Source organism: Pseudomonas sp. DG56-2 (assembly GCF_004803755.1).
In the GTDB taxonomy this organism is placed as follows: domain Bacteria; phylum Pseudomonadota; class Gammaproteobacteria; order Pseudomonadales; family Pseudomonadaceae; genus Aquipseudomonas; species Aquipseudomonas auratipiscis.
Genome location: NZ_CP032311.1, coordinates 2082513 through 3005258, shown reverse-complemented (window position 1 = coordinate 3005258; position 922746 = coordinate 2082513). Strand labels below are relative to the sequence as shown.

Below are 922746 nucleotides of genomic sequence, written 5' to 3'. Positions count from 1 at the left end.
GTCCGCTGACATGCGTGACGCGCCGGTGATCGAGCTCAATATGCTCGCCGATGATCGCGACATGGAGGTGATGCTCAAGGGCGTGCATCAGGTCCAGGCCATTCTCGAACAGCCCGCGCTGGCGCGCTTTGGTGGCAAGGCCTTGCACTTTGCCGGGCTCAAGTTCGACGGCAGCGACGACAAACAGATCAAGCAGGTCATCCGCGAGCGCGCCGATGGCGTGTATCACCCGGTAGGGACCTGCCGAATGGGCAGCGATGTGGCCTCGGTGGTCGATCCGCAACTGCGCGTGCGTGGGGTGCAGGGCCTGCGCGTTGTCGATGCTTCGGTGATGCCGCGGGTGGTCGCCGGCAACACCAATGCCCCGTGCATGATGATCGGCGAGAAGGCTGCGGACCTGATCATTGCCGACTGTCGCGCGCCGGTGGTCGCAGGCGACACGTCCCAACCGGCACTCGCCTAGCCATGCAGCAGATGCCGCAAACCGTCCAGGCTTGCGGCGTCTGCGTGCCTGGGGGATGCCCCTAGTTCATTCGAACCAGGAGAAAACCATCGTCAGGTTCATCCCTTTGATCGACGCTGAGCGGTCGCACTCTCCTTAGTATCAAACCAACAAGAACAACAGCATCAGGAGCTTGACCATGTACCTGACCCAAGGCTTGCAGCGCATGCTGCAACAGGAGCCGAACCACCTTGCCACGATCTACCGTGGCCGCCGCCAGACCTATCGCGAGCTCGGCCAGCGGGTCAGCCGGCTGGGCGGCGCGTTGCGTTCGCTGGGGATGAACAGCGGTGATCGGGTGGGCATGCTTGCGCTCAACTCCGACCGCTACCTGGAGTACATGCTGGCCACCTGGTGGGGTGGCGGAGTGCTCAATCCGGTCAACATTCGCTGGAGCGTCCCGGAGATCGTGTTCTCCCTGGACGACTGTGATACCGGCATCCTGATTGTCGACGATCACTTCTTGCCAATGGTCGAGCAGATCCGCGCCACTGCCCGCCGTGCGCCAATCGTCATCCATGCTGGCGACGGCCTGGCACCGGAAGGCATGTATGCCTACGAGCAGTTGATCGCTGAAACCGCGCCGATTGCCGATGCCGGGCGCGGCGGCGACGATCTGGCCTCAATCATGTACACCGGCGGCACCACCGGCTTGCCCAAGGGTGTCATGCAATCGCACATGAACCTGTGGTCTTCGGCTATTGCCCGTGCCGCGCAGTTTCCAGCCTTGGATAATTGCCGCGGCCTGCACGCTGCACCGCTGTTTCATACCGCAGCAATGGCCCGTGCCGTGGGCATGTTCGTTGTCGGCGGCACCCATGTGCTGATTCCTGCTTTCGACGCTCTCGAAATACTGCAGACCATCGAGCGCGAGCAGGTCAACGAGATGCTCCTGGTGCCGACCATGCTGCAGTCCGTGGTCATGCATCCTGACTTCGCCAACTACGACCTGAGTTCGTTCAAACGCCTGGCGTATGGCGCATCGCCCATTTCGCCAACGCTGCTGGAAAAGGCCATGGCAGCGCTGCCGGGTATCGAGTTCATGCACGCCTACGGGTTGACCGAGGCCGCGCCGGTAGTGTCGGTAAGTCCGCACTCCAGTCATGGTCCTGAAGGCATCGCCAGTGGCCGCGTACGTAGCGTCGGCCGCGGTGGCTACGGTGGCATGGTGCGGGTCGTCGATGAAAATGGCGCTGAAGTGCCGCGCGGTACCGTGGGTGAAATCGTTGCCTGCGGCCCGAACATCATGCAGGGCTACTGGAACCGTCCGGAAGAAACCGCCAAGGCCCTGAAAAACGGCTGGCTGCACACCGGCGACGGCGCCTACATGGACGAGGACGGTTATTTGTTCATCGTCGACCGCCTCAAGGACATGATCGTCACCGGTGGCGAAAACGTGTTCTCCGCCGAAGTCGAAAACGTCATCGCCCGCCATCCCGAAGTCGCCATGTGCGCGGTGATCGGCATTCCGCACGAGCGTTGGGGCGAAGCGGTGCACGCGGTGGTGGTACGCACCCCCGGCAGCGAACTGACCGAAGCGCAATTGCGTGAACACTGCGCCAGTCACATCGCCGGGTTCAAGTGCCCGAAATCGGTGGACTTCACCGCCGCTTTGCCGCTGTCGGCCGCCGGCAAGATTCTCAAGCGCGACCTGCGCGAACCCTACTGGAAAGACCAGGCCCGAGCGGTCAACTGATCCCGGCCAACCTTTGACCCTGATGGAGTAAAACATGAGCAATAAAGTTGTGGTTGCCGGCGTCGGCATGATCCCGTTCACCAAGCCGGGCCAAAGCGACACGTATCCGGTCATGGGGGCCAATGCGGCAAAGAAGGCACTGGCCGATGCCGGTATCGACTACGCCCTGGTGCAACAAGCCTACGTCGGTTACGTGTTCGGTGATTCGACCTCGGGCCAGGCGGCCATCTATGGCGTTGGGCTGACGGGTATTCCGGTCATCAACGTCAACAACAACTGCGCCACCGGCTCTACAGCCCTGTTCCTGGCACGCCAGGCGATAGAAAGCGGCGCGGTCGAGTGTGCTATCGCCCTGGGCTTCGAGCAGATGGTGCCGGGCGCGCTGAAAGGAGCTTGGACCGATCGTCCAGGTCCGATGGAACGTTTCGCCAATGTCATGACTGAGATCCAGGGTTTTGAACCCGAGGCGCCGCGTGCCGCACAGTTCTTCGGTGGCGCCGGGCGTGCCTACATGCGTGAGTACGGCATCAGCGCGGAAATTTTCGGACGCATCTCGGTGAAAGCGCGTAACCACGCCGCCAATAACCCATTCGCGGTGTTTCGCAACCCGGTGAGCCTGGAAGAAATCATGGCCTCGCCGACGGTGTTCGAGCCGATGACGCGCCTACAGTGCTGTCCACCGACTTGTGGCGCTGCTGCCGCGATCCTCTGCTCTGAAGCCTTCGCCAGAAAACACGGCCTGGACACCCGCGTGGTGATTGCCGCACAGGCCATGAGCACCGATCGCAACAGCAGCTTCGATGAAGCCGACATGCGCAAGGTTGTGGGTTACGACATGACCCGCAGCGCCGCGCTGAGCGTATACGAGCAGGCGGGCGTGGCACCGACCGATATCAACGTGGTCGAGCTGCATGACTGCTTCACCGCCAACGAGCTGATCACCTACGAAGGCCTGGGCCTGACTCCGGAAGGCAGCGCCGAGAAGTTCATTCTCGAGGGTGACAACACCTACGGCGGGCGCGTGGTCACCAATCCGTCCGGTGGCCTGCTCTCCAAAGGCCACCCGCTGGGCGCCACCGGCCTTGCGCAATGCGCCGAGCTCACCTGGCAACTGCGCGGCGCCGCCGAAGCGCGTCAGGTAGAGGGTGCGCGTCTGGCCCTGCAACACAACCTGGGCCTCGGTGGCGCCTGCGTCGTCACCCTCTACCAGCGTCAGTGACCTGGGCCCTGAACCGGAGATGTCTGCATGATCGATAAAAGCCATATCGGTGCCGTGGTCTCGAGCCACAGCGTAAACGTTGAAGCCGGTCGCCTGCGCTTCTTCGCCAAGGCCACCGGACAGCGCGATGCGCGTTACACCGACCCGGCAGCGGCGCAAGACGCCGGCTACCCGAATCTGCCAGTGCCGCCGACCTTCCTGTTCTGCCTGGACATGGAGGCGCCGAACCCGCGCGCCACCATGGACCTGCTGAACATCGACATCGGCAAAGTGCTGCACGGCGAACAGAGCTTCAAGTACCACCAGATGGCATATACCGGCGATTGCTTGAACTTCGAGTCGAGGATCGTCGACATCTACGACAAAAAAGGCGGCGCCCTGGAGTTTGTCGTACGTGAAACCCGCGTAACCCGCCAGAGCGGTGAACTGGTCGCAGAACTGCGTAACAGCCTGGTGGTGCGCAATGGATAAGGAGCAACGAATGCAGCCAGTCAACTTTGTCGACGTGCAGGTCGGTAGCGAGTTGCCGTCGTTCACCAGCGAGCCGATCAGCCGTCTGGCCCTGGCCTTGTACTGCGGTGCGTCGGGCGACCACAACCCGATTCACGTCGACCTCGACTTTGCCCGCAAGGCCGGCATGCCCGATGTGTTTGCCCACGGCATGTTGTCGATGGCCTACCTCGGTCGGCTGTTGACCGCCTGGGTGCCGCAGCAATCGATTCAGCAGTTTTCGGTGCGTTTTGTCGCCATTACTCAGCTGGGTGATGCCGTGACCTGCTCGGGCACCGTGGTGGAGAAGGACGAGGCGACGGGCACCGTCCGCCTTGAAGTCACCACTCGCAATCAGGCAGGCGAAATCAAATTGTCCGGTGAAGCCATCGTGGCCCTGGGCGCTTGAACAACAAGGAGAAAAACATGAGCAACAAACTTCAAGACCAAGTGGCAATCGTATCGGGTTCTGGCCGTGGTATCGGTCGCGAGATCGCCCTGAAGCTGGCGGCGGACGGTGCCGCCATCGTCGTCAACGACCTTGACGCGGCACCTGCCGAAGAAGTGGTGGCAGAAATCATCGCCGCCGGTGGCAAGGCAGTGGCCTGCGTTGGCAGCGTGACCGACAAGGACTTTGGCGACCGCTTCGTCAAAACTGCACTGCAATCCTTCGGCCGCCTGGACATCATCGTCAACAATGCCGGTTACACCTGGGACAACGTCATCCAGAAAATGACCGATGAACAGTGGGACGCGATCATGGATGTGCACGTCAGCGCACCGTTTCGCATCCTGCGTGCTGCCAGTGACTATTTCCGTGAAAGCGCCAAGCAGGAAGCCGAAGCGGGCCAGGAAGTGTTCCGCAAAGTGGTCAACATTTCCTCGGTGTCGGGTGTGATGGGCAACGCTGGCCAGGCCAATTATTCCGCGGCCAAATCTGCCATTAACGGCCTGACCAAGGCCCTGGCCAAGGAATGGGGCCGCTACAAGGTTTGCGTCAACAGCGTCGCCTTCGGCCTGATCAAGACCCGCCTGACCGAAGCCACCGCGGGTGAAAACAACACCTCCACCCTGGATATCGATGGCAAGCAGATCAAGGTCGGGGTCAACCCGCAACTGATGAAGAACATCGAGTCGATGATTCCGATGGGCCGTGCCGGTACGCCGCAGGAAGCCGCGGGCTCGGTGTACCTGTTCTGCATTCCGGAATCCAACTATGTGTCTGGCCAGGTACTGGTCGTGGGCGGCGGGCGTCCATAAGTGACCTGCGAGCTGCCATGCATCGGCGTGGTAGCTCACTCCCTTCCTGTTGCTTGACCGTCTTGCCGAGGAGCTTTCATGAGTGCCCAAACCTCTCCCTGGATCACTGATGACCTGGTGATCTTCCAGGATTCGATCCGTCGATTTATAGCCAATGAGCTGACCCCGCACGAAGAGCGCTGGGCCAAGCAGCAGCACGTCGATCGTGAAATCTGGCTCAAGGCCGGTGAGTTCGGCATGCTGTTGCCGAGCATCCCGGAGGAATATGGTGGCGGCGGTGGCACCTTCGCCCATGACGCTATTGTCACCCTGGAACAAAGCCGTGCAATCAGCACCAGCCTTGGCACCAACGTACACAGCGGTATTGTCGCGCACTACCTGCTGCGCTATGCCAGCGAAGAGCAAAAGCTCAACTGGCTGCCGAAAATGGCCCGCGGCGAAATGGTTGCAGCCATCGCCATGTCCGAGCCGGGTGCAGGCTCCGACCTCAAGAGCATCAAATGCCGCGCCGTGCGTGATGGCGACAGCTATGTCATCAACGGCTCCAAGACGTTTATCACCAACGGCTACCACGCCGACCTGATTCTGGTGGTGACCAAGACCGACCCAGAAAAAGGCGCCAAGGGTGTTTCGATCATCGTCGTCGAAACCAAGGATCTAAAGGGCTTTCGCCGTGGCCGGATCCTGGAAAAAATTGGCCAGAAAGGCCAGGACACCACCGAGCTGTTCTTCGATGACGTCCGCGTGCCGTGCGCCAACCTGCTGGGAACGGAGGAGGGCAAGGGCTTTATCCAGCTCATGCAGCAACTGCCGCAGGAGCGCATGATCATCGCCCTGGGCGCGATCAGCACCATGGAGCGCGCCGTTGAAGAAACCTCTGAATACGTGCGCCAGCGCAAAGTTTTCGGTCAATCGCTGCTGGACCTGCAGAACACCCGTTTCAAGCTGGCCGAGTGCAAGACCATCGCCACCGTGGCGCGCAGCTTTGTCGACGACTGCATGGCCAAGGTGCTCAAGGGCGAGCTCGACCCTGAAACCGCTGCCATGGCCAAGTGGTGGTGCACCCAGCAGAACTGCAACGTGATCGATGAGTGCCTGCAACTGCACGGTGGCTACGGCTATATGACCGAGTACCCGATCGCTCGCCTGTACGTCAACGCACGCGTTGGCAAGATCTTTGGCGGTTCCAACGAAATCATGAAAGAGCTGGTCGCTCGCACCTTGTAGGTGCGCGCGTGGCGAGGGTACAGGTATGAGCACAACCATTGAAGTGGGCGTTGACCGCGGTTTGGCAACGCTGGTGTTGACCCGCCCCGAGCGCAAGAACGCGCTGACGGCGCAGATGTTCGCCGAGATGCTCGAAGCGCTTGCGAGTTTGCGCCGCGACAGCACGGTCAAGGCATTGCTGTTGACCGGTGCCGGAGGTGATTTCTGCTCTGGCGGCGACCTGGGCAGCATGCAAGGCGCGGTCGAGGCGGACGCGGTGCGCACGCGTATGGTCGAAAACAATCGTTTGCTCAGTGCCCTGGCCGACTTTGACCGCCCGGTTATTGCCGCCGTCGATGGCGTCGCCTTCGGCGCCGGTTTCAGCCTGGTACTGGCGGCAGATTTTGTCATCGCTTCGCAGCGGGCGCGGTTCTGCATGGCGTTTGCCCGCGTCGGGTTGGCGCCGGACCTTGGCGCTTCCTATTTTCTGCCGCGCATCGTCGGGCTGCAGAAAGCCAAGCAACTGATCTACTCGGCGGCCGAAATCAACGCCGAGCAGGCCTTGGCGCTGGGTATCGCCCTGGAAGTACAGCCTGCCGAGCTATTGCTCAGCCGCGCCGAAGAGCTGGCGCGGGGCATGGCGAATATGTCGAGCTGCGCCTTTGGCATGACCAAACGCCTGCTGGCCCGTTCGTTCGAAGCCGATCTGGCGACCCAGCTGGACGCTGAAGCCAGCAGCCAGGCGGTGGCCATGAGTTCCAGCTACTTGCAGCAAGCCACGGCGCGCTTTGCCAGCAAGCAGCCGCCGCTGTACCAGTGGCCGCTGGCACGGCCCTGCAGCAATTAAACAACTGTCATCACCACAGGAGGTGTGCCATGAGCAGCATTGAGAACACAAGTCCGCTTGCCATTCGTTCGATTCTGGACAAACAGCGCGCCAGCCTGCTGGAGCGCGACCCCTTGAGCGCTGCCCAGCGCATCGAGCTGATCGACCGCGCCATCGGCCTGCTGGTGGACTATCAGGACGACATCGTCGAGGCGGTGTGTGCCGACTTTGGCCAGCGCAGTAAAGACTTCAGCCGCGTTACCGAAGTGCTTTCCCCGCTGATGACCCTCAAACAGACCAAGGCCCAACTCAGTGAGTGGATGAAGCCCGAAGCTCGCCACACCGAGCGTGGCGAGGCGTGGGTGCAGTACCAGCCGCTGGGCGTGATCGGCATTCTCAGCCCATGGAACTTCCCGATCAACCTGGCCTTTGGGGGGCTGGCCGGCGCTTTGGCGGCGGGCAACCGGGTAATGATCAAACCCTCCGAGTTTACCCCGCATACCTCGGCACTGATGGCGCGGATGATTGCTTCGGTCTTCAGTGAAAGTGAAGTGGCAGTGATTACCGGCGGGCCAGAAGTGGGTCAGGCATTCTGCGCCCAGCCATTCGACCACCTGCTGTTTACCGGCGCGACCAGTATCGGCAAGCATGTGATGCGCGCCGCAGCGGAAAACCTGGTGCCGGTTACCTTGGAGCTGGGTGGTAAATCGCCGACGATCATCTCGCGTTCGGCAGACTTCGATGCCGCCGTGACGAAGATCATCACCGGCAAGCTGCATAACGCCGGGCAAATCTGCCTGGCGCCGGACTATGTGTTCGTGCCAGAGGAGTCGCTGCAGGACTTTATCGCTGCGGCAAAAAAAGTCGTGGCGACCTTTTTCCCGCGGTTGCTGGATAACCCTGACTACACCTCGCTGATCAATGCCCGGCATTTCCAGCGTTTGCAGGGCTACCTGAGCCAGGCGCAAGCGGCGGGCGTCGAGTTGATCGAGCTCAACCCGGCAGGCGAAGACTTCAGCCAACAAGACCACCACAAGCTGGTACCGACCTTGCTGAACAACCCCGGCGACGATTTGCGGGTGATGCAGGACGAGATCTTCGGCCCGCTGTTGCCGATCAAGCCCTACAAGACCATCGCCGAGGTGGTGGCCTATATCAACGCCCACCCCCGGCCACTGGGCCTTTACTACTTCGGCAGCGATGAAGCCGAAGAACAGCTGGTGCTCAGCCGTACCACCAGTGGCGGTGTGACGTTGAACGATGTGATCCGCCACGTCGGCGTCGAGAGCCTGCCGTTCGGCGGTGTCGGCCCCAGTGGCATGGGGGCCTACCACGGCCGCGATGGCTTTCGCACCTTCAGTCATGCCAAGGCGGTGTTGCGTGCCGCCGACAGCCCGGACCTGATGCGCCCACCCTATGTTGAACAGGTTCGCCAGATCGTGAGCTCGCTGATTACCCGCTGAGCACTAGTGGCTGACGCGCCAGCCTGCGAGCGCGCACCGAGACGAGAGACGCTTATGAAAACGCGCATTACCGAGTTGCTGGGAATTCGTTACCCGATCATTCAGGGTGGCATGATGTGGGTTGGCCGCGCCGAGATGGCCGCCGCCGTGTCCAATGCCGGTGGCCTGGGGATACTGACCGCACTGACCCAGCCTACGCCTGACGCGCTGTCGGCGGAGATCGCCCGCTGCCGACAAATGACCGACAAGCCGTTTGGGGTGAACCTGACCTTGCTGCCGTCGATCAACCCGCCGCCTTACGCGCTCTACCTGCAGGCAATTATCGACAGCGGCGTAAAGGTCTTGGAGACGGCTGGCAACAACCCGGGTGAAATCATCACCCGCGCCAAAGCGGCAGGGCTGACGGTGATCCACAAATGCGTGGCAGTTCGTCATGCCCTGACCGTGCAGCGCCTGGGTGTCGACGCGGTGTCGATCGATGGTTTCGAGTGTGCCGGGCACCCTGGTGAAGATGATATTCCGGGGTTGGTGCTGATCCCACTGGCGGCCCGTCAACTGAGCGTGCCGGTGATCGCCTCCGGGGGGATTGCCGATGGTGTCGGCATGGCCGCGGCACTGACCCTGGGCGCGGAAGGGGTGAACATGGGCACGCGTTTTTGCGCTACCCGTGAAGCGCCGATCCATGACCACATCAAGCAGGCCTTGGTGGCGGCCAGTGAGCGCGATACGCGTCTGATTTTCCGCACCTTGCACAATACCGCTCGGGTGTTGCGCAACCCGATTTCCGAGGAGGTGGTGAGCATCGAGAAGCGTGGCAACGCGCAGTTCGAGGACATCCGCCACCTGGTGGCCGGTGCCCGTGGGCGTGCGGCGCTGGAATCCGGGCAGCACGAGGACGGGATCATCACCGCCGGCCAATGCGTTGGCTTGATCGACGATGTACCGACCTGCGCCGAGCTGATCGAGCGCATGGTTCGCGAGTGTCGCGACAGTCTGCACCGTGCCCGGAACTTGATGGGTTGAGCCTGTAGGAGGAGCGAACATGCATACCCCAGCACTTCATCCCGGTCATGCCCCCGTGCCGGGCACTGATGTACCCGAAGGCTTCGAGCCCATGCAGGGCAGCGGTTTTGTCCCTTCGATCGGAGCCATTTATGTCAATCGCCAGCGCCGCAGCATGGGCGCCCGGATTGCCCAAAGTCATTTGAATCCATTGGGTTTTGCTCATGGCGGAATGCTCGCGACCTTGATCGATACCTCGTTTGGCATGGCGATCAAGTTGACGACGCAAACCGAAGTGCCGCCGGTGACGGTCTGCCTGAACATCGAGTACCTCAGCCCGGCATACCCCGGGTCATGGGTCGAGTCCACGGTCGAGATCCAGAAGATCGGTGCACGTCTTGCCAATGCCAGCTGTGTGCTCAAGGACGGCGAGCGCCTAATTGCCAAGGGCAACGCGATTTTCGTCGCGACCGCAGGCGCACCGACCAGCAAACCTGACAACCAATAAATGATTCATCTCATTGGAGCAACGCATGAGTGACGTCTTAGCCACGGCTGCGGCCACGCTTGGCCCGCAGGAGCAGTACCTCGAATTTCTTGCCCAGGGCCGTTTCATGCTGCAGCGCAGCCTGTCCAGCGGCCGCTATGTGTTCTATCCGCGGGTGCTGATTCCAGGCACCGGTGAAACCGACCTGGTATGGGAGCAAGCCAAGGGTACCGGCACGCTCTACGCCATCACCGTCAACCGTGCACGCAACGGCAGCCACAACGTGGCACTGATCGATCTCGACGAAGGCCCGCGGATGATGTCGCGCATCGAAGGCCGTGAAACGGCGCCGATCGGCAGCCGCGTCAAGGCACGGATCATCGAGGAGGAGGGCGTCGCTATGGTGGTCTTTGATGTGATTGAGGAGGTCGCGGCATGAACCAGGCTATTCGTGGCAAGACTGCCATTGTCGGCATCGGTACCGCCGGGGTCGGCGAGGCCAAGGGTTTCAGTGCCATGGAGTTGCTCGGCCAGGCGTCGCTGCAGGCCATCGCCGATGCTGGCCTGCAGTTGCAGGATATCGACGGTATTTTTGCCGCCACCAGCTCCCATGCCTTTCCGACGCTATCGGTGGCCGAATACCTGGGGATCAAACCGTCCTATGTGGATGGCACCAATATCGGTGGTTCCAGCTTCGAGATGCATCTGCTGCAAGCGACCCTGGCGCTGGAAGCCGGCCTGTGCAACGCCGCGTTGGTCTGCTACGGCTCCAACCAGCGTACTGCCGGTGGCCGCCTGGTTTCGATGAGCGAACCGCAATGGCACGAGGCGTTCTACAAACCGCGCCACCCGATCACTTCCTACAGCCTGGCGGCCAGCCGCCATATGCATCAGTACGGCACTACCCGGGAGATGCTCGGCGAAGTCGCGGTGTCGGCACGCCAGTGGGCCAACCTCAATCCGGAAGCCTTCGCCCGTGGTCCGTTGAGCCTGGATGATGTCATGGCCAGTCGCATGGTCAGCGATCCGTTGTCGTCCGCCGACTGCTGCCTGGTTACCGATGGCGGCGCCGCCTGTGTGCTGGTGCGTGCCGATCGCGCCCGTGACTTGCAGCGCAAGCCTGCCTACTTTCTCGGCGCTGCTGGCGCGCAGTGGCACCGTTCGGTCGTGGCAATGCCCGATCTCACCGTGACGGCAGCCTCCGAGAGCGGGCCGCGTGCGATGGAAATGGCTGGTGTGAGTCACGCCGATATCGATCTGGTGATGCTCTACGATGCTTTCACCATCAACACCATCCTGTTTCTCGAAGACCTTGGCTTTTGCCCGAAGGGTGAAGGCGGACGCTTCGTTCAGGGCGGGCATATCGCGCCCGGCGGCGGTCTGGCGGTAAACACCAACGGTGGCGGCCTTTCCTGCGTTCACCCCGGCATGTACGGCCTGTTCATGATCATCGAGGCGGTACGTCAGATCCGTGGCGAGGCAGGGGCGCGGCAACTGAAAAAAGCCGACATCGCTTTGCTGCATGGCAACGGTGGCACGTTGTCGAGCCAGGTAACCGCGTTCCTGGGTAGCGAAAACGCGCTCTGAGTGCGTACCCGGGAAAGGAAGTACGGGCGCAAATTGGTCCGAACGATCTAGAGCCTCGACAGGTGAGTCATTCAATACTCACCGCAGGTTCGCATAACAACAAGAAACCACGCGCAGACGGCCCTCGACGCCGAGGGTCTGACTGTGCGTCTCGACTGCTCGAGGAGTCTCGATGGACATCCACTTCACACCCGATGAACTTGCCTTCCGTGAGGAGGTAAGAAGCTTTCTGCGTGAAAAACTGCCGGCGAGCCTGGCAGCCAAGGTCAAGCTTGGCAAACGTCAGTCCAAGGCCGATATCTGCGACTGGATGAACACCCTCAACGCGCGTGGCTGGTACGCCAACGGTTGGCCGGTAGAGCTGGGCGGTACGGGCTGGAGTGTGATCCAGAAGCACATCTTCGATGAAGAGTGCGCCCAGTTCGGTGCGCCGCGCGTATTGCCGTTCGGTGTGGTCATGGTCGGGCCGGTGATCATCAAGTTCGGCACCCCGGAGCAGAAGGCTCACTATCTGCCGCGAATTCTCGATGGCACCGACTGGTGGGCGCAGGGCTATTCGGAACCCGGTTCAGGCTCCGACCTGGCATCGCTGAAAACCCGAGCCGTGCGTGACGGCGATCACTATGTGGTCAACGGCCAGAAAACCTGGACCACGCTGGCCCAACACGCCGACTGGATTTTCTGCCTGGTGCGCACCGACCCTGAGGCCAAGGCGCAGCGCGGCATTTCCTTTCTGCTGATCGACATGAAAACGCCAGGCATTACCGTGCGCCCGATTGTCACTCTCGATGGCGAGCACGAAGTCAACGAAGTGTTCTTCGACAACGTGCGGGTGCCGGTGGCGAACCTTGTAGGTGAAGAGAACCAGGGGTGGACCTGCGCCAAATACCTGCTCACCCACGAGCGCACCGGTCTTGCCGGGGTCGGCTTCTCCAAGGCGTTGATTGCCCAGCTCAAGGCGATTGCCCAAGAGCAACTGTGTGACGGCAAGCCACTGCTGGACAACCCGCTGCTGCGCGCGCAGATCGCCGAGGTGGAGATTCAGCTGAAGGCCACCGAAATGAGCAATCTGCGCATTCTTGCCGCCAGCCAGGAAGGGGGCGAAACCGGCGCGCAAAGCTCGCTGCTCAAGGTCAAGGGCACCGAAATCCGCCAGGCCATCACCCACCTGTTGCGCAAAGTCATCGGCCCCTATGCGCTGCCGTTTCTGGAAGAGGAGCTGGAGCAGAGCTATGCCGGTGAGTTGTTGCATACCGACTACAGCGCAACGTTGGCCAGCCAGTATTTCATCATGCGCAAGCTCTCGATCTACGGCGGCTCCAACGAGATTCAGAAGAACATCGTCTCGAAAATGATTCTCGAACTGTAAGGGGTTGCTCCGATCATGGATTTCAAATTGACTGAAGAGCAGCAAATGCTGCAGGACACCGTGGCCCGCCTGGTACGTGAGGGTTATGGCTTTGAACAGCGCGAAAGCTTTCGCCACAGCGAAGCGGGCTTCAGCCGCCCGTTCTGGGCGCAGCTGGGTGAGTTGGGGCTGACGGCCGTACCGTTTGCCGAAGCGTTCGGCGGTTTTGGCGGCGGCGGTGTCGATACCATGCTGGTGATGAACGAGCTCGGCCGTGGGTTGTGCCTGGAGCCTTATCTGCACTCGGTGATCTTTGCCGGTGGCCTGCTTGAGCAACTGGGCAGTAACGAGCAGAAAGACCAACTGCTGACCCAGGTTGCCAGTGCCCAACTGCAGTTGGCCGTAGCCTTCGAAGAAGCGCAGAGTCACTACCACCTCAACGATGTACAGACCCGTGCCCAAGCGGTGGACGGGGGCTGGACCTTGTCCGGGAAAAAGGCGGTGGTGATCGGCGGGCAGACGGCGGGGCTGATTGTGGTATCGGCGCGTTCGGCTGCAGGTGAGCGCGACGAAGACGGTATCAGCCTGTTCCTGGTCGATCCAACAGCGGCGGGCGTGACCCGCCGTGTGTACCCGACTATCGATGGTGTGACAGCCTGCGAGTTGCTGCTTGATGGCGTCTTCGTGGCCAACGACAAGGTGCTTGGCCAGCCCGGCAAGGCGTTCAGTGCACTGCGTTACCAACAGGGCCGCGCCATTGCCGCGCAGTGTGCACAAGCGGTGGGTAGCATGGAAGAAGCCTGCAGCCTGACCCTGGACTACCTCAAGACACGCAAGCAGTTCGGTCAGCCAATCGGCAGCTTCCAGGTCCTGCAACACCGCATGGTCGACATGCGCTCGGAACTGGACCAGGCCACCTCCATGGCGATGCTGGCCGCCTGCGCGGCCGATCAAGCCGATAGCGATGAACGCAGCCGTACCCTGGCTGCCGCCAAGTATGTGGTAACCCGTGCTGGCCGTTTCATCTGCGAACAGGCGATCCAACTGCACGGCGGTATCGGTCTGACTCAGGAATATGTGCTGTCGCACCATGCCAAGCACTTAGTGATGATCAGCCACCAGTTCGGTGACGACGATCATCATCTGCAGGCATACGCCCGGCTACTGCAGGTCGCCTGAGCCTGACGTCTTGTTTCCCGGGCCTGCGGGCCCGGCATTTTGGAGTTCTGCGATGAAAGTCCTCGTAGCCGTCAAACGCGTAGTCGATTTCAACGTCAAGGTCCGCGTCAAGGCGGATAACAGCGGCGTTGACCTGAGCAACGTAAAAATGGCCCTCAACCCCTTCTGCGAAATCGCCGTCGAGGAGGCTGTACGCCTGAAAGAGCAGGGTGTGGCCAGTGAGGTCGTGGTGGTCTGTGTAGGCCCTGGCGCCGCGCAGGAGCAACTGCGCACGGCATTGGCCCTGGGTGCTGATCGCGCCGTGCTGGTGGAATCGGCCGATGAACTGGGTTCCCTGGCCGTGGCCAAGCTGCTCAAGGCTGTGGCCGACAAAGAACAACCGCAACTGGTGATCCTTGGCAAGCAAGCCATCGACAGTGACAACAACCAGACCGGCCAGATGCTCGCTGCGCTGAGCGGTTATGCCCAAGGCACGTTTGCCTCCAAGGTCGAAGTCGCTGGCGACAAGGTCAACGTCACCCGCGAAATCGACGGTGGCTTGCAGACGATAGCGTTGAACCTGCCTGCAATCGTCACCACCGACCTGCGCCTGAACGAGCCGCGCTATGCGTCGCTGCCAAACATCATGAAGGCCAAGAAGAAGCCGCTGGAGACTGTCACCCCACAAGCGCTAGGTGTGAGCACGGCATCGACAGTCAGCACCTTGAACGTAGAAGCACCGGCTACCCGCAGTGCCGGGATCAAGGTCAAGTCGGTGGCGGAACTGGTTGAGAAACTGAAGAACGAGGCGAAGGTAATCTGATGACAATCCTGGTTATTGCAGAACACAGCCACGCTGAACTTGCCGCCGCCACCTTGAACACGGTCACGGCCGCACAGCAAATCGGTGCTGAGGTGCATGTGTTGGTGGCCGGTGCCGATATCGACGGCGCTGTTAGTGCCGCGCAGGCCATCGACGGTGTCAGTACTGTGCTGGTGGCCAACGATGCAGCGTATGCGCATCAGTTGGCGGAAAACCTGGCGCCGCTGATCGTTGAGTTGGCCGCGGGCTACAGCCATGTGCTGGCACCGGCCACCTCCAATGGCAAGAACCTTCTGCCACGGGTAGCGGCGCTGCTCGATGTCGATCAGATCTCCGAGATTACCGCGGTGGTCTCGGCTGACACCTTCAAGCGGCCGATCTACGCGGGCAACGCCATCGCCACGGTACAGTCGAGTGCGCCGATCAAGGTCATCACGGTGCGCGGTACCGCGTTTGCCAGTGCGGGATGCTCGGCTGCTGGGCAAGCCCGCGTGCAGCCGGTGGCCAGTGTGCCTTGTGAGCAGGTCTCCTGCTTTGTTGCCGAGGCCTTGGCCAGCTCTGATCGGCCGGAGCTGACCGCAGCGAAGATCGTCGTGTCGGGCGGTCGCGGCATGCAGAACGGTGACAACTTCAAGCACCTGTACAGCCTGGCCGACAAGCTTGGCGCAGGGGTGGGCGCTTCGCGTGCGGCGGTTGACGCCGGTTTTGTCGCCAACGACATGCAGGTCGGGCAGACCGGCAAAATCGTTGCGCCACAGTTGTACATTGCCGTCGGCATTTCGGGTGCGATTCAGCACCTGGCAGGGATGAAAGACTCCAAGGTAATCGTGGCGATCAACAAGGATGAAGACGCACCGATCTTCCAGGTTGCCGATTACGGCCTGGTGGCTGACCTGTTCGAGGCGGTGCCTGAGCTGCAAGCCTCTCTCTAATCGACCTTCCTGTCCCTGGCCGCTGGCGTGTGCAACGTCGGCGGCCTGCGCAACTGTCAGCCAAGGAGTGCTCCATGAATGACGCCGTCGTACTGCCGGCTGCGGCCGAGCAGGATGAGCAGCAAACCCGCGCGGTGTACCGCAAAGTAATTCTGCGCCTGCTGCCGTACCTGTTCCTGGCCTATGCCATCAACACCATCGATCGCTTGAACGTGTCCTTCGCCAAGCTGCGCATGGCCGAAGACATTGCCCTTACCGATGCTGCCTACGGCATTGGTGCAGGGATTTTCTACCTCGGCTACATCCTCTTCGAAGTGCCAAGCAACATGTATCTGCAGCGCATTGGCGCGCGAGCCACGCTGACTCGAATCATGGTGCTGTGGGGGGCGGTGACCGTGGCAACGGCCTTTGTCACCACGCCGGGACAGTTGATTGCCGCACGGTTTCTGCTCGGGGTTGCCGAGGCCGGGTTCTTCCCGGGCGTCATCCTTTACCTGACCTTCTGGTTCCCTGCAGCGTTGCGAGCGCGCATCACCGCAGTGTTTCTAATGGCAGCGATGATCGCCGGAATCGTCAGCGGGCCGCTGGCGGGCTATATCATGAGTCATTTCGGCGGCTTCATGGGCTTGCGAGACTGGCAGGTGCTGTTTGTATTCGAGGGGGTGCCGGCGATGTTGCTGGGGTTGTTTGGCTGGTTCTGGCTGGTCGACAAACCGGCCGACGCGCCGTGGCTGAGCACCCGCGAGAAGCACCTGTTGGCCAACGCCCTGGCCCAGGGACAGGTCGCCGGTAGTGCCCATGCCAGCCTTGCCCAGGTACTGCGCAACCCGCGGGTGTACATTGCCGGATTGGTGTTCTTTTGCCTGTACAGCGGCTCGAATACCGTTTCGTACTGGATGCCCACGCTGATCCGCGGCTTCGGCGTGGAGAATCTCAAGACCATTGGCATGCTCGCGAGCATTCCCTACCTGCTGGCCCTGGTGGGCATGTACCTACTGGCGCGCAGCTCCGACAAGCGCCTTGAGCGGCGCTGGCATGTGGCGGTGACGGTAATGGTCGGTGCCAGTTGTTTCTTTTTGCTGGGGCCGGCACAAGGCAATCTGGTTGCCTCGGTGGTGCTGATGAGTGTCGGCGCAGCAGCGTCACTGACTTCGCTGTCGTTGTTCTGGACCATTCCCCCAGCACTGCTTACGCCTGCAGCGGCTCCGGTCGGAATTGCGGTGATCAGTTGCATTGGTGGCCTGGCGGGCGTTGTCAGCCAGATTGCCGTTGGTGCGATCAAGTCAGCGACCGGGGATTTGTACCTGGCCTTCGATCTGATTGGTGGTGTACTGATTGTGGGTGTGCTGGTGTTGCTGCTGGCAATACCTGCGCGGCAACTGACCGAACGCGCCAAACTCTGAACCGCTAGGCGCGGGCTCTCCCCGCAATGGGGAAAAGGAATCGCGGGGCGCCAAGCCCCGCGAAAATTTCTTAAGGTGTGACGATATTGAACGTAGGGGTGAAGGTATCGAGCATGCCCAGCAGTTCGCCGAGCTTCTTGCTGTCACCCTGGATGTGGATATCGCCTTGCTTGATGGCCGTTGGGAAGTCCAGTTGGCGCAGGCTGATTTTATCCAGCGTGGCCTTATCCATTGTCACGGTGACCGCAGCCTGCGGGTTGTGATTGCCCGAGCGGTGCGTCAGCACGCCATTGCGCAAAGTCAATGCAAACGGCTGGTCGAGGTCGCTGAACACCCAGTTCAAGGTCATGTCGTGACCCTGGGCCTTCTGCGAATCCAGGCGCACGGCCAGGTAATCGAAGAACATCGACGGTGACATGGCCTGGATCATGTCCGGGGAGCTGCTGACGCCCTGGTACTGCGGCACACCGTGACGCAGCTCCATGGCCCCGGTCAGGTACATGTTACGCCACAGCGCGTTCTCGCTCTGATAACCCAATTGCTCCATGGCCCGGGCCTGAAGCTCGCGCGCCTCTTGGTTGTCGGGAGCGAAGAACACCAGGTTGTTGCCCAGTTGCACAGCCCAGCGATACTCGGCGTTGGCCAGTGCTTCCTTCATTTTCTCCATGGCCGGCGCCAGGCCTCCCAAAGCCTTGACGAAATGTTCGGCGGCTTGCTCGGGTGGCAGTGGGTTAAGGTTTGCCGGGTTGCCGTCGTAGTAGCCGAGGTAACGCTGGTACACCGCCCGCGAGTTGTGGCTCAGGGAGCCGTAGTAGCCCCGGGTGTACCACTTATTCTCCAGGTCGCCCGGCAGTTTCTGCATGTCCGCGGCAATTTCCGCGGGGGTCAGGCCCTGGTTGAGCAGGTGCAAGGTGCGGTCGTTGAGAAACGCATACATGTCACGCTGGTCAGCGAGCAGGGTGCGCACGCGTTCACCGGTCCAGGTCGGCCAGTTGTGCGAAACGAACATGACGTCGGTCTTGTCGCCGTAGCGCTCGAGGCTGGCATCGATGTACTGCGCCCAAGCCTTGGCATCGCGCACCAGGGCACCACGCGGGGTGAGGATGTTGTGCATCATTTGCGTGGTGTTTTCAGACATGCACAACGCGCGCAGTTGCGGCAGGTACATGTTCATCTCAGAAGGTGCTTCGGTGCCGGGGGTCAGCTGGAACTCGACATCGACGCCGTCGATACGGTGAGTTTCGTAAGGGTCCTTGATCGATACGGTCGGTGCGATCAGGGTGATCGTGCCACCCACGGGGGTCGATTTGCCCATGCCGGCATCGACCTGGCCCTTTTCACCGCGCGGCAGCAGGCTGCCGAACTGGTACAAGGCGCGGCGGCTCATGGCGGTACCGGCGAAGATATTCTCGCTGACCACATGTTCCATGAAACCACTCGGCGCGTAGATTTTCACCTTGCCCGACTGCACGTCGGCGTCGTCGACAATGCCTTTGACGCCGCCGAAGTGATCGGCATGCGTGTGGCTGTAGATTACCGCAACCACCGGCTTTTTCGGACGGTGCTGATAGTACAGGTCCAGTGCGGTGCGAGCCGTTTCGGAAACAGTCAGCGGGTCGATGATGATCAGGCCCTGATCGCCTTCGATCACGGTCATGTTCGATACGTCCATCCCGCGCAACTGGTAAATGCGCTCGGAAACCTGGAACAAGCCGGCATGGCTGTTCAACTGGCCCAGGCGCCACAGGCTCGGGTTGACACTGTCGGGCACCTGGTCTTTGTCGAGGAACTGATACGCAGTGGTGTCCCAAACCACCTTACCGTCGGCGCGTTTGATCTGACCGTTGAATGTTGCGATCAAACCGCGACTGACAGACTCGTAGTCAGCGCGATCGGTAAACGGCAACTGGCTCAGAACCGCCTTGTTGCTGCTGATCGTCTGGCTTGAGGCAGGTTGGTTGAGGGCAGGCTCGGCTGCGTACAGCATCGGGCTGTTGATGGCAGCGATTGTTGCAGCCAGCAGCAGGGGTTTGAAGACGTGTTTCATGAATCCACCTTGGTTATTGTTATGCGTAACGGGTGTGTTCACCCACCTTGACGTTGCAGGTCTTGGAAACTGCACACTAAAGGACGGGGTGGGCAATGGCAGTAGATCGAACGAACCATACGCCTCGTTTGCGCACTATCGGTGTGGCGGCTGCAGGGGTGGCTTTGGTTCGTTCGAACGATTGTCGCGGCAGGCGCAGGCACTAGGCTTGACGTCATTAAACAACCACAAAGGTGTAGCGCAATGTCAGGTCCGTTGGCGGGGTTGAAAGTCGTAGAGATGGCAGGGCTTGGGCCGGCGCCCTTTTGCGCGATGATGTTGGCAGATATGGGTGCCGAGGTGATTCGTATCGAAAAGCCGGTAAAGGCCGAGGCCACCGACAACAGCCGTGTGCAGGTGCTCAATCGCGGTCGTCGTTCGCTGGCCATCGACATGCGTGCAGAGGGTGCCACCGACACCGTCCTGGAATTGATCGCCAAGGCCGATATCCTCATCGAGGGCTTTCGCCCTGGCGTGATGGAGCGAATGGGCCTGGGACCGGATGTGTGCCTGGCGCGTAACCCGCGGCTGGTCTACGGACGCATGACCGGCTGGGGCCAGTTCGGGCCTCTGGCGCACGCGGCGGGCCACGATATCAACTACATTGCGATTGCCGGCGCCTTGCATGCCATTGGCCGTGCAGGCGAAAAGCCGGTGGTGCCGTTGAATTACGTGGGTGACTTTGGTGGCGGCGGCATGCTGTTGGGCTATGGCGTGCTCTGCGCGCTTACCGAGGCGCGCAGTTCGGGCAAAGGCCAGGTGGTCGATGCGGCCATGACCGATGGCACCGCGTTGCTCTCGGCGATGATGTACGGGTTCAAGGCCGCGGGGGCCTGGAACAATGAGCGGGGCGACAACCTGCTCGATGGCGGCGCACACTTCTACGACACGTATCGTTGTGCCGATGGCAAGTTCATCGCCATTGGAGCCATCGAACCGCAGTTCTATTCTTTGTTGCTCAAGCTGTGCAACATCACCGACCCGGCGTTCCATACCCAGCGGGACAAGTCAGCTTGGGCACCGCTCAAGGAGCGCATGAGCGAGTTGTTCATGACGCAGACGCGGCAGCAGTGGTGTGCATTGCTCGAAGGTACTGATGCCTGTTTTGCTCCGGTACTGGATTGGGACGAGGCAGCAGAGCATCCGCACAATATCGAGCGCGAAACCTTTATTCGCGTGGATGGGGTGTTGCAGCCGGCGCCTGCACCGCGCTTCAGTCGCAGCGTACCTACAACCCCGAGCGCCCCACGGCCGAGCGGGGCGGACAGTGAAGCTATCCTGGCCGACTGGGGCATCGAGATCGAGCGGATCGAGGCGTTGAAAGCGCAGCGCATTATCTAATCGTTTTGCGCTAGGCGGTGCGGCCTTGGCCTGGGCGTGCGTTATCCCAGGCTGTTCAATGACCGTCGAATCGCGCCGGGCGCTTTTCGATGAAGGCTTGCATGCCTTCCTTCTGGTCGCGCGAGGCGAACAGCAGGGCGTTGGCCTTGCGTTCAAGGGCCAATCCAGCCTCCAGCGGTGCATCCATGCCAGCGAGGATCACTTCTTTGATCTGTTCGGCAGCCAGTGCTGGCATGGCGGCGATGACTGCGGCCAGCTCCAGGGCTTTGGCTTGTACCTGGTCGTCGTCCACCAGGTCGCTGACCAGGCCCGCTACCCAGGCTTCTTCGGCGCTGATCGGTTGTCCGGTCAGGGCCATGCGCATGGCCTTGACCTTGCCCACCGCCCGTACCAGGCGCTGGGTACCACCGATGCCTGGCATGATGCCAATGCGAATTTCCGGCTGACAGAAGCGCGCGCTGCGCCCGGCGACGATCAGGTCAGCATGCATCGCCAGCTCGCAGCCACCGCCATAGGCATAGCCGCACACCGCCGCAATTACCGGTTTCGGGCAATGCTGAATCGGCGCCCAGAGCCGCTCGGTGTGACGTTTATAGATATCGATAGGCCCCACACCCGCCAAGCTGTTTATGTCGCCACCGGCAGCGAAGACCTTGTCACCACCGGTCAACAGGATGCAGCGAACCTGCGGGTCGTGCGCCAGCTCGGTGAAATACCTGGAAAGCAGAGCTTGCAATTCAAGACTCAGGGCGTTGGTGGCCTGGGGCCGGTTCAGGCGCAATAACGCCACGCCGGGCAGGGGATGTTCAAGCAGAACCGGTGGTGGGGTTGAGTCGTCCATGGGCATCCTCGTGGGCGCAAGTCTTTGGCCGCCAGTGTCATCAAGCATCCGTTGAACTGCATCGTCCATTCAGACGAAGCTCGGCGATTGGCCGGCAGCCGCTGCGCTGTTTGCCGGCCTTTTCGTTTAGGCTGTGAGCTGGTCCCTGCATTGATTCAAGGATGTTCATGAATAGCCCGCGTTCGGCAGGCCTCGATTTGCTCAAGTGGCTGGCGATGGTCACGATGGTCGCCGATCACCTGCGTTTTATCTGGCCGACCGCTGATTGGCTGTTCGTCATCGGCCGCCTGGCGTTTCCTCTATTTTGCCTGGCCATTGCGGTGAATGTGGCACGCTCGCGTCCAGGGCAGTTGTTCAGCGCTGCCAATGGCCGTTATCTGGGCTGGATGCTGGCCTTCTCTGTGCTCTCGGAGTGGCCTTATCGATCACTGGATGTGAGTACCGGAACGTTCAGTATCATGCCGACGTTGACCCTGGGGTTGCTGCTGGCATGGGGCGTTCAGCACCAGCGCTGGCTGGCCGCGGCGGTACTGCCGCTGTCTTTGCTGGTCAGTGATGTGCTGATGTACGGCTGGCCGGGGGTGGTATTGCCGTCGGCGTTCCTGTTGGCGCTGCACGGCGGGCGCGGAACCTGGATTTTTCCCGGGTTTATCGCAGCGGCGGCGAACCTGACCAACGCCTGGCTGCGCAGCCATCCGGCTGAGCCGATCACCCTCATGGCGTTGGCGGTTGCGGTGTTGTCGGCGCCGGTTGGCCTGGCTGTATTGCACCGTCATTACGGCAGGGCTATCTGGCGTGTAGGCCGCTGGGGCTACTGGTTTTACCCGCTGCACCTGCTGCTTATCAAGTTCTTGGCCCGCTAGACACGCCCTCCACGCCGTTTGCCCCACAGATCAACGGCTTAGTCTCAACGGACGATGAGCCCGGTGCTCGCTCTCATCACAATGAAGACCAACACAGGTCCATTCATTGAGGAGCAGGGCATGATGGATATCCGCGGGCTGAGCTACTTCGTCGCTCAAATCGAAAACCTCGGCCAGTGGCAACGTTACGCCGAAGACGTGCTGGGCATGATGGTAGTACCCGCGCCCGGTGGCGGGCTGTACGTGAAGATGGACCAGCGGCCGTTTCGCATGCTCATCGTCGAAGGCAGCCAAGCCGGCTACCTGGCCTCGGGTTGGGAGTTGCCCAGTGAAGGTGCCTTCAACGCGGCGCTGCAGGTGCTGGAGCACAAGGGTGTGCGCTGGCAGGTGGGCAGCGCTGCCGAGATCGAGCAGCGGGGCGTGCAAGCGCTGGTGAGTGTGCTCGATCCCTCCGGCAATCGCCATGAACTGAGCTGGGGACACCGTTCCGATTGCCAGGTGTTTTTCTCCCCGCAAGGCGTGCCGCGCTTTGTTACCGGGGATATGGGCCTGGGCCATACCGTGCTGCCGGCCCCGGACTTTGACGCCACCCTGGCGTTTGCCAAGGACGTGCTCGGTTTCGAACTCTCGGACATCTTCAACTTTCGTCCCGATCCACTGGCACCGCCCATCCGCATTCATTTCCTGCATTGCCGTAACAGCCGTCATCACTCTCTGGCGCTGGCTGAGTTTGCCGCGCCTTCAGGCTGCGTGCACGTGATGGTGGAAGTCGACTCGATGACCGAAGTGGGCCGCGCCCACGACCGCCGCCTGGCTCACAAGGTGCCGCTGTCGGCGACCCTCGGTCAGCACCTCAATGACCTGATGACCTCGTTTTACATGAAGACCCCGTCCGGCTTCGACCTGGAGTTCGGCTACGGCGGCCTGCAAGTGGACTGGGCTGAACACTCGGCCTTCGAATTTACCCGCGTAAGCCTGTGGGGGCATGACTTTTCAGTCGGCCAACAACAAGGAGATGAGCAATGAACAAGCAAATGACAGCGGCCGATGCGGTCGCGCAACTGCGCGATGGCATGACCATCGGTTTTGGCGGTTGGGGACCGCGGCGCAAGCCGATGGCAGTGGTCCGCGAGATTCTGCGGTCGCCAGTCAAGGACCTTACCGTTGTCGCCTATGGCGGCCCGGAAGTGGGCATGTTGTGCGCCGCGGGTAAGGTCAAGAAGCTGGTGTTCGGTTTTGCCACCCTCGATGCCATCCCGCTGGAACCCTACTACCGCAAGGCGCGCGAAGCCGGTGGCCTGGAACTGCTGGAGGTGGATGAAGGCATGTTCCAGTGGGGCCTGCGGGCGGCGGCCATGCGCCTGCCGTTTCTGCCCACCCGCTGTGGCCTGGCCACCGATGTGACGCGGCTCAATCCGGCGTTGAAAACCATTGCGTCGCCCTATGACGATGGTGAAGTGCTGCTGGCCATGCCGGCGTTGAATCTCGATGTGGCGTTTGTCCATGTCAACGTAGCCGACCGTCTGGGCAACACCCTGGTGACCGGCCCGGATCCGTACTTCGACCATCTGTTCGCCCGCGCAGCCCAGCAGTGCTTCGTGTCCTGCGAACAACTGCACGAGCGCCTGGAGCTGACGGCCGAGCAGGCCCGCTTCAACACCTTTGAGCGATACCTGGTCAGCGGCGTTATCCATGCACCGTTCGGCGCTCATCCTACGGCGTGCCAACCCGAATACGGCTGGGACCTCAGCCACCTCAAGCATTACGCCGCCAGTGCGGGTGAGGAGGGCGGCTGGCAAGCCTATGTCGAAGCGTACGTGGTGGCCGGCGAACTGGCTTACCAGGATAAAAACGGCGGTGCCGAACGCATGGGCTCCCTGGCCCTGCCAGTGTTCTGAGGAGGATGAAAATGTCGACTACCTGTGAGTTTACCCTCGCTGAACTGATGATCGTCGCCGCCAGCGAAGCCTGGCGCGGCAACGGCGAGCTGATCGCCTCGGGCCTGGGGGTTATCCCGCGTCTGGGAGCGAGCCTGGCAAAGCTCAGCCACAGCCCGCAATTGTTGATGACCGACAGCGAGGCCTATCTGGTGGAAGAGCCGATTCCATTGGGCCCGCGTGGCGATTACGTGCCTAAATATTGCGGTTCGTTGAACTTCGAGCGCGTCTTCGAGTGTGTCTGGGGTGGCCGTCGCCACGCCATGATCGGGCCAACCCAAATCGACCGCTGGGGCCAGAGCAACCTCTCTTGCGTGGGTGACTACCACAAGCCCAAGGCCGCCATGCTCGGTGTGCGTGGCTTGCCTGGCAACAGCATCAACCACATCAACTCGTTCTTCGTGCCCAACCATAACCCTCGCGTGTTTGTCAGCGGCGAAGTGGACATGGTCTCCGGCGTCGGCTTCAAGGCCGACCGTTGGCCACAAGGGGTGCGACGCGACCTGATGGACATTCGCTTGATCATCACCGACCTCTGCGTGATGGACTTCGATGGCCCGGAGCGTGCGGTCCAGGTGCGCAGCCTGCATCCCGGAGTGAGTTTCGAGCAGGTGCAGGAAAGCACCGGCTTCCCGCTGCTCAAGTCACCGTCGCTCAAGGAAACCGCGCACCCGACGCCCGAGCAGTTGGCAATTATCCGCCGACTTGATCCCCACGATTACCGCAGCGCGGCGATCAAGGGCAACCCAGCCGGCATTCGCCAGGCGTAAGGCAGGGGACATGAGCATGAACAGCCCAGACAATGAGTTCGTCCAGCGTGAAGACCACGCGGTGTACGAAACGCAGGAACCGGTGTTGTACAGCGCAGCAGAGGGTATCGCCACCCTGACCATGAACCGGGCTAGCTTCAACAACGCGCAGAACTCGCAGATGACCTATGCGCTGGATGCCGCGTTGCGCCAGGCCGTCGACGATGACGCGGTTAAAGTCATCGTCCTGCGCGGGGCAGGCAAGCACTTTTCTGCCGGCCATGACATTGGTACTCCGGGTCGAGACATCAATAAGCCATTCGAGCGTGCCCATTTGTGGTGGGACCACACCAACAAGCCGGGCGGAGAGCAACTGTATGCTCGGGAGCAGGAGGTGTACCTGGGCATGTGCCGGCGCTGGCGCGAGTTGCCCAAACCGACCATTGCCATGGTTCAGGGGGCATGCGTGGCCGGCGGCCTGATGCTGGCCTGGGTCTGTGACTTGATCGTGGCCAGCGATGATGCGTTTTTCCAGGACCCGGTGGTACGCATGGGTATTCCGGGGGTGGAGTATTTTGCCCACCCCTACGAGCTGAACCCGCGTATCGCCAAGGAGTTTCTCTTTACCGGCGACCGCATGAGTGCCGAGCGTGCCTACCAGATGGGCATGGTCAATCGGGTGCTGCCGCGCGATGAGCTGGAGCAGGCAACCTATGCGCTGGCGGCCATCATCGCGCGCCAGCCCCGTATGGGCCTGGCCCTGACCAAGCAGGCGATCAACCATGTTGAAGACCTGCAGGGCAAGCGCACAGCGATGGATGCTGCGTTTGCCTGGCACCACTTTGCCCATGCGCACAATGAGTTGCTGTCGGGCGACAAGCTCGGTGGTTTCGATGCCAAGGCCATGGCCAAGGCCAACAAAGTCGCTGCCAGTGGTGAACAGGCATGAGCCGCTGGATGAATACAGCGCTGACCGATGCTCTGGGTTGTCGTTATCCCATTGTGCAGACAGCTATGGGCTGGGTCGCCGACGCCAACCTGGTGATAGCCACGACGCGGGCGGGTGGTTTCGGCTTTCTGGCCGGGGCAACCATTGCCGCCGACGCGCTGGAAGGTGAGATCAACAAGGTGATTGCCGCCACCGGTGGCAGCAACTTCGGCCTGAACTTTCACATGTTCCAGGAAAACGCCGGGCAGTGCGTTGACCTCGCAATCCGCTACCGCCTGCGTGCGGTCAGTTATGGCCGTGGGCCGGACAAACAGACGATTGCCCGCTTCAAGGCCGCCGGGGTGTTGTGCATTCCTACGGTCGGGGCCCTCAAGCATGCGCTCAAGGCGGTGGAACTGGGCGCCGACATGATCACCATTCAGGGCGGTGAGGGCGGCGGGCATACCGGTGGTGTGCCCAGTTCGATTCTGTTGCCGCAGGTACTGGACGCCGTATCGGTGCCGGTGATTGCCGCCGGCGGCTATTCCACCGGCCGCGGCTTGGCTGGCGCGCTGGCGGCCGGCGCTGCGGGCATCGCCATGGGCACGCGTTTCTTGATGACCCGTGAATCGCCGACACCTTCGGCCACCCTGATGCATTACCTCAAGGTCAACGACCCGCAGTTGGTGCGGGTGAGCACCGCCGTCGACGGCATGCGCCACCGCATGATCGAAAACCCGTTCATCAATCGCCTGGAGCAGGCCAGCGCCTTCGGGCGCCTGCGCATTGCCCTGCGCAGCGCGTGGAAATGGAAACAACAGACCGGCATGAGCCTCGGCCACTTGTTCGCAGTGCTGCGCCAGGCTCTCAAGGAAGACCCCGGCACCCTGTCGCAAACGGTCATGGCCGCCAACCAGCCGGTATTACTGCAGCGCTCGATGATCGATGGCGTACCGGACGAGGGCATCTTGCCCAGTGGCCAGGTGGCTGCGGCGATTGCCGAGCTTAAAAGTTGCCAGCAAGTGATCGAGGAAATTGCCGAGCAGGCCGAGCGCTGCCTGGATGCCTTAACCGCTCGCCACCGCGAGTGTCAGCCTGCACCGGTGCAGGAAAGTTGAAGACCAACGCGTACTGAACACGCCCGCTGAGCATTGGAGAAGACCATCGTGAGTCAAGCATTTACTACACAGATCGACGCGGGCATTGCTGAACTGGTGCTCGCCAAACCGCCGGTCAATGCCCTGGATAGCCAGGAATGGATGGACCTGGCCCTGCAAGTGGAAGCCCTGGGCGCCAACCCCGAAGTGCGGGTGATCGTCATCCGCGCCGAAGGCCGTGGTTTTTGTGCCGGGGTCGATATCAAGGAACTGGACGCCCACCCAGAGCGGATCATTGCGGTCAACGCCGGCAACTACGCCGCGTTTAAATCCGTACACCGCTCGCCAGTGCCGGTGATCGTTGCCGTGCATGGCTTTGTCCTAGGCGGCGGCATTGGAATTACCGGCGCCGCCGACATTGTCGTGGCCTCCGAGTGCGCCACCTTCGCCTTGCCGGAAGTCGATCGCGGCGCCATGGGCGGCGGTGCACACCTGCAACGGCTGTTCCCGGTACAGAAGGTTCGCTACCTGTTCTTTACCGGCGACAAGATCGGCGCCGCCGAGGCTGCGCAGTACGGCTTTATCGAACGTGTGGTCGCCAAGGAGCAACTGCGCGAGACCGCGTTGGAGATCGCCGCCAAGATCGCCGCCAAGAGCCCGGCAATGATCCGCCTGGCCAAGGAAGCCCTCAACGGCATAGAAGACGGCAACCTGGAAGACAAATACCGCTGGGAACAGGGTTTCACCCTGCAGGCCTACACCAGCCCCGATTCTGCCGAAACCCGCCGCGCCTTCGTCGAAAAACGCGACGCCAAGTTCTGAGAGGCAGCCATGGAACTAGCATATACCCCGAAACAAAAGGCCTTCCGAGCGGAAGTGCGTGAATGGTTGGCGGCCAATCAACCGACCGAGCCGCTGGCTAACTACGACACCCGTGAAGGGTTCGAGCAGCATCGTGCCTGGGAAGCGAAGTTGTTCGAGCAGCGCCTGTCGATGGTCATGTGGCCCAAGGAATACGGCGGCCGTGGTTGCGATCTGATCGAGTGGCTGATTTTCGAAGAAGAGTACTACGGCGCCGATGCGCCGATGCGTGTCAACCAGAATGGCCAGTTGCTGCTCGGGCCGACCCTGATGGAGTTCGGCACCGAGGCGCAAAAGAAGCGCTTTTTGCCGCGCATGGCTTCCAGTGTCGACATGTGGGCCCAAGGTTGGTCGGAGCCGAACGCGGGCTCGGACATGGCTGCGATTACCAGCAAGGCCACCCGTGATGGCGACCACTATGTGCTCAACGGGCAGAAGACCTGGTCCAGCCGCGCGCTGTACGCCGATTGGCTGTTTGGCCTGTTTCGCAGCGACCCGGCGTCAACGCGGCACAACGGCTTGTCGTTCCTGATGGTGCCCCTCGATACGCCGGGGGTGACCATTCGCCCGATCCGCGCACTCAACGGCAAGAACACCTTCGCTGAAGTGTTCTTCGACGATGTGCGGGTGCCAGCGGAAAACTGCATCGGTGCCGAAGGCCAGGGTTGGCACGTCGCTATGGCCACCGCAGGTTTCGAGCGCGGCTTGCTGTTGCGTTCGCCGGCGCGCTTTCAGGCCACGGCCCGCAAGTTGGTACAACTGTACAAGGCGCACCAACAGAGCGCCGACCGCGACCCGAGCATTCGTGAGGCGGTAGTCGAGGCCTGGCTTGGCGCCGAAGGCTACGCATTGTCGTCCTATCACACCGTCGGGCGCCTCAGCCGTGGTGCACAGATCGGCGCCGAGTCGAGCATCAACAAGATCATCTGGTCGGAACTCGACCTGAAGATGCATGACACCGCCATGCGCATTCTCGGTGCCCACGGCGAGTTGCTGGGCAGCGCCCCGCAAGCGCTGGGTGGTGCCTGGCTCGACGGCTTCCTGTTCGCCCAGGCCGGGCCGATCTACGCCGGCACCAACGAAATCCAGCGCAACATCATTGCCGAGCGCATGCTCGGCCTGCCGAAATAGGAGCCGGCCATGGACTTTACTTTTAGCGATGACCAGCTCACGTTTCGTGAAGCCATCAGCCGCTTCCTGATGACCGAAGCGGCGCCGGAAATGCTTCGTGAAATCTGGGAAACCGATGTCGGCCGCTCGGCAGAGCTGCGCGCCAAGATCGCCGAGCAGGGTCTTACCGCGTTGTCGGTGCCCGAGCAGTTCGGCGGTCTGGGCATGGACGACATCGCCTGGTCGCTGATGACACAGGAGCTGGGCTACTACGCCATTCCCGATTCGCTGGCCGACACCGCCTACGTGGCTACCGGCCTGCTCAACGGCTTGCCGGACGACAGTCCGGTCAAGGCCAGCCTGCTGCCACGCATTGCCAATGGCAGTGTGCGCCTGGCAATCGGTCACCCGATCAATCCATTGGTGCCCGATGCACCATTGGCCGAGTGGCTGATTCTCGCCCACGGCGACGAAGTGCATGCCGTACCGCGCTCGCAAGTCGATGTGCAGGCCAATGCCAGCATCGACTCGTCGCGACGCCTGGGTCAGGTGAGTTGGCAGCCCAGCGGCGAGACCTTGCTGGTCGACGGCGAACAGGGCCGCGCGCTGTGGGCCGAAACCCTCAACCGCGGCGCTTTGTCCGTTGCCGGTCAACTGTTGGGCCTGGCCCAGCGGATTCTTGACCTGTCAGTGGATTACGTGGCCCAGCGCAAGCAGTTCGGCAAGCCGATCGGCAGCTTCCAGGCGGTCAAGCATCACCTGGCCGATATCGCCAGCAAGATCGAGTTCGCCAAACCGGTGCTGTATCGCGCCGCCCACGCCCTGGCCAAGGGTGAGCGCGGCGCCGACGTGTATGTCTCGCAAGCCAAGCTGGCCTGCTGCGATGCCAGCTGGTTGGCAGCTCGCCATGGCATTCAGGTGCACGGCGCCATGGGATACACCTGGGAAGTCGACCTGCAGATGTTCATGAAGCGTGCCTGGTCGCTGGACCCCTCCTGGGGCGATCGCGCCACCCATAAATCTCGAGTCGCCGCCTACGTGCTCAGCGACGAAGCCCGGCTTGGGCCGGGCGCCACCTTCGAGGATTGAGCCATGCCCCAAGCTTATATAGTCGACGCCTTGCGCAGCCCTACGGGCAAGCGCAAGGGCAGCCTGGCCCATGTCCATGCCATCGACCTTGGCGCCCATGTGTTGCGCGCTCTGGTCGAGCGCAATGCCATTCCTGCAGAAGATTATGACGACGTGATCTTCGGCTGCGTCGATACCATCGGTTCGCAAGCGGGTGATATTGCCCGCACCAGCTGGCTTGCCGCGGGTTTGCCGCTGAATGTCCCCGGCACCACCGTTGACCGTCAGTGCGGCTCGTCGCAGCAGGCGCTGCACTTTGCCGCCCAGGCGGTGATGAGTGGCATGCAGGATGTGGTGGCGGTGGGCGGCGTGCAGACCATGACCCAGATCCCGATTTCGTCGGCGATGATCGCGGGTCAAGCGTTAGGCTTCAGCGACCCGTTTTCCGGCAGCAAGGGCTGGCAGGCGCGCTTTGGCAATCAGCCGGTCAACCAGTTCTATGCCGCCCAACGGATCGCCGATCACTGGCAGCTCAGCCGCGCGGACATGGAAGTGTTCGCCCTGGAAAGCCATCGCCGCGCCCTGGCCGCGACAGAGGCGGGCTATTTCTCCCGGGAGATCGTTGCCTGCGAAGGCTTGGCCCACGACGAAACGCCGCGGGTCAGCAGCCTGGAGAAAATGGCCGGCCTGGAACCGGTGAGCGCCGAGTTTGCCTCGATCACCGCGGCCGTTTCCAGTCAGACCTGCGATGCCTCGGCGGCCTTGCTGGTGGTCTCGGAAGCGGCTCTCAAACGCTACAACTTGACCCCCAGGGCGCGTATTCATCACTTGTCGGTGCTTGGCGACGATCCGATCTGGCACCTGACCGCACCGATTGCGGCCACTCGCGCGGCGCTAAAAAAAGCCGGCATGCGCATGACCGATATCGACCTGGTGGAGATCAACGAAGCCTTTGCCTCGGTGGTCATGGCCTGGTCCAAGGAGCTCGATTACAACCCGGCCACTACCAATGTCAACGGCGGCGCGATTGCCCTCGGCCACCCGCTGGGTGCTACCGGTGCGCGCTTGATGACGACCTTGCTGCACGCGCTGGAGCGTACCGGTGGGCGCTATGGCCTGCAAACCATGTGCGAAGGCGGCGGCCAGGCCAACGTCAGCATTATCGAGCGGCTTTGACGCCGGCCATCCACAAACACAGGAACAATACCCTATGGGAATTTGTACAGATCGTACCGTGATCATCACCGGTGCCGGTGGCGGATTGGGCCGCGCCTATGCGCTGGCATTCGCTGCCGAGGGCGCCAATGTCGTGGTCAATGATATTCGCCGCGAAGCCGCCGAAGCGGTGGTCGATGAGATTTGCTCCAGCGGTGGCCGGGCAATTGCCAGCGACGGCGACATTACCACCTTGGCCAGTGCCCAGGGCATCGTCGATGCCGCACTCGAGGCCTTTGGCGAGGTCCACGTGCTGGTCAATAACGCTGGAGTGTTGCGTGATCGCATGTTCATCAGCCTCTCGGAAGAGGATTGGGACATGGTCATGCGCGTGCACCTCAAGGGCCATTACTGCCTGGCCAATGTCCTCGGTCGGCGCTGGCGTGACCAGGCCAAGGCGGGTACGCCTGTGGCTGCGCGCATCATCAATACCAGCTCCGGGGCCGGCTTGCAGGGCTCCATCGGCCAGTCCAACTACTCCGCGGCCAAAGGTGGCATTGCCTCCCTGACCTTGGTGCAGGCAGCGGAACTGGCGCGCTACGGCGTCACGGCCAACGCCCTGGCGCCGGCAGCGCGCACGGCGATGACCGAAAGCGCCATGCCCGACATGGTCAAAAAGCCCGATGACGACAGTTTCGACGCTTGGGCGGCGGAAAACGTCGCACCCCTGGTGGTGTGGCTGGGCAGCGAGGCCTCGGCGCATGTCAGCGGCCAGTTGTTCGAAAGCCAGGGCGGGCGTATCTCCCTGGGAGACGGTTGGCGCACTGGGGTCACCCGTGACAAGGGCGCCCGCTGGCAGGTTGCAGAAGTAGGCGCAGCCGTCGATGCGATCCTCAACGAAGCGCCCAAGGCGCAGAAGGTCTGGGGTAGCTAGCAGCGGCGTGAATGTCAGGCGTCGGCCGCGTCGGCGCCTGTTTCCCTGTGTCTTCCTTCGCCTATCACGTCCGTTTTGACGATGTGCCCGAAGTCTTCGGCCTTTATACCTATGGACAACCTGTATCCCGTCTGAGGTATTCATCGTGAAACAAGCCCCACCTTATGTACCCGGTCATCAACTGCTGGCTGGCAAGTCGGTACTGATCACTGCCGCCGCAGGCGCTGGCATCGGTTTTGCCGCGGCCAAGCGCTGTGCCGAAGAAGGTTGCCGTGCCCTGATGATCTCCGATGTTCATCCGCGTCGCCTGGAACAGGCAGTCGAGCAACTCAAGGCCGAAACTGGCTTGCAGGCAGTGTATGGACAGTTGTGCAACGTAACCCTCGAGGACGAAGTACAAGCCTTGGTCGAGAGCGCCGAGCAGACCCTTGGCGGCGTTGACGTGCTGATCAACAACGCGGGCCTGGGTGGTTCCAAGCGCGTCACCGAAATGACGGACGAGGAATGGCTGCGCGTCATTGATGTGACCTTGACCGGCACCTTCCGCATGACCCGCGCGATGCTGCCGCATATGGAGCGCCGCGGTGCCGGTGCGATCGTCAACAACGCCTCGGTGCTTGGCTGGCGTGCACAGAAAGAACAGGCGCATTACGCCGCCGCCAAGGCCGGTGTCATGGCCCTGACCCGATGCAGCGCGGTGGAAGCCGCCGAGAGCGGGGTGCGCATCAATGCCGTGTCGCCGTCGATTGCCTTGCACGATTTTCTCAAGAAAGCCTCCAGCGAAGAACTGCTGGCAAAGTTGGCCGACCGCGAAGCCTTCGGCCGTGCCGCCGAGGTTTGGGAAGTGGCCAACGTCATGATTTTCCTGGCCAGCGACTACGCCTCCTACATGGTCGGCGAAGTGCTCTCGGTCAGCTCACAACAGGCTTGAGGAGCAGCTCATGAGTATCCGATTCAGCAGCGCCGAACAAATGCTCAAGGCCGAGGGCCTGGACCTCGGCGTCACCGACTGGCTGCAACTGTCCCAGGAACGAATCAATCTGTTCGCCGAAGCGACCGGTGATCAGCAATGGATACATGTCGATCCTGAGCGCGCGGCCAATGGCCCGTTCGGGGCCTGCATCGCCCATGGTTACCTGACCCTGGCCCTGGCCAACCTGTTCATGCCGCAACTGATGGGCATCGACAACCTGGCAATGGGTGTGAACTACGGCACCGACCGGGTGCGTTTTCCGGCAGCCGTCAAGGTCGGCTCGCGGGTACGCGGTCGGGGCCAGGTCATCAGCGCCGAGATGATCGGCAACGCCGTACAACTGGTAGTGCGCATGAGCGTTGAAATCGAAGGCGCCGAGCGCCCCGGCTGCGTGGTCGACACCATCAGTCGCTACACCTTTAACCCGATCAGTGAGTGAGCCTGTGCATGGACAAGAATGACGTTGTAATTGTTGCTACCGCGCGTACTGCGCTGAGCAAATCCTTTCGCGGCTCGTTCAACGACACCGAAGCCCCAGTGCTCGGCGGTCACGTGGTACGGGCGGTGCTTGAACGCTCAGGTGTAGAACCTGGCGCGGTAGACGACGTGATCATGGGCGCAGCGGTTCAGCAGGGCACCCAGGGCTACAACATCGGCAGGCTGTGTGCCTACACCGGCGGTTTGCCTGAAAGCGTCGCGGGTATGGCCTTGGACCGCATGTGTGCATCAGGGCTGATCAGCATCGGCATGGCCGCGAAAAATATTCTGGTCGGTGAAATGGACATTGCCATCGCCGGTGGCGTCGAATCGCTGTCGCTCACCCAGAACAAGTACAAGAACACCTACCGCAACCAGTCAGAGGCGGTGCTCGCCTGTATGCCCAGCGCGTACATCCCGATGATCGAGACCGCGGAGATCGTCTCGCGGCGCTACGGCATCAGCCGGGCGGCGCAAGATGACTACGCGCTGCAAAGCCAGCAGCGCACGGCCGCCGCCCAGCGCGACGGTCTGTTCGATGAAGAAATCGTGCCGCTGCAGGTGCGCAAGCAACTGTTCGACAAGGAGGGTCAGCCAGCGGGTCATGAGCTGGTACTGGCCGATCGCGACGAGTGCAACCGGCCTTCGACTCAGCGCGAAGACTTGGCTGCACTCAAACCTGTGTGGAAGAACGGCACCTGGGTGGAGCAGGGCGAGTTCATTACCGCTGGCAACGCCTCGCAGTTCTCCGATGGTGCCTCGGCAAGCTTGCTGATGAGTCGCGCTCAGGCGGCTGAACGCGGTTTGCGTCCGCTAGGTACGTATCGCGGGATCGCCGTGGCGGGCTGCGCACCCGAAGAGATGGGCATTGGGCCCGTGGTGGCGGTGCCGAAACTGCTCAAGCGTTTCGGTTTGAGCGTAGCCGATATCGGCCTGTGGGAAATCAACGAAGCGTTCGCCTGCCAAGTGCTGCATTGCCGCGATGTTCTGGGCATTGCGCCTGATCGCCTGAACGTCAATGGCGGGGCGATTTCCATCGGCCACCCGTTCGGCATGTCGGGTGCGCGCATGGTCGGTCACAGCCTGCTTGAAGGACGTCGTCGCGGCGTGCGCTACGTGGTGGTGACCATGTGCATTGGGGGTGGTATGGGTGCAGCGGGGCTGTTCGAGCTGGACTGATCGAAGGCGCTGGACGGCACCGGGGTAGGCCATATGGACGATGCCCCGGTAGCCGATCAAGGGTATTGCTATCGTCAATGTTTATGGTCAATGTACGCCGGGCGGCCCTGACAGGCTGCACAGTGCATCCGCAAGTGTTCGAAACATAACAATAAAAACGGGCATGGCCTGGGCTGTGTCCCTCGAGGAGACTGGCGATGGAGAATTCCAGCTTGAGTGTTCAAGCCTTGGCAGACATGGGCTTGGAGCTGGCGGAGTACGACAGGCTCATTGGCGAGTTCTATGACGGCTCGCTGGATCAAAAGCTGATGGCCAAGACCTTGCGCCATGTCCGCAGTTTGTACCAGGCAAACTATGTCACCTTGATTCTGCGTGTACCCGAACAACCCGACCTGGGCCTGATGATTGTGGTCGGCGATATCGAAGGCGAGGGCGAGGTCAGTTACTGGGCCTACCCGCAAGCGGTCACCCCGTTCAACAATCCGCCGATGGACAAGGTGTTTACCGTAGACGACCTGATGACCGAGGCGCAGTGGACCAATTCGGTGTACTTCAAGACCTACGGTATTGTCCACGACACCTTCCACATCATGGGCGCCGATATTTCTACGCCCGATGGTGGCAAGCTGCGTTTTCGCATTACCCGCCCCAGATCCGCCCCTCGCTTCACTGACTCTGAACGCCAGCTGTGCGAGATGTTCCTGCCGCACTTGCGCCGTGCCATGCATGTGCACAACCTGCTCGACCGCAGCGAGTCGATCAGTGAGTTGTATTCCCAGGCCATCAGTCGCCTGTCGGTGGCTACCATCGTCCTCGATCAGAATGGCAGCGTGCTGCGCATGAATCCGATGGCCAGCGAGCTGTTGGAACTGGCGGATGGCCTGAAGCTGGTTGGTGGCCACCTTGAAGCCACGTATCCCAGCGATAACCGTGAATTGCAGCGCCTGGTGCGTAATGCCTTCGCCCGCGACCCCGACAGTCCGCAGGCTGGCGCGGCATCTGAAGCGATGTCGGTGTCCAGGCCGTCGGGAAACATCAACCTCGGTGTGGTCGTCGAGGCGATACCGACCCAGGACTGGGCCGAGGGCAAGAGCAAGCCGGTGGTAGTGGTGTACATCCGCGACGCCGTCGGTCGCTCCATGGCCAGCGAAACCCTGACCAAGCAACTGTTCAACTTGACCCGGGCCGAAACCGCATTGGCCATGGAGCTGGTCAATGGCCTTTCGCTCGAAGAAGCCGCTGAAGTATTGAATGTGCGCCGCAACACCGCCCGGGCACACTTGCGCTCGATTTTTTCCAAGACCGGCGTGCGTCGCCAGACCGAGTTGGTGCGCATCATCCTCAACAGCGTGGTTGCCCTGGGAAAGCCCAAGTTGACCGTGCTGGGCGCCGATAAGCTCAGTAAACCGGCACTGAAGCTGGCTCACCCGGTGCGCAGCAGCGCGTGACGGTGGCCGTTGTTCACTGCCGCCCCGGTCTTGCTTTCAAGGCCGGGGCGTTTTAGTCCGTGCGGACGATGTTGGCGAGCGTGTCCGCCACCAATACTAATCACCTCCGTTACATCATGAGGATCAAGGTTATGCCCATTACAGCGGTCAGCGGTTCTGCATCGGGTATCGGCGCAGCAGTCTGCCAGGCGCTACGCGCCGCAGGACATCGAGTCATTGGCATCGACCGGGCAGACACTGAGGTGATTGCCGACCTGTCCAGCGCAACTGGGCGCCAGGCGGCCATCAACGCGGTGCTCGAGCAAAGTGCAGGTGTGCTCGATGGTCTGGTGTGCTGCGCCGGGGTGGGCTCAAGCGCGCTGTCCGACACCATTATTTCGGTCAATTACTTTGGTGTGACCGAGTTGCTCGATGGCCTGGCCGATGCCTTGGCCAAGGGTGACAAACCTGCCGCCACGGTGATCGGCTCGATTGCTGCCACCCACACCAAGCCAGACCAGCAAGCGATGGTCGAGGCCATGCTGGCCGGCAACGAGGCGCTCGCATTGGAACACGCCAACAGCCTGGGGCTCTCGCATGTAGCCTATGCCAGCTCCAAGTATGCGGTGACCTGCAATGCCCGCGGCAAGGCGGTTGCCTGGGCCAGGCAGGGCATTCGCCTGAACGTGGTGGCGCCCGGCGCGGTCGAGACACCGTTGCATCAGGCATCGCTGGATGACCCACGTTTCGCCAAGGCCGTTCGCGAGTTCGTGGCTCCGCTGGGGCGCGCTGGCCACCCGCAGGAAATTGCCCAGGCGGTGGCGTTCCTGCAGTCCGAACAGGCCAGCTTTGTGCATGGCAGCGTGATGTTCGTCGATGGTGGCATGGATGCCATGGTGCGCCCGACACGGTTCTAAACGGCAAAGCAATCAGTGCGCGGTGCTCAACTAGTCCATGCGGGGGATGAGCGCTTGCGCCTGCTCGGTGAGAATTGACCTGGCAAGTAACCGGGGATTTTCACACGAGGAACAATAACAATGACCAAGCTCGCAGCAATCAACATCGACACTGCACTGGCCCCTCGCTTTGGTCGAGGCTGGCACTGTGTGGGGGAAGCGGCTGACTTTCGTGACGGCCAACTGCACACCTTGAACATCTTCGGCACGCGTTTGCTGGCCTTTGCCACCTCCAACGGCCAGATCAGCGTGATCGATGCGCATTGCCCGCACATGGGCGCCGACCTTTCCCGCGGGACCCTGGTCAACGACCGTGTGGTCTGCCCCTTTCATCATTGGCAGTACGATGCCAGTGGCAAATGTGTCGAGATCCCGTACTGCAAGCGCATCCCGCCAAAAGCCAAGACCCGCAGCTGGCTGACCTGTGAAGAGAACAAGCTGCTGTTCGTCTGGAACAACCCCGAGGGTAACGCCCCGGCACAGGCCGTGGTGATTCCACATCTGCCGGAGCAGGACAGCGACGACTGGCTGCAGGACTGGCACATGGACAAGCTGGTCATCGAGACCAACCCCCGCGAACTGGTCGACAACCTGGCGGACGCCCAGCATTTTGGGCCGGTGCATTTCACCCCGACCAAGTACTTCGCCAACGTCTTCGAAGGCCACATTGCCCAGCAGATTTTCCATGGTGACTCAGAACAGCTGGGCGGCGATTTGGTAGCAGAATCTGCCTACTACGGGCCAGCAACACATTTCACCCGCATGCGTGCGATGTTCGAGGGCATGGAGATTCACTCGATCCTGCTCAACTGCCACGTACCGATCAGTGGCAACAGTTTTGAACTGCGCTTTGGCTGCATGGTGAAGAAGATCGAGGGCTGGAGCGAGGAGCAGAACCGAGCCTTGGCTCAGGACTATGTAATGCGCACGCGCGACTCGTTCTACCAGGACGTGGACATCTGGGCGCACAAGATCCGCGTCAACAAGCCGGTGCTGGCCGAAGGTGACGGTCCGGTGTACCAACTGCGCGAATGGTACGAGCAGTTCTTCATGGACGAAGCCAACGTGCCGGCGGCAATCGCCGAACGCAAAGAAATCATTACTGTCGACCACCGCTGATAAGCACCCGAGCAGGAATGCATGATGACCACGAGTGGGCAAAAAACACTGGCGATAATGCTCGCCGCCAGCTTCGCTTCGACAATTGGTGGCTTGCCGTTCAATACCTTGCCTATCCTGCTCGGTTCGATGGTCGACAGCCTCGGCTTCAGCATCGAGCAGGTCGGCCTGCTGGGTTCGGTGTGTTTCGCCGGCTACCTGCTCGGCACGTTGGTAGCAGTGGTACTGATCGACCGCATGAATTGGCGTTTGCTGACTCTGGGCTGCGCCATTGGGGCAGCCCTGGCGTATTGGCTGTCGTCGCGGCTGCCGGCGATTGCCCAACTGCCGCTGTGGGCGTTGATTGGCTTCTTCGCCGCGCTGATGACGTGCCTGGGCATGCGCATCATGGGCGAAATGGCCAACAAGGAACGCGCCCTGGGTTTACGCCTGGGCATTGAGCTGGGGGTGGTGGCTGCGGTGCTGTTTGCCTTGCCGTCGCTGGTGATCGCTTATTTCCACTACGCCGGTGCGGCCTGGATGCTCGCCTCGATCATCCTGCTGTTGAGCTTGAGCGCCTTTGCGTTACCGCGTCGCCAGGATTTCATTGCCAACGGTCAAGCGCAGACGGCGGGCTCAGTGTTGTCACGTTTTCAATTTCCCCCGGCGGCCTATGCGGCGCTGGGGTTTTTCTTCCTGTTTGGTGCCGGGCAGATCGGCCTGTGGGCGTTTCTCGAGCGCCTGGGGCATGGCCTTGCGCTGCAGCCGACCGAGCTGGGTGTCGTCTTCGCTGTGCTCAAGCTGCTCGGCGGTGCAGCAGCGTTGATTCTGGCTGCAGTCGGTGATCGCCTGGGCGTGCGCATGCCGCATGTCATCGTGTTGCTGGTGCTCGGCACGGGCCTGTTGTTGCTGGGCAACGCCGACGGCTTCTTGATGTACGCCGCGGGTGCCTGGATCTGGGAGGTGGGCTTCACCTGGGGTTGCGTCTATCAGACCGCTGCCATTGCTCGCCTGGACCGTAGCGGCCGTTCGATCATGCTGATTCCGGGGGCCTTTGCCTTGAGTTCGATCGCTGGGCCTGCGCTGGCCGGGCAACTGTTGGGCGAGGGCTATGCCACGTTGCTGTGGATCGCCGGTGGCTGCGCAGTGATTCCGGTATTGGCATTCACTTGCTTGCTGGCACGACGCCTCGACACTGGCGGTGCCGGGCCTGCACCAATTGTTGTGCAGGCCTGACCGCCTCAGGCGTAGGCTGACTGCTCGGTCGCTACGCTCAGATAACGGTAGGTGCGCCAGAGCAGGATGACGGCGATGAAGATGGTGCAACTGATCAGCAGCAAGGCGTAGCGCAACGACTCTATACCGAACGTGGGTATCAGGGTGTCACTGAGCAGCCCGGTTGCCAGTGGACCAATGCCCACGCCGCACAACGTCGTGACGATAGTCTGCAGAGCTACGGCAGTGGCGCGGCGCTGGGCGGGTACCAACTGGGTCAACAGTGAAAACGACGGGCCTACCCACCAGACCGAGAAGAAACTGGCCAGCCCGCACCAGAGCATGGCGCTGGGTACCGGAATTGCACCCACATACATGAGAATGCTCTGCGGCCAGAGCAGGTAAGTGACCAGCGCGCAGGTACCCAGCACATGGCCGAAGACCGGAATACCGATTTGCCAATGCTGGTTTTTCACTGCCAGGTGATCGGTCAGCCAGCCGCTGAACAAAGCGCCGAGCCCGGCGCAGGTGCCGCCTACCACGCCCGCGAGGATGCCAGCATATTGCAGGGGCAGGTCATGCGAGCGCACGAGGAAACTGGCGTTCCACATGGCGTAGGCGTAGGCGCTGAAGGTGGTGACCCCGCAGGCCAGCACCAGGCAGCGATAGGCGGGCAGGGCCAGCAGTTCACGAGCGTTGTCGAGCAAGCGCTGCTTGGCTGGGGCGGCGTGACTGTGAGTGAGGTCGAAGCGTCCGCGTATCGGTTCGCGCATCACCAGGGCAAACGCGGCACTGATTGCCAGGGCCGGCAAGGCGACGGCAAAAAATGCGCTGCGCCACCCGTATTGATCAACGGCCCAGGCGCCGACACTGAGGGCGATAATCGTCGAAAACGTCGGCGCAGCGGTGTAGCAGCTGATGGCAAACGAACGCCGATGGGGTGGGTAGATGTCGGCGATGATCGACATCGACGCCGACGTAGTGGGTGACTCGAATACCGCCACCGCCATGCGCGCGACGACCAGCATGGCAAAGCTGGTCGACAAGCCGCAAGCCACTGTGGCCAAGGCCCACAGCAAGCTGGTGAGCGCCAGCAGGCGCGTGCGCGACAGGTGATCGGCCATGCGCCCGGCCTGCAGGCCGAGCACCACATAGACAGCCGCGAAGGCCAGGCCCGAGACCAGGCCCATTTCCGTATCGCTGGCGCCGAACTCCTGCTTGATCGGTTCGATCATCACCGCAATGATCTGCCGACCGACGAAGCTGTCGGCGTACAACATCGCCAATAGAAACAGCAGGCCATGGCTGCGCCAGCCTGTAGGTTGAGCGTGCGTATTACTCATGGATGACTCCTGATAAAGCGGGCAGACTGCAAGCGCCTTTGGCGTATGTGGCAGTATTCCCAGCGCCAGGGTGCTTCACATCGTCTCAACGGACTAACGTTTTCGCTTCACTCGTCCACATGGACGACGCGGTCGCCGTGGCGCGAGGCTAGTTTCCGCTACAGGGCGTTGTGCAATGACGGCCATGGTGGGTACAGCGCAGTGGCGTTGGCCCTTGTTCAGTTGAGGAGGCATCAATGAGTTGTGCAATTTCTTCTGTCGACGATCTGTCGGCGCTGTTGCTTGAACAAAAAGCCGCATTCAACGCCCAGGGGGCCGTCCCGGCAGCGCTGCGTCGCGCGCGTATCCAGCGCGTGATCGACATGCTCGTGGCCCATCATCAGGCGCTGGCCGAAGCGATGGACGCCGACTTTGGCGGTCGTCCCCAGGGCTTCTCGTTGATGAATGATGTGCTCGGCTCGTTGGGTTCGCTCAAGCACGCGCGCGATCACCTCGAAGGCTGGATGCAGGATGAGCCACGGCCAGTCTTCAGCCCCTACGATCAGCTTGGCGCCGAGGCCTGGGTGATGTATCAGCCCAAGGGCACGGTGGGCATCCTGGGCACCTGGAACGCACCGCTGTACACCTTGCTCAGCCCGCTGGGCTCGGCGCTGGCGGCGGGTAACCGGGCAATCCTCAAGCCATCGGAGGTGGTGCCACGCACCGCCGCACTAGTGGCGCAGTTGATTACCGAGTGGTTCGACCCGCTTGAGGTGGGCGTGGTCACCGGCGGGGTAGAGCTGGCCCAAGCCTTTACCGCTCAGCCTTTCGATCACCTGGTGTTCACCGGCAGCACTGCGGTGGCCAAGTCGGTAATGCGCAACGCAGCGCAAAACCTGGTGCCGGTAACTCTGGAACTGGGCGGTAAATCCCCTGTCATCGTCGCCCGCAGCGCCGACCTGGCCACCGCAGCGTTTCGCATTGCCCTGTCGAAAACCACCAACAGTGGCCAAGTGTGCATCAACCCTGATTTGGTCTACGTGCCGCGCGAGCAGTTGGAAAGCTTTATCGATGCGTTCGCCAGCGCCTACCGCACGTTCATTCCAGAGGTGAGCGACAACCCCGATGTGGTCGCGGTGGTCAATCCCCAGCACCTGGCCCGGGTTGAAACCCTGGTTACCCAGGCCGAGCAAGCCGGCGCGCGGGTGCTGAGCCTCCCCTACGCACAACCGGCCGATGCGCAGAATCGCCGCCGACCGCTACAACTGGTGATCGATCCGGCGCCGGACAGCCAGATCATGCACGAGGAAATCTTCGGCCCGGCCATGGTGCTGCTGCCCTTTGATGAGGTCGACCAGGTCATTGCCCAGATCAACGGCCGCCCGCGGCCCCTGGCGCTTTACTACTTTGGCAACGACGCCGAGGAGCAGCGCCATGTGCTGGAGCACACACTGTCGGGTGGGGTAACACTCAATGATGTGATGATGCATGCCGCTTTGCATGATGCGCCGTTTGGCGGTATCGGCGGCTCGGGAATGGGGCACTACCACGGGCGCGAAGGCTTCCTCGAGTTCAGCCACATGCGCACCGTGCTCAAGGCGCCGGAACACGATCCGCGTGGCGAGTGGGGCTTGCTGCCGCCCTACAGCGAGCATTTTCTGGCAGCGATGGTGGCGCAGATCACCGCGGACTGACCGCGGGTTCTGGCGCAGGTCGAGCGTGTCGAGAAGACTATTACAATTAAAACGGAATTCAGTTCATGGAAAATAAAGCAGTGCCAGCGGCTGATACGGCCGCAGCCCCTGGCGCCGATGCTGCCGATGGCTGGCCGCGACGTCAGGTGCTCAAGGCTGGCGCAGTAGCGTTGGGAGTAGGGCTTTTGGGGCGTTTTGCCGATGCGCGCGCAGCGGGCGGGTTAACGGCCAGTGAATATCTGAGCCTGGATGCCTGGGCCATGGTCAAGGGGCTGCAAGCCGGTGATTTCAGTGCTGAGGATCTGCTGGCTGCGGCATTTGCCCGTTGCGACCTGGTCAACCCGAAGATCAATGCTGTCAATATGCGCCATGATGACTACGCCCGTGCGTTGCTGGCAGCCAGGCAAAAAGCAGGGACCCTGGCCCAGGGAACGCTGGCCGGGGTGCCGATCCTGCTCAAGGACCTCAATACTTACCTGCAAGGCACCACTACCAGCAATGGCAGCCGTTTGTTCAAGGACGCGCCGCCTTCAAGCGTAACCAGCACTTTGATCCGCCGCTACGAAGCAGCCGGAGCGGTTCCTTTCGGCAAGGCCACCAGCCCGGAGTTCGGCCTGACCACGACCACCGAGTCGCTGGCCTGGGGGCAGACACGCAACCCCTGGAACCTGGCACTGAGCAGCGGTGGCTCGTCAGGAGGCTCTGCGGCGGCAGTGGCTGCCGGTATTGTACCGGTCGCCCATGCCACCGACGGTGGCGGCTCGATTCGCATCCCGGCGTCCTATTGTGGTCTGGTCGGGCTCAAGCCGACGCGCTACCGCACCCCGAGCGGGCCCGCGCGCCTGGAAGGCTCGTTTGGCGCCAGCGTAGCCAACGTGGTTTCGCACAGTGTGCGCGATACGGCGTTGTTCCTCGATGCCGGCCAGGGCCACGAGCCTGGAAGCCCGTACTGGACTCAACCACTGCTGCGGCCCTATGCCGAGGAACTGGGCCGCGATCCAGGCCGGCTGCGGGTCGGCCTTGTGCGCGAGTCGCTGACCGGGGCAGCGCTGGACCCGGCGATTGCCAAGGTCCTCGACGAAACCATCAAGCAGTTGCTCGGCCTGGGTCACGAGGTGGATGAACTGCGCCTGCCGATTCAGGCCCAGCAGTTGTTCGGCGCCCACGGTGTGGCAATCGGTAACTCGCTACTGGTTTCGGTCAATGATCGAGAAAAGGCCTTGGGCCGCACGTTGGGTCCGCAGGACCTGGAAATCATCACCTTCGGTGTGCTGGAGCGCGCCGCCAAGGCCACGGGTGAGGGTGTGGTTCGTGCCCGGCATGCGTTTGAAGACATCAGCATGGTCATGGAGCAGCAGTTCGAACGCTTCGATGTGATCCTCTCGCCGGTCACCGCCACGTTGACCCCGGCGCTGGGCGAGCTGTCGCTCAACCAGCCGTATGAGAGCTATGCACGCAAGGCCATGGGCAGTGCGGCGTTCACCGTGCTGGCCAACGTCAGTGGGCAGCCAGCGATTTCCTTGCCGCTGGGCATGAGTGACAACGGCCTGCCGGTGGGGATGATGTTCACTGCGCGCCTGGGTGCAGAAGATGTGCTCCTGCGCCTGGCTTCGCAATTGGAACACGACCGTCCCTGGGCCGCCCGCCGCGCGTCGATTTAAACCTGCAATGGCGCCAGGGAAGGCGCCGCTGCGGTGTTCTCTAGTCCGCTTTGACGATGAATAATCGCCTGCCGCGTTCGATCATCAAGCCAGCCTCGCGCAACCGCGCAACGAGATTGGGAGAACGAACGGATGGACAGCATGCGAGTAAAAACACCGGAAGAAGTCGAACTGCTTGAACATGCCCGGCGCCTGGTGCCAGCCCTTAAAAGCCGCACCGCGCGCGCTGATCGTGATTTCCGGGTGCCGGACGAAACGATCTGCGAGTTGCAAGAGACCGGTTTGTTGCGCGCCCTGCAGCCACGCGCGTTTGGCGGCTACGAGGTAGATCCACGGACCTTTTTCGAAATCCAGACGATCCTCGCCGAAGGCTGCATGTCCACGGCGTGGATCTATGGTGTGATGGGTGTGCATCCCTGGCAGTTGGCGCGCTACCCGATCGAAGCCCAGCGTGATGTCTGGGGCCCGGACAACGCCACGTTGATCTCCTCCACCTACATGCCGGTGGCCAAGGTCACCGTGGTCGAAGGCGGCTATCGCATCAGTGGGCGCTGGGGCTTTTCCAGCGGCAGCGAACACTGCCAATGGTGCTTCCTCGGCGGTGTGCTGCCAGCCGATGACGAATTTGCCGCCGAACATGGCACCTTCCTGATCCCGCGTAGCGACTACCGTATCGAACACAACTGGGACGTGCTGGGTTTGCGTGGCACCGGCAGCCACGACATCGTCGTCGAAGATGCCTTTGTGCCGGCGCACCGCGTGCAGCGCACCAACAACCCCATGCCCGAAGCGACCCCGGGGCGCCTGGTCAATACCAACCCAATCTATGCCATTCCCTTTGCCCAGGTGTTTACCCGTGCCGTTTCCACCTCGGCCATCGGTGCCTTGCAGGGCGCGATCAACGAATTTCGCGCCAACGCGGCGGCGCACGTCGGCAAGCACGGGATGAAAACCGCTGATGATCCGGTGGCACAGATCACCGTGGCAGAGGCGACCATCATCGTCGACAGCTTGAAGCTGGTGCTCGAGCGCAACTACGCGCACCTGATGGAACTGGCCACGGCGGGCGAATACCCGGATGTTGAAACACGCCTGTTGTACCGCTACCAGTCCTCGTATGTGACCAACGTCTGCGCCGAGAAAGTCAGCGAACTGCTGCGCTGCATGGCCGCTTCCGGGCTCTACAGCAGCAACCCGGTTGCGCGCCTGTTCCGTGACCTGCACCAGGCGCGTGGGCATATCGCCAACAACTTCATGGCGTTCGGTCGCAGCCTTGGCGCTGTGCAGTTGGGCCTGCCTAACCCTGATCCGTACGTCTGAGCCATGCCCGGGCCTGTCTGAAGGCCCGGGGTTGCTTACCTCGCGCGGCATGCCGGGGTACTTTCGATCACAGCCAAGGCACAACAACAATGACAGCTAAAGCTCAGTCAACTTCCCACTACGACGTGATTGTGGTCGGCTCCGGCGCAGGTGCAATGACCTCGGCGCTGTTTGCTGCCGAGCAGGGTCTATCAGTACTGGTTGTCGAGAAAAGCGACAAATTCGGCGGCACGTCGGCGATTTCCGGTGGTGGTATCTGGATTCCCAACAACCACTATTTTGCCGCCAAGGGCGGGCGTGACAGCTTCGAGCTGGCCCTGCAGTACCTCAAGGCGGCGACCGGTGAACATGGCGATGAACCACGCTTGCGCGCCTACCTTGAACACGCGCCGCAGATGATCCGGGCCCTGGAAGAGAACAGTCACGTACGTTATGCCGTGGCGCACAAGTACCCCGACTACTACCCGCAACTGCCAGGCGCTCTGGCGGGCGGACGCACTCTGGACCCGGAGCTGTTCGACACCGGCCTGCTCGGTGATGAACTCGCCAATCTGCGCACGCCGTCGCCATCGACCCTGTTGATGGGGCGTATCGCCTGGACCGCCCGCCATGCGCACAAAGCCATGTCGCGCTCGTTCGGCTGGCGCCTGCTGATTCTCGGCCTGATGTTGCGTTACAAACTGGATTTCAAATGGCGCCGCAAGGGCCGCCGTGACCGCCGTGCCGCCCTGGGCAGTGCCTTGGTCGCGTCGCTGCGTCGCTCGTTGATGGACCGCAAGGTGCCGCTGTGGTTGAACACCGATTTTCAGGCGCTGCTGACCGATAACGGCCGCGTCACCGGGGTGCAGGTCAGCCGTGACGGGCAGCCCCAGCAATTGCATGCCCGTCGCGCGGTGATCTTCGGCTCCGGGGGCTTTGAGCAGAACCAGGCCTTGCGCGAGCGCTTCTTGCCGCAGCCGACCGCGCGCGACTGGAGCGCCACGCCACCGGGCAACAACACCGGTGCCGCACTGCAGGCCGGGATGGCGCTGGGGGCAGCCACCGCCCTGATGGACTGGGCCTGGTGGGCACCGACCATTGCCGTGCCCGGCGAAGAGAAACCGCGCGGGGTGTTTGCCGAGCGGGCGTTCCCCGGCGCCATTGTGGTCAACAGCCTGGGACGGCGCTTCGTCAACGAGGCGGCGCCGTACCTGGAATTCGTCGATGCCATGTACCGCGATAACCACGGCAGCGGTGGCCAGTCGATTCCAGCCTGGGTGATCTTCGACGCGCGCTTTCGCTTCAACTACGCCATGGGCCCATTGATGCCGGCCCAGGTCATGCCGGACAGCCGCCTACGCAAGGAATGGCTCAATACGCTGTACTTCAAGGCTGACAGCCTGCCGGCGCTGGCCGCGCAGATCGGCGTCGACAGTACCGGACTTGAGCAGACCGTCAAGCGCATGAACGAATTCGCCCGTACCGGTATCGATACCGAGTTCGGCAGGGGCGGCAATGTGTTCGACCGTTACTACGGCGACAGCAACGTCAAACCCAACCCCTGCCTGGCGCCGCTTGGCAAGGGACCGTTCTATGCGATGCGCCTGGACGCCGGCGACATCGGCACCAAGGGCGGGCTGTTGACCAACGAACATGCCCAGGTGGTCAGCGAAACCGGCGAGGCCATCCCAGGCCTGTATGCCATCGGCAACTGCTCGGCATCGGTGATGGGCACCAGTTATCCCGGTGCGGGCGGGACCCTTGGTCCGGCCATGACCTTCGGGTACATCGCGGCCAATCACATTGCCGCCAATCGGTGAGGATCTTTCATGTCAGCCGCTGCCACTGCAAGCCTGGATTACCTGACCCTGCGCGTGACCCGCGTGATCGAAGAAACCGCCGACAGCCGCTCGCTGGAATTTGAAGTGCCCGATGCGCTGGCTGAGCGCTTTCGCTATCGACCCGGGCAGTTTCTGACCCTGCGCGTGCCGCACCAGGAGGCCTGGTTGCCGCGCTGTTACTCGCTGTCGAGTACGCCACTGCTCGACGAGCCGTTGCGGGTCACGATCAAACGGGTGCGTGATGGTCGTGCCTCGAACTGGTTGTGCGACGCCGTGCAGGCGGGGGACAACCTGCAAGTGTTGGTGCCGGCCGGAGTATTTGTGCCGCGCCAACTGGACACCGACCTGCTGCTGTTCGGGGGCGGTAGCGGTGTCACCCCGGTGCTGTCGATTCTGCGTTCGGCACTGCTGGCCGGAAACGGGCGAATTCTGCTGATCTACGCCAACCGTGATGAAGCGTCGGTGATCTTTCGCGATCAACTCAAGGCCCTGGCGGCGGCGCATCCGCAGCGCCTGCAAGTGATTCATTGGCTCGACTCGGTCCAGGGCATCCCGACGGTGAGTCAGTTGGCCGAACTGGCACGCCCCTTCGCCAGCGCCGAGGCGTTCATCTGTGGCCCGGGGCCGTTTATGGAGGCTGCTGTTGACGCCCTGCAAACCCTGGGCATGCCCGGTAAGCAGGTACACGTCGAGCGCTTCGTTTCCCTGCCCGAAGAGGGCGAGGTCAAGGCGCTGCCGGCCGTCGACACCAGCGGCCCTGGTAGCCAGCTTTCGGTGCGCCTGGACGGTGAAGAGTTCGAGGTGCCGTGCGCCGAAGGCGAAACGCTGCTCGAGGCGATGCGCCGAGCGGGCCTGCAACCCCCCAGCTCATGCCTGGTGGGCTCATGCGCCACCTGCATGTGCACGGTTGAAAGCGGCGAGGTGCAGATGCTGCGCAACGAAGCCCTCGACCAGCAGGAAATTGACCAGGGCTGGACGCTGGCTTGCCAGTCGCTGGCCCGTAGCGAGCACCTGCGCGTGCTCTTTCCCGAATAATACGATTGCCGAGTTTTTCACTATGACTGCATGTACCGCTTCACTGGGCACCTTGCATGCCTGGAACCCGCTGCCGTTGTCGATCCCTGCCTTGTTGTTCGCCAGTGCCCAACGCTATGCCGGTCGGGCCGCTATCGAGCAAGACGGCATTGTCACTGATTACCAGGCGTTGCCAGGGTTGGCGCTGGGGGTTTGCCGTAGCCTGATGGCACTGGGGATCGAGGCGGGCGACCGGGTGGCGATCTGGGCACCGAACTGCCGTGACTGGGTGATTGCTGCGTTGGGCGTGCATTGCGCCGGAGCGGTGCTGGTGCCGATCAACACGCGCATGAAAGGCGCCGAAGTGGCCGATATTCTCACGCGCAGCCAGGCCCGTGTACTGCTGATGCAGGGCGCGTTTCTGGGCCTTGACTATCAGGCGATGTTGGCGCCGTTGCGCCCGCCGAGCCTCGAACAGTTGGTGCTGTTCGGCCAAGGCCAGCCACAACAGGCAACGGACCTGGACTGGGCGACGTTCCTCGCCAAGGGCGCGGCAGTCAGTGAGGCACACGCCCGCCAGCGCGCAGAGGCGGTTAGCGCCGAGGACCTGTCCGATCTGCTGTTTACCTCCGGTACCACCGGCAAGCCCAAGGGGGTGATGAGCGCCCACGGCCAGAACGTGCGCGCCTTCAACGAATATGTGCGGGTGATTGGCCTGCAGCCAGGTGATCGCTACCTGATCATCAACCCGTTTTTCCATGCCTTTGGCTACAAGGCCGGCTGGCTGACCTGCCTGCTGGCGGGCGCCACCATTCTGCCTCATGCGGTGTTCGATGCCGAGGCGGTATTCCAGCGCATTGCCGCCGAACGCATCAGTGTCCTGCCGGGGCCACCGACCCTGTACCTATCGATGCTGGCGCACCCGCGCCTGGCTGAAACCGACCTGTCGAGCCTGCGTATTGCCGTGACCGGCTCATCGACCATTCCTCCCGTGCTGATCGAGCGCATGCGCCGCGAGCTGGGCCTGAAGGTCGTGACCACCGCCTACGGCCTGACCGAGTGTGGCGGCCTGGCGACCATTTGCAACCCGGATGATCCTGCCGATATCGTCGCTGCGACCAGTGGCCGGGCCATCGCCGGTACCGAGGTGTGCATCCGCACCCGCGACAACCAGCCTGTCGCCGAGGGCGAATCCGGAGAAATCTGCCTGCGTGGCTTTCATGTCATGCGCGGTTATTTCAATGACCCCGAGGCCACGGCGCAGGCTATCGATGCCGAGGGTTGGCTGCACACCGGCGACATCGGCAACCTGGATGCGCAGGGCAACCTGAAAATCACCGACCGGCTCAAGGACATGTTCATCGTCGGTGGCTTCAACTGCTACCCGGCAGAAATCGAGGCTGGCCTGATCGAACACCCAGCCATTGCCCAGGTCGCGGTGATCGGTGTCGCCGATGAGCGCATGGGCGAGGTGGGCTGTGCCTGCGTGGTCCTGCGCAGCGGCCAACAACTGGACGAGCCGGCACTGATCGCCTGGGCCCGGGAACGCATGGCCAACTACAAGGTGCCGCGCCACGTACGGTTCTTCCAGGCGCTGCCGGTGAATGCTTCGAACAAAGTGGTGAAAAGTGAATTGCGCCAGGCGGTTTTCATCGTCCATTCAGACGAAGTTGCCGAGCGCGTTTCTCCTTAGAGTGACCCTAATACAAGCATGAGGAACGTGCCATGAGTGGTCATTCGCAGCTGGATTACAACGGCAAGGTAGTACTGGTCACCGGCGGCACTAAAGGAATCGGCGCAGGAATTGCCCGCAGTTTTCTTGCAGCCGGCGCCACGGTGATCGTGTGTGGGCGCACCGCGCCAGAGCAATTGCCAGGTGTTGGCGCTGCGCAGGCGGCGTTTATCGCCGCCGATGTGCGCGACCCGGACGCCTTGCAAGGCCTGTTTGACAGTATCCAGCACGAGTATGGGCGCCTTGATGTGCTGATCAACAATGCCGGTGGTAGCCCTTCGGCCGACGCCGGCAGTGCCTCGCCACGGTTTCACGAGGGCATTATCCGCCTCAACCTGATTGCCCCGCTCAACGTTGCCCAGCACGCCAATCGGCTGATGCAGGCGCAGGCCGGCGGCGGTTGCATTGTCTTTATCGGCAGCATCAGCGCGCTGCGCGCCTCGCCCGGCACCGCAGCCTACGGCGCGGCCAAGGCCGGGGTGCTGGCCCTGGTGCAGTCGCTGGCGGTCGAATGGGCGCCGAAGGTGCGGGTGGTGGCCGTCAGCCCTGGCCTGGTGCGCACCGAGCTTGCCCATCTGCACTACGGCGACGAAACCGGTATCGCCGCAGTCAGCGCCGGTATTCCGGCCGGGCGCATGGCCACCCCTGAAGACATCGGCAATGCCTGTTTGTACATCGCTTCCTCGCAGGCGTCCTACGCCAGCGGTTGCAACCTGTTGCTCCATGGTGGCGGTGAACGCCCGGCTTATCTCAGCGCAGCGCAGGTTGCGCCGCACTGATCGACCCACGTTGGCGTTGCAACCGCGGGCGCCACTTTGAACACGCAGGAGACTCTCTTGGCTGATCCAGAATTGCTATCCAAAGTACGCGCCCTGGTTGGGCGCCAATACGGTCGCGTGAACGCCTGGGACGAAGTCAACGCGCCAATGATTCGCCAGTGGTGCGAAGTCATCGGCCTTGAAAACCCGCTCTACACCGATCCCTTGACGGCCGCCAACAGCTGCAACGACGGCATCATTGCGCCGCCGCCAATGCTGCAGATCTGGTGCATGGAAGGCTTTCACATCAATAACTACGCACCGGGCTCGACCACCGAGAACCCTTATGAAGTGCTCACGCTGATCGAAAGCTACGGCTATCCGTCGGTGGTGGCGGTGAACTCGGAGCTGACCTTCGAACGCAACCTGCGCCTGGGCGAGAAGCTGTACTACACCACACGCCTGGAATCGGTTGGCGATGAGAAAACCACGGGCCTGGGCACTGGCTTCTTCGTCACCCTGGTCATGAGCTACTTCTCGCAACTGGCGAGCGGCGACGAGAAGGTCGGCGAGCTGTTGTTCCGGGTGTTCAAGTTCAAGCCGGCCAACGTCGAGAAACGCGAGGCCACGCCGCAAGCCGAAGCCGGCGCAGCCCCGGTGGCCAAGCGTCCAGCCCCGGGTATCAGCGATGACACGCGTTTTTTCTGGGAAGGCTGCCAGCAGGGCAAGTTGTTGATCCAGCGCTGCACCGAGTGCGCCACGTTGCGTCATCCACCGGCGCCAGTGTGCATGGAATGTCATTCGTTCGACTGGGACACCCTGCAAGCCAGCGGCAAGGGCAAGTTGTACTCCTTTGTGGTGATGCATTACCCGCAGGTGGCGCCGTTCGACCATCCCAACCCGATCGGCTTGATCGAGCTTGACGAAGGTGTGCGCCTGCTTGCAGGCCTGGCCGGGGTCAAGCGTGAAGACATAAACATTGGTCAGCGGGTGCAGGTCGAGTTCCAGACCTTCGACGACGACCTGGCGTTGCCGTTGTTCCGGCCGTTGGCAGAGTAGGGGGCTGTTATGGACTTTGAACTCAATGAAGATCAGCGCGCCATTGCCGAAATGGCCGGCAGCCTGATGAGCGACTTTTGCACCGACGAGTACCTGCGCGACTGGGATCTTTCCGGGCAGGCCTATATGCAGCAATTGTGGGCCAGCTGTGTGGAGACCGGGCTGCACGCCCTGGCCATTCCCGAGGTGGCGGGTGGCAGCGGCCTGGGCATGATCGAGCTGATGCAGATCCTCGATGCCCAGGGCGGCGCTCTGGCGCAAGTACCGCTGTGGCGTCACCAATTGGCGGCAGCAACCTTGGCGCAGTTTGGTGGTGCGGCAGTGGCCCCGTGGGTTGAACGGGCCGTCGCGGCGACGGGGTTATTGACCCTTTCCCTTGATGGCCTGACCAACGTGCGCGGCATCGAACTGCACGCCAGCCCCGAGGCGGACGGCTGGCGCCTGGACGGACGTATCGCAGCGTTGGCCCTGGCCGAACAGTCGAACGCTGCGCTGGTATTGGCCCAGGTCGCAGGACAACCACGGCTGGTACTGGTCGATTTGCAGCAGGCCGGTATCCGTAGCGTGCCTGGGGTCATGACCCATGGCGAAGCGCTGGCAGACCTGCAGGTGGAGGGGGTCATGCTCAGCAGCGATCACGTGCTGCCTGGCGCGGCGCTGGACTGGCTGGCTCCGCGTGCCATTGCAGCCCTGGCGTCGTTGCAGTTGGGCGTCAGCGCCGAGCAGGTGCACCGCACGGTTGCTTACGTGAGTGAGCGCCAGCAGTTCAACCGCAGTATCGGCAGCTTCCAGGCCGTGCAGATGAGCATGGCCGACACCCACGTGCAGCTTGAAGTACTGCGCAGTGCCCTGTGGCAACTGTGCTATCGCCTCGACGCCGGACTGCCAGCGCCTTCCGAGGCCCTGGCCACTGCGTACCTGGCGTGCGAGGCCGGCCACCGCATTGGTCACACCGCACAGCATGTGCACGGTGGTATTGGCGTTGACCTTTCATACCCAATCCATCGGTTCCTGTATTGGAGCCGGGCACTGAGCAGTGCATTGGGAGGATCGTCGGCGATCCTGGAACGTCTCGGCGACTGGCTGAGCGATAACGACACCTTGGGATGGAAATATGACCTCGATGAACACCAAGCGCTTTGAAGACGTACGCTCTGGCGAACAACTGCCCGAGCTGACCATTGCGATCACTGTCGGCCTGATCGCTGGTGGTGCGATTGCCACCCGCGACTACTTCCCCGGCCACCATGACCTGGAGGCTGCACGGGAGCTGGGTTCGCCGCATATTTTCATGAACATCCTCACCACCAATGGTCTGGTACAGCGTTTCATCGAGCAATGGAGTGGCCCGCAGGTGCAGTTCCGTGCGCTGAAAATCAAGCTGGGCGCACCGAACTACCCCGGTGACAGCATGACGTTCAGTGGCGAAGTTACCCATCAGGATGCCGCTACGCGCAGCCTGGAAGTGGCCCTGAAGGGCAAAAATTCCATGGGCAACCACGTGACCGGCACGGTCACGCTGGTTCTGCCCTGACTCGCGGGAGACAGCAAAAATGACGAATTCGTCGATTTCCGGGCGCGCCGCCATTGTCGGCTTGGGCGCGACCGAGTTTTCCAAGAACTCCGGGCGCACCGAATTGCGCCTGGCCATGGAAGCGACCCTGGCAGCGCTCAAGGACGCCGGGATCGATCCCTCCGAGGTCGAGGGATTCAGTTCCTATTCGGTCGACAAAGTCCCCGAGTATGAAATTGCCCGACTGTTGGGCTGCAAGGACGTCAAGTTCTTCTCCCAGGTGCCGCACGGTGGCGGCGCCGCCTGCGGGCCGGTCATGCACGCGGCAATGGCGGTGGCCACCGGCGTTGCCAAGGTGGTGGTGGTTTATCGGGCCATGAACGAACGCTCCTGGTACCGCTTTGGCACCGGCAGCTATGGTTTTGCCTCGACGCCGACCTTTGAGAACGTCAACTACGGCTGGTACATGCCCCACGGCTTTCACACGCCTGCAGCCTGGGTCGGCATGTTCGCCCAGCGCTACATGCACACCTACGGTGCAACCTCCGAAGACTTCGGTCGGGTCGCGGTAGCGGTTCGCGACTTTGCCGCCACCAACCCCCAGGCCTTTTTCTACGGCAAGCCGATCACCCTTGAAGAGCACCAGGCGTCACGCTGGATCTGTGAGCCGCTGCACTTGCTCGACTGCTGCCAGGAATCCGATGGCGCGGTAGCGATGGTCATCACCTCGGCAGAACGTGCCAGGGACTTGCGGCAAAAGCCGGTGATCATCAAGGCCGGCGCTCAGGGCATTGCGGCCGGGCAGCAGGTAATGACCTCGTTCTACCGTGACGACATCACTGGCCTGCCGGAGATGGGTGTGGTCGCCAAAGAGCTGTACAGCCAGTCGCGCCTGGGCCCGGATGACTTGCAGACCGCAATCATCTACGACCACTTCACGCCCTTTGTACTGCCGCAACTCGAAGAATTCGGCTTTGCCAAACGCGGCGAAGCCAAGGACTTCATTCGTGCCGGGCATCATGCACGTGGCGGCAGGCTGCCGATCAACACCCATGGCGGCCAGTTGGGCGAAGCCTACATCCACGGGATGAACGGCATCGCCGAAGCGGTTCGTCAGGTCCGGGGTACGGCGGTCAACCAGGTGCAGAGTGCGGAAAACGTGTTGGTCACTGCCGGAACCGGCGTGCCTACCAGCGGCCTGATCCTCGGCGCAGTATAAGGAGCGTCCCATGTTCGTCGATCTTACCCCCGAACAGCGTGCGCTCAGACTCAAGGTCCGGGACTACTTCCAGAACCTGATGACCCCTGAGCTACGCGAGAAAATGCGTGGCACCGAAGGCGGCGAACTGTTTCGCCGTACCATCGCCCAGATCGGTCGCGATGGCTGGCTGGCGGTTGGCTGGCCCAAGGCCTATGGCGGTCAGGGCTATGCCGCCACCGAGCAGCTGATCTTCTTCGAAGAAGCCAACATTGCCGGCGCGCCGCTGCCGTTCGTGACAATCAGCACCGTGGGTCCGGCGTTGATGGCGCACGGCTCGACCCTGCAGAAAGAGAAGTTCTTGCCCGGCATTGCTGCCGGTGAGATCAACTTTGCCATCGGTTACTCCGAAGCCAGCGCCGGTAGCGACCTGGCAGTGCTGAAAACCACTGCCCGTGAAGATGCCGATGGTTTCCTGGTCAACGGCAGCAAGCTCTGGACGTCGGGCGCCGATTCGGCCGATTACATCTGGCTGGCGGCGCGTACCGACCCCGAACAGGCGCGGCACAAGGGTATTTCGATCCTGATTCTCGATACCCAGGCCGAAGGCTTTTCCAGCACCCTGATTCCGACCTCCGGAAACCCCACGGCCGCGACGTATTACGATAATGTGCGAGTGCCACGGGACATGCTGGTGGGCGAACTGCACGGTGGCTGGAAACTCATCACCGCGCAGCTCAACCATGAGCGCCTGGGCTTGGGTGCCTGGTCTGACAAAGTGGTGAGCCTGTTCAGCAGGGTGTATTTGTGGGCACGCTGCGCCGATGAACAGGGCCATCGCGCCACTGACCATGCCTGGGTGCGCCGCGACCTGGCCGAATGTTATGCCCGGCTTGAAGCCATGCGCCTGATCAACTTTCGCATCGCCGCCGACCTGGAACGTGACCGTGTCGACGTGGCCCTGGCCTCGACGACCAAGGTCTACGGCTCGGAATCGGCGATCGAGATCCTGCGCAAGCTGTCGGCCATTCTCGGCGCCAGCGGCTTGACCCGCGCCGGTTCCGCAGCCGCTTATCTGCTTGGCGAGCTGGAGTATGAAGTACGGGCGTCGGTAAACCTGACCTTTGGCGGCGGTACCAACGAAATCCAGCGCGAATTGATCGCCCAGTTTGGCCTGGGGATGCCGCGCACGCAGCGCTGAGTCACCTTGTACCCTTGAAGCGAATAACAATAACGTCCCTTTCAGGTGAACGAATGAGTGCAATTGAGCAATTCAGGCAAGCGACGCGTGACTGGCTGGAGGCCAATTGCCCGCCGTCACTGCGCACCGCCACTCCCGACGGCGAGATGGTCTGGGGTGGCCGCCATGTAGAGTTTCCCAGCGATGACGCTCGCCTGTGGTTCGAGCGCATGCGCGACAAAGGCTGGTTCTGCCCGCAATGGCCCAGCGAGTACGGCGGTGGCGGGCTGAGCGCCGAGCAAAACGCGGTACTGGAAAGTGAGCTGCGCCGACTCAAGTGTCGGCCGGCGCAGATCAACCTGGGTATCTGGATGTTGGGCCCGGTGCTGCTCGAATTTGGCAGCCAAGCGCAGAAACAAACACTGTTACCGCCAATGTGCCGGGGAGAGATACGCTGGTGCCAGGGCTTTTCCGAGCCCAACGCTGGTTCCGACCTTGCCAGCCTCAAGACCTCGGCGGTTGTCGATGGCGACGATTTCGTGGTCAACGGCACCAAGATCTGGACCTCTTACGGCGACAAGTCCGACTGGATGTACGCCTTGGTGCGCACCGACCCCAGCGCACCCAAGCACCTGGGCATCAGCCTGATCGTGCTGGACATGCAAAGCCCGGGCATCAGCGTCTCGCCGATTGACTTGATCAGCGGCAAGTCGGCCTTTTGCCAAGTGTTCTTCGATAACGTGCGCGTTCCGCAAAGCCAGTTGATCGGCCCCCTCAACGGTGGCTGGAACCTGGGCAAGAGCCTGCTGCAGCATGAGCGCAAGGCCATGTCCAAGTTTGGCGAATTCAGCCTGCCGTCGCACTTTCACCTGTTGCCGCTGATCGAGCGCTACCTGCCAGACAGCCAGTCGCCTTGCGACGTGGCCTTGCGCGCCCGCGCCCAGGCCTGCGCAATGAATGAACATGCCTACAACCTTACCGTTCAGCGCATGGGCGAGGAGGCCAGGGCCGGGCTCGATACCAGCGCGATCATGGCGATCATGAAACTGGTCCACACCGAGCAGGAGCGCGACAAGTTCGAGATTCTCCTCGATGCCCTGGGCTATCGCGCCCTTGGCCTTGAAGGCGAGCCGTTCAGCAGCGAGGAACTGGCAATTACCCGTGGCTGGCTCAACAGCTATGCCCTGACCATTTCCGGCGGTTCTTCGGAAGTGCAGTTGAATGTCATCGCCAAGCGGGTCTTGAACCTGCCGAGTGTGTAAGGGGAGTTTGATCATGAGTCTTGTGTATAGCGAAGAGCAGCGTCTGTTGGCGGACAGTGCCCGTGAGTTTCTGGCCGCGCGTAGCCCTGTAGCGGCGCAGCGGCGCCTGCGAGACGAAGCCTGCGCTGGCGGTTACGACACCTCGTTGTGGCAGGAAGCGGTGGGCCTGGGTTGGAGCGCTATTCCATTTCCCGAAGCGTTCGGCGGGCTGGATTTTGGTTGCATGGGCCTGGGGCCGATTTTCGAAGCCATGGGCACAAACCTGTCGGCGTCACCCTTGTTGTCCAGTGTGGTGCTCGGTGGTTCGCTGATGCACCTGGCAGGCTCGCAGGCGCAGCAGGATCAGTGGCTGACCGCTCTGATCAGTGGCGAACGGCGCTTGGCCCTGGCCGTAGATGAAAAGCCGCGGCACGCACCGCTGCACACCACATTGTCAGCGAAAGCCGAAGCCGGTGGTTATCGCCTGGACGGCGAAAAGTTCTTCGTCGTCGATGGCGTGGAGGCCAATGCCTACCTGGTGGCTGCGCGTACCAGCGGTAGCGCCGGGGACGAACAAGGCATCAGCTTGTTTCTGGTACCGGCGAATACGCCCGGTCTTGAAGTCAATGCGTTGTCGTTGATCGATTCACGTAACTGCGCGCGGTTGCGCTTGAATGCGGTGCAGGTGGGTAGCGAGGCTTTGCTGGGTACTGTGGGTGCGGCCTGGGCCGCCCTGGACGAGGCCCTGGACCGTGGCCGTGCCTGCCTGGCCGCAGAGTTGCTAGGCGCCGGCGAACAGCTGTTCGCCATGACCTTGGATTATCTCAAGACCCGCGTACAGTTCGACGTACCAATTGGCTCGTTCCAGACCCTGCAACACCGCGCCGCGCGCTTGCACGTGGAACTGCAACTGGCGCGTAGCGCTGTCATGGCCGCATTGGCGGCGCTCGACGACAGCACCCTGAGCGCCGCCGAACGGGGGCGCCGGGTCAGTCTAGGTAAATGGAAAGCGGGTGAGATGGCTGCTCAGATCAGCAATGAAGCGGTGCAGATGCATGGCGGTATCGGCGTAACCGATGAGCTGGATGTCGGTCTGTACCTCAAGCGAATTCGCGTGGCCCAGGCGTGCCTTGGCGACAGTGACTTCCACTGCGCGCGCTATGGCGCTTTCGCGTCTTTGGAGAAATGAACAATGAAGCTGGAACAGTGGCGCAATGCCTGGCAGCAGTTGATTGGCCCCGGATCGCCTTTTGAAGTGGTGACGCCCCCCGACAGTAGCCCGCGCTACTTTCGCCATGCCTGCGCGAACCTGCTCGAGGCCATTGATGCAGGCCGCGTGCATGGCGAGCGCGAGTTCCTGATCTGGGAGCAGCAACGGCTGACGTTTGCTGACTTTTTTGATCAGGTCGACCGTCTGGCCGGGCAACTGTCACAACGCTTTGGCGTGAAACAGGGTGACCGGGTTGCCATCGCCATGCGCAATCAGCCCGCGTGGCTGGTGGCGTTTGTCGCCGTGCAGCGCTGCGGTGCGGTGTGTGTGCCGCTCAACAGTTGGGGCCTGCGTGATGAGTTGTTTCATGGCCTGCAGGACAGCGGCGCGCAGGTGCTGGTCTGCGACCAGCAGCGCCTGCAGTTGTTGGCGGACGATTTGCTCGGTGAGCGCTTGCTCAGCATTGTGGTCGGCGCGCAAGCCGGGCTGATGCTGCCGTCCAACTGCCAGCGATTCGAAACCCTGGTCGAGGCCCCGGCATTGGCGCTGCCTGCCATTTCCATCGGCCCTGACGACCCGGCACTGATTCTCTACACCTCGGGTACCACCAGCCGTGCCAAGGGTGTGTTGTCCAGCCACCGGGCCATTTGCCAGGCCCTGACAGCGCTGGAGTTCCAGTCGGCGTTTTGCGCTGTCAGCTCCCCGGAGCGTATCCAGGCGGTGATCGACAGCGGGCTGGCGCCGACCAACCTGATGGCGGTGCCGCTGTTTCATGTCAGCGGTCTACACGCGCAGTTCTTGCTGGCCTTGCGCAGCGGCCGGCGTTTGCTGTTGATGTACAAGTGGGACGTGGACAAGGCCTTCGACCTGATTCGCGATGAGCGCTGCACCCAGTTCAACGGTGCACCGGTGATGATGCAGCAATTGCTGGGTTCGCCACGCTTTGACAGCGCCGACAGCGACAGCCTTTACGGTCTGGGGCTGGGCGGGGCGATGGCGTCCAGCCGCCTGCTGGCACAGATCAGCAAGCGCAAACCCAAGGCAATTGGTGGCAGTGGCTACGGTTTGACGGAAAGCAACGGCATCGGTGCGGCAGTGGGTGGCGATCAGTTCGTCTACAAACCCGATTCTGTGGGCTGGCCGCTGCCGATCGTTGATGTATGTATTGGGCCGGACCCCAAATCGCCATTGCCAGCAGGACACAGTGGTTTGATCTGGCTGCGTTCGCCCACGCTGATGCACGCCTATTGGCGCTTGCCCCAGGCCAGTGCCGAAACCTTGCAGGACGGTTGGCTGGACACCGGCGACATCGGCATGCTCGACGACGAGGGCTTTCTCTACATAACCGACCGGGCCAAGGACCTGATCAACCGGGCGGGAGAAAAGATTTCGGCCAGCGAAGTGGAGTCGTGTATCTGCGAAATGCCCGGCGTGATCGAGGCTGCCGCGTTTGCCCTGGAAGATGAGGAACTGGGGGAACGCATGGTGCTCATGTTGCGCAGCGAGCTTCATCCAACGCCCACGCAGGAGCAGGTTTGTGCCTTCATCGGCCAGCGTCTGGCGGCCTATAAGGTGCCGGCCGAAGTGCACACTCGTAACGAACCATTGCCGCGCAATGCCTCGGGCAAATTGATCAAGGCGCAGCTCAAAGATTTGTTGATCACAATCTGACTGATTAGTCTTTCCGGACGATGTTCTCCCCAGCAGATCAGGAACAATGGAGTACCCCAGTAGTCCTGGTCTGCGAAGGAGCCAATCGATGAAAACAACAACAAAAGGCGTGATGTTCGTAGCTGCAGTGGCCGTCAATGTCGGCCTGCAAGGCAGCGCATTTGCGCAAGTGTCGCCTGAAGAGGCTGCCAAACTCGGCAAGGAACTTACCTGCGTCGGTGCCGAGAAAGCCGGCAACGCCGAGGGCACTATCCCGCCGTTCACCGGCAAGTACTTGGGTGAAGTGCCGGGTTGGAATCATGTGAAGTTTTCTGGCGATCAGCCAGTTGACCCTTACGCTGACGAGAAGCCGATTCTGGTCATTACCGCGCAGAACATGAGCCAGTATGAAAAGCATCTGACTGACGGTCAGAAGGCATTGCTCAAGCGCTATCCGACCACTTACAAAATGAATATCTACCCCGGCCATCGTGATTTTCGTTACCCGGATTATGTCTGTGAACGGGCGATGAAAAACGCCTTGAGCGCCAAGCTGGTGGACGACGGCATGGGTGTCGAAGGAATCGGCCAGGTGCCGTTCCCGATTCCGAAGAACGGCATGGAACTGCTGTGGAACCATCAACTGCCTGCGCGTGCCTACACCGAAGAAAAAATCAGCGACCTGGCGTCGGTACTGCCTAACGGCAGCATTGGCTGGGGTAGGGCGCATGCGCGTAACCTGTCGCAAGCCAACTCCCCAACAGTCGAGCCCAAGACCGAGAACTCGATCCAGGCCATGAGCTGGAACACCACGCTCAAGCCGGTGCGTGACAACGGTGTGGTGAGTATTTCCCAGGAACCTTACAACTTCCTCACCAACCCACGCCAGGCTTGGAGCTATAGCCCATCGACCCGGCGCGTGCGGCAGTTGCCGGGCTACGGCTATGATCAGCCGATGATTGGTACCAACGGCACCATGACCGTGGATGAAGACCGGCTTTACAACGGCTCGCCGGAGCGCTTTGACTGGACCTTGATCGGCAAGCGTGAAGTCTACGTACCGGCCAACGCCTTCAAGCCCAACAGCGGTGACATCAAGTACGCCGACATCCTCACCCCCAACCACCCCAACCCTGACTACATGCGCTATGAACTGCGTCGGGTGTGGGTGCTGGAGGCGAAGTTGAAAGAGGGCTACCGCCATGTCTACGGCAAGCGAGTGTTGTTCATTGACGAAGACACCTGGAACGCAGTGGCTGCTGACAACTACGACAGCCGTGGGGCGTTGTGGAAGCATGCGATGATCAACTACTACTACCACCCGGACATGAGCGGCTGGCAGGCCGGTTCGCAGTTCTTCATGGACTTGAACTCGGGACAGTACACCGGCTATGCGATGACCAACGAATCGAAGAAGGGGCCGATTCTCAACGAATCGAAGTTCACCCCGGACATGTACACCGCCGATGCGGCGCGGGCAATGGGCCGTTGACTTTAGCTGCAACCTGAAACTAAAAAACCCCAGATGAGAATCTGGGGTTTTTTTTGTCCGCAGTTTTGCTTTCAGGCTTCGCGAGCGGCGCGATTGCCGGCGGCGATGGCGCCTTCGATGTAACCCAGGCTCTGGCAATCACCGATGCTGACAACCTTGAGCCCGGCACTGCTCAGCGCATCGGCCAGGGTGGTATCAGGTGTTGCGCCGCTGGCCAGTACCACTGAGTCGCACTGCACATCGCCAGCCTCACCTTCAGCGGTTTGGTAGCGCACGCGGTTGCCCTCGATGGCGGTGACGGTGACGCCAGTCAGCAGTTGTCCACCATGCACGCGAATGCCATGCAGCACCCGCCAGCGGCGCACGATTGCCAGTTCACGGCCCAGGTGGCCGGAGCTCTCCAGTACACACACCTGGCGTCCGCGAGCGATCAGGAACTCGGCCAGCTCCAATCCCACCAGCCCGCCGCCAACAATGGTCACACGCTTGCCCAACGGCATCCACACGCGCGACAACTTCTGGATGGCTTCGGTGCTGTCGGTAACGCCGATCAAGTTGCCGGCCTTCATCATGGTGCGCTGGGTCAGCGACAGCTTGCGTCTGGCGATTTCCTCGGCGCGGTCTCCGGTCATCAGGCGCCGCAGTTCATCGCCACTCCAGACGTGGTTCTGCTCGGCCCCGGGGATGTTCGGTGCAGCGCGTTGTGCACCGGTGGCAACGATTACCTGGTCGACGTTAAGATCACGCAACAAGGCTGCGTCTACGCTCGTCTGCAGGCGGACATCGATGGGCAGTTGTTCTACCTGATAGAGCAGGTTGTCGAGCAGACGACCGTTTTCGGGGTAGGCAAGAGCGGCAAAGAACAAGGTGCCGCCCAAACGATCACTGCGTTCAATCAGGGTCACCCGATGGCCACGCAGGGCGGCAACGCGCGCCGCTTCAAGACCCGCTGGGCCACCGCCAATCACTGCCACATGCTGCGCAGCCGCCACTGGGGTGATGACGCGTTCGCTCTCATGGCCGGTTTGAGGGTTGACCGCGCATTTGACCCGCTGGTTGATGAATATCTGGCTGACGCACACGTAGCAATAAATACACGGGCGGATCGCCTGCAAATGACCGGATGCCAGCTTGTTCGGCAATTGCGGGTCAGCCAGCAGTTTGCGTCCCATGGCGATGAAGTCGCAGTGGTTGGCGGCAATCGCGCTTTCGCCCGCTTGCGGTTCGATCCGTCCGACGGCAATCACTGGAATGCTTACGCATTGTTTGATCGCCCCAGTCCACTCGAGAAAGGCGCCCGGCTTTTGCACCAGAGGCGCCTCGGTGAAGGCCACGCCACTGGTGATAGCGGCGTAGGCGGAAACGCTGACCGCGTCGGCCCCGGCCGCTTCGGCCAGGCGCGCCACCGCTTTGGCATCCTCAAGGGTAATGCCGCCGGGGGTGAACAGCTCTTCGGCATCCAGGCGCAGCCACATGCCAAAACCTGAACCTACGCGCGCGCGAACCGCAGCCAATACCTCCAGCAACAAGCGCGCACGGTTTTCCAGTGAGCCGCCGTAGGCATCGTCACGCTTGTTGTAATACGACGAGAGAAATCCGGCGATGATGTAGTTGTGCGCGGCATGGATCTCGACACCATCGAAACCGGCGCGCTGCGCCCGCTCGGCGGCTGCGGCAAACCATTCGACCATCTGGGCGATGTCGTCCTGGTCCATGACGCGCATCTCGATTCCGCCTTTGCGCCCGCGCACCGCACTGACGAAAGAGCTGAGTTCTTCGGGAGTCAGGGCCTGCATCATGTCCGAACTGCTGGCGGGTGGAATCGACGGCACCCACAGCGGTCGGCCTGCGGCCATGTCGCGGATGGCATTCTTGCCAGCGTGCTGCAATTGCATGGCGATCTTCGCACCGTGCTTGTGCACGCGCTCGGCCAGGCGGCTCAGGCCGGGAATGAACTCATCGGATGAGACCCCCACCTGGTAGGGTTCGGCGGTACCGGAGGGAAAGGCGATGGCGCACACACCCATGATCAACATGCCGGCGCCACCTGCGGCGCGTGCTTCATAGTAGGCCTGGATACGTTCGCCACAATGGCCATCGGCCTCGGCAAAGTTGGAGCCCATGGGCGCCATGATGATGCGATTGCGCAGTTGGATCGGGCCAATGCGGCCAGGGGCAAGCAAGTGGGACAGTTTTGTCATTGTTATGTCAGCCCATAAAGGTGGCCGGTCGATGCGACAGCAGCAGGGCTGCCGCTGTCGCAGGGTACCTAGGCTTGGTTCAGGAACTCGAGGCAGGAACGGTTGAACAACTCGCTGTGTTCCACCTGCACCCAATGCCCACAACGATTTAGCATAATAAAGCGCGCGTCAGGGGCGTTATCGAGCACTTTCATTGCGCCGCCGACTGGGTTGAAGTTGTCGTTGGTGCCCCAGAAACCGAGGATCGGCACCTTCAGCTCATGCAGGCGCTCGGTCATGTTCGGCACCATCATGGTCGAGAACAGGCAGTGCGGCTGGTGCCGGGCAACCGCGACACGCTCGGCCAGCAGGCTATCGGGCAACTGTGAAGTGTCGAACAGTTGCAGGCTCATGATCTGGCGCATCTTGTCGATGTCCAACGGGCCGGCATTGAACAGTTCGACCATGCGCTGAATGCCGATCTTGGCGAAGTAGGTTTCGCGTTCCTCGACGCCGCCGGGTGCCATCAGGATCAGTTTGTCGAGAATCTCAGGCTGTGCCAGGCCCAGGCCGATGGCGATTGCACCGCCGAGGGAATTGCCCAGCAGGGTGCAGCGCTGTATTTCGAGAGCCTTGAGCAAACCGGAGACGGCGCCAACGAAGAAGTCCAGGTCGTAGTTGATGTTGTCCGGTTTGTCCGAGCGGCCGAAGCCTGGCAGGTCGATCACCAGGTTACGAAAGCCTGCAGCGACGAACGCGGGGAAGTTACCCTTGAAGTTGCTATAGCCACTGGCACCCGGGCCACTGCCGTGCAACCACACCACGACGGGGCCGCTGCCTTCATCGAGGTAGTGCAGGCGCAGGCCGTTGTCGAGGGTGACGAAATGGCCAATGGGCAACGGTAGGTCTTGTTCTGACATCTTTGAGTCTCCATTCATCAGGCGGTTACTGCAGTTTCAGGGTCGGCAACCGGCACTGCCGGCTGCCTCAGTTGCGCGCGATAGCGCGGCAAGGCCATGCCCAAGAATAATGTCGAGAGCATCAGCATCGAGATCGAGGCAGCCAGGGCGTAGCGCAAGGCTTCAGCGCCCAGCGAGGGGGCGAACATGTCACTGAGTACACCGATCAACAGCGGGCCAACGCCCACCCCCAGCAGGGTCATGGCCATGACAAAGATCGACGTCGCCTGAGCCAGGCGTGCAGCCGGAAATAAATGGGTTACGGCGCCAAGGCACGGCGTTGCCCACCAGGTGCCGAAAAAGGCGAAGCCTGCATAGAACACGAATGCAGTCGGCACCGGGGTGCTGCCCAGGTGAAACAGAGTGCCGGTCGGCCAGAGGAAGTACGCCAGCGCGAACGGGATGCTCACCAACGTCGCGAGCAGCGGCACGCCAATTTGCCAACCGGGGTCTCGGCGGGCCATGCGGTCGGAAACGATGCCGCAGGCGAGGGTGCCGAAGGTAGCACCGGTGCCACCCACCACACCGACCAGAAAGCCTGCATCCTGCAGGTTCAATCCGTGGGAACGGATGAGAAAACTCGGGCTCCAGGTACCAATCGCATAGCCGGCAATGGCGCTGGATGCGCCGGTCAGCACCAACCACAGGAATGAAGGAGTTTCCATCAACTTGGCCATGGTCTTGGCCCAGCCTTCCTGGACCACTGCAGCCGTGTACTGCGCTTCGCTCGCCACTTTCGGCGCACGCACCGTGAGCCACAGCAACAGACCGAGCAGGATGCCGGGTACACCGATGATCAGGAACGCCGAACGCCAGCCGTAGTGCTGGGCAATCCAGCCGCCGAAGCCCAGGCCGAAAATAGCGCCAAAGCTTGAACCGAGCATGAGTATCGACAACGCGGTGGAGCGGTTCTTGGCCGGGTACAGCTGCGAAATCATCGCCACCGATGGCGCCGTTCCTCCAGCTTCACCGACCGCCACCCCAATCCGCGCCATGACCAGCAACCAGAAGCTGGTCGCCAGTCCGCACGCCATGGTCATGACGCTCCAGGCGATACAGCAGGCAGCGATCACGGGCTTGGGCCCGATGCGGTCGGAGAGTCGTCCGAGAGGGAAGCCGAACAGGGTGTAGAACACCGCGAAGGTTACCCCGGAGAGCATTCCGATGCCGGTATCGGAAATGCCGAACTCGGCTTTCACCGGCTCGATAAGGATCGCCATCAACTGCCGGTCGATGTAATTGAAGATGTAGATCACGGCCAGTACGAACAGTGCGTAATGAGTACGCCAGGTAACAGGGATGGATGAGTTCACTGCGGGTGCTCCCGGTTTTGTTCTAGTGAGGAGGAGCGTGGACCGGATCGAGGTTGGGCACATCGTCCGTTCAGACCACTCGTTAGTGCGGCGCAAGGCAATCGCTGCTGCTTAGTCTTATCGGACGATGTTGCACTTCTCTGCAGGGTGAATGATGCGTTCCGTGCTCGATCACCTGGCCGCTCGGTGGCGGTGATCGCAATAGCAAAGGCGTGCGGGCGAACCACGTTGACCCCGAGCGCCCGGTCGCGTGTTTTATCGGAGAAAAGGATGAACAATTTCAACAACGCAAGCCTGCTGTCTGCTGACGATCGTGGGGTTGTGCCACGCGAGCAGACGCAGGCCATCCTCGATCGCCGTGCTGAAGCCAGTGCACGGATCAAGCCGGCAGATCGCTATACCTTGGCTGATCGCTTGGAAGAACAAGCACAGCGCCATGGCGAGCGGCCTTTCATCATCTACGGCGAGCAGCGCCTGAGCTTCGCCCAGATCAACGCCCAGGCCGATCGCCTGGCGCATGTCTTTCATGCCCGTGGCCTGCGCCCGGGTGATGTCTGTGCACTGGCAATGGAAAACCGCCCGGCGTTTTTCTGCTGTTGGTATGCACTGGCCAAGCTCGGGGTGGTGGTGGGCTTCGTCAATACCCAGCTCAGCGGCCGAACACTGACGCATTCGCTGGAAGCGATCGACGCCAAGGCGATCATTGTCGGCGAAGAGATTCTGGGCAATTTTCTCGTCACCGAAACCTTGCCGCCGTTGCCGCTCTGGCTGGTAGAAGATACCGAGCAGCCGTGGTCGGGTGAGGTGCCAGATCAGGTTGATACGCGCTTGAACGAAGCCCTGGCCGCGGCGCCGAGCACGCCGTTCCCGCGGGACCTGCGCGCAGACCTGAGCGCCGAAACGCCCAGCCTGCTGATCTTTACCTCCGGTACCACCGGCTTGCCGAAAGCGGCGCGCTACAGCCATATGCGCTGGATGTCGACCGGCGACATCATGGAAATCACTTTGCAGACGACGGTGCAGGACGTGTTCTATTGCTGCCTGCCGCTGTACCACGGTGCAGCCGCCACGTCGGTAACCTCTACCGCGCTGAAGACCGGTGCGGCGATTGTGGTGCGACGCAAGTTCAGTGTTCGCGAGTTCTGGAACGACATCCGCAAGCATCAGGTCACGGTGTTCCAGTACATCGGCGAGATCTGTCGCTACCTGCTCAACCAGCCTGAGGTTGCCGGCGAGCGCGAGCACAGTTTGCGTTGCATGCTCGGTGCCGGGCTGACGCGAGAAACCTGGCAGAACTGGGTCCAGCGCTTCGGGCCGATTCAGGTGTTTGAGGGCTGGGGTTCCACCGAGTCCAATACCAACGTGGTCAACGTCGACAATTATGTGGGCGCCTGCGGTCGTGTGCCGTTCTGGGAGAAGAGCAATCTGCGCCTGGTGCGCTATGACGTTGAAACCGACAGTCATCCCCGAGACGAGCATGGTTTTCATCAACTGTGTGAAGTGGGAGAGGTGGGCGAAGCGCTCGGTTTCATCATCAATCATCCCAACATCGGCGGTGGACGCTTCGAGGGTTACACCTCGGCCGAGGCCACTAACAGCAAAATTCGGCGCAACGTGTTCGTCGAGGGCGACGCTTACTGGAGCTCCGGGGACCTGCTGCGCTTCGATGAGGATGGTTACCTCTATTTCATCGACCGCATCGGCGACACCTTCCGCTGGAAGAGCGAGAACGTCTCGACCCTGGAGGTGGCTTCTGCGCTGGGCGACTTTACCGGGCTCGAGCTGATCAATATCTATGGCGTGCAGGTGCCTGGGCAAGAGGGTCGCGTCGGTATGGCAGCGGTGCTGATGCAGCCGGGTCAGACCTTCGATCCAAAAGCATTTTATGCGTTGACCGAGGCGCGGTTGCCGCGTTACGCCGCGCCGATGTTCGTGCGGGTTTCGGCCGCCGCCGATCTGACCAGTACATTCAAGCTGCGCAAGGTCGACCTGCAGCGCCAGGGTTACGCACCCACTGCATTTAGCGACCCACTGTTCATTCGCGACGAAAGCAGCCGCAGCTATGTTGCCTACAGCACAGAGGTGCTGGAGCGCGTTGGCCTGGCGGCCTTTGCCGGTGATGCCAGTGAGTAGCCTCGACGCGCAGGGACATGAATGGCGCGCCGGACTGCGCTTTCCCTGGCCGCAACCGCCTGCCAACGGCGCTGTGCAGGAAATCGCCGAGGGGCTTTTGTGGCTGCGTATGCCGCTGCCGTTCGGACTCGACCACATCAACCTGTATTTGCTGCGCCATGGCGAGGGCTGGGTGGCGGTCGATACCGGGTTGAACAATGCGCAAACCCGTGAAGTCTGGGAAGCGCTGTTCGATACCGCGCTTGCAGGGTTGCCGCTGGTGGCGGTGATCTGTACGCACTTTCACTCCGATCATGTCGGCGTGCTTGGCTGGTTGAGTGACCGCTTTCACTGTCCGGTGTTCATGAGTGCCAGTGAATACCAGGCCATGCACCAGTTGGGCAGGCAGGGCGATGGCAGCAGCGATTGGGCATTCGGCCAGCATTACCAGCGTGCAGGTTTCAGCCCCGAGCAAACCCAGGCGCTGTTCCCGATTCTCGGTTCCGCGCACTTTCGACCACAGGTGCCGACCAGTTTTCACCGCTTGAGCGAAGGCAGTGAGCTGGACATCGGTGGGCGTCGCTGGCAGATCCGTATCGGCCGCGGTCATTCCCCCGAGCATGCCTGCCTGTACTGCGCCGAAGACGGCCTGCTGATTTCCGGCGACCAGGTACTGCCGCGGATTACCTCAAGCGTCTGCGTCCAGGTCACCGAGCCTGATGCTGACCCGCTGCGTGACTGGCTCGACTCGATCCATGACCTGCGCACAGTGCCCGACAGCGTGCTGGTGCTGCCGGCGCATGAGCGACCGTTTTTCAACCTGCATGAGCGCCTTGATCAACTGCATGCCCATCACCAGACGCATCTGCAGCAGTTGCTGGACGCCTGCACGGCGCCGCGCACTGCCATGCAGTTGATGGCGGTGCTGTTTCCAGCGGTTAAGGGGCGCTTCGATGAACTGATGGCCATCGGCGAAACCCTGGCCCATGCCAATTACCTCATCGCTCAAGGGCGATTGGTACGAGAAGAACTAGCCGGTGTGTTTCGGTACTCGCGCCCGGATGAAGGTGTCATTGCTCGGTCTGCGCTAGGGCAGCTCTGAGCAGGCAGTGGGAAGTAGTGGTGTTCTTGCACATTTGCGCGGCCATCGGGTCGTTTATCGGGAGAGGCAGTGTGACTAATAAAAACAAAAAATATGGTGCTGGCCCAAGGGTATCGGGCTTCGAGTTATCTGGTCTGGTGGTGGCGATTGCGTTGGTGTCGACACCCGCATGGTCCGGTGAAACCATCGAGTTCGACGACGGAACGACGATCGACTGGACCGTAACAACCAGCTACGGCCTTGGTGTGCGTTTGTCCGATCCGGACAAGGACCTGCTGACCCTCAACGGTGATGACGGCGACCGCAACTTCGACAAAGGCAGCCTGGTGACCAATCGCATTGGTGCCCTGGCGGAAATGATCGTGCGCAAGGACAACTATGGTGCGGTATTGCGTGCCAGTACCTTCTACGATGACGTCTACCATCGCTCCAACGACAACGATTCGCCGGGCACCGTCAACAAGAACGGCGACCACAATGAATTCACCAGCGATACCAAGTACTACGCCGGTGGCCGCAGTAAGTTCCTCGACGCCTACGTGTTTGGTGGCTGGCGTTTCGAGAACGATTCGATGCTCGACGTCAAGGCCGGGCGTCACATCGAGTCGTGGGGTGAGAGCCTGTTCTACCCAGGTGTCAGTGGTGTGCAAAGCCCGTCCGATGCGGTCAAGGCAGCGCAGCCGGGGGTCGAGGTCAAGGAAGTGCTGTTGCCGGTCGGACAAGTTTCGGCATCGTATCGACTGAACCCGCAACTGACCTTCGGCGCCTATGTGCAATATGAATGGATGGGCACCGAACTGCCACCGGTGGGTAGCTACTTGTCTACCAGTGACGTGGTAGGGCCGGGGCGGGAATTCATTCTCGGCGCCAATGGCTCTCGGATCGACTATCGCGGCACCGATGAACCGCGTGACAGTGGCCAGTGGGGTGCGCAGGTTCGCTTTCGTCCGGTGCCAGCCCTGGAGTTGTCACTGTTTCATGTCAATTATCACGACAAGAACCCTGCCACTGCATTGGTGGGCTACCAGGCAGTCCCGGCAGGTCCGGGCGTGTTCTTCGGCGCCCCGGATGGCTACCGCATTACCTACTTTGAAGACATAAAACTGACGGGTATCAGCGCTTCGACGAAAATCGGTGAAACCCAGATCGGCGGCGAGTGGTCCTACCGCGATGGCGCACCGGTAATGGTCAACACTGGCCTGGGCCCGACTCCGGCCCGTGGCAAGGGCCAGCAGATGCAGCTCTCGGCTATCCGCATCCTGGGCGATCGTCCGTGGGCGAGCCAGACCTCGTTGACCGCCGAGATCGTTCACGTGCGTGTCGACAGTGTCGACGAGGCCTCGGCGGCGCCTAACCTGCAGGCCCTTGGTGACAGCCTGATTGCGCCGATGCGTCCACTGGTGCAGCCATCCGATGACTACACCTACAAGACCGCCACGGCCTGGCGCAGCAAGACTGCGAGCGCCTACACCCTTGGCGCATCCTTCAGTTACCCGGGCGTATTTGAAGGCTGGGACCTGGAAGTACCGGTCAACTTTTCCAACGTGTTCAGCGGCGCCACACCAATGGCTGGGACCATCTCGGGACTGCAGGGCGACCGGCGCTTGAGCGTTGGCACCACCTTCAAGTACCTGGGCAACCTGGAAGTCGCTCTGCGGGTCACCGGCTACCTGGGTGAAGCGGATCCGGTCAAGCGTTTGCTGGCGGACCGTGACTATGGCACGTTCTCGGTGAAGTACAGCTTCTGATCCCCGTGGCGGCGCCAGGCCTGTATCGATCCTGGCGCCCGCCGTGGCCTAGTCAAAATGGACGATCACTCGCTGCAGCAGTTGTGGCATGGTCATTACACAACAAAATCCGAAGCACACAGCTTTCGAGTGGGGGATACATGGGTCTTAAAGGTCATGCGGCGATTGTAGGCGCCGCGCAGTACAAGCCGGAAAAGTATGCCACTGCACCGCGCATGTTCCACCTCGAACAAGTGGCCGACCTGGCCGCGCAAGCGCTACGCGACGCAGGGCTGCGTGCCGAAGACCTCGATGGTCTGGTGATCAACGGCCCGCACTTTCATGAAGCTTCGGTGTTCGTACCGGCCATGGCCGCCGAGTACCTGGGCTTGACCGTCAATTTCGCCGAAGTGGTCGACCTGGGCGGTTGCACGGCGGTGGGCATGGTATGGCGCGCCGCTGCAGCCATCGAGCTGGGCTTATGCCAGGCCGTGCTCTGCGTAATGCCTGCACGGATGGCGCCTATGGGGCCAGACGAAGACCCCAGCGCAATGATTCGCGCCATGCGCTACGGTGGCCACAGCACCGCCTTCGGTGCTCCGGAGGCAGAGTTCGACTTGCCGTACGGGCACATGGGCCAGAATACCGGCTACGCCATGATCGCCCAGCGCTATGCCGCGCAGTACGGTTATGACCCGATTGCGATGGCCAAGATTGCCGTTGACCAGCGCACCAACGCCCTGGCCAATCCCCAGGCGATGTTCTACGGCCAACCGTTGACCATCGAGCAGGTGCTGGCGAGCAAGCGCGTTGCCGACCCGCTGCATGTACTGGAAATTGTCATGCCGGTGGCCGGTGGCGCGGCACTGATCATTGCCTCCAAGGAAGTCGCCGCGCGTGCCCGTAAGCGCCCAGCGTTCATTACCGGTTTTGGCGAACACCTGGCATTCAAATCGCCGTCTTACGCCAAGGACATGATCCACACCCCGGTGGGGCCAGCCTCGCGCCGCGCGTTCGAGATGGCCGGGCTGAAAACGACTGATGTCGATGCCGCCCAAATTTACGACTGCTACACCATTACCGCCTTGCTGACCCTCGAAGACGCCGGTTTCTGCGCCAAGGGTGAGGGCATGCAGTTTGTCCGTGAGCACGACCTGACTTGGCGCGGCGATTTCCCGATGAATACCCACGGTGGCCAGCTCAGCTTCGGCCAGGCCGGTGCGGCCGGGGGCATGTCCCAGGTGATTGAGGCGGTCACACAGATCAGTGGAGAAGCGGGCGAACGCCAGCTTGGGCGCTGCGATGCGGTTTACGTCTCCGGAACCGGTGGCGTGATGAGTGAACAAGCTGCATTGATTCTTCAGGGAGCATGACCTGCATGTCGAACAATAAGCCAATGCCGGTGCCAACCGAAATTTCCGCACCGTTCTGGGAAGGTCTCAAGGCCCAGCGCCTGTTGATCCAGCAGTGCAACGTCTGCGAACACTGGGTGTTTTACCCGCGTCGCCACTGCCCCAAATGCCTGGCCCATGACCTGGCCTGGCGTGAAGTCAGTGGCGGCGCCAGCCTCTACAGCTTCACCATCGCGCGCATTGCCACGCTCCCGGATTTCGCCGACGAAATGCCGCAGAAGTTGGCGGTGATCGAACTGGATGAAGGCGTGCGCATCAACACCACGCTGGTGGGGCTGGAAGAGGAACAGATCCGCATCGGTATGCGTCTGCAACCGGTGTTCGCCGAAGTGGATGCCAAGGGTTCGCGGTTGCTGCGTTTTACCGGTATGGAGCAAGACAGCGCCGCCCTGCAAAGCTGGAACGGTGCAGCCCAGGCCCCAGCGGCCGAGGCTGCCGCGCCAGCACCTTCACGCCAGGTGGCGATGGATGACGAGACGGCGTTGCAAAGCCTGGTCAGCGACACCTTCAGTGAGTGGAGCAACGAGGTTGAGGTCGACCAGGAACTGATCGATGCCTTTGCCAAGCTCTCGGGCGACAACTACTGGATTCACACCGATCCTGAGCGCGCGCGCAAGGACAGCCCGTTTGGCGGCACCATTGCCCACGGTGCGCTGGTGCAGGTGCTGCAATCGCGACTGCAACTGTCGCTGGGTTACGAAATCACCGGCTTCAGCACCATGGTCAACTACGGCTCCGACCGCTTGCGCTTCCCGGCGCCAGTACCTGCCGGTTCGCGCATCCATGCCCGGGCCCGGGTCAAGCAGGTGGCACGGGTCAAACGTGGCACCCAACTGACCCTGGAAGTGAACACCCATGTGGTGGGCAGTGATCGTCCTTCGGTGATCAATGACCTGGTGATCCTGTACATGTAAGCCGGCAAACAGCGGCTAGGTCGGCAGCCACGCTGCACGCGCTGCCGACCCGCAGCGCGATTCAGTCGCGGTCGGGAATTTCCAAGAAGTGAAGGAGCTGAGATGAGTATCTTGTTCGAGCCGCTGCGCCTGGGTGAACTGCAATTGGCCAACCGTATTGTCATGGCGCCGATGACCCGCAGCCGTGCCAGCGCCGATGCGCTGCCGGGTGCCGAGATGGTTGACTACTATCGCCAGCGCGCCAGTGCCGGACTGATCATTGCCGAAGGTACAGCGCCGTCGGCCAACGGCCTGGGTTATTGCCGCACCCCGGCCATCTACACAGCTGCACAGATTGCCGGCTGGCGGCAGGTGACCGACGCGGTGCATGAGCGCGGTGGCCGTATCGTCCTGCAATTGATGCATGTGGGGCGCGCCGCGAGTCGCTACAACAAGCCTGAAACGGCGGCGACCGTAGCGCCTTCGGCGTTGCGGGCACAGACCCGACTGTTCAGCGATATCGCCGGTATGGTGGACACCGACGAACCTCAGGCCCTGAGCCTGGAAGGTATTGAAGCGACCATCGGCGAGTACCGCCAGGCGGCGATCAACGCCCGTGAAGCAGGCTTTGACGGCGTCGAATTGCATTGCACCAGTGGTTACCTGCCCATGCAGTTCATGGCCTCGGGCAGTAACCTGCGTACCGATGCCTATGGCGGGAGTGCTGACAATCGAGTGCGCTTTGCCAAGGAGGTATTACAGGCCATGGCGGGCGCTATCGGCGCCGGTCGGGTTGGCTATCGCCAATGCCCAGGCAACAGCTACAACGACATTGAGGATGCCGATCCGCTGGCTACGGCTACAGCGTTGTGCGCAGCAGTAGCGCCGCTGGGTCTGGCTTACCTGCACATCATGCGCTCACCTGTGCCTGGCATCGACGCCTTCGCCCTGGCGCGCCAGCACAGCAACAGCGGCGTGATTCTCAATGATGGCTTTGACGGGCCAACGGCGCGGGCAGCGCTTGCAGCAGGCGAGGGCGATGCGGTGTCGTTCGGCCGGCATTTCATTGCCAATCCGGATCTGGTCGAGCGCCTGCAAGCGGGCTTGCCATTGGCTGGCTTCGACCGTCATACCCTCTACACCCCGGGGGCACGCGGCTATTCGGACTATCCCACCCATCAGGCGGCAAGCCTGGAAGTGGCACCATGAGCACTCAATCGCCAAACGCCTGAAGCTATTGCGAGCCTCTGCGCGACACCCACCCATTCGGGTTATGGTCGGCGCCCGTGAATCACCTGATAGTAACGCCATCGGCTCACCCTGAGCAGTCACACGACGGAGTTGCTATGCGCAAGGCACTGAAGGTGATGTGCAGTCTGTTGCTGGCGTCCACCGCCACGGCCACCCTGGCCACCGAGGTGGATACCGGCAATACACTCAGGTTGTACAACTGGACGGACTACATTGGCGAAACGACTCTGGCCGATTTTGAAAAGGCCACCGGCATCAAGGTGATCTACGACACCTTCGATGGTTATGAAACCGTACAGACCAAATTGCTCACTGGCCGCTCCGGCTATGACCTGGTGATGCTCAATGCCTCGCTCGTGCCGCCGTTGATCAAGGCGGGCGTATTCCAGGCACTGGACAAGCAGCAACTGCCCAGTTGGCACAACCTCGATGCGCAGGTGGTGCAGAATCTCCAGGATTACGACCCTGGCCTCAAATACTCGGCGCCCTACACCTGGGGCAGCTCTGGGGTGACCTACAACGTCGACAAAATCAAGGCGCGCATGCCGGATGCGCCCATTGGCTCGTTGGCGATGTTGTTTGATCCGAAGATCGTCTCACGCTTCGCCGATTGCGGTGTAACGCTGATGGATGCACCGACCGAGGTGATCCCGCTGGCGCTCAAATACCTGGGCAAGGATCCGCGCAGCGCGGCACCGGCCGATCTCAAGGCGGCCGAGAAACTGTTGCTGGACATCCGCCCCTACATCAAGAAGTTCGACTCGGTGAACTACCTCACCAGCCTGCCCAACGGCGACGTGTGTATGGCCCTGACCTGGTCGGGCGACTACGCCACGGCCCAGGCTCGTGCCGAAGAGGCGAAAAAGGATATTCAGCTGGCGTTCTTCATTCCCAAGGAAGGCTCACTGATCTGGTTCGACAACCTTTACCTGCCCAAGGATGCGCCGCACACCGCCAACGCCCACCGCTTCATCGAGTTCCTGCTGCAGCCGCAGAACATGGCGAAGGTGACCAACTACATCCACTACGCCAACAGTAACGCCGCGGCCACCGAGCAGGTACTGGCGGACATACGCGACAACCCGGCGATCTATCCCGATGCCACCACGCGCGAACGGCTTTTTGCGCAGAAAACCCAGGAACCCCGGGATATGCGCGCGATCACCCGCGTCTGGAGCACGGTCAAGACCGGCTTCTGAGCAAGCGTTCTCTCATTACCTTCGCCAAGGAACTGACCATGGCCACGCCAACTAATGCTGTTGCACCTGTTTTTGCCCAAGACCCTCTGGTGGAAGCCGACAAGGCCCATTACATGCACGGCTACCATGTATTCGACGAGCACCGTGAGCAGGGAGCGCTGAACATCGTCGCCGGAGAGGGTGCCTATATTCGCGACACCGATGGCAACCGCTTTCTGGATGCCGTCGGCGGCATGTGGTGTACCAACATCGGTCTGGGCCGCGAAGAAATGGCCCTGGCCATAGCCGATCAGGTGCGCAAGCTGGCGTACTCCAACCCGTTCTCCGACATGGCCAACCCGGTTGCCATCGAACTGTGCGAAAAGCTGGCGCAACTTGCGCCGGGTGATCTTGATCACGTCTTTCTTACCACCGGCGGTTCGACGGCGGTCGATACCGCTTACCGTCTGATCCAGTACTACCAGAACTGCCGGGGCAAAGCGGACAAAAAACACGTCATCGCCCGCTACAACGCCTATCACGGCTCTACCACCTTGACCATGTCGATCGGCAACAAGGCGGCCGACCGGGTGCCGGAGTTCGATTACGCCAACGAGCTGATCCATCATGTGTCCAATCCCAACCCGTACCGGGCACCGGATGATATGGACGAAGCCGAATTTCTTGACTTCCTGGTGGCCGAGTTCGAAGACAAGATCCTCTCGCTGGGCGCTGACAACGTCGCGGCATTCTTTGCCGAACCGATCATGGGTTCAGGCGGTGTGATCATCCCGCCCAAGGACTATTTCCTGCGGATGTGGCAGGTCTGCCAGACCTACGACATTCTTTTCGTCGCCGATGAAGTGGTGACGTCATTTGGCCGCCTGGGCACCTTCTTTGCCAGTGAAGAACTGTTCGGCGTGCAGCCGGATATCATTACCACTGCAAAGGGCCTGACTTCGGCGTATCTGCCACTGGGAGCGTGTATCTTCTCCGAGCGGATCTGGAAGGTGATTGCCGAACCGGGCAAGGGCCGTTGTTTCACCCACGGCTTTACCTACAGTGGTCACCCGGTGTGCTGTACGGCGGCACTGAAAAACATCGAGATCATCGAGCGCGAGAAGCTGCTCGATCACGTCAAGGAGGTGGGTGGTTACCTTGAACAGCGTTTGCAAAGCTTGCGTGAACTGCCACTGGTGGGCGATGTGCGCTGCATGAAGTTGATGGCATGCGTAGAGTTTGTCGCCGACAAGCGCAGCAAGGCATTGTTTGCCGATGCGGTGAACATCGGTGAGCGTATCCACCGCCGCGCCCAGGCCAAGGGTCTGTTGGTACGCCCGATCATGCACCTGAACGTGATGTCGCCGCCGCTGATCATCACTCATGCCCAGGTCGACGAAATCGTCGAGACCTTGCGCCAATGCATCGTCGAAACCGCCAACGAACTACGCCGCGAAGGCTTGTACAGCGGTACATGAGGGTGAGGCTTGGCGCCATTGCCCAGGTGCAGGCTCGTGGCCCAGCAGGTAGACTGCGGGGCATGAGCCATGCATCCCTGGAAACTCCCGTCTGCCTGTCCCTGGGCGCCTTGCAGCAATGGCATGCAGCGCTGCAGAACGCCTGCGCCCATATAGAAACGGCCGATGCCCTTGAGCACCTGGCGGCGGCCATCAGTCAATTGGTGGCGGTCGAATCGATGATGATCAGTCTAGAGTGCCAGGGCCAAGCGCCACAGTTGCTGTATCAGCAAGGGATTCCCGAGCAGCACCGCGATGCCATCCTCAATCGCTACTTTGCTGCCGGCTACTTGCTCGATCCGTTCTGCCTGGCCGTGGAGAGCGGCCTGGCCCAAGGTTTCTATCACCTGGAAGACATCGCACCGGACCACTTTTTCGACAGCGACTACTACAAGGCCTATTACTTGGGTACCGGCTGCAGCGAAGACAGCTACTTCATTGCCGATGTCGGCGCTGCGCGCAAGATTTCCCTGAGTTTGTTCCAGGGCTGCAGCGGCTCGCGCCTGGCCCCGGAGCAGGTCAATCTGCTGCGTGCGGTCGAACCGATGATTCGCGACCTGCTGGCCCGCTTTGCCCAGCACGGTCTGGCGCAGGCGCCTGCTGATACTGAACACAACAGCATTCAAGCCGCCTTCGACAGTTTTGGCTGCCAGGTGCTGACGGATCGTGAGCGCGAAGTTGCCCACATGATTCTGCGCGGTCACTCTGTGAAATCCACGGCCAGCGAACTCGGTATTTCCCCTGAGACCGTGCGCATGCACCGCAAGAACCTCTACCTCAAGCTTGAAATAAATTCGCAGTCCGAGCTGTTTGCGCTGTTTATCGATTGGCTTGGACACCGCTGAGCCGCGTGCCCTGCAGCATGGCCGCGGCTACAACCTGCAGATTAGCCGGTCGCGCTGGCGCGAGTAGTCCACGGCAATGGACGGCCACGCGGCTGGCGTGCGCTTGCGTCACCCTGCGGCCTTGACCGCCAGCACATTGCACAAGGTGTGATCGAGCACATGCTCGGTGGTGCTGCCGGTCAGGCGTTCGAGCAGTTTGCGTGGATGATTGCCCATCACCAGCACATCGGTACGGCTATGGGCGACGAACTCGGCAATGCTGCGGGTGATCGGCGCAGAAAGAAAATGCTGGCGCTCCACGGGTACGCCATGGCGTTCGGCAAGGCGTTCGAAGACCTTGTGAATGGATTTGCGTACGTTGCTGTCGAAACCTGGTACGGTCACGGTGCCGGCGCCAAAGTCGGACATGTGGGTATGGGCGCTGTCGCACACATGCAGCAGATGCAGTTCGGCATTGCATTGGCGTGCCAGGTCGCTGGCGGCCTGAATGACGGTTTCGTTGAGGTCGTTGTGCGGGTGTTCAGGGTGGGTCGGGTCGACAGCTGCCACCACCACACGGGGCAGTGGGCAATGCACGGCCGAAACCAGATGTACCGGGCAGTTGCACTCGCGTAGCAATTGCCAGTCCAGCGGTGTGAACAACAGGCGTTTGTACGCCGCTTCGTGCTGCACATCCTTGATCAGCAAATCCGCTTCGACTTCCTGCACCTGGGCCAGTGCTGCGCCCAGCACGTCGCGGGTCAGGAGGGCTTCGGTGCTGACACGAATGCCATTTTCATGCAGCAAGGTGGCTTCGTCGGCAAGCCACTGCAGGTTGTTCTCCAGGCGGGTCTGGTTGCGGTGTTCGTCGCCGCTGATCAGGCCAAGGGTGTCGAGCTCCTCGACGATGGCACAGATATGCAACGTGGCACCGGTCGCGTGTGCCAGGGCGGCAGCACGCTCCAGTGCTGGTGTGTGGCGCATCTCGGCGCCGACCATCAGGAACAGGCGTTGGTACTGGCTCATGATGCACCTCCGGTGGCGTTGTATTGCCAGACCCCGAGCTAGAGTTTAGCCCATTGCCCACAACGCTCACGTAAGCCTTGCCAACGCCACCTGACCGTTGGTCACTCAGCCGCGGCGGTTCAGCCAGACGGTCTGGGCGTTGCAGAACTCGCGAACACCGAAGTGCGAGAGCTCACGGCCAAAACCACTCTTCTTGATCCCGCCGAACGTAACCCGCGGATCGGAAGCACAGACGCCGTTGATGAACACGCCGCCGGTGTCCAGTTCTTCAGTCAGTTGGGCTGCCAGCTCCAAGTCCTGAGTGTAGAGAGTCGATGCCAGGCCAAATTCGCTGTCGTTTGCCAGCTCCAGAGCATGGCGGGCGTCACGGGCAGTGATGATCGAGGCTACTGGCCCGAACAGTTCCTGACGGAACGAGGTCATTTGGTCGGTTACATCGGCCAGTACGGTCGGGGCGTAGAAGTTGCCCGCACCGTCGACCTTATGGCCACCGAGCAGTAGGGTAGCGCCTTCGGCCAGGGTGGCCTGGACCTGCTCGTCGAGCTCGTCGCGCAGATCGAAGCGCGCCATCGGACCAAGGTACGTCTGCTCCGACAGCGGGTCACCCATGACCAGCTTGCGTGTGGCTTCGAGGAATTTTTCGGTGAAGGCTTCGACCACACCCTGTTCAACGATCAAGCGCTTGGCCGCGGCGCAAACCTGGCCAGTGTTGGCGTAGCGGCCGACCACGGCGGCTTTCACCGCTTCATCGAGGTTGGCGTCGTTAAGGACGATAAACGGATCGGAACCGCCCAGCTCCAACACACATTTCTTCAACGCTGCACCGGCCTGGGCACCGATGGCGATGCCAGCGCGCACGCTGCCCGTCAAGGTGACGGCAGCGATGCGCGGATCCTTGATGGCCTGGGAAACACCCTCTGGGGTGACGTTGATGACTTCAAACACACCGTCTGGCAGGCCGGACTGCTTGATGACGTCGAGCAGCAGGTAGGCGCTGCCCATCACATTCGGGGCGTGCTTGAGTACGTAGGTGTTGCCGGCGATGAGCGCCGGTACTGCGCCACGCAGCACCTGCCAGACCGGGAAGTTCCACGGCATTACCGCCAGAATCGGGCCCAGCGGCCGGTATTCGATGCGAGCCTGGCCGTTATCCACCAGCGTCGATTCGGCGTTGAGCATGGCCGGGCCTTGTGCTGCATACCACTCGCACAGTTGCGCGCATTTCTCCACTTCGCCGCGGGCCTGGGCCAGCGGCTTGCCCATTTCCAGGGTGATCATTTTCGCCATGGCCTCGGCGTTGTCGCGGATCGCAGTGGCCAGCGCCAGCACCCGCTGCGCACGTTCGGCCACCGGGGTACGGCGCCATTGGTTGAAGCCGCCCGCTGCACGGGTCAGTGCGGCATCCAAGTCTGCTTCAGAGGCGTAGGGATAGTGACCGATGGCTTCACCATTGGCGGGGTTGATCGACACGGCATGGGTATGGCTGGAGAACACGGTCATGGCACTGTCCTGCAAGAATTAGGGAACATTGCCAGCGTAGAGCGCTATGCATGTTTTGAAAACTGAATAATAATGAGCCTTTCGTTCACGATTGGAGAATGATGTGGATCTGGTTCAGCTGGAAATCTTCAAAGCCGTGGCCGAGCACGGCAGCATCAGCGTCGCGGCCCAGCATATTCACCGGGTACCGTCGAACTTGACCACGCGTATCAAGCAACTGGAGACCGATCTTGGCGTCGAGTTGTTTATCCGCGAAAAAAGCCGGCTGCGGCTGTCGCCGGCGGGCTGGACCTTTCTTGATTACACCTGGCGCATTCTCACTCTGGTTGAAGAAGCGCGCATGACCGTGGCAGGCGAGGAGCCTCGCGGGCCGTTTTCCCTAGGTTCGCTAGAAAGCACGGCGGCGGTGCGTATTCCGGCATTGCTGGCTGCCTACAACCAGCAATACAGCAAGGTTGAACTGGATCTTTCCACCGGGCCTTCAGGGGCGATGATCGACGGTGTGGTGTCCGGACGCCTGGTGGCGGCTTTCGTCGACGGCCCGGTGCTGCACCCGGCGCTGGATGGGGTTCCGGTGTTCGAGGAAGAAATGGTGCTGATCGCGCCGCTCAACCATGGACCGATCAAGCGTGCCCAGGACGTCAACGGCGAGAACATCTACGCGTTCCGCTCCAATTGCTCCTACCGCCATCATTTCGAGCGTTGGTTCAATACCGATGAGGCGATGCCAGGCAAGATTTTCGAGATCGAGTCGTACCACGGAATGCTTGCCTGCGTCAGCGCCGGTGCGGGCCTGGCACTGATGCCGCGGAGTATGTTGGAGAGTATGCCGGGCTGCGCCACGGTCAGTGTCTGGCCGTTGTCGGAGGAATTTCGTTACCTCAATACCTGGCTGGTATGGCGGCGCGGCACGGTGTCGCAGAGCTTGTCGAGCTTCGTCGCACTGCTTGAATCACGTCGGCGTAAAAACAGCGAAGACAACGGTGAAATTCGCGGTAAAAAAGCAATGATTGATTAGACTCTACCTACCACTTTCGCTTTATTGCGTTTCGGAGCAGCCATGCTTGATTACTTTGCATTAGGTGTGTTGATTTTTGCTGGGTTGGTGTTGTTCTACGGCATTATCGTCCTTCATGACATTCCCTACGAAATCGCTGTTCATCGCAATCATCCGCATCAGGATGCCATTCATGCGACCGGGTGGGTCAGTCTGTTCACTTTGCATGCGCTTTGGCCGTTCCTGTGGATCTGGGCCATGCTCTACCGTGAGGATCGCGGCTGGGGAATAGGTGCCGGCAACCAATCCCCGGCGGCCGACCTGCAGCGCCAATTGCTGGAGTTGCAACAGCGCGTGGCTCATTTGGAGGCGAACCAGGCAAAGACTGGGAATGCTCCGATTGAAACCGGCGGGGGTAACTAGCCTATGGACCTGTTACTTATTCTGACCTACGCCGCCATTTGCGTTGCCATCTTCAAACTGTTTCGCATTCCCCTGAACAAATGGACCGTGCCTACTGCAGTGCTCGGCGGCGTATTAATTGTCGGCGCGCTGATTTTTACCATGAACTACAACCACCCTTATTCGGAGGTGGCGCGGTCTTATTTTGTCTCGGTGCCGGTGGTGCCGGTGGTCTCCGGTAAAGTGATTGAGGTGCCTGTACAAGGCAACGAATTGCTGGACAAGGGTGATGTGTTGTTTCGCATCGACCCGGCGCCGTTCGAGTACCGGCTCAAGTCGCTCAAGGCCCAGCAGTTGGCCGCCAGGGGTGACCTGTCGCGGATGAGCGAGTTGATCAAGCGCAACTTTGGTACGCGCCGTGAACTGGAGGCTGCCATCGCTCGGGTTGATGACTTGCAGGCGCAGATCGGCAATGCTCAGTTCGAGTTGGATAACACGGTGGTGCGGGCACCGAGTAAGGGTTTCGTGACTCATGTGTCGTTGCGCCCGGGGATGATGGCGACCCGGCTGCCGTTGCGGCCGTCGATGGTGTTCATTCCTCAGGAGGGGCAGTATTTTGCCGCCTGGATGCGGCAAAACAGCTTGTTGCGTCTGGTCGCGGGTGATGAGGCGGAGGTCGCCTTCGATGGTATTCCTGGCAAGGTGTTCAAGGGCCAGGTGACGAATGTGATTACGGTGATTGCCGAGGGTCAGGTGCAGCCTTCGGGGACGTTGATCGGTTATACCGGGTCACCGCCTGCCGGGCGGGTGCCGGTGATTATCGAGATTACCGACCCGGCGTTTGCGCCGTACAAGGATCAGATGCCGGGCGGGGCTTATGGGCAGGCGGCGGTCTACAGCAAGCATTTCGAGCACATTGGTACGATGCGCAAGATTCTGTTGCGGATGGCGGCTTGGATGAACTACATCTTTCCGTTCCATTGATAGACCGGTAGTAGGCCCCCTTGGGTGGGGGCCTTGTGGTCTTCAGGCGAAAATGTGCTCGATCTTTGCCTCAGTTTCTCCCGAACATTGTCACCACGCAGGCTCCGCCTAGTCCCAGGTTATGTTGCAAACCGATGTTCAACCCTTCAACCTGACGGGCGCCGGCGCTGCCGCGCAGTTGATGGGTCAGTTCATAGCATTGTGCAAGCCCGGTGGCACCCAGCGGATGGCCTTTCGATAGGAGCCCGCCAGAGGGGTTGGTCACTACTCGGCCGCCATAGGTGTTGTCGCCATCAAGAATGAATTTCTCGGCACCACCGATTGGACACAAGCCGAGCGCTTCGTAGGTCAGCAGTTCGTTGTGGGCAAAACAGTCATGCAGTTCTACCGCACGAATGTCCTGCGGGCCGATACCTGCTTGCTCATAGACCTTCTGCGCAGCCGCCTGCGCCATCTGGAAGCCAACGTAGCTGATCATCGAGGGCGGCTCGAAAGACTCGACCGGGTCTGTGGTCAAGGCCTGGGCAAGGATGGCCACGTCGCTGCGCATGCCATGGCGGCGGGCGAATTTTTCACTGCAGACAATCGCCGCCGCCGCGCCGCAGGTCGGCGGGCATGCCATCAGTCGGGTCATGACGCCAGGCCACATCACCTGGTCGTTCATCACGTCTTCGACAGTCAGCTCCTTGCGGAACAAGGCCAGGGGATTGTTGACCGCGTGACGGCTGGCCTTGGCGCGGATAGCTGCGAAGGTTTCCAGTTTGGTGCCGTACCTGATCATGTGTTCACGACCAGCGCCGCCAAAAGTACGCAGCGTGCCGGGTAGATCGCCGGCATCGGCGGTCAGTTCGTTCAGAATTGGAAGGAACGGTTCACGAGGCACCGGACGATCATCCCAGTTCGATTTCAGTGCGCCCGGGCGCATCTGCTCGAAGCCCAGGGCAAGCGCGCAATCGACTTCACCGTTCATGACTGCGGCACGGGCCAGGTACAGTGCAGTCGAGCCGGTGGAGCAGTTGTTGTTGACGTTGATGATAGGGATGGCAGTGCGGCCAACCTGGTAGATCGCCGACTGGCCGCAGGTGGAGTCGCCATAAACGTAGCCGGCAAATGCCATCTGCACGAGGTCGTAACTGATACCGGCGTCTTTAAGCGCCTGGCGCAACGCTTCTGCGCCCATCTCGGTGTAACTTGCGCTGGCACCTGGTTTGGTGAAGGGAATCATGCCGACGCCGGCTATGATGACTTTCTCTTTCATGGGGCTGTTCTCACAAGGTTCGCAATAGCGAAGCGGATGGTTGAAAAACCCGCCTGCGCCAACAGGCGCAGATCGGGTGCTGCTCTGTCTACAGGCTGGGGTCGGTCAGACCTTTCCAAAAGCCGGCGCTGCCTGCCGCGATGGCCGATTCACCCAATACCTGGGCCCATTGAGTGTCGCTGCCGAACTCATCGCGCCAGGACCACAGTCGGCGCGTGGCGAAATGTAGGCTGTGCTCATGGGTGAAACCGATGGCGCCGAATACCTGATGAGCCACCGAGCAGGCCAGGCTTGCCGCTTCACCCGCGCAGACTTTGGCGACTGCGGTATCGAACACCAGCCTGTGAGGCTGATGGGCGAACGCATCGGTGGCACTGCCCAATGCAACGTGGCAGGCCATGCGTGCAGCGCCGGTGGCGCCAGCCAATTGCGCCAAGTACTGCTGCAGCACTTGTTGCTTGCCGATCGGTTTGCCGAACTGCACGCGTTCGTTGGCGTACGCCACCGTCTTGTCCAGAACCGCCTCCAGGGCGCCGACCAGGACACAAGCACGCAGCATCGCACCTAGCGTCCAGACCGGTTCGTCGATGCCATCCAGGCGCAATTCACCCAGTGCCTGGCTGGGGGCGTCGCTGAAGCTGAGCGTATCCATCGGTTCGCTGGCAAAGTTGCTGGCGGGAGCAACGACGACAGCCGCTTGTTTCAGATCGACCAGTGCCAAGCGCTTGCCGACTGCTACCACCGCCCAACGACATTCGCGTCCCCAGGGCACGTTGAAGGCGCGGCCGTGCAGTTCTCCCTTGGCCGTCAGGCGCAGGTCGTTCTGGCGGCCCACCTGGATCACTGTCAAAGGACCTTCCGGCACTTGCAGCCCGGCGTGCGCCAAGAGCGCGCTGGCAAGCAGGCTCTCTGCCAACGGCAGTGGCACTTGCCAGTAACCGAGCGCGCGCAGGATCGGGCTTACTTCCAGCCAGGAGGCGTCGCTGCCGCCCAATGCCTCGGGTGCCAACGCGTTGGGCAGGCCGAGTTCACTGACCAGTTGCCACAGCGCCTTGGCCGGTTCACCGGCGTCGAAGCGGGCCAGCAGGGCAGGGGTAACCTGTTCGGCGAACAGACTCTCGACACTGTGGGAAATCAGACGCTGTAGTTCCGACCTTGCCTCAAAGGCATTCATCAAAGCGTTCATCGCAGTCCAAGACCTCTGGCAATAATGCCGCGCAGGATTTCGCGTGTACCACCGCGTAAGGAGAAGGAGGGTGCTGTCTGAGTGACGTAGCGCATCACCTGATCAAGGTTGGAGCCACGCGTGCGACTGCCACCAAACAGCGTGTGGGCGATGTCCGGCAGGGACTGTTCCAGCAATGCGCCCTGATCCTTGACCAATGCAGCCGGGATCGCTGGGTTTTCGCCACGAGCGAGCATGCCGGCAACCCCCAGGGACATCTGGCGCAGCACCGCATACCGTGCCGCTACACGCCCGAGGGTTACGGCTTGGTGGGTGTCTTGCGGGTTGGCGCTGTCGAGCATTTCCAGGTACAGCTGCGTGCTGGAGAGGTATCGCTCCGGGCCGCTGCGCTCCAAGGCCAGTTCGGCGCCGACCTGCTTCCAGCCATCCCCGGGATTACCAATGACGAAATCGTCGGCAACGAAGACGTTGTCCAGGAACACTTCATTGAAATCATGCTCGCCGAGCATGTTGTGGATTGGTCGTACAGTGATACCGGACGACTGCATGTCGATCAGAAACTGCGACAGGCCGGCGTGACGATCCTGCTCGTCACGCGGCGCGGTTCGCAGCAACGTGACCATGTACTGCGCCCGTTGCGCGCCGGTGGTCCAGATTTTCTGGCCGCTGACGCGCCAGCCGCCCTCGACTTTCACGGCGCGCGTTCGGACCGCTGCGAGGTCGGAGCCCACGTCCGGTTCGCTCATGCCGATGCCGCAGTAAAGAGTGCCGCGGGCGATCTGCGGGCAAATCCTTGGCGCCAGTACGTCAGGGGAAAACTTCATCAGCAGCGGACCGCTCTGGCGTTCGGCAATCCAGTGGGCGTTGACCGGTGCACCGGCCGCCAGTAGCTCCTCCAGCACCACGTAGCGCTCCAGGGCACTACGCTGATGGCCGCCATAGCGCTTGGGCCAGGTCATGCCCAACCAGCCGCGCTCGCCAAGCGTGCGGCTGAACGCTTCGTCGGCGCCGTTCCAGTTCCTGGCCCGCTCGGCGGGAGACAAGTTTTTCAGGGCGTCGGCGAGAAATGCGCGCACTTCAGCGCGCAGGACGTGAGTATCAGGGTCGAGTCGACACGGTTGAATATCGAGAGCCTGCATGGACGTAGTCTCGTAGGATTGGGTTATTTACTTGCTTGTCAGCTAGCAAGTAAATAACCTAGCAGCATCCAACGACGCCCAGCAAGCGCGAATTATCCAAAGGAGCTTTCCAATGACCGATGTTTTCACACCAGGACGCGGCCTCAGTCTTGAGCTGAGCGGCCCTATCGCCACCTTGACCTTCAGCCGTCCGCCGCTGAATTTCTTTGACGATGAATTGATCCGAGACCTGGTCGCTGCCTTGGAGCATCTGGACCAGTTGCCCGCCTGCCGGGTGACGCTCCTGCAGGCTGATGGCAAGACCTTCTGTGCCGGAGCCGATTTTTCCGGGTCTGCGCAAAGTGACCCGCAGTTCCCACGCCGCTTATACAAATTTGCCGTACGCCTGTTCCGGGTACGCAAGCCGGTGATCACCGTGGTCGAGGGCGCTGCAATTGGCGGGGGCTTGGGTTTGGCGCTGTTTGGTGACTTCCGCGTCACCAGCAGCCGGGCGCGCTTCTCGGCGAACTTCAATCGCCTGGGTATTCATCAGGGCTTTGGCCTGTCCGTGACCCTGCCACGCCTGGTCGGGGTCCAGAAGGCTTCATTGCTGATCGCTACTGCTCGGCGTATTGACGGTGTCGAAGCGGTACGCATCGGGCTTGCAGATGTACTTGCCGAACCGGGCGAGGAGCGGCAAGCTGCGCGGGCGCTGGCTGAAGAGATTGCCCTCTGTGCCCCCCATGCAGTGATGTCCAGCCGGGAAACCCTGCGCATGGGCCTTGCCGATGCGGTGGACGCGATCATTGACCGCGAAGCGGGCGAGCAGGAGTGGCAGATCGTCATGGACGATTTTGTCGAGGGCAACCTCGCCATGGCCGAGCGCCGCGATCCCGTGTTTACAGGCAAGTAAGGATTTACCGATGAGCAACACCGATCAGACCCCATCGCGCCGCACCCAGATCGAGCGCCGTGCCGAAGCCGAGCAGCGCCTGCTGCAGGCGGCCAGGCGTATCGTCGCGCGCAAGGGCTGGGTCGGCATGACCCTCGCCGAAGTCGGAGAAGAAGCAGGCTACAGTCGGGGCCTGGCGACCCATCACTTTGGCAACAAGGCCGGGTTGCTGCGGGCGCTGGCCGGTTTCGTCAATGCCAGCTTCATGAATATGGTCGAGTCACAGGTGCCTGAGCGCCAGCCGGGGCTTGCCACGTTGCTCGGGTTCATCGGGGTTTACCTGGGGCGCGCCGATACCGACTGGGTCAACACCCGGGCATTGTTGGCATTGATGGCCGAGGCGGTGACCGAAGATTCGGAAACCGTCGAAGTGCTCAGTTCGTACAACCGGGCGGTGCAGGACTACCTGGCGCGACAGGTGCGTACCGGCATCAGCAACGGCGAAATACGTGCCGACGCGGATCCGCTGGCCACCGCCACCCTGGTGCTTGGGGCGATGCGCGGGATGATGATGCAGTTCTTGCTCGACCCCAAGGCGGTGGACCTGGCCAGCTTTCAGAAGCAACTGCTCGATTTCATTCATGCCTCGCTGGTACCGCGTTCCTAGCCTTGAGCGTGCCGGGGGGCTCACAGGTCCGTCGACACGCTTTGGCTTTACCCCTATAACGCTTAGAAATGCCACTCCATGTGCAGTGTCGGGGCATGGGTATTGACGCCCGGTTTATGCATCGCACCGTACTTGTGGTGCCACCACTCATAGCCAGGGCCGACCCAGAGCGTGTTCGCCGTTCCCCAAGCCAGTTTGCCGACATCAACCATCAATGCGCCACGTATCAGGCTTTCCTCGCCGGTGTCGTCGTTGAAATAGTCCTTGCCCTTGGCCGTCTTGTAACTGGCGAATCCGTGGAACTTCCACGCAGCCTCGCCAAGTTGGAAGGGGTAACCCCAGGCGAGATGAATGACGTAGTAGGGATCGAATTCGATGTTTTCTGTTTTGCACGCGGACAGGCCGCAGTGGTTCCATTCCATCGAATACAGCAGGCTCAGGTCCAGATAGCCGGGCACATCGAACTTGAGCGTGGGGCCCACCAGTAATTGGCGTTTTCGGGTGGAAAAGTCGTTGTTCTTGTAGTTCAGCTCTATCCCGCCGCTCAGGGCTATGTCTTTGATTGGGCCATAGCGCAGCGAACGGTCGAACACCTTGCTCAGGAACAATTGGTGGCGATAGACCAGATACGCCTCGACGGCGCCGGAATCGCTGTCTTTCTTCGGGTCATTGCTGTCGGACTTGAGCACGTCCAGGTTGAAGAAGTTAGCCCCCCAGTCATTGCCACTGCTATGGCCAAGCTGGTAGATCTCTTTCTGGATTTTTTTGTCCACGGGTGGCTCGCTGTAATGCTCACCGTAGCGAAAGCCGACAAAGGTGTCGCTCCACTGCGCCGCATTGGCGACAACAGCAGTGCTGCCCAGGATTAATGCGCTCAGGACCTTGCAAATGCATTGTTGTAATTGTTGTGCGTTCATCGAGGTGCATTTCCGATGGCTTGCCAGCTGCACACGTTCTGCGCCGCTGGCGTTGGGGAAGGGCGGTACAGCCCGGCCCAGGTTTTCTCCGGGCGAGCAGACCCGATCTGACAGGTGAACTGTCGGGCAGTACGCTTGCGATTTCAGCGCGTGATGATCAAGAGGTAGCGTTTTGCGTGGGCTCCAAGGGCGTTGCGTGGATGCCCTGTGGTGCTTCGGCATGCGGCATGAAGAACATGATCAGCATGCCAGCTGCAAAGAATCCGGCGCATACCAGCAGTCCCAGCGCCAGGCTATAGCTGGTTGCAATGCCGCTGAGCAGCAACGGTGCGAATGCGGCAAGGCCGCGACCGAAGTTGAAACAGAAACCGGCGCCGATGGTACGAACCCGTACCGGGTAAAGAGCACTGAAATACGAGGCGAACAGGCTGGCAAAGGCGTAGAAGAAGGCGTACACCGGGCCGAGCCAGAACAGAATCTGGTTATCGGTGGTTAAGGCGTAGATTGCCAGCATCACTGAACTGCCCAGCAGCGACAGCAGCGTGGCATTGCGCTTGCCGATACGGTCAGCGAACAAACCGAAGGCGTTGATGCCGATAAATGCGCCAATGTTCATGATGGTCATGAAGTGCGCCATCATCCCGATCTCCAAGCCGCGCTCGTGCACAAGATAGGTTGGTAGCCAGGTACTGGCACCCCAAAAGCCGATCACTGAACAACTTGCCGCTGCGGTGCCAAGCAGGGTCAGGCGCAGCAAGCCTGGGGCGAAGATTTCTTGCACCGAAGCATTGAGAGGGGCATCAGCACAGGAACTGGCGAGCGCTTTCTGTGCCTTCCATTCGGGGGACTCTGGAACGAAGAACCACAGATATAGCACAGGGATAAGCGTGGAGATGCCCGCCGTAAGGAACAGCGCGTGCCAATCCGGCAGCAACGTTTTGCCAGCCATCGCTGCGATTGCTGCGCCGATGGGAAACGAACTGAGCACAAAGCCAGTGGCGCGGGCGCGTTGGTGCGCCGGCCAAGTCTCGGCAATGTAGGCCGACACAATCCCCCACACGCCACCCAGGCCCAGGCCCGAGAAAAAGCGTAGCACCAGTAACAGGTACCAGTTGCTGGTGGACGCCACGGCCATGGTCAGTGCGCCAAAGCTTATCAGTGACAGCAGCAGGGCCTTGCGCCGGCCGAAGTTGTCCGAGTACCAGCCCGTGGTAATGCTACTGAAGCCGATGCCAAGCAATGTCGCCGAAGCGAGCATGCCCGCTTGAGCAATGGACAGGCCCAGATCCTGCTGGATTATCGGCAAGGCGATGGTCAGCAGGATGATTTCCATCGCGTCGAACAAATAGGCGAGGAAACCGCCGACAAGCACATGCCATTTCGAAATGTTCTGCATGGTGTGTGTCTCCGTCAGCGGTCGAACCGATGGGTGGATGGGTGGGTTGGGTGAGTGTGCCGCATGGTGTTCTCCTTGTTTTTGTTGTGAACGACATGGCGCGCTTGGCTTTGCGCAGAGCGCAGGCTTCTACAGCAGGGCACAACTCTCGTCGAAACTCAGTCGCGGACTGCGCGGGAACAGCTTCGAGGGATCGCCATAGCCGATGTTGCAGAGAAAATTGGTTGTTATCTGCTGGCCGGGGAAGCGGGTGCTTCCTGCAAAGAATTCGGCGTCGACCTGCTCGTGGTCGAAACCTGACATCGGTCCACAGTCGAGCCCCAGTGCTCGTGCGGCAAGAATGAAATAACCGCCCTGCAGGGCGCTGTTTCGCAGCGCGGTTGCATCGATTACCTGCGGTTGCGCGGCGTACCAGTCACGCATGCCCGGGCTGTGCGGAAACAGGCGTGGGAGTTGCTCGTGGAAGTTGACGTCATAGCCGATGATCGCGGTGACCGGGGCACCAAGGGTTTTTTCTACGTTACCCGCGGCCAGAGCCGGCAGCAGTCGCGCCTTGGATTGGGCACTACGCAAAAAGACAATACGCGCTGGGCAGCCGTTGGTACTGGTCGGCCCCCAGCGCACCAGGTCGTAGATGGCACGCAGGGTGTCGTCGTCCACGGCTTTGTCGAGCCAACCATTATGGCTACGGGCACTGCGAAACAGCAGGTCGAGGGCGTGGTCGGACAGTCTTTCATTCATGGCACGTAACTCCTGTGATGCTCAGCGGCTGCGGCGCTGGCGTTCGGCTAGCGATCGTGGTGCGACGGTTTCGTTTTCATTGCTGCCACCTAGGAAGTACTCCACCGACATGGGGGGGCCCCATTGATACAGGCTGGAATCGCAGGCCTGGGTGCAATTCATGGGCGAGGCATGGTTGAACAGATCACCGTCGGTGAAGTGCTCGATGAGGTTGCCCGACGGGTCGCGCCAGTAATCGAATATCTGGCTGCCGAGCACATGGCGGCCAACGCCCCAGAACGGGGTCCAGCCTTGATCGTCCATCCACTCATGGCCCAGGCATTGCGCATCGAAATCCTGAACCTCGAAGGAGGCGTGGTGCACAACATCACGGTTGGCCTGGAACAGCGCAATGGTGTGATGGTCGGTCCACTGGCTGCCCCGATTCAGGCGCAGGAATGCCGCAGAGGGGCAGCCCTGCTCATTGCCCTCGACGATCAGATCGGATGGCAACATGCCCAGCACGTTTCGGTACCAGGCAATCATGCTGGGCATGTCGGCGACGCCAATGGCCACATGGCCCAGTCGCATGACCTGTGCCGGACCCTTGCCGGGTCGCTGCACATCGCCGAAGCGGCGCTTTTCGACCGCCGAGTTGAGTACCAGCGCGGAGCGTTGTGTCAGGGCCTGGACTGGCTCGATACCCTGCACCAGTTCGATGCGACGCCCGCAGGGGTCATGCAGCGCCACGTAATGACCACCGCCGGGATGCTCCAGCGTCTGGATCGGTGAGGCCCCCGGCAAGCGTTCGGCGAAATGCAGGTCGGCGAACGACTCGACGGCGAAAGCGATGGCGCCCAAGGCGGGCGTGTCAGCGCGTTCGGCAATGTAGACATAGGGCAGCGTACCGGTACCGCGCAGGTAGAGCCGGTGTTTGCTGCGGTGCCAGACGGTCAGGCCGAAGTCGAGCAGAAAGCGTTCAAGCAGGTCGAGATCGGCATGCCGGTAGACCACATGATTGATGTCTTTGATGTGCAGCATGGCTGCGTCTCCTCAGCCCAGGGCCGACGATTTATTCGGGCGTTCGCTGGCAAGGAGGCTTTCTCCAGGCAGCCGCAAGCGCGAACCGCAAATCGGTCCGGGCGTGGGCAGCCGGGGTCACGGCGCGGCGAGGCCGACCGTGAAACTCCCGCCTGTCTAAGGCGAACGGGGTTGGACTAGTTTTTCAAGCGCGACCTCAGGCAGGCGGCGTCTCAGCGGCGATGGGGTTGACCAAGGTGCCGAGCCCTTCGATCTCCACGGTGCAGACATCACCTGGCTTCATGAACAACATCGGGCGGCGAGCCCAGCCAATGCCGGCGGGTGTACCGGTAACGATGACATCGCCCGGTTCGAGGGTGACGGCTTCGCTGAGTACGGCGATCAGATGCGCCACATCAAAGACCATGTCGGCAGTATTACCATGCTGTTCAATCTTGCCGTTCAGGCGAGTCGTCAGCGACAGGCCACGGGCACCGGGCGGCAACTCATCAGCGCTGACGAAGACCGGGCCAAACGCGCCGGTGGCGTCGAAGTTCTTGCCAATGGTCCATTGCGGCGACTTGAACTGGTAATCACGCACCGAGGCCTCGTTGAAGATCGAGTAGCCGGCAACGTGTTGCAAGGCCTGTTCTTGCGCGATATGGCGACCTCGGGTGCCAATGATCACTGCCAACTCGCCTTCGTAGTCCAGTTGCTCGGACACCTGTGGACGGACAATGGCCTCGCCGTGGCCAATCAGTGTTGTGGAAAAACGGGGGAAGAACGTCGGGTAGGTCGGCTGGTCGTACGGGCTTTCCTTGGTGTGGTCGGCATAGTTCAGGCCAACACAGACGATCTTGCCTGGGCGTTCGATGGGGGGCAGATGCCGAATGCGCCCGCTGTCGAGCAAGGGCGCTGTGCTCAACTTCTGGTGAGCATGCTGCAGCGCCTGCAGCCCACCACTGAGCAGGTCGAGCAGCGAGCCCGGGTAGCCTGGCAGGTTTTCAGTGAGGCCGCGCAGACCGCTTTCGGTCTCCACGGCCAGGCCCTTGAGAGCACCTTCGGCAAAAGTGACAAAACGCATGATCCATACCTCGCTGTTATTATTTTTCAAGGTTTAAGTAAACGGTACCGTACCGTACCGTTATGCGAAGATTCCCATTGCGATCCGCGTCTGTCAATGCCATTGCCAGGAAGTGTTTTGCATAAAAATGCAGGATAGATATGCATTTTTATCGACAAAGTGGAACGCCTACCGCAGGGCAGGTAGGCTTAGCGCGCAGCGATTGCGTATGGAACTGACAGAGGTGCTACTTGAGCGAGCGGGTGGAAAGTAAGCGGCAAGTCGAAAAGAGGGAGGGCATTCTCGCCACAGCGACGGAAATGTTCCTTGAAGAAGGTTATGCCGGGGTCAGTGTCGACGCCATCATCGCCCGCATCGGCGGCTCCAAGCGTACGGTGTATGCCTACTTCGGAGACAAGGACGGCTTGTTTGCGGCCATTATCGCCCGTCTGTGCGAGCAGATCGTCAACCCACTCACGCACATGGACCTCACCTGCAAGCCGTTGGCGCAGGCATTGCGCACCATTGCCGAAACCTTCCTGGAGGTGATTCTTTCGCCCCGAACGATCGCCATGCACCGGCTGATCGTCGCTGAAGCATTGCGTGCCCCGGAAGCTGCACGGGCGTTTTTCGAGGCGGCACCCGGCGCAGCCTACGGCTGTTTGCTTGATTATTTTGTCTGGGCCGAGAAAGACGGAATCGTCCGGGCGGGAGACGCCCAGACCCGGGCAGTGCTGTTTCTTGATGCCCTGACCGGTGATTTTCAGTTGCGCTGCTTGTTGGGGTTGATGGATATCCCTTCGCAGGTGGATCGACAGCGGCGGGTGGATGAGGCCATCACTATATTTCTGCGGGGTCTGCAACCATGAAACGCAGGTGACGGGTGATCATGCCTGCCATCGCTTTTTAGCTGGGCGATGCAGCACAATCCTGGTCATCCGCTGACCCTCCTGTGCTGAACACGATGCGGCCGCTGCTCAACGCCAGGTAGAGCGCCTCCAGCGCCCTGGCATCGTGGTGCATATGAATGGCGATATCGTCGAGGCGATGGCTGAGCTTTGGTGCCAGGCCAAGGCGGCGTATTTCCAGCAACAGTTCTGCCGCCGCTTCGTCATTGAACGAAGCGCTTCTGATTGTGCGCAAAAGTTCACCGTGGCTAGTCATGTGCGGTCTCCACAGCGAATGCCCCAGGAGGGGCATTCGCTTCGCTGATTTCAGAACAGTTTGAGGAAGTTGATGTAGAGCCGTGGCGCCTTGCCGTTATCGTTATCCAACTCTTCAGCAGAGACCGAACGGGTCAGCGGGAAGGCGATTTCCGGGGAAACGAAGGTGTCCTTGAACACTTGCAAATGAGCCCCCACGCCCGCGGAAGACAAGCTCTGAGTCGGGACCCAGTAGGGCTCTTCGTTCCACACTTTGCCAAAGTCCCAGAACGCGTAGTACTGGGTGGGTACGGCGTAGTCTTTGAAGGCGTGGATGCGGTTGTATTGCAGTTCGGTCTTGACTGCAAAGCCACGGTCACCGGTGATTTCCGAAGGGTCATAGCCGCGGCCGAACTCGCTGCCGCCCACACCGAATTGTTCCGGCGACAGCAGGGCTTGGCCAAAGGATGTCTGCGCAGTGGCGGCCATGTACAGGTTCAGCCCGTCCATGAGGCGGCTCAGGTCTTGCAGCCGTTGCGCGTCCAGCTGGAGTTTGGTGAAGTCGGTTTCACCCCCTTCGCGGGACGGGTTCTGCCGGCTTTCGCTGCTGGCGCCCATCACTGCCAGGCCTTTGCTCAGTTCGAGCTTGGCGAGGTTTTTGCCGCCGTAGCTATCGACGAAGTCATAGCTTGCACCCAGGCGTATCGCCCGAATGCGGTCGTCGCTGGAAGGTGGCAGATCAGCGTCGTCGAGGTACTCGGACTTGCCGTTGAAGTAGGTGAACGCCGCCGACGTCTTGAACGTACTGTCGCGCTGACGAATCCATGGCCGCGTGATACGCACGGCCAAGGTGTCACCGGAGCTGTTGGCATTGAGGAACGAATAGGTGTCGGCGTGGCCATCGTTATGTTGGGCCAGTACGCTGAGGACATCGCCTTGGCTGCCAACCGGCAACTCATACTGGCCCTCGAAGAAGGTCATCTTGTTGCCTTCCACCGACCGGCCGGCGCGGATGCCCAAATGGTCGCCGTTGCCAGTAAGGTCGTTGACACCAATGCCGCCATAGACCTGCCAGGGCCCGAAGTAGCGGCTGTCTCGGTTGTCGAAACCGATGAAACCTTCGTACTTGCGCAGCTGGTTTTCTACCGTCAGTTCAGTACCGGCCTGCAGCGGTGATGCCTGCAAGGCACCGCGGCTTTCGTTACCGGACACATCGTTCATCAGCAGCAAGTTGCGCTCGATGGTGGCGCTTTTCGGTGGGGTTTGCTGGCGAATGTTTTCGGCGTAGCGCTCCAGTGCCTTGTTGCTTGGGCCGCTGAAGCTGACCTGGTTGATTTTGCCTTCGAACACCTGAATCGTCAGCTTGCCGCCTTCCAGGCGTTGCTGTGGAACAAAGGCCTTGGCCAGCAAAAAACCGGCCTTGCGATAACGCTGGGTGATGGTGTCCACCACGGCGTTGATCTCGGCAAGGTTGACGCTGTTGCCCTCCAGGCGCGCAAGCACCGGCTTGAAGGTGCCGGCAGGGTAGCTGTCAGCACCGATCAGGGTGACGCTGTTGACCTTGAATCGTGACAGGTTCGCTGGCAGTGCAGTCATTTCTTCGGGCAACTGTTCCAGCTGCGGGGTGACGGTGGTTTCACGTAGCTCCAGCGTTTCAGGCATCTGCGTGGGCGAGTTGCGCATCCCGCTGCGGTCGGGAACTTCGATCCGGCCGGGGTTGAGTTGCCCCAGCGGCGCGGCGTTTACCTGCGCCGACAGCACCAGCAGGCTGGACAGCACTGCCACCGCGATACGGGTCATGCGTGAGGGATAGGATTTCATGATTATTTACCTCCCTTTTGCGGAGCCTGAAGGTCGTGAGGAATGACGCTGCGGCTCCAATCAGGGACGATGAACTGGCCGTCCTTGAAGTGGCTGTTGGCGTAACTGAGCACATCGCGGATATCCGGGATGGTGCTGTTGCTATCGCCGTAGGCACGGGGTTTACAGATCAATTGCACGGCGTAGGTGCGGGCCACTGCGGGGGTTACCGAGTAGTTGGCCGATACCGCCGAGGGTGATTCCAGGGCCGTGCAGCGGGTGTTGCCTGGCGATTGCGCGGTGACAGGAACAACTTGGCGTACCGCAGTGGGCAATGGGTCAATGGGCGCGAGCGGTCCGGTGATGGTCAAGGTGCCGTCATGGAAGGTCACGGTGTAGTTGCTGCCCGCCTGGTACTTCTGATCCTGGCCAATGCCGTAGGCCCCAGTACTTTCTCCTGGAGCGCGGACCAGTGAACCTTGGGCGAGATCAGCCTTGTCGCCGTTTTTCAAACCGCTGACTTGGTAGGTCAATTGCGGATCGGCAGCGCCGGCGACCTTGGACTTGTTGTCTGCGTGTACGTCCAGCGGTGCCGGGGTGACCTGCAGTTTGCCGTCCTTGAAAACCATGGCGTAGTTACCGCTGGTGAGCAGCACATTGCCTTGGGTGATGGCGTAACCGCCGGGCTTGACGTTCTCGCCGGCATCCCGAGTGAGCGCACCCTTGAGCACATCGGCAGCACTGTCACCCCGTTTCAGGCCGGCGACCGAATAGGTCAACTCAGGATCAAGATCGCCATAGACCTTGGCCTTGTGGTCGGCGGTCACACTTAGCACGGCTGGGGTGATTGCCAGTTGACCGTTGTTGAAGGTGAGGATGTAGTTGCCACCCTTGCCGGTGTTAAGGCCGAGATCGCCCTGGTGAACGGCGTACTGGCCGACGTTTTCGCCGCTGTTACGGGCGATGGCGCCGCTGTTGAGCACATCGCCGGCGCTGTCGCCATTGACCAGGCCACTGAGGCGGTAGGAAAGTGTTGGATCTACCTCGCCATACACCTTGGAGTGCGTGCCAGCGTCGATCTGCAACGAGGCTGGCGTGATGGTAAATACGCCAGCTTCGTAGTTGAGGATGTAGTTCTGGCTGATGTTGGCCAGCGTGCCCTGGCCGATGGCGTAGCCACCTGCCTTGACGTCTTCGCCAGCTGTGCGTTGCAGGGCGCCGCCGTTGAGCACCGAGGTTTGCTGATCGCCACGTTTGAGTCCGGACACCTGATAGCTGAGTGCCGGATCGATTTCACCGTAGACCTTGGTTTTGTCATCGGCACGCACGAGGAGGGTTGCCGGAGTAATGCTGAAGTTTCCAGCCTCATAGCTGAGTATGTAGTTCTGGCCTTTGCCCTGGTTGAGGGCTACCGAACCTTGTTCGATGCTGTAGCCGCCAGCGCTGACCTGTTCACCCGTCTGGCGAACCAGTGTGCCGTTGTTCAACACCTCGCCGGCACTGTCCTGGGCTTTCAGGCCACGGACCTGATAACCCAGCGCAGGGTCGAGGTCGCCGTAGACCTTGCCGTTGTTATCAGCGGCTACGGTCAAGGCGGCGGGGGTAATGGTCAGCTTGCCGTCGATAAACTGCAGAACGTAGTTACGGCCCTGGTCATTGTTCAGGCCGACGCTGCCCTGATTTATGGTGTAGCCGGCGGCACGCACGTTTTCGCCGGCTTCACGGCCAAGGGTGCCGGTGTTGAGTACCGATGCCACTGTGTCGCCGTTCTTCAGGCCCGAGACACTACGAGTCAGGGCAGGGTCGGCATCGCCATAGACTTTCGACGTGTCCTGCGCCTGAACGGTCAAGGTCGCCGGGGTGATCTGCAGCGTGCCGTCGACATACTTGAGGGTGTAGTTGCCGCCCAGGCCGTTGTTCAACGCGAGGCCGCCCTTGTTGATGGTGTACTGGCCGACATTTTCACCGGACTGACGATCAAGATTGCCCTGAAGCAGCTCAGCGCCGGTGTGACCCAGTTTTGTCTCGCCGACCTTGTAGTCCAGGCCAGGGTCATTGTCACCGTAGACTTTGTGCTTGTCGTTGGCGGTCACGGTCAGCTCTGCCGGGGTCACGGTCAGGGTGGCGGTGTTGTTTTGCAGTTCATAGCGCTGCTGGGCAAATGCATCGCCGCTCAAGCCACCCTCGATCGCGTACTGGCCGACATTGGAGTGCTCGGTTGCGGCTGTCGATGGCACGGCCTTGGTGACACCGGCCCGACCCAATTGAGCGTCAACATACTGGTCCAACCCACGTACTTGTTCCACGCTTGACCCGCTGTTGACGATGCCCTGGGTAAAGGCCGGGTTGTGCTCGCCGTATTCGCGGCTGGCGTGCGCGGGGGTAGCACTGATTTGTGCCTTGTTAGTGGAGATCGCAACGTTTGTGTCGGTTTTGTCCTGTGTTGAAAGAAACTGGACCTGGGCTGTTTCAAACAGGTTTTTCTGGGTGACAGGCTTGCCGTCCGTGGTGGTTATCCAGGGCTTGTCATCGGCCAGCCAGCCAATGCGGGCGAGCATCGCGTCGGTTTCACCGGGCAGCTTGAAAATCAATTGCTGGGAGGTATCTGTGGCGGGTTTGTACTGTATCTCGTGCTGGTTCGATGCACCGGGGATGTACTCGCCATCCACACCCCAGTAGCCAATGCCGGTCATGACACCAACGGCGAGCTGTCCACCCACCGGGCTAAGGGAAAAGCCCACGGGGACATTAACGGGAACGCCGTCGCGGCTGACAATGGGGGCATTGACGTCGCTGGGGTTGGGGGTGAACTTCCACAACGCACCTTGGCTATCGCGAAAACTGATGCCGTAGATCAGGTAGTCGGAGCTGTCCAGATAACGCAGTACGTCTGCTTGCGCAATCTCGTTGCCATTCTCGTCACGAAGATTCAACGCCTCGAACACCACATAGTCGAATGCCTGACCGTTTCCGGGGCTCAGTTCAACGGTACGGTCCACGTTGTTGTTGCCGATAATCACTTGTGTCCCGACTTTGGTCAGGGCATAGGCTTTGATGCCGCTGAGGGTTTCTCCGGTCAGCGGGGCGGTAATGGTTTTGCTGGTGTCGGGCCCGGTGCCGCTGGCATTGGTCTGGCTGAAGGTGAATATGCCGTTGCTGGCCTTGCCGGCCAATTCGCCAGCGAAGTTCAAACCGCTGTCCATCCGTACGCTGGCCCCTTCAAGGGCGACCTTGGCACCGATCAGCGCAGTGTTGTCCTGCTGGAAGATGGAGGCAGTGTCAGTGGTTTTCAGCCAGGCGATACCCGACCCCACATCGATGATTGCGCGGCGGCCGTAGGCGGCCTCGCCGCTGGCACCCGCCGGTGCCGCATCGAACAAGCGGATGTCACCGGTCGCACTGATGTAGAGGTTGCCGTCCTTGAGCAGGATCGGCGCCCTGATATTCACCGCGCCGTTGGCGTGGCTCTTGTCGGTGCCCTCGTACGTGGTGATCTGACCGGCGTTGCCAGAGGAGATCAGCGCCAGAGTCGATGGACTGATGCGACCGTTGTTGTCTACCGAGGCGAGGTTGGTGGCGATAATGGGAGCATCGACATTGAGGGTATCGGTTGCCTGAATCAACACATTGCCTTGCGCCAGCCCGCTGACAATAGAACTGGCTGCCACCGAACCAGCAGCGCCGGTTTCATCGATATTGACAGTGGCAGGGTCGAGTAACCAGGTGCCATTGGTTTTTTGTCCATGGGTATCGACCTTGGCATCGGACGTTACCGTGAGTTGCTTGCCCGAGGTTTCAACTACGCCACCCTTGACCTTGCCGGTGGCCGACGCGGAACCCGCGAAATGGGTGGCTTCATCGCTCCACGCGACGATCTGCCCCCCATCGGTCTTGCCGTCGGCCTTGAGCTGGGCGCCCTTGGCTACGGTTGTGGTGGTGGCGGGCGCCTCGTTCCCTTTGTTCTGCAAGCTACCACCCAGCAGCACCTTGCCACCGGTACCCTGGCTGCCTGAGGCATCGATCTTCGCCGTGCCGGCAACATTCACGCGGTCGCCAAGTACCTTGATGGTGCCGCCATTGACGCCCGTAGCACTCAGATTACCGCTGACATGGGTGCGCGCAGCGTTACTCAGGACGATGGTGCCGCCGTCGCTGCTTACCGAATCGGCGACGACGTTGCCGCCCAGATTGATCACCGAGTCCAGGTGCTTGGCTGCACGTTGGGCGCTCATGGCCACCACGCCGTTGGCAACGTCGATTTGCCCGCTGTTGTGCACGCCACCACTGACATCGGCAGTAACGCTGGCCTTGTCGCCAGGCTCACCACTGACGGCAATGTTCAGCAAACCATCGCCGTGAAAGTCGAGTGTGGCCTGCGGGCCGGTAGCCAGCTGCACCGTACCTTTGCGGGCCTGAATAACGCCGGCGTTGGTGACCTGGGCGCCAAGCAGGGCGACCATGCCATTGTCATGAACAGTGATGCGTCCCTGGTTGGTTACCGCGCCTGTGAGTTGAATATCCAGCTTGCCGGTTGCAGCAAACTGCTTGGCTTGCTCTTCCGTGAGAAAACCTGCACTGGCGACCAGCGCGCTGGAAGATAGGTGCGCTTTGGGCCCCATCCAGATGCCGTTGGGATTCACCAGAATCAGCTGGCCATTGGAGGTTACCGTGCCGTAGATTTTCGAGGGGTCGCCGCCTGTTACGCGGTTGAGGGTGACCGACTTGCCATCAGGCTGGTTGAACGTGATTTTGTGGTCGGGGCCGACGTTGAAACTCTGCCAGTTGATGGCAGTACGCGCCGTGGAAGTGTTCACTTCCATGCCTTTGCCTTGTTGCGTAATGGTTGCCTTGCCGCCGATTACCTGGCCGCCCTGGGGAATGTTCTCAGCCAAGGCGTAACTTACCGGCCAGGTCACCCCGGCAATTGCCAGAGCGACGGAAACGAACAGTGCAGTCAGTGTCGAGGAGGGAGGTTCTTGACCAGGTTTGAGGTGCCGTTTCATCGTGTTTCTCCTAGAGGTGTCAACTAGGAGAAATGATTGATCCTGGATCTTTACTGGGTAAGCGTTGCTTCATGCAACGCCTTGTAGTGCGTTTCCGATTCTAATGCGCCGCCGTAGCGAGCGGGATGGTCAAGCGCAGATGAGCTTCAAATGCCTGTTCGTCATCGCTGCTGATCTGCAGGTCTGCCTCGAACAACGTGCTCAGCTCGGATGCCACGCAAAGGTAGATAACCGGAGCGGTCATTGATTCAGCCGAAGTCATGGATGCCGTTAGGCACAGGTGCCACTCGATGTAGCCGGCGTCTTTCTCGTAGGCGTCGGCGCGAATCGAAACCAGGGCTGCCCCTCTGTGCTTGAGGTGAAGAAACAGGGCTTTGATCAGGCTGGCATACGCTGTTGGATCTATCCATCCCCATGGGTTCGATTTGGCACTTGTGAAATCATGCGCGGGCATGTCGTCGCTTGGCAGGTGCTGAAGGGTGTTCCGGGTGAGAGCGTTGAGGTTGTGCGAAAAAGGTGAGAGTTTGTTTTGCCCCGTCTCGAGGTGAACCATTTCGCGAAGCCATTGCACACTTTCGTGCATTCGCTCAAACAGGGCGTTGAGCCTGTCGTTGCCGTCGACCACCGCGCGCGCGCTACACAAGTAGCGGTCAAGCGAATCAGCGTGCTCGATGAGATAGGTGCTTCGGCGGTCCCTGACAAAAGTGAGGTAGGCCAGTTGCTCACGCAAAGCTTCGATCTGGGCCTGCTCTTCACCGATGTCGATCGAGGTACAGAGCATTCCAACCAGCCCGCCACCCTGGTCGATGACCGGGCATCCGCTGTGCTTCAATACCCTACGCTCGCCATGCAGGCGCACAGCAATGACCATCATGTAGGGAATCTGTTTTGCGACCGCGGTGTTGAACGTCTCACGGGCAAATTCGAGGTGCTCGATGTCTATCACGCCTATATCGCATTGCTTGGCGTCAAGGACCGCATTGCGAGTCAAACCGAGGTAATCGAGGAACGCCTGGTTGGCCGCCAGAATACGTGCGTCTGCGGCCCGCAGGCAGACAGGAAATGGGATCTGATCGAGCAAGGCATTGAATTGCAATGCTGACGCCTGATCCGAATCAACGCCCGCTTTGTCGCTGTCGGCCCTGCCTTCGAGAAATCCCCGTTGGGTGGCTACATGCAGCAATTCAACCAGCGAGTGAGTGCCGGTTTTCTCCAGCAATCTGGTCTTGTAGGTACTCACTGTTCGGTCGCTGATGGCCAGTTCACCGGCAATTTGCTTTACCCGGTAACCATCAGCCAGGTAATGCAATACCGTCACCTCTCGAGCCGTCAGTTGTTCTGTGGGCGTGGCTGGGGCCGGGTCATGTCGAAGGGCACTGGCATGGAAACAGGTTTTGCCAGCCAGCACTTTATTCACTGCATCGGCGAATGACTCCAGGGTGTCGCTCTTGGACACAAAACCCGAGGCGCCCGCAGCGATGCACAAATGCTCATAGACATCGGCGGGCAGGGCAGTCAACACCAGGATGATGGTCGAAGACTTGCGTGCGGCGATCCGTTTGATCACGTCCAGACCGCCAAGCCTGGGAATGTCCAGATCCAGCACCACCAGGTCGGGGACTGCTGTCCGTGCAAGCTTCAGGGCATCCAACCCATTGTCGGCAAATGCCACGACGCTATGGCCTGCCTGGTTGAGCAGGGTTTCGCTACCCAGGCGGCTCAAGGGATAGGGGTCAACGATCAGTACCTTCGCCATGCTGTGAACGTCCGTGGTCAAACAATCGATGCGTTGATCATAGACCCAAGCAATTGACTAACAAGAAGATTAAATAGATATCTGGGGCATGCAGGGCCTATTCGCGTTTAGCGATAAGGTCTGGGGTCGTTATAGAGATTGATTGTGTCGGATAGCGCGAGTTATCCCGCGTCGTTATGTTTGTTTGTTCTGTAGGTAACGACTACTTGCACAGTGAAAAATGTGATCTAGGCTTCCTGTAAGATGCCATGCGCCTGTATTGTACGGCGCAAATCCCCACTGTTACGCAGTGTATCTGTGTGTATGTCTGTGCGCTGTCGAAGTGCTGTGTATCGGATTAATTCGTCAATAGGTGGCGTTGATTATATGCGTCTAAGTGAAGTGAGTTATATGTCGCTGTATTGGAAATTACAAGGCGCCCGCTTTATAGATGGTGACTGGGTGGTGTTAGCCTTCAACTAGCATTCAGGCTTCCCTGGCTGGCTCGATCACGGCGCTCAGGAGGGCAGCCGTGGACGATGAAAAAGAATGGGTCAAGCGCCTGCGCGAGGGCAACCTCGAAGCCCTGGAGCATCTGATCAAAAGTCATCATGCGTTTCTCGTCGGCATTGTCATCCCCTTGGTCGGCCGCGAGTCAGCCAACGATGTCGCCCAAGAGACCTGGCTCAGAGCCGTCAACGCTGTCGGCTCCTTCGAGGGGCGCTCCAAATTCAGGACCTGGTTGGCAAGAATCGCCATTAACGAAGCCCATTCCATGCGGCGCAAACTAGGGCGGGAAATATCCCTGGAGTGGTTGGAGTCCGAGCATCACTCGCCTATTTCGTCGCAGTTTGACGAACACGGGGCATGGACCAATCCTCCTGATAAGCAGGTGCAAGAAAGTCCGGAAGAATTGCTAACCGAGGTTGAGTTGTACGAATGTATCTGGAAGTACATTCAGGAATTGCCGAGTGCGCAAAGAAGCGTAGTCATCATGCGTGATATTGCCGGGCTGGAGTATAAGGAAATTGCCCACGCACTGGCGTTGAGCGAGGGCAATGTACGCTTGCTCCTACATAGAGGTCGCCAACGTATACAGGTAATGTTGAGTGATTTTCAGGAGGAAGGGAAATGCTGAGTTGCTACGAAATATCCGAGCGAGGATCAGATATTATTGATGGCAACTTGGGCGTGCGCCTGCGTTGTCTTGTCTTTATCCATCTGCAGGGTTGTCCCCATTGCAGAGTATATATAAGCAGGCTTAGACAAGCGACGCGTATTGTTCAGGCGCTCCCCGTGTCAAACGGGCCAGCGAACACTCAGTCGACAAGCAATGAAATTGAAGATATGCAGGGCGATAGTATCTAGTGTCTTGCTCGACTTCAGTGCACGTCGCCTGCGTGCACTGAGGTCTCAAGGGTGTAAAACTTTAGTTCATTCAATGGGCGCTGCGGTATTCGTCTCGATCTCTGGTAATCGGGTCGATGAGTTTAGGGTTTGTGGTATTCATTTCATCGAGTGGATCGGCCACCGTATTTCCCGACGCGGTTGGGTTTTCTTTTATCAATTGTACATAGGTTTCGCCAGTGTCCTGCTTAGGTTGGCTTTTTGCCAAAGCTTGTCGTTGTAGATAGTTTTCAGTAAGACGATCACTACCTCCTTCGGCAAGCATTAATTGAGCAGGTTCACTGGAGACACTGGAAACTGGGTATTCAACTTGCGTTGCAGCTGTAACACTCCCACTCAAATACGCAGCTGCAGCTAATGCTGTCATCTGTACGAAGAGTTTCATGATGTTCTTCCTCAAGAAGAGTCGTGCTTGCTTGAGTGACGCATTTACATGGATGCATGAGCCTGCACTTTGTTACAGTTCATCGGACTGACGGTAGCCTGCGTAACTCTCCGACGGACGCACCTTGCCGAGTCGCAGACGTTACCTTAATGTGCGGGTCGCTTGGCCCAGTAAGCTTTTAGAAATCGATTGTTATTAAGCGAGGTACTGCTTGGTAAATCTTAATTTCAAAGCCTTTACCAAAATTGCTCGGCAATTGAATATCTTAGCGGCCGTTCTGCTCGGCATAGGCCTCCTTTCGGGCAGCGCGATCGCCGTGCCTCTTCCTCAAAGCCTGCACCTGACTCAGCAGGCTACCCAGCGTTTACACGATTGGCGGGTCTTGGTAGCTGACGCCGGCACGCTCAGCGAACAGCAAAAGCTGCTGCGTGTGAACGCGTTCTTCAACAACAATATTCGTTTCGGTGAAGATAGTGATGTTTGGAAAAAAACAGACTATTGGGCCTCCCCGCTGGAGACCCTGGAGAAGGGTGCAGGTGACTGCGAAGACTTTGCATTGGCAAAATACTATACCTTGCGTTTGTTAGGCGTTCCCGAAAGCAAAGTGCGTCTTTTGTACACGACTGTCAACGCCAGCGGGCAAGCACATATGGTGCTTTCTTATTGGCAAAAGCCTGAATCAGATCCGCTGTTGTTGGATAACCTCACCAACAACATTACCTCGGTTGGCCAACGCAATGATTTGAAAGTGGAATTCGCATTCAATAATGTTGGCCTGTATCAAGTTGATCAGGCCGGGTTGAAACGCGTCGGTAATATTGAGCAGTTACCCAACTGGTCCTCATTCGTTAACAAGACCAACGGCCAGGCCTCATTATTGATGGCCGGCGCTGAAAATACGGGTTTTCAAATGCCGCGGGTTTTCTAGGCCTGAGCCATCGTTGCTACCAAACGTATTGCAAGCGCAGCGTCCAGGTATTCACATCCGGTGACCCTGTGCGTTCTGAAACGGTATCACTGTAGGCAACCAAGCCGCCGAACTGGCGTGACAGCATGAAGCCCAGGCTGGCGCCAAGCAGGGCGTTTTCCTGCTTGTTGTCCTGGTCGACGCCATCGACCTTGGTTTCGCCCCCCACACTGTAGGTCGCATCCAGCGACACCCAGAGGGCCGGGTTCAAGGTGTAGCTGTAATGGCCCTCGACGGCGTAAAGCGGCCGTTGTTCAAGCTTGCTGTCGCCTTGATACTCATCGTTGTCGCCGTAAAGCGAAACATAGGTGTTGAGTTCCAGCCATGTCGGGCCCAACGGGGTACCGAAGGCTACTTCGGGCTTTACTACCCATCGGTTGGCGCCAATGTTGATGATTCGGTTCTTGTCGTAGTCGCCGGTCGGCGTGGTCAGCCACAAGGCTCCGCTCAGGAAGGTCTCGGGTTGCCAGGTGGCAAACTCCTCGGCAGTCAATGCCGGACCACCAAAGAAGTTGTGGGCGAAAACAATTTGCGTGTCACCCATGCCGCCGTTGCGCTTGGTGCCGGAAAAAAACCGCGCGTCATCGAACGACGCTTTTACATCAGCGTAAGGCTGCAGCAACTGTATCGCAGAGTTGCGTCCATCAATACCAAACGAGCGGGCGTAACGCACGATGTAAACGTCGGCGTTGAGCGACAGGCCATCGAGCGCCAGCGAGGTATCAATAGGTGTGTTGGTGTCGATCAGGTTGTAGTAGCCAAACACCATGTTCAAGCCGATCGGGGTATTCTGCCAGTCTCTGGCGTTGTCAGCCTGGGCAGAAACCGCGAACAAACCCAGCGAAATTGAAACCAGGGATCCCGATACGTAGGGGTATTTCATGGCGACTCCTTTGCGCTTACCGTCTAACAGTCATAGCTCAGGATTCGTTGAAGCTGTAGATTTTTGTCGGTGTTGAGTCATTTGACGCACAGGGTGAGGCGGCGTTGCCAGTTTATGCGAGTGCGTGCATGCACCATCCCAGCAGACTCCCACCGATGACCACCAGCCATGGCGGCAGTCTCCAATACATCAACGCGATCAACGCCAGTAATGCCAGGCCGACGTCTTGCGGCGAGTGAATCGAGCTTGTCCAGACAGGCTGATAGAGCGCTGCCAGGAGTAGGCCAACCACTGCGGCGTTGACTGCCGAAAGCGCCGCCTGCGCCTGGTTGTTGCGTCGCACGTCCTGCCAGAACGGCAGGGTACCCAGCACCAACAGAAATGACGGTACAAAGATCGCCAACAGGCAGATAAAACCACCCAGCCAGCCTGCCGGGGCAGTGTTCATGGATGCACCCAGGAATCCGGCGAAGGTAAATAATGGGCCCGGGACCGCCTGCGCAGCGCCATAGCCGGCCAAGAAGACGTCATTGCTTACCCAGCCAACGGGCACCACCTGTGCCTGCAGCAGCGGCAGCACGACATGGCCGCCACCAAACACCAGCGATCCGGCACGATAGAAGATATCTACCAGCGCCAGTGGGTGGCTCGCCACCAGGGTGGACAGCAGCGGCAGCCCGATCAACAGCGCAAAAAACAGGCTGAGCCAGCACAGGCCTGCCCGACGACTGATGGCAATGACTAGCGGTTCAGACTCTGGGTAGTGCTTTGGCTTGAGTAGAAAAACGCCCATCACTGCGGCAATGAGGATGACTGCTAGTTGTCCCCAAGCCCCAGGCAACAACAGGACCGCACAGGCCGCAGCAGCCATGATGCTGATGTGCACAAGGTCGCGGCAAAGGTTGCGCGCCATTCCCCACACGGCTTGGGCTACCACCGCTACCGCCACGACTTTCAATCCATGCACAACGCCGCTGGACATCATGTCGCTATGGTTGACGATGCTCAGGGCGAACAAAATCAGGATAATCGCCGAGGGCAGGGTGAAGCCTGCCCAGGCGGCCACCGCTCCCGCATAACCGGCGCGGGACAGCCCGAGCGCAATACCTAATTGGCTGCTGGCAGGGCCCGGTAGAAACTGGCAAAGCGTAAGTAATTCGGCATAGCAGCGCTCGCTCAGCCACTGGCGGCGAGTCACGAATTCGTGGCGGAAATAGCCCAGGTGAGCGACAGGGCCGCCGAAGGATGTCAGGCCCAGGCGCAGGAAAATCAAGAACACGGACAAAGGGCTACGGGCAGTTCCAGCGGTGTCGATCATGCGCATACCTGCCTTTGTTGTGTGCTGAACAGACAATACGTCACCCTCGGTGCCGGCACGCGAAGTATTGTTGATGCAAGTCAAACGCGTCTGGCCAGACAAATGCAGGATAGGACAATCCTACTCATCACTTAGTGTGAGGTGTGTTATGTCCGACTATCAACGTTTACTGCTTGTAGTCCCCCCGCTCATGCGCCGTAGTGATGCCTTTGACCGCGCCGCAGCCCTGGCCAAGGCCAAAGGCATGCCGTTGCATATCGTGGCATTCGATTATCTCGAAGGGCTGGCTACAGCTGGAATGATGAACGAAGAAGCGCTGGCACTGGTGCGCCAGGCCTACGTTGAAAAACACCGTGACTGGCTGGAAACCCAGGCAGCGCCCATGCGTAAAAATGGGCTGACGGTCACCACCGAGGTGGTCTGGGTGGAAAATGTCCTGGACGAGATACTGATCCACTTGAAAGAACAGCCATTTGCAATGGTGATCAAGGATATCGAGCACGAGTCGCGGTTGATGCGGGCGTTATTCTCGACACTGGACATTCGCTTGCTACGTGAATGCCGGGTGCCATTGCATTTTGTCGACAAGACCGAGCACGCGCTGCCACGCAAGGTAGTCGCCGCCGTCGACCTGTCACGCCCTGAAGATCAGTACCAGGGTTTCAATGATCGGATTGTCCAGGAAGCGTTGAAGTTGGCCATGCAGTGCCAGGCACAGGTTGAACTGCTTTACGCCTACGATCTGACCTCGATGCAGACCGAAGCAGAACACCTGGGTCGGATATCGTTCATGTTCGACTCAAACCTGGCCAACAGCTTGCATAAGGCTCAAAGCGAAGCTTTCCGGGCGTTGGCCGAACGCAACGGCATCGATCCGCAGGCATGCCACATGATCATGGGCGACCCATCGAAAGTGCTGACGACCTTCTGCAAAACCCATGGCAGCGACATTGTCGTCATGGGCCGGGTTCATCATCGTGGGCTGGCCAAGTACATCGGCAGCACTGTTGAGCGGGTGCTGTACAAAATGCCAAGTAGCGTATTGGTCATTACCCCAGAGCCTACCGTCGACTGATGCAACACGGCGTTGCCGGCCTGTTCGATTCATCGGTAAAAGATGCCTTGAACAGGCCAGCAACTGGGTAGCTCAAGGCTTTCAAGCCAATGACAGGGTATGGATGACCTGGCAGGAATCGTTAGGGTCGCGGGAAGTGGAGAAACCAAACTCGCGGGCCAGTTCGTGCATCGCCGTATTGGCCGCAGAGTCGATGGAAAACATGCGTTTGAAGCCGTTGGCTTGCGCCTTGTCGATCAGGTGCCCAAGCAATTTTGCGCCCAGGCCACGACCTTTCCACTGATCATCCACGGTGACCGCACATTCACACTCATCAGGCTGTGCGCACGCTGAGTAACGGCTGATACCGACTTCACGAAGTTCACCATCGACGTGCGCCAGGGCCACATAAGCAGCGTTCTCGAGCTGGTTGACGCTCATCAGCTTGTCGAGCATCGCTTCGCCCGGCTCACTGACCTGGCACAAGAAGCGAAAGTGCCGCGATTCAGGTGAAAGGCGCATGATGAACGCTTTCTCACGCTCGCGGTCTTCAGCCCGCAGTGGCCTGATGAGCACGTGCCCGCCATCGTTCAAGGGCTCGATCCAGTGCTCGCCGGTTTCAGCGGGGAAGGCGGGGGTAGAAGATGATTGCGCGTTGGATTGAACAGGTGCCATGAGGATTTGCTCCGCAGAGGTAAAGAGGCATGACGCATAACTCCTATCTACTCCAGTTGTAGCCAACGCCTTTGATGCATGTCAACGATACAGCGCCAATGTGCAGCGCTGCGCCGATTGGGCTGTAACCGTCAGTTCTAGCTGCCCGCCCTGCGAATGCGCCCGGGCGCTGTGCCGTAGAAGTCTTTGAACTTCTTGCCAAATGCCGCCTGTGATTGATAGCCGACCTGGCAGGCTATATCGGTCAGTCCAAGTTGAGTGTCGCTGAGCAGGCGAAAGGCCAGCTCCATTCTCACCCGCGTCAGCAATACCCAGGGGGATTCCCCAGCGACTTTCACAAAGCTGCGCATAAAGGTCGCCCGGGACATGCTGGCGTGCTCGGCCAGGCACTCGATCGTCCATTCGAATGCCGGATCGTCGAGCATGGCTTGCCAAGCTCGGCTCAGGCGTTTGTCGCTCATCAATGCCAAGGTGCCGGTGGCAGGGGGCTGGTGTTGCAGGTAGTTGCGCACCACCATCGCAAAGAGCGCCGATGACAGAGTATCGACCAGAAACCTGGCGCCGATCTGGTTGCCATCAGCTTCGGCGCGCAACAACCCCACCAGCGCGGACAATTGATCAGTTGTCTGCGGATAATCGCTGGAAACCTTCAGGCACTTGGGAAGGGCGCCAAGCAGTAGCGATTCGCGTTGATAGAGGAAGCGGCCACAAAGGATATCCAGCTCACCAGCCTCGCTGCCGATCCGGTGCAGGGGAATCAGTCCACCATGACTGACCTGGGGTTTCACCGCTGCGCCCTGATGGCCTTCGCTGTGCAACCTGTGAGCCTCTCCATCGACAAACACCAGAATGTCGCCTGCACGAAGGGTTATGGCGGTGCCATCGGGGCGTACAGCCTGGCACACACCCGCCAGGACGATGTGATAGCGAGCCACGCCCGCGGGCTCCTGATCGTGCTCCAGTGCCCAATCACCCTGGAAGCTGCAGCGTAGGTCCAGGTTGCCCCTGACTGCGGCAAGCTGGATGAGTTTATCGATCGAGTTCATGAGAGCACTTCGGAAAATCTATTGAGCGGGTTTGATAATGCAAGCGGATTCTACCTCCTGACTGCCCTGCAGGCCGTGCCCCACCTGGGACAAGCTGTCACAGACGGCTGAGACTTATAGACAAAAACTTGAGTGCAACGGGCAAGAGCGGCGGTCCGTCGATCGGCATCATGAACCCAGTTTTTCATAGATGACGATTCGAGAGGTTCCCATGTCTAGCTTCACACGTTCGCTGCAACTGCTCAGTCAACTCGACAAGTTTGGTCCGATGCTTATCCGTTTTGGTATCGCTGTTGTGTTTCTGTGGATCGGTGCACTCAAGTTTATCCCTTATGAGGCTGACAGCATCACGCCTTTCGTGGCTAACAGCCCGGTCATGTCGTTCTTCTACGAGCACCCGGAACAATACAAAGCGCACCTTACTCATGAGGGCGAACTGGTTGCCGAGAAGCGCGAATGGCAGACCGCCAATAACACCTACGGCTTCTCCTTCGGCCTGGGGGTAGTGGAAATCGCTATCGCGCTGCTGGTGTTGGCCAATCCGTTTTCCCGTCGTCTGGGCTTGCTGGGTGGTCTGCTTTCTTTTGCCACACCGTTGGTGACCTTCTCGTTCCTGGTCACCACCCCTGAGGCCTGGGTGCCCGCACTCGGCGATGCCCACCATGGCTTTCCGTATCTATCCGGTGCCGGTCGACTGGTGCTCAAAGACATCCTGATGTTCGCCGGGGCCGTGGTGATTATCGCCGACTCCGCACGCAGCCTCTTGCTCAAAAAAGCCTGATTCCCTCGTTTTGGAGACACACCATGAAAGCTCAAATCGCACTCCTGCTCGGTGCCGTTGTACTTGCCGCTTGCACCAGCACCCCGGCAGTCAGTAAGCCGGATATCGCCAGGGTCATTTCCGTTACAGACACCCAGGCAGCCTGCGGTGTAGTGCCGGTCACGATGGTCTACGACGATTCCCTGGGGGTTCGGCATACCCTGGACTACCGGGTGTTGGGCAGTGGCTGTCATGACAATTAAATCTCATCGATGCCCGGGTATTGGCGGCGCGTACTGAGAGAGTTGCCGGTTCATGGCTGCACTATTCTGATTTGCGACATTACCGGGGCGATGCCTGTCGAGGCCGCAAGCGCGGCCTCAGCTCGGAAAAACACACATATTGCGCACCGTTAGAGGCGTTAACAATGACTCAGAACATTGAAACAGCAGCTGCCTTTGGTACTCCTACACAAGCAGTGCACGAAGGTCGGTTGGCCTATCTACCGGTAGCACTGTTCGGCTCGGTGATGGGGCTTACCGGACTTTCCTCAGCCTGGCACCTGGCGAGCCAGATGTATGGACTACCGCTGTGGGTCTCTCAGTTGATCGGCTTGTTTGCGTTGCTGGCGTTCGTACTGGTGTCTGTTGGCTATGCAGTCAAAGCGATTACCGCGCCGCACGCGGTGAAGGCGGAGTACCTGCACCCCATTGCTGGCAACCTGTTCGGTACGGTGTTTATCAGCCTTCTGCTCCTGCCGATTCCCTTGGCGGCATACAGCCCGCTGCTTGCGCGGGTGTTTTGGGTAATCGGGGCCACGGGCATGATCATTTTTGCCTGGTTGATCGTCTCGCGCTGGCTCAGTCAGCGTCAGCAGGCGGCACACGCCACGCCTGCGTGGATCGTACCGGTGGTGGGTTTGCTCGATATCCCGCTGGCAATGCCAACCTTGCAGTGGGACGGTGTTGCAGATGTGGGCATGTTTGCCTTGGCGGTGGGTTTGTTCTTCGCCATACCGCTGTTTACCTTGATCTTCTCCCGCCTGCTGTTTGAAGAACCTATTGGTGCAGGTTTGCGGCCGTCGTTGTTGATTCTGCTGGCGCCATTTGCCGTCGGTTTTTCCGCCTATGTGAGCCTGACCGGTGAAGTGGACCGTTTCGCCAGCGCGCTGTATATGCTGACCCTGTTTTTCCTCGCCATTTTGCTTGGACGCTTGCGCTACCTGGCGAAGAGTTGTCCGTTTCGCTTGTCCTGGTGGTCGGTGGGCTTCCCGTTGGCGGCAGCCACAAGTTGCGCATTGCGTTACGCCGGCCACGCGCCGGGCGTATTCACCAACGGTGTGGCGATCCTGTTGCTGGCGGGCACAACGCTGGTGATTTTCGGTATGGCTGTGCGTACGTTGCTGGGCGTTGCGCAGGGTAAGTTGCAGGCGCTGGCAGGCTGAAAAATCCACGACCAGGGGCTGGGTCCAATTGCCCCTGGCGCTGCATGTACGCAATTCTTGTCAGCCGCATTCGCTAATCAATGTATTGCGCTTACGGGTCGCTGCACGCCTATCTGGAACCACGCGTCGATAATGATCATTAATGATGTGGGCAACGTGCGCATTTGTAAGTGGCGAGCACAACGTTTCTGGAGGCTAACGAAATGGAGGCGCTCTCTGTGCGTTATGAAATTTATTTAAAGCGCGAACAACTTCGAAAAGTCGTTCTGGTTGTCGATCAGGAGACGTGGACGCTGCAGGTGTTTGATGAGAGTAATCTAAGAATTCCCTGCGCGCTGGGTCAGGCTGAAGTAAGGGTTTTGCAGCAATTGTTGTCCAGCCCCGGGGAAGTATTCTCCAAAGAGGAACTTATCGCTGCGGGATGGGTAGGGCGGGTCGTCGCTGCCGGGAGCCTGACCCAGGCAATATTCAATATCAGAACATTCTTGGGTGTCGACGGCCATTGCATCATCGTTACAAGTCCCAAGACGGGTTACTTGTTCAGTCATGAGTTTGTTGTAGGTCAGGCGGCGACTGAGGTTGTTCTTATCAATAACGAGCTGGCCGTACCAGCCGAGCCTCAAGTGGCGCCGACCCTGGATGCAAAAATTGGCAAGCGCGCGTTAAGCACACGGATGACAAGTTATTTATCTCCTTTGGGCTGGACAGTGGCTGTCTTGCTAGTGGTTACAACCACCTTGGCAATAGCGCTGATGAAACCGCAAATAGATCTTGTCTGGAACGACCCACTCAACATTGAAAGCCGTGAACTTGGCCAGCTTGAGCTGAAATTCATCAACGCCGGCGCGCAGGTTGATAGCAGGCGCATCGACAGTCAGATGGTCGGGCTGTCACCCGGTCTGGTTGGAGAGGTGTGGGTGCGCGCCTATGAGCGTCGATACCGTGTCGTGTGCTTTTCAGAAGAGGGTGCCAGTTCCTATACAGCCTCCCGGCAAATGCCTTTGCAGGATGTAATAGCACAGTGCGTCAAAAGGGAGGCCCTATGAAGCGCAAGGCTGTGTTAGCGGTGAGCGTTGTTGTGATCCTTTGTTTGCTACTGCTTGCCAGTGTATTTCTGCGCGAGTGGCCAGTATCGAAAAACCTTCAATACCGAATGTTCACCGACGTCCTGCCAGTGCAAACATATCAGGGCGGCTATCATTCGGTAGAGAACCTGGAAACAATGGTGTTTGCCCATGGAGAGTTTAAATACACATCGACCTGGGCGGTCGACGGCAGGATGGAATACTTGCACATCTCCGGGAAGGTCTATCCCCTGTGGGGCGACTATGGATACATGAAAGTTTCTGCCCGCATGGCAACGGAGGGGCTTGTCGAGCTTCTCAGTCATCTTAATATTCCGCTGGCGCTCAATCGGCAACTCGAGTTCTCCGAGGGAAGTTACTCTTACGTACGATTGCTGAAAAACTCGTCATCCGGTATGTGTTTTTATCATTATGACAGTAATAACGTGTTTTGCTTCGGTGTGAAGTAGTAGAGTTTTTCTCGTTTGAACGCGACGCGTGAGGCAAGTGCGTTACCCCTCCACATGCGCTTCGCGCAGCGTTCGAACACGTTGCATGTTTATGTTCGTCTCTCCACTTGGTCGGACTCTTTTGCTCCGGTCGTGCGGGTGCTGAATTTATTGGCTCCTCCTTTAGGCTCGTCCATTGAGTGATGGCGAGCCTTTTTTTATTGTTTTTTGTTTGAGACTTTCTGACTAAACGATGAGACGAACGCGATAGAAAGCCGCTATCCCGTCCGGCAGGCTTGCAAAGTAGTTATTACCTAGAAAAAGCCAATCAATGGAAGATGCCGAGGAACCTGAATATGAGCCGTTCACCCTCTTTTTACCAGCGCTTGGCAATGATGCTCGCCACCACGCTGCTGGGGTTGTTGTTGCTATTTGCATTCGCCGGTGCCGCCACCGCTACCGCCACTCAGGAGAGCCATACCGTGAACTTGTCCAGCCCTTATTCCTTCGATGAAACCTTGAATCGCGTGCGCTCGATGCTCACCGACAACGGCTTGACCATTTTTGCGCAGATCGATCACCAGGGTGCAGCGCGCAAGGTGGACCTGCAGATGCCCCCGACAACGGTACTGATCTACGGCAACCCCAAGGCCGGGACGCCATTCATGTTGGCCGCACCCAATTTTGCCTTGGAACTGCCGTTGCGCGTGTTGATTCGCGCGGATGAAAACGGACGTACCTGGGTGGTCTATGAGCCCGCTGCGTCGCTGGACGGTCGTCATGGCCTGCCCGAGGGGATGGCCGAGCGCCTTGGCGCCGCGGAGAAACTTCTGGCAGCAGCAATCCAGGCACCGACACAACCTTGACCCATGCTGAGATACCCATGATGACAATCGATGAAAAGGAAAAGCAGGCATTGCTCGCAGCCAGCGCAACATTGGCCCGGCGCAAGTTCCTGGGTGTTGCCGGAACGGTTATGGCCGCCGCCGTTGTCGCACCTGCGCGTGCGGGGTCGTTGGCCGATGTGCCTGCACGGCAGGTCGGACCTTCGATCAGTGTTGCCAGTGATCGTTCGAAATACGTTCACCTCAAGCGCGTTACCGAGGCCACCCCGGGAAAACTGAACGTCGACCCTGGCCTGGCTATCAACTCGAAAACGCCGCTCGACAAGCTGGTGGGCTCTATCACACCTTCCGACATGCACTATGAGCGCAGCCATTCGGGCTCGCCCGACCTTGATCCGGACAAACACCAGTTGCTGATCCATGGCATGACCCAAAAAGAGCTGGTGTTTTCCATGGATGAGTTACGTGCCATGCCCTGCGTTTCGCGCCTGTACTTCATGGAGTGTTCAGGCAATGGCTGGGAAAACTGGAAGAACGCCGACCCGGAACTGACGGTGCAAGACACCCACGGCCTGGTCAGCATGCATGAATGGACCGGTGTTCGCCTGGCATATCTGATGGAACTGGTGGGCGCCGAGCGCAATTCGACCTGGATGCTGGCCGAAGGTGGCGACGCAGCTGGCGTGGCGCGTAGTATCCCGTTGACCGCCGAAATTCTCGATGAAACCTTGGTCGCCTATGCGCAGAACGGCGAGCCCTTGCGACCGGCTCATGGCTTTCCGATACGCCTGCTGGTGCCGGGCATGGAGGGCAACCTGAGCATCAAATGGCTGCGCCGCCTGAAGTTCGGCAATGAGCCGTTCATGACCCGCTGGGAAACCGCCCGCTACACGCAGCTACTGCCAAATGGCAAAGCGCGCCAGTTTCAGCTGTACCAGGAAGTCAATTCAGTGATTACCTCACCCTCGGGCACAATGCGTATTCGCCCAGGCTACAACCGCATCAGTGGACTGGCCTGGAGTGGTCGCGGAAAAATTGTCAACGTCGAGATCAGTACCGATGGCGGCGTCAACTGGGGCCAAGCCCAGATCAATGCGCCTGTACTGCACAAAGCCCAGGTTCGTTTTCATCAGGACTGGACCTGGGACGGCCGGCCCACGCGCATTGTCAGTCGCTCGACCGACGATAAAGGCCATGTTCAGCCCGACCGGGAAAGCCTGATCGCCACGATGGGCGAGAATGCACTTTTTCACTACAACGGTCAGCAGACCTGGGCTATCGACGCCGACGGGAGGGTCACCAATGTGCTCAGTTAAAACGCTGGCTGCGCTCGGCGCAGTGGTCTTGAGTCTATCGGTGCACGCAGATACCGGCAGTTTCGGGCGCGCAGCAACCAAAGCAGAAATCGCCCTGTGGAACATTGATGTGCTTCCCGACGGCAGAGGCTTACCTGAAGGGAGCGGGACAGTGGCCGAGGGTGAAAAGCTCTTTGCCACGCATTGCATGGCGTGCCACGGTCCAGGCGGCGAAGGTGGGTTCAAGGACCGGCTGGTCGGTGGCGTGGGTAGCTTGAACAGCGATCACCCGATCAAGACCGTCGGCAGCTATTGGCCCTACGCTACCACCGTGTATGACTACATTCACCGCGCGATGCCGTATCAGGCGCCTGGATCGTTGAGCGACAGTGACTACTACGCGCTGGTGGCCTACTTGCTCAATCGCAACGCAATTGTTCCCGACAACGCAAGGTTGGACAAGCACAGTCTGCCCGCGGTCAAGATGCCAAACCGAGACGGCTTCGTGCCCGAAGCGGAATTTCGCACCATTCCTGTCCGGCGCTAGCGTCCAACGAATTGCACTCCCTGTCTGAATTGAAAGCGCTGCGGCAAGTTGTCTGCTTGACTTTGCCAAGAGGGGTTCTATTGCTGTAAAGTTGACGCCGCGGTCAGCTTTCCACGGTTTTTATCACACCGAATTTGCTCACTGAGCGTCACAGATTTCATCCCCTCCAAGTTTCTCCAGCACCAGAAAAAAACATGGGCGGACACTTTTACTGCCCAGAGGATCAACCATGTCCAATCGTGATGTTTCCCGGCGTGCCTTTTTGCAAGGCGGGCTAATTGCCGGTGTCGGTGTGACCCTGGCGCCGCTAGGCAGCCAGGCGTTCGCCGCCCTGATGGAAGATGCAGTTACCACTTCACCTCAGAAATGGATGAGCCACGACGGCAAGGCGCGTTTTCGCAATGACGCGTTGTCCAAAGTCTGCGGCAACAAAGTCTTTGCCCGTGATATTCGAGCCAAAGACATGCCCGGCTGGCCGCAGCAACAGGGCCACGCCTTGCTGCTCAAGACCATCAAGGCCGATCGTATCTACGCCGGGCACGACCTTTCATGGTTGGGTGCAGACCTGCAGCCGGATCGAATCGTTACCGCCGCAGACCTGGAAAAAGACGGTATCGCATTTCCCGAGGCGCACTCGCCAGACCCCTTGCTACCTCCTGGCAAGGTGCCGATGTTCATCGGCCATCCAGTGGCGATTCTGATCTGGAACGATTTCGAGCGTTATCGCCAGGCCAAGCGCAAGTTGCAGTTCAATGACAAGGCGATTCGCTACGGTGCCCAGGCGCCGCTGTACCAGACCGATCCCTACGGCAGCTTTCGCTTCGTACGCGTGGGTGGCAATACCCCCTTTGATGACGACGAGTTCTCCAGCTTGAAGAATTCGATGCTGTTTCCGACCATCCTCAACCGTAAACCGGTGTGGTCCAAGGAACCCAAGCAGCACGGCGACCTCACCGAGCAGGGCCTGTTCTATGCCAAGCGCATGGACGAGCAGTTGAAGAACCCCGCGCAGGATTGGCTGGTGTTCGATGAGCGCTACAAGACGCCATCGATCGAACCGGCCGCGCTGGAACCTGACAATGGTAACGGTTGGTATGACCCACAGAGTGGCACCTTGCATTTCGTGGTTGCCACTCAATGTCCCTTCGAAGTGGCCCTCGAATGTGTGCACATGATCAAGCCCTCGCGCTTTGCGCTTGATACGCTGAACATGCACCCGGGCTATACCGTTGGCTACGGCTCCAAGGACAACAACATTTTTGTCTTCTACGCAGCGCTGGCAGCCTTGTACGGTGCCGGCGTGCCAGTGCGGCTGGCCAATGATCGCTACGAGCAGTTCCAGAGCGGCATCAAGCGTCATGCCTTCGACATTCATTACCAGTTGGCAGTCAACAAACAGGACAACACCTTCAAGATTTTCCGTGCCGACATGAGCGTCGACGGCGGCGGACGTGCCAACTACAGCTCCTCGGTGGCAGCAGTAGGGGCCACCGCTGCGCAGTCGATCTACTACATGCCACAGAACGACCTGGCCGTTACCGCCTATCACTCGCGGGGTGTCGAGGCCGGCTCGATGCGTGGCTACGGTACCCTGCAGACCATGGCGGCAACCGAAATGATGGTCGATGAGGTTGCCGACCGTCTGGGTGTGGACGCCATCGAATTGCGCCGCATCAACGCGCTTAAGTCGGGGATGAAAAACACCCAGGGCGCAGTACCCGCAGGGGCCTTGCGCCTGCATGAGATTCTCGACAAGGCTGCTGCCCACGAGTGGTGGAAGAACCGCGCCAGCCGCAAGCAGGCTATGGACGCCAAGGATCCGGACAACTGGTACGGTGTTGGCTTTGCCATCTGCCAGAAAGACTTCGGAACCGGTTCCGAAGCACCGATGGCGAGTATCGAATTCAGTGCTGATGGACGAATCAGCATGCGTCACATCGGTACCGAGCTGGGTACTGGCATGTCGACTTCGCAGGCACTGGTGGTGAGTGATTTTCTGGGCCGCTCGGCCGATGAGGTCAGGACCGCTGAAACTCAATGGCCGGAATTGCAGCTGGCTACCAGCGGCAACCCGTATCTGATCAGCCAGGCCGAACAGGACGCGGCGTTGCGCAACCCACGCTGGGTCGGCAGACTGGCCTCGCCGTCCTCGGCAACCAACTCGGCGTTCTATTTCAGCCATGCCACCCGCGAAGCCGCGCGTGTGCTGTTCAATCACGGCCTATGGCCGGCGGCGTTGGCGCTGTGGAGCAGGGGCCCGTTCGGCGGCCAGGCCAACCCCTTGGTCGTGCGCCGCGAGAATGCGGTGTGGGTCAACGGTGAGTTGACGGGCAATGGCCTTGCACCGATCCCTTTTGCCGAGCTTGCCAGAAAAGCGCATGAGATGGGCCTGGTCACCGGTGCCAGCGTACACGGGTTCAACCGCTGGAGCTGGGCTGAGGCGGACTTTGTCATCAATGGTGTGCGCGAGCGCCTGCCGCTCGATGCCCTGGCAGTCAAGTACGGCGATGGTGCACCGAGTGCGATCAAGGCGCAGATGAACAGTGCCAACTTTCATCTGCTGGACCGCGAAAAAGCGGTCTATCCAGCCACGCAATTGAACAACGCCATGGTCACCTACTACAGCCCGGTGGCGACCATCGTCGAGGTCAAGGTGAACAAGGGCAGCGGCGAAGTGCAAGTGCTCAACCACCACAGCTGGGTGGAGTGTGGCCGGGTGCTGGTGCCGGAGTTGGTCAAGGGACAGCTCGAAGGCGGTATCGCCATGGGTATCGGCCATGCGCTGATGGAAGAAATGCCGCTGTATGAGGGTGGTCCGGGCGAAGGCGATTGGAACTTCAACCGCTATCGCTTGCCGCATGCCAAGGATGTTGCAGTGTGGGCGCAGACCTCGGAAATTCTGCCGCCGCTGTCACCCACCGATCCTTCCAAGGGCATTGCCGAAGTGGTGATGATCCCGGTAGTTGGAGCCATCAGCAACGCTGTGGCCCATGCCATCGGCAAGCGTGTGCGCGATTTGCCTATCACTCCAGCGCGTATCAAGGAGGCCCTCAATGGCTAACCGTCCGCTGCAACTGACCTTGAATGGTCAAACTGTCGGTCCAGTCGAGGTCCCCAACGACCTGGCGATGATCGACTACCTGCATGAATACCAGAACCTTACCGGTTCGCGCCTGGGCTGCGGCCAGGGTATCTGTCACGCTTGCGTGGTAATCGTCGACAACCCCGACGGTACCAGCGAAGAGGTGCGTACCTGCATCACCGGTGCACATTTTTTCGATGGCAAAAAGGTTCGCACCATCGAAAGCCACGCCAAGTACGACGACGCTGGTAACCTTAGCGAGCTCAACCCGATCCAGCAGAAGTTTGTCGACCTGTTTGCCTTCCAGTGCAGCTATTGCGCGCCAGGCTTCGTCAATGCCGCCACGGTACTGGTGGAGAACGCCCAGCGTAAGCCGCTGAAAAAGAGCGAACTGCAAGACACCATCGAAGCCAGCCTCGGTCACCACATCTGCCGCTGTACCGGGTACGTGCGTTACTACAACGCCACCCGCGAGGTGCTCGACGACCTCGGTCTGGTCAAGGAGGGTTGAGCATGCAGCGTATTCGTTCCGGCTTCGCCCTGGCGCTCGGCATGGCGCTCTCTGTGGGCGTACAAGCGGCTGATCAAGCGCAGATCAAACGCGGGGAGTACCTGTCGCGTGCCGCCGACTGCATGGCCTGTCATACCGCCGAGGGCGGTGCGCCGTTCGCCGGTGGGCTGCCGATCCATTCGCCGTTTGGCACTATCTATGGCAGTAACATCACCCCGGATAAAGCGTTCGGCATCGGCAACTACAGCGCCGACGAATTCTTCGCCGCGCTGGCCCAGGGCAAACGCAAGGATGGCGCCAATCTGTATCCGGCGATGCCCTATACCTCCTACCACTTGATCAAGCGTGAGGATGCCGATGATATCCGGGCGTACTTGATGACCGTAGCGCCAGTCCATCGTCCGGCACCGGAGACCAAGTTGAGCTTCCCGTTCAACGTGCGCCTGGGACTGACGGGCTGGAACATGCTCTACGGTAAGAGCGTCGAATTGCAGAGTACCGATGGCAAGAGTGAGGCCTGGCAGCGCGGGCAGTACATGGTTGAGGTGCTGGGTCACTGCGGCGAGTGCCATACGCCGCGCAACAGCATTGGCGCCCTGCAGCAGGACCAGCGCCTGACCGGTGGGCTGCTCAACGGCTACCTGGCGCCGAGCTTGCTGGCCAAGGACCTGGCCGAACGTGGCTGGACCCAACCCGACCTCACCACCTTCCTCAAGCACGGCATGAGTGCCCAAGGCACGATGTTCAACGAGATGTTCCCGGTCGTCCACCACAGTACCCAGCACCTTGAGGACAGTGATCTGGCGGCGATGGCAACCTTTCTCCTGGGCGATCAACCGCCGCCAGCCAAAGTCGTCCAGAGCGTAAGCTTCGATCAGCTCGACGACAGCGCCAAACGCGGTCACCAGCAGTACCTCAATGTCTGCGCCGGCTGTCATGGTGTCGAGGGCGAGGGCAAGCCACACATCGCCGTGGCCATGCAGGGCAATACCGTCCTGCGTCAAGCCGACTCACGCAACCTGGCCAAGGTGATTTACGAGGGTATCGGCGAGCAGCAGTTTACCGGCTTCGAGCGCATGCAACCGATGCCGGGCTTTGCCGACAAGCTTTCGGACGAGCAAGTCGCTGACTTGATCAACTACCTGCGCCAGGCGTGGGGTGGGCTGCACGCCGACCTCAGCGTGCAGCAGCTTGCGCAACTGAAGGCGGAGTGATGTCGTGCAGCATCTTGATCTGCAAGTAATCCGCCAGGCGTTGCAGTGGTCTTGCAAGGGCAGGCGGATATGGCTGTGCAGCGTGCTCTGCACCTATGGCTCGGCGCCTCGTGCGCCGGGCTCACTGCTGGCCGTCAACGACGGCGGGCAGTGGGTGGGGTCGTTGTCCGGAGGTTGTGTCGAGGATGATTTTCTTGAGCGGGTCGCGCACGGGGACTTTACCGCGCCGGTAACTGTTGTGCGTTATGGCGACGGCAGCGATACGCGTACCAGCATTCGTCTTCCCTGTGGCGGCGTTCTCGATGTGCTGGTAGAAAACCTGCCGGCACATTGCGATGTACAGGCGCATTTGCGCGAGCTGGAGTCGGCGCTGCTAGGCCAGCGTCGGCTGCTGCGAGAAGTCAGTCTGCACGATGGCACGCGCCGGCTCAGTGATGATTCTCTGCAAGGTCCACGGGTGGAGCGTGAGCAAACCTGCGTGCGCTTGCGCGTGGGGGCTGCCCAGCGTCTGCTGCTGGCGGGTTATTCCAGTGTTGCGCATTTCTGCGCACAGTTCGCCAAAGGCATGGGCTTCGATGTGATCCTTTGCGAACCACGTGAAGAAGTGCTGGCTGGCGTGGTACTGGAAGGCATCGAGATCCGTCGAGAGCTGCCTTCGGTGTTCATCGCCAACGGCGGGTGCCATTCGGACACCGCTGTGGTGGCACTGACCCATGATCCGAAAATCGATGATCTGGCGATGCTCGAAGCGGTGCGTACCGAGGCTTTCTATATCGGGGTCATGGGCTCGCAGGTCACGTCGAACAAACGCCGTGAACGCCTGCAGCGCATTGGTGGCCTGGGCGAGTGTGAACTGGCGCGCATCCACGCTCCCATCGGTCTCAACCTGGGCAGCAAGACACCGGCGGAAATTGCCTTGGCAGTGCTCGCCGATATCTTGCGCGTGCGCAACGGTATCGAGCGAGGGTCACTGTGACCGTTGTCGCGCTGGTACTTGCCGCCGGGTGCAGTGCGCGCTTCGGTTCGGACAAGCGCCGAGCGCCCCTGGCGGATGGGCGCAGCCTGTTGACGCACAGTGTCGAGCGCGCTCAGCAGGCGTTCGACGAGGTGCGCGTGGTACTGCGCGCGGGCGAGTGTGCGCAAATGCTTGGCCTGCCGGATGAATGCCCGATCGTGCACAGTCCGGATGCAGCCCTTGGCATGGGCCACAGCCTGGCAGCTGGCGTCGCCTCGCTCGCAGGCAGCGACGCGCAGGCGGTTGCGATCGTGCTGGGGGATATGCCCTGGATCGCGCCGACGACCCTGCGTCAATTGGTCGAGGTTGCCACAGCCTCGACCATTCTCTTGCCCCGCCATGACGGCAGGCAAGGGCATCCGGTGGTGTTTGGCCGCGATTTCTGGCCGCACTTGATGGCATTGCGCGGTGACGAAGGAGCCCGCTCCGTAGTGCGGGCTCATCCGGACTGCTGCGTCATGTTGGAGGTGGCCGACGCTGGCGTGCTCGATGACGTAGATACACCGAGCAGCCTGCTTGAGCGCTGATCACTACTTCTGATTGCGGCATCCCGTGCCCGGTGAGCGGTATTCGAGAATGTTCAGGTTGCCGTTGGAATCCTCGTAGGTCATTTGTGCCGGCATTACATCGCAACTCGAGTCGGTAGGGGTAGAGCCCACGACCTTGGCGATGTCGAGCTTCATGCCATAGCGGTAATGAACGATCTCGGGCGGATTCTTCCCATTGGCGACAGCGTAAGCTTGCATGGCTTTTTCATTGGCCCGGATCATTTGACCATACACACGATCCGCACCCCCTTCTGCCATGGCGACAGAAGAAATAGCCATGAGGGAAAGTACGCTGAAAAGTCGCAGGCTGTTCATATCGATCACTCCTTTTCGGTGGTGATCCAGATATAACCTCTAGCACCTGTCACAGGCATGAGCGCCACATTACATTGTCGCAATGTGGGTAGCGGCCGCTTAAACCTGCTGGCTATGACGATAAGAAAAAACCGGTCTCTGGACAGTGCTCAACTCCAGCTAGTCTTGATAGATGGAGCAAGACACTCCATTGCCGGGAGGGCGTCTGCATGAGCACTGGCACACTTGCGACGGACTATCTGGTTATCGGCGCGGGGGCGACAGCTATGGCCTTCGTCGATACATTGCTCGATGAATCGGACGCCCAGGTATTGATGGTGGACCGTCATGCTCAGCCTGGAGGGCATTGGAATGATGCTTATCCATTTGTACGCCTGCATCAGCCTTCTGCTTTTTACGGCGTCAATTCCTGCGAGCTCGGCTCGGGTTTGAAGGATGACTCCGAATGGGGTGAGGGCTTGTACGAGCTGGCCTCGGGCGCCGAAATCGTCAGCTATTTCGACCGCTTGATGCATCAACGATTCTTGCCCTCAGGCCGTGTTCGCTACTGCCCGATGCACAACTACGAGGGCGATCGCAGCGAACACCATCGCATCACATCACTGCTGACCGGGCAAAGCCACTCCGTACTGGCGCGCAGAAAAGTGGTGGATGCGACCATCGCCCAGACCGCCGTGCCGTCCACACATCCACCACACTACCGTGTTGCACCTGGCATACGCTGCATCGCGCTGAACGAGTTGGTAACGATCGACAAGCCTTACTTGCGTTACGTGGTGGTGGGCGGCGGCAAGACAGGTATCGATGCGTGCCTGTGGTTACTGCAGAACCATGTAGCGCCCAGCAGTATTCAATGGATCGTACCTAACGCCCTGTGGTTGTTGGACCGTGCCAATGTCCAGCCAGGTCAGGAAAACCTTGTGCGTACAATCGGCAGCCTTGCCAAGCAGTTCGAGGCAATTGGCGCTGCAGATTCGATGTCCGACTTGTTTCTGCGCCTGGAGCGCGCGGGTGAACTGTTGCGTATCGATGAAACTGTAGAGCCTACCGCTTTTCGCGGCGCGACCGTTTCACAGGCAGAATTGACTGCGTTGCGGCGCATCAGCGATGTCGTGCGCCTGGGCCGGATCCAAGCCATTGAGCCAGGCTGCATCAGCCTGGAAAAAGGCAGCATCGCCGCGGATCCGGATGCTCTTTACATTGACTGCAGCGCCAGTGCCATCCCCTACATTGCTGAAGGTAGCATGACGGTTTTCGAGGATAATCGCATCAATGTGCTGACAATCAGCAGCTATCAGATTCTGTTCAGCGCTGCAGTAATAGCCTACGTTGAGTGTCACCTCAATGACCCGTCGCAGATGAACAAACTCTGCGCAGTAGTCGCCCCTCCACACCTTCCGGAGGATTGGCTGAAGATGTGGGCGGTTTATCTGGATAATCAGCGGCAATGGAAACACCACGCGGGGTTGTCCAGCTGGCTCGCACAGTGCCACTTGCACCTGTTGCCATCGGTGCTCAAGGCTATTCAGGAAGGGGACCCTGAAAAGATAGCCGTATTGAATCGATTCGCTCAGGCTAGAAAGAAAGCATTGGAGAACATGCCCATGCTGTTGCAGGCAGCCGTCGCATCGCATGATGATTTGTACAAGACACGTCAGGCCTGCTGATGGTTACACGATGAACGACACCGGCGGCCGATGGGTCAAACGCTTGATTGGCTACAAAGTCACCCAGAACCCCGCCTTGCATCGGTAATCACAGAATCAACAGCGCGGCAGCCAAACCGACTATCCTGTCTGACGCATACATTATCTACACTTCACTGTATGCACTTCCTATTTGACGTGGTCCGGGTAGAGATCATGAACAGGTTGATGATCGTGCTTGCAGCCAGTCTTGTTGCTGGTTGCCAGGCGCCGATGCCAATGGCCAACCCGGAAAAGGCCTGGGTCAGCCTCTCCACACCGTTCCCCAATGACCGCCTGCTGTTGGCTGAGCGCTTGGACAAACAACGCTTGAGCGATGGGCGTTTCTTTGAGGTTGCGCCCGGCAGTCATGAGTTGATCGTCCGGTTTGATTACGAAGTTTCCGGAGGCGGGGGCTCGGGGATGATGGACGGCCCGTCCGTGCGGGTGTGCTACCTGACCATCAACTATGGGCATTTCGAAGCAGGCCAGCGATATGTGCTCGAGGCCCGCTCCATGGCGCTCACCCCCGAAGCGCGGCTGTACAGTGCCAAGCGTGAGATCGTTGCACAAATGAGCGACTTCTATTGCCTGATGTAAGCAACCTCAGCGAGGGCATGGCGCTATCAACCGGATTGAACAACGCTTTCACTCGGCTCGACCTGCAGCGCTTCGCCTTCTTCGGAGGGCTCGGTAATTACGCTGAAGTCACTGACCTCGACCGCGCCAAGGCCATAGCCCAGCAGGTGGAAGGAAAAGGCCTTGCGTGCCTGCGGATTGCCGAACTGGAATTCCATGTTCAACGGCTGGTCTGCGGTTACCAGCATTTCTCCGGGTAGCCCCAGTTGCACGTCTTGTTCGAGCTCTTTGGCCTTGAGCAGGATATGGGCGTTGTATTGTGGGTCCACCGAGCGGATCGTCAGGCGCACACGTGTGAGGGAGCCTTTGGGCATCTCCAGATACTGGGCGCCGATCAGGTTGTCTGCCCAATCATCTTTGATCTGCGCCTGCAACGGGATAATTGCCGGGCTGCCAAACTGGTAGTGCTGGTTCAAAGGCGTTCTGAGCAGCGATTGATCCAGCGCCGTCGCCCTGGCACTGACTTCACGGGCGCGCCTGCCGCGATACTGGTCGATCAGGTTGGCGCGCTCGGCGATGAAGCCTTCGCTGGCGAAGTTCCGGCAGCGCTGCTGGAAGTCGCATTCGGTGAAGGTGCCGCGGCCATCGTGGTAGCGCAACATGCCGTTGGTGTACGACATGATCTCGCGAGGTGTTTGATAGTCACGGAACAGGGAGCGTCCACTGAGGATGGGAGGCACCGACAGGGCAAAATAATCCAGTACCGACGCCGTTAGGTCGACGTGGCCATAGACGCCGGATTTTATCCGCGGCAACTGCTCCTGCTCTGGCGCCAACGTCAAGTTGAAGCCCCACGAGGAGGCCAGGCGCACGCCGTCTATGCCGTGGGATTCATCCGAGGTAATCACTACCAGGGTGTCCTTGAAAACGCCTTTGGCTTGCAGCGCACTGAGGAACTGCCCAAGGGCATCGTCCAGGTAGGCAACCGCCGCTTGCTTGGGCGTGTCATAGCGCTGCAGATACTCTTCGGGCGCCGAGTAGGGTTGGTGAGTGCCAACGGTCAACAGGGTCAACATCCACGGCTTTTTCTGCTTCTTCAACTGGCCAACGTAGCCGAGCGCACCTTCGAAAAAGGCCTTGTCGTCCTTGCCCCAGGGAAATTCCAGGTAATTGCTGTTGGTGAACCAGTCCAGGCCGTTGGTGGCATCGAAGCCGATGTGCGGCATGATTTTGTCTTTGGCCATGAAACGCAGGCCGGCACCCTGGAGGAAGTGGGTGGAGAAACCGTTATTGCGCAACTGTGCAGGCAGGCATGCCTGATTTCGTTCGCTTTGCACCAATAGCTCGATGCCCTTGGGCGTGCCATTGTCCAGCTTGTCGTAATCACCGCAGAGCATCGCGTACAGGCCACGAATGGTCTGATGGCTATGCAGCACATAGTCGGGTGTATTCATGCCACGTTCTGCCCAGCGGCTTAAGTTGGGCATGAGGTTTTCTTGATAGCTGCTGTTCAAGGCGTCGCGATTGGTCTTGATGTAGGCGCCGGGGATGCCCTCCAGGGCGATGATCAGCACGTTGCGCGCGCGGCCGGGGGTGGCGAGCAGTTTCTGTCCGTCGAGATCCAGTTGGGTGAGCCCGGCCATTGGCGGGGTGATTTCGGAGTGGTCATCTTCCAGCCATTCCTCCGTCCTCATCTGCACCTCGCCAATGCCCGTCATCACCAATTGATGCGGCAAGTTGTACAGGCGCCATTGGTCCGCGTCGGAAGAGTAAAGGTGCTGGGCGCCCCAATGCGCTGACAGCAACACCAGCGGTGCAGCCCACACGCTGCGTGGCAAGGGCTTGGCGCGGCTGGCACGACTCATCCGATAAGTCAGCAACCAGAGCATCAAACCGCACAGCAAGCTTGCACCAAGCCACGGATGGGCAAAACCACCACCGGTGGAATTGCCGACGAATTGAGGGTCGATCAGGTAATGCAGATCTGAGGCGTTCGGCAGCCGGCCAACCGCGCTGACCAGTTCGGCCGTTGCCACGGTCAGCAAAGACCAGGCCAGCAACAGTGGGAGTGCCAGCCACAAAGGTCGACGATACACGAGCATGACGAGCAGGCTGGCGATGCCGACGTCAGAAAGGTAGCCCAATGGGTTCGACCAGCCAAAAGCGGCACGCTGGCACAGTGGCACGACCAATACCAGACCGACCAGAGCCGCGAGGTGTGCGTAAGGTTGCCGAAGCACGTGGCGGATGATGCTCACAAAAAAAGGCCTTCCATTCATTAAATATTCATATCCGTATGCTGGATGGTATCAGGCGTGGCGCAGTCTGGCTGGGAGATTGACCAGCGTACATAGGATCGAGCTGGGTTGAACCTCGGTTTTAGCCATCGATTTGAGCTAATACGCGACGCAATTTCTGCGAACTTCAGCGCTTGCCGGAATGTCCAGACCTTTACACGTCTCGGCAGCCTGCACTGCCGAGCAAGCTGTGTTCAGCGCCAAGAGGTGAAGTCGAGATGACGATGACGGTGGGTGATTTTCTGGTTGAACGACTCAGCCAGTGGGGGGTAACGCGGATTTTTGGTTATCCGGGCGATGGTATCAACGGGGTGTTTGGCGCGCTGAGCAGGGCCCGGGGCAAGATTGAATTCATTCAGGCCCGGCATGAAGAGATGGCCGCGTTCATGGCCTCGGCGCACGCCAAGTTTACCGGCGAGCTGGGCGTGTGTATCGCCACTTCTGGGCCGGGTGCTTCACACCTGATCACCGGGCTGTATGACGCGCGGCTGGACCATATGCCGGTCCTGGCGATTGTCGGCCAGCAGGCACGTACTGCACTGGGCAGCCATTATCAGCAGGAGCTGGACCTGGTCTCGATGTTCAAGGATGTTGCCGGGGCGTTCGTGCAACAGGCGTCGGCGCCGTCCCAGGTCCGCCATCTGCTCGATCGTGCAGTGCGTACAGCGGTGGGTGAGCGCCGTGTTACCGCGCTCATCCTGCCAAACGACCTGCAGGATATCGACTATGAGGCGCCGGCCAGAGCGCATGGTACGGCACATTCCGGGGTCGGCTATTGCAAGCCGAAAGTCTTGCCTTATGAAGCAGATCTACAGCGCGCGGCCGATGCCTTGAACGCTGGCGAGAAGGTCGCGATTCTGGTGGGTGCCGGGGCCTTGCAGGCGACTGACGAAGTTCTCGCTGTGGCACAGAAGCTCGGCGCGGGGGTGGCCAAGGCCCTGCTGGGCAAGGCAGTTCTTCCCGATGACTTGCCGTGGGTCACGGGGACCATTGGTTTGCTGGGTACCGAACCCAGCTACAAGCTCATGGCCGAATGCGACACCTTGCTGATGATCGGGTCCGGGTTTCCCTATGCCGAATTTTTGCCCAAGGAAGACCAGGCGCGTGGGGTGCAGATCGATTTACAGCCCGACATGCTCAGCTTGCGCTATCCGATGGAGGTCAATCTGCAGGGTGATGCCGGTGAGACACTTTCGGCATTGTTGCCATTGCTTACGCAGAAAACCTCGCGCAAGTGGCAGAAGAGGGTTGAAGGCTGGCGCAGCAGCTGGGAAAAGACCCTGGAGAAGCGTGCCATGGTCAAAGCCGAGCCGATCAACCCGCAACGCGTCGTTTTCGAGCTTTCGCCGCGCCTGCCCGAGCAGGCGATCATCACCAGTGATTCCGGTTCATGTGCCAATTGGTTCGCCCGTGACCTGAAAATTCGCCGTGGCATGCAGTGTTCGCTGTCCGGCGGCCTGGCCTCGATGGGCGCGGCGGTGCCCTACGCGATTGCGGCTAAATTCGCCTTCCCGCAGCGGCCGGTGATTGCCCTGGTCGGTGATGGGGCGATGCAGATGAACAATATGGCCGAGCTGATCACTGTCGCTAAATACTGGCGGCAGTGGCAAAGCCCCAAGTGGATCTGCGCGGTCTTCAACAACGAAGATCTCAATCAGGTCACCTGGGAGCAACGGGTAATGGAGGGTGATCCGAAGTTCGAAGCGTCGCAGAACATTCCGGATGTTCCCTATCACCTGTTCGCCATCTCCATCGGCCTCAAAGGCATCTTCGTCGACCGGGAAGAGGATGTGGCCGCCGCCTGGGAGCAGGCTCTGGCCTCCGAGGTTCCGGTATTGATCGAATTCAAGACCGACCCCAATGTGCCACCGTTGCCGCCGCACATAAGCCTCGATCAAGCGAAGAAATTCGCCACCACCTTGCTCAAGGGCGATCCGGACCAGTCCGGAATACTGCTGCAAACGGCCAAGCAGGTGCTGGGGGCGGTCCTGCCGCATAAAAAATGAGGGACTCTGGTACAGGCCTCACATTTTCGACATGCCCTCGATCACCCATTGCAGCGAAGCTGGCAGCATTGGCCCGTGGCCCAACCCTTCAAAGCGCTTGAACGTCACCTGCAGCCTTGGCACGTTCGCCAAGTCTGCACTCAGCTCGCGGGCGGGCCGCTCGGCATCGGCTTTTGTGGGGCCTCGCGGCTGCGAAGGCTCATCGGTGCCGCGCATCAATAGCAGTTGCGCATGATTGTCGCCCAAGCGCTCCTGCAAGCCCGCGGTTTCACCCAGGATCACGCCGTCATGCCACCACAGCGAAGGGCTGGCGGCTGCGTATCGGCTGAACTCGGTAGGGCGGGTGAACAGCGCGTGGAGCACGGCCAACCCTCCGTAGGAGTGGCCCCAGATGGTTTGTCGGCGCTTGTCGATAGGCGCGACGTTGGCAACCATCGGGCGCATGCGCGTGTCGAGCAGGTCGAAGAACTCCTCGACGCCACCGCTGGGCTGACCCGTCAGCGGGTCACGCTGCGAGCGCTGGCCAGGTAAACGTGGGGTGTAGTCGTAGGTGCGTGAACTGCGCTCTATACGCTGGTCAGTCTGGTAGCCAACGGCAACCAGCAGCGGGGCCTGGCCTTCGGCGAGCTTGTGCAGTTGCTCGTCGTTCAGCGCGCCGATGGCAGCGTTGCCATCGAGCATCCACAGCACCGGGTAACCGGCAGCAGGTGCCGGGCGGTCGGGCCGACCCACCCATAGCTGGTAATGGCGCTTGCCATCGACAGAGTCGAGGGTGAGGGTGGTGAAAAAATACGCCAGATCCCGCTGCTGCAGGAGGCTGGTGTCCATCTTCTGCTCCCGCAGCGGCTGGGCCAGGGCGACGCCGGGCGCTGCAAGAATCAAAGCCAGTGCCACGGTCAGGGTGGTCTTGTTCATCAGGCGGTCTCGATATTGCTTGCGGGCAAAGCGGCCGCTGGATCGAACCCAGCGGCCGGCGGCCATCAGAAGGACGCGGTCAGGCTAGTGTAGAAGGTACGGCCAGGTTCGTTATAGGTGGCGGCCCCCGCACCTTCGATGCCGGCCACGCCCTGGGCGTTACCGGCGCGGTACAGGCGTTTGTCGAGCAGGTTGTCCAAGCCGGTGGTCAGGCTGAGGTTCTTGCTGATGGCATACGTACCGCTGATGCCAACCAGCGCGTAGGGCGAGAGCTGATCGTTGGCGCTGCCGGTGACGCGATCACCATGATAGTCGTATTTTTTCGGTGTCTGCTTGCCGTACCAGGCCACGCTCAGTTGCAGCGAGAGGTCGTCGTTGGCCTGCCAGTCGAGCATCGAGTTCAGGGTGTAGTCCGGGGTTACCGAGAGGGTCTCGCCGGTAGATTTGTTCTTCGACTGCAGCATGTAGGTCAGGTTGTTGCTCCAAGTCAGATGCTCGCTCAGTGGAATGGTCAGGTTGCCTTCCAGACCCTCGACCAGGGCCTTGGGAATGTTTTCCCACTGATAGATCGCCGCGTTGGCGTAACTGCCACTGCCACCTGAGGCATTGCCGATCGGACTCTGGCCAGAGTCGATCTTGTTCTTGTAGTCGTTGCGAAAGTAAGTGAGCCCGGCCACCCAACCGTTGTTCTTGAACTCGATGCCCAGTTCTTTATTGACGCTGGTTTCGGCATCGAGGTTTTCATTGCCTTGCAAGTAACAACTGGTGCTCTGGCCATAGCAGCCCTGGCCACGACTGTAGAGCAAGTAGTCGGGGTTGAGTTGATACAGGTTCGGGGCTTTGTAGGCGCGTGCGATGCCGGCCTTGAGGGTGATGGTGTTGGTCAAGGCGTGCGACAGGTTGAGCGAAGGACTCCAGTTGTCGCCGACGATGCTGTGATGATCGAAGCGCAGGGCAGGGGTGAGCATGGTGCCGGGCATCAGCTCGATGTTGTCTTCGACGAACAACGAGACGATTTGCGCCTGCGAGGTGGTGTCGCGGCCCGCGCTGGTCAGGCCGCCAACCGCGCCGCCTTCGCTGGTGGACTGGGTGTTGGCACTCGGATCATCGAGTTTCTGCTGGCTCCACTCGGCCCCGAGGGTCAGTGTCTGGTCGCGCCAGGCGTTGAGCGGCAGGTTCAGTTCGCCGTGGGCGGTAATGTCACGCAGGGTCGAGGTGTAGAAGTCGGTGCTGCTGAAGATGCCCTCGGTGCCACCGGCCAGGCCTTCGTTGATCCGCGAGTTGCGGGTTTTTTCATACTGCAGATACGCCATGGAGCTGCCGAAATCCCAGTCGCCGTTATGGGTGAGGGCGTAGCTCTCGCGGTACATGCGATTGGTTTCCTTACCCAGCATGCTTTTGACGTTGGCATTGGAGTTGGTGTTCTGGGTGTCGCCGGTATAGATGTTGCCCTGGCGGCTGAACCCTGCCTCAAATGCCAAGCTCTGCTCCGGGCTGAGGCGCCAGGTGAGTTGGCCATTGAGGTCTTTGTTACGCACGCCTTCGCGGCCGGCGGGCAGGGTTCCGGCCTGTTTGCCGGTACGCAGCGACTCGTGACCCTGGTTGATGTCCCAGTCATCTGCATCGGTCTTGGCCACGTTGCCATACACCCGATAGCTGAGGTTATCGGTCAGGGGGCCATTGAGGCCGAAACTCACGCGCTTGCTCGCGCCTTCATCGCCGTGCTGGGGAAAATTCTGGTACACGGTGGCGTTGCCGTGGGTCTGGGTCGAGGCCTGTTTGGTGATGATGTTGACCACACCCCCCATCGCCCCGGAACCGTAGCGCGCGGCAGCAGGGCCACGAATCACTTCAATGCGTTCAACCTGGTCGGCGGGTACCCAGTTGGTGTCACCGCGCGAGTCGCGCTCGCCACGCCATCCATAGCGCACCGAACTGCGGCTGCTGACCGGCTTGCCATCGACCAGGATCAAGGTGTTTTCCGGGCCCATGCCGCGGATGTCGATCTGGCGGTTGTTGCCGCGCTGGCCACTGGTCGAGTTGCCGGTCAGATTGACCCCGGGCATGGTGCGGATGATCTGTGACAGGTCATTGGCCGGCGGGCGCTTCTTGATGTCTTCAGCCGTGATGATCGAGACGCCGGGGGCCTGCTTGTTCTCTTCCAGTGCGGTCGCCACCACGGTCTGGCTTTCCAGTTCTATGGGCTCTGGCTCGGTGATGGCAGCTTGGACGGCATTGGCTAACAGACAACTGGTCAACAGCAGGAACGGGGCGAGGGACAGCGGACGGGACGACATCATCGATCTCCGGAACATCGAGCGGAAGTAAGAGATCGCAGATGATAAGCACTCTTAAATGAGAGTAAAGCGCATTAACTTTCTAAACACTTGGCGCTTGCCGGCAACAGGATATGCAGGCACAGACCCGGTTGGGCGTTACTGGCCCATAGGCGACCGCCTTGCAGTTCGATGGCGCGTCGAGCAATCGCCAAGCCCAGGCCAAAGCCAGCGCCGCTGCCGGGCAAACGCTGGTAGGGACTGAAAATATGCTCCAGTTGTGCCTCCGGCACGCCAGGCCCATGGTCGCGCAGGCGCAGATGCCAGTGATCGCCCTCGCGCCAGCCCTCAAGGCTGATTTCGCCTTGAGGGGGCGAGTGACGGATGGCATTGCGCAGAAGGTTTTCCATGGCTTGGGCCAAACTGTCCAAATGCGCTAGCACCTCGCAGTCGGTCCCGAGGGTGCTAGGTAGCCGCGCGTGCGACCAGCCGCTTTCGAAACAGGCGTCCTCGCACAGGGCTTCCCATACCGAGAGTACAAGCACCGGTTCGGTCGGTAATTGTGGGTGCTCAGTGTCCATCCAGGCGAGGTCGAGGGTGTCGACCAAGAGCTTCTGCATGTCGTCTACTTCGCGCCCCAGGCGCTCGCGCAGTTGCTCGGGCGCCAGGTTGCTGTCGTGAGCGATGCGTAGGCGCGCCAGTGGTGTGCGCAATTCGTGGGACAAGGTACGCAACAGCAGGCGCTGTTGTTCCAGGCTCTGGCGCAGGCGTGCGGCCATGTGCTCGAAGGCCTGGGCCAGTTCGCCCAACTCGTCGCGCCGCTCTTGCAGCGGCAGGCCGGGGCTTTGCAGGTCATCGGCGCGCAAGGCGTCGGCGCGGTCGCGCAGGCGATTCAACGGCACTACCAATTGTCGATACAGCGCCAGGCCCAGGAGCAAGGCGAGCAGGGTGGGCGCCACGCCATGGGTAATGATGTGCGTCCATGGGGTCAGGCCGGTAGGCAGCATGTGTTCGGGTAACTGAATGACCAGGCGACCGTTTTCAGGGTGTTCGGGAAACTCGATGCTGACATAGGGTAACTCATCCTGCAGGCGACGACTCATAGGCCAATCGAGCTTGCGCATGAAGGTAAGACGACCAGCTTCATTGGCGCTCAAGGGCGTAGTGCCGAGGCTCTCCAGGCGCGGTCCCACCAACGCCACCCAGGTGTCTTCAGCGCGCTGCAGTTGTTGGCGGTAAGCTTCGGCCCCGCTCGCGCCATCTTTTTCCCAGGCGGCTTCGGCTTGCTGCGCGTAGCGCGCCAGGTACTGCTGGTCATCGGGACTGAGGAAGTAGGTGCTGCGTTCTACCGACAAACCCCAGGTCCAGATCAGCCAGGTGAGCAGCAGGCAAAAGCCGACTTGTAGCAGGGCCAATTTCCACAGCAGAGGATGACGACGCATCAGCGCGCTTCCGTTTCTACCAAGATGTAGCCCTGGTTGCGCACTGCCTGGATCTGCAAGTGTTGTGCTCCAATTTGCGCGAGCTTGCGCCGCAGGTTGCACACATGCACGTCGAGGCCACGATCCAGGCGAGTGAAGGCGCGGTGGAGCACTGTCTGATAAAGGAAGGCTTTGCTCAGGGCTTCGCCAGGGTGGGCACGCAAGGTCGCCAGCAAGCGATATTCGGAGCCGGTCAGGCCGGCGCTGCGACCTTGGTGAACAACATCCTGGGCGTACTGATCGAGGGTCAACTCATCGTCGCTTGGGGCCTCGGCGTGGCGGCGGTCGAGGGCCACACGGCGTAACAATGCATCGACGCGGGCATCGAGCTCGGCAAGGCTGAAGGGTTTGGGCAGATAATCGTCGGCACCGCGAGTGAAGCCACTGATCCGGTCCTGCTCGGCACCCAACGCCGACATCAACATGACAGGTACAACCTGATGGCGACGCAGTTCGTCCAACAGGCTGAGGCCATCGACACCGGGCATCATGATGTCCAACAACAGCAAATCAAAACCACCTTGGCGCAGCGCGTCCAGGGCCAGGGTGCCGTTCTCGCACGCGGTGACGGTAAAGCCTCGACCCTGGAAGTGTTGCTCCAGGTCGTGGCGCAGGCGCGGATCGTCTTCAGCGAGAAGCAGGTTGGGGGACACGGAACAGTCCTTGATGAGAATTGATTACAAATACGAATGGTCTCACTGCCGGTGGGGTGATGGCAATGTCGACGACTAAGTCCTTTTCAACACTCGTCAAAGCAGAATTGCTTTAAATGTAAAGTATTCGCATTTATACTACGGGCCGCGCCTACCTCCCTGGCATCCGTATTTATTCGCGTAGGTCATCGTGCAAGCCGAACCGCCTAAACTCACCCTCCTGGCCACCTTGGTTCGGCATTACGACGAGTTGGTGGAGCATGTTCGCCGCCGTTTTGGCGAACGGGTCTTTGCCCGCGAGGTTGTCCACGATGTGTGTGTGCAGTTGCTCGAAGGGGATGAAAAACAAGGTGTGCGCACGCCCTTGGCATTACTGCGCAAAATCGCCCATGACACGGCCAGTACTCGCTATCGCAGTGATCGTCGGCGCGAAGCCTGGGTGGTGGCGGTTCCAGAGCTGCCGGAAGTGGCCAGCACTGCACCGAGCCAGCAGCGCCATGTTGAAAGCGCCAGGGCGTTGGAGTTGTTGACTGCGGCAATTGCCGCGCTACCGCCGCGTTGCCAGATGGTCTTCGTCATGCACAAAGTGTACGAACTGCCGCAGGCTGAAGTTGCCAAGCGCATGGGCATTTCCCTGAAAACCGTAGAAAAGCACCTGCGCCAGGGCATGAGCGCTTGCCGCGAACATCTGGGTGCCGAGGTATTGTCATGAGCCGTACTCCGCGCAATGCCAAGGATTTCAGCCAGGAAGACGAGGCTATCGCCCGTTATCGGGATGCCCTCAAGGCGCGTTTTCCGCTGCCTGCACCCACTCCGCCGAAGAACAAGCGCGCCACTGCAAAAGTGGCGGGCCTGGTGTTGTTGGCAATCGTTACCGGGTTGGTTTGGCTCGATCCTGCGTACCAGAGCCAACATGTCGTCAGCCTGGTCGGCCAGCGTCAACCCCTGCAGTTGGCCGATGGCAGTACAGTCTTGCTCGACAGCGACAGTCAAATGACGGTCAGTTGGCACCTGCGCAGTCGTCAGGTGGTGTTGGAGAAAGGCCAGGCGCTGTTTGAGGTTTCGCCGAGGGTGTACCGCCCGTTTCTGATCGATGCGGGGTCGGCAATGGTGCGTGTGGTGGGTACCCGGTTCAACGTCAATCGAAACGAACAGGATGTGCAGGTCACTGTGCTCGAAGGCAAGGTAGCCGTTCGCGGCACCGCCAACGATGCCGTGGCGCGGCTCGAGCCGGGCCAGCAATTGCGCGTTCGCAACGGTATTGCCGGACAGGTGCTGCAGGTCAACGTCGATGATGTCAGCGCCTGGAAAGACAGCCGCCTGGTGTTTGAAAGCACACCGCTGGCCGACGTCATTGCCACGCTCCAGCGCTATCACCCTCAGCCCATCGTGCTCATGAACCAGCACCTGGCGCGATTACCGGTTTCCGGTGTGTTTGATAGCGATCATGTCGAGCGCTTGCTGGCACTGTTGCCGGGCATCTTGCCGGTGACTGTTTCCAACGCAGCCGATGGAGCGGTGCTGATCAAATCCCGCGACACAAAAAAATAATCGTCGACCGGGGTAGGGTTGCGTGGCGCTGCTGGCGGCTATCTCCATGCAAACTTAATCCGTGGAGAATAACAACGTGAGTCAGCCCCTCCTGCGTGCGCCTGTGCGCCTGTCTTTGCTGGCCAGCAGCTTGCTGCTCAGCCAATGGTCGTTGGCGCAGTCGGCACCGGTCGATTTTGATATTCCAGCCGCATCGCTGGAGAAATCCCTGAATGCCGTGGCCCGGCAGTCGTCGGCACAGATTCTGTTCGCCAGCGACATCACCGCTGGCAAGCAAGCGCCTGCACTGCAAGGCCGCTACACCTTGCAGGAGGCGCTTGATCGTCTGCTGGGCAAGAGCGGGTTGACCGCGCAGGAGCGTGACGAACACACCTATCTGGTGTTGCCGGGCACGCCTGCACAGGCACCCCAGTCTTCCACTGCCGAAGCCGCCGCGGTGGAGCTGGCGAGCCTCGAAATCAGCTCGTCGCGGCTCAACAGCGACCTGGTGCCTCAAGCCCGACAAGTCAATGTCATCGAGCGCGAGCAGCTTGAGCAACTTCGCCAAGGCTCCGATGGCCTGGCGACCTTGCTGGCCAAAAGTATTCCCGGCATGTCCGACTCCAGCCGGACCATCACCGATTACGGTCAAACTCTGCGCGGACGGACGATGCTGGTGCTGGTCGACGGCGTACCGCTCAATACCAACCGCGACTCCTCACGCAACCTGGCAAACATCGACCCGGCCCTGATCGAGCGCATCGAAGTGATCCGTGGCAGCAGCGCTATCTACGGTGCGGGGGCCACCGGCGGGATTATTTCCATCACTACCCGCCCAGCCGGAGGAGAGCCGCGTGCACAGACGACGCTCAGTGCTGTATCGCCCCTGAGCCAGCTGGACAGTGACGGCCTTGGCGGTCAGTTGCAGCATCACCTGTCAGGCTCCCAGGGCCAGGTCGATTATGCCCTGGACTTCGGCGCCCGGCACATTGGCGCGTCCTATGACGCCAAGGGGCACCGCATTGCACCGGAGCCGAGCCAGGGTGATCTGTTCGATTCCAACACCTACAACATCGGTGGCAAATTGGGTTTGCGCATCGATGATGTGCAGCGCATTCAGCTGTCGGCCAGCCACTACAACGCTGACCAGAACACCGACTATACCTCCGATCCATCCGTGGCCCGCTTGCCTGCGGGCACGGTCCCGGCGCGGCCGTTGTCCGGCTTGTCGCTGGACGAGCAGAACCAGATCAAGAACACTTTGTTGAACCTTGAATACGGCCACACCGATATTCTCGGCGGCTCGCTCAATGCCCAGCTGTACTACCGCGACTACTTCACCCGCTTCACACCTTTCGACGCCCGGGCCGTGGCCACCCGTGGGCGCAATGTCGATCAGGTGATGCAAAACAGCGAGGTGTTCGGCAGCCGCGTGACCTTGCGCACACCGCTGGGTGAGCAGGGCGATACCGAGTTGTTGTGGGGCGCTGACTTCAACCAGGAACGCAGCGACATGCCCATCGACATCTTCGATCCACAGGCGTACGACGCCAGCGGTGGCCGAGTGTTCGACAAGATTGGCAAGCTGACCTACATGCCCGACCTGACCACCCGCAGTCTCGGTGGTTTTGCCCAACTGCAGCACAAGTTCAACGATCAATGGTCGATGGAAGGTGGTGTACGTTACGAATACGCCACTGCCGAGTACGATGATTTCATTCCACTGTCGGAGTCCACAGCAGCCCAACCGGCCACGGTTCAGGGCGGGGAGGTTCATTACGACTCGGTGTTGTCCAACTTCAGCGTGACCTACTCACCGGTGGCCGGGCAGGAAGTCTATGCAGCGTTCAGCCAAGGCTTCCAATTGCCCGACATTGGGGTGCAGTTGCGTAACGCTCGGCGCGGGTTCGACATCGACGCCTCGAACCTGGAGCCTGTCAAAACCAACAATTACGAACTGGGCTGGCGTGGCGCCGTCGGCGAACAGACGCTGGCGTCGCTGGCGGTGTTCTACACCACCTCCAAGCTTGGAGACGTACAAAGCTTCAACAACGGCCTGATCCTCACCCGTACCAAAGAGCGCATCTACGGCGTGGAAGGTAGCGCCGACTGGCTGACCATTGATGAGCGCTGGGGTGCAGGCGGCACCTTCACCTGGATGAAGGGCAGGGAGCAGCCGGACGGTGGTGACTGGCAGGACATGACCGGCTACCGCATCCCGCCGCTCAAGCTGACTGCCTACCTGCAGTTCAAACCGAACGAAGACTGGAGCAACCGGGTACAGGCCACCTACTTCGACAGTGAAGACTACCGTTTGAACGGCGTCGCCAGCTTCGGCCGCCGCCAGGTCGACAGCTACACCACCGTGGACGTGATCAGCCAGTACCAACTGAGCGCAGACGATCAGGTCAGCGTCGGTTTGCAGAACCTGTTCAATCGAGATTACTACCCGCTCTACAGCCAACTGATGCGCAGCAGCAATAACACCAGTCACTTGCCTGCACCGGGGACGGTGTTGACGGCGAGCTATACGCATCAGTGGTAGTTTCCCGCGCTGGAAAGTGTGCGTGATGGGTGCAAACAGCATTGGAGTACAAATGTACTCCAGTGCTTTAGTTCGCTACTCCGTACCGCTACTAACGGTGCTGTACAGGTCGCCCCCATGTCAGCGCAGTACCACCGGCTCATTCCTCTAGCGCAAGCGCTTGCCACGAGATTTACGATCCAGCGTATATAAAAGCCCCGCGATCAGTAGCGCACCGCCTACCAGGCAGGCCTTCGGCACCGAGCTTTTGCGCACGGACAGCGGGCGAGGTGACTCATAGGTAGTTTGGTTACCCGCCTCCAGTGTGTCGAGCCGAGCTTCCTGGTGCACTTGCTCAAGCTTCAGTTGAGTGCCGTCTGCCAGGGTCAAGTTGAGGTCCTCGATCGTGCCGGCGATACGGTCGGGATACACCGGCTGCCCTTGAGGATCGATGTCGTCGTAAAGAAACCCTTGGCCTTCCATCCAACCTATGGCGGTCAGCAGTTCTGGGCCGAGGTAGTACTTTGCGTCGAGAAAAAAACCGGGGAACTGAGGTGCGCGCTCGCGGCTCTCGATGGTGTAGCGCTGGCCGGGCTTCATACCGGTGGCTGGATCGATCACGGCCGTATCTCCATGCTGTTGTTTTGCGATAGAGGGGGCGATTGAGGCCAGGGTTCAACCCAGTTGGACGGAAGGATGAACAATCTCGGCGAGCGCACACGTAATCCGATCAAACTTTCCCGGCCCAGCGGGTTCTTCTGAAAACACACCGTTGCGACAGGAGCACACCATGACCCCCAACGATCCCAAGCACGACGACAAGGTGCCTCGGCCACTTTCTTCAGAAGAAGCTCAGCAAGGTGGGCAGGTTCGCCGACCGGTGCTTGAGCATCCCGATCCGGACACCGAGGCGGTGGACAAAGTGATCACACCGACATCGATCAAGGAGAAGGAAGAAGAAACCCGCGAGATAGAGCGCAATCTCGCCGAAGTCGAGGATAAAGCCCGACGCTGAATACGAGCGGAACTGCCGGGGCCGGCCATCGGTTCTTGCGACTGTGCCGTGTTTCTTGGCAGTCAATTTTCAGGAACCCTGGCTTACGGTGAATAAATGGATGCTCTTCCCGGCAATGGCCTGTCAACACGCAACCAAGTCGTTCGACACCTGATATTGGCGTTTTGCGGCTTGTTGATGGTGATCCTGACACTTGGGCTGGTGTCGTTTTATCGCATCGCCGATTCGCTCGATCAGCGCGAGGTAGCGCAAAGTCGATTTCATGCTGAATCGGCGATGGCCCAGTTACAGAAGAGCGAGCGTAGCTATTTGCTCACTCATGCCATCTGGCAGTCAGCCTATGATCATCTTGGCCGCGAGGCGGATGCGCGCTGGGCCTACGAGGCTGACAATGTCGGACCGACGCTCTACACCACCGACGGCTATGCGGGTGTTTTCGTTCTGGATGATCAGCGCACCGGCTATGCCATGGTGGATGGCCAGTTAAGCAGTCAGGGCTTCGAACACTACAGCGATGATGCAGGCAAGATCCTCAGCCAGGCTCGACAAGTTGCGGCAAACCAGCAAGCAACCGCCGGCTACATGCAGTTTCGCGACCAACCGGCGATGTTCACCGCCGCAGTCATCCAGCCTCCATCACTACCTCACCATCTACCTGCGCCCAGTGCGGTGCTGGTGTTTGTGCGGGTGCTCGAAGCGAGTGTGCTCGAGCCCCTGGGGCGCAGTGCCGGTCTGGACGGCCTGGGCGTTGGCGCCGCTGGCAGCGCAAGCCAGGCAAAAGGCGCACTGCCGCTGGAAGGCAGCGGCGATGAACTTTCATGGACCATTGCCCAACCGGGACGCGAGCTGATTGCCACTGTGGTTCCAGCGCTGGCGCTGGCCGTGGTGCTGATAGGCTTTCTGGTCGCGGTACTGGCCCGCTATGGCATACGCGCGAGCGCCGGCATGGACCGAAGCCACCGGCAACTGGCCGTGTCCAAAGACGCACTGGAAACCAGCGAAGAGCGTTTTCGCGCCGTGGCCGAGGCGTCCTCCGACTGGATTTGGGAGACCGATGCGCAGTTGCATCTGACCTACCTCTCGGCGCGCTTCGCCGAGCTTACCGGGCACCCAATTGATGCCTGGTTGCAGCGACCCATTACGCAGTTGCTCGACTGCGACACCGCCCATATCGAAAACTGGCTGCACGGCTTGGCCGCGAGCCAGGCGTCGGGCAGCCTGCGCTGCCAGTACCATGATCAACTCGGCCAGCAGCGTATCTGCCGAATTGCGGCACGGGCGATTGTTGATCACGCCCGGTGTACCGGTTTTCGCGGCACTTGCAGCGATATCACCGATGAAGTGGCGGCCCATGCGCAGATCCAACACCTTTCGTTGCATGACGCGCTTACCGGTTTGCCAAACCGCAACAAACTTTTTCGTTTTCTCGAACTGGGCGAGCAGGGAGCCTTGCCGCACGCCTTGGCGGTGATCATGCTCGACCTGGACAACTTCAAGCCAATCAACGACAGCCTTGGCCATTCGGCCGGTGACGCCGTACTGGTTGAGGTGGCAAGACGCCTCGGCCAGGTTACTCGAGACAGCGATCTGGTAGCGCGCTTGGGAGGCGACGAGTTCATCATCGTCTTGACCCGACCAGGCCAGCACGAAGAGATGGATCGGTTTTGCGCCCGCGTGGTGGAAACCCTGCAAAACCCAATTTTAGCGGAGGGCCAGTCGGTTCAGGTCGGCGTCAGCCTGGGCGTGGTGCTCTCGGCTGAGTATCCGGGTACGCCGAGTGACTTGATTCGCTACGCCGACCTGGCCTTGTACAGCGCCAAGCGTGCAGGCAAGCACACCTGGCGCTACTTCTCCACGCAGATGAACGCCGCCCTGGTGGAAAAGCGCACGCTTGAGCACGAGTTGCTGGAGGGCATTGGCCGCGATGAGCTTGTGCTGCACTATCAGCCGCGCTTCAAGGTCGATGGCGTAACCGTTGCCTCGGTGGAAGCGCTGGTGCGCTGGCGACACCCGCGCCTGGGCCTGTTGCCCCCTGATCGCTTCATCGCCTTGGCCGAGGAGTCGGAACTGATTGTCCTGCTGGGCAACTGGGTCATACGCGAAGCCTGCACCAAGGCCAAGGCCTGGCCGCTGGAGATCATGGTCTCGGTGAACATGTCGCCAGCCCAGTTCAGTCGCAGCGACGTGGTTCATGATGTCGCCGAAGCCTTGCGGCACACCGGCCTTCCGGCCCACCGCCTGGAGTTGGAAATTACTGAGAATGTCATGCTCAATGATGTCGAAGGTGCCTTGCAGACCATGAACTCGCTGAAAGAGCTGGGTGTCAGGCTGAATATGGATGATTTTGGTACCGGCTATTCTTCCCTGGGTTACCTGCGGACTTACCCCTTCGACAGCATCAAGATCGACAAGCGCTTCGTTCAGTCATTGGGCAAGAGCGCTAGTGATCGCAGCGTGGTCCAGGCGATCATTAACCTTGGCAACGCCATGGGCATGACGGTGACTGCCGAAGGCGTGGAGACGGCCGAACAACTGGCCTTGCTCAACGATGATCAATGCCATGAAGTTCAGGGCTTTCTACTCAGTCGCCCGGTGGACAACGATGTACTTGTGCAGATAATGCGTCGCCAACGGGCGAACACCGCGACCGAGTCCTCTGGTTAGGCGCTTGTTATTTTGAAACGCGTAAGCCAGAGACAAGGATAGAATGCCGGTCACTATCTACGAGGAAACACGATGTTGTTACCTGATTTGAGCCGTGGTCAAACCGACTATCAATCGTTATCTGTCCAATGAGTCGCACGCTGTTTATTTCGCTGGATGGGCCCAAGGGAACCGGCAAAACCACGCTGCTGGAAGCCGTAACCCAAGCACTGCGGGCCGACAATAAGAAAGTGATCAGACTGTGCGAGAAAAAAAGCGATCCCTTTCGCGGTGAAACAATGGCACGGGTCAACAAACTTGTGAGAAATCCCAGTCAGGACCTGGAGCTGGAAGTCTGTGAGCGCTTTGCCGATAGTCGTCGCTGGATTTCCCAGCAAGTACTGCCCAAACAGCCGCAGGACAGCATCATCCTGATCGACCGCTGGTACCCGTCCGATGCCGCGTTTCGCCGATTACTGCCGTTTGCACAGATTCTGCAACTGAACCTTGCGCGAAATGTGCGAGTGCCTGACCTGCACGTGGGGGTTGTTACGGCTCCTGAAGTGTCGTGGGCGAGGGCGGCAGCGCGATCACGGGGCCTGGGCAGTACGGTGATTCATAGCCTGGAAGAACAGGTCGCTTGTACCGAGGCGTTTGAATGCGCCGTTCGCGATCACGGCTGGGCGCTATGCCGTAATGAAGGGACAATCGAAGACGCAACGATGCAGGTGGTTTCTGAGATCTACAGGCTGTTTTGAAGCGCCTGGTGGGTAGTCAGGCGTCCGTCGCCTACCTTTTATCCTCCTCCAGGATGGTCGCTGCCAGCTCCAGGGTGCCTCTGCCTCCGCGGCGCAGGCAGGCAATCAGCGACAACCAGGGAATGTCGGTAAGGCGCACCTCTGAGTTTGGGATCGCACGGACTTCACCCGCCGTTCCGCCGGCAGGGCCTCCATCAGGCAAGTAGATCAGCAGCCAATCACCGCGACTTTCCAGCACCAGACCAAAACGATATCCCTCGCCCTCGCTGATCATTCCGACTTTGGCACCTTCGATGTCGTCCAGGCCGGCGAAGCGTGCGGTAGCGTCTTTGAGCAGTTGGTAACCCGGTAGGTTGCCAAGCAGCCGGGTTTCAAGTGTGTCGAGTGTCCGCGTTGCTATTGCTGTTTTGGCCAGCAACCCGGCGAGAAAGCAAAACAGCGCCAGGAGTATCACCGTGGCCAGGGTCACTGAGGTAACCCCGGCAACGCTGAAGCCACTGAACAGTGGAACCACTTTCTGTACGGGACCGCTGAGCAGGTGAATGGCCTTTTCGATAAGGACGAATATCAATACCAACGGCAGAATAAGCAGCAGCCCGCCGGCAATCGTGGTCTTGATGAAACTGAACATGAGGCCTCCTGCACGCTAGTGTAACGAGGGTCAGCGTTAGAATCGCCAAGTAGCCCCGGCACCGAGAATGTGCAGGGCGGCATTGCGATAAGTGCCAGACAATGTGGTACCTGAACGCGCCTTGGTTTGCTCCACGTCCATGTCACCAAGCCAGACCAGTGTGTACGCGGCGTGTAAGTCCAGGCCCTGGTCAATCTGGTAGTTGACCCCAGTCGCCAACCGCCAGGCTTCGCCCATAGGGTTGTCGACCGTGCGGTCTTTGTCGTCCACCGCAGAACTGTCGTAACCAAGGCCCAAACTCAAGCGCAGGCGCGGATTGATCTGGTACTGCGTACCGACAGAGGCATGCCAGGTGTCTTTGTACTCGCGATCGACAGTGCGACTGGCGCCCAGGGCATCGGCATCCACTTCGACGCCGATGTTGCCGAATTCGCTCCAGTCCTGCCAGCCGAGACTGCCCAATAGCTTCCATTGAGCATTGAGGTCGTGGGCGATACTGAACAGCGCGGTTTGCGGCACCGCCATATCCAGCTCCAGCGAGTCGGTACCCAAGCGGCCAAGTGCGCCATTGAGGATAAGGTTGTCGACCTTGTCCACATCAGGCTTGTCCTTGAATTCCAGGTCGATCTTGCTGGTATAGGCGAAGCCAATCTGGGTGCGCTCGCTCAGTTTGTACAACAGCCCCACGTTGACCCCGGTGCCGACGTCGGTGTCCTTGTACTCAAGCTGGCCATCGGGGCGATCCAGCAGCCCCAGCAGGTTGTTGTTGATGGCCATCTCGTTACGGTAGTAGGCGACCATGATCCGCGGGCCAATACCGATGGACAGGTCATCGGTAAACTTGTAAGCCAGCGTCGGTTGCAATGACACGCCAATAATCGCCGCCTCCTGGTTGAAGTAGCGGCCGGCCCAGTCATCATCGTAATCCAATGCCAGGCCAAAATTGCCGTACATGCCAAAGCCGATTGCCGAGCGTTCATCGATCTGGTGGCTTATGAACAGGCTGGCGCCGGGCAGGTACTGGAGCGCGTTGCCGCCTTCGTTACCGTCGAACTGGTTGCGACTGTCGCGAGAGAAACGCATGTCACCGAGGATCACCTGCGCGTTGGCGCTGATCTGGGTGCCCTGCAACTCGGTGAGGCCCGCAGGGTTGCTCATCAACACGCTGGGGTCGGTTGCCAGCGCAGCAGAACCGGCATTGGCGAGGCCATTGCTCTCCTGGCCTGCCTCGTAGATAAGAATGCCTCCAGCCCCTGCTTCGCTGCTCAGCAGACATAAGCTCAACGCCAGGCCTGTAAGGCGCACACCATGGTCGAGATCACACGTGGCTGACTTCATTAAGCCTCCTCATGGTCAATCCATTGAATTCGACCTGCCGCTGACGTCGGCAGGTCGTTGGGCCATGTCTTAGTGTTTGCTCTTGAGTTGCTCGAACGATTTGACGATGTCGATCGCCCAGCCATCGAGCACCGCCCTGGCATCCTTGGCAGTCATCACTTGGTCGGAGTTGTCCAGATCGGCCCCAGCGCCCTTGCGTACCACTTGGGCAACGACCTTGTTGTTGCTGGCATCGAGGAACTGGGCTTCAGTCGACAGGCTGGTGTCTTGGTCTCGAATACCGGTTGCAGCACTGACGCCTGCAGCCACCAGTGCGATCGGGATCACTTCGTATGGGCGCAGCCCTTTGGTCTTGGCAGATACCGCCGTGATCGCGGGGCGCACGATCAATACACCCGGCCCTGGGCCTTTGGCCAGCGGCAGGACTTTGGAGAATTGTGTTTGTAGGGCCTGATTGTAGTATTGGGTGATGCCTTGGAGGGTCGAGTCAGGAATTTTTTCAGTGGCTTGAGGTTTGGGATAAAGCTGGCTTGGCTCGACATAAACGCTGCTGAACTTGTTCACGTTCAAACCTGGTTCGATCCAGCGCATAACCGCTGCACCAGACGGTGACTTTTCTTCCTTCAAGGCACTGTAGTCCTTGAGAAAACCGGAATACTGGTCGGGTTCAACATATTTACTGGCGCAACCTGAGAGCGCCAAAGAACACACACACAACGCTGCAGCAAGTGATTTGGCCTGCATGGTAACGCTCCGAATTAACTGACTGGTTGAAGCCTGAAACGGCAACTTTGAGCGACCAGGGGAGAGGGCGGCTGCCTTCCAGTTGCCGCCATCTCCCAAGGTTGACGCGTTATGGCGTGACGATGTTGAACCAGAAGTCGAAGTTGTCCATGTAGCTCATCAACTCCTCCAGCTTGCCTTCGTTACCTTCAACCTTGATATCCCCCGAACCCTTTGCGTCTTTGAGCGTGGTTTGCTTGAGCATCAGATTGTTAAGCGTGTCGCGGGTCAGGGTGATGGTGGCGTCTGCGTCCTTCGATTGCATGCCCTCGGTATGGTTGAGTACACCGTTGACCATCTCCAGCGTGTACTTCTGCTTCAGATCGGTGAAGTCGAGATTGAGCGTGATGTGCTTGCCTTCGACTTCGGGCCCTTTCAGGCGCATCGCCAGGTAATCGAAGAACAGGTCCAGGTCCATCGCCTTCACCGTGTCCGGGCTTGCAGTGTCCGGAGTTGGCAATTTCTGCACGCCGTTGCGAAGTTCCTGGGCGCCGGTCAGGTAGAAGTTGCGCCATGGACCACTCTCAGCCTGATAGCCCAGTTGTTCCAAGGCATCGGCCTGCAGGTTTTTCGCCGCTTGATTGCCTGGCTCGGCAAACACCACGTTGTTTACCACCGAGGCCACCCAACGGAAGTCACCCTTGTCGTAGTACTCCTTGGCCTTCTTCAGTACGGTATCGGCACCACCCATCATGTCGACGAAACGCTTGGCTTCTTCTTCAGGCGGCAATTCCCACAATGTGGCCGGGTTACCGATGAACCAGCCCAGGTGCAGGACATAGGTTGCTTTGACGTTGTGATTCAGCGAACCGTAGTAGCCACGGTTGGAAAAGCGGTTGGCAATCGACTTGGGCAGTTTTACCTGCTCGGCGATTTCGGTCATGGTGTAACCCTTGTTGGCCAGACGCAGGGTTTCGTCGTTGATGTAGCGGTACATGTCACGTTGCGAGGACAACTGATCCTTTACTTCCTTGTTGCCCCAGACCGGCCAGTGGTGCATGGCGTACATCACCTGGACATCATCGCCCCACATCTTCAACGCTTCGTTGAGGTATTTGGACCATGGCAGTGGTTCGCGGATTTTCGCGCCACGTAGCGAGTAGGTATTGTGCAAGGTATGGGTAGAGTCTTCGGCCGTGTTCAGGGCCTTTTTCTCCTTGATGTAATACAGCATCTCCGCCGGCGCCTCGCTGCCCGGCGCGTAGAGGAATTCATAGGTCAAGCCATCGATAACGCGGGTCTCGCCGGTTTTTTCGATGATGTCGGTCGGCGGTATGAGGGTCACGGTACCGGCAGAGGTGGTGGTACCCAGGCCTGCACCCAACTGACCCGTTTCATTCGGCGGCAGCAGGTTCCCGTACATGTAGCTGGCCCGACGGCTCATGGCAGTACCGGCCATGACGTTCTCGGCTACCGCATGTTCGAGGAAGCCCTTGGGTGCATAAACTTTGACCTTGCCAGCCTTGACGTCGTCTTCGTTGATTACCCCGCGCACACCGCCATAGTGGTCAACATGGCTGTGGGTATAGATCACCGCGACTACCGGTTTCTTTGGACGGTGCTTGAAGTACAGGTCAAGTGCCGCCTTGGCGGTTTCGCTGGAAATCAACGGGTCGAAGATGGTGATGCCTTCCTTGCCTTCGACGATGGTCATGTTCGACAGATCGTAGTTACGCACCTGATAGATACCATCGGTAACTTCGAACAGGCCCGAGATGTTGATCAGTTGTGATTGGCGCCACAGGCTTGGGTTGGTGGTATCCGGCGCTACTTCGCCTTCTTTGATGAAGGCGTATTTGGCCGGGTCCCAGATTACATTACCGGCCTTGCCCTTGATGACCTCTGAAGGTAATGGGGCAATAAAGCCTTTGTGGGCCAACTCGAAGGATGTCTTGTCATTGAACGGGAGTTCTTTGAGTAAGGCGTTATTCGCAGCTTTCGTGGCCTCAGTCGCGGCTTTTGGTTGCTCTGCGGCCATTGCTTGGGTCGCTAGCGCGATGGCGACGACCAGTGAACATGTCATACCCGCTACTCTGCGAGCTTTCGAACTACTGGAAAAAAAATGCCCAGACGTTATCTCCAAACTCATCGCTATGCTCCTGCTGGTCGGGAAAGGCACTATCAAAGCTGTACGCGCGCTTAGATAAACGTAGAAGGTTTCTGTCGCGCAGCAACTTTTAAATGAACAACTTGCTACTTTATCTGTCAGATCGTGCCTACAAAGTCGGCGGTTTAGGCGAAAATGTCGGCGTCTCTCAACCCCTGAATCGTTTAATGTGATGGATGAGATTTCCTACTATTGGTGAAAATTGGCTACTTAAACTTGGGCGCTGTAGTGTGATGGTGACGCTATTGTTTTCGTATCGAGAGGATAATTAACCGTTCGGTAACCCAAGTGTGATGGAAGCACTGAAATGATTAGATGATTGGTGGCATTTTGATGTTGATTGAATATGGGTTTTAACACGATGTTAAAACCCACTCTCTCGCAGCAACACTGCCGCCACATGGATAAATCCTTGGCCTAGCAAACTGCGACGTTCACCAGCGATCTGCAGCCGACCGCGGGTTTCGCGCAAGGTGGTTGGCGCACCATCGAGTTTGATCAACACATGGAACAGTGGCGGCGTCGGCAATAGTTCCTTGCCCCGGCTGGCGACCGTCAGCGGTCCGCCGAAACGCGAGGCGAGCATTTCGTGGTGCAGTTGACTGACGCGTGTACTGCCGATAGCGAGCACGCTGCCAGTGATGGGGGTTGGTTGTCCTTCGGGGTAAAAGCGCACCGCGCCGCCCGCTACAAGACGCTGCACTTCATCCTGGTCGACGTAGGCGTCAACCTGCCAATGCCGTGGGTCGACCAGGATGCCGATGGGTTCGCGACTGCTGACCCATTGCCCGGTTTGCCAGTTAGGGTCCAGGTCGAGCCATTGACCTTCGAACGGGGCTTGCAACGTCAGCCGGGCAATTTCCGACCGTGCTGCGCGCGCTTCTTCGAACTGGACGTCCAGGCGCTGGCGGGTGGCGATGGCCTGGTCGGCACCAGAAGGGTCGGCAATCAGGCCGCCGAGGCGAGCCTGATAACTTTTGACACTGGCCTCGGTGGTCGAAAGACGCGAGGCAATATCAGGTTCTTCGAGGGTGACCAGAGCGGTACCGGCGGCGACGTGGCCAGCGCGATGCAAGGCCTGCAAACGTGCAGGGTAAGGGGCGAACACCCGCAGTTGATGTTCGGCCCGGGCCACACCCAAGGCCTGAACCTGCGAGCGCCAGGGTACCGCCAGCAGCAATACGATCAGCGCGCCGATTGCCCACCAGGCACGCCGGTGGCCGGTGTTTACCCCTTCACGATGCTTCCACCAGTATTTGAGCTCGCGCCATACCGGCATGACGATGAACCACGCCAACTCCACGGCGAACAGAAAAATACCCAGCAGCTTGAAGAACAGCAGGTAAACCGCCACGGCGATGCCCAGGAAAAGTACCAAGCGGTACACCCAGGTCACTATGGCAAAGGTCACCAGCGCTCGTCGTTTAGCGGGGTGAAAGTGTTCCGGCCATTCCTCATTCAAGCCCAGCAGTACACGGCGCAGGGTGACTCGGGCCAAGGCCGAGGAGCGCTCGTGCAAATTGGGGAAGTCGAGCAAGTCAGAAAGAATGAAATAGCCATCAAAGCGCATGAACGGGCTTGCGTTGAGTGCCAGCGACAGCACCCAACTGGTGGTTGCCAGGTACAGCAGGGCATTGCGCAATGGGCCAGGATCGGACAACGCCCAGCCCAACGTGGCAAGCCCGGCCAAGGCCAGCTCGGTTAGGATGCCCGCGGAGGCAATGGCCAGGCGCTGCCTGGAACTGCGCAGCTTCCAGCTTTCGCCCGTGTCGGTGTAGAGCATTGGCCACATGACCACAAAGGCGATGCCCATATGACCCACGCGCAGGCCCAGGCGGGTGGCGACCAACGCGTGCCCCAGCTCATGCAGGGTCTTGGCCAGCGCCAGAGCAATGGCAAAACTGACCAGGCCTGAAGCTGAAAACGACTCCACCACCGCCGAGGTAAAGGTATCCCACTGTTGCAGCACCAACAGTACGCCGGTCAAGCCCAGCAACACGATCAGCACCGCGGTCAGCGGTTTGAACAGCCAGTCGAGTTTCTCTGCCAGCCACTGCAGGTGATGCTGTGGGCGCAGCAGCGGTATGCGGAAAAACAGGTAGTGATGCAGCCACCAGCTCCAGCTCAGCCAGGCATTGTCCTTGCTGCGCGCCACCAGGCGGGCGAGGGCCTCGCGGCCGGGGCGGACCAGTTGGTGGTGCTCCAGAAACTGGCGAAACTCCACGATTTGCTCCACGTCCGGACGCAGCGGGGTTTCTGCGTGAATGGCCTGGCAAATGTCGTTCGGTGTGCGGTCCCAGCGCAACAGGCACTCAAACTCCAGCCAGCCGATGCGGTAGAAGCGGTTGACCACTGTGTCCTGAATCACCCAGGCCGGTTCGCCGCTGCTGTCCGGGGCGGTTTCCAGCAGGCGCAGGTCTTCGCGCAGTGGCTGCGACGGCAGTTGCGCCGGGTCGACGCCAATCACATGCCGCTCCAGGCCCGCAGCGCGGCGAAAGGCCGACGCAGCAGGTAATAACCCAGCACCACGCGTTCCCCGTACAAGCGGGCGGTGCCGTGCAGGCCAAGTCGCGCGTGTTCAGGTTTGCCGTCGATGCTGGCGAGCAAGCGGTACGCCACCACGCCTTCTTCATTGGCGCGTGCCTGGTAGCTGGTCTCGAGAACTTTGCCGTTGAGTGGGGTCAGCGGGTAGGCGGTGAGGAACAAGGTCACTTCGGCGCCGGGCTCCAAGGCGATGGCATCGGCCACCGGTAACTGGATAAGCATCGCCGGTTGCTTGGGCTCGGCAATCAACAGGATTCGCTCGCCAGTGGACACCGGCTTGCCCAGCCAATCGTTGGGATCGCTGTAGACCGCCACGCCTGCCCGGGGTGCGCGAACCTGGGTGCGCCGCAGTTGCGCCTTGACTGCCGCCAGCTCCGCCCGGCGCTGCTGCACTCGGCCATTCAACAGGGTCAGCTCGCTTTTGCTTTGCGGGTTGTCAAACGCCCGCTGGCTGGCCGCCGCCAACTCGGCATCGGCTACGGCGACTTCCTTGCTCAGAACATCGGCACGGCTGTTGAGGGTGGTTTCATCCAGGCTGAACAACAGCGTGTCTTTCTCTACGCTCTGATTGGGACGCACCTGCATGCCCTGAATCACACCATCGATGGGTGAGCTGATGATCATCGCTTGGCGCGAGACGATTTCAGCAGGAGCCAAGGCAGTTTGCCGAACCGGGACCAGTAACAAAGCCACCGCTACTGCCAGGCCCAGCAACAATTGGCGTTTGCTCGGCCGCCAGCGCGATAGCCGGCGTTTTTTGCCAAAGCCCGCCCAGCAATGCGCCCACGTAAGCCACAGGCCGTCGAACAGAGGTTCAAGCGCAGGCGTGGGTGGATTGTCCAAGAGAAACAGCACCAGGCCTAAACGCTCACCCTCGCGGTCCAGCAACGGGATACACCACAGCCCTGCAGGCCACCACTCGGCCCAACCTTCTTCGATGTCAGGCGTTGGGGTAACGGCATCACGCGCAAGCCACAGCGGCTTGTTGTCTTGCACTTGGCTGGCAACCCAGCGTACGGCACGTTGCAGCCACACCAGGTAAGGCGAGTCTTCAGTCGGTCGGGCCAGGCCCGATACGCACAACAGTTCGAGGATCTGCCCTTGCTGCTGGAAGACCAGGGCCTGGTGGTACTGCAGCAGGGGATAGGGATCGTTGGCGATGGAGAATCCCAGCGCATTCAACGAGTCGGCAGCCAGGGCTTTGTCACGCAGGGCTGCGATCGCCAACAGCAGCTGCGGGTGCGGTAGCGGCTCAGTCATTGGCGCCAGGGAAGCGTGCGGTGCCGCTCATGCCAGCGATAAGGTCCGGGTGTGCGGCGTCCAGGCGTGCCTCCAACTCCACGGTTTGGGCAACGGCGTCTACCCGTGCGTTGATGGCGCTGACATGCGCTGGGTAGGCTTTGCCAGTTTCCAGAATGCTCACCTCAAGCGCCTGGTTTGCCTTGAGCTGAGGCAACAGGCTGGACGGCACATTCAAGCGCACCTTGAGTGCGCCATCGCTGACCAGGTCAAACAGCGGTGTGCCTGCGGCTACGGTTTGGAAAGGTTTGGCATGCACTTTGGCCACGCGCCCGGCAAAAGGCGCCTGTACCACGCAGTAGCCGCTCTGGGCCTGCGCCATGGCGCGTGCACCATCGGCCTTCTGCACTTCAGTGTTGGCCATATTCACTTCTAGGTCGCCCACAGCGTCGAGCTTGCGCAGGTTGCGTTTGGCTTCGAGGTTTTGCCGGGCCATGGTCAGTTCGGCGGCAGCGACTCGCGAGCGCGCCTGGGCTTCGGCGCAGTCAAAGCGCGCCAACACCGCATCCTTGGCAACATGTTGGCCGAGCGCTGCCTTGAACTCGCCAAGGGTGCCGGCCATCTGGCTGGAGAGGGTGGTTTCAAGCCCGGCAACCAGCAACACGCGAATCGTACTCGGCTCGTTGCTGCTGGGCAGTGGTGCCGTTTCATCGGCTACTGCAGGGCTGAGAATCAAGGACAGGAGTACTGCGAGCAGACTGCGCTCAAGGCTGTATGGCATTCGGCGTTCCTTGCATGGCCAGAAGGTTGCTGCGTTCCTGATTTTCCACGGTGCGCTGGATTTCCTGCGCCAGGGTTTTGATGCTGTGTTGTTCGATCTGTTGGGGTAGCGTGTCCAGGCCGACCGAGTTGTACAACCGTCCCCACGCCGCCTGGGCGCTGGAATAAGCCGCCTCACGCTGGTAGCGCGAGAGCAGGTAGCGACCTTCGGCACGTATCACTTCCAGCTCCGAGCCATAGGCAGTGGTGCGTGCAGCTTCAGCGTAGCTCAGTAAACTCTGATCGACGCGCAGACTTTGATCGGCAAATTCAACTTCCTGGCGTGCCAGTTGGTAGCGCAAGGTGCCCACCCGTACTTGAGTGAGGATCGCCATCGATAACGCCACCCGGCGCATGTCATCGGTTTTGCTCTGCGACTCGGCGGCGCGATTGAGCGAAGGTAACTGCAACAGGCGCAACAGGTTCATCGAGACTTGCAGGCCGGTCTCGTTCCAGTCGTTGTTATAGAGGTATTTGTTGGAGTCGTACTTGTAACCGAAGTCCAGGCTCACGTTCGGCCACAGTTGAGTCTTGGCGATCTTCAGGTCGTTCTCGTTGACCCGCTTGCGGTACCACTCTTCCATGATCTCGGGACGGTGGTTCAACGACAGCAATTCGAGCTTGTTGATGTCCTGGGACACCTCCGGCAGGGTTGGCTCGACCTGATCAGCCAGGATCAACCGAGAACCGGGTGGCAGCGACATCAGTGCCGACAACTCGGCGCGGGCAAACTCCAGATCCTGGCGGCGCACAGTCAACAGATAGATGGAATCGAGCAGCGCGCGCTGGTACGACAATACCTCCTGGCGCGGCAGCAGGCCCTTGGTCTCGGCTTGACGTGCTGAAAGCAGCGCCTGATGGGTGCGTACCAGCAAGCGGTCCACCTGCGGCATCAACCGCTGCGCGCTGAGGGCCCGCCAGTAAGCATTGCGTACGTCTTGCAGAACATTCTGTGCCACCTTGCGGCGGCGCTCTTCGGCCATGAGGATCTGGTCGGTTTTCTGCTGGGTGCGGTAATAGGCCACGCCGAAGTCCAACAGGCTCCAACTCAAACCGAGCCCGTAGATTTGCCGGTAGCGCTCTTCAGACGTCGATGCACGCAAGCTCTGTTCGCGGTCTTCGATACCGATGGAGGTACCACCGGAATCATTGTTACGCCCCGCGTACCCGGCCGAAGCTACCAGGCGCGGCAGCATTTCGTGGCTGGACACGTCGCGCAGGTCGCTGGCCAGTGCGCCTTCCATCAGTTTCAGGCGGTAATCAAGGTTGTACTTGAGGGCGCGTGCAGCGGCCTCGTAGAAGGTGATGGGTGTGGTTACCGGCTCCTGGTTTGCATACATCTGCGCCTGGTCCTGAATGATCCGTTGCCGGGTTTCATCCTCGGTGTATTCCACAGGCTTGGTCGCAGAACAGGCGGCGAGCAAAAAGGTGGAAGCAATGGCCGTACTGAACAATGTCTGAGGCAGTTTTGGCATGGTCTGTCCTTGGTCCTTGCTTATTCGCGGGTACCGTTGTCCATTGCCCGCAGGCGCTCGGCCGCTTCACGCAGTTGGGCGCGAAAACCGGAGGCAATTCGGGCTTCGGAAGGCGGTGGCAACTGGGCATCGCCCTTGTTCATGTGCGCAGCGTCGGTGGCAAAAACCGAAGGGTCAGGCAGCAGGCCATCGGCGCTGAGGTTGATGCGTGACTGGCGGCCGAGAATCCAGGCCATGTCCAGGCTGCTTTCGCGACTGCTGTTGTGCACGGCCTTGGCAACGAACTGACCTTGTTCCAGGCCCAGGCGCTGGTTCAGGGTTTCGCTACGAATTTCAGGGATCAGGCCATAGCTCAAGTTGCTGCCGTCGGCCTGCCAGCTGGAAAGCTCGAGCGCGCGGCTTTGCGCTTCAACCACGGGACCGACGAACACTGCCGGCTGTACATCGGGCAGCGGCAAGTTGTGCAGCGGGTCCACTGCATCGCGGCCGAAGAACGGGCCGGCGGGGGCCGGGATGAACGGGGCGGTGATGTCTAGCGAAATGGTCAACTGGGCAAGGTCCGTGGCGCCGGCTCGATCGACAAGGGTGTAGGTGAAGACATCCTGGAGCACTTGACCCAGCCCGGCGGCGGCCAGTACTTGCGGATTGCTCATGTCGATGGTGTAGGTGTAGCTGCCATCGGCGTTTATCACCAGTGTGCCGTAGCGACCGGCCAGCGGTTGGCCGAGCACCCCATGGGTGCCGGTGCCGGTTTCAGCACCGGTACGAATGGCGCTGACGCTCAATTGGTCGCCGCCGTCGACATCGCTGTCATTGGGCAGGACTTTACCGGAGCTTTGCGGCGCTGTGGTCTGGTCGCTGGCGACGTTGCTGTCGTCGCGGGCAAGCGGACTGTCGTTGGCGCCTTGAATGAGGATATTGAGCCGCGCCTGCGACTCGGCCCCGGCAGTGTCGTGCATGCGGTAAGTAAACACTTCACGCAGGGTTTCACCTGCCGTGCGCAGGGCCTGCACGATTGGATTGTTGTTGTCCAAAACGTACTGGTAGCTGCCGTCGGCATTGAGCAGCAGGTGGCCGTAGCGCCCGGCGATGGTCTGGCCGGCGAGGGCGGTGTTACCGGTTTCACTGGTCACCGATAGCACTTGGCGGGTTTCACCCAAGGCGCTGCTGTCGACGTCGGTGTCGTTGTCCAGCACATTACCGCGTGGGTCTACACCGGGTTTGCCATTGCTCACACCTCCCGCCTCGACAGCGATGCTGTTGTCGTCGACGGCAATTGGCGTGTCGTTGCGACCGTCTATGGTGATGGTCAGCTGTGCAGTGTCATCGGCCTGGTGAGGGTCGACCACTGTATAGGTGAATACATCTACCAGTACCTGGCCACTGGTGCGCAGCGCTTGCACCGCTGCCAGGCTGTTGTCGACGGTGTAGGTCCAACTGCCGTCTGCGTTCATCACCAGGTCGCCATACAGCCCACGGAGGGTGGTGCCTACCGTGCCATCGGTGCCTGTACCGGTTTCACTGCCGGTTCGGATTGCCGAGACTGTCAATACATCGTTTTCAAGGTCGATGTCGTTGCTGAGCACATTGCCGCTGGGGTTGAAGCCAGGCGTCGCATTGTTCAATCCGCCTGCCTCGACAGCAGTGGCAGCATCATCAATGCCATCGGGCACATCATTGCGTCCGATGACGATGATCGACAGTTGCGCGAGGTCGGTGAGACCGCCTCGGTCGGTCACTTGGTAGGTGAATTTATCGACCACTGTCTGCAGCAAATCCAACGCCAGAACGGCCGGGTTGGAGCTGTCGACGTGGTAGGTGTAGCTGCCGTCGGCATTGATTACCAGTGTGCCATATTGGCCGATCAACACATTGCCAACCGTGCCGGCCACCCCCGTGCCACTTTCCGGACCGGTACGAATGCCGGTCACTGTAAGTACATCGCCTTGGTCAACATCGCTGTCGTTAGGCAGCACATTGCCGCTGGGGTTGATGGTCAGGCCATCGCCATTATCGGCCACGGCAAGATTGACGTTGTCTCGGGCCACCGGGGCATCCCACGCGCCTTGAATGGTCAGGCTGAACTGGGCGATGTCCTCGGCCCCGGCGGTGTCGCGCATGCGATAGGTGAACACCTCCTGAAGGGTATCGCCCGGTTTCAGGGCCTGGACGGCAGCCAGTGCGTTGTTGACTTGATAGCGATAATCGCCGTTGGCAAACACCGTCAAGGTGCCGTAGATCCCGGTGATGGTCTGAGGACCGGTGACCGCTGTGAAGGTGCCACCAGCCGCTTCGCTGCCCGCGCGAATGCCATTGACGGTCTTGCTGTCAGCCGCATCGACGTCAGTGTCATTGCTTAACAGGTTTCCAGTGGGGTTGAGGCCTGCGGTGCCGTTATTGGTGCCACCGGCTTCGACAGCAATGGCGGTATCGTTGACCGCGACCGGATTGTCGTTCTGGCCGCGGATCGTGATGGTCAGATTGGCGGCGCTGAGCGCGCCCGAAAGGTCACGGATGGTGTAGGTGAAAAATTCACTGACAGTGTCGCCGGCAGTGCGCAGCGCTTGCACCTGTGGATTATTGTTGTCGACCAGATAGGTGTAGCTGCCATCGGCGTTCAAGGTCAGACTGCCGTACTGGCCGGCAAAACTACTACCGACGCTGCCGGCGTTGGGCCCTTGACGAATCGCAGTGACTGTCAGTTTTTCGCCAAATTGGTCGACATCAGTGTCATTGCTGAGCACGTTGCCACTGGGGTTACTGCCAGGGGTGGCGTTGTTCAAGCCGCCAGCCTCGACCGCCAATGCACTGTCGGGGTTGGCGACAGGTGCGTCGTTGCTGCCCTGGATGGTGATGTTCAACACTGCTATATCGGTAGCGCCTGCAGTATCGATAACGTGGTAGTTGAAGGCATCAGTCAGTGTGTTGCCGGGTCGCAGGGCTTGCACGGCCGCCATGCTGTTGTCCAGGCGATAGCTGTAGCTGCCATCGGCATTGAGGGTCAGCCAGCCGTAGGTACCGCGCAATTCGCTCCCCAGCGTGCCGGCATTGCCAGCGCCCTCGGTGGCGCCGGTGCGTACCGAGGCCACGCTGCTGGTTTCGCCGTAGTCGGTCGGGTCGCCGACACCGCCATCGACGTCGTTATCATTGGTCAATACGTTACCGGTGGGGTCGACGCCGCCACTGCTGTTGTTGACCCCGCCGGCTTCTACGGCGGTTGCCGAGTCATTGCCAGCAACCGGGTTATCGTTCTGGCCTCGGATAACGATGACGATCTGGGCGTCGTCGAATTCGCCGTCGGAATCGGTGACCCGATAAGTGAAGACTTCCACCAGCAAATCGTCGATCCCGCGCAGCGCCTGGACTTCAGAATTGTTGTTGTCGATCACATAGGTGTAGGTGCCGTCGGGCTGAATGGTCAGGGTACCGAATCTGCCGTTCAGCGGGTCGCCAACCACCCCGACAGTGCCGTCGGTTGCATTTTGCAGCCCTGTGCGTATACCCGTCACGCTGATTGGATCGCCATCAGGGTCGGCAAAGGTAACTTGCCGAATTGGCGCGGGCGGAACGCCGGGGTCAAGGCCTGGTGTGCCGTTACCGGCGCCGCCCGCTTCAGTGGCCAGCACTACGGTGTCCTGTGCATGAGGTGGATTGTTGGCACCGGTGACCACAATCACCAGTTGCGCGGTGTCGGTCAGTCCAGCCGAGTCGACAACCTGATAGGTAAAAACCACTTCCATCGACACCCCACGGGGTAGGGCGATAATCGCGGCGTTGTTGCTGTTGACGTCGAAGGTGAAGGAACCATCGGGATTGATGGTCAGCATGCCAAAGTTGTCGCCCGCAACGACGGCAATAGGCACCCCCGTGCTGTCTCGGGCGTAAACCGCCGCGATGGAAACCGGTCCGCTGGTGACTGGCGTCAGCGCGCCATTGCTCGGTTCGATGCCATTGACGGCCTCGATGCCACTGCGAATGCCATTGACCTGCAACACGGTATTGGGCCGGTCCGCCGCGTCGACGTCGGCGTCTATGCCAGTGCCACCTGGGCCGGTGTTGCCCGGGCGGCTGGGGAACTGAATGACGTTGCCGCTGGGGTTACTTTCATTGGTAGAGTCAGAACCTGCCTGCGCCTGGGCTGCATCGTCGCTGGCGAGTGGATTGTCAAAGTTGCCCTTGACCGTGATGCGCAGTTCAGCCAAGTCATTGAGGCCCAAGGCATCTGTTACTTGATAGCTGAACACTTCGGTCAGGCTGTCATTGGGCCCGAGGCGTTGTACGGCGGTATTGCTGTTGTCGATGACATAGCTATAGGTACCATCGGAAGCGATGGTCAAGGTCCCGTAGGTTCCCGCGAGGCTGACACTGCCGTTGGCCGGCACAGTGGTCAGTGGCGCAGGGGAGATTTCCGGTGTGGCGCGAATACCGGAAACACGGATGGTTTCGCCATAGTCGATCGGGTCTGTCGGCTTTTCGCCGCCGTCCACATCATTATCGTTGTCCAGCACATTGCCGCTGGCATCGGTGCCAGGAATAGGGAAGTTGCTGGGCGGGGTATCGTTAGGCTTGCCGACATCGGTGTTACCAACCCCCCCTTTTTCAATGGCAGTGGCCGAATCGGCGTTTCCAACCGGTGCATCATTGGTGCCTTGAATCACCACGGTCAAGCTCGAAGTGGACTGCAGCGGCGGGCCACCCAGGCCGATATCGGCAATGGTATAGCTGAACACTTCGGTCAGTTGGTCGCCGGCCAGGCGCAGTGCTTGAACCTGGGCATTGTTGTTGTCGATGATGTACTCATAAGCGCCATTGGCCGACAGCACCAACTTGCCGTAACGCCCGGCAATCTCTATCACATCAATGCCAGTAAGCGCCCGGGTAACACCCAGTGGGGATGTCACCGAAATCACATTGAGCACATCACCGTTGGTGGCGATATCGACATCGGTGTCGTTATCCAGCAGGTTGCCACGTGGGTCGATACCGTCCAGCTGGTTGTTGGTGCCGCCGGCCTCTACGGCGGTGGCAGTGTCTGGATTGGCAATGGGCGCATCGTTGACTGGATCGAGGTTGATCACCAGCAAGTCGGTGTCGGTGCGCGCGTCGGTCGGTTGCCCGGGAATGCCGTTGCCATCGAAATCGCCATAGTTGCCTAAATCGGTGGTTTGAACCTGAAGGGAGTCGACGCCATTGAAGTTCAGGTTGCCCAAATAGCTCAGGCTGGCCAACGCCGCGTTGATGTCGGCAATCCGTCCCAACAGCACCAAAGCCGTGGTGCCCGTGCCGCTTACGGTCACCCCGGTGGCAGCACCGGTGAGCGACAGGGTGCCGTGAGTCACCGTCAGCGTCACCTGAATGGCCCGGCCGTTGACGTTCGGGTTGCGCTCGGCATCGACGTCGCTGACGCTGATACCGGGGATTGCCAGTGGGGCGTCCTCATTTCCAGACTGAGAGCCGGGCAGGGTGTTGACCGGTGCGTCGTTGACCTCGACATAGCCGGAGTTGGCTTGCTGGGCACTCCCTTCACCCAAGGTCACGCGGACCTGGCCGAGGGTGCTGCCGTCGGTATCGATGCGGATGCGCAGCTCGCCAAACTGGCTGATGCTGTTGACGGTGGTCGGTGCGTCTACACGGTACAAACCAGAGGGCAGAACACCGAAGATAAAGCGGCCATTGCTGTCGGTGGTGGTGCTGAAGGTCTTGTCGTCGCCATTGCCGAAGACTCCGTCAACGCCTGCCCAGATCAGCTTGATGGTCTGGTTGGCAATTGCCAGCTCGTAGGCTGGGGTGCCGGGAACAGGGTCTGCGTCCGGGGCTACGTCATTGGGTGAAGAGGCGGCGGTGCCGGTGTCGTTCCAGAGGGTGCCGCTGATGATGCCCAGCCCGGCACCTTCGCGCAGGACATAGTTGTTCAAGGTTGTAGCGTCCGCACCGGGACCGTCTGTTCCGTTACGCTCGCCCGATGCGCTGCCGTCGGCGCCAACCGTGGTACCGCCCCAACTGGTGAACGTTTCGGGCAGGCTGCTCCAGCTCAGGTTGGCGTCGGTATTGGCGATAGTCGTGCCATTGGGAACGTCGACTGAATACACCACGCTGACCCGCGTACCTATGTCGATTCGAGCGATATCAACGCTCAGCCCACCTGTGGAGCTGAAGGTCACGCCCGCGGGCAGGTTGCCCGGACCATAGAGGGTGCCGCCGATGGTAACGCTGATCAGGTTGTAGTTGCTGCCGGTCGGGAAACCGTCGCTCAGGTGCACGTCATAGGCTGGCAAGCCGCCGCTGGCGGTGAAATTGACGGTGACCGTGGCGTTGCCCGTGGTGCCGGCAGGGTTGGGTGTAAAGTCGGTGACCTGCTTGTTGAACTCGCTGAAACTGGACTCGACGATGCGCTCGCGCAGCACATCACTGGTTGCCCGCAGGTTGCCGTTGACACGGTCTTGAACAATGGCGTCGAGGGCCACGCCGGTCTGGTTCTCGACAATGTTGCTGACCCGGGCATTGAACTCGACGACGATGCCCTCAAGGTCATCATCGTTGCCATCGTCACCCGCGCCATGCGCGCCGTTGGTGATGTTACCCAAATTTAGGGTAACGATCTGATTGCCGTTGGCATCGGTGCCAAGTTGGACATAAATCGGGTTGAGCACGCCGGTCGGCGCTGCGCCGGAGAGATCCGGGGTGATGTATTGGGCCTCTGGACTGTCCTCGTTGCCAAGAATCTGCAACGTGCCGCTGGTGATCAGGTCATTCAGGCTGGTGACCAGGCCACCATCGGAGACGAAGCCGATACGCAGGGTGCTCAAATCGCCCAGGGTCAGGCCACGACCCAGGGTAATCACCAACTGGTAGTTGGGGTTGTTACCTTCAGGCACCAATACGGTCGCCCGGTAGCGAATCACTTCTCCGACTGCGACCTTTTCTTCCAGAGCGTTGGTCGGGTTGGGGGCTGCGGTGTCGGTAAGTCCGCCGACGCGCGAGAACTTTATGCCTTGCGCCACCGGAATGATGAGCACGCTGTCACGGCGGTAATCATTGAGTACGCCGCTGTTGAGTGTACCGTCGTTGCCGGTTCGTTCACCGGCAACCGTACCGTCAAGGCTGGTCCAGCGTACTTGCGCCAGGTTGTCGAACTGCGCCACCGACGCGCCGGTGGCATTGACCACCCCGGAAACGCGCAAGACCACGGTGCCGCCTTTGGCGATATCGACATTGCCGGTGTTGATCAGCGTGCGACCTGTAGGGTCGAGGGTAAAACTGCCAGTGATATCGGTGCTCACGCCATTGACCGTGTAAATCGCACTGATCAAGGTCAAACCGTCCAGTTCAGTGGGCAGTTCGCTGCTGAAGTTAATATCGAAGGCGTTATTGTCGCTCGACGCAGTACCGTTGCTGAGGGTGATGTGGTATTCGACCTTGTCACCTTGGTCGAAACCCAGCCCTGGCGGGGTGACCAGTTGCTGGTTGAGTTGCAGGGTTGGTTCCTGAATGGTGATGGTGGGCTTGGCGCCGGTCACTGCCACGTCGCGGCTGACTGCGGTAGTGCCATTTGGCGTATCACCGTCGGGATCGCGGTAGTTGAGGGTGGCGTCGTTTTGCCTGACTGCGCTGGTCTGGTTGGCTATGACGTTACTGGCAACCAGGCGCAGACGAATGACGAAACTGTTGTTGCCGGTGTTGTTGTCACCGGTGGCGCTGGACACTGTAAAGACGAAGCGCGCATCGGCACCGTCAGCGCCCAGGGTGCCGGAGGGTGCACTCAAGCTGCCGATCGTGACTGTACCGGCAAAATTTTGCGCCAATAAGCCACCAGCGCTGGTGATCACCAGATAGCCTCGCCCCTCGAAACTGGTGTCCAGACGCATGCCGGGCGGTATCAGATCATCGATACGCAGGTTTTGGGTAGTCCCTTCAGGCAAGGTCACGACGATGTCGTAAAGCATGCTTTCACCGACCACCAGGTTTGAGCCGGTGGTGTGGGTGGCGCTGGAGTCGCTATTGTCGAGACTGCCGCCAGCATAGTTCTTACTGATGGTCGGGGCAGCGACCTGCTGGCCGGCAATGTCGCTCAATGGTGTAGAGCCAACGAAGTTCTGTCCACCTTCGACACTGGCGTAACCGAGCAGTTGGGCGCTGGTTTGCAGCGTAGAGCTGGCGGCGATGGTGGCGCTGACATTGACCTCGTAAGTGATGACCACCACGTTGGCACCGCTGCTGTCGGCAGCACTGCCGGGGCGCCCGGCCAGTAGCCCGCCGACCCCAGCACCGTCGATGAAGGTAATAGTGTTGGTGGCGTTGATTACGGTGTAGTGCGTGCCAGCGATGAGCCGTGTGCCGTCGCCACGATAGATTTGCAAGTTGGCGGCAGACAGGCTGCCACCGACAAAGGACAGCCCCGGCGGCAGCGTGATGCTGGTGCGCACATCGAATGCACTGCCACCACCGGAGTTCTCGATGGCGGTGGCCAGGCGCAGGCGATCGCTGGCGTCGATGCCGCTGACATTGCCATTGACCGCGCTGATATCGGTGATACTGCCGGCGAACGGCGTGCCAGCGGTGCCCGGTAACGTCCAGCTACCGGTTGTACCCGATACCGTGCCATGGCTGCTGGAGACTACGCCATGGCTGATGTTGAGCACAGGTTCAGCGACCGAGGCGATCAAGGTAACGTCATCGGTGGTTACCAGAGCGCTTTTATCCAGCGTCCGGGTCTGACTGGATTCGCCCAGCACGTTGAAGGCGCGTTGGTCGGCGAACGGCTGGTCACTGACGGTCAGGGTGAAGTCGATCGAAATACGGCTGCCTTCGACCCCGCTGTTCACATAGTCGGCGAAGGTGAACACCAGCGAGTTGCCTGGCCCGAGGGTAATGGACGTTGGAGTATTTGGATTGGTGTTGTCTGTCGCCAGGCGCCAGATGGTGTTGAGGTCCAGGCCGCTGAGGTCGAATAGCGGCAGAGGCAGGTATGCCGTGAGCTTGAAGTTTTCGTAGTCGCCGGTGATCAAATCGTAGCTGATGCGGAAAGTGACACGGTCACCAGGGCGCAACTCGGTGCCAGGTGCCGGCGCGCCACCACCGTTGCGATCGGCCAGATTGATTTCAACCTGGCTGGTGGGGATGGTGGTGGTGGTAGTGGAGCTGTCGCTCTGGTTGTCGCCGCTGAGGTTTAGAGGGTCGAGCAGTACCGTGGCGGTAACGGTGGCGTTGTTGCCGAGCGGATCGCCTTCGTTGATTTCAGGATGAGGGTTGCCGCTCGGCGGTGTATAGCTCTGTCCGATTCGCGCCTGGTAGCTGATCACCGCCAGGGTCGCGCCTTGCAGTACATCGTCGAAGGCCAGGTCGCCATTGAGCCAGTTACGTACGGCAAAGGCATTGCTGATAGAGCCGGCAACGTCGAACTGCATGGACGTCGTACCGTCCGCATTCACCACAGCGCTGCTGATCAGGGTGATGGTCTGAGTGATGCCGTTGACCGTGAGGGTCAAGGTGGCCGTGCCCGGCACAAGGGTTTGGCCATCACCGAGGCTGTCGGCAACCACGAAGCTGCCATTACCGAGGAAGGTTTTGCCAAAGGCAAAATAGTCGGAGAGGGCGATGTTGAGGCGGTAGCTGAGGGTGTCACCCGGGCTTACCCCGGCGGTGCCACCGTCAATCGCGACCGTGACCTCCTTTTGCAAGGTAATCGACTTGGCAATAAAGCTGACATCCTGCCCAGTGCCACTGAACTCGATTTGCCCACCCGCAGCGTCGCGCGGATCCAACGGCACCCAGTCGCCGGTAGCAGTAGGGCCATCGAAAACGATGGCAACATCATTGCCGGTGACCGGGTTGAGGACGGGAACGCCATCGGCATCTTCATCGGGCACAAAAAACTGCACGCTCGTGCTCGTCGGGCCACTGATCGTCGGGTACCGCACGCTGAATTCGCGAAGGTACACGTCGTTGCCAAGGTTACTGTCGTTATTGCGCGCGAGCGTTACCCGAATCAAGGCCGGGTCGGTAATCACACGACCATCGTAGAGGGTTATGGATACAACTGTGCCTCCGGCAGCCGGGGTGATGCCTTTGACAATGACATTGTCTGGCACCGGCTGGGTGATCACCACGTTGGTCAAGGTCTGCGAGTCGGCTGGGGTAATGGTGCCAGACAGCGTGCGAACGAAGTTCGGGCCGGTGGCAGTTTCACCTTCCGGTGTGCTGACCGTCTGATCAACCGTAATGACGGTTGGGTGCACGACGTAGCTGTCGGCGTTGGCCGAAGGCTCAAGAATACTCGGGTCAGTGGCCGGGTTATTAAGTGAATCGTTGCCATACTGAAAGCCACTGCGTGCACGAATGGTCAGGTCAGGGGTGGAGCCTGAGAAGGAGAAGTCGGTGTCTGCCAGGTTGCTTAAGGTCGCGGTCACTTGAATGGCAATCGGCGGCTGGCCCTGGCTGACGCTGGAGAACGGCAGTTCGAGGACTACCATCTGATCACCCGCGCGCATTCCAAAGTCGGCTGCGTTTATGATCAGGGGCTTGCCATCGGTGCCGACGGCCAAGGGATGGCTGGCCTGGCCATTGGCATCGAAGGTCAATACGTGGGCGGTCAGCGTCTGGCCCAGGTAGCTGGCGGAACTGAAGGTGATACCGTCATCAATTTCTGCGCCGGCGCCATCCTTGCCGGTGGCGGGGAAGAATAAATCGATAAAGGGTGCATAACCGGCATCGGTAGTGCTGTTGCTGAAGGTCACCGTGAAGGTGAAGTTCTCACCCAACAAGACGTCGGCACCACCGGACAATCCAGTGCTTGGACCTGCAGCCAGCAACCGCTCGTAGCTGCTCATGGCCGCGCTGGAGAGCGCGATAGACTTATCGATCAAGCCATTGCTGATTTCCAGGCTCCAATCGCCACCCGCTTTAGCGCTACCGGTGTTGTCGTCAGAGGCGCCCACGTCTGCGCCGGTCCAGCGCGCCAGTTCATCCACCAGGGTACGCCCATCCTTGCCTTCGCCCACCTTGCAGCCGTAGAGCTGGATGTCGGCGCCTTCGTTCAGGGACTGGCTCCATTGACTCAACGGTTGCGCGTATTGCCCAACATTCTCGGCAGTCAGGGTGGTGCTGCCCAGGGTGAACTCGCCGGCGGCACCATGGGATAGAATTTGAATCGAGTCGACTTGGCCCAGCTTGGCCAGGGCGCTGGAAATCGCGGCCAGTCCATCCTGATTAGCCTCCACCACCAGCACGTCAACGTTGTCCGGCAGATTGGCGGCGAGTTGCTCGCGGCCTTCGATACGGCTGTCGAGCACTAACAGGTGACGCGCCGCAGACGGTTGCTGGCCGGGCTCGCTGCGAGCGTCGGACGGCGTGGCGTGCGCCGTGTCGCTCTTGCCTGTATCGCCGGCATCCTGCTGGTGCTGATCCGCGGTCGCTGCCGCCGCTGCCCCGTCAAACAGTATTCGCGGCTCAAGCGCCAGGGCTTGGCGTTGCGGTTTGAATGCGGCTGGAATTGCAGTACGGAGTCGGGTCGTCATGTCCACCTCAATACGAAAGCTCCTTGCGAAGGCGGGCCGTCGGCAACGGGAGCAGCGCTGATGCTGGCGACAGCCGGTTATTCCTTCGGGCCGTCGAATAATTCTCAACAAAATCAGACTAGACGCATTTTAAACATTCTGTGATTTGCCTGACGGATGCGCTCCAGGCGCCTTTCAGCCGGTCTGGACGGCCAGCAAGCCCATGCGTGCAGAGTATTGATCGCGCCGGAGGTAGGAGGGCAGAACGCGGTCTATTCTGACCTTGCCGCTTACCACGGGGGTGCGTGGGAGGTGGCGATGTTCAACCGGAGCGAAGGCCATGGAAAAGTGGGTAAAACGCGGGTGCCTTGGGGCGGCTGTACTGCTGTGGATGACGTTTTACCAGCCCGCTTACGCTGATCAGGAAACTGCAGTCGTTACCGCGCCGGCTGCCGAACTGAAAGTGTTCAATCGCAGCATCCTGACCTTTCGCGCCACCTTGCTCGGCGAAACCCCGAAGGTTCGCATGCAACGTGCCGAAGCCGTGATCAACGAGATGATTGGCGGTACCGAAGATCTCGACATCAGGATCGATGCCATCCAGGACAGCTATCTGGTGCTGCTCGGTGAGCGTCGAGCGTTCATTGTCACACCCAAGGATACTGACGCCGATATCAGTGTTGCCGAGGCTGCCACTGAGGCTGCCAAGCGCCTCGAGACGGTTGTGACTGAATCACAGCAGGCGCGCAGCGTACGATTTTTGCTGGTCGCAGGCGGCTTCAGTGTGGTTGCTACCTTGCTGTACCTTGCCTTGTTGCGCCTTGCTGCGTATATACAGCGCAAGCTGTTGTCGTGGCTGCCGAAGAAAATTCGTCGCCATCATGATGTACTGAAGGTTGGCCAAACGCCCCTGTTCGATACCAGCAATCTGTTTCCCGTGTTCAGGCGCTTGTTGGCGTTGCTGTACTGGATTGTGGTGCTGCTGCTCACGTATGAATGGTTGACCTTCGTGTTGCGGCGTTTTCCCTACACCCGACCTTGGGGTGAGAGCCTTGATAACTACCTGCTGAACCTGGCGGGATATCTGCTGGATGCCATCGTCAGCGCGATTCCGGGGCTGGTGATTGCGCTGATGATCTTTTTCATCGCACGTGGGGCCAGCGCCTTCAGCAAACGCATTCTTGAGCGGCTGGCGCGTCCCGGCACGATTTCCTGGCTCAACGAAGAAACCCTGCACCCGACGATGCGCCTGACGGCCCTGGCGATCTGGCTGTTTGCCCTGGCGATGGCGTACCCCTACCTGCCCGGTGCCGGTACTGATGCGTTCAAAGGTCTGTCGGTGTTGATCGGCTTAATGATCTCGCTGGGGGCTTCGAGCGTGGTTGGCCAGGCGGCAGCCGGTCTGATCTTGACTTATACCCGCACCTTGCGCCCCGGCGAGTTCGTCAAAATTGGCGAGCATGAGGGCACGGTGACCGAGTTGGGCATGTTCACCACCAGTATTCGCACCGGGTTGGGGGAGGTGTTGACCCTGCCTAACTCGATGATTACCGGCACGGTGACGAAAAACTACTCGCGAGTGGTGCAGGGCGCTGGTTATGTGGTGGACACGGTTGTCACCATTGGCTACGACACACCCTGGCGCCAGGTCGAGGCCATGCTGCTGGAGGCGGCAAGCCGCACAGCCGGTATTCTGCAGACGCCGCGGCCGCAGGTATTTCAAACCGCGCTTTCGGACTTCTATCCCGAGTACCGCCTGGTCGCCCAGGCAGTGCCGAGCGAGCCGCGACCACGTGCCGAGTTGCTGTCGTTACTGCATGCCAATGTGCAGGATGTGTTCAACGAGTACGGCGTGCAGATCATGTCGCCGCACTACCTGGGCGATCCGGAACATGAAAAACGCGTGCCCAAGGAGGGCTGGTATGCCGCGCCCGCGCAGGCGCCACATGACCAGGGAGACGCGCAATGACCGAATTCGTGCTGCATGCCTTGCGTTCCAACCCCGAGATCGCGGTATTCCTGGCCATTGGCTTGGGTGTACTGGTCGGCCGTATCCAAATTGGCAGCTTTCATCTGGGTTCGGTGGCCGGTGCGCTGCTGATGGGGCTGGTGATCGGCCAGGTCGGCCTGGAGGTGCCCCACGAACTCAAATCAGTGTTCTTTGTGCTGTTCATTTATGCCGTTGGCTTCAAAAGTGGCCCGGAGTTTTTCGGTTGCCTGAACCGTGGCAGTCTTAAACTGGTGCTTTTTTCGGTGGTGCTTTGCAGCACCGCTCTGGGCGCGATTTTGCTGATGAACAAAATCTACAACTTCGATGCCGGCTTTACCGCCGGCTTGGGTGCAGGCGCCCTGACTGACACGGCGATCATGGGTACGGCCAGTAGTGCCATTGCGCAACTGGGGTTGGATGAGGCGGCGAAGAACCAGTTGTACAGCCATATGGCAATTGCCTATGCCATTACCTATGTGTTCGGCACAGTGGGGTTGGTGGTGTTTGTCGGCAGCATCGCCCCGAAATTGTTGGGCGTGGACCTGCGCGCCTCGGCGCGGGAGCTGGAGCTGGAGCTGGGCATCGCCAGCCAGGAAGAGATCATCAGCATCCCCTATACGCGCATCGTGGTGCGCGCCCACTCTTTGACTGAACCCAGTACACTAGGCTTATCCATCCATGAATTGGAACGCCAGCATCCGAGCATGAGCATCGAACGGGTAGTGCGCGCAGGGGTGGTGCATGAGCGCGACTCGGCGATGCAATTGCAGTTGGGCGATATCGTCGGTATCTATGCCCTGCGCGAAGACGTCGGGTATTTGAGTGGATGGCTGGGCGCCGAGCTGGACCACCCCGAAGCGTTGTCGTTTCCTACCCGTACTGCCGAGATAGTGCTGACCAACAGGTCATTGGCTGGCAAGACCGTGCATGAGATCAAATCCCGGCTAACGGGCTCTGAGCGTATGGGCTGCTTCATCAATTCGATCACCCGGCAAAACCTGGACTTGCCGCTGCTGCCCAATACCGTGCTGCACAAAGGTGATGTGATCTCGCTCACCGGGCGTACGGCCAGTGTTGTCGCCCTGGCCGAACAGTTGGGACGAATTCGCGAGCGCAGCTATAAAACCGATATTGCCGTCCACGGCTTGGGCATGGTGGTGGGCGCGCTGCTGGGTATGCTATCGACGCATATCGGCATGATCCCCATTGAACTGGGCGTGGGTGGCGGGGTGCTGTTGGTTGCACTGCTGATCGGCTGGTACAACTCGCGTCATCCGGAATTCGGCAGCTTACCGCCGGCTGCCCAGTGGGCGTTTTCCGAGTTTGGTCTCACCGCATTCGGCGCAGTCGTCGGCTTGCTGGCAGGCCCACCGGCAATCGCCGCCATGCAGAACGAGGGCCTGGCGCTGCTGATTTCAGGAATCGTGGTGACGTTGTTGCCGCCGCTTGTTTCGCTGTATTTCGGACGCTATGTGCTGCGATTGCACCCCATGGTGCTGTTTGGTGCATTGGCCGGGGCGCAGACTGAAGCGGCGTCGATGAACAAAATCATCGAACAATCCGGGAGCAACACGCCAGTGATTGGCTTTACCGTGTGCTACGCGATTTCCAACGTGTTGTTGGCCGTGTGTGGCCCGATCATTGTGTATATAGCCAGTTAATCTCCGTCTCAGTCGTCTTCGCTAGATGTGCATTTATTCATGCAGCGCCAATAAAATTAGGCGTTAATAGACGTAAATTTGCTCTGCGCCTAAAAATCTAGGCGTTACTCTGTCTTTTCAGAAACCTTTTAATAGCGCTCATATAAAGCCTATAATTCTAGGCGTAGCTCGGCCGAAAGGCCTTCTTTGCATAGGAATATAGGCATTATGCGAACAGAATCGATGACTGATGAAGCGATCGCCGGTGAAATTGGCCAACGCATCGAAGCCATTCGCTTGAAACGAAATCTGGGCCAGGACATCGTTGCGCACGAAGCCGGCATCTCGCGTGAGACGTACCGCAAAATCACTGCAGGAAAAGGCACGTTAGTGAACGTTATTGCAGTGCTCCGCGTACTGGGTGAGTTGGGGCGCTTGGCGACGTTGATCGAGGAGGTCAGGTCAAGCCCACTGCAGTTAGCCAAAATGCACGGTAAGCGACGACTGCGGGCCGCGCGAGCGACGTCTGCCGAGTCTTCATTAAAGCCGACTGCAACTACCCCAATCGGCAAGCCGACGCTCATTGGTGGCACCCATACGAAAAAGGACAGTAGCTGGTGATTGCTCGAATCTACCTGTGGGATGTGTACGTGGGTGCACTCAACTGGAACGCTGACACCCAGATTGCGGAATTCGAATATACCCCTGAGTTTGTCAGGACTGGATTGCAGATTTCACCGATCCACATGCCTTTACGCGAGGACTACACCTATGTGTTCCAGGGGCTGGACCGGGAAACCTTCAAGGGCTTGCCTTCAATCCTTGCCGACTCGCTGCCGGATGACTTCGGTAACGCGCTGATCGACGCCTGGCTGGCTCAACAAGGGCGCGACAAGGTCACTTTCTCTCCGGTGGAACGCCTCCTGTACCAAGGGACACGCGGTATGGGTGCATTGGAGTATCGGCCGGCACTGGCTGCAGAGCAGAACAAGGGTGAGAGCATCCAGATCGATGCACTCGTGCGCCTGGCCAGCGAAGTATTGTCGGAACGCGGATCGCTGGCCGAAAGGCTGACTGCGCACGACCCCTCTGTCGATGACGTTGCCCTGCAGCACCTCATTCAGGTTGGCACCAGTGCCGGTGGCGCGCGGGCAAAAGCCGTCATTGCCCTGAACGCGGCGGGTGAGATCCGCTCGGGCCAGGTACCGGCGCCAGCGGGATTCGAGTACTGGCTGTTGAAATTCGATGTCGCCAAGGATTCGAAAGTCCTGGCTGACTCGCAAGGCTATGGGCGGATCGAATACGCCTATCACCTCATGGCCAAGGCCGCGGGTATCACCATGACCGAATGCCGGTTGTTGGAGGAGGGTGGTCGGGCGCACTTCATGACCAAGCGATTCGACCGTACCGCCGATGGCGAGAAAATCCACGTTGCCACGCTGTGCGCGATGGACCATGCAGATTTCCGCAAGCCCGGCCAATATTCTTACGCCGAAGCATTCGCCGTACTGCGCGCGCTTGGCGTTTCCCGCGATGGGGCCGAGGAATTCTATCGCCGTATGGTCTTCAATGTGGTGGCCCGCAACCAGGACGACCACACCAAGAATACCGCCTTCATGATGGACACCGACGGAAGCTGGTACCTGACTCCAGCCTACGACGTTTCCTATTCGTACCTGCCCGGTAGCTTCTGGGTCGACACTCACCAAATGAGCATCAATGGCAAGCGTGATGACTTCACCCTTGAAGATTTGCTCAGCGTGGCAAACCAAGTGCGCGGCATGGACGCCAAGCAGATCATCCGTGATGTCGTCGAAGCTGTCCGGCAATGGCCGCATTTCGCTCAAGTGGCCGGCGTTAACGCTACAGCCAGCAAGCGCATTGGTGACGTACACCGGTTGTATCTGAGCGAAGGGATTTGATCGCCTGCAAGTGAATGAAGTGCCGGAGCCCGCATTGCCGACTCCGGCATATCTGCCCCTGCGTCAGCCCTGCAGAGGCACCTGCTCGGCGGTCACGTCCTTGCGCAGCACATGCATGACTGCCAACGCTGCGATCACCAGGCCTGGCGACGCTGCCAGCAATACACCAGCGGTGCCCGCCCCAGTCGCCAGAATCTGCCCGGCCGCCAGCGGCCCGCTGACTGAACCCAGTCGACCGATCGCTACTGCCGCGCCGACTCCAGTGGCGCGCACGGCGACCGGATACAGCGGCGGCGCAAGCGCATACAACACCAGCTGTGCGGCCATCACGAACAACCCGGCGGCGAAACCCGCCATCGCCATCGCTGTCAAGCCTATCGACAGGCCCAGCCCGGCCAAGGCCGCGAGCAACCCGGCATAGATGCATAGCACCACTTTGAATGGGTTGCAGCGGTCCAGCAGAACGCCACCGAGCAACGAACCCAGCGCGCCGCCAATGTTGAATAGCATCTGTACCATGCCGGCATCCGGCTTGCTGAAACCTTGGCCGATCAACAGCGAAGGCAACCAGTTGAGCAGCATGTACATGACGGTGAGGGTGAAGAAGTAACTCAGCCACAATGCCAGGGTCGATCCCGCACGCCTTTCACCGAACAGTGCCGTGCTGGTGGAGACACGCAGGGCGGTTCGGCCGCCGCGTTCAAACGCCATGGACTCAGGCAGCAGTAGCAACATCAGCGGCACCGCAAACAATGGCGCCAGACCGCCAATGATGAACGTGATCTGCCAGTGGTCATGGGAAAACATAGCCACGACTGCCGCCAGCGCACCACCAAGCGGCACACCGGCATACATGATGCTGATCGCGGTGCTGCGCCGTTGTTCGCTGACCGCTTCGGCGCACAGGGCAATCAAGTTAGGCAGGGCAGCGCCCAGGCCCAGGCCGGTCATCAACCGTGCCAGCAGTAACTGCGGGTAGCTGTCGACATAGGCCGTCCACAACGAAAACACCCCGAACAGGATCACCGCCGCCACCAGCACCTTCTTGCGACCGACGCGATCGGCCAGCCACCCACCAAAGAAAGCCCCGGGTAACAGGCCTATGATGCTGGCACTGAATACCCACCCCAACATACGCGGGTCCAGGTCGAAATTCTGGCGTAAGCCGGCGGCTGCGGTACCGGCTGACTGCAGGTCGAACCCTTCGATCAGGGCGACGATAAAGCAAAGGGCAATGGTAAGCGTCGATCGACGCGTTGAAGTGTTCATTGGCACGAGCCTCGTTTTTTGTTGTTCTGATCCGCCAGCTGTTCCGGCGTGCGAATAAGATTAACAAATATAACTAGTTTGGCAGTGGTTTTTTACCTGGCCTGAAAGAAGGGTAAAACGTCAGATTGATCAGCGAGTTAGACATCTACAAATGAATTTCATGATAAATAGTTAATAAAGATAACGTTCGATTATCGGACACTTTTGGTTGACTAGGAGAAGGTGGCTTTCCATTCTGCGCATCGCGGGGCGTCCAAGGCGCTGCGCAATTGCCGAAAACAACAACAAGAAATGGATACCGCCATGCATGATCGCGTTCGTGACACCCGCATTGCGTCAACGCTGCACTTGGCAACAAGGCCAACGCTTTTAGGGTTGGCCATCGCGCTGAGCAGCAACCAGGCCCTGGCCCAGGGTGTGCTGGAAGACAGCCATGCCACGCTAACCCTGCGCAATTACTACCTGGACCGCGACTATAAGGACGATGGCGCCAAGCAAGCGGCCCGCGAATGGGCACAGGGATTCATCCTCAATCTAGAATCGGGATACAGCGAAGGGCCAGTAGGATTTGGTTTCGATGCCCGCGGCCTGATGGGGATCAAGCTGGATTCGGCACCATCACGCAGTGGCACCGAACTGCTGCCAGTTTCAAAGTCCGATGGCGAAGCTGCAGATGACTATTCGCGCCTGGCGCTCACGGCGAAGATGCGTTGGCGCAAAACCATCGTCAAAAGTGGTGATGTGTCGATTTTTCTGCCCTTTGCTTTCGCCAGCCCCTCGCGACTGCTGCCGCAGACGTTCCGCGGCACCACACTGTCTTCATCGGATTTCGCTGGTCTGGTGCTGAATACCGGCTACATTGACCGGGTCAACAAGCGTGACTCGACCAGCTACGAGCGCATGAGCATCGCTTCGCCCAACCGACGCTTCAACGGTGCGGCGACCTCATCGCACCTGGCTTATGCAGGGGGTGATTATCAAATCACTTCGGCACTGGGTGTACGCCTCTACCATGCCGAAGTGGATGATCTCTACCAGCAGGACACCCTGGCGGCGTTGTATGAGCAGCGCATGGGCCCTGGCTCCCTGACGGCGGACCTGCGTAGTTTTTTCAGTCGTGAAGAGGGGCGGGGGCTGGCCGGAGAAGTCGATAATCGCAACCTGTCGGCCTTGTTCAGTTATCGTCTTGGCGGCCATCGCCTGGGCATCGGCTATATGCATGCCAGTGGCGATACTGCCACACCCTATATCGGCGGCACTGAACTGATGGGCATGAGTGAGCTGACCATGAGTTCGGACTTTCTCAACGCCCGTGAACGAACCTGGCAGGCTATCTACGACTATGACTTCACCGCCGTCGGCCTGGTCGGTCTGAAAGGGCGTCTGCGCTATGTACGCGGCGACCATATCGAGCTGGCCGCCTTTAATGCTGATGGGCGCAAGGAGCGCGAAATGCAGCTGGAACTGGGCTACGTGATCCAGAGTGGACCGTTGAAAAACCTCGGGCTATTGGCGCGCAAATCCATCTACCGCAATGACTTTCCGACAGGGACGGCGTTCAGGGATGAAAACCAGACCCGTTTCCAGCTGATCTACAGCCTGCCTATCTGGTAAGCGCCTCAGTCCTGATACACCTTTTTCAGTAACCTGAGTAACTCGGCCCGTTCGTTATCGTCCAGGGCCGCAGTTGCCTCCAGATCGCTGTCGGCGGCAATTTGCTTGAGTTCCTTGAGTAAGCTCTCGCCGTTTTTGCTGAGGAAAATGCCATAGGAGCGTTTGTCTGGCTTGCAGCGGATGCGCACTGCCAGTGCGCGCTCCTCCAACTTGTTCAGCAACGGCACCACCTGAGGCGGTTCGATCGCCAGGGCGCGGGCGAGATCCGCCTGCATAAGCCCTGGCGTCTGATCAATGATCGCAAGGGCCGAGAACTGCGCCGGGCGCAGGTCATGGGCCGAGAGCTTGCCGATCAAATTCTGGAAGCACTTGAGCTGGGCACGGCGCAAGGCATAACCGATCAGGTTCTCCAGTGATGCGTCCAGCGCCGCTGCCGGAACGTCAGCCTCGGGCGCGGCGGCAGTGCTTTGGGCGGATCTTGCCATTAGGCGGGCTTCCTTGAGTCGATAAGAATATTACCTAGTTTGCCTCGATAGGCAGGCCATGGCTAGCGCCTTGATACATCAAGGCTTCGCGAGCGAGCCAAGAAATAGTTAATTTTAATAATAGTTAATTGACATAACTATATTGCGAGGTTAGCTTTTGCACATCGTCCATCGAACAACAAGAGCAGAGACCATGAGCAAATACGAAGGCCGTTGGAGCACCGTCAAGGTTGAACTAGAGTCGGGCATCGCCTGGGTCATTCTCAATCGTCCGCAAAAGCGCAACGCCATGAGCCCGACCCTTAACCGCGAGATGGTCGAGGTACTGGAAGTGCTGGAGCAGGACGCCGAAGCCGGTGTCCTGGTCATTACCGGTGCCGGTGAATCCTGGACCGCGGGGATGGACCTCAAGGAGTATTTCCGTGAGGTCGATGCCGGCCCGGAAATCCTTCAGGAAAAAATTCGCCGTGAAGCGTCGCAATGGCAATGGAAGTTGCTGCGCATGTATGCCAAGCCAACCATCGCCATGGTCAACGGCTGGTGCTTCGGTGGCGGTTTCAGTCCGCTGGTGGCGTGCGACCTGGCCATCTGCGCCGACGAGGCAACCTTTGGCTTGTCGGAAATCAACTGGGGCATTCCACCGGGCAACCTGGTCAGCAAGGCGATGGCCGATACGGTCGGGCATCGTCAGTCGCTTTACTACATCATGACCGGCAAAACCTTTGACGGGCAGAAGGCTGCGCAGATGGGCCTGGTAAATGAAAGCGTGCCGCTGGCGCAATTGCGCGAAACCACGGTAGCCCTGGCGCAGAACCTGCTGGAGAAGAACCCGGTAGTACTGCGCGCAGCCAAGCACGGCTTCAAGCGCTGCCGCGAACTGACCTGGGAGCAGAACGAAGACTACCTGTACGCCAAGCTCGATCAGTCGCGCCTGCTCGATAGCGAAGGCGGTCGCGAGCAAGGCATGAAGCAGTTCCTCGACGACAAGAGCATCAAGCCGGGCCTGCAAGCCTACAAGCGCTGATCGCAGCGGCTGCGTAGATAGCTCACGGCGCAGCCTGCTTGTTTCAGCCCATGGCGAAGATTCCTGACAACGAAAATAAAGAGGAATGACGATGTTACAGGTGCCGTTGCTGATTGGCGGGCGGTCGCGCCCTGCCAGCGATGGAAATACGTTCGAACGGCGAAACCCGCTCAGTGGTGAGGTGGTTTCGCAGGTTGCCGCTGCCACTCTCGACGATGCCGACGCTGCGGTGGCAGCGGCCAAGGCGGCATTTCCAAGCTGGTCGGCACTGAGCCCCAACGAGCGACGTACGCGTTTGCTTAGGGCGGCCGAGTTGCTCCAGGCGCGCAGCAGTGAATTTATCGATGCCGCCGGCGAAACAGGGGCCATGCCCAACTGGTACGCCTTCAATGTGCGCCTGGCCGCCGGCATGCTGCGCGAAGCGGCAGCGATGACCACACAGATCTGCGGGGAGGTGATCCCCTCCGATGTGCCTGGCAGTTTCGCCATGGCCGTGCGCGCACCGTGCGGTGTGGTGCTTGGCATTGCGCCGTGGAACGCCCCGGTCATTCTGGCCACCCGCGCAATCGCTATGCCGCTGGCTTGCGGCAATACCGTGGTACTCAAGGCCTCGGAACTGAGCTCGGCCGTTCACCAACTGATCGGTCAGGTGCTGCAGGATGCGGGGCTGGGTGACGGCGTAGTGAATGTCATCAGCAACGCCCCGCACGATGCCCCCGCTATTGTCGAGCGTCTGATTGCCAACCCAGCGGTGCGACGGGTCAACTTCACCGGTTCCACCCACGTCGGACGAATTGTCGGTGAACTGGCGGCGCGCCATTTAAAGCCTGCGTTGCTGGAGTTGGGCGGCAAGGCCCCGCTGCTGGTACTTGAAGATGCCGACTTGGACGCTGCTGTCGAAGCGGCGGCCTTTGGGGCCTACTTCAATCAGGGACAGATCTGCATGTCTACCGAGCGTTTGGTGGTCGACAGCCGGATTGCCGATCAATTTGTCGAGAAACTTGCTGGCAAGGTGTCGCGCCTGCGCGCGGGCGATCCGTCTGACCCTGCTTCGGTACTGGGTTCACTGATCGATACCGGTGCCGGCGGGCGTATCAAAGCGCTGATCGATGATGCGCTGGGCAAGGGCGCGCGCTTGGTGTGTGGTGGGCAACTGGATGGCAGCATCCTGCAACCGACTTTGCTCGATGGCGTCGATGCGAGCATGCGTCTGTATCGGGAAGAATCTTTTGGTCCGGTGGCGGTGGTGCTGCGCGCCGAGGGCGACGAGGCGCTGCTGGCAATGGCCAACGACTCCGAGTTCGGTCTGTCGGCAGCGATTTTCAGCCGTGATACCGCGCGGGCGCTGGTGTTGGCCCAGCGGCTGGAGACGGGGATTTGCCACATCAACGGGCCGACCGTCCACGATGAGGCGCACATGCCATTTGGCGGGGTGAAGGCCAGCGGTTACGGCAGCTTCGGCGGCCGGGCGGCCATCGAGCACTTCACTCAACTGCGTTGGATCACTTTGCAGCATGGCCCCCGCCATTACCCCATTTGATCGGCAGGCCTTGCGGCCGTTGAATGTAAAAACAATAACAAGGAGCACCCTGCGTGAAAACCGCAATCAGCCCCCGCCCGAGCGACAGCCTAAGAGCGCCGCGCTACCGCAAGGTTTGCATCGGCCATCCCGAAGTCGAGGTCAGTGAAGTAGACGGCATCCTACGCATGCGCGCCAAGGAGTCACTCGCACCTTTGCCGGACCGGCTGCTGGAGCGCTTGCAGCACTGGGCCCGGGAAAAACCGCACCACACCTTTATTGCCGCGCGTGACGAGCGCGGCGCCTGGCGAGAAGTCAGCTACACGCAGATGCTTGAGCGTGTCCGTGCCATCGCCGCGAACCTGCTTGGCTTCGGCCTTTCGGCGCAGCGCCCGCTGGCGATACTGTCGGGCAACGATATAGAACACCTGCAGGTAGCCTTGGGGGCGATGTACGCAGGCATTCCATATTGCCCGGTATCGCCCGCCTACGCGTTGCTGTCACAGGATTTCGCCAAGCTGCGTCATGTATGTGAAGTGCTGCAGCCGGGACTGGTCTTCGTCAATGATGCTGCGCCCTTCGCCCGGGCCATCGAGGCGGTGTTGAGCGTCGATGTGCCGTTGATCACTGTTCGCGGGACTGTGTCCGGGCGCACGCGGATCGCCTTCAATGACTTGCTCAGCGATCCCGACCTTGCTGCCGCCGATGCCGCGTTTGCCGAGACCGGCCCGGACACCATCGCCAAGTTCCTGTTCACCTCTGGCTCCACCAAGCTGCCCAAGGCGGTGGTGACAACCCAGCGCATGCTCTGTGCCAATCAGCAGATGTTGCTGCAGACTTTTCCCGTGTTCGGGCAAGAGCCGCCAGTACTGGTGGACTGGCTGCCGTGGAATCATACCTTTGGCGGTAGCCATAACCTAGGTATCGTCCTGTACAACGGCGGCAGCTTCTACCTGGACAATGGCAAGCCGACAGCTCAGGGGTTCGCCGAAACACTGCGTAACCTCAAGGAGGTTTCACCCACTGCCTACCTGACCGTGCCCAAGGGCTGGGAAGAGCTGGTCAAGGCGCTGGAACAGGACGCGGAGTTGCGCGAGCGATTTTTTGCGCGCATCTCGCTGTTCTTCTTCGCCGCTGCTGGCCTTTCGCAAAACATCTGGGATCGCCTGGACAGCGTCGCCGAACAGCACTGTGGCGAGCGTATCCGCATGATGGCGGGCCTGGGCATGACCGAGGCTGCACCTTCATGCACCTTCACCACCGGGCCGTTGTCGATGGCCGGCTACATCGGCCTGCCGGCGCCTGGGTGCGAAGTAAAGCTGGTGCCGGTGGGTGACAAGCTCGAAGGGCGCTTTCGCGGGCCGCATATCATGCCCGGCTACTGGCGCGCCGAGCAGCAGACCGCCGAGGTGTTCGATGCTGAAGGCTACTACTGCTCGGGTGATGCGCTGAAGCTTGCCGATCCTGGCAACAGCCAATTTGGACTGATGTTCGACGGCCGCATAGCCGAAGACTTCAAGCTGTCGTCGGGGGTGTTTGTCAGTGTCGGCCCTCTGCGTAACCGCGCCGTGCTCGAAGGCTCGCCCTATGTGCAGGACATCGTGGTGGCCGCACCGGACCGTGCCTGCCTGGGCATTCTGGTGTTTGCCCGCCTACCCGAATGTCGCCAACTGGCCGGGCTCGACCCGCATGCTACCGATGCCCAAGTGTTGGCGAGCGCTGCGGTGCGTGATTGGTTTGCCGGCTGGCTGCAGCGCTTGAACATTGACGCCCAAGGCAACGCCAGTCGAATCGAATGGCTGGTGTTGTTGGAGGAATCGCCTTCGATTGACCAGGGCGAAATCACCGACAAGGGCTCGATCAACCAGCGTGCGGTCTTGCAGCGGCGGGCGGCGAGGGTGGAGGCGTTGTATCGCGGCGAAGACCCGGCCATGTTGCATGCGGTGCACACATCATGAAGCTTGCCGGGCTGTGCAGCGTATTTGAGGATGCCGCCATCATCGAGATGGTGCGCACGCCGTGGTCTGACCTGGGCGCGGCGCTCGCCGGTGTTTCGCCCATCGATCTTGGGATCAAGGTCGCGCGTGAGGTGATTGCACGTTCGGGAGTGGACTCGCAGACAGTGGATAGCGTGCTGGCGGGCAGCATGGCTCAGGCCAGCTTTGATGCCTATATGCTGCCGCGCCACATCGGATTGTACAGCGGGGTGCCCAAGGCGGTGCCAGCACTGGCAGTGCAACGCATATGCGGCACCGGACTCGAGCTGTTGCGCCAGGCCGGTGAGCAGTTGACGCTCGGGGTGGAGCTGGCCTTGTGCGTTGGCAGCGAGTCGATGTCACGAAATCCAATTGCTGCGTATGACCATCGGGGTGGTTTCAAGCTCGGTGCGCCGGTATCGTTCAAGGATTTTCTCTGGGAAGCCCTTTACGATCCTGCGGCAGGCCTGGACATGATCGCAACGGCAGAGAATCTTGCCCGCCAGTACGGCCTGGCGCGCGAAGACGTCGATGCCTATGCCTTGCGCAGTCATCAACGTGCGCTGATGGCCCAGACGCAGGGCTGGTTTGATGAAGAAATTGTCGCAGTACATAACGAAACCTTCGCCCCCGAGCACTACCATGCGCGCGCCATCAAGTTGCCACGCGGGGTGGAGCAGGTGGGTAAAGACACTCACCCTCGCGCCAGCGATGCCAGCGCACTGTCACGACTTGCAGCGGTGCACGCGGGCGGCGTGCAAACCGCTGGCAACAGTTGCGCAGTCGTCGATGGTGCAGCTGCAGCGCTGGTGTGCCGGTACTCGGGATGCAGCCGACCGCCTTTGGCGCGCATGTTGATGGCCACGGCCGTCGGCGTGGCGCCCCACACCATGGGCATCGGTCCCGTTCCGGCCATTGAACTGCTACTGCAGCGCAGTGGCCTGCATCTGGATGAGATCGATCGCTTCGAGATCAACGAAGCCCAGGCTGCCCAAGTGCTGGCCGTCTCCCATGCATTGGAACTCGATCCCGAACGCTTGAACCCGCACGGCGGCGCCATCGCCCTGGGCCATCCGTTGGCAGCAACGGGTCTGCGCCTGGTGCACACCCTGGCCCGGCAACTGCGTGCAGGCAACCTGCGTTATGGGATTGCCGCTGCCTGTATCGGTGGCGGCCAGGGCATGGCGTTGCTGATCGAGAACCCGCATTACGCGGATTGACAACCCTTGTCGTAGAGGATAGGCATGCATCACTACAAGGCCCCATTGGACGATATTCAGTTTGTCCTCGAACACTGGTTGCAGGCGCCTGCTACCTGGCAGCAGATGCCGACATTCCAGGATTTGGACACAGATCTGGCCCGTCAGGTACTGGAAGAGGCGGGGCGGTTTTGCACGCAAGTACTGGCACCAATCAACACCTCAGGTGACCGCCAGGGGTGCCATTATGCCGACGGCGGGGTTCGCACGCCCGACGGCTTCGCTGCCGCCTACCGGGCTTATGTCGATGGCGGCTGGCCCGCGCTGGCCTGTGACCCGGCCTGGGGCGGGCAGGGCTTGCCTCAAGTGCTCGATGCCGCGCTGCAAGAGATGCTCTACGCCTGCAACCATGCCTGGGCCATGTACACCGGCATTGCCCATGGCGCCTACCTGTGCCTCAAGCACCATGCACCGCAATGGTTGCAAGCGCTATACCTGCCAGGCATCGTCAGCGGAGAAGTGCTGCCGTGCATGTGCCTGACCGAGCCCCAGGCCGGCAGCGATGTCGGCTTGTTGCGCTGCGCTGCGCTTCCCCGTACCGACGGCAGCTACAGCATCACCGGCAGCAAGCTGTTCATCTCCGGCGGTGAGCACGACCTGACTCACGACATTCTCCACCTGGTACTGGTGCGGCTACCCGAGGCACCCGTTGGCAGTCGGGGTATTTCTCTGATGCTGGTGCCCAAGTGGCTGGAGCAGGGTGAACGCAATGGTGTGTACTGCGACGGTATCGAACACAAGATGGGCATCAAAGGCAGCGCTACCTGCGCCTTGCGCTTCGAGCAGGCGCAAGGCTGGTTGATCGGTGAGGCTCATCGCGGTTTGGCGGCGATGTTTGTGATGATGAACTCGGCGCGGCTGCACGTTGGCCTGCAGGGGCTGGGGCACGCAGAGGCCGCCTGGCAAAGCGCTCGTGACTATGCTTTGGAGCGCCGACAAATGCGCGCGCCGAAGCGCCCGGATAGCATCCTTGCCAGCGCCGCCGACCCGATTCATCTGCATCCGGCCATGCGCAGGGTACTGCTGGAATTACGCGTGCGCAGCCAGGGCATGCGCGCGATTGGCTACTGGGTCGCACACTGGCTGGACCTGGCCGATGCCGCCGCGCAGCCCGAGCAAAGGCAGCGGGCCAAGCAACTGGCGCAACTGCTGACACCGATTATCAAGGCAAGCTTTACCGAGCAGGGCTTTACCCTGGCCAGCAAGGCGCTGCAGGTGTTCGGTGGCTATGGCTACACAGAGGAGTTCGCCATCGAACAGACCCTGCGCGACAGCCGCATTGCCATGATCTACGAGGGCAGCAACGAAATTCAGGCCAATGACCTACTGCTGCGCAAAATACTGGGCGATGGCGGCAAAGCGTTTGGCTTGCTGCTCGATGAACTGCGAGAGGAGGCAGTTGCAGGTTTGGTTGACGAGGGTGCTAAGCGCTATGCCGGTAGGTTGCTTCAGGTATGTACTGCACTTCAGGCAACGTTGACGGACGTGCAAAGGGTTGCAGCATACGACACTGAGTACCCGTATCGCGCTGCGGCCGATTTTCTCCAACTGTGCGCCACTGCGTTGCTGGCATTTGCCTGGGCACGGGCGGCACGTTGTGCGATGGCGCTGGAGCCTGGCAACCCGCAGCGTAAGGAAAAGCTGGAGAGTGCCGACTTTGTCTTCGATTACCTGCTGCCGGCATTTGATAGTCAACTGGCAGCCGTACAGGCAGCACAGGCATCCCTGGCATTCATCGGCTCACAGACATAGAAGTAAGCAAGGGCCAATCCGCTCGTGGAATATCGGGTGAGATTATCGCCTATGGATCCATTGAGCCCGTAAGTTCGCAGGTGAACATGGGCGATTATCGAACGGTATTATTTAGTTTAATTATGCAAACTAAAGCATTGAAATATATGAATAAATATTAAAAATCTTTGCGCATATAGACAAGAAAACCCAGCGAAAGACTCAGCGTCAGCAACTAGGCCCCGTTGTTTATGGATCCATTATTTGATTGATTAGCCCCTGGCAGCGTCGGGAGCCCTCCCGAACGTAGGCGATAACAATTACAAAAAAGGTTCGGTCATGAATGGCTTACCAAGGGTGCGCACCTGCCAGGGGTCGCGCCGCTCGCTTTGTGTGTGCTCACGTCTCTTCACGCTGGTGGCCGCCGGCCGGCAGGTGACGCTATGAACATTGACCTCAAGCATCGGGTCGACCACGGTCCAATGGGCAGTTTCCAATGCCTGGCCATCGGCATATGCATTCTCTTGAACATGATCGATGGCTTCGATGTGTTGGTGATGGCCTTCACTGCGGCATCGGTTTCTGCCGAGTGGGGCTTGAGCGGGGCGCAGATCGGGCTGCTGCTCAGCGCCGGGTTGTTCGGCATGGCGGCAGGCTCGCTGTTCATCGCGCCCTGGGCCGATCGCATTGGCCGGCGCCCGCTGATTCTATTGTGCCTGGCGCTTTCAGGTGCCGGCATGCTGCTCTCGGCGTTAAGCCAGACGCCCCTGCAATTGGCACTGTTGCGCGGGCTCACGGGGCTAGGTATCGGCGGCATTCTGGCCAGCAGTAACGTGATCGCCAGCGAATACGCCAGTAAGCGCTGGCGTGGCCTGGCAGTCAGCCTGCAGTCTACCGGTTACGCCCTTGGCGCAACCCTGGGTGGTCTGCTGGCGGTATGGCTGCTAGGGCATTGGGGGTGGCGCTCGGTGTTCCTGTTTGGCGGCATTGTCACCTTGCTGGTGATTCCCCTGGTACTGCTGTGGCTACCCGAATCCCTGGATTTCTTGCTGGCGCGCCGCCCAGCCAATGCCCTGGCGCGGGTCAATCGCCTGGCCGTGCGCCTGGGCCAGCCTGCACTGACGCATTTGCCGGCAGCCCAGGCAAGCGTGGCGGGTGCTGCTACCGGGTTCCGCCAGTTGCTGACCCCGGCTCTGCGCCGCACCACCTTACTGATCTGGTTGTTGTTCTTCCTGGTGATGTTCGGCTTCTACTTCGTGATGAGCTGGACACCCAAGCTGCTTGTCGCCGCAGGTTTGTCGGCCGAGCAAGGCATTACCGGCGGGGTGTTGCTCAGTGTCGGCGGGATCGTTGGCGCGGCGCTGATCGGCGGGCTTTCTTCGCGCTGGCCGCTGGTGCGGGTGCTGGCGTTGTTCATGCTGATTACCGCCGGGCTGCTGGTGCTGTTTGTCGGCAGTGGTTCATCAGTGAGCACGCTGCTAGGGCTCGGCCTGTTGATCGGGTTGTTCTCCAACGGTTGCGTGGCCGGGCTGTATGCGCTGTCGCCGGTGGTCTACGACACCTCGGTGCGCGCCACCGGGGTGGGCTGGGGCATCGGCATCGGGCGGATCGGCGCGATCCTGTCGCCGATCGTGGCCGGGGTACTGCTTGATGGCGGCTGGCAACCACTGCACCTATATGGGGTGTTCGCCAGTGTCTTTGTGCTGGCCGCCGGTTGCCTGTTGTTGCTCAAGCCAGCACGCACCCCGGCGCAGCCAGTGATGGCCGGCGCCTAGGCCTGACCGTCGATGATCGCCTCGGCGACGGTGGCGCAGAACCATTGCAGGGCTGCGGCACTGTCGCTGTTGGGATGCCAGTGCAGTGACACCGTGAACGCGGGCACCTGGAACGGCAGCTCGAGCATCTTCATGCCGCCTTCCTGGATGAACAAGCGGGCGATCTGCGCCGGCAGTACCGCAAGCAGGTCGGTGCCGGGGAGGATTTTCGGCAGTACCGAGAAGTGCGGCACCTGCAGGCTGATCCGGCGCTGCACGTTCATGGCCGTCAACACGTCCTCGACGCTGCCGTGGCCGGTGGTACGGGTAACGGTGATATGACGCTCGGCAGTGAATTGCTCAAGGCTCAGCGCTTGGTTGATGCGTGGATGGTCGAGGCTCAGTAGGCACACATAACGCTCGTGCATCAGCACCTGGCTACGGGTCCCGGCCACGGCTGGGCGGCAGATGGCCGCGTCGATCTTGCCGCTGGCCAGCCAGTCGCCGACCTGGTCCACCTGCAGGGGCAGTACTTCCACTTCAGCGTGAGGCGCTTCGCGGTTGAGACGCGCCAGGATCAGCGGCAAGAAGCCCATTTCGCCAAGGTCGGAAAGGGCGATGCGAAACCGGCGTTCGGTGCTGCTGGGGTCGAACTGGCGCGTGCTCTGCACGGCGCTTTCGATGCGGGTCAGCGAGTCGCGCAACGTGGTGTACAGCTGTTCGGCGACAAAGGTCGGCTGGATGCCGTCGCGGGTACGGCTGAACAGCGGGTCGTCAAACAGTTCGCGCAAGCGTGCCAGGCCATAGCTGACCGAGGGTTGGGTGACGAACAGGCGCTCGGCGGCGAGGGTCACGCTACGGGCCTCGAAGAGGACGACGAAGGTGCGGATCAGGTTCAGGTCGAAGTTGCTCATGGGGTCTCGATGCACGCGCTGAAATATAGATAGGTTTTATTTTTGATAGAGATAGTATCAATTTGATCAATCTACTGGTGGCTGCAAAAGTAACCCACATTCTAAAAACGAGCTGCAAGGGTCTTTATGAAAACGGTTCACCGCGCCTCCTACGACATTCTTCGCCAGCATGGCCTGACCACCATTTTTGGTAATCCCGGTTCCAACGAGCTGCCGTTTCTGCAGGGCTTTCCTGAAGATTTTCGCTACATCCTCGGCCTCCACGAAGGCGCGGTGGTGAGCATGGCCGATGGCTACGCGCTGGCAACCGGTCAGCCAACCTTCGTCAACCTGCATGCCGCCGCCGGAACCGGCAATGGCATGGGTGCGTTGACTAACGCCTGGTACTCTCACAGCCCGCTGGTGATCACCGCTGGGCAACAGGTGCGGTCGATGATCGGCGTCGAGGCGATGTTGGCCAACGTCGACGCCGCGCAGTTGCCCAAGCCGCTGGTCAAGTGGAGCCACGAGCCGGCCTCGGCGCAGGATGTGCCGCGCACCTTGAGCCAAGCGATTCACATGGCCAGCTTGCCGCCTCGCGGCCCGGTGTACGTGTCGATTCCCTACGACGACTGGGCCTGTGCAGCGCCTGCCGGTGTCGAGCACCTGGCCCGACGCCAGGTGACCAGCGCCGGCCTGCCTTCGCCGGCGCAGCTTGAGCAACTGTGCGAACGTTTGGCCGCGGCGCGCAATCCGGTGCTGGTACTAGGGCCTGATGTCGACGGCAGCGGTGCCAACCACCACGCAGTACAGCTTGCCGAAAAATTGCGCATGCCGGCCTGGGTAGCACCGTCGGCCTCGCGCTGCCCGTTCCCGACCCGCCACGCGTGTTTCCGGGGCGTACTGCCAGCGGCAATTGCCGGTATCAGCCGCTGTCTGGCGGACCACGACCTGATCCTGGTCGTCGGTGCACCGGTGTTCCGTTACCACCAGTACGCACCGGGCGACTACTTGCCTGCCGATTGCGAGCTGCTGCACATCACGTGCGATGCCGGGGAGGCTGCCCGCGCGCCGATGGGTGATGCGCTGGTCGGCGACATTGCCCTGACCCTGGCGGCGCTGGTCGACAGCGTGCCACAGGTGGATCGACCCATGCCCACAGCTTTGCCCCGTGCACAGCCGGTGGTCGAGGACGGTGGTTTGCTGCGTCCGGAAACAGTGTTTGACCTGATCAATGCCTTAGCGCCAAAGGACGCTATCTACGTGAAGGAGTCCACTTCTACTGTCGGTGCATTCTGGCAGCGTGTGGAGATGCGTGAGCCGGGCAGTTATTTCTTTCCGGCCGCCGGCGGACTTGGCTTTGGCCTGCCTGCAGCGGTGGGCGTGCAACTGGCGCAAACAGATCGACGCGTGATCGGCATCATCGGCGATGGATCGGCGAACTACGGCATCACGGCACTCTGGACTGCAGCCCAGTACAACATCCCGGTGGTGTTCATCATTCTGAAAAACGGCACCTACGGTGCGCTGCGCTGGTTCGCCGATGTGCTCAATGTCAGCGATGCACCGGGACTGGATGTACCGGGCCTGGATTTTTGCGCCATTGCCCAGGGTTACGGGGTGCACGCGGTACAGGCAGCCAGCGCCGAGGCCTTTGCCAGTGCTTTCAGCGAAGCGCTGGCGGGCAACCGTCCGGTGTTGATCGAGGTACCCACGCAAACCATCGAACCCTGACAAGGCTTGTGTAACCGCGGCTTTGCGGGCGCGCCTATGTCCACAATAAAAACAAGAGGTGGCTATGAAAACGACTTCTGTCAGTGAAGTGATCGACGCTGCACCCTTCAATCGCACCCATCTGCTGATTCTGATGTGGGGCTGTTTCATCATGCTATTCGATGGCTACGACATGGTGATCTACGGCTCGGTGGTACCACGCCTGATGCAGGAGTGGCAGCTCTCCGCCATAGAGGCCGGCACCCTGGGTAGCTGTGCGCTGTTCGGCATGCTCTTTGGTGGTACCTTGTTGGCGCCACTGGCTGACCGCTTTGGCCGTCGCAAACTGATTATCGTCACCACGTTGCTGGCCAGCCTTGCGGCGTTCATGACCGGCCATGCGCAGACACCGATCGAGCTGGGGGCCTGTCGCCTGATCACCGGCCTGGCACTAGGGGCGCTGGTGCCCAGCGCGGTGAACCTGATCAGTGAGTTCGCTCCGCAAGGTCGGCGCAGTACCATGATTACCGTGATGTCGAGCTTCTATTCGGTGGGCGCCGTGCTCTCGGCCCTGCTGGCGATTGCGGTGATCCCGCAGTGGGGCTGGCAGACGGTGTTTTACGTGGCGGTGCTGCCGGTACTCGCGGTGCCGTTCATGCTGCGTTACTTGCCGGAATCAGCCGCGTTTCTCGAACTCAAGGGACGCCGCGCCGAGCTTGATCAGTTGCTGGTCAAGGTTGACCCAGGCTTTCGTCCTGGCACCGAGTTGCGCCTGCCAGACAATGACAAGCACGTACGGGGCGCACGCCTGCCGCAGTTGTTCAGCAAAGGCCAGGCCCTGGCGACGCTGCTGCTGTGGGTAGCATTCGCCATGTGCATGCTGATGAGCTATGGGCTTAACACCTGGTTGCCCAAGCTGATGGCACACGGGGGCTACCCACTGGGTTCGAGCCTGGCATTCCTGGTGACCCTGAACATCGGCGCCACCGTCGGCGCATTGTTTGGCGGCTGGCTTGCCGACAAGCTGGGCGTGCAACGCACCCTGGCGTTGTTCTTTGTGCTCGCGGCACTGTCGTTGGCGGCACTGGGCTTCAAGCCCGGCCCGCTAGTACTTAACCTGCTGCTGTTGATTGCCGGTGCCACGACCATTGGCACCCTGGCGGTTATCCATGCCTACGCCTCGATTGCCTACCCTGCGCATATCCGCTCCACCGGAGTCGGTTGGGCTGCCGGTATCGGCCGGCTGGGCGCCATCGCAGGCCCCATGCTCGGCGGCAGCCTGTTGTCGCTGGACCTGCCGTTCCAACAGAACTTTCTCGCGTTTGCCCTGCCGGGCGTAATCGGCGCGCTGGCCATTGTCTTTATCCAGGTGCGTGCGCCGCGGCAGGCTTGCGAGCCTGAAACGGCCAGCAAGCCGACTGCATGACCCTTATCTTGTCCAAGGAGCCTCCCATGACCGAAACGTGCCCTCATTACAGCGACCTGCACCTGCAACCGATCGCGGGCCAGTGGCGCACTGGCGCTGCGGGTAAAAGCCTGCGAGTCACCAATCCGTATAATGATGCGCTGCTACTGGAGATCCCGCAGGCCAACCGCGATGACCTCGATGCTGCCTACCGCGAAGCCGGGCGGGTGCAGCCGCACTGGGCCGCGCTGGGCCCGGCGGCGCGCGCCGCGGTGCTGCATGAAGTGGTGGCGGTGTTTGACCGGCGCCGAGACGAAATCATCGACTGGATCATCCGCGAGTCGGGCAGCACTCGCCTCAAGGCCCAGCTGGAATGGGGGGCGGCGCGGGCCATTGCGCTGGAGTCGGCGTCGTTCCCGGCGCGGGTGCACGGGCGTATTGTCGAGTCCAATGTCCCAGGCAAAGAGAGCCGGGTGTACCGCAGCGCGCTTGGCGTGGTAGGGGTGATCAGCCCGTGGAACTTCCCGCTGCACCTGACCCAGCGCTCGATTGCACCGGCTTTGGCACTCGGTAACGCTGTGGTGGTCAAGCCCGCCAGTGACACCCCGGTGTGCGGCGGCTTGCTGCTGGCGCGGATCTTTGAAGAAGCGGGATTGCCTGCGGGCGTGCTCAGCGTGGTGGTAGGAGCTGGCAGCAAGATTGGCGATGCCTTCGTCGAGCATGAGCTGCCCTCATTGATCACCTTCACCGGCTCCACCCCGGTGGGGCGCGGCATCGGCCGAATCGCCAGCGGCGGTGAGCACCTCAAGCACGTTGCGCTGGAGTTGGGCGGCAACAGCCCATTCGTGGTGCTCGATGACGCTGACCTTGAACAGGCAGTGAACGCTGCGGTGTTCGGCAAGTTTCTGCACCAGGGGCAGATCTGCATGGCGGTCAACCGCATTATCGTCGACAACAGCCTGTACGACGCCTTTGCCGAACGTTTCGTCGAGCGGGTCAAAGGCCTTGCGGTCGGCGACCCCAACGCGCAAGACACGGTGATCGGCCCGGTGATCAATTCCCGCCAACTGCAGGGTTTGCAGGAAAAGATCGCCTTGGCGCGTCACGAAGGTGCCGAACCGCTGTACGAAGGCGGGGTGGACGGCAATCTGCTGGCGCCGCACGTGTACGGCGAAGTCACGATCGACATGGACCTGGCCCGTAATGAAATCTTCGGACCTCTAGTAGGGCTTATCCGCGCACGCGATCAAGCGCATGCCCTGGAGTTGGCCAACGCCAGCGAGTTCGGGCTCTCCAGCGCGGTGTTCAGTGCCAATCTGGAACGCGCGGTGTGCTTTGCCCGGCAAGTACGGGCGGGCATGACGCATATCAACGACATCCCGGTGAATGATGAGGCCAACGCGCCCTTTGGCGGTGAGAAAAACTCGGGGCTTGGACGCTTCAACGGCGATTGGGCGATTGACGAGTTCACCCGTGATCACTGGATCAGCGTCCAGCATTCGCCGCGCCAGTATCCCTTCTGATGCCTTGAGTCACTGAGTACTGCCCGGCGTTTGCCGGGATTTAACGCAGCCACTGATGGACGGGCCCTGAACGGCCTGTCGGGGAGCGGCTGTGCCCATGAAAAGCGGAGAACAATAATAATGATCCACACTCCCTGCACTTTGTCGCGCGCGGTTGCCACCGCCTCCTTGATCCTGGGCGCGAGCCTGCCGGCCTGGGCCGAGGACGGCGGCTTTTTCGAGGATGCCAAGACCGACCTGCTGCTGCGTAACTATTACTTCAACCGCGATTTTCGTGATCCGGGGGCGGCTAAAAGCAAGGTCGACGAGTGGGCCCAGGGTTTTATCCTCAAGTTCGCCTCAGGCTACACCCCGGGGGTTGTCGGCTTTGGCCTCGATGGCATCGCCATGTTTGGCATGAAGCTAGACAGCAGCCGAGACACCAGCGGCTCGGAACTACTGCCAGTGCATGACGATGGTCGAGCGGCAGATGACTACGGTCGCGCTGGCGTGGCAGCGAAAATGCGTATCTCGGCCACCGAACTCAAGGTCGGTGAATTGTTGCCGGACATCCCGCTGTTGCGCTACGACGATGGCCGCTTGCTGCCACAGACCTTTCGCGGCGCGATGCTCGATTCGCGGGAGATCGAAGGCCTTAGTCTGCAGGCTGGCCAGTACCGCGAAGTAAGCTTGCGCAACTCATCGGACATGCAGGACCTGTCGGCCTGGGCCGCGCCTGGGGTGACCTCCGACGGCTTCAACTACGCCGGTGCCGAGTATCGCTTCAACGAGCAGCGTACGCTGGTCGGCGTGTGGCATTCGCAGCTCGAAGACATTTATCAGCAGAGCTACTTCAACCTGCTGCACAAGCAGCCGGTGGGCGACTGGGTACTGGGTGCCAACCTGGGCTACTTTATCGACAAGGACGATGGCCAGGCACGTATCGGCGACATCCAGAGCCGTACTGGTTATGCCTTGCTGTCGGCCGCTACCGGCGGCCACACGCTGTATTTGGGGTTGCAGAAAGTCAGCGGCGACAGTCAGTGGATGTCGGTGTACGGCAGCAGTGGACGGACCCTGGGCAACGACATGTTCAACGGCAATTTCAGCAATGCCGACGAGCGCTCCTGGCAGGTGCGCTACGACTACAACTTCGCCGCCATGGGCATTCCCGGATTACTGGCCATGGTGCGTTATGGACATGGCGAAAACGCGACCACGGCGGCGGGCAGCAACGGCAAGGAATGGGAGCGCGACACCGAGGTGGGCTACACCATCCAGAGTGGGACCTTTCAGCGCCTGAGCATCCGCGTGAACAACGCCACCAACCGGCGCAGCTTCAATAGCGATTTTGACCAGACCCGCTTGATCGTCAGTTACCCGTTGTCGTTCTAGGCAAGGGCTGAAACACCCAGTGCACCGAGCAGCGGTCTTGACGGTAACGAGGCCGCTGCCACGCTGCTCACCTTAAGGTAGTATGACGGTCCATGTGTTGTGGAAGTCGCCTGGATGAGTAAGCCCGGTCAATTGGTACTGATTGCGTTGCGCAAAATGATTGCTTCGGGCGAGTTGGCGGCCGGTGCACGTTTGATGGAAATCCCTACCGCCGAATTGTTCGGGGTTTCACGCATGCCGGTGCGCATGGCGTTTCGCACCCTGGAGCAGGAAGGGCTGTTGGTGCGCTTCGGCGGGCGGGGGTTTCAGGTACGCTCGGTCAGTGCCGACGATATTGCCGGGGCCGTCGAGGTGCGCGGTGTGCTCGAAGGCCTGGCTGCACGCCAGACCGCTGAGCGCGGTTTGTCGCAGGCGGCACGAGAAACCCTGCAGCGCTGCCTGCACGAAGGCGATCAATTGTTTGCAAAGGGCTTTGTCACCGAGGAAGACCTCGAGGCCTATCATGACCTCAACATGCGCTTTCACCAGGTCATCGTCGAAGGCAGCCACAACCCGGCAATTGCCGATGCGCTGGCCCGCAACGACCACCTGCCGTTCGCCTCGGTCACCGCGCTAGCCGTCGACCGCCATGACCTGGCGCGCGAGTACCGGCGCTTCAACTACGCGCACATGCAACATCACTCGGTGTTCGACGCATTGGTCAACGGCCAGGGCGCGCGTGCCGAGGCAATCATGCGCGAGCATGCCAATGCCACCTTGCGCTATGCCGAAACCTTCGGCGCGGCAACGACCGACGAGCGCATGAAGGTGATCCTGCCCTCGTCGTGACGTCGTTCAGATATCGAGCACCAGCAAAGGTGTTTTAGCGCGCGAGCAGCAAGGCGTGAACTGATCGTTCAGCGCCTGTTCTTCTTCAGTCAGGAATAGGTCGCGATGCTCCGGTACGCCATCGAGCACCCGGGTCAGGCAGGTGCCACAAATACCTTGCTCGCAAGACATGGCGATCGCGATGCCGTGTCGCTCCAACACCTGCACCACCGTCTGGTCGGCGGGAACCTCGAAGACCTGGCCGGTGCTGCCTACCTGCACTGAAAAGCTGCCGTCGTTGTCGGTGTCCACCGGCGCGGCGGCAAAATATTCGCGGTGCAGACAACTGTCCTGCCAACCCTGCGCCTTGGCGCTGTCGAGCACATGCTGCATGAAACCACCGGGTCCGCATACGTACAGATGGAGGTCGTCCTGGGGGTTGGCCAGGACCTTACTGGTGTCCATGGCGGTTTCGGGTTGTTCGTCGAGGTGCAGGAACAGGCGGTCGGCAAACGCTGCGGTACGGATCCGTTCGACAAAGGCTGCGCGCTCGCTGGAGCGGGCGCAGTAGTGCAATTCAAAGTCCGCGCCGATGTGAGCCAGACGCTCAGCCATGCACAGAATCGGGGTGATGCCGATGCCGCCGGCAAACAGCAGGCTGCGCCGGGCGCCGTGGGCCAGCGCAAACAGGTTGCGTGGTTCGCTGATACGCAGTTGTGTACCACAGTGGATGTGTTCATGCAGGCTGCGCGATCCGCCTCGTGAGGCGGGGTCCTTGAGTACGCCAATCAGGTAGCGATGGCGTTCCTCGGGATGGTTGCACAGGGAATACTGACGGATCAGGCCGTCGGGCAAATGCACATCAATGTGCGCGCCGGCGCTGAACGGCGGCAACGGGCTGCCATCGACAGCCGCCAGTTCATAGCTGCAGATGTCTTGCGCTTCGTTGTTACGGGATACCACCACGACATCGATCATGTTCGCTCCTTGGGAGTAAGTGGCTCAGGCCGGTGTGGCGCTGCTGGCAATCAATTGCGCCTCGGGTGCGCGCTCCTGGGCGATCAACTGATCGAGGATCTTGCGCGACTGCACGCCGCCGGCATCGATATTGAGCTTGAGCAGGTTACGCTGCGGGTTGTCGAGCAGGTTGCGTTGCTGACGCTCGAGCATCTCCAGGTCTTCGCTGAAAATCTTGCCTTGGCCCTCGCGGATGCTCGCGGTCAGAGCGGTGTCCTGTGCGGCGAAATTGCGCGCCATGCCCCAGAAGTACCAGATAGAGGTATCGGTTTCGGGGGTAATGAAGTCGACGACGATACTCGATGCCTTGTGCTGCACATCGGCGTGGTAGCCACCTTTGCCCGCATGGGCGACGCCCACTTCGATCAGCACATGGCTGGGTGGGGTGAAGCGGCAGATCTGCCAGCGATCCACTGGCACATCGTCGGCCAGGCCATTGCCGCGCAGGGCCATACGCCAGAACGGCGGGGCCATGATGTTCTCCATGTGTCGGGCTGTAACCACCTCGTTACCGTTGACCGTCGTCACCGGAGGGGCTTCGTCGATTTCCTTCTGGCCGATGCTGGAGGCGTGAACATAGGTTTCGTGGGTCAAATCCATCAGGTTGTCGATCATCAGTCGATAATCGCAGCCGATGTGGAACAGCCCGCCACCGTAGGCCCACTCATCACTCACGGCCCACTCTAAATGCGGGATCAGGCCCTCATCTGCCAGCGCCTGATCACCGGGCCAGACCCAGACAAAGCCATAGCGTTCGACCACGGCAAAGGTCTTGTTGCACGGAAAGCCACGCACCCTTTGCCCGGGCATCTCGACTGTTTTGCCGTCGCAACCCATCACCAGGCCGTGGTAGCCGCACACCAGATTGCCGTTCTCGACATAACCCAGCGACAACGGCGCACCGCGATGCGGACAAAAATCTTCTACCGCAGCGACGCGGCTCGCCTGGCCTCGATAGAGAACGATGCGCTCACCGCAAATTTGCCGACCTAATGGCTTTTCAGCAATTTCGTCAGCGGTGCAGGCGACATACCAAGTGTTCTTGGGGTACATGGAGGCTCTCCGGTCAGCATTGTTGTTATTTAATGGATCCATTAAATGTGCTTTGTGGAGAGGGCGTCAACAGATTGCAGTGAGTTATCCCGCCTTTCTGGGCGATAATCGAACGGCGGAGAGGTCTTAATGGATCCATAGCCGGGGAGGGCTATGGATTTACGCATTATGCTGAAGGCAGGGCCGGCAAGGAGGGTGTTAGCGGAAGCGGTGGCGCCCGGCGTTGATCAACGGTTCGTTTTGGCCTGGCGTGAACGCTGGTATCGACTGATACCAATCTGAACGCCTGCCGCTACCAGGCAGAGCAAGCCAATCTTCAATGTCGAGTTCATTTCGTAATGCTCGCAAACCTTTCCTACGAGTATCACGCTGGTAAAGATGGCGATCGGTAAAATCAGCTTGTTCATTTCATTCCCCTAGCGAAGGGGCCGAGTGTACGGAGCTGTATCTAATGGCGCCAGGTTCAACTGATGTGTGAGCGCTCGGCAAAGTCCCCTGTTGCGTTGAACGGCAGCTCGGCAGGTGCTGCTCCTTTCGTTCGATAGGCGCTGACCACAGCGCAGCACTGCCATCTTTTTTATATTCATCTTTGGGTTCGAACCCGAGCCGCATGTATTCGCAACGATCCGATGAAATTTTCTTTGAGCCAGTGGTTCTATAGCAGTCATCCACGTAAGGCCTTGAACACTTCCAGGAGCATGCGAGTGCCACGAATCATTACGCCGACAACCCCTGAGGAAGAGATCAGTGAGCACAATGCGCGGATGTTCGGCTCGCCGAAGGAGCGCCTGGATTTCTACCGCAAGGAAATTCAGTACGAGACCAGTATTCTGGCCAACCGCACAGATGCGTACCTGGCTGCTCAGTCTTTTCTGGTCATTGCGTTTGTGTCGTCGATGGGCAACCTGAACCAGGGGTGGGGTGAGATGTTCACCCTGGTCGTACCGGCGTTTCTCGCATTGCTGGGTGTACTGAGTTCGCTGAATGCCTGGCCGGGCATTCGCGACGCCTACCGCATCATTGATCACTGGCAGTTGAAGCAGAGCCACCTTTTGCGCAGCGAGCCAATGATGGGGTTGGTGTATGACGAGTCACCCTTGTTCTGTGAGGCGGAAACCTCCCGTGCGGGCCATCGCAAATCACTGCTTTTTTCACTGCGTACGCCGTGGATCTTTCTTGGCTTCTGGGTGCTTTTGGGCAGTTACTCGGTCTATATCCAGCTGGCATAAGTGCCATTGTGCGAGGGGGCGCAGCTTGACGCTCACCCCCTGTTGGCGATCACGTGTGTCTTGCAAGGCCGCGAGTCAGTCCATCAAGTTGTTTAGGCTTGGCGCCTGACGCAACCCCCATACCCGCTGGATCAGTACGTTAGCCTGATCGGCATTCAGCGCACCGGCGTAGGCCAGCAAGCGGCGGAACTTGTCTTCCAGCGCCTCGCGGCTCAGTGTATTGTCGGGGTCACCTTTGGGTGAGTCGATCGCCGCACGCAGCACACGTCCGTCGGTAGTCTGTACCTCAACCCGGCCCAGCCAGCGCTGCGGGTATGCACTGTCGACTTCGGCGTCCAGCTCCATACTGACTTTGTCGCGTAACGCAGCGACTGCTGAGTCGGTCAGCGCCAGTTCATCAAACTCGGTCAGTCCCGCTTTGCCATGCACGGCGAGCAGGCCCAGCACGGTGCCCATGGAAAATTTGGCCTGGTGCACGGTTTGCGGCACGCTGACTCGGCCCAGAACATCGATAGCACCTTGGTGCACGCGCGTCACCACCCGGGCAATGTGCTGGTGGGTGAGGCCTTCGCGCTGCATCAACAGCAGCAGTGCGTCTGCAGCCGGGTGGGTATGGCGGCAAGAGGCATGGAACTTGAAAGAGGTTTCCAGCAGCGCCCAACGGCTGCCGAGTCGGTCAGACAAACAGGCTGGGCGCGCATCGCTGGACATCCCGGCCGCCATGCCTTGCTCACCTTCAAGGATATCGCGAGCACCGGTCAGGCCGTCTGCGGTGAGGTAGGCCGCCAGCAGCCCGTCGGCAGCTGCCTTGGCCGTGTGCAACTGCTTGGAATCGGCTGCGTCGCGCAGGAATGCCCAGAGCCCGGCGGCCTGGGTGCCCGCGCTGCCCAGCAGGTTGATAAAGGCCTCTTGGTCGAACTCCATCAGTTTGCCGACGGCCACCGCAGCGGCGAGGGTACCGACCGTTGCCGTGGTATGGAAGATGCGATAGTGCGAGCGCCCCAGAAACTCACCGATTCTGATGCCTGCCTCATAGCCGGCGACAGCTGCAAGAAGTAACGCCTGGCCGCTCTTGCCCAAGTCCTGGGCCGCAGCAAGCACGGCGGGGAATACCACGGTAGCCGGGTGGAGAACGGAGCTGTTGTGCAGGTCATCCTGCTCGACCAGATGCGAGGAGGCAGCATTGACCAGAGCGGCAAAGTAGGCGGAGCTGCGTTGGCCGCTTACTAGAATAGTTGCAGGCCCGGAGGTCGGCCCCATTTTCGCCGCGTAGCGCTCAAACAACGGAATCGGGTGCGCGCCCTGGCTGGCCAACGCCGAGCCTAACCAATCCAGGAACAAGTCCTCGGTGCGCGCCAGCACCGCGTCGGGAAGGTCGGCATAAGAAAGGCGCGCCAAAAACGCGGCCAGTTCACAGGTATGGTTGACATCCGAGTCGTCACAAACAGCGTTCAGTACAGGGTTGCTGGAAGTCATTGTCAGTCCTCGCTTATTGTTATTCGGTGACGCGCTTCTTGCTCGATGACCTGCAGTCAGGCCTGACATCGAGAAGGCGCGAGATCATGTGGTAGTAGTGTGTTTCCAGGCGGGCGGGCGTCCAGGGTTCAGGGCTGTGCTGCAACCCCGTGGCACTGCCAATCAAGGCCAGAATCGCGCTTGTCGCAAACGCAGCGTCGATATCGGCGAAAAGCCCCTCCAGGCGACCGCGCTGCAACAGGCCCTGCAGATGCGCCGGCAAACTGTGGGTCCGCTGTTCCAGCCAACGCTGCGAGTGCAGGTCGAGATGGCGATATTCATGTGCGAGCACTTTCATTTCATCGGGATGCGCAGCCTGCCATTTCAGCAAAAAGCCGATAAAGCTGCGCAATTCGCCGAGTGTGCCGGCGCGCCGCGAATGCTTGCGCCACGCGGCATCGCGCGTTTCGAGCATGTCTGTCAGCACATGCAGCAAGACCTCTTGCTTGCCTGCAACATGGTGGTAAAGGCTACCCGGCAACAGGCCGGCCCGAGTAGCCAATTGGCGCATGGACATTGCGCCGTAACCGACCTCGGCCAGTAAATGCCGGGCCGCTTCAAGAATGAAGTCTGCGCACTGTGGCGTGCTCGCAAGCTGGGCAACTCTAGGCATTACGCTCTCCCCAACGCACGATTCACGAAGGCTTCTCGGCCCGTAGCAGGATCGACCGCGCGCGACCGATCACGGGGGCATCGATCATCTGGCCGTCAAGCACGAAAACCCCACCCCCGGTTGCCGTCGCGTCGATTACCCGTCTTGCCCACTCCAGCTCTTCACGGCTGGGGTGCAGCGCTGCATGTATGACCGCAACCTGGCTCGGATGAATGCACAAGGCGCCGCCAAAACCCATGTCGTGAGCAAAGCCGACGCTGTCGCGCAGGCCGTTGCTGTCGCTGATATCCGGGTGCACGCCATCCAGCGCTGGCGACAGATCGGCGACTCGGGTCTGCAGCAATACTGCATAGCGGGCCTGAGTCAGTATTTGTTCGGCTGCGGGGCTGCTTTGACGCAGGTTAAGGTCAAGCCCCAGATCCAGGCTGCCGAAGCACAGGCGTTCGACGCCCGGCGCCTGGGCAATGCGCGCAAGCTCCGCCAGGCCTCGGGCGCTTTCGATGATTGGCCATACCGGTTTGCCGGTAGCATGTACCGCCTGTACCTGATCGTGACTTTCCGCTTTTGGCAACACAATGCCGATGACACCGGCGAAACGTCTACACAGAGCCAGATCCGCTGCATGCGCCCAATGCTCGGGGGCGTTGATGCGCACCAGCACCGTCACATCCGGCTGAGCACAGAGAAACTGCTCGAGGTTGTCACGGGCTTGCTCCTTGAGGCTTTCTTCAACGGCATCCTCCAGGTCGACAATCACCCGGTCGGCACCGCTCGCCAGTGCTTTGAGGATGCGCTCGGGGCGGGTAGCCGGTACAAACAGGGCGCTACGAACAACTGAATTACTCATGCGCTGGCTCCTTCAGTGAACTCGACGTCACCCAACTGGGCGCTGCCTTCTTCGTTACCCGCCCAGACCTGAGCCTTGCCGGGCGAGGTCACTGTGCCGCCAACCTCGAAGGCTTTTGGCGAGATCAGTGGTCGCACACCGCGAAAACTGAAGCGCTTGAGTGTCACCCCTGGGTGGGCTCGCAGGAAAGCACGCAAGGCCAGGGTTGCGATCAACGGCCCGTGCACCACCAAGCCTGAATAGCCCTCGGTGGTGGTCACATACGGCCAGTCGTAGTGAATGCGATGACCATTGAAGGTCACCGCCGAGTAGCGGAACAACAGTGTTGGGCTGGGCTCGACCGGTTCTCGCCACTGGCCCTGGGGCAGGGGATCGGTACCGCCCTGCTTGGGCGGAGTCGGTTCGCGGTAGACGATGTCTTGCTCATCGATCAGGGCGCATTCGCCTTCGTGGTAGTACTCGTGACGCACCGTGACAAACAACAACGAGCCGGTACGCCCCTGCTTTTCTTCAACCTTGCGCAGGGTGGAAAGACGTTCGATGTGTGCATCGACTCGCAGCGGCCGATTGAAGGTCAGGCGGCTGCCAGCCCACATGCGATTGCGATTGTTCGCCGGCGGCAGGAAACCTCCCCGTGCGGGGTGGCCGTCCTGACCGAGGCCGTCTTCAGTTACCGGATCGACAAAAAAAGCCCAATGCCAGAGGGGTGGCAGGGGTTCGCCGGGCAGAGGCGCGACTTCGCCCAGGGTCGCGGCAATGCGCTTGACCATGTTGTAACTTATCTGGTCGCGGCATTCTTCGACGCGGCCCACCCAGCTGGAATAATCAGGAGAGGTCATGGTGTCGTGTCCTTTTCAAATGACGCCGTCGGCACGTAATAGCGCGATGTGTTCAGCAGACATGCCCAGGCCCGAAAGAATTTCACCGGTGTGCTCACCCAGGGCGGGCACCGCTGCCATACGTGGGATATAGGCGTTGCTGTTGGCCGGAGGTAGCAGGCTAGGCACGCTGCCAGCGGCCGTCGAAACGGTACGCCAGCGATTGCGCGCCTTGAGCTGTGGGTGGTCCCACACACCCTGCATGTCGTTGACCCGGGCGTTGGCAATCTGCGCCAGATCAAGGCGCTCGATCACTTGATCGAAGGTAAGGGTTGCAAAGGTAGCGACGATCAGTTGACGCAGCGCCGCTCTGTTCTCGACACGCTTGAAGTTGGCGTTGAAGCGCTCATCGGCGCTCAGTTCAGGTTGCTGCAGAACTTTGTCGCAGAACGCCTGCCATTCGCGCTCATTCTGTAAGCCGAGCATCACCGTGCTGCCATCGCCGATCGCAAACGGCCCGTACGGGTAGATGGTTGCGTGAGCAGCGCCAGCGCGGGGTGGCGGCGGGGCGCCTTCATAGGCGTAGTACAGGGGGTAGTTCATCCACTCCACCAGGCTTTCGAGCATCGACACATCAAGGTGGCTGCCTTCACCGGTGCGCTCACGCAGCAACAGTGCGCTGAGGATACCGGTGTAGGCATACATACCTGCGGCGATATCGGCAATTGAGCAACCGGCCTTGGCCATTTGTTCATCGCCCGGGCCACCGGTAACCGAAAGAAAGCCGCCTTCGCTCTGGATCAACAAGTCATAGGCTTTCTTTTTCTCATAGGGGCCACCGACGCCGTAGCCGGAGATATCGCAAACGATCAGCCGCGGAAAACGTGGGTGCAAAGCTTCGTACGACAGGCCCATGCGTGCGGCGGCGCCAGGCGCAAGGTTCTGCACCAGCACGTCGGCGCTGCTTAGCAGGTCGTCGAGTATCGCGCTGGCGGCGTCGTGCTTGAGGTCCAGGGACAAACTTTGCTTTGAGCGGTTGGTCCAGACGAAATGCGAGGCCAGACCGTTGACGCGCTGGTCGTAACCGCGGGCAAAGTCGCCGACGCCGGGACGTTCAACCTTGATCACACGTGCGCCAAGGTCGGCAAGTTGGCGAGTACAGAAGGGGGCAGCGATTGCATGTTCGAGGCTTACGATGGTAATCCCGTCCAGTGGACGTACACCTGAAGGCTGGCTCATGTTGTTCTCTCTGTTGTCATCAAGGCAGGCATACGGGCATCAGAACGAACGTGGCAGCTCCAGCAGATGCTCGGCGACGTAGGACAGAATCAGGTTGGTGGAGATAGGGGCGACCTGATACAGACGCGTTTCGCGGAACTTGCGCTCCACGTCGTACTCCGTGGCAAAGCCAAAGCCACCGTGAGTCTGCAGGCAGGCATTAGCGGCTTCCCATGACGCCTTGGCCGCCAGATACTTGGCCATATTGGCGCTGGCGCCTGCGTTCTTGCCGCTGTCGTACGCTTCGCAAGCCTGCCAGCGCATCAAGTCAGCGGCTTCGATTTCGATGTGGGCTTCGGCAATCGGGAACTGCACGCCCTGGTTCTGGCCGATAGGTCGGCCGAACACCACGCGATCGCGGGCATACTGCGAGGACTTTTCAATGAACCAACGGCCATCGCCGATGCACTCGGCGGCAATCAGGGTGCGTTCGGCATTGAGGCCGTCGAGGATGTAGCGAAAGCCTTTGCCTTCTTCACCGATCAAGCTGTCGGCAGGAATTTCCAGGTTGTCGAAGAACAGCTCGTTGGTTTCATGATTGACCATGTTGGCAATCGGCTGCACGGTCAGGCCGTTGCCGATGGCTTCGCGCAAGTCGACGAGGAATATCGACATGCCCTCGGATTTTTTCTTTACCTCAGCCAGCGGGGTAGTGCGGGCCAGAAGAATCATCAGGTCGGAGTGCTGAACGCGGGAGATCCAGACCTTCTGGCCATTGATCACATAGCGGTCGCCCTTACGCACCGCGGTGGTCTTGATCTTGGTGGTGTCGGTGCCGGTGGTGGGCTCGGTGACCCCCATCGATTGCAGGCGCAACTCGCCGCTGGCAAGTTTCGGCAGATAGTAGCTTTTCTGCGCTTCGCTACCGTTACGCAGCAAGGTGAACATGTTGTACATCTGCCCGTGGATGGTGCCCGAATTGCCACCGCAGCGGTTGACCTCTTCAAGAATCACCGAGGCCTCGGCAAGGCCCAGGCCAGAGCCACCATATTGCTCCGGGATCATTGCCGACAGCCAGCCTGCAGCGGTCATGGCACTGACAAAGGCTTCGGGAAAGCCTTTCTCTTCGTCGATTTTGCGCCAGTAAGTGGCATCGAACTGCTCGCACAAGGCGCGCACGCCTTCACGGATGACATTGAGTGCTTCGTTATCGCGTGTTGTCATTATTGTTGTCCTTGAAGAACCCACAGAATGGAGCGGGTGTGTCTGCCCATTCTGGATGGCTGCAAGGAGCGCGACGATTACCATTTTTTTCTTTGAGATATGCCCATTCGGCATAGCTTCTCCGCCCAGCTTTAAGGAAAGCCTGGATAACGTTCGAGCATTGGCGATAGGCTGTGCGCGCCGCCCCAAGCAATCCGACGGGAAAAAGAATGGACGTTGTTCAACTCAAGACCCTGATTCATGTCGCCGAGCTCGGCAGTCTCAGCAAGGCCTCCGACCGCTTGCACATTGCCCAGCCTGCGCTCAGTCGACAGATTCGTCAGCTGGAGAAAGAGCTGGGCATCTACCTGTTCGAGCGCCATGGGCGTGGAATGGACATCACCGACGCCGGCCGCGAGGTATTGGCGCACGCCACGCGGATCATGGAAGAGATGGAGTCGATCCGAAGTTCTGTTGGCGGTGGTCGCGCAGCGTTTCGTGGCTCGGTGATCATCGGTACCACACCGACCATTGCAGAAATCGTCACGGTGCCGCTGGTGCGCAAGATCCGTGAGGCACACCCGGAACTATCGATTCGGTTTTCCTCGGCGTTCAGTGGCTACCTGCTTGACTGGCTGCAGCGAGGCGAGCTGGAACTGGCGATCTCCTATGACCCGCCACCGCTGCACACCTTGCGCATTGTGCCGGTGATGATGGAGCGCTTGCTCTTGGTCGGGCCGCCGAGTGCGGGTTTGCAACTGGATACCCCTGTAGCCTTCAGCAGCCTGGGCGAGCAGGAACTGGTGTTGCCCAGTGCCCGTCACGGCCTGAGGCTGATCCTCAACAATTGCGCGCAAGAGGTTGGCATCAGCTTGAGGACACAGGTCGAGGCTGATTCTTTCGGGGCCATGATCGATCTGGTACGCAGCGGTTTCGGTCTGACTGTTTTGCCGCTGGCCTCAATCTGGGCGCAACTGCAAAACGGCAGCCTGTGCGCCGCGCCGCTGGTCGATCCGGTGCCGACGCGCAAGCTGGTGCTAGTGTTTCCGGCAGATCGACGGGTGAGTCCAGCGGCCAAGTACGTAGGCGAAGCCTTTATTGCCACCGCCTCCGATCTGGTTGAACGCAAGATCTGGGCGGGGCACATGCTATGAGCGGTGTTTTTTTGCGAGTTTGTGAATAGCATTCTTCATCAGGAATTTTTTCCTCTGTGCGCCCGCTGCTAGCGGTTACGTCGTTCGGGTCGATTCGCGTGGGATCAGGGTCGCCAGCGGCGCGTCGATGCGCTGGCGCGTGCCGGTATCATTGATTTGCTCGAAGAGCAGTTCGATAGCCAGGGATGCAACGTCTTCCAGGTGCATGTTCAGCGCGGTCAGCGGTGGGTTGCATTCGCGTGCACGCAAGCCGTCGTAGCGCGTCACCACTTTCAGGTCCTGGGGAATTTTCAGCCCTTTGTCCCGCAACGCGCGCACGGCGCCGGTGGCAAAGGCGTCGACCGGCACACACAGGCCGTCGATACCTGGGTGCGCGTGTAACAACTCCATACACGCAGCCGCTCCGGCAGCTTCGCCACCCCCTTCGTCGGCCCGAACAATTGCGGGCTGCTGATTGTTGGCCGCGCAATAGGCCCGGTAAGCCTGTTCCATGTCCAGGTAGGAATGCCGCGACTGCACGCCAATCACCAGTCCGATACGCTGCGCGCCTTGTTGCTGCAGGTGCTCGAGTAGCAGGTTGCCGATTGCCTCGCCATGCATGTCGATGTACGGCAAGGCCTGGGCCTCGGGTTGGCGACCGATAGACACCAGCTTCACGCCGCGTTTGCGCAGGCGCGCAACATTGGGATCGTTGGCGACTGGCTCGATGATCACCGCGCCGTCGATATCCAACGTATCCAGCAGCTCCCTGGCCTCATCCATGGGCGGCACCAGCACCAGGGCCACGCCCCGGCGTAGCGCGGCTTCGGTTGCGGTGGCGGCAATTTCCATCAGAAAGCCCAGACGCGACGAACCACCTGCCACGGCAAACGGCATGGAGGAGAGTAGGGCAATAGCGTTGGCGCGCCCCGTGCGCAGGCGCTGGGCGCGCAGGTTGGGGCTGTAGCCCAGGCGCTCAGCAACTTCCTTCACCAGTGCCCGAGTGACCGGATCGACTTGCCCACGATCATTGAGCGCGTGGGACACGGTGGTGCGCGAGACCCCGGCGGCGTTGGCAACATCGGCAATAGTCAGGCGGCGAGAAGTGCTGTTAGGCATAGACGGTTGGCTCTTTAAACAATGGCGGCAGTTATACGCTGACTGAAGGCTATCAGCTACTCAGACACACTTGCGGCAATGGATGCGTTGACAGTCGATTGGAACAGGAATACATTCCACCCAAATCGATTTGGGTAAGTCGTCAAATCGATTTGGTAGGGAAGATGGCAGCATTTTCCCAACCGAGGCTCGTCCAGATCCAAATAACAATAATTCAATGGGCTGTCGCCGACGGTCCAGGTCGAGGTGGGATATGCCGGATATCGAAAAGAAGCTTGTTTGCCCTGTTGATGAGCGCCTGCCGTGGCGCCAGTTACTGATGTTTGGAGCCCAGCATGTGCTGGTGATGGCGGCATCGCCGATTGCGTCGGTGTTCCTGATGGCCACGGCGCTGGGCTTTTCCAGTGAGCTGACGTTGCAACTGCTCAGCGCCACCTTTCTGGTCTGCGGGTTGGGTACGCTGTTGCAGTCACTGGGGTTGCGCGGCTGTGGCGCGCGCTTGCCATTCATCATGCTGCCCGGTGGCGCACCGATCATGCTGTTCATTCTGATCGCCCAGCAAAACGGGGTAGCTACGGCATCGGGCGCGGTGATCCTCACCGGGGTTTTCTATTTTCTGGTGCTGCCAGTGTTCCGTCGCCTGCTGCGGTTTTTTCCTTCGGTGGTGGTGGGCACCATGTTGCTGCTGGTCGCCGTTAACCTGGTCAAGCTGTCGGGCCAGTTGATTGTCGGTGCGCCTGGCAGCGTACACTTTGCTGCACCCCAGCAACTGCTTTTGGCCTTTGCCACCATCGCCATTACCGTCCTCTGTGCGCGGCTGATGCGCGGCACGCTGGGCCAGCTGTCGATTCTGCTGGGCTTGCTCGGTGGCAGTTTGCTTGCGGTCGCCATCGGCGCATTCGACAGCACCGGCCTGAGTGTCTATCCGTTGCTGAGCCTGCCGACCTTCATGCCCTTTGGCGTGCCGCACTTCGATGTCTTCGCCTCGATTCCACTGATGCTGTTTTGTCTGGTGTCGATGGTTGAGGCCACCGGCCAGACCGTGGCCATCAGCGAAGCAGTCGACAAACCCCTCGACGTGCATAAAGACGTGGTACGGACCATTCGCGGCGACGCTGTGACCTCGATACTCGGCGGTTTCATGGGTACGTCACTGATCATCACCAGCGGCGAAAACATCGGCGTGATCCGCGCCACCCATGTGCGCTCACGCTATGTGACGGCTGTTTCCGGCGTATTGCTGCTGGTCTTCGCGTTGCTCGCACCGCTGGCACGGTTGATCGAAGGCGTACCTGAAGCCGTGGTCGGCGGTACCAGCCTGATTGTGTTTGCGATCGTCGGCACCATGGGCATCGACATGCTGCGCAAAGTAGACCTGCGCAACCACGGCAACATGTATGTGGTGTCCATCGCCATGGCCGTCGGGTTGCTGCCGATTCTCGTGCCTGGCGTTTACAGCCAGTTTCCCAGCGGCGTCGCCGGGTTGCTCGGCAATGGCGTGGCCATGGGCGCGCTGACCGCGGCCGTCATGAACTTTCTTTTCCATTGTCTTGGCCAGCATCACAGCGCCGTTGATGGCAAGACCAAGCTGATCAATTCCTGACCGCACACTAAGGCTTTTTCTATGAACTGCACTGTTAGCAATCACCTGGCGGTTTCGCCGGAACACCTTACTGCGCCCGCTCAACTGCTGGCCCCCGACTGGCTACTGTTGCCGGAAGGACCACGTCGTGATCATGCAGTACGCATTGTCGATGGCCACTTTGTCGATGTCGGACCGCTGGCGTTACTGCAAGGGCGCTATCCCGACCATGGCGTGCTGCGGCTCGAACATCAGCTGTTGATGCCAGGCTTCATCGATACCCATCACCACCTGAGCCAGAGTTTTGGCAAAGGTCTGGTATTCGGCGAGCCGTCTGAGATTTTCCGTCGTGTATGGATTCCCCTCGAAGGTTCGTTGGACACCAACCTGCTTTACCTGACCAGTAAACTGGCCGCCTTCGAATCGCTGCGTGGCGGCTTCACCACCGTGTGCGATGCCGGCACCCGCTCCAAGGAAGGCGTGGAGGCCATTGCCCAGGCGGTTCACGAGGTGGGCATACGCTGCGTGCTGGCCAAGACCTGCAACGACCTGGAAGGCGAGCGCGTCCTCGACGCTCGCCAGGTGTTGTCGAGGGCTGAGCAGCACCTGGCAGCGTGGGACAACGACCCGTTGATCATCCCGTCGCTGGCGATCCCGATTCCCGAGATTGCTACCGACCGCACCCTGGGCGCTGCATACCGCTTGTGCCATGAGGCGGGCAGGGTGTTCCAGAGCCATGTCAACGAACACCTGGTCGCGGTCGAGCGTTCCCTTGAACGATATGGGGTAAGACCACTTGAGCAACTGCACCGGGCGGGCGCGCTGGGGCCCGGATCGCTGCTGGCCCACGCAACCCTGCTGACCTCGAACGAACTCTGTCTGCTGCGTGATAGCGGCGCGGCCGTAAGTTACAACCCGGTAGCGAGCGCCTGGAAAGGCAATGCCGTTGCCCAGGCGCACTTGATGCACTGCCTGGGAATTGCGCTTGGACTGGGCACCGACGGCACACGCGGCGACGGCTTTCGCCTGCTCGATTATGCCGAAGCCGCGCAACGCTTTGCCCATGGTTTGCCGGTAGGTGATTCGGTATGCGGCGGTGGCCAGCTATGGCTGGACATGGGCACCCAGAACGCCGCTGACGTGGTGGGGCTGAGCAAGGTGACCGGGCGCGTCGCGGTGGGAAAAGCCGCAGATTTTCTCCTGGTGGACCTGGCGGTACCCGAGTTGCTGCCATCGTGGAACCTGCCCTGGGACTTGGTCAGGCTCGCCAACCGCGATCAGATCCAGGCTGTGGTGGTGCAGGGTAAGGTCCGCCTTTGGCAAGGCTGGCCCACCGACTGGGATGCACGTGACCTGATGCGCCGGGTCGATGCCTTGGCGCGTAGCGTCGTCGACCAGGCTCCCATCCATAAAGTGCACCCTTTGCCGATTGTGGCATGACGATCTGGAACCCGATAACGATGAATCTACCATTCGACCCGCTGTATATCATTGCCGTAGCCGTGGCCTGCGGTGCGCTTATCCAGGGTACGACGGGCATGGGCTTCGCACTGATCGTGGCGCCGGTAATGGGATTGCTGGCGCCGGAGTCCTTGCCCGTCAGCTTGTTGATCTTGATGCTGCCGCTCAACGCCGCGGTTGCCTGGCGCGAGCGTAGCGCTATCGATTTCAGAGGCAGCTCGTGGATCACCCTGGGGCGTTTCGCCGGCACTTTTGGCGGTGTCTGGATTCTGTTGATACTGCCGATTTCACAGCTCAACCTGCTTATCGGGCTGTCGACAATCGCCGCCTGCCTGGCCACCTGGATGGCGCCGTCTTTCATCCCCGGGCGCCGGGCGTTGATCTCGACCGGGGTGATCACCGGCATCACTGAAACAGCTACCGGGGTAGGCGGCCCGCCGCTCGCTCTGGTGTACCAGCACTCGCCAGTCGCCACGCTGCGAGGTTCTGTGGCCCTGTGTTTTTTAGTGGGCGAGGTGATCTCACTGGTGGTATTGGCCATGGGCGGGCATTTGAACACCGAGCAGGTCTCACCCGTGTTGGCCTTGTGTGTGCCTCTGGCGCTGGGTGTGGTTGCCAGCCACTGGGCTCGCCATCTGATCAACGAGACGAGGCTGCGCCGCTTCGTGCTCATTTTCGCCTTCGTCTCCGGGGCGCTTCTGCTGGTGCAATAAGCAACACCCCATCGCATTCCACAACAAGTACAAAAAAGGAATTCGCCATGTTTGCTTTGAACAACCCGATTACCCGGGCGGCACTGCTGTGCACGTCTGCCTGGTCCGCTGTGGTTGATGCTGGCTTGATTGATGACAGCAAGGCCACGGTATTGCTGCGCAACTATTACTTCGACCGCGACTACAGTGACAGTGGTGCGGTGCAAAGCCAGCGCCGGGAATGGGCCCAGGGCTTTATCGTCAAAGGCACCTCCGGCTACACCCCGGGCCCTGTGGGCCTGGGCCTGGACGTGCTGGGTCTTGTGGGCATGAAGCTGGACAGCAGTCCAGACCGCACCGCAACCGAACTGCTGCCCTACGACCATGACGATGGCCGCGCGCCGGGTAGTTATGGAAGGTTGGGCCTGACCGCCAAGCTGCGCCTGTCGCATACCGAACTGCGTCTGGGGGAGCTATTACCCGAGGTACCCATCCTGCGTTTCAACGACGGCCGTTTGCTGCCGCAGACCTTTCAAGGCGTTATGTTGAGCTCCAAAGAGTTTGCTCACCTGACCCTGCATGCTGGCCACATCCACAGCTTCAGCCCGCGCAGTGCCGCAGACAGCGAAGACCTGTACCCGTCGGTCAGCGGCCGCAGCGTTGCCAGCGCGACCTCTGACCGATTCACCTACGCAGGGGGTGAATACAGCCTTGGCAAGGATTCGGCGCTGGGACTGTGGACGGCGGAGCTTGAGAACGTCTACCGTCAGAACTATTACAGCCTCGCTCACTACCAGCCGCTTGGCGCCTGGACAGTGGGCGGCGTGCTGGGCGCATTCGATACTCGCGACACAGGTCGCTCGCTGGCCGGAAAGCTGGACAACCAGGCCGCCTCACTATTGTTGTCTGCCGCCCATGGTGGGCACCGTTTTTACCTTGGACTGCAGCGCATGTACGGTGAGGACGGCTGGATCACCATTGACCGCTCGCTGGGCAGCACCCTGGCTAACGACATGTTCGCCAACACCTTTGTTTACGCCAACGAACGCTCCTGGCAACTGCGTTATGACTATAACTTTGCCGCGTTGGGCATACCGGGCTTGACGCTATTGATGCGCTACACCCACGGCGACCATATCAACAGCGCCGAGACAACCAATGGCCGCGAGTGGGAGCGTGATGTGGGGCTGACGTACACCTTTCAGTTCCGTCAACTCAAGGGGCTTAGCCTGCGTTGGATCAACGCCGAAGTGGGGCGAGATTTTGGCCTGAATGACTTTACCGAGAATCGATTGATTCTGAGTTTGCCGGTTGAGCTTTTTTAGCGGTTTGGTCGCAGACGCACTTGCCGACCTGAAACTGCTGCTAAGTAAGGTCCAGGCGTTCATCGCCAGTATTGAACCGGCCCGGATCGATGGCCAGGAAGGCCGTGAAATCATCACCCGTCCAGGCACGCCGAAAGAAAAACGCTTTACCGGCCAGAGCTACCTGCTGACCTATGGCCTGCCGCAATTCTTCTTCCACGCCACCACCTACGCGATTCTGCGCCATAACGGCGTGGAAATCGGCAAGCGCGATTTCATGGGCGCATTCTGACCCAGGGCTCGCCCGGGATTGAGCGAGGCTGACGTTTTATACGTCTGCTGCGAGACCCGTGGTGTGCGTCGCCTTCGACATACGGATGGTTGGCGCACACGGGTCTTGCTGCTTGAAATTCAATCGTGCTCCAGTTGCACGTATTCCAGCATTTTCTGGCTTCCATCAAGAATGTCGCTGCAGATCGCTTGGCGAGCGCCGGCGCCATCGCGTTTTTTCAGTGCATCGAGTACGTCCCAGTGATGATCAATTGCCATGCGTTCATTGAAGCTCCCATAGGCGCGAGCAATGAGCGGCCCCGTACGCATCCATAAGCCGTCCAGCAAGCTGGTCAGTACCGGCATGTCAGCGATTTCCGTCAAGCTGAAGTGAAACTGGTGATTGAAGGTCAATGCTGCCTTCATGTCATTGTCTTTGATCGCTACGAGATTGTTTTGAATGCAGGTTTCCAACTGCACCAATTGCTGCGGGGTCGCTAACGATGCGGCGGTCTCGGCTGCCAATCCTTCGAGCGAAAGCCGGATGCTTCGGATCTCCAGGTACTGCTTGGACGTCAGTACCGGGACGCGAATGTCCCTCGGTGTCTTGAGAACCAGCGCCTGCTCCTTCGCCAGTTGAAGAATGGCGTCCCGTACAGGTGTGACACTCGTCCCCAATTGCTCAGCAAGGTCACGTATGCGAAGCCGGTCATTGGGCTGGAAGCGGCCGGTAATCAAGGCTTCCCGAAGCAAGCCATAGATGCCGCTGCCAAGGTATGAGTGTTTCAGGTGCTCAATGGGGTAATTCATCGCGTACTCGTATGCGGCACATGCCCGACTGGATAGGGGAGGCTACCGGCAGCGATTATCGAGTAACTCAAACATGTTGCCCACCGTTTACGTGGATTTCTGCACCATTGATGTACGAAGCGCCGTTGGTGCAGAGAAAATGCACCAGCGCGGCGACTTCCTCGGGCTTGCCCATGCGTTTCATAGGGATCGATCGCTCAACGATCAGTTCGGTGCCGGCGGACAAGATAGAGGTATCGATTTCCCCGGGCGCGATCGCGTTGACACGAACACCGTGCGGTCCGAAATCATGTGCCATCTCCCGGGTGAGGGCCGATAGCGCGGCTTTCGAGCAGGCGTAAGCGACACCTGCAAACGGATGAACGCGCGAACCCGCAATCGAGGTTACGTTGATAACCGAGCCTCTGGCTGTCTTGAGCTCCTCGAAAAGCCCGCGGGCCAGCAGTGCTGTCGAGAAGATGTTCACATTGAAAACGTTCAGCCAGGTCGCATAGTCCGATTCCAAAACCCCTAGTCGTTCGCCCTCTGTTCCTTTGGGTGACATGCCGGCATTGTTAACCAACGCATCCAGTCGGCCACCGAGCTTCTCCCTGATTTCTGCGAGTCTGTTCTGGACCTCCTCGACGTTGCCCAGATCAAGGTGAATATGGTTGGCCAGGCCTTCAGCCCACGGGCAGCCTTCGCCCAGATCTTGCCGCGAGGCGGTAAACACTCGCCAACCCGCGGCACTGAAATATTTCACGGTTGCGTGGCCAATGCCCCGGCTGGCACCGGTGAGAAGCAAAGTACGTTGGTCGGTCATGAGGAGATCCCTTTCGTTGGTGGGGATGAGTGTAGATCAAAATATGATGCATCATATTTATTATGTGTTTTAATGGATTCTGTCCCCAACAGGGGAGCCGTACATTCATTCGATTGCTGCCACTACAAGAAAACTGCCATCCCTTTAAAGCTGCCCACGACCCGTAGCTGACCTGGAGAGACGCATGAATAAGAAAATCGCAGCTGTACTTTTGCTTGGCGTAATTGCAGGACCACTGAATGCCGCTGAAAAGCTGACCGTGGTTTCTTTTGGCGGGAATAATCGCCAGGCTCAGGAAAAAGCGTTCTACAAGCCCTTCGCGGCCAAGAGCGCCACGACCATCACGGCGGATGACTACAATGGCGAAATGGCCAAGATCAAGGTGATGGCCGACACCGGCAAAACCAGTTGGGATGTTGTCGAGGTTGAATCTCCCGAGCTGATCCGCGGTTGCAGTGAAGGCTTGTTCGAGCCATTGGACTGGAGCCGGATAGGCAACAAGGAGGATTTCCTTCCTGCCGCAGTCAGCGACTGTGGTGTCGGCATATTCATTTGGTCGACGGTACTTACCTATGATCCCAAAAAGCTCGCCAGCAGCCCGCAAGGTTGGGCAGACTTTTGGGACATGAAGAAGTATCCCGGAAAACGCGGTCTTCGCCGCGGAGCGAAATTCACCTTGGAGTTCGCGCTGCTCGCTGACGGGGTAAGCAACCAGGATGTCTATGAACTTCTCGGCACTGAAGCGGGTGTACAACGCGCTTTCAAAAAACTCGACGAAATCAAACCCCACATCCAATGGTGGGACTCCGGCGCGCAACCCCTGCAATGGCTGGTCGCCGGTGACGTGGTCATGACCTCCGCCTACAACGGTCGTGTTACCTCTGCTCAAGAAGAAGGCCAGTCATTTGCAATGCAATGGAATGGCAGCCTTTACGACCTCGACCACTGGGCGATCGTGAAAGGTTCAAATAAAAAGGAATTGGCAGAGCGCTTCATCGCATTTGCCAGTGAGCCTGTTCAACAGAAGAATTTCGTCGAAGCGATTCCCTATGGGCCCAGCAATACAAACGCGATGAGCCTGGTAGATAAGCAAGTGGGCGAAAAGCTTCCGACTGCACCCGAAAACCTGAAAAACGCCCGGGCTACTGACGCCGAGTTCTGGATCGATCATGGTGAAGATCTGGAGGAGCGATTCAACGCGTGGGTCAATAAGTGATAGATGGCGCCCCGCAAGCTCGGGGCGCCATTAGCAAGCCGGATGAGGACGCGAGTCATGCTACTTGAAAATTTGGCTGTCGATGACAGCCTGCTAGAAGCTGCCCCAGCGCAGGTCACAGACGCACAGGCGTGCGCAGTGCTCGAGCAGCACTTTGGCTTATGCGGCAAGCTGGAAAAACTGGGAGGAGAGCGCGACCTCAATTTTCGCCTGCTCCTCGAGGACGGATCCTCTCGTTTGTTCAAGCTTTCTCATCCGCTTGAGAACCCCGACGTGGTCGACTTTCACAACCAGGCAATGCGAAGAATCGCGCTTCGAGATCCGAAACTTCCGGTTCAACGCGTGTATCCGTCGCTTCGAGGCCAGTATGCGACCTTGGTTGAGGTTGATGGGCAGCACATGCTGGCCCGACTCATGTCTTTTGAAGAGGGACTGCCACTTCACCGCGTGAATCGCACCACGACGGCGTTTCGCCGAGTGATTGGGCAGTCCATTGCCCGGCTAGACGTAGCGCTCGAAGGTTTCACTCATCCAGCCGCCGGGCATGCTCTGCTCTGGGACATGCAGCATGCCGCGCACCTTCGACCGCTGCTGGCTCACATCGAGCCGGGTCAGGGGCGAAGTTTGGTCGAGCAGAGTCTTGATCGGTACGCGTTCGTCGTATTGCCGCAGGTCCCCGGACTGCGCAAGCAAGTCATTCACAATGACATGAACCCGCACAATATCATCGTTGATCCCGAGCAGCCTGATGTCCTGCGCAGCATCCTTGATTTCGGCGATATGGTGTACGCGCCCTTGGTCAATGAAGTAGCGGTTGCCGCGTCATACCACCTTGGACCGGTCGGCGATGTTCTCGAGCCGGCGCTGGATGTCATTGGCGCTTACCACCAACACAATCCGCTTGCTCAAGAAGAAATGGCACTACTGCCGGAACTGTTGGCCACGCGCTTGGCATTGGCCCTGTGCATCAATTCATGGCGCGCCGAACTGCATCCGGAAAATCGTGAATACATCCTTCGAAACGCCCAACGTGCGTGGGCAAATTTGAATGCAATGGCGTCGCTGTCTCGATCTGAAATCGAAGATCGAATCTGTTCAGCGTGTCTACGTGAGGTCCAAGCATGAGCATGGTCAACGGTTTTACTAAAGAGGACGCAACCCGGCTTTGCGACACTGAACGACGCCTGATCGAACGCCGCGAGCGTCTGCTCGGCCCAGCGTACCGTCTTTTCTACGAGCGACCGCTGCATACCGTTCGAGGGGAGGGCGTTTGGCTCTACGACAAGCAGGGCCGTCGTTATCTGGATGCCTATAACAACGTCGCGTCCATTGGTCACTGCCATCCACGGGTGGTCGAGGCTATGTACAAGCAGTCGCTGCAGTTGAATACACATACCCGCTACTTGCAGGAGGGTATTCTCGATTATGCCGAGCAGTTGCTGGGCACATTCTCTGGCGATCTGGACCGCGTCATGTTCACCTGTACCGGCAGTGAAGCGAATGACCTCGCACTTCGGATCGCCAAGCAGTTCACGGGCGGTACCGGCGTCATCATTACCCGATTTGCCTACCACGGTGTCACTGGAGATATCGCCGAGCTTTCGCCGTCGCTGGGTAGTGCCATGGTGCTACCGGCGCATGTCCGGACCGTTCGCGCGCCGGACGCTTACCGTTTGGGCGCTGAAAACGTGGCGGCGACTTTCGCCGCGGATGTACGTGCGGCGATCGATGACTTGAAAGCGCACGGTATCCGTCCCGCAGCCATTTTGCTGGATGGCATCTTCGCCAGCGACGGCGTATTGCCAGGGCCGGCGGGCTTCCTTGCAGAAGGTGTGGCGTTGGCCCAAGCAGAAGGAATGATGTATATCGCCGACGAGGTGCAGCCAGGCTTTGCGCGTACCGGTCTGAACATGTGGGGTTATTCGAGGCACAACGTGCGTCCGGACATTGTCACGCTCGGGAAGCCCATGGGTAATGGTCAACCCATTGCCGGTATCGTTGGACGCGCTGAGGTAATCGACCACTTCGGAAAAAACATGCGTTATTTCAATACCTTTGGAGGCAACCCGGTCTCGTGTGCGGCAGGCCAGGCTGTCCTGGACGTCATTCGCGACGAACAGCTCCAGCAGCGATCACATGACATTGGTATCTACCTGCTGGACGGCCTGACCAAGCTTACGCAGCGCCATGAAGTGATCGGTGACGTCAGGGGGGCTGGCATGTTTCTCGGTGTTGAACTGGTCACCGACCGTGCGACGAAGAAACCCGCAGCTGAACAGGCCCGCAAGGTCGTCAACTCGATGCGTGAACAAGGGGTATTGATAAGTGCCGCTGGCCCGCTCGAAAACGTACTCAAGATACGACCGCTATTGGCGTTTACGCAGGAGCACGCGCAAATTCTTATCGATGCCGTCGATGTCGCCGTGCAAGGGCTCGATTGACTGCTGACACAGTCCGAGTCTCAATCCTTTCCACCTGATATTCGGCATTACTGGCGTTATGGCTTAAGATAGCCGGTTGCCGAAAGAACCGTCATGGCCACAGCCATGAAGGGCTTTCATCCTTTACAAATAAGTGTGGTGAAGATGAACAAGCCTTTCATTTCGCTGTGCCCTGAAATTACTCGGGCACACGCGCTGACGTTGAAAGATTGGTTGGAAGATGAACGCGTCACCTGTTACCTGAGCGATTCGCGTGATGTTTCCCGCTCCATTGAGCACGTCATCGATCGGACTCAACTACCGATCCTGACCCATTTATTCAACCGGGGTGGCCGCTTCTTCATGGCCTATGATAGGCATGATGCCCCGGTGGGCTTTGTCCGTCTCATCAAGACCGGCGCGAACTGCGAGATCGTCCTGGTCATTGGCGACAGCGACAAATGGGGCCGAAACCTTGGTGCCCGCACGATCCGCGAAGGCATGAAACTGGCCTTCCTCGACATGCGCTCCGAGAAGCTCATCGCCAAGATCCACCCGGACAACGCGCGCTCGCTGAAAGCCTTCGTGCGCAGCGGCTTTCTGCTTGAAAGCGAAACGCCGACATTGAAGTCATTTGCCATGACCGCAGGACGCTACCTGCAGTTCTTGCGCGAAGGTGCCGTTGGCGACGCCACGGGGATCTACATCACTGAAATCGACAAGGCCAGGCTCGAGAGTCTGATTGTGCTGGAGCAAGGCCCGACCGTTGTTGAACTCGAACATGAGCTTGAGCGCGCCATTGTCGTCAAACCGCAGCAAGTGGCGCGCAATGTGGTCACGATGAATTCCAGGGCCTTGCTGCAACTGGATGACGAAGAGATGGAAGTGGCCTTGGTCTACCCAGAAGACGCAGACAGCAGCGCCGGCAAGCATTCGGTGTGTTCCGACATCGGCGCCGCCATCCTGGGCTATCAGGAAGGAGACGCCATCGAGTGGCGGATTTCTGATCGAACCCGCCGGATTGAAATCAGGAAAGTGCTGTACCAGCCGGAGGCTGCGGGCGACTTCCATTTGTAATGCGCCCTTGACTCAGTGAATGACGCGCCATGAACATGAAGGACATGGCGCGTTGAGTGAACGCTTTAGGGTCTGTGTGAAAAGTCTTGAGACGAAGGTCAGGCAAGGCGAAAACAGCCGAGGAAGCGGAGTTTACGGGTTGTAAATGAGCATTCCGAGGCTGTTTTCAACGCAGCATCACCGAGTATCAAGGCTTTTCACACAGAGCCTAGCGAATAGGGGTCGATTGCGACGATGATTGGTATTCGGGGATTATTCTTCGGCTATCACTGAGATCTTCCCGTTACGCTCGATAATGGCAAATTTGATCTGCTCTATTTTTTCGATTCCTTGGCTGTCACGCGCCGATTCAAGGATGTCATCTTCCGTCAGGCGTGCTCTTCGCATACGGTGGTGCAAAAAACGTCCATGCTCGACGACCAAGGTCGCATGGCCGTCTAGCAGCCGCGCCAAACGCTTGGAGTTAAGTTTTGCGAGCGACAGGCCGACATCCAGGACAATCAGTGTCGAGATCACCAGCATCGCGTTGATAAACGAGAAGTCGTCGCCCAGTAACGCCTGCTGAGTCGCCTCGCCGATGATCAGCAACAGCACGAAATCGAAGGTGGTAAGGTCGGCAAGTGAGCGCCTGCCAGCCACGCGAAACAGCAGCATCAATGCCAGGTACATTCCTGCTGCACGGAGGATCGAATCCATTGCGTGCTCCTAAGGGAACAGAAAGGTGGAGAAGCGGACAACGCTGGATGGGCCTGCCATGACCACGCCTTCAAGCGTGCCCACGTATTCGCTGCGTAACGTCAGGTAGAGCGTGGCACTACCATCCTCGCTGGAACCCAGCTGGAGCAAGATGGCCTTGCCCTGAGAGCGCGACACTTGCGGCGCTGGTTGAATGGTCTCAATGCTGGCTTCACGCAGTAAGGAGCCACCGAGTTGCAGCATGATTGGTTCTTGGGCCCTACCACGTACCGTGATACGCAAGCTGTCAGTGGTTCCGCTGCGACTGAGCCGTTGATATTCCACCAGCAGCCGGCCATCCTCGCTCATGACCTGAGCATCGCTGAGGGGGCCGTTGCCAAACAGACCGGCCAAACCCAGCAGTAAAATGATCACGAGCACATACCAACCTGCTCGTTCGAAGCGCCAGACGCGTCGCTGCATATTCATGTCTTCCTGAACGGGATGGTGCATGGAGACGTGCTCATCGTCCGTCATTGCCATTCCCCTCAGGTGTGCGCTCGCGGAGCCAGCGCTCGTGATAGTGAGTCAGCTGGGTCAGCCCATAGAGAGCACCTGCCTGCATAACCTCCGAGCGTTCCCCGAAAAAACGCTGAGTATGCGTAAACACTGCGATGGGCTCGCCGGCAAACGCCCAGGCAAAACACAGGGTGCCGGGCAAAACTCCAGATTCAGGGGCAGGCCCGGCCACCCCGGTAGTTGCAACAGCGACGTTGGCATCGCTGTCCATCAACGCCCCTACAGACATTTCCCCGGCTACCGCCTCGCTGGTCAGTCCATAACGCTCGATTGTCTCAGGATTTACCCCTAGCAGACGCTTCTTGGCAGAAGGGGAATAGACGACATAGCCGCTTTCCAATACCTCTCCTGTACCCGGGCAGGCGGCCAGCAATGCAACCATGCACCCCGCTGTACAGGACTCCGCAGTGGTGAGCACCAGGTGGTGGTCTTTGAGATAGTCGAGCACTGCCATTACGGGATCGCATGCCATTTCGTTATGGACTCGAGGGAGCTTTTGCGGTGGACGTAATTTGTTGGCAAATGGTTCAACCCATTCAGCTTGGTCGCCGATATGAACGTCGCTGATATGAACTTTGTTGCTCGTCTGGACATCTGTGTAAGTACAAGCGGATGGGTTCCCTCCGTTGTCAGCGGAACACTGAAGAGGGGTAGGGCAGACAATGAAAAAGCACAATGAAGGTCAGGCGAAAACAGGAGCACCACCCCCAACGAATGGCGAACAAGAGCGTGACAATGATGCTCATCGACCGGATGGTTCGTCTGGAACTGCGCATGATTCGACTGCGCAGAAAACGGCTAGAAAAGACGGGCAGCGCAAATCCTGAAGCCACTCACCGCACCCTTTTGCTAGTTCTTGCCGCTCAGCGCTGAGCTCATCTGCGGTAGAACTATTCGGGGTAAAGCAGGCCCGCTAGTGACTCAATTTTGCCACCCGGTAGAGACCATTCGGGAGCCTCCTTGCGCACGAACAGAATCCTTCCTTCTTGCAAGCAGATAATGGTCGCATGCAACTCTTTCGATGGGTTCATGACGGTTTCTCCTACATGAGCAGATGGCCTGTGCAAGAGACTAAAAGTTCAATGCTTCGAGGACTAAAAGTCGCTGGGGACTCAAAGGGATTCCTCGGCACTGCATGTGTCGGTTGGAGTTTTGCGCGGGTCGGGCCGCAAACCGTTTGAGCGGACTGTTCGAGGTCTCTTTATCGATCCAAACTGGTCAGATGTTGCCAAGAAAGCGATAGATTCGTTCATCCATCGAATGGGCCACATTGAAGCGAATCCATGGCAGTACGCGGGTATCCGGCATGAACAATTGCCCAGGGGCGAGGAGGATTTTTTCTTCCTTGGCCTTCATGGCCAGTGCCGTGGAGTCAACGACCTGTGGGTGTCGCGCCCACAAGAACAGGCCTGCCCGTGGTTCGACAAATAGCTCCATGCCCACACTGCGCAGGCGTCGAGCGACGCTGTCATGGGCCTCGGCCAGATAGCTTTGCAGCTGTTTGACGTGTTTGCGATGGCGCCCTTGCAGCAACACTTCAAGGGCCAGCTCTTCTGTTATTTCCGAGCTTGTGAGGCCACTGACCAATTTTAACGGCAGTAACTCTTCGATCAGTTCCTGATGGGCAGCGATGAAGCCCACTCGCAATGCCGGGGCTATGGCTTTGGAAAAGCTGGCAATGTAAATCACCCTCGACAGCTGATCCATCCCGGCCAGCGCCTGCTGGCCGCTTGGGTCAAGATCAGCATAGATATCGTTCTCGACGATCAGGAAATCATACTTCTCTGCCAGTTGTAGCAGGCGATGGGCGACCGCAAGCGACAAGCTGGTGCCGGTCGGGCATTGCAGGCGGGTGTTGGTGAAGAACACCTTTGGCCGATGCTGAACGATCAATCGCTCAAGCTGTAGCAGATCGATGCCATCACGAGTGCGCGGCACGCCCAGGAGCTTGGCACCTTGTAGATGCAGGTTTAGAAAAAGATTGTGATAGCCCGGCTCGTCGACCAGCACGCTGTCGCCGCAGTGCACTAGATAGCGCACTACCAGGTCCAGGGCTTGGCTGGCGCCGCTGGTCAGCATGATTTGTTCGGGGTGGGCGGCAATCTGGCTATCCGCCAGTTTCTCGGCCAGCTTGCTGCGCAGCTTTGCGCTGCCTTTGGCAATGCCGTATCCGGAGAAACTGCTGGGCGCGCTGCGAGCCAGGATCCGCAGGCTGCGTTGCAGGCCATCGTCGTCCGTCCACTGTTCAGGAAGCAGCCCAACACCAGGACGGACTTCCATACCCATTGGTTGGAAGACTCGCTGCAATAGCAGATGTGCGTCGAAATCAAACGCGTAGTCAGGGGCGGCTGTCTCGCATGGCGCCTCGCCGATAACGCTATCCGCCGGCTCCCGTACGTAGAAACCCGCATTGGGTACGGCTTTCAATAAACCCAGCGCAACCAGTCGATCGTAGGCCTCGACCACGGTGAAGTGGCTGACATTGTGCGATTGCGAGAGCCTGCGGATCGAGGGCAACTTGCTGCCAGGGCGAAGCTGTTGTTGTTTGATCGCCAAGCTTATGCCCGCAACGATCTGGCTAACCAGCGGCGCCTGGGAACTGGGGTTCAGGAACATCATAAAACTTTCGCTCAAGCAGGGCATGGGCAGGCACGTGTACCGGTAAAAAGACCATAACAGTGATGCCAGCCAACGGCATTTCCTGTGTATGGCCGCCAGTAGGGTGCTGCGGCAAGATCGGGCCATAGCCGATCGATTTATCAGCAGAACATATCACGAACCTGGATCCGCCATGCACGATACCCTCCTGAAAATAGACCGTAGCAAGATCTCCCCTGAAGAGTGGAAAACCCGCTGTGACCTGGCGGCACTGTATCGGTTGCTCGCGCACTTTCGCATGACCGACCTGATCGACACGCACATTTCCGCCAGGGTGCCAGGCGAGGAAGGACACTTCCTGATCAATTGCTATGGGGTACTGTTCCACGAAATGCGTGCTTCGGATTTGATCAAAATTGACCATGAGGGCAATGTAGTAGACCCGTGGCGCGGTCCCGATAGTGTCAACCGCGCCGGTTTCAATATCCACTCGGCGATTCATGCGGCGCGTCCGGATATCGATTGCGTGGTGCACACCCATACCTCAGCGGGTATCGCCGTATCTGCACAAGAGCAAGGGCTATTGCCGATCAGTCAGCATGCCCTGAAGTTCTACCGGCGCCTGGGTTACCACACCTATGAAGGTATCTCGTTAAACCCCGACGAGCGCGCCCGCTTGGTTGCCGACTTGGGCCCGCACATGGCGATGATCCTGCGCAATCATGGGTTGCTTGCAACTGGCGGCAGCATCGCCGAAGCCTTCAATCAGATTTACTTCCTTGAGCGCGCTTGCCAGGCTCAGGTGCAGGCACTCGCTGGCGGACAAGCGTTGCGCTTCCCGACAGAGGCGGTCTGTGAATTGACTGCCCAACAGTCCGATGACGAGATCGACCAACAACTGCATCAACTTGCTTGGAACTCAGCACTGCGCCTGATCGCCAATGATCCCGTAGATTACCGCAGCTGACAGGCGACAACCGATCACCGCGAAGCTATTACCTTGCCGTGCATATCTGCCAAAACTAACAATCCTAAGGGCTAGAAATGAAAAACAAAGCTATTGGAACCTTGTTGCTCGCCGCCATGGCGTCGAGTTCCATGGCCGACGAGATAACAGTGATCTCGTTCGGCGGCGTAAGTAAAGATGTGCAATCGGAGGCTTTCTATAAACCGTTTGAGAAGGCCACCGGCAACAAGGTGATCGCTGGTGAGTACAACGGCGAGATGGGCCGGATCAAAGTCATGGTCGATACCAACAGCGTCAATTGGGACATCGTGCAGGTCGAAGCGCCGGAACTGATACGCGGCTGCGAAGAAGGGATGTTTGAGCAACTGGACATGGCGAAACTGGGTAAAGAGGAAGACTTCGTGCCCGGCACACTATCGGACTGTGGCGCTGGCTTGTTGATCTGGTCGATGGCGATGGCTTACAACAGCGAGAAGTTGAGCGCTGCACCGACCGGTTGGAATGATTTCTGGGATACCCAGAAGTTTCCCGGTAAACGCAGTCTGCGCAAGGGCGCCAAATACACCCTGGAAATTGCCTTGATGGCCGATGGCGTGGACTATTCCGATATCTATACGGTGTTGGGCACCAAAGAAGGGGTCGATCGCGCATTCAATAAACTCGATCAGATCAAATCCAGCATTCAATGGTGGGAGGCTGGCGCGCAGCCAATGCAATTCCTCGCCAGTGGCGATGTGGTGATGAGCACTGCGTTCAATGGTCGTGTGTTCTCTGCCCAAGAATCAGGAGCGCCGGTGCAGATCGTCTGGAAGGGGAGCATCTATGCCATTGACTCCTGGGCGATTCCAAAGGGCAGCAAGAACAAGGCGGTCGCCGAACAGTTCATCGAGTTTTCCCTACGCCCGGAAAACCAGAAAATCCATACCGTAAAGCTTGGCTATGGCTCGACCAACCTGCACACCGCATCACTTCTCGATCCAGCCATGGCAGCACGTCTGAACTCGGCCCCCGCTAACCTGGCGCAGGCAATCCCCATGAACAATGAGTTCTGGGTTGATCATGGAGAAGAGCTTGAGCAGCGGTTCAATGCCTGGGTGGCTAAAGCTAACTGATGCGAAGGTGGGCGAGGGTTCGAAACGCATCACAATGCCTTGGTCGTCAACTGGAGGCGCTGGATTCTCGCTCCACCAGTGCCAAGCAGCGCTGAACAATCGGGCTGACATCACCGGTGCGGCGACTGAGGATAATCGGGCTGACAGCACTGGGGTCGAGCAGGGCGGCGTATTCGACCCCGGTGCGGTGCTGCTGAACCGAGGAGGGTACCAAGGTAACCCCCAGGCCTGCCGCTACCAGCCCGATCGCCGTCTGCAACTCATTGGCCCACTGACTGACCTTGATGCTCATGCCATGTTGCGCAAACAAGGCCAGTACGTGGTCGGCGTAGCTAGGCCGCGGGTTGGCCGGGTAAAGGACGAAGGGCTCTTTAGCCAGTTGTTCCAGCGCTAGAGCCTTGCCTGCCAACGCATGGCCACTTGGAAGCACCGCCACTAGGGGATCTTCACGCAGTACCTGCTGATAGATCGCTGGGTCGTCAATGCGAATACGGCCAAAAGCGATGTCGATCCGACCGCTTTTCAGCGCCTCTACCTGTTGCACGGTGGTCATCTCGCTCAGCCCCAATTCCAGGCCCTCGTCGCTGCGCAGCGCACGAATCAGCTCAGGCAAATCGGCATATAACGTGGACGGCGCAAAGCCTATCCCCAGCCATTGGCGCTTGCGTTCGCCAATGCGCCGGGTGTTATCGCTGATGGTTTGCAGTTGCCCAAGCAGGGTGCAGGTGTGCTCGTACAAATAGCGCCCGGCTTCGGTCAGACGTAGCGGCCGTTCGCGCTCTACCAACAACGTCCCCACTTGTTCCTCCAGTTGACTGATCTGTCGACTCAGAGGCGGCTGAGCCATGTGAAGAAGTTCGGCGGCGCGGGTGAAATTAAGGGTTTCGGCCAAAACCGTGAAGTAGCGAAGGTGGCGAAGCTCCATCAGACCTCCTGGGTATGGTGGCAGATTTTTTTGATATTGGACGCCGGTCAGGTTCTCGTGCAATGCTTGAATAATCAAGTGAAATATATTGTATTAAGCTAGCCAGCTGCGCCTCAATTGACGGGACACTCGAACAATGACAAACGCCATAATCGAAAGCCTTGACGCTTTGATCGTCGACCTGCCGACCATCCGCCCGCACAAGCTGGCGATGCATACCATGCAGCAGCAAACCCTGGTAATCCTGCGTTTGCGCTGCAGTGATGGGGTCGAAGGCATTGGTGAATCCACCACCATTGGCGGACTGGCGTACGGCTACGAAAGCCCGGAAAGCATCAAGACCAACATCGATGCACACCTAGCTCCGGCATTGGTCGGCATGCCGGCAGACAACATCAATGCGGCCATGCTCAAACTGGACAAACTCGCCAAGGGCAATACCTTCGCCAAGTCGGGTATCGAAAGCGCGTTGCTCGACGCTCAAGGCAAGCGGCTTGGGTTGCCGGTCAGCGAACTGCTCGGCGGCCGTGTGCGTGACAGTCTCGAAGTGGCTTGGACGTTGGCCTCTGGCGACACCGCCCGCGACATTGCCGAAGCCGAGCAGATGCTCGACCTGCGTCGTCATCGCATCTTCAAGCTGAAGATTGGCGCCAACCCGGTCGACATCGATCTGGCTCATGTCATTGCGATCAAAAAGGCCTTGGGCGAGCGCGCCAGCGTGCGGGTCGACGTCAACCAGTACTGGAACATATCTCAGGCAGTACGTGCTTGCCGGGTGCTCGGCGATAACGGCATCGATTTGATCGAACAACCGATCTCACGCAACAACAGAGCAGGGCAGGTGCACCTTAGTCGCGTCAGCCCGGCACCGATCATGGCCGATGAATCCATCGAATGCGTTGAGGACGCGCTGAGCCTCGCCATCGACGGCGCGGCCAGCATCTTCGCCTTGAAAATCGCCAAAAACGGCGGGCCACGTGCCGTGTTGCGCACCGCGCATATCGCCGAAGCCGCAGGCATCGCCCTGTACGGCGGCACCATGCTCGAAGGCAGCGTTGCCACGCTGGCCTCGGCCCATGCCTTTATCACGTTGAACCAACTGACCTGGGGCACCGAGCTCTTTGGCCCGTTGTTGCTCACCGAAGAAATCGTCACTGAAGCGCCGCTGTATCGCGATTTCCACCTGCATGTACCGCGCACCCCGGGCTTGGGCCTGACTTTGGATGAAGAGCGCGTGGCGCGCTTCGTTCGCCGCTGATAGAGGGAACCACCGATGCTTTTTCACGTAAAGATGACGGTAAAACTGCCCACCGATATGGCCCCGGACACCGCTGCCAAACTCAAGGCCGATGAAAAGGAATTGGCCCTGCGCCTGCAACAAGAAGGCACCTGGCGCCACCTGTGGCGTATTGCCGGGCACTACGCCAACTACAGCGTATTTGATCTACCCAGTGTTGAAGCATTGCATGACACGTTAACGCAGTTGCCATTGTTCCCGTACATGAACATCGAGATTGACGGCCTGTGCCGTCATCCGTCTTCCATTCACGCTGACGATCGCTGAACCGTTGCTAAAACAATAAATAACAGGTGATAACAATGACAGTGAAAATCTCACACACCGCTGATGTTCAAAACTTCTTCAAAGAAGTATCCGGTATTGATAACGACCAGGGCAGCAAACGCTTCAAGCAAATCATCCTGCGTGTACTGCAAGACAGCGCCAAACTGATCGAAGACCTTGAAATCACCGACGACGAGTTCTGGAAAGCGGTGGACTACCTCAACCGCATGGGCAGTAACCAGGAAGCCGGATTGCTGGTCGCAGGCCTGGGAATAGAGCACTTTCTGGACTTGCTGCAAGATGCCAAGGATGCCCAGGCCGGGCTCAGTGGCGGCACCCCGCGCACTATCGAAGGCCCGCTGTACGTAGCTGGGGCCCCGTTGACCGAGGGCGAGGCGCGCATGGATGACGGTACCGACCCTGGCACCGCGATGTACCTGCACGGTCGTGTGGTAGACGCCGAAGGGCAGCCGGTTCCGGGCGCTACGGTAGACGTGTGGCATGCCAGCACCAAGGGTACTTATTCGTACTTCGACCCAAGTCAGTCCGAATACAACCTGCGCCGGCGCATCCTCACCGATGCCCAAGGTAGCTACCGCGTACGCAGCATCGTACCGTGCGGCTACGGCTGCCCACCGACAGGCACCACGCAAGAAGTGCTCAACCACCTGGGCCGTCATGGCCAGCGCCCGGCGCATATTCACTTCTTCATCTCGGCGCCTGGTTATCGTCACCTGACCACGCAAATCAACTTTGAGGGTGACCAATACCTCTGGGACGACTTTGCCTACGCCACACGTGACGGGCTGATTGGCCAACTGAACTTCATCGACGACGCACAAGCGGCTAAAAACCGCGGCCTGGAAGCAACGTACTTTGCCGATCTGCAATTCAGCTTCCAGCTTCAGGCCGCAGTGGATAAAACCGCAGGTGAACGCAGCCAGCGTCCACGCGCCTTGCAAAAAGCCTGATCAAGCGCACATATGACCTTGTGGGAGCGGGCTTTGGTTCGTTATCTGGCGCGCAGCGGCAGCAATGCCAGCGCCAGGTTGGCCGTGGAACGTGGTTTTGCGAGCGCTGTGCACTCGATCGCCAGCAAGCTAGCTCCTACGTCATTGATTAGCCTGTGGGGCGAGTTCGCTCCGGCCATCCAGGGCGCGCACGCTTAGTCCTAGTTCCTCCAGCAATGGCAGGCTGCAGGCATTACGCCCGGTCAGCGACTGGCGGGGGCCTGAGCAGAGCGCCAGGGCGGCTTCGGCCATCGCTTCGATCGGCTCGAATATCGCCTGATCATCGATGCTGCCAGTGTCGAGCGCACCTTCACTGGCCACCGCTTCGACCGGTGCGAGGCTATTGATGGCAATCGACTGGCTGGCCAGTTCCATGGCCCAGCCTGCTGTCAAACGTTCCAACGCCGCCTTGGTGGCGCCGTACAGGCTTGGCGAGGCGGTGTTATGGAAACGGTAGGCGCGGTCATCGCTGTAGTAAGGGCCACAACCAGGTCGCTGTGAAGTTGCACTGGACAGATTGAGGATCCAGCCGCCACCGCGTTCAACCATCACTGGTACAGCCAGTTGGCTCAGGTGCAGCGGTGCAATGAAGTTGATTCCCAGCGACAGCTGCACATGCCTGGCCCGCTGCTCCTGGGTTGGGGCGAAGCGTGCAAAGGCTGCGTTATTGACCAGAATGTCGACACCACCCCAGTGCTCGAGCGTTTGCGCCATGATGCGTTCGCGGTCTTCTTCCTTGGATAGATCGCCGGTGATGCTCAAGCATTTTCCACCCCGGCTGCAGATGTAATCGGCGGTTTCCTGCAATGAGCCGGGTAGCCTGCCGCCTGGCTCGCCGGTACGGGCAGTAATCACAACCCGAGCGCCTTCGGCGGCAAAGCGCTTGGCGATCGCGGCACCGATGCCTCGGCTGGCACCGGTGATGATGGCGATCTTGTTCGCTAGAATCTGCGGCATGCTGCTCTCCTGATGGTGGCGACATCAACAGCAGTCAGTGCAGCGTAAAGGGCGCACTGGCGAATCGTTCATTTGGCCTATGTCTGCAAATTCGCCGGCCGCAACTGGATACGCAAATGACGCTCAAAACTACCCAATCATTTACGCCTTAAACAGCTGAATCAGCACTTGCTGATGATCCGCCTGCGCAGTCAACCGCTGGCTGATCAGCGCCGACTGCTCCGCCTGCCCAGACAGCGATTCGGTCACATTGCGGATGGCCTGAACGTTACGATTGATCTCTTCGGCAACGCTGCTTTGCTCTTCAGCGGCACTGGCGATCTGCAGGTTCATATCGGTGATTTCGTTCACCGCCTGGCCGATCTGCTCCAGGGTGCGTACCGCTTGCTGCACTTGCGCGACGTTCTGCTGGGCCAGTTCATGGTTGGCGTGCATCGATTCGGTGACATCGCGGGTGCCGTCCTGCAGGTCATGGATCACCTGGCGGATTTCTTCCACCGAGTGTTGGGTGCGTTGCGCCAACCCACGTACCTCATCAGCTACCACAGCAAAGCCGCGGCCTGCCTCGCCAGCGCGGGCCGCCTCGATGGCCGCATTGAGGGCCAGCAGGTTGGTTTGCCCGGCGATGGACAGGATTACTTCCAGTACCGAGCCGATTCGCTGGCTGCTGTCTCCGAGTGACTGCAACTGCGCCATGCCGCTAGTCATCGCGTGGGCTTGGGTTTGGATCGCGCCGGATGTCAGGGAGACCACTGCCAAGCCCTCCTGGGTCGCTTCATCGGCGCGGCGGGCGGCGTCGGCGGCATAGGCTGCACTTTGTGCCGACGATTGCGCTGCCACGGTCATTTCGTGCAGTGCGGTGGCCACCAGATCGATCTCGCGGAACTGCTGCTGCATGCCGATGCTGGTTTGTTCAGCGATCAGCGCCGATTGATTGGCAGTGGTGCGCGCCCCTCCCAGCGTTTGTTGCACCTGGACAATCACCGGTTGCAGTTTGTCGAGGAAGCGATTGAAGGCGCGGGCCAAGCGACCGAGTTCGTCACTCTTGGCATAGGACAGGCGTTTGGTCAGGTCACCTTCACCCTCGGCGATGTCATCGAGCATTTCGCTGACGCGCAGCAGTGGGCGGGTGATGCTTTTGGCGGCAAACCACATCATCACAATGCCCAGCAACGCTGCCGTCAAACCGAGCGACAGTTCAATTCCGGACGACTTCCAGCGTTGGCCGTCCATCCAGCTTTTCATCGACTCGGCAGGGGCGACCAGGATGCTGCGCGGTACATTGACCAACACCCCCCAAGGCTCGGCTCCAGCGATGGGTTGGATCGGTGCCAGCAGTTGCATTTGATCGGCACTGTCCAACGCCTGAATACGGTTTTGATTCTGCAATGCGAGGATCTGCGCGGCTTGTGTCGGCATAACCTGCTGCAGGGCGCTGCCCAATTGGGCAGGCGACTCGGTGTGCGCGGCAAGCACGCCGGAGGGGCTGATGATGGAGATACCGGCTCGTCCGTCATAGAGTCTTTGCGCTTGCGCCTGGGCATCCTTCTGCAGGACTTGCAGGTTGATGTCCAGGCCGATGACGGCAATGACCTTGCCCTCGACGATCAGCGGCAGGGCAATGCTTGTGACCAACCGCTTGGTGCCGGTGGATTCATCAAAGTACGGTTCGAGAAGGCAGGATTTGGCGCTCTCGACAGGGCAGGTAAAGAAAGTGTTGAAAGCCGCGCCGCTGGGGCCTTTCGAGGTGTCTGCCAGCAGCTTTTCGTCGCCCGGTACCGCTTGTAATACGCCGGGGTTGGGTTGCAACCAGTAGACGGCAAAGCGTCCGGCATCGTTGCTGCCAAGGTCGGTGTTGCCTTTGAACGCGGCGTCGATGCCGTCCAGTGCGTTGGGTTGGAAGATCAAAAACAGTCCGAGGACCTCCGGGTGATCTTCAGCGGCCTTGCGCAGCTCGGTGCTCAGCGATTGACGCGTGGCGACGGCTTGCTCACCTGATTGTGCGCGCTCACGTAGAAACAGCACCTGGCGTCCGAGCCCAGCAGCCAATTGATAGGCACTGTTGAATCCGTTCTGTACTTGCAGGGCTTGTATCTGGGCTTTGTCTTGCAGGGTACGTTGAGCGGCTTGCGCCAGTATCTGGCTGGCAAAGTCCTTGGCGTTTTCGGTGCTGGTGCGGGTTTGCTGCAAGGACAAGCTGACCAGCAGGCCGACCACGGTAATCAGGCACAAACTGGCGAGCCAAATGATTTTGCTCTGGATGCTCAAGCTGTTTTTCATCGCGGTGCCTTAACAAAGAGGAGAAAACGCGGCGGGCAGGTACACCACTGAGTTCATTTCTTGCAGTTGCGGTGCCGAGTTTTCGGGTGGCCAAACGCCGTTTTTGACCGCGCGTGTACGCACGTCGAGGCGCTGCTCCAGGCTTGAGTAAGGCCAGATATGCAGGTAGCGCGGTACGCGGCCACTGGTGGCATAGAAGGCGGCGTACACCTGGGAGTAGTCATCGCCGGTGCGTGGACCAACGGCTTTTTCCCAACCTTGCAAGGTGGGTTCAAGGCCAGAAGGCACCAGGTTGTACTCGCGCAGTTCGTAGAAAGGGCCGTGCTCTCCCGCTGGCAGCGGCTGCAGAAATGGGAACCTGCAATAGTCGTCAATGTGCTGGTGCAACAGGTACTCGCCGATGCCCAGGCCATCGGCTGCGAGCAACAGGCGCGTGCGTTCGGCGTCCTTGATTTCGCTTGAGGCAAAGCTGCGCATAACTGCAATGGTGTTCTGCGGGCCAATTTCAGACACCCAGCAGCCCACCAATTCAACGCCTTCAAGGGCTTGGCCGAGGGCGGCTTGCAGCTTGGGCAAGGCGTGCGACGGGGTGCGAACGCGCAGGGTCAAACGGATCAACTCATACAGTTGATGGCTCATGGATACGCCTCAAGGTCGTTGGCTGCTGTTTTTGTATGCTGTGCGACGCGAACGCCACACAGTGACCTGCGAGCAACGTCGCTGGATGCGCAGAAGCTACGGGTGCGGGGGGGGAGGGCTCAATGACAGAGGGCGACGATGTCGTTGCGCTTTGTGCAACAGTTCCCTTACATAGCGCCTTGCCGGCGATGTGCTGCGCAGCAGTGCTCAGCGTACCGGCGAAGTACGCAGGGCTTTGGCAAGTGCCAGTGCCAACGCCTGAGTGACCTCGGGCAAGCGTCGTGAGCGGCGGGTAACGATCTGTATCTCGGTGTGCTCCATAAGCGGACAGTCGATGGGGATAGCTCTGAGTGCACCGGATTTCAGTTCCTCCCGCACTGGCCTTTCGGGTAGCAAGGTCGCACCGGCGCCAGTGCGCACAAAGTCGAGAATCACCGACAGCGAGTTGGTGATAATGGCCGGCTCGATCTTCAAGTCAATGTTGGCACAGGCCAGATCGAGCAGTTCCCGTACGCGAAACTTGGGGCCCGGCAGAATCAGCGACGTTTTGCTCAAGTCTTCAAGGCTCACGCGTGTACGTCCGGCCAGCGGGTGATTGCGATCGACGATCAGGCACAACGGTTGCGCCAGTGAGAACAGCTTTGAAAACTGAGCGGCCGGGCACGGCGAGAAGATCACCGCCAGGTGCGCTTGGTCTTGCGCAACCATCCGCTGCACTTCATAGGAAGGCGCACTGATGATCTCGGTGCGCAGCGTTCTGTGCTCGCGCAAAAAGTGATTGAGGCTGCTGATCGCGTGAGCGTCCAGTAAGCCTTCACCCACGGCTATGACCGCTAAGTTCTGCTGCTGGCCACGTAAATCGTCCATCTTGCTGAACAAGTCCTGCTGGTGCGCCAGGCGGGTCTGGTAGTACTCGACCACGACCTTGCCTGCGTCGGTCAGCTCAACGCGGTGCGCACCTTGCTTGACCAACTCGATGTTCAGCTCCTGCTCAAGCTTGGCGATATGGCGGCTGATGGATGAGGCCGCTACGCCGAATTCATCCGCTGCGGCGCGCATCGAGCCTCTCTGGTGGCTGATGTAGAGGTACTTTAAACGGCTGTCCTGAAAGGTCAGTTCCGATAGGGCATTTGCAGGCATGGCTAACGTCTCGCAGCAGGTGCTCGGCTGTGGGGACACGGTAGCACCGCTGGTCAGCGGGCCGTAAAAATTACAAAAATATTTTTCCAATATTCTTCAGGTAACTCATGTGGCTGCAGCTCGAGCATGAACATAAAAAACGTTATTAATCATATATTTATATTGATTTTATATGAATCGATTGGCCGTTTTATGCGTGGGTTACCGCCGCCGGTAAGCATGAATATTCCATTGACTATTCACGTAATTGGAGGCAAATTCGCTCCACGGCACCAAAACAAGAAAGGTACTCGATCATGCCGACCCATCCTGCTTGTCCTAGCCAGCCTTGCTGCGCTACCCCAAGAGCATTCTCGCTCTACTGCCCATTGCTCATCGTCCTTACAACCGTTACTGAAGACGGAGTTTCTCTATGAATCCGCTTAGCGTTTCGCACGCTGCACCTGCGTCTGCGCTTGCCAGTGGTGCTGCCTTTGAAGCCTTGCTTGACGGTGTTCGGGAGCGTGCCCGGCTGAGTGAGTTTGATCGCCAGCGGCACATCTCGCGTGACGTCATCGATGCTTTCAAGGTCCATGGCGTATACCGCGCTCTGGTGCCAAAACGCTTTGGCGGCAACCAATGCTCGCCAGCGCAGTTCTGCGAAATGATTGAACGCATTTCCCACGCCGACGGCTCGGCAGGCTGGGTGGCAAGCTTCGGCATGAGCCCGGTGTACCTGGCGGCGCTGCCCCTGGAAACCATTGCTCAGGTGTACGCCAACGGCCCGGACGTGGTATTTGCCGGCGGCATCTTCCCACCGCAACCGGCTGAAGTGGTGCCTGGCGGCTTCCAGGTCAAGGGTCGCTGGAAGTACTCCAGCGGCTCCATGGGTGCTGATATTGTTGGCGTCGGTATCGCGCCGAAAAATGGTGACAAGTTCGACCTGCCTCGTATTGCCGTCATGCCGCAATCGCAAGTGCGCATTGACCAGACCTGGGACACCGTGGGCTTGTTGGGCACCGGCAGTCACGATCTGGTGATCGATGACGTAGTGGTGCCTGAGCAATGGACCTTCGTGCGCGGCGGCCCGTCCAATCTTGATGAGCCGTTCTTCCGTTACCCGTCGTTGTCGTTTGCCACTCAAGTGCTGTCGGTGGTGGGCTTGGGTGTTGCCCGCGCCGCACTGGACGAGTTGGCCGGCATGGCCAGTGGTCGCATCTCGGTGACCGGCGCCCCGGCATTGGCCGATCGCCCCTTGGCCCAGGTAGACATCGCCAAGGCAGAAGCGGCATTGCGTTCGGCACGGGCGTTCTTCTACGAGTCGATTGATCAGGCCTGGAGCCATGTGCTCGCCGGCGACCCGGTGCCAGCGGCCGCCACCAACTTGCTGCGATTATCTTCGACCCACGCCACCCGCGTTGCTGCCGATGTTGCCCGTACCGCGCAAATGCTCTCGGGGATGACCGGGGTGTACAACGAAAGCCCGCTGGCCCGCTGCGTCAATGATGCGCAAGTAGTTACCCAGCATGCGTTCATGGGCGACGTTACTTATCAGAACGCCGGCGCAATCTTCTTCGGCAAACAACCGCTTCCTGGCTATATCTAATTAACGAGAACTTATCATGAGTGACTACAAAGCATTGCGTGTGTTGTTTTGCATGGGTATCAACCAAAACTTCTTTGATGCCCCGCGCGAAGAACAACTGCAAGTGTGGGCCGCCTTCAGCGAAATGTGGAACGGCATTCATGACCTGCCAGGCGTGAACGTGCTGGGCAACATGGATGACGACAAAGGCATGGTTGGCCCCTCCGATGGCTTTCCTTGGACCACCTACCTGCTGGCCGATGTACCGAACATCGAGACGGTTCATGCCGCCTGCAATCTGTTCCGCGTAACCGCGGTGGGCGAGGGCACATACAAGTTGTGGCGCTATGCAAAAGTTGAAGCCCGCGTCGGGCGCGAGTTGATTATTCAACGCGCTTGATTGACGGCAACTTCGCCGCGCACTGAGTAACACTGCATTTAAAAAATTAACGCCACAGTTGCGATTCTTATTGCAGCCGCAGGCGCCGTGTTGCCGGAATTTGATCCGGCAAGGAGATACCGTGAGCAATTTGATCCCCGCTGTAAACCTGGCGGTCGACCCTGCCGATCTGGTGCAGGCTGACCGTGTCCACACTTCGCTGTACACCGACCCGGCACTGTTTGATGCCGAACTGGACAAAATCTTCTACAGCACCTGGGTGTGGGTCGCTCACGAAAGTGAAGTGCCGGAAGCCGGCAACTACAAAACCACCTACGTCGGCAAACAGCCGGTGATCGTGGTGCGTGACCGCAAGAAGAACATCAACGTGCTGCTCAACCGGTGCCGCCACCGTGGTGCCACCGTATGCGAACACAAGAAGGGTAAAACCGCTAGCTTCGTCTGCCCGTACCACGGCTGGGGCTACGCCCTGGACGGTTCGCTGCGCGGCATTCCGCACCCGGAAAGCTACGGCGACTGCATCGACAAGGCCGAACTGCCGCTGGTGAGCCTGCGCGTCGAAACCTACAACGGGATGATTTTCGCCACCTTCAAAGATGACATCGAGCCGCTCAGTGACTTCCTCGGTGCAGCGAAAAAGTGGATCGACCTGTTCATGAAGCAGGGTGCCGGTTACGGCATCAAAGTACCGGGTGAACACCGTTTCCGCTTCCCGGGCAACTGGAAGATCCAGCTGGAAAACACCACCGATGCATACCACTTCCCGTTGGTGCACAAGAGCTTCCTGTCCTCGGTCGATGAACAAACCCTGGAGCTGTTCGACTTCGTCAAAGGCCCGGGCTACGTCGAAGATTTGGGCAACGGTCACAGCGTCATGGTCATGATCCCTGACCTGGTCGACCTAGAGGCCGACTTGGACAAACCCATTCCTGAGCGCTTTGAGTCGCTGGCCGCCGAGCTGCGTGACGAAGGCATCGAAGAACAACAAGTGCGGCGCATCGTGCGTGCGGTCGGCGGTTCGGGCTTCAACCTCAACCTGTTCCCCAACGTCGCCTGCTCGATGGCGTTTTTCCGCGTGCTGCAACCGATTTCGGTCAACGAAACCGAAATTCACCACTCGGTAATCACCATGGACGGCGGCCCGGCCGTCGCTAACCGCTATCGCCTGCGCCTACATGAGCACTTCCAGGGCCCGATGGGCTTTGGCACACCGGACGACTCCGAAGCGTGGGAGCGCGTACAGAAGGGTGCCAACGCCGGTGAAGACCTGTGGATCATGCTCAACCGCGGGTTGCCGGGCGAGAAGCCTAGCGAAGACGGCCTGGTGTCCGACGTGAGTGCCGAAACCGGCATGCGTGCGGCCTACCAGCAGTGGAAAAAGATGATGTCGGCTTGAGTGTGGAGAACCTTATGAACCTGCAACTATTGCAAGAAGTGACCGCTTTCATCTGGCAGGAAGGCGACATGCTCGACCACGGCGAGTACGACACCTGGCTGAACCTGTGGACGGAAAAAGGGACGTACATCATCCCGATCAACCCGAAAGAAACTGACTACGAGAACACCCTGAACTACGCCTATGACGATCACCACATGCGCAAGCTGCGTGTGCAACGCTTGATTGGCGGCGAGTCGATCTCCACCAGCCCGCAACCGCGCACTGTGCGCAGCTTGTCGCGCTTTCGCGTGTTGGTCGACGACGGCATGAATCTAACCGTGCGCTGTGCACAGAACGTGCGCGAGTTTCGTAAGGAAAGCCTCAAGCACTACACCGCCGACCTGACGTACGAGCTGGTACGGGCCGAGGGTGGCTTCAAGATCCAGCGCAAGTTGATCAGCCTGATCAACAGTGACGATTACCTCGCCGGTATCGGCTACATCCTCTAAAGGAGACACCCCATGAGCCACGTTGCATTGGTGACCGGCGCAGGGCAGGGCCTGGGTCAAACGTTCTGCGCAAGGTTGCTGCAAGCGGGTTATCAGGTGGTGGTCACTGACCGCAGCCTTGAGGCCGCGCACGCCAGCGCCAAACTGCTCGACCCGAGCGGTGAACGCACGCTGGCGGTGCGGTTGGATGTCGGCATCAAGGCTGATTTTGAGCATGCGTTGAGTCAGGTGCTGGAGCGCTTTGGCGCTCTGCACGCTGTGATCAACAACGCCGCCGTGACCAAGACCACGCCGCTGATGCAGATCAGCCCCGAGGAGTTCGATGCCGTGGTGGGCTTGAACCTGCGCAGCATCTTCCTTGCCTGCCAGGTGCTCGGTGCGTACCTGGCCGAGGTTGGCTACGGGCGAATTATCAACATGGCCTCGCTCGCCGGGCAGAACGGCGGCACCGCCACCGGGGCGCACTATGCGGCAAGCAAGGGGGCAATCGTGACCCTGACCAAAATCTTTGCCAAAGAGTTCGCCAGCCGTGGCGTCACCGTCAACGCCATTGCCCCGGGACCGATTGAGTCCCCGGCAGTGCGCGCGGCGGTACCCGCCGAGAAGCTTGACGGCTTGTTGGCCAATATTCCGGTGCGGCGCCTTGGCGATGCGGATTTTCTCGGTGACTTGATCGTTCAGTTGGCGCGCCCTGAAGCCTACTTTACAACCGGGGCGACCTGGGATGTGAACGGCGGCCTGTTCATGCGCTGAGCCAATACCGGGCCACCTCGGTGGCCCTTTCGAATACATGGAGCATTAGCCATGAATGAAGCACTTTTGGATGTAGTGGTGAGCAAGCGCGAGCTGCAAGGGGACGGCGTGGTGGTCCTCGACCTGACCCGTGCCGACGGCGCGCTGTTGCCTGCCTTCGAAGCCGGCGCCCATGTCGACATCCATGTCGCCCCTGGCCTGGTTCGCCAGTACTCGCTTTGCAGCAACCCGCAAGACGTCAGCAGCTACCGTTTGGGCGTTTTGAAAGATCCCGCCTCACGCGGCGGTTCGCAGGGTGTACATGAGACCCTGCTGGAAGGACGCGAAGTGCAGATCAGCACGCCGCGCAACTTGTTCCCACTGGTCGAAGATGCCCAGCGCACCCTTCTACTCGGTGGCGGTATCGGCATCACGCCGATGATCGCCATGGCCTACGCCCTGCATCAGCGTGGTGAGCATTTCGAGCTGCACTACTGTGGCCGTGCCCGTAGCAGCAGTGCGTTCTTGCATGAGCTGCAAAACGCGCCGTTCGCCGAGCGTGTGTTTACTCACTTCGACGATGAAGGCGCTGAGCAAAAGCTCGACCTGGTAAGTGTGCTAGGCCAGGGCGCAGCCGGGGTGCACATGTACACCTGCGGACCATCGGGTTTCATGGACTGGGTGATGAGCGGTGCCCGCCAACAGGGCTACACCGAAGACCACATCCACAAGGAATACTTCCAGGTCGAAGTAGACACCAGCGGCGCCCGCTTCGAAGTGGTTGCCGCCCGCAGCGGTAAAACCGTTGAAGTGGCAGAGGGACAATCGATTCTTGATGCATTGGCCCAGGTCGGCATCAAGATCGAGATCTCGTGCGAGCAAGGCGTGTGCGGTACCTGTCTGTGCGACGTGCTGGAAGGTGAACCGGATCACCGTGACGTGTACCTGACCGACGAAGAAAAGGCCGGCAATGACCAGATTCTGGTGTGTTGCTCACGTGCCAAGTCAAAAAAACTCGTGTTGGACATTTGAGGAGAACACTCATGGTTGATCTAACCAGCTTTCGCAATGCAATGGCACTGCTCGGTGGCGCTGTCTCGGTAATTACCACCGACGGTCATGCCGGACGTTTTGGCTTCACCGCATCCGCCGTGTGCAGCGTCACCGACTCGCCGCCCACCTTGCTGGTGTGTATGAACCGCGCCTCACAGTCAAATGCGCAGTTCCAGGCCAACGCCGTGGTCTGTGTGAACGTGCTGTCGGGGGCGCATCAAGCGCAGTCCGGGGCGTTCGCCAATAAAGCAATGTCCATGGATGAGCGCTTTGCCACGACCAGCTGGACAACCCTTGAAAGCGGTGCACCGGTGATGCTCGACGCACTGGTGAACTTTGACTGCCGGATTGCCCAAGTGCATGAAGTAGGCTCGCACAGCATCTTCTATTGCGAGGTTGAAGCGATTCGCCACGGCGGTTCAGACGAGGGACTGGTGTACTTCAACCGCGCCTACCACCGCCTCGGTGAAGCCTCAAAGGCCTGCTGACAGAGACTAGGTTACCTCTTTGCCCAGCTGCTCCCTGGGCATTTTTCTTCTTCACTGCAGTCTGTAGGCGCCCCGATGGATGAAGAACCTTGGGCTCAGAAGCTTTCCAGGTTGTGGAACACGGTCTCAAGGGTCTTGTTCAGGCGTTCGACCTGGCTTTCGCTCAGGCCGGCAAAGCTGCGTTTGAACAGCTCGCTGGTAGCGCCTTGCATGCGCTCGATCATCGCCAGGCCTTGCGGGGTAATGCACACCTGGGTGACGCGGCCGTCTTCAGGGCTTTGCGCGGTATTGACCAGGCCGTCGTCCTTCATGCGGTAGACGATCTTGGTGATGGTCGACAGCTTGGCAATGGCGTGGGTCGATATCTCGGAAATGCTCGATTGGCCGTTCTGATTGAGGATCCACAACACGCGCCATCTGGCGACGTCGAGGTCGACCTTCTTGAGCAGACGTTCCATGTTTTGGGTGTACTGACCATGTACGCGCGCTAGCCAATAAAACGGGAAATCCTCTTTGCGAAAACCTTCGCTGGAGGGGTCGTAGCGGCTGTGGCGCTTTTTCGTCGGGCTCATAAATGACTGGCTTCGATGAGTGAGGGCTAATAATAGACTTTTCCCGTAATAAGCACACCCTGTTGTTGCCTGCGACCTAAGCGCGCATGCCGCTGCGCTGAGGGCTTGCGTGATTTTCAAGCAAAATAAACTGAATTTTATACGTGAATATTCAGTTGACTATTCACGTATAAATAAGCAATTTTAGCCGCTACTGACGCGCGTGCGTCCTCCCGCAGACGAGGTCTTTGCAATGACAATCGTGGTTGAGTCTTTGAACATGGGTGGCGCTGGCCCCAGCGTGATGGTGAAGGACACCATCGACATTGCAGGCTCGCCCACCCGCGCGTCGAGCCGCGCGCTGGAACAGGCCACACCCGCTGTGAAGCATGCCGATGTGGTGCAGCGTCTGCTGGACGCCGGTTGCCGCATTACCGGCAAAACCAACCTGCACGAGTTGGCCTTTGGTACTACAGGGATCAACCATTACACTGGCACCGCGATCAATCCGCGTTTCCCAGCGCTGATCCCTGGTGGCTCGTCCAGTGGTTCGGCGGCGGCAGTGGCAGCGGGGCTGGCGGATTTCAGCTTGGGCACCGATACCGGAGGTTCGGTGCGCGTTCCGGCCTGTTGCTGCGGTGTGTTCGGCTTCAAGCCAAGCTTTGGCCGGGTCAGTCGCCAGGGCGTCATACCGGCTGCGACAACACTCGATTGTGTTGGTCCTTTCGCCGCCTCGTTGCCGATGCTGATCACGGCGATGGCAATCATTGACCCCAGCTTCAGCCCTGCCACTACACCTGCCAGCCTGAACATCGGCGTGTTGCAAGTACCGGCGAGCAAAGCGGTGAGCGCAGTGGTTCAGGCCGCCTTGAGCGCCAGTGGCCAACATACTGAGATGGTTGAATGCGCAGACTTTGAAGCGGCCTACAGCGCCGGCATGGTCATTATCAACCGTGAAACCCACGTCGCCTGCGGCCATCTGCTTGCCGCTGGCAAAGTCGGTGCAGACATCGCCGGTCGTCTGCAAGCTGCCGGTACCATGACCGATGCAGCCATTGCCGATGCCGAGCAGGTGCGCGACCGCTTTACCGCGCAAGTCGATGCGGCACTACAACAATTCGATGTACTGGTGTTGCCAACCATGCCGGACTTCCCGCTGCGAGTTGAAGATGCCGCCGACACTCGCGCGGTGTTGGGCATGACCTCGCTGGTGCGCCCGTTCAATTTGTCCGGCCACCCAGCCGTTACCTTGCCACTGGCCAGCCCCGAAGGTTTGCCGGTCGGTCTGCAACTGATCGGGGCAAAAGGGGATGACGAGGCCTTGTTGGCGGCCGCTACGCTGTTGCTGCAGCGCATCTGCGCCGGGGCACAGCGATGAGCGATGTCCTGGCATTGGAACAACGTCTGCACGTTTTCGAGTCGCAACAGGCCGTGCGTGCCTGCATGAATCGTTACATGGCGCTGTGTGACGCCCTGGACGCCAACACACCGCTCGACGAACTGGCGGGGCTGTTTACCCGCGCGGCGATCTGGGAAGGCAAGGGCGTCAAGTATGCAAAAAGCTTTGGCGGCTACCGTGGGCGCCAGGCAATCCGCGACATGTTCGCCACCTACATGAAACCGCCGGCGCACTTCGCTCTGAATGTGCATTTTCTTACCAGTGAACTGATTGACGTTGACGGTGACCAGGCCAATGGCAGCTGGGTGATGTTGCAAACCAGCACTTTCACAAGCCAAACCTCGCACCTCAATGCGGCCCGGCTGAGCGTGCGCTTCGCACGCGAAGACGGCCAATGGCGCATGGCGCATTTTCAAACCGAAAACTTGTTCGGCCGTCCTGTAAGTGCGTGGAACAGCGAGGCGCCTTTGCCGGTGCCAGCGGCTAATACCCAACAATAACAAGGTGAATTCTGATGAGCGAAGTAGCGCTTCTTGATAGCGTGGTGACGTTTTTAGCCAAGCCCCTGGGCAGCTTCATCGACGGTGTGACCACCGTGGACAAGCAGGCCGCTGTCACCGAAGTTATCAACCCGACCACCGAGCAGCCGATTGCTCGGGTTTCTGATGCGACCCCAGCGCAAGTCGATGCGGCCGTTGCGGCAGCATCGCGGGCGTTCAAGGGCAGTTGGGCGCAGACCTCGCCGTATCAACGTGGCGTGTTGCTGAACAAGCTGGCGGATACGATTGAGCTGCATGGAGAAGAACTGGCGCAGCTTGAAGCCTTGAACTCGGGCAAGTCAATCAACGTCGCCCGAGGCTTGGAAGTGGCGCAATCGGCGGTGTTTCTGCGTTACTTCGCTGGCTGGACCACCAAAATCACCGGTGAAAGCATCACCCCGTCATTGCCTTCGATGAACGGTGAGCAGTACACCGCGTTCACCCGTCGCGAGCCGTTGGGCGTAGTGGCCGGTATCGTGCCGTGGAATTTCCCGCTGATGATCGCCGTGTGGAAACTCGGCTCGGCGTTGGCTACCGGTTGCACCATTGTCCTAAAGCCCAGCGAATTCTCACCACTGAGCCTTTTGCGCCTTGTCGAATTGACCAAAGATGTCGGCATCCCCGATGGCGCCGTCAACGTGGTAACCGGTGCTGGCCGGATTGGCCAACAGCTGACCGAGCATGGCGACGTGCGCAAGGTGTCATTCACCGGCTCCGTGCCGACCGGCATCGCCGTGGGCGCTGCAGCGATGAAGGCCAAGCTGACCCGCGTTACCCTGGAGCTGGGCGGCAAAAACCCGGCGGCGCTGTTGGCCGACGTCAACCTTGATGAAGTCGTGCCGGGGCTGTTGATGACCGCCTTTACCCACCAGGGCCAGATTTGTGCCTCGCCCGAGCGCATCTACGTGCATCGCTCGCGCATTGACGAGCTGTCGGCAAAACTGGGCGCGGCCCTGGCGTCGTTGAAAATCGGCTCGCCACTGGATGAAAGCGTGCAGTTCGGCCCGCTGGCCAACAAAGCCCACTACGACAAAATCGTCAGCTACTTCGAGCGCCTGGGCGACGGCCAGGAAATTATCACCGGCGGGCGAACCGTGGGCGGCACGGGCTACTTTGTCGAGCCGACCTTGTTGCGCGCCTGTAACCCGAAAGACCTGTTCCTCACCGAAGAAACCTTCGGCCCCATCGTCTGCCTGTTGCCGTTCGACAGCGACGAAGAGCTAATCGAGTTGCTCAACGACACGCCCTATGGTCTGGGCGCCAGTATCTGGACCAACGATTTGTCCAAGGCCCTGCGCATGATCCCGCGCATCGAGTCGGGCATGGTGTGGGTCAATATGCATACCTTCCTCGACCCGGCGGTACCGTTCGGCGGCAGTAAATCGTCGGGTGTGGGGCGTGAATTTGGCAGCGCATTCATCGATGCGTTTACCGAATTGAAGTCGGTGATGATCCGGTACTGATTGAGATTGAAAGACAAGCGGGTAGGGCGCCAGATCACAGTGGTTCTCAACACCGACACAGTGCGCACCGCTTGGTCGATTACCTTCCGTCGATTGTTGTTCGAACCCCTGTTGTAAGGCTAAATGCGGCCAATTTGGGATAGCCGCCACGCGGCGCGCAGCCTAGCATCGACCTTAACCTGAAGGCCCAAAACAATTATTCGCCGCCCGCTCTGTGTGCAAGAGCGACGCGGCTTTCAACCCCCGCAAAGACTGCCTCATAAAATAAGGTATAAAAACATGAGCGAATCCCTGCGCGATAGTTCCTCGAAGGAACTGCGGCGTGGCAGCCTAGGTGTTGCCATGATCATCTTCTTTGTGTTGTCAGCGGCAAGCCCGCTCAGCGTATTGGCCGGCGGTTTCCCCATCGGCATCATGCTTGGCAATGGCGCGGGTACGCCTGCTTTACTGATCCTTACTCTGCTTGTGTTGTTGTGCTTCGCGGCGGGCTACACCCGTATGGCCAGCCACATCACCCACGCTGGAGGCTTCTACGCGTTGATCTCCCGTGGCTTGGGTGGCATGGCGGGCGGCGCGGCAGGGGTGTTGGCCATGGTTGCCTACAACATTCTGCAAGCGGGCATGTACGGCTTGTTCGGCGCCATCGTCGCCGGGAGCCTGGCAGAAGTGTTCGGCATCCAGGTGCCATGGTGGTTGTGTTCGGCCACAGCGCTGGGCCTGATTGCCTGCCTTGGCTACCGCAACATTGACCTGTCGGCTCGCGTGCTGTCGATCACCGTGATCGCCGAATACATTGCAATGATCATTCTCGATGTGGCGATTCTGAGCAGCGGCGGCGCCCATGGCGTTAACCTCGACTCCTTCACCCCGACCCATGTCACCAGCGGCAACCCGTCCATTGGCCTGTTGTTCTGCTTCGCAGCCTTCATCGGTTTTGAGGCGACAACGCTGTATAGTGAAGAAGCCAAGAATGCCAAGCGCACTATCCCGCTTGCTACCTACCTATCGGTCCTGTTGATTGGCGGTTTCTACACCCTGTCGCTGTGGGCCATGGTGGTGGGCGCAGGCGCTAATGACATCGTGTCAGCGCTGCAGTCCCTGCAAGATCCGACCACGTTCCTGTACTCGCTGTCTGATCACTATGTAGGCCCTGCCTTGACGGGCACCATCCGCATCCTCTTCGTGGCCAGTATGTTTGCCGGGCTGTTGGCCTTCCACAACGCCGCTGCACGCTATTTCTTCGCCATTGGCCGCGATGGTTTGCTGCCGGAGAAACTCGGTACTACCCACAGAAAACACCAAAGCCCGCACCTGGGGTCCGGCCTGCAGTCGCTGATCGCGGCCAGCATCCTGGCGGTGTTTGCCCTGGCAGGTGCAGACCCGGTGCTGCAACTGTTCTCCTGGTTCTCCAACGTCGCCACCCTGTGCCTGATCCTGTTGATGGTGCTGACCTCGCTTGCGGTCATCGGCTTCTTCAAGGCCAACCCGCAGCTGGCCGACAGCAGGCTCAAGTGCTTCATTTTGCCAGCGCTCTCGGGTGTGGCGCTGCTGGCGGTGCTGATCACCGCGATCATCCACTTCGATGTGCTGACCGGGGCGAGCACCACCATGTCGCTGGCACTGTGCACCGTGGTGCCGATTGCCGCACTGGCGGGCATCCTCTTGGCTGCACGCTTGCGCAGCACGGCGCCCTTGAGGTTCAGCGGCCTGGGCAACAACGCCGCCTGACCTGGCCACACGCATCGGCCCATCACCGTGGCCGATGCGCTCAAAAAGCCCTCGCGCAACGCAGATTGCGCAGGGCGCCTCGCTTGACTGCCAACCAACAAAAGCAAAAATCTGTAGTTAAGGAATTCGACCATGTCTTCGCGCTTCGCTTTGTGCGGCATCGCCGCAAGTATTGCTGTGTCCGCTGTTTGTCAAAATGCTCAGGCCATCCCGCTGATCGACACCCCGGACACCCACGTCAGCTTCGAAGGTCTGGCAGCCTACGGCCTGTTCAATAGCCGTAAAAACTATGATGGAACCGAGGGCGGTTCGCACTGGCAAGAAGGCTTCATCAAATACGGCGTCAAGGCAGATACCGCACTGGGCACTGCGGGCACCGCCTATGGCGCCTTTGGTCTGGTGTCTTCCGGCACCTGGGGCGATGGCGACGCCGGAGGTTTCACCGATGGCAGCGAGCGCACCACCAAGATCGAAGATGCATCGCTCGGCTGGCGTTCGGGAGATGTGTTCTCGGCGCTGGGCAAAGATGGCGTCGATCTGTCTTTCGGGCGCCAGATCTTCAAGGCCGGCCAAGGCTTCTTGATCAACGATGATGGCCCGAACCTGGGCAAGGGCCTAGCAGACGGCCAATTAAACCGGGGTGGTGCGTACTACTTGGGTGCGCGTCACTCCTTTGATTGCACCGCAGTGGTTCGTTTGGGCGGCAGCGAAGGCCTGCACGGCAGCGCCGCCTGGCTCAAATCGGACAACCGTGCACAAGCCGAAACCGAGCTTGCAGTCGGTACCCTGGAATACACCCAGGACATCGGCACGCTTGGCCTGACCTACATCCACGGCCTGGACGTGGTCGATCAGTGGGCCAGTGAGTTCCAGCAGCGCCGCGACGGCATGGATGTCTACAGCATCCGTGGCGATGGCAACGCCGGGATTGAAAACGCCAACTTCGCCTTCGAATACGCAGTTGAAGACGCCAAGGGCGACAAAGAAACCGGCTGGTACGCCGAAGCAGGCTACCGCTTTGCCGATGTGTTCTGGACCCCAAGCCTGACTGCGCGCTACACCCGTTACTCGCAGAACTGGGACCCACTGTTCACCGGCTACAGCACCGGCTACGGCACCTGGTTCCAGGGTGAAGTGGCGGCCAACTATGCCGGCCCGTTCAACAGCAATACCGAAATCAAGCACCTGGCTCTCAAGGTCAACCCGATCGAAACCCTGACCCTGGGTGTGCTGTATTTCAACTTCAACACCATTGGTGGTCGCGACCAGCTGAACCAGGATGCTGACGAACTCGATCTGTACGCCGAATGGGTGGTTTCGCCAAACCTGATCATCACCCCTCTGGTGGGTCTGTATCAGCCAGATCGTGCGCTGGGCACCGGCGGCAACCAGTCCAATGGCAACGGTACCAACGTCTACAGCCAACTGACCGTCGCGGTGCCGTTCTAAATATAGATGGGCGGCAGCGCTGGGTCATCTGTGTTGGCCTGCAGCTTGCTTACATTCTGTTACAGGTCAATAACAGGTGTTACCGATGGCGATGTTTGCCCAAATGAAAAGCTTTGACGATGTCCATTTGCACGCTGGTGCGATCGTGGGTTGGCAACAAACCTACGATCAATTGAGCACGGGACCGGTGCAAACGGTGCTCAAGCACGTGACCGGAGAGCGCTTTCAGATATTTCAGGAGTCGTTGAATAAGCGTGTAGTCCAGCGCGGCTTGGCGCCGCCGGGCCGACTGTGCCTGGCGATGGCCATGTGTTCCGGGGAGCCGGCCGTGTTTCAGGGCAAAAGCCTGGGAACCGAAAGTGTCACGCTTCTTCACAGTGGTCAGGAGTTTTTCGTGCAGGCGGCCGATGGGATGGACCTGTTGGCGATCACCGTGGAAGCCTCTCGTCTGGAAAACCTGGCTGCCAGAGAATTTTCAGACAGTGAAATGCGCCGTCTGGCGCGGGTTTCGCGTTTGGAATTGCGCAAGCAAGTGCTGCAAACCGTGCGTAAGCGACTTGAGGATGTGGTCACCGCTGCACTGCAAAACGATGCGCTGCCGGAAAACTTGCTGGAAGATCTAACCCTGGAGTGCATGCTCGATTTGCTCGACCACCGGGTTGAATGCGAAGAAGGGCGTGCGGGCAATCATGTGGTTAGCGCCTATCTGGTCAAGCAAAGTCAGGAAATGGCCTTGGCCTATAACGATGAGCCTATTTCAGTGTTGGAGTTGTGCGAACGACTGAACGTCAGTCGGCGCACGCTACAACGCAGTTTTCAAAGTGTGACCGGCTTGCGTCCGGTTGAGTACTTGCGCTCGGTAAGGCTCAACGCGGCGCGTCGGCGACTGCGCATGACCTGCGCCAATGAGGTGACCGTAGCAAGGATTGCCAGTGATTTCGGCTTCACCCATTTGGGGCATTTTTCCGGGTATTACAAAATGCTGTTTGGCGAGCACCCATCTGACACACCCCGTCATTGATTTTCGCCACTGATGTTAAACGCTGCGGGGAATTCTAGTGGCTGCAATCGAACCCAGTGGGAGCTGATCTTGCCGGCGACGAATGACGGGACTGCATGATCCGTTGGTTATACGCCCCTTGCGTGATGCGCTGTTGATAGACATGGGGCGTAGTACTGACCAGCTTTTTGAAATCACGCAAAAAATGCGATTGATCGGTAAATCCAAGCTCCATCGCCAGTTCCGAAAATGAAAGGTCTTCTTCACTGTTGATGGCGTTCAGCGCCGCTTGGCAGCGAATGATTCGGCAGAACGCTTTGGGCGTCATCCCGGTGTCCTGGCTGAATTGGCGATGAATGGTGCGGGTGGTGTAGCCGCTCAATTCTTCCAGTTGCTGAATACGGATATCACCCTTGTGTTGCAACACCGTGCGAATGACCGAGGCGGTCAATACGGATGTCTTGCACAACGCATCGGGTACCAAAAACCGGTTGAAGGCGTCGATTTGTTCGCTGAGCAACTCAGTGTTTATCACTTCGTCGAAAAAGCCCTGCGCCCGCGGGGTCACGTCCAGCAGGTTCAACTCCTGTTCTGTCAGTTCTTGCGCCAGCGCATTGATAAACCCAGGGATGACCCCTGGGGTAAAACGCACGCCGAAATAATGATGGTTTTCCAGCAGTTCCACCTGCCTGGCTTCCAACGGCGTGCCACACACGCGGGCAGTGGGGCGGGTACTGTCGCAATCGACGACTATATCCACGCAGCCATCGGGCACGGCAAACATTAGATTGCTCGACTGCGCAATATCCAATGAATAGAAATGAGAAATAGCCGGATGAACGGACGCTATTGCCGAATAGTGAGAGGAATTCAATACGAACCACGGCTGCTCAAAGGTATTTAAAGCAACTGTTTGGCTATGCGCTTTTTTCATACAGTGGACCTACCACAAACGATCTTATTGTTATGCAATGGCCGTACCATAAAAATATGACAGGCCGTTCGCTCATGTCCGAAATATACAATACCCAGATAATGGGCTCCGTATACTTAACCCTTATGTTGAAGGAGCAACCAGGTTGGAAAACCTGAGGGGAGGGCGTGTCCGTGCGCTTTCTCGGAATTGTATCATTTCAGTCTGAGAAAAATTATGTCTAATAATACAAATATTGATTTTATCTACCTTTCTGAGCAAGACATGATCCGCGCCGGTGTAACCGATATGGCCGGCTGTGTCGATACAATGGAAGAGATGTTTGGTTTGCTATACGAAGGCGACTATCGTATGGCCGGACCTAATAATGACTCGCACGGCGCAATGGTCACTTTCCCTGAAAGCTCGCCATTTCCGAAGATGCCAAAACCGACCGCTGATCGTCGTTTGATGGCCATGCCTGCCTATTTAGGCGGTAATTTTTGCACCGCAGGCGTCAAGTGGTACGGCTCAAACATCGCTAACCGCGAAAAAGGCCTGCCCCGCTCGATTCTGATGTTCACTCTTAATGATCCGGACACCGGTGCGCCGCTTGCGCATATGTCGGCAAACTTGCTTTCGGCCTACCGTACCGGGGCAATTCCGGGGGTTGGCGCTCGCCATTTGGCCCGTAAAGACTCCAAGGTAGTCGGCCTGTTGGGCCCAGGCGTCATGGGTAAAACCACCCTGGCAGCCTTTATTGCCGTGTGCCCACTGATTGATACCATCAAGATTAAAGGACGTGGAGAAAAAAGCCTTAACGACTTTATTTCGTGGGTTGAAGAAACGTACCCACAAATCGTTAACATCCATGTTGTGCAAACCCTGGAAGAAGTAGTGCGGGACTCTGATCTGGTCACTTACTGCAGTTCTGGTGCAACGGGCGACCCGTTGGCTTATCCAGAAGTCAAACGCGAATGGGTCAAGCCAGGTGCCTTCATGGCCATGCCTGCAAGTTGCCGTCTGGATGAAGGAATGGAACTACCGGATATCCGCAAAGTGCTCGATAACACCGGTCTTTATCACGCCTGGTTCGAAGAATTGCCAAAACCTGCGCATAACTGTGTGCCTGTTATTGGCGTGCGCTTCATGGATATGTTGGCGGAAGGAAAGTTAACCGCTGACGAACTTGAAGACATCGGTAAGATTATTGTCGGCGAAGCGCCAGGCCGTAAAAATGATAAAGAAATCATCATTATGTCGGTAGGCGGTATGCCGGTTGAAGACGTTGCCTGGGGCACAGTTGTGTACCGCAATGCCATCGCAAAAGGTATTGGCGTCAAGTTGAATTTGTGGGAAACCCCAGTACTTAGCTAATACAGTTTTAGTGAATTGAAGAGGTATGACGCATGACCGAAATCATCAAGGTTAAAACCGGCTCCAAGTACGAAGAAATGGGCAGTTATTCGCGCCTGGTCGCAGTCGATAACTGGATCTACGTGTCTAACACCGCAGGTCGACACCCCGAAACCAAGCTGATCTCCGAAGACGTGGTTGAACAGACTCGTCAGGTGTTCAACAACATCGAAGCGGCGCTCAAGGCTGTGGATTCCAGCCTCGCCGACGTGATCTGCTCGCGTGTGTTTATTCAAGATCCTGCAGACGTGGCGACGGTCATGACCCTGATAGGCGAAAAGTTCAAGGGAATCAACCCGGCCAGCACCGTGACGTGCCCACCGTTGGGTTCCACGGTTTACAAAGTCGAGTTGGAAGTTACTGCCTACCGCAATGCATCACGTGCCAATGTAGTGGAAATCAATCTAGCGAAATAGCAGATGGATACGAGTGCTCTCCCGCATACCTTGTCTTAAACAGCGTTAGTCGAGTCTTTGTCATGGCACCTACTATTGCCTCAGTGCACACTTCAAGCGAGTTTCCTTCGTCCACGTCAGTTGTGATTATCGGCGGTGGCATCATTGGTTTGACCGCTGCATTAGCACTGGCTGAGCGCAACATTCCAGTGGTTGTCCTGGAAAAAGGCCGTCTGGCGGGAGAGCAATCTTCGCGCAACTTAGGCTGGGTGCGTAAAACCAGCCGCCACGCCGAAGATATTCCTTTGGCGCAGGCCTCGGATCGTTTGTGGGCGCAAATGCCGGAGCGGGTCGGTGCCGATGTTGGTTACCGCCAGGCGGGCATCATGTTCGTTGGCCGCAACGAAACTCAAATGGCCATGCATGAAGGCTGGTTGAAGTCGGTTAGTGCGCTGGAGCTTGACTCGCACTTGCTCAGCAAGCGCGAAATCGAAACCCTGGTACCAGGCGGCAAAGGCAACTGGGCGGGCGGCATTTACACGCCTTCCGACGGCCGTGCCGAGCCAACATTGGCCTCCAGTGCAATTGCCAAAGCGGCAATGGCTAAAGGGGCCCTGATTTTTGAACAGTGTGCCGTGCGCACGCTGGTGACTGCCGCTGGCAAGGTCAGCGGTGTGGTAACCGAGAAAGGCGAGATCAGCTGTGACCAAGTATTGCTCGCAGGCGGTGCCTGGTCGCGCCGCTTTTTAGGTAACCACGGGGTTGAGCTACCGACCTTGCCGTTGGTGTGCTCGGTGCTGCGCACCAAGCCGATGGAGGGGCCAACCGATATCGCCGTCGGTGCGCCAGACTTCTCGTTCCGCAAGCACAAAGACGGTGGCTTCATCATTACCCAGCGCGGCAAGCTCGATGCTTTCCTGACCCTGGATCACTTGTTGCTGGGCACACGTTACTTGCCGGCGTTTCGTGCCCAGCGCGATTATCTGGAGATCTCGTTCGGAAAGCCGTTCTTCAAGGACCTTGCCCTGGCACGGCGCTGGAAGGCGGCGAACGTTTCACCGTTCGAGCGCGTCAGGGTGCAGGACCCTAAAGCCAATCTGTCGCTGAACAATGATGCGATGAACAACCTCAAAGCCGCTTGGCCGATCTTTGAACACGCGCAGATCGAGCAAGCCTGGGCGGGCACTATCGACGTTACCCCGGACTCGATCCCCGTGATCGGGCCGGTCGCCAAGATCCCAGGGCTGACATTAGCCACCGGTTTTTCGGGCCACGGCTTCGGCACCTCGCCAGCAGCGGGGCAACTGGCGGCGGATATCGTCTCAGGCAATCAGCCAATCATCGATCCGGCGCCGTATCGGTTTGAACGCTTCGTATGATCGGCCCAGGCCGAGCAAAAACGTCTGATTCAATAACGCGCCATGAACACGGAGTACATGGTGCGTTGAGAGAGCGGATACCAGACACGGATTTGTCGAATCAGCGCCTTATGAGCTTCATGAACATTTCTAACATAGCACCTCGTTTAACATAATATACATTATGCGTAGCAACCCATAGCAGCACGCGGGCAGTGACAGGACAGATTTCAATCCTGGCGCCACCCATTTTCCGCTTCCTACCTCATCACTGCTTTGAGTCCAACGCTTCACTCACAGCGTTCACAAACAGCGCCTGCTCGTCGTACAGCGAACTCGGTGTTTCTGCATGCTTCCACGTCGACCATTGCACCATGACCAATTTCTCCGCTGGATTGATCGCGATGGTCTGGCCATAAATCCCCAATGCCCAAAACGTTTGTTCGCTGGTGGCGGTTTTCTTTGGCTCGGCATTGGCGTCAGGTGTCGGTGCGGAGTACCACCATTGGTATCCGTACTGACCCTTGGGCGCTGATGGTGTTACCGAACCCTTGGCAGTCGTCCAGTGCGTCGAACGTGCAATCCAGTCTGCAGGCAAAATCTTCTCACCTGACGGTAACTGGCCGCCGCTGAGCACGAACTGGCCAAAGCGGCCCCAGTCACGCAGTGCTGCGTTGAAACCGTGGCCACCCATGTCGACTTTGTCCTTGACCAACGCATGCCAGACGCCATCTTGCTGCATGCCATAACGGCTCCATACGCGGCTTTCAAGGTATTTGGCGATAGTCATGCCTGTAGCGTTTTCCAGTACACGGCCCACCAGCCAGGCGCCGCCGGTGTTGTAGGACCAGATTTCGCCCGGCTGTACCCCTGGTTTGCGTTTCACTGATTTGACCAAGTTGAATACGCAATCGTATGGCGCAGGCTTGGCTTCACACTGAGTCATATGGGAGAAATCGGAGTCAGGTGACGCGTAGTTTTCATCCCAGACCACGCCTGAGGTGTGCTGTAGCAGTTGGTGCAACGTCACATCTTGCCAAGCTGTTCCTTTAAGTTCAGGGATATAAAGGGTGATTTTGTCGTTTACCGACTTGATTTTGCCTTCCTTTATCGCCACACCCACCAACACGCTGACCACCGATTTAGCAACTGAACGCGAGGTCCACAGGGTGTTTTCGGTATTGCCCTTACCGTAATACTCGTAGGCGACCTTTCCATCCTTGAGAATCAATAGCCCGGTGACGTTCTGGTTAGTGATGTAGTTATTGATGTTGTAGGTAGTGCCATCCATTGCGTAGCTAATGGCTGGTAATGGGGTGTTGGACGCTGATAAAGGCGAAGGTTTGGCGCCTTGATTGCTGAATACATCGCCTTCGTACAAGCGGTAAGTGTTGCGAAAACCCACTACCCGTGTGGGTTGATCCCAGGTCAGCATGTTGTGCGGGTCGGGTAGCGTTTTGTCGAAAGGTTGTGGGCAAACTTTCAGTCCCGGAACGCCGCAATGTGCGGTTTGTCCGTCAGCCAGGCTGAGACCACTGTGTGTTAATCCCAATGCAGCGATGCTCAGTGCCAATACCGATACAGCGTGGGTGGATTGCCTTTTTATTGTTCTTGGTAACATCAGTACTTCCTCGACTATCAATGTTATTCCGCCATTCACGTTCGAGCTTATCAACTTGCCGGAACGGGAAAAGAACAATAAAGTCCGGCTAGATATTAAAAAAACTAACAATAGTGATCGTCATGCCCAGCGACCGGCTTCCCCCACTCAATGCGATTCGTGCCTTCGAGGCAGCCGCCCGGCTGGGCAGTTATGTCTCCGCGTCTCGAGCCCTGCACGTCACTCAGCCAGCCATTGGCCGGCATGTGAAAAACCTTGAGGACTGGCTGGGAGTGCAACTGCTCGAGCGCACGCCACGCGGCGTCACTCTCACTGCAGCCGGGCTTGAGTTCCATCAGGCTGCGTCCCAAGCGTTGAAACTTCTCGCCGATGCTGGCTCGCGAGTCGCACGCCGGCAGCAAGAGCGCTGGCTACGTATTCTGTGTGTGCCAGCGTTTGCTTCGCGATGGCTGACTCCGCATATCGATGCATTGCGCCGCTTACGTCCCGGCCTGAAGCTTGCCATCGAGCCCAATGCATCATTCACTTCGGTAGACGCTCGCCAGGCAGACTTGGGCATCGGCTATGGCTTGCCGGGAGAGCACGTCGGAGTGTTTCTGACCATGATCAAGCCGCAGGTTTTCCCGGTCTGTTCGCCGGCGTACCTGGCAACGTTGTCGTGCAAATCACCGCAAGTACAGGACTTGCCGAGCTGTAACCTGATTCACGTCGACGACGGTTCTTGGTGGAACAGCTGGTTTGCGGCGCAGCAGTTTCCGCTAAAGGTCAGTTCAAATGCCTCACACATGAGCAACGATATTGCATTGAATTTAGCCTCGCGCGGTCATGGAATTGCCTTAGCAACCGAAGTATTGGTCAAGGATGAGTTGGCAGACGGCGCCTTGGTGCGTATTACCGAGGCAGCAGTCGTACTCGAAACCTATCAAGTGCTCACTCCACCACAGCCGCTTTCGGAAGATGCTGAATGGTTTATTGAGTGGTTGAATGAGGCCTTGCGTGAGGAATTTCCCCAAGCTGCCATTGAATATAACTGAGGCTGAAAGTACGCTACTGCCCTGCTCGGTACTAGGCTTAGAACATAACTCAACTAAATGACTATTTAGTTGAGTTATGTTTAATTCGCAAGCAATTGCAAGCCTCGGCTGTTCAACGGGTGGTTGCTTTACATGCGCACCAATCCGAAGAAGGTCTCGCACGTTTACACAATTCCACCCTCTCCCAGCCCCACCTGCGCCGCCACCGACCCCTTGCGCGCACGGTACGCCATCGCCATTTCCATCGATCGATTGAAGCGGCCATCACACTCTCCGCCCTCCAGCGCCATGCACACCTTCGCTTCATCCACCAGTTGCGCCAGCCGCCCCGCGTAATGCTCTCGCGCCTGGAAGTTGTCGATGGCGTATCCGGTCAACTGGCACAGCACCCCTTGCGCGCCACGGCCCAATGCCGCGACCACTGCGTTGCCGGTCCGTATTCCGCCTGCGGCGATGACCGGAGCGTTATTCAACAGGGCCAGTTCATAAGCGAGGTTGGGACTGCTTCGATCTGCTTGGGCAATAAGCGCATCGGCACCCGCCTCCATCGCATGTATGGCTTGTCTGGATTGCTTGACCTGCTGCAGTACCTGCACGCCTGCGCGTTTGAACTGCTCGATCACACTGCTCTGCACAGTTGGCGCGAGTATCACGATGGGTACCTGCAACGTTAGGCACGCCTGGATCTGTTCGTTATGTAGCGATCGTGCGGTACACGTGCAGTCGAGGATCGCCGCAAATGGACGTTGGCTGAGGGCTTGGTAGGCAAGAACCTGCTGCTGTAGCTGAGCGCTCGTTACCCTCGCCGTCTGTATGCAGCCCAAACCACCGGCATTGCCGATGGCAGCTGCAAACTCGGCTTGGTCGACCTGCGGCCCTGCCAGGCAAATGAGCGGGTAGCGGCAACCGAGGGATTTTGCCAGCGGGGTTTGCAGCGACGGGTAAGACATGACCAACTCCTTTTCGCAGTCAATGCGATGCAGAGGGCATGGTAGGCCGATGCCGGAAATAGATTAAATGCAAATTATTGAACTCTCTTATCAATATGAGTGAAGTCACACTGATATCAAAAAAAGTGCAGGCAATGCGCATTAATTTGAATTGGTGAAGGTGCTGCAGCTGGTCGCAAAATGGCCGGAGATTCAGTCGCTTACCGCACTACATGCGTTCCTGTGTCGTGATTTGGACTCGCCTCCCCGTGGTTGAAATCCCCGCTGCGAAGTTGCCCCGCCCTCTTCTTTCCTTGCTAATTGCCGAGTGCATTTATGCCCAAGCTTTCCCTGTCGCTCAACAGACACGACCTATCCATTTTCGTTGCCGCCCTTGTGCTGCTGATCGCTGCGTTATCGTGGATCGTATTGGACTCCGACGTTGTAAGTACCGAGGATGCCTATGTGCAGGGTAACGTGGTACAGGTAACCAGTCAGGTTGGCGGTACGGTGATCGGGATCGAAGCCGATACCACCGACCATGTCGAATCTGGCCGGGTGTTGGTACGCCTTAATCCCGTGGATGCCCAGATCCGCTACAAGCGTGCTGAAGCTGCATTGGCGCGTGCCACCCGCCAGGCCCGAACTCAGTACCTGCAGGTGCAGCAACTCGATGCGGAGCTTGATCAGCGCCGCAATGACCTGGCCAAGGCCCGCGCTGACCTCGCCCGGCGTCAACAGCTGGTAGCCATTGGCGCCGTTTCAAAGGAAGAGATCCGTCATGCCGAGGTCATCGCCCAGAACGCTCGGTCTGCCCTGGTTGTTTCTCAGCAGGTACTGGCCCAGCGCCGTGCTCTGGTCGATGGCACCCACTTGGAAAGCCACCCCGAAGTGCTCGCGGCAGCTGCCGACTTGCGCGACGCCTATATCGCCCTGTTGCGCACGACCATAGCCGCGCCGGTCGCGGGCACAGTAACCCAGCGCGGGGTGCAGGCAGGCCAGCACATCAGCCCGGGTTTGGCCTTGATGTCGGTGGTTCCACTGGATTCATTGTGGGTCAACGCCAACTTCAAGGAGTCGCAGCTTGAACACCTGCGCATTGGCCAGCCGGTAATACTGACGTCAGAAGTCTACGGCACCAATGTTGAATATCACGGCAGCGTTGCCGGCCTCGATGCTGGTACCGGCAGTGCTTTCTCGCTGCTGCCTGCACAGAATGCGACAGGGAATTGGATCAAGGTCACCCAGCGCGTACCGGTGCGTATTACCCTGCAAGGCGCCGAACTGCTGCGGCAGCCGCTACGCATTGGCATGACCATGCACGCCAAGGTCGATACCCGCGATCACCGGGGTACGCAAGTGAGCAGCGCAATTGCCTTGGACGACTCTTATCAGACCCATGTCTTTGACCAAGAAATGCGTGAGGCCGATCGCCGCGTCGCGCAGGTCATTCATGCCAACACCACCACTCAGGCCGCTTTGGCGGGCCGGTAATGTTATGAGCCTTCGGTACGCCTTGTTAGCGATCATCTTTTTGCTCAACCTTGTCGAGTTTCTGCAGATCGGTATGGTGTCATTCGCTGCTGCGCCGATTCGTGGCGAAATCGATGCCAGTCCCGAGGAGTACAGCTTCATTGCTGCCCTGTATGCGTGCGTTGCCGTGGTCATGATTGCCAAGAAGCACTGGTTCATCGAACGCATGGGGCTGCGCCATTATGTTCACGCTTCGATTGTGGTGCACATCGCGGGCTGCCTGATGTGTGCGGCAAGTCATGACCTTGGGATGTTCACCGCGGGGCGGGTGATCATGGCCCTGGGCGGCGCAGCATTCATGACTACTGCTAGAGTGCTGGTACACCAGTTGCCCGCTGGATCGGTGCGCTTTGGTGGGGTCAAGGCGTTCTTCGCAGGGCTCGCCGTAGGCACCGGATTGGCGCCGTTGCTGGCGTCTCTGGCAGTCACCGAGGACCATTGGCAAACAATGTTCTGGCTGCTAATTGCGGTTACCGTTACGGTGGCAATATTGGCTTGCCGGTGTTTGCCAGCAGATGCCCATGCCGACGACGCGCGCAGCCCATCTAATCTTGGGCGCATCTTGTTGTTGGCGGTGGCGTCGTTCTTTCTGCTGTATCTACTCCAGCGTTCGTATTACAACTTTTATGACGACCGCGCGATATTCGGGATCTTTTGCGCTTTAGCGGGTTTTGCCCTTTACAGCTATTTTCATGCCGAGCACCGCAATGAAAAGCCACTGCTTATGGTGCGGGAGCTGTGGCAGAAGCCTCGGTTTGTGTTCGGTGTGGCTGTATTCAGCTTCGCCTATGTCGTGCAAGGTGCGAACAACTTCATACTGCCGGCCTTCCTGCAAACCGGCATGGGCTATGCCTGGGAAACTATCGGCAAGCAGCAGTCGTTGGGCCTGGCGATGACGGTAGTAACGTGGGCAGTGATGCTACGCATCATCAATACCCATCCCGGGTCGAAGAAATTCCACATTGCCGGCTTCATCGCTCTGGGCAGCTTCGCGTGGCTATTGGCGCATGTCGCGCCCGACACCGATCTCGTCGGACACATTCTGCCGGCACTGGCGCTTAACGGCTGTTTCATTATGTTGGTGATTCCCACTACAGCAATCCAGGCCTTCGCCGACGTGGCCCACGACGACAAGTTGTTTGCCCATGCGCAGCAGGTCAAGAACATGCTGCGCGAAATCTTCACGGCCCTGGGCACCTGCCTGGCCACGTTGTTTTCCCAATGGCGAAGCACTGAGCAATATAACCTGCTCAACCTGCGCCTGACCCATGCCGATGCGGCCTTTGGCAGCTATGTCGATACCCTGGCCCGGCATTTTGGCCAAAACCACGAGAGTGCACAGGCCGGGAAAATGGCTCTGATTTATGTCGGCCAACAAGTTAACCAGCAAATCAGTTATCTGGTGGGGATCGAATACTTCACTGCCATTGCGGCGCTTGCGGTGGTCTGTACGGTGTTGATTGCCTGGCAAAACATATTCCGTTGAAGGCCCTTGTACAGTCACCGTAAGCGGTGCTTCGAGTTCCCCTGCTCAGGCGCAATTGTGGAGATCGGCTTTACTTGTCTGCGACGTCGCTGTCCTATCGTTGACGCAGGTCACGACGTCGAGCGCCAATCGCGCGAGGATGGCTGCAAGCACGAATCGCAGCGAACTCCAGCCAACGCGTCAGCGAAGGCGACTTCGTGGATTCAGGAACGCAGTACTGCATAAGGAGACCGAAATGTCCCAGTTGAGCCATATACTGGTTGCCACCGACCTGTCCGCCTCGGCCCGTCACGCGGCAGAGCGCGCGGCATTATTGAGCAAGGAGTTGGCGGCTTCGCTGGATTTGCTCTATGTTGCCAATCCTGCCCCGTTCGAGCGTCTCAAGCAGATTGTTGCGCCTGATGACGACCTGCTGGCCAAGGCCCTTTCCAGTGCCAAAGAAAAAGCCCACGAGCAGGCTGACAGCCTGTTCCAGCGCTACGACGTCAGCGCGGGCAGCCATGTTGTGCCAGGTTCGGTCATCACCGAAATTACCCGTGTGGTGCAGGACAAACGCATCAACCTGCTGGTCTGTGGCGCCAAGGGCCAGAGCGTGGTTCGTCACTTGTTGCTGGGCTCGACTGTCCAGCGCATGCTCAACCGCATGCTTTGCCCGCTACTGGTAGTCAAACAGGCGCCACGTCGGGAGTACCGTACCTTGTTGGTTCCGGTTGATTTCTCGCCGTCGTCCCTACGTGCGATCAAGCTGGCCAAGGCCATTGCGCCACAGGCCGAAATCATTCTGTTGCACGTGTTCGAAGCACCCTTCGAGGGCAGTATGCGTTTCGCCCATGTAGACCATGACACCCTCACCCACTACCGCAACGTGATCAAGAAGGACGCGATACAGCAGCTTGCTGCTTTGAGCGAAGCGGCTGGGGTGCCCGATGCGCGGCAGGTGGTGGTGCATGGTGACGCTGCCTGGCGAATCGTCGAGCAGGAACAGGAGTTGGACTGCGACCTGATCGTGATAGGCAAGCAAGGTGAAAGTGCACTGGAAGAGCTGTTGGTAGGCAGCATCACCAAGCACGTACTCAGTGAATCCCAAGGCGACGTGCTGGTATCGCTGTAACGCTCAAAAGCGTCAGGCGATCGCCCCACCCTCCTCTGCCCCGGAGGCCAGGGCGATCGCTGGCATCAAAGGGCTTGGCGACTTTCCTCAAGTAATTGCTCGGCCACTGCCATTAACGGCGACGGGGTGTGGGCAGCAACATCAAAGCAACGCAGTTGCCGCTCGGCGCTGGTCCCTGCGCGCAACAGCCGTCGGGCTTGGTCGAACAACCCCTCCTCGCCCAACGCTTGAGCGCTCGAATCGAAGGTATCGCTGGCCTGATCCAGCCACTGCTCGAGTGTCAGCGCATCGCTGGCAGGTGCGAGCACATAGCGTCCATGGCGTCCCCAGCGGCGAGCCTGGGCACGATTTTCTTTGAGTAACCAACCTATCGGCGCGGTGTAGCCACTACCCGGTTGCGCCTGACAACAGGCGTGGTGGACCATTACCCGAAACAGCCCTGCCAGCAGTAGCGCGTCAGCCAACCGTGGACAAGCATCGGTCATGCGCAGTTCCAGGGTGGGAAAGCTCAAAGAAGGTCTGATCGCCCACCACACATTGGCCTTGGCGGCGATGGCGCCCGCTTGCCGGAGTGTGTCGAGGTACTGAGCGAATGCCGTTTCATTGGCCAGATGTTCTGGGATGCCCATGCGTGGCCATTCATCGCAGAGCGCCTGGCGATAGCTCATGTAGCCGCTGTTCACGCCGTCCCAGAACGGTGAAGACGTGCTCAGGGCCAGCAACAGCGGCGTCCAGGGCAGTACTTCGTTCATTACCGCGATACGGTCGACCCCTGCGGGGATTTCGGCGTGAACATGCAGACCAGACAACACGCTGCGCCGTGCAACCAGGGCAAACTCGGCAAACAGTTCACGAAAGTGGCTTTGCGGTGTTTGCTGTTGTTCACGCCAGTCGGCAAGCGGATGGGCGCCGGCGCAGATGAACCCCAGGCCATGCTCGGCCAATGCTTGATCGAGCCGCGCGCGCGCCTTGCTCATGTATTCGGCGGCTTGATCGGTTTGGGTGAACACCGGCGAAGCCAGCTCGACTTGGCCCTGGAACATTTCGTAGGCAAAACCGCCCTCCAAAGCTTCCCGGCAAGCTGCAAGCACAGGTTCATCCGGTGCTGCCAGCATGCGTCGGGTCTTGAGGTCGGTGATGAAGTATTCCTCCTCGATTCCAAAGCGTTGAACAACACCCTTGGCGCTCATCAGCGCAACCGCGACACGGTCAGGGCTACTACCGCAATCCGCTCGACCTGCTCGTAGCCGGGCTTTTCCAACTCTTCTCCGAAGACATCGGGGTCGAGTTCGCGGTAAGTCCAGGCGAAATTGGCGTCGGTCAGCAGGCGCTGTGTAGCAGCCAGGAACGGGTCGCTGCCTGCCACCATCGCCACGCCGGTGTACAACAGCAACGTGCCATGAACTTGCAGTCGCGGTAGTGACTCCTCGAGGATGCGTAACGACAAGTGTTCACCCAGGGCACCGCCGCCATGCCGGTAAGCCCGTTGTTGCACGTCGTTCATGTAAGGCGGGTTAGCCAGAATCAGATCGAAGCATCCTTCGACACTGTTGAGCACATCGCTGTGGTAGATGCTGACGTTAGTGGCCCCGGCCAGTTCGGCATTGACTGCGCACAGGCGCAGGGCCCGCGGATTGATATCCAACGCCAGTACCTCAGCGTCCTGGCGCGCCCGCGCCAGCACCAGGGCGCCCGCGCCGGCACCGCAGCCAATGTCCACCGCCCGGTGAACGGGTGTGAAATGCTGTAGCAGGTGTGCTTCGATCAAACTGGCGAAGCGATAGCTGTCAGGCCCGAAAAATACCGCGTCGGCCTCAGTCGTGGGAAACGCCGAATGCGCCAGCAACAAGGGTCCAAGGCTGGACCAACGGACGGTGCTGCGATACAGCCCGGCGCACCTCTGAACAATACCGGCCTCCTCCAGCATGGCCAGGTCGTTTGCCTTGAACAGGTTGGCTTCAAATGGCCTCGACCAGCCAAAAACACCGCGCAGGTCTTCGTTGCGAGGGTTGTTGGGGCGATTGTTGACGCGTTGGTGGGTCAAGGGTGTTGGGGTGATGAAGCGGTAGCCATCAGCCTGCAAGCGTCGACCCAGTCCAAGCAAAGCACGGTCGGCCAAAGGCTGATGTGGGTATAGCGGGCGTTCTGGACATTTGACGAAATCAACCATGGCGGCATCCTTGGCGGGTCAGCGCAAACGGGTACGTAGCTCGATAAAGCGGCGCGTAGCGAACAAGCCGGCAGGACGGCTGTGACGCTGTGGGCCGAGCCAAGGCATCAACAGCGCAATCTGTGCATCAGCGGGCTGGCCTTTGAGCGATGCACTGAGCGCTTCGGTTTCCGCATCCTCGGGTAACTCTTGAGCGGCCACGTTGGAAATACGTCGTCGCGCACAACGACGACGACCATCCTGCCAGTCGCCAGCAATCCAATCGTGTATCAGCTGCTTTTCGAAGCCGCTGAACACGCCAAACATCACCGCTCCAGCCCCGTCGATCAACTGCCAGAAACGGCTGTTTGCCGGGTCCTGATGACGCTGGATCCAGCCCTTGCCTTGGAGGGCGCGTAGGAAGTCGGGCATTTGCCCAGATTCACTGAGCCATTGGTTGACGGTCTTGCCCTCGAAACTGGCGTAGTCGGAGTGCATGTGCTGGCCAAACGGACGCTTGCGTTCGAGCATCGCCAACAACTCCTGCTCCAGATCGAAAGCTTGGATGACCGCAGTGGTGCTTGTGCCCAGATCATTGAGCGCGTAACCCCGTGCGACACGCTTCCAGTACAACTGCGGGTCCATGCCCACCGGCATCAATTCGCGTACGGCCACTACTGCCCGGCGGGCATGCCCGGTGCTGGCGTTGTCGATGGTGACGTGAAGGCTGAAATAATAAGGGTCGATGCCCAGTTCAATGAGTTCGTAGGCGCAGACCAGCAAATGCAATGGCAATTGCTCGTAACCAAGGTTATAGCCCAGCACTTCGGGCATGAAGTCACTGGCGCAACAGCCTAGCGCCAACTGGATCGCGCCTTGGTGAAAGTGTTCGTCGGCAAGCCCCTGGTCGCTCTCGCAATCATGTTCGGCCAACAGGCGTCGGTAGATGGCGACATGGTTCTGGGCACCCTGTCCATCACCGAGCTCTTCAAGGTACGTGGTTATCAAGCCGTTATAGCGATAGTCGCGCCAGTGCTCCAGCACACCGTACAACCAGGCACCATCGACCAGTTTGGTTGGCGCCACGCTGCGCAATGTGTGCAGCGCGTGCGCCTTGTTGTGAAAATATCTGCGCACGGCCCCTTGCTTGCGCTGCTCCAGATAGTCGGCGTATTCGGCCGCCACCGCCACACAGTTTTGCTCGACCCAATGGGCCAGTTGTTGCGCATCTGGCGGTAGCCCGGTGGCCACGTCTTCGACTGCGGCCAGTTGTTGCTGCAAAAACGTGGCCGCCGCTTGCGCGGCCTCCTCTTTCTCGCTGGACAGCAGGTGCTGATACAGCTCACGCAGTGAACCATGACGGTGTAATTCGGCAAGATCGCCGCTCATGGGTTTCAGCAAGGTCATGGAGTTCTCCGCAGGCAAAAGGCGCATCACCACGCCCCATAGCCATGTGGAAAGCTATAAGCAGGCCAAGGTGCCGGGCAGCGGACGAACGGTAGTCTGCAGCGTATTGCGATCTATTTGAGTTTGCGCGTGTCCAGTTCTATCCAGGTCGGTGCATGGTCGCTGGCATGTGCCTCATTACGCACCCAGGCATCTACGCCGGCGTTTTTCAGGCAAGGTTTGAGCGTTGGATTGAGCAGCAAGTGATCAATGCGCAAGCCTGCGTTCTTCTGCCAATGCTGGCGGAAGTAGTCCCAGAAAGTGTAGATCCTGTCGTTGGGGTAAAGATGGCGCAGCGCATCGGTCCAGCCCTGCTGCAACAGGCGCTGGTAGCATTCGCGGCTCTGCGGTTGCAGCAAGGCATCCTTGAGCCATGAACGGGTGTTGTAGATGTCGAAGTCGGTCGGCACTACGTTGTAATCGCCGGCCAGTACCACAGGATGATCGCTGCCTTGCAAGGTAGCAGCATGCTCGATCAATCGTTCGAACCAGGCCAGTTTGTAATCGAATTTCGGGCCCGGTTGCGGATTGCCGTTGGGTAGATACAAGCAGCCGACCAGTACCCCGTGCGCTGCTGCCGCCAGATAGCGGCTTTGCGGATCGCCTTCGGTGCCGGGTAAGCCGCGCCGTACTTCCAGCGGCTCGGCATCGCGAACGAGGATGGCCACGCCATTCCAGGAAGCCTGGCCCATGAACAGGCTGGCATAACCGATTGCCTCGAGGTCGGCCTTGGGGAAGTACCGGTCTACTGCCTTGAGTTCCTGCAAACAAGCGATATCAGGGCGTTCACGTTCGAGCCAGGCCAGCAGGTTCGGCAGCCGGGCGCGAATGCCATTGACGTTGAAGGTAGCGATCTTCAAGGTTTTCATCGGATGGCGGTCCTGCAGCAGTTGCAAAGCCCGGAGCCTGGAAAAAAATCTAAACCTTTTGCTTGGCGCCAGGCTCAACAGTGGGCGGAGTCGGTGTCGCGCCAACAAGGCACCTTCTTGAAAAATCACCCTCACGTCCGGCCATCGGATGGTGGGCCACTGATTGCGGAGAAACCATGAGCACACCACTTAACGGCAAACGCGTCCTGATCATCACCGCCAACACGGGCATCGAACGTGATGAACTACTCAGTCCCCTGCAAGCCCTGCGCGAGCAAGGCGCGGGCATTACCCATGGGTCGATCAAAGGCGGCACCGTGCAGACCTTCTTGCATGACACCGACAAGGACCGTACGGTCGAATCCAACGCCAGGCTTGCAGACCTCAACGGCGACGACTTCGATGTCCTGATCATCCCAGGCGGTACGGTCAACGCCGACACCCTGCGTCAAGATGCCGATGCAGCGCGGCTAATCCAGGCATTCAGCCTCTGCGGTAAAACTATAGCCGCAATTTGCCATGGTCCCTGGGCGCTGATCGATGCCAAGGTGATCGCCGGCAAGACATTGACCTCTTACCCCAGCGTTCGTACCGACCTGGTCAACGCCAAGGCCGAATGGGTGGACGCCGAAGTCAAGGAGTGCACCGCCAAAGGCTGGCGCTTGATCACATCGCGCAATCCAGACGATCTGCCGGCGTTCAACAAGGCAATTGCCCAGGCTTTACAGGCGGCGTGATCTCAGCGGCCACGCCAGCGCTCGATAGCGCTGAACAAGGCCATGCCCAGCAACATGGCGGCAACGAAGAGAATACTTTGCCAGTAGCCGGTCAATAACAGCACCAGGCCAGGGCCAGGGCAGATACCGGCTAAGCCCCAGCCCGCACCAAATACCAGGCTGCCGAGAATCAGCCTGGAGTCCACATCGCGGGCTGCGGGCATACGCATGGGGGAACCCAGCAGTGAGCGCGACTGTTTGCGACTCCATTGCAGCGGTACGAACGCAACCGCGATTGCAGCGACCATGACCAGCGCCAGTGATGGGTCCCAAAGCCCGGCCAGATCGAGAAAACCAAGGACTTTGGCCGGATTGGCCATGCCGGCCAGCAAAAGGCCAAGACCGAATACCAGACCTGCCAGCAAAGCGACTATTGCCCTCATGCTCAGCCCCCCATCAGGTGACGGGCAATGAAGACCACGCCGATGCCGCTGGCCATGAACGACAGGGTGGCCACCAGCGAACGCGGCGATAGCCGGGCCAGGCCACACACGCCATGGCCGCTGGTGCATCCCGAGCCATAGCGGGCGCCCAGGCCTACCAGCAAACCTGCAACAATCAAGGTCAATGGTCCGGCCTCGAACTCGGCAAGCGGTCGCCCGGCAAACACCCACCAGAGCAAGGGCGCTACTAAAATCCCGAGAACGAACAACCCCTTCTCGCGTCTGCCCTCATCATGCTTTTGCAACAGGCTACCCAGCAGGCCACTGATGCCTGCGACACGGCCGTTCAGCAGGGCGAACATACTCACGCCCAGACCAATCAGGGCGCCGCCGAGCAACGCCGACCACGGTGTGAAATGGGCCCAATCGATTGTCATGTGCGCTCCTGGCAAGGTCTGCTGTAGGGTTCGGCGCAGACTTTACCAGATTGCGCCAGCGCCTACCTTCCGGTAGGTGCTGGCTTGCCTCGCGACCCAAACCTACGCCTGGCAGGCATGCAGCTCGCGAATCAGCTTCTTGTTGATCTTGCCGACACTGGTTTTCGGAATTTCATCGACAAATCGCACCTGCCGTGGCACGGCCCATTTGTTCAGGCTGCCGCTGTCGACGAACTGTTGCAGGTGCTGTGCCAGCGATTGTTGATCCAGATGCATACCTGCCACACAAACCACCAGTGCCAGGGGCTGTTCCCCCCATTGCGCATCGGCAATGCCAACAACTGCCACTGAGTCGACGCCAGGGTGTTGGCTGATCAGGCTTTCCAGCGCTACCGAGCTTATCCACTCACCGCCGGTTTTGATCACGTCCTTGATCCGGTCGCGAATCTGCACCACGCCGCGTGCATTGATGCAGGCCATGTCACCGGTGTGCATCCAGCCATCAGCCCACAATGCTGCGCCTTGCTCAGGTTCTTTCAGGTAGCCCTGGGTCAGCCAGGGCGCGCGTACCACGATCTCGCCGAGGCTTTCACCGTCGTGTGCGACCTGATTGCCTTGCTCATCGACGATACGCAAGTCCACCAGTGGAATGGGCACGCCAGCGTTGATGCGCAGGGGTATCTGCTGGTCCATGGGCAGCGCCAGGTCTTGCGGGGTAAGGTTGGTCAGGCTCAGCAGCGGGCAAGTTTCGGACATGCCGTAGCCACAGTGCACACGAATGCCGCGGTTGCTCGCCCGTGTTGCCAGGCCTTGGGTCAAGGCGCTGCCGCCGAGTAGCATTTTCCAGCCGGTAAGGTCGGTATTACGGCCCTCCTCGCTGTCGAGCATCATCTGCAGCAGGGTCGGGACGCAGTGCGAAAAGGTCACCTGCTCTTCGCGGAACAGGCGCACAAGCTGGTTGGGTTCGTAGCGCCCAGGGTACACCTGCTTGATACCCAGGGCGGTAGCCACATAAGGCACGCCCCAGGCGTGTACATGGAACATCGGCGTGATGGGCATGTACACATCGCCGGAACGCAGCAACGGCTCGGCACCACAGGCCGCCAACGTCCCCAGTTCATTAAGGGTGTGCAGCACCAATTGGCGGTGGGTGAAGTAGACGCCCTTGGGGTTGCCCGTGGTGCCGGTGGTGTAGAACAGGGTTGCCAGCGAATTCTCGTCAAAGTCCGGGAATTCGTACGCCGTAGCCGCCGCAGCCAGCAGCGCTTCGTACTCGCCCAGTACCGGAAGTGCGCTGGTGCAGGGTTGTGCATCGCCCAAGCGAATGAAACCTTCGACTGTCTCCAGTTCGTCCTGCAGTTGCTCCATCAATGGCAGGAAGTCATCGTGAACCAGCACCAGCTTATCTTCGGCGTGGTTCATGGTGTAGCGGATCTGTTCAGCCGACAGGCGCACGTTCACCGTGTGCAGTACTGCGCCCAGCATTGGCACGGCGAAGAAGCATTCGAGCGCACGATGACTGTCCCAATCGAGCAAGGCCACAGTATCACCCGCTTTCACCCCTGCCGCGACCAGCATGTTGGCCAGCCGCTGGATGCGCTCCTGCAAGGTGATGTAGTTGTAACGCAGCTTATCGGCGTAGACGATTTCCTGGCCAGGCTGGTAGCGCACACCGGAAAGCAGCAGGCGCTTGATCAGCAGCGGATAGCTATAGGCCCCGGGCGCCGGGGCAATCACGCGAGTTTCGATCATTGCGGGATCCTTCACAGTTGTTCGGCGTCGAGCAGGTACAGGCTGGCGCTGCCGGCCTTGACGGTGGCGCTGAGCGACTGGATGCGCGGCAGCAGGCGTGCGAAGTAGAAGCGCGCCGTTCCCAATTTACTGGTGTAGAACGTACCCTGCTCATCGCGTGCCTGAGCCACATCGGCCATTTGCGCCCACATGTAGGCATACAGCGTGTAGCCGAACACATGCAGATACTCCACTGCCGCCGCGCCGATTTCGCGGGGGTTGCCCTGGGCACGGTCGAGCAGCCACGCGGTCAATTCATCCAGATTGTCGATGGCCGCCAGCAGCGGCTCACTGAACTCGCTCCGCGATGGGTCCAGACGCTGGGCGAATGCTTTCATTTGCGCAGACAACTGGCTGTAGGCCTTGCCACCATCGGCAACCAGCTTGCGCCCCACCAGGTCCATGGCCTGGATACCGTTGGTGCCTTCGTAGATCTGGGTAATCCGGCAATCGCGGATCAATTGCTCCTGGCCCCATTCGCGAATGTAGCCATGGCCGCCGAACACTTGCTGACCATGTACCGTGGTTTCCAGCCCCATGTCGGTAAGGAAGGCTTTGGCCACCGGGGTCAGCAGCGCCACCTGGGCCTGCGCGCGATTGCGTTCTTGCTCGTCTTCGCTGTACTTGGCCAGGTCCAGTTGCAGGGCCACATAGGTGGAAAACGCCCGCCCGCCTTCGTTCAAGGCTTTCATGGTCAACAGCATGCGGCGTACGTCAGGGTGGACGATGATCGGGTCGGCAGCTTGTTCGCTGGCCACAGGCCCGGTCGGGGCGCGGCTCTGTAACCGCTCGCGGGCATATTCGATGGCGTTCTGATAAGAGCGCTCACCCAGGGCCAGGCCCTGAATGCCTACGCCCAGACGTTCGTAGTTCATCATGGTGAACATGGCATTCAAGCCTTTGTTCAGGTCGCCCACCAGATAGCCAGTGGCACCGTCGAAGTTCATTACGCAGGTGGCCGATGCCTTGATGCCCATCTTGTGCTCGATCGAGCCACACCCCAGGGCGTTGGCATCCCCCAGCGAACCGTCGTCGTTGACCATCACCTTGGGCACCAGGAACAGCGAAATGCCCCTGGCCCCTGCAGGTGCATCCGGCAACTTCGCCAGTACCAGGTGAATGATGTTCTCGCTGAGGTCCTGCTCCCCCCCCGTAATGAAGATCTTGGTGCCGCTGATCCGGTAGCTGCCGTCGGCCTGAGGTTCGGCGCGGGTACGAATCAAACCAAGGTCGGTACCGGCATGCGGTTCGGTCAGGCACATCGAACCGGTCCAGCGCCCTTCGTACATGGCGGGTAGATACTGGGCCTTGAGTGCGTCGCTGGCGTGATTGAGCAGCGACAGGCAGGCGCCAGCGGTGAGCATCGGGTACAAGCCGAACGACAGGTTGGCAGCGTTGAGCATTTCCTCGACCTGGGCGCCTATAACCTTGGGCATGCCCATGCCGCCGTATTGCGTCGCACCTGCAACGCCGACCCAGCCATCTTCGGCGTAGGCGCGATAAGCCTCGGCGAAACCGTCCGGGGTGATGACTCGACCGTCTTCCCAGCGGCAACCCTGTTCATCGCCACTGCGATTGAGCGGCGCGATGACCTGGGCAATGACCTTGCCCGCCTGTTCAAGGATGGCCTTGGCGGTATCGACATCAATATGCTCGGCCAGCGCTGGTATCCGTGACCATACGGCCGGGAGGTCGAACACCTCGTTGAACAGAAAATCCATGTCGCGCAGCGGTGGAAGGTAATCAGACATGATGCGAGCACTCGACTTCTTTGGTTGTTTGTTGCAGCCCGTCGGCAGCGACGGTGCTGGAAGCGGGTGCCTGGGCCTTGTTGCCAGGCAGAAGGAAATACGACAGCGCCGGAATCAGGATCAGCGCGCCGAGCATGTTCCAGAGGAACATGAAGGTCAGCAGGATGCCCATGTCGGCCTGGAACTTGATCGGTGACCAAGCCCAGGCGACCACGCCGGCAGCCAAAGTGATGCCGACCAGGCCGACCACTCGACCGGTGAAGGCCACGGCATTTTGATACGCCTCGGACAACGGCAGGCCCTTGCGCTGGTAGTGCAGTTGCACGCTGAGCAGGTACAGCGCGTAGTCCACGCCAATGCCCACGCCCAGGGCAATTACCGGCAAGGTCGCGACTTTCACGCCAATCCCCATCATCACCATCAGCGCCTCACACAGCACCGAGGTGAGAATCAGCGGCAGCACGGCGACCAACGTGGCCCGCCAACTGCGGAAAGTGATCAGGCAGAACAGCGTGACCGCCAGGTACACCAGCAGCAGCATGGTGCGGTTGGCATCGCGCACGACAATGTTGGTTGCCGCTTCGATCCCGGCACTGCCGGCAGCCAGGAGGAATTGGCGATCGTCACTGCTGTTGGCCTGGGCAAAGCGCTCGGCAACGGCCACCACTTCATCCAGAGTGTCGGCTTTGTGATCCGTCAGGTAGGCAATCACCGGCATCAGCGAGCAGTCGTTGTTGAACAGTTCGGGGGCATTGACCGAGGCCTGTTGGGCGGCGTAGTTGAGCACGTCCTGGTTGCGCTGAATGCTGTTGAGCTTGGGGTTGCCTTCATAGGTGCCGGCCGTTATCTGGCGTACCGCGTTGGTCAACGACAAGGTGGTCTGTACCCCGGCGTGCTGTTGCAGCTCCCAGGCCAGACGATCGGCGAGTACCAGCGTCTGGTACCGCAGGCAGCCTTCCGGGGCGGTCTTGATCATCACTGCGAACGTATCGCTGGAAAGCGCGTAATGATCGGTGATGTAGGCGTTGTCACGGTTGTAGCGTGAGTCGGCGTGCAGCTCGGGCGCACCGCTGTCGAGGTCGCCGATTTTCAGCTGCAGGCTCAGGGCAAAGCCCCCTGCTCCCAATACGCCGGCGACCAACAAGGCGGCCGTCGCCCATTTGCGGGTGGTAAAGCGATCTAGCAGGTCCCAGAGCTTGCCGAAGCCACGATGCTCTGCAGCCCGCGAATCGATACGCAGGGCGCGCTCGGCGGCCTTGCGCCCCACGCCGATGTACGACAGTGCCACCGGCATCAGCAGCAGCGAGGTAAAGATCAATACCGCCACACCGATACTGGCAGTGATCGCCAGGTCTTGAATGACCGGAATGTCAATCAGCATCAGCACGGCAAAGCCCACCGCATCGGCCAGCAGTGCGGTAACACCGGCAACAAACAGGCGGCGGAAGGTATAGCGTGCGGCAACCTGGCGGTGGGTACCGCGGCCAATGTCCTGCATGATGCCGTTCATTTTCTGCGCGGCATGCGACACGCCAATGGCGAAAATCAGGAACGGCACCAGAATCGAGTAAGGGTCGATGGCATACCCCAGCCAGGCAACAATGCCCAGTTGCCAGACCACCGCGGTCAATGAACACAGCACTACCAGCAAGGTACTGCGCACACACCGGGTATAGAGGTAGATGATCACCAGGGTGGTCACCACCGCCAGGGCAAAGAACAACATCACCTGGATCAAACCGTCGATGAGGTCGCCCATAAGCTTGGCGAAGCCGATCACATGGATCTTGTAGGTGCCTTGCGCCTCGTACTGGCTGCGCAATTGCTCAAGTTTCTGCGAGAACGCATGGTAGTCGACGCCACGGCCGGTGGCCGAGTCCTGGTCGAGCAGCGGCACGATCAACATGCTCGACTTGAAGTCGCGGGCAACCAGGCTGCCGACGATGTTTGCGCGTTCGATGTTCTGTCGCAGCTGTTCGATGTCGGCTTGCGAGCCCTGGTAGCCGTCGGGCATCACCGGGCCGCCCTGGAAGCCTTCTTCAGTCACTTCGGTCCAGCGCACCGCCGGGCTCCACAGTGACTTCATCCAGGCGCGGTCCACGCCCTGGCTGAGGAACAGTTCATCGTTGATATGGCGCAGGGTCTGCAGATACGCCGGGTCAAAGATGTCGCCCTGGGTGTTTTCCACCACCACGCGCAGCGAGTTGCCCAGACCGCGCAGTGACTGGCGATTTTCCAGGTAGTTCTGAATGTACGGATGACTCTGGGGAATCATCTTTTCGAAACTTGGGCGCAATTCCAGGCGCGTCACGGCCATGTACCCCAGCACCAGGGTAGCCAGCAGCATGCACACCATAAACGGCAGACGATGATTGAACACCAGACGTTCGAGCATATTGCCGGAGCGGGCATCGAAGTCGCCAAGGTTACGGACCACCGGCAAGGTGTCTTGTTGGATATTGGCCATCAGGTTGTTCTCTTATTATGGCTGCAGCGGTTGGTCGAAGGACTGCGTACGCACACCACGGTCCCCTACCAGCACCAGGTCGGTACCGGCGTCGAATGTCGCCGCACTGACCGGCGTGCGCGAGGTTTGCTTGACCGCGACAAAACTGGCGCCGTCGTCCTTGCTCATTAGCAGGTCTCCGGCCTGGCTCAACAGCCATAGCTGGCCACGGTTGTCCTGACTTGCGGCAGTAATACTGGTGGTCAAGGCGGTGCTGACTTGTTGCCATTGCTGGCCACCATCGACACTGCGGTACACATGCCCGCGCAGCCCATACACCAGCAGCACACCCGGTTTACCGATTGCGCCGAAAAAGGTGCCGCTATAGGGCGTGTTTACCCGAGTGAACTGCTGACCGTCGGCACTGAGCTTGAGCAACAGGCCTTGTTCACCGGTGATGTACAAGGTGTTGTCGACCCGTGCCAGGCTGGTCAGGTGCAGGGCCTGGGGGTTGTCGCTGCGCTCAAGCCACGGTGTCCAATGCTGGCCGCCATCGGCGGTGTACAGCAGCAAGTTGAAGACACCTACGGCATAGCCGTGGCTGGCATCGGTGAACAGCACATCCAGAAACGGCTTGTCGGCGCCTTCGGCTTGCAGGCGCTCGCCCTCTGCCACCAGCGCGGCCCAGCGCTGATCATCCGGAGCTGCCTGTGCCTGACTGCGGTACCAGGTCAGCACTTGTTCGCCAAGCATGCGGCCGTCGAGCTGCTTCTCCCAGCTTTTGCCGCCATCACGGCTGTGCAGGATCACGCCGTCATTGCCCACCGCCCAGCCAAGCTCCGGCGTTGGAAAACTCACCGCATTGAGATCGGCACTGACCGGCACCTGTGCCTGTTGCCAGTGGATGCCGCGGTCATCGGAGTAGAGGATGTGCCCACGTGGGCCCACGGCGATTTGCCGGGCGCCCGCCGAAGTGACGTCGCGCAAGGCGCTTTTCATCGCCAATGCGCTAGGCATGGCCGGCAAGTCCAGCACATCGACATAGGGTGCTGCCTGCGCAGTGCCTTGCAGGGCGAGCAGCGCCAGGGTCAGCGTCGTCCATCGCTTGAAACAATACATACCCGATCCTCCGGATAGCTCAACCAGGGACCGGGCGCCGATCTATGGCGCCCGGTCATTCATGCCGGCTTAACGAATACCAGCACCGGCCAGGGACTCGGGCGACCACTGGGTACGGGTCAGCGGCTCGATGTAGCGAATGCCGCCATAGGCACCCACCACACCGTTGAGGTTGTAGGTGCCGCCAATCAGGTCATAGATCATGAACGGCGTTGCATCCGGGGTCTGTTTGTCGTAACTCTGGCTGAGGAAGGCAAACGAGCCACGGTATAGCTGACCACGGGCGTCATACTGGTCGGAGGCCAGAGCGATCCAGCTGTCCTCGTCCAGGTAGAAACGGCGTTTGTGATAGATGTGGCGAGCGCCATCCTTGAGCTTGCCCTCGACCACCCACACGCGGTGTTTTTCCCAGCGCACGAACTGCGGTGCGAGGTGGTTAGGCGTGGTCAGGCTCTTGATGTCGGTGTTGTAGGTCAGTTGGTAGGTGTTGTACGGCACATACATTTCCTGCTTGCCGACCAGGGTCCAGTCGTAGCGGTCCAGGGCGCCGTTGAAGACGAATACATCGTCATAGGTGCCAGAACCCGAGGTGCCTGGGTTCGGCGTGTCATAGGCAAGGTTCGGCGCCAGCTTGACCCGTCGTTGACCTGGCAGGTACACCCAGGCGCTGCGTGGCTGCACCAGCGGGTTGGCGGCGTCACGCAGCATCATCGCTTCACCGGCACGGCGAGCAGGTGCGGTGTACATCAGCTTCATCTGGTAGTAGGTGTCTTTGGAGCCGATTGGCTTGTTCATGTCCTCGTAGATCGGGTAGCTGATGTTCGCCTGGCCTGTGGTCGACAGGGTTGGCACACCAGCGGAGTCCACGTTCCACGAGTCATACTTGGCCGCCATGCTCACGCCCTGATAGCGCAGGAGGAAGTTCCACATGGCCTCGGCGCCGCTCTGCGGGATCGGGAATGGAATGCCAGGCAGCACGTTCTCGACTGCGGTGCCACCCTCCTTGCTTTGTGCGCCCACGGCGTTCTTGACGGTGTTGTCCAGCACCGGCTGCGGCAGCGCCACGGTACGGTGGGTCGGATACACATCGACACGGAAGGTCGGGAAGCGCTTGAGCAGTTCCTGGGTGGTCGCGGTCAACTGGCCTTTGAATTGATCGGCGTTCTTGCCGTCGATGACCAGCAGCGGCTTTTCACCGGCGAACGGGTCCGGACGCATGCTGTCGCCGCTCTTGTAGCTGGCCGGTGGCGTGACCAGGCCGCCTTTGTAAGCAGGGATCGAACCGTCGGCGTTGGCGGCGGTTTGTGCGCCGATGTGGGTCAGGCTGGTGCCCAGTTGCGCAGCTTGTTCGGTGGAGACAGCTGCCTGTGCCGAGTTGATGGCGGCCAGTGACAGGCACGTGGCTAAAAGCGTATGCACGTAGTTCATGATGATGTTTTCCTGCGTGATGTCTGGAGCAAGAGGTAACTTAAAAGGTGGTTTTGACGGTGAGGTAAAGCGCACCACGGTCCTCGGTGGTTGCACCGCCGCCAGAGAAAGAGGCGTAACCACCGCCGTAGCAGGTGTAATCCTGCTCACCGTCCAGGGCATTGGGTGTCGTGCCATCGGTCTGGCCGTTTTTGCACGACTGGGACTTGCCGAAGCTGTCGACGTACTTGAGGTCGACGAAATACTGGTTGTAGATCGCAGCACCCACGCCGACTGCGTAGTTGCCGGTGTCCTCGGCGCCGCCACCTTGTACCGGCGATACGCCGTCGATACCGACGTTGATCGACAACGGCATGCTCATGTCGACACCCGGCATGACCTGGTACCAGGTCGGGGTGAAGTTGACAGCAATGCCCCAGTTGTCGCGGGTGGGTTTGTCGATACCGCGGTAGCTGCTCTTGCCCTTGTACAAGGCTTCGTTGTGGCCATCGAGCTTGAGCAGATTGCTGTAGAACAGTTCGCCCAACAGGCTGGCGCTGTCGAAAAATGGTGTGTCACCGATGCTCATCAGACCGTTGAGGGTCCAGTGCAGCGTCTGGCCGGTAGCGCTCAAGCCATCGCCGTCGCTGGGCACGTCATAGACCACACCGCTGCTTGGCGAACGTGGTGGCAACAAACCGAAACCGCCCCCCAGGCCACCCTGTCCGGGTGCGCTGACGATTGCCGGAATGCTGGCCAGCGGCATGTTGTGGCGGATGTTCAGGTCGCTACCGACACTGATGCCGCCTACGTCCTTGGACAAGCTCAGGCCATAGACGTCGATGTTGTCGGCGTAGGCGAACTGGTAGGTCGGGGTTTGCAGCGAGTTGTAGAGGTTGCCGACGGCGCCCTGCAGGCTTGCCGGTGGCGTACCGAATGGGCCACGGGATACGGTCAGGCCACGGGCGTCCAACCAGGCCTGTGGCAGAATTTCCGAGGTCTTGCGGTAGTAGAAGCCCAGGGTGCCGCCCAACCACTCCGGAGACCACTTGGCCATGACACCCCAATCACCGCGCTTGTCCGGGGTCAGGTCGTGACCACGTCGAATGCTGGTCAACGCTCCTTGGACAGGAATCAGGCCTGGAGTGCCGGTGTGGCCGAGCAGGAAGCTCTGGGCGCCCTCACCCACCAGGTCCGAGCCGCCGTAATAGGTGCCGGCTTCCGGCAGCCTGGCAGCATCCCAATCGAGGAAATACTGGGCGCCGATAGTCAGTTCCGGGTTTACCAGGAAGGAGCCCGAGAGCTGGTTACGTGGCACGAACAGTTCTTTGGCTTCGGTTCCGGGCGACGCGGCCAGTTTCGCCAGGTCCAGGCCCGACTGGCCGTAGCTCAGCGAGTGCACCGGGTTGAGCAGGGTTTCACCCCAGAACAGGTTGTGCTGGCCCAGTTTGCCGCTCAGCTCCGAGCTTTCGCCGATTTCGGTGCGCATGAACACGAAAGCATCCAGCACTTCACCCGACGGGCCACTGTAGTAGCGCTGGGCGTAGTTGCTCAGATGCGGGCTGCCCAAGGGCGTGCCGGTGCCGGGCAGGCCATTGAGGCTTGGGTTGATGCCGGAGGTGTCGCCATTGCCGTTGACAAACGGGTTGGAGTTGGAGCCGGTGTTGTCGTAAGCCTTGTCATACCAACTGGCGGCGCTGACCCGAAAGCCCATGTTGCCCTGGTAGATCACGTCGAGCTCGGTGAGCAGGTCAACACGGTTGGTGATGTTGGTGCCGGCCTTGCGGAAGTTGTAGTCGCCGTCGTTGTTGTTGGGGGTTGCCAACATACGTTTATCGGCACTTTCTGTGCGTACGCCGTAGTTGTACTTGACGGTGTTATCCAGACGCACGGCCCAGTCTTCGCTGCCGGTGTCGAGTTCAAAGGCCTGGGCGCCAGGCAAAGCGAGCAGACTGATGGCGCAGGCCAGCAGGCAGCGCTGTGGGTACACAGCACAGTGAGTGCGATGGTTCGGCATTACGATGACTCCGGTTATTGTTATTGTTTTTTACCGCTCGTCGTTTGCGAGCGTTGGTCAAGCGTCCCTGCGGTACAGCGGGCTCAGCGGTCCAGCGTCTGAATGAAAGTTTCGGCCTGCGGCCAGTGGCCGAATCCTGCCGCGGGGTTGAGATGACCGACGGCGCCCAGTTCGACCAGTTCGCTGCCCCAACCGCGGGCCATTGCGCTTACTGCCTCAAGGCTGGCCAGGTGGTCGTTGCTGCTGGCAGCAACGATGCTTGGGAACGGCAACTCGGTGATCGGCAGCGGCGCCCAGCCATTGGCACGCAGGCTGTCCGGGCTTGGGTAAGCCGCAGGCCACTGCGCCTCAAGGTCGGGTGGTGCAGCCAACAGCGCGCCCTTGATCGGTCGCTGATAGCGTGCGGCCCAGTGCGCCACCATGAGCACACCGGCGCTGTGGGCTACCAGCACAACGTCGCCATCGATCTGTTCGAGTTCGCGCTGGATCGCCTCGACCCGCGCCTGGCAGTCAAGGCCATTTACCTGCAACGGTGGCACCGAGCGAACGTTGGCCAGGCGGTTTTGCAGCAACGTCTGCCAATGTTCGGCAACATGATCACGCAAGCCGGGAACGATCAGGACAGTAGCGGCGGTATGCAGTTTTTCCACGTCGACACCTATGCTCATGACAGTCCGCTCGCAGATATCCCCGAACGGTTCGAGTGTCACAGTAATCACCCCTCCTCCCGGGCGCTTTACATTGAGCGTCAGTGACTTTTCATTTGATGACAGGGTTTTGCCCAGGCGACCGAAGCGCCGGCCTGCCGGGGTTTCAAGGCTTTAGCCTTGGTGGTAAACGACTTCTCAATTGGCGACACACAGGCTATAAAAGGTAATCCGCCGCAGAAGCGGGTCGTCTGATGACAATGCGTGGAAAACAATAAAATGACAGCCCTTGTTCGTGCCGCAAGCCTTACCAACTACCTTGAAGTGTCCCGTCACTTGGGGCTCAACCCCCATGCGCTGTTGGCCCAGGTTGGCCTGAGTGCCGCCTTGCTCGATGACCCCAACCAGCGCTTGGCAGTCACCAGCGTGATCACCTTGCTGGAAGAGTCTGCCCGGGTCAGCGGCTGTGAAACCTTTGGTCTGCGTATGGCCGAACTTCGGCAACTGTCGGACTTTGGCGAGATCAGCCTGTTGCTCAGTCACCAACGCACCCTGCGCGATGCCTTGCAGGTGATTGTGCAGTATCGACATCTGCTCAATGACGCTTTGGCCATCCACATCGAAGAAGCGGGAAAAACCGTGATCATCCGTGAGGAAGTGGTCAGTGATTTGCCCCATCGCGGTCGTCAGGCCACGGAGCTTGCCATTGGTGTAATGCTGCGCCTATGTGCGGCGCTGCTCGGCGCGCACTGGCGCCCGATCAGCGCCAACTTCACCCACGCAGCGCCCGCCGACCTGGCCATTCACCGCAGGATTTTTGGTTGCAAGCTGCTGTTTGGCAGCGAGTTCAACGGCATCGTTTGCCCGGCGGCCGACCTGGACACTGCCAATCCGTTGGCCAACGAAGCGATGGCCCGCCTGGCCCAGCGTTACCTGGATACGTTGGCTGGCGGCAAGCTGTCGTTGGAGCTGGAGATGCGCAAGACCATCTACTTGCTGCTGCCAATGGGACGGGCAACCATCGAGCAGGTTGCCCAGACCCAGGGTATGAATGTGCGCACCCTGCAAAGGCGCCTTGAGGAATGTGGCGTGACCTTCAGCGACTTGATCAACGGCGTGCGCCGCGACCTGGTGATCCGGTACCTGGAAAACCCCAATTATTCATTGGGGCGGATCGCCGACATGCTTGGCTATTCGATGCCCAGCTCATTTACCCGCTGGTTCATTGCCCAGTTCGGCATGCCACCGGCTTCTTGGCGTTCACAACATGGCGTGCAGCAGCGCTGAGCCCGTTACAGGCCCCAGTGCATCAGTGCGAGTACCAGAAGCACGAGGAATACCGTTTCACCCACCATCAATGCGATGGGCTTGATACCCACAGAGGCAAGCTCCTTGAGCTGGGTCTTCATGCCCAGGGCGCTGATTGCGATCACCAGGCACCAGCGTGACAGTTCGTTGACCCCGCCCTGTACTGCGGTAGAAATCCAGCCGGTGCTGTTAACGCAGGCCAGCAAGACAAAACCTACGGCAAACCATGGCAACAGCGGCGGCCGCTTGCCGGTGTCGGCGTCACCTGCGCGGCGGGTGATCATTGCCGCCACGACAATGACCGGCAGCAGCATCGCAACCCGCATCAGCTTGACCACAGTGGCAATGTCGCCGGTTTCGGTGGACATGCTATAGCCCGCGCCGACCACCTGCGCCACGTCATGGATGGTGGCACCGAGAAACACTCCAGCCTGAGACGGCGACAACTGCAGCCAGCCTGCAATCATCGGGTAGACAATCATCGCCAGGGTCGACAGCGCCGACACACCGATCACGGTGAACAGCGTCGCGTGTTCTTTCTGTTTGTGCGCAGGCAAGGCAGCAGCCAGAGCCAGTGCGGCCGACGCACCACAAATCGCCGTAGCGCCACCGGTAAGCATGCCGAACAAGCGATTGAAGCCCATTGCCTTGGCCACCAGCATCGACACACCGATAGTCACCCCCACAATGATCACCACCAATGCCACCGGCTTCCAGCCAAGGCTGGCAATCTGCTCGAGCGTAATGCGCATGCCCAGCAACGCCACCCCGACGCGCAACACGGTGCGCGCGGTAAATTCAATCCCTGCCTTGCAACGTCCATCGGCAGAGAGAAAATTCAACGCCATACCCAGCAACAGGGCAAACAGCATGACGGGCGCGCCATAGTGTTCACTGAGAAAGCTGGCGGCGGCAGCGGCGATCAGGCTCACAACAAAACCCGGTGCAAGCTCGCGCACGCGATGGTTAACGGCGGCAATTGCGACAGCGGTCATTGGCCGGCCTCCTCGGTGTCGACAACGATGAACAGCTGTTCGCCTTCGCACTCCACCGGGTAGCTGGCGACTTTGAGTTGCGTGGAGTTGAGCAGGTAGCCGCTGGCCAGATCGAAGCGCAGGCCATGGGCGCAACACTGAATGACCCGTCCGTCCAGGCGTCCACCACAGAGCGAAGCGCCTTGGTGTGGGCAACTGTCATCGATGGCATAAAAATGGTCAGCGACGTTGAACAGCGCCAGGCTTTTGTCTTCGAACGTCAGCAACGCTCGGCCACCCCGCGCGGGTACCTTGGCCGATGGCACAGGATATCGGTAGCTCATGCCAGCGCCACCTGATCCACTGCCAGTGCTTCAAGCATGACGTCAAACAAGACTTCGGCAGGTTGCGCACCACTCACTTCCAACAGCTGGTTGAAACGAAAAAATGGAACACCAGCACTGGCACGGTGGTTGCTACTCATGAACGGACTGGCGTCCCCGCGCAAGCAGTCAGCAACCTGACCCGGTTCCAGGTCACAGCTGCGTGCAATCTTGAGCAAAGTAATCGGATCACCCAGGTCCTTGCCATGCTGGAAATAGGCTGCGAACAGCTGCGCCAGAAGTTGCTCGGCACGTTGCGGTTGCCCCAGCGCTACGGCGCGCTGCAACAAGCGGTGTGCATCACCCGTGTTGGGCATGCGGCAAATACGGGAAAAATCAATATTGACGCCGACGGCCTCGGCCGCCGCACGCACCTGCGCCTGACGCTGACGCACAGCCTCATCGCTTCCCAGGCGCTTGCGGTAAAACGCCTCGAACGGTTGACCGGTCCTGGCCATGTCAGGCAGCAATTGCACGCCTCGCCAGTGCAAGGTGACATCAACGTCTGGCTGTTCCAGGCGCAATTGTTCAAGCGCAACCTGCAGGTTACGTTGACCAATCAGGCACCAGGGACAAATAAAGTCGATAAATACTTCAATGGACAACGCTTGCTTCACGGTTTTACCTCCTGAATCTGCGCCGCGTCAGGCGCTGTCTGTTGCAGCCCCTCCAGACGGGCCATGTCGCTGTGATAGTGACGCTTGGCAATAAAGAACACCGCAGCAGCACCGATGCTGATCAGAGGCACGAGCTGGAAGGCAGCGTGCAAGCCGATCACGTCGGAAACCCGCCCGGTAATCAGAGGCCCGGTGGCCAGCCCCAGCAGGTTGTTGGCCAGGGTCAAGGTGGCAAAGGCTGTACCGTGAACCGAGTAATGCGTAAGGTTGGCAACCATGGCACTGGATGGCCCGTTGGTGCCTGCCGCAATCATCATGCCCAGGCAGATCAGCACCAGTTGCGCGGTGCCCGAAGGCAAGGCAAACGCCAGCGACAACAACAAGCAACTGCCCAGGCAGTAGCCGATTGCCAGGCTGATCTTGCGATCCGGACGCTGCCGGCCCAGGCGGTCACACAGCATGGCGCAGAGGATCATGCCGATACCGCTGCAGAGGACGATGATGGCCGCCACTACACCGGCTTTATCCGTGCCCATTTCGTAATAGCGGTTCAGATAGCTGGGCATCCACACGATAACCGTACCACCGACGAACAGTTGCAGGCCGCTGGCAACGTAGGCTGCAATCACCGAACGACTACCGTAGAGAGTGTGCAATGGCCGAGCGATCTTGCATGGCGTGGCATTGGCGCGTTTCGGGGCAATTTTTGCTTCTTTGACAATCAACGGATACAGCAACGCCAGCAACAGGCCAAATAGCGCCATGCCGGCGAACGCCCACCGCCAGCCGAAATGCTGGGCCATCACCCCACCCAGTGCCATGCCCAGCACCGAGCCGAACATGCCGCCGGCCATGAAGGCGCCGGCCAGAGTTGCGCGCATATCACGGGGAAATACCGCGACGACAACAGCGATACCGACGCTGCCATAGGCGGCTTCACCGACACCGACCAGAAAACGAGCGATGAACATTTGCTGGTAGTTTTCTGCCAGGGCGCACCCCAGGGTCGCCAGGCTCCATAGCACGGCCATCAACACCAGGCTTTTCACCCGCCCGAAGCGGTCGGCCATCAATGACAACGGGAAAGTCAGCAGCCCGACCATCAGGGCGACGATGCCACTGAGCAATCCGAGCTGGCTATCGCTCAGGGCCCATTCGCCCTTGAGCAGCGGAAATACGGCGTTGAGCACTTGGCGCGACATGTAGTCGGAAATCAGCAGGCCAAAGGTCAAGGCAAAGACAATCCAGGCATAGCGCCGTGGAATGCCACGTGAAGTGTCGGCACCATCATCTGTGGTGCTGGCGATATAGGCGGCCATGCTGGCTCCTCTGTTGTCTGGGCTAAGTCTTGTTGTTATGGAAGCCTGACTAACAGCGCTGTGGACTGTGGCGGGTCGGCGCCGGGGTGGCGGGCCGACCCTCTCCGGTCAGCCGCGCTGTGGCACACCCTTGTGACCCGGCAGGCGGTTTGGCGCCATTCCGTTAGCTTTGAGTGTTTCTTCGATGCTGCTGTACTGCTGGCCGATGCGATAAATGGCACGGGCTTCTTTACCGGTCGCGATTTCGCGGCCCAGCTCATGGGCAACGCGCACGGTTTGCTGGATCTGCTGCACTGATGTGAAGCGCTTGCCCTGGTGATCGATGATGGTGTCTTCGTTGCCGCAACGCGGGTGCAGCCCCATAGCCAAGGCCATGGTGTTGAATGGCAGCACGTTTTTGAGCAGCGATTCGGCAGTCAAGGTGCAACCATCGGGCGCGCGGTGAATGAAGTTGAAGAAGTTGAACGGATTAGGGCCGTCGAAACCGCCGCCGATGCCGATCCAGGTCAGGTTCATCGGGCCCATGTAATCACCACGACGCACGATGCGCTCGAGGGTTTCCAGGGCATGCATGCCGGTCAACTGGAAGTGCGGCTGAATATTGCTTGCCTGCAGGCGGCGCAGGTGTTCACGAACCCAGGCAGGTCCGGCGGGCACAGTCATTTCGCTGTACGCGGCCTGAATCGCAGGGTGCGCCAGGGAGGTGCCTTCCAGGTATTCCGGATACAGCAGCTCCATGATGTTCATTTGCGTGGTGTTGATCGCCACGGTGACCTGGTCGGGCTTGGGCGTCAGGTCGGCGAGCATGTGGCGGGTATCGTCGGACAACCATTTGGCCGCTTCGCCATCGCTTTCCGGTGCGAAGGAAATCGAGCCGCCCACCTGGATGATCATATCCGGCACGGCTTCACGTACACCGGCAATCAGTTCGTTGAATTTCGACAGGCGCTTGGAGCCTTTGCCATCGAGTTCGCGCACATGCAGATGGAGCACGGTGGCACCGGCTTCATAGCAGTCGACGGCCTTTTGGACTTGTTCGTCCATGGTCAGCGGAATGTCTTCGGGAAAGTCCTCTGGCATCCATTCCGGGCCATAGGGGGCGACGGTGATAACCACCTTTTCCATGTTTTCCGGGTGCAACGAATCGTCGAAGAATTGCATGCTGTAGTCCTCGGTCTTGTTATTGTCTTGTGCCCGCTGTGCAGCGGATCGGTAGTGCTTAGAAAGTGCGGTCGCCCTTGATCCCGGCGCGTTCCATCTTGCGGTGGCAAGCGGGGTAGTCCATGACCGCGTAGTGCTGGGTGCTGCGGTTGTCCCAGATCGCCACGCTGTTGGGCTTCCAGCGCCAGCGAACCTGATACTCGGGCAGATACGCCTGGCTGATCAGGTAACGCAGCAGATCGGAGGCACCAGGGTTGGCGTCCTGACCAAAGCGCACCCGCTGCGGGGTGTGGTAGTTACTGAAGTGCGTGGTGAACGCGTTGACGAACAACACCTGCTCGCCGGTTTCCGGGTGGGTCCGCACCACCGGGTGTTCGGCGTCAGGGAATTGCGCCTTGAGCGCCAGGCGCTTTTCCAGTGGCATTGCCGCGCCGAAACTCGATTCAATACTGTGGCGTGCGCGCAGGCCTTCGATCTTCTGCTTCACGTCCTCGGGCAGATTCTGGTAAGCCAGAACCATGTTTGCCCACATGGTGTCGCCGCCTACGGGTGGGCACTCAACACAGCGCAATACACAGCCCATGGGCGGCGCTTCGCGCCAAGTGGCATCGGTGTGCCAGGCGTTCTCGTAGCGGTCGGCAGGCTGGTCCGGACGCTTGTAGATCTGCACCAGGCCCGGGTGCTCCGGGTCGCTGCCGGCCACCGGATGGTCTTCCAGGTCGCCGAAGCGCCGGGCGAAGGCCACATGCTCGGCACGGCTGATGTTCTGATCACGCAGGAATAGCACCCGGTGCTTGAGCAACTGCGCACGCAGTTGCTCGAAGAGGTCGTCATCGTGCACCGCATCAGCCAGGTTGACCCCGGATACTTCTGCGCCGATGGCGCAGGTCAGTTGTTCGATGTGCATGCTGCTGCCCTCTTCAGATGACGAAGATCGACGAACCGGTGGTCTTGCGCGCTTCCAGGTCACGGTGGGCCTGGACGGCATCCTGCAATGCATAGTGCTGGTTGATCTCGATCTTGATCCGGCCGCTGCTGACATGATCGAACAGCTCACCGGCAAGGTCGGCTTTTTCCGCCGGGTCGGCGATGTAGTCGGCCAATGCCGGACGGGTCAGGTGCAACGAGCCCTTCATCGCCAGAATCTGCGGGTTGAACGGTGGAATCGGGCCAGACGCCGTCCCCACGCACACCATCAGGCCGCGACGCTTGAGCGAGTCCAGGGAAGCTTCGAAGGTGGTTTTGCCGACGCTATCGAACACCACATTGGCGCCAACCCCGTCGGTCAGCTCACGCACGCGCTTGGCGACGTCTTCATGGCTGTAGTTGATGGTGTGGGTGCAACCGTGGGCCTTGGCCACTTCGGCTTTGGCATCAGTAGACACCGTACCGATCACGTTGATGCCGAGCAGGCGTGCCCACTGCGAAACGATCAAGCCGACGCCACCGGCGGCAGCGTGCAGCAAAATCGTGTCACCTGGCTTGAAGTCATACATGCGGCGCATCAAGTAGGCCGACGTCAGGCCCCGCATGGTCATGGCCGCTGCGGTTTCGAAGGCGATGGTTTCTGGCAGTTTAATCAGTGCCGCGGCGCCGATCAGGCGTTCGGTGCAATAGGCGCCGAGGGTATTGAGAAAACCGGTGTAAGTCACACGGTCGCCCACCGCTACGTTGCTGACACCCTCACCGACTGCTTGTACCACGCCGGCTGCCTCCACACCCATGCCGTTAGGCATCGGGATCGGGTAAGTGCCATTGCGAAAATAGGTGTCTGCGTAGTTGAGGCCAACAGCGACCTGACGCAGGCGGACTTCGCCCGGACCAGGTTCGCCAACCTCGGCATCCTCGTAGCGCAATACTTCGGGACCGCCGGGCTCATAGAAGCGTACGACTTTGGACATTCTTGTCACTCCAATCATCGATCTGGACGCAGTGCGTCAATTCTTGTTGATTGGACTCTATGCGCAACGTCTGCAGGGTGCTTCTCATCCGGCGACAAGGGTTTTTCATTTCATGACACGGCCTGCACCGCTGGCCGCTTACGGGGCTTTCTCGTAGGATGGCCAGGAGTGTGCCTGTCACCCTGCCCCCTGTCACCTTGCCTGTGAGCGTCGAATGAAGTCCCCTGCCGGTTTACTGCTGTCGGGTATTGAACTGGATCGGGAAAGCACCACCCCGCTTTACCGCCAGCTCTACCTGCAGATACGCAAACAGATTCTCACCGGACGCCTGCAGGGGGGCATTCGCTTACCGTCGACGCGTACCCTGAGCCAGGAACTGGGTCTTTCGCGCATTACCCTGCTCAATGCCTTCGATCAACTGATCGCAGAGGGTTTCCTGGTTTCGCGCACCGGTGCCGGAACCTATGTCGGCAATGAATGGGATCGCTCGGGGCAGGCCGACACGCCACAACCACCGTCGGCGCCGCAGCTGTCCGACCTCAGCCAGTCAATGCTGTCGTTACGCAGCCACCATTTTCGCGGCGTTTCGTATGCCCACTACAGCTCAGATACACCCACTTCGTTCCTGCCCAGTCACGGTGCATTCGAAGCCTTCCCGCAGCATATTTGGAAGCGCCTGATCAACCGTCATTTGCAAAAACCGAGCAAGGCCTTGCTCGGCTACGGTGAGCTGCTGGGCCTTGAGGGGTTGCGCCAAGCCATTGCCGAGTATGTGTTCGATGCCCGCGGTATCGACTGCAGCGCGCAACAGGTGGTCATCGTCTCCGGCGCGCAGCAAGCCTTCAATCTGTTGGCGATGCTCTTGCTCAACCCCAATGACCCGGTGTGGATGGAGGACCCGGGGCATATCGCTGCGCGCATCGCCTTCCAGGCCCAAGGGTGCCAGGTGGTGCCGGTACGTATCGATGAGCAGGGAATCGATGTGCAACAGGGCATCGCTGATGGCCCCGATGCGCGCCTTGTGTTCACCACGCCCTCGCGCCAACATCCGTTGGGGGTGAACCTCAGCCACAATCGGCGGGTAGAGCTGATCGATTGGGCCGCGCGCAACCAGCGCTGGGTCATCGAAGACGATTGTGACAGCGAGCTGCGCTACAGCGGTCGGCAGTTACCGGCGCTGTTCGCCATGGACCACAGCGATCGGGTGATCTACGTCGGCACGTTCAGTAAAGTGCTGTTTCCGTCGTTGCGCCTGGGTTACGTGATTCTCCCCCAGGCGCTGGTCGAGCCGTTCTGCACCATTCGCGCGGTGATGGATCGCAGCCCACCCACCTTGCTGCAGGCCGTGACGGCCGACTTCATGAGCGAAGGCCACTTCATCGGTCATATCCGGCGCATGCGTGCCCTCTATCACGCGCGTCAGCAATGCCTGATTGCCGAGCTTGAGCGCAGGCTCGGACAGTTCTTCAAGATCGCGCCGGTGGACGCCGGCATGCATTTGATTGCCTGGTTGCCGGAGCATCTGGATGACCAGGAAATCGCCCGTCAACTGGCCCAGCAAGGGGTGCATACCTACGCCCTGAGCGACTACTGCGTGCAGCGCTACCTTCCCCCTGCCCTTTTGATCGGTTTTGCCGGTACCGCGCAAGACCAGGCACAAGCCAAGGTCGATGCGCTGGTAAACGCGCTCAAAGCCGTGGGCCAGCCGCTGTGATCCACGGCCAGTGGTCTTAACAATTACTTTTTAATGGATCTATCGAGTGTTCCCCACCGGCGCGATAAAGAACGCGCCGGTAGAACCGGTGCCCGCACCAGGAACGACTCGAATGAATGCTATCCAAGAACGCTTCACCCGGTTGCTCGATAACAAGACTAATGGCGCTGCAGCGCCGGTGCTGTTAACCCGTAACCTTTGCCTGCGGCTGATCGAGCGAATCGATCAGGTTCGTCTGTTCGCCCATGCCTACCCCTTGCTTACCAACCTCACCCACGGGCGCCTGACGCCCTTTGACCTGCTCGATTTTGCCTACCGCCATGAACTCAAGGGCTTGAGCCTGCACATGCTCGATGGCGAGCACAACAGCCTCTCGCAGATGAACACCGAGCAACTGCGCGCTTTCGCCGACAAGGCTCGCCAGCTCGACCTTGAGGTCCATGTGGAAATCAGCAGCACTTTGAAAGCGGAGGTCGATGCGGTGATCGCCGTCGCCAACGCTATCGGCACCCGCAACATTCGCGTGTACTCACGCTACGAGGGCGCGCTGTCGCAGGTCATGGACACCATCGCCGGGGACCTGCACTACCTTGGCCAACAGGCTGATGCCCACGACCTGTATTTCGACTTCGAACAACATGAAGAACTCAAGAGCGATGAGATCGCCCGCTTGCTCAAGCAGGCCAACCACCCGCGCCTGCATGCATTGTTCGACTTCGGCAACATGATCAATGCGTGCGAACAACCGCTGCAGGCCCTGGCAAACCTGGCCCCGTACATTCGCCAAGTGCACCTCAAAGGCGTGCGCGTGGTCCCTGAAGTGAACGGCTTTGGCCACTACGGGGTGCTCCAGGGCAGCGCCGAAGACGACCTGCCCAGCCCGCGCATGGTGTTCGAACTGTTGATGCTCGGTGCACAGCACCCCCAGGTGATCGCCTTCATTCTCGAGCAGGAAAACCACTACATCGCTCCGGCGTTCCGCCACGCCAACGAACCTACCGACCCCTTCATTGCCTACCGCGAAATGAGCGATACGCCCCTGCCCGCCGGCTTCACCCTCGAGCAGATGCTGGCTGGTGAACAGCGCTGGGCCAACAACCAGGTCAGTTACGTCAAGGGCCTGCTCGCTGAACTGCGCACCCTGGCCGAACTGAGCCTGGACACGCGTGCCTGACACCGCGCCCCCACTACGCCTGGAGAATAACAATGACTGCGCAAGACAAGGCCAAATGGTTCAAATTCCTCATCCTGATCCTCGGTGGCGGCACCATTTACAAGCTCGCCAACCTTAAGGACGCGTTCTACGTTCCGATGCAAACCTTCATGGGTTTGTCCCATACAGAAATTGGCTTGCTGCTCAGTGCCAACGCTGTCATCGCCACTGGCCTGTTTGTGGTAGGTGGCCTACTGGCCGACCGTTTCGACACCCGTAAACTGATCCCGGTAGGCCTGCTCGGTACCGGCGCGCTGGGCCTGTACCTGGCGACGTTCCCGCCGTTCAGCAGTTTGATGATTGTGTTTTGCCTGCTGGCGGTGTGCGCCGACTGCATCTATTGGCCGGCGTTGCTTAAGGCCATTCGTGGCCTGGGCAATGACAAGGAACAGGGGCGACTGTTCGGTCTTCTTGAAGGCGGGCGCGGCGTGGTAGATACCCTCGTAGCGTTTTCGGCGCTGGGTGTGTTCATTGCCATGGGCGCGGCTGAAGCGGGCCTGAAAGCGGCCATTGTCTTCTATTCGCTGATCGACATCGGTGCTGGCGCGCTCACCTGGTTCTTGCTCAAAGGCACGCAGAGCACAACCCCGGTCGTTGCAAAGAAAAACCCGCTGTCCAATCTGCTTGAAGCCATCAAGGTGCCGGCGATCTGGTTGGTCAGTTGCAACGTGTTCATGGTCTACATCGTTTATTGCGGCCTGACCTACTTCATTCCCTACCTCAAGGAAGTCTACGGGTTGCCGGTAGCGCTAGTCGGTGCCTACGGCATCATCAACCAGTACATGCTGAAGATTCTTGGCGGGCCAGCGGGTGGTTTTCTTGCCGACAAACAGTTCAGAAGCCCTAGCCGCTATCTGAAATGGGCCTTCCTGGCGCTGCTGCCAATGATGGCGATCATTCTCATAGTGCCCAAGAGCCCCGGCTACATCTACGCAGGCATGGCCGCGACGCTGTCCTTTGCCTTTATCGTTTTTTCGATGCGTGGCGTGTTCTGGGCCCCCATGGGCGAGGTGGGGATCCCTTCGCACATTACCGGATCGGCCTTCGGTATTGGCTGCCTGATCGGCTACGCCCCCGGCATGTTTGCCTACGTGGGTTACGGCGCCATTCTTGATCATTTTCCCGGGCAGCAGGGTTACAACTACGTGTTCATGACCATGATGGGCCTGGCGGCAGTGGGCTTCGTGGTTGCCGGTTTGATGCACCGATTGGTGCGCAGCAATGCACAACGTGTCGGCGTGCAGGCACAAGCTGTGGTGTAAGCGATCGCGGGGCATGCCGCTTCTACCGTTGCAGGCGCGGCTTGCCCCGCGGTAAATCACATCTCCACCTGCGTCCCCAACTCAATCACGCGGTTGAGTGGCAGGTTGAAGTACTTCAGATTGCTGTTGGCATTTTTCAACAAGAACGCGAACAGCCCCTCACGCCAACGCGCCATGCCCATGCGTTTGGTCGGTATCACCGTTTCGCGGCTGAGGAAATAGGTGGTCCCCATCGGGCTGAAATCCAGCTCAGGCACATGGCACAGTTGTAGTGCGGCCGGTACATCGGGCTCCTCGATAAAACCGAAGTTGAGGTTGACCCGGTAGAATCCATCACCAAAGTCCTGCACCTCGAAACGCTCCGAGACCGGCACGCGCGGACGATCCTGCGACACCACCGTCAACAGCACCACCCGTTCATGCAGCACCTGGTTATGCAGCAAGTTGTGCAACAAGGCATGCGGCACCGCATCGGCACGGGCAGTGAGGAACACAGCAGTACCCTGCACCCGGTACGGCGGCTGCGAGCGGATGCTGCTGATAAACAGCGGCAGCGGCAAGGCAGACTCGTCCAGGCGCTCGACGATGATCTTGCGTCCACGTTTCCAGGTGGTCATGAGGATGAACAAGGCAATACCGGCGATGACCGGGAACGCACCACCCTGGAAGATTTTCGGTGCGTTGGCGGCGAAGTACAGGCTGTCGACCACAAGGAAACTCAACAGCAGCGGCACCGCCAGCCAGCGCGGCGCTTTCCACAACAACAGCACCACCGAGGCCGAGAGCAACGTGGTGATCAGCATGGTTCCGGTCACTGCGACTCCATAAGCCGCGGCCAGAGCACCGGAAGACTCGAAACCGATGACCAACAGCACCACACCGACCATCAACGCCCAGTTAACCGTGCCGATGTAGATCTGCCCTTGCTCCTGGCTTGAAGTGTGCTGGATGAACATGCGCGGCACGTAGCCGAGCTGGATGGCCTGGCGGGTCAGCGAGAATGCCCCGGAGATAACCGCCTGGGAGGCAATGATGGTCGCCAGAGTGGCGAGACCGACCATGGGTAGCAAGGCCCAGCTCGGCGCCAGTAGATAAAACGGGTTACGCACCGCGTCTGGATTGCCAAGAATGAGTGCGCCCTGACCGAAGTAGTTGAGCACCAGCCCGGGCAACACCAGCAGTATCCAGGCACGGGCAATAGGCTTGCGGCCAAAGTGGCCCATGTCGGCGTAAAGCGCCTCGGCCCCGGTCAAGGCCAGAACCACGGCCCCAAGTATGGCCACGCCGATACCCGGATGCACCACGAAAAAATGCACCGCCCAGGCGGGATTGAGGGCCAACAGCACTTCCGGGCGCTGGACAATGCCATAGATACCCAATGCGCCCAGCACACTGAACCACAGCACCATAATCGGCCCGAACAATATGCCCAAGCGCGCGGTCCCGTGCTTCTGGATCAGAAACAGGCCGACCAGTACCACTAGAGCAATGGGCACCACCCAATGCTCGATACCCTCGAAGGCCAGTTGCAAACCTTCGACTGCCGAGAGCACCGAAATCGCGGGGGTGATCATGCTGTCGCCGTAAAATAACGCAGCACCGAACAAACCGAGCAGCACCAACACCCGACTCAAACGCGGGTAAGGTGCCGCCGCACGCCGGGCCAGCGCGGTCAGCGCCATGATGCCGCCCTCACCCTGGTTGTCGGCGCGCAACACGAACAACACATACTTGATGGTCACCACCCAGATCAGCGACCAGAACACCAGTGACAGAACGCCCAGCACACCGTCATGGTTGGCCTGCACACCGTAATGACCGGCGAACACCTCTTTGAGGGTGTACAACGGGCTAGTGCCGATATCGCCATAGACCACACCGACAGCGGCGACCAGTAGACTAAGTGACGAGGTTTTTACGGAGGAATGGGCTGTTGCGGAAGATACGGCTTGGCTCACGGCAGGACGTCTCGAACGAAGTACCCGGCCAGTATCGCTACACCGGCGCAGGCGCTTCGTAAAAAGTCCGTAAAATTTTCTTACAAACTGACTGCTGGCCTCCGCGACCGCAGTGGCGGATTAGCTGAGCAAGGCGCTGAGGTCGAGCCCGTGCGCAGCCAGTGGCGGGCACCAGTAGTAGCCGCCAGTGAGTGGACGACTGAAGCGGTACAAGGCATCGACCACGCCATCTTCCAAGCCGCTCATACGCCGCAATTGAACTTCAAAAGCGTCGAAGGAATAACCAAAGGCAAGAAACGCCAGGCCCGCTCCACGCTCATCTGCCCATGGCATCGAACGACGTACGATAAACGCCTCGGGATCAAAGCTTTCCTGGGCTGTACGTTTGACGTGTGCCGATTCCGGCGCTTCTTCCAATTCTTCGTTGTCGGCCTTGCGGCGGCCAATAATGTCGTCCTGCTCGGTTTGTGGCAGCGCCTTGAAGCAATCCAAGTCATGGCGCCACAGCTGAAAGGCAGCAAAGCTCGATCCGCTCATACCGGGAATATCCGTCGCCAGGATGGCCGCATCGACCGCAGCGTCTTCTACCGGGTTTTCGGTACCGTCCTCATAACCGGTCAAGTCAAAGCCGGTCTTGTGGCGGAAGGCATCTGTAGCCTCGACCAGCGTGAAGGCCGCTGCCAGCAGCTTTTCCAGTGCCTGGCTGAGCAACCACAGTTCACCGCGATCTTCGCCACGCACCCACAGCCACAGGTCATGCTGGGTGCACGGGTTGTCTACTGCTGCGGCCAATTGCGGAAATGGACGCAGGCCATCGATGGAGCGGCCCAGCGCTTGCACCAGCGGCGCACCAAAACCCGCCACCACACGGCTGCCATCCACATGTTGCTGCAGCGCATCGAGGGCGCCCCCCAATGCGGCCGGTGTGTGCAGTGTGAAAAACAGATGACGGGCTTGAGCGGGAACGGGGGCGGCAAGAATGCCTGGCTGAAACTGCATCGCAGATATGATCCTTGAGTAAAGCGCGAATGCTACTGCTTGGGCGCGGGGTCCACAAGCGCGGCGGCTTGACGCAGGACAGGGTAAACAACACAGGCCAGATTCCTTGCCTACACTGCCGTTCATCCCCTTTTTTCGAGTCTTCGATATGACTGCATCGCCATTGCTCAGTGCATTTCTACCGCTTGCCCTGGGCTTCATCATGCTGGGTTTGGGCCTGACCTTGACCCTGGCCGACTTCGCTCGGGTGGTTAAATTCCCTAAACCCGTGGTGATCGGCCTGGCCTGCCAGATCTTGCTGTTGCCTTTTATCTGTTTTTTGATTGCCAAAGGTTTTGGCTTGGCCCCGGCCCTGGCAGTGGGCCTGATGCTGTTGGCCGCCTCACCCGGCGGCACCACCGCCAACCTGTTCAGCCATCTGGCCCATGGTGATGTCGCCTTGAATGTGACCCTGACCGCGGTCAACTCACTGATTGCGATTCTGACTATGCCACTGTTGGTCAACCTGGCACTGGCGCACTTCATGACGGCAGACCAGGCCATCCCCCTGCAATTTGCCAAGGTGCTGCAGGTGTTTGCCATCGTGCTGGTGCCGGTAGCCCTGGGTATGCTGATTCGTCGCCTGGCACCCGGGTTTGCGGCACGCATGGAACGCCCCATGAAGATCATTGCCGCCTTGTTCCTGCTGTTCACCGTGATTCTGGCGCTGGTCAAGGACTGGCAAACAGTCCTCGACTACGCCCCCGTAGTGGGTGGCGCAGCCTTGCTGTTCAACGTCTTGAGCCTGGGCATCGGTTACTGGCTGCCGCGTGTGCTGAAAATCCCCAAGCGCCAGGCGATAGCCATCGGCATGGAGATCGGCATTCACAACGGGACCTTGGCCATCGCCCTGGCGCTGGCTCCTTCCCTGCTCAACAACTCAACCATGGCTATCCCGGCGGCGATCTACAGCTTGATCATGTTCTTCACGGCAGCAGTGTTTGGCTGGTGGGTCAGCCGCAGTCCGGAACCGACGGTAGTGGCGGATATGTCCCGGGACTGAAACCCGCTACTTTCCAGCGTCGGTTCGCCGTACCGCGAAACTACGCGGTCGTCCGCCACTGGCGGATCTGGTCGATTGTCGCGGTCACGCCCCCGCACACCACCACCAACACCCGGCTATAGCGCTTGAGTGTTTCGCTCGGCGCATAGGCCAGTGCCAGTGCCGCGCCACAGGCGGGCTCGACCAGAATGCGCTGGTCTGAAAGGAAACGTTCGCACGCATCAAGCGCATCCTGGTCACTGACCACATGGCTATACACCACGCGCTCCTGGCTCCATTCGAATGCGCGCTTACACACCTGCTTGGCCGCAAGCGAAGTGGCGACGGTCTGCACACTGTCCAACGCTACCCAGGCTTTCTGCGCCATTGCCGCGGCCAGCGATGCGGCCCCTGCGGTTTCCACCGCAAATACCGGCACTTGATTCCAACCATTGCGGGCCAGGCCTTCGCACACCCCGGAGAGTAGACCTCCACCGCCGACCGCAACCACTACGGCATCGGGCTTGAAGCCGCTGATGGCGACTTCATCGATCATGCTCGCATGACCTTGCCACAGCAGCGGATCATCGAAAGGATGGATGTAGGCATCGTCGTCACCCAGCAGCGACAACGCCAACGCGTTGGCCTCATGCCAGGCCTTGCCATGGACGATGACCTCAGCCTGCTCCTGGCGAATCAGCTGTTTGGCCCGCTCGGTGGTGGTTTCCGGGACAACCACGGTAACAGCAAGGCCCAGGCTGCGGCCGGCGTAAGCTACGGCGATACCGGCGTTGCCGCCCGATGAGGAAACGAAACGGCGCTTGCCTTGACTGGCATAGGTCTCGCAGGCCAGGCCAATGCCGCGCAACTTGAACGAGCCGCTGGGCTGCAAGGCATCCAATTTCAGCCAGATGTCCAGCCCGCTGGCCAGGCTCAGTGGCCGCGATGCCAGCAGCGGGGTTTCGATATGCAGGCTCATGCACTTACTCCATGTAGGGAACAGTTCCAGCCTACGCTGAAGGCGCAGGGTAGTCTTGTACAGCGTTGCGGCGCTTGCGCAACTGACGCTTGAGTCTGTGCATGGGCGGTGCATAGAGGAAGCCGAACGAGACGCTGTTGTCCCGTCCCTTGAGCGCATGGTGTAGCAAGTGCGCCTTGTACAGGCGCTTGAGGTAACGGTTGCGCGGCAATGGCTTGAATGGCCAGTGCCGATGCACGATGCCGTCATGAACGATCACATAGATCACCCCGAACGCCGCCACCCCAGCCCCTACCCACTGCAACGGTGCATGCCCGGCCCGGCCCACGGCCACCAGGGCGAAGGCGATCAGCGCCAATCCCAGCAAGTAGATGTCGTTGGTTTCCAGCGCACCAAGATGGGGCTCGTGGTGCGAACGATGCAGGAACCAACCCCAGCCATGCATGATGTAGCGATGCGCCAGGTAACCGATAGCTTCCATGGCCGTCAGGGTGCAGAGAAAAACAGCGAGGTTGAGGATCATGGGTATATCTATCGGCGGGTTGGCACAAACGGCGAGCAGCCTACCATTTTGCCCAACCCGACAGCAGGCTTTTCGTGATGCTATTGGCGAACGGTCACGGTGGCCGTGGTACCGGCCCGCAGGTTGCCCTTGCCGACATAGCCGGGGTCGATCTCGATTCGCACCGGAATCCGCTGTGCCAATTTGACCCAGGTGTAGCTCGGGTTGACGTTGGCCAGCAAGCGGCTACCGGGGGCATTCTCTCGATCTGTGATGGCATAGGCAATGCTCTGCACCTTGCCGTCGAACTGTTCGCCACTCATCAGGGCAATCTGCACCGCACTGCCAATCTGGATACGCGGCAGCTTGGTTTCCTCGAAATAACCGCTGACGTAGAACGAACCGCTGTCCACCAGTGCCAGCAAGGGGCTCCCGGCACTGGCGTAGTCACCCTGGCGGGTCAACAGGTTGGTGACGTAGCCACTGACTGGCGCATAGATTCGGGTGCGCTGCAAGTCCAGCTCGGCCTGGGTCAATGCCGCCGTAGCCAGCTGCACGTTGGCGCTGGCCAGACTCAAGTTGGCCTGGCCGCGCATCAGTTCAGCCTGGGCGACGGCAACGTCGGTACTGGCCTTCTCCCACTCTTCGCCAGAGATGGCCGCGGTCTGTTTCAAGGTGCGTCGACGCAGTTCCTCGCTCTGGCGCTGCTTGAGCAAGGCCTGGTTGGCGATGATCGCTGCCTGGGCCAAGCCCTCGCTGGCCCGATTCACCTCGATGGCGCGGCGAGCATGTTCCACAGCCAAGGCATAACGCTCTGGATCGATCTCCAGTAGCAACTGGCCTTGTTCCACATGCTGGTTATCTGCCACCCGCAGCGCGACGATGCGCCCGGAAACATCGGCCGAGAGCGTCACAACATCGGCCCGCACCCGTGCATCGCGGGTCCAGGGTGCGCGGGTATAGTGCTCCCAGGCGAACCAGCCCAATACCAGCGCCAGCACCACGATTGCCAGGGTCGACGCCTGGGCCACACGTTTTTTCACTGGTTCAGCTCCCCATGAACAGAATGATCAAGGCACAAATACAGCTGTACAACGCACCCTCGAATAACGCCGGATGCCACACACGCTGCATTACGCCAAGACGCTGCAATAGCCACAGCAAAGCGAACAACAACGGCATGGCCAGAATCAGAGCCTGAGCGATCGGTGGCAGATAGACGCCACCCACTTCGAAGTCAATGGGCAAGAGCAGGCTCTCCTTCGGCAGCCGGATCCAGATAGGTGCTGTAGTGGAGCAGGAATCCGCCGATCACCAGAAGGGCGACCCGTATGCGAAACAGTGAGCGCAACTGCTCGGCGGCTGCGTGAAACTGCTCGTTGTGCAGGGTATCCAATTCTTCTCCGAGCGCCTGCAGGTTATCGAGCAGTTCCGACAACTGCCCCTGGGTTCTTCCGGCAACGTAGCGACCGGTATTGCGCAACACCTGCGCCAGACGCTCACGGGTGTCGTCCGCTAGCAGCAGGTTGGCCTGGCCTTGCTCCTGTAGCTGACGCAGGGCAACCCCCAGGGCCATGCAAGCCAGGTTGACCTCGAACAATGCCTTGGAACGGGCGTCTTGCGTTGCCGGCAACAGTCCAAGAATAAGCGTCAGGCGGTCGACCATGCGGCTTTCAAAGGCAAATTGGCGCTCGTCGGAGTTAGGTCCCTTGAGCAGGCCGTAAACCTGCTCGCGGGTTTCGCGAAACAGCCGTTCGATACGCAAAGTAGGATTGAACGGGAACAACCAGGCATAGACCAGCAACGACAGCACGCCACCACAGATATAGGCACCGGCAAACTCGAACCACTGAATGGCGGTGTTCTGCCAGACCCCGATATTCTGCGGGCCGAACAGGAGAAAACTCGACAAGCCCAGGCCCATGCCGATTCCCGCCGTCATCGGCGTCGACAGCCCCACCGCGACTACGTACAGCAATGGCAGCAGCAACAGCGCAAGCATCTCGAAATCGACCACCTGCGGTATCAGCCAGAACTGGTACAACGCCGACACCAGCAGTGCCAGGCCCAGGCCGCGCATGTAGTTTTGCGCAGCCATCAACGGCCGTGGGAACGTCGCCATCAACGAGCAGAGAATACCGACCAGAATCATTCCGGCGCGCGCCCCGTCCCATGCCGTTTCGATCCAGATCAATCCGGCGACGACCAGCGCGCAAAAGGCGCGGCTGGCGTTCATTGCCGCCAGGCGAAAGTCCAGGTGCAAAGGATTGGTCCGCGGCTGGCGGTACAGGCAATCGCCCGTGCGCCCTTCCTGGATCGCGTCACTTAGCTCAAGCATTTCGCCCAACTGCTCGAGCAGACGCGCCTGCTCCCAGCGCAGCGCCCAGGCCAGGGAACGCAACGTCGCCGGCAGGTCATGCTGCAACTGCTCGGCTTGCAGGGCGGCATGGTCAAAACGCCGTTGCAGCGCGCTGAAGTGCTGACGGAGGCTGGCCGGCATGGCCCTGCCCTGATGTGCCAACTGATCGAGGAAGGCCAGTTCGTCATTGAGCAACTGGTTGATGAACTCGGGATAGGCGCCCTGCCAGCGTTCGGCGATCATCAGTTTCTGGTTGCGCAACACCGTCAAGCGCGAACTGAGCAGTACCAGTTGGTTGCCGAGTAACTGCACCAAGCCATTGGCACCACGCAGGTGCGGCGCATCGAAATAGAGGTGCCGACGCAGCCCTTCCAGGGCGCTGATTTCACCGAGGATCTGCATTTGTCGTCGGCTGAACGCTTCAGCGCCTTCTTCGCCACGAATGGCTGCTGCGGCATGTGCGGCCATCAACTTGATCAAATTGTCGACCTTGGCGAAATAGCCGGTGGTGACCGCTTGGGGGCGGGCACTGAGCAGGCTGACCACACACACGCAAGCCACCGCAAGCAAGGTTTCGGTGACCCTGGTAATTGCCAGCATCAAGGTGTTGTCCTGCTCGGGGATAGCCAACATGGCTACCACCACGGCAGTGAAACCGCTGAGTACAAAGGCATGGGAGCTTGTATAGCGCAGCAATGTACCGCCAGCCGTACACAGTGCCAGCCACAGCGCCAGGGTCACTATGAATGGCAGCGGCGCCTGGGGGAACAGCGCCATGATCAACACCGCGACGACCGCTCCTACGGTGGTGCCCACCACCTGGGCAAAACTGCGTTGCAAGGTCATGCCACCCAGCGGCTGGCTGACGATGAACACCGCCATGATCGACCATTTGGGTTGGTCGAGGTCGAAAATGAAGGCCAGGTATAGCGTCAGCAGGCAGGCTACGATGGTTCGCAACGCAAAGCGGAAGGTCTCCGCGCTTGGGTGCAGCACCATCTTGAAATAGTTGATCAGTGGCTGCATACCGCGCCCTCGCCTCGCCGTGCTGGATACCTTAGCCACTGCCGCGGGCCGGGAAAAGACACAATGGCACGTTGCAGAGTTGCAAATCTGGAACAGCGACACGCCGGGCGCTCTAAAACAATTGTCATGAAAACAGCCTTGACCCCACCCCTTTTGAACGTTAGTTTCTCGCCCGCATTTTTGCATGCCTATACAGGAGTCCTGCATTGGACAGTTGCCCTGGTCGATTGCGACAGGTTCATACGGCGCGCTAGTTCAGCAGACTCTTTCTGCCACTGCCCTGCCGTACATGGTGGTCAGTGGTGCCTCGCTTCCTATGTGGATGCGACGCTTCATTCTCCCTCCCTGCTTACTCGCCCGCTAAAGCGTGGCAGTGGTTAGTGACCCTTCGCAATCCATTCGTTCACACCTGCGTCGTAAGAATTCGATGCTTTGCGGCGTTGTGCCCTGGATTCGAGGTTTGTTATGGATTGGAAAGTATTTCTTCTGCGCGTATCCGTCGCGCTCGTACTGGGCGCCTTGATCGGCGCTGAACGGCAACTGCGCCAGCGCCTCACCGGCCTGCGCACCAACGCCCTGGTCAGTACCGGTGCCTGTCTATTCGTATTGATGACCCAGGCCGTGCCGGGCATGGCCGCAACCGATGCCTCGCGCATTGCTGCCTACGTGGTGTCGGGTATCGGCTTTCTGGGGGGTGGGGTGATCATGCGTGATGGCCTGAACGTGCACGGCCTCAATACCGCTGCAACCCTGTGGTGTACCGCGGCGATTGGCGTGCTCTGCAGCATGGGTCTGTTATTGGAGGCAGCACTCGGCAGTTGCGTAGTGCTTTGTGCCAACATCTTGCTGCGTGACATCTCCCAACGTCTCAATCATCAGCAAGTGCTGCCGGCCAATGAAGCCGAGCAGCGTTATGAAGTGCGCATTACCTGCCGCGCCGAAGACGAGATCCAGGTGCGCAGCCTGATGCTGCACAGCTTCGGCAGCGACGGTCTGCGGTTGCAGTCCTTGCACAGTGAAGACCTGGCCAATCCGGCCAAGTTGGAGGTACGCGCGCAGCTGCTGGGCAGCCCTGATGCGCCGACCCAGCTGGAACGTCTGGTCAGCCGGGTCAGCCTGGAAAAAGGTGTCAGCTCTGTGCGCTGGCAGGTGCAAGAGCTGACGGCCGATTAGCGACGTTCATCCGACAGCGGCGTGGGCTGATCAGGGTCCGGCAGATTGGTTTCACCATCCGGGGCATCGGGCAGACGCTCGATGTCTTGTGGATGCTCCTCGCGCTGGCGATCACCCTCGACGTTAGGGTCTGTCACCGGGTCGTGTTCCCGTTGTGGATTGTTCAGCGGATCCTTCCAGAGTGGATCATCTTCAGGGCGTTGCTGGCTCATGGCAGATACCTCTTGAATACGGCCCGGAGAAAAACCGAGCCGTATGCTTTCGAGGATGCCCGCACCACCGCGTGCCTTCGAGGCGATCAACGGTTGCCCAGCGAAAATATCCTCAATGCCCAGTAAAATCCGCTGCAGAGGCCCGGGCCCAACGCGCTACCCTGTAGCAAAATAATCAGCCAGAGGTGCACTGTGGCGTCCTATACCTTGCGTCAGTTGAAGTATTTCGTCACTACCGTGGAGTGCGGCAGCGTTGCTGAAGCATCGCGCAAGCTTTACATCGCGCAACCGTCGATTTCAACGGCAGTCAAAGGCCTGGAAGACAGCTTTGGTGTGCAGTTGTTCATCCGCCATCATGCCCAGGGTGTTTCGCTTACACCCGGTGGCGCGCGCTTCTACCGCAAGGCCCAGGAACTGCTGCGCATGGCCCGGGAGTTCGAGCAAAACGCCCTGGCCGACAACGATGTGGTCTGCGGCCAAATCGACATTGGCTGTTTCGAGACAGTCGCCCCGCTCTACCTGCCGCGCTTGATCAAAGGCTTTCGCGAACGCTTCCCCGGCGTCGAGATCCGTTTGCAGGACGGCGAGCAACAGGAATTGGTACAAGGTCTGACCGGGGGGCGCTTCGACCTGGCGATCTTCTATGACCATGACCTGGACAGCACCATCGAAACCGAGGCATTGATGGCGCCGCAACGCCCCTACGCGCTGCTGCCGGTCGGCCACCGCTTCGCCGAACAGACGCAGGTGTCACTACGCGACTTGGCACTGGAACCCATGATTCTTTTGGATGTCCAGCCCAGCCGAACCTATTTCGTCAGCATCTTCGAAGAGTTGGGCCTGAGTCCGAACATCGTCTTCAGCTCACCCTCGATTGAAATGGTCCGGGGCATGGTCGGCCAGGGCTTCGGCTTTGCAGTGTTGGTAACCCGCCCGCACACGACCAGCACTTACGACGGGCAAGCGCTGGTCTGTGTGGAACTGGTTGAGGAGGTCACCGGCTCCGGACTGGTAGCCGGCTGGTTGAAACGTGCGCAGCTGACCAAGCCTGCGCAGTTGTTTGTCGATTACTGCAAGGAACAGTTCGCTGCCTGGCTGAGCTGAAATCAGCGCGCCGCCCAGGCATTGAAACGCTGTTCCAGTTCCTCGCCATGGTCGACCCAAAACGCTGCATCTACCGCCTGCGCCTGGGCCAGGTTGGCCTGGGCCGTAGGTAGCTGTTGCTGGACAGCCTCCGGCAACAGTTTCAGTGCATCGCGATGTACCGGCCCATACGGTATCTCTTGCGAGAACACCTTCTGTGCCTGCGGCTGACTGGCGAAGGCAATGAAGTCTTCGGCCAACGCCTTGTTCGGTGTGCCCTTTACCACTGCCCAATATTCTGGATCGTAAAGGCTTTGCGGCCAGACGATGCCGAGTTTCATGCCTTCCTTCTGCGCAGAGGCGATACGCCCGTTGTAGGCCGCACTCATGATGACGTCGCCGGCGATCAACCACTGCGCAGGTTGCGCGCCCGCCTCCCACCACTGAATGTTGCCTTTGATCTGGTCGAGTTTGGCAAAAGCGCGGCTTACCCCTTCAGGCGTTGCCAGCACTTCATATAGCTGCTCGCGCTTGACCCCATCAGCAAGCAAGGCGATTTCCAGCGTGTATTTGGCGCCCTTGCGCAAACCGCGCTTGCCGGGAAATTCACTGATATTCCAGAAATCCGCCCAGGATGTCGGTGCCTTTGCCAGTTTGTCATGATCGTAGGCCATCACCATCGACCACACGTAGGTGGCCACTCCACACTCGCTCAGGGTACCCGGTACGAACTGCGCGGCATCGCCAAAGCGTGCCGGGTCCAAGCGCTCGAACAGTCCTTCGTCGCAGCCGCGTAGCAACTCCGGACTCTCCACCTCGACCACGTCCCAACTGATATGGCCAACATCGACCATGGCTTTGATTTTCGACAGCTCACCGTTGTATTCACCCGCTACGACGCGTCCTGCACCGCTGGCGTTGAAGGGTTGGAAATAGGCTTTGTCCTGGGCCTGTTTGGTAGCACCACCAAAAGAAATCACCGTCAGGTTCTGTGGCGCGGCTTGGACAGCACCGCACAGCAGGACCAAGGCAAAGGGAACACTGCAACGCAAGGATCTGGACATGGATCTGTTCCTCTTATTAGATGCCGGCTCGCCCGTACGAGCCGGTGTACGGGGCTTTACAGCAAACCGTATTCGCGTGCGGTGCGGTCTACGGCTATTCGGGTTTTATCGACCAGCTCATCGATCTCGGCTTTGCCAGCGACCAGCGCCGGGGCCATGATCATGCGCCCCAGGGTCGAGCGAATGATCAGGCCCTCTTCGAAGCCGATGGTGCGGCAGCGCCAGGCCATGTCGTTCTCGTTGGCAAAGCGCTTGCGGCTGGCTTTGTCTTCGGCGAACTGCAGCGCCGCCACCAGGCCGGCGCCCTGAACTTCGCCAATCATCGGGTGATTACCGAACACTTCGCGCAGGCAGCTCTGCAGGTACGGACCAGTTTCCTGCTTGACCCGGGTAACAATGCCCTCGTCGCGCAGGGCCTTGAGGTTGGCGATCGCTACCGCCGCAGCCACCGGGTGCCCGGAATAGGTCAGGCCGTGGGCGAATACCCCGCCCTGCTCTACCAGTACCTGGGCCATGCGCTTGGACAGGATCAGGCCACCCATTGGGATGTAGCCGCTGGTCAAGCCTTTGGCGATCGACAGGGTGTCGGGCTCGAATCCGAAGTATTCATGGGCGAACCACTCACCGGTGCGGCCAAAACCACCGATCACTTCGTCGGCGCACAGCAGCACGTCGTACTGACGGCAGATGCGTTGGATTTCCGGCCAGTAGCTTTCTGGCGGAAAGATCATCCCGCCTGCACCCTGGAAGGGTTCCGCGACAAAGGCGGCCACGTTTTCGGCACCCAGTTCAAGAATCTTCTCTTCCAGCTGGCGCGCTGCACGCAGGCCGAATTCGGCTGGGGTCAGGTTGCCTTCATGGGCGAACCAATACGGCTCGTCGATGTGCGCGACATCCGGGATTACCCCGCCCATGTCGTGCATGAATTTCATCCCACCCAGTGCCGTGGCGCCCAGGGTCGAGCCGTGGTAGCCGTTCCAGCGGCCAATCATGATTTTCTTCTGCGGCTTGTCGAGAATCTGCCAGTAGCGGCGTACGGTACGGATCAATACCTCGTTGGCCTCAGAGCCGGAGTTGGTGTAGATCGCATGGCTGTAGTGGTCCGGCAACAGGCTGAACAACAGCTCCGACAGTTCGACCACCGCCGGGTGTGTGGTGTGGAAGAACATGTTGTAGTACGGCAGTTGTTCAAGCTGCTGGCTGGCCGCGGCAGCCAGGTCCTTGCGGCCATAGCCGAGGTTGGTGCACCACAGGCCCGACATGCCGTCCAGGTAACGCTTGCCGTCGTTGTCCCAAAGCGCCAGGCCTTCGCCGCGAACGATTACGCGCGGACCTTCTTCGTTCAGGGCTTTCTGGTCGAGAAACGCATGAATGTGGTGCGCCGCATCCAGGGCCTGGTAGTCGCTGGTGCTACGGTCGGTTTTGACTTGAGTGGTCATTGCGTGTCTCCTTATTGATTGTTGTCGTTGCCAGCCACAAGCGCGCTTTGCAGCGGTTCTGGCTTGAACAGGGGTTTGCCCATCACACACTTGATCCACAGCACCGCGATGATCGAAACGATCAGCAGCACCAGGCCGGCGTACGCGAAGATCGAGAAGGTCATTTCCGGGCTAGGCGAAACGTTCCAGATCGCAAAGAGCATGCCGGCGATACCGAACAACTGTGGCAATGGGTAGAACGGTGTACGGAACGGCCGGTGCACCTGCGGATAGCGGCGACGCAAGGCGATGACGTTGATGTGGGTAACGATGTAGGCCAACAACCACGCCAGGGCAGCGGCCAGCAGCAACTGGTTGATCGCGTCTGGATGGTCGTGCATCAGCAACAGTGGCAAACCGGTGATAGCTGCGACGAACAGCACCGCGACCCAAGGCGCACCGGTACGTTTGCCCTGGCGCTTGAGAATGCCGAAGGCCTGGCCGTTGCACGCCATGCCGAACAGCATCCGCGGAATGGCTGCCAGTGAGCTGTTCAACGTGCTGCAGGTAGCAGTGATGGCTGCGGTGACCAGGAATACCTTGCCGGTTTCACCGAACACAGTGGTGGCGAACAGGTAGTGAGGCAGGCCGTTGCTGGCAAGCTCTTGCTGCGGCACGGTGAGCAAAGCGCCCAATGCATACAGGGCAATGATCACGAAGATAACGGTCAGGCCGAGCATCATCGATCCGGGAATATTGCGCTCCGGGCGACGTGTTTCCTCCACCAGCGGGCAGACGAACTCGGCGCCGACAAACCCCCACACGGCCATCGCTGTCAAGGCGATCACACCCAGGCCCATCGGGTTCCAACCGGCACTCTCGAACAGGCTCGGGTTGGGCGAAACGATGTCGCTGTTCATCGCGCTCAGGCCCATGACCAGCAACACCACGACCATCACCACCGCCAACACTGTTTGCAGCCGGGCGAAGATATCGATGTTGAACAGGTTGAGCACGGTGAACAGCGCCAGCACGCCAAGGGCTACGGTCAGCGGTGGCATCGAGTGCGGATAGACCTTGTCGATGATGAACTCCATCAGCAGCAGCTCTGCCGACAGCGCGAACATTGCCACCACCACGTACCCCGAAAACGTCGCGAGGATTGCCGGAAACTGGCCGATGGCGACTTCTGTGTAGCTACTCAGGCTGCCTGCGCGGGGAATCATCAAGGCCAGCTCCGAGAACGAGCAGGCGTAGCTCAAGGCCAACAGCCAGGCCAGCGCCAGGGGGATGATGAAGCCCGCCCCGGCGATGCCGACGCCCTGCAGCATCAGCACCATCACCCCTTGCGAAACGACCAGGCCGATGGCGACGGCCAACAAGGCGCTCAGGCCCAGTTTCTTTCTACTCGCAGGCGGCGCCAGGGCGCTTGCGGACACGCTTGCATCGGTATTCATCGATTGCTCCGTTTTTAGTTTTATTTGGAGATATTTCGCAGGGCAAGGCGGCTCGCACAGGTCCTCAGCCGCGCAGTTGGATCCAGGTGGTTTTCAATTGGGTGTACTTGTCGAATGAATGCAGTGACAGGTCGCGGCCAAAGCCCGACTGCTTGCCGCCACCGAAGGGCACGGTCACATCCAGGGCATCGACGGTATTGACCGAGACTGTGCCGGCATTCAAACGCCGCGCTACGCGAAGTGCGCGGTTAAGGTCATCGCTCCACACCGAGGCTGCCAGGGCATAGATGTGGTCGTTGGCCAGGGCGACGGCCTGGTCTTCGTCGTCAAACACGCTAACCGCCAGTACCGGGCCAAACACCTCTTCGCGGGCCAGGGTCATGTCGGCCGTCACGCCGGTGAAGATCGTTGGCGCGATGAAGTTGTCCGAGCCGTCAACGCTCAACTGGTGGCCGCCGCAGACCAGTTGCGCGCCCTCTCCTTGAGCCTGCTCGATGTACTGCATGATGCGTTGCGCCTGCTTGACATCGACAATCGCCCCCGCGCTGCTGGCCGGGTTCAATGGGTTGCCGGGTTGCCACTTGCCAGCTTTGTCGATCAAGCGCTGGATGAACTCATCGGCAATCGAGCGTTGCACCAGCAAGCGCGAGTTGGCCGAACACACTTCACCCTGGTTGAAAAATATCCCGAATGCCGCCTTCTCAGCCGCCAGATCCAGGTCCTGGCAATCGGCAAACACCAGGTTTGCACTTTTGCCACCGCACTCCAGCCAGACCTGCTTGAGGTTCGACTGCGCGGCATACTGCATGAAGTACTTGCCGACTTCGGTCGATCCGGTAAACACCAGCGCATCGACATCCATGTGCAAGCCAAGGGCGCGACCGGCCTCCTCGCCCAAACCGGGTATGACGTTGAGTACACCCGCCGGTATACCCGCCTCAAGCGCCAGTTCGGCCAGGCGCAAGGCCGAGAACGGCGATTGTTCTGCCGGCTTGAGCACCACACTGTTGCCAGCAGCCAAGGCTGGGGCTAGCTTCCAGGCGGCCATGTCCAGCGGGAAGTTCCACGGCACCACCGCACCGATCACGCCCAGCGGTACGCGAGTGATGGTCGCCAGGGCATTGCTCGCAGTCGGTGCGACCTGGTCGTACAGCTTGTCGAGGCTTTCGCCGTACCAGGCGAATACATGGGCGGCACCGGGTACGTCGATGTTCCAGGCATCCATTACCGGCTTGCCCATGCTCAATGAGTCGAGCAAGGCCAGTTCGTCACGGTGTTCGAGCATCAGTTGCGACAGCTTGAGCAATATCGCCTTGCGCTCTCCGGGAGCCATTCTTGCCCAGGGTCCCTGCTCGAACGCTCGACGAGCACATGAAACCGCCAGGTCCACTTCCGCCTGTCCACAGGCAACCACGTGCGCCAGCACCGCGTTCGTAGCCGGGTTGATGACCTCGAAGCGCTCGCCGCTTTGCGCCTGACAAGGCTGGCCGTCGATCAACGCTGTGTCGATCAAACGTTGTTGTCCCGCCAGCGTTGTCCATTGATTGAAATCGTTCACCGCAAACTCCTTATCGTTATCGGGTGTTGCAGAGGTAGGCTGCCAATCGGTCCATCAGCCGGTCGCAGGCTGCCATTTGCTCGACACTGACAAATTCGTCGGGCTTGTGTCCTTGCTCCATGCTGCCGGGACCGCACACCACGGCAGGAATTCCGGCCTGATCGAACAAGCCGCCCTCCGTACCAAAGGCCACGGTGCTGAAGGCATCGCTGCCGCACAGGTGGGCAATGAGCTGGGCTGCGGCACTTTTCGGCGCGGTCGCCAGGCCCGGATAGGCCGAGATGGCTTCAAAACGGATGGAGGTGTCGACATTGACAGCCTGCATGGCAGGCAATAGCGTCTGCTCGGCATAGGTTTGCAGCTCATCCAGCACCCCTTGCGGCTCGAAGGCGGGCAAGGCGCGTACTTCGAAGTCGAAGCGGCAATCAGCCGGAACGATGTTCAAGGCTGTACCGCCCTGGATCACTCCGACCTGGACCGTGGAGTACGCCGGGTCGAAACGGTCATCGTGGTGTTCTGGCGCAGCCAGGCGCTGACCGATTTCGCCCAGGCGCCCGATCAGCCGCGCAGCCTGCTCGATGGCATTGACGCCGTACGGCGCGTATGCCGAATGGCACGGTGCGCCATGCACGTGGCAACGCATTGCCAGCTTGCCCTTGTGCCCCAGTACCGGCTTCAACTCGGTGGGTTCGCCGATCAGGCACAGCGCCGGTTGCGGGATTCGCTGTGGCAACACCTCCAGCAGGCTACGCACGCCCAGGCAACCCACTTCTTCGTCATAGGAGAACGCCAGGTGCACCGGTCGGCGCAGAGGGCTGGCCAGAAACACCGGTACGGCAGCCAGCACCGAGGCGAGATAGCCTTTCATGTCTGCCGCACCACGGCCGTAGAGGTTGCCGTGTTGTTCAGTCATGGCGAACGGCTCGACCGTCCAGGCCTGCCCCTCCACCGGCACCACATCGGTGTGTCCTGACAGCACCACACCACCCTCCACGGCCGGGCCGATGCTGGCCAGTAGGTTGGCTTTACTGCGTTCGGCGTTGTAGATCAGCTCGCAGCTGACTCCCAGGCCTTGCAGGTAGTCACGCACGAACTCGATCAACGCAAGGTTCGAGTCGCGGCTGACCGTGGCAAAACCGATGAGCTTGGCCAGCAAGGCGCGGCTGCGCAGCTCACTCATCGCCCGGTACTCCGTAACTCGGTGCCAGGGTTGGATTGAGGGCGCGGGTCAGGTAGTCCTGCAATTGCGGTTGATAGGCAGCCCAGAGTGTATGCAGTTCGCCAATGGGATTTTCCTCAGCCCAGTCCACGCGCAGATCGACGATGGGCCACACCAGCTCGTCCACCACCGACATGGCCGCCGAATGCACCGCACCGGCTTCACCACCGGCGTCTTGACCAGCTTGCAACGCGGCGAGCAAGCGCGCCGCCAAACAGCCTTCACTGCTTTCGAACACCGCGACCATACGCTCGATCACGCCACGATTGGCCAGCAAGTTGCCGGCTGCAACACATTGCTCACCGGCCAAGGCATTGTGGGTGCCCAGGGTGTGGTTGCCGCTGAATACCGCAGTGCGCCCCTGGGCATCGATAACCGCAACCTGACGATACTGGCTATAGCCGTTGCGAGTCAGCGCATGATCGAGCGCCTGCTGAGGCGTCAAGCCTTCGCCCAGAGCGTCCAATACTTGGGGCCCAAGGGCAGGCAGGGTGATGTTCTGGCTCGAGACCGCGCCTACCCCCGAGCGCATCCAGGGACAACGCGCGCCCACGGCAATGCTCGATGAACTGATCGCGATGCCGAGCTGGCCTGTTTCAGCACAGCGGCCGACGATGGAAAAGGTCATGGTGCACGCTCCTTATTCGGGAATGACTGCAATCACATCGATTTCCATCAACCACTGCGGCTGGCCGAGGGCACTGACCACCAGACCGGTGGAGATCGGAAAGACACCCTTGAGCCACTTGCCAACCTCCTGGTACACCGGCTCGCGGTAGCGTGGATCGATCAGGTAAGTGGTGGTCTTGACGATGTGGCTGAGGTCGCTGCCCGCTTCTTCGAGCAGTTGCTTGACGTTGCGCATGGCTTGCTCGGCCTGCGCCCGAGGATCACCCAGGCCTACCAGTTGCCCGTTGAAATCGGTGCCAACCTGGCCGCGCACGTACACAGTGTTGCCGGCACGCACTGCCTGGCACAGGTCGTTGTCCAGGGTCTGGTTCGGGTAAGTGTCTTTGGTGTTGAACATGCGAATGCGGGTATGAGTAGGCATCAACGGACTTCCATAAGGCGGGCGGATTGAAGGGTGGACTCAGGGCTTGCGGCCTGGCGTTGCGAGGCATCCCGATAGTCGAAATAGGCGCGCTGCTTGATGATGTGCTCGCCGATGTGCCGGGCGTCGTGCCACACACCCCAGATAAAGGCCGAGCCACGACGGGCCAGCCACGGCAAGCCGACGAAGTAGATGCCCGGTTCGCTGGAAACGCCGCGCTGGTGCTGCGGCTTGCCATCCGCCTTGAAGGCATCGACCTTCAGCCAGTCGTAGTCGACCGAATAACCCGTGGCCCAGATAACGGTGGTCACCCCAGTCTTGGCCAGGTCTAGCTCCAGAATCGGCTGAGTCAGGCAGGCTGGATCAGGCAGCATGATTCGCGCTTCCGGCTCCTGCGGCAGATCCAGGCCATTGGCGTCGATGTAGGCGTCGGCGGCATCAAGCAAGGCCAGGTAGTTTTCGTCACCGCGGGCAATATTCTCGGCCAGGTTCGCCTCGAAGCTCACCACACCGTTGTCGAAGGCCTTGGTCAGGCCGACCAGGATCATGCCTTGCTGGGCCAGGCGACGAAAATCCACGGTATGGCCGCCGCGCGCACCGCTCACAGCAATGGTGACGTGCTCTTTGCCCGGCTGTACACCTTCGGCATCCCACAAGCCGAGCACCCCCAGCCACCAGCAGAAGTCGCGGTTGCGGTAAGCGCGTGGTGGACGATCATGGGCACCCACCGAAAGGTAGACCTGCTTGCCGGCACGCTGCAGTTCATCGGCGATCTGCACCCCAGAAGAACCGGCACCTACCACCAATACGGCGCCGTCGGCCAATTGCTGCGGGTTGCGGTATTCGGCGGAATGGATCTGCGCGACCTTGCTGTCGACTGGCGCGATAGCGGGAATCACCGGACGCTGAAATGGCCCGGTGGCGACCACTACATTGTTGGCCTCGATCACACCGTCGGAGGTTTCAATAGTAAAGCCCGGACGCCCGACGTTACGTTCGACCTTGGTCACTTCCACGCCGGTACGCACCGGCGCATCGAATTTGCGCGCATAGGCTTCGAAGTAATCAGCGACCTGATCCTTGGGGGCGAAGGCATCAGGATCCAGCCCCTCGAACTCAAGGCCAGGGAAGCGATCGTGCCAGGCAGGACCGTTGGCAACCAAAGAGTCCCAGCGTCCAGTACGCCAGGCTTCGGCAATGCGATTACGTTCAAGGACCAGGTGCGACACGCCGAGGCGGCTCAAATGTTCGCTCATGGCAATACCGGCTTGGCCGGCGCCAACCACAAGCGTGTCTACTGCTGTCTTATTATTTGTCATCTCTGCGCCCTACTGAGGTTTCCCACGCGGATGGCCGTGGGTGGGTGTAGGGCGCATTCTGTGCAATGGCTTGAAAAGGCGAAATTATGATTTTTGTAGTTGCTAGAGAGCAAAAAGCTTTGCGGGTCTTGATTGCCGCTGGGTGGCGGTGCGAAGCCTTGACGCGTAGTGCTCCATGACCTTGAATAGCTGCGGTTTTCTATTGGACGCTGTCTCTATGCCTCTCGCCATCCGTATGGCCCGTGACCAAGATGCGCACTTGCTGGCGGCGGTCGAACGCTCTGCTGCTCAGGCTTTTACCGCCTACGAAGGTTTGCAGTGGCTCGCCAGTGGCGACGTGCTCAATGCCTCGCAGCATCAGACTTTTATTGGCAATGGCCATGCCTGGGTAGTGGTTGATGAGCAAGATCAGCCCTGGGGTTTTCTCTGCGGCCAGGACTGCGGTGAAGATTGGCATATTGTCGAGTTGTCAGTGGCGCAGGCGGTCCAGGGGGAAGGCTTGGGTCGGCGCTTGATTGCAGAGGTCCGGCGCTGGGCACAGCAGCAAGGCTACAGCGGACTTACCTTGACCACCTTCAGCAAGGTGCCGTGGAATGCGCCTTTCTACACGCGCCTGGGATTCGTCCAGCTTGACGAGCACAGCCTTGGCGGCTTTCTGCAACAACAGTTGGCTGCCGAGCAGCGCCATGGCCTCAACGACCGCTGCGCTATGCGCTTGAATCTTCAGCGCTGACTGGCTGGGCAAGCTTTTCGGCCTGACGCAACTGCGCCTCCAGCTTGCCGATCAATTGCAATTGCTGACGCAGTTCAGTGACCCGCTCCGCCAGGCTCAGGGCCAGGTTCTGATTCTGTTTTTCAAGTTCATCCCGCGAGCCATTGAGCTGTGCCAGATTTATCTCCAGCCCCTGGAACTGCGCCTGGCGCCGTTCAGCCTGGGTCTTGAGCGTACGCTGACCCTCTTTGAGGGTACGGATCTGTACCAGCAGGCCTTCGTTGTCGCGGTTCAAACGTGTCAACTCGTCCTGCTTGACGATCAGCGTCTGCTGCAACTGGCGCAACTCGACTTGAAGCTGCTGCACCTGCCCTTCATGCCGGCGCTGCTCCTGCTCGCGTTGTTCGCGGCTGGCACTGCGGTAGTGCTCGAGCGCATCGCGAGCGTGCTGGTGCTTGTCTTCAAGGGAGGCGATCTGTTCGTCCTTGTCGGCCAGACGCAGCTGCAACTCTCCCACTGATTGATTCAGCGTGGCATTTCGGGTCTGTTCGGTTTGCAAGGTACTGCGCGTAGTGGCCAGCTCGGCAGACTCTGCCGCCAGGGCGGCTGCTTGGATCTGATGCTGCTGTTGCAGCGCTACCCGCGCCTGCTGGCTGATCTGCACCTGGGCCAAGAGTTTTTCTCGCTCACTCTCGAACGCAGCCTGCGCCTGCACGATGCGCGCTTCCCCTTCCTCGCGCAGCTGCTCGGCCAATTGCTCGACCAGCTTTGCCAGTGCGTCACTCAGGTCAGGTGTACTGGCCGGTGCCGCTGGGTATTGGCTGTCCAGCTCCTTCAAATAGCGGTGAATCGTGGTTTTCGAGCCGGTATTGCCGAGTTCGATGCGTACCGCATCGATACTGGGGTGTACACCACGGGCCAGCAATGTCTGGCGGGCCTTTTGCACTACCGCCTTGTTTATACCGCCACGGGCCATGGGTACTCCTACTATTTCGTATTGTGGTATGTACTACGTATTTACATGGTATCTGACCCGATAAAATACCGCTTAAAAATCTTGAATATAAGATGAAATAATCACGGCTTATCGCATTTGAATGAGTATTTTCAGCCAGAAAAGGCCTTTTGGCGTGTGTACTGGAGCTGGTCTAGCATTCACGTACGCAAGCCGCCCCCTTGGCGGGCAAGCTATAAACAGCAGATACCCCAACGCGTGCCGATGAAGGATCAAAGCCTTGAACAGCCCCCACAGTCGCGGGTTCCCCCTGCAGGTGCTCATCGGCCTGGCAATCATGTTGAGTACCCTGGTATTGGGGAGTGTGCTCGCCTACCAGGGTTATCGGGGTATAGAGCAGGCGTCGCTGGTGGCCTCGGCCAATGCCACCCACCAGCTTGGCCTGACCATCAATGAGCGCGCCCAGCGCTTGATCGATCCGGTGATCAGTTCGATTCACTTGCTGGCGTACGACCCGATCTCACAAGCCAGCACGCTGCCAGAGCGCCTTGAGCGTTTGCCTTTGCTGGTAGCAAGTCTGGAAACCAACAAGATGCTCAGCGCGGTGTATGTGGGCTATCCAAACGGTGAGTTCCTGTTGGTGCGGGAACTGCGCAACGAGCAAGTCCAGCAAGACCTGCAAGCGCCCCCAGGTGCCTCCTATCTGGTGCAGAGCATCAGCCTGGACGACGCGGGCCAGCTCGTCGGCGAGTGGCGATTCTATGATCGGCAACTGGCCCTGCTCGATACTACAGTTAAACCTGACTACCACTTCGATCCACGCACACGCTCCTGGTTTATCGCAGGCATGGGTACGTCAAGCTCGGTGCTGACCAAGCCCTATGTGTTCTTTACCACCCGCGAAATAGGCCTGACCGTGGCCCAGCGCAGTATCGACGGTTCAACCGTGCTGGGCATGGATGCATCGGTGAATGACCTCGGTGGTGAGGTCGAGGATTTGCGCATGACCCCCGGCACCGAAATGGCCGTGGTAGACAGTTCGGGCAGCGTGATCATTTATCAAGACCCGCAACGCGTGGTCGTCAAGGACGGTAACCAACTGCGCTTGTCACGCCTTCACGAATTGGGGGAGGAAAGCCTTAACTGGTTGTTCGCCAGCGACTACAAAGGTGTCGATGCGCGCCCTTTCCAGGTCGCAGGCAAGCGTTGGTACGGTTTTCAAGTCCCGCTGTCTTCCTTTACCCAACACGATCTGCGCTTGCTGATCGCGATCCCAGCGTCCGAGCTGCTCGGCGAAGCGCGCCATCTGCTGATCAAGCAAGCCGCATGGGCGACTGCGTTGATCGCCCTGTTACTACTGGTTGGCTGGGCGCTGGCGCGACGCATCGGTAAGCCTTTGCGCGCATTGACCCGGCAAGTACGTGCACTGGACAGTTTTGATTTCAGCCAGGCCGTAGGGGTGAAGTCGAAGATCAGCGAAGTAAGTGAACTTAGCCATGTGCTGGGCAACATGTCGCGCACCATTAACAACTTCCAGGCGATCAACCTCACCCTCAGCCGCGAAACCGACCTGGATAACATGCTCAACGGTGTACTCAGGCAATTGGTGCAAGCCACCGCTGTCGAGGGAGGGGCGATCTATCTGCTTGACGATGACTCCGACAATTTACGCCTAGCAGCGCATTGCCGAGGCGATCAGTATCCGCCTGAACTGAGCTTGCGTGTGCATGGCCAGGAAGACCTGAGCGCCGCCGTGGCGCTGGCGCTGCGCAGCCAGGCTGAGTACCTGACTGTGGTACTGAACGATCGCGGCGAGCGTTTGCTGGGCATTCTGGTACTGCAACTCGCCGCTGCGCAGCAACAACCCGGTGGCGTGCCCCAGGCCTTTCGCCGATTCGTCGAGGAATCCTCAGGCGCCGCTGCGGTGGCCATTGAAACGCGCCAGTTGATCGAAAACCAGCAACGCCTGCTCGACGCCATCATCAAGCTTCTGGCCGACGCCACCGATGCCAAGAGCCCCTACACCGGCGGTCACTGCGAACGTGTGCCGCAACTGGCAGAAATGCTCATGAACGAGGTTATCGCGGCTCGCAGCGGCCCTTATGCGCAGTTTCACATGAATGAACTGGAGCGCTACGAGTTCAAGATCGCGGCCTGGCTCCATGACTGCGGCAAGGTCACCAGCCCCGAGTACGTGGTCGATAAAGCCACCAAGCTGGAAACCTTGTACAACCGTATCCACGAGATTCGCACACGCTTTGAAGTACTCTGGCGCGACGCCGAGCTGGATTATTGGCAAGCCCTGGCCGCTGGCGGTGATAAACAAAGCCTGCAACTCTCGCTCGACAACCGCAGGGCCGAGCTGCAGCAGGAGTTTGCCTTCGTTGCCAACGCCAACATCGGTGGCGAGTTCATGAGCGATGAAGACATTCAACGCCTCGAGCAAATCGGCAGTCGCCAATGGCTGCGGCATTTCGATAACCGCCTGGGTGTCTCTCGTGATGAAGCCGAACGGCTGAAATCAGCGCCGCTTTCTAGCTTGCCAGCACCGGAACAGCTGCTGGACGACCGTCCCGAGCACATCGTGCCCTGGGGTGAGCGCAAGCCACCGGTGGACAAACACGATCCGCGCAACATCTGGGGGTTCGACATGCGCCTGCCGGCGCAAGCCTACAACTATGGCGAGCTGTACAACCTGAGCATTCGTCGTGGCACCCTGACCGAGGAAGAGCGTTTCAAAATCAACGAGCACATCGTGCAGACGATCATCATGCTCAACACGCTGCCCTTACCCCGTCATCTCAAGCGCGTGCCAACCATTGCCGGCAATCACCATGAAAAGATGGATGGCAGCGGCTACCCACGTCGGTTGAACCGGGACGACATGAGCATTGCTGAACGGGTGATGGCGATTGCCGACATTTTCGAGGCCCTGAGCGCCGCCGATCGCCCTTACAAACCCGCCAAGACATTGTCCGAGTCAATAAAGATTCTAGGCTTCATGGCCCGCGACCAGCATATCGACGCACAGCTGTTCCGCTTGTTCCTCACCAGTGGCGTGTACCGCACGTATGGCGAAAAATTCCTCCACCGCGACCAACTCGACGAGGTGGATATCCAGCCTTATCTGGCCGCCACAGACGATGTTTAGCGAACGCGACAGCGATCAGCAGCAGTGGGGGTTGCCCAGGCTCAGCGCAAACTTGGCAACTTCTGAAAGCTGGCGACCTGTACCACGCATCCCGGGAACTGAATGCAGGCCGCGACAATAGCCGGTTTGGGTGGTACTGGAGCCAGACCGGCGTAGGCCAGGACAGCCAACGTCAATACCGGTATTGCATAGGCTCGAAGGCTTTTTATTTTCATTGTCTGCTCTCCTCAACCAGTGAACTGCGATTAACCGGCCCGTTTTCCGGGCCGGTTGTCGTTACTCGTTCAACGCTCGTCGACGGTTACAATCTCGCGACGCTCGGCCATGCTTGCCGGCACCAGGTCTTCATCGGTGAAAAACTGCTCGTACCACTCGCGCAACTGGTAAACCGGACCGTCGTTTTCAGCCAGTACCGGTTTGTCGATACGAATCTTGTGCTTCCAGATATCCACGTCCTGATAGAACGAAGCGCGGTTGCCCATGACATAGGCCTGCGCCACTTCGCGGTTCTGCTCCTCGCTCCAGCCTGGCACACGCTTGACCATGCAACCAAAGCGCAGTTGGAAACTGTCGGGCGATACCGGTACGTGGCTGTTGAGTAGAATGGCGTGTACCCGCGCCTCTCCGAACATCGAACTCAGGTGAGTAAAGTGCGTAGCCGGGCCGTAGTAGGCTGACGGCGCAATCAAGTCGCCCCCGAGGCGCTCGGAGTCGCCATGGAAAATCTGCCGGCCGATATGGCCTTCGAAGACGTTGGCGAAGTATTTGGTTGGGGTGCCATGGACAGGGCCGAAGTGCTGAGCATCGACCAGGTTGTCGACCAGTTCGCGCGGGTTGGTTTCGATGAGCATGGTGTCGATGTTCCACTCATGAATCCACTCGCTGTCGTCCATTTCCTCCAGGTGCGGTATCACCACGCCCTCTTTCGGCGGCCGGCCTTCCGGGTTGTTCCAGATGAACAGCAGGTTGTTTTCTTCGCAGGTCAACCAGCTGCGCGTCTTGGCCTTGGGGGGAATCCGCTTGCAGTAGGGAATGTCCACGCATTTGCCGCTGCTGTCGTACTTCCAGTGGTGGAACGGGCAAACCACGGTGTCGTTTTCAATGGTGCCCTGGGACAGATCGGCGCCCATGTGCGGGCAATGGGCATCGAGAATGCTGATTGCGCCCTGGCTGTTGGCGAACGCCACCAGACGGGTGCCGAAGATGTTCAGCGTGTGCAGTTTGCCGTCACGGTAGTCGGCGGCATCGCCCAGGCAGTGCCAGCCACGCGCATAACGATGGGTGCGCTGGCTGTTTTCGATGCTGAGTTCAGCGAGTTTCGTCATGTTCTTATTCTTCCTCTGGTGGAAACTCCGGGTCGAGCATGGCCCAGGCGTTCAGCCGGTTCGCCCCCTACCCGACATCATTGAGCAGCCTTCGCAGGCTGCTCATCGTTCAAACGGACTAGATCGATGAGCGGGCGTTACTGCCCTGCCCTGCGCGCCGCTTCCGGGCCGAAATCACGCGGGCTGAAGCCGCCTTTATTGAGCACGTAACCATTACGCTGTTCATTGATCAGGTTGAACGCCAGGTAGCTGCCAGCGTTGAGGTCGTGATAAAGGCCAACCCCGGCCTGCGGCACTTGAGATTCATAGGCATAGAAATAGTTGACCATCGAGGTGCGCCACAGCTCGCCACGGTTGTCGTAGTTATCGGCCAGCATCGGGAACCAGGTGTCTTCATCGATGTACAGCTTGCGCTTGCCGTACAGATGGCGATAACCCGGTTTCAGCGTGCCCTCGAGCTCCCAGACACGATGGCGCTCGTAGCGCATGGCATCAGGATTGATGTGCCCTGGTGTCAGCAGGTCGGCGTACTTGAGGTTGGCTGCGTGCAAACGGTAGGTGTTGTAGGGGATGAACATTTCGCGTTTGCCGACGATCTTCCAGTCATAGCGCTGCCCGGAGCCGTTGAAAAGCCGCACTTCATCCACCGTGATCGAGCCGCCGGAGCCCGGGAAGGCCATGTCGAAACCGTAGCCTGGCGACTGACGCACCCGGCGGGTACCAGGATCGTAGCGCCAGCTTTGACGCGGCTCGGTCTTGTCGTTCCAGAACTCGGTGCCGGTATTGATTTCACCTTTGTCACGCTGTGGCAGCAGGGTTTCGTTGAGGTAGAACGATGAGTTGCCCACGGTTTCGCCGATTTTGCCCGGCTGCAGCGCGGGCGCGAGGTTGCGAGAGTGCACCCGGCCCCAGTTGATATTGCCGTCCTTGAGCACATAGGCGTTGTCGGACACGTATTCCTCGGTCCAGGCGCGCAAGGTAAAGGTCGAGGCATTTTTCAGCAGCTCCAAGCCACTGCGCGGCACCGGAAACGGTGTGCCACCGGTCTTGCCCACGACCCCTTCGCCATCGTCCACCAGGCGCGCCACGTTGGCGTTTTCGCGCGTTGCCGCGCAAACCGAGTCGGCGAAGCGAAAGTCGCGGTGGGTGGGATAGACCGGGATCTTGTAGCTGGTCGGATACAACTTGAACAAGGCTTTCTGCCCGTCAGACAGGTAGTCGTTGTACTGACCAAGGTTTTCTGCCGTTATCACGAACAGCGGCTTCTCATCAGCATAGGGGTCGACCGGATGGTTGCCGGTGCCCTTGAACTGGACATGCGGCGGCACCCCCAGCCACTGCCCACTGAAGGGCGGAATACTGCCGTCGGCGTTGCCGCTCTTGTCTGCGCCCACACAGGTCAGCTCACTGCCCAGCCGCACGGCATCCTCGGGAGCGGCGTACACAGGGCTCGCAGCGGCGCACCCCAGCAGCAGGAGTAGCAGCCAGGCGCGGCGCTCGGCCAGTGCCTTGGGGGCGAAGGAATTACGCTCGGTCATTGTTGTTCTCCTTGGTTTCCGATGGCGGTGGCCCAGTATCGACAGCGCGACAAAGCCCGAGCATCGTCTGCTCGGACTAGCGCATTTTTTACCCCGTTACCCGCGTCATCGTCGGCGGCCCAAGGGCAACCACGCTGTTGAGCAGAATGCGCACCAGCTCGGTCTGGCGCCGCACCCCGGTCTTGGAAAAGATCGCACGCAAATGCGCCCGGGCCGTGTTGCGGCGAATGTTCAGGGCCTCCGAGGCTTCCTCAAGCGACAAGCCGTTGGCCAACTCCAACGCCAGCGCACTTTCAGCCGGGGTCAGGTTGTACAACTGCGCAGTAGCAAGATTGCTGACCAGCGACTTGCCCACTGCATCGCGTACATACACCACTACGGTTGGCTGGCCTTTACCCTCGACCCGGTCCTGGAACGGGATCAGTTCCACCACTACCCCCAGATTGACCTGCCCGGAGGGTCGTGAAACCGACAACGCAGCCGCATGGCCTGGGTCATTGCTGCCCTGGCGCGCACGCTGGAACGCATCGCGCACCAGCCGCGACAACTCACGGTTATCGCTGGGGTAAGTGGCCTCCAGCCGTCCACCCACCAGCTTCAGGCCGTCATTGCTGTCGAGGATTTCGCGGGCCACCGGGTTCAATTGCAGCACGTTGGCACTTTCATCGAGCACGATGGTGGCGACCGACAACCGGCTGATGGCCTGGAAATACAGGCTGCCCAACGACTCACTGCGATCGAGCAATGCGTGCAGGTGCAGGGCACGACGCAAATGCGGCACGAGCATGGCGCACAGCGCGCGCTCAGTTGCGTTGAACATCGGCTGGTCACGACGGCGGTTGATGCGAATACGCAACTTGCCGCCATCCGGCATGCTGATATCAGCACCGAGCATCTGATGGCAACCGTATGGCTGGCAGTACAACAGGTAGAACGATGAACCCAGCCACTCGCTTTCGCTCATCAGGTCTTCAATGGTGAACACCTGATCCAGCGGCAGGCTGTTGAACGGCGTGGATTTACTGTAATAGGCATAGTGCTGGATCTCGCCAGCACCGTTGACATCGCCCACGGCAAGCATCGGCGACAAGTAGGGCTCCTCCACTGCTCGCAGGATCAAAGTAACGATGTTGGCCTGGAAAACCCCTTGCAGCTGACGCAATGATTCGGCCACGCGACGGGTGTCCAATGCGCCGTCGTAGAGGTTGCCGATAAGCTGTCCATAGTCTTCGACCTCCAGCCCCATCTGCGCCAGAACCTGTGAATGCTGCATAAAAACCCCCGGTGATATTCTCAGTGGCATCGATGGGGTTTGCCACCCACATCACGGGCCGGGCCAGGCCCACCCCTGGCTTCAGGCCGTCGCTAGCTTTGCCTGCGCTATAAGTGGCCGACCCTGGTTGAACCACGCCGCCAGAGCCGGCAGCAAGAAAATCGCACCGAGCACGTTAACCAGGAACATGAACGCCAGCAGGATGCCCATGTCGGCCTGCAATTTGAGCGGAGCAAAAGCCCAGGTCCCAACCCCGATGGCCATGGTCAGTGCAGTAAACACAGCAGCCGTGCCGCGTTGGCACATGGCGCGGTAAAACGCTTCGCGCAGATCTACACCCGCGGCCATCTCGTGCTGGATGCGTTCGTACAGGTAAATGCCGTAGTCGACACCCACCCCGACCCCCAGCGCCATCACCGGCAGCGTGGCAACCTTCAGGCCAATACCGAGCATCGCCATCAATGCGTTGCACAGAATCGCCACCACGCCCAACGGCACCAGTATGCACAGCACCGCGCGCAGTGAGCGGAACGTCAGCAGGCAAAACAAGGCCACCGAACAGAACAACGCTGCGAGCATGATCACTTCGGCATGCTTCACAGCCTCGTTCGAGGCGGCCATGACGCCGACGTTGCCGCCCGCCAGTTTGAATTCCACTTCAGAGGCGTGAATGGAGTCGATGATGCGCTTGGCCTCGTTAACCACATGAAAGACTGTCGCGCCTTCGTGATCGTTGAGAAACACCAGGATCTGCATGCGCTTGCAGCCTTCGGTCACCAGGCCTGAGTCTGCCGAGTACGCCAGCGAGCCCTGTTGCAACCCCCGGGAAGAACCCGGAATGGCCGCCCAGCGCGGGTTGCCTTCGTTGTTCCCGGCAATCATCTCCTTGCCCATGCCCGCCACGCTTTGCACCGATTGCACGCCCGCCACTGCGCGCATCTGAAAGTCGAATGACTCGACCGCACGCATAACCTTGGGGCTCAGGCAGGCTTCGTCTCCCGCCCGGGTTTGCAGGAACACCGCGAGCACGTCCAGGCCGATGGAATAGCTGTCGGTGATGCGCTGGTTGTCCTGGTTGTAGCGCGAGTCGGCACGCAACTCTGGCGCACCGACGCCGATATCACCGACCTGCAACTGCCGCGCCTTGAGCACGCCGGCGCCCAGCAGCGCCAGGCTGATGGCAAACACTGCCAGTGCCGGGCCCGGCTCAGCCAGGGCGGATAGGCGCCACCACAATCGATGCCGTGTGGCTCGCGCTTCCGGCAGCGCAGCCCGCCTGGGAAGCGCCAAACCGGCCAGAATCAGCGGCAGCAACATTTTATTGGTGATGATCATCAGCATCACCCCAATACAGGCCGTTACGCCCAGCTCATGAACGATGGGGATGTCGATGAGCATGATCACGGCGAAACCCAGGGCATTCATCAGCAACGCCAAGGCCCCGGGAATGAAGATCGCACAGAAGGCTGAGTGCGCAGCCTGACGTGCATCCGCGCCAGCCAGCACTTCCTGGCGCCAGGCGTTGCTCATCTGCACCGCGTGCGACACGCCAATGGAGAAAATCAAAAACGGCACCAGCACCGACATCGGATCGATACCCAGCCCCAGCAGCGGCAACAACCCCAGTAGCCAGACTACCGGCAACAAGGCCACCAGCAACGCCACCAGCGTCAACACCAGCGAGCGGGTGTACAGCCACAGCAGCAAGGCGGTGATCGCGAACGCCACGGCAAAGAACATCAGCACCGTGTTCAACCCCTCGACTACATCGCCGACCAGCTTGGCAAAACCCACGACGTTGATTTCGATATCGTCATTGCTGTACCGGCTGCGAATGTCTTCCAGACGCTGGGCAATGTCGACATACGACACCGGCTTGCCGGTCTTCGGGTCGGTGTCCTGCAGGTCGGCACGTACCAGAGCCGAGCGTTGATCATTGGCCAGCAGTCGACCGATCTGCCCGGCGCGGGCCGCATTGCTGCGGACCTTGGCCAGATCTTCTGCAGTACCGGCATATTGTGGCGGCACCACCAGATCACCGACATAGCCCTCCTCGGTGATCTCCACGTAGCGCACGTTGGGGGTGAACAGCGACGTCACGCTCGGGCGGCTGACCCCGGAGATGAAAAAAACATCGTCAGTGACCTTCTGCAGCACCTCGAGAAACTGCGGGTTGTAAATGTCGCCCTCACCTTTCCAGTGCACGTTCACCAACAACCGATTGGCCCCGGTGAACACGCGGCTGAAATCGAGGAAATTGAGCATGTACTCATGCCGCACCGGAATCTGCTTATTGAAACCAGGGTCCAGGCGCACCTGGGTAGCGTTGTAACCAAGGCCCAGGCTCAGCAACAGAAACAACGCCAGCCAGCGGCGGCGGTTATCGAGCAAAAGGTCGGCGCAGCCGCGTACGCAGCGTTGCAGCCAAGTAAGGTTCGAGGTCATGAGAAACTCACTGTGCATGGGCGGCCAAGCCGCTGTCCGGTCCCTGGGAAACACCGCGCTCACCGGCCACGAGCAAATGCCTGGCATTGAGGGCCACCGCTGAGGTCAGCGTGCCCAGGCCACTGCGCCGGCTACGTTCAACAAGCTGCCCGTGTCCATCGAGATGAATCAGCTGACTGCCCGCGCCCACCAATACAACGCCTGCTTCGCCCGGCAACCGCGCATGCCCATAAATGGGCTGACTGCTGTCGAGGGCAACACGCTGCCAGCTGTCGCCGAAGTCCACGCTGCGAAACACCTGTCCGCGCATGCCGTAGGCCAGCCAGTGCGAGGCCGAGAGGCTGACCACACCGAACAACGAGCCGTTATAGAACGGCGCAAGCTGTTGCCAGTTGCGGCCCGCGTCATCCGAGCGCAGCACCAGGCCTTGCTCGCCAACCAGCATGCGCCGGCCCTGGCGATCACCATCCATGCCGTTGAAATGCGCACCATCACCGGGCAACTCCCGTGCGTGCCAATGCTCGCCGGCGTCGCTGGACTCCAGGTACTTGCCGTAGCTGCCGTAAGCCGCCACCTGCTGACCATCCCCGCTCCACACACCGAGCAAGGGCTCGCCGAGGTCGGCGTCATAATGGGCTTCCTGCCAGGTGACGCCACGGTCTTGCGAGCGCGCAATCAAGCCGTCGTGGCCGACGGCTATCAACGTCTGCGGGTTCAAGGCAATCAGGCCGGTGAGTGTCGCCTCACGCTCAAGGGAGACTCGCGTCGAATGCCAGGAGCGTCCACTGTCGAGGCTGGTCAGCAAGGTGCCGCGCTCACCTGCGGCCAATAGCTGCTGGCCATTGACCAGCAAGGTGTTGACCTGCACGCGGTCCACCTGCAACTGCGTGGCCAGTAGCGGTGCCGGGTTGCGCGGAGCGAAGGCGAAAGCCACTGCTGCCAACACCACGCCGCTGACGGCGTATCCAATCAGCTGGCGCATTGCGCAGTCCTCCGGGAGCGTCGTGGAAGTAGGCACATGGAGCGTCGATCCTGTTGTTATTGTTACCAGGATCATCAGCTCGCCCCGCCGGCCCTACATCGTCCAAACGGCTTAGCCGGCCAGGGCCTGGCGGCGGTGATTGAAGGATGTTGTGCGCGCTATTACTGTTGTCCGACCGAGAAGTCATGCCCCCAGATGCTCACGCGGGTGAACTCGAACGCCGCATGCTCCGCCCAGTCAACCTGCAGGCCCCCACAGCCATACTCCAGGTCAAAGCCCGACGGCGTTTTCATATAGAAGCTGGTCATGTGGTCGTTCAGGTGCTGGCCGAGCGTCGCCGACAGCGGTACGGCGTGGGCCAGCAAGCGGTCGTGGGCACGCCCGACCTCGGTCATCGAGTCGACTTCGACCATCACATGCACGCAGCCAGACGGCACCGGGTACTCGGCCAATGCCAGACTGTGGTGACGGGCGTTGCGACAATGCAGAAAGTGGATTCGGATCGGCGGCGCCGAAGGGTCTGGGCGGAAGTTGAAAATATCCGACAGTTCAAAGCCCAGTACCTGCTTGGCAAAGGCCAGGGTTGCGTCAAAATTCGGCGCCGGAAGCACGGTATGGCCCAGGCCCATGTTGCCAGTAACAAAACGCGGCACGCCTTGAGGTGAGACAAAGGGCTGACAGTCGGAGCGGTGTCCCCAACTCAATTCATGGTAATTGCCCGAAGGGTCGCTAAGGCTGACCAGCGCCTGGACACCCCGTTGCTCGATCTGCTCGGCGCTACCGGGTTGCCACTCGATACCCTGCGCATCGAGATGCGCCAAGGCAGCCATATAAGCCGATTCCGAGGCCAGCTCCCAACCTGAAGCCACGTAGCGTGCTTCGCTGCCCTCGACCACCAGCATACGAAACGGACGCTCGTCCATTTTCACGTACAGGCCACCTGCTGGCGCCTCGCTGACCTGCATGCCGAGGACGTCCTCGGCATAGCGTTGCCACTGACTGAGGTTGTTGCTCATGGCGACGAAATAGCTCAAACCGCGAATCTCGATCATGCCGCTGCTCCTTAAAGGGCAAATTCGGTAGTGGCGGTCATTCTGCGAAGCGCGGCAGTGGCCGCTCATCGTCCGTTGAGACTACTTGCCGTGTCGTTGCCCAGACTAGTCCGTTTCAATGATTCGCCACTAAAAGCGCCGCTCCTAGACTCAAGCTTCTATCCGCCGCACCGAGTCGACACCCATGGAGTTCGCATTCAACCAAGAACAACTGATGATTCAGGACAGCGCTGCGCGCTTTCTCGCCCAGGTCAGCGACTCCCATGCGGTGCGCGCCGCCATGTCCCGGCCTGAAGGTTATGACCCCGCGTTATGGCAGCGCATTGGCGAAGAGCTCTACTGGCCTGCGTTGATCATTCCCGAGCGCTTCGGTGGTTTAGGGCTGGGCTTTGCCGAGCTGGCGATCCTGCTGGAACAGAGCGGTCGTCACCTGCTGTGCGCACCCTTGCTGGCGACTACCTGCCTGGCGACGCCCGCGCTGCTGCTGGCCAGCAACCCGGCGTTGCAAGATCGCTGGCTCGGCGCGATTGCCGCGGGCGCCAGTGCCACCCTGGCGTTCGCCAGTACGCCTGGTCTCGGTGCCGACAGCGTGCAGGTGCAGGCCGTTGCCGATGTGCAGGGGTACCGTTTGAACGGCAGCTACCTGCAGGTCATCGACGGCAACCAGGCTCAGCTACTGATCGTTGCGGCGCGCACCCCCGGCAGCGCGGGCGAAGCTGGCATCAGCTTATTTGCCCTGCCCGCCGACAGCACTGGCGTTCAACGTCACGCGCTTCCAACCCTCGACCAGACCCGCCGCCTGGCGCGCATCGAGCTGCACGACGTCAGCGTCAGTCCTGCGCATCTGCTCAGCGATGCTGGCCAAGGCTGGCCGCTGTTGCGTGACGTACTGCAGATCGGCGCAATCGGTCTGGCCGCCGAGCAGAGCGGTGGCGCACAGCGGGTGCTGGAACTGACCCTGGAATACATCGGCGAACGGCGCCAGTTCGGTCGGACCATCGCCAGTTTTCAGGCCATCAAGCACCGCTGCGCCAATCTCATGCTGCAGCTTGAATGCGCCCGATCTGCGGCGTGGTATGCCGCCTGCGTCGCCCAGGAACGTCTTGACCGCAATGGCGATAGCAGCGTTGCCAGTGAACTTCTGGAAGCCGCGGCCACCGCACAGATACACGCCAGTGAAGCCTTCTTCAACTGTGCGGCCGAGTCGATCCAGCTACACGGCGGTGTCGGCTTTACCTGGGAATACGACCCGCACCTGTATTTCAAACGCGCCCGCGCCAGCGAGCAGTTGCTGGGCAGCCCTGCCTTGCACCGTGAACGCCTGGCGGCGCAGTTATTGGGAGAATTGCAATGAAGATCGCATTCAGCGCCGCTGATGAAGCGTTCCGCACAGAGGTCGCCCAGTGGCTGGCCGAACACCTGCAAGGCGAATTTGCCGCCCTGCGCTTTCGCGGCGGACCGGGGGATGAGCACAGTTTTCCCGAACAACGCAAAACCTGGGAGCGTGCGTTGGCAGCCGGTGGCTGGATCGGCGTGGGTTGGACCGAGGCCGACGGTGGTCGCGGGTTAAGCCTGAGCCGTCAGGTAATCTTCCACGAAGAGTACGCCCGTGCTGGCGGACCAGGACGCATGGGCCACATAGGTGAAGGTCTGGTTGGCCCAACCCTGGCGGCATTTGGCAGCGCAGCGCAAAAACAGCGTTTTCTGCCAGGCATCCTCAGTGGTACGCAGTTCTGGTGCCAGGGCTATTCGGAACCGGGTGCGGGCTCGGACCTGGCCAACGTTCAAACCCGTGCACGGCTGGATGACAGTGGCGAGCATTGGCTGATCAGCGGGCAAAAAGTCTGGACCTCACTCGCTCACGAAGCCGATTGGTGCTTCGTATTGGCCCGTACCCAAGCGGGTAGCCAGGGTCATCACGGGTTGTCGTTCTTGCTGGTACCGATGGATCAGGCGCAGATTCGCGTCCAGCCAATCCAGCAACTGACCGGTACCAGTGAGTTCAACGAAGTGTTCTTCGACCAGGCGCGCACCGCCAGCGACAACATGATTGGCCTGCCGGGCGAAGGCTGGAAGATAGCCATGGCCCTGCTGGGTTTCGAGCGTGGCGCTTCGACGCTGGGCCAGCAAATGCAGTTTCACAACGAACTGGAAGAAATCATCGCCGTGGCCAAACGCAATGGCGCAGCGCAAGACCCGCTGATGCGCCAGCGTATCGCCCAGGCCTGGGCCGGATTGAAAGTACTGCGCTACAACTCGTTGCGCATGCTTTCCGGAGCCCAGGACGGCAGCCTGCGGCGCGAAGCGATGATCTACAAACTGGCTTGGTCCAACTGGCATGCAGCGCTGGGCAAACTGGCAATGGATGTACTGGGCGAAGAAGCCGAAGTGCTTGAAGGGGCACCGTATCAACTGAGCCGATTGCAGGCCCTGTTTCTGTTCAGCCGGGCCGACACCGTGTATGGCGGCAGCAACGAAATCCAGCGCAACATCATCGCCGAACGCGCCCTGAACATGCCCCGCGAACCCCGAGCCTGAACCCCGCGCAGCCCTCTCCCCCCGGAGAGGGACATCTCAACCCACTTCAGATGTGCGCCTGATCTGCTTTTGATCTGCTTTTGACCTTGATCTACCCGCCCCGTTAACCAGAAGGGCCGAGTGAAGGTGTTGCGAAAGGGCGAGCGCGTAGCGCCTTCGGCCCCAGCCGAAGTTGCGAATCGTAGTGTTGCTTGCAACGCGTAGATCGCAATGCCCTGTAGCGACACCGTAGCGAGGGGACCCGAAGCGCAGCGTAGGGCCCCTGGTGGGGCAAGCCCTTTGCTTACTTTGGGGCGACTGCCAAAGTAAGGCGCCGTAAGGGCGCAAAGGTGACTCAGCGCCGCCAACGCAAATGGATCAGCCCCCAATTGAAGAGCCACATCGCGAAACAAACCCGCCTCCCCAAATTAAATTCGCCCTGCTAAAAAGCCAGAGCGAAAAAAATCAAAACCGCAGGCGACCCCAACTACCTCACCCGAATCTTCGGCTCCGAAGCGTCACGCCGCATCGTCAGCAGAAACGCCTCCAACGGAGCAGGTTCGGCAACTTGCGGCAAAGCATCCTTGTCCGGCCGCTGAGCCCAGAACGCATCCCAGGACGGAAACAACTCATGAAAACTACCGGCATAGGGCTCCCGCCCTGGCCAACGCATTTTCATCCCCCCAATCGGCGGCTTGTTGAGATCGGTAGCGTACCAGTAGCACGGCAAGCGACGACGAAAACACCAACGCCCGTCTACCCGCTCGTAATCATCCCAGTACAACATCTGCATGATCACCCACTCAGCCCCGGTCTCATGCTCATTCTTGGAATAGACCACACCCGTGGCATGGTCGGCATCGCTGAACTCGATAATGTGCTGGCCCAAATGATGCGAAGTGCCGTGAAACTGGCGGCGCATGGTTTCGTCCAGCCAGGCCTTGAAGTGCCCACGGCCCTGCTTGTCGCGACCAACCTTGACGTCCGGGACAAAACAGTTAGCCATGGCGTCCATGTCGCGCATGTCCAGGGCCAGGGCATACTTGCCGGCCAGTTGGCGGATCGCATCCAGCGACTCCAGGCGGTCAATGCGCTCGTGCAGCGAGGTCGTGTCCATAGTCATCAATCCAGCACCGTGTACAGGTCCGAACTGCGCCCGCCATCCACCGCAAGGCTGGCACCGGTAACGTAGGACGCCTCATCACTGGCCAGGAACAGGATCGCATTGGCCAGCTCCAGCGGCAGCCCGACGCGCTTCATCGGAATGACTTTCTCGGTATTGCGGCGCGTTTTTTCATCCGTCAGCATGCCGGCGGTGGCCGGGGTATCGACAACCCCGGGGATAACCACGTTGCAACGAATGTTGTGCGCTGCACCTTCGCTGGCCACTGCGCGACTGAAGTTGATCACCGCCGCCTTGGCGGCCGAGTAGCCTGCCATCCAGGCGGTGCCGAACAGACCGCAGATCGAGGCGATATTGACGATAGCGCCGCCACCCTGGTCCTTCATCAGGCGCATGGCCGTGCGGGTACCCCAGAAGGTGCCATCAACCGTGGTGCTGAAATTGGCATGCCAGTCGGCGGTCGACAGCGTATCAACGCCGCCCCAGGTGTAGGCCATGGCGTTGTTAACGAGGATATCCAGGCGCCCGTGGCGCCGGGCTGCAGCTTCCAGGGCGCCGACATAGGCGTGTTCGTCACTGACATCAGCCACGGCGATATCGCCCTGCCCGCCCGCAGCCTGGATCTGTTCCAGCACGTCTTGCAATGGTTGCTCACGACGCCCACACAGCACAACCGTGGCGCCTTCTTCGGCAAAGCGCAACGCTGTGGCCTGACCGATACCGGAACCGGCACCGGTGATGAACGCGATTTTGCCTGCTAGTCGTTTGTTCATTGATATCCCCTCAGATAAAGGCCATGCCACCGTTGACCGCAATGTTCTGGCCGGTAATGAAGCTGGCATCGTCACCCGCCAGGAATACCGCAACCCCGGCGATCTCGTCGGTTTCGCACAAACGCCCCAATGGCACGTTTTCCAGCATCGCCTGCATGTGTTCTTCAGCGACACCGGCCATCATCGGTGTGTTGGTTGGACCCGGCACCAGGCTGTTGACGCGGATACCACTGGGCGCCAGTTCGCGCGCGATCGAACGGGTCAGGCCCATGACGCCGGCCTTGGAAGCGCAGTAGTGGCTGGGTCCCTCACCGGTAAGTGCGGCGGTGCTGGAAAGGTTGATGATCACCCCTTTGCGCGCGCCCTTGACCATCAGCTTCGCGCCCTCGCGGCAGCACAGGAATGTCCCGCCGAGGTTCACCCCGATCACGCGAGCCCAGCTCTCGTCCGGGGTGTCGAGGAAGCTGTCGAAGGCGCCGACACCGGCATTATTGACAAGGATATCGAGACCGCCGAACCGGGCCTCGACCTGGCCCATGGCATCGGCTACCGAAGCTGCGTCAGCCACGTTGCACGCCAGGGCCAAAACGCGGTCATCGAGGTCGCTCAAATCCGCCAGGCTGTCGAGCAGCGCCGCCTGATTCAGGTCTACCGCAACCACCTTGGCGCCTTCGGCGACAAAACGGCGGACCATGGCCTGGCCCATTCCTTGTCCCGCGCCTGTGACAAAGGCGACTTTGTTCAGCAACTTCATAACGTTCTCCTGCAGTACCGTGCATAGAGGCCCGCTGAACATCCAGCAGGCCGGTCACCTGCATGATTGAGTGCCGACTCGCTGCAAACATCGTCCGATAGGACTAGCGCCCGCACACAACCAACACCCAACACCGCACCTACTGCTCAAGCCGGCTGGCGGTTGAGCTCGGCATCGCCAGGTTGGCCCAACACACAGGACGTACCCCCCGGCGTGTACATCATTGCCACGCAGCGGTTGCAGGCGGTACAGATCGAGTTTTTGCTGGCGCCGGTAGCAAGCTTCTCGACATAGTCCGGCTCGGCCAGCAGCACCCGCCCCATGGCCACCAGATCGAAACCTTCGGCCATGATCTGTTCGATACTGGCAAGACTCTTGGCGCCGCCCAGGTAGGCCAAGGGCATCCTCACCGCCGCGCGCACCTTGCGTGCATGTTCAAGCAGGTACAGTTCGCGAAACTCCACCGTGGGGTCGCGCAGGCGCTGAATCTTCATGGCCAGGGCGATCAGCGGGTTCTTCTGCTGCACTCGATTCTCCTTGGGGAACGAAGAACCAAACATGGTGGTGATCGACTCGGCGTTCATTCCGGCACTGAGTACCAACAGGTGGGCGCCCTCGCGCTCCAGCATCCGCGCTATCTGTGCCCCGTCCTCGGCGCTGTTGCCGGCCCGTACGCCTTCGGTAACGCTGTATTTGCAGATAACCGCAAGGTCACGTCCGACCGCGTCGAGTACCGCCCGTAGCACTCGACAGGGAAAGCGCAGGCGGTTTTCCAGGCAGCCGCCGTAATGGTCCCGGCGCTTGTTGTACATCGGCGAGATGAACTGGCTGAGCAAGTAGCCATGGCCCATATGGATTTCCACGGCGTCAAAACCGGCTTCCCGGGCCAGGCGCGCACCGTTGGCAAAGTCTTCTATCACCTCGCGCATGTCGGTCTCGGTCATGGCCTGCTTGAAGAACATGCCGCTCATCATGCCGATCTTGTTGAAGCCACCGCTGGCTGACAGCGGGTAACGGCTGCTGCGCTCGCGCAGGAAGGTGAAGCAGCCACCGTGGGTGATCTGCGCACTGACCAGGCCACCCTGCTGGTGCACGGCATCGGTCAGCGCCTTGAAGTGAGGAAGGCTTTCACGCGTCAACGTCAGCTGATTGGGCAAGGTGCGCCCATCCTTGCTGACCGCACAATAGGCCACAGTCGTCATTGCCACCGCGCCGCGAGCAAGCCCAGCATGTAGCTTGACCAGCAGCTTGGAAGGCAGACCCTGGGTACTCATGCCTTCGTTGGTCGCCGCCTTGATGAAGCGGTTTTTCAACGTCAGCGGCCCGATATCGATCGGGCTGAAGGGTGAAGTGTGCATGGCGGGCCGTTTCCTCAGAAAGTGTATTTAGCGTTGAACGACAGGTAGTCGCGGTCAGCCAGCATTCGGCCTTGGGCGATGTCGGGTGAGCTGAGGTAGGCGACGTAGGTCAGGCCAACCTGGAAGTTGCCCAGGTACTTGAAGTCGCCACCGACGGTGAGGCGCTTTTCATCTCGACCCAGGCCCTGATAGGCACTGCCATCGATGTTTTGCGTCCACACCAGGCGCGTGGTCAGGTCCAGGCCATCGGCAATGCCCAGGTAATCCATATAAGTACCTATACCGAGCAGGGTCTGGCCGCGGGTTTGGGTTTTCGACTCGAAGTTGTCGAAACTGCCATCGACACCCGCTCCGCCACCGCTGATGTGCAGGGTGTCGACGCCATCGATACGCTGGTGCACCACCTCGGCCATGACCGTGGTCTGCTGCGCAAGAAGGCTGGGGCCAAGGATGTAGCTGCCATTGAGGTTGCCCTGCCACAACTGGCCACGGGCCGGCGCGCCGTTATCCAGGTACACCGCAGCGCCATCGCGGTAGCTCAGGTCGCCGGCAAACTGCACCGAGTCACCGACCTTGGAGCTGAAGCTCACGCCGGTCAGTTCGACGTCGTCGAAGTAGCCGATGCGATAGGCCGGGCCGCTGCCGGCACGGGCATACTTGCCGACACCGCTGAGCGAGGAATATTGCGTCTGGCCGCTGAAGTCGAAGAACAGCGCCCCGACGCGCTCGTGATAACGGTAGTGAAACAGCCCGACCTCGGTGTTCTCGGTTAACCGATACCGCACACCCAGGCCCCATTGGCCGCTGTCGCGCGGTTCGACATCGCCAGCGTAATTGACTGCCGTGAAGCTGGTGTCTGGCAAGTTGTTGATCACCCCGGCGCCAAGCCGGTAGAACTCGGCGCCTGGCCCGAACGTATCGCTGCCAAAATAATCGCCAACCGGGTTGAGTTGGGTTTTTTCCCATTCGTACTGGTAGAAGCCCACCAGCGCGAGGTCTTCGTTGAGCGACCAGGACGCCGAGATTTGCCCGACGGGCAGGTACGCGTCCTTGGCCTCGGTGCCGGGTACGTTGAACTTGGTCGCATCAACCGGTGCCTGGCCCTGGCTGATGTTGGCCCAGAACAGGCTCTCGCCCCAGGCCACCAGATGACGCCCGGCCTTGATCGACAGGTACTGGTTCTGGGCCACATCGAAGTTGCCGTACACATAAGCATCGAGCAGGCGAGCCTTGCTGCCGCTAAGGCGCCGGGTGTCTTCGACAAAGCCGTCATGTCGACCGATCTTGTTCACGGTGTCGGGCGAGTCGTTGTCGTTGCGGTTGTGATAAACGTCATCGTAGAAATGACTACCGCGCAGCACCGCACCGAGGTTGTCGTGCTTGAGCAGCAGCTCACCGAACAGGCTGACGCGGTTGGTGATCAGCGCACCACGGTCGAAGTTGCGTGTACCGTCATCATTGTTGAGGTCGTTGAGATATTCGTGGGCGGGCTTGGCGGTACGCATTGACGCCGTGTAGTTGACCGTCAGCGATGTGTCCAGGGTGGTGTTTTCACCCAGCTCCAGGCGTGGCCCGGCATTGGCCTGGCAACAGGCTACGGTCAATGTCAGCAGCAGCCCACCATGCGTTGCGTTGTACCTAGACATGCAACAATCCTTTTTTGTTGTTTTAGGGTGACCTGCGCAGAGTGAAACGCCGTATCGGGGTGAGCATCATCCATTTGGCCTAGGCCAACTGACCCTTCGACCCGCCTGGCGTTAGTCCGTTGAGACGATGCCGCCTGCCCGAGGCGCGGGGAATACTCCCGTCATCGTCCAAGGGGAGAACAGTCCATGAGTATCCTGCAACGCTTTCAACTGCCCGGCAGTGTTGCCATTGTCACCGGCAGTGGTCGCGGTATCGGTCGCGCCATTGCCCTGGCGTATGCCGAAGCCGGCGCCGATGTGATCTGCAGTGCGCGAAGCGCCGAGGACATCGAGCGGGTTGCCGACGAGGTGCGCAGCCTTGGACGCCGCGCCCTGGCCATTGCTTGCGACGTCAACGACAGCGAGCAACGCCTGGCCTTGGTGCGTCAGAGCCAGGAACAGTTCGGGCGCATCACCCACCTGGTGAACAATGCCGGCGGCGGTGGCCCCAACGATGCCCTGCAGATGAGCCCGGAGCAGTTCGAGCAGATCCTGCGCTTCAACGTCACCAGTACCTATGCCTTGTGCCAACTGTGTGTGCCGCTGATGCGTGAAGCCGGGGGCGGCAACATCATCAACGTAAGCTCGGTGGCGGCGCGCTATGCCCAACGCCAGTTCAGCGCCTATGGCACTGCCAAAGCAGCTTTGAGCCACCTGACCCGCCTGCTGGCCCAGGATTTCGCCCCCCAGGTGCGCGTCAACGCCGTTGCCCCGGGGCCAACCATGACTGAAGCCTTGAACAAGGTCATGCCGGCAGCCATGCGTGAGGCGATGGAAACCAACACGCCGCTCAAATGCCTGGGTAGCCCGGAAGATATCGCTGCCGCTGCCCTCTACCTGGCCAGCCCGGCTTCAGCCTGGGTCACCGGCAAGATCATCGATGTCGATGGCGGCGCCGACAGTAGCGTCTGGCCTGCCTGAGAGCCCTTTTTGTGCCGGTACCCTGGCCCCTTGGGACCGGCTTTTTTATTCCTTCCACAGAGCGAAGCCGCCATGGATGCCTCCCTGATCACCGCCCTGGGCGATGAACTGTTCAATGCCTTGCGTGGGCGCACCACCCTCGCGCCGCTTACTCAGCGCCACCCGGCCATCAGCCTGGACCAGGCCTATCGCATTTCGCTGCGTTTTCTGCAGCGGCGTGAAGCCCTGGGTGAACGGGTTATCGGCAAAAAAATCGGCGTTACCAGCCGCGCCGTGCAACAGATGCTCGATGTGCACCAACCCGACTTCGGCTTTCTTACCGATGCCATGCAAGTGGACGATGGCAGCGAAATCAGTTTTGCCCGCTATCAGCTGATCCAGCCAAGAGCCGAAGGTGAGATAGCGTTCATTCTCGGCGAAGACCTCAAAGGCCCCGGCATTCGCGCCGCGGACGTGTTGGCCGCAAGCCAGTCGGTGGCGCCGTGCTTCGAGATTGTTGATTCACGCATCGACAACTGGCAGATCCGCATCCAGGACACCGTGGCCGATAACGCCTCGTGCGGCGTGTTCGCACTGGGTGAACAGCGCATCGACCCGCGTGGCCTGGACTTGGCGCGGGTCGAGATGCACATGCTCAAGAACGGTCAACCTGCCGGTAGCGGCCTCGGTTCGGCAGTCCAGGGGCACCCATGCGAGGCCGTGGCGTGGCTCGCCAATACCCTTGGCGAGCTGGGCATTCCATTTCGCAAAGGCGAAATCATTCTCTCCGGCGCTTTGGCACCCCTGGTGCCGTTGATCCCCGGTGATCGCATCAACCTGTCGATGAGCGGCCTGGGTAACGCCAGCCTGCGCTTTGTCGCCTGACAGGCAACCCTCCTTTCCTCATTCCAGGAGCGATAAACCATGAGCAAAAAGATCAAATGTGCGCTGATCGGGCCGGGCAATATCGGCACCGACCTGCTCTACAAACTGATGCGCAGCGACGTGCTGGAACCGGTGTGGATGGTGGGTATCGAAGCCGGATCGGAAGGCCTGCAGCGCGCTCGTGAGCTGGGCCTGAAAACCACCGCCGATGGCGTCGACGGGCTTTTGCCCCATGTGCTGGAAGACCAGGTGCAGATTGCCTTCGATGCCACCTCCGCCTACGTCCATGCCGAAAACTCGCGCAAGCTCAATGCGCTCGGCGTGTTGATGATCGACCTGACCCCGTGCGCCATCGGCCCCTACTGCGTACCGCCGGTCAACCTCAAGGCCAACCTTGCCCGTGGCGAGATGAACGTCAACATGGTCACCTGTGGTGGCCAGGCGACGATTCCGCTGGTCGCGGCGGTGTCGAGTGTGCAGCCGGTGGACTATGCCGAAATCATCGCCACCGCTGCCTCTAAATCGGTGGGCCCTGGCACGCGCAAGAACATCGATGAGTTCACCCGCACCACCGCGCGTGCCGTCGAGCAGGTTGGCGGGGCGAAACAGGGCAAGGCAATCATCATCGTCAACCCGGCCGAGCCGCCACTGATCATGCGCGACACCGTGCATTGCCTGACCGCCGACACCCCGGACGAGGCAGCCATTCGCGCCGCTATCGCGGCAATGATCGAACAGGTTCAGTGCTATGTGCCTGGCTACAAGCTGGTCAACGGCCCGGTGTTCGATGGCAACCGGGTATCGATCTTCATGGAAGTCGAGGGCTTGGGCGACTACCTGCCCAAGTATGCCGGCAACCTCGACATCATGACCGCCGCAGCGGCACGCACGGCCGAGATGTTTGCAGAAGAAATCATCAAGGGTGAACTGGTGCTGCGCGCCAGCACCGAACCCGCCACTGCATAAGGAAAACGTTCATGGAACTTAGCGGCAAGCAAATCACCGTTCATGACATGTGCCTGCGTGACGGCATGCACCCCAAACGTCACCGCATCAGTTTGCAGCAGATGAAAGACATCGCCTGCGGTCTGGACCAGGCCGGAGTGCCCCTGATTGAAGTGACCCATGGCGACGGCCTGGGTGGCAGCTCGGTGAACTACGGGTTTCCGGCGCACAGCGATGAAGAGTACCTCTCAGCGGTGATTCCGTTGATGAAGAACGCCAAGGTGTCGGCGCTGCTTCTGCCCGGTATCGGCACCGTCGATCACTTGAAAATGGCCTACGAACTGGGCGTCAACACCATCCGTGTGGCCACCCACTGTACCGAGGCGGATGTCAGCGAGCAGCACATTTCCCATGCCCGCAAGCTGGGCATGGATACCGTCGGCTTTCTCATGATGGCGCACATGAACAGCCCCGAAGGCCTGGTCAAGCAAGGGTTGCTGATGGAAAGCTACGGCGCCAACTGCATCTACCTCACCGACTCCGCCGGCTACCTGCTGCCCGATGATGTCAGCTCACGGGTAGCCGCCATGCGCGCAGCGCTCAAACCGCAGACCGAGATCGGTTTTCATGGTCACCATAACCTGTCCATGGGCGTCGCCAACTCCATCGCAGCGATTGCAGCAGGCGCTCGGCGAATCGACGCTGCCTGTGCCGGGCTGGGTGCCGGTGCGGGCAATACACCGATGGAAGTGCTGGTGGCGGTGTGTGACCGCATGGGCATCGAGACCGGCGTCAGCGTGTTTGGCATTCAGGACGTGGCCGAAGATCTGGTGGTGCCGATCATGGACTTCCCGATTCGCAGCGACCGCGATGCATTGACCATGGGCTACGCCGGGGTTTATGGATCGTTCCTGCTGTTTGCCAAGCGTGCCGAGCAGAAATACGGCGTGCCGGCGCGGGAGATTCTGGTGGAGATGGGACGCCGCGGAATGGTTGGTGGACAAGAGGACATGATCGAGGATACCGCGATGACATTGGCGCGGCTGCGGGCTTAACCTGCTGCCCCTTCGACAAAAACGCCGGCTGATGACAGCCGGCGTTTTTACATCAACTGTAATGTGCGCTGGCCGATCAGCGCCAATCCGCAACAATCCCCTGCTCCAACGCCAGCGACTGCGCGGCGATGGTGCGGCGTTGATAGTTGGGTGCCTCGGGTGCAGTGGCCAGCCACAGCATGACTTGGGCCGGTACTTCTGGCGGGGCAATGCCCGCGCGCAAGGCAATCACGCCCTGGTCACCGATAGTCGCCTTGAGCGCCTCGGTACTCACCACACCGGGGTTGAGGGTATAGGCGCGAATACCGCGATCGCCCAACTCCGTCGCCAGTACGCCTGCCAACCGCGACACCGCAGCCTTGCCAGCGCCATAGGCATAGCCCCAACCACCTTTGTCTGCCGCCACCGGAGGGTCGCTCTCGCCGGCGCCGGAGGTCACGTTGATAACCACTCCGCCACCTTGCTGCAACATTTGCTCCGCCACCGCCCGGGTCAGCAGGAAGGGCGTGAGCAGGTAGCCGTGGAAAACGCGCTCAAGCGTCTCGGCTTGCAACGTCAGAAAGCCGCTGTTGAGGTCGCGGCCCTGATAGATTGCGTTGTTGACCAGCACATCGATGCGGCCAAATTCGGCGATCACGCGCGCACAAGCATCCAGTGCAGAAGCACTGTCAAGCAGGTCCATCGGCACCACCAGCACTTTGCGACCCAGGGCCCGGATTTCGGCGGCGGTGCTGTTCAAACTGCCGGTCAGCGGCGCGCCCGATGCATCACGCAAGGCATGCTCGTGCTGCTCGCCTTCATCGACAGTACGAGCGCTGATCGCCACATCGAAACCGGCGCGGGCAAATGCCAGCGCCGCCTCACGGCCGATGCCACGGCTGGCGCCGGTGATGAATGCCACTTTGTTCATGGGGCTTCCTTCTAGAAACGTTGCGAATCGTAGGTGCCACCTAGGCCTGTCGGCGCGTTGCCAAGGTCAAGGGGGGTACTTGAAGCGTGGCTTTAGCCGCGACCTTGAGGGTCGCCTGCGGCTTACCCAGGGCCACCACACTGTTGAGCAGAATGCGCACCAGCTCGGTTTGGCGGCGTACGCCCGTCTTGGAGAAGATCGAACGCAGGTGCGCCCGTGCCGTGTTGCGCCGGATATTCAACGACTCGGCAGCCTCTTCCAGCGACAAACCGTTGGCCAGTTCCATCGCCAGGGCCGTCTCGGCCTTGGTCAGGTTGAACAGTTGCTTGGTCACCACATCGCTGGCCAGGGATTTGCTCGCCGCATCGCGGATGTACACCAGAGCAGCCGGCTTGCCCTTCTCGTCAGCCCAATCCAGTGAGGGTATCGGCTCGACCACCAGCCCCAGATTGACTTGCCCGGATGGGCGGCTCACCGACATCGCATCGGCACTTTTTGCAGTGCCCTCGGCAAAGGCGGCACGAATCAGACGCTGCAGCTCGCGATTATCGCTTGGGTACGTCGCCTCCAGGCGCCCGCCTACCAGTTTCAGGCCATCGCCACTGGCAAGAATGCTCTGCGCCACCGGGTTGACCCGCAGCACACTGCCGCATTCATCCAGCACCAGTGTAGCCACCGACAGACGACTGATAGCCTGGGCGTACAGTTCGCTGAGCGACTCGCTGCGATCGAGCAGGTTGTGAATGTTCAGGGCTCGGCGCAGGTGCGGCACGAACATGCTGCACAGGGCACGCTCCTTGACGCAGAAGTTGGGCGAGGACTTGGGCCGGGTGATACGAAAGCGCAACTTGCCGCCATCTGGCGTGGAAATGTCAGCGCCCATCACGTGATAGACATTCTGCTGGCTGCAATACATCTTGAAGTAGGCGTTTTGCTCCCACTGCGCCGAGGACATGATGTCATCGACGGTGAACACCTGGTCCGGCGCCTGGTTGGTAAAGGGTGTATGGGTTTGCGGGTAGGCCATGTAGATGACTTCGCCCTCGCCTTCGATATCTCCGGCGATGATCATCACACCCATGTCGGGCTGATCGGGAACCCGCAGAATCAAGGTGACGTAGTTGGCCTTGAATGCTGTACGCAGGTTTTCCAGGGTACGGGCCATCGGCTTGGGATCGAGTGCGCCATCGTAGATGTCGCCAACCAGACGGTCGTAGCCAGCAAGGTCCAGGCCCAATTGGGCCAGTGCATCGTGAGTCAACACAGAATTTTCCACTGTCGTCTCCTTGCTCGGGTAAGGCCCACTGGCCTCCCCTTGTTATTTTTATTGTTTTGGCAGCGGGGCAAGCCCGCGGTAACGCGTGTACAAATTGCACGTTGGCGCTTGCCGCGACAATATGCCGCGCAAGTTTATTTTCAGGTCACTGTGAATCACGTGCAGCCGGGCTCGATTTCAACGGGTATTCCCCTTGTGGCGCAGGTGCTGCGGGCTTGCTGGCCACCAGTCGGCGGCCACGGTTGAACCAGGCGGCCAGCGCCGGCAAAAGAAAAATTGCCCCAAGTACGTTGACCAGGAACATGAACGACAGCAGCACGCCCATGTCGGCCTGGAATTTCAACGGTGCGAAGGCCCAGGTGATGACCCCGATGGACATGGTCAGGGCCGTGAACACAGCCGCCGTACCACGCTGGCACATCGCTTGGTAAAAGGCTTCACGCAGACTCGCACCGGCAGCCATTTCATGCTGGATACGTTCGTACAAGTAGATGCCGTAGTCGACCCCAACCCCAACCCCCAACGCCATCACCGGCAAAGTGGCCACTTTCAGACCGATGCCCAGCAGCGCCATCAGCGCATTGCAGAGGATGGCGACAATTGCCAGCGGCACGAGGATGCACAACACCGCGCGAATGGAGCGGAACGTCAGCCAGCAGAATAGCGCGACCGAGCCAAACAATGCCGCGAGCATGAAAATCTCGGCATGTTTGACCGCCTCGTTGGAGGCTGCCATAACCCCGACGTTGCCGCCGGCCAGGTAGAACGTCAACTCAGGCGTGCCGACCTGGTCGATAATACGCCGCGCCTCGGCAAGCACATGGCTGACCGTGGCACCCTCGTGATCGGCGAGAAACACCAGAATCTGCATCTGCTGACAGCCGTCCGTGACCAATCCGTCGTCCGGCATGTAGGCGCGGGCGCCCTGGCTCAAGCCTCGGGCCGAACCCGGAATGGCTGCCCAGCGCGGGTTGCCTTCGTTGTTGCCGGCAATGATCACCTTGCCCATGCCTGCCACGCTCTGTACCGACTGCACGCCTTTGACCGCGCGCATGCGAAAGTCGAAGGCTTCAACCGCGCGCATCACCTCAGGCGACAGACAGCCTTCCTCAATACCCTTGACCTCGACGAACACCGAGAGCACATCCAGGCCGATGGAGTAGCTGCCGACGATCTTCTCGTTATCGAGGTTGTAGCGTGAATCGGCGCGCAGTTCCGGCGCACCGGCGCCGATATCACCCACCGCCAGGTCGCGTGCCTTGTAGGCCCCCGCTGCCAGCAGCAACAGGCTCAAGGCAAACACGCTCAACGCAGGCTTGGGCTCGGCCAGCGCCGACAACTTCCACCACAATCGATGGCGGCTGCCACTGTCGGCCTTGGCACGGCGCAACACCGACGGCTCCAGACGCAGGTCGGCGATGATCACCGGCAACATCAATTTGTTGGTGATGATCATCAGCATCACGCCGATACAGGCGGTGACCCCCAGCTCGTGCACGATGGGAATATCAATGAGCATGATCACGGCAAACCCCAGGGCATTCATCAACAGCGCCAGGGAGCCGGGAATGAAGATTTTGCAGAATGCACCGTGGGCGGCCTGCACTGAACTGCGGCCGGCCAGCACCTCCTGCTTCCACGCGTTGGTCATTTGCACCGCATGGGATACACCAATGGAGAAAATCAGGAACGGCACCAGAATCGACATTGGGTCGATGCCCAGGCCCAGCAACGGCAGCAGGCCCAGTAACCAGACCACCGGCAGCAGTGCCACCACCAGCGCTACCACGGTCAGGCGCCAGGAGCGGGAGTACAGCCACAGCAAGGCGCCGGTGATCAGAAAGGCAATGACAAAGAAGCCGATGACCGTGTTCAGCCCTTCCACGACATCACCGACCAGCTTGGCAAAGCCGACGATGTTGATTTCAATCTGCTCGTTGCCGTACTTGGCGCGAATGTCCTCCAGGTGCTGCGCAACCTGGGCGTAATCCACCGGTTTACCGGTCTGAGGATCCAGGTCCTGCAGGTCGGCACGGACCATCGCCGACTTCAGGTCATTGGCCACCAGCCGTCCGATCTGCCCGGAGGCTGCGGCGTTGCTGCGCACCTGGGCCAGGTCCTGGGGGGAGCCGTCGAAGCGTGGCGGTACCACCACATCACCAAAGAACCCCTCTTCGGTGATTTCGATGTAGCGCACGTTAGCGGTAAACAGCGACGTCACGCTGGCGCGGTTGACCCCAGAAATGAAGAACACCTCGTCGCTGACCTTGCGCAAGGTATCGAGAAACTGCGCATTGTAAATGTCGCCTTCACCCTTCCAACGCACACTGACCAGAAAGCGGTTGGCGCCGGTAAAATACTGGCTGAAGCGCAGAAAGTTGACCATGAACTCATGGCGCACTGGAATCTGCTTGCTGAAGCCTGGATCCAGATGGGTGTGCGTGGCGCTGTAACCCAGGCCCAGGGTCAATAACACGAACAGCAGCAGAAGGCCCTTGCGCCATGCCATCAGGTAGTCGGCAATACGTTCGACTCCGCGCGCTACCCAGCTTTTAGCTTGATTCATTGCCGCCTCTCACTTGCCAAGGGCGGCAACGCTGCCACCGGAATCCTGGAATACGCCACGCTCGCCGCCGACCAACAAGCGCGAGCCGAGCATTACCGCAGAGGTCAAGGTGCCAAGCCCGGCCAGGCGACCGACACCGACCAACTGGCCGCGCTCATCAAGGCGCACCAACGAACCCCCGGCGCCGACGATCAGCAAGCCACCCTGTTCGGGCAGGCGCACATGGCCATACAGCGGCAAGGTGTTGCCCACTTTGAGCTGCGTCCAACTGCTGCCAAAGTCTTGACTGACAAACACGTGGCCGCGCATGCCGTAGCTGACCCAGCGATCGGCACTCAACCGCACCACGCCAAACAGCGAGCCGTTGTAGAACGCCGGCAGCGCCTGCCAATGCTGGCCGGCATCGTTGCTGCGCAATACCAGGCCCTGCTCGCCAACCAGCATGCGCCGCCCGTCTGCGCCGCCATCCATGCTGTTCAAATGCGCGTTGTCGACTTCCAGTTCCAAGGTGCGCCAACTCAGGCCGGCGTCGTCGGACTGGTAGAACTTGCCAAAGCTGCCATAGGCCAACACCCGCTCAGCACCTGCAGCCCAGGCGCCCAGCAGCGGCTCGCCAAGGTTTTGGTCATGGCGTACTTCCTGCCAATGGCTACCGCCGTCGGTAGAGCGCAGAATCCAGCCGTCATGCCCCACCGCCAACAGCCGTTGCTGGCCCAGGTCGACCAACCCGGTGAGGGCGACATTGCGTTGTGGCGTAAGCTCAGCGGCGTGCCAACTGATGCCCTGGTCATCGCTGAACAAAATGCTGCCACGCTCGCCTACCGCCAGCACCCGATCGTTCAGCTTGAGCAGCGCGTTGATTTGCATGCGATCAGTGCGCAAGGGATCGTCCCCGGGTTCCGGCGCCGACCTTGGGGCGAAAGCGAAGACGATGGTTGCCGCCACCACCAGGCAAACCAGATATCCGATCAACGAGCGCATAGTGGTCGCTCCGTTGTGGCATGACTCAGGTACACAAGGACATTCATGCGGCCAATCCTCTTGTTCTGCTGCGCTTCACGCGGGTTGCGCGAAACGTAAAGGGGGCATTGCCTGCACTGAATAATCACGCCTGGATAGCCTGGCAGCATCGTCCATATGGCTTACAAAAAGTCGCTTTTGTCCTGTGGCGATTGTTTGCCAACTCTGATCATGAGCGTGCCGCAACGCGTAACGCAGTTGCGGCAGTAGATAAGGGTAAGAGTGCTGGGGGCGAGCGGACGCTGCCCCGCGAAAGTGCCTGAAAACGCGTCAGGCCAAGGGGTACAGCGCCTCATCGAATTGCGACAGGCGCGGGAACGTCAGCGGCAGGTCATCCGACAAATGCTCCAGGCGCTGCTGGTAGCTGTGCAAGAACGCCGTGCGGGCGTCTTCACTGATGTACGGCACGTGCCAGGCCACGAACGGCTCGAGTACCTCAAAGCCGACATACGCCAGGGTGCCGCGCAACAGCGGGCGCAACAGGTCTTCCAGCGGACCGTGAATCGCACCTTCGCCAAACATGTGCTCGCGCCCGCCAAGGGTGACGGTCACCAGGGCTTTTTTGCCCACCAGGCCACCCTGGTCATAGAAGCGCTTGCCGCCATAGCAAACCCCGGACACCAGTACCCGATCGAACCAGCCCTTGAGGATCGCCGGCGTCGAGAACCAGAAGATCGGAAAGTTGAACACGACAAGATCGGCCCAGAGCAACTTGTCCAGTTCTTGCTGGATATCAGCGGCAATCGATCCACTTTTAACCCCAAGGCGCTGTTCCAGGGCATAGACCAGGTACTCGGGGTTTTCTCGAGCGCTGAAGTCTTCGGCACTGGCCACCGGGTTCCAGTTCATCGCATACAGATCACTGACCTGAACCTGATGCCCCTGGGCCTCGAGCGTCTGCACCGCCTGATCGCGCAAGGCAGCAGTGAACGATTGCGGTTCTGGATGGGCATGGACGATCAATACTTTCATGAAAACATTCCTTTAAGCAGGTTGCACGGTAGAAGGTGCTGCACGTGAAGCCAACAGTCGGTCCAACCAGTCCGGATCCATTTCTGGCTCGGAAGAGAACAGCAGGCCGGTGTAGTCCTGATGAGGTGGAGTAAAGATGTGTTCGCGGCTGCCATGATCGACCACCCGTCCGCGCTGCATGACCAGCACTTCATCGGCGATGGCACGCACCGTGGCAACATCGTGGGTTATGAACAGATACGCAACGCCCAACTGCTGCTGGATACGGTTGAGCAACTTCAACACGCCCTCGGCGACCAACTGATCCAGGGCCGAGGTCACTTCATCGCAAATGATCAGCTCAGGCTCGGCAGCCAGCGCCCGGGCAATGCAAATTCGCTGCTTTTGTCCGCCAGACAGCTCTCGCGGCTGCCGCTCCATGTACAGCGCCGGGTCAAGTTCGATCATCTCCAGCAACTCGGCGACCCGCTTGCGCATGGCCTGGCCCTTGAGTCCCAGGTAGAACGTCAGTGGCCGGCCGATGATGTCGACGATGCGCTGGCGCGGATTGAGCGCGGTGTCGGGAATCTGATAGATCATCTGCACGCGGCGCAATTGCTCCTTGCTCCGTTGACGAAAGTCAGCCGGCAATGCCTGGCCTGCGTACAACACCTGTCCAGCGCTGGGCGGCAACAGGCCAGTGATCAAGCGGGCCGTTGAGCTTTTGCCGCTGCCCGACTCGCCGATCACCGCCAGCGTCTGGCCCCGGTGCAGTTTCAATGACACATCATGCAGCACCGGCTGTTGGCCGTAACTGGCACAGGCCTGGCGAACCTCAAGCAAGGGCTCGCCCTGCGCGGGGCTTGGTTTTGGCTCGGTGTGGAAGCTGCGTACCGCCCACAACGACTTGGTGTATTCCTGCGTGGGTGCGTCGAGCATGCTGCGGGTGTCGGCTTCTTCGACCAGTTTGCCGTGGCGCAGCACCATGATGCGGTCGGCCATCTGCGCGACAACGGCCAGATCATGACTGATGTACAGCGCAGCACTGCCGTAGGTCTTGACCGCATCTCGAATCGCCGCCAGCACTTCAATCTGGGTGGTGACGTCGAGTGCCGTGGTGGGCTCATCAAATACAATCAGATCGGGGTGGCAGGCCATGGCCATGGCGGTCATCACCCGCTGTAACTGACCGCCAGACACCTGATGCGGGTAGCGCTGGCCGATCTGCTCGGGGTTAGGCAGCCCCAACACCCGGTACAGCTGCACCGCTTCGGCCTCGGCCTGGGTGCGGCTTATTCCGCCATTTTTCACTGCGCTCTCGACATGCTGGTCAATCAGGCGATGGGCCGGGTTGAATGAGGCAGCAGCGCTTTGCGCGACGTAGGCGATGCGCAGACCGCGCAGCCCACGCAAGGTTTCGGCACGGGCGCCGACTAACTCCATACCATCGAAACGTACCGAGCCGCCCGTGATCCGGCAGCCGTCACGCACATACCCCATCGCGGCCAGGCCCAGGGTCGACTTGCCCGCCCCCGACTCGCCGATCAGGCCCAATACCTCACCCCGTTGCAGGGTCAGGTCGATGCCCTTGATCAACGGATGCCAGGCATCTTCGTAGTGACCCTCGATACGCAGATCGCGGATTTCCAGCAACGGCGCTTGGTTCGTAATGCCAGTCATTTTCAGCACTCCTTGAGGCCGCTGGATGCGTGCAGGACCCAATCCACGACAAAGTTGACGCTGACTGTGATCAACGCCACCGCCAGCGCTGGCAACAGCGGGCTAATGTCCCCAAAGGTGATCAACACCGCGTTGTCACGCACCATGCTGCCCCAGTCGGCCGTTGGCGGCTGAATGCCCAGGCCCAGGAACGACAGCGCACTGATGAACAAAAACACAAAGCAAAAACGCAGGCCGAACTCGGCAATCAGCGGCGCTGCAGCATTGGGCAGCACCTCGCGGCTCACCAGCCACCACAGCCCTTCACCCCGCAGGCGTGCGGCCTCGACAAAGTCCTGTACCACCACGTTCATGGCCACCGCCCGCGAAAGGCGAAACACGCGGGTGGCATCGAGCAGCGCAATCACCAGAACCAGCGAGGTGGCCGTGGTGCCCACCACACTGAGAATCAGCAAGGCAAAAATCAGTTGCGGGATGGCCATCAGAATATCCACCACCCGCGACAGGCCCTGATCGATCCAGCCGCCTTTGATCGCGGCCACCAGGCCGCAAAAGCCACCGAGAGCAAAAGCCAGCACCGTGGTCAGAAAGGCGATGCCCAAGGTATTGCGTGCGCCGTAGACCAGGCGGCTGAACATATCTCGCCCGAGGTTATCGGTGCCCAGCAGGAATTCACCGCCCCAAGGCGCAAAGCCCTCGCCCACCACTTGGGTTTCGCCATAGGGCGCCAGTACCGGGGCAAACACGGCCACCAGCACATACACGACAATCACCAGCAGGCCGAACTTGGCGCTCAAGGGCGCACGCGACAGTTGTTTGATCATGCTCATGCGTTACCCCTTCGGATGCATCAGGCGTGGATTGCTGGCAATCGACAGCACATCGGCCGTGGTATTGAGCAAGATGTAGGTGGCGGCAAAGATCAGGCTGCAGGCCTGCACCACCGGAATATCGCGCTTGGCCACCGAATCGACCAGCAACTGGCCCAGGCCTGGGTAAACGAACACCACTTCGACCACCACCACGCCAACCACCAGGTAAGCAAGGTTCAGGGCGACGACGTTGATGATCGGTGCCAGGGCGTTGGGCAAGGCGTGGTAGAAGATGATGCGTGCCGGGCTGATGCCCTTGAGCCGGGCCATCTCGATGTACGGGCTGGCCAACAGGTTGATGAGTGCCGCACGGGTCATGCGCATCATCTGCGCGACCACCACCAGGCTCAGGGTCAGCACCGGCAGTAGCGAGCGTTCCAGGACCTCGGCGAAGCTCGCCCCTGGACTCAAATTGGAGATGCTCGGCAACCAGTTGAGCTTGACTGCAAAGACCAGGATCAGGATGTAGGCAACGAAGAATTCCGGAAACGACACCGCACTCAAGGCACTGGTATTGAGCAGCCGATCAAACCAGCTGTTGCGATACAACGCGGCAAGCATCCCCAGCAGCAACGCCAGCGGCACCGAAATCAAAGCGGCAAGCGCGGCGAGGCTGAAGGTATTGGCCAGGCGCGCACCGATCAGATCGGCAATCGGCCGCTGGTTGGCAAGCGACACGCCCAGATCGCCCTGCAGCAATTGCCAGGCCCAATGGCCGAAGCGGGTCAACGCCGGTACATCCATGCCCAGTTGTGCGCGCAGCGCTGCCACGGTTTCTGGCGTCGCGGCCTGGCCAAGCATGGCCTGGGCGACATCGCCGGGCAGCATCCCCACAGCGAGAAAGATGATTACCGATACCGCAAACAGCGACAACAACCCCAGGGCCAGGCGCTGCACAAGCAGTTTATAAAGACTATTCACCGAACAGCTCCTCCAACAGGCACAACGAAAGGTGATGGCTCGGGCCCGAACTCAGGCCTGCCACCAACGCTCGATCAAGCGCAGGCCATCGAGCTCGCCATAGGGCGCAGTAAGCCCGCCATGGGCCACACGCTTGGAGCGTGCCGCCACTGAGCTTGCGAACAGCGGCACGATGGCGCCGCCGTCATCGCGGCACAGTGCCTGCATTTCGTTGTACATTTCCTGGCGCAGTGGCGCGTTCATCTCGCCACGGGCGGCATTGAGCAGTTGGTTGAAACGCGGGTTGTCCCAGTGTGTCTCGTTCCACGCCGCGCCTTTGGCGTAGCCGATGCTGAACATGCGGTCGGCGGTCAGGCTGCTGTAGAAGAATGAGGTAGTGAACGGTTGCTTCATCCAGACGTTGGTGAAAAAACCGTCAGCCGGTTCGCGCACGACATCGATGTCGATACCGGCCTGGCGTGCCTGTTCCTTGAACAACACTGAAGCGTCTACTGCGCCGGTATAAGCGGCATCGGAGGCCTGCAGGCGTACCTTGAGCGAGTCGAGCCCCGCCTGACGCAGGTAGAAACGCGCCTTGTCCGGGTCATAGCTGCGCTGTTCCAGGGCAGTATTGATAAAACGACTGCCGGGCTGGATCGGGTGATCGTTGCCGATCTGGCCATAACCATAGAGCACCGAGGCCAGCAAGGTTTCACGGTTGATCGCATGCTTGAGCGCAAGGCGAACGTTGTTGTCCTGAAACTGCGCACTGTCGGTGAGCATCGGAAAGGTGTAGTGCTGGGCGCCTTTGGTTTCCTCGATGGCCAGGTTCGGGTTGCGCTTGAGCAGGGCCACGGTCTTCAGGTCGACCTTGTTGATCACGTCGACCTGGCCGGTAACCAGCGCGTTGACCCGCGCAGCGCCGTCGGCAATGGCCAGCAGTTCGGCACTGGCGAAATGCGCCCTGCCTGCTTTCCAGTAATCCGGGCTGCGCTCCAGGTCCATGCGCACACCGGGCTCGAAGCCCTTGAGACGATAGCCGCCGGTTCCAACGCCAGACTGCCAGTCAACCACACCGTCCTTGGCCGGCATGATCGCCAAGTGATAGTCGGCAACCACATAGGCAAAGTCGACGTTGCCCGAATGCAATTCGAACACCACAGTATCGGTACCTTCGGCACGCACCTGGGCGACGTCACCCAGCACGGTCTTGGCCGCCGAGGTAGATGTGTCGCCCAAGTGATGCTGGATAGAAGCCACCACGTCATCGGCATCGAGGGTTTTGCCGTTGTGAAAGGTAACGCCCTTGCGCAGGGTGAACGTCCAGATCCGCGCGTCGGGACTCAACGCCCAGCGCTCGGCCAGCTCAGGAATGACGCTACCGTCCACGTCGATTTCACTGAGGGTGTTGTACACCGCAGAAAAACCGACAAAGGTGAAGGTATCGCTCCAGGTGCCGGGATCGCGCGAATCGGTGGTGCTGCCACCGGCCAAGCCCATGCGCAGTACACCACCGGCCTTGGGTGTGGCCTCCTCGGCCCAGCCTTGCATCGGCAACCCCAGGGAAAACGCCCCGGCCACGGCCGCCGCAGCGGCGCTGTATTTCAGAAAATCGCGACGCGGCAAGCCGCTGTCGTGCATCGCTTGAGTAATTTTGTTGTTGTTATCGCTCATGGCATTGCCCCTGTTGAACCGCAGAGAAAAGGATTTTGCCGACCTCGCACGCATCGATGCTGCAAATATTTGTATTTGTCATCGTGACAATTACATTAGACTCATCAGCACACGGTTGCCAAGCACCTTTTTGCAGGGGCCTAATGCGGCCAGCTACACCCCGTTGCTACTGAGTTTGAGTGAACACTTTCACAGGATTGAGCAAGCCATGAGCCAGTCGACCCGCTTGATAACCGCCTCGTACATTCTGTCGTTCGTGGCCGCCAACGCCCCGCAGAAACTGCGTACCGAGACCATTGCCAAATGGGTCAAGACTCACCCTACCCGCGTGCGCAGCCTGGTCTCGCTGATGGTCAAGGCCAACATCCTCAGATCCTGGCGCGGCGCGCACGGCGGCTTGACCCTGGCGCGTCCGGCGAGCGAAATCACCCTGCGCGAGGTGTATGACGCCGTGCAGGAAAGCTCGTTGATCGCCGAGAAAATCGACAACCCATTCTCCGGCATGGAAGACCACTGCAAGGTGTTCGAGGTGTTCACCCGCCTGTTTGCCATGCTCGAAGCCAACATGCGGCTGGACCTCGGTGCAATCAGCGCCGACCAGCTGTTCGTTGCCTTCGACCCGCCATTGGAAAAAACCGAGCAGGCTTGAAGTTGCCTCTGGGGCGCGTTTACGTCGGTTTTCGGTGCTGGTTTTCAGCCAGTTCATGGAGAAATTGAAACTTCTGATCTGGCTTTAGGAGCGGTCCTACATCATTTTATTGCAGTCCTTATTAGGGTGCTGCGGGTATGGCGCTTCCCAGGGTGGGCGTCGATGACCTGCACGCCCCGCTTAAGGACTAGCCTATGTTCGCCTCGGCCAACACCGCGCAGTTTGAACTGCTCATTCCCTCTGTTCGCAACGACTTCAAGGTGCGGGCATTCGAGGGCACCGAAGCCATCAGCAGCTTGTACGCGATTCGCATCGAACTGGTCAGCGAGCATGCCAATTTCGATCTCGAGCGCCTGCTCGGGCAGCCGGCCTTTTTGCGCTTTGACCTCAACGGCGAAGGGCTGCATGGACTGATCGAAGAGGTCCAGGTCGGCGAAGTCGGCAAGCGCCTGACCCATTACCAACTGACCCTGGTGCCCGCCCTGCACTATCTGCAGTTCAGCCACAACCAGCGGATTTTCCAGGCGCTGAGCGTGCCTGAGATTGTTGCCGAAGTGCTCAAGGGCCATGGCATTCTTGCCGACGCGTTCAGCATGCATGTCAGCACCTGCCCCAAGCGCGAATATTGCACGCAGTATTTCGAAAGCGACTTTGGTTTCATCCAGCGGCTATGCAGCGAAGAAGGCATTGCCTGGCACTACCAGCACAGCATCGATGGCCACAAGCTGGTGTTCAGCGCTGATCAGACCTATTTCCCGCGCCTGGGAACCACGCCCTATCTGCAAGGCAGCGGCATGGTCGCCGAGCATCCGGTGGTTCACCAGTTTTCCCAGCGTTTGAGCACCCGAACCGGCAGCGTCAGCCGCCGCGATTACGACCTGCAACGGCCAAGCCGCTTGCTGGAAAGCCGCTGGCGCAGCGGGTCGAGCCCCACCCTTGAAGACTATCGCTACCCGCAGCAGCGTGACACCGAAGCACGCGGCCAACAACTTGCCCGTCAAGCCCTGGAACAGCATCGCCACGACGCCCAACTGAGCGAAGGCGAAAGTGATCAGCCAGCACTGCGCAGTGGTCACTTCTTCACCTTGAGCGAACACCCGCGCGCGCGCTGCAACGCGTTGTGGCTGCTGCTCAGCGTGACCCATCAGGGCAAACAGCCGCAGGTGCTGGAAGAGTCGGCTAGCCACGACAGCCAAGCCCAGGACGGATTCAACCAGGGCTACCGCAACCGCTTCAGGGCGATTCCCTGGGACGTGTTCTATCGACCTGCGCTTGTCGAGCGCCCATCGGTTCTGGTTAGCCAGACTGCTCGGGTTACAGGACCGCCTGGAGAAGAAATCCATTGCGATGAATACGGCCGGGTCCACGTCGAGTTCCATTGGGACCGCACCGAGCTGAACAGCGACCAGAGCAGTTGCTGGTTGCGCGTATCCTCCGCGTGGGCCGGCGCGGGCTTTGGTGCGGTGGTCCTTCCACGCATCGGCATGGAAGTGGTGGTCACCTACCTGGAGGGCAACCCCGATCACCCACTGATTACCGGCTGTGTGGCCAACAAGGCGAAGGCCGTGCCCTACCCCTTACCTGCCAACAAAACCAGGACCGTGCTGCGCAGCCAAAGCTCACCGCACAGTGGTGGCTACAACGAATTATCGATCGAAGACCGTAGTGGCACAGAGCTGATCTACCTGCGCGCCCAGCGCGACCTGGAACAAAAGATCGAGAACGACAGTCGCCTGGAGGTCGGCAACCAGCGCCTGGAAACCATCAAGGGCAACAGTATTGCGGTGCTGGAGGCGGAAGACCAGCAGACTGTCATGGCTGATCGCAAAGTCGAGCTCAAGGCCAACGACAACCTGCAGGTGGCAAACAGCAGCCACACCCGCATCGGTCAAACGCTCGCAATTGAAGCAGGACAACAAGCTCATCTCAAGGCTGGCGCCCAACTGATCCTTGAGGCTGGGGTCAGCATCAGCTTGAAAGCTGCAGGCCAGCATATCGTTATAACGCCCGGAGGAATTTTCAGCACCACTGCAATCGAGCTCGGTGGGGCTCCAGTCGTCGCACTTTCGCCATCACAGGCCGCCCAGGACGCAGTCGCCAGCCTTGCCTGCCCCATGTCCATCATTACCAGTGCCAAGCAAAACGCAGCGGACTACTGCCCGCTTTGCGAAGCCTGTCGCGATGGCCTGTGCAGCATCGGAGATCGCGTATGACCACGCCTGAAAAATGGCTCGATACCCAAGCATCCCTCGAACGGAACCTGTACCTGGTGCTGGACTCCGTGGGTCACCTTGATGAGCGCAACGCACTGATCAATTCGCTCGGGCCCAACCGGTACCGCAACTTTTACGTAGCCACAGCGGCGCAATCGCTGGTCAACGTCGCGCCCTACCTCTTTCACCTGGAGTCGGCAGAACATCCCGCGTTGCAAGCACTCCTCGCTACACCCCAGCTGCACTGGGGCTGGCTGGCCAGCGCTGGTGATATCCCGATTGACGTACTGACCCGCCATTGGCGCAATCGTCTGGTAACCGGAGAGCGTCCAAACCAGGCGATCTACCGCATGCACGATAACCGTGTGTTGGGTCGCGCCTTGGCACACCTGCAACCGGAACAGCTCCCCGAATACCTCGGCCCCATGGCGAGCGTATGCTATTGGCAGACCGATGGCTGGAAAGTTACCGATAACCTCGATCCCGCTGAGCACCCACTTCCCGTGACCCCTGCGTGGTTGGCGACACCCACGCCCGAAACCACCTACGCGCAAATATTGTTCGACAACTGCCGCCGCTTCCTGATGCGCGAACATACCGACACCCTGGTCAAGGTGGCCAAGCAACGCGATCTCGACTCATGGCTGCGCGAAGTACTGGCCTTGGCGCACACCTGGGGCTTGCACGCCCCTGAACATATCCATTTCTTGTTAATCCAGAGCTTACAAGCACAAAACTTCACCCTACCAACGGCCTGGAAGCCTCAGCCCAACGAAGCGCCACAAGCTCACTTTGAACGTATGCGAACGGAAGTCCTGTATTGGCAAGGGAAATTACCGCTGTGAGGCCACTTACTAAAGCCTTGGGCTTGGGAGCCTGCATAACCTTGGCCCTGATTTGGGCGCTATCAGAACCAGCGAAAAGCTTTACTTTTACCGCAGACCTACCCCCCGACTTTACCTACAGGTTAACCGCTGCGTACGTGCCTGCCACCGGAGAAACCTGCAGCGTGCCGGGCGGGAGAAATACAAAGGTGGTTTTCAATCGTCTAGGCAAAGAATACAACCCCATCTCCGAGGTTCAACTGTTCAGAACCGTGAGCGGATGCGCGCTCATGTTGAATCATGCGGAGGTAAAGATTATTGGCATACATAGCAGAAACGCAAAACGTGCCTACTCCAGCTTTGACCGCGCCCAATTTTCGGTCACGGCGAAACTACCAAAACACCTTGAACACAAATTCAATAATTCTTCACTAAATGAGTTTTACGGGCAGTGCCAATGGTTTTTTCGCACCATCGGTCCTGAGCGTTACATTACAAAAATCCTGTTCTGCCGAAAAACAGATGCGCATGGAAACATAGCAAACGGCCGACCATTTTCGGCGTACAACCTGGAACAACTTAGAGGGAATACGATAAAACTGAACATACAGATGGCCGATGTGGAGTTACCCTACATGAAAGATACCTGGATTAAAGTTCCCGGTGGTTGGAAGCGCTGCATGGGTAAAAGCTTTGCAGATCAACACGCATTTTGTAATGGCAACCATGAAAACTTCAGCACGTTTCGCATGGTAGATGGTCGCGTATGCACTATCTATCCAGGTTGTACTGAAAGCAAGAAAGTAACGCCATGATGGCCACCTCTCCACCTGTAGCTTGCAAAGAAAAATCTGGTAGTTACAGGAAGGCTGCTTTTATATTTATGGCCTTGGGCATATCCCTAATTTTAACTTACTGGCCACTAACACCCTCGAAAAGCTTTACTTTTACCGCAGACCTACCACCCGACTTTACCTACAGCTTAATCGCTACGTACGTACCTGCCACCGGAGAAACCTGTAGTGTGCCGGGCGGAAGAAATACAAAAGTAGCTTTCAATCGTCTGGGTAAAGAATACAAACCGATCTCTGAGGTGCTGCTATTCAGAACGGTGAGCGGTTGTTCGTTGATGTTGTATGATTTAGAAATCGACATAATCGGAATTAGCAGCGTGAGTCAAAAGCGCGCATACACCTCTTCTGATTACGCCAAGCTGGCGGTAGGTGATGATCTGCCAAAACGTGTAATAGGCACCTTCAATGATACTGGCTTGAGTGAGTTTTATGGGCAGTGCCAATGGCTATTTCGCACCGTTAGCCGCAAGCGAAACATAGTAAGAATTCTTTCCTGTCGGAAAACGAATAAACTGGGAAAAATTGACAACGGCAAGCCTTTCGCAGGTTATACATTGGATCAACTTCCGGGCAAAACTGTAAATCTGATAATTAAACTAGCTGATGCAGAACGCCCCTATATGAAAGATACGTGGATCAAGGTTCCCGGTGGCTGGAAGCGCTGTATGGGTGAAAGCTTCGAAGACCAAGATGCCTTCTGTCGCGGCAACTTCAATAACTTTAGCACATTCAGAATGATAGATGGACGCATCTGCACAATCTACCCCGGCTGCACCGAGAGCAAGGAGATAACTCCATGACGGCCACCTCTCCACCTATAGCTTGCAAAGAAAGATCTGGTAGTCGCAGGAAGGCTATTTTTATATTTATGGTCGTTGGCATATTCCTAATTTCAGTCTCAACCTACTGGCTACTAACACCCTCGAAAAGTTTTACTTTTACTGCAGACCTACCACCCGACTTCACCTACAGGTTAACCGCTGCGTACGTACCTGCCACCGGAGAAACCTGCAGTGTGCCGGGCGGGAGAAATACAAAAGTCGTTTTCAATCGTCTAGGTAAAGAATACAAACCTATCTCTGAGGTTCAACTGTTCAGAACCGTGAGCGGATGCGCACTCATGTTGAATCATGCGGAGGTAAAGATTTTTGGCATACATAGCAGAAACGCAAAACGTGCCTACTCCAGCTTTGACCGCGCCCAGTTTTCGGTACATCCCGAACTACCGACTCGCTTTATACGCACATTCAATGACATTGGATTAAGTGAGTTTTATGGGGAGTGCCAGTGGTTATTCCGCACCATCGGCGCCAATAGATACATCACCAAAATCCTTACCTGCCGAAAAACAGATGAATTGGGAGAGATTGCCATCGGCAAGCCTTTCTCGGCTTATACATTGGATCAACTTCCGGGAAAGGCTGTAAGGCTGAAAATTAAATTAACTGATGCAGAACGCCCCTATATGAAAGATACGTGGGTCAAGGTTCCCGGTGGCTGGAAGCGCTGCATGGGTGAAAGCTTCGAAGACCAAGATGCCTTCTGTCGCGGCAACCTCAATAACTTTAGCACATTCAGAATGATAGATGGACGCATCTGCACAATCTATCCCGACTGCACTGAAAGCAAGGATGTAACCCCATGAAACTTATTTCAACCTTGGAAGCTGAAAGAAAATCTTTTTCAGGCCTGGTTCACGCTTGCCCTACTCGCGACCACACGACCAGCTTTCAGTTAGTTGACGAATTCGGTGACGAACTGAGTTATGCATTCTTATCATACAAGTTAGTCGATTATGAAGGAGCCACTTACACTGGAAGATTAAACAAAAAAGGCGCCAGCAAGGTACACAAACATTACGCCGGCCCTGTATGGCTCATGTTGACCCAACCGTATACAGGAAATGAAAAGCTCTACGAGCGGTTACAAAACAGAGACCATTACCCTCTTCCCATCACAGAACTACAAGTACGCGCAGAACAAACTCGCTTTTTCAACACAACCGGCGTAAGAACAAGCTCAAACCCCGCCCAAGAGAGCGCAAGTGTGTTCTACCAGGTTGAAGTCAGTGAACTGGTGGAGCACATCGCGCACCTGCCACCCCTCGTCAGCCGAACCTTCCCACCTGACAAGTATGTACATGCGCTGTTCCGTCAGCCCGCTGAAACGGCTGTGGGCAGCCATGAACAGGTCAATCACGTATCCGAACACATCCTCAATGGAGATACCCCTGCAACTCAGCGGGGGGTGGCTCCGTCACCGCCTACCGCGAGAGGAATTGCCCTGCTACCCAACCGACACTACGTGCTCGAGGTTCGGCCTTTGCGGGCACTGCGGCCAATTTTGTCGACAGCCGACGAGTTCTGTGCGCTAAACATGTATCAACTGGCGCTGATGGCGACCCTGAGCTACACCGACTTCAGTCAGAACCCCGCCACCCACCCGGTTGAGACCGAAACCGTGAGTTTTCCGACGCAACCTAGCAGCGGAAACTGGTTCGGCCATGCCTTGGCGCAGTTTGACGAGCTGTGGCAAGTAGATGCTGCCCAGCACGAAGGTAAGGCGTTTTACCCCCTGTATGAAGAAGTACCCTATTCCAAGCGCCTGGAAGTGGTGCCGTTCGATCCGCAACTGTACCCAGATGTTAACAACCCCAACCTCGGACGTGCACAAGAGAATCCGGCGAAACTCCACTGGTTCGATGACCGAAATATAAACGAAGATACTGACACGCAAGCATTTATTACCCATCACGACGAGTTGATTTTAATCTCCGTACGCGGAACGAGCGAAGTACTACCAGACGGCTTACGTGATGCTGACGCACGCCAAGTACTTTTCGATGAAGGGGTGGGCAACGTACATAACGGCTTCTATGAGGCAGCTCGGGTCGTCGCTAAGTTTGTGTTTGAATACCTGAAAAGATTCCATAGCGGACAAAAACTAGTCATTACCGGGCATAGTCTAGGCGGTGCAATAGCACTGATACTGGCGGAAATACTACGACGTGACGACCGTTTTGAGCTCAATATTCTGCTCTACACCTACGGTGCCCCACGAGCAGGCGACGCTACATTTGTTGAAGGTGCAAGCGCATTGGTCCATCACCGCATCGTTAATCACAACGATCCGGTGCCAAGCTTGCCGGCCCCATGGATGTATTTTTCAATGGCAAGAATTGCGAAGGGTTTTGAGGTCCTTCCACTCAGTACGGCAATCGGAACGCTGTTCTTGATCACGGGCAACACCAACTTGACCGGGGAATCTTACACACACCACGGCAAGCTGCGTCACTTCATGGCGGTGGATTTGGGACTGGTGGGGCAGTCATCCATTCTCTGGGAACCGGGATGTCGCACTATCACTGATCGTGGCTGTGCACGCGTGCTACAGGAAATTGATGGGTTACCTGTACGAGGGTCTTTCTGGCAGCAGTTGCTCGACAACGCCAACCACTCAATGACCGGTAGCTATATCCCCAATTGCTGGGCAACCCTTCGACGCTGGCAAAAGGCACGTGAAGACAACCTCAAGCGCATTACAGACACCGAGTTTGACCGCGTCAGCGGCGCTTTAAACAGCGTGATCAGACAGTTGAACACCTTGAAGGCAGAATCTGGCCCGCGCCTGCGAGGCGATGTTCAAGTAAAGAATACACAGATAAGTAAACTGGATCGGGAGATCCGTAAGCTGTACATGACCCAAACCCGACTGCGCACGTTACTCGAAAAGACCATAACGCAGGCCGATGTTTATGGCCAGTTTGCCTCCCAGCCTGAGCTACTCGCGCAGGTTCTTCTGCGCTGGCGTGAACACCTTGAAAACCTCGCACCGGCCCCCTTGGCAATGATTCCCCAGTCTGCTGCCGACGATGATGCGGCAATTGCCTCTATCGTTGGCGGATACGTACCGGGTCAGCCCTACAGTTTTGATATTGAGTCGCTGTAGTGAACCTCAAAGCACGCCCCCAGCATGGTGCAATGAGCTACCGCTCTCTCAAGCCCCAACCTCACCTGCTTCGGGCCATGCAGCCTCGCCTTCTTGCGAGTCGTGACCGACACGGCCCAAGCATCCAGATGCCCTGAACTCAGCTGTTCTTTATCGTGCAAATACCATTGGCCCTGTGTTTGCCCGTATAGGACATCCACGGCGTACCGTCCGGGTTGATGCCCAGGCTGATGGTTACGCCAGCACCTTTGATTTCAAAGTTCTCGTCATTGATTTTTTTCAGCTTTCCTTCCTTGCCATTTATGTAGACAGGTCCACCTTGATCGGCATGGATGTCCAGATTGCCTGGGCAGGTGGCGTTCAATTGCGGGATGCCCGCGTTGGCAATGCCGGATGCTGCAAGCAGAACCAGTGGTAGTAGTGCCGTTTTCATACTGCTCTCCTGACTCGTCTTATCGACGAGCATTTTCGGTGGGTTTAAACGTTGATTAGTTGCCGAGTAGCCGCCCTGTGTTCGCTGTAGGCGATGAACTCAGCGACCGGCATGGGTTTGCCAAATAGCCAGCCCTGGCCAAATTCAATGCCTCGGGTGCGCAAAAAGGCCACTTGCTGCTGTGTCTCTATGCCCTCGGCTACCATGACCAGCCCCATTTCCTGAGCCAGGGCGATAGTCAGTTCCAGCACTGGGCACGCTTTGTCGTCGTCAATTCGCGCCACGAAGGTGCGGTCGATTTTCAGCAGGTCGATGGGCAGATGCTGCACGTACTGCAAGCTGGAATAACCGGTGCCGAAGTCATCCAGGGCTATCGGGTGGCCGCGCTGGCGGCTGACTGTCAGGTGCTCACACGCAGGTTCAAAGTCCAACAGGCTGCTCTCGGTAACTTCCAGCCAGACCTGCTGCGCATTGATGCCTGCGCGGGCAATCGCGTTACTCAGCACGTCAAGGTATCGACCGCTGCAGATATCCCTGGCCGCAAGGTTTATCGAGACATGCTTGCAAGGGTCCGAACGCAGGTACTCGCCTAAGTCGTCACACACAGCGAGGAGGACGTTCTCGGTGATGTCCTCGATCAAGTCACTCTCTTCTGCCAGCGTCAGGAAGCGTTCGGGCGTCGCCCAGGTGCCATCGCTTTGTTTCAATCGCACCAACGCTTCAGCCCCCACGCAACGACCGCTATGCAGGTCAATGATGGGTTGATAAAACGCATGAATATTGCCTTGTTCAATAGCGCCTCGCAGTTCGGCCATCGGTGACAGACGAGCGTTGGTATAGCGTGCTATTTCCCGCAATCCGTAGAGTGCCACTGCCACTCCGATCGGCAGCGCGATAAGTTGCTTGCGCCATAGATTGGCAAGTAGCGCCTCCCTGGACAGGGCCACCACTGCCTGCCAATTGCCGTGCGTCACCCACTTGTAGATATAGTCGCCGACCAACATCGGCCGACGGCCCTCATGAACCAGTGTCAGCAACTGGGTGAAACCGTCGGCGTGGCGCTGCTCCATCCAACGACCGGAACCGGCACCCAACGCCAGGCGAAAACCCGGTTTCAACGAGGTGTCCTGGAGCGGTTCGGGGTCTACCAGTAGCCGAAACGCGGCGTACTGCAGGGTAAGCTTGCCATTAACGGCATTAACGTCTGTATGCCCGTTCAACGATACGTAGACCCCTTCGGATGTCTGGAAATCTTCCGCGAAGGTTGGCCCCTCCGGCGCCCATGCTCCGCTGGAGCTACAGGCGTAGACATCTTCTTCGGTATAGCCGACCGATTTTACGAACAAGGTGTTCAATGCAATCAGGCGCATCTGTTCAATGCCCGACGGCGAACAGGCCGGCAACCCTGAGTCCGCCAGTTGCCTGAGTGCCTCGCCTGCCTGGGCCAGGGTGCTATCCGCCCTGCGTACCGCCAGTTCGGCCAGATCGTCCAACTGCGCCTCCGTGTCATGCAGCACCAGCAACCAGCCGAGGTACGCGCTGCTGGTTAAGCACACCACTACACACAAAGCACCGGCCAAGACTCCGAATACACGTATCCGTGAGCGTTTCATGAAACCTCCAACAGCATTGATTCTTTGTTTTATCGCTGGGTAGCTGCTTGCAGCCTGCTGTCACCAGAGGATTCGATAGCCGACGGTAACTTGCAGAGGTTGTTCGATTTCACTTCCGTGCACGTAGTGGGTCTCGACCATCAGCTTTTGCCGGGCGCTGAGTTGCAAAGCGGTGCCTGCGCCATAGTCGGTGCGCGTGCCTGGCAGTGAATTGTCCAGGGTATGCCCATCCACCGATACGTGGCTGTCACCGGCCAGCTCTTCAATTTGCGAAACGCTGAGGTATCCCTGTACCTGGGTACCTGAAGCCAGCATGAAGTTGCGGCCTGCGCGCGCCCCTACCCGGGCCAGGACCGAGTCCTGGTCCTGTGCTTTCACTTGCAGCGAGTCGCTGCTGGTGTAGCGAGGCCCTTGCAGATGGGCAGCGGACAGTTGCGCCTGGGGCTCTATGAACCAACCATCTGCCAGCGCAATCTGGCGGCCAAGTTCAACACTGGCCCCGTAAGCGTTTGCGTCATAATGGCCACTCACTTGATCCCCGAGGTTTTGCGACACCTTCACATCGCCTTTGAAGTGATCGTATTTCACCACGGTGTCCAGATAGACGCCGTTGTCTTGCAGGTACGTGGCGTATAGCCCCACTGAACGGCTGTCGATATCACCGCTGCTGTGCTCGGCAAAGTCCTGGTCGGCGTGGCCGATGCCCAACATGCCGCCGAGGTAGAGCGTTGCATCATTGAATTCAATGGCGCGGTCAGCGCCCACTTCGATACCGCTAAGCCGTTGGTCGAACGCACGGCTGTCACCGCTGTCGACGTTCAGCCTTGCGTCCATGGCCCGGGTCCAGAGCCCTCCTTGGTCCTTGCCCAAACGCAACTCACCCAAGCGTCGGCTCAAGGTGCCCATCTCGTTCTGCCACAGGTTGGCGGCGGCAGTCTGCATGCCCAGGGCGGCATTGGCGCCCTTGGACAGACGCTGGGCTTGCGGCAATCGGGCCGGCAAAGCTCGGGAAACGCGCGGCTGAGGGGGTTGCGCTGGCGTCAGCGTGGTCATCGCCACATTACTGACAACAGGTTTAGGTATGGCTTGCGGCTTCGTCGCAGGATCAAGCGGGGTCATCGCAACATTGCTGGTAATGGGCTGCGGTATCGCCTGCGGCTTCATCGCAGGGTTAAGCGGGGTCATCGCAACGTTGCTGGTAATAGGCTGCGGTATCGCCTGCGGCTTCATCGCAGGGTTAAGCGGGGTCATCGCAACGTTGCTGGTAATAGGCTGCGGTATCGCTTGCGGCTTCATCGCAGGGTTAAGCGGGGTCATCGCAACGTTGCTGGTAATAGGCTGCGGTATCGCTTGCGGCTTCATCGCAGGGTTAAGCGGGGTCATCGCAACGTTGCTGGTAATAGGCTGCGGTATCGCTTGCGGCTTCATCGCAGGGTTAAGCGGGGTCATTGCAACATTGCTGGCAAGTGGTGTTGGAATCGCGGGCTTTTGAAGCGGCGGCACCAGCGTCTGCATTGGCGCTACTTGGCCTGTTTGTGCCAGATACCAATCATTACCCTGGCGTGTCAGGGCATAGCGAAAGGCGCCGGCGTCGACGTGTCCGCCGTACAGTGTGAATTGCCCTGCCCCCCCTCCACTTCCTACCAATTTAAGCGGTTGGCCCGTTGCGGCATGGCCACTGTCAGCGACAAGAAGTTCGTGCTGACCGCTCACCTGTCCTGTAACCGAGAGAAGGTCACCCTGCGAAGAAGCAAGGTCGGATTTCATTTGAAAGCGCCCAGTGCCACTCAAGTCGCCATTCAAGGTCAGTACCTGGAAGCCGTGCCCACCGAACATGACCTTCGAATCGCTCAGGTTAAGGTTGCTTGCAGACGAATTGCCGCTGAAAACCCAACTGCTGTTGTGCAGATCAAGGTCCAGGCGGCCGCTGGCAGGGGACAATAATCTGGTATCGCCTGTTACTTGACTGGCAACGGTGGTGATTGCGAGCTGGCCATCGCCGTTGGTCTGGGCAAAGTCTGCGACGCTTACCTGACTCGATTCCAGGTCAACTTTCAGCGAGCTGCCTGCTGCCGCCAAAAAGGCAGTCGCCGTCGGCGCCACCCATTGACTGTCAGTGATGCTGGCAACTCCATGACTGCCTGGCTGCGCCTCGATCAACGCACTTAGGCCGCTAAGCCGGGTGCGCAACAGTGTCAGCGTCCCCGTACTGCCAAGCGGCGAGAACGCGCTAAATACCACAGTGCTTGCGTCGACGTTGGAAACAGCGCTGTCGCTCGCGCTGATGTGCGCTTCGCCATGAATAGCCAGTGCCGCAGCCTGGGCCCCCGTTGTCAGTACCTGACTACGCACAAGGTTGATGTTGCTCAACCTGCTGGCTGTGGCGCCAAAAGCACCTGTGCCTTCGGTCAGCAGCGCGCTGTCGACAATATCGATGTTAGAACCCAGGTCAGCACGTACCGCCGAGGCTGAGGCGCCCAGGGTGTGCACGCTGCTGGCGCGGCTGAGGATGACGTTACTGCCTTGACGTGCAGAAACGCCATCACTGGCGGCGGCGTCGGTGATGATCTGGGTATTGATCAGGGAGAGTTGCCCAGCAGAAGCCGAAACCTGTACCCCTGCACTTTCGGCCTGGTGGGTGTGAATTTGACTATCACGTACCACATTGGCCAACAGATTTCCTTGCTCTCGAATGCCAGCACTGCTCATGTCAAAGGTTACGATCTGGCTGCGTTCAACCTGCAGCAGCGCATTGGCGCCGACGTCGATACCCGGACTGAGGATACCGGTGGTCTGCAAGCTGACGTCGTGAAGGCGCAGTTCTGCGTTGGTCACTGAGGCAGCCGGGCTTTTCGCACCGGTCGTGTACAAGGCACCGGGGCCACTCAGGTCGGCCAGCGATTGGGAATTGACCTGCAGCGCCGTACCCGAGGTCACCGCGTCCACCCCCTGGGCGAGTAGCCTGGCGCCCGACAGCACATCGGCGCCGCCACCCACGGAATTGCGCAAAACCACGTCGCGCAAGGAGAAATCCACGTGCTGCAGGGTTACCGCGGAAGTCGGGCTGGAAACGTCCACCTGTTTCTGAACGAGGCTGGCGACCAGCGGGCTGGAATTAATGAAAAGCAGCGGGAAGTTGTAGTCGGCAGCGAGCGCAGGTCCAGTAAACAATGCAGCGATTAACGTGGCGATGGGCAAAGGATGGAATGGCGGACAGCGATCTTTGTTGCTGATCGAAGCGCCAACGTGGGTGTTCATGGCTTTCATCCTGGAGAAGTAGTTGCTATTGGCAGCATTCTTCTCAAAGGCCGTCATGACGAGGATAAGAAAGTCAGTCACACTCTGTAGGAAAATGACTACACGCTCGACTCAACCGTGCCCTACAGTAGGTCAAAGCACCGAGGAATTTCAGCATGTCACGCGTTCTCATCGCCGATGAGCATCCGATAACCCGGCATGCGGTTCGACTGCTGCTAGAGGAAGAACGCCATAGCATCATTGGCGAGGCAGTGGATGGCCTGGAAGCACTGGGCATGGTCACCAGCCTCAGGCCCGACCTGCTGATCATTGATGTCGATCTTTCCCGGGTTACCGGCCTGGACGTCATCAGGCGCCTGCGGGCAAGGGGCGTCACCCAGCCGATTCTTGGCTTCAGCACCCAGGACTCAGAGCACCTGGTTAGCCGCTTCCTGCAGGCAGGCGCCTCTGGCTTCGTCAGCAAGCACCAGGAAAGCGAGGTACTCAAAGAGGCCGTCGCCGTGCTGCTACGCGGACAAACCTACTTCCCAAGCACGATGTTGGGTAGCGTTAACAAAGGCACTTTGAAGGAAAACGATGCCGAGCGAATCGCCGCGCTTTCCAACCGTGAACTGAGCGTGCTTGGCTTGCTCGCCAGTGGTCATAGTAACCAGGAGATTGCCAGCGAGCTGACCATCAGTGAGAAATCGGTAAGCACATACCGCGCGCGAATGCGGGTAAAGCTCAATCTGCACAGCATGATCGAGTTGATCGATTTTGCCCGACGCAACCGTCTTGTATCGTCGACCAAATTGCTCGCGGCGCCAACCAACGAAACCGACGCGCAAAGCTCCATGTGGCGTTCAATGGTCGAAAGCCTGCCTGGGGCCTTCTATGTGCGCGACACCCAAGCCCGGTTGTTGTACGCCAACCCCGCGCATCTGCAGATGTATAACGCCAACCTGGAAAGCGTTTTGGGCACCCGCACCACCGAAGTGGACTGGTACACGCCCAAAGACGCAACCAACATGTTGGTGTTCCTGCAACGGGAAATTGCGGAACAACGTTCATTCGACAAGGATATCGAGCTGAACATCCACGGCAATCGTCGCGTCCTCCATCACTGGGGAACGCCCTACCGTGACCAGGAAGGCAATCTGCTTGGCATGATCTGTTGCAGCACGGATATTACCCAGCGCTATGAACAACTCGATAGCCTGCGCGTGCGTGCCGAAAAAGCCGAGTTGGCCCAGCAACAACTGACCGAACTGCTGGCCAGCATCAGCCAGCAACTGGGTGACGGGCTGACTTCCCTGGCAGATACCCTGGTGGCTGAAGATGCTGCACAGGTGGCCGCGCGACGCCAGGTGCAGCAATTGCAACAGCACTTGAACTGCTTGCACGATGCGTTGACCCAGCCAAGCGATGATGATGCGCAGATAGGCCCGATAGATATCGCCGAGGTGCTGCCCGTGGTAACCGGCCAACTGCGCACCTCTGCCGATACAAAGCGCCTGAAGCAGTACATTGAAGTCAACGAGCCATCGCGCTTGCGTGTCACGGTACACAGGAAACGCTTGTTCGATCTGCTGCTTCATCTCGGCCGCTATGTCATTGATTTGACCTGCGATGGCGAAGTCCGTTGGAAAGTCGTGGCCACGGTCAAAGACATGAACCTGGGTGCCAGGCTCAGCATTGAAGGGATCCCCCTGAACAATGTGCAATCCCGGCGCTCCTATTCGCTGTCGGAGCTGACCCACGAATCCGACGCTGCAGGGGCCAAGCGTAACAGCCTGGACTTGAACATCGCCCGCCACTTGGCCCTGCAACTGGGCGCTGAACTTCACATTACCCGCGGTGCCGAGTACAGCGTGACAACCACCTTGCACCTGTTATTGCCACTGGCGCCTCGCACATGACACCTAGCGCATACCTCCTTAAAGCTGGACCGCCTTGATCTCGACAAACTCGGCCAAGCCTTCCTCGCCCCATTCGCGGCCATTGCCTGACTGTTTGTAACCACCAAACGGTGCCTGGTAGTTGAACGCAGCACCGTTGAGGAAACACTGCCCGGCGCGCAGTTGCCGGGCCAGTGCCATGGCGTGTTGGCGATCTGCCGCCCACACGGCGCTGGACAAGCCAAACGGCGAATCGTTGGCCAAGGCAATCGCCTGGGCTTCGTCCTGGTAGGGAATCAGGCACAGCACCGGGCCGAAGATTTCTTCCTGGGCGATACGCATGCGATTGTCGACGTCTGCGAACAGCGTCGGCTGCACGTAAAAGCCGCGTTCAAGGTCGGTCGGCGCCTGGCCACCACAGAGCAAGCGTGCGCCCTCCTCCTGGCCAACACGTACATAGTCCAGCACGGTGCGCCGTTGACTCGCCGAACACATCGGGCCCAGAAAACTCGCCGGGTCCAGCGGGTCGCCCATGGTCAGGCTACGGGTTTCGGCCAGGGCGATCTCCACTGCTTCGGCATAGCGACTGGTGGGCAGCAGCATACGCGTCAACGCGGTGCAGGTTTGTCCCGAGTTGATCATCACGTCCTGCACGCCGTAGCGCACAGCGGCTTGCAGATCAGCGTCAGCGCTAATCAGCAGCGGCGACTTGCCACCCAGTTCCAGGCATACACGCTTTACCGTCGGCGCAGCGGCCTGGGCTACGCGTACACCGGCACCGGTCGAGCCGGTGAATGACACCATGTCGACCTGTGGATGCCGGGCCAGCGCTTCGCCAACCTTGGCGCCGGGCCCGCTGACCAGGTTGAACACCCCTGGCGGCAAGCCGATCGCTTCAATCATTTCTGCCAGGAGGAAGGCATGCAGCGGGGTTTCCTGGCTTGGCTTGACCACCACCGTACAGCCTGCGGCCAGCGCCGGGGCCAATTTGCCGATCAATTGGTGCAGCGGGTAGTTCCAGGGGTTGATGAACGCACAGACACCGACGGCCTCGCGATATACCAGGGAATTGCCGACCTCGCGTACCTCGTCCATCAAGCCGGCCAGTTCGATGTACTGTTCAAGGCCGGCAATCGGCCCGTCTACCTGTACGCTACGGCACCATTGAACCGGCATTCCCAGCTCGGTGGTAATGACGCTGGCCATTTCCTCGGCGCGCATTTTCAGTTGTGCAACCAAGGCCTGAATGAAAGTAGCGCGCACACTCGACGGCGAACGTGACCAGTCGGCAAAGGCCTGCCGCGCTGCAGCCACGGCGCGATTGACGTCGTGCTCATCACCCAATGGCACGCGGCCGGCGATGGTTTCGCTGGCCGGATCGATCACCTCGGCCAGGCCTCGCCCCGATGGCACCTGCCAGCTGCCATCGATAAACAAGCGGGAATATTCACGCATTATCCTTGCTCTCCATCAATTGCGCGGCGCAGCAGGCGATACGCTGGCAAGCGTCCAGCAGCGTTGCGTCCGCGAGCACCAGGCCCAGGCGGATATGGCCGGCAGCGCTCGGCCCAAAGGCTTCCCCCGCAAGCACCGAGACACCATGGCGATCCAGCAGGCGGTTGGAAAACGCCTGGGCGCTGAGGCCTGTTTCGCGAATGTCGACCATCACGAACATGCCACCGTCAGGCTTGAGCGCCTTCAGGCCCGGGCAACCGGCAAGGGTCTGGCACACCAGGTCGCGTCGCTGGCGGTAGGCTTCACGCATCGCCTCAAGCTGTGGCAGTGGTTGCTCCAGGGCCACCACGGCAGCGTCCTGGATGAATTCCGGGGAGCCGTAGAGCATGCACAAGGCGAGGTTTTCCAGGTGCGTGGCCAGGGCCTGCGAACCGACCACCCATCCCACCCGCCACCCGGTCATGGCATGGGACTTGGACAAGCTGTTCAAGGTTGCCGTACGCTCAGCCATGCCAGGCAGGCTACTCGGACTGATGTGCTCGCCTTCATACAGCAGCTCGCTGTAGACCTCATCGGAGATCAGCCACAGGTCATGGCCAATGCACAGCTCGGCCAGGGCCTGCCAGGTCGAGCGTGGCAGGCTCGCACCTGACGGATTGTGCGGGCTGTTCAGCGCCAGCGCACGGGTGCGTGGAGTGATGCGCGCGGCAACATCCTCGGGGCACACCCGAAAGCCGTTTTCCGGTCGCACCGGCACCGGTATCACCGTCGCGCCGCAAGCGCCGAATACCGCCTCATAGGTGACATACATCGGTTCGGCTACAATCACCTCGTCACCGGGATTGAGCACACACTGGGCGACACAGAACAAGGCGCACTGCGCACCGGCCAGCACGGTCACCTGGTCGGCGTGCACCGTTTGGCCGCTGCGCTGTTGATGGCGATTGGCGATGGCCTGGCGCAGGGCAAGTTTGCCGCGTACGTCGGCATAATGGGTGTGGCCGCTGCGCAAACTGTCGATGGCAGCCTGCACGATCGGCGTCGGGGTGTCGAAATCCGGGTCGCCCACCGACAGCAAGAGAATGTCCTGACCCTGGGCCTGCAGGTCCAAGGCGCGGTAGTGAATGTCCCAGGCGGCGGCACCGTCACCAGCAATACGTTGAGTCAGATCGGAAAAGCGCATGGCAATCTTCCTGAGTAGGGTTGGACGTCAGCGAGCGCAGGCGTGTTTGAGTTCAATCAGGGTCACTGCATTGCGGGCGAACCCTGCGCGCAGTTCCTGCTGCAGTTCGTCGAGGCTGCGTGGCTGGGCCACGGTGCAACCGAACGCACGGCCCAGTCCGACAAAGTCCGGGTTGCGCGGCAGTACGCCAATGGGCTCGATATCGAGGCTGAGCATGTCGTCGCGGATCTGCCCCAGGGCGTCGTTGTTCCACAGCAGCACCACCAGCGGGCGATCCAGCTCTTCGACGGCCGTGGCCAATTCCTGGGCGGTGTAGAGGAAACCGCCATCACCCACCAGCACCAGGCCAGGGCGATCATTGCTGGCAAACATGGCGCCGATGCCTGCGGGCAGGCCGTAACCCAAGGTGCCGTAGCCGGTTGGATGCAACCAACTACGCGGCGCGCGGCTGCTGAACGCGTAATTGCCGGTGTACGCCAGTTGCGTCATGTCGGTACTGATAAAGGCATTGTCGGGTAGCTCGGCAGCTATCCGATCAAGAATCGCCTGATGAATCGCCTGCAGCGGGCCATGCTCGGCCTTCACCGCCTGGCGCAGCGCCGCGACCGAAGCAATGGCGGCCTCGGGATTGCGATCGAGGCCTGGCAGGTGCTCCAGCAAGGCGGCAACGGTTTGTTGCGCATCCCCCTGCAGGGCCAGGGCACAAGGATAGAAATCGTTGAACTTGCGTGCATCGATGTCGACCCGTAGCAACTGGCCATTGAGCGGCAGGCGCTCGCGCCAGAAATCGGTGTCGGCCATCTCGGTGCCCACCGCCAGCACCACATCGGCTTCGCCGATCAGCGTCCAACCCGGCTCTACACATAGGCTTGCACCGGCATTGAGCGGTGCGTCCGGGGCCAGCAGGCCTTTGCCGGCGACGCTGGTGAACAGCGGGGCTGCCAGCCTGGAGCTTAACTGCTGCAGCACTTCGGCGGCCTGCAGCGCGCCGCCGCCGGCAATGATCATCGGCCGTTTGGCCGCGGCAAGCGTGGCTGCGGCCTGCTCCAGCACACTGCCAGCAGGCAGGCCACGGCCAGGGCGGCGGACCACCTCAGCGCTCCAGTCACGCTTGACCGGTGCCGACAACACATCCAATGGCACCGAAATGTGCACCGGGCGCGGCCGTTCACTGTCAAACACTGCATAGGCTCGGGCAATCAGCTCAGGCAAGTCCTCGGCACTCAGCGCTACGGCGGAAAACGCCGTAATCGGCGCAGTCATCGCACGCTGATCCTGGGTTTCGTGCAGGCAGCCCCAGCCCTTGCCCAGACTTGCGCTGTGGTTGACGCTGGATATCACCAGCATCGCGATGGAATCGGCATACGCTTGGCCGATGGCGGTGGCAGCGTTGGTGACACCGGGGCCGGTAATGACAAAACACACCCCCGGCTTGCCGCTGACCCGGGCATAGCCGTCGGCCATGAACCCTGCCCCCTGCTCATGGCGGGTAAGCACATGGCGGATACCGCTTCCGGGCAGGCCGCGATACAGCTCAAGCGTGTGCACGCCGGGAATGCCGAACACGGTGTCGACGCCATAGTTGGCCAACAAGCGGACCAGGGCCTGGCCACCGGTCAATGGGCTATTGTGCATGTTGTTCTCCTTACGCCTGGCCGAGGCGAATCAACGCATCGACCGCGGTAGTGCCCTGAGCACCGACCATTAATGGGTTCACATCCAGCTCCAGCAATTGGCCGGCGTTCTCGCAGGCGTAATCCGCCACGGCGCGGATCGCCGCAACCAGCGCATCCAGATCTGCGCTTTGGCGACCGCGAAAGCCCTGCAGCAGGCTGGCGCTGCGAAGCCCGAGCACGGCAGCGCGAATGGCGCCGTCGGTGGTTGGCAGCAACAAGGTTCTACTGTCTTTGAGCAGCTCCACCAGAATGCCGCCGGCGCCGATCACCAAGGCCAGACCGAAGTCGTCTTCGCGCTTGATGCCGACGATCAACTCGGCCAAGGGTGCGCGTGCCATCGGCTCAAGCAGGACCTGATCGAATGGCACGGTGGGGGCATAGGCGGCAATGCTTTCGCGCATCTTCTGCAGCGCGGCAGCCAAGGCTTGATCATCCGTCAGGTTGAGTGCTACGGCGCCCGCTTCGGTCTTGTGCGGCAATTGCGCGCTAACGGCCTTGAGCACCAATGGGTAGCCAACCGTTGCGCCAGCCTTGAGCGCTTGATCCACGCCACTCAACACGCCGGCGGGAATGGGCAGGCCGAACGCGTGTAGGGCCTGTTTGGAATCCCATTCATTGAGCAGTTGGCCGTCTGCGCTCAACGCTTGCGGGCACAACGGCACCAGCGCTGACTCGCCCAGCTCGAGCAAGGCCTGGCGGCGGCATCGATAGGCGGCAATTCGTCCCCAGGCTGCCAAACCGTCTTCGACGCCTTGCAGCGCGGCAATACCGTAGCCATGCAAACGCTCGCGGGCACTGGCCGGCAGCAACTCAGGGAAGGCCGAGGTGACGAAGCCGATTTTTCCGTGGCGCTTGAGCGCGGCGCTGTAGAGTTCCAGCAACAGGTCGCACTCCTTGCGCTCGCCGGTAAATTCCACAGGATAATCGAGCACCAGCATGGCCGCGTCGGCCTCGCTGCAAAGGGCGCTATCGAGCATGCGCTCAAGCGCGGCGCCATCGCCCCAGATCGCGGTGGTGAAGTCCAGCGGGTTGACCAGGTTGGCATAGGCCGGCAGTACCCCGGCCAACTCGTCGACCTGGCTGTTGGCGAGCTTGGGCAAGGTCAGCTCGTTGCGTTCGGCATAGTCGGCGATCAAGCCGGCGTCACCACCGGAGCAGGCCAGGGCGATCAGGCTGCGACCTTCAGGCAGCGTCCCACAGGCAGCGGCCTTCAGCGTTTCGGCGAAGCTCACCGGGCCACTGACACGAATAACCCCCAATCGCTGGAACAAGCTGTCATACAGAGCGTCAGAGCCAGACAGCGAGCTGGTATGACTCAGGGCCAGCTCGGCGCCGATTCGTGACACACCGGTTTTCAAGGCGATGATCGGAATACCTTTTTCCAGCGCCTTGTGGGCTGCACGAGCGAAACCAGGAACGTTTTTCAGCCCCTCCAGATGCAGACCAATAGCAGTAACCCGAGGCTCATCGAGTAAAACGTCCATCAGTTCGGCAATGCCCAGTTGCGCCTGATTGCCCACCGATGCCATATAGGCCACCGGCAAGGAACGGTCACTCATGGACAGGTTGTAAGCGAAGTTGCCACTCTGGGTCAGGATCGCTACGCCTTTCTCTACCGTCTTGCCGCCGTGCGCGACCGGCCACAGCGCACTGCTGTGCAGGTAATCAAGCAGGCCATAACAGTTGGGGCCGAGCAGCGCCATGGTTCCCGCGGCCTTGAGCAGTTGCTGTTGCAACGCCTGGCCTTCGGCCCCCGCCTCGGCGAAACCCGAGGCGTAACAGATAGCCCCGCCGGCATCGATAGCCGCCAGTTCGGCCACGCAACTGAGCGTCAGTTCGCGATTGGTGGCGATGAATACGGCGTCCGGGCCGCACGGCAGCTCGGACACGCTGCGAACACAGGGGACGCCCTCAAGGTGTTCGTGTTGCGGATTGACCAGCCACATCTGGCCCTGATAACCGCCTTCAGCACAGCGCTTGAGCGCCCGAGCCATGCTGCGGCCACCCACGAATGCCAGGTGACGCGGTGCGAGCAAACGCTTGAGGTTGTCACGAATCGACTGCGACATAGGAGTTCTCCGGCCCGATCAACGCAACAGGGGGCGCAACAGTTCACGGGAAATGATGTGCCGCTGGATCTCCGAAGTTCCCTCCCATATCCGCTCGATCCGCGCGTTGCGCCAGATCCGCTCTACCGGTCCTTCGTCCATCAGACCCATGCCGCCGAAGATTTGCACGGCTTCGTCAGCGACCTTGCCCAGTACCTCACTGGCAAACAGCTTGGCCATGCCGGCCTCACCATCGGTCATGCTGCCCTGATCCATCTTCCAGGCCGTGTGCAAGGTCAGCAGCTCAGCGGCGCGGATTTGCGTGGCCATGTCGGCAAGCTTGAACGACACCCCCTGATAAGTACCGATTGGCTGGCCGAACTGCTTGCGATCCGCGGCCCATTGCAACGACACATCCAGGGCCCGCTGAGCTTGGCCGACGCAGTTGGCGGCGACCATCACCCGCCCCGCGGTCAGCCAGGCATTGGCCACTTCCCAGCCTTTGCCTACTTCGCCCAGCACCTTGTTGGCGGGTACGCGACAATCGTCAAAGAACATCTCGTAGGTGTGATATCCGCGGTTGCTTACGCACTTGGGACCGCGGCGAATGGTCATGCCGGGGGTGCCACGGTCGACCAGGAAGGCGGTGACCGCGTTGCGTTTGCGGCCATTGTGTTCGTAGGTGTCGGTCACGGCGAAGACAATGGCGAAATCGGCATGCCCGGCATGGCTGATGAAATGCTTGCTACCGTTGAGGACGAAATCGTCGCCCTCACGCACCGCACGGGTCTTGATGGCGTTGGCGTCGGAGCCTGCGCCCGGCTCGGTCAAGGCAAAGCAGTCGACCTTCTCACCTTGAATGCAAGGCAACAGGTAGTCGTTGATCTGCTCGTCCTTGCAGGCCATGAGGATTTTCGACGGGCGCGCGACAAACACATGCACCGCCCACGACACTTTGGACAATTCGCGTTCGATCAGGGCCTGGGAGACGTAATCCAGACCGCCGCCACCCACTTCCTCGGGCATGTTGAAGGCATAGAAGCCGGCAGCAATCGCTTTGCCACGAATTTGCGCGGCCAACTCCGGCGAGACCTCGTCGGCGCGATCGACTGCTTCCTCGTGCGGCAACAACTCTTTGGCAACAAAACTGCGTACGGCTTCCACCAACATTTCTTGTTCTTGGGTCAGTTGGAAATTCATGGAATGTTCCTGAAGAAGGTGTTGTAAGTGATTATTTGCCAACGAATTTTGCTGCGCGCCTCTCGACACTTGCACGTAACGCTTCGGCGCCATCCTCGCTGCGTCCACACAGCAGGCCTGCGCCAAGTTCGGCCTGCAGCTGTTCTGCGAGGGTGCGCTGGGCGCCCTCACGGATCAGGCGCTTGGTCTGGGCAAAAGCGAATGTCGGACCGACCGCCAGGCGCCCGGCCAGTTCGGCGCTGACGGCCAGCAACTGGGCATCTGCGCAGACCTCACCGACCAAGCCGGCCGCCAACGCCCGCTCAGCGCCCCAAAGCTCGTCTAGAAACAACAGGCGCTTGGCCTGTTCGGTGCCGATCAACCTGGGCAAATGCCAGCTGGCGCCCGCGTCAGGGCTATAGGCCATGCTGGTATAGCCGGCCTTGAAACGGGCCGATGCTGCTGCCACGCGCATGTCGCAGCACAGGGTCAGGTCCATCCCGGCACCCACGGCGGTACCGTTGATTGCGGCGATGGTGGGTTTGTCGAGGCTGTGCAGGCGTTGCATCAAGGCATGGGCGGTTTCGGTCCAGCCATAGCTTTCCAGCGCACCGCGGGCTTCGGCCTCGGCCCATTCGGCCAGGTCCGCGCCGGCACAGAAGCTGCGGCCACTGCCGGTCAGCACGACCACGCGCACGGCAGGGTCGGCATTGTGCTCATCAAGCAAGGCATGCAGCTTTTTCAGGCTGGGGATATCCAGGGCGTTGCGTTGCTCGGGGCGATTCAGGGTGATCCAGGCAACGCCGGCTTCGACTTTGCTCAGCAGCGACGAAGGTATAGTCATGGGAGGCCTCGAATTATTGTGGTTGGCGTGAGGGGGAAGGACTTGAGGCCATACTAAACGAGTGTTCAGCAAGGAGACAATCGGGCACTGTGCGTGATGTAACAGATCACATAAGTTATCTATCTAGTTGATTATTAATATTTAAATCAAAGTTAAAGACAGGCTCCAAGCGGGCCTGTTACAACTTTGCACAACTGCGGACAGACAAAAAACACGGCAGTTGCCTGCCGCGTTTTGTGTGGGGGGTGAGGGTCAAGCACGTCGCGAGGCAAGACCGCGCAGGCAGATTGGCAGGTTCAGGACACCCGTTGTTCCAGCTCGGGCACGGCTTCGAACAGATCTGCTACCAGGCCATAATCGGCGACCTGGAAAATCGGTGCCTCCTCATCCTTGTTGATCGCAACGATGACTTTGGAGTCCTTCATCCCCGCCAGATGCTGGATCGCACCGGAAATGCCAACAGCGATGTACAGTTGCGGTGCGACGATCTTGCCAGTCTGGCCGACCTGCATATCATTGGCGACGAAACCGGCGTCAACCGCTGCACGCGAAGCGCCGACGCCCGCACCCAACTTGTTGGCCAAGCTGTACAAATGCTTGAAGTTGTCACCGTTTTGCAGGCCACGTCCGCCGGACACAATAATCTTCGCCGCTGTTAGTTCAGGACGATCCGACTTGGCCAGCGCCTCGCTGACGAACGCCGAAGTACCCGTGTCAAAAACCGACGCCAAGGTTTCGACAACAGCCGAACCACCTTCGCCAGCAACCGCGTCGAAACCAGTGGTGCGAACGGTGATCACCTTGACGGCAGCATTCGATTGCACAGTGGCGATTGCATTTCCCGCGTAGATCGGGCGTTTGAAGGTATCGGCCGACTCCACCGCGATAATCTCGGAGATCTGGTCGACGTCCAGGGTTGCCGCCACCCGGGGCAGGATGTTCTTGCCATTGACGGTGGCCGCAGCCAGGACATGGCTGTAGATCACGCTTTGGTCGATCACCAGCCCCGTAACGAGCGCTGCGACGTTCTCTGGCAACTGGTGGGCATAGGCGGCGTGATTGGCGACCAGGACCTTGCTGATGCCCGTGACGATTCGCGCTGCCGCAACAACAGCGTCGGTCTCGGCACCGGCTACCAGGAGGTGAACGTCGCCGCCCAACTGTTGCGCTGCCGCGACTGTGTTCAGGGTTGCAGCACCGAGCTGCTGGTTGTTGTGCTCTGCGATAACCAGAATTGTCATTTAGATCACCTTCGCCTCGTTCTTGAGTTTTTCGACCAGCTCAGCCACCGACTTGACCTTGATGCCAGCGCTACGAGCAGCCGGCGCTTCGACCTTCAAAAGTTTGTTGGTGGAGGCAGTAGACACGCCGAGTGCCTCTGGGGTGAGGGTTTCCAACGGTTTTTTCTTGGCCTTCATGATGTTCGGCAACGACGCATAGCGTGGCTCGTTCAAGCGCAGGTCAGTGGTAACGATTGCCGGCAGACTCAAGGCAACGGTCTGCAACCCACCGTCGATTTCGCGGGTGACGTTGAGCTTGTCATTCAACACTTCAACCTTGGATGCGAAGGTGCCTTGGGCATAACCGCTCAATGCGGCCAGCATCTGCCCAGTCTGGTTGTTGTCGCTGTCGATGGCTTGTTTGCCAAGGATGACCAACTGCGGCTGCTCTCTATCGACCACCGCTTTGAGCAACTTGGCCACGGCCAGGGAACTGAGTTCTTCGCTGGAGTCGATCAGAACAGCGCGATCGGCACCCAGTGCCAGGGCCGTGCGCAATTGCTCCTGCGCCGAGGTCGGGCCCACAGTCACCACCACAACTTCTGTAGCAATACCCTGCTCCTTGAGCCGCACCGCTTCTTCCACAGCAATTTCGCAGAAAGGGTTGAGCGCCATTTTCACGTTGGCGAGGTCGACGCCTGAGCCATCCGCCTTGACGCGGACCTTGACGTTGTAGTCGACCACGCGCTTTACCGCAGCCATTACTTTCATAAAGCACTCCTGTTGAGCGATTTTTATAGGTCCAGCCGATGGACTTGGTCATGGTGGTCGTAAGGTTGATAGCGCGATTGCCGGTCGCGGTTGACCTTGATCATCGCAGTCTGTGGATCACGGGGCAGAAACAACCTTGCGCCGCTGGCAATCAGGTGATCCAGCAGACTTTCCCTTTCATCGATCAGGCCTTCTGGATTGCGGTCGAATGCGGTAGTCAGATCGAGCGCAAGCCAGTGCGCGGCGGGCACCAGGTCACCGCCAAAGATCACCGGGCCGCCTGGCATATCTATTTCCGGCAGTAGCTGTCCCGGGGTGTAGCCATCGCTGACGTGGAAGCGCCAGCCTACACCCAACAGTTCATTGGCCTGATCGTCCAGCAGGACTAGACGGCCACTACTTTGCAACTGGCTGACGATCTGCCCGACAAACAGCACACGATCACGGGGGTGTGGGTGACTGGCCCGCTTCCAGTGCTGGCGGCTGACCAAGTAGCGGGCAGACGGAAATAGCAAGCGCGGGGTGTCGCCGTCGCTAACGGCCCGACGTACCTCCGGCGCGAGCATCGCGTGAAGATGTGTAAGCACCACAGCGTGAATTTGCTCTTCTGTCACGCCCAACCTCGCCAAGCTATCGAGTAGGCCTGGGGCTGGACGTTGGCAGCGGCAGGTGGGCGGCAGCGGCGCCAGCAAAGCATCAGAACCAGCCATGACCAGGATGTTCCGACCGTCCTGCTGGACTAATAATGCCCGCGATGCGGTCTCGACCTGATTCTCAACGTCAGCGCTCAGCCACTCACTCCAGATGCTGCGCGGTGTCGTGCCAAACAACGCCCCACCATCGAGCCTGCGGGGCCTGCCGGCCACTGAAAACAGCTTTCGATACACCTCGGTAACCTCTCTGCATGCACGCATTGCCAAATGTCCTGGCAAGCGCTGGGTCAGACCAGCTTATGCAATGAAGGTCGACCGCACCCCTCCCGTGAAGGGTGGTATCGATTTTTGCGCGAGGATAAAACAAGCCGCGATGGAACCGTTCAGCAGTCCCATCGTCGCTAAGGCCGGCGCCCACAGAAGGCAGTGTTCCGAGGAGATTAGAAGCGTTCGGTAACGCGCTTGAACTGATAGTTCGGCTCCCGATAGTCGCCTTTCTTCTGGCGTTTAGGCAGCTTGACCTTCTCGCGCGGCACTTCCTTGTAGGGGATGCGACTGAGCAGGTCGGAAATGATGTTCAGCCGCGCACGGCGCTTGTCGTTCGAATCAGCCACAAACCAAGGCGCGTGGCCGGTGTCGGTAGCCTTGAACATGTCGTCGCGTGCCCGGGAATAGTCATACCAGCGGCTGTACGACTTGAGGTCCATCGGTGACAGTTTCCAGATTTTACGCCCGTCTTCTATGCGCGCCTCAAGGCGACGGGTCTGTTCCTCTTCGCTGACTTCCAGCCAGTACTTGAGCAGAATGACCCCGGAATCGATGATCGCCCGCTCCACGGCAGGCACGGCGTCAAGGAACCCTTCAACCTGTTCCTGACTGCAGAACCCCATCACCCGCTCGACACCTGCGCGGTTGTACCAACTGCGGTCGAAAATCACCACTTCACCCGCAGCAGGCAGGTGCGGCAGATAACGCTGCAGGTACATCTGGCTCTTTTCTCGGTCGTTAGGCGCCGGCAATGCCACGACTCGGAACACCCGCGGGCTGACCCGTTCGGTAAGTGCTTTGATCGTGCCGCCTTTACCTGCCCCGTCACGGCCTTCGAAAATGACGCAGACCTTGATGCCCTTCTCTTTCACCCACTCCTGCATCTTGACCAGCTCGACATGCAATTGGCGCAACTGTTCGAGGTAGTCCTTGTTTTTCAACTTCCCGCGCGCCTCGGGATTGCCCTTGGGGGCGTGCTTTTTCTCTTTTGCCATGTCAAGACCTCACACAAGTAAGTAACTGACTACTGATAGACCAAACCTGCCAAGGACGCCATCAGCTCGCGGATCGCACCGTGACCAACCTAGCGTAGCGCCAGTGGTGAGAGAGACGGGTCATTTATGCTCAAAATTATCAAGCAACCGCGAGGAGTCTAATGCGCTTGCGCCACGGGCCTCTGTCTCAAATCAATAGCCGTGCAGGGAACCAGCCAATGCCGCAGGCGACTCGAGTTCGATGAGAAATGTGGTTTCGCCGTTTTCACGCACATCACGAAAGCTGCCCTCCATCGACTGGCTCAGGTGTCGACACAACTGCAAGGCCAGCCCCTGGCGATGCACCAGCGGCTGGCACAGCGAAACGGCCAGGTTCAGCGTGACCACACCGCTGAGTTGCATGCGAGTGGCCAGGCTGATAGTGAGCGGTGTTTGTGGCGCCGCTTCATTCAGGTACTGCAACAATGTGCCGAGCAGTTCGCCAAAGCGATCGCCATCGATCCACAGCTGCCGTGCGCTCACGCTTTTGCAGTCCAGTGATGGCGCCACAGCGAGAGTGGCCAACTGCTCCTGCAGCCACTCGACGATATCCAGCTGAGTCGGCACCAGCGGCGGATGCAGTTGTTCCAGGCGAAGCAGTTGCTCCAGTTGATGGAGACGGCGATTGAGTTTATGCAGAGCAGCCAGACCTGCTGCCGGCAGACTCGCTTTGCCAAGGCCCGTTTGCAAACGCTGCAGCGGTTCATTCAGGTCCTCATAGACCACACGGGCAAAACGGGTGACCTCGCGGTAGCGCGACTCGGCCTGTTCATGGGCATCACGCAGTTGACCCAGCAGAACATGCCGGTCGGTCAAGTCCTCGAAACTGCCAACCATGCCTTGAACCACGCCAGTGCCATCGACCCAGGGCTCGGCCCAATACTGTAAATAGTGCGGTTCGCCCAGGAATTCGAAGACATTCTGCGCGCTGAACGACTCGCCCTTTTCGATGCAAGCTTCATAACGCGACTGGTACCAACGCCCTTGCTCCGGTGTAAACCAGAACGCATCGCCCAACCGCTGTCCCAGCACTCGTTCCAACGAAGTGTGGTGCAAGGCCAGAAATGGTTGGTTGCACATCAGCAAGCGACCTTCTCGGTCACGCACGAACATTGGCTTTGCCGATGCTTCGAGCATGGCCCGTAACAAGGCTTGCTGGCTTGCGTCAGGGTCGTGGTTGACCGGCTCGTCGGCAACATTCAGCGCCGGCATGTTGGGTGTACCGATACCGTTGCGTTGCGCTATGTTGGCCAGGGCCAGGCGCGAGTCGACCTGAAGTTTCTCCTGCAAGCGGGTTTTGTAAGTACTGACCGTCTTGTAGCTGATCGCCAATTGCTCGGCGATCGCCTGGTTCGAGCAGCCTTCGCCGATCAGCTCCAGCACGGTCAATTCCCGTGCTGACAGGGCGTCCAGCTCGTTGCCTCCCACCACAACCGCTGCGCCCCGAGCGTCTCGAGGAAAATAACGCCGCCCGTGGGACACGGCGCCCAAGGCGCGTTCAAGCTCGAGCAGCTCATCGTGCTTGCTGACAAAACCATCGGCTCCGGCCTGCCCACACAAACGGGCAAACTGACTGGTGCTTTGTGTGGTGTACACCAACACCTGCAAACTCGGATCACGCAACTTCAAGCGGCGAGTCAGATCCAGACCGCCGAGCCCGGTAATCGCCAGTTCCAACACCACCAACTGCGGTGATTCGCTACGCGCCTGCAGCAGCGCATCCTGACCGTTGTCCGTCTGGGCGACGACCTGATGCCCCAGCCGCTCAAGCACTTGGCCCAACGCCAGGCGCAGCAGCGGTAAAGGCTCGACAATCATCACCCGACTCATCAGACGACTCCTTCCCGGCCACCCAAGGCCAGAAGAACAAGCCTAGTCCAGCACTACCTTCAGCGAAAATCCTACGTGCAACTAAGGCGACTCCTACAGAGCAGCTTCCTGCCTAGGCAGAGACTTGCATCCATGAATTTTGGGAGATCGTCATGAAACACGTCAGCGAAATTGCACTGCCACTGGACCACCTGGCGCACAACCGCCTGGCCATGGCGATCAGCCTCATCCTGGGGAGCATGTGTTACCTGTCGATAAAAGACGTTGAGGCCGAAGATGCCGTGGTCAGCATCGAACGTCTGGACGACCACCCGCCTTCGGTTGCTGCACTGCAACTCGGACCCGTGCTTGGGCTGCTGGGCGTACCAGTCCCGATAACGGTAACCGTGGCCAACGGTGTGGGCATCGTCAGCGGCGCCGTCGACAGTTCCAGTGTCTACCTGCGCGCAGCCAATGCTACCGGCGTGAAGGCTGGCGCCGCGATACAGATCAGCTTCGAGCAAGGCAGCGTCATCAACAGTGCGGTAACCGGCGCCACTGCCAATGGCCAGAAAGCCCTGGTGGCCGTGGATGGCGGCAAGATCAGCGGCACTGGTGTACGTATCGAAATGCTCCCGCAAACCGCCTTGGGCGTGCCGTTTACCGCCAGCAACATGACCGGCGTCACGGTGCAGAACGGCGGCGTGATCAGCCTCGACAACAGTCAGGTGAGCATGGGCAGCACCACCGGCAGCAATAACGTGGCACTGCTGGCCAACGGTGTGAGCAGCGCCATTGACTTCAGCGGCGGCTCGATCAGCACGATAGCCAAAGGCTCCACCGCAGTCCTGGCCCAGGATGGCAGCAGCATCACGCTGAGCAAAGGCACCACGATAACAAGCAGCGGTGCCGTGCTCGGTACCAACATCAGTCATGGCCTGAAGGCCGAATCCGGCAGCCGTATCAGCGCCAGCGATATCACCGTCAACACCAGCGCTACGGCAGCCAGTGGTGCCCGGGCCGAGGGCAACAGCGAAATTGTACTCAGCGACAGCACCTTCAACGCCACCAACGCCGCAACCACCACGACTACAACGGCTGTATTGCACGCTCTGGGCGGCTCACGGATCAACGGGAGCGGTCTTGAGATCAGTTCCAGCGGTGCCAACGTCGCCGGCGCCCGTGCCGAGGCCAGCAGCATTTCGCTCAAAGACAGCCACATCATTGTCACCGGTGGCGGCAACACCGGTAACCCCAGCGCAGCAGCCAGGGCGATGGCCGGTGGCGATCTGACTATCGATGACAGCGTACTGCACACGCAGGGCACCTTTGGTCATGGGGTGTCAGTCGAAGGCTCCGGCAGCCAGGCACAGATCTCCAACAGCGACCTATCGGTGTTCGGTGCGCGTTCCATCGGCCTGAACATTGTTGCTGGCGCCCAGGCACAGGTAGACAACAGCAAAATTACCGTGGATGCGCTCAATGCCAACGGTCCCTGGGCTCCCGGTGTCCTGGTCGAGGGCGCGGGATCGCGCCTGGTGCTCAGCGGCAGCCAGATACGCACCACGCCGAAATCCAGTTTTGGCATTAGCGCAGGCGACGGCGCGGACATCCAGATCAGCAACGCCAGCGTCAGCACCCAGGGCAACTATGCCACCGGGATCAGCGCAGGCAACGCCACGGTCAACGCTGATAACGTCAACGTTTATACCTCCGGCGACGACAATGCCATCGGTGTGGTCGCTAACCAGAACGCCAAGGTGACGCTGAACGGCGGCACGGTGACCACCCGCGGCAATGGCTCGCCAGTGCAATCGAACCTGACCTTTCCCCATGCCCTGGTTTCGCGCAATGAAGGGGCCATGCTGATTGCCAACGGCACTCACTTGCTCACCCAAGGCTCGCAAGCCTATGGGGCCGCCGTGGATGACGGCGGCAGTATGCAGCTCAATGGCGTGTCGGTAAAAACCGAAGGCGACCGCTCCATTGGCCTGTACGCGGGTGTCGGCGGGATCAAACCCGGCAACGTTGTACTCGAAGCCAACAGCGTCACCGTCCAGACCCTGGGTGCCAATGCCAGCGGTGCTCGAGTGAGCCGCAACTTCAAGGACAGCCAGACCGCAACCCTGGACCTGAGGGATTCCAGCATCCGTACCTTGGGTGACAATTCGGCAGCCCTGCACGCTGAGCGCGGTGGCCAGTTACATGCCGCGAACACAGTCGCCAGCACCAGCGGTTCGGGCGCTCACGGTGTTCTGGTGAACAGCTCACCCAGCGCAGCGATCCTGTCGCAGGCCAGCATCATTACCCAGGGTGCGGATGCGCACGGGATGCTGGTCAAAGAGGGTGGCCAGTTGAGCGCCGAGCAAACCACCGTCAGCGCCGCCGGTAGCGATGCATCGGCGCTGTACCTGCAAGGCAGCGACGTTGCCGTGAGCAAGGCCGATGTGCGCAGCAGCGTACTGCACAACCAGCAAGGCGCAACCCTGGCGATTGACGGCGTTGCCGAGGCTGATCTGGAGGATGTAATCGCTGGCGGCAGCGGCCATTGGCTGCATGTCGACGCCGGTGCAACAGCGCCGGGCCTTGCCACCATCAACCTGAGCAGTTCCCAGGTCAACGGTGCCGCTACCACCGCCCAGGACAGCACCTCGACCCTGAGCATGAGCGATACCAGCTTGTGGAAGCTCACCGGCAACTCGAACCTCAGCAGCCTTGGCAACGACAACAGCCTGATCGACTTCAGCGCCCCGGTCGGCAGCGGTTACAAAACCCTCACTGTTAACCGCTACCAAGGCAATAACGGCACCATTGCCCTCAATACTTATCTCTACGACGACCAGTCGCCGTCGGACAAACTGGTGATCGATGGCGGCCAGGCCAGCGGCAGCAGCAATCTGCAGATCAAGAACACCGGCGGCCCCGGTGCTTTGACCCGCGGCAATGGTATTCAGGTCGTCGATGCAATCAATGGCGGCACCACTCAGGCGCAAGCGTTCAGATTGCTCAGTCGGGTCAAGGCAGGCCCCTATGAATACACCTTGCATCGCGCCAGCCTCGATGACAGCAACGCTCAGGCATGGTATCTGCGCTCGACCCAGGACGCGGTGCCTGTCGATCCAAAACCGCAACCTGACCCCGACGATGATGACGATGACGATCCGAAACCTGTGGACCCCATCGACAAGCCCGTGGATAAGCCCCCCGTGGTAGTTCCTCCAGTGATAGTGCCTCCCGTCGTGGTGCCGCCCGTGGTAGTCCCCCCTACCCCACAACCCGCACGCCAGGTGCCCAACTACCGCCCGGAAACCTCGTTGTACAGCGCCATTCCCGGCATGACCCTGCGCTACAGCCGCATGCTGGTCGATACCCTGCATGAGCGTATGGGCGAAGAGGTGCGCAACGCCGTCGATCCGTTGCCAAACGAGGCGCAAAGCGACTACGGCCCATCGCTGGGCTGGGGCCGATTGATCTATGGCCAGGGCGATCAGAGCCTGGGCAATGGCAGTAGCGTCGACTACAGCCAGCAAGCTTTTCAGGTGGGTATCGACCTGTACCACAGTGAAGACACCGACGGCAGCTCCAATCAGGCCGGCCTGTCGCTGTCTGCTGGCAAGATCGCCGGAGATGTCGAACACACCGACGGCAGTGCCGCAGGCGATGCCAAGGTGCGCGCCACTGGCCTCGGTGGTTACTGGACCCACTACGGTGCTGCAGGTTGGTACCTGGATGGCGTGTTGCAATTCAACCACTTCGATATCCAGGCCCACCCTGATGACCTGCCGCGGTTGAAAACCAAGGGCAAGGGCATTACCGCCTCGCTGGAGGCCGGTTACCCGTTCAAGCTGAACAAGGACGAATCGCTGAAGATCGAGCCACAAGCCCAGGTGATTGTCAGCAAGATCAAAATCAACGACAGCCACGACGCCGCCGCCGATGTGCGCTTTGAAGACGTCGATTCCCTGACCGGGCGCCTCGGGGTGCGCATCGACAAGGACCTGTTCCGTGAAGACGGCAAGGGTAAATTGCACCGTACCAATCTGTGGATACGCCCCAGCGTCTGGCACGAGTTCAAGAGCCAGCCGAAAACCGAGTTCTCATCAAACGATGGTTTTATCCCCTTCACTACCGACATGGGCGGAACCTGGACCGAGCTGAACCTGGGCGTGGACTATCAGGTCAGCGAAACAACCACCATCCATGTATCTGGCGGTTACGAGAAAGGTTTGGACAGCGACAGCCATGGCTATGAAGGCATCCTTGGCATCAAGGTCAAGTTCTGACTCATGTCCTGTTTATCCTCATGCCAGGGCCCGACTTGTTCGGGCCCTGTGCATTTCTCACGCCTGATGTATTTTCTTGAAAGCCAACGCTGATACAAATAACTAGTATTTACATTATTAAGGCGCCGCCTGTTATCCAAACTTCCTGGCTCGGTGCTTAAAGCCTTTTGTCTATTTAAAGGGCTGCGGTTAGCCGCGTCAGGTGAGTAGGTCTACTCTAAATCCAGGTCTGCCTGGAGAGCGTTCCATGCCATCGGCTGAAGAACAAAAACCTGTGCGTCGCAAAGAGGCGTTGCTGTTCATCTTCCTCGTCGCCTGCCTGTTCCCCTTGCTATCGGTGGCTATCGTCGGTGGCTACGGCTTCATCATCTGGTTTTTACAAATGCTCTACGGACCACCCGGGCCGCCTAATTGATTGGCATTTTTTAGTGTCTGTTGGAGCCAGTGCATGGACGAAACGCTACATATTGCCAGCCTTGTGGTACTTGCCCGTCCGCAATTGCTGGAAGTGGTAAAAGTTAACTTGCGCCTGCTTGACGGCCTGGAATTGCATCAGGAAAGTGCCGCCGGAAAATTGGTGGTGGTACTTGAAACAGCGAATGAACATCAGATTCTGCAACGCATTGACCAGATCAACAATTTGCCCGGCGTGCTGAATGCGGCGTTGATCTATCACGAACTCCTCGACCCTGCAGGAGAAGCCGAATGAGCATGACCCGCCGTGAGTTCGCCAAGGCCCAGGCCGCAGCCATTGCTGCAGCAGCGGCTGGCCTGCCCATCTACAGCACCGCCAGCAACCTGATCACCGAAGCCGATATGGTCACCCTGGAGTGGAACAAGGCGCCCTGCCGCTTCTGCGGCACCGGCTGCAGCGTAATGGTCGCCACCCGTGACAACCGCGTGGTCGCTACCCACGGTGATGTCAAAGCCGAGGTCAACCGTGGGTTGAACTGCGTCAAAGGCTACTTCCTGTCGAAGATCATGTATGGCAATGATCGCCTGACCCAACCGCTGCTGCGCATGAAGGACGGGCAGTACGACAAACAGGGCGAATTTCAGCCGATCAGTTGGGAAAAAGCCTTCGACATCATGGCGGCAAAGTTCAAGGAAGCCCTGAAAAACAAAGGCCCAAGCTCGGTCGGCATGTTCGGCTCGGGGCAATGGACGGTGTGGGAAGGCTACGCGGCCAACAAGCTGATGAAAGCGGGCTTTCGCAGCAACAACATCGACCCCAATGCACGTCACTGCATGGCCTCGGCCGTCATGGGCTTCATGCGCACCTTCGGCATGGATGAGCCGATGGGCTGTTACGACGATATCGAGGCCACTGATGCGTTTGTACTGTGGGGCTCGAACATGGCCGAGATGCACCCGATTCTGTGGAGTCGGGTAACCGACCGGCGCTTGAGCCAGCCGCAGGTAAAAGTCGCGGTGCTGTCTACCTTCGAGCACCGCAGTTTCGAACTGGCCGACATTCCCATGGTGTTCAAGCCGCAGACCGACCTGCTGATTCTCAACTACATCGCCAACCACATCATTGAAAGCGGCGCGGTCAACAAGGACTTCGTCAGCAAGCATACGCGCTTCGCCAAGGGCGCCGATGACATCGGCTACGGCCTGCGCCCCGACAACCCTCTGGAGACCAAAGCCAAGAACGCCGACAAGGCCAATACCTGGAGTGATATCGACTTCGAACAGTTCGCCGCCTTCGTTCGCCCCTATACCCTTGAGCGCACTGCCCAGGAGTCCGGCGTACCCGCTGAACGGCTCAAGGCCCTGGCCGAGTTGTACGCCGACCCCAAACGCAAAGTAGTGTCGTTCTGGACCATGGGTTTCAACCAGCATACCCGTGGGGTTTGGGCCAACAACCTGATCTATAACATCCACCTGCTCACCGGCAAGATCAGCGAGCCGGGCAACAGTCCCTTCTCGCTGACCGGCCAACCCTCTGCCTGCGGCACTGCGCGCGAAGTCGGCACGTTCTCCCACCGTTTGCCTGCCGACCTTGTTGTCACCAACCCCAAGCACCGGGCAAGCGCGGAGAAAATCTGGAAGCTGCCTGCCGGCACCATTGAGGAAAAAATTGGCTTTCATGCCGTGCAGCAGAGCCGCATGCTCAAGGATGGGGTGCTCAACGTGTACTGGACCCAGTGCAGCAACAATATGCACGCCGGCCCGAACATCATGCAGGAGGTACTGCCCGGTTGGCGCAAGCCGGAGAACTTCGTCATCGTCTCCGATGTATACCCCACGGTATCGGCCCAGGCCGCCGACCTCATTCTGCCCAGCGCCATGTGGGTGGAAAAGGAAGGTGCTTTTGGCAATGCCGAGCGCCGTACCCAGTTCTGGCACCAATTGGTCAGCGCACCCGGTGAGGCCAAATCCGACTTGTGGCAACTGGTCGAGTTCTCCAAACGCTTCACCACCGATGAAGTCTGGCCTGCCGAGCTGCTGGCCAAGGCACCGGCGTACAAAGGCAAGACCCTGTATGAGGTGCTGTACAAGAACGGGCAGGTAGACCAGTTCCCCGTCGAGCAACTTGAAGCCGGGTACAAGAACGATGAAGCCAAGGCCTTCGGCTTTTACCTGCAAAAGGGTCTGTTTGAAGAATACGCACAGTTTGGCCGTGGCCATGGTCATGACCTGGCACCGTTCGACCTTTATCACCGCGAGCGCGGCCTGCGCTGGCCGGTGGTGGATGGCAAGGAAACGCGCTGGCGCTACCGCGAGGGCACCGACCCTTACGTCGAAGCGGGCAGCGGCGTGCAGTTCTACGGCTACCCGGACAAAAAAGCGATCATATTTGCCCTGCCCTACGAGCCACCCGCCGAAGTCCCGGACGCCGAATACCCGTTCTGGCTCAGTACCGGCCGTGTGCTCGAGCATTGGCATACCGGCAGCATGACCCAACGGGTAGAAGAGTTGTACAGGGCCGTTCCAGCGGCTTTGGTGTACATGCACCCGGATGACGCCAAGGCCTTGAATGCACGACGCGGCAGTGAAGTGAAGCTGATCAGTCGGCGCGGCGAAATCCGCGCGCGGATCGAAACCCGCGGGCGCAACAAGCCGCCACAAGGGCTGGTGTTCGTGCCGTTCTTCGATGCCAACAAGCTGATCAACAAGGTCACGCTCGATGCCACCGATCCGATCTCCAAGCAGACCGACTACAAGAAATGCGCCATACGAATCGAGTTGATCAGCGTGGCCTGAGGAGCATCGTCATGACCTTTCGAATCTTGCCGTTGTGCCTGCTTGCCGTGATTGGCGTGGCCATCGCTGGCGATATCGACTACCCGCTCGATGCACCCGGGCCGGACGGCCGTCGCCCAGGCGGCACGCTGACCCAAAGCATGCCGGCAGCAGCGATTGCCAATGATGAAAACAAGGACCTCAAGCGCGAGCGCAACTACCCGGACCAACCGCCGACCATTCCGCACACCATTCGCGGCTATCAGATCGATAAGAACAGCAACAAGTGTCTGTCGTGCCACAGCCGCGCCAACAGTGCCAAGAGTCAGGCGACGATGATCAGCATCACCCATTACATGGACCGCGATGGCCAGCCGCTGGCAGCCGTGTCGCCTCGGCGCTACTTCTGTAACCAGTGCCATGTACCGCAGAAAGAGATACAGCCGCTGGTAGGCAATAGCTTCGAAAACATAGATAAAATTCTGCAAGACGACGCCAACGCCGCTAAAAAACCTTAAGGAGGCGCCATGAAAGCACTCTTCGCCCTGCTTAAGGAGTACTGGGGTATCCTTTGTCGACCCAGCGTGTATTTCAGCCTGGGTTTCCTGACCTTGGGTGGCTTTATTGCCGGGATCATTTTCTGGGGAGGTTTCAACACTGCGCTGGAATTGACCAACACCGAAAAATTCTGCGTGTCATGTCATGAAATGCGCGACAACGTGTTTGTCGAGCTCAAGGACACCATTCACTACAGCAACCGCTCCGGCGTTCGCGCCAGTTGCCCGGACTGCCATGTGCCCCATGAGTGGACACATAAAATCGCGCGCAAGATGCAGGCGTCCAAGGAAGTGTGGGGGAAAATCTTCGGCACCATCGATACCCGTGACAAATTCGTTGCCATGCGCCGTGAGCTGGCCGAGCACGAATGGGCCAGGCTCAAGGCCAACGACTCGCGCGAATGCCGCAACTGCCACAACTTCGAGTTCATGGACTTCACGCGCCAGAGCAAGCGTGCCGCCGCCATGCACTCTACCTCTCTGGCCAAGGGCGAAGCCACGTGTATCGACTGCCACAAAGGCATCGCCCACAAATTGCCCGATATGCACGGGGTAAAAGGCTGGTAACGCAACGCGCCAGTATCAATCAGGGTGTGACTTGGTAGCCTTTACCCTGCAGGCAGCTAGTGTATGCCGAGGCATGGGTTGACTCACTGCTGTTGCGCTGGGCCCGGCGCTCCTGGCGTTGCCGCGAGCCACCGACCACCATGCCGGCTGCGGCGGTTTCTTTGGCGCGGTTTTGCCGGTAGTCCTGCTTAACGTCATCGTCGACGCGGTCGTAGACCTCGTCATGCTGGTTGCCCCGCACCTGAGCCCCCACCGCTCCGGCAGCAGCCCCCACTGCTGCGCCTTTCACCCGCCCCCCGGTAACAGGGGCCGAGGTCGAGGCACTATTGGCGCTGTTCTGGCATTCACTGGTGTCCATCTGGATCTGCTGTGAGCTTTGGCCGTTGAGGGGAACAACGGTTTCGGCCGATGCCTGGAGGCTGACAAGGGAGGCGACCAAGCAAAGGCCGAGCGGCGATATTCTGTACATGATGAGCTCCGATTCCTGGGTGAACGGCGGCTCATACAAGAATAGTTCAGCGCTCGCCGCCAGGTTCATCCTGAAGCAGGATTGCCCGGGCAATTTCCTCGTCACTGGCGCGTAAATCGGGGTTTTCCTGACGAACGCGCTGCATCATCGACTCCAGGTACACGCCCCGAATGGTGCCGCCACTGGCAATGAACGAGGAAGCATCGTCACGCGCCGGGATGATGCGTTTGTCATCCTTGAAGGTCGAATACAACGATGCAGAAACGCCCGCCGAGGTGGCTACATCACCGGCGTCGACACCGGCCAGGGCACTGCCCAGCGGCAAGCAAAGAATGAGCGAAGAAGCGATCAGTAAACGGCGCATGATGGTGCCTCCGGTTATGGGTTCCTACAACAAGTAGGATGCTCGCTACGACCTTGGAGTTCCCTGTCACTGCACTGGCAGAAAGTTCATCAACAGCAAGCTTTGCGCGTAGTTGAGGCCAATTCTCCGATACCGTTCATCCAACATTTGCGCTAAAAGGTCCAGGCGCGCGACGACCTTGCCAAACTCCACGGCGAAACTCAGGTTGCTGCCCTCCTCGGATATCTCATTGGAAAACAGCAATAACACGCCGTTGGCGTCCTGGCGCTGGCTGAGCATCCAGGTGGCTTTCTCGATGTTGCGCGCGGCGTTGTTCACAAACAGCGGGTCGATGGTGTCAGTGATGAAGAATTCGGTGCGGCCACCGTGCGCGGTCACCAGCATGCTGCCGATGGCATAAATGAATGCACCGACGCGGTCGCCCTTGAACTCAGGACCCAAGGCATAGCTCAGGGCGGCAAGGTCGCGGCGCTCACCCAATTGCGGCAGCGCCTGACGCTGCTCGATGGCCTGGCGAATCTGGCGCTCGGCCGTGGAGGCATCGACATAGCCGGACAGACGCCACTGGCTGGGGTTACGCCGATAGAGCTTGTTCATCAACAGATAGAGACTTTGCAGGTTGTCACGCATGCTCAGGGTGGCCATGCGGTCTACGCTCGTCTGAAACAACTCCCGGGGCGAGCCTTGACTGAACTGGGCGGCAATATCGCGCCCCTGCTGCTGACTGCAACCACTGGCACAACCTGCCAGCAGCGCAAACAGTAGCGCTTGACGCCATAATGGCGTGGATCGATCGGGGTAACTCTCAACCATCGGCACCGGGCCCGGACTCTCTGGCAGCGTCGGGAATCAGCACCGCCTTGGGATGAATAGAGCCCGCAGATTCTGAAAAGTGCCGCTCATGGCGCTTGCCAGCGCCCACCCGCACTCTCGCAGTCCTTGCGCAGCTGCTTTAACTGGGTCGAGTCGTAGTAGTAGGTCACCACCTGCGCCCCCTGCGGTATCGCTGGGCTATCGTGCCCCGGCGCCTTGCTGGTGGCATGGGGATTGGCCAGGCTTTCCTGGGTTAGGGTCGCGGTGCAGGTGGCAACGGAATGATTCGCGCATTGCTCTACCCGACGCTTGTCACTGGTGAGCATCTCCTTGCTTTCGTTGCTGCACGACCAATCAATGGCATCATCGGCAACCTTGGTGAACCGGTAACAGGTATGCGATTCAATGCTGGGGATCGCCTCGCTTTGCGAGCGGGTGCGTACCTCGCAGGCTGAACCAAAACTTGCACCACTGACCAACATCAGGGCACTCAAAAAGATAGCTTGGCTATTCATCACGGTGTACCTGCAAGCAGGGTGCGCTGAAACGGGCCGCCCAGCGGACGACCCACTCTCAGAGCACGTTATGGCTTGGCTGCATCACCGCCATGCGCGGCTGCCAGGGCCTTGGCTTTTTGCAGGTGGGCCTGCAAGGTTGGCAAGGCCTCGGTTGCGAAGGCCTTCAGTTCTGCATCCTTACCGTCCTTGGCGTATTCCTGGAACAATTCGACGGCCGATTCGTGCGCCTTGACCTGGTTATTGGCGTACGCCTGATCGAACGACTTGGCACCGCGCAGCTCAAGGATCATGGCCTTGGCCTTGTCGATCAGGTCAGCCTCGGTAGAAACCTCGATATCCTTGCTGGTGGCCAGCTTCCTGAGTTTCTCGTTGGCGGCGCTGTGGTCCTTGACCATCATGTCCGCGAACGCTTTGACGTCACTGGTGGTGCCCTTTTCCTGGGCCAGTTTGCCAGCTTCGACTTCGGCAACGCCTTTGGCCGAGGCATCCTCGACAAAGTCGTCGGCATCCTGGGCTGCATGCACGGCGCCAGCCAGGGTGAGGGCCAATGCAAAGGCCCCGGTACGCAAGCAAGTATTCATCATGAAACGTTCCTCATTGAAGGGATTCCTGAAACACTTCGGTTACCGCTATCAGTTCTGAGCCACGTCGATCCGCATAGGTTCAGCTTTTTTCACACCGACCTGCCCAATACGTTGAACCCCATTCACCCCACCGGCTCGAATAGACAAATACCTGTACCCGGCCACGTGGGGTGGCGTGATGAGTTTTTTACTCTGGATGGCGGTACTGGGTGCGGTACTGCTGGTGCTGGCACTGACCTCCTCCTATTTGCGCTGGATGCCGGTCACCACGTCTGCGGTGTGCCTGATCCTGGGTGTCGCCATCGGCCCTGCGGGGTTGGGTGTGTTGCAACTGAACGTCGTCCAGGCAGCGCCATGGTTGGAACACCTGACGCAAATTGCCCTGTTGTTTTCGCTGTTTGTCTGCGGTCTCAAACTGCGTCTGGCCTTCAGCCGCCGCATGTGGCGGGTGGTTCTGGGGCTGGCGGGGCCGCTGATGCTGATCAGCATCGCCGGCCTGTGCCTGGTGTTGCACCTGTGGTTGCAGTGGTCATGGGGACTGTCGCTGTTGGTTGCGGCAATACTGGCGCCCACCGATCCGGTGTTGGCCTCCCTGGTACAGGTCAACGATGCCCAGGACCAGGATGCGGTGCGCTTCGGGCTTTCAGGTGAAGCTGGGCTGAACGATGGCGTGGCCTTCCCGTTTGTATTGCTCGGTTTGCTGTTGATCCGCAACCCCACACTCTCCGGCCACGGGTTACTGTTGTGGAGCCTGCAGGAGCTGGTCTGGGCAGTGCTGGCTGGGCTGGCCCTGGGCTACGTCATGGGCCACGGTGTCGGGCGTTTGATCCTCGCCTTGCGCAGTGGCAATACAGACTCGCTGATGTCACCTAATGATTACCTGGCATTGGCGCTGATCGCCCTGGCGTATGTCGGGGCCGAGCTCATCAGCGCCTATGGTTTTCTCGCCGTATTTTCCGCCGGGCTTGGCCTGCGCCGTGCCGAAATGACCTCGGCAGCGCAAACATCGGTACCGGCCGAGCACCTGGTACAGCCAGGGCTCGATATTCAGCAGGCCCAGGCCGGACGGCTGGTGCATGGCGACACCTCGCAACTGCAAGACCAACAGGTGGCGGCCGGGGTGATGATGGGCGATATGCTGGCGTTTGGCGGTCTGGTCGAGCGGGCGATGGAGGTTTTCGTGGTGACCCTGCTCGGGGTCGTGCTGGCCGCCCATTGGGACTGGCACGCACTGGGGGTGGGTCTTATGCTGTTTGTACTCCTGCGCCCGGCCGGTGCGCTGGCAATCCCCTGGGGCACTTTGCTCGATCGCCAGCAACGGCTGCTGGTGGGCTGGTTCGGCATTCGTGGAATCGGCAGCCTTTACTACCTGTTCTACAGTCTAAACAAGGGCATCGGGCCTGAGCTCTCTAGCGCCTGCATCGACCTCACGCTTTCGGTGGTGGCCCTGAGCATCGTCGTGCACGGGTTTAGCACCCAACCCTTACTCGCTCGCTATGAAGGCGCACGCTAAATCGCCCACAGCTTTCAGGTATCGGGGTCGGCCAGTTTTTCCTCTACTGCCCTTTCCAAGGCGTTGACCTGAGCGCCATCAGCCAATGCCTGCAATGCCAGCCAGTCATCCCAGTCGATGGCCCCGTCATCGCGCAACGCCTCGGCTGTGCGAATCAAGGCCTTGTGATACAAATCAGGGGATTCACGCCGATAGCTTTCATCGTCGTACTGGGCATACCAGGCTTCAAGTTCCGGAATCGAACGTTCTATGGACATGGTCGAACGCCTCGCGGTTCGCTTCAGTGGAACAGATAGGCGTTGGCGGCCTTGACCAGATCCCGCCATTCACGGCTGTCGATCATCTGCGCGTCGAGCAAAGTATCGGCAGCCTTGAGCGCCTTGTCATAGCGCTCCTCGGGTTCCAGCTGCTGATAGGCCAACTGCAGATCCTGCCGCCATTGGGCCAAGGCTGACTGCTTGCTCTGCTTCATCATGCGCAGCTCCCCTGCAATACCTGTTCTCAGTAGAAAAGCTGCAGGGCGCAAACGTTCCAATTATTCAGCGGCCAAGGCCGAATCAACGGATTGCCTTGGTGGCGTCGGGTGACTCAACTCAACAAAGCGCGACTGACCAGGGTTACGCCGCTTACCAGAATGATGATGTTGATCAACCTGACGAAGGCCTCACGAGACATCCTCAGATTGATATGACCGCCCACCCAGAGCCCGACCACCATGGCAGGGAACAAGTAGATTGCCATCACCAGCAACGAAGCATCTGCATAGGCTCCGGCAATTACCAGCAAACTCAGGCGCAGTACCGTGCTGATACCGATCAGCGTGCTTTGCGTGGCGCTGACCTGTTCCTTGGCGACAATTCGCCCGTTCAAGTAAATCGCATAGAGGAATCCACCACTGCCGAACAATGAGCCAAACAATCCACCAAAAATCCCCAGCGGCATGGCCCAGCCAGCCGACAAGTCGAGCATGCGCAACGGCCTGATCAACATGTACAGCGCATAAGCGCTGACGAAACAGCCCATCATCAGCAATAACGCGTCGGCATTGGTCTTGAGCAACACCGTAATGCCCAGTACGCTGCCGATAGCCATGAACGGCAGCAGTCGAAGCAGTTCAACACCCACTACGTGTCGGTGGCCGCGCAGCAACTTTGCAGACGACGCAAGCAGATCGAGCACCACCAATAACGGGATGACCTGGGATAAAGGCATGTAGCGCAACAGCACTGGCCCGGCCACCAGCGCAGTACCAAACCCGGCGATGCCGAAAATGACATAGGCCGCGCTAATAGTCAGTAGCATCACCAAAAGGCTTGCGCCGGCAACCGGTGGTTGGAGTAGAACCTCAAGCATTTCATCGCCTCCGTGGCATGTGCGGCACATCGTAGCCGAGGCCGGTGAAATCCGACTAATATGAAAAATACACTTAAGCGATCACATTTCGGCATGACACAAATGATTTCAATGAAACAACTGCGTTACTTTGTCGAAATTGCTGAAAGCGGGAGTTTCAGTGGCGCGGCGCAAAGACTGTTCGTTGCGCAATCGGCCTTGAGCCGACAGATCAAAGAGCTGGAAAGCCATCTGGGTACAACGCTGTTCGAGCGCACGGCGCGTCAACCAAACCTGACCCAGGCCGGTTTGGCTTTTCTACCCAGAGCCAAAGCTATTCTGATTGATGTGGACAGCGCGGGACGTTTGGCCAGCTCGGTTGGCCAGGGTCAAAGCGGCACCCTGCGCTTGTGTCATGCCAGTACGGTGCCACTGGTTGGCAAGTTGCAAGAGGTGCTCAGCCATTACCTGAGCCTGGCTCCGGCGGTGAGCGTAGAGGTTTGTGTAGAGTCGTCGGCAATCCAACTGCAGGATCTACTGCACCATCGTATGGATATCGGCTTGCTGCGTCTGCCGGTACTGCACCAGCCCGATGACCTGACCTTGCTTCCGTTGTTCAGGGAGCAAGTGGTGGTTGCCGTGGGCCCCACTCATCACCTGGCGAGCGAATCCAGGATTGCGCTTGCGCAGCTTCGTGACGAGTCTTTCGTGTCAGTGCCCCACCCGCAACGTGGTGGGCTCAGCTATCTGTCGTTCGAGCTTTGCGCCAAAGCCGGATTTTCACCCAAGCCTGCGCAGGTCTATTCGGTTAAGCGCACACAGTCATTGCTGGTTCAGGCAGGTTTTGGCATTGCACTACTCCCCGCCTCAACCGCTCGCGCCTCTTCCCTGCATGCAATTGAAATCACCGACGAGGGTTGTGAAAGCGAAGTGGTGCTTGCATACCGGGAGCACGCATCGCCACTGGTGGCTGCCTTCGTCGCGCACTTTAAAGAGGCCTTTTCGAGCCATTGACGCCCTTCTATTGCTCAGTTTCGCGCCGACGCTGCTCACGCCCAAGCCACCCACCGGTAAGCGCCCAGATCAACGCTATTGCTGCGCCGATAAGCATCGCCAACCCGGGATGCTCGCCGAGCAGGTCCAGCCCTCGCTTGACCCAGCCGCTCAGTGCATCACCACCCCGATAGACCACGGTATCGGTGAAGTTCTTGGCCTTGTACTTGTGCTCCGGCGCCACCACGGTATAGAGCATCTCCCGCCCGGGCCTGACCAGCGCATACTCCCCTACACGCCGCACCACCATCACCACCACAAACACCGCAAACAACGGCGCCATCGCCAACCAGAGAAAACCGACGACCATTACCAGCGGTACTGCGACCAGCAAAATACCCACCCCCAGCTTGCGCGCCAGGTGCCCGGTAACAAACACCTGGGTAAGGATAGACAAGAACTGCACGGCGCTGTCGATCAGGCCAAATACCTGTGTCTGTTCGGTTCGGCTGGTGAAATGCTCAGCCACCAGGCGTGCCTGTTCGAAGTAAAGGAAGGTGCTGACGCTCGCCAGCAACACCACAAACAACGCGATCGCCAACAAATACGGCGAACGCAACACCTCGCTGGCACCGGCGAAGGGATTGCCGCCAAGCGGCCGGGAGCGCGGCAATTCGGCGTCAGCGGGCAGCGGATGGCGATCTCGGTACTGGTGTAGATAGGCTGCGGCGACTATGCACCCCAGCAGGCAGGCAGTGGCCAGCACTACCAGCCCACTGTGGCCGATGACCCCGACCAGCAGTGTACCCAGTAACGGCCCGACCAACCCGCCAACGCTGGCGCCGCCGGCCAGCAGGCCGAACAAGCGCTTGGCCTGCTCACTGGACAAGACATCGGCCAGCACACTCCAGGCCAGGGAAATACTCACCAGGTTGAACATCGACAACCAGATGTAGAACGCCCGCGCACTCCACAGGTTGTCTGGCTGCTGGGCGAACAGCGCCGCAAATACCAGCAGGTTGCTGGCCAGAAAGCTGTAGGTCCAGGGCAGGATGCGCCGTCGCTGTACTTTCGTGGCCAGCCAGCCGAATAGCGGCAATGCGATCAGGGTCAGTACAAAGGTGCCGGTGAACAACCACTGCAGATTCTCCACGCCACCGGCCACCCCCATGGTTTCGCGCACCGGGCGCAGCATGAAATAACCGACAAACAACAGGAAAAACAGGCTCAACCCGGCAACTACGAGGGGGCCTTCGCCTTTGCGCACATTGAACAGGCCCGTTTTCGATACGACCATGGCGTTCAGCCGAACTGTTCGATCAGTTGCTTGCGCTGTGCGTCACTCAGTAAAGGGCCACTACCGGCCTTGAGCTGATCGAGTTGGCGGTCTGGACGACCGGTGGCCGGAATCACTGCCGTCACCGCCGGATGGCTGATGGCAAACTTGAGAAACAGCTGCGCCCAACTGCCGATGCCCGCCTCCTGCGCCCAGGCCGGCAACGCCTGGCCCTTGACCTTGGCAAACAGTCGGCCGTCATCGAAGGCGCGATTGATCAATACTGCTACGCCTTTGTCCTGTGCCAGTGGCAGCACGGTACGGGCAGCCGCCGGGGAATTGACCGAATAGTGAATCTGAATGAAATCCAACTGCTCGTTGCGCAGGATGCCTTCAAGTGCATCCAGGCCACTGTCTACATAATGGGTTACACCCACATAGCGGGTGAGGCCCTGCGCCTTCAGCTCGCGGGCATATGGCAGCTGGCGCTGCCAGTCGCGCAGGTTATGGATTTGCAGCAGATCGACCTTGTCGGTGCGCAGGTTTCGCAAGGTGGCGGCCCACTGCGCCTCGGCCGCAGCGCGACTGTCTGCGGCTATCTTGGTGGCCAGAAAGGTTTGGCCGCGCCAGCCACCTTCCTCAAGCAACTGGCCCAGCACTGCATCGGCGCCACCGTAGTTGGGCGAGGTATCGATAACCTGGCCACCGCCGTCGAAAAACACCTTCAGAACCTGCTTGAGCTGCTGGTACTGCGCCGAATCCGCCTCGACTTCGAAACTGCCGGAGGTACCCGCTCCAATCACCGCCAGCGCCTCGCCACTGGCGGGGACCTTGCGCGTAAGCATCAGATGGCTGCTGGCAAAACCTGGGCCCGACAGCCCCAGGCAACTAAGGCCCACGGCAAGCGTGGCGCTGGCGGCTAGAAAATCACGACGGCTGGGCATGGCGGGCTTCCTGGCTAATGGCTGGGCCAAAGGAAAAGCTTAGCCTTGTGAAATTTACCCCGCCCCCTCAATCGTTACCGTATGTGTTGTTTTCGATTGGAGTACATTTGTACTCTTGCGCATTGACAGGCATGGCGCCCACACCAGCGTTTTCCTCAATGCCCACTCTCAAAGTGGCTGATTGCGCAAAAAACCGCGACCTTGCGCATACGCCGACTATATTGAGCTTGTCCCCGCCCGTAGCCTGAGCGCGCACTATGCTCGATACCGATCACCTGATCATCTGCGAACATTGCGATTGCGTTTATCACAAGGTCCCCCTCGGCAAGCACCAGAAGGCCTTGTGCCTGCGTTGCGGCGCGGTCCTGCAGCGCTATAACGGCCTGACCCTGCAACAGCGTCTGGCCTTGAGCGTCACCGCCGGGGTGCTGTGGGTGCTGGCCAACTTCTACCCGGTGATGAGTATCAGCCTGCAGGGTTTTTCCAACAGTGCGACGCTGTGGGATTCGGTGCGCGCCCTGGCCACCGGCCCCATTACCTTTATTGCCCTGGTGGCGGCCATCTCGATCATCATCGCGCCCATGTTCCAGTTGCTGCTGCTGATCTGGGTGCTGTGCTTTGCCATGGCCGGGCAACGCTCGCCGGCCTTTCACCTGTGCATGCGCTGGCTGGAAACCCTGCGCCCATGGAGCATGCTCGAGGTCTGTCTGTTGGGTGCCTTGGTCGCGGTCTTCAAGCTGGCCGGGTTGCTCGATGTGCTACCCGGTATCGGCCTGATTGCGCTGGCGGCGCTGAGCCTGTTGATGATCCGCATTGCTGGGCGTGATATCCGCGAACTGTGGGATACCCTGCCATGAGCCGCCCGCCGCTCGCCTGCGAGCTGAAGCTGGTGCTGTGCCACGCCTGCGGCAAGGCCTGCGATACGGATCGCTCTATGCACCACTGCGAGCGCTGCGGCGCGCCGGTACATGCGCGCAAGCCTAATTCGCTGACCCGCACCTGGGCGTACCTGATCGCGGCGCTGGTGTTCTATGTACCCGCCAACCTACTACCGGTGATGAACACCAAAATGCTCGGCAGTGGTGAGGACAGCACCATCATGAGCGGGGTTATCGAATTCTGGTCCCATGGTGCCTGGGATATCGCCCTGATCATTTTTATCGCCAGTATCGCCGTGCCAGCGACCAAGTTCGTCGCCCTCGGCTTGCTGCTGATAACCGTGCAACGCGGCAGCAATTGGGCGCAGAAAGAGCGCTCCAAGCTTTATCGCTTCGTCGAGTTGATCGGTTACTGGTCAATGCTCGACGTTATCGTCGTGGCGCTGGTTGCAGCGCTGGTGAAATTCCAGGCGTTGGGCGACATAGAACCGCGCCCGGGCATTCTGTTTTTCGGCCTCGTGGTGGTGTTCACCATGCTCGCCGCCATGAGTTTCGATCCCCGAATGATCTGGGAAAGCCGCCAACCTGAGGAGCACACGGATGAAGTCAGCAGTCACTGAGGAGCCGCCAGTGCCGGGCTCATCGACGGTTAAGACCCGACGCTTCAGTGTGTCGCTGGTATGGATCGTGCCGATCATTGCCGTGTTGATCGGCATTTCACTGGTTGTACACAACTGGCTGCAACAAGGGCCGACTATCCAGATTACCTTCAAGACCGGCGAAGGGCTGACCGCCAACAAGACCGAGGTCAAGTACCGCAATGTGGTCATCGGTCATGTCACCACGGTGGAGCTGAGTCAGGATCAGAAAAGCGTTACCGCCACCGTCAGCCTGGTCAAGCAGGCTGACAACTTCACCCGCGAAGACTCCAAGTTCTGGGTGGTGCGCCCACGCATTGGTGCCGGCGGCGTTTCCGGGATCGACACGCTGTTTTCCGGCGATTTCATTGGTGCCGACTTCGGCCAGTCCAGCACCCGCGCCAAGGCATTCAAGGGCCTGGAGATGCCACCGCCGATTACCTACGGCGAGCCTGGCAAGCGTTTTACCCTGCATACCGACGACCTGGGCTCGCTGGGGGTGGGCTCACCGGTGTACTACCGCAAGATTCCCGTAGGCCAGGTGGTGGCCTATGAACTGTCCAAGGACGGCAAAGGCGTCGACATAGAAGTTTTCGTCCACTCCCCCAACGATACATTCATTACTGACAACACCCGCTTCTGGAACGCCAGTGGCATCGATGTAGAAGCTGGCGCCAACGGTTTTGCGGTACGTACGGAGTCGCTGTCGTCGCTGCTGGTGGGCGGGATCGCCTTCCGTGCCCCGCAGTACAACCCCGAAGACCAGGTAGCCGCCGAAGACAAGGTGTTCGAGCTGTTCGAGGATGAAAAGACCGCGCTCGCCCCACCCAACGGTAAACCGCAATACTTGGCCCTGCGTTTCGACCAGGCCCTGCGCGGCTTGAGAGTGGGTGCGCCGGTGGAGTTCCTCGGTGTAGAGATCGGCCGAGTAGTCTCGGTGAACCTGGACTTTGATGTCGAGCAGCGCTCCTTTCCGGTCAACGTCGGTATCGTGATTTATCCGCAACGCCTGGGAAGAGCGCACACCAAACTGCTCAAGGCGCTGCATCATGACCCTGATGATGAAAAAGCCGCCGCGCAGGTGCTGGGCACCTTTGTCGAGAACGGCCTGCGCGCCCAGGCGCGTAGCGGCAACCTGCTCACCGGGCAGTTGTATATCGCCCTGGATTTCGACCCCAAGGCTGCGAAAGTGGCGTTCGACCCGACGGCGCGGCCAATCACCATCCCTACGGTGCCGGGCAGTCTTGAGCAGCTTCAGGAGCAGTTCCAGGCCATGGTCGAACGCATCAACCGCCTGCCCATCGAGCGTATCGCCAACAACCTCGATGCCAACCTGGTGGAACTGCGCAAGGGCCTTGCACAGTTCAACTCGCGCACCTTGCCAGGGGTCCAGGGCACCTTGCAGGAGGTCAGCAAAACCCTGCAGTCGGCCAACTCGACCTTGGCCGACGACTCGCCGCAGCGCGAACAACTGACCCAGACCCTCGATGAACTGGGCCGTATGTCGCGCTCGATGCGCGAGCTGGCTGATTACCTGGGGCGCAACCCCGAGTCCTTGCTGCGCGGCAGACCCAAGGATGCCCCGGCTGACCACCTGAAACCCTCATCCAGCAACTGACGCAGGAGCACCGATCATGGCGAACGCCACAAAATTCGCAGTGCTGGGTCTGATTGTGCTGCTGTCTGCCTGTCGCAGCGACCCCATTCACTACCACACCCTGACCCCGCAACAACCAGCATCGGCCAGCAACGCCGACATCCAGTTAGAGCGCATCAGCGTGCCGCCGCAGGTCGACCGACCACAAGTGGTGGTGCGCCAAAGCAACAGCAGCCTGGCAATCCTTGAGACCGAATGGTGGGGCGCAAGCCTTGCCGACGAGTTGCAAAACGCCCTGACCAACCAGTTCACCGGCAGCAGTCAGCCACGCCTGGGCTTGCGCGTGGATGTGCAGCGTTTTGATTCGGTACCGGGCCAGTACGCGCTATTCGACGCGCGCTGGCGGCTGCGCACGGCAGGTGGAACGGAAGCCAGCGCGCTCAACTGTCGCAGCGTCATCCAGACCCCGGCCGGCGCCAGCATCGAAGAGCTGGTAGTTGCCCATCAACAGAACATCAAACGCTTCACCGAACTGGTAAGCCAGGCTGCCAGCACCGGCGCCAACCGCTGCCCGTCCGTACGCTAACATTGCCTACCCAAGGAAGCTGCCATGACTGAGCAACGCCCGATACAGTTTGGAAACGGCAGAGAACTGCTGGACGTTCTGATCAGAGCAGGATTGATCGCGGTACTGGTGATGTTCTGCTTCGAGATCTTCAAGCCATTCCTGAGCCTGATGCTCTGGGCGGTAATCCTCGCGATCACCCTCTACCCCTTGAACCAGCGGCTGGCCAGCATCCTCGGCAACCGCCCCGGCTGGTCGGCGATTATTCTGGTGATCATCGGCCTGGCGTGCCTGATCGGCCCGTTGAGCCTACTCGGCACCTCAGTGGCCGAATCGGTCAGGCTGGGCATTCAGGGCTTCGAAGACCAAGTCATCGAAATTCCGCCACCGCCCTTGAATGTCCGCGACTGGCCACTGATCGGTGCGCCGCTATACCGCATCTGGGAGCATGCCAGCGGCGACCTGAGCTGGGCGTTGTCGCAGGTGGCCCCGCACCTCAAAGGCGTGAGCAAGACGGTGCTGACTCAACTGGCGGGTGTCGGCTCGGGCATCCTGGTGTTCGTACTGGCCCTGATCGTTGGCGGCATAATAATGGCCAAGGGCGAAACCGGTCACCGCACCGGTGTTGCCATCGCCACGCGTATCTCCGGCCCGCAGCGTGGCCCGCAACTGGCAGCCCTGTGCACCGCCACCATCCGCGCCGTCGCCCAAGGTGTGGTCGGCATTGCCTTTATCCAGATGCTGCTGGTGGGCATCGGCCTGGTCGTGATGGGCGTACCGGCAGCCGGCGTACTGGCCTTGCTGGTACTGCTGCTGGGCATTACCCAATTGCCAACCCTGCTGATCACCCTGCCGGTGGTCATCTACGTATTCGCCCACGACGGCGTCGGTGTCAGCACCGTCCTTTTCGCCATCTGGACCATCCTCGCCGGCCTCTCCGACAACGTCCTCAAACCCCTGCTGTTGGGCCGAGGCGTAGCGGTTCCCATGCCAGTGGTCCTCATCGGCGCCTTAGGCGGTATGCTCACCAACGGCATCATCGGCCTATTCATAGGTCCGGTATTACTGGCAGTGGGGTATGAACTGTTCATGAGCTGGGTTGCCCAACCGCTGAGCGAGCCTGCCGCCATCGAGGAAAAACCTTGATCTGCGCTTGATCGCTACCCGTCTCTTCAAGCACAAGGCCCCACAGGAGCCCCACAGCGCAGCGAAGGGTCCTGGAGGGCCAAACCCTTCGCTTATGGGGCGACTGCCAAAGCAAGGCGTCGCCAAGCCACAACAGAGACCAGGCACGGCCCTAAATACTCATCAGCAACTGCCCGCTGTCGACCCGCAACTCAACCCCATTGATCGCCCGCGACTCATCACTGGCCAAGAACAACACACTGGCAGCGACATCCTCTGGTAGACACATGCGCTGCATCGGATCGCTGTCGATAGTCATCCGCTCAGGGGCCAAACCTGCCGGCCAACTACCGCGCGTCATAGCGGTGAGTACACTGTCCGGGTGCAAGGTATTGCAACGAATACGGTACTTGCGCTGGCGACAATGCACCGCCACCGAACGCGACAAAGCCGCCACTGCGCCTTTGGAAGCGCTATAGGCCAGGTAATCACCGCGCCCACCCAACGCTGCAATAGATGACATATTGATGATCGAGCCACCCGTTGCCTTCATCAGCGCAATGCCCTCACGGCAGCCGAGAAACACGCTGTCGCTGTTCACCTGCAGTACCCGATGCCAGTCATCCAGCAACGTATCTTCAATCGAGCCGCTGCGCAGGATGCCCGCGTTATTGAACAGAATATCCAGGCGCCCATGCCGATCACGCAAATAGGCCATCACCTGCTGCCAGTCGCTTTCACTGCTGGCATCGTGACGAACAAAGGCGGCGGCCGGGCCTATCTCGGCGGCAAGGGCCTGGCCTGCTTGTTCATCAATGTCGCTGATCACCACCTGCGCGCCTTCTGCCGCCAGCAACCGTGCGCAAGCGCGGCCAATACCGTTTGCGCCGCCTGTGACCAAGGCAACTTTGCCCTGTACTCGTCCACTCATATACCGGTCCTCGTTGGAATTGCTTGCGCCGTATCGCGGGGCAGGCCCGCCTCTGAAACCCTCACTGAAGCGGCGGCGCAACCGGCCCGGCGCCCGGAAAACACGCAGTCCGCCAAGGACAGGCCACTGATGTACAGGTGCGACGGAATGCCCAGCGCCGTGCGTCCGGCGGCGTACAGACCGGCAATCGGCTGACCGTTGCTGTCCAGCGCCGCGCCGGTGTCTTCGTCCACTTTCAAGCCGCCGAGGGTCAACGCCCCGAGGGGGAAAATCGGATTGCCAACGGAAATATCACAGGCATAGAACGGCCCCTGATCGAGCACCTCGCGACAGCCGGTGGACTTGCCGAACTCGTCCTCACACTCGCCTCGGGCGGCGCTGTTGTTGCGCGCCAGCGCCTGGTTCAAGGCATCGACCTGCATACCGGCAGCCTTGGCCAGTTGCGCCGGGGTCTTGCCCTTGCGCGGCTTGAACAACATCAAGGCCAGTGCCGGTAAAGCCTGGAACCACCAATAGCCACCGAACAGCGCCTGCCTGATCGCCTTGGTCCGCAGTCGCGCATCGAGCACCAACCAGGCGCGCCCACCCTGCTCTTCCATCAGCGGCTGGCCAAGCGTGGCCCCATAGACTTCCTCGTTGCAGAAGCGCTTACCATCGCGATTGACCACGATGCCTTCGGGCCAACAATGCGGTGGGTTGATAAAGCGCCATGCCGAAACACGCTCAAGCCCGGCACTGGCGGCACCAGCGCTTTGCCCCAGGCGCAGGCCGCTGCCATCGCAACCGGTGGCGCCGACCTTGAAGTTGCGGCGATAGGCGGGTGCATGCTCGCGCATCAACTCTCGGTTGAAGATAAAGCCCCCAGTACTGAGCACCACGCCCTGCCGTGCGCGCACCCGGTATGCCTGGGCGTGCTCTCGCTCCAGGCGAGTGGCGCGCTGGCGTAACTTGTCACAGTAGCCGGGTGCGAGGTTTTGCCAGCGTTCGGCGCGTGCCATCAGCCGCGTATGGGCCTTGGCCGCCTCGCTACCCGGCAGCAAGCGCCACAACTCGGCACCGATCACCCGGCCTTCGCCGTCCTGCACCAGGCGCCGCGCCGCCGATTGCAACAGCGGACGGACACCCGCTTTCAGGCAGGCTGACTGCAGATGGCTGTACAGCACAGCGCCGCACTGCCCTTTGCCCACTGTACGATGACCGCGGGCTGCCGGGGCCAGCGTACCGGTATGCGACGGCACCAACTCATTGCCGGAGTAATAGAGAAAATAGCCATCTGCAGGATAGGAGGTCTTCCCGCCGGGCGGCATCTGGTGACCGAACGGCGCACCGTGGCTTTGCAGCCATTCCAGGTTGGCCACACTCTGTTCGCAGAATCGGCGCAGCGTGCTGTCGCTGACCACCCCGCAGGTTTCGTGCTTGAGGTAATCGAACATCGCTTGTGGACTGTCGCTGATGCCGGCGGCCTGCTGCTGGCGGGTGCCTCCCCCGGCGTAGACAACGCCACCGCTTTTAGCGCTGGCGCCACCACCGGTGAAACGGTCGGCGATCAACACGTCGGCGCCATTGGCCCGCGCCTCAAGGGCCGCGCAGGCTCCCGAAGCGCCCCAGCCAATCACCAGCACATCGCACAGATCGTCCCACTTCAACAGCTTGCTGTCGCTCACTCGCAAGGGTGCCAGGATGGTGCTGCAGGTTGAATCCTTGTTTATTGGCTGCATGGTGGCTCCTAACGTTGGCTGGCGAGGTGGTTGGCGGCGATAAAGGCGAAGGTCAGCGCCGGCCCCAGGGTGCCGCCGGCACCGGGATAGCTGGTGCCCATCACCGAGGCCGAGCAGTTGCCAATGGCATACAAGCCGTCAATCGGCTGGCCGTCTTCGCGTACCACCTGGGCGTCGGCGTTGGTCAACAGGCCACCCTTGGTGCCAATGTCACCAGCATCCATGCGCATGGCGTAGAAAGGCCCTTTGCGCAGCGGCGCCAAGCACGGGTTGGGTTTGATATTGCTGTCGCCGTAATAGCGGTCGAAGACATTGCCGCCGCGGCCAAAGTCCGGGTCTGTACCGTTGCGCGCATAGTCGTTGACCTTGGCCACGGTATTCTCCAGGCCATCAGCGTCTACACCGATCGACCGAGCAAGCTCGGCCAAGGTCTCGGCCTTGAAGTACAGGGTGTTGCGCCACTCCTTGGGCAAGCGGCTGTCGGGCATCACCTGTGCCGGCATCAGCGGGCCCATGGCATAGTGCTGGCGAAAGTGGCCGTCAAAAATCACCCAGGCTGGCACGCTGTGGCCACCGGTTACCTGGTTGTCGCGGTACATAGCGTCGACGAACTCAAGGTACGGCGCGGCCTCGTTGACGAAACGCTGGCCGTGGCCATTGACCACAATGGCACCGGGGAATGCCCGTTCGGCAAAGATGCCACGTGGTTTGTCCTCACCCGGTACGGCAATGGTTGGCGCCCACCATGCCCAGTCCATCAGCGCTGTTGCCGCGCCCTGGGCGATCCCGGCCTGCAGCGCTGCGCCGGTATTGTTGCCCGGCGGGGTTGCACTCCAGGCCATGCGCGTAGGCTGCGGCAGGTACTGTTCGCGCAATGCCTGGTTCTGTTCGAAGCCACCGGAGCCGAGGATGACCCCGAGACGTGCCCGAAGCGTAAGCGGCTGCCCGTCTCGCATCACGTTGACGCCAGCAATGCGCTCGCAATCGCTAAGCAAACCGGTGAAATCGGTGTTCAACCACAGCGGCACATTGCGGTCCATCAACGAGCGCCGCAGCGCAGCGACCAGCGAACTGCCCAGCGCCGCGCGACGGTCGTACTTGCTTTTGCGCCGCCATTTGAAGTCCAGTTTGTAGCGCAGCATCAAACCGAGAATCAGCAACTGCCAACCAAAACCACGGGCCATGGCCTTGTGGGCGTCGCGTGCGGTCCAGGCAATGCGCCCCATGAGCAAGGTGGTGGGTGAAGGCTTGCGCAGATTGTTCAGTTCATCGCCCAGTTCACTGGTGTCGAACGGTTCAGGGTCCAAGGTGCGGCCACCTGGCAAGGCACCCGGAAGGTGCGGGTAGTAATCCGGGTACTTGTCGGCCACCGCGTAGCGCACACGGCTGGTACGGGTGAGGGTTTCAATCATCTTCGGCGCGTTGTCGAGATAGGCGCGCAAGCGCTCCTCGCCCACCTGTTCACCGGCGGCCGCCTGCAAATAGGTCAAGGCCTGTTCGGCACTGTCGGCCCCACCCTTGCGGGCGAAGTAATGATTGTTGGGAATCCAGATCCCGCCGCCAGAAATCGCCGAAGTGCCGCCGTACTTGTCGCTCTTTTCCACGATCAGCACGCTGAACCCCTGGTCGGCGAGAAACACCGCCGAGGCCATCGACCCAGCGCCTGAGCCGACCACAATCACGTCATAGACAGTTGGAGCCTGAACTTGAGCAGTCATTGTTGTTATGCCATTGGCTGAAATTCAGTGTGGATCATCGACCCGGCGCAGACCGTGCTCATCGTCAAAGCGGACTAGATGCAACGCCGCGCAGGGCTGGCCTCAACGGTAAAAAGCGTTAGTCCATTAAGACGATGTGTAGACAAGACCCGCGCCCAATACTGGCACCACGAAATCCCACCCCATGAGGACATGTCATGGCTACGCCAAACATCGGTTTCGACCCTCAAGCCTTCCGCAATGCGCTGGGCACGTTCACCACCGGGGTCACTATCATCACCACCCAGGCCGAAGACGGCTCGCCAGTGGGAATCACCGCCAACAGTTTCAACTCGGTATCGCTCAATCCGCCGCTAGTGCTCTGGAGTTTGTCGAAAAAAGCCCGCAGTTTGCCGGTATTCAGCACCGGCAAACACTGGAACGTGCACGTGCTGTCTACCGAACAAGAGTCGCTGTCTGGCCGTTTTGCCACTCAGGGCGAGGACAAGTTCGCCGAAATCCAGTTCGACAGCGGCATCAGCGAAGCCCCCTTGCTACAGGACTGCACCGCGCGCTTTCAGTGCCGCACCGCGTTCCAGTACGAAGGCGGCGATCACGTGATTTTTGTCGGCGAGGTGCTGGCATTCGATCACAGTGAGCGTGCGCCGCTGGCGTTCCAAAGCGGCCAGTACGCCCTGGCCATGCGCAAACCGCGCAGCGAACTGCGCCTGGCTACCACCCCACCGCCGCCCGAGTGCAGCTACACCGAAGACCTGCTTGGCTATTTGCTGGGACGCGCGCACTATCAGTTGCTCAACGCTTTGCGCCTGTTGTTGAACAACCAACAATTGGATGAACAGGCGTTTTTCATTCTCTCGGTGCTGTGCATCCGCGACAACCTCAGTCTGGAAGAGATCAACACCTTCGTGAACTACACCGGTCACGAAGTGACACTGCCAAGCATGCGCTTCCTTGAGCGACAGAATCTGGTAGCCATTGAAGGGGGTCCAGGCCAACAGCGCTTTGTGCTTACCGCCAACGGCCGCGAAGCATCGCTGCAACAATTGGCCCTGGCCAAGCTGGTCGAGGAGGATTTGTCAGTTAAATTGGGCCCGGCTGACGCTCAGGCGTTGAAGGTGTTGCTCAAGCGTCTGATCGTGGTCAGCGACCCAGGTCTGCCCGACTTGTGGGCGCCGCGCTGACGCGCACTCACCGCTTGGCCCGCAACTGTTTTACAATGCATGGCGCTCGAGGCCTCTCATTTTCAGCCTCGAGCACCGAGGCGGGTAATGAACACCATCGAGCGCTATCTTCAGGCGGCCACCCGCGACAACACCCGACGCAGTTACCAAGCGGCGGTCCAGCACTTCGAAGTAAGCTGGGGTGGCTTTCTTCCCGCCACCGCCGACAGTATTGCCCGCTACCTGGCCGACCACGCTGACACCCATGCAATCAGTACCCTCAAACAGCGCCTGGCGGCGCTTGGGCAGTGGCATGTCAGCCAGGGTTTTCCCGATCCGACCAAGGCACCGGTGGTACGCCAGGTGCTAAAGGGTATTCGAACCCTGCACCCGGCCGAACCCCGGCAAGCGGCGCCATTGCAAATCCAGCACTTGCAGCAAGCCATTGCGTTCCTGGAGCAAGAAGCCCGCCAGGCCCGCGAGCGTCACCACCTGCCCGAGCTGTTGCGGGCTCGACGCGATGTGGCGTTATTGCTGATCGGCTTCTGGCGTGGTTTTCGCGGCGATGAACTGGCTCGTCTGCACGTCGAACATATTCAAGCTCAGGCCGGCAAAGGCATGCACATTTACTTGCCACGAAGCAAAGCTGACCGCCAGGCACTCGGCACTCGCCATCAGGCGCCAGCACTGAAAGTGCTGTGTCCAGTGCAGGCCTACCTGCAATGGATCGAAGTGGCAGGCATCGCGCACGGCCCGGTGTTCCGCAAACTCGATCGCTGGGGCAACCTGAATGAGGCTGCGCTCAACAGCAACAGCCTGATCGCCTTGTTGCGGCGCATCCTGGAACGCAGCGGGATCTCGGCTTCTTCATATACCAGCCACTCGTTGCGCCGCGGCTTTGCCACCTGGGCTACCAGCAACGGCTGGGAGATCAAGGCATTGATGAGCTACGTCGGCTGGAAAGACGCCAAGTCGGCGTTGCGCTACATCGATGCCTCGGCCTCTTTCGGCGAACTGGCTGTGCTCGACAAGCCACTCGAGCAGCCTGCAATCATCGGTTAGGCGCTGATTGATGGGCACACGACCACAAGCGCGCAACATCGCCAGCACGATCCCGCAATAACTCTGCGGCATTACCACACGCCTGTTCGAGGCTCATCGGCCCGCTGGTCACAGCGAACGCAGCGTCAATGCCGTGGCCGTACAATTGCTGGTAACCTTCTCCCAGGGTTCCGGCGATGACCAGCACCGGTACACCGTGGCGCTTGGCAACCCGAGCGACACCGAAGGGTGTTTTGCCCCGCAATGTTTGCGCATCGAAGCGCCCTTCCCCGGTAATCACCAGATCAGCGCCTTGCACGGCCGATTCCAGGCCGGCCAACTCTGCGACCACGTCGATACCCGGCCGGAAGGTCGCCTGCAGGAACGCCTTTGCCGCAAAGCCCATGCCGCCAGCGGCACCGCAGCCTGGAAAGTCACGCACGTCTTCGTTGAGCCACGCTGCGCAGTGATCGGCAAAGTGCCCCAAGGCTTTGTCCAGCATCAGCACCTGATCAGGACTGGCGCCTTTCTGGGGGCCGAAGATAGCCGACGCGCCATTGCTGCCGCACAGCGGGTTATCAACGTCGGCGGCAACTTCCAACTGCACCCGGGCCAAGCGCGGGTCCAGCGCGCTGGCATCAAGGCGCGCCAGTTGGCTCAACGCCAGGCCACCCTCGGCCAGCGCCTGATCCTGCGCGTCGAACAGGCGCACGCCCAAGGCCCTGAGCATGCCGCTGCCACCGTCGTTGGTGGCGCTGCCGCCGATCGCCAGAATGATCCGCTGCGCACCGGCATCGAGGGCAGCGCTGATCAACTGGCCGGTGCCAAAGGTGCTGCTGCGGCACGCGTCACGCTGTCCAAGGCCGAGTAACTGCAGGCCGCTGGCCTGGGCCATTTCGATAATCGCCGTGTGGCTGTCGGCCAACCAGCCCCAGCCGGCTTGCACTGTCTCGCCCAGCGGGCCTTGTACGTGCTGACGACGCAGTTCACCACTACAGGCCGCAATAATTGCCTCCATGGTGCCTTCACCACCATCGGCCATCGGCCGCTTGAGCAACTGCGCGTCAGGCCAGACCTGGGCCAGACCCAAGGCGATGGCATCTGCCACACCTTCAGCGCTGAGACTGTCCTTGAACGAGTCGGGGGCGATGACGATTTTCATGGGGGTTCTCCTGCTCCAGTTCGTTGCATGCTGACAGCTAGCGCGTGCGCGGGCTTCTGGCGGATGCACAAAATCTGCATGTGTGCATTGGGCAGTTTGCCAATCAGGCGTTTACCGGCAGCAGTTGCAAGCCCAAGTACAAACTCAGCATGCCGTCCAGGCGCAGCGGATCGACCTCGCTCAGTTCGGCAATACGCTCCAGGCGATAACGCAAACTGTTGCGGTGAATTCCCAGGGCGTCGGCACAGGCCTGGCTTTGCCCGTCATGGGCGCACCAGGCGCGCAGTGTCGCCAGTAGCTGACCACTGTTGTCCTTGGCGCGGATGCGTTGCAGGGGTTCGAGCAGCTCATCCAGGGCATCATCGTTGCGGTGGCGCCACAGCAATGCCGGCAGCCGGTAACGCTGCAGCGTGAGCGTTTGCTCGCCCGGCACCACTTCGCAACCATAGGCCAGCAGGTCTCGCACGCGTCGATAGCCGCGGCGCAATTGTTCGATGCTTTGGGCGGGCAGACCTGTTGCCAGGCGCTGCACCTGCCAGCCATGACGCTGCAACCGTTCCAGCAGCCGCGACTCGTCCATGGCAACATTGGCCGGGCGGCACCATAGCAATGAGTGACGCGCCGGGCTCACACACCAACTGTCGGGGTAACGGCTCATCAACCAGCTGGCCAACTCTTCGGCTGCAGGCCCGTTGTCCAGTTCGAACAGGCATGGAACGCGCGCCAGTTGCGGCTTGAGCCCCAACTGGCGGGCCTCGTCGAGCAGACGCGGCGAATCGCCCGAACCGCCCAGTAACAACGCGAGCAGATCGTCACAGCGTTGTCGTCGCCATTGCTGCTCCACCTGCAGGTGGCGCTGAGCCAGGAGCATTTCCGCGGTCATGCACACCAGTTGCGCGTAGGTTCGCAGGTGCTGCGGGTCACCGGTAAGCCCCAGCACCCCCATCAAGCGTCCGTCGAGCAACAAGGGGACATTGATTCCCGGCTGCACCCCTTTCAGGCATTTGGCGGCCTCGACATCAAGTTCGACGATGCGACCATTGGCCAACACCAGCTGCGCGCCCTCGTGGCGGGTGTTGATGCGCTCCGGCTCGCCGCTGCCGAGGATCAGGCCCTGACTGTCCATGACGTTGACGTTACACGGCAGAATGGCCATCGCCCGATCGACGATATCCTGCGCCAGATCATGGTCCAGTTCGAACATGAGAGGATCCTTGTTATCGCAACAGTTGGTCCGGGGCACAGCAGGTCAGTCGATTTGCTGTGCAAAAGCACAAAGACAGCCACGGCCCGCTCACTGAGACTCGTCGCAGCAGCCACATTGACGCTGACTGCGGCGATAAACATAAAAACAGAGAGAGAATCATGTCATACAGCTCTGCCCCTGACCAAGGCCAAGACGTCGCCCGCAATGCCCTTTACCGGCGCATTACCTGGCGACTGATTCCCTTCATCTTCATCTGCTATCTGTTCAACTACCTGGACCGGGTGAACGTCGGTTTTGCCAAGTTGCAGATGCTTGATGCGCTGAAGTTCAGCGAAACCATCTACGGCCTCGGCGCCGGGATCTTCTTCATCGGCTATGTGGCATGCGGCCTGCCCAGCAACCTGGCGCTCAACCGCTTTGGTCCACGACGCTGGATTGCGTTGATGATGATTGTCTGGGGCACGTTATCGACCTGCCTGCTGTTTGTAACTACACCGATGGAATTCTATGCCCTGCGCCTGTTTACCGGTGCGGCTGAAGCAGGCTTCTTCCCCGGCATCGTGTTGTATCTCTCGCGCTGGTTCCCGGCCACGCGCCGTGGTCGGATCATGGCTCTGTTCATGTCGGCGATCCCGGTTTCCGGCTTGCTGGGCGGTCCGTTTTCCGGCTGGATCCTCAACCACTTCGCCGCCGGCCAACATGGCATGGCCGGCTGGCAATGGATGTTCCTGATCCAGGGGCTGCCCACCGTACTGCTTGGTTTCCTTGCGATCTTCCTGCTCAGCGACGGTTACGCCACCGCCAAGTGGCTGAACCCGGCCGAGCGTCAGCTCATCAAAAGCGACCTTGACGCCGATGCGGCAAGCAAACCAGTGACCACCAGCGACAGCCTGTTGTCGGTGTTCAGCAACCCGATCATCTGGACTTTCGGCTTTGTCTACTTCTGCATCCAGAGCGGCGTGTATGCGATCAACTTCTGGCTGCCATCGATCATCAAGAGCCTGGGTTTCAGCGACGCCTTGCTAATTGGCTGGCTGAGCGCGATTCCTTACTTGCTGGCGGGGGTCTTCATGCTGCTGGTGGGCCGTTCGGCAGACCTGCGCAACGAGCGACGCTGGCACTTGGTCGTGCCCATGTTGATGGGCGCGCTGGGGCTGCTGATTGCGGTGAACTTCGCGCATAACCCGGTGATTGCCATTATCGGCCTGAGCATTGCCACCATGGGCGCCCTCACCGGCCTGCCCATGTTCTGGCCGATGCCGACCGCCTTGCTCAGTGCCGGCACTGCGGTGGCAGGGCTGGCAATCATCAACTCGGTCGGGCAGATGGCAGGCTTCCTCAGCCCGTACCTGGTTGGTTTCATCAAGGACCAAACCGGTTCAACCGATGCAGCGCTGTATTCGCTGGCCGCCTTGATCGTGGTGGGCAGCCTGGTGGCATTGCGCGTATCACGCGTGCGCACGCTCGGCACAGTGGGCGAACAGGCTAACTGAAGGTGACTAAAGAGGCCGGTCGTAGTGGACCGGCCTGCTTGTTCAGCACTTGCCCTTACTCGAACATCACCTTGCCACGGTCGTTACGCCAATGCTCGAACGGGTGGTTCGCTATCAGAAATGGAATTAATCATCGGCTAATCCGTTCTGATGATAGATAGCCCATTGCGAGTATCCTGCGATGTTTCCAATCACTCCCGACCGTCGCTACCTCGTCATCCAGGGACAGTTGTGGCGATGCAGCAACCCCGGCTTGTCCCAGGAGCAGCGCCAACGACTCGTCGACAGCCTGATGAGCGCCCGCCGCCAGATCAGACAAGCCAAGGCAACCCATGACGCTCCATTGCTCACCAACGCGCGCAAACAAGTGCAGGCCGCCAAGGTTGCCCTGGGAGAGCGAGGCCCCGTGTGGTGGACTGACGGCGCCCCCGACTACAACCGTTACAAGATCGAGAACACACCCTATGTGGACTGGTTCAACGGGCTGACAGAAGACCAGAAACAAGGATGACAGTTACCCAAGACAACGGCGACGGCGGAGCCCGTTTGATCGAACACCGCCGTCATACCGGCGTTATACCGAAGGCGCCAACACCACCTGCCGTTTGCGGTTAATGACGAAATACGCCGCGTAGCACACGGCGATGAAGCCAAAACCCCAGTACAGCGACGGCCGCTGTGTCTCATCCAGTGCCAGGAACACGAACAGCGAACTGCACAACGTGATGCACAGCAATGGTACCAGCGGGTACAGCGGCGCTCGGTACTTGAGGTCGCTCAGTTTGCCACCCTCAGCCAGAAAGGCACGGCGGAACCGGTATTGCGCCAGGGCAATGACAATCCAGGTCACGGTACCCGACATTCCGCTTACCGCCATCAACACCATGAACAGCGTGTCGGCCGCGATGAAGCTGGTCATCAGCGACACCAGGGCAAAGCACAGGGTAATGCTCAACGCCCGCAACGGCACACCTCGCTTACTCAGCGGCGACAAGCTCTTGGGCGCCATGCCCGTCTTGGACATCGCCCAGAGAATACGCGTCGAGGCATACAACCCGGAGTTGCCCACCGAGAGAATCGCCGTGAGGATCACGAAGTTCATCAAGTCAGCCGCGTAAGGGATGCCGACCATGTCGAACACCTGCACGAACGGGCTTTCCATCAGACCGGCCTGCTGCCACGGAACGATGGCCGAGAGCACCACAATGGCCAACACATAGAAGATCAACACGCGAAACACCACGTTGCGTACCGCACGTGGAATGCTTTTTTCCGGTTGGTCGGTTTCACCGGCCGCCACGCCCATGATCTCGCACCCCTGGAAGGCATAGACCACGGTCATCATCACGGCGAATACTGCCGATAAGCCGTTGGGGAACAGTGAATCACCAATCAGATTGTTCATCATCGGTGCCGGCTCACCACTGGTCAGCGGGATAGCACCGAAAATCACCAGTACACCGACGATGATGAAGCCCAGGATCGCCGCGACCTTGATGCCCGAGAACCAGTACTCCGCCTCACCAAAGGCGCGCGTAGCCAGGGCGTTGAGGCCGAACAGCACCACCACGAACAATGCCGACCAGTACCAGATCGGGACCTCGGGGAACCAGCGCACCATCAACATGCCAGCGGCGGTGAACTCCAGGCCGACCGTGGTCGCCCAGCTCATCCAGTAGACCCAGCCGATCATGAAGCCGGTGGCCGGACCGATGTATTTGGTGGCGTGGGCCTGGAATGAGCCAGATACCGGCATCTGCACCGATAATTCGCCGAGGCAGACCATCACCAGATACATGAGGAAACCTGCCACCAGGTAGGCCAGGATCGCCCCCACAGGCCCGCCCTGGTTAATGGTCACCCCCGAGCCCATGAACAGGCCGGTGCCAATCACACCGCCCAGCGACAGCATGAAAATGTGTCGGCTCTTAAGAGCCCGCGTCAGGTGTATGCCTTTACGATCGGTTGATTCGCTCATGTCGGCACCTCAGCAGTGGCGCAAAAGCGAAAGGGAAATACGGTGGCGCGGGGACGGATCAGCTATACGGCAGTTCATTATTATTATCTCCAATAAGCTTCGAAGACCGCGTGCAGCGGTTAGCGTCGATTATTGGAAAGCAATGTAAGGTGCGGTTGTACGTAAAGATCGAAGATGTAAAAAGTCGTAAGTTTTTTGTACATCAGCGTCGAAGCAACTGCTCCAACAACTGCAGGGCTCGCTGAATCTGCGCGAGTAGCGGTTCATGCAAACGCTCGAGCGCTATTATGTCACGTGCCATTGCCGCCTCTTCCAGGGCGCGCAACATCCGCGCCAGGCCACAGAACCCCAGCGAGTCGCTACTGCCCGCCAGGCGATGGGCCAAGTGCGCAACCTCGGTGCAGTCCTGCGCTGCCAGCGCCTCGGCCAGCACGCCTTGGTGCTGGGTTATCAAGCCCTGCAACACCGCCAGCAACCCTTGCAGTTTTTGTTCCCCGAGCAGTTCTCGGTGGGTCTGTAACAGCGACTGGTCGAGGTCCTGGTCCTCGACATCCGCTTCAGGCAGAGGCCCCTCGGCGGCCAGTGCCTGGCGCAGATTTTCCAGTTTCAGTGGTTTGCTCAGCACCCCTTGCATACCCGCCTCAAGGAACCCCTGCACCAACGCCGGTTGTACACTGGCAGTCAGCGCCAGTATACGTGAATGACGGTTCAGCCCCGGCGTTGCACGTAGCCGGCGACACAGTTCGACACCGCTGATACCGGGTAAATGCACATCGAGCAGGATCAGATCGAATCGCTGCTGACGGCACAATGCCATGCCCTGCTCCGCATCCGCTGCCAGCCAGACCTGATGGCCATCGCGCTTGAGCAATCCCTGAACCACATCTCGGTTCAACGCCACATCTTCGACGACCAGCACATCCAGGGCAGCAACTACAGGCGCCACTGGCAGTGCCAGCGCCTGTTGCTGTCCGGGGGCAAGGCTAAGTTCGAACCAAAAGCAACTGCCCTGCCCCTCTACGCTGTGCAAGCCGATCTTACCGCCCAGTTGCTCCACCAGGTGCTTGCTGATCGCCAGACCCAGGCCGGTACCGCCGTAGCGCCGCGCCACGGCTTCGCTGGCTTGGGTAAAGCGGTCGAAGATCTTCGCCTGCATGGCCTCGGCAATCCCGATACCGTTGTCGGTGACACTCACCCGCAGCTGTTGCTCGCCGTCTTGCTCGCCGAGCACCTGCACCTCAAGGTTGACCTGGCCTTGCTCGGTGAACTTGATCGCATTGACCAGCAGGTTACTCAATACCTGACGCAGGAATTGCTCGGCGCCATGTTGGCGTGCCGCCAGCCTCGTATCGATGTCACATCCAAGCGTACTGGTGTTGGCAAGCGCCCTGGGTTCGAGCAAGGTCATGACCTCGTCGCACAGCTGACGCAGAGAGAAATCGACAGATTCAGGATGGCTTTCGCCTTCCTCCAGACGCGCGAAGTACAGCACTTCGTTGAGAATGGTGAGCAACCCTTCGCCGGCCTTGTACAAAGCATCCAGACGTTTGCTGTCCTGCCCCTCCAGCTCGGCACCACGCAACAGCTCGGCCATGCCCAGAATGCCATTGAGAGGGGTGCGCAGTTCGTGGCTCATGGTCGCCAGAAAGCGCGACTTGGCGAGGTTCGCGGCTTCTGCCTCGTTTTTGGCGCGCATGAGACTGGCAGTACGCCGCTCGACCATTTTCTGCAGTTCATCGCGCTTGTCCTGCAACGCCAGACGATCGACTTCGCGCCGTTCGATATCACTGAGAATGGCCCGACGCATGTCGTCCAGAGCATGCGCTACGGTGTCGATTTCATCGAAACGCGCCGAGCGCCGCTTGTCCAGGCGCAACGGCTCCTGCCAGTCACCGGCCCCGACGCGGCGGGCAAACTCGGCCATGACCTGCAGGTGACGGGTGACCAACCGATAGAACAGCCCCGACAAGGCCACCGCCAGGCCGCACAGAAACACACTCATCCATAACAGGCTGGTGAGTCCGGTGGCGAACAAGCGTCGATGCACAGCGCCCAGGTCGATGCTGACTTCAAGCTCACCCAGGTGACGCACAGGCCCCGAGGGCGGCTGGAAGTCGAGCGGGAATCGCTCAATACGCAGCGGTCCCGGCGGGTTGGCCTCGCCTTGGAGCAGGTTGAAATCGCTGCTTATCAGACGCACCCGGGCCACGTCGGAGAAGTCCACCAGGCCACGCAATTGCACACTGATCTGCTCCTGATTGAGGTCCCACAAGCTACGTTCCAGGCTGGCCAGGTAGCCGACGCGGATCAACGCCATGCGGGCATCGATGTCACGCATCTCACGGCGGTACTCAAAATACAATTGAACCGTACTGGCCACGACGGTAAAGCATAAACTGAACAAGAGGATAAACAGCAGGAGCCGACGCAACAGGCCATCAGGCTGCAGGCGGATCATCGCGCATCTGCCGGCAAGTTGGTCATGTCACGGTAGGTTACTTCGCTCTGATGCAGCCAGCGTTCGATCTCGCCCGCGTCGGTCATGCGCTGCAATTGCTCATCGATCTGTGCCATATGCTGACTCAAGGGTGAGTGACGCGAAACTGCAACGCGCAGGTAATCCACGCTCAGGGCGGCTGGCAGCGCCTGAATATTTTCGGCACCCGGCAGGTGTTCGATGAACAACTGCCCGGTGCGACGTTCCTGAATGACAAAGTCGATCCGCCCGCGAATCAATTTGCCGAAATTCTGTTGGCTCGACGACACCCATTCGATGTTCTGCTGCCTGGCAACGAACTGGTCGAACTGTGCGCCGTAGCTTTCACCGAACAACAAGCCCCCGCGGTAGCCCGCCAGGTCCTGCAGCCGTTCGAATTTCACCGGCCGCTGACGGTTGACGAACACCGCGACTTCTTCGCGCAGCACCGGCACCCTGGAAAAGCGCATGTTCTGATCACGCTGGTCACTGTTGTAGGCCAGCACCACGTCCACGCGGCCCTCGGCGGCGTCGAGTAGACAGCGCTTCCAATTGCCCAGCACGACCATCTCGACCTCGTAGCCCAGGCGCCCGAACAACTCGCGCACCACCGTTGGCGCCAGCCCACGCACATGCTTGCCGTCACTCCAGGAAATCGGTGGATACACTGGGTAGTCGCAATAGCGAATACGTTCGCCAGCCTGCAGCAACGGTGCCAGCAACAGGACTACCAGGCCCCACCAGCGCAGCATGCTGGTCAGGCCGCGACGCTGGCGGTGAACAGGTAGCCGGCGCCGTGAATGGTAATGATCAGGTGTGGCTCAGCCGGATCATCATGCAGCTTGCGCCGCAGGCGACCGACCAGCACGTCGATGGAGCGGTCGTTGGGCACCCATTCACGGTTGCGGATCTGGTCCATCAATTGGTCGCGGCTCAGGGTGTGGCCGCTGTTGCGCAGGAACACGCTGAGCAATTGGAATTCGCCATGGGTCAGCAGCGTTTCGCCACCCTGGGGGTCGATCAACCGGCGGCGGTCGGTGTCCAGTGCCCAATCGGCGAACTGTTTCAGCGCATGGCTGCTGGCAGCCAGCGGTTTCGAAGCCTGGGCATGGCGAACGCGGCGCACCAGGTTCTTGGCCCGTGATACCAGTTCACGGGGGTTCAGCGGCTTGATCACATAGTCATCGGCACCACATTCCAGGCCGACAATGCGGTCGATGTCGTCGTTGCGTCCGGTGATGAGGATGATGCCGACTTCCGAACGCACCCGCAGCTCGCGGGTCAAGGTCAGGCCATCTTTACCCGGCAGGCGGATATCGAGCATAACCAGGTCAACACTGTGGCTGGCGAGAAAACTGTCGGCTTGCTCGGCGGTGTCGGCGCAGTGAACGTCGTAGCCTTCCTGAGACAGGTAGGCGTGCAGCAAGTCGCGAATAAGCGGATCGTCGTCGACGATCAGTACCCGAGGCGTCATTGCGTGTTGTCTCTTTTATAGTCGTTGTTATTTAACTCGCGACAGCAGCGTACCCATTACTGAACAATCGATCAACAGCCCTCGGTCAGGGTAAAACGCTTACGCCCCCCCGCTTGCAGACCGTCGACCCATGCCTCGCAAATCTGCACACCTTGTTCGGGCGTGAAGGTGCCGGGATTGAGCCCGGACTCCAGCCATAGACCGTCGAGCAAGGCGCTCAGGCTGATAGCAGCCAGATCGGCATTGAAAGCCTGCCAGTTTTCCTGTCTGGCAAGGTCTGCCAGCAAGCGACCGAGCTCGTTGCGGTACTCACCGTAGGAGTGATCGTGCACCTGATTGATGGCCTCGGCGGTCTTCACCGCGCCCCAGAATGCCAACCATGCATCGAGCAGTTGCGGGTCGAGCAATTCGGCACAGAACGATGCGCGAAAGAACGCCGACAGGCGCTCGCGTGCGTTGGGTGCGGCTTGGGCCATTGCTTCACGGATCAGCCCCATGACCCGGGCGGTAACGGCCATATAGGCTTCCGCTACCAACTCATCCTTACCCGAATAGTGGTGGCTGATCAGCCCCACCGACACGCCCGCCTCGGCCGAGATCTTGCGAATGGAGGCGCCCTGAAAACCATGGCGTTTCAAACATACCAAGGTGGCTTCGACCAGGTTGGCCTTGCGCAACTCCGGCACCATACGGCTGTAACGGGCTTCCTGGGACATCGGCAGGTCTCGTGGGGAATGGGGGTGATCGTGAGGCAGGCCCGCTCCGGCGCAAGCCCCTCGACACTGTTGAACAACTGTACAACAACTCTCACTCAGTCGCGATAGCCCGGTGCCACTCTATCGAGCAGCCTGAGCAACGCCGCCCACGCCAGTTGCATGCCATCCGGATCGCTCAACTCCCCTTGCTTCAGCACCCGGGCTGGCTCGTTGAACTGGCGCTCGGTATGGGCGCAGACCGCGTCCGACGGCAACACGATCTCTCCCGCAGCTTGCGCCGCGAGCTGGATCTCGCAGGCTTTTTCCAGATAGTACATACGCAGGAACGCCTGGCTGACGCTCTCCCCCACGGTCAGTAGGCCGTGGTTGCGCAGCATCAGTACCGATTTGTCGCCAAGGTCGTGTACCAGACGCTGCTGCTCGTCCATGTCCAAGGCTACGCCCTCATAGTCGTGATACGCGACCCTGCCGTAGAACTCCATGGAAATCTGGTTGACCGGCAACAGCCCGCATTGGAGCGCCGCTACCGCGCAACCGGCCTTGGTGTGCGTATGCAACACGCACTGGGCATCTTCCCGGGCACCATGAATGGCGCTGTGGATGACGAAGCCTGCCGGATTTACCGGATAAGCCGAGGGCTCTACGGCATTGCCTTGCAGGTCGATCTTGACCAGGTTGGAGGCACTGATTTCATCGAACATCAAGCCATAGGGGTTGATCAGGAAGTGATGCTCGGGGCCGGGAATACGCACCGAGATATGGGTGAAGATCAAATCGGTCATGCGAAAGTGCGCGATCAGCCGGTAACAGGCCGCCAGTTCTTCGCGCAAGCGCAATTCAGTTTCAGTCGGATTCATTGTTGTTGTTCTCAGGCAAAGGGCTGGCCAGACAATAGGGCTGGACACCGGCTGGTGTCCAGCCATCGGCATTTACTTGCTGGCCCAGGCGTTGAAGCGTTCTTCCAGTTCGTCACCGTGGTCGACCCAGAACTCGACGTTCATCGCCAAGGCCCCCTCAAGGTTTTGCTTGGAGGTAGGTACCCAATTGGCCAGGGTCGAATCCAGCTTCGCGGCTGCTACCGTATTGGTCGGCCCATAGGGAATTTCATTCACATAACGCACCTGGGTATCAGGCTGGTTGGCGAAGGCAATCAAGCGCTTGGCTTGATCGACATGCTTGGACCCCTTGATGATCGCCCAGTAGTCCATGCCATACAGGCTACCTGGCCAGACCAGCGCCATAGGGCTGCCCTGCTGCGCCGCGACCGCAACCCGACCGCTGTAGGTCGAGGTCATTACCACGTCACCGGCGCTGAGCCACTGCGCCGGCTGCGCACCGGCTTCCCACCACTGGATATAGGGCTTGAGCTCAGTGAGTTTGGCAAAGGCCCGATCGACACCTTGCTTGGTCGCCAGCACTTTGTAGACATCCTCGACCTTGACCCCGTCGGCCATCAGGGCAAATTCCAGGTTGTACACCGCACGCTTGCGCAGACCGCGCTTGCCGGGGGTTTTCTGGACATCCCAGAAGTCGGCCCATGAGGTGGGCGCCTGAGCCAGCTTATTGCGGTCGTAGGCAATCGCCACGCTCCACACCAGCACCGCCGAGCCACACTCCTGCGCGGCATCGGGAATCAGTTGTTCGGCATGCCCCATCTTTGCCCAGTCGAGATGTTCGTACATGCCTTCCTCGCAGCCGCGCATCAGGTCCGGACCCTCGATCTGCACCAGGTCCCAGTCGACGTTGCCAGTATCGACCATCACTTTGATCCGGGCCATTTCACCGTTGTACTCACTCTGAATCAGTTTACTGCCGTCCTGGGCACTGAATGGCTGGAAGATCGCCGCATCCTGAGCTTTCTGGCCGGCACCGCCGTAAGCGACCACGACCATGTCCGGCGCCGCCTGGACGTTGCCAAGACCAAGGGCAAGCAGCCAGGGTGAGAGTTTGAGCAGATTCGATGTCATCGGTGATTCCTCATGCTGGTACCGCGTGGGAGGCGGTCCTTTTTCTTGTTGTTGGTGAGGTACGCCCCAGGACTCGGGGTGAATCGAAAACTAGTCAATGGCTAGTAAAAAAACAAGTTGATTTTTTACTTACGGTACACTTTTATAGAAAAATAAAAACTACAAACCGCTGGAGCCTGTACCCCATGTCGACCTTCAAGCACCTGTTCGAACCGCTGCACATCCGTGGCAAACGCCTGAAGAACCGCATCATGTCCAGCGGGCACGACACCTCGATCCCCACCGACAACCTGGTCAATGAACGTCTGATTGCCTACCACAAGGCCCGCGCTGAAGGCGGTGTCGGCCTTATCGTGCTGCAAGTGGCCGGGGTGCACGACAGTGCGCGCTACACCTCCCACGTGCTGATGGCCACCGACGACGCCTGCATCGAGGGTTACCGGCGCCTGGCCGACACCTGCCATGCCCATGGCACCGTGGTGCTATCGCAGATTTTTCACCCCGGGCGGGAAATCATGGAATCCAGCGATGGCCTGCTGGCGGTGGCGTACTCAGCCTCGGCGGTGCCCAATGAACGCTTCCGGGTCATGCCGCGCGCCCTGGACCAGGCGATGATCGACGAAATCGTCCAAGGCTACGCCGATGCCGCCCGCCGCCTGCACCAGGCCGGGCTCGATGGCGTAGAAGTGGTCGCCAGCCACGGCTATCTGCCCGCGCAGTTCATCAACCCGCGGGTCAACCGGCGCACCGATGGCTACAACGGCGGGCTTGAGCAGCGCTTGCGCTTTGTCCGTGAAGTGATTGCTGCAGTGCGCGCCGCGACCGCGCCTGACTTTATCATCGGCCTGCGTATCAGCGCCGACGAGCGCGATGCCGAAGGCCTTAGTGAAGACGAATCCTTGTCCGCGGTGCAGGCGCTGCAAGCAGCGTTGGACTATGTGCATATCGTCGCGGGCACCTCGGCCTCGCTCGGCGGCGCCGTGCATATCGTCCCGCCGATGGCCATCGAAGCTGCGTACCTGGCCCGTGAAGCCGGCACCTTCAAGGCCAGCCTGGCAATTCCGCTGTTCGTCACCGGGCGTATCAACCAGCCCCAGGAGGCTGAACTGATTCTTGCCCGTGGCCAGGCCGATGTCTGCGGCATGACCCGTGCACTCATCTGCGATCCGCAGATGCCGAACAAGACCGACAGTGGTCATGCCGAGGATGTTCGCGCCTGCATTGCCTGCAACCAGGCGTGTATCGGCCACTTTCACCGCGGCCTGCCGATCTCCTGCATTCAGCACCCGGAAACCGGGCGGGAACAGCAATTCGGCGAGCTGCAAGCAGCGCCGGTGCGCAAACGCGTAATGGTTGCCGGGGGCGGCCCGGCGGGTATGAAGGCCGCCGCGGTGGCCGCCGCGCGCGGGCATGCAGTCACCCTGTACGAAGCCCGTGCGCAATTGGGCGGCCAGGTGCAATTGGCGCAATTGCTGCCGCGACGCGCCGAATTCGGCGGCGCCAGCACCAATCTGCAACGGGAGATGCAACTGGCCGGCGTCGAAGTGGTACGCAACGCTCGCGTGGATCGTGCCCTGGTCGAACGTGAAAAACCGGATGTGGTAATCGTAGCTACCGGTGCCGAACCCTACTGGCCAGCCTTCGAACGCGGTGGGGAGCTGCAGGTGGTCGACGCCTGGCAGGTGCTGCGTGAAGAAGTCAGCCTTGGCCGCTCGGTGTTGGTGGTGGACTGGCGCTGCGATTGGATCGGCCCTGGCATTGCCGAACGCCTGGTACGTGCCGGGCATCGGGTACAGTTGGCCGTCAACGGCACGCACTGCGGCGAAAGCCTGCCGCTGTACGTGCGCGACCAGATGGCCGGAGAGCTACATAAACTTGGCATCGACATTACCCCTTACGCCCGTCTTTACGGTTGCGATGACAACACCGTGTACCTGCAACACACCGCCAGCGGCGAGCCGATGATCGTCGAGAACATCGATACCCTGGTGCTGTGCCAGGGCCATCAGCCGGTCGATACCTTGGTCGATGAGCTTGCAGGCCTGGTAGAAGTGAAGCGCATCGGTGACTGCCTGGCCCCGCGCACCGCCGAAGAGGCCATCTACGAAGGATTGAAGGTCGCCTGGACGCTCTGAGCCTGTTTATACTCCGGGGCTTTGCAGCGTGCGGTTCGGAGCACCCCATGAGCAACAGCAGCAAGATGCCGCACGCCAGCGCCGTCCCCCAGCAGGATGGCACTGGTGCCCCGCAGTTTCTCGGCACCCGCATTCGCGGCCTGCGTAAACGCCGGGGCATGACCCTGGCGGAGTTGGCCCGGCAGAGCGAGCTGACCGCTGGCTACATCAGCCAGCTAGAACGCAATTTGTCCTACCCTTCGATTCCGGCGCTGTTCAACATCGCCCGCAGCCTGGGCGTGACCATTCAGTGGTTTTTTGCCAGCGAGACCAGCACCGACCCGCAGGACAACGGCTATGTCGTGCGCAAGAACAGCCGCCTGAGTGTGCATTATGAAGATGGCATCGTTGATCAGTTGCTGACCCCGCCGCCCAACCGCGAGCTGGAGATGCTCCACTCACGCTTCCCGCCTGGCACCTACAGCCAACAAAGCTACAGCCACGATGGCGAAGAAGCCGGCTATCTGTTGTCCGGCAGCTTCGAGCTTTGGGTGGGCGAACGTTACTTCCAGCTCAACGAAGGCGACAGTTTCAGCTACTCCAGCCAGGAGCCGCACCGTTACGGCAACCCAGGTGAAGTCGATGCCGTAGTGATCTGGGTGATCACACCACCCACTTTCTGAATCCAACGACAAGAACAACAAAGGCTTGCCATGATCAACCTGATAATTCACGACCTGAACAACGGCTTGCTGACCCTGACCTTCAATCGGCCAGACAAGCTCAATGCCATGAACAGTGCCATGTATACCCAACTGGCCGACCTGCTATTGGCGGCCGATGGGGACGCACGGGTAGACGTCATCATCATCACCGGCGGTGCCCAGTGCTTCAGCGCCGGCAATGACCTCAAGGACTTTCTCGACAATCCACCCTGCGACATGGACAGCCCGGTGTTTCGCCTGATGCGCATTGTCATGGCGCTGGAAAAGCCGTTGATTGCTGCGGTTTCGGGCGCTGCCATTGGTATCGGCACTACCCTGCTACTGCATTGCGACCAGGTGCTGGTCAGCCGTACAGCCAAATTGCGCATGCCATTCGTTCCCCTGGGGTTATGCCCGGAATTCGGTTCCAGCCTGTTGCTGCCACGGCTGCTTGGCCATGCACGTGCTGCGCGGTTGTTGTTGTGTAACGAGTTACTCAATGGTGAACAGGCGCTGCAATGGGGGTTGGCCAACGAACTGCATGACGATGGCGAGCAGTGCCTGAACGCTGCTGTGCAATTGGCCCAACGCCTGCAAAGCCTGCCGCAAGAGGCATTGCGGATCAGCAAGCGCCTGCTCAAAGACACACACCGCCAAGAGCTGGACGCTTGCGTGCGCCGCGAAGGCCTGCTGTTCATCGAGCGTTTGCACACCCCGCAAGCCCAGGCTGCACTGCGCGCGCTGGTCAAGGACTGAACCTGCCGGATTAACTGTGAAAGCGGGCTTGCCCCGCGCTCAGAATATTTTCACCGGTACATTGATCACCAACCGTACCTCGTCATAACTGCCATCAACCTGCCCCCCCTCGGCACGGTGGTTATAGACGATGGTGCGAAACACCGAGCGTTCAAGCCACCCTGATTGCGCTACATACGCCAGCATCAAACCATTCTCGGCATGGCTGGCGTTATCCAACCCGCGCACGTTATAGCCGGTATTACGGCCCTTGCGATCGCCGCGGTAGTGACTGCCATCAATGCTCCAGCCCTTGGCATGCCAGAGGCTCATGCTCAGCCCCGGTACCCCGAGTGGTGCGAAGTCCAGGTCATAGCGCACCTGCCAGGACTTTTCGTTCGGTCCGTTGTAATCCGAGTACAGCGAATTGGCCATGTAGTTGCCCGTCGACTCCCAGACGTAGTCGAAGTACTCGTCACCGAAGATCTGTTGCCAAGCCAGGGTCAAGCTATGCGCCTGGTGGGCCACGCCAAGGGCCAGGCTGTAAGCGTCGTTGTCGATATAGCCCAGGTGCTGCGCCCCCTGATCCTCGGTGTGGTAGTAATTGAACGCGGTTTTCAGCGCCAGGGTTGCGCGATCACCGACCTGCAGGCCGACTCCGAGGTAGGTCTGCTGCCACATATCTTCGAAGCGCGAAGCGTACAAACTCATCTGCGCACCTTGGGCCAGTTTCAGTTGGCCGCCGAGATAACTGATGCGCTCGCCCGAGTACTGGCGGTTACCGAAGGTGGTCGTCAGGCGCTCACTGCCCGTACCGGTGCGCGGTATTGCGCGCTGGAAGCTGCCCGCCTGCAGTGACACACCTTCCACCTCCTGACTGTACAGCGCCACGCCTTGAAAGCTCGAAGGCAGGGCGCGGTTGTCCTTGTAACGCAGGATCGGGTTTTCGGTCATCACCCGGCCCACCTTGAGCTCTGTATCACGCAGGCGCACCTTCACATCGGCCACAGCCAATCGACTCCAGGTGGATAGCGCATCACCGGCGCTATCAACCAGCACCCGATCAGCGCCGTTGGCGACCTTGCCGTGCCCACGCTCAAGATTCGCCGCGCCAAACACGCTGGCGTCCAATCCAAAGCCGACGACACCCGCGGTATAGCCCGAGCGCCAGCCCAGCATGGCGCTCTGCACCCAGGTTTCACGTACCCGGGTGGGCTGCAACCGGCCGGGTTTCTGAATCCCCAGGTAAGTCGAGCGCTGGGTGTGCTGATAGGCGTAATAGTGGCGCAGATCAAGATCCAGTTGACTGTCGGCAAGCAAACCACCGGCCTCCACGCCATGTGCCAGGCTACTTTGCCATGCCCAACCGCTGGCCAGTCCCAGCAGCAATAAACGAACATCCATTTCAAACAAACCTGTAGAGAGGGCATCGCTTCCTGCGTTGCGGCTTACGACATTGGCGGTGCTGGCCAATTGATGATCGGCCCCCGCCAGTTTTCATAGGTCTTGGCTATTTGCAGCAACCAATGATCAGCAAAGCGTGGTCCAACCAGTTGCAGGCCGATAGGCATACCCAGGGCGGTGAATCCGCAATTGATCGACAGCGCCGGTTGCTCGCCCATGTTCCATGGCAGGGTAAAGGCGATGTGCTCGAACGGCTGCGCCGGATCATTGGTTGGCGATGCCCAATAAGCCGGGAAAGCGCTGACCTGATTGGTGGGCGACAACAGCAGGTCGAACTCGGCAAACAATGCAGCGGCGCGACGGCGAATTTCAAAGGTCTGGTTAAAACCTTCGACAGCCTGCTGCGCATTCAGGGTCTGCGCGCTTTCGGCCCATTCGCGAATGTACGGCAACATCCGCTCCATTCGTTGCGGCACCAGTGACTGCAACTGGCTCCATTGCCGCGCCCGCCAGAAATTGTCGACCCCTTGCAGCAACGCCCGGTTCATCACCGGTGCCACCTCTCGCACCTGCGCGCCATGGCGTTCAAAAAACCGCGCGGCCTCACGAACTGCGCCTAGCACTTGATCACAGGGTTCAAGACCGACACCGGGATCAAGCATCAGGCCGACTTTCAAGCCTTGCACCGATTGCGTCGCCAACGACCAGTCGCAGGCCTGGAACGGCAGGCTGGTGGCGTCTCGTGCATCGGGGCGGCTCAGATAGCGCATCATCAATGCGCAGTCGTCCAGGGTACGGGTCATCGGACCGGCGCAGCGGCCAGTATAGTAAGGGTCGATAGGAACGCGCCCCAAGGTGGGTTTGAAACCCACCAACCCGCACCAGGCGGCGGGCAGTCGTATTGAACCACCGATGTCGGTACCGATGTGCATCGGGCCGTAACCGGCGGCTGCAGCGGCCGCAGCGCCAGCACTTGAACCTCCGGGATTGCAGCTCAGGTCCCACGGGTTGCGCGTCAACCCATGCAGACTCGACAGCCCGGACGACAACATGCCGAAGTCAGGCACGGTGGTCTTGCCGAGAATGATCGCGCCCGCCTCGCGCATGCGTGCCGCCGGAGGTGCGTCAACACGTTCGGGTACCGGTTCGATGGCCGCGCAACCAAGGTTATTGCAATCGCCCTTCGTGTTGATCAGTTCCTTGATGGTAACCGGCAAACCATCGAGCATACCCAGAGGACGCCCTTGGCTCCAGCGCCGAGTGGAGGCTGCTGCCTGCTCATGAACCTGCTGCGCATCGAAGGTGTACAACGCATGCAGGTAAGGCTCCCAGCGCTGGATATGGGCAATCAAATGCTCATGGTATTCCAGGGGGGACAACGCTTTGTTGGCGAACAGGGCAAGCAGTCTTACAGCAGACACATCGTGCAGGTCGCTGACAGCATTCTCACGAAGGGTGTTCATGGCGTCTCCAGATCCTTTGGGCAACCAGCGGGTCAACCCCGGGCAGCAAGTGCGGCGCGTCGTTGTGCCCGATGACCAAAGCCGTAGAAAAAAGCGGTGCAGATGCCAACACCACCCATGGCCAGGCTGTAGCCAACACTGGCCCAGGCACTGATAGGCATGAGCGCGATCAGCATCAACGGCGTAGTGCTTGCCCAGAGCGCGTAGGCAATGTTGTAGGTCAGCGATATGCCCGATACCCGCACCCGCGGGGGGAACAAACCAACCATCAGCGATGGCACCACACCGACCACGCCGCAGCTCAAGCCGGCCAAGGCATAAGCCAGCGCGATCAGCTGGCTGTCGTTGATCAGGGCGCTGTACAACACAATCACGCCAAAGGGCAGCGACACGCTGTAAAGCATCAGGGCGCGCCAGGCGCCAATGCGATCGGCAAGCAGCCCCGCCAGTACGCAGCCAATGTTGAGAAACACAATGCCCAGGCTACTGAGCGCGAAGGTTTGACTGGCGCTGATAGCGAAGCTCTTCTGCATTACCGTTGGCGTTACCACCACCAGCACGACCACAGCCGAGGTCAGCACACAGGTGAGCAACATGGCCGGCACGATCGCGTCGCGATGCTCACGCCATACCCTGCCCAGTGGCAATTGGTCATCTACACCCCGACGCTGCTGCAGGGCAACGAAAACCGGTGTTTCACTCAACCAGCGTCGCAGCCAGACACCGATAACGCCGAACACGCCACCCACCAGGAAAGGAATCCGCCAGGCAAATTCGAGAATTTCTGCGGTGCTGTAGGCGCGGGCCAACCAGGTGGCCATCAAGGCCCCTAACAGGTAGCCAAAGGTCAACCCGGCCTGCAGCACCCCAAGGGCATAGCCCCGATGCGCCGGTGGCGCATGTTCGGCGACAAATACCCAGGCGCTGGGCACCTCGCCGCCCACGGCAGCCCCCTGCAGAATCCGGAGCAAAAGCAGCAGCAACGGCGCCAGGTAACCAATCTGGGCGTAAGTTGGCATTATTCCGATCAGCAGGCATGGCAACGCCATCATCAGGATGCTCAAGGTGAACACCCGCTTGCGTCCCAGGCGGTCGGCGAAATGCGCCATGAGGATACCGCCCAAGGGGCGCGCCAAATATCCAGTAACGAAGATTCCGAAGCTCTGCAACAACCGCAGCCACTCTGGCATCTGCGGTGGAAAGAACAGCTCACTCAATGTCAGTGCAAAGAACACGAAGATGATGAAATCGTAGATTTCCAAGGCGCCACCCAACGCAGCCAGACCCAGCGTTTTGTAGTCGGAGCGGGAAAATCGGCGCAAGTCATCAGCGGCAGTCATGGCGGTTCTCGGTACAAGCCTTGGAAGCAGGTAATGCTCTGCGCAATCACTTCGGGGGGCAATACAGAGCGTCCGCTGGGTTGCTTTTTAGGGAAAATCTGTACATTGAGTTTTTGTTGCTTTCACCAATAATCGGGTGCTCCACCTGCCGACTATTGAGCGCAACATGGAAGAAGTTCAGCGTAAATTCGACGATTTTTCGCACCCTGACGTAGAGGCGATCGCGGTGATTCGAGGTCGTATGCTGCAGGCGCTGCAGCAGTATCTGCTCGATCGCGACTTTAAACAGTTGCTGCCGATTCTGATGTCTCCGATCACAGATCCGCTGAACCATGCGGTCTTTCCAGCCGAAATCCAGTATCAGGATCGTCGCCTGAAACTGACGGCCAGCATGATATTTCACAAACAGCTGGCATTGACCGCCAAGGGCCATGAGCGAATTTTTATCGTCGCGCCTAACATTCGCCTGGAGAAGCCGGAGATAAAGGACTCGGTCAACCATCTGTTGGAGTTTTCGCAGTTCGACTTCGAAATACGCAATGGCAACATGCAGCAGGCGATGGCCCTGATCGAAGGGCTGGTCAAGCACACACTGGCCGAGATTCGCGAGCACTGTGGGGAACAATTGACACAGTTAGGGCGCCAACTGCCGCACTTTGAAACGGCCTTTGCGGTGTACAGCTCCGATGAGTTGCGCGCCGAACACGGTGATGACTTCGAGAAAATTATGTCGGCCAAGGCCAACACGCCTTTCTTCGTCACTAACTACAAGCGCGAATTCTACGACCGGGAAACCCCGGGCAAACGTGGTCATTACAACAACTACGACCTGATCTATCCGGACAGCTACGGCGAAGCCTTGTCGGGTGCCGAGCGCGAATTCGAGTACGAGCAGATCCTCCATCGCATGGAAGAACTGTCGATGGATCTCGCACCCTTCGCCAATTACCTGGAGTTCGCAAAGCGCGGGCTGCTACACCCAAGTGCCGGTGGTGGCCTGGGTATCGAGCGTTTGCTGAAGTTCATCTGTGGCAAACGCCATATACGCGATGTCGCCCTGTTCGATCGCACGGTCGCCAGCAACTTCCTGTTCTAATTCTCTCTTCCCTCTCTCTTACCTCATCGGCCTTGCATGGCAGATGATGGGTATCGCCTGGAGAAAGCCCATGCCCGACCTGAAAATTCACTGGTGCTCCCCCCTCGACAGCGGCCAGCAGAAGGCCAGCGACAAATACAACACCGGCGCACTGGACTTCGCTGGCATCGTTGATTTTGCCCAGGAAGCTGACGAACTGGGGATCGACTCATTGTTGATGGGTATCAGCTACCACATGCCCGACCCACTACCGATGATCGGCGCGCTCGTGCGCGAGACCAGCCGCGTCAATTTCATCCTTGCCTACCGTCCCGGTCTGCTGCCGCCGACGCTGTTCACCCAGATCGTCAACACCGTATCGTGGATGTCGGACAAGCGCATCGCGCTGAACCTGGTGGCCGGAATTTCCCCTGATGAGCAAGCCTTCTACGGCGATTTTGTCGCCCACGACGGTCGCTACGAGCGCACCCGCGAATTTCTCGACATTCTTCATCGGTTCTGGAAAGGCGAAAGTCCACTCAGCCACCAAGGTACCCACTACCGCATCGAGCAGGCGCAACTGGGGTTGCCCTTCAAAGACAATGAACGCCCGCGCATCTACATCAGTGGTGCTTCAGACATCGCTCAGCACATTGCCGTCTCGCACAGTGATTGTTGGCTGCGCTATGGCGACACCCCGGAAGGCATCGCCGCCGCCAGCGGCAACGTGCTTGAGGCGGGTTGCGCGGTGGGTATTCGTATGCACATCCTCGCCCGGGAAACCCGCGAAGAGGCGCTGGCCGCCGTCGAACAGATGATGCAGAACCCCGACGACCAACACCGCGAATGGGTTCGCCAGTTTGTCGCCCGCTGCGACTCAGAGGCAGTCAAAACCTCTTTCCGCCTTGCCGAAGGCGCTGAACATGACTGGCTTTCACCGATGCTCTGGTCAGGCGCCGTGGCCTACCGTGGGGGGCCGGCACTGTGTGTGGTAGGCAGCTACGAGGAGGTTGCCCAATACCTGATCGAGTACAAGAAAGTCGGGGTCAGCGAGTTCATTTTCTCCGGCTGGCCGACCCGCGACGAAATGCGAGGTTTTTGCCGTCATGTATTGCCGCGCCTGCGAGCCCTGGAGGCGCAACTGGAACAACAGCATGCATGACCGCAGTTGGCTTCGGTGTATTGACCGTTGAACGTGCCCGGCACGTTGTTGCAATCGACGATCCGCCGCGTTCGCGCGGCACTGGATATTTCCCCTTGCGCCATGGAGGCATATGCATGAACGGAGAACACACCTGTCTACTGGCTACCGTCGAATCCGACGCCCATATGTGGAACCTGGTCTACCTGCAGTTATGGCTGAGCGAGCACGGCGTGTCGGTGAAGAACCTGGGGAGCTGCACGCCGGTGGAAGACATTCTGCAGGTACTGGCTCAAGGGCGCACGCAGTTGCTGGTGATCAGTAGCGTCAACGGCCATGGCCATTACCAGGGTTTGGCGCTGATCGAAGAGATCCGTCGGCGCTACCCCAACCTGCCCTGCGTTATCGGCGGCAAACTCACGACTTCACAGGACCAGACACGAGCGGTTCGCCAGCAACTGCTCACGGCCGGCTTCGACCAGGTGTTCATCGAGGCCGATGCGATTGCAGCCTTCGAATGCTACCTGGACACCTTCAAAAAGCGCGCGAGGCCGCCCTTCGTGCTCGGGACAGACACTGCGCTAAGTTGGACCTGAGGCCAGCCACACTCCCTTTCAAAGGATTACCTTCATGCATATCGTCATCGTCAACCGCTGGCCTCGCTTCGTCGACAGTGAACGCTGGGACAACGAGCTGACCCAATACGAACATTTCTTCGATCATCACCTGCACCGCATCAGCTACGTGGTCGACGGCCCTGGCGCCGAAGGGGTGCTCACGCCTCGAGAGGACATTGCGCACCTGGTGCAAGTCCAGGACGTCAATCAGTACGAACAACTGCTGGCAGCGGTGAGCGAGATTGTGGCCAAGGTCGGCCCAGTGGATCTGCTGATTGCCCTTTCCGAGTTCACTCTGGAGATCGCTGCCCGGGTTCGTCAGACCTTGAATATTCCTGGCCACGGCCCTGCGCAGGTTGCGGTCTACCGCGACAAGGCGCGCATGAAGGAAATCCTTCAAGACCATGGCCTGGCGGTGCCGACGTTCACCCGCTGCCAGTCACTGGAACAAACCCTGGCGTTCGCGGCAGAAATTGGCTACCCGGTGATCGTCAAACCCGTGGACGGCGCCGCAAGCATTGGTGTCGGCAAGGCAACCGACGAGCCATCGCTCATAGCGCTGCTCAGTGGTGTCGAGCTGCAACGCTATGAAGTCGAAGCCTTCATCCAGGGCCAGGTCTATCACATCGACGGCTTCACCGACGAACAGGGTTGTGTGCCGTTCCAGGTGGTGTCGCGCTACATCAACAGTTGCCTGGACTTTGCCAGCAACCAGCCACTGGGCTCGGTGATCGTCCAGGACTCGCCTTTGCGCACACGGATCGAATCGTTCAGCCAACGCTGCCTTCAGGCCCTGGACCTGCACAGCAGCGCCTTTCATCTGGAGATCTTCGTCAATGACGATGGCGAACTGGTGTTCCTTGAAGTCGGCGGCCGGGTGGGCGGCAGTGAGGTGCCGCACCTGATCAACGAGATTTTCGGTGTGAACCTTTATGAACACTGGCTCAAACGCCTGATCGGCCTGCCACCCCAGGTGGTCGCGAATGCACAGGACCCCAGCGGCGGCTGGTTGATCATTCCAAAACCTGCGCAGTTGCCATGCCGGGTGATCAACGCGCAAGGACCTGAAGTGCCCAGCCTGTGGCGCTCACTGCTACCCGCGCCTGGCGAGGTACTGGAGGCCGGCGGTGGCTACGACGCACTGCACAGCGGGCGTTTTATCTTCACCGGCGCCAACGAAACGGATATCGAGCGCGACATCCAGCACGTCATCACACACTTTCAATTCCAGGCTGAACCGTTATGAACATCGCTCTGAGCCCGAGCACACTCGATGTGCCAATGCTGGAAACACTCAACGGCTACCTGAGTCCGGTCGATCGGGCCGCAGTAGTCACCCTCGGCGAGCGCCTGATCGCCGCTGCCGGCAGCGTTGCTGCCCTGCCCGCCTACAAGCTGATGGTTGCCTACGGCGGCGGCAAAGACAGCTCTTATACAGTGTCTCTGATTCGCGCGGTGCAACTGCACCTGAATGTATTGCACGGCCAGACCTTCCACCTGCGCATCGCCAACATGCGTCACGCCGGGGTACCCGACGCGGTCATGGCCAACATCGACCGGGTCTACCAGGCCTTGGGCCTGTATAACGACGCCAGAGTGGAAATGCTGGTTGTCGACCATCAGCAGATCCGTCCGTTTGCGCGTCACCTGCCATTTCCCGATGCGGTACGCGACATCAACCGCTTCGATGTGTTGATGAACGGCCACCGCACGGCGGGGGATGGACGCCCGACCTTTTGCAACAGCTGCAACCTGGCGGTGGCTGACTTCTATGGCCGTGCCGCCTGGTGGCAAGGTGGGGTCAACGCCGTGGTCACCGGCGACTCGCGCAAAGAACAGAAACATTACTTCACCTGGATCATGCGCCTGGCCGAGCGTTTGGGGTTGGACGTGGCTGCCTGTCGGCGCGAAGGCTTTCGCGGGTTGCTACAGGCGCTCGACGGCGTCGCCCAGCACTATTTCGACGAACTGTTCGGCGAGGGCTTCGACCAGCAGCGTGCCGAACGTCGCGTCGCCAGTGGTAGCGCCAGCGCCGATCCGGCGTTCATCAGCATCTATGATCTGGTCAGCTATCGGGTTGATGATCATTGGGAACTTATCACCGAGTTTCTCGACTTCCGCTTTGAGGAACTGGCCTTCAGCTTCACCGAATCGGACTGTGCCAACCCCATGCTCATGGCGCACCTGCGTGGGCTCAAGGCGCAGTATGTCCACGGCCGAGAGTACCACCAGGGCATCGACGAATACCTGGATCTGGCCCAGGCGTTGATGCGCAAGAAGGAAATGCCCGAACGCCTGCTGCAACTGGCGCTCGCCCCCTATGCCACACCTCAGGGCAAGGACGCGCGCCGGGCATTGGCTAACCGATTCGCCAGTGACGCCTTTGGCCTGAATGAAAGCCAGCTGGTGTGTATGCAGTTCGCGCCCTTCGTCGACCGTGGTCGTACCCTCTCGCAGTTCCTCACCTTGTGCCACCCGCACCGTCTGGGTGACCTGCAGGCGCTGCATGAAGTACTCGCTGCAAGCCGCCAACAAAATGACTTGGCTGTGTGGCTGAGCGAAGTCAGTGGCCTGCCTTTGAGCGCTCTGCACAGTCTCTATAACCATGGACTGATCGATTTTGACAGCGACTGTAGCCTGATCGCTCGGGTGCGCGCCGGTGACCCGCACAAGGGACGAATCGCCCGTATCGATCCGGTTACCGGTGTAGAAGTGGTCGAATTGGTTTCGGGGCGCTGATTCATGCACCAGCCAACTGGCGGTTACTTCCAGACCTTCATCGAACAGGCCAGCGCTGAAGGCCAACTTGTCGTACAGCCGCGCATGGGCTTCGCTGAGATTGAGCAGATGCGTGCCGGCCTCAGCGCGGTAGCCGAGCTCTCATGCCCGACCCTGGGCACGATCACCCTGGACAGCTACACCCGCGTCGGTGATTACCACAGCGCTGCGCAGTGTTTGAACAGCGGCAGCGCCTTGAATGGTTTTCCGATTGTCAGCCATTCGTTGCCTGCCGTGCAGGCGCTTCTGCGCGGGCTGTATGGCCCACGCTTCCCGATCCAGGTTCGCCACGGTACGGCGCAACCACAAACTATCTTCAAGCGCATGGCAGCACTGGGGCTTGACGCAACCGAAGGCGGGCCGGTGTCCTATTGCATGCCCTACAGCCGCCTGCCGCTGGTTCAAGCGGTGGCGGCCTGGGCCGAGAGCTGCCAACTGCTGGCCGATGCCAGCGCGCATGGACATATCGAGAGCTTCGGTGGCTGTTTGCTCGGGCAACTGTGCCCGCCTTCCCTGCTCATCGCCATGAGCTTGCTTGAGGCCTTGTTCTTCCGCCAACACGGCATTCGCAGCGTGTCACTCAGTTACGCTCAGGGCACGAGCATGGCGCAAGACCTGGGCGCCCTGCAGGCACTGCGTGAACTGGCGGATGACTACCTGGACGGCATTCACTGGCACGTGGTGGTGTATTCGTACATGGGCGTGTTCCCGACTTCCGACCATGGTGCCCGACGCCTGATCTGTGACAGCGCGCGCCTGGCCAGCATGGCTGGCTGCGAACGCTTGATCGTCAAGACCGTCGCCGAATCCAGGCAAATCCCGTCGGTGCAGGACAACCTCGACGCCTTGAGCATGGCGTCCGGCGTGGCTGCAGAACCACCTCTGGCGCACGACCCGGCCAGTGCAGGTTATTACCAGGAAGTCTTGTTTGAAGCCCGGCAACTGGTGGAGCAAGTACGCAACTTGCACAACGACCTCGGTGTTGCCCTGGTCCTGGCTTTCACCAGGGGCCTGCTGGACATTCCCTACTGCCTGCACCCCGACAACCTCGGACGCGCCACCACGCGCATCGATGCCGCCGGCGCACTGCGCTGGGCCAATGTCGGCAATTTGCCGCTGCCGCGCAGCAGCGGCTTGTCCGTGACCGGGCCAGGCATCCGTTCCGACGAATTGTTTGCAATGCTGCACTACACGGTAAATCGTTATGACCAACCCTTGCATTGACCCCGACCTGGCGCCTTTGGTGTTGGTCGACGCGTACTCGACCGGTGCCATGTTGGCGCGCATCCTGGCCGCGCAGCGCCCGCTGTTGCACGTCACCTCGCGCAGCGATATGCCCGACGCCTTCGCGGCAAGCTGCCCGCAGGAATGCTTCCAGGTCCACTACAGTATCCAGGCGCTCGGTATTGAAGCGCTGGTCGAGCAATTGGCTGCCCAGCAACCGGCGGCAGTGCTCACCGGCAGTGAGTTTGGCGTCGAACTGGCAGACTATCTGGCGGCAAGACTGGGGTTGCCCGGCAACGACCCCGAACACTCTGCAGCCCGTCGAGACAAATCACTGATGGCCGAACAGGTTGCCCGTGTCGGCCTGCCGGTAGCAGAGCAGCTACGCACCGATAGCCCCGCACAAGCCGCCGCGTGGTTCCTGGCGCGAGCAAGCAAGCCGGTGGTGGTCAAGCCACTGGACAGCGCGGGCTCCGACAACGTGTTCATCTGCCACGACATGACGCAGTTGCAACACGCAGTCGCCTGCATTCTTGGCACCACCAACCTGATGATGTGCGCCAACCAGGCGTTGTTGCTGCAGGAGTACCTGGAAGGTGACGAGTACATCATCAACACTGTCAGCCATGAGGGTAGGCACTGGATTACAGATGCCTGGAAAAGCACCAAGACCCTGAGTGCCGACGGGCGCAAGATCTACGACCGCGAACACTTGCTGCCCGCTGATGCCGAACAACTGGATGGGTTGATCGATTACGTCGAAGGCGTGCTCGACGCCCTGGCCATTGCTCATGGACCCGCCCATACCGAGGTCATCCTCACCGCCAATGGGCCGCGCCTGCTGGAAACCGGCGCACGTGTTTCCGGCCTGGCCAACCCCGACGCCCTGCAAGCGGCCACCGGTAATGATCAAGTCAGCCTGACATGCCGCAAGTACTTGACACCCCATGCACTTGCGGCCGTACCCCGCCGATATCGCCTGCTCAACCATTGCTGCACGTTGAACCTGATCACTCGGCGCTCCGCGCCGTTCGACCTGGCCTGCGTACAGGAGCAACTGAGCACCCTGGCCAGTTTCCACAGCGCACGTTTTCGTTTCGCCGATGGCCGTCAGACAACCCCGACCATCGACCTTAACAGTTCGCCGGGCGCGGTGTTCCTGCTGCACCCGAGCGCCGACTGCATTAACCAGGACCATCACGCCTGGCGTACATGGGAGCAAGACTGGCTGTAACGCCCGGATGTCCCCGTCCTGAGGGGCTCAACCACATCACAGGAAACCACTGATGAGCACACTTACCCGTAGCAAACGCATGACGGTTCCACAGCTGGTCGCAATGAAAGGCCAGGAAAAAATCGTGTCGTTGACGGCATACACCAGCTCGATTGCCAGGCTGATCGACCCTATCGTCGATTTCATCCTGGTCGGTGACTCCACGGCGATGGTCGCCTATGGCCGCACCTCGACGCTGAGCATGCAGTTGGAGGAGACCATCGCCCATACCCGGGCGGTAGTCGACTGCACCAAGCTTGCCTGTGTGATAGCTGATATGCCGTTCGGCAGTTATCAGGAATCCAGCGAGCAAGCCTTTCGCAACTGTGCCCAAGTGCTTTCGCGTACTGGATGTGACGCAGTCAAGCTAGAAGCCAACAAGGCCCTGGCTGGCACCATCGAATTCCTCGTCCAGCGCGGCATTCCAGTAATGGCCCACGTCGGTTTGATGCCACAGTTCGTCAATACCATGGGTGGTTTCAAAGCCCAGGGAATGACGCCCGAAGCCGCGGCGATCATCGCCGAGGATGCCCGCGCCAACGTCGAGGCTGGTGCTTTCAGCCTGCTGCTGGAGGGGGTCGCCGAAGGCATCGCGCGCCAGATCACCCTGGACAGCAAGGTGCCCACTATCGGTATCGGAGCGTCACCGGCTTGTGATGGTCAGGTACTGGTAACCGAAGACCTGTTGGGCCTGAGTGCGGATCCTGTACCGCGATTCGTCAAACGCTACGCCGATGTCGGCGCCATCATTCGTGATGCGTGTAATCAGTATGCCGAAGAAGTACGCGACAGCCGCTTCCCGGAAATTCGTCATTGCTATGGTGTCTGACACACCTGATCGGTCGCTTGGGCCAGGCGCTGCAGTGCCTGGGGAATATCCTTGGACCAGTCCAAGGTGTAGCTCAACCGCAGATGATGCCGCCAGGCGCCCTGCAGGCTGAAGATTTCCCCAGGCGCAATGACCACGCGCTGCGCCAGCAAGCTATCGAACACGTGCCGCATGTCCACCGGGCGTGCGGCCTCGAGCCAGAAGGTCGCACCCCCATGCGGTTCGACAATGCGAAATTGCTCTTGGACATGCTCGTGCAACAGCGCCTTCATGCAGCGCATACGCTCATGCAGCAGCGCCCGCAAAGCGATCAGATGTTGGTCGATACGTCGCGAACTGTACAACTTGGCAATGGCCTTCTGGCGAATCGGTGACAAGCGAAATGCGCGATCCAGAAACAAGCGATGCAATTGCGGAACGTACCTTCGGCAGAGCAAGTAACCGAATGGCGCCTCGGAGCCGACGATCTTGTCGATCGTGGAAAATACCAAGAGCCTCTGCGGGTCGGCGAAGTCGCGAAAGCGGCTTGCGCCGGGGGTGAAACAAAACTCGCCATAGCTGTCATTTTCAAACAGCCAGATGTCTCGCTCCGCCAGCCAACGGCAGATCTGTTGCTTGTCCTGCGCTGGCATCAAACCGCCATGTGGGATACTCATGGTCGAAGAAAAGACGGCAAGGCGCACTGGCTCCTTGCGCAGGGTTTGCTCAAGGGCTGCCAGATCGAAACGGCCATCTTCCCCCAGCGCTACTTCGATCACGCGAATTCTGGCCGCCTGCAATTGACGTAACACTGCCCACGAACAGGGCGACTCGACCAGCGCCACGCTTCCTTCGAGCTGCAATGCACAGAGGGCGGTGTCCAACACACTACGCAGGTCCGAACCGATATAGACGTGTTCAGCCTGCCAGTAACTCTGGGTCGAACAGGTGTACCGATCGGCCAGGACACTGCGCAGCTCCGGCTCTCCGAACGGTTGATAGAGCGGTGCATGGGAGCGCGGGTACTGGCGCGCCAACTCCCGCTCTATCATCAGCAGCGGCTTTTCCAGCGATAACAGCATGGCCGGAGCGTCACTGCTCAAGGCAAGCATTCCCGGCTGACGGGCATTGGTGAAGACATTGTCCAGCAGGTTAGGCGACTCTTCCCCAACGAGGGTGCCGGGCATGGTCCGAGTGAAGTAGCCGTACTTGGGCCGGGCGTAGATCCTCCCCTCGTCTTCGAGCAGGGAATAGGCGTATTTAGTGGAAGAAACAGAAACATTCAGTCGCAATGCAAGCTGCCGCAACGAGGGTAATCGCTGCTCGATTTGCGGATCGCTGGCCTCTATCAGCTCGACGAGGTAGCGATACACCGCTTGATAGGTAAAGGTTGACGGTCTCTTGGTGTCCATACTCACTTACTTTCAGGTCAATGGCGAATCTCTTCCATGAGCGGTGATGTCATCCTGAGACCAAGTTACCGACTCAAGCGCGTCACCGCCAGCTGATTGCAACAAGCCGTATAAGCTGCAGGCTAGACACTTCGGCGCACTTTTCTGGGGCAGTGTTCACTGATGCGTGTTTTCGGGTTGAAGCGAGGGATTCAAGTACTGAATTGTCCTAGCTAAGTGGCTAATCGATATCTAACTGCTAGCGTTGACAGCAAACCAACTGTCGAGGTTTCACAGCGATGAAGCAAACCCTGTGTTCCACTTTTTTATGTGCTGCCCTGATTGCTCTGGCCGGTTGTAGCAGCTCCAGGGTCGACCCCAGCCAATATTCCGGATTTCTCAAGGACTACAGTCGCTTGCAAGAGGCCGAAAGCCTCTCCGGTGCGCCGGTCATGCGCTGGATAGACCCCAACCTGAAAACTGCACACTTCAGCCAGGTGTACATAGAACCGAGCCAGTTCTATCCCAAACCACAGCCTACGGCGGTAATCTCGACGCAAACACTGCAAGACATCACCCGCTACTACGACACGGCACTCAAGCGTGAATTGGGGGCGGTGGTACCACTGGCGAGCAAAGCGGGCCCGAATGTCCTGGTGGTACGTCCGGCGATCACCGCCGTGGCCACTCATACCGAAGGGCTCAAGCCTTATGAGGTGATCCCGATTGCCCTGGTAGCGGCGGCAGTCAATACCGCAGCTGGGGGCCGCGACCAAGATGTGGAAATCGCCACCGAAGCGGCGTTTCTCGACGGTGGTAGCAACACCGTGGTCGCCCAAGTGGTACGCAAAGGCGCTGGCAGGGAGCTGGAAAACGACACTACCAAACTGACCATGGAAGACGTCAAGCCGGTACTCGATAGCTGGGCCACCGACATGCGCCACAGCTTCGTCAAGTTCAAGAATGAAGCGCGTTAGTCACTCAATTGACTGTCAATGACAATGCTGCCACTGAGCAACTTGTGCACCGGACAGGCATTGGCAATACCCAGCAAACGCTCACGCTGCGCCGCATCGAGATCACCGTGTAATTCAATGACACGTTTGATTTCGGAGCGCATGGGCGAGGTTTTCTCTTCTTTGGTAATATCCAGTTGCACATGCACATGCTGCAGCGGCCACTCCTTGCGCTTGGCATACATCGACAGTGTAATCGCAGTGCATGCGCCCAGCGCCGAGAGGAGCAACTGATGAGGGTTGGGGCCAGTATCGTGGCCACCAAGCGCCTGATTTTCATCCGCCAACCACTGATGGACACCAGCGGACAGGTTGACGGTGTAGGGAATCTCACCCAGCTCGGCGTGGACGGTCGAATCGCTCATCTGCAGCAGTTTCCTTTGCGATGCCCAAGCCAAAACGGCCTGGCGCGAGAGTGTTAACACTAGCGCCGCAGCGTACGCATGGGAAGGCCCGCGTCAGTCAACACATGACCTGGAACAGGCCCTGACCAATCGCGGCGCTGACTGACTTCAGCACTCGACAAAAGCCACAGCCAAGCCACCACGCGAGGTTTCCTTGTAGTTGGCATGCATATCCGCCCCTGTGTCACGCATGGTTCGAATAACCCGGTCGAGGGAAATAAAGTGCTCACCATCACCGCGCAACGCCATCTGCACTGCGTTGATCGCCTTGACCGCAGCAATCGCATTACGCTCGATACACGGTACCTGAACCAGCCCGCCCACCGGGTCACAGGTCAGCCCCAAATTATGCTCCAGGGCGATTTCAGCCGCGTTTTCCAGCTGCATCGGCGTGGCCCCCAGCACCTCGGCAAGCCCTGCCGCCGCCATGGAACACGCAGACCCCACCTCCCCCTGACAACCCACTTCAGCGCCGGATATCGATGCATTTTTCTTGCACAGAATCCCCACGGCAGCAGCACTGAGCAGGAAGTCGACCACGTCGCTGTCAGCCGCATCGGGGTTGAACTTCATGTAATAGTGCAGCACCGCCGGAATGATCCCGGCCGCACCATTGGTAGGTGCAGTCACCATCCGCCCGCCAGCAGCATTTTCTTCGTTGACCGCCAGGGCAAACAGGTTGACCCACTCCAGCGCGCCCAATGTCGAACCGATGACATTCGGCTGGTCCAACTCCTGCAAGCTACGGTGAAGCTTGGCGGCGCGACGCTTGACCTTGAGCCCGCCCGGTAGAATGCCCTCGTTGCGCAGGCCATTGTCGACGCACTCGCGCATGACTCGCCAGAGTTGAAGCAGGCCGCTGCGAACTTCAGCCTCCGCACGCCAAGCCCGTTCGTTAGCCATCATCAATTCACTGACGCGCAGGTTGTGCTGTTTGCACAACGCGAGCAGTTGTGCGGCGCTGCTGAAGTCATAGGGCAGTTGCACCGGCTGATCTACGTTGCCATCAACGCGAGCCAACTGCTCCGCTTCGACAATAAATCCACCGCCCACCGAGTAATAGGTTTGCTGCAGCAACAACGTACTAGCGTTGCTGGCCTCAAGAGTCATGGCGTTGGGGTGGTACGGCAGGCTCTCATCGAGCAGCAACAAGTCGCGATCACACGCGAAGGCAACCGGGTGACGGCCATCGAGTTGCAGTACCTGAGTGTCGAGCAACTGCTTGATCAGCGGCTCAATGCGCTGCGGTTCGATCTGGTCGGGCCACTCACCCATCAAGCCAAGCAAAGTAGCGCGGTCGGTGGCATGGCCCACCCCGGTTGCCGAAAGCGAGCCATACAGACGCACCTCTACACGACTGACTTGCTCCAATAACCCCTGCTCGCGCAACGTTTGTGCAAAGGTCGCAGCCGCCCGCATCGGGCCCACGGTATGAGAGCTCGATGGCCCGATGCCCACTTTGAAAAGATCGAAAACACTGATAGCCATACTAATGCCTGCACACTCAAGCGACGAATGCCATGTTGAGGTGGTGTGAAAAAATTGAAGGGTGTCGCGAAGTTGCGCGATACTGCCCGGCCTCGATGGCATTGACCAACGAAAATTCCTAAGCAAGCCTTTAGCAGAACTAAACGATGAGACGACAAATGAATGGCCAGGTGTATGTCTGGCTGCACGTGTTTTCCTGTGCGGCCCGCCACCTGTCATTCACCCGCTGTGCCGAAGAGCTGCACATCACCCCAGGGGCGGTCAGCCAGCAGATTCGTCAACTGGAAGAGCGCCTGGGCTTTCGTTTGTTTCTGCGTCGTGCCCGCGGTGTTGAGCTAAGTGCCGAAGGCCAGCGCCTGGCACTGACGGTCCGCGAAGCCTATGGCAGCATCGACGCCGAACTGGTGCGCCTGGACGCTGGCGAAATCCGTGGCACTTTGCGCCTGCGTTCGATCCCATCGTTTCTGGCCAAGTGGCTGACCCCACGCCTGCCGCGCCTGCAACAACGCTATCCGGATATTCAATTGCGCCTGGTTGCCGAGGACAGTAGCCAGGCCTTGCATGAAGGCGACTTTGACCTGGCCATCGACCTCAATGACGGCAGCTACCCCGGTATGCATTCAACGCCGCTGCTCGATGAACAGATCTTCCCGGTGTGCTCGCCGGCACTGCTGCGGGGACGCCCGCCCCTGCATGGCCCGAACGATCTGGTGCATTACCCATTGCTTCACGACATCACCGCCTGGCGTGGCAGTTCGGAGTACGCCGAGTGGGAATTTTACCTGGAGGGCATTGGCGCAAGTGGCCTGGACGTGCGCCGTGGACATACATTCAACCGTAATCACCTGACCATTGAAGCCGCCATTGCCGGAATCGGCGTGGCCATCGCCCGGCGTACGCTGCTCAATGACGAACTGGAGCGCGGCACATTGATCGTACCGTTCGGCCTGCCGGTGGCCAATCACAAGCGCTACGTACTGCTGTATCCGCCCGGTGGCCTGGCCCATCCAAGCGCCCGGGCGGTACATGACTGGCTGGTTGAGGAGTCCGCAAACTTCCGTGCCCTGCATGCTCAGGTGCTGTAGCCAGTCGTGAGCTCTACCCTGCTCACTCAAGCCCTGAGTGTGCTTGCCCAAACAAAGAGTGGATGCTTAAGTTGACTAAGTCGAGGCGCTGTCGATCGAGGGCGCGTGCTCGTCTCGCGTCTCGACTGCCGCACTTACTCTAAGAATCCAGGGGCTGAACACGATGTGGAAGAGACCATACTTATTAAATATCACTCTCCTTCTTGCTGTTTCGCTTTTACTTGTACCAAAAATCATCCTGATAGAATTTTTCTCTTATCGCTGGATAGATACCGGGGCGGCCAGTGTTTTTTTATTCCTATTGCAAGATGTGCTGCTGGCAGCAGTCATTTACCTTGCCGCCGTCGCCTTGATAAAAAGAAACAAATACTATTTCTTTGCAGTCAGTTTCTTCACAGGTGTCGTACTCCTGGGCCTGTTAGTGGACATGCGCGTGCGCCAGCTTTGGCTTAAACCTCTGGACCTGCAGCTCATACAATACAGTCTGGAAAACTCGAGCAACCTACTCTCGGGCGCTGAAATATTCTTCAAACAATCTTCAGGCTTTGGCTATACCTTCCGATTCATCCTGTTCGTTGTTTTTCTTGCCTACCTCGGCACCTGGAGTCTCGTCGGCCTTGCGACGTATAAGCTGCCGCGGAATTCGAGCGTCGCCCCCGCGAAGAAAGGTAACTACGCGACTGCTTTTGCAGCGCTTCTGGTCAGCCTGTTCTTGTGGTCAATCTATGCCGGTGACGTGCGCTACGATCTGAACAAGAATATTCTCGTCAACCCGTTGGTTGCGACACTCAGAAGCAGCATATCCCTGACCGCCAACCCGCATAAAGCCCTGCCCGGGTTCGAACAGCCCGCGTACCCGTTATCCGCAATCAATACGGTGCAAAAACTGCATACCCAGCCCCTGCCAGAATTCAAGAACCTGGTATATATCGTTCTGGAGTCAGTTCGCTGGAACAGTATTTTTGGTCCGGGCGTGAAAACTGCTGAGCAATACCCGACCTTTGAAAAGCTCGCTCAGGAAGGAATGCTGTTCAAGTCGTACGTATCAGTGCCTCACTCCTCCAAGGGCTACTACTCGATTTTCACCGGGCTTCACGCATACCCGGACATTGAGATCAAAGAGGCGATGCACCTCTATCAACCGAGCATCATCCACGAGCTGAAAAAGCGAAAAAACATGGAGTCCGTTGCGTTCAGCTCACTGTTTCTTCAATTTGAGAACATGGATGGTTTTCTGTCATCGATCGGTGTACCGAACGCTCATGCGGTCGCTGATATGATTCCGAACACAACCAATGCACAAAACAACAACAGCTTCGGCGAAAGTGACGAGCACTTGTTCTCTCCCAGTGCTTCGCACCTGGCGGGCATCAACAAACAAGGCAAAGGTTTTGTCGCACTCTATTTCCCGATGGCAGCGCACTACCCGTACAACTGCAGCAACGATCCAACACCTCAGGCAGCGATTGGCCAATACGAAGCCTGCATAGCGAAAACAGACACCCTGCTGGGTGACATGCTGGAGACCTTCGATCAGGCTGGCATTCTCGACTCGACCCTGTTCGTACTGGTCGGTGACCACGGCGAGTCGTTTGGCGAACACGGGGTATTCATCCACAACTCTTCGATGCATGAAGAAGAAGTTACCGTACCGTTGATCTTCTGGGCCAAAGGCAATGTCCTGCCTAAGAACACCTCGAGCACCAGTCACCAGGTGGATATCGCCCCGACCATTGCCGACTTTTTTGGCCTGACCGATGCTGCTATCAATGTCCAGGGCGTCAGCTTGCTGAGGGCGCAAGAGAAGCGCGCGTACTTCATGTCCACGTTCTTCGACCAGCTGTCATCCGCGCTGGTCGAACATCCGTACAAATACATCTACGAGTACAGCTCAGACACCATCACCAAATACAACATCGAAGTCGATCCGCACGAAAAGGTCCCACACCCGGTGGTAGGCGACGAGTTCACCGCAATCAAAAACCGCTTGCTATCGTACAACCTGTACCAGAAATCCATGTTTGAAAAGGCGCCTGAGCAACCTGAATGACATGGCGCTGCACTGTGACGATAAGGTCCACCCCATTGTGGATCTTATCCAGGCCCTGCGCCTGGACGCGCAGAGGGCCGGTAGGAATCATCGACGCACTAGTAAGCCTGCTTGCCGGTAAAGGCGTTCAGGGTCCGTACCAGAATCACGAAATCCAGCCACAACGACCAGTTATTGATGTACTCGATATCCGAGTCGACCCGCTGGATCATCTGCTCGATTTCCTTGGTTTCGCCTCTGAACCCACGTACCTGGGCGAGCCCGGTCATGCCCGGCTTGATGTTGTGCCGGGCAAAGTAGTCAACGATGTCCTGGGAGTACTGGGTGTCGTGCTGCAGCGCGTGGGGGCGCGGCCCTACTAATGACATTTCACCCATCAATACGTTGAACAGCTGGGGCAACTCGTCAAGGCTTGTGCGGCGAATAAACGCCCCAACCCTGGTCAGTCGAGAATCATTCTTCTGCGCCTGTTTGACCTCTCCATTTTCCTGATGAACAAACATGCTTCTGAACTTCCAGATACGGAAGGATTCCCCTGTCCAGCCCATGCGTTCCTGACGAAAGAACACCGGCCCCGGGCTATCGAGTTTGATACACGCGGCAATGGCCAACAGTACAGGCGATGCCATCAGAAGGATGAGTGCCGCCAGTACTTTGTCTTCGAGGTTCTTCAAAAACAGGCTGGTGCCCGTCAGCGGTGTCTCGGACAACGTCAGCACCGGTATTCCGGAAATTTCACGCACGCTATGATTGATCAAGCGCAGTGAAAAGATATCGGGCACCCAATTGACTGCGATGCATTTGTCGAGCAGTTTCAGATAGACGTCATTGATAACTTCCGAGCCACTTAACGGCGTTACCAGGTACACCGTTCTAATTGCATGCTGGACGACAATGTCATCAAGATCATCGATATGTCCCAATACCGATAATCGCTGCTTTCCCTCCGCGCTCATCTTTGCATTGTCGTCGCCCTCCCCCACCAGCACACAGCCAACAACGCGCTCACCGAACCAGGGATTATTACTTATTTTCAAGTACAGAAAGTTCGCCAAATCACCAGCGCCAATAATTAGCGCATTTTCCAACCGGTAGGAGTGTTCGAGAAATTTCTTTTGCACCTCACGTACAACAAAGTGTAAAAACAATTGTACGAAATAACCAATGACAAATAACTCACCCACCAGCATGCGTGAATACTTCTCACTTTGCTTGGTGAGGAAGGCCATGACCACAAGAAAGCAAAAGGTTGCCGACCACGCCTTGAACAGCCTGAACGCTTTGATGGAAAGCCCGACATTGCTGCGGTAAATGGCGTAATGGTCATAGATGACGGCCAATGCGCCAATCAATAACAGCAGCATGATGACGTAATCGGAGGTTATATATCCGATCTGGTCGTAGATCAGGTACCAGGCCACTCCGGTCACAGCCACGCCGTCGAGGCCTGCTTGAATGGCGTTACTGACACTGCTTCTTCGCTGGAGCAATGAGCGGCTACTTCTGGGCTCGAAAACCATTATCAAACCTCATTGACGTGAGATGCCTAACGCTTTTCAACAACCAAAGAAATACTAAAAACCAAGTACGGTTTTATAAGGAAAATTAATAAGTATGAAGCTGCTCTTTCGCCGCCAAATATTTCTCGGCCATAAGGGAGCGCTTGATATCACTGTAGCAGCACATTGCTGATCTGGTGGCTTGATTCTGCCTTGCCACGGGTTTTCAACCATTGCCACCATCGTCGATAACCAGCCGCTCTAGAAAAGCCTGGGCGTTCGTCGATCATCCTTCATCGCCGCTTTGGTGCAAAAAAGCATACGCAGCAGGAACAGAGGGTTGCCGACCACATAGCGCATGAACAAGCGCTTGGGCTCGCGTAACAAGCGGAATATCCACTCGCCACCCACTTTACGTAGCCAAAGCGGGGCCCGGGTGACCTTGCCGCCAAGAAAATCCAGAATCGCGCCTCCACACACGATCAGGCAAGGCACACCTACCGCCGTCAACCGCGCCGCAACGACTTCCTGCCGGGGCATGCCCATGCCCAACACAATCAATTCCGGCTGCAGGTGCCGCGCCAGATAGATGTAGGTGTCCACCTCGGCAAAGCCATGATGAACCGATACAACCTCCACGCCGAATTGACTTTCGCTGCGCTGCACTGCCTGGTTCAAAAATGGTTCTTCCGTGCCCCAGAACGCGACACGTCGGCCTTTGAACGCGGTGAGTAATTCTGGAATGAAGTCGGTGCCGTTCATGTTCAGGCCAGGGTCCAGGCCTAGGCGCCTGAACAGAATCGCCATACCGATACCATCGCGTAATAACACATCCGCGGCCGAAAGAACGTTGGTGTAATCGGCATGATCTGCTACCAGGTTCATGGCATGGGCATTGACGAAGCCAAGCACTGTCGGCACCTCGGGATCGGCCAAGGCCTGAAGCAAACCTTGCTTGTCCCCAGGGTCACTGACCACTCGAAGTTTACCGATAATCCTCTTCCAGCTTGTCTGCGCGGTCTCGGTCATTAGCTGTCATCTCGCTTTGAGCGCACCCATTCAACTTGGCGCTTGATCAGAAAGCCCAGGTACAACGGTATTTTCCTTGCCGCATAGAACGGCGCATACAACAGCACTGAAAAGGCGATGACTTCGCGAGAAAACTGGCTCCAGGCCAATAGAACCGCAGCACCCAACATGACCATCGCGCCCGACGCGATCAGCGCCGGAGCCAGTACATCGAAAAGCGCGAATGCCACCCACGAGACGCTGAAGATCGCCACCAACGTCAGCACCAACAACGCCAGTGGCGGCACCATCAGGTCGATGGTCATGGCCAGCAGGTTCCAATTGCGTCGGGCAATGGACTGCAGGACCAATCTTGGCGCATCGCCCAGGAGCATACCCAGATGGCCATGTTCCCATCGGGTACGTTGGGAGGTCAGGCCTTCATCACTGCTTGGAAAGTAACTGGTTACCTGCGCGGCAGGACAGAACACCGGCGGCTTGCCATTTTGGCAAAAATCCACGCCCATTTTTATGTCCTCTACCAGGTGACCGTTGGCCAAGTCGATCAATGCCAGATCCTCCCAGGCAATCGCCATTCCCGCGCCCATCAGTTGGCAGGGCAAGCCGACACGCGCAGAGCCTCGCGGCCGTACCAGGTTCTTTACCCGCCAGGCGAACTCGGCAACCTGCACCTTAAGACCGGCGCCTGCCGGAGCACGGGTCAGATACAACGCCTGAGCGGGCCGGCCGGTGCCGGCGCAGCTGCGGGCCAGAAGATCGATGGCCCCTTCGCCGACCTGACAATCGGCATCGACAATGATCACCACCTGCGGCGGCGTATCGGCCAGATGGCGCACGCCAAAATCCAAGGCATACCCCTTGCCCCGACGCAGTGCGTCCTGACGCTCCACCACCTGCGCTCCCGCCGAACGGGCCAGCGCGGCGGTGTCATCCGTGCAATTGTCGGCAACCACCAGCAACTGATCGCCTTCCTGCAACTGACCGTGAATACTTTCAAGTGCCTTGAGTATGATTGGCGACTCGTTGTGCGCAGGCATCAGCACCGCTACACGCGGCCGTGAACTGCTCAATTGCACCGCAGGCCGCCCAGGCAGACAGGCGAGCAGAACCTGCGCGAACAGCACCAGCACCGGTAACAAGGCAAGAACCGCCAATGCCCCCAGGAACCAGCCGACTAACCCAGTCAATAACGTAATCATGCATAAGCCTTGAAGTAACTGAGCAACTTTGCCGCTTCGGTATCGATATCATGCCGCTGCAGCACGCGCTGATAAGCCGCGTCACCCATTCGTTGCAAAACCTCGACAGGTTGCGCAATGCAGTCCGCCATCGCAGCAGCCAATTCGTCTACAGCGCCCGCAGGAAACAGCCAGCCATTCTCGCCCTGGCGAACCAGTTCGGGAATCCCGGCGACAAAGGTCGTGAGCACTGGCCGGCGTAACGCCATGGCCTCCATGATCACCACCGGCAAGCCCTCGGCGAAGCTGGGCAACACCAAGGCACGGGCGGCAAGGATTTCTTCGCGGACCTGAGCGCTACTGATCCAGCCCGTTATGCGCACCTGCGCCTGCAAACCATGTTCAGCGATCAGCGCTTCGATCTGTTCGCGCATTTCCCCATCGCCAGCCAGAACGATCTCGAATGTCAACGACTGCGCGGCCAGTACCCGCGCAGCCTCAAGTAGAAAAAGCTGGCCCTTCTGCTCGCACAAGCGGCCTACGCACACCAGACGCGGTACCGAAGGCGCTGCCACCGCAGCAATCTGGTGAAACGCGGGCTCAAGACCGCAGTGCACCACCTTCACTTTCTCCCAGTGCCCGTGCGCTACCCAGCGAAACAGCTGGCTGCGCCCAAATGAGCTGACGGCGGCTACAAATGCTGCGCGTCGAACCTTTTCGCCCAGATGGAGGAACTGCGGTTTGTCGAATTCCTCCGGCCCATGCACGGTAAAACTGTAGGCAGGCCCGCCTAGTGCGTTTGCCAACATGACCACCTCGGTGGAGTTGGTGCCGAAATGCGCATGCACGTGTTCCGCGCCATCAGCCTGCAACCATTGCAGCAGGCGACACGCCTCGGCCAGGTAGACCAGATGATAAGGCCAGGCGCGATCGGCTCGCAGGCCCATGCGCAGGGCCAGCCACAAGGTCGAAAAAAATCGTTGCGGTCGACTGCGCAGCACCTGCATTACCGGCTTTAGCAGCCCTTTGACCCCTTCTTGGAGGACGTAACGGGTTCTATCTCGCTCATTGATATCTTCTGCATCCTGCAGGTCAGCGTCCCAACCACGCAAGGCAATGCGTTGAACCTCGACCCCCAGGCGTTCCAACGCCAGGATTTCGCGTCGAATGAAGCTGTGACTGACCTTGGGATACTGATTGATGAAATATGCAATGCGCATTAGGTACCCGAATAAATGCTCGCGTTAGGGACAGAACTCACTTGTACTCAATCAATGCCGCCTTGCCGCTACCGTATCGGTTCAACAGAAACTTGAGCTGGCCGAGCATCTCGGGAAACTTTCCAAGCACCAGGAACACCGCCTGCAGCCAGTTTTCCCGTGCAGATCGACTACCACGGCGTGCCAACCGCACCGCCTGCAGTGGGTAGATCAACCCTAGAAGGAGCCCCCAGCCGCCGAGCAGGACACTCGCCAAGACAATGCCCAGCGGTACACCAAGGCCCCAGATCCAGGCGCGACGTGATTCGCGCTGCCAATGCAATTCTGGCGCCGCCCCATGCAGGAAAGTGCCCTCGGCAAAGGCATAGCCGGTGCGCATGCTACGTCGCCACCACTGGCTGAAACGGGTCATGGCGGCATCGTGCAACGTCATCTCATCGGCCAGCCGCCAGATTTTCCAGCCGTTTGCGCGCAGGCGTACGCACAACTCCGGCTCTTCGCCGGCGATCAGGTCCGGACGATACCCACCTATCGCGGCGAAGGCATCGGCACGCATCAGCGCGTCACCACCGCAGGCCTTGGCCTGGCCGGTGGGCGTGTCCCATTCTAGATCGCACAGCAAGTTATACACCGAGCGTTGCGGAAAGCGCTCGCGACGACGTCCACACACCACCGCTACCTCGGGGTGAGCATCGAGAAAGGCCTGGGCCTTGGCCAGCCAGCCAGCATCGACTTCGCAATCGCCATCGACAAATTGCACATGGCGCATCGCTGGCAACAGCCGTTGCAAACAGGCAAATCCTTCGTTGCGAGCGCGTGCGGCAGTGAAAGGAACGCTCAGGTCCAGCGCCAGCACCTGCACCCCACGCGCCAACGCCATTTGCACTGAGCCATCAGTCGAACCGGAGTCAACATAAACAATTTTGTCCGCCCCTCCCCGCAACGACGCCAGACAACGTTCAAGCCGCTGGCCTTCGTTGCGACCGATAACCACAACACCGATACCTGTCACCATGCGCCCCACCTAAGGACTTCAACAAAACAACCGATTTAGCCTGCCGCACATCGGTTGAATCATGTGTACTCCATGTTTTCTGCGAACTTTCTACTTTTTATAGTGGCCGGCACTCCGACAGCCAGGGAGTTATCCGGCACATCGATCAACACTACCGCGTTCGAGCCGATCACCACATTGTTGCCAATACGTATATTGCCGAGCACCTTGGCACCCGCACCGATATCCACGTTGTTTCCGAATACCGGCGCCGTCGGCTCGTTTACATTTTTCAAACCGACCACCACACCGTTTCGAATCCGGCAGTCATCGCCAAATTGGGCATAGCCGCTGATGATGATTCCGCCAAAATGGTCGATGACAAAATTGCGCCCAATGACCGCTTCGCACGGCAACTCTACCCCGGTAATGATCTGCACCAGTTTGAACAGCACCTTGTAGACAAAGGAGCAGAGCTTTCTAAGCAATGCCGGCCGCAGGCTGTAGCGCCAGCGTCCAAACCGGTACACCAACAGCACCCAGAACCCCTGAGCCCCCCAGTCACCTCCATGGGCTCGCAAGTCCGCACGTACATTTTCAAACATGACTTCACCTACCGTGTGGGTTGACTCGCGAAGCGGGTATCGAACAGCAGCGACCAGGTGGCGCGAGTATGCCGCCAGCACGACTTGATGGCCGCCCAACCACGTCCTTTCAACAACGCCTTGAGCGCCAGGAGCAGATCGCCCAGGATTACCAGGAACATGTGCAAGGCCAGCCCGAGCACGCCGTGATGCTTGCGAAAATACAGAAGCTCGCTTTCGATCTGATAGGTCGATAACTGGCGACTGGCAGTCTCGAGTTCAGCAACCGATTTTGAGCTTTCACCGCCAATGTGCACGACCGTGGTATGCGGGTAGAACACCACCTTCCAACCCGCTTCCTTGACTCGCTTGCAGTGGTCGACTTCCTCGAAGTACAGAAAGTAGCGAGGATCGAACAAGCCCACCTGCTCAAGCACTTCTCGACGAACCAGGTAAAAACAGCCAGGCAGCCAGTCGCATTCACGGACCGCATCATGCTCCCAGCTCATCTCATCGACCATCTTCAGCCCCGGGAAAAAGCGACCGAGGCCGGTCCGCGAGACGAAGATGTTCAACGGCGTTGGAAAGTAGCGACAGCTGGGCTGCAGGTCGCCTTCGCGCCCCTCCAGGCGCACGCCAAGAACGCCGCACTCTGGGTGGGCGTCCATGTACTCGACGGTTTTGCGCAGTGTGTCGGATGCAACGAAAGCATCGGTGTTGAGCAGCAAGGCATATTTGCCCTGCAGATGCTCGAGCAGTTGGTTGTTGGCACGCCCGAAACCGACATTTTTCTCATTGCTGAGCACCAATGCCTCTGGGCATACCCTGGCCAGGCACTCAAGCGAGTTGTCGACCGAGGCGTTGTCCACTACCAGATAACTCGCCAGTTGTTCGCTATCAGCCTGGCGCAGCGCGTCAAACATGGGCTGCAGCAACCCCGCGGTATTGAAGTTGACCACCAGCACATCGACGGGCTTTTTATCCATTACTACCTTCCCCGAAAAAGTACTGCCTGCGCTGAGCCGCCAGTGTCGGTTCAAGCGCTGGGTCGTAGGCACCTTGGCGTTGCTTCACCAGATCGATCCACGGATAGGCAGCGCAGCGTTCTTCGACCCGCCTGATCAGTTCCTCGGTCGAGCAGATGACCTTTGCCGGGTTGCCGCCAACGACCGTGCCCGGTGGCACATCCTTGGTAACCACGGCGCCTGCTGCAACGATTGAATCAGGCCCGATGGTCACCCGTGGCATGACAATCGCACCGTGCCCGATAAAGCAGTTGTCATGAATATCAATATAGCCGACCGAATCGAGTTGCTTGCCGTAGCAGACCTCAATCAGTGCAACGACACCGTCGTGGCCGATCAGGGTGCAGTCCGAGAGGCCGACGTTACTGCCAATTCGCACAAGCGTCGGGTCGGTCACGTTGCAGCCACAATTGATATGTACGTTGGTGCCGACTGAGTGAAATTTCCCCCATCGCGTCAGGAACTCTCCCCATTCTCGCCCATTCGGTTTGCAGAACTTTTTGTACGTTGAGCCTCCTCGCCCGGTTGAAATGACATAATGCGTCAAAGCCTTCCTTACCCATCTGAACATTCTGCGACCCTCGCAAATGAAGCGATTTTGGACCGTCCCTGAGACGAATTCGGTCTCGTTCTTGTTGGTACTGACCGAACTGCGCTCACCTACTTGCTACTGCTTTGTTGCCTTCAGCCCTAGCTGATTTGCCCTCGTTCAAGAAACCCCACTGCCCGCCAACCTCATTTTGTCATTCAGGTGATCCGCCAGCCTGAGCGCAAATTGCAGCAGCGGCATGGTCGGGTTGGAAGCGCCACCGGTTGCAAAAATGCTGCTTCCTGCGACGTACAGATTGTCGGTGCCAAAGACCTTGCAGTTTTCATCGACCACACCAAATTCCGGCGTCGCTGCCATTCGCGTGGTGCCCATATGGTGGGCATGCGGTGACAATTTCAGAGCCTCGGCGGTGTCGTATACATAGCTGTTGAGCTTGACGAAACCGAGCCCTACCTCGGCAAACTTCTTGGCCATTTCACCGCCAATACACTTGATGGTGCGTCGGTCATCGTCGCTCAGCACCCAATTGACATTGACCTTGGCCACGCCCAATCGGTCTCTTTCGTCGAGCAGCGAGATACGGCTCTGGGCATTGGGAAACTGTTCGATCATCGTGGTGATCACGCCGTCCCCAGGGCAACTGAACTTGGCAATGAATTCAATTTTGCTGGCAACCCCCATTTCACAGGCGAGCGTTTCGAGAAAGCTTTTCACTTCGGCGGTTCGACCGTAGGTTCTGACTTCCGACAGAACCGTCGTGGAGACATTGCCCTTGCCAGAATGATATTCAGCAATGAAAGCATCGGTGGTGTAGTACTCACGAGGCTCGGTGCCTTGTCCCTCTTTCAGGATGAAGGTGCCCATGTCGATGTTCAGGTGTTCCATGAAGCACCGGCCCACCAGCCCGCCTTTCTTCACCACACTCGCAGCCGACAGTGACTCGCTGTTGAGCAACTGTCGGGCGTTTTCGATGGCGCCCATTGCCAGGACAAAGTTGCTCGCCGCCAGGCGTTCACGATTGAGTTCGTAATCAGACACCAGCACCGCTGCCAGGCGCCCCGAGTCCTGGTCGAACTCCAGGTCTACGCAGTTGCAGTTGATGAAGACATCCAGCCCTTCGGTTTCATTGAGCGCCTGCGCATATTTTTGCGCAAAGCGCGTCGGTGGGCTGAGCAGGAAGCGATCAGCGTCGAACTCGCCGCCTTTCAAGCCCATATTTTCGGCCCGAAACTGTGCCCCTGGGGGAAGGTCGACGATGCTCATGGCCGCGGGCAGGTAGCGGTCGATCTGCGCAAAGGGGATCGGCCAGCCCGGCAACCCACCCGCCGGTGGGACAACAAAATCGGAAGGTTCGAAAGGACGGCATCGCCCTGCCCAGTGGTTGGAGGTGCCACCTAAATAGCGCAATCGCGTTCCGTCGGGGTACAGCTCAAGCCCGGTCGAAGTGCACTGGTAGAAGTCCTGCGAGCGCGTTGAAAACTCGTGTCCGCCACCCTCGATAAGCACCACGCTCCAACCGGCGCCCGCCAGTTGCAACGCCAGGGTGATACCGGCAGGGCCAGCGCCAACGATGCAAAAATCATAGGCCTCGCGCAGGGTCTTTTGCGTCTCATAGTCCTTGATCATGCTTGCTCGTCCCTGAAGAGTTGCGAAGGCAACACCCAGCCATTGACCAGCACGAACCCGCCTTTTTCAACAGGTTTGCGCGCCGCCTGGGTTGGCACGCCGAACACCGCTGCACCAACCCCCAGCAGCACACAATTGCCCAGAAAGCCCCGGCGACCCCACAACGGCGTACAAAACTGAAGCTTCCCCATGATTCAAAGACCTATGCCATTGAAGTTTTCAGCATTTTTTTATTCGAGCTCAATACAACTGCCGACGGCTGACACCGGCTCATCATTGGAAAGTCGGTGCCGCGGCATCTATCTTTGTCGATTGGTATGCGCAGATGATTGCCGACGCGGCGGTCATTTCCAGCCCGTTCCAGATCTGGACCCACGCCGTGCAATAAATAAAGCTCAGGGGTGCAGACAAATCAATCGACGGCATGACATCAATCTCTGACTGAATCGCTAGAAGTCACTATAGTTTCATTTAGCCATGATGCTAGCCGTCGTCCACCAAGGGATAGGTGCCATAGCCAATGCCTGAACATTTTCGCGCGCTGATCGTCATTCTGTTTCTGGCAGTCGTTGTCTTTACCCTCGCGCGCCGGCCAGCGTCAGACCTGATTCCTGTTGCCGACTTCAAGCGGCGCCGTAATTTATGGTTCGCCCTGACCCTGTTGGCGTTTTTTTCCCATAGTTTTTGGGTGTATGCCGGCGTGGCGGCGATTGTCCTGACACTGGCCAGACGTCGCGAACGCAATCCCATGGCATTGTTCTTCCTGCTGCTGTTTTTAATGCCCCAGGCGGCGGTTAGAGTTCCCGCATTTGGCGCGGTCAACTACCTGTTCGACTTGAACCACGCGCGCCTGCTGTCACTGTGCCTACTGCTGCCGGTCGCCCTGGCCTTGAGCAAACAGAGCGATACCCTTTCCTTCGGTCGCACCTGGCCGGATCGATTCCTGGCCGCCAGCCTCGTGCTGATCACTGCACTGAACCTGCGCGAAACCACGTTTACCGACGCCTTGCGCCAGGCGTTTTACCTGTACATCGATATGTTCCTGCCCTATTACGTCGCCAGCCGCGCGCTCAAAGACCTGAGCGACTTCAAGGACGCCATGCTGGCCTTCGTGCTCGCAGCTTTCTTGCTGGCACTGATCGGCGTCGCTGAAACGGCCCGTCATTGGCTGCTGTACAACGCGTTGCTCGATGCCCTGGGCACGCAATGGGAAATGTCCAGCTACTTGAGCCGAGGTGGTTCGTTGCGCGCCAGCGCCACCACGGGACAAGCAATCGTGCTGGGTTACGTCATCAGCGTCGGGATCGGCTTGTTCCTCTTCGTGCAGCGCTATGTCGCGAGTAAGCTGCAGCGGTGCCTCGGCGCCCTGCTCCTGGCTGCCGGGTTGTTTGCGCCACTATCACGCGGCCCTTGGATCGGCGCGGCAATTATCATCGGCGTATTCATCGCCACCGGCCGGGGCGCAGTCAGGCGCCTGACGCTGCTAGCGCTGGCAGGTGTACTGGCCCTGCCACTGCTGAGCGTGATGCCGGGAGGGGAAAAGATCGTCGACATGCTGCCCTTCATTGGCAACCTGGAGAAAGAGAACATCACCTACAGGGAGCGCTTGATCGACAACTCGTGGATCGTCATCCAGCGCAATCCGCTGTTCGGCACCTACGACTTTCGCAACACGCCTGAAATGCAGGAAATGATCCAGGGCGACGGCATCATCGACGTCGTCAACACCTACCTGGGACTAGCGCTGCGGACCGGCCTGGTTGGCCTGGGACTTTTCGTGGCGTTTTTCGCCGCGGTGCTGTTGAGTCTACGCAAGGCCATGCGCCTGTTTCCCGACCGCGACAGTGAGCAACGACGGCTCGGGCGAGCGCTGTTTGCGACGCTGACAGGGATCCTGGTGATCATTTTTACCGTCAGCAGTATCACCTTGATACCCGTGGTCTACTGGACCGTCGCAGGCCTGGGCGTGGCATACGTGCAGATGGTGCGCAGGCTCCAACATACCCAGACCGCAGGCATTGCCGGTGCCAGTGTTCGCCTTCAACCCAGGTAATGTCGATGACCTCATTTTCCTTGCGCCCCGTCATTCGGGCTGCGGTACTCATTGGCCTGGCAATACTGCCGCTGGCCAGCCACGCTGCGGCCTGGACCGTCACCGTAGACGAACAGAATGGCTTGCCAACCCTCACCCGGGGCGGCGGCCCGGCAATGAAGTCCAAATTCAATTTCTGGGGGCCAGACTGGTCGTGGACCGGGCTTAGCGGCTCGTTCAAGGTAGACGGGCCCTATCGCTACAGCCTCACCGCCAACAACAAAGCCCTGGACTTCGACCTGACGGCCGCAATCCAGAAACCATCCGCGCAGACCTTGACCTGGACCTTCGATCTGCAAGCACACAGCAAGCAGAGGAACGTCGAGGGCGGCGGCATGATGTTTCTCTTTGACCCGACCCTGATCGCCGGGGAAATGGGCGACCCGGTGCTGCTTGGAGATAATCGCGGCTGGTCCTGGGGCAAGGACGGACAAGGCCCCTATATCGAGATGCGTTTCGAACCAGCGCTGGCCAAGGTGTACTTCGAGCGCGGCGATACTTCCGAAGTACGGGCGTTTTTCTACAAGGACACGATCGCCCCCGGCAGCCTGCAGGTAAAAGCAGTGCTGAAGGTGTCTGGTGATGTTTCGCTGGGGCAAACCGCCAGTGAGCGTTTCGGCCTCGCCGACCCCAGCACCTGGCCCAAGGACCAGGTCGACTGGCAAACCTCACCGGTCGATCTGTCGTTTCTCAACGCCGCGGAAAAGCCAGCAGGCAAGCGCGGCTTCGTCAAGGCTTCTGGCGAACAGTTGCTGTTTGCCGACAACACCCCGGCGCGCTTCTGGGGTACCAATATGTCGGCGTACGCGATATTCAAGACGCCAGACGATGAGATCAAGCGACAAGCCAAGCGCCTGTCGAAGCTGGGTTTCAATCTGGTGCGGATTCACCATCATGATTCGCCGTGGGTATTCCCGAATATTTTTGGCGATGGCACCGTGGTGCGCGACACCCAGCAGCTAAGCGCCGAATCCTTGCGCAAGATCGACTGGTGGATCAAGTGCCTGAAGGACGAAGGTATCTATGTATGGCTGGACATGCATGTGCAGCGCATCCTTACCGCCAACGACAATATCTATGCCTTCGACGAGCTGCCCGAAGATCGAGGCAGAGCCGACCTCAAGGGCTACGCCTATGTCAACGTCACCATTGCCCAGGCAATGAAGCGCTTTACCGAAAGTTACATGAACCATGTGAACCCCTATACCGGGCTAGCCTATAAAGACGACCCGGCAATTGCTGCGGTACTGATCACCAATGAAAACGACATCACCCACCACTACGGCAATGCCTTGCTACCGGACAAAAATGTACCCAAGCACAGCCGCCTGTACATGGATGAAGCCAAGGCATTTGCCCTGCGCCACAACTTGCCAGCCGATCGAACCTGGCGCGCCTGGGAGCATGGTCCGTCGAAGCTGTTTCTCAATGACCTGGAGCGCCGATTCAACGTCGATATGATCAACCACCTGCGCGCGCTAGGGGTACAAGTACCCATCGCCACCACCAGCACCTGGGGAGGCAATGGCCTGAGTTCCTTGCCGGCCCTTACCGCCGGCGATGTAATCGATGTGCACAGCTACGGCGACATCGGCCAGTTGGAGAAAAGCCCGCTGACCAGCGACAACATGGTGAACTGGCTCGCAGCAGGGCAAGTGGCGGGCATGCCCTTGACCGTCACCGAGTGGAACGCCGAGCCCTTTCCCACCCCTGACCGTCATTCGTTGCCACTCTATGTTGCAGGCACCGCCAGTCATCAGGGCTGGGATGCAATGATGCAATATGCCTACAGCCAAGAAGGGCTGTTGCGCGAGTGGGTGTCGGCCGGCAACTGGCACGCTTATAACGACCCGGCGATGCTCGCCACTCTGCCTGCCGCGGCCCTGCTCTATCGTCGCGCCGATGTCCGCGAGGCAACGACTACGTATGTCTTCGCCCCGACCCCAGCCACCCTGTTCAATCAGTCGATCACACCGAGCAACGCGGTTGCCCTGCGCACCGCCATGGAGAAAGGCAAACTACAGATCGCGATGCCGCAAACCCCGGCGTTGCCATGGCTTAAGCCCAGCATAATTGCCGACGGCGCCAAGGTACTGAGCGATCCTGAGCAGTCGCTGCTCGACGCCAACGCCACTGAGGCGACTACCGACACCGGTGAGCTCAAGCGCGATTGGCAGCAGGGCATCTACACCATCGACACGCCCCTGACCCAAGCCGCGACCGGTTGGCTCGGTGGCACCCACGTCGACCTTGCCGATATTCAGGTCAGGGTAAAAACGCTGTACGCCAGTGTCGTGGTGCAAAGCCTTGATGCCAGGCCGTTCAACCAGTCACGGCAGCTGATGATATCCCTGGGAACACGTGCGGTGCCCAAGGACAACGAGCGCACACCGTTCTACGTCGAACCCCTGGAGGGCACGTTATCGATCAAGGCTCCTGCCGGCCTGAAGCTGTTCAGCTATCAGGCCCAGGCGCCCCTGAAAGAACTGCCAGCGACCTACGAGAACGGGCGCTACAGCATCAAATTCGACGGTAAGGAAATGTCTAACTGGCTGTTCTTGAAATAGCCCATTTGGCCTTCTACAGTCTGAGGAGACTTTCACCACGGGCGCCTCTTCAAGCAGGTTGGCGAGCGGACATGCCTCGCGTTTGTTTCCGGCGGTGAATACGCAGATACCACTCTCTGCGTCTGTGCAACAACAGATTCCAGGAGGCTTGGATGAAGTTTTTAGTTGTCGGCGGCGCAGGGTATATCGGTTCGCACATGGTCAAGCACCTGCTGTTGGCAGGCCATGAAGTCGTGGTAGCTGACGTCGCCCACGCGGGCCCCGGAATCAAATGGGTGGAACTGGACATCGCCGATGTGCGAGCCCTGGATGCACTGTTTGCCGAGTATCAATTTGAGGCGGTCTTCCACTTCGCCTCGTTCATCCAGGTGGGTGAATCGGTTACCGACCCTGGCAAGTATTACCAGAACAACGTAGCGGCAACGCTGACACTGCTCCAGGCCATGGTCCGAGCCGGCATCAGCAAGCTGGTGTTTTCCTCGACTGCCGCCGTCTATGGCGACCCACAATACGTGCCAATCGACGAGGCGCACCCCAAGGCATCCATCAACCCCTATGGTCGCAGCAAATGGATGGTGGAGCAGATACTCGAAGACTTCGACCATGCCTATGGATTGAAGTCGGTCTGCCTACGCTACTTCAACGCCGCGGGTGCAGACCCCGAAGCGCAAATTGGCGAATGCCATGAACCAGAAACCCACCTGATCCCTCTCATCCTCCAGGCAGCTGCCGGGCGGCGATCGGCGATAACCGTCTTTGGTCGGGATTACAGCACGCCAGACGGCACGTGCATTCGTGACTATGTTCACGTTGCCGACTTGGTATCAGCACATTCGCTGGCGGTGGATTACCTGTTGGCCGGCGGTGCCAGCACGGCGTTCAACCTTGGCAATGGCCTGGGCTTCTCGGTGCAGGAAGTCATCGACACTGCACGTGCCGTAACCGGCCGCACGATCACAGTCAGCGATGCACCACGTCGGGCGGGCGACCCGCCGCGGTTGGTGGCCGACGCCAGCAAAGCCAAGGAGATCCTCGGCTGGCAGCCGCAATACGCGGCGCTTGAGCAAATCGTCAGCCACGCCTGGACCTGGGAACAGAAGTACCCTTGGCACTGACAGTGTCAGTGCCAAGGCGGCTCAGGCCTCAGTAATAGGAACGAACCTGAGTGTCAGCCTTGTTCAGGACCGCACCAATCAGATTGGCCGTCGCCAGATGGTACATGCAGTCCTCGATCTCTTTCTTGTTGTTGTCACCGTTGGCAACCACTAGCAGCACACAGTCGAACTTGGGCAAAATGGTGATCGCATCATCGGAGCTCAACAGCGGGGGCAGATCGAAAATGCAAATACGTGACTCGTAGCGGTCACGCAGTTCGCTGATCAGATTGCTCACCTTGGGCGATGACAACATCTCGGTGGAATGCGCAATGGGCTCACGCGTCGGCAGCACCACAAAGCGTGGCAATGTCGGATTGACCATCACCTCTTCCAACCACGCTTCATGAGCAAGCAGCTCATTGAGCGACTTTTCCATCGGCAGCCCCAGGCTCGCCCCCACCCGGGGACGGCGTAGGTCGAAGTCCACCAGCAAGGCGGTCTTGGTGGTGTGGTGGGCAATGCTCATCGCCAGGTTGATTGCCAATACCGTCTTACCCGCCTCCGGCGTTGGCGAGGTAATGGCAAGGGTGCGCCAGCCATTCTCCTCCATGGCCTGCAGTACTTGCGTTCGCAGCAAGTCAAACGATGAACTCATGTTCGAGTTCTTGTTGAACGCCACAATACGATTGCGCTCAAGGTGATCTGCGCGCAGCGGCACCACCTTGGTTTGCACATAATCGAACTGACCGAGGGCTTCAGGCTGTTCGGCCACTGGCGCTGCCTGCGGCGCCTCGCCAGAGCCGGGGGCGACCTGAAGAATATTTTTTCCAAAAGCTGGCGTAATCCTATCCATCGCTGCTTTTCCCTATTCAAACCGAGCCATAGCTTTAAATAGCAGTGCATCCAGAGGCATATAGAACACATGCACGATCAATAACATGATAGCCATCAACGCAGCCGCGGCGATGACCAACCACTTCAGCAACTGCTTGCGCCGCGCCGTGTCCGCCTGAGTAGGAATGTAGGGAATCGCGACCAACACGCGCCTGCCCACCACACTCTCCAATGCCCCCATACCGCGAACACGCTGGTTCAACAACTCCAGGAGCATGACCAATGCAGCGCCACCCGCCGGTGCCAACACAAGGCCCAAGGCGGCAATTTTCTTTCGGTTCGGTTTGATGGGTTTCTCCGGCATCAGCGGAGGCTCGAGAAGCACGAAGCGTTCGGCCTTGTTCTCCTGCTCGAGACTTTCAGTAATTTTCGCGCCCATTTCCTTGGCACGAATTTCTTCGTACTTCTTGCGCGCGTTGTCATGGTCGCGCATGAGGGTGACCAGGCCGCGCTCGACTTGTGGCGTCTCAAGAATCTCCGCCTCGTAGCCTTCCATTTTCTTCACCAACTGGCGTTTTTGCTCGGCCAGCGAAGCAATACGCTCCTGGGCAGCACCGATGCGGGTACGCACCCGAGCGACATCCAGGCTTACCGAGGCATTGGCGGCACCCCGGCCACCGGATGCCTGTAGCGCTTCGATCTTACGTTTCACAGCGATCACATCCGGATGCGCATCCTTATATTTGCTCTGCAGCCTGGCGTACTCGGCCTTGAGACTAGGCAAATCCTGTGGCTGCTCCACTGCACCTCGGGCGCTCTCGGCCTTGGTGGTCAGCCCGGCATTGGCGGCTGACAATTCCAGCTCCAGGTAACGCAATTCTTCCTGGGCCGTCTTGTAATCGCGATCCACTTCCCTGAACTCCAGTTCGGCGCGCGACAACATGCTCATGCGCAATGCCTGGTGCTCAGGCAAGGCATTGGCATGCGCCTGTTTGAAGTCGGCCAACTGGTTTTCCAGGCTGGCGAGCTCGGCACCGAGCTTGTTCGCTTCCTGCGTCAGGAACACGGTTGTTTCATTGGCACGTTCGGTACGCTGCTTCATGTTCTCGTCAAGAAACAGCGTGACCAATTCGCTGGCCACTTCCTTGGCAACTTCCGGACGCTTGTGCTCAAACGAAACGTTGAAGGCGACAGTCGCCTCGCCCCGCCCTTTTATGTAGGTACTCAAACTGGCGACGACAATCGAGTTGCGCATCAGGTCGATCTTGTCGTTGTCGCTGAACTGGCGGCCCTTGTCGGCATACAGATCGTACTTGTTGATGATCCGCAGCAGGTTGTCGCGGGTCATCACCCGTTGGCGAATGACTTCGATGCGCTCGTCAGCAAAACTGTTGTTGTTCGCAGAGACCAGTTCCGGCGAAATCTGCTGCGACTCCACCAGGATGGTGCCCGTCGATTGATAGATGGGAGGAACCGTGAGGGCGACCGCCACCGTCACTGCCAGAATGACCACAATGCTCACCCCCAGCAGCAAGGCCCGGTCTTTGATAATGGCTATGTAATCGTTAAGAGACATCTCGTATTCAGATTTCATAGTGGCCACGCTGCCGAAGTTCAGAGGTCGGGAAATCTATAGGTCAGAGTCAATCCAATGATCGTACCTGTAGCATCTGGCAAGTCGTCTTGCTGGCGTTCCTTGTACATCAACGATAGGCGCAGATCGCAAAATGGTGAAAGCTCGCGACTGGCCCAGGCGCCATAGGTCTGCAGGGTATTGGGGGTCTGTCCCTTGCTGTCTTGCCAGGCAGCATCGAGGCCCACGCGGCTGAGGTCATCAATGGCGTAGCTCCACACCCCGCGCACCGAATCCTGTTCGGTGAACCCCCCTTCTGCACTGGCGAACGTAGTCCGTTCAGCGTTAAGGCTCGCATCAGATCGCTCCCCCGTGTAGCGAAGTAAAAGCCCCCCTTCCCCTCGGCGACCGCCATCGGATCCAGAGACCTTGTTGACACCCACGTGCACCGTGCTTTCAAGGCGTTCGGTTAGCTGGTACTTCACCCCGACGCTTGGGGTATAACTGTTCGAGGCCGACGCACTGGTGTCGTCTTCGGGCTCGTAGCGCCTGGCACCGAAGTCAGTGAACAGTTGGGTACGTTCACTCCAGGCGTAAGTCCAGGTCACGACGTTGGCAATCTCGTCGTAACCGGTCAGCGAATTGATATCGTAACGCGCGTTGCTGTAGCGGGTTTCATTGGACAGCGTGTTGCGCTCGGTAATGGCCCTGTTCCAGTTCGCCGCCAGCGAATACAGCTTCTGCGTACCATCGGTGGTGACCACCCCGGTGTCCTGGACAGCGCCCGACAATGTCGAGCTCTCACTGTATTGCGCAACCAGGCCATACCCACCACGTTCGGTTTCTCGCTGCCAGCCCAGGCTGACATTGGGGTCTTCACGGTTGTCGACTATCGATGTGTCGGAGGAACGTAATACGTTCACGCCAAGATCCATGCGCAACTGATCCTGGTCGAAGGTACCGACGAGACTGTAAGTGGGTGCGATGTAGGTACGCGTCACACCCTTCTCCTCAGACGTCAAGAGTAATGGGTTGCTGTCGTACTCGACAGTTGTCGGCAGTACTGCAGAGGACTGCCATATTGCGGCTTGGACCATGCCCGGAACCGGCAAGACAAGAATTGCCGTAGCAACGCCGGTTGTTCGCAGTAGAGGCACTAGAGGTCTTTTCAGGCCTGGCAAGTTAAGGCACGACCAGCGTATCGCCGGCCTGGAGTTGGATATTGGTAGACATGTCACGGCCGGAAATCAAATCCTTGTAGTGCACGGGCAATACCTGTTGCGAATCGCCCTTGAGACGGATCACCTTAATGGCGCTTTCATCTGCGAACTTGTCCAGCCCCCCAGACATACTCAGGGCCTGTAGCACTGCCGTCGGGCCTGCCATCTGCACCGGGCCAGGTTTGATCACCTTGCCTTGGACATAGAGAAGGTTGCCGGTCGTGCTTTTGACAACCACGCTGACATTCGGATCGGGGAGGAATTGTTCGAGCTTGTTCGCGACTTTTTTCTCGACTTCAGCCGTGTCCAATCCTGCGACCTGGATTTGACCGACCAAGGGGAACGTAATGCTGCCATCGGGTAGAACACTGACTTCCCTGCGCAGGTTATCTTCCTGCCAGACGGAAACCTCCACCACATCACCTGGGTTGAGCAAGTAAGTGGCGCTTCTTTCGACAGCCATGCCAGGGCCAGACCACACCACCAGCACGCAGAGTACGGAAGACATCAAACGCACCATGAGGATCCCTCCGGCCGTATGGCCATGCAATGAGCACTGAATGAGAACAACATAGAATCTCTCGCTCTCTTCGCAGCGACACAACTGCCGCGAAAGCGTCGACCTACTCCGAGGTCCGGTACTGCGACGCTGCACAACCGCGCTTCACAGGCTGCCCGAAGGCGGTTGACCAATGGAATATAGCAATGGTCCGGGAATACACAAGGTGCTATTCGAGGTCCCCGCTATATTGAATACCGCGTATCAGTTCCAGACGTTCGACTTGCTTTATCGCAACAACTGCAGCATCTGCCAGCCACCACGTTTTAAATTTTTTGTCGATTGGCGACGGCAATAAAACCAATCACTGCGAAACAAAAAATCCACCCCGCCGTCGCCACCGGCACCACACTTGTATCATTCATATAAGAATCTGCCGCCCCTGCCGCACCGCTCATGAGCACCAACAAAAAAATGGACTTTATCAACAATGTCGAACGCATAACCCCTCCAGCAAAAAAACCGGCAGAGAAAAGATATACAGCGTGCGGGCAGGAAGACTCTCTGTTTGTAAATTGAGCTTATGAGCACAATGACATCACGTCAACGATCCGACACCATAATAAATCTCAATGGGAGCCGGCCGGCCGCGTCAAATTGCCGTCAGCAAATTAAAACTGACCCGATCAATTACAGACAAACGCTCAAACTCGCGGGTTTGCCTTAGCCGCCTGGATAGAACGAAGTGCCCGCAAACGGCGACGGCTAACTGTCGAAGCTCGATCGCGGCGTAAATTACTTCACTTCTTCGGCCCTAACGTCGACGAATGGTCGCCTCACCGGCCCTTCCAAGCGACTGCAGTGTTTCATCGGTGAGAAGTTAAATACGAATCTTTTAGCTTAAGAATCGATTTATTGTGTGTTTAGCCCGGAAACAGATCCTGTGTTCGCTCTACTTGATCTATTGCTCGGCGAGCTCGAGCTCGTCGCGCAACAAACCCAAGTCTCCATCACCACCGCGAAGAATGAACACGCCGGGACCTAGGTAACCAGCGGAAACCTGGCATCAATTCCCAGACGCAGACGCTGAATTTGTTTAAGCGGGTTACTGATTCAGTTGGCCGGCACTGTTTCCATCAAGGGCGGCGCATGCAGAGTGGCGTAGCGACTTCGCAAAGTCTCAAGGAACGCGTCGGCAGAACTTTTCGCACCATAGAGATAAATCTTGTGTAGCCCGCCGAAAACCATCTCGTGATAACGGCTGGCAACTTCGTCAGCACTTGCTCCCTCTGGCAGTCCAAGGTGGAGGGTCAACTTGTTTCCTTCGACAGCAAACAGCGGAGTATCCCAGAGAAACTGGGCGGTCCCGGTTTTGGGCAAGCGAATAAACATGTACGCGTGGTTACCTAGAGCATCGATATCCCCGCCACGTCTTCTCTTCCATTTCAACAGCCCATCATCTGGGCGCGCCAGACAGAGCCCGATGTCGTAATAATCAAATCCTTGCTCAATGGCCCACTCAAGTGCCATGTAAGTGGTAATCGAATTAACGTCCCTGAGTTTTTTCGCATCGGAAAAAATCGCTTCGCGATAGCCGAACCGCAGGGTACTCCAGTAACGCTTCGTGTCTCGGGTAATCTCGCAGCCAAGGTGACACGCCACCACCTCGTCGTCGAGCATGATCAGGTCCAGCCGGCCAACTGTCTTGGCAATGCGAAAAACTTCCTCGGTAGGAAACTGCGCAGCATGAATACCCTGTCTTGCCGTGGCGTAGGGTCTAAGCATTTCTTGGTCAGCCATGGCGATCTCGGCATCCGTCACAGCCTGCTTGATCCGATACAGAGGACGATTCTTGCGGATACTTCGGCGCAACTCACTGTCGTAACGCGCGGTGATTTCTTCAAGTGAACGCCCCAGCGGCACCACCGCGCTGAGGTAGTGGGGAACATTGAGCGCCCCTGCAGTCGGCATCTCGCTGACCACTACCACATGGTTCGACACGCCGGCCCCTGGGGCTACATCCCGCAGCGCAGAAGCGCCTGGATTCTTGCCCCCGATCAACAGCTTGGCCATCTCTCGGCGCTGCTTCCTGCCGATGTAGAGGATTTCGTACGGGCTTTGCTGCTGCAGCCTGAACCGGGCCACCTCCCAACGCCACAGACAGGCACGCCCAAGAATGTCTTTGAACCGGCTCAACGACGATCGCAACGCGTAGCGCATTGAAGGAGATACGAATTTTCGAGCGACTGCCACCATTCTCTCTTTCATATCCTTTCCGACTTCCTGTGCGTTGTTGTCCAATGGCAGATCGAAAAATACTGCTGCAAACGTATAACTATTCTTAAACGTAATTGAATCAATAACTAACGAAACAGTTATCTCACATTCAGAAACAATTAAAGATCCAAGGTCAGCATTTCGCAAGGCCACATCGGCGCCTGCCAGAGATATTTCGCAGCGCAGGTTTGGCACCGCGCCAGCATCCCTTTGAGCTGCGAAAACGCTGGGCACGGCTGTGGCACTGGCGCTGATCGCTGGCAAATTTACAACCCCTGCATTTCATCCGCGGTAACGCCTAGTTCTTTAACTTCAAAAAATTATAACCCCGAGGATTCTGCTGACATATTATCGGCAACGGCAAACATTCAGATTTAAACCAAGGAGGCCATTAAGAAGCAGACTAACTCTCTCCTGCGCCACCCTACTCCGCTTATTAGTGCGTGTCACAGACAGGCCGTTATGCCGCGCGCTGATAAATACACTAACGAACGACTTTTACAGCCGCTCAGTCCTCTACTGCACGTTAAAGGAATCACTATCAATGAATGATAATGACAGCGCCTTCAACCCGGCGCACCCTCCTTTGATGACCGATCCTGATATTCTGCCGCCGGACAACTCCGGTGCTTTTGTTGTCGGCAGTTATTCGATAACCAAGGATCATTTCGACCTGGTTACAGACCCGCTCTACCCTTGGCAAACGATGAATCATAATTCTCCGTCCGATTGGGAAAAGTGGAAACAAACCAAAGCCGACAAACAAGCCAACGTCGACCATTACCTGGTGTCGAGGACCCGCTACTGGCACCGCGTCAGCCGCAAGACCTACGCTAATAACGTCACGGAGCAGGTCACCAACACCGTCGGTGCCACCTATTCGCACTCGGTCGGCCACACCAGCTCGATCACCCAGCGAATCAGCATGGACCTTGGCCTGGATCTGTCTGGCGGCGACCTGTTCGCAGGAGGGGACGTGCCACCGATACCGCCGGTGATGGCCACGCAAGGCCCCTTGGCCACTGTGCCACTGGGTGCTTCGACCTTCAATCTGAGTGCCGAACTGTCCCGCACTCTGGAGTATCGCCAGGAGGACACCAGTTCCTACGAGTTCCGCCACGACGTGATGACTACAACTGACTTCCTGGCGGATTACCAATATTTGAACTGGCAGATTTGCGAAGCAATTGAACTATATCGCGTGCCTGTAAGCGGTGACATCAAAAAGCAACTAGTGAGTTCAGTCCCAGCCAATACCGCTACCACTTACAACGACCGCGTACTGATGAAGCCTGCCCCGCCCCCCTCACTCTAACTGCCACGCAAGGAGCATTAGCCATGACCCAGCAAACCACACTCAATCCCGGCGGCTCTGTTGTTTACTCCACTCGTCCGGTTGGCTTGCGCACACAACTATCAGCCAAATGCAGTGATGTGGGCGATTCGAAAATAAGTTGGCACATCGAGCTGTGTTGCCAGAGCAACCATGATGTATCCCTTGAAGCGGGCCAGCCCACGACCATTGACGTTTCTGAGGGCGCCGGGGCACTTATGACTGTGTCCAATACCGGTTTCAACCCCGTGACCGTCTGGACAGATTATTAAGCCCAGCCCACGCGTTTATGCATCACGTTGATACTTCACTCACACTCAAGGAAGTCGACATGAACGCAACAGTCAGTAGCCAGGAGCACCTGGCTCACGCCATTCTCATGCCGTTCGGCAGCCAGGCCACCACACTCGATGCCGGTAACCTCAGCGCCAGGCTCGACAATATCGGCAAAGGCGTAGCAAGCATCATGGCCTTGCGTCAGCCGCTGCAAGCGGGCCAGACCAGCGTCGATGCGCAGGCCAGCGCCAACGTTGCGGCGAAGGCCAAGAACCTCGTTTCCAGCTTACGATCGATCATGCACGATTTACTGCCGACGCTGGGCACGCCTCTTGACGATTTCCTGGCTCAAGCCAGTAAACCGGGTGCTTTGCGCGATCAGTTGAAGCAGTCTCTACACAGCAGCGGCTTTAGCGCCGAGGAAGTGGAATGGGCTTTCGGCGAGCTGGACAGCATTGAGTTTCGCTTGGTCGATCTGTTGGTCAACAACAATCCACGCAACCTCGACTTGCTCCTGGACGGTATCAGTACGGGCCAGAACGGTCTGCACAATGCCGGCTTCCTGGCCTTCTCGGGCGATGCCGAAATTGACCAGGCGCTAACCTCGTTGATTACCCGATGCCGCGAAAAAGGTGTCACGGCTTCCTACGTACACGTCTTGGTACTGGCGTTTGGAGCCGCTGCAGCAGTCAATCATTACCAGACGGCCGAGAACCTCATGTTCCCCCATGTCGCCTGGACCCCGCACGCGCTGACGCAACTGCACGCGTTGCATTTGACCCAAGCCGGTCAGACCTTTGTAATCAATCACACCAACAACTGGGTGACCGGTGCCGCAAACGGTTGGGCGCTCAACACCAACCACAATACCCACGACATCACCACGGGCCTGACAGTCACTGCACGCGTGGTAGCGATCGCAGGGCCCAACAGGACCGTCAACATCATGTCCATTCAATAACCCATTAGTCGGCAAGCCCCTCCCACCCGCCGCAGATTCCCCTGCATGCCCTGGGAGCGGGTTTGCCCCGCGTTCGACGCATAACAATATTTACCACCATTCTCTCCATCCCCTGCGGCCTGCTGTGTCCCTCACAAACAGGAGCAGCAATCATGGCCTCGGTACCGCAGGAAAACCCTCACTACCTTCTTATTCAGAATCAACTGCCCAGCTGGAGTCGGGCCTCCACTGCCGATCAATGGCACGCCCTGCAGCAATCACTTCTGCCAGCACAAGGCCTGCCAGACAACCCGGCAGACTGGTTCGCCAATGCGCCCCCAGATCTGCGCGAAGCTGTACAGGCCAGCCAGGCCCGGCTGGCACGATCGCAACAAGCCATGGCCGGCGAGCTCAAAGGGTTGAAGAATATCAGCGAGTTCACAACACCCCTGCTGGCGCAACAACTGCTGACCCAGTTTCAACTGCAGGTGCCTGTGGATACCACCGAGTTGGTCCACATCCGCCACCTCTTCACCTGGGAGGCCTACGTCAGCCAACACGAACGCCGAAGCTTGCTTGAAGCGGCCTTGCACAATTTCGAGGACGGGGTCGCATTCAGCCGCGAAAGTGCCTTGGCCCTGGCAGGTAATACCCACATCGAGAACATCCTGGTCATTGGCAAGACCACGTTGGGCGATAGCGAAACACTGGTCGATATCGAACTAGCCTCCGAAAGCTACCGCATCGAATCACTCGCTGTGACGCCAGCAGCATTCGCCGACACCTGCCGCTCCCTGGATCTTGGCCGTCTGTACCAGGAACACCTGACAAGCCTGTACGCGCCTGATCGCGTCGTCACCCAGGCCATCAGGGTCTATCGGGACCGCCTGCGCCTGGCTGCTGACCTGGCTTTTTTACGTCACCGCATGAACGGTACAGCACTGGATAGCGTGCGGGCATTCCTCGATCAGAATGCAACGCTGGCCTGCAGCCAACTGCGGATGTTTGGCATCACCGTTCACGAAGTACTGATTTACGACCTGGATAACCTAGGCCTGCTGCTGTACCTGCCCGGTCATAACGACACCTTGCAGCAATTCCAGACCATGGCAGCGTTACATGACCATTTGCGTGACGCTTTGCTGCAATCGGACTTTCGGCAACGTTTTCTCGATTATGTCGAACGCGATCAACAATCGCTTTTCCTCAGTCGCTTGCGACAGAACCTCGACGCAACCGGTCGTTCGAGGAACGACCAGACCTGGCCATTGCGGGAAGATGCTGATCTGCATGTCGAGCGCATTGCTGTCGACGCAGAACTGTTCGGCTTTCTCTACCAGGCACATGTCACCCGTCTCAAATCCGAGGCGCGTCAGATCGCGGTGCCTACCGCCGATGCCGACGAACAGGCACGCCAGCGACGCCTTGCGCAATGGGAAGCGCTCGGCATGAATACCTTGATGCTGGCAGGCTTTGTAGTGCCCGGAGTCGGTAGCCTGATGACGGCAGTCATGGTCTATCAACTTCTCGACGAAGTGTATGAGGGCTACCAGTCGTGGTGTGTGGGTGATCGCGACCTGGCCGTGCGTCATCTACAGGCAGTGAGCTTGAACCTGGCCTTGATCGGCGGGTTGCATGTAGCCGGAAAATGGGTGCCGAAACTGTTCAACAGCCCGCTTATGGAGAGCCTCGATGCGGTCACCCTGGCAGACGGAACTCCGCGCTTGTGGCAGCCGGACTTGACCACCTACCGCAGCACCGAGCAGTTGCCGGAAACTCTCCAGCCGAACGCTATGGGCCAATATGCCTATCGAGGCAGGCACTACATCCGCATGGATGGCCAACTCTACGAACACGTGCTGGATCCCGATCAGCAATGCTGGCGAATCGCTCATCCCAGCGACGCAAAAGCGTACCAACCACGCCTGGAGCATAACGGCGAGGGCGCGTGGCTCGCTGAACACGAACAACCCCGGCATTGGTCACTGGCAACCCTGGTGCGGCGCCTGGATGCGCGATTGCAGGCACTCAGTGACGAGCGCCTGGAGCAAGCAGCACGCATCGCGGGTGTCGACGCAGGCCAACTGCGCAAAGTGCACCTGGCAGGTGAGCGCCCACCCGTGCTCCTGACGGACACCCTCGCGCGCCTGTCCATCGACGATCAGTTGGCGCAGCAACAACATGTCGACCCTGAACGCACTCCACAAGCGCTGTTCGAGCAGCTGTACCACGGCTCAACAGCCAGTCCGACGCAAGCGCGACTGATCGAACAGTACCCACGCATCAGTCCGCCGCTAGCTAGACGGCTGCTTGCACCTTTGCAGCCCAGCGAAGCGCAGGCTCTGCAAAGCGGAGCAACACTTCCGGCATGTTTGCAACGGGCCGCCGAACAGACCTCCGCCGACCTGCCCATGACGCGTGCACTCGAGGGCTTGTACAGTGCACGCCTGAGTAGCGCTGACAGCGAGCGACTCGCTCTCCTCGCTTTGCAGCGCTTGCCTGGCTGGACAAGCGACCTACGCCTGGAGCTGCGTGCTGGCAGTGCCGACGGCATGCTGCTGGCCACGGCCGGCGCTGAAGACGCGCCGCTGCGCCGCGTGCTAATCAAAAGCGCCGATGGCTATGAAGCCTTCGTCCACGACACGCCTCGCCCCGGAACACCTACCGACCTTTGCACTGCAATCGTTCGATCCCTGCCCGCATCACTTCGCCAAGCCATGGCACTCGAACACGTCACCGGCGATGCGCTGCGGGCTCGCCTGCTCGATACCGTCAATCAGCAGCGTACACGTTGGACCCGCAGATTATGGAAAGCAACCGAGGGCTGGCCCAGGAATATCGCCTTGCGTGGTGGCACGCCACTGGACCCGACAGAGCTCTACGTACCATCGCCACGGCTGCGCAGTACCCTTGCGGCGCGCTACCGGCGGCTATTTCCGGTGGCCAGCGAGCATGAAGTCGAACAGACACTGGCTCGCTGGCAAAGCCAAAGGCGCTTTGCCTCGGTAGAACTACAGAGATTGGAAGACCGCCTGGCCGAACTTCACAACGACCTACGTCGATGGGCCAACGACCTACCTAATCGACAACGGGCAATCAGGCCGATCATCAACGCGTGGCGGCGTCTCTCCAACCGCGCGGTGTTCAATGGCGAGTCAATGCCGGTGCTCGAACTGGGTTGCCTTGACCTGGAAAACCTGGACATCGCCGAACTCGCCCTGCCGGATACATTCACCCATGTACAAGTCATCGACCTGGGCGGCAATCGCATGCTCAGCGAGCTGCCAGCCGAGTTCCTCGAGCGCTTCCCCAGACTGCGCTCGCTGTCCTTGCGCGGCTGTCGTTTTTCAACCATTCCACGCATCGCCAATCCATTGATGCTCAACTGGCTGGACCTCGAAGCCAATCGCATCACCTGGGACGTGCAGGCCCAGGCCGCCCTGGACAGATTGCAAGCAATGGACATGCTCGACCTTTCGGAGAATCCGCTGCTCGACGCACCCAGCTTCCACGAAATGAGGAATCTACGTGCCGTTCACCTCGCCAACTGCAGCCTTACCCAACTGCCGGAAGGCCTGCAGGCGATGGAGCAACCGATGATTATCGATCTGGAGGACAATCAGTTCGAGTCGCTCCCCGAGGGTTTCAATCTGCCCCCTGCCCATGCGGCAGCCATGCGCCTGGAAAGCGATGCGTTAAGTGACACGTTGGAGGACCAGATAAGAACGTATTACCAGCAACATGGCATCGACCTGTTGCTGACCGACGGTGACTACGACGATCTGCTGGACAACATCAGCGCCGATGAACGCGCGCTATGGGCGCGCGTGCCCCTGGACTTTCGACGCGACCTGCGCCTGATATTGCAGGAGGATGCTCACATGGCCGATCCGCAGGGCACTCACCTGGGGATATGGGCACGCCTGGAGCGCATGGATCAGGACCCTCAATACAGCCGCCTGGCCATTGAGCTTGGCGCTGAACACCTGCTGCAACTGCCTCTGTAGCCAACACCACCTGCCAGCACTCAGCTACAAGGCTGGTGTTGCCAGGTGGGGTGATCTGCAAGCCATGTCTGCAGTGCCGCTGCCGGCATTGGCCGGGCCATCAGGAAACCCTGGCCCTGGTCACAGCCGGCATTGCGCAGAAACTGGTATTGGGCTTGAGTTTCGATGCCCTCTGCGGTGATGCGAAAACCCAGGGCATGGCCCAGGTCGATGATCGCTCGGGTGATCGCCACCGCATCATCATCCATGGGCAAGTCCTTGATGAAAGCGCGGTCGATTTTAAGATGATCGATCGGCAGGGACTTGAGGTACGCCAGGGACGAATAGCCGGTGCCAAAGTCATCAACCGCTGTCGCCACGCCCATGGCCTGGAGTTCGGCCAGAACATCGCAAGCCTGCTGCTGGCTTTCCATCAACAGGCTTTCAGTGATTTCCACCTCCAGAAGCGTCGGCGGCAAGTCGTAGCGTTTGAGAATGCGCGATAGGCTGGCCACATAGTCGCTGCGTTCGATCTGCAGCGCAGCAACGTTGATCGCCAGCGGCCCTGGCAGGCAATCGGCCGCACGCCAGGCGGCGATCTGCGCGCAGGCAAGCTCCAGCACCTTCTCACCCAGCGGAATGATCAGACCCGTGCGCTCGGCCAACGGAATGAATTGCGCAGGCGACACCAGGCCATGCTCTGGATCGCGCCAGCGCAACAGCGCTTCGGCACCTTTGATACGGCCGCTGAACAGGTCGATCTTGGGTTGATACCAAAGCTCGAACTCATTGTTCTTCATGGCTCTGCGCAGGTTGCGCTCCAGGCACAGGCGTTCCTGCAGGCGTTCGGTCATACCCTGGTGATACAGTCGCCAGGCATTACGACCGGCCTCCTTGGCTGCGTACATGGCGGTGTCAGCATGGCGCAGCAGACGGTTGCTGCTCTGTCCATGCTCCGGACACCAGGCCAGGCCGATACTCCCGGTGACCAGCGCAGCGTTACCGTTCAGATCAAAAGGCTGCTGCAGGGTTTGCAACAATGCTTGCACCCGTTCGACGCACGCTTGCTCGGTGTCTAGCAGGAAAAATGCGAACTCATCTCCTCCCAGACGACAAAGACAGCCCTGACCATCGACGATCTGGGCGAAGCGTGCAGTTGCCTGTTGCAACAACAGGTCCCCCATCGGGTGCCCAAGGCTGTCATTGACCTGCTTGAAGCCATCTATATCCAGCACCAGCACGGCCAGACGTTCACCCTGATCGATCGTCTCGTGCAGGCGCTTGTTGAACAGCACCCGGTTGGGCAAACCGGTAATAGCGTCATAGTGGGCCAGGCGTTCCAGTTGTGCCTGGGATTGCTTGAGCTCTTGATTGCGCAGGTTGATCAGATAGTTGCTGCGGTTGAGCTGGGCGACGAACACGCTGAACAGTCCCGTACAGGTCAACGCGAACAGAAATAAAGGTGAAGAAAACAGGCTCATCGACGGCCAGCCACCCAAAGGGCTCGCCGCCAATTGCCAGAGGCCACCTGGCACATCGACATTGACCGTCACCGCGTGCTGGTCGAACAGCGACGGGTCGCCCCAGATCATGCCGCCCGCTGAACCCTGACCATCGGCTCCACGCAGGGCCAGCTCAAAACCTGGATCAAGGTCCAGCCCTGCAGCACTGAGCAAGCGATCGATGTCGGCCACGATCGAAACGTTGCCCCAGTAGATCTTTACACCCTTATGCCCCTTGATAAACACCGGGCGCCGGTAGATCAGCCCTCGTCCTCCCTGATACAGCTGCACCGGGCCGGCCAGCACTGGACTGTAGTGATCACGGGCACGTTGCAGCATCGGGTACTGATCCGGCAAACGCCGATAGTCGACGCCAATAATGCTCATGTTGCCCTTGAGCGGATAGACATCGGCAACTACATCGTTGGGGGCAACGGAGATATGACGAATGTGCGGTACCGAGGCAATCGCCTGGCGAGCCATGTCGCGAAAGTGCTCGGGGCTGATCGCTCCATCGGCACTGATCAGTTGCGCAATGCCCTCGGTCTCACCAAAAGCCGAGCGCAGCTGGGCTTCCAGGGCGGCGCGAACTCCGGAGAGACGCGCACCGGCATTGGCCACCAGTTCACTTTCCTGGCGCTGCACATCCAAATGACCTAACGCTATAGACAGACTGATACCAATCAGCGCAAAGCCGATAGGCAGCAAGCGGTTGAGGGTTTTCCCCAGGCTGGCTGGCAGGACCACGGTGTCATCAAGGGCTAGGATTCTTGTGCTCATAGGTCCGTTATTCATATCGGATTAATACTTTATCGGCGCTTTGCGCTCAATATTGAGCAAGGCTGGCTTTTTTTCATGCGCTGGCGTTATGCTCGAACTGAAACGTTTCACCCATCCCAGAAAAAGAGGTGCTGCGCCCATGGACCGTCTGCTCGATTCGCTGTTTCCCGCCGCCAATGAGATCCCCGAAGCTTATCGCCTGGGTGAGCCGCTGGTACAACGCGAGTACCTGGTCGATGGTCAGTTGCAACGCTGGGACGGTCCCTTGGCGACGGTACGAAGCCCAGTGTGGCTCAAGCAAGACGATCAAGAGCAGCAAGTGATCCTCGGCAGCGCGCCGCTGCTGGACGCCGACACCGCCCTCACCGCCCTGGACGCCGCTGTTCGCGCTTACGATAAGGGCCGCGGAACTTGGCCTACCTTGCGTGTGGCCGAGCGAATCCAGCACGTCGAGACCTTCCTGGGCAAGATGCGCGCGCAACGCGAGGCGGTGGTCAAACTGCTGATGTGGGAAATCGGCAAGAACCTCAAGGACTCGGAGAAAGAGTTCGACCGTACCTGCGACTACATCGTCGATACCATCAACGCACTCAAGGAACTGGATCGCCGCTCCAGCCGCTTTGAGCTGGAACAGGACACCCTTGGTCAGATCCGTCGTGCGCCACTGGGCGTGGCACTGTGCATGGGTCCCTATAACTATCCACTGAATGAAACCTTTACCACGCTGATTCCGGCTCTGATCATGGGCAACACCGTGGTGTTCAAGCCGGCAAAGTTTGGCGTGCTGTTGATTCGCCCGCTGCTCGAAGCCTTCCGCGACAGTTTCCCGGCTGGGGTGATCAACGTCATCTACGGCCGCGGCCGTGAAACCGTCAGCGCCCTGATGGCCAGCGGCAAGATCGATATATTTGCCTTCATTGGTACCAACAAGGCCGCCAGTGACCTGAAAAAGCTTCACCCTCGCCCGCACCGTCTGCGGGCAGCCCTGGGTCTGGACGCCAAGAACCCAGGCATTGTGCTGCCTGAAGTTGACCTGGACAACGCGGTGAACGAAGCCGTTACCGGCGCGCTGTCGTTCAATGGCCAACGTTGCACGGCGCTGAAAATTCTGTTCGTACACGAGAACGTAGTGGAGAGCTTCCTCGAGAAGTTCCAGTACAAGCTGGCCGCACTCAGGCCAGGCATGCCGTGGGAGCCAGGCGTGAGCCTGACGCCACTGCCGGAAGCGGGCAAAATCGACTACCTCAATGGCTTGGTGGCCGATGCGGTGGAAAAAGGTGCGAACGTCATCAATCAGGGGGGCGGTGCCAGCCGCGGTTCATTCTTTTATCCCGCCTTGCTGTACCCGGTCAGTGCGCAGATGCGGGTGTACCAGGAGGAGCAGTTCGGCCCTGTAGTGCCGGTTGTGCCTTACCGGGATATGCAGACCGTGATCGACTACGTGCTCGATTCGGACTTTGGTCAGCAACTGAGCATTTTTGGTACCAACCCGCATGAAGTCGGGCGCCTGGTAGACACTTTCGCCAACCAGGTCGGACGCATCAACCTCAATGCCCAATGTCAGCGCGGTCCCGATACCTACCCGTTCAACGGACGCAAGAATTCTGCCGAAGGGACGCTTTCGGTACATGATGCCCTGCGGGTGTTTTCGATCCGGACCCTGGTTGCGACCAAGTTCCAGGAGAGTAACAAGCAGTTGATCAGCGACATTATCCGCAACCGTGATTCGAGCTTTCTGACCACCGATTACATTTTCTGATAGCCGTCCGTCCAGCGCAGCAGGTTTCGATTTGCCGAATGCACGAAACTGTACAAATATACAGTTTCGCGCATCCATCCTGTGGCGCGCTAAGGAGGATCTACACAATGGCCGTCAAACCAATCCCCGAAGGACAACACAGCATCACCCCTTACCTGGGCATCAAGGATGCCGGCAAGGCCATCGAGTTCTACAAGGCTGCATTCGGTGCGGTCGAAATGTTTCGCCTGGAAGGCCCGGATGGCCGCATCGGTCATGCGGAACTCAAGATCGGCGATTCATCGCTGATGCTGGCCGACCCTTGCGACATGGAAGGTGGCTTGACCAGCAGTCAATCGCTCAATGGCGCAGCGATTGGCCTGCACCTGTACGTCGAGGATGTCGATGCCCGTTTTGCTCAAGCCATCAACGTCGGTGCCACACAAGTCAGAGCCGTGGAAAACCAGTTTTACGGTGACCGCAGCGGCACCTTGAAAGACCCGTTTGGCAATCTCTGGTTCGTATCCTCCCACGTCGAGGATGTCTCGGTGGAGGAGATCCGTGCCCGCGCCGCCAAGCTGTTCGGGGCATAGTCAGTCGTTGCAAGTGAGCAACATCAAGCTGCAAGCAAAAGCGCGCCGCGCTTTTACTTGCAGCTTATAGCTTGTAACTTGTCGCCGCTGACCAAGGAATGTTATGCGAATCATCGAAAAAAGCGCTGCGCTGGTGCGCACTCTTACCCCTGGCGAAGATGAACTGCTGAGCGATTTCGCTGAGGGCAACCTGAGCGGTCCGCGCCTGCTTCAGGCCAACCAATTGCTGCTCAAGATTCGCGCTGCAGGCCACTGGCTGGCATGTGACTGCCAGGCGCGTTCAATGCCGATTCTCAACGTCAACCTCAACGGCAATACCGGCACATTGTTTCTCAAGAACAACCCCGGCACTGCCGAACATGCCCTCGACTGTGCATTCATCAAGGATGAGCGTGACGCTAGCCGCGAGCAGGACCCTGACGTGTTTCCGGCGACCTGGTTGCCGCCTGATACAGCGCTGCGCCTGATCGGCGATTTTCGCCGTGCGACCTCCGGCGGTACGGGCGAAAGTAGCGAGAGCAACGACAAACGCGAGCAGCATCGATTGCTGTCATTGCTACTGACGCTGATCGAGGCTGGTGGCTTGAATGTCTACGCCACCCACCTGAAAAAGGACCTCACCGGACAATTCGCCGAATTGCGCAGCGTTGCCAGCCGCTACCCGCTGATCGAGCGCGTACCGGCCAGTAACTACCTGGAAACGCGCCTGGACATGAAACACATGATGATGCTCAAGGCGCGCCTGCGAGACTCCAAGGTCTTCGGCAACCATCGTCGCTATGGGCTGATCCTCGACTGCGTCAGCCAGATAAAAGCGCGCAAGGTCTACAACGAACGCAGCGAAGACGGCTTCGATTTTCAAGGGCATCACTTGTTATGGGGTGGGAGCAAGACGCCCGGGCCGCTACTGGCCCTGGCTATTTACTCCCCTGCCAGCGCGGGCAGCCACTTCTACGAATTGATTCACATCGCCAGCGTGCCTGTGCTTTCGCGCGCACACCTGTTCCCGGTGTATCGCGATGAAGAGCGTGAACCGTTGAAGATGATCATCTCGCTGATCGATTGGATGGCCAGCAAGAACGTGCGAGTGATCATGCGCCGTCCGGTGATTGGTGGCCAAGGGATGGACGCATTGGTCCTGAGCTCCGACCAGGACCGCGTACTATCGATATCGCTGACCGACCGCCCTTCAGGCCCGGAGCCTGAAGGAGAAACCTTCAAACGCTACGCCGACTTCAAAAGCCTCGACACCTTCCGCAAATACGTAGCCGGTTTCTTCATGCGCGGCCGCGAGTAAAAGAACCAAGCCAGCCTGCTTTTGATCTGCATTAAACGTGTGGATCGCAATGCTCTGTAGTGACACTGGAGGGTCCGAGCGGGTGGGACCGCTCAGTAATCGTACCGATCGACCGCTCGGCGCCGCTCGTTGTCGTCACGCATGTCGTAGTTGGCGGTGGTCTGGATGTTGGTGTGATGCGCGAGCTTCTGCGCAATCGACAGGTCATGTTCTTCGATGACCCGAGTGATGAAGGAGCGTCGAAAATCGTGCGGCATGATCTTCACCCCGACCTGGGTGCCACGCTGGCGGGCAATGTAGTAGATCGCATGCTTGGTGATACGCTCGCGGGTGATGTGACTGCCCCGGCGGATGCGATTGAACAGGAAGTCATCGTCAGCCTGGCCTTCAGGTAGATGATCACGACGAAAGGCCAGCCAGGCATTGAGTTTCTCGAACGCCCAGGTTGGTGCATATTTGATCAGCTGTTTGTTGCCCTTGCCCAGCACCTGCAGGCTGCGTTCGTTGAAATCTACCTGATTCAAATCCAGGTTCACTGACTCGGACTTGCGCATGCCGGTGCCATAAAGCAAAGCGATTACCGCCGCATCGCGCAGCCCTTGCGGTCGTGGGTCTGCCGCACAGGCATCCATCAATTCTCGAATCAGGCTGCGCTTGAGGTTGCGCCCGCTGGGCAGACGCACGCCTTGCGCCGGCTTGACAGTACGAATGCGCAACAGCTGGTCCTGACTGATCAGTCCCAGGCGCCAGGCTTCGTTCATCACCCCACGCACCGCATTGACATACAACGATGAGGTATTGGGGGCGTAGCCATCGGCACGCAAAGCTGCTACCAGTGCCATGACATGCCCCGGTTCGAGCTGGTACCAAGGCACATCGCTGATGTCGCAATCCTCAAAGCCCAGACGATCAGCGGCATCCTGAAGAATGTACTTCATGGTCAATTGACTGGAAGGCGCCAGGCGAGCGAGGTATTGCAGCAACGGATTTTGCAGTGAATCGGACAAACCAGAAATCCTGTAGAGCTAAGTTGCGGTCAGAATGATCGCACCCTGTCATTGTGCGGCGTGCCAGCGCAGTGGCAGATGACCCAGATCATCACCAGGCCATTGATTGGTAAGCGAATTATGCTCACCAAAGTCGCTGATAGTACCTCATCACTGCAGCCGGAATCGATTGAGGGCAATATCATGGCCATGTTGTCCAGACAGAATGGCAGCGCTAATCACCTGACCGGCAGCGGCTTTTACCGCTACAGTAGCCCAAGTCCCTTCAAGCCCGAGGTAGCATGGCTTTCCATCGACTCACCCGCAGCCACCCCCGCCTGAGTATTGCAGCCCTTGTCGGCGTCCTGTGCGGCTGGCTGGTGCCGGCCAACGGCTGGGTCGAGCACGTGTTGATCGGCTGGAATGCCGGCGTCTGGCTCTACCTGGTGCTGATCCTGTGCCTGACCCTGGGAGCCAGTACCGAGAAAGTACGCAAAGTCGCGGGCATCGAGGACGAAAACGCGGGCCTGGTGCTGTTCACCGTAAGCATCGCTGCCATCGCAAGCCTGGCAGCGGTGATCCTGCAACTGGCCGTCGGAGCCAAACTTGCCGATGGCCCTACCGCCCTGCAACTGGCTTTCACTGGCTTTACCGTCGCAGGGTCATGGCTGCTGGTCGGTGCCATCTTCAGCCTGCACTACGCCCACTTGTTCTACACCGCCCACGAACACACGCCCCTGCTGCGCTTTACCGACGGTGAGCGTAGCCCCGACTATTGGGACTTCCACTATTTCTCCTTCACCTTAAGTGTGGCAGTACAAACCTCGGATGTCGGCGTGGCCGGTCGCGAAATGCGTCGGGTGGTGCTGGCTCATTCACTGGTGGCGTTTGTCTTCAACACCGCCATTCTGGGTTTCACCATCAACATGGCAGCGGCGCTGATCAACTGAAGGTTGCGCTTCGAGCAGCTGGGCCGCGCACTGCGCGATACGATGGCAGGCCAGCGCCAGGCGCTCACTGTCCAGTACCAGGCCAATACGCACGTGCCCTGCCGCACTCGGCCCGAAGGCATCCCCGGCAAGCACGGCAACGCCATGTTCTTGCAGCAGATGTTCGGCAAATACCTGCGCGCACACGCCAGTTGCACGAATATCGATCATCACGAACATGCCGCCGTCAGGCTTGTGCACCTGAATACCAGGACAATTGGCAAGACATGCACAAACCCGATCACGACGCTCGCGGTAGGTATCGCGCATTTGAGCGATTTGCGGCCACTCTTGCTCCAGGGCCACTTGCGCGGCGTCGAGGATAAAGTCCGGCAGGCCGTAGAGCATGCACAATGCAAGGTTGCTCAAATGTTCACAGAGCATCCGCGGGCCGATGGCCCAGCCCACCCGCCAGCCGGTCATGGCGTGGGATTTGGACAGGCTGTTGATGGTTACGCAGCGCTCTGCCATGCCTGGCAGGCTGGCCGGGCTGAAGTGCTCGCCTTCATACAACAGTTCGCTGTAGACCTCATCGCTGATCAACCATAGATCGTGCTCTCGACACAGGCGCGACAGATGCGCCCAGGTGCTTGGCGGCAAACTGGCGCCTGAAGGGTTATGCGGACTGTTCAATAACAAGGCACGGGTGCGCGGTGTCACCCGCACGGCTATATCGGCCGGATCGACACGAAATCCTTGTTCAGGCCGCACCGGCACCGGCACGATCTTGGCAGCGCAAGCCCCGAACACCGCCTCGTAGGTAACGTACATGGGTTCGGCGACGATCACCTCGTCACCCGCATCAAACAGGCACTGCGCAACCCCGTACAGCGCACATTGAGCACCGGCGAGCACGACAACGTCCAGCGGATCGACCGATTGGCCACTGTGGCGCATCTGCCAGCGGGCAATGGCTTGGCGCAACCCAAGGCTGCCGCGCACATCGGAGTAATGAGTATTGCCTGCGCGCAAACTGTCTACGGCGGCCTGAACGATCGGCAGTGGGGTGTCGAAATCCGGATCGCCGATCGACAGCAGGAAAATTTCTCGTCCCTGCGCCTGCAGCTCGACCGCGCGATAGTGAATATTCCAGGCTGCAGCACCGTCACCAGCAATGCGATGGGTGAGCGTTGAATAACGCATGACAGTCTCCTTGACTCAACCTAGGGGTGCCATTGGTCTGAAAACCCCAGGCAAGCATCCCAGCCGACTGTCGGTAAAAATAGCAGAACAGTAATGCCCGCAATGGTGAAAGATTCAAGGCAAACGTTTGCCGCGAAGGCCGCTGTTCATAAGGATTTTGAGGGTGGCTCAGACGTGCTTCATAAAAGCCACAAAACGGTCATGGCGATGGGCAGACACTGGCGTCAGCAGTGCTATGTTTAGGTTCTTGCCAGGTCGCCAGGACCTGAAACGCACGTCGATCCGCTCACCCTGTTGTTCACCCCTACACGGAGGCCGGAATGAACAAACTGACGTTTCCAAACGCCTGTCAGGTGATGCGCTGGTATTTTCATCCACTGGGCTTCGAAGCCAGTATGGATGCACCGCGCAGCATGGTCGCCCGCCTGTTTGACCGGGCTACGGGCGAAACCTTGCTGGCCATTGCCGGTATTCCCTGCGCCACACTGATGGCGGCCGCCGATGTCGAGCGCATCATCGAGGCGGTCGAAGCCGAGATGGACGCCTTCGAACCTTCTTGCAACCTGCGGGCTACTGGCTGATCTCAGTGGCTAGCCAATGCATGGCCAGCACGTTCGATGTCGGCAATGAAACGCTCGGGAGGAAGCGGCTGGCCAAGCAGGTAACCCTGTAACGAATCGCAGCCAAGGCGGGTAAGGAAGTTCTGTTGGCGATCGGTTTCTACGCCTTCGGCGACAATCCTCAACCCCAGGGCTTGTCCCAACGCCACGATTGCCGAGACGATCGCGGCGTCATCGCTATCTTGTTCCAGATCACGGACAAAGCCGCGATCAATCTTCAACTCATTGGCGGGCAAGCGCTTGAGGTACATCAAGCTCGAGTAGCCGGTACCAAAGTCATCGATGGATAAATCCACACCCATGTCCGCAAGCTTCTGCAACACCGCCATGCTTGCATCGGCATCGTGCATGGCAGTGGTTTCGGTGATTTCCAGGGTCAGGCTGTTGGCTGGCAATTGGTGACGTGCGAGCACGTTGGCGACACTGTCGACCAAGCCGGTATGACAGAACTGGATCGCCGAGAGGTTCACGGCGATGCGCCAGTCTACGTAGCCCTGGTCAATCCACTCGCGCATCTGGCGACAGGCTTCATCAAGCACCCATTCACCGATCGGAATGATCAGGCCAGTCTTCTCTGCCAGCGCGATAAAGCGATCAGGCAGCATCAGGCCCTGCTCCGGGTGTTCCCAGCGCAGCAGCGCCTCGGCTCCAATCGGTTGGCAAGCCTGGGCATCGAACTTGGGCTGATAGAACAGGCGGAACTGCTTGTGCTCCAGGGCCAAGCGCAAATCCTGGAGCAGTTGCAGTTGCAGACGTGCATTGCTGTTCATCGATACGTCAAAGAAGCTGTAGCCATTTTTGCCCGCGCTTTTGGCGTGATACATCGCCGCATCGGCGTTGCGCAGCAACTCATGCTGATCGACGCCGTTGCCGGGGTAGAGAACGATGCCGATACTCGCGGAAATCTGCAGATTCTGCTCGGCAACACGGAAGCTACGGGAGATCAGGTTGACCTGCTTGGAGGCAACACCCATGGCGTCGTCAGGCTCCTGCAGATCCACGAGCAAGACGAATTCGTCGCCGCCGATGCGTGCCAAGGTATCCTGGCTGTGCAAATGGCCGCGTAGGCGCAAGGCAACTTCCTTGAGTAGCAAGTCACCTGTGTGGTGGCCAAAGGCGTCGTTGACCGGCTTGAAACCATCCAGGTCAATGAACATCAGGGCAAAGCACCCTCCTTGCTCGCTGACCTTGCTGATTGCCAGCTCGATGCGGTCGGCCAGCAAGGTGCGATTGGGCAAGCCGGTCAGGGTATCGTGCAGAGCGAGCTGGGTCAGCTCCTGGTTGGCCCGAGTCAAGGAGCGCGCCAGTTCCGCGGTTCGCGCCTCAAGGCGAGCATCGAGCACAGAGGTCAGCAAAGCCACAGCCAGCACTGCCAGGGTGGTGATCAGCACCAGGTAATCCAGACCATTGCCACTGAGGCCGGCGCCCAATGCGCCACAGAAACTGCCATCGGCAAAGTTTGCCGCAGCCATGCCGGTGTAATGCATGCCGACGATGGCCAACCCCATGACCACTGCAGCAGCGCCACGGAACTGGCGGACGTACAAGGTTTGATGACGCAGCCGAAAGGCAATCCACAACGCCGCCGCCGAAGCCCCTACCGCGATCAACAAGGACAGCGCGAACAGTGCCGGGTCGTAGTCGATGCCAGGCTGCATCAGCAGCGCGGCCATGCCGGTGTAATGCATGCTGCTGATACCGGCGCCCATTATCAGGGCTCCCAGGCCGAGCTGCGACCACGGTAAGGTCGGTTGGCTGACCAGCCACAGGGCAAAGCCCGAAGACAGTCCGGCGATCAACAGCGAGAGCAAGGTCAGGGTCAGATCGTAGCCCAGTGCAACCGGCAGGCTGAAGGCGAGCATGCCGATAAAATGCATGGACCAGATACCGAAGCCCATCGCAAACGCACCGCCCCCGATCCACAAGTACACCGCTCGCCCCTTGGCAGTGGCAATGCGTCCGGTCAAATCGAGTGCTGTATAGGAGGCAAGAATGGCAACGCAAAGCGAAATCAACACCAGCGAAGAAGAGTAACTACCGATCAGCATTTGGCCTTTCACAACCCTTGGGAACAGGCACTGAATGGCCCGGAAAAATCCGATGATTGTACTCAACCTTTAGCGAAACGCACGGAGTTTTCGCTGGCATTTTGCAATGACCTGAGTCGTGTCGATTTCGCAGCCTTTCGTTATATTTACATGTTAAAAATCAATAGGTTATGTTGCTTAATTAAACTCATTTGAGACGCGGTCGGGCAAAATGCAACGAAAGGCGTTCACTTAACTACATACTTGAACAAATTCATATAATTCAATGATTTTATTGAAAATAATGTCATGATCACTCAGCAAGCGCGGCCTGAGCATCCCAGCCACCCCCGAGCGCCGCGATGAGCTGTACACTGGCTACCAGCCGGCCCTGCAACAGCGTCAGCACACTACGTTCGTTGCTCAGCGCCGTGGTCTGCACATTGACCACGTCCAGGTAGGCAATCAGCCCGGCCTTGTATTGATTGCTCGTCAGTCGCAGCGACTCGCGCGCGGCATCGAGGGCCTCGCCGCGCACGATCGCTTCGTCTTCATAGACATCGAGCTGTACCAGGTAATTTTCCACTTCCTTGAAGCCATCGAGCACAGACTGACGATACTGGGCCACGGTCTGGTCGTAGACCGCTTCGGTACGGTCGACCTCGGCAGAACGCTGACCGCCATCGAACAGTGTCATCGCCAACTGTGGGCCCACCGACCAGAAACGGTTAGGCAGGCTAATCCAGTCGCTAAAGCTACTGCTGCTGTAGCCACCGCTCATGCTCAGGGTCAGATCGGGGAAATACGCAGCCCTGGCGACGCCGATACTGGCATTGGCGGACATCACCTTGCGCTCCGCCGACGCGATGTCCGGACGACGCTCAAGCAATTGCGAGGGCAATGCCACCGGCACCTGCGGTAGCGCCGGAATATCCTTGCTGTCTGCCAGGGCAAAGTCTGCGGGCGCCTTGCCCAACAATACGGCGATGGCATTTTCCAGCTGGGCACGCTGCCAGACCAGATCGATCAGGTCGGCCTGAGTACTTTTGAGCTGGGTTTGTGCCTGGGCCACTGCATCCTTGCCCGACACACCGGCGCGGTATTGATTCTCGGTCATGGTCAGCGAGCGCTGATAGGCCTGGACGGTAGCCTCAAGCAGGCGCTTCTGTTCATCCATCACCCGCAGTTGCAGGTAGTTCTGCACCAGCTCCGACTGTAGGCTCAGACGAATCGCGGCCATGTCTGCCAGACTTGCCTGGGCACTGGCTTGGTTAGCGGCCAGGCCGTCACGCAATTTGCCCCACAAGTCCGCTTCCCAACTGACGCCCAAAGTGGTGCTGTAGGTGTCGCGGATGCCACTGCTGTTATTGCTCAAGCTGGAACTGGAGCTGCCCGTACCCTGACTTGAGCGGGTCTTGCCGGCCTTCAGATCGAGGCTTGGAAACAACGCGCCGCGCGAGCTGCGCACCAGTGCCTGAGCCTGGCGGTACTGGGCTTCGTACTGGGCTACAGTCTGGTTGGCGGCATTGAGCTGCTCGACCAGGCCGTTGAGCTGGGCGTCGCCATACAGCTCCCACCAGGCGCCGCGCGCGAGCGCATCAGAAGGATTGGCCTGGGTCCAGCCCTTTGCATGCTTGAACGCCATCGGTGCAGCGGCTTCGGGGCGGTGATAGTCCGGGCTCAGGGTGCAGGCGCTAAGCATCGCCAGGCACAAGCCAGAGGCCAGCAGACGCGAGCCACGGGCACCGAGAAGCAACTGCAGGGGACGGTTGGAGAGAAGCGGACGTCGAGTCATAGCGGAGTTTCCAAAGCAGCATCGGTGCGCACGCCACGCCAGTGGTTGAATCGATGGCGCAAGCGGTCCAGATAGAGGTAAACCACCGGGGTGGTGTAAAGCGTAAGCACCTGGCTGAAGACCAGGCCGCCAATAATGGTCAGTCCCAACGGCTGGCGCATTTCCGAACCTTCGGCATGACTGAGCAACAGCGGCAAGGCGCCGAGGATCGCGGCCACGGTGGTCATCAGGATGGGCCGCAGGCGCAGCAGGCAAGCGCGGCGAATGGACTGCTCCGGGCTCAAGTGTTCATGGCGCTCCAGTTGCAAGGCCAGGTCGATCATCATGATGGCGTTCTTCTTCACCACGCCAATCAACAGGAACAGGCCCAGCAGCGAGATCAGACTGAACTCGCTGCCCACCACATACAGGGTAAGCAAGGCCCCTACCCCGGCCGACGGCAAGGTGGACAAAATCGTCAGCGGGTGGATGTAGCTTTCATAGAGAATTCCCAGCACCAGATACACCGCCAGCAACGCACCGAGAATCATGAAAGGCTGCCCTTTCTGACTTTCGGCAAAGGCATCACCGGTACCCCCAACCTTGGCAATCACATCTTCGGGCAAACCAACCTTGGCCACAGCTCTCTCGACAGCAGCCATAGCCTGATCCTGGCTGTAGCCTTCGGCGATGTCGAAGTTGATGCTGTCGGCGGCAAACTGGCCTTCGTGGCTGACACGATCGTCGGCCAAGCTGTTCTCGTAATGGGCGAAGGTTGCCAGTGGCACCCGGGCGCCGTCAGCCGTGATCACCTGTACTTGCTCCAGGCTGCGGGGATCCTGGGCGTACTTGGGGTTGATCTCCATCACCACCTGGTACTGGTTAAGGCTGTCATAGATAGTCGAGATCTGCCGCTGGCTGTAGGCGTTGTTGAGCACCGAGGTAACCATGTTCATGTCGATGCCCAGACGTTTGGCCTGTTCACGGTCGACGATCAGGGTTATCTGTTGAGTGCCTCCGCCTTCTCGTGCGTCGATGGCGGTCAGCTCTGGCAAAGCCTTGAAGGCCGCCACTACTTTCGGATACCACTCACGCAAGGCTGACAGCTCGCTGCTCTGCAGGGTATAGAGAAACTGCGAGGAACTCTGATCGCGGCCACCGCCGAACTGCAGGTCCTGGTCGGCCATGAGGAACAAGCGCCCGCCCGGCACTTTCGGCATTTCCTTGCGCATCCGCTCGATGATTTTCTGCGCCGACACCTTGCGTTCGCTGATCGGCTTGAGGCGCACCAGGACCATGGCATTGTTGGTGCCGCTGTTGCCGCCAATAAAGCCGGCAACGCTCTCCACAGCAGGATCCTTGAGCAATGCCTGGCGGTAGATTTCCATTTTCGGCTGCATAACCTGGAACGACAGACCATCATCGCCGCGAACAAAGCCCATCAATTGGCCAGTATCCTGTTGCGGCAGGAAGGTCTTCGGTACCACCACGTACAAGGCGATATTCACCGCAATGGTGACCAGCAGGCTGAACAGCGTCAGGCGGCGGTGACGCAGCACCCAGTCAAGGCTGCGCCCGTAACTTGCCATCATACGTTGATGAATCTGCTCGCTCCAGCGCTGCAGGCGCGTCTGCCCCTCGTGCGCCTGGGGCTTGAGCCAACGAGCACAGAGCATCGGCGTCAGGGTCAGGGAAACCACCAGCGAAACAATGATCGCCACCGCCAGGGTGATGGAAAACTCCCGGAACAACGAGCCGACAATGCCGCCCATGAACAGGATCGACACAAACACCACCACCAACGACAGGTTCATCGACAGCAGGGTGAAACCGACTTCCTTGGACCCCAGATAGGCGGCGCGCATGGGCGGGACGCCGTCGTCGATATGCCGCGAGATGTTTTCCAGCACCACAATGGCATCGTCCACCACAAGGCCGGTGGCAAGAATCAAGGCCATCAGCGACATATTGTTCAGCGAAAATCCGAACAGATACATCGCCGCAAACGTGCCGACCAGCGACACCGGCACGGCCAAGGTCGGAATCAACGAGGCGCGCAGGTTACCCAGGAACAGAAACACCACCAGAATCACCAACACCACCGCAATGATCAGGGTGTGCTCGGCTTCACTCAGGGTTGCCTTGATGACCGGTGAACGGTCCATTGCCACATCCAGCTTCACACTGGCAGGCATCAGCGACTCCAGTACCGGCAGTTGCTCCTTGATCTTGTTCACGGTTTCGATGATGTTGGCGCCAGTCTGGCGGTTGATCACCAGTAGCACGGCATCCTGATCATTGAAGAAACCACTGTTGTAGCGGTTCTCCACTGCATCGGTAACCTTGGCTACATGTCCAAGGCGCAGCACCGCACCGTCCTGGTAACGAATCACCAGCGGCTCGTAGTCCTTGGCTTTCTCCAACTGGTCGTTGGCTTGCACCTGCCAACTGCGCTGGCCATCTTCGATAAAGCCCTTGGGCCGACGCTGGTTGGCGTTGGCGATCGTCTCGCGCACCTCATCCAGGGCAACGCCGTACTGATTGAGCAAGTGTGGCTCAAGCTCCACCCGTACTGCTGGCAACGAACTACCACCAATCTGCACCTCCCCTACCCCCGGAACCTGGGACAGGCTCTGGGACAGGATGGTCGAGGCCAGGTCATAGAGCTGGCCCTTCTGCAGCACGTTGGAGGTCAGCGCGAGCACCATAATTGGCGCCTGGGAAGGGTTGTACTTCTTGTAGGTCGGCATGCTGCGCATACCGCTGGGCAACAGATTGCGTGACGCGTTGATGGCCGCCTGCACTTCCCGGGCAGCCGCATCGATATCGCGCCCCTGGTCAAAACCCAGAATCACCCGGGTCGCACCCTGACTGGAATTGCTGGTCAGCGTGGTAACCCCGGAGATAGCACCCATGGAGCGCTCCAACGGCGTAGCCACCGTGGCAGCCATGACCTCGGGGCTGGCACCAGGCAGATTGGCCTGCACCACAATCACTGGAAACTCGATCTGCGGCAGTGGCGCCACCGGCAAGAGGCCGAAACTGACACCACCGAGCAACATGATCGCCAGGCTCAGCAACATGGTCGCCACCGGGCGGCGAATAAAGGGGGCCGACAGGTTCATGGGCGGCTGCTCCAAACGTGGAGCATCACCTGGCAAACTCTGTTCTCAGCCACCGCTATCGGCGTCTGCCACGTGCTGGCGCCCCCGGTCATACCGATTCTCCGGCCAGGCGCGGCTGGCGAAAGCGCCGTGCCAGTCGGTCGAAGTACAAATAGATGACAGGCGTGGTAAACAACGTCAGCACCTGGCTGACCAGCAGCCCTCCGACCATCACCAGGCCCAGGGGCTGACGCAGTTCTGCTCCGGAACCGCTGGCAAGCATCAATGGAATAGCGCCGAACAAGGCGGCCAGCGTGGTCATCAGAATCGGCCTGAAGCGCAGCAACGCCGCCTGATAAATCGCCGCTTGCGGGGGCATGCCCTGATTGCGCTCAGCCTCCAGGGCGAAGTCGATCATCATGATCGCGTTTTTCTTGACGATGCCAATCAGCAAGATGATGCCAATGATGGCGATCATGCCCAGGTCGTTACCGGACAGAATCAGCGCCAACAACGCACCCACCGCTGCCGAAGGCAGGGTCGAAAGAATGGTCACCGGGTGAATGTAGCTCTCGTAGAGCACGCCGAGCACGATGTACATGGTCACCACAGCAGCCAGAATCAGTAGCAAGGTGCTCGACAACGACGCCTGGAATGCCTCCGCTGCGCCTTGGAAGCGGGTTTGCACGCCCACGGGCATACCGATGTCCTGTTGCACCTGCTCGATCGCCTTGACCGCATCCCCCAGCGCCACGCCTTGGGCGAGGTTGAACGACATCATCACCGCCGGGAACTGACCGATATGGGCGATCGCCAGTTGCGCCTGACGCTGTTCGATACGGGCCAGGCTCGACAGGCGTACCTGGCCACCGTCGGTGGCCTTGACGTGGATCTGTTCAAGTACCTGCGGGCCCAGGCTGGAAGCGGCTTCAGCCTGCAGCACTACGCGGTACTGGCTGGCCTGAGTGTAAATGGTCGAGATCTGGCGCTGGCCAAAAGCGTCGTACAAGGCATTGGTGATGTCGGCGACATTGATGCCCAGGCGACTGGCAGCATCACGGTCGATCACCAGAAACACCTGCAGGCCCTTGTCCTGCAGGTCACTGGCAACATCTGTAAGCTCGGGGCGTTGTTGCAGCGCATCGACCAGCTTGCCGCTCCACAGCGCGAGCAAATCGGCATCCGGCGACGACAGGCTGAACTGATACTGGGTACGACTGACCCGGTCTTCGATACTCAAATCTTGCACCGGCTGCATGAACAGACGGATACCAGCCAGTTTATCGACCTCGGGTTGAAGCCGAGCAATGACCTGGGCGGCCGTAAGGTCACGCTCGCCGTGAGGCTTGAGGTTGATCAGCAAGCGGCCACTGTTGAGCGTGGCGTTGTCACCATCGACACCGATATAGGACGACAGGCTCTGGACTGCTGGATCCTTGAGGATCAACGCGCTGAGCTGCTGCTGGCGCTCGCTCATGGCGGCGAAGGACACCGACTGCGGCGCTTCGGAAATCCCTTGGATAACCCCGGTGTCCTGCAGCGGGAAGAAGCCCTTGGGCACCACCAAGTACAACAGCACAGTCAGGCCCAGGGTCGCCACGGCCACCAGCAAGGTCAGCGGCTGGTGCTTGAGCACCCACTGCAGGCCTCGTCCGTACCAGGCGATCATCCAGTCGATCGAGGCGCCACTGGCGCGATAGAAGCGCCCCTGCTCGTCCTCCGTTGGTTCACGCTTGAGCAACCGCGCGCACATCATCGGCGTCAAGGTCAGGGACACCACAAGGGAAATCAGGATCGCCACCGCCAGGGTAATGGCGAACTCGCGGAACAGACGACCGACTACATCAGCCATGAACAGCAAGGGGATCAGTACCGCAATCAATGAGAAGGTCAGCGAGATCAGCGTGAAACCAATCTGCCGGGCGCCCTTGAGCGCCGCCTGCATAGGTGTTTCACCCTCCTCGATGTGCCGGGAAATGTTCTCCAGCATGACAATCGCATCGTCCACCACGAAGCCGGTTGCGATGGTCAGCGCCATCAAGGTCAGGTTGTTGATCGAGAAGCCCGCCAGGTGCATGACCGCAAAGGTGCCGATCAACGACAGTGGCACCGCCACCGAAGGGATGATCGTGGCGCTGAAGCGGCGCAGGAACACGAAGGTCACCATCACCACCAGGGCGATGGCCAGCAGCAGTTCGTGCTGCACATCCTTGACCGAGGCGCGGATGGTCTGGGTACGATCGGTGAGCACGCTGACATCGAGGCCGGCTGGCAGGTTGTCGGTAATCGATGGCAGCAAGGTCTTGATACGGTCGACCACCTCGATAACGTTGGCACCGGGCTGGCGCTGAATGTTCAGCAACACCGCCTGGTTCTGGTTGGCCCAAGCGGCGAGGCGCTCGTTCTCGGCACCGTCGACGATTTCGGCAACGTCTTTCAAGCGTAACGGAGCGCCATTGTTGTAGGCCAGGATCAGGTTGGCGTATTCCTCGGGCGAGCGCAGTTGATCATTGGCATCGAGCATCGATACACGGGTTGGGCCATCGAAGTTGCCTTTGGGCTGGTTGACGTTGGAAGCACCGATCAACGTGCGCACGTCTGCAAGGTTGAGCCCGGCCGCGGCCAGGGCATCGGGATTGACCTTGATTCGCACCGCCTGACGCTGGCCACCCGCGATGCTGACCATGCCAACTCCGCCTATCTGGGCAATTTTCTGCGCTACGCGGGTATCGACCAGGTCGTTGAGCTTGGGCAACGGCATGGTTTTCGAGGAGATGGCCAGGGTCAGCACCGGGGTATCCGCTGGGTTGACCTTGTTGTACACCGGCGGCGCCGGCAGATCGCTCGGCAGTAGATTGCTGGCGGCGTTGATCGCTGCCTGCACCTGCTGTTCGGCAACGTCCATGTTCATGTCGAGGCTAAAGCGCAGGGTCAGTACCGAGGCCCCGCCAGAGCTGGTCGAGGCCATCTGGGTCAGCCCCGGCATTTGCCCGAACTGACGCTCCAAAGGCGCCGTAACCGCGCTGGTCATCACTTGCGGGCTGGCACCCGGGTACAGGGTCATGACCCTGATGGTCGGATAATCGACCTGGGGTAGCGCTGCTACCGGCAGCATGGTGTAGGCGATCAGGCCGGCCAGGACGATGGCCAGCATGCTCAGGGTGGTGGCCACCGGGCGCAGGATGAACAGCCGCGAGATGTTCATGCGCCAGCCTTGTTCTTGCGATCCGTAGCAGCCGAGGCATCTTTGCTGTCCTGGCCCTGCAGATGCTGACCGGGCGTAACCGGTACCTCGGAGCTGTCGTTGACAACCTCCACCTCGCTACCGTCACGCAGACGATCGGTGCCTTCGAGCACGACCCGCTCGCCCTTGGCCAGGCCTTCGGTGATAACCGTGTGATCGCCGTCACTGGCGCCCAGAGTCAGCTTTCGGATCCGGACCTTTTTGTCGCCCTCCATGACATACACGAAAGACCCGTCAATACCGAACTGAATGGCCGCCGAGGGGGCCAGCACTACATTCTGCAAGGTGTCGGCGAGCAGGCGCACATTGACGAACTGGTTAGGGAACAGCGCTTCATCCTGGTTTTCGAAGAAGGCTTTGAATTTCAGGGTGCCCGTGGTTGTGTCAATCTGGTTGTCGAGGCTGCGCAATACGCCCACCGCCTGCTGCTTGAGGTCACCCCTGTCCCAGGCTTCGACCGGCAGCTTGGCACCACTGCGATAGCGCGCAAGCACGGTGTTCAATTCCGACTCGGGCAAGGTGAAGGCGACGGTTATTGGATGGGTCTGGGTAATCACTACCAATGCCGTGGTGTCGTTAGCGGCAACCAGGTTGCCGACATCGAGTTGGCGCAGGCCAAGGCGCCCGCTGATCGGTGCGCGAATACGGGTGAATTCAAGGTTCAGCTTGGCATCGCCGACAGCGGCCATATTGGTCTTGATGGTACCTTGGTACTGACCGACCAACGCCACCTGCGTGTCGAGGGTCTGCTTGGCAATACTGTCCTCGGCGTACAAACCTTTGTAGCGCTCCAGGTCGATCTGGGCGTTTTTCAGTTGCGCCTGATTCTGGGCCAGGGTGCCCTCGGCCTGCTGCAGGGCGATCTGGTAACTGCGCGGGTCAATTTCTGCGAGCAGGTCGCCAGCCCTGACCTGCTGCCCTTCCTGGAAGTTGATCTTGACCAACTCACCGCCTACCCGGCTGCGCACGTTGACCGTATTGGTCGCGGTCACCGTCCCCAGAGCCTTGAGGTAGACCGGGAAATTGCCCACGGTGGCAGGCTCGACGCGCACCGGAACCGGCCCACCGAAGGCACCGAAACCAGGTCGCCCGCCCTTGCCGCCGGGGGCGCCGGCCGCCTTGTCCGCCGCTGGAGACGGCCACAGCCACCAGCAAAGACTGGCAACCAGCAGCAGGATCAGCAGGCCAACGAGCCAGCGACGGGAGGAACGGGAACGAGAAAGCATCGGTTGATCGACCATTGGACTGGAAAGAATTCTTTTGAGGAGGCTGAACGATAAGCACTGCAGCAGGATAAGCAAAGCGCCTTTACCGGCAATTTACCTAGCGCTTACGTTGCTAAGACGATGAACTATAAATAAAAACGGCCTGGTCGAGGACCAGGCCGTAACAATTATTCACACCTGCAGGAGCGGGTGAACTCGTTCCTGCCGCTGCAATCAGATCACTTCAACACTGCCAACGCTGCATCATAGTTCGGCTCGTCAGCGATTTCGCCCACCAGTTCGGCATGCAGCACTTTGTCGTTCTCGTCCAGTACTACGACGGCACGAGCAGTCAGGCCGGCCAGTGGGCCATCGGCGATAGCAACACCATAGTTTTCGATGAATTCACGGCCACGCAGGGTCGACAGGTTCTGGACATTTTCCAGGCCTTCAGCGCCGCAGAAGCGTGCCTGAGCGAACGGCAGGTCAGCCGAGATGCACAGCACCACGGTATTGTTCAGCTCACCGGCTTTCTTGTTGAAGGTGCGAACCGAAGTGGCGCAGGTAGGGGTGTCAACGCTTGGGAAGATGTTCAGCACTTTGCGCTTGCCGGCCAGGCTGGCCAGGGTCACGTCAGCCAGACCTGCACCAACCAGGGAAAATGCTGGCGCCTGGGAACCAACCTTCGGCAGGTCGCCCTTGACTTGAACCGGGTTGCCTTTGAGAGTCACTTGAGCCATGAGCTGAGTCCTTATGCGGGATGGGTAAGGGACCAGAGTTAATCATGAAAGTGGCTCGCCACCTATGGTCGAGCAATAAATTGTTTTATTTCCACGCACATATTGTGGACAAAATATTTACCTGGGCGCTGACAATCCAGCGCCCAGGCACCCGTGGCTCAACCCATCAACGAGTAGACCAGGGCCGAGATGGCCACCAGACCTACAACTGTCACAAATACGTTGGAGATGTGACCACTGTACTTGCGCATGGCCGGCACCTTACGGATAGCGTACATCGGCATCAGGAACAGAATCGCCGCAATGACCGGGCCACCGAAGCTCTCGATCATGCCCAGGATGCTCGGGTTGAGCGTGGCAACGATCCAGCAGATCACCAGCATGAAAGCAGCAGTAACACGATCCAGCGCCTTGGCACCCGGGCGCTTGCCGGTTTTCGCTACCAGCCCCTTGAGCCCTTCACTGGCGCCGATGTAATGCCCCAGGAACGACTTGGCAATGGCGATAAAAGCAATGATCGGCGCGGCAAAGGCGATGGTCGGATTGCTGAAATGGTTGGCCAGGTAGGAAAGAATCGACAGGTTCTGTTGCTTGGCTTCAGCCAACTGCGCAGGGGTCAGGGTCAGCACGCAACTGAACACGAAGAACATCACCATTGCCACCATCAGCAGGTGTGCGCGGCACAGGATCTGCCCGCTGCGCTCATCGGCATGGACGCCATAGCGACGCTTCTGATCAACCGCAAAGGCTGAAATGATCGGCGAGTGGTTGAAAGAGAACACCATCACCGGAATGGCCAGCCACAAGGTATGCAGGAACGCTGAGCCTGACGGCAGCTCGCTGGCGGTGCTCAAGATGCCACCATTCCAGTGCGGAATCAGAAATACCGCGAGAAACGCCAGGGCGACAATGAAGGGATAGACCAGCAGGCTCATGACCTTGACGGTGGCCTGTTCACCGCAGCGCACAATGGCCAGCAAGCCGAGGATCAGCACAAATGACAGAACGATGCGTGGCGGTGGCTCGATATGCAGCTGGTGCTCCAGAAAGCTGCCGACCGTGTTGGTCAGGGCCACGCTGTAGATCAGCAGAATCGGGAAGATTGCCAGGAAGTACAGCAAGGTGATCAAAGCACCTGCACTCAGGCCGAAGTGCTCTTCGACAACATCGGTGATGTCGGTGCCATCGCGTCCGGACAACACGAAGCGGGTCAGGCCACGGTGAGCGTAATAGGTCATCGGGAACGCCAGCAACGCCAGGATCAACAGAGGCCAGAAGCCCCCTACCCCGGCGTTGATCGGCAGGAACAAGGTTCCGGCGCCGATGGCTGTGCCAAACAGGCCCAGCATCCAGGTGGTGTCCTGACGGGACCAACTGCTGAGGGCAACTGGGGTCGATTCGAAGCGTTGATCAACGCTTTGGGCCTGCTCGTTCATCCGGGTGCAACTCCACTCGCAAACTGCAACAGGGCTGAGAGTGGCGAAGCTGAGGCATCACCGCCCCTCAACCATACAAAGAGGGGCGCGATTGTGCGCGCATTGGTTGCACTTGCAAAGCCCCGACCGAGGAGCGGTTGCACCTTTTACAACATCGCGGAGCAAGCCCTTACGCACAGGTATCACCCCTGCGCAAACTGACGTGCCCCGCGATCAGTGGATGTTACTGAACCGCCGCAATAGCCTCAGCGACTTGCTGCAGGTTGTCTGGACGCAGACCCGACATGCAGACCCGGCCGCTGTCGATCAAGTACACGCCAAACTCGTCGCGCAAGCGGCGCACCTGTTCGACGCTCAGGCCGGTGTAGCTGAACATACCGCGCTGGCTGAGGAAAAACTGGAAGTCCTGACCCGGCAACAATACTGCCAAGGCATCGACCAGCCCTTGGCGCATGTCCAGGATCCGCAGGCGCATGTGTTCCACTTCAGCAGCCCACGTCGCATTGAGCGAAGGGTCCGCAAGCACGGCGGCCACCAGTTGCGCACCGAAGTTCGGAGGGCTGGAGTAGTTGCGGCGCACAGTGGCCTTGAGTTGGCCCAATACGCTTTGCGCAGTGTCGGCATCGTCGCAGACCACCGACAAGCCTCCTACCCGCTCGCCGTACAGCGAAAAAATCTTCGAGAACGAGTTGCTCACCAGGCAAGGTACGCCAGCACGGGCGAACTCGCGGATGGCATAGGCGTCTTCGACCAGACCTTCGCCGAAGCCCTGGTAAGCGATATCAAGGAATGGAATCAGGTTGCGCGTCTTGACCACTTCAATGACCTGTTGCCATTGCGCCTGGCTCAAATCGACGCCAGTTGGGTTGTGGCAGCAGGGGTGCAGCAGCACGATGCTGTTGGTGGCCAGGCCCTGCAGCGCTGTGAGCATGCCGGCGAAATCGAGACCGCGGGTGTCAGCGTCGAAGTACGGGTAGGTATTGACCTTGAAACCTGCGCCTTCAAAGATAGCCCGGTGGTTGTCCCAGGTTGGATTGCTGACCCACACCTGCGAGTCCGGGAAATAGCGCTTGAGGAAGTCGGCACCGACTTTCAACGCACCGGAGCCGCCGACGGTTTGCACGGTAGCAACGCGCGCCCCCTGCACGGCAGGGTGATCCGCGCCAAACAACAACGCCTGGATGGCCTGGCGATAGCTGCTCAGGCCTTCCATCGGCAAATACAGAGAAGCTTCATGCGGCTGGTCGGCCATGCGCTTTTCCGCTTCGCCAACAGCAGCCAGTTGCGGCACCACGCCTGCGGCATCGTAGTAAAGACCGATACTGAGGTTGACCTTGTTGGCGCGCGGGTCGGCCTTGAAGGTCTCCATCAGGGACAGAATCGGATCGCCGGCATAGGCATCGACATGTTTGAACACAGCGTGCAGCTCCTTGGGTCTGGGCAAATACAACAAGTATCTGCCGAGGATACCTGTAGCCGCGCCGAAGCAACATGTCCCTTGATGCAACTTATCTGTGCAGCCATGCATGCCTTGGCGCGGCATCTTTAGCCCTGTGCCAGCGCCTGCAGTTGTTCCAGCTCCTGCGCGGTGAGGCTGACACCCTCGCGCGCCGAAGCTTCACGCTCACGAAAACGCCGCTCGCCAGGCATCCGGCTAACCCCGACAGCCTGCATCTGCTCCACCAACTGGCGGCTGCGCACGGCAAACTGATTACCTTCGGCCTTGCTCGGGTCGATCACGATAATCAACTGCCCGGTCCACGGTGTTTTTGCCCCCGGGTGCTGCGACCAGTCGAACTCCCAGGAAAAGTTCCCACCGGTCAGTGCTGCGGCCAGCAGCTCGACCATCATCGACAGGGCCGAACCCTTGTGCTCGCCGAAGGGTAACAAGGCCCCCCCTTCGAGGATTTTCTGCGGGTCGCGGGTCGGTTGTCCTTCGCTGTCCACGCCGATGCCATACGGTAGTTGCTCACCTTTACGCGCGGCGATCTGTACATCGCCATGGGCCATGGCGCTGGTGGCCATGTCGAAGACAATCGGGTCACTGCCAGCGCAGGGTGCGGCAAAGGCAATCGGGTTGGTACCAAACAACGGCCGACGCGCACCGTGAGGCACCACGCAGGTCATGCTGTTGACCACGCTGAGGGCAACCAGACCTTCATCGGCGAAGGGTTCGACATCCGGCCACAGTGCAGCGAAATGGTGCGAGTTATGGATTGCCAATACGGCGATGCCGGCGCTACGCGCCTTTTCCAACAGCAACTCACGCGCCGCTGCCAGCGCCGGCTGGGCGAAGCCCCCCTTGGCATCGACACGGACAAAGGCGCTGGCGACGTCTGTCACTTCAGGCACGGCCTGACCATCGACCCAGCCGCTGGCCAAGGTTGAAACATAGCCGGGAATGCGGAACACACCATGGCTGTGAGCACCGTCGCGCTGGGCGCTGGCGCAATTGAAGGCCAGTGCGCGAGCGACCGCCTCACTGGTGCCATGACGAACAAATACGCGCTGCAACAAGGCCTGCAGATCGGCAAATTGAATCTGCGCGACAGCAGTGTCGGGACGTGCGGGCATCTGAAGCTCCCTTATTGGATTTGGAATGGGCGACCGCGATGAGCAATGACGAAACTTTCCTCTTGTGACAGCAAACTGTCAAATGTTGACTTGATGACAGAAAACATTCATTTTCTGTTTCCACGTGCCACCGTCCTTGAGAATCATCCATGAGCCAACCGATCAAGCAACGCCTGGAACACAGCCTGCACAGTGCAGCGGCTTCAGGTCGCAAGATCGCCAGCTACATGCTCGCCAACCTCAACGACCTGCCGTTCGAAACCTCCGCAAGCCTGGCGACGAAAATCGGCGTCAGTGAATCCAGTGTCGGGCGCTTTTGCCGGGCCCTGGGCTACGAGCACCTCAAGGCGCTCAAGCACGATCTCAAGGACGACCTGGGCGATGGTCCCTGGCTGGTCGGTGATCGGTTGCAAGAATTTCGCCAACAGCACGGCAAGGATGATGCCGGCCTTGCCCGCAGTCTCGAACAAGAAGTCGGGGCCCTGGTACGGGTCTACGAATACAGCCGTACCCCCGCCTGGGAAACGGTCAGCCAACGCCTGGCACAGCGCCGCAAGGTTTTTATCGCAGGGTTTCAGACCGAGCGCGGTATCGCCCAATGCATGGCCCACTTACTGCAATACCTGCGTGACGGCGTGCAGGTCGTCGATGGCAGCGCTGGGCATTTCGGTGAGGTGTTGCTGAGCGACCCGGCCGATTGCGCCCTGGTGGTGTTCGAGGCGCGCCGCTATTCACGCCATGCTCTGAACCTGTGTCGCAAAGCGCACAAGGCAGGCATCCCGGTAACCCTGGTTACCGACACCTTTTGTGACTGGGCCGATGCCAACGCCGATGAGGTGTTTCGCATTCCCACCGAGTTCAATCTGTTCTGGGAGTCCACTGCGACGATGTTGTCGTGGGTACACCTGATGGTCAACGAGGTCTGCAAGAAGCTCGGACCGGATGTTGAAAAACGCTTGGAAGCAACTGCCGCTCTACACAATGAATTCGTTGGCTACACGTCAGCGAGCAAACAATAGCAAGAGTGCAAACAACAGATCGAGGTGTTACATGAAACCCGTTATCCGCTTTGCAGGCGCGTGCGCCCTGCTGCTCGCTGGCGCAACCATGGCTCAGGCCGAAACCCTGAAAATTGCTACCGAAGGCGCCTACCCGCCGTTCAACTATGTGGATTCAAACAATCAACTGCACGGTTTTGACGTCGACATCACCAAGGCGTTGTGCGAGCAGATGAAGGTTGACTGCACCATCGTCGCCCAGGATTGGGAAGGCATTATTCCGGCACTGATGGCCAAGAAATATGATGCAGTAGTGGCGTCGATGATCAACACCGAAGAGCGGCGCAAGAAAATCGCCTTCACCAACCACTACTACAAGACGCCGTTGTCGGTCGCTGTGCCCAAGGACAGCGAGATTACCGATGCCCAAACCAGCTTCAAAGGCTACACCGTCGGCGCGCAATCCTCCTCGACCCAGGCCATTTACGCCGAAGATGTCTATGGCAAGGCCGGTGCCGACGTCAAGCTCTACCCAACCCTCGATGAAGCCAACGCAGACCTGGCCGCCGGGCGCCTGGATGGCGTGATCGCCGATAAATTCCCGCTGACCGAGTGGCTCGGCAAGGCCGGCAAGGACTGCTGCAAGATTCTTGGCGACGTCAATGGCACCAAGGCCGACGCCTCAATTGCCGTGCGCAAGGAAGACCAGGCCTTGCGCGAGCGCCTGAACAAGGCCCTCGATGAAATCGTCGCCAACGGCACCTACCAGAAGATCGCCAGTCGTTACTTCGACTTCGATATCTATCAGTAATTGATCGCACGGCTGTCCGCGCCCCCAGCAATCCATTGATGTTGTGGGGGCGGACTTGCCCCGCGATACACCTGCCAAGCACCCACACTCTATTCCCGAGAGGGTTCGCCCATGCTCGAACAACTTTCGCTGTTATCTTTCGCCAGCGGCGGCTGGGGCCAAGCCCTGCTCGCCGGCGCCCTGGTGACCATTTCCCTGGCGTTGGCCTGCCTGCCCATCGGGCTGCCGCTGGGCCTGGGTGTAGCGCTGATGGCACGATCGCCCAAGCGCTTCCCACGTGCCGTGGCTACCGTCTTCTCCACCGTGTTTCGCGGTTTGCCGGAGCTGCTCACGCTGCTGATCATTTACTACGGCTGCCAGATCGCCGCGCAGAAAATTCTCGCCGCCATGGGCTACGAAGGCGAGGTGCTGATCAACACCTTCCTCGCCGCCATGATCGCCTTCAGCCTGGTATTTGCCGCGTTCTCCAGTGAGATCTGGCTCGGCGCCTTCAAGACGGTTGCCAAAGGACAGTACGAAGCGTCCCAGGCGCTGGGCCTGAGCAAGGCCACCACCTTTCGCAAGGTGATTTTCCCGCAACTGGTGCGCATCGCCATGCCGGGCCTATCGAACAACTGGCTATCGCTGCTCAAGGACACTTCACTGGTATCGACCATTTCCCTGGTCGACCTGATGCGCCAGACCAACCTGGCCGTGAGTGTGACCAAGGAGCCGATGTTCTTCTACGGCGTGGCCTGTCTTGGCTACCTGCTGTTCTCGGCCTTGTCGGGACGGGTGTTTGTGTTCATCGAGCAATACTTCAGTCGCCACCTGCGGAGTGCCCGGACATGAGTTTCGAACAACTGCTGGCCACGGTGCTCGACCCGGACCTGCTGGAGCGCTACGGCCCACGCTTTGTCGACGGGCTACTGGTCACCGGCAAGCTGGTGGCGATTTCCTTCACCCTCGGCGCCGTGCTCGGCATGCTGCTGGCGTTGGCACGGCTTTCCAACAGCTTGCTGTTGCAGCGCTTGAGTGCCGGCTACATCTACTTCTTCCGTGGCTCGCCGCTGCTGGCGCAACTGTTCTTGCTGTACTACGGCCTGGGGTCGCTAAAAGGCTTCTGGCAAGACGTGGGGATGTGGTGGTTCTTCCGCGAAGCCTGGTATTGCACCTTGCTGGCCTTCGTCCTGAACACCGCCGCCTACCAGGCGGAAATCTTCCGCGGCGCCCTGCTGGCCGTCGCGCCGGGACAATATGAAGCAGCCAAGGCGCTGAGCCTGAAGCGCTCGACCACCTTCTTCAAGGTCATCCTGCCGCAATCGATGATTGTCGCCATCGGCCCGCTGGGCAACGAGTTGATTCTGATGATCAAGGCCAGCGCCATCGCATCGCTGGTGACCATCTACGACCTGATGGGTGTGACCAAACTGGCCTTCTCGCGCAGTTTCGACTTCCAGATCTACCTGTGGGCCGCCGTGCTCTACCTGCTGATCGTCGAAATCGTGCGGCGCAGCCTGAAACATATAGAAGCCCGACTGGGCCGCCATCTGCACTGATAGCCTGCTGTGAGGACCGCTCCAATGCATTGTCAAACCATCGTTCTGGGCGCCGGTATCGTCGGCGTCAGCACGGCCCTTCACTTGCAGGCTCGCGGGCGCAAGGTGATTCTTATTGATCGCGAGGAGCCCGGCAGCGGTACCAGCCATGGCAACGCTGGCCTGATCGAGCGCTCCAGCGTCATCCCCTATGCCTTCCCGCGGGAGCTGTCGAGCCTGCTGCGCTATGGCCTGAACCGCCAGTCGGATGTGCGCTACAGCCTGACCCATATCCCTAAAGTAGCGCCCTGGCTGTTCAAGTATTGGCAGAACTCTTCGGTTGCCGGCCTGAGCGTTGCCACCCGCGCCATGCTGCCACTGGTGCAACGCTGCGTCGAAGAACACGACGCCCTGATCGACGCCGCCGGCCTTGGCGATCTGGTCAAGGCCAACGGCTGGATCGAGGTGTTTCGCAACAACGCCGCCTTCAACAAGGCCAAGGACGATGCCCAGGCGCTTGCACCCTACGGTTTGAGTTACGAAGTTCTTGACCGTCAGCAACTGCATGCCCGAGAAGCGGATCTGAGCGAAAACGTGGTCGGTGGCATCCACTGGCTCGACCCCAAGACCGTTACCAATCCCGGCGGCCTGACCCGAGGTTACGCCGCCTTGTTCGTGCAGCGCGGCGGCCAATTCATTCATGGCGATGCGCGCACCCTGCGCCAGATCGACAGTGAGTGGCAGGTAGATAGCCGCCAGGGGCCGATCACTGCATCCGAGGTGGTCATCGCCCTTGGTCCGCAATCGGCGGAGCTGTTCAAGCCGCTGGGTTATCGCATACCCCTGGAAATCAAACGCGGCTACCACATGCATTATCAGGGCCGCGACGGCGCCGAACTCAAGCACTCGATCTGCGATGGCCAGGGTGGTTACGTTCTGGCCCCGATGGCCCAAGGCATTCGCCTGACCACCGGCATCGAATTCGCTGACAGCAGCGATGCGGCCAACGAGATCCAGCTCAAGCGCTGTGAAGTCCTCGCGCGCAAGATCTTCCCCCTCGGCCAGCGCCTTGATGCCCAGCCTTGGCTGGGGCGGCGTCCGTGCCTACCGGACATGCGCCCGGTGATTGGCCCGGCAGCCCGGCACAAAGGCCTGTGGTTCAACTTCGGTCACGCTCATCACGGCCTGACTCTTGGCCCGGTAAGCGGTCGCTTGCTGGCCGAAATGATCACCGGCGAAGCCACCTTTACCGACCCTGCGCCGTACAGCGCGACACGCTTCAATTGATCGCGGGAGAATAACAATATGACCGCTTCACTAAGCCTTGCAGCCACCGCCCCTCAAACCGACTCACGCAATGTGGTGGTGAGCATAGAGGGTTTGAACAAACACTACGGCGCCTACCATGTGTTGCGCGATATCAACCTGAGCGTGCGCGAGGGCGAGCGCATTGTTCTGTGCGGGCCTTCGGGCTCGGGCAAGTCGACCTTGATCCGCTGCATCAACCGCCTGGAAATCGCCGAGAAAGGTCACATTCGTGTCAACGATACCGACCTTGCCCTGACCACTCGCCAGGCCGCCGATGTTCGCAGTGAAATTGGCATGGTGTTCCAGCACTTCAACCTGTTCCCGCACATGAGCGTGCTGGACAACTGCACCCTGGCCCCGATGAGCGTGCGTGGCTTGTCACGCGAGGAAGCGCAAGAGCGTGCACGCTTTTATTTGAACAAGGTGGGTATCGAGAGCCAGGCCAACAAATACCCCAGTCAGCTCTCGGGTGGCCAACAGCAACGCGTGGCCATTGCCAGGGCACTGTGCATGAAGCCGAAAATCATGCTGTTCGACGAACCCACCTCGGCACTCGACCCGGAAATGGTCGCTGAAGTGCTGGACGTGCTGGTGAAATTGGCAGACACCGGCATGACCATGCTGTGTGTCACCCACGAGATGGGCTTTGCCCGCCAGGTCGCCGAACGGGTGCTGTTTCTCGATGGCGGGCAGATAATCGAAGACGCCAGCCCGGAAGCATTCTTCAACAATCCGCAGTCCGCGCGAGCCAAGGGCTTTCTTGCCCAGATCCTGCACTGAGACAAACGCGGGGCCGTGCCCCGCGTCACCCAGCGACTTGCAACAAACTGTTAAATATAATTAACCGCGATAATCGCTCGCGGCGCCGGCCGGCAAGGCTTGCGTACTCATAATTGCACCAAGGCAATGATAGCCTTCGGCCGCGCAATCTGAAGTCGTTTGACATATTAAACGGCTCTGGCAAGCTGTATCACAGGTTTCGACCGGAAATATTGGCCCTCTGCGCCCTTCCGGCAGTGCTCGAAACCTCAGGTAGCGCAAAGGTTTCAGCAGCGCGCCTGCACAATAATGACAGGCTGCGCCTGTCCAAAGGTGACATATGCCCAACAGCAACATTGGCAATAAGAAACAAACCCTTCGTAAACCCGTCGTGCTGATGACCATGGGCGCCCAGGAGCGCAAAGGTCACGATTATCAAGTCATGACTCATAAGTACATCGTGCCACTGGTTGAACACTCAGGTTGCATACCTGTTCTGGTTCCGACCTGCTGCGGCACCGAAGACCTTGAATCCTACCTGGACATGGCCGATGGCGTTTACCTGACCGGTGCTGGCAGCAACATCGACCCAGCGCTCTACGGCCAGGAAAACGAAACCCCAGGCAAAGCCCAGGACCGTGACCGCGACCTGTTCGACATGCCGCTGGTCAAGGCTGCAATTGCCCGTGGCTTGCCGATTTTCGGTATCTGCCGTGGCATGCAGGAAATCAACGTAGCGCTGGGTGGTGACATCTACCAGAAGGTCTACGCAGAAGCCGGCTTCAACGATCACCGGGAAAACTCGGACGATCCTGTCGACGTGCAGTACAGCGCTGTTCACAGCGTGCGTCTGGAGCAAGGCAGCTGGTTGCAAAAACTCCTGCAAAGCGACGAGATCCGCGTCAACTCGCTGCACGGCCAGGGTCTGAAAAACCTCGGCAAAGGTATCGAGCCTCTGGCTCGCGCCGAAGATGGCCTGGTAGAAGCTATCCACGCACCTAGCTTGTCTCCGTTCCTGTTTGCCGTGCAATGGCACCCGGAATGGCAAGCGGCCAAGAACCCGGACTCGATCAAGATGTTCCAGGCCTTTGGCGACGCCTGCCGCAAGCAAGTGGTAAAGGCTCAAGGCAGCGGCAAACTTAGCTCAGCTGCCTGATTGAGCAATCGCGGGGCAAGCCCGCTCCTACAGGGATGAACCTGTGGGGGCAGGCTTGCCCCGCGATGCATTTCCCCTCCCCCATTGATCCCGATCATAGCCATACGCGGCGCAAACGCGCACCCTGAACGAAGACTGCACGACCCACGCCCGTAAACCTGTTCAGGAGAATTGGCCATGTCCCGCATGAAAGCGGCAATCTTCGTCGAAAAGAATCGCATTGTTCTGGATGAGAAACCCATCCCCGAAGTGGGCCCTTCCGATGCGCTGCTGCGTATCACCACTACTACGCTGTGCGGAACTGATGTGCACATCCTGCGTGGCGAGTACCCCGTGGCCAAAGGCCTGACCATCGGTCATGAGCCGGTGGGCATCATCGAAAAACTCGGCAGTCAGGTCCAGGGCTTCAGCGAAGGCCAGCGCGTCATCGCCGGTGCTATCACACCCAGCGGCCACAGTTACGCCTGTCTATGCGGCTGCGCCTCCCAGGACGGTCCTGGCACACCCCATGGCTTTCGCCCCGCAGGCGGCTGGAAGTTCGGCAATACCATCGACGGCTGCCAGGCCGAATATGTACTGGTGCCCGATGCCATGGCCAACCTCTCGCCCATCCCTGACGGCCTGAGCGATGAACAGGTGCTGATGTGCCCGGACATCATGTCCACCGGTTTCTCCGGCGCCGAACGCGGTGGCGTGCGAATCGGCGACACAGTCGCCGTGTTTGCCCTTGGCCCAATTGGCCTATGCGCGGTAGCGGGTGCACGCTTGATGGGCGCTACCACTATTATCGGCGTCGACACCGTCGCCGCTCGCCTGACCGTTGCGCGACAATTGGGCGCCACCCATGTGGTGGATTTCAAGCAAGGCAATGTCGTAGAACAAATCATGGCCCTGACCAATGGCCGCGGCGTGGATGTCGCCATCGAAGCACTGGGCACCCAGTCCACGTTCGAGTCGGCGCTGCGTATTCTGCGCCCGGGTGGCACCTTGTCTAGCCTGGGTGTGTACTCATCCGACCTGACAATCCCGTTGGCGGCATTTGGCGCCGGGTTAGGCGACTACAGCATTGTCAGCACCCTTTGCCCCGGCGGCAAGGAGCGCATGCGCAGGCTGATGGAAGTGGTCGGCAGCGGCGCTGTTGATCTCAAGCCCCTGGTCACCCACCGCTACAAGCTCGACGATATTGAAGCCGCCTACGAGTTGTTTGCGCATCAACGCGATGGCGTGATGAAAGTCGCCATCACGCCTTGAAGTTTGCCCTGAGCGAGCCTTAGATCTGTGGCCCCTGCAACCGCGGGGCCCAGTCTTCGACCTCGGCCCGCTCCAGACGCCGATCCAGGGTACGCCGCCAGGAAGGCGCCAGCGGTAACGCCAGGCACTGGCGAATCACATCGGCGTCCACCTGCTTGTCAAACAGCACCGACGACAACCGCGCCACCGACCAATGTGGATGGGGCCGTTCGATCACCTGCAGTGTATCGCCCGCAGCCAGCACACCCTCCTCCAGCACTCGGTAGTACCATCCAGTACGACCGCTCTGCTGGACCCGCAGGGACATGTCCTTTACCCCAAAGCGATCATTGAGCTTCCAGCACGGCATACGCCCCTGTGAGACTTCCAGTACCGCACTACCCACTCGCACGCGATCCCCAAGACAGACTGTCTGCTCGGTCCAACCATAGGTGCTGAGGTTTTCACCAAAGGCCCCTGCAGCCTGCAGCAATGGGTGCTCACCGAGCTCAGCGGCCCATGTCGCGTAGTGCTCGCGCGGGTAATGATGAATGGCTTTGTCCTTGCCGCCATGAACGCGCAAGTCGCCCTGCTCGTCACCCGCAAGCCCCAACTCGGTCACTGCCAGCTCGCCGCTACGGGCCTGCTTGGCGATCGCACTGCAAGAGCCTGGCCGGGTGAAGGCCACAGCCTTGCCGGTCAGGACGGTATCAAGCTTCATCGGCATTACTCCGTAAGTTCCGCGAGTTGGTGCTCGCGGCAAATCAGTTCACGCTCGGCCGACGCCAGTGGCTCCTGGGTCAGCTCGCAAAAACCACCGGAGGTCGTCTTGCGATGAAAGCGGCAGGTCTTGCACAAGCCAAAGCCCGGTACGTTTTCGTGTTGTTGGATATTGCGCAGTAAATCAGCAAGCAAAGCTTGCAAGTCATCAGCCCGCGCGCCCATGCGCTCAGTCGCCGCCAGTAGAAAATCCGGGGGCATCACCGCTGCCAGCAAGCCTCGCGCTGGCGCGGTGAGGCTCAGATGTACGCTGCGCTTGTCTGCAGCATCCTGGGTTTTGACGATCAGGCCTTTGCCTTCCAACGCCTTGAGCGACTGCGAAACCGTGCCCTTGGTCAGGCCCAGGTATTCGGTCACCGCCAGCGGTGTATTGGAGTAACGGTTGCAGCGCGCCAGATAAAGCAGTGCACTCAGTTGAATCGGCTGGATGTCGGCCAGCAGCGGGTGCTGGCGGAACCAGACACGCGTGAGGCTCGATAACCTTTCCAGCAGGTCGAATAGCACGGTGGGCAGTCCCAATTGATGGCATCGATAAATAGTATCGAATAAATACTATATTGACAAAGGTGCATTTCAGCTTAGGCTATTTGGTATCGATTCGAAACCAGACCCCACCCAGGAGCCACCCCATGAAACCTACCCTCGCCTTCGCTTTAAGCCTGCTTGCCACCCAAGTCTGGGCCCATGACAACTCTGGCATCAAAAGCGCCAAGGGCAACGCAGACGCCGCTTTCGACCTGGTTCAGACCCGGGTTTTCAAACAAGGTGAAAACCTGGTGTTCGAACAACTGGTCGACGGCAAGGCTGGCAGTCGCCTGCCCAGCGCCAAAGGCGCCTTCGCGGGTGCCGAGGTGTATAGCTACGTATGGCCTACCAGCCTGGACAGCAGCAGTGTCGGCTTTGAAGCCAAGGCCGGGATCCTGGCCCTGGCGCTGACCTCGCATCCAGATTTTGATGACACGCCGCAACTCGATGAAAACCGCGACGGCAAGACCGATAACGACGGCGGCCTGTGGCACTCCCACTGGGTAGTGTTGAGCAAGGATGAAAGCTGCGGACCCGGTGGGCTGAAGGTGCGCGATATCCCCAAAGGCGCCAAGCCCAAGCTGCCCGCCACTTGGCCAGGGGCGCCGATCTACATCGATTCTCCCGGTTACGATCTCAGCATCGACAAGAACGCGGCGCAGATCAGTGTGCCCCTGGCCGCCGTAGGCTTCCCAGAAAGCTTCAACTACGACGGAGTAACCGCGGCACTGAAGGTCAATGCCGATCTGCACAACCCGTTGCTGTGCGTCAGCAGCGTGTGGGATATCAGCTCAGGTGACCTGTCGCTGCCGGGCACCTGGAAGCTCAAGCAGAATTGAGCAACAGCCCCAGACGAGCCGCCCGACGACAGACAGCGGCTCGCCTCTGGGCAAAAGCCTGCACTCATCGCTATGCTGGAGGTCATGAATGCCACTTTGCCAACCCGCACCCCCTGCCCGCCTGGCGCCTGTGATTGCGGCCGTGAAACGCTGCAGGACCTGCGCATCCTGCTGCTGACGCGCCAGGAGGAAAAGCGCCTGATCGAACGCCTGGAAAACCTGCAGAGCCTCGCCGACCTCGAACACATGCAACGCAAGCTCTACGACAACCTGGGCATTCGCTTGCAGATCAGTCCCAGCGACAACGAAGTGCGCACCATGCGCGGCTTCAACATCCAGATTGCTGAACTACCCGGGCTGTGCCGCAAGACTCGCCAGAGCATCCCCGCTGCCATTCGCCGCGCCCTGGAGCGTCAACCGGAGATTGCCTACCGGCTGCTGGACGCCCAGGACTTGTTGCGTGACGCCTGAAACCTACCAGTTGTAAGTAAGATCGGTGGTCAGCGTGCGGCCTTCACCGTAATAGCAATCGACATCACTGGTACAACGGCTGACATAGACTTTGTCTTCGAGGTTTTGCAGGTTGACCTGCAACTTGACCCCTTTCAGACGCAGCGGCGACTGCTGGAAGTCATAGGAGAGCATGCCGTCGTAGACGGTGTACGACGGGATGCTGAAGTGATCATAAGCAAAATCACTTCCGTCACTGCCACGCACATACCGCGCGCCCAGGCCCATGCCCAGACCAGCCAACAGCGTATCGCCGGTAAAGTGGTAGTCCAGCCACAGCGACGCTGTCATCGGTGGCGTCCCTGATGGGTGCCGGCCTTCACGACCATCGTTGTCCTTGGTGTAGACCACATCGTTACGCGAAACCGAGGCAATCACGTCGAGGTTGTCACCCAGACTTGCCTTGCCCTCAAGTTCCACGCCGCGCGAGCGCAATGCGCCGACCTGGACGCTGCGGGTCCAATCGCTAGGATCGGTGGTGAGGATGTTCTGCTGCTTGATCTCATACACCGACAGCTGCACAAAACTCTCCTGCCCAGGCGGCTGGTATTTGACCCCCGCTTCAACCTGCTTGCCGGTGGACGGCTCGAACGGCTTGTGGTGGATGTCCGCCCCCGTCACCGGCAGGAACGACTCGGTGTAGCTGATGTAAGGCGTAACACCGCTTTCGAAGCTGTAGCCGATGCCTGCACGACCGGTGAACTTTTCATCCTTGAGGGTGGCGAAGTTCTGGGCGATAGGTTCCCGGGTTTCGGTTTCGGCCCAGTCGTAACGACCGCCCAGGGTCAGGAACCAGTTGTTCCATTTGAGTTGGTCCTGCACATACAGGCCCGTCTGGGTCACTGTGTTATCCCAGTTGAACGGTTGGCCGAAGTTCAGCGCCTGACCGTAGACCGGCGAGTACAGGTCGATGATCGGTGGATTTCGGTCGTACAGGCCAAGGAACTTGGAATTGGAGTGGTAGTAGTCCACCCCCACCAGCAGCGTGTGCGCCACCTCGAACGTATTGAACTTGGCCTGGGCAATGTTATCGACGCCAAACACTTTATTGCGCTGTTTCCAATCGACTCCGAAGCGGGTCATGTAGCGCTGGTCGTCAACACCCGTCTGCGGGTTGGTGACAAACGTGTAGCCGTGCAACGGCGCGCGAAAGCGATCGTCGACATAGGCATAGCGGGCATTCTGCTTAAAGGTCCAGACATCGTTCAGTTCGTGACTTAACTCATAACCGAACGTGTACTGCTCGCGGTCATAGGCGTTGATATCGGGCTCACCGATAAACCGGCTGCGTTTGATCCGGCCATTGGGGCTGGAAAATACCGTTCCGATGGAGGGCAAGCCTTGAGCTTCCGGGACACCGTTGTCTTTCTGGTAATGGCCATAAATCGTCAGACGGGTTTTCTCGTTAGGCACCCAAGTCATGCTCGGTGCAAGCATGAAGCGCTGCTGTTCGACGTAATCGATCTCGCCGTTTTTATCCAGGCCATTGCCCGTCAGGCGGTACAGGAACTCACCTTGATCATCCATGGGCCCGGCGAAATCTAAGGCCGCATAGCGCCGATCCTGGCTGCCGCCACCCAGTACCAGTTCACGCTGCGGCGTAGCGGTCGGGCGTTTGGAAACCATGTTGATCAGGCCTCCCGGCTGGTTCTGCCCGTAGAGCACCGAGGCGGGGCCCTTCATGACTTCAATCCGCTCCAGCAGATACGGGTCAATCTGCAGTGCGCCGCCGGTGCTGCCGCCGCCGTAAGGCAAGTGCAGGCCGTCCAGGTACAACGGTGTAGGACTGAAACCGCGAGAAGTGGGTTCGTCAAAGATGCCGACCCGGTCGGAGAAGCCACCTCCGGTGATGCCGGGGGTGTAGCGCAGGGCTTGAGTGACCGTTTGCGACCCCAGGGCCTTGATTTCGTCCTGGGTAATAATGTTGATGGTCTGCGGCACTTCAAGCACCGAGGTATCGGTCTTGGTCGCCGTGCCGGTGCGCTTGGCCACATAACCCACCACCGGACCCCAGGCGTCCTCGGTCCCTTGCCCGGTGATCTGCGTGGCGCCCAGTTCCAGCGCATCGCTCTGCACCGTCGGTACCAGGTTCCAGGTTCCGCCTGCCGTGATGTTCAGGTCCAGACCGCTGCCGCGCAGTGCTTGCATGGCCGCTTGCTCGGGTGTGAGCTGGCCACTGACCCGGGCTGCCTGCTTGCCCTGCACCAACGCGGGGCTGACCGACAACACACGTCCGGACTGGCGGGCGATGCGACTGAGGCTTTCACCCAGATCACCGGCCGGGATGTCGAACGTCTGGGTGGCGCTGACGCTGCTACCGTTCTGCGCCAACGCGTACAACGGCGCACTGCTGCCCAAGGCAATGGCAAGGGCCAGCAGGCTGGGGCGGATCATGGAATCTGACATTGTGTGTAGGGGCTCGTTTGAAGTTGTTGTCCATAACCAGGACACACCAGTGACCGGATCCCCTCACGGCCGAAGATTTTTTTTGCCCCTCAGCTCACATCGATGCGCGTCAGCCAGCCGCCGAAGCTGTCAACGCTGATCGGCAGGGTTTCGCTGAGCGAAAGCAAAGTGCGGTCACTGTCATCCAGGGGGAAACTGCCATACACGCGGATTTGCGCTGCTGCCGGGCTAATGCGGAGCAACCCTGCTCGATACGGTCGCAAGGCCTCGATCAGATCACCCAGAGGTTCGTCGCGCACATCCACGCGACCATCAGTCCAACCCGCCCGGGTCCGTAGCGAAGGCGCCAGGGCAACGCTGCGCAGACCATCGAACGCATAAGCCTGTCCTTCCTCGACACGCTGTGCAGCGGCATTGCCGGTGGTCAGCAAGACCGCATGTTCCTGCACCGCAACCAGGCTTTGTTGATCGTCCTGGCGCACGGTAAAGCGCGTACCTTGCGCCTGAACCTGGCCTTGGCGCGTGGCGACAATGAACGGACGATCTGCCTCGACAGCAACCTCCACCTGTAACTCACCCTCGCGCAGCAGCACCAGGCGTTGACTGGCATTGAACTGTAGGTCAACTGCCGTACGCGCATTAAGGCGCAAGCGCGAGCCATCGCTGAGGGTCAGACTGCGACGCTCACCGGTTGCGGTGTGCACGTCGGCGAACAAATCGCCCAATGGCGTTCGCCGGTGCGCCAGACCGGCACAGCCCAACCCCAGCAACACCATGGCCAGACCACCACCGAGCACCTTGCGTCGCGATAGTGGAGGTTGCACGCGTAGGCTGCGGCTGGCAATTGCCAGTTGCCCAGGTGAGCGTTGTTCAGCTTGATGCAGACCGGCCAAAGGTTCTTGCAACAGCGCATTGACCCGCTGCCAGGCAGCTTGGTGCGTCGGGCAGTGCTTTAACCAAGACTCGAAAGCCTGATGCGTCTTGTCTTGCGCTGGGGCATTTTCGAGTGTCAGTAGCCAGTCCACAGCCTCATGGATAGCGCGATCTACCGAAGCGTGGCTCATTCGGCCTCCACGCTCAGGCAATGCAGGAACGCTCGCCGCAAATCCCGCTCCACCGTTGCCAGCGAAACGCCCAACTGCTCTGCGATCATGGGCTGGCTCAGGCCTTCGAGACGATGCAAGATAAAGGCGTGGCGCGCTCGCTCGGGCAGGCCGTCGAGCAACCGGTCGATCTGTGCCAGCGCTTCACGCACCAGCAACACATCCTCGGCCGAAGGCATGCAGCACTCCGGTAGCCGCCCAAGCTCTTCCAGGTAGGCCTGCTCCAGGGCCCGACGGCGAAACAGGTTGCTCAACAGGCGCCGGGCAACTGTAGCCAAAAAGGCACGAGGTTCTTCCAGGGCTGGCAGGGCACTACTGCCCATGGCCCGGACAAAGGTATCCTGCGCCAGATCCGCAGCATCATCAGGGCAGTTCAACCGGCGATACAGCCAGGCGCGCAGCCAGCGATGATGGTCGCTGTAGAGATCGGCCACGATTGCCTTGGTGTCGACAGAACGGGTCACTGACGGGAATCACACGCTAATGGTAATTACTATCATTATCGTGATAGCACCGTGAATATACAATCCCTTCGTAGGAACACATGACCAATGCTTGCCCTGACCGCGCGTGAGGTTTACCAGCAACTGCGTGACGCCGCCCTCGGGATCCGCCCGATGACGCGTCTGAAACCTGCCCTTTCGAACAATCTGACATGGGTAGAGATAGAAGGCTGGCAACTGGCGCTGGACGTTGAAGGCAAGCGCCTGCACCACTGCGAGCACTGCCAGCATCCTGATGGTCGCCATGGCTCACTGGACACCTGGCAGCGCTACGGCACCGACCCGGTCAGCCTGTTGAGCACCTGGGAGCTGGCCCAGATCGAGCGCCTGCTCGACCTGTGACCGAATTACGGGTATTAGAAGGTTTTGTTGGCGCTTGCAACAACGGTGGCCGAGCACAGGTCGTCAAATCCGTACCAACCGATGCATTCGCTTTTCGACAAGTCGGTATCGATGTAGCTCAAACCCCAGGTGACTCCACCAAACTCACGGGTGAATTTCACTTCCCATTCATAGTAAGTGTTTCGGTCATCGCCGCTGGCAGACCAGAACGCGGGGTCTTTCACATCGTTACGACCGGCGCGCAGCTCCAGGCCAACCTCACCGGGCAAGGCAAAGCTATAGCCAAGATAGGTGTAAAGCGTGTCCTGGTCTTCGCCGAAGAAATTCGGTGTGTCATCGGAGTAATAGGCGCCGAGTTTCACTCCATACACATCGAGAATCGCGTACACCTCGCTCAAATTGAATTGCGCTTCTTTGGGATAGTCGTACTTGATGTAGCCAAGGTCGAGGCTAATCGAATCGGTGGCTTGCCAGTACCAACCGGCGTAGTACTCCAGCTCCTGGCGCGTCTTGAATTCGCTGCCGAAGTCAACGTTCGAGGTCCAGGCCCCAAGGTACAGGCCACTGCTGTGGATCAGCGTCGCCCCGCCCTGCAGTGCAGGGTCGCCGAGGGTTTGCGAAACCCCACGGCTGCGATAATCGCTGGCAGCGGTGAGCTCTACCTCCAAGAGGAAATCGTCACTCAAAGTCAGCGCTTGGCTGGTCAGTGGCGCCAGCAGCAAGCCGGCGAGAGAGAAAACGGTACGTGCGTTCATACAGAAACCCTTGTTTTTATTGTGTGCGGGCAGATTCCTGCAGGCGAAGCCAAGCCCCTCGCAAGGCAAGGAGCCAAGGCATCGTCAGCGGGGGACCTCAGGAGGCGGGGGCGTAGACCTGCTTGCCGGCGAAGAAGGTCTTCAGTACTTGAGTCTCGAACAGTTCATCGTCGCTGACCTTGAAAACATCACGGTCCAGCACGATCAGGTCAGCCTGCTTGCCGGGTGCCAATGAACCGATCTGCTGCTCAAGGCGCAGGGTCTTGGCGGCATTGAGGGTGTAGGCCTGGAACATGAGTTGGCGATCGACGCTTTCCTGGGCGTTGAGTACCCCTAGCGGCCCTTTTCGGGTGGCAGCCTGGGCGATAGCGTTCCATGGGTTGGGGCTGGACACCGGCCAATCGCTGGCACCGGAAATTGTCGCTCCAGCCTGTTGCAGGGATTTGGCCGGGTACTGATGGCTATAGGCTGAAGGGGTAATGTAAGGTTTCACCAACTCCACGGTGTAGCTCTCGCCAGTTGCCCAGAGCAGTTGCATCGAGGCGATCACGCCCAGTTGCTTGAAGCGCGGGAAGTCCTTCGGGTCGACCACTTGCAGGTGGCTGATGCTGTGGGTCTTGGGCGTGGTGCTGACCTTGCGCGCATACTCGACGCCATTGAGCGACTTGCGCACTGCTCGGTCGCCTACAGCGTGCATATGTACGATCCAGTCGCGTTTTTCTGCGGCGGCGACCAGCTCGCCGAAACGGTCGGGCTCGATCAACAACTGGCCGTTCTTGTTGCTGTTCTTGTAAGGTTCAAGCATCGCCGCGGTCTGCCCTGGATACTCCAGCACCCCATCCACGAACACCTTGATTCCCGGGAAGCTCAGGTTGGGCACGCCTTCGAACTTCTTCGCCACCTTGGCCAATACCTCAAGGTCGGCAGGTCGGCTTTTCGGGTTGGCAATCATCAGGGCCGCGACATGGGCACTGAGTTCGCCCTTCTCTGCCAGCGTGCGGTACAGCGGCAATACACCGTAGCTCTGTTCGGTCGCCTTGAAGTCAAACAACGAGTCGTCGCTGCCAGCGTTGGCCGCAGCATCCATCCAGGCAGTAACGCCATACTGGTTGTTGATCCGCACCGCTTCACGGGCAGCCTTGAGCATGAAGGCTTCGTCGGCGGCAGGAATCTGACTGCGTACCTGGTCCCAGCGCGATTCGGAGAAGTATCCGTTAGGGGTAAAGTCCGCGTCGTGCCCCACATAGCTGCGGTCCTGCTCGGACATTCCCTTGACCAGTGCCGCATCGATCTTCAGGCGCTTGAGCATGGCATTGTTAGCCCAGCCGGTGTGGCCGTCGATGCCGTTGAGCACCAGGGGTTGATCGGCCCAGCGCCCCTGATTGAACACTTGGCCCAGTTCGCGGCTTTTTTCCCAGTAGGCTGAACTGGTGCCGGCAACACTGATGACATCCCCCGCTCGCCCGCGGCCTGCCTTGACCTCGGCAAGTATCCATTGCTCAAGCTCGGGCAACGGCTTGACTTCATCTTCAAGGTTCGCGCCCAGGCTCGCAGAACCTCCTGCAATCGGATGACTGTGGGTGTCGATCATGCCCGGCATCAGTACCTTGCCGGCCAAATCGATGCGCTGGGTATTGGCGTCGGCCAACGCGTTGATCTGGGCATCGCTGCCCACTTGCAGGATCTTGCCGTCCTTGACTGCCACCGCTTGCATCAGTGCTTGTCCGGGCTCTGCGGTGTACACCTTGCCGTTGACCAATACAAGGTCAGCGGCGGCCATTGCCTGAAGTGATGAAAAGGCCAGGGTTGCGGCCATCAGGTTGGGAATCAGTCGTTGCATTGGAACGCTCTCTTGTTTTAACGGCTATGCGTACACCCTATAGCGCGAGACAAAAGAGCGGACCTCTGCAAATGAGGAGGGTCAGGCGATTTTTTCCGCAAGCGGTGTGGCCAAACGCAAGGCAGACCCCAGTTCCACCTTGCTCTTGACTCCCAACTGCACATAGCAATTGCGCAAGTAGGTGCGCACGGTCGCCGGGCTCAGCGAGAGGATACGGGCAATTTCCTTGTAGGAGTGGCCAGCGGCGAAAAGCATGGCTGCGGTACGTTCACGGGGGGCCAGCACCACGCCAGGGGCCGGGGCTTCAAGTGACAAAATGACATGATCGGCATTTGGGCTCAGGGTCAGTGTGCACCGCCCCAGACGCATCACACAGGGCACTTTGTGCAACTGCGCAATGACTTGTGCCGGCAGCACCGATCCGTCCCAGCCAGGCACCTCGCGCTGAACCGCTGCACACACGCGTGCACCGATATACAGCAGGCTGCCGTCCAGGCGCGCCACGCCGAAATCACTGGCACCGTTACCGGTGTCGATACGAATCATGTCCTGGACCTGAAAACGCCACTGTTGCAGCAAGTGCGCGCAGAACGCGGCAAACAAGCCGTCTTCGGTAGCGTTGAATGCCTGCTCTTCTACGCCTCGATACAAGCAGACAAAGAAATTCAGTCCGCTCTCAGGCAGCTCGAAGGTGATGTTCATCAAATGGTAGAGGTCGTAACGGCGGGCAAAGTCGTTGACCGCCTCGACAGGATCGGTGAACTCACTGTCGCGTACCACCCGACCGAGACTGGACAAGGTGTCGATGGCAAAGCTGTCCAAGCCGGCCACGTCATGCCACTCACTGGCAAACGAGGCCGGCAGATCGATACGCCCATGCATCCAGCTCTGGATCGGGGCACTGCTGTCCGCGGACATCTCTCCCCACCATGCCGAGGCAAACGGTACCAATTGGCGAAAGGCCTGCAGGCCGTCGGCAATGAAATGCGAACCGCCCTCCTCGCGGGCAAGACTGGCCAATTGCAGAACACACCGGTTGAACGCTTCCAGGGTTGCCATCGACAACGGGAAAGCACTTGCTTGGACCGCCACCATCATTTCCTCTCTAATTATTATCGCCATCGCCGAGCAGGCACTCTCCTGTCTGCCCGGCGATGCTCCTCAGAACACCGCACCCACGGGATAGACGAAGGCATTTACGTCATAAAACGGCGTACGCTGATAAAACCATTGCAACCGTGCACTGGGGCTGGCGGCGAAGGCCTTGTCGCTCTTGAGTTTCTTGTCGAACTCGGCCTTGAGCGCCGGGTCCTGTGCCAGCATCTTGCGCGCCATGGGCTCCATCACGTACTCCTCGGGCTCTTCGGCCACGACCAGCGTCGAGTTGAAGAAGCCCCAGGCCCAGAACGAGTCGGGGCTTTGCGGGTACAGCAAGTTGACCGCCAGCACGCCCAGTGGCTGGTCGAGATCGATCACCACCGATCCCGGCGCGAATGTCTGCAAACGCTCGAAGGGCTTGGCCACGCCGCTGACCGGCAGACGCCCCTCATAACCCGGAATCTGGTTGACCTGGGCGCGATCGGGCTCGAAGCCTCCGGCTATCTTGACCTCGTCCATGCGATACAGGGTGACCGGTATTGCCGTGGGTTTGTCCAGCGTAGTCATCTGAATGCCATGGGCCTTGAGGCGAACGATCACCTCGCGCCACTGCACCGGTACCACGTACTGGCGTGGCCGCTTGGTCACCAGGTCCGGCTCGGTGTTGCCGGTTACCGGCACCGTCAGTTGCTTGGGCTTGTTGCTCCAGACGATGGTCTTGGCGCCCGTGATCGGTGACTGCTCGTAGCGATAGTCGCCGACCGTGAACGGGGTAGTTTCGGCCTTGCCCGGTTTCCAGGTGAGAATGACGTCCTGCTGTGCCTCGAGTCGCTCGCGGTCCTGGCGGATGGCTTCCTTGAGCGACGCCGATTGCTCGCCAATGACCTCAAGCATGCGCTTGAGCATCACATAGTTACCCAGTACTTGAGTCTGATAGGGGTGCAGGGCGTGCTGTTCGATCAGGATCGAAGGGACGTTGCGAATATCTCCGTACTGATTGGAGAACCGCGCATAGTCGCTTCGGTACGGGTAATAGCCCTGGGTCGGGTCCTGATTGTCATTGAGGCTGATGCACTCATGTACCACATGCCCGTCTGCTTCCAGGGCCTTGTACACCGGCGCACGCATGACGTTGTCCATCCACGCGCTGCTTGCCGGCGACCAGCCATTGCCGTTGTGACAGTAAGAGCTGTCATAGGGGTACATGGCGCCGTCGGTGGAATGCGTGTCGGCGAAAAAGCTCAAGTCGTAGGTATTGAATACCCAGGCGACGTTGCGAATTTCGGCACTGTCGAGCTTGGTGAAGTCGCGATTGAGGTTGTAGTTCAAGCCATTGACCCGCCAGCCGGTTTCTTGCGGGCCGTTCTGGTTGATCCGACCGTAGGCGCTGCGACGCAAGTCACCGTCGATATTGACGGTGGGAATGAAGAGAATATTGACCTTTTCCAGCACGCTTGCCAGCGGCTTGTCACCGGTAGTCATGTCCCGCAAGAGCATGAACATGGCGTCCTTGCCGTTGGCCTCGCCGGGGTGAATCTCGGCTTCGACGAAAACTGTCGGCTTGCCGGACTCGTTCAGCCCGGCTGGCGATTTGTCGACCTCCAATGAAGCGATCGCCATGACCATCGGATGGCCTTCTGCGCTTTTTTCCGGCAAATCGTGCAGCACGATACTGCCCCCGGAGGCCGCCACCAGTTTGTTCAGGTAAGCGCGTGTCTCGGTGTAATCGCTGGTCTGATTGAAACCACTGGCTTCGGCCGTGGTCACCAGCGGGTTGTCTGCGCTGGCGATGTAGCGTGTACTGGCCAGGGTCTGCTCGAACATCGGTGGCAAAATGCGTTGCTTGGCTGCGTCGGGATAGACGCTATCGTCTATGTAGGCAGGCGCGCCAGGCAGAGCCGCCAGCGCAGGCAGGCAAGTGCTCAACAGCATTGCGACACTGAACGGCTGCAAAAGCGAGTGTTTCATGATGATTCCCTATCATGAGTGGCAGATGCCACCTTAAACCACAATGTGGTGCCAGACGAGGGCCTTGCAACGATGCTCGACAATCTGCTCAACCCCCTCCCCCCTGCCACCGAGCAGGAACACTTCGATGAACTGCTGGCCCGCCCGGGCTTGCGCATTGAACGCATCGTCTCCAATGGCCAGGCAAGTCCCGCGGGCTTCTGGTACGACCAGCCGCAGAGTGAATGGGTGTTGCTCCTGGCCGGTTCAGCGGGCTTGCGGCTGGAGCACGAATCTAGTGCCCGGGCACTGAAACCAGGCGACTTTGTCGAGATTCCTGCTCATAGCCGACACCGTGTGGAGTGGACCGACAGCACGCGTGCCACCGTGTGGCTGGCGGTGCATTTTGGCGATATTTGAGCGCAGTTATCGAGCTTGCCCCACGTGGTGACTCACCCGTATGGCTGCTCTTCCCCAGGGCTACGCTGAAAGTGACGTTTGTATTCGCGACTGAACTGCGAGGTGCTCTGATAGCCGACCCGATGCGCCACCTGCGCCACCCCCTGGCCTTCGCCGATCAGCATTTGTTGAGCCTTGAGCAACCGCAGGCGCTTGAGGTACTGCATTGGCGAAAGCAGCGTGCTGCGTTTGAAGTGTTCGTGAAAGGTCGAGGCGCTCATGTTGGCGCAGCTTGCCAACGCCTCGACACTCAAGGGTTCGGCATAGTGGTCGCGCAAATGGCTGAGTGCCGATGCAATACGCGAAAAATGCCCTTGTTGCTCAACCAGCGCGCGCAAGACGCCAGCTTGCGGTCCGCGCAACGCCACATACAACACCTCGCGCACACGGGCGGCACCCATCACCTGACTGTCCATTGGGTCCTGCAGGCAACGTAACAGGCGTTCGACACTGTCGCGCATGGCATCGTCAAGTGCAGCCGAGGCCATCGATTCAGGTGTTTGCGCCTTGATGGGATCGTTGGCTGGCAACCCCATATTCTGTACCAACTCCCCCACTACCACGCGGTCGATGGCCACCGACACCCCCAGCAATGGCTCGTCCGCGGTGGCAAAAGTCTCGCACATGAAAGGCACCGACAACGCCTGAACCAAGTAATGCCCGGCACCGTACTCCAGGGTTCGTGCACCAAGACGCGCCAGTTTGCTGCCCTGGGCGAGAATCATCAGGCTCGGCTCATAGATCTGCGGGCTGCTCGCCACATAGTTATACGCCGACAGTACCTGCACCTGAGCCAGATGCGTATCGACAAACCCGGGCCGCACCGCCAGGGCGCGTATCAGGGAACACAGCGTGGCATTGGCATCAACGTGACGTGTCAGTTGCATGGGGGACCAGGACGGAGGAATAGACACTGCCATCATCGCAGCTTGGCAGCCTGGTGTGTGCTGATCAGGTGCAGATCCGGAGTTTTAGGCATGACAGGCGGAGGAATGACAATGGGCAGCCTGCCGGCCACTGCGGACAATGGCGGCCATTACTGTTCATCGATTTACAGAGGTCAGCCATGTACACAGCCATCGGATACGCCGCCCAGTCTGCCACCGCGCCACTTGCGCCCATGACCTTCGAGCGACGCGCCCTGCGCCCTGACGATGTGGCCATCGAGATTCTCTACTGCGGCGTTTGCCACTCGGACATCCATCAGGCCCGTAACGAATGGGGCATTGCCGTCTACCCATTGATGCCTGGACACGAGATCGTCGGCCGTGTGACTGCAGTGGGTGCCAATGTCAGCCGTTACAACGTGGGCGATCATGTCGGTGTCGGTTGCATGGTCGATTCCTGCCAGCACTGCGAAGCATGCCGTAGCGACTTGGAGCAGTACTGTCAGGAAGGCCCGACCATGACCTACGCCACTGCAGACAGAATCGACGGCAGCAACACCATGGGCGGTTACTCCAACAGCATTGTCGTCAGCGAACGGTTCGTTCTGCGCATTCCGGCCAGCCTCGACCTACCAGGCGCGGCGCCGATCCTGTGCGCGGGAATCACCACCTACTCGCCGCTCAAGCACTATGGGGTCAAGGCCGGTGACCGTGTCGGCATTCTTGGCATGGGTGGCCTGGGCCACATGGGCATCAAATTCGCCAAAGCCATGGGCGCAGAAGTGACCCTATTCACGCGCTCCCCGAGCAAGGCCGAAGAAGCCCGCAAACAGGGCGCCGACCATGTCATCGTGTCCACCGACCCTGCGCAAATGCAGGCTGCCAGCGAACATTTCGACTTCCTTCTCGACACCATCCCGGTTCAGCATGACCTGAACCCTTACCTGCAGACCCTCAAGTTCGACGGTGTACACATTCTCGTCGGCCTGATCGAACCCGTGGACCCTGCCCTGCATGCTGCCAACCTGGTGTTGAAACGGCGGGTATTGGGTGGCTCGTTGATCGGCGGCATCGCAGAAACCCAGGAAGTGCTGGAATACTGTGCCGAGCACGGTATTCGCTGCGATATCGAAATGCTGGATATCCGTCATATCAACGAGGCTTACAGCCGAATGATTGCCGGCGATGTGAAATACCGTTTTGTAATTGACATGGCAACGCTCAAAGGCTGAGCCCACAGGTAGAACCTTTCCGCGCCTGGGTAGCCCTGGGCGCGATGCGCCTATCCGTTCAAGGGAGGCAATGATGACAGCGCCGCCCTGGAAAATGGATCTACGTGCACACCGCCGCGCCCAGGACCTGAAGCATCGGACCGTGTTATCCAGGTCCGCGGTTCAAGCCATCGAGTGGGGCGCTCGCGCAGCGCCAAGCATCCCTCGCTCAACGATAAAGTCGATAACCTGCTGCAAGCCCTGCCCGGTCTTGAGATTGGTGAACGCCCACGGCCGCTCGGGCCGCATCCGTTGCGTATCCTTCTCCATCACCTCCAGCGAAGCACCTACATAAGGCGCCAGGTCGATTTTGTTGATCACCAGAAAATCCGACTTGGTAATCCCCGGTCCGCCCTTGCGCGGGATCTTTTCACCTTCAGCAACGTCAATCACATAGACCGTCAGATCGGCCAGCTCCGGACTGAAGGTTGCACTGAGATTGTCGCCACCACTCTCGACAAAAATCACTTCAAGATTACCGAATCTACGTGCCAGTTCCTCCACCGCGGCCAAATTCATCGAAGCATCTTCGCGAATGGCGGTGTGCGGGCAACCACCGGTTTCCACCCCGACAATACGCTCCGGTGCCAGTGCGCCAGCTTCGGTGAGAATTCGCTGGTCTTCCTTGGTATAGATATCGTTGGTCACCACAGCAATCTCATAGTGATCGCGCATGGCCTTGCACAAGGCCTCAAGCAGCGCGGTCTTGCCTGAACCGACCGGACCGCCGACACCGACGCGCAGGGGTTGCTGATAACTTTGCATGGGTTGTCCTCAAGAACGAAATAATCGGGTGTATTGGGTTTCATGTCGGGCCGAAGCAATCGCCAGCAATGGCAATCCGCCACCCAACTGATCATCGGGCACCTGCAGGGCATGCTCGAGCACGCCAGGCAGTTCTTCACACAGGTCACGCAGCAGACTTTGTGCTGCCTGTTGGCCAAAGGGCACCAGCTTGACGCCCGCCATCACTGCACCTTCGAGCCAGGCAAAGCCATGACCCAAGGCCAGATCGGGCAAAGGAATGTCCCAGTGCGCGCCCAGCCAGGCCATCCCACCCAACTGGCTCAACGCCACGCTCGGTCGCCATTGCTCCGCCTGGCACAGCTCCCAGCCGTCGAGCAGGCGGGCAAAGGCCATCCCCCGCTGGCGCTCTTCCAGGCGTAACTCGGCCGTTTCACGATTGGCCAGCAAGAACTGACTCCAGTGCAGGAATGCCCCGGCGTCGTCGTCGCAACAGGCGTGATACAGGCGCGAAAGTAGCGGCCAGTCGAGATAGCCCAGGGTGTCGTGCAACTGCTGGCGTTGCCAACTGCGAAAACCGTCGGCGCCTTGCACCCAGCCGGCCTCCACCGCCCACTCCAGCCCTTGGGAATAGGTAAATCCGCCTACTGGCAGGCTTGGACTGGCCAACTGCAGCAGTCGCAGCAGCTTCAGCTCGGTACTCATCAGCCAGCCAGCACCACTGCAGCGCCCGCCAGCAAGCCTCCACCGAAGGCTTTCTGCAAGGCGCTGTGGCGGCGCAGCAGGCACCCGCCGGCAAAGCCTGCGAGCAACAGCACGCCGCTGACCGCGACAAAGCCTGCACTGAACAACCAGAATGCCCCTGGGCTGGCTTCAACGCCGTGGGCCCAACCATGGAACAAGGCGAACACCGGCATTGCCAAGGCCAGAACCATTTGCCGGCCAGGCAGCAACATGGCGGCAGCAGCCACCAGCAACGAACCGATGATCATCGTTTCCATGCCAATAACACCGCCGAACAACTGCCCCAACAAGGCACCACCAAACATGGCACAGAGCGTCAGCAGCGGCAGTGCCAGGTTACGGCCGGTCAATGCCGCGAGCACGCCGGTACCGAGCAGCATGAGTAAGTGATCAAGGCCGGTCAGCGGGTGCAGCAGGCCATCCTGCAGGGGGTTGGCGTCATGACCTGGGTGAGCGAAGGCCGGTACGGCCACCAGCAGCAACGCGAGTGCAACAGTCTTGTTCATGGGTATTCCTTATCGACTTCAGTGGTGAGCAACGCGAACAAAGGGGTGATCGTTATGGGAGTGGCTGTGCGGTGCGCTCTGATAGGCCCCGGCTTCAGGTTCGAACGGCGCCTGCTCCAGCGTCACCTGCAAGCCCAGGCCGCGAACCATCTCGTCGAGGACGTGGTCGTGTTGATAGCGCAGCAGGCCACCATCAATCTGCAGCGGTACATGTCGGTTGCCCAGGTGATAGCTGGCACGTGCCAGCAACAAAGGATCGGCGCAACGCACCGTGGATACCGGCTCTGCTGCCGCGACCACACGTATCGCCTCGATGCCCTGCTCATCGCTCAACAATTGGCCACCGCGCAGCAGTTGGCCGCGTTCAAGCATCAGTCCAGCCTCGCGCCCATCGTCGAGGGTGACCCGTACCCGGCTCTTGATGCGGGTGTCCAGGGTGAGGGTTACCGTGGCGCTTACCTGGTCGGCTTCTTTGAGCCGTCGTGTCAGCAGAATCATGCGTGCTCCTTCAAAACAGAAAATAACGTTGCGCCATCGGCAATACTGTGGCCGGCTCACACACCAGCAATTCACCGTTGGCGCGCACCTCGTAGGTTTGTGAGTCCACTTCAATCAGCGGCAGCAGGCCGTTGTGCACCATGTCGCCCTTGCGCACAGTCCGGCAGCCATTGACGACGCCAATCAGGCTGCGTAAACCCAGTTGCTGATGGACACCACGCTCATGCGCCGAGCGCGATAGGAAGGTCATTCGGGTAGCGTTGCGTGCAGCGCCCAGGGCACCGAACATTGGCCGGTAGTGCACCGGTTGCGGCGTGGGAATCGAGCCGTTTATATCGCCCATCGGCGCCATGGCAATCATCCCGCCCTTGATCACCAACGCAGGTTTCACCCCGAAGAAGGCCGGTGCCCAGAGCACCAGGTCAGCCAGCTTGCCCGCCTCCACTGAGCCCACCTCATGGGCGATGCCATGGGTGAGTGCCGGATTGATCGTGTACTTGGCGATGTAGCGCTTCACCCGAGCGTTGTCGCTGTGGCTGCTGTCTGGAGCAAGGGGTCCGCGACGACGCTTCATCTGGTCGGCGACCTGCCAGGTACGCAACACCACTTCCCCTACCCGGCCCATGGCCTGGGAGTCGGATGAGGTCATCGAAAACGCGCCGATGTCATGCAGAATGTCTTCGGCGGCAATGGTTTCGCGACGAATGCGCGACTCGGCGAACGCCACGTCCTCGGCAATGCTCGGGTCCAGGTGATGGCAGACCATCAGCATGTCCAGGTGCTCGTCCACGGTATTGATCGTGTAGGGCAAGGTTGGATTAGTCGAGGACGGCAGCACATTGGCAAACGCCGCCGCGCGGATGATATCCGGCGCATGACCACCACCGGCCCCTTCGGTGTGAAAGGTGTGGATGGTGCGATCACCGATTGCCGCCAGGGTGTCTTCGACACAGCCGGATTCATTGAGGGTGTCGGTGTGAATGGCCACCTGCACATCCAGTTCTTCAGCCACGTTCAAACAACAGTCGATGGCGGCCGGAGTCGAGCCCCAATCCTCATGCAGTTTCAAACCCACCGCCCCGGCGTGAATCTGCTCGCGCAACGCCTCAGGCTGCGAGGCATTGCCCTTGCCGAGCAGGCCGATATTGATCGGCAGCTCATCGGCTGCCTGAAGCATGCGCGCCAGGTACCAGGGCCCGGAGGTGCAGGTGGTGGCATTGGTGCCCGTGGCCGGCCCGGTGCCGCCGCCAATAAACGTGGTGATGCCCGAGGTGAGCGCCTCTTCCACCTGCTGCGGGCAGATGAAGTGGATGTGTGAGTCGATGCCGCCTGCGGTGACGATCTTGCCTTCGGCGGCAATCACTTCGGTGCCTGCACCGATCGGCAAGGTAACCCCGGGCTGCACATCCGGGTTGCCGGCCTTGCCGACGCCGAAGATGCGTCCGTTCTTCACACCAATGTCAGCTTTGACGATGCCCCAGTGGTCAATAATCAAGGCGTTGGTCAGCACCAGGTCCATGGCCTCGTTGGCGAGCATCTGGCCCTGGCCCATGCCGTCACGGATGACCTTGCCACCGCCAAACTTGACCTCTTCACCGTAGGTGGTGAAGTCCTTCTCCACCTCGACCCACAATTCGGTGTCGGCCAGGCGTACCCGGTCACCGACGGTCGGGCCAAACATGTCGGCGTAGGCACGACGCGAGATTCGGCTCATGCCAGTGCCTCCAGTTTGCCCATTACCCGCCCTTGAAAACCGTAGACCTCGCGTTTTCCAGCGTAGGGCACCAGTGTCACCGTGCGCGCCTGCCCCGGCTCAAAGCGCACGGCGGTGCCTGCGGCGATGTCCAGGCGAAAACCACGGGTGGGCTCGCGCTCGAAGACCAGGGCGTTGTTAACCTCATAAAAGTGGTAATGCGAGCCGACCTGCACCGGCCGGTCCCCATGGTTGGCCACCGTCACACTAACGGTCTGGCAGCCAAGGTTGAGTTCAATGTCGCCCTGGGCGACCTGTACTTCTCCGGGAATCATCCTGCGCTCCTAGACAATCGGGTCATGCACGGTCACAAGCTTGGTGCCGTCGGAGAACGTCGCCTCGACCTGCACGTCGGTAATCATTTCGCTCACGCCCTCCATTACCTGCTCACGGTTGAGCACATCACGCCCCAGGTTCATCAACTCGGCGACCGTGCGTCCATCACGAGCGCCTTCCATCACCGTGGCGCTAATCAACGCTACCGCTTCCGGGTAGTTGAGTTTCAGACCACGGGCCAGCCGGCGCTCGGCAAGCAGCGCCGCGGTGAACAGCAGCAATTTGTCTTTCTCTCGCGGGGTCAGCTCCATGGCATTCTCTCAAGTGGCCCAGATACGTGGCGGGCATGGCTGCAGGCCGACCACGGCGGGCCGCAAGGCATGCCACAGGCGTTGCAGGGTGAGTTGTAGGGATTGGTTGTCGTGATCGAGCAGGCGCACTACCAGCAGTTGGCCGAGCAACGTTGCGCCAGCAGGTACGTTCAGGTCATTGATGAGGGTGCGGCACTGTTCAAGCAGGTTCTCGTCGGCCGGAAAGGCGCAAAAGGTTGCCTGCAAGGGGTAGCCGCCAAGCTTGTGCAATTGACCACCTTCAATACGCAGGCGCTCGTGCAGGCCGGGGTCGTCGGGTACATCGATCTGTAGGCGGTTGTCCAGTGCACCGTGGCTGAACGTCTCGTGCATCACCGGTCGGCCCAGGCACAGGGTTTCCCACGCCAAAAGACGTGCCCCTGGAGAGAGACTAAAGCGATTTTCCAGGCGCACACGGGCACCGGAAAAACAGATATTGCCCTGCGGCAACCACTCCAGCACGCTGTCGGGTGCCAAATGAAAATGCTGGTTGAGGGTCGAGGTATTGCCGTTGCTGCGGTAAAACTTGGTTGCCCCGGGCATGGTCATCAGCGCATGGCTGCCCGCCTCCAGGTGCACATCGAGCACCAGTTTGTCGCCGCCCACCACGCCGCCGGGAGGGTGCAACACGTAGACGTGGCACGGCGCGCCCTCGGGGTAGAACGGTCGTTGCACCAAAAGAGGACCAAAATGACGTCGCGCACCAATACAGGTCTTTTCCCCGCGTCGAACGAAGCGCAGCGACAACTCGGCACTCCAGCCGGTAGCGCACGCTGCGAGGTCGAGGGGTTGGGCAAGCGTCATGAGTCTGATCCCTGTATATGCCAATTCCGACGCTTTCAAGGACAGGTCTTACTCCAACCGGCGCAGTTGCCAGGTTGCAGGCTTGACCAATCGATCAGCAATCGATGCAGGGGACAAAGCACATAACGGGCCAGAAGTTGTCGCGCGGCCCTCCCTGGCCGCGCGCAATCACGTTAAACCAGCTGACGCAGGCAATCCCTCTTGATTGGTGCAACAGGAAACAGCAGCGAACGTCAGGCGGCGGAGGCGCCGATAAAGTTCTTGCCCCGGGCGCCCTGCAAGGCATGGGCGATCATGGCCTGGGCCTCGTCGGCATCGACGCCGTAGTCGGCGAAGTCGGTCATGACCCCAAGGTTATGGAGGAACGCGCGCAGGCGGGTACTGGCCTGGTCCAGATTCGGCCCGAAGATGCGCTGCAAGGTGCAGTCGCGGGCACTGTCACGGCCCCAGGCCAAACCCAGTACCAGCGGCAATGAGAACGAACAGGCGATGCCGTGGGGCACGCCATGACGCAAGGTCATCTCGTAGGAAATCGAGTGTGCCAGCGCCGTCTTGGTATTGGAAAACGCCATGCCGGCCTTGAGTGCTGCCAGCGCCATGCGGGCGCGCAGGTCACGGTTGCCCAGGTCACGTTGCAGTTGCGGCAGGCAGTCGAGGATGTCTTCGATTGCCGATACCGCGAAGGTATCGGAGAGTGGGTTGGCATTGACGTTCCAGATCGCTTCCAACGCGTGAGACAGCGCATCGAGCCCGGTAGACACCGTGACACCGGCGGGCACGGTGAGCATTAGTTCCGGGTCGACAATCGCCGCCTTCGGCCAGGTGCAGTCCAGGTGCAACGAATACTTCTTCTGCGCAGCACTATCCCAGATCGTCGCCCAGGGCGTTACCTCGCTGCCGGTGCCGGCAGTGGTAGGAGCGGCAATCAGCGCTTTGCTGCGTGCCGGAGTGAAGGGTTTGCCCAGGGCCAGAAGACCGAGCAACTCATCGAACTGCCCGGATTCGGTGCCGACGATCAACGCCTTGGCGGTGTCGATGGCACTGCCACCCCCCAGCGCGATCACCGTCTGGCAATGTTCTGCTTCTACCCAGAAGCGTTCGTAGGTACTGCGCAGTTGAGCCACATCCGGATTGGGTTGCACGTCTTCGACGATGTACACCAGACGCTCGCCCAGCAGCGCCTGGACGCGGTCAATCAAACCCAGTCCGCGCGCCTCCGGAAACGTCACCAGGGCGACGTTGTGGTTTTCACTCAAGGTGCAGATCTGGTCGAGGCTGCCGCTGCCGAAGCAGGTCGCCACCGGGTTATGGAAAAAGGCAGGCATAGCGGTTTCCTTTATTGTTGTTCTGGCTGGGGACATAGTCGTGGCCTAACAACATTCGCTCAAATCGATTGGTTTAAGGCTTGCATTGGTTGAACCGATAACGGCGCAGGGCTAGTGACGGTTATCGCCCTGGATACGGCGGCGCAGGCGACTGGAAAGCAGATCAGCAGCCACGACCATCAGGGTGATGACAATGATGCAGGTGGCGGTTTCCTGGTATTTGAACAATTTCAGGCTGCTGACCAACTCGAACCCCAGCCCCCCTGCCCCGACCATGCCCAGCACCGTTGCCGAACGCAGATTGACTTCGAAGCGGTACAGCACCACCGCAATCCAGGCGGTGATCACTTGCGGGATGACGCCGAAGACGATCACCTGCAGCGGTCTGGCACCGGTGGCCTGCAGCGCTTCAATTGGCCCCTGGTCGATCTCTTCGATGCTGTCGGCGAAGAACTTGCCGAGCATGCCGACCCCGTGGAGCGCCAACGCCAATACACCGGGAAACGGCCCAAGGCCTACTGCCGAAACGAACACCAGGGCCAGGATCAACTCGTTGATGCTGCGAATCACATTGAGCAGTTGCCGGGTACCGGCATACAGCCAACGATTGCCTTGCAGATTGCGCGCGGCGAGAAATGCCAGGGGTATGGCGAAGACAATCCCCAACAGTGTTCCCCACAAGGCGATTTGCAACGTCTCTACCGCGGGCTGCCACAGGCGCGGCAGAATGCTCAGGTCCGGTGGCATGGAGCGCGCCAGAAAGTCGCCGATCTGCGGCAAGCCGCTGCTCAATTCCGACCAGCTCAATTGTGTACCTTGGGCACTCCAGTGCAGCACCAGCACCGCCAGCAGCACCCAGGCGCCGGTGACCAACCAGCCGCGTGCGGTATCGGGGGTGCTGACCAGCCAACGGTATGTCGACGGCAGATTGTTCATCGTGCAAGCCCTCCTTGCAGTTGCAACCGCGCCATTGCCGGTACAACCTGCTCATCGTCGAGACGTTCGAGTTGCGGGTAGATTCGCTGCAGGCTGGCCTCATCGAGGCGTTCATGATGGCTGTCGAACACCAATCGGCCATGCGCCAAGCCGACAATGCGATCAGCAAATTCCTCGGCCAGGTCCACTTGATGGAGATTGCACACCACGGTAATGCCCAACTCTCGCGTCGCATCGCGCAAGTACTGCATCACCCTGCGAGCCGTCTTGGGGTCGAGGCTGGCAACCGGCTCATCGGCGAGAATCACCTTTGGCCGTTGTGCCAGCGCTCGGGCAATCCCCACGCGCTGACGCTGACCACCCGAAAGCGAATCGGTACGTGCCTCGGCCTTGTGCTGCAGGTCGACGTGTTGCAGGCAGTTCAGCGCCAGAGCCACGTCGCTGCGACTGAACAACTGCAACACCGAAGCCAGGGTCGACAGTGACCCCAGGCGCCCGGTCAATACGTTCTTGAGCACCGACAAGCGCGGCACCACATTGTGATGCTGAAAGATCATTGCCACCTGCCGGCGCAGCTCGCGCGGACGTTCGCCGCCCATGGCGTCGATTGCGCCAATCTGCAACTCACCACTGTCTGCCTGCACCAAGCGATTCATGCACCGCAGCAAGGTCGACTTGCCAGCACCGGACTGACCCAGCACCACGACGAACTCGCCCGCCCCGATGTCCAGGTCGATGCCCTTGAGCACCGGGTTGTCGCCGTAGTCTTTGCGTAGTGCGCGGATGCGGATCATTTCATGCTCCGCAAGTCGAGATCGAGCACTTTGGCGGTATCGCGCACCACGTCATAAGCGGCGTCGGTGGTGGGTTGAAAGCCATTGAGCAGCCCCTGATCGCCCCAAGGCACATCTTTGATATTGGCCATGGCGGCCGCCAGCTTTTGCTTCAATGCCGGGTCCAGGTTCTGGCGCCAGACCATGGGTGATTCGGGAATATCGGCCGACGACCAGACAATCTGCAGGTCGTCCGCCTTGACCTGTCCCTGGGCCACAGCAGAAGCGTAGATACGGTCGGCTACCGCTGCGGCGTCCACCTTGCGATTGGCGACGGCAAGAATACTGGCATCGTGGGAGCCGGAGAAAATCACCCGTGAAAACAACTTTTCCGGCTGGTAGCCGGCGGCTTCCAGGCCTGCCTTGGGGAACAAATGGCCAGAGGCCGAACTTGGGTCGACAAAGGCGAAGGTATGTCCCTTGAGGTCGCTCAGTTGCTCGATACCACTGTCTTTGCGCGCCACGATCTGACTGCGATAGGCGCTCTTGCCGGCCTTTTTGGTGACGGCCACGGCGAAAGCGTCGACACCCGCCACTTGATGGGCAAGCACATAGGAGAACGGCCCCAGGTAAGCGACATCAAGTTTGCCGGCGCGCAATGCTTCGATCACACCGTTGTAGTCAGTAGCCACGAACGGCTTGACCGGCATGCCCAACTGACGCTCCAGATCTGCCAGCACCTGCTTGCTGCTCTCGATCATGGCCTGGGAGTCTTCGGAGGGAATCAGGCCGATGCTCAGTGACGACTGTGCAGAAACCTGGGTACAGGCCAACAAGGGCAAAAGACCAAAGCCGGTCAAACGCAACAGTTTGGCAAACGGGTTCATGGAGGACTTCCTGCAGGTGTTGTTTAGGTCGCTCCACACTAGGGCTGTCACGTGACAGTCACAGCTTCAAATCACTATGCGTTTTCCTGCAAAACCATTGATGGAAGCTATGGATGTCTACCACCAAATTGCGCACCTTCCTTGCTGTCGCCCGCCAGGGCAGTTTCAGCGCCGGCGCTCGCGCCCTGGGTCTGAGCCAGCCGACCGTGACCACGCAGATCCAGGCCCTGGAGCGCGACTACAACGTCGAACTGTTTCATCGCCGCGGACGGCGCATCGAATTGACAGTGGTCGGCCGCCAATTGCTGCCGATTGCCCAGCAACTGGGTGTGCTGGAGCTTGAAGCGTTCAACCTGCTGCGCGATTCCGGCAAGCTCAATCGCGGGCAATTGAAGATTGGCGCGGTGGGGCCCTTCCATGTCATTGAAATGGTCGATGCCTATCGTCAGCAGTACCCACAGATCGACCTGTCGATCAAGGTCGGCAACTCAGCCTCGGTGTTGGCGGACCTTGAAAACTACGTTACCGATGTTGGCGTACTCGCCGGCCTGCACGACGATCCAGCCTTCAGCGCACAGTTGTATGCACGTCATCCCGTACTACTGTTCGCGCACGCCGACCATCCCTTGGCACGCTTCGATGAAATCCCACTGCAGGCCCTGCAAGGCCAGCCCCTGCTGCACCGCGAGAGCGGCTCCACCACCCGTCTGGCGTTGGAGAAAGCCTTGCACGCAGACGATGTCACGCCGCGGGTGGTCATGGAGATAGGCAGCCGCGAGGCATTGCGCGAAGCGGTGATACGCGGGATCGGTGTTGGCGTGGTGTCGGAGGCTGAGTTCATTGCCGACCCACGGCTCAAGGCGATCCGTTTTCGTGGCAATCCAGTGAATACCGAAACCTATCTGTACTGCCTCGCCGAACGCTGTAACAGCCAGATCATTTCGTCGTTCCTGCACCTGGTGGCTCGAGCGCAGAGTGCGTGAAAACGGCCCCGATTGCTGCATGTCATGCAGCATTGAAATGCTTTTTCATATAATTGCTGATGATCCAATCAATAAATATCCTCGTACGCAGCACTTACTACCGCGAGGAACTGAGTCATGGTCATGCACGTTTATCTTGAACAACCGGGCGCCCCACAGGTGATGCAGCTGCGTTCATCGCCAGCGCAAGCACCAGGCGCCGGAGAGGTCTGGCTGGAACAGGCAGCTATCGGCGTCAACCCTCTGGACCTGCTCCAGCGCAAAGGCGACGCCCCGCTTGTCCTGCCCTCGGGTCTGGGCCTGGAAGGCGCAGGAACGGTAACCGCACTGGGTCCCGGCGTGAGCACGCTACAAGTCGGTGACCGCGTGGGCTATGCCACCGGTCCAGTCGGCGCCTACGCCAGCGCTCGGTTGTTTCCAGCCGAGCGCCTGGTCAAGCTGGCGGACAACATAAGTTTCGAAGAGGCCGCAGCCGTATTATTCAAAGGGATTACCGCCCAATACCTGCTCAAAAGCACTTACCCGGTAGGCCCCGGCACACGGGTGTTGGTCTATGGTGCGGCTGGAGCACTGGGCCAATTGCTGGTGCCATGGGCCAAGCATCTCGGGGCCTTTGTCATAGGCGTGGTGTCCAAGGCTCAAAGCCTCGACAGGGCCAAGGCTGCTGGATGTGACGAAGTGCTAGTATTCGACGCCCCGACACTGGCCGCGCAGGTACTGGACCTGACCCACGGACATAAGGTCGACGTTGTCTACGACTCGGTTGGCCGGGCATCGCTTCAAGCTTCGCTCGACAGCCTGCGCCCACGCGGTGTACTGGTGTCGTTCGGCGCGACTTCTGGTGCCCCAGAGCCGCTGGCCATGAGTACGCTGAACAGCAAGGGCTCGCTGTACGTAACCCGCCCTTCCCTGGCTGCGCACACCGCTACGGCGCAGGAATATCAAGACCGTGCGCAAGACGTGCTGGCAGCGGTGGCCGCAGGTATCATCAAGCCGCGGATCTGGAAGCGCTACCCGCTGGCCGACGTGGCCGCGGCTCACGACGACCTGCAGCAGGGGCGCAGCCAAGGCGCGATCATCCTTACTACCTGAGCGTAAACCGAGCGAGGCACAGCACCGACATGGACCCGTTCGACAGCCGCCACGCCGACGAGCTAAGTACGCTTCTGGCGCTCTTTGCCCAAGGCTCCTTCGCGGCCGCTGGCCGACTACTGCAGCGCCACCCTTCGGTGTTGTCCAAACGCCTGGGTGCGATGGAACAGCGCCTGGGAATACGCCTGGTGGAGCGCACCACCCGCCAGTTGCGCTTTACCGACGAAGGTTTGCGACTGGTGGAGCGCTTGCAACACGCAGCCAGCCTGATCAGTGATGCTGAACGAGAAGCCGCCAAGGGTGCAACCGAAGTCAGAGGACGCTTGCGCCTGGCACTGCCGTCATCCATGGGCAGAATCTGGCTCAGTCCAATGCTGGCCGAGTTTGCCCTGGCCTTTCCTCAGGTCACCGTCGAAACCCTCTACTCGGAGCGTTTTGTCGATCTGATCGGCGAAGGTTTTGATGCAGCGATTCGCATTGGCGAGCTGACTGACAGCCGACTGGTGGCCCGCAAGCTCTGCGATCACCAGCGCATCCTCTGCGCCTCACCCGCCTACCTGGAGCGCTACGGGCAGCCGCAGTCACCCGCTGATCTGGTGAGCCACAACTGTCTGGGATTCACCGAACTACGCTCCTACCCACAGTGGCACCTTTATCGCCGGGGTGAATTGCAAAGCGTAAAAGTGCAGGGCTCGATGCACAGCAACGACAACGAAGCGCTGCTTGGCGTGGCGCGAGCAGGGGTCGGGATTTTCGCCGGTGGCGACTGGCTGATGAAGAAGGATCTGGATAGGGGCACGCTGCAGCGGGTACTGCCGCAGTGGCAACTGGACAATGACGCTGGCGTCTATCTGGTTCGCCCTGGTGCACGCTTCAACACTGCCGTAACCACTGCATTCAAGCAATGGATCGAGAGCAAATTTGCCAATGGTGCACCCTGGCGCGCCTGCCGTTAGCCCGCTCCTACCGGGGAGTGCATCTTCGCGGTAGGAGCAGAGACAGACAGCCTTAGTAGTAGGCGTTCTCTTTCTGGCTGTGGTCGGTGACGTCACGTACGCCCTTGAGCTCTGGAATACGCTCAAGCAAGGTACGCTCTATGCCTTCCTTCAAGGTCACATCAGCCTGGCCACAACCCTGGCAGCCGCCGCCAAACTGCAGCACGGCAATGCCGTCTTCAACCACTTCGATCAGACTCACCTGACCGCCGTGACTGGCCAGCCCCGGATTGATCTCGGTTTGCAGGTAGTAGTTGATGCGCTCGTTGATCGGGCTGTCTTCGTTGACCATCGGCACCTTGGCGTTTGGCGCCTTGATGGTCAGTTGGCCACCCATGCGATCAGTGGCGTAGTCGACTACTGCATCTTCAAGAAACGGTACGCTGACCGCATCGAGGTAAGCCGTAAAACTGGCCAGACCCACGGCGGTATCTTCTGGCTTTTCTTCGCCTGGCTTGCAGTAGGCAATGCAAGTTTCCGCGTAAGTGGTGCCTGGCTGGGTGATAAAAATGCGAATGCCAATACCTGGGGTGTTCTGCTTTGAGAGCAGATCGGCCAGGTAATCATGCGCGGCGTCGGTAATAGTTATGGCGCTCATGGAAGTTCCTCACAGACTTGCCGGCAGTTTACGCCAACCTGGCCGCCGAACAAAGTCCTAGTAATTATGTCGGGAAAGCATTGCGGGTACCTGCGCCCCCGCCGGCGGCGCAAACCAGTCGCGCATACGCCGGTAAAGACGCTTTTCCAGCAACTGATAGCTGGCCCAGGACAACAGCGCAATCAACGGCACGCACACGCTGAATACCGCATAGGGATTCAAGTGCAACCGTTGGCTGGCAAACCAACCGGCGTAAAGCACCAGTACATGCACCAGGTACACCGAATACGAGCAATCGCCCAGGGCTTTGAGCACGCGGTTGTCCTTGAAATAAGGTTCCAGCGATACACACGCCAGCACTATCAACGCACTCGGCAAGCCCCAATGCAGCAAGCGCTGCGAGGCGTCGAGAAAGTGAATAGCCACGCCCGCCGCCAACAGGATTGCCAGTGGCAGCCACACCCCCTGGGCAATCCAGCCCCGGCGATAAAGCACGCCAACGCCGATGCCCAGCACAAACTCATAGACAATGTTGTTACGGTAGAAGTGATTGAGCAAACCGACACGGGTCAGCACTTCGCTGACCAGCAACAGCGCAGCTGCCACCAGCAACAACCGGTGCTGCTGACGCACCAGAAACACCAATGAGAACAGCAGGTAGAAAAACATCTCGTAGTTCAGCGTCCAGCCGACGTTCAAGGTCGGGTACTGCCCATACCCCCCGGGATTTTCCGCGGGGATGAACAGCAGGGACAAGAGGAAATGCTCAAGGTCGAAAGCCTGGTGCGGCATCCACTGTCGGGCAGTCAGCAACAGCAGGCCCATCAATGCCGTGTAAAACCAATAGGCCGGTACAATGCGCAATGCTCTATTGAGCAAAAAGCGCTTGGGTTCAATGACCTTGTCGCAGGTCGAGAGGTAGATCACCAGCCCGCTGATAACAAAGAAAACATCCACCCCCACCGCGCCGCGCTCAACCAGAAAGCGGCCGATCGGCCCACTGGCGTGGAAGTCGAAAAAGATTTGCATGAAGTGATGGCAAACCACCACCCAGGCAGCAAGTGCCCTTAAAGCCTGAAGCGAAAACAACATCCGGATACCTGCGCCTGAATCCTACTCAAGCCCCGCTTGCAGGCGGGGCCATGTCAAGGACTCGGACCGCAGGTGGCCGGGAAAGGTCAGATGACCTTCCCGGCGGTCGCTTTCAGAGGTTTTCGTAGCGGTTCATATCCAGAACCCCCTCTTCCACCGGTTCAGTCTCTTGGATATAGCGGCTGAGGTCGTGAAAGTACTGCCAGAACTGCGGGTGGCTACGACGCACACCCCAGCGCATGACCACGCGCTCGAATTTGCCAGTGTCGTCACGGGCTGCTTCCAGGTCCTCGACAAACTCCGGCACGTCGGCTGCTGGCACGTTGAACATAAAATTCGGATAGCTGCTAAGCACTCCGGGGTACAGCGTCAAGGTATCCAGCCCCGGTTGGTAGCGGTAAGCCTCACCCAACATGAACGCAACGTTGCTGTGAGCACGGTTGCGCAGCAGGCTGTAGACCAGACGCTGGCCATTCTTGTCTTCGATGCGCAACAGGGTCGCCTCGGGCAATTGACCGATAACCTTGAGCCCGGCTGCCGGACGCGACACCAGGCGACTCAAGGTCTGCTCGACGCCACGAAACTCTTCGTTCATCTGTGGTCGCGAGCAGTACGCACCCTGGCAACGGTTGATTGGATCAGGCGCGGCGTTGAGGCTGCCGGTGCGCTGGATCAGCTTTAAGCCGAAATCACGTTTGGGGTCAGATGCGTCGAGTTTCAGTGCAGTCGGGGTGTCGGTATCGATGTCCTCATAGTCCAGCCACATCTTGACCTTGCCACTGTTCTGGTACCAATCGCCAAGGATCGCGCTACGCGCATCGGCTGGCATCAGGCGCAGGAAGTTGACCTCGGCACCGTTGCGGATCAAGTCGAAGTACAAGCGCGTCTGCGCTTGATGCGAGACATTGCCATAAACGTCGAAATTGACCGCCAGCTGATAGTAGGTGCGCTCAAGCAATGGATAGTCGAACAGCCAGATAGTCTTCGGCACATCGCCAATCAAGCCCTTGGTTACCGAAGCGCTGTCGAAGTGGCGGAAAATCGTCAACAAGGCATTGTCATTACCGGCCCACAACGTTGACCAGCTCGGCGCTGGCATCTCCGCGTAGGTATCGCGGCGCAACTTCTCGTACTCGTTGCGCTTGTCGCGATAGGCGTGCCACAGACTGATGATGCTGCCTACGTCGTCGATCTGGCCCGGCATGGCCAACAAAGGTGTCGCCTGGCCCCGGTACTCGGCATCAGTCACGTAGCGATCATGCACCGGTTCCTGGAACAGCGCCCAGAACTGGTCGCGAATAACGTCGGTGGCAATCTGGCCACGGCAAACCGGGCCGCGAATGAAGGTACGGACGAAATACTCGGCGTTATCCAGCATGAACTGGTAGCGCGCCACGGCCGGGATTGCTTCGAAGGTTTCAAACGGGTTGGCGCGGTGACGCGGGCCGTAGCCTGGCAACGCATTGGCATGCCAGTCGCCGCTATAGAACAGCTGTTTGACGCGTTTGAGCTTTTGCGGGCCCATCGGGTAAGTGATGTGAGTCTTGTGCACAATCACACCCTGTACCGGCATCAGCCGATAATAAAAATCGGTGCCCGGCGGATCATTGGGACGACGCGTTGCAATCAAGTCGATCGGCTGGCCACTGGGCGTTCGCGAACGCACCCACTGGAAGAAATGCCCTGGCTCCCCACCCACGAAATAGATGTGGGCGAGGAACAAATGTTCGTATAACCACCGCCCCACCAGTGCCTCGGTAGACCCCGGACGGTTGAGCAGCGCTTCCCAATCGGCGATCTGCGCAGCTTCCGTGCTACTGGCTTGAATCGGGTTGCTCTCCACTGGTGCACCGGCTGCCAGCCAACGCTGCAGGGTCTGGTACTCGGCTTCGGTGAGGCCTGTGACGGCCAACGGCATACCTTCTTTTGGATGGGCGCCAGCATAAGCGTCGAATTCACCGGGCTGCGGGCACATATTGTTGCGGTTAAGGCCTAACACAATGTCTTCGGGCAGCTTGGCATTGGGCGTCAACGGGGTCTTGTGGCCCAATTCGAGCATTCGCGCCATCAGCGCAGCCTGGCTGCCCTGATTATCCAGCACCGAATAGAAACCCTTGCGTTGCCAGGCCTCGGTGCTGTGGGCGTCGTAGAACAGCCGGGTTGGCGCGACGGCTGTACTGCGGTCGCCTTGATAGACCGGCACTTTTGAAGCGCCGCGCGAAGCGCCTTCAGCACTGCCCAGATTCAACTGGCAGGCAGCGTCGTTGCAGGCGTGGCAGGCCACGCACTTCTGGGTGAAGATCGGTTGAACATCCCGGGTATACGAAATAGCCGAGCTCGATTGGGGGGCTTGCCCAAACGCTGCGCCGCTGATGAGCAGAGCGAATGCGCCGGCAAGTAAACGATGCACCATGTGCCAAGAGTCCTGGGTATTGAAAGCTTCACGATTCTACCGGTGCTGGCGGCGCGCCAACATGAATGAAATTCATGTAAATCCTCGACACGTCTAAAAACCGCGCAGCTTTGTTATTATTCCGCAACTTTTGTCTTTGCCCGACCAGGTAGTCCTAATGTCTGACCGCAGCGCTCGTCTCCAAGCACTTCAGCAAGCACTCAAAGAGCGCATTCTGATTCTCGATGGCGGTATGGGTACTATGATCCAAAGCTACCGCCTGGAGGAACACGACTATCGTGGCACGCGCTTCGCTGATTGGCCAAGCGATGTCAAAGGCAACAACGACCTGCTGTTGCTCTCGCGCCCCGATGTGATCGCAGCGATCGAGAAGGCCTACCTGGACGCAGGTGCCGATATTCTCGAGACCAACACCTTCAACGCCACGCAGGTTTCCCAAGCTGACTACGGCATGGAATCGCTGGTCTACGAATTGAACGTCGAGGGTGCTCGCATCGCACGGCAGGTTGCCGATGCGAAAACACTGGAAACGCCGGAAAAGCCGCGCTTCGTTGCCGGTGTGCTCGGCCCGACCAGCCGCACCTGCTCGATTTCCCCAGACGTCAACGACCCAGGTTATCGCAACGTTACTTTCGACCTGTTGGTAGAAAACTACACCGAAGCGACCCGTGGCCTGATCGAAGGCGGCGCCGATCTGATCCTGATCGAGACGATCTTCGACACCCTTAACGCCAAGGCGGCAATCTTCGCCGTGCAGCAGGTGTTCGAAGAAGACGGCCTGGAATTGCCGATCATGATTTCCGGAACCATTACCGACGCGTCTGGGCGTACGCTGTCGGGGCAGACCACCGAAGCCTTCTGGAACTCGGTGCGCCATGCCAACCCGATCTCGGTAGGCCTGAACTGCGCACTGGGTGCCAAGGACCTGCGTCCATACCTGGAAGAGCTGTCGACCAAAGCTGGCACCCATGTGTCTGCGCACCCTAACGCCGGCCTGCCCAACGCTTTTGGTGAGTACGACGAAACCCCGGCTGAAATGGCCGCAGTGGTCGAAGAATTCGCTGCTAGCGGTTTCCTCAACATCATTGGCGGTTGCTGCGGCACGACACCAGGCCATATCCAGGCGATTGCCGAGGCGGTGGCCAAGTACCCACCTCGCGTCATTCCAGACATTCCCAAGGCTTGTCGCCTGTCGGGACTGGAGCCGTTCACCATTGATCGCAGCTCGCTGTTCGTCAACGTCGGCGAGCGGACCAACATCACCGGTTCTGCCAAGTTCGCCCGCCTGATTCGTGAAGAGAACTACACCGAAGCCCTGGAAGTCGCCCTGCAGCAGGTCGAAGCAGGTGCCCAGGTGATTGACATCAACATGGACGAAGGGATGCTTGATTCCCAGGCGGCCATGGTCAAGTTCCTCAACCTGATCGCCGGCGAACCCGACATTTCCCGTGTACCGATCATGATCGACTCCTCCAAGTGGGAGGTGATCGAGGCGGGTCTCAAGTGCATCCAGGGCAAGGGGATCGTCAACTCGATCTCGATGAAAGAAGGCGTCGAAGCCTTCAAGCATCACGCCAAGCTTTGCAAACGCTACGGCGCAGCCGTGGTAGTGATGGCCTTCGACGAGGTTGGTCAGGCCGATACCGCCGAACGCAAGCGTGAAATCTGTAAACGCAGCTACGACATCCTGGTCAATGAAGTGGGCTTTCCCCCAGAAGACATTATCTTCGACCCGAACATTTTTGCCGTGGCCACCGGCATCGAAGAGCACAACAACTATGCCGTCGACTTCATTGAAGCCTGCGCCTACATTCGCGATCACCTGCCCTACGCCCTGACCAGCGGCGGGGTATCCAACGTATCGTTCTCGTTCCGCGGCAACAACCCGGTGCGCGAGGCGATCCACTCGGTGTTCCTCTACCATGCGATCCAGAACGGCCTGACCATGGGTATCGTCAACGCCGGCCAGTTGGAGATCTACGACGAGATCCCGGCGGTGCTGCGCGAGAAAGTCGAAGACGTGGTGCTCAACCGCACCCCGGAAGGCACCGACGCCCTGCTGGCCATCGCCGACGACTACAAAGGTGGCGGCGCCGTCAAGGAAATCGAAAACGAAGAGTGGCGTTCGCTACCCGTTGACAAGCGCCTGGAACACGCCCTGGTCAAAGGCATCACTGCCTTTATCGTCGAAGACACCGAGCTGTGCCGTCAGCAATGCGCGCGACCTATCGAGGTCATCGAAGGCCCTCTGATGAGCGGCATGAACGTGGTGGGGGACTTGTTCGGCGCAGGCAAGATGTTCCTGCCGCAGGTCGTTAAATCTGCGCGCGTGATGAAACAGGCGGTAGCCCACCTGATCCCGTTCATTGAATTGGAAAAAGGCGACAAGCCTGAAGCCAAGGGCAAGATCCTCATGGCCACGGTCAAGGGTGACGTGCACGACATCGGCAAGAACATCGTCGGCGTGGTGCTCGGCTGCAACGGCTACGACATCGTAGATCTGGGTGTAATGGTTCCGGCCGAAAAAATCCTGCAGACTGCCCGTGAGCAGAAGTGCGACATCATCGGTCTGTCCGGCTTGATCACCCCGTCGCTGGACGAAATGGTTCATGTCGCCCGGGAAATGCAGCGCCAGGACTTCCACCTGCCGCTGATGATCGGTGGTGCGACCACCTCCAAGGCGCACACGGCGGTGAAGATCGAACCCAAATACAGCAACGATGCGGTGGTCTACGTGACCGACGCCTCGCGTGCCGTGGGGGTTGCCACGCAACTGCTGTCCAAGGAACTCAAGCCCGGCTTCGTCGAAAAGACCCGCCTGGACTACATCGAAGTACGCGAGCGTACTGCCAATCGCAGTGCCCGCACCGAACGCTTGAGCTACGAGAAATCGATCGCCGCCAAGCCGGCATACGACTGGGCAGGCTACAGACCCGCGAAGCCAAGCTTCACCGGTGTCAAAGTGCTGGAGAATATCGATCTCAACGTGCTCGCCGAGTACATCGACTGGACGCCGTTCTTCATTTCCTGGGACCTGGCAGGCAAGTACCCACGTATTCTTACCGACGAAGTGGTCGGTGAAGCGGCCACCGCGCTGTTCAAGGATGCCAAGGAGATGCTCACCAAGCTGATCGACGAGAAGCTGATCAGCGCCCGTGCGGTGTTCGGCTTCTGGCCGGCCAACCAGGTCGATCACGACGACATCGAAGTGTATGGCGAAGACGGCCAACCATTGGCCAAACTCCACCATTTGCGCCAGCAGACCATCAAGCCGGATAACAAGCCGAACTTCTCCTTGGCCGACTTCGTCGCGCCGAAAGAATCCGGCATTACCGACTACGTCGGCGGCTTCATCACCACCGCAGGTATCGGTGCCGAGGAAGTGGCCAAGGCATATCAGGACAAAGGCGACGACTACAATTCGATCATGGTCAAGGCCCTTGCCGACCGCCTGGCCGAAGCCTGTGCCGAGTGGCTACACGAGCAAGTGCGCAAAGACTATTGGGGTTACGCTAAAGACGAGCACCTGGACAACGAAGCGCTGATCAAGGAACAGTACTCCGGTATCCGCCCTGCCCCCGGCTACCCAGCCTGCCCGGATCACACCGAAAAGGAAACCCTGTTCAAGCTGCTCGACGGCACCGCCATTGGCGAGACAGGCCCTAGCGGCGTGTTCCTTACCGAACACTTCGCCATGTTCCCGGCAGCTGCGGTGAGCGGCTGGTACTTCGCCCACCCACAGGCGCAATACTTCGCAGTGGGCAAAGTCGACAAGGACCAGATCGAGAGCTACACCGCCCGCAAAGCCCAGGACCTGAGCGTAACCGAGCGCTGGCTGGCACCTAACCTGGGATATGAAAACTAAAAGCTGCAAGCTGCAAGCTGCAAAAGGCCCGGTGCCTTCTTGCAGCTTGCAATTGAAAGCGCGCAACTGTCACCTACAATGAGGGGGATGCCTATTCCAAGGAGCCTCTCATGGACGATCCAGTGCAAGGCAAACCACCCACCCTCTGGCAGATGCTGCAGAGCATTCTGGCAGCGGCGTTCGGCGTGCAGAGCGGCAAGAATCGCGCCCGCGATTTTACCTACGGCAAGGCCAGCCATTTTATTGCGCTGGGCACCGTCTTCACCTTGATCTTCATTCTGGTATTGGTGGGGTTGGTACAACTGGCCATGCACTTGACCGCGCGCTGACCCGCTGACAATGCAATCCGCCCACAGATGTCCATTCTGCGGGCGGTCAGTGCTTACGCTTGGCGTGTTGTCACTGGTGGCTGACCCAATACACGGCGGTCACAACAACCAGGATGATCAGACAGAGAATTGCCCAGGCATCCACACTACTGTCTGCCTTACCCGCTTTGGTCGAGTTTCCCATTGCATCGCCTCTTGTAGTGGTTATGGGAATGCATGTCACCCGTAGCAGTTAAGTTCAGTAATGACCTTTGCTCAAGCAGGGACTTTTCAATAGTTGACCGGCGCGTTGAGGAACGGATACCTATAGTCTTGGGGGCGGCCCTGGGCACTGAAGCGATTGAAGTCCAGCCCGTAGTCGGCCTGGCCCTGCAATTTCAGCCAACGCCTGGCCTGCATGGGGTCGATCATCTGCAACACTGGCACTTGGTGAAACCTTTTGCCGTCTCGATCGATTGGCAGATTCAGCGCATCATCGTGCAGTAATACCATTGCCCAACCGCCCATGGAAAAGTGCCCGCCCATCAACACGCTGAGGGTGCCGTCAATGCGCGCCTGCAACGCTTCCACGGAGCTATTGACGGCACTGAACAAGACGTCCTTGCCTGGCGTGCGACCTGTTTCGACAAATGCCTGCATGACACCAAAGGCCATTTCGTCATTCGCCGACCAGACCAGATCAATATTCGGATAGCGCTTGAGCAGTTGCTGCGCCTGCTCGTAAGCGCGCTGCTGGCCCCAACCACTGCGCACCACATGACGCAAGCGAATCTCCGGGTGTTCGGCCAAGGCCCGGCGCATACCCTGCTCGCGCAGATACGCGGCCGGGGTCGTCTTCAGGCCGGAAAACGCCAGCAACTCCACAGGCTGATTACCAGCCTTGTGCGTGTGCAGGGCTATCAGTTCCTTGAGCATCTGGTACCCGGCCTGCTCATCATTGCTCACCAGTGTGCCCAGCAGTGGCGGGTACTTGTCCGGGTTCTGCTCAATCAATCGCGCCTGGTCGGCGGTCAGACCATTGTTGACCAGGAACAGCTTGACCCCACTGTCGCGCGAAAGGCGGATGATTTCTGGGGCCACATACTGTTCATTGACTAACACCAGATAGTCTGGACGCGGATTGCCCTCAAGCACCTGGCGTGCCTGAACAAGGGCCAATTCCGATTGCCGCTCGCTGTATTCGATGCGCAACTGCATGCCCAGGTCTTTTGCCGCAGCCTGCATGAAGTTCGAATAGCTGAGCCAAAAGGTTTCATTGGAATAGCCCGGATTGAGAAAAACCACCGATGCAGCCTGTGCCCCGGCTGCCAGCGGCAGACTCAGGCAAAGGCTTTGGCACAAGGCCTTGAGCATGTGGAGCTCTCCTGCTATTCAAAACCGTCAATTATAAACACCGTGACGGGTCAAACGGCCAAATGGCAGTCAATCTCACTTAGTCCAAATGGTTCTTTTCATATGCTAAAACATCACTTTTGCGTATAACCGCAAACTGCTATCGTTCCTCCCGCTCCGCTTTGGGAGTGCGCGGCCGTGCGCGCGATTAGCTGCAAGCAGCTTGAGAACAGGACCCCTATGTACGTATATGACGAGTACGATCAGCGGATCATCGAGGACCGCGTCAAGCAGTTCCGTGATCAGACCCGCCGCTACCTGGCCGGAGAGCTGAGCGAAGAAGAGTTCCGCCCATTGCGCCTGCAAAATGGCCTCTATATTCAACGTTTTGCCCCGATGTTGCGAGTCGCCGTGCCTTATGGCCAGCTGACGTCGCGACAAACGCGGATGCTGGCGAAAATCGCGCGCGACTACGACAAGGGCTATGCCCACATCAGCACCCGGCAGAACGTGCAGTACAACTGGCCAGCCCTGGAAGACATCCCGGAGATCCTGGCTGAACTGGCTACCGTGCAGATGCACGCGATCCAGACCAGCGGCAACTGCCTGCGCAACGTCACCACCGACCAGTTCGCAGGTGTCGCCGCCGACGAAGTGATCGATCCACGCCCATGGTGTGAAATCGTCCGTCAATGGACCACGTTCCACCCCGAGTTCGCCTACCTGCCGCGCAAGTTCAAAATCGCGATCAACGGCTCGAGCAGCGACCGCGCCGCCATCGAAGTGCACGACATCGGCCTGGAGCCGGTGTACAACGCTGCCGGTGAGCTGGGCTTCCGCGTATTGGTGGGTGGCGGCCTGGGCCGTACTCCGGTAGTTGGCGCCTTCATCAATGAGTTCCTGCCGTGGCAGGACCTGCTCAGCTACCTGGATGCGATCCTGCGGGTCTACAACCGCTACGGCCGTCGCGACAACAAGTACAAGGCGCGGATCAAGATCCTGGTCAAAGCACTGACCCCTGAAGTCTTTGCCGAGAAAGTCGATGCCGAAATGGTTCACCTGCGCGGCGGCAGCACCACGCTGACCGAAGCCGAAGTGCACCGTGTGGCCAAGCACTTCGTCGACCCGGACTACAAGCTGCTCGACAACCTCGACTTCAGCGAACTCGAACTGCAGAACCCAGGCTTTGCGCGCTGGCGCACTCGCAACGTGCTGGCGCACAAGAAGCCGGGCTACGTTGCCGTGACCTTGTCGCTAAAGCCCACCGGTGTAGCGCCTGGCGACCTGACCGACAAGCAGCTCGATGCGGTTGCCGATCTGGCCGATCGCTACAGCTTCGGCCAGTTGCGCACCTCCCACGAGCAGAACATCATTCTTGCCGATGTCGAGCAGAGCCAACTGCACGCCCTGTGGCTGGAACTGCGTGAAGGCGGCTTCGCCACACCGAACATTGGTTTGCTCACCGACATCATCTGCTGCCCCGGTGGTGACTTCTGCTCGCTGGCCAACGCCAAATCGATTCCGATTGCCGAGTCCATCCAGCGCCGCTTCGACGATCTGGACTATCTGTTCGATATCGGCGAACTGGACCTGAACATCTCTGGCTGCATGAACGCCTGTGGTCACCACCACGTCGGCCACATCGGCATTCTTGGGGTAGACAAGAAAGGCGAAGAGTTCTATCAGGTTTCCCTCGGTGGCAGCGCCAGTCGCGACGCTAGCCTGGGCAAGATTCTCGGCCCTTCTTTCGCCCAGGACGCCATGCCGGATGTGATCGAGAAGCTGATCGACGTCTATGTTGAAAAACGTACCGAAGACGAGCGCTTCATCGACACCTACCAACGTATTGGCATCGACCCTTTCAAGGAGCGCGTCTATGCAGCGAATAATTAAGAACAACGAGATCGTCGACGAAACCTGGCACCTGCTGCCCAAGGACGCTAATTTCGACGAGTTGACCAACTGCGACGACTACATTGTTCCGCTGCAGTTGTGGCGCGACCACGGTCATGCCCTCAAAGCCCGCGATGGCGGTCTGGGTGTGTGGCTGGACGCGGACGAAGAAGCAGAGGAAATCGGCGAGTTCGTCGGCAACTTCCAGGTCATCGCGCTGAATTTCCCGGCGTTCACTGACGGGCGCAACTACTCCAATGCGCGCCTGCTGCGTGATCGCTACAAGTTCACTGGCGAGCTGCGCGCCATCGGCGATGTGCTGCGCGACCAATTGTTCTACATGAAGCGCTGCGGCTTCGACGCCTTCGCCCTGCGTGCCGACAAGGACCCGGTAGAAGCACTGGAAAGCCTCAAGGACTTCTCCGTGACCTACCAGGCGTCCACTGACGAGCCGCAACCGTTGTTCCGTCGCCGTTAAGTCTCGATGCTGATCAGGGGCAGTGGATTCATTGGCAAACGAATCCACTGCCCTTTTTCTTGCATCATCGGTTTGTTACGAGGCAGACAAGGCCTGGGTCAAACGCTTCATAAGGGCCACCTCGGCACGGTTACGCGCGCTTGCCAAAGTATCGACCGCCGCCAGGTATCCATCACGGATACGCAGTCGACGCAACGCACCAGCCTCATCCAGCGGTTCTCCCTCGAGCACGGTACGCAGCACCGCCAGAACCTCACTATCGAGCAAATCGGGCACCTCCTCGGACGATTCGTCGCAGTAACTCAAGTATTCCAGGCCTTCAGCCCAGACCGTCGACACCTGATCAAATTGATCGCCATAGCGCTGTTTGAGGTAACGCTGCCAACTGCTTTCATCCACCATCCATGCCTGGCGATTGGCAAGCGTATCGCGCGCCCTGACCGCGCCAGCCACCCTGGTGATCGTCTGTGACGAAACGTTGGCGGTGGCCTCGAACAGCATGCCGTTCGAAGGTTCCGGATAATCCAGCGCCTCTGCCAGCCCCTGGCGCAGCAGCAATCGTATTTCGATGTCATCGACACCTTGACGAACGAGTACGCTATCGCTGATATCATCCAGCGGATCCAGCGCCGGGAGTGCGCCCTGGGCAACCAGCGCCTGGCGTCGCAACGTCCGCGCCAGCGATAGAGCATCTGCCATTCGCTCTACTTCATGGCGGCGAAACAGCTGAGCGTAGAGTTTGATCAACGCCCCTGCCCGCTCGCCGGTATTGGCCTCGAGACTGCGCTGAAATACCAGCACCGCAATTTCCAAGGCGCTGAAGGCGTCGGCACCAGCATCGCCGCAAGTAACAGGGAACGTCCCGGCAATATCGACCAGATCCTCCCTGAGCTGAGTGTGCTCAGAGGCCAGTTGCAGCATAGACCAGACCCGGGCACGTAGGTCGGCGGCGTTGCGCTCGAACTCACTGGACAAGGCAAGTCGGGAAAGCACATCGTTCAGCGCCCTGTGGCGCTGCTGCTGAAACAGCTCGTGCCACAGGTTGCGCTGGCTCTGGCTTGCCCCTTCAACCCAGGAGAAATCTGGCTGCATACGCACTTCCACCTCAGAGTGAAACGCCGCAGCAACGGTGTTCAAATGCGCAATACTCTGTGCATCGAGCGGATTGAAATACATATCCAGCTCATGCAGGCCATCAGCGTTGCGCGCCAGGCCCGCGCCAAAATGCGTGCCCGCCAGATCGGGCACTTGCGTCAGCTGGTTGTGACTCAAGTCCACCGTTCGCAACGCATAGGCATCCTGGTTCATCAGCGCGAGCAGTCCCTCCGGCCACTGCGTCAACTGGCAATTCCTAAGGCCCAGATGCTGCAATTGCGACAAGCCCGCAAGTTCCACCACGCTGCCCAGCGGATTACCGTTCAAATTCAGGCGCTGCAGGTGGGTAAAACCTGCGAAAGCGTGGGCGCCGACTTCGTCGAGCACCAGCTCAGTGTTGCTCAAGTCCAGAAAGCGCAGGGGTAAAGCATTCAGTACTTCTAACGCTGTACTGCTCAAGGCCATCGCGTTGCCACTCAGGTTCAGTCGCCCCAGAACAGGCAATGATGCCAGGGCTTGCGCTGCTGAGGCGGGGATGCTCTCTAGATGATTGTTCTGCAGTTCCAGCGACTGCAGCCTCACCAAAGGCCTGAGCACCTCGAACATGTCGTCGCTACTTTCCAACCAGGCCTCTGTCAGGGTCAATTGACGTAAATCGGTCAATGCCGCGACATCCGCAGGAATGACGCCCAGTGGGTTGCCCGTCAACGACAACATCTGGAGCTTGGGGAAACAGCGCAAAAAGCCGACTGGTAGTTGCTGCAGATGCATAGGCTGCACGATCAACCTTCGAATATGTTCGTAGCGCGCCGATAGCGCAGGTAGAGCGCCGGCATCCGGTTCATCGAGTATCAGCTCTGCGCGACGACGCCTGCCTTTTCGATGCCAGGCGTTTATCAGCCGCTCTCTTAGTCGCACTCGCGCACTGCGTTGAAAGTCGCTAGTGCTCGCTTGAACCCACTGCGCAAGCGTTTGGTTTAACGCTGTACGCTCGGCGTCCAATTTGAACAGCGCATCGCCCATGGTCTGATTCTCGACCAACAGCCGCGCTTTCATCGCCTCAAGCTCGCCAGCGGTCAACTCTGGATACAGCGCCTGGAGCTTGGCGTTGACTGCCAGACTACCTACGGTTCCGCCAAGGGGATAACCGACGCGGCCATCGGCAAGGCGCATAGGTGCACGAAACCAAGGTTTTATCGATTGCTGACCAAGCAATTTTGCCGCCACCGCCTGGTCGCCGATTGCCTGCGCATACAAAGCTCGACACAGTCTGTGGCTATCATTTACTTCCAGGCCCATGGCTTGGCGCTCACTGTCGGGTAAGGCCTTGAGTAATGAAGCGCCAATCTCTTCGCCTTTGGCCAGCTCCAACCCCTGGGCATCAAACACGCTAAAAAGCCCCTCTTGACGCACCAACGACTTGAGTTCGCCCCCGGCGCTGCCTACGCTGGCCAGCAAGCGACCAGACAAGCCGTTCTCACGCATTTCCACACGTACCGTATCGGACCAGCCTGGCAACGTGCCCAATAAGCCCAATGCCAGCCGGTCGCTGTCTAAGCTGGCCAGCGTTGGGCGATGCAACCCTTGTATCGCTCGACCCAGGACAATCTGGCGTTGATAGATACGCGCCTCTTCAGCCAGGCGCATCGGGACGCGACCTTCATTTGCCTGCAACTGCTTAAGCTCGGCAGCGTCGGCGGCGTCTGCTATTTCCAGTGCAGCGGCATCGGTCAGCGTTGGGAAGTCGCGCATAAGGCGTAACTGTTCAGGGGAATGCGACTGCCCGCCATCCTCGTACATCACCTTGAAAATTTCGCCTCGGCGCGCTGACGCTCGCTCGGCAACCCGGGCACGCAGCACGTCCAAGCGCTTGTCGGCTTCGACACTTGTACCGAACAGGTCAATCGCTTCGCTATCCGTCAGGTCTGCGAGTACCTTCTCGGCCAGTTTATTGGCAAAAATTTCTTGCACGGATAATCGAATGACGCGTCCACTGGGCCAGCGGTGTGCCCCGTAGCGTATAGGCTCGCGATTCAAGTTGGTTTCGTCATAGACCTCAAAGACTAGCTGTGGCCAGCGCGTCAGGTCCTGGGCCAGGGTCGGCTCGAATCCCAGCCCCTGCGCATTGGGTGCCCCTTCCCGCAGACATGTGATCAGCCTGCTTACCCGGCGATCGACCTGATAGCGACGCAAGGCTTCCTTGAGCAGCGGCGGAATCTTCATGTGATCCTGATGCATACGTCGTAGCACATCATCATCAACGCCGCTGATTTTTACAGCCTGTTCAAGCTCTTCCTCAGTCAGGCCATGCGCAGCGACGCCGATACGTTTGAGCAACTGCTCGTGGGACCATTGCAAGGGTTGCTCGCCAATCGCCTGCCAGGTGCCCTCGCCGTTGTGCGTGAGCGCGGGCTGATAGGCCTGATCATCTTCAGGGTGGCGTATCGACCATTCGCCCTCTGCGTCCTTGGCCACTTCAAACACGCGCTCATCGATGCGAATATATTGCTTGCCGGAAAGATGATAGACACCCTCGGCATCGGCAGCTCTGCCAGTCAACACGACATCGCGCGCGTAGGGTTCAAGGTCAGGCTTCCATAATCGCTCCTCTCCCCCCGGCAGCGTTACGCGCAGCAGTCCATCCACACGCTCACTGGCGTTTATCGGCCTGCCCGAGCTGCCAGCAACACCTCCTGCGATCGCCAATGTGAGGTTCAATGCAGCCGACTCGAAATGGCCTACGGCTTCATCGATATCACCTGCCTCCCAAGCATGAGCGCCATCGACGACCTCGTTGAGCAGCTGATAGCCGGCGACAACAGCCATTACCCCACCCAGAGCCGGGACAATGAACGCAGCAGCGTTGAGCGCATTGAAGCCAATACTTTCCCAGTACGCTACACGTTTGTTCCTGGCCTCCTCGTCGACCTGTGCACTGGGCACGGCCAACGCAAGGGCGCTGGCCTTGAGGCGCGCCAATTGCTGGTCATGGACATAATCAAACAGCTCACCTTCGATCACCTCATCACGGAGGTGAAGGTTGGCACCTGGATCGAGTTCTGCGCTGTTGTCGAGCAGCTTTTCATCGAGCAATTTGAAGAAATGGGCTTGCTCATGCTGAGGTACATAACTGCGAAACAACTGTCGATAGGTTGGCGACAGCAGGTTTACCCGCAGGTCTTGCTTGAGCGCCTTCACCGAAGGATATTCCTTGAGCGGGTACAACGGTGCTCCAGGGAAATACGCGACAATAGGCTCTTGCTCATTGCTGGTAATGCGATTGGCACTGAACGTCAGCACACCACCCAGGGGCGATTGGTACATCGTCAGCGTTTGACAGCTGACAGGTTTGCCATGGAAAAGCGCTGCCTGATTTCCTTCGAGCAATTGGTTGAACATCTGTCGCGCCGAGGACGTAATCTCGCCCTTCATGAACGCCGTCTGGGCGAGAAGACGCAAATTGTCCTTGTAGGCATTCATCGACAGGGTTCGCACTTCATCCGCAGTCTCTGGGGCCTCGAACACTTCGCTCAGATGTGCTTGGTACTTGCCCCCCAGATCCAGCTCATGGCACCACTTGGCAAAAGACTCTGGTCTGGTTTTCAGTTTGCGGGTGTAACGGTACTGAAATTGCGGCCTGGCAGCTGTGGAGTCGGACTTTAGCTCCAGTTCGAAGGCCCCTTGGGGTGCCAATGCACTGCCTTTTTCAAACGCGGTATCGGCGGCAAAGTTCTGCAAGGCAGCTTGCATGAGGGTTTGTCGGCGCGGTTGGAGTCGAAGCATGGATCCGAGCAGGACAGCCTCGTAGTGGATCTCCACCAACTGCGTGGTGTTTACATCAAACACCTCGTCCAACTCCGCGGTCAGCTTGTCCATCAGCAAAGGCTCAGCGAAAGCGCTCAACGGCTGAAGGTTCTTCAGTGCACGGGCCAGGGCCTGGCTGGAGGTTCGGCTGCGTTTTTGCGCGTTGTTCAGCGCTTCACGGTCCGCCTCACTGGCTTGTGTGAACCAGTCTGCCTGACCATCCGAGGTAAATTGAGCTGGGAGCAGTCCTTCGCGCCAGCGCTTTAAGTCGGCAGGCGTGGCGTGCTTGAGCCAGTCAGGTAGATGCTCTTTCAAAAAGCGGCCATTGAGGCCTGGAATGGAAAGATTTGGAGAGGTGGCCATGCTTGCTTTTCCTGTGGAGGGTGAAGCCACAGGAAAAGCCAAACTACTCATGCATTGGCGTTACATATTGCTCAGCGCCATTGCCCAAGCTTGCTCCACAGCCCCAGCAGGGTGTTCTCGATCGAACCACTCGCTGCCAGGCCGACCCGCTCCTGCAGGCTTTTGCGCTCGGCATAATGCAGATGGTAGAGACTCGAATCACGCGCACGTTCACCCAGGTATTCATCACTGGTTTTGAGCTCGTCGACAAGTTGCTTGTTGAGCGCAGCCACACCCAGCCAGACTTCGCCAGTGGCCACATCATCAATGTGCAACTGCGGGCGATAGCGCGATACGAAGTCCTTGAACAGTTGGTGGGTGACGTCCAGATCTTCCTGGAACTTCTCCCGGCCCTTTTCGGTGTTTTCACCAAACACCGTCACCGTGCGTTTGTATTCACCTGCCGTAAACACCTCGAAATCGACATCGTGTTTTTTCAACAGGCGATTGACGTTGGGTAGCTGTGCAACCACACCAATCGAGCCGAGGATGGCAAACGGGGCACTGATGATCTTGTCACCAATACACGCCATCATGTAGCCGCCACTGGCAGCGACCTTGTCGATACAAATCGTCAACGGCACGCCTGCCTGGCGAATACGCGCCAGTTGCGAAGAGGCCAGACCGTAGCTGTGAACCATGCCGCCACCGCTTTCCAGGCGTACCACCACCTCGTCGCGCGGGGTGGCAAGACTGAGCACGGCGGTGATTTCATGACGCAGGCTCTCAGTGGCCGATGCCTTGATATCACCATCAAAATCCAGCACGAACACCCGCGGTTTATCTTCCGGTGTTTTCTTCTGCTGTTTTTGCGCCTTGGCTTGCTGCTTGCGCAGCGCCTTGAGCTGGGCTTTATCCAACAAGCTGCTTTCCAGGCGATCACGCAAGTCCTTGTAGAACTCGTTGAGCTTGTTGACCTGCAATTGCCCGCCAGCTTTGCGCCGGCCTTTGCCGCGCAGCCCGGCAATCGCCGAGAGGACAATTAAAATCGCGATCACCAAGGTCGCGGTTTTGGCGAGAAAGCTTGCGTACTCTGCAAGAAACTCCACAGTAACTCCTTAACATGCCAGCGCCCGAACGGCGCGAACCGATAGTCAAGCATACCGGCGCCGCCTTGCCCCTACCAGCGTAGGAAACGTCCAGCAACGCAGTTCAAACGCTCTTTTCAAACGCTTGTATGTTTTTTCGTTGACAGTCTGCCGGAGGCAACCTAACCTCGGGCTCATTCTTACCGCAGGCGTACGACGTGGGCAGTATTTACCTTATTCGACATGGCCAGGCCTCCTTCGGTGCAGACGACTATGACGTCCTCTCTCCCGTGGGCATGCGCCAGAGCGAAGCACTTGGTCAGCATTTGGCCCAGTTGGGTATACGCCTTGATCGCTGCCTGGCCGGCAACTTGCGTCGTCAACAGGACACCGCTCGCCTGGCCCTGCAGAGCATGCATGATAGCGGCGTTCAGGTACCACAGTTGGAAACTGACGACGCCTTCAATGAGTTCGACGCCGACGCGGTCATTCGCAGCCTGCTGCCGGGCCTGTTGCCGGACGAACCTGAAGCACGCCACATTCTGCGCAACGGTGCGCAGAATCGTAGAGAGTTCCAGCGCTTGTTTGCACTGCTGATCCAGCGCTGGCACGGTGGCGAACACGCCTGCGAAGGCTGTGAGTCCTGGCACGTTTTCGTCGAGCGTGTCGAAGCCGGCCTGCACCGGGTACTGGATCAGGCCAGCCATGGCGACAACATTGCAATTTTTACCTCTGGCGGCACCATCACTGCCCTGCTCCACCGGGTTATCCGTATTACTGCCAGCCAGGCTTTCGAGCTGAACTGGCAGATCATCAACACCTCGCTCAGCCAATTGAAGTTTCGTGGCAGCGAGGTGGCCCTGGCTTCCTTCAATAGCCAAGCCCACGTGCAGCTGTTGAAGGTGCCGGAGCTCATTACCTACCGTTGAGCCCCGGCCCGTGGCAATCTTTACGGGTTGCCGTAATCACTTAATAAGGAACGCACCATGAGCGATGTAGCAAAAGCCGTCGAAGCGATGAAAGCCAAGTTCAACCCAGCCGCTGCTGCCGGTCTTGACCTGGTGTTCGGTTTCAATATCACCGACGAAGACAAGCACTACGCCCTGATCGTCAAGGATGGCACCTGCGAAATCCAGGAAGGCGAGAATGCCGACGCCAACTGCACCCTGGTGCTGGATAGCGAAACCCTCAAAGACATCGTCAGCGGTGAAACCGACGGCATGCAAGCGTTCATGGGCGGCAAGCTGCGCGTCGAAGGCGACATGATGCTGTCGATGAAGCTGAGCGAGCTGTTCCCGGCCTGAGCCCTGCGCTGATGCCAAGCGAACCGAAGCCTTGAATGGCTTCGGTTTTTTTTCGCCTGATGGTTTCACCGCTGCCATCAGGGGCGTTGATCGACCAGCAACACGCTGACCTATAACGCCGCGCCAGGCTTGTTCGGGCCCGGCGCGAGAATTAGATTAGCCAATAGTCACCGGCTTCAATCATAAGGGAAAAGTATGACGCTCACCGACCAGTCCACCCAGGTCCGCCCCGGCGAAGAACTCGATGGTGCAATCATCGACCCTTATCTGAAGGCGCACATTGCGGGTTTGACCGGCACGCCGCAGGTCAGCCAGTTCCCCGGCGGCGCCTCGAACCTGACCTACCTGGTGCGATACCCCGAGCGCGAGTTCGTCCTGCGTCGTCCGCCGTTCGGTCACAAGGCCAAATCGGCCCACGACATGGGCCGTGAATTTCGCATCCTCAATCAGCTCAACAGCGGTTTTCCCTACTGCCCCAAAGCCTACGTGCATTGCACCGACGAAGCGTTGATTGGCGGCGAGTTCTACGTCATGGACCGGGTCAAGGGCATCATTCTGCGCTCAGACCTGCCGCCGGAGTTGGGGCTTGATGCCGAGCACACTGCAATGCTGTGCAAGAGTTTCATTGATCGTCTGGTCGAACTGCATCAGGTGGACTACAACGCTTGCGGACTGGGCGATCTGGGCAAGCCCGAAGGCTACGTGCAACGTCAGATCGAAGGCTGGAGCAGCCGTTACGAAAAGGCCCTGACCCCGGATGCGCCCCGCTGGGAGAAAGTCATCGCCTGGCTGCGCGAGAAGATGCCGGCTGATCATCCCAAGCCGGCCATCGTGCATAACGACTACCGCTTCGATAACGTCATTCTCGACGCTGAAAACCCCATGCGCATCATTGGTGTGCTCGACTGGGAAATGACCACCCTCGGTGACCCTCTGATGGATCTGGGCAACACCCTGGCCTACTGGATCGAAGCCGATGATCCGGCACCTGTGCAACTGATGCGACGCCAGCCAAGCAACGCGCCAGGCATGCTCACTCGCCAGCAGTTTGTCGACTACTATGCCCAGCGCGCCGGCATCAGCATCGACAATTACGACTTCTACTACACCTACGGACTGTTCCGCCTCGCCGGCATCGTCCAGCAGATCTACTTCCGCTTCTACCATGGCCAGACCCAGGACAAGCGCTTTGCCCAGTTCATCCACATGAACACGCTACTGGAGCACATGAGCCTGCAGGTCATTGCCAAGTCCAGCCTTTGACGACTACAACAAGGAAAAAACCATGTCCAAGACTCAACTGTTCGACCTCGACGGCAAGATTGCGTTTGTGTCCGGCGCCAGCCGTGGCATCGGCGAAGCGATTGCCCATCTGCTGGCCCAGCAAGGCGCCCATGTGATTGTTTCCAGCCGCAAGCTCGACGGCTGCCAGCAAGTCGCCGATGCCATCGTGGCAGCTGGGGGCAAAGCCACTGCTGTGGCTTGCCATATTGGTGAAATGGAACAGATCAACGCGGTGTTCAGCGGCATTCGCGAGCAGTTCGGTCGCCTGGATATCCTGGTCAACAACGCCGCGACCAACCCGCAATTCTGCAACGTACTGGACACCGACCTTGGCGCCTTCCAGAAAACCGTCGATGTAAACATTCGCGGGTATTTCTTCATGTCGGTCGAGGCTGGCAAGTTGATGCGTGAAAACGGCGGCGGCAGCATTATCAACGTAGCGTCGATCAATGGTGTGTCGCCTGGCGTATTCCAGGGGATCTATTCGGTGACCAAGGCGGCGGTGATCAACATGACCAAAGTGTTCGCCAAAGAGTGCGCGCCCTTTGGTATTCGCTGCAACGCCTTGTTGCCGGGCCTGACCGATACCAAGTTCGCTTCGGCACTGGTCAAGAACGATGCCATTCTCAACACCGCCCTGCAGCAGATACCGCTCAAGCGCGTCGCTGACCCGAAAGAAATGGCCGGCGCCGTGTTGTACCTGGCCAGCGATGCTTCAAGCTACACCACAGGCGTAGCGCTGAACGTGGACGGTGGCTTCCTGTCCTGACCGCCAGGCGGTTTCACCGAGCAGTTGCTGCGTGTCTATCGCCAGCAACTGCCCGACCGCTTCACTGCGCAGGCAACAGCGCTGGTTTATCGGCATCCTTGAGCAGGAACACCACAAATTTGGCCGGCTTTTCCTGGCTCGCATTGCGGCCAACCGTATGCACATCCTGTGGCCCTTCATAAAAGCTCTGGCCAGGCATGAGTGTCACTTCCTTCCCGCCCTTCACCCCCATCACCACCGAGCCTTCGAGCACATAGACAAAGCCGTGGGCGTCATGGCGATGTACCGGGTCAGCGCCTCCAGGAGGATACTGCACCTCCAGAATCAATACCTCCTTGCCAGGGTACTCAGGCAACGTCTGGGTCATGACTGGCGTAACACTGGGCGGCGGTGCGCTTGCACCCGGGGACTGGGCGTGAACAGCTGTGGTGCACGCCAGGGTTACAAAGAAAAATAGCGAGCCGGTGCGCATGCTGGTCTCCTCAACGCGTGGTTCAGCCTTCAACAGGCACACTCTGCAGCCATGACTGGAAGCGGATGACACCGATTCGTGCGCCGTCCTCTGGGGTCAACGAGCGATCATCGATCGGCGCCCCGAAGTAGGTGGCCTGGGGGTCGACGATCACTTCACGCGCATCGCGGTTGTGTTCCAGGTAGCTGCGCACAAACTCCACCAACGGTTTGCGCTCGGGGCCGGCGACTTCCACCGTGCGGTTGCCAGGGGCCTGCTCGACCAGGTCAGCCAGCGCCTGCGCGACATCGGCCGAAGCGACCGGCTGCAACGCGGCAGTGGTCAGGCACACACGGTTGCCGTCGATGCCTGAATAGGCAATGGCGCCCATGAATTCGTAAAACTGGGTGGCGCGCAATATGGTGTAGGGCACGCCTGATTGCTTGATCAGATGCTCCTGCGCCATCTTGGCGCGAAAGTAGCCGCTTTCGAGCATGCGCTCGGTACCCACCACCGAAAGCGCAATGTGATGACTCACACCACAGGCTTTCTCGACAGCAAACACATTGCGTCCACTGGTTTGAAAGAATGCCAGCGCTGCGGCGTCTTCAAAGGATGGCGAGTTCGCTACATCGACGACCACCGCCGCACCGTCCAGTGCCTGCTCCAAGCCTTCGCCGGTCAGAGCATTGACCCCGGTGCTTGGCGAGGCGGCGAGCACCTTATAGCCCTTGTTTCGCAAGATCGCACACAGTTGTGCACCGATCAGGCCCGTACCACCGATCACGACGACTTTCATGACTGAGTCTCCCGAATAGGGGGGGGCGATGAGCGGGTCAGACGCCTACGGAAGACGGCAACATCGGGCGGATTTCGGCCTGCTCGGCGGTTACATTGCAACCGTTGAGTCTATGCCATCATCGAAACACAAGGCGCCGCTGTAGATCAGCGGTAGCTCAGGCGAGCAGGCCCCGCGCCAGGGCCTGCGACCGATCAGAAGCGTTCGTCGAGTATTGCCGGCAACGTCAGCTCCCTGACGAAACTTGCGCACGACAGGCTTAAGGCCATGCGCACTACTTGAACAACATCATGGACCGGGATCAGTTGCCCCTCACCGTGTTGTGCCGCTACCTCACGAGCGGTACCCAGGGTATCGTCGGTGTTCAAGTAGCCCAGGTTCAGGCAGGTAACGCCCAGGTGCTGCTGACGATAGCCTTCGCGCAGGGCATCGGCGATGCCGCGCAAGGCGAATTTTGACGCGCCAAAAGCTACCTCAGGACGCCCGCTCTGGGTAAGCCCCGATGTCGAACCGGTGAGGATGATGCGCGGTCGCGCACTTTTCAGTAGCGTCGGCAGCAGGCGCTTGATGACTAGAAGGGTGGCGCTGATGTTACAGCTGACGATGGCTTCGATCTGATCATCGTCATCCTCGATAAAGTTGTACTCGGGTGTGAACGCGCGCGACTCCCAGATGCCCAGGTTGTAGATCAGAGTATCGAGTCCCTGCTCCTCCACCGCCCACTCAAGTTGCCTGGCGGCGTCGCGCGGTTTCGCCAGATCGGCCTCAAACCATTGCACCTCGACGCCGGCTTGCGCAATCAGCCCCTCGGGCCTGCTGCGTGACACGCCAATGAGCGTGTCGCCGGCCTCGCCCAATCCCTCGATCAAGGCCCTGCCCAAGCCCTTGCTGGCCCCTATTACCATGGTTCTCATTGCCGGTCTCCTGACATGGCTAATGGTCTGAGAGGCGCATGGCAACAGATAGTTTCAGGGTTGGCAAATGGCCAGCCATGTCCAAATGTGTATGCACCAGCCGTAGCCGCTAAACCAAGTAGCGCCGGAACCACGCCAGTGTCCGATCCCACGCCAGATTGGCGGCTGCCTCGTCGTAACGCGGGGTCGTGTCGTTGTGAAAACCGTGATTGGCGCCGGGATAAAAATACGCTTCGTAGGTCTTTCCGGCCGCCTTCAAGGCTTGTTCGTAAGCCGGCCATCCCTCATTGATGCGGGCATCGAGCTCTCCATAGTGCAGGAGCAATGGCGCCTTGATTTTCGGCACATCCTTGGCATCGGCCTGACGGCCGTAGAACGGTACGGCCGCACCCAGTTCCGGATACGCCACGGCCGCAGCGTTCGCCACGCCCCCGCCATAGCAAAAGCCGGTGATGCCGACCTTACCGGTGGTGCTGTCGTTACCCATCAGCCAGTCGATAGCCGCAAAGAAGTCGTTCATGAGCTTTTCCGGGTCGACCTTGGCTTGCAGCTCGCGCCCCTTGTCGTCATTCCCCGGGTAGCCACCCACAGAGCTCAGGCCGTCGGGTGCCAGGGCGATGAAGCCGGCCTTGGCCAAGCGTCTGGCGACGTCCTCGATATAGGGGTTCAAGCCGCGATTTTCATGCACCACGACAACGCCGGGCACCTTGCCCTTGGCGTTGGCGGGGCGTACCAGATATCCACGCACCTGGCCATGGCCTTTGGGCGACGGGTAGCTGACGTACTCGGCGACGATTTCCGGGTCGGTGAAAGAAACCTGGTCGGCCAGCGCGTAGTTCGGACTCAGGGATGCCAGCAGCGCACTGGCTGTCATCCCGGCCAGGGTAAACGCCGCCGCACGGTCGAGAAACTCACGGCGGTTGATCTGGCCATGGGCGTAGTAATCGTAAAGTTCCAGCAGTTCAGGGGCAAAGTCTTTGGCACTAAGACGTTCCATGGGCGCGTACTCCGTGAGACGGCATCAAAGGTCTGACCCATTAAAGCAGAGCGACGGCGCGGCGGCGCCAAGAGGAGTCGCCCAAGGTTACGCCAGCGCGTGCAAGTCGATTGAACTCCCATCCCCGCGGCCTTTCCCAATGCTATGTGAACGCACAAAAGTCGCAGGACATCACCATGGCCAAGCCGCTGCAGGAGTACGCGCGCAAGCGCAATTTCGACGCCACCCCGGAACCCGCAGGCAAGCACGTTGCGGGTAAAACGCCTGCGCATGCCTTGCAGTACTGCATTCAAAAACACGACGCCAGCCATCTGCACTACGACTTTCGCCTGGAATTGGACGGCACCCTGAAAAGCTGGGCCATTCCCAAGGGCCCGTCGCTGGACCCCAAGGTCCGGCGCCTGGCGGTACACGTCGAAGACCATCCGCTGGACTATGCCGACTTCGAGGGCAACATCCCCGAAGGCCACTACGGTGCCGGTGATGTCATCGTCTGGGATCGCGGGGTGTGGATCCCTGAAGAAGATCCGCACAAGGCCTATGCCAAAGGCAAGCTGCGCTTTCGCCTGCAAGGTGAAAAGCTCTCCGGCATCTGGAATCTGTTTCGTACTCATCTGGCCGGCAAGAAAGAGCAGTGGCTGTTGGTCAAGTCCGATGACGCCCAGGCCCGCCCGCAAGCCGACTATGACATTCTCGCCGCTGAACCGGACAGTGTGCTCAGTGAGCGCACCCTGATCGATCACAAGGCCAAGTCAGTCACCAAGACCAAGACCCCAAAAAAAGCACAGGCCAAGCCTGCCAATCGAGCACTCACAGCCGCAAAGGCAAGCCCCCTGCCCGCCGAGCTCAAGCCTCAACTGGCGACGCTGGTTGAGTCCCCCCCGGAAGGTGACTGGTGCTACGAGGTGAAATTCGACGGCTACCGTATCCTCGCCCGTCTCGACGGCGACGAGGTGCGTCTGTTTACCCGTAACGGCCACGACTGGACCCGCAAACTGCCCAGGCAAGCCAAGGCGCTGGCCAAACTCGGCCTGCAATCAGCCTGGCTCGATGGCGAAATGGTGGTGAACAACGCCGAAGGTATTGCCGACTTTCAGGCCTTGCAGAATGCCTTCGACGAGGCTCAGGACGAGCAGATCATCTACTACCTGTTCGATGCGCCTTTTCTCAATGGCATGGACTTGCGTCAATGCCCATTGGAGCAACGCCGTGAGGTCCTGGCCGCAGCGCTGGAAGATGCCGACGAACAGCGCCTGCGCTTTAGCGCCGACTTCACCCAAGCGGTGCAATCGCTCCTCGACAGCGCTTGCAAAATGGAGATCGAAGGCTTGATCGGCAAACGTCTTGGCAGTACCTACGTGAGCCGCCGCAGCAGCGATTGGATCAAACTCAAGTGCAAGCAGCGCCAGGAGTTCGTGGTTGTGGGTTATACCGATCCGAAAGGCTCACGCCAGGCCTTTGGCGCCCTGCTGCTGGCTCTACACGATGCAGACAGCGGCGAGCTGCGCTACGCCGGTAAAGTCGGCACCGGGTTCAACAGCCAGACCCTCGAACACATTCACCAGCGCCTGGTACCGCTGCACACCAGCAAGGCGCAATTCGTCAGAGCGCCCACCGGCGCCGAGGCCAAGGGCGTGCACTGGCTCAAGCCACAGTTGCTGGCCGAAGTGGCCTTCGCGCAAATGACCCGCGACGGCGTGGTTCGCCATTCGGTATTCCATGGCCTGCGCGATGACAAACCAGCGCGCGACATTGCCCTGGAGCAACCTGTGAAAAATCAGTCGAAACACCCGTCGAAACACCCCGCCTTGCCCAGCAACCTGCACCTCACCCACCCTGAGCGCATCATTGATGCCAGCACGGGGATTACCAAGCGCCAAGTGGCGGAGTACTACGCGCAGGTAGCGCCCTGGATACTGCCGCATCTGCAGCGCAGGCCAGTAGCACTGGTGCGTGCCCCGGATGGTTTGTCCGGCGAACTGTTCTTTCAGAAAAATGCAGCGCAACTGAACATTCCCGACCTGGAAAGCCACGACAAGGCCGAAGCCGGCCAAGCACTGATGATCATCGACAAGGCACAGACTCTGCTCGGTGCGGTACAGATGAACACCCTTGAGTTGCACACCTGGAACGCCACGGCAAAGAACTTCGACAAGCCTGACCGTTTCGTGCTCGATCTGGACCCAGATCCGGCCCTGCCGTGGAAAGCCATGCTTGAGGCCACCCAGCTGACACTGGCGCTGCTTGATGAATTGGGCCTGCAATCGTTCCTCAAAACCAGTGGCGGCAAGGGTATGCACATTGTCGTACCGTTGACGCGTCGCGCAGACTGGGATGAGGTGAAAAGCTTCAGCCAGGCCATTGTCCAGCACTTGGCCGGACTGTTCCCGGAACGGCTGTCGGCGGTGTCCGGGCCAAAGAATCGCGTCGGACGGATCTTCATTGACTACCTGCGCAACAGCAAAGGCGCTACCACCGTGTGCGCCTACTCGATCCGCGCACGCGAAGGTTTGCCGGTGTCCGTACCCATTGCCCGAGCTGAACTGACCGAACTCAAAGGCGCTAACCAGTGGAATCTGCTTAACCTCGGCGAGCGTCTGGCAGAAGGCACAGATCCGTGGGCCGACTATGGCCAGGTCCGTCAGTCGATCAGCAAAAACCTGCGTCGCCGTCTGGGACTTGACTGATGACCGACCTGGATGTGATCGACTGGCTGCAATGGCCGGCAATGCTGGCGACAGTCCTCGCCGCCTGGTGGATTGGTTCGCAGCAGCCGCGACGGCGTCGAGTCGGTTTCGTCTGTTTTATTGCCAGTAACCTTTTATGGGCGATCTGGGGCTGGCACACCCAGGCCTGGGCCCTGATCGTGCTGCAGTTCTGTCTCTGCGCAATGAATCTGCGCGGCCTGAAAAAGAACAGCGCAGATAACCACCACGCTGCACGGGAGTCGACCAGATGAACACACCCGTCCCTGCCGCTTTTCTGCAGCAGTTCGCCCAGCGGCCGCTGGCCTTGAGCATCGACCGCCAACTGCAGCACTGTCTGCAGCAATGCCGCGAAAATGCCCTGGACCAACTGCCTCTGCCCGGCCATGGCCGCACCCTGCAACGCTGGCAAGTCCTGGCTCAGGTTGCCGGCGCCGACTTGAGCCTGGCCAAGTTGTTCGAAGGCCACACCGACGCGCTGGCAATCATCCATGAGTGCGGCGCCAGTCACCTGGACACTTCTGGCACTTGGGGCGTCTGGGCGGCCGAGCCGCCGACGGCGCGCGTGCAGATAAGTGCGCGCAACGGCAACGAAGTACGCTTGCATGGCCGCAAAGCGTGGTGTTCCGGGGCACTGCAGATTGACCATGCCCTGCTCACGGCATGGGATGAGCAGCAGCGACCCTACCTGGTGGCGGTAGCGTTGAATCAACCCTCATTGAGGATCTTCAACGAGGGCTGGCAGGCGGTAGGCATGGCTAACACGGCCAGTGTCGATGTTGAATTCACCGATACCCCGGCGCAACAGGTCGGCAGCAGCGGCCAGTACCTTTCACGCCCGGGCTTCTGGCACGGCGGTGGCGGTATTGCAGCCTGTTGGTACGGTGCCGCCCAGGCCCTTGGCGGATTCTTGCTGGAGCACTGCAACAGCCGCAACGACCCTCACGCCCAGGCCCACCTGGGCGCGATCGACGCCGCACTCATGGGCGCACGGGCGGCGCTGCGCGAAACTGCTCACTGGATCGACAGCCACCCTGGCAGCAATGCCGAACGTGAGGTGCGGCGTCTGCGTGCCCAGGTCGAGTCAGCCGCGACCGTGGTATTGAATCACGTCGGTCGCGCACTCGGCGCCACACCGTTCTGCCGCGACAGTCACTTTGCCCGCTTGAGCGCCGATCTACCGGTGTTCCTACGTCAAAGTCATGCTGAACGCGACCTGGCCGAGTTAGGCCGTCAACTCGGCAACGCTGCCGACGGAGGATGGCACCTATGACCTTGCGTCCCCCCGAAAACCCGATCCAGGCACCCGGCACCCCGCTGTCACACTGGCAAGCATCGCCGACCCTTCAGGCGGTCCCGGCAATTCATCTCGACCAACTGGTTCCTGAAGGCTCGCGCCTGGTGGTAGTAGCGCCGCACCCGGACGATGAAGTACTGGGTTGTGGTGGCCTGCTGGCGAGCCTGCAAGGTCGGGAACATGACTTGATAGTGGTATCGGTCAGCGATGGCGAAGCCAGTCACCCGTACTCCCGGCACTGGACCAGCGAGCGCTTGCGCCAGCAACGCCCTCGAGAGAGCGCCGAAGCGTTGCGGCGCCTCGGACTGGTCATGGAAAACCTGACCTGGCTACGCCTGGGACTGGCAGACAGCGCCATAGCCAATCATGAACGGGGCCTGACTGAACGACTGGTTCACCTGTTACGCCCCGGCGACCGGGTGCTGACCACTTGGCGCCTTGATGGCCACTGCGATCACGAAGCAGTGGGACGGGCCTGTGCCAGGGCCTGCGAGCGCGTCGGGGCGCAACTGATTGAAGTGCCGATCTGGGCTTGGCACTGGGCACGACCAGACGACCCACGCCTACCCTGGCAGCGTGCACAAAAGCTGTTTCTCGACTCGGCTGTGCTGGCGCTCAAGCGCCAGGCCATCACCGCCCACACCAGCCAACTGCAAGCCGATGGAGAACGTCCCCCCGTATTGGATCGCGAAGCGTTGGCGCGTCTTCTGCAACCTTTTGAACTGGTGTTTACATGAGTGTACCCGCGAGCTATTTCGAACAACTATTTGCTGGCAACGATGATCCATGGGCATTTCGCACCCGCTGGTACGAGAAGCGCAAACGCGAGGTGCTGCTCACAAGCCTGCCGCGCCAGCATTACGCAAGAATATTCGAACCGGCATGCGCCAATGGTGAACTCAGTGCTGGACTGGCCGAGCGCACGGCAAACCTGGTGTGCCAAGACCTTGATAACACCGCCGTCCATCTGGCGAGGGAGCGCTTGCGCCCGTGGCACCATGCACACGTGGAAAAAGGCTGCCTGCCACAGGACTGGCCGAGCGGCGAATTCGATCTGATCGTGCTCAGCGAGATCGGTTACTACCTCGATCCGCGTCAGTGGCTGGAAGTATTGCAACGAGCGCGGGCGAGCTTGAGCAGCGACGGAGCCCTGTTGCTCTGCCACTGGCTACACCCGATCGAGGGCTGTCCTCAAACCGGTCAGCAGGCGCATGAACTGTTGGCAGCACACCTGACCCTGCACCGTCAGCTGCGCCACGAAGAGGCAGACTTTCTCCTCGAATACTGGTGCGTGACCCCCCAGATCATCGACCTCGACGAGCCTTGCCCATGATAGCCGTGATCGTTCCTGCCCATAACGAAGAACAACTGCTCGGCGCCTGCCTGCAAGCGCTGACCGACGCCGCTCGGGCAGTGTCGGCGCTGGGAGAGCCTGTGCAGATACTGGTAGTGCTGGACGATTGCAGCGACGCCAGTGAAATCATCGCACTCAACCATGGTGTGGAAAGCCTCAAGGTAACTGCGCGCAATGTCGGTCACGCTCGCCGCGCAGGGGCGGCATTGATGCTGGAAAGAGGTGCCCGTTGGCTGGCCTTTACCGATGCCGATAGCTGTGTGCCCGCGCATTGGTTGCTGTGTCAGTTGGCATTTGCCGCCGATGCTGTATGTGGCACCGTGCATGTCGAGACCTGGCAGCCACACCAGGACTCGCGGCTGCGCGAGCGCTATCTGGCTCATTATCAGGCGCGCGAGGATCATCGTCATATCCACGGTGCCAACCTCGGTATCTGCGCCCGGGCCTACCAGCAAGTGGGCGGCTTTCAAGCCCTGGCACTCGATGAGGATGTGCAACTGGTCAGCGACCTGCAGCAATGCGGCGCGCACATTGTCTGGACCGCCCGCAACAGCGTGTCCACCAGTAGCCGGCGCGATTGCAAAGTACGCGGTGGCTTTGGCGACTTTCTCAACAGCCTGGGCGATGCGTCGGCGGTGTAGCCAGCCAGGCTTTGATGAAACAGTGTTCACCGACGCCACTGACGTCCTGCGCTGGTGGCATCTGTATCAGACAGCGGTGGCCAACTGATCAGGCTTTTTTCCGAGGCTTGCTGGGTGGGGAGGTCTTTTTACTGGTCGGGGCTTTTTTTGCCGCAGCCTTGCGCCCGCCCAAGCTGCGTTTGAGCAGTTCGGTAAGGTCGATGATGTCTGCGCTTTTCTGCTCGCCTTCACCTTCCACTGGGGCCACCGTGGCGATCTTGCCCTGACGGGCTTTTTCTTCGACCAGGGCCATGATGGTTTCCTTGAAGTCGTTGCGGTATTCATCCGGGCTCCAGGTACCGCTCATATCCTCGACCAAGCGTTTAGCCATCTGCAACTCGCGTTTGTCGATGCTCGAATCGCGCACGCTGGCGTCCAACTCCAGGCTGTCCAGGCTACGCACTTCCTGTGGCCAACGCAGCGTGATCATTACCAACGCATCTTCAAGCGGGCGCAAAAGCGCCAGGTGCTGCTGAGTGTGCAGAACGACCTTGGCCAAGGCCACTTTACTGGTGCTCTGCAAGGTTTCGCGCAACAAGGCATACACCTTGCCACCGCGCCGATCCGGGCTCAGGTAGTAAGGTGTATCGAACTGCTGCAAGGGAATCTCGGCACTGTCGACAAACGAGAAGATATCAATGGTCTGAGTCGCCTCCGGGCGAGCCTTGCGGATCTCTTCTTCACTGATCACCACATAGCGCCCTTTTTCGTACTCCACGCCTTTGACGATATGCTCGCGGGAAATTTCCTTGCCGGTCACCTTATTTACGCGTTTATAGCCAACCGGGTCCATGCTGCGCTCGTCGAGCCAGTCGAAATCGACCCGGTCGCTACTGATTGCCGTGCTCAATGACACCGGGATATGCACCAAACCAAAACTGATGGCACCTTTCCAGATAGCTCTGGCCATGATGTTCTCCCTCGGGCGATTGAAAAGCACTTGTCTGTCTGACTACAACGCTGCGTGAAGGTTTTCGGTGCCGACGATCAGGGCAATGGATTGCCCCCGGTAACCCCGAATATCTCACCGGTAATGTAGCTCGACTCCTGGCAGGCCAACAGCACATAGAGCGGTGCGCATTCCGCGGGCTGGCCTGGACGCTTCATCGGTGTATGTCCGCCGAACTGCGGGATCTTCTCGTCGGGCTGACCACCACTGGGCTGCAGCACCGTCCAGATCGGCCCTGGGGCTACGGCGTTGACACGAATTCCCCGCTCGATAACCTGCTTGGCCAACGCTTTGGTAAAGGCAACGATGGCCGCTTTGGTGGTGGCGTAGTCGAGCAAGGTAGCCGAAGGATCGTAGGACTGGATCGAAGCGGTATTAATAATGGTCGCCCCCGCCGGCATCAGCGGCACTGCCGCCTGGCACAACCAGAACAGCGCATAAACGTTGGTCTTCATGGTTGCATCAAATTGCTCGCTACTGATGCGGCCTACTTCCTTGCGAGCGACCTGTTTGCCAGCGACGTTTACCAGAATATCCAGTCCGCCAAGCTGTTCATGGGCCTTATCGACCAGATCCCGGCAAAACGCCTCGTCTTTCAAATCACCTGGCAGGGCAATCGCGCGGCGGCCCTCGGCCTCGATGAGCGTAATCACTTCGCGAGCGTCCGGTTGTTCGACCGGGAGGTAATTGAGGACGATATCAGCACCCTCGCGGGCAAAAGCGATTGCTACCGCGCGGCCGATACCGGAGTCGGCGCCAGTGATCAAAGCCTTGCGCCCCTTGAGTCGCCCGAAGCCCTGATAGCTTTGCTCACCGTGGTCGGGCTTGGGCTTCATCTGCTGGTCCAGGCCCGGCGCTGCTTGCGACTGCGCCGGAAACGGTGGTTGCGGGTACTGGGTGAGCGGATTCTGCATCTGGTACTGGTTGCGGGACTTGTCGCTGGCCATTGTTTAACTCCCAAATTGCATCCAGCGCCAGCGTGGCGCTGCTTATCTTTGGAAGTAACTCCAGCGCCAAGGTTTGCTAAATCTTCGGCGATGTCCGACCAGTGGTCCTGCGTGCAAAAAAGCTGAACTCTGTTGGCGATTTCTCCTCGAAAAACTAATCACCCAACATTGTTTTAGTTACACGGAGAGCTTCGGCATGAGAAACGTAAGCCGGGCGTGCCCGACCTGCCTGCAGATCGATTTCGTCCAGGATACGCTGTTCGGCCCCATCGCCCACAGCGCCGAGTGCGAAGTGCAACTGGCGCCACTGAACCTCAATGGTCAACCCGGCTTGCAAATGCAGGTGCGCGCCCCAGTCCCGGCCAAGCTCGAACGCTCGCACAGCGTCGCGTTCGTCTGGGAGGGGCGCACATACCGCGGGATCGTCCACTACCATCGACAGTGTGATGATGGCGGCTTGCAACTGCAGCTTGAGTTGCAGTAGCGTTTACGCGGGCCAAGCCCCCTGGAGCGAGATTTCAGTCGGCTTTTGATCGGCTGTTAATCTTGATCTACCCGCCCCGTCAATCGAATGGGAGCAGATATCAAGCGATAGCAGTGTCAACCAGTTCCTGAGCCTCGGCTACCAAGCGCTGCAGATGCGCTTCGTCAATGAAGCTTTCTGCATAGATCTTGTAGATGTCTTCAGTACCCGATGGGCGCGCCGCAAACCAGCCATTGGCGGTCATGACCTTCAAGCCACCGATAGCCTGGCTGTTGCCTGGTGCATGGCTGAGAATCTGCTCGATCGGCTCACCGGCAAGCGCTGTCGACTTCACCTGCTCCGGTGCCAGTTTGCTCAACAGCGCCTTCTGCTGCGGATTGGCCTTGGCTTCAACACGGGTAGCAAAAGGCTCACCCAATTCAGCGGTCAGCTCGGCATAGGCCTGACTCGGATCGCGCCCGGTACGTGCGGTGATTTCCGCCGCCAGCAGTGCCGGGATCAAGCCGTCCTTGTCGGTGGTCCAGACACTCCCGTCTTTGCGCAGGAACGAGGCACCCGCACTTTCTTCACCGCCAAAGCCCAGGCTGCCGTCGAACAAGCCGTCGGCAAAGAACTTGAACCCTACAGGCACTTCGTACAAGTGACGGCCCAGGCGTGCAGTCACACGATCGATAAGGCCGCTGCTCACGACAGTCTTGCCGACCGCTGCGTCCTGGCGCCACTGCGGGCGATGCTGATACAGGTAATCGATGGCCACCGCCAGGTAATTGTTCGGCGCCAACAGGCCGTTCGGCGTCACGATACCGTGGCGGTCATGGTCCGGGTCACAGGCAAACGCCACGTCAAAACGCTCACGCAGGCCGATCAGGCCTTGCATGGCGTGAGGCGAGGAAGGGTCCATGCGAATCTGGCCATCCCAATCCACGCACATGAAGCGGAAGGTTGGATCGACCTCAGTGTTGACCACTTCCAGATTCAACTTGTAGTGCTCGGCAATCGCCGACCAGTAGCGCACACCAGCACCGCCCAGAGGATCGACACCCAGCCGCAGGTTGGCGCTGCGGATAACGTCGAAATCGATCACGTTTTCCAGGTCGGCGACGTAGCTGCTGACATAGTCGTGGCGATGCGTGGTGCTCGCCCGCAGCGCTTGATCGTGCTCGATGCACTTGATGTCTTTCAGGCCCGCGACGAGCAACTCGTTGGCCTTGGATTCAATCCATTTGGTCACGTCGCTGTCGGCCGGGCCACCGTTGGGTGGGTTGTATTTGAAACCACCGCTTTGTGGCGGGTTGTGCGAAGGCGTGATGACGATACCATCGGCCAAGCCGCTGCTGCGCCCACGGTTGTAGCAGATGATGGCGTGGGACACTGCCGGGGTCGGGGTGTACTCGTCATCCTTGGACAACATGACTTCAACGCCATTGGCTGCCAGCACCTGCAAGGCACTGGCCGTTGCCGGGGTCGACAGCGCGTGCGTGTCCGCGCCTACAAACAATGGACCATCGATACCCTTGGCTTGACGATACAGGCAAATAGCCTGGCTGATGGCCAATACATGGTGTTCGTTGAAGCTCAGGTCCAACGAACTGCCCCGGTGCCCGGAGGTGCCGAATGCAACGCGCTGAGCGGCGATGCTGGGATCGGGTTGGCCGGTGTAGTAGGCGGTCAACAGGCGCGGGATATCTACCAGCACGGACGCTGGAGCCGGTTTGCCTGCCAAAGGACTGAGCTTCATGCAAAACCTCAAGAAAGATGTTCGGGGGTCAAAAATGCAGAGTTTACTGGCACTTTGACAAGCACGCGATGGCAATGCTCCCCGGCCCCCTGATTATTTCTGTTGCGGCGCCCACCAAGTGGGAAACATGCCTTGCACCCGAGGCTCGGCGAAGCGGTCATCGATGAGCATGACCATGCCCTTGTCGTCGGTGCCACGAATCACCCGACCTGCCGCCTGAATGACTTTCTGTACGCCGGGATACAGATACGTGTAGTCAAAGCCTGCATCGAACAATCGCGCCATACGCTGTTTGATTTGCTCATTGACTGGATTCACCTGGGGCAATCCAAGGGTCGCGACAAACGCCCCGATCAACCGCGTACCAGGCAAGTCGACTCCCTCAGCGAAGGCGCCGCCGAGCACGGCAAAGCCGACACCACGCCCTTGGGCCTCGAAACGTTGCAGGAATTCTTGGCGCTGGCCTTCATCCATACCCGGTGCCTGACGCCACTGGACAATCTGCGGATGCTCGGCAGCGAGCCGCCCGGCCACCTGTTGCAGGTATTCGAAACTGCTGAAAAACGCCAGGTAATTGCCGGGTTCCAGCGCATATTGCGCCGCAATCAGCTCGACGATAGGTGCAATCGAGGCAGCACGATGCTGATAACGGGTAGAGACATTACTGACCACCTGCACGCGCAGTTGCTCGGCGGCAAAGGGCGACGTCACGTCCAGCCAGGCGGTGTCTGCGGGCATGCCGAGCAAGTCGGTGTAGTAATGCCTGGGGCTCAAGGTTGCGGAAAACAGAGTTGCGCTACGGGTGCTGGCCATGCGCGGGCCTATCTGTGCAGCGGGGACCACATTGCGCAGGCACAAGGTCGAAAGGCTGCGCCTGCCCGGCCCTTCGCGCTTACTGATATCAAAAATGAAATGGCCGTCGAACAACTCGCTGATGCGGATGAACTGCAAGGCATCGAAGAGAAACTGCAACAGCGCCGGATCGATGCCCGTAGGTTGCTGATTCAGTTGCTCCTGGATCAGACCCACACAGTGCTGCAACGCCTTGAGGAACGCTTCCGGCAGTTCCTCGACAACCCGATACGGCATCAGTTGAGTCTTGTGCAGGGCATTCCATTGACGATTGAGGCGGTCCAGGGCGCTGCCCATGCCGGCGGGTTTGCTTTTACGCAGTGCCTGCAATTGCCACTGGTCAAAGCTGGCGCTGTACATCTGCCGCGCACGCTCCACCAGGTTGTGCGCTTCATCCACCAGCAATGCCACACGCCACTGATTCACCTGAGCGAGGCCATGCAGCAAGGCGCTCTGGTCGAAGTAGTAGTTATAGTCAGCCACCACCACGTCAACCCATCGTGCCATTTCCTGCCCCAGATAATAGGGGCAGACCTGATGCGCCAAGGCAATTTCGCGAAGTGCAGCCTTATCGAGAATGGCCAGCGCCTGGGCGGCCTGTCGAGCAGCCGGCAAGCGATCGTAGAAACCCTTGGCCAGCGGGCAGGCTTCGCCGTGGCAGGCAGTGCCTGGGTACTCGCAGGCCTTGTCGCGAGCGACCAGTTCCAGGCTACGCAGGGCAATGCCGGGCGCGCTGTGATGGACCTGATGCAAGGCTTCCAGGGCGAGGGCGCGACCGGGAGTCTTGGCGGTCAGGAAGAAAACCTTGTCTAACTGCTGCGGGACCACGGCCTTGAGTAACGGAAACAAGGTGCCAAGGGTCTTGCCGATGCCCGTGGTCGCCTGTGCCATCAAACAGCGTCCAGTACTGACTGCCTTATAGACGGTTTCGGCGAGCTCACGCTGACCACGACGGAACTGGCCATGGGGAAACCTCAGGTTGTGCAAGCCAGTATCGCGCAGCGCCACACGCTGCAGTTGTTGCTCGGCCCATTGCACGAACAGCCCGCACTGGGCATTGAAGAACTGTTCAAGTTCAGGGGCCGTACAATGCTGCTCGATCAGTGTCTGACTGTCGCTATCGACATTCAGGTACACCAGGGCCAGGTTGATTGCGGCAAGCTGACGTTGCTGACAGAGCAACCAGGCATAGATTTTTGCCTGGGCCCAATGCAACTGACGATGGTTCTCCGGCTGGCGCGCCAGGTCACCGCGGTAGGTTTTTATTTCCTCCAGACGGTTGAGCTGTGGGTCATAGCCATCTGCCCTGCCGCGTACCTGCAACGCACCGAATTGCCCTTCAAGACTGACCTCAGCCTCATAGTGCGGGCCGCGTCGAGCCACTACCCGTTGATGGCCGCTGATTCCCTCCTGCGCGGTCGGCGAAGGGGTGAAGCGCAGGTCAAGGTCGCCAACCTTGGCGCTGAACTCACACAGCGCCCGCACCGCCACGCGATAACTCATGTTGCCTGCGCTATCCAGCGCACATGGCATACCTCGATAGGCAAACCGTGTTCAGTACAGAAATCGATCCAGCGCAGTTGGTTGTCCTGAAGGCGATCACCCGGCCCTTTGACCTCGATCATGCGGTAGCGCTGCTGCTCGGGCCAAAACTGGATCAGATCGGGCATGCCGGCACGATTGGCCTGAATATCCTCCAGCAAGCGCTCGAAACAGCGCTTGAGATGCACTGCCGGCAGGCAAGCCAGCGCTTGATCGAGCAAAGCCTGATCGAGTCCCTGCCAAAAGACAAAAGGCGACTGCAGGCCCTGTTTGGCAATAAAGTTCCGGCCGATGGTGTGCTGGTAGCGGTCGTCGTCCAGTTGTTCCAGGCAATCGTCGAACAAAGCAATGCGACGCGCCTGGAATTCCGGATCGTGCAAGTCTTGCGGCGCACTCTGGAATGGGTGAAAGAAGGCGCCGGGCAGCGGCGCGAAGATGGCGTCCCAGCACAGCAGGCCGAACAGGCTGTTGAACAGCGTGTTCTCGACGTAATGTACCTGGCCGCCCTCCTGTTCCAGGTGCACCTGCACTGCCCGCTCGACCCCCAGCAATGCCTGCTCGATCGGCAATTGCAGCTCGATCACAGCGGTTGAGGGCTTTGCTCGTCGCGGCTGAGGGGGACCACTAAGCTTGCGCTGCAAGCGCGGCAGAATTCGCGCCAGCGCTTGAGCCTCTATTGGCCCGGCCGGATGCGCGGCAACTTGCGTGGCCAAGGCATGCGCCGCTGACCATTGCTCGCTGCGCTCGAGTACTCGGATGCGGCGAATCCGCGCCTGTGGGTGTTGGCTGCGCGGGTAGATCTGCAAAGCCAGGTTCCAGTCGCCCAGGCGCTCGCTGTGTTGACCCAACTGGTACAGCAGCCGCGAACGTCGCCGTAACAACCATGGATTGTCGCTTTGCAACGCTTCCAGTTGAGTCAGCACCTCTTGCGCCGTAGCTCCCTGCTCCAGCCTCTCGGCGCAGCGGTGCAAGGCCAGGGCCAGATCAACGTCCCCACGGTGTTTCAATGCCCTTGATTGCTCACTGAAAGCCACTTGTTCATAGCGCAACAGCCCCAGGTCCGCGAGGACGAATTCCGACCAATCCTGATAGAGATTGCCGAAGAACAGCAGGCGAAAACGATCGCACAGCGCTTGCAACTGCAGCGTGAGGATGGGCTCGGCAAAGTCGGGCATCCAGTCGTGCAAAGGTCGCGGTGTCAGTTCCAGCGCCTGCAATTGGGTAAAAAGCTCAGCCTTGGCCGCCCGAGGACGAATCAGGTGGGCGCTAAACCCGCTGGCGATTTCATCCTTGCGCAACACTTGAAACAGCTGTTCGAGACTCAAGGGGCTGTCATCGGTAACCCAGCCGTGTTCCAGCAAAGGTTGCAATGCCGCCAAGGGTGCTCCGATTTCTGCGTAGATGAGCTTGCTTGGACGAAACAGTTCACCCTTGCGCATCACCATACGCACCAGCAACGCCTGGGAAGCACGCGGTTGCTCGGCGAATCGTTCGATAAAGGTTTGCTCGTTTTCGTCCAGCAGATCGGCATAGCGCTGCCCGATCCAGTTCAGCACTTGCTGGAAGTTGTACAGGTAGTAAAACGGGTCGTCGACAGAATGGGCAATCACGGCAAGGCTACTGGCAGGCTCAATGACGCTGGTTATACATACAGATCACCACTTTTGGCAACCTGCTGGAGCACCACTGATCGGCAAGGGGTGTCGATCGGCAGTTGCGCAGAGAGCCACAAATCTATTCCCCTCGGTTAAAAAGCAAATCAGGAATCCGCATCGTTCTACAAAAAGAACGCAGAAGACCAAGTTGCCGGCTACTCAACCCAATCAAAGCCGCTACAGTTGCAGTTTGCGCAATTCAAGGCTGCGTAGACGACATATTGCGCCAAGAGCTGTATCAATTTCGGAACAGCAACGATATACGACGACACTTTTGCACATCGATGCTTACTGCGCCGCCAAGCCGCTTTGACAAACACATAATTAGAGAGACTTATGCATGCGTGCCCCTCACCTGCCCGCCCTTGGCCTGCTTTGGCCGCTGCTGTGCCTGGAAGCCCAGGCCGATAGTGTCAGCCTGCCGCCCCTGCCTTTGGGCAACACTAGTTTTCTGGATGGCATCACACAACCGGGAATGCTTTTTGAGCTACCCGTCCAGTACAACCGCAGTAACCAGGCCGTGGATGCCAGCGGCCATTCGGTGCCAGGGCGCCAGCGGATACGAAGCACCACCGTACTGCCGCACTTCGCCTACATCAGCAAGCAGCGCATCGCCGGAGCCTATTACGGCGCCGAAGTACTGTTACCGCTGGTACACCTGGATCTGGATATCGACGGCGGTCCGCAAGGTACCCGCACCCGTCAAGGCGATCTGATAGTCAGCCCACTGCTATTGCAATGGGATCCGGTGATGTTGTTCGGGCGGCCCTTCTGGCAACGCTTGAATTTCGTCTTCACCTTGCCAACCGGTGACTATGACAAGCGCGCGCAGATCAACACTGGAAGCAATGTCTGGACCTTCAATCCTCACTACGCCTTTACCTGGATGGCAAGCGAACGCCTGGAGTTCAGCGGGCGGCTGCACTATGCCTGGAACAGTCGCAATGACAGTCCGGCACAGCAACTGCAAGCCGGCGACATACAACCCGGCGAAGCGCTGCACAGCAACTTTGCCGCTTCATACGCACTGGACGATCATTGGCGCGTGGGCGTGGCCGGCTATCACCTCAAGCAGATAAGTACCGACAAAATAGACGGCCATCGCCAGAAGGACTCCAAGGAGCAGGTATTCGGCTTCGGACCGGGTGTGCGTTACAGCACAGGTGGCCACAGCGTGTTCATCAACTACTACAGCGAATCCGGGGCTCGCAATCGAAGCGAGGGCGATCAACTGAGCGTTCGCTACCTTTTGGCCTTTTGAGCCCGCTGCAGCTCCTCGCGCAATACCTTCAGCCCAATCTGCAGGTCATGTGACTGTCTGGATGGACAGCCCAGGCGCAGGTGCTGGCGGTAGTCACCCTGCAAGCTGAACAATTCACCTGGGACGATGACCAGGCCCTGCTCGAGCAGGCGCTGAAACAACACCCGCATGTCCACCAGCGTCCGGGTATGCGCCCAGATCGTCGTGCCGCCGGCAGGCATCTTGAACTGCATGTGCGCGCCCAGGTAAACCTGCATTTGCTGATAAAGATGGGTAACCCGCTCGAACAGACGCAGGCGTACCTTCTCCAGATGGATATCGATGCGCCCCTTGCCATACAGCCGTGCCACAGCTTGCTGGCGCAAGGGCGGCAAATGAAAGCCCCTGGCCAGGAACTGGCGCTGGAGCTGCTGCGGGCAATGGCGCGACAACAGATAGGCGAATGGCGCTTCGGCTCCCACCGTGCGCTCCAGCGAGGAAAACACCAGCAGGCGCTGCGGATCGACCATCTCTCGCAGACAAACCTGAGGATGTGCGGCGAAGCAGTACTCGGCATCCAGGTCGTTTTCCAGTAACCACACCCCGTGTAGATCCAGCAGTTCACTGATGGCCTGGTACTGCACGTGGGGCAACAGGCTGCCATGCGGGCTGTTCAAGCGTGAAGCCAACATGACAATGCGCACCGGCTCTCGCTGGAGCAGGTAGGCGAAGTGCTCAAGGTTCAGGCCGCCATCACTGTTCAGCGGCATTTCGATTACTCGTAGCCCGCACGCTTGCAGAATCCGCAGCAAACGCCAGGAACAGGGTGATGTCACCAGTATCGTACTGCCCTGCAATTCCAATGCGGCCAGCAAGGTTTCGAATAGCGAGTACAGGTCCGACGATAGATAGACATCGTCAGCACTCCAATACAGCTGCACCGACTGGGTGTAGTGCGCCGCCAGTGCGGTTCGCAGTTCCAGGTCGCCATTGCTGTGAACGAGCCCGGTGAACCTTGGATGTTGACGAAGCAACTGGCGCTCGATACCCAGCAGATTGGTCTCGAGCGATGACAGCGACTGCGCACCATTGAACACCAGCATTTGCGAACGACTGGCGTGCGCCTGCAAGTCGTGCAACAGATCCTCGCCACTTTGTGCCTGGACGATGATCTCTCTGCCTCGGGCAAAGTAACCGGACTTGGGCACCGACTGCACACGCCCTTCGTGTTCGAGCATCGAGTAGGCATGCTGGATGGTCGAGATGGAAACATCCAATCGGCGCGCCAAATCTCGCAACGACGGCAACTTGTTACAGGTACCTGGCGCCAACTGGGAAATCAGTTCAGTCAAGTAGCGGTGTACCGCCTGATAGGCAAACCTGTTGTGTTTTGTCTTGTCCTTCATCAGCAAATGCCGGCCTGCTCGCCATCGCTCAACACGCTATTGGCAGCGCGGTACTTCAGATGTCGCAGGTTGGCACCGCGCACGCGCAAGCGGGACAACAAGCACTGCGAGCCGCCAGCCAACGCATCACGGCTATACAGCTTCTGCAGCATAGGCAGTGGCAAACCACTGGTGTCCACCAACCACTGCACCACCGGCTCCGGTGCCGACTGCCCCTGCAATGCCTTGTGCAAGTAAGGCATGGCCACCAGCATGCCGGGATGGCAGCGGCACAGGAATGTTTCAAGCTGCGCACCCCGCCCCACGAACGGACTGAACAACTGGCAAACCAATTGCGCTTCGCTCAGGCCATAAGCCTGCGAGGCAAAATCATTAGCCTCGCCACGTCGTTGCTCCAGCTCGCCAGTCTGCCAATAGTCGAAAATGCACGTTTCAACCGTGGCAAAGTCATCGTTGCGCTGCATTCGCTGTCGGGTTTGCTGCAGATACAGGTCAATGCCATCACCGTAATGAGTGTTGTCGATGAACTCGGCTTTTAACCCCTGCAGATGCGCTAACAACAATGGGTTGGCGATTCCGCTGTGACCACTGGGGTCGGCCTGCTGGTCGAAGTTGTAGCCCAGAAAGCGACTCAGTCGCTTGGCAAGGAGCGTTTCATGGTCAGCCACCAGATCGTCGATTGTGATAAAGCGCAATGCCGGCTGCTCGCCAAATTCGGGTTCGGCACCTGCTGGTACGAAAGCTGACTCGTGCCCTTGCAGCAAGTCCAAGTAGCGCCTGTGCAGCTCACCCATTCCTTCGAGCAGCGCTGCGGCGCAGCTATGAATAGGCCGTGCACCAAGCAATTCGGCGTTACGCAGCGAGCGTCTACTCCAGGCCAGGTAACGCTTGCGATCGGCCAGTGAGTCCGCATTGATCACCGCGTCGACGCGACCCTGCCAGGTAATAGCCTGGCGAGCCAGCTCAGCCAGGTGCAAATAACCGTGGCTGGCAAAGTTGGCCAACAGCGGCGAACCGCCGCCAAGGTGACCACACAACAGCCACTCCTGACGCTCTGCCAGTTGTTGCGCGTCAGATGGAGCGCGACGATTATCGTAGGACAGCAGTTCGTCGGCATCGAGCACCAGCAACTCGATGCGCGGGTCATCGTGCATGAACAATCTCGAGAACGTGCTATCGATGTTCGCTTGTGTTGTGGTGCTCATCCCGGCTTGCCACGCCGTGGCAATACGCAAGTGAAAGGTGTGAGGTGCGCGAGCAGCAATGCTCAACTGCGCAGCTCGCACACAGGCCAGGGCCTGGGCGCAGCGCAAACTGGCATCAAATACGAACATCAAGCGCAATCCCTTGATCCGTTCAAGGCCACCGGCCGCCACAATCAATCGCTGAACCAATAATTGCAGCGATGCCTTTTGCGCTTGCGACAAATGCTCAAGCACACGCTGCAATACTTGCTGATATATATACTGCATGGCTTGATCGTGAATACTGCCCATTACGCCCACCTGAATATCGATTCCGGCCATTTAAAGTGCGCTTCCGCAAACATTTACAATCAGCAGAAACAAAAAGCCATCCAACTTCCTAGGAAACTTCCCACAAGTTCCTACAAGAATTTACAGCAATCTAAACACGCGCCAATCAACCCAGACTGCAGCGCCCGCCGCAGCCTGTAAAACCACCTCTATCATGGGATTCTCGTTCATATCGACTCACTCCCTGAGCGTAATAAGTACAGCTCATTATCGGGGGTTGGCCAACGAATAAAAGATACAGAATAAGCAAAAAAAGCCGTTCAGCGCAGAACAGCTATTTTATTACAATAAGGTGACAAACCATGGAACATGCGTCCAGCAACACCCCAACTGAGCGACTTAACTAATTCGTGGGTGTATTTGTGGACAACGGCGAAACCCAACATTGAATGCCGATAAAAAAACCCGAGCAACGCTCGGGCTTTTCACTGATAAACACCTCGAGCAAGGTGTCAGGCGTCAGCTATCTCCAGCACCAGGCGTCCCCCACATGGGCATTCGTCCATGTAGCGATGGGCCTCGACAACCCGCTCGAAGGGGTAAACCTTGATGATCTGCGGCGTCAGCAGCTTGTCAGCGGTGAACTGGTTGATGTCACGCAGCGCCCGCTGCAGCGCCACCTGGTCCTGTGTAATGCCAAGTTCCGGCTTGCCCGTGAAATTGCCGATGCAATGCACAAAGAACTGAATGTTCTTCTGAAACGCGGCGCAGGCCGGGAAAGGCGTCTGGTTGCCACCCTGCAAGCCGTAAAGCACCAGGCTGCCGCGCGGCGCCAGGACATCACCCAGCAACGACATCTGCGGGCCACCAAGGCCATCGAGAACCATGTCGACACCGCGGTTGTCGGTGTACTTATTGATCTGCATGAGCAGGTCTTGCTCTTCGGTGACGATCACTTTGTCGGCACCCAGCTTGATCAGATTGTCGCGCTGATCGGCATCCTTGGTGGCGGCAAATACCTTGAGCCCCAGCGCCTTGCCCAGTTGCACAAAGGCAGGACCGGCACAATGGCTGGCATCGGTGACCAACGCGGTTTGCCCGGCCTTGGCCCGGGCCAGATCGACATAGGCAAAATAGGCCATCAGCAACGGCGTGTAATGGACACTGGCCTCGATCGGCGAAAGTATCTCTGGGTAGCGGGTCAATGCCGTACGTGGCAGCACAATGACCTCGCCGTACACCGGATGCTCGTTGGCACTGCAGGCCGGAAAGCTGGCGACCTTGTCGCCCACTGCCAGGTCATCGACGCCTTCGCCCACGGCCACGACCACACCCGCCATTTCATGCCCGATACCGGCGGGCAAGCGTGCCTGGGACGGCGCCAGGTTCTGCCGCCAGAGCACGTCGTACCAACTGATACCGATCGCTTCAACGCGGATCTGCACCTCACCGGCAGCCGGCTGCGCCGCGACCTGCTCTTCGATCTTGAGCACCTCGGCCGGGCCGAACTTGTGGAAACGGATCATGCGGGACATCGCAAACCTCGCCTAGTGAACCTCTAATACCCTGAACTCTATCCGGGCTTTCACGGTTAGACCATCTGTGGCCATTAATAGTCGACATGCTTGTCATTGATTAAGGATATGCCGCTCTGGGCAAATTATGCGGTGCAGGGTAACAGCCTTTACCCTTAAGATTCACCCCTGCCCCAACCGTCCAGTGAAGCCGAGCCGATGAACCGTAACGACTTGCGTCGCGTCGACCTGAACCTGCTGATCGTCTTCGAGACGCTGATGCATGAACGCAGCGTAACCCGCGCAGCCGAAAAACTGTTTCTCGGCCAGCCGGCGATCAGTGCAGCATTGTCACGCTTGCGCAGCCTGTTCGACGACCCATTGTTCGTGCGCACCGGTCGCAGCATGGAACCATCGGCGCGCGCGGTAGAAATCTTCGCCCTGCTCTCGCCCGCCCTGGACTCGATCTCTACAGCCGTCAGCCGCGCGGCCGACTTCGACCCAGCCACCAGCACCACTGTGTTTCGCATCGGTCTGTCGGACGACGCCGAGTTCGCCCTGCTGCCGCAGTTGCTCAAACGCATACGTGCCGAAGCCCCGGGCATCGTTCTGGTGGTACGCAGGGTCAATTACCTGCTGATGCCGGCCTTGCTTGCCAGCGGTGAAATTTCGGTGGGCGTCAGCTGGACCAACGACTTGCCTGCCAACGCCAAGCGCAAAGTACTGCGCCGCAGCAAACCAAAAGTACTGCGCGCCGACAGCATGCCTGGCAGCCTGAGCCTGGACGACTTCTGTGCCCGTCCCCACGCCTTGGTGTCGTTCGCGGGCGACCTGGGTGGCTTCATGGACGAAATCCTGGAAAAACTCGGCCGCAAGCGCCATGTCGTGCTGGCCGTGCCCCAATTCAATGGCCTGGGCAGCCTGCTGTCAGGCACCGACATCCTCGCCACCGTACCCGACTACACCGCCGAAGCGCTGACTGCAGCGGGTGGGCTAAGAGCGGAGGATCCGCCACTTGAGGTGCAGAGCTTTGAGCTGCACATGGCGTGGCGTGGGTCTCAGGATAATGATCCAGGTGAGCGCTGGTTGCGGTCGAGGATTCAGATGTTTTTTGGCGATCCGGATAGTCTCTAGTTTTCGCCGGGCTGGCTGTTCATCTGATCATTTCTGCCTTTCCACAAACCATGGAGCTCCATTCACTTCCAGTGGATTGCTGCTTATGCTTGATAGAAGAACCCAGATTGAGCGGGTAAGGATTATTCCTTACCATTCATTCAGCATATCCGGGAGAACACTCATGCCTGCCATCCACGAAATCGCCACGTTGACCTCGAAGGGGCAGGTCACACTGCCCAAATCCGTTCGCCAGCTACTGGGCATTGACACAGGTGGCAAGATTGCATTCGACGTACGCGGCGGTGAAATCGTGGTCAGCCGCGTAGAAACCACCCACGAAGACCCTGCCATCGGTGCGTTCCTGGGTTTGCTGGAGGCTGATATCCGAGGCGGCCGCAACCTCACCACTCTACCGGTAGACTTGGCGCAAACCATGCTCGCCAACGCAAACCACTGCGTAAACCTGGACGAAGATATCGAAGGTGAGGTCGCAATCTGATGCTGCGACATGGCTGGACACTGTTGTTCCATGAAGGTGTGACTTTACAGCTACGCAAATTGCAAGAAGCCGCCGCCCGAGCCGAGCAGAACGATCCGCAAGGTTTTGAGAGCAACGCCAACGTCAAACTGTTTCGGGCATTGAGCCATCTGATCATGGAGGCTGTGCCTGCCGACCCAGGCCGTGATGAGTTCCGCCAAGACAACACGCTGGGCACCGCTTACAGACATTGGCGCCGCGCAAAAATCGGCAGGCGCTTTCGGCTGTTTTTTCGCTACGACTCAAGATCCAAGGTCATCGTCTATGCATGGGTCAACGACGAAAACACCCTACGGTCCACAGGCAGCAAATCCGATCCCTACGCCGTATTCGAGAAGATGCTGGGCCGCGGCAACCCTCCTGATGACTGGGATGCGCTGACTGCTGCGACGCGTAGCGACTGGGGCGAGCCCAAAGCATGAGTTGCGCAAATGAGCGAGGGTTTGCACGGTCTGCGCCAGCCCCCCGGTGCGTCCACAGGGCTGTTGGCAATGTCCAGGGTGCCCTGCTCGACCGACAACGCCGAGACCGGCGACTCACAGTACGCGTTGTAGACAACGTTGTTACATGTCCATAGGAGTCATTGTCACCAAAGCGCGCTGGATCGCACGCACATCAACCAGGCAAGACAATGTCAGCCAGTTGCGCATATAGCGGTGCGACCGCCTCGCAGGACCCTACCAGTCATATGGCCACTGCGTGGACGCGACCTTTTCACAGTGCCGCAGCGAGGCGGAAATGAGGAGATAGACTTGTGCTCCATGGCCTGAACCCGCCTTACGCTGCTAGTGCCGCTGGCGGTAGCGTTCGGCCAAGGACTGCACGAGGGTGACGTAAGATTGTGTTTCGGCATAAGGCGGTACCCCGTTGTGTTCGACCACGGAGGCCTCGCCTGCGTTGTAACCCGCCAGTGCAAGCATCTGGTTGCCGTTGAAGCGCTTGAGCAACCAGGCCAGATAGCGCACGCCGCCGTGAATATTCTGTCGTGCATCGAACGGATCATCCACGGCGAAACGCGTAGCGGTAGCGGGCATCAATTGCATCAATCCCTGAGCGCCAGCGACTGAAATGGCGTTGGGGCGAAACGCTGACTCGGCGTGTATCACTGCGCGGACCAGCGCCGTGTCGACCCCATACTGACCCGCAGCAGCTTCGATTTCCCGCCGATAGGATTGGGTGTCCAGGCGCAGTGAAGCCACCTTGAAGTCCTTCGGCGCCATGCACAGATAGCAGTCCTTGATGTAATAAAGCTCAAGAACATCGACCCGTGCGGAGATCCCGACAGGGCGCCGGCTCACATATTGTCGAACGCCCCTGTGGATGAAGGTGAACACCCTGACCCGCACCGCGCCGGTGTCGTCGGCCCGCACCTGGCGTGGCAAGACCGAGACCTTAGCGCTGGCGCGTGCCCCATCATTGACGTGGGTACAGTCAGCGCTGGCAATGGCTTGGCGGGTGTAGTGAATGGCGCCTTCCGTGGTTTGGCACTTGAACATGGCGCTGGCGCAGAGTGGAGCAACCAGCAATGTCAGCTGGATGCAGCCCACAACGCTCTTGCGAACCCATCGCCATGCCCTGCAACTCATCACATCGCTCCACGCCGCAGGTGGTGCTCAGCCCTGGGCACCACGCCCGGGGGCTGTCTTGGGATGGCCCATGCCGGCTGGCCCACCTTATGTTCTGCTAGTTATACCCCTTGTAACCGGCCTTGTAACTTGGCTGCGGGACGTGCTGCGGCCACGGCGGATCAAACGCTGCGGGTCACGCCGCCATCGACCTTGATGTTCTGCCCAGTGATGTAGGCCGCGCCGTCACTGGCGAGAAACGCGATGGTGGCCGCGATTTCCTCGCTGGTGCCATAGCGCTTGAGCGGCACGCTGTCGCGACGTTGCTCAGTGCCCGGCAGGCTATCGATCCATCCAGGGAGCACATTGTTGATACGTACGTTATCCGCAGCGAAGCTATCCGCGAAAATTTTGCTGAACGCAGCCAAGCCTGCGCGTAATACAGCGGATGTCGGAAACAGCTCACTGGGTTCGAGCGCCCAGGCGGTGGAAATGTTGATGATCACTCCGCCCTGCTGACGTTGCATGTAGGGGGTCACCAAACGCGTTGGACGAATGACATTGAGCAGATAAGTGTCCATGCCCTTGTGCCAGTCTACGTCGCTGATCTCCAGAATCGGTGCGCGCGGGCCATGGCCGGCGCTGTTGACCAGCACGTCTATACGGCCCCACTTCTCCACCACAGCATCGACCAGACGTTGCAAGTCTTCAACCGACTGGTTGCTGCCGGTTACACCGATGCCGCCAAGTTCGGCAGCCAATGCCTCGCCCTTGCCCGAAGAAGACAGGATGCCTACCTTGAAACCATCGGCAGCCAAGCGTCGTGCTGCTGCCGCACCCATACCGCTGCCACCGGCGGTGATAATCGCAACTTTTTCTACTGACACACTGCCTCCAGATGCTGCCAAGCTGATTGCTTGAGTGCCTTAACCTTAGCAGCAGCTTTCACCAGGAGGGAGCCAGCGAAACTTTACGCTTCCAGTAGATTAACTATCACCAACCTGAGCTTTGAGCCAATCTTTCACGATACTCAATGACTCGGGCTGCTTCATCTTCCGTGGCCAGACCAGATAAAACGACTTCTCGACCGTGAGTTGCTGAGCAAAAACCTGCACCAGCCTGCCGGCGACGATATCGTCGTGGACGAAGGCCATACTCGCCAACGCGATGCCCTGACCGCTGATAGCCGCCTCGATGGCTAACGAGGTCTGGTTGAATCGCAGGTTTTTGGCCGTCGGTTGCGCATGCTGCGGGAACAGTTCTGCAAGGAACTGCGGCCAGAAGTTATGGGCATCATGAAGCATGATGAAGTCTTGAAGCTGCTCAAAGCTGACGGTGGCTACGATTCCGTCAAACAACGTTGGGCTGGCTACCGCAACGATGCGCTGCTCCATCAGCAGTTCGCTGTTCAGACCGGCCCCGAATTCTGACTTACCATAGCGGACAGCGATATCCACGCCATCGGTACTGAAGTGGGAAAGCCGATCGGTTGCCAGCACACGCAAGTCGATATCCGGATAACTCAGTGCAAAGCTACCAAGCCTGGGAATGAGCCACTTAGAGGCAAAGGTCGGTGTAACGCTGACCGTCAGGTGAGCAGACTGAGGCCTGAGCAGGCGTGTAGCCTCATCGATCATGGCCAACGCACTGCGAATGCTGCCGCTGTAGCCCAGACCTGCATCGGTCAACGCAAGGCCTCGAGGCATACGGTCGAACAAACGAAGATCCAGACTCGCCTCCAGCCCGCGTACCTGCTGAGCAACCGCTGCCTGGGTCACGCCCAGCTCCTCGGCCGCTAAACGGAAGTTCAAATGGCGAGCCACCACTTCAAAAACACGCAGCGCGTTAAGCGATGGCAATTGGGGAAAACCGTCTGACATGGCAATGGAATTTCTATCGAATTATGAAATTTTTAATGACTCTCTCACGCCTCAAGACTCACTCCGTGGCGTCAAAGGACTCATGATATTGCACAGTGCCTGTTGGCAAGTCACCGCCAAAAGACAGCGCTTGGAAATACTCTTGGGGAACTCCAGGCAGCTCCAAGCCAGCGTGAGGCTTGAAGCCAAAGCGACCGTAGTAGTCAGGATCGCCCAATACGACGCAACCATCTGCCCCTTTGCTTTGTAGCTTGGCAAGAGCGGCTTTTATCAGGGATGAACCAATACCCTGGCCTTGGCAGTCCGGCAACACGGATATTGGCCCGAGCCCATACCAACCCGCAGCACCGGAAGACACGGTGACTGGAGAGATTGCGACGTGCCCAACGATGTCATCATTCTTCATTGCAACCAGCGAAACTGCTAGTCGTCCGGCTTGGCGTAGTGCATCGACAATGAAATGCTCGGTGTGGCTGGAATGTTGCTCCTGCTCAAACGCCGCAGCAGTTAGTTTGGATATGCGTTTGGTGTCTTCAGGTAGCTCATTGCGGATGTTCAAATTCATATTGGGTTTTTCTCTGGCGTAATGGTGCTGAGAATCGACGGCTATCTACACGCTGTAGCCGACGATTCCCGTACCGTTGTGTTTTCGGAAGTTGGCGATGGTCTTGAAATCCGGCATCAAACACCCAGTCAACCACATCAGCTCAACGCTGCGTCGATCTTCTCGCTCCAAGAAACGAAGAGGACAGCAGCGAGGTGTCCGGTCCACGGACCAAAACACCCGAAACACTGGTGTCGGATCAACAGGTGTTGGAAAGGGTGTCCGAAGTTCTTGCCGATTTGCCTGAGCGCACGCGTTATGCATTCGAAATGTGCCGCATTCACGGCATGAAACAGAATGAAATCGCCAGGATCCTCGGCGTTTCTCCAGCACTGGCCCACGCCATGATCAGCGAGGCCCTACTCCACTGTCGGCAAAAAGCGCTTTGATGTTTTGCTTACCGCAAGCCATGCGCATTCCCGTCGTTTCGGGCCCTGCTAGAAGCGCCATTGCGCAGCCTTGACGAGCTGGCAGAACGGCCCGTCAAGCGTTGCATTGTGATGCGCGATGATGTTCTCAGCGTTCATCACTGGCGTGTCCGAACAGGTATGACCATCGGCGACAAGGACTGCATCGAAGCCCAGATCACGGGCAGCCCTGCAGGTACTGTCGATGCAGTATTGAGTCTTCATGCCAGTGATTACCACACCGGTAGCCCCGCAATTGCGCAAATTCTCCGCCAGGTCGGTTTTTTCGAAGGCGTTGAGCCGCCGTTTTTCGAATACCACCTCGCCACCCAGAAGCTTCAACTCCTGCGCAACCCTGGTCAACGGGCTGCCTGGTTCGATGGGCGATCCAACGGGCCCGACGTGGCGCGCGATAAATATCGAAGCGCCAGCGCTGCGTGCCTTGTCCATCAGGGCATTCACTGTTTCCAGCAACGCGTCGCAGCGCCATGGTTTTTCCGGGCCGTGAACAAGCCCGACTTGAACATCGAGTATCAACAGGGCGTACATGGGGGCATCTCCTTGCGTTTGAGCCAGCGACACAAGGGCACAAAAAAGCCCTGTTCATCGCTGGCGGTTCTAGCCGTTCGCAAAACTCTCGCCATACAAACAGTGTCAGCAATGGCGGGTTTCGTGCAATTTGAAGCGAGAGGGTATGTCCATTGCGGTCAACTCCGTGCGCGGCGCTTTTCAAAGCGCACATCCCGGGCGTCGACAGCCCCGGTCACAGTCCATCCGAATCGCCGATAAAAGCCATTCGCACGTATCGCTTCATCGCCATCGGTGATCAGGTGAATCACTTCATGTCGCTGGAACAGCACTGCTTCGGCCTGCTGTAGCAATAGCTGGCCGATGCCCTTGCCTTCATGCTGCGGGCGCACAAACAGCGCGAACAACTCTCCTTCGTCGTGATCAACCATGACGAAACCCGCAGCCTGCTGCTGCCATTCGGCAATCCAGGCGCAGGGTGCTTTGTGCATAGCCTCGCTGAGTGCATCTGCAGTAATGCCCATCTCGTGCAATTGGACACGGGATAAATGGTTCTGCATCACGCTGGTACGAATGTCAAACAGCAACTCGATATCGCTGGGTGAAGCCAGGCGCAGGGTTGTGGTCATTATGAAACGTCCTTGTTGATGCGGGTGTGCCTGGCAGCATAACAATCCGCGTCAGCAAAAAAATGATGCTTACCCACATTCCACAGACAACCCGCGTGACTCTCAGTCTTCGATGTATTTGCTGCGTTTTCACACAGCCTGGGTCGTATGAACGAAGGCTGGAGGCCGCCCAATATTCAATCTGGCTGCCTGCAGCCATCTTAAATTGTGGAAGCGGCTCAGCACCCGATCACAAGCTCTTTGCGAATGATCTCTGCGCCGGCACTCAAGGCGTTCAGCTTGCCGCTGGCGACTCGACGAGGCAGAGGCGCCATACCGCAGTTGGTGCATGGGTAGAGCTTGTCGGCGTCCACGAACTGAAGTGCTTTTCGCAGGGTATTGGCGACTTCTTCGGGCGTTTCGATGGCATGGTTGGCCACGTCAATGGCACCGACCATCACCTTCTTACCTCGAATGAGTTCGATCAGATCCATGGGAACATGGGAGTTGTGACACTCCAGCGAGACGATGTCGATGTTGGATTTTTGCAGCTTGGGAAAGGCTTCTTCATACTGCCGCCACTCCGAGCCCAGCGACTTCTTCCAGTCGGTATTGGCTTTGATGCCATAGCCGTAACAGATATGCACAGCAGTTTCGCATTTAAGCCCTTCAATCGCTCTTTCCAGCGTGGCAACACCCCAGTCATTGACCTCATCGAAAAACACGTTAAATGCAGGCTCATCGAACTGAATGATGTCGACACCGGCAGCCTCCAGCTCTTTGGCTTCCTGGTTGAGAATCTTGGCAAACTCCCAGGCCAGTTTTTCACGGCTCTTGTAATGCGCATCGTAAAGGGTATCGATCATCGTCATTGGCCCTGGCAAGGCCCACTTGATAGGTTGCCCGGTTTGCTGACGCAAAAATTTGGCGTCTTCAACGAAGACCGACTTTTTCCGAGCGACGGCACCCACGACAGTCGGCACGCTCGCATCGTAACGATCACGAATCCTTACCGTCTCACGTTTTTCGAAATCAACGCCGTCCAGGTGCTCGATAAAGGTCGTTACGAAATGCTGACGAGTCTGCTCGCCATCGCTGACGATATCGATTCCGGCCAGCTGTTGTTCATGCAGCGACAGGCGCAGCGCATCTTGCTTGCCCTCAACCAGCTCATCACCTTGTAATTTCCAAGGTGACCAAAGGGTCTCAGGTTGAGCAAGCCAGGACGGCTTGGGCAAGCTGCCAGCGGTAGAAGTGGGCAACAGTTTCTTCATGAAGGATGACCTTAGCTTTCAATTAATCAATGAGCGCAGCTAACAGACCACTGCTCAAGTGCGGCTTGATAGGGCTTAATAAATTGTTCTTCCGCAAACTTTCCTTGCTCTGTAGCCAGCCGACTACGCTCCTCTCGGTCATACACGATTAGCGTCAACGAGTAGTCCTGGTTCTTTAAGCTCGGCTGATAGACTTTTCCAGCCGCCGAGTTAGCGTTATAGATCTCCGGCCGGTAGATTTTCTGGAAGGTATCCATCGTGCTGATGGTGCCAATCAGCTCTAGGTTGGTGTAGTCACCCAGCAGATCGCCTGAAAAATAAAAGGCCAGCGGCGCAGCGCTGTTCGGCGGCATGAAATAGCGAACCTTCAAACCCATCTTCTTGAAATACTCATCCGTCAGCGAGTACGCGTCCTGCTGGTACTCAAAGCCCAACACAGGATGCTGATTCTCGGTTCGATGGTAAGTTCTGGCGCTCGAAACGCTCAGGCAGATAACAGGCGGTTTGTTAAAGTGCGCCTTGTAGGCACTTGAGTTGACAAAGCACTTGAATAGCTTCCCGTGCAACTCGCCAAAGTCGTCTGGCGTGCTGAACCCGGCCTGGTTCTTGTTGTGCTCCATCAACCGCACACTGAAATCATAGTCTCGTACGTAGGAAGAGAAATTATTACCAACGATGCCGTTGATACGCTCCCCGGTTTTTCGATCAACAACCGTTGTCTTCAACACTTCGATCAGAGGGATAGCATGGCCTCGGCTTTGCGCATCGATTTTCATTTCAGCGGAAATGATGTCCAGCTCGACCGTGTAACGATCACCTTTGGGGTTGTCCCAGTGCGCCAGAGCATTGAAGCGGTTGTCTATCATCTTCAGCGTATTGCGCAGATTATTTTCACGGCTCGCCCCTCTGGCCAAATTGGCAAAGTTAGTCGTGATTCGGGTATTGTCCGAGGGAGCGTAGTTCTCATCAAAGCAGATGCTCTTGATAGAGAAGGTGAATTCCTTGTTCATCGTGTGCGCCACCCTATTCTTCGTGCCAGATCTGAATGAGCAGGTTGCATTTCAGATGTGGCCAACGTTCTGTTTTCTCCCGTGGCAGCCTTTAGGTTACCTATCGTGAAGAGCAGCCCGTATTTTATGGGGTGTACCTGCATGAACAAAAACGAATTGATTTCAACGGAACATTAGACGCGTTCATGATCGAAGGAAGGATCAGCGCCAAGGGCTATCGCCAGAAAGGCTTCCACTATGCAGCTCACAGCCTCAGGGTTGATTCAGCTAATGCCACAGCAATGATTGCCGCAGCAGCAGCGCAAAAAACATTTATTACTTGAGCTTTTTATCGGGCAGTGGCGCCGTATTAATCTCGTCAAACATAGCGGTTGCTACTGAAGCCGCATAAACAATGTATTTCACATCGCTCGCTTCACTCTTGACTTCATAAATCTCACACAGAAGGCTTCTTTTGTCCTTGGGTAACGCTACGGGCGACCAAGACGAAGGGCTCTTGAAATTATATTCAGGGCCTTTATACGTTAAAGATCTTATACCCACAACCATACGCTTATATTGTTGCCTGTCAGATCTTTTGGAGTTTTCGTAGCTACCTCTAAATGATTCTAGAGAGCCAGAGACAACATCTACGCACGCCTTGTCTAATGCAGTCTCATAATCAGCAGCCGCATAGGTTCCAACGGCCCCATGATTAGCATAAAACTTTGCACGCGACGACACGTTCTCTTCTGGGTATTTTCGGTCGTACTTATCACCCTCGAAGTAATATTCGATGTACCCGCGGGAAAGATCTACCCGCTCATATTTATTTCGCTTTTCTACCACTTCACTGAAAGCATACCAGCGCTGCTCAATTAGCGTATGCTCGACTTCCAATGCGTTCGCGGAAACCTTCAAGGAAAGCGCAGAACCAAACAAGACAACTGCAATCAAAATACTTTTCATGAATCAATCCAACGCATATTTTTAAATTTAACTTTATTACAATCAGTGCACAATAACGTTATAACTTAATCTCATATTACAACTGCAGACCCGCCAACCCCTCCAATTCCACATATTCAATGCGGTGCCGTCCATTGTTTTTAGCGGCATAAAGCTGCTGGTCTACGGCTTTGATGAAGTCTGTAGGCTTTTCCCGCTCTCCTGGCACGACCGAGCCCGCGCCTATGCTGACAGTGACGCGGTGGCCATGTGGCGATAGCGCATGCACGATGGACTGCTTCTGAATCAACCGCTGGCAGCGGTCAGCCACTTTACGCGCCACCTCGGCATCGGCTTCGGGCAGCAGCACGATAAACTCTTCGCCGCCAAAGCGAGCCACCAAATCGCGAGGGCCGTCCAATGCCAAACTCAGCGTCTGGGCAATCGCTATCAAACATTTGTCGCCTTGAATATGTCCGTACAAATCGTTGTACTGCTTGAAAAAATCGACGTCCAACAACAGCAGAGACAGTGGCTGGCGCTCGCGGCGCGCCCGCCCCCACTCCAATTCGAAACAGCTATCGAAGCGGCGGCGGTTGGCAATGTTCGTCAACCCGTCCTTGAACGAAAGTACCTCTAGCTCTTTCTGCAAGTTCAGCAATTGGTCCTCGGTCTTCTTGCGTTCGCTGATGTCGAACATGAAACCGATCAGTGCTTCGACCTCACCCTTGTCATTGCGCACCACGTGCACCACGTCGCGAATCCACACATAGCCATTGTCCTTGGTCAGCGCTCGGTAGTCCGCCTCATGGTCAACGCCAGCCTGGGATTGTGTCACGCAGAAATTCACCACATATTCGCGATCTTCTGGATGCATGCGCATAGCCCAGTCTTCGACGCTCACCCAACTTTCAGGACTCCAGCCCAGCAACGCCTCGATTTGAGGGCCGATATAGGCGAATTTCATCGAGGCCCAATCTATCTTCCAAGGAATCGCCTTGGTCGACTCCAGTAAGGTTTTGTACACCTCACTGTCATTCACAAACTCGCTCATATCGGACATACACAATAGCCCTCAGGTCCATATCAGTAAGTGGGCGCTCAAACATGAATGGCTTCTACCCTGTTGCGCCCCGATGACTTGCCTTTGTAAAGCGCGTGATCGGCCCGTGCGATGGTATTGCTCAACGCCTCGTCTGCACGGTATTGGGTGATGCCGATGGACAGAGTCACGGAGATTTTCTTGCCGTGGCTGTCAATCTCCAGCGCCTGGATTGCCAGGCGCAGGCGCTCAGCGCTTTGCGCCGCCTGCCCAAAATCGGTGTCCGGCAGCACCCCAAGAAATTCTTCACCGCCCCAGCGACCAATAAAGTCCTGTTCGCGCATTGCGTTTTGCAAGTGTTGGCTTACCGCGATGAGCACCCGATCACCAACATCATGTCCGTGCTCATCATTGATCTGCTTGAAGTGATCTATATCCATCAACATCAAGGTGAGGTCTGTGGGATGCCTATGGTGGCGTGCCAGTACCTTCTCGGTCAGGGCAATGATCTGCCGGCGATTGAGCAGGCCGGTCAACGAGTCTGTCGTTGCCATTCGCGACAGTTCTGTGTGCGCACGGGTTACCGTGATCACATAAAACAGCGCAAGATAGCTGAACATGAAGAACACCACGGTCAGGTTGAAAATATTCACACCCAACAAGGCGTTTGAGGGGATGGGTTGCAGAGGCTGCACATACCACATAAGCACATGCAGCCCTGCGTAGTAGATCCACAAACATCCAGCGAGGATCCATGCGATGCGGGCGCGCGTGCTGACGAACAGTGCGGGAATGAACATCAGCAAATAATAATGAAAGCCACTGTCCCAACCAATCAGCACCGTTCCCAGCCCTGCATGCACCAGCACTTCCGTTTGAATCAACACAAAGCCAAGCCGGTTGCGCCGCTGGATGAGCGCACGATAGGCGCTCACATACATGGCCACGCTGATCACGTTTATCCAGGCCAGAATGGGGGAGTCAAGTGTAAGAAAAATAAAGAAAAACGCGACATCAACGCTCCCCGCCAATAAGCAGCAGCGCATTGAAAGTTGCCAAAACCCGGGACGAGCGTCGACTTTATAAGGGCTTTTTGAATGCATTGCTTGCATGTCATTTGCTTCCTTGCGGCCCGCTTATGAGTTCCACTCTTCAGGTGTTTACTAATCGCTGGCAGTCGAGGCGTAAGAAAAGACTGACACCAAGCTTGCGCTCTACACGGTACGAGACGCCGCCCCCATTGTCTACTGGCTAAAGGCCGTTATGAGCCCGTTCGAGCCATTCATTTCGTGTGATTTCCCATATTTCCACCTGCATGGGCCCAGAGACAAAATGACCCTCTCGCCCCCCTACCATGCGCATTCCCTCGTGCTCCGATACTTTTCGTGAGGCGATGTTGGCGACGGCCTTGGGCACCTGCATAAGCGGACGCGACAGTGTTTCGAACCAGTAAGCGTTAATGATCTTGCACGCCTCCCGCATGTAGCCATTGCCCCACCACTGTGGTGCAAGCCAGAAGCCTCTGTTGTTCCCAGACTGCTCATACAGACTGATACTTCCAATACAACGCCCGGGTTGGCTTCTGGTACGGATCATCCAATGCCACTCACGGCCCGCAGCCATCGCTGGCAGGGCAACATCACGCACATACACGAGCGCTCCGTTATCCGGATACGGCCAAGGCACACGACTATCGAGATAACGAACAACCTCCCATTGCGCAAACAGCTCCTGTATTTCAGCTGCATCGTCTAGTTGCAAGGGCGTGAGAATCAGGCGATCGGTGAGCAACGTTGGAAGGCAATCCATAGCATTCATTCCTGTGCACGTGGCGTAAAGGTTTTGTGGCCTGCCGCTTCGGCTGCAAATGCCACTGAGGCCTGGAACTGCCTCCTTGAAATCATTGAATGTCCATCACCATTTCATGCCACGACATACCCCCGTGATCGGAAGTCGAAGGCTGCACATACTGGTATCCCATACGCGTGTAAAGCGCCACGTGACGCTCCTTGCACATCAAATGGATGGATCGTTTGCCCTTGGCCCGCATACTTTGAATAAAGGTGCGCATCATTAATGACGCGTAGCCTTTACCTTGGTAAGCCGGGTCTATCACAACCGACATGATGACCACGTTGGGTGCCTCGCTATCGTGCCCAATCAATTCCTTGAAAGCTTCGTCGGACATCACGACCTTGTGAGCGCAACCACAGTTGATGAAACCAATGACTTGGCCGCCAAGCTCCATGACCTGGAAGCCTTGGGGGTATTGCTCGATTCGAATTGCGATTTTTTCCCTCGTCGCCGCCTCATCGCCTTCGTAAGCCGCGGTCTCGATCTGGAAGCAGCGATCGGTATCTTGTGCCGTCGCATTTCGGAAGATGGGAGTTGTCATGGTGATCTCGATTGAAATACGAACAACATAATAGAAATATCTCGCTTCAGTCCCGTTTTCTTTCTGGGAACAGAGATACTGTTTGGACAGGGGCCCAGTTTTTGCGTGCCCCATGCCTGTTCTACACTGCACAATGTTGCGCGGTTGTCCGTATACCGATCCGGTTATTAACCCTTGCGAGGGAAAATGCCATGAGTGAAACAAAGTCTCCTGTCAGCCTGAATGAAGACGTTTGTGTTCATATTTTTACCGCCTCCGCTGCGATGGTGGGCGTCTGCATTACGGTTATCGGTATTTTTCAAGTGGTCAGCACATTGAGAAGTGAGGACTCCCTGGGCGATGACTTTCTTGCGATCAATGCCATTTTGTACTTGATCACAACACTGTTGTCGTACTGGGCCCTACGCACCCGAAAGTTGAACCGAAATCACGTGTTGGAAAAATTGATCGACGGCCTGTTTCTCACCGCACTGACCTGCACCACAGGAATTGCGGGCTTTATCACGTGGGCAATCACGATGAAGTAAACCTAGGTTGCACCATCATCCGCCACGGAGGGCGTGGCGGCCTTAAACCACCCCTCCCTTGGTTTGCCGCACGCCCCCCGCGCAGTGCCTTCCTGAGCGATCCAGTCAAAGCACCTTCTTGTTTCTCACGCTCCATGCGTCCAAAAAGCCGTCCGCCGGGAATACCACGGGGTGCGCGCCCATTCGGACTTTCACCGGAACGCCTTGCGCGAAGGCGTCGTAGATGAATTTCTGGGCTGCATCGGAGAATGGCAGAAAGATCGAAACTTTAGTGCCTGGCTTGTCCTCACGGCACTCATACAGCACCTTGATCGGTTGGTCACTAACCTCGATAAAGCTCTCGTTGGTTTGCAACTTTCCGCAATCGGCAAACTGCGTGAAGATCATTTGCGCCCCCTGGTCAGTGGCATTGACAACCGCGTTGTAGACCACCGTCTCGCCCTTGAAACCCTCCGAATTGCTAAGCGCAATGGCGCTATAAGGCTTGTCCTTGCTGAACTCGTTAAACAACGCATAGCGGTATCTATCGGTCCCCATGGTTTTCGCCAGTTTTCGACCTTCATCGGTATGCATGTCGATAACAAACTGGCCAGCGTCAGCATTAGAAGAAAACGCTGCAAGCAGCAGAAAAAAAGGCAAACAGAACGTATTTCTCGCACGCGAGCTCATGATGCAGTTCCTTACTTGGACGATGGTGACCATGATAGCAAATTGACACCAATTGTTTGACGCAATCACTCAGCAGAGCGATTGCGCCCAGGTCCAGTAAGCCTTGCGCCCGTAGGCTCAGATGCCGAGCTGCAGAACGTGCTATTGACCGATGCTGGCAAGTGTGTGATCAGCCAGCGGGCAGCTCTGGTCGTTGAGGTAGCGCGATTTTTTCAGCCAGTCTTTTTGCGGATAGTAGGCGAACACGTAGCTACCGCGTTGCAGTGTATCGATCAGCTTGCCGGCAATGGCTGGCCGAACGGCAGGACATCCTTGGCTGCGACCCAGACGACCGAGACCAGGAACGACCTTGGGATCGGCATACGCGGCAGCATGCATGACAATCGCCCGCGACATGCTGTTGTCGTTGAACCCCGGCTCCAGCCCTTGCAGACGCAACGAACGGCCGTGTTTCCCGCTATAGGTTTTACCGGTCTCATACAGGCCGATGGAGGATTGGTAGCTGTTCGGGACGTTGGAAAACGTGGTCGGCACATCTGCGCCGCTGTTCTTGCCATGGGCCACCCACTCCTCGAACAACAGTTTCCTGGCGCGCAAGTCAAACACCCACAAGCGCTTGTCACGTGAGGCCTTGGAGTAATCGATCACCGTCAGCAACTTGTCCGCATCGCTGTGACTGGCGCACGAATAAGCGGTGAGTGCCAGGGCCAGGGTGGAAAGACTGGCGTTCGGCGCCAATTGCTGCAGCTCGGCGGCGCTAGGCAGGGCCTGCGCGAAGGCGGTATGCCAAGCGCTGAGGAGTAACAGGCCAACACTGGCCACTGAGAGCCGGATGGCTCCCCGCAATGGTTCGAACATCGACATTGATTATCCTTTTTAAAAACCTGTCTGCTGGCTCAGCTTATTTGCCAGCAAAGCCCGCTCAAAGCCCGCTACCATGCTTGATTTTTGCGGGATTTCCGATCATTTCTTGACCAACGGTTTAAGTTCTTCGCTGTCTTCGGTGCTGATCACTGTGAATTTTCCTTCGCTGCGGGTATCCCGAGTGGACGCCCAATCGGTGATCACCAACATGGTGCCGACGTCCATCGCCGCATGTAGATGACGGCGAAATTCCGGGTTCATGTTCAATTGCCCCAATTGTTCATAGGGTGTATTCCCGTACTCCGGGTTGCTTAAAGCAACCACCGACCAGCGTAAGGGTAACGCGGCGTCGAGCGCCAGGGCGGTGGGCTTTTGCAGCAGGGAGTACACCGCCATTCCACTGCGAGGTCGACTGTTTTCAGGTGACAGTGCTGGCGCCGAGCCAATCAACTGACCGCCGCGAAACACATAGGCGCGCAAGTCGGCGCGACTGATCAGGATCGACAGAGGCCCCGCCGTCGGGTCTGGATCGTTCCAGAACTGTTGGTTGTTCAACACCAGCGGACCTTGGGCTTTACCTTCGCTGACCGTAGGCGCCAGCACACCGGGATGATAGACCTCCACCGGTGCACTATGGGTGTCGGAAACGATGACGGTGGTCGAACTGAAACCGGTGACTTCATACAGCTTCTTGGCAAATTCCAACGGCAAGCGCACGCAGCCGTGCGACGCGGGATAACCCGGTAAATGGCCTGCGTGCAGGGCGATGCCGTCCCATGTCAGGCGCTCCATGTACGGCATCGGTGCGCTGTTGTAGAGACTGGATTTATGCTCGACCTTTTTCTGCAGAATGCTGAAGACCCCAGTGGGGGTTTCTCGCCCTGCCTTGCCGCTGCTCACGGTACTGACGCCGATGGCGATGCCATTGCGATAAACGTAGGCACGTTGCTCGGTGAGGCTGACTACCACAGTTACCGGCCCCACCGGCGAGACCTGCGGGTACCAGAGAAACTGACCGGGTTTGAGACTTTCGAGTTGGTTCCTGAGCTCGGCCGGGCTCGGCACCTGCAGCGGAGCGGCCTCAATCAACGCGGCGGCAAGCAAAAGACCCATTCCGAGCGGTATGTGCAACATCGAATCCATCCTCATAGCACGATGATGCGAGCTTAAGCGGAATATTCGCCATCGGGCAAATACCCTAATGGTAGCGGTGCAAACCAGACAGGTAATGATGAACCTTGCAATATCCCTGCAAACCCTATCGCTATATATTTTTATATACACCGTTGTCACCCCATCCGAACAGCGCTAGGATTCCTCGCGGTTGGCATTGCGCCATCCTGTTTTCCCCTATCGCGAACGATGGCTGATCACCTCCTGGGGAGGTCGTGGTCAGGGAAAATCCATCTATCGCTATATAACAAAATATATAACGAGCCAGGCAGCGCCTCTGTCATGGCCGACGCAGGAGCAGTAATGAAGCCGTTAACACCACGCGCCCTGATGGTTGCCGTCGCAGCCATCAGTGCCCAGACCGCCGTCGCGGAACAGAAAAATACCTTCACCCTCGGCGAAATCCAGATCTCTGCACCGCAGGACGAAACATTGTCCACCGGCGCTAGCGTCATCGACCTGAAAGACATTCGCCTGCACGATCGTGAGACCGTCGCCAGCGCGCTGACCCTGGCCCCTGGCGTCAACCTTGGCTATATCGGCGGTCGCGCCGAGCAGGTGGTTTTTGTGCGTGGTTTCGATCGCTTGCAGGTGCCGGTGTATATCGACGGCATCCCTACCTACGTGCCATACGACGGCAACATCGACCTGGGACGTTTCACTACCTACGATCTGTCGCGCATCCAGGTGGACAAGGGTTTCGCCTCGCTGCTGTATGGTCCCAACACGTTAGGCGGTGCAATCAACCTGGTGACCCGTCGGCCCACTGAAGTGTTCGAAGGCGAAGTGGGCGGCGGCTTGGAGCTCACCGATCATGGCAACGTCAACGCCTACCGGAGCTACGCCAACGTCGGCTCCAATCAGGGCGCCTGGTGGATGCAGGGCGGCGTGTCGTATGTCGATTACGATTACACCCTGCTGCCTGATGACTTCAAGCCCACCAACAACCAGCAGGGAACGGGTCGTCGCGAGAACAGTGACCACCGTGACACCAAGTTCAGTTTCAAGCTTGGTTTCACTCCTAATGAAACCGATGAATACGTGCTCGGCTACGTTGATCAACAAGGGAGTAAAGGCCAACCGCCGTATGCCGGCGACCTCCCGGCTACCGGCCAGCGCGCACGTTGGTGGGAGTGGCCACGCTCAGACAACACCAGTGTCTTCATCGCCACTAAAACCGCGTTTGGCGAGCACGCGCTAAAAACCCGCGTTTACCACGACACCTTCAAGAACTCGCTGGAGAGTTACGCCTACCGCAACGGGGTCGTCGGTGCTTTACAAAAAGGCTTCCCGAGCAAATACGATGACGAGAGCACCGGCTTCTCGATAGAAGGCGACCTGGCCTTGAGCGAGGCCAACCGCCTCGGCATTGCCTATCACTTCAAAGACGACGTGCACCGCTCCCGTGATGGTTCAAGCCCGCAGACCCACTTCCGTGATCAGACCCAATCGATAGCCCTGGAAGACACGCTGCGCTTGAACGAGATATTCAGCGTGGTGGGTGGCGTCTCCTACAACTATCGCAAGAGCCTCGATGCGCAGAACTACGGCACTAACGCCAACTCACCAACGCAGGCCGTACTCTACGACGAACCTACCGGGAGCAACGACGCAGTCAACGCGCAGCTCGGTTTGTTTGCCAATACCAACCCGCTATTGGGCACCAACGACAACGGCCAATTGCGCCTGACCGTGTCGCGCAAAAGCCGCTTCGCCACTATCAAGGATCGCTACTCGACGCGCTTTGGCACCGTCATTCCCAGTCCTGATCTCAAGTCCGAACGAGCGACTCATTATGAGTTCGGTTACAGCGGCCAGGTGGCAGCGCAATGGCAGCTCGACGCGGCGCTGTTCGTGGCAAATATCGAAGACTCCATCCAAAAGGTCACGGTGCCCGCGCAAACTAACTGTGCCGAGCCCTGCGGCCAGTTCCAGAACATCGCCAAGGCGCGTAATCAGGGCGTCGAACTGGGCATCAACGGCGACCTGGGCCAGTGGGAGTTGGCAGCCAACTACACATGGCTTGACCGGGAAAACCTCAGCGACCACGACCTGCATCCCACCGACACACCTCGCCATAGCCTGTTTGGCTCGGCGTCCTTGAATCTCGACGCCTGGAAGCACACCGCCAGCGTGGAGGCCGCCTCGCGTCGCTACAACACCTCCGATGCCACACAAATGGCAGCAGGCTACGCCGTGTACAACCTCAAGACCGGTTACCGATTCAGCAATGACGTGTTGATCGAGGGGGGTGTTCGCAACCTGTTCGATCGGTTGTATGAATACAGCGAGGGTTATCCAGAAATTGGCCGTCAATATTTCGTGCAATTCAATGTGCCGCTGTAATCGCTGGCTGGCGGGCCTGCTGCTGACGTTCAGCTCACTGCTGAACGCAGCGCCGCAAACTGTAGTGGTGATGACCAGCTACCCCGAAGAAATGATGACGCGGGTTGAGGAGGGTTTTGCCCAGGCTCACCCGGAGTATCGCCTGCACATCCTCTGGCGCCAGGGCTTCGATGCCCTGCCGTACCTGATGCAGCCCCGACAGGGCGGTGTCGATGTGTATTGGGCACCGTCACCGGGCAACTTCACCCGACTGGCAAAAGCAGGCAGTTGGCAACCGCTGGGTATCAGCCTGGAGGGCTTGCCGGCACAGATCGGTGGCCTGTCACTGCGGGACGAACAAGCGCTGTACCAGGCGACCGAGCTGGCTGGTTACGGCTTTGCCATCAATGCCACGACGCTGAACGAACTGGGGGTCGCTACGCCCAGGGATTGGCCCGACCTGCTCGACCCCCGGTTGCACGGGCGCGTCGCGCTACCCGACCCGAGCCGTGTCGGCTTCGCGCCGGTGCTACTGGATATCGTCTTGCGTGCCTACGGCTGGGAACGTGGCTGGGCCATCTGGAGCGAACTGAGCGCCAATGCACGCCTGGTTACGCGTGGGGGTACCTTGGTCAGCGATGAAGTCACCAGTGGGCGTGCCGCAGTAGGGTTGTCGATTGATTTCTTTGTCGCCTCGGCCAAGGCCAATGGCGAACCGGTAGACTTCGTGTATCCGGCCCATGGCGGCCTCAACCCGGCGTTCATTGCCATAACCGCCCATAGCAAGGCGCCTGATGGCGCCAGAGCGTTCGCACAGTACGTGCTGTCTGAAACGGGACAGGCGCTGCTGGCTGATGCAGACATCCGCAAGCTGCCGGTGCGACCCAGCGTCTACGCGCAGTTGCCGGAGCATTATCACGACCCGTTCGTTGCAGCGGGCCGAGGCGCTTATGACTACGGCAACGGTAGCTCGCGCGAGCGCCTCGCGCTGATCAGTTCCCTGTTTACCCAGTGGCTAAGCCTGCCCCACGACGCCTTGAACACGCTGTGGGCTCGACTGCATGCTGCCGAAGCAGCAGGACATGACGTCAGCGCGATACGCCAGCTACTGATCACGCCGCCACTGGCTGCTGAGCAAGTGGAGGAAAAAGCGTTACTGGCCCTATACGCGGCCCGTCAGGACAGCGGCATGACGCACGAACCGGCAAGCGACCTGGACGAGCTCGGCCGCAGGGAAATCACCTGGCAGTTCCAGGCCGCACGTCAACGGGCAGAAGCTGCCCGATTGCTGGATGGTTTGGGTCTGTGAACGCCCTCCGCGCTGTTGGATTGTTGATCGGCTTGCTGGTGAGCGGGCTTGCCAGCGCCGATGTCACTCACACCGCGGCCAACCGTGAAGCATATGCCCAACCGTTTGCCAAGCTGGACGATGACCAACTGGAACGCTTCTTCCGCGGGCGCAGCCTGTTCCGGCAGGCCTGGGTGGTGGCACCGTCCAGAGACGCAGCAGTGGATGGCCTCGGGCCGTTGTACAACCGGATTTCCTGCATCGCCTGTCACCCCAAAAATGGCCGCGGCCAGGCGCCCCTGCAGGGTGAGGCAATGCGCAGCATGCTGCTGCGTTTGTCCGTACCGGGGCACGACGCTCATGGAGGGCCAAAGCCTCACCTTGTCTATGGCGATCAGCTCAATGAACTGGCTGTGCCCGGTGTGCCGGGTGAAGGCCGGGCCCATGTCCACTGGCAAGAGCATGCACTAGCCCTCGGTGATGGCGAAACCGTCATGCTGCGCACGCCGCGTGTGCAGTTACGGGAGCTGGCCTATGGGCCGCTGGACGGGGTCATGACCTCGGCACGGGTCGGCTCGCCGGTATTCGGCCTCGGTCTGCTGGAGGCCATTGACGAGGCCACCCTCCACGCCATGGCCGCCGAAGCCAAACCGGACGGCGTGTCAGGGCGTGTCAACCAAGTGTGGAGCGTCGAGCGACAACGTGCCGAGGCAGGCCGTTTTGGCCTCAAGGCCAACCAACCCGACCTGCGCCAACAAATCGCCCACGCCATGCTGGGTGACCTTGGCATAACCTCCACGTTAGCCCCCGTGCAAAACTGCACTCCCGCGCAGCAGGACTGCGCTCGGGCGCCACACGGCGGCGAGCCGGAACTGAACGCCATGCAACTGGGCGATCTGCATTTTTACCTCGCCCACCTGGCCGTACCGGCCCGTCGACAACAGGCCGACCCCACGGTCATCGAGGGCGAAAAGCTCTTCGCTGCACTTGGCTGCAGCGCCTGTCACCGCCCCGCACTGATCACCGGCAAGCATCCACTTTACCCGGCGCTGACCGAGCAACGCATTGCGCCGTATACCGACCTGTTGCTGCACGACATGGGCGCAGGCCTGGCCGACGGGCGTGAAGACTACCTCGCCAATGGCCGACAATGGCGCACACCTGCGCTGTGGGGACTTGGCCTGGGAGAGCGCATCAACCCCGGCAGTGGATACTTGCACGACGGTCGCGCACGCACCTTGGAAGAAGCCATTGTCTGGCATGGTGGTGAGGCAGAAATTGCTCGACAACGGTATGTTGCATTGGCTGCGAAGGAACGACGGGCGATTCGGGCGTTTCTTGAATCGCTGTAGGGCGACGCGAGGGTGGTCAAGCTGCTCCTTTTGTGCGAGTGGGCAATTCAAGTGGGCGGCGCTTGCAGTCTTCAACGTCACATCGAAAAGCGAGACATTGAATGTCCGAAGCATTGCAACTTAGAGAGGTCCATGTTGGCTGTTACATTCGTCATGACACATCATCAGACTGCAATCTTTTTTTCAGCAATTGTGGCAATACCTCACTTGCTCGCCCCTCTAGCCAAAACTCCCGCGCGCTACGGACACACTTGGTGTCAGGATTGATATGCACCACGGTAGCGCCCGCCCGCCAGGCAATATCTGGTATTTGTGCTGCAGGTTTGACAACGCCCGATGTACCCACGGATAGGAGTACGTCACAGTCTTTCGCAGCGGCAAAAGACTGCGCCAATGCCTGCGTAGGGAGACTTTCTCCAAACCACACTACGCCAGGGCGTAGCTTGCCACCGCAATGACTGCAACGCGGCGGCTCCACGTGCCGCCCCTCTATGGGCTCATCAGGCGGTGGCAGAGGATCGATAGCGAACCTGGCGCAGGCAAAACAACGTGGTTTGCTTAAACTTCCATGCAGATGGATAACCTCAGTACTGCCAGCGCGCTCATGCAGGTCATCTACATTCTGTGTGACCAGTGTCAGCTTCGGAACGATGGCGGATAGTTCCGCAATCGCCCGATGTGCCAGATTTGGGTGCGCTTTGTACACCTGCATTCGCCGCCACTCATACCAGCCCCATACGAATGTGGGATCTCGTCTAAAGGCTTCACGGGTAGCTAGGGCGGCGGGGTCGAAGCGTGCCCACAATCCTGCCTGCGCGTCACGGAACGTCGGAATTCCACTTTCCGCAGAAACTCCAGCGCCAGTAAAGACAAGGACATGTTTGGCGCTTTGTAGTACATCAAGCACGCCCTGATCAATTTCCACGGCAGGCCTCCTCAGTGTTTTCTTTTTACCAATGCAGCATAGATAGCGGACTGTCCACTCGCCGGGTCTATATAGTTTGCCGTGGACATGTCGCAGAGATGCACGGGCTCTAACGCAAGCTCCAGTTTGGGCGCATCTGCATACCATTCTTCGTCGTTATGCAGCGCATGTTCGAAGGCCTGAAGCATTCCCGGGCAATCCTTGAACTGAGGATTCACAGCGTAACCGCCGGCTTGATCTTGGTAGAATCGATGAAACACTAGAAAGACCACCCCCCAGCGAATGACGTGGTCATTTGATTCGGTATTGGGTATTACCTTTTGCAGGTCTCGGCGGATTTCCCATATTTTCTGGTAGGCATTTTTATTATTGTGGACGACTTTGAACTCCATAGCATGGGGGGGCTGATCGCCTGTCTGATCCTCGATCCACACATCTACTTTCTTGCGCTCGGCAGCGATCAGCCAGCGGGGCACATTGTGTCGCTCATCCAGAGGTTCGCCCAAGCCAAACCGGGCGCGATTAACGTCCAGGAGCGCTGCAGCTTCCAGACTCAACCAATGTTCAGGGGCCGCCGTGACGGCAATGGACATCAGCATGCGTCGGCGCTCCTCCTGCTGGAGATGAGTAATCAGGAAATCAAAAAATGAAGGTACAAAGGACATAAGTGCAGTCTGCGTTAGTAGGTTTGAGCAGTGGTTCGCCAACAGCATGTTGCATGCACGTGCGACGAAATGGGTCGCGGACGAGCGCAATCCAGTCAGTCCAGGCGCTGGCTAATGATAAAGTCGTTGCGGCGTCGAACGCCCTATTGGCTAGAAGTAGGTGATCGAATATCCGACAACCTAGTGATACATTCGCAACTTAATCCATTCTCGGTTTTTCAGGGTTTTAGATGACGCTTACGTTCAAAACCGTGTATCACCGCATAATTGTTAGACAATTCCCTTATGGACCAACAACCACATTGTCATCCATGGATGCGCCGGTTGATGCAGTGGCTGACCATTTTGCCAATGTTCTCTTCTTAATTGGCGCGCCTCGAGAGCACAGCTCGCTAGATACCAATAGAGTGGTGACATTCTACGTTGATTCAGAACCGATGAAGCGCAACCTGAGCGAAAACGAAGTTCAGGTGCTCTATGACGCAGGCGGCCCATTGAAAGAGGCCTTTGTGCAATGGGCGATGTCACTGGTTGAGTTCATGCGCCTGATGCTGTTCAGGTTAGGGATGGTCAGTGTCGATTTTGCAGACCTTTTGACCGTTATTCATTTCTCAAGCTCCAAGCGTTTTCGATTTGAGAAAATCCCCTACGATGACCACGCCACTGTTCCATACGACAAACACACGGGGGCGGGCTACCGGACGCTTTACAGTTGCGTTGCAGGACCAGTAGATCTCTCACTGGCTCACTACTCGGACCTGCAAAGCACACTTGAGCTTCATAATCCTGGCTGCATCATGATTAAAACTGCGATGACCATTGCAGAGTACGACCCGCCGATGATGATGTTGCTTGGCGAGCCTATCAATACCTGATGGTTGTCCGGATCGTTGAAGCCAGGTGCGATCTGTCGCGCGCTAAACACCACTCACCTAGAAAGAACGCTAATAGCAATACTTCTTATTTACTTGGATTTGACAAAAGCTTAAGCTCCGTAGGCGGCCATCCCGGTCGTGTCACAGAGCAGCCGACCGTGCCATTTGCCCTTCCCTCCCCGACAATTCCCCGGAGCCCGTCGCTGAATTGGCAAGGTATCGACCTGCGCTGGGCGTACAACGACCTGCTGCTGAGCCTGAGTCGCCAGACCCGTTGCGTGCACCGCGCTTACGACGTGCTGCATGACGCCCTGTTGCGCTTTGCACTGGCCCAGCATTCCCAGCCTGTGACTCAACCCAATGCGTACCTCAGGCAAGTCGCGCAATCGGTGTTGATCGACCACTACAGGCGCAATGACCGCCTACAGCCGCTGCCTGATTACGAGGAAGCCCGCGATGAGCACGTTGCGCCTTCGGCAGAACACCTGCTCGACATCCAGCAACGGCTGACCGCTCTGCATCGTATCCTCGACTGCTTGCCACCGCGCTGTCGCGAGGTTTTCTGGCTGGCGCGCATCGAGGGCTATGCTCAGAAGGAAATCGCGCTAAAGCTGGAAATTTCCCTGAACATGGTCGAGCGCCATATGGCCCGCGCCTTGGTCACCTTACGCGACGCCCGCGACTTGCTGCGCGCATGAATTCGATTCGCGAACAGGCAGCGTTGTGGTTTGCGCGCATGTACAACGCCGATGCCGCGCATCCTGAACACGCCGATTTTGACAACTGGCTCGCGGCCGACCCGCGCCATGTGGCTGAATACCGTGCCCTTGCCGAACTCTGGGGCGACTTCGCCTCTACCAAACGTACCGAGGCGCTGGCCAAAGCCATGGAGCGCAGCAATGCTCAACGTCAGCGCCGCCGCTTGCTGCAAGGTGGCATGCTGGCCGTGTTGTTGGGAGTGGGCTGCACGCTGGGCTGGCACGCCCATCGATACGGCCCGCTGGAGCTTGATTTGCACACGGGCATTGGCGAACAACAGACGCAGCATCTGCGAGACGGAACCGAAATCATCCTCGATGCCGACACTCACCTGCACCTGCGCTACGAGCCTGGCCAGCGCCAGGCAGAACTGGTGCATGGTGAGGCAATCTTCCATGTCGCCCGCCAGCCGCAACGGCCCTTCGTCATTGACAGCGGTTTGGCACGGGTGCGGGTACTGGGCACCCGTTTCGTGGTCAATCGTCTGCCCGACCGGCTGCGGGTCAGTGTCGAAGAGGGTCGAGTGCAGGTGGAGAGCCTTGCCAGCAGCGGCGAAAGCCTGGTGCTGGGCGACGGTGAAGTTGCCGAAGTGGGCGCCGATGGCCACCTGCAGCGTTTGCCCCGCGCCGCCAACGATGCCTTCACGTTCCAATCCGGCAGCCTGGTGTTCGACCAGGCCGATTTGACCGAGGTTGCCGCCAGCCTGTCGCGCTACCGGCAGTCGCCCGTGCGCGCTGCGCCTGGCACCAGCCCGCGCGTCAGCGCTGTGGTGCAACTCGCCAATGTCGAAGGCTTCCTGCAATCGCTGCCGCAGGTCGTACCGGTGCGCTTGCGCGACGACGCGGGCACTACCGTTCTTCTGCCCCGCTAGGCCCTAAAGTCAGTCGAGTGAAATACCACTTGTCGGCTTTGCAAATAATTTTCATTTCGACATCAGGGTAAATCGCCCTTCGCGCGTTAGTGCTACAGCAACCAAACACAAGAAGGAAACTCTGCATGTTGATGCAACCGACCCTGCGCGCCCTCTCGGCCGCAGTGGCCATGACGCTGGCCACCCAGGTGCTGGCCGCGCCGATCGATCTCGACCTGCCAGCACAGCCGCTGGCTACCTCGCTTCGTCAGCTGGGCGAAGCCGCAGGGTTGACCATCGCCGTCGACAGTGCGCTGGTGCAGGGTCGTCAGGCTCCGGCGGTCAGCGGCCAACTGGAGGCGCATGACGCCCTGTCGCGACTGCTGGCCGGCAGCGGCCTGAGTTACCAACAAAGCGGAAACACATTGATCGTCAGCCAGCCGAGCGCAGATGCCCTTGAGCTTAGCGCCACCAGCATCAACAGTGTTGGTCTCGGTGCCACCACCGAGGGCACCGGCTCCTACACCAGCGGTTCCACCGCTACCGCAACCAAGCTTCCCTTGTCGATCCGCGAGACGCCTCAGGCAGTCAGTGTCATGACCCGCCAGCGCATGGAAGACCAGAACCTCACCCAGCTCCTGGACGTGGTCAAGCAGGCCCCGGGGCTTAACGTCAACCAGGGTGGCAACGCCGGCTCGGATTCCAGCAACATTTACTCGCGCGGCTTCCAGGTAGAGAACTATCAGATCGATGGTTTGCAACGCCTGGACAGCAACTACAAGTCCGTGGCTCAGAGCAACGACATGATCCTCTACGACCGCGTCGAGATCATCCGCGGGGCCACCGGTTTGACCAATGGCGTGGGTACCCCCGGGGCCACCGTGAACTTGATCCGCAAACGCCCGACCGCAGACTTCAAAAGCAGCGTCTCGGTCGCGACCGGCTCGTGGAATTACCAGCGCAATGAAGTCGACGTGGGCGGTCCGCTGAATGACAGCGGCACCCTGCGCGCCCGCGTGGTCGGTGCCTACCAGGACAACGAGTCTTACATCGACCGATTCAACGAGCGCAAGAAGGTGTTCTACGGCGTGGTCGAAGCCGACCTCACACCCGACACCTTGCTGACCTTCGGTATGGACTCGCAGTCCCACGAGGCCGATGACCATGCCCGCAGCGGTCGTCCGTTATTCAACAGCGACGGCTCGCGGGCCAAATGGTCCCGTTCGGATTCGGCGGCCGCCAGTTGGGCCTACTCCGACCGCAACTTCACGACCGCTTTCGCCACCCTCGAGCAAAACCTCACCGAGCGCTGGAAAGCCAAACTGACGCTGAACCGCGATCGCTACGAATATGATGAAGTGCTCGGCTATGCCGCTGGCGGCAACCCCAATCCAGCCACCGGGGCCGGGGTCAATCTGTGGGCCGGGCGTTGGGAAGCCAAACCGGTGCAGACCAGTGTCGACCTGAACATCGCCGGTAGCTTCGACCTCTGGGGCCTGGAGCACGACGCCGTCGTAGGCTATACCCGCCAGCACACTGAGTACCGTACCAACGGCTATCCGCTGTGGTGGTTCGATGGTTGGAGCAACGCCATCCCTAACATCTACACCTGGAACGGTGATACCCCTGGCAAGCCGCCACTGCCAGCCACCAGCCGCATCGACTATCAGGAAGACCAGACTGCCACCTACGGCAGCACGCGCCTGCGCCTTACCAATGATCTCTCGCTGGTTCTCGGTGCACGCGTCAACGACTGGAAAAACACGGTCAAAACCGACTACTACGACACTACGCCAGACACTGACGAACGCCGCAAGGAAACCGGCGTGGTCACGCCGTTTGCCGGGGTGGTCTATGACCTGGATGAACATTGGTCGGTGTATGCCAGCTATACCAGCATTTTCAAACCGCAGAGCAACAAGGACATCAACGGTCAGTACATCGATCCGCTCGAAGGCGACGGTTATGAGGTGGGCAGCAAAGCCGCATTCTTCGACGACCGCCTGAACCTTGGCCTGGCGTTGTATGAAATCAAGCAGGACAACCTCGCCGTCCTCATCGAGCCTAACGTCCCGGTTCCCGGCGGTGGCTTCGCCTACCGCGCCGAATCCGGCACCAAGACCCGTGGCTTCGAACTGGAAATGAGCGGCGAGCTGGCTCCGGACTGGCAAGCCAGCGCCAGCTTCAGCCGCAACATCGTGCAGGACGCCGCGGGCAGCAAGCTCAACACCAACGTTCCGCAAAACACCTTCAAACTGTTCACCACCTACACCATGCGCGGTATCGGCAACGGCCTGGCCGTGGGCGGAGGCGCGAACTGGCAGAGCGAGATCTACAGCAACAATCAGGGCCCGAACCGCGTGCGCTTCACCCAGGGTGACTACGCAGTGGTCGACCTGATGGCGCGTTACCCGATCACCCGTCAGTTGAGTGCGACCGCCAACGTCAACAACCTGTTCGACAAGGAGTATTACACCAACACCGCCGGTAGCAGTTACTACGGTACCCCACGTAATGCCACGGTCGGTCTGAAATACGACTTCTAGTGCGTCATGGTGGTGTCCAGCTGGTTGAGTGGGCACCACCAACCCTCAATGTACCGGTAAGGCCATCGGTCGCATCGGCGCTGCATCGGCGCCGCGCAGCTTCAACGAGGCGCCCACGAAGGCAAATTGGTAAACGCGATCCTTGGACAAGCCTTCCAGATTCACCAGTTCGATAATCGGTGCGCCCTGCATCGCCAACAGATAGGTGTGCAGCGGCAGGTAATTGCCCTCGACCTCCGAAGGGAAGGTCTCGAAACTCAGATTATCGGCACCGACCACCATTGCACCGCTGTCTTCTACCAGAAATTTCGCTGCATCCAGACTCAGGCCCGGCGGGTTGGCCATGTAGGCCTGGGCATGTTCATAGTCGCGCATGCGTCCGGTACGGATCAGCACCACGTCGCCCTTCTCCAGCGCCACACGTTGCTTGGCCAACGCTTGTTGCAAATCGCTGCGGGTGATGCGGTAGTTATCCGCCAGTTGCTCCAGGCCCTTGGCCATGGCGACATCAATCATCACTCCCCGAGCAATGATCGGCGGCAGCTTTTCCGCGCCAGTGACGTTCCAGCCGCGATCACCCAAGTGCTCATCGGCGCGAAACCCGTTCCAGATCTTGCCGTTGAGGCCAAAGTGGTTGAGTGCATCGATATGGGTACCCATGTGTGCATACATCGACACCGCCGAACCACTGTAGCTGACATGCTGGTTCATCGGTTCGCCGACCTGCATCGGATCGGCGACCACATTGCCATGGGGGGTGTGGGTCATCCACATCTGATACGGCGGATCACCTGCGGCTTGCCAACTGGGCATGCCGACGAAGTATTCCACCGCCAGGTCGTAGGCCTGGGCGCCATTGACCCGCGCCAGAATCGCTGCCTGCGACTGCGGCGTCATGAGGTTCAGGCGACCGATCTCGTCTTTCTCCCCCCAGGGACTGATGCCCACCTCGGGCTTGGCCAGCGCACCAGCGCTGCACAGTGAGCTGAACATCGACAAGACGGCCAGACCGGTAAGGGTTTTGATCCACGAACGCTGCAACATGAGAGAACTCCTCAAAGGGGAGCGCTCATGTTATTAGTAGAAAATTCAAAGATAATCAGGCGTAAGGTTAATTGATATTCAACCAGGAGGAAAAAATATGGATGTGTTGCTGGCCATGCGCACTTTTCGCCGCGTGGTCGAGCGCGGCAGCTTCAGCCAGGCGGCAGTCGACCTGGGACAATCCACGGCGGCGGTAAGCAAGCAGGTGCGCCAGTTGGAAAAGCACCTGGGCAGCCTGTTGCTGCTGCGCACTACCCGGCGCATGAGCCTGTCCGAATCCGGCCAAGCCTATTTCAGCGAGTGCTGCCACCTGCTCGAGGAACTGGACGCCCTCGAACGGGCGACCCAAAGCGGTTCCAGCGAGCCCAGCGGCCGTCTGCGGGTCAACGCACCGCTTTCGTTTGGACTCAAGGTGCTGTCACCGATTCTGGTAGCGTTTATGCAGCGCTACCCGGATCTCAAGGTAGAGCTGACCCTCGACGACCGTCTGCTGGACGTTGTCAGTGAAGGCTTTGATGTATCGTTGCGAATTCGCAGCCATTTGCCCGACTCTTCGCTGGTCGCCCGGCGCCTGGGTGAAGTGGCGCAGGTGATCTGCGCTGCACCGGCCTACCTGAAGGCAAACGGTACGCCACACAGCGTCGAGGCGTTGCGCGAGCACAGTTGCCTGGCCTATCGCCTGGCCGAGCATCCCGGCAGTTGGCAGTTACAAGGCCCGCAAGGCAACAGCCGCCTGGAGCTACCCGTACGCCTTGCGGTAGACAACAGTCTGATGTTGAGCGAGATGCTCCTGGCCGGCCTGGGCATCGGCGCCCTACCCTCTTTTATCGCCCAGCCCTTGCTCGACAGCGGCCAGTTAATGCAATTGCTTCCCGAACAATCGATGCCGCGACGCTCGATCTATGCGCTGTATGCCAGCCATCGGCATGTGTCGCAGAAAGTCAGGGTGTTCGTGGATTTTCTCGCCTGTGCGCTGCAAGCGCTGCCGCCAGACACGCCAGCATCCGACGCCTCTGCCGGCGCGGTGAAAAACATCGTTGACACCTCCATGCCCGGCAGCCAGATAAGGGCATATTGACATCACCCCAGGCGAATAGAGAGCATGGACAGGCTTCGAGCCCCCTTCATCAAGGAATTTTCGCATGACCTGCATCACCCAAGTCGACAGCACGCTCTGGGCATTGATCGGCCGCCTGCAAGGCGCTGAGATACAGACGCCGTACACGCCGAGCAACAAATACTTCCAAGTAGAATCCGTCAATGCAAACGCCGTTGTGATACGCACAGGCGAAGGCGGTAGCGCTGTCGCCTTGAGACGAGAAGCCTTCCAGCAAACCCTGGACTATCTCGTGAAACATGAACACGTCGGTGAAAGCAACGCGATCAAAATCGAATCCAATCATAACGACGAGTTGGCCGGGCCTCTGTGCAAAGCTGCACGCGAGCTGCCCAATGGCGACCTCGGCACCGTTGTCATCACGTATATCCTTCCGATCCTGGAACAGTGCGAAGCGGTCGCCATCGGTCGTTTGTCGAGACCCACCACGACCTGGCTGATCACTCAACGCGAGCCACTGCGCAGCTCAGGACAATAACCAAGATCGTTTGATCACAACATAATTGTCCCCAAAAAGGGCAGCGCGGATCATCTGCGGACTGCCCTGCGTCAACGCCAAGCTCATTCGCCAGGCCTTGCCCCTGTTAGCGACCTACATCATGCACGCACCTTGCGCCGCGGCACCCGGCTGCGCTGCTCTTCTTCCCAGCCCTCCACCAGACCAACTGGCACATCAACCGCTGCCAGGGTCTCGCGTCCGCGTACCAGGTCGCTGGCGCGCTCGGCGAGCATGATAGTCGGGGCATTGAGGTTGCCGTTGGGCTCGCTCGGGAACACCGACGAGTCGATCACCCTCAGCCCCTGCAAGCCATGTACACGCAGCGCCGAGTCGACTACCGCCATGTCGTCCTCGCCCATGCGGCACGAACCACAAGGGTGCATGGTGCTCTCCATGTTGGCGCGCACGAAGGCGTCAATTTCTTCGTCGGTCTGCACCTGAGGACCCGGCGCCAGTTCTTCGCCGCGGAAGCGGTCCATCGCCGGCTGGGCAATGATTTCCCGGGTCAGGCGTACGCAGCGACGAAAACCCTCGCGATCCGCTTCGCTCTCCAGGTAGTTGAAGCGAATTTGCGGATGCTGGTACGGATCGGCCGACAGCGCCCGCACGTGGCCTCGGCTCTTGGGCTTGTTCGGCCCGGTCAGCACCATGAAACCATGCCCCTTGAACGGCTTGTCGCCGTCGTAGCGCATCGCCGCCGGCAGGAAGTGAAACTGGATGTCCGGCCAACGCAGGCCTTTGGACGAACGGATAAAACCACCGGCCTCGAAGTGGTTGCTGGCGCCCAGGCCGTCCTTGAACAGCAGCCAACGCAAGCCGATCATCGCCTTGCCCAGCAGGCTCATCTTGCCATTGAGCGTCACCGGTTCCTTGCAGGCGTACTGAATGTAGATCTCCGAATGGTCCTGAAGGTTTTCACCCACTCCGGGCAAGTGATGGAGCACCTCGATCCCGGCTTTTTTCAGGACGTCCCGTGGGCCGATACCCGAACGTTGCAACAGATGCGGCGAGCCGATCGGACCGGACGACATCAGCACCTCGCGATTGCAATACACCTTGTGGGTCTGGCCGCCCTCGTCGTACTCCACACCCACCGCACGCGAGCCTTCAAGTAGAATGCGCCGGGTCATCGCGTGGGTGATCACCGTAAGGTTCGGCCGGGTCATGGCCGGGCGCAGGTACGCATTGGCGGTGGACCAACGCACGCCGTCCTTGACGGTCATGTGCATGGCCCCGAAGCCTTCCTGCATGTAACCATTGCAATCATCGGTCTTGATGTAGCCAGCCTCGCCACCGGCTTCCACCCAGGCGCCATACAGCGGGTTCTGCATGTTGTTGCCATTGTTGGTGGACAACGGTCCGGCGCCGCCGCGGTAATCATCGCCACCGAATTTATAGTGCTCGGCGCGCTTGAAGTACGGCAGGCAATTGCGATAGCTCCAGTTTTTCGCGCCCAGACTTTCCCATTCATCGAAGTCGCAGGCATGACCGCGGATGTAGACCAGGCCGTTGATCGAGGACGAACCGCCCAACACCTTGCCCCGTGGGCAATGCAAGCGTCGGCCATCCAGGTGCGGCTCGGCGACTGTCTCGTAGCGCCAGTTGTACTTCTTGGTGTTCATCGGCAACGAGAACGCACTGGGCATCTGGATCAGCACACTACGGTCGCTACCGCCGAACTCCAGGACCAGCACCGAGGTGGCCGGGTCTTCGCTCAAGCGGTTGGCCAGAACGCAGCCAGCAGAGCCTGCACCGATGATGATGTAGTCATATTTCTTGTTCATGGTTCTAGTCCTGTACTCGAAGGCCTGCGGCCTTGATGTTGCGTTCATTGCCTTTGGGGTAGCCGCCCCAGCCCAGGCGCACGGCCAGCAGTCGGGTCAGGCTGTAGTGCACAAGCCCGGCCAGCAGGCAGGACGGCAGCGAGGCCGTGGCCAAGGTGAAGAAATCGGTATGCGCCAGGGTTTGCGGGTTGAATATCACCACGTAAATGGCAAAGCCCGCCGCCAGCGCGACCAGTGCGATGGGATTGAAGCCCTTGCAGTAGCGCAGCGGCGACGCGCTTTGTTCAGCGTAGAGATGACGCAGGTTCAAACGCTGCTTGCGTAGGAAGAAGTAATCGGCAATGCCAATACCAGCCAGGGCACTGTTGAGCGCGGAGGTCCACACCAGGAAAATGAAAAAGCCGTCGTAGATGCCTGGAAGAAACACCACGATCACCACCGGAATGATGCAGAACAGCCCGATCAGCACGCCCCAGCCCATACTGCGCAGCCGCTCCCCGGCCAACTGACGCAAGCCGATCACCGCGGTGTAGAGGATGTTGACCATACCGGTCAGGTTGGCAAGTGCCAGAAAGCTCAGCGCTATCACCCCGAAGCCCAGGCCACCGGCCAGGCGCATCCAGGTCGTAGGATCGCTGCTGCCCAAGGTGGTGGCGGCGAACAGGCTGACCGACTCCCCCAGCGCAGCGGCGCCGAAGATCCCGACCAGATTCGGCCAGAACGCCGTGCGTTGATTGCTGCACAGACGTGACAGGTTGCCAATGTAGGGCCACCAGGAAAAGCCCGCGGCAATGTTGATTTCCACCGCGATCATGAAGTTGACATGGGGATTTTCGAACGGTGGTTGCAGCGCCGGCATGGCCAGCAGTTCGGCGAAACTGTAACGACGGGAAATGAAGTACATCAGCGCCAGCATGATCAGGATCAGGCTCGGCGCGATCACCGCGCTCAAGCGGCGGATCATGTCCGGTCCACGCATGGCCACCAACGCCGCGAGTACAATCGCCAGCAAGGCACCTGCCGTCACAATCCAGCCGTCACCATCAGGCTGGCCTTGCTGCACCAGGGTTTCCAGGTTGTCCAGTGCCCGCCCGCACATCAGCCCCAGCACCGCCAGCCAGCCCATGGTCAGCACCACCACCGACAGGAAGTAGACCAGGCGACTGCCATTGAGGCCGAACATGCTGCGCAGGAAGGTGAACTGCTCGACGCCATACTTGCCACACGGCAAGCAGGTCGAGGATGCCGCCAGAACCACCCCGACAATATTGCCGATAATGATCGCGGCAATCCCTTGCAAAGGCCCGACAAACAGCGCCGTAGCGCCGCCTATCAGGAATACCCAAGTGGCTACCGCCAGCGCCGAATTGGCGTAGGCAAAGCCCCAGAAACCCCAGACTCGTTCATTGGGCAGCAAAGGCGTATCGCCACGTTCGGCACTGAGGCGAAATTCCTGCTCTCGAGCGGACTTCATGGCCGGCCTCCCAGGACATACGCGCCGATGACCATCACCAACATCAGCGCAACCAGTGCGACAACATCAAGGACACTCAATGCCCCCGGCCGCTCACGCCTACCCTCCAGCTCTTCATAGGCGCACAGGCGCCTTTCCAGATCTTGCGCTCGCTCGACATCCACTTGGCTGTTCATCGGCATCACCTCGACAGGTTCTTGTTCTTGAAATTCGATGCATTCGATAAACCTGCGTCGCTCGCCAACTTTCAGCGACGCAGGCCGGCCCCGTTACCTCAGGGCAAGGTGATCCAGACCGCCTTGGTCTCCAGCAAGAACTCCAGTTGCTCTGCGCCCATGTCCTTGCCATAGCCAGACTGTTTGTAGCCACCGAATGGCATGGATGGGTCCAGGGTGCTGTGGGCATTGACGTACACGGTGCCGGCACGCAGGCGTGGAATCAGGCCATGAACCTTGCCCAGGTCGTTGGAGTAGATCGCCGCCGCCAGGCCGAACACCGAATCGTTGGCCAGGGCCAGGGCCTGCTCCTGGGTATCGAACGGCAGGGTGACCAGTACCGGGCCGAAGATTTCTTCGCGCACGATGCGCATGTCGTTGTTGCAGTGGGCGAAGATCGTAGGCTGCACGTAGAAGCCTGGACCTTCGACCGGCTCGCCGCCGTAGTACACCTGCGCGCCTTCGCCTTTGCCCACGGCAATGTACTCGAGCACGCGCTGCTGTTGCTGACGTGACACCATGGGGCTGATGAAACAGTCCGGATCCAGGCCCGGGGCAATTTTGAGGGTGGCGGTGTAACGGGCCAGCGCTTCGAGGAACGCCGGGTAGATACTGCGTTCGATGTAGGCACGGGTGCCGGCATCGCACACCTGCCCGGAGTTGAAGAACACGCCATTGGCGACCGCCTCGGCTGCTGCGTCGATATCGGCATCGGCGAACACAATCACCGGCGACTTGCCACCCAGCTCAAGGGTCAGGCGTTTCATCTGGTCCATTGCGGCTTTGCCCACCGAGCACCCGACCGGGGTGGAACCGGTGAAGCTCAGCTTGTCGATGCCAGGATGACTGGACATCGCCGCGCCCACCACGCTGCCGCGCCCGGTAACAATGTTCAGCACACCGTCAGGTATGCCCGAAGCCTGGACCAGCTCGGCAAAGCGCAGGGCCGACAGCGAGGTCAGCTCCGCAGGCTTGACTACCACGGTACAGCCTGTGGCCAGTGCTGCACCCAGCTTCCAGGCCATGGTCTGCAGCGGGAAGTTCCACGGCACGATGACCCCGACCACCCCCACCGCTTCCTTGCGGGTGTAGGCCAGGTAATTGCCTGGCAGCGACGGCTCGACGGTACGGCCGTGGATCTTGCTCGCCCATCCGGCGAAATACCGCAGGGTATCGACTGTGCCCTGAATATCCACTGCGCGGGCTTGGACGACCGATTTGCCCATGTCGATGGACTCGATTTGCGCCAACTCCTGGGCATTGGTTTCGATCAGATCAGCCAGGCGATGGATCAGGCGCTCGCGTTCGAGGGGCTTGAGCTGGCTCCAGGCGCCGCCATCGAATTGTTCGCGGGCGGCGCGTACGGCACGGTCCAGATCCTCCCGGGTCGCCATCGGGATACGTGTGAGCACGCCTTCGGTCGACGGCTCGATCACCTCGGCGCTGGCACCATCGCTGGCCTCGAGCCAGGCACCGCCAATGAACATGCGCTGTGGTTTGGAAAGAAATGCCTGGGTGGCCTCGCAAACGCCGAAGGCCTGCAGGTAGGCTTTTACCTTGTTGTCCACTGGAGAGTCCCCGAATCAGCGCGCGTTGGCGCGTGCATGGAAGATGAAGCCGATGCTGTTCATCAGCAACTGCGCGGCGAGGATCGAGGTGACGCCCGCAGGGTCGTAGGCCGGGGCCACTTCGACCAGGTCCATGCCGACGATCCGGCCCTTGCTGCGTCGGGCCAGCGCCTGAATGATTTCCAGCACTTCGTAGTACTGGAAGCCGCCGTGACTCGGGGTACCGGTGCCTGGTGCGATTGAAGGATCGAAGCCGTCGATGTCGATGGTGATGTAGTAGTCGCGACCTTCAGGGATCATCGCCATGACACCCTCGCAGCCCAGGCGGCGTACATCGCGTACCGAGAGAATCTGCGAGCCGGCTTCACGTGCTGCGTCGTAGTCGTCGCGGTTGGAGGAAGACACGTTGCGGATGCCCATTTGGGTCATGCCGACAATGTGCTCAAGCTCCGAGGCGCGACGCAGTGGGCTGCCGTGACCGTAGCGCACGCCGTGGCGCTCGTCGACGAAGTCCAGGTGGGCGTCGAAGTGCACGATATGAATCGGTCCGCGGCCTTCAAACGCCTTGATGACCGGCGCATGAATCGAATGGTCACCGCCAAGTACCACGGGCATTGCACCGGCATCGAGGATCTGGCGCACGGCCCACTCGATGTTGGCGTTGCTGGTGGCCATGTCGGTATGCACGATATCAGCATCACCCACATCGACCATGCGCAGATGCTCTTCAGTCAGGTAGGTGGCGTCATCTTCGAAATCGTATGCCCCCGAATGGCCGAAAGAGAACAGCGTCGATGCTTCGCGGATGCCTCGGGGCCCAAAACGTGCCCCAGAACGCCATTGGGTGCCCATATCGTTGGGTGCGCCCAGGATCGCAACGTCTGCATCGATGGCTGCCCAGTCGGTGCAGATGGGTGATTTGGCGAAGGTGCAATGCCCCACAAAGGGCAGGTTGAGACGGCCGGATTCATAACCGTGCTTTGCCATGTTCGAGTTTCTCCACGTTATTGTTCTGGTCAGGAGACGGGGCGACTGCTCGACCACCGTTGCAGCCACTATGGCGTCAGCCCAGGCATGGAAAAATGCGCAAGTGCAGATGCATACATCGGTAAACACGAAGTGTGCGCACCTGTACCGACCGATATCCAACCCAGCCCATGCGCCCACCGATATTTCTCAACGCCAGGCATTGCGGACGGCATACGCGCAGGGTTAGCTTTAGAAAAAAAACATGGCCCGGGCGTTCATATCAGCCACTACGATGTGACGACCGGAAGGGAGGCCACGGTGATCCAGCTCCACGATATCGATCTGAAGCTTCTTCGGGTATTCACCACCATCGTCAAATGCGGCGGCTTTTCTGCGGCGCAGGCCGCACTGAACGCCGGCCAGTCGACTATCAGCGAGCAAATGACACACCTGGAGACCCGCCTGGGGGTCAAGCTTTGTCAGCGCGGACGCAGCGGCTTTCGCCTTACCGAGCAAGGCGCGGCCATTCATGAAGCCACCTTGCGTCTGCTAAGCGCCGTAGAAAGTTTTTGCATGGATGCCGACGTGCTCAAACAGCACATCAGCGGCAAGCTCAACCTGGGCATTATCGACTCCACCCTGACCGACCCCAGCTCACCGCTACCGCGCACCACCCAGCGCTTTGTCTCGCGAGGTCACGATGCACACCTGCACATTTACATCGGTGCCCCCGCAGAGCTGGAAGAGCGCGTGCTGGACGGTCGATTGCACTTGGCCGTAGGCCATTTCCCCCTGCATGTACCGGGGCTGTCGTACCTGTCCCTGTACGACGAAGCCCTGGGTCTGTACTGTGGCCGTCGCCATCCGCTGTATGCCAGCAAAGCTGCCAATGGTCGCCTGCTCGAAGAAGTGCGCGCCTGCCATATCGTCGTGCGCGGCTATATGCAACAGTACGACCTGGAACAACTGGGTATTACCAAGGCTGCCGCAACCGTAGAAAACATCGAGGCTGCGGCGATCCTCATCATCTCTGGGGCCTATGTCGGCTTTTTACCTGTGCATTTCGCCGAACCCTGGGTCAAGAGCGGCGAAATGCGCCGACTGGGCGCGAGCACGCTGGATCTCACCTCGCCGTTCGATGTCATCACCCGACGCGGTGTATCGCCACCGCCAATCCTGCAGGCTTTTCTCGAAGACCTGAACGCCTGCATGCACCCGCCCGGACTCGCCTGAAGAGCTTCCCGCCGCTCAAAGCGTCATCAGCTTTTCCTTGGTGATCGGCAAGTTGCGAATGCGTTTTCCAGTGGCGTGGTAAACCGCGTTTGCCACCGCCGCAGCCAGGCCGGTCACGCCGATTTCACCAATACCACGCGCCCCGAACTCACTGAGGTTGTAGTCCGGATAATCCAGCAAGGTGACATCGATATCGGGTAAGTCGGCATGCACCGGCACCACGTACTCCGCGTAATTATTGTTCACCGGCAAGCCGCTGCGCGGATCATTTTCACCGGCCTCGAACAGCGCCATGCCCAGGCCCATGATGATCGCGCCTTCGACCTGATTGCGCGCCGCCAACGGGTTGACCACTTTGCCAACATCAATGGCGCTGACCACGCGCGCTACACGCAGGCGCGAAATACCCGGATCCCAGCGTACCTCGACAAAGTGCACACCGAACGAGCGATAGGAGAAGTCGCCATCCTTTGCGCCGCTCTTGAAACTGCCTTCGGCGCGGCCCAAACGCTGATGGACCAGCACATCGGCAAAGTCGACCCGCTGGCTACCGTTGACCAGTTGGCCGTTCTCTACCTTCAGGTCATCGGCCTTGGCGCCGGCGAGCAACCCACCGTCCATGACCGCGTACTGCCGCAAGGTTGCCAATGCCGCCCGGGTTGCACCGGCGATGGCCGGCAAGATGCTGGCTGTGGCCCAGGATCCGCCCGCCAACGCGCCCGGCGGAAACGTCGAGCTGCCCAGCTCAACGCCGATACGCTCGAACGGCAGGCCCGTAAGCTGTGCCACCGTCTGCGCGACCACCGTATAGGTGCCGGTGCCGATGTCCTGCTGCCCGCACTGGGCAAGCACAGTGCCATCCGCACGAATGATCACACGGGCATCGGTGGGTACCTGAAAAGCCTCCCAATTGCAGGCACCCATGCCATAACCAATCAACTCATCGCCGTCGCGCATGGAGCCAACATCGGCGTTGCGTTTATGCCAGCCAAATCGCTCGGCGGCGGTATCGATTGCCTCGGGAAGATGGTTGCTCGACCAGGGCAAATCCAGGCTTTCATCGCGGCTGGCCAGGTTGAGCTTGCGAAACGCCAGCGGATCTGCCCCCCGCGACAGCGCCAACTCGTCGATTGCCGACTCCAGGGCAAACAGGCCCGGCGCAGCGCCAGGGGCACGCATAGATGTCGGTGTGCCTCGATTGAGTGGACTGCTTTTGTGACTGACCAATACGTTTGCACAGGCATACAAACTGCGGGTGACACTGCCGCAGGTTTCGACATAGGCATCGGTAGGCGATGTGCTGTTCACCGATTCATGCCGAATCGACACGAGCCTGCCGTCTTTATCGGTGGCAAGGCGAATGCGCTGCGAGGTTTCCGGGCGATGTCCGCTGGTGGTAAACATCTGCGCCCTGGGCAGCACCAATTGCACCGGCCGCTGCACCACCTTGGCGGCGCCGCAGGCGGCAATGGCGTGCGGCCAGGGCCACAATTTGCTGCCAAAACCCGAACCGATGAAGGGCGCATGCACTTCGACCCGATCTGGCGGCAGGTCGAAGACATTGGCCAGTACGTTGCGGTGATTGACCACCCCCTGGGTGCCCTCATAGACATACAGCTTGCCGTCGCGCCAATAGGCCGTGGTGGCATGCATCTCCATCGGGTTGTGGACTTCCACCGGCGTGGTGTAAGTCTCATCCAGCTGCGTGGCTGCCGTGTGCCAGGCTGCATCCGGATCGCCTCGGCTGTGTCCGCCCCCGCCTTCCCGCGCGCCGTGCTGGCGCAGTGCGTCGCTGAGGTTGCTGATCGCCGGCTTTTGCACGTACTCGACCTTGACTTCAAACGAGGCAGCACGGGCTTGCTCGAAGGTTTGCGCAACGACCAGCGCCACGAATTGCCCCGGATAAGAGACCACATCGTCTTCAAAGGGTAAGCGGCGTTCATCGACCTTGGCAGCACTGAGAATATCCTTGAAGCTCATGGCCACATTCGGGGTGCGGTGCAACTTCGGAAAGTTACCGTGGTGTAGCACAGCAACCACCCCCGGCATGGCCCGTGCATGGGTGTCATCGATGGCGACGATGCGGCCATTGGCGACAGTGCTGAACACACCATAGGCATAAGTCATGTCTGCGAGCGGATGATCGGCCGCGTAGCGCGCGGCGCCCGTCACCTTCAAACCGCCGTCGATACGCTTGTGGGGGGTGCCAATTATGGACTGACTCATCAGCGTGTGCTCCTGGCGGCAAGATCGCGCAGATTGCGCGTCACCACCTGCTGGCCCAACGGAATCTTGAACGCGTTGTGTTGGTAGGCCTGGGCGCCTTGCATGGCCAGCTCTCCTACCTGAGTGAAGAGTTCGAGGCCGGCTTGCTTGCCGGCCAGGGCACGCTCGGCTTCAGGGGCACGCCAGGGCTTGGTGCCCACACCGCCAAGGGCAATTCGCGCCTGGGTAATGCGCTGACCGTCCATCACCACAATGACTGCACTCGAAGCCAGGGCAAATTGGTAGGAATCCCGGTCGCGCAGTTTCAGGTAGGCAGAGCGGCTATTCGCCAGGGGCGCATCCAGGGTCACATAGGTGATTAGTTCATGGGGCTGGAGTGCGTGCTCTTCCCAGGGTGTCTGCCCCGGCAGCTTGTGGAAGTCGGCAAAGGCTATCTCGCGTATCCCGTTCGGGCCCTGCACCGTTACCTGCGCACCAATGGCGGCGATGGCCACGCACATGTCCGAAGGATGGCACGCGATACAGTGCTCGCTGGTACCCAGCACGGCATGGACGCTGCGATTATGGCCATCGATGGCCGCACAGCCCGAGCCTGGCTGGCGCTTGTTGCAGGGTGAAACACCATCGCGAAAGTAGTTGCAGCGCACCCGTTGCATGAGATTGCCGGCGGTGGTGGCCTTGTTGCGCAATTGCGTAGAAGCACCCGCCAGAATCGCCTCGGACAGCACCGCATACTGCTCGCGGATCAACGCATGATTGGCCAGCTCGGTGTTGCTGACCAGCGCGCCAATGCGCAGGCGCCCGTCGCCAAGGCGTTCGATTTGTTTGAGCGCGAGGTGATTGATGTCCACCAGACGGTCGGTTTGCATGACATCCAGCTTCACCAGGTCCAACAACGTGGTCCCCCCGGCCAAGTACAATGGCTGGCCTGGCGCGAGGTGACTGCTGATGGCCTGAGCAGGCGATTGCGCGCGGGTGTAGTCGAAAGTACGCATCAGGCTACCCCTCCCATCTTGCCGCGTGCCGATTGAATGGCCGCGAGGATGTTCTTGTAGGCACCGCAACGGCAGATATTGCCGCTCATGGCTTCCTTGACGCTGGCATCGTCAGCGCCAATGCCGGGGTCATTGAGCAGCGCCACGGCACTCATGATCTGACCGCTGGTGCAGTATCCGCACTGGTACGCGTCGTGGTCCCAGAAGGCCTGCTGAACCGGATGCAACGCATCACCCTTGGCCAGGCCCTCAATGGTGGTGATGCTATCCCCGTCGTGCTGCAGGGCAATTGAAAGACAGGAATTTATCGCCACGCCGTTGACCAACAAGGTACAGGCGCCGCACTGGCCATGGTCACAGCCCTTCTTGGTACCGGTGAGCTGCAGGCGGTCACGCACGACATCCAGCAGTATCGCGTTGGCCGGAACATTGAGCGTGTACAACTGGCCGTTGACGTTGAGCTCAAGGCGTTGCTCACCCGCTTTGGGCGCACCTGCCTCCTCGATCACTTCTGGCGCCGACTGGGCAGCACCCATGCCTTCCGGTATCCAGGTCGCCACGGTAGCGGCGGCGATTCCCGAAACGCCGAACTTGAGGAAATTACGCCGTGAAGGCTCGACGTCGGGTCGCCCGGTGTCTGTTGGAGGTTCGTGTTCGTCTGCACCCTTACTCTGCGTCATCAGGTTTCACCTTTATTATCCGAACAGGCACCAGGCACCCCAGCATTCGCTCTTGTGGGATAAGCGCTGCGTTAGTGGGCGTAGTGCACTTGTCTGTTTCACTGCGATGGCCACTGACTGTGCGATTCGCACCGGGGCACTTGAGTTCAATCCATCTGGCGGATTGGCAATGATCGAGTCGGATTGGCGATGACGTGGAAGGGGGTGTCTGGCCGCTGGTCCTTCAGCGGCTGGGCGCAACGTCAAAACACCGGTGTGTATTTGACGCTGAACATCACGTTGCGGGGGTCGCCATAGTAGTTGTTGTAGTCAATGGTGCTGTACGCCGGCAGGTAGTACTTCTTGTCGAACAGGTTGTTCAGGTTTGCCGCCACGCTGACTTCATCATTGATCCTGTAGGCAATGCGCGCATCCCACACTGCGTAACCTGGCAGGTCGAATTTATGGTCATACGACGTGGTACCGGTAACGGCGGTTGTACCGAGGCCGACCGACGTGCGGTTCCAGTCGCCCGGCAAGGTGTACTCACCCCACAGTTTCAGTTGGTGCTTGGGCGTCCAGGTGCTGAACACCTTGCCTTTGTAGTCGGCGTCCTCAAGGTACTTGGTGGTGTTGTAGACATACCCTGCCATCATTTGCAGGCCATTGAGCACTTCACCGCTGATCTGCGCCTCCAGCCCCTGGCTGCGTACCTTGCCCGAGGCTTTCGAGCAATACCAACCGTCACAGTCCATATCGCCGTTGCGATCGAGCATGGCGCGGTTTTCCTGATCGTAGCGAAACAGCGCGATCGAAGTATTCACCGCGCCGTCGTACAACTCGCCCTTCAAGCCCAACTCGTAGTTGCTGCCTGTGACCGGTTCGACCACCGAACCTGAGGCAGTACGTGCAGTCTGCGGCTGGAATACATCGGTGTAACTGGTGTAGACCGACCACTGATCATTGAGGTCGTACACAAGGCCTGCGTAAGGCGAAACCTTGCCGCTGGTGGAGGTAGTCGACTCGCTATAACCGGTATGGTCGAAACCTTCACCGGAATAGGTGTAGTCAAACCAGCTGGTGCGGCCCCCAAGGATCAGTTTCAGTGGCTCGGTCAGGTTGACCGACCAGCGCGTGTACAAGCCCTTTTGCTCGACCTCGTACGCCGTGAGCTGACCGAGACCCCGACGCGCCAACTCGTAGATGTCGGGCATCGGACGGTGATGATCGACATTGGAAGAATCCGCCAATGGAGTGGGCGCACGCGCCCAGCGGTCGTCGGTTTCGATATGGGAGTAGTTGGCGCCGAGCAAGAAGGTCTGTTCAAAGCCAAAGCCGGTGAACTGGCCGTCCAGGTACAGGTCAAGGCCTTTGCTATGGGTGGTGAAGTCGGTGCTCCAGTCGATGTAGTTGTTCTTGGTCGAGCCATTGGTTGGCAAGGCATCCCACAGCGCCTGGTAGGTCGCGCCATTGTGTTCGCTCATGTATACGCCGGCAGCCTTGACCCGCCAGTTGTCATCAAGGCGATAGCTGGCGTCGAGAAACACACTGTTCTGATCGTTGTTGGCCCGGTTCCAGTCGGCGCCCACATAGGATGAACGCGGCCAATCGGGGTTACCGCCGTCGGCGAAGCGCGGTATGCCGAGCATGGCCGGTCGCGAGTGCCCTTTTTGATTGGTCATGCCGATGCCCACGGTCAGGTCCGGGCTGAAGTCGTAGTCGATAGCGCCGTACACCGTCTGGTTCCAGCCGCGAACATAGTCGACGAACGAACCGCTGTCGCTCTGGTTGACTACGGTGCGGCCGCGCAGGGTGCCGCTCTCATTCAGCGGTCCGCCAGCATCCAATTGCAGGCCATAGCGGTCCCAGGAACCGGCCTTGCCGGTGAGGCTGACAGTTGCCTTCTGCTGACCGCGCTTGCGCACCAGGTTCATTGCCCCACCTGGGCTGTCACCGCCCTGGAGCAACGCTGCCGGGCCGCGGAGAATTTCGGCGCGGTCGTAGATGCTCAAGTCTTCGGTCAGGTAGCTACCCAAGGAGTAGGTGTTGCGTGGAATCGGCACGCCGTCGTACTGGATGGTGTCGATGCTGAAGCCACGGGAATAGATGAACAATCCCGAGCCAGGCGACTTGGCTGGGGTAAGACCTGGGGTGCGGGCGATCAGATCGGCGATGGTCTCGGTGTTCTGATCGTCCATTTGCTTACGGGTCATTACCGTCACAGACTGCGGTATGTCCTTGAGCTTCTGCACGCCTTTGCCCAGGGTCACGGCACCCGAGGTATAGGAGTGACTGCCCTCGGTGGTGGCCAGCGGCTGGCGACCGATGATGCTTGAGGTTTCCAACTCCAACGCACCATTGCTGGGTTCGGCAGGCAGCGCAATCAGGTATTGGCCGTCGGCGGTGACACTCAGGATCAGACTGCTGTTAGCGATCAGGTAACCCAGTGCCTGCGCTACGCTCAGGCGTTGATTGAGTGCCGGTGCCTGGACCGCATGGGTGGCATCGGTGTTGAACAGAATGCGCGCCCCCGTCTGCCTGGCCAGCGCGCTAATCGACTGGTCCAGTGCCTGCGCCGGTAGGTCGAAACGGTATTGCGCCTGTTCGGCATGCAGCGGTGCGGCGACAACAAGGCTGACGCTCGCCACCAGCAGCGGACGGTACAAAGGATTGAAAGTTAACGTCATGGGATCCCTATTGAAACCAGTAAGAGGTGCGTTTCATAGGGAATGGCGTTTGTCGTGCAGCGATATTGATGTGGTGCTGAAATTATTTTTCAGCGCTGCACCTCCAGCGTCACTGAACCGTCGGCTTCGCGATGCACGATGACCGGTGCGAGTTGCGCCAGGCTGTCGATCAACTGCTCGACGTTGCCTGCCGGGTATTGGCCGCTGAGCCGATGTTGCTGAGCACCCGCGCCTGTCAACCGAATCGGTGCTACACGATGGCGCTGCACCTGCGCCACAACCGCATCCAACGGCGTGGCGTCGAAATGAAACAGGTCTTGCCGCCAGGCTTGCAGTTGCGCCGGATTGCTTGTTTCGACAGCCCCCAACGCCTGGCGGCTAGCCCGCAACTGTTGCTGAGCGACCAGGTGCTGACGTGCCTGCCCATTGCTGACTTGCACCGCACCTTCCAGCACCGCTACTCGCACCCCGCGCGTATCACTGAGCACATCGAATACGGTACCAATATCGCGGACGATGACACCGTGGCTACGCACAATGAACGGCGCCTTCTGGTGCGCGACGCTAAACAGTCCTTCACCCTCGAGCAGCTCGAACTGACGACTGCGCAAGCGGTATTCGATCCGCAAAACGCTGCCAGCATCCAGTTCGACCACGCTACCATCTTCCAGCTGCAGCACTTCTCGGGCACTGCTGGCAACTTTCACTTCCCGGTAACCCAGGCTTGGGTCTGCCAACCAGGTCCATCCGACCAGCGCCATTATCAACGCTGTGCCTGCAGCCTTGCGCCGACGGTTAGCCTGGCGCGCGCTCTGTGCCTTGGCTTCGGCCAACAGCGCCTCGCGGCTGGGCACAAGGGCACGCAGCGCTTCGGCATAGGGTTCCAGGGGATCGGACGGGTTCTGCGCGCGTCGTTGATGCATAGGGGTCATAGCTGCGGTCGCCAGCGTTGCTCAAGAGTGCGCATGGCCTTCATGAAGTGCTGGGCAACCATATTCAATGAGATTTCCAGCTCACGGGCGATGTCTAACTGTGCCATACCGTGGATACGATGCAACAGAAACACCTGGCGTTGACGTGCAGGCATCGACTCAACCACGGCCAGCAATGCCCGTAGCCGTTGTTCAAATTCCAGAGCCATGGCGCCGTCGACGTTATCGCAATGCTGCTCGGCCAGGCCTATCTGGCTCTGCACATAAAGCGTGCGGGTGCTTTCGGCGCGCCGCCGGTCGATGGCTCGGTTGACCGTGGCCCGGCGCAAAAACGCGATGGGCAGTTTTATCCCAGTGAGGGGCGGCTTCTCCAGAATCTGCAAGCAGACATCGTGAACAACGTCACGGGCGAAGTGCTGATTGGCAAAACGACGGCGAATATGTTCGACCAGATCGTCATAGTGCAGGGCCAAGGCCCGCAGCAGATCGTTTTCGGTCGAAGCCATGACAGCGCCCATTTGATAGTGAGTCTCATTTATATCACGGTGTTTTCCCTGTCAGCAATCCACTCCACTCTTTCCAGGCCCGAATGCAGGCCTCCCCTGTTGGTTGTTAAGCAACTACACTGGAGCAAGCCCGCAGGCGCCCCAGACGTAATTTGAGCGATACATCGATGTGCAGAAGCGCTTCAGTAACCCTGCTTTCCCTCCTCGCCTTGAGCCTGGCGCTGGCGTCTGGTTGCTCCAGTAAAACAGCCCAGCCACGCTACCTGGCCTCGAACGCAGGCTCGGCCTGTCACGCCAAAGCCCTGCCGACGGTGGGTGAAGGCGGCCTGGCCTGGGGGTCGACGCTGCAGATAGCGCGGCAAAAATCCTTGCACAACTGCATGCGCTACGCCGGGCGCTCCGGCGGTACGCCTAACACCTGCAAAGTCGTGCTGGCCGACTGCAAATAGCGCAATACCCCAGGCGCGAGGCACGCGCCAGAGCCTTTGTTGAGGTGTCGCAATGCCTCGGGCTTACCCGTACCTATCATTCCCAGTGATAGTTATCTTCGTCCCGTTCGATTCGTTGTTAATAGTTACAAATCGCAGAATCCGCCCATTCTTAATAAATTGGCGGACACACCATGGAACAGTCACTCAAACCTTTGCGTTACCCCTTGGCTCTACTTGCAGTATTGGTGATGAGTGCCTGCGGCCGTACCCCGGAAGCCGTTCAGGCACCGGCTGCGGCCAAGGTCAGCGTGGCCAAGGTATTGGAACAACCCATTAATGAGTGGGACGAGTTCACCGGACGCCTGGAAGCGCCCGAAACAGTAGAAGTGCGCCCGCGCGTCTCCGGCCAGATTGATCAGGTAGCGTTTACCGAAGGGGCCCAGGTCAAGAAAGGCGACTTGCTGTTCCAGATCGACCCACGGCCGTTCCAGGCCGAAGTCCGTCGCCTTGAAGCGCAGTTGCAGCAAGCCCGTGCCACCGCCGCTCGCAGTGACAACGAAGCGCGCCGTGGTGAGCGCCTGCGCAGCAGCAATGCAATTTCGGCAGAGCTGGCTGAATCACGCACCAGCGCCGCCGCCGAAGCCCGTGCTGGGGTTGCAGCCATCCAGGCGCAACTGGACCTGGCCCGCCTGAACCTGAGTTTTACCCGCGTGACCGCGCCAATCAGCGGCCAGGTCAGTCGCGCGCAGTTCACCGCGGGCAACATCGTCAGCGCCGATGTGACACCACTGACTAGCGTGGTTTCCACCGACAAGGTCTATGCCTACTTCGATGCCGACGAGCGCGTGTACCTCAAGTACACCCAGTTGGCCCGAGACGGTCAGCGCGGCCAGAGCACGCCGGTGTACCTGGGCCTTTCCAACGAGCAAGGCAACCCGCACCTGGGGCAGATGAACTTCGTCGACAACCAGGTTAACCCCAAGACTGGCACCATTCGCGGTCGTGCCGTGTTCGACAACGCCGATGGGCAATTCACCCCAGGCTTGTATGCACGTCTGAAACTGGTCGGCAGCGCGACCTACTCGGCGGTGTTGATCAATGACGAAGCCGTAGGCACCGACCTTGGCAAAAAATTCGTACTGGTCATGGACAAGGACAACAAGGCCGCCTATCGCGCCGTTGAATTGGGGCCCAAGCTCGAAGGCCTGCGCATCGTGCGCAGTGGCTTGAGCAAGGAAGACCGCATTGTGGTCAAGGGCCTGCAACGCGTGCGTCCTGGCTCAGAGGTCAATCCTCAGGACACACCGATGGCCAGCGAGGCGACCATGGCCGCCCTCGCCCAGCAACGCCAGGCTCTTCAAGCTAGCATCCCAGGCAAGTCTGCCGCCTCTGCAACTGTGAAAATCGTCAGTGCCTCGGCACCGCGCGGTTAAGGAATCGGTCCGATGAATTTTTCCAAGTTTTTCATTACCCGTCCGATTTTCGCCGCGGTGCTGTCGCTATTGATCCTGATTGCCGGCAGCATCTCGCTGTTCCAACTGCCGATCAGCGAATACCCCGAAGTGGTTCCACCGACCGTGGTGGTGCGCGCCAATTTCCCCGGTGCCAACCCGAAAGTAATCGGTGACACCGTTGCTGCGCCCTTGGAGCAGGCGATCACCGGGGTAGAGAACATGTTGTATATGTCCTCGCAGTCCACCGCCGATGGCAAGCTGACCCTGACCATTACGTTCGCCCTGGGCACCGATCTGGACAATGCCCAGGTTCAGGTCCAGAACCGTGTTACCCGCACCCAGCCCAAGCTGCCCGAGGAAGTGACCCGCATCGGCATTACCGTCGACAAGGCATCGCCCGACCTGACCATGGTTGTGCACCTGACCTCGCCGGACAACCGCTACGACATGCTTTACCTGTCCAACTACGCCATCCTTAATATCAAGGACGAACTGGCGCGCCTGGGCGGTGTCGGTGACGTGCAACTGTTCGGTATGGGCGACTACTCCCTGCGGGTGTGGCTGGACCCGAACAAGACCGCCTCACGCAACCTGACTGCCAGCGACGTGGTTGCTGCGATTCGCGAGCAGAACCGTCAGGTGGCCGCTGGCCAACTCGGCGCGCCGCCTGCGCCTGGCAGCACCAGCTTCCAGCTCTCGGTCAACACTCAGGGCCGCTTGGTCAACGAAGAAGAGTTCGAGAACATCATCATCCGCTCGGGTGCCGATGGTGAAATCACCCGTCTCAAGGACATCGCGCGCGTCGAGCTGGGCTCAAGCCAGTATGCACTGCGTTCATTGCTCAACAACCAACCGGCGGTAGCCATCCCGATCTTCCAGCGCCCGGGCTCCAACGCTATCGATATCTCCGATGAAGTGCGGTCGAAAATGGCCGAACTGAAGAAAGACTTCCCTGAGGGCATGGACTACAGCATCGTCTACGACCCTACTGTGTTCGTACGCGGCTCTATCGAAGCGGTGGTGCATACACTGTTCGAAGCCCTGGTGCTGGTCGTGCTGGTGGTGATTCTGTTCCTGCAAACCTGGCGCGCCTCGATCATTCCGCTGGTGGCAGTCCCGGTATCGTTGATCGGTACCTTTGCAGTCATGCATCTGTTCGGCTTCTCGCTCAACGCCCTGTCGCTGTTCGGTCTGGTGCTGGCAATCGGCATCGTGGTCGATGACGCCATCGTTGTGGTGGAAAACGTCGAGCGTAATATCGGCCTGGGCCTCAAACCCCTGGAGGCCACGCAAAAGGCCATGGGAGAAGTGACCGGGCCAATTATCGCCACGGCACTGGTACTGTGCGCGGTGTTCGTTCCTGCTGCGTTTATCTCGGGCCTTACCGGTCAGTTCTACAAGCAATTTGCACTGACCATTGCTATTTCTACCGTCATCTCGGCGTTCAACTCCCTGACCCTGTCGCCTGCATTGGCGGCGGTATTGCTCAAAGAACATCACGCGCCCAAGGACCGCTTTTCGCGGATGCTCGAGCGTTTGCTGGGCGGTTGGCTGTTCAACCCGTTCAACCGTTTCTTCGACCGTGCCAGCCACAGCTATGTCGGTGCAGTCGGCCGGGTTATCCGCAGCAGCGGCATTGCCCTGTTCGTCTACGGCGGCCTGATTGTCATGACTTGGCTGGGCTTCTCCTCTACGCCGACCGGCTTTGTACCGGCGCAGGACAAACAGTACCTGGTGGCCTTCGCGCAACTACCGGACGCGGCCAGCCTCGATCGTACCGAAGCTGTGATCAAGAAGATGAGCGAGATCGCCCTCAAGCAACCTGGCGTTGCCGACTCGGTGGCGTTCCCGGGCCTGTCGATCAACGGTTTTACCAACAGCCCGAACAGCGGCATCGTCTTCACTCCGCTCAAGCCATTTGATGAACGCAAGGATCCTAGCCAGTCGGCCGCCGCCATTGCTGCTTCGCTGAACGCGCAATTTGCCGATATCGAAGATGCCTATATCGCGATTTTCCCACCGCCACCGGTACAGGGGTTGGGCACCATTGGCGGTTTCCGCCTGCAAGTTGAAGACCGTGGCAACCTTGGATACGAAGCACTGTACAAGGAAGTACAGAATGTTATCGCCAAGAGCCACAACGTGCCGGAGTTGGCGGGACTGTTCACCAGCTACCAGGTCAACGTGCCCCAGGTCGACGCTGCCATCGACCGTGAAAAGGCCAAGACCCACGGTGTAGCCATCAGCGATATTTTCGATACGCTGCAGATCTACCTGGGTTCGCTGTATGCCAACGACTTCAACCGCTTTGGCCGCACCTATCAGGTCAACGTTCAGGCTGAGCAACAGTTCCGTCTGGAAGCCGAGCAGATCGGCCAATTGAAGGTACGTAACAACCAGGGTGAAATGATCCCGCTGGCGACCTTTATCAAGGTCAGCGATACCTCCGGGCCAGACCGCGTCATGCACTACAACGGCTTCATTACCGCCGAAATCAACGGTGGTGCAGCCCCTGGCTACAGCTCCGGTCAAGCGGAAAAGGCCATCGAAAAGCTGCTCAAGGAAGAATTGCCCAATGGCATGACCTACGAATGGACCGAGCTGACCTACCAGCAGATACTTTCTGGTAACACCGCGCTGTTCGTCTTCCCGCTCTGCGTATTGCTGGCCTTCCTGGTACTGGCGGCCCAATACGAAAGCTGGAGCCTGCCACTGGCGGTGATTCTGATTGTGCCAATGACCCTGCTGTCGGCGATTACCGGAGTGATTCTTTCCGGTGGCGACAACAACATCTTTACCCAGATCGGCTTGATTGTACTGGTGGGGCTTGCATGCAAGAACGCCATCCTGATTGTCGAGTTTGCCAAGGACAAACAGGCTGAAGGTCTCGATCCGTTGGCCGCTGTACTGGAAGCCTGCCGCCTGCGTCTGCGGCCGATTCTGATGACCTCGATCGCCTTCATCATGGGTGTAGTACCGCTGGTGTTCTCCTCCGGTGCCGGTGCGGAGATGCGCCATGCCATGGGTGTAGCGGTGTTCTCCGGAATGATCGGGGTGACCTTCTTCGGGCTGCTACTGACGCCAGTGTTCTTTGTTCTGATCCGCCGTTACGTTGAACGCAGCCAGGCTCGCAAAGCCGCCCATGCGCTGAAGCTGGAGAGCCATGCATGAACACCTTGAAACTATGGATGCCCAGCTTGCTGGTGCTGGCCCTGGCCGCCTGTGCGGTCGGCCCTGACTACAAGGCACCAGCCACTGCAACAGCGCAACTGAGCGCCGCCAATGAAGCCAATGCCAAAAGCGCATTCGACCCCAGCCGTTTTGAAAGCGTCTGGTGGAAGCAATTCGACGATCCGGTGCTCAACCAGTTGGTCAGTCAGTCGCTGCAAGGCAACCGTGAATTGCGTATAGCATTCGCTCGCCTCAAGGCCGCACGGGCAATTCGTGACGATGTCAGCAACGACGCCCTGCCAACGGTGACCAGTCGCGCCAGCAGCGACCTGGGCAAAGGGCAGATTCCAGGGCAGAGCGAGGACCGAGTCAACAGCGAACGCTACGACCTCGGCCTGGACATGGCCTGGGAACTGGATCTGTTTGGCCGTATCCAGCGCCAACTCGAAGCCAGTGAGGCGCAGCAGGACGCCGCGAAAGCCGATCTGCAACAGCTGCAAGTGAGCCTGATTGCCGAGCTGGTCGATGCCTACGGCCAACTGCGTGGTGCGCAGTTGCGCGAGAAAATCGCCCTGGCCAACCTCAAGACCCAGCAAGACTCGCGTGGCATTACTGAAACACTGCGCGATGCCGGGGTTGGCAACGACCTGGATGTGGTCCGTGCCGATGCGCGCCTGGCAGAGGTCGAGGCCAGCGTTCCGCAGTTGCAAGCGGAGCAAGTACGCGCACGCAACCGCATTGCCACCTTGCTCGGGCAACGCCCCGATGCACTGGCTATCGACTTGTCGCCAGCCCAACTGCCAGCGATTGCCAAGGCCTTGCCGGTCGGCGACCCAGGTGAACTGCTCAAGCGTCGTCCGGATATCCGCAGTGCCGAACGGCAGTTGGCTGCAGCGACGGCGAACATTGGTGTGGCCACCGCCGACCTGTTCCCACGGGTCAGCCTCAGCGGTTTTCTCGGCTTTACTGCAGCACGCGGCTCGCAATTGGGGTCTTCGGCAGCACAAGCCTGGGCCCTGGGCCCGAGTATCACTTGGGCGGCGTTCGACCTGGGCAGCGTGCGCGCACGTCTGCGCGGCGCGAATGCCGAGGCTGAAGGTGCACTGGCCAATTATGAGCAGCAGGTCCTGCTGGCACTGGAAGAGTCGGAAAACGCCTTCAGTGACTACAGCAAGCGCCAACAACGCCTGCTCGCCCTGCTGCGCCAGAGCGAAGCCAGCCGCAAGGCTGCTGACCTCGCCTCGATTCGTTACCGCGAAGGCACCGTGGACTATCTGGTCCTGCTCGATGCCGAACGTGAACGCCTGAGCGCTGAAGACGCCCAGGCCCAGGGTGAAGTCGACCTGTACCGGGGCATCGTTGCCATCTACAAAGCCCTGGGTGGCGGCTGGCAGACCGAGAACGTCGCTGCGATCAACTGATTCAACCTCTCCTTTGGTTGGTTTCTGACCGGCCTTTTGCCCCGCTTGCTGCCGCTCGCGGGGCTTTTTTATGGTTCTTCACGCAATCCCGGAGGGTTGTAATCTCCGGGATTGCGTGAAGAACCTTTTTTATGGGCGCCATGAACAGTACATGAAGCTGGGATTGCGACCGATCGCAAGCAAGGCCGCCGCCTACGGAGTTATGCAAGGCCTGCTGACGGTGGTCTGCGATTTGACGTCAGCCGCTCACTCACCCAAGCTGACGCCTTTGCCAGTCGCGTGTTGCGGATTCACCCATGTCGAAGCAGCGTCAATACACCTTTATCAGCCTGACCCTGATTATCATCCTCGGTCTTGGCGGGTACCTTTGGCGCGATAACAGCCCGGCGCCAGCGCCGGCTCTAAAGCATTCCTATGCCAAATCCCTGGCCATGGCCCACAACGGCCAGCCGGGTGCAGCGCGGGTGCTATACCAACAGTTGGCACGCACCGATCTTTCCGCCATTCGCCGCGCAGGCTTGTACCAGGAACTGCCCAATTATCCTTCGCCGTTGGCACTGAAACTGGCCACTCGCGACCTGCAGCACGACGATCCGCTGGTACGCCGCGCCGCTATTGCGAGTATCGGCGAAATGTTGCCCGACGCTCAGCGCAGCCTGGTATTAGGCCCTTTGCTCGACGATGAAGAGCAACGAGTGCGCTTTGCCGTCGTCGATGCGCTGTTGGGCCTTGGTCCGGATGACATAGGTCTGTACTTCGGCCCCTTGCAGCACGCGCTCGAGCAGTACCAACAAGTGCTTGCGCAACAGACTGACGACCCGGCCGCTCAGTTGCACTTGGCCAGGCTCTATCTACACGAGAACAGCTTCAAGGAAGCCGCAGCAGCCTTGGAGCAAACGCTGAAACTTGACCCGGAAAACCTTGAGGCCTTGGCCGTGCAGGTGCAGTTGCTGGAACGCCAGGGTCGAACCGATGCCTCGCGCCAGGTCCTGGCAACGGCGCTGCAACAGCGACCCGACTCGGCCTTCCTGCAACATGAATTGGGCAAATGGCTACTGCGCCACGGTCAGGACGAATATGCTTTGCTGGCCTTTGCCCGAGCCCTGGAGCTTGATCCGGACAATAACGCCTACCGCTATACACTGGCCACCAGCCTGCACCAGCTGGAGCAAGTGGAACCGGCGCAGAAACAGCTCGAAGCGTTGCTGTCTCGGGACCCTGCCAATCGCAAAGCCAGGGTGCTGCTGATCGAGTACTGGAAAGAGACCGGGCAAATGCAGAATGTACAGGTGCTGCTGGCCCAGCTTGAACAGCTCAACCCCGACGACCCTCTGGTGCAACAAGGTTTGTAGCCGACACCTGACCATTGGGCATTACAGTTGAACCCCCTCCTGCGCACCGTGGTCCAGTGATAGTGCACTGGCAGTGACCGCCCCCGGCGCAAACTGCGTGCTTCTATCAATGGAGACTCCACGTGGTCGATTCGTCGCACGCTCGACAAGGCAATGGTACAGAGCACCTGGAACGCACGGCAGATCACCTGGCCAAGGCACCTGCAGTGGATCATGTGCGGATTTTAACCGTCAACGCGCACAAGGGTTTCAGCCCGCTCAATCGTCATTATGTACTGCCCGAACTGCGCGAAGCAGTGCGCAGCGAAGATGCTGACCTGGTGTTTCTCCAAGAGGTTCTCGGTAGCCATCGCCATCACGGCCGACGCCACCCGAATTGGTCAGAGGTGCCGCAATACGAGTTTCTCGCCGACTCACTCTGGCCGGTGTTCGCGTATGGCCGCAATGCGGTGTACCCCGATGGCGAGCACGGCAACGCTCTGCTCTCTAAGTACCCCATTGTTCGCCATGAAAATCTCGATATCAGCATCAAAGGCAGCGAACAGCGGGGCTTGCTGCATTCGATCCTGGCCTTGCCAGAGGCTATAGAGCTGCACGCCATCTGTGTGCACCTGGGTCTGGATGAACGCCAACGTCGCCAACAGATACAACTGCTGTGCCGGCTGCTCGAAAGCCTGCCAAGCAACGCCCCGGTCATCGTTGCGGGCGATTTCAACGACTGGCGTTGCCGCGCGGATGCGCAACTGGCCGGATGTGGGCTGCACGAGGTGTTCACCGAGGCCCACGGCAAACCGGCGCGCAGCTTTCCCGCACGCTGGCCATTGCTGTGCCTTGATCGTATCTACTTGCGCAACGCCCGGGCCCATCGACCTAAAGTCATGTCGCGCAAGCCCTGGACACATTTGTCCGATCACTTGCCCCTGGCTGTGGAGGTGCGTTGGTGAACGGCCAATGGCGCAAAGACAATCAGGTTCAACTATTGATCAATGGTGAGGCGTATTTCCCCAGCGTCTTTGCCGCCATCGAGCAGGCGCGCGAGGAGATCCTGCTGGAAACCTTCATCATTTTCGAAGACAAGGTGGGTCGGCAGTTGCAACAACTGTTGATCGACGCTGCTCAACGCGGGGTGCGGGTAAAAATGCTGGTCGACGGCTACGGCACCGCAGACCTGAGTTACGACTACCTCAAAGCGTTGAGCGATGCCGGCGTGCATTTGCAGGCTTTCGATCCCCGACCCAAGCGCCTGGGGATGCGTACCAATCTCTTTCGCCGATTACACCGCAAGATCCTGGTGATCGATGGCGAAGTCGGCTTTGTCGGCGGCATCAATTACAGCGCCGATCACCTCGACGACTTTGGCCCCATGGCCAAACAGGACTATGCCGTACAGGTGCGCGGGCCGATCGTTTCCGATCTGCGTAATTCGACTCTCACCCTCCTCGACGAATCCGCCAGGCTGCACCCACGCAGCCGCCGTTGGTGGCAACGTGCACTGCCGCTAGCGGCCGACAGCGATCAGGCCAGCATGATCCTGTGCATTCGAGACAACCAGGATCACCCCAATGACATTGAACGGCACTACCTCAAGGCGCTGGAGTGCGCCAAAGAGCGAATCATTATTGCCAACGCCTATTTTTTCCCCGGCTATCGGTTACTGCGCACCCTGCGCAACGCCGCGCGCCGTGGCGTAAAAGTGACCTTGATACTGCAGGGTATGCCGGACATGCCGCTGGTACGCCTGTGTTCGCGCTTGCTCTACAACTATCTGTTACGTGACGGTGTGCAGATCTTCGAATATTGCGAGCGCCCCCTGCACGGCAAGGTGGCCTTGGTTGACCGCCACTGGTCGACCGTGGGCTCAAGCAATCTGGATCCCTTGAGCCTGTCATTGAATCTGGAAGCCAATCTGGTGATCCACGACACCGCACTCAACGAGCGCTTGCACGAGCACCTGCAAGAGCTGAGCGACCAGCGCTGCAAGTCTGTGAACCTGCAACGCGTGCTGCGCGGCTACTGGTGGCGTGCGCCGCTGATATTTCTCAGCTTTCACTTCATTCGTCATTTCCCAGCCATTGTCGGCTGGCTTCCTGCCCATGTTCCGCGCCTGCAGCCGCTGCTGCGTGACCATCCGTCCACAGGCAAGACCATATGACCACATCCTCCAACCATTGGCGTCGAGCCCGGCAATTACTCACACTGGCTTTCTTCATCCTCGTGCCTGTACTGCTGTACACCTTGTTGAAGAACCTGGATTGGCAGGAGGTACGCCATGCACTTGCGTCATACCGCTGGCAGACTTTGGCCCTGGCCGGGCTGATCAGTGCCTGCAGCTTTGCCCTATTCAGCTGTTACGATCTGGTCGGGCGGCGCTATACCGGCCATGACCTCCCCGCACGCCAGGTCCTGCCATTGGCGTTTGTCTGCTATGCCTTCAACCTCAACCTGAGTGCATGGGTCGGTGCTATTGCCCTCCGGTATCGGCTTTACACGCGCCTGGGACTGTCCGTGGCGACCATCACCCGAATCCTCAGTCTGGGCTTGCTGACCAATTGGCTAGGTTACTTTTTTTTGGCAGGAACATTGTTCCTCTGTGGCTTCCCAGGGTTACCGGCGGGGTTCGAGATCGGCAGCACTGGCCTGCGCCTGATCGGTCTGCTGTTGCTGCTGGCGGCGCTGGCATACCTGGCGGCCTGTCGCTTTTCGCGCCGCCGGACCTTTCGTATTCGTGACCACCGAATCACCTTGCCAAGCTTGCCCATGGCAGCGCTGCAGTTGGTAATGGGCGCCAGCAACTGGGCGCTGATGGCGCTGGTCGTGTTCAGCCTGCTACCCGACAAGGTCGGTTACCCGACGATTCTGGCGGTGTTGATGATCAGCAGTATCGCAGGCGTCATCACCCATATTCCGGCAGGCCTGGGGGTACTGGAGACGGTATTCCTGACCCTGCTGCAGGCAACCTACGGCAAAGGTACGTTGCTCGCGGCCTTGATCGGCTACCGGGTGGTGTACTTTCTGCTGCCGTTGCTGGTTGCCGGCCTGGTCTATTTACTGCTTGAGCGCCTGGCCAGTCAACGAACCAGCGAGTCCAGATCAGGCAGCGCCGGCTAACGAACGCCAGCGCCGTTGTCGGGACGGATCAGCGGCCGATGTCTTCGTTCCAAAGGTCGGGCCGGGCGGCAATGAAGTCTTTCATCATGCTGATACAGGCCTGGTTGTGTTGTACTTGCAAGGTTACGCCACGAGAGGCCAGCAACGCCTCTTCGCCAAGGAATGTCTGGTTTTCACCGACAATCACGCGCTTGATCCCGTACAACAGGATCGCACCACTGCACATCGCGCAGGGCGACAAAGTGGTGTAGAGCGTCGATTGCGCATACACCTTTGCCGGTTGTCGGCCGGCGTTTTCCAGCGCGTCCATCTCGCCATGCAAAATAGCGCTACCCGATTGCACCCGCCGATTGTGCCCCCGTCCAATAACCTTGCCCTCGTGCACCAGCACTGAACCGATGGGAATACCTCCTTCATCCAGGCCCTTTCTGGCCTCATCAATGGCAGCCTGCATGAATTCATCCGGGTGGACCGATGGGGTGCTCATGAGTTTATTGACTCCAATGTCAAAATCAGTGGTTGTCGCAAGGCTAGCACACGTGCGCAATGGCATCCCGGCCAACCCCAACTATGCTGTAGGGGTTTTCCTTGGCGATCCGGACGGACCGGGTCGAACCTGTGAAGGGAGCCTGAAGATGAGCAAGAAAATCCTGGTGGTCCTGACTAACACAGCCAAATACCCGACACTCAAGCGGGCCACCGGGCTTTGGCTGGGTGAGGCGGTTCACTTTGTAGAAAAGGTCGAAAAAGCCGGTTTCAAGGTCGATTACATCAGTCCTACCGGCGGCTATGTACCGATCGACCCGCACAGTTTGGCAATGGCTGCGGACATCGATTGGCAGTGGTACAACGACAAAGCCTTCATGAACCGCCTGGGCACTACCTTGAGCCCCGGCCAGGTCAAAGCCCAGGACTATGCCGCGATCTACTACGCTGGCGGCCACGGTGTGATCTGGGACTTCCCGGACAATACCGGACTGCAGGAACTGGCACGCCACATTTTTGAAGCAGGCGGCGTGGTTTCCTCGGTCTGCCATGGTGCCGTAGGCCTGCTCAATATAAAACTGAGCGACAACACACTTCTGGTCAAGGATCGTGAAGTGACCGGCTTTTCCAATGTGGAGGAACAACTGGCGGAGCTGGACAAAGTGGTGCCCTACCTCACCGAGAACGAATTGGGCGCCCGCGGTGGTCTCTACCGCAAGAGCGAGGATCCCTGGAAAGCATTTGCCATCGCCGACCAGAAAGAAGGCCGTTTGATCACCGGGCAAAACCCCGCTTCCGGCAGCGCGGTAGCAGATTTGGTCGTGAAGGCGCTGGCAGGACACAAGCGCGCTTGACTCAAGTCTCAAGCTGAATAGGACTACAGATGCCAACAATGCAACCCTACAGGCGCGTCTGGGGCATTTCTCTATGCTAGGCTTCGGTTCAGCATAGAGGCAACCCACCATGGTTCCATACTCAAACGCAGGGCGTAGCCTGATCGAGTTTCTGGTCACCCTTCTGATCGGATTGGCGCCAGTCGCTTGCGGCCTGCTAGTACTAGCCTTGCAAGTCGACCGTAAGCAGGAAGAAACCATTGCCGTCACGGCAAACGAAGCGATTTACGCCATCGATAGAGTGATCGAAACCCTGCATGAATCCAGTACTCAAGCATTGAAGTTCACCGGTAACCCGTGCGACGACATTTTGCCCGAGCTACGCAAAGAAGTGATCAAACAACCCAATGTCCGTTCGATGGCTCTGGAAAAGGACCATCGGGTTTTTTGCAGTACCCTGTATGGCTCCACCGACTACATGATTGACGAGGGCAGCGATGTCAACGAGCGTCTTCGTGTGGCCGCTGGCAACCGGGCAACCCCAAATTCGGCCATCCTGCGCTACCGCAAGCAGACCAGCCCTTATGCAGTGGTTGCGGTGGCCGACTTGCGAGTCCTGCAGGCGGAGTTGCTCGGATTCCAGAACGCAGTGGTCCTGAGTCTGCAGTTCGGTACCCAGTACATTTGGGCGACAGGCCACGGGGACGCCAGCCGCGTACCCAACCAAGCGCAGAACAGCTTGAAGCTCACCTCAGAACAATTTGGCTATACCGTGCACGCCGGTTACCCCGAAGGTCAGACCTGGCGGGCGATGCGCCAGGCAATGAATTCAACTTTCCCTTCACTGTTGCTGGTAGGCATCATGACCTCTGCGGCTGGGTACTGGGGCCTATACAGAAGAGCAAAAGGTCGTCAGACACAAAAGCATGCCCGTTAACGCAAAAAGGCCATTGAACACCTGCTCAATGGCCTTTTTTACTTGCAGCGGATTACTCGGCGTTCAGCACGCCACGACGCACCTGGTCGCGCTCGATGGACTCGAACAATGCCTTGAAGTTGCCTTCACCGAAGCCGTCATCGCCCTTGCGCTGGATGAACTCGAAAAACACCGGGCCCATCAAGGTTTCGGAGAAAATCTGCAACAGCAGACGTTTGTCGTCAGGTTGTGAAGAACCATCGAGCAGAATTCCCCGCGCCTGCAATTGGTCCACCGGCTCGCCGTGACCTGGCAAACGCCCTTCGAGCATTTCGTAGTAGGTTTGCGGCGGAGCAGTCATGAAGCGCATGCCCAGCTTTTTCAGCGCATCCCAGCTCTGCAGCAGATCGTCGGTCAGGAAGGCCACATGCTGAATGCCCTCGCCATTGAACTGCATCAGGAACTCCTCGATCTGACCGGCCCCCTTGGACGATTCCTCGTTCAAGGGAATGCGGATCATGCCATCTGGCGCGGTCATGGCCTTGGAGGTCAGACCGGTGTACTCGCCCTTGATGTCGAAGTAACGAATTTCACGGAAATTGAACAGCTTCTCGTAGAACGCCGCCCAATAGGCCATGCGGCCGCGATAAACGTTGTGGGTCAGGTGGTCGATGATCTTCAGGCCAGCGCCTACCGGATGGCGGTCGACACCTTCGATGAAGTTGAAGTCGATGTCATAAATCGAGCTGCCTTCTTCAAATCGGTCGATCAGGTACAGCGGCGCGCCACCGATACCCTTGATTGCAGGCAAACGAAGCTCCATCGGACCGGTTTCGATTTCCACCGGCTGAGCCCCCAGCTCCAGGGCGCGGGCGTAGGCTTCGTGGGCATTGCGGACACGGAACGCCATACCGCAAACGGAAGGACCGTGCTCGGCAGCGAAGTAGGACGCGATGCTTTTCGGTTCGTTGTTCAGGATAAGATTGATGTCGCCCTGACGGTACAGGTGTACATCCTTGGAGCGGTGGCTTGCCACCTTGGTGAAACCCATGATCTGGAAAATCGGCTCCAGCACACCCGGTGCCGGCGATGCGAACTCAATGAACTCGAAGCCCATCAGGCCCATCGGGTTTTCAAAAATGTCGGCCATGCTCATTACCTCATCATCAAAGCGCTAAAAACGGTGATTGCTTGCTATCGATGTGGAGCGATGATGGCGGCGCGCAGGAGACACCCCTCACACTGCGTGCGAGGTAGTCACCATAAATCAGCTTGAACCCATGACACTTCATATGGACCCATTCTCGGCGGGCTGATTCCTCGATGATGAGAAATCTTATTATTGTATGCGTAAGGAGATTCTACAGTGCGTAATCAAATTTGTCGCACTTTAACTTAAACATCCAGGCACACGAAGCGCCGACGGACGGCTATCCTCTGCACAGCTCCATCTTTTAAGGTTAGTCGCCATGCCCTTTTCGGTAAAACATCACCCCCTACGCTTCTGGCGCCATGTGCTGCCATGGCTGGTGGGGTTGATGCCTGTCCTCTGCGGCCTATTAATCATGCAGTGGCAATCCGAGCGGGAACTGCACAACCATAGCCAAGCCACGGCGCAACGAGTCGGCAATCAGATAGAGCGCATTCTCGATAATCTAGCCAAGGCCGCTAACGACCTGCTGCCATTGGCGGGGCAACCTTGCGTCAATGAGAAGCTCGCCCTGCGCGACCAGGTAACCCGGCGCGCCTTTGTTCGCTCCACCAACCTTGAATACCGCGGTGAACTGTACTGCAGTTCACTGTTCGGCCCTCACAGTGAACGGGTCGACCCCAGCGACTACGTAGCCGGCAAACTCTGGCTGATGGACGGAAACTCGGTAACCCCTGGACACCCCCTACTGGTGTACCGCATGACTGAAGGCGAGCGGGCAGCTGTTGTTACCGTCGATGGTGATCATCTGATCGGGGCGCTTTATCTGCTTGGCAATGACAACTACCTCATTCTGCAAGTCGGCCAACACTGGCTGGACCGCGCTGGAAAGGTTCAGTCCGGCGTCGTTCCACAGCCAGAGGTCGCAGCCACCGAGTTTGTCTCAACGCGCTACCCCTTCTCTATTCATAGCGGATTCAGCGAGGGCAAGGTTGCTCGACAGATGCGCAGCGAGTACCTGGCCATGTTCCTGCTGCTGGTAATACTCGGCGCCATAGCCGGTGCAACCTGTTACTGGCAACTGCGCCGGGCCAGTTCGCCTCGTGCCGAATTGCAACGCGCCATTGAAGCCAATGAGTTCGTGCCTTTCTTTCAGCCGGTGGTGCGCAGCGGCGACTACCGCTGGGCCGGTGTCGAGGTACTGATGCGCTGGCAGCACCCTCATGAAGGCCTGGTGCGTCCGGACCTGTTCATTCCCTATGCAGAACACAGCGGGCAGATCGTGCCCATGACTCGTCAACTGTTCCAGCGCACGGCCCAACTGCTGGCGCCGCATGCTGAACTCATGGAGGACGGCTTTCACATTGGTATCAACATCACCGCCGACCATTGCCAGGACATGGCGCTGCTGGACGATTGCCGTCAGTTCCTTGCGGCGTTTCCCAACGATCGGGTGCGCCTGACCCTGGAACTGACAGAACGCAAGCTGGTTGCCCCAAGCGACGTCACCCATGCCTTGTTCGCCGGGCTTCACGACCTGGGAGTAATGATCGCGGTGGATGACTTTGGCACCGGTCAATCCAGCCTGGCCTATTTGCGTCAGTTCCAGGTTGACTACCTGAAGATCGACCAGAGCTTTGTGGCCATGATCGGCGGCGATGCGCTGTCGCTGCATATCCTCGACAGTATCATTGAGCTCTCGAGCAAACTGGGCCTGGGGATTGTTGCTGAGGGCGTTGAGACCGAAGCGCAACGTGACTACCTGGCCCGGCACAACGTCGACTTCCAGCAAGGCTACCTGTTTGCCCGACCCATGTCGGCCGAGGCGTTCATCCAGGCCTTGCAGGCACAAGACCTGGGGTCAGTCACGGACAACCGGACGCTGACGCTGGATAGTTAAGCGCCTTTCTTTTTCCTACTTCAGAGGCCCTCGTGTTCAAAGGCATCGTTTCATCAGTCATGGCGTCTTGTTTGTTCGCCGTGATGTATTTCTACACATCCCTGCTGACGCCGCTTGACGGTGAAGAAGTCTTTGGCTGGCGCACATTGCTGACCCTTCCCTGCCTGACCCTGTTCCTGCTGTTGAGCAAAGACTGGCAACTGGTGACCGGGCTGCTCAAGCGCATGCGGGAAAAACCGCTGCTGTTACTGGGGCAAATAGGTACGTCAGCGTTGGTGGGGGTGCAGCTGTGGCTGTTTCTCTGGGCACCGCTGCACGGGCGTAGCCTGGAAGTGTCGCTGGGGTATTTCCTCTTGCCGCTGACCATGGTCCTGACCGGTCGAGTGGTCTACGGCGAGCGCCTGTCGCGCCTGCAAAAACTGGCCGTGGCATGCGCTGCAACCGGGGTGGGTCACGAACTGTACCAGCATGGTAGTTTCGCTTGGGAAACCCTGTTGGTCGCCATCGGCTACCCGTTGTATTTCGTCTTGCGGCGCAAATGCCGTACCGACCATCTGGGTGGCCTCTGGGCGGACATGTTTCTACTACTGCCAGCGGCACTGTACTTCGTCGTCCAAGGCCCGCTGAGTGCCCGGGACCTGATCGAGCACCCTGGATTGTATTGGCTGATTCCGCTCTTGGGAGTGATCAGTGCGATGGCGCTGATCTGCTACGTACTGGCAAGCCGAATGCTGGCGTTCAGCTTGTTCGGCTTGCTCAGTTATGTCGAGCCGGTGTTGCTGGTCGCTGTGGCGTTGCTACTGGGCGAGACCATCGGTCCCGACCAGTGGCTGACTTACCTGCCGATCTGGCTGGCGGTGCTGGTGCTGATCCTTGAAGGCATCAAGCACTTGCTGCGCCAGCAGCGTCGTTCGGCGTGAGGCGCACCTCGCGAACCCGGCGTTCCTCAACCGCAACAACGGTCATCTGCCAGCCGTTCCACTCCAGGCGGTCGCCTACCACAGGCAAACGGTCCAACAGACTCATCACCAAGCCCGCAAGGGTCTGGTAGTCCTCGGTGGGTTTGGCAACGAAACCGGTGCGCGCCTGGATCTGACTGAGGTTCAAGGCGCCACTGACGACAAAGCCCTGCCCGTCCTCGACAATTCCAGGTCCCTCCACCTCGCTGGCATCGGGCAACTCACCGGCGATCGACTCAAGGATATCGGTCATGGTCAGGATGCCGGTGAAGTCACCGAATTCATTGACCACGAACGCAATATGGGTCGACTTGCTGCGCATCTGCTCCAAGGCGTTGAGAATGCTGAAGCTTTCCAGCAGGTTCAACGGAGCACGCACCAGGCTCTCCAGATCGGGCTCGTTACCGGCCAGCAGTTCCTTGAGCAGTTCCTTCTTGTGCACAAAGCCCAGCGGTTCATCTATGCGGCCGTCGCGAATCAGCGGCAGGCGCGAGTAGGACGAATGCATCAGCGCTTTGCGAATCTCCTCGGCCGATTGCGCCAGATCAACCGTATCGACCTCGGCCCGCACGGTCATCACGGTCTTGATCGGACGCTCGGCAAGGTTCAGTACACCGCTGATCATGACCCGCTCGCGACGATCGAACAGCACGTGCTCTTCACCGTCGCCGACCAGATCGGCGATATCCTCACCCACTTCGTCCGCCTCGACGCGCCGCCCGCCCAACAAGCGCAGCACAGCATGGGCTGTGCGCTCACGCAGCGGCTGGTGTCGCTGCAGGCTGCGCTTGCGACCAGCACGAGCCAACTGGTTGAACACCTCCACCGCAATCGAGAAACCGATCGCCGCGTACAAGTAGCCCTTAGGAATGTGGAAGCCCAGGCCTTCAGCGGTAAGGCTGAAGCCGATCATCATCAGAAAGCCCAAACACAGCATGATCACGGTCGGGTGACTGTTGACAAAGCGCGTCAACGGCTTGCTGGCGACGATCATGATACCAATGGAGAAGATCACCGCGATCATCATGATCGACAAGTGTTCAACCATGCCCACGGCAGTGATCACAGCGTCCAGCGAGAACACCGCGTCCAGCACCACAATCTGCGCCACGATCGGCCAGAAAGCAGAGTGACGTGTACTGCCATTGCTCTGCGCCACATGACCTTCGAGACGCTCATGCAACTCCATGGTGGCCTTGAACAACAGGAACACACCACCGAAGAGCATGATCAGGTCACGGCCCGAGAAGCTCTTGTCGAACACCTCGAACAGCGGCGCGGTCAGGGTTACCATCCAGGAAATACTGGCCAGCAGGCCCAGGCGCATGATCAACGCCAGCGACAGGCCAATGACCCGCGCACGGTCGCGCTGATGCGGTGGCAGCTTGTCGGCAAGGATGGCAATGAACACCAGGTTGTCGATACCCAGTACCAGTTCCAGCACAATCAGCGTGGCAAGGCCCAGCCAGGCCGTGGGGTCGGCTAGCCATTCCATGGGTAGGTACTCATCGAGGTGAACAGGGAAGAAACGTCACAAGGACGGAAGGATGGCCGAGATGGCCAGGTACTGGGGGGCTCCGAAAACGAAGTCATAACAACCTGATATCAATTGGGGAGGAGATCCTACAATTCCAGCAGGGTTTTCTCACAGTGCAAAACTATTTCAAATTCTGTAAAACTTTCCCGCGCGCATCATCGATGCCTCCACGAGGGTAGTTTTCTTCAATATCCGCGACGACCAAGCCTGCACACTGCGTCGACCTTATTTGCGGAAGACACACTAATGAGCCTGATGCTATCCATGGCCGCTTTTGCGCTGGCCTCCTCCATCTCCCCTGGCCCGGTCAACATTGTCGCCCTAGGCAGTGGCGCCCGCCATGGTTTACGCGCCAGTCTGCGACATGTCACCGGGGCCACCCTGGGGTTCAGCCTGCTGCTGTTGCTGATTGGCCTGGGCCTGCATCAGTTGCTGCGCCACTGGCCAGCGTTGACCCAGGTGCTGCATGCAGGCGGCGTAGTGTTTTTGCTGTACATGGCCTGGAAACTGGCCAGCGACCGTGGCGAGTTGGCCGACAGTGACGCAGCTGCGGCACCTTCGATGCTCGCCGGCGCCACCTTGCAATGGCTCAATCCCAAGGCCTGGCTGGCCTGTGTAGCGGGTGTCGGGGCGTTTGTCGGCGAAGGCGAAACCGGCCTGCTCTGGCAGTTCACCGGGATCTACTTTGCAATTTGCTACGCATCCATTGCCAGTTGGGCCTGGGCTGGAAGTGTAATCAGCCAGTACCTGGGCAATCCAGGCAGGGTACGCGTGTTCAACCGCGTGCTGGCAGCGCTGTTGCTGGCCAGTGCCGTGTATCTACTGGTGGGCTGATCGGTAGTGACCGGGCGTTGCCGCCAGGTGGCGCTTGAAGGCCCGTTGCAGGTGTGCCTGATCGGCAAAGCCGGCTTCCAGGGCTACTTCAGCAATGACGGCGCCGCAGCGTAACCGTGCCCGGGCATACTGGACCCGCTGATCGAGCAGGTAACCGTGTGGCGTCAAGCCAAAGTGTTGCTTGAACGCCCGAATCAAGTACGAGCTGGACAGGCCGACGGCATCACCGATGTCCTGCAGTCGAAGCGGCTCAGTGCAATGTTCGCGAACGAAGGCTGCAGCCGCCAGCAAGCGCTTGTTGACCTGATGATCAGCACGATGCCCGCAAGGCAACCGCTCGATCAACTCACTGAAGAAAATACGCAAGGCCGCAAGCTTGCTGGTGCTGCTTACTTGTTCGTCTTCCAACAGCGCGTGAAGTTCGCAGAGGTTCTGGAACAGCCGTGGCGAGTCACTGCTAGACACTTCCAACGGCTGGAAGCCCAATGCCTGCAACCATGGCAGGTCCACGTACAGCATGAGGTAGGACCATGGCTCACCATCAATCGGGTTGCACGCGTGTACTGCTCCGGGGTTCATCAGTACAACGGTGCCTTCAGCTACCTGCTGACGGCCGTCACCGTTCACATAGGTGCTGCGGCCACGGGTGATCGCGCCGATGGAAAAGCTCTGGTGGGAATGCGGCGCATAGCAGACTTTGCGCCCATCATCGACGCTGCGCGCTTCGATGAATGGCAGCGCCGGGTCACGCCAGAATCGCGAATGACTGCCCATCGGTATCAACCTTCAGCGTCATGCACAACCACCAGCAACTGTGCCTGTACCTCGCCTAGCGAGCGCAGCCGATGCGGTGTCTGGGCATTGAAATAAAGCGCGTCACCACGTTCGAGGATGACCCGCTCGCTCATGAAATCCACTTCAACCTGGCCTTCGTGAACAAACAGGAATTCTTCCCCAAGGTGCTCCTTGAAGGTGGAATCGCTGAAATCAGACGGCGGGCTGATGATGAAAGGCAGCAAACTGCGGCTACCAATATGGTTGGCCAGCACTGCGTAACCTGGCCCCTGGGCACTTCCTGACAGCGCTTGACGCTCGCCGCTACGAACCAGGCTGAAACGCGCCTGCCCAGGCGAATCTTCGGCAAACAATTCTTCGACATTGACACTCAGCGCCCGCGCCAACTTCAAGGCTGCGGCAATGGAGGGCGTATTCAGGCCACGCTCAACCTTGGACAAATAGCTCTTGGTCATGCCGGACTTTTCGGCCAACACCTCCAAGGTAATTCCCAATTTTTTTCTCAACAATTTCAATCGGATAGACATGCGCTGCAATTTTCCCAATGCCACGGGCAAGCTTTTACTTGCTAATGACACATTGTGTCATTTATCCTTTTTTGTGTCATGCACTTAACCGCCCCTTCACCTTCCAAGTAGCCGGGGCGGGCCAGCCTGACATTTTCTCTACACCATCGAGGATATCCCTATGGCCAAGACTTTGGCACTGCCCAAGGACCAGCTGATAAAGCAGGCCCTTACACAGATGCAAGGCTCGCTTGCCGATAATACGTGGACTGCACGGGAAAAGCTGGCCCTGACGTGTCGAATTCTCTTCGACAACGGTCATGACTCGGGCCTGGCCGGGCAAATCAGCACCCGCGGACCACAGCCTGGCACGTTCTACACCCAGCAACTGGGACTCGGCTTCGACGAGATCACCGCCAGCAACTTGCTGCTGGTCAATGAAGACCTGGAAGTACTCGAAGGCCACGGGATGCCTAACCCGGCCAACCGCTTTCACAGCTGGGTGTACCGCGCGCGCCCCGATGTGAACTGCATCATTCACACCCACCCCACTCATGTGGCTGCCTTATCGATGCTCGAGGTGCCGCTGCAGGTTTCGCACATGGATCTGTGCCCGCTCTACGAAGACTGCGCTTTTCTTCAGGCCTGGCCCGGGGTGCCGGTGGGTAACGAGGAAGGTGAAATCATCAGCGCCGCACTGGGTGACAAGCGCGCCATTGTGCTTTCGCACCACGGTCAATTATCGACCGGGGCAAGTATCGAGGAAGCTTGTGTCATCGCCCAGTTGATCGAGCGTGCGGCCAAGCTGCAATTGCTGGCGATGGCCGCTGGTGAAGTCAAACCCATCGAGCCAGCCCTGGGCCGTGAAGCCCATGACTGGATCTCACGCCCGAAACGCCACAGCGCAGCCTTTAACTATTATGCGCGGCAGTGCCTGCGGGCACATGCCGACTGCCTGAGCTGATTGCTTGTCCTTTTGCCTTTCTTGCGGAGCACTGTTCATGACTACTCAATTCCACGGCATTATCGGCTACACCATTACGCCTTTCACCAGCGACGGTCAGCACCTTGACCTCGCGGCCCTGGGGCTGTCCATCGATCGCTTGATCGCAGGTGGCGTGCATGCCATCGCGCCCCTGGGCAGCACCGGTGAAGGCGCCTACCTGAGCGATCAGGAATGGGACCAGGCCACCGAATTCAGCCTTGCGCACATTGCCGGCAGAGTGCCGACCATTGTCAGCGTCTCCGACCTCACCACCGCTGGCGCCATCCGCCGTGCGCGCTTCGCCCAGGCTCATGGCGCCGATGCGGTCATGGTCTTGCCAACGGCCTACTGGAAACTCAGCGAGGCGGAGATCTTCGCGCACTATCAGGCCATCGGTGCCAGCATCAACATTCCAATCATGCTCTACAACAACCCTGCCACCAGCGGTACCGACATGTCGGTTGAGCTGATCTTGCGCATCGTGCGGGAGGTCGAGAATGTAACCATGGTCAAGGAGAGTACCGGCGACATTCAGCGTATGCACAAGCTGCAATTGCTCGGTGAAGGTAAAGTGCCGTTCTACAACGGTTGCAACCCTATGGCCCTGGAAGCATTCATTGCCGGTGCCAGCGGCTGGTGTACAGCGGCGGCCAACCTGATTCCCGAACTCAACCAGTCGCTGTACAAAGCGGTGGTGGCCAACGACCTGGAAACCGCCAAAACGGTGTTCTACCGTCAATTGCCGCTGCTGGACTTCATCCTCAAGGCCGGCCTGCCTGCCACCGTCAAAGCCGGGTTGGCCATCGACGGTTTGCCAGTAGGCGAACCTCGTCGTCCGGTGTTCGCCCTTAACCAGGCCGGTAAGGATCACCTGCGCCAGCTTATGGCCAACCTGCTAACCCCTGACCGCCATGCGTAAGCGATAGCTCCCGGGACTTTCACCGGTCCACTTCTTGAACGCACGATGAAACGCACTGGGCTCCTGGAACCCGGTGCGTACGGCTATTTCGGCAATGCTCATATCGGTTTCACGCAAGCACTCAAAGGCCATTGCCCGACGTACTTCATCCTTTATCTGCTGGAACGAACGCCCCTCGCGTTCCAACTGCCGGCGGAAGCTGCTGGCACTCAGCCCCTGGCGTTTGGCCATGGCCACCAGGGTGGGCCACTGCCCCTGATCGCGCTCGCGCAAGTAACGGTAGACCTGAGCCACCTGACCATTCTGGTTGCGATAGCGAATTACCAGCCATTGTGGCGCACTGCGTAAAAACGTCTTGAGCCCGGCCAGGTCCTGAATGACCGGCAAACGCAGGTAGTCAGCGGCAAACTCGATTTCACTTACCCCTGCCCCCAATTGCAGATTGGGGCCCCAAAGCAACAGATCGTCGTCCTGGGACGGCCTTTTATCCGTCAGCGCAGTGCGGTCGATGACCAGGCGTTGTCCGCCCAACCAGCACATCAAGCTGATTACCAGGGCGAAGAAGGTTTCCTCGGCATACACCCGAGTCGATGGGTCTTCGATGCGTGACTGTAGGCTTATTACCGCCCGCCCGCCCTTGATCGACAGGCTCGCGCTCACATCGCGCAAAAACAGACCGAAGTACACCAGGCACTGACGCAGGGCCTTTTCCAGGTTGGGCTCCTGGATCAGGCCGCGACAGATCAGGGCGAAACTGCCCATCGGCATGCCATGGCTATCGAGGCTGAAGAACTCATCGTCCAGGGCCTGGATCAGAATCAGCCAGAGCCGGGTGAAAGCCGTGGCCGAAACGCGCGCACCGGCGACCTCGAGCACGCCCGGATCGATGCCGGCCTCGCGCAGCAAAGCTGACGCGCGCTGCGGTTGGTCGCGCAGGGCGTGCAACATGCTATGGACGAAGTAAACCGCGACTGTATCGTTTTCCCGCATGGCGGATTCCGCAAGGTATGGCAAAAAATACCAGTTTCAGTGAACAGTTATGGCATAGGCCCGGTGAAAGGCTTTGCCTAGACTCAATGGCAACCTGAACCTGGCGTGATGTGCATTCTGTCAGAGCCTGCCACCGTCCCGCCATGTATTCGCATACTGGAGTCGATCATGAACACCCCGGAAATCTACGTAGTCAGCGCCGTTCGTTCAGCCATTGGCAGTTTTGGCGGTTCCCTCAAGGACCTTCCCCTGGCTGACCTGGCCAGCAGCGTAACTCGCGCGGCCATCGAGCGCGCCGGTGTGGCACCTGAGCAAATCGGCCACGTGGTAATGGGTACGGTGATTCCAACCGAGGCACGCGATGCCTATCTGGCCCGCGTTGCGGCGATGAATGCCGGCATTCCCAAGGAAACCCCGGCCTTCAACGTCAACCGCCTGTGTGGTTCGGGTCTGCAGGCCATTGTATCGGCTGCCCAAAGCCTGCTGCTCGGTGACGCCGAGGCGGTGGTGGCTGCCGGTGCCGAATCCATGAGCCGTGGCCCTTACCTGCTGCCACAAGCTCGCTGGGGTGCGCGCATGGGTGATCTGAAGGGCGTGGACTACATGCTCGGTGTTCTCCACGATCCTTTCGCCGGTTTCCATATGGGCATCACTGCCGAAAACGTTGCCGAGCGTAACGGCATCACCCGCCAGATGCAGGACGACCTGGCATTGGTCAGCCAGCAACGCGCCGCCCGCGCCATTGCCGAAGGCCGTTTCGACAGCCAGATCGTGCCTATCGACATTCCTGGCCGTAAAGGCACCGTGCGTTTTGAAATCGACGAGCACGTGCGCGGCGAAGTCACCGCTGAACAGCTGGCCGGCATGAAGGCAGCCTTCAAGAAGGACGGCACGGTCACCGCCGGCAACGCCAGCGGCCTGAACGACGGCGCCGGCGCCCTGGTCCTGGCCACTGGCGACTTCGTCAAACGCCACGGCCTCAAGCCCCTCGCCCGCCTGGTCAGCTATGCCCACGCTGGCGTAGAACCTGAGCTGATGGGCCTTGGCCCGGTCCCAGCCACGCGCAAGGCCCTGGAAAAAGCCGGCCTGCAAATCGCCGACCTGGACGTGATCGAATCCAACGAAGCCTTTGCTGCCCAAGCCTGCGCCGTGGCGGCAGAGCTGGGCTTTGATCCCGAGAAGGTCAACCCCAACGGTTCCGGCATTTCCCTGGGCCACCCAGTAGGTGCTACCGGCGCAATCATCGCGACCAAGGCCATCCACGAACTGCAACGCATCGAAGGCCGCTATGCACTGGCAACCATGTGCATCGGAGGCGGCCAAGGCATCGCCGTGGTCTTCGAGCGCGTCTGAACAAGGAGCTCTGAACGTGAGTATTGAACATATTGCGGTGATCGGCGCTGGCACCATGGGCAATGGCATTGCCCAAGTCTGTGCAGTGGCCGGTTACCAGGTTACCTTGATCGATGTTTCCGACGCCGCGCTGGAGCGCGGCCTGGCCACCTTGCGTAAAAACCTGGAGCGTCAGGTCAGCAAGCAGGTTCTGGCCGCCGACCTCGCCGAGGCGGCTGTCGCGCGGATCCGCACCAGCACCGACTACACCCAGTTGCAGCAGGCACAAATGGTGATCGAGGCGGCCACCGAGAACCTCGAACTGAAAGTGCGCATTCTCCAGCAGATTGCCACTAGCGTCAGCAGTGAGTGCGTGATTGCAACCAACACGTCGTCGCTGTCGATCACTCAGTTGGGCGCGGCGGTCAGCCATCCCGAGCGCTTTATCGGTGTGCATTTCTTCAACCCGGTGCCGATGATGGCCTTGGTCGAGATTATTCGCGGCCTGCAAACCAACGATGCCACCCACGCCACGGCCATGGCCCTGACCGAGCGGGTCGGCAAGACGCCTATCAGCGCCGGCAACCGTCCAGGCTTCGTGGTCAACCGTATCCTGGTGCCGATGATCAATGAGGCGATCTTCGTGCTGCAGGAAGGCCTGGCCAGTGCCGAAGACATCGACATCGGCATGCGCCTTGGCTGCAACCAGCCAATTGGCCCACTGGCCCTGGCGGATCTGATCGGCCTGGACACCCTGCTGGCCATTCTCGAGGCCTTTCACGAAGGCTATAGCGACAGCAAATACCGCCCTGCACCCCTGCTCAAGGAAATGGTTGCCGCCGGCTACCTGGGGCGCAAGAGCGGTCGTGGTTTCTTCACCTACTGAGGAGCAAGTCGATGGACGCCGCTTTGCGTTGTACGAATTTCGAAGAGCGGCGTGACCGGGCTCTGGCGCTGTTCGCCGAGAAGGGTTTTGGCCAGGTGAGCATGCGCGAACTGGCCAGCCACCTGGGCTTGACGGCGGGGTCGCTGTACCACCACTTCCCCAGCAAGCAGGACCTGCTCTACGATCTGATCGAAGAGCTGTATGAGGAATTGCTTGCGACCCTCAAAAAGGGGCGTCGTGCTCATCAGCAGACGCTCTCTGAAGTAATCGCTGCACACTGGGCGCTACACGCCGAGCGCCCCTTGCAGTTTCGCCTCGCTGAACGCGACCAATGCTGCCTGAGCCCGGATCAGCAGGCGCGCATCGGTCAACTGCGCCAACAGTATGAAACGGCTCTGCTGCGCATGATCGTGCCCAAGGCTACCTTGGGTGGCCAGGCGCTGGTGGCAACGGCCCATGTCATTGCCAATCTGCTCAACAGCGTACCCAGTTGGTTGCAGGCTTCACAGCTGCCCCAGGCCCAAGGGCTGGCGCTGATGGAAAGCATGGTGTTGGGTGGGATCGAGCGTACGCTGCGCGGTGAAAGCCTCACGTCGATGGTTTGAGTGTCTACTCATTGGGATAGATGCTGCGCTGGCCATTTTCATGGGGGCGGTTGAGGTAAACGCATCAATGGCCTCACGCGCTGCACCTTGCGTGCCCCAATGGCTGGACAGATGTATGTAGCGTTTGCGCAACAGCGCTTCTTCACATTCATTCAACGGAGAAGTCGCCTGCTGCCCCTGCGCGTGCTGCATCAGCTTGTCGGCGATTACCTGCAATGCGGGTGGCAATGCCATGCGCTGCTCGTCCAGTGCTTCGAACGGCACATTCTGATCAACACTCAGCCTGTGCATGATTCGCAGGTAAATCAGTGCCAGATCACCAGCCACTCGGCGCTTGCCTTGCACAAACGCAATCACACGTTTCTCGGCAGGTGTATCACGTTTGGCAGGTTGCAATGCGTCCACCTGAGTACAGACCTCCAACTGTAGATTCAGCGACTGCCAGGTGTGCTGATCACGTTCCAGACAAAGCTGGGCCTTCTTGCAGGCCTGACTTTTTCCATTTTCCAGGCTGGCAGGCTCGGTGCTGCTGATAGGCCGCGTCAGTACCACGGTCTCCAAAGCTTCAGGTAAATAACCGCCGCCAACATCGGAGTGCGCGCCTGGCACCACGATATCGTTGTCTGTCTGGGTCAACGGAAAGTTTTTGCGCTGTTCGTCCCGTGCCACCAGTTGCACGATCTTTCGGGCAGCAGTCGGCCTGAGCTTCATTTCGACGCCAGAGTATTGAGCATTGGCTGGGCTGAGATTACCTTCCAGTACCGAGATGATCGCTGCGACAGAGTCGTACAAACCGATGAAATTGATTGCCAGGAATTGTGTCGACTGCCAGTCGAAATTCTCTGGCAGCAACGCCTCTGACCTCGGCCAGAGCTGCGCCAACGCACTGCCGGCGCCTTTACCCAAGTCATTGGCAAAATGCCGAGCCGCTGCTGCTCCACGGCTGAAACCGAAGATGTCGAATTCGATGCGTTGAGCGCTTGCCCCGGGGTTACTGGCCGACCAGCGCCTTACTTGCTCAATGACCGCGGCCGGCGCCTGTTGCGCTCGGGCAATCACACCAGAGCCGTAGCGCCCGGTCATCATGCTCAGGCTCGAGTCCTTCTCACCCGCCTGTGTGCCGATTCCCTCGACGTACACCTTCAGGCTCGCGGTTGTCTGACTGTCTTTCACCTGCTCAGCGGCCTGGTCCCGATACAGTTCATACAACTTGGCGATATTGGTTTTAGCAGTGCCATAGCTGTCGGTCGGTACACTCCCGCGACCATCGTAGCCATATTTTGCGCAGTGCTCGCGTAACGCAAGCGGCGCGCTTGCCAAATTGCTATCAGGCCCCATGCAGGCTGCTACCAGCTCGCTGTTGTGCAGATTATTACCCGTGCCGTCAAAAAATACGCCTACGCGTAGACACAGAACAGTGCTTTCCTTTGCCGCACTAATAGGCATGTGAATACTCCCTGTGATGAATACCGGGAAGTCATCACACGCCTTCACAGGCAGCGGGAATATCAGCTAGGCGCAGCAGATCTCGTCGGAACCGTCTGCGCGCGCCTGAGGTAAAGCGTTGACGTCAAACGCTGCGCCGCGTTCAGGCCAGCGGCAGGCGCAGCGTAAAAGTCGCCCCCTGCCCCTCGGCGCTTCGTACCTCGAGGCGGCCGCCATGAGCCAGCACAATCTGCTCGGAAATGTACAAACCCAAACCCAAGCCCGCACTGCCCTGATTTGAGTCAACACGCTCGAACTGCTGGAAAATCCGCTGCTGGTTTTCCTCACTGATCCCGATGCCCTGGTCGCTCACCTCGATGCACGCCCACTGTTGCTGCTCGAAGGCGCGCACAGTGACAGGATGCTTGGCGCCGTAGCGCAGGGCGTTGGTCAACAGATTGGCAATCACCTGCTCAATGCGAAACTCATCCCAGACTCCGACTAGCGGCGCATCGATTTTCAGTTCTATGGTTGATTGCGCTGCTGCGGCCTGAGCGGCAAAGTTCTCGATCAAGCCACCGACCAGGCGCGTAAGGTCAAATTGGCTGGGCCGGATGGACAGTTTGCCAGTGCGAATCCGGGACACATCGAGCATATCTTCGATCAAGCGGATCAAGCTGTTGATCTGACGCTCATCGCGATCGACCATCGCGCGCATCTTGTCCAGGGCAAAAGCGTCGGCATTGTCGCGCGCCAAATGCAGCTTGCGCAGTTGGGTTTCCAGAATCAGACCGTTCAGTGGGGTGCGCAACTCGTGGGACACAATCGACATGAAGTCGTCGCGCATGCGCACGGCGTGTTCCAGCTCCGTGCGTGCCGCTTGCAGTTGCGTCAGCAATTGCTCCTGCTCTGCACGGCTGCGCTCGATAGCCTCCAACTGCTGGCCCAGCGCCTTGCGCTGGCGGAACAGATCGACGAACACTGCCACCTTGCTTTTCACCGCCTGGTTATCCAGTGGCTTGTGCAGAAAGTCCACTGCTCCGCTTTCGTAGCCCTTGAAGGCATAGTTCATTTCACGCCCAGCAGCGCTGACAAAAACGATGGGGATGTTCTTGGTTTTCTCTGTACCGCGCATCAACTCGGCCAGCTCGAATCCATTCATCCCCGGCATCTGCACATCGAGAATGGCCAGGGCGAACTCGTGCTCAAGCAACAATGAAAGCGCCTGGTCAGCAGACTGGGCCTGGTAGACATCCCGGTCGTCGCCCTTGACCAGCGCATCCAGTGCCAGCAGGTTTTCTGGCAGGTCATCGACAATCAGCAGTTTGGCTTGGATGTGGCTTAGCATTTGGGGGGTTCCAACTTGGCGAGCAATTGCCCGATGCCGCTCAACGGCAGTGTGTAGTCAGGTCGGTGCAAAGCCAATGCCGCTTCGGGCATTGTCGCAACATGAGCTTCGCTCGGATCCTGGACAAAGGTGTAGCCGCCCAACTGCTTGATGTATGCAAGACCACGGGCGCCGTCTTCATTGGCCCCCGTCAGCAACACGCCCACCAACGTCGGCCCATAGGCATCAGCAGCCGACTCAAACAAAATATCGATTGAAGGCCGGGAAAAGTGCACCCGTTCTTCCTGACTCAAGGAAAAGCTGAGGTCCTGCTCCAACGACAGGTGATAACCGGGACCGGCAAAGTAAATCGTGCCCGCGGCTATTGTCTGTTTATCCTGGGCCTCGCACACCTCGCGCCCGAGCCTGCGCTTGAACACCTGCGCCAACTGGCTGTGACGGTCATCCGGCAGGTGCAGCACGCACACAATCGGGATGGAAAAATCCTTCGGCAAGGCATGGAACAGACTCAACAAGGCACTGACACCTCCGGCCGAGGCACCGACGACAATCGCCTGTATGTCTTTCATGACTTGCGGTAGATCCGTTCTGGTTTAACAAAGGCCTGGAACTGATCAGCGTAGGAGGAAAAGTCCAAGGTTTCCTTACTGCCCAATACCAGGAAGCCGCGATGACAAAGCGACTCATGAAATAGCCCGAATGCTCGGTCCTGCAGCGTCTTATTGAAATAAATCAGTACGTTACGGCAGGAAACCAACTGGGTTTCGGAAAAAACGCTGTCGGTAGCAAGGCTATGGTCGGCAAAGGTCACGTTGTCACGCAGGCTGCTGTCGACAATGGCGTTGCCATAGGCGCAGGTGTAGTAATCGCTGAAGTCCCGACGGCCTCCGGCCTTGCGATAGTTCTGGGCATACTCGCGCATGTTCTGCACCGAATAGATACCCTGCTTGGCTTTCTCCAGGGAGCTGGGGTTGATATCGGTGGCGTAGATGATGGTGCGGTCGAGCAGGCCTTCCTCACGCAGCAGAATGGCCATTGAGTAGACTTCCTCGCCCGTGCTGCAGCCCGCGATCCAGATTTTCAGCGAAGGCCAGGTACGCAGTAGCGGTACCACCTCCTGGCGCAGGGCCAGAAAGTGTTCCGGGTCGCGAAACATCTCGCTGACTGGAATGGTGAGAAACTGCAGCAGCTGCATGAACATGCCAGGGTCATGCAGTACCCGCTCCTGCAGCGCGGATACCGTCTTGCAGTCAAACTGGCGCAACGCATGCTGGATCCGGCGCTTGATCGAAGCGCCGGAGTAATCGCGAAAGTCATAGCTGTACTTGAGGTAGATCGCCTCGATCAACAGCCGTATTTCTATGTCGGTATTACGTTCGATGCTCAAATTCGCTCCAGTTGTGGCAGCCATACACGAATCAACGAGAACAGGCGATCCAGATCGATCGGCTTGGCCAAATAATCATTGGCACCGGCTTCCAGGCATCGATGCTGATCATCTTTCATGGCCTTGGCAGTCACGGCGATAATCGGCAGCTTGCGCCAGCGCGGCTGCTGACGGATCAAACGGGTCGCTTCGTAGCCATCCATCTCTGGCATCATCACATCCATCAGTACCAGATCGATATCGCTGTTTAGCTCCAGTTGCTCGATAGCTTCGCGTCCGTTGCGGGCGATTTCGACGATCGCCCCCTTATGCTCAAGCGCACTGGTCAAAGCAAAAATGTTGCGCACATCATCGTCCACCAACAGCAATTTGCGCCCTTCGAAGACCTTGTCGCGGCTGCGCGCGGTCTTCAACATGCGTTGCCGTTCATGGGACAGTGTCGATTCGACTTTGTGCAGGAACAGTGTCACTTCATCGAGCAGGCGTTCTGGAGAACGTGCGCCCTTGATGATGATCGAGCGTGAGTACTTGAGCAGATCAGCCTCTTCGTCACGCGTCAGGTTGCGCCCGGTATAGACGATCACAGGCGGGAACGAACGGATATCCTCGTCCGACATGCGCTTGAGCAGTTCATTGCCGAGCATGTCGGGCAACTTCAGATCGATGATCATGCAGTCATAGATATTCTCGCGCAGTAAGTCCAGCGCTTCCTGCGCCATGCCGACAGCGGTTATTTCAATGTCATCGTCACCGATCAAGCGGGCGATGCTCTCGCGCTGCAGATCATCGTCTTCTACCAGCAGAATGTGCTTGAGCTTTTGCGTCAGTTTGTCTTCCAGGCGCGCGAACACCGCCTTGAGCTCTTCGCGGCTGGCCGGTTTGACCGCGTAGCCGACAGCGCCCATGTGCATGGCGGCTTCCACGCGGTCTTCGACGGAAATGATGTGCACCGGAATATGACGGGTACTGGCCTGCTCCTTGAGTCGTTGCAACACGGTCAAGCCAGAGTGATCCGGCAGGCGCATGTCGAGCAGAATGGCGTCCGGAATGAACCCTGCGGCCAGCTCATAGCCCTCGTCGGCGGCCTGTGCAACCAGACAGCTGTACCCAAGCTCATGAGCCAAATCGAAAAGAATACGGGCGAAATTCGGCTCGTCCTCGACGACCAGAATGCAACGATTGCTGAACGGTGCCAACTCACGATCATCGGCAAAGGCTAATGTGCTGCGGGGAACCACAACAGCATCAAGTGCTGCTTGCGGCGCGGGTACAGGCTGGGCAGCCACTGCAACGGGCGGGTTGATTATCGCTGCTGGCGCCTGGATAACCCCAGGTTCATAACGCAGCGGCAGGATCAGACTGAATACACTGCCCTTGCCCAGATCGCTGGCCACCGTAATCTGGCCGCCGAGCAACTCAGCGAGGTCGCGCGAAATAGACAAGCCAAGCCCTGTGCCGCCATATCGTCGATTGGTTGTGCCATCGGCCTGGTGGAACGCTTCGAAAATACTTTGCTGCTGATCGGCGGCGATACCGATGCCGCTGTCACGTACCGAGAACACTACCCCCATATCGGCCTGCCAGCCGACATTAAGGCTGACTTGCCCGGCGTCGGTGAATTTCACGGCATTGGACAGCAGATTCTTGAGGATCTGCTCCAGACGCTGGCGATCGGTGTACAACGTAGCGGGTACTTCAGGCTCAACGACCACGCTGAAACTCAACTGTTTGTCCTTGGCCAGCGGCTCGAACATCGCTTGCAGGCCTTCGGTCAGGCGCGTTACATGGGTGGTTTCCGGACGCACTTCAAGCTTGCCCGCCTCGACCTTGGCAATGTCGAGAATATCGTTGATCAAATTGAGTAGATCGTTGCCAGCCGAGTAGATCGACTCGGCGAACTTGACTTGATCTTCACTGAGGTTTTCCTGGGGATTCTCTGCCAACAACTTGGCCAGAATCAGCGAGCTGTTGAGCGGTGTGCGCAGCTCGTGGGACATGTTGGCAAGGAATTCCGACTTGTACTTGCTGGAGCGCTGCAACGCTTCGGCGCGGGTCTGCAATTCGGCCTGGGCCTGATTCAGCTCGCCGTTCTTGCGGTTCAGGGCATCGCGCTGTTCAGCCAGCGCATCAGTACGCTCGGCCAATTGTTCGTTGGTCTGCTCCAGTTCCGCCTGCTGCGTCTCAAGGTGCGCCTGGGATTCCTTGAGCACCCGCGACTGTTCCTCAAGCTCTTCGTTGGCGGTTTTCAGCTCTTCCTGCTGCACCTGCAGCTCTTCGTTGAGCTGCTGGGTTTCCGCCAACACCTCCTGTAGACGCTGGCGGTAGCGAGCGCTCTCGATGGAGGTGCCAAGATTGTCGGCAACCAGTTCGAACAGCTCGATATCGCGGTCAGTCAGCGTGCGCAAGAAGCCAAGTTCAACAACACCGTTGACCTGGCCATCGTTGCTGGCGGGCACCAGCACGACGCTACGTGGTAAACCTTCACCCAGGCCGGAGCTGACCTTGAAGTAGTCGTCGGGTACTTCATCAAGGCGCAACAGCTGCCCCTGGTTTACTGCTTGCGCCAACAAGCCTTCATGAGAACCGACCACCTGTTCCCGGGCCTGTTGTTCACCCGACAAACCGTAACCGGCAACGCGTCGTAGGCCGCCATGCTCGTCCCGCACATACAGCGCAGCCACGACACAACCGACGTAATTGGCAAAAAAACGCAGGATATTGTTACCCAGCATCGGCAACGTCAATTGACCCAATACCTGCTCGGCCAGCTTCGTCTGGCCGGTACGCATCCATGCTTGCTGCTCCAGACGCTGGGTGGCGCGTTGTTGGGCTTGCAGGTTGCTGGTGTAGCTCGACGACAGCGCCATCAAGTCCCGCCGCCCCAAGAACGCCAGCAAGGCACTTAGCAGAATAATGAACACCAGGTACACCGAAATGGCCACCACGGTAACGGTGCTGACTTGATCACTACGCGCCGCCCGTAGTTGCTGCTCCATGTCGATGAACGAATCAAATTCCTGGCGCATCTCGTCGGTGATGCGTTTGCCACGGCCACTGCGAATCGGCTGACTGTAGTCCCCGGCATTGCGTCGCAGGTCGATCATCTCGCTGCCGAAGGCGTTCCACTCCTGTTGCAGGCCGATGAGTCGGCCCAGACGGTCTACTTGCTGCGGGTTGTCCTTGACCAGTTGCTGCAAGTCCTTGAGCGCCGACAACACTTGCGGCTTGGCCAGCTCGTAGGGGGCAAGAAACTGTTCATCCCCGGTGATCAGGAACCCGCGCATACCGGTTTCCATATCAATAGAAAGCTTTACCGTCTCGTTGGTGTTGTTGATCACCCGGTCGGAATGCTGCAGCCACTGGATGGCCGATAGCAGATAGCTGATCACTACCACAAACACTACAGCGCTGAGCAAACCGACCCCCAACGGTAGACCGATGTTACGGCTCAGCAGCTTACGAAAGCTTTGCTGATCTATCGAGGCTGGCGGAATCATCTGAAAGGGCCCGAGCAAGTGAATCAAACGAAAGAGTACGGCGGATTATCCGAGTAAATAGTCTACTTTCCACCCCAAGTCTAAACAGCTTTGTCATTTTCGACAGGGCATTTAGCCAGCATTTGAGAGTGCTCTGTAGCAATCGTTCCCTGTTTTTTTCGCAAATCGCTATTCTGCACAACAAATCGGGAACTTATCCCCGAACCCGGCATACAGAATAGAAACAAACACTTATACAGGACCTTGATCATGCCCCCATCTGCCCCACCCCTGCTGGTTGTAGAGGATGATCCAACCGTGCGCGCGTTGATCGCCGATGTGCTGGAGGCTCTGGATTACACCGTCATCGTCGCCCAGGATGGTGAAGCGGCCCTGAAAATTCTTCAGGACCCAAACCAGGCACTGGCCCTGATAATGACTGACATCGGCCTGCCAGGCATGAGCGGCAATGAACTGGCGAGCAAGGCGCGAGAAGCCAGGCCCCTGCTGCCCATTCTTTTCGCCAGCGGCCTAGGGGATTCCAGCGAGATACCGAATGGCATGTACATGATCAGCAAACCCTTCGGCATCGATACGTTGCGTGACAAGGTAAAACATATCCTGGCGGCCGTGGAAACCGACGATTCGTTGTAGAATGGGTGCTTTTTCCAAGGCTACCCTCGCTCATGCTCAAGCCCACGCTCAACGTCCTGGTCATCGGCTACGTCTGGCCCGAACCGCGCTCTTCGGCTGCCGGCGGGCACATGATGCAAATCCTCGAAAGTTTTGTGCAGCGTGGCTGGCAGGTGACGTTCAGCAGCCCGGCAGCAATCGGCGAGCACAAGGCGAACCTTGTCGAGCTGGGTATCGCCGAGCAGGCCATCACGCTCAATGACAGCAGTTTCGACCACTTCGTCAGTGAACTGGCCCCGGATGTCGTGCTGTTCGATCGTTTCATGATGGAAGAGCAATTCGGCTGGCGTGTGGAAAAGCACTGCCCCAATGCCTTGCGCGTGCTGGAAACCTCAGATCTGCAAAGTCTGCGCGATGCCCGCCAGCAACTGTTGCGCCGCCGTCTGATCGAAGGGCTGGACCCCAACGACTTTCGCGAACTGTTCGCCACCTCCGGCCCCGACCTGTATCGACAGATGGCTGGCGCTGACCTGACACTGCGGGAACTGGCGGCCATCTACCGTAGCGACTTGAGCCTGATGATCTCCGATGTCGAAATCGACCTGCTCATCAATGGCTTTGGTGTTCCCGAGCATCTCTTGCACTGGTGTCCGCTTATGGTCGATGTGCCCAGCGAACCCTTCAAACCTTATGCCGAGCGTGCCGACTTCCTCACCATTGGCAACTTCCGCCACGCCCCTAACTGGGATGCCGTACTGTGGATGAAGAATACCCTGTGGCCGATCATCCGCCGCCACCTGCCCAAGGCGCAATTGCGCATCTACGGCGCCTACACGCCGCCCAAAGCCACAGCGCTGCACAAACCTGGCGAAGGTTTTCACATCATGAACTGGGCCGAAGACGCCCTGGAAGTAATGGGCAATGCGCGTATCTGCCTGGCGCCGCTGCGCTTTGGTGCCGGCATCAAAGGTAAACTGACTGACGCCATGCTCTGCGGCACGCCCAGCGTGACCACCCCCATCGGCGCCGAAGCCATGCACGGCGCCCTGCCCTGGCCAGGTGCCGTGGCCGGCACCGGCGAAGGCCTGGCCGAAGCCGCCGTGCAACTTTACAACGACGAAGCCCGCTGGCAACAGGCACAGCAACAGGGGCTGCAACTGCTCAAGGCTCGTTATGATCGCCGCCAGCACAGCACCGCCCTGGTCGAACGTATCGAATACGCCCTGGACGATCTGGACCAGCACCGCTTGTTCAACTTCACCGGCGCCATGCTGCGTCACCACCAGCACAAAAGTACCCAGTACATGGCGCAATGGATCGAGGCGAAGAACCGTCTTGCTACAGCGGTCGACGCAGCAGATAAGTGTCCATGATCCAACCCTTGCGCGCGCGCGCCTGCTCGCGCTGCGCAAGAATCTGCTCGCGAACCTCGCGCAACGGCCCAGAGATCAACATCTGGTCGTCCGTTCCGAGGTAAGCGCCCCAATAGATAAGCACGTGCGGATCATCCAATGCGGCGAATGCGCATTGACCATCGAGCATCACCACCAGGTTGTCGATCTGCGCCTGTTCGGCAAGACGCCGGCCAGGCAGTACGGTCAGCGGCTCGCCAATACGATTTAGGGCAATTCGATGGGCTGCGGCCAGGGCCTGCACACTACTGATACCGGGGATGACATGCAGTTCGATGTCGACGCCGCGCTCCTGTACCAGGTCAAGAATGCGCAGCGTACTGTCATACAGCGTCGGTTCGCCCCAAAGCAGGAATGCCCCGCACTCACTCTCGGCCAGCTCGTTGTCGATCAACTGCGCATAAAGCGCGGCGCGCTTGTGGTGCCAGTCCTGCACGGCACCGACGTAGTCGCTGGCGCTGCCATCGCGCTGGGGATCCTCGACTTGCACCAGACGATAATCCGCATGCTCCACGTAGCGTTCAAGGATCTCCTTGCGCATTTGCAGCAACTCGTCTTTCACCTGGCCCTTGTCGAGCACGAAAAACACCTGCGCCCGGTTCAGTGCGTCGATAGCTTCCAGGGTTATCTGGCGCGGATTGCCCGGCCCGATTCCAATCAACAGCAGCGTTTTCATTACAATGCCTTCCACGGCTCGGCCAATCGCCATTGTCGACTGACCGAGAGGCAGTGGCAATGCGCCGCTTACCAGATGGAGAAGTTGTAGCTGACGATGACCCGCGTTTCATCCATATCCCGGGCCCACTTCTCATAGTTACTGCGATAGGTGGAGTTGCGCAGGCGAACGCTGACATCCTTGAAGGTGCCGCTTTGCACTTGATACTTGAGTTCGCTGTCGCGCTCCCACTCCTTGCCCTCGGCCTGGCTGCCCGGCACCTTGATATGATCACCGTTGATGTAACGGGTCAGGAAGCTCAAGCCCGGCACACCGATGGCCTTGAAGTCATAGTCATAACGCAACTGCCAGGAGCGTTCCTGGGCAGCGGCAAAGTCGTTGACCTGGGCATAGTTGACCAGGTAAGGGTTGCTGCCATCAAGATAAGGCATGGCATTTTCGCCATACATGCGCTGCCAGCCGGCGCTGATCTTGTGCCCACCCAGGCTGTAGCCAAGCATGCCGCTGAAGGCGCGATGTTCGATCTCTCCTGCGCGGGCATTGCCAATGTCATCACTTTTGATCAGGCGCATATCGGCCGACACCGTACCGACGCTCAATGGCTGACTGGCGAGCACACCCAGAAAATGCTGGCGGTAGATGTTTTCCAGTTTGGAAACCTGATACTGCGCGCTTAACCGTTCGTTGAAAGTGTACTCGACGCCGGCCATATCGAAATGATCAGCGCTGGTGTTACAGGCATAACGCTTGTTCTTGCAGTGGACACGAATGTCCTGGCGGTCGGTTGAGTCCCGTGCGGTGTACTTGTCCAGGCGCGCGACACTGAACTTGAGATTGTTGATTTCCTCGGAGGTGAGCATCGCGCCCTGGAACATGGTTGGCAGCAAGCGGCCATCGTTGTACTTGAGCAGCGGCATATCGGGCAGCATCGAGCCGTATTTGAGCACCGTCCTGGAATAGCGCATTTTGCCGGCGACACCGAGTTTTGCGTATTGGTCCACCGACCCGCGCGGGTCATTGCCGCTGGACGGCATCAAGCCACTGTTGCTGTCAGCCGGACTGGAGTCGAGTTTGATCCCCAGCATCCCCAGGGCATCGACACCGAAGCCCACAGGTCCCTGGGTATAACCGGACTGCACATTAAGAATGAATCCCTGCGCCCACTCTTCGCGTTTCGAGGCGCCCTGGCTGGAACTGACATGTCCATCGCGAAAGTCTCGATTGAAATAGACATTGCGCGCTTCGATTTTGGCACTGCTGTCTTCAAGAAAGCCGGCTGCCTGAGTGGAAGCGGCAGTCAACATTGCGAGCAGGCCAGCAAGGCCGCGTCCGGGTGCTAGGGGAAAGGGGGCAAACATGGAATGCAAAATCCGAAAGAATGGATGACAAATCAACTGCAGGCCTTGTGGGCAGCAGTACTAGATCCGCTGCCTTACAGGTCGAGGCCAATCACGAATAATCTCAAACCGCTCTAGCACGCGCCATTGGACCTTTGTCCAAGTCAGCGAGAGGCAATTGACTAGTTATTTGGTATTACCGTGCACACAAGTAAGAAAGTTCCACGCCGGCTTCAGAATATTTCCCTTGTTTACCCGCCGCCAAGGGACTACTACACTCATTATTAGTGTGATGATTCCCCACCCCAGTGCAGGCGGCCTCATTAAGATTATTTCTTGATTTTGCCCATGCCGCGCCACTGCAGACATAAAGGAGTAATGATTGTGTCCAGACTTGCAGAGTTCCGTGCAGCCGAAAAAGCGCTAAAAGAACAGATGGCGCAACTGGAAGCACTGAAAAAGGATGCTGGCCTCAAACGCGAAATCGAGTTTGAGCGCAAACTTGTCGACCTGATGGGTAGCTACGGTAAAAACCTGCGCGACATCATTTCCATTCTAGACCCAAAGGCTGGGGCAAAAAGTGCGGTAGTCGCTCCTAGAACACGTCGTGCGCGGGTGGTTAAAGTGTACGAAAACCCGCACACCGGCGAACTGATCGAAACCAAAGGTGGTAACCACCGCGGCCTCAAAGCGTGGAAGGAACAGTACGGCGCGCAGACCGTCGACAGTTGGTTGCGTTCGTGAAAGCGTCCTTCACACTTTTTTCACATCCATTGACTCAGGATGAAGACTGCTAACGGACTAGCGCCCCATACGCCCGCCTCGGCGGGCTTCTAATTCTTGCGCCCCGCCCCCTGAAGGCGGGGCGCAATTGGTTTGCGCAATCGCTTCACTTCCGTATCATGTGGCCCTGACTGTTTTGCTGGCACAAACGCTGCCAGCCTCTTCAAGCGGAGAACCCATGAGCCTGAACCATCTCGACACCCTTGCGGGCGTTACCGCGCAACCGGATGCCGCGACCCAGAATTTCGTTTTCAACCACACCATGCTGCGCGTCAAGGACGTTGCCAAATCCCTGGACTTCTACACACGCGTCCTGGGTTTCAGCCTGGTGGAAAAACGTGACTTCCCTGAAGCCGAGTTCAGCCTGTACTTCCTCGCCCTGGTCGATAAGGCACAGATCCCTGCCGATGCTGGCAAGCGCACAGAGTGGATGAAGTCGATCCCCGGGATCCTTGAGCTGACCCATAACCACGGTAGCGAAAACGATCCTGATTTTGCCTACCACAACGGCAACACCGATCCACGTGGCTTTGGCCATATCTGTATCTCAGTGCCGGACATCCGCGCAGCCTGCGAGCGCTTCGAGCAACTGGGCGTCACCTTCCAGAAGCGCTTGAGCGACGGTCGTATGAAGCACCTGGCGTTCATCAAGGACCCGGACGACTACTGGGTCGAGATCATCCAGCCTACCGAGTTCTGAACCACTGATCAGTGGTTAGCCGGTGCGGAGTCGATCGCGGAGCAGCTTGCTCCGCGATTGGCTGCAAAGCCGCCCTCCTTGCACTTCTTGCCTACATCCACCCCACTACCGACCGCTGCCCGTCCAAAGGCCACTGAGGCCCCGCGTCTGCTCGCGGGTGGCCAGGCAATAATACAGCGGACACGTCACCAACAATCCTACCAGCCAGGACAGGTCCGCCCCGTCGACAAGATTGGCGTAAGGCCCCACATACAAGGAAGTGTTGGCAAACGGCAACTGCACAAGAATGCCGCACGCGTAAGCGATGATCGCGTGGGCATTGAAACGCCCATAGATGCCGCCATCAGCACTGAATATCGAGGCAATGTCGTAGCAACCACGTTTGATCAGGTAGAAATCGATCAGGTTGATCGACGCCCACGGCACGAGCACCAGCAGCAACGCCAGAATCAGGCCGATGAAGTGGGAAATGAAGTCTGCCGAGGCGCTCAAGGCCACCAGGCAGCAGCCGAGCAGAATCACACTGGCCAACACCACTCGCACGTTGATACTGGGTGTCCAGGCGCTGGCAAAGGTCTGGATCGAGGTAACGATCGAAAGCACAGCACCATAAAGGTTCAGGGCGTTATGACTGATGATGTTGAGCAAGAACAACACCATCAACACCGGCCCCAGCCAACCGGTGGCCTGCTCGACCGCAACCATTGCCTCAGTACCTTCCGGTACCGCCAGCACCGCTACAGCGCCAAAGCTGAATGACAGGATGGTCCCCAGCGTAGCGCCAAAGTAAGTCGCCCAGAATGGCCGGGCAATCCCGACTTCCCGAGGCAGATAGCGCGAGTAGTCGGAAACGTAAGGCGAAAAGCTGATCTGCCAGATAACCCCCAATGACAGGGTGGCAATCCAACCGGACAGGTTAAATCCGCCGCGGGTGTAGAAGTCAGCAGGCAGCTCCTGGGCGAACATCATCACAAATCCCGCCAGCAATGCACTGCCCATCACCCAGGTACCGATGCGGTTGAGGGTGTGGATGAAGCGATAACCGATCACGCCGATTGCCGTGGCGCTCAAGGCGCCGAGGATGATCGCCGCCGGCATCGGCACACTCGGCGCAATGCCGTGGATCGACTTGCCGGCCAGGACGATGTTGGAAATGAAGAAGCCGACGTAGATGATCGCGGCAAAGAACACAATCAACAGTGCACCGTAGCGACCGAACTGGCCGCGGCTCTGGACCATCTGCGGAATGCCCATTTGCGGCCCCTGTGCCGATGCCAGGGCAATCACCACGCCTCCAAGCAAGTGCCCGAGGGCAATCGCCAGCATTCCCCAGAACAGATTCAGGTGGAACACCTGTACCACCATGGCACCGGTGACAATTGGCAGAGGCGCGATGTTGGTGCTGAACCACAAGGTGAACAAGTCTCGCGCCTTCCCATGGCGTTCGGCAGGCGGTACGTAATCGACCGTATGGTTTTCGATCAACTGGTGTTGCGAAGACGGCTGGGACATGGGCAATAGGCTCGAAAGGTTCTGTTTTTATCTTTGTAGGAAACCGCGCGGAGTGCTCGAAGCGGCCTCTCAGCTGAAGACCATATTATGGTATTCCAACATTTGCACAAGACTGAGCCGCTTCTTTTACCTGCAACTGATCTGCTTTCCTGCTAGCTAAAAACTGCCCCATATAGCGTTTAGCCCAGCAAATTCGGCGGTTTAACCCATTCATCGGGTGGATGCACCGCGCAAAAATTCCCCTTGCAATCTAGATATTACGGTATACCATCAGACACACAAGACAAGAACAGCGGCCCGACGCCGCACTCCGAGGAACACACCATGATCGACGCAACTGTCTATAAAAACGTCCTGGGCTCCTTTCCCTCCGGCGTCACCGTCATCACCACCCTGGATAACGACGGCCAAATCGTCGGTCTAACTGCAAGCGCCTTCAGTTCGCTGTCCATGGATCCACCACTGGTGCTGTTCTGCCCCAACTACAGTTCCGACTCCTACCCGGTGCTGATCCGCAACAAGCGCTTTGCCATTCATCTGCTCTCGGGCGCCCAACAAGCCGAAGCCTATGCCTTCGCGCGCAAGGGCAAAGATAAAGCCGAAGGTATCGAATGGACCCTCAGTGCGCTGGGCAACCCCCTGCTGGCAAACGCCACGGCAATCATCGAATGCGAACTATGGCGCGAATATGAAGGTGGTGATCACGCCATCATGGTAGGCGCGGTCAAGAACCTCATCGTTCCCGAACGGGCACCCAGCCCCCTGGTGTACTGCCGCGGCAAGATGGCGGCGCTGCCCGCGTTTGCCTGACACTATTCTTACGACAGGCGCCCGGCGCAGGTCGAGAGTCATGCCGCCTGATCCGACAGGCGACCTACAACAAGATCCGAGGAATGCGTCATGAAATTTTCGTTGTTCGTACACATGGAACGTTGGGATGAACAGGTCAGCCATCGCCAGCTGTTCGAAGACCTGACCGAACTGACCCTGATGGCCGAAGACGGCGGTTTCAGTACCGTGTGGATCGGCGAACACCACGCCATGGAATACACTATCTCGCCAAGCCCGATGCCGCTGCTGTCCTACCTGGCAGCGCGTACAACCACGATTCACCTGGGCGCGGGAACGATCATCGCGCCGTTCTGGCACCCCCTGCGGGTGGCCGGCGAATGCGCCCTGCTGGATGTGATCAGCAACGGTCGCATGGAAGTGGGTCTGGCGCGCGGCGCCTATCAGTTCGAGTTCGATCGCATGGCCGCCGGTATGCCGGCCTCCGAGGGTGGGCAAGCGCTGCGCGAAATGGTGCCGGTGGTGCGTGCCTTGTGGCAGGGGGACTATGCCCACGACGGTGACATCTGGAAGTTCCCGACCTCCACCTGTGTGCCCAAGCCGATCCAGAAACCCATGCCACCGATGTGGATTGCCGCCCGCGACCCGGACTCGCACAACTTTGCGGTCAAGAACGGCTGCAATGTGATGGTCACCCCGCTGATGAAGGGTGACGAAGAAGTACTGGACCTGAAAAACAAATTTGAAGCCGCACTGGCCAATAATCCCGATGTCCCGCGCCCGCAACTGATGGTGCTGCGTCACACTCACGTCCACAGTGCGGACGATAGCGATGGCTGGAAAGTCGGCGCCCAGGCAATTTCCCGTTTCTACCGTACCTTCGATGCCTGGTTTGGCAATAAGCAGGTGCCGGTCAATGGCTTCCTGGCGCCGAGCCCTGAGGAGAAATTCAAGGAGCGTCCAGAGTTCGAGCTGGAAAACATCCGCAAGAACACCATGATCGGCACGCCTGAGGAAATTATTGCACGCATCCGCTACTACCAGGAGCTGGGCGTGGATGAGTTCAGTTTCTGGTGCGACAACAGCCTGCCGCATGCCGAGAAGAAAAAGTCCCTGGCGCTGTTCATCAACGAAGTGGTACCGGTTTTTCGCTGAAGCCTTACGTTCGTCGGCCCAGATCATGCTGGGCCGCTACTGTGGTATACCCGAAAGAGCAGCCTAGCCTGCATCTTGAACGAGGAGCGTTTAATCACGACGAGCTATCGATACCCAGCAGCGAGGTCAGGACGATGAAAACCCTTCAATGCGTGCACCGCAATCACACCATTACCGCCAGTGTCGAAACCCACGAAGGCATTCCTACGCCCTTCGCTGGCGGCTGCCTGATTACCGACCCTGAAGGCCATACCAGTCGGCGTCTGCCGCTTCCGATAAAAATGGCCTATCTGGCAGACCTGGAAAACGCTCAACACGCCTCACTTGCCCATGGCAAGTGGTTGGTTGATCAGCAGTTGGACAGACGCCAGCAGGTGTTCTGAGCACCATTTACGGGCTAGCAGTATGTCACCCCAGCCATCAATGCCCCTGCAGCACCACCGGTTTGCCTGGCGATTGCACAGCATCGCTGTCACTGCCAGGCAAGCCCAAGCCAAAATCACCCTGCTCGTTCCAGTCTTCGCCAAACATCTCTACCGGATGCATGGTCCGATCGGCGCCGTTGCCGCAGGCCAGGGCGTTGGCTGCGCAGTAACGATCACATCCCCAACAGATCCGTTCGGGATGCTTCGGACTGACAGGAAAGGGCTTAGCCATGTGATTCCCCAGACAGGCGATGGGCGAGCTTCTACGTTAGGGCTGCGCGGCAGTTTTGCCCTTGATGTAGATCAAGTTTGATCAGCCATTTCGCGGAAAATTGATAATAATCATTATTATTCACGTGCAAGCTTCCTAGACTGGCTTCCTCTTTTATCAGTACCCAGGAAGTCGTCATGCGCACCCCTTTCTCGCTGTCACTCGCCTTGCTTCTGATCGCCCCACTGGCCCAGGCCAAGGAATACCCAATCGGGGAACCACAAATGTGCCCAGGCCTGGAGGTCGGCGCGGTGTATCTGCAGCCTATCGAAATGGCCCCGGCGGGCATGATGCGCCCTACCGCCGAATCCGATGTGCACCTGGAAGCCGACATCCGCGCCACCGCCGATAACCGCCAAGGCTTTCAGGAAGGCAGTTTCGTGCCTTACCTGAACGTCTCCTTCAGCTTGAAAAAGCAAGGCAGCGATACCCCCATCAGCGGTGATTTCCATGCCATGGTCGCCAATGACGGCCCGCACTACGGCGACAACGTCAAACTACAGGGTCCAGGCAAGTACGAACTGACCTTTACCGTGTTACCGCCCAGCGGCCACGGCTCGCTCGGTCGTCATACCGACAAGGAAACCGGAGTCGAGCCGTGGTTCGAGCGCTGTGAGCTGCACTACACCTTTGTCTACGCCGGCATAGGCAAGAAAGGTGGCTATTGAATGAACACCCTATCCTCAGACCACCCTGCACCCAGTAGGCTGGCCCGCGTACACCGACGCCTGGCCTGCTTGATTCTGGCCGGTGCGACCACTTCGCTGGCAGCGGCGCCGCTGCCTACCTATGAGCTGATATTGCGAGACGGCTACTTCACCCCTGCGGTGCTGGAAGTACCGGCCGGACAGCGATTCAAGATCATCCTGAAAAACCAGGGTGAAGGTCCGGCCGAATTTGAAAGCACGCCCTTACGGGTAGAGAAAGTTCTCTCGCCCGGGGTGACGACTTTTGTCGTCATTCACCCGTTGAGGCCCGGCCGCTACCCCTTCTTCGATGAATTCAATCCGCAACTGCCCGAGGGCGCAATCCAGGCGCAATAGCCTGGGTGCAGGGAGTCATCATGAATCAAGCACTGTTTATTGTCTGGCGCGAAAGCGTGGAGGCGCTGCTGGTGATCGGCATCCTTCAGGCCTGGGTCAGCCAGCAGGAACGCGGCCAGCGTCTGCTCAAGTTTCTCTGGACCGGAGTCGCGCTGGGCCTGCTGCTCTCGGGCATGCTGGCGCTGTTGATCCTGTTCGCCGGTGATGCCATGAGCGGCGCCGCCAGTGAGTGGTTCCAGGCCGGCCTGGCGCTGGTTGCCAGCGTGCTGATGGTACAAATGGTCGCCTGGATGCGCCGCAATGCGCACTCCCTCAACGACAACCTGCGACGGCATGCCGACCAGCAACTGGCCCGCCAGGGCGGTATCGGACTATTGCTGCTCGCGATGCTGGCAGTGAGCCGCGAAGGCAGTGAGACGGTGGTCTTTCTCTACGGTGCCGCCGCCCGCCTGCAAGGCGCACAATTGGGCCAATTTGCCCTCGGCGGTGTTGCCGGACTGGTGCTGTCGGGGTTGACCATCGTGTTGTTGCACAGCAGTCGCAGGATCATTTCCTGGCGGCGCTTCTTTGCCTTGAGCGAGGCTGTATTGCTGTTGCTCGCTGCAGCTTTGCTGGTCAGTGCAGTCGAGCGCATCAGCGGTCAATTGCTGGCCATGGATTTACCCGAAATGGCTTACGCCCTGGTTGGCGATGCGCTTTGGGACACCAGTAGGTTTCTCAGCGATAGCCAAGGCTTTGGCGCATTTCTCGCAGGCTTTGCCGGCTACCGCGCAAGCCCGAGCGCCCTGACCTTGCTGGTAATGGCAGGTTATTGGCTGTGTGTAGGTTGCTGGCTGGTACAGCGCAGAACAGGCGCCAGCCCATGTCCAGCCTGAGTTTGCGCAATCGCTTGTTGCAACAACTGGGTGATGGCATGCGTCGGCATGCCGGGCTGATTCGGGTCATGCAATGGGCGGTGGTGCTGTTCTACGCGCTGCTGCTGGTGCTACCAGCGCTGCTGCCCTTGCCTGATAGCCAGGCACGAATGCTCGACAACCTCACCCTGTTCGCCCAGTTCCTGTTCTGGGGCATCTGGTGGCCATTCGTGCTGCTGTCGATTGTGCTCTTCGGACGCCTGTGGTGCGGCGTGCTGTGCCCGGAAGGTTCCTTGAGCGAATGGGCCAGCCAGTATGGCAAGGGCATGGGTGTACCCCGCTGGGTGCGCTGGGGCGGTTGGCCCGCCCTGGCCTTCTGCCTGACCACCGTGTATGGCCAACTCATCAGCGTTTACGACTACGCCCAGGCGGCCCTGCTGATACTCGGAGGATCGACCGTAGCCGCCGTTGTCGTCGGCTTGCTGTTTGCACGCGGCAAACGGGTGTGGTGCCGCTACTTGTGCCCGGTCAGTGGTGTCTTTGCCCTGCTCGCCCGCCTGGCGCCCGTACACTTTCACGTCGATGAACAACGCTGGAAGGAGAACACCGCCGCACGCCTGCCCCCGCCCAACTGTGCCCCGCTCCTGGATATTCGCCGGATGCAGGGCGCCAGCGACTGCCACGCCTGCGGCCGATGCAGCGGGCAACGCGGTGCGGTGCAACTGATTGCCCGCTCCAGCAACGAAGAAATTCTTCATTCCATCACACACACGCCGTCTCCCTGGGACAGCCGCTTGTTGCTGTTCGGCGTCATTGGCCTGGCCATGGGTGCATTCCAGTGGACCGTCAGCCCGTGGTTCATCGCGCTCAAGCAATACCTGGCGCAGTGGCTGGTGGAGCACGATATTCTCTGGCCCCTGCACGACAACGCGCCTTGGTGGCTGCTGACCCATTACCCACAACTCAACGACAGCTTCAGTTGGCTCGATGGCTTCAGCATTCTGCTGTACCTGAGCGCCAGTGCGCTGATACTGGGCACGGGCCTATGGCTCTTGCTGCGCCTGGCGGCCCGACTTGTCGGCCAAGCTGAAATGTTTGGCCCCCTGAGCCTGGCACTCACGCCGCTCGGCGGCGCCGGGCTGTTTCTCGGCCTGTCGGCAACCACGGTAAAGCTGCTGCGCTATGAAGGCTTGTTGCTGGAGTGGGTGCAACCTGCCAGGGCCGCGCTGTTGATTGCGGCCATGCTCTGGAGTGCCTGGTTGGGAGGGAAGCTTCTGGCAGGCCAGAAAACCTCCCTGTTCCGACGCGGTGTAGCAGGCGCCTGTTTACTGGCAGCCATTAGCGTCGTCGGTTATGGCTGGTGGCTGCAATTCTGGGGTTGGCTCTAAGCCTTAGCCGCGCACCTCGAACTGCGCAAACAACTCGCCGAGGGTGTCCCATAACGCAGGTAATGCGGCGTGCATGGATACCTTCGGCAGGCTCATATCGAGCATCTGCGCGGTGCGTACCTGCTGAACGACGAAGTGTTCTACCCCACGCTCTTTCAAGCGCTGGGCCAGGGTCAACAACCGAGCCGGATCGATCAGATCCCAATGCACCGTAGTCCGGCATTCGTAATCCACGCCACTGTCCAGGAGCATATCCAGGCTGCGCCAGTTGGCCACACCACTGCCGCGCACTCGGGTTATCAATGCGCACTCTTCGGCCAGCGCCTTGACGTCGAAGCCAACCCAATCGGCCCCCGACAGCGCCCGGGCAAAGGCCTGCGGCTTGATACCTGCACTGTGCAGGCCAACCCCAAAGCCCATGTGCCGCACCTGCGCCATTGCCTCCGGCAGGCTGTCCTGCAACGTTGCCTCGCCACCACTGAAGACCACCGCATCGAGCAGGCCCTGGCGGCGCTGCAAGAACGCCAATACCTGGTGCCAAGGGACTTCCTCGGCGCCACGCGGCCCAATCAGTTGAGGATTATGGCAGTAACGACAACGCCAGGCGCAACCCTGGCAGAACAAGACGCAGGACAACTTGCCCGGATAATCGAGGGTGGTCAGGGGCACCATGCCCCCGACCCGTAACGCTCGGGTCATTGACGCCCGGCCGATGCCGAGCACTCGGTAAAGTGCTGGCGTTCGCGATGCTCGGACTGTTTACCTGGATTGAAGGCCGACACCGGGCGGTGATAGCCCATCACGCGGGTCCAGACTTCGCAGCGTTGACGTTGTGCCACAGGTAGGGTTTGCAGTGCAGTCATGGTGAAGCTCCTTGCGTTGAATTGATCGGATCAGTGAACAGTGCCGTCCTGCTGCGCGAGCAACAGTGCCTCGTCACACTTGGGGCAAAATTCGTGTTCGCCATCAAGGTAGCCATGCACCGGGCAGATGGAGAACGTCGGGGTAATGGTCAGGTACGGCAAGCGGAAGCGTCCCAGTGCATTGCGAACCAATTGCTTGCAGGCCTGGGCTGATGAAATACGTTCGGCCATGTACAAGTGCAGCACCGTGCCGCCGGTGTACTTGCACTGCAACTCGTCCTGCAATTCAAGCGCCTCGAACGGATCGTCGGTATAGCCCACCGGCAGTTGCGAGGAGTTGGTGTAGTACGGCGCCTGTGGGCTGCCGGCCTGGAGAATGCCGGGAAAACGCTTGAAGTCTTCTTTGGCGAAGCGGTAGGTCGTGCCTTCAGCCGGGGTCGCTTCAAGGTTGTAAAGGTGGCCACTCTCCTCCTGGAACCGCACGAGGGTAGCGCGCACATGGTCCAGCAGATTCAGGGCAAATCGCCGACCTTGCTCGGTATGCAGGCCCATCTGGTCATCGCTGTAGTTGCGCAGCATTTCGTGCAGGCCGTTAACGCCGATGGTAGAGAAGTGATTGCGCAACGTGCCCAGGTAACGCTTGGTATAGGGGTATAGACCTGCGTCCATGTGGTGCTGGATCACCTTGCGCTTGACCTCCAGGCTTTCCATGGCCAATTCCATCAAGGTATCGAGACGCTCCAGCAGCCCCTTGATATCACCCTTGAACAAGTAGCCCAGACGCGCGCAATTTATCGTCACCACCCCCAACGAACCGGTCTGCTCCGCCGACCCGAACAACCCCCCACCGCGCTTGAGCAACTCGCGCACATCCAGTTGCAGGCGGCAGCACATCGAACGCACCTGGTTTGGCAGCATGTCGGAATTGAGGAAGTTCTGGAAATATGGCAAACCGTAGCGCGCAGTCATCTCGAACAAGCGCTCGGCGTTCTCGCTGTCCCAGGGAAAATCATGGGTAATGTTGTAGGTCGGAATAGGAAAGGTGAACACCCGACCCTTGGCATCACCGGCCTGCATCACTTCGATATAGGCGCGGTTGAGCAGGTCCATTTCGGCTTGTAGCTCACCGTAGGCGAACGGCATTTCCTCACCGCCAATCACCGGAATCTGCTCGCGCAAATCTTCCGGGCAAACCCAGTCGAACGTCAGGTTGGTAAACGGTGTTTGCGTGCCCCAACGCGATGGCACGTTGAGGTTGTAGATGAACTCCTGAATGGCCTGGCGGATCTCTTCGTAGCCGAGTCGATCCTTGCGCACGTAGGGTGCCAGGTAAGTATCGAAGGAACTGAACGCCTGCGCCCCGGCCCACTCGTTCTGCAAGGTACCGAGAAAATTGACCATCTGCCCCAGGGCGCTGCTCAAGTGCTTGGGCGGACCAGCCTCGACGCGCCCGGGCACACCATTGAGGCCTTCGTGCAACAGCGTACGCAGCGACCAGCCCGCGCAATAACCGGCGAGCATATCCAGGTCGTGCACATGCAAGTCGGCTTCACGGTGCGCGCGGCCTATGGCTTCGCTGTAGACCTCATCGAGCCAGTAATTGGCCGTGACCTTGCCGGACACATTAAGTACCAGCCCGCCAAGGGAATAGCCCTGATTGGCATTGGCCTGCACCCGCCAGTCCTCGCGGTTGAGGTACTCGTTCATCGATGTTGCGACTTCGACCAGCGTCTTGCGATCACGACGCAAACGCCCGTGCTGTTCGCGATAAACGATGTACGCGCGCAACGACAGAAAATAACCGGCGTCCATCAACACCCGCTCGACCCGATCCTGTACTTGCTCTACATGCAACTGCGCAAAATTTTCAAGATGCGCCAGCACCGCCGCCAACAACCCATCAACCTCAACCTCAGCGTACTCACCGGTAGCCTTCCCGGCAGCAATCAGAGCCTGACGAATCTTATCGGCATCAAAAGCAACCAAACTGCCGTCGCGCTTATACAGCTGGTTATTCCCCACCCTGATCAGCGTGCTGTGCATTTACCCTCCAAACACTACATATAGATGTTTATAAACCAAAAAACACAATATGCAGTGGAGATTACGTGCAAACGCACCGCGCAAAATTGACCGACGTCAAGACCAGGGGAAAGCAAAAAACCATTCCCCACGCACACAAAAAAAAAGAGCACAGTCAGTTGTGCTCTTGATCTCAATCTGCAGCGAGGGGACCCGAAGCGCAGCGCAGGGCCCCTGGTGGGGCAGGTCCTTCACCCCGGCCAAGCGCACGCCCTCACCCGCCACTCATATTCATGAACCGCAAAATCTGTACCTCTCCATCAGGATTGAAGTCGTGGCGCAACGGCTTCCCCCGCAACGCCTGCTGCACCGCACTGACAATCGGCTGATCATCCAATGGATAGCGCCGCAACAACCCTCGCAGATCCAACGAATCCTCCTGGCCCAGGCACAACAACAACCGCCCCTCCACCGTCATCCGCACCCGATTGCAACTGGCGCAGAAATTATGGCTGTTAGGCGAAATGAAGCCGATACGCGTATCAGAATGTTCAACCAACCGCACATAACGTGCCGGCCCACCACTGTTCTCGGCACTGTCGAGCAAGGCATAACGACTGGCAACCAGCCCGCGAACCTCCTCACTGGAGCAGAACGACTCACCCCGTGAACGACCCACCTCGCCCAAAGGCATCTCTTCGATAAAGGTAATATCGATACCCTGATCAATGGCGAACTGCACCAACGGCAGCACCTCATCGAAATTGCGCCCCTTCATCACCACGCAATTGAGCTTGACCCGTTCGAACCCGGCGCGACTGGCAGTCTCGATACCACGCAGCACCTGATCAAGATCACCGTTACGGGTAATCGCCCGAAACCGCTCGGCATCCAGACTGTCGAGACTGATATTCATGCGCTTGACCCCGGCCTCGACCAACGGCCGCGACAAACGCTGCAACTGTGAACCATTGCTGGTCATCACCAACTCACGCAAACCCGGCAAGGCGGCAATGTGACGGCACAGATCGACGATACCCGGACGAATCAACGGCTCCCCCCCGGTCAGGCGAATCTTGCGAACCCCCTGGCCGACAAACAGCGTTGCCAGACGCTGCAATTCCTCCAGGGTCAACACCTGCTGACGCGGCAAGAAAGTCATGTTCTTGGCCATGCAGTACACACAGCGAAAATCACAACGATCGGTCACCGACATCCGCAAATAATCGATCTGCCGCCCGAATCCATCCTGCATCACAGTGCTCATCACATTCCCCTTGTCGAACCGGTTACTGCACCAGCGGCGAATCGGCACCCTGCAGCTGAATACCGCGGATGTCCGCAGCACCGATCAGCGTTTGCAGGTATTGCACCACCGCTTTTTGCCAGACGCCTTGTTGCAACTGAGTACGGATGGCTGTTGCTACCGCCTCATAGGGCAACTGCTGTCCTTCGATACGCTGGTCGACGCTGAGCACGTGCCAGCCATAACGACTTTCCAACGGCTTGTCAGCCAGCCCCTGAGCCAGGGTGAACAACTGGCGCTCCAGTTCAGGCACGGTCTGACCCTTGCTGATCTGCCCCAGTTCCCCCCCCTGAGCCTTCGACGGGCAGGCAGAGTACTTCAGTGCGAGTTCACCAAACTGCTCGGGAAACTGCGCCAGGCGTTGCTGAAGGATTTCAGCCTGAGCCAGTGCCTCGCTGCGTCCCTCGGCATCGTCCGGCGCACATTCCAGCAGAATGTGCCGAACCGCCAGCAACGGTGCGCTGTGGAAGCGCCCACGGTTGCTTTCGTAGTAACGCTGACAGGTCGCCTCGTCACACTCAGGCACCTGCACCTCGCGCTCCAACAGCAATCGCGTGGCCGCCTCTTCTTCGTTATCGCCAGGGCCAACCTGCAAAGTCAAACCCAGCTCGGCGATCCGCTGTTGCAACAGCTCGCGGATCACCAGTGCGCGGGCGGCCATGAACACCGCTTCCTCGCGGTCGGGCGCCGGGTGATACTGCAGTTCCTGGGCCATAGCCTGGGCACTGATCGGCACCTCATTGACGCTGATGATCGGCCATTCCTGCTCGCTGCTGGCGATCAGTTGGGCCGGGGCCTCGGCCTCAACCACCACCGGCTCCACGCTCGGCACCGGTTCTTGCACCGATGAAGAGGCACAACCACCGCCACCGCCACTACCGCCGCCACATCCACATCCGCTTGACATGACTGTCTCCTCAGATTTTCTGCCGAACGATTTGATAACGACGTCCCAGGTACCAGATCGGTGCGCTGACGATGTGCACCAGACGGGTGAAGGGGAACAGTACGAACAGGGTCAGGCCCAGGAACACATGCAGCTTGTACACCAGGCTGACCGGGGCAATGGCTGCTGCCGCTTCCACTGGACGCAACATCACGGTGTTCTGTGCCCAATCCGCCAGCATCACCATTACCGAGCCGTCCATGTGGCCGGTCGAAGCAACAATGGTCAGCAGGCCAAGCACCAACTGCGCCAGCAACACCACCAGGATCAGGATGTCCGAGGTGTTTGAAGTGGCGCGAACCCGTGGGTTGGTCAGGCGACGGTGAATCAGCATGATCAGGCCGATCAGGCACAGCAGGCCGAAAAAGCCGCCGGAGACCATTGCCAGCAGTTGCTTGTTCTCAGTGCTGATCACATGGTGATAGACCGACGCCGGGGTCAACAGGCCCACAAAGTGCCCCGCCAGTACAAACAGCACACCGACATGGAAAAGGTTGCTGGCCGCACGCATGCCACTGCTCGACAACATCTGGCTCGAGCTGGCCTTCCAGGTGTACTGGGACAGGTCGAAACGCGCCCAACTGCCCAGCAGGCAGATAGCCAGTGCTACATAGGGATAGACCCCGAACGCCAACAGATTCCATTTAGACATTGTTTACCTCCCCGGCCGGCGCGCTGGCCTGCCCTTGTTGCTGAAAATCGACCCAATGCAGCGGTACCGCACTTTCCTCCCGTGCCTTGCCAGGGGCGCTTGGCAGCGAGCTGCAGCGCTCCTGCTGCTCGGCCTTGAGGAAGTCCACTGCCTCTTCTTCCCAGATTTTGTCCAGGGCTTCGAGTGAGTCATCACGCTGCTCGGCCGCTACTTGTTCGCGCAGATCAGCCACCGCTTGATGCGGCTCGGAACCGGCGATTTGCAGCAGCGCACGGAAGCAACTGGCATATCCGCTCTCGCGCTCTTCCAGGCGTGCAGCGAGCAGCGCCAGCAGATGGGCGATATCTGCGAGGCCCTCGCGGGCCTCCAGGTCGTCGCGGGTCGAGAGGTATTCCAGGTACAGCGGAATGTAGTCCGGCAGCTCCTTGACGCCGATGGCAAAGCCGGCGTCTTCATACTGGGCGAGCATGTCGACCATGGCCTGGCCACGGTCGCGCGATTCGCCATGCACGTGCTCGAACAACAACAGTGACAGCGAGCGACCACGACCGAACAGTGCGCCGTAGTGCTCCTGGCCATCCATCAGGTCGTTGTTACAGATCAGTTCGAGCAGTTCGAACAGCGCGCCGCGCTGGTTCGGGCTGATTTCCCGCGACTGATGAATGGCCAGTTCCAGCTCATCGCGCCCGGCCACCAGACTTTCGGTTGGATAATCGAGCAGCAACGAAATCACTTTAAGAATGCGCATACTCAGTCCTCCCACAACTGCACGGTTTTGAGGATGTCGCGGCGGTTGGCTTTCTTGGCACCGAACATGTTGGTGTCGGAGCTACCACTGCAACCACTGCCGAAGCTGAAGCCACAACCGGAACGCTCGGCAAACGCATCGCTCATTGCTTCTTCACGGTGAGCGCTAGGTACTACATAGCGGTCTTCGTAGTTGGCGATGGCCAGGTAGCGGTACATTTCCTCGACCTGATTCACGCTCAAGCCAACGTCTTTGAGCACTTGCAGGTCCTGCACACCTTCAACCTGCTCGGAACGCTTGTAGGCACGCATGGCCAGCAAACGCTTGAGGGCACGTTTCACCGGCTTCTCGTCACCGGCGGTGAGCAGGTTGGCCAGGTAGCGCAGTGGAATACGCAGGCTGTCGACATCCGGGATAACCCCGTTCATGCCCACGGTGCCAGCGGCTGCGGCGTTCTGAATTGGCGACAGTGGCGGTACGTACCACACCATCGGCAGCGTGCGGTACTCAGGGTGCAGTGGCAAGGCCAGCTTCCAGTCAACCGCCATTTTGTAAACTGGCGAGCGCTGTGCAGCGTCGATCACCGATTGCGGCACGCCATCCTTCAGGGCCTGGCGAATGACTGCCGGGTCGTTGGGGTCGAGGAAAATCTCCAGCTGTTTTTCGTACAGGTCATGCTCGTTGGCCGTGCTGGCCACTTCGCTGATGCGGTCGGCGTCGTACAACAGCACACCCAGGTAGCGAATACGGCCAACGCAGGTTTCGGCGCAAACCGTCGGCATCCCGGCTTCGATACGTGGGTAGCAGAAAATGCACTTCTCGGATTTGCCACTTTTCCAGTTGAAGTAGATCTTCTTGTACGGGCAGCCGCTGATGCACATCCGCCAGCCACGGCATTTTTCCTGGTCGATCAAGACAATGCCATCTTCCTCACGCTTGTAGATCGCACCGCTCGGGCACGATGCTGCACAGGCCGGGTTCAAGCAGTGCTCGCACAGACGCGGCAGGTACATCATGAAGGTGTTTTCGTACTCTCCGTAGATGTCCGCCTGGATCTTGTCGAAGTTCTTGTCCTTGCGGCGCTTGGCAAACTCGGTACCGAGAATTTCTTCCCAGTTCGGGCCCCATTCGATTTTTTCCATACGCTTGCCAGACACCACCGAGCGTGGCCGCGCGGTAGGTTGGTGATCGCCCAGCGGTGCGGTGTGCAGGTGCTGGTAGTCGAAGTCGAACGGCTCGTAGTAGTCGTCAAGCCCAGGCAGGTCCGGGTTGGCAAAAATGTTCGCCAGCACGCGGAACTTGCCGCCAATACGCGGCGAGATCGAGCCGTTGCTGTTGCGTACCCAGCCGCCCTTCCATTTATCCTGGTTTTCCCACTCTTTGGGGTAGCCGATACCTGGCTTGGTCTCAACGTTGTTGAACCATGCGTATTCCATGCCTTCACGGCTAGTCCAGACGTTTTTGCAGGTGATTGAACAGGTGTGGCAGCCAATGCATTTGTCCAGGTTCAGGACCATGCCAACTTGTGAACGAATCTTCATGACAGCACTCCTTATTCAATATCGGTTGGCAGAGGACGTGGCAGCTCATCGCCACGCGAACCATCGAGCCAATCGACCTTGGCCATTTTGCGCACCACGACGAATTCATCGCGGTTGCAACCGACCGTGCCGTAGTAGTTGAACCCATAGGCCTGCTGGGCATAGCCGCCGATCATATGGGTGGGCTTGAGCACCACACGGGTAACCGAGTTGTGGTGGCCGCCGCGGGTCTTGGTGGTTTCCGAACCGGGGACGTTCACGATCCGTTCCTGGGCGTGGTACATCATCACCATGCCTTCCTTGACCCGCTGGCTGACCACCGCACGGGCGGTCAACGCACCGTTGACGTTGAAGCATTCGACCCAGTCGTTGTCTTCGATACCGGCGCGTTTGGCGTCGATCTCCGAGAGCCAGATAATCGGGCCACCGCGGCTCAGGGTGAGCATCAGCAGGTTGTCGGTGTACGTACTGTGGATGCCCCACTTCTGGTGCGGAGTGATCCAGTTCAGAACGATCTCGGTTTCACCGTTGCTGCGCTTGCCCTTCACACCGGCGATGGTGCGGGTGTTGACCGGCGGACGGTAGCTCATCAACTGCTCGCCGAAGGCCTGCATCCATGGGTGGTCCTGATAGAACTGCTGGCGGCCGGTGATGGTGCGCCATGGGATGTTCTCGTGAACGTTGGTGTAGCCGGCGTTGTAGCTGACATGTTCGTCTTCAAGACCCGACCAGGTCGGGCTGGAGATGATCTTGCGTGGCTGCGCCTGGATGTCGCGGAAGCGGATGGCCTCGTGAGCCTTTGGCAACGCCAGGTGGCTGTGGTCGATACCGGTGAACTCGGACAATGCTGCCCAGGCCTTGACCGCCACATGACCGTTGGTTTCCGGCGCCAACGAAAGAATGACTTCAGCAGCATCGATTGCTGTATCGATTTTCGGCCGACCCTGGCTGATACCTTCTTCTTTCTCGCGGTAGTTCAGTTCGCCGAGGAAATCGACTTCTTCCTGGGTTTCCCAGTTGATGCCTTTACCACCGTTGCCAAGCTTGTCCAGCAGTGGACCAAGGGAGGTGAACTGTTTGTAGATGTTCGGGTAGTTGCGCTCGACCACTTGCAGGTTCGGCGCGTTCTTGCCCGGCTCAGGTGCAACACCGGCGGTTTTCCAGTCAGTGCCACCGAACGGCTGGGCCAGCTCGCCAACACTGTCGTGCATCAGCGGTACGCTGACCACGTCCTGCTCAATGCCCAGATGCCCTTCGGCCATACGCGAGAAGGCTTTGGCGATACCTTTGTAGATCTCCCAGTCCGAACGTGATTCCCACGCCGGATCAATGGCGGCCGACAGCGGGTGAATGAAGGGGTGCATGTCCGAGGTGTTCATGTCGTCCTTCTCGTACCAGGTAGCGGTCGGCAGAACGATGTCGGAATACACGCAAGTGGAGGACATGCGGAAGTCCAGGGTAGTCACCAGGTCGAGCTTGCCGATGGCACCATCGTCGACCCATTCGGCTTCCATCGGCTTGCAGTCGCCGACCTGGCCGATGTCTTCGTTCATCACACCGTTGCGAGTACCCAGCAGGTACTTGAGCATGTACTCGTGGCCCTTGCCGGACGAACCCAGCAGGTTGGAACGCCAGACGAACATGTTGCGCGGGAAGTTGACCGGGTTGTCCGGCTGTTCGCAGGCAAAGCGCACGCTACCGTCCTGCCAGCCCTTGACTACATAGTCCTTGGGCGTCATGCCGGCGGCGGCCGCGTCGCGAGCGATTTTCAGCGGGTTGGTATTGAACTGTGGCGAGCTAGGCAGCCAGCCGGCACGTTCGGCGCGGATGTTGTAGTCCAGCGCATGCTCGGGGAACTGGCTCTTGTCAGCCAGGGGCGAGAGCACGTCGTGCATGTTCATTTTTTCATGGCGCCACTGCGAGCTGTGGGCATAGAAGAAGCTGGTGCCGTTCATCTGCCGAGGCGGACGGCTCCAGTCCAGGCCAAAGGCCAATGGCAGCCAACCGCATTGTGGGCGCAGTTTTTCCTGGCCTACATAGTGAGCCCAGCCACCACCGGTCTGACCGACACAACCGCAGAGCATGAGCATGTTGATCAGCCCGCGGTAGTTCATGTCCATGTGGTACCAGTGGTTCATCGCCGCACCGACGATGATCATCGAGCGTCCACGGGTCTTGTCGGCGTTGTCGGCAAATTCGCGCGCAATCTGGATAGCTTTCTCACGGCTCACGCCAGTGATCTGCTCTTGCCAGGCGGGAGTGCCCGGTACATTGGCGTCGTCGTAGTCACGCGCAACGTTGGCGCCACCCAGGCCACGGTCGATTGCCAGGTTAGCCGCCGACAGGTCGAACACAGTGGCTACCTTGACCTGGCTGCCATCAGCCAGGGTCAGGCTGCGCACCGGTACACGGCGGTACTGCACGGCATCACCGGCCACATGCTGGAAGTGCTCATGGGATTCACCGGCGAAGTACGGGAACGCTACTTCGGCGACGTCGCCACCGATCAGGCTCAGGGTCAGGTCGATTTCGCGGCCGGCGCCGCCTTCACGGGCCAGAATGTTCCACTTGCCCTGCTCGCCCCAGCGATAGCCGATCGAGCCTTGCGGTGAAACCAGCTCACCGTCAGCATTCTGCGCGATGGTTTTCCACTCGGGGTTGTTGTCCTGGCCCAGATTGTCAGCCAGGTCCGAGGCGCGCAGGAAGCGGTCAGGCTGGTAGCCCGCGCCCGGTGCGGTGCCAAGCATCGGCTTGAGCAGCACCAGTACTGGCAAGTCGGTGTAGCGCTTGGCGTACTCAGTGAAGTAGGCGCTTGGCTTGTCGAGGTGGAACTCTTTGAAAATGACGTGGTTGAACGCTTGGGCCAGGGCCGCATCGGTACCCTGTTTCGGGTTCAGCCACAGGTCGGTGAGCTTGGCCACCTCCGAGTAGTCGGGAGTGATTGCCACAGTCTTGGTGCCCTTGTAGCGAACTTCGGTGAAGAAGTGCGCATCCGGGGTACGGGTCTGCGGAACGTTGGAGCCCCAGGCGATGATGTAGTTGGAGTTGTACCAGTCGGCCGATTCCGGCACGTCGGTCTGCTCGCCCCAGACCATCGGTGATGCTGGAGGCAGGTCGCAGTACCAGTCATAGAAGCTCAGGCAGGTGCCGCCGATCAGCGACAGGTAGCGCGCGCCGGCAGCGTAGCTGACCATCGACATCGCCGGGATCGGCGAGAAGCCCACTACCCGGTCAGGGCCGTACTGCTTGACGGTGTAAACGTTGGCGGCAGCGATGATCTCGGTGACTTCGTCCCAGCTGGAGCGGATAAAACCACCCATGCCGCGCTTGCTCTTGTACGAATCAGCCTTGGCCTTGTTCTCGACGATGCTCGCCCAGGCCTCGACCGGTGCCATGCTCTGACGCGCTTCGCGCCACAGTTTGAGCAGAGGCTTGCGGATTTTCGGGTATTTCAGACGGTTGGCACTGTAGATGTACCAGCTGTAGCTGGCACCCCGTGGGCAGCCGCGTGGTTCGTGGTTGGGCAGATCGTTACGGGTGCGCGGGTAGTCGGTCTGCTGGGTTTCCCAGGTGATCAGGCCGTTTTTCACGTAGATCTTCCACGAGCAGGAGCCGGTGCAGTTCACCCCATGGGTGGAGCGCACGATCTTGTCGTACTGCCAACGCGAACGGTAGACGTTCTCCCAGTCGCGCGACTCTTTGCGAGTTTCTCCGTGACCTTCGGAGAACTCGCCTTGCTTGCGGTTGAAGAACCGCAGTTGATCGAGCAGATGGCTCATGATGCTTTCCTCTCAGGCTTGCTGTGGGGTCTATGCCCCACCCACGCAAAGGTTGAATTCAGATCGTGTCAGCAGGGGGTTGCGGCGCCTTTGCGGGCGTACCACCACCAGGTCACGACAATGCAACTCAGGTAAAAACCGACGAACATGTAGAACGCCATCGCCGGGCTACCGGTCATGGCCATCGACGAGCCGAAGGTCTTGGGAATAAAGAAGGCACCGAAGGCGCCGATCGCCGAGCTGAAACCGAGCACCGCAGCCGATTCCTTGCCCGCGTCTTTCAATGCCTGTTCGTGCGCCTTGGCGCCTTTGCCGGCAGCGGCTTTTTCATGCTGGGTGCGGAAGATCACCGGGATCATGCGGAAGGTCGAACCGTTGCCAATGCCGGTGGTGAAGAACAGCAGCATGAACATGCCCAGGAAGCCGTAGAAGTTGCCGGCAACACCCGGTTGCGGAATGAAGTGCAGCACGCCAAAGACCATCACGATCATCAGCACGAAGTTCCACAGGGTGACCCGCGCGCCGCCAAGCTTGTCCGCCAACCAGCCACCCAGCGGACGCACCAGGGCGCCAACCAGCGGGCCAAGGAACGCGAAAGCCAAGGCGTTGACTTCCGGGAACGAGGTTTTGATCAGCATCGGGAAGGCGGCAGAGAAGCCAATGAACGAGCCAAAGGTGGCCAGGTACAGCCAGCACATCAGCCAGTTGTGCTTGCGCTTGAAAATCACCGCCTGCTCGCTGAACGAGGCTTTGGCGCTGGACAGATCATTCATGCAGAACCAGGCCAGCAGCGTCACCGCGACAATGAACGGCACCCACAGGAAGCCCGCGTTCTGCAGCCACAATTGAGTGCCATCGGCGAGTACCTGCGGTTGGCCGCCGAGCACACCGAACACGCCGAAGGTAATCACCATGGGCACGGCGAACTGCATGACCGAGACACCCAGGTTGCCCAGGCCGGCGTTAAGCCCCAGGGCAGTGCCCTGCTGCGACTTTGGATAGAAGAAGCTGATGTTGGACATGCTCGAGGCGAAGTTGCCGCCACCGAACCCACACAGCAAGGCGATGATCACGAACACGCTGTAAGGGGTGCTTGGGTCCTGTACAGCAAAGCCCATCCACAAAGTTGGTACCAGCAACGAAGCGGTACTGATTGCAGTCCAGCGACGGCCGCCGAAAATCGGCACCATGAACGAGTAGAACACCCGCAAGGTTGCGCCAGACAGGCCCGGCAAGGCTGCCAACCAGAACAACTGGTCAGTGGTGAAGGTGAAGCCGATGGCGTTGAGGCGCACGATCACCGTGCTCCAGACCATCCATACGGCAAAGGCCAACAGCAGCGCGGGAATGGAAATCCACAGGTTGCGGGTTGCAGTCTTTTTGCCGCTACGCCCCCAGAATGCGGGGTCTTCAGGGCGCCAGTCATGTATGACCGGGCCTGAGTCAGGCTTCTTAAGAACCGACATGGTCTTCTCCTTGGGCAATGCTTGAAAACGAATTCGAAGTCGTCTGCGGCTGTTTACCGAGCAGCGGGCGTTTGCGGATTTCGCTGAAGTACATCCAGATCAGCGACACCCAGACCACGCCGTACAGCAGCATGAAAGCCGAGGAGCGCACGCCGGTCAGATCGACCAGGGCGCCAAACATGATGGGCAGGACAAAGCCACCCAGGCCGCCGGCGAGACCGACGATGCCCGATACCGCACCCATGTTCTGCGGGTAGTCATTGGCGATGTACTTGAATACCGAGGCTTTGCCGAAGGCGAAGGCAATGCCGATAATGAACAGCAGTACAGTGAACAGCACCGGATTCAGGCCGATATGGAAATCCAGCGGGCCGTTGAGGGTCTGCACTTGCAATTGAGTCTGTGGGTAGGAAAGCAGGAACAGGCAGATCCAGCTGACCCACAGCACCCACCAAGTCACGCTCTGAGCGCCCCAGCGATCCGACATCCAGCCGCCGACCGCACGCAGCACGCCACCTGGCAGTGAGAAGCAGGCAGCCAGCAGGGCCGCACTTTGCAGGGTGAAACCGTATTCCTCGACGTAGTACTTGGTCATCCACAGTGCCAGCGCTACATAGCCGCCGAAGACAATCGAGTAGTACTGGCAGTAGCGCCACACTGCAGGATCTTTCAGCGACTTGAGTTGCTCGCCGAGGGTCGCGCCGTTGGCACTGCGGTGCGCTTTGTTGTCAGAGGTAAGGAACCAGAACAACAGCGCGGTAATGAACAGGATGGCGCTGAAGACTTTCGGTACCAGTTGCCAGCTACCGGCTGCAATCAACGCAGGAGCGAGGAACTTGGTCAGCGCCGAGCCGGCGTTACCGGCACCGAACACGCCCATGGCGAAACCCTGGTTTTCCTTTTCGAACCATTTGGCGACGTAAGCGATACCCACCGAGAAGGAGCCACCGGCAAGGCCGACAAACAGCCCCAGTACCAGAAACTGCCAATAGGCTGTGGCGTGGCTGATCAAGTACAGCGGCAATACACAGGACAACATCAGCAGGAAGAACACGATGCGACCGCCAAAACGGTCGGTCAGAATCCCCAATGGCAAGCGCACCAGTGAACCAGTCAATACGGGAGTAGCGGCTAACAGACCAAACTGGGTCTCATTGAGCTGGAGCAGTTCCTTGATCGGCACGCCCAGCACGGCAAACATCATCCAGACCATGAAACAGACGGTGAAGGCCAGCGTGCTCATGCCTAAAACCAGGCCTTGTTTTACACGCGGTGGGTTCATGTTGCGTCTCCCGTTTAAAAGCAATGGCGGCAGACTAGAGAGGCGGACCCGGTAAAAACTTGATACGGATCAACGAACCCAAAAGCGAATCAGGGCTATGCTTTACCCATCTACCTCCAACGAGGTAGACAGTAAAAACCTCAAAACCCTTTGTTTATCAGTGTTTTGGCGTTTTTAGCCGATGGATTCGGGCCGGGTCGAAGGATAAGAACTCTTTAGAGGTAGAACGCCAGGGACGGGCTGCAGAAACATCGGCAGTCATAACAACGGAGCCCTGCATGCGTGTTTTCCATCATTTTTTCGTCGGCCTGCGGACATGATCCGTTGGCTGCGTAGCTCGTTGCCCGCCCGAGCCGGTCTCGCCGTTATCCTGATCGCGGTGCTGGCGCTGGCGAGCTCGTTGAGCGCCGGTCTGATCGCCTGGTTCAGCCAGGGCGATGCGGCGGCGATCAATACCGCAGGCTCGGTGCGCATGGAGACATACCGCCTGAGCTGGAAACTGGCCTCCGGCGCCAACGCCGACGAAATCGCCCACGTCAGCCAAAGCTTGCAACAGCGTCTCAATAGCCAGACCCTGAAAGCCGTGCTGGAAGACGGCAGCAATAAGGCCGTGGACGCCAGCTATCAACAACTGCAGGCGTACTGGCGCGACACCTTGAATCCGGCACTGGAACGCGGTGATGCCATGGCATTCCAGGCCAACGCCCTGCCCTTCATCGAACAGCTCAACCAGTTCGTCAACCTGCTGCAGCGCCAGAGCGAACATAAGCAAACCTGGCAACAGATGATCCAGGGCGCTGCCTTGTTCATCACCATGATCGTCCTGCTGATTGGCCTCTATGAATTGCAGAGCAGCGTGATCAGCCCACTGCAGGAATTGGTGGATGCGACCCAGCGCTTTCGCCGTGGCGAGTTCCAGGCTCGGGTCAATCACCAATCCGAGGATGAATTGGGTCAACTGGCCACCAGTTTCAACGCCATGGCCGAAACCATCGAACAGTCCCATCGCACACTGGAATCCCAGGTCCAGCAAAAAACCTTGAACCTGCAACAGGCAAACGCCGCCTTGGAGTTGCTGTACCAGAGCAGCTCCAGCCTGGCCACGCGCCTGGCCAACGCCGAAGGCCTGGATGAACTGATCCGGCGCTTCCAGCAACGCCTGCCCGGCCTGCGCCTGTCATTGTGCCTGCAGGGCCAATTGCAAGCGCCTGCCCAACAATTGCTCGCCCTGCATGGCGCCGACAGCCGCAGAATCTGTGCCAGCACCGACTGCGCCACCTGCCAGCGCCATGTGCAACTCAAACCACACATCTACAGCATCAGCAACCAGGGCAGCACGCTGGGTGAGCTCAAGGCGCACTTCATCGATGGCCACGCTCCGCAGGCCTGGGAAACCCAACTTATCCAGGCCTTGGCCAACCTGATCGGCACTTCGCTGTCGCTCAAGCGCCAGCGCGAGCAAGACCACCGCTTGCTGCTGCTCGAAGAGCGCGCCATCATTGCCCGCGAGCTGCATGATTCGCTGGCCCAGGCCCTGTCGTACATGAAGCTGCAGGTCAGCCGCATGCAAACCCTGATGCGCCGTGGCGAATCGGTAGAGACCCTGGAGAGCGTGACTGCCGAGCTGCGCGAAGGCCTGAACAATGCCTACCGCCAGTTGCGCGAACTGCTGACCACCTTCCGTCTGCAAATCCAGGACGCAGGCCTGGTCCAGGGCCTCAAGGACACCACCCAGGAATTCAGCCGTCGCGGCGATTTCCAGGTGCACCTGAAGGTCGACAACCTGGCCTTCGAGCTGTCAGCCAGCGAGCAGATCCACATCCTTCAGATCACCCGTGAGGCGCTTTCCAATTGCCTGCGCCACGCCCACGCCCAGAACGCCTGGCTGGAATTGCGCCAGGAGGGAGAGACCGTGCGCCTGTCCATCGAGGACGACGGCCGCGGCTTCGTTGGCAGTTGTGACCCACGTGAGCATCATGGCCTGCACATCATGGATGAACGCGCTCGCAGCCTGCACGGCCAACTGCAAATACTCCCCAGGGATCCGCAAGGCACCCTCGTCCAGATGGAATTCCGTCCGGAATTTCTCGGGCAACCCTTACAAGGAAATATCTCATGAACATGCCCGTGCGCTGCCGTATTCTCCTGGTCGATGACCACCCCATGATGCGTCGCGGCATCCGTCAGATGCTGGAACTTGAAGACGACTTCGACATCGTTGGCGAAGCCAATCACGGCGAAGAAGCGCTGGCCATGATCGAGCCGCTGCAACCGGATCTGGTCCTGCTGGACAACAACATGCCGCAGATGAACGGCATCGAGACCCTGCGCCACCTGCGCGCCCAGGCCTATACCGGCAAGGTCCTGCTGTTCACCGTCTCCGATGCCGAAGACGACATCCGTGACGCACTGCGCCTGGATGCCGACGGCTACTTGCTCAAGGACATGGAGCCGGAACTGCTGATCCAGTACATCCGCGATGCCATGAATGGATCCTTGGTAATCAGCCCGGGGCTTACCCAAGTGATGGCCCAGGCTCTGCGTTCACCGCCGCGTCAACCGGAGGTAGAACTCACCGAGCGCGAGCGCCAGGTGCTCAAGACCATCGCCAGCGGCTACAGCAACAAAGTCATTGGCCACAAGCTGGGCATCACTGAAGGCACAGTCAAAGTTCATGTGAAGAATCTGCTGCACAAGCTGGGCCTGCGCTCGCGGGTCGAGGCCGCGGTGTGGGCCATGGAGCACCTGCGCCAAGGCTGACTGCCCCTTTGGAGGTAGGCCGGCGGAGGCATAGGCCGCAAGTCCCCGCAGGTCTACCATACCGGCAGGAGGTACTCCATGCTGACCAATCCTTCCCTTGTACTGTTCTTGCGCCGCCACCACCTATTCAGCAACCTGCCCGAACGCGTTTTCGAACAGGTCTGCGGCCTGGCCTTGCAGCGTCGCCTGAGTTGCCACGACACCCTCATGCACCAGGGTGACCCGGCCAAACGTTTCTTTCTTCTGGTCAGTGGCCAGATCAAGTTGTATCGCATCACCGCACAGGGTCAGGAGAATCTCGTCGAGATCATCCAGCCCGGACAATCCTTTGCCGAAGCCCTGCTGTTCAGCCAGACCCGTTATTACCCGGTCAGCGCCACAGCGCTCAAGGACAGCGTGGTGGTCAGCATCGAAGGCAGCCACTACCGCAATGCCCTGGAGGACCAGCCACAAGTGTGCCTGGCGATCCTGGCCAGCATGAGCATCCACCTGCATCAGCGGCTCAAGGACATCGACACCTTGACCCTGGCCAGCGCCAGCCAACGGGTTATCAACTTCTTGCTGCAGGAACAGGATCCCGAGGATGGCCGCGTGCTGCTGCAGGTGTCAAAACGCCTGGTTGCCTCGAAACTGGGCATCCAGCCGGAAACCTTTTCACGCATCCTCCATCGCCTGGTGGAGAACGGCCTGATTGCCATGGAGCGTCGCGACATTCGCATCCTGGCAAACGACGCGCTGGCCGACTATCAGGTCTGATCGGCCTACCACTGGAGAGCCTTCATGTCTCGCACTACCCTGCCCTTGGTGTACTCCTGCTCCGGTTGTTCCAACGTTGCGCAACTGGCCAATGACGTGGCACTGCGCCTGGATCGCGAAGGCCTGGCACAGATGTCCTGCATTGTCGGGGTGGGTGGACAGGTGCCGGCGCTGGTCAATCTGGCCCGTTCAGGACGGCCGATTCTGGCGCTCGATGGCTGCCCACTGGAATGCGTCGCCAGTTGCCTGCACCTGCACGACCTGCAGGCCGACCAGCACGTGATCCTCAGCCAAATGGGCCTGCGCAAGCGTTACGGGGAGGATTGCAGCCCGGCGCAGGCCGATGAGGTGTTCGCCGAGATCCGCCAGTTGCTGGCGGATCACATGGCCTGACCGCGAACGGCTTAGCCTGCGGCCAAGCCCTTGCCAGCCCGCTCCAGATTGCGCCATAGCCATACTGGCAACACGTCCGGGTCGAGGCTGTCGATCAGGTTTTTCAGGGTCAGTCCCAGCTCGGTGTCCCCTTCAATCACCAAACGCCGCCTGAAAAACAGCGTATCGGGATCTTCCTGACGGCTGGCCAACAGCAGGAATTCACGCCAGTTGCCGCGGATGGTCACATCGGCCTTGGCCTGAGCGGCTATCTGCAAACCATAGACGGTGCGGGTCACGTACCAGCTCAGATTCAGATCGGGAATTCGCAGGCACAACCAGCGCCCACGCAGCAGATCGAAATCGCCGTTCTTCAGTGGCTCGGCCAGGCAACGATTAAGCGCCTGCTGCAATGCTACGCGCTGCAGCACAAAAGGCACCCGACGGATCAGTGGAAGCACCCGGTCGGCGCCACGCAGCAGCCATTCCTTTCGATTCAACACAGGCCCACCTCCTCTACTCGCAGCATCCCTGCCTGTCCATGCCAGTAACCATTGCAGCCCTCTACGTGCAGCGGCGGCATTTCACCCTGGCGCACACGATCGAAGGCTTCGACCACCTCGACCATACCCTCGGCGCGCGGGCTCAAACGCAACATGTCCGCGCCGCTGGCCGTGAGCCCGGCGTAGTCGGCCAACAGGTTAGTGACCTCGGCCGACATGGTCTGGATGCCGTTGAGGGTGAACAGTGGCTGACCTTCCTGGCTACTCAGGGCCAGGCCATCGGGATAGTTCAGGCAGCAGAACTGGCAGTCGTCCTTGGGCCGATTCTCGGCACGCGCAGTGAAGCAGCGCGCCGAATACGCCAGCGGCAAGTGCCCATAGGCAAAGACTTCGACCTCCGGCAAGTCGCGCCCCAAGCCCTTGAGCTGATCGAGTATCGAGCGAATCAGCGCAGCCGAACACTCCACAGGTGGCACCCAACGGATCAGGCCGCAAGACTGCATCTGCGCCAGGGCGTGACCGTTGTACAGGTTGAGCGCGGGGCCACCGACGAAGGACAACTTGCGCTCGGCCAAAAACTGCACCGCGCCCATATCGTTGGCTTCCACCAGCAACTGGCCGTTGTCGCACAAGCGCCGCAGGCTGGAAAGCTCAGAGGCGGCTTCGACCAGGGTCAGGCTCGACAAGACGATCTGCGCCTGGCTGACGCTTTGCAGTTCACGCGCCAGGCCCAACCAATGATCCAGGCTCATGGCCCGGCGTTTCGAACAGACAGTTTCACCCAGGTAGATGACGTCCAGCGGCAAGCCGGCCATCTCGGAATAGAAACGTCCTAATTGCTCTTTGTCCCAGTAGTACAGAACAGGTCCCAGGCTGAGTTTCATGTCCAGTCCCTCATTGCCATGATCGATGGTAGGCGCCCAAGGTGGTCTGGCTGCCTTCGGACAGGCCGGCCAGCACTTTGCGCCACTGGTCTTTGACTGCGAAGCGCTCGGGCGCCTGGCGATGAGAATCAAGGGCCGCACGCCAAACCTGGGTGACCTGCTCGACGTAGGCAGGGCTGCGCTGGCGACCCTCGATCTTGACGGCCTCTACCCCCATGGCCACCAACTCCGGCAGCAGATCAAGGGTATCCAGGCTGGTGGGCTCTTCAAGGGCATGGAAGCGTTTGCCCCCCACCAGGAAACGGCCTTTGCACAAGGTCGGATAACCGGCAGGTTCTTCTGGGCTGTAACGATCGATGAGCACTTCACTCAGGCGAGCACTCAAGCCGTCGCTGTCCTCACTCCAGCGCACGGCCTTGGCCGGCGAGCACACACCACACAGGTTCGGCGACTCTCCGGTGATATACGACGATAAGTGGCAACGGCCTTCAGCCATGATGCACAAGCTGCCAAACGCAAAAACTTCAATGGGTACCGTGCTGTTGGCCGCGACCTGACGCACCTGCGCCAGCGACAGCACACGCGGCAACACCGCCCGGCGAATGTTGTAATGCTGGGCATAGAACGCCAGGGCACTGGCGTTGGTTGCCGAGCCCTGAACCGACAGGTGCAGGTTCAGATTAGGATGGCGTTGGCTGGCATAACCCAGCACGCCGGGGTCGGCAGCGATCAGCGCATCGACGCCATAATCGGCGGCGCGATCCACTGCCCGCTGCCATCGTTCCCAGCCTTGTGGCTGCGGGTAGGTATTGACCGCGACATAGAGCTTGCGTTGGTGATGGCGGATATGGGCGACGGCGGCGTCAAACTGCTTGTCGTCCATGTTCAGTCCAGCGAAGTGCCGGGCGTTGGTGTCATCGCGAAAGCCGACGTAGACAGCATCGGCGCCTTGGCGCACCGCCGCTTTGAGCGCAGGCAGATTCCCTGCCGGGCAGACCAGTTGCATGGGTACTCCTCATCAAAGAACTTGTCTCGACCCCGCCTCCGATGCGTAACGCGAGCAGGCCCGGTGCAATCGAAAATGCGCCGCCAGTCTAGCCAGACCGACGACGCAGGCCTTGACGACAATCAAGGCTCATTACTGCATGAGTTCAGCGAAAGACAGGAAGGTCACACTGTCGTTCTCGTGTACCAATTGCTCACACTCCACCACTGCCAGACCATCGGCCCAACAGGCTGCCGCGAGCATCGCCGAGCTCTGCTGCGGGTGCAGTTGGATACTCGGCTGACCATTCTCCTGCAGCGTCAAGCGGGCGCGCAGGTACTGCCGACGCTTGTTGCGCTGCAACCAGTCGAAGCCTGCCGGCATGGCCATCGGCCGCGGCGCTACATCACGCACACCCTGGGCGCGGAGCAAGAACGGGCGTACGACTATCAGGGCGGTGATCAATGCCGCGGCAGGGTTGCCAGGCATACCGATCCAAGGCTTGCCCGCCACTTGACCAAAGGCCAGTGGCTTGCCCGGTTGAATCGCCAGGCGCCAGAGATCCAGGCTACCCAGGGTCTCGATGGCGTGTTTGAGGTGATCTTCCTCGCCAACCGAAACACCGCCGGAGCTGAGCATCAGGTCGCACTCGGAGGCCGCCAGGCTCAAGGCATGACAGCTAGCGGAAAGGTCATCAGCCATTACCCCATAGTCATGAACCTCGACACCCCAGCCTTGCAAGAGCGCCGTCAGGCAATAGCGGTTGCTGTTGTAGATCTGCCCCGGCGCCAGGGGTTGGCCGGGTTCACGCAGTTCATCGCCGCTACTGAGCAGGCACACACGCAAGGGTCGATAGACGTCCACCCAGCGCACCCCGACAGCAGCCAACAGGCCCAACTCCTGGGCACGCAGGCGCTTTCCAGCCTGGAGTAGCAGGTAGCCCTTGCGCATCTCCTCGCCGGCCTTGCGCACGTGATCCCCAAGGTTGGCGGGCGGTAGCCAGACCTGATCGTCTTCGACCCGGCAAAGCTCCTGCGGCACGACGGTGTCGGCCCCCGGGGGCAACGGCGCTCCGGTAAAAATGCGAACTGCCTGCCCTTCGAGCAACGGCGTTGTAGCTGCCTGCCCGGCGGCGATACGCCCGGCCAGTTTCAGGCAGCCGCCGGCGGCAGGAAGATCAACTGCGCGAAAGGCGAAGCCATCCATCGCGCTGTTGTCCCAGCCTGGAAGATCGAGCGGCGAATGGATATCCGCTGCCAGTACCCGGCCCAAGGCCTTCTCCAACAACACGCTTTGCGCCGCCGGCGGTGGCGGCACCTGTTCGAGCAAGTGACCAATTGCTTGATCGACCGGCATCAACTTGCCGCTGTCACATACTTTGTGGCTCATGGGCGGCCCCCACAGGCCTCGATTACCTGGTCAGCCTGGACCTTCAGATGCGGGGCGAAATTGCACGGCCCGGTGCGGCTGTCGAGTTGTCCAAGCAGGATCTGATTCCAGGCGGTGCGACAGGCCCCAGGTGAACCTGGAACACAGCACACCAGCACGCCGTTGCTCATTCCGGCCAGCGCCCGCGACTGCAGGCTGGACATGCCGATTTCCGCCAGCGAGACCTGACGGAACAACTCACCAAAGCCTTCCACGTGTTTATCGAGCAGTGGCTCGACCGCCTGCGGCGTGTTGTCGCGCGCGGTAAATCCGGTGCCGCCGGTGGTCAGCACGACCTGCACCTTGGGGTCGGCAATCCAGCGCGAGATCGTGGCCCGAATCTGGTAGATATCGTCCTTGACCAGGTCGCGATCGATCAACTGATGCCCGGCTGCCTGCAACAAGTCGCACAGCGTCTGTCCCGAGGTGTCGTTGTCAAAGCTGCGCGTATCGCTGATGGTCAGTACCGCAATGTTCAGCGGCTGAAAGGTGTGTTGCGCCAGATGGGCCATGTGCGGACCCTCCCTTAGTGTGAATGCGCCAAAGCCTGAACCGAAACCGTCAGCGAACCTATTCCTCCAAGGAGGTACCTCTAGCGGCCGCTCCGTTCAAGGGGCCAGCCGACTGCGCTGCCACACCCCATCCTGCAGGCGGTAGTCCAGGCGGTCATGCAAGCGATCGGCGCGGCCCTGCCAGAACTCCATGCGCTCAGGCCGCAAGCAGTAGCCGCCCCAGTGCTGCGGACGCTGCAGCGGTTGGTCGACGAAGCGGCGAATGGTTTGCGCCAGCAATTCCTCCAGCGCCGCCCGGTTGGCGAGCACCTGACTTTGTGGCGACGCCCAGGCGCCGAGGCGACTGGCAACAGGGCGGGAGTCGAAATATTCATCGCTGAGCTGGGCTGAAAGCCGTCCAACCTGCCCTTCGATGCGCACCTGACGCTCAAGGCCCGGCCAGAAGAAGGTCATGGCCGCCCATGGGTTGGCATCCAGCTCCTGACCCTTGGCGCTCTGGTAATTGCCGAAGAAGGTAAAGCCCTCCGCGCTCAAGCCCTTGAGCAACAGCACGCGGCCATGGGGCCGCCCCTGACTGTCGACGGTCGCCAGGTGCATACTGTTGGCCTCCACCGGAGCGCACTCGGTTTCCCGTGCCTGTATCAGCCATTGCTCGAACATCTGCAAAGGATCGTGCGCCGCGGCGTCTTCCTGCAGGCCTCCAAGGGTGTAGTTGCGGCGCATCTGTGCCAGGGACAGGGGCAAGGGCATGACGGTGATCTCCGGTGGATGGAGTGCGCAGTCTGTTGGCTTGCCCCGTTGCTCACCTTGACCGCCATCAACGTCGCGCTTACTTCAAGCGCAGTCGCTTGGCCAGCTTATGCAGGTTGCTCGGATCGACCTGGAGTAACCGTGCGGCGCTCGCCCAATTATTCTCGCTCAGTTCCAGCGCCTGAATGATGGTACGGCGCTGGCAGGCATCGACCGCCTCGCTCAACGACGGCGGCGGCATACCTGACACATGCCCTTGCTCTGGCAGCTCAGTATTGGCTGCAGCGGGCACGCTGGTGTCGAGGTCGAGCACTTCTGGCTCCAGGGTAATGATCAGGCTGCGGCTGCCACCGCGACTGAGCTGCTTGAGGGCGGCGCGGCTGATCACGTGCTCGAGCTCACGCACATTGCCCGGCCAGTGGTAGGCCAACAGCGCCCGCTCGGCGGCCGGCGAAAGGCGCAAGCCACGCAGGCCCAGACGGGTACGGTTGAGTTCGAGAAATTGGCCGGCAAGTATCAGGACATCGTTGTCACGCTCGCGCAACGGCGGAATCGGCACCGGGTAGACCGACAGGCGGTGGTACAGGTCGGCGCGGAACAGGCCATCGCGAATACTGTCGGGCAGATGGCGATTGGTGGCGGCAATGATGCGCACATTCACATGCAGCGGTTTGTCTGCGCCCAGACGCTGGATCTCGCCATTCTGCAACGTGCGCAGCAGCTTGGCCTGAACGCTCAACGGCAACTCACCAACCTCATCGAGAAACAGTGTGCCGCCATTGGCCGCATCGAAGCGCCCGGCGCGGTCACTGTTGGCACCGGAAAACGCGCCTTTAACGTGACCGAACAGCTCGCTTTCAGCCAGCGACTCCGGCAATGCGGCGCAATTGACCTGCACTAGTGGCTTGTGGCTGCGCCGGGAAATACGGTGCAGGCGCCGGGCGAACAGCTCCTTGCCCACGCCGGTTTCACCCAGGAGTAATACCGGTAACTCCGAGTCCGCCAGCACGTCCAGTTCATTCAACAGCTGATGCATGACCTGACTCTGACCAAGTATCTCGCCCTCCTGCACGGGCATGCGCAGGTCGGCGGGCTCGCTTCGTGACAGGCGCAGGCTGCGGTTTTCCTGTTCCAGCCGGGTAACCCTCAATGCCGCTTCGATCTGCAACGTGCAGCATTTGAGTTCGATCCGCGAAGCATCGTCGAAGGTCCCGGCCTCAAGCGCATCAAGGGTAATCGCGCCCCAGACCTGCCCTTCCACATACAGGCTCACGCCCATGCAGTCATGTACCGCCAGGGGTTCATGAAGTGCCGTGTCGAGCAAACCGTCGTATGGATCGGGCAAGCGGCTGTCCGGCTCGAACCAGGTCGGCTCACGCGAGGCCATGATCGCTGCCAGGCGCGGATGCTGGGCAATGACAAAGCGCCGCCCAAGTGCCTCGTGCGCCAGGCCGACGGTTGCCACTGGGCGCAAGCTGTCGTCATCGAGTCGCAACAGGCCGACGGCACCGCATTTGAAGTATTCGCGCAGTGTCTGCACCAGCCGTTGCAGGCGCACGGCATTGGGCAACTCAACAACCAGATCGGCGGTTAGGCTTTCACGTTGCATGGTGTTAATGACCTCATGTGGTTGTATCTACCCTGGCTTATCAAGGTGATTTTTACCACTGGAAAAAATAAACGCCATGATTTCAATCAGTTAAAAGTGGCACAGGCAATGCAATCAGCAAGGGGACTTTTGCAATCCCTACCAAGGAACCCTGATGAGCCAGATACTTCTCGAAAAAAGCCTCGGTCAACTGGCCTGCGACATCCCCGGCGCTACCCGAATTTTTCACAGTTTCAACCTGGATTTCTGTTGCGGCGGACAGAAAACCCTGCGCGAAGCTGCCTTGGGCAAACAACTGGACCCAACACTGATCGCCGAAGCCCTTGGCAAATTGCAAGACAGCGGTGCCAGCGCACAAGACTGGCGCCAATTGCCGGAAGCGGAGTTGATCGCGCACATTCTCTCGCGCTACCACGACCGTCACCGTCAACAGTTGCCGGAGCTGATCCGCCTGGCGCGACGTGTAGAACAGGTTCATGGCGCACGCAACTCCTGCCCCAACGGCTTGGCCAACCATCTTCAGGACATGCAGCAGGAACTTGAGGGGCACATGCTCAAGGAAGAACAAATACTCTTCCCTATGCTGCAACAAGGCGTAGGTGAGCGCGCCGCACCGCCTATCAGAGTATTGCGCCTGGAGCACGACCAGCACGGTGAAGCGCTGGACATCCTGTTGACGCTGACCAACAACATCACCCCGCCTGCGGACGCCTGCAACACCTGGCGGGCCCTGTACCGTGGCCTGCTGGAGTTTCGCGATGACCTGATGCAGCACATTCACCTGGAAAACAATGTGCTGTTCATCAAGGCGCTCGATTCAGTTCACTGATTCACGCCACTGTACAACAGTGCGGGGAGGCGCTCAGGCGCCACGGCTAAAGCGATAAGTCGTCACCCCGCACAACAACAAACCGATCAGCGCCAGCGATCCACCGACCAGGCCAATATTGGCCAAACCCATGTGCACGCTGACCAGGCTACCGATCAAGGCTCCGGCACCAATGCCTATGTTGTAAATGCCGGAAAACATCGCCATGGCGACGTCGGTAGCATCCGACGCCAGCAGCAACACCTTGGACTGCAGCGCCAGGCTGAAGCACATGATCGCCACGCCCCAGAACATACTCAAGGTGCCGAGCAGGCCGAAGTTCTCTGACAAAGGCAGCAATAGCAGCAAGCAGATCGCCAGAATGCCAATAGCGGCCAGCAGGAAACCGCTGGGGAAGCGTTCACTGTAACGGCTGAACAGTACCGACCCGAATACGCCTGCACCACCGAACAGCAACAACAGCAGCGTGGTTCTCTCGCCGCCAACCTGCGCCACGTTCAAGGCGAACGGTTCGATATAACTGTACGCGGTGAACTGCGCGGCAATCACCAGGGCCACCAGCACATACACGGTCACCAGCGCCGGACGCTTGAACAGAACCGGCACGCTGCGTAAAGAGCCCGAGTTCTGGCTCGGCAACAGCGGCAGCGACTTGACCAGGCAAATCAAGGTCGCCAACGCCACCCCGGCAATCGCCAGGAAGGTGATGCGCCAGCCCAAGGCCTCCCCTACTACCCGACCCAACGGAATGCCCATGACCATCGCCAGCGTCGTGCCGGTTGCCAGCAAGCCCAGCGCCTTGGCCTGTTGCCCCGGTGGCGCGACCCGTACCGCAAGGGATGCGGTAATGGCCCAGAACACGGCATGCGCCAAAGCGATGCCAATTCGACTGAGCAACAGAATACTGAAGCTCTGCGCCAACCACGACAGCATATGGCTGACAATAAACAGTACAAAAACAATGATCAGCAGCTTGCGCCGCTCGATATTGCGCGTCAGCAACATCATCGGCAGTGACGCCAGCGCTACCACCCAGGCATAGATCGTCAGCATCAAGCCGACCTGGGCGGTGGACATCTGAAAACTTGTACCAATGTCGCTGAGCAGCGCCACCGGCACAAACTCGGTGGTATTGAAAATAAACGCCGCCAGGGCCAGGGCTATCACACTGAGCCAGCTGCCGGATCGCGCATCCACGGGTGTATTCATCGGTGGGGGTGTTACTCCAGATCGATTGCAGACGCCGGGCGCGAAATTGCGCCCAGCATGAAGCACCCAGGCCCATCGGGCATGAGTGGAAGCGTGTGCGCTGAGGAATTGGTTATAAGTATGCGGAGTATCGCTTGCTGGCAAGGATAGTACGTCAGGACCCGGCCTGTCACAACAGCGCTGCCGGTCTGATTGGCGAGGGCAGTTTCCATGGCCACTGCTACACTCAATGCCGTGATAGGAGGAATGAATCATGTCCGATAAAGACATCACCACTCTGTTGACCTTGATCGATCATCGGCAAGCCACATTGGCCTCGGCCTGCAAGGAAATTGCCGACTGGATAGACCGCCAAGGTGACGTACCGGTCGCCGGCAGAATCCGCGCCAGCCTCAAGGCAGTGGAAGCTGACGACGCACTGGTCAAAAAAACCCTGACCTCGCTGAGGGTCGACCGACCCCTGCCGCGTTTTCGCTGAACTGACGCCGTTACCGAGGCAGGCCCCATAGCTGTGCTGCCACGTGTTTTCATCATCACGAGGGCTTCTCATGCGTACTCTTCTGCTCGTTGCACTGCTGTTGTCCAGCCCGCTGACCCTCGCCAAGACCGAGTGTTCCAAAGCGGACAAGGTCCAGTGGCAAGACCCGGACAACTTCCAGCAAGAGCTGAAAAAACAGGGCTACGAGATCAAGAAGTTCAAGATCACCGATGGCAACTGTTATGAGATCTACGGCTGGGACAAAGACAAGCGCAAAGTCGAAATCTACTTCGATCCGGTCACCGGCAAGAAGGTGAAAGAAGAGATCGACTGAAGTGCACGACGAAACACTGCGCCTATGGGACCCGTTGGTTAGATTCTGCCACTGGTCGCTGGTGCTGGCTTTCGTGGGTGGCTACTTCTTTACCGAAGAAGGCGACGACTGGCACCGATGGCTGGGCTATTACGCTGTGGCCATCGTGCTGATTCGTGCTGTGTGGGGGGTTGTCGGCACACCGGCCGCGCGCTGGCGGGATTTCTGGCCAACCCCAGCGCGGCTCAAATGGCACGTGCATGCGCTGTTCAGCGGCGAAGACTACCACCGCCTGGGCCATTCACCGCTCGGTGCACTGGTCATGGTGCTGATGCTGGCATTGATGTTGGGCTTGGGCGTCAGCGGTTTTCTGATGGAAGAAGTGGACTACTTCTGGGGCGAAGAGCTGCCGCGCGATATCCATGAGTACATGGCCAACACCTTATTGGCGCTGGTGGGTGTGCATATCGCCGCTGCTGTATTCGAAAGCCTGCGAATGAAGGAAAACCTGCCACTGTCGATGATCACCGGCAGGCGCCGCAAGCTGTAACCCTGCTTGTAAGTGAGTGACGCCACCTACAGCCGGGGGATGATCCATTGGCGTGGGCGGTTCAAAATCAAAAGCAGCACAGCAGCGTCTCGCTGTTGCTGTTGCTGTTGCTGTTGCTGTTGCTGTGCTTCTACCTGCACAAATCGTACAGACGCCACACATCGTCCCTTCAGTAGGCCGAATGTAACCCTTGCGTAGTGGGGCGACGGCCATGGATGGCCGGCGAGCGCCGCAGGGCCAGGGACGGCCCTTCGGCGCGGTCCCCACGGGAGCAAGGGTGGAATGAGGGTACCCGGAGCGCAGCGTAGGGCCGGATGCAGGGACAGGGGGTTTTGCCCACTTTTGCCCCAACAAAAGTGGGTCGCCGTAAAGGCGAAACCAGCCAGTGGTGCCACTGCATCAAACGGATATGCCCATCGCCACTCGAGCCACATTTTCGGTGCTCACCCGCTAACAGGCCCGATGCGTAGTCAGTGACGCATACAGCCAGACGCTGATCCATTGGCATGGGCGGTTTGGAGTCACCTTTGCGCCCTTACGGCGCATCCCTTTTGTCTTGGCAAAAGGAATCAAAACCGTGTGTCCCTGCATCCGGCCCTAAGCTGCGCTCCGGGTCCCTTCGCTCCGGCATTGCTCCCGTCGGGACCGCACCGAAGGGCCGTCCTGGCCCTACGGTGCTCGCAGGCCATCCATGGCCTGCACCCGACTACGCAATACCTACACTCAGCCTACTGAAGGGACGATCCAGGGTGTCTGGGCTGGCGATGTACGAAGAGCTAGATCAACATCAAAAGCTGAACACCAGCGCCTTGCAGTTGCAGTTGCAGTTGCAGTTGCAGTTGCAGTTGCAGTTGCAGTTGCTGTGCTTCTACCTACACAAATCGTGCAGACGCCACAAGTCGTCCCTTCAGCAGGCCGAATGGAACCCTTGCGTAGTGGGGCGACGGCCATGGATGGCCGGCGAGCGCCGCAGGGCCAGGGACGGCCCTTCGGCGCGGTCCCCACGGGAGCAAGGGTGGAATGAGGGTACCCGGAGCGCAGCGTAGGGCCGGATGCAGGGACAGGGGGTTTTGCCCACTTTTGCCCCAACAAAAGTGGGTCGCCGTAAAGGCGAAACCAGCCAGTGGTGCCACTGCATCAAACGGATATGCCCATCGCCACTTGCGCCACAATCCTGTGCTCACCCCTGGCAGACCCGGTACGTAGTCGTTGGCACAAAAAAACCAGGCTACCGTCCTTGACAGCAGCCTGGCTTTTGTAAGCCCGTAACAGGCGATCAATGCATGTGGTCGTGACCGCCATGCATGGCTTCGGCGTTCAACGCACGAACCGGCGCCTGGATCTCAAGGGTCTGCTTCTGGCCCTTGGCATCTTCGACCACAAGCGTCAGCGGCACCTGCTCGCCTTCCTTGACCTGCTGCTTGAGCTTCATGAGCATGACGTGATAACCGTTCGGGTCCAGACTCACAGCCTTGCCGGCCGGCAGATGAACGCTGTGCACTTGCTTCATGCCCATGACATCGTTGTCCATGGTCATCTGGTGCACCTGGACAATTTCGGCCACCGGCGACTGCACATCCACCAATTTGCTGTCGGTGCTGGCGGTCAACACCATGAAAGCACCGGTCGATTGCTGGTGCGGCACGGTTGCGCGAACCCAGGCGTCCTTGACGCTGGTTTCGGCCATGGCCGGCAATGCCAGGCCAATCAGGGCCAGGGCGGCCAGGGTGCGTTTGAAAGGTTGGGCAGTGTAACGCATCAACATACCTCCATGACCGTGAGCAAATCTTCCGTACACTCTTTGGCGGTCAGTGAATGAGACAGTCCCAGGCGCAGTTGGCCACGGGAATCGAAGACGTAGCTGGTAGAGGTGTGCGAGATGGTGTAGGTGTCGCCACTGGGCACCTTTTCGTAGAACACACCGAATTCCTTGGCGGCCGCGGCAGTCTCTTCGAGCGTACCGGTCAGTGCTACGAAGGAAGGGTCGAAAGCCTTGACGTAGGCATCGAGCACCTCTGGCGTGTCGCGCTCAGGGTCAAGGCTGATGAATACCACCTGCAGGAAACCGCCATCGCGGCCCATCAACTTCTTGATTTGCGCAGCACGCGCCAACGTGGTCGGACACACGGCCGGACACTGGGTAAAGCCGAAGAATACCATCGGCATGGAGCCCCAAAAGCTCGACAACGTACGCGGGTTTCCTTGGGTGTCCTTGAGTTTGAAAGAGCGACCAAGGATCTTGTTGCTCATGTCCTTGCCATACTTGAAGTCGAGCGCACCACCAGAGCGGGGGTCGCAACCTGCCAGAACGCCAAGGCTCAGCAGGCTGATCCCGGCCATGACCTGGCGCCGGGTCAGTAAATCAGTCATGTAACCATCCTTTTGGGAGGGTGTTGTGCCTCATGGTCGAGGCCTGTCGAGAAAGCGCGACATTTTGTCATGTTGCCCAGCCGGGGTTCCAGCCTCTATTGCCCCGTACGTCTGTATCCCTTTATTTTCGGGGTGCGGCCGGTTGTCGCAGAAGGTGCCAGGATCTGATTCCCTGACAGACTGCCTTGATCTCCTTTAACATGCCGACCGTCAGGCGCAGCTCCTTCTGTGCCCAACCGATTAAGCCCATGCCATGCCTTTCGAACTTAGCGTAGATCTGACCACCCTCGCCATTCTCGCCGCCGTTGCCTTTGTTGCCGGATTCATCGATGCCATCGCCGGCGGCGGCGGTCTGCTGACCACCCCTGCCCTGCTCACCGCCGGCATGCCCCCGCACCTGGTGCTGGGCACCAACAAGCTGAGCTCGACCTTCGGCTCGGCCACCGCCGGATTCACCTATTACCGCCGCAAGCTGTTTCACCCGGCGCAGTGGCGCCATGCATTGGCCGGCACCTTCGTCGGTGCATTGATCGGCGCTGTCGTTGCGCATTACCTTCCAGCCGAGTGGCTGAACAAGATGCTGCCGGTCATCGTGTTTCTCTGCGGGGTGTACCTGCTGTTCGGCGGTACGCCAAAGGCGCCGCTGGACGCCGATGTACCCGTGAAGAAGAAGTGGCAACTGCCCCAGGGACTGACCCTGGGCTTCTATGATGGCGTCGCAGGCCCCGGCACCGGGGCGTTCTGGACCGTCAGCACGCTGCTGCTCTACCCCATCGACCTGGTGAAAGCCAGTGGCGTGGCACGCAGCATGAACTTCGTCAGTAACGCTGCGGCCCTGTCGGTGTTCATCTTTTCCGGTCAGGTCGACTGGCTGGTGGGCTTGTCGATGGGCTCGGCGCTGATGGTCGGGGCCTTCTTCGGCGCGCGTACCGCCATCAGCGGCGGCAGCAAGTTCATTCGCCCGGTCTTCATTACCGTGGTACTGGCCCTGACCGTACGTCTAGCGTGGCAACACTGGTTCGGGCAGGCCTAAGCGGCGCGCCACATACAGATCGATGAGGTAACGGGCAATCGAGCGCCCCGCTGGCAACGGCGGTAGCGCATCGACCCGGAACCACTGCGCATCTTCAATCTCGTCCGCCTGCATGACGATCTCGCCGCTGGCATATTCGGCATGAAAACCAAGCATCATCGAGTGCGGGAACGGCCAGCACTGGCTGCCCACGTACTGAATGTTCTGCACCTCGATGGCTACTTCTTCGCGCACCTCTCGCACCAGGCAATCTTCGGCCGACTCGCCGGGTTCGGCAAAGCCTGCCAGGGTGCTGTAGACCCCGGTGACAAAACGCGGTGAGCGGGCCAGGAGAATTTCGTCGCCACGGGTGATGAGTACGATCATGCTGGGCGAAATACGCGGATAGCTGCGTAGGTCACAAGGCTGGCAATACATTGCCCGCTCCAGATGAACCTGGGTCATGGCTTGGCCACAGCTGCCGCAAAAGCGATGTTCACGGGCCCAAGTGCCGATCTGGGCGGCATAGCCGAGGATTTTGTAGGTGTCGAAATCACCCTCGAGCATGAACTGGCGCAGCCCGCGCCAACTGCAGCCGGCGACCGTCTGGGCGCTGTTGAGTTCGAGCAAGTACACCGGCTGGCCATCAAAATGGCCGACACCGTGCTCGAACGCTACATCGAGTTCTTGACGCTTGAGCCAGTCGCGCGGAAACAGCGCGCCGTTGTCATCAACCAGGAAGCCCTCGCGACAGCGAGCGACTGCCCAGCCGCCTGCGAGGTTCGTATCCAGTACTGCGGTGGTCCAACGCACAGCCATGTTCCGGTTCCTTGCGCGGGCCCGCCGCTGCAATCAGTCGGCGAACTCGGGTTTCTGTTTGCTCATATGGGCAGCCATGGCTACCCGTAGATCGGCGGATTGCAGCATGGCAGCGTTCCAGGTGGCAATGTACTCCAGGCCATCGTCGATACGGTGATCGCGCATATAGCTGAGCATTTCCTTGGTGCCGGCCACGGCAATCGGTGATTTTCCCGCAATTTCAGCGGCAATGGCAAAGACTCCTTCAAGCAATGCCTCATGGTCATCGTAGACGCGATTGACCAAGCCGATACGCAGGGCTTCGTCAGCCTCGACAGTACGCCCGGTATAGGCCAGCTCACGCATGATGCCATCGCCAATGATGCGCGGCAGACGCTGCAAGGTGCCGACGTCGGCAGCCATACCCATATCGATTTCCTTGATCGAGAACTGCGCGTCCTGGCTGCAGTAACGCATGTCGCAGGCCGAAACCAGGTCGATGGCGCCGCCAATGCAGTAACCCTGGATCGCCGCCAGCACCGGCTTGCGGCAGTTGTCCACGGCGTTGAACGAGGCTTGCATGCGCAAGATCGTGCGGCGTAGCAAACGGGCGTTGCGCCCCACGTCCTTGCCCAGCTCGTTGGCCACCGACGCCAGCATCATCAGGTCGATGCCAGAAGAGAAGTGCTTACCTGCCCCGCTGATCACCACCGCACGCACAGCGTCGGTTTCATCGATCCACTTGAAGACTTCGACGATCTCGCTCCAGAACGCCGCGTTCATGGCGTTGTACTTTTCCGGGCGGTTGATCTGCACGTGGGCGATGCTGTTCTTCAGCTCGACCTTGAATGCCTTAAATTCGGTCAGTTCTACTTCGAGTGCCTGGTAGTCGCTCACAATTGCATTCCTTGAGAGGGGCTGGATCAATTTGCCGACTATATCAAGGCTGGCAACGGGACCGAGGCAGCGGTTGTGCCAAAACCGGGACTTTTACCTTGATCTGGCGGCCTGTATCCGGCACTTTGCGCTCCTGTAGAATTATTAGGATACATTTTCATGTCCCGCTCTCTGGCCGGCGCCCTGGCCCACAATTTCCTTGGGCAGTCGCCCCGTTGGTACAAGGCCACCCTGTGCCTGTTCCTGATCCTCAATCCGCTGCTGCTGTTTACCCTGGGGCCGGTCGTCACCGGCTGGGCGCTGGTGATCGAGTTCATCTTCACCCTGGGGATGGCGCTCAAGTGCTATCCACTGATGCCCGGCGGCTTGCTGGTATTAGAAGCGTTGATACTGGGCATGAGTACGCCCGAGGCGCTTTACAACGAGCTGCAGCACAACTTTCCGGTGATCCTGCTGCTGATGTTCATGGTCGCCGGTATCTACTTCATGAAGGACCTGCTGTTGTTTCTGTTCTCGCGGATTCTGCTCGGGGTCCGCTCCAAAGCAGTCCTGGCCTTGCTGTTCTGCTTTCTCTCGGCCTTCCTGTCGGCCTTTCTCGATGCGCTGACCGTTACCGCAGTGATCATCAGCGCAGCTGTCGGCTTCTACTCGGTCTATCACCGGGTGGCCTCGGGGTTCAATCCACGGGAAGAGTCGAACCTGGACAGCGACCATGACATCGCTCAGATGCAACGCGACGACCTTCAGCAGTTTCGCGCCTTCCTGCGCAGCCTGCTGATGCATGGCGCAGTCGGTACCGCCTTGGGTGGGGTCTGCACGCTGGTGGGCGAACCGCAGAACCTGCTTATCGGCCATGAAATGGGCTGGCACTTTGCGGACTTTTTCCTCAAGGTCGCGCCGGTGTCCCTGCCGGTGCTGGTCGCGGGCCTGGTGACCTGCGTATTGCTGGAAAAGCTGCGCTGGTTCGGCTACGGCACCCTGCTGCCCGATAGCGTGCGCCAGGTGCTGGCCAGTTACGCGGCCGAAGACGACGCCCAGCGCACCACGCAACAACGCGCTGCCCTGTGGGTACAAGGCCTGGCCGCGCTGATCCTGATTGTCGGCCTGGGTTTGCACATTGCCGAAGTGGGCTTGATTGGTCTGCTGGTGATTGTCTTGATCACGGCATTCACCGGCATCACCGATGAACATCGCTTGGGCCGCGCCTTCCAGGACGCAATGCCGTTTACCGCGTTGCTGGTGGTGTTCTTTGCGGTGGTTGCGGTGATTCATGATCAGCAACTGTTTACTCCGCTGATCCAGTGGGTGCTGGCACTACCGACCGAGCAACAGCCGGGCATGTTGTTCATTGCCAATGGCCTGCTGTCGGCAATCAGCGACAACGTGTTCGTGGCCACCATCTACATCACCGAAGTCAAACAGGCGTTCCTTGACGGTCATATGAGCCGCGAACACTTCGAAACCCTGGCAGTGGCGATCAACACCGGCACCAACCTGCCAAGCGTCGCCACACCCAATGGCCAGGCCGCCTTCCTGTTCCTGCTGACCTCGGCGATTGCCCCCTTGATTCGCCTGTCCTACGGACGGATGGTGTGGATGGCACTGCCGTATACCGTGGTCATGGGTGGCCTGGGTTGGTGGGCAGTCACTTACTGGCTGTAACAGCCCCAGCGCAATACACAGGTCGGTGGGCGCGAGATTCAACCGATCGGATGCCAAACCCGTCGGTCCCGGCTCAGCAGTTCCTCAGCTGCCGCCGGGCCATCCTCGCCAGCCGCATAGGGCTGCACCTCCCCCCCCTGCTTCCAGGCATCGAGAAACGGCTGCACCGCACGCCAGCCGTTCTCGATGTTGTCAGCGCGTTGAAACAGGGTCTGGTCCCCGGTCAGGCAGTCGTAGATCAAGGTTTCATACCCCGTGGAGGGCTGCATCTTGAAGAAGTCCTTGTAGGCAAACCCCAGCTCGATGTTCTCCATCGCCAGTGCTGGCCCCGGACGCTTGGCCTGCAAGTCGAACCACATGCCTTCGTTGGGCTGGATCTGTATGCGCAGGTAATTGGGCTGCAGCCGCTCGACCTCGGTGTCGCGAAACTGCGCGTAAGGCGCAGGTTTGAAGCAAATGGCGATTTCCGTGTCGCGCACACTCATGCGTTTACCTGTACGCAGGTAGAACGGCACGCCGACCCAGCGCCAGTTGTCGATCATCACCTTCAAGGCCACGAAGGTTTCAGTCTCGCTCTGCGGATCGACCCGCGGCTCTTGACGGTAACCGGCGACCTTTTTGCGTCCTTGCTTGCCTGCGGTGTACTGGCCGCGTACAGAGTTCTTCAGTGCCATGGTCTTGGACCAGGGTCGGATCGCCCCAATCACCTTGGCTTTTTCGCTGCGCACTGCATCTGCACCGAAGGCCGCTGGCGGCTCCATGGCCACCATGGCCAAGAGTTGGAACAGATGGTTGGGGACCATGTCGCGCAAGGCCCCGGTGCTATCGTAAAAGCCGCCACGGCTTTCCACGCCAACGGTTTCGGCAGCGGTAATCTGCACATGGTCGATGTAATGGTTATTCCAGAAGGCTTCGAAAATACCGTTGGAGAAGCGGCTGACAAGGATGTTCTGCACGGTTTCCTTGCCCAGGTAATGATCGATGCGGTAAATCTGCTTTTCACTCATGACCTTGAGCAAGCAAGCATTGAGCGCCTCGGCGCTGGCCAGGTCCGAGCCGAAGGGCTTTTCCACTACCACCCGGCGGAAGCCCTCGCTTTCATCAAGTAGCCCAGCGGCGCCAAGACGCTGCACCACCTCGCTGAAAAAGCGTGGGGACGTGGCGAGGTAAAACACCGCATTGGCACTGGGGTTCTTTTCTATACGCCGGGCGATAGCCTGATAGGTCGCCTCGTCGAGAAAGTCGCCTGTCTGGTAGCCAATACGCTTTGCCAGACGGTTCCAGAGCTTTTCATCCAGGCAGGGGGCGCCCGAACTGGCCTTGTCGCGTTCATGCATGAATGCTTGCAGGCGCTGGGCGAACTCCGTGTCGCTGGCAGCATTGTGGTCAACCCCGACGATTCGCAGGTTTTTATCCAGCAAGCCGTCCCGACTGAGGTTGTACAGCGCCGGCATGAGCAAACGCTTTACCAGATCGCCATTGGCGCCAAACAGGAACAAGGTGCACGGGGGTGCCGCTTCGATAGGTGTAATGCTCATTCGACTTTTTTCTCGACGTGACCACCGAATCCGAAGCGCATCGCCGACAGCATGCGGTCGGCGTAGGTGCCTTGTTGCTGGCGCGAGCGAAAACGTGCGAACAGGGCACTGGACAACACCGGCACCGGCACCGCCTGCTCGACGGCCGCATCAATGGTCCAGCGTCCCTCGCCACTGTCGGCCACAGCACCGCTGTAACCACCCAACTGCGGATCAGCCACCAACGCATCGGCGGTCAGGTCCAGCAACCATGAGGTCACCACGCTGCCGCGCCGCCAGACTTCGGCAATCTCGGCCACATCCAGGTCAAAGCGCTGCTCGACCGGCAAGGCCTCGCTGCCTTTGCTTTTGAGAATATCGAACCCCTCGGCATAGGCCTGCATCAGGCCGTACTCGATGCCGTTGTGAATCATTTTCACATAGTGCCCGGCACCTGCCGGACCGGCATGGATATAGCCCTGCTCGGCACGCCCGGCCGGCCCGCTGCGACCCCGCGTGCGAGGAATGCTGCCAACGCCAGGCGCCAGTGTGGCGAACAGCGGATCGAGGCGCTCGACCACCGCTTGCTCACCCCCGATCATCATGCAATAGCCGCGTTCCAGCCCCCAGACCCCGCCTGAAGTGCCGACATCGACATAATGCAGCTGACGCTTGGCCAGCTCCGTGGCGCGGCGGATGTCATCCTTGTAGAACGTGTTGCCACCATCGATGATCACATCGTCCGCGTCGAGCAAATCAGCCAGTTGGCTAATGGTCTGCTCGGTCGCCTCACCAGCCGGAAGCATCACCCAGACCGCGCGCGGCTTTTCCAGCTTGGCGACCAGTGCGCCCAAGTCGTGCGCGCCATTCGCCCCTTCGCCCATCAAGGTCTTAACTGCGCTGTGGTCGCGGTCATGCACCACCATCCGGTGGCCTTCGCGCATCAAGCGCCGTGCAATGTTACCGCCCATGCGGCCCAGCCCCACGATTCCCAGTTGCATGTGCCGATGCTCCCAATTGATGAAAACAGACTTTCAAGCCTTCAAGATTAGTCCAGCCTTGGACTGCCAGGTTCAGCGACGAACGGCAAGACAGCGCCAAATAAAAAAGTTCCCATGACAGAAAAAAGAATTCAGAATCCCGTCCCGTCGAGCGGCTACGCTTGTAACAGTAATCAGCCATTCGCGAGGTGTGTAATGGGAACCCTTCTACCGAAAATGCCGCCGCAAACCCTTTACGTAACCGTTCACAGGGATGAATTGCGCCGTTTACGCGAAGAACGCGACCAGTTGCTGCAACAGGTTGCGCAACTGAATCAGAAATTACAGCAAACCCAGGCAGGCACCGCCGCTACACATGCTTGAACCGCCTGCGATCGGCCTCTGCTACAGCCCCTGACAGGCCGATCGCGCAGCAACATCTGTGATGCGTGGGAGTTGGAATTGCCGGCGACGGCACTCCTGCGCAGCCAATCGGGGACGAATTCGCTCCCATCAGTCAGTAAGAAACACTTCCTTCCCCATCCCGAAATTGCAACACAAAAGGCTTACGCTTGCGCGACAAACGCACAAAGGTAAGCAAAGTGACCAGCGGGTCACATTTTTCGCGTTATCTCTCCTACACTCAGTATTCGGCCACGAGATTGTCCGGAAAAGTCGATTAAAAAAAGTAGAACTTTCTGATTTGGCCGTAGGTCAGCACTTGAAGTAGGCCATCGTTTCTGGAAAACCAGACGCAGCCCAGCCACCCCTGATAGTCACCACGTTGTCGGCATGACGGCCACTACGCGTTGCGCTTGTGCGCACGGTTTCGGGGCGAAGGATCGCATTCAGCAATACCACACACAGAGAGAGCTTTAGCAAACACACAACAACGGGTGACCACACCCGCACATAGGGACGGAAAGAAGTATGATCAGTGCCGCTGTCGAACCTCATGTAGAGCATTTCACCCCGGATAACCGTGCGTCTCTGACCACGGACTTCAACACGACAGCCAAGGCACCTGGCGGCGATTCCCGGCACAATCCGAACAAGCGCAAAGTCTTGTTCGTCACTTCGGAAATCGCCGACCTGGTCAAGACCGGCGGCTTGGGCGACGTTTCTGCCGCCCTACCGCGGGCGATGCGACACCTGCATGATGTGCGTGTACTCATTCCCGGCTACCCACAGGTGTTGGAGAGCGACAACCCCATTCACCTGGTCGGTGAACTGGGCGGCCATGCTGCCTTGCCACCCTGCAAGATCGGGCGCATGGATTTGACCGATGGCTTGGTCATTTATGTGCTCATCTGCCCCGAGTTGTATCAGCGCGAAGGCACTCCCTATGGTGCCAACAACGGCCGCGATTGGCCGGATAACCACATCCGTTTCGCCCGTCTGGGCCTGGCCGCCGCCGAGATTGCCGCGGGTGAAGGCATGGTTCACTGGAAGCCCGACCTGGTTCACGCCCATGACTGGCCAGCGGGCCTGGCGCCCGCTTACATGCATTGGCGCGGCTTGCAAACACCCACCTTGTTCACCATCCACAACCTGGCTTATCAAGGTGTGGTGAGCCGCGCCTGCTGCCCGGAACTGGCAATTCCCGACCATGCCCTGCAACAGGAAGGCATGGAGTTCTATGGCAAGCTGTCGTTCCTCAAAGCGGGCCTTGCCTACTCCAGCCACATCACCACCGTCAGCGCCACCTATGCGCGGGAGATCACCACGCCGGACTTCGGCTGCGGCCTCGACGGCTTTCTTGGCAGCAAGGCCCAGCAAGGCCTGCTCAGTGGCATCCCCAACGGCATCGATGAAAGCTGGGACTCGGCCAGCGACCCGCACCTGGATCATCCCTTCAGCCTCAACGACTGGGACGGCAAGGCCGACAACAGCCAGCAGGTGCGCGACCTGTTCCAGCTCAAGCCTTCTAGCGGCCCGTTGTTCGCCGTGGTTTCTCGGCTGGTGTACCAGAAGGGCCTGGACCTGACTCTGGGCGTCGCCGACTACATTGTCAGCCAGGGCGGCCAGATCGCGATCATCGGGCGCGGTGAGCCGGAAGAAGAACAAGCCATGCGCGAACTGGCCCTGCGCTATCCCGGTCAGGTCGGTGTGCGCATCGGCTTCAACGAAACCGATGCCCGGCGCATGTTTGCTGGCAGTGACTTTCTGTTGATGCCATCACGCTACGAACCCTGCGGTCTGAGCCAGATGTATGCGCAGCGCTTCGGATCGCTTCCGGTGGCACGCAATACCGGCGGCCTGGCCGACACCATTGAAAACGGTGTTACCGGTTTTCTGTTCGATGAGTCCACCGTTGAAAGCTACCGCGAGGCCATCAGCCGGGCCTTCTATGTCTATGACAAAAAAGATCTGCTTGGCGCTATGCGCTGCCTGGCCATGACCCAACCATTCAACTGGTGCCAGGCGGTGGAACCCTATGCGCGACTGTATGAGGAGTTGGTGGAGCGGGCTTTTGTAGCTGGACGCTGAGTGCGAGGTGGCACACATGCCCTTAAGGTCAGATCAGTTTGCGACCCACGGGGCCGTAATGCTTGATAACGAAACAGTACGCTTTGCGTTGTGGGCACCCGATGCCCACAGCGTCGAAGTGTGCCTGGACACCGGTCAGCGCTTGCCCTTGCAGCGCGGAACTGAAGGATGGTTCCGCGCGCGCTGGCCTGCGGTGCCCGGCACCCTGTACCAATTTTGCATCAATGGCGATCAACAGGTTGCCGACCCCGCCTCGCGCTTCCAACCTGAGGGTGTGCATGGCCCAAGCCAGGTGATCGACCCCGCGGCGTATTGCTGGAAACACAAAAGCTGGCAAGGCCGCCCATGGCATGAGGCGGTGATTTACGAAATACACGTCGGCCTGGCAGGAGGCTACAACGGCGTGATCGCACAGCTGCCGCGTCTGGCGACATTGGGTGTGACGGCCATCGAACTGATGCCCATCGCGCAGTTCCCTGGTGAGCGCAACTGGGGCTATGACGGGGTTTTGCCGTTTGCCCCGCAACACACCTACGGTACGCCTGAACAACTGTGCCAATTGATCGATCAGGCCCATGCTCATGGCCTGATGGTATTGCTGGACGTGGTTTACAACCACTTTGGTCCAGACGGCAACTACCTCAATCACTATGCGAGCGGGTTCTTTCGCCAGGACCGCCATACGCCCTGGGGTGCTGCCATTGATTTTCGTCGCCGCCAGGTGCGCGACTTCTACATTGAAAATGCCTTGATGTGGCTGCACGACTACCGCTTCGATGGCTTGCGCCTGGATGCAGTCCACGCCATCGATGATCCGGATTTCCTCCGGGTGTTCAGCCAGCGTGTGCGCCATACCATCCCTGCCGACAGACACGTGTGGCTGGTCCTGGAGAATGAACACAACCAGGCGAGCCTGCTGGAGAAGGACTTCGACGGGCAGTGGAACGACGACGGCCACAACGCCTTGCACGTACTGCTGACCGGCGAAGATGAGGGCTACTATGCCGACTATTGCCAGGCCACCCTGCCCAAGCTGACCAGATGCTTGGGCCAGGGTTTTGTCTTCCAAGGTGAGCCGGACCGTAACGGACGCCTGCGCGGCGAACCCAGTGCTCATTTACCCCCAGGCGCCTTCGTGCTGTTCTTGCAGAACCACGACCAGGTAGGCAATCGCGCCAAAGGCGAGCGCCTGACCCAGCTCTGTTCGCCCCAGGCATTGCGCGCCGCCACTACCCTGCTGTTGCTGTCCCCCATGGTGCCGCTGCTGTTCATGGGTGAAGAATGGCAAAGCGAACAACCCTTCTTGTTCTTTACCGATCACCATGACGAGTTGGCCGATGCCGTACGGGAAGGCCGACGTGCAGAGTTCGCCGGTTTCCAAGCCTTCACCCACCCCGAACAACGGGCGACCATCCCCGATCCCAACGCCTTGGATACGTTCGCGGCCTCTGTGCTTAGTATTCCCGATGAAGTCCAATCCGGCGGGCAAGCGTTCTACCAACAGCTGTTGCACTTGCGCCACCAGCACCTCACCCCGCGCCTGCCTGGTTGTCGCGCCCTCGGTGCCGAGGTCATCGCCGAGAAAGCACTCACGGCCTCATGGCAGTTGGCTGATAAACGCATATTGCGCATCGACATGAATCTGGGCAGCACTGCCGTCCCGTACACAGTGCCCGCAGCGCGCACCCATCTTTTCTGCAGTGCAGCCGATGCGCTGGGCGGCGATGAATTGCCGCCCTACAGCACCTTGGTGAGCCTGCTACCCCCTCAAACCTCGGAGCCTGCCCATGAGTGATGCACATCTGCAGCAACTGGCGCTGTTGGCCGGTATTTCTGTGGAGTGGATTGACGCCAACGGCCGCCCGCAACGCGTCAGCGACAGCGCCTTGCGCCAGGTACTGGCCGGATTGGGCCATCCAGCGAACGATGACGTGCAGATAGCCACCAGCCTACAAGCGCTCAAGACTGCCCATGATAGCCGGCACTTGCCACCATTGTTTACCGTAGATGTGCAGCAGGAACTCGACCTGTCGGCCTTTTTCCCCGTGGGCAGTCCCTGCCGGATCCATCTGGAGGACGGCAGCGAGCAACAACTGCAACTGAATGATCGTAGTGCGCTGCCAGCCGGGTTGCCGATTGGCTATCACCAGGTGCAAATCAGCCAACAACACTTTTGCCTGGCGGTGGCTCCCACCCGCGCCTTCGGCCTTGACGATGCCCTGAACACGCCCACGCCGCGCTGCTGGGGCATCAGTGCCCAGCTCTACAGCCTGCGCCGCGAAGGTGACGGTGGTTTCGGCGATTGCCTGGCGCTCGAAGCGCTGGCGCGCAGTGCCGCCGAGCGTGGTGCTGACGCATTGGCGATCAGCCCGATGCATGCCATGTTCGCCAGTGACAGCCATCGCTACAGCCCCTACTCGCCTTCAAGTCGCTTGTTTCTGAACAGCTTGTACGCAAGCCCCTCGGCGATTCTAGGCGAGCGAGTGGTGCGTCTTGCCGTGGAAACCCTGGGCCTGGAAGACAAGCTGCAAGCGCTCGAACAACTGAACCTGATCGACTGGCCCGAAGCGACTGCCAGCCGCTACCAGGTGCTGCGTTGCCTGTACGAAGACTTCATCGATGGTGACCATCCGCTGCGCGTCGACTTCGACAGCTATCGAGCGCAGGCCGGTGATGCCTTGGAGCAACACTGCCGGTTCGAGGCGCTGCAGCTCGAAGCCAAGGCACGCGGGCTTGCCCCCGACTGGCGTCAATGGCCTGAGGCCTGGCATGACCCACACAGCCCGGAGGTGGCGGCGTTCGCCGCGCAACATCCAGAGCAGATCCAGTTTCACGCCTTCTGCCAATGGTTGATCGAGCGCTGCCTGCAACGCGCCCAGGATGCCGCCCGCAGCAACGGCATGGCCATCGGCCTGATCGCTGACCTGGCGGTGGGTGCCGATGGTGCCGGCAGTCAAGCCTGGAGCCGTCAGGATGAACTGTTGGCCGGGCTCAACGTCGGTGCCCCGCCAGACATTCTCAATCGCGCAGGGCAAAATTGGGGGATCTGTGCGTTCTCACCCGAAGGTTTGCGGCGCAATGGCTACCGCGCCTTCATTGAAATGCTGCGGGCCAACTTTGCCCATGCCGGCGGCTTGCGCATCGACCATATCATGGGCCTGCAACGTCTATGGCTGATTCCCCTGGGCGCGCAGGCCAGCGAAGGGGCCTACCTGAATTATCCGCTCGACGACCTGCTGCGCATATTGTGCCTGGAGTCCGTGCGCCACCAGGCCATCGTCCTCGGCGAAGACCTGGGCACCGTCCCTGAAGGCCTACGTGAAAAACTCGCTAAGCGGGCAATTCTCGGCATGCGCGTGTTGCAGTTCGAGCAAGACCCACCCGGTCACTTCACCCCCATACTCGACTGGCCGGACAACGCCCTGGCGACCACCAGTACCCACGATCTGCCGACCTTGGCCGGCTGGCTGCAGGCCCGCGACATTGACTGGAGCCAACGCCTTTCGCTGATCGATGCCGACACCGAACGCCAATGGCGGATCACCCGCGAACACGAGCGCCAGGGCTTGCAGAAAATCCTTGAGAACAACTACGCCGTGCATGCAGACGACGAGGCCAGGATCGACGCCTGCATCCGCTTTCTGGGGCATACCCGGGCGCCGCTGGTGCTGCTGCCTCTGGAAGACCTGTTGGGTATCGACGAGCAGCCCAATCTGCCAGGTACCATCGACACACACCCCAACTGGCGACGGCGCCTTGCCCAGCCGGCCAGCGAGCTACTGGACGATACCGACGCCGCTCGCCGCCTGGAGCTACTGGCCCAGGCCCGCGAGCAAGCCTGGGAGCGCGACCTTTGAAAGCTTTGAATGCCACCTTGCGCCTGCAATTTCATGCCGGTTTCACCCTCGACGATGCACTGCCACTGGTGCCCTACTTTGCCCGCCTGGGGATCAGCCATCTGTATGCTTCACCACTGCTCAGCGCTCGTCCCGGCTCAATGCATGGCTATGACGTCATCGACCCTACCCGCGTCAACCCGGAGCTGGGTGGCGAAGCCGCGCTGGTCAGGCTGGTTTCAGCGTTGCGCCAACATGGCATGGGCCTGATCCTCGACATTGTCTCCAACCACATGGCTGTGGGCTGCGAGAACCCCTGGTGGCAGGATCTGCTGACGTGGGGGCGACGCAGCCGCTATGGCGGCTTTTTCGACGTCCAGTGGCACTCCTCCGACCCCTTGCTGCAAGGCCAGTTGCTGCTGCCCTTTTTAGCCAGTGACTACGGCGCAACCCTGCATGCCGGAGAGATCCCTCTGTGCTTCCAGGCGCAGGACGGCAGCTTTCATATCCGCCACCACGAACACCGTTTTCCCATCAGCCCCACCGATTACGGGCAAATCCTGTGCCTGAGTGAAAACACTGCGTTGCAGGGTCTGGGCATGCGCTTTGCTGCCTTGCACAGTGCGACCCAGGCAGCCGACAAGGCTGTACTGTTGCGCCAGGAGCTGGTGGCGATGGCCGATCCGTTGCACATTGAACAGTTGCTCACCGCTTTCGATGGCCGCACCGGCCCGGGCGCCGAGCGCCTGCATGGTTTACTCGAACATCAGGCTTATCGACTGGCCAGCTGGCGTACCGCCGCCGATGACATCAATTGGCGGCGCTTTTTCGATGTCAACGAACTGGCCGGCCTGCGGGTGGAGCGCAATGAAGTGTTCGAAGCCACCCATCAGAAGATCTTCGACTTGATCCGCGCAGGTCTGGTCGACGCCCTGCGTATCGACCATATCGATGGCCTGGCCGATCCACGCAGCTACTGCCGCAAACTGCGGCGCCGTGTCGATGCTCTGCTGGCCGAGCGACCGCTGAGTACCGCATTGGAACACCTGCCGATCTATGTCGAGAAGATCCTCGGCGCCGGCGAACAGTTGCACCGTGACTGGGGGGTGGATGGCACCACGGGTTATGAGTTCATGAACCAGATCAGCCTGCTGCAACATGACCCCGCAGGCGAAGCGATCCTCAGTGAAGCCTGGAGCACCCTGAGCGAACGCCCAGCATTCGGTGAAGAGGTGCGCCTGGCCCGCCAACAAGTACTCAACACCGGCCTTGCCGGTGATTTTGAGTCTGTCGCCCAGGCACTGCTGCAAGTGGCTCGCGATGACCTGATGAGCCGCGACCTGACCCTGGGTGCCATTCGCCGGGTGCTGCAGGCGCTGGTCGAACACTACCCGGTGTATCGCACCTACCTGCATGCCGGTGGCCGTTCGCAACAGGATGCACCGTTCTTCGACCATGCCCTGGCCGGTGCCCGGCAAAGCCTGGGCGAAGGCGACTGGCCGGTGCTCGACTACCTGCAATACTGGCTTGGCGGCCAACCCTGGCGCAGCCTGCCGCCAGGGCGGCGGCGCAAGCACTTGCGCCACGCCTGCATCCGTTTTCAACAATTGACTGCGCCGACCGCAGCCAAGGCGGTGGAAGACACTGCATTCTATCGCTCAGCCCTGCTGCTTTCGCGCAACGATGTCGGCTTTGACGCCGAGCGATTCAGCGCCCCGGCGCAGGCTTTTCATCAGGCCTGCGCACAGCGTTTACAGCAGTTTCCGCACAATCTGTTGTGTACTGCCACCCATGATCACAAACGTGGTGAAGACCTGCGCGCACGCTTGGCGGTTTTAAGCGAACGCAGTGAATGGTTCGTGAGTCGCGTCGAGCACTGGCGCGAGCTCGCTGCACCACTACGCAGCAACCTTGCCGACGGCATCGCCCCGGAACCGGGTGATGAGTGGATGCTCTACCAAACCCTGCTTGGCAGTTGGCCGTTGGAGCTGGACGAAGGCGACGAGCTGGCAGTGCACGCCTACGTGGAGCGCTTGCAGCAATGGCAACGCAAGGCCTTGCGCGAAGCCAAGCTGCGCAGCAGCTGGAACGCACCAAACGAGGACTATGAACACGCCTGTCTGAGCTTCATCGAGAACTTGCTGCTGGCCCCGGAAAACCAGCAACTGCGCCACTCACTGGCCCAGGCCACGCAGTCGATAGCCTGCGCCGGGGCGGTCAACAGCCTGGGGCAATGCCTGCTGCGCATGAGCGTTCCCGGAGTGCCCGACTTGTACCAGGGCAATGAGTTCTGGGACTTCAGCCTGGTCGATCCCGATAACCGTCGCCCGGTGGATTACCACGCGCGCCGCCAGGCCCTGGATGAAAGCACCAGCATGGCGCAGTTACTCCAGCAATGGCGCGGCGGCCAGGTCAAGCAAGCGCTGATCAACCAGGTGCTGGAGCGACGCCAACAGTACCAGGCGCTGTTTGCCCAAGGCCGCTACCTGCCGCTGCAAGTACAAGGTAGACACGCCGAGCAGGTATTGGCGTTCGCCCGAGTAAGCGATGAAGCCCAAGCGATAGTCGTGGTGCCGCGCCTGGCCTGTGGCTTGCTTGGTGATACCCCGATCCCGTTGATCCCGGCGCAGAACTGGGACGACACCCGGCTGATTTTGCCGTTTGCCCTGTCACCTGCCAATTGCTCGGGACTTTTTGCCAGCAGTGCAGTCACAGCCTCAAGGGAGCTGTCACTCAGCGTTGTACTCAAGGAGTTCCCGGTCAACCTGTTGATTAATCATGCCTAAACCTCAGGAGCGTCGAGATGAGTATTGATGACAAACGTATTAGCGAGTTTGCCTACCAGATCTGGGAGTCGGAAGGTAAACCCGAAGGCCAGGAGTCGCGACATTGGGAGATGGCACGCAAGCTCGCCGAGGCTGAATCCCTGGCGCCCAAGGCCACGCCGCGAAAAGCCAAGGCCAAGCCTGCGCCTGCATCTACAGCTGAGGTAGCGGCGCCGAGCAAGAAGCCCGCGCCGGCAGCGAAAAAACCCCGGCCGCCGAAAAAACCAACCGTTGCATGATCCGTATTGCGGGGCAGTCCCGTTCTTCAAGGAGCGGGCTTGCCCCGTAATGAACCGAATCAGTCAAGGAGACTTATGAAAACACCCACGCAAGCTGTCGACCCCTCGCGCATTCGCGAAGGCCTGCCATTTCCGCTTGGCGCAAGCTGGGACGGCTTGGGGGTCAACTTCGCCCTGTTCTCTGCCCATGCCACCAAGGTCGAGCTGTGCCTGTTCGACGCCAGCGGTGAGGTTGAACTTGAACGTATCGAGCTGCCGGAATACACCGACGAGATCTTTCACGGCTACTTGCCCGATGCCCACCCGGGGCAGATCTACGGCTACCGTGTGCACGGTCCGTACGAGCCGCAGAACGGCCATCGCTTCAACCCCAACAAATTATTGATCGACCCTTACGCCAAGCAACTGGTGGGCAGTCTGAAATGGTCCGAGGCGTTGTTCGGCTACACCATTGGTCACCCCGATGGCGACCTCAGTTTCGATGAGCGCGACAGCGCCCCATTCGTACCCAAGTGCAAGGTCATCGACCCGGCCTACACCTGGGGTCGCGATCAGCGTGTCGGCGTGCCTTGGGACCGCACCATCATCTATGAAGCCCATGTGCGCGGCATTAGCATGCGTCACCCGGCAGTGCCCGAGGACAATCGCGGCACCTTTGCAGGCCTGATGTGCGACGAGTTGCTCAACCATATAAAGCAACTGGGCGTCACCTCCATCGAGCTGCTGCCGATCCATGCCTTCGTCAGCGACCAGCACTTGCTGCACAAGGGCCTGGACAACTACTGGGGCTACAACAGCATCGCCTTCTTCGCCCCGCATCCACGCTACCTGGCCAACGGCAAGATCGCCGAGTTCAAGGAAATGGTCGCGCACTTGCACGACGCCGGTCTGGAGGTGATTCTCGACGTGGTCTACAACCACACTGCAGAAGGCAATGAACTGGGCCCGACCCTGTCCATGCGCGGTATCGACAACGCCTCGTATTACCGGCTGATGCCCGACGACAAGCGTTTCTACATCAACGATTCCGGCACCGGCAACACCCTGGACTTGAGTCACCCTTGCGTACTACAACTGGTGACCGATTCGCTGCGCTACTGGGCCGGCGAGATGCATGTGGACGGCTTTCGCTTCGACCTGGCCACCATCCTCGGCCGCTACCACGACGGTTTCAATGAACGTCACAGCTTTCTCGTTGCCTGTCGCCAGGACCCGCTGCTGCGGCAGGTCAAGCTAATTGCCGAGCCTTGGGATTGCGGCCCGGGTGGCTATCAGGTGGGCAACTTTGCTCCAGGCTGGGCGGAGTGGAACGATCGTTTTCGCGACACCGTGCGGGCTTTCTGGAAAGGCGATGAAGGTCAGTTGGCCGACTTTGCCGCACGCATGACCGCCTCCGGCGAGCTGTTCAACCGCCGTGGTCGTCGCGCCTACGCCTCGGTGAACTTCATCACCGCCCACGACGGCTTCACCCTGCGCGACCTGGTCTCGTACAACGACAAGCACAACGAGGACAACGACGAAGACAACCAAGATGGCAGCAACAACAACCTGTCCTGGAACCACGGTGCCGAAGGTGCCACCGATGACCCGGAAATCAATGCATTGCGCCTGCGCCAGATGCGCAACTTTTTCGCCACCCTGCTGCTCGCCCAGGGCACGCCCATGATCGTTGCAGGAGACGAATTCAGTCGCACTCAACATGGCAACAACAATGCCTATTGCCAGGACAGCGAGATCGGCTGGATCAATTGGGAGCTCGATGACGAAGGCACTGCGTTGCTCAAGTTCGTCAAACGCCTGACCAAGCTGCGCCTAAACTATCCGGTGCTGCGCCGCTCGCGCTTTCTGGTGGGTGACTACAATGAGGCCATCGGGGTCAAGGATGTGACGTGGCTCGCGCCTGACGCCAGCGAGATGAGTGTCGAGCAATGGGAGGACAGCCAGGGACGCTGCCTGGGCATGCTGATGGATGGCCGCGCACAAGTGAGCGGCATACAACGACCCGGTGAGGATGCCACCTTGTTGCTGATCGTCAACGCCCATCACGACAATGTCACCTTCACGTTGCCGCAGGTGCCTGAAGGCGAGCACTGGAACTGCCTGATCGATACCGATCGACCGCAATTGCGCAAGGGCGAACGCCATGAGTTCGAAAGTACCCTGGAGGTGACGGGGCGATCGCTGATGCTGCTGGAACTGCAACGTGAGGATGAAACGTGAGGCGGGGAACTGACACCTTGGGTATCAGTCCTAAGCAGTAGGCTTGAAGATCAGGAGCAACCGTGAATCCCGAACCGGACCCCACGCTGATTACCACTACCCAACAGGCGCCCGCCGTGCGGCGCCTGAAGGTGTTGACCGTCAACACCCACAAAGGCTTCACAGCCTTCAATCGCCGCTTCATCCTGCCGGAGTTGCGCGAGGCAGTGCGCAGTACCGAAGCCGACATCGTCTTCCTCCAGGAAGTGCTCGGTAGTCACGACCGGCATGCCGCGCGCCACGCCGGCTGGCCGCAGACGTCTCAGTACGAGTTTCTTGCCGACAGCATGTGGACCGATTTCGCCTATGGCCGCAACGCCGTCTATCCCGATGGCCATCATGGCAATGCCTTATTGTCCAAGTACCCGATCATCGAACACCGCAATCTGGATGTCTCGATTACCGGCCCGGAACGACGCGGGCTGCTGCACTGCATACTCGACGTGCCCGGTCAGCATCAGGTTCACGCCGTGTGCGTGCATTTGTCGCTGCTGGAAAGCCACAGGCAAAAGCAGCTGCAGTTGCTACGCCGATTACTCGACTCGCTACCCGCTGAAGCGCCGGTGATCATCGCTGGCGACTTCAATGACTGGAAGCTGCAAGGCAACCGCACGTTGGGCTTGCACCGTGGCCTGCACGAGGCGTTCGAGCGCCATCATGGCTTGTTGGCGCGCACCTACCCCGCTCGCTTGCCGCTGTTGCGCCTGGACCGAATCTACCTGCGCAATGCCAACAGTCATGCGCCACGCATCCTCGGCAACAAGCCGTGGAGCCACCTCTCCGATCATCTGCCGCTGGCAGTCGAGGTGCAGCTTTAGCAATGATTCGGCATTAGACGCGGGTATGCAAAGATCCATCACGTCTATCTAACGTAAATAATTGTTTAATTTCAGCACACTACCCTGCTTAACTTCTTGACAACATGCACTTCACGCTTTCTTGACGCCCGCCGTCTCCTCTCCTTAGCTACATGTAATGCAGCATTGCATAACTCCATTGCGAGCCTCTAGCTCGCGCCTTTCGGCGCGCGGCGGAGACACGTTTTGCTGGTTTGGGTCGCCCTCTGGTTTTGCCTTACAGCTCGTGACATCAGGCCAGAACCTTGGCTGTTACAACAGAGGAGATCCGCCATGAAAAAAACGCTGAATCGCGCACGCTGTGAGTACGCTTTCTACGCGATTTCCACGTCGCTGCTGATCGCAGGCCCGTTGGAAACATTTGCGTTCGAACTCCAGAATGACGATCCCTTCAATTCACTGGTACAGGTGCAGGCACAGTCCCTACCAATACTGTCATTGACCCCCGTGAGTGTCAGCGGCGTAGGCCTTGCGACCCTGAGCGCGTTCTCCGAGCGCATGGCTGAACGCAATACACCAGCCGCCCCCGAGCTCATGACCAGTCAGTGGGCGCAGTTTTTTCCGGTGCCGTTGAGAACCAGTGCCCCCGCTGCGACCCGACTGGATGCTGCCAACCAGAGCCTGCAGATCAGCCCGGACTTGTTCGTTCGCGAAACCAGCGCCGGTAACATCCATCGCATCGGTTTCTTCGTCGGGCACAGCAGCCTGCAAAGCGGCTTCGATGGTATGCGCAAACCGCAGGTCGGTGACAAGAAGTCCAACGTCAATCTTGAAGGTGAAAGCCTGGGTATGTACTGGAGCATGACCCACGATCAGGGCTGGCACGTGGATGCGGTGGCCATGGGCACCCGTTTCGACGTCAACGGCCGCAGCGAAAACGGCCAGCGTCTGGATGGCGATGGTCATGCCCTGACCTTGTCGGTTGAAGGTGGCTACCCCATCAGCCTTGGCGCCAACTGGACAATCGAACCCCAGGCGCAACTGATCAACCAACAGTATTTCCCCGGCAGCCAGACCCAAACCGACACGCAACAAGCCTTCGACCAACAACCTAACTGGACCGGCCGGGTCGGCGCCAAGTTGTCCGCACGCTACAACCTGCGGGGTATGCCCATAGAGCCCTTCCTGCGCACGAATGTCTGGTACGACTTTACCAATGCCGACACCGTGTCGCTGGACAAGGTCGACAAGATCAGCAGCGGGCGCAACTCCGCCACGGTTGAAGTGGGCTTGGGGCTGGTGGCCAGGGTAACGCCTAAAGTGGCGTTGTTCGTCAGTGCCGACTACAGCACCGATGTGGACGACAACGATCTCAATGGTTTGATTGGCAACCTTGGGGTCAGGGTCAGATGGTGAAGGTGCGGGCGTCGATCAAGTGAGTGGGATCGTTCAAGGCGGTGATACTGCGAGATGTTTACGCCATACGCCGCCGGAACCTATTTTGTGGTTTGCTCGCGAAAGCCACAGAGGCATCAAGGTTTTTACATCGTCACTTGATAATTATCATTCGCACCTGAGTCTGCGATAGATAAGCTTGAACGCTTTGGCCCCTATTGTCGGGACCTGTACGCTTTCGAGTGGATCCTCTATCGATGCCGGACATTTTTTCCCGATCGCGACACCTTGGCTCAATACTGGTCGCATGGGTGTTCTGCCTGCAACCCTGGCAAGCGGTGACCGCCGAAACCGCGCCTGTCTTGCGCCCCCAATTGGTATTGGCGGGGCCACCCGCTTCGGTTTCCTATCCGTTGATTCACATGCTCGAAAGCGGCGCCTTGAACGACCTGGCGCAACGTGTCGAATTCGTCCTCTGGAGCAACCCCGACCAATTGCGTGCGCAGGTGATTGGCAAGCAGGCCGACTTCATTGCTGCCCCCAGTAATGTGGCTGCCAACTTATACAACCGGGGGGCGGCCATCCAACTGCTCAACGTGTCCACCTGGGGTTCGCTGTGGATGGTCTCACGCAATCCTGGCATGCGCTCGCTGGCTGACTTCAAGGGCCAGGAGGTGGCTCTGCCGTTTCGCGCCGACATGCCAGACATCCTGTTCAGCTACCTGGCCGAGCAACAGGGTCTGAACCCGCAAAAGGATATGCGCCTGCGCTACACCGCCACGCCCCTGGATGCCTTGCAGCTGTTGGTCCTGCGTCAGGTTGACCATGCACTGCTGGTGGAACCCGCCGTGTCCATGGCGCTACGCAAGACGCGCTCCTTTCCTTTGTCGGTGGTCGCACCGGAGTTGTATCGCAGCGTCAACCTGCAACAACAATGGGGCGCCTTGCACGGCAACCAGGCACGCATCCCGCAGGCCGGGCTGGCCGCGCTGGGCAACGTCCGTCTCGATGCGCAACTGACCCAGCGCGTCGCCCAGGCTTATGAGCAATCCAACGCCTGGTGTTTCGACCACCCTCAAGCGTGTGCGCAAATGGTCGCCCGCCATATTCCGCTACTCAGCGCCGAAGCCGTCGCCGATTCGCTTCGCGTGCTGCCACGCGACTACGCCAGCGCCGCCCAGGCTCGCCCGGAACTGGAGGCTTTGTTTCAAATTCTCCTGCAACGTCAGCCTGCCAGCATTGGCGGCAAGCTGCCCACTGTCGGCTTCTATGCAAGTGAACGCGAATAAATGAGTGACGTGGAAAAAATCGTGCAACGCAGTGTGCGAGCGACGCTCATCTACCTGTGGAGCGGTTGGGGCGCGGTTGCCAGCCTGTTGCTATTCTGCGCCGCCTGGGAGTTGGCTGGCGAGCTAAACGGGCCGCTGGTACTGCCTGGGCCACTGGCAACCATCGACCAGTTGCGCGCAATGATCAGTGATGGCAGCGCCCTGCCGCAATTGACCATCTCGGCACGCCGAACCCTGTATGGTTTGGCCGCTGCATTGTTGCTTGGCAGTTTTCTGGGACTGCTGGCTGGCCGCTCGCTTACCACCAGCATGTTGTCACGGCCGTTGGTCACACTGTTGTTGGGCATGCCGCCGATTGCCTGGCTGGTGCTGGCGATGCTGTGGTTCGGCATGAGTGATGCCACGCCAATGTTCACGGTATTCATCGCCTGCCTGCCGATTGTCTTCGCTGCGGCCATGCAAGGCGCGCGTACCCTGGACAATCAACTGCACAAAGTGGCCTGTGCTTACCGCCTGCCTGCGCTCATGCGCCTTACCGACCTGTACCTGCCGCACGTGGCATCGTACTTGTTCCCCGCCTGGATCACCGCGCTGGGTACCTCATGGAAAGTCGTGGTAATGGCTGAACTGCTCAGTACCAATGATGGCGTCGGCGCGGCGCTGGCGGTGTCGCGTGCGCAGCTGGATACAGCCAGCTCACTGGCTTGGATTCTCGCCGTTCTGGCACTGCTGCTGGGCACCGAATATTTGCTGCTCGAACCCCTCAAGCGCCGCGTCGAACGCTGGCGAACGTCGGAGCACGCATGAACGCCCTGCACGTTCGTCATCTCTATCATCGCTATGGCCCCACAGAAGTGCTGGCCGATGTCGGTCTGGATCTGCACGCCGGTGAAACTCTGGCGCTGGTCGGCCCTTCCGGTTGCGGCAAGAGTACTCTGCTACAGGTGTTAGCCGGCCTGCTTGTGCCAACGGAAATGATCATGCACTGCGACTTTCGCGGCATCGGTTATGTGTTTCAGCAACCAAACCTGATGCCTTGGATGACCGGGCGCGACAATATTGCCCTGGGCCTCAAGGCCCTCGGCGTACCCAGGTCTGCCCGTCGCAAGCAGGCAGCCAATATGGCCCAGCGCCTGGGGCTGACAACACAAGACCTGGACAAATATCCCCACGAACTCTCCGGTGGCATGCAAAGCCGCGTATCCCTTGGCCGTGCCCTGGCCGTGTGCCCCGACCTGCTGCTGCTCGACGAACCCTTCTCGGCGCTGGACATCGGCCTGAAACTGGAACTTTATACCTTGCTGCGCGAACACCTGACCCAGCGTGGCAATGCCGCGCTGTTGATCACCCACGACCTTATGGAAGCGGTACGCCTGGCCGACCGCATCCTGTTGATGGTGGCCAACCCCGGACGCATGGTGCATGAGTTTGTCATGCCAGTGCCGCATCACGAGCGCTCGGAAGCCTGGATCTATCGAACCACGGGCGAGCTGATGCAAACCCGCGAAGTGCGCATCGGCTTTGGCTTGAGCCAGGAAGCCTTCGACTGGGTAGCACCTGTTCGAGCCCATACAGGTTGCGAGCTATGAGCCGAAGCTTGCCGGTGTTGATGTGCGGCTTTCGCCCCTTCTTTGTCCTGACTGCAGCCAGTGCCACACTGCTGATGCTGACCTGGCTGCTGGTGATCAATGGCTGGCTGCCGGGGTGGAATCCTCCCGGTGGCCTGGTGCTATGGCACGCCCATGAACTGATATTCGGCTTTGCCGCTGCAGCCACCGCAGGGTTCACCCTGACGGCGATTCCGGAGTTCAGCAAAACCCCGGAAATTCTTGGCAAAACGCTGCTGCCGGTCGTGGGCCTATGGCTCTTGGCGCGTCTGGCCTATTTGCTCGCCGCGTTATGGCCGGCCGCGCTGGGCCTATGGCCGGCAGCATTGTGCAACCTGGCATTCTGGCTGACGCTGCTGCGTTTGCTGGTTCCACGCCTATGGCAAGCCGATGGGCGGGCGCACCTGAGTTTTGCCTGGGTGATCCTCAGCCTGTGCCTGCTGCAAGTGGGCTTCTTTGCCGCCCAGCTAATGGTCGCTGATGCACTGGCCTGGGCTCGGGCGGCAACAGGTGCCTTGAGCGTATTGATAGTGATTGCCACCAGCCGGATTTCCATGAGTGTGGTCAACGGCCGAATCGAAGAAGGCCGTCCTGACGCCCCATTACCCAACGATTCATACCTGGCTCGGCCTCCACGGCGCAACCTCGCGATTGTCTGCGTAGTACTGTGCAGCGCCAGCGAGTTCGTCATCGGTGGGCAGCCTGTCAGTGGCTGGGTCGCCCTGGCCGCTGCTGCTGCCATGTTCAATCTCCTCAACGATTGGCATGTGGGGCGCCCCTTGTTCCAACGCTGGGCGCTGATGCTGTACACCTGCTACTGGTTGATCGGCCTCGGTTATCTGGCGCTCGGTGCGGCCTGGCTTGGCGCCCCCATCAGTTCTTCATCCGGTCGACATCTGTTGACCAGTGGCGCGGTATCGTTGGCTATCTTTGCGGTAATGGCCATGGTCGGTCGCATCCATGCCGGGCTCTGGCTTGATCGACGACCGTGGCCGATGCTCTGTGCAAGCACTCTGGTACTTGCTGCGCTGCTCAGGACATTGGCCGGGCTACCACTCACCGCAAGCAGCAGTCTGGCTCTGATGAACATCGCAGGCCTGCTGTGGGCGAGTTGCTTCGCCATCTACCTGATTGCGACCTGGAACACCCTGACCGGCCCGCGGGCAGATGGTCGCCATGACGGCTCCGGCCCACAGCTGAAAAGTGATCACAGCTGTTGACGTGACGGTTCAGCCTTTACCCAACGTCTGGCGCGCATAGTTACAGCAATCGAACAAGCTGCTGCCCAAATGCGCCATGGGTTCGGCGTTATCGAAATTGGTATCCGGCACCGGCAGCTCTACCGACTGACACAAACCTTCGATATCCAGCAGTACCAATTCAGGACTGTGCCCACCGACAAACCCCGCCTTGCGGAACGAACTCAATTGACGCGAAAAGGTTTCCGGGGTGATGTTCAATTGCCGGGCCAACACGTTATGGCTGCTGGGGAAGGTCAGCCAGGCACTGCGCTGCTGAACATAGAGATCCATCAGGTAGGCCACCAGGCGTTGCGCCGAGTTGCCAATGGTCAACAGGTCGATGCGGTTGAGCGACTGGGCGATACGCACGGCCATGCCTTCAAGCATGGCAATGCTGAAGTCCGGTGAGGCCCGGCAAAGCGCCAACAGGCGTGCCCGCGGCAGGCGGTAGACACTGGAGGCAAGACCAGCACGGGCCGACAACGGGTAGCGGCAAGGTTCGACAAACATGGCGGTTTCTGCCAACAGGTCGCCCGCTTCCATGCTCCGAAATATTTTGTGCTCTCCCGAATAGCTGGGGCGATAGAGCTCCAGGCTGCCCGACTGCACCAGATAGAAATAGGCCGCTGCATCGCCCATGCGAAACAGATGCTGGCCACGCTCCAGGCGGATCAGCGAAACACCCTCGAGCAGCGAGGCCAGCCCTTCCTTGCCCACCTTGGAAAACACCGGCGAGCGAGCCAGCATATGGATAAGACTTAACGCCTTCATGGCTTACTCATCGTACATATCGGAAGCGTTGCACATCAGTGAAGACCGACGGCGACGGTAATGAGAATTATTCTCGAGGCGCAAAGTTACTCCATTTGACATCATTTTAAAATCAGAAATGCTTGCGCACCTGCAAGGTAATCTCACTTTGCTGGTAGCCGTTGAAGACCGAATTGCTGTCGTTGAGGGTGCGCTTGAAGCGCAACTCCGGGTAAGCCCCGTGGATCGCCAGCTTGCTGGCGCCCAGGGTGGCGATGAGCATGCGCTGCTGATCTTCGCGCTGAACGCCATAAAAGTAGGATTCGTCGTCGTTGCTGAAGTCGCGCTGTAGCACCATCAAATTGGCAAACAAGCCTGCCGTTTCAAACTGATGAAATACGCCAGCCCGCCACACCTGCTCTTGGCTACTATTGACAGACAACGCGTAGCTTTTGCGGTAATAGTCCACCCCGCCGTAAATGCTGGTGTTGGGCTCAGGGTAATAGGTCAGGCTAACCCCCGCCCCACGCTGGGTGTAGTCGGCGTAATAGCGGCTGTCAGGCCCCTGGTATTTGTAGCGCTTGGCTCCAGCTTGCAGGCCCAGTTTCACACGTGGCGAAAGAAAGTAACTCCAGTCTGCCTGCACACCGGGGGCGCGATAACTAGTGTTGCCGTCGCGGTGATAGTTTTCCAGTAAGGGCAGCACGGTGAGGCTTTGGCGGGCGCTGGCGTACTGGTAACCGAGGTACAGAATGTTAGTGCTGTCGCTGTAATCCGTAAGCGTCGTGCTTTGCTCGTCCCGCTTGTGATAGTAGGTACCGTAGCTGACCGGACGTATAAGCACATTGTGATGCCCGCTCAAGGCAATGCGCTTGCTCAGTACCAGGTCGTAGCTCAACAGCGACGATGCGATGGGGTCGGGTAACTTCATCTGCGACAGGCAATAGCCCGCAAACTGCTGCGAACACCGCTCGTAGCCATTGCCCTGATTGATATTGCTGTTGTAACCAACACCCAGGGCCAGCGAGCCCTGCCAGTCACTGCGTTGTTGCACGGCACTCACATAGTTGTGCAACAACTCACGCGTTTCGGCTGGCAGGCTGCTGCCGAGCGTGCGTTCGAGCATTTGCACCGACTCGCGGTCCTGTTGGTCTTCGGCGTAGATACGCGCCAGTTCCATCTGCACGCGCAGATCATCCGGGGCTGCGGCGTTGGCGTGTTCCAATAACCTCACAGCGCTGTGGTAATCACCGCTGTGGCGTGCACTGAGGCCTTCAGCCATCAGGGCCAGGTGCTCTTTGTGCCCGGGTAGCTCGCGGTAGGCTGCCGCCAGCTCACCCGCGTTGTTCCATTGTCCGGTATTGATAGCGACGTAGAGCGCAGGCTCCAAGTCGGCTAGGGATCTTTGCACACGATAGCGCTGACCGTTGACCTCGACAGAGAGCTCGCCCGTAGGGGCTGCCACTTGCCACTGCGGACGTTGTTGCTGGCGCAGGGTTCGTTCGGCACGTTCGCGGTCGAGCAGCAGACGAGTATCTTCCTCGTCTGCCCAGACGCTGGCAGCGCCGGCCAACAGCAGCAGGGCCAACGGGGTAATGCGTGGAATCGTCATAGGCGCAGCGTCTTGTGAGGGAAGAAGAAACGGGAGGAGCGCCTGTTGCGCCCCTCCCGTGAACGTGGCCGGACCGCGCCACGATCGTCACTGGTGCTGATGGTTACTGCCGTGCGCCACCGAAGGCGACGTCGTCCTGAGTACCCGCACCGCCCTTGTGAATGCCGGCCAGGGCATTGGCTTGAGCACCGTAGAACTGCCCGGTGATCACATTGCCGGCGTTGGCGAAGCTGCCGTTGCTGCTGATATTGGTGTTGGCGAAGTTCAATGAAGTCGAACCGCTACGCGCCAACGTGCCGGTCAGCGACCCTGCGCCCGTGCTATAGGTGGCGCTGAGCACACCGGTGTAAACGTTGGGGTTTTCCGGATTGTGCTGGTTGATACCCACAACGTTGTACTTGGCGTTGGCCAGGGTCGGCATGTTGGTGGTGGGGTTTTCACCCGAATACCAGGCGGTATGCTGGGCACTGTTGAGGTTCAGATCGGTGCTGGCTACAGCGGCATAGTTGGCGCCCTTCGGAGCCCACTCGCCGAAGTACACGGGAGAGCCCTCCACCTTGCCGATGACCAGACCGCCAAAGTCCGGCATGAACGGCAGGGGCGGCACGATCATCTGGCGGGTGCTGTTGATCGTGGTGGTGTCGCCATTGAATGCCACGTCATTGCGCCACACCTGAGCGATCTTGGTATTGCCCAGCATCACCCCGGCAAGGAAGTTGATATCACTGCCCTTGAGATAATGTTTGCCATTGCTTTCGGCAGCACGGGCCAGTGCATTGTTTGCCTGGGTGATCGGCCCGCCCAACAGGTCAATCGCTGCCGAAGAGCCAAACTGCAATCCGGCATTGCCGGAGCCAAACAAGGTCGAAGGTGCTGCCTTGACCTTGGTTTCATCAGTAGACCCGCCTTTTACGGCACCGACAGCGGAAACACTCGCCAGGGCGGCAGCCATGGCAACGATCACAACATGCTTGTTCATCGGTTGACTCCTTGAGGGTTGGGTACAGCGTTGGCGCCGGTTTTGATAAACCGGCAAAAGCGAATGGCCGGGATCAGAACCGTGCGCGCATGCCCACCGTGAGGGTGCGCCCTGGGCCTGGAACAGGAATTTTCGACATCGGGTCCATGTAATAGCGGTCGGTGAGGTTGGTAATGCCCATGTTCAGGTCGAGATGTTTATCGACCCGCACCCTGGCGTAGGCGTCGTGCAGCAAAACCGACTTCCAGTACAGTGGGCTGGCGCTGTTCTGCACCCAGATGTCATGGCCATAATCGGTATTGAGCAGGTCATCGAGGTCTTTGTTTTCTGCCTTGGCGTGGTAGACCGAACGCATGCCCAACTCCAGCCGCTCGTTGAACAGTCGCGTGCCCAGATCGGTATTGATCGAGTAGCGCGGTTGCAGGCTGCTGGCGGTCAAGGTGTCGGGGAACCCGCCGGTCATGCATTCGGGCATACGATTTTTGAACACGTCGAAGCTGTAGGCGTAATCCTTGTCACACAGCTCCTGCTTGAGCCGGTAAGTCGCCCCGACGCCACCGAAGAAACGTCCGCTGTCAAAACGTGACTGGAACTCGATGCCGGTGGTTTTTTTCTCGTCGAACTGAATGACGTTGAGGTAGATATCGCGCTCGATGAAGTCTTCGATGGTGGTGTCGAAATAGCTCAGGCGCGCATCGGCCAATTGCAGGTCAGGGAAGAACTGCGTCAAGTCGTGGGCATAGCCAATCTCCCAGTTGGTGCTGCGCTCAGGCTTGGTTGCACCGCGGGTTGCGAGACTGCCACCATCCATCCCTACCGACGTCGACGCCACCTCAAAGATGCTCGGAAACCGCGTGACTTGGGCATAACGCCCAAACAGACTGCCGTACTCGGTCACCCGCGCGGTAGCCGAAAATACCGGCGACCAGGCATGCCCCGATTGTTTCTCCGGCTCGGCCCATTCATCACCGGCAGCAGGCAGCGCATAGATATTGGAACCGCGCGGCGAGCTGATCGGGGTGATAACCGCGTACTCGCCGCTGTTGCCCTGGGCGTCCTGGACCACTGCCGAGGCGTCCAGGGAGCCATTGGCAAATGGGCTCTGCGAGGCGTCCACTTTGCCGTCAACCAAAGGCACCGCCACGCTTCGCAGCCAGTAGTAGGCGCCATTGTTGGCCAAGTGCGTGCCCTTGCCGGAAAAGTCGAGAAAAGCCTTTTGCGCAGCTAGGTGCGCGGCCATGGCCGGCGTGGCTATTTTCTCGTTAGCCCATTTTTCCGAGTCGGCAGGCGTTACCTGGCTGAGCGCCTGAATCGCGGCGGCATCCAGCGTCTTGAGGCGGATGGCCTCGGCGTCAGTCATCAGTTGGCCGTAATCAAGCTGCACACCAGTTTTCTGCTGGTTGATTTTCGATCCGGCGACCCGATTGCGGCGCCGATCAGCCAGTCCCTCATCGAAGGCCGAGTAACGGTTGTAGCGAGTGCCGGCGGTAAGCGTCAGCCATGGCAAGGCCTGCCATTCCAGGTTCATGCTGCCGGCGTACTCACGACGATCGCCCGAGCGCGGGCCATAGTTGGCCGTGGCGTAGTGAAAGTTCGAGCCACCGATGCCGATACCGATACCGCCACTGAGGTCGAGTTCGGTCACACGCTCGTCAAGCTTCTCGCGTTGAAACTCGCCAGCCATCGTCAGGTGCAGGTTGTCACGCAGCACAATCATGTTGCTGAAATCAAAACCGGTGCGGTCATGACTGGTCCACTGTGCGCTACCGGCGAACACACGCGCATCGACATTAGGGTCGGGTTCAGGCTTGGGCGCATTGAGGAATGGATTGAGCTCCGGGCGGATGTAGCAGTTCCACAGAGCATCAGGCGTGCTGACTGGCGGCTTGCCAGCTTTGCAGGCCTTCCAGTCCTCCAGCAATGTGTCGTACTCCTTGACGTAGTAAGCACCGCTACCGGTCTGATGGCGCTCGCCATCGGTCTTGGTCATCCACAAGTTGCTTTGCAGATCGATCCAGCGCGAGCCCTCCGGCTTCCACTCATGGCTGAGTTTGTAGGTATCGAGACGAATTTCGGACTTGGGGTATTCGGCCACCAGTTGATCACGAAACGCCTGCTTTTCCAGCTCTTCGGCAAAACCGAGCATCACCACCGCCTGACCGGGACTGGTCTCGGCAAACTCCAGATCGGTACGCATGAAACTCAGGCCAATCTTGTGGTTGTCCGCCAGGTACCAGTTGTTCTTGGCCAGCAGCGTACTGGTATCACTGGAGGTGCTGAGAATCTCGTTACCTGGCTTGTAGAGTTTGGTCAGGTTGGGGAAATAGGCGGCGCTGTCGCGGGCATAGGCGTCATTGTTGCTATAGGCGCCAGCGCCCTGTTTGCCGGCGAAGTAGTTGCCCTTCTTGCGCTCGCTATAAGAGACCAGTAGATCACTGAAATCCGTACGCCCGGCAACGGCGAACATCACCGCGTTGTCGTCGAAATTGAGCGTGTCGTTATGGCCACGGGTGCGCGGCACCGGTTGTGGAATGTTGACGTTTTTGTCCGCCCCCAATACCGCGCCAGGGATGTCACGGTAATCACGTCCGAAGTAGTCGTTGGCATCGACGCGGGGCTTGACCGTGCTGCCGGAAGTTTCCAGCTTGAGGTCGAAACCGAAGGTGTCACCGCCCGCAATGATGTCATCGGCATCGATGGTGCGCACACTCACCGCTCCGCCCACGCCACTTTTTACCCCACGGGTCAGGGAAGGCCCCTTCTCCACCGAAATGCTGCGAAACAGTGCCGGGTCGACATAGTTGCGGTTACCCGCGCCGTAGACTTGCAACCAAACGTTGGTCGACTGTTCGGTGCCATCGACGGTCAACGGCACCCGACCTTCACCAGACAAGCCCCGGATATTCGGTGACAGCGCAGTGCCGTTGCGCGAGTCCATGCTGTAGACGCCGTTGAGTCCCTTGAACACATCGGCCGGATTACTGTTCTGGTACCGCTCCAGCTCTTCGCGGCCCAGATAGAGGTTGGTTACGTTCTCTGCATAGACCTTGTTGCGCCCTTCTGCGTCTTTGTCGTGCTTGCCCTCGACCGTGGTGGGCAGCAACTCGACCTGACCGTCCACGTTTGTCACTGACTCCGCCGCTTGTGCCGTCTGCGCGTAAGGACTTAACCAGCACAGACTCGATATCAGCAGCGACAGCTTCTTTGGCGTAAACAACATCACAACCCCTCCCCGGGCGACTCCAGATGATCGGGTAGGCCTGATGGCAATACCGATAAATGAGAATCATTATTTTTAGGGAGTTAAAGGCTGAGAACCCATGACAATTGTCAACGGCAGGGCAAAACAGAGAATTGGCGATGGGGGAATAGCGATTGTTCTAACTAATGTTAAATGCCCTTCCCAGCGGCGCTCCGACGCCGCTGGGATTGCAATGTCGTCACCTAGGCGGCGTCGTGTAGCTGCCCAAGACGCTGAAGTGCTTTTTTGGCATCGTCGAGTATTTCATCGAAGATGGCCTCTACAGGCTTTACGGCGTCGGCGAACACAACCGATGGGCCGAAGTCGAGCATGCCCAGGGCGCTGTCGCCAGTCTGATATGCTTGAGTGCTCAGCGAGCCCATTACATGAGCCCGGTACTGCTCGAAGTCGCTTGCACCGGCAGCATCCAGGGCAGCAACGGCCTTGGCGCTTTGGTTGTTGTAAACCCGGTGATGATCGCGCAACCCGGTCTTCACGATCACGCTTTCGGTGCCGTCGCTGCGCACCAGCAAATCCTTGTAATTGCGGTGTATCCACAACTCCTCGGCGACCAGCATGCGCGATCCCATCAATACGGCGTCCGCGCCCATGGTCAACGTTGCTGCCAATTGCCGCCCCGTGCCGATGCCGCCACCAATAACCACTGGGACACTGACTTCGTTAGGCACCTGCGCCGCCTGAACCATACTGCTGATGCCATAGACGCCCGGATGGCCACCACAGTCGTTACCGACAACAATCACCGCATCTACCCCAAGCCTTGCGGCCGAGCGGGCATAACGCGCCGCGGCCACCTTGTGCAGCACTTTGATCCCCGCTTCACGCAGAATCGGCAGGATGCCCTCGGGACTTGCACCCGACGTCTCCACGCACAACACACCCTCCTCAGCGACGATCGCCAACTGTTCATGCATACGCTCAAGGCCTTGCGCTTGACGAGACAGGTACAGGTTGACGCCAAAGCCCTTGCCCGCAGTCAGCTGCTTGCAGCGGCGCAGTTGCTCACGGAATTCATCGGGATCAGCGAAGCCCGCAGCCACTATAAAACCCATGCCGCCGGCATTGACTACCGCCGCAACATAGTCGGCATCAGACACCCCCGGGCCCATGCCGCCGCACAGAATGGGGTGAGCGATGCCGAGCATTTCGGTAATTGGCGTTTTGAACAGGGGGCTGCGCATCAGGGGGACCTCCGACTCGATGAGAACGTATGAGGAAGCAGGATCGAAGGGTTTATAGCTGAACAGTCGTTCAATAGCAATCCCGGACGTAGCGCGTCCTGGAACACACGCTAAGGCGGCGTTTCATTTGCGTGGCGCAACAGATATGACAGACTTCGGGGTATTGACGCAGAGCTGAGTAGAAAAAATGAATCGCCGCAAGAAAATCAAGCAACTGCTGACGGCTCACGCCAAAAAAGCCAGCGCCAAACTGGCTCCGAAGAGCAAACCTAAATACATCAGCAAAGCTGACCGACTGAAACTGGAAGCCGAATCCAGCCAGGAACCAACTGTGGCACCTGAAAGCTGATCAAGTACTCTGCAGGCGCTGGAGCCGCCTGCCTGCTAAGCGTCGAGCTCGGCCAGAATTTCGGCTCGAGTGGTGACCTGACGGAAGTGGTGTTCCCACAGTTTGATCCCCAACTGCCCCGAGCGATCCAGGGAGGAGCCCACCGTCAGGTCAGTCACCAGCGTCGGCGACAGCCCCGCATCAAAGAGTGCGAAACCGGCGGCAAGTACGCAGGTTTCGGTCTGGATCCCACACACCAGCACGCGTTCGACGCCTAACTGCTTGATGTACTCGATCGTTTCACCGGTCTGCCCGTAGCCATGCTTTACAAACACTCGGTCAGCCTCGACCAGGCTTTCATCCTCGGCGGCAGGATGCCAACCGAGTTGCTTTTGGAACGGGGTTATCCCCTCGTCATGCAGCTCGACCGACGCGATGGTAAGGATTCTCTCTGACAGCGCCCGCACACCATCGACCAGCCACTCGGGAGGACTGAAGGTGGACTGCACATCAACGATAAGCAAAACCTGCCGCATGAACGTCTCTCGAGCGATAGCAAAGGGCTTCGAGTATATAGCGTTGGCATTGCTTACGCCGTTTAGTGCTTGAAGTCAGTGCCGGCTGTTATGGCGATAGGACGTTGATGTCATTCGGGTCTGACAGTAACTGGTACCTGGCGCCGTAGAGACACCCGTCATTTCCAGCAATGTCATTTGGCCTGACGATGTGTCGAACATCCCCGACAAGGATAGAACCTCCGATGTGCCGATAGCTGCTACCAATGCGACGGATTGAAGGGGCTGATCAACAGGATCCGCACGCAGGTCGGTGAAGCCTCTAACCTCGAAGCTTTCGGATTGCAAGGCAATAGTGCCGGAAACGATACCAAGCTTTTGGCAATGCCCCGCGCTCACACCTAGCGTGAGTCGGGTACCATTTTTTGCCAACCAATCGCCAGTCAGGGAATTGGCTGGGACGTCATTCTGATAATGTCGCGACGGCTCGACGCCCTGATTGGCTAAGCGTCTATAGGTCAATTTGTCGATGTAGCTTCCGGCCCCCGCCAGACCGGGGAACTCACTTGACGCGACCAACACATGCGCCAGCACGAGTACTTCCTGCCCCTTTTGATAGCTGATCTGACCACACAAGCCTGAAGTCCAATGCCAGCTTGGATCAGGCAGTGCGTCATCCTTGGACCGCCAGGAGATCGCCAAGGCCAGCGCTTGCCCTCGGGTGTCGGTCGCGGCATCAGCGATCTGTACACCGAGCACTTCATAAGTACCCACCGAGCCGGTGGACGACCGATATACGCCTCGGAGAATATTGCCTTCATCCACGAGCGTCATGATTGAGCCATATTCGTTTATCCAGGTACCTGCTGCGGACATTTATCTCTCCTTGGATATCAAACGGTCGCTGCCGCTGACAGCGACCCTTTAGGTTGCACACCGTGACATCAATGCAATGGCTTGCCTTCAGTCTCGGGTATCAACAGCGCCAACAGCACACTTGCCAACATGAAGCCGTTGATCAGGGACGTGGTCATGTTGAAGGAGGTGCCTAGCGCTACCAGTACACCAATCAGGCTTGGAGCTAGAATGTTCGCCACACGCTGTGAGAACACCGCCCAGCTATAACCCAGCAATCGCAGGCGAGTGGGATACAACTCACCGATCCAGGTATCCCACACCCCCCACGCACCCATGCTGAAGAACGCCAGGGCAAAGTTGCTGAAATAGAGCATTTCCATGGACTGCGCATTGGCGAAGCCATATCCGGCCAGCACCGATGCTGCGATGAATGAGACGACCACCTGCTTGCGCCCCATGCGGCTGGTGAGGTACGACGCCAGCATGTAGCCAGGAATCATGCACAGCGCCGAAAGCGCAATGAACCCATAGCTTTGCGGCAAGCTCAGCCCACGTTGCTGAAGTAATGTCGGCAACCAGGTCTGCAGTCCCCAGTAGCCCCAGGAGAAGGTAAAGTTCACTGCAATTTGCAGGAGACTCACTTTACTCATGCTTGCAGAAAATATTTCGCGATGGGTGCCCCGCAGTGCTTTTTCAGTCAGCAGTGCGCAGTCCATGGGCACCTGCACGGCACCACGACTAAGCCTGGCAATGACCGTCCGCGCCTCGGCCTGCCGGCCGACCGAGGCTAGCCAGTAAGGTGACTCCGGAACCCAATAGGCGACAGCTATCGCCCACAGACTTCCCAATGAACTAACCGCAATGATCGTGCGCCAGCCCAAGGGCATCAGCCACACAGTGGCGCCCAGTGCCAATAGCACACCAATGGGCCAACCCGAAGCCAGGTACACGGTACAGGCACCGCGAACCTTGACGGGCAATAGCTCTTCAAAATGGGCAAAAGTCACTACCAGCATGCCGACGGCTGCCACGCCACTGAGCAAACGCAGCAGGTAGAACAGCGCGTAATTGGGTGCGAACGCACTCATCAGGGAAATGGCGCCGTATAACACCATGCTCAAGATAATCGAACGCTTGCGACCAAGCCGTTCCGAAACCTTGCCCCATACCAGCGAACCAATGAGCATACCGACGAAGATTGCACCAATGAGGTTTCCGAGCGCCAGTGAATCGAGTTGAAAGTCCTTGCCGATCAAAGGGGCTGTGTAGACGATGATCATCATCTCCCACGCTTCGATAGCAAACACGAAAAACAATCCCAGGCAGCTTTTCAAATGCTCCCGGGTCAGCGGGAAGTTCTCGAACACCTGGCCGACAGACAATCCCCTTGACGGGGCAGTGTCGCGAGGCGTGCTTGAGTCTGCAGCAATAGCGGATGAAAGTTGGCTCATGAAGGTCACCTTGGAAGTCGGCAGAGCCCGCTATGCGCAGGCTCTGCTCACGCTAATGAATCAAGCCTTGACGCAATTGCCGATGGGTACCGCGCCCTGGAACAGCCCGAACGCTTCAATCTCGGCTTCCGGCGGCGGTTCACAACTGCCCACCCGGCTGGGTACCCAACCAAAGCGACGTTTCATGCTGGCCAGCGACTCAGCCATCTTGAACGCAGCCACCACAGGGTCGATGACCGGCACGCCGATCTCTGCCTGTACGTGTTCGAAGAAGCCAAATTCGATGGTGCAACCCAGAATGATCGCCTCGGCACCATCTTCCTCGACGGCGCGCCGGGCCTGTTCAATGATCCGCCGCCGAGTCAGCGCGTGGTCGCACTGGAATTCATCGACACCCATTCCCAAGGGACGCATGGAGGCGAGCCTTTCACCGGCACCGCAGGCCCTGACGCGCGCACTCATCTGTTCGATCCACTTGTTACGCCCAACAATAATCGAGTACCGATTGGCCAGATTGGCTGCCACTTGCAAGCTGGCCTGACACGGACCAACGACGATGGTTCGCCCGGAGATTTCCCGAGCGTCGTCCAGCACCGGATCGTAGAAACAGCCCAATACCAATGCATCGACATCACGCTGGGCGCAGTCTCTGGCGATCCGCACGCTTCGTTCATAGATCAAGGCTTCGTAACTGCGATATTCCAAGTGCGTGGGACTGGGCTGCATATCCAGGGAAATCACTTCTACCTGGGTTGAAGGTTGCTTGATCGAACGCAGCAGTTGCGCGATAGGTTCATCGAATGTGGCGCTGCCAATCGGGTTCAGCCAACGCACGGAAACCGGAACGTCCTGCGGCTCGGCAGAGGTCAAGAATGTGCTCATTTCTTTGATTCCTTCAGAGGGCTAGAAGCTCTTGACCAAAGCCATGGTCAGCGAGTTGGAGTAAGGCAGGTTGTCGGTGTGGTAGTAGTCGAAGTTCAGGTTGGCCGAAACAAAAACGCCTTGATTGGCCCAACCGGTGTAAGTCATGGACGGACCGATCTTGCCTTCCCGCGACTCTTCGAAATCGGAAGCTGAGCGGTTGTTGATGTTGTAGATATGGTGCAACCCAAGCCACAGGTTGTCGGTTACCAAATAGCCAGCGGCAATGTCGGCCAGCCACAGGCTTACCCCGCCTCGAAGGTGCTTGGGATCACCTTCGCCGAAGTCGGTAGCGTTACGGTTTTTTTCGGCGTAGTAGATGCCCAGCGGAGTGAAGGTGACGCCAAATTTTCCGATCTGCAGATAGTTGGCAATGCTGAAGCTGTAGGCGTAGCGGTTGTAGCCTGCGCCATAACCCTGGGTGTCGTGATTGCCGTTAGGGAACTCGATCATCAGCGTCGGACTGGTCCAGAACGTCACATAATCCGAAGATCCATAGGTTCCGGTGGGTTCGACAATGTTGTAGTAATACTCGATACCGATGTTGGGTGCAGCGATGTCCCAACCGCTTTTCCCTGCACCCGCGTCGGTATCGGTGTAGCCAGGTATGGCACCTATCCAGAACTCCCACTGATCCCTTTGAGTACCGGTGACTCCGGTTTCGGTGAAGTACGCCAAGACGGTGTTGGAGGACACCCGAACATCGCCTTCGGCGGTTCGGTTAATGACCGGAAAGGACTCCAGGGCCCAGGATCCCGGAACGCCAGGTTGGGCAAAGCCAATAAACTGATCGGCGTGCGCCGGTACAGCCAGTGCCAACGTCAGGCCGAACGGAACCAGCGCGCCTGAGCACGACAAATTGCGAAGTTTCATCACTGTTTCTCTTGTTGTTGTAGTAGTAATGGGCGGCCGTGCAGACCGCCTTCACTCAGCACATGGCGGATTCGACCTCGTCCACCCGTTTAGGCGTATGTGGGCCAAGCACCCTGGCCGAGCTTTCGCCGACCAGCACCACGTCTTCGACGCGCATGCCTCCAAATCCGTTGAAGGCGTTGAAGCGCTCAAAACAGATCAACTCGGCATGTCGCTGTTCTGCCTGCCACTGCTCGATCAAAGCGGGAATGAAGTAGATGCCGGGCTCGACCGTCAGCACCATCCCCGCCTGCAAGCGCTTGCCCATGCGCAGGTTGCACAGGCCGAACAGCCGGCTACGCGAAACCTCCTCGTTGTAACCCACGTTATCTTCACCCAGTGCCTCCATGTCATGAACATCCAGACCCAACTGATGCCCCAGTCCATGAGGAAAGCAGAGGGCATAGGCGCCAGACTCGACAACCTGCTCGGCACTGCCCTTGAAGAAACCCAGCTCTGTCATGCCTTCGACCATGCGCAGGGCGGCCAATCGGTGCACTTCGGCAAAGCGCAACCCCGGACGCATCGCTGCGATAGCCTGCTCCTGGACCCTCACCAGAAGCTCGTACAAGTCGCGCTGGTGTGGCAGAAAGCGTCCGCCCACAGGCAGCGTACGGGTCACATCGCTGGCATAGCCCAGCACACTCGAGGCACCTGCGTCATTGACCACCAGATCACCCGCCTCCAGACGTGACCCGTACTCGATGTTATGGAGGATCTCTCCATGCCGGCTGAACACAGGCTGGTAGGCCTCCTGCAAACCATGGCGACCAAGCACGCCACGCATTGCCGCGACGACCTCACGCTCCATCACGCCAGGACGGGTCGCGCTCATTGCGACCAAATGCATTTCGTTGGCTACCAGCAAGGCCTGTTCGATCTGCTCGATTTCCCCCGCATCCTTGATCTCGCGCAGCCCCACAACCGCGGCGATCAATGCAGCTGATGCCTGTTCACGAACGTTGCTTACATGCAACTGCAGAAGCTCGGCTAACAATTGTGTCGTGTCGGCACGATAAGGGGGCAGGTAATGAACCTTGCGCCCCTGACCCAGCGCTTGGGCGATGACGACGGGCAGTTCTGCCGAGGACCTTGCTGTGCAGCCGACAGCCGCACACTGCTGGGCCAACTCAATGCCCTCTCCCACCCAGATACGATCATCGAGACTGACGTCGTCGCCAAATACGCTTTCATCTCCCGTATCAAGGTCAAAGAGGCCGTTGAGCCCTGGTCTGTTCAGCCCAAAAAAATAAGCGAAGCTGGCATCCTGGCGAAACGGGTACACGTTATGAGCAAAGTTGACAGGCGCATCAAGATTGCCGGGCACCAAGACCAGGCCATCCCCCAATTGCTCGCGCAAGGCTCGCCGACGCTGTAGATAGGTATCTTTCGAAAACATGATTCACGTCTCCTGGTTCCAGCCTGTTCAAGCCCATACGCCATAAACGGCACGAGCTGTCTCGGCATCGACATAGCCGTTTTTCAAGTCTTCGATAACCGTTTCACGGCTACGCAAAGCCGGATTGCCATAGCCACCTCCGGCGCCGGTACGTACACGAACGATGTCACCCGCGTTCAAGTTCACCCCGCTCGCTATCGCGTGCCGCTCGGTTTCACCGCTTGCACGGACAACCTCGATGTAGTTGGGCGAGCCGTCAGCACCGCCTTCCAGCCCCCACGGGGCAACCACCGATCGGGTGTAACCACAGGTCAGAAAGGTTGCGTCGGAACGCACGCGGTAATCGATACGGATACCCTGCCCACCACGATATTGACCATGCCCTCCCGGTTCGTCGTTTAGCGCCATGCGTTCGACATACAAGCCGTATCGTGCCTCACACACCTCTACCGGGCAGTTATAGGTCTCGCCGTGGAGGCCCGAGTACACAGCGTTATTGCCGTCACGCCCGTGCTCCGCGCCCCACCCGCCGATTTCCGGCTCGACCAATGTAAACATGCGTCCGGTATCGGGATGCACACCACCGATGATGGTGGCGCAAACCGAGGCGAAGTTGCCCGCCGACAAGCGCTCTGGCATATGCCGAGCCAGGCAGCGCAAGATCAAGTCATGAACGCGGATCAGGTTCTCGAAATAGAAACCCTCGGCGGCCGGGGCTTGCGCATCGAACAATGATCCTGCTCGGGTCAGGACCTGCAAGGGCCGGAACGTACCGCCATTGGTAACGCCTTGCGGTGATGTGACTGCTTTGAACGCCATTTGCGCCGCAACCACCGCGCCATCACGACTGAGGTTGGTAGGCCCTACCGCCTGATCAGGATTGTCGCGCAGATCGACGATCATCTGCGTCTCGGTTATTTCAACTACGATCTTGAACAACTGACCGTCATCCTGCACCTCTTCCATGCTGAAGCGACCACGCGGCGCGCTCTGCAACGCCTTGAGCGAAACTTTCTCGCCCAACGCCATGAAATCGTCAACGGCGTTGAGGAACAGCTCAGTGCCGTACTTCTTGCTCAATTCGACAATCCGCGCAGCGCCGCTGCGCGCTGCCGCGATGGCTGCCCACAGGTCGCCTTGCATAAAGTCCGGCATGCGTGTGTTGGCCTGCAGGATCTGCATGACCGAGCGGATGGGTTTGCCCCTGGAAATCAGCTTGACCGAAGCAAGGCGCAAGCCTTCCTGGAAAATCTCGGTTGCCTCAGTGGACAACGATCCAGGTACCATGCCGCCGACATCGTTCCAATGCGCAATGTTCGCTGTCCAGGCGACGATACGGCCGTCGACGAAAACCGGCATCGCCAGTACCACATCGTTCAGGTGCGTCACGCCACCGCTATGCGGATCGTTGGTGATGAACAGGTCACCATCTTCGATGTCACCCAGTGCCGGGTGCTCCAGCAGAATCTGCCGCACTGCCTTGTCGAGCACGCCGACGAATGCCGGGATGCCGGCGCCGGAGCTGGCGATATTGCCATAGGCGTCGGTAATCCCGGTGCCCATGTCGAGCACCTCATAAATCACCGGGCTCATGGCTGCCTTGCGCATTGCCGCAAACATTTCATCGGCAATCGCCTGAAGCGAGTTCTGGATGATTTCCAGGGTAAAAATATCAACGCTGCTCATGCCCTGCTCCCTCAATTGCCGATAGTGATGTGAATGTTGCCGAGGTTGTCGACACGCACGCTGTTGCATGGGTGAACGACAATCGTCGTGCCGCTATCCTCGATCACCGCCGGACCATTGAAGGTCATGCCAGGTTCAAGTTTGGCGTTGTCATAGACAGTTGCCTCGTGGCGGCCTTCCAGCGCGTAATCCACTAAACGCCGGCCCTTGAGCGCTGCTTGCAGCGTTGCACCGGTTACCGGGAGGTCGTCCAGGTCGAGCTTGCCGATCTGCGCAACGGCGACAATATGGAAGCCGACGATTTCCAGAGGTGCGGCTAGACGATAGCTGTACTGCTGCTCGTACAAGGCGTGGAAGCGTTGTGCAATATCCTGCCAGTGCACAGCGACACGTTCGCCCACTTGCAAGGGCACTTCGACCGAATGCTCCTGATTCTGGTAGCGCAACTTGCAGTGGACGCTGAGTTCGACCTGGTCAGGTTCAAGCGCCTGTTCGTCGAACTGCTCACGCGCCGACAGCAGTAACTCATCGAGGAACTTCTGCGCCTCAGGCAGTGCCCCGTCCCGACTGCACTCGAAGAAGCGATTGACGAACATGTCGCGACGCAGATCCGACATTGTCATGCCCCAGGCAGAGAAAACCGAGGCACCGCGTGGAATGATCACCTTCTTGACTCCCAGCTCCTGCCCCAACGCCACAGCGTGCATTGCACCACCACCGCCAAACGCGATCAGGGTGAACTCTCGAGGGTCATAGCCGCGGTTGAGTGAAACCAGTTTCAGCGCATTGACCATGTTGTCGTTGGCAATGCGCACGATTCCACGGGCGACTTCGACGCTCGACAACTCCAGCGACTCCCCCAGGGCACCGAGCGCACGCTCCACCGCTGGCATGTCGGCCTGAAGCTCACCGCCACAGAAATAGTCTTTATTGATGCGACCGAGCACCAGGTTGGCATCGGTTGTGGTCGCATGGGTGCCGCCATGGCCGTAAGCTGCAGGGCCAGGTTGAGCGCCTGCTGACTGCGGGCCGACATGAAGCTTGTCGAACTCGTCGACCCAAGCGATGGAGCCACCGCCATTGCCGATTTCCACCAGATCCACGACTGGAACCATGATCGGATAACCAGCGCTGATACGATCGCGCTCAATCCAGTAATCAGTCTTGATCGTTACCTGGCCGTCGCAGATCAATGAGCATTTAGCCGTCGTGCCACCGATATCCAAGGCAAGCAGATTAGGCTCACCGATCAACCGACCTAACTCGGCTGCGGCCCAGAAGCCACTGGCAGGGCCGGACTCGACCATGGTGATCGGCGTCTGGCGGGCATGGGAAATGGTGTCCACACCGCAATTGGATTGCATCACATACAGCGGAGCCTTGTAACCTCCGGCACGCAGCCCATTCTCAAGGTCACTCAGGTAGCGAGCGGCGATTGGCTGTACGTATGCCGAGAGCACCGCCGTACTGGTGCGCTCATACTCTCGCCATTCGCGGGTAATCTGATGAGACGCGACAACCGATATCTCCGGCCAGAGACGGCGCACTTCCTCAAGCACCGCCTGCTCGTGGGCGGGATTGGCATAGGAATGCAGCAGGCATATGGCGATGGCTTCGACGTCTTCGCGGCGGAAATCTTCGAGCACCTGCGCAAGACCACTCAAGTCCAGCGGCTCGCGCTCCTGGCCGTTGCAGTGGATGCGTCCAGAAACCTCACGGCGCAGATGGCGCGGTACAAACGGTGCCGGTTTGACCCATTTGAGATTGAAGAAATCTGGCCGATTGGCCCGAGCGATTTCAAGGATGTCGCGAAAGCCTTCAGTGGTGATCAAACCCGTCCGAACACCACGACGCTCAGTCAAGGCATTGATTACCACGGTTGTGCCATGGGCCAGGAAGTCTATCTCTTCCAGGCGTACATCCGCCTTGCGCAAAACGTTGAGAATACCCTGCTCGAAATTGGGCGGCGTCGTGTCTGACTTTGCCGTGCGAATGGTCTGCCTGCCACTGAGCGGATCGGTCTCGAAATACACCAGGTCGGTGAAAGTTCCACCGACGTCGGTCGCTACGCGCACGGTCTTGCCGTTCATACCCACAGTACGTCTCCTAGCATGATTGTTTTTATTGGCAACAGGAGGAGCCTGAGACCCCTTGCCGCTAAGGCAATGAATCGCTGTTGCAATCGATGCTATTAATCCGTCGAGCAGCCTTCAACGCTGGCGGTGGGTAGGTCCTGGATGGGTAGTCACGCCACCTACCCGTATGGGTAGGCGGGTCAGTTGCGAGGGTCGAGCAGACCTTGGCGCAAGGCGGCACTGACTGCCGCCGAGCGATTCTCGACTTCAAGTTTGCGGAATATCTGCTTCAGGTGGAACTTCACGGTATTTTCCGAAACGTCCAACGCCTGTGCGATGGCCTTGTTCGATTGACCTTCGGCCAACAACACCAATAGTTGTGTTTCCTTGGCACTCAGGTGCGCGCGGGGTCGCACCGGATGCGCACGCCAGCCACGCAAGCGCGTGATCACCGTGGACATGCCGGGAAACGCGTCTGGCAACGCTTCGAGCAGAGGAAGAATCGCTGGCCCGGCTTCCAAAATAAGACCCATCAGGCCTTGGCGAACAATGGGCAAGAGTGTGTCGTTGATATCCTCAGCCCGCGATTCGCCACGGGCCTTGTGGCGGGCCAGCAGTGCCAGAAGACGCAACCTCCATACGGGCAAGAGCAGGCCTTGTTGCTGCACGATATCGATGTCCCGTTCCAGGCACGCGAGCGCTGTAGCCGAGGCGCCGCTAGCCAACTGCAACCTTGCCAGAGCCAAGGACTGCGCCTCGCGATTGCGCCAATCCAGCCCGTCGGCAGGAACACTCTCGAGGCCATACAGCTGCACTTCTTGACGAGCCTGCGAAATGAGCCCCGACTGCGCCAATACGTCAATTCGCCATACCTGAACCAGTCGTCCCAGACGCTCGAGCTGTCTTTCATTTGCAATTCGCGATAACTTTTCCAGCTCAACCAGCGCCGGTTGTAGACCCCGAGCACGCAGTGTTGTGCGCCAGGACACTTCAGCGGTGGCGGCAAACACATCCAGCCAGCCATCTGTGTGTTCGAGCGAGTCCCAGCCTTCGCCTATCCATGGTTTCACCTCAGCCCACGCCCCTTGCCAGTACAAGTGCTGGGCCTTGAAACAGCCGACGACCGCTTTCAGCGAACTTTCATTGCCAAAGTTTTCCTGCGCCATGCTCAAGGCTTCATCGATCAGTTGTGCAGAGGCGCTGACCTCTCCGCTCAGCGCCAAGGCTTGTGCCTCATGGATGAGGCAGTAGTTTTCGCCCAACGGACTTGCCACCATGCGCATATGCAGACGTGCAGCCCGAGCCACGCGAATGGCTTGGGCCAGATTGCCTCGTTGCAGAGCACTCATCGCCCCGACGCATTGCAATGTCGCCAGGGCCAATGCACTACCAGACCACCCCTCGCTGTCCATCCAATCTTGTTCACCCGCGAACCGATCGAAGTAGGCATTGGCCAAGGCCTGGATAACAGCAAAATCTCGCTCAAGACGCTCATCGCCCCGCACGGCAACCTGGGCCAGGCGCAGCAACTCTGTCGAAAGCGCCCGATTGCCCAACTTGGCGTGCAGATACGCCTGCATCAACAACAGGTCAGGCTCGCTACTGCGGGCTTGCTCGTCAAATTGTTGCACCAGGCTTTGCGCGTAACTGATCCCCTTGCGCAACACCAGCTCCCATCCGCCAGCCTTGACCACCAAGCTGACCGCCAGTGCAGTATCCTTGGCACGCAATGCATGAGCGACAGCCAGCACCCAGTCGGCCTGCACTGCCAACCATTGCGCCGCCGCCCGATGAATGCGCTGTGCCCGTATTGCATCCAGACGTGGGCGCAGGAAGTCGGCCAACAACAAGTGGTAGCGAAACCAACTGCGGCTGGAATCCAGCGGCACCAATAAGGCTTCGAATGCCGACAGCTGTGCCAGCAATTCGGCGCTGTCCTCGCGCCCTCGCACTACATCGGCCAGTTCAGCGTTGAAGCGCTCCAGCAGCGACGTTTCCAACAAAAAGCCGCGGCACTCCTCGGGCAGGTCCTCGAAAATTTGCTCAGTCAAATACTCCGCCACGTCGACGACACGACCCGAAAACGACTGCAAGCCGAACAGAGAACCATTGGCACCGGACAGCCAGTGGTGGGCCAATTGAACTGCAACCGCCCAGCCTTCAGTCTTCTCGTGCAAGCTGGTCAATGCCGGCTCGCCCAGCTCGACCCCGAAAATTTGCGCAACTTCAGTGAGTGACAATGTCAGGTCGCTGGCGCCGAGCTCATGAACCAACCCTTGTGACTTAAGGCGCGCCAGCGGCCAGGACGGACGCGTGCGGCTGGCAACGATCATATTCAGCCATTGGCTACCTCGCTCGAGCAAGGTCAATACGACTTCATCGACGCAGCTATTGGCCGCCCGATGATAGTCGTCCATCATCAAGGTTACGCGGCGCCCGTCACACGCAAGCACTTGGAGTATGGCAGCCACCGTACGCTGGGGACGCACATCCAGCGACTGCGATTGTGCCAGCGTCGCCAGGCCGCCCACATCCAGCCCTGCCGCATCCAGGGCCCAAATCAGGTAGGCAAGAAAACGGTTTGCTTGGGCATCGGCCTCATCAAGCGACAACCAGGCAATCGGCGAGTCCGCTTGCTGTTGCAACAGGCGCGTACGCCATTGCGCCAACAGTGTCGTCTTACCGAAGCCTGGGGCAGAAACGACAAGCGTCAATGGTTTGTGTTGATTACGCTGCAACTTCTCCAGCAGTTCATCACGAGGCACCGCTTCCAACTGCACTTGTGGCGGCGCAAGTTTGCCCACCCACATCCAGGTATTGGGAGATGACACGTCTTGATGATGATCGTTCATGCTGCGCAACCGAGGCTGTTCGAGGTCCGACCAGGCGGATTCGGGTCACCCTCTGGCCTCCACTTTGCCCTGGAACCAGCGTTAGCCATTGCCCCGACAGCAAGATGCCCAGGAAAGATCTTGAATGCTTGGCGCAAAGTCAAACGCTGCTCTCCTTCAGTAGTTAACCAAAGCCCCAGACTCTGGAGATCAGGTCAGTGCGTTGCGCTCACTGCACAGTTGCACTCGATAACGCCCAGGCGGCGCGTCAAACCAACGCAGGCACGCCTTATGAAAGCTGCTCGCCTCCTTGAAGCCCAACAGATCACTTATCTGCGAAAGATTGTAAGTCGAGCTGCGCAAGTAATACTCGGCCAATTGTCGCCGAGCTCTATCCAGCACATCGCGAAAGTTTGTCGCTTCGCGGGCAAGCCCTCGCTGTAGCGTTCGAGGGTTGAGCTTGAGCCCGCTTGCCACAGCACTCATGTCATACCCGCCTTGGTTCAAGTGCTCTATGAGCCACAGCCGAGTGCGCTCCGTGTAGGTAGCCTTGCGCAACTGCTCCATGCGCTGTTCAGCGAGTCGATCATGCAGTAAGGCCAACGCCTCGTTGGCAGTACTCATCGGATGCATTAGTGCACCTTGGTCGAACAAAATACTGTGTCGCGAGCTACCGAAACGTAATTTGCAGCCGAACAGGCGTTGGTGCTCTGAGGTGTCTGCGGGCTCAGGGTAAGTGAACTCGACCTCCCGCAGGCACGGCAGGCTTCCTCCTGTCAACCAATGACAATAGCCGAGCATTGCCGCCAAACCAGCGTCCTCGAACGACCTCGGTTTGGGGACCAAATCCATATCATCGACCGCCCAGAGACGTTCTCCCTCCTCTTCCTGCGATACCCCGACCTGTACGCCGCTGCCGAGCAAGGATTGATAACGCGTCAGGGAATTTAATGCGCCTTTCAAATTCGGACTCGACATCATTGTGTACCCCACCAGTTGAAAGCCTCCCGGCAAAAAATGCCGATAGGCTCGCAAGCCGAGATCCGAATCTTGCGACTCAGCTTGCGCCAATGCCATTAAACGATAGACATCAGCCCGACGCACAAAACTATCCGGCTGCCTCAGCACAGCAGAATCGATATTCGCGTCCCGACACAAACGTGCAGAGTCGATACCTTCCGCTTCCAGCGTATTGATCAATTGAGCGACGAAGCCGCTGCTAACCCTGAACATCCCAACTCCTTTGAACGGCATCAGCAGGAAAACTAGCATGTTCCCGACTTATTCCCTAAGTGCACATATCCATTGCCTGAAAATGAACTGGGACCACCTGGGAGGTACCTGCGGACAGTTTCAACGCACCGCAGGACGTTGTCGGGGCTAAGTAGGGTGGCCGACAATTGAACAACTATTGAATAGGGAAAACACAGCAGGTTCGCACTGCTCAACGCTGCCCCGGGAAGCCACAAGGACGGTACGCCCAGCACGCTATGCCCCGCTACAACCCGATCGCCACGCCAATGGCTTGAACCAGACTAAATCTCATCAGTAGCTTAGCTGCGGGCTTGTCTCAAGGGGTAGCCGCGCGGCTTCGCAGCCGCATGTTCAGGCGAAACCAGATGCCCCTTAGAGAAAGTGATCAGTATGTCCGTGAAAGAAAAACGAAAGAAATTGGCGAATGTTTTTGGAGTAGCCATGATTTTGGCCGGCGTGGCTGCAGTCACATGGCTGGAGTTGCGTCCAAATGGCCTCGGTGATGGGTTCGCAAGCTCCAACGGCCGAATCGAAGCCACCGAGGTGGACATCTCCAGCAAGTTGCCGGGTCGACTCCTTGATCTTCTGGTCGACGAAGGCGATTTCGTCAAGTCTGGGCAGACGCTAGCGCGTATGGACACTCAGGTGCTGGAAGCCAATTTGAATCAGGCCCAAGCCAGGGTCCGCAAAGCGCAGAATGCCATTCTTACGGCTAATGCCCAGGTTGCGCTACGCGTCAGTGAGAAGTCTACAGCCGAAGCAGTTGTGCGCCAGCGTCAGGCAGAGTTGGTTGCTGCCCAGAAGCGCCATCAGCGTACGGAAAAGTTAGTGGCACATAACGCTATGGCTCGCCAGCAGCTAGATGACGACTTCGCCAGCCACCAGAGCGCCCTGGCTGCGGTCAGTGCCGCACGTGCACAGGTTTTGTCTGCCCAGGCAAGCATTGATGCGGCTCAGTCGCAAGTCATCGAAGCGCAATCCGCCCTGGAGGCAGAACAAGCAAGCGTCCAAAGCCTAATGGCCGACATCGAGGACAGCCAACTCAAGGCGCCACGAACCGGGCGCGTGCAGTATCACATCAGCCAGCCCGGGGAAGTCCTGCCGGCAGGCGGGAAGGTGCTCAACCTAGTCGATCTCAACGACGTTTATATGAACATATTCCTTCCTGCACAGCAGGTTGGCCGTGTCGCTTTGGGCGCAGAGGTGCGACTGGTGCTCGATGCCGCGCCACAATTTGTCATCCCTGCCAAAGTTACCTTCGTAGCCAACGTCGCCCAGTTCACGCCCAAAACTGTGGAAACTGCCATTGAGCGTGAAAAGCTGATGTTCCGGGTCAAGGCGCGCATCGATCCACAGTTGCTCAGGGAAAACCTCGAACAGGTCAAGACCGGAGTTCCAGGCATGGCCTACCTAAAACTCGACCCTGAGGCGCTGTGGCCTGAAGAGCTGAACGTACGGATCGGGCAATGACGACGAACATACCCGCAGTAGTACAACTGGAGGGCGTCGGCCTGCGTTACGCAGCTACTTGCGCGCTGAATGACATCACCCTCGACATCCCCGCCAGGCAAATGGTCGGACTGATCGGCCCAGACGGTGTCGGCAAGTCCAGCCTGCTGGCACTCATCGCCGGCGCTCGTCGAATGCAGGAAGGCACCATTGAGGTACTCGGGGGCAACATTGCCGATGCCAGCCACCGCCGTGCTGTATGCCCGCGAATTGCCTACATGCCGCAGGGACTGGGCAAAAACCTGTACCCCACCCTGACCGTGTTCGAGAACCTTGATTTCTTCGGTCGCCTGTTCCGGCAGGACGCCAATGAACGAAAAGCGCGAATCATCGACCTAACCCGAAGCACCGGTCTAGGACCGTTCGTAAACCGGCCGGCGGGCAAGCTTTCTGGAGGAATGAAACAGAAACTCGGGTTGTGCTGTGCGCTGATCCACGACCCAGATCTGTTGATCCTCGACGAGCCCACTACTGGCGTAGACCCACTGGCCCGCAGCCAGTTCTGGGATCTGATTGAACGTATTCGACAACGCCGCCCAGGCATGAGCGTGATCGTCGCCACCGCCTACATGGACGAAGCTCAGCGCTTCGACTGGTTGGTAGCCATGGACGATGGCAAGATGCTGGATACTGGTACGCCGCAGGACCTGCTGCGCCGCACCAATAGCGCAAGCCTTGAGGAAGCCTTCATTGCGCTGCTGCCAGAGGATAAACGACGTGGCCACCACGCCTTGGTCATTCCGCCCCGCCCCCCCGTGACCGGTGATGCCGCGATAGCCATCGAAGCCCATGGGCTGACCTGCCGTTTCGGCGATTTTGTCGCAGTCGACCACGTGGACTTTCGCATCGAACGCGGAGAAATTTTCGGATTTCTCGGCTCCAACGGGTGTGGCAAATCCACCACAATGAAAATGCTAACCGGACTGCAGCCAGCCAGCGAGGGCACCTGTGCACTGTTCGGCGAGGAAGTCGATCCTCGCAACATCGATACCCGTCGACGGGTTGGGTACATGTCCCAGGCATTTTCACTTTACAGCGAACTGACCGTACGACAGAACCTCGATCTACACGCCCGCCTGTTTCATATTCCGACCAAACAACGCACTAGCCGCATCGAAGAGATGCTCGAGCAATTTGGCCTGCGGGTTGTCGCCGAGCAATTGCCTACGGACCTGCCTTTGGGCGTGCGCCAGCGCCTATCACTGGCAGTAGCGGTGATTCACTCGCCGGAAATACTGATCCTTGACGAACCCACCTCGGGAGTCGACCCGATTGCACGGGATAACTTCTGGGAATTGCTGGTCAAGTTATCCCGAAAGGATGGCGTAACTATTTTCATCTCCACTCACTTCATGAACGAGGCCCTGCGCTGCGACCGCATGTCAATGATGCACGCTGGTCGTGTGCTCGATAGCGACACGCCTCGCGCACTGATGGAGAAGCGCGGCTTGCCCACATTGGAGCAGACCTTCATCGCTTACCTGCGTGACGTCGTAGACGACAATGCGACCGATACCGATTCAACAGCAATTGCAATCCCTGACCCGGTGGCTACTTCAAAAATCCGCGAGTCGAGCTTCAGTTTGAGGCGCATGTACAGTTATGCCCAGCGCGAAGCTATGGAGCTGCGACGCGATCCGATCCGCGCCACCATGGCGTTGGTAGGCTCGGTACTGCTGATGTTTATCATGGGCTATGGCATCAACATGGATGTCGAAGATCTCAGCTTCGCTGTGCTTGACCGTGACCAGACCACCACTAGCGCCGCCTACGCAGAGCACATCTCCGGCTCTCGATATTTCGTGGAAAAAGCACCGTTGCGCAACTACCAAGAACTCGACCAGCGCATGCGCACCGGTGAAATCAGCCTGGCAGTGGAAATCCCGCCCGGTTTCGGGCGCGACCTTAAGCGTGAGGCTGCTCCGCAAATCGGCTTCTGGGTAGACGGTGCCATGCCATCTCGAGCCGACACAATCAAGGGTTATATCCAGGGAATCCACCAGAGCTACTTACAAGAGTTTGCCCAGCAGTCCGTGATTGCCACAGTGGACCAAGTGTCCAACATTGAGTTGCGCTACCGTTACAACCCTGATGTAAGAAGCCTGCCAGCAATGGTGCCGGCAGTTATACCGATCCTGTTAATGATGATCCCGGCAATGTTGACCGCCCTAGGGGTGGTGCGGGAAAAGGAACTCGGCTCTATCACGAATTTTTACGTTACCCCAGTCACTCGCCTGGAGTTTTTGCTCGGCAAACAGCTGCCCTATATCGCCCTAGGCATGGCCAACTTTTTCACCTTGGTGGCGCTCTCGGTTCTGGTTTTCGATGTCCCGGTCAAAGGCAGCGTGTTTGCGCTGACACTTGGTGCTCTGCTCTACATTACCTGCGCCACTGGCCTGGGCCTGCTGATTTCCTCCATTCTCAACAGTCAGATTGCAGCGATTTTTGGCACGGCTATCGCGACTCTTGTGCCAGCCACACAGTTCTCTGGACTGATCCATCCGGTCTCGGCAATGGAGGGCAGTAGCGCGCTGATCGGTCACCTGTACCCGACTACTCACTTCCTCACTATCAGTCGTGGGATATTTTCCAAATCGCTGGATATGTCCGACTTGTATCTTTACTTCGTCCCCCTTCTGCTCACCATCCCGGTGCTGACCTTGATCAGCGTTGCCGGCCTGAAGAAGCAAGAGAAGTGACATGCGCAAACTAAGCAATATCCTGCAACTGGGCATAAAGGAACTGCGCAGTCTATATCGCGACCCGGCGTTACTGCTGCTGATAGTTTATTCCTTCACCTTGAGCATCTATTCCCAGGCTACTGGTGTACCGGAATCGCCTTTTCACGCGAGCATCGCTGTTGTCGACGAAGACCGATCACAGATTTCCAATCGTCTCGTGGATAGTTTTCAGAAGCCCTATTTTCTCCAGCCGGACTACATCACCCTTGGTGAAATGGACAGTGGCATGGACACCGGGCGCTATACCTTTACCTTAAATATCCCCCCCGACTTTCAGCGAGACTTGCTCGCCGGACGCCGACCAACCATTCAGCTTAACGTCGATGCCACTCAGGTCAGTCAAGCCTTCACCGGAGCCGGCCATATCCAGCGGATCATCAATGACGAAGTACGCGATTTTGTCGCCCGCCAACATGGTGCTCAGGCGCTGTTAGTAGAGGCCGTGATACACATGGCCTACAACCCCAACCTGGTGCAATCCTGGTTCGGCTCCGTTAGCGCCATCATCAACCAAATTACCATGTTGTCGATCATTCTCACCGGTGCCGCACTGATTCGAGAACGCGAGCATGGCACCATTGAACATCTTCTGGTGATGCCTGTAACCCCGTTTGAGATTATGTCTGCCAAGGTTTGGTCGATGGGCATCATAGTGCTATTAGCGACCGCGCTCTCAATGCGCCTGGTTATCCAAGGTTGGCTGGCGGTACCGATTCCGGGTTCGATTCCGCTGTTTCTTACCGGCGTCACCTTGCATCTTTTTGCCACCACCTCGATGGGTATTTTTTTCGGCACATTGGCGCGTTCGATGCCGCAATTGGGCCTGCTGGTCATCCTTGTGTTAATGCCATTGCAGATTCTCTCAGGCGGCACAACTCCTCGTGAAAGCATGCCGCAGGAGGTACAGCACATCATGCTTGCGGCACCTACTACACACTTCGTCGAACTGGCCCAAGCCATTCTCTTTCGCGGAGCAAACGCAATAGTGGTCTGGCCGCAACTGCTGGCCTTGTTCGTCATCGGCAGCCTGTTCTTTTTCTGCGCATTGGCCCGGCTTCGCAAATCACTGAACTAACTCGAAATACACCTAAACCGTCAAGGAGCACCATCATGAAAAAAGTAATTCTTGCAACTTCCGCCCTGGTTTTAACCTTGCTTAGCGGTTGCTCCACGCCATCGCTGATCGTGCTCAACGATGGGCGGGAAATCCAGACGCTGGATACTCCCGAGTACGACAACAAAAGCGGCTTCTACAACTTCAAGCAACCTGACGGTAAGCTTCAGCGGGTCAACAAGGATCAGGTGAACACCATAAAAAGCCTATAAGCATGCATTTCGATGGCGACCTGGCGCCCGCCAGCGCCATCGGATCATCCAGCTCAGCGCAACGCAACGTCATCACCAACAACGAGATCCGCCGTGCTCCACCGTCTTTTGTCCCCCTCACAAACCTGTCTATTCACGGTGTGCCTTTTAATGCTGACCGGTTGCGCCGGCGTTAAGGTCAACACCATAAAAAATGATGACTACCTGGCGCAGCGTCGCGGCGATGTCCTAACCACAGGCAAACTCAGCTTTTCCAGTCGCACCACTCTGCAAGTGATTGGTACCAACGAGAAAGCATGTTGGAGCGTTCTGGCGAAGTGCCGCCAACTTCTCGCCGGCAACGGTGGACTGACTGAAGAGAGCAAACTATCGACACTGGCCGAACTGTGGCTGCTCCAAGCCGTGCGCGACACCACGAACACCAACCCGGAAAGTCGCATAGCGGCCTATCTGGAAAGCGCCCGTTATGCCTACGCCTACTTGTTCTACACCAACCGTCCCACCAGCCAAAGGGCGCTGGAGGATCGTCAAACGCAGGTGCGTGACTACTACAACATTGCTGTGCAAGAAGCACTGACGCTTACCTTTGAACTGTATCGCGGCAGACCCCCGCAATCGAACAACAATGATGGAAGCTTCACTCTGCAATTGGCCCATTGGACCCTCAGCGGTACCATGCAGGATGTGCGGCTGGCGGATGGACGCCAACTACCTCAAGAGCTGATACCCGCTGCCGCTCTTTCCTTCGCCGGCCTGCGCAACCAGTACCGTCGTGACGGCCTGGGAGCCGAACTGGTTGCTGTGACCAGCAAACGAGTCGTTGACAGCCACAGCGACCAACAGGCTTGGAGCGAGACTCCGTTTCCGGCTATCACCGCAGTAATTCGTTTCCCGGGTGAAAACCTGGAGCAGGTGCTGGCCACTCGCACGGCCCAGATCACTGGCTATGATCCTTACCGTAGCGTTTCTTTCGATGTCGCCAACCAAACGGTACCGCTCGCGGCCAACTTCACTTCCGGATACGGCCTTTGGCTGGCCCGCTCCGGCTTCGCCCGCCAGTCACTGGCGACGCTGGTAGGTCGTGGCGAGGTATTGGAAGCGCCCCATCTATATTTGCTGCAGCCCTATGATCCCGATCGACGCATAGTCATCATGCTCCACGGTTTGGCCAGCAGCCCCGAGGCCTGGATCAACGTCGCCAACGAAGTACTTGGCGACGAGGCTCTGCGCAATAACTATCAGATCTGGCAAGTCTATTACCCCACCAACCAGCCGATTGTTTTCAACAACATTGCTATCCGTAGAACCATCGAGCAGACGCTGACTCACTTCGACCCTCAGGGTCGGGCAATTGCCAGCCGCGAAATAGTACTGATTGGCCACAGCATGGGCGGCGTGCTGTCGCGCTTGCTGGTGTCTTCCACCGGGGACGAACTGCTGGCAACGACGCTCGCTCAATACAACCTAAGCGGCAAGCGCCTGAAAAAAGCGCGTACCACCCTCGACCCATACTTGCAGTTCGAGCCTCTACCCCAGGTTGGCCGTGCGGTATTTGCCGCCGCCCCGCATCGGGGCACGCCATTTGCAGAAAATCACCTGTCACGCTGGGCTGCCAGTTTGATCAGGCTTCCGGTGTCGGTACTTGGGCGATTCAGCGAAATTACCCAGGCGCTGATTGATCCCAACTCTGCCTCCCCGATCTCGCTCCATCGGGGGCTCAACAGTATCGACAATCTGAGCGCTCGTGATCCATTTATTCGCAGCACGGCAGACTTGCCAATATCACCGCAAGTGCCCTATCACAGCATCATCGGCAACCACTCTCCTGAATTGACACTGCTGAACAGCAGCGATGGCGTTGTCCCCTACTCCAGCTCACATCTTGTCGGTGCGCAATCGGAAATGGTCGTACCTTCATGGCATAGCGTTCAGGAGACACCGGAAGCGATCGTGGAAATCCGCCGCATCCTGCGTCAGCACCTCACCGAGTTAGCGCGCCGATGAAACAATTACACCCACGCCTACGCATCGCGTTACGCCTGCTGCTCACACCGGTCTTTGTGTTGACCACAGTCTGGGGCTCTTTTGCCCTGCTGTACCGGCTGGAGTGGCCGTTACCAGCCAGCTCCGCCTTGATAGTGCTCTGGTGCCTGCTGGGTGTCGGCTCGCTGCTGCTACTTTGGCGACGGCCAGTTCTATGGGCCGTCGCCGCCTATCTACTGGTATTGGCGTTGCTGCAGGGATGGTGGCAGACACTGCAACCCTCCAACCAACGAACCTGGGGCGACGATGTTGCCCGAATGACCCAGGGTTGGACGAAGGGCAATCTGCTATGGCTGATCAACGTGCGAAATTTCGACTGGCGCAGCGACGATGATTACGATATCGCGTGGGAAGATAGGCAATACGACCTACGTCAACTGCAGTCAGTAGATTTGCTGACGTCCTACTGGGGCATGCCAGCCATTGCTCACATCTTGGTCTCCTTCGGTTTCCAGGATGGCCGCCAACTGGTCTTCACCGTAGAGACGCGCAAGGAGGAAGGAGAGCGGTACTCTGAGCTGGGAGGTTTTTTCAAGGAGTACGAACTCAGCATAATCGCCACAGACGAGCGAGATGCTGTGCGGGTACGCACCAATGTGCGTGACGAAGATATGTATCTGTATCGCATCGACATGACCGTACCGGCCATGCGCGAGCTATTGCTGTCCTATGTTGCACAGGCCAATGCTCTGGCGGAACGCCCTCGTTTCTACAACACCCTGACCGCCAACTGCACGACCATCGTTTTCGAGATGGTGCAGAGCATTCTCGGCGGTCTACCCGTTGACCACCGTCTGCTGCTGACCGGTTACCTACCTGAGTATGTGCTTGATATCGGCGGTCTGCAAAAAGGAGTCACCCTGGAGGAACTGCGCCGCCGGGGGCGGATCACCGACCGTGCCCGATTGGCCGGTGACGTACCGGATTTTTCGACGCAGATCCGACTTGGGGTACCCGGCTGGCAGGCTGCCATTCCAGCGGGCGACCGGAGTGCAAACACTGATGGATCACCGTGAGTGCGCACTCAAACCTTACTTCCTGCCCCACTCGGCGCTACCTTCAGTCATCACCATAAAGACCAACCGCACGGCGCAACGTATCCCTGACATGCGCGCGAACAACCGCTGGCGCCAACACCTCGATTTCGTCGGCATTACTCAACAGGAACAACCGCAGGCCTTGGGTATCGTGCAAGGTGCAATTGAGCTCCCACTTGCCGTCGACAGATAGAACCATGACCTGATTTTCGGCCAACGGATTTTCAACGAGCCGATTGTGCAAGTTGGCGCCCAAGCGCAACGTTAGCTGCACAGGATCATCGCCATGGATGGTCATGAGGTGCTTTTGTGCTTCCACCGAGTTGACGTCATAGTCGTCAGGTTCGCAGATGTGCCGACTGCTTTCGGTAACCGCTACAACTCGGTGCAGCATCAGCGCACACATTGTGTTCGGGCCGTTGCTGCTGTACTTGCCGCGTTTTGCCCCAGGTTCGGGCTCGCAGCCTTGCGGCCACTCCTCTTCCAGTACATACGCGGACAGGTAGATGTTGGAATCTTGGTAAGACAACGCCAATGGCTTCAGGTGATAGACACACTCAACGCCGCCTGCATCCCTGGGCAGGTAGGTGACCTTCAGCGGCTCATCGTATAACAACGCATCTTGAATCCTTGCGACATGCCCGGGGTTGGACCGCCCGGGTAGCAACACGGTAAAACGTGTGCCGGTGGTGATGCGTTTGGTCCACTCCAGCTTGCGGATGGGCACCTTACTCATGACCCGGTCCACGTAGCCACGCAGTTTTTTCAGCATTGCCGGCGGCGCCTGCAGACCGAAACGGGCGGCGTGGTCGATGATGGCGGTGACGGTCATGGCTTCGGTGGGCAACAGGGTCAGGTCGAGACTTGCGCCTTCGCCTACCCAAAAGTTGGCCCTGAGGTCGGTGTCCATCTGCACTTGACGGACCTCGCCGATACGCTCCAGTGCTTCAAGGTCGCGCTGCGTGTTCTTGGGGTTGTGGTGCTCCAACTTAAGCTCGGCACACAAACGCTCATGTAGAATCGGGGTCGATTGTGGCGCGTTGTAACTAAGCAAAATTTTGCGCAGACAATCGCGACGATCGAACAAATCCACTTTATTTTCCACAGTCATCCCATTGCGGACAGGATCTGTCCCTATCTGATGTTTTGATGCTCTGGCTGGCAGGCAATCTCGCCAACCGTAGTGCCAGCCCACAGGAGTATTGATGAATCGGCAAACTTATTTCGCTCTTCCCCACGTTGCCCAGTTCACTGACTGGCTCGCGGCCGAGCTCGACTCGCAGTCGCGCTTCAAGCACGAGTATGTTGATCGGCGCGGTGCCACGCAATGGTCGTGCAATAGCTTGTTCGACGCGTTCTGCAAGTACCGCTGGAATCATCCGGGCAATGCCCGCCTGGGGTTCAATCCCGGCAGCTGTTCTGCCAGCAACGGCCTCGCCCTGGCGGCATTGTGCAAGGATCTGCAAGGCATCGATGACGATGACGGGCGCGCGCTTGAGGCGACCCTGGATGTTATGCGCTGGGGAGGCGTGAGTGCCGGCAACGCCAACTGGCTTACCGTGAACAAGGCGGGTTTGGCAAATGCCCTTAAAACTGTCCAAGTCGCAATGGACGCTGGCGATGAACGTGCGCCAACGCTTCGCGCCAAGCAACTGCGTTTCAATTCGGGGATGACCAAAGTCTACTCGCTGCTGTGCAAGAACTTTGTCATCTACGACAGCCGTGTCGCCGCAGCGCTGGGATGGCTGGTGGTGAAGTACTGCCAGACGCACAGTTTGTCGAGCGTACCGCAAGCATTGAGCTTCCCCTGGGCGGGTGCGAAGGAGGCAGCCAACGCAAGTGCCCCGAAACGTCGCAACCCGGGCATTGGCAACCTCCAGTTCAAGGGCCTGCGCTCGGGATCTCACCACGCCCTGTGGAATCTTCGCGCCAACTGGCTGTTGACTGCGGTACTGGCCCACCCCGCTGCACACGACAGTCCGTTCCACTCGGTGGCGGCCCCGTACGCCCCCTTGCGTGCGCTCGAAGCTGCACTGTTCATGATTGGCTATGACCTGGGCAATCAACGCGCCGCTGTCGCAGCCTGATCAATGCGCCACGTGCCCTCGAAGCATCAACGAGGGCTCGCTGAACAATCTGAATGAACAGTCGAGGTGAGCAATGAATGACTTCAATCCGCTGCAGGCGTTGATCGTGGAACTCGCCGCCGAGGGCACGCGTGCCATTGACCTCAAGCGCGCCGTTGCGAGCAAGTTTCCAGCACTGGAAGAAGCCCAGTACCAGTCGACGCTACTGGGCCTTCAAGAGCTGGAGTGCCTGGTCGGGGAAGAAGCGCAAGGTGAATGGTTCTTCAAAACCGTGGATAAAACCAGTCCAGACTACCAAGCGCTGGAATACAGCCCTGAATTTGCCGAAAAGATCATCGCGGCTTCCTGCGGGGAATTTGTTGAGATCGATGTCGACGAGTTTCTCGCCCAGCTAAGTGACATGATCGCCAAGGCCAAAGACGCTAAGCCAAAATCTGCTGACTGAATTGCACATGGGCAAACCAATCATGCTCAAACCAGGTTGAGCCTTTGTTAAGCCAACAACTCGGCAATCCACCGTGCCTGGCGGGTGACATCTTCGACTTTCTGCTCGGGAACATCCTGCCGCGCCCGGGTAAAGTCCCTCAGAATGCGCTGCTTCTGGCGCAGCATGCGCTGCCACTTTTGCATGAATGCGGGGCTGCGCACCTGCATTTGCATCGGGCCGAAATACAGCTCCCGTGCGGTGTAGGTCACCGGATCAGCACGCTCGGCAACAATGATTTCGTAGTCAAAGCGGTTTTCCCGCAGCACTTCCTCACAGAGAATCCGATAGCCATTTTCCATCAACCATTGGCGCAACGGCCCTTCGCCGCCGTTGGGTTGCAGGATCAGTCGCTCCTCGCCGCTCAGGCGTGACTTGCCGGCTTCAAGAATGTCGCGAATCGTCTCGCCACCCATGCCACAGATGCTGATTGCAGTGATTGCGTCCTGCGCCTCGATTGCACCCAGGCCGTTGGCCAGGCGTACCGAAATCAGTTGCTCCAGCGCATTCTCGCGCACCGTGCATTGGGCCGAGTGAAACGGCGTCAAGGCCACCTCCCCCGCTACCGCTGCCGCGATGACGCCACGGCGCGTCAGTGCCACAGGTAGGTAGGCATGATCCGAGCCGATATCGGCCAAGCGTGCACCCACCGGTACATGTGCCGCCACACGCTCCAGGCGCGCAGACAATGTCTGTTCGTTCAACTGCAACCTCTCTTCACCACAATCGCCCGGCAGCTTTGCCCGGATCGGGGCGCGATTCTGTCGAGCGAGGCCGCGCAATTCAAGTTTTTGCGACCAAATCCACGCTTCAAACCTTGCTGCTATGCTCATTTCACCGTTCATTGACGCCAATCAGAACGCAAAATGGCGGTGCCCTGATAATGACTTTCCCGGATTTTTAGGTAGGCCTCGATGACCTCCCAGCTCTTCCCGATTCACGGCCTCGTGAGCTTCACGCTGGCCATTCTTCTGCTGTTCCTGGGTAAGACCCTGGTCCAGCGCAGTACCCTGCTACGTCAGTACTGCATTCCCGAATCCGTCGTCGGCGGCTTCGTTTGCGCGGCGGTGACCAGTATTCTGTATTTCGGCCTCAATGTTCAGGTCGAATTCGATTTGCAGGTTCGCGACACCTTGCTGCTGTATTTCTTCGCCGGCATCGGCTTGAAATCGGACATGCGCCAACTCGTCAAGGGCGGGCGCCCACTGCTCATCCTGCTGTTTCTCGCCAGCGCCTTCATCGTGCTGCAGAACACCCTGGGTATGGGCATGGCCGAAGCGTTCGGCCTCGATCCAAAGGCTGGTTTGATGGTCGGTTCCATCTCCCTCACAGGTGGTGTGGGCACCACCCTGGCCTGGGCACCACTGTTCGTTGAAAAACTGGGGATCAATAACGCCCATGAACTGGGCATCGCCAGTAACACCGTAGGGCTTATCGCCGCGTGCGTGATCGGCGGCCCGATCGCCAACCAATTGATACGCCGCCATCAACTTAAACCTTCCCGGGATGCAGCGCTGGAGGTCGGCATTCTTGAGCACCAAGCCAACAATTCAGTGAACTACTACGACGTGCTCTGGGCATGGATGTGGCTCAACCTGACATTGATGCTCGGCTATGGACTCAACCTGTTGCTGGTCGATGCCGGCATCACCCTGCCGAAGTTCGTCAGTTGCCTGTTCGCGGGCATCATCATCCACCATGTGGTGCTCGCGGTGCTGGGTGAACAGCGACTGAAAAGCTGGAGCGGTGCCAGCCTCGGCCTGGCGTTGATTTCCGACATCTGCCTGGGCATGTTCCTGACCATGGCCTTGATGGGCCTGCAGCTGTGGCAGCTCAGCGGGGCCCTGATGTTCATTATGTGCACCTTGACCTTGCAGGTACTGCTGACGGTTCTCTACACCTACTTCGTGGTGTTCCGTTGCATGGGCCGCGACTACGAGGCCAGCGTTATTGCCTCAGGCTTCGGCGGCATTACCCTCGGCTCCACGGCAACGGCCATCGTCAACATGACAACCGTTACGCAAAAATACGGCGCAGCGCACCAGGCATTTCTGATCGTGCCGCTGGTGTGCGGCTTTTTCATCGACCTGGTCAACGCCGTGATCATTGGTATGTTCAGCGGGATTTAGGCAGACGGCGGGCGTGCCCGCCGAGGCTGGGACGCTCAGAACTTACTACGAATGGTCACCATCAAGTTGCGAGGATCGCCATAGAAGTTGTTGTAAGCCGAGGTGCCCACTGTCGAGTAGTACTTCTTGTCGAAGAGATTGTTGGCATTGAGCGTGGCTGACCAGTTCTTGTCGATTTGGTAGTCCAGGCTCGCGCTCCAAAGGGTATAACCCGACTGCAAGAACTGGTATTCAACCGGTGTGCCGTCAAACTTGCCGGTGTCGGGGTTGAACGGCGTCACCTGCCCTTGCTTGGAGGTTGCGCTTTGGCTGGTCGCTCCCAGGCCAACCTTCCAGTCGTGCAGTTGGCCCGGCAGTTGGTACGTACCCCAGACCTTGAGCAGGTGTTTGGGCGTGACACCTTCGAAGGTGCTACGACCTTCGTTGGCATCCTTGGCTTCGAGGCGGTTGAAGGTATAGCCGGCCATCAGGTTCAGGCCTGTGGCAACTTCACCGCTTATCTCGGCATCAAAGCCTTTGCTGATCACCCTACCCGCATTGTAATAGCAGCAGGTTGCTTCGCTACCGATAGGTCCGGTGCCCAGATCGTCGTAGACCGCAGTATCGTCCTGCTCAATGCGATAAAGGGCAAACGAGGTATTGACCCGGCCATCGAACAGTTGCCCCTTAAGGCCAATCTCGTAGTTCTTCGACGTCGCCGGATCGAGCTGGGCACCTTGGGTATCGGTATTACCGGCTTGCGGGGTAAAGGTCTCGGCAAAACTGGTGTAGGCGGTCCACTGGTCGTTCAGGTCATAGGTCAGGCCGGCATAAGGAGTGAAAACACCCCGCTTGTGCTGAGTGGCCGGGCGCGATGGCGGCGTGACGCCGTCGTAGAAGTCCTGCTTGTTCTGATAGGTGTAGTCGGTAAGACGACCACCGAAGATAATCTTCAGGTCTTCGCTCAGTGCCAGGCGGGTCATGCCGTAGGCCGAGCGGCGGATCTCGGGCAGGTCCTGCTTCTTGTTCGCCGTGCTACCCAGGTTTTGCGGCGGATTACGCCCCTCAAGGTCCACAGGAAGGCCCTGGATTAGACCGGTGCGCTGAATGACAGTGCCTACGGTATGGGTGTAGTCAACCCCGAAAAGCACATCGTGATGTCGTTCAAAAGCGTCGAAACCACCTTTGACATAGCTGTTGACGGTCTTGCGCACGCTGCCACCTTTGTTCGGGAACTGGTGCCAGGTCGGACCGCTACCGGTGAGTGGATCGACACCACCAAAGAAGTACAGGCCGGCAGAGTCACGATCGATGTCGACATAAGCCAAGTCAGTGGTCAGTGACCACTCGGCGTTGAAGGCATGCTCGAGCTTGGTGTACAGCTGGGTGGTTTTTTCCCGTACCGTGTTCCAGTCGGCGGTATACGCGGTGTGCCGTGGCAGTGCCAGGTCGTCGCCGTTGGTGTAGCGCGGCAGGCCAGCGTAATACGGCACGCCGTCGTTGTCCTGGAAGCTGCCGCCCAAGGTCAGGGTGGTGTCGGGATCCAGGTCGAATTCCAGTGAGCCGTAGGTCAGCGAATTCTGCGTGTCAACGTAGTCCATGAACGACTTGCTATCCTGGTAGGCCATCCCCAGGCGACCGCGGATATCGCCGCTATCGACCAGCGCGCCGGTCACGTCAAGCTCGCTGCGGTAGTTGTCCCAGGAACCGGCCGAAGCGGAGAACGACAGTTGCTTGTCCCGCAAAGCGCGCTTGCGTACCAGGTTGACAGTGCCGCCCGGATCGCCAGTACTGGAGTACAAGCCATCGACGCCGCGCAAGAACTCGACACGATCATATTGAGCCATATCGAGTTGGCTCAACGACCCGTAGCCGGCGATCGAGGTGGTCAAGGGCGCACCGCCGTCGATGGTGGTATTGGAGACCGCGAAACCGCGCGAAAAAAAGTTGCTTTCGTTTCCCATAGCCGCCTGGGATACACCGCCTTTCTGCAAGGAAACACCGGTCATTTTGGACATCACATCGGTCAGGCTATTGAGGTTCTGGTCCTCTATGCGCTGACGAGTAATGACCGAAACCGAATGCGGCACCTCACGCACCGAGGTCGCCACCTTGCTGCCAACAGTCGCGGTGTTGGCGGTATAGCTTTGGGCGCCCTCTTCCAATCCCAGGCCGTTGATGGTGGTCGCACCCAACTCCACCGAGCCGTCGCGCGGGCGGTGTTCTGTCAGCAGGTACACACCATTTGCCTGGCGGACCGCTTGCAGCCCACTGCCGGCCAGCAATACTGCGAAACCCTGATCGACATTGTAACTGCCTTGCAGTCCTGGCGAGCGCCGCACCTGGATGCTGGCCCCATCAAATGACAATGCCACCCTGGAGAAACTGGCAAAGCGGCTCAACGTTTCGGTCAAGGTGCCGGGGGCGATATTGTAGACCCGGGCCTGGCTGCTGCTCACCTGCTCGGCAATCGAGATACTTGGCCAGGCGATCACTGTACCGAGTGAAAGATACATCGCCAGGGCTGATGCCGTTTGTGCCCGCTGCTTGCTGCTCATGTTCCCTTCCCAAAACATTCAGTTGATCAGATGGAAGGAAGAGCCGAACGGGGCTACGAAAAAGTGCAACATCAAACAAAAAAATCAGCGCCGCGCTGTGACCGTTACCCAATATCGACTACGGCGATGCACGTTGAGCGCAAAGGCGCTTTGCAGTGCCGCCAGCGCCAGGTCTGTGTCGGTAATCGGGAACGCGCCGGAGATCTTCATCGCCGCCACCTGCGGATCGCAGAACAGCAAACCGGGACGATAGCGGGACAACTGGGCAAGCAGTTCGCCCAGAGGCTGGTCGATGGCGATCAGACTGCCGTCCTGCCAAGCGCCAACCGCAGCATCGTTGGCACGCACGGTACCGATACCCGACGCTCCAAATGCCACCCGTTGACCGGCCTCCAGGCGCAGGTGCTGAGTAGCGCCATACGACAGTTGCACAGCCTTCTCCAGAACGGCCACTTCGCTGCCCTGGTCATCGACACTGACGATGAAGCGGGTGCCCAGGGCGCGTATCCGGCCATAGCGGGTATCGACCAGAAAAGGCCGGGCGCCTGGGTCGGCGGCAGTGGTGATCGACACCTGGCCACGACGTAGCACCAGCAGTCGCTGTTGAGCATCGAACTGCACCTCCAGAGCGCTGTCGGTGTCGAGCATTACCCGGCTGCCGTCTGCCAATGTCAGGGTGCGCAGCTCGCCCACGCCAGTGCGCTGGTCAGCGGTCAGCTCCCGGCGCATATCGCTACGCCAGCTCAGCGACGCAATTGTGCCGCCGCCCAGCAGCATCGCCAAACCATAGAGCACCTGTCGGCGAGTGCGCCCGGCGCTCAATAGCGTTGAAGAGACCAGTGATCGAGGCAGACACTCCAGGGGATTGGTGACCGCCTGCATGCGTTGCCACGCCTGCTGATGCAAGGGGTTGCTGTCATGCCAGCATTGCCAACTTGCACGGTCATCGGCGGTGGCCATGCCCGAGGACAACTGCACGTACCAGCGGGCTGCGTCACGTATGGCCTCACGTTGGGCAGGTGAAGGCGACAAGCTCATTCACTGGGCTCCCACTGCAGCAGGCAGATGTGCTCCATGGCTTTGGCCATGTGGCTATTGACCGTACGCAGGGAAATACCGAGTTGCTCAGCAATTTGAGCGTACGTCATGCCGTCGAGTTGCGACAGGATGAAGACCTCGCGCACCCGCGCGCCAAGCCCTGCGAGCATTCGATCCAGCTCCATCAATGTTTCAAACAGCACCGTTTGCGCCTCGGCGCTCGGGACTAGAGCGGCGGGTAGGTTTGCCAGGGTTTCGAGGTATGCCTGTTCCAACGAGCGGCGGCGAAACAGGTCAATCATCAGGCCCTTGGCTATTGTCGTCAGGTAAACCCGAGGCTCGCGAATTTCCAGTGCACTGTTTGCCTTGATGACTTTGACGAAGGTGTCCTGTACCAGGTCGGCTGCATCGCTATAGTCGCCCATGCGTTTGCGTAACCAGCCGCGGAGCCACGGACTGTGTTCAACGTAAAGTTCAGCTACAGCGGCGGACAGAGGAGCGGACTCAGCCGACATGACGGGAATCTCAAATGGGAATTGATCGCATTATTATTTGTTTTGGGGTTGATTGGCAATGTGTAAGGACAGCTTCGGACCGTTCCCCGCTCGTCATTCGCTACTCACCTCCCGTACAAACGGGTAATCAGTACCGAGCTTTCAGGTGGACTGACGAGGCGCCATTTCGCAGCCCTCGCTCAACACTTAAAACAACTCATCCAACTGCTCGAAAAACACCCGCTTGGCCACTTGGTCCGGCTCGCCAACTCCCAAAAGCAGACTGTTTGCTGCTATATCCGAAACATCTTCGCGCAGGTTTCGATGGGCAAAGGCGATGTCCAGCCAACGATCGGCGATACCGCCGCGCCCCAAGTCAATGAAATGCAAATGGTCGTGGGCGTCGACGAAAACGTTGGTGTCGCAGAGGTCGCCATGACTGAACGCCTTTTCTTCAAGCGGTCGCGTAGCGTACAGGTGGGCCAGAAACCTGTTGGGGCTGGTAAGATTCGGCCATTGCTGCAGATCGACATCGTCCGCACACAAATCGTGGGCGACGAGGTATTCCAGTTCATTCAGCCGCAGCGAAACACTCGAGTCGAATGGGCAATCGCTGATCTCCACAGCCTGCAACTGCCGAAGTGCTTCGCGAAACAACGCCAGTATTGTGTCCTGATCGTCGCTACGGGTTTGTATCGGTTCGCCAGGTACGCAACGCGTGATCATGAACTGCCCGGCATCGCTTTGAGCAACCACGGCGACCTCGGGAACATTCAGCCGGCCATCCAGCCATTGCAGCACCTGCGCTTCACGTACAACGCTGTAGGTCGTGGACGAATAGATCGAATTGCAGGCCTTGAGGAAAAAACGCTCATTGCCTCGAGTGAAGCTGAAGACGTTGCAGGGCGACTCGCCCACCTCGTCGGCAATAAGTTGATTGCCGCCAATAAATCGGGCAATGGCGTTGGGTAATTGGTAAGGGGTGTGCAATGAAATGTACTCGCAACGGTGGATGCAAGGCGCCCACCTGAAGTGAAACGCCTGTTGTGCAATCAGCTTTCGCAGAACCTGATCCGATTGCCGAATGGGTCGTACACCTCCAACAGTTTGCCCCAGCCCTGTTCAACGATGTCTGGACGCCCGTAGCCATAGCGCTTGGTAAGCAGCTCGTCACGAAGCAACTCGATGTTGTGCATCGGTACAAAGATTGTCGTTCCAGGGCTGGCATCGCCATGGTGCTCGGACAGGTGCAACTGCAACCCGTCGCGGTTGAGCCCAAGGTACAGCGGCAGATCCGCTTCGAATCGATGCTCGAATTCAACGCTGAAACCGAGGAAATCGAGGTAGAACTCGCGGGCCTTGGTTTCGTCGAACATCCGCAAGATCGGGATGGCCTTGTCAAAGGTAATGACCGGTTGCGGTGCCTCGGCCGGCAACAGCGCCGCAGCGGTGTTCCAGTCCTTGTAACCCAGTTGCCGAGCGACCAGCTCAAGCGCGTTGGCGTGAGACACTTCATGATCGCTCGCTTGCAAAGCGCTTCGCAGGCGCTTGGCCATGCGCTTGGCTTTCTCGATTGACAGCATAAATCCTCCTGGCGTCGAAGCATGTTGGTGCTCGCATTGCCAAACCTCGACGTTCAAGAGTGACTCGAGAGGGTTTGGAGCAGAGATGCTTTCACCTTTCCAATGAGGAGCGAGCGGCAGGCAGCATCGGCCTGCCGCGATAGTACACAGTCGCTGTTATGCGCGAAAGCGCCGCCAGCAGCCCTCTTCTGCACACAAGGCCTACGAAAATCGTGCCACAACTCGTATAGTCCCCACTTGCTGGAAGCCGATCCGCAGTTGCCTTGAGATCCTTGCACGTTGTCCAAGGCCAAGCGGATGTAGTCAATCAACAGGAGTTGGCAAGGATGGATTTTTCGCATCAGCGGGTTTTAGAGGGTGCAATGTTTGAAGCGGTTCGCGCTCGCTCGCCCCTCTTGGGAAAACAGATCATCAATACAGGTTCGTTCAGCGTGCTGTTCGAGGGCGAAACAGCGGCATCGGTGCATCGTTTGTCTTCCGACAACGCCACCCATGATTTCGCCGCAAAAGCGCGCCAGCTTGGCCTGCCTGGCGTGGTCGGAGTGCTTGCAGACTACGGCGCCGTCGCCCTGTACGACGAGAGTGACTACGGCGCCGAGTACCTGTGGCTGGCCCATCTCGAACGTCTGGAGAGCCTGCAGGACTACCCTGCCCAGCGCGCCGCGGTCGCGCACCTGCTGGTGCATCTGACCGATTGTGACGACGGCGACCTGTTAGGTACGCAGGCCGACAAATGCAACTTGTTGACGAAGCTGAACGACGCCCCTGTCGAGCCGTACACGCAACAGGCTGTCGAAGCCATGAAGCGCCTGCTGCCGGAGTACATCAGGAACACCGACGTTGCCATCGACCTTGAAATCAGTAATTTCATGGTCCGCGCCTCCACTGGCGACGTGGTGCTGAGCGACCCACTCAGCGGGCTTGCCGATGTCTCTCAAGCGCACCATCAACGCTTGTTGGATGAAGTCATTGTGATTGCCGATACGTTGGGTTGAATCTGTTGCTGTCTATAAAGATGCACTCACGGGGGCGTACATTGCACGTTAGCGCGCAAACTCCTAGTCACGCGAAAACGTTATAACGCTGTAGGCAAACTCGTGCGGTTGCCGCACAACGCCTGTATCAGGGTTGTTCATCCTGACCCGATCGTCGTCGTGTACAACCAGAACATGGCTGTTATCGAGCACCTCAACCCCTTCAGGCTTATTGGTGAATTGGAGCGGTGAGCCATCCTTGAGCCTCACCGCTTGTGGTCTACCCGGCTTATCGCCCTCCAGCGGCAGAACCCACAGAAACCCACCCAGTGTATTACCGCGTTCAAAGCTCGTTGCAGCATAGAATCGGTCCTGGTTGTAGCGATCGAATTCAATAGCGGAAATCCCTAACTCGGGATGAGAGCCGGCAGGCAAATCAAGAGCCTGCATCAGTTGGTCGGCAGGGAGATTCCAGACAACCTCAAAACTATCTCCCAACACGAAGCCGCTGTCGGTGATGGCGAACGGTACAGAAAGCAGCAGGAATGAGAAACCTGCTGCTTTTTTGCTAGGTCCATGCTTACGAATTCCTACCAGCAGACGGTCGCCGGGAGCGGTCGTCAAGGCTTCGATCTGGTAATAGGGAGTACCGATGGCGTGGCTGATGTGTTCTCGCAAACTGCGTGAGCTTGTGACATTGCCACGCGTGGAAGGAGAAATGACCTGCGCCTTTTCTGGTGCATCGACGGGCCAGTAAAGCAGCGTACTGAGCGCATCTGCTGCAGCCTGCTGCTCGCTGCCCTCCTTGTTGAACGCAGTGCTCGCGATGACGAACTTGCCATCCAACGTCGTGGTCAGCGCCTCATATTTGTCTGCTCTGCGCAGCACGTCTACTGCCAGGTAGCTGGGAGTGCCAATGATCTGGTTGTTCTTGAGCGCCATTGTGAATACAGCTGAATCAGCTGGGTTGGGCAAAGGCTTGTCATTGGCGAGCAACAAGGCTTCGCCGATACGAGCGACGCCCGAGACTTCACAATTGACCTTTTGACCTGCCGCGTAACAGGGCGCGAAATGGTGCTGTATAGAGTCTACAGTCGCCGCACCAGGCGCGGCATAGGCGCTGACGTGGTAAAAAATCAGTCCACTAAGTGCGAACGACCTGATTGGCCTACTCATGGCTTTCCTCCGTGAATGCGCCATTGCGGTATAGGTTTGAAGGTACGCAGAAGTGAGCAATGAAGTAACTGGCATTTCTGACAGGTAGTGTTTGCCGTCGGCGCAAATGGGCTGCACAGAAACGAAAAAAGACGCCGAAGCGTCTTTTTTCGATGATCTACAGAATTAATGAAATTCCCAGATCTATATTTGGAGCGGGAAACGAGACTCGAACTCGCGACCCCGACCTTGGCAAGGTCGTGCTCTACCAACTGAGCTATTCCCGCATTTGGTGACGGCCATTCTATAGATTCACGGAACGCCGTCAAGCCCTTGATTCAAAAAAGCTTTATTTTTGTTCCGAACCTTCGCGCAGGTGCGGCCAGGCGGCGCGCAGGTAGTGCACCATAGACCACAAGGTCAGGCCTGCGGAAATCATCAGCAAGACGTAGCCCAAAATCACCCAGAAGGTCATCACCGGCGGATTGGCCAACAGAATCACCAGCGCGAGCATTTGTGCGGCGGTTTTCCACTTGCCCAGGTTCGACACCGCGACATGTGCCCGTGCGCCCAACTCGGCCATCCATTCGCGCAGGGCCGATACCACGATCTCACGACCGATGATCACCGCTGCTGGCAATGTCAGCCAGAAGTTTGCATGGACCTGCACCAACAGCACCAAGGCCACAGCGACCATCAACTTGTCCGCCACGGGGTCGAGGAAGGCTCCGAAGGGTGTGCTCTGCTGCAGTCGGCGGGCCAGGTAGCCGTCAAGCCAGTCGGTGGCCGCTGCAACAGCAAAGACACTGCTCGCTGCGATATAGCTCCAATGGTACGGAACATAAAACAGCAAAATGAAGATCGGAATGAGCAGGACGCGAAGAACTGTAAGTAGATTTGGGATATTCATCGGCACAACTGGCTGCAAAGTGAGGGGGCATTCTACTCGCTATGCAGGGTCGCATAAATCGACTCGGCAAGCTTTTTACTGATTCCCGGTGCTTTGGCGATTTCTTCGATGCTGGCACGGGTCAATTCCTGCAGGCCACCGAAGTGTTTAAGCAGGTCACGACGGCGTTTTGGTCCTACCCCAGCTACATCTTCAAGGCTGGAGGTACGTCGGGCCTTACCGCGTCGGGCACGGTGGCCGGTAATGGCAAAGCGGTGCGCTTCGTCACGAATCTGCTGAATCAAGTGCAACGCTGGCGAGTCGCCCTTGAGGGTGAACTCGTGGGCCGCATCGTTGAGGTACAAGGTTTCAAAGCCCGCCTTGCGGGTTACGCCTTTGGCCACGCCGAGCAGAATCAGGTCTGGCACCGCCAATTCCTGCAGCACATCGCGGGCCATGTTCAACTGGCCCTTGCCGCCGTCGACCAACAGCACGTCTGGTAACTTGCCCTCTCCGTCCTTGATGCGCCCGAAGCGGCGAGTCAGGGCCTGATGCATGGCCGCATAATCATCGCCCGGGGTGACGCCTTCGATGTTGAAGCGTCGGTAGTCCGATTTCAGCGGCCCCTCCGGCCCAAACACCACGCAGGATGCTACGGTGGCCTCGCCACTGGAGTGACTGATGTCGTAGCACTCAAGGCGTTGAGGCACCTCATCGAGGGCCAGCACCTGAGCCAAGGCTTCAAAGCGTGACGCCATGTGCTGACGGTTCGCCAGGCGGGCGCCGAGGGCCTGTTCGGCGTTGGTCACCGCCAACTGCTGCCAGCGCGCACGGGTACCGCGCACCCGATGGCTGATGGTCAGTTCGCGCCCGCGCAAGGTTTCGATGGCCGCGGTGAACGCAGCGAAATCTTCATGCACCACGTTAACGATCAATTCGCCCGGCAGGTCGCGCTCGGCGTTACCTATATAGTACTGCGAGAGAAACGCGGCCATCACCTCGGCCACATCCTCTTCGATCCCAACCTGCGGAAAGAAATTCTTGCTTCCCAAAACACGCCCACCGCGCACACTGATCAAGTGCACACAGGCGCCACCAGGGTTGGTAAACGCCGCGACGACATCCACATCGCCACTGCCGCCCTCCATACTCTGCTGGTCCTGGACCCTGCGCAGCAGCCCGATCTGATCGCGCAGCTCGGCGGCCTTTTCAAATTCCAAGGCCATCGCCGCCTGTTCCATCTCAGCATTGAGTTCATTGGTCAATTGGTGACTGCGCCCCTCGAGGAACATCACCGAGTGGCGTACATCGATGGCATATTCCTCGGGCTCGACCAAGCCGACACAGGGGGCCTTGCAGCGCTTGATCTGGTACTGCAGGCATGGGCGGGTGCGGTTGCTGTAGTAGCTGTCTTCACATTGGCGAACAAAGAAGGTCTTTTGCAACAAGCTCAAGCTTTCGCGAATTGCCCCGGCACTTGGATAGGGGCCGAAGTACTTGCCCTTCTGTTTCTTGGCTCCGCGGTGAATGCCGAGGCGCGGAAACGGACCATCGGAGAGAAACACATAGGGATATGACTTGTCGTCGCGCAACAGAATGTTATACGGCGGCCGCCACTGCTTGATCAGCGTCTGCTCGAGCAGCAGCGCTTCGGTCTCGTTGGCGGTAATGGTGGTTTCGACCTGGGCAATACGCGCCACCAGCGCAGCCGTCTTCGGCGCCAGGCCAGTTTTGCGAAAATAACTGGCCAGGCGCTTCTTGAGGTTTTTTGCCTTACCGACATACAGCAGCCGGGCTTCACCGTCGAACATCCGGTAAACGCCTGGGCGACCACTGCAGGTCGCCAGAAAGGCACTTGCATCAAACACAGGAATCATGAGTTCAGAGATTGGCGTCAACCATGCCATGGCGGACCGCCAACAGCGTCAGCTCGACGTCGCTGGTGACCGAGAGTTTTTCGAAAATTCGATACCGGTAAGTATTCACCGTTTTCGGGGACAGGCACAGCTTATCGGAGATGATCTGTACTTTCTGGCAACCGACGATCATCAGGGCGATCTGGATTTCTCGCTCTGACAGCGTATCGAATGGCGAGCCTTGCGGCTGGAACGGTTTCAGTGCCAGTTGCTGGGCAATTTGCGGGCTGATATAGCGCTGACCTGCAAAGACCAGGCGAATGGCCTGCACCATTTCGTCGAGCCCTGCCCCTTTGGTCAGGTAACCAGCTGCGCCGGCCTGTAGCAACCGAGTCGGAAACGGGTCTTCTTCACAGACAGTCACCGCCACCACTTTTACATCGGGGTGGCTGCGCAGCAATTTGCGCGTCGCCTCAAGGCCTCCGATGCCGGGCATTTTCACGTCCATGAGGACGACGTCAGGCTTGAGCTCACGTGCCACCTTCAAGGATGCCTCGCCAGAGTCAGCCTCGCCCACTACCTGCAAACCATCGATATCGGCCAGCATACGGGTGATGCCTGTACGTACCAGATCGTGATCATCGACCACCAGGACCCTAATCAAGCAGACACCTCACACTGCGGCGGCAATTGGATGCCGCCACCTTAGCAAAAACCAAGTGCCAGAGCTAACGGAACAGGTCATCAAATCGACACCCGTTTGTCCTTTGCCGCCACGCGGTCAAAGACTACCGGGTCCGCCTCGCAAACCAGCGCACATGTGCGTGGCAGAGCGCTGGCGAGACTACCGAGCAAATGCTGGACCGCGGCCTGGTCGGCCGTGGGCAGGGCGCGAAATGCACCGAGCAAACTGACCTCTTCGGAGCTAAGGGTGCCCTGGGCTACCGGCGTACGTGTACCGCTCAGTACATACAGGGCATCGACGCCCCTGGCGGCCACGGCGGCCATATAGTCGGCCTTGGGTGTACGTTCACCACTCTCATATTTGCCTTGGGCGTTGGGCTCGACACCGCCAATGTCACCGAAAACGCGCTGGGTAAGGCCCAGACGCTCCCTTTCTTCCCGTAGACGGGGTCCGATTCCGTTCATTGCAGTTCTATGTCCTTGGTCCATCGTCCATGCCTGCTATCCACGCATTCCTGCCAGATAGGCCACTCAAGCGCCACTATGCACGGGAGGACAAGCGCTGCACAAGCCGAGCAACATACTCGAGAGTAGTGGTTTAACAATGACCTTCTCTATTGAGTTGCTTCGACTTGACTACCGGCCGATGAACTTTCCACGCATAAGCGATGGCACTTTGCCCATTTCGATAATTACCCAACTACTATTTATCTCAGGCAACTAAGTGCAAAACATCAAGATCAGAAAACCAACTGACAAACCCGTCAAAAGGCCCGCCACAAAACCGTCAAAATCTGGCCAAAACCCCAAAAAACTCATTTCTTGACGCCATTTAGTCGACGACTGACAAGAAACTATTTTTTGACGCGCAACTAATTGACAACTTTAAGTCATTGATTTTAAACAGTTTTTAATTTGCAATGAATTAATATTAGTTTGAATTCAATATCAAACAACAGATTGCTTGCCTAACTAAAAAAACTCCCCTTAGGATATAAACAAGAGAACGAACACACGGCCTTCGCCTGTCCAGCGCGCGATACGATATCGCGCGCTCGCCGCATCGATTTCACCGATAAACTGAGTAACCGGGACAGCCAGGCTGTGCTCGCAAGAGGGAACTATGAATATCAGTATTTTTGGATTGGGTTATGTAGGTGCAGTCTGTGCGGGATGCCTGTCCTCCCGGGGTCATCAGGTGCTAGGGGTCGACATTTCCCAGGACAAGATCGACATGATCAACCAGGGCAAGTCTCCTATTGTCGAGCCTGGGCTTGAGCAACTGTTGCTCGATGGCGTCAACCGTGGTCGTCTGCGTGGCACCACCGATGTTCAAGCTGCGGTACTGGCTACGGAAATGTCGCTGTTGTGCGTCGGCACCCCGAGCAAGAAAAACGGTGACCTGGATCTGGTCTACATGGAGGCGGTGTGCCGCGAAATTGGCATGGCGCTGCGTGACAAAGCCAGTCGCCACACCGTAGTGGTGCGCAGTACTGTCCTGCCAGGCACCGCCAAGAACGTGGTCATCCCGCTGCTTGAAGCCGCTTCGGGCAAACGTGCCGGGATTGACTTCGGGGTTGCGGTGAACCCTGAGTTCCTGCGTGAAAGCACCGCTATCCAAGACTACGACTTCCCGGCAATGACCGTGATCGGGGAACTGGACGCTCAGTCTGGCGACCTTCTCGAATCGTTGTACAAGGGCCTTGATGCGCCGGTGATTCGCAAGTCGATCGAAGTCGCCGAAATGATCAAGTACACCTGCAACGTCTGGCATGCGACCAAGGTCAGCTTTGCCAACGAAATCGGCAACATCGCCAAGGCCTCCGGCGTCGATGGCCGTGAAGTAATGGACGTGGTTTGCCAGGACTACAAACTCAACTTGTCGCGTTACTACCTGCGTCCAGGTTTTGCCTTTGGCGGCTCTTGCTTGCCCAAAGATGTACGCGCCCTCACCTACCGCGCCGGACAACTGGACGTCGAGCACCCTCTACTGGCCTCGATCATGGACAGCAACCGCAATCAGGTGCGCAACGCTTTCGACCTGATTGCCCGCCAGGACAAACGTCGTATCGGTCTTCTCGGCTTGAGTTTCAAGTCCGGCACTGACGACCTGCGCGAAAGCCCATTGGTGGAACTGGCAGAAATGCTCATCGGCAAAGGCTACGAGCTGACCATTTACGATGCCAACGTCGAATACGCCCGTGTCTTCGGTGCCAATCGCGACTACATCGAATCGAAGATCCCCCATGTGTCGTCGCTGCTGTGCAATGACCTCAACACAGTGATCAACGGCGCCGACGTGATTGTGCTCGGTAACAACGACGATAGCTTCGCCCAGGCACTGGATGTTGCAAGTGACAAACAGGTCATCGACCTGGTCGGCTTCATGCCCCATGGCAGCAACGACAGCCAACAGGGTATCTGCTGGTAACGCCCAAGCTACGTAGAGAGCAACGGGCAAGCAATCCAGGTTTGCGCCTGACTGAACCGAACACCTGCCGTTTTCTGCCTGCCGCCTCGCGGCCGGGCCTGGTAAGTGCGCATTTCAGTCAGGCCCATGTGCCTGTAGAACGGAGCAACGGTTAGATGGAACGACAGCAACAACCGCCTTCAGGCGCACGCCGGGGAGCCGCAAGCTTTTGCGCCTGGGCCTGCCTGTTCGGCCTGATCGCCCTGGCCTCGGAAATGATCGCTCCGGCGTATCTGGACCCAAGCCACCACAGCTTCATCTTCATCATCGGCACCTTGGGAATGTGGCGCTATGGCAATGCCATCGTGCACTACCTGCGTGGCATGTACTTCCTGCACTGGAAGTTTCCACGCATCCGCAAGGCTGTGGAGCGCATGGGTGACGCCGCGCTGCCGGCACATATGTTCATGGTGGTGACCAGCTTTCGCATTCCAACCCATACCACCTTCAAGGTCTACCAGTCGGTTTTCCAGGAAATACAACGGCTCAATGTGCCCTGCACGGTGATCGCTTCGATTGTCGAAAAAGGTGACGAGCAGTTCATCAAGGAAATCATGCGCAACGAGGTCAAGGGCCGCGACGATATCAAGCTGGTTATCGTCCGCGCCCGTGGCACCGGCAAGCGTGATGGCCTGGCCCATGCGTTTCGTGCTTTGTCGCGGCAGATGCCACTGGAAGACTCGGTTGTCGGTGTGGTCGATGGCGACACCATGATGCTGCCCGGCTGCGTGGAACGTGCGGTGAAACTGTTCGCCTACTTGCCCAAGGTCGGCGGCCTGACCACCAACGAGTTCTGCGAAGTCGAAGGCAGCAACCTGATGCGCCAGTGGCACTCGATGCGTTTCGTCCAGCGCCACATCAACATGTGTTCCATGGCCCTGTCGCACCGCGTACTGACCCTGACCGGACGCTTGTCGTTCTTCCGCGCCAGCGTCATGACCGACCCAGCCTTCATCCGCGACGTCGAGGCCGACTTTCTCGAGCACTGGCGCCTGGGTCGCTTCCAGTTCCTCACCGGTGACGACAAATCATCGTGGCTGAGCTTGATGCGCGCCGGCTGGGACACCTTCTACGTGCCCGACAGCAATACCCTGACCGTCGAGCATCCACCAGACAACAGTTTCTGGCGGGCCACGCGACTGCTGATGTTCCGCTGGTACGGCAACTCGTTGCGACAGAACTTTCGCGCCACCGCCCTGCTCGGTCGTGCGCGCCTGGGCCTGTTCACCTTGTATGTACTGCTCGATCAACGGGTATCGATGTGGACCTGCCTGATGGGCCTTACCGCCTCGGTAGTGGCTGGCGTCGTGTTTGGCATCCAGTACCTGCTGGTGTACCTGTTCTGGGTGTTGTTGTCGCGCAGCATTGTCACTGTGCTGTTCCTGTTTGCCGGCCACCCGGTCAGCCCGATGTACCCCTTTGTTCTTTATTACAACCAGATCGTCGGCTCGGTGATGAAGATCTATGCGCTGTTCCACATGGACCAGCAGCGCTGGACCCGACAGAAAACCACTTTAAGCAACGGCAGCGTCGACTTCGATGCAGCCCTGAACCGCTGGTCCTCGAAAGCGATGTTGTTCTCCTCCATCGCGATTTTCTTCGGGGTTATCTCGGTTCTTCTCGAACTCACGCAACGTTAAGGAAAGGCGCCTGCCATGAGTAGCTCAAGTACACCTACAGTTCCCGCTAAAGCTGCAGCCAATGTCGTTCACGAAGCTATCGACGAACGCCAGCACGTGCGCACCCGGATCAATGCCCACATCACCCTTACAGCGGCCGGCCAGCCCACCATCGAAACCAACGTGCAGGACATCTCCCTGGGCGGCATTGGCCTGCGTCACGACAAGCCGCTGACCATCGGCAGCCTGTACAACGCCTCGATTCGCCTGCGCCTGAATCAGTTGAACCTGAGCCTGGACAGTAAAGTGCGCATCGTTTCCCAGCGCGGTGAGGAAGTAGGTGCGCAGTTCGTCGACCTGGATGCGCAAAAGCGCGACATCTTGCGCTACATCATCAGTGCCTACCTATCGGGCGAAATTGCCGACATCAACGGTCTGTTCAACGTGATGCAGCGAGAAAACTACATCAAGGAACGCAAGCAACAGCACGCCAGTGCGCGCAACGGCAGCGATCGCCTCAAGGCCGTGGCCGGTACCCTGCTCTATGCCGCTGCCGGCCTCGCCGCAGCGGGCTTCGTGGCCTACAAGAGCTACATGCTGTTCTTCCGCATTCCTGCCGTACAGGCGCAGGTTTCAGCCAACGCGCAAGTCATCAGCATGCCCGACAACGGCTACGTCAAGTTCCTCCTCAAGCCCGGCCAGGCGGATGTGAAGGCCGGTCAACCCTTGGCCAATATCTCTACCCAGTTGGCTACCAGCTTCACCAGCCCTGCGGACATGAAAGCCGTGGCGGATCTGTCGCCAGGCGACCTGCAGACCCTGCTTGGGCGCGCAACTATCGAAACGGTGATCAACAGCCCGTGCGATTGCGAAGTCTACTTCCCCACCAAGCCTCTCGATGGTTATGGCTACAAGCAGGCGCCGCTGATGCACTTGCTACCGCGCAATGAAGGCCTGTTCGTCACCGCCAACGTGCCCTTCGACAAGCTGGCCGATATCTCCCGAGTGAAGTCGGTGGATATGAAGGTGTTTGGTCTGGATGAAAACTTCACCGGCAAGGTAGTGGATTCCCGTGTCGACGAGGTCAACAAAAACCTGGCGCTGACCATCGCCCCGGACTCCCCATTGCCGCGCGAGGCTTATCAGAAGCCGGTGGCTGTTGATCTGTTCCTGAGCCTGCCGTTCACGGCATCGCGCTGAGCAAAAAGGAAGAATTGGCGATGAACGCGATGATGCCCTCCCGCCTGTTGCTGGCCAGCCTGTGCGTGGCTTGTGCCGGCGCCGTCTCGGCCGGACAGAGTCTGGATCAGATCCGCTACGCGCTGTACAAGGACCCGAGTGCTAATGTCAGCGGCGATCTGCGCCTGCTGTCGGAGCGTGGCGACCTGGCGTCCAAGCTGTTGTTGGGCGATGTCCTGGCCAGCACCAATGGTGCCAACCGCATGGAAATCATCGGCCTGTACAAGGAGGCATTCGCGGACGGCCACGGTCAGATTCCGGCGCTGACTTCCCTGGCACGCCTGCTCGACCGCACCCCCAGCCTGCAACAGGAACAACGCGACTGGATGGCCCAGGCCCTGACGCGCTACCCGGCTACCCTGGACCCGCGCAACGCCAGTACCACCCTTGAGGTGTTCCTGGTCTACCCGCAATTGGTTTCCACCGGCGATGCCGAGCAACTGCTGGCGCTGTACCAGCAGTCGTGCCTGCTCAACTGCCGCCCGGAGCTTTTCCGTGCCGTGCTGGCTGAACGCCAAGGCGATCGTCAGGGCGCAGAGCATTGGTACCAGCAGGCGGCGCGTGTGGACGTGCGCGCAATCGATCGTTATTACCGCTTCCTGGGTGACGATCAGGACCGCGCGTTTCCGGTCTTCGCCCGTAGCCTTGAGCCCCAGCGCTCTACCCTTGCAGTTGAGATTGTGCAGCGCATTGGCTCACTGCTCGAAAGCATCAGCAGTGTGCAGCGCGCTGATTTCGAAGCAGACCGCTACGCGCGCCAAAGCGCTGCCATGGGCCCTGCCGGTACGCAACCCGATGCGGCGCAACTGGCGGCGGAAAAGGCTCAACGCGATGTCCTCGATGCGGCCCTGGCCGAAGCCCACCGCTGGCGTGACAACGCCGCCGACCGTGGCTTCGTACCGGCCATGGTGTCCAGAGCCAACTTCATGATTTCCACGCCCACCGAGCACAACGCCGAGGAAACCCAGGCCCTGATCGACCAGGTGCAGGCCCGCGAACCCACCCGCGCCAAGGTCCTGCAGGCGTCTTTCTACATGGTCAACAACTGGCTGACACTCGACCCGCAGAAGGCCCGGGCGCTGATCGATGAACTGATCGCCAGCCATTACCCCGACGCTCAACTGCTGCTGGCCGAGTACTACAGCAAAGGTGTGGAAGATCAACCGGATCAAGAAAAAGCCCTGCAAATTTTCCAGGCCCAGGCCGACGCCGGTTCCACCACCGCCTGGTACCGCATGGCGACCTTGCATGCTTACGGCCGCGCCATCTGTCATGACCCGGTCAAAGCCTACGCCTACGCCCAGGTGGCGATGGAACTCGGTGAAAACGGTGCGCGCAGCTTGATCAAGCGCCTGGAAAAAACTCTCAAAAAGGATGACATCGACCGCGCCCTGGCGGCGCGCGCCGATCTGTTGAAGGAGACAACCCTGTGAAAGCGCATCACTCATTGTTCGGTGCCCTGCTGGCCCTGACCCCGCTATACCCGGCCATGGCCGCAGAAGAAATCACCGGCCCTGAAGCTGATAGCACCGAACCTGTGCGAGTGATGCCCAGCGATGGCAGCACGCCTGTCATCACCTCGGAGTTTTTCAACAAGCTTACGGTACAGACCGGCTACGGTCCGGAAGACTCACAGGTCGACCGCGACCGCGAGAAGTTCTACAGCCTGCGCTATGAGCCTTCGTTCGCCTGGTATTCGCCGGAAAAACGCTGGGCCAAGTGGATGGTCTACGGCCGCATGTGGCTGAACTACGACTCCAGCCAGTCGGGCAACCTGCAGAACGAATCTACCAACAACAATAACGTTCGTGAGCAACCGCAAGGCTGGTATGCCGAGCTGCGCGAGCTGTATGTGAAGCGCAACCTGATCGGCGACGATCCGCGCTACTCGATGTCATTCGGCCGTCAGCGTTTCTTCGATGACTACGGCCTGTGGTGGGACGACAGCCTTGAGTCTGTGCGTTTCAACTACAAGGACACCTTTTCCGACGCCTTCCTCGCCGTGGGCCAGAAATTCCATAACTACAACACCGACGTCAACAGCCTCCCGGCCAGCGAAGAACGCACGCTCTATGTGATGGGCGAATACGCCTACCGCTGGAGCGAGAACAACCGAGCCGGCGTGCGCATGATGTACGAGAACGACCGCAGCGACCATGATGTCGACGACCGCTACGACTTCAAGGGCATGCGCTACGGACTGTTCTTCAAGGGCGACAATCTGCCGTCGGCGGTCATCAGCGACTACCACGTGGAACTTGCCGCGCTCGATGGCAAGATGGACAACACCAATGGCACTGGTGTGACCAGCACTGGCCATAGCAGCAAGGGTTGGGTCGCTTTGGGTGAAGTCGGCAAGCGCTTCGATACCCTGCCGTGGACCCCGCGCGTGGCCCTGCGCGGCGGCCTCACCGACAAGCCCAGCGACGACAACGACGGTTTCCGCCTCAACACCATCCAGTCCGACCGCATCACGCGCCAAGGCTCGTACAGCACGCGCCTGACCAGCTCCTTTGTCAGCATTGATCTGCAGAACCTGAGTTACTACGGCATCGCCCTGGAAACCCAACCCACCCCGCGCAGCGCCCTGGACCTGCGTCTTACCCAACTGAACATGCGCGACGACGATGGCGTGGTGCCGATCCGCATGGCCAGCGACAGCCGCAGCAAGCGCCAGAGGCAACTCGACAATGGCCAGTACGGGAAGGGCGACAACGTCGGGCAAATGCTCGACCTCAACTACTACTGGAAGATGTTTCCGGTGGCACTCGACGGCAAGCACCTGGATGTCAACGCGTTGGTCAGCGCCAGTTACCTCAATGCCGGTAGTGCATTGAAAACCGGTGACGATTACCAGTTGAGCCTCGGCGTCGTAGTCAGCTACTAAGGACGGACCCTTCGATGATCTTCGCCTCCAACGTCTTTCTGTTCCTGTACCTGCCTTTGTTCCTGGCGGTGTACTTCCTGTCGCGCCCGCAGTGGCGCTCGACCGTCATTGTCGCTGCCAGCTACATCTTTTATGCCTGGTGGCGACCTGACTTTTTGCTGCTGTTCGTTGCCATCACCTACTGGAACTACTGGTTCGGCCTGCGTATCAAGGCGCGCCTGGACGCAGGTGACAAACGCTGGGCATTACGCCTGCTGTGGATCGGCATCATCGGCAACCTGTCGACCCTGGGTTACTTCAAGTACGCCAACTTCGGCGCTGAAGTACTTGCCGCCCTGCTCGCGCCACTGGGCATCAACACCTGGACCCTGGAAACGATCTTCCTGCCGTTGGGCATTTCCTTCTATGTGTTCCACGCCCTGAGCTACATCGTCGACATCTACCGCAAAGATGCCACGCCAACGAACAACTTCATCGACTTCGCCGCCTTCGTGGCGTTGTTCCCGCACCTGGTTGCCGGCCCGATCCTGCGTTACAGCCAACTGGCTCCGCAGCTGCGCCAACGTACTCACTCTCTGGAGCTGTTTTCCCTCGGGGTTTGTCGCTTCATGCTCGGCTTTATCATGAAGGTACTGATTGCCGACCAACTGGCGCCGATCAACGTGCTGTTCATCAGCGAAGGCACATTGCAGCTCAGTGACGCCTGGTTCGGCCTGATGGTCTCGACCCTGCAGCTGTACTTCGACTTCGCTGGCTACAGTCATATGGCCTTGGGCCTGGCATTGATGATGGGGTTCCGCTTCCCGGAAAACTTCAACCAGCCGTACGTGTCCCAGAGCATCACCGAGTTCTGGGCACGCTGGCACATGACCCTGGCGCATTTCCTGCGCGATTACGTGTACATGCCGCTGGTGCGCAAGCGCGTTGCCGGCGCATTGCCAGCGCTGGTCTACACCATGTTGCTGTCGGGACTGTGGCACGGTGCGAGTTTTGCCTTTATCTGCTGGGGTCTGTTCTTTGGCCTGGGCATGGTCATCGAACGCAAGTACAACCTGGCAACCAAGATCACCACGCCTTATCACCTGGGGCGCAACCTGCGCACCTTCGTGCTGATCATCCTGAGTATGCCGCTGTTCTTCACCAACGACCTGCGCCACAGCCTGGATATCTACCAGGCGCTGTTCGGTCTCAATGGCCTGGGGTCGCTGGACCTCTATGTATTTGGTGCCTCGAAAATGGCCATGTCATTTGCGGTCGTCGCGCTCTGCTGGCTGGTGCTGGCCGGTAGCAACAACGTGCGTTACTACGCCGGCAACAAAGAGCACTACTTCATGCGTCATGTCGGTGGCCTCAAGGCCGTGCTGCTGTGGGCCGGCTTCGCCCTGGCCCTGAGCAGCCTGGCGGCGAACTCCTTTTCACCCTTCCTGTATTTTCAGTTTTAGGAGACCGCCATGTACCCGGTCATGAATTCGGCGAGCAAGGTCAACGGCATTCTTTTTGCCGTGGCGCTGGCAGGGATGTTCATCTACTCCCTGCCACCGGTGTTCAGTTTCGCCAAGAACCAGAGCGATGCCTGGAACCTGTTTGTCGATGGCAAATTGCTGCGCAAATTCGAGCAGGTCTACGACAAACGCTTCTTCCTGCGCGAACCGTCGGTAGAACTGTGGGCCAACGCCCAATATCGCCTGTTTGGCGAGGGCACCAAAGGTGTGGTGCTGGGCAAGGACGGCTGGTTGTTCACCAACCAGGAGTACCGTGTGCCGAACAACCTGCAAGCCAACCTTGATGGTCAGTTGGCGCAGATCGCCGAGGTGGAAGAAAAGCTCAAGGCACACAACAAGCGCCTGATCGTGCTTCCCCTGCCGATGAAAGTAGACATCTACTCCAGCCACGCCGAGCGTGCTGTCGACCCACGCGCGATCAGTCTGTACGACCGCTTCGTCGCAGGCCTGCAGGCAAACAAGATCGACGTCACGCCGGTGCGTTCAGCGTTCTTGAGCAACCTCGGTGGCCCGGAGCTTTTTCTCAAGTCCGATACCCATTGGAGCCCGGAAGGCGCGCGTCTGACCGCCTATGAGCTGGCCCGTCAGCGCCCCGAGCTGTTGGGTGATGAGCGCTACGTGTCGCACAAGGTTGCGCAGAAAGCGGTCAAGGGCGACCTGATGAACTATGTGCAGTTCAATCATGCACAACTGGCCCCGCAGTTCGGTCCCAATCAGATTGCCCTGTACGAAACCCTCAAGGCCGAACAGGACAGTGACGCCTTGTTCGCCGACGAACAACAGAGCCTGCTGCTGGTCGGCACCAGCTACAGCAAGATCGACGACTGGAACTTCACAGGCTTTCTCAAAGAAGCCCTCAACCGCGACCTGCTCAGTGTCGCGGTGGAAGCCCGCGGGCCGTTCGAAGCCATGAACCAGTTCCTGGCCAGCGACGACCTGAACAACCCACAGATCGACACAGTGGTCTGGGAGTTCCCCCTGCGCACCCTGCTTGCCCACCGTCTTGGCTCATTGAGCCGACCCGGCCAGACCCAACATTTCTGAGACTTTCAAGGAGATCATCATGAATCGTTCGCTCAAGCAATTGCTCACCGCCACTACCCTCGTATTGATCAGCAGCCAGGGCATCGCCGCAGAGGGCAATGCTGACCTGTACGACGCCGTGGCCCCTGCCGACTCGGCCTTCGTGCGCGTCCTCAACTTGTCCGACAGCAACATCGACGTGACCCTGAGCGGCAAACTCACCCCTCAGCGCGTTGCCGCCGGGCAACTCAGTGGCTACCGCTTCACGCCCGCCGGCAGCCACAAGATCGCCGTAGGGAACAAGGCTATCGAACCGCAGCTCAAGGCCAACGCCGCCAGCACCGTGGTCTATGACGGCAGCAAGTTGACCCTGATCGCCGACAAATACGTCAACGAGCCGAAAAAAGCGCAAATCGCGTTCTATAACCTGACCCCGACCAAAGTGGCGCTCAAGACCGTCGACGGCAAAAGCGTCGTGGTCGACACCCTGGGCCAGGACCAAACCGGCAGCCGTATGGTCAACGAAATCAAGATCGGTTTTGCCGCCTATGACGATCAGCAGAAAGTTGCCCAGTTCGACGAGCTGTTCCTGAAAAAGGGCCGCTCCTACAGCTACGTACTGCTGCCTCAGGGTACTGGCTATCGGAGCATGAGCATGGCCAACAGCATCGACGCGAGCGAGTGAGTGGCGCCATGAAAAGCCTATACGCCCTTGGCCTCGCCGCCGCAGGTGCCCTGTTCAGCGTGCAGGGTGTCGCCGCCGACAGTAACCAGGCCACCTGCAAAGGCCTGGAGTGCCTGGTTTGCCCCGGTTTGAGCAACCCCCAGCACTACGCCGAAGGCCGCATGAAGTTGATGCGGGAAATCGTTCCGGGCAAGGACCGCTGGCTGTTTCGTTCAGCCGTGGACCTGACCAACGATTTCGGCATCCCGGCGCCTATGCGCCCAGAGTTCGCCCGCCTGATGGACACCTTCCATCGTCAGGGCATCCAGGTGGCCATGGCCATCCAGCCAACGCGCGGGCTGATGCACCGCGACAAGCTGTATGCCGACAAACTGCATGGCTTCGACTTCAATCGCGCCAGTGGCAACTTGGGCAACTACCTGCAGCAACTGCGCAGTGGCGGCGCGGTGGTCGCACCGATGATGCAACTGGTGCAGAACCCACCTGAGGGTGAGTTTTTCTTTCGCCGCGATCACCACTGGACACCGGCTGGCGCCGAGGCCACCGCACGTCTTCTGGCCGAAGAAGTCCGGCGCCAGCCGTTCTATGCCGCGCTGGACAAGAAGCACTATCGCACCGAGCCTGGGGTGATGCTGCCCAAGGACGGCACCTTGAACCTGGCACTGAGCTACATCTGTGGCAACAACTACGGTTTCCAGTACGTGCGCGGCTTCCAGACGATCCCCGAAGACCAGGGCGCCGATGCCTTGTTCGACGATGCTCCGGATCCGCAGGTAATCCTCGTTGGTGACAGTAACGCCGCCGCTCGAGAAGACGAAAGCAAGCAGTTCAACTTCGACGGCTACCTCAAGCAATACCTGGACGTCGACATCCTCAACTACGCCCTGCCGGGCGTTGGCCAGGATGGCTCGTTGCTCGAATACCTGTTGTCGGAGAACTACAAGCCCAAGGCGCCGCCCAAGCTGATTATCTGGGAGCTGCCGGCCAACTATCAGTTGGAGTCCGACCTGATGTATCGCCAGCTGATTCCGGCGATCAAGGGCGGCTGCCCGGTGTCCACCGAAGTTATGGCCAACCGCCTGCAGCGTCCTGCGCTGAAGGTCAACGACCGTATCGAGCTGCTCAGCAACGCAGGCGAAGCGCGCAAGACCGTCAATGGCGGCTTCCTGGATATCCGCATCAGCGACAAGAACGTCAAGGATTTCTACGTGATCGTCTATTACGACAACGGTGCTCGGGACAAGGTCTGGTTCCGCCGCGAAGCGGTGGTTACCGGCGGCCAGTACTACTTGGAGTTGAGCCGCGCCAAGGAATTTGCCGGTGCCAACCTGCTCTCGGTGTTCATGGAGCCAACCAAACCCGGCACTGCCGCCACCCAGGTGGAAACTCGACTATGTCTGTGAAGACCTGGAGCGTACTGGCCCTGGGCCTTTGCGCCAGCCTGCAACTGAGTCAAAGCCTGGCAGCCAATTCGATCTGGCCGCCTCGGGCAACCACGCAGTCGGCGATGATCGCCGACTACCGTACCCTACAGTGCAGCAAGGAGCCTCCGGCGCCGTACACCGGCAGCCTGCAGATGAAGAGCAAGTACGACCAGCGTGATGCGACCAAGTCCACGTTGCGCAGCAGCCCGGACGCCGACAGCGAAAAAATCGGCAAGCAGGTCAAGCAGTTCATTGGTGGGCTTATCTATGCCAGCAAGCGCTTCCAGCGGGCGAAAACGCCACAGGAAGCCAATATGGCACTGGCCTGCCAGGACCAATGGCTGCAACACTGGGCACAAGCCGGCGCCCTGCTCAACCCGGACGCCAGCAGCACCGGCATGGCGGCGCGCAAATGGGCGGTGGCGGCAATGGCCTCGACCTTACTGATGACCCAGGCCGCCAGCGACGGCAAGTTACAACTGTCGGCACAACAGCGCGAATGGTTCGCCCAATTGGCCGAGCGCATCATTGCTGAATACCAACCACGCCGCGCCTCCAGCTTCGCCTGGTTCAACAACCATGATTACTGGGCTGCCTGGGCCGTGGCGGCAACCGGCATGTTGATTCAGCGCGACGACTTCATCCAGTGGGCTGACGGCAACCTGCGCCGTGGCTTGCAGCAAGCCGTCAAAGCCAGTGATGGCAGTTATGCCTATCTGCCACTGGAAGTCGCTCGGGGCAAGCTGGCCGCCACCTACAGTCAGTACGCACTGGTTCCTCTGGTATTGCTCGCCGAATCGGCGCGGGTCAATCACTTGCCTTGGAGCGCCGAGGATCAACAGACCCTGGATCTGCTGGCCAACTTTGCCGCGCGCAGCATCCTCGACCCCGACGAGTTGCCTGAACTCAAGGGCAAGTCACAGACCTCGGTGGCCCCTTATAAACTGGCCTGGCTTATCCCCTTTCTGGCACGCACGCCGGATCATCGCCTGGCGCGCCAGCTGTACGAAAACGAAGACGGCGACGTCGACAACTACAGCCAGATTGGCGGCCCGCTCAAGCCGCTCTACCCCAAATTGCCGTAACCCAAGGACGAATCGCCATGGCCATGCGCCCTCTATCCCTTTGCTGTCTTGCCGTCCTGCTCTGCGCAGGCACGGCGCAGGCCGCAAGCCAAAGCCTGCCGCTGCAGCAAGCGCTGAGTGTCGTCAGCGAGAATGAGCATCAAGCACAGTTGCAGCAGGTGCAGCGACAGGTAAGCCAAGCGGTGCACGTGCAGGTTACCGAGCGCCCGCGCCCGGTCGGCCGTGCCAGTGTCAGCCTGCAACCGATGTTCTCCTCGCAGGCCGGTAGCTGGCCGTTCGAGCCGTTCGTCAACAATGGATTGTTTCGGGCCATGGCCGGTTATCAGGCACACCACCCACAAGCGGTGCTCGTTCGTGGCGGCAGCATTACACTCGCGCAACTGCATGATGACCTGAACAACCCGCACATCATCAAACGCTACAAGGACGGTTACCTGCTCAGCTACCCGCTGATGATTGCGGGCGATGGCGGCCTGGTGCTCGAAGGCACGAGCCTGTATTTGTACAGCTTCTCCGGTACCGCGCTGATCAACCAAGGCTGGTTGGGCCTGAACCAGTCACGCCTAGCCAGCGTTGCCGGTGACAAACCCAGCAGCACCGACCGTGCCTGGCGCCCGTTCGTCGTGGCCTGGGCAGGCAGCCATACCCAGGTGATTGGCTCGACGCTGGAGCGCCTGGGCTACAACGCCAACTTGTCCAGAGGCCTGACCACTGCCTTGAGCAGCCAACAGTCGGCGAACACCGCGCAGGCCACGGTGATCGTGCGCAACAGCCAGTTCAACGAGCTGTCCAGCGCCGTCGAACTGCAACACAGCCAGGCGCAGATCGTCGACAGCCGCTTCGAACAGTCCCAGCAGTACGCCATCGACGTACGCGACAGCCGAGTCAGCGTGGTCAACAACCAACTGCGCGGTATCGACAACAACAGCGGCATTCGTGTGCGCGGACAATCGGTGGCTCGCATCGAGCGCAACCTGATACTTGGTGCCAGCAAGGCCGCCATTGAAGTCAGCGACCAGCAAGGTGCGCTACTGCTCAGTGCCAACCTGATCGGTGACAGCCGCGGCAACGGCGTGCAACTGCGTAGCCTGGCACCTTCCACACAGGCCCCGCTGTTGATCGAAGACAACCTGATCGGCAACAGCCAGGGCAGCGCCGTGGACGCCAGCGAAGTGAGCGGTGCAATCATGGTTAACAATCGCATCGGCAATACCCCTGAATACGCCATCAGCTTGCGCAACTCCGCGCCGCTGCCGGGGCCGCTGACCCTCAGCGGCAATGTCCTGGGCACAGCAGGCAAGGCGGTGGTACGTATCGAGGGTGTGCAGCAGGTGGTGCTCGGCCATAATCGCTTCGAAGGAAAACCGCTGTTGCAAAACCTGTTGATCGGCGACCTGCTGAGCGTTCAGGGGCCCTTGCTTGATGCCACCCAGCGCCAGGGCTGTATTGTCCGTGTCAATCGGGTGGCACAGGCGGCGGCACCAGGTGCGTTGTCGTGTGTACAGAGCGCTAGCCGATAACCCGCTGCATACGCAAAAAGCATTCATCCTCACCCACCACTTCAAAGCCCCGGCGCCGGTACAATGCCTGCGCCGGGTTGCTTTTGAACACGGTCAGGCGTAACTGCCCCAAGCGCCGATCTGCAGCCCAGCCGGCCAACTGCTCCAGCACCTCTCCCCCGATGCCCCGTCCGCGCGCCTGCTCGAGCAAATGCAATTCACGGATGTACAGCGCGTGACGATCCTGGCTGAGACTGCAAAAGCCCAGCACTTCGTCGTTTTCCATGATCAACCATTGTTCACGCCAGCCCCAGGCCTGATCGAACGCTTCTTCGATCCAGAGCAGATCGAATTCACGGTAGTAACGCAGCATGGCCCGGCGGGTAAGATCGCGGGCAAAAGCGCAGTGCTGGTCGGTGGCGGGGATAAGCTGCAATGGAATGGGTCCGGGTCGGTAGAGGTGGCGGCGATTGGCGAGGGTCAAGGCTTGATTTCGCCGGCATAACAAACCGGTGAACTGCTAGGCCCCTGTCGGTCCAACTCCTCCTCCAGCCATTGCGCCAACACCTGTGCGTTGTTGTGCTCAGTATCCTTGCCAGCATAAAGCAAGGTCAGGTCAGCCTTGGCCGCCATACCCAACAACGACCACCAATGCTCCGGCCGAGCCGTCAGCTCCTGACGGTAACGCTGAGTGAACCCGGCAAAATCCACTTCTCCTTTATGAAAGGCCTGGCGCAATGCCGTCGAGGGCGCAACATCCGGCAGCCATAGTGCCTGCAACTGGTCCTTGCGCTTGTTGCGCGGCCACAATCGGTCTACCAGCACGCGCTGGCCGTCTTCAGGCCCGATCGGATCATAAACTCGTTTACAGCGGATCATCGGCACCTCGTCAGTTTTTGTCTCAGCCTAGAACTTTCATTGATCGTAGTCAGCTCGATTTCAGAAAGTTTTTCTATGCTGGCCGCCTGAGGTAAACCAACACGGAGTCATTATGACTACCCCAACGCTGGCCAGCCGTCCATCGCCAGCCGCGCCCGATGCAAAGCCGCGCCTGAACCACAAACCCAGCCGCGGCACCCTGACCCTGTTCATCGGGCTACTGCTGGCGGGGTTGCTCTACACCGCTTGGAGCCTGGTTCAAGATATCGATGCTAGCGGTACAGTGGTCACCACCTGGACACCCTTCCTGCTCTTGGGGGTAGCGCTGCTGATCGCCCTGGGCTTTGAGTTCGTCAACGGCTTTCACGATACCGCCAATGCCGTTGCCACGGTGATCTATACCCATTCCCTACCCGCCTCGGTTGCAGTGGTATGGTCGGGGTTTTTCAACTTTCTCGGCGTACTGCTATCCAGCGGTGCCGTCGCCTTCGGCATTATCGCCCTGCTACCGGTCGAGTTGATGCTCAAGGTGGGCTCCTCGGCTGGCTTCGCCATGGTCTTCGCCCTGCTGCTGTCGGCGATTATCTGGAACCTGGGCACCTGGTGGCTGGGCCTGCCCGCCTCCTCCTCGCATACCCTGATCGGCTCGATCATCGGTGTCGGTGTCGCCAATGCATTGATGCACGGCCGCGACGGCACCAGCGGCGTAGACTGGAGCCAGGCCAGCAAAGTGGGCTACTCATTGCTGCTATCCCCGCTGGTGGGCTTTGTCTGCGCCGCTTTGTTGTTGCTGGCATTGCGCCAACTGGTAAAGCGCCGCGATCTGTACCAGGCCCCGGTCGGCAACACGCCACCGCCTTGGTGGATTCGCGGCTTGTTGATCCTGACCTGCACCGGGGTGTCTTTTGCCCATGGCTCCAATGACGGGCAGAAAGGCATGGGCCTGATCATGCTGATTCTGGTCGGTACCCTGCCCATGGCCTACGCCCTGAACCGGACCATGCCAGCCGAGCAGTCCTTGCAGTTTGCCGCGGTGGCCGAGGCCACTCAGCATGCGTTGCAACGTGAGGCCCCACAATTGTTGAGTGCCGACCCGAGAGAGGTGCTAACCGAATTCATTCGCCAACCGGCAGCCAATCCGGAGCTGGTACCTGCCCTCGCCGCTCTGAGTGGCGCTATCGGTGATGAAGTCGCAGGCTATGGCTCGTTGAACCGGGTGCCCGCCGAGGCCATGGTCAACGTGCGCAACGACATGTACCTGACCAGCGAAACCATTCGTTTGATCGGTAAACACCAATTGGTGACGTTCAACGCCGACACCCAGGCCAAAGTGCAGTCGTTCAAGCACCAGCTTGACGACGCTACGCGCTACATACCGCTGTGGGTCAAGATTGCCGTGGCCATTGCTCTGGGGCTGGGAACCATGGTCGGCTGGCGCCGCATTGTGGTCACGGTCGGCGAAAAGATCGGCAATACGCACCTGACGTACGCCCAGGGCGCTTCTGCAGAGTTGGTGGCAATGTGCACCATTGGCGCCGCCGACATGTATGGCCTGCCAGTATCGACGACCCATGTGCTGTCTTCGGGGGTGGCCGGCACCATGGTTGCGAACGGCTCCGGCCTGCAGATGAAGACCATTTTCAACTTGCTGATGGCCTGGGTACTGACGTTGCCAGCCTCGATCATGCTGGCAGGTGGGTTGTACTGGCTGCTGCGGCACGTCTTCTGACGTCTTCAAGGGGCCTATTCCTCAAGGAGAGGCCCCTGCGATGAAGCGCAACCCAGCAAGCAAGCCAATCGCTACACGTTCTAGCGAAGCCCTAGCGCCGCCTGAACAATGGCCGTGGCTCGATGACCGAGCGACCGTACAACACGCTCATCCCCGCCAGGCCCTTGAGTGCGTCCTCGGCACACTTGTCTTCACGAACCGCGAAGCTGTCGAAGCCACACTGGCGCATGTGGCTCAGTTGATCGCGCAGCACATCGCCAATAGCCCGCAGCTCCCCCGTCCAGCCCAAGCGTGTGCGCAACAGGTACGCCTGGCTGTAGCCACGGCCATCACGAAAGCTGGGAAAATCGACGGCGATCAGGGGCAACTGCGTCAACCAGGGGCGCAGCGGCTCGACTTCATCATCCGGCCCCAGCCACAGCCCGACCTGTCCAGTGTCTTGCAAGGCCTGACGTGCCACCCAGGCATCAAGCGGCAGAATCAGTCTGCCCTCAGGCAAAGCTTGGTCACCGCTGCGCAGCAGTTGCCAGTCATCGTCCGCCAGAAGCTGAGGCTCGCCATTGCGCAAGGCAATCACATTACGCATATCAATTCCTCTGCACGCTTGGCGTAGACCCGTTCCTTGAACGGCTCCAGGCCCACCCGACGCACGGTGTCGACAAAGGGTTCATCCAGCTCACGATAAGCGCAGTAAGTGGCGATGATCTGCTCGATGACCCGGGGAATTTCTTCGGCGCTGAACGAGGGGCCAATGACCTTGCCTAAAGTGCTGTTCTTGCCCTGAGCACCACCCAGCGTCACCTGGTACCACTCGCTACCGTTCTTATCGACACCCAGAATGCCAATGTTGCCAATATGGTGATGGCCGCAAGCATTGATGCAGCCAGAGATATTCAAGCTCAGCTCGCCTAGATCATGCAGGTAGTCCAGGTCTTCGAAGCAGCGCTGAATCGACTGCGCGATGGGGATCGACTTGGCGTTGGCCAAGGCGCAGAAGTCACCGCCGGGGCAGGCAATGATGTCGGTGAGCATGCCGATGTTGGCAGTACCCAGTTCACGCTCGCAGGCCAGCCGCCAGAGTGCGTGCAGGTCTTGCTTGCGCACGTCTGGCAGAATCAGGTTCTGTTCGTGAGCGATGCGGATTTCACCGAAACCGAACTGTTCGGACCAATCGGCCACCGCGTCCATCTGCGCCGCCGTCAAGTCACCCGGCGGTGACGCTGCGCCGGGCTTGGTCGACAGCACCACACTGGCGTAACCCGGCACTTTGTGCGGTTTGACGCAGCAGGAAACCCAGCGCGCGAAGGCGCTGTCCTGGGCCAGGTGAGTCTGGTACTTGAGGTCGTCATCGGCCACGCTTGCATAGGCCGGAGGCTCGAAGGCTGCAGCTACCCGCTGGTACTCATCTTCAGTGAGCTGCGCCGGGCCTTCCTTGATGTGTTGCCATTCTTCTTCCACTTCCTTGGCGAACGCCTCGATGCCGAGGGCCTTGACCAGGATCTTGATCCGCGCCTTGTACTTGTTGTCGCGGCGGCCGTGCCGGTTGTAGACACGCAGAATCGCCTCGACATAAGACAACAGGTGCTGCCACGGCAGCCCTTCGCGGATTTGCAGGCTAAGAATCGGCGTGCGTCCCAGGCCGCCTCCGACCATGACACGCAAGCTCATCTGGCCTCGACCATCGCGGTACAGGTACAGGCCGATGTCATGCATCATGATTGCTGCTCGGTCTTCATGGGCCGAACAGATGGCGATCTTGAACTTGCGCGGCAAGAACAGAAATTCGGGATTGATGGTTGACCACTGGCGCAGGATTTCGGCCAACGGTCGAGGGTCGAGCAATTCATCGGCAGCGACACCGGCGAACGCCTCAGTAGTGATATTGCGCACGCAGTTGCCGGAGGTCTGAATGGCATGCATTTCGACTTCCGCCAGGCGCTGAAGAATGTCAGGTACCTGAGCCAGTTCGATCCAGTTGAATTGAATGTTCTGGCGGGTGGTGAAATGCCCGTAGCCACGATCGTAGTCGCGGGCAATCTGCGCCAAAGTGCGTAGTTGGCGGGCGCCGAGGGTGCCATAGGGAATGGCTACACGCAGCATGTAGGCGTGCTTTTGCATATACAAGCCATTTTGCAGGCGCAGTGGCAGGAACTCTTCTTCACTCAGTTCGCCACCCATGAAACGCTGCACCTGGTCGCGAAACTGCACCACGCGCTCGAACACCAGCGCACGGTCATACTCGTCATATTGATACATGGTTCGGACCTCATCACGGAGGCCGCCACTATGCCGCTGGGGTGTACTGAGTTACAGATTCAGGTTTTGGGGATTTATACGGATCAGATCGATGCTCAGAACTGCACATCGAGGATCACGTTATCCAGGTAAGTGCCTACAGGCGGCGTGCTCTGGTCGGGGTAGATCCTCGCGTTGTAGTTGAAAATCTGACTGCCCGTACCGGTGCCCGCCCCAGGGTTGATGTCGGCGTCGCTACTGACCCGGCGTGCCGTGGTAAGCGAGCCCCACCGCTGAGAGCCGGCGCTCTTGAAAATATCGTAGGCCAGAAAGTTACTGGCAGCGGACTTCATCCGCCGTCGCCCACCTGCCGCGTTCTGCCCTTCCCCCAGGCCCACGGTATAACTGCTGCCCTTGGTGCAGGACAAATTGACGCTCTGGTTGACTGCGGAAAAGCCGCTGATCACCGGCGCACTGCCGAAGCTCACAGGAGGGGTAGTGATCTGGCAATCGTTGCTTACCGTCAGTTTGACCGTCAGGCTGGTTGACTGTGTGAACGTCTGCCGGCCAAGGCAGGCACCGAGCGCACCGATGCCATAGCAATAGTTGATGCTCCACTCCACCGTGAAAGTTTCCTGATAGAGGCCTGCCGCAACATTGCTGCCGACCTGGGTCTTCAGATAGATCGGCACGCTCTTGGGCACCGTACCGTTGAGCAAGCCAAGGGCATCGATAATGCCATTGCGCGCAAAATCATAGGCCTGGCCACGGGTGATGGCGTAGTTGGTGGTGTTATTGGCATACAAGGTGTACCTGATGACATCACCCGTTGGCCCCACCAGACCAGTGGTGCCGGCAGTCGGGGTGAACGTGGCATAAAAATGGTCGTTAGTCGCCAACAGACTCAGCAACGAACCGGTGCACTGCAAGCCTGCATTAAGGGTCGATGCCGATTGAACCGCATCACGCACCAACGTCGAGTTGACCGTGCCAAAGTCCGCAGGGCTGGTGGCTACCACCGAACACAAGGCGTGCGCCTGGGCACTGGCCAGCAAGGCCAGCGTCGCCAATAGATACCTCACCGACACACCAGCGGCCCAATCAACGGCACCTGCGCCTGATCATTGTCGAGCGTGAACTGAACGCGACAACTACCGCCCGCACTGCGCTCGACCACCAGGCTGTTATGTTCGGCGAGCCCCTCCAGGTACACCAACCCATCCCAACCGACGACCGTACGCGCACCGCTCTGCTCGTGCAGCACCTGGCTGCCCAAAGGCAGATCAATCTGCGCGCTATCGACCAGATGAATACTGGCCGCAACTACATGCTGCATGGGAAATTCGAGCAAGTAACCTGCTCCACGACGCACCGCTACACGTTGCTCGACCTGGGCCACCTGCACGGTGCTGGGCAGCTCCATCGGGTCGATTTCATACTTGCCCCGGTAATAACCGCTGCTCCAGGGCACGAGCAAATGCCCCTGGCTGTCGGTGCGCCCCACCAACTGGTTTTCGTAGCGAACCGGCACATCGGCAAAGCCATCGGTGCTAACCACGACAAATGCGTCGTCGATACGATTGGCGGCAAACACGCCCGAGTCCATCCACACCAGCGAACCGCTGGCATCGGCCCAGCGCGTGGTGTCAGCAGCATTGCCGTAAGCCCCCACCTGCAGCTGGACAGACTGCAGACGCCAGGTCAGGTCGGCCTGACGATAGGCCTCCTGGTCACCGCTGGCGTAGCCAAGGTTGAACCCTACGCCCCCCTCACCCGGCACTGCACGACTGTAGTTGACCCGCTGCAGACTCTCGCCGTTGTCGTTACGCTCAGCGCTCAGGCTCAAGGTGCCATTGAGGTCGAACGGAATCACCCATTGCGCCTGTACTGCCCATTGGCTCTCGCCGATCTCACGGTTCGCCGACAGGTACAGGCTGCTGTTGCCCCACAGCGGTTTACTCCAGGTCAGGTTGAGCAGGCGGGTGCGACTGTTGTCCCCTGCGCGCACATCGAAATAGCCTGCGCCCAGACTGCCATAGCGATTGAGGTTCAGGCTCAGGGTGACTTGTTCGCTACGCTGGCTCAGGCGGGTGTAAGGGCTGTCGAGCAATGACAGGTCGGCGTAATCGCCACGGCGCTGCAAGCGCTGATAGTTGAAGCCCAGACGCGGGCTGTTGTACTGATAGCCCAGACTCATTTGCTGGCCACTGCGGCTGTCAAAACGGCTCTGGCTGAGCGCAGCGTTGACCACGCCCCAATTGCCGACCTGCAGGTTGCCGCCCACGCCACCCAAGGCCAGGGACTCGGCCGCCTCGGCATGGCTTTCCAAAGTGAAGCGATCCGTCAGGCCATAACGCAGGCTGGCGGCGGTCACGCCTGGGCCGTAAGCGAAGTCTCGCAAGGCATAGTCACGACGCAGGCTGCCAGCTGCCAGGGAGAAGTCCGCAAGGCCCTTCTGCAACAAGCTGCTGGTGACGTAGAACGGCAAGGTCGTGGAGACCTGCCGTCCAAGGGCGTCGGTAGTCACCACCACCGCTTCGCCAGCGCCATTGATGAAGGGAATATTGGTCAGCGTATAGGGTCCGGGTTGCAATTCTGAGCTGGCGCTCTTGTAGCCATTGATGAACAGATCCAGCGAAGATGGCACTGCGGCTTCCCCTGCGAATGCTGGCAGTGGATAGGTGACCAGATCCGGGCGCACGGCAAAGTCCCGCGACAGCTGCACGCCCCCCAAGCGTACCGAACTGGTCCAGGGCAACGCGCCGCTGAGGACGTCGCCCACTTCCAGGGTCAGCAAGCGCGCCTCATCGGTGTAACGCCAAGTTGTGTCGTAGCGGCGAAAGCCCTGCTGGCTGTCGTCGAACTGGTTGCCGCCCAGTGCCTGGCGCCATTGACCGGTTGTCGACAGGGTGCCCCAACTGTCGAACAGGCGCAGTTCATTCCAAGCTGCAAGGTAGGTGCCGCCGTCATCGGTGTCGTTCAGGTACAGGTCGTAGTTGAACAAACCACCCAAACTGCTGCGCGCCTCGCTGGGCGGATACAGCTGCCGGTTGCCCAGGGTCTGCAGCGGCAACCAGGCAGGCGGCACTTGCAACAGCAGGCGCTGCGCCTGACTGTCGTAGTCGACGTGCAGGCCCTCGATACTGTCGAGCGCCACCTCCCCTGCCGCCAGCTCCGGCACTTGCACGCCTGCCGCCTGCAGGTCCGCCGAAGCCATGTACAGACGCCCGGCACGTTGCTGCACCACCACCAATTCAGGGCTGCTCATCTGGTTGACCACCAACTCCAGGTACAACTGCGCATCGCCAACCGCCTCCAGGCTGGTGGGCGGAGCAGGCAGCTCGCCAGCCAGCAGCGACGCGCTGCCCAGCGTCAGCAGCGCACAGGCCGTCAGCGCCAATGGACGCACCAAGGTCGGAGAAATACTCACGCACCGTATCCAACCATGACCGGGTCCTCCCTGGGCCCTGCTCCTGCGGTACTACCTTGTACTCATTGGCCCTGACTCAGGGTTTGCGCCGGCTCCTGACCATTGACCCGCCCTTTGAGGACCGTGGCAGCTGTTATCGGTTGCGGCACTGGCCAGCGCATGCTGGCCCCGGGCAACACATAGCCGAGCAGACCTTCGACCAGCGGACGGCTCTGCCCACCTTGCTGTAACACCACATCGGTCAGGCGCGCATGCACCGGCCCGGTGTTGCGTACTTCCACGTAGGGCCGGCCCTGGACCGACACCTGACGCCAGCTCAATGCCGGTTTGCCAACACTTGCCGGATCGCGCTGGCCAGTGGCATCCGTCTTGCCCCACAGACCTTGCCCATAGACGAACAGCGGCACCGAGTAGCGCATCTGAAAGCGGATAGCCGCCTGTGGTTTGTCCGCAGGTGTGTTCTCGGACCAGGCCGGAGGAATTTCGTCGATGATGATCCGGTAAGCTTGTTCCTGGCCTACCGCAGAGGGGCCGGTGCGGGTCAGACGGATCAACTGTTTTTGTCCCGGCGCGATCGTTGCCACCGGCGGGCTGCCGATGATCTCGCGCTGGGCCTGGTATTGATCGTCATAATCACCCTGGCGCCAGGCGAACACCCTTACCTGCAGATTTGCCGCTGTGGTGCCGCGATTTTCCAGCCACAGCGCACCGGCCTTCTGGTCGGCCTCAAGCACAGGATCGATCGGCCAGATCAGCACCGATGTGGCCGCCTGCAAAGGCGCACCCGCCAGCATGACCAGCGCACAACCAAGCCATTTGATCATCCAGTGCGAATTGTCAGCGCATGCCCTCATTCACAATCTCCTTGGTTGTCGAATACACCTGGCAAGTCCTCTCACCAGGTCAGCACCACCTGCACCACATCGGTGTAACTGCCGGCCGGCACCTTGCCGGTCAGCTGTGCCCGAGCGTAGACCGGTAACTTGATGGCATTGGCGTCGCTGTAGTTCACTGCGACGATCTGGTCGATGCCCAGCGGCTGACTTAAACCGGCATCGCTGAACAATTGATAGGCCAGCAATTGGCTGCCGGCGTTGCGCTTGAGATTGCGGCCGCCGCTGCCCGGGTTGCGCCCCGCATCGATGCTCATGCGCAATGTGACCCCCGGCGTGCACTGCAGGGACACCGACGCGGCGCTGAGCGCGATAGTGGGCGTGCCGCTGGCGAGTGCTGAAAAGGTGCCGAAATTGAGCTCGCCATAGTTGCTCGAGCCGCCGACCACCAAGCACCCCGCCACTACTTGGGCACTTACCTGAAACGTGCTGGTGGTGGCCGCAGTCAAGGTTGCCGGCGCGACCCAAGCCGCTAGCCCCAGCAACGCGCAAAATGTGCGCGGCACGGCTCAGAAACTCAACTCGACGCTCACCGTATCGGTATAGGCCCCGGCCGGCAGACCGGCCTTGCCCTTGGCCAACCCATAGAGGTTGACCGTCTGTGCCGCACCACTGCTGGTGGGCAGGGTGATGGTGCCGTTTATCGCCAGAAGCTGGGTATGACCGGAGTCGGTATAGAAGTCGTAGGGCACAAAATTGCCTGCCCCATCTGCCAAGGACCGAGTACCACCGGCCGATTGGCCATCGTTTATGCCAGTGCCGACCTTCACCACAGGCACGGTACCACTGGAGCAGAGGATACTCATGGCCCCGCCTGCACCCAGTACTTGCCCTGCGGCCTCGGTAAACAACGCGTCGGTGGTGCCAAAGTTCAATGCTCCGAAATCCACGCCGGAGCTCCCTGTATTCCCGTTGACCTGACAGCTTGCCGTCAAGGTAAGCGTGGCATTGATCTGTCCGGTGATACTCGCTGCATTGGCCTGAGCGCACAGGGCCAGGCCAACGCCGGCGAAAACAAAGCGAGAAATATACGCCTGCATGAGTCACTCCTTGTGTGTTACCAGTCCAGGGTCACCATCAACGTGTCGCGATAAATGCCGGCCGGCAGGGATTGCGGGTGAGCCACCAGCACGCCGTAAATCGGTATGGGAATCTGCGCCGTGCTGTTGATGGCAAAATTGCGTTGCTGGCCGATGCCATAGCGAGCATTGCCGGAAGCATCGGCCGACAACTGATAGGCAATCAGCTCGCGGCCATTGCTCAAGCGCCGATTGTCACCATCACCGTGAGTGCCGCCATTGATACTGACGCTGAAGGCGCGCACGGAAGGATTGCAGCGCACCATCAGGCTGTCGTTAGAGGCATCTTCGTCTACATGCGATAGCAGCGGTCCAGTCCAGCTAGGGCCCTGGCTGCCGAAATCCAGGACACCGGCACCAGGGTTGCCGACACCACCCTTGGGATCACCACTGATCTGGCAGGCAGCGCTGATCACCAGGCGCGCCTGAATATGCCCACTCATTCCCGCAAAAGCGTCAGGGCTCACCAGTAGCAACGGGCCGATACTCAACAACAGGACTTTCTTCATGCTGCCAGTTCCTTTAGCAGACACCCCTTGGCAGACGATGCAGGGGCTTTCACCAGGTCACGGTGACCTTGAGCAGATCAGAATAGCTACCGACAACTGGCACCTGGGTCAAGCTGTCGATACGTGCATACAGCGGAAGTTCCACCGAGCCACTGGAGGGCACGCGTGCATGCTGTATCACGTTGACCGGCAGCGGTAAGCGCCAGGCAGCATCCTGATACAAGCGATAGGGAATCGGTTGCGCCGACGGCTGGGTGCTGCTCAGGTAACGCACTTCGCCGCTGCCGCCGTGCTGGCCGGCATCAACCTGCAACTGATAACTGGTGTCGGGATTGCACTCAAGCCGCGGCGGACGCTGATTGTGTAAATAGCTGGTTCTGGGCCCAGATGGATCATCCAATCGCGCGGTAACGCCAAAATCCAGAACGCCCAAGGCCTGGGCACCGGCTTCGCGTGGCTCATGCACAAGCACGCAGCCGCGCTGTACCTGCACCTTGACTTCAACCATGAATTGAGCGGCGGCGCAGCTGTTGGCAATGACCAATCCAAGCAGTGCAACCAGAGAGCGTCCTTTCACTCGTTCATCCTTTAACGCAGGATTCATCTGGTTTTCAGGGTAGCAGTGAAGAAAAATGCTGCCAGTCCGTAGGAGAATGTACAGGTCATGTACAAGATCCGGTATCGCATAACCGAACGTCTCGCGCGTTGGCAGCCACCGACCATTTTGGTTAAATTAGCCGCGCTCACTCAAGCTGGAGCTTGAGTCCTTTCAGCCTCGAGGCGCCCAGATTGCCTGCTCAACCACCTTCCTGGATACGCTCACCGCTACGCGCCCTACGCCATCGCCTCACGCCGGCATCCGCTAGCGCGTCCAGCCTGCCTGCAACCGTTCGTCAGTATTTTCGTCACAAGGCTGCTACCCAAGGTTTCACCTTGAGTCAGGGTCAATTGCAGGTCATCGAACACTTTGCCAAACAGGCTACTCGTATCGACAGCGGCCAGGCTCGCAGTTTGTATCTGCATGGCAAGGTTGGACGAGGCAAAAGCTGGCTGCTCGATGGGTTCTTTCACGCATTGCCACAGGCGCACAAGCGTCGCCTGCATTTTCATGATTTTTTTGCCCGCCTGCACCAAGGCATGTTCGAGCACCGCCATCAGGATGATGCCCTGGCCTGCACCCTCGACCAACTGCTGCAAGACTGTCAGGTTTTGTGCTTCGATGAATTTCATGTGCACGACATTGGCGACGCAATGCTCATCACCCGGTTGTTCCAGGCACTGTTCGCCCGGCGCATCTTTGTAGTGGTGACGTCCAATTACGCGCCGGAAGGTTTGTTGCCCAACCCTCTCTACCATCAGCGTTTCGAGCCGGTCATACGCTTGATCAACAGCCAGATGCAGGTGCTGGAAGTGGGCGGTGACCAGGACTACCGCAGTTTGAGTACATCCACAAGCCACCAGCGCTTCACCCAGGGCCACTATGTTTGGCCGGGTAACCCGCAGCAGCGCCAGGCACTGCAACTGCCTGCCTCAGGCATGGCCCTCTCAGCCACTAACCCTGTGATGCTGCACGTGGGCAAACGCCAACTTAAGGCGCTGCTCGCCGAGGACAAGACAGTAGGATTCCATTTCGCCCAGATCTGCGAGCAGCCCACGGCCGTTATTGATTATCTGCAGCTGGCTCAACGCTTCGATTACTGGATTATCGACGGGTTGCCGTGCCTTGAAGACTGTTCGATCGCCGAGCAACAGCGCTTCATCAATCTGGTTGATGTGCTTTATGACCAGGACAAACACCTGACGGTGATTGGCGCAGCGCCGCTGCAGGTGAGCCTGCAGGGCGTTGCCGCCGACCTGGCGCGAACCCGCAGCCGGCTCGGTCAGTTACGCCAGGCCGACTGCTGAAAGCCACCGATGCGCGGGGGCTCAACCCACCCGCGCGAAGCTCGCCAGCACCGCTTCGATTTCTCCCAGCACAGCCGGATCATCCAGGGTTGAGGGCGGTGTGTAGGCCTGCTGATCGGCAATCTTGCGCAGCACAGCACGCAGGATCTTGCCTGATCGTGTCTTGGGCAGGCGCTTGACCACCCGCACCTGATTGAAACAGGCAAGGGCTCCGATTTGCTCACGTACGCTGGCCATCAACTCGCTCTGCAAGGCAGCCTCGCTGATGCCCTGGCCGTCCTTGAGCACTACCAAAGCCAGCGGCACCTGGCCCTTGATTTCATCATGCACGCCAATCACCGCGCACTCGGCCACCGCTGGATGGCGAGCCACCAGGTCTTCCATTTCACCGGTCGACAGGCGGTGCCCGGAAACGTTAATGACATCGTCGGTACGGCCCATGATGTAGACAAAACCATCATCGTCCAGGTACCCGCCGTCACCTGTGTGGTAGTAACCCGGGTAGGTGGTGAGGTAGGCATCCAGATAGCGCTGGTGGTCACCCCACAGCGTCTGGCTGCAACCGGGCGGCAATGGCAAGGCGATTACAATGGCGCCCTGCTGGTTCGGGCCAAGCAGTTGGCCGTCATCGTCCAGCACCCGCACGTGGTAACCCGGCACGGCGCGGTTGCTTGAACCTGGCCGCGCGGCACTGCCATCGAGCCCCACGCAAGGTGCCGTCACCGGCCAGCCGGTTTCGGTTTGCCACCAGTGGTCGTGAACCGTCTTGCCGCTGATCGATTCCAGCCACTGATGCGTGCTGGAATCGAGCTTTTCCCCCGCCAGGAACAGCTGGCGCAAGGAACTCAGGTCATAACTGCGCAGCAGCTCGCCCTCCGGATCCTCCTTGCGGATGGCGCGCATGGCGGTCGGTGCGCAGAACAGGCCGTTGACCCGATACTGCTCGACCACGCGCCAGTAGGCGCCCGCATCGGGCGTGCGAATCGGCTTACCCTCATAAAACACGGTGGTGCAACCGTTCATCAGTGGGCCATAGACGATCAACGAGTGGCCGACCACCCAGCCAACATCGGAAATTCCCCACCACACATCACCGGACTGCATACCGTAGATATGACGCATGGCGAAGCTCAGGGCCACGGCGTTACCACCGTTCTCACGAACAATACCCTTGGGTTTTCCGGTGGTGCCGGAGGTGTACATGATGTACAGCGGATCGGCGGCGGCCAGCTCTACCGGCGCTACCGGGCGGGCGTTGGCCACGGCTTGCTGCCAGTCGAGGTCGCGGCCTTCAATCAGGGTTGCCGGCGCCTGCGGACGCTGCAGCACCAGCACCTTGCGCGGTTGATGGCTAGCCAGTTGCAGGGCGCGGTCAACCAGCGGCTTGTATTCGATGACGCGATCAAACTCCAGCCCGCAGGAAGCGGTCAGCAGCAAGGTCGGGCGTGCATCGTCGATACGCAGGGCCAGTTCGTTGGCGGCAAAACCGCCGAACACCACCGAATGCACGGCTCCGATGCGAGCACAGGCAAGCATGGCCATGGCCGCCTGGGGCACCATGGGCATGTAGATAATCACGCCATCGCCCTTCTGCACCCCCAACTCACGCAGCAATCCAGCCAGGCGCGCGACTTCGTCACGCAGTTGCACATAGGTGAACTGTTGCTGGCTGCCGGTTACAGGTGAGTCGTAGATCAGGGCAGTCTGCTCCCCTCGTCCCTGTTCGATCTGATGATCCAGGGCCAGGTAGCAACTGTTCAGGCTGCCGTCGGCGAACCACTGGTGGGTGCCATCGAGACGTTCCCCGAGGGTTTGCAGGGGCTTGCGATACCAGGCCAGTCCATCGGCATGTTCGGCCCAGAACGCGGCAGGATCGGCGATGGAACGGGCATAGCTGTGCTGATAAGTCATCGGTACTGAACCCTGAGTTTGTTGTTATTTAAAAGGGCGAATATCGATTATGGCTGGCTATCGCAGGGACGCCATCGGACTTAAGTCTCATCAGATATGCACAAATGCAGGGCCTGAACGCAACGCGGGGGACAAGCCTATTCGACTTGCCCCCCGCGTTAAGGTAACTGGACTTTTAGATCAGCCAGCCAAACCTACGTAGACGTTCTGCACGTCATCATTGTCATCGATGGCATGCAGGAAGGCCTCGACTTCAGCCATTTGCTCATCGCTCAAACCGCTGACCGGGTTCTTCGGGGTGTAGCCGATTTTCGCCGAAACAACGGTAAAACCTTGCGCCGGCAAGGCCTTCTGTACCGCATCCAGGTCGGTGGTGTCGGTAATGAACAGGGTCGCGCCCTCTTCTTCACCTTCAGCAAAATCCTGGGCGCCCGCTTCGATTGCGGCCATTTCCGGATCGGCGTCAGCGCTGGCCGGCGTGGCTTCGATCAGGCCAACGTGGTTGAAGTCCCAGGCGACGGAGCCGGAAGCGCCCAATTGGCCCTTGCGGAACAATACGCGGATCTGCGCCACAGTACGGTTTACGTTGTCGGTCAGGCACTCGACGATCAGCGGTACCTGATGCGGCGCATAGCCTTCGTAGGTGACCGAGTTGTACTGCACGGAATCGCCATCCAGACCTGCGCCCTTGCGGATCGCCCGCTCCAGGGTTTCGCGGGTCATCGAGGCCTTTTTGGCCTGCTCTACCGCCAGACGCAGGCGTGGGTTCATGTCCGGGTCAGCGCCAGCCTTGGCGGCGATCTGAATTTCCTTGGACAGCTTGCCCATGATCTTGCCCTTGGCGTTGGCTGCTGTTTCTCTATGCTTGGCTTTCCACTGTGCGCCCATCTCGACTCTCTTGTTTCAACTGCCGGTTCAGGTAGCGACCAGCAAAGTGGGTGCAGTTTATACATCCTCGTTCTGGCAATCGACAAAAAAACTGCTCAGCCTTTGTCGGCCTTGCCCGCCGCTGCAGCAAAACGTGCCAGGCGCACATCCAGACGCCTTGGACGGTGACCATGATCCTCGGCCTGTTCTTTGCGACGAATGGCGTTGCGCACCATCAACGATCCCAAATAGCGGATGGGTTCGGGAGGGAAGTAGCCCAGCGGGCCGTTGACTAGCGGTGAACGGGTCCATTCGTTGTCCAGTCCCAGCGCCAGCGATGAAAGGATTTGCCCGCCCATATGACAAGGGCCGACACCACTGCCTGAATAGCCAAAACCGTAGAACACATTGCCCTGCGCGCCCAGGCGACCGAAGAACGGCAAGCCGGTCACCGAGCGATCGGAGGGACCGTTCCAGGTGGCTGCCACGGGCACCTGCGCCAACGCAGGGAAGAACTCGCCGAGACTGCGCCGTAACAGTGCTTCGTAAGGTGATGGCTGATCGAATACCGGCAGCATGCGTCCGCCGTAGGCAAAGGTGTTGCCACCTTTTCCGAGCATAAGCCGGCCATCACTGGTGTTGTGGTAGTAGTGCACGAAGATCCGCGAATCCAGCACGCTGACGCCACTGGTCAAGCCAATCTGGCCCAGCAACTGCGGTTGCGGCTCAGTAATGATCATGTCGCTGGAGACAATCGCCACACTGCGTTCGAACTGCGGGAAGGCGCGCGCCATCCAGGCATTGAGCCCCAGCACCACACTTGCGGCACGAACGTTGCCCGTGGCGGTTTCCACCACCGCCTGCGGCCCCTCCTGCAGGCTGGTCATGGCGGTGCGTTCAAAAATGCGCACGCCCTTGTGCAGGGCAACCCGGCGCAGACCGCGCACCAGCTTGCCCGGTTGCACCGTGGCGGCGGCTGGCGAGAACCAGCCTTCCAAATGCTTGGCCGATCCGGCCATGCGCTGCACCTCATCCACCGGCAAGCGCCGAAAAGAGTTGATGCCCTGACGCTCCAGTGCGGCAATCACGCCGTCGGTAGCACCCATCTGGGCGCGGTTGGTGGCGGTGTACAAGGTGCCGTCCAAGCGGTAGTCCGCCTCAATAGCGTGATCACGGCAGAAGTCACCGATAGCATAAATGCTCTGCTCGGAGGCCTTGACAAGACGTATCGCCTCCTGCATCCCGAACAGCCGTTCCAGGGTGAAATACTTGGCCGACCATGACAGCGCGCAACCGCCATTGCGCCCGCTGGCCCCGGCGCCACAGATATCGGCCTCGATCAGCACGACATCCAGGGCTGGGTTCTGCTCCTTGAGCATCAGTGCGGTCCAGAGCCCTGTGTAGCCCCCACCGACAACGCACACATCGCAGTGGGTATCGGCGGACAGTGGTGGACACGCGCGTTCATCTTCCTGATCCAGCGCCTGCTGTAGCCAAAAGGGTCTCATGGTCGGTTCCTTGTAGGTGTCAGGTACGCAGTGGCTTGATTGCCATGGCCGTGTTCGGTGCCACGGCCGGGATGTGATCTGCTGTCGCCGGACGGCTGTTCCAGTGCGGCACCAGCACCAACGCCGAGAACAGGGCGCAGGCGGCGAATACGATGAACACAGTGATGCCGTCGAAATAGCCGGGTAGCAGCCCACCGAGAATCGCGCCCACCGAGCCACAACCGTTAACGAAACCAGCAGCCGTGGCTCCCGCCTTGGCGCTACCGAAATCGATGGCGGCCGCGCCGCTGATCATCGAATCCGGCCCGTACAAGGTCAGGCCCATGACAAACAACAAGGCCACCACCAGTATCACGCTGCCGGTTTGCATCGCACCCATGAACAGCGCCAGCGTTACCGTCAGCACGATCAGGCTGATCACGCAGGCCGGCATGCGCCGGGCGCCAAACAACTTGTCCGAGGCCAGGCCGATCATGATCGGGCCCAGCAGGCCGGCCAGCTCGAAGGCCGTGGGGATGATTGCGGCGCCGACCTTGCCCACCGACGGCATCTGTTCAAAGACCATGACCGGTCCCCATAGCAGGATCGCGTAGCGCGCAGGTTTAAGCAGAAAGTACGCAAGCCCCAGGGTCAGCACAGTGCGGTTACGCAGAATCTCGCGCAGCGGCGTCCAGATACTGCAAATCGTGGTTCCGGGCACCATGCTTTCCGGCTCGGGCTCCACCGCTGGCAGACCAACGTCCTCGGGCTTGTTGCGCTGCAGGAAGAAAAACAGCACCGCCACCCCGGCAACCACGGCGGCACTGGAGAAAAACGCCGCGTGCCAACTGCCGACCAGGGTGTAGGCCCACCAACCGGCAAAGGGCGAAGCGACAAGACCGCCGAAGGCATAGCACGAACTCCACAGCCCGAGCACGCGCCCGCGCTGCGACGACGGGAAAAAACTGCCAATGTTCTTGCACAAGCCCGCCCACCCCGTGGACTGGGCCAAGCCCTGGACCAGCATGCAGGTGGCAAAAATCGGGAAGGTTGCGTAGCTGCCCATCACCAACGCGGCTGCCGCAGAAATCACCAGGCCGCCGAGCACCACCACACGTGGGCCGAAACGGTCGGCGAGCATGCCCCAGGTGAACTGCCCTACTGCATAGGCAGCCAGGTAGATGGCATCGAGGTTGGCCATAGCCATTTTGTCGAGGGTAAAACTTGGATCTTCGCCAATGCCCAACTTGGCGACGGAGAATGCTTTGCGGGTGAAGTAAAACGCAGCGTAGGCAATCCAGGTGACGGCAAAGATCTGCACGCGCCAACGCTTTATATCTGCAATATGTTTATTCATGGTGACTCTGACCTCGAAGCTTGAGTGTGCCGGCAGAATTTGAAAAAACGCCTGTCTTGTTGTTGTGTTGCGCACTGCGTGACGACCGGTCAGGGCCATCACAGGGTCAGATGGAACTGGAGCAAGGGGTATTGTTGTGCCTTTTCAGCCAGGTCCATGGCCCGTTGGTCACAGGACGTGACATGGCGGGCTGAACGAGATAAAAACAATTACTGACTGATAAATAAAATCGATTTATCGTATTTCACTAATAAGCTCAGCTTGTAACAGGTGCTGCGATGTCGGTCTCCCATGCTCAGTTGAAAGCGTTTCATGCCGTTGCCCTGCACGGCAGCTTCACCCGCGCCGCCGAACGGTTGTTTCTCACCCAGCCGGCGATCTCCGATCAGGTGCGCAAGCTTGAGGAGCGCTTCGGTGTATTGCTGTTCAATCGCAACAAACGCTCGGTGCAATTGACCGATCTGGGCGAACGCCTGTTGGCGATCACTCAGCGCTTGTTTGTCTGCGAAGCCGAAGCCCACGAACTGCTCCAGGACTCCCGTGCCCTGCAGACCGGAACCCTGGTCCTGGCGGTTGATGCGCCGGTGCATGTGCTGCCGCAAATTGCGCAGTTCTGTGAGCAGTACCCGGGCATCAGCGTCAAAATCGAGACCGGTAACACTGACGAGTCGCTACTGAGACTATTCAATTATCAGGCCGACCTTGCCTTGCTTGGCCGAGATGTCGATGACGAACGCCTCCTCTGCGTACCGATGCGCAGCGACCCGATGGTGGCTTTCGTTTCACACAACCATCCCTGGGCTAGCCGTGGCTCGATCAGCCTGGCCGACCTCGATGACACGCCACTCGTGCTGCGCGAGCCGGGATCAGTGACCCGCCAGACCCTGGAAGAAGAAATGCAACGCGCGGGCCTGCGCATCCGCCCGGCGATCCAGGTGGAAGGCCGGGAAGCGGCGCGCGAAGCGGTAGTGGTGGGCATCGGCGTGGGCGTGGTATCAGCCGCCGAATTTGGTGCCGACGCGCGGGTTTGCGCCTTGCCGATCGTAGATTGCCAGCGCCGCCTCACCGAGACCCTCGTGTGCTTGCGCGAACAAAGCTCACGACGCCTGGTGGCCACCTTTCTGCAAATGGTGCGAGACAGCCTCTGACACCATCGCGTCCACATCTTCAAGCCGGCAAGGCCGGCTCCCGCAACAGTTGGAACCTGCTCTGGTGGGGCAAGCCCTTTGCTTACTTTGGGGCGACTGGCCAAAGTAAGGCACCGTAAGGGCGCAACGGTGACTAAGCGCCACCACCGCAAATGGATCTACCCGCAAGTCCCAACGCCGCAGCCCTCCAGAATCAAGCCATTTTAAGCACGGCCGCATCCCTCCCCCGTGCCACCGCCTGAGCCGCCACCAACATCGCCCGCAACAACACTGCACAACCATCAGCCAGATCCTGAGGTGCAGCGTTCTCAATTTCGTTGTGGCTGATCCCCCCCTCACAAGGCACAAAAATCATACCGGCGGGTCCCAATTCAGCGAGAAAAATTGCATCGTGGCCAGCGCCGCTGACAATCTCCATGTGCGACAGCCCCAGCCCCTTTGCCGCACTGCGTACCGCCTCGACACACTCCTGATTGAAATACAGCGGCGGAAAATCTGCCGTCGGCGTCAAGGTGTACTGCAACCCATGTTGCGCACAGGTACTACTGATCACATCGCGAACCTGGGCAATCATCGACTCAAGACGTGGCGGCTCCAGGTGGCGAAAATCCAGGGTCATGCGCACTTCACCGGGAATGACATTGCGCGAACCCGGATAAGCCTGCAGGCAACCGACGGTCCCGCAGGCATGCGGCTGGTGCTCAAGGGCCACTCGGTTCACTGCCGCTACCACCACACTGGCACCGACCAGGGCGTCCTTGCGCAGGTGCATGGGCGTTGGCCCGGCGTGCGCCTCAACACCACGCAGCGTCAAGTCGAACCACTTCTGACCCAGCGCGCCGAGTACCACGCCAATGGTCTTGTGCTGGTCCTCCAGAATCGGCCCTTGCTCGATATGCGCCTCAAAATAGGCTCCCACAGGATGACCACTGACCGCCCTGGGCCCAGCGTAGCCAATGGCCTTGAGCGCCTGGCCGACACTGATGCCTTCTGCGTCGACCTTGGCCAGGGTTTCTTCCAACGTGAACTTCTCGGCGAACACCCCCGACCCCATCATGCACGGGGCAAAGCGCGAGCCCTCCTCGTTGGTCCAGACCACCACCTCCAGCGGCGCCTCGGTTTCGATGTTCAAATCATTGAGGGTACGCATCACCTCAAGGCCAGCCAGCACGCCAAAGCAGCCGTCGAACTTGCCGCCAGTGGGCTGGGTATCGATATGGCTGCCGGTCATCACCGGTGGCAAGTGCGGATTGCGCCCCGCACGGCGGGCGAAAATATTGCCGACGCCGTCGATACTGACGGTGCAGCCAGCCTCCTCGGTCCACTTGATGAACAGGTCACGGGCCTGACGGTCCAGGTCAGTCAGCGCCAGACGGCACACCCCACCTTTGACCGTAGCCCCGAGACGGGCAAGCTCCATCAGCGATTGCCACAAACGCTCGCCGTTGATGTGCCGATGGGTTGATTGCAAAACGTCCTGTGCTGTTTGCATGGTGTTCTCCTGCATCTGCTGCCGAGCCTCTGCGGGCTATCGGCACTACACGGTGGGTTTGAGGTGGGTGGCACGCGCGCCCTTCAGTTGCCCGAGCCCGTAATAGATCAGCCCGCCCAGGGCGGAGCCGGTGAACCAGCCAAAATCGTAGAACCAACTGAACGCCGTGCTCTGCAACGACAACAGGGTCAAGACGACCGGAACGCCAAAGGCGATAAAGCCGCTCACGTTCCAGGCTGGATAGACGTCATCGCGGTACAGCCCCGCCAGGTCCAGGGTTTGCCTGCGGATCAGGAAGTAGTCCACCACCATGATGCCGGCAATCGGTCCGAGCAGGCTCGAATAGCCAAGCAACCAGTTGGAATAAACGCTTTCCAGGCTCACGTCGCTGACGATCCAACCAAGTTTTTTCAGCAGCTCATGCCCCATCAGCAGCAGGCCGACCACGCCGGTCAGGAGCACTGCCAAGGTCCGCCCGATCCACTTCGGCGCCAGGTTCTGGAAGTCGTTGGTTGGCGACACAATGTTCGCCGCGGTGTTGGTCGACAAGGTGGCGATGATGATCAGTGCCATGGCCAACGCCACCCAAACCGGGCTCTGGATATGCCCGATCAGGCTGACCGGATCCGACACCGTTTGCCCGACCAGCGACGCCGAGGCCGCGGTCAATACCACACCGAGGGCAGCGAACAGGAACATGGTCAGCGGCAGGCCGAAAATCTGTCCGAGAATCTGGTCCTTCTGGCTTTTTGCGTAGCGGCTGAAGTCTGGAATGTTCAGCGACAGGGTGGCCCAGAAACCGACCATGGCGGTGAGTCCGGCAAAAAAGTAGCCGTAGACACTGGCACCTTCCGGACGCTTGGGTGGCTGGGCCATCAGCTCGCTGATCGACACGTTCGGCAAGGCCCACACCAGTAGCCCGGCACCGACGAGAACCAGCAGCGGCGCCGAGAGGGTTTCCAACCATTTGATCGACTCGGCACCGCGCAGCACCACCCACAGGTTCAGGCACCAGAACAGCATGAAGCCGATCACCTCGCCGGTACCGCCAAGCGCCTTCCAGTCCGCCGACAAGGTACCGAGAAACAGGTGAATAGCCAGGCCACCGAACATGGTCTGAATGCCGAACCAGCCACAGGCCACCAGGGCACGGATCAGACATGGCACGTTGGAGCCGATGATGCCGAAGGAGGAGCGCAGCAACACCGGAAAGGGAATGCCGTACTTGGTACCGGGAAAGGCATTGAGTGTCAGCGGAATCAGCACCACGGTGTTGGCCAGCAAAATGGCCAGTAGTGCTTCGCCCACGGTCAAGCCGAAGTACGCAGTGAGCACCCCACCGAGGGTGTAGGTCGGCACGCAAATCGACATGCCAACCCACAGTGCGGTTATGTGCCATTTGTTCCAAGTGCGGTCCTGCACCTTGGTCGGCGCGATGTCATGGTTGTATCGGGGGCTGTCGATGACGTCGCTGCCGGCGTCGAGTTCATACAAGCCATCACGTTCACGCACTTGCGATCTGGTCTGCTGCATGGTCGCTCCACTGTTTTTGTGTTTTTGGAGGTACTTGCACTGGCATAGGGGCAATCACGGGTGCCCATGAGAAATCTTGACCATTTCCACAACCTGTCAAGAACGACAGGACCACTGGTCGTTTTGTTGAGGCATCGAAAATCAAAACAAATCCATAAATATCAATCAGTTATGGCGAATATAGGCTTATAAATTAAATATTTGCCCAATCCTGAAACCGCTACTAGATTCATTTCCTGACAGCAGTGACAGGTTTTGACCTACGCTGCTATGAGTACAAAACCTAGAGCCGGTATCAACCGGTCAAGCCTGCGAGGAGCATCTGATGACGCTTATGATTCGTGGCGCCACCCTGATCACCCATGAGGAAAGTTATCGTGCCGACGTGCTGTGTGCCGACGGTGTGATCAAGGCCATCGGCACCGACCTCGATATCCCCAACGGCTGCGAGATTCTTGACGGTAGCGGCCAGTACCTGATGCCTGGCGGCATCGATCCGCACACTCACATGCAGTTGCCTTTCATGGGCACGGTGGCCAGCGAGGATTTCTACAGCGGTACCGCTGCAGGCCTTGCCGGGGGTACTACCTCGATCATCGACTTCGTCATTCCCAACCCACAGCAATCATTGCTCGAAGCCTTTCATCAGTGGCGCGGCTGGGCAGAGAAATCTGCTTCAGACTATGGCTTTCACGTGGCCATCACTTGGTGGAGTGACGCAGTGCGCGAGGAAATGGGCGAGTTGGTCAGCCAGCACGGGGTCAACAGCTTCAAGCACTTCATGGCCTACAAAAATGCAATCATGGCGGCCGACGACACCCTGGTTGCCAGCTTCGAACGTTGCCTGGAACTGGGCGCCGTGCCGACTGTGCATGCCGAGAACGGTGAGCTGGTCTATCACCTGCAACGCAAACTGCTTGCCCAAGGCATCACCGGCCCCGAAGCCCACCCATTGTCGCGCCCCTCGCAAGTCGAGGGCGAGGCGGCCAGCCGCGCCATTCGCATTGCCGAAACCCTGGGTACTCCGGTCTACCTGGTACACGTGTCGACCCGTGAGGCACTGGATGAGATCAGCTATGCCCGGGCCAAAGGTCAGCAGGTCTACGGCGAAGTGTTGGCCGGGCACTTGCTGCTCGACGACAGCGTTTACCAGCATCCGGACTGGCAGACCGCGGCGGGTTACGTAATGAGCCCGCCCTTCCGCCCGCGCAAGGAAGGCCATCAGCAAGCGCTGTGGGGTGGCCTGCAGTCAGGCAATCTGCACACCACTGCTACCGACCACTGCTGCTTTTGCGCCGAGCAGAAAGCCGCTGGCCGCGACGATTTCAGTCGCATCCCCAATGGTACCGCCGGTATCGAGGATCGAATGGCGGTGCTATGGGACGAAGGTGTGAACAGTGGCCGATTGTCGATGCAGGACTTCGTCGCCCTGACCTCCACCAACACGGCGAAAATATTCAACCTGTTCCCGCGCAAGGGCGCCCTGCGCGTAGGCGCCGATGCCGACCTGGTGCTCTGGGACCCGCAAGGCACTCGAACCATCTCGGCAGCGACCCATCATCAACAGGTCGACTTCAATATTTTTGAAGGCAAGACTGTTCGCGGCATCCCCAGCCACACCATCAGTCAGGGCAAGCTGGTCTGGGCCAACGGTGACCTACGTGCCGAGCGAGGCGCTGGGCGCTACATCGAACGGCCGGCGTATCCGGCGGTATTCGACTTGCTGAGCAAGCGTGCCGAGCATCAGCGACCGATTGCGGTCAAGCGCTGAAGTACTGAGTTCCCTGAACGCCGAGGGCTGTTGGACGCGGATGCATTCGCTCCCACTGTAATCGGCGCACGCAAAAATAAAAAAAAAGAGGAAACCACCGTGATCGAGTCCCTCAACCACCTCCCCCGACCGTCTACCGACAACGCCAGCCTGGCCGAGCACTTCAGTGACCTGGCGCCTGCGCTGAATGCCCGCCAGGCCGCAGTCGAGGCTTCCCGCTGCCTGTACTGCTACGACGCCCCTTGCGTCAATGCGTGCCCAAGCGACATCGACATTCCCTCGTTCATCCGCAACATTCACCAGGAAAACGTCCAGGGCGCAGCAGAAAAGATTCTCTCGGCCAATATCCTCGGCGGCAGTTGCGCCCGGGTCTGCCCGACCGAAATCCTCTGCCAGCAAGCCTGCGTGCGTAATCATCACCAGGAATGCGCCCCCGTATTGATCGGCCTGCTGCAACGCTATGCACTGGACAATGCCGAGTTCAAAGAGCATCCCTTTCAGCGCGCTGCCAGCAGTGGCAAGCGCATCGCCGTGGTCGGCGCCGGGCCTGCCGGTTTGTCTTGCGCACACCGCCTGGCCTGGCACGGCCATGACGTGGTGATATTCGAAGCACGGCCCAAGGCCGGCGGCCTGAATGAGTACGGGATTGCCAAATACAAAGTGGTCGATGACTTCGCCCAGCGCGAGGTGGATTTTGTTCTGCAGATCGGCGGCATCGAGATTCGTCATGGCCAAGTGCTGGGCGAAAACCTCAGCCTGGGCGAGTTGCAGCAACAGTTCGATGCGGTATTCCTCGGCCTGGGTCTGGCCGCCAGTCGCCAATTGGGCCTGGCCGATGAAAGTGCACCCGGCGTGCTGGCCGCTACCGACTACATCCGGGAACTGCGCCAGACCGACGACCTGAGCACTCTGCCCGTCGCTGACCGCTGCATCGTCCTTGGCGCCGGCAACACCGCCATCGACATGGCAGTACAAATGGCCCGCCTTGGTGCCCGTGACGTCAACCTGGTTTACCGCCGCGGCTTTGAGGACATGGGTGCCACGGAGCATGAGCAACATATTGCCAAGGAGAACCAGGTACGCCTGCTGACCTGGGCGCAACCCGAGCAGGTGCTGCTCGACGATCAGGGTCGAGTGCGTGGCATGCGCTTCGCCCGCACCCGCTTGAGCGAGGGTCGCCTGCACACTACAGGGGAAACCTTCGAATTGGCTGCCGCTGCCATTTTCAAAGCCATCGGCCAGACGTTCGACGACCACGCCTTGAGCGACAGCAGCGCCCAGGCGTTGGCCCGTGATGGCGAACGCATACGCGTCGATGAGCACATGCGTACCAACCTTCCCGGTGTTTACGCCGGGGGCGACTGTACCCACCTGGGCCAGGACCTTACCGTCCAGGCGGTGCAGCACGGCAAGGTTGCCGCCGAGGCCATCCATGCGCAACTGATGCTCAATGTGGAGGCTGCATAATGGCTGACCTATCGATCGAATTTGCCGGCATCAAGGCGCCCAACCCGTTCTGGCTGGCCTCCGCACCGCCTACCGACAAAGCCTACAACGTGGTCCGTGCCTACCAGGCCGGCTGGGGCGGCGTGGTCTGGAAAACCCTGGGTGAAGACCCGGCGGCGGTCAACGTGTCGTCGCGTTACTCGGCCCACTATGGGGTCAACCGCGAGGTCATGGGCATCAACAACATCGAGCTGATCACCGACCGCTCGCTGGAGATCAACCTGCGGGAAATCACCCAGGTCAAAAAGGACTGGCCTGACCGGGCACTGATCGTGTCGTTGATGGTGCCTTGCGAGGAAGCGTCGTGGAAAGCCATTCTGCCGCTGGTGGAAGCCACCGGCGCCGACGGCATCGAACTGAACTTCGGCTGCCCGCACGGCATGCCTGAACGTGGCATGGGGGCGGCAGTTGGGCAAGTGCCTGAATATGTCGAGCAAGTCACCCGTTGGTGCAAGATGCACTGTTCGCTGCCGGTGATCGTCAAACTTACGCCCAACATCACCGACATCCGTCAGTCTGCCCGCGCAGCCCATCGTGGCGGCGCCGACGCAGTGTCGCTGATCAACACCATCAATTCGATCACCAGTGTCGACCTCGAACGCATGGTCGCCCTGCCCATTGTCGGTGACATGAGCACCCACGGCGGCTACTGCGGCTCGGCGGTCAAACCGATTGCCCTGAACATGGTCGCCGAGATTGCCCGTGATCCAGCGACGCGCGGCCTGCCGATCTGTGGCATCGGCGGAATTGGCAGTTGGCGCGATGCGGCCGAGTTCATCGCCCTGGGATGCGGCGCCGTACAAGTCTGCACGGCAGCGATGCTGCACGGCTTTCGCATCGTCGAAGACATGAAAGACGGCCTCTCGCGCTGGATGGACAGTCAAGGCTATCGCAGCCTGCAAGAATTCAGCGGTCGTGCCGTTGGTCACACCACCGACTGGAAGTTCCTGGATATCAACTATCAGGTCATCGCCAAGATCGATCAGGATGCCTGCATTGGCTGCGGCCGCTGTCACATCGCTTGTGAGGATACGTCGCACCAAGCTATCGCCAGCCTGCGCCAAGCCGATGGCAGTCATCGCTACGAGGTGATCGACGCCGAATGCGTGGGCTGCAACCTGTGCCAGATCACCTGCCCGGTCCAGGACTGTATCCAGATGGTGGCGCAGGACACCGGCAAGCCGTTCCTCGACTGGCAACATGACCCGCGCAACCCTTACCGCGAAGCCTCCTGAGGCGGGGGCATGAACAACAAGGGAGGATCAGTGATCCTCCCTTGTTGTTTGAACTCAATGCATGTCACTGCGCCGATACAGGCTCAAGCCTACCGCCAATGCCGCCAGCATTCCGGCGCAACTGCGGTTGATCCACTGCATGGTGCGGGCCGAAAAGCGCCGCATGGCGTGTCGGCCGCCATAGGCATAGACCGCCATCATCACACCGTCCAGGGCTGCACTGGTGATCGCCAGCACCAGGTATTGCTCGGCTACCGGCTGATCCGGGCGGATGAACTGCGGCAGGAAAGCGGAAAAGAACAACAGCCCCTTGGGATTGGACAAACCAACGAACAGCGCCCGCAGGAACGCCGAACGGCCAGTGGCGCCGGCATTCATTGGCACACGCTCAAGCGCATTGCTTGGCGCACGCCATAGCACCCAGGCCAAGTACAGCAAGTACACGGCGCCGACCCATTTGACCAGGCTGAACAACTGTTCCGATGTTTGCAGCAGCGCCCCGAGGCCGCAGCCAACGGCAGCGATCAGGATCAAGTCGGAAAGCATTGCCCCGGCCATGCCGAAGCCAGCCACGCGCATGCCATGGCTGGCACCATTATTGAGCGCCAGGAGCATGGCCGGACCCGGGGTAATCATCACCGCACTGGCGGCAACGACGTAGAGCAACAGTGTGGAAGCGTCCATGGCGGTTTTCGCAGGCAGAAAAACGCCAGAATGCCTGTTCGATGCGGTCAGGACAATACCTGTTATCGGCCCGCACCAGACTTCGACACTTTGCCTTTATCATGGGGTGAACAAGGAAAATCAACCCAAGGAAGTGATTGTCATGCTGTACCGCCTGAGCGCCGATGGTCTGGTGCTGTTTCACCTGTCGTTCATTTTGTTCGTGCTGTTCGGCGGCTTGCTGGCGCTCAAATGGCGCGGTGTGCTGTGGTGGCACTTACCCGCCGTGTGCTGGGGCATCGCCGTGGAGTTTTTGCACCTGTACTGCCCGCTGACCGACTGGGAAAACCATCTGCGTCAGGCCGCTGGCCAGGCTGGCTATGAAGGCGGGTTCGTCGAGCATTATATCCTGCCGGTCATTTACCCCGCCGGGCTAACGCCCGGCATTCAGGTCTTGCTGGGCTCGGTGGTGGTGCTGGTCAATGCCGTGGTCTACGTGCTGGTCATTCGTCGCTGGCCACGCCGCCAACTGACGTAGCCACTGCGACTTACGGTTCCAGCCCGATGCCGCGCAAAATAACGCTGGTGACCGTCTGCACCGCCCGCTCGAACTGCAGTTCAGTCAGTGGCTGGTGGTCATTGAGCAAACCAACCTGGTGACTGAAGTCGGCATAGTGCTGGGTCGAAGCCCAGATCATGTACAACAGCCCCGACGGCTCCACCGCGATGATGCGACCGTCGTCGATCCACTGACGAATCTTCGCCTCTTTCATCTTCGCCCAGTCATACAGCGGATCGTCCAGCGCCGCGCCCAGGTTGGGCGCGCCGTGGATGATTTCGTTGGCCCAGACCTTGGAGCCAAAAGGACGGGTGCGCGAATGGTTCATTTTTGCGCGAATGTAGCTGCTGAGCACGATGCGTGGGTCGTCATAGAGTTCGAAGCACAGTGCATCCTGCTTCCACACTTCCAGCAGGCCGAACAGCACGGCCTGATACAACTCGGCCTTGGTGCTGAAGTAATAGTGCACATTGCTGCGCGGCAACTGCGCCGCTTCGGCGATATCGGCCATGGCGGTGCCTGCGAAGCCTTTTTCGGCAAAGACCTGCTCGGCTGCCAGAAGGATGTTGTCGACATTGCGTTGGCGAATGCTGAGCTTGTGCCGGGTCATGACCAGATCCATTGCGACTGACACTGCAAGGCTAACATCAGTACTGCAGATTCGTGCGTCACCGGCAAAAAAGTTGTGTCGACGCAGGGATTTTTCTCGTGGTCGGCAGTCGCAATACTGCACACCTCTTATCACCAGCCCTCCCCAGGAGCCCTTTCATGTCCATTCCTCTTCTTGGCCTCGGTACGTTCCGTCTCAAGGACCAGGTCGTTATCGACTCGGTCACCCAGGCGCTGGAGCTCGGCTATCGAGCGATCGACACTGCCCAGATCTACGGCAACGAAGCTGAAGTCGGCACCGCCATCGCTGCCAGCGGCGTAGCGCGTGAACAACTGTTCCTGACCAGTAAGATCTGGATCGACAACCTCAGCGCCGACAAGCTGATTCCGAGCCTTAAGGAAAGCCTACAGAAGCTCAAGACCGATTATCTGGACCTGACCCTGATTCACTGGCCTTCCCCCAAGGGCGCCGTGGCGGTCAGTGAGTTCATGAGCGCGTTGGCCGAGGCCAAAGCCCAGGGCCTGACCCGCCAGATCGGCGTTTCCAACTTCACCATCGACCTACTGCGCCAAGCCATTGAGGTGGTCGGTAAAGACGCCATCGCCACCAACCAGATTGAACTGCACCCTTATCTGCAAAACCGCAAACTGGTCGAGTTCATGGCAAGCCAGGGCATCGCTGTGACCTCGTACATGACCCTGGGCTATGGCAAAGTCCTGCAAGACCCGGTCATCCAGGCTATTGCCAGCCAACACCAAGCCACCCCGGCGCAAGTCACCCTGGCCTGGGCCATGCAGTTGGGCTATGCGGTAATCCCGTCCTCGACCCGTCGCGAGAACTTGGCGAGCAATCTCAAGGCGGCCGAGCTTAAGCTCAGCAGCGATGAAATGGCGCAAATCGCCGCCCTCGACAGCGGCCTGCGCCTGACCAATCCTGAAAGTCTGGCGCCTGCCTGGGACTAATCGTGATCGCTACAGGCCTGCGCCAGCTTCAGGTAGCGCAAGGTGTGTTGCTGGCCGGCGGAGTCGAGATAGACCATGCTGGCCTGCACCACATCGCAGAGCTCGGAGACCGGCTCGCTCATGCTCACTACTCGGGCGATATCCAGTGGCATCCCGTACTGGTAGACAGCAGTTGATTCAGTAGCCTGGGCGCTGGCAGTAAGCACCAGGGCAAGGCACAACAGAGTTCGCAGGTACATGGCGACGCTCCTGTAGGACAAGAGGTTCGCCGACACGTCGGAGAACCCCGACCTTTAAAGTGTGGCGCGCCCACGCCCAAACGTCGCGCCAGGGGATCAACGGCAAAGGCTGGGCAGATCGGCTAATCTGCACGCCTGACAATTGCCTGCGAAACTGCCCCCACCATGGAACTCCATATCAGCCTGCACGGCAGCAAAGGCTTGGCCGAGCAGCTCTACCAGCAACTGCGCGAAGGTATCGACAGTGGGCGCCTGGCGGCAGGCACGCAGTTACCGCCGACGCGGCTGCTTGCCGAGCAATTGGGGGTGTCGCGCAAGACCGTGGCCGACGCCTATTCGCGCCTTACCTATGACAACCTGCTCAGCGGCAAGGTTGGCAAGGGCACTTTCATTACCCCCAGCGCACCGCGTTTACCCCCAGCGCCCGCAGCCCTGCCCCTGGCCAGCGCCGCAACGTTGGAAAAATGGCGCTCACGCGCCCACCTGCTGGCAGACCTTGCGCCCAGCGCTTCGCGTTACGACTTCATCGGTGGGGCGTCGAGCAAGGCGCAGTTTCCATTCGATGACTGGCGCCGCTGCAACCAGTACGCGCTACGCCAGATACGCCGCGGCAGTGCGCGCTATGCCGCCCATCAAGGCTTGCCGGAACTGCGTGAAGCCATCGCCCGACACATCGCCTTTGCGCGCGGTGTGCGTTGCGACAGCGCCGATGTGTTGGTTTGCAACGGCGCCCAGCAAGCGCTGGATCTGATTGCTCGGATACTCATCGAACCGGGTTGCAAGGTGGCCATGGAAGATCCCGGCTACACCCCGGCACGCCAGTTGTTCCTATCCCAGGGCGCGCGACTGCAGTATGTGCCAGTAGACGAACAAGGTCTGTGCGTCGAGCACATCGAAGAAGGCACGCGGCTGATTTATGTCACACCCTCGCATCAGTTTCCATTGGGTATGCCCATGAGCCTGGCACGTCGCCAAGCCTTGCTGGAGCGCGCGGCGGCACTGGGCGCAATCATTATCGAGGACGACTACGACAGTGAGTTCCGCTACGAGGGGCGCCCCACTGACGCCCTGCAGAGCATGGACCGGCACGGTTTGGTGGCGTACGTCGGGACCTTCTCGAAAACCTTGTTGCCCGAGCTGCGCCTGGGCTACACCATCGTTCCGCAGGCCCTGCGCGAAGCCATCTGCACCGCCAAGCAATTGACCGACTGGCACACCCCGACCTTAAGCCAGTGGGCCCTGGCCAGTTTTATCAACGAAGGCTCGCTGCTCAAACACATCCGCCGCGTACATGAGGTGTATACCGCCCGCCGCCAGCGAATCCTGCATCGCCTGCACGGCGATCTGGCACCTTGGTTCGAGGTGATACCGGCCACCGCTGGCTATCATTTAAGCGCCCTGGCCAAGCATGACCTGGACGTGGACTTTTTGATCAATATGGCGCGCAAGGTCGACGTTGGCCTGTACTCATTGGCGCCCTTTCATGTTCAGGCGCCGGTGCGTCCGGGCCTGCTGTTGGGTTTCGGTGCCATTGAACTGCTGGACATCGACCCGGCACTGGACCGGGTGCGTGACACCCTGCAGGCAATCGGCTGATTGGCCTCCTGAGATTGGCAGTGATTGGCTATTCGAGCAGCGCCGCCTCAGGGTTAAGGTAACGTCATCGCCGCCTGATGCGGACCTTAACGGAGAGAACCAGTGAGCAATCGTATCGAGTGGGCCAAACATTCACCTGAAGCCTACAAAGCCATGGTCGGCCTGGAAATGGCCCTGGGCAAGTCCGGCCTGGAAACCTCACTGCTGGAACTGATTCGCCTGCGTGCCTCGCAGATCAATGGCTGCGCCTACTGCGTCAACATGCATGCCAATGATGCACGCAAGGCTGGAGAAACCGAGGCGCGCCTGCAAACCCTCAGCGTGTGGGAAGAAACCGCTTACTTCACCCCGCGCGAACGTGCCGCCCTGGCCTGGACCGAAAGCCTGACCCACCTGCCCGAGCTGCGCGCACCCGAGCAGCAGTACCATGCCTTGCTCGAACACTTCAGCGAAGCCGAAGTGGCCAACCTGACCTTGGCCATCGCCACCATCAACGCCTGGAACCGCTTCGGCGTCGGCTTTGCAATGATTCCAGGCTGACGGCCAGCGACTGCGATTAGCCAGCCGGGGTCGGCATCACCGGTGGTGTGTACTGCAAAGTCGTGCCCAGGAACCATAACAGGAACAGTACCAATGGTACGTGCACCAGCAACTGCACGAACGAGAAGCCGATCAGATCGCGCGCCTTCAGGCCCAGTACGCCGAGCAGCGGCAGCATGTAAAACGGGTTGATCAAGTTCGGCAGCGCTTCAGCGGCGTTGTAGATCTGCACCGCCCAGCCCAGGTGGTATTGCAAGTCGTTGGCCACGAGCATCACGTACGGCGCTTCGATGATCCATTTGCCGCCACCGGACGGAATGAAGAAGCCCAGTACCGCCGAATACACGCCCATCAACACCGCGTAGGTGTCGTGAGAGGCGATTTGCACGAAGAAGGTCGAGATGTGGTGGGCCAAGGTTTGCGCATCAACGCCCTGAACTTGGGTGAGGATCGCCGCAATCGAGCCATACAGCGGAAATTGGATCAATACTCCGGTGGTGGTCGGTACCGCGCGGGTCACTGCATCGAGGAAGCTGCGTGGGCGCCAGTGCAGCAAGGCACCCAGCATGATGAACAACAGGTTGTAGGTGTTCAGCCCGGAGATGGCGGTTATCGCAGGCTTGGTGCTGAATTCGTTGTACAGCCACCCGGCCGCCAGCGCCACCAATAGCAGAATCAGAATCGGGCTGTACTCCAACCATTCACCCGGGCGGGTACGCTCAGGCGTGGGTGGCGCCGAAAAACTTGGATCAACGCCACAGTCTTCAGCGCTACGAGCGCTGGTCGGCCCTGGCGCCGTGGCATACGCCACCACCAGTGAAACCACCACCAGCGCCGCCAGCATCACACCCGACTGCCAGAGGAAAATGGTTTCGGTGAACGGGATCACCCCGGTGATTGCCAGGATCGAGGGCGGCAGGCTGGCCGGGTTGGCCTGCAACTGCGCTGCCGAAGAGGAAAGCCCCAGCGCCCACACCGCCCCTAAACCCAGGTAGGCGGCAGCACCGGCAGCACGGTAGTCCATGCGCAAGTCGGCACGACGCGCCAATGCCCGCACCAACAAGCCACCAAACACCAGCGACAGGCCCCAGTTGAGCAACGAGGCCAGCATCGAAATCAGCGCCACCCAGCACACTGCCGAGCGGCCGTTTTTCGGGATGCGCGCCAGACGGTCGATGAGTTTCACCGCAGGTGGCGAGCTGGCCACCACATAGCCGCCAATCACCACGAAGGCCATTTGCATGGTGAACGGAATCAAGCTCCAGAAACCGTCGCCAAAAGCCTTGGCGGTATCGGTGGGCTTGGCGCCCATTGCCAGGGCGGCGACAGAAACCAGTACCACTGCCAGGGCGGCGAACACCCAGGAATCGGGGAACCAGCGTTCAGCCCAGTTTGAACAGCGCAAGGCAAAGCGCGCAGAGCGGCTGTCTTGAATATCAGCGGCCACAGGGTATTCCTTTTGTTGGTTTTATCAGAACGACTGAAGGGCCCTATCGCCGACAAGGCCGACTCCGACAGAGGAATGCGTGGTTCGTCTGTCGGAGCCGGCCTTGCCGGCGATAGAGCCTGCAAAAACAGTGAAACGTCAGGTCAGAACGTCATCTCTTTCACATCATCCGGCACGATCAACTTGCCGGCGGTTTTCTCGATGATTTCTTCAACCGTCACCCCAGGAGCGGTCTCGCGCAGGATGAACGCGCCGTTTTCGATTTCCAGGTAGGCAAGGTCAGTCAGTACCTTGCGGATGCAGCCTGCACCGGTCAGCGGCAAGCTGCACCGAGGTAGCAGCTTGGACTCGCCGTCCTTGGAAGCGTGAGTCATGGTGACGATGATGTTGTCGGCACCGGCCACCAGGTCCATGGCGCCGCCCATGCCCTTGACCAGCTTGCCGGGGATCATCCAGGAGGCGATGTTGCCTTCCACATCTACCTCGAAAGCGCCCAGCACGGTGAGGTCGACATGACCGCCGCGGATCATGGCGAAGGATTCGGCAGAATTGAAAATCGATGCTCCGACACGCGCAGTCACGGTCTGTTTGCCGGCGTTGATCATGTCGGCATCAAGCTGCGCTTCGGTCGGGAATTCGCCCATGCCCAGCAGGCCGTTTTCCGATTGCAGCATTACATCCATGTCCGCTGGGACGTAGTTGGCCACCAGGGTCGGGATGCCGATGCCAAGGTTGACGTAGAAGCCGTCCTGGAGTTCGCGGGCGACGCGCTGGGCCATTTGTTCGCGGGTAAGTGCCATGGTCAGTATCTCTTTGTTGTTCTGTTCGGGGACGGTTCAGGCTTTGAGGGTGCGTTTTTCGATACGCTTCTCGAAGGTGCCGACAATCACCCGGTCGACATAGATACCCGGGGTATGAATTTCAGTTGGCAGCAATACACCCGGCTCGACGATCTCCTCGACCTCGACCACGGTGATCTTGCCGGCAGTAGCGGCCAGCGGGTTGAAGTTCTGCGCGGTATTGCGGTACACCACGTTGCCGTAGTGATCGGCCTTCCAGCCTTTGACGATGGCGAAGTCGCCAGTAATGGCTTCTTCAAGGATGTATTTGCGGCCGTTGAACTCGCGCACTTCCTTGCCTTCGGCAACGGGCGTGCCGTAGCCGGTAGCGGTGAAGAACGCCGGAATGCCGGCGCCGCCTGCGCGCATTTTTTCCGCCAGGGTGCCTTGCGGCGTCAACTCTACATCCAGCTCGCCACTGAGCAGCTGGCGCTCGAATTCGGCGTTTTCGCCCACATACGAGGCAACCATCTTGCGAATCTGATGGTCTTCAAGCAGTACGCCCAGGCCAAAGCCATCGACGCCGCAGTTGTTCGAGACCACGGTCAGACCCTTGACGCCACGACGCTTGATTTCGTTGATGAGGTTTTCCGGGATACCGCACAGACCAAAACCACCAGCCAGTACGGTCATGTTGTCGGTCAGGCCTTCAAGAGCCTGTTCATAGGTTGCTACGCGCTTGTCCAGTCCGGCCATGCTGATCCGCCTTTTGTAGTTGTTTAACCGACGGGGGTGTCGGCGAGCGTTTGTCCCATCTTCACCCCAACGAACTTATTTGTTAATTTTGTTTTTATGTTTGTTTGATTAATTTTTCAAAAGAATAGACCACAGCAATGAACGTCAAGCAGCTGCGCGCCTTTGTCACCGTCGCCAAATACCAGAGCTTTGCCCAGGCCGGCGAGCATCTGCACCTGTCGCAACCGGCCTTGAGCCTGACCATCAAGGCCCTGGAAGACAACCTCGGCGGCGCCCTGTTCAGCCGTACTACCCGCAGCGTCAGCCTGACGCCGGAGGGTGACGTGCTGCTACCTCTGGCGCGGCAGTTACTCGCCGATTGGGACAATACCGAAGAACTGCTACGCCAGCGTTTCACCCTGCAATTGGGCCGTGTATCGATCGCCGCCATGCCGGCGTTTGCGGGCAACTTGTTGCCTGCGGTGCTGAAGGTATTCCGCCAACGTTATCCTCGGGTCAATGTCACGGTGCATGACGTCATCAACGAACAGGTGCTGGAACTGGTACGCCATCGGCGCGTCGAACTGGGCATCGGCATTGAACCGGAGTCTAGCGCACCCCTGCTGTTCAAGCCGTTGTACCTGGACCGTTTTGTCGCGGTGGTACCCACCGAATCCCCTCTGGCCCAGCAAGCGCAGGTGAGTTGGCGCGAACTGCTGGCCGAGGATTTCATTGCCCTACAACGACCGTCGGCAGTGCGACTGCTGCTCGAACAACACCTGGCTGCCGAGCATGGCAAGCTGGCGGTGGCCTTCGAGAGTCATCAGCTTTCGACCATCGGCCGCATGGTTGCCAATGGTCTGGGCGTGAGCGCAGTGCCGGCCTTGTGCATCGGCCAGATGCAAGAGCTTGGCGCCCGTTGTGTGCCGCTGGTCGAGCCAATCATCGAGCGACGCATTGGCGTCTCCCTGCTCGCCGACCATAAACTCTCGGCAGCAGCCCAGGCGTTGCTGGATGTACTACAGGAACAAACCCGTCCCCAGGAGGTGAAATGCGCACAGTGAAGCTTGCCGGCAAAGACGTTCCAATCATCGGCCAAGGTACCTGGTACATGGGTGAAGACCCGCACCAGCGCGGCCGCGAAGTGGCGGCCCTGCAGCACGGTATCGACCTGGGCCTGACGCTGATCGACAGCGCCGAAATGTACGCCGATGGCGGCGCGGAGGAAGTCGTCGGCCAGGCCATTGCCGGGCGCCGCGACCAGGTGTTCGTGGTCAGCAAGGTGTACCCTCATAACGCCAGCCGCAACGGCGTTCCGGCGGCCTGCGAGCGCAGCCTGAAGCGCCTGGGCACCGATTTTATCGATCTTTATCTGCTGCACTGGCGCGGCCAGTACCCGCTGGAAGAAACCGTAGAAGCGTTCGAGCGGCTGCGGGAGGCGGGCAAGATTGGTCGTTGGGGGGTGTCGAACTTCGATGTTGACGACCTGCGCGAGCTGGGCAGTTCCGACTGCGCGGTCAACCAGGTGCTCTACAACCCCAGTCAGCGCGGTATCGAGTTCGACTTGCTGCCCTGGAGCCAAAAGCGTCAGATGCCGACCATGGCCTACTGCCCTTTGGCCCAGGCCGGGCGTTTGCTCAAGCACCCTACCCTGATCGATATTGCCGAGCGCCACGGTGCTACGCCAGCACAGGTGAGTCTGGCCTGGGTTACGCGCCAGGCGGGCGTTATCGCCATTCCCAAGGCAGTGGAGCCTGAGCATGTACGCCTGAATGCGGCGGCGGCCAGCCTGAACCTGAGCAGTGAAGACCTGCGTGCCATCGATCGGGCCTTTCCAGCGCCAACGCGCAAGCAGCACCTGGCGATGGTTTGAAGCAGTAAAGCGCATCTCCCTGACTTGAGGCGACCCTGAGTCGCCTTGGGCAGAAAACCGATAATAATCGGTATCACTACGGCTGAAGTGTCGAATTTAATCGACAACAGAAACTACCGGTCGCCAGGCCAAAATCCGCGCAATAGAGCCATTTCCCCACATTTCTCGGCAAAAAACCGATCACATCGATACACATTTTGTCAGAATTTAATTGACACACCTCTCCCACACTTCTTATTTTCCCCCTCGCCTCACCACTCAAAAATAATTCAAACAAATACGGGCAAGCGCCATCCATCATGCCAGTCTCTTCGTCTGCACCTTCACCTGACACCCAATTCAAAAAGACCTTGAAACTCTGGCAGGTGGTCATCATTGGCCTGGCCTACATCGCCCCGATGACCGTTTTCGACACCTTCGGCATTGTTTCCGGGATCACCGATGGACACGTCCCCAGCGCCTACGTGCTGGCCCTGCTCGGCATCCTCTTCACTGCCGTAAGCTACGGCGTACTGGTGCGTCGCTTTCCCGAAGCCGGTTCGGCCTATACCTACACACGCCGCGCCATCAATCCTCATGTCGGCTTTCTGGTGGGCTGGTCGTCATTGCTCGACTATCTGCTGCTGCCCATGGTCAACGCCCTGCTGGCCAAACTCTACTTGTCGGTGATGTTCCCGGAAGTACCGGCCTGGGCCTGGGTCGTGGGTTTTGTGACGATCATGAGCCTGATCAACATCCGCAGTATCAACCTGGTAGCCAACTTCAACACCCTGTTCGTGGCCATCCAGGCCGTCATCATCGGCGTATTCATCTACCTGACCGTGCGCGGTCTGCACAGTGGCGAAGGGTTAGGCACTACCTGGAGCCTGATGCCGTTTGCCGCTGAGGACACCCATTTCAATGCACTGGTCGCTGGCGCCACCATCCTGTGCTTCTCATTCCTGGGCTTCGACGCGGTCACCACGCTGTCCGAAGAAACCGAGAACGCCGAAAAGGTCATTCCGCGCGCTATTTTCCTGATTGCGCTGATCGGCGGCTTGGTGTTCATCATCGTCTCGTTTTACATCCAGTCGTTTTTCCCAACCATGGACCGCTTCCAGGATCACGAGGCCGCCTTGCCGGAAATCGCCCTGTATGTCGGCGGCAAGCTGTTCCAGTCGATCTTCATTTGCTGTACGTTCATCAACACCCTGGCTTCAGGCCTGGCCTCACAAGCCAGCGTATCGCGCCTGCTGTATGTGATGGGTCGCGACAATGTCATCCCCCGACGCTACTTCGGTCGCCTGCATGACAAGTGGAAAACCCCGGTCATCAACATTGCCATCGTCGGCTTCATTTCTCTGTCGGCGATATTCTTCGACCTGGTGACCGCGACTTCGGTGATCAACTTTGGCGCGTTGGTAGCCTTCAGTTTCGTCAACCTCTCGGTGATCGTACACTGCTACCTGCGTGAAGGCTGCAACAAGACCCTGGGCGACAAATTCAAGTATCTGGTGGTGCCGACCATTGGCTTTTGCATCATTGCCATCCTCTGGCTGGACCTGGATGAGCACTCGCTAATATTTGGTGGGGTCTGGGCAACGCTAGGGGTTCTGTACCTGGTCTACCTGACTAAAGCCTTCAAGGTAGCGCCGCCCAGCTTCATTGCCGAGTAACAAGAAATGGCCCGTCGACATCGACGGGCTTTCGCCGTTCAACGACCTGCCACTTCAAGGATGTCACCATGCTGCTGCGCCGCCTGCTCATTCAATGGAAGATCACCCTGCTCGCCGGCCTTTGCCTGCTGGCCATCGTGGTGTTGCTGATGGGGGCGGCTCTATTTCAATCCAGCCGCAGCGCTGCACTGGTCAATAGCGCCAATACCCAAATCCTCGATGAGAATGCCCGCCTGCGCATGCACACCTATGCCCAGTTGCAGGCCGCGCATATCCAGCGCTACTTCAAGGACACCTACCTGTATGGCAACGGCGTCTCGCACCTGATGATGGTGCTCAAGGCCCAAGGGCTCGACAACCTGCGCCAGGCGCTGACCCAGCAGGCGAAAACCGCACTGGCGGCCAATCCCGAGTTGCTTGGTCTGTACGTCGTGTTCCTGCCAAACGCCCTGGATGGCAACGATGGCGCCTTCGTTGATCAGGCCGAGGTCGGCAGCAATGAGCGCGGGCGTTTTTCCCTGTACTGGTCACAGCCGCAGCCCGGCGAACTGACGTCGGAGGCAATGCCTGAAGAGATGCTCGCCGACACCAGCCTGGGCGCCAACGGTTTCGCCTACAACCGCTGGCTGACATGCCCACTGGAAACCGGCGAAGCCTGTGTCATCGACCCCTATTTCGATACCGTTGGCGATCGCACGCCACTGATGACCAGCATTGCCATTCCGTTCAAGCAAGACGGCAAGGTCATTGGTGTGATGGGCCTGGACATCAGCCTCGACAGCTTGCAGCAACTGAGCCTCGACGGCCGCCAGGAACTGTTTGACGGCAACGGCCAGGTCAGCATTGTCAGCCCCGCCGGCCTGCTGGCCGGACACAGTCGCGACGGCAGCCAGTTGAGCAAGAAAATCGACCAGGTATTCGGCCAGCAAGCCAGTACCCTGGCCGCCCAGATGCGTGCAGGCAAAGCAGCGGAGTTGAAAGACAACGGCATGCTGCAGGTCAGCCAGCCATTTGCCCCGGTCCCCGGCGCGCAGCCTTGGAGTGTCCTGCTCGAGGTGCCCGAGCAGATCCTCCAGGCCCCCGCGCTGGCGCTCAACACTCGTCTGGATGCCGCCAACAACAGCGCCAACCTCAACAGCCTGCTAATGGCCCTCGCTGCCGCCATCGTGGGCCTGATCGTGATCTGGATGACCGCCCGAGGTGTAACCCGGCCGATTCTTAACGTTGCCGCCATGCTCAAGGATATTGCCAGCGGTGAAGGCGACCTCACCCGCCGTCTGAACTACCCGCGCCAGGACGAGCTGGGCGAACTGGTCGGTTGGTTCAATCGCTTTCTCGACAAGTTGCAACCAGTAATCGCCGACGTCAAAGCCTCGGTGCAGGATGCTCGCAGTACCGCCGACCAGTCGGCAGCCATCGCCAGCCAGACCAGCGCCGGCATGCAGCAGCAATACCGTGAAGTCGATCAGGTGGCCACCGCCTCACAGGAAATGAGCGCCACCGCCCAGGACGTTGCACGCAACGCAGCTCAAGCCGCCGAAGCGGCCCGCGGCGCCGACGTGGCTACTCGCGAAGGCCTGGAGCTGATCCGCACCACCACCCATGCCATCGAGCAGCTTGCCTGTGAAATGACCGCCGGCATGGACGAGGTGCAGCAACTTGCCGACCGCAGCGAACAGATTGGTTCGGTGCTTGAAGTGATTCGCGCCATTGCCGACCAGACCAACCTGCTGGCCCTTAACGCTGCCATTGAAGCCGCGCGCGCTGGAGAAGCCGGCCGTGGTTTTGCCGTGGTTGCCGATGAAGTGCGCAACCTGGCGCGCCGCACCCAGGACTCAGTGGATGAAATTCGTCTGGTAATCGAGGGACTGCAACAAGGTACTCGCGAAGTAGTCGGATCGATGCACAGCAGCCACCGCCAGGCCCAGGGCAGCGTGAGCCAGGCCGAGCAGGCCGTGCCGGCGCTGCAGCGGATCAGCGATGCGGTGGCGGTGATTACTGATATGAACCTGCAGATAGCGTCTGCCGCCGAGGAGCAGAGCGCCGTGGCTGAGGAAGTGAATCGCAACGTTGCCAGCATTCGTGACGTAACCGAGTCGCTCTCCGGGCAAGCCGAGGAATCGGCACAAATTAGCCAGGCGCTGAACCGCCTGGCCAATCACCAGCAGGGCCTGATGGCGACGTTCAAGGTGTAGCCATCAGCCGTGCGATTATCCGCGCCGGGTCTTCAGGACCCTGGCGATGTTTTCGAGCACTTTGGCTTCGGGTGCTTTCCCCGACCAGGCCAGCCAATTGGCGATCATCTGCAACTGCCGTACCACCGACTCGAACTGCCGCTCCGATATGCGCTGGCCCGCCAGCGCATCATCGTAGCTGTCGTTGAGCTCGCGCTCGGTGCAAGCCTTAGCGCCAGCCGCATTCACCTCTCGGGTCACCCCTATCAGCCAGCGGGTAAGCAGTACATCGGCCTTCATCACTGCATCGAAAACACCGAAAGACTGCTTGTAACGCGCCTGAGCTTCGGTTTCACAGCGTGAAAGATCTTCTATCGACAGCTTTTTCGAAAGGCACATAACCTCCAGCTGGACCCGGTTGAGCATCGCGTAAGGATTCCAGTCAGGTGAGTCTCTATCCTCCCCTGCCGCATAAGCCATCTTTGCTGCCAAAAGGCTTCGACTGATGCGTCCATCCAATTCTTCATTGCGTGACTGGGTAACGCTTTCCAGTAGCGCTATATGCGCTTGACGCTTGAGGCCGCGCCCGCGCATGACTTGTCGGCGAGCAATCGATTCACCCGGCACATCCTCGCACATATCACTCAACTGATCGGCACGATTGATGGCGGCCATGATCAACCTTGCCGCTTCCTTGAAATCAGCAACAGCAGTGCCGTCGACTGGATCGGCGACGAGGTACGCCTGACGAATCTCTACATCAATCAGCTTCTCCACCGCGGTCATTGGTACACAACCACGACCATTGAAGCGCGCCAACGCCTGCAACAGCGCTTTGCGTGAAGCCGCCAACGCCTCGGGGTCATCCCATTCGCTGTACAGCAGACCCAGGCCGTACTGAACCTCGGCCTGATTGATCCAACTGTCCGGCAGGCCCTCCAGGCGTCTGCGCACCTGCTCCTGAAGCTGGTCGAATCCGGTTGCCGTCGCTGCGGCATTGGTGTTGGCCGCCGACAAGCGCTGGCCTTCCAGCCAATCGAGCAATTCTGGAGTGCCCCGCAAGCAGGTGTTGTTGCTATCGCCGGGAGGCAGCAACCTGAGCTGGAACAGTGGGTCGCCATAGGCTTGGTAGGCGCCCCAGGTATTGCAGGCGGGAAACTGCTCGAGGGTGTCCAGACGTGCACAACTGATCGCCTCGGCAAAGTGATCGCCGTGAATGGCCAAGCGCGTGAAGAAGGTCTCTGAAAAACAGCACGCCGCACTGTCATCGACCTCCCAGCCCGCCGCGACCACACAGCGCACGCCCATGTTGATCAGCTCCTGGGCCAGACTTGCGGCCAGGCGGTTACCACCCGCTTCACCGACCGTGATCTTACCCAGGTGACAGCAACTGAGGAACACCAGGTCTGGCACAGTTTCCATCCGATCGATTTCGGCAGCGGTCAGCAGCAAACCATCCGACAACACCACCCCGCTACGCAGTTGGCCGTTGCTGTCCTTGCTGCGGTAAACGCCATGGGCGCAAATCACCAGGACTCGATAAGGCCTGGCAAACAGTTGGTCGAACACGTCCACGGCACTGGCACCACCGGGCAGGCTCCAGGTGGTATAGCCCGCACCGTTCAGCACCTGGCCCACCGTCAGGCTTTCACGCAGGGCACCGGGCAAGTCAGCCAGACGTTCCGGCCAAGGCCCGTCGCCTTTGGGCCTGAACTGCTTGAAGTAGCCCTGGGTATCCGGATTGCCGATAACACAGGCGTTCATCAGGTCGGTACGTATCACTTCGCGGCGGTAACGCTGGGTGATGAACTGGCGCACCAGACGCGTGCGCGAAATCATCGGCACACCGTCGGTCTCGAGCATTTCCCATGGCAAATTGGCGCTGCTGTCGTCGAGCACCAGAATCAGATTGTCCGACTTGCGCACCGCGCTCTTGAAGCCTAATGGCAACATCAACTGGAACAGGCTGTTACCAAAGAATGCCGCCGAGTCGTAGCGGGTGCTGTTCGGCCCGCGCAAGGCGCTGTCGACCATCTTTTCCAGCAAGCCCGGTTGACGCTGGTCGACGACCGCCTCGACGCGGGCGCGTTGCCCCATGTACAGGTAGTTGAAGCGTTGCGCCGGCCGGTCGAAACGGGCTTCAGCTCTGTTGGCCGCTTGCCCCGGGCTGTCGGCACTGCTGACCTGCAAACGTGGCCAGTAATCACCCGGAGGCGTGACGCTCAGGCGTGGTCTTGCCCCGTCACCGAACTGCACGGCCTGGGCAACCTCCAACCGACTGTTCAAGCGCTGCAACTCACCTGCCAGCTCACTGTCCAGGTTGGCTACGGCATAACTGGCACAGATTGCGGCATCGACAAACATCTCGACAATGTCCAGGCGCGTCACCGCCGCTGCACGGCTTTTGGGGCCGACACAAACCGCGGCGTAGTCACGGTTGGCCTGCAGCACCCCGAGAGTCACCGCGCGGATCGACTCGTCCACAGTCAATTGCGCACTGGAGTTGGTCCCCAGCAGCAAACTGGCAATATGCAACGGCAGCAGATCATCGGGTCTGTTGGGGTCGTCCAGGCGGGTAACCTGGGCATACTGGTCCACCGCACTGAGCAAGTAACGCAACACGCCACTGCGCACCGCCTGGATCACCCCTTCAGCGGTCAGCTCACCCATCTCACCAAGACCGATGATCAACGCACCCCGCCCCGTCCCACGGCTCACCTCGGCAGCCGTCCGTGGCACCAGCACCACCGTGGTGTTGCCCAACTCACCAGAGTACAAGCCCAGGCGTTGGCGTTGGGTCAGTGCACCGTTGACCAGTGTCTGATCGACGGCCGCTTCGGCACCAGAAATCGGGTCGCCGCGGTAGTGACCGCAGATCAGCGGCACCTGCACACAACTGAGGTTCATCGCCAGAACATTGATTTTCAGCGTGGTCAGCTCAGGTTTTGGCTCCAGGCTGCTGCTGTTGCCGAGCACCTGACTCAGCAACTGGGCATCGGCCGGATAGGCGGGTGGCCCACCTCGAAAGCTGACCAGCGCCGTGCTGCGCTCGGCTGTACGACTACTCGGCAGACGCTTGAGCAGCGCAGGCGTACGCTTGTGCAGCAAGCTTTCGATCTCGGCAAAATAGTGCTTGGTGGATGCCAGCTCACCGTGCACCACGGGCATGTACCAGTAACGATTATCGGGCAGATTACCCAACTTGCCGGAACGCCAGGTCACGGTGCCGTCGCCTTGCGAAGTGCCGCGCAGCATCAGTTGCTCGCCGCTGATGTCCAAGCCACAGGGAGTGTTCTTGCCCTGGCCAAAGACATAACTGATGCGCTCAGGCGCCAAGTCGATCCAACTGTTATCTGCCAGGCGCTGCCAATGCTCCTGCACTTGCTTGAGCACTGCCGCGCGAGGCCGAGCACCCAACTCTTTGCCGAACCAGAAATCATCGTTGTTCAGGGCCAACTGGCTCCAACTGGCCGCCGCGAAAAAGTCCACCGGACTGTGCCCGCCGATATCGACAAACCCTGGGGCAGGCAACAGATGCAACGCTCCGGGGAAGTCGGCGACGATTTTCAGGATGTCCGCCAAGTTATTCTTAAGGTCCACGCGGGCCAGCATACGAATGGTGTCGGACTGCCCCAGCAAGGTTTCCACCATCGAGTAGGCACCCTGGTTGGGGGTGCCCAGCATGATCACCAGCCCATCGGCATGGGTTATCAGGTCTTTCCATAAATCGGGGTCTTGCCTGAAAGCGGCACGTATCACCAAGCCGCCCATGCTGTGCGCGAGCAGGCGAATGCTGGAAGTGGGATGCTCCTTGAGTTGATCGCGTAACCTGACTGCCAGTTGCGCACCCAGGTCCTCAAGCGGCTGGCGCCAATCGTAGTAGTGGGCAATAACGTTGTGGGCCTTATCCAGATACTTGTACAGATCTCCATACGCCAACCTCATCAGGTCCTTGCTGCTGACCCGCGGCTCATCGATGGCAATGCTGCCCAGCCCCCTCAAGGCAAGCTTGAGGGGATCGAGCCAGAAAATTTCGTCGCCAACGCTCAAGCTGCTACCCATGATCCCCGGTATCAGGAACACAGCAGGCTGACCTTCGACATACACTTTCACCGTTTCGACGGTGTCAGCGCCCCGCGCTGATGAAGGTTCGGCGCCCCGGGTCATCGTCAGCCGATCCAGCAGCCAGTCGCTCAGGCTGCTGGGAAGTGGACGATTTCGAAATTTGACGGTGTCGCGAAAATAATGGAAGTGATTGACCTGCGGCCCTTCGACCGCCATGGCATGCGCCTCGTTGGCATGATCGAACAAGCCGCCATACATGGAGTCGGTGTTGACTACCAGGTCGTTGCGAGCACGATCAAACAACGCCCAATTGACGAACATGTAGCCGATGCGCTGCACAATCCCGCTGGCCGAATCCTCGGTATCGCCGGCAACGATGGCCATTTTCAGCTTCGGCAGTGGCGCAGCTCGCGCCAGCAACATGGCCATGGGTGCCTCTGGCAGCATGGCCTCGATGCCAGGCACCACTTGCGGTTGCATCCGTTTGTCAGCGATCTCCAACACCACCCGTTCCAACAGCTTCAGGCTACGCGAAGCAAGCTGAGCGGTGGCACTGCCGGCGGCAGGTGTAGCCACGGCACCCACCGCCGCACCAATACCCCAGGTGGCAAACTTGCGCACCAGACTCAGCAGGCAGGAGAGAAATACATCGAGATTATCAGAGAGCAAGGCCGTGCCACGGGCAGGAGCAGCCACGCGCACATAATGGGTTATATCGAGCTGCTTGGCCTTGAGCAGGTCTACAAGGCTCTGGAGTTTAGCCCGCTCTGTTTGAGCAAACTCCAGGCGCTGCGCGGTTAACGCCGGATCTTGTTTTTCCCGCTCGACTTCATCGGGACGCGGTTCACGGCGGTAATGCGCGATCCACTGTGGCAAGTCCGGATCATAGGGGTCCATGCACAACAGATCGGCAACCAACCCGCCGCGTGAATGACTGACCAACTGCACCCGTGCCTTCTTCGGCAAATGAACCAGCGCTTGCAGGGCATTGGTAATGGGGCTTTCCGAGAACGTGCGATGCTCAAGACCGACAATCTGGCTGCCGAACTTCAATTGCAGATCCTTCCAGGCTGCCGTTGCCGGCAACTCACCGAAACTGCCCAGCGTGTGCGAGCCCGTGCCATGAATGAACAGCAAGATAGGTTTACCGGCCTGCAGCACCTGGTCGCTTGCAATCAGATCCTGGGGATTCAACAGCCCACCGTTCCAGCGGTAAAGACCGGGCTCACCCGCCAACTGCCGCTCGATGGCTTCCATCAGTGCACTGGCGCCCTTCTGCGCGGCCCAGTCGACAGCCATGTCAGTCGCCCTGCTTTTGAAAATCTCCTTGGCCAGGTCAGTGATGCCATCATCGTCCAGCACCAATTGCCGGACTTGCCGCCAGACCCAATCCGCAGCCCCACGGTTCTTGCCTTGGATGTCTATGAAGCGGGCAAAATCGACCGAACCGTCCCTGTCGACAACATCTGGCCGGGTTCGACGCAACTGCTCGACCAACGCATCGGCGCGAATATAGATGGTCGAGCCGTCATTGGCATCCAGCGCCAGCAAAGCATGGGGATCGTGCAATGTTTCACTGCGCGGCGCCTCACTGGCACGTGCAGCAGGTGCCAACTGCCAGGTTTTCAGCACGCGTATGTTGTCCAGTGTGCTGGTTGATCCAGCATTGATACCGCGACTGGTTGGCGCCGGCAGGGGCGCAGGTGCAATTGCGGCAGTATCGGCAGATGGCTGAAGGGGCAATTTAATCAGGGGGGGCGCGTCAGTTGGCTTCACGATCAATCCCTCTGGATCCACCCCCTCACTAAAGTTCATGCTTAGTTAGATTTCAAACATTCCCTATGTTTTTAAAATACGCCAAAAGAATGGTGTTTCAAAAATATAACAACTGCACTTCTTTAATAGCGAAAGTCTTCAGCGAATGCTGTTTCTTATCGCGTGTATTTCATACCTCGTTGCGGCTGATCTTCCCCTTCAAAGAGCGGGCAAGCCCGCTCCTCCCCCCCCCTACACCGCAGTGCCTGCCAGCTTCAAGTCGACCTGGGCAGGCGCTGATTCCGTTGCCCCGTGGCACGCCACAAAATCCTCCTTGCGCAATGCCACCAAGGCAATCAGCGACACAATTCCGGTGCCAATATAGAAGTACCAAGGCGATGAAATGTCCCCGGTCTGCTGAATCAACCAGGTAGAAATCAATGGCGCACTGCCGCCGAACACTGCCACAGGAATGTTGTAGGCCACCGCGATTCCCGTCGAGCGAATCCGCGTGGGCAGCAGTTCACTCATGGTTGCGTAAGTGGACGAAGCGTACAGACCAAACAGAATCGCCACCGCCATCAGCGGATAGAAGAAAGACGCCGCAGTGGCTGTTGGTGCAGCCTTGAAGAACCAATACATCGACGCTGTCGCCAACACCCCCACCACCATCAGGAACGGCTTGCGCCCATATTTATCGGTGAACATGCCGCCAAACGGCATGACGAAAGCTGCCGATAGACTGGCAATGAACACGTAAAGCAGCGTGGTACCACTGTCGAACTTGAGAATGCGCGACATGTAGGTCGAGGCAAAGGTCAGCACCAGGTAGAAAATCGAGCTGTGCAGGGTGATGATGAAAAACACCAACGCAATCGCCCGCTTCCACTGCCATACCTCACGCAATGGCGCCTTGGAGGTTTCTCCCGCTTTCTGCAAGGCAAGGAACTCGGGGCTGTCTTCAAGCTTCAGGCGGATATACATAGAGATCAAACCCATGGGACCTGCTACCAGGAAGGGAATACGCCAGCCCCAATCCTGCATCAGATCAGCACCTAGCGCCCAGGTCATGCCGTTGGCTACCACACCGCCAAGCACCAGGCCCAATACTGCCGTCACCATCAACCAGCAGGTGGAGAAGCCGCGCCGCCCAGGCCCGGCATACTCGGAGATAAAGCTGGTAATGGTGCCGATCTCGCCACCGGCAGAAAAGCCCTGCACACAACGGATCAACACCAACAGAATCGGAGCGGCGATGCCGATGGACGCATAAGTGGGCAGCATGCCCAGCAGGCAGGTGGAACCTGCCATCATCACCAGCACGGTGATCAGGGTTTTGCGCCGACCGATCTTGTCGGCCAATGGGCCGAAGAACAACCCGCCCAAGGGACGGATGAAAAAACTCAAGGCGAAGGCGGCAAAGCTACTGAGCAGGCTGGTGGTCGGATCATCGGAAACAAAAAACGCCTGGCCGATGTACACCGCCAGAAAGCCGTAGACGCCATAGTCGTACCATTCGATCAGGTGCCCGGAGGTTGCTCCGATGAACGCGCGCCGCCGTTGCCGGGCCGGATTGTGCTGAAGATTTGCCATAGCAGTATTCCTGTCTTGTTCTTATTGATGGAAAGCGGTCCTACATCAGTCGTTTACAAAACGGCGGCGCTTGCGGCCTCCTTCAGCCAGTGGCGCAATTCAGTCTTGAGTACTTTGCCGTAGCTGTTTTTCGGCAGCTCGGCGAGAAACACATACTTCTTCGGCTTCTTGAACGAAGCCATGCGCTCGATGAACCAGGCAGTCAGTACGTGCTCATCCAGCAGGCCCGCATCACGGGATACCACAAAGGCCACCACCGATTCGCCCCACTGCTCATCCGCCTCACCGACAACGCAGACCTCGAACACCTGCGGGTGCAGCGCCAATACTTCCTCAACTTCGCGTGGGTACACGTTGCTGCCACCAGAGATGATGACGTCCTTGCAACGGTCGGTGAGGGTCAGGTAGCCCTGCTCATCAAGAAAGCCGATATCACCTGTCAGTAACCAACCATCGACCAAGGTTTCACGGCTGGCCGCTTCGTTGCGCCAGTAGCCTTGCATTACCGTCGGCCCACGGACCGCTATCTGGCCGGGCTGGCCGAACGGCAAGGGCCGACGATCGCCATCCAGCACCTGCACATCGACACATGAATGCGCCAGTCCCACTGAAGCCGCAACACCCGCCCAATCCGCTCGCTGACGATCGGCGATCACTTCACGGGGCAAGGCGCTGATGGTCATCGGGCTCTCGCCCTGGCCGTAGATCTGCACCAAGCGCGCACCGAAGGTGTCCACGGCTTCTTGCAAATCCGCCAGGTACATTGGCGCGCCACCGTAGACAATGGTTTTGATCCCGTCTCCGGCATAGCCGACCACGCGCGCCTGCTCGACCATACGCTTGACCATGGTCGGCGCGGCAAACAGCGAAACGTCGCCAAGCCGGGCAGCCAGGTCGAACACTTCTTGCGCCTTGAAGCCGCGCGACGCCGGCACCACATGCCGCGCACCACAACGCACATGTATGAAGTTGTACAAGCCGGCGCCATGAGACATCGGTGCTGCATATACCACGGCATCGTCAGCGTTGACGGGATCAACATCCACTGGGTAGCACAGAGACATCGCCACCAGGTTGCCGTGGGAAAGCATCACCCCCTTCGAGCGTCCAGTGGTGCCCGAGGTATAGAACAACCAGGCCAAATGATCGGCCGTGCAGGTGTAGGGTGTTGCCAGTGCAGCGCCAACATCGGCGATCACGCGTTCGCGCCCCGCCTGCTCGAAGCAGCCCTCAGCCAGCTCGCCGCGCGCAAAGACCTGGCCGTCGTCAGTGAAGATCAGCTTCGCCTCGGCGTTGTCGACAATCCAGGCCGCCTCGCTGCGGTGCAGCTTGCAATTGATCGGCACAGCCACGGCACCGATCCACCAGACCGCATACATCAACTCCAGGTACTCGCAGCAGTTCTTCATGAACAGAGCTACCCGCTCACCGGGGCGAACTCCATGCTCGTGAACCAACTGCAACGCCAAACCGCGCACTCGATTGGCAAAAGTACGGTAATCGGCAATCTGCCGGTGCCCCTCAAACAGCGCCGGGCGCTCGGGCCAGCGTTGCGCGGCAGCTTGCAACCAATTGGCAATATTCACCGTTACGCCCTCCGTGCCTGAAGCACCGAGGCGTAGTTGGCCACTGCCATCCCACCCATGTTGAACAGCAACCCGAACTCGGCATTCGGCGCCGCCAGGCCAATCGGCTTACCTGTCAATTGAGCAAAGGCCAAGGCATGCATCGATACACCTGTTGCGCCCACCGGATGCCCCTTGGCCTTGAGCCCGCCGGACAGGTTCACCGGCAGCTTGCCACCGGGCTGGACAATACCCTCCTCCAGCGCCCGCTGGCCTTGCCCTTGTGGGGCCAAGCCCATGGCCTCATAAATCAGCAATTCGGCGATGGTGAAACAATCGTGCACCTCGGCGAAACTCAACTCGCCCAGGCTCACCTGTGCCTTGTCCATCGCTGCACGAATTGCCCGCTGCGGGCCTTCAAAGGCCAGCAAGTCGCGGCGAGACAAGGGCAGGTAATCATTGACCTGCACCATGCTCTTGATCGCGACCTCGCGACGGAACTGCCGTGCACGCTTGCTCGACGCCAACACAATCGCCGCCGCGCCATCACTCACCAACGAACAATCGGTCAGGCGCAGAGGCTCGGCAATGTATGGATTGCTCGGCGAAACAGTGTTGCAGTGCTCAAAACTCATCGCTTTGTGCATCTGCGCCAACGGGTTGCTCATGGCATTGGCGTGGTTCTTCGCGGCGATGGCCGCCATCGCCGACAGCGGGCTTTGATAGCGCTGTTCATAATGAGCGGCCGCCAAGCCAAACAATTGCGGAAAACTCAGCCCAGCCTCATCGCTATCATGCTGGTAGCCCGCCCCGGCCAACGCCGTGGTGACTTGCTCGGTGGAATTGGCAGTCATTTTCTCGGCACCCACCACCAGCACCAACTCTGCTTCGCCGGCACGAATGGCATTGATCCCCGCCTGAATCGCCGCCGCCCCAGAGGCGCAGGCATTTTCGCAGCGAGCAGCTGGTTTAAAGCGCAACGCGGGATCGGCCTGCAACATCAGCGACGCTGGAAAGCCATCGGCTACCAGCCCCGAATTGAAGTGTCCGAGAAACAGCGCATCAATTTCCGCGGCAGCCACATCAGCGTCAGCCAGGGCGGCACGGGTTACATCGACAATCAGGTCTTCCAGCGTGGCATCGGTCAAGCGGCCAAAGCGTGAATGGGCGGCAGCGACGATGCTGACAGAATCGGTAGCCATGGTTTTTGTCCTTTTGTTGATCAGGCGTTCCCTACAATGGCCCCAAGCACAAAGCCCTCGCTATTCGTGCAACTACGTATAGGGATCAGTAGCTCGATTGATGGATACTGCGTGGCAACACTGAACAAGAAACAGGCAGGCCAGCGCCATGACCGACCCCGCCCGACAACTACAAGACCTTGAGCGCCTGGCGTTCCAGGTGTCGCCTGCGCCCCAGGTGATCACCGGCAACCGACGCATGCTCGACCTCAACGAGGCCTTCCAAAGCCTATTCGGCTACCAGCGCAGCGACCTGCTTGGCGAGCTCATTCTCAAGCTCTACCCCTCCAAAGCTGACTACCAGGCCATCGGCGAACGCAGCCTGAGCTGGCTGCGCCACGCCAAGAATGGCGCCTACTCGGACGAGCGATTCATGCAGCACCACAACGGCGAAGTCTTCTGGGCCCGGGCCAATGGCTACACCCTGACCCCGGACGACCCGTTCCAACTGATGGTGTGGCACTTTGAACGGATGGACCGCGTGTTTCGGCCCACCGTTAACCTCACGGCGAGGGAGCGGGAAGTTTCGGCGCACATCGTCAACGGCCTGACCTGCAAAGAGATCGGCCGTAAATTGAACATCTCCCACCGCACGGTGGAAGTGCATCGGGCAAGGCTGATGAAAAAGTTGCAGGCGAAGAACAGCGCGGAGTTGGTGTCGCGGATTATCGTTTTGAACTGAGGGATGGCTCCGCTATCAGGCAGTACCGTCCGTCCCGAATCGCCAGAACCTAGTATTTTTGTCAGTTGTGGCGCGGCGCCGCTCAGCCTATAAATAACCCAAGCATGAGGGGATGAGGTCACCGGAAAATAGATGTATATCTTGACCGGCCCGATTCCTCTCATGCCCCATCTTCTGATAGCACTTGGTCGCCATTCGTCGCCTTGGATCTCGCGACAGCCAATTATCCAGCAGCTCTGGCGTGGCTATTGCAAATGCCGCCTCAGCGGCCCCGAAAAGACGTAATTCTGACGCGGCAGCGGCCAAAATCAACGTCCAAGGGCGCCTACAAGACGCCTGCTCAGCTATCGGAGATATAACGTGTCAACGCTCAATGAAATCGCAATGAACCACGCGAAAATGGTCAAAAGGCTGGCGGATGAATCAATCGCCCTTGAGCAGCGTCAGCCCCTGGTCGTGGGTGGTTTCGAGGTTTCATCCCTTGATACGCCACACCACCTGCCGCTGCCCTTTATCATTGATGTTCAAGACCGAAACATCGAGCTGACTGCCGCATCGCTGTGATCCACCCTTAGGTAGCGGCGAGCAAGCTGTGCGCCAAGTCGTCGACCAACGCCTTGGCCATACCCAGCAGATAATGCGCCGCCCAGGCGCTCGTCGCATCCTCCTCCAGCCCAGCCTGCAACGTCAGCGTTTGCGCACAGGCCATCAACGTTGATACCTGCTCGAACACAAACTCCGCACTGTGCCCTGGCTCGACCCGAAACAACCGCTGTACACCTTCCCCGCGCTCGCCTTCACCGAAGGTTGCGACACCTACTGTCTTGAGATTCGAAACACTGCCGAATCGCGGATTCTTATCCATCCCAACCTCCCTGGCCAAGTTGGCCTTTATGCAACGGCGCCGGGCTATGAGGAACACATAGGCGTGGGTGAGTAGTGGGTCGATGAGGTGAATTGTTGGCGGGGATGAAGTGGTGGATCGGGGACGATTTTTAGCATGACGAACTCCTTTGCTTTAGGGAGCTGCCACAACCTTTGCTGTCAAACAAAGGTGGCAGCTATACGTGGGTTGACAGACCGGCAAAGCAAAGGGAAAACCGGCGCACACGAAGGTGCCCCACGTACAGCCGCCATAACGCGAGCACATGCGGATTCACTTTGAATTCGGTCTGTCAAAACCGGTCGTTGAATTGGCAACGACCGAGCGAGACTAGAGCTGGATCTAAAGCGCCGCAATGGCTTTTAGGCGGCAAAAGTATGAATAGGAAATGGACTACATGGAATCAGGAAATTCTGAAAGATTTTCCCGCTGCTCCTGTGTATTCATTACACCTGTAAGATTCGATGGAAATCTCGGCTTCACCCAAGGTTGTTACTGGTGGCTGGTTTCTGACTATTGTCTCACCTGAACAAGGACACCTCCGTGCCAAGTCGGTTGTTGATCACCACCTGTACCTGCTTGCTATTGGCAGGTTGCCAGGAACAGTCGCTCCCCCACCCCAAAAGCCAGAAGCTCTCCGTCGATAAGGTGGCAGAAATCGCCTCGACCATTGAGCAAAAATACCCAAACCTTTCCGCCGAGACGCGCAGCAAAGTGCTCAATACTGTTGTGCGATCACTGGATAATATGGTGTTTGTTGAGGGTGGTGAATTTCTGATGGGGGATTTTGGGTGGCCATTTGATGACGACCCAACCAATTTATGTGACTGGCCCTGCGGAATGGATAGAAATCAGATGGGTAATATAACCATGTTCGGCGATGATGACCTTGTTCATCCAGTCAAACTGAGCAGCTACTACCTTTCGAAATTTCAGACAACTATTGAAGGCTTCGATTTATTCTTCACCGTTCATGGAAAGCCTGTTTTTAATGTTGAGCGACGCAAGCGAAAAGACTTGATTGACCTTCATTACCCCAATCTTCCAGCACCAGCAAAGAGCTGGCAAGAGGCGAAGGATTACTGTATATGGCTCGGGCAGCTCAGTGGCTATCCAGTCGATTTACCAACCGAGGCGCAATGGGAATTTGCAGCCCGTAATCGAGGACAAAAAATCATATTCCCCACTGACAATGGAAGCTTAAATTATGGAAGAAATTTCCCAGAACCCCATATCCTTGACACGTTCGCTGTAGATAAATTTCCGCCTAATTCTTTAGGTATTTACAATCTCTCAGGAAATGCAACGGACTGGGTCAATGATTGGTATGACAAAAATTACTATCATTATTCCCCTATCGAAAATCCCCAAGGCCCCGATACCGGAACACAGAGAGTATGGCGGGGTACGAACATGCTAGAGGACCCATTATTAAGCGCCAGTACTGTTCGACGCTGGGGCGTAGAACCGGTACAAGGTGGCCACTATGCAGGCATAGGTTTCCGCTGCTCAATCCAATCTGAACTCGCGTTGTGATCTATTCAAGTTAAAGCACACTTTAGTATCATAAATTAAATGAAGCGTAAATGGTGGGCATGGGCAATTTCTGCATGGAAAGCCGCATCACTAAACCAGATACAGGTCTCGCGCCACATCACTTTGCAGTGGCAGCTAGTTTTTGACTATTGCTTCACCCGAATAAGGACATCCTCGTGCCCAGACAGTTTTTATTAGCGACTTGTACCTTGCTGCTGCTGGCAGGTTGCCAGGGACAGTCGATCCCTCACCCCAAAAGCCAGAAACTCGCCGTCGACAAGGTGAACGAAATCGCCTCGACCATTGAGCGAAAATACCCAAACCTTTCCATTGAGACGCGCAGCAAAGTGCTCAACACTGTTGTGCAATCATTGGATAATATGGTGTTTGTTGAGGGCGGAGAGTTTCAAATGGGAGATTTTGGGTGGCCATTTGATGATGATCCACATAATTTATGTGAGTGGCCTTGTGGAGTACATCCCTCTAAAATGGGGCGAATAACTATGCACGGAGAGGACGACTTCGTTCACCCTGTAAAGCTCAGTAGCTACTCCCTATCTAAATTTCAAACGACCATAAAAGACTTTGACATCTTCTTTATCTCTCAATCCAAACCAGTGTTCAATGCAGAGGACAGGAAGCGTAAAGACATTCAATTTCTGCATGAACCGAACCATCCTGCCCCTACAAAAGAATGGCAAGAAGCCAAAGACTACTGTGGCTGGCTGGGTGATCTAAGTGGATATCAAGTCGATCTGCCGACAGAAGCACAATGGGAGTATGCCGCTAGAAATCGAGGCAAGCATGTAGTATTTCCCACCGATAATGGTAGCTTGAATTATGGAAGAAATTTCCCTGAGCCCAAGGTAAAACGCGTATTTCCAGTAGATAGCTTCGTTGCTAACCCTTTGGGCATTTACAACCTTTCTGGAAATGCAACAGACTGGGTTAATGATTGGTACGACAAGGATTATTACCGCCGCTCGCCTGTCAATAATCCTCAAGGGCCACGTACTGGTAGGGAACGAATATGGCGCGGCGCAAATGTCCTTGAAGACCCCCTATTAAGTGCCAGTACGGTCCGCCGCTGGGGTGTTGAGCCAATACAAGAGGACTACTACCCAAGCGTCGGCTTCCGCTGTGCAATACAATCAGCTAAGTCTCTTTAATATCTCAAGCCTAAGGCGCTGGAGAAGCGCCTTTCTAATTTTATTTCTTGCGCTACACCAAGCCATCAAACCAACCACTTTTACGAGCCGTCAATAATATTTTTTCCTTTCGCCATGCATTACTTGGGCTCCACGCTTCCTTGAAAAAATTTTCTGCTGAACGATTTATCGCTAAGTTCTCAACGAACCGATTGAACAAATACTGCTCTCGCCCATCCAACAACGCATTTATTCTTTCTAGACTATCCAACGCATTTACTTTCTCACCCCTAGACGAGCAACGCTCAAGCACTTCAATAAACTGCCTCCAGCGCCTAATCTCCGAGAGCAAAATAACTAGTGCCTGCTCTTGCCGCTCGTCAAAGCTATCTGCAAAGCCTTCAACCAAAACATATATCATGGGACCTAGTGTCTCGGGAGGAAGTCGACCAAAAGGAATAGATACTCCTCTAACTAACATATTTCGACCAATCTTATTTTTAAGTATGTAATCCGCTAAATTTCTTGCTTCAACCTTTGATGCCACACGTTTCCCCCACCACTGCCCCATTTTTCCAATGCCACTTTCGAAACCTCTAGTGACTTCAGTGAGAGGCGAGGATGCCACTTGAAACAACCCAGTCGCTATATAGTCAAATGCTTCTTCAGCGACCCCTTGCAAATACCTGTAATCCACCGCAGATAAAGTATTGCAGAATAGCAATACCAATTTTCCGATCTGTTCAAAATCCACAACCGCACCAAATCCGCCACCCGCGCCAGGCCCCAGAACCATGGATCCCTTGCAATTAACTACCAAGCGGTTTTTATCAATACTGATACCAAACTCACCACTAGCACCAACACCAAAAGCAACATTCCCTTCCGCCTTGACCTCAGCCAAAGACACCCAACTACTACTCGCATTCGCCTGCCCAACTACGATATCTCCTATCCCCTGCTTTTCCGGCTCAACCCACTCAAGAGCGCCAGTCAACGCCCCTCCCGCCTGCGCCCCAGCAAACGCATCCGCTTTAACGCCAATGTTGCCGCCAGTCCCCACTTCCATCGTCGGCGAGCCAAGCAGTGCCGTAGCACCCGCTGAGGTTTCGGTAGGCTTGTACTGCACCTTGACCCCAGCTTCCCCTTGCACATTGGCGCCGACAAAACACGACAGTTCCAACTTGCCGCTCATGCGAAACACCCCCATGGGATGAAGCACTTCCTGGCCCAGGGCATTGCGATAAGACATGCTCGCCACGTACCCGCCCTGGCTCGGAAAATAGCGAACCAGTGATGCTGACCCTTCAGCAAGGGAGAATGCCGCGCTGCCTTTTACGCCGACGTCTATATTTCCTTCTTTAGGATCCCAGCTATTGACACCTGCGCTGGCGCTGGCGGCAAAGCGCAAAGCATGGGCTTCGGCGGTTACCCCATAGCGGGAGGCATCGCTTTGGTCGGACGTCCAGGACACTTCTTTGTGCAAGGCGTTGAGCAGGTTGTCTTCAGCGCTGCTCCAACTGCTGAGTTTGAATTCAAGGTTGCCCAGGGGTCCGGCTTTTCGCCCACTGTCGACGGCCTCTTTGATGTCCGTTATCAGGTCTTTGGCCAGTTGTTTGCTGAAAGGCTTGCCCGCCATAACCTGAGTAGAGACGCGAACGTTCCAAGTAGTCGTTTCGCGGTAGGGGATGGAGATGAAATGGCGACGGCTGGGGTCGCTGAACAAGATGATTTCTACCACCGAGACGCCAGTCGTGGTTTTTTTGCCGCGCTCACTTTCAACAACGCGGCCCCTGCCATATTTGAGGTCTGGGACGGCGCCATTGGCGTTGCTTGAACTGTCTTCTGGTTCAGCTTGAATCTGCGCTGCCAGTTGTCCTCGTAACTGGGCAATTTCCTCGTCCAGTTGCTTGACCTTCTTTGCTTGCAAGGCCTGCCAGTTGTTTTCGAGTCGCGTCGCGCCGACAAGGCTGGGCGAGTAGCGTTGGTACCAGTCACGCGCTTGTTGGAGAGTAGCCAGTTGCCCTTGAAAGTCTTTGTCGGTCGTCAAAGGCGCAGGGCTGGCTTGTCGCGGCCTGTCCTGGCGCATCAGCAGCCCCGCGCCTTGGGCCTTGAGCGCCCAGGCATCCTTGACGCAGCGGGTGCAGGTGCAAGAGGCATTGGGATCTTGCGGCAATTTGCATTGCGTAATCGGTAGCGCTTCGGCCAGGTTCTGGTGCAATGCATCCATCAGCGTCTGCACCCGGTCGATTTCCAACTTTAGTGCTTTGGACTGCTTTTCAGTCAGCACAAAAAAATCCCGCTCACCGGTGATGTGGGCAACATCAACCAGTTCCTCGTCACACTGTGGCTGCCCTTGCACGGTGATGGAACTGGTATTGTGCGCGTGCATGGGTGGCGGCAGTTCAACGGTTGCAGGTGCGCCGGGAAGCTTTAGCTGCCAACCGGGCTTGATATAGTTGGGGTCGCTGATTGATGGGTTGAGTGCCTGAAGGTCCGCGACGGTGGTGCCATGCTTGTGCGCAATCGCGCCCAGGGTGTCGCCGTTCTTGACCGTGTACGTGCGGTTCATCTGTCATCGTCCTTGTGATTAGATTTGCTCGAGCGTGTCCAGCTTGTCGCCAAGGCTTAAATCATCCCGGGCGAGTAATTGGGCATGCGGGAATTGACACCAGAAGCCATCGCCCTTGATCAGCGCCAGGCGCAACCACCGCTCCTGCTCGGCTGTTTGCAAATAGCCTGCTTGCTGTGCAGCACAGAGTTGCCGGAAGACGAAGGCATTCGGCTCAGGCACATCGATTACCCCCCGATAGTCCTCGGCAAAGCGGATGGCCAGTACTTGCAAGCGCTGCTCGTCCATCTTTGCCTGGCGCTCACGGCCCACATGCAACCAGCCCGGGGCTTGCTGCCGAGGACTCGATTGAGCGACAGGACGCGGCAGATGGCGCCAGCCCAGCTCGTTGCGCCACGCCATGGCGCTGAGCGGCCCCAGGAATTGCAGCCGCTCGGTTTCACTCAGGCTACGCAGTAAAGGCTCCAGCCAGCGCGGGTCAAAAAAGCGCATCAGTTGCATCGGAGCGTCGTCAGTGCTGACGGTAAGAAGGCTTTGCCAATGCTCGACAGCCTGCTCAAAGCACTGCGTATTTTCCAGGTAGGCCACGCAGCCAGCGTCAGCCCGCTCGAGCAGCTCGTTGGCGTAGTGCATCGATGCAGCGTCAGGTGAGCACAGCAAAGCGACTGGCCCAACTTGCTGCAGAGCTGCGTAGGGGGTGTTGTCGAACAACGCCACAGCCTGCTCCACATGGATGTGCAGATCCGGGTCAAAGCTGGCATCAAGGATGACGCACAACACACCTGGTTGCGCTGGCGTCTGGAATGGCGATGTGATGGATTTGATCATGCGCGCTTACCTGTGGCGTGGATTGGGCAGCAGCCAGACGCATCGATTTGGCAGCCAGCACTCGGCAAAAGCTTGCCCGCCCTCGACTGCTGTTGATAAAGCGGCGCGGTAGGCAGCGGCAACGCCGCGGGTGTCGGCAGCGCCTCAAGCATTCCCGGCAGGACGGGCGCGGCAGCAGCCCCCACAGCAGGGGCACCACCAAGCTGAATCGGGCTGCTGCTGAAAATTCCGCCGGGCGATATGACCAGATGCTGGCCACCCACTTTCAAGGTGATGCCGACGCCTGCATCGAGGATCAGTTGCGCACCTGCCTTGAGGTGGGCTTGTTGCCCGGCTTCAATCGCCAACGTCTGGCCGATACGGGCATGGCTGCTGTGGGCAACCTGCAGGTAGTCATTGGCCTTGAGCTCGACCTTGCGGTCGGCACCCACGGTTCGCTGGTCTTGCGCTTCGAGCACCGCAATGCTGTTGCCCTTGATGGTTTCTCGACGTTCGTTGCCCACCTCCAGGCGGCTGTCGTGCTCGATTCGTTGTTCCATATCGCGCTGGGCGCGCAGATAGATCTGCTCCTGGCCGCTGCGGTCTTCAATCGACAGCTCATTGAAGCCACCACTGTTCGGTGAGCTGCGGCTGCGCAGCACGGTCCGGGTCTTGTTGGCAGGCAAGGGATAGGGCACCGCCGTGACCTTGTTGGCCACACAGCCGGTAATCAGCGGGTGATCGGGGTTGCCCTCCAGAAAGGTCACCAGCACTTCCATGCCGACGCGCGGAATCGCCATTGCGCCAAAACCTTTACCGGCCCAGGCGGATGACACCCGCAGCCAGCAACTGCTCTTGTCGCTGTTCAGTTCGGCGCGGTCCCAATGGAACTCGACCTTCACCCGTCCGTACTCATCGCAATGGATTTCCTCACCCTCCGGTCCGGTGACACGAGCGGTTTGACTGACCAGTACGGACGGACGTTGAACCCGCGCAGGTCGGTAGATGGCGTCCCAGGGAATGGCGCAGAAGCTGTTGCGGTAGCCTTGGGTGAAGCCGTCCGCGGCCTGGCTGTTACTGCTGATCGACTCTTCAAGCACCTGCGGTTGCTTGCCTTCATGCGTCACGCTGAGCAACAGCCACAGGTCGTTGTGCTGTTCGCGCGGGTGGTCGCTGAGGGTGAAAAAATGGCCGCTGCGTAACGTGGGCTGATCGCTTTTGCCCTCGGCCAAGTTGTAGTCATGACGATGACGTTCAAGGGCCTGACGGGTGAGTTGCTGGCCGCGCTTTTCCGTTTCGAGCAGCAGTGGATAGCGATAGTCTTCCAGCGCAGGGCGGAACTCGGTGCTAGCGCAGCTTTGCAGCAAGCGACTGGGGCGCTGCAGGTCGTAGTCGCGGCGCGTCACCGCGCTGGTGCGGGTTCTGACACGGTGGCAAAACTGGCTGACCACCGGCTCGTCCGCGACCAGGCCGCTGCCTTGCTGATAAGGCGTGCTACCGAGCCTGGGAAAGTAGGTCTGGTCTTCGCTGAAGACCAATTGGTGGCCATCGACACTGTGCTGGTGATGCCAGGCGATGCCGTCTTCGCTGCATAGCCGCTGGATGAACGCGAAGTCGCTTTCGTCGTACTGCGTGCAATAGGCGCGTTTGGGGCTCTGAGTGATATTGAAGGTAAAGGCGTCGGCCTGGATGCCATGGTCCTTGAGGACCTGGGTGACAATCTGCGGTACATCCATGTCCTGGAAAATGCGTGCGTTGTAGCTGAACTGCAAGTAATGCAGCGCCGGCACCAGGGTCAGTTGATAGTGCGTCAGGCGCTTTCCCGATTCGCCCACTGCCACATCGTCGATGAACCCGTGAAGCCCTTCACCGCGTAAGCCCAAGCGCAGGAAGGCTGGCTGGTTGAGCAAACTTTCCAGTTCGATGTTGGGGTACTCGCTGACCAGTTCGATGCGCAGGGCGTAGAGGGTGCTGATGGCTTCGCTGCCCTTGAACGCCAGTACCTTGAAGTCGTTGCGCACCGAGGGGATGAGTAGTTCGAACTGCGCGGTATTGGCCGACGCAAACATAAGCTAATCCTTGAGCTGAGTGAGTAAAAGCGAGCAACAGGCCATCTGATCCAATCGAAAAATCGTGGACTGCAGGGTGTACGAGTACGCGGTTTTCATAGCCGACACCTCGCTAGCCAACCCTTTAGCCTTGACGTCGGTCGCGCCAATGCAGCGCGTAGCTGGGAGACATCAGAAAGGCGCGTGCACGGGTCAAAACTCAGCGCTTTTTGCAGCGCAGGCCAGCACTGCCTCGGCAAGCCACCGGGCCTGGTCAGCGTTTGGTCCAGACCTTCATCGCGAGCCTGGGTGGCGGGTAAGCGCTTGAACGGGTGCTTTCCGCACACCAGCTCATAGATCACGCAGCCCAGCGCGTACAGATCACTACGGACCGACAGCGCACCGCCCTCCAGTAGTTCTGCCGCGGCGTAGCTGGGTGTCCAGGCGTTGATTTGGCTGCGGCTCAATTGCGCCAACCCAGGCAGTGCGCCTTCCTCGGCTTTGCCAAGACCGAAGTCGAACAGTCGCACGCCGCGCTCGCTGAGCATCACGTTGCTTGGTTTCAGGTCGCCATGCAGTACGCCGCACGTGTGGCTGTAAGCCAGGGCGTCGAGCAACGGCAAGGCCACATCACGTACTTCATGCCACGGCAACCCCGTGGGGCGTTCACAGAGCAGTTTGTCCAAGGTAAGGCCATGCATCAGCTCCATGGTGATAAAGGCACGCTGGCAATGGGTGTCCACCTCGAAACTGTGCAGCCGGACCACGTTCGGGTGATGCAAGCGCCGAGTCAGGGCAAATTCGCTGTAGAGCAAAGCGCTGGCATCTGGCGACTCAAGGAAGGTATCGCTCAACAGCTTGATCGCTATATAGGGATCGGGATCACCGAATTGCTCATGCAGCAGATCCCGGGCCCGGTAGACAGCGCCCATCCCCCCCGCTCCCAGCAGACGCTCAAGACGATAACGGCCCAGCAGCACCTGCGGAAGCTCCGGCAGCGGTGCTGCAGGCTTGTTTTCGAGGGCCACCAAATTGCCCGCCGCGTTGCTGGACCTGGCGAACGCAAAGTACGTCGGGTCCAGCAACGCTTCGTCGCTGGCCTCCCTCAGCCCCTCATGGAGCTCGTTCACGGGCGAATCACCACGGCCGTCAGGTTGTCACGTGCCGCGCCATGCAAGACGCCGTCGAACAGACGCTTCAACGCGGCCTGCGGCGAAGGCAGGCTCAAGGCTTTGCCCAGGACATCGCTGGCCAACCCTTGGTAAAGGCCGTCGCTACAGAGCAGAAAGGCATCGCCTGGGTAGGTTTTCAGCTCCAGCACGTCCAGGGTCAGTTGCTCGCTCGCGCCAACAGCGCGGGTCAGGGCATTGGCCTGAGGATGGGCTTTTGCCTGCGCGATACTCATTTTTTGCTCGTCAACCAGTTGCTGTCGCAGCGAATGGTCCCTGGTCAACTGGTAAAGCCGTTGCCCACGCCACAGGTAACAGCGGCTGTCCCCGGCCCAGACACAAGCCGCACGGTTGCCTTCGAGCAACAGCGCAACCACGGTGCTGCCGATGATGCTGTCGCGTCGTTCGGCAGTTACCGTAAGTTCTTGGCCGAGGCGCCGATTGAGCCAATGCAGGCATTCGCGCAGGCCTTTGAGACGCTCATCGAAGCAGTTGTAAGCCGGTAAGTCAGCCAGGCTTGCGACGATCAGCTGACTGGCGATATCACCTCCCCGATGCCCACCCATGCCATCGGCGACCACCCAAAGGCCCTGCTCCGGGCAATCGAGAAAAGCGTCTTCGTTGCGCGTCCGAACTTTACCCGGGTCGGTGCGCGCGGCACTGCGCCAAGTACTGGCAACCTGCATCAGAGCTGCACCGGCATATGGAAGCTGCGCAGCACGTCCATGTCGAACGGATTCGGCGTGCGCTGGCTCATAAGCAGGTAGTTGGCGCGCAAGCCACCTACCTCGGCCTTGAGCACCAGAACGTCACGGCCGCTCAGGTATTCGGTCTGCATCAGGTCAAGCAAACGAAACAACGACCAGGGCCCGGTGTTCTTCTCGATTCCGATCGGGCGCGCGGACATCTTTTCCAGCACCAGGCTGGTGCGACCATCCTCGGCATCGGTTGGCCACTGGAAAGACACCGGCATGATGGGGCCATGGCGGTATTCCAAGGCCTGGGCGCCGAAGCGAAACTCGGAGCGACTGACCGCAGGATCGAGGGTGTAAGGCTCAAGCTTGAACTGCACCTGCGGTTGTGTCGGGTTTTCAGCAAAAAAGCTGCGCCGAATCACATGGGCCGCTGCCATTTGGTTGAGATAGAGCTTGGAGACCGGCAGGCTTTGGCCGTCAATGCTGCGTAGATGGTAGCTACCCGGATCACCGCTGACAAAAGGCCGCAGGTAGGTTTCAAAGAAGCGCTCGGCAACGCCCTGAGCTTTGAAAAACTCACGAAAGTCATTGATGGCGACATCACTGGTACTGTGGGCGTTGAAGGGATAGCGCTTATTGATAGCCTTGCCGTAGAAGCTGTACAGCTCACTCTGATAGCGCTGGTTGAGAAACTGGTAGGCGTCGTTGAGTACCAGACGCCAGGTATCCTCTACCAGTATGTTGAACCAGGCACTTACCGGACGCGGCAACCGCAGCGAGGTGTTACGCAGGTTGCTGATCGCATCACGATGGCCACTCATACGCGCCCTGGCCATTTCAAATGCGCTTTGCTCAGGCAGGTTGGCACGGGCCAGGCTGGCCAACTGCAGTTGCAGATCATTAAGCGCCTGCAGCGCCAAGCTCAAATCAGGCGTGGGACCGTTGTTGTCGTCGAGCAAACGGTGCAACGCCTCGAACCGTCGCTGCAGTGATCGTTTTGCGGTGTCCGGCAGCGTGCTGGCCAAGGCTTGCTGAGCCTTTCCAGCAATAGCGGCAACGGCTGTGACCTTGCTCGGCGCCATTTTTGCCGTGTCGGCTGCAGCGACTACGTCTTCAGCGCTTTCAGCGAGCGCCTGGAAACGGGTATTTTCGCGTACCTCCACAAGCAGTTGCAGAATTGGCGAGTCGGCTGAGGTGAGCGCCGCCAACTGCGCAGCGCCTCCGCCTGCATCGTTGAAAGGTTGCAGGCCAATCCGCCCGACCGCTTCACTCCAGTAGTTGGCGTAGTCGCGAAAGTACAACTGCTCCAGTTCCACCATCAGGCGCCGCAGGTCCATACCACTGATACCGCTGCCCTCCCCCAGCACCCAGTTGTCACGCAGGATATCCGTGATCAGCGCTGCGCCCTGTACCGAAAAGTACTGTTGGTAGCCTTGCTGGGTGTAGAAGCCAGGTATGGCGTAGTCGGTGCCGAAAAACACATTGCTTTGCGACCTGAGGTGCTGGCTCAGGCGGTACTCCGGCAGGCTTCGACCCTGCTCGCGCAACACCCTATACACCACGTTGGCCAGCGATTCGCTGCGCAACACCTGACGGGCCTGGATAACCAACGGATCGTTGACGGGGTAGCTGAAGTTAAGTTTGAGCAGGCGCTGGAAATGTCCACTCAGGTCATTCTGCACCTTGGTGTTGCCGGCATAATGCGTCGACCAGGCGCTGGCCACCCAATCCCTGAGCCAGGCAGGATCGCGACGATCTGCCATGCTCAGCATCAAATACGCCCGCAAACTGTTGAGCAAGCGGTCGCGGTCACGCAGGTTGGTGCGAATCTGGCCTTCCAGCATTTGTGCCACCCGTGGCAGCAACTGTGTTTGCAGCTCCTGCTCATAAGCGTTGAGTACCGGCGGGTTGATCTTTTCGCCCTGATACAGGCCGACACGTTCGTACAGCGCAACATCGGTCGGGGCCGGAAACACGTTGGAGGCGTCGAAGCTGGCATCCAGAACCTTGAGTGCAGCCATCGCATCGTCCTGCGCACTCAGATCTTCGCGCTGCTGGGTCCAGGTCTGTGCCAGCGAACGCAGGCTTTGCAATCGCTCATGGTTGGCAGAGAAGCCTTGCGCCCACATCACGCCAAACAAGGCCAATACTGCCAATGCTCCCGCGTAGAGCGCGCGCTGCCCCCAGTGAATGCGCTTGCGCTCGCGTTTATCCAGGTCCGCCAGGTCAGCCTCGGGAAAAATCACCCGGCTCATCAGGTGATGAATGAATCGCGAAGGCCCACTGCGCAACGTTGGCAGGACATCGGCGCCATTACTCGCCTGGGCGTCGTCGCCCTTGGGGTTCTGCGCCGGCTTTTCCGGCACATGGGGCGCGCTGGTCAGGTAAAAGCCGCGTAGCTGGCTGGCCTGTTGGTAGCGGTTGCCGGTGAAGGCCATATCCACGAACAGACAAAGGAGCTCGCCGATCTGGCCCAATTGATGTGGGAAGTCGAGGATCCGTCCCCGGCGTTGAGTATCGCGTTCCTGATGCATGCGCATGATCACCTGGCTGTTCAGACGACGCAGCAGCTCCTCGAACTGCTGGCGCAGCATGGTCACGTCAGCACCGTTCTGTTCCTGGGCAAAGCTGCAGCCGAGTACTTGGTCGCTTTCCTCGCGAGTCAACTGATCGAAGGATTCGTTAAACCCCAGCAGCCTATCGGCTTTACTCAGTACCAGGTAAACCGGCACGTCAACGTGCAGTTTCTGGCGAATGTCCTGTAGACGGGCGCGCACTTGATCGGCGATGACTTTCAGGCCCTCTTCATTACCGCTGATGAGTACGTCCATTGGAATACTCACCAACACCCCATTGAGAGGACGCCCGCGACGACGTTTGCGCAGCAGCTCAAGCAAGGTGTTCCAGGCGCTGCCATCGACTGCCGGATCTTCCTGGCTCAGGTAGCGGCCGGCGGTGTCGATCAGCACGCCGTGATCGGCAAAGTACCAATCGCAGTGTCGGGTACCGAAGGTGTCGCGTGTCAGCTTGCGCTCGACTTTGTTGATCGGAAAATCCAGGCCGGAGAACTCCAGCAAGCTGGTTTTGCCGCTGCTCTGCGGGCCGATCAGCAGGTACCACGGCAAATCGTTACGCCACTGATCACTGCGGCCACGGTACAGGCTTGATGTCTTGAGGGTGCGCACTGCTTCGTTGAAGCGGCCGCGCAGCACTTTCTGTTCTTTATCGATCGACTCTTCACGATGCAAGCGCAACTGGCCGTCTTCGCTGTCGTCCTGATCGTTCTTACGGATCCCGGCCCGCCAGTTGACGAAGACCATTGCCAGGCCCCAAAACAAAAACAGCACGCTGATGCTTAGCAATCGCGAGCTGGCACTCTTCCAGAACTTGTAGTCGTTGACCGCCAGCAACGGCCCGACGCCCCACACCAGCAGCGCAAAAAATAGCACCAGCGCCAGTGTCCAGACCCATGTTGTGGACAGGATCGCAGCGGCTTTTTTAAAGAATTTTTTCATCACGCATCTCTGATTTACGGCTGGGAATGAACCACGACAGGGTCAAGCTGCTGATAAGGACGCAGGACGCTGTCGCGCTGCTCACCCAAAACCCAGGCGAACCCCGAATAAATCACTACCAGGCACGCCACGGTGAACAACGCAATCCCCCACACTGGCACGATGCGCACCAGGCGCCGCCGCTTGTCCCCGAGCCCTTGCCAATGCGGTGACAACTCGCGCGGTACATCGCCACGCAGTTGTCGGATCTGCCGGTACAACGAGTCACGGATGTCCTCAAGTTCGAGCGTGCCGCGCGGAATCACCCGGTACTTGCCCTCGAAACCGAGGGACATGCACAAGTACATCAACTCCAACATTGGCAAATGCTTGACCGGATTCTTTGATAGCCGGTCCAACAACTGAAAGAACTTCTCGCCACCAAAGGTCTCGTTGTGAAAGCTGCTGAGCAGACTCATCTGTGACCACTCGCTTTCCTTGTTGCCTTTGGCAGTCACCACCGCCTCATCGATCACCGTGCACAGCACATAGCGAGCAGCCATTACCTGGCTGCTTTGCGCGCCATTCTCCTGCGCGCGCAGATCGAACAATTTCAAGCTGGCGGTCAGGCGCTCGTTCAGGTCCTGAAGACTTTCGTCGTTAGCGTCATGCTTAAGGCGCACCACCTCCGACAACAGGTCTGAGGCTGCCGCCACCAACGCATTGAGGCTGATGTTGAACGTTTCCGCCGGGCGCAGGCGCGCGGCGTAGATCATTCGATTCTCCAGTTGTTCGAAGCGCGGCGGTGCCTCGAAATCGGTCAACGCACCCCGCGCCGGGCCTTGCCCCTCGCGGTCGAGCAGGACGGTTTTGTCGTCCTGGTGTTGTTCCATGTCCTTGCTCATTTCGTTCAATTCCTGATGGCCCAGAATGTCAGTTCAAGCTCGGGAAATTCGCCAGACACATGAAAGGCAAGGCCACCGGAACGCTCCAGCTGTGCCAGGTCTTCAGAACTGAGCTCTAAAATGAAATAGGTTTTGTTGGCGTGAAACGCGATCTGCCGTGGCGCCACCGGCAGCGGCTTTATCTTGATCCCCGGCAGGTGCAGGTTGACCAGCTCCCGAATACGTTCCACCGGGCCGACCTTGAGATGTGCCGGCAGGCGATGGCGCAATTCTTCGGAGTCGCAATTGGCGCTGGCAGCGAGCACGAACGAAGCCGTACTTAGGAGTGTGTGATCGTGCAGCGCCGAAACCAAAATACCGTACTGACGTGGCTGCAACTCCAGCTCGATGGCGTGCTGCTCGAGCACCATCGATAGCACCTGTCGTATCGCTTCCATCAATTTGCGAAAGCTTGCGCCCTGGTCGCTATGTTGGTAGCGGCTGTCCAGGCGCGGTCGCTTACTGTCAGAGGCAAAGGTAGCGAGGTCACCCAGCATCGTCAGCAGTGCGCGGTACAGTGCTTCAGGCGGCAGCTGTTCCAGATCGAGATAATGACGCAGCAGCAACTCGGTGCGGTTGATCAACTGCAGCATCATGAAATCGCCGACCTCGGCACCACCCACCTTGCCGTTTGAACGTATCCGCTCGGCGATGGTGTCACCTCGGTGGCTAAGCATGCTGATCACTTCTTTCAAGCACGAAAGCAGATAGCCAGAGGCATGGATGTGGATGAAGGTTGGTACAAAGTCGGGGTCGAGGCTGATGACCCCATCGGGGGTGGTGTCGAGAATTTCGCAGAGCTTGAGCTTTACATAGGCCTGGTCGCTCTGCTGTTCGCCCAGCAACAGGCGAAAATCTGGTCGGCCACAGCAGATCTGGCTGCTAGAGGCGTCACCGGCGTTGGAGTCGGCTATTTGCACTTCGTAGGCGGTATAACGCGCCAACACGTCGGATTGTTCAGCACGACGGGACTCGATGTGGTTTCCGGTGACTAACGGCAACGCCAGGTATACCGAGGTCCTACCTGTGTTGGGCGGCACATCGAGGGCCAGCGCATTGGTGTTGCCATCGAGTTCGAACAAGCTGCCATCAGGCAGGATGCCGGCAGCCTGACTGATGACCAGCTTGCCCATGTCGAGAAAATGCAGGTCGATTTCCAAGCCAAGGAAACCCCAGGTGAAGCTACCCAGCAGTCGAGTGCGGGCCTTCATCTGATAGTCGTAATAACGATCGCTATGCTGCAAGTGCTGCGGTCGCAGCAGCATGCCTTCCTGCCAAATGACTTTATGCAAGTTCATGATTACTTATCCGCCTTGGCAAGTGGCGCACTGTGACTGCCGATACCGCGCTGATTGAGGAACAGATCGGCATAAGTCAGCGCCACCGGGTTTAGCGGAACCACATAACGCCATTGCGTTTCGGAGAGATCACGATAAGCCGCCAGCACGCCAACGTAGCGGCTGCCCTCGTCGACGCTGAGTTTGAGTTCAACAGTTTCTCCTGGACGCAGCTCAAGCTCTTCGCTGGCCACCAGGTCCGGCGCCAGGGACTCCTTGGCGCGCTCATAAAGGCTGAAGAAATCAGCGTTCTCGAATGCTACCGGGTGTTTGAGTTCGATCAGGCGTATCACGATCGGTGAGGGGCGGCCGTTAAGATCCGGATTGAGCTGATCGCTTGCAGTCAGCCTCAAGTTCAGCTTGGTCAGGGTCGAATACGGTGACAGCATCGAGCAGCCCGCCAGGGCCAGCAAGGTTGCCAGCACCGCCAGCGCTTTCAGTAACAGAGTCGAGCAGCGAGACATGCGCATCATCCTTGGTGTCCTGCGTGAAGGGTGGAAATCAGGCGGATCTGTTCCTCATAGGCCTTGGCGAAATCCCGAGCGAGCAGACGCTCGCTCCAGTCTTCGTCCTGACACAGGTCCTGGTGATAACGGTTGTATGCCCGCCAGTGGCTACCAGCAGTGACCAGTAACGGTTTGTTGCCGCGTTCGAAGCGCAGCTTCAGCTGTAGCGGCGAGAAGTGCTCGAGGCTACCCAGAAGTGCCGCGCGGCTGGCTGTCAGCAGCGCCACCTGGTGCGCCTGCAGTTCACGGTGAGCTTGAAAAATTGCTTGCTCGCCCGACAATTGCCCGGGGTTGTTGCCCATGAGCAGAATGCCCAGCACTTCACCGGAATCCGCGGCGGACTTGAGCGGGTTGGTGCTGCTGCCCTGCGCTGTGGTCAACGCCAGGCGCAGTTCGTTCTTCAGCTCGCTACGGGTGCGCAGACTCTGCTGTAGACCACCGATGCTCTGCTTGAGCAAGTGCGCTGCATTGATTGCCAAGGCTTCGCGGCTGTCATCATCGAGACCTTCGAGGTCCACACCCAGCGCAGTACCGAGATGCCCCCAGAAGCATTCTCGGGGACGCTCCAGCGGAATCAGCTCAACGGTGGCGGGCACTTCAGGCTGCGCTATGAGTTGCGGAATCTGCAGGTTTTCCATCTCGATAAGCGCAGAGTCCGCCCGCTGTGGTGGCGTCTGAATGGGTATATCCAGGGCTTGCAGATCGTCGATTTGCGCATACGCCCGCTCTTGATGGTCGAGGGCATTGAGCGGGTCGAGGAATTCATCATCAGGAATAGAGCGGCCTGCTGCCTGGGGTCGGCCAATGTCAACGGCAAAGGTTGCCGGATCCCGCACCAGGCGCGCACGAATCTCGAAGTCACCGAGAACAAAGACGCTGCCGTGCTCGATCCGCTGCGGCTCGCCCTTGCATAGCCGCGCACCGTTTTCGCCGGACAGGGTGCCATTGCGACTGATATCGGTGAGAAAGAACGAACCGTAGCGGTAGCTGACAGTGGCATGATGATTTGACACGTGACGATCCTTGTCAGCGATGACCCAGTCACAGTCCTCGTTGCGCCCGATCACGCCTCCTGTATGTTTGAAGGTTTTGCTGCTCAACACCGAGGGTTTGCCCTGCTTGCCTTTGAGCATTTCGAAAACCAGATCCATAGTGGTGCTCCTTACCGTCACTTGCCGCGATTGACCGCTTGCGGATCACCCAATGGGCGATAGGTGTTGTCGTTGAATTTGTAACTGCCGCTACAACCGCCAAGGCTGCTGAGAAAAAACAACGCCAGCAGGACGGCTGGCCAGTGACGAACAGGCATCAGAAAGTCTCCAGAGAGAGGACAGACGCAGCACGACGGCGATTGCCGCCATTCCTGCGCAAAAGGAACGGTGATGATTGAGGAAGTCGTTGCACGCTAGTCATCGCAGTCGCCAAGATTGATGTTGAGTCGGCCAAGGCGGTACAACAGCGTGCGTCGGGGCAAACCTAACTCACGGGCCGCCTGGCTCTGATTGCCGTCGTTCCTGCGCAGGCAATCGAGCAGCAAATGGCGCTCGACCTTTTCCAGGCGGTCGCGCAAACTGAGGCCCTGTTTTTGCGCTGGCGGCTGCGCCCCCAAGGAAAAGTGTTCGGCCAGCAGCTCCCCGCCATCGCAGAGCAAAACTGCCCGCTCCACCAGGCCTTTAAGCTCACGAACGTTGCCCGGGAAGTGGTAACCGCACAGGTGATCGAGGGCACCCTGCGACCAACTCACCTGCTCACGTTGCAGGAAGGTGCAGGCCTTATCGGAGAAGTGCCGGGCCAGCTCAAGAACGTCACCTTCGCGCTCGCGCAAGGCCGGCAACTCAATCGGAAACTGCCCCAGGCGGTAATACAGGTCTTCGCGGAACTTGCCCTCGCTGACCAATACCGCCAGGTCGCGGTGGGTGGCGGCGATGATTCTGACGTCGATCTTGTGGGTGTCATTGGAGCCCAACGGGCGGATCTCGCCCTCCTGCAATACGCGCAAGAGCTTGGCCTGCAGCGGCAGCGGCATATCACCCACTTCATCCAGCACCAGGGTGCCATGATTGGCCGTGTCGAACAGGCCCTGACGGTCACGGTCAGCACCGGTAAACGCGCCTTTTCGATAACCGAACAATTCACTCTCCAGAAGATGTTCTGGAAAGGCCGCACAGTTCTGCACGACAAAGGCCTTGGTATGGCGTGGACCATAATCATGGATCGCGCGCGCCACTACTTCCTTGCCTGTACCCGTCTCACCCTGCAGTAACACCGTGTAGGGGCTGTGCAACACCTTGCTGATCAGTTGGCAGGTCTCGCGCATCGCCGTGCTGTTGCCAATCAACCCATATCCACCGGTGCAAACTCGGGTGTCGGCTGCAGGTGTAGCGTGACCAGCCGGCAGTCTCAGACTCTGCAGCAGTGCCGACTGTGCCAGCACGAACGCTCCCAATTGTCCCAGGGAGTCGGCGAATCCTCTCAGGTCGACAAGTTGTCGGCTGGCACATAAAAGCAAGCCGCCAACGGTCTTCTTCGTGTTGAGCAGCGGCACACACAAGAATGACTGCCAGGGTTTACCCTTGGCGGGAAGAAAGCTGGTTTCATGCACGCTGTCGCTTAAACCCACCACGCTCACCACGCGGTTTTGACACAGTGCGAACTGCAACAGTTGCTCACCGTTGTAATCCGCCGGCAAGCTCGCTGTATCTGGAGGCGAAGGTATGGCGTCGAGGCATTCAGCGCTCAGATGCAGTCGCGTATGTGTGGCGTCCAGCACATACAGTTGAATCAGTTCGCAGTCGCTCAGCCCAGCTGCTCCGTACACGAACTCACGCAGCAGAGCACTGTCGCCTGTCGTTCGCGAAAGGCTGGCAAATTGCGCCAACAGCGCCTCGGCATAGACCAGCGGCTGAGCGATACGCGTGAACATAGCACCCACCTCAGGCAAACTCGCAGCTCACACTGGCGCTGCTATCGAGCGTGGCATGCACTCGCTGAAGACATTCACCACTGGCCATGGCGTCCAGCAGTCGGTCGGCCACCAGAGGTAGGACGTGCAGTTCCAGCAGGTGATCAATCAGGCGTGCGCCGCTGTCGCTCTGGGTGCAGCGCTCCGCCAAGTGGTCAACCAGGCCTTGGCAATAGCTGAACGCCAACTGGCGATGCTGCAAGCGCTGGCCCAGGCGCGCCAACTTGATCTCGATTAGCTCACGCAAGACCGGACCCTGCACCGGGTAGTACGGCACCACCCGCATCCGGGCCAACAGTGCGGGCTTGAAGTGCTTACTAAGGATCGGGCGAATGGCCTCCTCCAAGGCTTCGGCGCTTGGCCGAGCGCCATGCTCGCACAACGCATCGATACGCTCGCTGGCCAGGTTCGAGGTCATCAGGATCAGGGTATTGCGAAAATTGATCTCGCGCCCTTCTCCGTCGTTGGCGACGCCCTTGTCAAAGATCTGGTAAAACAGGTTGAGCACGTCCGGGTCGGCTTTCTCGACCTCGTCGAGTAACACCACAGAATAGGGTTTCTGGCGTACCGCCTCGGTAAGCATGCCGCCTTCACCGTAGCCGATGTAGCCAGGTGGCGCGCCGATCAGGCGCGACACCGTATGCTTCTCCTGGAACTCCGACATGTTGATGGTGGTGATGAAACGATCACCGCCGTACAGCAGATCGGCGAGGGCCAGGGCGGTTTCGGTTTTGCCAACCCCGCTCGGCCCCACCAAAAGGAACACCCCCACCGGGGCGTCCACCTGGTTGAGCCCGGCAGCGGTAGCTCGCATCGCGCGATCCAAGGCATGTACCGCCTGCTCCTGCCCGCGAATACGCTCTCGCAGGTCAGCGCCGAAATTCGCGACCTTGGCGCTGTGCTCACGGGCCAGTTGCGACAACGGTACACCGGTCCAGGCGCTGACCACTTCAGCCACCAGACGTGGACACACCTCAAAGCTGACCAGGCGCGCTTGTGCCTGGGCATCGTTCAAGGCGTGATAGGTTTGGTTGAGCGCGGTAGTCAGCGCTTCAATCCCTTGCGCGTCTCCCGCCTCTTTGTCTACGGCGTCGCCAATCGGTTCGATCGCTGCCCGCTCTCGAGCGTTGGCCAGGCGCTGGCGCAAATCGAGCAGGCGCTCAGCCAATACCCGCTGCTCTTGCCATAAGCGTTCCACGGCGTGTTGCTCGACTTCAGCTTCAAGCAGGCGGGCTTGCAGCGCGCTCAGCATCTCTTGGTCTATGACGAGCCCGGCGTCGGCGTCGCGGCACAGGGCCTGGAGTTGACGGCCACCTTCGGCGAGTTCTGTACGCAGAAGTTCCAGGCTCTGCGGCGCTGCCGCCAAGCTGATGCGCACCCGCGCGCAGGCGGTGTCGAGTACATCCACCGCTTTGTCCGGCAATTGCCGGCCGGCAAGGTAGCGCGCCGAAAGCTCGGCGGCGGCCACCACTGCATCGTCACGCAAGTAAATACCGTGGCTTTTCTCGTAGATCTGCGCCAGGCCACGTAGGATGGTTACCGCCTCGCCGACAGTCGGCTCATGCAACTGCACGGGTTGAAAGCGTCGGGCCAAGGCAGGGTCTTTCTCGAAGTACTTCTTGTACTCGGCCCAGGTTGTAGCGGCGATGGTGCGCAGCTCACCACGCGCCAGCGCGGGCTTGAGCAAATTGGCAGCATCAGAGCCACCGGCGTTGCCGCCGGCGCCGATCAGTGTGTGCGCCTCATCGATGAACAGAATGATCGACTTCGGCGAGGCCTTGACCTCGTCGATTACGCCCTTGAGCCGGCGCTCGAACTCACCCTTCACGCTGGCACCAGCCTGTAGCAGGCCCATGTCCAGCGCCAGCAATTCCACGCCCTTGAGCACCTGCGGTACTTCACCTGCAGCAATGCGTGAAGCCAGGCCTTCGACGACAGCGGTCTTGCCGACACCCGCTTCGCCCACCACGATGGGGTTGTTCTTGCGGCGTCGAGCAAGGATATCGACCATTTGGCGAATGGCATCATCACGGCACAGCACCGGATCGAGCGTGCCGTCACGAGCCTGTTGGGTCAGGTTATGAGTGAAACGCTGCAACAGCGAATCGCCAGGTACAGCTGACATGTCACAACCAGGCTGTTCTTTCTGCGACAGGGCATAGTCCTTCAGGCGCTCGATTTTGAGCTTGGCCAGTAACGGCTGGTAGCGGCTGCCGGCGTAGCGCATGGGGTTGCGCAGCAACGCAAGAATCAGCGCTGCCTGCTCGACCTGACTCTGACCCAATTCGAGATTGGCTACCAACAGCGCATCCTGTAGCCATTGAACCAGTTCCGGAGCGAAAACCGGGTTACGCGAGGCACTGTGTTCGGTCCGCGACTGCAGCACTGCGCCGAGCTCCCCGACGTCAACCTCTGCGTCCTGCAGTGCCCGTGCAAGAATGCCCTGTGGGCGCTCCAGCAATCCTAGCAACAAGTCTTCGACAAGGATCTTGCTACCACCACGGGCGACACAACGTTCGGCGCAACCTTCCAGGTCTCTGCGCGTGTCGGCGTCCAGCGCTTGAATGAGTTGCTGCAGGTCTACGTTAATCATGACATCTGTCCTTAATGAGTTTTGCTGCCCAGGGTGACCACACCGTCCGCACGTTCGCGGCCAAGCCAACTGGTCCAGCCGAGGCGACAGGCGTTGTGCTCGCCAATTCGCAGCTCGCGAATCTCTTCCTGGCGCAGAACCAGGCGAATGTCGTAATCCATGGGGTCGCGCAGGGTGAACCTGACCAACGCGCACAGGGGCTGGTAACCAAAACCGATGGGCAGGAATTCATGGAAGCGCTGCCAGTCAAGCTGACGGATATGGATGCGGAACTTGCCGCTGCGATCGCGCACCTGCTCACCCAGGACCAGGTCTTCATCCAGAAAGCTGTTGGCGCGGCCCATGCGGTTGCGTTGCTCTTGAAGGATGGCTACCCGGCGCTCGATACACTGCTCGATCACAAGGTCGGCATGCTTGAAGTAATAACGCAGCACGGCCTCGATCAACGCCGCGGAGTGGGCACGTAGGCTAAGCAAGCCCAGGTAGGGCAGCAGGCGCTTCCAGTTCAGCTCTTCGGCCTTGCGGATTTCTTCACCGCCCAATCCGATCAGGGCAAACAACTGCGCTGAGAACGGGTCAAGCGCGCCGCTGACGAAACGAGTGCTGTAGCGGTACTTGCTCCAGATTGGCAGCATCAACCGCTGCAGTCGGTGATGAAACAGATCGAGAAAAGTACGCGTCGGGTTGCCGTCTTCGCTATCACCCAGGGCCTGTTCACCGTAAAACGTTGGCAACGGCGAGCCGGAACCGAACAGGCCGATCAAGTTGAAGCGCAGACGTGCTCGCATCTGCCCGTTCTCTTCGAAGAACTCCACTCGATCGACATCACTGCCCGGGAATCCCAGGCTCGGATTGGCTTGAAACTCCAACTGATCGTAGAGATCTTCAGCGCTCAATTGCGGGTGGGCCTCGCGCAGCCGGTCCAGTACCAACAATACGGCCTGGAACAGTGAGTACTCGCGGATTATCCGGGTCAGCCCGCTCAAAGCAGGGGCTGAAGCCCCATACGTGGCGTCCATTGGTACACCTCTCCCTGTGTGCTTTTCACCCGCAACTCGTGATAGGAGTTGAGGCTGGCGTAGAGTGCAAAGAACTCATTGAGGACCGAGGCGAAGACGAACATGTCGCCTTCGCAGACATAGCCCTTCGGGTCGATCGTCAGTTCGGTGCGCAAACCACGCACAGGCAAACCTTTGTGTAGCCTGTCGACATGCTCATGGCGGATCGACTTGAGCCCCTCCAGCAGTCGCCTGCTGACTTTTTCCAGGTGTTGGTCGTAGTAGCGTGGCAAGTCGTAGGTTTCGAGAATTACCTTGAGGGCATCGACGTTTGCCAGCGACAGATAGTTGAGCGACATGTTGCTGATGAGCTTCCACAAGAAATCGCGATTCAAAGGCGGCGCGTAGCTTGAGGTGACTGGCGTGATGTTGCGAAAGCTGAGGAACTCAGGTGTTTGTTCACACGCCAGTCTGATGTCACCCAACTTGAGGCGCCGCGGCAGATTCTGGTTAGTGCAGATCAGCTCCATCGACAGCGTTTCATGGATGACGGTATTGCGAACACCGAAGCTCAGGTAGGTGTCCAGGCCGTCGTGCAGCATGGAAGGTCGCTGGCGGACGCTGTAGTGCGGACGACTGTGCGGTACGTCGAAGCTTGGATCATGTTCGAATGACTCAAACGGCACATAAGCCTGATAACCCTCTCCACCAGGCATCCAGCCGGTTACGGTCTCCACCGAAAATACACCGCAACTTTCCAGGTCGTATCCAGCGGGCAGCAGCAGGTACTCGTCTTGCTTGCCATCGAGACGGATCGGCAGCGCATCTTGTTTGAACAGGTTGACGATCGGGGTGCAGAACAGTTTCACGTTGTCCAACGTAGGCCGCAGACGCTGTATGCCGTCCTTGCAAATGTCGAAGCGTATCTCCAGGCCCTGAAGCTGCTTGAGTGTGTCCTGTGGCAACGCATTGAGTGCATCCAGGCCCGTCAGGTCGACGAACAGGAATTTGTCCTGGAAGGCGAAATACTCCTGTAGAAAGCGGTAGCCACGGAACGTGTTGAGTGGGTACGGAATCAACGCCTCCTCTTCGGCAAAACCCACCGGTTGCACACATTGACTGCGCAACGTAAATGACAGGTTCTTGCCACCCTCGCCCGTAAATGGCTTGCCATCGCTATCGAGCAGCACCAACTCGATACTTTCAAGGTTGCGCAGCAGGCTCAAGTAGAGTGTCTGGCTGATGTAACGATCACCCGCCAGATGCAGGCGCAGACGGCTCAGGTACAACTCACCAAGATGGCCTTCGCAACTCATTTCCAGGCGCAGGCTGAGCAGCGCACCATTGCCATTTACCGAGTAATTCAGCGCAGTTAGATCCAGGGGCAGAACCTCGGTGGGGTAACAGGTGCGAAACCGGCAATGCACCCCATCGATAGGTTCACTTTCGACCGGCGTATCACGCTCGACACGTTGAGCCGGCCCGCATTGTTTGAGTGGGTCGAACTGCAAAATGCTGAACGCTGGCAACGGCCGCATGTAGTTTGGCCACAGCAAATGCATCAACGAATGGCTCAATTCCGGGAGTTCATCATCGAGCTTCTGGCGAAGACGACCCGTGAGAAAAGCGAAGCCTTCGAGCAAGCGCTCCACATCCGGGTCTCGTCCAGCCTGGCCGAGAAAGGGTGCCAGTGCCGGGCTGCGCTCGGCAAAACGCCGACCTAACTGGCGTAACGCGGTGAGCTCGCTTTGATAGTAGTGATTGAAGGACACCGGGGCTCCCTGCGGTTCGTGTTCAAGACGGCTGCTAGCCATTGGCAACAGCCTTGCGGATCTGACTAAGTCGACTCAGCTGACCCTGACTTGCCCGCCACCATCGAGTCGTGCGGTGAAGTTGACCAGGCGCTTGAAGCCATCGACTTCCAGCAAACCCTCGATACTGAAGAACAGTCGAAGCTGATCGTGATCACGTGGCAACGGCATAACTCGTACATTGCTCAGTCGTGGCTCATAAGCTTCGATGAAATGTTCGATCGCGGATCGAGCCTGGCTCAGGGCATCATGCAGGCTCAAACGCATGTCATTGAGATCGGGCAGCCCGTAATCGGAAAGCGTTTGCACACTGCCCGCTCGAGTGCCGAGCATCTTGGAAAGATGGGCAGCCACCGAAGCCGTCGCGGACTCCTCGCAACTCCAACCAACTCGCTTTTGCGCTTCGCCACACAGGCGTTCGAAAAGGCTGCCGTATCCAGACATGCACTAACCCCGCTTACTCTTTGTCCAGCTTGCCAACCAGCGACAGGGTGAAATCGGCCCCCATGTATTTGAAGTGCGGGCGCACGTTCAAACTGACGCGATACCAACCTGGCTCACCTTCAACATCGCTGACAATAATTTCGGCCGCGCGCAGCGGGCGACGACCACGGACTTCGGCGCTAGGGTTTTCCTGGTCAGCGACGTACTGGCGGATCCACTTGTTGAGTTCCAGCTCAAGGTCGGTGCGTTCTTTCCAAGAACCCAACTGCTCGCGCTGGAGCACCTTCAAGTAGTGGGCCAGTCGATTGACGATCATCATGTAAGGCAACTGCGTGCCGAGTTTGTAATTCAACTCTGCAGTCTTGCCCTCAGCGCTGATTCCGAAAAACTTGGGCTTCTGCACCGAACTGGCAGAGAAGAATGCTGCGTTGTCGGAGCCTTTGCGCATGGTCAGGGAAATGAAACCTTCCTCAGCCAGTTCGTATTCACGACGGTCGGACACCAGGACTTCCGTAGGAATCTTGGTTTCGATTTCACCCATGCTCTCGAAATGGTGCAACGGCAAGTCTTCAACTGCACCACCGCTCTGCGGACCGATGATGTTCGGGCACCAACGGAACTTGGCGAAGCTATCGGTCAATTTGCTGCCAAACGCATAGGCCGTATTACCCCACAGGTAATGCTCGTGGCTGTTGGCAACGGTTTCCTTGTAGACGAAGGATTTGACCGGGTTATCTTCGGGATCGTACGGATTGCGTAGCAAGAATCGCGGTACGGTCAAGCCGATGTAGCGTGAGTCTTCGGATTGGCGAAAGCTTTGCCATTTTGCGAACTGCGGTCCTTCGAAGTGATCTTTCAGATCCTTGAGGTCCGGCAGTCCGGTAAAGCTTTCAAGGCCAAAGAACTTCGGCCCCGCAGCAGCGATGAATGGGGCGTGGGACATGCAAGCGACGCTTGAGACATATTGCATCAGCTTCACATCAGGTGAGCTGGGCGACATGAAGTAGTTGGATATGATCGCGCCAACCGGCTGACCACCGAACTGACCGTACTCGGCTGTATAAACGTGCTTGTACAGACCGGCCTGCATGACTTCCGGGGAGTCTTCAAAGTCATCCAGCAAGTCCTGCTTGGACACGTTGAGAATTTCGATCTTGATGTTTTCACGAAAGTTGGTGCGATCAACCAACAGTTGCAACCCACGCCACGCGGACTCCAGCGCCTGGAAGTCTTGATGATGGAGGATTTCGTCCATCTGCAGGCTCAGCTTTGCATCGATCTCGGCGATCATCCGATCTACCATCGCCTTCTTGACCGGCTCGCCGCTATTGTGTGGTTTGAGCAGCTCTTCGATAAAAGCTGACACGCCACGTTTGGCAATGTCGTAAGCCTCGTCATCCGGTGTCAGGCGGGTCTCGGCGATGATGCTGTCGAGGATGCTGTACTCGCTATTCTCGTTGCCTTTTTGCTGTGTTGCGCTGGTGCTCATTGTCAGAACTTCCTTGGCGGATAGGGGCTTAAGCTTTCGGGGCTGTGGCGTTCAAACCCAGCTCACCAAGAACGCGACCGCGCGATTCGTCGTCGACGAGCACCGCTTCGATAGCTTTACGAAATGCAGGGGCATTGCCCAATGGACCTTTAAGCGCTACCAGCGCATCACGAAGCTCCATGAGTTTTTTCAGTTCAGGTACTTGCTCGACCAGGCTGGCTGGGTTGAAGTCCTTCATTGAGTTCACCCGCACCTCGATCGCCAGCTCTTCTGCGCTTCCTTGCGCCTGAAGACGGTTGGCCACGCTTAGCGTCAGGCTTAACTCCTGCTTGGCCAGCACCTCGTCGAAAGTTATTTTGTCGATGCTGATCGGCTTACGATCCTCCACCTTGCGTTCGTCTTTACGCTGGGTGTAGTCACCAATAGCCAGCAGCTTCAATGGCAGCTCTATTTCTTCCTGTGCTCCACCTGTGGCGGGCTTGAAGGTGACGTTGATGCGTTCCTTTGGGGCTACCGAGCCTTCTTTGGCCATGGCTTTTCTCCGTGTGGTTGTTGACCCTGAGGTCTATTCGAGTACGACCTCGAGATCGAGGTGGCACAGCCTGCGATAAATTTCTTCCCTGCGATCTCGCACCGCGTGGTTCTGCGGCAACAACTCACAGCAGCTGTGTAGAAAGTGCAGCACTTCAAGTGCAAGCTCGGGCTCCCAGGCGTTCAAGCCCGAGCGATGAAGCTCCTGGTCGAGGATTTCGAACTGGGTCTTGGCGAGTTCGTACTTTTTCGCCACAAAGCACAGCCGGGCCATGCTGAGCTGCCAGAAGAACCGCTCTCGCCCTCCCTGGGCAGCTTGCAGACCGTGCTTGAGTATTTGCACGGCAGCCTTCAAGCCGTCTCTTTGCAGGACGGGCATCACCTCTTCGAAGGCTTTTTCCCAGGCGGGCAGGCTGGAGGTAACTTCAACCTTGCGCGGCCTGCTGGGGATTTGCAGATGAGACATGACATGAGCGCTGATCCAACGACGAGTTGCCGCGTCAGCAAATGGCACCCCATCGTGAAAACTCAGTTCCAACAGCCCGGGCAGACGTTGCAGCAACAAGGCGAAGTGAAACTCCACTTCACGCATTGCCTGCTCGGCATTCAAGCCTTGCAGGCACTCCCAGGCCAGGCGTTGACCGTCGAACCAGAACGGCGCCCCGGCCAGACTGGCTTCAAGATCAACGAGCAGATCGGCATACTGCCCATTTGCGTAACGCTCCGCGTAGGCCTTGAGTTTGTCAGCAGGTAGCCCGCGTAAGGCGGTGATTTGCTCGGCGTCACGGCCCGGAACAGAATCGATGGGCAACCAGAGCATGATCCGGCTCAAGCGCAAAGCTCGCGGATCGGTGGCCTTTTGCTTGAGCCACCAGGTACACAGAGTGCGAGCGCTTTCCTGCAATGCCCGAAGGCCCCTTTGGGCATCTTTCTCGTTGTCGATGGGCGACCCATGGCTGAACAACTGGGTTGCAACCTGCTGTACCTGAACCACTACCGACTGGACAACGCCGGGTTCCGCCTGGCAGCCTGCGGCGCGCTGGACCCTATCTTTCAAGCGCCGACAAAGTGGCAAAAGCAAAGGCGCCTCTTCGGCCAGATGCTCGGCAAGTATTACCTCGAGTCCTTGCAGGTACTCGACCATCAGCTCGAACGTTGGCAATTGCTCTTTTATCGGGATGTCGTGGCTTAGCACCTGCTCCAGACGCAGTACCAGCCAACCAATTGCAGCCGAACGAGTACGCAATTTGGCGGGATGAAGTTGCTCCCAGTGGTTGGCACACAAAAAATGCAACAGGCCAACACCCGCCACCAGGCCTTGGAAGGATTCGCGCTGATACAACGCCCAAGCCAACCAGGCTGCAACCCTCAGGTCCTTGGACTGCGTGCGAAGCAGCAACTCACTGCCCTCCAGCACGTTGGCCCAATCTATCTGCCCACCTTCATGCATGGATTGCGTTTTACTCAACTCGCTTTCCAACGCCTCGAACGCGTCCGAAAATCGGACGTCCTCACCTGCAAAACTTTGTTTGCAGATAGGTGCCTTGGCGAGCTCAAGATAATGAGCAAACAACTTGCTTGAATAGGACATTGAGATTATTTCGTTATCGCAAATCAATAGGCCTTCCAGGGTTAAATGCACCCAGAAAAATGAACTGCAGAATTCTTACAATATTTGTAAAGTGCTACCGGTTCGAGCTAAGGGTAGGAAGTTACACCCCGGTAGAAATGGCAGCCATCGGACGTTTCTGCTAATCGAGTAGGAATGATCTTCGGGCACTAAAAAGCGCGCATAGGCATTCCGTCCATTTACCGAATGGACTTGCTACTGCTGCCCTGTTCGTATCTGATGGTAGGCTCTACAAGGAGGTTTTCGATGCGCCATATAGACTGGTTAAAAGATCACATGACCCACTGCGACACATTCGCTCAATGGGTTCACCAGCAGTTTGAATATGAGTTCAAAGACCAGCTGCTAGCAGACTGGCAGCACGAATTCGCCGAAGGTCAAAGCAATGGCCGATGGCAATGCCTGGTCGCCCTTGATCATGATCGGTTGCTGGGAGGTGCTGCACTCGCGGCGCACGATTTGTCCCACCGACCTGATCTTGGTCCCTGGCTTGCCTGTGTGTACGTTGCCCCTTCGGCAAGAGGTGTGGGAATCGCCGAACAACTTATCGAAGGGATCTACTCCCAGGCCCAACGCTGCGGAATTGAAAAACTGTATTTGCATACCAGCGATCAACACGCTTATTACGCAAAGCGTGGATGGACGGTTGTTGAGCAATTTCAGGCGTGGGGCAAGACGCAATGGCTAATGTCGCGCATTGTTGCTTGATGGCGCACCAGGCCGGAAATTCCTGAATGACCTCGCCATACATAAACTTCAAGCCGAATAACTAACAGTGGGCGTAGCTCAGCTTAAACTTGACCAGCGTTGTAAAATAAAAAATCACCTCGACAGCGCAGGCAGCCTTCGGGATATCAAAGCGGTAGCCATAGGCTTGAGCAGAATCTGATGAAGCTGCTCTTGTCGCACCCACTTACACGCAGCGATTTCGTGACCAGCAATTGCCTTGTCCTCGTCAGCCACCTGGGTGGTGAAGATGTAGTGCAATACCCTGCCGACTTCCAGACTGCAGAGTTCAACCATTCCCGCGCACCCAATACAGGTTTCTTCGAACATTTCTCGTGAAGCAGCCTCACCTGGCGACTCTCCGGCCTCAATGGCTCCGCCGGGAAAATTCCATCGGCCACCTTTCTTGCGCACTAATAGAATCTTGCCGCTGCGAAGGCAGATGATGGTTGCACGGGCTTTGAGCTTCCGAGTTTTGGCAGTCATCCCACTCACTTGCAATTCAACACTGTCTTCCTTGGGAGATTGATTTCAACGCTGAAGGTTCAATCGCAAAGACCGCCTGGTGCTGATTCTCATGCATCCCGGTTACGCGTTGAACCAAGCGTTATCGAGTTTGCTCAATAGTTAAAGCGGCACAGTGGAGCAAGATCATGAATGCCTACATCCAGTTTTCTCTCATGGAAGCGCAAAAGTTCGCAGCGCTGGATGATTGGTTTGCACGCTATGATGACTGGAAGCTGCGAAGGGACTGCCCCAATAACTATCACGACGATCTGCTCCGGCAAGCAGACGAGATGGACCGACTCAGGCTTATCGGCTTTGTTGAGTGGCGAGAGCTACGAGTACTGGCAGACCAGGCTTTCTTGCGCTCCGTAGAGGGAGGGGATTATCCAGTCCATCGGTCCCCCACTCGCCATTCAGTGTTGTCCCTACAGCATCGCTGTCATAGCACCGAAATATGACTCACATTCTTTACCCTGGGCGGGCTGGTGGCGTTTAAAATGGTCCTGCCTAGCAAAACGTTTCAGTTCTTTTAATTAACAGGGATTTTGCAATGAAATCGATTCCGGGGCGTCCCCAGTCCTTGCCTCAACGGGAAGGCGTTACGCCAAGCCAGTTAGCCTTCCCGGTTATCGGAATCGGTGCGTCTGCGGGTGGCCTTGGCGCACTCAAGACGTTTTTTGAACACATGCCTGCTGACAGTGGCATGGCATTCGTCATCGTCCTGCACCTTTCACCCGATCATGAAAGTGTTGCTGACCAGATCCTGCAAGACTGCACCTCGATGCCGGTGCGACAGGTGAATGACCCCTGCCCCATCGAGCGTAACCATGTCTACGTGATTTCTCCTGCCAGCCAGTTATCTATGAATGACGGCTATCTACGGGTGATACCCACCAATCGGCCCGTGGGCAATCATGTGGCGATTGATCTGTTCTTCCGAGACTTGGCGGATGTGCACAAAGAGCACGCGTTCTGCATTGTGCTATCAGGCTCTGGCAGCGACGGTGCCGTCGGGTTATCTCGAATCAAGGAGCAAGGTGGCATCACCCTAGTTCAGACACCCTCGGATGCAGAATTCGATGGAATGCCGCAAGCGGCTATCGCCACACGCATGGTCGATGTGGTGTTGCCTGTCGCTGAGATCCCGCAAAAAATACTTGAGCTGTGGCGCAATTCGCAGAGTATTAAGCTTCCAGCGCCGCATGATATGCGCCTGCCCGCGGATCCCCCCGAGCGAGAGCGCGCGGCGGCCGAGCAAACGCTGCAAGACATTCTCTTGCTACTGCGAAACCGCACCGGCCATGACTTCAAGCATTACAAGCGTGCCACAGTGCTCAGGCGTATCGAACGTCGGCTGCAAGTAACGGCACAGCCCGACCTTCCCGCCTATTTAAGCTACCTGGAGAGCAACCCCGAAGAAGCCAGCAATTTGCTCGGCGACATGCTCATTGGCGTCACCAATTTCTTCCGTGACCGCGAAGCATTCGAGGCACTTGAGCGGCACGTACTGACATCATTGATGGGCGGCGAACTGGAGAAGCCCAAACGCGACGAAGTGCGGATCTGGTCGGCGGGCTGCTCTACCGGTGAAGAAGCGTATAGCTTGACCATCTTGTGCACTGAGCATCAAAAGCTGGAAGCGCACCCCGTGAAGGTTCAAGTGTTCGCCACGGATATCGATGAGCGCGCGATCGCGACCGGACGCGCTGGCCATTACCCCGAAGCTATCATCACGGATGTACCGCCGACACGCCTGCGCCAATATTTTTTCAAAGAAGGCGAGCGTTTCAAGGTGCGTAAAGAGATCCGCGAAAAGGTCTTGTTTGCCAATCACAGCCTGCTTTCCGATCCACCATTTTCTCAAATAGATCTGATCGTCTGCCGCAATCTGCTAATTTACCTGGAGCGGGAGATCCAGCGGGATATCCTGCAGATGTTCCATTTTGCCCTTCGTCCAGGGGGCTACTTGTTTCTCGGCACATCTGAATCTGCAGATGCCTGTCCCGACTTGTTTACACCCGTGGATAAGCGAAACCGGATTTTTCGAGCGAAAGCTGTTTCTGCAAACAGGCGGACGCCAACGATGCCGCGTGGCGGTTTCAGCACCTTCAACATGTCCGTTCCTCCCCCGGTAGCGCAGGTAACACGAAAAGTCGCCTACGCCGACATTCACCAGCGCGCACTTGAACAACGATTACCACCGAGCCTGATTGTCGATGCCAATGCGGACATCCTGCACATGAGCGAAGGGGCTGGGCGCTTCTTGCGCCACATAGGCGGTGAGATGAGTCGAAATGTCCTGGGCTTGGTAATGCCGCAATTGCGCCTGGAGCTGAGAACGACACTGTTCCAGGCTCAGCAAAGCGGCAAAGGGACGATGTCGAGAAAAGTCAGAATAGAAGACCCGCAAGGGGACTACTGTGTCGACATCATGGTGCAGCCTTACAAGGATGAACCGTCAGAGCAGGATGTCCGACTGATCGTCTTCGGTATCTCGCAATTGGGAACCGAGCGGGATGATGGCAAATTGAGCCAGCAAACAGAGAACCAGGTGCTTTCCAGCCTGGAGAGCGAACTGCAACGTACCAAGTTGCACTTGCAGGAGACAATTGAACACTCGGAGTCCTCCAGTGAAGAGCTCAAGGCGTCCAATGAGGAAATGCACGCTATCAACGAAGAACTACGCTCGGCCACGGAGGAACTCGAAACCAGCAAGGAAGAACTGCAATCAATCAATGAAGAGCTGCTGACGGTCAATTACGAGCTAAAAACCAAAGTTGAAGAAACAGATAAGATAAATGATTATCTGGCCAACCTGATTGCTTCCACCGATATCGCCACGGTGTTTGTTGACCGCAACATGCATATTCGTTGGTTCACGCCGCGAGCCACTGAAATTTTCAGCATGTTGCCGGTCGATACAGGTCGCTCACTACTGGATATCACCCACCGCTTGAATTACCCACAGTTGGCTGACGATGCTGCTTCGGTTTTCGAATCCCTCAGCATGATGGAACGGGAAGTCAACAGCAGCGACCAGCGCTGGTACATCGCGCGGCTACTACCCTACCGTTCGAGCGAAAGCCACATTGACGGCACCGTGTTGACTTTCATCGACATAACCAAGCGCCGCGAAGCCGAAGAAGATTTGCGCCTGGGGCAAGAGCGGATGCGATTAGTGGCGGAGAGCACCCACGATTTCGCAATCATCATTCTGGATGAGCAAGGCCTGATCACAGATTGGAATACGGGAGCGGAATTGATCTTCGGCTACAAGAGCACCGAGGTATTGGGTATCTACTACGACCTGCTGTTTTCCCCCGAAGATCGCAAAGCAGGCGTACCCGAGAACGAATTGCGCCAAGCCCGTGAGCAAGGTCGCGGTGAGGACGAGCGCTGGCATGTGCGCAAGGACGGCAGTCGCTTCTATTGCAGCGGTGAAGTAACCCTGCTGCGCGCGGAAACCGACATGGGTTATGTGAAAATTGCCCGTGATTTGACCGGACACAAGCGCCTCCATGAAGAACAGAGCAAAAAGCTGGCAGAGAACCAAGTGACGAGCCACATGAAGGACGAGTTCTTTGCCGTCATGTCGCATGAGCTCAAGCACCCCTTGAACTTGATTCAGCTAAATACCGAGATACTCAGAAGACTACCGTCCGTGCGAGGTGCCGAGAAGGCAAGCAAAGCCGCTGCCACGATCAGTGAGGCCGTCATTAGCCAGGCGCGCATTATTGACGATCTTCTAGACGTCGCCCGTATACGTACCGGCAAACTGAAGCTCAAGACGCGTTTGCTGGATTTAGCGAACATCGTGCGCGACATCCATGCGGTAGCCGCTGAAGAGTATCCAAATGCCGAGATTACTCTTGATGTTCCCGCACCGGGCGTCTCGGTACCTGTTGACGGTGACCCTACACGTCTTGAGCAGGTAATCTGGAATCTGTTGCATAACGCACTGAAATTCACCCAGGGGAATGCTCGCATTCAGATTGTCCTCAGCATGGCCGAGGAGCTGGCTCGACTCGATATCATCGACAACGGCATCGGCATTGCGGCGTCTGATATCGAACAGGTTTTCGACCTGTTCAGCCAAGCCAAACCAAGAACGAGCAACCACCAGCGCGATGGCTTGGGTATCGGCTTGTCACTGGTACGCCAACTTGTCCAGACTCATAATGGTTCCGTCAGCGTCAAATCTGCGGGTTTGGGCCACGGCTGCACATTCACCGTGCTTTTGCCGCTGTCTGAGCAGTCCTTTGACGAGAACCCGAATGAGCATAAGCGCGAGCAGAAAGGCCGTCTCAAGGGGCTCAAGGTTTTACTGGTAGATGATTCCTTGGAAATCATCGAAGTAATGCGCATTTTGCTGGAGATGGAAGACGCGATGGTCAACTCGTTTTCCGACCCTCGACTCGCTTTGGAAAACGCCACTCAAGAGCATTACGACATCATTCTTTCCGACATTGGCATGCCGGTCATGGATGGTCACGAGCTCATTCGATCACTACGGCAAACCAAGCTGCATAAATTTACACCTGCAATAGCACTCACCGGTTACGGTGTCGCCGCGCAAGCGCAAAAGGCCAAGGATGCCGGTTTCGATCGGCACTTAAGCAAACCCGTGCAATATGAAGAACTGGTAGAAAACATCGAATCGCTGTGTAGCGCCATGCTGGCTGGAGCCTGACTAAAAGGGGGGTGCGTCTTGCACCTCCTGCGCTGTTTCACCTGCGCTCACACGCAGCTAGCCCAGAACGTTGATCCCTAATCGAGCAGCGAGCTCGCTCATCTGATCACGGCTGACCTTCACGCCATCCAAATTGACCGTTCTGATATCGAGGTCGCCAAGCGCTGAGTCGGTCAGGTCGCAGCCAGTAAAGTCTGCAGATCGCCAGTCAAACAAACTGAACTCACCGCCGGAAAGGTCCGAACCGGCAAAGCTGGCGCCCGTTACATTGGCACCGGTCCAGCGGTTGTCCCACAGTTCGCATTTTTCAAGATTCGCCTTGGAAAAATTGGCATAGGCCAAATTGCTCTTGTTGATATAGGCACTGCAGAACCAGGACTTGTTAGAGATTACATTCATGAAGCTCGCGCTGCTGAAGTCGGCGCCTTGAGCCTTGCATTCGCTTATCTCAAGCCCGAGTGCGCTGGCAAAATTGAAATTGCACACCGAGATATCACAGCGCTTGAAAGAGGCGCCTTTCAATTTGGCGCTGCGAAAGTTGCATCCTACCTGACGATCTCGATCATAGAAGCTGCAATCCAAGAACTGTGTTTCCGAGAGGTCGGTTCTGGAAAAATCGCAATCCAGAAAGGTGACGCCACTTACGATTAGGCCCGTGAATTCATTCACACCGATTCGTTTATTTTCAACCACTTGCGGTTCCATAACGCATTCCTGAACAGTCCTATAGCGTAGCGAATTTACCATTACCGCTTGATAGCGTCAGCTTGGGCGTGCAGGACGCAGCGTGTAAAACCGCTACTTTTGACTAAGCGTCGCAATCGACAGGCCCGAGGCAACAAAGGTCAGTCCGGCGCCGACGTTCAAGCCGTTGACCAGGCGCGGCCGTGTGCGAAGACATTGGGACAGTTTGGTGGCAAATATGCCCATCAGCGCAAAGCCCACTGCCGTAAGCACAGCGAACCATATGCCGTAGCCCAGCATCTGTATAGTCACCGAGCCACGTAGTGGGTCAACGAACTGCGGAATGAATGCCAACACGAACAACCCAGGTTTGGGGTTGAGTGCAGCAGAGAGGAAGCCGGTCAGGAAAATACTGGGCAGCGATTGTCGTGCAGTCGGCTGAAAACTGATCAAACTACGCGAGCGCAACACCTTTATACCGAGCCAAAGCAAGTATCCCGCACCCATGAGCTTGATGAACCAGAATGCCACCGCTGAACTCTGCATGAGTAGCGTCAAGCCCAGCGAGGCGGCGGTAACGTGGAACAGGATCCCGGCACCAGAAGCGAAACCTGAGATCATCGCGGCCATGCGGCCCTGACTGAGTCCACGACCTATGGCCAACAGATTATCCGGGCCTGGGGATAGCACCAATAACAAGCAGGCGGCTGTATAAGCAATCCAGATTTCGAATGGGAACATAACCCTGCTCCTTTAGGCGCGACTCGAGGCATCGTGCCTCCGGTAGCTCGATAATGAAGCTATACGAGGCTCAATAGCAATTCCCTATCCACCTCACATCCGTGAAGCACATCCATCACGCCTCCAAAACCGGAGGGACGGCAAGGGCTTGGGTCATGCTTTTGCAGCAAATTGGCATAGCTAGCTTTCTGGGCATTCCATAACCTGGCCTGCTGCTTTCAAAATCTTGTCGCCATACCGGGAGCCAAACAACAAAATTGACTGCTCAGCGTTCTTCTCAACCAACATGACAGCACATTCAAAGTCACAAACTTCGTTGAGTGTGAAGCAGATGTTCTGGTCTTTGAATCGGTAAAGGCTCGCTGGCCAATTCGAGCAATCATAAATCCCGAGCCCGGGACAGGAGTACTCTTCAACCTCGCCTACAGCGATGACTTTTGATCCGACCGCATCTTGGACAGACTGCTGCGCAAAGGCTGAGTCAAACGCGAAAGCAAGAAGTAGAACTATTGCCTTGAGCATCAGCGGTCTCGCACTGGTTTAAGTGAAATCAGCTAGTTAGGTTATCGACTTAAAGCTTCAAGTTAAATAATTTCATTTAGCCAGTACGGCCCAGCGCCTGGATGAACTCAATAGCGGCGCCTTTTTGCAGCCTCTCCTTGGCAAGCGAGAGAGCTGACGAGAAAGTAGCCCATCAGGATCAAACCAAAGCGCCGTTCAGAACTTCGTAAATGATGTAGTAACGCGAAAAATTCGCAGTGGCTTTTCAGCGCTCAAAAGAGCCGGTAGACATTTCCCGGCCTCATAACGAGGCGATTTTGCTTGGCCAACAACCTTGAGCAGAGCATGAGTCGGCGTGGCAGGCTCAACCAAACATGCGATCCCAACTCACCATCGCGGCCGCCCCATTTCCCATCGATGCGCAAAGCACCGGGGAACCCGTGATCAGTCAAATACGCCGCGAGCAATCGAGAAGAGTCGTCGCGTGACGCATGCGGAAATTGTTTAGTGATGCTGATGTTGAAGTAGAAACCACTACTCACAAGATCTTCTAGGCCTCTCCGGAACTCGCTTACCACAACGTCGAGTGTTCTTTGTTCCACAACCACTTCTATTGGTCTGACAGAACTATAACCACGAGATACTTCAATGCCCGCAGCAATCGACCGATTCGCCGGCCTCGGCGGATGGAGCACCGGCGCGCGCGCCGCAGACGTCCAGGTTCTCTGGGCGGCAAACCATTGGCCCGAAGCCGTGAATTGGCACCTTCACCCCTTGGACGGATGGGCGCTGGTCGATGGTGAACGCATGCGGATGCTCATCACCAACGAAGTCCTGGCCGCGCAGTCGTTCCCAGCCAATACCCAACGCCCGAACAATCACGGTTGACCATGCACATGGCTGGCAACGCAGTACCGCCGCTGGCTGGCCAGAGGGTGATTGAAACGCTGCTGAAGGCGGCTTAATCACTCACACCTATTGCGCCGAAGCATCGGCATCGCGTGAATTTGGTTTGATTTCCGTATACCAGTGGGGCGGCTCACCTACCCCCCAAATCACGATATTAACCTTTTGGCAGTGCTCACATTGGAACTCAAACTCAGGCCTTGGGTCATCGGGATCGAAGTCCATTGATTCCCCGCAGCCCGCGCAACCCGACATTAGCGTCTCTTTATTGTCTAGCTCGCTCATAACGCGCACCTCTCTGCAATACGTTAAGCGTAGCCAACTCCAGCGCCACTGAATCACGCCAACGCGACGAACTATCCCCATTAGCGTGACAGCAGTAGCGCTGACGCCCTGTGAAATCCAATCCCGAAAACAAATGAGGAAGTCACCTTGCAGAACTTCGGCAATATCACGGCGCACGGTACAGTCTATCTTTATCCAGATGAGCTGCCGCCAGAGCTCTTCTGGATCGACCTGAACGGACACACCTACTATTGGTATTCAGTCCAGGGTGGCATCAGCGGTAGCTCGAAGAACCCGCGAACGGAGGGCCGGCAAACGCTGCCGAGCACCGCCGTGTCGTTCAACTGGCTACCGGGAAGCGCCAGGCACTCGATGGCAGGTCGCGTTCGAGTTCATACCGCGCCCTCCCGCGGCAAGGGCAAGATCATCATCGGGCAGATCCATGCAGTGAACGCCCTGACCCCCTTTCTGATGGTGATCTGGTGGAATGGATATGTGCGCATCGATTTCCGCGATGTGCCACTCGGCGCCACTCGCACGCGACTCAGGAAGCAAATCCCGCTTGGCCAGGTCTTCGACTACTGCGTGCAGGTTTACGAGCTTGGCCAGTTGTCCGCAACGCTGGACGAACAGCGCCAGCGGGCCGGCGCCTCAACAAAGGCGACGCCAGCGAGGGCGGCTGGGTGATCTACGAGTCGCTCGACGTGTTCAACGGAACGCTGCAAGCTTAAGCCTTATGCTCATCAAGAAGCCCACTCGCTACTTCTGCTTAAATAGCGTGACGCTGTCTGGCATCATTCATCCAGAAGAACCACATCAAACCGCGGCCCAGGGATCAAGGGTGATGAAGCGACCCACCTGACCTGATGCCTAGCCCCGCACTTCGTGCACACCACCTCAATCTGGTCCTTTGTGTCGTCCAGATCGAACTTCAGCTCTTCATCGCACTTCTTGCACTTTGCCATCTGAAACCCCTCATCAGGTGTCAGCTCAGCATAGCCCCCTACTTCAACAAATCATGCCATCCCGGCGGGGGCGGTAAAATATTTCACCGACTGTAATTGACCGTCCACTCGTTGCTGCGCTAGGTATGCAGCCCTCCAGTACCTGCGGAACACCAATAACTAGTTGCCAGGTTAATGGGTATGCTCCTGTAGGTACTTCATGCTGGCGCGACACCAATATTGGCAGGGCCTTCGGCTCACTAATACCTAGCAATGGTGGGAATTTTCAGCCAGCAAACATGCCTATACCAGCCCCTACCACCGGACTCCCGCTGGATGTTGGGGACCTAACCCGACAATGGTTGCTCCAGAGCCGATGTGCTTTAACGGAAGAGTACAACTTAATATCTGTAATGGGTTGTGTGCGTCCAACCAAGCACTCTACGCCACAGCTGTATGTAGGAGACCAAGCACAAAACCTCTCGGGGCGGGCCTGGGCTCCGTCCCCCTCAGTCTGCTGCGGTCCAGACAGCAAGCTCATAGCCATCTGGGTCGACGAAGTGGAATCGCTTGCCGCCAGGGAACGAAAACACCTCTCGGCTGATCTTTCCACCTGCAGCCACCACTCTGACCTGGGCGTCAGGGAGGTTGTCCGAATACAGAATAACCAGCGGGCCACCTGGCCTGACTTGCTCGCCGGTGGTGAATCCACCAGTGAGCCGACCGTCACTGAACTCGGTATATGTCGGGCCGTAGTCGACGAAGCTCCAACCGAACGCCGCGCCGTAAAAATCCCTGCTGCGCTTGATGTCGCTGACGTTGAATTCAATGTTGTCGATTTGGCGATCCTTCCCTCTGTTGCTCATTGGCACCTCCATGTTGAAGCCAGGAATCTACCACAGTCAAACGGAAGGTTTGCACCAGATGCAAAGAGCCCAGCACTGGGCTGGGCTCTTTCACGCCAATCTTTTAGCCGCGAGAAACGGTGATGATGTATCCAGGGTATTTTGCTTCTAGTTCATTACGGCACTGGTCGATTGCTTCTTGATGACTGAAAACAAAAAACTGTTTTGAGCCAGCGGTGGAGCTTTGTTGTCCAGGCTTCTGATGGCGATACTTAGCTGTAAACCACTGTTTCCCTGAGCTCATCGTGCGATTCCCTAGTGGACGATATTTTTTGACGCCATCAAATTACCATCACTGAGCCCGCATTCAAACCTGGATGGAAAGCCAGTACCAGACCGGCTCGGCGTCGTAGTAGCTTTGTGCCTCTAACGAACTGCCCCAGTCCGTTGCCTGCAAGCCCATGGACTGGGGCACCGATGACCTAGGAGGTACTTTGAGCAGGACTGACGAGTTTGAACCACGCCCGTCGCTCACCATCGACTGGGAACGCCAGTACAATGTTGGCCCCTCTGATGAGCACCTGCATGTGATCGGGCAGTTCATCACCAACTACTCAATGGTTGGGCCACGCTCATAGCAGGCACGAGCCGCCGCCCTCAGTTTCCAAGCGTGCCGGGTTATAGGCGTTCTGGAAGGCGTCGACGACAGCTTTTGTCGCACCAGTGCAGGTTCGCACCAGATCGATCTTCGCCTTCTCCGCCCAGGCGTCACGCGCCTTGTTCCAGCGATCGAACATCTCAGACAGCGCGATACGGTCCAAGTAGCGGAACTCGAACCCAACCTCCACCGGATCGGAGCCGACTCGCGAAAGCTGCACCGCTGCGCCGAAGGTTGGGTTCTGCGCGATTTTAATTTTTGCCATCGGAACTCCTTACGCGCCAGCCAGGTAACGAAGCGAACGAGCAGACTGACCGACGCTGATGGTCCGGGTCATGACGTTGTGTTCCGCTCCATGGTCGGATCAGAGATGCCAGGGTTTCATGAAGCGCCCTCTCGCTTCAGCTGTACAAACGAGCAGGCAAAGACGGGCAGAAGATCGCCGGGCATGCTACCGAAGGCATGACCAGGAACTACCAGAAAGGGCACGAAGATGTGGTGTGGTCCGAGGTCGAAGCTGACCTGGATATCGGGGATTTCGCCAGATAGTTTTGCGCATGTTTTGCGCGGACACAAAAAAGCCGGTTTAGATAACCGGCTTAAGTGCCTGATTTTACTCAGTAAATAATGGTCGGGACGGAGTGATTCGAACACTCGACCCCTTGCACCCATGCATGCTAAGCCAGCTTAACGGCATGATATCACGGGCTTTTCTCCTTGGTGCTCGCTGCAACGATGCCCAACGAAGCCGAATAGATACGGACAAAGTTACTTCGAAAGTCACTGGCACTGCCAGCCCCGGCGTTCCGCCGACCGATTCCCTTTCTTTATATATCAACCCACACCGACACCGATCAGTGGCAGGCCGACCCTGCACAGCTGTAACCACTCCACGCACCTGGACCAGCGCCGGTAGAGGATGCAGGAATGGGCAGTCTTAATATAGGTTCAGGACGGCCGCAGTATATGATCATCGAACAGTCGTTGACCTCAGTTGACCATCTCCAATAATACTGCTACATCAACAGCAAACCGGACTGCGAAGCTCAACTGAAAGAAGCTTAAGGAGGAAGCATTGCAGGGACACAAAAAAACTTTCTACATCAATGCGAGCTTGCTAGCTACCGCGCTAGTTGCAACCCAAACCAATGCTCAAGACGCCAACGGTGTTTACTCCGTAATCGGACGCGGCCTTGAAAGCTGCGGGAAATTTACTACTGCAGCAAACGAAGCTACATATCACAAAAACCGAAATAGCTGGAACACTTATCTCACATATACCCAAGGCTACCTTACCGGACTAAATCAATACCTTACAGACAATAGAAACATTTTAGGAAACACTGACGTAGACGGAGCGATGGCGTTTCTGGAAAAATATTGCAGAGAAAATCCGCTAGCTGAGTACATCGACGCGCTAGAAAACCTGACCGATGAGCTTTATCCAGAGAGATCAAGATAATAAGGGATTACGACATGGGTGACTGGGAGAATATTTTTGGTGAGGCGGGCATGCGCGAAAGTTCTAACGGCTCATTCAATCTCAATCCGAGAATGGTAAAGCGGATGACAACTTTATTATTTGAGACTGCTGTAGAAGCGAGGCAGTGGGCCAAAGATCATCCAGGCCAATCCATCGTTAAAAACCCTGATGGAAACGGATTTATTGCACACGTACTCGAATGGTACAACCAACATACGGGCGACACTTACTTGGAGTGCGAAAAGGAAAAGCACCTAGCATGGGAAAAGGAGCAGGATATACGAAAGAAAGCGGCAACCTATGCGAACGAATGTATAGGCGGATCGAGAAATGAAGGTTACTGGCTTTATGAAAACGGACACCGGGAATTTTTGACAACTATCTATAATGAATATATAGTCGGCCTCCGGTCGATTTCTAAATACAAAAGCATCCAAACAGCCTCGTATTCTGAAGTCCCACGCGACTCGCCTCTACGAAGCATGCCAGAATATGATTACTATAAGGTTCAACGGGAGCTAAAGCCGAAACTTATGGCGCTTCTACCATCGCCATTCCCTGAAAACTATTATCCAATACGGACCTACTAAGGCTTAGCGCAAAATTGATCTAACTATTAAAAGCGTGGGATCGCGACTAAACCTTCCCGCGATATTTCTCAGCCAGAGGAAAGAGCAGCAACGTCATGACTGAGAGCTTCGTACTCCAGCTTGCAAAGCTCTTCAGCTATTTTGGCTCGGTCATACGCTTTCGACAGCTCTACCGTTCGAGCACCATAACGGCACGGGCGGCCATCCTGCCTCAGGCAGTAACAACCAAAGGCTATCCACAGCAATTTGGCCATACTCCAGAGATGTTTTTGCGATTAGCTAAGTTCCTGCGTGTGACGAAAGCCAGTAAAACCGGGCCTTTCGTCACACCCTGCCACTCTCGCCAACCTACCAAAACACAGCGATTGGTACATAAATTGGTACGAGATTGTTATCCCTTTTGCGGCGTCCTGACGGGGGAATCGAACCTCGATAGGCGCACTGGAACCTAAATCATAGTCGCCACTGGCAAAGCCAGTAAAATCAAGACGTTGAGCCGCCCGCAGCTGTTCACGTTGTCTCAAAAGATGCACAGAAGTACACGCTGATAACTGGCGTGATTCACGATCTGTGCACGCTACCTCCCCGGTGTCCTGCCGACCGCTCAAAACTCAATTGCACGAGACCTTCCACAGCTGATCAAGTCTGGTGGTGAAGCTCTGGCTCATCATCTCGCGGCGCATTCCCCAATCGGGGTTCACCGGTACGCTCGCCGCCCGCAGCGTTCCCCTGCCCCATCGTTCATTAATCTGGTCCAGCACCGCCATGACCCTCGTAGCCTCGGCAGGCTGCGCTGCGGCGAACAGGTCGTCTGTGTATTCGCCGCGCTGGCAAAGGTTGAGCAGCAGTACTTCGGCCTTGCTGTAGTTGAAGCCGGGCCGAAACACCCTGTCGAGCGCATCGACCGCGGCCTTCGTCAGCAGTCGCACGTCATCGGTCGGGTACGGCAGGTCAACAATCACGCCATTGGCATACTTGGCTTCGTCTGGGTTGAACATGCCAGTGCGGATGCTGACCCGTAGCTTTTTGCACACCGAGCCCTGGGCCCGGAGCTTTTCCGAAGCGCGCATCATGTAGGTGGCCACCGCTTCCTTTATCGGGGGCAACTCCTGGAGGCGCTTGCCGAACATGCGGCTGCAGCAAATCTCCTGCTTCGGCGGGTTCGGCTCATCCAGTTCCAGGCAGGGCGTGCCGGCCAACTCCCGGGCGGTCTTCTCCACCACAACGCTGAACTTCTTCCGTAGCATCCAGGGATCAGCCTTGGCCAAGTCCATCGCCGACTTGATACCCATGCCTTCAAAGTGCGCGCTCATCCGCCTGCCTACGCCCCAGACCTCTGACACTGCCGTGTTGCGCAGTACCCAGTCGCGCTTGAAGGGGTCGCAGATGTTGACCACTCCTCCGGTCTGCGCCAGTAGCCACTTGGCTGTATGGTTCGCCAGCTTGGCCAGGGTCTTTGTCCCGGCGATTCCAACACCGACCGGGATGCCGGTACAGCGCAGCACCTGGCTCCGAATCCGGCGCCCCAGCTCGTCCAGTCCAGTGATGCCGGTCAGATCGGCGAAGGCCTCATCAATGCTGTAGACCTCCACGCCCGGGACCATGGATTCGATCAGGCTCATAACCCGCTCGCTCATGTCTCCGTACAGCGCATAGTTGGACGAGAACGCGACGATGCCGTGCTGCTTCAGCTTCTGCTTGATCTGGAAATACGGCTCACCCATTTTCACGAACGGCTTCGCGTCGTAGCTCCTGGCAATGACACAACCATCATTGTTCGACAGGACCACAATCGGGACCTTTGCCAGGTCTGGGCGAAATACCCGCTCACAGGACGCATAGAACGAGTTGCAGTCGATCAGTGCGAAGACTGGCGGCTTAGACATGACTGCGCACGCTGCCGGTAATCACTCCCCAGATTGAGAGTTCATCACCCTCAAGCACATACCTGGGTGGATACTTCGGATTTTCAGACAGCAAGATCACGTCTTTGCCGCGAATACAGAGCCGCTTGCACACTGGGTCGTTGTTGAGCAGCGCCACGACAATGTGGCCATGAGCAGGCTCAATTGAACGGTCGACTATCGCCAGATCACCTTCAAAGATACCGACGCCCTGCATGCTCTCACCGGTGATGGACACCAGGTAGACATGTGGGGCCCTGATGTTCAAGACCTCATCCAGAGAAATATGGGCCTCGATATGGTCTGCTGCCGGGGAAGGAAAGCCGGCCGGGACACGGAACAGGCACAATGGCAGCTTTAGGCCGCCCTCCGCAACAGGGCCTACTATGGAATAGCTCATGACGCACGACTTCCTATACTGTACGAATATACAGTTAATATCTTGAAAGCCTTGCGGTCAATTTGTTGGAAGGGAATTTCTGACAAGTGGAAAGTCAGACGGCCCTCAAGAGCTGATCAGTGGAGCGGGTACTCAGGACACCCCAGCGATCTCCGCTGGTACTCCTGCACCGCTCCAAACAGCGACTCAGCCTCCACACCCGCAATCGCTCCACCACTTCTGGCGCGGCACGGCCTTTGGACTCGTTGTAGCGGAAGAGCGCGTCCATCGCCTGCCGCATCAGCGGCTCGCCAGCGTTGATCTTTCGTCCAGGTCATCCATGATCCAACTCCCCAATTTCTGATCAGGTCAGTAAAGGACTCAAAAGGCGAGACTCTCGCTCCCCTTGCTGTAGCACAGTCAACCAAGCCCTAGCCTCCCATAGCTGTTTTCATTCAGAACCGGACACGGTGAGCCTCTTGGAAAAGTCTGGCTAAGCTGAAGATTATTCGGCGATCTATGCTTAAGCGGGGAGCACTAACATGAATTCATTTATGGACACTGTAAACGGTTATATTGCCTGGAGCGGATTAATAATTGGAGTTCTCGCCATTGTCAAAACCTTTGGACTGGAAGCTTTTAAAGGGATAATCTCAAACCGCATAGAAACAATACGCACAGAGTCCGCCGAAGAGCTAGAACTACTAAAAGCAAAATACGAATACAATCTTGAGCGATTCAAAGGCTTTCATGCCGTCCTGGCAAAAGACGAAATAGACACCTATAAGAAACTTTGGACATCAATATCGCTTTCCGTGATAGCTTTAAACAGAATAAGTGATGACATTAATCCTTGGACCCTCGCCGACTTGTACAGCGTGGACAGATCAGAAATTGAGGACTATGACTGCGAGCGCGCAATCGAGTTAAAAAGCAGATACTTAGAAGACACTATTAACGATCTAAAAGTGAAAATGAGCTCCGCCGATGAAATAGCTTATGCCAGCAGGCCATTCATATCTGAGGCCGTCTGGAGCGAAATAACGGACCTACACACTTTCTTAGCGAAAATCTGGACAGATCTAAAACTTAACTTCTACGAACAGCCACTATCTGAATTCCTAGAGAATGCCCGTTCAGAGGCAGAAATTAAAGTTTCAAATATATCAAGTACAATAAAAAAAGCGACCCGAGAATGATCCGGCTCACTGGGCGTTTTCTCGGACATACGACTGACAGTCTGCAGAGCTTTCAATCCTTCGTCACCATCACCGGTAATGGCGACAATTCGTTGAGCAGTCGCTGGGTCAAATTCGCCTCGCGGGGATCCATAAACCAAGCCGCTGCCGCCACCCGGGGCGGCGAGATAGACTGACAGCCGGGAATCAGAAACAGCGAGGCGATCGCATAGACAAGCCTGAGTTACTTGAGTCAGTGGAGCGGGTAGTCAGGAAACCCCAACGAGCGCCGCTGGTGCTCCTGCACTGCCCCAAACAGCGACTCAGCCTCAATATGCAATCGCTCCACCACCTCCGGCGCAGCACGGCCTTTGGACTCGTTGTAGCGGAAGAGTGCGTCCATCGCCTGCCGCATCAGCGGCTCGCCAGCGGCGATCTTTTCGTCCAGGTCATCCATGATTCAGCTCCCTGCTATTTGATCACAGCAGTCTAGACCAATCGCTACTAAGGCTCAGCAGCCACCGGCCAGAAGCCATCAACGGCGGCGGAAATCTGGTGATTTTCGTACCCGCTGCTTATAGTGAGTCCGTCCCTTGGTAGTGAGGGTGCGGTTTCCGTATTACTGGAAGCGGGTAATCCCTGCGGAGGGCAGGTCTTTCACATGAACAACATGCAAAGAGCTACTGACGCTTTGCACGCGTCCAAGAAGATCGTCTTTTTTACGGGCGCCGGCGTCTCCGCTGAAAGTGGAATACCGACGTTCCGCGACAAGCTGACTGGGCTTTGGACGAAACACGACCCTCAGCGTCTCGAAACAGCTGACGCCTTCCGAGAGAATCCAGCTCTCGTCTGGAGCTGGTACCTCTGGCGCCGACACCAGGTTTGCCAAGCCAAACCCAACTTAGCCCATCTTTCCATTTCTCGGTTAGCCAACGCTGGCTGGGACGTATCCGTCGTCACTCAGAACATCGATGACTTGCATGAGCGAGCGGGATCCAGTCCCGTCTTTCACCTTCACGGCAGCTTGATGGACGTGAAGTGTTTCTCCTGCCACAGGCCAGCGAAGGTAAAGCCTGTTCAGCTGGAGATTCCTGAAGAAGGACATTTGATCGAGCCGCCCCGGTGCGCCGAATGCAACGGAAAGCTTCGTCCTGGAGTGGTTTGGTTCGGGGAATGCCTACCGGAAGACGCCTGGCGGTCAGCAGTACAACTTGTGAAAAGCTGTGACTTGCTGATCTCAGTAGGTACCTCAGGCGTCGTCAGGCCGGCTGCTGGCATTCCGGACATGGCCCTAGCGGCCGGGGCTACCGTGATCCATGTAAACCTTGAAGACGTTGGATTAGATAGGGCGAACCAGATAATGCTGGTTGGAGGTGCGGGGGTGGTTTTACCCGAGTTGCTTCGAGCGGTAGAGGTCGGAGCTCCGACGCGTACTGATGAGTCCACCTAACAAGCCAAGCGCGACATGTTTCTGACCAGCACTCTAAAGAAATTACGCGAGCGTCTCTCGCCGATTTACATTGACGGGTACCGACGGAGAGCATCCATGGCTTGCTGCACTAGTGGCTCACCGGCGTCGATCTTTTCTTTCAGGCTCTTCATGCCCTGCTCCCTGTTGTTTTCCCGGACAGTGTAGGTGAGCTCGCAATCCAGACCGGCGTTTCAAGGTCTGGTCACACAAATTCTGGCTTACTGCTTTCGATCTACACTGACTTCTGCGAGGCACGCGTTGCTCGTGCTCCGATGGAGGCCGCATGAACGAAAAACAGTTTGAATTTCATCTTGAGGAGTTCAGGCAACTAAAGGCTGAAATTTCCGCACTTCTGGCCAGAATTGGTTTTTTGTTCAGGAATTCCATCATCGTCAGCTCCGTCTTGTATGCATGGCTACTCTCTAAAGTCGGTGCGTTTTCAGGTGCCAATGATTGCATTGCTTTTCCGAAAGACATGGCACTCTTCGCTATTTGGATCCCTCCAGCCTTCGTTGCTGCATCGTTTGCCTTTGGAATACTCACCTACCTCCACGTCGTTGAGGCTGGAAAGTATTTGCGTAAATGCGAACGCCAATTAGGAACCGATGAACTGGGATGGGAGAGACATTGGTCAAGGAAACGCCCTACTCTGACAGTTGGTCTCACGCTGATATGGATTTTGCTATTGATGGGTAGTGGTTATGTAAGCAACCAAATGCGACAGAAGCTGGAACCCCTTCCAAATTGCCCGAATCCCAAAATTTCTCGAGAGCTTCCAGAGCTTTCAATTGCCGGCGCAGAAGCTGATAACAGGCACATACAAGTCCCATCAGCTGTCCCGCATTTGAAAAGCCATTTGACCAGGGAAGAATAGGACGATTCGCAGGCAAGCCCAGCTATTCGGGCTCGGTCATAAGCTTTCGCCAACTCTCCCGCTCGAGCATCAGCCCGTGAGAGCAAGTCGGAGAGCACCATGTCGGCGCGGGTGGCTGTCTGGCCTCGGGCGATAGCGGCGGTATCCGTGGCGGGGCAACTGACGGTGGCGGCGAATGTGGTTGCCACGTCGCGCAGCCGCTGGCCACCAGTATCAGCGCCAACAGCTTTTGGGTGTGTGAATCGCCCCTGGTTTCCTAGACACTCTCCAAGCTCAGAAAATAGCGTTTCTCATACTCTACTGGCGACAGCTGCATAGCACTGCTGTGTCGACGCTTGGGGTTATAGAACATCTCGATGTAATCGAAAATATCACTTCGGGCTTCGTCACGCGTTGCGTAGATCTTTCGTCGGATTCGCTCCCGCTTCAAAAGCTGGAAAAAGCTCTCGGCTACGGCATTGTCGTGGCAGTTTCCCCTTCGGCTCATGCTACTGATCACATTGTTGGCTTTCAGGAAGCTTTGCCAATCTGAGCTACTGAACTGACTGCCTTGGTCTGAGTGAATCATCACTTGCTGCTGTGGCTTGCGTCGCCACACGGCCATCAGCATGGCGTCGATGGCTAGGTCGCTGCTCATCCTGGGCTTCATTGACCAACCAATGACTTGGCGAGAGAACAGATCCAGCACTACCGCCAGATACAGCCACCCTTCATAGGTGCGGATGTAGGTGATATCGGTCACCCAGACCTTATTCGGCTCACTGACCTTGAACTGCCTGGCCAGATGGTTGGGTGATGCCGCTGTTGGTTTTCCGCCATAAAACCCAGTACGACGGCGATAGCCCGTTTGCGAACGCAGCCCCTCTGCCTGCATCAAGCGACCGACTCGATTTCGCCTACAGATCTCTCCTAGCTCTCGCAGGTCATCGTGAATCTTGCGATAGCCATACACGCCGCCGCTTTCTAACCAGGCCTGCTTGATCAAGCCAAGCAGGCGCTGATCTTCTTTGGCTCGGGCAGATTGAGGCTCGGCCAGCCAAGCGTAGTAGCCGCTGGGATGCACCTTGAGGGTTTGGCAAAGGCGACGCACTGGGTAATCCGTCGAGTGCTTGTTGATGAAGGCGTACTTCAGCCGCACTCCTTGGCAAAGTACGCGGCGGCCTTCTTTAATATGTCTCGCTCTTCTGTCACCCGCTTGAGTTCAGCGCGCAGCTTGCGCAGTTCAGCCTGCTGATCATTGTCTTGCTGACGCTGCTCTTGGGGCTTGCTGTAGACCTTGATCCAGGCGTAAAGGCTGTGCACGGACATGCCCAGGCGCTGGGCGACCTCGGCGACAGGTTTGCCTTTTTCGGTCACTTGCTTGACCGCTTCGATCTTGAATTCTTCGGGGTAACGCTGACGACTCATGGCACCTCCTATCTGGGCCTCATTATGAGGCTTGGAGGTGTCTACGAAACCAGGGGCGATTCAGTGATAGCGTAAAGCCCCCCATCAAACGCTGCGAGAAAAAATGCCAAGGATCTTCAGGCCGGACGAGAACCCCTATAACGCTGCTGATAGCGTCCGACACCATGGATATGCGGCTGTCGAGGGCACCAAGTCATCCGCAACTCCATATTGTGAGCGAGTTATCGCGGTGCTTGGGGTATACGAGACAGTGAAACCTGTGATGTCTTATCTAAATATCCCGAAACATGGTTACCTTTACTTCGTATACGACGCTGCCAAGCTCAAGCATGAGCAAGCAGCAGGGCTGATCCAAGCCTACGGTCAATGAACAACATCTTATGGCTTTGGCAGGGAAGCTAGCGACAAGATCCGATGGAGGCCTCTAGTAGCTTTTCATAGCCAGCTCGCTGCCGACGTTCAGCCAGCAGCGCCCTCACCTTCACCTCCAGGCTCACCCTGGGTACGCTTCCATCAGGATTCACGATCTAAAGCACACTTTCGGTCGTCGCCTGAAAGCAGCTGGTGTAACCGAGGAAGACCGCAAGGCATTGCTCGGGCACAAGAACGGCAGCATCACCAGTCAATACTCGGGTGCCGAGCTGGGCCAGTTGATCGAGGCGGCAAACATGGTATCAGCCACTGATTCGCGCGGACCAGTGCTGACGATTCTGAAGAGGAGATCGGGATGAAGAAAAAGGCCAAATCACTCGAAAAGTCACTGAGGCCAGAAACAACAAAGCCACCCGAAGGTGGCTAAGTCGTTGAAATATATGGTCGGGACGGAGTGATTCGAACACTCGACCCCTTGCACCCCATGCAAGTGCGCTACCGGGCTGCGCTACGCCCCGACTGGGCTTGAAGCAGTTCCCCTAGTTGCTGAGAACGTTGAAGAATGTACCCTAACCTTTTGAATTATGGAAGCATTTTTTCCACAATCCTCGGTCCGATTCAGACTACTTCTTCAGCACCACCAAAACATCTTCCAGCTCGACAATCATCTGCCGAATCAGCTGCTTGTACTGGGTGGTGTCGTCCTTGGCTTCATCGCCAGAGAGGCGCAAGCGCGCCCCGCCGATGGTGAAGCCCTGGTCGTACAGCAGCGCGCGGATCTGGCGGATCATCAGCACATCCTGGCGCTGATAGTACCGTCGATTGCCGCGGCGCTTCACCGGGTTGAGTTGCGGGAACTCCTGCTCCCAGTAGCGGAGCACGTGCGGTTTAACCGCACAAAGCTCGCTTACTTCACCAATGGTGAAGTAGCGTTTGCCTGGAATCGGCGGAAGCTCGTCGTTATGACTTGGTTCCAGCATATGCCTCAACTCGGGCTTTCAACTTCTGCCCTGGACGAAAGGTGACGACTCGACGCGCCGTGATCGGGATCTCTTCCCCCGTCTTGGGGTTGCGGCCCGGCCGCTGGCGCTTGTCACGCAGGTCAAAATTGCCGAATCCGGACAATTTGACCTGCTCGTTGTCTTCTAGAGCGTGCCTGATTTCCTCAAAGAACAGCTCAACCAATTCCTTGGCTTCACGCTTGTTCAGGCCCAGCTCCTCGTACAGCCGTTCGGCCATCTCAGCTTTCGTCAGAGCACCCATACGCTATTTCCTTAACGTGGTGTTCAACCTTTGTTCGAGCGAGGTGAGGATGTTTTGTGTCGCGGTATTCACCTCTTCGTCATTAAGAGTGCGCGACGGATGCTGCCAGGTCAAGCCTACGGCAAGGCTTTTTCTATCAGGATCAATACCTTTACCCTGATAAACATCAAACAGCCTGAGGTCTGTAAGCCATTCACCTGCATTGTCACGAATTACTTCAAGCACCGAGCTCGAAGCAACATCATGTCCTGCAACCAAGGCCAGGTCACGCCGTACTTCCGGGAATTTCGACAGCTCGCTGAATTTAGGCAAACGGCCATCGACCACTTCACCCAGTACCAGCTCGAAGACGAATACCGGACGATCAAGACCCAGGGTCTTGGCAAGCTCTGGGTGGATAGCGCCCAAGTAACCTACTTCATGACCATCTCGTTCAATGCGAGCAGTTTGCCCTGGGTGCAACGCAGGGTGCTTGCCAGGAACGAAGCTGAATTCGGCAAGTGAGCCAGAGAAGCCCAGCACAGCTTCAACGTCGGCTTTCACATCGAAGAAGTCGATGGTGTCGCGACCGTTCGCCCAGCCTTCCGGAAGGCGGCTACCGCAAACCACACCCGCGAGCATAGGCTCCTGTTTGAGGTCACCCAACTGGCCAACGAAACGCAGGCCGCTCTCAAATAGACGCACACGATCCTGCTGACGATTGAGGTTGTGCTGCAGCGACTTGACCAGGCCAGGCCACAACGAAGCGCGCATAGCCGCCATATCGCTGGAGATTGGATTGGCCAACAGCAGTGGTTCCACACCTGGCGTGAACAGCTCGAACAGTTTCGGATCGATGAAGCTGTAGGTGATCGCCTCCTGATAGCCGCGTGCAACCAGCAAACGCCGCAAGGCTGGCAGTTCACCACGCGCTTCAGCCTTGGCTTGCGGGGCCAGGCGTGCTTGCGGATAACGAACCGGTAGACGGTTGTAGCCGTACAAACGGGCCAGCTCTTCGATCAGGTCGACTTCCAGGCTGATGTCGAAGCGGTGGCTTGGTACTTCTACCTGCCACTGCCCTTCTCCAGCGGTGGTTTCAAGGCCCAGACCGTTGAGCAGCTGCTCGACCTCAGTACTTGCCATTTCCATGCCCAGCATTTGGCTCAGGCGTTCGGCGCGCAGGATGATCGGCGCAACCTTCGGCAAGTGTTCTTCGCTGGTGACATCGACCACAGGGCCGGCTTCGCCGCCGACAATCTCCAGCAGCAGCGCAGTCGCGCGCTCGATGGCTTCGCGAGCCAGCTGCGAGTCAACGCCACGCTCGTAGCGGTGCGATGCATCGGTGTGCAGGCCATATGAACGCGCTTTACCAGCCACGGAGATCGGCTCGAAGAAAGCGCTTTCAAGGAAGATGTCACGGGTGGTGTCGGATACACCACTGTGCTCGCCACCCATGACGCCGGCAATGGCCAGGGCGCGAGAATGATCGGCAATAACCAGGGTATCGCTACGCAGCGCCACTTCCTGACCATCGAGCAGAACGAGCTTCTCGCCCTCCTCGGCCATGCGCACACGGATGCCGCCGTTGATTTCGGCGAGATCGAAGGCGTGCATCGGCTGGCCCAATTCGAGCATCACATAGTTGGTGATGTCCACAGCAGCGTCGATGCTGCGTACGTCGGAGCGACGCAGACGCTCAACCATCCACAACGGGGTTGGGCGCGACAGGTCGACGTTGCGGATAACACGGCCCAGGTAACGTGGGCAGGCAGCGGGCGCCAGAACTTCAACTGGACGCACTTCATCATGGACAGCGGCAACGGCCGGCACGGCCAGGCGAGTGACCGGCACGTCGTACAAGGCACCTACGTCACGCGCCAGCCCCGCCACCGACAGGCAGTCGCCCCGGTTAGGGGTCAAGCCGATCTCGATACTGGCGTCGTCCAAGTCCAGGTACACGCGAATGTCTTCGCCCACCGGTGCATCAGCTGCCAGTTCCAACAGGCCGTCATTCTCTTCGCTGATCTGCAGTTCTGCAGCCGAGCACAGCATGCCGTTGGACTCAACGCCACGCAACTTGGCCTTCTTGATTTTGAAGTCACCTGGCAGTTCGGCACCGATCATGGCAAATGGGACTTTCAAGCCAGGGCGCACGTTAGGCGCGCCACACACTACCTGGAAGGTCTCGCTGCCGCTGCTGACCTGGCAAACACGCAACTTGTCAGCGTCGGGATGTTGTTCGGTACTCAGCACCTCACCGACGATGATGCCGCTGAACTGACCGGCAGCCGGCGTTACGCTGTCGACTTCAAGGCCGGCCATCGAAAGACGAGCAACCAGCTCGTCGCGGGATACTTGCGGGTTTACCCAACCGCGCAGCCATTTTTCACTGAATTTCATCCTGCTCTCCTGAAAGATTCGTTACGGGTGCGCGACCTAGCGAAATTGCGCAAGGAACCGCAAGTCGTTGTCGAAGAACAGGCGCAAATCGTTGACGCCGTAACGCAGCATAGCCAGACGCTCGGCACCCATGCCGAAGGCGAAGCCCTGGAACTCTTCCGGATCAATGCCGGACATGCGCAGCACGTTCGGGTGAACCATGCCGCAACCCATGACTTCCAGCCAACCGGTCTGCTTGCACACGCGGCAACCTTTACCGCTGCACATTACGCACTGGATGTCGACTTCAGCCGAAGGCTCGGTGAAGGGGAAGAAGGACGGACGGAAGCGTACCGCCAGTTCCTTTTCGAAGAACACCCGCAGGAACTCTTCGATGGTGCCTTTGAGATCGGCGAAATTGATGTCGCGATCGATCAGCAGGCCTTCGACCTGGTGAAACATCGGCGAGTGGGTCAGGTCCGAGTCGCAGCGATAAACGCGACCTGGGCAAACAATGCGGATTGGCGGCTGGCTGGACTCCATGGTCCGCACCTGCACCGGCGAGGTGTGGGTACGCAGCAGCATGTTGGCATTGAAGTAGAAGGTGTCATGCATTGCCCGAGCCGGGTGGTGGCCGGGAATATTGAGCGCTTCGAAGTTGTGGTAGTCGTCTTCGACCTCAGGGCCTTCGGCAATGCCGTAGCCGATGTGGGTGAAGAACTGCTCGATGCGCTCCAGCGTGCGGGTGATTGGATGCAGACCGCCTGAGGTCTGGCCACGGCCCGGCAGGGTCACATCAATGCATTCGGCAGCCAGACGAGCGCTGAGTTCGGCCTCTTCGAAAGCAGCCTTGCGCGCGTTGAGCACCTCGGTGACGCGTTCCTTGGCGTCGTTGATCAGCGCGCCAACTTTCGGCCGCTCTTCGGCAGGCATGTTGCCCAGGGTCTTCATCACCTGAGTCAGTTCGCCTTTCTTGCCAAGGAATTGAACCCGGATCTGTTCCAGGGCATTGATGTCTTCAGCGCGTTCCACGGCCTCCAGGGCTTGGGAGACCAGCGCGTCCAGGTTTTCCATGTACAGACTCCAGATACAAAATAGGGGAAGAGCGCAGGCTCTTCCCCTATTAAGACGTTAACACCTGGCGCCGGAAATGACGCCGGGTGATTGTCGGGGTACTTAAGCCAGCGAGGCTTTAGCTTTCTCGACAATCGCAGCAAACGCCGCTTTTTCGTTCACTGCCAGATCAGCCAGAACCTTACGGTCGATTTCGATCGACGCTTTTTTCAGGCCAGCGATCAGGCGGCTGTAGGACAGACCGTTGATACGCGCACCAGCGTTGATACGAGCGATCCACAGAGCGCGGAACTGACGTTTTTTCTGACGACGGTCGCGGTAGGCGTATTGGCCTGCCTTGATGACCGCTTGCTTGGCAACACGGAATACGCGCGAGCGTGCGCCGTAGTAGCCTTTAGCCAGTTTCAGAATTTTCTTGTGACGCTTACGAGCGATGACGCCACGCTTTACACGAGCCATGAGTAACTTCCTCTATCTAGAACCAAAAATTAACGAAGGCGCAGCATGCGCTCGACTTTTGCCACGTCCGACGGGTGCAGCAAGCTGCTACCACGAAGTTGACGCTTACGCTTGGTCGACATTTTGGTCAGGATGTGGCTCTTGAAAGCGTGTTTGTGCTTGATGCCGTTAGCCGTTTTCAAGAAACGCTTGGCTGCACCGCTTTTGGTTTTCATTTTTGGCATGTTCGGATACTCCGCATTCAGTTGATAAACATAACCGCAAGGCCTGCCGTGCCCTGGTGGTTATTTCTTTTTCTTGGGGGCGATGACCATCAAAAGCTGGCGTCCTTCCATCTTCGGATGCTGTTCGACGGTTCCGTATTCGGCCAGATCAGCTTCGATCCGCTTCAACAGTTCCATACCCAGCTCCTGGTGGGCCATCTCACGACCACGGAATCTCAGAGAGATTTTGGTCTTGTCCCCATCACTAAGGAAACGTACCAGGTTGCGTAGTTTTACCTGGTAATCCCCTTCCTCCGTCCCTGGACGAAACTTGATTTCTTTGATCTGGATGACTTTCTGGTTCTTCTTCGCCGCGGCCTGTTGCTTCTTCTTTTCGAACAGGCTCTTGCCGTAATCCATGACTTTGCAGACAGGAGGTACGGCATCAGCAGAAATTTCTACCAGATCCAGCTTCGCTTCTTCAGCGATACGAAGCGCTTCACCAATCGAGACGATGCCCAACTGCTCGCCGTCAACGCCAATTAACCGAACCTCGAGTGCCGAGATATTCTCGTTGATCGGGGCCTTCGGTACAGCTCGTTTGTCTTGTCTCATATCACGCTTAATAATAATTACTCCGAATCTTGGCGACCACGCCGGGAAACCGCTTGCGCGAGCAAGTCCGCGAACTCGGCGACGGGCATTGAGCCCAGGTCAGCACCTTCACGGGTACGCACAGCGACAGTTTGCGTTTCGACTTCCCGATCCCCGATAACTAGGAGATAAGGAACCTTGAGCAAGGTATGCTCGCGGATCTTAAAGCCAATTTTCTCATTTCTCAAGTCGGACTTGGCACGGAAACCGCTTTCGGCCAGAGTTTTTTCCACTTGTTGAGCAAATTCGGCTTGTTTGTCGGTGATATTCATCACCACCGCCTGAGTTGGCGCCAGCCAGGCCGGGAACGCACCTTCGTAGTGCTCGATCAGAATTCCGACGAAGCGCTCGAACGAACCGAGGATGGCACGGTGCAACATGACGGGATGCTTGCGGCCGTTATCTTCGGATACGAACTCTGCGCCCAGGCGAATCGGCAGGTTGAAGTCGAGCTGCAGGGTACCACACTGCCAGACACGACCGAGGCAATCCTTGAGCGAGAATTCAATTTTCGGGCCGTAGAACGCGCCTTCGCCCGGCTGCAGGTCATATGGCAGACCAGCGCTGTCAAGCGCGGACGCCAACGCCGCTTCGGCGCGATCCCAGAGTTCATCAGAGCCGACACGCTTTTCAGGGCGAGTGGAAAGCTTCATCACCACGTCGGTAAAGCCGAAGTCGGCGTAGACATCCATGGTCAGCTTGATGAACGCCGCAGATTCAGACTGCATCTGTTCTTCAGTGCAGAAGATGTGCGCATCGTCCTGGGTAAAGCCACGCACGCGCATGATGCCATGCAGGGCACCCGACGGCTCGTTGCGGTGGCAAGCACCGAATTCGGCCAGACGCAGGGGCAACTCGCGGTAGCTCTTCAGGCCCTGATTGAACACCTGCACGTGGCAAGGGCAGTTCATCGGCTTGATGGCGTAGTCGCGGTTTTCCGACTGAGTGGTGAACATATTGTCGGCGTAGTTGGCCCAGTGACCAGACTTCTCCCACAACGAACGGTCGACAACCTGCGGGGTCTTGATCTCGAGGTAGCCGTTGTCGCGTTGCACCTTGCGCATGTACTGCTCGAGCACCTGGTACAGCGTCCAACCGTTAGGGTGCCAGAACACCATGCCCGGCGCTTCTTCCTGAAGGTGGAACAGCCCCAGGCGCTTGCCGATTTTACGGTGATCGCGTTTTTCCGCTTCTTCGATGCGCTGAATGTAGGCAGCCAGCTGCTTTTTGTCGGCCCAGGCAGTGCCATAGACGCGCTGCAACTGCTCGTTCTTGGCATCGCCGCGCCAGTAGGCACCGGACAGCTTGGTCAGCTTGAACGACTTGAGGAAGCGGGTGTTCGGCACGTGCGGACCGCGGCACATGTCGACATATTCTTCGTGGTAGTACAGGCCCATGGCCTGTTCATCCGGCATGTCTTCGACCAGGCGCAGTTTGTAGTCCTCACCGCGAGCCTTGAAGACCTCGATTACCTCGGCGCGCGGGGTAACTTTTTTGATGACATCGTAGTCGGTGTCGATCAGCTGCTGCATACGCTGCTCGATGGCAGCCATGTCTTCAGGCGTGAAAGGACGTTCGTAGGCGATGTCGTAGTAGAAGCCTTCGTCGATGACCGGACCGATAACCATTTTGGCGGTCGGGTACAACTGCTTGACTGCGTGGCCAACCAGGTGGGCGCACGAGTGACGGATAATCTCCAGCCCCTCTTCGTCCTTGGGTGTAATGATTTGCAGCTTGGCGTCGTGTTCGATCAGATCACTGGCATCTACCAGCTTGCCGTCGACCTTGCCGGCTACGGTGGCCTTGGCCAAGCCTGCACCAATGGATGCGGCGACTTCGGCTACGGACACGGCCTTGTCGAACGAACGTTGACTGCCATCGGGAAGAGTAATGATGGGCATGGCGCCTCCTCTCCTAGTGGTGACCCCTACCAAAGGTCACGTGGGTTGGGATGAGCCAGTACAAGATCCGCCCCTGTCTTTGCACAAGCAAAGCCTGCCTCACAGTGGCAGAAGCCCGAAAGCCTGTCAGGGAACGAACCAGAGTGACTGGAATAAAAAGAGAATTGCAAGCCACAAGCCGTAGGTAAAAGCTGGCGGCAATTTCAAGCTAGGCATGCTAGCACAAAGCTTAGCGGCGACTGAGGGGAACTTGAGGGGAAATTTTCCGCTCAGAGTTTCTGAAGCGACCTACTCTTGTGAAACTAGACCCCAAGGAGTGTTTGGCTATGCGACTTCCGTCTTTTCTGGCCCTGGCGGCTGCTTCTGCCCTGTTACTGCCGATGGGCGCCAATGCCGGCCAGCTACCTGCCGATTACCAGGCATCCTGTGTGGCTCAGGCACAGAAGCAAGGCCTGACCCAGGACAAAGCCCAAATGCACTGCAAATGCGCCGGAGACGTGCTCGAAAAAAACCTTAGCGATGAAGAGATCAAGGACCTCGACACCCTGCAGGATGGCGTAGATGCAAGCGTAATGAAGCGCGCGCAAGAAAAAGTCGCAGCGGTCTGCGGCCCGAAAAAATAGGCCTTTGGCCGGATAATCCATCGCTAAATTGCTCCAGATCAGCAATCTGCGAAGGTAAAAGGGGCTACAAGCCCATATTTATACTATGATGGTCGCGTGCACCCTGTTGGCCTCGGCAACACCGCACTACCGAAAATCATGTTTCCTGGAGATACACCCATGTCTAATCGCCAAACCGGCACCGTAAAATGGTTCAACGATGAGAAAGGCTTCGGCTTCATCACTCCACAAGGTGGCGGCGACGACCTGTTCGTTCACTTCAAGGCTATCGAATCTGACGGTTTCAAAAGCCTGAAAGAAGGCCAGACCGTTTCCTTCGTTGCCGAAAAAGGCCAGAAGGGCATGCAGGCTGCACAAGTTCGTCCAGAGTAAGCTCTGACCGAATAAAAAAACCCGTCCACGTGACGGGTTTTTTTGTGCCTGCGGGAAACCGAAATCAGCCGCAGTTAACGCTGATAACCACACCCTGGGCATTGGTGTGCAAATTCAGGCGCTCGGAGCGGTAGTCCATGGTCATGACATCATTCGGGCCAAGCGCATGTGCCATTTGCGATCCGCTGGCCTTGCGCGCTTGCTCGACCAAAGCTGGCGTTGCTTGCTTGCCGACGGCGAATTCGGCGCCGCTTGCCTGACAGCGGCCGTCGTTGTTCGCCACCGCAGCCTCCGGGGTCTTGGACGACGAACCGCCAGTACTGCAACCGGCCAATACGGCAACTGCTACCAGGCTCATCAGTGATGCACGGAACATGAATCCTCCTTAAAAAACGGAATGCTGCTGCCTCTGTGACAGCCTCGCTGATTTTTCGTTGCAAAACCCGTCAAGTCTGCCTGAGCCAGCGCGCTCAGGTAAAAACCTAATCGTCACGGAATTTTGCACAAAGTGCCTTGGCACTCAGTACAGGTCAATGTAATCACTCGCCGGTTTTGGCCAGTTGCTGCTCAAAACGTTGAACACCTGCAACACCCAGCGCTCATCTGCTGCCGCCTGCTCCCCCACGCAGCCTGAACCGGCCGCCCAGGTTTCCAGACGAAAGGCCAGGCCATCCAGATCACGTCCACCTACAACCTGTGACAGCCAGGCAATGCCATCGCGGCTGACCCGCAACTGGTTGTGTACCGCATTGCTACCGGCAGCAAGCATGTAGCGTACCGTCTCGATGGTGAACTGTTCGGGGTTGCTCAAATCGATCTGCACAGCACTGTTCCGCCAAGCTGAAAACCGTTAGTTTGCCACGCCCCCGCGCTTATGCCTAAGTCGCAGTGCCTTGAGCACGCTGGACATGCTCTACTGCAACCTTGGGCGGAGAGCAGTCACGCCTCCCTCTTCAAACGCCAGGGCCCGGCATTTGAACCCACAGCGCGCAGTTATTTTTTGGAAATGCTCATGACAAGCCACATCATCGATGCCGACATCAAGGTCAAGTGGGCCGAAGGCCAAAGCGCCTATAGCCCCGCCAGCGCTGAGGAACTGATGCTGATTGCCATTGACCTATTGGTCAAAGACCTGGGCAATGAGGCCGCGCGCAGTTTCGTCGACCAGGTGTTCGAACGCTACTCGCACACTACTCCAGACGTGCAAGCCGTGTACTGAGCAGATCAAAAAAGCCCTGAGCATCTGCACTGTCGATCCACATGACATTGGCCGGCTGCGCAAGGACGCCGTGCCAGTCTGCAATTGTCTGGCCATAGGTCATGCCTTCGCGGCTGTCCACCTGCATGTAAATCCGTCGCCCGCTGAACAACGCCGGTTTGATCAGGTAGGCGATCACGCTGGCGTCGTGCACGGGGCCACCCTCAACGCCGTAGCGCTGCATATCGGCCCTGACGTAGGCATCAAGAATGCCCACTACCCGCTTGCCGGCCTGATTGTCGACCGCCGCCAACTGTTTGAGCCGTGCATCACTGGTCAGCACCCTATGGGTCACATCCAGTGGCAGATAGGTCAACTTGACCCCGCTGCTCAGCACCACTTCAGCGGCCTCCGGATCGGCAAACAGATTGAATTCAGCCACAGGCGTGATGTTGCCACCATTGAAATGGGCCCCTCCCATTACAATCACTTCCTTGATGCCTTGGACTATCTCCGGGGCCTGGATCAGGGCCAGCGCCAGATTGGTTTGCGGGCCGAGCATAGCCACGGTCATGCTGTGGGGTTCGGCGTTACTCAACGTCTGGACCAAGTATTCAATTGCACTGCCTGTGGCCAAGCCTTGAGTGGGCTCATGCACGGCAACACCCGGCAAACCCTCCTCGCCATGGATATCAGCGGCGTAGATCGGCGTGCGAAGCAATGGCCTGGTCGCACCTGCGTAAATGGCAATGTCCTCTCGCCCTCCCCACTCCCTGGCCAACCTTGCATTGCGCGAGGTCTTTTCCAGGCGCACGTTGCCAGCAACCGTCGTTATAGCGTGAATGTTCAGTTCTTCAGGTGAAGCCATGGCCAACAGCAAGGCCACCACATCGTCAGCACCCGGGTCGGTATCGATGATCAAATCGATGGGCGCAGTGTGCCCTGCACCTTCCGACAAAATGGACATCAATAGAACTCCTTGTGGTTAACGTCTAGCGGCGTGAAGCAAGTCAACGAATTCATTAAGCGTTAAAATGTGACGCCGGCAATCAAAGCGATATTGCTATAGGGCTGGCACTCCCCGCTACGCACCATTGCGCGAGCGCCGCAGCAAAGCTGCTTGAACTCGGCATGACTGAGTCGAGTTCTCGCACCGAGCTGAGCACGGGCATGACATTGCTCAACGGTGATCAAGGCAGGTGGATTGGCTGCGAACATTTCATCGGCGAGCACATGGCTCTCCACCTGCATCTCGCACAATACCGCACGCAGGACACTGGCAAAATCTGGAGTGCCTGGGGTCAACGCAAGATCGATCAGCTCGACACCGGGTGGCACTGGCAAACCGGCATCACCAATGACCAGAATATCGCCGTGCCCCAGCGAGGCGATGAGCCGCGACAAAGCAATGTTGAGCAGCGGCGTCTTTTTCATGGCTGCACCTCGCCCAGATAAGGAATTGAAGGCTGGGCGCCGGCACGGGTTACCGACAGGGCTGCGGCACGCTGACCAAACGCAATCGCCTCATCCTCCTCCACTCCACGCGCTAGTGCAGCGGCGAAACCACCCACAAAAGTGTCACCAGCCGCCGTGGTATCCACTGGTTGCACTGTCGGCGCTGCAAAGTGCTGCACCCCTTGGGCACTGGCGAACAACGCCCCTTGGGCACCCAGCGTGATGATCACGTTTTTTACCCCACGTTTGCGCAGGTGACTGGCCGCAAATTCCGCGCTGGCCAGATCGGTTACCGGCAGGCCGGTCAGCGCCTGCGCTTCGCTTTCATTGGGAATCAGGTAATCGATTGAAGCGTACCAACTCGGCGGTAAGGGACCAGTGCACGGCGCGGGGTTGAGAATCACTGTTTTACCCAGTTCACGGCCACGCTCAAGGGTGTAGGCCACTGTTTGCGAGGGCACTTCCAGTTGGCAGATGATGACTTCGGCATCCAGCAGCAAGTCATCGAAAGCCTGCACCGATTGTGGCTGCAACTTACCATTGCCCCCCGGGATGATAACGATGGCGTTCTGGCTACTGGCATCCACCACAATCAATGCCAGCCCGCTGGAAACACCGGAGCACACCGCCACTGCGCGACAATCGACCTGCTCATCGAGCAGGGCCTGGCGCAGTTGCTGGCCATAGGCGTCGTCACCAACATTGCCGATCATCGCAACCGAAGCACCCAGTCGAGCGGCCGCCACCGCCTGATTGGCGCCCTTGCCACCCGGCACGGTAGCAAAGGATTCACCCGCCAGAGTTTCGCCAGCGCGTGGCAACCGCTCGGCGCGGGCCACCAGGTCCATATTGAGACTTCCAACCACCACCACATTGGCGTGCATAGGCGCTCCGATCTCAGCGGTAATCATTGAAGAGGTCTGGGCGGGGTGCCGTGGACTCACGCAACACGATCTTGGGCTCAACGATGCGTTGCTCCGGCTCGCCCCGCAAAGGCTGGGCAATGCGCGACAACAACAGTGAAGCCGCGCTCTCGCCCAGTTCACGAATGGATTGCCCCACCGTGGTGAGGGCTGGGAAGACATAGCGACTCAACTGGATGTCATCGAAGCCAATGACCGAGAGCTCACCGGGCACGCAAATATTGCGTTCTGCTGCAGCACGCAGCACACCGATGCCGATCATGTCGTTGCCAGCAAAAATCGCCGTAGGCCGACGCCCATCGAGCAGTTGCGCAGCCGCCGCGTAGCCCCCCAGGCTAGTGAAATCACTGCTGACGACATGCTCGTCATTCACCTTAACTTCAGCCTCGGCCAACGCGCGCTGAAACCCGGCCAGACGCAACTGCGCCGTACTGGTGCTAGCCGGGCCGCCGATACAGGCAATGTCGCGATGCCCCAGCTCCAGCAAATGGCGAGTAGCCAGATAAGCACCCAACTCGTGGTCGATACGCACCAGATCTGCTTCGACCCCCTCCAGCTCGCGGTCGACGATAACCATCGGGGTGCGCACGTTGGCCAGGCTACCTTGCAAGTCGCTGTCTTCGCCCACGGACGCCACAATCAGGCCATCGATGCGCTTCTCCAGCAACACGCGCAGGTAGCTGCGTTGTTTTTGCGGGTTGTCGTCAGAGTTGCACAGAATCACGCAATAGCCGTTTCGCTCGCAGGCATCCTCGATACCGCGTGCAAGCTCGGCAAAATACGGGTTGACGCTATTGGGCACCAACAAGCCAATCGTCGCCGTGCTGCGCGCCTTCAGCGAACGAGCCACCGCACTGGGCACGTAGTCGAGCTCAGCGATGGCCGCCTCGACTTTGAGGCGTACAGGCTCGCTGACCGGTCGGGTTTTATTCAGTACATGGGACACTGTGGTGTAGGAAATACCCGCCAGCGCCGCGACATCTTTGATAGTTGCCATGAGTCAGTTCCGCCGGCTACTGCGCCGGCTACGATAGGTGTCGAGGACCACGGCGATAACGATTACCGCCCCGGTAATAATGCGTTTGGTTGGCTCCGATGCGCCGATCTGGGCCAGGCCTGCGGCCAGCACAGAGATAATCAATACGCCAAAGAACGTGCTGATCACTGAGCCGCGCCCGCCCATCAAACTGGTCCCGCCGATCACCACAGCGGCAATGACCTGAAGCTCAAGGCCAGAGCCAGCATTGGGGTCGGCGGCCTCCAGGCGGGAAATCTGGAACAGAGCGGCAAGGCCGGCCAGCAAGCCCATCAGCGAAAACACCAGGACCTTGTAGGGGCGCGGGTCGATGCCGGCCAGGCGTACGGCCTCTTCATTGGTGCCGATGCCTATCAGGTAGCGCCCGAACACCGTGCGCGTCAGTACCAGCTGGGCAACGACGATCACCAGCAAGGCGATGATGAACGACGGTGATATTCCGAACGCCCAAGGATTGGAGAGCCAAGCGAAAGCGTCGCCAATATAGGCGGTACGCGAATCGGTCAATTGGTAGGCCAGGCCCCTGGCCATTTCCAGTACGCCCAGGGAAACGATAAAGGATGGAATACGCCAGGCGACTGTAATTGAACCGGTGATACTCCCTGTCAGCGCTGCCACGGCCATACCCAGCAACGCAGCCGGCAGCACGCTCCAGCCCCACCCCAGCATGGCGACACTGACTGCCGAGGCTGCCAGGGCCAATACCGATCCGACCGATAGATCGATGCCGCCAATGATCAGCACGAAGGTCATGCCAACCGCCAGCACCATCAAATCGGGAATCTGGTTGGCCAATGTGCTGAAGGTAGCGTAGGAGAGAAAGTGGCTGCTCAGGAACGAAAACAGCACAATCATCGCCAGCAACGCGCCGGCCAACCCCAAGTATGTGCCCAGGCCGTAATAACTACCGCTACGTTTGCCAGGAGGCGCGGTATCCAATGGCGTGGTCTTCATGTGTCTGTCCTGGGCGCTGCCTCATGCAGCAGCGCGTCACGTTTCTGATAGCCGGCAAAGGCCGCGGCCAGTAATTGATCCTGAGTCCAGGTTTCGCGCTCGAAGGTATCGACAAGCCGTCCGGCACTGAGCACACCGATACGGTCGCAGATCAGCATCAACTCACGCAGGTCACTGGAAACCACCACCAATGCCTTACCCTGGCGCGCCAGGTCAGCCAGCAAGCCGTAGATATCGAATTTGGCACCGACGTCGATGCCGCGGGTAGGCTCGTCAAACAACAGCACCGAGCAATCACGTTCCAGCCAGCGACCAATCACCACCTTCTGCTGGTTTCCCCCCGACAACTCACCCACCAGCTGTCCCGGACCAGAGCTACGGATGCGCATGGCGGCGATCTGACGCTGCGCCAAGTCATGCTCGGCATTGCGATCAAGTATTCCCGCCCGGGAAATCGCCGGCATGTTGCCCAAGGCAATATTGCTGCTGATTGACTGCGACAGCAGCAACCCCTCGCCTTTACGGTCTTCGGTAATCAAGGCAATGCCTTCGCGCACGGCCGATGCGGGCGAACTTATTTGCACGGCACGCAAAGGATTGCCCACCTCGATAGTGCCAATGTCGGCGCGGTCGGCACCATAGATCAAACGTAGTAATTCGGTACGACCTGCACCGATCAGCCCTGAAATGCCAAAAATTTCGCCACTGCGCACCTCGAAAGACACGTCGCGGACTTTGTCAGCTCTACCCAGGCCGCTGACCTTGAGCAGCGATGCACCGATGTGGCGCTGGCCCAGGTCGATATGCTCGGCCAATTCACGTCCCACCATCAGGTTGACCAGTTCGCCGCTGCTGTAACGTGCCATCGGCTCGAGGCATACCAGCCGACCATCGCGCAGCACGGCAATCCGCTGAGCGATTCGCTTGAGCTCTTCGAGGCGATGAGAGATGTAAACGATGGCCACGCCCCGTTGCTGTAGGCGATCGATCTGAGTGAACAGCAACTCGACCTCGCGCGCGGTGAGCATGGCGGTGGGCTCATCGAAAATGAGCACGCGGCATTCACCGATCAGGTTGCGGGCAATTTCCACCATTTGCTGATGGCCGATACCCAACTCGCCAACCGGGGTATCTGGATCGATAGCATCCAAGCCGACTTGTGCCATCGCAGCCTGAGCCATTTGGTGCAGGCGCTTGCGGCTGATCCAACCGGCACGGCTAGGCAGGTTGTCGAGAAACAGGTTCTCGGCCACGCTCAGCGTCGGCAGCAGATTGAGCTCCTGCATGACCATGCGCACGCCCAGACGCTCGGCGGCGGCGCGACTGCCGGGCAGATAAGGCTGGCCTTGATAGCTCATGTACCCGGTGCTGGGCGTTTCCAGACCACCGATGATTTTCGACAAAGTACTTTTGCCCGCGCCATTCTCGCCAGTGAGGGCCAGCACTTCACCTCGACGCAGGCTCAGGCTGACATCGCCCAGCACCGGCTGAGCGTAGGTTTTGCCTATTGCACTGACCGAAAGCACTACCTGCGCAGTCGCTGACATTGCCTGTTCTCCTGGCGCCTGCCTTCGGGCAGGCGCTTGCAGTGCGACTACTTGTGGGTGATCAGCTCGACTGGGGTCTGGATGACGTTGTCAGCATCTACTTCTGGCTTTTCGCCCTTGAGCATCTTCAACGCGGCTTCAATACCGAACACTGCCTGTTTGGCCGCGTACTGATCAGCGGTCGCAAGCACCCGACCATCCTTGAGCATAGGCTTGATGGCGTTGATATTGTCGTAGCCGACGACTTGCACCTGGCCAGCCTTGCCCGCTGCCCGTACCGCCGAAACCGCGCCTAACGCCATGCTGTCGTTGCCAGCCAGCAGCGCTTTGATTTCAGGGTGGGCATTTAGCATGGAGGCCGCAACGGCATTGCCCTTGGCAATTTCCCAATCGCCCGACTGCACCGAAACGACCTTGATTTGCGCCGCCTCCATCGCCTCCTTGAAACCAGCGGTGCGCTGCTGAGCATTGGTAGTGGTCGAGACACCTTCGATGATGCCCACTTCCTCGCCAGCCTTGAGCTTTTCCTTGGCCAAGTACTCGCCCACCAGACGTGCGCCCTTGCGGTTGTCAGGACCAACAAAAGGAACGTTGAGGTTTTTGCTCTTGAGGATTTCAGGGTCGAGGCGGTTGTCGATGTTGACCACGGTGATGCCCGCGTCCATGGCTTTCTTGACCACAGGTACGAGCGCCTTGGAATCGGCAGGTGCGATAACCAGGGCATTGACTCCAGAAACGATCATCTGTTCGACAATGCGAATCTGATTGCCTGAGTCGGTCTCATCCTTGATGCCGTTGGACACAAGATCAAATTCACTGGCGTGCTCCTTCTGGTAGGCCTTGGCTCCGTCTTCCATGGTGAGGAAGAACTCATTGGCAAGGGACTTCATGACCAGCGCAACCTTGGGCTTCTCCTGCGCCATGGCCGAGGAAAGAGGCATTGCCAGGGACAGCGAAGACATTACGGCGAGCGCCAAAAGGCGTCCTGCGAACGGCAGCTTCATTGAATTCACTCCGAATCTTATAGTTATTTATCGGGTCGCAAACGTTTGCGTTAACTCACTATGGGAACGCAACCAGACTTTGTCAAATTCGCTACCGTCAATGCCTTGGAAGTTGCCCGTAAGAATTATCATCAAAATGCTCGGAAAACCGAACCCCCAAAAATGGAACATTCGGTTTATCGAACAGGAAAAACCCTCATGGACTCCTTTTTCTTTCAAAAAAACTAGATATATCAGTTAGTTGATCGCTTAATCCGACGAACGGCAGACTTGGCCCGCTTTCTGCTCCCTCCTGCGAGTTACACAGCGAACTCCACTCATAAGAGAGATCAATAATGAAAGCTGCGCTTAACTCCTTCGTTCCAGGGGCATTGGCCCTGCTGCTGTTACTGCCCGCAGGCGTCAACGCCAAAGAAGTCGAGAACCAACAGAAACTGGCCAATGTGGTCATTCTCGCCACCGGGGGCACCATCGCAGGTGCCGGTGCCAGCGCCGCCAACAGCGCGACTTACCAAGCCGCCAAGCTGGGCGTGGACAAGCTGATTGCCGGTGTTCCGGAGCTGGCAAACCTTGCCAATGTGCGCGGCGAACAGGTGATGCAGATCGCCTCCGAAAGCATCAGCAACGACAACCTGCTGCAACTGGGTAAGCGCGTCGCCGAGCTTGCCGACAGTAAAGATGTCGACGGCATCGTCATCACCCACGGTACCGATACCCTGGAAGAGACTGCCTACTTCCTCAACCTGGTAGAAAAAACCGACAAGCCAATCGTCGTTGTCGGCTCCATGCGCCCCGGTACGGCCATGTCTGCCGACGGTATGCTCAACCTCTACAACGCCGTAGCCGTAGCCAGCAACAAAGAGTCGCGCGGTAAAGGCGTGCTGGTCACCATGAACGACGAAATCCAGTCGGGCCGTGACGTCAGCAAGACCGTCAACATCAAGACCGAAGCATTCAAGAGTCCATGGGGCCCACTTGGCATGGTGGTTGAAGGCAAATCTTATTGGTTCCGCCTGCCAGCCAAGCGTCACACCGTGGATTCCGAATTCGATATCAAGAAAATCAGCAGCCTGCCTGCGGTAGACATCGCCTATGGTTACGGCAACGTTACTGACACCGCTTACAAAGCGCTGGCACAGGGTGGCGCTAAAGCAATCATCCATGCCGGCACCGGCAACGGCTCAGTATCTTCCCGTGTGGTGCCTGCACTGCAAGAGCTACGCAAGGAAGGCGTGCAAATCATTCGCTCCTCGCATGTGAACGCCGGCGGCTTCGTATTGCGCAACGCCGAACAGCCTGACGACAAGAACGACTGGGTGGTAGCCCACGACCTCAACCCACAGAAAGCCCGGATTCTGGCAATGGTCGCCTTGACCAAGACCCAGGACAGCAAAGAGCTGCAGCGGATTTTCTGGGAGTACTGAGTTTCGCTTCCAAGCGCTTGCCCCTCCTGTAGGACGGGGCAAGCACTCCCCCACCAACCCTATGCATAAATACTTTAAACAGACCGCAGCAAAGTGCGCGGTTTGCGGTCTCATGCGCTCTTTTACTGACGAGCTGTTGCGAAATTGCTTACAGTAAAATACTGTACGCACATACAGCTAAATAAGGAACGTTTCGTGGCCACCACTTCCGCCCCTGCCAGCAGTTACGAGCAACTGGGCATCCGCATCCAGAAAATCATCAACGCACCGACCGCACAGAAAGCGCGAGCCGCACTGATCTTTCGCCTGGAGCATGAATCCCCCGACGATTGGGCGACCCTGCTTGAGGAAATCGCTGAGAACGACAACGTCACCCTCGCCTACCGCGATGACGGTGGCGTGCAGATTTTCTGGGTTGTGCCAAAGGAAGATTGAACCCGCATGAGAGTTTCGTTTTTTGCAGTCGCTTGCCTACTGTTCAGCTTCACCTACGCCCACGCCGACGCCCCCCGCACCTTCAGCGAAGCCAAAAAAGTTGCCTGGCGCTTGTATGCACCGCAGTCCACCGAGTTCTACTGCGGTTGTAAATACAACGGCAACAGGGTTGACCTCGCCGCGTGTGGGTACATACCGCGCAAGAATGCCAATCGTGCCTCGCGCATCGAATGGGAGCATATCGTTCCAGCCTGGCAGATTGGTCATCAGCGCCAGTGTTGGCAAAGTGGCGGGCGCAAAAACTGCACACGCAATGACAAAGTGTTCCAGCGTGCCGAGGCCGACCTGCACAATCTGGTACCAAGTATTGGTGAGGTAAACGGCGATCGCAGCAACTTCAGCTTCGGCTGGCTGCCCGAACAACGCGGACAATATGGATCATGCCTGACCCAAGTGGATTTCAAGGCCAAGAAGGTCATGCCGCGGCCATCGATTCGCGGGATGATCGCGCGCACCTACTTTTATATGAGCAAGCAGTACAGCCTCAAACTGTCCAAGCAAGACCGCCAACTCTATGAAGCCTGGAACAAGACCTACCCGCCGCAACCCTGGGAACGCCAGCGCAATCAGCGAGTGGCCTGCGTGATGGGACACGGCAATGAGTTCGTCGGCCCGGTAAACCTCAGCGCTTGCGGTTGAGCATCAGGCCAGCGCCTGCAAATAGGCGCTGGCCTGATGGTAACGAGCCAGACGAGCCAGGTCTTCGGGGCTGGGAGAGGCAATGCGTGATAGATCACTGTTGTCGGCAAGATCAGCAAGTTTCACTACGCGCGCCAACGGGTCGTCGCCTACGCGGATAACGAAAGCCTCATAGCTTTCCTCATCTCGACGACTCAGTGCCTGCACCGCGGCGAGGATCTTGAGAGTAAAGCCTTCGCGAGCAAGGTCCGGCAACGTCATCGAAGAATCCTCGAGCACATCGTGTAGCACCGCGACAATGCGTTGCTCGACTGTCGAGACCTGCAACATGACCCGCAGCGGATGCAGAATATAGGCAGCACCGCCTTTGTCCTGCTGCCCCTCATGCGCCCTCGCTGCCACCGCAATTGCCCGCTCCAGCGTAGACATAAGCCCTCCTGCTCAATGCTCGCGCGGCTTATGGCGCGCCTTACTGTGGACGTCGTTCAGCCAGTCCTCATGCATAGCATAGTCAAGCAATTGTCCTTCGACATCAAAGTCATGGCGCAGGTAAAGCGTGAGCGCCGGTTGTTTGTCGGCGCCTGCAGTCGATTCGACAGGTTGCAGGGTTATGGCGGGGGACGATTCCTTCATCACAGCTCTCCTTGCGTAGAGCTGTGAGTGTACGGGGCCCGGGAAGGCTGTGGCTAGCGTGGTGCGTCGTGCTGGATAACGATCGAGTCGGTGCCCAGACGTGCCATTACATCAGCCTGCCGCGCTTGGGCTTCAGCCTTGCTCGGGAACGGACCCAGCAAAACCACTGGCTTGCCGTCGCGGTACACCACTGACGAAGGGATCTGCTTTTCGATCAGGCGGGCAGTCATGTCGCTCAAGGCACCCATGTTCGCACCCTGGACGATTTCGACGTCCCAACCTTCAGGCGCAGGCTTGTCTGCCACGGCTTCGGCGCTGCGCTGCAGCTCGGCGCCACCACAGGCTTCGCGAATGCGCAGGTTGCTACCCTTGTCGGCGAGAACGATCTCGTAGCCCTCGGTTTGCTTGAAAGCCACATAGCTGCGGTAGGGCAAAAAAGTTCCGGCGTCGTCTTTACTGCGCACCTGACCGCAGATGGTGCCCTGTTTGTCGATTCGCACGTTGCCGAACTTGGCCGTCTTGGGGTTGGGCAACTGCTCGGCAATCTGCTTGTGCACGCCTTCGACTGCATTTTCGCAGCCGGCCAGAGCCAGAACTGCCATTACCATCGCCACTTTGCGCACGCGTTTATCTCCTGGATACAAGCGGCGGATTTTAACATTGGCGGCAAGGCCAAAGGTTACAATCGGCGGCCTGATGAAAGCAAAAAGGGCGATCCTTTCGGATCGCCCTTCTTGTCGAGATTTGGTAGGCACAATTGGACTCGAACCAACGACCCCCACCATGTCAAGGTGGTGCTCTAACCAACTGAGCTATGTGCCTGCTGTGGGGCGCATAATACGCAGGTGCGCACCTGTCGTAAAGCGAAATTTCATAAAAAAATCAGCAGCTTTAGTGTGCCTGGCTCGCTTGGGCACCGCAGCAAATCCAGGCCAACAAAAAAGGGCCCACCTCTCGGTGAGCCCTTCTAGACCGCCCAGCAGGGGGCGGATTTGATTTGGTAGGCACAATTGGACTCGAACCAACGACCCCCACCATGTCAAGGTGGTGCTCTAACCAACTGAGCTATGTGCCTGCTGTGAGGCGGCATTCTACGGAATCGGCTGACAGTGTCAACTCTTTTTTTTAAGCTAAGCCACTGAATCTTAAAAATATTTGGCTAAAACCGGGGTAAAGGATTTTTAACACACGACTAGCGGGTGTTTATTATTATTGATAGCATCGGTACAGTCGTAAAAAATATAAAACAGAGGTTTCGCAGCATGGCCAATACCCCCTACCCTCAGTCCTACTACGCCGCATCGGCCAATCCGGTACCGCCGCGCCCGGCGCTGCAGGAAGAGGTACAGACCGATGTCTGCGTGATCGGCGCCGGCTACACCGGTCTGTCCAGCGCCTTGTTCCTGCTGGAAGCCGGCTTTAGTGTCACCGTGCTGGAAGCCGCCAAAGTCGGTTTCGGCGCTTCGGGCCGCAACGGTGGCCAGATCGTTAACAGCTACAGCCGCGACATTGACGTCATCGAGCGCACTGTCGGTCCCAAGCAGGCTCAACTGCTCGGTCAAATGGCCTTTGAAGGCGGACGCATCATTCGCGAGCGCGTAGCCAAGTACAACATCCAGTGCGACCTTAAGGACGGCGGCGTATTCGCAGCCCTGACGTCCAAGCAAATGGGCCACCTGGAATCGCAAAAACGCCTGTGGGAACGCTACGGTCATACTCAACTGGAGCTGATGGACCAGAAGCGCATCCGTGAAGTGGTCGATTGCGATCAGTACCTGGGTGGCATGCTCGATATGAGCGGCGGTCACATTCACCCACTGAACCTGGCCCTGGGCGAAGCTGCGGCGGTCGAGTCGCTAGGCGGCAAGATCTACGAGCAATCCCCGGCTGTGCGCATCGAGCGTGGTGCCAACCCGGTGGTGCACACCCCGCAAGGTAAAGTGCGCGCCAAGTTCATCATTGTTGCCGGCAACGCCTACCTGGGCAATCTGGTACCGGAACTGGCGTCCAAGTCGATGCCGTGCGGCACCCAGGTAATCACTACCGAACCGCTGGGCGATGATCTGGCGCGTCAATTGTTGCCGCAAGACTACTGCGTAGAAGACTGCAACTACCTGCTCGACTACTACCGCCTGACCGGTGACAAGCGTCTGATCTTTGGTGGTGGCGTGGTCTACGGCGCACGTGATCCGGCGAACATCGAAGCGATCATCCGGCCGAAGATGCTCAAAGCCTTCCCGCAACTCAAGGACGTGAAAATCGATTACGCCTGGACCGGTAACTTCCTGCTGACCCTGTCGCGCCTGCCTCAGGTAGGTCGTCTGGGTGACAACATCTATTACTCCCAGGGTTGCAGCGGCCACGGCGTTACCTATACCCACTTGGCGGGCAAGGTGCTGGCTGAAGCACTGCGCGGACAAGCCGAACGCTTCGATGCGTTCGCCGAACTGCCGCACTATCCCTTCCCTGGCGGCCAACTGTTGCGCGTACCGTTCAGCGCCCTGGGCGCTTGGTACTACACCCTTCGCGACCGCTTGGGCTTCTAAGCCCTGGCTGCTTCCAGGCTGTCACTGCCCCAAGGCACTGACGGCCTGGCGAGCTGCTTGTTCCTGGCCCGCCTGGGCCAGGTCATTGGCCGCCTTCAGCCAACGCTGACGGTCAACCTGAGCGGGCAACTGGCCCGGCTGCTGTACCAGTACCGCCCAACTCCCCTGCTTGTTCCAAGCCGATGTGAAATCATCAAAATCCATCAGCATGCGTCGATTCATCCCGGCACGCAGCAACACGCGTTCCTTGTAGCGATCGTAGCCGACCAGCAAGGCATAGCGCGGCTCGCCCCAGAATGCCGAACCCTCTTCGAACCGCAGCAACACCGGATTGCCCGCAGACACCTGGGTCAGCAGTGCGTTGAGTTTCGGTTCGAGGGGATAGACCACCATCCCATACTGACGGGCAACGTTCTGCATCGAGTCCTGTAGTTTGTCCACCCCTTGCGGCAGGCCCAATGGCTGCTCAAGCAACCCCGGGGTAATGCGTACGCCTTGTTGCGAAAGTATGGCTGCCAGGGCCATGGGTGCGCTTTGGTTGGCGTTGCCACGATAGAAAGGTACAGAGCCTATTTCTACCCGCTGGGCCAGACCCTGGATCGGAGCTGCAGGTTGACTGGCACAAGCGACTAACGCGAGCGTCAGTGCACACGCAGCCAGCAGGCGGCCTGAGGCTATCGCAAATAAGGTGTTAGACAGTGGCAGCATGAACACTCACTTGTGCTGATGCCCGGCAGACAGCGCCCGGCCTGGGTTGCGATCATAGGCCGGTAGAAGGCGCGGGTATAGTGTGAAGAGGACTTAGAACAAAGCGGCCCAAGGCTCTAGACCATCGGTCAATAGCCGGCAACACGGCTTCGGCTAGACTCTAGTGGAGTCCGCGTGGCGAGCAAAATGGGCTGGCCATGGACCTGAGGAGGCACACATGAGCCTGACAATGGCAATATTCATGCTGGTTGGCGCCTGGTTGAGCGTTGCCGCCGCCATGCTCTGGGGGGTGCTGCGGATCGCCCGCCGCCATCATACCCACCATACTTTGCCCAAAACCACCAACGACGCTGTACCCGTCCGGCGTAGCCGCCGGCATGCCAATGCGCATTGATTTGCAATGCTGAGATATGACGGTGGCGGTCCCACAAAATGATCCGTACCGCCCGTAACAGCACAAGCAGTTGCCCCCGCAAGAGCAACTGCCCGGCTGCTTACATCATTCTTGCGAAGCTTCGCGTTTGATACGCGCCCTGCGCGACATGATGTTCAACATTTCAATCACAGTAGAGAACGCCATCGCTGCATACACATAACCTTTCGGTACATGGGCACCAAAGCCTTCGGCGATCAGGGTCATACCGATCATGATCAGGAAGCCCAGCGCCAGCATTACTACGGTCGGGTTATCGTTGATGAACTTGGCCAGCGGGTCAGCAGCGACCAACATCACAATTACCGCGCTCACTACGGCAATGATCATGATAGGCAGATGCTCTGTCATGCCCACGGCAGTGATGATGCTGTCAATCGAGAAGACGATGTCCAGAATCAGGATCTGACCGATCGCAGCGGCAAAGCCTAGCGTGACAGTCGACGAGGCCTTGGCTTCAGCCTGGGCACGTGGGTCGACGCTCTCGTGAATTTCCTTGGTCGCTTTCCACAGCAGGAACAAGCCACCCGCAATCAGAATCATGTCCTTCCAGGAGAAGGTATGACCAAACACCTCGACAACCGGCTCAGTCAACTGCACGATCCAGGCCACGGTGCTCAATAGGCCCAGGCGCATGACCAGCGCCATGCTGATACCGATGCGGCGCGCTTTGGAGCGAAATTCCACAGGCAACTTGTTGGTCAGGATGGAGATGAAGATCAAGTTATCAATGCCGAGCACGATCTCCATGGCCACCAGGGTGGCAAGGGCTACCCAGGCGGTCGGGCTTGCAGCGAGTTCCAACAAGTATTCCATTAATCATTCCTGCATCGAGATAAGGGTGGGTCAGATTTCTTTGGAGCTGTCGTCGCGCTCGGACTTGGCGGTTTTTTCACCCTCGGAGCCGGTGGCTTCGCTCAACGCCTGCTGGGCGGCGTCGTTAGTCTTGTCGATAGCTTCCTTGGCCGACTCGGCTGCCTGGTTGAGCATCTGCTGCGCGGATTTTTCCGCCTGCTCGCAACCGCTCATGGCAAACAGGGCCAACAGCAACACCAAGGGTGTTCCAATGGATTTTAGGTGCAACATATGAAGATCTCCGTGTCGATGATCGATGCCCACTCAGTGGCAACGTGATGGCTAGGGATTCTAAATATCTAGATACATCAGGAAAATTCGTATTTTCAGCAGTTATACTTCGGTTTTTACGAATCGAGATGCCACATGCTCAACTACCGACAGTTGCATTACTTCTGGGTGGTAGCCCGCACGGGCAGCATCGTGCGGGCCAGCGAGCAACTGAACCTGACCCCGCAAACCATCAGTGGACAGATCAGCCTGCTCGAACAAACTTATGGCATTGAACTGTTTCGCCGGGTCGGGCGGCAGTTGGAACTGAGTGAAAGCGGGCGTCAGGCGCTGACCTACGCCGAACAGATGTTTCAAATTGGCGGTGAGCTGGAAGCAATGCTGCGTGCTCGCCCAGATGAGCAGCAAATTCTTTTTCGCGTGGGGGTGGCCGATGTGGTGCCCAAATCCATTGTCTACCGATTGCTGGCACCGACCATGGAAATGGAAGATGCCCTGCGCCTGAGTTGTCGCGAAGACAAGCTGGAACGCCTGCTCGCAGACCTGGCGATTCAACGCCTGGACCTGGTGATATCCGACAGCCCCATGCCCAGCCACCTGGACATCAAGGGCTACAGCCAGCGCCTGGGGGAATGTGGCATCAGCTTTTTCGCCACCCCTGCCCTGGCCGCCAGCCTGAGCGAAACGTTCCCCGCCTGCCTGCAACATGCCCCTTTACTGATCCCCGGGCATGAAACCGTCGTTCGTAGCCGCTTGCTGCGCTGGTTCGCCGAGCAGCAGATTCAACCGCGAATCGTTGGCGAATTCGACGACAGCGCGCTCATGCAGGCCTTCGGTCAATCCGGTAGCGGTATCTTCATTGGCCCTAGTGTCATCGCCGATGAAGTCTGCCGCCATTACGGCGTGGAACTGATCGGCCAGACCGACGCCGTCATCGAGTCGTTCTATGCCATTTCGGTGGAGCGCAAGGTCAAGCATCCGGGCATCATCGCAATCACCGAAGGGGCCCGGCGCCAGTTGTTCAACTGGTAGCGACGCTACCGCGTACTCGCATCAACCCCAGCGCCAGCAGTACCGACAACCCGATCAGCAGTGCCGCGACGTAACCGAGGCTGGCCAGGCCGAGGCTTTCGATCACTCGCCCCCCAACAATCGCGCCAAGGCCAATCCCCAGGTTGGCCCCGGCAATGTTCAATGAAGCGGCGAAAGCCGGCGCCTGGGGCGCGGCCTTGATCAGACGCACGTGACTGACCAGAAACAGTGCCGCCTGGGTTGTACCCCAAATCGCCAGCGCGCCGATCAGGCCGTAAGTAGAGTGAATACTCGGTACCAGGGCGACCAGACCAACCAGCATCAACGCGCAAAAGCCGCCCGAGGCCAGCAACGGATGTCGATCCACCGCTCGCCCGCCCAAGCTGTTGCCGATCAGGCCGACAGCGCCAAAGCCCATCAAATACCAGCCTACCCGAGCCCCATCAAATCCAGCCAGGCGCTCCAGAATGTCGGCCAGATAGGTATAAACAGTGAACATGCCGCTGAACACCAGCACCGAGAGCAGCACATGCCCCTGGAGCAAGCGGCTGCGCAAAATACCGAATTGCCCGCGTAGGGAGGTGGCCTGGTTATGGCGAGGGGTGTGCGGCAGATAAAGTTGCAGCAGCAACGCCTTGGCCAGGGCCAACACTGCCAGCAACGCGAAAGCGGCGCGCCAGCCCAGGGCGTCACCTACCAAGGTGCCGACAGGAATGCCGAACACCGTGGCACACACCACGCCGAAACTGATCTTGGATATCGCCCGCCCGGCGTACGCCGGCCCGACAATATCAACGGCCGTTTCACTGGCCAACGACCAGAATACCGGCAACCCCAGCGCCGGCAGCAGCCGTGCCAGCCCCATCACGTAGATATTCGGCGCAATGGCTGCCAGCAGATTGCAGGCGGCGAACAGCAACAGAATGCCGACGAACAGACGCTTGCGGTCCAAGCGTGCACACCAGGCGGTAAGAAAAGGGCCGAAGCAGGCCACGGTAAAGGCAAACAACGTCACCAACAGTCCAGCCTGGGGCACACTCACCGCCAGGTCGCGAGCGATGCCCGGCAGTAACCCGACGATCACGAACTCCGTAGTCAGTACAGTGAAGCCGGCAGCAGCCAGCAGCAGAATCGGCAGTAACATCTACACTCCAGCGTTCTAAACATTCACGGCGCTTAGCCGTTTCCAAGGGGCGCGCATACTACACGCCCGTCCTACGCACTGACACAGGCAATCACCAATTGTGACCCGCTGTGCTAAAGTCGCGCCCCTTTCATGGTCCTGGTCGCCTGTACTGCGGTACGTCCTGGCACCGCAACGGGCCGGCTGCCCCTTTACAAGACTGAGAAACACCCGACATGACCCCTGTTCTAAAGCTGTTGAACCGTACCAGTCTGGTACTACAGATCATGATCGGCCTTGTGGCCGGTATTGCCCTGGCGTTGACTGCCCCCCAGATCGCTCTGGACCTGGGCTTTATTGGCAAGGTGTTTGTCTCGGCGCTGAAGGCTGTGGCGCCAATCCTGGTGTTTATCCTGGTAATGGCCTCTATCGCCAACCATAAACACGGCACCGAAACGCACATCCGCCCGATTCTGGTCCTGTATCTGTTCGGTACCTTTGCCGCCGCCGTCGTCGCGGTGGTCGCCAGCATGCTCTTCCCATCGAACCTGGCGTTGAGCACCTCGGATGTCGCCTTGAGCGCGCCCGGCGGTATTGCCGAGGTCCTTCAGAGCTTGCTGCTGAGCGTCGTCGACAACCCGGTGAGCGCCCTGATGAACGCCAACTTCATCGGCATCCTGGCCTGGGCCATCGGTCTGGGTGTGGCTATTCGTCACGCCGGGCCCACGACTCGCACGGTGGTCGAAGACCTGTCCAACGGTGTCACTCTGATCGTTCGCGTGGTGATTCGTTTCGCCCCGCTGGGTATTTTCGGCCTGGTCGCCTCGACCCTCGCCCAATCGGGCCTGGACGCCCTGCTTGGTTACCTGCATTTGTTGGCTGTGCTGATCGGCTGCATGTTGTTCGTGGCACTGGTGATCAACCCGCTCATCGTGTTCTGGAAAATTCGCCGCAACCCCTTCCCGCTGGTGCTTCTGTGCCTGCGTGAAAGCGGGATCACCGCATTTTTCACCCGCAGTTCGGCGGCCAACATTCCCGTCAACCTGGCCCTGAGCGAGCGTCTTGGCCTGCATGAAGACACCTATTCGGTCTCGATCCCACTGGGTGCGACCATCAACATGGCGGGCGCGGCAATCACCATTACCGTGCTGACACTGGCAGCAGTACACACCCTGGGTATTGCCGTCGACATCCCGACCGCCATCCTGCTCAGTGTTGTAGCTGCCGTCTGCGCCTGTGGCGCTTCGGGTGTCGCCGGTGGTTCGCTGCTGCTGATCCCGCTGGCCTGCAGTCTGTTCGGCATCCCCAGCGAAATCGCCATGCAGGTCGTGGCTGTCGGCTTCATCATCGGTGTCCTGCAGGACTCGGCGGAAACCGCGCTGAACTCCTCTACCGACGTGCTGTTCACCGCTGCCGCCTGCATGGGCGAAGAGCGCCGCAACGCCTGAGCCTGACCCGCAGCCGGTGTGCCCTGCACCGGCTGCTTGTGTTTTACCCTGCCGCGCACCTAGGCTAGAGGCCTTACTTCGCATAGAGACAGGGTCATGTCCGACGATCAGCAATCCCCTTCCGAAGCCCGCTTCAACAGCACCGAGATCCGCGTACTTGGCTCACTGATCGAAAAACAAGCCACCAGCCCGGAAACCTACCCGCTGACCTTGAACGCCCTGGTGCTGGCCTGTAATCAGAAAACCAGCCGTGAACCGGTGATGAACCTGAGCCAAGGCCAAGTCGGCCAGGCCCTGCGCGCCCTTGAAGGCCAAGGCCTGACGCGCTTGCAGATGGGCAGCCGCGCAGACCGCTGGGAGCACCGCGTGGACAAGGCCCTGGAACTGGTGCCAGCGCAAGTCACCTTATTGGGACTGATGTTCCTGCGCGGTCCGCAGACGGTGAACGAACTGCTGACCCGCAGCAGCCGCATGCATGAATTCGAGGACAGCGAACAAGTGCTGCATCAGCTTGAGCGCCTGATTGCCCGAGGCTTTGCCTTGCACCTGCCGCGCCAGGCAGGCCAGCGCGAAGACCGTTACACCCATGCCCTGGGTGATCCTGCCGAGATCGAGGTCATTCTTGCTGCACGCCAACAAGGGCCGGAACGCAGCGCAGGTGGCGCAGTATCACTCGAGCGCATCGAGGCACTTGAAGCACGAATTGCCGCGCTGGAAGAGCGGCTGGCGCAATTGGAATAAATCGACGAATTATCCGCCGGGGTCAAGGCCTACGCTCTGGCGTAGGCCACTGCCTGCGCTACCTGCTCAGCCGTCGGCCGCACACCGGTGTACAGTACGAACTGCTCCAGTGCTTGCAGGGCAATCACTTCCAGCCCGGTAATTACCGCTTTGCCCTGCGTCTGGGCCTCGATGATCAGCGGCGTACGCGCCGGCATCGCCACGACATCGAACACCATCTGCGCCGCCGAGATCGCCTCAAGGCCAAACGCCAGTTGCTCGGCCTCGATGCCGCCCGCCATGCCGATCGGCGTCACATTGATCAGCATCGGAGGGCACAAATCTCCCAGCTCCGCCAGCCAACGGTAGCCGCAGCTGTCGGCCAACTGGCGACCCGCCTGCTCATTGCGCGCAACGATGGTGCCTTGGGCAAATCCTGCATCGCGCAAGGCGCTGGCCACTGCCTTGGCCATACCGCCGCTGCCACGCAACGCAAAGGCGGTACCCGGATCCACGCGATGCTGCTCGAGCAATTGGCGCACGGCCAGGTAATCAGTGTTATAGGCCTTGAGCCTACCGGCGTCGTTGACGATGGTGTTGATCGACTCGATAGCCGCGGCCGACGGGTCGATCTCATCGACCAGGGCCATACAGGCTTCTTTAAAAGGCATCGACACACCACAACCGCGAATGCCCAAGGCGCGTATGCCGCCAACTGCCGCTGGCAGATCTTGCGTGGTCATGGCCTTGTAGTAGTAATCAAGACCCAGTTGCTGGTACAGGTGATTGTGAAAACGTACACCAAAGGTACCGGGACGACCGGCCAGCGAAATGCACAACACAGTGTCTTTGCTGGGAACATGGGCCATAGGGCTCTCCTCTGCGATCGAGAAGGCATTATGCACACATGTATCGACTGACGTTGCATGACGAGGGTCGATGACAGTGATGAGCACTATCGAGCGGGTTGATTTCAACCGGCGCACCGCAGCCCTTAAGGTAGGCCCATGAATCGCAGGAGAGTCCCCATGGCCCCTATCAACATTATGTCCGTAATCGGTAGCGCCGTTCCCGCCTCGCTAAGGAACCTGGGCCTGCTGGCTTGCTGGTATCTGGTTCGCGATGGTGAACAAGTGTCCGGACCGCTGACTTCACTGACTGCCGCCCAGAACCTGGCCAGCCACATGCAGAACACCCGCCTTCACGCCTGAGGCAACTCGATCGGTTTTATCGTGCGTTGCTCCGCACTCCCCTTGCCCCGCCCTTTGGCGGGGCTTTTTATGGCCGGGCGAAAGTCATTAAAAAAAATATGGAAAAGTGCTTTACCTTCCAATCGTGTCAAGGTTGAGACTGCGCCGTATCCACTGATACCGGTCCTGCGGTCCCGGGGTTGCAACCCCTGGCGAAGGCGTCGGAGAAGCCGATTTTTCCAACGGAGTAATCATGATGACAACAGTTAAGAACTTGCTTTTGGCTGCGGTGCAAATTGGTTTGCTGGCCTGGACGGGCGCCACCTTCGCCACCGACAAAATCTATATGGCCAATGAAGGGGCCGACACGGTCAACGTGCTGGACGCTGCATCGTTGAAAACGCTGGGACGCGTGCAAGTTGGCAAAATGCCCCACAACGTACAGGTTTCGCCCGACGGCAAATTTGTCTGGGTGACCAATATGGGTGAGGCCGCCACTGCTGCACATATGGATATGGCCAAGGGCATGCATGCTGAAAAAGGCAAACCCGGTGCTGTATGGGTTATCGATAGCCGTACTGACGCGGTGGTCGCCAAGGTACCGGTAGGTGTACACCCGGCCCATGTCGTGATCTCCCCCGATGGCCGCCTCGCTTACATCACCAATAGCGGTGACAACACTATCAGTGTGATCGAAACATCGACACACAGCCAGGTAGCGACGATTCCGGTCGGCAAGTTCCCCCATGGTCTTCGGTTCAGCCCGGACGGCAAGGAAGTCTACGTCGCCGACCTCAAAGGTGGCGCCGTGTCGGTAATCGACACAGCCAGCCAGAAAGAGGTCTCGCAGGTGACCGTCGGCAACCAGCCGGCGCAGGTCGGGTTCACCCCGGACGGACGTCTTGCCTTCGTCTCGCTGTCGGGGGAAAACGCAGTCGCTGTGATCGACCCTGCCACACGCAAGGTAATTCGCAAAATTGATGTCGGTACTGTTCCTATCCAACTGTATGCAACGCCAGACTCACGCACCCTGGTGGTGGCCAACCAAGGCGCACGTGACAAGCCCGGGCACACGGCCAGCGTGATTGACCTGGAGACTTTCAAGGTGGCCAAGGCAGTTGAGACCGGCGCTGGCGCCCACGGTGTCGTCGTTGACCGAGAAGGACGTTATGCCTACGTGACCAACTCTTTCGCCAACTCGGTTTCGATGATCGATGTGAAAGAGCGCAAGGTGATCAAGACCGTCCCTGTAGACAAAGGTCCGAACGGCATCAGCATGACGCCTTGACGTTTAGTTGTGCCCATCTCCGATACTGATCGCTGCGGCTGAAAAAGCCTCTATCAGTGTCACTGCAACGCCCGATGCGATGCGTCGGGCGTTTTGTCTTTCATAGATCAGGCCTCTGGTCGCATTCGATGCCGCCACTCGATGGCGACTGCCACACCCGCGAGCAGAATAGCCAGCGTGTACGCAAAAAGGCCCAAGTTGATCCCGAAGATCATTTTCTCTGAACCATCGGTGAGTACCATGGAGCCCCCGTACCCATCCTGCAGCCAGTACGCCATTAAGAACCCACCGGTTACGAACACAGTAAGAAGGCTCTCTAACTTGAGGTTGTCCTTGCCCCAGACGAGCCAGACACTAAAGGCTCCAATTGCCGTGTTGGTAAACAATTGCCAGGTCTCATGCAGCCGAGCATGGGGTTCCCAGGCCGTATTGAAAACATGAGTGTCGTTGACCTCAAAGATGGGTACGACCACGGCGTAAAAAACGATGCCAACCGTCACCAACAGTTTCGCAAGCATTAGTAACCTCCTTGTTCTTGGTTTGGGCACTACTTGTTCGCTGTACTGTAGCGTGGTGCGGTGAAGTGTTACAGGTGCAAAAGCCAGGGCGTGGAAGGCTTCACATCACACTTGAATGGCTGCTATTGGTTCGCTGGAAAAAATCCAGGATTAAATTTCGTTCATATTTCGCCCAATGATCACAGGCTAATCAACAGACTCTAGGCCATACTCCGGAGATGTTTTTTGCGCTTTGACGAGTTCTCGAAAGTGAGGAGACCCCCTACTCAAGGGCCTTCCAGCCCTCCACACCACTCTGCATCTCAATCCAAACACAGCCATTGGTACAAAAAATGGTACGAGATCCGTGATGCCGTTAACGGGTCTAAAGAGCGCTACGAAGATGCCCGCCCGCCCCTTGCGGCACATTGAAGTCCCCAAAATTTTCAGGTTGCCGCTTTGCTCAGCCCCCATCTCATAGCAGCACACCCTTCGAGTTTTTGAATCAATTCCCGCCCTCTCTCCGGCCATCTGACCAAAACCGCGTATCGTACTAAGAACACCCTAAATATTAGGGAACGCTATTCGTAATAGATACACTGGTGATCGCCGTAAATTCGCACACCAAAACACTGCATTTATGCACAGTCACCCCAACCCTTGGCTTCACCTCATTCGTAAGGTTTTCCGCCACGGCAAAAACGGGCGCAAGCATGAGTTGCTATTACCCACTTGCCGGAGTGAAACAAACAATATCAGGAACTACATCAGTTGATTTTTCCAAGTGGGGCCGACGCCCCTTACGGTGATCAAGAATAGATTAAAGCAGGCATAAATTATGCAAAATCGAAAGAGCATTAACTGGTGGACTTGGATACTTGCAGTATTCTGCTTCGTGCAAGCACTGTACATTTACATTTCTTCACCTAGTAGGCCTGAGCCGACAGAGATTGACACAGTGACAAAAGTCGGCTCCGGTGGGGCTATATACGAAATTCTGTACAACAGTGGTGGCGCCACTGTACCCATGGTTTACCGCTACTTCCTCATGGCCGCCCAGCAAAGCGATGAAGAAGCGCTTTTAACTTCAAAGAAAAGCGCACCATTCCTCGTCACCAAAAGTTCTCAAGCGGTTGGCGAGGTTCATGACGACAGAGTTAAATTAAAAACCGACAACAGAATATACGAATTTCATAACGTTTCTGCTTTCAAAGTAGACGGCGAATTCAATATCATCTCATTTGATTTGGAGTCTGTTACTCCTTAGGCAATTCGTTCGCATAACACCGGCACAACTGCCGGTGTTTTATTTGGTGCACGCTCAACATCAAGCCGGCGCACAGTAAGTGCTTCAGCTCCTCTTGGCTTGCCAGTGATTCACCGCCTCGTGATACAGGCATAGAACGTCATTTGCTTGTTTCACCAGCGGCTAGCCGGCAGCCATGCTCTCTCTAAACTCCGCCATATCGAATTCCATGATCCGTGCCCTCATTAGTCCATAACTTCAAGTTAGGGCGTTGTGGACTGGGAATGTTTGGATGACCTGACCAACGGTCCGTAGTGGCGTCAACCTGAAAATCTATAAACAACCCCAAGAGGCCCTTCGCCAATGGCAGCTACCGGCCAAAAAAGCAGCCCATTCTGAGTGACGGCTTTCGACCCGAAGCGGTCATAACAGCAGGCGTGGCCAGCTCGTTAGAAAGTTTGGCTTTCCTGGCCTAGTCACTGCTACTGCCCATGAAAATACATCTTTTCCCCTCATTATGAATATCGAATGCGAAGTCCCAGAACACTGGGTATGCTGGATGCCCTTTAGTTAGCCAAAATGAGGTTATGGTGCTGGCTTGGTCCAGGCGCACATGCTCGAATAGTTCTTCAAGAAGACTCAGGATTTCGGAGCGCTTTGCATTCAGGTCCAGTGGGCCGTAACCGCCATCCCCGACGTGCAACAGTTGCTCGGTAACTTCTCTGCGTGCCTCGCTTGGCGGCACGATGGACTTCCCGCCAATGATCACTTCGTGACCAGTGGAATGAGCAAGTTGCGCTTCGAGCGTTCTATCCAAGTCGTAGGGTCCGTAGGTGTTAACCCAGACCGTGTAGTTGAAACCCTCCAAAAGATGTTCAAGCCTGAGGATTTCGTTTGCGCGTAAATCTTGGGTGATACGCATGCTGGCTCCTTAAATCAGTGCTTTGAAGCCTACCTGAGTCGCCCCAACAACTGTAGTCGCCTTCAAGTAGTAGCTTCCAGTTGAACCTGGCCCTTGGCGAGCGGGCGCTATGGGCCGGATAGCGACGGTATGCCCTCGACCGTCGCTTTGGATGATCAGACCTCAGTCTGCTCCGCCATCTCCAAGGCATCGTCGACCTCAATCCCCAGATATCTGACGGTGCTCTCAAGCTTCGTGTGGCCAAGCAGGAGTTGGACTGCCCTTCGATTCTTCGTTCTGCGATAGATCAAGGAGGCCTTCGTGCGCCGCATCGTGTGAGTGCCGTACATGGCTGGGCCAAGGCCAATGGCTGTCACCCAAGCTTTCACTATTCGAGCGTATTGTCTGGTGGAGAGATGATCTGAACCGTGTAGCCGACTCGGAAACAGACAGTCCTCGCTACGGAGGTTAGCCGGATGCATCCAGGCTACCAAAGCCAAACGGGTTTGCTCCGTGATCTCAAATTGCACCGGATGTTGAGTTTTCTGCTGCATCACGATCGCTCGTGACGACACATTCTCTCCATGGGCTACGTCCCGTACACGAAGCTTGGTTAAGTCGCAGGCTCGCAGCTTGCTGTCGATGGCCAAGTTGAACAACGCCAGATCCCTAGATTTCTCCGCGATCTGGAGCCTTACCCGGATGACCCAGATATCTCTGAGTCGGAGCGGGGCTTTCTGCCCGACTAGCTTTCCCTTGTTCCATGGGCGATGGGTGTAGGTAGCAGCGGTTTTCATGGGTTGTCCTCCGCGTTAGAGGAGAACAAGGGTGAACTCGATGCGGTGGATGGTCGCTAATCGACCCATGGCTGCCGGTGGTTGAGGGCAGCAAACGGCCAGAAGCGGACATTTGAGAGACATCCAAACTCACCTCTTGTAAGCTATCGCTCATCATCTTTATGGTTTATAGGTATCCGTTTATGATTAGTCCAAAAGAAATAATGGATAACTATGTCATCGATCCTCAGGACAGCTATTTTGTTAATGGCGTACCGCCCATTGAGAATGTAGCGGTCGTTGCTTATGAACCCTCGTGGCCGGAAATATATTCAACATTGGAATCTGAAATTAAGAATAAATTAGGTTCGAATCTACTAAAAATTGATCATGTGGGTTCTACGGCAGTACCTGGCTTAGCCGCTAAACCTGTTATTGATATTGATCTGACGGTTGCTGATGCTGCTGATGAAAAAACATATGTATTAGCGCTTGAAAGTCTTGGGTATAGACTAATTGTTCGTGAGCCCCGCTTCCATGGTCATCGTCTTTTCCATTATGATAATCCGAGAGTTAATCTGCATGTTTTTACTCGGGATACCCCTGAAACAGCCCGGCACTTGCTTTTCCGTGATTGGCTTAGACAGTCTGAGAAGGACTGCAAGATTTATGCGGATGCCAAATTTGAGGCAATTAAAGATTGCAGCTTAGATATTCAGAAATAACATGAAAATAAAAGTAAAGTGGTGCGTGATATCTATAAGAAAATTTTTAAACAATTAGGCTA

General features: G+C 59.1%; 796 protein-coding genes, 4 tRNA genes and 14 pseudogenes (1 of these 814 cut by a window edge). 385 read left to right on the top strand and 429 right to left on the bottom strand.

All coding sequences use genetic code 11. The features are described 5' to 3' along the window. From D3Z90_RS13485 to D3Z90_RS13400, 18 genes are all read left to right on the top strand, one after another. On the top strand, nt 1–463 hold the 3' end of the coding sequence (locus D3Z90_RS13485; protein ID WP_136476317.1) for a GMC family oxidoreductase. Its footprint begins 1226 nt before the window's first position; 463 of the gene's 1689 nt are visible here — the last part of the coding sequence; its start codon lies beyond the left edge, outside the window; the stop codon is at nt 461–463. 178 nt (nt 464–641) lie between these two features. Further along, complete coding sequence (locus D3Z90_RS13480; RefSeq protein ID WP_136476315.1) at nt 642–2198, top strand: long-chain fatty acid--CoA ligase; 1557 nt, start codon at nt 642–644, stop codon at nt 2196–2198. Between the two features lie 34 nt (nt 2199–2232). Further along, nucleotides 2233–3417: a lipid-transfer protein gene (locus tag D3Z90_RS13475; protein ID WP_136476313.1), complete on the top strand. Its 1185-nt coding sequence runs from the start codon at nt 2233–2235 to the stop codon at nt 3415–3417. A 27-nt stretch (nt 3418–3444) separates the two neighbouring features. Next, nucleotides 3445–3888 carry a MaoC family dehydratase N-terminal domain-containing protein gene (locus D3Z90_RS13470; protein ID WP_136476311.1) on the top strand — a complete coding sequence of 148 codons (444 nt, stop codon included), beginning with the start codon at nt 3445–3447 and terminating at the stop codon, nt 3886–3888. 10 nt (nt 3889–3898) lie between these two features. Next, nucleotides 3899–4315, top strand: coding sequence for a MaoC family dehydratase (locus D3Z90_RS13465; RefSeq protein ID WP_136476309.1), 417 nt, complete (start codon nt 3899–3901; stop codon nt 4313–4315). A 17-nt stretch (nt 4316–4332) separates the two neighbouring features. After that, nucleotides 4333–5166: an SDR family NAD(P)-dependent oxidoreductase gene (locus tag D3Z90_RS13460; RefSeq protein ID WP_136476307.1), complete on the top strand. Its 834-nt coding sequence runs from the start codon at nt 4333–4335 to the stop codon at nt 5164–5166. A 78-nt stretch (nt 5167–5244) separates the two neighbouring features. Next, nucleotides 5245–6393 carry an acyl-CoA dehydrogenase family protein gene (locus tag D3Z90_RS13455; protein WP_136476305.1) on the top strand — a complete coding sequence of 383 codons (1149 nt, stop codon included), beginning with the start codon at nt 5245–5247 and terminating at the stop codon, nt 6391–6393. 25 nt (nt 6394–6418) lie between these two features. Next, the gene (locus D3Z90_RS13450) at nt 6419–7219 is read left to right on the top strand and encodes an enoyl-CoA hydratase/isomerase family protein (RefSeq protein WP_136476303.1); all 801 of its coding nucleotides are present in this window, start codon (nt 6419–6421) and stop codon (nt 7217–7219) included. 29 nt (nt 7220–7248) lie between these two features. After that, nucleotides 7249–8661 carry a coniferyl aldehyde dehydrogenase gene (locus tag D3Z90_RS13445; protein ID WP_136476301.1) on the top strand — a complete coding sequence of 471 codons (1413 nt, stop codon included), beginning with the start codon at nt 7249–7251 and terminating at the stop codon, nt 8659–8661. Nucleotides 8662–8715: 54 nt separating this feature from the next. Beyond that, nucleotides 8716–9684, top strand: a complete 969-nt coding sequence (locus D3Z90_RS13440) for a nitronate monooxygenase family protein (RefSeq protein ID WP_136476300.1) — start codon at nt 8716–8718, stop codon at nt 9682–9684. 19 nt (nt 9685–9703) lie between these two features. After that, nucleotides 9704–10171: a PaaI family thioesterase gene (locus D3Z90_RS13435; protein ID WP_136476298.1), complete on the top strand. Its 468-nt coding sequence runs from the start codon at nt 9704–9706 to the stop codon at nt 10169–10171. A 25-nt stretch (nt 10172–10196) separates the two neighbouring features. Then, entirely contained in the window at nt 10197–10589 is a 393-nt protein-coding gene (locus tag D3Z90_RS13430; protein ID WP_136476296.1) for a Zn-ribbon domain-containing OB-fold protein, read from the top strand. After that, nucleotides 10586–11737, top strand: a complete 1152-nt coding sequence (locus D3Z90_RS13425) for a thiolase (RefSeq protein ID WP_136476294.1) — start codon at nt 10586–10588, stop codon at nt 11735–11737. The genes D3Z90_RS13430 and D3Z90_RS13425 overlap by 4 nt, the downstream gene beginning before the upstream one ends. A 172-nt stretch (nt 11738–11909) precedes the next feature. After that, a complete protein-coding gene (locus D3Z90_RS13420; RefSeq protein WP_136476293.1) occupies nt 11910–13106 on the top strand; it encodes an acyl-CoA dehydrogenase family protein in 1197 nt (398 codons plus the stop codon). Between the two features lie 15 nt (nt 13107–13121). Beyond that, nucleotides 13122–14264, top strand: coding sequence for an acyl-CoA dehydrogenase family protein (locus D3Z90_RS13415; protein ID WP_136476291.1), 1143 nt, complete (start codon nt 13122–13124; stop codon nt 14262–14264). Nucleotides 14265–14316: 52 nt separating this feature from the next. Then, the gene (locus D3Z90_RS13410) at nt 14317–15066 is read left to right on the top strand and encodes an electron transfer flavoprotein subunit beta/FixA family protein (protein ID WP_136476289.1); all 750 of its coding nucleotides are present in this window, start codon (nt 14317–14319) and stop codon (nt 15064–15066) included. Then, nucleotides 15066–15998, top strand: coding sequence for an electron transfer flavoprotein subunit alpha/FixB family protein (locus tag D3Z90_RS13405; protein ID WP_136476287.1), 933 nt, complete (start codon nt 15066–15068; stop codon nt 15996–15998). The genes D3Z90_RS13410 and D3Z90_RS13405 overlap by 1 nt, the downstream gene beginning before the upstream one ends. A gap of 74 nt (nt 15999–16072) precedes the next feature. Beyond that, the gene (locus D3Z90_RS13400; protein WP_136476285.1) at nt 16073–17401 is read left to right on the top strand and encodes an MFS transporter; all 1329 of its coding nucleotides are present in this window, start codon (nt 16073–16075) and stop codon (nt 17399–17401) included. Nucleotides 17402–17471: 70 nt separating this feature from the next. Here the strand turns inward: D3Z90_RS13400 and D3Z90_RS13395 are convergent, their stop codons facing one another. Then, the gene (locus D3Z90_RS13395) at nt 17472–19448 is read right to left on the bottom strand and encodes an alkyl sulfatase dimerization domain-containing protein (protein ID WP_136476283.1); all 1977 of its coding nucleotides are present in this window, start codon (nt 19446–19448) and stop codon (nt 17472–17474) included. A gap of 243 nt (nt 19449–19691) precedes the next feature. On the opposite strand from D3Z90_RS13395, the gene D3Z90_RS13390 reads away from it, so the two are divergent. After that, nucleotides 19692–20828: a CaiB/BaiF CoA-transferase family protein gene (locus tag D3Z90_RS13390; protein WP_136476281.1), complete on the top strand. Its 1137-nt coding sequence runs from the start codon at nt 19692–19694 to the stop codon at nt 20826–20828. Between the two features lie 55 nt (nt 20829–20883). Here D3Z90_RS13390 and D3Z90_RS13385 read toward each other — a convergent pair whose 3' ends face one another. Continuing rightward, entirely contained in the window at nt 20884–21669 is a 786-nt protein-coding gene (locus tag D3Z90_RS13385; protein WP_136476279.1) for an enoyl-CoA hydratase, read from the bottom strand. 167 nt (nt 21670–21836) lie between these two features. Here D3Z90_RS13385 and D3Z90_RS13380 point away from each other — a divergent pair, with 167 nt between their 5' ends. The 18 genes from D3Z90_RS13380 to D3Z90_RS13295 all read left to right on the top strand — a co-directional run bounded on the left by D3Z90_RS13380 (nt 21837) and on the right by D3Z90_RS13295 (nt 39717). After that, entirely contained in the window at nt 21837–22532 is a 696-nt protein-coding gene (locus tag D3Z90_RS13380) for a TraX family protein (RefSeq protein WP_136476277.1), read from the top strand. A 120-nt stretch (nt 22533–22652) separates the two neighbouring features. Further along, nucleotides 22653–23558 carry a VOC family protein gene (locus D3Z90_RS13375; RefSeq protein WP_136476276.1) on the top strand — a complete coding sequence of 302 codons (906 nt, stop codon included), beginning with the start codon at nt 22653–22655 and terminating at the stop codon, nt 23556–23558. Then, on the top strand, nt 23555–24430 hold the full coding sequence (locus D3Z90_RS13370) for a CoA transferase subunit A (RefSeq protein WP_136476274.1): 876 nt from the start codon (nt 23555–23557) through the stop codon (nt 24428–24430). The genes D3Z90_RS13375 and D3Z90_RS13370 overlap by 4 nt, the downstream gene beginning before the upstream one ends. 11 nt (nt 24431–24441) lie before the next feature. Continuing rightward, a complete protein-coding gene (locus tag D3Z90_RS13365) occupies nt 24442–25239 on the top strand; it encodes a CoA-transferase subunit beta (RefSeq protein ID WP_136476272.1) in 798 nt (265 codons plus the stop codon). Between the two features lie 16 nt (nt 25240–25255). Next, complete coding sequence (locus D3Z90_RS13360; protein WP_136478949.1) at nt 25256–26167, top strand: enoyl-CoA hydratase; 912 nt, start codon at nt 25256–25258, stop codon at nt 26165–26167. Beyond that, the gene (locus tag D3Z90_RS13355; protein ID WP_136476270.1) at nt 26164–27264 is read left to right on the top strand and encodes a nitronate monooxygenase family protein; all 1101 of its coding nucleotides are present in this window, start codon (nt 26164–26166) and stop codon (nt 27262–27264) included. Before D3Z90_RS13360 ends, D3Z90_RS13355 begins: the two co-directional genes overlap by 4 nt. A 48-nt stretch (nt 27265–27312) precedes the next feature. Continuing rightward, nucleotides 27313–28065, top strand: a complete 753-nt coding sequence (locus tag D3Z90_RS13350; protein WP_136476268.1) for an enoyl-CoA hydratase family protein — start codon at nt 27313–27315, stop codon at nt 28063–28065. A 9-nt stretch (nt 28066–28074) separates the two neighbouring features. After that, nucleotides 28075–29235, top strand: a complete 1161-nt coding sequence (locus D3Z90_RS13345) for an acyl-CoA dehydrogenase family protein (protein WP_136476266.1) — start codon at nt 28075–28077, stop codon at nt 29233–29235. 9 nt (nt 29236–29244) lie between these two features. Continuing rightward, on the top strand, nt 29245–30303 hold the full coding sequence (locus D3Z90_RS13340; protein ID WP_136476264.1) for an acyl-CoA dehydrogenase family protein: 1059 nt from the start codon (nt 29245–29247) through the stop codon (nt 30301–30303). A gap of 3 nt (nt 30304–30306) precedes the next feature. After that, the gene (locus tag D3Z90_RS13335) at nt 30307–31458 is read left to right on the top strand and encodes an acetyl-CoA C-acetyltransferase (RefSeq protein ID WP_136476261.1); all 1152 of its coding nucleotides are present in this window, start codon (nt 30307–30309) and stop codon (nt 31456–31458) included. Nucleotides 31459–31492: 34 nt separating this feature from the next. Continuing rightward, entirely contained in the window at nt 31493–32371 is an 879-nt protein-coding gene (locus D3Z90_RS13330) for an SDR family oxidoreductase (RefSeq protein ID WP_136476259.1), read from the top strand. A gap of 145 nt (nt 32372–32516) precedes the next feature. Then, entirely contained in the window at nt 32517–33302 is a 786-nt protein-coding gene (locus D3Z90_RS13325) for an SDR family oxidoreductase (RefSeq protein WP_136476257.1), read from the top strand. A 10-nt stretch (nt 33303–33312) separates the two neighbouring features. Then, nucleotides 33313–33783, top strand: a complete 471-nt coding sequence (locus D3Z90_RS13320; RefSeq protein WP_136476255.1) for a MaoC family dehydratase — start codon at nt 33313–33315, stop codon at nt 33781–33783. Nucleotides 33784–33791: 8 nt separating this feature from the next. Next, nucleotides 33792–35000: an acetyl-CoA C-acyltransferase gene (locus tag D3Z90_RS13315; RefSeq protein ID WP_136476253.1), complete on the top strand. Its 1209-nt coding sequence runs from the start codon at nt 33792–33794 to the stop codon at nt 34998–35000. Between the two features lie 197 nt (nt 35001–35197). Beyond that, on the top strand, nt 35198–36448 hold the full coding sequence (locus D3Z90_RS13310; RefSeq protein ID WP_136476251.1) for a helix-turn-helix transcriptional regulator: 1251 nt from the start codon (nt 35198–35200) through the stop codon (nt 36446–36448). A gap of 131 nt (nt 36449–36579) precedes the next feature. Continuing rightward, nucleotides 36580–37344, top strand: coding sequence for an SDR family oxidoreductase (locus D3Z90_RS13305; RefSeq protein ID WP_136476249.1), 765 nt, complete (start codon nt 36580–36582; stop codon nt 37342–37344). Between the two features lie 120 nt (nt 37345–37464). Beyond that, complete coding sequence (locus D3Z90_RS13300; protein ID WP_136476247.1) at nt 37465–38502, top strand: Rieske 2Fe-2S domain-containing protein; 1038 nt, start codon at nt 37465–37467, stop codon at nt 38500–38502. Nucleotides 38503–38526: 24 nt separating this feature from the next. Continuing rightward, nucleotides 38527–39717, top strand: a complete 1191-nt coding sequence (locus D3Z90_RS13295) for an MFS transporter (RefSeq protein ID WP_136478948.1) — start codon at nt 38527–38529, stop codon at nt 39715–39717. A 5-nt stretch (nt 39718–39722) separates the two neighbouring features. Here the strand turns inward: D3Z90_RS13295 and D3Z90_RS13290 are convergent, their stop codons facing one another. After that, a complete protein-coding gene (locus D3Z90_RS13290; protein ID WP_136476245.1) occupies nt 39723–41039 on the bottom strand; it encodes an MFS transporter in 1317 nt (438 codons plus the stop codon). 236 nt (nt 41040–41275) lie between these two features. On the opposite strand from D3Z90_RS13290, the gene D3Z90_RS13285 reads away from it, so the two are divergent. From D3Z90_RS13285 to D3Z90_RS13210, 16 genes are all read left to right on the top strand, one after another. Then, nucleotides 41276–42712: a coniferyl aldehyde dehydrogenase gene (locus D3Z90_RS13285; protein WP_136476243.1), complete on the top strand. Its 1437-nt coding sequence runs from the start codon at nt 41276–41278 to the stop codon at nt 42710–42712. Between the two features lie 65 nt (nt 42713–42777). Continuing rightward, on the top strand, nt 42778–44373 hold the full coding sequence (locus D3Z90_RS13280) for an amidase (RefSeq protein ID WP_136476240.1): 1596 nt from the start codon (nt 42778–42780) through the stop codon (nt 44371–44373). A 132-nt stretch (nt 44374–44505) separates the two neighbouring features. After that, a complete protein-coding gene (locus D3Z90_RS13275) occupies nt 44506–45693 on the top strand; it encodes an acyl-CoA dehydrogenase family protein (RefSeq protein WP_136476238.1) in 1188 nt (395 codons plus the stop codon). An 89-nt stretch (nt 45694–45782) separates the two neighbouring features. Then, the gene (locus tag D3Z90_RS13270) at nt 45783–47492 is read left to right on the top strand and encodes an FAD-dependent oxidoreductase (protein WP_136476236.1); all 1710 of its coding nucleotides are present in this window, start codon (nt 45783–45785) and stop codon (nt 47490–47492) included. A gap of 9 nt (nt 47493–47501) precedes the next feature. Then, nucleotides 47502–48548, top strand: coding sequence for a ferredoxin--NADP reductase (locus D3Z90_RS13265; protein ID WP_136476233.1), 1047 nt, complete (start codon nt 47502–47504; stop codon nt 48546–48548). Between the two features lie 22 nt (nt 48549–48570). Continuing rightward, nucleotides 48571–50220 carry a FadD3 family acyl-CoA ligase gene (locus D3Z90_RS13260; protein WP_136476231.1) on the top strand — a complete coding sequence of 550 codons (1650 nt, stop codon included), beginning with the start codon at nt 48571–48573 and terminating at the stop codon, nt 50218–50220. Between the two features lie 32 nt (nt 50221–50252). After that, nucleotides 50253–51038 (top strand): SDR family oxidoreductase, encoded by a 786-nt coding sequence (locus D3Z90_RS13255; RefSeq protein ID WP_136476229.1) that lies wholly within the window; start codon nt 50253–50255, stop codon nt 51036–51038. A 57-nt stretch (nt 51039–51095) separates the two neighbouring features. Continuing rightward, entirely contained in the window at nt 51096–52076 is a 981-nt protein-coding gene (locus D3Z90_RS13250; RefSeq protein ID WP_136476227.1) for a bifunctional MaoC family dehydratase N-terminal/OB-fold nucleic acid binding domain-containing protein, read from the top strand. 9 nt (nt 52077–52085) lie between these two features. Next, complete coding sequence (locus D3Z90_RS13245) at nt 52086–53219, top strand: acyl-CoA dehydrogenase family protein (protein WP_136476226.1); 1134 nt, start codon at nt 52086–52088, stop codon at nt 53217–53219. Next, nucleotides 53191–53610 (top strand): MaoC family dehydratase, encoded by a 420-nt coding sequence (locus tag D3Z90_RS13240; protein ID WP_136476225.1) that lies wholly within the window; start codon nt 53191–53193, stop codon nt 53608–53610. The genes D3Z90_RS13245 and D3Z90_RS13240 overlap by 29 nt, the downstream gene beginning before the upstream one ends. 19 nt (nt 53611–53629) lie before the next feature. Beyond that, nucleotides 53630–54808: a lipid-transfer protein gene (locus D3Z90_RS13235; protein WP_136476224.1), complete on the top strand. Its 1179-nt coding sequence runs from the start codon at nt 53630–53632 to the stop codon at nt 54806–54808. 10 nt (nt 54809–54818) lie between these two features. Beyond that, nucleotides 54819–55988: an acyl-CoA dehydrogenase family protein gene (locus tag D3Z90_RS13230; RefSeq protein WP_136476223.1), complete on the top strand. Its 1170-nt coding sequence runs from the start codon at nt 54819–54821 to the stop codon at nt 55986–55988. A gap of 53 nt (nt 55989–56041) precedes the next feature. After that, the gene (locus tag D3Z90_RS13225) at nt 56042–57229 is read left to right on the top strand and encodes an acyl-CoA dehydrogenase family protein (RefSeq protein WP_136476222.1); all 1188 of its coding nucleotides are present in this window, start codon (nt 56042–56044) and stop codon (nt 57227–57229) included. 13 nt (nt 57230–57242) lie between these two features. Beyond that, nucleotides 57243–58397 carry an acyl-CoA dehydrogenase family protein gene (locus tag D3Z90_RS13220; protein WP_136476221.1) on the top strand — a complete coding sequence of 385 codons (1155 nt, stop codon included), beginning with the start codon at nt 57243–57245 and terminating at the stop codon, nt 58395–58397. A gap of 3 nt (nt 58398–58400) precedes the next feature. Continuing rightward, entirely contained in the window at nt 58401–60089 is a 1689-nt protein-coding gene (locus D3Z90_RS13215; protein WP_136476220.1) for a class I adenylate-forming enzyme family protein, read from the top strand. A gap of 88 nt (nt 60090–60177) precedes the next feature. After that, nucleotides 60178–61560 carry a DUF1329 domain-containing protein gene (locus tag D3Z90_RS13210; RefSeq protein WP_371922196.1) on the top strand — a complete coding sequence of 461 codons (1383 nt, stop codon included), beginning with the start codon at nt 60178–60180 and terminating at the stop codon, nt 61558–61560. A gap of 71 nt (nt 61561–61631) precedes the next feature. On the opposite strand, the gene D3Z90_RS13205 is transcribed toward D3Z90_RS13210, so the two are convergent. From D3Z90_RS13205 to D3Z90_RS13195, 3 genes are all read right to left on the bottom strand, one after another. Beyond that, nucleotides 61632–63761 carry an FAD-dependent oxidoreductase gene (locus D3Z90_RS13205; protein WP_136476219.1) on the bottom strand — a complete coding sequence of 710 codons (2130 nt, stop codon included), beginning with the start codon at nt 63759–63761 and terminating at the stop codon, nt 61632–61634. 68 nt (nt 63762–63829) lie between these two features. Next, complete coding sequence (locus tag D3Z90_RS13200) at nt 63830–64660, bottom strand: alpha/beta fold hydrolase (RefSeq protein ID WP_136476218.1); 831 nt, start codon at nt 64658–64660, stop codon at nt 63830–63832. Nucleotides 64661–64677: 17 nt separating this feature from the next. Then, nucleotides 64678–66012, bottom strand: coding sequence for an MFS transporter (locus D3Z90_RS13195; protein ID WP_136476217.1), 1335 nt, complete (start codon nt 66010–66012; stop codon nt 64678–64680). 270 nt (nt 66013–66282) lie between these two features. On the opposite strand from D3Z90_RS13195, the gene D3Z90_RS13190 reads away from it, so the two are divergent. The 9 genes from D3Z90_RS13190 to D3Z90_RS13150 all read left to right on the top strand — a co-directional run bounded on the left by D3Z90_RS13190 (nt 66283) and on the right by D3Z90_RS13150 (nt 78049). Next, nucleotides 66283–68145, top strand: a complete 1863-nt coding sequence (locus tag D3Z90_RS13190; RefSeq protein WP_136476216.1) for a long-chain-acyl-CoA synthetase — start codon at nt 66283–66285, stop codon at nt 68143–68145. Further along, the gene (locus tag D3Z90_RS13185) at nt 68138–69226 is read left to right on the top strand and encodes an MBL fold metallo-hydrolase (protein WP_136476215.1); all 1089 of its coding nucleotides are present in this window, start codon (nt 68138–68140) and stop codon (nt 69224–69226) included. Before D3Z90_RS13190 ends, D3Z90_RS13185 begins: the two co-directional genes overlap by 8 nt. A 71-nt stretch (nt 69227–69297) precedes the next feature. Next, entirely contained in the window at nt 69298–70974 is a 1677-nt protein-coding gene (locus tag D3Z90_RS13180; RefSeq protein ID WP_136476214.1) for a DUF1302 domain-containing protein, read from the top strand. A gap of 140 nt (nt 70975–71114) precedes the next feature. Continuing rightward, nucleotides 71115–72326 (top strand): thiolase family protein, encoded by a 1212-nt coding sequence (locus tag D3Z90_RS13175; protein WP_136476213.1) that lies wholly within the window; start codon nt 71115–71117, stop codon nt 72324–72326. Between the two features lie 5 nt (nt 72327–72331). Next, nucleotides 72332–73279, top strand: a complete 948-nt coding sequence (locus tag D3Z90_RS13170; RefSeq protein ID WP_136476212.1) for a MaoC/PaaZ C-terminal domain-containing protein — start codon at nt 72332–72334, stop codon at nt 73277–73279. 102 nt (nt 73280–73381) lie between these two features. After that, on the top strand, nt 73382–74467 hold the full coding sequence (locus tag D3Z90_RS13165; RefSeq protein WP_136476211.1) for an alkene reductase: 1086 nt from the start codon (nt 73382–73384) through the stop codon (nt 74465–74467). A gap of 137 nt (nt 74468–74604) precedes the next feature. Next, nucleotides 74605–75708, top strand: coding sequence for a polyamine ABC transporter substrate-binding protein (locus D3Z90_RS13160; RefSeq protein ID WP_136476210.1), 1104 nt, complete (start codon nt 74605–74607; stop codon nt 75706–75708). Between the two features lie 38 nt (nt 75709–75746). Then, a complete protein-coding gene (locus D3Z90_RS13155) occupies nt 75747–77165 on the top strand; it encodes an aminotransferase (protein ID WP_136476209.1) in 1419 nt (472 codons plus the stop codon). A 62-nt stretch (nt 77166–77227) separates the two neighbouring features. After that, nucleotides 77228–78049: a helix-turn-helix transcriptional regulator gene (locus D3Z90_RS13150; RefSeq protein WP_136476208.1), complete on the top strand. Its 822-nt coding sequence runs from the start codon at nt 77228–77230 to the stop codon at nt 78047–78049. Between the two features lie 108 nt (nt 78050–78157). Here the strand turns inward: D3Z90_RS13150 and D3Z90_RS13145 are convergent, their stop codons facing one another. Together D3Z90_RS13145 and D3Z90_RS13140 are read right to left on the bottom strand one after the other, a co-directional pair. After that, nucleotides 78158–79054, bottom strand: a complete 897-nt coding sequence (locus D3Z90_RS13145) for a universal stress protein (RefSeq protein WP_136476207.1) — start codon at nt 79052–79054, stop codon at nt 78158–78160. Nucleotides 79055–79159: 105 nt separating this feature from the next. Then, the gene (locus D3Z90_RS13140) at nt 79160–80554 is read right to left on the bottom strand and encodes an aldehyde dehydrogenase family protein (protein WP_136476206.1); all 1395 of its coding nucleotides are present in this window, start codon (nt 80552–80554) and stop codon (nt 79160–79162) included. Nucleotides 80555–80657: 103 nt separating this feature from the next. On the opposite strand from D3Z90_RS13140, the gene D3Z90_RS13135 reads away from it, so the two are divergent. The 3 genes from D3Z90_RS13135 to D3Z90_RS13125 are packed head-to-tail and all read left to right on the top strand — an operon-like array spanning nt 80658 to nt 82937. Next, on the top strand, nt 80658–81572 hold the full coding sequence (locus D3Z90_RS13135; protein ID WP_136476205.1) for a LysR family transcriptional regulator: 915 nt from the start codon (nt 80658–80660) through the stop codon (nt 81570–81572). 42 nt (nt 81573–81614) lie between these two features. After that, nucleotides 81615–81974: a DUF3302 domain-containing protein gene (locus tag D3Z90_RS13130; protein ID WP_136476204.1), complete on the top strand. Its 360-nt coding sequence runs from the start codon at nt 81615–81617 to the stop codon at nt 81972–81974. A 3-nt stretch (nt 81975–81977) separates the two neighbouring features. Further along, nucleotides 81978–82937 (top strand): HlyD family secretion protein, encoded by a 960-nt coding sequence (locus D3Z90_RS13125; protein WP_136476203.1) that lies wholly within the window; start codon nt 81978–81980, stop codon nt 82935–82937. 70 nt (nt 82938–83007) lie between these two features. Here the strand turns inward: D3Z90_RS13125 and D3Z90_RS13120 are convergent, their stop codons facing one another. The 3 genes from D3Z90_RS13120 to D3Z90_RS13110 form a co-directional block, all read right to left on the bottom strand. Then, the gene (locus D3Z90_RS13120) at nt 83008–84195 is read right to left on the bottom strand and encodes a lipid-transfer protein (protein WP_136476202.1); all 1188 of its coding nucleotides are present in this window, start codon (nt 84193–84195) and stop codon (nt 83008–83010) included. A gap of 88 nt (nt 84196–84283) precedes the next feature. After that, nucleotides 84284–85369: an acyl-CoA dehydrogenase family protein gene (locus D3Z90_RS13115; RefSeq protein ID WP_256658196.1), complete on the bottom strand. Its 1086-nt coding sequence runs from the start codon at nt 85367–85369 to the stop codon at nt 84284–84286. Between the two features lie 8 nt (nt 85370–85377). After that, entirely contained in the window at nt 85378–86520 is a 1143-nt protein-coding gene (locus D3Z90_RS13110) for an acyl-CoA dehydrogenase family protein (protein ID WP_136476200.1), read from the bottom strand. 112 nt (nt 86521–86632) lie between these two features. Between D3Z90_RS13110 and D3Z90_RS13105 the strand changes: the two genes are divergently transcribed. Both D3Z90_RS13105 and D3Z90_RS13100 read left to right on the top strand, forming a co-directional pair. Then, on the top strand, nt 86633–87412 hold the full coding sequence (locus D3Z90_RS13105) for an enoyl-CoA hydratase/isomerase family protein (protein WP_136476199.1): 780 nt from the start codon (nt 86633–86635) through the stop codon (nt 87410–87412). A 10-nt stretch (nt 87413–87422) separates the two neighbouring features. Continuing rightward, complete coding sequence (locus tag D3Z90_RS13100; RefSeq protein WP_136476198.1) at nt 87423–88058, top strand: TetR/AcrR family transcriptional regulator; 636 nt, start codon at nt 87423–87425, stop codon at nt 88056–88058. Between the two features lie 62 nt (nt 88059–88120). Here D3Z90_RS13100 and D3Z90_RS13095 read toward each other — a convergent pair whose 3' ends face one another. From D3Z90_RS13095 to D3Z90_RS13075, 5 genes are all read right to left on the bottom strand, one after another. Continuing rightward, nucleotides 88121–88975, bottom strand: a complete 855-nt coding sequence (locus tag D3Z90_RS13095; protein WP_136476197.1) for a hypothetical protein — start codon at nt 88973–88975, stop codon at nt 88121–88123. 157 nt (nt 88976–89132) lie between these two features. Then, nucleotides 89133–90371, bottom strand: coding sequence for an MFS transporter (locus tag D3Z90_RS13090; RefSeq protein ID WP_136476196.1), 1239 nt, complete (start codon nt 90369–90371; stop codon nt 89133–89135). Nucleotides 90372–90500: 129 nt separating this feature from the next. After that, nucleotides 90501–91112 (bottom strand): malonic semialdehyde reductase, encoded by a 612-nt coding sequence (locus D3Z90_RS13085; RefSeq protein WP_136476195.1) that lies wholly within the window; start codon nt 91110–91112, stop codon nt 90501–90503. 21 nt (nt 91113–91133) lie between these two features. Beyond that, nucleotides 91134–92132, bottom strand: a complete 999-nt coding sequence (locus D3Z90_RS13080; protein WP_136476194.1) for a VOC family protein — start codon at nt 92130–92132, stop codon at nt 91134–91136. A gap of 196 nt (nt 92133–92328) precedes the next feature. Beyond that, entirely contained in the window at nt 92329–93195 is an 867-nt protein-coding gene (locus tag D3Z90_RS13075; protein WP_136476193.1) for a fumarylacetoacetate hydrolase family protein, read from the bottom strand. 242 nt (nt 93196–93437) lie between these two features. Between D3Z90_RS13075 and D3Z90_RS13070 the strand changes: the two genes are divergently transcribed. Beyond that, nucleotides 93438–94043, top strand: a complete 606-nt coding sequence (locus D3Z90_RS13070; RefSeq protein WP_256658195.1) for a TetR/AcrR family transcriptional regulator — start codon at nt 93438–93440, stop codon at nt 94041–94043. A gap of 37 nt (nt 94044–94080) precedes the next feature. On the opposite strand, the gene D3Z90_RS13065 is transcribed toward D3Z90_RS13070, so the two are convergent. From D3Z90_RS13065 to D3Z90_RS13045, 4 genes are all read right to left on the bottom strand, one after another. Further along, nucleotides 94081–94338, bottom strand: coding sequence for a hypothetical protein (locus tag D3Z90_RS13065; protein ID WP_136476191.1), 258 nt, complete (start codon nt 94336–94338; stop codon nt 94081–94083). Nucleotides 94339–94388: 50 nt separating this feature from the next. Continuing rightward, the gene (locus tag D3Z90_RS13060) at nt 94389–96137 is read right to left on the bottom strand and encodes a ShlB/FhaC/HecB family hemolysin secretion/activation protein (protein ID WP_136476190.1); all 1749 of its coding nucleotides are present in this window, start codon (nt 96135–96137) and stop codon (nt 94389–94391) included. 2 nt (nt 96138–96139) lie between these two features. Further along, nucleotides 96140–101119 carry an MBG domain-containing protein gene (locus D3Z90_RS13050; RefSeq protein WP_256658366.1) on the bottom strand — a complete coding sequence of 1660 codons (4980 nt, stop codon included), beginning with the start codon at nt 101117–101119 and terminating at the stop codon, nt 96140–96142. A 100-nt stretch (nt 101120–101219) separates the two neighbouring features. Continuing rightward, nucleotides 101220–102875: a response regulator gene (locus D3Z90_RS13045; RefSeq protein ID WP_136476189.1), complete on the bottom strand. Its 1656-nt coding sequence runs from the start codon at nt 102873–102875 to the stop codon at nt 101220–101222. 511 nt (nt 102876–103386) lie between these two features. Here D3Z90_RS13045 and D3Z90_RS13040 point away from each other — a divergent pair. After that, nucleotides 103387–103992 carry an RNA polymerase sigma factor gene (locus D3Z90_RS13040; RefSeq protein ID WP_168198468.1) on the top strand — a complete coding sequence of 202 codons (606 nt, stop codon included), beginning with the start codon at nt 103387–103389 and terminating at the stop codon, nt 103990–103992. 300 nt (nt 103993–104292) lie between these two features. Here D3Z90_RS13040 and D3Z90_RS13035 read toward each other — a convergent pair whose 3' ends face one another. Next, entirely contained in the window at nt 104293–104646 is a 354-nt protein-coding gene (locus tag D3Z90_RS13035; protein WP_136476187.1) for a hypothetical protein, read from the bottom strand. Between the two features lie 211 nt (nt 104647–104857). Between D3Z90_RS13035 and D3Z90_RS13030 the strand changes: the two genes are divergently transcribed. Further along, complete coding sequence (locus D3Z90_RS13030) at nt 104858–105574, top strand: transglutaminase-like cysteine peptidase (protein ID WP_136476186.1); 717 nt, start codon at nt 104858–104860, stop codon at nt 105572–105574. Between the two features lie 16 nt (nt 105575–105590). On the opposite strand, the gene D3Z90_RS13025 is transcribed toward D3Z90_RS13030, so the two are convergent. Together D3Z90_RS13025 and chrA are read right to left on the bottom strand one after the other, a co-directional pair. Continuing rightward, nucleotides 105591–106496: a transporter gene (locus D3Z90_RS13025; protein WP_136476185.1), complete on the bottom strand. Its 906-nt coding sequence runs from the start codon at nt 106494–106496 to the stop codon at nt 105591–105593. Between the two features lie 112 nt (nt 106497–106608). Continuing rightward, complete coding sequence (chrA, locus tag D3Z90_RS13020) at nt 106609–107814, bottom strand: chromate efflux transporter (RefSeq protein WP_136476184.1); 1206 nt, start codon at nt 107812–107814, stop codon at nt 106609–106611. A 148-nt stretch (nt 107815–107962) separates the two neighbouring features. Here chrA and D3Z90_RS13015 point away from each other — a divergent pair, with 148 nt between their 5' ends. Then, a complete protein-coding gene (locus D3Z90_RS13015; RefSeq protein ID WP_136476183.1) occupies nt 107963–108889 on the top strand; it encodes a universal stress protein in 927 nt (308 codons plus the stop codon). A gap of 81 nt (nt 108890–108970) precedes the next feature. On the opposite strand, the gene D3Z90_RS13010 is transcribed toward D3Z90_RS13015, so the two are convergent. Both D3Z90_RS13010 and D3Z90_RS13005 read right to left on the bottom strand, forming a co-directional pair. Continuing rightward, the gene (locus tag D3Z90_RS13010; protein WP_136476182.1) at nt 108971–109543 is read right to left on the bottom strand and encodes a GNAT family N-acetyltransferase; all 573 of its coding nucleotides are present in this window, start codon (nt 109541–109543) and stop codon (nt 108971–108973) included. 137 nt (nt 109544–109680) lie between these two features. Then, entirely contained in the window at nt 109681–110589 is a 909-nt protein-coding gene (locus tag D3Z90_RS13005; RefSeq protein WP_136476181.1) for an AraC family transcriptional regulator, read from the bottom strand. Nucleotides 110590–110800: 211 nt separating this feature from the next. Between D3Z90_RS13005 and rclC the strand changes: the two genes are divergently transcribed. The 13 genes from rclC to D3Z90_RS12940 all read left to right on the top strand — a co-directional run bounded on the left by rclC (nt 110801) and on the right by D3Z90_RS12940 (nt 123342). Then, nucleotides 110801–111370 (top strand): reactive chlorine resistance membrane protein RclC, encoded by a 570-nt coding sequence (rclC, locus tag D3Z90_RS13000; protein WP_136476180.1) that lies wholly within the window; start codon nt 110801–110803, stop codon nt 111368–111370. A 23-nt stretch (nt 111371–111393) separates the two neighbouring features. After that, nucleotides 111394–111612, top strand: coding sequence for a DUF2790 domain-containing protein (locus tag D3Z90_RS12995; protein WP_136476179.1), 219 nt, complete (start codon nt 111394–111396; stop codon nt 111610–111612). Nucleotides 111613–111776: 164 nt separating this feature from the next. Then, entirely contained in the window at nt 111777–112793 is a 1017-nt protein-coding gene (locus tag D3Z90_RS12990; RefSeq protein WP_136476178.1) for an SLAC1 anion channel family protein, read from the top strand. A gap of 218 nt (nt 112794–113011) precedes the next feature. Further along, on the top strand, nt 113012–113839 hold the full coding sequence (locus D3Z90_RS12985) for a winged helix-turn-helix domain-containing protein (RefSeq protein WP_168198467.1): 828 nt from the start codon (nt 113012–113014) through the stop codon (nt 113837–113839). Next, nucleotides 113836–114327: a hypothetical protein gene (locus D3Z90_RS12980; protein ID WP_136476176.1), complete on the top strand. Its 492-nt coding sequence runs from the start codon at nt 113836–113838 to the stop codon at nt 114325–114327. The genes D3Z90_RS12985 and D3Z90_RS12980 overlap by 4 nt, the downstream gene beginning before the upstream one ends. Nucleotides 114328–114662: 335 nt before the next feature. Then, complete coding sequence (locus D3Z90_RS12975; protein ID WP_218571432.1) at nt 114663–115172, top strand: DUF302 domain-containing protein; 510 nt, start codon at nt 114663–114665, stop codon at nt 115170–115172. 17 nt (nt 115173–115189) lie between these two features. Beyond that, nucleotides 115190–116467: a sulfite dehydrogenase gene (soxC, locus tag D3Z90_RS12970; RefSeq protein ID WP_218571431.1), complete on the top strand. Its 1278-nt coding sequence runs from the start codon at nt 115190–115192 to the stop codon at nt 116465–116467. Then, on the top strand, nt 116454–116993 hold the full coding sequence (locus tag D3Z90_RS12965; RefSeq protein WP_136476175.1) for a cytochrome c: 540 nt from the start codon (nt 116454–116456) through the stop codon (nt 116991–116993). The genes soxC and D3Z90_RS12965 overlap by 14 nt, the downstream gene beginning before the upstream one ends. 229 nt (nt 116994–117222) lie before the next feature. Then, on the top strand, nt 117223–120054 hold the full coding sequence (locus D3Z90_RS12960; RefSeq protein WP_136476174.1) for a xanthine dehydrogenase family protein molybdopterin-binding subunit: 2832 nt from the start codon (nt 117223–117225) through the stop codon (nt 120052–120054). Further along, nucleotides 120047–120586, top strand: a complete 540-nt coding sequence (locus D3Z90_RS12955; protein ID WP_136476173.1) for a (2Fe-2S)-binding protein — start codon at nt 120047–120049, stop codon at nt 120584–120586. Before D3Z90_RS12960 ends, D3Z90_RS12955 begins: the two co-directional genes overlap by 8 nt. Before the next feature lie 2 nt (nt 120587–120588). Next, complete coding sequence (locus D3Z90_RS12950; protein WP_136476172.1) at nt 120589–121800, top strand: cytochrome c; 1212 nt, start codon at nt 120589–120591, stop codon at nt 121798–121800. Between the two features lie 4 nt (nt 121801–121804). After that, entirely contained in the window at nt 121805–122776 is a 972-nt protein-coding gene (locus D3Z90_RS12945) for an XdhC family protein (RefSeq protein ID WP_136476171.1), read from the top strand. After that, entirely contained in the window at nt 122773–123342 is a 570-nt protein-coding gene (locus D3Z90_RS12940; protein WP_136476170.1) for an NTP transferase domain-containing protein, read from the top strand. Before D3Z90_RS12945 ends, D3Z90_RS12940 begins: the two co-directional genes overlap by 4 nt. 3 nt (nt 123343–123345) lie before the next feature. On the opposite strand, the gene D3Z90_RS12935 is transcribed toward D3Z90_RS12940, so the two are convergent. Further along, a complete protein-coding gene (locus D3Z90_RS12935; protein WP_136476169.1) occupies nt 123346–123678 on the bottom strand; it encodes a DUF2790 domain-containing protein in 333 nt (110 codons plus the stop codon). A 209-nt stretch (nt 123679–123887) separates the two neighbouring features. Here D3Z90_RS12935 and D3Z90_RS12930 point away from each other — a divergent pair, with 209 nt between their 5' ends. Together D3Z90_RS12930 and D3Z90_RS12925 are read left to right on the top strand one after the other, a co-directional pair. Continuing rightward, complete coding sequence (locus D3Z90_RS12930) at nt 123888–125345, top strand: FAD/NAD(P)-binding protein (protein ID WP_136476168.1); 1458 nt, start codon at nt 123888–123890, stop codon at nt 125343–125345. Between the two features lie 195 nt (nt 125346–125540). Then, nucleotides 125541–125963 (top strand): hypothetical protein, encoded by a 423-nt coding sequence (locus D3Z90_RS12925; RefSeq protein WP_136476167.1) that lies wholly within the window; start codon nt 125541–125543, stop codon nt 125961–125963. A gap of 26 nt (nt 125964–125989) precedes the next feature. Here the strand turns inward: D3Z90_RS12925 and D3Z90_RS12920 are convergent, their stop codons facing one another. Then, nucleotides 125990–128221: an LTA synthase family protein gene (locus D3Z90_RS12920; protein WP_136476166.1), complete on the bottom strand. Its 2232-nt coding sequence runs from the start codon at nt 128219–128221 to the stop codon at nt 125990–125992. 236 nt (nt 128222–128457) lie between these two features. Between D3Z90_RS12920 and D3Z90_RS12915 the strand changes: the two genes are divergently transcribed. Continuing rightward, on the top strand, nt 128458–130245 hold the full coding sequence (locus D3Z90_RS12915) for a thiamine pyrophosphate-requiring protein (RefSeq protein WP_136476165.1): 1788 nt from the start codon (nt 128458–128460) through the stop codon (nt 130243–130245). Between the two features lie 18 nt (nt 130246–130263). Here the strand turns inward: D3Z90_RS12915 and D3Z90_RS12910 are convergent, their stop codons facing one another. The 4 genes from D3Z90_RS12910 to D3Z90_RS12895 all read right to left on the bottom strand — a co-directional run bounded on the left by D3Z90_RS12910 (nt 130264) and on the right by D3Z90_RS12895 (nt 135570). Next, nucleotides 130264–131160 (bottom strand): alpha/beta hydrolase, encoded by an 897-nt coding sequence (locus tag D3Z90_RS12910; protein WP_136476164.1) that lies wholly within the window; start codon nt 131158–131160, stop codon nt 130264–130266. 65 nt (nt 131161–131225) lie between these two features. Further along, nucleotides 131226–133457 carry a TonB-dependent siderophore receptor gene (locus D3Z90_RS12905; protein WP_136478944.1) on the bottom strand — a complete coding sequence of 744 codons (2232 nt, stop codon included), beginning with the start codon at nt 133455–133457 and terminating at the stop codon, nt 131226–131228. Nucleotides 133458–133531: 74 nt separating this feature from the next. Then, the gene (locus tag D3Z90_RS12900; RefSeq protein ID WP_136476163.1) at nt 133532–134878 is read right to left on the bottom strand and encodes a sensor histidine kinase; all 1347 of its coding nucleotides are present in this window, start codon (nt 134876–134878) and stop codon (nt 133532–133534) included. Beyond that, a complete protein-coding gene (locus D3Z90_RS12895; protein WP_136476162.1) occupies nt 134878–135570 on the bottom strand; it encodes a response regulator transcription factor in 693 nt (230 codons plus the stop codon). Before D3Z90_RS12895 ends, D3Z90_RS12900 begins: the two co-directional genes overlap by 1 nt. A 190-nt stretch (nt 135571–135760) precedes the next feature. Here D3Z90_RS12895 and D3Z90_RS12890 point away from each other — a divergent pair, with 190 nt between their 5' ends. From D3Z90_RS12890 to D3Z90_RS12880, 3 genes are all read left to right on the top strand, one after another. Then, nucleotides 135761–136282, top strand: a complete 522-nt coding sequence (locus tag D3Z90_RS12890; protein ID WP_136476161.1) for an RNA polymerase sigma factor — start codon at nt 135761–135763, stop codon at nt 136280–136282. Then, the gene (locus D3Z90_RS12885) at nt 136279–137121 is read left to right on the top strand and encodes a FecR family protein (protein WP_136476160.1); all 843 of its coding nucleotides are present in this window, start codon (nt 136279–136281) and stop codon (nt 137119–137121) included. Before D3Z90_RS12890 ends, D3Z90_RS12885 begins: the two co-directional genes overlap by 4 nt. A 76-nt stretch (nt 137122–137197) precedes the next feature. Continuing rightward, the gene (locus tag D3Z90_RS12880; RefSeq protein WP_136476159.1) at nt 137198–139645 is read left to right on the top strand and encodes a TonB-dependent receptor; all 2448 of its coding nucleotides are present in this window, start codon (nt 137198–137200) and stop codon (nt 139643–139645) included. Between the two features lie 147 nt (nt 139646–139792). Here D3Z90_RS12880 and D3Z90_RS12875 read toward each other — a convergent pair whose 3' ends face one another. After that, complete coding sequence (locus tag D3Z90_RS12875; RefSeq protein ID WP_136476158.1) at nt 139793–140245, bottom strand: short chain dehydrogenase; 453 nt, start codon at nt 140243–140245, stop codon at nt 139793–139795. Between the two features lie 169 nt (nt 140246–140414). Here D3Z90_RS12875 and D3Z90_RS12870 point away from each other — a divergent pair, with 169 nt between their 5' ends. The 3 genes from D3Z90_RS12870 (at nt 140415) to D3Z90_RS12860 (ending at nt 144040) form a co-directional block, all read left to right on the top strand. Further along, entirely contained in the window at nt 140415–140639 is a 225-nt protein-coding gene (locus D3Z90_RS12870; protein ID WP_136476157.1) for a hypothetical protein, read from the top strand. Between the two features lie 96 nt (nt 140640–140735). Further along, nucleotides 140736–143303, top strand: a complete 2568-nt coding sequence (locus D3Z90_RS12865) for an EAL domain-containing protein (RefSeq protein ID WP_136476156.1) — start codon at nt 140736–140738, stop codon at nt 143301–143303. 128 nt (nt 143304–143431) lie between these two features. After that, nucleotides 143432–144040, top strand: a complete 609-nt coding sequence (locus tag D3Z90_RS12860; protein WP_136476155.1) for a dTMP kinase — start codon at nt 143432–143434, stop codon at nt 144038–144040. 31 nt (nt 144041–144071) lie between these two features. Here D3Z90_RS12860 and D3Z90_RS12855 read toward each other — a convergent pair whose 3' ends face one another. The 9 genes from D3Z90_RS12855 to D3Z90_RS12815 all read right to left on the bottom strand — a co-directional run bounded on the left by D3Z90_RS12855 (nt 144072) and on the right by D3Z90_RS12815 (nt 166489). Continuing rightward, nucleotides 144072–144671 carry a hypothetical protein gene (locus D3Z90_RS12855; RefSeq protein WP_136476154.1) on the bottom strand — a complete coding sequence of 200 codons (600 nt, stop codon included), beginning with the start codon at nt 144669–144671 and terminating at the stop codon, nt 144072–144074. A 36-nt stretch (nt 144672–144707) separates the two neighbouring features. Continuing rightward, nucleotides 144708–146009, bottom strand: coding sequence for an OmpP1/FadL family transporter (locus tag D3Z90_RS12850; protein ID WP_136476153.1), 1302 nt, complete (start codon nt 146007–146009; stop codon nt 144708–144710). A gap of 69 nt (nt 146010–146078) precedes the next feature. After that, nucleotides 146079–146753, bottom strand: coding sequence for a DUF3313 domain-containing protein (locus tag D3Z90_RS12845; protein ID WP_136476152.1), 675 nt, complete (start codon nt 146751–146753; stop codon nt 146079–146081). A gap of 109 nt (nt 146754–146862) precedes the next feature. Beyond that, on the bottom strand, nt 146863–148815 hold the full coding sequence (locus D3Z90_RS12840) for an alkyl/aryl-sulfatase (protein WP_136476151.1): 1953 nt from the start codon (nt 148813–148815) through the stop codon (nt 146863–146865). A gap of 448 nt (nt 148816–149263) precedes the next feature. Continuing rightward, a complete protein-coding gene (locus D3Z90_RS12835; protein ID WP_371922318.1) occupies nt 149264–151363 on the bottom strand; it encodes an HlyD family efflux transporter periplasmic adaptor subunit in 2100 nt (699 codons plus the stop codon). Beyond that, nucleotides 151363–152703 (bottom strand): efflux RND transporter periplasmic adaptor subunit, encoded by a 1341-nt coding sequence (locus D3Z90_RS12830; protein ID WP_136476150.1) that lies wholly within the window; start codon nt 152701–152703, stop codon nt 151363–151365. Before D3Z90_RS12830 ends, D3Z90_RS12835 begins: the two co-directional genes overlap by 1 nt. Continuing rightward, nucleotides 152696–153463 carry an efflux RND transporter periplasmic adaptor subunit gene (locus D3Z90_RS12825; protein WP_136476149.1) on the bottom strand — a complete coding sequence of 256 codons (768 nt, stop codon included), beginning with the start codon at nt 153461–153463 and terminating at the stop codon, nt 152696–152698. The genes D3Z90_RS12830 and D3Z90_RS12825 overlap by 8 nt, the downstream gene beginning before the upstream one ends. Further along, nucleotides 153447–154976, bottom strand: a complete 1530-nt coding sequence (locus tag D3Z90_RS12820; protein ID WP_136476148.1) for a TolC family protein — start codon at nt 154974–154976, stop codon at nt 153447–153449. Before D3Z90_RS12820 ends, D3Z90_RS12825 begins: the two co-directional genes overlap by 17 nt. A gap of 20 nt (nt 154977–154996) precedes the next feature. Further along, a complete protein-coding gene (locus tag D3Z90_RS12815) occupies nt 154997–166489 on the bottom strand; it encodes a VCBS domain-containing protein (RefSeq protein ID WP_136476147.1) in 11493 nt (3830 codons plus the stop codon). A 370-nt stretch (nt 166490–166859) separates the two neighbouring features. Between D3Z90_RS12815 and D3Z90_RS12810 the strand changes: the two genes are divergently transcribed. From D3Z90_RS12810 to D3Z90_RS12795, 4 genes are all read left to right on the top strand, one after another. Further along, nucleotides 166860–168437: a mechanosensitive ion channel family protein gene (locus tag D3Z90_RS12810; protein WP_136478942.1), complete on the top strand. Its 1578-nt coding sequence runs from the start codon at nt 166860–166862 to the stop codon at nt 168435–168437. Next, nucleotides 168434–170119: an aspartate-alanine antiporter gene (gene aspT, locus D3Z90_RS12805; RefSeq protein ID WP_136476146.1), complete on the top strand. Its 1686-nt coding sequence runs from the start codon at nt 168434–168436 to the stop codon at nt 170117–170119. Before D3Z90_RS12810 ends, aspT begins: the two co-directional genes overlap by 4 nt. Nucleotides 170120–170341: 222 nt before the next feature. Continuing rightward, nucleotides 170342–170719, top strand: a complete 378-nt coding sequence (locus D3Z90_RS12800; RefSeq protein ID WP_178084185.1) for a helix-turn-helix domain-containing protein — start codon at nt 170342–170344, stop codon at nt 170717–170719. Then, entirely contained in the window at nt 170716–172020 is a 1305-nt protein-coding gene (locus D3Z90_RS12795) for a type II toxin-antitoxin system HipA family toxin (RefSeq protein ID WP_136476145.1), read from the top strand. Before D3Z90_RS12800 ends, D3Z90_RS12795 begins: the two co-directional genes overlap by 4 nt. Nucleotides 172021–172083: 63 nt before the next feature. Here D3Z90_RS12795 and mhpT read toward each other — a convergent pair whose 3' ends face one another. After that, nucleotides 172084–173289, bottom strand: coding sequence for a 3-(3-hydroxy-phenyl)propionate transporter MhpT (gene mhpT, locus D3Z90_RS12790; RefSeq protein ID WP_136476144.1), 1206 nt, complete (start codon nt 173287–173289; stop codon nt 172084–172086). A 303-nt stretch (nt 173290–173592) separates the two neighbouring features. Here mhpT and D3Z90_RS12785 point away from each other — a divergent pair, with 303 nt between their 5' ends. After that, complete coding sequence (locus tag D3Z90_RS12785) at nt 173593–174903, top strand: OprD family porin (protein ID WP_136476143.1); 1311 nt, start codon at nt 173593–173595, stop codon at nt 174901–174903. Between the two features lie 5 nt (nt 174904–174908). On the opposite strand, the gene D3Z90_RS12780 is transcribed toward D3Z90_RS12785, so the two are convergent. After that, nucleotides 174909–175388 carry a MarR family winged helix-turn-helix transcriptional regulator gene (locus D3Z90_RS12780; protein ID WP_136476142.1) on the bottom strand — a complete coding sequence of 160 codons (480 nt, stop codon included), beginning with the start codon at nt 175386–175388 and terminating at the stop codon, nt 174909–174911. A 193-nt stretch (nt 175389–175581) separates the two neighbouring features. Here D3Z90_RS12780 and D3Z90_RS12775 point away from each other — a divergent pair, with 193 nt between their 5' ends. The 6 genes from D3Z90_RS12775 to D3Z90_RS12750 all read left to right on the top strand — a co-directional run bounded on the left by D3Z90_RS12775 (nt 175582) and on the right by D3Z90_RS12750 (nt 184672). Next, nucleotides 175582–176412, top strand: a complete 831-nt coding sequence (locus tag D3Z90_RS12775) for a p-hydroxycinnamoyl CoA hydratase/lyase (RefSeq protein WP_136476141.1) — start codon at nt 175582–175584, stop codon at nt 176410–176412. Between the two features lie 91 nt (nt 176413–176503). Further along, nucleotides 176504–177952 carry an aldehyde dehydrogenase gene (locus tag D3Z90_RS12770; RefSeq protein ID WP_136478941.1) on the top strand — a complete coding sequence of 483 codons (1449 nt, stop codon included), beginning with the start codon at nt 176504–176506 and terminating at the stop codon, nt 177950–177952. Between the two features lie 53 nt (nt 177953–178005). Then, nucleotides 178006–179889, top strand: coding sequence for a feruloyl-CoA synthase (locus D3Z90_RS12765; protein WP_136476140.1), 1884 nt, complete (start codon nt 178006–178008; stop codon nt 179887–179889). Then, on the top strand, nt 179886–181127 hold the full coding sequence (locus tag D3Z90_RS12760; RefSeq protein ID WP_136476139.1) for a thiolase family protein: 1242 nt from the start codon (nt 179886–179888) through the stop codon (nt 181125–181127). The genes D3Z90_RS12765 and D3Z90_RS12760 overlap by 4 nt, the downstream gene beginning before the upstream one ends. A gap of 24 nt (nt 181128–181151) precedes the next feature. Beyond that, a complete protein-coding gene (locus D3Z90_RS12755; RefSeq protein ID WP_136476138.1) occupies nt 181152–182918 on the top strand; it encodes an acyl-CoA dehydrogenase in 1767 nt (588 codons plus the stop codon). A gap of 422 nt (nt 182919–183340) precedes the next feature. Next, nucleotides 183341–184672 carry an MFS transporter gene (locus tag D3Z90_RS12750; RefSeq protein ID WP_136476137.1) on the top strand — a complete coding sequence of 444 codons (1332 nt, stop codon included), beginning with the start codon at nt 183341–183343 and terminating at the stop codon, nt 184670–184672. On the opposite strand, the gene D3Z90_RS12745 is transcribed toward D3Z90_RS12750, so the two are convergent. After that, nucleotides 184669–185565 carry a LysR family transcriptional regulator gene (locus D3Z90_RS12745; protein ID WP_136476136.1) on the bottom strand — a complete coding sequence of 299 codons (897 nt, stop codon included), beginning with the start codon at nt 185563–185565 and terminating at the stop codon, nt 184669–184671. The genes D3Z90_RS12750 and D3Z90_RS12745 overlap by 4 nt on opposite strands. A gap of 126 nt (nt 185566–185691) precedes the next feature. On the opposite strand from D3Z90_RS12745, the gene mdlC reads away from it, so the two are divergent. From mdlC to D3Z90_RS12720, 5 genes are all read left to right on the top strand, one after another. Beyond that, nucleotides 185692–187278 carry a benzoylformate decarboxylase gene (gene mdlC / locus D3Z90_RS12740; protein ID WP_136476135.1) on the top strand — a complete coding sequence of 529 codons (1587 nt, stop codon included), beginning with the start codon at nt 185692–185694 and terminating at the stop codon, nt 187276–187278. A gap of 64 nt (nt 187279–187342) precedes the next feature. After that, nucleotides 187343–188683, top strand: a complete 1341-nt coding sequence (locus tag D3Z90_RS12735; RefSeq protein WP_136476134.1) for an aromatic acid/H+ symport family MFS transporter — start codon at nt 187343–187345, stop codon at nt 188681–188683. Between the two features lie 26 nt (nt 188684–188709). Continuing rightward, complete coding sequence (locus D3Z90_RS12730) at nt 188710–190185, top strand: aldehyde dehydrogenase family protein (RefSeq protein ID WP_136476133.1); 1476 nt, start codon at nt 188710–188712, stop codon at nt 190183–190185. Nucleotides 190186–190305: 120 nt separating this feature from the next. Beyond that, complete coding sequence (locus D3Z90_RS12725; protein WP_136476132.1) at nt 190306–191559, top strand: OprD family porin; 1254 nt, start codon at nt 190306–190308, stop codon at nt 191557–191559. 114 nt (nt 191560–191673) lie between these two features. Continuing rightward, nucleotides 191674–192387 (top strand): GntR family transcriptional regulator, encoded by a 714-nt coding sequence (locus D3Z90_RS12720; protein WP_136476131.1) that lies wholly within the window; start codon nt 191674–191676, stop codon nt 192385–192387. A gap of 6 nt (nt 192388–192393) precedes the next feature. Here D3Z90_RS12720 and D3Z90_RS12715 read toward each other — a convergent pair whose 3' ends face one another. The 3 genes from D3Z90_RS12715 to D3Z90_RS12705 all read right to left on the bottom strand — a co-directional run bounded on the left by D3Z90_RS12715 (nt 192394) and on the right by D3Z90_RS12705 (nt 194843). After that, a complete protein-coding gene (locus D3Z90_RS12715) occupies nt 192394–193344 on the bottom strand; it encodes a PDR/VanB family oxidoreductase (RefSeq protein WP_136476130.1) in 951 nt (316 codons plus the stop codon). Nucleotides 193345–193368: 24 nt separating this feature from the next. Next, complete coding sequence (locus D3Z90_RS12710) at nt 193369–194436, bottom strand: aromatic ring-hydroxylating dioxygenase subunit alpha (protein WP_136476129.1); 1068 nt, start codon at nt 194434–194436, stop codon at nt 193369–193371. Nucleotides 194437–194663: 227 nt separating this feature from the next. Further along, nucleotides 194664–194843: a hypothetical protein gene (locus D3Z90_RS12705; RefSeq protein ID WP_136476128.1), complete on the bottom strand. Its 180-nt coding sequence runs from the start codon at nt 194841–194843 to the stop codon at nt 194664–194666. Between the two features lie 297 nt (nt 194844–195140). On the opposite strand from D3Z90_RS12705, the gene D3Z90_RS12700 reads away from it, so the two are divergent. Then, the gene (locus D3Z90_RS12700; protein ID WP_136476127.1) at nt 195141–195665 is read left to right on the top strand and encodes a hypothetical protein; all 525 of its coding nucleotides are present in this window, start codon (nt 195141–195143) and stop codon (nt 195663–195665) included. Between the two features lie 75 nt (nt 195666–195740). Here the strand turns inward: D3Z90_RS12700 and D3Z90_RS12695 are convergent, their stop codons facing one another. The 6 genes from D3Z90_RS12695 to D3Z90_RS12670 are packed head-to-tail and all read right to left on the bottom strand — an operon-like array spanning nt 195741 to nt 201900. Then, nucleotides 195741–197141 carry an MmgE/PrpD family protein gene (locus D3Z90_RS12695; protein WP_136476126.1) on the bottom strand — a complete coding sequence of 467 codons (1401 nt, stop codon included), beginning with the start codon at nt 197139–197141 and terminating at the stop codon, nt 195741–195743. A 19-nt stretch (nt 197142–197160) separates the two neighbouring features. Further along, nucleotides 197161–197793, bottom strand: coding sequence for a TetR/AcrR family transcriptional regulator (locus D3Z90_RS12690; RefSeq protein WP_136476125.1), 633 nt, complete (start codon nt 197791–197793; stop codon nt 197161–197163). A 22-nt stretch (nt 197794–197815) separates the two neighbouring features. Beyond that, on the bottom strand, nt 197816–198640 hold the full coding sequence (locus tag D3Z90_RS12685; protein WP_136476124.1) for a CoA ester lyase: 825 nt from the start codon (nt 198638–198640) through the stop codon (nt 197816–197818). Continuing rightward, nucleotides 198637–199479, bottom strand: a complete 843-nt coding sequence (locus D3Z90_RS12680; RefSeq protein ID WP_136476123.1) for a MaoC family dehydratase N-terminal domain-containing protein — start codon at nt 199477–199479, stop codon at nt 198637–198639. Before D3Z90_RS12680 ends, D3Z90_RS12685 begins: the two co-directional genes overlap by 4 nt. Nucleotides 199480–199494: 15 nt before the next feature. Further along, complete coding sequence (locus D3Z90_RS12675; RefSeq protein ID WP_136476122.1) at nt 199495–200697, bottom strand: CaiB/BaiF CoA-transferase family protein; 1203 nt, start codon at nt 200695–200697, stop codon at nt 199495–199497. A 39-nt stretch (nt 200698–200736) separates the two neighbouring features. Then, complete coding sequence (locus tag D3Z90_RS12670; RefSeq protein ID WP_136476121.1) at nt 200737–201900, bottom strand: acyl-CoA dehydrogenase family protein; 1164 nt, start codon at nt 201898–201900, stop codon at nt 200737–200739. 209 nt (nt 201901–202109) lie between these two features. Between D3Z90_RS12670 and D3Z90_RS12665 the strand changes: the two genes are divergently transcribed. Beyond that, nucleotides 202110–203033, top strand: coding sequence for a LysR substrate-binding domain-containing protein (locus D3Z90_RS12665; RefSeq protein ID WP_136476120.1), 924 nt, complete (start codon nt 202110–202112; stop codon nt 203031–203033). A 75-nt stretch (nt 203034–203108) separates the two neighbouring features. Here D3Z90_RS12665 and D3Z90_RS12660 read toward each other — a convergent pair whose 3' ends face one another. After that, nucleotides 203109–204131 carry a substrate-binding domain-containing protein gene (locus tag D3Z90_RS12660; protein ID WP_136476119.1) on the bottom strand — a complete coding sequence of 341 codons (1023 nt, stop codon included), beginning with the start codon at nt 204129–204131 and terminating at the stop codon, nt 203109–203111. Nucleotides 204132–204384: 253 nt separating this feature from the next. On the opposite strand from D3Z90_RS12660, the gene D3Z90_RS12655 reads away from it, so the two are divergent. The 5 genes and pseudogenes from D3Z90_RS12655 to D3Z90_RS12635 form a co-directional block, all read left to right on the top strand. Further along, nucleotides 204385–205734: a uracil-xanthine permease family protein gene (locus D3Z90_RS12655; protein WP_136476118.1), complete on the top strand. Its 1350-nt coding sequence runs from the start codon at nt 204385–204387 to the stop codon at nt 205732–205734. 21 nt (nt 205735–205755) lie between these two features. Next, nucleotides 205756–207153: an amidohydrolase family protein gene (locus D3Z90_RS12650; protein ID WP_168198465.1), complete on the top strand. Its 1398-nt coding sequence runs from the start codon at nt 205756–205758 to the stop codon at nt 207151–207153. Next, entirely contained in the window at nt 207150–207887 is a 738-nt protein-coding gene (locus D3Z90_RS12645; protein WP_256658362.1) for a sulfite exporter TauE/SafE family protein, read from the top strand. The genes D3Z90_RS12650 and D3Z90_RS12645 overlap by 4 nt, the downstream gene beginning before the upstream one ends. Nucleotides 207888–207934: 47 nt before the next feature. Further along, nucleotides 207935–209191, top strand: coding sequence for an OprD family porin (locus D3Z90_RS12640; RefSeq protein ID WP_136476116.1), 1257 nt, complete (start codon nt 207935–207937; stop codon nt 209189–209191). A gap of 22 nt (nt 209192–209213) precedes the next feature. Next, nucleotides 209214–209462 (top strand): annotated as a pseudogene (locus tag D3Z90_RS12635) (DUF1993 family protein); the annotation flags it as partial. A 119-nt stretch (nt 209463–209581) separates the two neighbouring features. Here the strand turns inward: D3Z90_RS12635 and D3Z90_RS12630 are convergent. Together D3Z90_RS12630 and D3Z90_RS12625 are read right to left on the bottom strand one after the other, a co-directional pair. Then, complete coding sequence (locus tag D3Z90_RS12630) at nt 209582–210250, bottom strand: GntR family transcriptional regulator (protein ID WP_136476115.1); 669 nt, start codon at nt 210248–210250, stop codon at nt 209582–209584. Nucleotides 210251–210317: 67 nt separating this feature from the next. Then, nucleotides 210318–211052 carry an SDR family NAD(P)-dependent oxidoreductase gene (locus D3Z90_RS12625; protein ID WP_136476114.1) on the bottom strand — a complete coding sequence of 245 codons (735 nt, stop codon included), beginning with the start codon at nt 211050–211052 and terminating at the stop codon, nt 210318–210320. Between the two features lie 184 nt (nt 211053–211236). On the opposite strand from D3Z90_RS12625, the gene D3Z90_RS12620 reads away from it, so the two are divergent. The 4 genes from D3Z90_RS12620 (at nt 211237) to D3Z90_RS12605 (ending at nt 215765) form a co-directional block, all read left to right on the top strand. After that, nucleotides 211237–212268: a polyamine ABC transporter substrate-binding protein gene (locus D3Z90_RS12620; protein WP_136476113.1), complete on the top strand. Its 1032-nt coding sequence runs from the start codon at nt 211237–211239 to the stop codon at nt 212266–212268. A 57-nt stretch (nt 212269–212325) separates the two neighbouring features. Then, nucleotides 212326–213393, top strand: coding sequence for a phosphotransferase (locus tag D3Z90_RS12615; protein ID WP_136476112.1), 1068 nt, complete (start codon nt 212326–212328; stop codon nt 213391–213393). After that, complete coding sequence (locus D3Z90_RS12610; protein WP_136476111.1) at nt 213390–214709, top strand: aspartate aminotransferase family protein; 1320 nt, start codon at nt 213390–213392, stop codon at nt 214707–214709. The genes D3Z90_RS12615 and D3Z90_RS12610 overlap by 4 nt, the downstream gene beginning before the upstream one ends. A gap of 93 nt (nt 214710–214802) precedes the next feature. Then, a complete protein-coding gene (locus tag D3Z90_RS12605; protein ID WP_136476110.1) occupies nt 214803–215765 on the top strand; it encodes a bifunctional GNAT family N-acetyltransferase/nucleoside diphosphate kinase regulator in 963 nt (320 codons plus the stop codon). A gap of 252 nt (nt 215766–216017) precedes the next feature. Here the strand turns inward: D3Z90_RS12605 and D3Z90_RS12600 are convergent, their stop codons facing one another. The 3 genes from D3Z90_RS12600 to D3Z90_RS12590 are packed head-to-tail and all read right to left on the bottom strand — an operon-like array spanning nt 216018 to nt 217491. Further along, nucleotides 216018–216461 carry a DUF421 domain-containing protein gene (locus D3Z90_RS12600; protein WP_136476109.1) on the bottom strand — a complete coding sequence of 148 codons (444 nt, stop codon included), beginning with the start codon at nt 216459–216461 and terminating at the stop codon, nt 216018–216020. A 9-nt stretch (nt 216462–216470) separates the two neighbouring features. Beyond that, complete coding sequence (locus tag D3Z90_RS12595; RefSeq protein ID WP_136476108.1) at nt 216471–216977, bottom strand: hypothetical protein; 507 nt, start codon at nt 216975–216977, stop codon at nt 216471–216473. Next, nucleotides 216964–217491 carry a CinA family protein gene (locus D3Z90_RS12590; RefSeq protein WP_136476107.1) on the bottom strand — a complete coding sequence of 176 codons (528 nt, stop codon included), beginning with the start codon at nt 217489–217491 and terminating at the stop codon, nt 216964–216966. Before D3Z90_RS12590 ends, D3Z90_RS12595 begins: the two co-directional genes overlap by 14 nt. 263 nt (nt 217492–217754) lie before the next feature. Here D3Z90_RS12590 and D3Z90_RS26800 point away from each other — a divergent pair, with 263 nt between their 5' ends. Continuing rightward, on the top strand, nt 217755–217892 hold the full coding sequence (locus D3Z90_RS26800; protein ID WP_168198464.1) for a hypothetical protein: 138 nt from the start codon (nt 217755–217757) through the stop codon (nt 217890–217892). Nucleotides 217893–217939: 47 nt separating this feature from the next. Here D3Z90_RS26800 and D3Z90_RS27365 read toward each other — a convergent pair. Together D3Z90_RS27365 and D3Z90_RS12580 are read right to left on the bottom strand one after the other, a co-directional pair. Continuing rightward, nucleotides 217940–218050 (bottom strand): annotated as a pseudogene (locus tag D3Z90_RS27365) (DNA mismatch repair protein MutT); the annotation flags it as partial. 187 nt (nt 218051–218237) lie between these two features. Then, nucleotides 218238–219638: a PLP-dependent aminotransferase family protein gene (locus tag D3Z90_RS12580; RefSeq protein WP_136476106.1), complete on the bottom strand. Its 1401-nt coding sequence runs from the start codon at nt 219636–219638 to the stop codon at nt 218238–218240. 172 nt (nt 219639–219810) lie between these two features. On the opposite strand from D3Z90_RS12580, the gene D3Z90_RS12575 reads away from it, so the two are divergent. Together D3Z90_RS12575 and D3Z90_RS12570 are read left to right on the top strand one after the other, a co-directional pair. Further along, on the top strand, nt 219811–220584 hold the full coding sequence (locus tag D3Z90_RS12575) for a class II aldolase/adducin family protein (RefSeq protein ID WP_136476105.1): 774 nt from the start codon (nt 219811–219813) through the stop codon (nt 220582–220584). Nucleotides 220585–220661: 77 nt separating this feature from the next. Next, nucleotides 220662–221696, top strand: a complete 1035-nt coding sequence (locus D3Z90_RS12570) for an ABC transporter substrate-binding protein (RefSeq protein WP_136476104.1) — start codon at nt 220662–220664, stop codon at nt 221694–221696. Nucleotides 221697–221742: 46 nt separating this feature from the next. Here the strand turns inward: D3Z90_RS12570 and D3Z90_RS12565 are convergent, their stop codons facing one another. After that, the gene (locus D3Z90_RS12565) at nt 221743–222621 is read right to left on the bottom strand and encodes a LysR family transcriptional regulator (protein WP_136476103.1); all 879 of its coding nucleotides are present in this window, start codon (nt 222619–222621) and stop codon (nt 221743–221745) included. Nucleotides 222622–222757: 136 nt separating this feature from the next. Here D3Z90_RS12565 and D3Z90_RS12560 point away from each other — a divergent pair, with 136 nt between their 5' ends. Genes D3Z90_RS12560 through catA form a run of 3 tightly spaced genes read left to right on the top strand, consistent with a single transcriptional unit; the run spans nt 222758 to nt 225156 of the window. Further along, entirely contained in the window at nt 222758–223879 is a 1122-nt protein-coding gene (locus D3Z90_RS12560) for a muconate cycloisomerase family protein (protein WP_136476102.1), read from the top strand. Between the two features lie 15 nt (nt 223880–223894). Continuing rightward, entirely contained in the window at nt 223895–224185 is a 291-nt protein-coding gene (gene catC, locus D3Z90_RS12555; protein ID WP_136476101.1) for a muconolactone Delta-isomerase, read from the top strand. Between the two features lie 35 nt (nt 224186–224220). Beyond that, on the top strand, nt 224221–225156 hold the full coding sequence (gene catA, locus D3Z90_RS12550; RefSeq protein WP_136476100.1) for a catechol 1,2-dioxygenase: 936 nt from the start codon (nt 224221–224223) through the stop codon (nt 225154–225156). Between the two features lie 141 nt (nt 225157–225297). Here catA and D3Z90_RS12545 read toward each other — a convergent pair whose 3' ends face one another. The 5 genes and pseudogenes from D3Z90_RS12545 to D3Z90_RS12530 form a co-directional block, all read right to left on the bottom strand. After that, on the bottom strand, nt 225298–226152 hold the full coding sequence (locus tag D3Z90_RS12545; protein ID WP_136476099.1) for an SDR family NAD(P)-dependent oxidoreductase: 855 nt from the start codon (nt 226150–226152) through the stop codon (nt 225298–225300). Nucleotides 226153–226293: 141 nt separating this feature from the next. Continuing rightward, nucleotides 226294–226830: pseudogene (locus D3Z90_RS27360) on the bottom strand (methyl-accepting chemotaxis protein); the annotation flags it as partial. A gap of 321 nt (nt 226831–227151) precedes the next feature. After that, nucleotides 227152–228432: pseudogene (locus D3Z90_RS27355) on the bottom strand (HAMP domain-containing protein); the annotation flags it as partial. A gap of 9 nt (nt 228433–228441) precedes the next feature. Then, nucleotides 228442–229071 carry an NIPSNAP family protein gene (locus D3Z90_RS12535; RefSeq protein WP_136476097.1) on the bottom strand — a complete coding sequence of 210 codons (630 nt, stop codon included), beginning with the start codon at nt 229069–229071 and terminating at the stop codon, nt 228442–228444. Nucleotides 229072–229278: 207 nt separating this feature from the next. Continuing rightward, nucleotides 229279–230211, bottom strand: a complete 933-nt coding sequence (locus D3Z90_RS12530; protein ID WP_136476096.1) for a LysR family transcriptional regulator — start codon at nt 230209–230211, stop codon at nt 229279–229281. A gap of 412 nt (nt 230212–230623) precedes the next feature. Here D3Z90_RS12530 and iacA point away from each other — a divergent pair, with 412 nt between their 5' ends. From iacA to D3Z90_RS12495, 7 genes are all read left to right on the top strand, one after another. Then, nucleotides 230624–231796 carry an indole-3-acetate monooxygenase gene (iacA, locus tag D3Z90_RS12525; protein WP_136476095.1) on the top strand — a complete coding sequence of 391 codons (1173 nt, stop codon included), beginning with the start codon at nt 230624–230626 and terminating at the stop codon, nt 231794–231796. A gap of 16 nt (nt 231797–231812) precedes the next feature. Further along, nucleotides 231813–232175, top strand: coding sequence for an IacB protein (locus tag D3Z90_RS12520; protein ID WP_136476094.1), 363 nt, complete (start codon nt 231813–231815; stop codon nt 232173–232175). A 121-nt stretch (nt 232176–232296) separates the two neighbouring features. After that, complete coding sequence (locus D3Z90_RS12515) at nt 232297–233571, top strand: Rieske 2Fe-2S domain-containing protein (protein ID WP_136476093.1); 1275 nt, start codon at nt 232297–232299, stop codon at nt 233569–233571. 14 nt (nt 233572–233585) lie between these two features. Then, nucleotides 233586–234062: an aromatic-ring-hydroxylating dioxygenase subunit beta gene (locus D3Z90_RS12510; protein ID WP_136476092.1), complete on the top strand. Its 477-nt coding sequence runs from the start codon at nt 233586–233588 to the stop codon at nt 234060–234062. A gap of 12 nt (nt 234063–234074) precedes the next feature. Further along, nucleotides 234075–234815, top strand: a complete 741-nt coding sequence (locus D3Z90_RS12505) for an SDR family NAD(P)-dependent oxidoreductase (RefSeq protein ID WP_136476091.1) — start codon at nt 234075–234077, stop codon at nt 234813–234815. A 51-nt stretch (nt 234816–234866) separates the two neighbouring features. Continuing rightward, nucleotides 234867–235826, top strand: a complete 960-nt coding sequence (locus D3Z90_RS12500) for a PDR/VanB family oxidoreductase (RefSeq protein WP_136476090.1) — start codon at nt 234867–234869, stop codon at nt 235824–235826. Between the two features lie 11 nt (nt 235827–235837). Then, nucleotides 235838–236335, top strand: coding sequence for a flavin reductase (locus D3Z90_RS12495; RefSeq protein ID WP_136476089.1), 498 nt, complete (start codon nt 235838–235840; stop codon nt 236333–236335). A gap of 95 nt (nt 236336–236430) precedes the next feature. On the opposite strand, the gene D3Z90_RS12490 is transcribed toward D3Z90_RS12495, so the two are convergent. Beyond that, nucleotides 236431–236907 (bottom strand): MarR family winged helix-turn-helix transcriptional regulator, encoded by a 477-nt coding sequence (locus tag D3Z90_RS12490; protein WP_136476088.1) that lies wholly within the window; start codon nt 236905–236907, stop codon nt 236431–236433. Between the two features lie 232 nt (nt 236908–237139). On the opposite strand from D3Z90_RS12490, the gene D3Z90_RS12485 reads away from it, so the two are divergent. From D3Z90_RS12485 to D3Z90_RS12460, 6 genes are all read left to right on the top strand, one after another. Beyond that, nucleotides 237140–238264, top strand: a complete 1125-nt coding sequence (locus D3Z90_RS12485) for an amidase (RefSeq protein ID WP_136476087.1) — start codon at nt 237140–237142, stop codon at nt 238262–238264. Continuing rightward, a complete protein-coding gene (locus D3Z90_RS12480) occupies nt 238261–238785 on the top strand; it encodes a nuclear transport factor 2 family protein (protein ID WP_136476086.1) in 525 nt (174 codons plus the stop codon). The genes D3Z90_RS12485 and D3Z90_RS12480 overlap by 4 nt, the downstream gene beginning before the upstream one ends. 14 nt (nt 238786–238799) lie before the next feature. Continuing rightward, complete coding sequence (locus D3Z90_RS12475; protein WP_136476085.1) at nt 238800–240287, top strand: aldehyde dehydrogenase family protein; 1488 nt, start codon at nt 238800–238802, stop codon at nt 240285–240287. Nucleotides 240288–240566: 279 nt separating this feature from the next. Continuing rightward, the gene (locus tag D3Z90_RS12470; RefSeq protein ID WP_136476084.1) at nt 240567–242015 is read left to right on the top strand and encodes an APC family permease; all 1449 of its coding nucleotides are present in this window, start codon (nt 240567–240569) and stop codon (nt 242013–242015) included. A gap of 132 nt (nt 242016–242147) precedes the next feature. Next, nucleotides 242148–243464, top strand: a complete 1317-nt coding sequence (locus D3Z90_RS12465) for a hypothetical protein (protein ID WP_136476083.1) — start codon at nt 242148–242150, stop codon at nt 243462–243464. Nucleotides 243465–243549: 85 nt separating this feature from the next. Beyond that, on the top strand, nt 243550–244485 hold the full coding sequence (locus D3Z90_RS12460; protein ID WP_256658359.1) for a helix-turn-helix domain-containing protein: 936 nt from the start codon (nt 243550–243552) through the stop codon (nt 244483–244485). A gap of 34 nt (nt 244486–244519) precedes the next feature. Here the strand turns inward: D3Z90_RS12460 and D3Z90_RS12455 are convergent, their stop codons facing one another. Continuing rightward, entirely contained in the window at nt 244520–245398 is an 879-nt protein-coding gene (locus D3Z90_RS12455; RefSeq protein WP_136476082.1) for a helix-turn-helix domain-containing protein, read from the bottom strand. Between the two features lie 216 nt (nt 245399–245614). Between D3Z90_RS12455 and D3Z90_RS12450 the strand changes: the two genes are divergently transcribed. The 3 genes from D3Z90_RS12450 to D3Z90_RS12440 all read left to right on the top strand — a co-directional run bounded on the left by D3Z90_RS12450 (nt 245615) and on the right by D3Z90_RS12440 (nt 248567). After that, the gene (locus D3Z90_RS12450; RefSeq protein WP_136476081.1) at nt 245615–246754 is read left to right on the top strand and encodes a tyramine oxidase subunit B; all 1140 of its coding nucleotides are present in this window, start codon (nt 245615–245617) and stop codon (nt 246752–246754) included. Between the two features lie 32 nt (nt 246755–246786). After that, nucleotides 246787–247209, top strand: a complete 423-nt coding sequence (locus D3Z90_RS12445; protein ID WP_136476080.1) for a RidA family protein — start codon at nt 246787–246789, stop codon at nt 247207–247209. Nucleotides 247210–247271: 62 nt separating this feature from the next. Further along, entirely contained in the window at nt 247272–248567 is a 1296-nt protein-coding gene (locus tag D3Z90_RS12440) for an FAD-binding oxidoreductase (RefSeq protein ID WP_136476079.1), read from the top strand. A gap of 247 nt (nt 248568–248814) precedes the next feature. Here the strand turns inward: D3Z90_RS12440 and D3Z90_RS12435 are convergent, their stop codons facing one another. Further along, nucleotides 248815–250278 (bottom strand): serine hydrolase, encoded by a 1464-nt coding sequence (locus D3Z90_RS12435; RefSeq protein WP_256658358.1) that lies wholly within the window; start codon nt 250276–250278, stop codon nt 248815–248817. Nucleotides 250279–250289: 11 nt separating this feature from the next. Here D3Z90_RS12435 and D3Z90_RS12430 point away from each other — a divergent pair, with 11 nt between their 5' ends. Beyond that, nucleotides 250290–251201 carry a LysR family transcriptional regulator gene (locus D3Z90_RS12430; protein WP_136476078.1) on the top strand — a complete coding sequence of 304 codons (912 nt, stop codon included), beginning with the start codon at nt 250290–250292 and terminating at the stop codon, nt 251199–251201. 164 nt (nt 251202–251365) lie between these two features. Here D3Z90_RS12430 and D3Z90_RS12425 read toward each other — a convergent pair whose 3' ends face one another. Continuing rightward, the gene (locus tag D3Z90_RS12425; RefSeq protein ID WP_136476077.1) at nt 251366–252151 is read right to left on the bottom strand and encodes a nitronate monooxygenase family protein; all 786 of its coding nucleotides are present in this window, start codon (nt 252149–252151) and stop codon (nt 251366–251368) included. Nucleotides 252152–252466: 315 nt separating this feature from the next. Here D3Z90_RS12425 and D3Z90_RS12420 point away from each other — a divergent pair, with 315 nt between their 5' ends. The 3 genes from D3Z90_RS12420 (at nt 252467) to D3Z90_RS12410 (ending at nt 256260) form a co-directional block, all read left to right on the top strand. After that, nucleotides 252467–253624, top strand: coding sequence for an efflux RND transporter periplasmic adaptor subunit (locus tag D3Z90_RS12420; RefSeq protein ID WP_136476076.1), 1158 nt, complete (start codon nt 252467–252469; stop codon nt 253622–253624). A gap of 4 nt (nt 253625–253628) precedes the next feature. Further along, complete coding sequence (locus tag D3Z90_RS12415; RefSeq protein WP_136476075.1) at nt 253629–255149, top strand: MFS transporter; 1521 nt, start codon at nt 253629–253631, stop codon at nt 255147–255149. A 235-nt stretch (nt 255150–255384) separates the two neighbouring features. Continuing rightward, nucleotides 255385–256260, top strand: a complete 876-nt coding sequence (locus D3Z90_RS12410; RefSeq protein ID WP_136476074.1) for a universal stress protein — start codon at nt 255385–255387, stop codon at nt 256258–256260. Nucleotides 256261–256325: 65 nt separating this feature from the next. Here the strand turns inward: D3Z90_RS12410 and D3Z90_RS12405 are convergent, their stop codons facing one another. The 4 genes from D3Z90_RS12405 to xth all read right to left on the bottom strand — a co-directional run bounded on the left by D3Z90_RS12405 (nt 256326) and on the right by xth (nt 260724). Then, a complete protein-coding gene (locus D3Z90_RS12405) occupies nt 256326–257450 on the bottom strand; it encodes a carboxylate-amine ligase (protein ID WP_136476073.1) in 1125 nt (374 codons plus the stop codon). After that, on the bottom strand, nt 257450–258430 hold the full coding sequence (locus D3Z90_RS12400) for a class I SAM-dependent methyltransferase (RefSeq protein ID WP_136476072.1): 981 nt from the start codon (nt 258428–258430) through the stop codon (nt 257450–257452). Before D3Z90_RS12400 ends, D3Z90_RS12405 begins: the two co-directional genes overlap by 1 nt. Before the next feature lie 18 nt (nt 258431–258448). Continuing rightward, entirely contained in the window at nt 258449–259816 is a 1368-nt protein-coding gene (locus D3Z90_RS12395; protein ID WP_136476071.1) for an iron-containing redox enzyme family protein, read from the bottom strand. Nucleotides 259817–259929: 113 nt separating this feature from the next. Further along, the gene (xth, locus tag D3Z90_RS12390) at nt 259930–260724 is read right to left on the bottom strand and encodes an exodeoxyribonuclease III (RefSeq protein ID WP_136476070.1); all 795 of its coding nucleotides are present in this window, start codon (nt 260722–260724) and stop codon (nt 259930–259932) included. A gap of 176 nt (nt 260725–260900) precedes the next feature. On the opposite strand from xth, the gene D3Z90_RS12385 reads away from it, so the two are divergent. After that, the gene (locus D3Z90_RS12385) at nt 260901–261461 is read left to right on the top strand and encodes a type 1 glutamine amidotransferase domain-containing protein (RefSeq protein WP_136476069.1); all 561 of its coding nucleotides are present in this window, start codon (nt 260901–260903) and stop codon (nt 261459–261461) included. 2 nt (nt 261462–261463) lie between these two features. Here D3Z90_RS12385 and D3Z90_RS12380 read toward each other — a convergent pair whose 3' ends face one another. From D3Z90_RS12380 to D3Z90_RS12340, 9 genes are all read right to left on the bottom strand, one after another. After that, entirely contained in the window at nt 261464–261883 is a 420-nt protein-coding gene (locus D3Z90_RS12380) for a DUF6691 family protein (RefSeq protein ID WP_136476068.1), read from the bottom strand. A 2-nt stretch (nt 261884–261885) separates the two neighbouring features. Further along, complete coding sequence (locus tag D3Z90_RS12375; protein WP_136476067.1) at nt 261886–262320, bottom strand: YeeE/YedE family protein; 435 nt, start codon at nt 262318–262320, stop codon at nt 261886–261888. Between the two features lie 102 nt (nt 262321–262422). Then, nucleotides 262423–264072, bottom strand: coding sequence for a fatty acid--CoA ligase (locus tag D3Z90_RS12370; RefSeq protein ID WP_136476066.1), 1650 nt, complete (start codon nt 264070–264072; stop codon nt 262423–262425). Between the two features lie 11 nt (nt 264073–264083). After that, nucleotides 264084–265862, bottom strand: coding sequence for an acyl-CoA dehydrogenase C-terminal domain-containing protein (locus tag D3Z90_RS12365; protein ID WP_136476065.1), 1779 nt, complete (start codon nt 265860–265862; stop codon nt 264084–264086). Further along, nucleotides 265855–268329, bottom strand: coding sequence for an RND family transporter (locus tag D3Z90_RS12360; protein ID WP_136476064.1), 2475 nt, complete (start codon nt 268327–268329; stop codon nt 265855–265857). Before D3Z90_RS12360 ends, D3Z90_RS12365 begins: the two co-directional genes overlap by 8 nt. Before the next feature lie 15 nt (nt 268330–268344). Beyond that, nucleotides 268345–269427: a YCF48-related protein gene (locus tag D3Z90_RS12355; protein WP_136476063.1), complete on the bottom strand. Its 1083-nt coding sequence runs from the start codon at nt 269425–269427 to the stop codon at nt 268345–268347. A 69-nt stretch (nt 269428–269496) separates the two neighbouring features. Beyond that, the gene (locus D3Z90_RS12350; RefSeq protein ID WP_136476062.1) at nt 269497–270855 is read right to left on the bottom strand and encodes a DUF1329 domain-containing protein; all 1359 of its coding nucleotides are present in this window, start codon (nt 270853–270855) and stop codon (nt 269497–269499) included. Between the two features lie 40 nt (nt 270856–270895). Further along, nucleotides 270896–272851, bottom strand: coding sequence for a DUF1302 domain-containing protein (locus D3Z90_RS12345; protein ID WP_136476061.1), 1956 nt, complete (start codon nt 272849–272851; stop codon nt 270896–270898). Between the two features lie 83 nt (nt 272852–272934). Next, nucleotides 272935–273501: an alpha/beta hydrolase gene (locus D3Z90_RS12340; RefSeq protein WP_136478937.1), complete on the bottom strand. Its 567-nt coding sequence runs from the start codon at nt 273499–273501 to the stop codon at nt 272935–272937. Between the two features lie 276 nt (nt 273502–273777). Between D3Z90_RS12340 and D3Z90_RS12335 the strand changes: the two genes are divergently transcribed. Then, the gene (locus tag D3Z90_RS12335) at nt 273778–274785 is read left to right on the top strand and encodes an AraC family transcriptional regulator (protein WP_136476060.1); all 1008 of its coding nucleotides are present in this window, start codon (nt 273778–273780) and stop codon (nt 274783–274785) included. A 5-nt stretch (nt 274786–274790) separates the two neighbouring features. Here D3Z90_RS12335 and D3Z90_RS12330 read toward each other — a convergent pair whose 3' ends face one another. The 7 genes from D3Z90_RS12330 to D3Z90_RS12300 all read right to left on the bottom strand — a co-directional run bounded on the left by D3Z90_RS12330 (nt 274791) and on the right by D3Z90_RS12300 (nt 281161). Continuing rightward, complete coding sequence (locus D3Z90_RS12330; protein ID WP_136476059.1) at nt 274791–275801, bottom strand: YeiH family protein; 1011 nt, start codon at nt 275799–275801, stop codon at nt 274791–274793. Beyond that, the gene (locus D3Z90_RS12325; protein ID WP_136476058.1) at nt 275798–276124 is read right to left on the bottom strand and encodes a Rieske 2Fe-2S domain-containing protein; all 327 of its coding nucleotides are present in this window, start codon (nt 276122–276124) and stop codon (nt 275798–275800) included. The genes D3Z90_RS12330 and D3Z90_RS12325 overlap by 4 nt, the downstream gene beginning before the upstream one ends. Next, a complete protein-coding gene (locus D3Z90_RS12320) occupies nt 276121–276780 on the bottom strand; it encodes a DsbA family oxidoreductase (protein ID WP_136476057.1) in 660 nt (219 codons plus the stop codon). Before D3Z90_RS12320 ends, D3Z90_RS12325 begins: the two co-directional genes overlap by 4 nt. Continuing rightward, nucleotides 276777–278099: an MFS transporter gene (locus D3Z90_RS12315; RefSeq protein ID WP_136476056.1), complete on the bottom strand. Its 1323-nt coding sequence runs from the start codon at nt 278097–278099 to the stop codon at nt 276777–276779. The genes D3Z90_RS12320 and D3Z90_RS12315 overlap by 4 nt, the downstream gene beginning before the upstream one ends. A 108-nt stretch (nt 278100–278207) precedes the next feature. Further along, nucleotides 278208–279260 (bottom strand): 3-keto-5-aminohexanoate cleavage protein, encoded by a 1053-nt coding sequence (locus tag D3Z90_RS12310; protein WP_136476055.1) that lies wholly within the window; start codon nt 279258–279260, stop codon nt 278208–278210. 58 nt (nt 279261–279318) lie between these two features. Further along, nucleotides 279319–280167, bottom strand: a complete 849-nt coding sequence (locus tag D3Z90_RS12305) for a TauD/TfdA family dioxygenase (protein WP_136476054.1) — start codon at nt 280165–280167, stop codon at nt 279319–279321. Nucleotides 280168–280180: 13 nt separating this feature from the next. Next, the gene (locus D3Z90_RS12300) at nt 280181–281161 is read right to left on the bottom strand and encodes a quinone oxidoreductase (RefSeq protein WP_136476053.1); all 981 of its coding nucleotides are present in this window, start codon (nt 281159–281161) and stop codon (nt 280181–280183) included. Nucleotides 281162–281375: 214 nt separating this feature from the next. Here D3Z90_RS12300 and D3Z90_RS12295 point away from each other — a divergent pair, with 214 nt between their 5' ends. From D3Z90_RS12295 to D3Z90_RS12285, 3 genes are all read left to right on the top strand, one after another. After that, complete coding sequence (locus tag D3Z90_RS12295; protein ID WP_136476052.1) at nt 281376–282875, top strand: PLP-dependent aminotransferase family protein; 1500 nt, start codon at nt 281376–281378, stop codon at nt 282873–282875. A 112-nt stretch (nt 282876–282987) separates the two neighbouring features. Then, the gene (locus tag D3Z90_RS12290; RefSeq protein ID WP_136476051.1) at nt 282988–284049 is read left to right on the top strand and encodes a sugar phosphate isomerase/epimerase; all 1062 of its coding nucleotides are present in this window, start codon (nt 282988–282990) and stop codon (nt 284047–284049) included. A 32-nt stretch (nt 284050–284081) separates the two neighbouring features. Then, entirely contained in the window at nt 284082–285350 is a 1269-nt protein-coding gene (locus D3Z90_RS12285; protein ID WP_136476050.1) for an MFS transporter, read from the top strand. Nucleotides 285351–285406: 56 nt separating this feature from the next. On the opposite strand, the gene D3Z90_RS12280 is transcribed toward D3Z90_RS12285, so the two are convergent. Both D3Z90_RS12280 and D3Z90_RS12275 read right to left on the bottom strand, forming a co-directional pair. Next, nucleotides 285407–287308, bottom strand: coding sequence for a potassium transporter Kup (locus tag D3Z90_RS12280; RefSeq protein WP_136476049.1), 1902 nt, complete (start codon nt 287306–287308; stop codon nt 285407–285409). 120 nt (nt 287309–287428) lie between these two features. After that, entirely contained in the window at nt 287429–288307 is an 879-nt protein-coding gene (locus D3Z90_RS12275) for a Dyp-type peroxidase (protein ID WP_136476048.1), read from the bottom strand. A 148-nt stretch (nt 288308–288455) separates the two neighbouring features. Between D3Z90_RS12275 and D3Z90_RS12270 the strand changes: the two genes are divergently transcribed. Next, nucleotides 288456–289349: a bile acid:sodium symporter family protein gene (locus tag D3Z90_RS12270; RefSeq protein WP_136476047.1), complete on the top strand. Its 894-nt coding sequence runs from the start codon at nt 288456–288458 to the stop codon at nt 289347–289349. A gap of 40 nt (nt 289350–289389) precedes the next feature. Here D3Z90_RS12270 and D3Z90_RS12265 read toward each other — a convergent pair whose 3' ends face one another. From D3Z90_RS12265 to D3Z90_RS12245, 5 genes are all read right to left on the bottom strand, one after another. Then, nucleotides 289390–290307 (bottom strand): pyridoxal-phosphate dependent enzyme, encoded by a 918-nt coding sequence (locus D3Z90_RS12265; protein WP_136476046.1) that lies wholly within the window; start codon nt 290305–290307, stop codon nt 289390–289392. Nucleotides 290308–290338: 31 nt separating this feature from the next. Then, the gene (locus D3Z90_RS12260; protein ID WP_136476045.1) at nt 290339–290830 is read right to left on the bottom strand and encodes a sterol desaturase family protein; all 492 of its coding nucleotides are present in this window, start codon (nt 290828–290830) and stop codon (nt 290339–290341) included. An 80-nt stretch (nt 290831–290910) separates the two neighbouring features. After that, on the bottom strand, nt 290911–291852 hold the full coding sequence (locus D3Z90_RS12255; RefSeq protein ID WP_136476044.1) for an HlyD family secretion protein: 942 nt from the start codon (nt 291850–291852) through the stop codon (nt 290911–290913). A gap of 4 nt (nt 291853–291856) precedes the next feature. Continuing rightward, a complete protein-coding gene (locus D3Z90_RS12250) occupies nt 291857–292057 on the bottom strand; it encodes a DUF1656 domain-containing protein (RefSeq protein ID WP_136476043.1) in 201 nt (66 codons plus the stop codon). Beyond that, entirely contained in the window at nt 292047–294194 is a 2148-nt protein-coding gene (locus D3Z90_RS12245) for an FUSC family protein (RefSeq protein ID WP_136476042.1), read from the bottom strand. Before D3Z90_RS12245 ends, D3Z90_RS12250 begins: the two co-directional genes overlap by 11 nt. A 465-nt stretch (nt 294195–294659) precedes the next feature. On the opposite strand from D3Z90_RS12245, the gene D3Z90_RS12240 reads away from it, so the two are divergent. Then, nucleotides 294660–295367 (top strand): MgtC/SapB family protein, encoded by a 708-nt coding sequence (locus D3Z90_RS12240; protein WP_136476041.1) that lies wholly within the window; start codon nt 294660–294662, stop codon nt 295365–295367. Here D3Z90_RS12240 and D3Z90_RS12235 read toward each other — a convergent pair. After that, nucleotides 295364–295579 (bottom strand): hypothetical protein, encoded by a 216-nt coding sequence (locus D3Z90_RS12235; protein WP_136476040.1) that lies wholly within the window; start codon nt 295577–295579, stop codon nt 295364–295366. The two genes, D3Z90_RS12240 and D3Z90_RS12235, sit on opposite strands and share 4 nt — an antisense overlap. A 192-nt stretch (nt 295580–295771) precedes the next feature. Here D3Z90_RS12235 and D3Z90_RS12230 point away from each other — a divergent pair, with 192 nt between their 5' ends. Next, nucleotides 295772–296683 carry a LysR family transcriptional regulator gene (locus D3Z90_RS12230; protein WP_136476039.1) on the top strand — a complete coding sequence of 304 codons (912 nt, stop codon included), beginning with the start codon at nt 295772–295774 and terminating at the stop codon, nt 296681–296683. 2 nt (nt 296684–296685) lie between these two features. Here D3Z90_RS12230 and D3Z90_RS12225 read toward each other — a convergent pair whose 3' ends face one another. The 8 genes from D3Z90_RS12225 to D3Z90_RS12190 all read right to left on the bottom strand — a co-directional run bounded on the left by D3Z90_RS12225 (nt 296686) and on the right by D3Z90_RS12190 (nt 305748). Further along, nucleotides 296686–297726: an ABC transporter substrate-binding protein gene (locus D3Z90_RS12225; RefSeq protein ID WP_136476038.1), complete on the bottom strand. Its 1041-nt coding sequence runs from the start codon at nt 297724–297726 to the stop codon at nt 296686–296688. 56 nt (nt 297727–297782) lie between these two features. Continuing rightward, the gene (locus D3Z90_RS12220) at nt 297783–299165 is read right to left on the bottom strand and encodes an aspartate aminotransferase family protein (RefSeq protein ID WP_136476037.1); all 1383 of its coding nucleotides are present in this window, start codon (nt 299163–299165) and stop codon (nt 297783–297785) included. 11 nt (nt 299166–299176) lie between these two features. Beyond that, nucleotides 299177–300601 carry an APC family permease gene (locus D3Z90_RS12215; RefSeq protein WP_136476036.1) on the bottom strand — a complete coding sequence of 475 codons (1425 nt, stop codon included), beginning with the start codon at nt 300599–300601 and terminating at the stop codon, nt 299177–299179. Between the two features lie 64 nt (nt 300602–300665). Then, on the bottom strand, nt 300666–302159 hold the full coding sequence (locus D3Z90_RS12210; protein ID WP_136476035.1) for an aldehyde dehydrogenase: 1494 nt from the start codon (nt 302157–302159) through the stop codon (nt 300666–300668). Between the two features lie 16 nt (nt 302160–302175). After that, on the bottom strand, nt 302176–303339 hold the full coding sequence (gene argE, locus D3Z90_RS12205) for an acetylornithine deacetylase (protein ID WP_136476034.1): 1164 nt from the start codon (nt 303337–303339) through the stop codon (nt 302176–302178). Next, nucleotides 303332–304006, bottom strand: coding sequence for a DUF1028 domain-containing protein (locus D3Z90_RS12200; RefSeq protein WP_136476033.1), 675 nt, complete (start codon nt 304004–304006; stop codon nt 303332–303334). The genes argE and D3Z90_RS12200 overlap by 8 nt, the downstream gene beginning before the upstream one ends. A 12-nt stretch (nt 304007–304018) precedes the next feature. Then, nucleotides 304019–304429 carry a RidA family protein gene (locus D3Z90_RS12195; protein ID WP_003201555.1) on the bottom strand — a complete coding sequence of 137 codons (411 nt, stop codon included), beginning with the start codon at nt 304427–304429 and terminating at the stop codon, nt 304019–304021. Further along, a complete protein-coding gene (locus D3Z90_RS12190; RefSeq protein WP_136476032.1) occupies nt 304429–305748 on the bottom strand; it encodes an NAD(P)/FAD-dependent oxidoreductase in 1320 nt (439 codons plus the stop codon). The genes D3Z90_RS12195 and D3Z90_RS12190 overlap by 1 nt, the downstream gene beginning before the upstream one ends. A gap of 217 nt (nt 305749–305965) precedes the next feature. Here D3Z90_RS12190 and D3Z90_RS12185 point away from each other — a divergent pair, with 217 nt between their 5' ends. Then, nucleotides 305966–306481, top strand: coding sequence for a GNAT family N-acetyltransferase (locus D3Z90_RS12185; RefSeq protein ID WP_136476031.1), 516 nt, complete (start codon nt 305966–305968; stop codon nt 306479–306481). Here the strand turns inward: D3Z90_RS12185 and D3Z90_RS12180 are convergent. Next, entirely contained in the window at nt 306456–307436 is a 981-nt protein-coding gene (locus D3Z90_RS12180) for a DNA-binding protein (RefSeq protein WP_136476030.1), read from the bottom strand. The two genes, D3Z90_RS12185 and D3Z90_RS12180, sit on opposite strands and share 26 nt — an antisense overlap. 316 nt (nt 307437–307752) lie before the next feature. On the opposite strand from D3Z90_RS12180, the gene D3Z90_RS12175 reads away from it, so the two are divergent. After that, entirely contained in the window at nt 307753–310566 is a 2814-nt protein-coding gene (locus D3Z90_RS12175) for an HD domain-containing phosphohydrolase (protein ID WP_136478936.1), read from the top strand. A gap of 41 nt (nt 310567–310607) precedes the next feature. Here the strand turns inward: D3Z90_RS12175 and D3Z90_RS26795 are convergent, their stop codons facing one another. The 7 genes from D3Z90_RS26795 to D3Z90_RS12145 form a co-directional block, all read right to left on the bottom strand. Then, complete coding sequence (locus D3Z90_RS26795) at nt 310608–310781, bottom strand: hypothetical protein (protein ID WP_168198463.1); 174 nt, start codon at nt 310779–310781, stop codon at nt 310608–310610. A 69-nt stretch (nt 310782–310850) separates the two neighbouring features. Next, complete coding sequence (locus D3Z90_RS12170) at nt 310851–311891, bottom strand: Rieske 2Fe-2S domain-containing protein (protein WP_136476029.1); 1041 nt, start codon at nt 311889–311891, stop codon at nt 310851–310853. Between the two features lie 137 nt (nt 311892–312028). Continuing rightward, a complete protein-coding gene (locus tag D3Z90_RS12165; protein ID WP_136476028.1) occupies nt 312029–313429 on the bottom strand; it encodes a DUF1329 domain-containing protein in 1401 nt (466 codons plus the stop codon). 88 nt (nt 313430–313517) lie between these two features. Beyond that, entirely contained in the window at nt 313518–314702 is a 1185-nt protein-coding gene (locus tag D3Z90_RS12160) for a helix-turn-helix transcriptional regulator (RefSeq protein ID WP_136476027.1), read from the bottom strand. Between the two features lie 81 nt (nt 314703–314783). After that, nucleotides 314784–317147, bottom strand: a complete 2364-nt coding sequence (locus D3Z90_RS12155; RefSeq protein WP_178084184.1) for an RND family transporter — start codon at nt 317145–317147, stop codon at nt 314784–314786. A 7-nt stretch (nt 317148–317154) separates the two neighbouring features. Beyond that, the gene (locus D3Z90_RS12150) at nt 317155–318129 is read right to left on the bottom strand and encodes a YCF48-related protein (protein ID WP_136476026.1); all 975 of its coding nucleotides are present in this window, start codon (nt 318127–318129) and stop codon (nt 317155–317157) included. 161 nt (nt 318130–318290) lie between these two features. Continuing rightward, nucleotides 318291–319181 carry a VOC family protein gene (locus D3Z90_RS12145; protein WP_136476025.1) on the bottom strand — a complete coding sequence of 297 codons (891 nt, stop codon included), beginning with the start codon at nt 319179–319181 and terminating at the stop codon, nt 318291–318293. Nucleotides 319182–319365: 184 nt separating this feature from the next. On the opposite strand from D3Z90_RS12145, the gene D3Z90_RS12140 reads away from it, so the two are divergent. Next, entirely contained in the window at nt 319366–320535 is a 1170-nt protein-coding gene (locus D3Z90_RS12140; RefSeq protein ID WP_136476024.1) for an acyl-CoA dehydrogenase family protein, read from the top strand. Continuing rightward, entirely contained in the window at nt 320532–321719 is a 1188-nt protein-coding gene (locus D3Z90_RS12135) for an acyl-CoA dehydrogenase family protein (RefSeq protein ID WP_136476023.1), read from the top strand. The genes D3Z90_RS12140 and D3Z90_RS12135 overlap by 4 nt, the downstream gene beginning before the upstream one ends. Nucleotides 321720–322185: 466 nt before the next feature. Here the strand turns inward: D3Z90_RS12135 and D3Z90_RS12130 are convergent, their stop codons facing one another. The 5 genes from D3Z90_RS12130 to D3Z90_RS12110 form a co-directional block, all read right to left on the bottom strand. After that, the gene (locus D3Z90_RS12130) at nt 322186–322821 is read right to left on the bottom strand and encodes a nuclear transport factor 2 family protein (protein ID WP_371922286.1); all 636 of its coding nucleotides are present in this window, start codon (nt 322819–322821) and stop codon (nt 322186–322188) included. Beyond that, the gene (locus D3Z90_RS12125) at nt 322821–323594 is read right to left on the bottom strand and encodes an SDR family NAD(P)-dependent oxidoreductase (RefSeq protein ID WP_136476021.1); all 774 of its coding nucleotides are present in this window, start codon (nt 323592–323594) and stop codon (nt 322821–322823) included. The genes D3Z90_RS12130 and D3Z90_RS12125 overlap by 1 nt, the downstream gene beginning before the upstream one ends. 10 nt (nt 323595–323604) lie before the next feature. Continuing rightward, complete coding sequence (locus D3Z90_RS12120) at nt 323605–324348, bottom strand: SDR family NAD(P)-dependent oxidoreductase (protein WP_136476020.1); 744 nt, start codon at nt 324346–324348, stop codon at nt 323605–323607. Nucleotides 324349–324494: 146 nt separating this feature from the next. Beyond that, nucleotides 324495–325706, bottom strand: a complete 1212-nt coding sequence (locus D3Z90_RS12115) for an NADH:flavin oxidoreductase (RefSeq protein ID WP_136476019.1) — start codon at nt 325704–325706, stop codon at nt 324495–324497. A gap of 14 nt (nt 325707–325720) precedes the next feature. Then, nucleotides 325721–327352, bottom strand: a complete 1632-nt coding sequence (locus D3Z90_RS12110) for a DUF1302 domain-containing protein (protein ID WP_136476018.1) — start codon at nt 327350–327352, stop codon at nt 325721–325723. A gap of 186 nt (nt 327353–327538) precedes the next feature. Here D3Z90_RS12110 and D3Z90_RS12105 point away from each other — a divergent pair, with 186 nt between their 5' ends. From D3Z90_RS12105 to dmpG, 4 genes are all read left to right on the top strand, one after another. After that, nucleotides 327539–328312, top strand: a complete 774-nt coding sequence (locus D3Z90_RS12105) for a glucose 1-dehydrogenase (RefSeq protein WP_136476017.1) — start codon at nt 327539–327541, stop codon at nt 328310–328312. A 72-nt stretch (nt 328313–328384) separates the two neighbouring features. After that, entirely contained in the window at nt 328385–329176 is a 792-nt protein-coding gene (locus D3Z90_RS12100) for a fumarylacetoacetate hydrolase family protein (protein WP_136476016.1), read from the top strand. Nucleotides 329177–329215: 39 nt separating this feature from the next. Then, nucleotides 329216–330142: an acetaldehyde dehydrogenase (acetylating) gene (locus D3Z90_RS12095; protein ID WP_136476015.1), complete on the top strand. Its 927-nt coding sequence runs from the start codon at nt 329216–329218 to the stop codon at nt 330140–330142. 11 nt (nt 330143–330153) lie between these two features. Beyond that, nucleotides 330154–331176 carry a 4-hydroxy-2-oxovalerate aldolase gene (dmpG, locus tag D3Z90_RS12090; RefSeq protein WP_136476014.1) on the top strand — a complete coding sequence of 341 codons (1023 nt, stop codon included), beginning with the start codon at nt 330154–330156 and terminating at the stop codon, nt 331174–331176. A gap of 76 nt (nt 331177–331252) precedes the next feature. Here dmpG and D3Z90_RS12085 read toward each other — a convergent pair whose 3' ends face one another. The 4 genes from D3Z90_RS12085 to D3Z90_RS12070 form a co-directional block, all read right to left on the bottom strand. Beyond that, a complete protein-coding gene (locus D3Z90_RS12085; protein WP_136476013.1) occupies nt 331253–332086 on the bottom strand; it encodes an SDR family NAD(P)-dependent oxidoreductase in 834 nt (277 codons plus the stop codon). A gap of 40 nt (nt 332087–332126) precedes the next feature. Next, nucleotides 332127–333362 carry a helix-turn-helix transcriptional regulator gene (locus D3Z90_RS12080; protein ID WP_136476012.1) on the bottom strand — a complete coding sequence of 412 codons (1236 nt, stop codon included), beginning with the start codon at nt 333360–333362 and terminating at the stop codon, nt 332127–332129. A 145-nt stretch (nt 333363–333507) separates the two neighbouring features. Beyond that, nucleotides 333508–335928, bottom strand: a complete 2421-nt coding sequence (locus tag D3Z90_RS12075) for an RND family transporter (RefSeq protein ID WP_136476011.1) — start codon at nt 335926–335928, stop codon at nt 333508–333510. 9 nt (nt 335929–335937) lie between these two features. After that, nucleotides 335938–336909, bottom strand: coding sequence for a YCF48-related protein (locus D3Z90_RS12070; protein WP_136476010.1), 972 nt, complete (start codon nt 336907–336909; stop codon nt 335938–335940). A 20-nt stretch (nt 336910–336929) separates the two neighbouring features. Here D3Z90_RS12070 and D3Z90_RS26940 point away from each other — a divergent pair, with 20 nt between their 5' ends. Beyond that, nucleotides 336930–337211: a hypothetical protein gene (locus D3Z90_RS26940; RefSeq protein ID WP_218571429.1), complete on the top strand. Its 282-nt coding sequence runs from the start codon at nt 336930–336932 to the stop codon at nt 337209–337211. A gap of 7 nt (nt 337212–337218) precedes the next feature. Here D3Z90_RS26940 and D3Z90_RS12065 read toward each other — a convergent pair whose 3' ends face one another. From D3Z90_RS12065 to D3Z90_RS12045, 5 genes are read right to left on the bottom strand one after another with little or no spacing between them, the layout of a single operon-like run. Continuing rightward, the gene (locus tag D3Z90_RS12065) at nt 337219–337920 is read right to left on the bottom strand and encodes an NAD(P)H-dependent oxidoreductase (protein WP_136476009.1); all 702 of its coding nucleotides are present in this window, start codon (nt 337918–337920) and stop codon (nt 337219–337221) included. A gap of 12 nt (nt 337921–337932) precedes the next feature. Next, nucleotides 337933–339579, bottom strand: a complete 1647-nt coding sequence (locus tag D3Z90_RS12060; protein ID WP_136476008.1) for an ABC transporter ATP-binding protein — start codon at nt 339577–339579, stop codon at nt 337933–337935. Nucleotides 339580–339581: 2 nt separating this feature from the next. Further along, the gene (locus D3Z90_RS12055) at nt 339582–340409 is read right to left on the bottom strand and encodes an ABC transporter permease (protein WP_136476007.1); all 828 of its coding nucleotides are present in this window, start codon (nt 340407–340409) and stop codon (nt 339582–339584) included. 3 nt (nt 340410–340412) lie between these two features. Continuing rightward, a complete protein-coding gene (locus D3Z90_RS12050) occupies nt 340413–341372 on the bottom strand; it encodes an ABC transporter permease (protein ID WP_136476006.1) in 960 nt (319 codons plus the stop codon). Nucleotides 341373–341423: 51 nt separating this feature from the next. Further along, the gene (locus tag D3Z90_RS12045; RefSeq protein WP_136476005.1) at nt 341424–343025 is read right to left on the bottom strand and encodes an ABC transporter substrate-binding protein; all 1602 of its coding nucleotides are present in this window, start codon (nt 343023–343025) and stop codon (nt 341424–341426) included. A gap of 208 nt (nt 343026–343233) precedes the next feature. Here D3Z90_RS12045 and D3Z90_RS12040 point away from each other — a divergent pair, with 208 nt between their 5' ends. The 7 genes from D3Z90_RS12040 (at nt 343234) to D3Z90_RS12010 (ending at nt 351513) form a co-directional block, all read left to right on the top strand. Further along, entirely contained in the window at nt 343234–343674 is a 441-nt protein-coding gene (locus tag D3Z90_RS12040) for an Rrf2 family transcriptional regulator (RefSeq protein WP_136476004.1), read from the top strand. A 194-nt stretch (nt 343675–343868) separates the two neighbouring features. Continuing rightward, nucleotides 343869–345887: a type VI secretion system tip protein VgrG gene (locus D3Z90_RS12035; RefSeq protein ID WP_136476003.1), complete on the top strand. Its 2019-nt coding sequence runs from the start codon at nt 343869–343871 to the stop codon at nt 345885–345887. Further along, on the top strand, nt 345884–346732 hold the full coding sequence (locus D3Z90_RS12030; protein ID WP_136476002.1) for a DUF4123 domain-containing protein: 849 nt from the start codon (nt 345884–345886) through the stop codon (nt 346730–346732). Before D3Z90_RS12035 ends, D3Z90_RS12030 begins: the two co-directional genes overlap by 4 nt. 41 nt (nt 346733–346773) lie before the next feature. Beyond that, nucleotides 346774–347526 (top strand): hypothetical protein, encoded by a 753-nt coding sequence (locus tag D3Z90_RS12025; protein WP_256658357.1) that lies wholly within the window; start codon nt 346774–346776, stop codon nt 347524–347526. Further along, nucleotides 347523–348365, top strand: a complete 843-nt coding sequence (locus D3Z90_RS12020; RefSeq protein ID WP_136476001.1) for a hypothetical protein — start codon at nt 347523–347525, stop codon at nt 348363–348365. Before D3Z90_RS12025 ends, D3Z90_RS12020 begins: the two co-directional genes overlap by 4 nt. Further along, entirely contained in the window at nt 348362–349210 is an 849-nt protein-coding gene (locus D3Z90_RS12015) for a hypothetical protein (RefSeq protein ID WP_256658356.1), read from the top strand. The genes D3Z90_RS12020 and D3Z90_RS12015 overlap by 4 nt, the downstream gene beginning before the upstream one ends. Next, complete coding sequence (locus D3Z90_RS12010) at nt 349207–351513, top strand: lipase family protein (protein WP_136476000.1); 2307 nt, start codon at nt 349207–349209, stop codon at nt 351511–351513. Before D3Z90_RS12015 ends, D3Z90_RS12010 begins: the two co-directional genes overlap by 4 nt. Before the next feature lie 139 nt (nt 351514–351652). Here the strand turns inward: D3Z90_RS12010 and D3Z90_RS12005 are convergent, their stop codons facing one another. From D3Z90_RS12005 to D3Z90_RS11995, 3 genes are read right to left on the bottom strand one after another with little or no spacing between them, the layout of a single operon-like run. Further along, the gene (locus tag D3Z90_RS12005; RefSeq protein WP_136475999.1) at nt 351653–351946 is read right to left on the bottom strand and encodes a hypothetical protein; all 294 of its coding nucleotides are present in this window, start codon (nt 351944–351946) and stop codon (nt 351653–351655) included. A 44-nt stretch (nt 351947–351990) separates the two neighbouring features. Then, nucleotides 351991–353559, bottom strand: coding sequence for an EAL domain-containing protein (locus D3Z90_RS12000; RefSeq protein WP_136475998.1), 1569 nt, complete (start codon nt 353557–353559; stop codon nt 351991–351993). A 60-nt stretch (nt 353560–353619) separates the two neighbouring features. Next, nucleotides 353620–356817 (bottom strand): autotransporter outer membrane beta-barrel domain-containing protein, encoded by a 3198-nt coding sequence (locus D3Z90_RS11995; RefSeq protein ID WP_136475997.1) that lies wholly within the window; start codon nt 356815–356817, stop codon nt 353620–353622. 155 nt (nt 356818–356972) lie between these two features. On the opposite strand from D3Z90_RS11995, the gene D3Z90_RS11990 reads away from it, so the two are divergent. After that, nucleotides 356973–358715, top strand: coding sequence for a response regulator (locus tag D3Z90_RS11990; protein WP_136475996.1), 1743 nt, complete (start codon nt 356973–356975; stop codon nt 358713–358715). An 18-nt stretch (nt 358716–358733) separates the two neighbouring features. Here the strand turns inward: D3Z90_RS11990 and D3Z90_RS11985 are convergent, their stop codons facing one another. The 11 genes from D3Z90_RS11985 to D3Z90_RS11935 all read right to left on the bottom strand — a co-directional run bounded on the left by D3Z90_RS11985 (nt 358734) and on the right by D3Z90_RS11935 (nt 372854). After that, complete coding sequence (locus tag D3Z90_RS11985; protein ID WP_136475995.1) at nt 358734–360149, bottom strand: aldehyde dehydrogenase family protein; 1416 nt, start codon at nt 360147–360149, stop codon at nt 358734–358736. Beyond that, a complete protein-coding gene (locus D3Z90_RS11980; RefSeq protein ID WP_136475994.1) occupies nt 360142–361332 on the bottom strand; it encodes a pyridoxal phosphate-dependent aminotransferase in 1191 nt (396 codons plus the stop codon). The genes D3Z90_RS11985 and D3Z90_RS11980 overlap by 8 nt, the downstream gene beginning before the upstream one ends. Before the next feature lie 27 nt (nt 361333–361359). Beyond that, nucleotides 361360–362967, bottom strand: coding sequence for a 5-guanidino-2-oxopentanoate decarboxylase (locus tag D3Z90_RS11975; RefSeq protein WP_136475993.1), 1608 nt, complete (start codon nt 362965–362967; stop codon nt 361360–361362). Nucleotides 362968–362977: 10 nt separating this feature from the next. Further along, nucleotides 362978–365077 (bottom strand): acetate--CoA ligase family protein, encoded by a 2100-nt coding sequence (locus tag D3Z90_RS11970; RefSeq protein ID WP_136475992.1) that lies wholly within the window; start codon nt 365075–365077, stop codon nt 362978–362980. An 18-nt stretch (nt 365078–365095) separates the two neighbouring features. After that, nucleotides 365096–366256 carry an acyl-CoA dehydrogenase family protein gene (locus D3Z90_RS11965; protein ID WP_136475991.1) on the bottom strand — a complete coding sequence of 387 codons (1161 nt, stop codon included), beginning with the start codon at nt 366254–366256 and terminating at the stop codon, nt 365096–365098. A gap of 31 nt (nt 366257–366287) precedes the next feature. Next, on the bottom strand, nt 366288–367079 hold the full coding sequence (locus D3Z90_RS11960; RefSeq protein WP_136475990.1) for an enoyl-CoA hydratase/isomerase family protein: 792 nt from the start codon (nt 367077–367079) through the stop codon (nt 366288–366290). 296 nt (nt 367080–367375) lie between these two features. After that, entirely contained in the window at nt 367376–368320 is a 945-nt protein-coding gene (locus D3Z90_RS11955; RefSeq protein ID WP_136475989.1) for an electron transfer flavoprotein subunit alpha/FixB family protein, read from the bottom strand. Then, nucleotides 368321–369070 carry an electron transfer flavoprotein subunit beta/FixA family protein gene (locus D3Z90_RS11950; RefSeq protein WP_136475988.1) on the bottom strand — a complete coding sequence of 250 codons (750 nt, stop codon included), beginning with the start codon at nt 369068–369070 and terminating at the stop codon, nt 368321–368323. Between the two features lie 23 nt (nt 369071–369093). Further along, on the bottom strand, nt 369094–369984 hold the full coding sequence (locus tag D3Z90_RS11945) for an MBL fold metallo-hydrolase (protein WP_371922276.1): 891 nt from the start codon (nt 369982–369984) through the stop codon (nt 369094–369096). Nucleotides 369985–370163: 179 nt separating this feature from the next. Continuing rightward, nucleotides 370164–370985: a polyphosphate kinase 2 gene (ppk2, locus tag D3Z90_RS11940; protein WP_136475987.1), complete on the bottom strand. Its 822-nt coding sequence runs from the start codon at nt 370983–370985 to the stop codon at nt 370164–370166. 192 nt (nt 370986–371177) lie between these two features. Further along, nucleotides 371178–372854, bottom strand: a complete 1677-nt coding sequence (locus D3Z90_RS11935; protein ID WP_136475986.1) for a response regulator — start codon at nt 372852–372854, stop codon at nt 371178–371180. Nucleotides 372855–373006: 152 nt separating this feature from the next. Between D3Z90_RS11935 and D3Z90_RS11930 the strand changes: the two genes are divergently transcribed. From D3Z90_RS11930 to D3Z90_RS11905, 6 genes are all read left to right on the top strand, one after another. Next, the gene (locus D3Z90_RS11930) at nt 373007–377116 is read left to right on the top strand and encodes an autotransporter outer membrane beta-barrel domain-containing protein (protein ID WP_136475985.1); all 4110 of its coding nucleotides are present in this window, start codon (nt 373007–373009) and stop codon (nt 377114–377116) included. 247 nt (nt 377117–377363) lie between these two features. Next, a complete protein-coding gene (napE, locus tag D3Z90_RS11925; RefSeq protein WP_038610650.1) occupies nt 377364–377531 on the top strand; it encodes a periplasmic nitrate reductase, NapE protein in 168 nt (55 codons plus the stop codon). A gap of 33 nt (nt 377532–377564) precedes the next feature. Continuing rightward, the gene (locus D3Z90_RS11920; protein ID WP_136475984.1) at nt 377565–377825 is read left to right on the top strand and encodes a chaperone NapD; all 261 of its coding nucleotides are present in this window, start codon (nt 377565–377567) and stop codon (nt 377823–377825) included. After that, complete coding sequence (gene napA, locus D3Z90_RS11915) at nt 377822–380326, top strand: nitrate reductase catalytic subunit NapA (protein WP_136475983.1); 2505 nt, start codon at nt 377822–377824, stop codon at nt 380324–380326. Before D3Z90_RS11920 ends, napA begins: the two co-directional genes overlap by 4 nt. Before the next feature lie 11 nt (nt 380327–380337). Continuing rightward, nucleotides 380338–380823, top strand: coding sequence for a nitrate reductase cytochrome c-type subunit (locus D3Z90_RS11910; RefSeq protein WP_136475982.1), 486 nt, complete (start codon nt 380338–380340; stop codon nt 380821–380823). Between the two features lie 9 nt (nt 380824–380832). After that, complete coding sequence (locus D3Z90_RS11905; RefSeq protein ID WP_136475981.1) at nt 380833–381429, top strand: cytochrome c3 family protein; 597 nt, start codon at nt 380833–380835, stop codon at nt 381427–381429. A 19-nt stretch (nt 381430–381448) separates the two neighbouring features. Here D3Z90_RS11905 and D3Z90_RS11900 read toward each other — a convergent pair whose 3' ends face one another. The 5 genes from D3Z90_RS11900 to D3Z90_RS11880 form a co-directional block, all read right to left on the bottom strand. Beyond that, nucleotides 381449–381898, bottom strand: a complete 450-nt coding sequence (locus D3Z90_RS11900; protein WP_136475980.1) for a YMGG-like glycine zipper-containing protein — start codon at nt 381896–381898, stop codon at nt 381449–381451. A gap of 46 nt (nt 381899–381944) precedes the next feature. Further along, nucleotides 381945–382262, bottom strand: a complete 318-nt coding sequence (locus D3Z90_RS11895; RefSeq protein WP_136475979.1) for a DUF2388 domain-containing protein — start codon at nt 382260–382262, stop codon at nt 381945–381947. 66 nt (nt 382263–382328) lie between these two features. Beyond that, nucleotides 382329–383075 (bottom strand): hypothetical protein, encoded by a 747-nt coding sequence (locus D3Z90_RS11890; protein ID WP_256658355.1) that lies wholly within the window; start codon nt 383073–383075, stop codon nt 382329–382331. An 86-nt stretch (nt 383076–383161) separates the two neighbouring features. Further along, nucleotides 383162–383590 carry a hypothetical protein gene (locus D3Z90_RS11885; RefSeq protein ID WP_136475978.1) on the bottom strand — a complete coding sequence of 143 codons (429 nt, stop codon included), beginning with the start codon at nt 383588–383590 and terminating at the stop codon, nt 383162–383164. A gap of 68 nt (nt 383591–383658) precedes the next feature. Further along, complete coding sequence (locus D3Z90_RS11880) at nt 383659–384174, bottom strand: DUF4142 domain-containing protein (protein ID WP_136478930.1); 516 nt, start codon at nt 384172–384174, stop codon at nt 383659–383661. Between the two features lie 181 nt (nt 384175–384355). On the opposite strand from D3Z90_RS11880, the gene D3Z90_RS11875 reads away from it, so the two are divergent. After that, nucleotides 384356–385690 carry a sodium:proton antiporter gene (locus tag D3Z90_RS11875; protein ID WP_136475977.1) on the top strand — a complete coding sequence of 445 codons (1335 nt, stop codon included), beginning with the start codon at nt 384356–384358 and terminating at the stop codon, nt 385688–385690. Between the two features lie 14 nt (nt 385691–385704). On the opposite strand, the gene D3Z90_RS11870 is transcribed toward D3Z90_RS11875, so the two are convergent. The 3 genes from D3Z90_RS11870 to D3Z90_RS11860 form a co-directional block, all read right to left on the bottom strand. Then, nucleotides 385705–385947 carry a hypothetical protein gene (locus D3Z90_RS11870; RefSeq protein WP_136475976.1) on the bottom strand — a complete coding sequence of 81 codons (243 nt, stop codon included), beginning with the start codon at nt 385945–385947 and terminating at the stop codon, nt 385705–385707. 23 nt (nt 385948–385970) lie between these two features. After that, on the bottom strand, nt 385971–386165 hold the full coding sequence (locus D3Z90_RS11865; RefSeq protein WP_136475975.1) for a hypothetical protein: 195 nt from the start codon (nt 386163–386165) through the stop codon (nt 385971–385973). Between the two features lie 113 nt (nt 386166–386278). After that, the gene (locus tag D3Z90_RS11860) at nt 386279–387043 is read right to left on the bottom strand and encodes a sulfite exporter TauE/SafE family protein (protein ID WP_136475974.1); all 765 of its coding nucleotides are present in this window, start codon (nt 387041–387043) and stop codon (nt 386279–386281) included. Nucleotides 387044–387145: 102 nt separating this feature from the next. On the opposite strand from D3Z90_RS11860, the gene D3Z90_RS11855 reads away from it, so the two are divergent. Beyond that, nucleotides 387146–388036 carry a LysR family transcriptional regulator gene (locus D3Z90_RS11855; RefSeq protein WP_136475973.1) on the top strand — a complete coding sequence of 297 codons (891 nt, stop codon included), beginning with the start codon at nt 387146–387148 and terminating at the stop codon, nt 388034–388036. A 7-nt stretch (nt 388037–388043) separates the two neighbouring features. Here D3Z90_RS11855 and D3Z90_RS11850 read toward each other — a convergent pair whose 3' ends face one another. Both D3Z90_RS11850 and D3Z90_RS11845 read right to left on the bottom strand, forming a co-directional pair. Continuing rightward, the gene (locus D3Z90_RS11850; protein WP_136475972.1) at nt 388044–389312 is read right to left on the bottom strand and encodes an NTP/NDP exchange transporter; all 1269 of its coding nucleotides are present in this window, start codon (nt 389310–389312) and stop codon (nt 388044–388046) included. Nucleotides 389313–389317: 5 nt separating this feature from the next. After that, nucleotides 389318–390235 (bottom strand): aldo/keto reductase, encoded by a 918-nt coding sequence (locus D3Z90_RS11845; RefSeq protein ID WP_136475971.1) that lies wholly within the window; start codon nt 390233–390235, stop codon nt 389318–389320. A 257-nt stretch (nt 390236–390492) separates the two neighbouring features. Between D3Z90_RS11845 and D3Z90_RS11840 the strand changes: the two genes are divergently transcribed. Genes D3Z90_RS11840 through D3Z90_RS11820 form a run of 5 tightly spaced genes read left to right on the top strand, consistent with a single transcriptional unit; the run spans nt 390493 to nt 395059 of the window. Further along, a complete protein-coding gene (locus D3Z90_RS11840; protein WP_136475970.1) occupies nt 390493–391092 on the top strand; it encodes a paraquat-inducible protein A in 600 nt (199 codons plus the stop codon). Beyond that, the gene (locus tag D3Z90_RS11835) at nt 391089–391733 is read left to right on the top strand and encodes a paraquat-inducible protein A (protein WP_136475969.1); all 645 of its coding nucleotides are present in this window, start codon (nt 391089–391091) and stop codon (nt 391731–391733) included. Before D3Z90_RS11840 ends, D3Z90_RS11835 begins: the two co-directional genes overlap by 4 nt. Next, nucleotides 391714–393369 carry an intermembrane transport protein PqiB gene (locus tag D3Z90_RS11830; RefSeq protein WP_136475968.1) on the top strand — a complete coding sequence of 552 codons (1656 nt, stop codon included), beginning with the start codon at nt 391714–391716 and terminating at the stop codon, nt 393367–393369. Before D3Z90_RS11835 ends, D3Z90_RS11830 begins: the two co-directional genes overlap by 20 nt. Before the next feature lie 16 nt (nt 393370–393385). Next, the gene (locus D3Z90_RS11825) at nt 393386–393934 is read left to right on the top strand and encodes a membrane integrity-associated transporter subunit PqiC (RefSeq protein WP_136475967.1); all 549 of its coding nucleotides are present in this window, start codon (nt 393386–393388) and stop codon (nt 393932–393934) included. 24 nt (nt 393935–393958) lie between these two features. Further along, nucleotides 393959–395059, top strand: a complete 1101-nt coding sequence (locus D3Z90_RS11820; RefSeq protein ID WP_136475966.1) for an AI-2E family transporter — start codon at nt 393959–393961, stop codon at nt 395057–395059. A gap of 151 nt (nt 395060–395210) precedes the next feature. On the opposite strand, the gene D3Z90_RS11815 is transcribed toward D3Z90_RS11820, so the two are convergent. The 3 genes from D3Z90_RS11815 to D3Z90_RS11805 are packed head-to-tail and all read right to left on the bottom strand — an operon-like array spanning nt 395211 to nt 399405. Beyond that, nucleotides 395211–395969: an SDR family oxidoreductase gene (locus tag D3Z90_RS11815; protein WP_136475965.1), complete on the bottom strand. Its 759-nt coding sequence runs from the start codon at nt 395967–395969 to the stop codon at nt 395211–395213. After that, entirely contained in the window at nt 395966–397687 is a 1722-nt protein-coding gene (locus D3Z90_RS11810) for an FAD-binding protein (protein WP_136475964.1), read from the bottom strand. The genes D3Z90_RS11815 and D3Z90_RS11810 overlap by 4 nt, the downstream gene beginning before the upstream one ends. Nucleotides 397688–397695: 8 nt before the next feature. Next, nucleotides 397696–399405 (bottom strand): FAD-dependent oxidoreductase, encoded by a 1710-nt coding sequence (locus tag D3Z90_RS11805; protein WP_136475963.1) that lies wholly within the window; start codon nt 399403–399405, stop codon nt 397696–397698. Nucleotides 399406–399602: 197 nt separating this feature from the next. Here D3Z90_RS11805 and D3Z90_RS11800 point away from each other — a divergent pair, with 197 nt between their 5' ends. Further along, on the top strand, nt 399603–400586 hold the full coding sequence (locus D3Z90_RS11800) for a flavin reductase family protein (protein WP_136475962.1): 984 nt from the start codon (nt 399603–399605) through the stop codon (nt 400584–400586). An 87-nt stretch (nt 400587–400673) separates the two neighbouring features. After that, nucleotides 400674–401627, top strand: coding sequence for a site-specific integrase (locus D3Z90_RS11795; protein WP_168198462.1), 954 nt, complete (start codon nt 400674–400676; stop codon nt 401625–401627). On the opposite strand, the gene D3Z90_RS11790 is transcribed toward D3Z90_RS11795, so the two are convergent. Together D3Z90_RS11790 and D3Z90_RS11785 are read right to left on the bottom strand one after the other, a co-directional pair. Then, nucleotides 401617–402768, bottom strand: coding sequence for a glycerate kinase (locus D3Z90_RS11790; RefSeq protein ID WP_136475960.1), 1152 nt, complete (start codon nt 402766–402768; stop codon nt 401617–401619). The genes D3Z90_RS11795 and D3Z90_RS11790 overlap by 11 nt on opposite strands. A gap of 103 nt (nt 402769–402871) precedes the next feature. After that, nucleotides 402872–403972: a sugar diacid recognition domain-containing protein gene (locus D3Z90_RS11785; RefSeq protein ID WP_136475959.1), complete on the bottom strand. Its 1101-nt coding sequence runs from the start codon at nt 403970–403972 to the stop codon at nt 402872–402874. A 161-nt stretch (nt 403973–404133) separates the two neighbouring features. Between D3Z90_RS11785 and D3Z90_RS11780 the strand changes: the two genes are divergently transcribed. Further along, the gene (locus tag D3Z90_RS11780; protein WP_136475958.1) at nt 404134–405468 is read left to right on the top strand and encodes an MFS transporter; all 1335 of its coding nucleotides are present in this window, start codon (nt 404134–404136) and stop codon (nt 405466–405468) included. Nucleotides 405469–405649: 181 nt separating this feature from the next. Then, nucleotides 405650–405979: a hypothetical protein gene (locus D3Z90_RS11775; protein WP_136475957.1), complete on the top strand. Its 330-nt coding sequence runs from the start codon at nt 405650–405652 to the stop codon at nt 405977–405979. 63 nt (nt 405980–406042) lie between these two features. Here D3Z90_RS11775 and D3Z90_RS11770 read toward each other — a convergent pair whose 3' ends face one another. From D3Z90_RS11770 to D3Z90_RS11740, 7 genes are all read right to left on the bottom strand, one after another. Then, nucleotides 406043–407446 carry an amino acid permease gene (locus tag D3Z90_RS11770; RefSeq protein WP_136475956.1) on the bottom strand — a complete coding sequence of 468 codons (1404 nt, stop codon included), beginning with the start codon at nt 407444–407446 and terminating at the stop codon, nt 406043–406045. A 202-nt stretch (nt 407447–407648) separates the two neighbouring features. Beyond that, nucleotides 407649–409904 carry an ATP-binding protein gene (locus D3Z90_RS11765; protein ID WP_136475955.1) on the bottom strand — a complete coding sequence of 752 codons (2256 nt, stop codon included), beginning with the start codon at nt 409902–409904 and terminating at the stop codon, nt 407649–407651. Beyond that, a complete protein-coding gene (locus D3Z90_RS11760; RefSeq protein WP_136475954.1) occupies nt 409901–410674 on the bottom strand; it encodes an ABC transporter substrate-binding protein in 774 nt (257 codons plus the stop codon). The genes D3Z90_RS11765 and D3Z90_RS11760 overlap by 4 nt, the downstream gene beginning before the upstream one ends. Nucleotides 410675–410679: 5 nt before the next feature. After that, nucleotides 410680–411396: a response regulator gene (locus D3Z90_RS11755; protein ID WP_136475953.1), complete on the bottom strand. Its 717-nt coding sequence runs from the start codon at nt 411394–411396 to the stop codon at nt 410680–410682. Between the two features lie 71 nt (nt 411397–411467). After that, entirely contained in the window at nt 411468–412112 is a 645-nt protein-coding gene (locus D3Z90_RS11750) for a TetR family transcriptional regulator C-terminal domain-containing protein (RefSeq protein WP_136475952.1), read from the bottom strand. 95 nt (nt 412113–412207) lie between these two features. After that, entirely contained in the window at nt 412208–412969 is a 762-nt protein-coding gene (locus D3Z90_RS11745) for a class II aldolase/adducin family protein (RefSeq protein ID WP_136475951.1), read from the bottom strand. A gap of 72 nt (nt 412970–413041) precedes the next feature. Beyond that, entirely contained in the window at nt 413042–414079 is a 1038-nt protein-coding gene (locus tag D3Z90_RS11740; protein ID WP_136475950.1) for an ABC transporter substrate-binding protein, read from the bottom strand. 185 nt (nt 414080–414264) lie between these two features. Between D3Z90_RS11740 and D3Z90_RS11735 the strand changes: the two genes are divergently transcribed. The 3 genes and pseudogenes from D3Z90_RS11735 to D3Z90_RS11725 all read left to right on the top strand — a co-directional run bounded on the left by D3Z90_RS11735 (nt 414265) and on the right by D3Z90_RS11725 (nt 417653). Next, a complete protein-coding gene (locus D3Z90_RS11735) occupies nt 414265–416214 on the top strand; it encodes an FAD-dependent oxidoreductase (RefSeq protein WP_136475949.1) in 1950 nt (649 codons plus the stop codon). Nucleotides 416215–416286: 72 nt separating this feature from the next. Continuing rightward, a pseudogene (locus D3Z90_RS11730) lies at nt 416287–416876 on the top strand (helix-turn-helix domain-containing protein); the annotation flags it as partial. Between the two features lie 30 nt (nt 416877–416906). Further along, a complete protein-coding gene (locus D3Z90_RS11725; RefSeq protein WP_136475948.1) occupies nt 416907–417653 on the top strand; it encodes an enoyl-CoA hydratase in 747 nt (248 codons plus the stop codon). Between the two features lie 39 nt (nt 417654–417692). Here D3Z90_RS11725 and D3Z90_RS11720 read toward each other — a convergent pair whose 3' ends face one another. From D3Z90_RS11720 to D3Z90_RS11710, 3 genes are read right to left on the bottom strand one after another with little or no spacing between them, the layout of a single operon-like run. Beyond that, on the bottom strand, nt 417693–419036 hold the full coding sequence (locus D3Z90_RS11720) for an OprD family outer membrane porin (RefSeq protein ID WP_136475947.1): 1344 nt from the start codon (nt 419034–419036) through the stop codon (nt 417693–417695). Nucleotides 419037–419080: 44 nt separating this feature from the next. Further along, entirely contained in the window at nt 419081–420499 is a 1419-nt protein-coding gene (locus tag D3Z90_RS11715; protein WP_136475946.1) for an amidase, read from the bottom strand. A 32-nt stretch (nt 420500–420531) separates the two neighbouring features. Beyond that, on the bottom strand, nt 420532–421839 hold the full coding sequence (locus tag D3Z90_RS11710; RefSeq protein WP_136475945.1) for an MFS transporter: 1308 nt from the start codon (nt 421837–421839) through the stop codon (nt 420532–420534). Between the two features lie 166 nt (nt 421840–422005). Between D3Z90_RS11710 and D3Z90_RS11705 the strand changes: the two genes are divergently transcribed. The 8 genes from D3Z90_RS11705 (at nt 422006) to panB (ending at nt 430776) form a co-directional block, all read left to right on the top strand. Beyond that, nucleotides 422006–422935, top strand: coding sequence for an asparagine synthetase A (locus tag D3Z90_RS11705; protein ID WP_136475944.1), 930 nt, complete (start codon nt 422006–422008; stop codon nt 422933–422935). 70 nt (nt 422936–423005) lie between these two features. Then, nucleotides 423006–424076, top strand: coding sequence for an LLM class flavin-dependent oxidoreductase (locus D3Z90_RS11700; protein ID WP_136475943.1), 1071 nt, complete (start codon nt 423006–423008; stop codon nt 424074–424076). A 116-nt stretch (nt 424077–424192) separates the two neighbouring features. Beyond that, on the top strand, nt 424193–424651 hold the full coding sequence (locus D3Z90_RS11695; RefSeq protein ID WP_136475942.1) for a cobalamin B12-binding domain-containing protein: 459 nt from the start codon (nt 424193–424195) through the stop codon (nt 424649–424651). 34 nt (nt 424652–424685) lie between these two features. Further along, the gene (locus D3Z90_RS11690; protein ID WP_136475941.1) at nt 424686–425918 is read left to right on the top strand and encodes an acetyl-CoA carboxylase biotin carboxylase subunit family protein; all 1233 of its coding nucleotides are present in this window, start codon (nt 424686–424688) and stop codon (nt 425916–425918) included. Then, on the top strand, nt 425915–427411 hold the full coding sequence (locus D3Z90_RS11685) for a hypothetical protein (protein WP_136475940.1): 1497 nt from the start codon (nt 425915–425917) through the stop codon (nt 427409–427411). Before D3Z90_RS11690 ends, D3Z90_RS11685 begins: the two co-directional genes overlap by 4 nt. 3 nt (nt 427412–427414) lie before the next feature. Beyond that, entirely contained in the window at nt 427415–428674 is a 1260-nt protein-coding gene (locus D3Z90_RS11680; protein WP_136475939.1) for a methylaspartate mutase, read from the top strand. Further along, entirely contained in the window at nt 428655–429908 is a 1254-nt protein-coding gene (locus tag D3Z90_RS11675; protein WP_136475938.1) for an ATP-grasp domain-containing protein, read from the top strand. The genes D3Z90_RS11680 and D3Z90_RS11675 overlap by 20 nt, the downstream gene beginning before the upstream one ends. 52 nt (nt 429909–429960) lie before the next feature. Beyond that, nucleotides 429961–430776: a 3-methyl-2-oxobutanoate hydroxymethyltransferase gene (gene panB / locus D3Z90_RS11670; protein WP_136475937.1), complete on the top strand. Its 816-nt coding sequence runs from the start codon at nt 429961–429963 to the stop codon at nt 430774–430776. Here the strand turns inward: panB and D3Z90_RS11665 are convergent. Next, nucleotides 430764–432167: a PLP-dependent aminotransferase family protein gene (locus D3Z90_RS11665; RefSeq protein WP_136475936.1), complete on the bottom strand. Its 1404-nt coding sequence runs from the start codon at nt 432165–432167 to the stop codon at nt 430764–430766. The two genes, panB and D3Z90_RS11665, sit on opposite strands and share 13 nt — an antisense overlap. Nucleotides 432168–432445: 278 nt before the next feature. Here D3Z90_RS11665 and D3Z90_RS11660 point away from each other — a divergent pair, with 278 nt between their 5' ends. Continuing rightward, entirely contained in the window at nt 432446–433123 is a 678-nt protein-coding gene (locus D3Z90_RS11660; protein ID WP_136475935.1) for a DUF3313 domain-containing protein, read from the top strand. On the opposite strand, the gene D3Z90_RS11655 is transcribed toward D3Z90_RS11660, so the two are convergent. Further along, entirely contained in the window at nt 433120–433527 is a 408-nt protein-coding gene (locus D3Z90_RS11655) for an OsmC family protein (RefSeq protein ID WP_136475934.1), read from the bottom strand. The two genes, D3Z90_RS11660 and D3Z90_RS11655, sit on opposite strands and share 4 nt — an antisense overlap. A gap of 147 nt (nt 433528–433674) precedes the next feature. Continuing rightward, nucleotides 433675–435054, bottom strand: a complete 1380-nt coding sequence (locus D3Z90_RS11650; protein WP_136475933.1) for an L-serine ammonia-lyase — start codon at nt 435052–435054, stop codon at nt 433675–433677. 146 nt (nt 435055–435200) lie between these two features. On the opposite strand from D3Z90_RS11650, the gene D3Z90_RS11645 reads away from it, so the two are divergent. After that, entirely contained in the window at nt 435201–436139 is a 939-nt protein-coding gene (locus tag D3Z90_RS11645; RefSeq protein ID WP_136475932.1) for a LysR substrate-binding domain-containing protein, read from the top strand. A 163-nt stretch (nt 436140–436302) separates the two neighbouring features. Then, on the top strand, nt 436303–438189 hold the full coding sequence (locus D3Z90_RS11640; protein ID WP_136475931.1) for an LTA synthase family protein: 1887 nt from the start codon (nt 436303–436305) through the stop codon (nt 438187–438189). 98 nt (nt 438190–438287) lie between these two features. On the opposite strand, the gene D3Z90_RS11635 is transcribed toward D3Z90_RS11640, so the two are convergent. The 10 genes from D3Z90_RS11635 to D3Z90_RS11590 form a co-directional block, all read right to left on the bottom strand. After that, a complete protein-coding gene (locus tag D3Z90_RS11635; protein ID WP_136475930.1) occupies nt 438288–439709 on the bottom strand; it encodes an undecaprenyl-phosphate glucose phosphotransferase in 1422 nt (473 codons plus the stop codon). 240 nt (nt 439710–439949) lie between these two features. Next, the gene (locus tag D3Z90_RS11630) at nt 439950–440717 is read right to left on the bottom strand and encodes a WecB/TagA/CpsF family glycosyltransferase (protein WP_136475929.1); all 768 of its coding nucleotides are present in this window, start codon (nt 440715–440717) and stop codon (nt 439950–439952) included. Then, nucleotides 440717–441916 (bottom strand): glycosyltransferase family 2 protein, encoded by a 1200-nt coding sequence (locus D3Z90_RS11625; RefSeq protein WP_371922268.1) that lies wholly within the window; start codon nt 441914–441916, stop codon nt 440717–440719. Before D3Z90_RS11625 ends, D3Z90_RS11630 begins: the two co-directional genes overlap by 1 nt. Continuing rightward, the gene (locus D3Z90_RS11620) at nt 441913–443115 is read right to left on the bottom strand and encodes a glycosyltransferase (protein WP_136475928.1); all 1203 of its coding nucleotides are present in this window, start codon (nt 443113–443115) and stop codon (nt 441913–441915) included. The genes D3Z90_RS11625 and D3Z90_RS11620 overlap by 4 nt, the downstream gene beginning before the upstream one ends. 37 nt (nt 443116–443152) lie before the next feature. Beyond that, nucleotides 443153–444130, bottom strand: a complete 978-nt coding sequence (locus D3Z90_RS11615) for a glycosyltransferase family 2 protein (protein WP_136475927.1) — start codon at nt 444128–444130, stop codon at nt 443153–443155. A gap of 59 nt (nt 444131–444189) precedes the next feature. Then, complete coding sequence (locus D3Z90_RS11610; protein WP_136475926.1) at nt 444190–444714, bottom strand: serine O-acetyltransferase; 525 nt, start codon at nt 444712–444714, stop codon at nt 444190–444192. Nucleotides 444715–444722: 8 nt separating this feature from the next. Then, nucleotides 444723–445679: a glycosyltransferase family 2 protein gene (locus D3Z90_RS11605; protein WP_136475925.1), complete on the bottom strand. Its 957-nt coding sequence runs from the start codon at nt 445677–445679 to the stop codon at nt 444723–444725. Further along, nucleotides 445672–446289 carry an acyltransferase gene (locus D3Z90_RS11600; RefSeq protein ID WP_136475924.1) on the bottom strand — a complete coding sequence of 206 codons (618 nt, stop codon included), beginning with the start codon at nt 446287–446289 and terminating at the stop codon, nt 445672–445674. Before D3Z90_RS11600 ends, D3Z90_RS11605 begins: the two co-directional genes overlap by 8 nt. A 138-nt stretch (nt 446290–446427) precedes the next feature. Next, the gene (locus D3Z90_RS11595) at nt 446428–447894 is read right to left on the bottom strand and encodes an FAD-dependent oxidoreductase (protein WP_136475923.1); all 1467 of its coding nucleotides are present in this window, start codon (nt 447892–447894) and stop codon (nt 446428–446430) included. After that, on the bottom strand, nt 447891–448085 hold the full coding sequence (locus D3Z90_RS11590) for a hypothetical protein (protein WP_136475922.1): 195 nt from the start codon (nt 448083–448085) through the stop codon (nt 447891–447893). Before D3Z90_RS11590 ends, D3Z90_RS11595 begins: the two co-directional genes overlap by 4 nt. Nucleotides 448086–448414: 329 nt before the next feature. Here D3Z90_RS11590 and D3Z90_RS11585 point away from each other — a divergent pair, with 329 nt between their 5' ends. The 3 genes from D3Z90_RS11585 (at nt 448415) to galE (ending at nt 453668) form a co-directional block, all read left to right on the top strand. Beyond that, nucleotides 448415–449947, top strand: a complete 1533-nt coding sequence (locus tag D3Z90_RS11585; protein ID WP_136475921.1) for an O-antigen ligase — start codon at nt 448415–448417, stop codon at nt 449945–449947. A gap of 5 nt (nt 449948–449952) precedes the next feature. Next, complete coding sequence (locus D3Z90_RS11580) at nt 449953–452553, top strand: glycosyl hydrolase family 5 (protein ID WP_136475920.1); 2601 nt, start codon at nt 449953–449955, stop codon at nt 452551–452553. Nucleotides 452554–452705: 152 nt separating this feature from the next. Continuing rightward, nucleotides 452706–453668 carry a UDP-glucose 4-epimerase GalE gene (gene galE / locus D3Z90_RS11575; protein WP_136475919.1) on the top strand — a complete coding sequence of 321 codons (963 nt, stop codon included), beginning with the start codon at nt 452706–452708 and terminating at the stop codon, nt 453666–453668. Nucleotides 453669–453696: 28 nt separating this feature from the next. Here the strand turns inward: galE and D3Z90_RS11570 are convergent, their stop codons facing one another. The 6 genes from D3Z90_RS11570 to D3Z90_RS11550 form a co-directional block, all read right to left on the bottom strand. Next, nucleotides 453697–454503, bottom strand: coding sequence for a CpsD/CapB family tyrosine-protein kinase (locus tag D3Z90_RS11570; RefSeq protein WP_136475918.1), 807 nt, complete (start codon nt 454501–454503; stop codon nt 453697–453699). Nucleotides 454504–454515: 12 nt separating this feature from the next. Then, the gene (locus D3Z90_RS11565) at nt 454516–456078 is read right to left on the bottom strand and encodes a Wzz/FepE/Etk N-terminal domain-containing protein (protein WP_136475917.1); all 1563 of its coding nucleotides are present in this window, start codon (nt 456076–456078) and stop codon (nt 454516–454518) included. Nucleotides 456079–456098: 20 nt separating this feature from the next. Then, nucleotides 456099–457214 carry a hypothetical protein gene (locus tag D3Z90_RS11560; protein WP_136475916.1) on the bottom strand — a complete coding sequence of 372 codons (1116 nt, stop codon included), beginning with the start codon at nt 457212–457214 and terminating at the stop codon, nt 456099–456101. Nucleotides 457215–457239: 25 nt separating this feature from the next. Beyond that, nucleotides 457240–457797, bottom strand: coding sequence for a polysaccharide biosynthesis/export family protein (locus tag D3Z90_RS11555; protein ID WP_136475915.1), 558 nt, complete (start codon nt 457795–457797; stop codon nt 457240–457242). Between the two features lie 305 nt (nt 457798–458102). Next, complete coding sequence (gene eppA, locus D3Z90_RS26790) at nt 458103–458279, bottom strand: EPS-associated small membrane protein EppA (protein ID WP_168198461.1); 177 nt, start codon at nt 458277–458279, stop codon at nt 458103–458105. A 610-nt stretch (nt 458280–458889) separates the two neighbouring features. Continuing rightward, nucleotides 458890–460044, bottom strand: coding sequence for a GNAT family N-acetyltransferase (locus D3Z90_RS11550; protein WP_136478927.1), 1155 nt, complete (start codon nt 460042–460044; stop codon nt 458890–458892). Between the two features lie 553 nt (nt 460045–460597). On the opposite strand from D3Z90_RS11550, the gene D3Z90_RS11545 reads away from it, so the two are divergent. The 4 genes from D3Z90_RS11545 (at nt 460598) to D3Z90_RS11530 (ending at nt 466609) form a co-directional block, all read left to right on the top strand. Beyond that, a complete protein-coding gene (locus tag D3Z90_RS11545) occupies nt 460598–461368 on the top strand; it encodes a hypothetical protein (protein WP_136475914.1) in 771 nt (256 codons plus the stop codon). Between the two features lie 23 nt (nt 461369–461391). Then, a complete protein-coding gene (locus tag D3Z90_RS11540; RefSeq protein ID WP_136475913.1) occupies nt 461392–461658 on the top strand; it encodes a hypothetical protein in 267 nt (88 codons plus the stop codon). Nucleotides 461659–461717: 59 nt separating this feature from the next. Continuing rightward, nucleotides 461718–462623 (top strand): hypothetical protein, encoded by a 906-nt coding sequence (locus tag D3Z90_RS11535; RefSeq protein ID WP_136475912.1) that lies wholly within the window; start codon nt 461718–461720, stop codon nt 462621–462623. Nucleotides 462624–462775: 152 nt separating this feature from the next. Next, on the top strand, nt 462776–466609 hold the full coding sequence (locus D3Z90_RS11530; RefSeq protein WP_136475911.1) for a dermonecrotic toxin domain-containing protein: 3834 nt from the start codon (nt 462776–462778) through the stop codon (nt 466607–466609). A 20-nt stretch (nt 466610–466629) separates the two neighbouring features. On the opposite strand, the gene D3Z90_RS11525 is transcribed toward D3Z90_RS11530, so the two are convergent. Then, nucleotides 466630–468870, bottom strand: coding sequence for a bifunctional diguanylate cyclase/phosphodiesterase (locus D3Z90_RS11525; RefSeq protein WP_136475910.1), 2241 nt, complete (start codon nt 468868–468870; stop codon nt 466630–466632). Between the two features lie 139 nt (nt 468871–469009). Here D3Z90_RS11525 and D3Z90_RS11520 point away from each other — a divergent pair, with 139 nt between their 5' ends. From D3Z90_RS11520 to D3Z90_RS11510, 3 genes are all read left to right on the top strand, one after another. After that, nucleotides 469010–470629 (top strand): NADP-dependent glyceraldehyde-3-phosphate dehydrogenase, encoded by a 1620-nt coding sequence (locus tag D3Z90_RS11520; RefSeq protein WP_136475909.1) that lies wholly within the window; start codon nt 469010–469012, stop codon nt 470627–470629. Between the two features lie 107 nt (nt 470630–470736). After that, the gene (locus D3Z90_RS11515; protein ID WP_136475908.1) at nt 470737–471201 is read left to right on the top strand and encodes a VOC family protein; all 465 of its coding nucleotides are present in this window, start codon (nt 470737–470739) and stop codon (nt 471199–471201) included. Nucleotides 471202–471304: 103 nt separating this feature from the next. Next, entirely contained in the window at nt 471305–472498 is a 1194-nt protein-coding gene (locus tag D3Z90_RS11510; protein ID WP_136475907.1) for a hypothetical protein, read from the top strand. A 92-nt stretch (nt 472499–472590) separates the two neighbouring features. On the opposite strand, the gene xerC is transcribed toward D3Z90_RS11510, so the two are convergent. Further along, nucleotides 472591–473505 carry a tyrosine recombinase XerC gene (gene xerC, locus D3Z90_RS11505; RefSeq protein WP_136475906.1) on the bottom strand — a complete coding sequence of 305 codons (915 nt, stop codon included), beginning with the start codon at nt 473503–473505 and terminating at the stop codon, nt 472591–472593. A 78-nt stretch (nt 473506–473583) separates the two neighbouring features. On the opposite strand from xerC, the gene D3Z90_RS26785 reads away from it, so the two are divergent. Continuing rightward, complete coding sequence (locus D3Z90_RS26785; protein WP_168198460.1) at nt 473584–473826, top strand: hypothetical protein; 243 nt, start codon at nt 473584–473586, stop codon at nt 473824–473826. Further along, nucleotides 473787–474434, top strand: a complete 648-nt coding sequence (locus D3Z90_RS11500; protein ID WP_136475905.1) for a DUF1345 domain-containing protein — start codon at nt 473787–473789, stop codon at nt 474432–474434. The genes D3Z90_RS26785 and D3Z90_RS11500 overlap by 40 nt, the downstream gene beginning before the upstream one ends. On the opposite strand, the gene D3Z90_RS11495 is transcribed toward D3Z90_RS11500, so the two are convergent. Further along, nucleotides 474360–475616, bottom strand: a complete 1257-nt coding sequence (locus D3Z90_RS11495; RefSeq protein ID WP_136475904.1) for a pyridoxal phosphate-dependent aminotransferase — start codon at nt 475614–475616, stop codon at nt 474360–474362. The two genes, D3Z90_RS11500 and D3Z90_RS11495, sit on opposite strands and share 75 nt — an antisense overlap. A 320-nt stretch (nt 475617–475936) precedes the next feature. On the opposite strand from D3Z90_RS11495, the gene D3Z90_RS11490 reads away from it, so the two are divergent. Continuing rightward, the gene (locus D3Z90_RS11490; protein ID WP_136475903.1) at nt 475937–476197 is read left to right on the top strand and encodes a DUF1652 domain-containing protein; all 261 of its coding nucleotides are present in this window, start codon (nt 475937–475939) and stop codon (nt 476195–476197) included. A gap of 2 nt (nt 476198–476199) precedes the next feature. Here D3Z90_RS11490 and D3Z90_RS11485 read toward each other — a convergent pair whose 3' ends face one another. From D3Z90_RS11485 to D3Z90_RS11445, 9 genes are all read right to left on the bottom strand, one after another. Continuing rightward, nucleotides 476200–478284, bottom strand: a complete 2085-nt coding sequence (locus D3Z90_RS11485; protein ID WP_136475902.1) for a bifunctional diguanylate cyclase/phosphodiesterase — start codon at nt 478282–478284, stop codon at nt 476200–476202. Nucleotides 478285–478576: 292 nt separating this feature from the next. Beyond that, nucleotides 478577–480058: an efflux transporter outer membrane subunit gene (locus tag D3Z90_RS11480; protein ID WP_136475901.1), complete on the bottom strand. Its 1482-nt coding sequence runs from the start codon at nt 480056–480058 to the stop codon at nt 478577–478579. After that, nucleotides 480055–483162, bottom strand: coding sequence for an efflux RND transporter permease subunit (locus D3Z90_RS11475; protein ID WP_136475900.1), 3108 nt, complete (start codon nt 483160–483162; stop codon nt 480055–480057). Before D3Z90_RS11475 ends, D3Z90_RS11480 begins: the two co-directional genes overlap by 4 nt. 88 nt (nt 483163–483250) lie before the next feature. Next, the gene (locus D3Z90_RS11470; protein ID WP_136475899.1) at nt 483251–486346 is read right to left on the bottom strand and encodes an MdtB/MuxB family multidrug efflux RND transporter permease subunit; all 3096 of its coding nucleotides are present in this window, start codon (nt 486344–486346) and stop codon (nt 483251–483253) included. Next, the gene (locus D3Z90_RS11465; protein ID WP_136475898.1) at nt 486343–487626 is read right to left on the bottom strand and encodes an MdtA/MuxA family multidrug efflux RND transporter periplasmic adaptor subunit; all 1284 of its coding nucleotides are present in this window, start codon (nt 487624–487626) and stop codon (nt 486343–486345) included. Before D3Z90_RS11465 ends, D3Z90_RS11470 begins: the two co-directional genes overlap by 4 nt. Before the next feature lie 203 nt (nt 487627–487829). After that, nucleotides 487830–488330, bottom strand: coding sequence for a thiol peroxidase (gene tpx / locus D3Z90_RS11460; protein WP_136475897.1), 501 nt, complete (start codon nt 488328–488330; stop codon nt 487830–487832). A 158-nt stretch (nt 488331–488488) separates the two neighbouring features. Next, entirely contained in the window at nt 488489–489766 is a 1278-nt protein-coding gene (locus D3Z90_RS11455) for a serine/threonine transporter (RefSeq protein WP_136475896.1), read from the bottom strand. Between the two features lie 223 nt (nt 489767–489989). Continuing rightward, nucleotides 489990–491183: an amino acid aminotransferase gene (locus tag D3Z90_RS11450; RefSeq protein WP_136475895.1), complete on the bottom strand. Its 1194-nt coding sequence runs from the start codon at nt 491181–491183 to the stop codon at nt 489990–489992. 128 nt (nt 491184–491311) lie between these two features. Then, nucleotides 491312–492340, bottom strand: a complete 1029-nt coding sequence (locus tag D3Z90_RS11445) for an Ldh family oxidoreductase (protein WP_136475894.1) — start codon at nt 492338–492340, stop codon at nt 491312–491314. Between the two features lie 149 nt (nt 492341–492489). On the opposite strand from D3Z90_RS11445, the gene D3Z90_RS11440 reads away from it, so the two are divergent. The 8 genes from D3Z90_RS11440 to D3Z90_RS11405 all read left to right on the top strand — a co-directional run bounded on the left by D3Z90_RS11440 (nt 492490) and on the right by D3Z90_RS11405 (nt 500140). Continuing rightward, on the top strand, nt 492490–493359 hold the full coding sequence (locus tag D3Z90_RS11440; RefSeq protein WP_136475893.1) for a MurR/RpiR family transcriptional regulator: 870 nt from the start codon (nt 492490–492492) through the stop codon (nt 493357–493359). Between the two features lie 31 nt (nt 493360–493390). Then, entirely contained in the window at nt 493391–494149 is a 759-nt protein-coding gene (locus D3Z90_RS11435; RefSeq protein ID WP_136475892.1) for a transporter substrate-binding domain-containing protein, read from the top strand. Between the two features lie 111 nt (nt 494150–494260). Next, the gene (locus tag D3Z90_RS11430; protein WP_136475891.1) at nt 494261–494980 is read left to right on the top strand and encodes an ABC transporter permease; all 720 of its coding nucleotides are present in this window, start codon (nt 494261–494263) and stop codon (nt 494978–494980) included. Then, nucleotides 494977–495687 (top strand): ABC transporter permease, encoded by a 711-nt coding sequence (locus D3Z90_RS11425; protein ID WP_136475890.1) that lies wholly within the window; start codon nt 494977–494979, stop codon nt 495685–495687. The genes D3Z90_RS11430 and D3Z90_RS11425 overlap by 4 nt, the downstream gene beginning before the upstream one ends. A 24-nt stretch (nt 495688–495711) precedes the next feature. Further along, nucleotides 495712–496953: an FAD-binding oxidoreductase gene (locus D3Z90_RS11420; protein ID WP_136475889.1), complete on the top strand. Its 1242-nt coding sequence runs from the start codon at nt 495712–495714 to the stop codon at nt 496951–496953. A gap of 18 nt (nt 496954–496971) precedes the next feature. Next, the gene (locus D3Z90_RS11415) at nt 496972–497754 is read left to right on the top strand and encodes an amino acid ABC transporter ATP-binding protein (RefSeq protein ID WP_136475888.1); all 783 of its coding nucleotides are present in this window, start codon (nt 496972–496974) and stop codon (nt 497752–497754) included. Between the two features lie 319 nt (nt 497755–498073). After that, the gene (locus D3Z90_RS11410; RefSeq protein ID WP_136475887.1) at nt 498074–498889 is read left to right on the top strand and encodes a gamma-glutamyl-gamma-aminobutyrate hydrolase family protein; all 816 of its coding nucleotides are present in this window, start codon (nt 498074–498076) and stop codon (nt 498887–498889) included. 177 nt (nt 498890–499066) lie between these two features. After that, nucleotides 499067–500140: an NAD(P)-dependent alcohol dehydrogenase gene (locus D3Z90_RS11405; protein ID WP_136475886.1), complete on the top strand. Its 1074-nt coding sequence runs from the start codon at nt 499067–499069 to the stop codon at nt 500138–500140. Nucleotides 500141–500159: 19 nt separating this feature from the next. Here D3Z90_RS11405 and D3Z90_RS11400 read toward each other — a convergent pair whose 3' ends face one another. Further along, nucleotides 500160–500840: an MOSC domain-containing protein gene (locus D3Z90_RS11400; RefSeq protein ID WP_371922266.1), complete on the bottom strand. Its 681-nt coding sequence runs from the start codon at nt 500838–500840 to the stop codon at nt 500160–500162. A gap of 5 nt (nt 500841–500845) precedes the next feature. After that, the gene (locus D3Z90_RS11395; protein WP_178084214.1) at nt 500846–501412 is read right to left on the bottom strand and encodes a MarR family winged helix-turn-helix transcriptional regulator; all 567 of its coding nucleotides are present in this window, start codon (nt 501410–501412) and stop codon (nt 500846–500848) included. Between the two features lie 116 nt (nt 501413–501528). Here D3Z90_RS11395 and D3Z90_RS11390 point away from each other — a divergent pair, with 116 nt between their 5' ends. Together D3Z90_RS11390 and D3Z90_RS11385 are read left to right on the top strand one after the other, a co-directional pair. Continuing rightward, nucleotides 501529–502263 carry a hypothetical protein gene (locus D3Z90_RS11390; RefSeq protein ID WP_136475884.1) on the top strand — a complete coding sequence of 245 codons (735 nt, stop codon included), beginning with the start codon at nt 501529–501531 and terminating at the stop codon, nt 502261–502263. 84 nt (nt 502264–502347) lie between these two features. Then, nucleotides 502348–502734 (top strand): hypothetical protein, encoded by a 387-nt coding sequence (locus D3Z90_RS11385; protein ID WP_136475883.1) that lies wholly within the window; start codon nt 502348–502350, stop codon nt 502732–502734. A gap of 3 nt (nt 502735–502737) precedes the next feature. Here the strand turns inward: D3Z90_RS11385 and D3Z90_RS11380 are convergent, their stop codons facing one another. The 3 genes from D3Z90_RS11380 to D3Z90_RS11370 form a co-directional block, all read right to left on the bottom strand. Next, nucleotides 502738–505179 carry a TonB-dependent siderophore receptor gene (locus tag D3Z90_RS11380; RefSeq protein WP_136475882.1) on the bottom strand — a complete coding sequence of 814 codons (2442 nt, stop codon included), beginning with the start codon at nt 505177–505179 and terminating at the stop codon, nt 502738–502740. A gap of 89 nt (nt 505180–505268) precedes the next feature. After that, entirely contained in the window at nt 505269–506243 is a 975-nt protein-coding gene (locus tag D3Z90_RS11375; RefSeq protein ID WP_136475881.1) for a FecR domain-containing protein, read from the bottom strand. Continuing rightward, complete coding sequence (locus D3Z90_RS11370) at nt 506240–506746, bottom strand: sigma-70 family RNA polymerase sigma factor (RefSeq protein ID WP_136475880.1); 507 nt, start codon at nt 506744–506746, stop codon at nt 506240–506242. Before D3Z90_RS11370 ends, D3Z90_RS11375 begins: the two co-directional genes overlap by 4 nt. A gap of 87 nt (nt 506747–506833) precedes the next feature. Between D3Z90_RS11370 and D3Z90_RS11365 the strand changes: the two genes are divergently transcribed. Continuing rightward, nucleotides 506834–507127 (top strand): hypothetical protein, encoded by a 294-nt coding sequence (locus tag D3Z90_RS11365; RefSeq protein ID WP_136475879.1) that lies wholly within the window; start codon nt 506834–506836, stop codon nt 507125–507127. A gap of 14 nt (nt 507128–507141) precedes the next feature. On the opposite strand, the gene D3Z90_RS11360 is transcribed toward D3Z90_RS11365, so the two are convergent. From D3Z90_RS11360 to D3Z90_RS11345, 4 genes are all read right to left on the bottom strand, one after another. Continuing rightward, nucleotides 507142–507882, bottom strand: a complete 741-nt coding sequence (locus D3Z90_RS11360) for a TorF family putative porin (protein ID WP_136475878.1) — start codon at nt 507880–507882, stop codon at nt 507142–507144. Between the two features lie 97 nt (nt 507883–507979). Continuing rightward, entirely contained in the window at nt 507980–509722 is a 1743-nt protein-coding gene (locus D3Z90_RS11355; protein WP_136475877.1) for an amidohydrolase, read from the bottom strand. An 81-nt stretch (nt 509723–509803) separates the two neighbouring features. Further along, the gene (locus D3Z90_RS11350; protein WP_136478925.1) at nt 509804–510781 is read right to left on the bottom strand and encodes a helix-turn-helix transcriptional regulator; all 978 of its coding nucleotides are present in this window, start codon (nt 510779–510781) and stop codon (nt 509804–509806) included. Between the two features lie 102 nt (nt 510782–510883). Further along, entirely contained in the window at nt 510884–512788 is a 1905-nt protein-coding gene (locus tag D3Z90_RS11345; protein WP_136475876.1) for a M14 family metallopeptidase, read from the bottom strand. Nucleotides 512789–512860: 72 nt separating this feature from the next. Between D3Z90_RS11345 and D3Z90_RS11340 the strand changes: the two genes are divergently transcribed. Beyond that, nucleotides 512861–513187 (top strand): cupin domain-containing protein, encoded by a 327-nt coding sequence (locus D3Z90_RS11340; protein ID WP_136475875.1) that lies wholly within the window; start codon nt 512861–512863, stop codon nt 513185–513187. Between the two features lie 32 nt (nt 513188–513219). Here the strand turns inward: D3Z90_RS11340 and D3Z90_RS11335 are convergent, their stop codons facing one another. Next, entirely contained in the window at nt 513220–514113 is an 894-nt protein-coding gene (locus D3Z90_RS11335) for an AraC family transcriptional regulator (RefSeq protein WP_136475874.1), read from the bottom strand. A gap of 179 nt (nt 514114–514292) precedes the next feature. Here D3Z90_RS11335 and D3Z90_RS11330 point away from each other — a divergent pair, with 179 nt between their 5' ends. Then, nucleotides 514293–515345 carry an NAD(P)-dependent alcohol dehydrogenase gene (locus tag D3Z90_RS11330; RefSeq protein ID WP_136475873.1) on the top strand — a complete coding sequence of 351 codons (1053 nt, stop codon included), beginning with the start codon at nt 514293–514295 and terminating at the stop codon, nt 515343–515345. Nucleotides 515346–515507: 162 nt separating this feature from the next. On the opposite strand, the gene ureG is transcribed toward D3Z90_RS11330, so the two are convergent. From ureG to phnD, 12 genes are all read right to left on the bottom strand, one after another. Further along, nucleotides 515508–516149, bottom strand: a complete 642-nt coding sequence (gene ureG, locus D3Z90_RS11325) for an urease accessory protein UreG (RefSeq protein WP_136475872.1) — start codon at nt 516147–516149, stop codon at nt 515508–515510. Nucleotides 516150–516158: 9 nt separating this feature from the next. Then, complete coding sequence (locus D3Z90_RS11320; protein ID WP_136475871.1) at nt 516159–516833, bottom strand: urease accessory protein UreF; 675 nt, start codon at nt 516831–516833, stop codon at nt 516159–516161. Then, a complete protein-coding gene (locus D3Z90_RS11315; protein ID WP_136475870.1) occupies nt 516833–517378 on the bottom strand; it encodes a HupE/UreJ family protein in 546 nt (181 codons plus the stop codon). Before D3Z90_RS11315 ends, D3Z90_RS11320 begins: the two co-directional genes overlap by 1 nt. Nucleotides 517379–517396: 18 nt before the next feature. After that, the gene (ureE, locus tag D3Z90_RS11310) at nt 517397–517876 is read right to left on the bottom strand and encodes an urease accessory protein UreE (RefSeq protein ID WP_136475869.1); all 480 of its coding nucleotides are present in this window, start codon (nt 517874–517876) and stop codon (nt 517397–517399) included. 10 nt (nt 517877–517886) lie between these two features. Next, nucleotides 517887–519590, bottom strand: a complete 1704-nt coding sequence (gene ureC / locus D3Z90_RS11305) for an urease subunit alpha (protein ID WP_136475868.1) — start codon at nt 519588–519590, stop codon at nt 517887–517889. Next, nucleotides 519587–519904 carry an urease subunit beta gene (locus D3Z90_RS11300; protein WP_136475867.1) on the bottom strand — a complete coding sequence of 106 codons (318 nt, stop codon included), beginning with the start codon at nt 519902–519904 and terminating at the stop codon, nt 519587–519589. The genes ureC and D3Z90_RS11300 overlap by 4 nt, the downstream gene beginning before the upstream one ends. Nucleotides 519905–519913: 9 nt before the next feature. After that, nucleotides 519914–520216, bottom strand: coding sequence for an urease subunit gamma (locus D3Z90_RS11295; protein ID WP_136475866.1), 303 nt, complete (start codon nt 520214–520216; stop codon nt 519914–519916). 9 nt (nt 520217–520225) lie between these two features. Next, nucleotides 520226–521059 carry an urease accessory protein UreD gene (locus D3Z90_RS11290; protein WP_136475864.1) on the bottom strand — a complete coding sequence of 278 codons (834 nt, stop codon included), beginning with the start codon at nt 521057–521059 and terminating at the stop codon, nt 520226–520228. Nucleotides 521060–521292: 233 nt separating this feature from the next. Then, nucleotides 521293–522384: an iron-containing alcohol dehydrogenase PsrA gene (psrA, locus tag D3Z90_RS11285; protein ID WP_136475862.1), complete on the bottom strand. Its 1092-nt coding sequence runs from the start codon at nt 522382–522384 to the stop codon at nt 521293–521295. A 111-nt stretch (nt 522385–522495) separates the two neighbouring features. Then, a complete protein-coding gene (gene phnE / locus D3Z90_RS11280; protein ID WP_136475860.1) occupies nt 522496–523320 on the bottom strand; it encodes a phosphonate ABC transporter, permease protein PhnE in 825 nt (274 codons plus the stop codon). Then, nucleotides 523317–524114: a phosphonate ABC transporter ATP-binding protein gene (gene phnC, locus D3Z90_RS11275; protein WP_136475858.1), complete on the bottom strand. Its 798-nt coding sequence runs from the start codon at nt 524112–524114 to the stop codon at nt 523317–523319. Before phnC ends, phnE begins: the two co-directional genes overlap by 4 nt. Continuing rightward, nucleotides 524111–524980, bottom strand: a complete 870-nt coding sequence (gene phnD, locus D3Z90_RS11270; protein ID WP_136475856.1) for a phosphonate ABC transporter substrate-binding protein — start codon at nt 524978–524980, stop codon at nt 524111–524113. The genes phnC and phnD overlap by 4 nt, the downstream gene beginning before the upstream one ends. 113 nt (nt 524981–525093) lie before the next feature. On the opposite strand from phnD, the gene D3Z90_RS11265 reads away from it, so the two are divergent. The 3 genes from D3Z90_RS11265 (at nt 525094) to D3Z90_RS11255 (ending at nt 528011) form a co-directional block, all read left to right on the top strand. Continuing rightward, nucleotides 525094–525963: a LysR substrate-binding domain-containing protein gene (locus tag D3Z90_RS11265; RefSeq protein WP_136475855.1), complete on the top strand. Its 870-nt coding sequence runs from the start codon at nt 525094–525096 to the stop codon at nt 525961–525963. Between the two features lie 123 nt (nt 525964–526086). Continuing rightward, complete coding sequence (locus tag D3Z90_RS11260; protein ID WP_371922317.1) at nt 526087–527055, top strand: quinone oxidoreductase; 969 nt, start codon at nt 526087–526089, stop codon at nt 527053–527055. A 29-nt stretch (nt 527056–527084) separates the two neighbouring features. After that, entirely contained in the window at nt 527085–528011 is a 927-nt protein-coding gene (locus D3Z90_RS11255) for a LysR family transcriptional regulator (RefSeq protein ID WP_136475851.1), read from the top strand. 52 nt (nt 528012–528063) lie between these two features. On the opposite strand, the gene nfuA is transcribed toward D3Z90_RS11255, so the two are convergent. The 3 genes from nfuA to D3Z90_RS11240 all read right to left on the bottom strand — a co-directional run bounded on the left by nfuA (nt 528064) and on the right by D3Z90_RS11240 (nt 532153). After that, complete coding sequence (nfuA, locus tag D3Z90_RS11250; protein ID WP_028941949.1) at nt 528064–528648, bottom strand: Fe-S biogenesis protein NfuA; 585 nt, start codon at nt 528646–528648, stop codon at nt 528064–528066. 57 nt (nt 528649–528705) lie between these two features. Further along, nucleotides 528706–529740 (bottom strand): acyltransferase, encoded by a 1035-nt coding sequence (locus D3Z90_RS11245; protein ID WP_136475849.1) that lies wholly within the window; start codon nt 529738–529740, stop codon nt 528706–528708. A 112-nt stretch (nt 529741–529852) separates the two neighbouring features. Next, entirely contained in the window at nt 529853–532153 is a 2301-nt protein-coding gene (locus D3Z90_RS11240) for a fatty acid cis/trans isomerase (protein ID WP_136475848.1), read from the bottom strand. Nucleotides 532154–532310: 157 nt separating this feature from the next. Here D3Z90_RS11240 and metH point away from each other — a divergent pair, with 157 nt between their 5' ends. Together metH and D3Z90_RS11230 are read left to right on the top strand one after the other, a co-directional pair. Beyond that, nucleotides 532311–536018, top strand: coding sequence for a methionine synthase (metH, locus tag D3Z90_RS11235; RefSeq protein ID WP_136475846.1), 3708 nt, complete (start codon nt 532311–532313; stop codon nt 536016–536018). Nucleotides 536019–536128: 110 nt separating this feature from the next. After that, nucleotides 536129–536347 (top strand): DUF2970 domain-containing protein, encoded by a 219-nt coding sequence (locus D3Z90_RS11230; protein WP_136475844.1) that lies wholly within the window; start codon nt 536129–536131, stop codon nt 536345–536347. A gap of 270 nt (nt 536348–536617) precedes the next feature. Here D3Z90_RS11230 and D3Z90_RS11225 read toward each other — a convergent pair whose 3' ends face one another. Continuing rightward, nucleotides 536618–537700, bottom strand: a complete 1083-nt coding sequence (locus tag D3Z90_RS11225; RefSeq protein WP_136475842.1) for an ABC transporter substrate-binding protein — start codon at nt 537698–537700, stop codon at nt 536618–536620. A 219-nt stretch (nt 537701–537919) separates the two neighbouring features. Between D3Z90_RS11225 and D3Z90_RS11220 the strand changes: the two genes are divergently transcribed. Beyond that, nucleotides 537920–539572, top strand: coding sequence for a nitrite/sulfite reductase (locus D3Z90_RS11220; RefSeq protein ID WP_136475841.1), 1653 nt, complete (start codon nt 537920–537922; stop codon nt 539570–539572). Next, nucleotides 539556–540050, top strand: coding sequence for a DUF934 domain-containing protein (locus D3Z90_RS11215; protein ID WP_136475839.1), 495 nt, complete (start codon nt 539556–539558; stop codon nt 540048–540050). The genes D3Z90_RS11220 and D3Z90_RS11215 overlap by 17 nt, the downstream gene beginning before the upstream one ends. A 75-nt stretch (nt 540051–540125) precedes the next feature. Here the strand turns inward: D3Z90_RS11215 and D3Z90_RS11210 are convergent, their stop codons facing one another. Both D3Z90_RS11210 and sohB read right to left on the bottom strand, forming a co-directional pair. Next, the gene (locus D3Z90_RS11210) at nt 540126–545312 is read right to left on the bottom strand and encodes an NEL-type E3 ubiquitin ligase domain-containing protein (RefSeq protein ID WP_168198459.1); all 5187 of its coding nucleotides are present in this window, start codon (nt 545310–545312) and stop codon (nt 540126–540128) included. Nucleotides 545313–545383: 71 nt separating this feature from the next. Further along, nucleotides 545384–546400 (bottom strand): protease SohB, encoded by a 1017-nt coding sequence (gene sohB, locus D3Z90_RS11205; protein ID WP_136475836.1) that lies wholly within the window; start codon nt 546398–546400, stop codon nt 545384–545386. Between the two features lie 197 nt (nt 546401–546597). On the opposite strand from sohB, the gene D3Z90_RS11200 reads away from it, so the two are divergent. The 4 genes from D3Z90_RS11200 (at nt 546598) to D3Z90_RS11185 (ending at nt 549736) form a co-directional block, all read left to right on the top strand. After that, nucleotides 546598–547308, top strand: a complete 711-nt coding sequence (locus tag D3Z90_RS11200) for a histidine phosphatase family protein (protein ID WP_136475834.1) — start codon at nt 546598–546600, stop codon at nt 547306–547308. A gap of 57 nt (nt 547309–547365) precedes the next feature. Then, nucleotides 547366–547683 carry an SCP2 sterol-binding domain-containing protein gene (locus tag D3Z90_RS11195; RefSeq protein ID WP_136475832.1) on the top strand — a complete coding sequence of 106 codons (318 nt, stop codon included), beginning with the start codon at nt 547366–547368 and terminating at the stop codon, nt 547681–547683. A 195-nt stretch (nt 547684–547878) separates the two neighbouring features. Continuing rightward, nucleotides 547879–548946: a phosphotransferase family protein gene (locus D3Z90_RS11190; protein ID WP_136475830.1), complete on the top strand. Its 1068-nt coding sequence runs from the start codon at nt 547879–547881 to the stop codon at nt 548944–548946. Between the two features lie 22 nt (nt 548947–548968). Continuing rightward, a complete protein-coding gene (locus tag D3Z90_RS11185) occupies nt 548969–549736 on the top strand; it encodes an SDR family oxidoreductase (RefSeq protein WP_136475828.1) in 768 nt (255 codons plus the stop codon). A gap of 61 nt (nt 549737–549797) precedes the next feature. Here the strand turns inward: D3Z90_RS11185 and D3Z90_RS11180 are convergent, their stop codons facing one another. The 4 genes from D3Z90_RS11180 to yghX form a co-directional block, all read right to left on the bottom strand. Continuing rightward, on the bottom strand, nt 549798–550208 hold the full coding sequence (locus tag D3Z90_RS11180; protein WP_136475826.1) for a cupin domain-containing protein: 411 nt from the start codon (nt 550206–550208) through the stop codon (nt 549798–549800). A 22-nt stretch (nt 550209–550230) separates the two neighbouring features. Further along, the gene (locus D3Z90_RS11175) at nt 550231–550986 is read right to left on the bottom strand and encodes an SDR family oxidoreductase (protein ID WP_136475825.1); all 756 of its coding nucleotides are present in this window, start codon (nt 550984–550986) and stop codon (nt 550231–550233) included. Nucleotides 550987–551180: 194 nt separating this feature from the next. Next, complete coding sequence (locus D3Z90_RS11170) at nt 551181–551900, bottom strand: SDR family oxidoreductase (protein WP_136475824.1); 720 nt, start codon at nt 551898–551900, stop codon at nt 551181–551183. 109 nt (nt 551901–552009) lie between these two features. Then, a complete protein-coding gene (gene yghX, locus D3Z90_RS11165; RefSeq protein ID WP_136475822.1) occupies nt 552010–552897 on the bottom strand; it encodes a YghX family hydrolase in 888 nt (295 codons plus the stop codon). Nucleotides 552898–553073: 176 nt separating this feature from the next. Between yghX and ligD the strand changes: the two genes are divergently transcribed. Genes ligD through D3Z90_RS11135 form a run of 6 tightly spaced genes read left to right on the top strand, consistent with a single transcriptional unit; the run spans nt 553074 to nt 558894 of the window. Next, on the top strand, nt 553074–555584 hold the full coding sequence (ligD, locus tag D3Z90_RS11160) for a DNA ligase D (RefSeq protein WP_136475820.1): 2511 nt from the start codon (nt 553074–553076) through the stop codon (nt 555582–555584). Beyond that, a complete protein-coding gene (locus D3Z90_RS11155; protein WP_371922265.1) occupies nt 555584–555856 on the top strand; it encodes a hypothetical protein in 273 nt (90 codons plus the stop codon). Before ligD ends, D3Z90_RS11155 begins: the two co-directional genes overlap by 1 nt. Next, entirely contained in the window at nt 555853–556875 is a 1023-nt protein-coding gene (locus tag D3Z90_RS11150) for an acyl-CoA dehydrogenase family protein (protein ID WP_136475819.1), read from the top strand. Before D3Z90_RS11155 ends, D3Z90_RS11150 begins: the two co-directional genes overlap by 4 nt. After that, nucleotides 556872–557636, top strand: coding sequence for a PIG-L deacetylase family protein (locus D3Z90_RS11145; protein WP_136475817.1), 765 nt, complete (start codon nt 556872–556874; stop codon nt 557634–557636). The genes D3Z90_RS11150 and D3Z90_RS11145 overlap by 4 nt, the downstream gene beginning before the upstream one ends. Further along, nucleotides 557633–558232, top strand: a complete 600-nt coding sequence (locus D3Z90_RS11140; protein WP_136475815.1) for a bifunctional 2-polyprenyl-6-hydroxyphenol methylase/3-demethylubiquinol 3-O-methyltransferase UbiG — start codon at nt 557633–557635, stop codon at nt 558230–558232. The genes D3Z90_RS11145 and D3Z90_RS11140 overlap by 4 nt, the downstream gene beginning before the upstream one ends. Next, a complete protein-coding gene (locus D3Z90_RS11135; RefSeq protein WP_136475814.1) occupies nt 558229–558894 on the top strand; it encodes a glycosyltransferase family 2 protein in 666 nt (221 codons plus the stop codon). The genes D3Z90_RS11140 and D3Z90_RS11135 overlap by 4 nt, the downstream gene beginning before the upstream one ends. An 88-nt stretch (nt 558895–558982) precedes the next feature. Here the strand turns inward: D3Z90_RS11135 and D3Z90_RS11130 are convergent, their stop codons facing one another. Together D3Z90_RS11130 and D3Z90_RS11125 are read right to left on the bottom strand one after the other, a co-directional pair. After that, nucleotides 558983–559843, bottom strand: a complete 861-nt coding sequence (locus tag D3Z90_RS11130) for a Ku protein (protein WP_136475812.1) — start codon at nt 559841–559843, stop codon at nt 558983–558985. A 77-nt stretch (nt 559844–559920) separates the two neighbouring features. Continuing rightward, nucleotides 559921–560829 carry an SDR family oxidoreductase gene (locus D3Z90_RS11125; protein ID WP_136475810.1) on the bottom strand — a complete coding sequence of 303 codons (909 nt, stop codon included), beginning with the start codon at nt 560827–560829 and terminating at the stop codon, nt 559921–559923. Nucleotides 560830–561025: 196 nt separating this feature from the next. Between D3Z90_RS11125 and D3Z90_RS11120 the strand changes: the two genes are divergently transcribed. After that, a complete protein-coding gene (locus D3Z90_RS11120) occupies nt 561026–561313 on the top strand; it encodes a hypothetical protein (protein WP_136475808.1) in 288 nt (95 codons plus the stop codon). A 100-nt stretch (nt 561314–561413) separates the two neighbouring features. Here D3Z90_RS11120 and pgm read toward each other — a convergent pair whose 3' ends face one another. From pgm to D3Z90_RS11105, 3 genes are all read right to left on the bottom strand, one after another. Beyond that, nucleotides 561414–563051: a phosphoglucomutase (alpha-D-glucose-1,6-bisphosphate-dependent) gene (gene pgm / locus D3Z90_RS11115; protein ID WP_136475806.1), complete on the bottom strand. Its 1638-nt coding sequence runs from the start codon at nt 563049–563051 to the stop codon at nt 561414–561416. A gap of 93 nt (nt 563052–563144) precedes the next feature. Beyond that, nucleotides 563145–565406, bottom strand: coding sequence for an ATP-dependent DNA helicase (locus tag D3Z90_RS11110; protein ID WP_136475804.1), 2262 nt, complete (start codon nt 565404–565406; stop codon nt 563145–563147). Next, complete coding sequence (locus D3Z90_RS11105) at nt 565403–567055, bottom strand: VRR-NUC domain-containing protein (protein WP_136475802.1); 1653 nt, start codon at nt 567053–567055, stop codon at nt 565403–565405. The genes D3Z90_RS11110 and D3Z90_RS11105 overlap by 4 nt, the downstream gene beginning before the upstream one ends. A 385-nt stretch (nt 567056–567440) precedes the next feature. Between D3Z90_RS11105 and D3Z90_RS11100 the strand changes: the two genes are divergently transcribed. Beyond that, a complete protein-coding gene (locus tag D3Z90_RS11100) occupies nt 567441–568361 on the top strand; it encodes a transporter (RefSeq protein WP_136475801.1) in 921 nt (306 codons plus the stop codon). Here the strand turns inward: D3Z90_RS11100 and D3Z90_RS11095 are convergent. The 3 genes from D3Z90_RS11095 to D3Z90_RS11085 form a co-directional block, all read right to left on the bottom strand. Beyond that, a complete protein-coding gene (locus tag D3Z90_RS11095; RefSeq protein ID WP_136475799.1) occupies nt 568343–569746 on the bottom strand; it encodes a PLP-dependent aminotransferase family protein in 1404 nt (467 codons plus the stop codon). The two genes, D3Z90_RS11100 and D3Z90_RS11095, sit on opposite strands and share 19 nt — an antisense overlap. Further along, on the bottom strand, nt 569746–571272 hold the full coding sequence (locus D3Z90_RS11090; protein WP_136475797.1) for a hypothetical protein: 1527 nt from the start codon (nt 571270–571272) through the stop codon (nt 569746–569748). Before D3Z90_RS11090 ends, D3Z90_RS11095 begins: the two co-directional genes overlap by 1 nt. Nucleotides 571273–571733: 461 nt before the next feature. Then, nucleotides 571734–572756 carry a zinc-dependent alcohol dehydrogenase family protein gene (locus tag D3Z90_RS11085; protein ID WP_136475795.1) on the bottom strand — a complete coding sequence of 341 codons (1023 nt, stop codon included), beginning with the start codon at nt 572754–572756 and terminating at the stop codon, nt 571734–571736. A gap of 198 nt (nt 572757–572954) precedes the next feature. Between D3Z90_RS11085 and D3Z90_RS11080 the strand changes: the two genes are divergently transcribed. The 4 genes from D3Z90_RS11080 to D3Z90_RS27035 all read left to right on the top strand — a co-directional run bounded on the left by D3Z90_RS11080 (nt 572955) and on the right by D3Z90_RS27035 (nt 574943). After that, entirely contained in the window at nt 572955–573869 is a 915-nt protein-coding gene (locus D3Z90_RS11080; protein ID WP_136475793.1) for a LysR family transcriptional regulator, read from the top strand. Nucleotides 573870–574032: 163 nt separating this feature from the next. Next, entirely contained in the window at nt 574033–574350 is a 318-nt protein-coding gene (locus D3Z90_RS11075; protein WP_136475791.1) for a type II toxin-antitoxin system PrlF family antitoxin, read from the top strand. Next, nucleotides 574350–574811, top strand: coding sequence for a type II toxin-antitoxin system YhaV family toxin (locus tag D3Z90_RS11070; RefSeq protein WP_136475789.1), 462 nt, complete (start codon nt 574350–574352; stop codon nt 574809–574811). The genes D3Z90_RS11075 and D3Z90_RS11070 overlap by 1 nt, the downstream gene beginning before the upstream one ends. A gap of 9 nt (nt 574812–574820) precedes the next feature. Then, nucleotides 574821–574943, top strand: a complete 123-nt coding sequence (locus D3Z90_RS27035) for a hypothetical protein (protein ID WP_256658350.1) — start codon at nt 574821–574823, stop codon at nt 574941–574943. A gap of 231 nt (nt 574944–575174) precedes the next feature. Here the strand turns inward: D3Z90_RS27035 and D3Z90_RS11060 are convergent, their stop codons facing one another. The 5 genes and pseudogenes from D3Z90_RS11060 to D3Z90_RS27030 all read right to left on the bottom strand — a co-directional run. Further along, complete coding sequence (locus tag D3Z90_RS11060) at nt 575175–575975, bottom strand: lytic transglycosylase domain-containing protein (protein ID WP_136475787.1); 801 nt, start codon at nt 575973–575975, stop codon at nt 575175–575177. 161 nt (nt 575976–576136) lie between these two features. Further along, nucleotides 576137–576841, bottom strand: coding sequence for an SDR family oxidoreductase (locus D3Z90_RS11055; RefSeq protein ID WP_136475786.1), 705 nt, complete (start codon nt 576839–576841; stop codon nt 576137–576139). 99 nt (nt 576842–576940) lie between these two features. Next, nucleotides 576941–577834 (bottom strand): LysR substrate-binding domain-containing protein, encoded by an 894-nt coding sequence (locus D3Z90_RS11050; RefSeq protein ID WP_136475784.1) that lies wholly within the window; start codon nt 577832–577834, stop codon nt 576941–576943. Between the two features lie 58 nt (nt 577835–577892). Further along, entirely contained in the window at nt 577893–578399 is a 507-nt protein-coding gene (locus tag D3Z90_RS11045) for a GNAT family N-acetyltransferase (RefSeq protein WP_136475782.1), read from the bottom strand. 57 nt (nt 578400–578456) lie between these two features. Beyond that, a pseudogene (locus D3Z90_RS27030) lies at nt 578457–578576 on the bottom strand (hypothetical protein); the annotation flags it as partial. Nucleotides 578577–578656: 80 nt separating this feature from the next. Between D3Z90_RS27030 and D3Z90_RS11040 the strand changes: the two are divergent. Next, nucleotides 578657–578827, top strand: coding sequence for a sigma factor-like helix-turn-helix DNA-binding protein (locus D3Z90_RS11040; RefSeq protein WP_305956110.1), 171 nt, complete (start codon nt 578657–578659; stop codon nt 578825–578827). 48 nt (nt 578828–578875) lie between these two features. On the opposite strand, the gene D3Z90_RS11035 is transcribed toward D3Z90_RS11040, so the two are convergent. The 4 genes from D3Z90_RS11035 to D3Z90_RS11020 all read right to left on the bottom strand — a co-directional run bounded on the left by D3Z90_RS11035 (nt 578876) and on the right by D3Z90_RS11020 (nt 582265). Continuing rightward, complete coding sequence (locus D3Z90_RS11035) at nt 578876–579394, bottom strand: isochorismatase family protein (protein WP_136475780.1); 519 nt, start codon at nt 579392–579394, stop codon at nt 578876–578878. 158 nt (nt 579395–579552) lie between these two features. Then, nucleotides 579553–580002 (bottom strand): GNAT family N-acetyltransferase, encoded by a 450-nt coding sequence (locus D3Z90_RS11030; protein ID WP_136475778.1) that lies wholly within the window; start codon nt 580000–580002, stop codon nt 579553–579555. A gap of 218 nt (nt 580003–580220) precedes the next feature. Beyond that, nucleotides 580221–581255 (bottom strand): methionine synthase, encoded by a 1035-nt coding sequence (locus D3Z90_RS11025; protein ID WP_136475776.1) that lies wholly within the window; start codon nt 581253–581255, stop codon nt 580221–580223. Nucleotides 581256–581281: 26 nt separating this feature from the next. Further along, the gene (locus tag D3Z90_RS11020; protein ID WP_136475774.1) at nt 581282–582265 is read right to left on the bottom strand and encodes a DUF1852 domain-containing protein; all 984 of its coding nucleotides are present in this window, start codon (nt 582263–582265) and stop codon (nt 581282–581284) included. Between the two features lie 131 nt (nt 582266–582396). Between D3Z90_RS11020 and D3Z90_RS11015 the strand changes: the two genes are divergently transcribed. Beyond that, nucleotides 582397–582588, top strand: coding sequence for a hypothetical protein (locus D3Z90_RS11015; RefSeq protein WP_136475773.1), 192 nt, complete (start codon nt 582397–582399; stop codon nt 582586–582588). Here D3Z90_RS11015 and D3Z90_RS11010 read toward each other — a convergent pair. The 5 genes from D3Z90_RS11010 to D3Z90_RS10990 form a co-directional block, all read right to left on the bottom strand. Next, on the bottom strand, nt 582581–583213 hold the full coding sequence (locus tag D3Z90_RS11010; RefSeq protein WP_136475771.1) for a hypothetical protein: 633 nt from the start codon (nt 583211–583213) through the stop codon (nt 582581–582583). The two genes, D3Z90_RS11015 and D3Z90_RS11010, sit on opposite strands and share 8 nt — an antisense overlap. Before the next feature lie 76 nt (nt 583214–583289). Beyond that, entirely contained in the window at nt 583290–584246 is a 957-nt protein-coding gene (locus tag D3Z90_RS11005; RefSeq protein WP_218571438.1) for a sensor domain-containing diguanylate cyclase, read from the bottom strand. Nucleotides 584247–584293: 47 nt separating this feature from the next. Then, nucleotides 584294–585346: a GGDEF domain-containing protein gene (locus D3Z90_RS11000; RefSeq protein WP_218571428.1), complete on the bottom strand. Its 1053-nt coding sequence runs from the start codon at nt 585344–585346 to the stop codon at nt 584294–584296. A gap of 139 nt (nt 585347–585485) precedes the next feature. Further along, nucleotides 585486–586043, bottom strand: a complete 558-nt coding sequence (locus D3Z90_RS10995) for a GNAT family N-acetyltransferase (protein WP_136475768.1) — start codon at nt 586041–586043, stop codon at nt 585486–585488. A gap of 91 nt (nt 586044–586134) precedes the next feature. Next, nucleotides 586135–586629, bottom strand: a complete 495-nt coding sequence (locus D3Z90_RS10990; RefSeq protein WP_136475767.1) for a GNAT family N-acetyltransferase — start codon at nt 586627–586629, stop codon at nt 586135–586137. 191 nt (nt 586630–586820) lie between these two features. Between D3Z90_RS10990 and D3Z90_RS10985 the strand changes: the two genes are divergently transcribed. Next, entirely contained in the window at nt 586821–587156 is a 336-nt protein-coding gene (locus tag D3Z90_RS10985; RefSeq protein ID WP_136475766.1) for a hypothetical protein, read from the top strand. 105 nt (nt 587157–587261) lie between these two features. On the opposite strand, the gene D3Z90_RS10980 is transcribed toward D3Z90_RS10985, so the two are convergent. The 3 genes from D3Z90_RS10980 to D3Z90_RS10970 all read right to left on the bottom strand — a co-directional run bounded on the left by D3Z90_RS10980 (nt 587262) and on the right by D3Z90_RS10970 (nt 589823). Beyond that, nucleotides 587262–587825, bottom strand: coding sequence for a hypothetical protein (locus tag D3Z90_RS10980; protein ID WP_136475764.1), 564 nt, complete (start codon nt 587823–587825; stop codon nt 587262–587264). 141 nt (nt 587826–587966) lie between these two features. Further along, nucleotides 587967–588689 (bottom strand): murein L,D-transpeptidase catalytic domain family protein, encoded by a 723-nt coding sequence (locus D3Z90_RS10975; RefSeq protein ID WP_136475762.1) that lies wholly within the window; start codon nt 588687–588689, stop codon nt 587967–587969. Between the two features lie 99 nt (nt 588690–588788). Further along, on the bottom strand, nt 588789–589823 hold the full coding sequence (locus D3Z90_RS10970; protein WP_136475760.1) for a L,D-transpeptidase: 1035 nt from the start codon (nt 589821–589823) through the stop codon (nt 588789–588791). A 342-nt stretch (nt 589824–590165) separates the two neighbouring features. Between D3Z90_RS10970 and D3Z90_RS10965 the strand changes: the two genes are divergently transcribed. From D3Z90_RS10965 to D3Z90_RS10955, 3 genes are read left to right on the top strand one after another with little or no spacing between them, the layout of a single operon-like run. Continuing rightward, nucleotides 590166–592208 carry a TonB-dependent siderophore receptor gene (locus tag D3Z90_RS10965; RefSeq protein WP_136475759.1) on the top strand — a complete coding sequence of 681 codons (2043 nt, stop codon included), beginning with the start codon at nt 590166–590168 and terminating at the stop codon, nt 592206–592208. Beyond that, nucleotides 592195–593496 (top strand): ABC transporter substrate-binding protein, encoded by a 1302-nt coding sequence (locus tag D3Z90_RS10960; protein WP_136475758.1) that lies wholly within the window; start codon nt 592195–592197, stop codon nt 593494–593496. Before D3Z90_RS10965 ends, D3Z90_RS10960 begins: the two co-directional genes overlap by 14 nt. After that, nucleotides 593493–594827: a di-heme oxidoredictase family protein gene (locus D3Z90_RS10955; RefSeq protein WP_256658349.1), complete on the top strand. Its 1335-nt coding sequence runs from the start codon at nt 593493–593495 to the stop codon at nt 594825–594827. The genes D3Z90_RS10960 and D3Z90_RS10955 overlap by 4 nt, the downstream gene beginning before the upstream one ends. Before the next feature lie 151 nt (nt 594828–594978). Here D3Z90_RS10955 and D3Z90_RS10950 read toward each other — a convergent pair whose 3' ends face one another. Next, the gene (locus D3Z90_RS10950) at nt 594979–595752 is read right to left on the bottom strand and encodes an NAD-dependent deacylase (RefSeq protein ID WP_136475756.1); all 774 of its coding nucleotides are present in this window, start codon (nt 595750–595752) and stop codon (nt 594979–594981) included. Nucleotides 595753–595763: 11 nt separating this feature from the next. Continuing rightward, the gene (locus tag D3Z90_RS10945; RefSeq protein WP_168198458.1) at nt 595764–596417 is read right to left on the bottom strand and encodes a hypothetical protein; all 654 of its coding nucleotides are present in this window, start codon (nt 596415–596417) and stop codon (nt 595764–595766) included. Nucleotides 596418–596647: 230 nt separating this feature from the next. Here D3Z90_RS10945 and D3Z90_RS10940 point away from each other — a divergent pair, with 230 nt between their 5' ends. The 4 genes from D3Z90_RS10940 (at nt 596648) to D3Z90_RS10925 (ending at nt 601447) form a co-directional block, all read left to right on the top strand. Continuing rightward, entirely contained in the window at nt 596648–597292 is a 645-nt protein-coding gene (locus D3Z90_RS10940; RefSeq protein WP_136475754.1) for a hypothetical protein, read from the top strand. A gap of 158 nt (nt 597293–597450) precedes the next feature. Next, entirely contained in the window at nt 597451–597990 is a 540-nt protein-coding gene (locus D3Z90_RS10935; RefSeq protein ID WP_218571427.1) for an RNA polymerase sigma factor, read from the top strand. Beyond that, nucleotides 597987–598922, top strand: a complete 936-nt coding sequence (locus D3Z90_RS10930; protein WP_136475752.1) for a FecR domain-containing protein — start codon at nt 597987–597989, stop codon at nt 598920–598922. The genes D3Z90_RS10935 and D3Z90_RS10930 overlap by 4 nt, the downstream gene beginning before the upstream one ends. A 125-nt stretch (nt 598923–599047) precedes the next feature. Beyond that, complete coding sequence (locus tag D3Z90_RS10925; protein WP_136475751.1) at nt 599048–601447, top strand: TonB-dependent siderophore receptor; 2400 nt, start codon at nt 599048–599050, stop codon at nt 601445–601447. A 45-nt stretch (nt 601448–601492) separates the two neighbouring features. Here the strand turns inward: D3Z90_RS10925 and D3Z90_RS10920 are convergent, their stop codons facing one another. Beyond that, the gene (locus D3Z90_RS10920; RefSeq protein ID WP_136475750.1) at nt 601493–602491 is read right to left on the bottom strand and encodes a cyclase family protein; all 999 of its coding nucleotides are present in this window, start codon (nt 602489–602491) and stop codon (nt 601493–601495) included. A 97-nt stretch (nt 602492–602588) separates the two neighbouring features. Here D3Z90_RS10920 and D3Z90_RS10915 point away from each other — a divergent pair, with 97 nt between their 5' ends. Both D3Z90_RS10915 and D3Z90_RS10910 read left to right on the top strand, forming a co-directional pair. Further along, nucleotides 602589–603569: a LysR family transcriptional regulator gene (locus D3Z90_RS10915; RefSeq protein ID WP_136475749.1), complete on the top strand. Its 981-nt coding sequence runs from the start codon at nt 602589–602591 to the stop codon at nt 603567–603569. Nucleotides 603570–603633: 64 nt separating this feature from the next. Then, nucleotides 603634–604086 carry a hypothetical protein gene (locus tag D3Z90_RS10910; RefSeq protein WP_136475748.1) on the top strand — a complete coding sequence of 151 codons (453 nt, stop codon included), beginning with the start codon at nt 603634–603636 and terminating at the stop codon, nt 604084–604086. 119 nt (nt 604087–604205) lie between these two features. On the opposite strand, the gene betA is transcribed toward D3Z90_RS10910, so the two are convergent. The 5 genes from betA to speB form a co-directional block, all read right to left on the bottom strand. Beyond that, nucleotides 604206–605891, bottom strand: coding sequence for a choline dehydrogenase (gene betA / locus D3Z90_RS10905; RefSeq protein ID WP_136475747.1), 1686 nt, complete (start codon nt 605889–605891; stop codon nt 604206–604208). Between the two features lie 4 nt (nt 605892–605895). Continuing rightward, nucleotides 605896–607365, bottom strand: a complete 1470-nt coding sequence (locus D3Z90_RS10900) for a cytosine permease (protein ID WP_136475746.1) — start codon at nt 607363–607365, stop codon at nt 605896–605898. Next, nucleotides 607362–607541: a hypothetical protein gene (locus tag D3Z90_RS10895; RefSeq protein ID WP_136475745.1), complete on the bottom strand. Its 180-nt coding sequence runs from the start codon at nt 607539–607541 to the stop codon at nt 607362–607364. Before D3Z90_RS10895 ends, D3Z90_RS10900 begins: the two co-directional genes overlap by 4 nt. A 98-nt stretch (nt 607542–607639) precedes the next feature. After that, nucleotides 607640–609148: an aldehyde dehydrogenase gene (locus D3Z90_RS10890; RefSeq protein WP_136475744.1), complete on the bottom strand. Its 1509-nt coding sequence runs from the start codon at nt 609146–609148 to the stop codon at nt 607640–607642. Between the two features lie 15 nt (nt 609149–609163). Next, nucleotides 609164–610135: an agmatinase gene (gene speB, locus D3Z90_RS10885; protein ID WP_136475743.1), complete on the bottom strand. Its 972-nt coding sequence runs from the start codon at nt 610133–610135 to the stop codon at nt 609164–609166. A 300-nt stretch (nt 610136–610435) separates the two neighbouring features. Between speB and D3Z90_RS10880 the strand changes: the two genes are divergently transcribed. After that, nucleotides 610436–611350, top strand: a complete 915-nt coding sequence (locus D3Z90_RS10880; protein ID WP_136475742.1) for a LysR family transcriptional regulator — start codon at nt 610436–610438, stop codon at nt 611348–611350. 15 nt (nt 611351–611365) lie between these two features. On the opposite strand, the gene D3Z90_RS10875 is transcribed toward D3Z90_RS10880, so the two are convergent. From D3Z90_RS10875 to D3Z90_RS10850, 6 genes are all read right to left on the bottom strand, one after another. After that, nucleotides 611366–613576, bottom strand: coding sequence for a xanthine dehydrogenase family protein molybdopterin-binding subunit (locus D3Z90_RS10875; RefSeq protein WP_136475741.1), 2211 nt, complete (start codon nt 613574–613576; stop codon nt 611366–611368). Beyond that, nucleotides 613576–614571, bottom strand: a complete 996-nt coding sequence (locus D3Z90_RS10870) for a xanthine dehydrogenase family protein subunit M (RefSeq protein WP_136475740.1) — start codon at nt 614569–614571, stop codon at nt 613576–613578. The genes D3Z90_RS10875 and D3Z90_RS10870 overlap by 1 nt, the downstream gene beginning before the upstream one ends. Then, nucleotides 614571–615251 carry a (2Fe-2S)-binding protein gene (locus D3Z90_RS10865; protein ID WP_136475739.1) on the bottom strand — a complete coding sequence of 227 codons (681 nt, stop codon included), beginning with the start codon at nt 615249–615251 and terminating at the stop codon, nt 614571–614573. The genes D3Z90_RS10870 and D3Z90_RS10865 overlap by 1 nt, the downstream gene beginning before the upstream one ends. A 242-nt stretch (nt 615252–615493) precedes the next feature. Further along, a complete protein-coding gene (locus tag D3Z90_RS10860) occupies nt 615494–617917 on the bottom strand; it encodes a TonB-dependent receptor (protein WP_136475738.1) in 2424 nt (807 codons plus the stop codon). Between the two features lie 89 nt (nt 617918–618006). After that, nucleotides 618007–618849, bottom strand: coding sequence for a FecR family protein (locus D3Z90_RS10855; protein WP_136475737.1), 843 nt, complete (start codon nt 618847–618849; stop codon nt 618007–618009). Continuing rightward, the gene (locus D3Z90_RS10850; RefSeq protein ID WP_178084183.1) at nt 618846–619355 is read right to left on the bottom strand and encodes an RNA polymerase sigma factor; all 510 of its coding nucleotides are present in this window, start codon (nt 619353–619355) and stop codon (nt 618846–618848) included. Before D3Z90_RS10850 ends, D3Z90_RS10855 begins: the two co-directional genes overlap by 4 nt. 167 nt (nt 619356–619522) lie before the next feature. Between D3Z90_RS10850 and D3Z90_RS10845 the strand changes: the two genes are divergently transcribed. From D3Z90_RS10845 to D3Z90_RS10810, 8 genes are all read left to right on the top strand, one after another. Beyond that, nucleotides 619523–619804: a hypothetical protein gene (locus tag D3Z90_RS10845; protein WP_178084182.1), complete on the top strand. Its 282-nt coding sequence runs from the start codon at nt 619523–619525 to the stop codon at nt 619802–619804. Nucleotides 619805–619977: 173 nt separating this feature from the next. Further along, nucleotides 619978–621219: a multidrug efflux RND transporter periplasmic adaptor subunit MexE gene (gene mexE, locus D3Z90_RS10840; protein ID WP_136475735.1), complete on the top strand. Its 1242-nt coding sequence runs from the start codon at nt 619978–619980 to the stop codon at nt 621217–621219. Nucleotides 621220–621231: 12 nt separating this feature from the next. Next, complete coding sequence (locus D3Z90_RS10835) at nt 621232–624411, top strand: efflux RND transporter permease subunit (protein WP_136475734.1); 3180 nt, start codon at nt 621232–621234, stop codon at nt 624409–624411. After that, nucleotides 624408–625832, top strand: a complete 1425-nt coding sequence (locus D3Z90_RS10830; RefSeq protein WP_136475733.1) for an efflux transporter outer membrane subunit — start codon at nt 624408–624410, stop codon at nt 625830–625832. Before D3Z90_RS10835 ends, D3Z90_RS10830 begins: the two co-directional genes overlap by 4 nt. Before the next feature lie 296 nt (nt 625833–626128). Next, nucleotides 626129–627184 carry a HEAT repeat domain-containing protein gene (locus D3Z90_RS10825; RefSeq protein WP_136475732.1) on the top strand — a complete coding sequence of 352 codons (1056 nt, stop codon included), beginning with the start codon at nt 626129–626131 and terminating at the stop codon, nt 627182–627184. A 188-nt stretch (nt 627185–627372) separates the two neighbouring features. Then, nucleotides 627373–628128, top strand: a complete 756-nt coding sequence (locus D3Z90_RS10820) for an endonuclease/exonuclease/phosphatase family protein (RefSeq protein ID WP_371922316.1) — start codon at nt 627373–627375, stop codon at nt 628126–628128. Next, nucleotides 628125–629336, top strand: a complete 1212-nt coding sequence (gene clsB / locus D3Z90_RS10815) for a cardiolipin synthase ClsB (RefSeq protein WP_136475731.1) — start codon at nt 628125–628127, stop codon at nt 629334–629336. The genes D3Z90_RS10820 and clsB overlap by 4 nt, the downstream gene beginning before the upstream one ends. After that, nucleotides 629333–630292 (top strand): lysylphosphatidylglycerol synthase domain-containing protein, encoded by a 960-nt coding sequence (locus D3Z90_RS10810; RefSeq protein ID WP_136475730.1) that lies wholly within the window; start codon nt 629333–629335, stop codon nt 630290–630292. The genes clsB and D3Z90_RS10810 overlap by 4 nt, the downstream gene beginning before the upstream one ends. Before the next feature lie 28 nt (nt 630293–630320). Here the strand turns inward: D3Z90_RS10810 and D3Z90_RS10805 are convergent, their stop codons facing one another. Continuing rightward, nucleotides 630321–630779 (bottom strand): nucleoside deaminase, encoded by a 459-nt coding sequence (locus D3Z90_RS10805; protein ID WP_136475729.1) that lies wholly within the window; start codon nt 630777–630779, stop codon nt 630321–630323. Between the two features lie 148 nt (nt 630780–630927). Between D3Z90_RS10805 and D3Z90_RS10800 the strand changes: the two genes are divergently transcribed. Next, the gene (locus D3Z90_RS10800; RefSeq protein WP_136475728.1) at nt 630928–631632 is read left to right on the top strand and encodes a type 1 glutamine amidotransferase domain-containing protein; all 705 of its coding nucleotides are present in this window, start codon (nt 630928–630930) and stop codon (nt 631630–631632) included. Between the two features lie 109 nt (nt 631633–631741). Next, nucleotides 631742–632548 (top strand): CSS-motif domain-containing protein, encoded by an 807-nt coding sequence (locus D3Z90_RS10795; RefSeq protein ID WP_136475727.1) that lies wholly within the window; start codon nt 631742–631744, stop codon nt 632546–632548. A gap of 52 nt (nt 632549–632600) precedes the next feature. On the opposite strand, the gene hppD is transcribed toward D3Z90_RS10795, so the two are convergent. Further along, the gene (gene hppD, locus D3Z90_RS10790; RefSeq protein ID WP_136475726.1) at nt 632601–633677 is read right to left on the bottom strand and encodes a 4-hydroxyphenylpyruvate dioxygenase; all 1077 of its coding nucleotides are present in this window, start codon (nt 633675–633677) and stop codon (nt 632601–632603) included. Nucleotides 633678–633996: 319 nt separating this feature from the next. Between hppD and D3Z90_RS10785 the strand changes: the two are divergent. Further along, a pseudogene (locus tag D3Z90_RS10785) lies at nt 633997–635573 on the top strand (EAL domain-containing protein). Between the two features lie 36 nt (nt 635574–635609). Beyond that, nucleotides 635610–636497, top strand: a complete 888-nt coding sequence (gene rarD / locus D3Z90_RS10780) for an EamA family transporter RarD (protein WP_136475724.1) — start codon at nt 635610–635612, stop codon at nt 636495–636497. On the opposite strand, the gene D3Z90_RS10775 is transcribed toward rarD, so the two are convergent. Continuing rightward, a complete protein-coding gene (locus D3Z90_RS10775; protein WP_136475723.1) occupies nt 636460–638031 on the bottom strand; it encodes a TerC family protein in 1572 nt (523 codons plus the stop codon). The two genes, rarD and D3Z90_RS10775, sit on opposite strands and share 38 nt — an antisense overlap. Nucleotides 638032–638319: 288 nt before the next feature. Here D3Z90_RS10775 and D3Z90_RS10770 point away from each other — a divergent pair, with 288 nt between their 5' ends. After that, nucleotides 638320–638907 carry a LysE family translocator gene (locus tag D3Z90_RS10770; protein WP_136475722.1) on the top strand — a complete coding sequence of 196 codons (588 nt, stop codon included), beginning with the start codon at nt 638320–638322 and terminating at the stop codon, nt 638905–638907. On the opposite strand, the gene D3Z90_RS10765 is transcribed toward D3Z90_RS10770, so the two are convergent. Both D3Z90_RS10765 and D3Z90_RS10760 read right to left on the bottom strand, forming a co-directional pair. Then, the gene (locus tag D3Z90_RS10765; protein ID WP_136475721.1) at nt 638893–639681 is read right to left on the bottom strand and encodes an AraC family transcriptional regulator; all 789 of its coding nucleotides are present in this window, start codon (nt 639679–639681) and stop codon (nt 638893–638895) included. The two genes, D3Z90_RS10770 and D3Z90_RS10765, sit on opposite strands and share 15 nt — an antisense overlap. 5 nt (nt 639682–639686) lie before the next feature. Beyond that, complete coding sequence (locus tag D3Z90_RS10760; RefSeq protein WP_136475720.1) at nt 639687–640229, bottom strand: helix-turn-helix domain-containing protein; 543 nt, start codon at nt 640227–640229, stop codon at nt 639687–639689. 160 nt (nt 640230–640389) lie between these two features. Here D3Z90_RS10760 and D3Z90_RS10755 point away from each other — a divergent pair, with 160 nt between their 5' ends. Then, nucleotides 640390–641172: an aldolase gene (locus D3Z90_RS10755; protein ID WP_136475719.1), complete on the top strand. Its 783-nt coding sequence runs from the start codon at nt 640390–640392 to the stop codon at nt 641170–641172. Between the two features lie 37 nt (nt 641173–641209). Then, nucleotides 641210–642112: a dihydrodipicolinate synthase family protein gene (locus D3Z90_RS10750; protein WP_136475718.1), complete on the top strand. Its 903-nt coding sequence runs from the start codon at nt 641210–641212 to the stop codon at nt 642110–642112. On the opposite strand, the gene D3Z90_RS10745 is transcribed toward D3Z90_RS10750, so the two are convergent. Next, complete coding sequence (locus D3Z90_RS10745; RefSeq protein ID WP_136475717.1) at nt 642089–643102, bottom strand: AraC family transcriptional regulator; 1014 nt, start codon at nt 643100–643102, stop codon at nt 642089–642091. The genes D3Z90_RS10750 and D3Z90_RS10745 overlap by 24 nt on opposite strands. Nucleotides 643103–643270: 168 nt before the next feature. Between D3Z90_RS10745 and D3Z90_RS10740 the strand changes: the two genes are divergently transcribed. The 3 genes from D3Z90_RS10740 to D3Z90_RS10730 are packed head-to-tail and all read left to right on the top strand — an operon-like array spanning nt 643271 to nt 645925. Then, entirely contained in the window at nt 643271–644455 is a 1185-nt protein-coding gene (locus D3Z90_RS10740; RefSeq protein WP_136475716.1) for an acetyl-CoA C-acyltransferase family protein, read from the top strand. A 16-nt stretch (nt 644456–644471) separates the two neighbouring features. Then, nucleotides 644472–645320 carry a 3-hydroxybutyryl-CoA dehydrogenase gene (locus tag D3Z90_RS10735; protein ID WP_136475715.1) on the top strand — a complete coding sequence of 283 codons (849 nt, stop codon included), beginning with the start codon at nt 644472–644474 and terminating at the stop codon, nt 645318–645320. A gap of 11 nt (nt 645321–645331) precedes the next feature. Beyond that, a complete protein-coding gene (locus D3Z90_RS10730) occupies nt 645332–645925 on the top strand; it encodes a TetR/AcrR family transcriptional regulator (protein WP_136475714.1) in 594 nt (197 codons plus the stop codon). Here D3Z90_RS10730 and D3Z90_RS10725 read toward each other — a convergent pair. From D3Z90_RS10725 to D3Z90_RS10705, 5 genes are all read right to left on the bottom strand, one after another. After that, entirely contained in the window at nt 645824–647371 is a 1548-nt protein-coding gene (locus D3Z90_RS10725; protein WP_136475713.1) for a DUF2235 domain-containing protein, read from the bottom strand. The two genes, D3Z90_RS10730 and D3Z90_RS10725, sit on opposite strands and share 102 nt — an antisense overlap. Before the next feature lie 142 nt (nt 647372–647513). Next, entirely contained in the window at nt 647514–648698 is a 1185-nt protein-coding gene (locus D3Z90_RS10720; RefSeq protein WP_136475712.1) for a hybrid sensor histidine kinase/response regulator, read from the bottom strand. Continuing rightward, nucleotides 648692–649267: a chemotaxis protein CheB gene (locus D3Z90_RS10715; protein WP_136475711.1), complete on the bottom strand. Its 576-nt coding sequence runs from the start codon at nt 649265–649267 to the stop codon at nt 648692–648694. Before D3Z90_RS10715 ends, D3Z90_RS10720 begins: the two co-directional genes overlap by 7 nt. Further along, on the bottom strand, nt 649264–650085 hold the full coding sequence (locus D3Z90_RS10710; RefSeq protein WP_136475710.1) for a protein-glutamate O-methyltransferase CheR: 822 nt from the start codon (nt 650083–650085) through the stop codon (nt 649264–649266). Before D3Z90_RS10710 ends, D3Z90_RS10715 begins: the two co-directional genes overlap by 4 nt. Beyond that, nucleotides 650082–653582, bottom strand: a complete 3501-nt coding sequence (locus tag D3Z90_RS10705; protein ID WP_136475709.1) for a response regulator — start codon at nt 653580–653582, stop codon at nt 650082–650084. The genes D3Z90_RS10710 and D3Z90_RS10705 overlap by 4 nt, the downstream gene beginning before the upstream one ends. Nucleotides 653583–653831: 249 nt before the next feature. Between D3Z90_RS10705 and D3Z90_RS10700 the strand changes: the two genes are divergently transcribed. Next, nucleotides 653832–654215: a response regulator gene (locus D3Z90_RS10700; RefSeq protein WP_136475708.1), complete on the top strand. Its 384-nt coding sequence runs from the start codon at nt 653832–653834 to the stop codon at nt 654213–654215. 32 nt (nt 654216–654247) lie between these two features. Next, nucleotides 654248–655567: a glycosyltransferase gene (locus D3Z90_RS10695; RefSeq protein ID WP_136475707.1), complete on the top strand. Its 1320-nt coding sequence runs from the start codon at nt 654248–654250 to the stop codon at nt 655565–655567. On the opposite strand, the gene cobF is transcribed toward D3Z90_RS10695, so the two are convergent. Both cobF and D3Z90_RS10685 read right to left on the bottom strand, forming a co-directional pair. Next, nucleotides 655533–656282 (bottom strand): precorrin-6A synthase (deacetylating), encoded by a 750-nt coding sequence (gene cobF, locus D3Z90_RS10690; protein WP_136475706.1) that lies wholly within the window; start codon nt 656280–656282, stop codon nt 655533–655535. The two genes, D3Z90_RS10695 and cobF, sit on opposite strands and share 35 nt — an antisense overlap. 68 nt (nt 656283–656350) lie before the next feature. Then, nucleotides 656351–657640 carry an OprD family porin gene (locus D3Z90_RS10685; RefSeq protein WP_136475705.1) on the bottom strand — a complete coding sequence of 430 codons (1290 nt, stop codon included), beginning with the start codon at nt 657638–657640 and terminating at the stop codon, nt 656351–656353. Nucleotides 657641–658003: 363 nt separating this feature from the next. Here D3Z90_RS10685 and D3Z90_RS10680 point away from each other — a divergent pair, with 363 nt between their 5' ends. After that, on the top strand, nt 658004–658363 hold the full coding sequence (locus D3Z90_RS10680) for a histone-like nucleoid-structuring protein, MvaT/MvaU family (protein WP_136475704.1): 360 nt from the start codon (nt 658004–658006) through the stop codon (nt 658361–658363). Between the two features lie 217 nt (nt 658364–658580). Next, nucleotides 658581–659102 (top strand): lactoylglutathione lyase, encoded by a 522-nt coding sequence (gene gloA, locus D3Z90_RS10675; RefSeq protein WP_136475703.1) that lies wholly within the window; start codon nt 658581–658583, stop codon nt 659100–659102. A gap of 105 nt (nt 659103–659207) precedes the next feature. On the opposite strand, the gene D3Z90_RS10670 is transcribed toward gloA, so the two are convergent. Next, a complete protein-coding gene (locus D3Z90_RS10670) occupies nt 659208–660614 on the bottom strand; it encodes a cytosine permease (RefSeq protein ID WP_136475702.1) in 1407 nt (468 codons plus the stop codon). 324 nt (nt 660615–660938) lie between these two features. On the opposite strand from D3Z90_RS10670, the gene D3Z90_RS10665 reads away from it, so the two are divergent. The 3 genes from D3Z90_RS10665 (at nt 660939) to D3Z90_RS10655 (ending at nt 662941) form a co-directional block, all read left to right on the top strand. Beyond that, a complete protein-coding gene (locus D3Z90_RS10665) occupies nt 660939–661424 on the top strand; it encodes a flavin reductase family protein (protein WP_136475701.1) in 486 nt (161 codons plus the stop codon). 90 nt (nt 661425–661514) lie between these two features. Further along, nucleotides 661515–662558, top strand: coding sequence for an LLM class flavin-dependent oxidoreductase (locus D3Z90_RS10660; RefSeq protein WP_136475700.1), 1044 nt, complete (start codon nt 661515–661517; stop codon nt 662556–662558). A 134-nt stretch (nt 662559–662692) separates the two neighbouring features. Beyond that, complete coding sequence (locus D3Z90_RS10655; protein ID WP_136475699.1) at nt 662693–662941, top strand: hypothetical protein; 249 nt, start codon at nt 662693–662695, stop codon at nt 662939–662941. 37 nt (nt 662942–662978) lie between these two features. On the opposite strand, the gene D3Z90_RS10650 is transcribed toward D3Z90_RS10655, so the two are convergent. Beyond that, the gene (locus D3Z90_RS10650; protein ID WP_136475698.1) at nt 662979–663215 is read right to left on the bottom strand and encodes a DUF3079 domain-containing protein; all 237 of its coding nucleotides are present in this window, start codon (nt 663213–663215) and stop codon (nt 662979–662981) included. A 176-nt stretch (nt 663216–663391) separates the two neighbouring features. On the opposite strand from D3Z90_RS10650, the gene D3Z90_RS10645 reads away from it, so the two are divergent. Genes D3Z90_RS10645 through D3Z90_RS10630 form a run of 4 tightly spaced genes read left to right on the top strand, consistent with a single transcriptional unit; the run spans nt 663392 to nt 666539 of the window. Next, nucleotides 663392–663922 carry an iron transporter gene (locus tag D3Z90_RS10645; RefSeq protein WP_136475697.1) on the top strand — a complete coding sequence of 177 codons (531 nt, stop codon included), beginning with the start codon at nt 663392–663394 and terminating at the stop codon, nt 663920–663922. After that, entirely contained in the window at nt 663923–664297 is a 375-nt protein-coding gene (locus D3Z90_RS10640) for a cupredoxin domain-containing protein (RefSeq protein WP_136475696.1), read from the top strand. A 20-nt stretch (nt 664298–664317) separates the two neighbouring features. Then, nucleotides 664318–665172, top strand: a complete 855-nt coding sequence (locus D3Z90_RS10635) for an FTR1 family protein (protein WP_136475695.1) — start codon at nt 664318–664320, stop codon at nt 665170–665172. Continuing rightward, nucleotides 665160–666539, top strand: coding sequence for a 4Fe-4S binding protein (locus tag D3Z90_RS10630; RefSeq protein ID WP_136475694.1), 1380 nt, complete (start codon nt 665160–665162; stop codon nt 666537–666539). The genes D3Z90_RS10635 and D3Z90_RS10630 overlap by 13 nt, the downstream gene beginning before the upstream one ends. A 3-nt stretch (nt 666540–666542) precedes the next feature. Here D3Z90_RS10630 and D3Z90_RS10625 read toward each other — a convergent pair whose 3' ends face one another. The 10 genes and pseudogenes from D3Z90_RS10625 to D3Z90_RS10575 form a co-directional block, all read right to left on the bottom strand. Next, complete coding sequence (locus tag D3Z90_RS10625; RefSeq protein WP_256658346.1) at nt 666543–667238, bottom strand: anaerobic ribonucleoside-triphosphate reductase activating protein; 696 nt, start codon at nt 667236–667238, stop codon at nt 666543–666545. Beyond that, nucleotides 667235–669445 (bottom strand): annotated as a pseudogene (locus D3Z90_RS10615) (ribonucleoside triphosphate reductase). Before D3Z90_RS10615 ends, D3Z90_RS10625 begins: the two are co-directional and overlap by 4 nt. A 253-nt stretch (nt 669446–669698) precedes the next feature. Next, a complete protein-coding gene (gene moaA, locus D3Z90_RS10610) occupies nt 669699–670691 on the bottom strand; it encodes a GTP 3',8-cyclase MoaA (protein WP_136475691.1) in 993 nt (330 codons plus the stop codon). 22 nt (nt 670692–670713) lie between these two features. Next, entirely contained in the window at nt 670714–671637 is a 924-nt protein-coding gene (locus D3Z90_RS10605) for a peptidylprolyl isomerase (protein ID WP_136475690.1), read from the bottom strand. A gap of 10 nt (nt 671638–671647) precedes the next feature. After that, the gene (gene narI, locus D3Z90_RS10600; RefSeq protein WP_136475689.1) at nt 671648–672328 is read right to left on the bottom strand and encodes a respiratory nitrate reductase subunit gamma; all 681 of its coding nucleotides are present in this window, start codon (nt 672326–672328) and stop codon (nt 671648–671650) included. Beyond that, nucleotides 672321–673076 carry a nitrate reductase molybdenum cofactor assembly chaperone gene (gene narJ / locus D3Z90_RS10595; protein ID WP_136475688.1) on the bottom strand — a complete coding sequence of 252 codons (756 nt, stop codon included), beginning with the start codon at nt 673074–673076 and terminating at the stop codon, nt 672321–672323. Before narJ ends, narI begins: the two co-directional genes overlap by 8 nt. Nucleotides 673077–673078: 2 nt before the next feature. Then, a complete protein-coding gene (gene narH, locus D3Z90_RS10590; protein ID WP_136475687.1) occupies nt 673079–674617 on the bottom strand; it encodes a nitrate reductase subunit beta in 1539 nt (512 codons plus the stop codon). Nucleotides 674618–674628: 11 nt separating this feature from the next. Further along, a complete protein-coding gene (locus D3Z90_RS10585; protein ID WP_136475686.1) occupies nt 674629–678396 on the bottom strand; it encodes a nitrate reductase subunit alpha in 3768 nt (1255 codons plus the stop codon). A gap of 68 nt (nt 678397–678464) precedes the next feature. Beyond that, nucleotides 678465–679862, bottom strand: a complete 1398-nt coding sequence (locus D3Z90_RS10580) for a NarK family nitrate/nitrite MFS transporter (RefSeq protein ID WP_136475685.1) — start codon at nt 679860–679862, stop codon at nt 678465–678467. Next, complete coding sequence (locus tag D3Z90_RS10575; protein WP_136475684.1) at nt 679849–681144, bottom strand: nitrate/nitrite transporter; 1296 nt, start codon at nt 681142–681144, stop codon at nt 679849–679851. Before D3Z90_RS10575 ends, D3Z90_RS10580 begins: the two co-directional genes overlap by 14 nt. A 316-nt stretch (nt 681145–681460) precedes the next feature. On the opposite strand from D3Z90_RS10575, the gene D3Z90_RS10570 reads away from it, so the two are divergent. From D3Z90_RS10570 to D3Z90_RS10555, 4 genes are all read left to right on the top strand, one after another. After that, complete coding sequence (locus D3Z90_RS10570) at nt 681461–683263, top strand: HAMP domain-containing protein (protein ID WP_136475683.1); 1803 nt, start codon at nt 681461–681463, stop codon at nt 683261–683263. Then, complete coding sequence (narL, locus tag D3Z90_RS10565; protein WP_136475682.1) at nt 683260–683904, top strand: two-component system response regulator NarL; 645 nt, start codon at nt 683260–683262, stop codon at nt 683902–683904. Before D3Z90_RS10570 ends, narL begins: the two co-directional genes overlap by 4 nt. A gap of 78 nt (nt 683905–683982) precedes the next feature. Beyond that, nucleotides 683983–684660 carry a Crp/Fnr family transcriptional regulator gene (locus D3Z90_RS10560; RefSeq protein WP_136475681.1) on the top strand — a complete coding sequence of 226 codons (678 nt, stop codon included), beginning with the start codon at nt 683983–683985 and terminating at the stop codon, nt 684658–684660. 24 nt (nt 684661–684684) lie between these two features. After that, nucleotides 684685–685053, top strand: coding sequence for a putative zinc-binding protein (locus tag D3Z90_RS10555; protein WP_136475680.1), 369 nt, complete (start codon nt 684685–684687; stop codon nt 685051–685053). 11 nt (nt 685054–685064) lie between these two features. Here the strand turns inward: D3Z90_RS10555 and D3Z90_RS10550 are convergent, their stop codons facing one another. The 7 genes from D3Z90_RS10550 to norR form a co-directional block, all read right to left on the bottom strand. Then, nucleotides 685065–685535, bottom strand: coding sequence for an SCP2 domain-containing protein (locus tag D3Z90_RS10550; protein ID WP_136475679.1), 471 nt, complete (start codon nt 685533–685535; stop codon nt 685065–685067). Next, a complete protein-coding gene (locus tag D3Z90_RS10545) occupies nt 685529–686419 on the bottom strand; it encodes a U32 family peptidase (protein WP_136475678.1) in 891 nt (296 codons plus the stop codon). Before D3Z90_RS10545 ends, D3Z90_RS10550 begins: the two co-directional genes overlap by 7 nt. 10 nt (nt 686420–686429) lie before the next feature. Beyond that, nucleotides 686430–687425: a peptidase U32 family protein gene (locus D3Z90_RS10540; RefSeq protein WP_136475677.1), complete on the bottom strand. Its 996-nt coding sequence runs from the start codon at nt 687423–687425 to the stop codon at nt 686430–686432. Between the two features lie 132 nt (nt 687426–687557). After that, nucleotides 687558–688793 (bottom strand): gephyrin-like molybdotransferase Glp, encoded by a 1236-nt coding sequence (gene glp, locus D3Z90_RS10535; protein ID WP_136475676.1) that lies wholly within the window; start codon nt 688791–688793, stop codon nt 687558–687560. Further along, nucleotides 688790–689344, bottom strand: a complete 555-nt coding sequence (gene moaB / locus D3Z90_RS10530; RefSeq protein WP_136475675.1) for a molybdenum cofactor biosynthesis protein B — start codon at nt 689342–689344, stop codon at nt 688790–688792. Before moaB ends, glp begins: the two co-directional genes overlap by 4 nt. Before the next feature lie 96 nt (nt 689345–689440). Next, complete coding sequence (gene pdxH / locus D3Z90_RS10525; protein ID WP_136478919.1) at nt 689441–690088, bottom strand: pyridoxamine 5'-phosphate oxidase; 648 nt, start codon at nt 690086–690088, stop codon at nt 689441–689443. 85 nt (nt 690089–690173) lie between these two features. Beyond that, nucleotides 690174–691703, bottom strand: coding sequence for a nitric oxide reductase transcriptional regulator NorR (norR, locus tag D3Z90_RS10520; RefSeq protein WP_136475674.1), 1530 nt, complete (start codon nt 691701–691703; stop codon nt 690174–690176). Between the two features lie 154 nt (nt 691704–691857). Between norR and ytfE the strand changes: the two genes are divergently transcribed. Continuing rightward, the gene (gene ytfE / locus D3Z90_RS10515; protein ID WP_136475673.1) at nt 691858–692532 is read left to right on the top strand and encodes an iron-sulfur cluster repair protein YtfE; all 675 of its coding nucleotides are present in this window, start codon (nt 691858–691860) and stop codon (nt 692530–692532) included. A 33-nt stretch (nt 692533–692565) separates the two neighbouring features. On the opposite strand, the gene D3Z90_RS10510 is transcribed toward ytfE, so the two are convergent. After that, on the bottom strand, nt 692566–693741 hold the full coding sequence (locus D3Z90_RS10510; RefSeq protein ID WP_136475672.1) for a sugar transporter: 1176 nt from the start codon (nt 693739–693741) through the stop codon (nt 692566–692568). A 253-nt stretch (nt 693742–693994) separates the two neighbouring features. Between D3Z90_RS10510 and D3Z90_RS10505 the strand changes: the two genes are divergently transcribed. The 3 genes from D3Z90_RS10505 to D3Z90_RS10495 all read left to right on the top strand — a co-directional run bounded on the left by D3Z90_RS10505 (nt 693995) and on the right by D3Z90_RS10495 (nt 695082). Next, nucleotides 693995–694219, top strand: a complete 225-nt coding sequence (locus tag D3Z90_RS10505; RefSeq protein ID WP_136475671.1) for a hypothetical protein — start codon at nt 693995–693997, stop codon at nt 694217–694219. 70 nt (nt 694220–694289) lie between these two features. Further along, entirely contained in the window at nt 694290–694553 is a 264-nt protein-coding gene (locus D3Z90_RS10500; RefSeq protein WP_136475670.1) for a PepSY domain-containing protein, read from the top strand. 1 nt (nt 694554) lies between these two features. Then, nucleotides 694555–695082: a cytochrome b/b6 domain-containing protein gene (locus tag D3Z90_RS10495; protein ID WP_136475669.1), complete on the top strand. Its 528-nt coding sequence runs from the start codon at nt 694555–694557 to the stop codon at nt 695080–695082. A 1276-nt stretch (nt 695083–696358) separates the two neighbouring features. Here the strand turns inward: D3Z90_RS10495 and D3Z90_RS10485 are convergent. Further along, complete coding sequence (locus tag D3Z90_RS10485; RefSeq protein ID WP_168198457.1) at nt 696359–696841, bottom strand: copper chaperone PCu(A)C; 483 nt, start codon at nt 696839–696841, stop codon at nt 696359–696361. Further along, nucleotides 696841–697452: an SCO family protein gene (locus tag D3Z90_RS10480; protein ID WP_038611884.1), complete on the bottom strand. Its 612-nt coding sequence runs from the start codon at nt 697450–697452 to the stop codon at nt 696841–696843. The genes D3Z90_RS10485 and D3Z90_RS10480 overlap by 1 nt, the downstream gene beginning before the upstream one ends. Nucleotides 697453–697705: 253 nt before the next feature. Between D3Z90_RS10480 and D3Z90_RS10475 the strand changes: the two genes are divergently transcribed. Then, complete coding sequence (locus D3Z90_RS10475; RefSeq protein WP_136475667.1) at nt 697706–698485, top strand: TSUP family transporter; 780 nt, start codon at nt 697706–697708, stop codon at nt 698483–698485. Here the strand turns inward: D3Z90_RS10475 and nudC are convergent. Together nudC and D3Z90_RS10465 are read right to left on the bottom strand one after the other, a co-directional pair. After that, nucleotides 698453–699283 (bottom strand): NAD(+) diphosphatase, encoded by an 831-nt coding sequence (gene nudC / locus D3Z90_RS10470; protein ID WP_136475666.1) that lies wholly within the window; start codon nt 699281–699283, stop codon nt 698453–698455. The genes D3Z90_RS10475 and nudC overlap by 33 nt on opposite strands. Nucleotides 699284–699316: 33 nt before the next feature. Beyond that, the gene (locus D3Z90_RS10465) at nt 699317–700129 is read right to left on the bottom strand and encodes a crotonase/enoyl-CoA hydratase family protein (protein ID WP_136478918.1); all 813 of its coding nucleotides are present in this window, start codon (nt 700127–700129) and stop codon (nt 699317–699319) included. Between the two features lie 189 nt (nt 700130–700318). On the opposite strand from D3Z90_RS10465, the gene nhaB reads away from it, so the two are divergent. Further along, nucleotides 700319–701821: a sodium/proton antiporter NhaB gene (nhaB, locus tag D3Z90_RS10460; RefSeq protein ID WP_136475665.1), complete on the top strand. Its 1503-nt coding sequence runs from the start codon at nt 700319–700321 to the stop codon at nt 701819–701821. Between the two features lie 38 nt (nt 701822–701859). Here nhaB and zwf read toward each other — a convergent pair whose 3' ends face one another. Both zwf and gnd read right to left on the bottom strand, forming a co-directional pair. Continuing rightward, entirely contained in the window at nt 701860–703359 is a 1500-nt protein-coding gene (gene zwf, locus D3Z90_RS10455; protein WP_136475664.1) for a glucose-6-phosphate dehydrogenase, read from the bottom strand. Further along, nucleotides 703356–704339, bottom strand: a complete 984-nt coding sequence (gnd, locus tag D3Z90_RS10450; RefSeq protein ID WP_136475663.1) for a phosphogluconate dehydrogenase (NAD(+)-dependent, decarboxylating) — start codon at nt 704337–704339, stop codon at nt 703356–703358. Before gnd ends, zwf begins: the two co-directional genes overlap by 4 nt. 195 nt (nt 704340–704534) lie before the next feature. Here gnd and D3Z90_RS26780 point away from each other — a divergent pair, with 195 nt between their 5' ends. From D3Z90_RS26780 to D3Z90_RS10390, 13 genes are all read left to right on the top strand, one after another. Continuing rightward, nucleotides 704535–704702: a DUF6026 family protein gene (locus tag D3Z90_RS26780; RefSeq protein WP_168198456.1), complete on the top strand. Its 168-nt coding sequence runs from the start codon at nt 704535–704537 to the stop codon at nt 704700–704702. Between the two features lie 546 nt (nt 704703–705248). Continuing rightward, entirely contained in the window at nt 705249–706808 is a 1560-nt protein-coding gene (gene glgA / locus D3Z90_RS10445; RefSeq protein WP_136475662.1) for a glycogen synthase GlgA, read from the top strand. Nucleotides 706809–706824: 16 nt separating this feature from the next. Beyond that, nucleotides 706825–708603, top strand: coding sequence for a malto-oligosyltrehalose trehalohydrolase (gene treZ / locus D3Z90_RS10440; protein ID WP_305956109.1), 1779 nt, complete (start codon nt 706825–706827; stop codon nt 708601–708603). Next, nucleotides 708596–710665: a 4-alpha-glucanotransferase gene (malQ, locus tag D3Z90_RS10435; RefSeq protein ID WP_136475660.1), complete on the top strand. Its 2070-nt coding sequence runs from the start codon at nt 708596–708598 to the stop codon at nt 710663–710665. Before treZ ends, malQ begins: the two co-directional genes overlap by 8 nt. Then, nucleotides 710662–713430 carry a malto-oligosyltrehalose synthase gene (locus D3Z90_RS10430; RefSeq protein WP_136475659.1) on the top strand — a complete coding sequence of 923 codons (2769 nt, stop codon included), beginning with the start codon at nt 710662–710664 and terminating at the stop codon, nt 713428–713430. Before malQ ends, D3Z90_RS10430 begins: the two co-directional genes overlap by 4 nt. Nucleotides 713431–713447: 17 nt before the next feature. Continuing rightward, the gene (locus tag D3Z90_RS10425) at nt 713448–713708 is read left to right on the top strand and encodes a DUF2934 domain-containing protein (protein WP_136475658.1); all 261 of its coding nucleotides are present in this window, start codon (nt 713448–713450) and stop codon (nt 713706–713708) included. 75 nt (nt 713709–713783) lie between these two features. After that, on the top strand, nt 713784–715928 hold the full coding sequence (gene glgX, locus D3Z90_RS10420; protein ID WP_136475657.1) for a glycogen debranching protein GlgX: 2145 nt from the start codon (nt 713784–713786) through the stop codon (nt 715926–715928). A 62-nt stretch (nt 715929–715990) separates the two neighbouring features. Then, the gene (locus D3Z90_RS10415) at nt 715991–716785 is read left to right on the top strand and encodes an endonuclease/exonuclease/phosphatase family protein (RefSeq protein ID WP_136475656.1); all 795 of its coding nucleotides are present in this window, start codon (nt 715991–715993) and stop codon (nt 716783–716785) included. Between the two features lie 312 nt (nt 716786–717097). Beyond that, nucleotides 717098–718180, top strand: coding sequence for an autotransporter outer membrane beta-barrel domain-containing protein (locus tag D3Z90_RS10410; protein WP_136475655.1), 1083 nt, complete (start codon nt 717098–717100; stop codon nt 718178–718180). Between the two features lie 236 nt (nt 718181–718416). After that, a complete protein-coding gene (locus D3Z90_RS10405; RefSeq protein ID WP_136475654.1) occupies nt 718417–719448 on the top strand; it encodes an ABC transporter substrate-binding protein in 1032 nt (343 codons plus the stop codon). Further along, the gene (locus D3Z90_RS10400; RefSeq protein WP_136475653.1) at nt 719449–720255 is read left to right on the top strand and encodes an ABC transporter permease; all 807 of its coding nucleotides are present in this window, start codon (nt 719449–719451) and stop codon (nt 720253–720255) included. It abuts the gene before it with no gap. Continuing rightward, the gene (locus tag D3Z90_RS10395) at nt 720252–721037 is read left to right on the top strand and encodes an ABC transporter ATP-binding protein (protein WP_136475652.1); all 786 of its coding nucleotides are present in this window, start codon (nt 720252–720254) and stop codon (nt 721035–721037) included. Before D3Z90_RS10400 ends, D3Z90_RS10395 begins: the two co-directional genes overlap by 4 nt. After that, a complete protein-coding gene (locus D3Z90_RS10390) occupies nt 721034–722275 on the top strand; it encodes an NnrS family protein (protein WP_136475651.1) in 1242 nt (413 codons plus the stop codon). The genes D3Z90_RS10395 and D3Z90_RS10390 overlap by 4 nt, the downstream gene beginning before the upstream one ends. Before the next feature lie 9 nt (nt 722276–722284). On the opposite strand, the gene D3Z90_RS10385 is transcribed toward D3Z90_RS10390, so the two are convergent. The 5 genes from D3Z90_RS10385 to D3Z90_RS10365 form a co-directional block, all read right to left on the bottom strand. After that, nucleotides 722285–723067 carry a Crp/Fnr family transcriptional regulator gene (locus D3Z90_RS10385; protein ID WP_136475650.1) on the bottom strand — a complete coding sequence of 261 codons (783 nt, stop codon included), beginning with the start codon at nt 723065–723067 and terminating at the stop codon, nt 722285–722287. A gap of 112 nt (nt 723068–723179) precedes the next feature. Continuing rightward, on the bottom strand, nt 723180–724658 hold the full coding sequence (locus D3Z90_RS10380; RefSeq protein ID WP_136475649.1) for a surface lipoprotein assembly modifier: 1479 nt from the start codon (nt 724656–724658) through the stop codon (nt 723180–723182). Nucleotides 724659–724761: 103 nt separating this feature from the next. Beyond that, a complete protein-coding gene (locus D3Z90_RS10375; protein ID WP_136475648.1) occupies nt 724762–725637 on the bottom strand; it encodes a Slam-dependent surface lipoprotein in 876 nt (291 codons plus the stop codon). 73 nt (nt 725638–725710) lie between these two features. Further along, complete coding sequence (locus D3Z90_RS10370) at nt 725711–728857, bottom strand: TonB-dependent receptor domain-containing protein (protein ID WP_136475647.1); 3147 nt, start codon at nt 728855–728857, stop codon at nt 725711–725713. Between the two features lie 224 nt (nt 728858–729081). Further along, nucleotides 729082–730080: a nitronate monooxygenase family protein gene (locus D3Z90_RS10365; protein ID WP_136475646.1), complete on the bottom strand. Its 999-nt coding sequence runs from the start codon at nt 730078–730080 to the stop codon at nt 729082–729084. Nucleotides 730081–730267: 187 nt separating this feature from the next. Between D3Z90_RS10365 and D3Z90_RS10360 the strand changes: the two genes are divergently transcribed. Next, a complete protein-coding gene (locus D3Z90_RS10360) occupies nt 730268–730429 on the top strand; it encodes a DUF2986 domain-containing protein (RefSeq protein WP_136475645.1) in 162 nt (53 codons plus the stop codon). Between the two features lie 35 nt (nt 730430–730464). Here the strand turns inward: D3Z90_RS10360 and D3Z90_RS10355 are convergent, their stop codons facing one another. From D3Z90_RS10355 to D3Z90_RS10310, 10 genes are all read right to left on the bottom strand, one after another. Next, nucleotides 730465–730944 carry an isochorismatase family protein gene (locus D3Z90_RS10355; protein ID WP_136475644.1) on the bottom strand — a complete coding sequence of 160 codons (480 nt, stop codon included), beginning with the start codon at nt 730942–730944 and terminating at the stop codon, nt 730465–730467. A gap of 75 nt (nt 730945–731019) precedes the next feature. Next, on the bottom strand, nt 731020–731799 hold the full coding sequence (locus tag D3Z90_RS10350) for an avidin/streptavidin family protein (protein ID WP_136475643.1): 780 nt from the start codon (nt 731797–731799) through the stop codon (nt 731020–731022). 68 nt (nt 731800–731867) lie between these two features. Continuing rightward, complete coding sequence (locus D3Z90_RS10345) at nt 731868–733232, bottom strand: MFS transporter (RefSeq protein WP_136475642.1); 1365 nt, start codon at nt 733230–733232, stop codon at nt 731868–731870. 60 nt (nt 733233–733292) lie between these two features. Next, complete coding sequence (locus D3Z90_RS10340; protein ID WP_136475641.1) at nt 733293–734114, bottom strand: aspartate/glutamate racemase family protein; 822 nt, start codon at nt 734112–734114, stop codon at nt 733293–733295. 21 nt (nt 734115–734135) lie between these two features. Further along, nucleotides 734136–735026: a hypothetical protein gene (locus D3Z90_RS10335; protein ID WP_178084181.1), complete on the bottom strand. Its 891-nt coding sequence runs from the start codon at nt 735024–735026 to the stop codon at nt 734136–734138. A 55-nt stretch (nt 735027–735081) separates the two neighbouring features. After that, nucleotides 735082–736464: an aminopeptidase P family protein gene (locus tag D3Z90_RS10330; RefSeq protein WP_136475640.1), complete on the bottom strand. Its 1383-nt coding sequence runs from the start codon at nt 736462–736464 to the stop codon at nt 735082–735084. 27 nt (nt 736465–736491) lie between these two features. Further along, nucleotides 736492–738150, bottom strand: a complete 1659-nt coding sequence (locus D3Z90_RS10325; RefSeq protein WP_136475639.1) for a hydantoinase B/oxoprolinase family protein — start codon at nt 738148–738150, stop codon at nt 736492–736494. An 11-nt stretch (nt 738151–738161) separates the two neighbouring features. Next, on the bottom strand, nt 738162–740240 hold the full coding sequence (locus D3Z90_RS10320; protein WP_136478917.1) for a hydantoinase/oxoprolinase family protein: 2079 nt from the start codon (nt 740238–740240) through the stop codon (nt 738162–738164). A 185-nt stretch (nt 740241–740425) separates the two neighbouring features. Next, nucleotides 740426–743077, bottom strand: coding sequence for a LuxR C-terminal-related transcriptional regulator (locus D3Z90_RS10315; RefSeq protein WP_136475638.1), 2652 nt, complete (start codon nt 743075–743077; stop codon nt 740426–740428). 189 nt (nt 743078–743266) lie between these two features. Further along, nucleotides 743267–744328, bottom strand: coding sequence for an AraC family transcriptional regulator (locus D3Z90_RS10310; RefSeq protein WP_256658345.1), 1062 nt, complete (start codon nt 744326–744328; stop codon nt 743267–743269). 423 nt (nt 744329–744751) lie between these two features. Here D3Z90_RS10310 and D3Z90_RS10305 point away from each other — a divergent pair, with 423 nt between their 5' ends. From D3Z90_RS10305 to D3Z90_RS10280, 6 genes are all read left to right on the top strand, one after another. Next, on the top strand, nt 744752–745780 hold the full coding sequence (locus D3Z90_RS10305; protein WP_256658344.1) for an HlyD family secretion protein: 1029 nt from the start codon (nt 744752–744754) through the stop codon (nt 745778–745780). Beyond that, a complete protein-coding gene (rbbA, locus tag D3Z90_RS10300) occupies nt 745777–748518 on the top strand; it encodes a ribosome-associated ATPase/putative transporter RbbA (protein WP_136475636.1) in 2742 nt (913 codons plus the stop codon). Before D3Z90_RS10305 ends, rbbA begins: the two co-directional genes overlap by 4 nt. Before the next feature lies 1 nt (nt 748519). Continuing rightward, complete coding sequence (locus D3Z90_RS10295; RefSeq protein ID WP_136475635.1) at nt 748520–749635, top strand: ABC transporter permease; 1116 nt, start codon at nt 748520–748522, stop codon at nt 749633–749635. Between the two features lie 35 nt (nt 749636–749670). Beyond that, nucleotides 749671–749886, top strand: a complete 216-nt coding sequence (locus tag D3Z90_RS10290) for a YgdI/YgdR family lipoprotein (RefSeq protein WP_136475634.1) — start codon at nt 749671–749673, stop codon at nt 749884–749886. A gap of 150 nt (nt 749887–750036) precedes the next feature. Then, nucleotides 750037–751890, top strand: a complete 1854-nt coding sequence (locus D3Z90_RS10285; protein ID WP_136475633.1) for a triacylglycerol lipase — start codon at nt 750037–750039, stop codon at nt 751888–751890. Then, on the top strand, nt 751887–752945 hold the full coding sequence (locus tag D3Z90_RS10280; protein ID WP_136475632.1) for a DUF4105 domain-containing protein: 1059 nt from the start codon (nt 751887–751889) through the stop codon (nt 752943–752945). Before D3Z90_RS10285 ends, D3Z90_RS10280 begins: the two co-directional genes overlap by 4 nt. A 43-nt stretch (nt 752946–752988) precedes the next feature. On the opposite strand, the gene D3Z90_RS10275 is transcribed toward D3Z90_RS10280, so the two are convergent. Then, a complete protein-coding gene (locus tag D3Z90_RS10275) occupies nt 752989–754059 on the bottom strand; it encodes a YafY family protein (protein WP_136475631.1) in 1071 nt (356 codons plus the stop codon). Nucleotides 754060–754171: 112 nt separating this feature from the next. Between D3Z90_RS10275 and D3Z90_RS10270 the strand changes: the two genes are divergently transcribed. Continuing rightward, nucleotides 754172–755053 (top strand): hypothetical protein, encoded by an 882-nt coding sequence (locus tag D3Z90_RS10270; RefSeq protein ID WP_136475630.1) that lies wholly within the window; start codon nt 754172–754174, stop codon nt 755051–755053. 73 nt (nt 755054–755126) lie between these two features. After that, nucleotides 755127–755498: a hypothetical protein gene (locus D3Z90_RS10265; RefSeq protein ID WP_136475629.1), complete on the top strand. Its 372-nt coding sequence runs from the start codon at nt 755127–755129 to the stop codon at nt 755496–755498. A 47-nt stretch (nt 755499–755545) separates the two neighbouring features. Here D3Z90_RS10265 and D3Z90_RS10260 read toward each other — a convergent pair whose 3' ends face one another. After that, the gene (locus D3Z90_RS10260; RefSeq protein WP_305956108.1) at nt 755546–756241 is read right to left on the bottom strand and encodes a tRNA (adenine(22)-N(1))-methyltransferase TrmK; all 696 of its coding nucleotides are present in this window, start codon (nt 756239–756241) and stop codon (nt 755546–755548) included. Between the two features lie 210 nt (nt 756242–756451). On the opposite strand from D3Z90_RS10260, the gene gltS reads away from it, so the two are divergent. Further along, on the top strand, nt 756452–757666 hold the full coding sequence (gene gltS, locus D3Z90_RS10255) for a sodium/glutamate symporter (protein ID WP_136475628.1): 1215 nt from the start codon (nt 756452–756454) through the stop codon (nt 757664–757666). Between the two features lie 35 nt (nt 757667–757701). Here the strand turns inward: gltS and D3Z90_RS10250 are convergent, their stop codons facing one another. From D3Z90_RS10250 to D3Z90_RS10230, 5 genes are all read right to left on the bottom strand, one after another. Then, nucleotides 757702–760203 carry a TonB-dependent siderophore receptor gene (locus tag D3Z90_RS10250; protein WP_168198455.1) on the bottom strand — a complete coding sequence of 834 codons (2502 nt, stop codon included), beginning with the start codon at nt 760201–760203 and terminating at the stop codon, nt 757702–757704. A gap of 84 nt (nt 760204–760287) precedes the next feature. Next, the gene (locus D3Z90_RS10245) at nt 760288–761241 is read right to left on the bottom strand and encodes a FecR domain-containing protein (RefSeq protein WP_136475626.1); all 954 of its coding nucleotides are present in this window, start codon (nt 761239–761241) and stop codon (nt 760288–760290) included. Next, nucleotides 761238–761756: a sigma-70 family RNA polymerase sigma factor gene (locus tag D3Z90_RS10240; protein ID WP_136475625.1), complete on the bottom strand. Its 519-nt coding sequence runs from the start codon at nt 761754–761756 to the stop codon at nt 761238–761240. The genes D3Z90_RS10245 and D3Z90_RS10240 overlap by 4 nt, the downstream gene beginning before the upstream one ends. Before the next feature lie 186 nt (nt 761757–761942). Beyond that, a complete protein-coding gene (locus D3Z90_RS10235; protein ID WP_218571425.1) occupies nt 761943–762725 on the bottom strand; it encodes an APH(3') family aminoglycoside O-phosphotransferase in 783 nt (260 codons plus the stop codon). A gap of 62 nt (nt 762726–762787) precedes the next feature. Next, on the bottom strand, nt 762788–763318 hold the full coding sequence (locus D3Z90_RS10230) for a glyoxalase superfamily protein (protein ID WP_136475623.1): 531 nt from the start codon (nt 763316–763318) through the stop codon (nt 762788–762790). 362 nt (nt 763319–763680) lie between these two features. Between D3Z90_RS10230 and D3Z90_RS10225 the strand changes: the two genes are divergently transcribed. Then, nucleotides 763681–764313, top strand: coding sequence for a hypothetical protein (locus D3Z90_RS10225; RefSeq protein WP_218571424.1), 633 nt, complete (start codon nt 763681–763683; stop codon nt 764311–764313). A 63-nt stretch (nt 764314–764376) separates the two neighbouring features. Here D3Z90_RS10225 and D3Z90_RS10220 read toward each other — a convergent pair whose 3' ends face one another. The 6 genes from D3Z90_RS10220 to D3Z90_RS10195 all read right to left on the bottom strand — a co-directional run bounded on the left by D3Z90_RS10220 (nt 764377) and on the right by D3Z90_RS10195 (nt 769341). Then, nucleotides 764377–765468 (bottom strand): hypothetical protein, encoded by a 1092-nt coding sequence (locus D3Z90_RS10220; protein ID WP_168198454.1) that lies wholly within the window; start codon nt 765466–765468, stop codon nt 764377–764379. Nucleotides 765469–765658: 190 nt separating this feature from the next. Further along, nucleotides 765659–765734: transfer RNA gene (locus tag D3Z90_RS10215), tRNA-Gly, on the bottom strand. A 62-nt stretch (nt 765735–765796) separates the two neighbouring features. Then, nucleotides 765797–766357, bottom strand: coding sequence for a CDP-diacylglycerol--glycerol-3-phosphate 3-phosphatidyltransferase (pgsA, locus tag D3Z90_RS10210; protein WP_136475622.1), 561 nt, complete (start codon nt 766355–766357; stop codon nt 765797–765799). Between the two features lie 32 nt (nt 766358–766389). After that, nucleotides 766390–768213: an excinuclease ABC subunit UvrC gene (uvrC, locus tag D3Z90_RS10205; RefSeq protein ID WP_136478912.1), complete on the bottom strand. Its 1824-nt coding sequence runs from the start codon at nt 768211–768213 to the stop codon at nt 766390–766392. A 4-nt stretch (nt 768214–768217) separates the two neighbouring features. Next, nucleotides 768218–768856 (bottom strand): UvrY/SirA/GacA family response regulator transcription factor, encoded by a 639-nt coding sequence (gene uvrY / locus D3Z90_RS10200; RefSeq protein WP_136475621.1) that lies wholly within the window; start codon nt 768854–768856, stop codon nt 768218–768220. Nucleotides 768857–768936: 80 nt separating this feature from the next. Beyond that, nucleotides 768937–769341: a helix-turn-helix domain-containing protein gene (locus D3Z90_RS10195; protein ID WP_136475620.1), complete on the bottom strand. Its 405-nt coding sequence runs from the start codon at nt 769339–769341 to the stop codon at nt 768937–768939. 658 nt (nt 769342–769999) lie between these two features. On the opposite strand from D3Z90_RS10195, the gene D3Z90_RS10190 reads away from it, so the two are divergent. The 11 genes from D3Z90_RS10190 (at nt 770000) to D3Z90_RS10140 (ending at nt 784330) form a co-directional block, all read left to right on the top strand. After that, nucleotides 770000–771307 carry a nucleotide sugar dehydrogenase gene (locus D3Z90_RS10190; protein WP_136475619.1) on the top strand — a complete coding sequence of 436 codons (1308 nt, stop codon included), beginning with the start codon at nt 770000–770002 and terminating at the stop codon, nt 771305–771307. 155 nt (nt 771308–771462) lie between these two features. Further along, the gene (locus D3Z90_RS10185; protein ID WP_136475618.1) at nt 771463–772986 is read left to right on the top strand and encodes a glycosyltransferase; all 1524 of its coding nucleotides are present in this window, start codon (nt 771463–771465) and stop codon (nt 772984–772986) included. Between the two features lie 15 nt (nt 772987–773001). After that, nucleotides 773002–774165, top strand: coding sequence for a PilZ domain-containing protein (locus D3Z90_RS10180; protein ID WP_136475617.1), 1164 nt, complete (start codon nt 773002–773004; stop codon nt 774163–774165). Between the two features lie 20 nt (nt 774166–774185). Then, nucleotides 774186–775637 (top strand): sel1 repeat family protein, encoded by a 1452-nt coding sequence (locus tag D3Z90_RS10175; protein WP_136475616.1) that lies wholly within the window; start codon nt 774186–774188, stop codon nt 775635–775637. Further along, nucleotides 775634–777091: an ion channel protein AlgE gene (locus D3Z90_RS10170; protein WP_136475615.1), complete on the top strand. Its 1458-nt coding sequence runs from the start codon at nt 775634–775636 to the stop codon at nt 777089–777091. Before D3Z90_RS10175 ends, D3Z90_RS10170 begins: the two co-directional genes overlap by 4 nt. A gap of 14 nt (nt 777092–777105) precedes the next feature. After that, nucleotides 777106–778533 (top strand): MBOAT family protein, encoded by a 1428-nt coding sequence (locus D3Z90_RS10165; protein WP_136475614.1) that lies wholly within the window; start codon nt 777106–777108, stop codon nt 778531–778533. A gap of 9 nt (nt 778534–778542) precedes the next feature. Further along, a complete protein-coding gene (locus D3Z90_RS10160; protein ID WP_136475613.1) occupies nt 778543–779637 on the top strand; it encodes an alginate O-acetyltransferase in 1095 nt (364 codons plus the stop codon). A 19-nt stretch (nt 779638–779656) separates the two neighbouring features. After that, entirely contained in the window at nt 779657–780301 is a 645-nt protein-coding gene (locus D3Z90_RS10155) for an alginate O-acetyltransferase AlgF (RefSeq protein WP_136475612.1), read from the top strand. 8 nt (nt 780302–780309) lie between these two features. After that, on the top strand, nt 780310–781704 hold the full coding sequence (locus tag D3Z90_RS10150; protein WP_136475611.1) for an alginate biosynthesis protein AlgX: 1395 nt from the start codon (nt 780310–780312) through the stop codon (nt 781702–781704). Then, nucleotides 781695–782810 (top strand): polysaccharide lyase, encoded by a 1116-nt coding sequence (locus D3Z90_RS10145; protein WP_136475610.1) that lies wholly within the window; start codon nt 781695–781697, stop codon nt 782808–782810. The genes D3Z90_RS10150 and D3Z90_RS10145 overlap by 10 nt, the downstream gene beginning before the upstream one ends. Before the next feature lie 17 nt (nt 782811–782827). Next, the gene (locus D3Z90_RS10140; protein ID WP_256658343.1) at nt 782828–784330 is read left to right on the top strand and encodes a right-handed parallel beta-helix repeat-containing protein; all 1503 of its coding nucleotides are present in this window, start codon (nt 782828–782830) and stop codon (nt 784328–784330) included. Here the strand turns inward: D3Z90_RS10140 and D3Z90_RS10135 are convergent. Both D3Z90_RS10135 and D3Z90_RS10130 read right to left on the bottom strand, forming a co-directional pair. After that, entirely contained in the window at nt 784320–784751 is a 432-nt protein-coding gene (locus D3Z90_RS10135) for an N-acetyltransferase (protein WP_136478910.1), read from the bottom strand. The two genes, D3Z90_RS10140 and D3Z90_RS10135, sit on opposite strands and share 11 nt — an antisense overlap. A gap of 38 nt (nt 784752–784789) precedes the next feature. Continuing rightward, the gene (locus D3Z90_RS10130; protein ID WP_136475609.1) at nt 784790–785188 is read right to left on the bottom strand and encodes a DUF488 domain-containing protein; all 399 of its coding nucleotides are present in this window, start codon (nt 785186–785188) and stop codon (nt 784790–784792) included. Between the two features lie 112 nt (nt 785189–785300). Between D3Z90_RS10130 and D3Z90_RS10125 the strand changes: the two genes are divergently transcribed. Then, nucleotides 785301–786917: an inorganic phosphate transporter gene (locus D3Z90_RS10125; protein WP_136475608.1), complete on the top strand. Its 1617-nt coding sequence runs from the start codon at nt 785301–785303 to the stop codon at nt 786915–786917. Nucleotides 786918–787008: 91 nt separating this feature from the next. On the opposite strand, the gene D3Z90_RS10120 is transcribed toward D3Z90_RS10125, so the two are convergent. From D3Z90_RS10120 to D3Z90_RS10080, 9 genes are all read right to left on the bottom strand, one after another. Continuing rightward, nucleotides 787009–787503 carry a DUF934 domain-containing protein gene (locus tag D3Z90_RS10120; RefSeq protein WP_136475607.1) on the bottom strand — a complete coding sequence of 165 codons (495 nt, stop codon included), beginning with the start codon at nt 787501–787503 and terminating at the stop codon, nt 787009–787011. After that, nucleotides 787491–789173 carry a nitrite/sulfite reductase gene (locus D3Z90_RS10115; protein ID WP_136475606.1) on the bottom strand — a complete coding sequence of 561 codons (1683 nt, stop codon included), beginning with the start codon at nt 789171–789173 and terminating at the stop codon, nt 787491–787493. The genes D3Z90_RS10120 and D3Z90_RS10115 overlap by 13 nt, the downstream gene beginning before the upstream one ends. 95 nt (nt 789174–789268) lie before the next feature. Next, entirely contained in the window at nt 789269–790234 is a 966-nt protein-coding gene (locus tag D3Z90_RS10110) for a spore coat U domain-containing protein (RefSeq protein ID WP_136475605.1), read from the bottom strand. Beyond that, a complete protein-coding gene (locus tag D3Z90_RS10105) occupies nt 790231–792561 on the bottom strand; it encodes a fimbria/pilus outer membrane usher protein (protein ID WP_256658373.1) in 2331 nt (776 codons plus the stop codon). Before D3Z90_RS10105 ends, D3Z90_RS10110 begins: the two co-directional genes overlap by 4 nt. 83 nt (nt 792562–792644) lie before the next feature. After that, nucleotides 792645–793436, bottom strand: a complete 792-nt coding sequence (locus D3Z90_RS10100; RefSeq protein ID WP_136475603.1) for a molecular chaperone — start codon at nt 793434–793436, stop codon at nt 792645–792647. Between the two features lie 41 nt (nt 793437–793477). Beyond that, on the bottom strand, nt 793478–793981 hold the full coding sequence (locus D3Z90_RS10095; RefSeq protein WP_136475602.1) for a spore coat U domain-containing protein: 504 nt from the start codon (nt 793979–793981) through the stop codon (nt 793478–793480). Nucleotides 793982–793984: 3 nt separating this feature from the next. Next, nucleotides 793985–794515, bottom strand: a complete 531-nt coding sequence (locus tag D3Z90_RS10090) for a spore coat U domain-containing protein (protein WP_136475601.1) — start codon at nt 794513–794515, stop codon at nt 793985–793987. 17 nt (nt 794516–794532) lie between these two features. Beyond that, nucleotides 794533–795063: a spore coat U domain-containing protein gene (locus D3Z90_RS10085; RefSeq protein WP_136475600.1), complete on the bottom strand. Its 531-nt coding sequence runs from the start codon at nt 795061–795063 to the stop codon at nt 794533–794535. A gap of 49 nt (nt 795064–795112) precedes the next feature. Further along, a complete protein-coding gene (locus D3Z90_RS10080) occupies nt 795113–795640 on the bottom strand; it encodes a spore coat U domain-containing protein (RefSeq protein ID WP_136475599.1) in 528 nt (175 codons plus the stop codon). A gap of 212 nt (nt 795641–795852) precedes the next feature. Here D3Z90_RS10080 and zapE point away from each other — a divergent pair, with 212 nt between their 5' ends. Then, entirely contained in the window at nt 795853–796968 is a 1116-nt protein-coding gene (gene zapE / locus D3Z90_RS10075; RefSeq protein WP_136475598.1) for a cell division protein ZapE, read from the top strand. 21 nt (nt 796969–796989) lie between these two features. Here the strand turns inward: zapE and D3Z90_RS10070 are convergent, their stop codons facing one another. The 4 genes from D3Z90_RS10070 to D3Z90_RS10055 form a co-directional block, all read right to left on the bottom strand. Then, nucleotides 796990–798879: a propionyl-CoA synthetase gene (locus D3Z90_RS10070; protein WP_136475597.1), complete on the bottom strand. Its 1890-nt coding sequence runs from the start codon at nt 798877–798879 to the stop codon at nt 796990–796992. Nucleotides 798880–799059: 180 nt separating this feature from the next. Continuing rightward, the gene (locus D3Z90_RS10065) at nt 799060–799767 is read right to left on the bottom strand and encodes a YebC/PmpR family DNA-binding transcriptional regulator (protein ID WP_136475596.1); all 708 of its coding nucleotides are present in this window, start codon (nt 799765–799767) and stop codon (nt 799060–799062) included. 95 nt (nt 799768–799862) lie between these two features. Then, a complete protein-coding gene (locus D3Z90_RS10060) occupies nt 799863–801254 on the bottom strand; it encodes an FAD-dependent oxidoreductase (protein ID WP_136475595.1) in 1392 nt (463 codons plus the stop codon). 19 nt (nt 801255–801273) lie between these two features. Then, nucleotides 801274–802590, bottom strand: a complete 1317-nt coding sequence (locus D3Z90_RS10055) for an MFS transporter (RefSeq protein WP_136475594.1) — start codon at nt 802588–802590, stop codon at nt 801274–801276. A gap of 278 nt (nt 802591–802868) precedes the next feature. Here D3Z90_RS10055 and D3Z90_RS10050 point away from each other — a divergent pair, with 278 nt between their 5' ends. Continuing rightward, nucleotides 802869–803738, top strand: coding sequence for a LysR family transcriptional regulator (locus tag D3Z90_RS10050; protein ID WP_136475593.1), 870 nt, complete (start codon nt 802869–802871; stop codon nt 803736–803738). Between the two features lie 193 nt (nt 803739–803931). Here D3Z90_RS10050 and D3Z90_RS10045 read toward each other — a convergent pair whose 3' ends face one another. Both D3Z90_RS10045 and D3Z90_RS10040 read right to left on the bottom strand, forming a co-directional pair. Further along, a complete protein-coding gene (locus tag D3Z90_RS10045) occupies nt 803932–805230 on the bottom strand; it encodes a Zn-dependent hydrolase (protein ID WP_136475592.1) in 1299 nt (432 codons plus the stop codon). Nucleotides 805231–805275: 45 nt separating this feature from the next. Further along, a complete protein-coding gene (locus D3Z90_RS10040) occupies nt 805276–806763 on the bottom strand; it encodes an NCS1 family nucleobase:cation symporter-1 (protein WP_136475591.1) in 1488 nt (495 codons plus the stop codon). Between the two features lie 325 nt (nt 806764–807088). Between D3Z90_RS10040 and hydA the strand changes: the two genes are divergently transcribed. From hydA to preA, 3 genes are all read left to right on the top strand, one after another. Beyond that, nucleotides 807089–808534 (top strand): dihydropyrimidinase, encoded by a 1446-nt coding sequence (gene hydA / locus D3Z90_RS10035; protein ID WP_136475590.1) that lies wholly within the window; start codon nt 807089–807091, stop codon nt 808532–808534. A gap of 99 nt (nt 808535–808633) precedes the next feature. Further along, entirely contained in the window at nt 808634–810001 is a 1368-nt protein-coding gene (locus tag D3Z90_RS10030) for an NAD(P)-dependent oxidoreductase (protein ID WP_168198453.1), read from the top strand. Beyond that, on the top strand, nt 809998–811275 hold the full coding sequence (gene preA / locus D3Z90_RS10025) for an NAD-dependent dihydropyrimidine dehydrogenase subunit PreA (RefSeq protein WP_178084211.1): 1278 nt from the start codon (nt 809998–810000) through the stop codon (nt 811273–811275). Before D3Z90_RS10030 ends, preA begins: the two co-directional genes overlap by 4 nt. A 54-nt stretch (nt 811276–811329) precedes the next feature. Here preA and D3Z90_RS10020 read toward each other — a convergent pair whose 3' ends face one another. Continuing rightward, a complete protein-coding gene (locus D3Z90_RS10020; protein WP_136475588.1) occupies nt 811330–811959 on the bottom strand; it encodes a LysE family translocator in 630 nt (209 codons plus the stop codon). A gap of 142 nt (nt 811960–812101) precedes the next feature. On the opposite strand from D3Z90_RS10020, the gene D3Z90_RS10015 reads away from it, so the two are divergent. After that, a complete protein-coding gene (locus D3Z90_RS10015) occupies nt 812102–812476 on the top strand; it encodes a DUF2784 domain-containing protein (protein WP_136478908.1) in 375 nt (124 codons plus the stop codon). A 10-nt stretch (nt 812477–812486) separates the two neighbouring features. Here D3Z90_RS10015 and D3Z90_RS10010 read toward each other — a convergent pair whose 3' ends face one another. Further along, nucleotides 812487–813107 carry a TetR/AcrR family transcriptional regulator gene (locus D3Z90_RS10010; RefSeq protein ID WP_136475587.1) on the bottom strand — a complete coding sequence of 207 codons (621 nt, stop codon included), beginning with the start codon at nt 813105–813107 and terminating at the stop codon, nt 812487–812489. Nucleotides 813108–813265: 158 nt separating this feature from the next. Between D3Z90_RS10010 and dkgB the strand changes: the two genes are divergently transcribed. Next, on the top strand, nt 813266–814069 hold the full coding sequence (gene dkgB / locus D3Z90_RS10005) for a 2,5-didehydrogluconate reductase DkgB (protein WP_136475586.1): 804 nt from the start codon (nt 813266–813268) through the stop codon (nt 814067–814069). Here dkgB and D3Z90_RS10000 read toward each other — a convergent pair. Next, on the bottom strand, nt 814066–814308 hold the full coding sequence (locus D3Z90_RS10000) for a DUF2790 domain-containing protein (protein WP_136475585.1): 243 nt from the start codon (nt 814306–814308) through the stop codon (nt 814066–814068). The two genes, dkgB and D3Z90_RS10000, sit on opposite strands and share 4 nt — an antisense overlap. Before the next feature lie 165 nt (nt 814309–814473). Between D3Z90_RS10000 and D3Z90_RS09995 the strand changes: the two genes are divergently transcribed. Together D3Z90_RS09995 and D3Z90_RS09990 are read left to right on the top strand one after the other, a co-directional pair. After that, on the top strand, nt 814474–815904 hold the full coding sequence (locus tag D3Z90_RS09995) for a PLP-dependent aminotransferase family protein (protein ID WP_136475584.1): 1431 nt from the start codon (nt 814474–814476) through the stop codon (nt 815902–815904). A 102-nt stretch (nt 815905–816006) separates the two neighbouring features. After that, the gene (locus tag D3Z90_RS09990) at nt 816007–816444 is read left to right on the top strand and encodes a carboxymuconolactone decarboxylase family protein (protein WP_136475583.1); all 438 of its coding nucleotides are present in this window, start codon (nt 816007–816009) and stop codon (nt 816442–816444) included. A 16-nt stretch (nt 816445–816460) separates the two neighbouring features. Here D3Z90_RS09990 and D3Z90_RS09985 read toward each other — a convergent pair whose 3' ends face one another. The 3 genes from D3Z90_RS09985 to D3Z90_RS09975 form a co-directional block, all read right to left on the bottom strand. Further along, entirely contained in the window at nt 816461–817891 is a 1431-nt protein-coding gene (locus D3Z90_RS09985; RefSeq protein WP_136475582.1) for a short-chain fatty acid transporter, read from the bottom strand. A gap of 143 nt (nt 817892–818034) precedes the next feature. Continuing rightward, nucleotides 818035–818691: a CoA transferase subunit B gene (locus tag D3Z90_RS09980; RefSeq protein ID WP_136475581.1), complete on the bottom strand. Its 657-nt coding sequence runs from the start codon at nt 818689–818691 to the stop codon at nt 818035–818037. A gap of 36 nt (nt 818692–818727) precedes the next feature. Then, nucleotides 818728–819426: a CoA transferase subunit A gene (locus D3Z90_RS09975; protein WP_136475580.1), complete on the bottom strand. Its 699-nt coding sequence runs from the start codon at nt 819424–819426 to the stop codon at nt 818728–818730. A gap of 137 nt (nt 819427–819563) precedes the next feature. Between D3Z90_RS09975 and D3Z90_RS09970 the strand changes: the two genes are divergently transcribed. From D3Z90_RS09970 to D3Z90_RS27345, 5 genes and pseudogenes are all read left to right on the top strand, one after another. After that, nucleotides 819564–820469 carry a LysR family transcriptional regulator gene (locus D3Z90_RS09970; RefSeq protein WP_136475579.1) on the top strand — a complete coding sequence of 302 codons (906 nt, stop codon included), beginning with the start codon at nt 819564–819566 and terminating at the stop codon, nt 820467–820469. After that, complete coding sequence (locus D3Z90_RS09965; RefSeq protein ID WP_136475578.1) at nt 820457–821278, top strand: aldo/keto reductase; 822 nt, start codon at nt 820457–820459, stop codon at nt 821276–821278. Before D3Z90_RS09970 ends, D3Z90_RS09965 begins: the two co-directional genes overlap by 13 nt. A gap of 299 nt (nt 821279–821577) precedes the next feature. Beyond that, on the top strand, nt 821578–822933 hold the full coding sequence (locus tag D3Z90_RS09960) for an APC family permease (RefSeq protein ID WP_136475577.1): 1356 nt from the start codon (nt 821578–821580) through the stop codon (nt 822931–822933). A 68-nt stretch (nt 822934–823001) separates the two neighbouring features. After that, nucleotides 823002–824270, top strand: a pseudogene (locus D3Z90_RS27350) (HAMP domain-containing protein); the annotation flags it as partial. A 102-nt stretch (nt 824271–824372) separates the two neighbouring features. Further along, complete coding sequence (locus D3Z90_RS27345) at nt 824373–825128, top strand: methyl-accepting chemotaxis protein (RefSeq protein WP_371922315.1); 756 nt, start codon at nt 824373–824375, stop codon at nt 825126–825128. Between the two features lie 15 nt (nt 825129–825143). Here the strand turns inward: D3Z90_RS27345 and D3Z90_RS09950 are convergent, their stop codons facing one another. From D3Z90_RS09950 to D3Z90_RS09935, 4 genes are all read right to left on the bottom strand, one after another. Further along, a complete protein-coding gene (locus tag D3Z90_RS09950) occupies nt 825144–830804 on the bottom strand; it encodes a CHAT domain-containing protein (RefSeq protein WP_168198452.1) in 5661 nt (1886 codons plus the stop codon). A gap of 375 nt (nt 830805–831179) precedes the next feature. Next, entirely contained in the window at nt 831180–832520 is a 1341-nt protein-coding gene (locus D3Z90_RS09945) for an MFS transporter (RefSeq protein ID WP_136475574.1), read from the bottom strand. 53 nt (nt 832521–832573) lie between these two features. Continuing rightward, complete coding sequence (locus tag D3Z90_RS09940; protein WP_136475573.1) at nt 832574–834106, bottom strand: class I adenylate-forming enzyme family protein; 1533 nt, start codon at nt 834104–834106, stop codon at nt 832574–832576. 2 nt (nt 834107–834108) lie between these two features. Then, the gene (locus D3Z90_RS09935) at nt 834109–835287 is read right to left on the bottom strand and encodes a thiolase domain-containing protein (protein ID WP_136475572.1); all 1179 of its coding nucleotides are present in this window, start codon (nt 835285–835287) and stop codon (nt 834109–834111) included. A gap of 148 nt (nt 835288–835435) precedes the next feature. Here D3Z90_RS09935 and D3Z90_RS09930 point away from each other — a divergent pair, with 148 nt between their 5' ends. Next, entirely contained in the window at nt 835436–836008 is a 573-nt protein-coding gene (locus tag D3Z90_RS09930; RefSeq protein ID WP_136475571.1) for a LuxR C-terminal-related transcriptional regulator, read from the top strand. A gap of 360 nt (nt 836009–836368) precedes the next feature. Next, entirely contained in the window at nt 836369–836572 is a 204-nt protein-coding gene (locus tag D3Z90_RS09925) for a hypothetical protein (RefSeq protein ID WP_136475570.1), read from the top strand. Between the two features lie 7 nt (nt 836573–836579). Here the strand turns inward: D3Z90_RS09925 and D3Z90_RS09920 are convergent, their stop codons facing one another. Continuing rightward, the gene (locus tag D3Z90_RS09920) at nt 836580–836873 is read right to left on the bottom strand and encodes a DUF3077 domain-containing protein (RefSeq protein ID WP_136475569.1); all 294 of its coding nucleotides are present in this window, start codon (nt 836871–836873) and stop codon (nt 836580–836582) included. A gap of 561 nt (nt 836874–837434) precedes the next feature. On the opposite strand from D3Z90_RS09920, the gene D3Z90_RS09915 reads away from it, so the two are divergent. Both D3Z90_RS09915 and D3Z90_RS09910 read left to right on the top strand, forming a co-directional pair. Beyond that, nucleotides 837435–838427 (top strand): SUMF1/EgtB/PvdO family nonheme iron enzyme, encoded by a 993-nt coding sequence (locus tag D3Z90_RS09915; RefSeq protein WP_136475568.1) that lies wholly within the window; start codon nt 837435–837437, stop codon nt 838425–838427. Between the two features lie 176 nt (nt 838428–838603). Continuing rightward, on the top strand, nt 838604–839596 hold the full coding sequence (locus tag D3Z90_RS09910; RefSeq protein WP_136475567.1) for an SUMF1/EgtB/PvdO family nonheme iron enzyme: 993 nt from the start codon (nt 838604–838606) through the stop codon (nt 839594–839596). Nucleotides 839597–839648: 52 nt separating this feature from the next. Here the strand turns inward: D3Z90_RS09910 and D3Z90_RS09905 are convergent, their stop codons facing one another. The 19 genes from D3Z90_RS09905 to tssA all read right to left on the bottom strand — a co-directional run bounded on the left by D3Z90_RS09905 (nt 839649) and on the right by tssA (nt 865566). Further along, on the bottom strand, nt 839649–842147 hold the full coding sequence (locus tag D3Z90_RS09905; RefSeq protein ID WP_136475566.1) for a LysM domain-containing protein: 2499 nt from the start codon (nt 842145–842147) through the stop codon (nt 839649–839651). Nucleotides 842148–842165: 18 nt separating this feature from the next. Further along, complete coding sequence (locus tag D3Z90_RS09900) at nt 842166–842975, bottom strand: DUF4123 domain-containing protein (RefSeq protein ID WP_136475565.1); 810 nt, start codon at nt 842973–842975, stop codon at nt 842166–842168. Beyond that, nucleotides 842972–845023, bottom strand: a complete 2052-nt coding sequence (locus D3Z90_RS09895; RefSeq protein WP_136475564.1) for a type VI secretion system tip protein VgrG — start codon at nt 845021–845023, stop codon at nt 842972–842974. Before D3Z90_RS09895 ends, D3Z90_RS09900 begins: the two co-directional genes overlap by 4 nt. A 95-nt stretch (nt 845024–845118) precedes the next feature. After that, on the bottom strand, nt 845119–846132 hold the full coding sequence (locus D3Z90_RS09890; RefSeq protein WP_136475563.1) for a serine/threonine-protein kinase: 1014 nt from the start codon (nt 846130–846132) through the stop codon (nt 845119–845121). Continuing rightward, nucleotides 846129–846857 carry a PP2C family serine/threonine-protein phosphatase gene (locus D3Z90_RS09885; protein WP_136475562.1) on the bottom strand — a complete coding sequence of 243 codons (729 nt, stop codon included), beginning with the start codon at nt 846855–846857 and terminating at the stop codon, nt 846129–846131. Before D3Z90_RS09885 ends, D3Z90_RS09890 begins: the two co-directional genes overlap by 4 nt. Beyond that, nucleotides 846857–850381, bottom strand: a complete 3525-nt coding sequence (gene tssM, locus D3Z90_RS09880) for a type VI secretion system membrane subunit TssM (RefSeq protein WP_136475561.1) — start codon at nt 850379–850381, stop codon at nt 846857–846859. The genes D3Z90_RS09885 and tssM overlap by 1 nt, the downstream gene beginning before the upstream one ends. 14 nt (nt 850382–850395) lie before the next feature. Further along, nucleotides 850396–851265, bottom strand: coding sequence for a type IVB secretion system protein IcmH/DotU (gene icmH, locus D3Z90_RS09875; protein WP_136475560.1), 870 nt, complete (start codon nt 851263–851265; stop codon nt 850396–850398). A 5-nt stretch (nt 851266–851270) separates the two neighbouring features. Continuing rightward, the gene (gene tssK / locus D3Z90_RS09870) at nt 851271–852602 is read right to left on the bottom strand and encodes a type VI secretion system baseplate subunit TssK (protein ID WP_136475559.1); all 1332 of its coding nucleotides are present in this window, start codon (nt 852600–852602) and stop codon (nt 851271–851273) included. A 2-nt stretch (nt 852603–852604) separates the two neighbouring features. Further along, nucleotides 852605–853105, bottom strand: coding sequence for a type VI secretion system lipoprotein TssJ (gene tssJ / locus D3Z90_RS09865; RefSeq protein WP_136475558.1), 501 nt, complete (start codon nt 853103–853105; stop codon nt 852605–852607). A gap of 5 nt (nt 853106–853110) precedes the next feature. Continuing rightward, complete coding sequence (gene tagH, locus D3Z90_RS09860; RefSeq protein ID WP_136475557.1) at nt 853111–854298, bottom strand: type VI secretion system-associated FHA domain protein TagH; 1188 nt, start codon at nt 854296–854298, stop codon at nt 853111–853113. Between the two features lie 17 nt (nt 854299–854315). After that, nucleotides 854316–854456, bottom strand: coding sequence for a type VI secretion protein (locus D3Z90_RS09855; protein ID WP_136475556.1), 141 nt, complete (start codon nt 854454–854456; stop codon nt 854316–854318). Between the two features lie 96 nt (nt 854457–854552). After that, nucleotides 854553–856070, bottom strand: coding sequence for a sigma-54-dependent Fis family transcriptional regulator (locus tag D3Z90_RS09850; RefSeq protein ID WP_136475555.1), 1518 nt, complete (start codon nt 856068–856070; stop codon nt 854553–854555). A 10-nt stretch (nt 856071–856080) separates the two neighbouring features. Then, entirely contained in the window at nt 856081–858702 is a 2622-nt protein-coding gene (tssH, locus tag D3Z90_RS09845) for a type VI secretion system ATPase TssH (protein ID WP_136475554.1), read from the bottom strand. An 11-nt stretch (nt 858703–858713) separates the two neighbouring features. Next, nucleotides 858714–859721, bottom strand: coding sequence for a type VI secretion system baseplate subunit TssG (tssG, locus tag D3Z90_RS09840; protein WP_136475553.1), 1008 nt, complete (start codon nt 859719–859721; stop codon nt 858714–858716). Next, nucleotides 859685–861472 (bottom strand): type VI secretion system baseplate subunit TssF, encoded by a 1788-nt coding sequence (gene tssF, locus D3Z90_RS09835; RefSeq protein WP_136478907.1) that lies wholly within the window; start codon nt 861470–861472, stop codon nt 859685–859687. Before tssF ends, tssG begins: the two co-directional genes overlap by 37 nt. A gap of 75 nt (nt 861473–861547) precedes the next feature. Beyond that, nucleotides 861548–861955: a type VI secretion system baseplate subunit TssE gene (gene tssE, locus D3Z90_RS09830; RefSeq protein WP_136475552.1), complete on the bottom strand. Its 408-nt coding sequence runs from the start codon at nt 861953–861955 to the stop codon at nt 861548–861550. Nucleotides 861956–861968: 13 nt separating this feature from the next. Further along, entirely contained in the window at nt 861969–863444 is a 1476-nt protein-coding gene (tssC, locus tag D3Z90_RS09825) for a type VI secretion system contractile sheath large subunit (protein ID WP_136475551.1), read from the bottom strand. A gap of 28 nt (nt 863445–863472) precedes the next feature. Then, complete coding sequence (gene tssB / locus D3Z90_RS09820; protein ID WP_136475550.1) at nt 863473–863976, bottom strand: type VI secretion system contractile sheath small subunit; 504 nt, start codon at nt 863974–863976, stop codon at nt 863473–863475. 33 nt (nt 863977–864009) lie between these two features. Beyond that, entirely contained in the window at nt 864010–865566 is a 1557-nt protein-coding gene (gene tssA, locus D3Z90_RS09815; protein ID WP_136475549.1) for a type VI secretion system protein TssA, read from the bottom strand. 285 nt (nt 865567–865851) lie between these two features. On the opposite strand from tssA, the gene D3Z90_RS09810 reads away from it, so the two are divergent. Next, complete coding sequence (locus D3Z90_RS09810; RefSeq protein WP_136475548.1) at nt 865852–866313, top strand: GNAT family N-acetyltransferase; 462 nt, start codon at nt 865852–865854, stop codon at nt 866311–866313. Nucleotides 866314–866427: 114 nt separating this feature from the next. Here the strand turns inward: D3Z90_RS09810 and D3Z90_RS09805 are convergent, their stop codons facing one another. Then, nucleotides 866428–866817 (bottom strand): NUDIX domain-containing protein, encoded by a 390-nt coding sequence (locus tag D3Z90_RS09805; RefSeq protein WP_136475547.1) that lies wholly within the window; start codon nt 866815–866817, stop codon nt 866428–866430. 167 nt (nt 866818–866984) lie between these two features. On the opposite strand from D3Z90_RS09805, the gene D3Z90_RS09800 reads away from it, so the two are divergent. Both D3Z90_RS09800 and D3Z90_RS09795 read left to right on the top strand, forming a co-directional pair. Next, nucleotides 866985–867296: a hypothetical protein gene (locus D3Z90_RS09800; protein ID WP_136475546.1), complete on the top strand. Its 312-nt coding sequence runs from the start codon at nt 866985–866987 to the stop codon at nt 867294–867296. Nucleotides 867297–867388: 92 nt separating this feature from the next. Further along, entirely contained in the window at nt 867389–871528 is a 4140-nt protein-coding gene (locus D3Z90_RS09795; RefSeq protein ID WP_136475545.1) for a CheR family methyltransferase, read from the top strand. A 57-nt stretch (nt 871529–871585) separates the two neighbouring features. Here the strand turns inward: D3Z90_RS09795 and D3Z90_RS09790 are convergent, their stop codons facing one another. The 3 genes from D3Z90_RS09790 to D3Z90_RS09780 form a co-directional block, all read right to left on the bottom strand. Then, nucleotides 871586–872233: a Qnr family pentapeptide repeat protein gene (locus tag D3Z90_RS09790; RefSeq protein WP_136475544.1), complete on the bottom strand. Its 648-nt coding sequence runs from the start codon at nt 872231–872233 to the stop codon at nt 871586–871588. A gap of 93 nt (nt 872234–872326) precedes the next feature. Further along, complete coding sequence (locus tag D3Z90_RS09785; RefSeq protein WP_136475543.1) at nt 872327–872953, bottom strand: LysE family translocator; 627 nt, start codon at nt 872951–872953, stop codon at nt 872327–872329. Nucleotides 872954–873133: 180 nt separating this feature from the next. Continuing rightward, a complete protein-coding gene (locus D3Z90_RS09780) occupies nt 873134–873475 on the bottom strand; it encodes a hypothetical protein (protein WP_136475542.1) in 342 nt (113 codons plus the stop codon). Between the two features lie 753 nt (nt 873476–874228). Here D3Z90_RS09780 and D3Z90_RS27340 point away from each other — a divergent pair. After that, nucleotides 874229–874419, top strand: a pseudogene (locus D3Z90_RS27340) (DNA cytosine methyltransferase); the annotation flags it as partial. A gap of 10 nt (nt 874420–874429) precedes the next feature. Here D3Z90_RS27340 and D3Z90_RS26935 read toward each other — a convergent pair. Continuing rightward, complete coding sequence (locus D3Z90_RS26935; protein WP_218571423.1) at nt 874430–874645, bottom strand: hypothetical protein; 216 nt, start codon at nt 874643–874645, stop codon at nt 874430–874432. A gap of 147 nt (nt 874646–874792) precedes the next feature. Here D3Z90_RS26935 and D3Z90_RS09770 point away from each other — a divergent pair, with 147 nt between their 5' ends. After that, nucleotides 874793–875332: a polysaccharide lyase family 7 protein gene (locus D3Z90_RS09770; protein WP_168198450.1), complete on the top strand. Its 540-nt coding sequence runs from the start codon at nt 874793–874795 to the stop codon at nt 875330–875332. A gap of 766 nt (nt 875333–876098) precedes the next feature. Here the strand turns inward: D3Z90_RS09770 and D3Z90_RS09765 are convergent. Together D3Z90_RS09765 and D3Z90_RS09760 are read right to left on the bottom strand one after the other, a co-directional pair. Further along, a complete protein-coding gene (locus tag D3Z90_RS09765; protein ID WP_136475540.1) occupies nt 876099–876455 on the bottom strand; it encodes a VOC family protein in 357 nt (118 codons plus the stop codon). A gap of 103 nt (nt 876456–876558) precedes the next feature. After that, nucleotides 876559–876738 (bottom strand): hypothetical protein, encoded by a 180-nt coding sequence (locus D3Z90_RS09760; protein ID WP_136475539.1) that lies wholly within the window; start codon nt 876736–876738, stop codon nt 876559–876561. A gap of 190 nt (nt 876739–876928) precedes the next feature. Between D3Z90_RS09760 and D3Z90_RS26930 the strand changes: the two genes are divergently transcribed. Beyond that, on the top strand, nt 876929–877072 hold the full coding sequence (locus tag D3Z90_RS26930; protein ID WP_218571422.1) for a hypothetical protein: 144 nt from the start codon (nt 876929–876931) through the stop codon (nt 877070–877072). Here D3Z90_RS26930 and D3Z90_RS09755 read toward each other — a convergent pair. Then, nucleotides 877067–877357 (bottom strand): phage tail assembly chaperone, encoded by a 291-nt coding sequence (locus tag D3Z90_RS09755; RefSeq protein WP_136475538.1) that lies wholly within the window; start codon nt 877355–877357, stop codon nt 877067–877069. The genes D3Z90_RS26930 and D3Z90_RS09755 overlap by 6 nt on opposite strands. A gap of 102 nt (nt 877358–877459) precedes the next feature. Between D3Z90_RS09755 and D3Z90_RS27020 the strand changes: the two are divergent. From D3Z90_RS27020 to D3Z90_RS09740, 3 genes and pseudogenes are all read left to right on the top strand, one after another. Continuing rightward, a pseudogene (locus D3Z90_RS27020) lies at nt 877460–877641 on the top strand (integrase); the annotation flags it as partial. 526 nt (nt 877642–878167) lie between these two features. After that, nucleotides 878168–878554: a hypothetical protein gene (locus D3Z90_RS09745; RefSeq protein ID WP_136475537.1), complete on the top strand. Its 387-nt coding sequence runs from the start codon at nt 878168–878170 to the stop codon at nt 878552–878554. Nucleotides 878555–878568: 14 nt separating this feature from the next. After that, on the top strand, nt 878569–879165 hold the full coding sequence (locus tag D3Z90_RS09740) for a hypothetical protein (protein ID WP_136475536.1): 597 nt from the start codon (nt 878569–878571) through the stop codon (nt 879163–879165). A gap of 611 nt (nt 879166–879776) precedes the next feature. Here D3Z90_RS09740 and umuC read toward each other — a convergent pair. Next, the gene (gene umuC, locus D3Z90_RS09735) at nt 879777–881051 is read right to left on the bottom strand and encodes a translesion error-prone DNA polymerase V subunit UmuC (RefSeq protein WP_136475535.1); all 1275 of its coding nucleotides are present in this window, start codon (nt 881049–881051) and stop codon (nt 879777–879779) included. Then, nucleotides 881044–881469, bottom strand: a complete 426-nt coding sequence (locus tag D3Z90_RS09730; protein ID WP_136475534.1) for a LexA family transcriptional regulator — start codon at nt 881467–881469, stop codon at nt 881044–881046. The genes umuC and D3Z90_RS09730 overlap by 8 nt, the downstream gene beginning before the upstream one ends. Before the next feature lie 521 nt (nt 881470–881990). Here D3Z90_RS09730 and D3Z90_RS09725 point away from each other — a divergent pair. Next, nucleotides 881991–882647, top strand: a complete 657-nt coding sequence (locus D3Z90_RS09725) for a hypothetical protein (protein ID WP_136475533.1) — start codon at nt 881991–881993, stop codon at nt 882645–882647. Nucleotides 882648–882879: 232 nt separating this feature from the next. On the opposite strand, the gene D3Z90_RS09720 is transcribed toward D3Z90_RS09725, so the two are convergent. Next, on the bottom strand, nt 882880–883083 hold the full coding sequence (locus tag D3Z90_RS09720) for a hypothetical protein (protein WP_136475532.1): 204 nt from the start codon (nt 883081–883083) through the stop codon (nt 882880–882882). 204 nt (nt 883084–883287) lie between these two features. Between D3Z90_RS09720 and D3Z90_RS09715 the strand changes: the two genes are divergently transcribed. Then, complete coding sequence (locus D3Z90_RS09715) at nt 883288–884076, top strand: NAD-dependent deacylase (protein ID WP_136475531.1); 789 nt, start codon at nt 883288–883290, stop codon at nt 884074–884076. A gap of 304 nt (nt 884077–884380) precedes the next feature. Further along, complete coding sequence (locus D3Z90_RS27010) at nt 884381–884971, top strand: hypothetical protein (RefSeq protein WP_256658340.1); 591 nt, start codon at nt 884381–884383, stop codon at nt 884969–884971. On the opposite strand, the pseudogene D3Z90_RS27005 reads toward D3Z90_RS27010, so the two are convergent. The 3 genes and pseudogenes from D3Z90_RS27005 to D3Z90_RS27335 form a co-directional block, all read right to left on the bottom strand. Then, nucleotides 884956–885198, bottom strand: a pseudogene (locus D3Z90_RS27005) (DUF2514 family protein); the annotation flags it as partial. The gene D3Z90_RS27010 and the pseudogene D3Z90_RS27005 sit on opposite strands and share 16 nt — an antisense overlap. A gap of 29 nt (nt 885199–885227) precedes the next feature. Next, a protein-coding gene (locus D3Z90_RS09705; RefSeq protein ID WP_136475530.1) for an IS3 family transposase occupies nt 885228–886378 on the bottom strand; the annotation gives its coding sequence in 2 pieces (ribosomal slippage) (nt 885228–886141 and nt 886141–886378; 1152 coding nt in all). Between the two features lie 398 nt (nt 886379–886776). Then, nucleotides 886777–886872, bottom strand: a pseudogene (locus D3Z90_RS27335) (hypothetical protein); the annotation flags it as partial. Between D3Z90_RS27335 and D3Z90_RS09700 the strand changes: the two are divergent. Next, a pseudogene (locus tag D3Z90_RS09700) lies at nt 886870–887109 on the top strand (site-specific integrase); the annotation flags it as partial. The pseudogenes D3Z90_RS27335 and D3Z90_RS09700 overlap by 3 nt on opposite strands. 82 nt (nt 887110–887191) lie before the next feature. On the opposite strand, the gene D3Z90_RS09695 reads toward D3Z90_RS09700, so the two are convergent. From D3Z90_RS09695 to thrS, 9 genes are all read right to left on the bottom strand, one after another. Continuing rightward, nucleotides 887192–887268: transfer RNA gene (locus D3Z90_RS09695), tRNA-Pro, on the bottom strand. A 105-nt stretch (nt 887269–887373) separates the two neighbouring features. Next, nucleotides 887374–887730, bottom strand: a complete 357-nt coding sequence (locus tag D3Z90_RS09690; RefSeq protein WP_010222411.1) for a MerR family transcriptional regulator — start codon at nt 887728–887730, stop codon at nt 887374–887376. Further along, a complete protein-coding gene (gene ihfA, locus D3Z90_RS09685) occupies nt 887711–888013 on the bottom strand; it encodes an integration host factor subunit alpha (protein ID WP_002553164.1) in 303 nt (100 codons plus the stop codon). Before ihfA ends, D3Z90_RS09690 begins: the two co-directional genes overlap by 20 nt. A 3-nt stretch (nt 888014–888016) precedes the next feature. Next, nucleotides 888017–890392, bottom strand: a complete 2376-nt coding sequence (gene pheT, locus D3Z90_RS09680) for a phenylalanine--tRNA ligase subunit beta (protein WP_136475529.1) — start codon at nt 890390–890392, stop codon at nt 888017–888019. 36 nt (nt 890393–890428) lie between these two features. Then, on the bottom strand, nt 890429–891445 hold the full coding sequence (gene pheS / locus D3Z90_RS09675; protein ID WP_028941672.1) for a phenylalanine--tRNA ligase subunit alpha: 1017 nt from the start codon (nt 891443–891445) through the stop codon (nt 890429–890431). A gap of 102 nt (nt 891446–891547) precedes the next feature. Next, nucleotides 891548–891904: a 50S ribosomal protein L20 gene (rplT, locus tag D3Z90_RS09670; RefSeq protein ID WP_010222414.1), complete on the bottom strand. Its 357-nt coding sequence runs from the start codon at nt 891902–891904 to the stop codon at nt 891548–891550. 29 nt (nt 891905–891933) lie between these two features. Next, nucleotides 891934–892128: a 50S ribosomal protein L35 gene (gene rpmI, locus D3Z90_RS09665; protein WP_002553160.1), complete on the bottom strand. Its 195-nt coding sequence runs from the start codon at nt 892126–892128 to the stop codon at nt 891934–891936. 60 nt (nt 892129–892188) lie between these two features. Next, nucleotides 892189–892740 (bottom strand): translation initiation factor IF-3, encoded by a 552-nt coding sequence (infC, locus tag D3Z90_RS09660; RefSeq protein WP_178084210.1) that lies wholly within the window; start codon nt 892738–892740, stop codon nt 892189–892191. Next, entirely contained in the window at nt 892740–894662 is a 1923-nt protein-coding gene (thrS, locus tag D3Z90_RS09655; RefSeq protein WP_136475527.1) for a threonine--tRNA ligase, read from the bottom strand. Before thrS ends, infC begins: the two co-directional genes overlap by 1 nt. Before the next feature lie 326 nt (nt 894663–894988). Here thrS and D3Z90_RS09650 point away from each other — a divergent pair, with 326 nt between their 5' ends. Both D3Z90_RS09650 and D3Z90_RS09645 read left to right on the top strand, forming a co-directional pair. After that, a complete protein-coding gene (locus D3Z90_RS09650) occupies nt 894989–895285 on the top strand; it encodes a hypothetical protein (RefSeq protein ID WP_136475526.1) in 297 nt (98 codons plus the stop codon). Between the two features lie 159 nt (nt 895286–895444). Then, nucleotides 895445–895657: a cold-shock protein gene (locus D3Z90_RS09645; protein ID WP_003179963.1), complete on the top strand. Its 213-nt coding sequence runs from the start codon at nt 895445–895447 to the stop codon at nt 895655–895657. 64 nt (nt 895658–895721) lie between these two features. Here D3Z90_RS09645 and D3Z90_RS09640 read toward each other — a convergent pair whose 3' ends face one another. Next, a complete protein-coding gene (locus tag D3Z90_RS09640; protein ID WP_136475525.1) occupies nt 895722–896033 on the bottom strand; it encodes an I78 family peptidase inhibitor in 312 nt (103 codons plus the stop codon). 144 nt (nt 896034–896177) lie between these two features. Further along, a complete protein-coding gene (locus D3Z90_RS09635; RefSeq protein WP_136475524.1) occupies nt 896178–896480 on the bottom strand; it encodes a hypothetical protein in 303 nt (100 codons plus the stop codon). A 189-nt stretch (nt 896481–896669) separates the two neighbouring features. Between D3Z90_RS09635 and D3Z90_RS09630 the strand changes: the two genes are divergently transcribed. Next, complete coding sequence (locus tag D3Z90_RS09630; RefSeq protein WP_136475523.1) at nt 896670–896876, top strand: hypothetical protein; 207 nt, start codon at nt 896670–896672, stop codon at nt 896874–896876. On the opposite strand, the gene D3Z90_RS09625 is transcribed toward D3Z90_RS09630, so the two are convergent. The 7 genes from D3Z90_RS09625 to D3Z90_RS09595 all read right to left on the bottom strand — a co-directional run bounded on the left by D3Z90_RS09625 (nt 896848) and on the right by D3Z90_RS09595 (nt 903774). After that, entirely contained in the window at nt 896848–897822 is a 975-nt protein-coding gene (locus D3Z90_RS09625) for a nucleoside hydrolase (protein ID WP_136475522.1), read from the bottom strand. The two genes, D3Z90_RS09630 and D3Z90_RS09625, sit on opposite strands and share 29 nt — an antisense overlap. A gap of 62 nt (nt 897823–897884) precedes the next feature. Next, nucleotides 897885–898289, bottom strand: coding sequence for a D-ribose pyranase (rbsD, locus tag D3Z90_RS09620; RefSeq protein ID WP_136475521.1), 405 nt, complete (start codon nt 898287–898289; stop codon nt 897885–897887). Further along, on the bottom strand, nt 898286–899194 hold the full coding sequence (rbsK, locus tag D3Z90_RS09615) for a ribokinase (RefSeq protein WP_136475520.1): 909 nt from the start codon (nt 899192–899194) through the stop codon (nt 898286–898288). Before rbsK ends, rbsD begins: the two co-directional genes overlap by 4 nt. 13 nt (nt 899195–899207) lie before the next feature. Further along, entirely contained in the window at nt 899208–900230 is a 1023-nt protein-coding gene (locus D3Z90_RS09610) for a LacI family DNA-binding transcriptional regulator (protein WP_136475519.1), read from the bottom strand. A 3-nt stretch (nt 900231–900233) separates the two neighbouring features. Then, on the bottom strand, nt 900234–901223 hold the full coding sequence (locus tag D3Z90_RS09605; RefSeq protein ID WP_136475518.1) for an ABC transporter permease: 990 nt from the start codon (nt 901221–901223) through the stop codon (nt 900234–900236). Next, nucleotides 901220–902770, bottom strand: a complete 1551-nt coding sequence (locus tag D3Z90_RS09600) for a sugar ABC transporter ATP-binding protein (protein ID WP_136475517.1) — start codon at nt 902768–902770, stop codon at nt 901220–901222. Before D3Z90_RS09600 ends, D3Z90_RS09605 begins: the two co-directional genes overlap by 4 nt. 47 nt (nt 902771–902817) lie before the next feature. Continuing rightward, on the bottom strand, nt 902818–903774 hold the full coding sequence (locus tag D3Z90_RS09595) for a sugar ABC transporter substrate-binding protein (protein ID WP_136475516.1): 957 nt from the start codon (nt 903772–903774) through the stop codon (nt 902818–902820). Between the two features lie 335 nt (nt 903775–904109). Here D3Z90_RS09595 and D3Z90_RS09590 point away from each other — a divergent pair, with 335 nt between their 5' ends. From D3Z90_RS09590 to D3Z90_RS09580, 3 genes are all read left to right on the top strand, one after another. Next, nucleotides 904110–905198 (top strand): asparaginase, encoded by a 1089-nt coding sequence (locus D3Z90_RS09590; protein ID WP_136475515.1) that lies wholly within the window; start codon nt 904110–904112, stop codon nt 905196–905198. A 144-nt stretch (nt 905199–905342) separates the two neighbouring features. Beyond that, nucleotides 905343–905633 carry a DUF1654 domain-containing protein gene (locus tag D3Z90_RS09585; protein WP_136475514.1) on the top strand — a complete coding sequence of 97 codons (291 nt, stop codon included), beginning with the start codon at nt 905343–905345 and terminating at the stop codon, nt 905631–905633. Nucleotides 905634–905639: 6 nt separating this feature from the next. Next, the gene (locus D3Z90_RS09580) at nt 905640–906332 is read left to right on the top strand and encodes an endonuclease (RefSeq protein ID WP_136475513.1); all 693 of its coding nucleotides are present in this window, start codon (nt 905640–905642) and stop codon (nt 906330–906332) included. Nucleotides 906333–906335: 3 nt separating this feature from the next. Here D3Z90_RS09580 and D3Z90_RS09575 read toward each other — a convergent pair whose 3' ends face one another. The 5 genes from D3Z90_RS09575 to D3Z90_RS09555 form a co-directional block, all read right to left on the bottom strand. Then, on the bottom strand, nt 906336–906761 hold the full coding sequence (locus tag D3Z90_RS09575; protein ID WP_136475512.1) for a bifunctional (p)ppGpp synthetase/guanosine-3',5'-bis(diphosphate) 3'-pyrophosphohydrolase: 426 nt from the start codon (nt 906759–906761) through the stop codon (nt 906336–906338). A 12-nt stretch (nt 906762–906773) separates the two neighbouring features. Beyond that, entirely contained in the window at nt 906774–906965 is a 192-nt protein-coding gene (locus D3Z90_RS09570; protein ID WP_136475511.1) for a hypothetical protein, read from the bottom strand. Between the two features lie 53 nt (nt 906966–907018). Continuing rightward, complete coding sequence (locus tag D3Z90_RS09565; RefSeq protein ID WP_136475510.1) at nt 907019–907588, bottom strand: SPOR domain-containing protein; 570 nt, start codon at nt 907586–907588, stop codon at nt 907019–907021. 122 nt (nt 907589–907710) lie between these two features. Beyond that, nucleotides 907711–907787: transfer RNA gene (locus D3Z90_RS09560), tRNA-Val, on the bottom strand. A gap of 176 nt (nt 907788–907963) precedes the next feature. Further along, nucleotides 907964–908040: transfer RNA gene (locus D3Z90_RS09555), tRNA-Val, on the bottom strand. A gap of 187 nt (nt 908041–908227) precedes the next feature. Between D3Z90_RS09555 and D3Z90_RS09550 the strand changes: the two genes are divergently transcribed. Continuing rightward, nucleotides 908228–909511, top strand: a complete 1284-nt coding sequence (locus tag D3Z90_RS09550; RefSeq protein WP_136475509.1) for an FAD-binding oxidoreductase — start codon at nt 908228–908230, stop codon at nt 909509–909511. A gap of 21 nt (nt 909512–909532) precedes the next feature. Here the strand turns inward: D3Z90_RS09550 and D3Z90_RS09545 are convergent, their stop codons facing one another. Beyond that, nucleotides 909533–910219 carry a peptidase C39 family protein gene (locus D3Z90_RS09545; RefSeq protein ID WP_136475508.1) on the bottom strand — a complete coding sequence of 229 codons (687 nt, stop codon included), beginning with the start codon at nt 910217–910219 and terminating at the stop codon, nt 909533–909535. A 217-nt stretch (nt 910220–910436) separates the two neighbouring features. On the opposite strand from D3Z90_RS09545, the gene D3Z90_RS26775 reads away from it, so the two are divergent. Beyond that, the gene (locus D3Z90_RS26775) at nt 910437–910613 is read left to right on the top strand and encodes a hypothetical protein (RefSeq protein ID WP_168198449.1); all 177 of its coding nucleotides are present in this window, start codon (nt 910437–910439) and stop codon (nt 910611–910613) included. Between the two features lie 105 nt (nt 910614–910718). Here D3Z90_RS26775 and D3Z90_RS09540 read toward each other — a convergent pair whose 3' ends face one another. Both D3Z90_RS09540 and D3Z90_RS09535 read right to left on the bottom strand, forming a co-directional pair. Then, on the bottom strand, nt 910719–911468 hold the full coding sequence (locus D3Z90_RS09540) for a TerC family protein (RefSeq protein ID WP_136475507.1): 750 nt from the start codon (nt 911466–911468) through the stop codon (nt 910719–910721). A gap of 30 nt (nt 911469–911498) precedes the next feature. Next, nucleotides 911499–911738, bottom strand: a complete 240-nt coding sequence (locus tag D3Z90_RS09535) for a hypothetical protein (protein WP_136475506.1) — start codon at nt 911736–911738, stop codon at nt 911499–911501. Nucleotides 911739–911873: 135 nt separating this feature from the next. Here D3Z90_RS09535 and nhaR point away from each other — a divergent pair, with 135 nt between their 5' ends. Continuing rightward, nucleotides 911874–912770 carry a transcriptional activator NhaR gene (nhaR, locus tag D3Z90_RS09530; protein WP_136475505.1) on the top strand — a complete coding sequence of 299 codons (897 nt, stop codon included), beginning with the start codon at nt 911874–911876 and terminating at the stop codon, nt 912768–912770. Here the strand turns inward: nhaR and D3Z90_RS09525 are convergent. Further along, the gene (locus D3Z90_RS09525; RefSeq protein ID WP_136475504.1) at nt 912760–913914 is read right to left on the bottom strand and encodes an MFS transporter; all 1155 of its coding nucleotides are present in this window, start codon (nt 913912–913914) and stop codon (nt 912760–912762) included. The genes nhaR and D3Z90_RS09525 overlap by 11 nt on opposite strands. A gap of 215 nt (nt 913915–914129) precedes the next feature. Between D3Z90_RS09525 and sstT the strand changes: the two genes are divergently transcribed. After that, on the top strand, nt 914130–915341 hold the full coding sequence (gene sstT / locus D3Z90_RS09520) for a serine/threonine transporter SstT (protein ID WP_136475503.1): 1212 nt from the start codon (nt 914130–914132) through the stop codon (nt 915339–915341). A 96-nt stretch (nt 915342–915437) separates the two neighbouring features. Further along, nucleotides 915438–916082 carry a YceH family protein gene (locus tag D3Z90_RS09515; RefSeq protein WP_136475502.1) on the top strand — a complete coding sequence of 215 codons (645 nt, stop codon included), beginning with the start codon at nt 915438–915440 and terminating at the stop codon, nt 916080–916082. Nucleotides 916083–916111: 29 nt separating this feature from the next. On the opposite strand, the gene D3Z90_RS09510 is transcribed toward D3Z90_RS09515, so the two are convergent. Beyond that, nucleotides 916112–916930, bottom strand: a complete 819-nt coding sequence (locus D3Z90_RS09510; RefSeq protein ID WP_136475501.1) for a shikimate 5-dehydrogenase — start codon at nt 916928–916930, stop codon at nt 916112–916114. 159 nt (nt 916931–917089) lie between these two features. On the opposite strand from D3Z90_RS09510, the gene D3Z90_RS09505 reads away from it, so the two are divergent. Next, complete coding sequence (locus D3Z90_RS09505; protein WP_136475500.1) at nt 917090–917272, top strand: hypothetical protein; 183 nt, start codon at nt 917090–917092, stop codon at nt 917270–917272. Between the two features lie 232 nt (nt 917273–917504). Continuing rightward, entirely contained in the window at nt 917505–918539 is a 1035-nt protein-coding gene (locus D3Z90_RS09500; protein WP_136475499.1) for a cytochrome D1 domain-containing protein, read from the top strand. 107 nt (nt 918540–918646) lie between these two features. On the opposite strand, the gene D3Z90_RS09495 is transcribed toward D3Z90_RS09500, so the two are convergent. Then, the gene (locus D3Z90_RS09495; RefSeq protein WP_136475498.1) at nt 918647–919057 is read right to left on the bottom strand and encodes a hypothetical protein; all 411 of its coding nucleotides are present in this window, start codon (nt 919055–919057) and stop codon (nt 918647–918649) included. 937 nt (nt 919058–919994) lie between these two features. On the opposite strand from D3Z90_RS09495, the gene D3Z90_RS09490 reads away from it, so the two are divergent. Next, nucleotides 919995–920303: a hypothetical protein gene (locus D3Z90_RS09490; RefSeq protein ID WP_136475497.1), complete on the top strand. Its 309-nt coding sequence runs from the start codon at nt 919995–919997 to the stop codon at nt 920301–920303. Nucleotides 920304–920754: 451 nt separating this feature from the next. Here the strand turns inward: D3Z90_RS09490 and D3Z90_RS09485 are convergent, their stop codons facing one another. After that, nucleotides 920755–921204 (bottom strand): hypothetical protein, encoded by a 450-nt coding sequence (locus D3Z90_RS09485; RefSeq protein WP_136475496.1) that lies wholly within the window; start codon nt 921202–921204, stop codon nt 920755–920757. 155 nt (nt 921205–921359) lie between these two features. Next, nucleotides 921360–921980, bottom strand: a complete 621-nt coding sequence (locus D3Z90_RS09480) for a tyrosine-type recombinase/integrase (RefSeq protein ID WP_136475495.1) — start codon at nt 921978–921980, stop codon at nt 921360–921362. Between the two features lie 182 nt (nt 921981–922162). On the opposite strand from D3Z90_RS09480, the gene D3Z90_RS09475 reads away from it, so the two are divergent. Beyond that, entirely contained in the window at nt 922163–922684 is a 522-nt protein-coding gene (locus D3Z90_RS09475) for a GrpB family protein (protein WP_256658339.1), read from the top strand. The last annotated feature ends 62 nt before the right edge of the window (nt 922685–922746 follow it).

Excerpts from the sequence above, each read along its gene's own strand:
- D3Z90_RS13480 (WP_136476315.1), top strand. The coding sequence starts at position 642 with ATGTACCTGACCCAAGGCTTGCAGCGCATGCTGCAACAGGAGCCGAAC.
- D3Z90_RS13475 (WP_136476313.1), top strand. The coding sequence starts at position 2,233 with ATGAGCAATAAAGTTGTGGTTGCCGGCGTCGGCATGATCCCGTTCACC.
- D3Z90_RS13470 (WP_136476311.1), top strand. The coding sequence starts at position 3,445 with ATGATCGATAAAAGCCATATCGGTGCCGTGGTCTCGAGCCACAGCGTA.
- D3Z90_RS13465 (WP_136476309.1), top strand. The coding sequence starts at position 3,899 with ATGCAGCCAGTCAACTTTGTCGACGTGCAGGTCGGTAGCGAGTTGCCG.
- D3Z90_RS13460 (WP_136476307.1), top strand. The coding sequence starts at position 4,333 with ATGAGCAACAAACTTCAAGACCAAGTGGCAATCGTATCGGGTTCTGGC.
- D3Z90_RS13455 (WP_136476305.1), top strand. The coding sequence starts at position 5,245 with ATGAGTGCCCAAACCTCTCCCTGGATCACTGATGACCTGGTGATCTTC.
- D3Z90_RS13450 (WP_136476303.1), top strand. The coding sequence starts at position 6,419 with ATGAGCACAACCATTGAAGTGGGCGTTGACCGCGGTTTGGCAACGCTG.
- D3Z90_RS13445 (WP_136476301.1), top strand. The coding sequence starts at position 7,249 with ATGAGCAGCATTGAGAACACAAGTCCGCTTGCCATTCGTTCGATTCTG.
- D3Z90_RS13440 (WP_136476300.1), top strand. The coding sequence starts at position 8,716 with ATGAAAACGCGCATTACCGAGTTGCTGGGAATTCGTTACCCGATCATT.
- D3Z90_RS13435 (WP_136476298.1), top strand. The coding sequence starts at position 9,704 with ATGCATACCCCAGCACTTCATCCCGGTCATGCCCCCGTGCCGGGCACT.
- D3Z90_RS13430 (WP_136476296.1), top strand. The coding sequence starts at position 10,197 with ATGAGTGACGTCTTAGCCACGGCTGCGGCCACGCTTGGCCCGCAGGAG.
- D3Z90_RS13425 (WP_136476294.1), top strand. The coding sequence starts at position 10,586 with ATGAACCAGGCTATTCGTGGCAAGACTGCCATTGTCGGCATCGGTACC.
- D3Z90_RS13420 (WP_136476293.1), top strand. The coding sequence starts at position 11,910 with ATGGACATCCACTTCACACCCGATGAACTTGCCTTCCGTGAGGAGGTA.
- D3Z90_RS13415 (WP_136476291.1), top strand. The coding sequence starts at position 13,122 with ATGGATTTCAAATTGACTGAAGAGCAGCAAATGCTGCAGGACACCGTG.
- D3Z90_RS13410 (WP_136476289.1), top strand. The coding sequence starts at position 14,317 with ATGAAAGTCCTCGTAGCCGTCAAACGCGTAGTCGATTTCAACGTCAAG.
- D3Z90_RS13405 (WP_136476287.1), top strand. The coding sequence starts at position 15,066 with ATGACAATCCTGGTTATTGCAGAACACAGCCACGCTGAACTTGCCGCC.
- D3Z90_RS13400 (WP_136476285.1), top strand. The coding sequence starts at position 16,073 with ATGAATGACGCCGTCGTACTGCCGGCTGCGGCCGAGCAGGATGAGCAG.
- D3Z90_RS13395 (WP_136476283.1), bottom strand. The coding sequence starts at position 19,448 with ATGAAACACGTCTTCAAACCCCTGCTGCTGGCTGCAACAATCGCTGCC.
- D3Z90_RS13390 (WP_136476281.1), top strand. The coding sequence starts at position 19,692 with ATGTCAGGTCCGTTGGCGGGGTTGAAAGTCGTAGAGATGGCAGGGCTT.
- D3Z90_RS13385 (WP_136476279.1), bottom strand. The coding sequence starts at position 21,669 with ATGGACGACTCAACCCCACCACCGGTTCTGCTTGAACATCCCCTGCCC.
- D3Z90_RS13380 (WP_136476277.1), top strand. The coding sequence starts at position 21,837 with ATGAATAGCCCGCGTTCGGCAGGCCTCGATTTGCTCAAGTGGCTGGCG.
- D3Z90_RS13375 (WP_136476276.1), top strand. The coding sequence starts at position 22,653 with ATGATGGATATCCGCGGGCTGAGCTACTTCGTCGCTCAAATCGAAAAC.
- D3Z90_RS13370 (WP_136476274.1), top strand. The coding sequence starts at position 23,555 with ATGAACAAGCAAATGACAGCGGCCGATGCGGTCGCGCAACTGCGCGAT.
- D3Z90_RS13365 (WP_136476272.1), top strand. The coding sequence starts at position 24,442 with ATGTCGACTACCTGTGAGTTTACCCTCGCTGAACTGATGATCGTCGCC.
- D3Z90_RS13360 (WP_136478949.1), top strand. The coding sequence starts at position 25,256 with ATGAACAGCCCAGACAATGAGTTCGTCCAGCGTGAAGACCACGCGGTG.
- D3Z90_RS13355 (WP_136476270.1), top strand. The coding sequence starts at position 26,164 with ATGAGCCGCTGGATGAATACAGCGCTGACCGATGCTCTGGGTTGTCGT.
- D3Z90_RS13345 (WP_136476266.1), top strand. The coding sequence starts at position 28,075 with ATGGAACTAGCATATACCCCGAAACAAAAGGCCTTCCGAGCGGAAGTG.
- D3Z90_RS13340 (WP_136476264.1), top strand. The coding sequence starts at position 29,245 with ATGGACTTTACTTTTAGCGATGACCAGCTCACGTTTCGTGAAGCCATC.
- D3Z90_RS13335 (WP_136476261.1), top strand. The coding sequence starts at position 30,307 with ATGCCCCAAGCTTATATAGTCGACGCCTTGCGCAGCCCTACGGGCAAG.
- D3Z90_RS13330 (WP_136476259.1), top strand. The coding sequence starts at position 31,493 with ATGGGAATTTGTACAGATCGTACCGTGATCATCACCGGTGCCGGTGGC.
- D3Z90_RS13320 (WP_136476255.1), top strand. The coding sequence starts at position 33,313 with ATGAGTATCCGATTCAGCAGCGCCGAACAAATGCTCAAGGCCGAGGGC.
- D3Z90_RS13315 (WP_136476253.1), top strand. The coding sequence starts at position 33,792 with ATGGACAAGAATGACGTTGTAATTGTTGCTACCGCGCGTACTGCGCTG.
- D3Z90_RS13310 (WP_136476251.1), top strand. The coding sequence starts at position 35,198 with ATGGAGAATTCCAGCTTGAGTGTTCAAGCCTTGGCAGACATGGGCTTG.
- D3Z90_RS13305 (WP_136476249.1), top strand. The coding sequence starts at position 36,580 with ATGCCCATTACAGCGGTCAGCGGTTCTGCATCGGGTATCGGCGCAGCA.
- D3Z90_RS13300 (WP_136476247.1), top strand. The coding sequence starts at position 37,465 with ATGACCAAGCTCGCAGCAATCAACATCGACACTGCACTGGCCCCTCGC.
- D3Z90_RS13295 (WP_136478948.1), top strand. The coding sequence starts at position 38,527 with ATGACCACGAGTGGGCAAAAAACACTGGCGATAATGCTCGCCGCCAGC.
- D3Z90_RS13290 (WP_136476245.1), bottom strand. The coding sequence starts at position 41,039 with ATGAGTAATACGCACGCTCAACCTACAGGCTGGCGCAGCCATGGCCTG.
- D3Z90_RS13285 (WP_136476243.1), top strand. The coding sequence starts at position 41,276 with ATGAGTTGTGCAATTTCTTCTGTCGACGATCTGTCGGCGCTGTTGCTT.
- D3Z90_RS13280 (WP_136476240.1), top strand. The coding sequence starts at position 42,778 with ATGGAAAATAAAGCAGTGCCAGCGGCTGATACGGCCGCAGCCCCTGGC.
- D3Z90_RS13275 (WP_136476238.1), top strand. The coding sequence starts at position 44,506 with ATGGACAGCATGCGAGTAAAAACACCGGAAGAAGTCGAACTGCTTGAA.
- D3Z90_RS13270 (WP_136476236.1), top strand. The coding sequence starts at position 45,783 with ATGACAGCTAAAGCTCAGTCAACTTCCCACTACGACGTGATTGTGGTC.
- D3Z90_RS13265 (WP_136476233.1), top strand. The coding sequence starts at position 47,502 with ATGTCAGCCGCTGCCACTGCAAGCCTGGATTACCTGACCCTGCGCGTG.
- D3Z90_RS13260 (WP_136476231.1), top strand. The coding sequence starts at position 48,571 with ATGACTGCATGTACCGCTTCACTGGGCACCTTGCATGCCTGGAACCCG.
- D3Z90_RS13255 (WP_136476229.1), top strand. The coding sequence starts at position 50,253 with ATGAGTGGTCATTCGCAGCTGGATTACAACGGCAAGGTAGTACTGGTC.
- D3Z90_RS13245 (WP_136476226.1), top strand. The coding sequence starts at position 52,086 with ATGGACTTTGAACTCAATGAAGATCAGCGCGCCATTGCCGAAATGGCC.
- D3Z90_RS13240 (WP_136476225.1), top strand. The coding sequence starts at position 53,191 with ATGACCTCGATGAACACCAAGCGCTTTGAAGACGTACGCTCTGGCGAA.
- D3Z90_RS13235 (WP_136476224.1), top strand. The coding sequence starts at position 53,630 with ATGACGAATTCGTCGATTTCCGGGCGCGCCGCCATTGTCGGCTTGGGC.
- D3Z90_RS13230 (WP_136476223.1), top strand. The coding sequence starts at position 54,819 with ATGTTCGTCGATCTTACCCCCGAACAGCGTGCGCTCAGACTCAAGGTC.
- D3Z90_RS13225 (WP_136476222.1), top strand. The coding sequence starts at position 56,042 with ATGAGTGCAATTGAGCAATTCAGGCAAGCGACGCGTGACTGGCTGGAG.
- D3Z90_RS13220 (WP_136476221.1), top strand. The coding sequence starts at position 57,243 with ATGAGTCTTGTGTATAGCGAAGAGCAGCGTCTGTTGGCGGACAGTGCC.
- D3Z90_RS13215 (WP_136476220.1), top strand. The coding sequence starts at position 58,401 with ATGAAGCTGGAACAGTGGCGCAATGCCTGGCAGCAGTTGATTGGCCCC.
- D3Z90_RS13210 (WP_371922196.1), top strand. The coding sequence starts at position 60,178 with ATGAAAACAACAACAAAAGGCGTGATGTTCGTAGCTGCAGTGGCCGTC.
- D3Z90_RS13205 (WP_136476219.1), bottom strand. The coding sequence starts at position 63,761 with ATGACAAAACTGTCCCACTTGCTTGCCCCTGGCCGCATTGGCCCGATC.
- D3Z90_RS13200 (WP_136476218.1), bottom strand. The coding sequence starts at position 64,660 with ATGTCAGAACAAGACCTACCGTTGCCCATTGGCCATTTCGTCACCCTC.
- D3Z90_RS13190 (WP_136476216.1), top strand. The coding sequence starts at position 66,283 with ATGAACAATTTCAACAACGCAAGCCTGCTGTCTGCTGACGATCGTGGG.
- D3Z90_RS13175 (WP_136476213.1), top strand. The coding sequence starts at position 71,115 with ATGGGTCTTAAAGGTCATGCGGCGATTGTAGGCGCCGCGCAGTACAAG.
- D3Z90_RS13170 (WP_136476212.1), top strand. The coding sequence starts at position 72,332 with ATGTCGAACAATAAGCCAATGCCGGTGCCAACCGAAATTTCCGCACCG.
- D3Z90_RS13165 (WP_136476211.1), top strand. The coding sequence starts at position 73,382 with ATGAGTATCTTGTTCGAGCCGCTGCGCCTGGGTGAACTGCAATTGGCC.
- D3Z90_RS13160 (WP_136476210.1), top strand. The coding sequence starts at position 74,605 with ATGCGCAAGGCACTGAAGGTGATGTGCAGTCTGTTGCTGGCGTCCACC.
- D3Z90_RS13155 (WP_136476209.1), top strand. The coding sequence starts at position 75,747 with ATGGCCACGCCAACTAATGCTGTTGCACCTGTTTTTGCCCAAGACCCT.
- D3Z90_RS13150 (WP_136476208.1), top strand. The coding sequence starts at position 77,228 with ATGAGCCATGCATCCCTGGAAACTCCCGTCTGCCTGTCCCTGGGCGCC.
- D3Z90_RS13145 (WP_136476207.1), bottom strand. The coding sequence starts at position 79,054 with ATGAGCCAGTACCAACGCCTGTTCCTGATGGTCGGCGCCGAGATGCGC.
- D3Z90_RS13140 (WP_136476206.1), bottom strand. The coding sequence starts at position 80,554 with ATGACCGTGTTCTCCAGCCATACCCATGCCGTGTCGATCAACCCCGCC.
- D3Z90_RS13130 (WP_136476204.1), top strand. The coding sequence starts at position 81,615 with ATGCTTGATTACTTTGCATTAGGTGTGTTGATTTTTGCTGGGTTGGTG.
- D3Z90_RS13125 (WP_136476203.1), top strand. The coding sequence starts at position 81,978 with ATGGACCTGTTACTTATTCTGACCTACGCCGCCATTTGCGTTGCCATC.
- D3Z90_RS13120 (WP_136476202.1), bottom strand. The coding sequence starts at position 84,195 with ATGAAAGAGAAAGTCATCATAGCCGGCGTCGGCATGATTCCCTTCACC.
- D3Z90_RS13115 (WP_256658196.1), bottom strand. The coding sequence starts at position 85,369 with ATGAATGCCTTTGAGGCAAGGTCGGAACTACAGCGTCTGATTTCCCAC.
- D3Z90_RS13110 (WP_136476200.1), bottom strand. The coding sequence starts at position 86,520 with ATGCAGGCTCTCGATATTCAACCGTGTCGACTCGACCCTGATACTCAC.
- D3Z90_RS13105 (WP_136476199.1), top strand. The coding sequence starts at position 86,633 with ATGACCGATGTTTTCACACCAGGACGCGGCCTCAGTCTTGAGCTGAGC.
- D3Z90_RS13100 (WP_136476198.1), top strand. The coding sequence starts at position 87,423 with ATGAGCAACACCGATCAGACCCCATCGCGCCGCACCCAGATCGAGCGC.
- D3Z90_RS13095 (WP_136476197.1), bottom strand. The coding sequence starts at position 88,975 with ATGAACGCACAACAATTACAACAATGCATTTGCAAGGTCCTGAGCGCA.
- D3Z90_RS13090 (WP_136476196.1), bottom strand. The coding sequence starts at position 90,371 with ATGCAGAACATTTCGAAATGGCATGTGCTTGTCGGCGGTTTCCTCGCC.
- D3Z90_RS13085 (WP_136476195.1), bottom strand. The coding sequence starts at position 91,112 with ATGAATGAAAGACTGTCCGACCACGCCCTCGACCTGCTGTTTCGCAGT.
- D3Z90_RS13080 (WP_136476194.1), bottom strand. The coding sequence starts at position 92,132 with ATGCTGCACATCAAAGACATCAATCATGTGGTCTACCGGCATGCCGAT.
- D3Z90_RS13075 (WP_136476193.1), bottom strand. The coding sequence starts at position 93,195 with ATGCGTTTTGTCACTTTTGCCGAAGGTGCTCTCAAGGGCCTGGCCGTG.
- D3Z90_RS13065 (WP_136476191.1), bottom strand. The coding sequence starts at position 94,338 with ATGACTAGCCACGGTGAACTTTTGCGCACAATCAGAAGCGCTTCGTTC.
- D3Z90_RS13060 (WP_136476190.1), bottom strand. The coding sequence starts at position 96,137 with ATGAAATCCTATCCCTCACGCATGACCCGTATCGCGGTGGCAGTGCTG.
- D3Z90_RS13050 (WP_256658366.1), bottom strand. The coding sequence starts at position 101,119 with ATGAAACGGCACCTCAAACCTGGTCAAGAACCTCCCTCCTCGACACTG.
- D3Z90_RS13045 (WP_136476189.1), bottom strand. The coding sequence starts at position 102,875 with ATGGCGAAGGTACTGATCGTTGACCCCTATCCCTTGAGCCGCCTGGGT.
- D3Z90_RS13035 (WP_136476187.1), bottom strand. The coding sequence starts at position 104,646 with ATGAAACTCTTCGTACAGATGACAGCATTAGCTGCAGCTGCGTATTTG.
- D3Z90_RS13025 (WP_136476185.1), bottom strand. The coding sequence starts at position 106,496 with ATGAAATACCCCTACGTATCGGGATCCCTGGTTTCAATTTCGCTGGGT.
- chrA (WP_136476184.1), bottom strand. The coding sequence starts at position 107,814 with ATGATCGACACCGCTGGAACTGCCCGTAGCCCTTTGTCCGTGTTCTTG.
- D3Z90_RS13015 (WP_136476183.1), top strand. The coding sequence starts at position 107,963 with ATGTCCGACTATCAACGTTTACTGCTTGTAGTCCCCCCGCTCATGCGC.
- D3Z90_RS13010 (WP_136476182.1), bottom strand. The coding sequence starts at position 109,543 with ATGGCACCTGTTCAATCCAACGCGCAATCATCTTCTACCCCCGCCTTC.
- D3Z90_RS13005 (WP_136476181.1), bottom strand. The coding sequence starts at position 110,589 with ATGAACTCGATCGATAAACTCATCCAGCTTGCCGCAGTCAGGGGCAAC.
- rclC (WP_136476180.1), top strand. The coding sequence starts at position 110,801 with ATGTCTAGCTTCACACGTTCGCTGCAACTGCTCAGTCAACTCGACAAG.
- D3Z90_RS12995 (WP_136476179.1), top strand. The coding sequence starts at position 111,394 with ATGAAAGCTCAAATCGCACTCCTGCTCGGTGCCGTTGTACTTGCCGCT.
- D3Z90_RS12990 (WP_136476178.1), top strand. The coding sequence starts at position 111,777 with ATGACTCAGAACATTGAAACAGCAGCTGCCTTTGGTACTCCTACACAA.
- D3Z90_RS12980 (WP_136476176.1), top strand. The coding sequence starts at position 113,836 with ATGAAGCGCAAGGCTGTGTTAGCGGTGAGCGTTGTTGTGATCCTTTGT.
- D3Z90_RS12975 (WP_218571432.1), top strand. The coding sequence starts at position 114,663 with ATGAGCCGTTCACCCTCTTTTTACCAGCGCTTGGCAATGATGCTCGCC.
- soxC (WP_218571431.1), top strand. The coding sequence starts at position 115,190 with ATGATGACAATCGATGAAAAGGAAAAGCAGGCATTGCTCGCAGCCAGC.
- D3Z90_RS12965 (WP_136476175.1), top strand. The coding sequence starts at position 116,454 with ATGTGCTCAGTTAAAACGCTGGCTGCGCTCGGCGCAGTGGTCTTGAGT.
- D3Z90_RS12960 (WP_136476174.1), top strand. The coding sequence starts at position 117,223 with ATGTCCAATCGTGATGTTTCCCGGCGTGCCTTTTTGCAAGGCGGGCTA.
- D3Z90_RS12955 (WP_136476173.1), top strand. The coding sequence starts at position 120,047 with ATGGCTAACCGTCCGCTGCAACTGACCTTGAATGGTCAAACTGTCGGT.
- D3Z90_RS12950 (WP_136476172.1), top strand. The coding sequence starts at position 120,589 with ATGCAGCGTATTCGTTCCGGCTTCGCCCTGGCGCTCGGCATGGCGCTC.
- D3Z90_RS12935 (WP_136476169.1), bottom strand. The coding sequence starts at position 123,678 with ATGAACAGCCTGCGACTTTTCAGCGTACTTTCCCTCATGGCTATTTCT.
- D3Z90_RS12930 (WP_136476168.1), top strand. The coding sequence starts at position 123,888 with ATGAGCACTGGCACACTTGCGACGGACTATCTGGTTATCGGCGCGGGG.
- D3Z90_RS12925 (WP_136476167.1), top strand. The coding sequence starts at position 125,541 with ATGAACAGGTTGATGATCGTGCTTGCAGCCAGTCTTGTTGCTGGTTGC.
- D3Z90_RS12920 (WP_136476166.1), bottom strand. The coding sequence starts at position 128,221 with ATGAATGGAAGGCCTTTTTTTGTGAGCATCATCCGCCACGTGCTTCGG.
- D3Z90_RS12915 (WP_136476165.1), top strand. The coding sequence starts at position 128,458 with ATGACGATGACGGTGGGTGATTTTCTGGTTGAACGACTCAGCCAGTGG.
- D3Z90_RS12910 (WP_136476164.1), bottom strand. The coding sequence starts at position 131,160 with ATGAACAAGACCACCCTGACCGTGGCACTGGCTTTGATTCTTGCAGCG.
- D3Z90_RS12905 (WP_136478944.1), bottom strand. The coding sequence starts at position 133,457 with ATGTCGTCCCGTCCGCTGTCCCTCGCCCCGTTCCTGCTGTTGACCAGT.
- D3Z90_RS12900 (WP_136476163.1), bottom strand. The coding sequence starts at position 134,878 with ATGCGTCGTCATCCTCTGCTGTGGAAATTGGCCCTGCTACAAGTCGGC.
- D3Z90_RS12885 (WP_136476160.1), top strand. The coding sequence starts at position 136,279 with ATGAGCCGTACTCCGCGCAATGCCAAGGATTTCAGCCAGGAAGACGAG.
- D3Z90_RS12870 (WP_136476157.1), top strand. The coding sequence starts at position 140,415 with ATGACCCCCAACGATCCCAAGCACGACGACAAGGTGCCTCGGCCACTT.
- D3Z90_RS12865 (WP_136476156.1), top strand. The coding sequence starts at position 140,736 with ATGGATGCTCTTCCCGGCAATGGCCTGTCAACACGCAACCAAGTCGTT.
- D3Z90_RS12860 (WP_136476155.1), top strand. The coding sequence starts at position 143,432 with ATGAGTCGCACGCTGTTTATTTCGCTGGATGGGCCCAAGGGAACCGGC.
- D3Z90_RS12855 (WP_136476154.1), bottom strand. The coding sequence starts at position 144,671 with ATGTTCAGTTTCATCAAGACCACGATTGCCGGCGGGCTGCTGCTTATT.
- D3Z90_RS12850 (WP_136476153.1), bottom strand. The coding sequence starts at position 146,009 with ATGAAGTCAGCCACGTGTGATCTCGACCATGGTGTGCGCCTTACAGGC.
- D3Z90_RS12845 (WP_136476152.1), bottom strand. The coding sequence starts at position 146,753 with ATGCAGGCCAAATCACTTGCTGCAGCGTTGTGTGTGTGTTCTTTGGCG.
- D3Z90_RS12840 (WP_136476151.1), bottom strand. The coding sequence starts at position 148,815 with ATGACATGTTCACTGGTCGTCGCCATCGCGCTAGCGACCCAAGCAATG.
- D3Z90_RS12830 (WP_136476150.1), bottom strand. The coding sequence starts at position 152,703 with ATGACTGAGCCGCTACCGCACCCGCAGCTGCTGTTGGCGATCGCAGCC.
- D3Z90_RS12825 (WP_136476149.1), bottom strand. The coding sequence starts at position 153,463 with ATGCCATACAGCCTTGAGCGCAGTCTGCTCGCAGTACTCCTGTCCTTG.
- D3Z90_RS12820 (WP_136476148.1), bottom strand. The coding sequence starts at position 154,976 with ATGCCAAAACTGCCTCAGACATTGTTCAGTACGGCCATTGCTTCCACC.
- D3Z90_RS12815 (WP_136476147.1), bottom strand. The coding sequence starts at position 166,489 with ATGACGACCCGACTCCGTACTGCAATTCCAGCCGCATTCAAACCGCAA.
- D3Z90_RS12810 (WP_136478942.1), top strand. The coding sequence starts at position 166,860 with ATGACGTTTTACCAGCCCGCTTACGCTGATCAGGAAACTGCAGTCGTT.
- aspT (WP_136476146.1), top strand. The coding sequence starts at position 168,434 with ATGACCGAATTCGTGCTGCATGCCTTGCGTTCCAACCCCGAGATCGCG.
- D3Z90_RS12800 (WP_178084185.1), top strand. The coding sequence starts at position 170,342 with ATGACTGATGAAGCGATCGCCGGTGAAATTGGCCAACGCATCGAAGCC.
- mhpT (WP_136476144.1), bottom strand. The coding sequence starts at position 173,289 with ATGAACACTTCAACGCGTCGATCGACGCTTACCATTGCCCTTTGCTTT.
- D3Z90_RS12785 (WP_136476143.1), top strand. The coding sequence starts at position 173,593 with ATGCATGATCGCGTTCGTGACACCCGCATTGCGTCAACGCTGCACTTG.
- D3Z90_RS12780 (WP_136476142.1), bottom strand. The coding sequence starts at position 175,388 with ATGGCAAGATCCGCCCAAAGCACTGCCGCCGCGCCCGAGGCTGACGTT.
- D3Z90_RS12775 (WP_136476141.1), top strand. The coding sequence starts at position 175,582 with ATGAGCAAATACGAAGGCCGTTGGAGCACCGTCAAGGTTGAACTAGAG.
- D3Z90_RS12770 (WP_136478941.1), top strand. The coding sequence starts at position 176,504 with ATGTTACAGGTGCCGTTGCTGATTGGCGGGCGGTCGCGCCCTGCCAGC.
- D3Z90_RS12760 (WP_136476139.1), top strand. The coding sequence starts at position 179,886 with ATGAAGCTTGCCGGGCTGTGCAGCGTATTTGAGGATGCCGCCATCATC.
- D3Z90_RS12755 (WP_136476138.1), top strand. The coding sequence starts at position 181,152 with ATGCATCACTACAAGGCCCCATTGGACGATATTCAGTTTGTCCTCGAA.
- D3Z90_RS12750 (WP_136476137.1), top strand. The coding sequence starts at position 183,341 with ATGAACATTGACCTCAAGCATCGGGTCGACCACGGTCCAATGGGCAGT.
- D3Z90_RS12745 (WP_136476136.1), bottom strand. The coding sequence starts at position 185,565 with ATGAGCAACTTCGACCTGAACCTGATCCGCACCTTCGTCGTCCTCTTC.
- mdlC (WP_136476135.1), top strand. The coding sequence starts at position 185,692 with ATGAAAACGGTTCACCGCGCCTCCTACGACATTCTTCGCCAGCATGGC.
- D3Z90_RS12735 (WP_136476134.1), top strand. The coding sequence starts at position 187,343 with ATGAAAACGACTTCTGTCAGTGAAGTGATCGACGCTGCACCCTTCAAT.
- D3Z90_RS12730 (WP_136476133.1), top strand. The coding sequence starts at position 188,710 with ATGACCGAAACGTGCCCTCATTACAGCGACCTGCACCTGCAACCGATC.
- D3Z90_RS12725 (WP_136476132.1), top strand. The coding sequence starts at position 190,306 with ATGATCCACACTCCCTGCACTTTGTCGCGCGCGGTTGCCACCGCCTCC.
- D3Z90_RS12720 (WP_136476131.1), top strand. The coding sequence starts at position 191,674 with ATGAGTAAGCCCGGTCAATTGGTACTGATTGCGTTGCGCAAAATGATT.
- D3Z90_RS12715 (WP_136476130.1), bottom strand. The coding sequence starts at position 193,344 with ATGATCGATGTCGTGGTGGTATCCCGTAACAACGAAGCGCAAGACATC.
- D3Z90_RS12710 (WP_136476129.1), bottom strand. The coding sequence starts at position 194,436 with ATGTACCCCAAGAACACTTGGTATGTCGCCTGCACCGCTGACGAAATT.
- D3Z90_RS12705 (WP_136476128.1), bottom strand. The coding sequence starts at position 194,843 with ATGAACAAGCTGATTTTACCGATCGCCATCTTTACCAGCGTGATACTC.
- D3Z90_RS12695 (WP_136476126.1), bottom strand. The coding sequence starts at position 197,141 with ATGACTTCCAGCAACCCTGTACTGAACGCTGTTTGTGACGACTCGGAT.
- D3Z90_RS12690 (WP_136476125.1), bottom strand. The coding sequence starts at position 197,793 with ATGCCTAGAGTTGCCCAGCTTGCGAGCACGCCACAGTGCGCAGACTTC.
- D3Z90_RS12685 (WP_136476124.1), bottom strand. The coding sequence starts at position 198,640 with ATGAGTAATTCAGTTGTTCGTAGCGCCCTGTTTGTACCGGCTACCCGC.
- D3Z90_RS12680 (WP_136476123.1), bottom strand. The coding sequence starts at position 199,479 with ATGACCTCTCCTGATTATTCCAGCTGGGTGGGCCGCGTCGAAGAATGC.
- D3Z90_RS12675 (WP_136476122.1), bottom strand. The coding sequence starts at position 200,697 with ATGAGCCAGCCTTCAGGTGTACGTCCACTGGACGGGATTACCATCGTA.
- D3Z90_RS12670 (WP_136476121.1), bottom strand. The coding sequence starts at position 201,900 with ATGACAACACGCGATAACGAAGCACTCAATGTCATCCGTGAAGGCGTG.
- D3Z90_RS12665 (WP_136476120.1), top strand. The coding sequence starts at position 202,110 with ATGGACGTTGTTCAACTCAAGACCCTGATTCATGTCGCCGAGCTCGGC.
- D3Z90_RS12660 (WP_136476119.1), bottom strand. The coding sequence starts at position 204,131 with ATGCCTAACAGCACTTCTCGCCGCCTGACTATTGCCGATGTTGCCAAC.
- D3Z90_RS12655 (WP_136476118.1), top strand. The coding sequence starts at position 204,385 with ATGCCGGATATCGAAAAGAAGCTTGTTTGCCCTGTTGATGAGCGCCTG.
- D3Z90_RS12650 (WP_168198465.1), top strand. The coding sequence starts at position 205,756 with ATGAACTGCACTGTTAGCAATCACCTGGCGGTTTCGCCGGAACACCTT.
- D3Z90_RS12645 (WP_256658362.1), top strand. The coding sequence starts at position 207,150 with ATGACGATCTGGAACCCGATAACGATGAATCTACCATTCGACCCGCTG.
- D3Z90_RS12640 (WP_136476116.1), top strand. The coding sequence starts at position 207,935 with ATGTTTGCTTTGAACAACCCGATTACCCGGGCGGCACTGCTGTGCACG.
- D3Z90_RS12630 (WP_136476115.1), bottom strand. The coding sequence starts at position 210,250 with ATGAATTACCCCATTGAGCACCTGAAACACTCATACCTTGGCAGCGGC.
- D3Z90_RS12625 (WP_136476114.1), bottom strand. The coding sequence starts at position 211,052 with ATGACCGACCAACGTACTTTGCTTCTCACCGGTGCCAGCCGGGGCATT.
- D3Z90_RS12620 (WP_136476113.1), top strand. The coding sequence starts at position 211,237 with ATGAATAAGAAAATCGCAGCTGTACTTTTGCTTGGCGTAATTGCAGGA.
- D3Z90_RS12615 (WP_136476112.1), top strand. The coding sequence starts at position 212,326 with ATGCTACTTGAAAATTTGGCTGTCGATGACAGCCTGCTAGAAGCTGCC.
- D3Z90_RS12610 (WP_136476111.1), top strand. The coding sequence starts at position 213,390 with ATGAGCATGGTCAACGGTTTTACTAAAGAGGACGCAACCCGGCTTTGC.
- D3Z90_RS12605 (WP_136476110.1), top strand. The coding sequence starts at position 214,803 with ATGGCCACAGCCATGAAGGGCTTTCATCCTTTACAAATAAGTGTGGTG.
- D3Z90_RS12600 (WP_136476109.1), bottom strand. The coding sequence starts at position 216,461 with ATGGATTCGATCCTCCGTGCAGCAGGAATGTACCTGGCATTGATGCTG.
- D3Z90_RS12595 (WP_136476108.1), bottom strand. The coding sequence starts at position 216,977 with ATGACGGACGATGAGCACGTCTCCATGCACCATCCCGTTCAGGAAGAC.
- D3Z90_RS12590 (WP_136476107.1), bottom strand. The coding sequence starts at position 217,491 with ATGGCATGCGATCCCGTAATGGCAGTGCTCGACTATCTCAAAGACCAC.
- D3Z90_RS26800 (WP_168198464.1), top strand. The coding sequence starts at position 217,755 with ATGATGCTCATCGACCGGATGGTTCGTCTGGAACTGCGCATGATTCGA.
- D3Z90_RS12580 (WP_136476106.1), bottom strand. The coding sequence starts at position 219,638 with ATGATGTTCCTGAACCCCAGTTCCCAGGCGCCGCTGGTTAGCCAGATC.
- D3Z90_RS12575 (WP_136476105.1), top strand. The coding sequence starts at position 219,811 with ATGCACGATACCCTCCTGAAAATAGACCGTAGCAAGATCTCCCCTGAA.
- D3Z90_RS12570 (WP_136476104.1), top strand. The coding sequence starts at position 220,662 with ATGAAAAACAAAGCTATTGGAACCTTGTTGCTCGCCGCCATGGCGTCG.
- D3Z90_RS12565 (WP_136476103.1), bottom strand. The coding sequence starts at position 222,621 with ATGGAGCTTCGCCACCTTCGCTACTTCACGGTTTTGGCCGAAACCCTT.
- D3Z90_RS12560 (WP_136476102.1), top strand. The coding sequence starts at position 222,758 with ATGACAAACGCCATAATCGAAAGCCTTGACGCTTTGATCGTCGACCTG.
- catC (WP_136476101.1), top strand. The coding sequence starts at position 223,895 with ATGCTTTTTCACGTAAAGATGACGGTAAAACTGCCCACCGATATGGCC.
- catA (WP_136476100.1), top strand. The coding sequence starts at position 224,221 with ATGACAGTGAAAATCTCACACACCGCTGATGTTCAAAACTTCTTCAAA.
- D3Z90_RS12545 (WP_136476099.1), bottom strand. The coding sequence starts at position 226,152 with ATGCCGCAGATTCTAGCGAACAAGATCGCCATCATCACCGGTGCCAGC.
- D3Z90_RS12535 (WP_136476097.1), bottom strand. The coding sequence starts at position 229,071 with ATGAGCCATCAACTGTATGAGTTGATCCGTTTGACCCTGCGCGTTCGC.
- D3Z90_RS12530 (WP_136476096.1), bottom strand. The coding sequence starts at position 230,211 with ATGCCTGCAAATGCCCTATCGGAACTGACCTTTCAGGACAGCCGTTTA.
- iacA (WP_136476095.1), top strand. The coding sequence starts at position 230,624 with ATGAATCCGCTTAGCGTTTCGCACGCTGCACCTGCGTCTGCGCTTGCC.
- D3Z90_RS12520 (WP_136476094.1), top strand. The coding sequence starts at position 231,813 with ATGAGTGACTACAAAGCATTGCGTGTGTTGTTTTGCATGGGTATCAAC.
- D3Z90_RS12510 (WP_136476092.1), top strand. The coding sequence starts at position 233,586 with ATGAACCTGCAACTATTGCAAGAAGTGACCGCTTTCATCTGGCAGGAA.
- D3Z90_RS12505 (WP_136476091.1), top strand. The coding sequence starts at position 234,075 with ATGAGCCACGTTGCATTGGTGACCGGCGCAGGGCAGGGCCTGGGTCAA.
- D3Z90_RS12500 (WP_136476090.1), top strand. The coding sequence starts at position 234,867 with ATGAATGAAGCACTTTTGGATGTAGTGGTGAGCAAGCGCGAGCTGCAA.
- D3Z90_RS12495 (WP_136476089.1), top strand. The coding sequence starts at position 235,838 with ATGGTTGATCTAACCAGCTTTCGCAATGCAATGGCACTGCTCGGTGGC.
- D3Z90_RS12490 (WP_136476088.1), bottom strand. The coding sequence starts at position 236,907 with ATGAGCCCGACGAAAAAGCGCCACAGCCGCTACGACCCCTCCAGCGAA.
- D3Z90_RS12485 (WP_136476087.1), top strand. The coding sequence starts at position 237,140 with ATGACAATCGTGGTTGAGTCTTTGAACATGGGTGGCGCTGGCCCCAGC.
- D3Z90_RS12480 (WP_136476086.1), top strand. The coding sequence starts at position 238,261 with ATGAGCGATGTCCTGGCATTGGAACAACGTCTGCACGTTTTCGAGTCG.
- D3Z90_RS12475 (WP_136476085.1), top strand. The coding sequence starts at position 238,800 with ATGAGCGAAGTAGCGCTTCTTGATAGCGTGGTGACGTTTTTAGCCAAG.
- D3Z90_RS12470 (WP_136476084.1), top strand. The coding sequence starts at position 240,567 with ATGAGCGAATCCCTGCGCGATAGTTCCTCGAAGGAACTGCGGCGTGGC.
- D3Z90_RS12465 (WP_136476083.1), top strand. The coding sequence starts at position 242,148 with ATGTCTTCGCGCTTCGCTTTGTGCGGCATCGCCGCAAGTATTGCTGTG.
- D3Z90_RS12460 (WP_256658359.1), top strand. The coding sequence starts at position 243,550 with ATGGCGATGTTTGCCCAAATGAAAAGCTTTGACGATGTCCATTTGCAC.
- D3Z90_RS12455 (WP_136476082.1), bottom strand. The coding sequence starts at position 245,398 with ATGAAAAAAGCGCATAGCCAAACAGTTGCTTTAAATACCTTTGAGCAG.
- D3Z90_RS12450 (WP_136476081.1), top strand. The coding sequence starts at position 245,615 with ATGTCTAATAATACAAATATTGATTTTATCTACCTTTCTGAGCAAGAC.
- D3Z90_RS12445 (WP_136476080.1), top strand. The coding sequence starts at position 246,787 with ATGACCGAAATCATCAAGGTTAAAACCGGCTCCAAGTACGAAGAAATG.
- D3Z90_RS12440 (WP_136476079.1), top strand. The coding sequence starts at position 247,272 with ATGGCACCTACTATTGCCTCAGTGCACACTTCAAGCGAGTTTCCTTCG.
- D3Z90_RS12430 (WP_136476078.1), top strand. The coding sequence starts at position 250,290 with ATGCCCAGCGACCGGCTTCCCCCACTCAATGCGATTCGTGCCTTCGAG.
- D3Z90_RS12425 (WP_136476077.1), bottom strand. The coding sequence starts at position 252,151 with ATGTCTTACCCGTCGCTGCAAACCCCGCTGGCAAAATCCCTCGGTTGC.
- D3Z90_RS12420 (WP_136476076.1), top strand. The coding sequence starts at position 252,467 with ATGCCCAAGCTTTCCCTGTCGCTCAACAGACACGACCTATCCATTTTC.
- D3Z90_RS12415 (WP_136476075.1), top strand. The coding sequence starts at position 253,629 with ATGAGCCTTCGGTACGCCTTGTTAGCGATCATCTTTTTGCTCAACCTT.
- D3Z90_RS12410 (WP_136476074.1), top strand. The coding sequence starts at position 255,385 with ATGTCCCAGTTGAGCCATATACTGGTTGCCACCGACCTGTCCGCCTCG.
- D3Z90_RS12405 (WP_136476073.1), bottom strand. The coding sequence starts at position 257,450 with ATGAGCGCCAAGGGTGTTGTTCAACGCTTTGGAATCGAGGAGGAATAC.
- D3Z90_RS12400 (WP_136476072.1), bottom strand. The coding sequence starts at position 258,430 with ATGGTTGATTTCGTCAAATGTCCAGAACGCCCGCTATACCCACATCAG.
- D3Z90_RS12395 (WP_136476071.1), bottom strand. The coding sequence starts at position 259,816 with ATGACCTTGCTGAAACCCATGAGCGGCGATCTTGCCGAATTACACCGT.
- xth (WP_136476070.1), bottom strand. The coding sequence starts at position 260,724 with ATGAAAACCTTGAAGATCGCTACCTTCAACGTCAATGGCATTCGCGCC.
- D3Z90_RS12385 (WP_136476069.1), top strand. The coding sequence starts at position 260,901 with ATGAGCACACCACTTAACGGCAAACGCGTCCTGATCATCACCGCCAAC.
- D3Z90_RS12380 (WP_136476068.1), bottom strand. The coding sequence starts at position 261,883 with ATGAGGGCAATAGTCGCTTTGCTGGCAGGTCTGGTATTCGGTCTTGGC.
- D3Z90_RS12375 (WP_136476067.1), bottom strand. The coding sequence starts at position 262,320 with ATGACAATCGATTGGGCCCATTTCACACCGTGGTCGGCGTTGCTCGGC.
- D3Z90_RS12370 (WP_136476066.1), bottom strand. The coding sequence starts at position 264,072 with ATGATCGAAACTCGCGTGATTGCCCCGGCGCCCGGGGCCTATAGCTAT.
- D3Z90_RS12365 (WP_136476065.1), bottom strand. The coding sequence starts at position 265,862 with ATGTCTGATTACCTTCCACCGCTGCGCGACATGGATTTTCTGTTCAAC.
- D3Z90_RS12360 (WP_136476064.1), bottom strand. The coding sequence starts at position 268,329 with ATGGCCAATATCCAACAAGACACCTTGCCGGTGGTCCGTAACCTTGGC.
- D3Z90_RS12355 (WP_136476063.1), bottom strand. The coding sequence starts at position 269,427 with ATGTATTGTTTCAAGCGATGGACGACGCTGACCCTGGCGCTGCTCGCC.
- D3Z90_RS12350 (WP_136476062.1), bottom strand. The coding sequence starts at position 270,855 with ATGAACTACGTGCATACGCTTTTAGCCACGTGCCTGTCACTGGCCGCC.
- D3Z90_RS12345 (WP_136476061.1), bottom strand. The coding sequence starts at position 272,851 with ATGCCGAACCATCGCACTCACTGTGCTGTGTACCCACAGCGCTGCCTG.
- D3Z90_RS12335 (WP_136476060.1), top strand. The coding sequence starts at position 273,778 with ATGACAGCCCTTGTTCGTGCCGCAAGCCTTACCAACTACCTTGAAGTG.
- D3Z90_RS12330 (WP_136476059.1), bottom strand. The coding sequence starts at position 275,801 with ATGACCGCTGTCGCAATTGCCGCCGTTAACCATCGCGTGCGCGAGCTT.
- D3Z90_RS12325 (WP_136476058.1), bottom strand. The coding sequence starts at position 276,124 with ATGAGCTACCGATATCCTGTGCCATCGGCCAAGGTACCCGCGCGGGGT.
- D3Z90_RS12315 (WP_136476056.1), bottom strand. The coding sequence starts at position 278,099 with ATGGCCGCCTATATCGCCAGCACCACAGATGATGGTGCCGACACTTCA.
- D3Z90_RS12310 (WP_136476055.1), bottom strand. The coding sequence starts at position 279,260 with ATGCAATTCTTCGACGATTCGTTGCACCCGGAAAACATGGAAAAGGTG.
- D3Z90_RS12305 (WP_136476054.1), bottom strand. The coding sequence starts at position 280,167 with ATGCACATCGAACAACTGACCTGCGCCATCGGCGCAGAAGTATCCGGG.
- D3Z90_RS12300 (WP_136476053.1), bottom strand. The coding sequence starts at position 281,161 with ATGTCCAAAGTCGTACGCTTCTATGAGCCCGGCGGTCCCGAAGTATTG.
- D3Z90_RS12295 (WP_136476052.1), top strand. The coding sequence starts at position 281,376 with ATGAAGTCCCCTGCCGGTTTACTGCTGTCGGGTATTGAACTGGATCGG.
- D3Z90_RS12290 (WP_136476051.1), top strand. The coding sequence starts at position 282,988 with ATGAATGCTATCCAAGAACGCTTCACCCGGTTGCTCGATAACAAGACT.
- D3Z90_RS12285 (WP_136476050.1), top strand. The coding sequence starts at position 284,082 with ATGACTGCGCAAGACAAGGCCAAATGGTTCAAATTCCTCATCCTGATC.
- D3Z90_RS12275 (WP_136476048.1), bottom strand. The coding sequence starts at position 288,307 with ATGCAGTTTCAGCCAGGCATTCTTGCCGCCCCCGTTCCCGCTCAAGCC.
- D3Z90_RS12270 (WP_136476047.1), top strand. The coding sequence starts at position 288,456 with ATGACTGCATCGCCATTGCTCAGTGCATTTCTACCGCTTGCCCTGGGC.
- D3Z90_RS12265 (WP_136476046.1), bottom strand. The coding sequence starts at position 290,307 with ATGAGCCTGCATATCGAAACCCCGCTGCTGGCATCGCGGCCACTGAGC.
- D3Z90_RS12260 (WP_136476045.1), bottom strand. The coding sequence starts at position 290,830 with ATGATCCTCAACCTCGCTGTTTTTCTCTGCACCCTGACGGCCATGGAA.
- D3Z90_RS12245 (WP_136476042.1), bottom strand. The coding sequence starts at position 294,194 with ATGCAGCCACTGATCAACTATTTCAAGATGGTGCTGCACCCAAGCGCG.
- D3Z90_RS12240 (WP_136476041.1), top strand. The coding sequence starts at position 294,660 with ATGGATTGGAAAGTATTTCTTCTGCGCGTATCCGTCGCGCTCGTACTG.
- D3Z90_RS12235 (WP_136476040.1), bottom strand. The coding sequence starts at position 295,579 with ATGAGCCAGCAACGCCCTGAAGATGATCCACTCTGGAAGGATCCGCTG.
- D3Z90_RS12225 (WP_136476038.1), bottom strand. The coding sequence starts at position 297,726 with ATGTCCAGATCCTTGCGTTGCAGTGTTCCCTTTGCCTTGGTCCTGCTG.
- D3Z90_RS12220 (WP_136476037.1), bottom strand. The coding sequence starts at position 299,165 with ATGACCACTCAAGTCAAAACCGACCGTAGCACCAGCGACTACCAGGCC.
- D3Z90_RS12215 (WP_136476036.1), bottom strand. The coding sequence starts at position 300,601 with ATGAATACCGATGCAAGCGTGTCCGCAAGCGCCCTGGCGCCGCCTGCG.
- argE (WP_136476034.1), bottom strand. The coding sequence starts at position 303,339 with ATGAGTGAGCTGCGCAGCCGCGCCTTGCTGGCCAAGCTCATCGGTTTT.
- D3Z90_RS12200 (WP_136476033.1), bottom strand. The coding sequence starts at position 304,006 with ATGACCTTTTCCATCGTCGGCCGCTGTGCTGAAACAGGCCAGCTCGGC.
- D3Z90_RS12195 (WP_003201555.1), bottom strand. The coding sequence starts at position 304,429 with ATGCCTACTCATACCCGCATTCGCATGTTCAACACCAAAGACACTTAC.
- D3Z90_RS12190 (WP_136476032.1), bottom strand. The coding sequence starts at position 305,748 with ATGACAAATAATAAGACAGCAGTAGACACGCTTGTGGTTGGCGCCGGC.
- D3Z90_RS12185 (WP_136476031.1), top strand. The coding sequence starts at position 305,966 with ATGCCTCTCGCCATCCGTATGGCCCGTGACCAAGATGCGCACTTGCTG.
- D3Z90_RS12180 (WP_136476030.1), bottom strand. The coding sequence starts at position 307,436 with ATGGCCCGTGGCGGTATAAACAAGGCGGTAGTGCAAAAGGCCCGCCAG.
- D3Z90_RS12175 (WP_136478936.1), top strand. The coding sequence starts at position 307,753 with ATGTTGAGTACCCTGGTATTGGGGAGTGTGCTCGCCTACCAGGGTTAT.
- D3Z90_RS26795 (WP_168198463.1), bottom strand. The coding sequence starts at position 310,781 with ATGAAAATAAAAAGCCTTCGAGCCTATGCAATACCGGTATTGACGTTG.
- D3Z90_RS12170 (WP_136476029.1), bottom strand. The coding sequence starts at position 311,891 with ATGACGAAACTCGCTGAACTCAGCATCGAAAACAGCCAGCGCACCCAT.
- D3Z90_RS12165 (WP_136476028.1), bottom strand. The coding sequence starts at position 313,429 with ATGACCGAGCGTAATTCCTTCGCCCCCAAGGCACTGGCCGAGCGCCGC.
- D3Z90_RS12160 (WP_136476027.1), bottom strand. The coding sequence starts at position 314,702 with ATGCAGCATTCACAGGTTCTGGCGCAGATGGGGCTGGAGGTCGAAGAC.
- D3Z90_RS12155 (WP_178084184.1), bottom strand. The coding sequence starts at position 317,147 with ATGACCTCGAACCTTACTTGGCTGCAACGCTGCGTACGCGGCTGCGCC.
- D3Z90_RS12150 (WP_136476026.1), bottom strand. The coding sequence starts at position 318,129 with ATGCGCCAGCTGATTGGATACGCCGTCAGCGGCGTGGTGTTGGCAGCA.
- D3Z90_RS12145 (WP_136476025.1), bottom strand. The coding sequence starts at position 319,181 with ATGATCGAGATTCGCGGTTTGAGCTATTTCGTCGCCATGAGCAACAAC.
- D3Z90_RS12140 (WP_136476024.1), top strand. The coding sequence starts at position 319,366 with ATGGAGTTCGCATTCAACCAAGAACAACTGATGATTCAGGACAGCGCT.
- D3Z90_RS12135 (WP_136476023.1), top strand. The coding sequence starts at position 320,532 with ATGAAGATCGCATTCAGCGCCGCTGATGAAGCGTTCCGCACAGAGGTC.
- D3Z90_RS12130 (WP_371922286.1), bottom strand. The coding sequence starts at position 322,821 with ATGACTATGGACACGACCTCGCTGCACGAGCGCATTGACCGCCTGGAG.
- D3Z90_RS12125 (WP_136476021.1), bottom strand. The coding sequence starts at position 323,594 with ATGAACAAACGACTAGCAGGCAAAATCGCGTTCATCACCGGTGCCGGT.
- D3Z90_RS12120 (WP_136476020.1), bottom strand. The coding sequence starts at position 324,348 with ATGAAGTTGCTGAACAAAGTCGCCTTTGTCACAGGCGCGGGACAAGGA.
- D3Z90_RS12115 (WP_136476019.1), bottom strand. The coding sequence starts at position 325,706 with ATGCACACTTCACCCTTCAGCCCGATCGATATCGGGCCGCTGACGTTG.
- D3Z90_RS12110 (WP_136476018.1), bottom strand. The coding sequence starts at position 327,352 with ATGTCTAGGTACAACGCAACGCATGGTGGGCTGCTGCTGACATTGACC.
- D3Z90_RS12105 (WP_136476017.1), top strand. The coding sequence starts at position 327,539 with ATGAGTATCCTGCAACGCTTTCAACTGCCCGGCAGTGTTGCCATTGTC.
- D3Z90_RS12100 (WP_136476016.1), top strand. The coding sequence starts at position 328,385 with ATGGATGCCTCCCTGATCACCGCCCTGGGCGATGAACTGTTCAATGCC.
- D3Z90_RS12095 (WP_136476015.1), top strand. The coding sequence starts at position 329,216 with ATGAGCAAAAAGATCAAATGTGCGCTGATCGGGCCGGGCAATATCGGC.
- dmpG (WP_136476014.1), top strand. The coding sequence starts at position 330,154 with ATGGAACTTAGCGGCAAGCAAATCACCGTTCATGACATGTGCCTGCGT.
- D3Z90_RS12085 (WP_136476013.1), bottom strand. The coding sequence starts at position 332,086 with ATGAACAAAGTGGCATTCATCACCGGCGCCAGCCGTGGCATCGGCCGT.
- D3Z90_RS12075 (WP_136476011.1), bottom strand. The coding sequence starts at position 335,928 with ATGAATCAAGCTAAAAGCTGGGTAGCGCGCGGAGTCGAACGTATTGCC.
- D3Z90_RS12070 (WP_136476010.1), bottom strand. The coding sequence starts at position 336,909 with ATGCGCTCGTTGATCGGATATCTGGTTTGCCTGGTGGTGGCGGCAACC.
- D3Z90_RS26940 (WP_218571429.1), top strand. The coding sequence starts at position 336,930 with ATGACTCAGGTACACAAGGACATTCATGCGGCCAATCCTCTTGTTCTG.
- D3Z90_RS12065 (WP_136476009.1), bottom strand. The coding sequence starts at position 337,920 with ATGAAAGTATTGATCGTCCATGCCCATCCAGAACCGCAATCGTTCACT.
- D3Z90_RS12060 (WP_136476008.1), bottom strand. The coding sequence starts at position 339,579 with ATGACTGGCATTACGAACCAAGCGCCGTTGCTGGAAATCCGCGATCTG.
- D3Z90_RS12055 (WP_136476007.1), bottom strand. The coding sequence starts at position 340,409 with ATGAGCATGATCAAACAACTGTCGCGTGCGCCCTTGAGCGCCAAGTTC.
- D3Z90_RS12045 (WP_136476005.1), bottom strand. The coding sequence starts at position 343,025 with ATGAGCGATAACAACAACAAAATTACTCAAGCGATGCACGACAGCGGC.
- D3Z90_RS12040 (WP_136476004.1), top strand. The coding sequence starts at position 343,234 with ATGAGCCAGTCGACCCGCTTGATAACCGCCTCGTACATTCTGTCGTTC.
- D3Z90_RS12035 (WP_136476003.1), top strand. The coding sequence starts at position 343,869 with ATGTTCGCCTCGGCCAACACCGCGCAGTTTGAACTGCTCATTCCCTCT.
- D3Z90_RS12030 (WP_136476002.1), top strand. The coding sequence starts at position 345,884 with ATGACCACGCCTGAAAAATGGCTCGATACCCAAGCATCCCTCGAACGG.
- D3Z90_RS12020 (WP_136476001.1), top strand. The coding sequence starts at position 347,523 with ATGATGGCCACCTCTCCACCTGTAGCTTGCAAAGAAAAATCTGGTAGT.
- D3Z90_RS12015 (WP_256658356.1), top strand. The coding sequence starts at position 348,362 with ATGACGGCCACCTCTCCACCTATAGCTTGCAAAGAAAGATCTGGTAGT.
- D3Z90_RS12010 (WP_136476000.1), top strand. The coding sequence starts at position 349,207 with ATGAAACTTATTTCAACCTTGGAAGCTGAAAGAAAATCTTTTTCAGGC.
- D3Z90_RS12005 (WP_136475999.1), bottom strand. The coding sequence starts at position 351,946 with ATGAAAACGGCACTACTACCACTGGTTCTGCTTGCAGCATCCGGCATT.
- D3Z90_RS12000 (WP_136475998.1), bottom strand. The coding sequence starts at position 353,559 with ATGAAACGCTCACGGATACGTGTATTCGGAGTCTTGGCCGGTGCTTTG.
- D3Z90_RS11995 (WP_136475997.1), bottom strand. The coding sequence starts at position 356,817 with ATGAACACCCACGTTGGCGCTTCGATCAGCAACAAAGATCGCTGTCCG.
- D3Z90_RS11990 (WP_136475996.1), top strand. The coding sequence starts at position 356,973 with ATGTCACGCGTTCTCATCGCCGATGAGCATCCGATAACCCGGCATGCG.
- D3Z90_RS11985 (WP_136475995.1), bottom strand. The coding sequence starts at position 360,149 with ATGCGTGAATATTCCCGCTTGTTTATCGATGGCAGCTGGCAGGTGCCA.
- D3Z90_RS11980 (WP_136475994.1), bottom strand. The coding sequence starts at position 361,332 with ATGCGCTTTTCCGATCTGACTCAACGTATTGCTGGTGACGGTGCCGCC.
- D3Z90_RS11975 (WP_136475993.1), bottom strand. The coding sequence starts at position 362,967 with ATGCACAATAGCCCATTGACCGGTGGCCAGGCCCTGGTCCGCTTGTTG.
- D3Z90_RS11970 (WP_136475992.1), bottom strand. The coding sequence starts at position 365,077 with ATGTCGCAGTCGATTCGTGACAACCTCAAGCGTTTGCTCGCACCGCGT.
- D3Z90_RS11965 (WP_136475991.1), bottom strand. The coding sequence starts at position 366,256 with ATGAATTTCCAACTGACCCAAGAACAAGAAATGTTGGTGGAAGCCGTA.
- D3Z90_RS11960 (WP_136475990.1), bottom strand. The coding sequence starts at position 367,079 with ATGACTATACCTTCGTCGCTGCTGAGCAAAGTCGAAGCCGGCGTTGCC.
- D3Z90_RS11955 (WP_136475989.1), bottom strand. The coding sequence starts at position 368,320 with ATGACAATTCTGGTTATCGCAGAGCACAACAACCAGCAGCTCGGTGCT.
- D3Z90_RS11950 (WP_136475988.1), bottom strand. The coding sequence starts at position 369,070 with ATGAAAGTAATGGCTGCGGTAAAGCGCGTGGTCGACTACAACGTCAAG.
- D3Z90_RS11945 (WP_371922276.1), bottom strand. The coding sequence starts at position 369,984 with ATGCGTGCATGCAGAGAGGTTACCGAGGTGTATCGAAAGCTGTTTTCA.
- ppk2 (WP_136475987.1), bottom strand. The coding sequence starts at position 370,985 with ATGGCAAAAGAGAAAAAGCACGCCCCCAAGGGCAATCCCGAGGCGCGC.
- D3Z90_RS11935 (WP_136475986.1), bottom strand. The coding sequence starts at position 372,854 with ATGAGTCGGGTGATGATTGTCGAGCCTTTACCGCTGCTGCGCCTGGCG.
- D3Z90_RS11930 (WP_136475985.1), top strand. The coding sequence starts at position 373,007 with ATGAAACACGTCAGCGAAATTGCACTGCCACTGGACCACCTGGCGCAC.
- napE (WP_038610650.1), top strand. The coding sequence starts at position 377,364 with ATGCCATCGGCTGAAGAACAAAAACCTGTGCGTCGCAAAGAGGCGTTG.
- D3Z90_RS11920 (WP_136475984.1), top strand. The coding sequence starts at position 377,565 with ATGGACGAAACGCTACATATTGCCAGCCTTGTGGTACTTGCCCGTCCG.
- napA (WP_136475983.1), top strand. The coding sequence starts at position 377,822 with ATGAGCATGACCCGCCGTGAGTTCGCCAAGGCCCAGGCCGCAGCCATT.
- D3Z90_RS11910 (WP_136475982.1), top strand. The coding sequence starts at position 380,338 with ATGACCTTTCGAATCTTGCCGTTGTGCCTGCTTGCCGTGATTGGCGTG.
- D3Z90_RS11905 (WP_136475981.1), top strand. The coding sequence starts at position 380,833 with ATGAAAGCACTCTTCGCCCTGCTTAAGGAGTACTGGGGTATCCTTTGT.
- D3Z90_RS11900 (WP_136475980.1), bottom strand. The coding sequence starts at position 381,898 with ATGTACAGAATATCGCCGCTCGGCCTTTGCTTGGTCGCCTCCCTTGTC.
- D3Z90_RS11895 (WP_136475979.1), bottom strand. The coding sequence starts at position 382,262 with ATGCGCCGTTTACTGATCGCTTCTTCGCTCATTCTTTGCTTGCCGCTG.
- D3Z90_RS11890 (WP_256658355.1), bottom strand. The coding sequence starts at position 383,075 with ATGGTTGAGAGTTACCCCGATCGATCCACGCCATTATGGCGTCAAGCG.
- D3Z90_RS11885 (WP_136475978.1), bottom strand. The coding sequence starts at position 383,590 with ATGAATAGCCAAGCTATCTTTTTGAGTGCCCTGATGTTGGTCAGTGGT.
- D3Z90_RS11880 (WP_136478930.1), bottom strand. The coding sequence starts at position 384,174 with ATGAATACTTGCTTGCGTACCGGGGCCTTTGCATTGGCCCTCACCCTG.
- D3Z90_RS11875 (WP_136475977.1), top strand. The coding sequence starts at position 384,356 with ATGAGTTTTTTACTCTGGATGGCGGTACTGGGTGCGGTACTGCTGGTG.
- D3Z90_RS11870 (WP_136475976.1), bottom strand. The coding sequence starts at position 385,947 with ATGTCCATAGAACGTTCGATTCCGGAACTTGAAGCCTGGTATGCCCAG.
- D3Z90_RS11865 (WP_136475975.1), bottom strand. The coding sequence starts at position 386,165 with ATGATGAAGCAGAGCAAGCAGTCAGCCTTGGCCCAATGGCGGCAGGAT.
- D3Z90_RS11860 (WP_136475974.1), bottom strand. The coding sequence starts at position 387,043 with ATGCTTGAGGTTCTACTCCAACCACCGGTTGCCGGCGCAAGCCTTTTG.
- D3Z90_RS11855 (WP_136475973.1), top strand. The coding sequence starts at position 387,146 with ATGATTTCAATGAAACAACTGCGTTACTTTGTCGAAATTGCTGAAAGC.
- D3Z90_RS11850 (WP_136475972.1), bottom strand. The coding sequence starts at position 389,312 with ATGGTCGTATCGAAAACGGGCCTGTTCAATGTGCGCAAAGGCGAAGGC.
- D3Z90_RS11845 (WP_136475971.1), bottom strand. The coding sequence starts at position 390,235 with ATGCCCAGCCGTCGTGATTTTCTAGCCGCCAGCGCCACGCTTGCCGTG.
- D3Z90_RS11840 (WP_136475970.1), top strand. The coding sequence starts at position 390,493 with ATGCTCGATACCGATCACCTGATCATCTGCGAACATTGCGATTGCGTT.
- D3Z90_RS11835 (WP_136475969.1), top strand. The coding sequence starts at position 391,089 with ATGAGCCGCCCGCCGCTCGCCTGCGAGCTGAAGCTGGTGCTGTGCCAC.
- D3Z90_RS11830 (WP_136475968.1), top strand. The coding sequence starts at position 391,714 with ATGAAGTCAGCAGTCACTGAGGAGCCGCCAGTGCCGGGCTCATCGACG.
- D3Z90_RS11825 (WP_136475967.1), top strand. The coding sequence starts at position 393,386 with ATGGCGAACGCCACAAAATTCGCAGTGCTGGGTCTGATTGTGCTGCTG.
- D3Z90_RS11820 (WP_136475966.1), top strand. The coding sequence starts at position 393,959 with ATGACTGAGCAACGCCCGATACAGTTTGGAAACGGCAGAGAACTGCTG.
- D3Z90_RS11815 (WP_136475965.1), bottom strand. The coding sequence starts at position 395,969 with ATGAGTGGACGAGTACAGGGCAAAGTTGCCTTGGTCACAGGCGGCGCA.
- D3Z90_RS11810 (WP_136475964.1), bottom strand. The coding sequence starts at position 397,687 with ATGCAGCCAATAAACAAGGATTCAACCTGCAGCACCATCCTGGCACCC.
- D3Z90_RS11805 (WP_136475963.1), bottom strand. The coding sequence starts at position 399,405 with ATGACTGCTCAAGTTCAGGCTCCAACTGTCTATGACGTGATTGTGGTC.
- D3Z90_RS11800 (WP_136475962.1), top strand. The coding sequence starts at position 399,603 with ATGGCTACGCCAAACATCGGTTTCGACCCTCAAGCCTTCCGCAATGCG.
- D3Z90_RS11795 (WP_168198462.1), top strand. The coding sequence starts at position 400,674 with ATGAACACCATCGAGCGCTATCTTCAGGCGGCCACCCGCGACAACACC.
- D3Z90_RS11790 (WP_136475960.1), bottom strand. The coding sequence starts at position 402,768 with ATGAAAATCGTCATCGCCCCCGACTCGTTCAAGGACAGTCTCAGCGCT.
- D3Z90_RS11785 (WP_136475959.1), bottom strand. The coding sequence starts at position 403,972 with ATGTTCGAACTGGACCATGATCTGGCGCAGGATATCGTCGATCGGGCG.
- D3Z90_RS11780 (WP_136475958.1), top strand. The coding sequence starts at position 404,134 with ATGTCATACAGCTCTGCCCCTGACCAAGGCCAAGACGTCGCCCGCAAT.
- D3Z90_RS11775 (WP_136475957.1), top strand. The coding sequence starts at position 405,650 with ATGTTTCCAATCACTCCCGACCGTCGCTACCTCGTCATCCAGGGACAG.
- D3Z90_RS11770 (WP_136475956.1), bottom strand. The coding sequence starts at position 407,446 with ATGAGCGAATCAACCGATCGTAAAGGCATACACCTGACGCGGGCTCTT.
- D3Z90_RS11765 (WP_136475955.1), bottom strand. The coding sequence starts at position 409,904 with ATGATCCGCCTGCAGCCTGATGGCCTGTTGCGTCGGCTCCTGCTGTTT.
- D3Z90_RS11760 (WP_136475954.1), bottom strand. The coding sequence starts at position 410,674 with ATGCTGCGCTGGTGGGGCCTGGTAGTCCTGTTGCTGGCACCGTTGCTG.
- D3Z90_RS11755 (WP_136475953.1), bottom strand. The coding sequence starts at position 411,396 with ATGACGCCTCGGGTACTGATCGTCGACGACGATCCGCTTATTCGCGAC.
- D3Z90_RS11750 (WP_136475952.1), bottom strand. The coding sequence starts at position 412,112 with ATGTCCCAGGAAGCCCGTTACAGCCGTATGGTGCCGGAGTTGCGCAAG.
- D3Z90_RS11745 (WP_136475951.1), bottom strand. The coding sequence starts at position 412,969 with ATGAATCCGACTGAAACTGAATTGCGCTTGCGCGAAGAACTGGCGGCC.
- D3Z90_RS11740 (WP_136475950.1), bottom strand. The coding sequence starts at position 414,079 with ATGACATCGAATCTGCTCAAACTCTCACCCTGGCTGCTTGCCCTTGGT.
- D3Z90_RS11735 (WP_136475949.1), top strand. The coding sequence starts at position 414,265 with ATGTCGACCTTCAAGCACCTGTTCGAACCGCTGCACATCCGTGGCAAA.
- D3Z90_RS11725 (WP_136475948.1), top strand. The coding sequence starts at position 416,907 with ATGATCAACCTGATAATTCACGACCTGAACAACGGCTTGCTGACCCTG.
- D3Z90_RS11720 (WP_136475947.1), bottom strand. The coding sequence starts at position 419,036 with ATGGATGTTCGTTTATTGCTGCTGGGACTGGCCAGCGGTTGGGCATGG.
- D3Z90_RS11715 (WP_136475946.1), bottom strand. The coding sequence starts at position 420,499 with ATGAACACCCTTCGTGAGAATGCTGTCAGCGACCTGCACGATGTGTCT.
- D3Z90_RS11710 (WP_136475945.1), bottom strand. The coding sequence starts at position 421,839 with ATGACTGCCGCTGATGACTTGCGCCGATTTTCCCGCTCCGACTACAAA.
- D3Z90_RS11705 (WP_136475944.1), top strand. The coding sequence starts at position 422,006 with ATGGAAGAAGTTCAGCGTAAATTCGACGATTTTTCGCACCCTGACGTA.
- D3Z90_RS11700 (WP_136475943.1), top strand. The coding sequence starts at position 423,006 with ATGCCCGACCTGAAAATTCACTGGTGCTCCCCCCTCGACAGCGGCCAG.
- D3Z90_RS11695 (WP_136475942.1), top strand. The coding sequence starts at position 424,193 with ATGAACGGAGAACACACCTGTCTACTGGCTACCGTCGAATCCGACGCC.
- D3Z90_RS11690 (WP_136475941.1), top strand. The coding sequence starts at position 424,686 with ATGCATATCGTCATCGTCAACCGCTGGCCTCGCTTCGTCGACAGTGAA.
- D3Z90_RS11685 (WP_136475940.1), top strand. The coding sequence starts at position 425,915 with ATGAACATCGCTCTGAGCCCGAGCACACTCGATGTGCCAATGCTGGAA.
- D3Z90_RS11680 (WP_136475939.1), top strand. The coding sequence starts at position 427,415 with ATGCACCAGCCAACTGGCGGTTACTTCCAGACCTTCATCGAACAGGCC.
- D3Z90_RS11675 (WP_136475938.1), top strand. The coding sequence starts at position 428,655 with ATGACCAACCCTTGCATTGACCCCGACCTGGCGCCTTTGGTGTTGGTC.
- panB (WP_136475937.1), top strand. The coding sequence starts at position 429,961 with ATGAGCACACTTACCCGTAGCAAACGCATGACGGTTCCACAGCTGGTC.
- D3Z90_RS11665 (WP_136475936.1), bottom strand. The coding sequence starts at position 432,167 with ATGGACACCAAGAGACCGTCAACCTTTACCTATCAAGCGGTGTATCGC.
- D3Z90_RS11660 (WP_136475935.1), top strand. The coding sequence starts at position 432,446 with ATGAAGCAAACCCTGTGTTCCACTTTTTTATGTGCTGCCCTGATTGCT.
- D3Z90_RS11655 (WP_136475934.1), bottom strand. The coding sequence starts at position 433,527 with ATGAGCGATTCGACCGTCCACGCCGAGCTGGGTGAGATTCCCTACACC.
- D3Z90_RS11650 (WP_136475933.1), bottom strand. The coding sequence starts at position 435,054 with ATGGCTATCAGTGTTTTCGATCTTTTCAAAGTGGGCATCGGGCCATCG.
- D3Z90_RS11645 (WP_136475932.1), top strand. The coding sequence starts at position 435,201 with ATGAGACGACAAATGAATGGCCAGGTGTATGTCTGGCTGCACGTGTTT.
- D3Z90_RS11640 (WP_136475931.1), top strand. The coding sequence starts at position 436,303 with ATGTGGAAGAGACCATACTTATTAAATATCACTCTCCTTCTTGCTGTT.
- D3Z90_RS11635 (WP_136475930.1), bottom strand. The coding sequence starts at position 439,709 with ATGGTTTTCGAGCCCAGAAGTAGCCGCTCATTGCTCCAGCGAAGAAGC.
- D3Z90_RS11630 (WP_136475929.1), bottom strand. The coding sequence starts at position 440,717 with ATGACCGAGACCGCGCAGACAAGCTGGAAGAGGATTATCGGTAAACTT.
- D3Z90_RS11625 (WP_371922268.1), bottom strand. The coding sequence starts at position 441,916 with ATGATTACGTTATTGACTGGGTTAGTCGGCTGGTTCCTGGGGGCATTG.
- D3Z90_RS11620 (WP_136475928.1), bottom strand. The coding sequence starts at position 443,115 with ATGCGCATTGCATATTTCATCAATCAGTATCCCAAGGTCAGTCACAGC.
- D3Z90_RS11615 (WP_136475927.1), bottom strand. The coding sequence starts at position 444,130 with ATGGTGACAGGTATCGGTGTTGTGGTTATCGGTCGCAACGAAGGCCAG.
- D3Z90_RS11610 (WP_136475926.1), bottom strand. The coding sequence starts at position 444,714 with ATGTTTGAAAATGTACGTGCGGACTTGCGAGCCCATGGAGGTGACTGG.
- D3Z90_RS11605 (WP_136475925.1), bottom strand. The coding sequence starts at position 445,679 with ATGGATAAAAAGCCCGTCGATGTGCTGGTGGTCAACTTCAATACCGCG.
- D3Z90_RS11600 (WP_136475924.1), bottom strand. The coding sequence starts at position 446,289 with ATGTTCAGATGGGTAAGGAAGGCTTTGACGCATTATGTCATTTCAACC.
- D3Z90_RS11595 (WP_136475923.1), bottom strand. The coding sequence starts at position 447,894 with ATGATCAAGGACTATGAGACGCAAAAGACCCTGCGCGAGGCCTATGAT.
- D3Z90_RS11590 (WP_136475922.1), bottom strand. The coding sequence starts at position 448,085 with ATGGGGAAGCTTCAGTTTTGTACGCCGTTGTGGGGTCGCCGGGGCTTT.
- D3Z90_RS11585 (WP_136475921.1), top strand. The coding sequence starts at position 448,415 with ATGCCTGAACATTTTCGCGCGCTGATCGTCATTCTGTTTCTGGCAGTC.
- D3Z90_RS11580 (WP_136475920.1), top strand. The coding sequence starts at position 449,953 with ATGACCTCATTTTCCTTGCGCCCCGTCATTCGGGCTGCGGTACTCATT.
- galE (WP_136475919.1), top strand. The coding sequence starts at position 452,706 with ATGAAGTTTTTAGTTGTCGGCGGCGCAGGGTATATCGGTTCGCACATG.
- D3Z90_RS11570 (WP_136475918.1), bottom strand. The coding sequence starts at position 454,503 with ATGGATAGGATTACGCCAGCTTTTGGAAAAAATATTCTTCAGGTCGCC.
- D3Z90_RS11565 (WP_136475917.1), bottom strand. The coding sequence starts at position 456,078 with ATGAAATCTGAATACGAGATGTCTCTTAACGATTACATAGCCATTATC.
- D3Z90_RS11555 (WP_136475915.1), bottom strand. The coding sequence starts at position 457,797 with ATGGTGCGTTTGATGTCTTCCGTACTCTGCGTGCTGGTGGTGTGGTCT.
- eppA (WP_168198461.1), bottom strand. The coding sequence starts at position 458,279 with ATGCGTTCGACATTGTTGATAAAGTCCATTTTTTTGTTGGTGCTCATG.
- D3Z90_RS11550 (WP_136478927.1), bottom strand. The coding sequence starts at position 460,044 with ATGAAAGAGAGAATGGTGGCAGTCGCTCGAAAATTCGTATCTCCTTCA.
- D3Z90_RS11545 (WP_136475914.1), top strand. The coding sequence starts at position 460,598 with ATGAATGATAATGACAGCGCCTTCAACCCGGCGCACCCTCCTTTGATG.
- D3Z90_RS11540 (WP_136475913.1), top strand. The coding sequence starts at position 461,392 with ATGACCCAGCAAACCACACTCAATCCCGGCGGCTCTGTTGTTTACTCC.
- D3Z90_RS11535 (WP_136475912.1), top strand. The coding sequence starts at position 461,718 with ATGAACGCAACAGTCAGTAGCCAGGAGCACCTGGCTCACGCCATTCTC.
- D3Z90_RS11530 (WP_136475911.1), top strand. The coding sequence starts at position 462,776 with ATGGCCTCGGTACCGCAGGAAAACCCTCACTACCTTCTTATTCAGAAT.
- D3Z90_RS11525 (WP_136475910.1), bottom strand. The coding sequence starts at position 468,870 with ATGAGCACAAGAATCCTAGCCCTTGATGACACCGTGGTCCTGCCAGCC.
- D3Z90_RS11520 (WP_136475909.1), top strand. The coding sequence starts at position 469,010 with ATGGACCGTCTGCTCGATTCGCTGTTTCCCGCCGCCAATGAGATCCCC.
- D3Z90_RS11515 (WP_136475908.1), top strand. The coding sequence starts at position 470,737 with ATGGCCGTCAAACCAATCCCCGAAGGACAACACAGCATCACCCCTTAC.
- D3Z90_RS11510 (WP_136475907.1), top strand. The coding sequence starts at position 471,305 with ATGCGAATCATCGAAAAAAGCGCTGCGCTGGTGCGCACTCTTACCCCT.
- D3Z90_RS26785 (WP_168198460.1), top strand. The coding sequence starts at position 473,584 with ATGACCCAGATCATCACCAGGCCATTGATTGGTAAGCGAATTATGCTC.
- D3Z90_RS11500 (WP_136475905.1), top strand. The coding sequence starts at position 473,787 with ATGGCTTTCCATCGACTCACCCGCAGCCACCCCCGCCTGAGTATTGCA.
- D3Z90_RS11495 (WP_136475904.1), bottom strand. The coding sequence starts at position 475,616 with ATGCGTTATTCAACGCTCACCCATCGCATTGCTGGTGACGGTGCTGCA.
- D3Z90_RS11490 (WP_136475903.1), top strand. The coding sequence starts at position 475,937 with ATGAACAAACTGACGTTTCCAAACGCCTGTCAGGTGATGCGCTGGTAT.
- D3Z90_RS11485 (WP_136475902.1), bottom strand. The coding sequence starts at position 478,284 with ATGCTGATCGGTAGTTACTCTTCTTCGCTGGTGTTGATTTCGCTTTGC.
- D3Z90_RS11480 (WP_136475901.1), bottom strand. The coding sequence starts at position 480,058 with ATGACTCGACGTCCGCTTCTCTCCAACCGTCCCCTGCAGTTGCTTCTC.
- D3Z90_RS11475 (WP_136475900.1), bottom strand. The coding sequence starts at position 483,162 with ATGAACCTGTCGGCCCCCTTTATTCGCCGCCCGGTGGCGACCATGTTG.
- D3Z90_RS11470 (WP_136475899.1), bottom strand. The coding sequence starts at position 486,346 with ATGAACATCTCGCGGCTGTTCATCCTGCGCCCGGTGGCCACCACCCTG.
- D3Z90_RS11465 (WP_136475898.1), bottom strand. The coding sequence starts at position 487,626 with ATGGTCGATCAACCGATGCTTTCTCGTTCCCGTTCCTCCCGTCGCTGG.
- tpx (WP_136475897.1), bottom strand. The coding sequence starts at position 488,330 with ATGGCTCAAGTGACTCTCAAAGGCAACCCGGTTCAAGTCAAGGGCGAC.
- D3Z90_RS11455 (WP_136475896.1), bottom strand. The coding sequence starts at position 489,766 with ATGAACGAGCAGGCCCAAAGCGTTGATCAACGCTTCGAATCGACCCCA.
- D3Z90_RS11445 (WP_136475894.1), bottom strand. The coding sequence starts at position 492,340 with ATGCCCGCACGTCCCGACACTGCTGTCGCGCAGATTCAATTTGCCGAT.
- D3Z90_RS11440 (WP_136475893.1), top strand. The coding sequence starts at position 492,490 with ATGAGCCAACCGATCAAGCAACGCCTGGAACACAGCCTGCACAGTGCA.
- D3Z90_RS11435 (WP_136475892.1), top strand. The coding sequence starts at position 493,391 with ATGAAACCCGTTATCCGCTTTGCAGGCGCGTGCGCCCTGCTGCTCGCT.
- D3Z90_RS11430 (WP_136475891.1), top strand. The coding sequence starts at position 494,261 with ATGCTCGAACAACTTTCGCTGTTATCTTTCGCCAGCGGCGGCTGGGGC.
- D3Z90_RS11425 (WP_136475890.1), top strand. The coding sequence starts at position 494,977 with ATGAGTTTCGAACAACTGCTGGCCACGGTGCTCGACCCGGACCTGCTG.
- D3Z90_RS11420 (WP_136475889.1), top strand. The coding sequence starts at position 495,712 with ATGCATTGTCAAACCATCGTTCTGGGCGCCGGTATCGTCGGCGTCAGC.
- D3Z90_RS11415 (WP_136475888.1), top strand. The coding sequence starts at position 496,972 with ATGACCGCTTCACTAAGCCTTGCAGCCACCGCCCCTCAAACCGACTCA.
- D3Z90_RS11410 (WP_136475887.1), top strand. The coding sequence starts at position 498,074 with ATGCCCAACAGCAACATTGGCAATAAGAAACAAACCCTTCGTAAACCC.
- D3Z90_RS11405 (WP_136475886.1), top strand. The coding sequence starts at position 499,067 with ATGTCCCGCATGAAAGCGGCAATCTTCGTCGAAAAGAATCGCATTGTT.
- D3Z90_RS11400 (WP_371922266.1), bottom strand. The coding sequence starts at position 500,840 with ATGAAGCTTGATACCGTCCTGACCGGCAAGGCTGTGGCCTTCACCCGG.
- D3Z90_RS11390 (WP_136475884.1), top strand. The coding sequence starts at position 501,529 with ATGAAACCTACCCTCGCCTTCGCTTTAAGCCTGCTTGCCACCCAAGTC.
- D3Z90_RS11385 (WP_136475883.1), top strand. The coding sequence starts at position 502,348 with ATGAATGCCACTTTGCCAACCCGCACCCCCTGCCCGCCTGGCGCCTGT.
- D3Z90_RS11380 (WP_136475882.1), bottom strand. The coding sequence starts at position 505,179 with ATGTCAGATTCCATGATCCGCCCCAGCCTGCTGGCCCTTGCCATTGCC.
- D3Z90_RS11375 (WP_136475881.1), bottom strand. The coding sequence starts at position 506,243 with ATGAGCCACGCTTCGGTAGATCGCGCTATCCATGAGGCTGTGGACTGG.
- D3Z90_RS11365 (WP_136475879.1), top strand. The coding sequence starts at position 506,834 with ATGCTTGCCCTGACCGCGCGTGAGGTTTACCAGCAACTGCGTGACGCC.
- D3Z90_RS11360 (WP_136475878.1), bottom strand. The coding sequence starts at position 507,882 with ATGAACGCACGTACCGTTTTCTCTCTCGCCGGCTTGCTGCTGGCGCCA.
- D3Z90_RS11355 (WP_136475877.1), bottom strand. The coding sequence starts at position 509,722 with ATGCAACGACTGATTCCCAACCTGATGGCCGCAACCCTGGCCTTTTCA.
- D3Z90_RS11350 (WP_136478925.1), bottom strand. The coding sequence starts at position 510,781 with ATGGCAACCCTGGAAGCGTTCAACCGGTGTGTTCTGCAATTGGCCAGT.
- D3Z90_RS11345 (WP_136475876.1), bottom strand. The coding sequence starts at position 512,788 with ATGAAACACTCGCTTTTGCAGCCGTTCAGTGTCGCAATGCTGTTGAGC.
- D3Z90_RS11340 (WP_136475875.1), top strand. The coding sequence starts at position 512,861 with ATGCTCGACAATCTGCTCAACCCCCTCCCCCCTGCCACCGAGCAGGAA.
- D3Z90_RS11335 (WP_136475874.1), bottom strand. The coding sequence starts at position 514,113 with ATGCAACTGACACGTCACGTTGATGCCAATGCCACGCTGTGTTCCCTG.
- D3Z90_RS11330 (WP_136475873.1), top strand. The coding sequence starts at position 514,293 with ATGTACACAGCCATCGGATACGCCGCCCAGTCTGCCACCGCGCCACTT.
- ureG (WP_136475872.1), bottom strand. The coding sequence starts at position 516,149 with ATGCAAAGTTATCAGCAACCCCTGCGCGTCGGTGTCGGCGGTCCGGTC.
- D3Z90_RS11320 (WP_136475871.1), bottom strand. The coding sequence starts at position 516,833 with ATGAGTACCGAGCTGAAGCTGCTGCGACTGCTGCAGTTGGCCAGTCCA.
- D3Z90_RS11315 (WP_136475870.1), bottom strand. The coding sequence starts at position 517,378 with ATGAACAAGACTGTTGCACTCGCGTTGCTGCTGGTGGCCGTACCGGCC.
- ureE (WP_136475869.1), bottom strand. The coding sequence starts at position 517,876 with ATGATTCTGCTGACACGACGGCTCAAAGAAGCCGACCAGGTAAGCGCC.
- ureC (WP_136475868.1), bottom strand. The coding sequence starts at position 519,590 with ATGAGCCGAATCTCGCGTCGTGCCTACGCCGACATGTTTGGCCCGACC.
- D3Z90_RS11300 (WP_136475867.1), bottom strand. The coding sequence starts at position 519,904 with ATGATTCCCGGAGAAGTACAGGTCGCCCAGGGCGACATTGAACTCAAC.
- D3Z90_RS11295 (WP_136475866.1), bottom strand. The coding sequence starts at position 520,216 with ATGGAGCTGACCCCGCGAGAGAAAGACAAATTGCTGCTGTTCACCGCG.
- D3Z90_RS11290 (WP_136475864.1), bottom strand. The coding sequence starts at position 521,059 with ATGACGCTTGCCCAACCCCTCGACCTCGCAGCGTGCGCTACCGGCTGG.
- psrA (WP_136475862.1), bottom strand. The coding sequence starts at position 522,384 with ATGCCTGCCTTTTTCCATAACCCGGTGGCGACCTGCTTCGGCAGCGGC.
- phnE (WP_136475860.1), bottom strand. The coding sequence starts at position 523,320 with ATGAACAATCTGCCGTCGACATACCGTTGGCTGGTCAGCACCCCCGAT.
- phnC (WP_136475858.1), bottom strand. The coding sequence starts at position 524,114 with ATGATCCGCATCCGCGCACTACGCAAAGACTACGGCGACAACCCGGTG.
- phnD (WP_136475856.1), bottom strand. The coding sequence starts at position 524,980 with ATGAACCCGTTTGCCAAACTGTTGCGTTTGACCGGCTTTGGTCTTTTG.
- D3Z90_RS11265 (WP_136475855.1), top strand. The coding sequence starts at position 525,094 with ATGTCTACCACCAAATTGCGCACCTTCCTTGCTGTCGCCCGCCAGGGC.
- D3Z90_RS11260 (WP_371922317.1), top strand. The coding sequence starts at position 526,087 with ATGCACGTTTATCTTGAACAACCGGGCGCCCCACAGGTGATGCAGCTG.
- D3Z90_RS11255 (WP_136475851.1), top strand. The coding sequence starts at position 527,085 with ATGGACCCGTTCGACAGCCGCCACGCCGACGAGCTAAGTACGCTTCTG.
- nfuA (WP_028941949.1), bottom strand. The coding sequence starts at position 528,648 with ATGAGCGCCATAACTATTACCGACGCCGCGCATGATTACCTGGCCGAT.
- D3Z90_RS11245 (WP_136475849.1), bottom strand. The coding sequence starts at position 529,740 with ATGTTGTTTTCGCTTCAGGCTTTAAGGGCACTTGCTGCCTGGGTGGTG.
- D3Z90_RS11240 (WP_136475848.1), bottom strand. The coding sequence starts at position 532,153 with ATGGTGCATCGTTTACTTGCCGGCGCATTCGCTCTGCTCATCAGCGGC.
- metH (WP_136475846.1), top strand. The coding sequence starts at position 532,311 with ATGTCTGACCGCAGCGCTCGTCTCCAAGCACTTCAGCAAGCACTCAAA.
- D3Z90_RS11230 (WP_136475844.1), top strand. The coding sequence starts at position 536,129 with ATGGACGATCCAGTGCAAGGCAAACCACCCACCCTCTGGCAGATGCTG.
- D3Z90_RS11225 (WP_136475842.1), bottom strand. The coding sequence starts at position 537,700 with ATGCTCAAGGCCTTGTGCCAAAGCCTTTGCCTGAGTCTGCCGCTGGCA.
- D3Z90_RS11220 (WP_136475841.1), top strand. The coding sequence starts at position 537,920 with ATGTACGTATATGACGAGTACGATCAGCGGATCATCGAGGACCGCGTC.
- D3Z90_RS11215 (WP_136475839.1), top strand. The coding sequence starts at position 539,556 with ATGCAGCGAATAATTAAGAACAACGAGATCGTCGACGAAACCTGGCAC.
- D3Z90_RS11210 (WP_168198459.1), bottom strand. The coding sequence starts at position 545,312 with ATGGCCACCTCTCCAAATCTTTCCATTCCAGGCCTCAATGGCCGCTTT.
- D3Z90_RS11195 (WP_136475832.1), top strand. The coding sequence starts at position 547,366 with ATGAGCGATGTAGCAAAAGCCGTCGAAGCGATGAAAGCCAAGTTCAAC.
- D3Z90_RS11190 (WP_136475830.1), top strand. The coding sequence starts at position 547,879 with ATGACGCTCACCGACCAGTCCACCCAGGTCCGCCCCGGCGAAGAACTC.
- D3Z90_RS11185 (WP_136475828.1), top strand. The coding sequence starts at position 548,969 with ATGTCCAAGACTCAACTGTTCGACCTCGACGGCAAGATTGCGTTTGTG.
- D3Z90_RS11180 (WP_136475826.1), bottom strand. The coding sequence starts at position 550,208 with ATGCGCACCGGCTCGCTATTTTTCTTTGTAACCCTGGCGTGCACCACA.
- D3Z90_RS11175 (WP_136475825.1), bottom strand. The coding sequence starts at position 550,986 with ATGAAAGTCGTCGTGATCGGTGGTACGGGCCTGATCGGTGCACAACTG.
- D3Z90_RS11170 (WP_136475824.1), bottom strand. The coding sequence starts at position 551,900 with ATGAGAACCATGGTAATAGGGGCCAGCAAGGGCTTGGGCAGGGCCTTG.
- yghX (WP_136475822.1), bottom strand. The coding sequence starts at position 552,897 with ATGGAACGTCTTAGTGCCAAAGACTTTGCCCCTGAACTGCTGGAACTT.
- ligD (WP_136475820.1), top strand. The coding sequence starts at position 553,074 with ATGGCCAAGCCGCTGCAGGAGTACGCGCGCAAGCGCAATTTCGACGCC.
- D3Z90_RS11155 (WP_371922265.1), top strand. The coding sequence starts at position 555,584 with ATGACCGACCTGGATGTGATCGACTGGCTGCAATGGCCGGCAATGCTG.
- D3Z90_RS11150 (WP_136475819.1), top strand. The coding sequence starts at position 555,853 with ATGAACACACCCGTCCCTGCCGCTTTTCTGCAGCAGTTCGCCCAGCGG.
- D3Z90_RS11145 (WP_136475817.1), top strand. The coding sequence starts at position 556,872 with ATGACCTTGCGTCCCCCCGAAAACCCGATCCAGGCACCCGGCACCCCG.
- D3Z90_RS11140 (WP_136475815.1), top strand. The coding sequence starts at position 557,633 with ATGAGTGTACCCGCGAGCTATTTCGAACAACTATTTGCTGGCAACGAT.
- D3Z90_RS11135 (WP_136475814.1), top strand. The coding sequence starts at position 558,229 with ATGATAGCCGTGATCGTTCCTGCCCATAACGAAGAACAACTGCTCGGC.
- D3Z90_RS11130 (WP_136475812.1), bottom strand. The coding sequence starts at position 559,843 with ATGGCCAGAGCTATCTGGAAAGGTGCCATCAGTTTTGGTTTGGTGCAT.
- D3Z90_RS11125 (WP_136475810.1), bottom strand. The coding sequence starts at position 560,829 with ATGGCCAGCGACAAGTCCCGCAACCAGTACCAGATGCAGAATCCGCTC.
- D3Z90_RS11120 (WP_136475808.1), top strand. The coding sequence starts at position 561,026 with ATGAGAAACGTAAGCCGGGCGTGCCCGACCTGCCTGCAGATCGATTTC.
- pgm (WP_136475806.1), bottom strand. The coding sequence starts at position 563,051 with ATGAAGCTCAGTCCTTTGGCAGGCAAACCGGCTCCAGCGTCCGTGCTG.
- D3Z90_RS11110 (WP_136475804.1), bottom strand. The coding sequence starts at position 565,406 with ATGAGTTATCGCGTGGCGGTGCGGGCGCTGTGTGAGTTCAGCGCCAAG.
- D3Z90_RS11100 (WP_136475801.1), top strand. The coding sequence starts at position 567,441 with ATGCGTGCCCCTCACCTGCCCGCCCTTGGCCTGCTTTGGCCGCTGCTG.
- D3Z90_RS11095 (WP_136475799.1), bottom strand. The coding sequence starts at position 569,746 with ATGAAGGACAAGACAAAACACAACAGGTTTGCCTATCAGGCGGTACAC.
- D3Z90_RS11090 (WP_136475797.1), bottom strand. The coding sequence starts at position 571,272 with ATGGCCGGAATCGATATTCAGGTGGGCGTAATGGGCAGTATTCACGAT.
- D3Z90_RS11085 (WP_136475795.1), bottom strand. The coding sequence starts at position 572,756 with ATGTCCCGCATGATCCGTTTCCACAAGTTCGGCCCGGCCGAGGTGCTC.
- D3Z90_RS11080 (WP_136475793.1), top strand. The coding sequence starts at position 572,955 with ATGAACCGTAACGACTTGCGTCGCGTCGACCTGAACCTGCTGATCGTC.
- D3Z90_RS11075 (WP_136475791.1), top strand. The coding sequence starts at position 574,033 with ATGCCTGCCATCCACGAAATCGCCACGTTGACCTCGAAGGGGCAGGTC.
- D3Z90_RS11070 (WP_136475789.1), top strand. The coding sequence starts at position 574,350 with ATGCTGCGACATGGCTGGACACTGTTGTTCCATGAAGGTGTGACTTTA.
- D3Z90_RS27035 (WP_256658350.1), top strand. The coding sequence starts at position 574,821 with ATGAGCGAGGGTTTGCACGGTCTGCGCCAGCCCCCCGGTGCGTCCACA.
- D3Z90_RS11060 (WP_136475787.1), bottom strand. The coding sequence starts at position 575,975 with ATGAGTTGCAGGGCATGGCGATGGGTTCGCAAGAGCGTTGTGGGCTGC.
- D3Z90_RS11050 (WP_136475784.1), bottom strand. The coding sequence starts at position 577,834 with ATGTCAGACGGTTTTCCCCAATTGCCATCGCTTAACGCGCTGCGTGTT.
- D3Z90_RS11045 (WP_136475782.1), bottom strand. The coding sequence starts at position 578,399 with ATGAATTTGAACATCCGCAATGAGCTACCTGAAGACACCAAACGCATA.
- D3Z90_RS11035 (WP_136475780.1), bottom strand. The coding sequence starts at position 579,394 with ATGTACGCCCTGTTGATACTCGATGTTCAAGTCGGGCTTGTTCACGGC.
- D3Z90_RS11030 (WP_136475778.1), bottom strand. The coding sequence starts at position 580,002 with ATGACCACAACCCTGCGCCTGGCTTCACCCAGCGATATCGAGTTGCTG.
- D3Z90_RS11025 (WP_136475776.1), bottom strand. The coding sequence starts at position 581,255 with ATGAAGAAACTGTTGCCCACTTCTACCGCTGGCAGCTTGCCCAAGCCG.
- D3Z90_RS11020 (WP_136475774.1), bottom strand. The coding sequence starts at position 582,265 with ATGAACAAGGAATTCACCTTCTCTATCAAGAGCATCTGCTTTGATGAG.
- D3Z90_RS11010 (WP_136475771.1), bottom strand. The coding sequence starts at position 583,213 with ATGAAAAGTATTTTGATTGCAGTTGTCTTGTTTGGTTCTGCGCTTTCC.
- D3Z90_RS11005 (WP_218571438.1), bottom strand. The coding sequence starts at position 584,246 with ATGAGCGAGTTTGTGAATGACAGTGAGGTGTACAAAACCTTACTGGAG.
- D3Z90_RS11000 (WP_218571428.1), bottom strand. The coding sequence starts at position 585,346 with ATGCAAGCAATGCATTCAAAAAGCCCTTATAAAGTCGACGCTCGTCCC.
- D3Z90_RS10995 (WP_136475768.1), bottom strand. The coding sequence starts at position 586,043 with ATGGATTGCCTTCCAACGTTGCTCACCGATCGCCTGATTCTCACGCCC.
- D3Z90_RS10990 (WP_136475767.1), bottom strand. The coding sequence starts at position 586,629 with ATGACAACTCCCATCTTCCGAAATGCGACGGCACAAGATACCGATCGC.
- D3Z90_RS10985 (WP_136475766.1), top strand. The coding sequence starts at position 586,821 with ATGAGTGAAACAAAGTCTCCTGTCAGCCTGAATGAAGACGTTTGTGTT.
- D3Z90_RS10980 (WP_136475764.1), bottom strand. The coding sequence starts at position 587,825 with ATGAGCTCGCGTGCGAGAAATACGTTCTGTTTGCCTTTTTTTCTGCTG.
- D3Z90_RS10975 (WP_136475762.1), bottom strand. The coding sequence starts at position 588,689 with ATGTCGATGTTCGAACCATTGCGGGGAGCCATCCGGCTCTCAGTGGCC.
- D3Z90_RS10970 (WP_136475760.1), bottom strand. The coding sequence starts at position 589,823 with ATGTTGCACATACCGCTCGGAATGGGTCTTTTGCTTGCCGCCGCGTTG.
- D3Z90_RS10965 (WP_136475759.1), top strand. The coding sequence starts at position 590,166 with ATGAAGCCGTTAACACCACGCGCCCTGATGGTTGCCGTCGCAGCCATC.
- D3Z90_RS10960 (WP_136475758.1), top strand. The coding sequence starts at position 592,195 with ATGTGCCGCTGTAATCGCTGGCTGGCGGGCCTGCTGCTGACGTTCAGC.
- D3Z90_RS10945 (WP_168198458.1), bottom strand. The coding sequence starts at position 596,417 with ATGTCCTTTGTACCTTCATTTTTTGATTTCCTGATTACTCATCTCCAG.
- D3Z90_RS10940 (WP_136475754.1), top strand. The coding sequence starts at position 596,648 with ATGACGCTTACGTTCAAAACCGTGTATCACCGCATAATTGTTAGACAA.
- D3Z90_RS10930 (WP_136475752.1), top strand. The coding sequence starts at position 597,987 with ATGAATTCGATTCGCGAACAGGCAGCGTTGTGGTTTGCGCGCATGTAC.
- D3Z90_RS10925 (WP_136475751.1), top strand. The coding sequence starts at position 599,048 with ATGTTGATGCAACCGACCCTGCGCGCCCTCTCGGCCGCAGTGGCCATG.
- D3Z90_RS10920 (WP_136475750.1), bottom strand. The coding sequence starts at position 602,491 with ATGTTGCAGCGTTCGTGGATCAAAACCCTTACCGGTCTGGCCGTCTTG.
- D3Z90_RS10915 (WP_136475749.1), top strand. The coding sequence starts at position 602,589 with ATGGATGTGTTGCTGGCCATGCGCACTTTTCGCCGCGTGGTCGAGCGC.
- D3Z90_RS10910 (WP_136475748.1), top strand. The coding sequence starts at position 603,634 with ATGACCTGCATCACCCAAGTCGACAGCACGCTCTGGGCATTGATCGGC.
- betA (WP_136475747.1), bottom strand. The coding sequence starts at position 605,891 with ATGAACAAGAAATATGACTACATCATCATCGGTGCAGGCTCTGCTGGC.
- D3Z90_RS10900 (WP_136475746.1), bottom strand. The coding sequence starts at position 607,365 with ATGAAGTCCGCTCGAGAGCAGGAATTTCGCCTCAGTGCCGAACGTGGC.
- D3Z90_RS10895 (WP_136475745.1), bottom strand. The coding sequence starts at position 607,541 with ATGAACAGCCAAGTGGATGTCGAGCGAGCGCAAGATCTGGAAAGGCGC.
- speB (WP_136475743.1), bottom strand. The coding sequence starts at position 610,135 with ATGGCAAAGCACGGTTATGAATCCGGCCGTCTCAACCTGCCCTTTGTG.
- D3Z90_RS10875 (WP_136475741.1), bottom strand. The coding sequence starts at position 613,576 with ATGAGTCAGTCCATAATTGGCACCCCCCACAAGCGTATCGACGGCGGT.
- D3Z90_RS10870 (WP_136475740.1), bottom strand. The coding sequence starts at position 614,571 with ATGCGTACTTTCGACTACACCCGCGCGCAATCGCCTGCTCAGGCCATC.
- D3Z90_RS10865 (WP_136475739.1), bottom strand. The coding sequence starts at position 615,251 with ATGACGCAGAGTAAGGGTGCAGACGAACACGAACCTCCAACAGACACC.
- D3Z90_RS10860 (WP_136475738.1), bottom strand. The coding sequence starts at position 617,917 with ATGACGTTAACTTTCAATCCTTTGTACCGTCCGCTGCTGGTGGCGAGC.
- D3Z90_RS10855 (WP_136475737.1), bottom strand. The coding sequence starts at position 618,849 with ATGACCCCTATGCATCAACGACGCGCGCAGAACCCGTCCGATCCCCTG.
- D3Z90_RS10850 (WP_178084183.1), bottom strand. The coding sequence starts at position 619,355 with ATGGCTTCGACCGAAAACGATCTGCTGCGGGCCTTGGCCCTGCACTAT.
- D3Z90_RS10845 (WP_178084182.1), top strand. The coding sequence starts at position 619,523 with ATGTGCAGAAGCGCTTCAGTAACCCTGCTTTCCCTCCTCGCCTTGAGC.
- mexE (WP_136475735.1), top strand. The coding sequence starts at position 619,978 with ATGGAACAGTCACTCAAACCTTTGCGTTACCCCTTGGCTCTACTTGCA.
- D3Z90_RS10835 (WP_136475734.1), top strand. The coding sequence starts at position 621,232 with ATGAATTTTTCCAAGTTTTTCATTACCCGTCCGATTTTCGCCGCGGTG.
- D3Z90_RS10830 (WP_136475733.1), top strand. The coding sequence starts at position 624,408 with ATGAACACCTTGAAACTATGGATGCCCAGCTTGCTGGTGCTGGCCCTG.
- D3Z90_RS10825 (WP_136475732.1), top strand. The coding sequence starts at position 626,129 with ATGTCGAAGCAGCGTCAATACACCTTTATCAGCCTGACCCTGATTATC.
- D3Z90_RS10810 (WP_136475730.1), top strand. The coding sequence starts at position 629,333 with ATGACCACATCCTCCAACCATTGGCGTCGAGCCCGGCAATTACTCACA.
- D3Z90_RS10805 (WP_136475729.1), bottom strand. The coding sequence starts at position 630,779 with ATGAGCACCCCATCGGTCCACCCGGATGAATTCATGCAGGCTGCCATT.
- D3Z90_RS10800 (WP_136475728.1), top strand. The coding sequence starts at position 630,928 with ATGAGCAAGAAAATCCTGGTGGTCCTGACTAACACAGCCAAATACCCG.
- D3Z90_RS10795 (WP_136475727.1), top strand. The coding sequence starts at position 631,742 with ATGGTTCCATACTCAAACGCAGGGCGTAGCCTGATCGAGTTTCTGGTC.
- hppD (WP_136475726.1), bottom strand. The coding sequence starts at position 633,677 with ATGGCCGACATTTTTGAAAACCCGATGGGCCTGATGGGCTTCGAGTTC.
- D3Z90_RS10775 (WP_136475723.1), bottom strand. The coding sequence starts at position 638,031 with ATGGAATGGCTAGCCGACCCCACGGCCTGGCTGGGCCTTGCCACGCTG.
- D3Z90_RS10770 (WP_136475722.1), top strand. The coding sequence starts at position 638,320 with ATGAGCCTGATGCTATCCATGGCCGCTTTTGCGCTGGCCTCCTCCATC.
- D3Z90_RS10765 (WP_136475721.1), bottom strand. The coding sequence starts at position 639,681 with ATGGGCAGTCATTCGCGATTCTGGCGTGACCCGGCGCTGCCATTCATC.
- D3Z90_RS10760 (WP_136475720.1), bottom strand. The coding sequence starts at position 640,229 with ATGTCTATCCGATTGAAATTGTTGAGAAAAAAATTGGGAATTACCTTG.
- D3Z90_RS10755 (WP_136475719.1), top strand. The coding sequence starts at position 640,390 with ATGGCCAAGACTTTGGCACTGCCCAAGGACCAGCTGATAAAGCAGGCC.
- D3Z90_RS10750 (WP_136475718.1), top strand. The coding sequence starts at position 641,210 with ATGACTACTCAATTCCACGGCATTATCGGCTACACCATTACGCCTTTC.
- D3Z90_RS10745 (WP_136475717.1), bottom strand. The coding sequence starts at position 643,102 with ATGCGGGAAAACGATACAGTCGCGGTTTACTTCGTCCATAGCATGTTG.
- D3Z90_RS10740 (WP_136475716.1), top strand. The coding sequence starts at position 643,271 with ATGAACACCCCGGAAATCTACGTAGTCAGCGCCGTTCGTTCAGCCATT.
- D3Z90_RS10730 (WP_136475714.1), top strand. The coding sequence starts at position 645,332 with ATGGACGCCGCTTTGCGTTGTACGAATTTCGAAGAGCGGCGTGACCGG.
- D3Z90_RS10725 (WP_136475713.1), bottom strand. The coding sequence starts at position 647,371 with ATGCCTATTAGTGCGGCAAAGGAAAGCACTGTTCTGTGTCTACGCGTA.
- D3Z90_RS10720 (WP_136475712.1), bottom strand. The coding sequence starts at position 648,698 with ATGCTAAGCCACATCCAAGCCAAACTGCTGATTGTCGATGACCTGCCA.
- D3Z90_RS10715 (WP_136475711.1), bottom strand. The coding sequence starts at position 649,267 with ATGAAAGACATACAGGCGATTGTCGTCGGTGCCTCGGCCGGAGGTGTC.
- D3Z90_RS10705 (WP_136475709.1), bottom strand. The coding sequence starts at position 653,582 with ATGATTCCGCCAGCCTCGATAGATCAGCAAAGCTTTCGTAAGCTGCTG.
- D3Z90_RS10700 (WP_136475708.1), top strand. The coding sequence starts at position 653,832 with ATGCCCCCATCTGCCCCACCCCTGCTGGTTGTAGAGGATGATCCAACC.
- D3Z90_RS10695 (WP_136475707.1), top strand. The coding sequence starts at position 654,248 with ATGCTCAAGCCCACGCTCAACGTCCTGGTCATCGGCTACGTCTGGCCC.
- cobF (WP_136475706.1), bottom strand. The coding sequence starts at position 656,282 with ATGAAAACGCTGCTGTTGATTGGAATCGGGCCGGGCAATCCGCGCCAG.
- D3Z90_RS10685 (WP_136475705.1), bottom strand. The coding sequence starts at position 657,640 with ATGTTTGCCCCCTTTCCCCTAGCACCCGGACGCGGCCTTGCTGGCCTG.
- gloA (WP_136475703.1), top strand. The coding sequence starts at position 658,581 with ATGAGCCTGAACCATCTCGACACCCTTGCGGGCGTTACCGCGCAACCG.
- D3Z90_RS10670 (WP_136475702.1), bottom strand. The coding sequence starts at position 660,614 with ATGTCCCAGCCGTCTTCGCAACACCAGTTGATCGAAAACCATACGGTC.
- D3Z90_RS10665 (WP_136475701.1), top strand. The coding sequence starts at position 660,939 with ATGATCGACGCAACTGTCTATAAAAACGTCCTGGGCTCCTTTCCCTCC.
- D3Z90_RS10660 (WP_136475700.1), top strand. The coding sequence starts at position 661,515 with ATGAAATTTTCGTTGTTCGTACACATGGAACGTTGGGATGAACAGGTC.
- D3Z90_RS10655 (WP_136475699.1), top strand. The coding sequence starts at position 662,693 with ATGAAAACCCTTCAATGCGTGCACCGCAATCACACCATTACCGCCAGT.
- D3Z90_RS10650 (WP_136475698.1), bottom strand. The coding sequence starts at position 663,215 with ATGGCTAAGCCCTTTCCTGTCAGTCCGAAGCATCCCGAACGGATCTGT.
- D3Z90_RS10645 (WP_136475697.1), top strand. The coding sequence starts at position 663,392 with ATGCGCACCCCTTTCTCGCTGTCACTCGCCTTGCTTCTGATCGCCCCA.
- D3Z90_RS10640 (WP_136475696.1), top strand. The coding sequence starts at position 663,923 with ATGAACACCCTATCCTCAGACCACCCTGCACCCAGTAGGCTGGCCCGC.
- D3Z90_RS10635 (WP_136475695.1), top strand. The coding sequence starts at position 664,318 with ATGAATCAAGCACTGTTTATTGTCTGGCGCGAAAGCGTGGAGGCGCTG.
- D3Z90_RS10630 (WP_136475694.1), top strand. The coding sequence starts at position 665,160 with ATGTCCAGCCTGAGTTTGCGCAATCGCTTGTTGCAACAACTGGGTGAT.
- D3Z90_RS10625 (WP_256658346.1), bottom strand. The coding sequence starts at position 667,238 with ATGACCCGAGCGTTACGGGTCGGGGGCATGGTGCCCCTGACCACCCTC.
- moaA (WP_136475691.1), bottom strand. The coding sequence starts at position 670,691 with ATGAGCACTGTGATGCAGGATGGATTCGGGCGGCAGATCGATTATTTG.
- D3Z90_RS10605 (WP_136475690.1), bottom strand. The coding sequence starts at position 671,637 with ATGTCAAGCGGATGTGGATGTGGCGGCGGTAGTGGCGGTGGCGGTGGT.
- narI (WP_136475689.1), bottom strand. The coding sequence starts at position 672,328 with ATGTCTAAATGGAATCTGTTGGCGTTCGGGGTCTATCCCTATGTAGCA.
- narJ (WP_136475688.1), bottom strand. The coding sequence starts at position 673,076 with ATGCGCATTCTTAAAGTGATTTCGTTGCTGCTCGATTATCCAACCGAA.
- narH (WP_136475687.1), bottom strand. The coding sequence starts at position 674,617 with ATGAAGATTCGTTCACAAGTTGGCATGGTCCTGAACCTGGACAAATGC.
- D3Z90_RS10585 (WP_136475686.1), bottom strand. The coding sequence starts at position 678,396 with ATGAGCCATCTGCTCGATCAACTGCGGTTCTTCAACCGCAAGCAAGGC.
- D3Z90_RS10580 (WP_136475685.1), bottom strand. The coding sequence starts at position 679,862 with ATGTCGGTTCTTAAGAAGCCTGACTCAGGCCCGGTCATACATGACTGG.
- D3Z90_RS10575 (WP_136475684.1), bottom strand. The coding sequence starts at position 681,144 with ATGAACCCACCGCGTGTAAAACAAGGCCTGGTTTTAGGCATGAGCACG.
- D3Z90_RS10570 (WP_136475683.1), top strand. The coding sequence starts at position 681,461 with ATGATCCGTTGGCTGCGTAGCTCGTTGCCCGCCCGAGCCGGTCTCGCC.
- narL (WP_136475682.1), top strand. The coding sequence starts at position 683,260 with ATGAACATGCCCGTGCGCTGCCGTATTCTCCTGGTCGATGACCACCCC.
- D3Z90_RS10560 (WP_136475681.1), top strand. The coding sequence starts at position 683,983 with ATGCTGACCAATCCTTCCCTTGTACTGTTCTTGCGCCGCCACCACCTA.
- D3Z90_RS10555 (WP_136475680.1), top strand. The coding sequence starts at position 684,685 with ATGTCTCGCACTACCCTGCCCTTGGTGTACTCCTGCTCCGGTTGTTCC.
- D3Z90_RS10545 (WP_136475678.1), bottom strand. The coding sequence starts at position 686,419 with ATGAAACTCAGCCTGGGACCTGTTCTGTACTACTGGGACAAAGAGCAA.
- D3Z90_RS10540 (WP_136475677.1), bottom strand. The coding sequence starts at position 687,425 with ATGCAACTGGTCTGCCCGGCAGGGAATCTGCCTGCGCTCAAAGCGGCG.
- glp (WP_136475676.1), bottom strand. The coding sequence starts at position 688,793 with ATGAGCCACAAAGTATGTGACAGCGGCAAGTTGATGCCGGTCGATCAA.
- moaB (WP_136475675.1), bottom strand. The coding sequence starts at position 689,344 with ATGGCCCATCTGGCGCAACACACCTTTCAGCCGCTGAACATTGCGGTA.
- norR (WP_136475674.1), bottom strand. The coding sequence starts at position 691,703 with ATGCAACGTGAAAGCCTAACCGCCGATCTGGTTGTTGAGTTGCCCAAT.
- ytfE (WP_136475673.1), top strand. The coding sequence starts at position 691,858 with ATGAGCCAGATACTTCTCGAAAAAAGCCTCGGTCAACTGGCCTGCGAC.
- D3Z90_RS10510 (WP_136475672.1), bottom strand. The coding sequence starts at position 693,741 with ATGAATACACCCGTGGATGCGCGATCCGGCAGCTGGCTCAGTGTGATA.
- D3Z90_RS10505 (WP_136475671.1), top strand. The coding sequence starts at position 693,995 with ATGTCCGATAAAGACATCACCACTCTGTTGACCTTGATCGATCATCGG.
- D3Z90_RS10500 (WP_136475670.1), top strand. The coding sequence starts at position 694,290 with ATGCGTACTCTTCTGCTCGTTGCACTGCTGTTGTCCAGCCCGCTGACC.
- D3Z90_RS10485 (WP_168198457.1), bottom strand. The coding sequence starts at position 696,841 with ATGCGTTACACTGCCCAACCTTTCAAACGCACCCTGGCCGCCCTGGCC.
- D3Z90_RS10480 (WP_038611884.1), bottom strand. The coding sequence starts at position 697,452 with ATGACTGATTTACTGACCCGGCGCCAGGTCATGGCCGGGATCAGCCTG.
- D3Z90_RS10475 (WP_136475667.1), top strand. The coding sequence starts at position 697,706 with ATGCCTTTCGAACTTAGCGTAGATCTGACCACCCTCGCCATTCTCGCC.
- nudC (WP_136475666.1), bottom strand. The coding sequence starts at position 699,283 with ATGGCTGTGCGTTGGACCACCGCAGTACTGGATACGAACCTCGCAGGC.
- nhaB (WP_136475665.1), top strand. The coding sequence starts at position 700,319 with ATGTCCCGCTCTCTGGCCGGCGCCCTGGCCCACAATTTCCTTGGGCAG.
- zwf (WP_136475664.1), bottom strand. The coding sequence starts at position 703,359 with ATGAGCATTACACCTATCGAAGCGGCACCCCCGTGCACCTTGTTCCTG.
- gnd (WP_136475663.1), bottom strand. The coding sequence starts at position 704,339 with ATGCAACTGGGAATCGTGGGGCTGGGCCGCATGGGCGGTAACATTGCA.
- D3Z90_RS26780 (WP_168198456.1), top strand. The coding sequence starts at position 704,535 with ATGGGAACCCTTCTACCGAAAATGCCGCCGCAAACCCTTTACGTAACC.
- glgA (WP_136475662.1), top strand. The coding sequence starts at position 705,249 with ATGATCAGTGCCGCTGTCGAACCTCATGTAGAGCATTTCACCCCGGAT.
- treZ (WP_305956109.1), top strand. The coding sequence starts at position 706,825 with ATGCCCTTAAGGTCAGATCAGTTTGCGACCCACGGGGCCGTAATGCTT.
- malQ (WP_136475660.1), top strand. The coding sequence starts at position 708,596 with ATGAGTGATGCACATCTGCAGCAACTGGCGCTGTTGGCCGGTATTTCT.
- D3Z90_RS10425 (WP_136475658.1), top strand. The coding sequence starts at position 713,448 with ATGAGTATTGATGACAAACGTATTAGCGAGTTTGCCTACCAGATCTGG.
- glgX (WP_136475657.1), top strand. The coding sequence starts at position 713,784 with ATGAAAACACCCACGCAAGCTGTCGACCCCTCGCGCATTCGCGAAGGC.
- D3Z90_RS10410 (WP_136475655.1), top strand. The coding sequence starts at position 717,098 with ATGAAAAAAACGCTGAATCGCGCACGCTGTGAGTACGCTTTCTACGCG.
- D3Z90_RS10405 (WP_136475654.1), top strand. The coding sequence starts at position 718,417 with ATGCCGGACATTTTTTCCCGATCGCGACACCTTGGCTCAATACTGGTC.
- D3Z90_RS10400 (WP_136475653.1), top strand. The coding sequence starts at position 719,449 with ATGAGTGACGTGGAAAAAATCGTGCAACGCAGTGTGCGAGCGACGCTC.
- D3Z90_RS10395 (WP_136475652.1), top strand. The coding sequence starts at position 720,252 with ATGAACGCCCTGCACGTTCGTCATCTCTATCATCGCTATGGCCCCACA.
- D3Z90_RS10390 (WP_136475651.1), top strand. The coding sequence starts at position 721,034 with ATGAGCCGAAGCTTGCCGGTGTTGATGTGCGGCTTTCGCCCCTTCTTT.
- D3Z90_RS10385 (WP_136475650.1), bottom strand. The coding sequence starts at position 723,067 with ATGAAGGCGTTAAGTCTTATCCATATGCTGGCTCGCTCGCCGGTGTTT.
- D3Z90_RS10380 (WP_136475649.1), bottom strand. The coding sequence starts at position 724,658 with ATGACGATTCCACGCATTACCCCGTTGGCCCTGCTGCTGTTGGCCGGC.
- D3Z90_RS10375 (WP_136475648.1), bottom strand. The coding sequence starts at position 725,637 with ATGAACAAGCATGTTGTGATCGTTGCCATGGCTGCCGCCCTGGCGAGT.
- D3Z90_RS10370 (WP_136475647.1), bottom strand. The coding sequence starts at position 728,857 with ATGTTGTTTACGCCAAAGAAGCTGTCGCTGCTGATATCGAGTCTGTGC.
- D3Z90_RS10365 (WP_136475646.1), bottom strand. The coding sequence starts at position 730,080 with ATGCGCAGCCCCCTGTTCAAAACGCCAATTACCGAAATGCTCGGCATC.
- D3Z90_RS10360 (WP_136475645.1), top strand. The coding sequence starts at position 730,268 with ATGAATCGCCGCAAGAAAATCAAGCAACTGCTGACGGCTCACGCCAAA.
- D3Z90_RS10355 (WP_136475644.1), bottom strand. The coding sequence starts at position 730,944 with ATGCGGCAGGTTTTGCTTATCGTTGATGTGCAGTCCACCTTCAGTCCT.
- D3Z90_RS10350 (WP_136475643.1), bottom strand. The coding sequence starts at position 731,799 with ATGTCCGCAGCAGGTACCTGGATAAACGAATATGGCTCAATCATGACG.
- D3Z90_RS10345 (WP_136475642.1), bottom strand. The coding sequence starts at position 733,232 with ATGAGCCAACTTTCATCCGCTATTGCTGCAGACTCAAGCACGCCTCGC.
- D3Z90_RS10340 (WP_136475641.1), bottom strand. The coding sequence starts at position 734,114 with ATGAGCACATTCTTGACCTCTGCCGAGCCGCAGGACGTTCCGGTTTCC.
- D3Z90_RS10335 (WP_178084181.1), bottom strand. The coding sequence starts at position 735,026 with ATGAAACTTCGCAATTTGTCGTGCTCAGGCGCGCTGGTTCCGTTCGGC.
- D3Z90_RS10330 (WP_136475640.1), bottom strand. The coding sequence starts at position 736,464 with ATGTTTTCGAAAGATACCTATCTACAGCGTCGGCGAGCCTTGCGCGAG.
- D3Z90_RS10325 (WP_136475639.1), bottom strand. The coding sequence starts at position 738,150 with ATGAGCAGCGTTGATATTTTTACCCTGGAAATCATCCAGAACTCGCTT.
- D3Z90_RS10320 (WP_136478917.1), bottom strand. The coding sequence starts at position 740,240 with ATGAACGGCAAGACCGTGCGCGTAGCGACCGACGTCGGTGGAACTTTC.
- D3Z90_RS10315 (WP_136475638.1), bottom strand. The coding sequence starts at position 743,077 with ATGAACGATCATCATCAAGACGTGTCATCTCCCAATACCTGGATGTGG.
- D3Z90_RS10310 (WP_256658345.1), bottom strand. The coding sequence starts at position 744,328 with ATGCTAGTTTTCCTGCTGATGCCGTTCAAAGGAGTTGGGATGTTCAGG.
- D3Z90_RS10305 (WP_256658344.1), top strand. The coding sequence starts at position 744,752 with ATGATTTTGGCCGGCGTGGCTGCAGTCACATGGCTGGAGTTGCGTCCA.
- rbbA (WP_136475636.1), top strand. The coding sequence starts at position 745,777 with ATGACGACGAACATACCCGCAGTAGTACAACTGGAGGGCGTCGGCCTG.
- D3Z90_RS10295 (WP_136475635.1), top strand. The coding sequence starts at position 748,520 with ATGCGCAAACTAAGCAATATCCTGCAACTGGGCATAAAGGAACTGCGC.
- D3Z90_RS10290 (WP_136475634.1), top strand. The coding sequence starts at position 749,671 with ATGAAAAAAGTAATTCTTGCAACTTCCGCCCTGGTTTTAACCTTGCTT.
- D3Z90_RS10285 (WP_136475633.1), top strand. The coding sequence starts at position 750,037 with ATGCTGACCGGTTGCGCCGGCGTTAAGGTCAACACCATAAAAAATGAT.
- D3Z90_RS10280 (WP_136475632.1), top strand. The coding sequence starts at position 751,887 with ATGAAACAATTACACCCACGCCTACGCATCGCGTTACGCCTGCTGCTC.
- D3Z90_RS10270 (WP_136475630.1), top strand. The coding sequence starts at position 754,172 with ATGAATCGGCAAACTTATTTCGCTCTTCCCCACGTTGCCCAGTTCACT.
- D3Z90_RS10265 (WP_136475629.1), top strand. The coding sequence starts at position 755,127 with ATGAATGACTTCAATCCGCTGCAGGCGTTGATCGTGGAACTCGCCGCC.
- gltS (WP_136475628.1), top strand. The coding sequence starts at position 756,452 with ATGACCTCCCAGCTCTTCCCGATTCACGGCCTCGTGAGCTTCACGCTG.
- D3Z90_RS10250 (WP_168198455.1), bottom strand. The coding sequence starts at position 760,203 with ATGAGCAGCAAGCAGCGGGCACAAACGGCATCAGCCCTGGCGATGTAT.
- D3Z90_RS10245 (WP_136475626.1), bottom strand. The coding sequence starts at position 761,241 with ATGAGCTTGTCGCCTTCACCTGCCCAACGTGAGGCCATACGTGACGCA.
- D3Z90_RS10240 (WP_136475625.1), bottom strand. The coding sequence starts at position 761,756 with ATGTCGGCTGAGTCCGCTCCTCTGTCCGCCGCTGTAGCTGAACTTTAC.
- D3Z90_RS10230 (WP_136475623.1), bottom strand. The coding sequence starts at position 763,318 with ATGCTGTCAATCGAGAAAGCCAAGCGCATGGCCAAGCGCCTGCGAAGC.
- D3Z90_RS10225 (WP_218571424.1), top strand. The coding sequence starts at position 763,681 with ATGTTTGAAGCGGTTCGCGCTCGCTCGCCCCTCTTGGGAAAACAGATC.
- D3Z90_RS10220 (WP_168198454.1), bottom strand. The coding sequence starts at position 765,468 with ATGAGTAGGCCAATCAGGTCGTTCGCACTTAGTGGACTGATTTTTTAC.
- pgsA (WP_136475622.1), bottom strand. The coding sequence starts at position 766,357 with ATGAATATCCCAAATCTACTTACAGTTCTTCGCGTCCTGCTCATTCCG.
- uvrC (WP_136478912.1), bottom strand. The coding sequence starts at position 768,213 with ATGATTCCTGTGTTTGATGCAAGTGCCTTTCTGGCGACCTGCAGTGGT.
- D3Z90_RS10195 (WP_136475620.1), bottom strand. The coding sequence starts at position 769,341 with ATGAACGGAATCGGACCCCGTCTACGGGAAGAAAGGGAGCGTCTGGGC.
- D3Z90_RS10190 (WP_136475619.1), top strand. The coding sequence starts at position 770,000 with ATGAATATCAGTATTTTTGGATTGGGTTATGTAGGTGCAGTCTGTGCG.
- D3Z90_RS10185 (WP_136475618.1), top strand. The coding sequence starts at position 771,463 with ATGGAACGACAGCAACAACCGCCTTCAGGCGCACGCCGGGGAGCCGCA.
- D3Z90_RS10180 (WP_136475617.1), top strand. The coding sequence starts at position 773,002 with ATGAGTAGCTCAAGTACACCTACAGTTCCCGCTAAAGCTGCAGCCAAT.
- D3Z90_RS10175 (WP_136475616.1), top strand. The coding sequence starts at position 774,186 with ATGAACGCGATGATGCCCTCCCGCCTGTTGCTGGCCAGCCTGTGCGTG.
- D3Z90_RS10165 (WP_136475614.1), top strand. The coding sequence starts at position 777,106 with ATGATCTTCGCCTCCAACGTCTTTCTGTTCCTGTACCTGCCTTTGTTC.
- D3Z90_RS10160 (WP_136475613.1), top strand. The coding sequence starts at position 778,543 with ATGTACCCGGTCATGAATTCGGCGAGCAAGGTCAACGGCATTCTTTTT.
- D3Z90_RS10155 (WP_136475612.1), top strand. The coding sequence starts at position 779,657 with ATGAATCGTTCGCTCAAGCAATTGCTCACCGCCACTACCCTCGTATTG.
- D3Z90_RS10150 (WP_136475611.1), top strand. The coding sequence starts at position 780,310 with ATGAAAAGCCTATACGCCCTTGGCCTCGCCGCCGCAGGTGCCCTGTTC.
- D3Z90_RS10145 (WP_136475610.1), top strand. The coding sequence starts at position 781,695 with ATGTCTGTGAAGACCTGGAGCGTACTGGCCCTGGGCCTTTGCGCCAGC.
- D3Z90_RS10140 (WP_256658343.1), top strand. The coding sequence starts at position 782,828 with ATGGCCATGCGCCCTCTATCCCTTTGCTGTCTTGCCGTCCTGCTCTGC.
- D3Z90_RS10130 (WP_136475609.1), bottom strand. The coding sequence starts at position 785,188 with ATGATCCGCTGTAAACGAGTTTATGATCCGATCGGGCCTGAAGACGGC.
- D3Z90_RS10125 (WP_136475608.1), top strand. The coding sequence starts at position 785,301 with ATGACTACCCCAACGCTGGCCAGCCGTCCATCGCCAGCCGCGCCCGAT.
- D3Z90_RS10120 (WP_136475607.1), bottom strand. The coding sequence starts at position 787,503 with ATGCGTAATGTGATTGCCTTGCGCAATGGCGAGCCTCAGCTTCTGGCG.
- D3Z90_RS10115 (WP_136475606.1), bottom strand. The coding sequence starts at position 789,173 with ATGTATCAATATGACGAGTATGACCGTGCGCTGGTGTTCGAGCGCGTG.
- D3Z90_RS10100 (WP_136475603.1), bottom strand. The coding sequence starts at position 793,436 with ATGAGGGCATGCGCTGACAATTCGCACTGGATGATCAAATGGCTTGGT.
- D3Z90_RS10090 (WP_136475601.1), bottom strand. The coding sequence starts at position 794,515 with ATGCAGGCGTATATTTCTCGCTTTGTTTTCGCCGGCGTTGGCCTGGCC.
- D3Z90_RS10085 (WP_136475600.1), bottom strand. The coding sequence starts at position 795,063 with ATGAAGAAAGTCCTGTTGTTGAGTATCGGCCCGTTGCTACTGGTGAGC.
- D3Z90_RS10070 (WP_136475597.1), bottom strand. The coding sequence starts at position 798,879 with ATGACTTATCAGCACAGCTATGCCCGTTCCATCGCCGATCCTGCCGCG.
- D3Z90_RS10065 (WP_136475596.1), bottom strand. The coding sequence starts at position 799,767 with ATGGGCGCACAGTGGAAAGCCAAGCATAGAGAAACAGCAGCCAACGCC.
- D3Z90_RS10060 (WP_136475595.1), bottom strand. The coding sequence starts at position 801,254 with ATGAGACCCTTTTGGCTACAGCAGGCGCTGGATCAGGAAGATGAACGC.
- D3Z90_RS10055 (WP_136475594.1), bottom strand. The coding sequence starts at position 802,590 with ATGAATAAACATATTGCAGATATAAAGCGTTGGCGCGTGCAGATCTTT.
- D3Z90_RS10050 (WP_136475593.1), top strand. The coding sequence starts at position 802,869 with ATGTCGGTCTCCCATGCTCAGTTGAAAGCGTTTCATGCCGTTGCCCTG.
- D3Z90_RS10045 (WP_136475592.1), bottom strand. The coding sequence starts at position 805,230 with ATGCAAACAGCACAGGACGTTTTGCAATCAACCCATCGGCACATCAAC.
- D3Z90_RS10040 (WP_136475591.1), bottom strand. The coding sequence starts at position 806,763 with ATGCAGCAGACCAGATCGCAAGTGCGTGAACGTGATGGCTTGTATGAA.
- hydA (WP_136475590.1), top strand. The coding sequence starts at position 807,089 with ATGACGCTTATGATTCGTGGCGCCACCCTGATCACCCATGAGGAAAGT.
- D3Z90_RS10020 (WP_136475588.1), bottom strand. The coding sequence starts at position 811,959 with ATGGACGCTTCCACACTGTTGCTCTACGTCGTTGCCGCCAGTGCGGTG.
- D3Z90_RS10015 (WP_136478908.1), top strand. The coding sequence starts at position 812,102 with ATGCTGTACCGCCTGAGCGCCGATGGTCTGGTGCTGTTTCACCTGTCG.
- D3Z90_RS10010 (WP_136475587.1), bottom strand. The coding sequence starts at position 813,107 with ATGACCCGGCACAAGCTCAGCATTCGCCAACGCAATGTCGACAACATC.
- dkgB (WP_136475586.1), top strand. The coding sequence starts at position 813,266 with ATGTCCATTCCTCTTCTTGGCCTCGGTACGTTCCGTCTCAAGGACCAG.
- D3Z90_RS10000 (WP_136475585.1), bottom strand. The coding sequence starts at position 814,308 with ATGTACCTGCGAACTCTGTTGTGCCTTGCCCTGGTGCTTACTGCCAGC.
- D3Z90_RS09995 (WP_136475584.1), top strand. The coding sequence starts at position 814,474 with ATGGAACTCCATATCAGCCTGCACGGCAGCAAAGGCTTGGCCGAGCAG.
- D3Z90_RS09980 (WP_136475581.1), bottom strand. The coding sequence starts at position 818,691 with ATGGCACTTACCCGCGAACAAATGGCCCAGCGCGTCGCCCGCGAACTC.
- D3Z90_RS09975 (WP_136475580.1), bottom strand. The coding sequence starts at position 819,426 with ATGGCCGGACTGGACAAGCGCGTAGCAACCTATGAACAGGCTCTTGAA.
- D3Z90_RS09970 (WP_136475579.1), top strand. The coding sequence starts at position 819,564 with ATGAACGTCAAGCAGCTGCGCGCCTTTGTCACCGTCGCCAAATACCAG.
- D3Z90_RS09965 (WP_136475578.1), top strand. The coding sequence starts at position 820,457 with ATGCGCACAGTGAAGCTTGCCGGCAAAGACGTTCCAATCATCGGCCAA.
- D3Z90_RS09960 (WP_136475577.1), top strand. The coding sequence starts at position 821,578 with ATGCCAGTCTCTTCGTCTGCACCTTCACCTGACACCCAATTCAAAAAG.
- D3Z90_RS27345 (WP_371922315.1), top strand. The coding sequence starts at position 824,373 with ATGCAGCAGCAATACCGTGAAGTCGATCAGGTGGCCACCGCCTCACAG.
- D3Z90_RS09945 (WP_136475574.1), bottom strand. The coding sequence starts at position 832,520 with ATGGCAAATCTTCAGCACAATCCGGCCCGGCAACGGCGGCGCGCGTTC.
- D3Z90_RS09935 (WP_136475572.1), bottom strand. The coding sequence starts at position 835,287 with ATGGCTACCGATTCTGTCAGCATCGTCGCTGCCGCCCATTCACGCTTT.
- D3Z90_RS09930 (WP_136475571.1), top strand. The coding sequence starts at position 835,436 with ATGACCGACCCCGCCCGACAACTACAAGACCTTGAGCGCCTGGCGTTC.
- D3Z90_RS09920 (WP_136475569.1), bottom strand. The coding sequence starts at position 836,873 with ATGGATAAGAATCCGCGATTCGGCAGTGTTTCGAATCTCAAGACAGTA.
- D3Z90_RS09905 (WP_136475566.1), bottom strand. The coding sequence starts at position 842,147 with ATGAACCGCACGTACACGGTCAAGAACGGCGACACCCTGGGCGCGATT.
- D3Z90_RS09900 (WP_136475565.1), bottom strand. The coding sequence starts at position 842,975 with ATGATCAAATCCATCACATCGCCATTCCAGACGCCAGCGCAACCAGGT.
- D3Z90_RS09895 (WP_136475564.1), bottom strand. The coding sequence starts at position 845,023 with ATGTTTGCGTCGGCCAATACCGCGCAGTTCGAACTACTCATCCCCTCG.
- D3Z90_RS09885 (WP_136475562.1), bottom strand. The coding sequence starts at position 846,857 with ATGCAGGTTGCCAGTACTTGGCGCAGTGCCGCGCGCACCGACCCGGGT.
- tssM (WP_136475561.1), bottom strand. The coding sequence starts at position 850,381 with ATGAAAAAATTCTTTAAAAAAGCCGCTGCGATCCTGTCCACAACATGG.
- icmH (WP_136475560.1), bottom strand. The coding sequence starts at position 851,265 with ATGAGCAAGGACATGGAACAACACCAGGACGACAAAACCGTCCTGCTC.
- tssK (WP_136475559.1), bottom strand. The coding sequence starts at position 852,602 with ATGAACTTGCATAAAGTCATTTGGCAGGAAGGCATGCTGCTGCGACCG.
- tssJ (WP_136475558.1), bottom strand. The coding sequence starts at position 853,105 with ATGTCTCGCTGCTCGACTCTGTTACTGAAAGCGCTGGCGGTGCTGGCA.
- tagH (WP_136475557.1), bottom strand. The coding sequence starts at position 854,298 with ATGGATCTGGTTTTCGAAATGCTCAAAGGCAAGCAGGGCAAACCCTCG.
- D3Z90_RS09855 (WP_136475556.1), bottom strand. The coding sequence starts at position 854,456 with ATGCCTGTTCGTCACTGGCCAGCCGTCCTGCTGGCGTTGTTTTTTCTC.
- D3Z90_RS09850 (WP_136475555.1), bottom strand. The coding sequence starts at position 856,070 with ATGTTCACGCGTATCGCTCAGCCGCTGGTCTATGCCGAGGCGCTGTTG.
- tssH (WP_136475554.1), bottom strand. The coding sequence starts at position 858,702 with ATGATTAACGTAGACCTGCAGCAACTCATTCAAGCGCTGGACGCCGAC.
- tssG (WP_136475553.1), bottom strand. The coding sequence starts at position 859,721 with ATGGACGCCACGTATGGGGCTTCAGCCCCTGCTTTGAGCGGGCTGACC.
- tssE (WP_136475552.1), bottom strand. The coding sequence starts at position 861,955 with ATGTCTGGATACGGCAGCCTTTTCGAACGCCTGTGTGGCGAAGCGCAA.
- tssC (WP_136475551.1), bottom strand. The coding sequence starts at position 863,444 with ATGAGCACCAGCGCAACACAGCAAAAAGGCAACGAGAATAGCGAGTAC.
- tssB (WP_136475550.1), bottom strand. The coding sequence starts at position 863,976 with ATGGCCAAAGAAGGCTCGGTAGCCCCAAAGGAACGCATCAACGTCACC.
- tssA (WP_136475549.1), bottom strand. The coding sequence starts at position 865,566 with ATGTCCTATTCAAGCAAGTTGTTTGCTCATTATCTTGAGCTCGCCAAG.
- D3Z90_RS09810 (WP_136475548.1), top strand. The coding sequence starts at position 865,852 with ATGCGCCATATAGACTGGTTAAAAGATCACATGACCCACTGCGACACA.
- D3Z90_RS09805 (WP_136475547.1), bottom strand. The coding sequence starts at position 866,817 with ATGACTGCCAAAACTCGGAAGCTCAAAGCCCGTGCAACCATCATCTGC.
- D3Z90_RS09800 (WP_136475546.1), top strand. The coding sequence starts at position 866,985 with ATGAATGCCTACATCCAGTTTTCTCTCATGGAAGCGCAAAAGTTCGCA.
- D3Z90_RS09795 (WP_136475545.1), top strand. The coding sequence starts at position 867,389 with ATGAAATCGATTCCGGGGCGTCCCCAGTCCTTGCCTCAACGGGAAGGC.
- D3Z90_RS09790 (WP_136475544.1), bottom strand. The coding sequence starts at position 872,233 with ATGGAACCGCAAGTGGTTGAAAATAAACGAATCGGTGTGAATGAATTC.
- D3Z90_RS09785 (WP_136475543.1), bottom strand. The coding sequence starts at position 872,953 with ATGTTCCCATTCGAAATCTGGATTGCTTATACAGCCGCCTGCTTGTTA.
- D3Z90_RS09780 (WP_136475542.1), bottom strand. The coding sequence starts at position 873,475 with ATGCTCAAGGCAATAGTTCTACTTCTTGCTTTCGCGTTTGACTCAGCC.
- D3Z90_RS26935 (WP_218571423.1), bottom strand. The coding sequence starts at position 874,645 with ATGAGCGAGCTAGACAATAAAGAGACGCTAATGTCGGGTTGCGCGGGC.
- D3Z90_RS09765 (WP_136475540.1), bottom strand. The coding sequence starts at position 876,455 with ATGAGCAACAGAGGGAAGGATCGCCAAATCGACAACATTGAATTCAAC.
- D3Z90_RS09760 (WP_136475539.1), bottom strand. The coding sequence starts at position 876,738 with ATGAGCTCAGGGAAACAGTGGTTTACAGCTAAGTATCGCCATCAGAAG.
- D3Z90_RS09755 (WP_136475538.1), bottom strand. The coding sequence starts at position 877,357 with ATGGCAAAAATTAAAATCGCGCAGAACCCAACCTTCGGCGCAGCGGTG.
- D3Z90_RS09740 (WP_136475536.1), top strand. The coding sequence starts at position 878,569 with ATGGGTGACTGGGAGAATATTTTTGGTGAGGCGGGCATGCGCGAAAGT.
- umuC (WP_136475535.1), bottom strand. The coding sequence starts at position 881,051 with ATGTCTAAGCCGCCAGTCTTCGCACTGATCGACTGCAACTCGTTCTAT.
- D3Z90_RS09730 (WP_136475534.1), bottom strand. The coding sequence starts at position 881,469 with ATGAGCTATTCCATAGTAGGCCCTGTTGCGGAGGGCGGCCTAAAGCTG.
- D3Z90_RS09725 (WP_136475533.1), top strand. The coding sequence starts at position 881,991 with ATGAATTCATTTATGGACACTGTAAACGGTTATATTGCCTGGAGCGGA.
- D3Z90_RS09720 (WP_136475532.1), bottom strand. The coding sequence starts at position 883,083 with ATGGATGACCTGGACGAAAAGATCGCCGCTGGCGAGCCGCTGATGCGG.
- D3Z90_RS09715 (WP_136475531.1), top strand. The coding sequence starts at position 883,288 with ATGAACAACATGCAAAGAGCTACTGACGCTTTGCACGCGTCCAAGAAG.
- D3Z90_RS27010 (WP_256658340.1), top strand. The coding sequence starts at position 884,381 with ATGAACGAAAAACAGTTTGAATTTCATCTTGAGGAGTTCAGGCAACTA.
- D3Z90_RS09690 (WP_010222411.1), bottom strand. The coding sequence starts at position 887,730 with ATGCTGGAACCAAGTCATAACGACGAGCTTCCGCCGATTCCAGGCAAA.
- ihfA (WP_002553164.1), bottom strand. The coding sequence starts at position 888,013 with ATGGGTGCTCTGACGAAAGCTGAGATGGCCGAACGGCTGTACGAGGAG.
- pheT (WP_136475529.1), bottom strand. The coding sequence starts at position 890,392 with ATGAAATTCAGTGAAAAATGGCTGCGCGGTTGGGTAAACCCGCAAGTA.
- pheS (WP_028941672.1), bottom strand. The coding sequence starts at position 891,445 with ATGGAAAACCTGGACGCGCTGGTCTCCCAAGCCCTGGAGGCCGTGGAA.
- rplT (WP_010222414.1), bottom strand. The coding sequence starts at position 891,904 with ATGGCTCGTGTAAAGCGTGGCGTCATCGCTCGTAAGCGTCACAAGAAA.
- rpmI (WP_002553160.1), bottom strand. The coding sequence starts at position 892,128 with ATGCCAAAAATGAAAACCAAAAGCGGTGCAGCCAAGCGTTTCTTGAAA.
- thrS (WP_136475527.1), bottom strand. The coding sequence starts at position 894,662 with ATGCCCATCATTACTCTTCCCGATGGCAGTCAACGTTCGTTCGACAAG.
- D3Z90_RS09650 (WP_136475526.1), top strand. The coding sequence starts at position 894,989 with ATGCGACTTCCGTCTTTTCTGGCCCTGGCGGCTGCTTCTGCCCTGTTA.
- D3Z90_RS09645 (WP_003179963.1), top strand. The coding sequence starts at position 895,445 with ATGTCTAATCGCCAAACCGGCACCGTAAAATGGTTCAACGATGAGAAA.
- D3Z90_RS09640 (WP_136475525.1), bottom strand. The coding sequence starts at position 896,033 with ATGTTCCGTGCATCACTGATGAGCCTGGTAGCAGTTGCCGTATTGGCC.
- D3Z90_RS09630 (WP_136475523.1), top strand. The coding sequence starts at position 896,670 with ATGACAAGCCACATCATCGATGCCGACATCAAGGTCAAGTGGGCCGAA.
- D3Z90_RS09625 (WP_136475522.1), bottom strand. The coding sequence starts at position 897,822 with ATGTCCATTTTGTCGGAAGGTGCAGGGCACACTGCGCCCATCGATTTG.
- rbsD (WP_136475521.1), bottom strand. The coding sequence starts at position 898,289 with ATGAAAAAGACGCCGCTGCTCAACATTGCTTTGTCGCGGCTCATCGCC.
- rbsK (WP_136475520.1), bottom strand. The coding sequence starts at position 899,194 with ATGCACGCCAATGTGGTGGTGGTTGGAAGTCTCAATATGGACCTGGTG.
- D3Z90_RS09610 (WP_136475519.1), bottom strand. The coding sequence starts at position 900,230 with ATGGCAACTATCAAAGATGTCGCGGCGCTGGCGGGTATTTCCTACACC.
- D3Z90_RS09605 (WP_136475518.1), bottom strand. The coding sequence starts at position 901,223 with ATGAAGACCACGCCATTGGATACCGCGCCTCCTGGCAAACGTAGCGGT.
- D3Z90_RS09600 (WP_136475517.1), bottom strand. The coding sequence starts at position 902,770 with ATGTCAGCGACTGCGCAGGTAGTGCTTTCGGTCAGTGCAATAGGCAAA.
- D3Z90_RS09595 (WP_136475516.1), bottom strand. The coding sequence starts at position 903,774 with ATGAAGCTGCCGTTCGCAGGACGCCTTTTGGCGCTCGCCGTAATGTCT.
- D3Z90_RS09590 (WP_136475515.1), top strand. The coding sequence starts at position 904,110 with ATGAAAGCTGCGCTTAACTCCTTCGTTCCAGGGGCATTGGCCCTGCTG.
- D3Z90_RS09580 (WP_136475513.1), top strand. The coding sequence starts at position 905,640 with ATGAGAGTTTCGTTTTTTGCAGTCGCTTGCCTACTGTTCAGCTTCACC.
- D3Z90_RS09575 (WP_136475512.1), bottom strand. The coding sequence starts at position 906,761 with ATGTCTACGCTGGAGCGGGCAATTGCGGTGGCAGCGAGGGCGCATGAG.
- D3Z90_RS09570 (WP_136475511.1), bottom strand. The coding sequence starts at position 906,965 with ATGAAGGAATCGTCCCCCGCCATAACCCTGCAACCTGTCGAATCGACT.
- D3Z90_RS09550 (WP_136475509.1), top strand. The coding sequence starts at position 908,228 with ATGGCCAATACCCCCTACCCTCAGTCCTACTACGCCGCATCGGCCAAT.
- D3Z90_RS09545 (WP_136475508.1), bottom strand. The coding sequence starts at position 910,219 with ATGCTGCCACTGTCTAACACCTTATTTGCGATAGCCTCAGGCCGCCTG.
- D3Z90_RS26775 (WP_168198449.1), top strand. The coding sequence starts at position 910,437 with ATGAGCCTGACAATGGCAATATTCATGCTGGTTGGCGCCTGGTTGAGC.
- D3Z90_RS09540 (WP_136475507.1), bottom strand. The coding sequence starts at position 911,468 with ATGGAATACTTGTTGGAACTCGCTGCAAGCCCGACCGCCTGGGTAGCC.
- D3Z90_RS09535 (WP_136475506.1), bottom strand. The coding sequence starts at position 911,738 with ATGTTGCACCTAAAATCCATTGGAACACCCTTGGTGTTGCTGTTGGCC.
- nhaR (WP_136475505.1), top strand. The coding sequence starts at position 911,874 with ATGCTCAACTACCGACAGTTGCATTACTTCTGGGTGGTAGCCCGCACG.
- D3Z90_RS09525 (WP_136475504.1), bottom strand. The coding sequence starts at position 913,914 with ATGTTACTGCCGATTCTGCTGCTGGCTGCTGCCGGCTTCACTGTACTG.
- sstT (WP_136475503.1), top strand. The coding sequence starts at position 914,130 with ATGACCCCTGTTCTAAAGCTGTTGAACCGTACCAGTCTGGTACTACAG.
- D3Z90_RS09515 (WP_136475502.1), top strand. The coding sequence starts at position 915,438 with ATGTCCGACGATCAGCAATCCCCTTCCGAAGCCCGCTTCAACAGCACC.
- D3Z90_RS09510 (WP_136475501.1), bottom strand. The coding sequence starts at position 916,930 with ATGGCCCATGTTCCCAGCAAAGACACTGTGTTGTGCATTTCGCTGGCC.
- D3Z90_RS09505 (WP_136475500.1), top strand. The coding sequence starts at position 917,090 with ATGGCCCCTATCAACATTATGTCCGTAATCGGTAGCGCCGTTCCCGCC.
- D3Z90_RS09500 (WP_136475499.1), top strand. The coding sequence starts at position 917,505 with ATGATGACAACAGTTAAGAACTTGCTTTTGGCTGCGGTGCAAATTGGT.
- D3Z90_RS09495 (WP_136475498.1), bottom strand. The coding sequence starts at position 919,057 with ATGCTTGCGAAACTGTTGGTGACGGTTGGCATCGTTTTTTACGCCGTG.
- D3Z90_RS09485 (WP_136475496.1), bottom strand. The coding sequence starts at position 921,204 with ATGCGTATCACCCAAGATTTACGCGCAAACGAAATCCTCAGGCTTGAA.
- D3Z90_RS09480 (WP_136475495.1), bottom strand. The coding sequence starts at position 921,980 with ATGAAAACCGCTGCTACCTACACCCATCGCCCATGGAACAAGGGAAAG.
- D3Z90_RS09475 (WP_256658339.1), top strand. The coding sequence starts at position 922,163 with ATGATTAGTCCAAAAGAAATAATGGATAACTATGTCATCGATCCTCAG.